A 724,099-nucleotide genomic window follows, 5' to 3' on the forward strand; every position below is an offset into this window, starting at 1 on the left:
TGCGTGCTCGGTGCGGTGCTCTACCGCTTCTTCATCGCGCTGGCGCTCAACAGCGACTTCATCGGCCTGAAGGCCCAGGACCTGAACCTGGTGACGGCTGTTCTCGTCGCGTTCGCGCTGCTCGTGCCGGCCTGGAAGCGCAAGCTGCCGGCACGCCGGGCGGCCACGCGCACCGTTTCTTCGATTGCTGCCAAGGGAGTTCGCTGATGTTGCACGCCAAGGGTCTCGAAATCACCTTCAATCCCGGCACGCCGATCGAGAACCGTGTTTTGCGCGGGCTGGACCTGAAGATCCCCACGGGGCAGTTCGTCACCGTGATCGGTTCCAACGGCGCAGGCAAGTCGACCTTCCTGAACGCGGTCAGTGGCGACTTGCTGGTCGATCGCGGCACGATCCACATCGACGGCGAGGACGTCACGCGACGTGCCGCATGGCAGCGTTCGGACATGGTGGCGCGCGTCTTCCAGGACCCGATGGCCGGCACCTGCGAGGCGCTGACGATCGAAGAGAACATGGCGCTGGCCTGGAAGCGCGGCGCCCGGCGCGGCTTCAGCCTGTCGCTGACGCGCAGCCTGCGCGAGTTCTTCCGCGAGAAGCTGCGCATCCTCAACCTCGGCCTGGAAAACCGCCTGGCCGATCGCATGGGGCTGCTGTCGGGTGGACAGCGGCAGGCGGTGAGCCTGTTGATGGCCTCGCTGCAGCCGTCGCGCATCCTGCTGCTGGACGAGCACACGGCGGCGCTCGACCCGAAGACTGCGGCGTTCGTGCTGGAGCTCACCGCACGCATCGTCGAGGCCAGCAAGCTGACGGCCATGATGGTCACGCACAGCATGAGGCAGGCGCTGGACTACGGCACGCGCACGGTGATGCTGCACGAGGGGCGCGTGATCCTCGACGTTGCCGGCAAAGAGCGCACCGGCATGGACGTGCCTGACCTGCTCGACATGTTCGAAAAGACCCGCGGCGAGAAGCTCGACGACGACAAGCTGCTTCTGGCCTAACCCCAATGAATTCTGAAAGACAGAGATGAAAGAACTGCTGACCCGTTTCGAGAACAAGGCGCCCGAGATCGTCTTTGAATGGCACGACGCCGAAACGCCCGCCAAGGGCTGGGTCGTCATCAATTCGCTGCGCGGCGGCGCCGCGGGTGGTGGAACGCGCATGCGTGCCGGACTGGACCGGCGCGAGGTTGAATCGCTGGCGAAGACCATGGAGGTCAAGTTCAGCGTTTCCGGCCCGGCCATCGGCGGCGCGAAGTCGGGCATCGACTTCGACCCGGCTGATCCCCGCAAGAACGACGTGCTGCGGCGCTGGTACAAGGCGGTGACGCCGCTGCTCAAGACCTACTACGGCACCGGCGGCGACCTCAACGTCGACGAGGTGCATGAAGTGATCCCGATCACCGAGAGCTATGGCCTCTGGCATCCGCAGGAAGGCGTGGTCAACGGGCATTTCGCGCCCAGCGACAGCGAGCGTATCCAGAAGGTCGGCCAACTTCGCATGGGCGTCGCCAAGGTGGTGGAAGACCGCCAGTATTCGCCCGACATTGCGCGCAGGTACGTGGTGGCCGATCTGATCACCGGCTGGGGCGTGGCCGAATCGGTGCGTCACTACTACCAGCTGTATGGGGGCAGCGTCGCCGGCAAGCGTGTCATCGTGCAGGGCTGGGGCAATGTCGGCTCCGCCGCGGCTTACTACCTTGCTCAGGCCGGCGCGAAGGTCGTGGGGATCATCGACCGCGAGGGCGGACTGCTGAATCCGGACGGCTTCAACTTCGAGCAGGTCCGCCAGCTCTTTCTCGAAAAGAAGGGGAATCAGTTGTCGGCGAAGTACATGCTGCGCTTCGACGAAATCGACAGCCTCGTCTGGAGCGCGGGCGCCGAGATCTTCCTGCCGTGCGCAGGGTCACGGCTCGTGACCCGCGAGCAGGTCGCTGCGCTGGTGGAAGGCGGCCTCGAAGTGGTGTCCAGCGGCGCGAACGTGCCTTTTGCTGACAGCGAGATCTTCTACGGCCCGATCTACGAGCAGGCCGATTCACAGGTCGCCGTGATCCCCGACTTCATCGCCAACTGCGGCATGGCGCGCGCGTTCGCGTTCCTGATGGGAGGCGATGCGGATGTGTCCGATGCAGCGATCTTCGGTGACGTGTCGGCCACGGTGGCCGCGGCGCTCGAACGCTGCCATGCGCGTTCGAGCGAGCGCACCGGCATCGCGCGCACGGCTTTCGAGAACGCGCTGACCCAGCTCGTGTAGTCAGCGCCGGTCGGCGTTGCTCAGCGCTTCTTCGAGCCGAAGATGCCGCCGAGCACGCCGCGCAGGATCTCCTTGCCGACGGTCGTTCCCATGGTGCGTACAGCCGACTTCGCCATGGTTTGAGCCAGGCCGTCGTGCTTGCCGCCGCGCGGGCCCGTCGAGCCGAACAGGATTTCGTTGAGACTGCCCATCAGTCCGCCGTCACCTTGTGCCGGCGCTGCCGCACCCGCCTTGCCGGTGGCGGCGGGGGCGCCCGGTGCAGACTCGGCGCGGCCCTTGAGCTTTTCGTACGCCGATTCGCGATCGACCGCCTTTTCGTAGACGCCGGCGACCAGCGAGTTCGCGATGAGCGCCTGCCGCTGAGCTGGGGTGATCGGCCCGATCTGGCTGCCGGGCGGCAACACATAAACGCGCTCGGTCACGGAGGGGCGGCCTTTGTCGTCCAGGAAGCTGACCAGCGCCTCGCCGACCGCGAGTTCGGTGATGGCCTTCTCGATGTCGAGCCCCGGCTTCTGCCGCATCGTCGTCGCGGTGGCCTTCACCGCCTTCTGGTCGCGCGGCGTGAAGGCGCGCAACGCATGTTGCACCCTGTTGCCGAGCTGAGCGAGCACGGAGTCAGGGATGTCGAGCGGGTTCTGCGTGACGAAGAAGACGCCAACGCCCTTGGAACGCACCAAGCGCACCACCAGCTCGATGCGTTCGATCAGCGCCTTGGGCGCTTCATTGAAGAGCAGGTGGGCCTCGTCGAAGAAGAACACCAGCTTGGGTTGGTCCGGGTCGCCGATTTCAGGCAGCTGCTCGAACAGCTCCGACAGCATCCACAGCAGGAAGGTCGCGTAGAGCCGCGGGGAGTTCATCAGCTTGTCGGCAGCCAGGATGTTCACCACACCCTTGCCGCCCTCGGTCTGCATGAAATCGGCGATGTTGAGCATCGGCTCGCCGAAGAACTTGTCGCCGCCCTGGCTTTCGATCTGCAGCAGGCCGCGCTGGATCGCGCCGATGCTGGCGGCGCTGATGTTGCCGTATTGGGTGGTGAACTGGCTTGCGTTCTCGCCCACGTACTGGAGCATCGCGCGCAGGTCCTTGAGGTCGAGCAGCAGCAGGCCGTTGTCGTCCGCGATCTTGAACACCAGGTTGAGCACGCCCGACTGGGTGTCGTTGAGGTCGAGCATGCGGCCAAGCAGCAGCGGCCCCATGTCGGAAATGGTCGCGCGAACCGGGTGGCCTTGTTCGCCGAACACGTCCCACAGGGTGACGGGGCAGGCGAGAGGGGCGGGCGCATCGATGCCACGCTCCTTGAGCGAGGCGGCCATCTTGTCGCCGATGCTGCCTTTCTGGCTGGCGCCGGTCAGGTCGCCCTTCACGTCGGCCATGAAAACAGGCACCCCGATGGCGGACAGTTTCTCGGCAATGGTCTGCAGCGTGACGGTCTTGCCGGTGCCGGTGGCCCCGGTGATCAGGCCGTGCCGATTGGTCAGGCCCGGCAGCAGGTTGCATTCGATCGCGTCGTGACGCGCGATGAGGAGTGGATCGGCCATGGATGGATTCCGGTCGTTGCGAGAGGCAGCCAGTCTAGCGAAGCGGGCCTCCCTATAATTCCAAAAACCCGAGCGATAGTTTTTTCACAAGTTCCGGAGTTATCTTTTGTCATCGACCGCACAATCCCCGATTCCCGCCACTGGCGACGCTTCCGAACAGTCCCCCCTGGAGAATGAATTGGCCGTGCTTCTGGTCGAATCGCTCAACCTGGAAGTTGCTCCGGCCGACATCGTGCCGACCGCGCCGCTCTATGGCGAAGGCCTCGGTCTCGATTCGATCGACATCCTCGAAGTGGCCCTGGAAGTCTCGCGCAAGTACGGCTTCCAGCTGCGTTCGGACGACGAACGCAATCAGCAGATCTTCTCGTCGCTGCGCAGTCTTGCGACGCACGTCGCGCAGAACCGCGGCGCTTCCTGATCCATGTCTCGATGGCGCATGGCGCTCCTGCTGATCGCGGGGGTGGCCTATGCCTGTGTTTCCCAGTGGATGATGCTCTACCACCCAGCGGAGCCGTGGGCGATCGTGGCATTGCTCGGCCCGTTGTGGCTGACCGCCATGGGGCTCGCCGGCAGCCGTTTCGGGGGGCGGGGGCTGGCGTTCTCGGTGGTCGGTGGCGCCGTACTGTTCGCGCTCGTGATCCGTGGCGATGCGGGCGACACGAATCGCCTCTACATGCTCCAGCATGTGGGCATCAACGCGCTTCTTTGCGGGTGGTTCGGCGGCACGCTGCGCGCCGGCAGGCTGTCGCTCATCGGGCAGTTCGCGCAGCGCGTGCATCCGCTTTCGCCCGCCCATGTGGTCTACACCGCCCAGGTGACCCGGGTCTGGACCTTCTATTTCGCCGCGATGGCGCTCGCCTCTGTCGTAGTCTTCGAGACCCAGTCCTTCGCGATCTGGTCGGTGCTCGCGAATCTGGTGACGCCGCTGATGATCGTTGCGCTCTTCCTGGGCGAACACTTGCTGCGTTATCGGCTCCATCCCGAATTCGAACGCACCCGTCTCGTGGATGCGGTGCGTGCCTTCTACAGCACGCCGGTCAGTGGCACCGCCCGGCGTTGAACCGGACTCTGCGGTGACATCCAAATCCCTCCTGCCGCTGATTGCGGCCCGTGACCTCGACCAGCCGATCGCGTGGCGTGCCGGCGTGCCCGTGAGCGCACGCGAGTTCCTTGCCGACGTAGCCCGCTTCGCGCCGCAGCTGCGCGACGGTGGCCCGGTCGTGAACCTGTGCGTGGACCGCTACGCGTTCACCGTCAGCCTTGCCGCGGCGCTGGCGCGTGGTGAGACCAGCTTCCTGCCGCCCGACGCGCGGCCCGACACGCTCGCTCGCCTGCATGAAGTGGGCGATCCGGCATTCGCGGTGATCGACGACGCCGCGATCGAAACGCCCGGACTTCCGAACGTTCTCATCGACAAGCACGCCCCTGCCGACCGCTCGCCAGACGCGCCCATGCCGGCGTTCGATCGGGACATGCATGCGGTGAGCCTGCTGACCTCCGGCTCCACCGGCGCGCCGCAACCCCACGCAAAGAGCTGGGGCACGCTGGTCGGCAACATCGCTGCGGCGGTCCGGCGGCTGTCGGGCCTGCTTGGCCGTCCGTCGCTCGCCGGCCTGACGCTGGTCGCGACGGTGCCGGTGCAGCACAGCTACGGACTCGAGTCCTCGGCGCTGCTCGCACTGCTCGGTGGCGCCGCATTCGACAGCGGGCGGCCGTTCTTTCCCGCCGATGTGGCAAAGGCGCTGGCTTCGGTGCCGCAGCCGCGTGCGCTGGTGACCACGCCATTCCATCTGAAGACCTTGCTGCTGGCCGGCATCGAATTGCCGCAGGTCGACCTGATCCTCTCGGCCACCGCGCCGCTGTCACCGCAACTCGCTGCGCAGGCGGAGCAGGCTTTGGGCGGCAAGCTGATCGAGATCTACGGCAGCACCGAATCCGGGCAGGTCGCCACGCGCCAGCCCACGCAGAGCGAGGTCTGGGAGACGTTCGGCGACATCCGCGTCCATCGCGAGCAGGACGAAGCCGGCAACGAGCGCTTCGTGTTCGCAGGCGACTTCATCGCCGAGCCGACGCCGATGGCGGACATTCTTGAACTGGTCGACGACCGCCGATTCCGCTTGCTGGGTCGTGCGAACGACCTGATCCACGTGGCCGGCCGGCGCAGCTCGCTGGGCTACCTGAACCATCACCTCAACAGCATCCCCGGCGTGGTGGATGGTGCTTTCTGGCTGCCGGACGACGTGGTCGACGGTGTCGTGCGGCCCGTGGCCTTCGTTGTGGCGCCGACGCTCGATGCGCAGGCGATCATCGCGGCGCTGCGCGAGCGCCTCGAGGCCGTTTTCGTGCCGCGACGCGTGGTGCATGTGAATGCCTTCCCGCGCGAAGGAACCGGCAAGCTCACCGTCAAGTCGCTGCGCGAGTTCGCGCTGGCACACCTGGCGTCGGACACCACGCCGGTGCAGCTCACGCGCGAAGTGCCCGAAGACCATCCGGCCTTCGCTGGTCACTTTCCGGGCCAGCCGCTGCTGCCTGGTGCGCTTCTGGTGGCCGAGGTGCTCGAAGCGGTGCGCGGCGTGCCCGCGCTCTCGACCCGTCTCGGCCCGAACCCGACGCTCGCAGCGGCCAAATTTCTGGCGCCGGTGCGGCCCGGCAGCGCGCTGGTGATCGATCTCGTTCCCGAAGCCGGTGCCTCGCGCGGCCTGCGTTTCGAAGTGCGCTGCGGCGATATCGTCGCCGCGAGCGGGCGCTGGACACCCGGCGTCGGCATCGCGTCATGAGCGCTTCGCCGCCAGAGGGCGGCGATTCCCGTCCACCGCAGGCCGATTGGGCGCGCGCGCCCGAGCGCAGCAACATGGTGGCGCTGCGCACCATCAGCTGGATCGCGCTGAAGCTCGGCCGGCCGGTCGCAAGGTTGGTGCTGCATCCGATCTCGCTCTACTTCCTGCTCTTTTCGCCGACGCCGCGCCGCCACATCAAGCGCTATCTGTTCCGTGCGATCGGGCCGCAGGCTGGGTGGGGCGACGGCTACCGGCTGCTGCACGCCTTTGCGTCGACGGTGCTGGACCGCCTCTATTTCCTGCGCGGGCGCATCGACCTCTTCGACGTCCATGTGCGCGGCCACGAGGCGGTCGAGGCTGAGGTCAACGCGGGGCGGGGCGCCTTCATGCTCGGTGCGCACGTCGGCAGCTTCGAGGCGCTGGGCGCCACACGGCAGAAGGAGGAGGCCCCCGCCGACATACGGCTCGCGATGCTGATGTACCAGGACAACGCGCAGCAGATCAGCGCCTTGCTCGAAGCGATCAGCCTGCCTGAACACCGGCCGCACATCATCGCGTTGGGCCGTCCACACGCGATGCTCGAATTGCGCGACTGGCTCGATTCCGGCGGCCTGGCCGGACTGCTGGCGGACCGCACCCTCAGCGGCCCCGAAGAAGCAGGCCAGCAGCGGGGCAGCAGCGTCGAACTGCCTTTCCTCGGTCAGCCCGCGCTATTCAACGACGGTCCTTTCCGTCTGGCCGCGCTGCTGCGCCGCAAGGTGTTCTTCATGGCGGGCCTCTACGTGGGCGGCGCCCGCTACGATGTCCAGTTCGAGCCGCTGGCCGATTTCAGCGAACGCATCGCCGATCCCGCCGAGCGCGAACGGCGCATTCGCGTGGCGCTCGAAAGCTACGTGGCGCGGCTCGAAGCGCTTTGCCGCGCGTATCCGTACAACTGGTTCAACTTTCATGATTTCTGGCTCGAAGATTCGGATTGATCGCTGGGGCAAGGCGATGCTCGCGGCGCTGACGCTCGCGCTGGCGACATCGTCGGCCTGGGCTTTCGACCTGCCCGAACTGATGAGCCTGCTGGCTCAGCGCAGGAGCGGGGAGGCCACCTTCACGGAACAGCGCTTCGTGCGCGGCCTCGAAGGCCCCCTGGACGCGAGCGGCGTGCTGAGCTTTACCGCGCCTGACCGCCTCATGCGGCGGACTATCACGCCGCGTCCCGAAATGATGAGCGTGGAGGGCAACATCCTGACGCTGTCGCGCAGCGGTCGCACGCGCACCGTCGCGCTCGACAGCATGCCCGAGCTGCTCGGCATGGTCGAAGCGATGCGCGGCACCCTGAGTGGCAACGCGCAAAGCCTGCAGCGCTATTTCCGCAGCACACTCACCGGCACCAGCAACGACTGGGCGCTGGAGCTCAAACCCATCGACGAGCGCCTTGCCGCGCAAGTGCGCAGCATGCGGCTGACCGGCCGCGGCGGTGAAGTGCTTGGTGTCGAGATGGAGTTCATCGGCGGCGACCGCTCGGTGATGAACATCACGCCCGACCGCCGCCCAGCCGGCGCGGCAGCGGCGCCCGCGCGATCCACGCCGTGATGGCTGGTGCTTCGTCGTCAGATGGTCGGCCCGCGAAGCTGGCGTTGTGGCTATGGCTGGTGCTGCTGGCCGTGGGCATCGCGGTCATCGCGCGTTCGCATTTCAGCGCGGACCTCTCGGCCTTCCTGCCGAAGAGCCCCGACGCGCGGCAGCGCTTGCTGATCGAGCAGCTCCAGAGCGGGATCGCCTCACGCACCATCTTCATCGGCATCGAGGGTGGCAAGGACGCCGCACAGCGTGCCGAGGTATCGCGCTCGGTCGCGTCTGCGATGCGGAAGGGCGGACTCTTCGACCAGGTCCAGAACGGTGACACCAGCGAATGGAAGGCATCGGGCACCTGGGTTTTCGACCACCGCTATCTGTTGTCGCCCGAGGTGACGCCGGATCGCTTTACCGCCGAAGGCCTGCGCGACGCGATCGTCGACACGTTGTCGCTGCTCGGCACGCCTGCGGGCAACGCGCTCAAGCCGCTGCTCGAGCGTGACCCGACTGGCGAGACACAGCGCATCGCCGAAGGGCTGATACCAGCGAGTTCGCCGCGGAGCGAGGAGGGCGTGTGGGTGTCGCGGAGCGCGCCGCGCGCGGTGATCCTCGCGACCACGCACGCGTCGGGCAGCGATCTCGATGCCGTCGCACAGGCCATCGCGCAGGTGCGTGGCGCGTTCGACGCTGCGACGCAGGGCCTCTCGGGCGACCGCCCGCAACTCCAGATGACCGGCGCACCGATCTTCTCCGTCGAGAGCCGCGACCAGATCAAGACCGAGGCGATTCATCTCGCGGTGGTGGGCGGCATCGTGATGGGAGCCTTGCTGCTGCTGGCCTTCGCATCGCCGCGCGCACTCGTCGTGGCCTTCCTGCCGGTCGCGACCGGCGTGGTCTGGGGCACCGCGACGGTAAGCCTCGTGTTCGGTTCGGTGCACGGTCTCACGTTGGGATTTGGCAGCACCCTGATCGGCGAGACGGTGGACTACGCGATCTACTACCTGATCCAGGCACGCGGTGCGGCCACGCCGGGCACCGGGTGGCGACGCTGGCGCGACATTCATTGGCCAACAGTGCGGTTGGGGCTGCTGACGTCGGTCTGCGGCTTTGCGGCACTGGTGTTCTCTGGCTTTCCGGGACTGGCGCAACTGGGCGTGTTCTCGCTCGCGGGCTTGATCGCAGCGGCGCTCGTCGCGCGCTTCGTGCTGCCGATCCTTGCGCCGGATGGCGCCACCGGCATGGGCATGCGGGCGCGGATGGCGCGCATCGCGGGCCTCCTGGTGCGCGCTCTGCCGCGCTTGCGATGGGTGTTCGTGGGTCTGGGCGTCGCGGCGTTGGTGCTGGTGGTGTGGCAGGGAAGCGATCTCTGGCGCGCGAGCCTCAGCGCGATGAGCCCGGTGCCGCAAGCGACCCAGAAGCTCGACGCGGAACTGCGCGCGGATATCGGCGCGAGCGACGGTGGCACGCTGGTCGTGATCCAGGGTGCCGACTTGCAATCGGCGCTGCGCAACACGGAGGCCGCCGGTACGCGCCTCGATGCGCTGGTCGACAAGGGGGACCTCGCGGGCTACGAAACCGTTTCGCGACTGTTGCCAAGTGAAGCGGCGCAGAAGGCGCGGCTCGCGAGCCTTCCCGATGCGGACGCCTTGCGCGCGCGGCTTGCCGAAGCCACGCGCGGTTTGCCGCTGTCGGCGTCGCGACTCGAACCTTTCATTGCGGATGTCCAGGCTGCCAAGGGGCTGCCGGTGACCCAGCGCGCCGATCTGAAGGGCGGCCCGCTCGACGCGGTGCTCAGTGCGCTGATGTTCGAACGGCAGGCCGGGGGGTGGGCCACGCTGATCGCGCTGCATCCGGGCGCGAGCTTCGATGCCGGTCGGCTCGCGGCCGCGCTCGACGGGGTGCCGGATGTGCAGGTGGTCAACGTGGGTGACGAACTGTCGAGCCTTTACCAGCGCTATCTGCACGAGGCCTTCGTTCAGGTGATGCTCGGCGCGCTCGCGGTGGTGATCCTGCTCGGTGCCTACCTTCGATCGGGCCGCCGGTTGCTGGCGGTGTGCCAGCCGCTCGCCGTGGCCGTGGTGCTCACGTTGGGCGGCATGGCGGCTCTGCATGTGCCGCTGGGGATCCTGCATCTGGTGGGTCTGCTGTTGATCGTCGCCGTCGGATCGAACTACGCCTTGTTCTTCGACCAACTGCGCGAGACCGGCCGCGCTGACGAAGACACGCTGGCGTCGCTGATGCTGGCAAACCTGACGACGGTGATCTCGTTCGGGCTGATCGCGATTTCCAACATCCCCGCGCTGTCGTCGATCGGCCGCGTGGTGGCACCCGGTGCGCTGCTGGCACTGCTGCTGTCCGCCGCGTTTGCGCGCGCGACCGCGCCGCTCGCTCCCAAGGCGCGCTGATGGGAGAATCGTTCGGCTATACGCCCTGAGAGCCCATGTCGCAAGTCCTTCCCATATCCAACCGCGAATCCTGGCCATGGCCGCCGGCCATCCAGGCCAGCGCCTTGGTGCATGTCGTGGCGCTGGGTGCGGGGCTGTTCGTGTCGGGCGCGTGGCCATGGGCGATCGGCGCGCTTGTGTTGAACCATGCGGTCATCACGGCGGCAGGCCTGACGCCGCGCAGCAGCCTGCTCGGCCCCAATGTCACGCGGTTGCCGGCAAGTGCGGTGGCGCGGCGCGAAATCGCGATCACCATCGACGATGGTCCCGATCCGGATGTCACGCCGAAGGTGCTGGACCTGCTTGATGCGCATGGCCAGCGTGCGACGTTCTTCTGCATCGCAGAACGGGTGCTCGAACATCCTGCGCTGGCGCGCGAGATCATCGCGCGCGGCCACAGCATCCAGAACCACACTGCGCGGCATCGACACAACTTCTCGTTCCTCGGCCCGCGTGGGTTCGCGCGGGAAATCTCGCGTGCTCAGCAGGTGCTGGAGGAAGTCACCGGCGAGCGGCCCAGCTGCTTCCGTGCACCCGCGGGGCTGCGCAATCCTTTTCTGGCGCCTGTGCTGCACCGGATGGGCCTGTCGCTGATCAGCTGGACGCGCCGCGGCTTCGACACCCGCGAGGGCAATCCCGCGACTGTGCTGTCCCGGCTCACCGACGGTCTGGCAGCGGGCGACATCCTGCTGTTGCACGACGGTCATGCCGCGCGCACCGCGCTGGGGCAGCCCGTCATCCTCGAGGCGCTCCCCAAGTTGCTGGCGCGTGTGCAGGCCGATGGCCTCCGTGCCGTGACCTTGCCGGAGGGCTTGTCGACATGAGTCGTCGGTCGTTCGCCGCATCTTCCAGAGTTCTTTCATGAGTGCCCAGATTTCCACGGACGCCGCCTGGCGTCGATTGCATGAGCGCGCGAGCGCGCCGTACAGGAAGGCCGGCAAGTTCGCCTGGCACTTCGCGCGCGGCAAGCTCGGGCGCGATCCTGTTTTTCGCGGCCTCATCGAACGCGGCCTGATCGGCGAGCGCCGTGCGCGCGTGGTCGACATCGGTTGCGGGCAAGGTCTGTTCGCGAGCCTTCTTTCGGCCATGAGCGCGATGCAGGCGCGGCCGGGCGAATGGCCCGCGACCTGGCCCGCCACACCGCCCTCGGCAAGCTACACCGGCGTCGAGTTGATGCCCAAGGATGTGGCGCGCGCCGAGGCTTCGGTGGGCCATCTGCAGCCGACACCGCGCTTCGTGTGCGGCGACATGTGCACCACGCAATTGCCCGAGACCGATCTCGTCGTGATCCTCGATGTGCTGCACTACGTGGACCTCGAAGCGCAAGAGGGCGTCCTGCGGCGCGTCCGCGATGCGTTGCAGCCGGGCGGGCGCCTGTTGCTGCGCGTGGGCGATGCGGACAGCCGACGTGGCTTCGCGATCAGCCAGTGGGTCGATCGCACTGTCACGCGCATCCGCGGGCACCAGGTGTCGCCCACGTGGGGCCGGCCCCTCAAGGATTGGAAGGCGCTGCTGGAGCGCCTCGGTTTCTCGGTCCAGAGCATTCCGATGAGCGAGGGCACTCCCTTCGCGAACGTGCTGCTGGTGGCCGATCTCAAGGATTCGCGATGACCGCACCTCAAACCATGGACCAGGCCGGCATTGCACGCCGCATTCCCCACAGCGGCACGATGTGCCTGCTGGAGCGCCTCGAATCGTGGGACGCGAACCGCATCCACTGCACGACGGGCACGCACACGCGCCCGGACAATCCGCTGCGCACCGCGAGCGGCCTGCTGTCGCCGAACCTCGTCGAATACGCGGCGCAGGCCATGGCATTGCATGGCGGCCTGCTCGCACCCGAAGACAGCGAGCCCTCGGCCGGATTTCTGGCGAGCGCGCGTGGGGTGCGGCTGGCCGTCGAGCGCATCGATGAGGTGGCCGGCGCCTTGCATGTGCATGCCGAACGCGTCTCGGGCGACGCGACGCAGATCCTCTACGAATTCGCGGTGAAGGATGCAGAGGGCCGTGCGTTGGCAGAGGGCCGCGCCGTCGTCGTGCTCAACACACCGCTTGCCAACTGAAGGAAGTCCATGAGTCTCACAGGAAAACGTGCGCTGGTGACCGGCGCCAGCGGTGCCCTCGGTGCCGCGATCGCGCAGCGTCTCGCGCGCGATGGCGCGACAGTGCTGCTGCACGCGAATTCACGCCCCGAATCGGTGGAGCAGCTTGCAGCCACCATCGCCGCGGCCGGCGGCAAGGCCGAGTGCGTGGTGTTTGATCTGCGCAGTGACGAGGCTGCGCGTGAGGCCTGCGAGCGCATGCTCAAGGATGGTCCGGTGCAGGTCATCGTCAACAACGCCGGTGTGCACGACGACGCGGTGCTCCCGGGCATGCAGCCCGAGCAGTGGCACAAGGTGATCGATGTGTCGCTCAACGGATTCTTCCGCGTCACGCAGCCATTGCTTCTGCCGATGTTGCGCACGCGCTGGGGACGCATCTTGAACATCTCCTCGGTGGCGTCGCTGACCGGCAATCGTGGGCAGGTCAACTATGCGGCGGCAAAGGGTGCGCTCAACAGCGCCACGAAGTCGCTGTCGCTGGAAGTGGCGGCACGCGGCGTGACGGTGAACGCGATCGCGCCCGGCATCATTGCCTCGCCAATGGCCGACGGCGTATTCGACTCGGCAATGATCAACCAGCTCGTGCCCGCGAAGCGCGCCGGCACCCCCGAGGAAGTGGCCGCACTGGCCGGATTCCTTGCCAGCGACGAGGCTGCCTACATCACGGGGCAGGTCATCTCGATCAACGGCGGGATGATCTGACATCTGAAAGGCGCACCATGATCAAGCTCTTCCATGCACCGAACTCGCGCTCTTCGCGAATGATCTTCTTGCTGGAAGAGCTGGGCGCGCCGTACGAGATCCAGAAGGTCGACATCCGGCGCGGCAACGGTACCGGTGCGGCCGACCCCGCCAACCCGCATCCCCACGGCAAGGTGCCCGCGATCGAGGATGACGGTGTGCTGGTGTTCGAGTCCAGCGCCATCGCCTGCTATCTCACTGACAAGTTTCCGGCGGCCGGCATCGGCCCGGTGGTGGGGTCGCCGCTTCGCGGGGCGTACCTGACGTGGCTGGCCTACTACGCCGGTGTGATGGAACCCGCCTGGGTCAGCAAATTCATGGGCGTGACGCCGCCGCGCGGCACCGCAGGGTGGGTCGATCCGGACGAAGTCATGGTCCATGTGAACCGGACCCTGGAACGCGGGCCGTATCTTCTCGGCGAGCAGTTCTCTGCTGCCGACATCCTCGTCGGCACCACCTTCGCGTTGTTCCTTGGCGGCCCGCTGATGCAGCGCACGCCCTTGCTCGAGGACTACGTGAAGCGCGTGACGAGCCGCCCGGCATTCGCGCGCGCACAGGCGCGCCAGAACGCCGCCTGAGGGCTCAGGATTGCCCTGGATTCAGGGCTGGAAGGGTGGAGCGCGGCGAAGCCTGCGCCACAGCAGGCCAGGCAGCCTGAAGATGAACTCGATGACCAGCCGCGTGTGCATCCACGTCAGCAGCACGTTGTCGCGCCCATAGCGGAAGTGCGACACGCCGCCTTCTTCGGCCGTGAGGTACTTCACCGGCGCATCGATGTTGACCGGCTTTACACCTCGCCATGCAAGCCGCACCACTGCCTCGGTGTCGAAATCGAAACGGCGCATCCACGGCTGCGCTTCCATGACGGCTAACAAATCCGTGAGGGGATAGACGCGAAAGCCGTACAGCGAGTCGCCGACGCCGGCGAATAGGGTTTCGAGCTGCGTCCAGCTGTTCGAGACGCGGCGGCCACGCACGCGCAGCAGCGGTGCACTGGCGTCGAAGACGGGGCGGCCGAGCACCATCGTTTCGGGGCGCTCCTGCGATGCCTTCATGAAGGCCGGGATCAGATCGGCGGGATGCTGGCCATCCGAATCCATGGTCAGCACATGCGTGAAGCCGGCAGTCCGCGCCTCGCGCAGTCCGTGCAGCACGGCGGCACCTTTGCCCTGATTGGTGGGGAGGATCGAAACGCGCAGGCCGGGGTCCGATGCCGCCATGGCCTGAAGCCGCTCGCCGGTGCCGTCGGTGCTGCCGTCTATCACGACCCATACAGGATTCCACTGCGCGCGAGCCGCCGCGACCGTCGAGAACAGGCGTTCACCCGTGTTGTAGCTGGGGATCAGGACAAGGTGGGTGCGCGAGACGTCTGGCATGCGGGCTGCGCATCTGGGGTGCGCTGTTCCATGGAGTGGAGAAAGTAGTGTTCGAGTTGATTCAGGAGCGCGTCGCTGTCCTGCGAAGGCGCGAAGCGCTGGCCCAGGCGCAGCCGGAAGACGATGGGCAGCGGTGGCACGCGCCACAGCGGCCAGCCCTTGGCGAGATAGGGCGAGTCGGTGTCGATGAAGACCGTCTGGATCGGTGACTGCGCAAGCTTGGCGATCAGCGTGACGCCCGGTCGGAAGGTGTTGAGTGGCGGCGTCACGGTTCGCGTTCCCTCGGGGAAGATCACGAGTTGCCCGCCGCTCTTCAGGTCTTCGACGGCCTGCTTGACCATGGTGCGGGCCGAGTCGTTGCGGATGTAGCGCGCCAGCCGGGCGCCCGCGCCCAGGAAGACGTTGCGCATCAGGTCGGCCTTCATGATGCAGGCGCTGCGCGGCAGTCTCGCCACCAGCAGCAGGGCATCGAGCATGGTGGGATGGTTGGCGACGAAGATCAGCCCGCGTTCGTTGCGCAGCGCATCGAGGCAGCTCGCGTCGATGCGCATCATGCCGCACAGCGATGCCGAGGCCCAGAAGGAGCGGTACGCATACGCAATGACGCTGCGGCCCAGCGCACGTCCGGCTTCTGCCGGCAGCAGCGGGTAGAGCACCATGGCGACCAGGTTCCAGACGAGCGATATGGCCCCCAGCAGCGCGAGCAACGCGTAGAGCGGCAGCGCGAGCGCCATCGAGAGTGCCAGACGAAGCAGCCGGTTCATTGCTCGAATGACGTTCTCAGGCACGCAGCGCGCCGCGTGCGACCGCATGGGCTTCGATCTCGACCAGCAGATCCTGGCGGCAGATGTCGGCTTCGAGGAACACGGCGTGACTCAATGTGTGCGCGTCGGCACCGAGTACCTCTTCCATGACCTGCCGCACGATCGGCGCATCGGACACATGCCGCACATAGACGACGCAGTCGATCGCGGCGAGGTCGAAGCTGGCGGTGGTGCGCTCGTTGGCCGCGGCGATCACCGCGCGAAGGTTGCGCAAGGTTTCCTGTGTCTGCGCCAGGACTTCGCCGATGTGGACCGTTTCATGGCCGACGATGCTGGCCGTGCCGGAGATGAACAACGCCACGTCGCCGCCGCCGATCTCGGCAAGCGCCGCCCGGGAGAAAGTGGGCGCGCGCGGGCCATAGTCCTTGGGGTAGTGATAGGCCGAGACCTGCCGCGGGTTCTCGACCGGCACTGGCGCGCTGCGCCCGGCCAGGAAGCGGATGCAGAGTGCGCCCTGGTGAATCCCGAGTGCGCACGCAGCCGGGGCGCCCTCGAACGCGGCCTGATTGGCCTCGACGAACGCCTGCTGGCGGCCGGCGTTGAACTGGCGGTAGCGCTCCATGCCGCCGCCGTCGCCGTTGATCTGCGGCAGGTAGTTCCAGATGCGCAGGAGGTGCGTGCAGCCGGTTTGTTCTAGCGACTTGAAGAGGTCCTGGTAGGCCCGCTGCGAGAGGGCCGCCAGCCCCTCCTTCTCGATGGCCTCGTCGAGATCGATGGCGCCGAGCATCCAGTGGCCGTCGCAGCGCCACCGCACCACGCCGGTGGTGCCGGATTCGATGTGCTCGCTGGCATGCCAGACGTCGGCCATCGCGCCGCGCGTCGAAAGAACGCGTGCGTTCACGGTCGGCATCCAGGCCAGGTCGTGGGGCGTGCCGTAGCCGAGCGCGCCGAAGGGCGAGGATCCGCCGGTTGCGAGTGCCAGGCTGTCGGACAGGGAAAGGCGCTCGACGCGCAGGGGCGGCGCCCCGAGAGGTTCTCTTGCAGTCACTTGGATTCGAGGATGTTTTCGCCGGCGAGAGGGCCGAGGTCGCGGATATTTCGCCGGCGTCGCTGCCATGCGTGCCACGACCTCCGCGGATTTACGGCGCAGACGGAGAAATAGATGGTCTTGAGGATCCGCAGCGAACCCCAGATGGGTGTCTTGCCATGAATGTCGCCGGCGAGCAGCGACAGCAAGGCTTCCTTGACCCGAAAGGGGTTCTGCGGGTACATGAAGAAATCCCGCATCGTCGGATTGGTGACGCGGAAGATGAACCAGGAGAACTCCCGCGGTCCGCGGCGCATGTCTTGCTCGAAATGCTTTCGTGCGGCTGCGGCCCGCGCCGGCTGGTCGAGCGTGGTGGCGACGACCTTGGCGCCTTCGAAAGCGCTGTGCATCGCGAGGTACACGCCCGACGAGAACACCGGATCGATGAAAGCATAGGCGTCGCCGAGCATCAGGTAGCGCTCGCCGCTGCAATGGGTGCTGGTGTAGGAGTAGTTGCCGGTCGCGTAGACCGCATCGTCCACCAGCGTGGCGTCCTTCAGCCGCTGTGCGAGCGGCTCGGACATGGCGATGGTGTCGGCGAAGAAATCCTTCAAAGGCTTCTTCCGCGACTTCAGGTAGTAGGGCCAGCAGACGGCGCCGATACTCGTGGTGCCATCGGCCAGCGGGATGTACCAGAACCAGCCATGGTCGAACCAGAAGATGGTGATGTTGCCTTCCTGCTTGCCGGGCAGACGCTCTGCGTTCACGAAGTGGCCGAACAGCGCCGAGCTGTTGTGGCGCGGGTTCTTCAGCTTGGCCTTGAGCTTATTCGACAGGAAGGTGTCGCGGCCGGAGGCATCGAGCACGAAGCGCGCACGCCACTGGCGCCGGGTTCCGTCGTCTAGCACCGCCTGTACGTCGGCGCCGTCGGCGTCGAAGCTGACCTCGCGCACCCGGCAGCCTTCGACTGTCGCGGCGCCGCGCGTCGCCGCGTTGCGAAAGAGGATCTCATCCATTTCGGAGCGACGCACCTGCCAGGCATAGGGCATCGACTTGTCCCAGGCATCTGCGAATTCGACCTGCGCGGTGTGATCGTGATCCGGCGAAACGAACTCGACGCCGAATTTGGGCATTCCGATGCGCTCGATCTGGTCGCGCACACCCAGTCGGTCGAACAACACCGCGTTGGCAGGCAGTAGCGATTCGCCGATGTGGAAGCGGGGGTGATGCGCCTTCTCGACCATCACGACCTTTCGCCCCTCGCTTGCGAGCACCGCCGCGGCTGTCGCGCCGGCAGGGCCGCCGCCGATCACGAGGACGTCGCAGATTTCGGCATGCTCGGGCGTAGTGGAGGAAATGTTCATGCAGAGAGGCTGGAATTTACTCGGAGCAAGGATGCCCGGCAGAGAGCGTGTTTCGGCGCCGGGATTATCCCAAAAAGGCATCCGGTTCCCTCGCATCCCGCCGGGCGCCGTTCGCGCCGGACAGTAAACTCGCCCTTTGCTTTGAAAACACAAGACAGCGAAAGTTAAAGCCATGGCCGGACACAGCAAATGGGCGAATATCCAGCACCGGAAAGGCCGGCAGGACGAGAAGCGAGGCAAGCTCTGGACCCGCGCCATCCGTGAAATCATGGTGGCGGCCAAGGATGGCGGCGGCGATCTGAGCGCCAATCCGCGGCTGCGGCTGGCGGTCGAGAAGGCCAAGGCGGTCAACCTGCCTGCCGACACCATCAAGCGCAACATCGACAAGGCCACCGGCAACCTCGAAGGCGTGAACTACGAGGAAATCCGCTACGAGGGCTACGGCATCGGCGGCGCGGCGATCATCATCGACACCATGACCGACAACCGGGTGCGCACGGTGGCCGAGGTTCGCCATGCCTTCACCAAGCACGGCGGCAACATGGGCACCGAAGGCTCGGTGGCCTTCCAGTTCAAGCATTGCGGGCAACTCATCTTTGCGCCGGGCACCAGCGAGGACAAGGTGATGGAAGTCGCGCTCGATGCGGGCGCCGAGGACGTCATCACCGATGACGACGGCGCGATCGAGGTGCTGACGGCGCCAGGCGATTTCGAGGCCGTCAAGAACGCGCTGGAGGCCGCGGGCCTCAAGCCCGACGTGGCAGAGGTCACGATGCGGGCCGAGAACACCATCGAACTCGCAGGCGACGACGCCGCGAAGATGCAAAAGCTGCTCGACGTCCTGGAGGACCTCGACGACGTGCAGGATGTCTATCACAACGCTGCGCTCCCCGATTGACGGAAGCGCGAATGAAAGCACGCGAATGAAGGTACTGGTGATCGGGGGAGGGGGCCGCGAGCATGCCCTGGCATGGCGGCTGGCGCAGGCCCAGCGCGTGAGCAAGGTGTATGTAGCGCCCGGCAACGGGGGAACCCGCGCTGACGCACGCTACGAATGCGTCGACATTTCGGAACCTGTCGCCCTGCGCGAATGGGCCCAGAAGGAAAAGATTTCGCTGACCGTCGTGGGTCCCGAGGCGCCGCTCGCTGCTGGCGTCGTGGATGAGTTCCGTGCCCATGGCATGCGCATCTTCGGGCCGACCAAGGCCGCTGCGCAGCTCGAGAGCTCCAAGGCTTTCTCGAAGGCCTTCATGAAGCGCCACGGGATTCCCACTGCTGAGTACGAGTCGTTCACGGACGCTGCCGCCGCGCATGCCTACGTCGATGCCAAGGGCGCCCCGATCGTGATCAAGGCCGATGGGCTCGCAGCGGGCAAGGGCGTCGTTGTCGCGACGACTCTGGCCGAGGCGCATGAAGCCATCGACTTCATGCTGCTCGACAACAAGTTCGGCGTGTCGCACAACGAAGGCGGCGCACGCGTCGTCATCGAGGAGTTCCTCCAAGGCGAGGAAGCCAGCTTCATCGTGCTGTGCGACGGCAAGAATGTCACGGCGCTTGCCACCAGTCAGGACCACAAGCGCCTGCTCGACGGTGACGAGGGGCCGAATACCGGCGGCATGGGAGCGTACTCGCCCGCGCCGGTGGTCACGGCCGAGGTGCATGCCCGCGCGATGCGCGAAATCATCCTGCCGACGATTCGCGGGATGGAGAAGGACGGTATCCCGTTCACGGGATTCCTGTACGCCGGCCTAATGATCGACGCCTCGGGTCACCCGAAGACGCTCGAGTTCAACTGCCGCATGGGCGATCCTGAAACGCAACCCATCATGCTGCGACTGAAGTCGGACCTGTTCGAAGTCTTCTGGCACGCCACCGACGGCACGCTGGACCAGGTCGAACTCGAATGGGACCGGCGTGTCGCGCTCGGCGTGGTCATGGCCGCGCACGGCTATCCGCTGTCGCCGCGCAAGGGGGATCGCATTCAGGGCATTCCGGCTGAAGCGCCTGACGCGGTCGTCTTCCATGCCGGCACCACGCTGGAGAACGGCGAACTCAAGACCAGTGGTGGCCGCGTGTTGTGCGTGACCGTGCTGGCCGACAGCGTCAAGCAGGCGCAGCAGCGAGCCTACGAGGTCGCGGCACGCATCGGCTTCGACGGAGCCCAGTACCGCAAGGACATCGGACACCGCGCCGTTCACGCGCGCGGCGCCTGAACATCGAATGCAAGCCGCCCCGCTCGAAGCCAGGCCGCAGGAGGTAGGCGACTATCTGCGCGGGCTGCAGCAACGCATCGTTTCTGCGATTGAATCGGCGGATGGCACCCAGTGCGTACGCGACGAGTGGCACAAGGCCCCCGGCGAGCCGCTTCAAGGGAGTGGCCTGACCTGCATTCTCGAGGGCGGTGGCCTCTTCGAGCGCGCAGGTTGCGGCTTCTCCCAGGTGCGCGGACCGAAGCTGCCGCCGTCAGCAACCCAGCATCGGCCCGAACTGGCGGGTGCTCCGTTCGAGGCGATGGGCGTTTCACTGGTGTTTCATCCGCGCAATCCCTACGTGCCGACCGTACACATGAATGTGCGGATGCTCGCTGCGCTTCCGGCCGATGCGCCGCCAGTCTGCTGGTTCGGTGGCGGCATGGACCTGACCCCGTACTACGGGTTCGAGGAGGACGCAGTCCATTTCCACAGCGCCTGCCGCGACGCGCTGGCTCCGTTTGGCGACGACAAGTACCCGCGCTTCAAGGCGTGGTGCGACGACTACTTCTTCCTCAAGCACCGCAATGAGCAGCGTGGTGTCGGCGGCATCTTCTTCGATGACTTTTCCGAGCTGGGCTTCGAGCGCAGCTTCGCGATGCTGCGCTCGGTCGGCGACGCCTTTCTGCCGGCTTACCTGCCGATCGTCGAACGTCGCCGCAACACGCTCTATACCGAGAGAGAGCGTGGCTTCCAGCTCTACCGGCGGGGCCGCTACGTCGAGTTCAACCTCGTGTGGGACCGCGGGACGCATTTCGGCCTGCAATCGGGTGGCCGGACCGAATCGATCCTGCTGTCGATGCCCCCACTCGCGAGTTGGGCCTACCGGCAGGAACCCGAGCCGGGCAGCCCCGAGGCGGCGCTGTACCGCGATTTCATCGTTCGGCGTGAATGGCTTTGAAGAAGCCGCGAATCGGGGTCTTCGGCGGCGCATTCGATCCGCCGCACAACGCGCATGTGGCGATGGCGCAGGCTGCGCTCGCGCAACTCGATCTGGCCCAACTGCGCATCTTTCCCACCGGGCAGGCCTGGCACAAGGACCGGCCGCTGAGCGCGGCGGAGCATCGTCTTGCCATGTCGCGCCTTGCCTTCGACAGCCTGCTCGATGCCAGCGTCGATCCGCGCGAGATCCTGCGCGCCGGTCCGACCTACACGCTCGATACGTTGCGCGAACTGCAGCAGGAGCGACCGGACGCGCAACTGGTGCTCATCATGGGGGCCGACCAGGCAAGTTCGCTGCACCACTGGCACGGTTGGGAGGAGATTCTTTCGATCGCTATAATTTCCGTAGCATACCGCGCACTATCCACGGGGTCTGACGGGCAGTTTGATCCATCATCGCTGCCTCCCGTGCCGCCCGGCGCCCACTTCGAAAAGCTCCAACTTCCGCCGATGGACATCAGCGCGACCGACATTCGCGCGCGTGCCATGCGAGGGGAGGATCTTTGCCAACTGGTTCCGCCGGCGGTTGCACGCTATATTGATCAACATCATCTCTACCGATCCGCCTGATGAGAACTGAAGCCGCCGCCAAGAAAGACACCCAGAAACTCCAGAGAGCCATCATCGATGGCCTCGAGGACGTCAAGGCGCAGGACATCCAGGTCTTCGATACCGAACATCTTTCCCCACTCTTCGAGCGCGTAATCGTCGCTTCCGGCACCTCCAATCGCCAGACCAAGGCGCTTGCGGCAAGCGTGCTCGACGCGGTGCGCGAGGCGGGCTTCAACAAGCCGCGCGTCGAAGGGGAAGCCAACGGCGAATGGATCATCGTGGACTGCGGTTCCGCGGTCGCGCACATCATGCAGCCGGCGATCCGCCAGTACTACCACCTCGAGGAAATCTGGGGCGACAAGCCGGTGCGCGCCAAGCTCGGTGCGACCAAGCCGCTCGTGGTGAGGGCATCGGAAGAGGCTGACAAGGCACCGGCCCCGAAGAACACGTCGTTGCGTCGTTCCAGCGCTGCCAAGACGGCAGCCCGCACTGCGGAGCTGGCAGGCAAGAAGCCGGCGGCCAAGAAGACCGCCGCGAAGAAGGCACCAGCGAAAAAGACCGCGGCACCCAAGCCCGCCAAGACTGTCGTGGTGAAGTCGGCCGCCAAGAAGGTCGCGACGAAGAAGGCGACCCCGGCGCCGGCGAAGAAGCCCGCGCGCAAGACCCCGTCTGCACGGTCATGAAACTCCTGGTGGTCGCAGTCGGGCAGCGCGTGCCCGACTGGGCGCAGACCGCCTGGGACGATTACGCCAAGCGCTTTCCACCTGAGCTCAAGCTCGAGTTGCGCGCGGTCAAGACCGAGCCGCGCGGCTCCAAGACGCTGGAAACCCTCTACGCCGCCGAGCGCGAGCGCATCGAAGCCGCCATCGCCAAGGGCATGCGGATCGTCGTGCTCGACGAACGCGGGACTTCGCTCACCACCAAGGCGCTCGCGGCCCGGCTGCAAGCGTGGCAGGGCGAAGGCGACGACGTCGCACTGGTGATCGGCGGCCCCGACGGCCTTGATCCCGCATTCAAGGCGGCGGCGCACGAACGCATCCGGCTGTCCGATCTCACGCTGCCTCATGCGATGGCAAGGGTGATACTCGTGGAACAGCTCTATCGCGCCTGGTCGGTCAATGCCGGTCATCCCTATCACCGCGAATGACCTCCGAATTCATCTATCTCGCGTCGCAGAGCCCGCGACGCGCCCAGTTGCTCGACCAGCTGGGTGTCAGGCACGAATTGCTGCTCGCGCAGCCGGACGAAGATGCCGAAGCGCTCGAGGTGGTGCACCCGGGCGAATCGCCGACGGCTTACGTCCAGCGGGTGACTGACCTCAAGCTCGACGCCGCCGTGGCGCGCCGCGAACAGCGCCGCCTGCCACCGGCGCCCATCCTCTGCGCCGATACGACCGTCGCGCTCGGCCGGACGATCCTGGGCAAGCCGGAGGATGCCGCCGACGCCGAGCGGATGCTGGCGATGCTTTCCGGCCACACCCATCGCGTGATGACGGCAATCGCACTGCAGCACGGCGCCGAGCGGTGGGCGCTTCTCAATGTCTCGCACGTGCGCTTTGCGCCGATCGATACCGGGCAGATCGCTGCCTACATCGAAACAGGCGAACCGCTCGGAAAAGCCGGTGCCTACGCGATCCAGGGCCGGGCCGCCGCATTCATTGAGCACATCAGCGGCTCGCATTCGGGCATCATGGGCCTCCCGATGTTCGAGACCGCCCGGTTGCTGCGCCAGGCGGGGTTCAGGCTTTAGACAACAGATGCAAGACATCCTGATCAACTGGTCGCCGCAAGAGACTCGCGTTGCCGTGGTGGAGCACGGCGCGGTCCAGGAGCTCCACCTGGAGCGCACCCTGGAGCGTGGGCTTGTCGGCAACATCTATCTCGGCAAGGTGTCGCGGGTGTTGCCGGGCATGCAGTCTGCATTTGTGGACATTGGCCTCGACCGGACCGCGTTCCTGCATGTCGCGGACATCGTTGCGCCGTTCACGCCGGGCTCGCGGCCGAGCGCGATTCTGGCGGACCGCGAGCACCGCAATGCCGGCGGAATGGTTCCGATCGAAAAGCAGGTGTTCGAGGGACAGTCGTTGCTGGTGCAGGTCATCAAGGACCCGATCGGCACCAAGGGTGCGCGCCTGTCGACGCAGATCAGCATCGCGGGGCGCCTGCTGGTTTTTTTGCCGCAGGACAACCATATCGGCGTCTCGCAGAAGATCCCGCCGGATCTGCGCGATGCGTTGCGTTCGCGCATGCAGGCGCTGATCGAGGCTGCGGCTGCCGCGGAAGCCGGTGGCGTGGTGCCGGCAAACACGGGCGGCTTCATCCTGCGCACCAACGGCGAGGATTCGAGCGACGCGGAGCTTGCCGAGGACATCGCGTACCTGCGCAAGACGTGGTCGCGTATCCGCGAGCTTTCGGTCCGTATGCCGCCGATGTCCTTGCTTCACCAGGACTTGAGCCTGCTCCAGCGCGTGCTGCGCGACATGACGAGCGAGGACACGCAGACGATCCGCATCGATTCGCGCGAGCAGTTCGATTCGCTCCTCAAGTTCGGTCTCGAATTCATGCCGCAAGCGGCTGGCAAGCTGCAGCTCTACAAGGGCGAGCGGCCGATCTTCGACCTGTATTCGATCGACGAGGAAATCGCCAAGGCGCTCGGGCGGCGGGTCGATTTGAAGTCGGGCGGCTACCTGGTCGTTGACCAGACCGAAGCGCTGACGACGGTCGACGTGAATACGGGTGGTTTCGTCGGCGCGCGCAACTTCGACGACACGATCTTCAAGACCAACCTGGAGGCGGCGCAGGCCATCGCGCGCCAGCTTCGTTTGCGCAATCTGGGCGGCATCATCATCGTCGACTTCATCGACATGGCCCGCGACGACCATCGCGAGCAGGTACTGGCGGAGTTCCGCAAGCAACTCGCGCGCGACCGCGTGAAGACGACCGCGGGCGGCTTCTCACAACTCGGATTGGTGGAGATGACGCGCAAGCGGACGCGCGAGTCGCTGGCGCACATGCTTTGCGAACCGTGTCTTGCATGCGGCGGGCAGGGGATCGTGAAGACGGCTCGCAGCGTCGCCTATGACGTGCTGCGAGAGATCCTTCGCGAGGCGCGTCAGTTCACGCCGCGCGAATTCCGTATCGTTTCGTCGCCGCAGGTGATCGAGCTCTTTCTCGATGAGGAGAGTCAGCATTTAGCCGGGCTCAGCGACTTCATCGGCAAGCCGATCTCGCTGCAGGCCGAGCCCGCGATGGGGCAAGGCCAGTACGACATCGTCTTGCTGTAGTTCGCCCCCAGCCTCGCCCACTTCGTGTGGCTCGGGCACCCCCTTCCGGGGGCAACACCGGCGGAGCCGGTTCCGCGGTGTTCCTGGCTTGGGCTTACATCGTCGGGTCTTGGCCTGGAGTTGCGCCTCGAATGGCTAGATTCTGTAGTCGGGCATAGAGGCCATCCAGAGCCATCAGTTGCGCATGGCTGCCCAGCTCGGCGATGCGGCCGTGGTCCATGACCACGATGCGGTCGGCGTGCTGGATGGTCGACAGGCGATGCGCGACGATGAGGGTCGTGCGGCCCTGCATCAGTCTCTGTAGTGCTTCTTGCACCAGACGTTCGGATTCGGTGTCGAGTGCTGAGGTGGCTTCATCCAGCAGCAGGATTGGCGCGTTCTTGTACAGCGCACGCGCGATCGCAAGGCGCTGCCGCTGACCGCCCGAAAGCTGCGTCGCATTGTGGCCGAGCACGGTGTCGATGCCGTTCGGCAGGCTGTCGACATGCACCGCGAGGTTGGCGGCCGCTACGCATTCGACGATCCGCTCGCGGTCGATCTCGGCGCCGAGGGCCACGTTAGCGGCCAGCGTGTCATTGAGCATGACCACGTCCTGGCTGACCATTGCGAACTGCGCGCGCAGGCTCTTGAGCTGCCATTCGGCAATGTCCTGGCCATCCAGCAAGATCGTGCCGCCGCTCGGCAGCACGAAGCGGGGCAGTAGATTGACGAGCGTTGTCTTGCCCGAGCCCGAAGGTCCGACGAAGGCGATGACTTCGCCGGGCTCGATCGACAGATCGACATCGTCGAGGGCGCGTGCCTCATCGTCTCCGCGGTAGTTGACGCGCGCCTTGCGAAACTCGATGCGGCCGGAGGCGCGCGACGATTCGTGGTGGCCTTGCTGTTCGGGGCCCACCGTGTCGAACAGATCGAGCCCACGCTCCAGCGCAGCCAGTCCGCGGGTGATCGGGTTCGCGACATCGGCAAGACGGCGGATCGGCGCAATCAGCATTGCCATGGCGGCTACATAGGCCACGAAACCGCCGACCGTCAGGCCTTGTTCGCTGCTTTGCCAGAGCGCGATCACCACCACGATGGACAACGCGACGGCGGCGAGCAACTGCGTGAGCGGTGTCATCGCTGCTGACGCAATGGTCGACTTCAGCGCAAGGCGGTTGACGCTGTGGCTCAGGCGCTCGAAGCGGTCCAACTGGCTCGCCTGCGCGTTGTGCAGACGCACGACCCGATTGGCGAGCACGTTTTCTTCGACGACGTAGGCGAGTTCGTCGGTCGCGTGCTGACCCAGTCTTGTCAGGTGATAGAGCCGCTTCGACAGGACCTTCATGATCCACGCGACGCCCGGCACCATGACACAGATGATGAGCGTGAGCTTCCAGTTGAGGTAGAGCAGGTAGATCACGAGCGCGATCAGGGTGAGCCCGTCGCGCGACAGACCCAGCAGGGCCTGTATCAGCAGCATCCCGCCAGTCTGGACTTCGTAGATGACGGTATTGGACAGCGTGCTTGCCGATTGGCGCGAGAACAGCGCAAGCTCGGCGGCCATGAGTTTCTGGAACAGCATGCGCCGGAGGCGCTGCATGCCTTCATTTGCAATGCGCGAGAGCGCATATTGCGAAGCGAACTGTGCGAGTCCACGGACTGCGAAGAGCGTAATCATCGCGGCCGGAACCATCCAGAGCTGGAGCTGGCCCTTGGTGAAGCCTCGGTCGAGCAGAGGCTTCGTGAGCGCGGGCATGAGCGCTTCGGTCAGCGCGGCGATGCTGGCAGTGAAGAATCCGATTGCCCACCATTGGCGCGAGCCACCGAACCAGGTCATCAGTCGCGCGAGTCGGCGCGTCAAAGGGGGCCGCTCATCATGGGCGGCGGGGGAGGGGTGCATGGCGGCGGATTCTACGATCGCGCCTTTCGTGTAGGACCGGGCCGGTTCTTGTACACGTTTTGTGACTTGGGGTGCATCGCAATGTGTACCATGTGACCCCGTCAGGTCCGAGGCAGGAAACTTATTCCTCGGAAATCTCTCCGAACCGCATGAAAAAGCCGTTGCAAGACTTATCCCCAACCCCTTCTTCATCGTTCTTCGCTCGCCGCACCTTGATTGCGGCTCTCGCTGCCTCCCCCGTCCTTCCTGCACTCGCCCAGTTTCGGGTTGAGGTGTCGGGCGTGGGGTTGACGCAGCTGCCCATCGCGCTCGTTCCCTTCAAGGGTGAAGAGAGTTCGCCTCAGAAGATTTCCGCCATCGTGCAGGCCGACCTCGAGCGTAGCGGCCAGTTCCGTGGCGTCGATGCCTCGGGCCAGCAGCTCGATGAAACCTCCCGCCCCGACCTGAGCCTTTGGCGCCAGCGGACGGCCGATTCGTTGGTGGCCGGCAGCGTGACTCGCCTTGCCGATGGTCGCTACGACGTGCGCTTCCGCCTTTGGGATGTGGTTCGCGGCCAGGACCTCGGTGGTCAGAGCTACACCGTGCCGCAAGGCGACCTTCGCCTCGCTTCGCACCGCATCGCCGACTACGTCTACGAGAAGCTCACCGGTGAAAAGGGCATCTTCTCGACCCGCATCGCCTACGTCACCAAGGGTGGCAACCGCTACAGCCTGTGGGTGGCCGACGCCGACGGCGAAAACGCACAGGCCGCTCTCGCGAGCCCCGAGCCGATCATTTCGCCACGCTGGTCTTCCAATGGGACGCAGCTCGCCTACGTGTCCTTCGAATCGCGCAAGCCGGTGGTCTACGTGCACAACGTCGCCAGCGGCCAGCGTCGCCTGGTGGCCAACTTCCGCGGCTCGAACAGTGCGCCTGCCTGGGCGCCCGACGGCAATACGCTTGCCGTCACATTGAGCCGCGATGGTGGCTCGCAGCTCTACACGATTGCTTCCAGTGGTGGGGAACCGCGCCGTCTCACGCAGAGCAACAGCATCGACACCGAACCGGTGTATTCGGCCGATGGAAGCACCATCTACTTCGTGAGCGATCGCGGCGGTGCGCCCCAGATCTACAAGATGGGCGCCAGTGGCGGCAATCCGACGCGCGTCACCTTCAGCGGCTCCTACAACATCTCTCCGTCGATCAGCGGCGATGGACGGTGGTTGGCCTACATCTCGCGCGTCAACGGCTCGTTCAAACTTCATGTGATGGACTTGCAGTCCGGTACCGCACAAGCCATTACCGACACCACCGCGGACGAGCGTCCCAGTTTTGCCCCCAACAGCAAGTTGATCGTGTACGCCACGAAGCTCCAGGGTCGGGAGGCCCTGATGACAACGACGCTGGACGGAAAAATAAAAGCCCGCCTGGCAGGACAGGCAGGAGACATCCGCGAACCGGACTGGGGTCCGTTTCAAAAGCAATGATTAACTTGAGGAGTTCGAAATGTTGAAACGTACGATTTATTCGCTGGCCATCGTCGCTCTCATCGCAGGCTGCTCGTCGGGCACGAAGCTCAACGAAGCGCCGGTGACGGATCGCGGCGGCCAGGGCTCGGGTGGGGCGGCCAGCGGCGTCGCTCCGGTCACGATCGACCCGAACGCGCAAACCGCGCAAGGTCCGGTCGGTGTGGCGCGCATCATCTATTTCGACTTCGACAGCTACACCGTCAAGCCTGAATTCCAGTCGCTGATCGACGGCCACGCTCGCTTCCTGAAGGCGAATCCGCAACGCCGCATCTCGATCGAAGGCCACACCGACGAACGCGGCGGCCGCGAGTACAACCTCGCGCTCGGCCAGAAGCGCTCCGAAGCCGTCCGCCGTGCGTTGGTGCTGCTCGGCGTGTCCGACAGCCAGATCGAGGCAGTGAGCTTCGGCAAGGAAAAGCCGGCTGCGCAGGGCACGGGTGAGGACGTCTGGGCGCAAAACCGCCGCGCCGAAATCACCTACCGTTGATGATGCGCGGTGCTCTATTGCGAGGCGCTGCCCTCGCAGCCGCATTGCTGTGCGCCTCGCTTGGCGCACAGGCCGCGCTTTTCGAAGACGACGAGGCTCGGCGCGCGATTCTCGACCTACGGCAGCGGGTCGAGACCATTCGCACGCAAAGTTCCGAGGAAAACGCGCAGCTGCGCCGCAGCATGCTTGATCTGCAAAACCAGATCGAGCAGATGCGGGGCGATCTCGCTCGCATGACCGGCCAGAACGAGCAGCTGACGAAGTCGCTTTCGGAGATGCAGCAGCGCCAGACCGACATCGATACCCAGCTCAAGAAGAACGAGCCCTCGAAGGTCGCGATCGATGGTCGCGAGTTCAACGCCGATCCGCGTGAGAAGGCGGACTTCGAAGCTGCGCTGGGTGTCTTCCGGGCGGGGCAGTTCGCGCAGGCGCAAACGGCCTTTGCCGATTTCGTGAAGCGCTATCCGCAGAGCGGCTACAACGCTTCGGCGCTGTTCTGGCTGGGCAATGCGCAGTACGCGACCCGCAACTACAACGAAGCCATCGCGAACTTCCGCTCGATGCTTTCGCTCGCGCCCGATCATGCGAAGGCGCCGGAAGCGGTGCTGTCGATTGCGAACTGCCAGATCGAGCTGAAGGACACGAAAGCGGCACGGCGAACGCTCGAAGACCTGACGAAAGCCTATCCGCAATCCGAAGCCGCGCAGGCCGGACGCGAGCGGCTTTCGCGGTTGCGTTGAGCGCCGCCCGTCACTGGGTCCAATCATGATGCCAGCCGTCGCTTCAGACGATGCGGATCTGGCTCGCCGCTTCGGCGGGTTGGAGCGGCTCTACGGCGTCCCGGGCGCTGCCGCAATCCGTTCGTCGCATGTGATGGTTGCCGGCATCGGCGGCGTGGGCTCGTGGGCCGTCGAGGCGCTCGCGCGAAGCGGCGTTGGACGTCTCACGCTGATCGATCTAGATCACATTGCCGAATCCAATATCAATCGCCAGATCCACGCTCTCGACGAGACGATCGGGCAAGCCAAGATCGAGGCGATGCGAGAGCGCATCGCGCGGATCAATCCTTCGTGCAAGGTACTGGCGATCGACGAATTCGTTGAGCCGGACAACTGGGCGACGCTGCTTGCCAATGCGTGCGAAGCGAACGGAGCACCAGCGGCCGTGATCGATGCCTGCGATCAGGTTCGCGCCAAGGTTGCAATGGCCGCGTGGGCTCGTGCAACGAAGACGGGTTTCATCACAGTCGGCGCGGCTGGCGGCAAGCGTTTGGCACACAAGGTCGACATCGACGACCTTTCCTTGGTGACGCATGACCCCTTGCTCGCGCAGTTGCGTCAACGCTTGCGCAAGGAGCACGGCGCGCCACGCGAAGGCCGGAAGATTGGCGTGACATGCGTGTTCAGCCGCGAGAGCGTGGCGCCACCTGACGCCTCTTGTGCAGTCGAGGGCGATGGCTCGCTCAATTGCCATGGCTATGGTTCGGTCGTGAGCGTGACGGCAACTTTCGGACAATGTGCCGCAGGCTGGGTTCTGGACCGGATTGCCCGAAACGGCACGCTATAATTTCTGGCTTTGCCGGATTCGAAGCCGGCAAAGATGCCTGAACAGGTAGGGGACGTTAGCTCAGTTGGTAGAGCAGCGGACTTTTAATCCGTTGGTCACTGGTTCGAATCCAGTACGTCCTACCATTTAGGCCCCGTCAGATAAGGAAAGCCTGCTATCGATTTGATAGCGGGCTTTTTGTTTGGTTGCTGCGGTGACAGTCTGGTGACAGTGCAAGGGTTGTATGCGCCGGTAGGGCGCGGAGGAGAGCTATGAGCGAATCCGAACCGAAGCAGGTGGCCCCGTCTATGCCTGAGGCCGCGACACTGGCCGACTTCCTAGCGGGCGTCCCGCCCGGAGTGCAGACGCGCATTCCCGGGGCTGGTCGTCTGGAAAGATGCGACCCTGTTTGCGATGGAGCTTCCGCGGCTAACACTGCACTGCGGGTCCGCCCAATGCGGCGGGACACGAGAGTTTGACTCGGAAAATCGGATCGAGAGCCGGGTCGGCAGTTTGTACAAGTTCGTTCACTACACGTGCCGAAACTGCGATCGGACAAGCAAGGTTTTTGCGTTGCATGTGCTTGCGACTGCGGCAACCCCTGACGCTTTGGTGATGAAATTCGGCGAGCGGCCGCAGTTTGGTCCCCCAACACCTGCGCGGGTGACAACATTGGTCGGCTCGGCGCGGGACTACTACTTCAAAGGCACCCGCTCGGAAAATCAGGGCCTTGGCATTGCCGCGTTCGCTTACTACAGGCGCGTGGTGGAAGATCGAAAGGCGGAAATCTTTGCAGAGATTCGTCGCGTTGCATCGAAGCTCGGGGGCTCAACTGAACTTTTGGCCGAGTTGGACGCCGCAGCCAAGGAACAGCAGTTCTCGGCCGCTGTCGCGATGGTCAAGCATGGAATTCCGGCTTCGTTGATGATCAACGGTCACAACCCGCTTACGCTGCTTCATGCCGCGCTCAGCGAAGGCCTGCATGCGCAAACGGATGCCGAATGTTTGGAGTTGGCAACGAGCATCCGCGTGGTGTTGACAGACTTCGTAGAGCGGGTCGGAAATGCACTTAGGGATGAGGCCGCGCTCACTGCCGCCGTGAGTCGGCTGATGAGCAAGCGACCTGCTCCATCCGGGCCGCCGCAGTCGGGCCAGAACGCCTGACACCCCTCTCGACAAAAAGAGAAAGGCCCGCGAGTAGCGGGCCTTGGTCCGGCCTTCTCAAGCCGGCACCGACCGTGATCGGGCAGCGGCGACGTGCGCCGTTAGAACAGGCTCATTTGGCCTGGTAGAGAGCGGCAGTGCTCGCAAACGTTCTCAAGCCGGCCAAGCCGGAAGCGAACGTAGGCACGCACGTGCACGCTGCGGGGGTAACCACACACCATGGCAAGTTCCCTCAGTCGCTGTCAGGGGAAGCCAGGCGGCGCTTGTCCTTCACCCCCGCAGCGCATACACTGCGGGCGTCCGTCCAAAGACATGGTGACGGCAATCAACTGCCCGACCCCGAAAAAGGCCTCTAGCTCATAACTGGAGGCCTTTCTCGTTGTGGACGCAGCACATATCGTGTCCTCCTTTCACTTGGGTTCTTCGGGTTCTTCGGGCTGCGATTCATCTGCGGCCGACTCTTTGTCCAGCGGCAGCAGAGCAGGGGGCGCCGCGAGGGGCGCATACGGCGGCAGGGTCACTGGCGGAAAGAGCGTTGGCGCAACTTCGCCGTGAGCCTCAAAGCGATCCTCATCGATAGCGGGGAACTTGTACGCGGCAAGTCCCCAGCCACGCTTTCGATCGGAATCGAACACCTCGCTGTCGGACATGATCTGCACCAAGCGGTGGCGCTCATTCGCGATGTTGTCGAAGCTGACCCCTTGTTCCTTCAGGCTTTGAAGGATCGCCTCGGCGGACATGCGCCGCCCACCGGCGAGCAAACGCTCCAGTCGGCCGATCAGATCAGAGCGCCATTCGCGTCGACTCTTGCGAGTTGTAGTGATTTCCGCGGTTGCAACCATAGTTGCCGGTGCGAGCGTTTGGCGTACCACGCCGCTGATCGGCGGGAGAGAGGCCCCGAACAGGGCGATCTGAGCAACGACAGCATCTCGCTTCGTCTGAAGCTCGCGCACCCGCTCGGCAGCGGCGGCCACGGCTGCATGCGCGCGATCAAGTTCCGCTTGTGCTTCCGCGCGCTCACGCTCAACCTGCTGCTGCAGGAGAGTCAGAGCTTCCGCGAGGACGTTCGTATCGGACATCCGCGGATCATACAGTAGAGGGAGGTTTCAGAGACGAATAATGTAACAAAACGTCTCTGAGTATGCGTTAAAGCATTGATTTTTCTAAAGTTTTGCGAGTTCGTCTTGTCTCTAATTTGATTTCGGAGACGAAAAATTTTCGTGATGAGGATGATGGTGTGTATTTGCGTACACGTGTTGTTGAGTTGCATGAAACGCTGCGGGCATCGCGTTCAGCCGTCGGTTGCGCATGATTGCTGAGGGTGCACGGACGCGGGGGGTCTCCGCGCTGCCCTGCCGTGCCAGGGTCAAACAACAAACCGCACTCACACCCCGCCGGATAGCGCGCCGGCATCGCGGGAAATCATTTCATTGCGCCGCTTGCTGCTGCTGGACAGCCTGGCGCAGCAAAGCCGCCGCCGTGCTACTCAAGGAGAGACGCGCGCCAGTGCGCTGCTCGACGGCGCGCTGGTGGAGCTTCAGGGCCTCGGCAGTAGGTCGGTCCAGCATGACGGCCACGCGCTGGTCGCAGCGGTTCCGGGCGGGCTTCGTACTCAAACCTCACCCCGCCAAGCGTTGACCCAACTCGGGCCGCGCGCGAGGCGCTTTGCTACCCGAACGTGCGCGCGAACGAATCGCCGCAGATACCTGGTTGCGGCTTCGAGTTGATCCGCATTCAGTTCGGGGTAGGCATCGGCAAGGGCCTTGCGCGTTTCATCGGCGCCATCGAACCAGGGTTGGCGACCAGGAACCTGGACCACTACACGGCGCGTTCGCCCCGTCTCGCAGCCGCGTAGATGAACGATGGCACAGTCAAGGTCAACACGGACGTGCGGCGGAAGATCGTCGGCGGCTTCAAGCCGGGGCGTCGGCACGCGAGGCTGATGGTTCAGCCGCTTCCTGGCGAATGCTTGGCGAAGTGTGTCCAGCATCACGCGGCGACCCAGAAATCGGATGTCGGAAGCAATGCTTCCAAGGTCACGAACACAGTGATTTCCATGTCGCCTCGGATCGAGGTTCGCTTGATGACGATTCGAATTTCATCGTTCACTGCTACAGCGGCACGGCCGAACGCTCCGACGATGCTGGGCGCGATGACATCGGTCAGATCGGCGCCGATGCCTGAGACGCGGAGATCGCCAGCGGCGCCAACCGTCGCGCCTTGGGCGGAGGTTCCACAAATCGCTTTCAACTCGTCGAAGCGAAGCCCCTGCGCGGCGGCCTTGCCAAGAGTGAAGGCTGAAGGCGTGGAAGCAACGATGGCTTCCAGCAAAACGCGGTCGCAGAGTTGCGCCAGGCCGAGAGACAGGGCGCGTGCCACGATGAATTCAGCATCGGCGTCTGACCGGTCCTTTTGCTCTCGTCGCGTGAGCGTGAACGAAACGGCGTGGCTTGCGGCGTCACCGAGGTTGATTTCTGCGCCGGCCAAGGGCAAGGGACTGGTTGCCGCATCGTCGCCATCGGCCACGATGGCGAATGCAGCCGGCGTTACTACCTCGAATCGCGCCGCACGCTTGTGCCAGGCGATCACATCGCCGTCTTGGACGGCCGGTGGAGCATCAGCGATAGGCAGCAGACGTGCCCCCGCTTGAAGGACGCGACTGGCGTTCATCACCACGTGGCTCATCGTTTGGGTGACGCCAGCGGGCACGCGCTGGGTGCTCTGCGAATCGAGTTCGCGCAACTGATCACCCGAGGGTGCGGGAAAGACATCCGAAAGTCGGAATGCACCCGCAACCGCTGGTTCCGTGGCGTAGACGTGGGTGGGTTCGTCGTAGCCTGGCGTGTGATGCTCGTGGAACCCAAGCGCGCGCCTTGCGCTGGCGAACAGGGACGGGAGTCCGATGGTTTGCGGCGCCGCGATGGTCGGCTTCCGATGGCGTTCGAACTGAGCGAGGACATCCGCGCTGGTCGCGCGAGAAACGTCAAGCGGGGTCGATGTGAAGGATTGCCCTTGGAGGTTTGCGTGCATGGGGACGATTGGTTTGATTGAAGCGTTGGTCAGCTGTTTGCAGCTTTGTGCATAGGTGGCAGTCTCGAAGACTTGTCTCGTTCGATCCACCTGGGGGATTTCCGCCGCGTGATCAGTGTTCGGGTGTCATGTGTGCCCCATCAGGGCCTGGGCCGCGCCGAGTGCCTTCATGGCTTCGGCAAGAGAAAGGCCATTGCGTTTAAACAGCCCGCCGAACGCTTCCGCGTCCGCATCAGTCACCGCTTGATCGTGGGATTGCAGCCAGCCAGCGGCGACGATGACATGTACGGATGGCGTCGGCCGCCAGCGCGCGGAAACCTTGCGCCCACATACCAACCAGGTCGCCCAACTGAAATCGAACCGGCCGCGATTCAGCCGGGGCAAGTCGCCGTCTTCGGCCCACATGCGAACCGTTCGCGCGGTGACATCTAGGACACCTGCGATTTCGGGCGCAGTCATGGAATAGATAGGTTCAGTGCTCATGGTTCTCAAAGAGGAAACGGAAATGGGGTTTTGGGGCCACGCAGATATCGAACGTCGCGGGATCGATGACCCCGCAAGGGAAGGGGGCCGAGGAAGGACCCATGCGCGTTGCTGGGCCTCATGCGTGCAGTTCCAGCACGTCGATACCGTTGCCGCAGTCGCCGCGATACATGCATGCAGCCTCAACGGCCTGGCGGGCGTTTCCGCCCATGTGCAGGACACCCCTGGCCACTTCGCCGCCAGAGCCGGCCACCATGGTCGAGTCATCGAGTGGCACCGGGTAAGGGCCGCTCACGTACTGCACGAGGCTGCCATCGGGGCGGATCGCCCACAGTTCTGCCTCTGATGCGCGCGCCGACTGTGGAAACGCTTCAGGCGTGGCACCAGCCAACCACCACTCACGCAACTCGTTGATGGTGTCCGCCTTGCCAGACCCAGCCAGGAGGGCGCCGCACGGCGCGCGCATGATCTTCGTGACGGTGCTCACTCGGCCGCGATGGTCGGTCGCGCGCTTGTCTGCGGCCAGAGTGCAACCGTCCCATGCGATTACCGTCATGGCCTGGCCCCAGCCGCTTCACCTGCGGTAACGGTAACGGTGGTAACGCTGACTTGCATAGGGCTGGAATAAAAACGGTGTGTTTGGGTCTTATAGGTTTGGCTGTTACTGCCGTTACCGTTACCGGTGTCCTGACTCATACGACACCCGCCAGCACTTCGGCTGCGCTGCGGGTTGTGAAGGTCCCTGCCCGTGCTCGCCCCGCCTCTACCGCAACATCAGAGGCAGGGGCATCGACCCAACGTGCGTGATTGCGGAGCACCCAGCAGCGCGTCACTTGGCGATTGACTTTCAAGGTACGCGGGAAGTTGATCGCGCCGATTTCGTCCAGCACTCGACGCATGGCAGGCGTAAGGCTTTTCTCGGCGCCTTCACTCAGGATCGCAGCCGCATCGGCATTGGTGATGACATCGGCGGGCCAATGCGCCGCGATTTCCTCTGCGTGCTTTTGCGTCAACGACTTGGAGGCGCCGACAGCCGCGCGCTTGGCTTCATTCATCGGCGGACGCTCGCCGGGATTGAACGCGCTGATATCGCGTGCCCGCAGCCACACGCCCACGGCATTGATGAACTCGCCATCTTCCAGCAGTGCATACAGCCGGGTATAGGCTCCAGGCGAACGGGGCGGTGCGTCATGCCGTAGCACGCGCCAGCGGCGGTCTGTATCGTTCAGAGGCAGCGCGTTGTCGTGGTTGCTGAACACAAGCCAGCGGCAGGAGTTGTGCTCCTTGAACTGGCGGCCGAACTTCGGATTGATGCCGCGTTCTTCAGCATTGACGATGCTTTTCAGGCGGTTGGCGTGCCTGAATTGATTTTCGCCGCCGCCTTCTTGCACTTCGTCCACCATCGCCAGCACGCGCCCCGCAAGTGCTCCGTTGAACTGGCTTTCCAGTAGTGCCGGCAGGTCCACGTTCGGAGCCACGTAGCCGCGCCACACACGCGCCAACACGCTTGCCAGCCAGTTGCGACCTGTGCCGGTGTTCTTCGCGATATGCAGCCACCCGTAGTGTGGAAGCACGCCAGGCCATTGCTCGATGTGCGCCAGCCAGTCTAGGAAGGCGGTTCGCTCGGTCGCGTCAGGGATCAGATATGCCACCTGGTCGATGAATGGCGCTACATCCGCAGTTGTCGGCCACCGTGCGATCGGCCGCCACGAGTTGAGTGCCATCAGGCCATCAGGATCACTACAGATTGCAGGCGCACCGGCATGAAAGGTCCGCGTATGCACAGTTTTTCGCGCGCTGTCCTGCTTCCATTCAACGGCGTGGTGGATGCGTTTGCGTCGGCCATCCTCGCCTATCTTGAACGTGGCGCAAGATGCGGTCAGGTCGCAGAACTCGCCGAACGCCAGCACCCATCGCGGGTTGCTGATGCGCCCAACCTGGCTACCGCTCGCGATCCACACGCAATCATTGAGCATTTCCTCGACCGATAGCGACGGCGGCGCGGTGTCGCGCTCGGTGTCCTGCAACTTGGCGTTCTCGTCCTGCTGCTGACGGCGCCGGCTTTCGTCGCGGGCGTTGTTGTCCCCCGGTATCGCGTCAACCAGTCGTAGCAGTGCGTCCGCAGTTCCGCCGGCTTCCAGCCAGTCCGATACGTCCCCCTTGGGCGGCAGGCCCGGAAGCTCCAGCGTGCGAACCTCTGCGGCCACTCCGCGCAGCTTTCCTGTCACCAGTCGCGCATGCTCGCGCCCTGCATCGTCGTTATCCGGCAGGACCACCACATGGCGGCCACTGAAATGTGGCGTCAACTCGTCACGCCACTTGTTGGCCCCGCCCGCGTTGCACGTTGCCACCAGGCCGATGGCGGCCAGCGCGTCAGCGTCTTTCTCGCCCTCGACAACGAACACCTGCGCATCGGGTTTCGCCACAAGATGGGGGAGGCGATACGGGACTTGGCGCACACCTTTGACGCCCCAGGTACATCCACCGCGACCATTGGGCCTGCGCTGTTTAAACGTCTTGGGATGGAACCGACAGACTTCAAACAGCACCTGGCCGTCTTCGTCCAGATATGGATACGTCTTCACTAGGCGGGGCTGCTGCTCTGACTCCTCGGGCAGCTTGATGCCTTCGCGTTCCATCCACCGCACTGCCTGCGCCTTCGTGTCGGCCTCGCCGCGATGGACGATCAGGTCCAAGACCCCGCCACCGATTCCGCGCTCGTTGTCGAACCACGTACCTTTGATCAGGTCCACGGACATGCTGCCGCGCTTGCCAAAGCGCAGTTCGGTGGATTTGCTCAGGCTGGTATTTGGTTCGCCCAGCAACACCTTAGCGACTGTCCCGGCGAATTGAGCGAACTCATCATGAAATGATTTCAGCGACCTCATTCGCCAGCCGCGTCCCATTCGGCTGCTGCTTGATCAATCGCGCGTTTGAGAATTTTTCTGGCCTCAGCCTTGCTCAGCTTCGAGTTAGAAAAAATTCCGAACTTCGTTCGCTCGTGAATTGCGGCCGGAGAGAATCCCACTGCGAGCATGGAAAGAGCCAAGGCATTGCCACCACGAAAATGGCGCTCCTCCTCGTCTTGAACGGTCATCGACACTTCACGTGCGATTTCGCTGTACTGGCGATTGAAGTGCTCGGCGGTTTCTTTTGGTTTGTCTTTGGAGAGAATCATTTGGGCTCCCCTTATTTGCTATGGGAATGGCGCCGCGATGTCTCCAGCCGCGTACGCATCCAGGCTTGTACTTCGTTGCGTTCCCAAGCAACCGCTCGGCCGCCAACGCGCACAGGTTGAGGGGCTTCGCCTCGGGCCACCATGGCATACCACTGCGTCTTCCGCAAACCTACTTGTGCCAACGTTTCAGGCAATCGATCAAATTTCAGTTCTCGTTTTTCCATTTTGAATACTCGCGACTGGTGCTGAGATGCCCGATTAAGATCGAAGCGGTTCGATGTGTCTACGGGGTGCCCTTACGAATCATTTCCGCCGGTAAAGGTTTTTGAGTTAATTTCCCAAATTTATTTTTATCTCGAATCCCAGGCTGATTGAGTTTGTCTATGTAAAGGTGTTTAAACAAAAAAGCCGGCGCAGGGCCGGCATTTACTGAGGTAAAGGAATTCGACTGAAATTATTTCTTCGCGTTGAGTAGTTTTTCGAGGGTTTCGAGCGCATTGAGCTTTTCGGGGGCGTAGTCGTGGCCGTCATAGTGGCGTGCTTGCACCCCGCTGATACCGTGCGACTGGAGACGGCCTCGAATCTCCTGCGAAACCCTGGCGCTGGCTAGCAAGGTTTCCACGCCGGACCTAACGCGCTTCGCCTGGAACTCTGGCAGCGTGTCTTTGACCGCTTCGACCGCCCAGGCCGCAAGCGTCGTCGCAGCCAGGTGGGTTTCGCCGCCATCGGTGGAAATGGCGAATTCGCCGGCCGCCCTGCACTCGGCAAGGGCGCGATTGGCGGCCTTGGTTAGAGGAACCGCATGAGGCCGGGGAGGGCGGCCAGGGCGGCCTTTGCCATCGTGCAGCAGGATCGACGCCGCCGTGATGTTCGCCGTACGGAGGTTCACCAGTTGTTCGATGCGCTGGCCCCCAGTCAGTAGGTGCAGGCGGAGTGCCGCGCCCTTGATGCCATCAAGGCCCCTGATGGCTTGCCAGTAGGTGCGCAACTCGTCAGCGGTCAAAGGGTTCTTGTCGGCCTTGTTCGCGGCTTCATCGGGCTCCGTATCGGCTACGGGGTTCGATGTGATGCCGTAGGCCTTGAAGCGCAGCGGAATGCTCGGCTTCGTGCGTGCGGCCTTTGCCATGGCAAACGCAGCGCGCGCATAGCTTCGCAGCTTGTTGGCGGTGCGACCTTTGTCGGCCTCGATCAGCTTTCGCATCATGTCAGCGAACTGCTCGCTGGTGACAGATGCTGCGGGACGGCGGGCGACATCGGGCCAAGCCTCACGGACGTGGAGCTTGAAGATACTCCGCGCGTCCTTGTGCGCCGATCGGCCAAGCGTTTCCAGGTGGTCGCAATAGTCGGTCAGCAGCGCGTCTAGCGTGTAGAGCCTTGCATCCTCTTTCGCCTGCTTCGCGGCCTTTGCAGCGGCGCGATGGCCGCCCTCGTCGATAGTCGCACGGTGTCGGTGAGCCAGGTCTTCAGCCGCGCGAGTGGCTGCCTGGACGGAATAGCCTCGGTCTGTCGGCTTGATGCTTTTCGGCGGCGCGCCTGAGTCGTAGGGACCGATTGGCACGCGATCCGTCTTGCCATCGAGCGTGTAGCGCCAATAGAACTGAACGCCAGCGGCAAGTCGCCGCACTTCCAGTGAACCGCTGGGGTTGACCTTGCACAGCACAGCGAAGCTGCCCTGGCTCAAGCCATTGATGATCTGTCCTGGTGTCATCCGTACTTTGATCCTTTCTGGCGCCGTGACAGTCTGGTGACAGAAACGGACCGGATGGCATTGTACGGTTACGGACTCCAGAGAACGATTTTCAGAGGGAAGAATGCGTTGGTGACAGTTCGTAGAAGTTCGCTGAATTCCGCTGATGGGGGACTTTTAATCCGTTGGTCACTGGTTCGAATCCAGTACGTCCTACCAGTCAATCGCACACAACAGGAAATGCCTGCTATCGAGATATCGGTAGCAGGCATTTTTCTTTGCGGCTTGTCGCTCTACGAAGGAGAGCCAGGCGCCGGTGTTGGATTGTCCGATTGCGGCTTGGGCGGCTGTTCCGGGGTGTTCGGCGAGGGCGCGCGCCGCTTGCAGATCATGCGGCCGGTCTGCCGGTCCCAATTGCAGGACCTCGATTTATTCGACGACGATGCCGCCGCGGCAAATTCGGGCGCCAGCAAGGCGAAGCAGGCGAGGGCAATGAGGGGAAGGTGTGGTTTCACGCGGCCAGCTTACACCGTGATTGCGGCGCGCCCAAATCCGGTTCAGTCCGGGGTGGAGGCCGGACCAAGAAAAAAGGCCGCGGAGGCGGCCTTTTCAGATGTCAATCATGCGGGAGCGTCATTGTCATGCATTGATGGCTGTCGGGAGCCCGACATGCTGGTTACGAGCCCGACGGCGCCGGCGCGAATCAGTTCCTGTCGAAGCGCGGCTTCGAGCAGGCGACGCGCCGTATCCGGCCTGTCATGGTCGTACTCTTCGTCGAGTTCGCAATGCAGGTAGTAGTCGACCCGAGCCATCAGTCGCTCTACCGACGCTGCAAGATCTGTCTCATTCATCTTCCGCTCCTCCGTCTTCATCGCGCGGAAAAACCTTGCTTGACCCCACACCCCAGCTCTTGCTTATCAAGCCTATGGCTCTGCTTGAGCTTGTGCATTATCCCCCGTTCGCTCAATTGCGTAATTCTCACTGTCGTGCTAGTCCAACAGGTCAGCATGGATAAGCGGCTCGGTCGCTCACTCAGTCGCTCGGCGTAGCCGGAGGCGGTGCCAGGCGCCACTCAGCCGTGAGGTGCGCTTGGGCTCGGGACGCAGCTCCGGTCCCGTGATTGGCGAGGGGAGCAGATGGCGGACGGACTGCGCCACCTTCACGCAGTCCTTGATGTGCAGCTCGCCGAGCGCGCGCAGAGCGGCGTAGCTCAGTGTGGCCGAAACAGCCTGCCCGACGATGGGTACGTATTTCGCTGCCTGCTGAGCTGTCAGCTTGACGCCGGCATGGCGCGCGAGCTTGATCAGCAGCTCCCGAGTCACCAGTCGGCCGACCAGCAGTGCGCCGACAGCGCCAGCGGCTTTCTGGATGCGCTCGCGGTCGTACGGAGCGAGCCGGTCGAGCTGCGTGACGGAAAGGCCGAACTCGGCGCTGATCTGAGGGATGACCCGCGACAGCAGGGTCGCATCGGCCGCCCAGTCGAGGCCCGGCACCGGAACCGCACCAACCGCGGCTGCCATCATCGCCTTGCGGCTGAGCACCCGCCGGCTGCGACGGATGGCAGCGATCAGCTCGGGATCGCCCTGTGCAAGTTCAACGGCGGACGGCATGTCCGCACCTTATCAGACTCAGGCGAGTGCTTCGAGCTGATCGGACAAATCCAGCCAGCGCTCCTCGAGCTGCTCGATCTCGTCGTTCAGCGCCTTCAGTCGCTTGCCGGCTTCGGCGATCTCGGGTGCTGGCAACGGTTTTGCCAGACGCGCTTCGATGGCGATCTTCTCGACACCGGCGTCGGCGAGCCGCTGGTCGATCTGGGCGAGCTCCCGCTTGAGGGGTTTGGCGCGCTCGTTGCGTTGCTGGCGGTCCTGCGCGTCCTGTCGACGCTGGTCTTTTCCGGCTGCGGGCGCTTCTTGCGCGGCGGGGGCGGTTTCGACCGGCGCGGCATTCATTGCCGCCTTGGCTTCTTCGCGAAGACGCCGTGCCTCTTCCAGCAGATAGCGCTGGTAGTCATCCAGGTCGCCATCGAAGTCACCGACCACGCCCCGGCCGACAAGCCAGAACTCGTCGCACACCGAGCGCAGCAGCGCCCGGTCGTGGCTGACCAGCATGAGCGTGCCTTCGAACTCGTTGAGCGCCACCGCCAAGGCCTCGCGGGTCGCGAGGTCCAGATGGTTGGTCGGTTCGTCGAGCAGAAGCAGGTTGGGGCGCTGCCAGACCATCATCGCGAGCACCAGCCGCGCCTTCTCGCCGCCGCTCATGGTGCCGACTGGCTGCTTCACCATGTCGCCGCTGAAATTGAAGCTGCCGAGGAAACCCCGTAGGTCCTGTTCGCCAGTGCGCTCCCTGACCGCAGCGCCGAGTTCGCGTGCAAGTCGAACCATGTGTTCGAGCGGCGTGTCCTGAGGCCGGAGCACATCCAGCTCCTGCTGTGCGAAGTAGCCGATGTTGAGGCCCTTGCCCTCCGTGATGGTCCCGGCAATCGCGCCCATGTCGCGTGCGATCGTCTTGACCAGGGTCGACTTGCCTTGGCCGTTGGCGCCCAAGATGCCGATCCGCTGCCCGGCCAGCACCGAGCGGTTCACGCCGCGCAGGATGATCTTGGTCGGCTCGTCCTCGGATTGATAGCCGAAGCTCCCGTCGCTGATCGTCAGCATCGGGTTCGGGATGTTGCCCGGCTCCTTGAACTCGAAGCTGAAATCGGCTTCCGCCAGCAGCGGTGCGACCTTTTCCATGCGCTCGAGCGCCTTGACCCGGCTCTGCGCCTGCTTGGCCTTGCTGGCCTTGGCCTTGAAGCGGTCGATGAACTTCTGCAGGTGGGCGATCTTGTCTTGCTGCTTGGCGAAGGCGGCCTGCTGGAGCTCCAGTTGCTGGGCGCGCAGCGTCTCGAAGGCGCTGTAGTTGCCGCCGTAGCGGTTCAGGCGAGCGTGTTCGATATGCAGCGTCACATCGGTCACTGCGTCGAGGAACTCCCGGTCGTGGCTGATGACGATCATCGTGCCGGCGTACTTCTGCAGCCATGCTTCGAGCCAGACGAGGGCGTCCAAGTCCAGGTGATTGGTCGGTTCGTCGAGCAGGAGCAGATCGCTCGGGCACATGAGCGCGCGAGCAAGCTGAAGGCGCATGCGCCAACCACCTGAGAAGCTGTTGACCGGCTGGTCGAGTTCGTGCGGCTTGAAGCCCAGACCGAGGATCAGCGCCTGCGCGCGAGGCACGGCGTCGTGCTCCCCGGCATCGGCAAGGTCGGTGTACGCATGGGCGAGGGCCATGCCCAGGTCGGCATCGTCGGGGTCGGCCTCGTGCCCGGCCTCGGCGGCGGCGAGCACTTCACGCAGTTCGACCAGCCGGGTATCGCCGGTGACAACGAAATCGGTCGCCGATTCGTCGGTCTCGGGCATGTTCTGCGCGACCTGCGCCATGCGCCATTGCTTCGGCACCGAAAAATCGCCGCCGTCTTCGTGCAGCGTGCCGTTGAAGAGCGCGAACAAGGTCGACTTGCCGGCGCCGTTGCGCCCAACCAGCCCGACCTTCTCGCCGGGGTTGATGGTGACGCTGGCGCCGTCGAGCAGCACTTTGGCGCTGCGGCGCAGGATGACGTTCTTGAGGGTGATCATGGCATTGCCCGCCAGCCTGGCGGGCCGGGGGAATTTCTACAACAGGGATTCGCGCGGCACCAGCAGCACCTGGTCGTCGCCGGCGCTCGTGGGAAGCCACACCACTTCGAGCTTCGGAAAAGCCGTTTCGAAGTGCTCGCGCTCGTTGCCGATTTCAAGCACCAGGACGGCAGACTCGCTCATCCGCGCGGGCGCGTCGGCGAAAAGCTGACGGATGAAATCCATCCCGTCGGTGCCGCCGGCGAGCGCGAGTTCAGGTTCGGCGCGGTATTCGGCCGGGAGTTCGCTCATGCTCCGCGCATTCACATAAGGCGGATTGCAGAGGATGAGGTCATACGGCCCGCGCACAGTGGCGAGCCCATCCGATTGGAGGAGCGTGACCCGGGCATCGAGCTCGTGGCGCGTGACGTTGATTGCCGCGACTTCAAGTGCCTCGGTCGAAATGTCCGCCGCATCGACGGACACATCCGGATAGGTCATTGCCGCCAGAACCGCGAGGCTGCCGTTGCCGGTACACAGGTCGAGCACATTGCGCGTGCGCTCGCTGAGCCACGGGTCGATGGAGCCATCGGCCAGCAGTTCGGCAATGAAGCTGCGCGGCACGATCGCGCGCTCGTCGACGTAGAAGGGCACGCCCTGGAGCCATGCTTCCTTGGTCAGGTACGCGGCGGGCTTGCGCGTCTGGATGCGCTGGTCGAGCAATGCCGCGACGCGCGCCGCATCCGCGGGTGACACCTCACGCTCAGCGACACCGTCGAGATCATCGAGTGCCAAGCCCAGACGCCACAGCACAAGCCACGCTGCTTCATCGAAGGCATTGGTCGTCCCGTGGCCGAAAGAAACACCGGCATCGGCCAGTTGCTGTGCGCCGGCCTCGACAAGTTGAATCACCGTGCTCATACGTGAAGCAGCGCTTCGAGCCTGTCCAGCGTGCGGCGATAGATGTTCTTGAGCGGGTCGATTTCGGCGACCGTGATGTGCTCGTCGATCTTGTGGATGCTGGCGTTGGTTGGCCCCAGTTCCACGACCTGCTTGCAGATCTTGGCGATGAATCGCGCGTCGCTGGTGCCACCGCTGGTCGACAGTTCGGTCTCGATGCCGGTTTCGTCGTGGATCGCCTTCCGGACCGCCTCGACGAGTTCGCCCGGCTTGGTCAGGAAGGGGAGGCCGCCTACCGTCCAGGCGAGGCTGTAGTCGAGTCCGTGCGAGTCGAGCACCTGATGCACGCGCCGCTGCAGCGATTCCGGAGTGGATTCGGTCGAGAACCGGAAGTTGAAGTCGATGACCGCCGAGCCCGGGATCACGTTGCTGGCGCCGGTGCCAGCGTGGATGTTGCTGATCTGCCAGCTCGTTGGCTGGAAATACTCATTGCCGGCGTCCCAGCCACCGGCGTCGTTGATTGCCACCAGTTCGGCCAAGGCAGGGGCGAACTGGTGCACCGGATTCCTGGCGAGGTGCGGATATGCGATATGGCCTTGCACGCCCTTGATCGTCAGCTTGCCGCTCATGGTGCCGCGGCGTCCGTTCTTGATCATGTCGCCGCAGCGCTCCACCGCGGTCGGCTCGCCGACGATGCAGTAGTCGATGCGTTCGCCGCGTGCCGCCAGGGCATTGCAGACGATGACGGTGCCGTCGACGCCCGGGCCTTCCTCATCGCTGGTCAGCAGCAGCGCGAGCGACAGCTTTGGCGCAGGCGTCGCCGCAAGGAACTCCTCGATGGCCACGACAAAGGCCGCGAGCGAGGTCTTCATGTCGCACGCGCCGCGTCCGTAGAGCTTGCCGTCGCGATGCGTGGGAGTGAAAGGGTGGCTGGTCCACTGTTCGAGTGGGCCGGTCGGAACCACGTCGGTGTGACCAGCGAAGGCGATCGTCCGGCTTTCAGCGCCGACTGCGCCCGCCCGCACGGCCCAGAGGTTGGTGACCCGGAAATCTGTCGGACCGCTTTCGATCGTCTCGAGCTTGAATCCCAGCCGCGCCAGCCGCTCGCCAAGGATCCCCTGGCACCCCCCGTCGTCAGGGGTGACCGAGGGTCGGGAAATCAGTTGTTCGGCAAGCTGGAGCGTTCGGGACATCGAAAGGGCAGTTGGCTCACAGACGCACGTCGAGCGTGATGTCCGTGAAAGTGGGTTCCTCGGTCTGTTCGAGGAAGGAGCGATCTTCGTTGGGCGTGGAAGGCGCCTTGCGGTTCTGCAGGCGCCACATCAGGTTGGTGGGCGAATCGGCTTGCGCCAGCCCTTCCTCGCGGGTGACCAGATTTTCGGTGATCAGCCGGGCGATGTCTTCTTCGAAGGTCTGCGACCCCTCGGCCATCGATTGCTCCATGGCTTCCTTGACCGCGGTGAAATCGCCCTTGCCGATGTGTTCGGCGATCAGCGCGGTGTTGAGCATGACCTCGAGTGCCGGCACGCGCGCCCCATTGGGCGTCCGCAGCAAGCGCTGGGCGACGACGGCGCGCAACGCGCCGCTGAGGTCGCCGAGGAGGGTGGGGCGCACTTCCACCGGATAGAAGCTCAGGATTCGATTCAGCGCGCGATAGCTGTTGTTGGCGTGCAGCGTGGCCACGCAGAGGTGGCCCGACTGCGCGTAGGCGATGGCGGCGGTCATCGTCTCGCGATCGCGGATTTCGCCAATCTGGATCACGTCGGGCGCCTGGCGCAATGCGTTCTTGAGCGCGATCTGGAGCGACTGCGTGTCGCTGCCGACGTCGCGCTGGTTCACCAGCGACTTCTTGTTGGTGAAGGTGAATTCGATCGGTTCCTCGACCGTCAGGATGTGGCCCGTCGCGTTTTCGTTGCGGTAGTCGAGCATCGACGCGAGCGTGGTGCTCTTGCCGGCGCCGGTGGAGCCGACCATGAGAATCAGCCCACGCTTTTCCATGACCAGGGTCTTGAGGATCTCGGGCAGGTTGAGATCGTCGAAAGCCGGGATGACCGAAGCGATATGGCGCACCACGACGGCATAGGTGCCGCGCTGGCGCATCGCGCTGATCCGGAAGTTGCCTGCGCCTTCGAGCGCGATCGCCATGTTGAGTTCGCCGGTGCGTTCCAGCTCGGCGATGCGGCTCTCGTGCACCACCTCGGCAAGGAGGCTCAGGGGCGCCTCCGCGGGCAGGATCTGCGCATTGATCGGCATGCAGTTGCCGTTGATGCGGATCTGCGCCGGGGAGTTGGCCGATAGGTAGATGTCGGAGGCCTTGCGTTCGGCCATCAAGCGAAGAATCCGCTCCATCGTGTTCATCGGCTCACTCTCCTCAACGTGTCTGTTGTGAATGGATTGGTGTTACGGCCGCCCCCTCAGACGGCCGATTGCTCTATCAGTCGCGCAGCAGCTCGTTCAGCGAAGTCTTGGCGCGGGTTTGTGCGTCGACACGCTTCACGATGATGGCGGCATACAGGCTGTACCGGCCGTTGTCCTTGGGCAACGTGCCGCTGATCACAACCGATCCGGCGGGCACACGGCCATAGGTGACTTCACCGGTGGCGCGGTCGTAGATCGGCGTGCTCTGGCCGATGTAGACGCCCATCGACAGCACCGAGTTTTCCTCGATCACCACGCCTTCGACCACTTCGGAGCGAGCGCCGATGAAGCAGTTGTCTTCGATGATGGTCGGGCCGGCCTGCAGCGGCTCGAGCACGCCGCCGATGCCGACGCCGCCCGACAGGTGCACGTTGGCGCCGATCTGGGCGCAGGAGCCGACGGTGGCCCAGGTGTCGACCATGGTGTTTTCGCCGACGTAGGCGCCGATGTTCACGTAGGAGGGCATCAGCACCGCGCCCTTGGCGATGTAGCTGCCGCGGCGCGCGACGGCCGGGGGCACGATGCGAACGCCTGCGTCCTTGAGTTCGCCGGCCGACAGGTGAGAGAACTTGGTCGGCACCTTGTCATAGAAGCCGAGCGAACCGGCTTGCATCTGCTCGTTGTCCTTGAGGCGGAACGACAGCAGCACTGCCTTCTTGATCCACTGGTGCACGGTCCACTGACCGACGGCTTCGCGCGTGGCGACGCGCAGGCTGCCGTTGTTGAGTTCGGCGATCACGTGCTCGACGGCGTCGCGCACTTCCTTCGGAGCGCTGGAGGCGGAGATGTTGGCGCGGTCTTCCCACGCTGCGTCGATGGTCTGCTGGAGTTGTTGGGTCATGGAAGAACTCGGTTCTGGATGAATTGGACGATGCGTTGCGCGGCTTCGGTGCACTCGGCGGTGTCGGCGACCAGCGCCATCCGGATGCGCCCGCGTCCCGGATTGCTGCCGGCCACGTCGCGGGCGAGATAGCTGCCGGGCAGCACCGTCACATTGTATTGAGCGTAGAGCTCGCGAGCGAAAGCCTGGTCGTCCCCCTGCCACGAGGAGGGAACACCGGCCCAGAGGTAGAAGCTCGCGTCAGGCAGGCGAACGCCGAGCACTGGCTCCAGGAGCGGCGTGACGGCCGCGAACTTGGCGCGATATTGCGCTCGGTTCTCGACGACATGCTTTTCGTCGGTCCACGCCGCGATGCTGGCCGCCGCGACGGTGCCGCTCATCGCACTCCCGTGGTAGGTGCGATACAGCAGGAACGACTTGATGATGGCCGCATCGCCCGCGACGAAGCCGCTGCGCAGCCCCGGCACGTTGCTGCGCTTGGACAGCGAGGTGAGCGCGATCAGGTTGCGGAAGTCACTGCGCCCGAGCTTGGCTGCAGCTTCGAGCCCGCCCAGCGGCGGTTCGTCGCGGAAGTAGATCTCGCTGTAGCACTCGTCGGCGGCGATGACGAAGCCGTGACGATCCGAAAGCGCGAAGAGCTTTTTCCACTCGTCCAGCGGCATCACCGCGCCGGTCGGATTGCCGGGCGAGCAGACGAATACGAGCTGGGTGCGCGCCCAGACCTCATCCGGCACGCTGTCCCAGTCCACCGCGAAATTGCGCGACGGCACGCTCGGCACGTAGTACGGATCGGCACCGGTCAGGAAGGCCGCGCCCTCGTAGATTTGATAGAACGGATTGGGCGACATCACCACAGGCGTGGGCGACTTGCTGGCGTCGACCACCGTCTGCGCCAGCGCGAAAAGCGCCTCGCGCGACCCGTTGACCGGCAGCACTTGCGTCGCCGGGTCGAGGCTCAATCCATAGCGCGTCTGCAGCCAGCCGGTGAAGGACTGGCGCAGTTTCAGGTCGCCCGCCGTGGCCGGGTAGACGGCGAGGGCGGCGAGGCTGGAGGACAGTGCCTCCTTGATGAAATCGGGCGTCGGATGCTTGGGCTCGCCGATGCCCAGGCTGATGGGCGTGTACTGCGGGTTCGGCGTGACGCCCGCGAAGAGTTGTCGCAGCCGCTCGAAGGGATACGGCTGCAGTTTGGCGAGCAAGGGATTCATGGAGGCGAATTATCGTGGCCGAGCAGTGGTGCTGCCGCCTGAAGCCGGGCCTGTATCGAGAGGATCAGCATTTCGTGCGCAGCCGGGTCGGCTTCGCGCAGCTTGTCGAGCGCGGCGATGGCTGCATCGGCCAGCTCGGCACGGCTCTCTTTCTTGACGGCCTCGATTTCGACGTAGGCCGCTTCGAGTTTTTGGAGCGACACGTCGGCCTTACCGGGGGCGACGACGTCAGAGCCTTTCGCGGCCAGAAGCACTTCGGTGATCCAGCCGAGCTGTCGCCCGTAGCTGGCGACATCGAACGCCTTCTTCTCGAGCAGCCCATTGCCGGCCGACGGAGGGATTCCGGCAAAGAACCAGTTCGTGTCCGGCTCGATCTGCTGCGCCACGCTGCCGCTGAAGGGGAGATGAAACACCGGGGACCAGAACCAGAGCCACGGAAACATCGTCTTCTCCTCGTCGGTGGGGCCTTGCGGATCGATCAGAGCTTCTTGACCAGCACCTGGCTCTTGCGGTCCCAGTTGTACTTGCGCTTGCGCGCCTCGGGCAGCCAGTCGGGGTTCACCTGCTGGAAGCCGCGCTTGAGGAACCAGTGCATGGTGCGCGTCGTGAGCACGAAGATGCTGTCGAGCCCCTGCGCCTTGGCGCGGTGCTCGATGCGTTTCAGGATGCGTTCGCCGTCGCCCTGCGCCTGCGACTGGGGCGACACCGTGAGTGCCGCCATCTCCGCGGTCTTGGCTTCGGGGTAGGGGTAGAGCGCTGCGCAACCGAAGATCACGCCGTCGTGCTCGATCACCGTGTATTGGCCGATGTCGCGCTCGATCTCGGTGCGGCTGCGCTTGACCAGCGTGCCGTCGCGCTCGAAAGGCTCGATGAGCTGGATGATGCCGCCGATGTCGTCTGCCGTCGCTTCGCGAAGCGATTCGAGCTTCTCGTCGATCACCATGGTGCCGATACCGTCGTGCACGTAGATCTCGAGCAACAGCGAGCCGTCGACGCTGAAAGGAATGATGTGGTTGCGCTCGACGCCCGCTTCGCAGGCCTTCACGCAGTGCTGAAGGTAGAAGGCGGTGTCCGTCGGACGCTGGGCAGGCGCCAGCGAGGCGAGGAGCTTCTTCGCCGCATCGAGGGGAAGCTCGGTGTCGATCGGGTTGTCGTCACTGATCGGCTGGCTGGCATCCTGCGCAATGCCGGGAATCTCGGTCAGGAAGATCAGCTTGTCCGCTTGAATGGAGATCGCCACGCTGGTCGCGACTTCTTCCATGGTGAGATTGAACGCCTCCCCGGTGGGCGAGAAGCCGAAAGGCGACATCAGTACCATCGCGCCGAAGTCCAATCCGCGGCGGATGCCCGCTGCATCGACCTTGCGAACCAGCCCCGAATGCTGGAAATCGATGCCATCGACCACGCCGACCGGCCTCGCGGTAATGAAATTGCCGGAAATCATGCGCACCGTCGAGCCGGCCATTGGCGTGTTCGGCAGGCCCTGGCTGAAAGCGGCCTCGATTTCGTAGCGGAGCTGGCCGGCAGCCTCCTGGGCGCAGTCCAGCGCGACCTCGTCGGTGATGCGCATGCCGTGCGAGTACTTCGCCTCGTGGCCCTTGGCGCGGAGCTGCTCGTTGACCTGCGGCCGGAAGCCATGCACCAGCACGACCTTGACGCCCATGCTCTGGATCAGCGCGAGATCCTGCGCAATGCTTTGCAACTTGCCCGCGGCGATCGCCTCGCCGGCCAGGGCAACCACAAAAGTCTTGCCGCGATGCGTGTGGATGTAAGGCGCCACCGAGCGGAACCAGGGGACGAAGGTGAAATTGAAGACGGTGGACATTGGCGGGGGTAGGGGTCGAAGGAGGCCGGTCGCAAGATAATTGCGGATTTTCCCCGAACTGCCCGCCTTGTCTTCGCCCCCACTTCGAATCGAGTTTCCAGAATCCCTGCCGGTGTCGGCCCGGCGCGACGAAATCATGGCCGCCATCGAGGCGCACCAGGTCGTCATCGTCTGCGGCGAGACGGGTTCGGGCAAGACCACGCAGTTGCCCAAGATCGCCCTGGCGCTCGGGCGCGGCAAGCTGAACGCGCCACCCGGCAAGGGCCGTCTCATCGGCCACACCCAGCCGCGTCGGATCGCGGCATCGTCGGTCGCCAAGCGCATCGCCGAAGAGCTGAAGACGCCGCTGGGTGAGGTGGTCGGCTTCAAGGTCCGCTTCCAGGACCGTCTCTCGCGCGATGCCTCGGTCAAGCTGATGACGGACGGCATCCTGCTCGCCGAGACGCAGACCGATCCGCTGCTGAAGGCCTACGACACGCTGATCATCGACGAGGCGCACGAACGCTCGCTCAACATCGACTTCCTGCTGGGCTACCTGAAGGAGATCCTGCCGCGCCGTCCGGACCTGAAGGTGATCGTGACCTCGGCCACGATCGATGCCGACCGCTTCGCGCAGCATTTCGCATCGGCGAAGGGGCCGGTGCCGACGATCATGGTATCGGGGCGCACCTTTCCGGTCGAACAGCGCTATCGCCCCTTCGAGGAATCGCGCGACTACGACCTGAACGATGCCATCGCCGACGGCGTCGACGAGCTCTGGCGCGACCCGCACAACGCCGGCGACATCCTTGTCTTCCTCCCCGGCGAACGCGAGATCCGCGAGGCGGCAGATCATCTTCGCAAGCACCTGAGCCACCAGCCCGTGATGCGCAGCGCCGACGTGCTGCCGCTTTTCGCGCGGTTGTCGCAGGCAGAGCAGGACCGCATCTTCGACGGGCATACCGGCCGACGGATCGTGCTGGCCACCAACGTCGCCGAAACCTCGCTGACCGTGCCGGGCATCCGCTATGTGATCGACGCCGGCACTGCGCGCGTCAAGCGCTACAGCTTCCGCAGCAAGGTCGAGCAATTGCTGGTCGAGCCGATCAGCCAGGCTGCGGCCAATCAGCGCGCCGGTCGCTGCGGGCGGGTGGCGAACGGCATCTGCATCCGGCTCTACGACGAGAAGGACTTCGAAGGCCGTCCGCGCTTCACCGACCCCGAAATCCTGCGTTCGTCGCTCGCCGGCGTGATCCTGCGGATGAAGTCGCTGCACCTGGGCGATGTCGAACGATTTCCGTTCCTCGAAGCACCGCAGAGGCGCGCCATTGCCGACGGCTATCAGTTGCTCAACGAGCTCGGCGCGGTCGATGACGCGAACGAACTCACGCCCACCGGCTTGGAGCTGTCGAAGCTGCCGCTCGATCCGCGCGTCGGCCGGATGATCCTGGAGGCGCGTTCGCGCGGTGCGCTCGAAGAGGTGCTGGTGATCGCCAGCGCGCTGTCGGTGCAGGATGTGCGCGATCGCCCGCTGGAAGCGCAGCAGCAGGCAGACCAGGCCCACTCGAAGTTCGACGACGACCGAAGCGAGTTCAGCGGTTATCTGCGGCTGTGGAAGTGGATTCACGAGGGGCGCGGCGGCCACGGCGACACCCACAAGCTCAGCAACCGGCAGTACGAACAGTTGCTGCGCCAGAATTTCATCAACGTGCGCCGGGTGCGCGAGTGGCGCGACATCCACTCGCAGCTCCTGACCGTGGTGACGGAACACAAGTGGCGGATCAACACGCAGCCGGCGACCTACGACGCGCTGCACATGTCGATGCTGTCGGGCTTGCTGGGCAACATCGGCTGGAAGCTCGAAGACGACGAGGCGTACCTCGGCGCGCGCGGCATCAAGTTCTACCGCCACCCGGGCGCGCATCTGAAGAAGAAGCCCGGGCGCTGGATCGTCTGCGCAGAGTTGGTCGAGACCACCCGCCTCTTCGGACGCGGTATCGCCAACATCGAACCGCAGTGGCTCGAACAGGTCGGCGGGCATCTGCTCAAGAAGCAGCTGCTCGATCCGCACTGGGAAAAGAAGGGCGCGCAGGTTGCCGCGCTCGAGCGCGCCACGCTGTACGGGCTCGTGGTGTACAGCGGGCGCCGCGTGGACTTCAGCCGGGTCGATCCGGCGGCGGCACGGGAGATCTTCGTTCGCGAGGCGCTCGTTGGCGGGCAGTGGGAGAGCAAACTGCCGTTCCTCGCCGCCAATCGCAAGCTGGTGCGCGAGGTCGAAGCGCTGGAACACAAGTCGCGCCGTCAGGACGTGCTGGTCGACGACGAGTTGATCTACGCCTTCTATGACGCCCAGGTGCCGGCGGATATCGCGAGCGGCCAGGGCTTCGAGAGCTGGTATCGCAATCAGTCAAAGGAAGCGCCGCGGCTGCTCTATCTGACGCGCGATGAGCTCATGCGCCATCAGGCGGCCGGCATCACGACGCAGGCGTTTCCGCCGACGCTTCGGCTCGGCGGCGTCGATTGCGCGGCCACCTACCTGCACGAGCCCGGCGATGCCAAGGACGGGCTCACCGTCACCGTGCCGCTCTTCGTGCTGAACCAGGTCAGCGAGGAGCGCTGCGAGTGGCTGGTGACGGGCATGCTCAAGGACAAGATCCAGGCCCTTCTCAAGAGCTTGCCGCAGAAGCCGCGTGCGCGACTGGTTCCGTTGCCGGAAACCGCATCGCGCCTTAGCGAGGTGTTCGGCGCGCCCGAGATGTTCGGCCACGGATCGCTGACGGACGCGCTGCTCAAGCGCGTACGCGAGGAAACCAGCCTCGACGTTAAGCGCACGGATTTCAAGCTGGACATGCTGCCGCCGCACCTGTTCATGAACCTGCGGGTGGTGGACGAACACGGGCGACAGCTCGGCATGGGGCGCAACCTCGGGGCGTTGAAGGCCGAGCTTGGTGCGCAAGCCCGCGGTGCGTTCCAGGCGCTCGCGGGTCTCAATGTGAAGAAGGCGCCGGAAGAGCAGGCCGCCGCGATTGGAAAGCAGCGCGACGAACGACCGGCAAAGGCAGTTGAGGCGCCGGCTGCTGCGGCGCCGGCAGGTCAGCGCTACACCACATGGACCTTCGGCGAGTTGCCGGAGCTGATGGAAGTACGTCGCGGCTCGCAATCGCTGATCGGCTTCCCGGCGCTGGTCGACGGTGGCGATGCCGTCACCATCGAAGTCTTCGATGAGCCCGCGGTCGCCGCTGCCAAGCATCGGATCGGCCTGCGGCGGCTCTTCGCCTTGCAAATCAAGGACGCCCTCAAGTACCTCGAGAAGAACATCCCCGATCTGCAGAAGATGGCGGTGGCCTTCATGCCGCTCGGCACGCTGGAGGAATTGCGCGCGCAGATCATCGATGTCGCGCTCGACCGCGCTTTCCTGCAAGACCCGTTGCCGACCGACGAGGCCGGGTTCAAGCGCCGTGTGGAAGAAGGGCGCGGCCGGCTGACGCTGATCGCGAACGAAGTGGCGCGCCTTGCCGGTGTGATCCTCGCCGAGTACGCCGTGGCGGCACGCAAGATCAAGGACACCAAGATCCAGCCGACGGCTACAGGCGATGCGCTGCAGCAGTTGCAGCGGCTGGTCGGCAAGCGCTTTCTGGTCGACACGCCTTGGCCGCGTCTTCAGCATTTCGCGCGCTACCTCAAGGCGATCACGCTTCGTCTCGACAAGCTCCGCGCCGACCCCGACCGCGATGCGCAGCGGCTGGCCGAGCTTCGCCCGCAGGAGCAGCGCTACTGGCGCTTGCTCGCGGAGCGCAAGGGCGCGGCCGACGAGCGGATGGGTGAATTCCGCTGGCTCCTGGAAGAGCTGCGTGTGAGTTTCTTCGCGCAGGAACTGCGCACACCGCAGCCCGTGAGCGTCAAACGTCTCGACAAGCTCTGGGTGCAACTCGAAAGCTGAGCGGCTATGGTGCGCGCATGAAAAAGCCCGCCGAGGCGGGCAGTTCGCATCTTCATGCGCTGGAGCAGGACGCTATATCCGCCCCATGAGGAGCAGCACGACCACGACCACGAGCACCAGGCCCAGGCCGCCGCTCGGACCGTATCCCCAGCTGTTGCTGTAGCCCCAGGTCGGCAATGCGCCGATCAGTAGCAGGATCAGGACGATCAGCAGAATCAACGAAAGTGACATGGACTTCTCCTTGGGCGGAATCAACCGAGGAGTCCATGGTCGAGGCAGGGCGTCGAATCCATCGCCGGAAGGCACCCCCTCCGGCGGTCAGGACTCTCCTACCGTCTTTGTCAGAGCCGGGCCAGCCGTTCGAGGGCGTTGTGGAGGGTTTCGTCCTTCTTGGCGAAGCAGAAGCGCACCACGCGCTGGTCGAAGCCGTCGCCGTAGAAGGCCGACAACGGAATCGCAGCCACGCCGATTTCACTTGTGAGCCATTGACAGAAATCGGATTCGTTGAGGTCGCTGACCTCGCTGATGTCGACGCATTGGAAATAGGTGCCGGCGCTGGGCAGCAGCTTGAGCCGCGTCTTCGAAAGTCCTTCGGCGAAGAGGTCGCGCTTGCGCTGGTAGAACGCCGGGAGTTCGAGATACGGCGCCGGGTCGGCCATGAAGTTCGCCAGCGCATGCTGCATCGGCGTGTTCACCGTGAACACGTTGAACTGATGGACCTTGCGGAATTCCGCGGTCAGCGGCGCCGGCGCGGCAACGTAGCCCACCTTCCAACCGGTGACGTGGTAGGTCTTGCCGAAGCTGCTCACGATGAAGGTGCGCGCCGCCAGGTCCGGAAAGCGTGCTGCGCTTTCGTGCTTCGCACCGGCGTAGACCATGTGCTCGTAGACCTCGTCGCTGATCACCAGCACGTCGGTCGGCGCGAGGAGTTCCTCGAGGCGGCGCATCTCGCCTTCGGTCCAGACGGTGGCGCTCGGGTTGTGCGGCGTGTTGATGATGATCGCGCGTGTGCGGGCAGTGAGCGCTGCGGCGATCTTGTCGAAGTCGGGCCGGAACGTGCCCGGCGTGAGCGGCACTCGCACCACCTTGCCACCGGCAAGATCGATGTTGGGGACGTAGCTGTCGTAGCACGGCTCCAGCACGATCACCTCATCGCCCGGACGGACTACCGCAAGGATCGCGGTGATGATGGCTTGCGTCGCGCCTGCCGTGATGGTGATCTCGCTCTGCGGGTCGTAGCTGTGGCCGTACAGCGCGGAGATCTTCGATGCGATCGCCTGCCGCAGCGGAAGGATCCCTGGCATCGGCGGGTACTGGTTGTGGCCGGCCGCCATGGCGTCGGTCACCGCCTGCAGCAGCTTCGGATCGCAGCCGAAATCGGGGAATCCTTGCCCGAGATTCACCGCGTTCTTCTCGACGGCCAACGCCGACATGACGGTGAAGATGGTGGTGCCCACGGCGGGCAGCTTGGTCTGGACTTCAGGGGTGCGTGCAGTCACGGTGGGGGTACTCACAGGTCGTAGTCTTGGTGCTGTCCGCTCAACGCCTTGGCGATCAGGTTGCGATCGAGCCGGTCCGAAAGGAGTTCGGCGAACTTGAAGACGAAGTTGCGAAGGTAGGCGCTGCGCTTGAACGCGACGCGCGCGATGTTGACGCCGAAGATGTGACCCATCGGGCGCACCACGAGGTCGCTGTTCGATTCGTCGCGCACCGCCATCTCCGCGACGATGCCCACACCGAGCCCGAGCCGCACGTAGGTCTTGATGACGTCGGAATCGATCGCCTCGAGCGCGATGCGCGGCGTCAGCTTCTTGTGCGCAAAGGCGTGGTCGATGCGCGTGCGGCCGGTAAACGACGGGTGGTAAGTGATGATCGGCTCGGAGGCGAGGTCCTCGAGCGTGATGCGTTCCTTGGTTGCCAGCGGGTGCTCCTTGGGCAGCACCAGCACGTGCTGCCACTCGTAGCAGGGCATGGTCACGAGGTCGGCGTAGTCCGAGAGCGATTCGGTGGCGATTCCGATCTCGGCGATTTCGTCGATCACCATCCGTGCCACCTGGTCCGGCGAGCCCTGGTGCAGGCTCACGTTGACCTTGGGGTACGCCTCGCGCAGCTTGGCGACCGGCACCGGCAGCACGTAGCGCGCCTGGGTGTGTGTCGTGGCGATCGAGAGGGTGCCGCTGTCCTGGGCGCTGAACTGTTCGCCGATTCGCTTGAGATTGCCGACCTCGCGCATGATCAGCTCGATGCTCGCCAGCACGTGTTGACCGGGTTCGGTCACGCGTTTGAGCCGCTTGCCGTGCCGCGCAAAGATTTCTACACCCAGTTCTTCTTCGAGTTCGATGATGGCCTTGGACACGCCCGGCTGCGAGGTGTGCAGCGCCTTGGCGGCTTCCGTCAGGTTGAGGTTGCGCCTCACAGCCTCTTGCACGAACTTGAACTGGTGAAGATTCATAACAAATTCCGTCTTATTCGGGAATTCATTATGCCTTCGGAATCTATGAAAATCACCGGGGCTTCAGGATTCGAGCGCCTTTCGCGCTAGCAGCTCGATGACCTCGGGCTCCTCGCCAACCGCGCCAGCGAGGGTGAACTCCACTGAGGGGTGCCGTGCTCGCAAGTCATCGAGAAGGCGAGGAAGGTCTTCGCGCACATGCCTTCCCATTCCGAGGAAAAGCGGCAGCACCCGGATGGTGCGGGCGCCTTGAAGGATCAAGGCTTCCGCCGCACCGCGCAGGTCTGGCTGGACCAGTTCGAGGTACGCGCACGAGACCTTGGCCTGCGGATCCAGTTCGGCGACCCGTCGCGCGACGGCCTCCACCGGCCCGCGCCACCTCTCATCGCGCGAGCCGTGCGCAAAGAGGACGATGCCGCGAATCGCACCCATGGCAACGACCCTACCGCCTCAGCACCAGCCAGGTGAAAGCACCCAGCGACATCACTGAATAGATCAACCCTGGCGCGGCGGCGGTGACCCACGGCAACCAGTTGCCGAGATTGCCGAGATAGCCGAACACGTTGTTCAACAGGAAGAAGCTGATGCCGATCATCACGCCCACGAAAACGTAGGTCGTGATGCCCGACTGTCGGAAGTGCAGGTACGCAAACGGCAGCGCCAGCACGACCATCACGAGGCATGACAGTGGATAGAACACCTTGCGCCAAAACTCGATCTCGTAGCGCTGCGCCGTTTGCCCGTTGGCCTCGAGATGCTGGATGTAGTCGAACAGGTCGAGCGTGCGCATGCGATCGGGCCGCAGAAGCGCGACCGACACCATTTCGGACGTCAGGGAGGTCGGCCATTCGACCATCGGGATCTTGGTCGTGACGATGCGCGCGTTGCCTGGACCGCGCGTTTCGTATTCCTCCTTGCTGGCGTCGATGAGCGTCCAGTGCCCGTCGTTGGTGCGCGCCGAAGCGGCGGTCGTCTGCGAAACGATGAAGCCCTTGTTGTCGAATTCGATGATGCGCGGCTCCTTCAGCCCGCCATCTCGGCTCATGGTGGCCACGTTGACGGCATAGGAGGTGTCGCCCTGGCGCTCCTTGAGCCACGCACCCGTGTTGCCGACCAGCGAATAGACGTTCTGATAGCGCACCTTGAGCAATTGCGCAGTGCGGTCACTCACAGGAGCGATGTAGTCGCCGATCGCGAAGGTCAGCACGACGAAGCCGAGCCCGAGAATGAGCAACGCGCGAAGCGCGCGCCATGGCCCGAGGCCACTCGTTCGGAGGATCGTGAACTCGGAACTCTGCGCGAGGCGCGCCATCACGAAAATGGTTCCGATCAGCACGGCGATGGGCAGCAACTCGTAGAGATGATTCGGGATCAGCAGGGTCACATACAACAGGGCCTGTGCAGCGCCGTAGCCGAGCGACTCGGGGCGACCGATCGATTGCAGCTCGTCGACGAAGTCAAAGAAGAAGAACAGGCTCAGGAAGCCGAGCGCGACGAAGGCGACCGCCTTCGCCACCTCCACGTAGATGAGGCGACGAATCGTTTTCACGCGTTGTTTGTCTTTCGGGCGCGATGGACGCGAAGCGCTGGCAGAAGCGCCCAGTTGTAGTGCCGCTTCATGAGCCAGGCGAGGCCGATCAGGAAAGCGCCGCCGTGCAGGACGAGCATGAACCCGCCCATGCTGTACTTGCCCGAACTCACCCAGTTCTGACCGAGGTTGAGCAGGTTGTAGTAGAGGACGAAGGCGAAAAGCGCGAAGAGGTAGTTGCCACTGCGGCCCACGCGAGGATTCACGCTCGACAGCGCCAGCGCCAGGAGCACGAAATTGGCACCGGCGAGCAGCATGCCGATGCGCCACGCAAGTTCGCCCAGATTGATGCGCGTCGGGTCGCGCAGCAGTGCCAGCGTGGTTCGCGTGCGCACTGGCGCGGCATCGCTCGAATCACTGCCGCTGCTGCCGACCTTGGCGCCATAGGTCTGGAATTCGCTGATCTTCGTGCCTTCGGCGGTCAGCGAGCGTTCAAGCCGCTGGCCGTTGCTCAGAAGCAAGAAGCGCTTGCCATCGACGTCCTCCATGTGGCCGCTTCGCGCAGAGGTGATGATCTGCAGGTTGCGCTCGATGGACTGGATGAAGACGTTGCTGGCGGTGGCGCTGTCGGGCGCGTCCTTGTCGATGAAGAACACGCGGAGCCGGCCGGCGGACTCGCGGAATTCGCCCGGCGAGACCCGCTCGATGTCGCTGCGGCGCTCGTAGCGCTCACGCATTCCCTGGGTCTGCGAGTTGGCCCAGGGCCAGCCGACCAGCGCGAAGACCGCGATCAGCACCAGGATCGGCCATGCGAAACCGAAGAGGGGCCTCAGGAATTCGGCCAGCCCGCGGCCACTTGAGAACCAGATCACCATCTCGCTGTCGCGGTACATGCGCGACAGCGTGCCGACGATCGATATGAACAGGCACATGCTCAGGATCGTCGGCATGTAGCCGAGCACCGTGTAGGTCATCACGAGGAAGACCTCGCGAGGATTCACGCTGCCCTTGGCCGCGAGCCCGAGCGTGCGAATCAGCATCATGGTCATCACGATCGTGACCAGCACCACCAGCGTGGCTCCGAAGCTGCGGGACAGCTCCTTGCGTAATGAGGAATGGAATAACATCGTCGAGGGAAAAAAAGGATTATGGACTTTCAACTCAAGACCCTCTCCGCCGCCCAGGCGGCCGCCGAAAAAGCCGATGTGCTCATCGTGCTCGTGGCCGCTGGTTCCACCACCGCGAAGGACGCGCTTTCCGCGCTGATCGCCGAAGCCCGCAAGGCTGGCGACCTGCCTGACAAATCCGGCAAATTGCTCGCGCTGTACAGGCCCGCCGGAATTGGCGCGCCGCGCGTGGTGCTGGTGTCGTCGGGGGACGGCAAGCCCGCCGCGGTCCGCTCGGCAGTGGCTGCCGCGATCGGCGCGGCGAAGGGCTCGAATCCCAAGCGGGTCGTGATCGCGGCCACACAGCCGTTGGACGGCGCAGCGCTCGCAAGCGCCGTGATTGCGGTGGCCGATGCCAGCTACGTCTACGGCACCACCAAGTCGAAGGCCGAATTGCGGACCATCAAGCAGGTGACATTCGGTCTCTCGGATACGGCCGGACTGCGCGAAGCCTTCGACGAAGCGACTGCGACCGTTGCCGGCATCGAGCTGGCCAAGGAATGGGCGAACCGGCCGGCCAACTACTGCACGCCGACCATGCTGGCCGGCGCCGCCGAAGAACTCGCAAAGCTCCCGAACGTGAAGTGCGAAGTGCTCGGGCCGAAGGAAGTCGCGAAGCTCGGCATGGGCGCGTTCTCGGCCGTGGCGCAAGGTTCGGCAGAGCCGCTGCGCTTCGTCGTTCTGCGCTACCACGGCGCGCCGAAAGGCCAGGCACCTGTCGTGCTCGTTGGCAAGGGCATCACTTTCGACACCGGCGGCGTTTCGCTCAAGCCTGCCGCCGAAATGGACGAGATGAAGTTCGACATGTGCGGTGCCGCCAGCGTGCTCGGTGTGTTCCGCGCGCTCGGTGACATCCAGCCTCCGATCAACGTGATCGGCCTCGTGCCGACCTGTGAAAACATGAACGACGGCCGCGCGGTCAAGCCGGGCGACGTGGTGACGAGCATGAGCGGCCAGACCATCGAGGTGCTCAACACCGATGCGGAAGGGCGGCTGATCCTTTGCGACGCACTGAGCTACGCCAAGCGCTTCGAACCGTCAGCCGTCATCGATATCGCAACGCTCACGGGTGCCTGTGTGGTCGCACTCGGCGGCGTGCGAAGCGGCCTCTTTTCGAGCAACGACGAATTGGCGGCGGCCTTGACCGCGGCCGGCGAGCAATCGCAGGACCGTTGCTGGCGCATGCCCCTCGACGACGACTACGCCGAGGGCCTCAAGAGCAACTTCGCCGACGTCGCCAACATCGCCGGCCGCGCGGGCGGCGCGATCACGGCGGCCAAGTTCCTGCAGCGCTTTACCAGTGACTTCGCGTGGGCGCACCTCGACATCGCAGGAACGGCGTGGAAGAGTGGGGCGGCCAAGGGCGCGAGCGGGCGGCCAGTGGGCCTGCTGCTCAACTACCTGCTGACCGAAAGCCGGAACGGCGCCAGGTCGGCTTCGGACAAGGCCTCCAAGGCCGCGCGAAAGACCACCGGGAAGGCGCGCGCCAAGTGACTGAGATCGACGGCCACTACAACATGCCGGACAAGGTGAGCTACGCCTGCCGGCTGCTTCGCAAGGCCGTCGGCGCGCACGGCGCGCGTCTCGTGGTCATGGCCGATCCGGCGACGCTGGACGCGATCGACCAGTCGATCTGGACGTTGCAACCGACCGAGTTCATCGCGCATTGCCGGAGCGGCGACGAAGCCCATGTCGTTTCGCGTTCGCCCGTCGTGCTTGCGGAGAGCGGCACGACCTCGCTGCCGGACCGTCCGATCCTCGTCAACCTCGGCGCCGAGTTGCCGGCCAGGTTCGAGCGCTTCGAACGTCTGATCGACATCGTCGGCAGCGACGACGCCGACAAGCAGGCCGGCCGGGCACGGTGGCGTCACTACAAGGATCGCGGGTATGCGATTCGCACGTTCCCCTACGGCGGAGGCGCGAGCTGATGTCGACGCAACGCACACCGCCGCGTTTCGTTCCGACGTTGACGACGGTCTTCGATCCGTCTCAGGACACGCCGCCCGTTTCGCTTCCCCTATCCGCGCCATCCGATATCCCCGAGACCGCACCGTTGCCAGCGGCCACCCAGCCCTCCGAGGCGGTCGCGCTGAGCCCCGAGGCACGGCTCTCTGAGGCCGAAGCCTTCAGGCTCGAGGAGCAATTGCTGCATCGCGTCTTGCAGCGCGTCGACCTCTCGCTCGAAGAGCGGGTGAGCGATGCGGTGTCAGCCGCCGTTCAGCATCACCTCGACACGATGATCCCCGCGCTTCGCAAGGAAATCGAGGCGGTTTTACGTGACTTGGTGAGCGAATCCCTGGCTCACGAACTAACGGAAAACCCGGGGTCTACGCCAACGTTTAGCCCGCAATCCTTGGGCTAAACTGCGCGCCAGGTCGTTTAAGCGCGTGGGCGCCAAGCGTCCGCGGCGCGATATTTGCTGAGTCGAAAGCGCCCGGATCGCAAGACCGGTTTTCAACTTCACTCATTAATGTTCTGGAGGTTCCCCATGCAATTGAAATGGACTGCGGTCGCACTCGCTGCTCTCGCGCTCGTGGCCTGCGGCAAGAAGGAAGAAGCTGCTGCACCCGCCGCTACTCCCGCCCCGACCGCAGCGGCGCCGGCACCGGCTGCGCCTCCGGCTGAAACGCTGGTCGTCAAGATCGGTCACGTTGCTCCGACGAGCGGCGCCATCGCCCACCTCGGCAAGGACAACGAATTCGGTGCGCGCATGGCCATCGAAGACCTGAACGCCAAGGGCATCAAGATCGGTGACAAGGTTGCCAAGTTCGAACTGCTCGCCGAAGACGACGCAGCCGATCCGAAGCAGGGCACCGCAGTTGCACAGAAGCTGGTGGACAGCAAGGTCAACGGCGTCGTCGGTCACCTGAACTCCGGCACCACCATCCCGGCTTCCAAGCTGTACAGCGACGCGGGCATCCCGCAGATCTCGCCGTCGGCGACCAACCCCAAGTACACCCGCCAGGGCTTCAAGACCACCTTCCGCGTTGTGGCTGACGACACCCAGCTCGGCGGCACGCTCGGCAAGTACGCCGTTGAAAAGCTGAACGGCAAGAACATCGCCGTGATCGACGACCGTACCGCCTACGGCCAGGGCGTCGCCGAGGAATTCGAAAAGGCCGCCAAGGCCGCCGGCGCCAACATCGTCGGCCACGAGTTCACCACCGACAAGTCGACCGACTTCAACGCCATCCTGACGAAGCTCAAGGGCGCCAAGCCCGACATCCTGTTCTTCGGCGGCATGGACGCTGTGGGCGGCCCGATGCTCAAGCAGGTCAAGCAGCTCGGCATGAACGTGAAGTTCATGGGCGGCGACGGCCTGTGCACCGGCGAACTCGCCAAGCTCGCTGGCGACGCAATCGGTGAAGACATGGTCGTGTGCGCTGAAGCCGGTGGTGTGGAAGGCGACTTCAAGGCACCGCTGGATGCCTGGAAGGCCAAGTTCAAGGAAAAGAACGGCGTCGAAGTGCAGATCTATGCACCGTACGTCTATGACGCCGTGAACGTGCTCGCCGCCGCCATGGAAAAGGCCGGCTCCTCGGACCCCGAGAAGTACCTGCCTGAAGTCGGCAAGATCGACTACAAGGGCCTGACCGGTCCGATCGCATTCGACGAGAAGGGCGACGTCAAGAACGGTGCGCTGACGCTGTACACCTACAAGGGCGGCCAGCGTACGCAGATCGCTGTGGTGCGCGGGAACTGATCGCTTCTTGCGCTCACCCCAAAAGAGGGCCCTTCGGGGCCCTTTTTCTTTGGCCTCAGATGGTCACGGGCCTCACATGGCCGATTCCTCGAGGACCTTGCGCCCATGCTCCTTCTGGAGTGGGCGGTGGTTGTCGCGGAACAGTTTCTGGAATGCCTGGATCTGCTGACGCGACATCTCGATCGGCTGCTCCATGACGATCCAATTCACCTCTTCGGAGCACGGAGGCGTCGTCAGCGAGCCTGCGTAGACCATGGCCTTGTGCGACGCCGGCAGAAGCGCGGCGAGGTCGACTTCTCCTGCCTTCGGCGCGGCGTTCGGTGCTGGCAACTGATCCCACAGCCCGGGCAGCGCTGCGTTCTTCCTCCCTTGCTTGATGAACACGCCCACGACGGTGATCTTGCCGCTGGCGTCCTTGTTCACCAGGTGCATTTCCATCGGGAACGACTTGCCGTCGAGACGATGCTCGCTGGGCGTGTGGAAGTGGAACTGCGCCAACGCATAGCTGACACCCTTGTATGCGACGGCATTGGTCGTTGCGTCAGCGACGTTGAACTGGATCGTGTGACCGTTGTTCACGAGTTCGCCTTTCGCCGTGCCGAAGTGGAGGGCGATCTCGCGGTCCGAGAGACGTTTGGCACTGCGCGTATACAACGCAATCGGCGACTGCTGAAGACCTGTCTTGCACAGTCGGCTGTCACGATCGAGTGCACCCCAATGTGCCGGCCCAGTGCCGGCGTGGTCGTTGTAGGACCAATGCGCGTGTTCCTCGGCATGCGCGCGGAGGCTGAAGGTCAAGGCGAGGAGGGCCGCCGTGATAGAGGCTGGACGTTGAAAGCAAGACATGTTGACTCCCGTTTGTTGAGGTTTTGGTCGCGATAAGCCGCAGCCATTCTCAAGGAGGTCGCCTGACGAAAAGGTCGCGGCAAACAAAAACGGCGCGACCCCTCGTGAGGATCGCGCCGTGATTGAAACTGACTTGGGACGCTTAGTCAGTCCCTTCCGTGGTGTCCGTGCTCGCCGTGCCGTTGTCCGTGTCCCCAGTCTCGATGGTCGTGGCGATCGCCATGCCAATCCTTGCGATGGTAGTACCTGGGTCCGTAGTAGCCCGGGGGTGGGGCATAGACAACGGGAGGTCGGGGAGCAGCGTAGACCGGGGCCGGCACCACAACCGGCGGCGGGACGACAACTGCCGGTGCAACCGGCACGGGCACTCCGATCACGGGGGCGGGCAAATTGATGCCGACACCCACATTCACGTTGGCGCCAAAGGCCGGTGCGGCGACGAGCACGGTAAGCGCCGCACCAGCAGTGCCCAATTGGAAGAAGGCTGATCGAACAAGGCTCAAGATGAACTCCTTAGAAACGAAAAAGCGACCCGAAGGTCGCTTTCCGTTTTAGATGGGTTAGAAGGCGGGTGAGAGGAAGAGACCTCTTGGAATCCGCACGAAATCTAGCTATCTGGCGGAGCAGGCGGGATTCGAACCCGCGGAGGGCTATTAACCCTCACACGCTTTCCAGGCGTGCGACTTAAACCGCTCATCCACCGCTCCGAAGCCCACGATTGTAGCAGTGCGCAGGCGCATTTCTCGGGTCAGGCCGCACTCGATGTCTTGCCGGCTTGCACCATCCGCATCGCCGATGCGATGAGAGCGGCGGTTTCGTTCATCGTGCTCGGAACGATCAGCGTGGTTGTCGCATCAGCGGCCACCTTGCCGTAAGCGTCGACCGCCCGTTCGGCCACCTTGAGCTGCACCGCCTGCTCACCGCCCGGCTGGCGGATGGCGGCCGCAATCCGCTCGATGGCGCCGGCAGTCGCTTCGGCCACTGCGCTGATGGCGGCAGCCTCGCCTTGTGCGTTGTTGATTTGCGCCTGCTTCTGGCCTTCGGAGCGCGCGATGAAAGCCTCGCGCTCGCCGGTGGCAATGTTGATCTGTTCCTGGCGGCGGCCTTCGGACGCGGCGATCAGCGCACGCTTCTCACGTTCCGCGGTGATCTGGCGCTGCATCGCATGCAGGATCTCGTTCGGTGGCGTGAGATCCTTGATCTCGTAGCGCAACACCTTCACGCCCCAGTTGAGTGCCGCCTCGTCGATGGCGGAGACCACCTGCGCGTTGATGATGTCGCGCTCCTCGAAGGTCTTGTCCAGTTCGAGCTTGCCGATGACGCTGCGCAGCGTGGTCTGCGCGAGCTGGGTGATGGCCATGACGTAGTTCGAGGAGCCATAGCTCGCGCGCATCGGATCGGTCACCTGAAAATAGAGGATGCCGTCCACCTGCAGCTGCGTGTTGTCGCGGGTGATGCAGACCTGGCTCGGCACGTCCAGCGGAATTTCCTTCAGGCTGTGCCGGTAGGCGACCCGATCGATGAAAGGGATCAGGAAATTGGGCCCCGGCGACATGGTCCCGTGATAGCGACCAAGGCGCTCGCGCACCCAGGCGTTCTGCTGCGGAACGAACTTGATCGATTGGGTGATGAAGATGATGGCGATCCCCAGGATGACGAGGGGAACGAGGGCGTATTCCATTGAACGGTTTCCTTCCTTTTTCTTTGCTCAGATTTTTTCGACGACGAGGCGGCTGCCGACCACTTCGACGACCTTGTGCTGACCGGCGGCCGGAACATCGCCGGCGCGGGCGACTGCCGTCCATTGGGCACCCCGGTAGCGGACGATGGCAGTGCCATCCGCGTTCCATGCATCGACTTGAACGCGCTCGCCGATGTCCAGGTTCACGTCGGGATTGGCGGAAGTGGGGGGGCCTGGCGGGCGCCGCCGGCGAATCGCGTGCCAGACGATGACGGCGGACACGCTGACGACGGCCGCAGCGATGAACTGCGCGCCGAGCGAAGCGCCCAAGTGCGCCGTGACCGCGGCCGCCGCGAAGCCTGCGCCGATGAGCAGCAGATAGACCGTGCCGGTTCCCGAAATGAGTTCGAGCACGATGGCCGCTCCCGTCATGAGCCACCAGACGGTGGAACTCGCCATAGCCAAACCTCTCTGTGCGTTTAAGACACGCGATTGTGGCAAAGGCAAAAGCCGTCATGCGCCTTCATCTGAATTCCGTACACTTCGCGCCTATTTGCTAGCCCTTCCGGAGCCACGCTCATGAAATTTCGTTTTCCGATCGTCATCATTGACGAGGACTTCCGCTCCGAGAACACCTCGGGTCTCAGCATTCGCGCCCTGGCCCAGGCATTCGAGAGCGAGGGCTTCGAGGTGCTCGGCGCCACGAGCTACGGCGACCTGAGCCAGTTCGCCCAGCAGCAGAGCCGCGCCAGCGCTTTCATCCTGTCGATCGACGACGAGGAGTTTTCCGTCGGCCCCGACCTCGACCCGGCGGTGCTCAACCTGCGCAACTTCATCGGCGAAGTGCGCCGCAAGAACGCCGACGTGCCGATCTACATCTACGGCGAAACCAAGACCTCGCGGCACATCCCGAACGACATCCTGCGCGAGCTGCACGGTTTCATCCACATGTTCGAGGACACGCCGGAGTTCGTGGCACGCCACATCATCCGCGAGGCCAAGAGCTATCTGGAGGGCGTGCAGCCCCCGTTCTTCAAGGCGCTGATCGACTACGCGGAAGACGGTTCGTACTCGTGGCACTGCCCGGGCCACTCGGGCGGCGTGGCCTTCCTGAAGAGCCCGGTCGGGCAGATGTTCCACCAGTTCTTCGGCGAAAACATGCTGCGCGCGGACGTGTGCAATGCCGTGGAAGAACTCGGCCAGCTGCTGGACCACACCGGCCCGGTGGCGGCCAGCGAGCGCAATGCGGCGCGCATTTTCAACGCCGACCATTGCTTCTTCGTGACCAACGGCACCAGCACCAGCAACAAGATGGTGTGGCACCACACCGTGGCGCCGGACGACGTCGTGGTGGTGGACCGCAACTGCCACAAATCGGTGCTGCACGCGATCATCATGACCGGTGCGATCCCGGTCTTCATGAAGCCGACCCGCAACCACTTCGGCATCATCGGCCCGATCCCGAAGAGTGAGTTCGAGCCGGCGGCGATCAAGGCGAAGATCCGTGCCAATCCGCTGCTCTCGCACGTGGATGCCGACAAGGTCAAGCCGCGCGTGATGACGCTCACGCAATCGACTTACGACGGCGTGATCTACAACACCGAGACGATCAAGGGCATGCTCGACGGCTTCGTCGACACGCTGCACTTCGACGAGGCGTGGCTGCCGCATGCAGCCTTCCATCCCTTCTACGGCGCGTATCACGCGATGGGCAAGCGTCGCGTGCGGCCGAAGGAATCGCTGGTCTTCGCGACCCAGTCCACCCACAAGCTGCTCGCCGGCATCAGCCAGGCCAGCCACGTGCTGGTACAGGATTCGCAGAACCGCGCGCTCGACCGCGACCTGTTCAACGAGGCCTACCTCATGCATTCGTCGACCAGCCCGCAGTACGCGATCATCGCGAGTTGCGACGTGGCCGCCGCGATGATGGAACCGCCTGGCGGAACCGCGCTGGTGGAAGAAAGCATCCTCGAGGCACTCGATTTCCGTCGCGCGATGCGCAAGGTCGAAGCCGAATTCGGCAAGGACGAATGGTGGTTCAAGGTATGGGGCCCCGAGCGCCTCGTGGAAGAGGGTATCGGCCGCGCCGACGACTGGATCATCAAGGGCGAATCGCGCACCGCGAAGTGGCATGGCTTCGGCGCACTGGCCGATGGGTTCAACATGCTCGACCCGATCAAGTCGACCATCGTGACGCCCGGCCTGGACCTCAACGGCAAGTTCGCCAAGAGCGGCATTCCGGCCGCCATCGTTACCAAGTTCCTGGCGGAGCACGGCGTGATCGTGGAGAAGACGGGGCTCTACAGCTTCTTCATCATGTTCACGATCGGTATCACCAAGGGCCGCTGGAACACGCTGCTCACGGCGCTGCAGCAGTTCAAGGACGACTACGCCCGCAACCAACCGATGTGGCGGATCATGCCGGAGTTCTGCCAGCAGCATCCGGGCTACGAGCGTCTCGGCCTGCGCGACCTGTGCCAACACGTGCACGAGCTGTATTCGCGCTACGACGTCGCGCGGCTCACCACCGAGATGTACCTGAGCGATCTCACTCCCGCGATGAAGCCCAGCGACGCCTTCGCGCACATTGCGCACCGCAAGACGGAACGTGTGGAGATCGACGAACTGGAAGGCCGGATCACGACCAGCCTGATCACGCCGTACCCGCCCGGTATTCCGCTGCTGATCCCCGGCGAAGTGTTCAACAAGAAGATCGTCGACTACCTGAAGTTCGCGCGCGAATTCAACACACAGTGCCCGGGCTTCGAGACCGACATTCACGGACTCGTGGCGCGCTTCGACGACAGCGGGAAGAAGCGCTACTACGCCGACTGCGTGCGCGCGGCCTGATCAGAAGTCCATGTCCTCGCGCACGCGCAGGAAGCGCGCAAATCTCGGCAGGCCGGATGTGGTGGTGCCGTTGAACCGGTAAGTCACCCAGGTTCCGATCGCGGGAGGGTTCTCACGTTCGGCATCGGTGAACCCTCCGCCGAGCTTGAACCGTTTGCCGTCAGGCGTCTCAACGAGGAGGGCGCCCATGCGACTGCCATGCTTACCGCGTCCGCCGACGTGCCCGACCACGCGCGCCTCCGCGTCGTCATCGCGCTTTACCTTGAGCAGATCGTTGCTTCGCACCGCGTGATACGAGGAAGAACCACGGTGCAGCATCAGGCCTTCGCCGCCCATCTTCACCGTCTTCTCGAGCAGGGCATCGAGATCCTCGGCTGTCGTCGCGCGTTGCTGCGGAACGGCCACGACCCACGGGACGCTGGTGATGGGCAGCAGCTTGCGCAAATATGCGAGGCGTGTCGTGAAGTCGCCGGGCTGGGCGGGCACATCGAAGACCATGAATCGGATCTCGCGCCATGCAGTGTCCGACGGCGGCTGGGTCCGCACGGTCGAGACGATCTGGGAGAAGTGGCCGCGTCCGGCCCAGAGCTCGCCGTCAAGCGGTTCGGCAGGCAATGCTTCGGTGAACCAGTGTGGCGCAGCGATCCGCTCGCCGCTTCGCGTCCACAACTGCTTGCCGTCCCAGTACCCGCGGATTCCGTCGTACTTCTCGCTCACCCAGTAGTCGTCCAGCGACATGCCCGGGCGATAGACCTCGGCCAGCATGAGCGGGGCCGGCACCTTCGGCGAGGATTGCGCTGCCGCATAAGGCGCAGTAGCGAATCCGACTGTCGCGGCGGCAGCCGCCAGCAACAACGATCGACGTGAAAAGAACATGGGCCGGTGGCGGCCCATGCGATTGGAAAAACTCACTATCTACTCCCTGGCATCTCTATGTGCCAGGATTATCCCGCTCGATGCTCAGGCGGCCGGCTCTGCGATTCCACCCACGACGTGGCTGAAGCCGCCGTCGACATACGTGATCTCGGCCGTCACGCCGCTCGCGAGGTCGCTGAGCAGGAAGGCAGCGACGTTGCCCACTTCCTCGATCGTGATGTTGCGGCGGATCGGCGCGACCTCGGCCACGGCCGACAGAATCTTGCCGAAGCCCTTGATGCCGCTCGCAGCGAGCGTCTTGATCGGGCCGGCGCTGATGCCGTTGACGCGCATGCCCTTGGGTCCGAGCGACTCGGCCAGATAGCGCACCGAAGCCTCGAGCGAAGCCTTGGCCAGACCCATCGTGTTGTAGTTGGGCAGCGCGCGCACGGCACCGAGGTACGTCAGCGTAAGCAATGCAGACTTGTCGTTGAGGTAGGGCAGGGCCGCCTTGGCCATGGCCGGGAAGCTGTAGGCACTGATGTCATGCGCCACCTTGAATGCTTCGCGAGAGATGCCGTCGAGAAAGTCGCCGGCGATCGCTTCGCGGGGCGCGAAGCCGATGCTGTGGACGAAGCCGTCGAACTTGGGCCACGTTTGGGCGAGGTCTGCGAAGAGCTTGTCGATCTGTGCGTCGTCAGACACGTCGCAGTCGAAGACCAGCTTGGAGTCGAACTCGGCGGCGAATTCGGTGATGCGGTCCTTGAATCGGTCGCCCACGTAGCTGAATGCCAGTTCTGCGCCTTGCTCGTGGCAGGCCTTGGCGATGCCGTAGGCGATGGAGCGATTGCTCAGGACGCCGGTGATCAGAAGTTTTTTGCCGGAAAGAAAGCCCATGGGACGACCTCGTGAAAATCTTGGGCAGAATTCTCGCATGCGGCTTCTATGGTGCTGGTTGTTGATGGTGTGCGCGTTTCCGGCGTGGGCTGCGCATGGCTATGCGATGTGGGACGACCTCAAGTACCCGGCGGGTTTTCCGCATTTCGACTACGTCAATCCCGATGCACCAAAGCGCGGCGAACTGCGGCTCGTGAGCAACCTGCGCTACTCCACCTTCGACAAGTACAACCCGTTCACGATCAAGGGCGCACCGCCGGCCTACCTGAGCAGCCTCATGTTCGACTCGCTGCTCGCCGGCTCGATGGACGAGACGGCCTCCGGCTACGGATTGCTGGCGGAGGACATCGTCGTGTCCCCCGACCGCCTCACAGCGACATTCAGGCTCCGGCCCGAGGCCCGCTTCCATGACGGAACGCCTGTCGAGGCGGCGGATGTCAAGTACAGCTACGACACGCTGATCGGGCCGTATGTCTCGCCGTCCTACAAGACGCTGCTCGAAGACGTCGAAAGCGCCGAGGTGATCGATGCCCACACCATCCGCTACAAGTTCAAGAAGGCCAATCGCGAACTGCCGCTGATCGTCGGCGGGTTGCCGGTCTTCAGCCGGCGTTGGGGCATGGAGAACGGCAAGGCCAAGCCTTTCGACCAGGTCGTGATGGACATCCCGATCGGAAGCGGTCCCTACAAGATCGGGCCGGTGCGCTTCGGCAAGGACATCACCTATGTGCGCGACCCGAACTACTGGGCGCGCGATCTCGGTGTCCGGCGCGGGTCCAACAATTTCGATCGCATCACGATCAAGATCTACAGGGACAACACCGCGCGCCTGGAGGCCCTGAAGGCGGGCGAATTCGACATGATGAGCTTCTACTCGGCGGGCGACTGGGCGCGTCGGGTGACCGGCAAGCGCTTCGACTCTGGCGAACTGGTCAAGCGGGAGTTCGAACACCGGCTGCCGTCCGGATTTCAGAGCTATGTGCTGAACACCCGCCGTCCGCAATTGCAGGACCTGCGCGTTCGAGAGGCACTGGGCCTCGCGCTGGACTACGAGTGGATGAATCGCCAGATGTTCTACAACGGCTATCCGCGTGTGCGCGATCTCTTCGGCAACACCGATTGCGCCGCCGAAGGGATGCCCTCGCCGGAGGAACTCAAGCTGCTCGAGCGCTGGCGCGGCAAGGTGCCCGATGCGGTGTTCGGCCCGATGTACACGCCGCCCACGACGGATGGACCGGGGCAGTCCCTGCGCAACAACCTCCGGATGGCGCGCGAGCTGCTCCAGCAGGCAGGCTGGGAATACCGCGACGGCGCGCTGCGCGATGCCAAGGGCGAGCCCATGGTGCTCGAATACCTCGACAGCAAGGAAGGTGGCGTTCGCACGGTGTCTCCGTGGATGCGCAACCTTGAGAAGCTCGGCATCACGCTGAAGTTCGCTTCGGTCGATTTCGCGCTGTATCAGCAGCGGCTGGACAAGTTCGAGTTCGACATCACCACGATCAACTTCCCCGGTACGCACAACCCCGGGCAGCAACTCGCAGACGTCTTCGGCAGCAAGGCCGCCAAGACGGAGAGCTCGGGCAACTTCATGGGCGTGAGCAGCCCGGCCGTCGACGCGTTGGTGGCTGACATCGTGCGCGCCGAGACGAAGCAGGAACTTCTTCCCGCCTGCCGCGCGCTGGACCGCGTGATCATGCAGAGCCACTATCTGATCCCGCAATGGACGCTGACAGCGCACCGCATTGCCTACAACGCATGGCGGCTGGATTACAAGTCGCCGATGCCGCCGTACGCGTCGGCCGAGGAGTGGATCATGACGACATGGTGGGCCCGCGAGGGCGAGGCCGATCGGAGGTAGACGCGGATGCTGGCCTATGTTCTGAAGCGGCTGCTGTTGTTCATCCCGACCCTGCTCGGCGTGCTGCTGGTCACCTTCGTGGTGATCCAGTTCGTTCCGGGCGGGCCGGTCGAGCAGTATCTGGCCGAGGCGAGGGCGAATGTGCGCGGCGGCGTCGAGTCCGGCGGCACCAACTACCGCGGCGACCAGGGCGTCGATCCGAAGCGGCTCGCGGAGATCAAGGCGCTCTATGGCTTCGACAAGCCGGCGCATGAGCGGCTCTTCCAGATGCTCGGGCAGTTCGCGCGCTTCGATCTCGGTCGAAGCTTCTTCCAGAACAAGGACGTATGGTCACTGATCCTCGAAAAGCTCCCGGTGTCCATCAGCCTCGGGCTCTGGACGTTCCTGATCAGCTATGGCGTTGCGGTGCCGCTCGGCGTGGCGAAGGCGGTGCGCGCCGGCACGCGATTCGACCTGGTCACCACGCTGCTGATCCTCGTGGGCTATGCGATTCCGGGCTTCGTGCTCGGCGTGGCGCTGCTGGTGGTCTTCGGCGGCCAACTGCAGTGGTTTCCGCTGCGGGGCCTGACCTCCGCCAACTGGGACGAGATGAACTGGGGCGCACGTATCGTCGACTACCTCTGGCACATCACGCTGCCCGTGACCGCGATGGTGCTCGGAAGCTTCGCAGTGACCTCGATGCTGACCAAGAACGCCTTCCTGGAGGAGATCCGCAAGCAGTACGTCCTGACCGCGCGGGCCAAGGGCCTGGGCGAGCGGCAGGTGCTCTGGAAGCACGTCTTCCGCAATGCGCTGATCCCGATCGTGACCGGACTGCCGGCCGCGTTCATTGGCGCGTTCTTCACCGGATCGCTGCTGATCGAAACGCTGTTTTCGCTCGACGGCCTTGGCCTGCTGGGCTACGAAAGCGTGATCCGTCGCGACTATCCAGTGGTGCTCGGCACGCTCTACCTCTTCACGTTGATCGGCCTGTTGACCAAGCTCATCTCCGATCTTTGCTACGTATGGGTCGACCCGAGGGTGAAGTTTGACTAGCGCGCCGCCCGTCCAGCCCGTGTCGCTGAGCCCGGGACGCCGCGCGTGGATGCGCTTCAAGCGCAACCGCCTGGGCTTCTGGAGCCTCGTGATCTTCGTCGCGATGGTGGTGCTGAGCCTCTTCGCGGAAGTGCTTTCGACCGACCGTCCGCTGGTCATGCGCTACGAGGGCAAGTTGTATTTCCCGGTGGTTCGCGACTATTCGGAGAAGACCTTCGGCGGGGACTTCGAGACGCCGACCGACTACCTCGATCCGTTCATCCGCGATCGCATCACACGGGGCGGCAATTGGGCGGTCTATGCACCCAACACGTACGGGCCGAAGACGCTCAACTACTTTGCGAAATCGCCAAGCCCCGCGGCACCGACGCGCGAGAACTGGCTCGGAACCGACGATCGCGGGCGGGACCTGCTTGCGCAACTGATCTACGGCTTCCGGGTGAGCGTGCTGTTCGGCCTTGCGTTGACTGCGATCGGCACAGTGCTCGGCATCGCCGCCGGCGCAGTGCAGGGCTATTTCGCCGGCAAGGTCGACCTGACCTTCCAGCGCTTCATCGAGATCTGGGGCTCGATGCCCGAGTTGTATCTGTTGATCATCTTCAGCGCGGTGTTCGCGCCGAGCGTGGCATTGCTCCTGATCCTCCTGAGTCTGTTCGGATGGATGGGCCTGTCCGACTACGTGCGCGCGGAGTTCCTGCGCAACCGGCAGATGGACTACGTGCGCGCTGCACGCGCGCTGGGGGTCGGCAACCTGCAGATCATGTGGCGGCACATCCTGCCGAACAGCATGACGCCTGTCGTCACCTTTCTGCCGTTTCGCATGAGTTCGTCCATCCTTGCGCTGACTTCTCTCGATTTCCTCGGGCTGGGCGTTCCGCCGGGAACCCCGTCGCTTGGCGAACTCCTGAACCAGGGCAAGGCGAACATCGATGCGTGGTGGATTTCGCTTTCCACCTTCGGTGTGCTCGTGATCACGCTGATGCTGCTCACCTTCATGGGCGATGCCTTGCGCGACGCCCTGGACCCCCGGAAGGCCGATCGATGACGCAGTCGCTTCTCGACGTCAAAGGGCTTCGCGTCGCATTCGGCGGCAAGGAAGTCGTGCACGGCGTCGACTTCCAGATCGCTCAAGGGGAAAAGCTCGCATTGGTCGGCGAATCCGGCTCCGGAAAGACGGTCACCGCGCTGAGCCTGCTTCGTCTCGCGCAGAACGCGGACGTTACCGGCGTCGCCAGCTTTGCGGGCGGGGAGGGCGGCGGCGCGCGCGATCTCCTGGCCCTGCCCGAATCGAAACTCCGCGGAATTCGGGGCAAGGAGATCGCGATGATCTTCCAGGAGCCGATGACCGCGCTCAATGCGCTCTATCCGGTCGGCGACCAGATCGCCGAGGTGCTCGAACTGCATCAGGCCATGTCGGCCAGGGCCGCGCACGAGGCAGCGGTGCAGTTGCTGGCCGATACCGGCATTCCCGAGCCGGCGCGGCGGGCGAGGGCGTTCCCGCACCAGTTGTCGGGCGGACAGCGACAGCGCGCCATGATCGCCATGGCATTGGCCTGCCGGCCACGCCTGCTGCTCGCGGATGAGCCAACGACGGCGCTCGACGTCACTGTCCGCGCGCAGATCCTCGATCTCCTGACCGATCTTCAACACAAGTACGGCATGGCGGTGCTGCTCATCACACACGACCTCAACCTCGTGCGCCGGTTCGCGGATCGGGTGGCAGTGATGGAGAACGGGTACATCGTCGAGCACGGCCTCGTGTCCACCGTTTTCGACGCGCCGCGACATCCGTACACCCGCAAGCTGATCGACAGCCGGCCGGAGAGGGATGTAGCGCCCGTCACGGATCGCCAAGCCGAGCCGGTGCTGGCGGCGAAGTCGCTGCGGGTGACTTACCCGGTCTCGCGACCTGGCTTCGCGGGCTGGTTCCGCAAAGGGGAATTCGTCGCGGTGCAGGGCGCGGACTTCCGCATCGCTCCGGGCGAAACACTCGGGGTCGTCGGCGAGTCTGGCTCGGGCAAATCCACGCTCGCGTTGGCGGCGCTGGGGTTGCTCAAGCATCAGGGGGAGCTCGATGTTGCCGGCAGGCGCTGGAACAACGGGGGCGCCAGCGACCGCGCGTTGCGCCGGGTGATGCAGGTCGTCTTCCAGGATCCGTTTTCATCACTCTCGCCCCGGATGACAGTCGAGCAAATCGTTGGCGAAGGCCTGACCGTGCACGCGCCGGATCTCGATACTGCAGCGCGGCGAGCACGTTCGCTCGACGTGCTGGCCCAGGTCGGCCTGACGGAAGCGCAGTTCCCGGCTCTGCTGGACCGCTATCCGCACGAATTCTCCGGCGGACAACGTCAGCGACTTGCGGTTGCGCGGGCCTTGATCGTCGATCCAAAGTTGTTGGTGCTCGACGAGCCCACCAGCGCGCTGGATGTGACGATCCAGAAGCAGGTGCTTGGGCTGCTGCAGCGCCTGCAGCGCGAACGGGGACTCAGCTACCTGCTGATCACGCATGACGTGGAAGTGATCCGAGCCATGGCGCACCAGGTCATCGTGATGAAGGACGGCGCGATCCTCGAGTCCGGCCCGGTTGGCCAGGTGCTCGATGCGCCCGGACATCCCTATACGCAGAAGCTGGTCGCCGCCGCGATGGCCGATTGAAGGGCGCCTGGAGCGCAAATGTCGCTGATCAGTGATGACAGGCGCGATGCCTGGCGCGCAGCGCTGGCGTGCATGGTGGCCCTCGCTGTTGCCATGGGGCTGGGGCGGTTTGCATTCACGCCGATGCTTCCGGTCATGCTTCATGAAGGCAAGCTCGATCTGCAAGCAGGTGGCCTGCTGGCATCGCTGAACTACCTCGGCTACTTCCTCGGCGCGCTCAGTTGTGCGGCGATTCGCGTGCGGCCGGCGAGCATGGTGCGCGGCGGGCTTGTCGCAACCGCCGCGCTGCTGCTCGGGATGGGCCTTCTGCACGGCTTCACCGTATGGAGCATCTTGCGATCCGCGGCGGGAGTCATGAGCGCGTGGACCTTCGTATTCGCTTCCGGCTGGGGTTTGCGACGGCTCGCAGAAACCGGCGTGCCGGCGCTAGGCGGCGTCATCTACACCGGCCCGGGAATCGGCATCGCCGTCACGGGACTGCTGGGCGGCGCGATAGGGCGCTCGGGATCGGATGCCGGATGGATCGGGCTCGGCCTGCTGGCGCTCGTCCTGATCGCGGCGGTCTGGTTTGTCTTCAGCGACGGCGCGGAGGCGCACGCAGCTGGGCCAACCGGCACGGTTGCCAATCCGCCGCCTGTCGATTCCGCCGCCGTGCGCAGCGACGCACTCTGGTTGGTGGCGTTGTACGGGCTCGCCGGGTTCGGTTACATCATCACGGCGACATTTCTGCCGGTGATCGCGCGCCATGCGCTCCCAGGGTCGCCGTGGCCCGACCTGTTCTGGCCGCTTTTCGGCCTCGCGGTCGTCCCAGGGGCGCTGATTGGTGCGCGTGCTCCCGTCCATTGGGACAACAGGCTGCTGCTGGCGATCGCGTACCTGTTTCAGGCCCTGGGGGTCATCCTTTCCGTGATCTGGCCCACGATCGTGGGATTCGCCCTGGGGAGCCTCCTGCTGGGATTGCCTTTCACAGCCATTACCCTTTTTGCCATGCGGGATGCTCGCCGCCTGCGTGGCAATTCTTCCGCCGGATTGATCGGGTACGCGACAGCGTCGTACGGCGTTGGACAGATCCTGGGCCCGTTGTTTGCTGCACCACTGGCGCAACGCACCGGCTCTTTCACCATGCCTCTGTTGGTCGCTGCGGCGGCTCTGGCCACAGGCGCGCTGCTTTTTACCTGTGTTTGGTGGCGATCCCGTTCTCCCAAAACGGCTCCGGACAGGTAGAAACTGCTATTACGTAACGCATTTGGCATATAATTCAAATCTCACGACCAAACGGGCGGGTACCAACCGCCCGTTTTTTATTGGTCGACGCAATTTGGTGCGGCTCATGCGGGGCGGGCGGCACCGACAAGGCAAGCAAACATTTCAAGGGCGCATACAGACACGTGGCATTGCAGCAGACAGTGGAAACAACCGTGGCCGGGCTAGGCTACGACTTGGTCGAGATTGAGCGCTCGGCGGGTGGATTGCTGCGCGTCACGATTGATTTGCCGTGGAATGGCCCCAATTCATCCGATGCGGCCGCCGGAGCACCGGAGCCACTGGTGACGGTCGAGGATTGCGAAAAAGTTACCCGGCAGTTGCAGTTTGCGCTCGAGGTCGATGGGGTCGACTACAAGCGCCTCGAGGTGTCATCGCCGGGCATCGATCGCCCGTTGCGCAACGAGCAGGATTTCGAGCGTTTTGTCGGCGAAGTGATCGACATCACCCTCAAGGCGCCGATGGGCGCGGCCGCGGCTGGTCAAGTGGCAGCCAACCGCAAGAAGTTTCGCGGCACGCTGGAGCGCGTCGCAGGCCCGGAGGGTTCCTCGGGTTGGCAAATCGTCTGGAGCGATGAGCCAGCGCCAAAGCCCGGCCAGAAAGTCAGCAAGAAGCGCGCGCCCGCACCGTTGCAGGCGCTCGGTTTTGTCTTGGACGAGTTGCGCGAGGCGCGGCTCGCGCCAATCGTGGATTTCAAGGGGCGCAGGCCCAAACCAGGCACGTTGGTGTCGGACTGAACGAGGAGAGTGGTGGCATGAATCGCGAAATGTTGATGTTGGTGGATGCGATCTCGCGCGAGAAGAACGTCGAACGTGACGTCGTCTTCGGCGCTGTCGAGTCCGCCCTTGCACAAGCGACCAAGAAGCTCTATCCGGGTGATGTGGACATTCGTGTGGCGATCGACCGCGAAAGCGGCGACTACGAAACGTTCCGCCGCTGGCATGTGGTGCCTGACGAGGCTGGTCTGCAAATGCCCGATCAGGAAATCCTGCTCTTCGAAGCCAAGGAAGAGATGCCGGACATCGAGATCGACGAGTACATCGAGGAGTCCGTCGAATCCATGCCGATCGGCCGTATCGGTGCAATGGCTGCAAAGCAGGTGATCCTGCAGAAGATCCGCGACGCGGAACGCGAGATGCTGCTCAACGACTTCATGTCGCGCGGCGAAAAGATCTTCACCGGCACCGTCAAGCGCCTGGACAAGGGCGACATCATCGTTGAGGCCGGCCGCGTCGAAGGCCGTCTGCGCCGCAGTGAAATGATCGCCAAGGAAAACCTGCGCAACGGCGATCGCGTGCGGGCCATGATCATGGAGGTCGACCTCACACTGCGCGGCGCGCCGATCATCCTGTCGCGTGCCGCGCCGGAATTCATGATCGAGCTGTTCCGCCAGGAAGTGCCCGAGATCGAGCAAGGCCTGTTGGAGATCAAGAGCTGCGCCCGCGATCCCGGCTCGCGCGCCAAGATCGCCGTGCTGTCGCACGACAAGCGCGTGGACCCGATCGGCACCTGCGTTGGCGTTCGCGGCACGCGGGTAAATGCGGTTACCAATGAACTCGCAGGCGAGCGCGTCGATATCGTGCTCTGGAGCGAAGACCCGGCCCAATTCGTGATCGGCGCACTCGCGCCGGCCAACGTGACCTCGATCGTCGTCGACGAGGAAAAGCACGCGATGGACGTGGTGGTCGATGAGGAAAATCTCGCGATCGCAATCGGCCGCGGCGGTCAGAACGTGAGGCTTGCTTCGGACTTGACCGGTTGGAAGATCAACATCATGGATGCCAACGAATCGGCGCAGAAGCAAGCGACCGAAACCGACGCCAGCCGCAAGCTTTTCATGGAAAAGCTCGACGTGGACGAAGAAATCGCGGACATCCTGATCTCCGAAGGCTTCACGAGCCTCGAAGAAGTGGCTTACGTGCCGATCTCGGAAATGCTCGAGATCGAGGCTTTCGACGAAGACACGGTCAACGAACTGCGTTCGCGCGCCAAAGATGCGTTGCTCACGCTGGAAATCGCCCGCGAAGAAAACGTCGAGAGCGTCTCTCAGGACCTGCGGGACCTCGCCGGACTCGATCCGGCGCTTATACCGAAGCTGGCCGAGGCGGGTGTGCATACCCGTGACGACCTGGCCGACCTCGCGGTCGACGAACTCACCGAGATCACCGGCCAGAGCGCCGATGACGCCAAGAACCTCATCTTGAAGGCCCGCGAACATTGGTTCGCCGGCCAAGAGTGATGGTCATGGAGGCACGAAACGAATATGTCCAGTACCACTGTCGCCGAGTTCGCACACGAACTCAAGAAGACTCCAGAAATCCTGCTTGATCAACTCAAGAGCGCGGGCGTGCCCAAGGCCGCCGCATCGGATGCGCTCACCGAGTCGGACAAGCAACGTTTGCTTGGCTTCCTGAAGGCCAGCCACGGCACGGTCGAGCCGGAGCGCAAGAAGATCACGCTCACGAAGAAGTCGACCAGCGAGATCAAGCAGGCGGACGCGACGGGTCGCGCCCGGACCATTCAGGTTGAAGTGCGCAAGAAGCGCACCTTCATCCAACGCGACGAAGGTCATCCTGCCGCAGCGGAGGCCGCTGCGCCGCAAGTTGAAGCCCACCCTGCAGCCGCTCCCGCGGCACCTCGCATCGATGAAATCGAACTCGCCCGACGCGAGGAAGAGGCACGACGTCAAGCCGAGCTGATCCGCCGCCAGGAAGAGGAACTCGCCGAGAAGCGCCGCCTGCGCGAGGAGGCGGAAGCGCGTGAACGCGCCCGCGCCGAAGAGGCCGAACGCGCGGAGCAGGAGGCGAAAGCTGCCGCTTTGAAGAAGGCCGCGGAAGCTGCGGCTGCCGCCGCCGTCACGGCCGGTGGTCCCGAAGCCGCCGAAGAGGCTCCAGCAGAAGAAGCGAACCGCAAGGCTGCTGAACCGTCCCCCGCGCAAGCCAAGGAAGATGCCAAGGCCAAGGCCGCAGCCGAGTCGAAGGCGCGCGCCGAGGAAGAGGCCACACGCGCCCGCGATCTCGATGAGCGCCGCCGCAAGGCATTGGCCGAAGCCGAGGCGATCCGCGCGATGTTGAATTCGCCAGCGCGCGTGTTGACCCCGAAGGCACCCGAGAGGCCCGCCGCCGAAGCGAAGGCAGGGGTGAAGGGTACGCTCCACAAGCCGACAGCACCTGCGGCCCGTACGGCCGCGCCGGCTGCGGCTCCGGGCGCACAAGCGCCTGCCCCTGCGGCCGGTGCCGGATCGGGCAAGGAAGTGAAGTCGGCCAAGCTCTCCTCGAGCTGGGCGGGCGACACGGCCAAGAAGAAGGAAATCAAGACCCGCGGCGATGCCAGCGGTGGCGTTGGCCGAGGCAATTGGCGCGGTGGTCCGCGCGGCCGACGCGGCAACGACCGCAACGGCATGGAGGAACGCGCGCCGGCAGCGCCGATCGAGGCGCGTGTGCTTGAAGTGCACGTGCCCGAGACCATCACGGTGGCAGAGCTTGCACACAAGATGTCCATCAAGGCCTCGGAAGTCATCAAGCAATTGATGAAGCTTGGCCAGATGGCGACGATCAACCAGTCGCTCGACCAGGACACCGCGATGATCATCGTGGAGGAAATGGGCCACAACGCCGTGGTTGCGGCGCTGGACGATCCTGAAGCCTTCACCGACGAGGACGTGTCGGCACAACAAGCCGAAGCGTTGCCACGTGCGCCGGTCGTGACCGTCATGGGTCACGTCGACCACGGCAAGACCTCCCTGCTGGACTACATCCGCCGCGCCAAGGTCGCTGCGGGCGAAGCTGGCGGCATCACGCAGCACATTGGCGCCTATCACGTCGAAACGGAACGAGGCATGGTGTCCTTCCTGGACACCCCGGGCCACGAGGCGTTCACCGCCATGCGTGCTCGCGGCGCCCAGGCGACCGACATCGTGATCCTGGTGGTGGCTGCGGACGACGGCGTCATGCCGCAGACCAAGGAAGCCATCAAGCACGCGAAGGCCGCAAACGTGCCGATCGTCGTGGCGATCAACAAAATCGATAAGCCCGACGCCAACCTCGACCGCGTCAAGCAAGAACTGGTCGCTGAAGAAGTCGTGCCCGAAGAGTACGGCGGCGACACGCCGTTCGTCCCTGTGTCCGCCAAGACGGGGCAGGGCGTCGATGACCTGCTCGAGCAGGTTCTGCTTCAGGCTGAAATTCTGGAACTCAAGGCGCCTGTGGACGCAGCCGCCAAGGGTCTGGTCATCGAAGCTCAGCTCGACAAGGGCCGTGGTCCCGTCGCCACGGTGCTGGTTCAGTCCGGCACGCTCAAGACCGGCGATGTCGTGCTGGCAGGTTCGACCTATGGCCGCGTTCGCGCCATGATCGACGAGGACGGCAAGCCGGTGAAGAGCGCGGGCCCGTCCATCCCTGTGGAAATCCAGGGTCTGACGGAAGTGCCTCAGGCTGGCGACGAGTTCATGGTGATGGGCGACGAGCGCCGTGCACGCGAAATCGCGACCTATCGTGCGGGCAAGTTCCGCAACACCAAGCTCGCGAAGCAGCAGGCGGCCAAGCTGGAGAACATGTTCGCGGACATGACCGCCGGCGAAGTCAAGACGGTGCCGATCATCATCAAGGCCGACGTGCAGGGCTCGCAGGAAGCGCTCTCGCAGTCCCTGCTCAAGCTCTCGAACGAAGAGGTCAAGGTGCAGGTCGTGTATGCCGCAGTGGGTGGCATCAGCGAGTCGGACATCAATCTGGCGATCGCTTCGAAGGCGATGGTCATCGGCTTTAACGTGCGCGCCGACGCTGGTGCGCGCAAGCATGCCGAAGGCAACAACATCGAGATCCACTACTACAGCATCATCTATGACGCTGTGGACGATCTGAAGACGGCGATGGCCGGCATGCTGGCACCCGAGCGGCGCGAAGAGATCATCGGCTCGGCCGAGATCCGTACCGTGTTCGTGGCCTCCAAGATCGGTACGGTCGCGGGTTCGTACGTCACCTCCGGCTCGGTCAACCGCAACGCGCACTTCCGCCTGCTGCGCGACAACGTGGTGATCTATACCGGCGAGATCGAATCGCTCAAACGCATGAAGGACGATGTGCGCGAAGTGCGCGAAGGCTTCGAGTGCGGTATCAAGCTCAAGAACTACAACGACATCAAGGAAGGTGATCAGTTGGAGTTCTTCGAGATCAAGGAAATCGCCCGGACGCTGTAAGCAACCGGATCGATCACGACCATGCCCAAGAAAAAGTCCGCTGTCCCCAATCGCGCCTTCAAGGTCGCCGATCAGATCCAACGCGATCTGACGGAGCTGATCGCGCGCGAATTGAAGGATCCGCGGGTGGGCATGGTCACGATCCAGGCCGTCGAGGTCACGCCGGACTACGCGCACGCGAAGGTTTTCTTCAGCCTGCTCGTCGGCGATCCGGTCGAAACGACCGAGGCGTTGAACCAGGCGGCCGGCTTCCTGCGCAACGGCCTTTTCAAGCGTCTGCACATCCATACGGTGCCGACGCTGCACTTCCAGTTCGATCGCACGACCGAACGCGCCGCTGACATGAATGCGCTGATCGCGCAGGCCGTCGCTTCCCGTTCCAAAGACGACTGAAGATGAACGCGCCACGCACACGGGTGCAGCGGCGCCCTGTGCATGGGGTGTTGCTGCTCGACAAACCGCTGGGTCTCTCCAGTAATCAGGCCTTACAGAAGGCCAAGTGGTTGCTGCGCGCGGAGAAAGCGGGACACACCGGAACGTTGGACCCTCTTGCCACCGGCGTTCTGCCCCTGTGCTTCGGGGCGGCCACCAAGTTCAGCCAGCTTCATCTGGATGCGGACAAGACCTACGAGGCCGTCGCACGCCTTGGCGTGAAGACTTCGACCGGCGATGCCGAAGGCGAAGTGATCGAGCGTCGCCCGGTCGCGGTGAACGAGGGCGACCTCGCGCGGGTGCAAACCCGCTTCACCGGCCCGATCCGTCAGGTGCCGCCGATGCACAGCGCCCTGAAGAAGGACGGCAAGGCACTCTACGAATACGCCCGGGAAGGCCTCGAGGTCGAGCGCGCCGCGCGCGACGTCGTCATTCACAGCCTTTCGATCACAGCGCAACCGGGCAGTGACGATATCCACATCCGGGCGACCGTCAGCAAGGGGACCTACATCCGCACGCTCGGCGAAGACATCGGAGAAGCTCTGGGTTGCGGCGCCCACCTCGTCGCCTTGCGGCGTATCGCTACCGGCGGCTTCCATGCGAGCCAGTGCGTCACGCTTGAGGCCTTCGAAGCCATGGATGAAAGCGAGCGCATTGCCCGGCTGCTGCCGCCCGAGTCGCTCGTCGCCGATCACATCCGTGTCACGCTCGGTGCCGAAGATGCCGGGCGCTTTCTCTCCGGGCTTCGCCGCCGCGGGGGCTGGGCCGATTCGCCGGCGGTGGCCGTGTTCGGCGACCGGCCCCGGACCTTCCTCGGCACGGCCCATGTGAAGGCCGGTGAACTCATTCCTGGGCGCTTGCTGAGCCCTATCGAAATACAGCAAACACTATTGACCGAAGCGACACCATGAGCACAAATCAGATTCGCAACATCGCCATCATTGCCCACGTTGACCATGGCAAGACCACGATGGTCGACCAACTTCTACGCCAGTCGGGCACCTTCGCCGAGCACGAGAAGGTGGTCGACACGGTGATGGACAACAACGCCATCGAAAAAGAGCGTGGCATCACGATCCTGGCCAAGAACTGCGCCGTGACCTGGAAGGGCACCCATATCAACATCGTGGACACCCCTGGGCACGCCGACTTCGGAGGCGAAGTGGAGCGTGCGCTCAGCATGGTCGACGGCGTCGTGCTGCTGATCGACGCGCAGGAAGGCCCGATGCCGCAGACGCGCTTCGTGACCAAGAAGGCGCTGGCCCTTGGCCTCAAGCCGATCCTGGTCGTGAACAAGGTCGACAAGCCGGGTGCGCGTCCGGACCACGTGGTCAACGCCGCTTTCGACCTGTTCGACAAGTTGGGCGCCACCGACGAGCAGTTGGACTTTCCCGTGGTCTACGCATCCGGCATCAATGGCTGGTCGTCACTCGAAGAGGGCGAGCCGGGTGAGCAATGGGGGCCGGACATGTCGGCTCTTTTCGACACCGTCCTGAAGCACGTGCCTGCGCACGCTGGCGATCCGGACGCACCGCTGCAACTGCAGATTTCGGCGCTCGACTTCTCGACCTTCGTGGGCCGCATCGGGGTGGGCCGCGTCAACGCGGGGACGATCAAGCCAATGATGGACGTCGTCGTGATGGAAGGGCCGGACGGCAAGGCGATCAAGGGGCGCATCAACCAGGTGCTGACTTTCCAGGGGCTGGACCGCGTGCAAACCAAGGAAGCGGGCCCCGGTGAGATTGTGTTGATCAACGGCATCGAGGAAATCGGCATCGGCGTGACGGTGACCGACCCGCTCAAGCCGGCGCCGTTGCCAATGCTTCGCGTCGACGAACCGACGCTGACCATGAACTTCTGCGTGAACACCAGCCCGCTGGCAGGCCGCGAAGGCAAGTACGTCACCAGCCGCCAGATCTGGGACCGCCTGCAGAAGGAGCTTCAGCACAACGTCGCGTTGCGCGTGAGTGAGACCGACGAAGAAGGCGTCTTCGAGGTCATGGGCCGCGGCGAACTGCACCTGACCATCCTGTTGGAAAACATGCGCCGCGAAGGCTACGAAATGGCCGTGTCGAAGCCGCGCGTGGTGTTCCGGGACATCGACGGTGTCCGCAACGAACCGATCGAAATGGTCACGGCAGACATCGAGGAACAGCATCAAGGCGGCGTGATGCAGGCACTGGGCGAGCGCAAGGGTGATCTGGTCAACATGGAACCGGACGGCAAGGGCCGTGTGCGCCTCGAATACCGCATTCCCGCGCGCGGCCTGATCGGGTTCAGCAACGAATTCCTCAACCTGACGCGCGGTTCGGGCCTGATCTCGAACATCTTCGACGGCTATGAGCCGCACAAGGGCGACATCGGCGGCCGCAAGAACGGTGTGCTGATCTCGATGGACGACGGCGAAATCTTCACCTACGCGCTCGGCAAGCTGGACGATCGCGGCCGCATGTTCGTGCGCGCGAACGATCCGGTGTACGAGGGCATGATCGTCGGCATCCATAGCCGCGACAACGACCTGGTGGTCAACGCAACGCGCACCAAGCAGCTCACGAACTTCCGCGTCTCGGGCAAGGAAGACGCGATCAAGATCACGCCGCCGATCGATCTCACGCTCGAATACGGCGTCGAGTTCATCGAAGACGACGAGCTGGTCGAGATCACGCCCAAGAGCGTGCGTCTGCGTAAGCGCTACCTCAAGGAACACGAGCGCAAGCGCGCCTCGCGCGAGGCTGCCTGATGCGGGCCGCAGGTCGTGGATTGACCCATGGCCGTGCGGCGTGGCTAATGGTCGCCGTGACCCTGATGTGGGCCACGGCCGGTCTGGTCACACGGCATCTGGAACACGCGCGCAGCTTCGAAGTGACGTTCTGGCGCAGCTTCTTCACGCTGATTGCGCTGCTCGTCATCCTGCCCCTGTGGCAGGGGCGGGCCGTGTTCGCCAAGATCCGTCGTGGCGACCGCGAGCTGTGGATCTCGGGCATCTGCTGGAGCGTGATGTTCACCGCCTTCATGGTGGCGCTCACGCTGACCAGCGTTGCCAACGTACTCGTCACAATGGCTGTCGGGCCGCTGTTGACCGCGCTTGTCGCGCGGATCTTCATCGGCCACAAGCTGCCAGCGCGCACCTGGGGCGCGATCGTGGTGGCAGGGCTGGGCATCGGCTGGATGTACGGCACGCAACTGGGCGAGGGCCTGCTCGCGGGCACGCTCGTGGCCCTGTGCGTTCCGCTTGCGGCCGCGTGCAACTGGACCGTGGTCCAGCATGCCCATGCGAAGGGGCATGACATCGACCTCGTGCCGGCGGTTCTGATCGGCGCAGCGATCTCGGCACTGGTGACGTTGCCGCTCGCGTGGCCGTTTCAGGCCAACACGCACGACCTGAGTCTGCTGGCCTTTCTCGGCCTCGTGCAACTCGCGATACCGTGCGTGCTTTCGGTGATCTGCGCCCGGGTGCTGAAGGCGCCCGAGGTCTCCCTGCTTGCGCTTCTCGAAGTGATCTTCGGCATCGCTCTGGCGTGGGTCGGTGCTGGTGAAGAACCGCCGCCGAGCGTGCTGACCGGCGGTGCACTGGTGATTGGCGCGCTGGTCTTCAACGAGCTGCTGGGCATGCGCGAGCGCCGCGCACCCCGTGCGGCATTGACTGGATCCTCCTGAGTTCGGGACAACCCCTGTCCACCAGGCCGGGACCGCCGCGTTTATTCGTTTTCGAAGGAAGGTATCGATGCGACTTTCATCCACTCTTCTGGCTTGCGCCCTGGTTGCAGTGCCGTTCTGTGCGTCGGCGCAGGTGTCGATCAACATCAACGTGCCCGGCGTCGTCGCAGTGGCGCCGCCCGCGCCGCGTTATGAGCCGGTCCCGCCGCCTCGCGTGGGTTATGTGTGGGTGCCGGGGGTCTGGCAGTACCGGCACGACGCCTACGCATGGCAGCAAGGCTATTGGCAGGCAGCAAGGCCGGACTACGTCTATGCGCCTGGCCGCTGGGTGCGTGCCGAAGGCGGATGGCGCTGGGTCGAGCCCGAATGGAAGGCCGGCAAGTACAAAGAGCCGAAGGGCCACCGTCACGATCACAATCATGACTACGACGATGATCACTATCACTGCCCTCCCGGGCAGGCGAAAAAGGGCCGCTGCTGATCGGTCCGCTGCAAATGAAAAAAGGGCCGGTCACCGGCCCTTTTTCTTTGTGCTTCGCCTCGCAACTCAGGGGCGAGCAACCTTCCAGATGCCGTTCACACCGTCGCCGGTCTTGTCCCCGGGCTTGGTGTCCTTTGCCCAGTAGTACAGCGGCGAACCCTTGTAGGCCCACTGCTTCTTGCCGTCGTCGCGGGTGATGATCGTGTAGGCGCCCATCGGCTTGGCGGCATCGGCGACCGGGAGCGGCGGCCAGTTGGTGGCGCACGGGCCGTTGCAGGCCGACTTGCCGCTGTTGGGCGCGTCACGGTCGAAGGTGTAAAGCGTCATGCCCGTCGGGCCGATCAGCACGCCGTCGGCGGTGCGGGTGGGCGTGTCCGGGGCGGGCGACATGCTTCCGCAACCGGCGAGCAGGGCGGTGGCAAGGATCGAAGCGCTGAGCAGTTTCATGAAGTTTTCTCCTTCGGTTGAAAAAAATCGGTGCGAGGTTGCAGTCTATCCATCGGTCTTTTCGAGCTGACGGTACACGGCGGTGGCAAGTGTGAGCAGGGCATCCCGGGAGAGCGGGCCGGTCAATGCATAGCCGAAACCTCGGTCGACCCAATAGAAACTGGGGACCGGGCCGTCGGCCGAGAAGCGAAATGCCGTTTCATCTGCGCGCGGAGCATTTGACGACGGCCCCAGGCTCCCGACATAGAGCGTGAGCCTTTCGCCGCTGGCGCGTTCGAACATGAACTGCGCGCGGGCGCCTTCGTTGCCTGGCAGCAGGCGGCCACCGACAAGCGCGTAGCCCTGCGCTGAGAGATCGGGCACCCGCAAAGGCCTGTCGAGGCGCTTGGACAGCCACTGAACGAGGTGCTGCTGTTCGGCTGCCGCCACTTCAACGGGGTGACGTTTCTCCGGCGCATAGACGACGTGCGCCACTGCGGCAGCATGAACGAATTCGCGGGCCGCCGGCGAACGCGCGAGCATCGATCCGGTGTGGGAACCCGCCCATTGCGCACTGGCCAGCCAACCGGCGCCGAACGCCATCGCGATACCTGCAGCCATGCCGCCCCAGCGCGCCCACCTGGCCTTGCGCGCGTGCGACTGCGCGGCAAGTCCCGTTGCGGCCAACAGGTTCGGCGGAATCGGTTCGTCCAGCACGTCGCGATGCAACTGGCGCAATGCGTCACGCTGCGCCAACCATTCGGGCGAGGCGTCATCGAGATTGTGATCGGTGGTCTTCATGACGTTGGCCGACTATTTGAGGCGCCGCAGGCCGGGGCGGCCCGTGACCGGTGGCGGCGCTGATTCCATCAGTTCTCGCAGGCGATCGCGTGCCCGCGAAAGTCGCGACATCACGGTGCCGGCGGGAATACCGAGCACCTTGGCGACCTGCGCATAGGACAGGTCCTCCAGCGCCACCAGCAGAAGCACGGAGCGCTGGTCTTCAGGCAGAAGCAGCACGCAGCGTTGAAGATCGATGGCCTGGTCGCGATGTGAGTCGACAACGCGCAGCTCATGGACTGCGTCCTCGACGTCGACCGAATTGCGTGCCGGTGCGCGGCGAACCTGGCTCGCGAACACGTTGTGCATGATCGTGAAGAGCCACGCGCGCAGATCCGTGCCAACACTCCACAAGCGCCATTTGCTGCAGGCGCGCTCGAGCGTGTCCTGCACCAGGTCATCGGCAGCCCAGGCATCGCCGGTCAGCGCGCGGGCATAGCGACGCAGGCTCGGGATGTGTTCGACGATGGCGCTGGAATCCATGGATGCAGTTTGGCTGATGCTGCATCAACGCCGGCGGCCCGGCGTTTATTCCACGGCGTTCAAAAAAATTAGCCTGCGTCTCTCAGGACACGCCGCTTGAGCGGCTTTGCGGGATTCCCGCCGTAGACGGTCCACGCGTCGAGCGACCTGAATGCGACGCTGCGTGCGCCCAGTACCGCACCTTCGCCGACCTCCACGCCAGGGCCGACGAAGGCTTCGGCCGCGATCCAGGCTTGCGGACCGATCGTGATGGGACGTGCGATGAGTTGAAAGGCGGCCGACGAGATATCGTGGGTGCCGGCGCAGAGGTGCGCCCCCTGGGACACCAGCGCGCCACGCCCAAGCGAGATCGGCGCCATGTTGTAGCAAGTCACCCGTTCGGCCAGGAGCGCCCGATCCGCGAGATGGAGGTGAGGGGGGTACCAGACTCTTGCACTGCCGCGTACGTCGCACGACAAGCCGAGCTTGGCGCCGAAGAGCTTCAGCAGGAAACGGCGCCAGAAGCTCATTTGCGGTGGCGTCCAGGACGCGAGGACAGCCCAGGTCACGTTCCAGACGGCGCGCATGATCCGGTTGCCCAGCGAGAAGCTCGGGCCGCCTTCGAGTGGATTGACGCGAGAGGCGTCGAGGGGTTGCAGCGCCATCCGTTGGACTCCTCAGCGGGTTCTGTTCTTCATGGCCCGTTCGACTTCACGTTTGCCTTCGCGATCCTTGATGGTGTCGCGCTTGTCGTGCTCGGCCTTGCCCTTCGCGAGAGCGATCTCGCATTTGACCTTGCCGGCTTTCCAGTGCAGGTTGATCGGGATGAGCGTGTAGCCCTTCTGCTCGACCTTGCCGATGAGGCGGCGGATCTGTTCCTTGTGCAGAAGCAGCTTCTTGGTACGCACCGAATCGGGGGTGATGTGCGTCGACGCCGAGCGCAGCGGGTTGATCTGGCAACCGATCACGAAGAGCTCGCCTTCCCGGATCACCACGTAGCCGTCGGTCAGTTGCACCTTGCCTTCACGCAGCGACTTGACCTCCCAGCCTTCGAGGACCATGCCGGCCTCGAAGCGCTCTTCGAAGAAATAGTTGTACGCGGCTTTCTTGTTGTCCGCGATTCGGGAAGAGGGGTCCTGCTGCTTCTTTTTGGTGGCCATGGTGAATCAAGTGAGGTCGGCATGGCTTCAATACAATCCGTCGCGCACGCTGTGCCCATTCTATGAAAACAGTCCACAAGTCCATCCTCATCTGGTACAGCGCCGACGAGATGTACGCCCTAGTCACCGACGTGGCGAAGTACCCGGAGTTCCTCCCGTGGTGCGACCGGTCCAAGGTGATCGAGCAAGACGATTTCGGCATGACCGCCGAAGTCGGTCTTGCGTTCAGCGGCTTCCACAAGAGCTTCACCACCCGCAACACGCACGTGCCGGGCCGCGAAGTGCACCTGAAGCTCGTCGATGGGCCGTTCTCCAACCTCGATGGCGTCTGGAAATTCACGCCCGTGGGAGAGGACGGCGAGCGCGCTTGTCGCGTCGAACTCAATCTCACCTATGGCTTCAGCAGCATCGCGCTGCAGACGCTGGTCGGCCCGGTGTTCGACAAGATCGCATCCAGTCTCGTCGAAGCCTTCGTGAAGCGTGCCGAACACATCTACGGCGTTGTCTGATGCTGCGAGTGACGGTGGCTTGCTCGCCCGCGGTGCGGGTTGTGTTCGAAGAAGTCGTCAGCCTTCCCGAAGGCGCATGCGTGCGCGATGCGATCCTGGCGAGCGGGCTTGCCGCGACATATCCCGCGTTCGACTGGCAGGCCGCGGCGCCGGGTATCTGGGGGCGTGCCGTTGAATGGACGCAGGAGGTCGCCAATCTCGATCGCGTCGAACTCTGCCGCCCGCTGGCCGTCGATCCCAAGGTAGCGCGGCGCGAGCGCTTCAAGCAGCAGGGAGCCCGGGGCACCGGGTTGTTCGCGCACCGCCGCAAGGGCGGCAAGGCGGGCTATTGATGGATGGTCGCAGGACTGCTTACTTGCATTCCGAATCGATCACGCCCTGAAGACGCTTCTGTTCGGCTGCTCGCATGTCGTCGTCCAGGATCTCGCGTTCGCCCTGAGCATTGACGCGTGCCACGCGCATGCCGCTGTCCATGGTGGCCTTGCCTTCGCGAGCGCGCTTGCAGTTGTCCGCCTTGGCCTGCGCGACTTTCTGCGCCTCAGCTGCCTGCTTGGCCTTTTCGGCTTCCTCGGCCTTGCGCGTCTTTTCCTCGAGGTCCTTGTCGACACCAGACGGCTTGGCGGCAGCGGTCGGGGCGGGGGCCGGAGCCGGCGCGTCCGCTCCAGAGCCTTCCGCTGCGGCCGGCGCGCTGAAGTTCAAGCGCTTGGCGGAGTTGGGCTTGCGGAGGATGTTCTTCTCGGGAATCTCGATCGGGGGCGGCTGATCGCTGAAGACCTTCTTGTTGTCCTTGTCGATCCATTGCCATTGCGCCTGCGCGCCCAAGGGCAGCAGGAACAACGATCCAATGACGAGGAGGTGCGCGAGTTTCATGGTCGGCAGTTTAGCGTTCCCTTACGTTTTGCAACCTGAACGCTGGCATTTTCGCAACGGTCGAGTACCGATTCGGACGCAGTTCGGACCTTTCAGTATGGGCCGACGCAAGCCCCTTCGCCTCGGAAAAGACCGGGCCATCGTTACAATCCGTCTTTTGGAGCTTCACCCATGCGCCTTCTCGGCAAAGCGCTCACCTTCGACGACGTGTTGCTGGTGCCAGCGTATTCCCAGGTCCTCCCGAAGGACACCTCTCTCGCCACCCGGCTCTCCCGAAACATCACCCTGAACCTGCCCCTGGTCTCTGCGGCCATGGACACCGTGACCGAGGCCCGCCTCGCGATCGCGATGGCGCAGGAAGGTGGGATCGGCATCATCCATAAGAACTTCACGCCCGCCGAGCAGGCCGCCCAAGTCGCCAAGGTCAAGCGCTACGAGTCCGGCGTTCTGCGCGACCCAGTCGTCATCACGCCCCAGCACAGCGTTCGGCAGGTGATCGCACTGTCGGAACAGCTGGGCATCTCGGGCTTCCCGGTGTGCGACAACGGCAAGGTGGTCGGTATCGTGACCGGCCGCGACCTGCGATTCGAAAGCCGCTATGACGCCCCGGTGAGCGAGATCATGACCCCACGCGATCGGCTCATCACCGTGCCGGACGGCACCACGCTCGCCGATGCGAAGGCTTTGCTCAACAAGCACAAGCTCGAGCGACTCCTGGTCATCAATGGCTCCTGGGAGCTCAAGGGCCTGATCACCGTCAAGGACATCACCAAGCAGACCAGTTTCCCGAATGCAGCGCGCGACGCCAGCGGCCGTCTGCGCGTGGGTGCGGCGGTCGGTGTGGGCGAGGGCACCGAAGAGCGCGTTGAGGCGCTGGTCAAGGCCGGCGTCGATGCGCTCGTGGTCGACACTGCCCACGGACACAGCCAGGGCGTGATCGAGCGGGTCCGCTGGGTCAAGAAGAACTATCCGCAGGTCGACGTGATCGGCGGCAACATCGCGACCGGCGATGCAGCCCGCGCGCTGGCCGATGCAGGTGCTGACGCGGTCAAGGTCGGTATCGGCCCGGGTTCGATCTGCACCACCCGCATCGTGGCCGGCGTGGGCGTGCCGCAGATCATGGCGATCGACAACGTCGCCACCGCGCTGCAAGGCACGGACGTGCCATTGATCGCCGACGGCGGTATCCGCTACTCGGGCGACATCGCCAAGGCCATCGCCGCCGGCGCGAGCACGGTGATGATGGGCGGCATGTTCGCCGGCACCGAAGAGGCGCCGGGCGAGATCGTGCTCTACCAGGGCCGTAGCTACAAGAGCTACCGTGGCATGGGCTCCATTGGCGCGATGCAGCAGGGCAGCGCCGACCGCTACTTCCAGGAATCGACCACCGGCAACCCGAACGCGGACAAGCTGGTTCCCGAAGGCATCGAAGGCCGTGTGCCCTACAAGGGCTCGATGGTCTCTATCGTCTACCAGATGGCAGGCGGCCTCCGCGCGAGCATGGGCTACTGCGGCTGCCCGACGATCGAAGACATGAAGAACAAGGCCGAGTTCGTCGAGATCACCGCCGCCGGTATCCGTGAGAGCCACGTCCACGACGTGCAGATCACGAAGGAAGCGCCGAACTACCGCGCCGAGTGATCGCTTGAACGGGCATTCTGGCCAGACTTCAAATTCTGGCCGGAATGCCTATAATGGCCAGCTTTCCAAATCTGGTCAGACTCATGCAGTACACCGGTATCTATGAGGCGAAGAACAACTTCTCGGCCTTGATCGAGACGGTCGAGAAGGGCGAGGAAGTTCGCATCACCCGCCACGGCAAGGAAGTGGCACGCATCCTCCCGGTGCGTCGCAAGCCGGTCATCACTGATGAACAGATCCAGCGCGAGCTGAGCCAGATCGACGCACTGCACGCAATGATCCGGCCCGGTCCGTCTGTGCGTGAACTTCGCGAAGAAGGCCAGCAGGGATGACTGCCTTCGTTCTCGACGCCTCGGTCACCGCAGCGTGGTTGCTGCCGGATGAAGCGAACGAACATACCCGACGCCTGTATGCGCTCATGCGCCGCGACGAGGTCGAGCCGCAAGCGCCGAACCTCTGGCAATGGGAATGCGCCAACATCATCGCCAACGGCGTACGGCGCGGACGGATTCCTCAGGCGGCCGTCGAGGGCCTCTGGTCCGTCCTCGAGGCGGTCCGCCATCGCGTCGAACTGCACGAAATGGCGCCTCCCCAACACAAGGCTTCGCTCGCCATCGCAATGGACAGCGGGCTTTCCTCTTATGACGCGGGCTACCTCTGGCTGGCCCGATCGCTCAATCTCCCCTTGGCCACGTTCGACAAGAAACTGGCCGAAGCCGCGACGCAGTCCGGTATCCGCCTTCTCGATCTCTCCACGCTCTGACCTATGCAACACGACAAGATCCTCATCCTCGACTTCGGCTCTCAGGTCACGCAACTGATCGCGCGCCGCGTGCGCGAGGCGCACGTGCTCAGCGAAGTCCACCCCTGTGACGTCACCGACGACTGGATTCGCGACTACGCGAAGGACGGCCATCTCAAGGGCGTGATCCTTTCCGGCAGCCATGCGAGCGTGTACGAGGAAACCACAGACAAGGCGCCGCAGGCTGTGTTCGAGCTTGGCGTGCCGGTTCTGGGCATCTGCTACGGCATGCAGACGATGGCGCACCAGCTCGGCGGCAAGGTCGAAGGCGGTCATAAGCGCGAGTTCGGCTTCGCGGCTGTGCGTGCACGCGGCCACACTGAGCTGCTTCGCGACATCGCCGACTTCACGACCGATGAAGGTCACGGCATGCTCAATGTCTGGATGAGCCACGGCGACAAGGTCACCGAACTGCCGCCGGGCTTCAAGCTGATGGCGTCCACCGAAAGCTGCCCGATCGCCGGCATGGCTGATGAAGCACGGCACTTCTACGCCGTGCAATTCCATCCTGAAGTCACGCACACTCAGCAAGGCAAGGCGATCCTCGAGCGCTTCGTTCTCGGCATCTGCCAGGTCAAGCCCGACTGGATCATGCGCGACCACATTGCCGAGGCGGTCGAGGCAATCCGCCAGCAGGTCGGCGATGAGGAAGTCATCCTCGGCTTGTCGGGCGGTGTCGATTCATCCGTCGCCGCGGCGCTGATCCATCGCGCCATCGGCGACCAGCTCACCTGCGTGTTCGTCGATCATGGCCTGCTACGCCTCAACGAAGGCGACATGGTCATGGACATGTTCGTCGGCAAGCTCCATGCAAAGGTGATCCGCGTCGATGCCAGCGACCTGTTCCTCGGCAAGCTGGCCGGCGTGAGCGACCCGGAAGCCAAGCGCAAGATCATCGGCGGCGAATTCGTCACCGTCTTCAAGCAGGAAGCGGCCAAGCTCACCAGCCAAGGCGCGAAGGGCGCGAAGTGGCTGGCGCAGGGCACGATCTATCCGGACGTGATCGAGTCCGGCGGCGCCAAGAGCAAGAAGGCAGTCACGATCAAGAGCCACCACAACGTCGGCGGATTGCCTGAGCAACTGGGACTCAAGCTGCTGGAGCCGTTGCGCGATCTGTTCAAGGACGAAGTGCGCGAACTCGGCGTCGCGCTGGGCCTGCCGCCCGAGATGGTCTATCGCCATCCGTTCCCCGGCCCCGGCCTGGGCGTGCGCATCCTTGGCGAGGTCAAGAAGGAATACGCCGACCTGCTGCGCCGCGCCGATGCGATCTTCATCGAAGAGCTTCGCAACTTCGTCGACAAGGAAAGTGGCAAGACCTGGTACGACCTCACGAGCCAGGCTTTCACTGTCTTCCTGCCGGTGAAGAGCGTCGGCGTGATGGGTGACGGCCGGACCTACGACTACGTGGTCGCGTTGCGCGCAGTGCAGACCAGCGACTTCATGACCGCAGACTGGGCCGAGCTGCCCTATGCGCTGCTCAAGAAGGTTTCGGGCCGGATCATCAACGAGGTGCGCGGCATCAACCGCGTGACCTACGACGTGAGCAGCAAGCCGCCAGCGACGATCGAGTGGGAGTGATCAGCACTCCACGACGTTGACCGCGAGGCCGCCGAGCGAAGTCTCCTTGTACTTCGACTTCATGTCCTCGCCGGTCTGCATCATCGTGCGGATCACCGCGTCGAGCGACACGTAGTGACTGCCATCCCCGCGTAGCGCCATGCGCGCAGCGTTGATGGCCTTGACGGCGCCCATCGCATTGCGCTCGATGCAGGGGATCTGCACCAGCCCGCCGACCGGATCGCAGGTCAGCCCGAGGTTGTGTTCCATGCCGATCTCGGCTGCGTTCTCGATCTGGGCCGGTGTCCCGCCGAGTGCGGCAGCCAGCCCGCCGGCCGCCATTGAGCAGGCAACGCCAACTTCTCCCTGGCAGCCAACTTCCGCGCCCGAGATCGAGGCGTTGGCCTTGTAGAGCATGCCGATGGCCGCTGCCGTCAGGAGGAAGTTGACGATGCCGTCTTCCGATGCGCGGCAGAACTTGTCGTAGTAGTGCAGCACGGCAGGCACGACGCCTGCAGCTCCGTTCGTCGGTGCAGTGACGACACGGCCGCCTGCGGCGTTTTCTTCGTTGGCGGCCATCGCGAAGGCGTTGACCCAATCCATCGCGGCCAACGGGTCCGCACCTTCGGCGCTGCCGTCGCGCGCAAGCAGTTCGCGATAGAGCTGCGGCGCTCGGCGGCGGATGTGAAGCGCGCCGGGAAGATGCTCATTGGCGGACGGGTTGTCGATGCCGAACCCTCGCTGCACACATTGCTGCATCACGCGCCAGATGCGCAGCACGCCTGCATGGACCTCAGCCGGTGTACGCCAGACGGTTTCATTGGCCAGCATCAATTGCGCGATCGAAAGCCCATGGGCGCGGGCCTGCGACATCAATTCATCCCCCGTCAGGAACGGATGCGGCCAAGCGGTTGCCTTGCCGTCGTCTGCCGCATGCGTTGCTGCGCCACGTTCAACGACGAACCCGCCGCCGATCGAGAAATAGCAGCGATCGGCCAGCGTCGCGCCATCCGATGCCTGCGCGACCAATCGCATCCCGTTCGGATGCTCGCTCAGGGACTCCTGGCCCGCGAACTCGATGTCACGTAACGGCTGGAAGGCGATCGGACGCTGCCCCAGGAGGTTCAGCTCACCAGACCTTCGAAGCGCCTGGATACGAGGCTGCACCGTAGCCGGGTCGACCGTGTCCGGCGCCTCGCCGAGCAGGCCGAGGATGACGCCCACATCGGTTGCATGACCATGCCCCGTCGCGCCGAGCGAGCCGTAGAGCGTCACATGAACCCGCTCCGTGCGCGACAGCAGCCCGTCCTGTGCGAGCGCATCCACGAACATGCGCGCACCCCGCATCGGCCCGACCGTGTGCGAGCTGGACGGTCCGATGCCGATCTTGAAGATGTCGAAGACGGACAGCATCGGCGCACTATGCAACCGGAAGCTGCTGCTTGACCAGCGCCACCCAGTAGGCCGCGCCGAGCGGAAGGATGTTGTCGTTGAAGTCGTAGTACGGGTTGTGGACCGGCGGATCGTTCGGGCCTTCGCCGGCGCCGATGCCGATGTAGGCGCCGGGGCGCTTCTGCAGCATGAAGGCGAAGTCTTCCGAGCCCATGGCGGGCTTGATGTCGGTGTCGACCTGCGCTTCGCCCACGAGGCTCGCGGCGGCGCGCGCGGCGGCAGATGTTTCTTCCGGCGTGTTGACCACGCCTGGGTAGCCGCGCATGTAGTTGAGCGCCACGGTGGCGCCGTGCGTCTGCGCGACGCCGGCGCAGATCTGGCCCATCGCGGCCTGGAGCTTGTCCTGGATGGCGGCATCGAGCGTGCGCGCGGTACCGCGCAGGACCACGGTTTCAGGCACCACGTTCCAGGTATCGCCGCCATGGATCTGCGTCACGCTGACCACAGCGGATTCCGTCGCACCGATGCGGCGACTCACGATGGTCTGGAGCGCGTTGATCAGTTGCGCGGAGATCATCACCGGATCGATGCCGGTTTCGGGCATCGCGCCATGGCAGCCCTTGCCGGTGATGACGATCTCGAAGGTGTCGAGATAGGCCGTCATCGTGCCGGTGCGAATGCCGAAGCGTCCGCGCGGCATGCCGGGGAAGTTGTGCATGCCGTAGACAGCATCGGCCGGGAACTGGTCGAACAGGCCTTCCTCGACCATCTTGCGGCCGCCGCCTTCGTTTTCTTCAGCGGGTTGGAAGACGAAGTGCACCGTTCCGCGGAACGGCTTGTTGCGCGCCAGATGGTGTGCGGCGCCGAGCAGCATCGCGGTATGGCCGTCGTGCCCGCAACCGTGCATCTTGCCCACGCAGGTCGACTTGTGCGGGCGATCGCCCAGTTCGGTCATGTTGAGTGCGTCCAGATCGGCGCGCAGCGCGATGCTCGGGCCGTCGCCGTTGCGCAGGGTGCCGACCACGCCGGTGCCGGCCAAGCCGCGATTCACCGGGATGTCCATCAGCATCAGCGCGTTGGCCACCAGGTTGGCGGTGCGATGTTCCTCGAAGGCGGTCTCGGGGTTGGCGTGGATGTCGCGGCGCCAGGCCAGCATCTGGGTGCGGGTGTCTTCGGCGATTTCGGGTTCGCGATACATGTTGGGCGGTCCGTTCTGTCAGTGGGGAAGGGTTCAGTGGAAGAACTCGGCGATCAAGGTGGCGCCAAGGAAGGTGCCGGCCGTGGCGGTGAGCGACACCACCACGATGCGCCAGCCGAGTTGCCGGAAGATCGGCAGGTCCTTGGCGACCGAGAATCCCGCCAGTGCCAACACCGGCGTGGTGAATGCGAGGAAGTTGAGCTTGGCCGTCGCCGCGATCAGCGCATCAGAGAAGGGCAGGAGTCCCGGGATGCCGACGACAGTCGCAACCAGCGAAAGCACCAGCACCATCGGCATCTTGGGGACGAAGCGCTTGACGGTGTCTACCACCCAGACGATCGCAATGATCGCCAGCATGCCGATGAGCGACTCCAGCAGCGGCACTTTGTACGACAGCAGGTTGCCGATTATCACGCCGCCGGTGATGACGCACCAGGCGATCAGCTTGTCGGCGAGCGAGAGCTCCGGTGCGCTCACGCCGGCCGAGGCCAGCGCCGCAGTCTCGGCCGGCTGGCGCTTCGAGAAGCGCCCCAGCACCGGTTCCAGCTTGCCGTAGAGCCACGAGCAGAGCGGCAGCGAGAGGAACAGCGTGAAATAGAAGCCGACCACCGTGGTCAGGAGGTTCGACGCAGCAGCGATCGCAGTGAGCTGCGACACCATCTCCGCCGGCTGCTGTGCGCCGATCGCGCCGATGGCGGCAGCCATGAGGCTGCCGGACCCAACGCCTGCGCCCATCGCAAGCGACCGCGGGTCGAAGATGTGCAGGCTGGTGATGAAGCCCGCGAGCACCGCGATGAACAGCGCGCCCAGCACCGTCCCCGTGATGTATTCGGCCAGCACGCCACGGCCTTCGGGCGAGGCCATGCCGTACTTCTCGCCGATGATCACCAGGTTGCCTTCACGGCCCACCGAGAAGGTCGCGCCGACGGCCTCGCGCTTGATGCCCAGGAGCAGCGCGAGCGGCAGGCCCAGTGCCAGCGTTCCGAATGCGTGTCCGAATTCTTGGAAGACCAGCGCCCAGCCCGCCTGGCGAACTTGCGGCAGCGCCGCGCCGACCGTCAGGCCCAGCTTGACCATGAAAAGCAGCAGCCCGGCATTGAGCAGTCCGCCCGCGTAGGCCTGCAGGTTGGTCGACACGCGCGCCACCGAAGGCACGCGCCGCGCGGCGATTCCCCATGCAGCGGCAATGAGCAGTGCCCACAACATCGGCAGCAGCACCACCTTGCCGGGCCCGAGCTTGAACTGGGTGGCTCCGATCAGTTCGGCGATCGCCACGACGATCAACGAGACGACGATGAGCTTGAACTTGCCTGTGCCGGACTCATCCAGCGATTCAGGCGCGAGCGTTGCGGAAGCGGCGGAACTCATGTGGGGTGGGACCTTCTCAAAGACGCCCGACGCGGGCGAGCCAAGTCTGAAAGAAAGCTCCTCGTGCATCAATGACAGAATTGCGGGATCTTTGTTGCATTAAATGCAACGCTTGGGGATACGCACCATGGATGACAAGCTGGAAACCCGCCGCCTTCGGTACTTCATGCAGGTGCTCGAAAGCGGCTCCGTGCGCGGCGCGGCGGAGGTCCTCGGCATGGACGCATCGGCGGTCAGCCGGGCCGTCGCGCTGCTGGAGACGGAATGCGGCACGCGCCTGTTCGAGCGGCGCGGCCGGGGCGTCGCACCCACCGATGCCGGCGACCTGCTCGCCAGCTACCTGCGTCGCCAGCAGAGCCAGAAGCAGCATCTGCTGGCGCAACTCGACAGCATCCGCAAGATCGAGAGCGGCCACATCGACATCGTGGCAGGAGAGGGCTTCGTGGACTGGCTGATGCGCAACAGCCTGCGCACCTTCATGCAAGCGCATCCCGGGATCACGATCGCGCTCGACGTCGGCAGCAGCGACGAAATCGTGAAGCGCATCGTCGACGAGCGCGCGCACGTCGGCATGCTGTTCCAGCCGCCGAAGGACGATCGCCTGCGCTCGCATCACTCGCACCCGCAGCCGATCCAGACGCTGGTGCAGTCGACGCATCCGCTCGCGCGGCTCGGACGGCCTCTCAGGTTGGCGGACCTGCAGCCGTACGCGGGCGCGACGCTGCATCGCAGCTTCGGCGTGCGCCAGCACATCGAAGCCGCGGAGATCAGTGAGGGCGTGCGCCTCAACGCGCTCCTCACCACGAGTTCGTTCAGCGCGCTGGGGCATTTCGTGGCTGCAGGGCTGGGCTATGCGCTGTCGACCCGGCTGTCGCTGCCGGCGCACCTGGACACGTCCAACATCAGCGCGCTGCCGATGAAGAACCCGCTACTGCATCAAGGCCGCACGCATGTCATTTCGCGGCACGGCCGGGTCTTGTCGCCCGCGGCCATGGAACTGCTGCGGCAGATCGTGACCGACACGGGCGCGGGCGGCGACGCCTTCAGGCGCGAGCCGAATCAACAGGCGTAGCGGAGTCCTACTTCGAGGGCTTGGCTTCCCAGTCGTGCTCCGCGATGAACCGGTAGGGGTAGTCCGGTTCCACGTACTCGCCCTTGAGCGATCGCTTGGGCAACTTCACCGGCTTCGGCGGCTTGGTCTTGTAGGGAATGTGGTCCAGCAAGTGGCGGATCACGTTCAGTCGCGCCCGTCGCTTGTCATCCGATCGCACCACGTGCCACGGCGCCCAGTCCTTGTCGCTGGCCTTGAACATCTCGTCGCGAGCCCGCGAATACTCGTGCCATCGGCGGTAGGACTCCAGGTCCATCGGCGAGAGCTTCCACGTCTTCCGCCCGTCATTGATGCGCGCCTGCAGGCGCCGCGTCTGTTCTTCTGCACTGACCTCCAGCCAGTACTTCAGAAGAATCGTTCCCGATTCGATGACCAGATCCTCGAGCTCGGGCACGATTCTCAGAAACCGCTGCGCCTGCTCCTCGGTGCAGAAGCCCATCACGCGTTCGACGCCCGCGCGGTTGTACCAACTGCGGTCGAAGATGACGATTTCTCCGCCCGCGGGCATGTGCTTCAGATAGCGCTGCGTGTACATCTGGGTCTTCTCGCGCTCGGTTGGCGCGGGGAGGGCGACCACATGGAACACCCGAGGGCTCACCCGCTCGGTGATTGCCTTGATCGTGCCGCCCTTGCCGGCGCCGTCGCGTCCCTCGAAGACCACGCAGACCTTCTGCTTGGTCTCGACGACCCACTTCTGCAGGAGGACCAGTTCCTCGTGCAGCTTCCTCAGCTCCCGTTCGTAGATGTCGCGCGTCAGCTTCTCTTTCATGGGCCAACCCCTTCCGATCTCTGGAGGATCGCGCGGAGTTTGCTGCTGTTCGCAGAGTCTGCCAAGCCTGAACGCAAGCCTTCCCAGCAAGCGCGCGGAGGCCTACATTGGCGGGCCCAGCAGCGTTCCTCAAGGAGGAGGCCATGGAATCACGATCGACCGACTCGGCTGAAGCAGCTTCGTGGCACGCGATGCCGATCGACGAGGTCGAGAAGCGACTCGCCACCGATCGCATGGCGGGACTCGCCGCAAGCGATGCGGCAGACCGGCTTCGCAAGCACGGAAAGAACCGGCTGCCCGAAGGGCGCAAGCGTCATCCTTTCATGCGCTTCCTGGGCCAGTTCAACAACATCCTGGTGTACGTGCTGCTCGGTGCCGGCTTCGTCAAGCTGATGCTCGGTCTGTGGCTCGACGCCGGCATCATCTACGGCGTCGTGTTCCTCAACGCGCTCCTCGGCTTCGTGCAGGAAGGGAAGGCCGAGAAGGCGCTGGACTCGATCCGCAACATGCTCTCCGCGGAGGCGCGCACCACGCGCGGCGGAGAGACGCGGATGATCCCCGCCGAAGACCTCGTGCCCGGCGATGTGGTGCTGCTCGAATCGGGCGACAAGGTGCCGGCGGACCTTCGCCTCGTCGACGTCAAGAACCTTCGCACCGAGGAAGCGGCGCTCACCGGCGAATCGGTGCCCGCGGAGAAAACCATCGAGCCCGTCCCCGTGAAGTCCACCGTCGGCGATCGCGAGAGCATGGTGTTCTCCGGGACGATGGTGGTCTCCGGGCGAGCGACCGGCATGGTGGTCGCGACGGGCAGCGAGACCGAGCTCGGCAAGATCAACCAACTGCTGGCCAACGTCAGCCAGCTCGAAACGCCGCTGCTGCGCCAGATCAAACGACTTGGCTACCTGATCACGGGCGTCGTCGCCGTGATCAGCGTGGTGGTGTTCGCGTATGGCCATTGGGTCATCAACATGAACTTCGTCGAGCTGTTCCAGGCGATGGTCGGCATCGCCGTGTCGCTCATTCCGGAAGGCTTGCCGTCGCTGATCACGATCACGCTCGCGATCGGAGTGCAGCGGATGGCCAAGCGCAATGCCATCATCCGCCGGCTCCCTGCGGTCGAGACGCTCGGATCGGTGTCGCGCATCTGCTCGGACAAGACCGGCACCTTGACGCTGATGGAGATGATGGTCGTCTCGGCGGCGTCGGCAGATGCGGAGTACACGGTGAGCGGCAGCGGCTATGCGCCAGAAGGCGAAGTCATGCACGACGGCCGCAAGTCCGGAGAGAACCGGGTGCTCGAACTCTTCGCGCGCAACTCACTGCTTTGCAACGACGCGGAGATCTTTCAACGCGAAGGCGTCTGGACCGTCGAAGGCGATCCCACGGAGGGTGCGCTCTATCCCTTCGCGAACAAGATCGGCATGCGGCGCGATGCCGAGCGAGAGGCTTGGCCGCGCATCAATGCGATCCCGTTCGAGTCGGAACACAAGTTCATGGCGACGTTGCACGCGAGCACCGGCGGAGCAGAAGTGCTCTTCGTCAAGGGCGCACCCGAAGTCATCATGGACCATTGCGATCGCCACCAGCTGGTGGATGGAGCGGTTGCAACGCTCGACCGCGAGCGCTTCATGAGCGTCTCGGACGCCATGGCTGCTCGGGGAGAGCGCGTGCTGGGCCTCGCCTGGCTCGACAACGCCGGGCTCGGAACGGCAGCGCTTCGCCCCGAGGACTTGCCGAAGAACCTGGTGCTGATCGGGCTGATCGGGCTTCTCGATCCGCCGCGGCCCGAAGCGATCGCGGCTGTCAAGGAGTGCCACACCGGCGGCATCCGCGTGACGATGATCACCGGCGACCATCGGATCACCGCAGCCGCGATCGCGCGGATGCTCGGCATCGGAGACGGCAAAACCGCAGTCACCGGCACCGAGATCGAGGCCATGAACGAAGCCGCGCTGCGCGAGACGGTGCGCGATGTCGACGTGTTCGCACGCGCCAGTCCGGAACACAAGCTGCGGCTGGTGAAGGCCATTCAGGCGAACCGGCAGATCTGCGCCATGACCGGCGACGGCGTCAACGACGCGCCGTCGCTCAAGCAGGCCGACATCGGGGTCGCGATGGGCATCAAGGGGACCGAAGTGACCAAGGAGGCGGCAGAGATGATCCTGGTGGACGACAACTTCGCCTCGATCAGCGAGGCCGTCAAGGAGGGCCGCACCGTCTACAACAACATCGAAAAGGCGATCCTCTTCATGTTTCCGACCAACTTCGCGCAGGCATTGGTCATCGCGGTGGCCATCTTCATGGGACTCGTCCTGCCGATCACCGCGCCGCAGGTGCTCTGGGTCAACATGGTCACCTCCGTCGCCCTGGGTCTGGTCATCTGCTTCGAGCCGCATGAGGCGGACGTAATGACCCGGCCGCCGCGCGCGGTCGACCGGCCGATCCTCACGGCCTTCGGTTTCTGGCGCATCGCCTTCGTCGGCTTGGCGCTGCTGGGCTTCACGCTCTGGTCCTTCTACTGGATGAAAGGCCATGGCGCTTCGGACCAACTCGGACGCACCGTGGCCGTCAATGCGATCACGATCGGGCAGTGCTTCTATCTGCTGAACAGCCGCTATCTGGTCGACAGTTCGATGTCGCTGCAGGCGCACCTCGGCAACAAGTACCTGCCGATGGGCATCGGCGCTGTCGTGATCCTTCAGCTGCTCTTCACGTATGCGCCGCCGCTGCAGGCCGTCTTTGGCACCGAGGCCGTTCCCGGCTATGTCTGGCCGTGGCTGATCGGCGGAGGCTTGGGGTTCTTCCTCGTGGTCGAAGCGGAGAAGCTGGTCATCCGATCGAACCAGGGGTTGCGGCGGCTGGTCACCTCGTCCGAGGCGGGTCAATGAGCCGTCCCGGCACCTTCACCGTCATGTCGAGCAGCATCTGCGCCATGCCCTTGCCCAGCGGGTCCATGCGCATGGACGAGGGGCCGCCACCGTCGAGCGCGTCGTGCAGCACGAGGTTCATCGCCGCAATGCCGGGCAGATAGAAGCGATCCACCTTACCGTGCACGAGGTGTGCGAAATAGCCTCGCACGGCCTCCGGCGTGACGCGCGACCAGAGCAGCGGCAGCCATTCGGGCCGGCGCGCCACGAGGCCGATGTTCGAGAGGTTCCCCTTGTCGCCGCTGCGTGCCCATGCCAGATCGATGAGGCGCACGTCCATCTGGTCGCCGTCATCGTTGGCGAAGGCGGAAGGGTCGATGGTCGCTGTGGCCTGCGCCGAGCCGTCGTGATCCAGCGGAATCGGTACGACATGCCGTTCGTCGTCCAGCACGAAGGCAACCTCGATCGCGCCCTTCGGGAGCATGAAGGCAAAGGGCTTGATCAGTGGTGAAACGCTGGGTCGACCACCGCCGGGCCCCGTGGTGCCGGGCGACCACGAGGTTCCCGATGGCGCGATCTCGCGCGCGAACATGTCGAGCGCAGCCTTCTGCGGATGGTTGGCGACCACGCGCATCATGACTTCGCGCGTGCTCCGCGTGCGCGCATGCGGGCCGTAGAGCCACTCCGCGCCAATCACCTCGATGTGGGTCGAGGTGAACGGTGGTTGGCCGGCCGCCGCAAGAATCCCGCTCGTGCGCTCGATGATCGCCTCGGCAGTTCGCACCGCCTTTCTTTGCGCATCGATGCCCACGATCACCATGCTGCCCGCACAGCGGAATCCGTCGAGCTGTGTCGCCGACACCTTGTAGCTCGCCGAGGGTGCTCGCCCACGGGCCGGGCTGACATGCACGCGGTTCTCGCCTTGCTGTTCGATCGTCACTTCGCGGAAATCGCAGGTGACGTCCGGCAGCATGTACGAGGCCGGATCGCCGATTTCGTAGAGCAACTGTTCGGCGACGGCCGCTCGTATCACCTTGCCGCCCGTCCCCTCGGGCTTGGTGACCACGAAGCTGCCATCCGTATGGCATTCGACGATGGGATAGCCGATGTGCGCCCAGTCGGGAATGTCTTCCCAGTCAGTGTGCAGCCCGCCGGTGGCTTGGCAGCCGCATTCGATGATGTGGCCGGCGAGGCTGCCTGATGCGAGCAGGTCGTAGTCGTCGCTGCGCCAGCCGAATTCGTGCATCAACGGCCCCAGCGTGACGGCGCTGTCCACGCAGCGACCGGTGATGACAACGTCGGCACCGGCTGCAAGCGCCGCGGCGATGGGCAGTGCGCCCAGGTACGCATTGGCGCTCAGCACCTTCTCGGGCAGGGCCTCTCCGGTGAACATGTCGCGCGTACCCTCGGCGCGCACGGCGGGCATCTGCGCGCTCACGTCATCGCCTTCGACCACCGCGATGCGCAGGGAAACCCCGGCGGCATCGGCCAGGGCCGCGAGCGCCGCCGCGCAGCCGCGGGGGTTGATGCCGCCCGCATTGCTCACCACCTTGATCCCCTGGCGCTTGATCTCGGCCAGCACCGGCTTCATCGCGATGTCGACGAAGTCGGTGGCGTAGCCCATCTCAGGCTTCTTCGCGCGGGCGGCCGCCAGAATGGCCATCGTCGTTTCGGCGAGGTAGTCGAACACCAGATAGTCGAGCCGGCCATGCGCCACCAGTTGTGGAGCCGCGACCATGCTGTCGCCCCAGAAGCCCGATGCGCCACCGATGCGGACGGTCTTTGGAGCGGGCGTGGCGTCGGTCATGGTCGTTCCTGGAAATCGGCTGGAGGCAGCTTAGCGGGCAGGGCGCGCCGCCGCTTGCGCCAACTCGCTGCGAAGGGACAAGCGGCGCGCACGACACACGGCCGCATCCGCTCGGGCATGATCCAAAACCGCCATGCCATTGCCACCACCCACTGCAGAGCGCGACCCGATCCACGGGCGCACCATCACGATCCGCGGCTACCAGCGCCGCGACGGCCTCTTTGACATCGAAGGCCAGCTGCGCGACGTGCGCGACCAGCATTTCGTCTTCCCGGGCGGCGATCGCCCCGGCGGCGAGGCGATCCATTCGATGTGGCTGCGGCTCACCGTCGATTCGACGGCGCTGATCGTCGATGCGGTCGCGGCAACCGATGCCGGGCCGTTTCCCGATTTCTGCGGCGCCATCGCGCCGGACTACGCCCAACTGATCGGCCTGCGCGTGGGCCCGGGCTTCAGCCGGCAGGTCGCCCGCCTGTTCGGTGGCGTGCGCGGCTGCACGCACATGACGGAACTGCTGCGGACCATGGGCACCGGCGTGGTCCAGGCGCTCGCCGGCACCATCCTCGAGGTCTCGGAGACCGAAAAGCCGTTCCAGCTAGACGGCTGCCATGCGCTTGCGACCGATGGCCCGCGGGTGGCCGCGTTCTATCCGCGCTGGTATCGGCCGAAGTAGAACAAGGAAACGTCGCCGGGTCAGTCGGGCGACGACAGCTTCATCAGCACAATGCCCGCCACGATCAGCAGGCCGGCGGCAATGCGCATCAGGCTGGCCTGTTCGCCCAGCGCGATGATCCCGACGGCGAAGGCGCCGACCGCGCCGATGCCGGTCCAGACGGTGTAGGCGGTGCCCAGCGGCAGGGTGCGCATCGAGATCGACAACAGCGCGAAGCTCGCGATCATCAGCACGATGGTCGCAACCGCCGGAAGCGGCCGGCTGAAGCCCTCCGAGAGCTTCATCGAGTAGGCCCAGGCCACTTCGAGAATGCCTGCGATAACAAGATAGATCCAAGCCATGAGCGGTCTCCCAATCCTTGAAGGCGGGCCGTCCCGAACTGTTCCCGAAGCGGGGGAGGCCGTCCTCCTGATGTGCGCGGCATCATAGCCGGCAGCCAGTCCGCGCAAGACCGATTGCGCGTCCGTGGCTAGTCTGCTTGCCGAAGGAGACGTCATGGATTTTCTGGAGGCACCGCCGCTCCCGTTCTATTTCACGCCGGAACACGAGCAGTTCCGTGCGACCTTGCGCAGCTTCATTTCGAGGGAGATCTCACCGCACGTCGCGGAATGGGACGAGGCGGAGACCTTTCCGCGCGAGCTCTATGCGCGCATCGCGGCGCTTGGCGTGCAGGGCCTCGGCTATCCCGAGGCCTATGGCGGCACGCCGTGCGATGTGTTCCACAACATCGTCGTGGCGGAGGAGTTCGCGCGTTGCGGCGCGGGCGGCCTCCAGGCTTCGCTCAATTCGCACAGCATCGCGTTGCCACCGATCCTCCGCGCAGGCAGCGAAGTGCTCAAGGCACGCGTGATTCCACCCGTGCTGGCCGGCCAGAAGATCGCGGCGCTGGCAGTGACAGAGCCTTCGGGTGGCTCCGATGTCGCCGCGCTCAGGACCACCGCCGTGCGCGACGGCGATCACTACGTGGTGAACGGCGAGAAGACCTTCATCACCTCCGGCATGCGCGCGGACTTCATCACCACCGCCGTGCGCACCAACCCCGCGAACAAGGGCGCGGGCGGCATCTCCGTCCTCGTGATCGATGGCGACACGCCCGGCCTCTCGCGCACCTCTCTCAAGAAGATGGGCTGGTGGAGCTCCGACACGGCGCACCTTCGATTCGACAACTGCCGCGTTCCGGCGAGCAACCTCGTGGGCGTCGAGAACGAGGGGTTCAAGACGATCATGAACAACTTCAACACCGAGCGGCTCTTCATGGCGGCGCTCGGCTACAGCTTCGCCGCGGTGTGCCTTGAGGAAGCGGTCGACTGGACGCGCCAGCGCACGACCTTCGGCGTTCCGCTGTCGGAGCGGCAGGTGGTGCGCCACAAGCTGATGGACATGGCGATGCGCATCGAAGCGTCGCGCACGCTGGTCTATGACCTGGCCTACCGCTTCGAACACAAGCTCGACGACCCCGCGCGACTGGTCGCCCGGATCTGCCTTGCGAAAGTGCAGGCCACGCAGGCGATGCAGTTCTGCGCCGATCAGGCGGTGCAACTGCTCGGCGGCATGGGCTTCATGCGCGGCACGCGCAGCGAACGTATCTACAGGGAGGTAAAGGTCATGATGATCGGCGGCGGTTCCGAAGAAATCATGAAGGACCTTGCCGCTCGCCAGTTGGGACGTTGAACATGACCATCATCGAATCCACCGTTTCCCCCAGCAGCGATGCGTTCAAGGCGAATGCCGAAGGCATGCGCGCATTGATCGACCGCGTGCGTGGCTACGAGCAGCGCAGCGTCGCGACTTCGGCAAGATCGCGCGAGCGCTTCGAGAAGCGCGGCCAGCTATTGCCGCGCGAGCGCCTGTCGCTCCTGCTTGATCCCGGAACGCCGTTTCTCGAAATCTCCTCACTGGCCGGCCTCGGGCTCGACAACCCCGATCTGGAGAAAAGCGTGCCCGGCGGCGGCGTGATCGCCGGCATCGGCTGGGTCTCCGGCGTGCGCGTGATGGTCAACGCGTCGGATTCCGGTATCGATGCGGGGGCGCTCCAGCCCATGGGCATCCCGAAGCAGCTGCGCATTCAGGAACTGGCACTGGAAAACAAGCTTCCCTACGTGCAACTCGTGGAGAGCGCGGGCGCCAATCTCATGACCTACAAGGTCGAGGAGTTCATCACCGGCGGCACGCTGTTCCGGAATCTCGCGCGCATGTCGGCGGCCGGCCTGCCGGTGATCACCGTCACGCACGGATCGTCGACTGCCGGCGGGGCCTATCAGACGGGCTTGTCGGACTACATCGTGATGGTGCGCGGCCGTTCGCGGGCCTTCCTGGCCGGGCCGCCGCTGCTGAAGGCCGCCACTGGCGAGATCGCGACGGAGGAAGAACTCGGCGGCGCGGTGATGCACACCTCCATTTCCGGCCTCGGCGACTACCTGGCGGAAGACGACCGCGATGCGATCCGGATCGCGCGCGAGATCCTTTCGACGATCGACTGGAACCGCGACATTCCGCAGGGCCCGCCACGCTGCTTCAAGCCACCGCGCTACGACGCCGAAGAGCTTCTCGGCATCATGCCGATGGACCACAAGCGCCCGGTCGACATGAAGCAGGTCATCGCGCGTATCGCCGACGACTCGGAGTTCCTGGAGTTCGGCGAGAACTACGGTAGCGCCACGGTGGTCGGCCACATCAAGATCGAAGGCCTGCCGGTGGGCGTCATCACCAACAACGGCCCGATCGATTCGCCCGGCGCGAACAAGGCCACGCATTTCATCCAGGCCTGCTGCCAGTCGAAGACGCCGATCCTCTATCTCAACAACACGACCGGCTACATGGTCGGCAAGGACCATGAAGAGGGCGGGATGATCAAGCACGGCTCCAAGATGATCCAGGCCGTGACCAACGCGACGGTGCCGCAGATCACCATCTACTGCGGCGCATCGTTCGGCGCTGGCAACTATGGGATGTGCGGCCGCGGCTTTCATCCGCGCTTCTGTTTCTCGTGGCCGAACGCGAAGACCGCAGTGATGGGCGGCGAGCAGGCGGCGCAGACGATGGTCATCGTCACCGAAGCCGCAATGAAGCGGAAAGGGGAGGTCGACCAGGCCAAGCTCGACGAGCTGGAGCGCCGCATCATCGATCGCTTCGACAGCCAGATGAGCGTGTTTACTACCAGCGCGCGCGTGCTGGACGACGGCGTGATCGATCCGCGCGACACGCGCGCGGTGCTGTCGACGGTGCTGTCCATCTGCCGCGACGCGGAACTGCGCGAGCCGCAGCGCATGCAGTTCTCGGTTGCGCGTCCCTGATCGCGGAGGCCGACGTCATGACATCGACCCCTTTCCACAAGATCCTGATCGCCAACCGGGGCGAGATCGCCTTGCGCGTGATCCGCAGTGCGCGGGCGCTCGGTTATCGCACCGTCGCGGTCTACTCGACCGCCGACGCCCACTCGCGCCACGTGCAAGAGGCCGATCAGGCAGTGTGCATCGGCGAGCCCCTGCCGGCGCAGTCCTACCTGCGCATTCCCGCGCTGATCGAGGCCGCGAAGCTCAGCGGTGCCGATGCGGTGCATCCGGGCTACGGCTTCCTCGCGGAGAACGAGGATTTCGCACAGGCTTGCAAGGACGCGGGACTGGTCTTCATCGGCCCGTCGCCCGAGGCCATTGCCGCGATGGGCAACAAAGCCGGGGCCAAGACGCTGATGCATGCAGCCGGCGTCCCCTGCATTCCCGGCTACCAGGGCGAGGACCAGAGCGAAGACCGGCTCGCGCAGGAAGCCGCGCGCATCGGTTTCCCCGTGATGATCAAGGCGACGGCGGGCGGTGGCGGGCGCGGCATGCGGCTCGTGCCTTCAGCCAACGAATTCCGCGATCTGCTTCGCAGCGCCCGCTCCGAAGCGCAGAGCGCGTTCGGCAATCCGGAGGTGATCCTTGAGCGCGCCATCGTGGAGCCTCGACATATCGAGATCCAGGTCTTCGCCGACAGGCACGGCAATGCCATCCACCTCGGCGAGCGCGATTGCTCGGTCCAGCGACGTCACCAGAAGCTGATTGAAGAGGCACCGTCGCCGGCGGTGAATGCCGAGTTGCGCGAACGCATGGGCGCGACCGCGGTCGCCGCTGTCAAAGCGATCCACTACGAGGGCGCAGGCACGCTCGAATTCCTGCTCGACCGCGAAGGCAACTTCTACTTCATGGAGATGAACACGCGGCTGCAGGTAGAGCATCCGGTGACGGAAGCGATCACCGGGCTCGACCTCGTGGAACTGCAACTGCGCGTGGCGGCCGGCGAGGCGCTGCCGCTCAGACAGGAGGAGGTTCGCTTCTCGGGCCACGCCATCGAAGTGCGCCTGTGCGCCGAGGACGTCGACAAGGGCTTCATGCCGCAAAGCGGCACCGTCGCGCTATGGCAAATGCCCCAGCAACTCCGCGTGGACGATGCCCTGCGCTCGGGCAGTGAGGTGCCACCGTTCTACGACTCGATGATCGCGAAGATCATCAGCCACGGCCGCACCCGCGACGAGGCCCGGCGCAAGCTCGCCTCGGGGTTGGAGGATGCGGTGGCGCTCGGCATCACGACCAATCAGGCGTTCCTGCGCAGTTGCCTGCTGCACCCGGTGTTCGCGGCCGGCGGAGCCACCACGGCATTCATCGGCCAGCACCAGGAGGCGCTGTTGGCGCCAGACAAGGCCGCGCGAGAAAGGGCAGGGGCGCTGGCCTCGATGCTGTTGCACGAGACGACTGGCGACCGCCGCCATCACTCTCCGGGCCGGCGCATGCCGCACAACCTGCCGATCTCGCTGCGCTTCGAACTTGGCGGCGCGGTGCACAACGCCAGCATGACGCTGGGCAGTCACCGGCATTTCGGCGTAACCATCGATGGCAAGGTCATCGCGATCGAGCTCGTCGCGCTCACTGACGACTCGGCCCGCTTCGCCTGCGACGGCGTGCTCGAAAGCGCCGCCTATCACCGCGACGGCGCCACGCTGCTGATCCACTACCGCGGCCTTGCGCTCCGGGTGGACGACACGACCCGCGCCGCTTCCGCGCGCCAGGGAGAAAGCGGCGGCGACGGCAAGCTGCGCGCTTCGATGAACGGACGCGTGGTGGCGGTGTTGGCCGATGTCGGGCAGATGGTGCAGGCCGGCCAGCCGATCGTCACGTTGGAGGCGATGAAGATGGAGCACGTCCATACCGCGCCGCTGAGCGGCAGGCTCATCGCGGTGCATGTCGCGGCGGGTGAGCAGGTCGCAGCGAGCCGCGTTGTGGCTGAGATCGAAGCCAGCGTAGAAGAAGGAGCCAGGTGATGAAAGAAACACGAACCAGCGCTTACGTTCGCGCTGCTCGGTCTGAACGTCTCTAGTCGGCCAAGACCGGACATTCACCAGCATGTCTGAATTCGACCAAATCTGGCTCCATCTCTCGACGGACGCGGGTCACACCGGCTAGCGCACGCTGCAACCGGGAGGACCGCTGTAGCCGGCCTCAATCACCAGCACGCGCGCCACCCCAGCCTCTCGTGCGCCTTTTGCCACAACCGCCGGCGGCTCTACAAGAATCCGCGATCTATCAAGGCCAAACTGCTCCAACGCATAGACGACCGCTGCCGCCCTTTGTCTAGCCAGCGCGGTCGGCTCCGTCTCTTCATCCCCGGCGTGAGCACGAATTTTGAGGACACGCGAACGTCTCTGTGCGTTGCACGCTATGTTGGGAAGATCGGCCAATTGGTCCGGCGAGAGGGTCGCGTTGTTCGGCGCAAAACGGAATGCTGGCACCGGCGGGAGGTCAACAATAGGAGGGGAGTGATATATCGGGGCCTGCGACTGTGCACTCGAGTCCCCAAGCAAAAGGAATGCTGAAAAGAGAAGCGAGATGTGTGCTGCACGCATGCGCGGCATTCTCCTTCAGGTTCTTCCCGATTTTGAGCGGCCGACGCCTCTGGGCGCTTTGGTGCCCATCGACCTGTGGCAGCATTCGGGCCAGAACCAGACCCCTTGCAACCACGGCAAACAAGATGTCATCCGCAGTCGAACCCTTCGCAACACCAATTGAGCTGTACCGTGCAATCGCTCGCGTATGGTCTGCTGACACGTCGAGCCCGACCGGTGCATGGTCGCCATCCAATCCTGCGCAGAATCATTGCAGTATCACGTCGTTGATCGTGCAGGATTGCTTCGGTGGTGACATTCTCAGCACCAAGACCTCTGGCGGAACGCACTTCTACAACGTGATCGATGGCGTGAAATGGGACCTGACCGCGAGCCAGTTCGCCGAGCCAATTCCCTACGACGACTCGCCCTCCACGCGCGACGCGGCACTAGCAGACACATCGGCAGAAAAGTACACACTCATTAAAGGGCGACTGGCCGGCGCAACCCAGCGCTGATAGCCGCCTGCGGGAGGGGCGCCTTGCGGGCCAGCAGCGGACGTTGAGTGCAATCAATCCTGGATTGCGAAGAGGTAAAAGTGATCGATGAGCGGTTCTCTAAAGCAGCGTTCGACGCTGCGGGCTGGGGTTCGGAAGACTCCAGGTCTTTGTGTGGGCAACTGGACGCTGAGATTCAGCGTGAACTCATGGAGATCATCAAGCCCGTGATGTACAAGATCGTCGGCAAGCTGAACGCTATGGGGCACGCCTTGAACGATGTGAGCGACGAGTTTGGTGAGATTCACTTCCGCGAGCCGCTCGAATCGACGGCCCGTGGAAGGGGCTTCAAGACTATCGTTGCGGCGGATCTCGTCGTCACTGTGGGCTATCCACAAAGTCAGCGAACGCCTGACGCATAAACCACGCTAGTTGCTCATAGTGGCGGCTTTGGAGCGAGCCGAAAGACTGCAATGGGCGCGAAACAGCCGGTCGAACGCACCACTCTGACGGTCCGCTAGTGCTGCATACCCTGCAATGCGATGTTCGCTCGCGGACAGCAGGGTGGGTCCTACAGCCGATCACAACGACGACCTTTTCGTTGAGTTCCATCCCGCCCCCCGGCTGCAAAGTCGTCAGGCTATGCGGGTAGGGTGGTGATGTCTTGCGCTGAGCCGCTGTAGACCCGTCGCTATACTGCGCCGGTCATGTCACAAAAAGGCGTGATCGGGTTTGGAAGCCCGCTGAAATCACTGCGACGAAAGCCGCAGTCAACCGCAAAGGTCTGCGGCTTTTTCGTTCGTGCCTCGTTTAGGCGGCTCGACGGGAGGGCGCAAGCCCTGCCGGTTTCACGCAAGTGGTTTCCCGGTCTTCCAACCCGTCGAGCTGCCGCCCTCGTTTGGAAGCGAGTGCGTCGGTTTCTGCAAACTGAAACCACTTGGAGGCCAAGCTTGGCTAAATCCTTTCGCGCATCCGCGCGGCCCCCCGCAACACCTGCCCAGATACTGGCCGTCGAGGCCGCCGACCGAATGGGTGACATCAAGGACATTCATCGCGCCTACGTCTGCATCGAGCAATGCATCCGCCCGATCAGCCTGCGCGAACACGACGGATTCAGTGCGTCGCCGGCTGAGCTGGGCGCGCTCCTGGCTGCGGTCAACGCGGAGTTCGGCCGGCTCCTTGAAGCCACCGATCACACAAGCGATGCGCTGAGAAAGTCATTGGGCAAAGCAGCCCGGAAGGCGTTCAAGGTCGGGCTTCAGGCGAAATAGCAGAGGCGCGGTAGAGCGCTGCAACACACAGGCGCGCGACCGCACAAGGTCAGCATTGCGGAAGCCGGGCCGATCTGATTCACTACGCCGTCCACGACCTCAAGGAGCAATCGTGCAGCTCGGCGTTCAGAACTTCGTGACACGGACCCCACCGCGCTTCGAGACCAAGGAAGCCGAGCGGACGCATTCGCTGCAGCGGCTCGCTGCCACCTGCAGGATCTTCGGTCGGCGAGGGTTCTCGGAGGGCCTGCTCGGCCACGTGACGTTGCGCGACCCTGAGCTGCCCGACCATTTCTGGGTCAATCCGGTCGGCGTCGCCATGCATCACGTGAGGGTGTCGGATCTGGTGCAGGTCAATCCTGAAGGCAAGGTCGTTCGCGGCAGCGGCATGGTCAACCCGGTCGGGCTCTTGCTGCACACGGCGGTTCATCGGGCGCGACCGGACGTCAACGCGGTCTGCCACGCGCACGCGCTGCATGCGTCGACGTGGTCGTCGTTCGAAAGACTGCTGGACCCCATCACGCAGGACGCGTGCATTTTTTTCGAGAACCAGGCGCTGATCCTCGAGCCGCGCGTGGTGCGTGATCCTGAGGGCGCAAGGCACTTCGCCGCCGGCTTTGGTGACCACAAGGTAGCGATCCATGCCGGCCACGGCATCTTCACGACAGGCCAGAGCATCGACGAGGCCGCGTGGTGGTTCGTGCTGATGAACCGTTGCTGCGAGGCGCAGCTCATGGCCGAGGCGGCCGGCAAGCCGACCCAGTGGCGCGCCGAAGATGCGCGGTGGCTCGCGTCGGTGCTTGGCTCTTCGACCTTTGGATGGCTTTCGTTCCAGACCTTGTGGGACGAGGTCATCGTGAGCGATCCGGATCTGGTGGACTGAAAGTCAGCGCTTTGCGGGCAGCAGCGCGCGAACCGCCTCGGCAAGCGCCTGCACCGTCTGCGGCGCCGAGCCCTCGGCCTTGTTGCTGATGGTCACGTAGGCACGCTGGCCGGCGCCGATCGTTCCGGCGATTGCGCGAGCGAGCGTCGCCCGGGTCTCCGGGTCGATGTCGACGAGCTTGTCGAAGGGCTCGTACAGCGCTTTCGCATCTTCGTAGCCGTACGCGCCATGGAGCCGGTTGAGATTCCACCGGCACACCAGCGGCCCCGGCCAGAGCGCACGCAGGAGCGGAAGCTGCGCCTCGATTGGCGGCAGCTTTGCATGAAGTCCCAGGCAATACGTCGCGCCGGCATCCCGCAACACATCGCGAAAAGCGGGCGTCAGGAACTCCGGATTACGCACCTCGACTGCGATCACGCCATCGGGTGCGATCGGCTGCAGCGAGGGCAGCGACCGGAGCATCGTTCCGAGCTTCTCCAGCACCTCGGGCATGCGCGCGAGCATCGGGCCGGGCAGGGGGCTGAGCTGAAAGACCAGTGCGCCGATCTTGTGCCCGAGCCCATCCAGCGCGGGCTGCACGAATTCGCTGGCGGCCAGTGCCGGATCGAGGAAGGCCGGATTGGCCTGCATGCCGCGCCCGTCCTCCCCGCGCACCATCGCGTCGGCGACGAGGCTGGGCGCCTTCACGGTGAACCGGAAATCATCCGGAACCTGGGCCGCGTAGGCCGCGAACTGGATGGCCGTCACCGGCTTGTAGAAGCTGCGGTCGATGCTCACCGCGCTGAACAGTGGATGCTGCGCATAGGCGGCCAGGCCATGCTTCGACAGCACGGACTGTTCGTAGTCGCCTTCCCAGACCATGCCGCTCCATCCCGGGAAGTGCCACGACGAAGTGCCGATCCGGAGATTCGGCGGCAGCTCGCCTGCGAGCAACAGCAATGCCGGATCGGGCGATACAGGGAGCACCTTGGCCACGCGCGCGCCCGTGCGCTTCTTCGGCGTGGATGCTGCCGAGGGTTCCTCGGGCTCCTTGAAATCGTCGACGTCTTCGAATAGCGAGTTCTGCATGACCTTCCTCACTCGGGCGATGCCGCGAGGGGAAATCTCCAAACCATCATGGGGCGCGATTTTCGCGGAACGCGCCGGGCACAATCCGCGCCATGAGGCAATGGTTGCGCACACAAGGGGGCTGGTGGCTCGCCTGGCTGCTGGTTACCACCGTCGGCGCGGTCTGGATCGCGCGCGGCGAGGTCCGGCAGTTGCAGGAGGATTTCGAGGTCAACGGCCGTATTGCGCATCGCCTGATGAGCCAGCAGGTGGTGCAGTACGACGCGGTACTCGCCACGTTGGCGCTGCTGGAGCCCGCGCCGGGCGGTGCGCCGGAGCGACGTCTTTCGTCGGTGTATCCGTCGATCCTGGCCGTGCAGCGGCACGAGGCCGGCGCTCCATGGCCGAACCCAAAGCTGGCAGCCGTCGAGGCCCGCTCGCGCGAGTTGCGCCGGCCGGAGTACGTGGCCGACGATTTCGCAGGCGGGCGGTACAAGCTGATGATCGGCGCGGCGCCGCTCAGCTACCTCATCGATGTCGATCTCGCGGCCACCGTGCCCTGGCGCGACTGGCCGATGGATCCGAAGACCAGTCCCGTGCGCGTTGTGCTCGACAAGGACGGGCAGCAGTTCGTGGTCCAGCCGGGTGACGTCAATGCTTCTGGCGGATGGCGCTTCGATTTCCGCAAGACGCTCGCTTCCGAGAGCCAGGGCTTCGAGCTCATCGCGGATCGCCATGTGTCGTGGCGCGAGCTGCCGTGGGGCGCGATGGCCGGCTGGGCGCTGGCGGTCGCGGTGGTGCTCGGTGGCGCGCAAGCCCTGAGGCGGCAGCGCATCGAACGCCGCCGGGCGGAAGACCTGCTGCGTCTCGGGCAGGTCGCGCGCCTGAACGCGCTCGGCGAGCTCGCCGCCGGCATGGCGCACGAACTGAACCAGCCGTTGACCGCGGTTCTTGCCAACACGCAGGCAGCCCGGCGCCTGCTCGACGACGATCCACCAGAGCTCGCCACCGCGCGGGATGCGATGAAGCAGGCGAGCGAACAAGCGCGCCGTGCGGCGGATGTGGTGGGGCGCCTGCGTCGGGTGATCGAGCGGCCCGATCGGTCCGGCAGCACCCAGCCCGTGGTCGTGCAAGAGGCGGTGCGCGGCGCGCTGCACCTGCTTGCGCCCGAGTTCGCGCGGCGATCCGTCACGCCAACCGTGGAGGACACGGTGCACGTGCCCGTCGTGGTGCTGGCGGAGCCGGTCGCGGTCGAACAGATCGTGCACAACCTCTTGATGAACGCACTGCAGGCCCTCGAAGACGTGCCCGTTGGAGAGCGCCGTCTGCAGGTGTCGATCGGCAATCACGGCAAACAGGGAGTGCTGACCGTGACCGACAGCGGACGCGGAATTCCATCCGATGCCTTGCCGCGAATCTTCGAGCCCTTCTTCAGCACGCGCGAGGGCGGTCTGGGCCTCGGGCTCAGCCTGTGCGAAACACTCGCCGTCGGCATGGGCGGCACCCTGGGCGCCGAGCAGGCGACGCCGCGTGGCGCGCGATTCACGCTACGGCTGCCATTGGCGGGCATTGGCGCAGAAAGGGCAGGCGCATGAACGAGCCGCTATCCCCGCTCATTCATCTGATCGACGACGACCGCGCGGTGCGCGATAGCCTGGCGCTGCTGATCGGCACGGTGGGCCTGCGTGCGCAGACCTGGTCCGATCCGCAGGCGTTCATCGAAGGCTTCGACCGCAACAGCATTGGCGCGATAGTGCTCGATGTCCGGATGCCGGGTATCAGCGGACTCACCGTGCTGGACACGCTGATCGCGCAAGGCGTCGACCAGCCGGTGATCATGCTCACCGGCCATGGCACGGTGGAGATGTGCAGGCGTGCCTTCAAGGCCGGCGCGGCGGAGTTCCTCGAAAAGCCGGTGGACGACGAGCAATTGCTCGAAGTCGTCCAACAGGCCGTGCGACAGCATGTGCGCTCCCGCGAGCGCACGCAGGCCGACCAGGCGGCGCGGGACCGATATGCGCAACTGTCGGAACGCGAACGCGAGGTCCTGGGCTTCATCGTCACCGGGCTCACCAACAAGGAGATCGCGCGCACGCTCGCGTTGTCGCCGCGGACGGTCGAGACGCATCGAGCCAATCTCTTCGCCAAGCTGGAGTGCGATTCGCTGGCGCGCCTGATCCGGCGCTATGCGGCGCTCGTGGATGGCGAAGCCTGAGCAGCACGCTCCGTAGTTCTACGGAGCGGCGCGCGTAGCCGTACGAATACCTTTGCCGAGGCATGACTCCTAAAGTTGCCCGGCGGCTGGCGAAACGCTGGCCCCAAGCAACCACAACCTTCGGAGATCCTCATGCAATCGTCCCTTCGCCTCGGCGCACTCGCCGCACTTCTCGCAGCCGCCGCAGTGACCGCCCAGGCGCAGAGCCCGGCACCCGCCGTGCGTACCGAAAAGAACATGTCGCTCGAACTCGCGAACCAGATCGCCGCCGCCAGCGTGGCCGCCTGCGCCGCCAACGGCTACTCGGTGAGCGCGACGGTCGTCGACCGCTCCGGCGTCGTGCGTGCGGTTCAGCGTGCCGACAACGCGGGTGCACACACGCTGGGTGCCAGCGAACGCAAGGCCTGGACCTCGGCTTCCGCCAAGGCGCCTACGTCGGCCATGATGGAAAACGCGCAGAAGAATCCTGGCGCAGCCAACCTGGTCAACATCCCCGGCTTCCTGCTGCTGGGCGGTGGCGTACCGGTCAAGTCGGGCAATGAAGTGATCGGCGCCGTGGGCGTTGGCGGTGCACCGGGCGGCCATCTGGACGAGCAATGCGCCAACGCAGCGCTCGAAAAGGTCAAGGCGCAGCTGGGCTGATCGCAATGCGCACCTTGCTCCGTCGGCATTCGTTGGCTGTCGTCCTCGGCGCGCTCGTCGCGATGACGCCGGCGTTGTCGATCGCGCAGGTGCCGCCTTCCGCCGCTGAGGCGCAGGCTTATCAGGGCCTGCATCAGGCTGCTTGGCGTGGCGACGTCGTGAAGACCAAGGCCCTGATCGCGGCCGGCGCCGATCTCGATGCACGCGACGCGTACGGCCGCACGGCGCTGCACGTCGCGACCTATGCCCGCCAGCGCGAAGTCGTCGCGCTGCTCGCCAAGGCTGGCGCGAAGCTCGATCTTTTCGAGAACGACCGCTACGACGCTGTCACCATCGCCGCGGTCGCGGACGATCCGCAGACGCTGTCGCTGCTGCTCTCTCTCGGCGCAAAGGCGGGGCAGACCACCAGCCGCTACGACGGCACGGCCCTCATCGCGGCGGCGCACCTCGGGCACGACGAAGTCGTTCGCATGCTGATCCGCGCCGGTGCGCCGCTCGATCACGTCAACAACCTCCACTGGACCGCGTTGATCGAATCGATCGTCCTCGGCGACGGCGGCCCGCGTCATCAACGCACGCTGGTTGCGCTGGTCGATGCCGGCGCCAATACGCAGCTCGCGGATCGACAGGGCAACACACCGCTGCAACTCGCCAAGTCGCGAGGCTTCGAGGCGATGGTCGAAAAGCTGAAAACCGCGGGCGCACGCTAGCGCGGTCGAGCACAATCGGGCGATTCCTGAGACAGGACCCGCCCATGTACATGCCTCCCCAGTTCAATTCCACCGACCGCGAGGTCGCCGTGGAACTGATGCGTTCGTACCCCTTTGCCAGCCTCGTCTCGACCGATGACGAGGGCCTGCCTTTCATCACGCACCTGCCGCTGGTGCTGGACGATCGAGGGGAGGACGGCTGGTCGCTGTTGGGGCATTGCGCCAAACCCAATCCGCACTGGCGCCACCTTCAGGCGCGACCCAAGGCGGTGGCTTCCTTTCTTGGACCGCATGCCTATCTGTCGCCGTCGGTCTATCCCGATCTCGCCCGTGTTCCGACGTGGAACTACCTCGCGGTGCACTGCACGGTCGAGGCCCGCCTGATCGAAACGCCGGACGAAAAGGACGCGCTGCTGAAGCGCCTCATCGGCCAGCACGAGCCCGCCTATGCGCAGCAGTGGCGCGATCTGGGCGAGGAGTTCCAGCACAAGATGCTGGCCGGCATCGTGGGCTTCGAACTGCGCATCACCGCGCTGCAATGCAAGATCAAGCTGAATCAGCATCGCAAGGAATCGCATGTCGCGATGCATTCGGTGTACAGCGAGGGTTCACCCGACGAGCGCGCACTGGCGGGTTGGATGGAGCGTTTGGGCATGCAGGTTGCCCCGGCACCCGTCGGAGAAAACTGAGATGCGCGTCGTCGGACTGATCGGACTCGTGCTCGCGCTGCTCGTTGTCGGCGTGCTGGCGAAAAAGCAGATGAGCTCGGCCGTCGCGCCGGTATTGCCGTCGGGCGCTCAGGCGACCACGGAAGCACCGGCGGGTGACGTTCGGGCGCAAAGCCGGCAGATCCAGGAGCAGATCAAGCAATCGCTCGATGCCGCGCAACAGCGGCGTCCGGTGCCGGATGACAACTGACGCGCACTGGATGCAGCTTGCGCTGGCCGAAGCACGCCGCGCGGGCGATGCCGGCGAAGTGCCGATCGGTGCGGTGGTCGTGAAGGATGGCGTGCTGGTTGGGGTGGGAAGCAATTCGCCCGTGGCGCAGCACGATCCGAGCGCGCATGCGGAAGTCAATGCGTTGCGCGCTGCGGGCGCGGCACTCGGCAACTACCGGCTCGACGGCTGCGAACTCTTCGTCACGTTGGAACCCTGTCCGATGTGCGCCGGCGCAATGATTCATGCGCGGCTCAAGCGCGTCGTGTTCGGTGCCGCCGACCCCAAGACCGGCGCGGCCGGTTCGGTGGTCGACCTGTTCGCTTCCTCGCAGCTCAATCACCACACGTCTGTGGAGGGCGGTGTGCTCGCGCAGGAGTGTCAGGCACTCTTGCAGTCCTTTTTCCAGGACCGCCGCAACGAAGCCCGCATGGCTGCCGAACCGCTGCGAGACAACGCGCTGCGCACGCCGCGCGAACGCTTTGCCTCTCTCCCGGACTACACCTTTGAAGCGAACTACGTAAGCGATCTGCCGGCCCTTCAGGGGTGGCGGATGCACTTCCTCGATGAAGGTCCAAAGCATTCGGAGCGGGTGGTGCTGTGCATCCACGGCCCCGGCGAGTGGAGCTACCTCTTCCGCCACGTCGCCCGCCTGAACGATGCGCGCGTCCTGGCGCCGGACCTGATCGGGTTCGGCATGAGCGACAAGCCCAAGCGCGAGGACGTTCATCGACTGGACTGGCATCGCGACGTTTTGCTGGAATGGCTCGACCGGGTCTCTCCAGGGCCCGTGGTGCTTGTTCACAGCGCTGGCGGTGCCGCACTCGCATCGCTGCTGGCCTCAGCTGCGCCGTCGCGCTTTCTGCACGTGATGCCTGCGCCCGACGCGGGTGAAAACGTCGCCGATGCATGGCGTGCGCCCTTTCCTGATCGTGGTCACGAGGCCGCACTGCGCGCCATGGGACGCACGCCGAAGCGCGTATCCGGTCCCGATGCGGCGCAAGCAGAACGGCTCATGAAAGACGCAATGGGATACTTCGCCCCGTGAAAAAGCACATCTACATCTATTCGCCGTCGAGCGCAGTGCGCGACAAGGCGGCGTTCAAGCGCGGCGTCAAACGGCTTCGGGCACTTGGCCACGAAGTCGAAATCGATGAAGCCGCACTGTCCACCCATCAGCGATTTGCAGGTGACGATGCGACCCGTATCGCCGCCATCACGCGCGCCGCGGCCAGTGGTGCCGATGTGGCTCTCATCTCGCGCGGCGGCTATGGACTGACGCGCATCCTCGATGCCATTCCGTACAAGGCGGTGGCGAAGGCGATCCACGATGGCACCGAGTTCGTCGGCCTCAGCGACTTCACCGCGTTCCAGAATGCCGTGCTCGCGAAGACGGGCAGTGTCACCTGGGCGGGCCCCGCTGTTGGTGAAGACTTCGGTGCCGAAGACGGCGCGGACGACATCATGGAAGCCTGTTTCGACGATCTGCTGTACGGGCAAGGGGAGGGCACCGGCTGGCGCATGCCCGCCCGCGACGCCGACGACCTGGCACCGCTCCGCGGTATCCATGGCGCGGTGCTCTGGGGCGGAAATCTTTGCGTGCTGACCAGCCTGCTCGGAACGCCTTACTTCCCGTCGATCGACAAGGGCGTCTTGTTTCTCGAGGACGTCAACGAACATCCGTACCGCGTGGAGCGCATGCTCGACCAACTCCGTCAGGCCGGTGTCCTGGCGAAGCAGAAGGCGGTGATCCTTGGGCACTTCACCGGCGTTCGCAAGGTTCCTCACGATCGCGGCTTCGGCATGAAGACGGTGACCGCGCGACTGCGTGAGTTGATCAAGACGCCTGTGCTAACCGGCTTGCCGTTCGGCCATGTGCCCACGAAGGTGCTGCTACCGGTAGGCGCGAAGGTGGAAGTCGCGGCCGACGGTCGCGACGTCTTCATGGTCTGGGGGCATCGGCACGCTCACTGAGCGCGCCGAGGCAAAAAAAAGAGGCCTATGGCCTCGTTGCGCTTTGTTGGGAGCCTGTCAGCTCGTAATGCGTTGATGGGTTCGCGGCCCCATCGTGTGCGGCAGGCCGCCCTTGAAGAGGCGATTGATCTGGCGCATCTGGCGCCGTGCTGCAACTTCTCCATCAACCGCGCTGAGGGCGGTCAGCACATCCTGGCGCAGGTACCAGAGGGCTTCCAGGTCGCCGGCGAAACGAACGCGTTGCGCAACCCGTTGAACCGAATGACCGCCGTGAACCTGCAGCAGCGACAGCATTGCGGTGCGGATCTGGCCCATCTGACGATCCACGGAACGGCGCGAGCCGAGTCCCGGGAAGGACAGAAAGCGGAAGAACCTGCTGAAGGACACCATTGCGAGGAGGCGAGTTGCCAGGGAAGCCTTGATGGGTGCCTACGTTAAGCCCCGCCCGAGTGCCGCACAAGTGTGGAAACATCATTTCATGTTTAAAAACAACATACTTCACGCTTCTGTTGAAGTGTCGACCTAAGAAGTTAAACCTAAGTGTTACTTTTAAATACGAAAGTGTTCGCGGCGGGTGTGACTAATTGAAAAAGCAACAGGGTTCGCCCGCAAGTCGCTCGATTTGATGCTTTGAGGCGGTGTTTTCATGCTGCTTTGCCATAATCCCCAAGCGAGGGCTACCAAAAACTGCACAACATGGGCGTCAATTCGACTGTCGTTTTCGCTGATCTGACAGGGAGTACCAGGGTCTTCGAGGCCATGGGAAATGCGCGCGCCACCGAGACGGTGACGCGGCTGACGCAATGGATCGGGGGCGTCTGCGAGTCCCACGGCGGCCGTGTCGTGAAGTCTCTTGGCGACGGTGTGTTCGCCATTTTCGGAAATGGCATCACGGCGACGCGCGCGGTGCTCGAGCTGCAGCGAAACCACCAGAAGCGCCTTCAGACCTGGCCAACGCCGCTGCGCATGGAACTGCAGATCGGCGTTGCGAGCGGGGAGGTCGTCGAAGTCGATGGCGACTGCTATGGCGACGCCGTCAACCTTGCCTCCCGCCTCAGCGACCTCGCCGGCCCCGGTCAGATCTGGGCCACCGAGTCGGTGATCGAGCAATTGCACGAAGGCGAGGTGCGCCATCGCAGCCTCGGTCCGATCAACATCCGCGGCAAGAACGAGATGCCGATCGTCCATCGCATCGACTGGCAGGACGAGGTGTCCGAGTTCCTGACGATGCCGGCATCTCTGGTCCCGTCCGCGCGCGGGCCGGATTCGTCGTTTGGCCAGATCGAGTTGGCTTGGCTCGACGTGCGCACGCTGTTCCGTGTCGAAGACCTGCCGATCCATCTGGGCCGGGTCGACGAAGCGCAGTTCGTCGTCAACGACCCGCGCGTTTCGCGTCTGCACGCCCGGATCGAATCGCGGCATGGCAGCTGCGTTCTCGTGGACGTCAGCACGTATGGCACCTGGGTGCGCTTCCACGGCACCGCGGGCGCGAGCGGTGAGATTGCGCTGCGGCGCGACGAATGCGTGCTGCATGGCAGCGGTGAAATCGGCCTTGGGGCCCCGTTGAGCGACTTCAGCGCGCCGACCATTTCCTTCAACACGACCGGCGGCAACGTGCTGCTCGGGCGCCGCGACCTCCGCTAGGAAGCGTCGCTGATCCCGAGCTCCGAGCAGATACGGCCGACCAGGGCCTTCATCGCGGCAAGCTCGGCCTCCAGACGGGCCACGTTGGCCTTCAATGCGGCCACTTCGCCCAGCGACACATCGTCGCTAGCAGGTATGGCTGCAGGCGCATCTTCCGCGGGGGGGCCGCTGAGCAGGTGGGCCCATCTACTTTCGCGCGCTCCAGGCAGGCGAGGTAGCTTGATGACAAGGCCGCCTGCGGGCCGCTCGGCCAATTCATCGAGGAAAGCTTCGACAGACGAGATATCCGCGAAGTTGTGCATCCGGTCCGTCGCGATGCGGAGTTCGCCCGCCGTCTGCGGCCCACGCAGCATCAGCACTGTGAGCAGGGCGATCGATTGCGATGGAATCCGCAGCACGCCATCGACGTTGTGCGCGTAGCGATACGCCCGCCCGCCGCTCGACTCCGTCACCAGGCTCAAGGACTTGAGGCTGTCGAGCGTCTCCTGCACTTCGGCCTCGGAGACGTCCAGGATCGGGTGCGGCTCGTCTTCTGATTGCAGCCCGCCACCAGCGAGTTGAGGGTGAGCGGATAGCTATCGGGAACCGTGCGCTGCTTCTCTGAGAGGACGCCGAGTACGCGGGTTTCAAGAGGGGAGAGGGCTCGAAGGCTGGACATGAATTCGGATTGGATGCGTCGCGGGGTCCGCGAGATGTGGGCGCAATGCTAAGGCCAAGCGGCGTGCTGATGGGGTCTCCCCAAGATGGTGCGGACATGTTAGTGTCCGCCGAGATAGCCATGAGGAGACCGCCATGGAGATCCGCAACCCTTCCCCAGGCCTCTACAACGAAGATCTGGCACCCGCGAGGGACCGTCGATGGGGCGCCTTCAGCATCTTCAACGTCTGGACTTCGGACGTGCACAGCCTCTGGGGCTACTACCTCGCAGCGAGCCTGTTCCTGCTGTGCGGCAGCTTCGTCAATTTCCTCCTGGCCATCGGGCTCGGCTCGTTGGTGATCTTCGCGCTGATGAACCTGATCGGCTATGCCGGCGAGAAAACGGGCGTGCCGTATCCCGTTCTGGCTCGCGCCTCCTTCGGCGTTTGGGGCGCCAACCTAGCGGCCATGGTGCGGGCTGTGGTGGCCTGCTTCTGGTACGGGGCGCAAACCGCCGCGGCCGCAAGCGCAGTGGTTGCGCTGCTGATCCGCAACGACGCGATCCTCGAGTTCCACAAGAACGTGCACTTCCTCGGGCACTCAGGGCTCGAAGTGATCTGCTACGTCGTGGTTTGGGGGCTGCAACTGCTGATCATCCAGAAAGGCATGGAGACGGTTCGCCGGTTCCAGGACTGGGCGGGCCCGGCGGTCTGGATCGCGATGCTGATCCTGGCAATCGGCTTGTGCGTCAAGGCCGGCGGCTTCTCGTTCGAGCACGGCATTCCCATGGATGTGCTGCTCGAAAAAACCAAGGACGTCGGCGTGTCCGGGGAGCCTGGCTCCTTCTGGGCGTTGATGGCGGTCGGCGCCACGTGGATCACCTACTTCGCGGCGCTCTATCTCAACTTCTGCGACTTCTCGCGGTTCGCGAAGAACAAGGAGGCCGTGCGCACAGGCAACCTGTGGGGCCTGCCGATCAACCTGATCGCCTTTTCGCTGGTCGCCGGCGTCACCACGATCGCGGCCTTCAAGGTCTACGGCGAAGTGCTCCTGCATCCCGAGCAGATCTCGGCCAAGTTCGACAGCTGGGTGCTCGCCCTGATCGCGGCGATCACATTCGCGGTTGCCACGCTGGGCATCAACGTCGTGGCCAACTTCGTGTCTGCCGCGTTCGACATCTCGAACACATTTCCCAAGGCGATCAGCTTCAAGCGGGGTGGCGTGATCGCCGCGTTGATCGCGCTCGTGCTCTATCCCTTCGCGCCGTGGGAGGGCAACGCGGCCCATTTCGTGAACGCGATCGGCGCCACGATGGGCCCGCTCCTGGGCGTGATCCTGGTGGACTACTACATCATTGCCAAAAGCAACATCAACGTGGCGGCGCTCTATCAGGAGCATGGCGAGTATCGCTACGAGGGCGGTTGGAACGTCAATGCACTGGTGGCGACCGGAGTCGGCAGCCTGTTCTCGACATTCCTGCCCAACTTCACGAACCTGCTTCCGGCCTGGTGGAACATCTATGGCTGGTTCATCGGCGTGGCGGTTGGCGGCAGTGTGTACCTCGTGATGGCCACGCTGCGCCCACGCACGGCGGCTGCGACCGCGCACGCCTGAGCGGAGGCCGGGAGCGTTCGACAACGGAACTCCGTCTGCGCGCTCTCGCGTTGCGGCAATCTAGGCGCTACGGCAAGCCAGCGACCTTCAACAGAGAGAGCTGCCCCCCAATTCACTGCTCTCGAGGCAATCTTTTTGCCAGCCCATCAACCTGTGAGATAGGTGAGCACGGGAGGCATCTTGCGCCGCGCATGATGGCAACACACCGGACAGCGCGTACTTCGAGTCGCTGCTAGCCATCGAGACAGCAGCCTGATCTGGCGGGCACAATGTGCAACAAACAGCAAATCTCCACCGCAGTCGGTTTCAAACGGACAGTGCCACCTCAGAGATCAACGATGAGCAAACCATCCTGGGCGACGAGAGCAAGTTGAACTCCACCCGTATCGATCACAGGAGCGACAAGCCATGCATGAATATTTGCACAATGCAGATTGGCAAACGTAGTTTTGTCCGTTTTTTACTTGTGGGTGGAACCGCCACGGCATTGCATTACCTGGTAATAGGCGGCGCAGTCCATTTGACAAGTATTTCCTTTACTGCCGCCTCGGCCATTGGTTATGTGCTGAGTATGTTTTACAACTATTGGGCAAATTCTCGGTTTACCTTCGGCGGGGGGCACGACCACACGAAGAGCTTTCCTCGCTTTCTCATCATTTCTTTGACAGGGCTGGGCATCAATCAGTCCGTTCTGTCCCTTGGCATATATCTTCATTTGCTGCCAGCGCTGAGTCAGGTGGCTGCGACAGTCGTCGTTGTGCTCTGGAATTATTTTCTCAACGCAATTTGGACTTTTGCCAATAAAGATCGCAATCTATGACCACTCCCAATCTCGGCCTCGTCATCCCTTGCTTCAATGAAGAGGAAGTGCTGCCCGAGACGGCTGCCCGACTAATTTCCCTGCTTGCTCGCATGCGTAGCGAAAACCTGGTCAGTGAGCGGAGCGCGATTTTCTTCGTTGACGATGGAAGTCGAGACAATACTTGGGCGGTCATTACAGAGCTCTTGAATTCTCATGAAGAAGTCAACGGGATTAAGCTCTCGCGAAATCGTGGGCATCAGGAAGCATTGCTATGCGGATTGATGACTGCACCGGGCGACATGCTAATCAGCGTTGATGCCGACCTCCAGGATGACCTGGAGGTCATCCCGCAAATGGTGCGCCACTACAGAAATGGCTGCGAAATAGTCTATGGCGTCCGCAATCGACGCGATACCGACACTTTTTTCAAACGAATTACCGCTGAAGGCTACTACAAGCTCATGGCGGCGATGAAAGTCGACATCGTTTTCAATCACGCTGATTACCGCCTCCTGAGCCGCCGCGCTCTTGAGGCCTTGTCAGAGTACCGTGAAGTGAACCTCTTTCTGCGTGGCTTGGTCCGGTTGCTGGGCTACCGGAGTGCGGTGGTCGAATACGATCGACGTGAGCGTTATGCCGGCGAATCAAAATACCCCTTAAAGAAAATGCTCGCCTTTGCCTGGCAAGGAATTACTTCCTTTTCAGTGGCTCCATTGAGGCTGATAACAACGATCGGTTTTATCGTATCAATCATAAGCGTCGGACTGGCGTTCTGGGGACTCTTGACAAAGATAGTATTCAACCAGGCCCTGCCCGGGTGGGCGTCAACTGTAGTTCCAATGTATTTTCTAGGCGGCATTCAGTTGCTCAGCCTGGGTGTGATCGGCGAGTACATCGCCAAGATATACATGGAAAGCAAGGGGCGTCCACGATTTCATATTGACATGCTTGACGGCGGCGCATTTCGCGAACGTTTCGAAACTGACTCAAGACGTCAACCTCGCCAACCATTTGACCAACGGGTCGTCGAGGCCGAGTAAATGACGACTCCAGGAAGAAACATAAACCCCTTTCTGCTTCTGTGCATCGCCGCGTTGCTAGCGTTTGGAATTGGGTACATTCACCACCAATGGTTCTTTCCCCACTACTTCAATGGGGATGCGGCCACGATGCAGATACTAGGCAAGGCGATCCTGGATGAAGGCTCGCTTCTGCCGAAAGATTTTCACTATGGAAATCAGCTGATATTCTTGCGATCGAGTCCATTCATTGCCCTGGCCATGCTGCTGAATTTTTCGGCGTATGAGGCATTTTTAGTTGGGTCCTCATTGAGCATTGCCTTCTGGGGGGCTGTGCTGGCTTGTCTTTTATCTGTGCACTTTAGATCGCAGAAAAAAGGCTTGCTATTTTCAATCCTTTTGCTCATTCCTCTTGGAATTTGGGACATCGACTATGTTCTTGGGCAGCAATCACACTTGGCAAACACCGTTCTTGCACTGGGCTTCGTCATTCTGACTTATCGATGGATTGAGGATAAAAATAAACTCTTCCTGCTTATCGGGTGCGCTTGCTTATTTCTGATCACTTCAGAGTCGCCGATCAGAGGACTATTGGTGCTTGTGCCAGTTGCCATTGCAATTGCCTTGGTTGCTGACGTGAAGGCTCTGCCAGCAGCTGCCGTCGGCACGTCTACCACCTTCTTGCTGGCCTATGCTGCAAACAATCTGCTAACCAGACTCCGTCCAATTTCCCTGGACTACTCCAGCAAGATTGCGCTAACCCCACTGAATATGCTGGTGCCTCACCTTAGGGTGACGAGTCGCGAAGCGCTCGAATCGATTTCACATTGGAAAGCGGTCGGACAAGGAGATTTATCATTTTTTGGCTCCATTGCCTTTGCATCTGGACGCCTGCTGTATTTTTGCTTTATCCTTTTTGCCCTATGGGGCGTGCTGAAGCTGGCAGCACTTTCTTACAAAAGAATTGCAAATGGATTTCGCTCGAGTATCGAGCCCAACGGCCGTCCTAATCACTTTGTTTTATTAGCCGCCACATTGGGAATGATTGTCGGCGCCTGCGCGGTCGCAGCACTGAATCCGAACTCTTCTCGCCACTACCTATGGGCAGTTTTTCTGATGAGATTCTGCTTTCTCGCGGCAATCTATGACCTGATCGCGAAAAGAGTAACGGCAAGATTTTCAGGCGTCATTATTTTGTTGTTGACTTTGTTTTTTTCATCCTGGTTCATTGACTTGATTGCTCGAAATTGGAATTTCCAGGGACCTCAGGGCGTTTTCAACTCGAAAGAAACCCGCTATCGATACGAAACGCCTTACGAGGATGTAATCAGATCTCACATAGAACTGAATCCACCTGAGGCTGTTCAACAAATCGATGAATATCTCAAGAAAACTAAAACTCGAAACGTATATGGCGCGAATTTCTGGAGGATGATGCCGCTCAATACGGTACTCGAGGATGTCAACGCGCAAAATCTCAAGTTTAAAGACGGGGAAATTTTCACTCCTGATTGGCTGGATAGGCCTAGCTGGGCATGCGCTGAAGGAGACGTTTTGTACTACCTGAAGAACGATCCAACGGATATGGCTATCAAGGAGAAGCTGAAAGTTACCGGAGGGACTGAAATTCGCGACGGTGACGGTTACTCCCTTTGGCGCGGCCCGCGCGTCTGGAAAGACTCTCCGACAGCCAATTGTTCAAATACTGCTGCTGCCCGGCCCACGCCTTGAGGCCTGGACAGAGAGAGGGAGACTGAGGGGAGGGCAGCCGCAGTTCCAGGTGAAGCGGTCCCCGAAACTCTCTTCGAGCTTCGCGTCTCGCGATTTCGCGAGACAGGTCGGGGTTGGCAGCGACGGTTGCGTCGCAGTCCGTCACGTTAGGCCTCCGCCCAAAGAAGAAGTCTGAGTCATGCGGCACTCAGCGTCACGGGGCCAGCGAGCGCCGGTTCAGTCATTGCGTTTCAGCGCCGCATGTACCTAGGCGGCTGTCAGACTTGCGACCGCGGTCGCCGCAGTTTGGACATGAGGCGCTCGATATCCGCCGTGCTTGCCGGGACGAGCACACGCAGCACTTTTGCATTGCGCCGGGCGGTGCCAGGCCGCACACCGGTCCGCGACCGAGCTCATTGTGTCGATCCTGATCCGTACTTTCCAGCGAGATCAGCCGCTCGGGTTTGAGCAGTGGCCAGAAGTCAGCAGACAGCAAATGCCAACTCGAGAAAGTTCTTTTGAATCAATGAGTTAGCAAATTCAGTTGGTAGATTTGGCAGCCCGGCTCAAGAAAAAGACAAGTTGCGAAACCTCTGACCGAAGGGCGAACATAGAAACCTGCCGAACAGGAGGCGTGGATTCGGGCGGGAAGGGGAGGCAATCTTGCGAATCGCCAATGAACTTCTCTCGCCAAGATAGAAATCTGCTTCCAGCTTCAGCAGAGAACTTCCGAATCTCCTGCGACGACGGGTCACCCGTTGACTGAGGCGGAACCTCCAGACGCAGGTGCTCTACCGCGCTATTCAGATCGAAAGAACTTGCCAATGCATGGCTTGCAACGTGTCAATCCTCCGCCTGACGCTGGCTTCGCCGCCTTCTTGGCATCTTGCGGGAATCAGGAAAGTGCCGGAAAAAGTCGCCCGGTTGAACAGCCAACGCCTCAAGGATGCGAACCAACTGCGTGAACGTGGGGTTTCGCTCGCCACGCTCGAGTCCGCTCATGTAGCTGCGCGCCAAGCCCGCGTGACGGGCAAACCCTTCCTGCGTGAAGCCCGCATGCTGACGTTCGGCACGTACGGCCGCACCAAGGATCTCGCGATCGGTTGCGTCCTTCATGAGCACTGCGGGTAGCGTGACCTGTCTAACCGCATGATCGGGGCCTCGAAGGTCGCGGAGCCGGAAGTCACGGAAGAACTCACTTGGATGCGCTCCTAGGCCCGCGAGCACAACCATGAGCTTGGCGAAGGTGAGATTGTGCTCACCTCGCTCGATGCCGCCCATGTAGCCCCGGTCGATGCCCGCAAGTCTGGCGAAATCTTCCTGTGTGATTTCCAGGTCCATGCGCCCCTTGCGAATAGCCGTCGCTAGCATCTTCACGTGATCTTCTTCGCCAACTTGGCCCGTCCCTGAGTTCATCGCGCGAATGCTCGCGTCGCTGCTCGTAAAACACCACGCTTAAGATCGCCACCTAAATTAACTCCACCCTCTCTAAATACACGGGATATGATTAACATCAGAACATGTGGCTGGAGTTGCGATGAAAGGTGAAGGTGGGGCTGCGGCAGGCGGCCGGTTGTGACCCTGACGCGAAGTTAAGGTCAAAAAGACAGTATCTGCCGAAAAGACCGCCGCGCCCTCCAATCGAGTGCTGCATAGGTGTGAACCCTCTGCATTGAATACAGGCAGGAAGATCCGATGACCGACCTCAACATCATGCTGGAGCGAATGGGCGCACTGCTGATAGCGGGCGACTACCTGAAGGACCTGGTTCGTGTGATTCGCCAGCGTCCCGGACGGATGAACGCACCGCTACGGAGAATCTTGGCGGAGCTGGAGTTCGCGCTGGCGAACTTTCCGACCCAAGAAGACCTGAGGAGCCTTGTTGCCGTGGCGGACGATCCCGAGGAGGTCACTGCATCGAACGGCCAGGCCGTGCCCGATGCAAGCATGCAGGGCAAAGTCGCAAAGCTTGAAAAGGACGTGGCCGAGATCCGTTTGCACATCGCCAGCCTTGATGAGGCGTTCAACCTGCTCGCGTGGGACGGACGTCGCTACCAATCGCAGATTGAAGGTTTGCTCGAAGAAATCGACGCACTGGCGGAAAAAATCCCTTGTGAATCTTCAGCGGTGGCCGCGATCGGAGAGGTCGCCGTACCCCAGCCCCAGGACGGTTCGACGGTCGGTCTCGAGGTGCGCGAGGACATCGGTCCGGAGCCGCGGCGCGAGGGGCAAGACCCCTTAAGAGCGCTGGTGCGAGACGGTGTTCTCCTCGAGGCCTCTGAATTCATTAAGGCGACGAGTCTGACCAAACGTGCGCTGAGTGGCGCCGTGCGAGCGCGTCGTCTGTTTGCGGTCGAACTCGACGACGACAAGTTCTACCCCGCCTTCTATGCGGATGCGAGCCTTGACCGCAAAAAGCTCGGGGCGGTGTGCAGGATCCTCGGCGACCTCTCTGGCGCTTACAAGATGTACTTTTTCCAAAGACGTTGGCCGTCCTTGGCCGGGCGGTCGCCGCTCGAGGCGCTCAAGGAGGGCGCACTGCGGCAGGTGCGCAGCGCCGCGAGACATTTCCACGCGCAGCTGACCTGTCCTTGACCACTGGCACGAAGGAACTCGCATGATCTCGATGGATGAACTCCAACACCGATTTCCCTACCAGTTCGAAGGCGAGAACATCGGATACGAGTCGTACCGCGGCTGGCTTCCGATCCTGGCCGACGCGTGCGAACGAATCGACGCGGTTCTGGTGGACAAGCGTGACTTTCATTGGATGCAGATCAAGGAGAAGTTCGGCGGCGCCAGGCTCTACTACCAGCTCGGGACCTCGAAGCGCACCATCGTCGACGTTCAAGTCAGCGAAAGTGTCACAACGGTCAAAACACCCACCCGTCGAGGCGACCCGATGGCGGAAGCCATCGACGCGATCGTCGATGAGGCCGAGCTGCGCACGAAGACTTCATGCATCGTGTGCGGCGCTCAGGCTGAGACAGCTGCTTACGACGGCTATCTCATGACGCTATGCCAAGCCCACCAGTACCCGGGCCAAGGAACACGTCAGGCGTTCTTCAAGTGGCTGAACAAGGTGCTCAGCGCCGACTGACCGCGGATGCCCGCATAGATCAGCATGAACACTGTGATTCGCATCTTGTTTCTGGACTTCGATGGAGTCCTTCATCGTCCCAACTGCTTGTCTGAGGACCAGTTGGTCCACTTGCCGCACCTCGAAAAGCTGCTTCAGGACCATGCAGACGTCCGACTGGTCATCTCAAGTTCATGGCGCGTCATGCGTTCCGTTGATAGCGCTCTGAGCGCCTTTCCGCACGGCTTGCGTCAACGAGTCATTGGCGACACACCCGTGCTTCGAGCTGAGGGGGGCCAGTGGCATCGGCAACGAGAGTGCGAGGCATGGCTGAAGGAGCATGCGCCGGCTGCGATCTGGCTGGGAATCGATGACGAAGCCCAGCTCTTTGAGCCCGGAAAGGCCGTGATCTGTAACCCCGCCCTCGGACTCGCAGACCCAAAAGTGCGTTCGGAAATCGAACAATGGTTGGTCGCGACAGATCCGTCGCCTTCCAGCTCTGTGGGGGATCCCGGAGGCCCGAGGTGACGAACAGTGGGCTTCAGGCTGACGCGACGAATGAGCCGTCTGCGAGGGAGAGCACCAGATGACAATGCGCGAGCGACGCCAAGCAACGGAATGTGCTGGCGAGGTATTGAGAGATCGGGCCGCCGGCGCGCTGGAGCAGAAGACACCTTTCCGCGTCAACGCCGCTCGACGAATCCGAGTCTTGATCGAGGAGGGATTGGCATCCGGACCTGCGCGGCAAGACACCGAGGATGACGAAATAGAGCTTCTGGCTATCGCGCGCGGCCACAGCGATTGATGTGTGGCCAATTGCCAGTCGCGGTTGGCGTTCGGTTCTCTGGCTGGGCTTCCGCAGTCGGGCTCGCCACTGGCTGTGCGCGCTGCGAGCGACTACCATGGGCGACGTGGCCAAGACGAAAACCCGATCCACACTGAACCGCGCGGCACGCGAGATTGCGACGCTTGCAGAATCCGTTCTTGGAAGTCGTGCTGCCGCGCTGCAGTGGCTGGCCGCACCCGCCCTCGGATTGGATGGCCAAAGACCCATCGATCTACTCGACACGCCGCTCGGCGTCGAAGCCGTGAGGGTATACCTTGTGCGGATCGATCACGGGGTCTACACATAGCTCAAGGGCCTCGCTCTGCCCACGCCACTCTGCACCCGAGCGGCGAACCCGCACTCGCTGCTTGCGGTCTGCAATCGCTGTGAACAACAATATTCCTCATGGCGCACAGCGACGAACCGATGCATGCGATCTCTCTGGCACCCGTGAACGTGCGTGCGATAGCCGAGAGCACGCACCATTGCATGGCGTCCGAAGGTTTTGAGCAGTCCGTTCGGCGCGAAGTATTTAACGAAGAATACAAGCAATGGCTCGAGGAGCAGAACATCGACTTCAAACGCGACGGGCTATGGTGCGCAGGCCTAGTCGCTTGGCTTGCCCCAACCGGCACCACAGGTTGACTTAGGAGGAGTGCCCCCGGACCACGGCTTGGAAAAGCTGTTTGGCACAGGTTCGAGGACAGGCTAGTGCCAGTTGCTAACTCCCCTGACTGGCTGTGTCCTACAGCCAGGATTCGGCACTCGTCAGCCTGCTTCGCGGCGTGTGCGGTAGTTCAGAGGTGCCTCGCGGGCCGTCAGCTTCGGGGCCCGCTTCCGACCTTCCCCGAAGCGACTGCGCATTGCGGCTCCGTGCCCTAAGCCGCCCTCCGCCCTTCATTCGAAGCAGATGTTCGTCAAAGCATCTCACAGGCTCGGGTGGCGCAACGGGAGAGCCAGTTCCAGACGGCAACCCGGCGCTACATGCCACATGGGCGACCAAGTGAGGCCATCTTTCCGTCGGGGCGCCCATTGAACGACAATAGCGGGCGGACCGGTCCATTTAAAGGGCAGGTTCGTTTTCCGGCGATCGGCTGGTTTCGCGCCACAGCGCATGTTTGTTGTGACTCTGGGACTCCCCGCTTCGTTTTTTTGTTTGAACAGGGTTCCTCAATGGGCAAGAAACTTTACGTAGGCAACCTCGCCTACTCCGTGCGCGACAACGATCTTCAACAGGCATTCGGCGCGTACGGTTCCGTCGCCAGCGCCAAGGTCATGATGGAGCGCGATACCGATCGCTCCAAGGGTTTTGGCTTTGTCGAGATGGGCTCCGACGCGGAAGCGCAGGCGGCCATCGAAGGTCTCAACGGTCGTTCGCTCGGCGGTCGCAACCTGACGGTGAACGAGGCCCGCCCCATGGAGCCTCGTCCCGCAGGCGGTGGCTACGGCGGTGGTAGTCGCGGCGGCGGCTACGGCGGCGGCAATCGCAGTGGCGGCGGTGGCCGCGGCGGATACTGAGCGCACCGGCGCATCAGACAAGGAAGCTCCCTCGGAGCTTTTCTTGCGCCTTCCTGGCTCCTATTCTCGGAGTTGCGAACGAGCGGTCTCGGTGCACTCGGCCGTCGCGACGCGGTTGAACACTGTCGCCTTGGGAACCCCTTCCGCGTCCTGCTTTTTTTCCGGCGCCCTGGACGGCCAAAGCAGTCCGCGTGATCACCATCTCAAACTCCAGTGGGCTTTGTGCCATCGTCTCGCGCGAGCGTTTCTGGCTCATCGAGGATCGTAATGGTGACGGTCCCGGCGCCAGCAGCGATCATGGGGTCATCCTCGGTACGAGTGACGAACTGCGACTCCGGGCCGGTCATCTCGTCATGGATCTCGATGCGACACGTGCGCCCGCTAGGCAGCCGGACTCGCTCGCCCGGGCGTAGAGTTATGGTCAATGAGCGTCCTTCGAAAGAACGTTCGGAGCCATTGTCGGAATCGGTCATATTGTCCTTCCACGTTTCGTGAGCGAGGGGTATGAACGCTTGCCGCGTGCTTGGGCCTGTGCATGATCGCAGCGGATCTGAACTCCTTCAAGTCGCTGCGTTTCCAATTGCTGCGCCGCTGAGCAGCTTCGGGCTGGCGGGGCTGCCGGCAGGAGGAGCCGGTGGCAATCACAAGACCTCATCTCCGGCGGGCCTCCATGAACAACCTCAGGCTTCAATCGAAGTCATCTCAATGATCTTTGAGAACTCCTCGAGGATTTCAGGGTGATTTCCCTGCATGTAACGCATGACGCGGGGGTTATCCATCAGTTTCACGATGTACCCGCGCGCCAACATCAGGTTGAGCATGTCCTCGCCGTGGGACTGCTCGGCGATCTTGTACTGCGTCAGGAGATTCGACATCTCGTTCTCCATGCGAGCGAGCTGTTCATGCGAAAGCGCCGCATGTCGCAAAGGCTTCTTGCCTGAAACAAGCAATTCGGGTGGCGTTGCAGCAAGGAGCGCGCGCGCATAGCTTGCCGTTACGCTGTTTGCCGCGACCATCAGCTCCGCACATTCGACCTGTCGGGTCGGCTTCATTCGCCGAAGAGCAGGTGAAACCTCTGTCGAGAAATTGCGATCCTTGAGGATTTCGACCACCTCCTCGCAGATGCCGTCCAGCAGACTTCTTTTCTTCAGCAACAGGCTCACGTCGATGCACAGGCCCTTGGCGAGTTTGGCAGCGGGAATGCCGCGGTCCATCGCACGCCGGATCATCAGGTGCTCCTGAATCGTCGACAGCCGGTTCAGCCGATTGTTATAGGTGAACGTCTCGTCGTCTGTCGCCACCAGGCAGGGAACCTCGGCAATTCCCAGTTCCTTGAGGGCCTGCAGCCGCAAATGCCCATCGAGCACCAGATGATGACCAGTCTTGCGATCCACCGCGGACACCGAGAGCGGTTCGATGAGTCCGATTTCAAGAATTGAATCGCGTATCTGGCGATACTTGTGCGTTGATGTGATCCGCGGGTCCAACTTGGTCGAAGGCAAGAGCCCATCTGCTGAAATCATGAGCGGTTTCGGCAGGAAGCCAAGCTCTGCTGTCACAAGGAGCCTCCGGCGCGCACGACCCGCTCTGCGAGATAAGCGGGCAAGGTATCCAGCCCCTCGAGCCTGAGAACGTTCAGGAGGTGCTCGTCCATGAACATCTTTCGCAGAGCCCCCAGAATGAAGAAGAGTCTCTGCTGCACGAGCGAGGATTTTCGAACCATCAGGCGCTGCCGTTCCACCTCTTTCTGGTAGGCGCGAACCAGGCTCGAGCTACTGACGTCCGGCCTCCTTCTGGGAGGTGATCGCGCGACGCTGCGACCGAGGAACTGGCGCCGCTCGACGAGCTTCTTGGCGTACATCAGCTGCGGCCCACGCAGTTCGCCGGATTCGTAGGATTCCTGCATGGCCAACTGCACCGCCTTGTCGTCATCGCCCGCGCTCACGATGAGAAGAGCGACCGTGAGAGGAATTTTTCCCCGCTCCACGGCCACGAGAAGACGCTCTTCGCCCTTGTCGGCCAGTTCGAGAATCTGCCGGACATAGTTCTCGTTGAGATCAATCCGTTGGGAAATCTGCTTCACCGAGCATCCCTTGTCGCGTAGCAGGGTGATGCCGTGCAGCAGCTCAAGAGGTTGGTGACGTCGCCTGGCGATGTTTTCCGTCAAGCTCATGACGAAGGCATCCTCGTCGGAGACTGCTACAACGAGAGCAGGAATCCTGGATTCGCCCAGTCGCTGAAATGCCTTGAGTCGCCCCTCGCCGCAAACCAGGAGATAGCGCTCGGCCCCGTCCTCACCGGGCCTTGGCGTCACCGTCACCGGCTTCTTCAGTCCAATGGCGCCGATGTTGCTCACGATGACATCGAACTTTCTCTGGTTCCTTTCCCTCGGGTTCAACACCTCGATGCGGTCCAGCGGAATCATGCGCAGTTCCGGCAGGGCGAGCGCTGCGCTCATGCGGCTCTCCTCAGGCGCGTGCGCGCAGCCATCCCGTACAGATAGTCCAGACTGTCGAAGCGGAAGTTCTCGAGTTCAACCGGATTGCGCTCGCCCAGGCGGATGCGCGGAACTGCAAAATCGAGCCTCGGCAGGAGGTAATAGTCCAGGGCGGCCCGATTCTCTGGCGCCAGGCGAACCGCAACGGTCAGGTCTGGACACAGGCCGGCGTCGAGGCGAACCTTCCAGAAAAGTTGCCCCGCCTCCCGGTGGTGGCAGCGCGCCAGGACGAGAGACACGGTGAACTCCTCGTTCACCCGCAAGAGGTCAGTATCCGGCTCCTGCCGGACCTTGCCTCCCAAAGCCTCCATCTTCGCCTCTGTCTCCGCGACGACGGTGGGATGCAGGCGCCTCAGAAGTCGATTGATTTCGATGTACTGGAAATCGCGCGAAGGGGTATAGCCGACCAGTTGGTAGGCTCGGATGAGGCTTCCAAAGCGCGAGGCATAGACCGATGACGATGGCATGCCTTCCGTCGAGTTGATAAGCAACCCGGACAGGGCCTGGCGCTCTTGGTAGAGATGCCGCAGCCGGTCGATGAGCTGTTCGTCGGTGAAGCGACGCGAGCGTGCCCGAATGATGCCCTGTGCCGTGTAGAAGTCTTCCTTTGCAACGATGGCAGCGAAGGCGTCCTCGTTTCGAATCCACATCTCGGAAGGATTGACCACGCGGAGCTTTCGCAGCTTGAACGAGATGCGGTTGTAGACGTTGCTGCCGATGTACTTCTCGTTGATGAGCACTTCGTGGACGGTCGCTCTTGTCCAGGCACGCCCCTGGTCGGTCAGAACACCCGACGCGTTGAGGCGCTCTGCGATGATGGATTCAGGCAGCCCGTCACTGACGAACCAACGGTAGATTTGCCTGACCATCAGCACCTCGCTGTCGGGGCCGGGCACCAGAACGACTCTGTCGGTCTGAAGACTCTTGTGCTCACCGCGAGCAAGTTGCACCTTGGGCTCGCCATGCTGGTCTACCAGGAGACGGCGCAAACCGAAGCCCGCTGGGCCGCCTTGCCTGTAGCCCTCTTCGATGAGCCGGCACTGTCCCGCGAACACCTTCGCTGAGAGCTCGCGACTGTATTCGCCCGCCATGGCGCGCTTGACGCCCTTGACGATGGTCGAGACCGGGGAGCCGTCGTTCTCGAACTGTTCGGCGCAGTAGGCCACCTGGATGCCCGCACGCTTGCAGATGTACTCGTAGTACGCGCTCTCATCGGCGTCCTGGAAGCGACCCCAGCGGCTGACGTCATAAACAAGGACCATCGAGAAATCGGCATTGCCCGATTCGACGTCCTTGATGAGTTGCTGCAGCGCGAACCTGCCTGCGATGCGAAGTCCGCTCTTGCCTTCGTCCGCGTAGGTCTGAACGACCTCGATGCCGCGTTGCTCCGCGTACTCGCGGATGCGCGCCGTCTGGTTCTGGGTCGAATACTGTTGGTGCTCCGTCGACATGCGCACGTATTCGGCAGCGCGAGTTGCCGCACGCGTGCTTCCTGCGGAGTCGGTCTGGCCTGTACCCATTTCGTGGCGTCTCCTGCCGCTTCACGCACTTGGGAGGAGCCAAGCTGCCCGATGGGGCTCCCGGCTTCCGAGACCAAGGTCGCTCGCGCAAGGTAGCAGGTCCTTCATCGAAACTCGATCAAGTCCTCTCTTTGCAATCAGGCAGACAGCGGTGCAACGGGCGACAAATGCACCGTCCAGGACTTCGGTACTGTCCGCGCGTCAGAGTGAATCTCGGTCAGCCTGAACAGGCCCGCCGGCGGCGGCCATGGTGATGACACGTCACTCTTTGCAATCAGGGGCGCGCGGAAGCGTCCTGCGTTGCGTCGCCGCTGCTGGGAGCGATTCATGTCCGTGTATTCGGGATGGGCGTCGCGGTAGTTCTTCCAATACGCGCGGTTCTTCGTGCGCCAGGCCTTCTGGGCCTCCACCTGGTTTTGATGGTAGTCCGCGTCCGTTCGCCGCTTGGTGCGTTGCCAAAGAAGCTTTCGAGCGGTTTGGCATTTCGGTTCAGAACAGTAGGCCTGTCGAGGGGACTGGGGTCGTGGCTCAAAGGCACTTCCGCAGGCGTTACACCAGCGCTTCTCCATGACTGCTCCTCTGACCCGTCGCAGAACCAATTGGCGAGGCGATGCATCCGACGCGGGCCGCTTCCACGGTCAGTCCGGGCGCACACTTCGGAGAATCGAAGGCATGTGAGGCGCACGATAAACGGCGCTGCGCGTTGCCCTGCGCCGGGCGTCCGCCTTCAGGGCTTTTTGGCGTCGATGCTCAATCGGAAAAGCATCACCTCGCGGGCAGCACGCAGTTTGGCGATCCAGGAATCGGTGACACCGGACGAATTCAGGCTCGCAGCCTCCAGATAGTCCTGGTGGACCTTGAAATCGCCGATGGCCGAGGCTGCCTGGGGGAAGGATCTCACCACGGCCGCGAGCATGCCTTCGCACACCATCAGGCGCGCTGCCAGGTCTTCATGCCTCTCCTCGAGGGTCGCCAGTTTCTGCATCAATTCCTGGGTCGTCATCGGCTTCATCTTTTACTGGGCAGCTGCCTGCAGCGCGATCCTTGGCTACGGTGCTTGCACTTCGGTCGTGGAGAGCGAACCAACATCGTCGTGCCCGCCCGTCACCAGCGCGTTCCCGCTGCGAAGCAGGGTGGCGGTCTGGAAGTATCGAGCGGCATGCATGGTGCCCGTCGTCGTCCACTGCCCCGTCGCGGAGTCATAGCGCTCGGATGTGGCGAGCGTACCGGTGTTGTCGTAGCCCCCCGCAACGAGCACCTTGCCGGTGAGCAGCAGCATCGCGGTATGGGCCGTGCGCGAATTGAGCATGGCGGCGGTCGGTGTCCACTGGCCCGTGGCCGGATCGTAGATCTCGGCCGCGGCCAGCGAGCCACCGGCGAATCCGCCCGCGATCAATACCCGGCCATCGGGCAGCGCAGTGGCCGTGTGGGTCAACCGGGGAGTGCTCATGGCGCCCGTCATGGTCCATTGGCCCGTGGCCGGGTCATACAACTCGGCGGAGGAAAGGGAGGTGCCGCCGAATCCACCCGCAACCATGACCCTGCCATCTGGTAGCAGATTTGCAGTGTGAACGCTCCTCGCGGCACCCATGGACGCGGTGGCGGTCCATTGCCCGGTCGTGGGGTCATACAGTTCGGCTGTAGCGAGATAGGCGCCGTTGAAACCTCCGGTGACCAAAATCTTGCCGTTGGGCAGCAGTGTTGCCGTGTGGCCGCTTCGAGCTGTGTTCAACGAGCCCGTCGATGTCCACGTGTCCGTGGCGGGGTCGTAGATCTCGGCGCTGGAGCGATAGCCCCCGGCGTACTCGCCCCCCGACACCAGCACGCGCCCGTCCTGCATCAAGGTTGCGGTGTGGAAGAAGCGTGCATCGGCCATCGACCCCGTGGCCGCCCAGAGACCGGTGCCGGACCCGTAGCGCTGCACCGAGTTCAGTGTGGCGTGATCGTCGTAGCCACCCGCGACCAACACGTCGCCATTCGGGAGCAGGGAGGCCGTGTGGTTCGTTCGAGCCCCGCCCATGGGCAGCGTCGATGTCCATGTACCGGGTGTCGCCACCAGGATGGTCAGCGTGGTCGAGACTGCGCCCGCCACATTGCTGCCTGTCACGGTGTAGCTCGTCTCAGGCTGGGTGACTTGCGGTGAACCCGCAATGACGCCGGACGACGCATCGATGCTCAATCCCTGGGGAAGTGGAGGGGCCACGGCGAAGGTTGTGATGGGGCCTCCGGTGCTGTGGGGGTGGTTCGGCTCGACGGCGCGGCCGGCCGCATAGATCGCGGCCGATTGCTGGTAACTTAGGGAGATGGGCGCTACGACCGGCAGGTCGCGGACCTCGATCGCGAGCACCGCATGCGTTGAGCCCGCGCCATTGCTGGCGGTCACCGTGAAGCTTACTCTTGCGGCGACACGTCGCGGTGTACCGGAGATCACTCCGGAAGCCGGGTCGATCCCCAGGCCTTCAGGCAGCGCTGGCTGCACCGCGAAGGCGCTCACATCGCCGCCTTCCAGTGTGGGGTGGTTCGGCGGGATGGCTTGGTCGACCGTGTACACGGCATCCTGGTTGTCAAAGCCCAGGTTCGCGGGAGGCACCGCGTTGGTCCTGACCGAGATCTGCACGGCGGTCGTAGTCGAGCCCGCGAAGTTCGTGCCCGTGACGGTGTAGACGGTGGAAGCCGAGATGACGCGGGGTGTTCCGCTGATCACGCCGGTGGCTGCGTCGATCTGGAGACCGTCGGGAAGAGTGGGAGAGATGCCGTACCGGACAATCAGGCCGCCGCCACTGGCGGGGCGGTTCGGATCGATGGGATGGCCCAGTTGGTACACCACGACATCGCGCTCGAACTGCAGGCCCGTCGGAGCGATGAAAAGGACATTGACACCGGTCCCGGCGAATCCTCCGCCTCCGCCTCCGCCACCGCATGCACTGATGCACATGAAACTCAGGACTGCTGCATGCCACGCCAAGAAGCGGAGTGCTCGCTGCCAGGACATTGCCTTCATGTCGCCTCCATCCGCCTCGCTGGAGAAGACAGTATGCGCGCATCGCACTCGCCTTGCTCTATCGCGTGACGCTCCCACCTAGCCGCGGCGATGAGCCCATGGCGCTGCTGTTCTCTCGCGTGGGGAATCAGGTGCGTGTTCTGGTCAATGGCAGTACGGTCCAGCGTTGGGGGACGCTCGGGGACTCGGCCTTCGATGCCGCGAAAACTCCTGTCATGGTGGCACTCCCAAGTGCGCTTCTACATGCCGATCGCCCAAACGAGCTGTGGGTGGAAGTCACCCTCCAGCCACTTCGTCTCGGCGGGCTTTCGGTGTTTCGCTATGGCCCTCAATCAGTCATCCAGCCGCTGTTCGATCAGCACCGCCGCTGGCGCGACCTGGCCATGCTGGTGTTTGCCGCCGGCCTGGTTGGGATGGGCGCACTGACGGGTGTGCTGTGGGTGCGTCAACGTGAACCCATGTACGGCTGCTTCAGCCTTGGCGCCTTTCTAGGTGTCGTCCGGATCGTGGACCGCACGTGGGCCGATCCGCCCATTCCGTGGCCCCTGCTGCTGATCGTCGTGGCAGTCAGCTACGGGGCCTATATGGTGTTGATGTGTCGCTTTTCGCTTCTCGCGCTCGGCGTCGAATCGCGGACCGCCACGCGCCTACTCTATGCAGGCCTTTGCCTGTGCCCGGTGCTGCTGACGCTCTCGTTCGTGCTTGAGAGCCCACGGTTGATGACCTTGTCCTTCGCATGCGTAACTCCGGGATCCGTGGCGACGCTCGTCGCAATCACGCGCTTTGCCTGGAGGAATGGGAGCGCCCGAGCATGGATGTTCGTCGGTGCACTGGGCCTGTCGCAGGCGGTCGGCATATACGACCTGCTTGGTATTCGCGTCGCGGCGGCCAGCGGCCTGCGCACGACCTACCTGCAGCACGCCATGTTCTCCTTCGTTCTCATCATGGGTTGGCTGATCGCTGAGCGCTACAGCCGCACGGTGGCGAACTTCCATGCGCTCAATGCCGATTTGTCCCGGCGCGTTGATGCGCGCGAGCAGCAGCTCAAGGCCGCCTTCGAGTCGCTGCGTGAACAGCAGCACCAGCAGACGGTGGCGAACGAACGCCAGCGCATCATGCGCGAAATTCACGATGGGGTCGGCTCGCAACTGGTCGCGCTGCTGAACATGGTCGTGCGGCCCGGCGCGGACGCAGGAGCCTTGCGCGAACACGTCCAGCTTGCGCTCGATGAATTGCGCATGGCGGTCGACTCGTTGCAGCCGGCAAATGACGATCTGGCTACGATGCTCGCCACTTTGCGCTATCGGCTCCAGCCTCGGCTGGAGGCCGCGGGCATCCAGGTCGTTTGGGACGTCGACGAACTGCCCGAACTGCGCGAACTGTCGCCCCAGGTGGTGGTGCACGTCCAGCGCATCCTGCTGGAGGCATTCACGAACGTGCTCAAGCACGCTCAGGCTTCACAGGTTGTGGTGTGCGTGCGCCTGCACGAAGCGCGCGAGACGCTGCTCACCATCAAGATCGCGGACAACGGCATGGGACTTGGCGCGGGCCAGGCAAGCTCGCCCGCGCCGATGGCCGACAAGGCAGCAGGCAGGGCCCCCCAACGTGGCCGCGGACTCGACAATATGCAGTCCCGCGCCACGGCGATCGGCGCGACCCTACGCTTCGGACAGGTCTCGTGGGCGCGCGGAGCCTGCGTGACGTTGGAGCTCCGCGTCGAGCGGGGCGAATCTGCGTTCGGGGCGCTATCGCGGCCGCATGCGGTGGGCTAGCGTACCTTTCCCGCGACGACTTAGCCGCTTTGCAGCGAGAGCCGAAGTAGAGCAGGGCGCCTTACGTCGGCCGTTTGGTGCCCTTTGCGGTCCTTTCGTCCAGTTTGGCAGCATTGGTGAAGGTCGCGCCGCCGCGGCTCACGCCCGCGATTTCTGCCTTCCTTTGTGCCTGATTGGCACCCGGCGAGAATCAGTACATCCCTACACGGAACGACGCGCCAGTCGCCCGGACCGCAAGGGCCTTCTGCAGGGCGGATTCGCGTCCGGCCAGGTGATCAACCCGACCGTTGCGGTCGCATTTCGGTGAACCCATGGAATTTGAGTTCCTGTCCGACCGCCAGGCGGTGGTCAAGCGCGTCACTGCCGAACTGGAGAGGTGCAAGCGCGCCGCCTGGGCCGCTGCCTGGTCGACGGAAAACAGCGACGTCTTCAAGGCCGCTATGCGGCACGCGGACAAGTTCAAGTTCCTGCTGACCGGGACCACTGGCTGGTACACGTCGCCCCAGGCCATCGCCACGATGCGGGATGCCGTTGGCGACGAGTTCCGGGTGCTCAAGCCCGATCGCGAGCCCATGTTCCACACGAAGATGTACCTCTTCACGGATGACGTCCGCGCAGTGGCCATCATCGGCAGCCACAACCTGACGCGCGGCGCATTCCACCGCAACGACGAAGCCTGCGTGGCGATCGAGGCCGCGCATGGTGATGCGCAGATGAAGGAGATGTGGAAGTACGTCTCGGATGTCTTCACGAGCCCCGAAGCCCTGCTGCCGGACGATGACTGGCTGTTCAACTACGGCCACCACTACGCGCAGCGCAAGAGGGCTGCGAAGCCCCTGAAGGAATTCATGGCCAAGCCGAAGGTGAAGGTGACGCCTTCGCTACTGCAAGGGCTGAACCTTCCAGATCCCTACCAGCTCGACTGGCCGACCTACGTGGATTGGGTCTTCAAGGAGGATGGCTCCGCGACCGGAGCACACACCTTCGATGGGCGCGCGAAAGTGCTCGAGAAGGCGAAAGACCTCCTCACGAAGGCAACGACTTTCGCGAAGATCCTGCCCGCCGATCGTGACCGCATCGCTGGCACCATCAGATCAGTGCCCCACAACGAGCCCAACTGGCACTGGTTCGGCGCCATGAAGAGCCCGCCATTTCGCAAGACCCTCGACCAGAACTATGTGGAGTGGTCGGATGCCCTCGGCGCGATCCCGGCCACCAAAACGGTCGAGGAGCACCACTACCGGCAATTCCTTCAGGAGGTTCCTCTGGAGGGGGATCTCGTAATCCCGGCTCGATCGCGACTGCTTGCCATGAAGCGGCCGGACGTGTTCGTGTGCGTGAGCGACAGAAACAGCGTCGGGCTCGCGCGCGCCTTCGGCTTCGGCACGCAGGGCAGTGAGCTCACCACGAAGACGTACTGGTCGTTGATACAGAGGATCCAGGAATGCCCATGGTGGAACGCCGATCGGCCGACGGATGCCGGCAATGAGCAGCGACTTTGGGACGGCCGCGCCGCATTCCTTGACGCCCTCTACTACGTCCCAAAGGCGAACTGAGCGGGCCGCGGGTGGAGCTTCGCGTTTCTCTCCTGCAACCCGAAGCGACAAGCCTCCTGGAGAAGCTGGTATCGGATGGATGCCGAGAGCCGCGCTCACCCGTCCCGCGCAATCCTCGCGCCCCGAGGTTGCACCAACCAAGTGAACACCAACCAAATCCAAGCACGTTGAAGCCCCGAACCGACATGAAGAGCATCCACACCACCACCAGGCTGATCGCCGCAGGCGCGATGGCGCTGGTCGCCGCAGGCGCGAGCACCCTGGCCGCCGCACAGACGAAGAATGACCTGACCACATTGGCCGGGTTCACCATAGGGCAGTCCTGCACCGCGCTCACAGGGCAGCAGTGGGTGCCCGAACAGGCCAAGGGGCGCATCGAAGACCGCAGCGTCGATGAAGGCGCAGGGTTCTATCGCCTCGACTATTTCGACCATTCGAGCCCCGAGCGCACGATGACCGTCAACGTCAGCTGCACGCCAGAGGGCCGCGCATGGAAGATCAACCTGAGCTTGGGTTTCAAGGTAGACGGAGAGATTCGCTCCGCGGCCATTGAGCGGGCATACGCGCGCTTCGGCAGACCAGCCTTCTACTCCGACCTATGGGCGGATCAGGCCTATCGGGAGCGGGCCCGCAAGAACGGCAAGCTTGGATCCGCACTGACGGCGTACTGGTCGAGCGAACCGGCTCCATGGAAGGGGAGCCCCAACACCGCCCGCATGTCTCCGATGTGCCAGGGCAAGTCCGAGGAGCTGCGCAGCATCTGCAGGGTGACCCAGTCGTTCAAGGAGGAGCAGGAGCGCGCCGGCCAGCTGCGCGGGGTGGTCACAAACGCCCAGTTCGTCTTTGATGCCAAGGGCGGGCAGGAGGTGATCTCGACCCAGCGAATCGAGATGGTGGACGTCGCTGTGCGCGCCCCCAAGGACCAGGCCTCGGCCGTCGAGCAACGATCGCTCCAGCAGGAGCGAGACAAGCGAGCCACGCAGAACGCGCCGAAGTACTGAGCCCCAGCGAGAGCGGAGCACCAAAAGCTTTGTCCGCGAACCCAAGCCTCGTGCTTGAAAGGTCGTGAGCGAAAGCCCCGACCCCGAAGCTTCGTGAGCGAACCAGCTTCGCCATCGAAAGCTTCGTCGTCGTTAGGAAGCCCCAGGCCCAGCCCCGAACCGAAGGCCGCTACGCATCCGTAGTTTCTGCCGCCCGGCAAGGCCGACGGCAGCAGCTGGTGCGAGGCGCAAGCCAAGGCGCCAGCTGAATCTTCGATCGCGACACTGTTCCGTTCGCGAAGCCAACCGTGATCGACACAACCTCGATGACGAAGCGCTGCGCCGACGGATCACTTCGCTGGCGGTTCTCATCAGCGAGGACGATTGGCTGGCACGTCTGTACCCGAACCACACGCGAACGCGGGCATGACACCAGACTCGACCTAAGAGGTCGATTGAACGAAGGTATTGGCCAACAAGGAATGCGGGTCCTGCGGGGCGTCCGAAGTGTCACTCTCGGCCAGCATGCCAGCGGCGGAAGATGCGCTCGTAGTCATCTGGGCAAGCAAGTACTGAACCATCGAATCCAGCGATTCATCCGTAAGGTTAGCAGGCATCAAAACGCCGGTCCCCTCCATCTCCGAAAGAGTCACTTCGCCATCTGAATTGCCGTCCATCTGACTTCGGTATTCCTGCTCGCTGATGGCTGGCTTGCCCTTCTCGTCCAGCGCGATACCCGGCTTGAGAATCTCGTAGAACGCCCCGAATTCCTCGGCATTCAGTTTGCCGTCTTTGTCGCGATCGAACTTGGTGAAGGCGCTTTCCAGCATGCGCGTCAATGGATTGGCGTTGGCCACAGTGGTCATGATGTTGCTCTGAACTGTTGAGGGTGTGTCAGTGTCCGTTTAAGGGGTCACTTTCAATTGCACAAATTGCGAGGTAATCCCGTGCCTGATTCTTGGCCTGCCCTCAATTGCGTAGCGGTGTGACACCTTCGTCCAATGGATGCGTTCGACGACTCCTGCTGCAATCGCATCGTGTGCAGGAATGCCGCCATCGCGTTCACTTTCGACGTGAGGGTCAGCGCCAATTCCCGAACAAATCATTCATCGGCGGCGACGGAGCCTGAAGATGCGTAGATTCGCTCTCCACCAACGACCAGATCCACTTCGGTGCCACTACCCAATCGGCTCCACAGTGTGAGCTTTCCGTCAATCAACTCGGCGCGCTCGCGCATGCCTTTCATTCCGAAATGATTCGGACGCCCGTTGCGAACCATCTCGCTATCCATGCCCTTTCCATCGTCCCGAACGCGGATTCGAAACGCGCGTTCGTCATAGCGGATCTCGACTTCGACTCGGGTGGGTTCGGCATGTTGGAATGCGTTGCGCAAAGCCTCTCCTGCGATGCGCAATACGTCGTCACGGAGCACTGGGTGCAACTGACGTTCGCGGCCCTGTACCTCGACGCCAAAGTCGATACGAGACCGTGCGGGGCCGATAGCCAGAGAGCGACCCAGTGCGCGAACCGCGTCTGCGAAATCAGAACTCTCGCCGCTCGCGCCGCGCAGCCCTTGTACGGCGTCCCGGCCCTCAACAATCGCTTCAGAGGTTTGATTGATGCATTCCTCCAGCATGAGACGTCCTCGGTCGTGCGGCCACAGATGCAGCACCGTTTGGAGTCGCACCAACTGACCTTGGACGCTCTGCAGAAAGGTGTCGTGAAGCTCTCGCGCGATTCGAAGTCGCTCATCAACCCGTGCGTCAAGTGACAAGTTGAATTGGCGTGACAGCCGCGCAACACGAAGCCGATACAAACCAACAAGCAACAACGCTGCCGTGACAAAGCACGCGGCTCGAAAGAAGTTCGTTTGCCACCATGCCGGTGCGATGGAGAACTCCAAAGTGTCGCCGTCCTGATTCCAGATCCCGCTGTCGTTGCTCGCTATCACGTGGAAACGGTAGCGCCCCGGTGCAAGGTCGGTGTAGAAGGCTTGGCGACGGGTGCCGCCATCCAGCCAGTCCGTGTCTCGACCTTCCAGGCGATAGCGGAACCGCACCTGCTCGGGCACTGAAAAGCTGAGCGCCGTGTATTCGATCTTGAGATCTCGTAGCAGGGGCGGTAGCTGCAGGCTCTCTCCTGGCTCGTGAATAGACCCGTCTGCGACGAGCTGTTCAATGCGCACGGGAGGAGGGACGTTGTTGAAAGGTATTCGTCCAGGATCAATCGATGCGATCCCATCGCCTGTAACGAACCAGATGCGACCGTCCTGGGTGAGGGCAGCCTTGGGCGTGTACAACTGGACCTGCTGCAACTGACCAACTGCGCTCGTATTGGCAGGCTGCGAAACCCCCTGCCACTGATCGAGGACGCGGACACTTACCTTCCTTGTGGCGTCGTTGTCCATCGCCGCGCCCCACGCGTCCATCTCTGTGCTCGGTACCTCCACCAGGCCGCAAGGCGTATAGATCCACGTTGACCGCGCATCCACGAGGGACCAATATGCGCCATCGCAAGGCATGCCGCTCTTCTGGTCCAGTCGACTGGCCCGACCCTGCTTTAGTCGCGTCAGCCCAGCGCCGGTTGCGACCCAGACGAAACCATCGGAATCAGTGCGAATGTGCCTGATGCCAGCGCCGCCGGAGCGCTCGCGCAGCTGCAGTGACGTCCGCACTTTGCCATTGAGAACGTTCAGAACCTTTTCCGACCACAGGCCAAGCCACAGCGAATCGTCTGCCGGATCGACAATCATCGTGGACACCCGGATGTTCTCGCCAATCGTTGACCACTTCGTGCTTTCGAGGTGTCCATCCGGACTCAGTCGCAAAAGCCCCTCGTCGCGATGTGCAATCCAGATGTTGCCGCGCGAGTCTTCGGCAATACCGTCGATCGTTCCCAGAGGTATGCCGGGAACCCCGACGAAGCGATCGCCTTCGAAGTATCCGAGCTCGAATAGAGAGGCCAACCAAATCCTCCCTTTGCGGTCCTCGAACATGGTTGACGCTCTTGCTGATCGAACTGGAAATACTTTTGACTGCTGGATTCGATAGACAGAAGTCGTGGTCGCCGCCCACACATCTCCATTTCGCCCTGTCAGAACCGTTGCCACGCGCCCTTTGATGCCATCGCTGCGCGAGTAAATCGCGGCGGCCATTGGCCTGAATCGATCGAGTCCTCTGGGCGTCGAAGCCCACATGTTGCCTTCCCTGTCTTCGAACAGTCCCAGGACGTGGTCGCCTGACAGCCCCTCGGAGGCGGTATACGCATCCACACGGCCATCGAATAGGCGCAGCAGCCCATTGTCAGCAGCGGCAATCCAAAGTCCACCGTCGCGGTCAAAGAGGATTCTTGTGAAGTAGAGGCTCCGGGCCCAGGAGGGCAGAGGGATGGCTTCGACCCTCCCATCGACAATGCGCATCAGCTCACCATCGGTGCCTATCACGATTGCGCCATCGGGGGATGCTGTCATGGTCCGCAGTGATGCGATGCGCTTTGGCAAGGGATACACACGCATCGGAGTAGACCCGTGCTTCCAAACCTGCTTGCTTCCCGCTACCCAGAGAGCGCCGGCACTGTCTTGGGTCAGCGCGATGATGGGATCGTCGTAGGTGTCTTGGGCTCCTCGACAGTCGTCCGAGTTCTCGCGGATAGAGCACAGTACGCCCGTATCGCCCCGAGACCCGCCGACCCAGACGGCCCCTTGGGCATCCTCGGCCAGCGAGTTGATGGTCTTGCCCTTGAGCGCCGGAAAAGTGGTGAACGTGCCGCCCTTCCAGCGCGCCAGACCCCGCAAGGTGCCGATCCACAGTGCGCCGTCGTGCGATCCAAGCAACGTTCGGACTCGATCATCGGGGAGCGCGCTGCCTGAGGGTGGCTTCCATTGCACACTTCTCACGCCGTCAAAACGTAAGACCCCCTTCGGTGTTCCTAGCCAGAGATAACCATCCGTCGTCTGCGCAATTGGCCCGATCGTTCCCGGGCCGACCTCGTCCAGGTTCTGCCAGACGGTATGGCCATACTTCGAAATGGCCACCGTCGGGTCAAGCGCCATGGCTGGTGCCAACCAGGTAGCCGTCCACAACAGCAGCGCCATGCGCACGAACCAGCGTGTCACGATTCCTCCAGCCACCGACCCACGGGGCAATACCACTCATCTTGCCGCACGTCGACTGAATGCGGTAGCCGATGTGCGACTGTGCTGAGCGAAGCCAGCCGGCCGGCGGCGTCCGTCGAAGGCGTTGCACTGTGCCCGTTGCAGATGTATTCGTTGTCGCTGGAGCAGGCGGGTCGGATCAATCAACACTCATTCGGCGGTATCGCAACCACGTCCGATGATTGGCGCCATACGTACCAACTCTGGACCTCATTCGCACGGACAAGCCGGACGATCAGATCGTTCGTACCCAGGTCGCCGATGTCGGCGGCGGAGGTTGCCAGTGGCCTCGCTTCGCCGAGCACGAGTTCGTGCGCTCCCAGTAGGCGGTGGAGCTGAGCCTGCGAGCCTTCGATGCCGCCCGGCGGGCGTGCAAGCCGGGTTTCTTCAACGATGTCTCGCGCGGTTGCCCGAGCCACACCCCCGAGCGTCTGTATCCGTTCACCGATCTCGTCCATGATGGCTTCCTGCTCGCCATAGTGCTTGTCGAACAGTTGATGCAGTTCGAAGAACGTCGCACCCGAGGCCTGCCAATGGAACTTCTTGTACAGGTCGCGCAGTGCCATGGTGTGCGCCAGGAGGCGGTTCAGGGACATGACGCTCTTGTGGCGAACATCCTGAGCAAGGCCCAGACGGACCGGGACCAAGCTGCCAAAAGCCTGTGCGTGCGATTCCGAGGGCTGAGCTACCGAATTGCTGTCGTTGGTCATTTTTGCCTCCGTTCGCCTCTAGGCCGACGCCGAGTAGGTCGAGACATGGTGGCCGAGCCGAAGCTCGGTGTCGGATGCCGTCTGCAGCCCCTTGGCAGCCAGCGCGGTCGAGCGCGCACGAGTCTCGGGCCGCGCAACAGATGCGTAGAACGCCTGCAACGCAGGAGGGAACACGGAGTCGGGGGGCAGGCTTGCATCATTCACGAAGGCCTTCGTGTCCACGATGCCGGCCTTCTCGAAGCCGGCGACACGACGTGCAAATGCATCCACGAAGCCCTCGAAATGCTCATCGGGGACGGCGCGGTTGACGTATCCATAGCGCTCCGCGAGCGAACCGTCGAAGTCGTCGGCGCCGAGCAGGACTTCCAGAGCCCGTCCCCGTCCCATGAGCAGGGGAAGCCTGGCCATCGGGCCACCGCCGGGCACGGCGCCAAGGCCGACTTCGAACTGTCCGAGGATGGCCTTCTCCCGGCTGGCAAAACGAATGTCGCACGCCAGAGCGAACTCGCTGCCTGCGCCCCGTGCCCGACCCCGAATTGCGGCAATGGTGACGGCGGGGACCCGGGACAATCTCGTCAGGACATCGAGCCAAGGGTGCATGCCGGACTTGCCCGGCTTCATCTTCTGCGTCACGGCCTTGTCCACGAACATGTCGTAGTGCGCCAGATAGAAATCCGGATTGGCACTGGTAAACACGACGACTCGAACGTCTGCATCCGTCTCGATCCTTGAGATCAACGCATCCAACTCACCGATCGTCTCCGGGCCAATGATATTGACGGGCGGGTGATCGAAGGTCGCGGTCCAGTACGCGGGGGAGTTCTGGATCAGTCGAATTTGGTCTTGGCTTGCCATTGGGCTTCTCCGGGTTTGATTAGTGGACTGACTCAGTGGCCGGCGCTTTGCCCGCCATCTACATGAAGGATCTCGCCCGTGACGAACGTCGCAGCTTCGAGATAGAGAACGGCTGCAACCACGTCGTCGACCTGTGCGAGGCGACCGAGTGGATGCAGTTGGGCAAGCGTGCTGTGGTGTTCCTTGGCGTGCATCGGCGTGTCGACGACGCCGGGCGAGACTGCATTGACTCGAATTCCGCGCGCCGCATGTTCGATGGCCAGCGATCGGGTGAGCGCATTCAAGGCACCCTTGGTGATGGCTGCGAGGGCCGCCGGAACAGCCGAACGCGCGTGGTCGACGAGACTGGTGGTGATGCTCACGACGTGCCCGCTGTTCCTCGGGTTCATTTGCTCGACCGCGAGCTGCGTGATCCGAAAACTGCCCACGAGATTGACCCTCATCGCGTCGTCGAAGTCCGCTCGCGTGAGCTCGGTGAAAGGCTTCGACAGAAAGATGCCCGCGTTGTTCACCAAGGTGTCGATGCGCCCAAATTGCTTCATTGCGGCGCCGATCACCTTCTCCCCGGTGGACCAATCGGCAATGTCGCCGGGGATCGCCAGCACCCTGTCGTCAGGTGACTGTGTGATGGACCGGGAGGTGGCAACCACGCGATAGCCGATGCGGAGGAACCCTTTGACAAGCCCCGCGCCGATCCCCTGCGAGGCGCCGGTGACGATCGCGACCTTCTGACCGTTGTTCATTGCATTGCTCCTAGTCTTCTTCCAACTCGACGATGAGTTCCAGCTCCACCGGGACGCCCAGCGGGAGGCTCTGTACGCCGAAGACCAAACGGCTGGGATTCCTGGCTTCTCCGAACACGTTCTGAAGGATGATGGATGCGCCGTCCGCAACCCGCGGCTGTTGCAGGAAGTCCTCTGTAGTCGTTATGAACACACTCAGCCGCACGATGCGCGCCACCCGGTCCAGAGATCCTGTGTGAGCGCGGATCAGGGCCAGTGCATTCAGGGCGGCGATCCGAGCGGCATCGCGGGCGGCTTCGACACCGAGTTCAGCTCCAACTCGGCCTGTGCACCTGGCCGTGTTCTGAACCGTCGGCAGCATCCCGGTGAGAAACAGAAGCCGGCCTGACTGCACTGCCATTGCGTAGATGCCAAGCGGCTGCGGCGGGGAGGGCAAGTCGATCTGGAGGTCGCGCAGCCGGTCCTCTGCACTGGGCGGCTGGAGAGAGGATTGCAAGAGTTCGTTCATGACTAGGTTCCAGCAACGTTGTGCGACGGGTGTACGTCCCTAGCGCAATGACTTGAAGGCCGCACGCATTTCGGTCGCAAACAACTGCGGCTCCTCCCAGGCAGCGAAGTGCCCGCCTTTGTCCACCTCGTTGAAGTAGACGAGTGTGGGATAGGCGCGTTGCGTCCAGCTCTTCGGCGCCTGGTAGATCTCACCGGGGAATACGGTGACCGCCACGGGAACCTTGATCTCGGTGGTTCGCTGGGCAGGCGAACTGAAGTTGTTGTTGTTGTTCTCCCAATAGAGCCGCGCCGATGAGATCGCGCTATTGGTGACCCAATAGAGCGTGATGTCATCCAGCATCTCGTCCTTTGTCAGGGAACGCTCGGCGTCGCCCCCGCTGTAGGTCCATTGGGTGAACTTGTCGAACATCCACGACGCCAGGCCGGCGGGCGAGTCCGATAGGCCATAGCCCACCGTCTGGGGCCGCGTAACCATCATCACGCCATAGCCCGCGTTCTTCTTGAAGAATGTGTCCAGCGCGTTGTATGCAGCTTTCTCCTTTTCGCTCAGTCCCGCGGGGGCGGGATCTCCATTGCTCAAGGCCTTTGCAGCCTCCTCGGGAACCGTTGCCGGCATGTTCACGTGGATGCCCACCAGACCTGGGGGCGCTTGGCGGCCCATTGCGTCGGCAACGACGGAGCCCCAGTCGCCACCTTGAGAGACGTATCGCTTGTAGCCAAGTCGCTTCATCAGTACGTCCCAGGCGCGCCCCATGCGGTCGGGCCCCCAACCGGTGCCGACGGGGCGGTCCGAGAACCCGTAGCCAGGCATCGAGGGAATAACAACGTCGAACGCGTCCTCGGCGCGGCCGCCGTGCGCCGTCGGATTGGTCAGCGGGTCGATGGCCTTGACGATCTCCAGGACGGATCCCGGCCAGCCGTGGGTGATGATGATTGGCAGCGCGTTGGGATGCTTGGATCGCACGTGGATGAAATGAATGTTCAGGCCGTCGATCTCGGTCGTGAACTGCGGCAGCGCGTTGAGCTTCGCTTCGATCCTTCGCCAGTCATAGCTGGTGCCCCAGTAGCGAACGAGGTCCTGGAGCTTTGCCAGGGGTACGCCTTGAGACTGGTCCGGCACGGTCTCCTTGTCGGGCCAACGCGTGGCCATTACGCGCTTGCGAAGATCCGCCAGCGTTTCTTCGGAGACGTGTACCTTGAAGGGGCGGATCATGTCCGCCGGGGAGTCATTGACGGACACCGCGGGTGTAGCCAAAGTCTGCGCCATCGTGGGGGTGCTCGTCAGCGCGAGGCTTGCTGTGAGGGTGGCGCAAACGGCGCGCAAGCGCAGCTTGCGAATAGTCGAGGATGCGTTGGACAAGATGATCTCCTGTTGAGCGCGGTGGCCAGGGCGGCACGGTTCAAGCGCGAGGTCTCATCACATCAGATCGAGGACACCTCATCCATTGCACGAAGGTGTCGTCCATACCATCGTCTAGTCGAGAGGGACGGGTAGGTGTGTCAGCCGAACGTGAAGGAGAACACCTCGATGTCGGGATCGATGAACTCGATCTCGAATCGACGGTCACGTATCGGACCAGGTTGACGTATGAGTTGATACATCCGCGAGGAATCCACGTTGCCAAAACCTTGCTCATCGACGTCGAGGCCGTGAGCGGCACCTGGAGGCTTTCCGTCGATCAAGACACGGAAGCGGATGGGTCCTGCCCCTTCGGATGGCCCCATCACGAGATGCAGGTCGCGAGCGTGAAATCCGTAGGCGACGCGCCCATTGGCGCGCTGGAGCACGGCGGATTCGCTTCCGAGGATCCATTCCCCGACCGGCGACCATTCGTTGTTTCGCAGACTCACGGGCGCGATATAGGTGCGACGCTGACCCGGCGATGCATCGACCACCAATCCGCTCGTGCGCGCAAGGCCAACATAGTTCTCTGGCGATCGCAGGTTGCCCCAGTCCGCCGGCGCTTCCGCGCCTTGGGATGCAGGCGCAACCAACTCGTCGTTGGCGATCTGCCCGGTCTCGGACAGCGCGCGTTGTATCGCTCGCTCGGTAGCTTCATAGCCGCCCTCGCCGAAATGGTGGTAGCGCACGACGCCGCGGCCATCGACAAGGTAGATCGCGGGCCAGTAGGCGTTGCCGAAGGCCCGCCAAAGCGCGCGATTGCTGTCCAGGGCTACCGGGTAGTCAACCCCGATGTCGCGGACCGCACGCTCCACGTTCTCTGGATCCATCTCAAAGGGGAACTCCGGCGTGTGCACGCCGATGACCACCAGGCCGCGATCGCGATACTGCTTCGCCCATGCACGAACGTATGGGAACTCGCGCCGCCAGTTGATGCACGAGAACGTCCAGAAGTCCACGAGCACCACTTTCCCACGCAGTGCGGGTGAGCTGAGCGGCGGCGAGTTTAACCAGCCCGTGGCACCTTCGAAGTCGGGCATGCGGCTCGTTGTCATAGGTGCCCAGTGCCACCCGGTCGCACTGGAAGGGGTCGGGACAGCCGCCGGCACGGGCCGAAGATCTGATTCGGTGCTATTCGCCGCCACCCGCATGGCGGGCGCTGTCGCGACAAGAGCGAGAAAGAAGGGAATGACCTTGTTCATCTGGCGCTCCTTTGGTGCGGGCGCTGTCCAAGTTGGTGTGGCGCCGTGGCGCGATGCCAAGCGGTGCCCGCGTGTTGCGGGCCATTTCAACCATTGGTCCGCTCTTCGTCCATTGGACGAAAGTCTCACCCCCGGGAACGTCTCATCCGTGAGTCCTACCTATGTGGGATCGCGACGTAGGCCGATCCGCTGTCGCCGCAGGCAGAGCCAATGACCAGACTTTGTGGGCGTTCCTGTGCGTCCGTGGTGGACGATCAGTTCAGACGCAACCACTACGAAGGAATTGACATGTCAGAAGAAATCATCGTCGTGTACTTCAGCGGCTTCGGCCATACCACCCGAGTCGCAGAGGCAGTCGCATCCGGAGCCCGGGCCCGTCTCCTTAAGGTCGACAGCGAAGGAAACCTGCCGCCTGGCGGCTGGGAGCAGCTCGCGGACGCGAGGGCGATTGTCTTTGGCTCGCCAACCTATATGGGCAGCACGAGCTGGCAGTTCAAGAGATTCCTGGATGACTCCTCGAGGGTCTGGGTCAACGAGGGATGGAAGGACAAGCTGGCCGCCGCTTTCACGAATTCGGCGGGCATGAATGGCGACAAGGCGTCCACCTTGTATGCCCTGTTCACCATGTCGCAGCAGCACGGGATGATCTGGGTAGGAACCGGCATGATGCCCAGCAACAGCAAAGCCGCGAAACGGGATGACATCAACTACGTCGCGTCCTTCACGGGTCTGGCGACGACGACTCCATCCGACGCGACGCCCGACGAGATGGCCGACGGCGATCTGGAGACGGCGCGCCGCTTCGGTGAACGCGTCCGTCGGATCCTTGAGCGTCTGCGCGAGCCGGAGATGGCGTAAGGCCTCGGTGGCGGCCTGGGGCAACGCCCCAGGCCTTCGCAGCGCACGAAGCATATCGGCGACACGCCGTAGTGAGGTCGAGCTCAGGTCGCCATGCGTCAAAGACGCGCCGGATCTCACGAACGCGATCATTGCCGCGCCTGTGGAACCTCAGCCAAAGGTTGAACGCGATCCTTGGTCTTGAAGCGGGACGGAGCGGGGCGGTCAGTCCGGCTTTTCAGTTGCTCCTCTTGGCCGTCCTCGCACGGGCGCGCCTGCGAGGACATCGATGAGCAGCGCACAGAGGATCGCGGTGGCAGCAATGATGAACAAGGCGGCATAGCTTCCACGCAAGACCAACAGATAGGACAGCCCATAAGCAGCCAGAGCCTGGAGCACGGCGAAGCTCGTGGTGGCAATGCTCCACGCCGAAGTCCTCTCTGCGATCGAGCGATGAGCGAGCATCTCGTGGATTCGCCCCAGTACCAGCGGGACGATCCCGGGCGTGAACGCGCCCATGATCAAGGTAGACAGGAGGAGCCATGCAGGCGAGGGGTCTACGGCAGGAATCGCGACGGCAACTGCTTGGACGCCGAGCCCCGTGCGCAGTGTGCGCTGGTAGCCGTAGCGATCGGCCACGCTGCCAGCGAGGACCGGCCCGGCAATGGCACCTATTCCGAAGGCGGTCCAATAGTGCGAAGCTGTTGCCAGACCCCGGCCCAGCCCGTCGGCAATGAAGACGACCAGGAAGATCATGTGGGGTACAAGGCCGGCCGCGTTGAGCGCGTACTGGGTGCTCAGGAGGTGTAGCTGGCGTGGCGAGTGCAACGCGTGGCTTGGCGGACTTTCCAGAGTCGCCTCGGAAGCAGCGGTCGGTTGCGGCCAACCCTTCCACGCGATGGCCGTCAGGGCCATCGAAATTCCGGCCAGGTAGAGCCAGGTTGACGTCAAGCCATGTCGCAGGAAGTGCGGAACGAGCAAGCCTGATGCAGCAATTCCGACTCCGACACCCATGAAGATGATGCCGCTTGCGAGTCCCCGCTGTTTTGGATCTACGCAGGGAAGCACCGTTGGCGCGGCAAGGACCATCAGCGCGCCGCCTGTCGCGCCGGATACCAGCCGCCAGCTGCAGTACCACAGGAAGTCCAGCGGCCAGGCGCAAGCAACGAGCGACGCCGTTGTCACGATCATCAAGGCTCGCAGCACAGCACGGACGGGAAACCATCGGGCCAGCCGCGCGGCGCTCAGAGCGCCCAGTACATAGCCCGCCAGATTAGCCGCGCTCAGGTATGTGGCAGCTGAGGCAGAGAACCAGTGGTTGGCGATCACCGCAGGCAAAAGCGGCGTGTATGAGAAACGGGCAAGACCGACCCCAACAAGGGTCGCGCAGAACCCCGCGACGACTACGAACGCTGTCCGAGGGCGGCCAGACATCACGCTATTCCGCGCAGTCGATGATGACCGTGGCGCCGCAATGCGGCCGACGATGGATCACCGACATGAAGAACTCGCGATCGCCAGTCGATCGTGCGAGGACGTAGGTGGACCGAGCGCTCTTCGTTCAGTTGGAACAGCTCGATCCTGCCCTTGTCGTCGCACGGAACGGCATAGTTATGGCAAGGGTAGGGCAGCTGTGGAAATTGCAACTCGTAGCGGGGAGCGGGCGCGCTTTGCGGCGGCCAACGATCGGTGCGGGCGGCCACGCGCAGCAGGAGCTGGGATGAGGTCATGACGAGACTTTGCGGTCCATGCGGCGGACGGCCATCTTGCTTCGGTGCTACGGAAGAATCCCTCCCCGGTCAGGACGGCATCCCCGCTTGGTGCCGGATGACGGTGCTTAGGTATTGGTGATACCAACGTGCAATGGCTCGCGAGCAACGCCTGGTGTGAGATGACGCCACCTTCTGACCACCTAAGTCCAGTTCCATGAACTACGCCACACCCAACCGACTCGCCGTGCTGGTGATGCAGCACGACCCGCTCCTCCGAGTGGGAATCGCCATGGCCCTGCGCCAGCACGACGCCTTCGAAGTTTTCGAAGGCGGCCCCGGTGACGTGGAGTCACATGAGCAGAGGATCGACGTTGTGGTCGCGGACTATGGCCAAGCGATTGCGCTTTCCTCGCAGGCGAACCGTGCGAACCGAGCGCCATCTGCTACGCCCAAGATTCTCGCGCTGACCTCGAACGACAAGGAGGCGGATGTTCGACGCGCCATCGAGGCGGGCGTCCACGGCTACCTGCTCATGGGGGGCGAGTTTCGGGACCTCGTCGAAGGTGTGACCGTCGTCGCCAGCGGAATGCGCTACCTGTGCCGATCGGTCGCGCAGCGCATGGCCGACAGCCTGACCCGGATTGCCTTGACCTCCAGGGAGATCGAGGTGCTTCGACTGGTGGTCACGGGTGAGCCGAACAAGGTCATTGCACGGCATCTCAACATCGAGATCGGAACAGTGAAGTCCCATATGTCTGCCATCATGTCCAAGCTGGGCGCGACGTCGCGCACACACGCGGCAGGCATTGCGGTCAATCGGGGTCTCGTCGACTTGCCGCTGGGCACGCTAGGTGAACCGGTGAGGACGAATTTCGCTCCCGCAGACTTGCGCATGCAGTACGCATAGCGCGTGCCGGTCTGGGCGAAAGCCTGTCGCCTTCGGAAGTCCTTCCTTTGACTTAGACCGCGCTGCACCCTTCGTCGGTGGCCCTGTGGATGGGGCCAGCCGACGATCAAGATTCTGCGATGAGCGCATCACGTCCTGATCCGCAGAATTCCTCAACCCTCGCTTTTCGGAGCCACCATGAAGCCATCGATCATCTTCCTTGCCGCTGCGTCGGCCTTGCTGTTGACCCAACCCCTTTCCGCACTCGCCCAATCTTCCAACGCATCCGACAAGGCGGCCGTCCGCGCAGAGCGACGTGCCAAAGGGGTGGAAGCAGCGCGTACCTTCCAACCTGGCGAGGGCAACCCTATCCCGGATGCGAAGCCCAAGGTGTCGCGCGCTGAGCGCAACCAGGCTCGCAAGGAACGCCGGCCCGACGGAGTCGATGCCGCCATGAACTTCCACTCGGGCGAAGGCGATCCGCGCCCTGCGCCCACTCGCCGCATTGCGCCGGACGAGCGACGCGCCGAACGTACCAAGCAGCGCGAAGAAGTGAAGGCCGAGGCTAAGGCAGGCCAGATTCCCGACTATGGGGACAACTACGGCAACGCCAACCAGAAGTAGGTCAGCGAGGTCGGAAGCGCGAGCGGGACCAGCTTGCGCTTCCAACTGGACACGAGAACGAACGCTCCAGCGCATCAACGCTTGTCGTCGAGATCCGAGGTCCTTGCCTCGTTTCAGGACGCATCCGCCGAACTGTCAGGCAGAAAGCGCTACGAGGGCAGCACTCCAGGCGTGCACGCCCTCAGTGGCATCGACTCGGGGCTCACGAGTGCGCCGAGACGAGGCTCGCCTCGATGCCGGTCGTCCATATCGGAACCCATGTGCAGTCTCTTGAATCGCACTTAACGTCGCACTCTCGGCTTCGGGAGGGACAGAGCAACCCGCCTCTGGGGCGAAAGAGACCTGAGGTTGTCGGAGTCCGGAGGCATGGCGGAATGCCTTGATCAAGCGCGAAGCAGATAGCGCTCAGCCCGAGCGGCATCCAGAACCGAGCGGGCCTTCCGGTCCACCATGTCCACCGGCAAGGCGCCGCCCAGCCACGCATTGGGCTCAGCGAACCAGGCGCAGATTTCCCAATCGCTCAATTCTGGACACAGCTCACCGAGCACAGAAGTGACGTCCGGACGAAGGTCCATGGTGCTCAGATTGAACTGGAACCACGGGAGCAGGATCTGCGAACGCCATTGGATGTTCAGTGCCTCATGCTGGACGATCCAGCGTGCCAGCCGCGAGATCGGTTGATCCGTATGACAAGCCAATCGCGCGACGACCTCATAGGCGTTCGCCATCCCGCCGCTGGCACGGAATGCAATCTCCATCCGGCGATATTGGAAGACATCATCGGCCTGCAGCAATGCTGCGCCACGGGGCGGAGCGGGCGTCAGACACTCAGGAATGCGGACGGCGGTCTGGTTCGACGATCTGGAGGTGTGCGTGTTCATGATGAATCTGGTGGAGTGGCACGCACATCGGTGGAACGGAGCGTTGCCGATGCGCGTCAGGACCTACCAGATTCAATCGAAGCAGAGGTTCATGCGCTATTGGACGAAGGTCTCGACGAGGCTGATGACGGACGCGCAGCGCTCAGTGCAGTCGAGAGCTTGTGGCTTGCGCACGTTCCGAAACGACGGCGTAGGCCCGGCTGCCAGGCACGATCAGCTCAATCTCGGTGCCCGAGTCGGGCCGGCTCCAGAGAGTCAGCTTGCCTCCTATGAGCTTGCTGCGCTCACGCATGCCTTGCAGGCCAAAATGACCTTCGCGCCCGCGCTGGATGACGCCATGGTCCATGCCCTTGCCGTCGTCCACCACGCGAAGCCGCAGGTCTTTTTCGCCGAAGCGGATCTCAACCTCGACTCGACCAGGAGCGGCGTGATGGAAGGCATTTCGCAAGGCTTCGCCGACGATGCGCACGATGTCGTCACGTACGACAGGGTGTAGACCGCGAGTCCGGCCATGAACCTCGACGCCAAAGCGGATGGCCGACTTTTCGGCATCGGTCGCGAGCGAGCGCCCCAGTGCCTGAACGGTGGCGCCGAGGTCGTTGCCCTCGCTCGCGTCGGTGCGAAGTCCTTGCACTGCATCGCGACCCTCGGTGATGGCGGCAGCGGCTTGATCGATCCCTTCCTCCAGAATGCGGCGTCCGTCCTCGCGAGGCCAAAGCTGCAGCGCCGTCTGCAGCCGCAGCACGTGACCTTGGAACGTCTGCAGCAGCGTGTCGTGCAGTTCGCGAGCGATGCTCGTGCGCTCCTTGACGCGCGTCTCCAACGAGGCGTCGAAGCGTCGGGACAACTGCGCGAGGCGCAGCCTGTGAATGGAGTAGAAAAGCAATGCGAGCGCGGCGACGCACGCCGCACGGAAGCTGCCTGTCTGCCAACAGGCGGGCTCAACGGAGAATTCCAACGATGCGCCCTCGCGGTTCCACGTGCCGCTTGCGTTCGCCGCGATGACCCGAAAGCGGTAGTTGCCCGGTGCAAGATCTGAATAGAACGCCTGGCGCCGATTCTCTGCATCCTGCCAATCGGCGTCGCGTCCCTCCAGCTTGTATCGGAACTTGATTCGCTCGGGGAGAACGAAACTCAGGCCGGTGTAGGAGATCGCCAGGTCGTTGGGTAGCGGCGGCAGCCGCATGCCCGCCTTTGTCGGATAGGTCTTGCCGTCGCTCACGATCTCTTCGACGTGAACCGGCGGCGGCAGGTTGTTCGACGGGATCCGCTTGGGGTTGACAGTCACGAGGCTGTCGCCCGTCACGACCCAGAGCCTTCCATCCGGCGAATGGGTGAGCTTTGGCGTGAAGTTGTAGCTGGTCACCAGGTAGCCGATCGTGCTTTCCACAATGGCCTGCCCCACGCCGTCCCAGTGGTCCAGCAGTTGAACGCGCACCTTCCTGGGCGTCTTGCTGCGTATCGCCTGGGCCCAGCCGTCGAGCTCGGCGCGGTCGATGCGAATCAGACCGCACTGGGCGGCTACCCACAAGGAGTCCTCGATAACAGTGGACCAGAGCAGGCGATCGCAGGGAAGGCCGCTTTGTATGTCCAGACGGTCGACCTGTCCGTTGGCGATCCGATGCAGTCCGCTGTAACTGGACACCCAGAGCGTTCCGTTGGATTCGATGCGAATGTGATTGACGCGTGAGTTCTGTGGGTTCTCGGAAGGCAGCGACAGCGCACTTGCAATCCGCCCCTCCCTCACGCTCACTAGGCCGCCGGACCACAATCCCATCCAGAGCGTTCCACTTGCAGAGTCGAAGGCCAGCGTGCTGACTCGGCCCGATGGATGCACAAGGGCCTGCGACGTGAATGCCGCCTTTCCATTCGGGCGTACGTGCAGGAGCCCGAGTTCGCGATGTGCGAACCACAGATCGCCAATCGTGTCCTCGGCGATCGCGTCGATGGGGCCGGAGGGAATGCCCGCAGGATCGACGAAATGCTCACCATCGAAGTACTGGACCCCGACGTTCGATGGGGCCCAGATCCTGCCTTCTCGGTCCTCGAAGAGACTGCTGACGCCGCTCAGCAGTGGCCGGCGAAGCTTCCAGACGCCTAGCGAGCCGGACGGCTGCTGGTACACCCCGGTTGTAGTGGCCGTCCAGAGGCTTCCGTCGCGCGCACTGAGCACCGATCGGGATCGCCCCCTAGGACCATTCTGATCCGATTGGGATGCTGCTGCGACCGCGCGGAACTGGTCGAGCCCGCGTGAGGTGGAGACCCACACATTGCCCTCCCGGTCCTCGAAAAGGTCGAGGATGTTGTCTCCCGAAAGGCCATCTGCCCTGGAAAAGTTGTCCCATCGGCCTTCATGCAGATGCAGCAGCCCATAGTCCGACGTGCCCAGCCAAAGCGCGCCGTCCTTGTCGCGCAGCGCCTTGACGAAAGTGAGGTTGCGCGCCCATTCGGGGAGATCCAGTGTTCCGAGCCCGCTCCCGTTGACCCGTAGCACACCGCGCCGCAAGCCTACGATGAGCGATCGGTCTGCCAATTCGGACGTGGTGCGAAGTCCGTTGGCACCCATGGGAAGCTTCCATGAATCCATCTCGTCGCGCCGCTCGGGCCATCTCCATATCCGTTCCGGCCCGAGCAACCAGAATGCACCGGTCGTGTCACGATGAATTCCGAAAAGAGAAGGGCCGAGGCCGCCTTCCTGACCGCGGCATTCGAAATGCGGCTTCCGGAAAGCGCAGAGCAGGGCATTTCCGCGGACAGACCCCGCCGTCCAGAGAGTGCCGTCGGTATCCTCATGGATCGCGTTGACCGCGGATCCGATCGTGTGAGACGGGACGGTGAAGGAGCCGTCCCGGAAGCCGAGCAGGCCGTCAGAGGTGGCGATCCAAAGCGTTCCATCGCGACCGCCGAGCAGCGCCCGAACATTGCCCTCGAACGAACCTCCAGGTGGCGGCAGCAGGGGGACGCTTCGAACGCCGTCGAATCTCAGCAGGCCCTTCGGCGTTGCAAGCCACATGTAGCCATCGGGCGTCTGGGCCATAGCGCTGATGGTGCCCAGACCGAATCCTTCAACGTCGCGCCAACTCCGATGCCCGTGCTGAGCTGCATCGAGAGCTGGATCGAGAGCCCGTGCCGGTGACACTGCCATCGCGGCCAACGTTGCCGTGAATGCGAGCACCAGAGGTCGGAAGAAGCTTGATCGCACAGAAGCGCCCTGGAAGTGACGGTCGTACTAGGCCGGAAATTCTAGTGACGCCGAGTCCAGGGAAGCCAGAGTCTTTGCCCAAAACTGCCAAGGCCGATACCAACCGCCTATGCTTGCGCGCGCTGGTCACGCGCCTTCCCGAGCGCCAGGGGAGTGCTCTTCTCGAAACGCGAAGATGTTGGCCACTACTGCTGCCAGACCGAGCGTTACTCCAACCGCAGCGAGACCCAGCCATCCGCCATGGTGAGCAGCGTATCCGCCCATAGCGGAGCCGACCGCCCCACCTAGGAAAAAGGACACGATGAAGACGGTGTTCAAGCGGCTGCGTGCCTTGGATCGCAGCGTGTAGATCCTCGCCTGGTTGGCCACCAGGCCCACGCGATTCCCAAGGTCGAGAACCACCATGCCGGCGATCAGCCACCCCAGGCTGCGTCCGCTCAAAGAGACGAGCAGAAAGGCCAACGCAACAAGGATTGCGCCCACGAACACCATGCGGCTGGCTCCCAGTCGATCGACGGTTGCTCCGATTCGAGGGGACGAGGCGATGCCGGCAACGGCGACGAGCCCGAATGCACCGATGGCGGCAGGCCCGTACTCGTAGGGCGGCGCGGCGAGGAGGAGGGCAAGCGATGACCAGAGTGCGCTGAAGGCAGCGAACATCAGGAAGCCGGTGACAGCTGAGACGCGCAGCAAATGTTGCTCCCTGGCCAGGGTGGCGAGGGAGCGCATGAGGTCGCCGTAGCGGATGGCAACTAGGCCAGTGGACCGAGGAAGGCTGAGAAGGACAATGGCCAGTAGCGCAAGATCGAGGAGCGCCGCCAGCACGAATACGTCGCGCCAGCTCAGATGGGACCCCACAAAGCCGCTCAGCGTGCGTGCAAGAAGCAGTCCCGAGGACAACCCTCCAAGCAGCCAGCCTGCCACCCGTCCCCGCATGTCGGGTGGAACCAGCCCGGTGACGGCCGGAATGATGATCTGCGCTGTGATCGCCGTCATGCCGACGGCGAAGCTGCTCGCAAGCAGGATGGGAAAGGTGGGTGCGACAGCGCACGCGAGCAAGGCGAGGGCGTTGGTGCCGATTGCCAGCGACGTCAGATGGCGTGCCTGAAATCGGTCGCCGAGCGGCACCAGCAGAAGCAGTCCCGCCGCGTATCCCAGTTGGGTCAGCGTTGCAATGACACTGCCATGCGCAGGCAGCACCCCGAACGATGCCGCCATTTGTGCGAGCAGCGGCTGGTGGTAGTAGATGGTCGAGACTGCCAGCGCACAGGTCAGCGCCATCAGGTACAGGAGGTGGTTGGGGATCATGGAATGCCCCGTGATTTGCCGGCTCGAACTCGGGGTCAGTTCTCGGCGGAGAACTGCCGATACGCCGGCTCGTCGAGCAGCGCCGCAAGTTGGCGCGGATCGGAGATGCGCAGCCTGAAGAGCCAGCCAGCCTCCATCGGCGCACGATTTGCGAGTTCGGATTTGGCGAGCAAGGCTTCGTTGACTTCGACGATCACCCCCGCTATGGGCATAGAGACATCGACCGCGGCCTTGATCGACTCGACGGAACCAGCGATCTCGCCCTGATCCAGGTGCTTGCCCACCGGAGGAAGTTCCACGGAGACGATTTCGCCGAGCACGTCCTGCCCATGCTCCGTGATCCCGACGGTGGCAAGGTCTTCTCCGTCCTGGCGGACCCATTGATGGTCCCTGGTGTATTTGAGCGTCATGGGGGAATCCTCGAACGGCAAAGGTTGGAAGGGCGTCCTGGGACGCCGGGCTTGACCGGACGGTTCGCCTAGAGGCGCGTCACGTCCCTGACAGCGGCGGCGAAAGCATCGGGTGCTTCCTGAGGCAGGTTGTGACCGATGCCACCTGCGACCAGGCGATGCGCGTAAGGTCCCGAGAACTTCCTGGCATAGCTGCTGGGCTCGGGATGGGGCGCGCCGTTGGCATCGCCCTCGAGCGTAATCGTCGGAACCTCGATGACCGGTGCCTTGGCCAAGCGGGCCTCCAGATCGGCGTACTTCGTCTCGCCATCAGCCAGGCCGAGCCTCCAGCGATAGTTGTGGATCACGATGCTCACGTGATCAGGATTGTCGAAGGCACGTGCGCTTCGATCAAAAGTCGAGGCATCGAAGCTCCATTTGGGCGAGGCAAGTTGCCAAATCAGCCGCGCGAAGTCCGTTCGGTTCTGCTCGTAGCCGGCACGGCCACGGTCCGTAGCGAAGTAGAACTGATACCACCACTGCAGTTCAGCTTGCGGCGGCAGCGGCATCCTGCCCGCCTCCTGGCTGCCGATCAGGTAGCCACTTACCGACACCAGGGCGCTCACGCGCGCGGGCCACAGCGCCGCCATGATGCAAGCCGTCCGAGCGCCCCAGTCGCATCCCGCAACAACGGCCTTCTCGATTTTCAGCGCGTCCATCAGCGCGATCATGTCCACGGCGATTGCTGCCTGCTGTCCATTGCGGACGGTGTCTTTCGAAAGGAATCGGGTGCTGCCGTACCCGCGCAGGTGCGGAACGATCACGCGATTGCCGGCAGCAGCTAGCATCGGGGCAACTTCGACGTAGGTGTGGATGTCGTAGGGCCATCCATGGAGCAGGATCACTGGACTGCCATTGGCCGGACCGGCCTCGAAGTATCCGATGCTGAGCACACCGGCATTGATGCTCTTGATCGAGGTCATTGGACTTTGGAGCGTCGCGCGGCCCGATGCGGGGGTACCGGGGACTTGTGCAGACGCCTGCAGGCCCGGAAGCCATGGGGCGGTCGCCACACCTAAGGCAGCGGTCCTCATGAAGGACCGTCGAGGGAGGCTGGGCAGATTTGACATTGAACGCTCCTAATGATCTCGAAGGGGCGCTTTGGGTGAAGCGCTGCTTCGGGGTGCAGCGAGATCTGTCGAGCGCGCGAGATGCGCTGGCGATACGCCGTCCCCGTGGGGTGCATGACATCAAACAACCTGTGGGTTGTCGATTGGACAATGGTGTTGACTGCCTCATCCCGCGAGAGGCTCTTGGTGTTCGGAACCGAAGTTCGCCACGAACCGTATCCGAAGCGATCGGCTCCAACGTAGCGGAACTGCGACTGCGACCGAAGGATGAACTCTGTACCGGACCTCTTTCGGGGCTCTCTCTGAGGAATCGGTTGGATGGGCGTTGCGGTGTCGACTTCTAGTCTTGTGCAGTCGTGCAAGTCAATGACTCGCGACGGGCGCAAGTAGCGCCGTGCACATCCCAGAAACCATCGGTTTGGAGTCTTCCAATGAAGCTGCATCTTCTCGCTGGCGTACTTGTCGCCGCAAGCCTCTCGATTGCCGGGCCCACGTTGGCTCAGGACGCGTCCAAAGGATCCGCGCCGTCGAAACCTCGATCGGCGACCGAGGCCAAGGACCAGGTGCGCATCACGCGCATCACGCCCGAGTATTGGCGAGTGACTTTCCACAACCCACCTTTCAACATCTACGGCCCGAACACAACACCGCAACTGAACAGCGTCGTTACTGCAATCGAATCCGATCCGCAACTGAAGGTCGTGGTGTTCGACAGCGATGTCCCCGGGTTCTTCTTGACCCACTACGATTTCGTGCCGCCGCTCACCGACACAACCAGTCTTCCTCCGGGTCCGACCGGGCTGCCTCAGTTGCCGGACATGCTGGTGCGGATCAGCAAGGCGCCGGTGGTCTCCATTGCTTCCATCCGAGGGCGGGCCAGTGGCGTCGGAAGCGAACTCGCACTGGCCAGTGACATGCGCTTTGGCAGCAGGGAGAAGGCAGTGCTGTCCCAGTTTGAAATTGGTGCCGGCTTTGTCCCCGGCGGCGGGCCCATGGCCCGTCTGCCGCGCCTGGTCGGACGCGGGCGGGCACTGGAGGTCTTGTTCACTGGCAACGACGTCGATGGCGAACTCGCTGAGCGCTACGGCTACGTCAACCGTGCCTTGCCGGACGCCGAGCTGGACGGATTCGTAGACGGTCTGGCCCGCCGCATCGCCGGGTTTGACAAGCAGTCCATCTCGGAGATCAAGGCTCTGGTCAATCTCAACAGCCTCCCGCCGAACGAACAGATCGCCGCCGAGTGGGAAGCCTTTCTCAACTCTGTGAAGCGTCCCGCCGCCCAGCGCAGGATTGGGCAGCTGATGCAACTCGGTCTGCAGACCAACCCCGACGTGGAACGGCGTTTGCCGGACTACACAGGCAGGTTGGGCGAGGCGTCGAAGTAGCGCTGCTGCGTGAGTGCCCGGGATCGCCGGGCTTGTGGCTGGACAGAATGACCTTCGCACTCAGCCCAGCAATTCACGCATGTGAAGCTCGGCTGCGTGCTCGGCCTCGTCGATGGACATTCCACGCTTGCGGGAAATCATGTAGGCCGCGTACCAGTCGGACCAGTGATGCTTGGGGGCGGTTGCCTCATATTGGCCGTGGTGTTCCTCCGCTTCGCGGAGCAACTCGGTCAGGGAAGGTATGCCCATGGTGACGATGGGCCGGTGCAGTTCCCTTGCCTGTGTCATACGCGTCCCGGCAACCGGGTCGTGATCTCTTGAAGCAACCAGCCATTGCCATCCGGATCATTGAAGGAGGCCCAGCTGCAATAGGAGCGGCGCTGAGGGTCCAGCCCTGGCACGCGTCCCTGAGTGCCGGCGCGGTGGAAGATGCCCGCCTCATCGTGAAAGATGGGACTGATCTCCACCCCACGGCGAACGAACTGCTCGCGTGCCAACTCGATGTCGTGGACGATCAGCATGAGGTCCTTCACCGTGCCGGCAGGCGCTGCAGTCACGTTCTTGCCGAAAATCACTGAGCAAGGTGAGCCGGGGGGCGTTAGCTGTACGACCCGAAAGTCCTCGCAGCTGTGGCTGGTCCTGCGTGCGTGCGTTCCGATAGGCGGCGTGACACGACCGCGCAGGCGGCGATGGGTGATTCGCCGTTCGTGCCGCGGTGCGGCCTCCTTGCCCCCGGGGGGCTCGGTCGTCGCCCGCTGGAGCTCATCGCGTCTCTTCGCACACGTTCGAGACTGTGTTCGCAGTCACGGGCGCCCGACCGCAGGACGGCAAGGGCGCGATCTCTCGGTGACGGGACCGGCAGCGGGGTCTCGGCCGCGACCGACCCAGGACAGCGAGTCGATGCGACAGGCCGCGCCCCATCGCACTCCAAGCCTGCAGCGCGGCCGAGCGAAACACAGCGTCCGCGCGTCATCTCGCGCGGCCTGAGATCAAGCCCTACTTATTGTCCCCCTGACAAAAAGTTTCGTGACAGAGTGCCCCTCTCGCTACTTCGGAGGCACTCCATGAAGTTCCGCTACAACAGGCAGGCGATTGCGGCACTGGCCATCGAGACATTGGTCCCGCTGATCCGAGAGCACGGGACCCACCACTTGGCCAGCGCGGTGTTCCCCAGTCATTGGACTCACGAGGTGGGGGGCTTTCACATGTACCTCACCGTGAACGTCCTGCCACACCCCGATTTCACGTCGCTCAAGTCGGTCCTTGACCTGTATCCGGCGCAGGGAGGGAAGGTGTTTTCCGTGGAGTTCGCGCCCGTCCAGTTGATCTCGTTCCATGGCGGCGAATGGGTGGACTGGCTGATCGAGATTGCCTGTCAGCAACGCCCAGAGCTCGCCATGGCGAGCCTTCGCCTGAATGCGGCAGCGTGCACTGCTGTCACTCGTCGTCCACCAGACGTGCCAGGGGCGACGCCAGCGAACTCTCTGCGCGGAAATAGCCCAGGACGGTCGTGACGCTGCGATGTCCGGTCAGCGCCATGGTGTCGGGCAGAGGCATGTTGCGTCGGCCCGCCTCGGTCACGAAACCCGAGCGCAGGGAGTGCGCGGAGAAGTCGCCCTCGACGCCCGCGAGTGCGCATCGCTCGATGACGATCCTGCGCACGGCCGAGGCACTCAGGGGTTCAGCGACGCGATCGCCTTTGCGGATCCGGCGGAAGAGGGCGCCGCTGCGAACCTGGCTCGCCGCGAGCCACGCCTGCATCGCTTGCCCGGCCGATCCGAGCAGCGGCTTGACGTCCTCGGGACGTGCCGCACCCGTCTGATTGGTCTTCGAATGGCGCATCGTGTAGAGGTAACCCTCGTTCACACGGCGCAGGTTCTCGATCTGGGCGCTGGCCACTTCCGAGCGGCGCCGCCCGCCCGTGGACCAGGCAAACAGCAGCAGGGCGCGATCGCGCTGGCCACGCAGACTTTCGTCGCAGGTGTCCAGGACCGCCTGCAGCGGCTCCTTCGTGAGGGCCTGCTGCTTGTGGGGGAGGGCCCCGCGCTTGGCGTAGGCCCGCCGCGTCTTGGTCACGAGTTCCCGCACGAGCGCGTCGGCGCACGGGTTGGGTTGACCGGCGATCTGATGCGCTTTGGACAGAACCGACAGCCGGTGCACGAGCGTATTGAGGCTGGGTGCGCCGAGCTTGGCCTTGTAGCCGCCGGCCACCAGCGCGGCGTCCACCGCCGGCGGCAGCTGGAACGCCAGACCCTCCCGTGTCGTGCGCTCGGCGTGGTCCACGATGAACTGCACGATCACGGGCGTGGCCACGGGAAGGCGCAGACTCTGACCGTAGCGCGCCGCATACCAGGCCGACCAGTAGCGCAGCGCCGACTGGTACGAGCGCAGGGTGTTGGCCGATTCGCCTTCATGCAGCAGTTCGTCGGCGGCCTCTTGCGCCAGGCGCGAGAGTGCGCCCGGATCCAGCAGCGGCTCGCGCCGGGGCGCGGGTGCCAGGACGACGGGCTCAACTTCCTCAGAGGCCATGTTGTCTCTCACAAGTCGTTGTCGGGAAACGAAAAATAACACGTTATAAACGATAACATTCAATTATCGTACCTAATAATTCGACCCAATTCAGTAGAAGTGGAAGGGGTCCCGTCACGCAAGGCGCGAAAGCACCGGACAGGAAGCAGCATGGGTGAATCGGCTGCCGCGTGTCCGAGCCGTTACCGAGGCAGGACACGTCCTGATCTCTGACAACTTCTAGTCAAACGATCCCGCCGAGCCGGTCCGCCACGCGCGCCTGCCGATTGCCGAAGAGTCTTAGATGGGAGGGTGGCGGGCTTGGTCGCTCATGGCAGGGACACTCCTTCGGCTCGGGCCGTTGCCGCTCAGGGCGCGCCGATGTTCAAGTTGACGTGTCTCTTGCCGGCGGCGCTTTGACCTCAATTTCAATCCCGATTCACATCGACGCCGATCTCGCTGATACCGAGCTCCGTGCAGATCCGTGCGACGAGCGTCTTCATGCTTGCTAGTTCGCCCTCCAGCTGAGCCAATTTGGCCTTCAAGTCCGACAACTCGCCCAAGGAATCTGCATCACTGTCACCATGACTGCCAGACGAAATAGGCGCAGCAAGTAGATCCTTCGCTGGAGGACCGCTGAGCAAGTGAGCCCATCGATTTTCCCGTGCTCCGGGCAATCGCGGCAGTTTCACTACCAGGCCGCCTGAGGGCCTTTCGGCGAGTTCTTCAAGGAAGGCCTCGACGGAGGAAATGTCCGCAAAATTGTGCATGCGATCCGAGGCGATGCGGAGTTCACCCGCGGTTTGTGGCCCCCTGAGCATCAGCACCGTAAGCAAGGCGATTGACTGAGATGGGATCTTCAGGACGCCGTCGATGTTGTGGGAATAGCGGAATGCGCGGCCGCCACTCGACTCGGTGACGAGGCTCAAGCCTTTGAGGCTATCGAGCGCCTCCTGAGCATCCGCTTCTGAGATCTCCAGGATCGGATTGCGGCTTGTTTTTTGGTTGCAGCCCGCGACTAGAGAATTGAGGGTGAGGGGATAGCTGTCTGGCACCGTTCGATGCTTTTCGGACAAGACCGCAAGAACGCGTGTTTCGAGGAGGGAGAGAGAACGGATAGTGGACATAGTGACGTGAGACGAAATGCCCCGAGCGATCGCCCGGCCTCCGAGTTCGAGGGAGTCGCGCGGGCATGTTGGCGACGTGGAGATCTCTGATCTCAGGAACCGCTCCCATGGTGCACCAAAAAAGGGCCCGCTCAACTTGCGATTCGCCTACCGGACAGCGGATTCGCATCTTCATTCCCGGCCCTGCGGCGACGCCAGGGCGACCGAACGTAGATTTGCATCGTCGTTCAACTTGCGAATCATCAGACGGGCGAAGATTTGGAAGTTGTCCGTTTGGACTACCTCAAGCCAACTTGCTTATCTTCTGCGCAACCCGCACCTAAACTTGCGACCTTTAGGTGGCTTGCCCGGTCACTCGGTCCGGATAGCGTTCAAGGGTGTGCCGCAAAACCTGCGAATCTTCTACTTTGTAGGCGAGTTGCAAGTTCAGTCGCGAAAATCGAAAAAGGTTGGGAGGTTGTTGTCTGCTGACTCCAGAACCGATGAAAGTAGTGCAAAGAAGAAGGCCGCATGCCCAGTCAATCTCCGCACATTTGATTTTACATAATATACATTGTATTGATTCGAGCCAGACACGGGCTCAGGTGGAAAGACCCGTTCACCACTTGCCGTCCGCAGGCCTCTTGGGCCGCATCGCCTCGCTGATCATCTGGAGCGCGTCCGTTCGATTGGCCTTCTGCGCGAAATCAGCCGCGGTCATTCCGAGTTGGTTCTTCATCAGCGGGTCCGCGCCTTCGTCGAGCAGCAGCTTCACCGCAGCCGCCGAGCCGTACATCGCCGCCATCATCAGCGGCGTGGTGCCGTTGGGCGATTGCGCGTCGATGAACGCATCCTTGTCGAGAAGCTGCTTCATGATCGCCACATGCCCATTGGTTGCCGCGTAATGCAGCGGCGTCCAGCCGGGCTTGTTGATATCGGCGTCTCGGTCGATCAGCTTGGTCACGATGTCCTGCTGACCCTTGATCGCGGCCAGCATCAGCGGGCTTTCGTCCTTCGAGTTGCGCGCCTCGACGTCGGTCTTGGGCCAATCGATCAGGACCTGGATCACCTTGGGTGAAGGCTCGCGCAGCGCAATCAGCAGGCCGGTCTGGCCTTGCGCATCCCGCGTATTCGGGTCGAATCCGCGGTTCAGGAGACTCTTCACACCGCTGGCGTTGTCCGCACGGACGGCGCGGAAGAAATCATCGAACGAATCCGCGTGTGCAGAGAAAGTTACTGCAAAAACAAAGAGATATAAGAGGTTCTTGAAGTGATTTTTCATGATTTGGCCGCCGTGAATAGGCGGTCGAAGTTGTCGCTGGTGGCCTTGCCGATCACTTCGACGGGTAGGTTCCGAAGTTGCGCGATCTGCTGCGCCACGAAAGGAACGTACGACGGGTTGTTCGTCTTCCCGCGATACGGCACCGGGGCGAGATAGGGGCTGTCGGTCTCAATCAGCATCCGGTCCAGGGGCACGAACGACGCCACATCCCGCAGGTCCTGCGCCTTCTTGAAGGTCAGGATGCCCGAGAACGAAATGTAGAAGCCGAGGTCGAGCGCTGCCCGGGCCACTTCGGCGGTCTCGGTGAAGCAATGGAAGACGCCGCCTGCCGCCTTCGGCCCGCCGTCCTCGCCCTCTTCCTTCAGGATGGCCAACGTGTCGGCCGAAGCTTCCCGCGTGTGGATCACCAGAGGCTTGCGCGTCTGCTGTGCCGCTCGAATGTGCACGCGGAAGCGGTCGCGCTGCCATTCGAGGTCCGCGACGCTGCGTCCGCCCTTTCGCTCTTCCATCTGGTAGTAGTCGAGACCGGTTTCGCCGATGGCGATGACTTTCGGGAGGGCCGCTCGCCGTACGAGGTCCTCCAGTGTGGGCTCCAGAACGTCTTCGCTGTCCGGATGGACGCCTACGGAGGCCCAGAAGTTGTCAAAACCAGCCGCGAGCGACTGGACATCGTCGAATTCTTCGAGGGTCGTGCAAATACAGAGCGCCCGGTCGACCTGCGCGGCAGCCATGGCGGCGCGAACTTGCGGCATCTGGTCCGCGAACTCGGGAAAGGTCAGGTGGCAGTGGGAGTCGGTAAACATCGCGGAATGGAATGAGCGCGACGCTGTTGCGCCGCTTGCGGTCCGCGCCCCGAAAGGACGGGGATTCGGATCAGATGGTCTGGGTGGGCCGGTCGGAAGCCATCGTGCCGCCAAGCGCCTCCTCGATGCGCGCCTTGAGCTGGCGCGACTTGTCGTCGGACGGAAAGCGGATGCCGACGCCCGGCGCCCTGTTACCGGCCGCGCGAGACGGCGTGATCCAGGCGACCTTGCCTGCGATCGGATAGCGCTGCGGATCGTCCGGCAACGTCAGGAGCACGTAGACATCGTCGCCGAGGCGGTACTCGCGGGAAGTCGGAATGAAGATCCCGCCTTCAGCGAACAACGGGATGTAGGCTGCATAGAGCGCCCCTTTTTCCTTGATGGCCAACTGGATGACGCTGGGCCGGACGGGCGCTGAGGGGGTGGAGGCTGCAGGTGTGTTCATGGGCGGCGGCGTGCGGAGTTTAGGGTGGTTCGCGCTTCGCTCACAAGCGCTTCGAGCATGAGGCCCGCATTGAACGGATGTTCTGCGGTTTTTGCCGCGTTGGCGAGCGATCGGGACCATCGCGCCAACGCGCCCCTGGGTGGCACCGGCGGCAGATCCCCGATTTCGAAGAAGCGCGGCGCGGCGCCACTGTCGGCAGCCATCAGATCGTGGCAGAGCTTCTGGAGGGCGTCGATGGCCTGTGCAGGCGCGTGATCGGCCAATGCACTGACGTCGCCTCGCACCATGGCCTTGGGGAGCAAGCCCCAGGCCTTGGGCGATTGGCCCTGGGCTACGAGGCGCAGCGCGTCGCTCGGACGGCCGCCCGCAGCGCGCAGCAGGGCGGCTGCATCGGCGGCTGGAACGCCCTGCCCGACCAGCCACTCGCGCGCTTCATCGGGTTCCGGCCAAGGCAGCGTGAAACCGAGGCAGCGGCTGCGAATCGTTGGTAGAAGCTGCCACGCAGCCTCGCTCGCGAGCACGAAACGGACGTCGCCGACCGGCTCTTCCAGCGTCTTGAGCAGTGCGTTGGCGGTGATCGTGTTCATCCGCTCGGCCGGATAGACCATCACCACCTTGCCGAAACCTCGCGCGCTGGTGCGCTGGGCAAATCCGACGGCGTCGCGCATGGCCTCGACGCGAATTTCGCGGCTCGGCTTGCGCTTCTTATCGTCGATATCCGCCTGCGACTTTTCGTCGAGCGGCCAGCCGAGCGCCTGCATCGCAACCTCAGGCATCAGCACACAAAGGTCCGCATGCGTGCGGACCTGGATGGCATGGCAGCTAGGGCAGTGCCCGCAGGCGCCCTCCTTCTTGGCCTCCGCGGGCTGCTCGCACAGCCAGGCGGCAGCCAGCGCAAGCCCCAGTTCGTACTGGCCCAAACCCGAAGGTCCCTGCAGCAGCCATGCATGGCCGCGCTGCCGAAGCAGTTCGGCCAGCGGTTTGCGAAGCCACGGCGACAGCGTGTCCGCGTTCAAGGCGCGCCCCCGCTTTGCGACGCCACAAGGCCGCGCTCGGCCAGTGCCGCTTCGATCTGCTGCCACACCGCCTCGCGCGACTGGCTGGCGTCGATGCGCACGAAGCGCGGAGCGTCTTTCGCGCGTGCAGCGTAGCCCGCGGCGACACGTTTGAAGAACTCGACCGGTTGCGATTCGAACTTGTCCGGCACGCGCGCGCCCGCGAGGCGTTCGGCCGCAATCTCCGGCGCGAGATCGAACCAGATCGTGATTTCGGGCTGGAGGAGCCCCTTGGTCGCGTGCTCCGTATCGGACTGCACCCACTTTTCGAGCGTCGACAGCACGGCCGGGTCGAATCCGCGCCCTGCTCCCTGATAGGCAAAGGTCGCATCGGTAAAACGGTCGCACAGCACGACGTCGCCGCGCGCCAGTGCAGGCTCGATGACCCGCACCACATGATCGCGACGCGCCGCAAAGACCAGCAGCGACTCGGTCAGCGCATCCATCGGCTGCTCGAGGATCATCCCGCGCAACGTTTCGGCCAGCGGTGTACCGCCGGGTTCGCGCGTGCGAGTGACCTGACGGCCCTGCGCCTTGAACAACGCTTCGAGCGCGTCGATGTGGCTCGATTTGCCGGCCCCGTCGATGCCTTCGAGCGTGAGAAAAAGCCCCTTCATTGACCGCTCCGCTGGTTCGGATCGGTGGTGCCGCGCTGATAGCGGTTCACCGCCCGGTTGTGCTCGTCGAGCGAGCTGCTGAATTGACTCGTGCCGTCGCCGCGCGAAACGAAATAGAGCGACTTGCTCTGCGCCGGCTGCACGGCGGCCAGCAGTGCGGCCTTGCCGGGCATCGCGATCGGTGTGGGCGGCAGGCCGTTGCGCGTGTAGGTATTCCAGGGCGTGTCGGCCTGCAGGTCTCTCTTGCGCAGGTTCCCATCAAAGCGCTGGCCCATGCCGTAGATGACCGTCGGGTCGGTCTGCAATGGCATGCCGATGCGCAGGCGGTTGTGGAAGACGGCGGAAATCTCCGCGCGGTCCTGGGCCTTTCCCGTCTCCTTTTCGACGATGCTGGCAAGAATCAGCGCGTCGTCGGGTGTCTTGAGCGGGATATCGGACGCCCGGGCCGCCCATGCGGCATCGAGCTTCTTGTCCATTGCCCGCATGGCGCGCTGCAGCAGCGCGAAATCGGTCGAGCCCTTGGAATAGGTGTACGTGTCCGGGAAGAAGCGCCCTTCGGGATGTTGCCCCGGCCGGCCGAGCTTGGCCATCAGGTCCTCATCGGTGAGGCCGACGGTGTCCGGCTTGAGCTGATCTGCCTTGGCAAGCGCGGCGCGCACCTGGCGGATGTTCCATCCCTCGACGAGAACGATGCTCCGCGTCGCCTCTTCGCCGCGCACCAGCACGCTCAGCAGCGTGCGTGGTGTGATGCCGCGATCCAGTTCGTAGCTCCCGGCGCGCATCTGCCGGTCCTGGCCCGAGAAGCGGAACCACCAATAGAGCAGTTGCGGCGGCACTTCGACGCCGGTGTCTGCGACGGCCTGGGCAATGCCCCGCGGCGTGGTGCCGGGTTCGATCGACAGGTCGACGCTGGGCGCCGGAAGGCGCAAGGGCTGGTTGACCCACCAGAGACCCGCAGCGCCGATGCCGAGAGCGCCCAGGGCGGCCAACAGAAAGATCGTGAGGAAGAAGCGGCGCACGGAATCCGGCGAAGGGAGCAAAGAGTGTGAAGCGGCTGAAGCCCTGCCGATCGAACGGATCGGGAGCGGCCATGATAATTCAGCGATGACCTCAGTCGTTCTGAATGGCGTGACCGCCCTCTCCCACCTTGGTGCCATCCGGGCCGAAGGCCCTGACGCCGCCAGTTTCCTGCACGGCCAGCTCACCCAGGATTTCGCGTTGCTCGATGCCGCCGAGGCCCGGCTCGCGGCCCTGTGCACAGCGAAGGGGCGGGCGATCGCGAGCTTCATCGGCATCCGGCCCCAGCCGGACCGCATCCTGCTCATCTGCAGCCGGGACATCCTGCCTGCGACGCTCAAGCGGCTGTCGATGTATGTGCTGCGCGCAAAGGCAAAGCTCAGCGATGCGAGCGACGAATTCGCGCTCTACGGCCTTGCCGGCACCGCGCTGGCGGCCAACGATGTCGATCCGGCCTCGCTGCCCGGTCGCTCCATCGCGGTGGGTGAAGCACATGCCGTGACGCTCTACCCTTCCGACGGTGTTCCGCGCGCGCTCTGGATTGCGCCTGCCGGCAATACCGCACCGAAGGGCTCAGCCCTTGATCCGGCGCTTTGGCAGTGGAGCGAGGTACGCAGTGGCATCGTGACCCTGACTTCGCCGGTGATCGAAGCCTTCGTGCCGCAGATGATCAACTACGAATCGGTCGGCGGCGTGAACTTCAAGAAGGGCTGCTACCCGGGCCAGGAAGTGGTGGCGCGAAGCCAGTTCCGCGGCACGCTGAAGCGCCGCACCTATCTGGTTCAGGCAAGCGATGAGATCGCCGCCGGACAGGAGGTGTTCGCCGCCGGCGACCCCGAGCAGCCGGTCGGTCTGGTCGCCCAGGCTGCTCCGGCGCCTGGCGGCGGATGGGCCGGGCTCATTTCGATCCAGATCGCTGCGATCGAAGCGGGCGGCCTGCATGCCCGCGCGGCCGACGGACCGGCGCTCACCATCGAGCCCCTGCCCTATCCCCTGCTCGAAGACATCTGAACAACTCAGCAGCAGCGGCCTTTGCCGCTGCCGTAGCGCGCCTCCAGCCTTTCCCTGAAAAACGCCTCATAGGTCATCGGCACGCGATCAGGATGCGTGCGCTCCATGTGGCTCAGGTAGGCGTCGTAGTCGGGCATGCCGACCATCAGGCGCAGCGACTGCACCACCGAGCGCGCGAGGTAGCGCCCGGATTCGGAGAGGCTGGCGCCCGCGGTTCTCATGATGCTGCGGCCGACACCGGCATCGGCTCGAAGGGCGTCTCGCGTGCCGTCGGCTGGTGGGCCGAACGTGCGGCCATGCAGCTCTTCACGCTGTACACGAGCACGCTGAGCACCACGAAGATGAAAAGCCCGCACAGCGCCGCGTCGAGGCGGTCGTTGAAGACGATGCGCGACATGGCTTCCGGCGTCTTGGCCGGCGCAATCAGCACGCCCTGCGCCAGACCTTCTGCGTACTTGGCCGCGTGCGACAGGAAGCCCACCTTCGGGTCTGCCGAGAAGATCTTCTGCCAGCCGGCAGTCAGCGTGCAGACCAGCAGCCATGCGGCGGGCGCAATCGCGACCCACGCGTAACGCTCGCGCTTCATGCGGTACAGCACGACCACGCCCAGCATCAGCGCCACGGCAGCGAGCATCTGGTTGGAGATGCCGAACAGCGGCCACAAGGTGTTGATGCCGCCAAGCGGATCGACCACGCCCTGGTAGAGGAAGTAGCCCCAGGCCGCAACGCAGAGGAAGGTTGCCGTCAGGTTGGCCGCGATCAGGTCGGTACGCTTCAGCGCGGGGACGAAGCTGCCCAGAAGGTCCTGCAGCATGAAGCGGCCGGCGCGGGTACCTGCGTCCACCGCCGTCAGGATGAAGAGCGCCTCGAAGAGGATCGCGAAGTGATACCAGAAGGCCATCATGGCCTGCCCGCCGACCACCTGGTGAAGGATGTGAGCCATGCCCACTGCCAGCGTCGGCGCACCGCCGGCACGGCCGAGGATGGTCGTCTCGCCGACGTTCTTGGCGGTTTCCAGAAGCATGTCGGGCGTGAGCGCAAAGCCCCAGCCGGAGATGGCTTGTGCAACCGCCTCGGGCGTGGTGCCGACGAGCGCGGCCGGGCTGTTCATCGCGAAGTAAACACCGGGCTCGATGCACGCAGCGGCGACCAGCGCCATCACTGCGACGAAGGATTCGGCCAGCATGCCGCCGTAGCCGATGAAGCGAGCGTGACGTTCGTTGTCCAGCATCTTCGGGGTGGTGCCCGACGAGATCAGCGCGTGGAAGCCGGACACCGCGCCGCAGGCGATGGTGATGAAGAGGAACGGGAACAGGTTGCCCGACCACACCGGGCCGTTGCCCTGCGCGAACTGCGTCATCGCGGGCATCTGCAGAGTCGGCGCAACAAAGACGATGCCAATCGCCAGCGCGATGATCGTGCCGATCTTCAGGAAGGTCGAAAGGTAGTCACGCGGTGCGAGCAGCAGCCACACCGGCAGGCTCGCGGCGATGAAGCCGTAGGCAATCAGCATCCAGGTGAGCGCCTTGCCGTCGAAGGTGAACATCGCTGCCCACTCTGGGTTCTGGCTGACCACCTGGCCGCCAAAGATCGCGAGCATCAGGAGCGCGAAGCCGATGATGGAAATCTCGCCGATGCGCCCCGGGCGGATGAAGCGCAGGTAGACGCCCATGAAGATCGCGACCGGAATCGTCGCTGCCACCGTGAAGGTGCCCCACGGCGATTCAGCGAGGGCCTTCACGACGATCAGCGCCAGCACCGCGAGGATGATGATCATGATCATGAAGGTGCCGAACAGCGCGATCATGCCGGGCACCGTACCCATCTCCTGCTTGATCAGGTCGCCGAGCGAACGGCCATCACGCCGCGTCGAGATGAAGAGCACGATGAAGTCCTGCACCGCACCGGCGAACACCACGCCGGCCAGGATCCAGAGCAGCCCGGGCAGATAGCCCATCTGTGCCGCAAGCACCGGCCCCACCAGCGGGCCAGCACCTGCAATCGCCGCGAAGTGGTGGCCGAACAGCACGTTCTTGTCGGTCGGCACGTAGTCCAGCCCGTCGTTGTGACGGTGGGCCGGCGTCATGCGACTGCTGTCGAGACCGAGCACCGTGTCCGCGATGAAGAGGCTGTAGTAGCGGTACGCGATGAGGTACGTGCAGATGGCCGCGACGACGATCCATAGCGCATTGATGGATTCGCCTCGCGACAGCGCCACTGTCCCTAGAGCGAAAGCGCCGATCACGGCAACGACAAGCCACACCAGGTGGCGGCGAAGGGTATGCATACGGATGTCTCCTGAAGCTGTTCCCCGCGAGTGTCGCGAGTCACTACTTTGGGCGCATCGGTTGCACTGCGCAAGTCTCCCGCGCATGACCACTTAAGGGATAACCCTCAGAGCTTTCGGGCGTGCTCCACTGCGTACTTGATCAGCTCGGCTTGGCCTTCGATGCCGAGGCGTCGCTTGATGCTCTGCCGGTGCGCCTCGACAGTGCGCACGCTCAAGCCGAGTTCGAGCGCGATCTCCTTGCTCGACGCGCCGCGACCGAGCGCCGAGAGGATCTCGCTTTCGCGCGGCGTCAGCAGCGGCCTCGGCGTCTGGTTGCGAAACAACCGCTTCGACACCGCCGGACTGAGGAAGGTCCCGCCCGCGGTCACCGCATCGATGGCTGCGACGATCTCGCTTGCTGGCGCATCCTTGAGCACGTAGCCACGCGCACCGGCCTGAAGCGCCTGCTGCACGTATTCGGGGTTGTCGTACATGCTGAGCATGACCACGCGCACTTCCGGCTGCCGCTGCTGAAGTTGAGCAGCAAGTTCGATGCCATTGATGTCCTTCATGCCGACGTCGGCCAGCACGAGGTCGGGCTTCAGTTCCTCGATCAGCGGGAGCGCCTCGGCGGCACCGTCCGCCTCGCCGACGATGTCGATTTCCGGAAGCGACGAAAGGCGCGCACGCAGCCCGTCGCGCACCAACGGGTGGTCGTCCACCAGAAACAGCCGGATCGTGCCCTGGTTCCTCATGCGGCCTCCGCACTGTCGAGCGCCACTTCGGCAAGGATCGAAGTGCCGGAGTCGCCCGAATGCACATCCAGGTGCCCGCCGATCGCCGAGATGCGCTCGCGCATGTTGCGCAAGCCGATGCCACTGCGAGGGTCGGCCTGCACCGCCTCTTCGTCAAAGCCTCGTCCGTCGTCGGTGATGTCGAGCCGGACGTGACGGGTGTCGAATGCCAGCGCGATGTCGACCTTCGCGGCATGCGAATGCTTGTGCACGTTGGTCAAGGCCTCCTGGGCGACGCGGAAGAGCGCAGTCTTTACCTCTTGCGGCAACTCGCGCGGCGTGCCGTGAATTGACACCGTGGCCTCGATGGGCCCCTCCTCCCCGAACTCAACGCCCAACCGTTCGAGCGCAGCCGGCAGGCCCAGCGTATCGAGCAGCGCCGGCCGCAGCCGGTGCGAGATGCCGCGCACCTCGGCGAGCGATTCGTTGAGCCGCTGCAGGGCCTTCGCGAGCGATGCCGGCACGGCGTGCCGCCCGCGCTCCAGCGCATCCACCGCCGATTCGATCATCAGCTTCGCGGAGACCAGCGTCTGGCTGGTGCCGTCGTGCAGCTCACGCGCGAGATGGGCGCGCTCGTCCTCCTGCGACCGCACCACCTGGCGCGCGAGTTGACGAAGCTTGGTTTCAGCCACGCGATGCTCGCTCAGGTTCAGGAGTAGCCCGGTCGCACTCACGACGGCGATCCCCAGCGCCGCGATGCCGACGATCCACAACATCGTGGTGGTGAGATTCGCATTCATCTGCTGATCGAGGCGGTGCATCGCCGTGTCGATGTCATCGAGGTACAGCCCGGTGCCGAGCATCCAGTTCCATCGCGGGAGCATCGTCACGTAGCCCAGCTTGGGTGCCAACTGCTGGTTGGACGGCTTGCGCCATTCGTACTCGACGTAGCCGCCGCCGTTGCGGGCCTGTTCGATCAACTGCTGGATGGTGGGCCGGCCCTTCGAATCGCGCAGTTCCCAGAGCCGTTGTCCGACCAGTTCGGGCTGACGCGAATGCATCAGCGACTTGCCGTCGAGGTCGTACACGAAGAAGTAGCCGTCGTCGCCGTAGTCCAGGGCAGCCAGCAAGCGGAGCGCCTCGGCACGAACCGCTTCGTCATCCTTGCCGGTGTCGTAGAGCGGGCGCACGACGCTTACCGCAAGGTCGACATAACTGCGCAGTTCGCTGCGTCGCTGCGCCATGTAGGTCTGCTCAGCCAGCAGTCGCTCGCGCTGCGCCAGATCGCGCTCCTGGTGCCGCACCGCCAAGGCGACCAACACCAGCGCCGTGAGCAGCGGCACGATGGCGAGCGCAACGATCTTTGTGCGGAGATTCATGGGGCGGCAAGGCTACCACCGCCGCCCCTGTGCACTCCACAGGCAGGCTCAGGCCAGCTTGAGCAGTTCGGCGGCCAGTTCCTTCGGCATGTCGACCATCACGTCATGACTGCAAGGCATCTTGATCGTGCGCCAGCCGGGTGCCGTTTCGGTCTTCGCGGCAAAGTAGCGGAACGGGCTCGGATCCCAGCCATCGGCCAGGATGTAGAGGCGGTTCTTGATCGAATCGCCGGCACCGGTGAGCAAGAGGGGCATCTCGAAAGTCGCCAGTGCCTGCGGCCGGCACAGCCGGTCCACCCGCGCGCGATTGGCCTGCGCGATATTGAACATCTCCGCCGGAATGGGCTGCATCAGCCCGCAGTTGCCCTGGGATGCCGTGCCTCGGAAGGCGCCGATGAACTGCGCCGCCACTTCGGGCACGAGTGCCTTGTCGAGCAGGCGGATCAGCGAATCGCCGTTCTCCGGCACGAACGCGTCGAGGTAGACCAGCGCGCGGATACGCTCACTCATGCGGTCCGCAACGCCGGTGATGACCATCCCGCCGTACGAGTGCCCCACCAGAACGACGTCGTTCAACTCTTCCCACTCGATGCAACCGCAGACATCGCGGATGTGGGTTTCGAGCGTGACGTTCTCCGCCGAGTGATGAAAGCGCTCGCCGACGCCCGTGTGCGTGGGCGTGAACACGGTGTGTCCGGCAGCGCGGAGCGCATTCGCTGTTTCCCGGTAGCACCAACCACCGTGCCACGCGCCGTGTACGAGAACAAAGTTGGCCATCGCTGTGTCTCCGAAGAAATTCGAAACGGCCATCTTGAGCGGCAGCCCGGCCGGTTGCCACCGGGCTTTCCCGGCGGCAGGGATCAGAGCTTGCGTCGCATCTCGATGTGGGCGATGCCGGCTTCCTCGAAGGGCTCGCCATGCGGCGCGTAGCCGAGGCGCGCGTAGAAGTTCTCTGCACTGCGCTGGGCGTGCAGCATGATTTCCTTGTCGCCGCGCGCGGCTGCTGCATTCTCGAGCGCACGCAGAACCGCTTCGCCATGACCACCGCCGCGCAGTATGCGATTCACAGCCATGCGCCCCACGCGGCCCAGCCCGGGTGATTCCTGCACCAGCCGACCGGTCGCTATCGCCTGACCCAGCCGGTTGCGCGCGACCGCATGCACCGCGATCGCGTCGTGCTCGTCCCATTCGAGCTCCTTGGGAATGCGCTGCTCGTCGATGAAGACCTCGCGCCGCACCTTGCCCGCGCCTTCGCCGACCGCATCCCAGTTGCCAGTGACGACCTCGCGCATCGACTCACCCGCTTCGTAGCCAGCGAGGATCTCGCGCAGAAGCGGCGGTACCGGCTTGGATGTCTGCGTGGCCGGGTCGGCGTAGACGTAGACCAGGTCGCAGGTCACCAGCAATTCGTCGCCGCGGAACAGGCCGCCCAGGAAGAGGATCGACGAGTTGCCCACGCGCACGCACTTCATGCCCACGTCGAGCACATCGTCCACCCGCGCCGAGGCGTTGAATTCGACCGTGGCCTTGCGCACGTACAGATCGCCGCCCAGCGATTGCATCGCCTCTTCATACGGCAACGCCAACGCGCGCCAGTAGTCGGCGATGGCGGTGTCGAAGTACATCAGGTAGTGCGCGTTGAAGACGATCTTCTGCATGTCCACCTCGGCCCAACGCACGCGCAGGCGGTGGAAGAAACGGAAGTCGGATTTCTTGAGTGTCTCGGTCATGGCTTCGCTAGTTATGGTTGCAGGGCTTCTTTCAGGGCGCGGGCAGCATCCTCGTGCGCCTTCAGCGCCTCGGGAATGGCGCGGCCCATCTTCACGAATTCGTGGATCACGCCGCGATAGATCTCCAGCTCGACCGGTACGCCCGAGGCGCGCAGCTTGTCGGCGTAGGCGATGCCCTCGTCCACCACCGGATCGCATTCGGCCAGGCCGATCCAGGCAGGTGCGACGCCGTCCACGTCGTCGGCGTTGAGCGGCGCAAATCGCCAGTCGTCGCGATCGGACTTCGAGTTCACGTACTGGGCGAAGAAGTAGCTGATGAGCGCTTCCCCGAGCAGCGGGCCGGCCGCGAATCGCAAATGCGAAGCGGTGTCCTGGTGCGAAGTGGTCCCCGGATAGATCAGCATCTGCAAGCCGATCGGCAAGCCCGCATCGCGCGCGAGGATGGCGCAGACAGCCGCCAGCGTACCGCCCGCGCTGTCTCCGCCGACCGCGATCCGCGAGCCGTCGAGCCCGAACTGCGCGGCGTTCCCGGCCAGATGACGGAGCCCATCCCACGCATCGTTCGACGCCGTCGGAAACTTGTGCTCCGGCGCAAGCCGGTAGTCCAGCGAGACCACTGCGCAGCCGCTCTTCTGGCTCAGCACGCGGCAGAGAATGTCGTGCGTGGCGATGCTTCCGACAGTGAAACCGCCACCATGAAAGAACATCAGCACCGGCAGCACCTCGTTCGAAGGCGCATAGAGCCGCGCGGGCAGCGCATGGCCGTCGCGCGCCGGCAGCGTGAAGTTTTCGACGCGCGCGAGTTGCGGCTTGGGTACCTCGAGTACACCGGCGCCTTTCTCGTAGGCAGCGCGCGCTTCGGCCGGGGTCAGTGCGTAGAGCGGCGGGCGGCCTGCGCGCTCCATCCGCTCGATCACGTTGGCCATTTTGGGAGTCAATCCGCTCATCGGGTCACTGCGCTCCCGTGGCGGTTTGTCCCGGTTGCGTCAGGCGCAGGGGTTTCAGGAGTGTCCAAGGTGCTCGGTGCTTGTTAGATTCGAGGACTCGAATCGTACCGTCCGGACCACGACCCCATGGCTCTCATCCAATACCTCACACAGATCCAGTTCGATTTCGGCGCCATCCAGCTTCTGCGGAGCGAATGCCAGCGCGTAGGCATCACACGGCCGCTGGTCGTGACCGATGCGGGCGTACGCGCCGTCGGCATCCTGCAGAAGGCGTTCGATGCACTCGGCGACCTGCCGTCCGCGGTGTTCGACCAGACGCCGTCGAACCCGACCGAAGCCGCCGTGCGCGCCGCTGCCGCGATCTACCGCGACCAGGGCTGCGACGGTCTGATCGCCGTCGGCGGCGGCTCGGCCATCGACTGCGCCAAGGGCGTCGCGATCGCAGCGACGCACGAGGGCCCGCTCAAGACCTACGCCACCATCGAGGGCGGCTCGCCGAAGATCACCGACCGCGTTGCGCCGCTGATCGCGATCCCCACCACCAGCGGCACCGGCAGCGAGGTCGCGCGCGGCGCAATCGTCATCGTCGACGACCACCGCAAGCTCGGCTTCCACAGCTGGTTCCTGATGCCCAAGGCCGCGATCTGCGACCCTGAACTCACATTGGGCCTGCCGCCGAAGCTCACCGCCGCCACCGGCATGGACGCGATCGCGCACTGCATGGAGACCTTCATGTCGGCCGCTTTCAACCCGCCGGCCGACGGCATTGCGCTCGACGGGCTGGAGCGCGCCTGGGGCCACATCGAACGCGCCACCAAGGACGGCACTGACCGCGAGGCGCGTCTCAACCTCATGAGCGCATCGATGCAGGGCGCGATGGCTTTCCAGAAGGGCCTGGGCTGCGTGCATTCGCTGAGCCACAGCCTCGGCGGCATCGATCCGCGACTGCACCACGGCACGCTCAACGCCCTCTTCCTGCCCGCGGTGATCCAGTTCAACTCGGAGGCCGAGTCGGTGCGCAAGGATCAGCGGCTGCAGCGCATGGCGCAGGCGATGCACCTCGATTCGCCCGGTGACCTCGGCGGCGCGATCAGGGACATGAACGCGCGTCTTGGCCTGCCGAAGGGCCTGGCCGAAGTGGGCGTCACAGCGGACATGTTCGAGAAGATCATCGACGGCGCGATGGCCGACCACTGCCACAAGACCAATCCGCGCCTCGCCACGCGCGAGGACTACCGGCAGATGCTCGAGACATCGATGTAGCACCGTATGGCACACGATCACCACGACCACGACCACAGCGAGCTCGGCGAGATGGACCTTCGGGTTCGCGCGCTCGAAACCGTGCTCACGGAAAAGGGCTACATCGACCCCGCCGCGCTCGACGTGCTGATCGACACCTACCAGACGAAGATCGGCCCCCGCAACGGCGCCCGCGTAGTGGCCAAAGCCTGGGCCGATCCCACGTTCCACGACTGGCTGCTGAAGGACGCAACGGCGGCGATTGCCTCGCTCGGCTACACGGGCCGCCAGGGCGAGCACATGGTTGCAGTGGCCAACACCGACGACGAGCACCACATGGTGGTCTGCACGCTGTGCAGTTGCTATCCGTGGCCGGTGCTCGGCCTGCCGCCCACCTGGTACAAGAGCGCGCCCTATCGCTCTCGTGCCGTCAAGGAGCCTCGAGGCGTGCTGGCCGAATTCGGCGTCGAACTGCCCGCTTCGACCCGCATCCGTGTGTGGGACTCGACCGCCGAGGTGCGCTATCTCGTCATCCCGCAGCGCCCGGACGGCACCGATGGATTGAGCGAGGAACAACTCGCCGACCTCGTCACGCGCGATTCGATGATCGGCACCGGACTCGCCCGCAAGCCGGGAGCCGCACCATGACCTACATCAGCCACGCCGACCTCGGCGGCAAGACCGTGCCCGGCCGGATCGTGCCGGAGCGCGAGGACGAACGATTCCATGCCGACTGGGAAGCACGCGCGCTCGCGCTGACGCTCGCCATGGGCGGAACCGGGTCATGGAACATCGACGCCAGCCGCAGCGCGCGCGAAACCCTGCCGGCGTATGCGCAGATGAGCTACTACCAGATCTGGCTCGCCGCGCTCGAAAAGCTGATGGCCGAACGATCGCAGGTCATGCCCGAAGAGATCGCGGCTGGCCACATGCTGCAGCCACCCCAGCCGGTCAAGCGCTTGCTGCATGCGACCGACGTTCCCGCCGTGCTCGCCAAAGGCACGAACGTCGAGCGCTCCGCCACCGGGCCTGCACGCTTCGCCGTCGGCCAACGGGTGCGGACGCTCGCAGGCCACATCGACCACCACACCCGACTGCCTGCCTACGTGCGCGGCAAGGTCGGCACCATCGCTCGCCAGCATGGCGTGCATGTGTTTGCCGACGCACATGCGCAAGGCTTGGGCGAGCAGCCGCAATGGCTCTACACCGTCGTCTTCGCGGGCGAAGACCTGTGGGGGCCCGGCTCGGAGCCGGGGCTCAGCGTTTCGGTCGATGCGTGGGAAAGCTATCTGGAGGCTGCCGAATGAGCACCGACATGCCCGCCGCGCCCCTGCTCCCAGGTATGCCGACCGCCGACGGCGTCGAGCCGGTCTTCCGCGAACCGTGGGAGGCGCATGCCTTCGCGATGGCGGTGACGCTTCATCAGCGCGGCCTTTTCACCTGGACGGAATGGGCCGACGCGCTCGCGCGTCAGATCACCGCGGCTCAGGCTGCCGGCGATGCAGACCGGGGCGACACCTACTACCGGCATTGGCTCGCCGCGCTCGAAGCACTCGTCGCGGCCAAGGGCGCGAGCACCGCCGACGAACTCGTGCGCTACCGCGACGCCTGGGACCACGCCGCCGACCGCACGCCGCACGGCCAGCCGATCGAACTCCGCACGCAAGACTTCGGTTGAGGCCATGCGCATCGTCTGGCTCTACGCCGCCCTGCTCGCGCTGCTGTTCGTCGGCTTGAGCTTCCGCACGCTAACGCTGCGGCGGCGCCTACGCATCGTCATCGGCGACGCGGGCAACGAGCGCATGCTGCGCGCGATGCGCGTGCACTCCAACTTTGCGGAATACGTGCCGCTGAACCTGCTGCTGATGTACTTCGTCGCGTCGACGCTGCCGCAGCCGTGGTTTCTTCATGCGCTGGGCATCTGCATCCTGCTCGGGCGCGTGCTGCACGCGGTGGGCGTGAGTCAGGTCAGGGAACGCTATGTGTTCCGAACGGCGGGAATGGCGCTTACCTTCGCGCCTATGCTGGCTTCGGCGCTGACCCTGCTCGCGGCCTACGGCAGGTAGACGACCGGCCGGTTCAGCCCTTCCTGCCGCCAAAGACGAGAAGCGCGCCACCGACAACGATGGCGGCGACACCCGCCCAGATCGGGAAGTTCACTTCCTGCTTTTCCTTGATCGCCAACTCGATCGGGCCGATCTTGGCCTGATGGGTTTCCTTGGTGTAGCTGAAGCCACCCATGCCGAGGGCCACGATGCCTCCGACGATCAGGATCAGGCCGATGACGCGGGTCAGGTTCATGAAATCTTCTCCGATGCGCCTGGACTTTAGCCGGCCTGCGGCTGCAAGTCACAGGGGCAGCACGTCGCCCGCGTCTCCGCGATGCAGAAACTCCGCGAACTCGTCCGCCAGCCGCTGCGACTCTTTCGCGGCGGTGCTCCATGCCTTGATGCGCGCCGGCACGTCATTGCCGTAGCGCACGAAGTCGTTGCGGTCCGGCAGCTTGCCGTTGGGCAGGCTACGGACCCATTCAGGACTGGGCGCGAGCACGACGGTGCGATCGAGGAAGTCGGTGGCCTTGTGGCGCCACTTGAGTGCCTTGTCGAGCCAGCCCGGAACCACGGCTTTCTGGAAATGCGGATACAGCACGATGCCGTCCGCGTTCATGTAGTCGAGATGCAGGTGGTAGTCGGTGATGCCGCCGTCCCAGTACGCACCGCGCGGCGCACCCGGAATGTCGTGCACTGCTTCGAGCATGAAGGGAATCGAGCACGACGCCTGGAGCGCAAGCTCGAAGTTGCCCTTGATGAGATCGACCTGCCGCGTGCGGAAATCACGCGTGCCGAAAGGCAGCGCCGCACCCGGCGTGGAAAAGACCACGCGCTCCAGCCAGGCGCCCAGGCTCTTTCGATGCACGCTGTTCGTGATGAACGCGCCGAGATAGCCGACCGGCGTACGCGCCTTTCCTTCGCGGCCCAGGATGTGCCGCCCACGCGCGGTGATCACGTGCAGCCGGTATCGCGAATGAAGCAGCACCTCGTCGACGCGACCACCGTAGAAGTCACGCAGCCCTTCGCCGAACTGGGCGCTGACCTGCCGCGCCGTGAGCCGCTTCTGCCCCGGGGGCACTTCGAAATGCTGGTGGATATAGCCCTGCTCGAACTGCACGAAGGCGTCCTTCGTGTCCTGCAGGCAGGCATTGGCGAGCCGCCATGCGCCGATCGATGCGCCGACCAGATCGACGGATTGCGTCGATTGCGGCAGCCAGTCACCAAAGAGGAAGCGGTCGATTGGCCCGAGGATCAAGCCCTTCGGGCCACCGGCCGCACCGGGAATGGTGCGAACGTCCTGCGGACGCAGGCCGTTCGCGGCGATGTGTTCGCGGGCGGTGGGCCCGGCGTAGATGCGAAGCGCCTTCATGCCTTGCCCGCCACCGCCCCAGCTACTTGCGCAAGCCTTGCAGCTTCGCGAACGCATTGGCCATCTGGCCGGACGGCTGTGGCGAGTTGTCGCGGCGCGAGCCCTGCTGGTAGCCGCGCCCTGCCCCTTCGAAGCGGTTCTCGCGAGGACCATCGCGGCGCGAAGGTGCGGCGTCGAGCTTCATCGAGAGGCCGATGCGCTTGCGCGCCACGTCGACTTCCATCACCTTGACCTTGACGATGTCGCCGGTCTTCACGACCTCGCGCGCATCGTTGACGAACTTGTGCGAAAGCTGGCTCACGTGCACGAGACCGTCCTGGTGCACGCCGAGGTCGACGAACGCGCCGAACTGCGCCACGTTGCTCACCGTGCCTTCGAGCACCATGCCTTCGACGAGGTCGGTGATGTCTTCGACGCCGTCGTTGAAGCGTGCGACCTTGAAGTCCGGGCGCGGATCGCGGCCGGGCTTCTCGAGTTCGCCGAGGATGTCCTTGACAGTGATAACGCCGAACTTCTCGTTCGCGAACAGCTCGGGCTTCAGCGTCTTGAGCATGTCCGCCCGGCCCATCAACTCGTTGACCGGCTTGCCGGTCTTCTCGATCATCTGCTCGACGACCGGATAAGTTTCGGGATGCACGCCCGTCATGTCCAGCGGATTGGCGCCGCCGCGAATGCGCAGGAAGCCCGCGCTTTGTTCGAAGGTCTTCGCGCCGAAGCCGGTCACGTCCAGCAACTGCTGCCGGCTCGCGAAGGCGCCATTGGATTCACGCCAACGCACCACCGCCTTGGCCACGCTCGATGAGAGTCCCGAGACGCGCGACAGCAGCGGCACGCTCGCGGTGTTGAGGTCGACGCCGACCGAGTTCACGCAATCCTCGACCACCGCGCTCAGCGTGCGGGCGAGTTCGCTCTGGTTCACGTCGTGCTGGTACTGACCCACGCCGATCGACTTGGGGTCGATCTTCACGAGTTCGGCCAGTGGGTCCTGCAGTCGCCGCGCAATGCTCGCCGCTCCGCGCAGGCTCACGTCCACGTCCGGCATTTCCTGTGCCGCGAATTCGCTGGCGGAGTAGACCGAGGCGCCGGCCTCGCTGACCACGACCTTCTCGATCGCATGCGACTCGGCGCCCGCCTGCGCGCTCATCTTCGCAAGCAACTTGATGAGGTCGGCAGCCAGCTTGTCGGTCTCGCGGCTCGCGGTGCCGTTGCCGATGGCGATCAGGTTCACGCTGTGCTTCGCGCAGAGCTTGCCGAGCGTGTGCAGCGAACCTTCCCAGTCCTTGCGCGGCTCGTGCGGGAAGACGGTCGCCGTCTCGACCAGCTTGCCCGTGGCATCGACCACCGCGACCTTCACGCCGGTGCGGATGCCCGGATCGAGGCCCATCACCACGCGCTGGCCGGCCGGTGCGGCGAGCAGCAGATCGCGCAGGTTGTCCGCGAAGACCTTGATCGCGACCTTCTCGGCGTCTTCGCGCAGGCGAGTGAACAGGTCGCGCTCGGTGGAAAGCGCGAGCTTCACGCGCCATGTCCAGGCTACGCACTTGCGCAGCAGATCGTCTGCGGCGCGCCCCGAATGGCTCCAGCCCAGGTGCAGCGCGATCTTTCCTTCGGCGATCGAAGGCTTGCCCGGTTCGGGCTCGACCGGCAGCGCCAGCTTGGCGTCGAGGATCTCCTGCGCTCGGCCACGGAACACCGCCAGCGCGCGATGCGAAGGCACGCGGCCAATCGGCTCGTCGTAGTCGAAGTAGTCGCGGAACTTGGCGACTTCGGCGTTGTTCTCGTCCTTGCCCGTCATCAGGCTCGACTTGAACAGGCCTTCGCTCCACAGCCACTCACGAAGGCTCTGCACGAGCACGGCATCTTCGGCCCAGCGCTCGGAAAGGATGTCGCGCACGCCGTCGAGGACAGCCGGCACGGTCGAGAAATCGGGGCCCGGCTTCCCGTCGTCCAGCGTGGTGGCTGGCTGCAGGAAGGCCTTGGCTTCCACCGCAGGATCGAGCGTCGGGTCGGCAACCAGCTTGTCGGCCAGCGGCTCGATGCCAAACTCGCGCGCGATCTGGCCCTTGGTGCGGCGCTTCTGCTTGAACGGCAGGTACAGATCCTCGACCTCCTGCTTCGTCGGCGCGCCTTCGATTGCGGCGCGCAGCTCGGGCGTGAGCTTGCCTTGTTCGTCGATGCTCTTGATCACCGCGGCGCGGCGGTCCTCGAGCTCGCGCAGGTACGCGAGGCGCGCTTCGAGTTCACGCAGCTGGGTGTCGTCGAGGCCGTTGGTGGCCTCCTTGCGGTAGCGGGCAATGAAGGGCACGGTGGCGCCCCCGTCGAGCAGCTCGACGGCGGCCTTCACCTGGTGCTCGCCGACCTTGATCTCGGCGGCGAGCTGGCGAATGATTTTCTGCATGCTGGAAGGACGTCCCTGAGTCCGGCGCCCGGATCAGGCGCATTGCGAGATAAAGCGAAGCGCGGAAGTTTGCCATAGGCACGGAGGTCCTCCAGGGTGATGACTTCGCATTACTTCGTGTAGCGAGTCGTCACCGCGCACGCCCCACAATCGTCGGCAATGGGCTTCCTGAAGAAACTGCTGCGCGTGCTCGCCGCGATCGTGATCGTGCCGGTGCTTTTGTTCGAGGAATGGGGCTGGGAACCGCTCGCCCGGCTCGTCGCGCAGCTCGCCCGCCTCCCGCTCTGGGCGCGCATCGAACAGGCCCTGCGCAACCTGTCGCCGTGGGGCGCGGTGCTCGCCTTTTTCGCGCCGATGGTGCTGCTGTTTCCGATCAAGCTCATCGGCTTGCTGCTGCTCGCAGAGGGCCATGCGAAAAGTGCGGTGATGTTGCTGCTCGCCGCCAAGCTGGCAGGCACGGCGATCCTTGCGCGGCTTTTTCAGCTCGTCGAGCCGGCGCTGATGCGCATCCCGGCGTTCGCGCGCTGGTATCCACGCTGGAAGGCCTGGAAGGACAAGGTGATGCTCATGGTCCGGGAAAGCCTGCCCTGGCGCATCGGTCGCGGCATCAGCAACAGCGTGCGTCGATCGTGGCGCAGCTTCAGGCGCGCACGCTGATCTTTTTTACCCGGGTAGATTGCGTTTCTATTTTTGCCCGGGTATTATTCGCGCCCCATGTCTTCCTCCCCCGAATCCAATTTGACGGCGTTCGCCGGTTTCCAACGCATCGCGTCCGGTCCGCGCGCGAAGGTCATTGCCCAGGTGCGCAAGCAATGCGCGCGCTCCGGGCAGGCGCAGCCCTTCGTGTTCGACGACAGCACCGGCGAGCGGCTGGACATCGATCTTCGCGAAGACGCTCCGGCGCCTGCCGCTGCACCTGACGAACCCTCCACACGCGGCGTCGGCCGGCCCAAGCTGGGCGTGGTCGCGCGCGAGGTCACGCTGCTGCCGCGCCACTGGGAGTGGCTGGCCCGTCAGCCGGGCGGCGCATCGGTCGCGCTGCGGCGGCTGATCGACGAGGCGCGCCACGTGCACGCCGACCGCGATGCACAACGCGCCGCGCGCGAAGCCACCTACCGCTTCATGACCGTCATGGCCGGCGATCTGTCCGGTTTCGAGGAAGCGGCGCGCGCGCTCTTTGCCGGGGATCGCGCGCGTTTCGACGAACACATCTCCACCTGGCCCGAAGACGTACAGGCGCATTTGCACAAGCTGGCCACGGCGGCCTGGAGTGCCGCCGCATGAGCCATCCAATGCAGACACAAACCGCCCCTCACCCCATCGATCCGGAAGACATCCAGCACGCCGGCGAGATCACCGCGCCACCGGCATCGGTGGCCGATCCTGTGCCGCCCCCGGTCGCTTCGCACGCCAATCCGCGCATGGCTGCCATGGCCACGCGGCCGCTGTGGAAGACCTTCCTGATCTTCCTGGCGCCGATGCTGCTCAGCAACATCCTGCAGTCCTTGTCGGGCACGCTCAACAACGTGTTCCTCGGGCAGATGATCGGCGTTGGCGCGCTGGCGGCGGTGTCGGGCTTCTTTCCGGTGATGTTCTTCTTCATCGCGTTCACCATCGGGCTCGGTGCCGGCGCTTCGGTGCTCATCGGGCAGGCCTGGGGCGCGCGCGAGCCGGACAAGGCGCGCGCCGTTGCCGGCACCACGCTGACGGTCGGCGTCCTCTTCGGTCTGTGCGTGGCCCTGTTCGGCGGTGCGTTCACCGAGCCGATGCTGCGCATGCTCGGCACGCCGCACGACATCTTGGCCGATGCCACGAGCTACGCACGGATCATCCTGATCGCGATGCCGGGACTCTTCGTCTTCCTGCTCTCTACGGCCATGCTTCGCGGCGTAGGCGACACGGTGACGCCGCTCTACACGCTGATGATCTCGACGCTGATGGGCCTCGTCATCACGCCGACGCTGATCCGTGGCTGGTTCGGCCTGCCGAAGATGGGCGTGGCGAGCGGCGCGTGCGCGACCGTCATCTCGTTCGTCGTGGCGACGACCTGGCTGGCGTTCCACCTGCGGCGCAAGAAGAGCCCGCTCGCGCCCGATGCAGACTTCGTGCGGCATCTGCGGGTGCGCCCGGCGCTGCTCAAATCCGTGCTCAAGGTGGGTGTGCCGACCGGCGTGCAGATGATCGTGGTGTCGCTCGCCGAACTCGCGCTGCTTTCGTTCGTGAACACCTATGGGTCGGACGCGACGGCAGCCTACGGCGCGGTGAACCAGGTGGTCGCCTACGTGCAGTTCCCGGCGATCTCGATCGCGATCACCGCGTCGATCCTCGGCGCACAAGCCATCGGCGCAGGCCGCACCAACCGCCTCGGCGCGATCACGCGCACCGCGCTGATGATGAACCTCGTGCTCACCGGCGCGCTGGTGGTGCTGGGCTACCTCTTCTCGCGGCCGCTGATGGGCTTCTTCATCACCAGCGACCCGGTCATCGATGTGGCGCAAACGCTGCTGCACATCATGCTGTGGAGCACCGTGATCTTCGGCATGGGCTCGGCGCTGTCGGGGATCATGCGCGCCAGCGGCTCGGTGCTGGTGCCGACCAGCATCTCGATCTTCTGCATCGCGTTGATCGAAGTGCCGGTGGCCTGGTGGATGAGCCGCCGCTTCGGCCTCAACGGCATCTGGGTCGCGTATCCGGTGGCTTTCACGGCCATGCTGACGTTGCAGGCCTGCTATTACCGCTTCGTCTGGCGCAACAAGACCATCAGCCGGTTGATCTGACGATGCCGCAAGCGCTGCCGGTGCTGTATTCGTTCCGCCGCTGTCCTTACGCGATGCGGGCCCGGATGGCGATCGCGGCGAGCGGCGTGCGGTGCGAATTGCGCGAGGTCGTGCTGCGCGACAAGCCCGCCGAACTGCTCGCCGCATCGCCCAAAGGCACGGTGCCGGTGCTGGTCGACACGCAAGGCGTGGTGATCGACCAGAGCCTGGACATCATGCTGTGGGCGCTTCGCCGCCATGATCCCGACGGCTGGCTGCACCCGTCACAGGGAACGCTAGCGGACATGCTGGCACTCGTCGCCGAATGCGATGGCGCGTTCAAGCGGCATCTGGATGGCTACAAGTACCCCGACCGGCAGCCCGAAGCCGAACGCGATGCAGCCAGCCACCGCGCGGAAGGCGCCACTTTCCTGAAGGCGCTCGATACGCGCCTGCAGTCGTCGCGTTGTCTGTTCGGCGACAACCCCGCCCTCGCGGACATCGCGATTGCGCCCTTCGTCCGCCAGTTCGCGCAGGTCGATCCGGATTGGTTCGGCGCCCAGCCGTGGCCGTGCCTGCACGAATGGCTCTCGGCCCGCCTGAATGCGCCGGTCTTCGCGCGGGTCATGGACAAGCACCCGCAGTGGCGCGCCGGAAGCCCGGGAATCAGCTTCCCCGCATAGGTCGGCCGGATTCGAGGGCCGCCCCTAAATAACCGGCTCTTACACTTTTTCGTGACAACCCGCCTACAACTTGCCGCCAGGCCGCCGATAGGCAGAGCCATGGACACGTCAGATTCAAGTCAGTCGCCGGGGGTGCTGCCCCAGCTCCCCCGAGAAAGCATCCTGCAGGACGACGGGGAGCACATCCTCGTCTCGACAAAGGGCGTGGAAGGCTCAAGGAGCGACGGCATTCTGCTTCGCCGCTGCGCTTTTTCGCTTACGACGCCGCTGGGCTGCGAATTCCTCGGCCAATACCGGCACCTGTCGGACGGCCTCTGGCATGCCACGATGCGCAGCAAACGCCGCGAAGACGGCAAGCTCGACCCGCCGCAGGTGGGCATCTACTCGACGGAACTGGATGCGATGGTCAACCTGTGGGCCAACCGCCGGTCGTTCGATCTCGGCAATCGGGCCTGATCCGGGAGCGACCCGGCACCGTCGAATTCTTCGCCGCGGCGGACAGCATTTCCGCCTACTCGATCTCGCAAGATCCAGCCATGGGAGCGGCAGGCGGCGCCGCTAACCTACATGGGCCGGAAGTCGCCGCCATGTCGCTGAAGCATCTTTTCGATCTCTGCCGCAATGCAGTCACCGCATGGGTCGACGACTACGCGCCGAGCATGGGCGCCGCCATCTCCTACTACACGATCTTCTCGCTGGCACCGCTGCTGGTCATCGTGATCGCGGTCGCCGGCGCGGTGTTCGGGCGCGAAGCGGCGCAGCAGCAGATAGTTGCCCAGATCGCCGGACTGGTCGGTCGCGACGGCGCCATTGCGGTTGAAGCGCTACTGCGGAGCGCATCCGACACCGACCGCGGAATCGTCGCCGGCACGATCAGCGCTGTCGTGTTGCTGGCTGGCGCCACGAGCGTGTTCGCGGAACTGCAAAGTGCGCTCGACCGTATCTGGCATGTGCCCGACAAGCAGAAGCCGTCCGGGATCTGGTCGGTGCTTCGCGCACGCGTGCTGTCCTTCGGGCTCGTGCTGGGCCTCGCCTTTCTGCTGGTGGTCTCGCTCATGATCAGCGCCGGCCTGGCCGCGTTCGACGCCTGGTTCGGACGCCTCATGCCGGGCTGGGAGGCGCTGCTGCAAGGCCTCAACGAAGTGTTCTCCGTCGGCATCTTCACCCTGCTCTTCGCGATGATCTTCAAGCTGATGCCGACCGCGCGCATCCGATGGGGCGATGTGTGGGTTGGCGCGCTGGTGACGGCGCTGCTCTTCGAGCTCGGCAAGTTCGGCATCAGCCTGTACCTCGGCAAGAGCGGCTTCATGCAGTCATTCGCCGCGGCGGGCTCGCTGGTGGTGCTCGTCGCGTGGGTCTACTACGCCGCGCAGATCTTTCTGCTCGGCGCGGAGTTCACGAAGGTCTACGCGGACGAGCACGGGTCGCTCGTGGGTGCGAAGGCGCAGGCGGACACGAAGCTCGCCGCCAAAGTGGCGGAGAACGGCCCCGGCGTCGCGCTGACCGCGCTCTCCTCCGCGCAGGACACCGCGGCCGATGCCCGCTCGCTCGCAGATACCGCGCATGCCAGGCGAGAGATCGAGAAGCGGATCGAGCGCACGTCCAACGCGCTGGTTCAACAGATCATCATCCTCACCGTTGTCGCGACAGCGAACGTGCTGGTCGAGACATGGCGGAAGCATCTGCAAAAGACGCATCGCCGCGCCGCGCATCGCACGCGGCACTGAGGGTGGGCTACTCGAACACCTCGTCTCCAGTCGGCTCGAAATGCGGCACCGCGTTCATGTTGTGGCGCAGCGTCGACAGCGCCCAGTACATCCGCTTCCTCGCGCGGCTCTGGTTGCCGAGCGGGCGATGCTCGGCGATGGTGTGCCAGGGGTTGTACGAAAGCCGCTTCGCAAATTCCATTTGTGCAGGTGAATCGAACTTCTGCCGCGGCAGGCGCAGCGTCGCAACGCTGATGCGCGGTGAGAGCTTCTCAGGCCACAAGACGCCCGCGTTCTCGATGGGCATGAGGTGCGAGTCGGTCTGCATCTGCACGCGGAAGTCGAGCTCCACATCACCTTGCGCCAGCGAAGCGACCATGGCGTTGCGCAGGTAGTCATCCGGCGGACGGAACGGCAGCCGCGGGATCGGCGTGCGCTTGTTCGTCTTCGGCCAGACCGAGTACTGCATCGCCTGCCCGTCGCCCATCAGGTAGGGCACGCAACTGAAATACGGTGCCTCGAACGGGCTGCTCTGGGTCTTGATGAAGAGCGACTGCATCACCAGGTCGAGGATGTGCGATTCGCGCAGGTTCACGAAGTAGAAGATCTGCGCGTTCTTCACGCTCTCGATCTGCAGCGCCGCATTGCAACGCGCATCGGGGGTCACGAAGGTCGGCGTGGAGACCGCAAACATGTCGAGCGTGTGCTTCTCCTCGTCCATCAGCTTGTCGCCGGGCACGCCCATGAGCTTGATGCTGATGCTCATGAAGCCTACGTCGTCGATGTCTGGCGTGATGTAGGGCCCCGGCCCCGAGAACCGCACCCACGCACGAAAGGTCTGCGGCTTCGCATAGATGCCGACCTTCATGTGCGCCGGGATGTCGTCGTGCACGATGAACTCGCCGCGCACGATGCCCTGCGTCTTGGTGTTGCCGCCGCGCTCGAAGCCGCCGGGCTTCCACAGGTCGGTCATCTGGCGTGTGAAGCTCTTGACGATCGAATCGGTAAAGCTTTCTTCATCGGGCAGCAGTCTCTCTTCGGCAATGCCGAGCCCTTCGTTCTGGCGCCGGCTGTTGATCAGCCCGGTGGTGAAGCGCGCCAGCGGATCACGCAGGAAGGCGTCGAAGGCGGGCCGGAACAATGGATCGAAGCGGCGCTCCAGCCGGATGAAAGCCATGCCGGCATCGCTGACGGCATTGCGCCACAGCGAGCCGGTGTTGGCACGCGGTGTCGGGCGGCTGGCGTTCGAATTCATGACTCTCCCTTCGCGATGTAGCGCAGCGCACGAAGACCGGGCAGGAAGAAGTACGCACCGCCGAGCACCGTGATGAACTGCGGCAGGCCACAGACGCGCTGAGCGGGCCCGTCGGCCACCGGCATCGAGAAGCAGTCGGTTGCGGTGCCATCGGCGCGCGGGAGATGGTTGCCGATGAGCGGATCGCTTTCGTTCTGCGACCCATCGAAGCGGATGCCCGCGAGCCATGCCGACTGCACGAACTCGAACTGCCGCGCGATGTTGGCACCGAGGCAGATGAAGTGCAGGCCAGTGCCCTCTTGCGGCGTCTGTCCCGCGAGCGCATCCGGCAGCGAAACGCCGGGGCCGTATTCCCGTCCGCGCCGCAGCAGCCGATGAAAGCGCGTCGAGGCCACGAGGTCGTCCGCGAGCGCTTCGGCATCGAAACCCAGCGTGCGTTTGGCCCACGAGATGAAACCCGAAGGTCCCGCTGGCAGATCGGCATTGCGCGGATTGCTGCGGCGGATGTGCGCACCGATCGGGCAGCGCACTCCTGCATGGTCATCGCGGTAGGTGAAGGTGTTGCGCGGATCGTCTTCGCCGTCGATGGCTTCATTGGTGCGACCGATCAGCGGCTCGCCTTCCATCGTGCGACCGACCATCGCTTCGGCGAGCCGCTGTCGGGCCACCGGATCGCCTTGCACCTGCGCGTCGATGAAGCGCCAGAAACCCGATACGTCCTGTTCGAGCTGCCGCAGGACGAGGTAGCTGCCGTTGCGGCCGAAGTCGGCCTTCTCCGGGGCATCCTCGGCGGAAGACAGCAGCGCATCCGGGTCGCGTTGCGCGTCGAGCAGCGGCCGGTCCGTGTACTCGCCGTATTCGTTCGGATAGCCGAGCAGGTACTCGCCGAGGCAGGAGAGATTGGTGTAGTCCTCGCGCTCCGCGTCACGCGCCACGCGCTCGCGCTGCCAGTCGATGGTGGGCTCGGAGATGCCGTCCACGAAGCCGAAGGGCTCGATGCCATCCATGTCCGACGTCATGAGACAGCCGAGTTGCTCCAGACCTTGCTCCGCGCCTGCCATCGCTTCGATGCCCCACGCCTCCAGGCCTCCGGGTTCCGCGTAGAGCATCACGATCAGGTGCGGGATCTCGTCGGGCGTTCCACCCCACTGCCAGTGGGCAGGATCGCTCGGACCGATGTCGCCGAGGCGCCGCGCACGCGCGGGGTCGCTCGTCATGCCGACGATGAATTCGGTCGAAAAGCCTTCGATGATGTCCTCGGCCACGCCGAGCGCGCGCAGACCATGGCTCGTGAATGCAATCTGCAGTGCTTTCGTGGGCGGCGGCTCCTGCGTCATTGCGCTGGTGACGCGCGCATTTGAGAGCCACGCGCGCGCGGCGTCGACATCCGTCACGCGCAGCAGGAGGAAGACCGCCTGCGTCATGCGCTTGTAGCCGAAGCGCACGATGCCCTGGATGTCCTCGTAGTCGACCGGTCGGGCGCTCATAGCAGCCTCAGCCAAGCGAGCGCCTGTTCGTCGCTCATCGATGCCATCTCGAAGCCCTCGCGGATGCGCTGGTTGCGATTGAGGTCCGTGAGCGTGAGGCCGGGGTAGGCCTTGTACCAGACCTGCGTCGGCAACTGGTGGCGCCGCTGGTAGTACTTAAAGCGCAGTTCATGGCGCGCACCGCCCTTGATCAGCCAGTCCGTGCGCGGCCAGCCGAAGCCGTTACTGAAGATCAGGTTCAGGCCCCACGCGGCCTTGTTGATGAAGTCATCCATGTAGCTCTCATGGCTGCCGTCATAGTTGCTCGCGAACAGCACGCGCGCCTTGTCGTCGATGAAGACCCAGCGCGCGAAATGAATCGTCTGCACACGAGCCAGATGGCCTCGCCCGAAGACGTGGCGGGCCGCGTAGTCGATGAGCAGCAGCAGGAGTTGCGTCAATCGACGGCGGAACCATCCGGGCTTGACCGGCCCGAGCGCGGTGAAGCTGTTGGTGAGGTCGTGGTCCTCCAGCTGCTGCATCTCCCGCACGGCAGCCCGATCGGGGCGCGGGCAGAACTCTGGGTCGCTCTTTTCGTGGCGGCGCAGCATCACGATCGTGAACGGGGTCACGACGATGATCAGCGGCAACAGGATCAGCCCGATCAAGGGAATGCCGATCGCATGAATGCAATTGCGTAGCTGCCAGTCGAAGGGCGTGCGCTCCGTCGATGTAAGCAGCAGGCGGCCTTCGAGCTGCTCCTGCTGCACGTAGTCCATCAGTGCGTGCCGCGCGGCCTGCGGGTCGTCGGCAGCAGCGCCGTCACGCGGCACCTGCGCAGCGAGCGCCTGTTGAAGCGCGCTGTTCTCCCGGATCTGCTTGACGGTGCGTCCGATCCAGTTCACATAGCCCGCCGACGTCGGTGTCTGGCGGGCAGTCATCCACGCGAGCAGGTCGCCACTCGCATCGAAGCCTGCGCAGTGCGCGAAGATGCGCCGCAGGCCGTCTCCCGCCTTGTCGGCGAACTCCGCGAGTTGCGCCTCTGCCGGCCCGTCGCACTCGCCGAGGAATGCCAGGTAGACGGGCACCTGCGGCCTCGGCAGATCGAAGACCTCGAAGTCGGAACCCGTGGTGTCGACGAGAACCGCGAAGCGCGCGAAGTGCAGGCGCTCGAACGCTCCGAAGGGCACGAGCGCGTTCGCGGGGTCGGCCATGCCCGGCAGCAGGTTCATCGTGTCCAGCAGCTCGCGCAGCGCGGACTCCCGGTCCGGCACGATGGCTGCCACCACCATGAAGTGCGATTGAGGCGTCACCGCATCATCAGAACTTGAGGCAGAAGTCGATCAGCCGCTCCTTGCCCCAATACACCTTGCCCAGGTAGAAGTTGGGCGAGATCAGCCGGATCTCGTCGCGAATCCAGTGTGCGACCAGCGAGGTGGCGGAGTAGTCGAGCACGATGCACTCCTTGCCGTCGAGCCAGCTCTCGCCCTTGCCGACCTTAGCGACGATGGCCTCGACGCCGAAAGGCGTGACCTTGTTCTTCAGCACACCGTTCGCGGCATCGAACACTTTCCCCTGCCAACCGAAGTAGTTGATGATCTTCGCGATCGATTCGGAATAGTGCGTGCCGGGCGCGATGATCGCGGTGCCGTCGGCTTCCCCATTGGGAATGTCGCCGGCCGGGCTTTCGCGGAACAGGTCGTCGAGTTGCTGCTGCGACATGCCCAGCAATTGCTGCACGTCATATGCCATACGCCTTCTCCTCGGGGAATGCCCCCCTGTTCACAAAGTGTCTGCCGATCGATGGGGGTCGTCAATTTGCCGAAAGACGTGTGCGACCCGCCTCCTGCAAGAGCACGTCGGCCGCCTTCTCCGCAATCATGTAGACCGCCGCAACGATAAAGAAGCCGGGGATGCGCGGGAACACCGATGCATCGACCACGCGCAACCGCTTCACGCCATGCACCCTGAAGGTGCTGTCCAGCACACCGCCCTCTTCTTCCGCGCCAATGGGGCACGAGCACGAGGCGTGATGGCCCCATGCGGTGTCGCGCACGTAGGCGGCCAGCGCGTCGTCGCTCTGTGCATCGGCGCCGGGCGCGATCTCTTCGGCGATCCATCCGCTCTTGATCAGCGGCGCGGTCATGCGGCGCACGAATCGGATCGCCTCGATCACTGCCTGCAGGTCCTCGCCGGCTTCGTCGTCGTGCTTGTCGAAGTAGTGGAAGTCGATCGCGGGCATGTCGCGCGGATCGGCCGTGCGCAGGCGCACGGTGCCCGCGCGGTTGCGCGTGTGCGCCTTGAGCACGGCCCAGGTGAGGTGGTCGTGGTACTTGCTGATCCACTTCGAGAAGCCGTCGAAATAGCCTTCGAAGCGCGCCAGCAGCGCCATGCAGAAGAGGTCTGGTGCCTGCCCGTCGCGCGATGCGGCCTGCGATCGCTGCACGACACCAAGCGCTGCGCCGTTCGATGCATACATGCCGGATTCGCCGTCGTTCCAGTGCCGCCACAGCGTGTCGTCACGATCGAAGCGCGCCCCCTCGAGTACCTCCCACGGCGCGCGCATGCGATGGGTAACCGCCACTTCGTAGCGGTCCTGCAGGTTGCGCCCGACGCCTGGAAGATCGACACGCACCGGGATGCCGAGTTCGGCCAGATGGTCCGCCGGGCCAATGCCCGAGAGCATCAGCAGTTGCGGCGTGTTGAACGCGCCGCCGCACAGGATGACCTCACGCTGCGCACGGACCTCATGCAGTTCGCCGTTCGACGTGCTCGGCTCCGCATGCGCGCGGTAGAGCCTTTCGCCCTTGCGGTACTCGACACCGGACACGCCGCCATCCGAATCGAACAGCAGCCGCGTCGCAAGCGCGCCGAGTTCGATGTGCAGGCGATCCGCGTGCCGCCGGGCCACATCGAGCAGGCGTTCCCTCACGCCTACGCGCCGGTGATCGGATGTCGCGAGCGGTGTGTAGCAGATGCCCTCGAAGACCTTGCCGGTTGCACGCCGGGCGTTGGGGTCACCCATGCCGCCGCGCAACCAGCGCAGCGTGCTGAGCAGAGGCGTGGGCAGGTTGCTCGTGAAAGTCCGTGCGGTGTCGCGCAGCACGCGCACCAGGCCGTCGTCGCCAAGGACGGTCATCGGGATGGCCTTTTCGGTGCGCAACCAGCCATGCCATCCGTGCCCCGTCGGATCGAGACCAAGGTGACGCAACGCACGCCAGACCGGCCGGTGCCGGCAGTCCTCCACCCGCTGCGCATAGCGTCGCATGTGGGTCGCACGCCAGGAGAGGTCTCCGGTGATCTGGGCGATGTGGTCCCAATCCGAGGCATGCGGCAGCATGAAGATCATCGCGTTGTGCGCCGTGCAGCCACCCAGCCCCGCAGCACGCGGATAGAACACCCCTTGGCCCGGCGCGTACTTCCAGTCCCTGGCCTGCTGTGCTTCGTCGGCGTAGTGGCGTACATGGAAGCTCCAGCTCATCGCCGGGTTCTCGCACGCGAAGGCATGGAATGCGGGGACGTCGTAGTCGTCCGGCAGGCGGCTGGCGCCCATGCGCGGATCGCCACCCGCCTCGATGAGGAACACGTGCATGCCCGCCTCGGCGAGGCGCGCCGCCAGCGTGCCGCCGCCCGCCCCCGATCCGACGATGACGTAGTCCCACTCGGTCGGGTCGGGTCCGTGCATGAGGCGCGGTCGGCGTGGTGATCAGAAGGTCTTGAGGAAGGCGATCAATGCGCGCTTGTCGTCATCGCTCAGCACGGGTTCGCGGCCGAACGATTTCTCGTCGGCGCTCAATCCGTCCTGCTGGTTGAACTGCGCGGTGCCGAAATAGTGGCCCCGGTTCACGACGAAGTCCGGGCACTTGCTCAGCTCCAGCAGGGGTCCGCGCACGGTCGAAAAATGCTTGCGCAGTTCCTCGTCGGTCGCGCCGGCGGGCACGTTGGCAAGCGTGCGCTTGAGCTTGACCAGTAGCTCCCCGACGTCCTTCACATGGCTGATCTTCTCGTCGACGCTATCGGCTTCGGCGCGCAGCTTGAGGTTGGCCAGCAGGTTCACCGGCACGCCCTTGGGGATCGGCCCGAGCACGATGTCGCCCTCCTCCTTGACCAGCCACGGCAGCCAGCGATGCAGCGTGCCCTGCAGGGGTTGCGCGGCTTCGGGCACGAAGCCGGACGGAATGGTCACGGTGCTGCGCTCGGTCGTGCGGTCGATGAGGCCTCCGACCTTCGCGCCAAGCTCGGGGTCGGTCTTGCGCTTCTCGGGCCACAGCATCTGCTCGATCGATGCATCGAAGACCTTCATCCGCGCTTCGACGGAAGGGTTGTTGTCCGGATCGGCATCACCAACCGTGTTGTTCAACAGGAACGGCGCGGTCGACCACACGCTGATCAGCGAAGGCACGCGCGTGAAGCCGCGGCCGCCTGCCGGCATCAGGTAGGGCTTCGGGTCGCCGGTGAAAGGATCGGCGATGGTGATGGTGCCCACCGACGGCAGGTTCTTGTAGGTCTGCGACGAGAAGTTGTCCCAGATGTTGCCGCGCAGCGCGTTGGTTGCGAGCGGGCTGCAGGCATTGGTGCGCAGCAGCGTCACCGGGATGCGCTGGTCCGTGGAGAGGTAGTTGCCGTCGAGGAAGTCCGGCGCCTGGACGACCTTGCGCATCTGGGCCTTGTACTCGTCGGTCTGCGTCCAGTTCCAGTAGCGCTTGAAGCACTCGACGTAGCCCGACCCGGCGCAGCGCGCGGCCGTGAGCCCGAGCGATTCGGGCACGGGCGGTGCCTTGCTCGAATGGCAGCGCGCGCAGGTGTCGGCGAAGGCGACCTTGCCGCGGTCCAGCGTGGCGGCGTCGGCCATGTACTTGTCGCCGCCGGGCGCGTCCTTCAGGTGATCGGGCTTCGCGGCCTTGAGGAAGAACTTCGCAGTGTCGAAGTTGCCGATCTCGGTGGCCTGCCAGTAGCTCGAATTCTTCTGTGCCGAGGCGATGAGGATCGGCGTGATCGTCTTGCCGCCGACGACCGGATTGAAGTGCAGCAGCCATTCCTCGCTGAAGAGGCCGATGTTCAGGTACACGCGATTCAGCGCACCAAGCAGCCCGACGGAATCCGCGCCGTCCTTCAGCACACGGGGCGTTCGCACAATGCTGTCGCCCTTCGAGAAGAACTCGGTCAGCGGCCCTTCGGTCAGGAAGTCGTTGAACTGCTTGTTGTCCAGCTCGCCGCCCGCGAGCTTCTCGGCGCCGAGCCGCTTCGCGAGCCCCATGCGTGCGCCGAACTCGTAGACCGCGTTCATCGTGCGCGGGTTGTTGATCATGTCGGTAGAGACCAGCGAGGTGTCCATCGTGCCCGGCCGGTAGGTGTGCGCGAGCTGGTACATGTAGTTGGTGCGGCCCTCCGGCTTGCTCGAGTTGTGGATGAAGAGCCGGTCCACCCACATGTATTGCGCGCCCACCGACGAACTGAGGTTCTCGAACTTCGGGCTGTTCGGATCGGCTGGCGGCTTCACCGGGCTCGGCCCCAGATGGCAGAACCCGCACGACATGCCGACGCGGTACGGCCGCACGAGGTCCTTGCGGTTGTAGTAGGTCGGGTCGGTGTAGTACTTCTCGGCGTCCCATTCCTTGGCGGCCTTCTCGTCGAATGCCGGATTGGGAAAGAGCCTGAGCCCCGCGATGCCGGTTGCGTAGCCGTAGTACGAACCCACCTGCTGCGTCGTGCCGTCGCCCAGCGGCTGGCCGCGCGAACCGATCTTCACGCCCGGGTACTTGGTTTCGTTCTCGAAGGGATCGGGTGCGCAATCCTTGCTGCGCACGTCGAGCCACAGGCCGCGCCGGTTCTTGTCGGGGCCCGCCGCGTTCTCGAAGCAGGGTTCGTTCACCAGCCCGAAGTACTTCCAGCGGTTGGCGCGCGAATAGCCCTGGCTGGGATGCGAGCTGATGATCTTCAGCAGGTCGAAGGCGCCGAAGGTGTATTCGGTCATCAGGTTCCAGAAGCGGTCGTTGCCGCCGCTCCAGACCAGCCACATGTTGCGGCCGCGGATCTCGTCGGGCGACAGCGCGATGCCGTTGTCCATGTCGTGGAAGTAGTCCTCGTCCGCCTGCGGAAACGACTTGGCGTCGCGACCCGCCACCCGGGCTTCGTCGAGAACTTCGCCGGGCTGCGGCCCCTTGGAACATGCAGCAAGCACGGCGCAAGCGAGAAGCGGCAGGAGTCTTGCCGCGCGCCAGCATCTCTGGGTCATGCTTTCCCTCCTGCGTCAGCGCCCACGCTAGCAGGCGGCTGGGATGGCGCAGTTTGGAGGGGGGTGCGCGCCTTGGCTATCGGCCATGCGCGCTAACGCGAAGGGAGTATGCGGGCGTTACGGTCTCGTCTTGCCGCTCTTGCGGTAGCGCCCGGTGACCTCGGCCACCATCGCTTCCTTGGGCAGCAGCTTGGTGCCGCCAACCCAGAGTTCGGTCGCCCTCCCCTTGCGGTCACGCACACGGCGGATCGTCTGCCCGGGGCTGTTGAAGGCCGACGTCTTGCGGATGGTCCCGTCGTCCTTGCCGGTGATCGTGAATTCGGTCGTGGCGTGATCGAACGGCGTCAGCATCGCCGGCGCGATCTGGCAGACCACCTTGCCCATTGCGACCAGATCGGTCGTGCCCCACATCGACCACCAGCGGCCGTTCCACTCCTGGAGCCCCTTCGCCGGTGCACCGTGGCTGCCGAACGCGGAAAGGATGCTCGCCACGCCATCGACCCACGGGAACGCCAGGCCGTCGATTGCATTGGTGAGAACGGTGATGGTGAAGCCCGTCGCCGGGAAACGCGCCGTGCGCGAGATGAAGCCTTGCAGGCTGCCTGTGTGGCCGAACCACTCCTTCGGCCCCCGACCGTTCATCATCGTGCCGTAGCCGTAGTGGAAGTCCATCGTGTTGCACTCGTCGAGCCAGCGGCGGTGCATCATCTCGCGGCGGCTCGCCGGCGAAAGAATGCTCTGCTTGCTGTCGGGCGCGAGCTGGGCAAAAAAGCGCGCCACATCCGACGCGGTGGAAACGAAGCCACCTGCGGGCGCGATCGCGTTGCATGCGTTGTCACCCGGCACGATCAGCCGTTGGCCGAACGGAAACTCGGTGGTGTGGCCCGAAGCCATCGGCGCGGACTTCGGCAACTGCGGCATGTCGGGCACGGTTTCTTTCAGGCCGGCGGCGTCGATCACGTTGCGCGTGATCCAGTCCGTGTACGCCGTGCCGGTGATCTCCTCGATCAGCATGCCGAGCAGGCCGTAGCCGTGATTCGAATACTTCAGTTGGACACCCGGCTCCATCGGCTGCTTCTTCGCGAGCTCTTCGAGAAGCTCGGCGCGCGAGAGGTAAGGCCGGCGATCAAGGAACTGCCCTGCGTCCGCACCGTCGCGCACCACGCCCGCGCCATGCGAGAGCAGTTCGCCGATGCGGGCCTTCGCGAGATCCTTGTGCAGCCCGCCGACATACCGGCCGATCGGATCGTCGAGCCCGAACTTGCCTTGCTCTCGAAGCAGCATCACGCCGCTGGCGGTGAAGGTCTTGGAGTGCGACGCGATGCGGAAGCGGTGCCTGGGTGTCATCGGCTTGCCGGTCCGCATGTCCGCGACGCCGATACCGAATTCGCCGATCAGCTTGCCGTCGTGGACGATGGCGACGGCACAGCCGGGTTGTCGGTAACGCTCGACCTGGAAGTCGAGCCACTTGGGCACATAGTCCAGGGCGGCAGGCATCCACGAGGGTTTCTTGCTCTCATTCTTCTTCATGGGCTCTTGGGTCTCCGATCAGAAAATGGGGCCGGGAGTGTAGCCGGCTGGCGGCCGATGAAGAACCACGCGCTCAGCGCACTCAGGAGCGCAAGCGCCGCACAGATCGCCATCACCCACCGAAAGCCCGAGACGAACGCCGCATTCACCGCGAAGCGAAGCGCCTTGGCCGTCGCTTCGTCGACACCCGGCGGAAGCGGCGCGCCGGCAAGCTGGCTCTTCTGCGATTCGAGAAACGCGGCGGCCTCGGCGGAAACACCTGCGTCGCGCAACCCTTCCCCCAACTGCCCGCCGAACGCCCACGCCATCACGACGCCGAACACAGCGATCGCGAGCACCGAGGCCGCGCGCGACACCGCGTTGTTGACGCCCGAGGCGACGCCCGCCAGATCCGGCCCGACGGCGTTCATCACCGTCGTCGTCAGCGGCGCCACGGTCACGGTCATGCCGAAACCCAGCACCACCACAGCAGGAAAGAACGCCGTCCAGTAGTTGACCCCCACGCCCGGCACCGTGAACAGCGCGAACCCCACCGCAGCGATGCTCGGCCCGATGACCAGTGGCCAGCGCGGACCGAATCGATCCACGAGTTGCCCCGCCCACCCCGACAGCGCGAACATGATCAGGATGAAAGGCAGCAGCGCCGCACCGGCCGCCGTGGCCGAGTAGCCCTGCACCTGAATAAGATTGAGCGGAAAGAAATAGAGCCCGCCACCCAGCGCGGCATAGAGCAGCAGCGTCAACAGGTTCGCCCCGCCGAAGTTGCCGATGCGCATCAATGAAAGCGGCAGCATCGGCGAACGCACGCGCAGCTCGACGGCGACGAACGCGATGCCGGCGACGATGCCCACCACCAGCGCGGCCAGCACGGTGGGCGAATGCCATCCCTGTGTCGGTGCCTCGATGAAGGCATACACGACGCCGCCCAGCGCCAGCGTCGCGAGTGCCGCGCCCCACACATCGAGGCCGGCTGCCGCTTCGCCGCCGCGGCTTTCCGGGACATGCCGCCACACGATCAGCAGCACGGCGACTGCCATCGGCACGTTGATCATGAAAGCCCAGGTCCACGAATAGCGATCGACGAGGAATCCGCCTAGCACCGGCCCGATCGCCGCGGTGATGCCGCTGAAGCCCGACCATGTGCCGATGGCGCGTCCCCGCTCTTTCTCGGGAAACGAGGCGCTGATCAGTGCGAGGCTGCCCGGCACCAGCATGGCGCCACCCACGCCCTGCACGGCCCGCGCAAGGATGAGTTGCTGCACGTCGCCCGACAGTGCACATGCGACGGAGGCAATGGCGAAGAGCGTGACGCCCGTGGCAAAGACCCTTCTCCGGCCGAAGCGATCCCCGAGCGCGCCGCCGACGAGCAGCAACGCAGCGAGGAATAGCGCATAGGACTCCACCACCCATTGCGCCTGGAAGGCAGTCGCATGCAGGTCTGCCTGGATCGCCGGCAGTGCGACGTTCACCACCGTGCCGTCGATGAAGGCCATGCTGGAGCCGATGATCGCGGCGGCCAGCACCCAGGGCCGCTGCGCCGGTGCGCAGTCGACCGTCTCGCAGCCGTGGCGGATCAGCGCGTCGTCGCCGGGTGGCTTGCCGATCTGACTCATGAGGGGCCCTCCGCGATGCAGTCGAAAGGCCCGCCAGTATGAAGGGAAGCCGCGCCCGCCGTGCAAGGCGATCGAATGGGCGCATGCAACCGTACCCCTCGTGCTAGATTGCCCGCCGGCGACGGCACGATGCCGCGCAAGCACGAGAGGGCTGCAATGGTTTCCCGGTTGTTGAAGTTCCTGAAGTGGACGGCCTTGGTACTGGTCATCGTGCTGGTCACGGCCATCGCGCTGCGCACCTACGACGTGCAGCGCGGGCCACCGCTGGAGCTCTGGCACACCTTCGTCCCGCACGAACTCACGCGCGACGAACTGAGCAAGGCCGACTGGGCCGCCTACATCGCCGCCGAGAACAGGGCCTTCGATGAAGTGCGCACGAATGTCACCGAGAAGCTGCCGCCCGAGGCTCAGGTTCCGAGCAACCGGTATTTCAAGGACAGCGTGGTCTACCCGGGGGGGTTCGCGCAGGACTGGAACCGCTCGTACATCCTCGAGCCTGATGGCGCGCCGCGCGGCGCCGTCGTGCTGCTGCACGGACTGACCGATTCACCCTACAGCCTGCGCCACGTCGCGCGCCTCTACCGCGATCGCGGCTTCGTCGTCGTCGCGATCCGCATGCCCGGGCACGGCACCGTGCCCTCGGGGCTCACGAAGGTCGATTGGGAAGACTGGTCGGAGGCCACGCGCCTCGCGGTACGCGAAGCGCGCCGGCGTGTGGCCGCGCCGCTGCCGCTGCATGTGGTGGGCTTTTCGAACGGCGGCGCACTTGCGATGAAGTTCGCGCTCGACGGTCTCGACGACAAGAACCTCGCGCGGCCCGATCGCGTGATCCTGATCGCGCCGATGATCGGCATCACCGAGCTGTCGCGCTTCGCCGGCGTGTTCGGCTGGCCGGCGATCTTCCCGGCTTTCGCGAAGGCGGCATGGCTGGGCATCGTGCCGGAGTTCAACCCGTTCAAGTACAACTCGTTCCCGGTGAATGGCGCGCGGCAGTCCTCGCTGCTCACCCGCGATCTGCGCGCCCACATCGCGCGCGAGGAAAGCGCGGGCAACCTCACGAGGCTGCCGCCGATCCTCACCTTCCAATCGCTCATCGATTTCACGGTGAGCACGCGCGCGATCGTGACCGGGCTCTATGCGCGCCTGCCGGCGAACGGCAGCGAGCTGGTGCTCTTCGACCTGAACCGCAGCGTCAAGTTCGGACCGCTGCTGCGTTCGAGCAGCGACCTTCGGATGGACCGCATCCTGACGCCGGCGCCGAGAAACTTCCGCTCGACCATCATCACGAACACCGGGCCTGACAGCCGGCAGGTGGTGGAACGCGTGACCGAAGCCGGCGCGACCACCGAGCAGACCCGTGCGCTGGATCTGGAGTTTCCGCTGGAGGTGTTCTCGCTCTCGCACCTCGCGCTGCCCTTCCCGATGAACGATTCGCTCTATGGCATGCGGCCGGACAACACCGACGAGTTCGGCGTCAATCTCGGCTCGCTTGCGATGCGAGGCGAACGGGGCGCGCTGATCATCAGTCTTGATTCGCTGTCGCGGCTGTCGTCGAACCCGTTCTTCCCCTACATGGCCGATCGGATCGCTGAAGTGATCCCGGGCAAGTAGCGGTCAGGCGTGACGCGGCGCCGGCTGCCGTGTGCGCAGCGTGCTGAAGACCGCCGCGACGGCTGCGCAGCAGGCAGCGATGGACAGCGCGATCACCTGCCCTTTGCCGTCGTGCGGCGGCCAGAAGCTGAAGATGCCGGCCAGGATCACCGCCCCCAGCGTCTGGCCCGTGAGGCGCGCAGTGCCCAGCATGCCGCTCGCCGCGCCGCTGCGATGCGGCGGCGGCGAGGTCACGATGGTGTGGTTGTTCGGCGACTGGAACAGACCGAAGCCCAGTCCGCAAAGCACCATGCGCCAGACGATGTCGGCATTGCTCGGATGCGTGGGCAGCGTCGCCAGCAGCGCAAGCCCGGTCGCCAGCAACGCAAGGCCGATGCCGCCCAGCAGGCCGTCGGGATACTTGCCGATCAGGCGTCCCGCGATCGGCGCCATGAAGACGATCGCCAGCGGCCATGCGGTGATCAGAAGGCCGGCCTCGAAGTGCGAACGGCCGTAAGCCTCGAGCAGCAGGAACGGCAGCGCGATGAACGACAGCATCTGCGCGCAGAACGCACCGACCGACGTGCCCATCGACAACGCGAACACCGGAATGCGCAGCAGATCGACCGGGAACAGCGGCACCTCGAGCGACAACTGCCGCCGCAGGTAGATGAAGCCGACCGCCACCCCGGCCAGCAGGATCACCCACGCTCCGACGCCGGTGCCCTGCCCCGGATCTCCGCGCACGCCGAGCCGGTCGGCGCCAATGAAGATGAGCGCGAACATCAGCACGTTGAGCAGCACGTCGACGCCGGAGAAGCGCCGGCCCGAATGCGCCGCCGGCTCGTTCACGGGCAGCGACTTCGCACCGAGTACCAGCACCAGAATCCCGAGCGGCACATTGAGTGCGAAGAGCCACGGCCATGAAGCGACCGACAGGATCGCCGCTGCGACCGAAGGCCCGGCCACCGACGCGGTCGCCACCACCATCGAATTGATCGCCATGCCGCGCCCCAGCTGCGCGCGCGGATAGGTGAGCCGCACCAGCGCCGAGTTGACGCTCATGAGGCCCGCTGCGCCCAACCCCTGCAACGCGCGCGCCGCGATCAACATGCCGAGCGAGTGCGCGAAAGTCGCCACGAGCGAAGACGCCGTGAAGAGCACCATGCCAATGAGGTACACGCGCCGGTAGCCGACCAGGTCGCCGAGCGACGCCAGCGGCAGCAGCATGACCAGCGTCGCGATCTGGTAGGCGTTGACCACCCAGATCGCATGCGAGGCATCGGAATTGAGTTCGCGCGCGATACCGGGCAACGCGAGGTTGACGATGGTGCCGTCGAGCACCGACACGGCAAGCCCGAGGATGATGACCAGCATCGCGTGCGCGCGCTGCGGCGACGGAAGGCCATCGCGTGCAGGGACGGATGTGGACGCTGTTGTGGCCGACATCGCTTACCCCGCCGCGTAGCTGGTCGAGCGGCGGCCGCCGAGGGTGATCCACGCGAGCGCTACCGCGATCAGCGCGCCGCCCGCCATGCCGGCGACCATCGGCAGCGGCCGTCCGTCGGTGAAGAAGCCCACCACCGTCATGACCACCGCACCGGTGAGCATCTGCATCGTGCCGAGGAGCGCCGAAGCGGTCCCTGCAATCGCGCCGTGCTGCTCGAGGGCGAGCACCGAGGTGGTCGGGATCACGAAGCCCATCAACGCGCTCGCGATGAAGTACAGCACGATCAGCACCGCGAGTTGGTCGCCGCCGCTCAGGTAGTAGAGGAACATCGCCGTCATCACCAGGCCGCAGGCGGTCACGCTGGACTTGACCACACGAACGATGCCGAAGCGCTGGCACAGCATGCCGTTGAGCTGCGCCGCGCCGAAGAAGGCGGCAGCGTTGACGCCGAAGGCCACGCTGTACATCGTGGGCGAGAGGCCGTAGTGGTCGATCATCACGAAGGACGAGTTGGCGAGGTAGGTAAAGAAGCCCGCCATCGCGAACGCGCCGATGAAAACCAGCCCGAGGTAGTGGGTGTCGCGCAGCAGGACGCCGTAGGCCCGCAGCGCGCTGCCCAGGCTGCTTTCAACGCGGTCTTCAGCCGGGCGCGTTTCCTTGAGAACCGACGCGATGGTCGCAAGACCGATCACCGCCGCAACCGTCACCGCCCAGAACACGCCGCGCCATCCGGTGAATGCGATGACCGCGCTACCCGCCAGCGGCGCAAGGATCGGCGACACGCTGAACACCAGCATCAGCAGCGACATGAGTCGCGCGGCGTCATTGCCGGTGTGCAGGTCACGCACCACGGCGCGCGGAATCGCCATGCCAGCCGCGGCACCGAGGCCCTGCACGAAGCGCAGCGCGATCAGCATCTCGATGTCGGTCGCCATTGCGCAACCCACGCTCGCGAGCGCGAACAGCCCGAGTCCGAAATACAGCGGCGGCTTGCGCCCGACCATGTCCGACACCGGCCCATAGAGCAGCTGACCGACACCGAGCGCGATGAAGAACACGGTGAGGCTCATCTGCACCGGCCCGATGGCGGCATCGAGGCTGCTGCCGATTTCGGGCAAGGCGGGAAGGTACATGTCGATCGCGAACGGTCCGATGGCCGACAAAAGGCCCAGCACGAGCGCGATCCTGAAGAAGCGCGAAGAAGTCATTCGGCAGATTGTCGCCAAGGTCTCGATGGTCTGTCCGAGGCACAAAGCGCCGGGTTGTGCTAGCGGTCGGCCATCACCGCGCGTGCAACATGCCCTGTTCCCACGTCGCACCCATCTTCGCGAGAAATTCCGGCGGCACGCGATCGTCACCCTTGGCTTCTTCGAGCGTCCGGTGCATCGCATCGGCGATGTCCTCCAGCACGCGTTCCGGTCGCGCCACGCCACAGATCCGCTTGCCGAAGTCGTGGAGTTCCTCCGTCGTCGGATAGGCCTTGGATCCACGCTTCCCCGCAAAGAGCTTCAGCGCCATCGTCCGGTCTTCGAGGACGGGCCCACCCGGATACTGGGCGTACTTGTAGATGGCCGTCGTCACGACATCGAACATCGGTGCGAGCCACACCTCGCGCGAAGAACGGTACAGCACCCCGAAGTTCTTCAGGTGCGCGTCGCCGTTGCGAACCATGACGGAAAAGGCTACCTGCTGGAAGAACCGGTGAAGGTTCGCGCTATCAAGTTGCAGTTGCCGCAGCAACTCCGCGATCCGCTGGTAGCTTCCCTGGTACTTTCGGTCCGCCAGGATGTCGCGCACGCGCAGGCCCGCCAGCGCAGCGATGTCCTCGAACCCGAGTCTCTCGATGTGCCCGCCATCGCGCTCCACCAGATCGAAACGATCCAGCACCAGCATCTGACCATCTTCCGAGAGCTCGAACGAGGGTACATCGATACCCGCGTTGCGTGCTGCTGCCAGACACAGGTACTCATTGATGGCCAGTCCCGGATACGCCGCGCTGGCCGCCTTCACGATGAGCGACGGGATGGGAACCGTCGGACGATCGGGCACCATGATCTTGGGTTGCATGCCTCCAATGCCCGCACCGGTACTCAGGTAGGCGGCGACGAGTTCGTCGAAGACCTCCGGCGTATACCGGGTCTTGAGCAGTTCACCCTTGCTCAGGGGCCGGGGGGCGACTGCAGCCGACTGCCCGGGGACGGTGTATCCCAACCTGCCAATGCCATTGCGGCCGACCAGCGCCAGCAGATGCATGGGCGTCATCGGCTGCTTCGGAAACAACTCCCGGATCCTCATGAACAAATCGCCCTCAGGCAAATTCTGGTCCATGGGCGCAAAGAGGTCTCCGTCCTGCCAGGTCAGTCGGTCCGTCGGAGGCATTAGCAGTGCCACGGCTGGCTGCGCTGGGTCTGGGGACGCGTACCGGAATTCGTAAGTCGACGTCCTGAGCAATTGACCTGCATGCTCGACGTCACCGATGGAAACCGAGAGCTCGCGGAGCTTTTCAGGAAGCATCGTCATCTTCCTGGAACCGGCGTGCGACGTCCTCGGCCGACGGCAGACCGGCCGGTTCGATTCGCATCGCCAAGCCCAATGCGCCAAGGACCGCGAAGAGCGACGAGACCGTTGTGTCCTCCCCAGCTTCGAGGCGATAAATGACCTCGCGCACTTTTCCTGCTTTTTCGGCGAGCTCGGATTTGCTCATTCCCAGGGCTTCGCGTCGCGCGGCCAATTGCAGGCCAAGCTCGTCAGGCAGGCGAATTTTGTCAGTCATAGCTGACAATTCTGGCAAATTTCTCTACTTTTGCAAGTCATGACTTGCAATTTCATGGGCGGCGCTGCAGTCAGAACAGCGGTGCGGTATCGCTGTCCGGCCGCGCGCCTTCTATGGCCAGCATGCGCAGCTTCGACGTCGCACCGCCATGCGCCGAAAAGCCGCCCCATTTGCCGCCCGCAGCGAGCACGCGGTGGCACGGCACGACCGGCGCGAAGGGATTGAGTCCGAGCGCCTGACCCACGGCGCGCGCAAGGCCCTTGTCGCCGAGCTCCTCCGCGATTTCGCCGTAGGTGCGCGTGCGGCCGGGCAGGATCCGGCGTGCGATGGCGTAGACGCGCTGTTGAAAGTCGTTGACGCCTTCCATGTCCAGCTCGATCTCCGCGAGGTCCAGTGGCTCGCCATCGAGCAGGGCACGAATCGAGGCGATGTCGCGCTGCACCTCGGACGGCGGCTCGCATTCGACGAGCGCTGGAAAGCGCCGCGCCATCCGCGCGCGAGTGGCGACCTCTCCTGCTTCGGGCAATTGCACGCCGACGAGTCCGCGCGGCCCCCACGCGATCCCGCACGCGCCGATGGCGGTGGAGAACAGCGCGAAGCCGGTCGGGTTCATGACGGCCGCCAGCGGCTCAAGCCGCGCAGTTGGGTACCTGGTTCGCCTTCACCGCCGAGACGCTTCCGGCGATCGCATCGGCCAGCTTGGCGGTGACGCGCTGCGCGCCTTGCGCCAGTGCATCGAAGCCCGCGCCCACCGGCTCGGAGATCGCGAGCTGACAGCCGGTGGCCGGGCTTTCGTCCGTACGACGCACCGTCCAGGTGAAGCTGGCGTCGACCCGCTTGCCCTCGATCGCATCGAATTGCCCCAGTTGCACCGCGATGCGGGTGGCGGGCTGGCCGCGCTGGCGGCCGGTCTTGGTCACGTCGACCGCGCCGAGCCTGCTCGCAATGCCGCTGCCGAGTGCGTCGCGCAATTCGTCCTCGAACGACGAGGACCAGCGATGTTGTTCGAGGATGTCGACCGCCGGGCTCTCCGGCGTGTCCTTCTTGCGCACCACGAATTGCGGCCGGGCAAAGCGTTCAGGCATCGCGATCGGTGCCAGCTCGATGTAGGCCGGCGCAGCGCTCGCCTTCGCTGCGACGGGCGGCGGGCTCGGGTCCGCGAGGCTGTAGTACTGCGGTCCGCCCGCGCTGCCGCAGGCAGCCAACAGCCAGCTCGTTGCGAGCGCCGCTGCTGCGAATCGGATGTTGTTCTTCGTCATTTCTGCTTGTCCTCCGGTTTGCCGCGCAGCAGGGATTCGGGATGCCGCTCGAGGTAGTCGGTCAGCACGCGCAGCGAGCCCGCGGCGCGAGTGACTTCCTGCAAGGTCTGACGCAGGTCCTGCTGCAGCGGCGAATCGTCGGCGATGGTCTTCTCGGCCGCGCCGAGCGTGCGGCGCACATCCTTGATCGCGGCGGTCATCTCGGGCGAGACGTTGTCGTTCAGGCCCTTGATGAGCTGATCGGTCGTGCCAAGCGTCCGGTTCAGCGAACCGATGGTCTTGCGCAGGTCGCCGCTGATCTCGTCGAACGGCACCTTGTTGAGCTTGCGCGCGATCTCGGTGATCTGCGACTGCAGTTCGTCGAGGCTGTTCGGCGTGGTTGGCAGTTCCAGTGGATTGCGCGTGATGTCGAGCTTGGCCGGCGGTGCGTCGGGGAAGAAGTCCACCGCGACATACAGTTGCCCGGTCAGCAGGCTGCCGGTGCGCAACTGGGCGCGCAACCCCTTGCTGACGAGGAACTGCCAGCGGTCAAGCTGCGTGAACCGCGGATCGGGCGGAGTCGCAGAACGGCGCCGCAGGCGATCAGGGTAGATCTGGATCACCACCGGCATCTTGAATTCGCGCTCGTTGCGGTCGAATTCCACGCCGATCGACTTCACTTCGCCAATCACCACGCCGCGGAAATCCACCGTCGCGCCGGGCGAGAGGCCCCGCACCGACTGGTTGAAGTAGAGCAACATGGTCTGCGACGGGCCGTCGGGCTCCTTCATCGCGGTGGGTTCGTCGTCGGCCAATGCAAACGCGGTGTTCTCCTGCGCGACCGGACCGCTCACGTCCTCGGGCGACTGGAAGGCGATACCGCCCAGCAGTACCGTCGCGAGCGACTGCGTACGCACCTTGAGGCCGCCCGCGCCGAGTTCGACATCGAAGCCGCTCGCATGCCAGAAGCGCGTGTTGACGCCGACGAACTTGTCGTAAGGCGCGTTGATGAACACGCGCAACGTGACGCCGCGCCCGTCGCCGTCGAGCTCGAAGGCCGCGATCTGACCCACCTTGATGCGGCGGAAATACACCGGCGAGCCGATGTCGAGCGAACCCACGTCGCGCGCGCGCAGCAGGAACTGTCGGCCGGAGGCATCGCGCGTGACGATCGGCGGCGATTCGAGGCCTGTGAACTCGCCCGAGCTTTCCTCTGACGTGCCGGCATCGGCGCCGATGTAGGCGCCGGAAAGCAAGGTGCTGAGGCCGGAGATCCCGGAGGTGTCGAGCCGTGGCCGCACCACCCAGAAGTGCGTGTCCTTGGCGGTGAACCCCGAGGCTTCCTTCTTGAGCTGCACCAGCACGCGCACATGCGATCGGTCATGCGCGAGACGGATGTTCTGCACGGTGCCGATCTGCACGTCCTTGTACTTGACTGCGGTCTTGCCGGCTTCGAGCCCTTCGGCAGTGCGGAAGGTCAGCACGATCTCGGGGCCGCGCTCCATCAGGAGCTTGACGACCAGCGTGATGCCGACCAGCGCCGCCACGATGGGGATCAGCCAGATCAGCGACGGCAGCCAGTTGCGTCGTTTCGCGACCGCCGGTGCGGCCAGCGGGGGTGTCGTCATGCGGTTTCTCCACTGCTTTTCATATCGTCATCGGTGCCGGCTTCGGGGGCAGGCACGTTTCGCACGTCCCAGGTCGAACGCGGGTCGAAGCTCAGCGACGCGAGCATGGTCAGCACCACGACCGCACCGAAGGCGGCGATGCCGAAGCCCGCGGTGATCTCTGCGAATCCATGGATGCGCACCAGCCCGGCAAGCAGCGCCACCACGAACACGTCGAGCATCGACCAGCGGCCGATCGCTTCGAGGATGCGGTAGAGCTTGGCGCGCTCGAGTTGCCGCCAGTCGCTGCGGTGTTGCGACAGGTACGTCAGCAAAGTCAGCGCCGTGAGCTTGAACAGCGGCACCAGGAAGCTCGCGATGAAGATCAGCGCAGCGAGCCCGTAAGCGCCCGAAACCCAGAAGTAGATGACGCCGCTGAGGATGGTGTCCTGCTGCGTGCCGAACAGGCTCTTGGTGATCATCACCGGCAGCATGTTGGCCGGCAGGTAGAGGATGGCCGCCGCGATCAGGTAGGCCCAGGTGCGGTTGAAGGTGTCGGGCTTGCGGCTGTGCAGCTTGGTGGCACAACGTGCGCAGGGCTCGCCGTCCGCAGCGCCTTCCCACACCGAACCGCAGTGATGGCAGCTCTTGAGGCCAAGCTGCATGGCCGTTTCGACGGGCCCCAGGTTTTCCGGCTCGCTCATGGCTCTTGCTCCGGACGGGGCACGAAAGCCATTTCCCAGAAACCGCGCGGGTTGAAGGAGACCACGACGGTCAGCAGCACCGTGAGCGCGCCAAAGGCCCAGAGGGCCGGCCCGGCGATGACCTGCGCCATGCTGCTCAACTTGATGATCGCCACCAGCACGCCTAGGAGGAACACCTCGACCATGCCCCATGGCCGCAGCGATTGCAGCAGCTTCACCAGCACGCCGAAACCGACCGGCCGGCGCTCGTAGGCCATCGGCACCAGCAGGTAGGCCAGGATGCACAGCTGCAGCAGCGGAAAGAGGATGGTCGTCGCCAGCACCAGCAGCGCGACGGGCGACATGCCCTCCGTAGACAGCGCGACCACCGCACCCGCGAGCGTGGTTTGGCTCGAAAGGCCCTGCAGTTCGATCTCGACGATCGGGAACAGGTTGGCGATCGCGAAGAGGATCAGCGACGCCATGGTGAGCGGCAGGATGCGCGCGCTCTGGTCGCCGGCATGCCGGTCCAGTTCGGTCCCGCACCGAGGGCAATGTGACACCTCGCGCGGACGCAGCCGCACGCGGCGATAGATCGCGTCGCAGCCTTCACAGACGATAGCGTCGGGGATTTCTTTCATGGCCTGGGTCGCCCATTGTCGGTGACGTTGGCGACAAGGAAGTCAAGCAGGGCCCGTACCCGCGCCGGAAGCCTCCCGGCCTTTCCGAGGTAGACCGCGTGGATCGGCGCGACATCCCCCGGGTTGAATTCCTCCATCACCGGCACGAGGCGGCCCGCATCGATGTCGCCCTGGACGTGGTAGCGCGACAGTCTGGCGAGCCCGAGGCCCTCCACCACCAGCACGCGCAGCGTCTCGCCGTCGGCCACCCGCACATTGCCGACAGTGGGGATCTCGATCGTGCGGCCATCCACGCGCAGCGCCCATTCGGCGGATCGCCGGTGGCGGGTGTAGCCAAGGCGGTTGTGCGCTTCGAGCTCCTCCGGCGTGTGCGGGGTGCCGTAGCGCGCCAGATAGTCCGGCGAGGCGACGATGACCTGCCGCGTCGACCCCAGGCGGCGCGCGACCAGTTCGGACGCCGGGAGTTCGCCCCAGCGGATCGCGACGTCGGCGCGCTCTTCCATCAGGTCGACCACACGATCAGTCAATGAGATGTCGAGCGTCACTTCCGGATGCTGGCGGGTAAAGCGCGGAATCAGCGGCGCCAGCACGTGATGTCCGAAGGACACGCTCGCGTTGATGCTGACCCGCCCGCGCGGCAGCGCGCCAGCCGCCGCGCAACGCTCGGCCTCGTCCAAGTCGGCCAGCACGCGCACGCTGCGCTCGTAGAAATTGCGCCCCTCGGGCGTGAGTTGCAACTTGCGGGTAGAACGGTGCACCAGCTGCGTGCCGAGTCGCGCTTCCAGCCGCAGGACCAGCTTGCTGACGGCCGAGGGCGTCATCCCGAGCACGCGGGCGCCGGCCGAGAAACTGCCGCGATCGACCACCTGGACGAAGGCTTCCATTTCTCCGGAGCGGTTGACTTCGATGCGGGGCATGGCGATGAAAGTGATGAGAGATTTGTGACTTCAGCTCACAGCTCTATATCCGACGCGCATTCTAGTCACGAAGCGCCGGTGCCCGCACAGTACGGGACATCATGCCCATCGCCCTACTCGCCCTCACCGCCGGTGCCTTCGGAATAGGCACCACCGAATTCGTCATCATGGGCCTGCTGATGCAGGTCTCGGCGGATCTTCACGTCACCATCGCCACAGCCGGCCTGCTCATCTCGGGTTACGCCGTCGGCGTTGCAGTCGGCGCACCGCTGCTGACCATCGCCACGCGTCGCGTGCCGCGCAAGACCGTCCTGCTCGCGCTGATGGCGATCTTCACCATCGGCAACATCGCCTGTGCGCTCGCGGCCAACTACGAGATGCTGATGGCCGCACGCGTCATCACCTCGCTGGCGCACGGCACGTTCTTCGGCGTCGGCTCCGTCGTGGCCACCGGCCTCGTGCCGCCGGAACGTCGCGCCTCGGCGATCTCGATCATGTTCACCGGCCTGACCGCCGCCACCCTGCTGGGTGTGCCGGCCGGCGCCTGGCTCGGTTTGCACTTCGGCTGGCGCGCGACCTTCTGGGCCGTCGCCGTGATCGGCGTCATCGCGTTCACCGTGCTCGCAGTCTTCGTGCCACGCGGCAACGCCGATGAGCAGCCCGCTCGGTTGCGCGAGGAAATCGCAGTGCTCGGCCGGCCGCAGGTGCTGCTCGGTCTCGCGGTCACCATCCTCGGCTTTGCGGGCGTGTTCCTCGTGTTCACCTTCATCCAGCCGCTGCTGACGCAGGTTACCGGCGTGGCGGAATCATCTGTTTCGCCGATCCTGCTGGTCTTCGGCGGTGGCTTGGCCATCGGCAACCTGCTGGGCGGCCGGCTCGCGGACCGTGCGCTGATGCCAGCGCTCCTCGGCACGCTGCTCGCCCTGGCCGTGGCGCTCGGCGCGATGCAATGGCTGATCCACACACCGACCACCGCGGTGATCTTCGTGCTGCTGCTCGGCATTGCGTCTTTCGCGACGGTCGCGCCGATGCAGATGCGCGTGCTGGAGAAGGCTGCCGGCGCGGGCCAGAACCTCGCCTCCAGCCTGAACATTGCGGCCTTCAATCTTGGCAACGCCCTCGGCGCATGGGCCGGCGGCATGGTGATCGACCACGGTCCGGGCCTCGAAGCCCTGGGCTGGGCCGCCGCCTTGTTCACCCTCGGCGGCCTGGGCATCGCCCTCTGGAGCCGCGCGCTCGACCGTCGCGTCGCCTTGCCGGAATGCGCGACCGCAGGCGCCTGACATCCGCCCTTCCTCTCGATCAATGGAGAACCCCATGGAACAACGCTATCTAGGCAACTCCGGCTTCAAGGTGCCAGCACTCGGTTTCGGCACCGGCACCTTCGGTGGCAACGGCCCGCTCTTCAGCGCGTGGGGCACCACGGACGTGGCGGCCGCCCGGCGCATCATCGACATCTGCCTCGACGCCGGCGTCAATCTCTTCGATTCGGCGGACGTCTACTCGAACGGCGCATCGGAATCGATCCTCGGGGCCGCGCTCGAAGGCCGGCGCGACAAGGCGATCATCTCTACGAAGCTTTCGCTGCGCTCGGGCGACGGGCCGAACGATGTCGGCTCATCGCGCCACCACCTGATCAAGGCGACCGACGCGGCGCTGAAGCGCCTCGGCACCGACTACATCGACCTGCTGCAGCTGCACGCCTTCGATGCAATGACGCCGGTCGAAGACGTGCTGGGCACGCTCGACGACCTCGTGCGCGCGGGCAAGGTGCGCTACATCGGCGCTTCGAATTTCTCGGGCTGGCAGTTGATGAAGTCGCTGGCGACATCGGAGCGTCGCGGCCTCGCGCGCTATGTGGCCAACCAGACCTACTACTCGCTGATCGGCCGTGACTACGAATGGGAGCTGATGCCGCTCGGCATCGACCAGGGCGTGGGCGCGATCGTCTGGAGCCCGCTCGGCTGGGGCCGCCTTACCGGCAAGATCCGCCGCGGCCAGCCGCTGCCGCAAGGCAGCCGCCTGCACGACACCGCCGTCTTCGGCCCGCCGGTAGAGGATGAACGGCTCTACCGCGTGATCGACGCGATGGACCGGATTGCCGAAGAGACTGGCAAGTCGATCCCGCAGATCGCGCTCAACTGGCTGCTGCGCCGACCGACGGTGGCGAGCGTGCTGATCGGCGCGCGCGACGAGGCGCAGCTCAAGCAGAACCTTGGCGCGATCGGCTGGGAACTCACGACCGACCAGGTCGCGCGGCTCGATGCCGCGAGCGCGGTGACGCCGCCCTATCCGTACTACCCGTACTGGAACGGCCAGTTCTCGGAACTCAGCCCGCTGCCGGTGCCCGTGCCCGCGAAGGCGGCCTGATCAGGCCTCGACCAGCACCTCGAACCCGCCCCAGAACATGCGCTTGGCATCGAAGGGCAGGTTCTTGGTATCCATCATGTCGGCGAGGCGCGGGTCGCTCATCACCTTGGCGTTGACTTCGTCGCGGTGATCGCGCGAGTTGAAGACGACGAACGAGATGACAACCGTCTCGTCGTCCTTCAGCAGCACGCTCTGGGGATAGGACGTGACTTCACCGGACTTCACGTCGTCGGCGATGCACTCGCGGTACTGGAGCGCACCGTGATCGCGCCAGACCTCTGCGGCGCGCGCCGCGAGTTCCTTGTATTTGGCGATGCTGCTCTTGGGGACGGGAAGGACGTATCCATCGACATAGGCCATGCAAGCGTCTCCTGGATGTGGATTGGCAATGACACCGAACCGTGAAGTTCAGTGTAAGCAGCCTCCTTGCCGCGCCCAAGTCCCGAGCACCGGTGCGGGCATTGCGCCCGCACCATGGATGAGTCGCCTTACTCCGCGCGAAGTTGCGCGCGCAGGTTCGCGCCGATCTCCGGGCGCTCCAGGAAGGGATCGGCCGGGTTCTCGATCGCGACGATGTTTTCCATGCGGCTCTTCACGTTGCCCAGTGCCTTCGGGTGGCTGAACACGTAGAACTGGTTCGCGCTGATCGCTTCGAACACCTTCTGCGCGACTTCGGCCGCGGTCACCTTGCCGCTGCTCACGGCCTTGTTGCTCATGGCCTGGCCGATGAGCTGGCTCTTGGTCAGCTTGCCGGCCGCGAGCGAACCGGGCCGATTGCGCTCGCTCTGCGTGATGCCGGTGGGCACGAAGTACGGGCACAGCAGGCTTGCGCCGATCTGGTCGGTGACAAGCTTCAGGTCCTGATAGAGCGTCTCGGTGAGGCTCACGACGCCCGCCTTTGCGGTGTTGTAGATGCCCATGTTGGGCGGCGTGAGCAGGCCGGCCATGCTCGACGTGTTGACGATGTGGCCGCGGTACGAAGGGTCCTTGGCGGCGGCCTCGAGCATCATCGGCGTGAAGAGGCGCACGCCGTGGATCACGCCCCAGAGGTCGACGCCCAGCACCCATTCCCAATCGGCCACGGTGTTTTCCCACACCAGCCCACCTGCGCCAACGCCTGCGTTGTTGAAGACGAAATGCGGCGCGCCGAAGCGCTCCTTCACCGCTTGCGCGAGGTCCTCCATCTGCTTGGCGTCCGCCACGTCGACCTTGCGAGCCAAGACCTGCGCGCCGGCGGCTTCCATCTCTGCCTTGGCCTTGTCGAGCGCATCCTGCTGCACGTCGACCAGCACGAGGTTCATGCCGCGGGCCGCGCCGATGCGCGCGCACTCCAGGCCGAAACCGGAACCGGCGCCGGTGAGAACAGCCGTGGTGCCCTTGAAATCCTGAATCATTTGCGCGTGTCCTTTCGTCTCTTGAGTGGTGATGTGCGAAACCGCTATTGAAATACGGAAAGCCGATCCGCGCAGTCGCGAAGGTGCCCGTAGTGCCGGGCTGACGAAAATATCGACATGAACCCTCAAGACAATTCATCGCCCGACAGCACAGCCGCACGCGTCGCGTTGTGGCGCGCGCTGCATGTGGAAGTCGACGCCCCGCCGCATGTGCTGGAAGACACCGTCGGTCTCCGGTTGCTGGCACCGGGCAAGGAGTGGCGCGAACGCGGCGACATGGACCCTGGGTTCACGCGGCCCTTCCGGCATCCATCGTGGCGCGTGCCCGCTTCATCGAGGATCTGGTGGCTGAACAGGCCGGGCATGGGCTCACCCAGTACGTCATCCTCGGCGCAGGCCTGGACACCTTTGCGCAGCGAAGGCCCGAGATCGCCTCCAGGCTCCATGTCTTCGAGGTGGACCCGCCCGGCCCTCAGGCATGGAAGCGGCAACGGCTGGACGAACTGGGCTTCGGAACGCCCGAATGGCTGCACTTCGTCCCGGTCGACTTCGAGGCCAGGGAATCCTGGCTCGACGGCCTGAGGAAGGCCGGCTTCGACGAAAGCAAGCCCGCGATCGTGGTGTCGACCGGCGTCAGCATGTACCTGAGCAAGGAAGCCAACGCAGCGACCTTGCGGCAGGTCGCTGCGCTGGCGCCCGGATCGATGTTCGCCATGACTTTCCTCCTCCCGCTGGACATGGCGGAGCCTGACGTGCGGCCGGGGCTGGAGATGGCGGAGAAAGGCGCAAGGGCGAGCGGCACGCCGTTCATCAGCTTCTTCAAGCCGCAGGAGATGGTGCAGATGGCGCGCGATGCAGGCTTCAGCGATGCACGGCACGTGTCGGCGGCGGACCTGACCGAGCGCTACTTCAAGGACAGGCCGGACGGCCTTCGCCCGCCGATCAACGCCGAGGAACTGCTGCTGGCACAGCGCTAGGACGAGTCCGCCGACAGGTTCACAATCGCGCCGGACACCACCCAGGAGGCACGCGATGGCGATTCCTGCTTCGGACATCAAGTTCGCCGGCTCGATCCCGGCGCTCTACGACGAGTACCTCGTCCCGATGATCTTCGAGCCGTACGCGGCCGAGACAGCGCCACGGGTCGCCGCCCTGTCGCCTTCTCGGGTGCTGGAAACCGCCGCCGGGACCGGCGTCGTGACCCGCGCGATGGTGCGAAGCCTGCCGGCGAACGTCGAGATCATCGCCACGGACCTGAACCAGCCCATGCTCGACCGGGCCGCTTCGACGGGGACACCGCGGCCGGTGCAGTGGCAACAGGCGGACGCAATGAAGCTGCCGTTCGAGGATGCGAGTTTCGATGTGGTGGTCTGCCAGTTCGGTGCGATGTTCTTCCCCGACCGGTCGGCCGCGTACGCGGAAGCGCGTCGCGTGCTTCGCCCCGGTGGAGCTTTCGTGCTCGCCATCTGGGACCGGATCGAAGAAAACGAATTCGCCGATACCTCGACGCAGGCGCTTGCCGAACTGTTCCCCGCCGATCCGCCACGCTTCATGGTGCGGGTGCCGCACGGCTATTACGACCGGTCGGTGATCGAGCGCGATCTCGCAAACGCGGGATTCGCCGCCAATCCTGCCTTCGAGACCATCGCAGCACGCAGCCGCGCCGCATCGGCGCATGCAGCGGCGTTCGCGTATTGCGAGGGCACACCACTGCGCAACGAGATCGAAGCCCGCTCGGCCAGCTTCGCCGAGGCCACGGCCGTCTGCGAAGCTGCCATCGTGCGTCGTTTCGGCAGCGGGCCCATCGACGGGAAGATCCAGGCGCACATCGTCACGGCGCATCGCTGAAGCGGCTCAGCCTTCGACCTTCCGCAGTACGTACCCGATGCGCGGAAAGTGCACGTGCACCGTACCGAAGCGCTCGCCGGTGCGGCGCAGCGTGTAGTGCGTGCGCGTGGCGGCGATGAGCTCGCCATCGGTCGGCTCCGGTCCGAAGCTCTCGGCGGTAATCGTCACGTGCGAGCCGAGCGGGATGCCGTGGTCGTCCTGGAAGGTGCTGTCCGACAGCAGCGTGTGCGGGATCGAGGCCCGGGCCACCTCGAAGGCCTGGGCTTCGTCGAAGGTCTCCATCGTGCCGTGGCCGATGCCCGCCATGCGGTCGAGCCAGTCGACCACCGCCGGCGTCAGTTGCAGGATCTCGGCCATCGACGGCGTGCGCTTGCGGGTGAACCACAGCGGGTGGTAGCACGCAAAGTCCGCCACCGTGGGGTAACCGCCGAGCAGGTAGTCGGTGTCGTCGAGCATGTCAGACAAGCGCCGCAGGTACGACTTGTAGGCCGATGTGGCGTCACCCGGCCGCAAGCGGACCATGTTGGTGCTCATCGCCTTGCGGTCTTCGCCGAAAGCCTTGGCGGCTTCTGGCGGCGCCTTGGCGAAGACCTCCGCCGCGCCCTTGCCGCTGAGGTTGTAGGCCATCGCGGCCCAGAACAGGCTGCTGTCGGCCCACTGCGCGACCACGCGCGACAGGCCTTTGCCCGGCTCGGGATAGAGCGACGGCAGCGGCGTGAGGTGTTCGAGCACATCGCAGATCAGCGCGGTGTCGCAGTAGATGTCCGCACCGATCTGCAGCACCGGCACCCGGCGGTAGCCGCCGGTGAGCGTCACATAGTCCGGCTTGGGCATGATCTGCGGAACAACCACCGACTTCCAGGTGAGCTTCTTGTAGCCCATGATCAGCCGGATCTTCTCGGAGAACGGCGAGGTCGCGTAGTGATGGAAGATCAGTTCTGCCATGGAAATCCTTCGCGTTGCGTTGATTCAATGCGGCTGCGCGCGCGAAATGATCGCATCGAAATCGACCGATGAGCCAAGTGTTCCGAACGCATGGCCCCAATCGCCGCCAAGTCGTGAGGCACAGAAAGCGCTGGTGACCTCGGCCGGCGCGGTCTGCGCCAGCAAGGCGGCCTGAACCGCCAGCGCCACATCCTGCGCCAGCCGGCGCGCCTCGATTTCCGTGGCCATCGCCTCGATGCGCGCCGGCAACGCATCGGCGAGCCGGTCGAGCGCGGCATCGGTTCCGCGCGCAGGGGCAAGCTCCTGTGCGATGGCCGCGACCGCGTCGCCCTTGCGCAGGCCGCGCAGCAGATCGAGCGCCATGATGTTGCCGGCGCCTTCCCAGATGGAATTGAGCGGCATCTCGCGATAGACGCGCGCCATCACGCCTTCACCGCCCTCTTCCACATAGCCGTTGCCGCCAAGGCATTCCATCGCCTCCTGCGCCAGGAGGCTGCCGCGCTTGCATATCCAGAACTTGGCCACGGGCGTGAGCAGGCGCGCCATCAGGCGTTCATGTTCGTCGTCCGGCCGGTCGAAGGCCCGCGCGAGTCGGATTGAAAGCGCCGTGGCCGCTTCGCTTTCGAGCGCCATGTCGGCCAGCACGTTCTTCATCAACGGCTGGTCGATGAGCGGCTTGCCGAACGCGCTGCGCTGCGCAGTGTGGTTGAGCGCAAGGCTCAGGGCCTGCCGCATGAGTCCGCTGGTGCCGAGGGCGCAGTCGAGCCGCGTCATCGTGCCCATCTCGAGGATCTGCGGAATGCCGCGACCTTCCTCGCCCACCAGCCATGCGCTCGCGCCACGGAACTCGACTTCGGAGCTCGCATTGGCCTTGTTGCCAAGCTTGTCCTTCAGCCGCTGGATCTGGATCGCGTTACGGCCGCCGTCGTCGAGCACGCGCGGCAGGAAGAAGCACGACAGCCCGGCAGGCGCCTGCGCCAGCACCAGGAATGCGTCGCACATCGGCGCGGAGAAGAACCACTTGTGGCCGGTGATCTCGTAGCGCTCGCCCCAGGCATCACTGCCCACGCGAACGGCGCGGGTGGTGTTCGCGCGCACGTCCGAGCCGCCCTGCTTCTCGGTCATGCCCATGCCCATCGTCACGCCGGGCTTGTCGGACCACGGCTGGAGGTTCGGGTCGTACCAGAGGCTGGACAGCTTCGGCCCCCAGTCGGCATGGATGGCTGCGTTGCCGCGCAAGGCCGGCGCCACCGCGTAGGTCATCGAGATCGGGCACAGGATCGAAGGCTCCAGCTCGGTGAACAGCATGAAGCCGGCGGCACGATGCACATGCGGCGAAGGCCCGGAGGCCGCCCATGCCGCTCCGTGCAGGCCGGAGCCGACCGCCGTCGACATCAGCGCGTGATAGCTCGGGTGAAACTCCACCTCGTCGATGCGCCGACCGAAGCGGTCGTGCGTGTGCAGCACCGGCGTGTGGATGTTCGCCAACCGCGCGTGCGTCTGCATCTCGGCAGACCCAAGCGCCGCGCCCAGGTGGCCCAGCCCGGCGGTGTGCAGCTGCGGCGCGTTGAACTTCAGCGCGTCGCGCAGCGGCCGGTTGGTCTCGAAGAGGTTGTAGCCGGTCAGCGGAGCCGGCTGGTTGAAGACTTCGTGAGTCGCATCCATGGCCGGCCTCCGTGAGGTTTGTCAGATGAGCTTGACGAGCTGCTTGCCGAAGTTGCGGCCCTTCAGCAGGCCGAGGAAGGCTTCGGGCGCGGCCTCGATGCCTTGCGCGACCGATTCGCGCGGACGGAGCTTGCCGCTCGCCACCAATCCACCGAGTTCGGCCAGCGCTTCCGGCCACACTTCCATGTGTTCGCTGACGATGAAGCCTTCGAGCTTGATGCGGTTGATGAGGAACAGCGACGGGTTCGCGAGCGGCAGCGGCTGGCCGTCATAGCCCGCGATCATTCCGCACAGGGCAACGCGCGCGAAGGCGTTGGCACGCAGCAGCACGGCGTCGAAGATGTACCCGCCGACGTTCTCGAAGTAGCCATCGATGCCGTTCGGGCAGGCTTCCTTGAGCGCGGCGCTCATGCTCTTGACGTCCGGGTGCTGACGGTAGTCGATGCAGGCATCGAAGCCGAGTTCATCGGTCACGTACTTGCACTTGTCGGCCCCGCCCGCGATACCCACCACGCGGCAGCCGCGCGCCTTGGCGAGCGCACCGAAGGCACTGCCGACCGCGCCGCTGGCCGCGGTGATGACCAGCGTCTCGCCCGCCTTCGGGTTGATGATCTTCACGAGGCCATACCAGGCCGTAACGCCGGGCATGCCGACCGCGCCGAGGTAGTGCGACAGCGGCACGTGCGTCGTATCGACCTTGCGCAGCATGCCGGGTTGCGAGGCATCGACGACGCTGTATTCCTGCCAGCCGCCGAAGCCGACGACCTTGTCGCCGACGGCGAACTTCGGATGCTTGCTCTCGACGATCTCGCCGACGGTGCCGCCCTGCATCACCTGACCGAGCGGCTGCGGCTGGGCGTAGCTCTTCGACTCGTTCATGCGGCCACGCATGTAAGGATCAAGGCTCATGAAGTGATGGCGGACCAGCACCTGGTTGTCCTTGAGCGCCGGCGTCTCGCTGGTGACGAGCTTGAAGTTGCTGGCGACGGCTTCGCCTTCGGGGCGGTTGTCGAGGATCTGTTGCTTGTTGGTGGGCATGGAAAGCTCCGTGTCTGAATCAGTCTGTTGAGGGCGGGCGCATTTCGTTGGCGCTCGCGGGGCCGGTCGGCAGCCGGCGCTTGACGTACTTGAAGGTGCCGGTGGCGTGCGAACAGACACGCTCCTGTGCGTCGTAGATCCTTGCTTCGGTGAAAGCCATCGTCGCGGTGCGGTGCAGCAGCTTGCCGCGCACGATCAGCGGGCCGACCGCTGGCGCCATGAAGCTGGTCTTCATCTCGATCGTCACCACGCCGATCTCCGGCGTCTCGCTGCGCGCAGCAGCGGCCTGCGCGACGTCGAGCAGCGTCATGCATACGCCGCCGTGCGTCACCTCGAAGGTGTTGAGGTGCTCGGGTCTCGCGGTGAATTCAATCTCGGACTCGCCGGCCTCGAACTTCGTGATCTGAAAGCCGAGATGGCGCGCGAACGGAATCTGGTCCGTATAGGACCGCAGGTTGATGGTCTTGCTGGAATCGGTCATCTCAAGCGCCAAGAACCACGCTTACACCGCCGTCCACTGCAAGCCATTGGCCGGTGATGTGCTTGCCTGCATCGCTGGCGTACAGCAGCGTGATGCCCTTCAAATCTTCGTCGTCGCCGAGTCGGCCGAGCGGCGCATGCGAAGCCATCTTCTCCTCGCCGATCGACTTGATCAGGCCGGCAGCCATCTTCGTCATGAAGAAGCCCGGGCAGATCGCGTTGACGTTGATGCCATACTTGCCCCATTCGGCCGCCAGCGTGTGTGTGAAGCCGATCACCGCACTCTTCGACGTGTTGTAGGCAATGGTCTGCATCTCGGGTGGGTTGCCGTTCAGGCCCGCGATGGAAGCGATGTTGATGATGCGACCGCTCTTCTTCGGGATCATGTAGCTGCGCGCGATCTGCTGCGCGAGGATGAAATAGCCGCGCACGTTGAGGTTCATGACCTTGTCCCAGGCCTCGACCGGGTGGTTCTCGGCCGGTGCACCCCAGCTTGCGCCTGCGTTGTTGATCAGGACGTCAACCGCGCCCATGCGCTCCAGGGTTTCATCGGCCAACCGGCGCGTGTCTTCTTCCTTCGAGCAATCGGCGGCAATCCAGCGCGCATCGATGCCGGCGGCCTGCAGCTCTGCTGCGGCCTGTTCGAGGTCGTCTGCCTTGCGCGAACTCAGCATGATCTTTGCGCCGGCCTCGCCGAGTGCATGGGCCATCTGCAGCCCGAGGCCGCGCGATCCGCCGGTGACGAGCGCGACCTTGCCGGTCAGGTCGAAAAGATTCTGGATGCTTCTTGCAGTCATGGTGTCTCCGTCGGAATCAGTTGGTTTCGTAGTCGAGCACGGTGCGCGATTCGCGGAGGCCGCCGAGGACGGCCGACACTTCGACGTGCACCGGGTGCTCCAGATAGGCCTGCAGCGCTGCCTTGTCGTCGAAGGCCGAGACGAGCACCACGTCCACGTTGGCTTCGAAGCCTTCAGTGCGGACGGCTGCTTCGAATTCGCGCATGCCGGGCACCAAGCCCTTGCAGCTGTCGAGCTTGGCCTTGAACCTGGCGGCGTCGCCCGGGTTCTTGAGCTTCCACATGACGATGTGTTTGATCATGTTCCTTGGCCCTACTTCTTGCTCGAAAGGCGCGACCGCACGTAGATCAGCACGACGCCCAATGCAGCAACCACCGCACCCGGCACAGCCATGGCCCAGCCGAGCGCCTCGTTCTCGCGCCCGGTGGCGATGCCGAGGATCAGGGTGAGCAAGCCGCCGTAGATCAGGATCCAGATCCATTTTTCCAGCGTGGCGTGCGGTTTGGTTGCGGTCATCAGAAAGCCTCCTCGGGCAGTGCGGCACAAGTCGGGTCACGCGACTCCACGACATTGAGCCACGCGCCGATCTTCGGCAATTCGTAGTTGAAGAAAAAGTCCGTTGCGCCGACGCGGCCCGCGGTGGCCGGCTGCGACTTCGCCGCATCGGCTTCGAGAGCACGATGCGCGACGTCGAGCCAGATCCACGCCAGCACCACATGACCGAAAGCCTGCATGTAGGGCACGGCATTGGCCAGCGCCTCCTGCGGGTTGCCGGTGGACCATGCGGCCTTCGTCGCGGAAGCCACGCGATGCAGCGCGGCACCGAGCGACTTGGCGTGTCCGGCCAGCGCGGGCTGCGCGGCGGCGCGCTGGATCGTATCCGCGATTCGCGCGCCGAGCAGCGTGAGGCCGCGCCCGTCTTCCATCAGCACCTTGCGGCCCAACAGGTCGGTGGCCTGGATGCCGTGCGTGCCCTCGTGGATCATGTTCAGGCGGTTGTCGCGCCAGTACTGCTCCACCGGAAAGTCCCGCGTGTAGCCGTAGCCGCCATGGATCTGGATCGCGAGCGAATTGGCTTCGAGGCACCACTCGCTCGGCCAGCTCTTGGCGATCGGGGTCAGTACCTCCAGCAGCAGCCGCGCGTCGTCGGCGGCTTCGGGTGAGCCTGTCTTCTGCTCATCGACCAGCCGGGCACAGTAAAGCTCAAGCGCCAGCGCGCCTTCGCAATACGCCTTCTGCGCGAGCAGCATGCGGCGCACATCGCTGTGTTCGATGATGCGGACTTGCGGCTTCGCGGCATCCTTGCCAGCGGGCCCGACAGGCCGGCCTTGCGGGCGCGCCTTCGCGTATTCCAGCGAGGCGTGATAGCCGGCCATGCCGAGCATCACTGCCGCGGTGCCGACGCCGATACGTGCCTCGTTCATCATGTGGAACATGCAGTGCAAGCCCTTGCCGGGCTGGCCGACCAGGTAGCCGACCGCACCGGCCTTGCCACCCACCGGGTACTTGCCTTCACCGAAGTTGAGCAGCGTGTTGGTCGTGCCGCGCCAACCGAGCTTGTGATTGAGGCCCGCAAGCGCCACGTCGTTGCGCTCGCCGGTCAGGTTGCCCTGCGTGTCGACCATGCGCTTCGGCACGATGAAAAGCGAGATCCCGCGCGTGCCCGGAACCAGCTTGCCGTTCTCGTCCGGGATCTTCGCCAGCACGATGTGCACGATGTTCTCGGTCAACTCATGGTCGCCCGACGAGATCCACATCTTGTTGCCCGTGAGCCGATAGCGTGGCCCGAGCGGATCGTCCTGGAAGTCGGCGCCGTCCGGCACCGCACGCGTTGCCACGTCGCTCAGGCTCGAACCGGCCTGCGGCTCCGACAGGCACATCGTGCCCGCCCAGCGGCCCGAGAACTCGTTCTTGGCAAAGACTTCCTTCTGCATCTCGGTGCCATGCACCATCAGCAGATTGGCATTGCCGCTGGTCAGCATGTTCGAGCCGATGCTGACCGAGGCCATCGCGAAGAAGCTGTTGGCCGCCGCCTGCACGGTATACGGCAACTGCATCCCGCCGATGTCGTAGTCCTGCGCCGCGCTCATCATCCCCGACTCCACGAACGCCTTGTGCGCGTCGTGCGTGGCCTGCGGAAGGATCACCTTCTCGCCATCGAAATGCGGCTCCTGCGTATCGACGGTGCGGTTGAACGGCGCGTACTTCTCGCGCGCGATCCGCTCGCAGGTGTCGAGCACCGCGTCGAACGTCTCGCGCGAATGATCGGAAAAGCGCTCGCGCTCATTGAGCGACTCGGCATGGAGCCAGTCGTACAGAAGAAAGTCGAGGGTAGGACGAAGGCTCATGGTTTGATCTCAAGGCAACGGCCAGAGGAGAAGGCCAGAAACCCCGCGGAACCGGCTTAGCCGGGCCGCTGGGGTTGCCCCCGGTAGGGGGTGGAGAGCGACACGAAGTGCGCGAGCCTGGGGGCGAGTTAAAAGATTTCAAACACGCCGGCCGCGCCCATGCCGCCGCCGATGCACATCGTGACGACAGCCTTCTTCGCGCCGCGGCGCTTGCCTTCGATCAGCGCATGGCCGGTCAGGCGCTGGCCGCTCACACCGTAGGGGTGGCCCACGGCGATCGCGCCGCCGTTGACGTTCAGGCGATCAGCCGGAATGCCCAGCTTGTCGCGGCAATAGATGACCTGCACCGCGAAGGCTTCATTCAGTTCCCAGAGATCGATGTCGCTAACCTTCAGGCCCAGGCGCTTGAGCACCTTCGGCACCGCGAAGACCGGGCCGATGCCCATCTCGTCAGGCTCGCAACCCGCAACCGCGAAGCCGAGGAAACGGCCGAGAGGCTTCAGGCCCTTCTGCTCCGCGTACTTCTCGTCGACGACCACGCAGGCGCCGCCGCCATCCGAGAACTGGCTGGCGTTACCGGCAGAGATCAGGCCGCCGGGCAGCGCCGAGCGGATGCCGCTGATGCCTTCCTTGGTGGTGCCGGCGCGGATGCCTTCATCGTTCTCGACGGTCACTTCCTTGGTGCGGAGGCCCATCACCGGATCGGCCACACCAGCCAGCACCGTGATCGGCGCGATCTCGGCCTTGAACAAGCCGGCTTCGAGCGCTGCGGTGGCCTTCTGCTGGCTCGCAGCACCGTACTCGTCCATCGCGTCGCGGCCGATGTTGTAGCGCTTGGCGACCTGCTCAGCCGTCTGCAGCATGTTCCAGTAGATCTCGGGCTTGTGCTTGACCAGCCACGGATCGGCCAGCATGTGCTTGTTGGCTTCGTTCTGCACGCACGAGATGCTTTCGACGCCACCGGCGACATAGACATCGCCTTCGCCCGCGATGATGCGCTGGGCAGCGGTCGCGATGGTCTGCAGGCCCGACGAGCAGAAGCGGTTGATGGTCATGCCCGAGGTCGTGATCGGCAGGCCGGCGCGCAATGCAATCTGGCGCGCGATGTTCGAGCCGGTCGCGCCTTCAGGCGTCGCGCAGCCCATGATCACGTCGTCCACTTCGGCCGCATCGATGCCGGCGCGCTGGACCGCATGCTGAACCGCGTGGCCGCCGAGCGTGGCGCCGTGCGTCATGTTGAAGGAACCCTTCCAGCTCTTCGCGAGCGGCGTGCGGGCAGTGGAGACGATGACGGCGCTGGTCATGATGTGGTCCTTTGAAGAAGAGGAATGTCGGTTACTGGGGCTGTGCAGTGTTTTGCAGCAGCTGGTGATAGAACTGGATCGCCTCACCGTAGTTTGCGATCGCGATGCGCTCGTTGGTGCCGTGGAAACGCGCGAGGTCTTCGCTCTTCACACGGAACGGCGAGAAGCGATAGACCGAGTCGCTCACAAGACTGAAGTGGCGCGAGTCGGTTGCGGCGGTCATCAGGCCCGGCGCAACGATGGCATCCGGAAAGGTCTGCCGCACGGCCTGTTCGATGGAGCGGTAGCCGTCGCCATCGGTCGGCGACACGGGGGAAGCCTCCGAATTGCCCGGATAGCGCTTGATCTGGATCGCATCGTTGGCAAGCGCGCTCTTCATGTGCGCTTCCACGCTGTCGATGGTGTCGCCCGGCAGGATGCGGAAGTTCACCGCCGCTTCGGCGCGACCCGGCAGCACGTTGTCCTTGTTGCCTGCACGCACGATGGTCAGCGCGGTGGTCGTGCGCAGCATGGCGTTGCTGCTGGGGCTCTTTTCAAGCTGTTTCTCGATCAGTGACCTGGTGATCCACAGATTCGACAGCATGAAGCGGTTGACCCCGCTCATCTCCGGCGCCAGCGTGCCGAACATCTCCCCTGCCACGCCCTTGATGCCGCCGGGCATCGGTTGGGCCTCGAGCCGCGCGAGTGCCGCGCTCATCATGCCGATCGCGCTGTGCGCGGGCGGCATCGACGAGTGGCCCGGCGCTGTGTCGAGCGACAGGAAGAATGTGGCGTAGCCCTTTTCGGCGAGGCCGATCAGCGCCGAAGGCTTCGACAGTCCCGGCAGGACGCCATCGAGCACCAGCAGGCCTTCATCGAGCACCCAGTCCAGCCGCACGCCGCGCGACTTGAGCAACTCCGCGATCGGCAGCGCGCCGCGCAGGCCACTCACCTCCTCGTCGTCGCCCATCACGAGATAGACGGTCTGCTTCGGCTGAAAGCCGCTGCCGATGAGCAGCTCGATGGCTTCCATCTGCGCGAACAGGTTGCCCTTGTTGTCGAGCGCGCCGCGGCCCCAAATGAAGCCGTCCTTGATCTCGCCGCTGAAGGGGTCGACCGTCCACGACTTCTCCGTGCCGGGCGCGATGGGCACCATGTCCTGGTGCGCCATCAACGCGACGGGCTTGGCCTTGGGATCGGAACCTGTCCAGGTATAGAGCAGCGCGTGCTGCCCGATCACTTCCTTCTTGAGGGTGGCATGGACCTTCGGGAACTGCTCGGCGAGGTACGCATGCAGCTTGTCGAATTCCGCGGCATTACCGGCGGGGTCGTCCAGGCTCGACACGGTACGGAACTGGATCCCGCCCGCAAGCCGCTTGGCAGCGGCCGGGAGATCGATCGCAAGCGGCGGCGCAGGCGCCACGGCAACCTGCCGTGACGGCGTGCGCCAGGTATTGACCGCCATTACCGCCACCAGTGCCGCGATCACCAGCACCAGCGCAAGGAACACACGTTTCAGCATGGAACGGTCTCGCCTCCGCTTAGCTGAACGACTTGCCTTCGGCGACCAGCTTCTGGATCAAGCCCGCGGGCTGCCAGAACTTCGCGTCGTCGTGCGGGTTCTTCGCGAAACGCTTCATCGACTCGGCGACGTTGTAGAGGCCGACTTGCGATGCGTAGTGCATCGGGCCGCCGCGCCAGATCGGGAAGCCGTAGCCCGTCAGGTACACCATGTCGATGTCGCCCGACTTCGAAGCAATGCCGTCTTCGAGGATGTGCGCGCCTTCGTTGACCAGCGAGTACACCAGGCGCTGCACGATTTCCTCGTCGGAGATCTTGCGCGGCGTGATGCCCAGTTCCTTGCGGTAGTCCTCGATCATCTTGTTGACGAGGTCCGACGGGATCGCATCGCGCTTGCCGGCCTGGTAGTCGTACCATCCTGCCCCGGTCTTCTGGCCGAAGCGGCCCAGTTCGCACAGCTTGTCAGCCGTGCGGCTGTACTTCATGTCGGCGATTTCGGTCGCGCGGCGCTTGCGGATCGCCCAGCCGATGTCGTTGCCGGCGAGGTCACCCATGCGGAACGGGCCCATCGCGAAGCCGAACTTCTCGATCGCCTTGTCCACCTGCTGGGGCGTGGCACCTTCGTCGAGCAGGAAACCCGCCTGACGCGAGTACTGCTCGATCATGCGATTGCCGATGAAGCCGTCGCACACGCCCGAGACCACGGCCGTCTTCTTGATCTTCTTGGCAATGCCCATCACGGTGGCGAGCACGTCCTTGGCGGTCTCCTTGCCGCGCACCACTTCGAGCAGCTTCATCACGTTGGCCGGGCTGAAGAAGTGCATGCCGACCACGTCCTGCGGACGCTTGGTGAAGGCGGCGATCTTGTCCACGTCGAGCGTGGAAGTGTTGGAAGCGAGGATCGCACCGGGCTTGATCACGCGATCGAGTTCGGAGAACACCTTTTCCTTGACGCCGAGCTCTTCGAACACGGCTTCGATGACGAGGTCCACATCCTTGAGGTCGTCGTAGGACAGCGTGGTCTTGAGCAGAGCCATGCGCTGGTCGTACTTGTCCTGCTTGAGCTTGCCCTTCTTGACCTGCGCTTCGTAGTTCTTCTTGATGGTCGCGACACCGCGGTCGAGCGCTTCCTGCTTCGTCTCGAGGATGGTGACCGGGATGCCGGCATTCAGGAAATTCATCGAGATGCCGCCACCCATGGTGCCGGCGCCGATCACGCCAACCGACTTGACCGCACGCTGGGGCGTGTCGCCGGGGACGTCGGGGATGTGCGAGGCAGCGCGCTCGGCCATGAAGAGATGGCGCAGCGCGATGGATTCAGGCGTGAACATCAGCGCGGTGAAGATGCGGCGCTCTTCGGCCATGCCGTCGTCGAACTTCATCTTCGTGGCGGCTTGCACGGCATCGACGCACTTGAGCGGCGCCGGATAGTTCTTCGACATGCCGCCGACCATATTGCGCGCGAACTGGAAGTAGGCGTCGCCTTGCGGGTGCTTGCACGGCAGGTTGCGAACCAGCGGCAGTGCCTCGCCCGTCTTGCCGGCCACCGACTTCGCGAATTCCACTGCTTCGTCGAACAGCGATTCGGCCGAACCGGCGAGCTTGTCGAACAGCTTCTGGCCTGGCAGCGAAGCGAGGAGTTCGCTCTTGACCGGCTCGCCGCTGACGATCATGTTCAGTGCGGTTTCGACGCCGAGCACGCGCGGCAGGCGCTGCGTGCCGCCTGCGCCGGGGATCAGGCCCAGCTTGACTTCAGGCAGTGCGACATTGGTGCCGGGAGCAGCCACGCGGTAGTGGCAGCCCAGCGCGAGTTCCAGGCCACCGCCCATGCAGACGGAGTGGATCGCGGCCACGATCGGCTTGGTCGATGCTTCGAGCGCGAGGATCACGCTCAGCAGATTGGGCTCCTGCAGCGCCTTGGGCGTGCCGAATTCCTTGATGTCCGCGCCGCCCGAGAACGCCTTGCCGGCGCCGGTGATGACGATCGCCTTGACCGCGGGATCGTCGATGGCTTTGGAGAGACCGTCAGTGATACCGATGCGCGTCGAGAAACCGAGGCCATTGACCGGAGGGTTGGTCATGGTGATCACGGCGATATCGCCGAGCACTTTGTATTCAGCCGTCATGCTGCGTTCCTTTGGATTGGGAGAGGATCGAAAAAACGGGGGGTTCGAAGCACTCGCGCTTTAAAAAGCACGAGTGTTCTTTTTTGCGTGAAATTCTAGGCGTTTCGGAAGTCGCCGCAATGGCGTTAGTCGCTACCGAGACAACCCTGGAGGCTCAGACCTCGAGCCATTCCTTGCGCGTGGCCCCATCGGCACGCAGGCTGTCGGGCGTGCCGTCGAACACGATGCTGCCGTGGCCCATGACGAGCGCACGGTCGGAGATCTGCATCGCGATGGTCAGTTTCTGCTCGATCAGCAGCACCGAGATGCCCTTGTCCTTGAGGGTGCGCAAGTACTGCCCCACCAGCTCGACGATCTTCGGCGCGAGGCCTTCGGTGGGCTCGTCGATGATGATCAGGTCTGGGTCGCCCATCAGGGTGCGGCACAGCGTCAGCATCTGCTGCTCGCCGCCCGAGAGCACGCCGGCCTCAGTGTGCTGGCGCTCCTTGAGGCGCGGGAACATGCCGTACATGTCATCGAAGGACCAGCGGCTGCCCTTGCCCGATCCCTTCTGTCCGAGCAGAAGGTTCTGGTGCACGGTGAGCTTCGGAAAGATGTCGCGGTTCTCGGGCACGTAGCCGATGCCGAGGTGCGCGATCTCGTATGCCTTGCGGCGCAGGATGTCCTTCTCTTTCCAATGCAGTGAGCCTTCGGCATGCACGAGGCCCATGATGGCCTTCGCGGTGGTCGACCGGCCGGAGCCGTTTCGGCCCAGCAGCGCGACGATTTCGCCGGGGCGCACGTCAAACGAAACACCATGCAACACATGGCTCTTGCCGTAATAGGCGTGGATGTCTTGGAGTTTCAGCATGTCAGTGCCCTGCACCTTGCGCGTCGGCAACCGACGAACCGAGATAGGCCTCTTGCACGCGCGCGTTGGCGCGCACCGCGGCCGGCGTGTCGAAGGCGATGACTTCGCCATAGACCACCACCGCGATCTTGTCGGCCAGGCCAAACACCACACCCATGTCGTGCTCCACCGTGAGCAGCGTCTTGCCGACCGTGACCTGCTTGATGAGCGAGATGAAGTGCTGCGTCTCCGTCTTGCTCATTCCGGCCGTGGGCTCGTCGAGCAGGATCACGTCGGCACCACCGGCGATGGTCACGCCGATCTCCAGCGCACGCTGTTCGGCATACGTGAGGTTGACCGCGAGCACATCGCGCTTCTTGCCGAGACCAACCTGCTGGATCAGCTCTTCGGTGCGCGCGTTCGCATCGTCGAGGTTCGACAGGAAACGCAGGAAGGTGTAGCGGTAGCCAAGGCTCCACAGCACGCCGCAGCGCAGGTTCTCGAACACGCTGAGCTTCGGGAAGATGTTCGTGATCTGGAAGCTGCGCGAGAGGCCCAGCCGGTTGATCTCGAACGGCCGCATGCCGTCGATACGCTTGCCATTCAGCAGCACTTCGCCGCTCGTAGGTGCGAGCCGCCCGCTGATCAGGTTGAACAGCGTGGACTTGCCCGCGCCGTTCGGCCCGATGATCGCGATACGATCGCCTGCCTCGATGGCGAGGTCCACGCCGCGAATGATCTCCGTCTTGCCGAAGCTCTTGCGCAGGCCCTTGAGTTCGATGGCGTGCGTCTTGTTCTGAACTGCGCTCATGCCAGTTCCCTCCTCTTGATTTCGGCTTCGATTTCTTCCTGCGCCTGCCCCCAGACACGCACGAAGCGGCGGCGGACCACTTCCAGCAGGCCAAGACCGACCAGCAGGACCACCGACGCGCCGAACCAGCTCATGAATGCCGAGGTGTCGAGGGTCACGCCCATGAACTCGACCGTCGGACCCAGGGCCGAGTTGAGCTGGATGTGATAGATCATCTCGATGATCGCGGCAGCACCGATGACCAACGGGATCGCGGTCAGCACCAGGCCTCCATACAAGCCCCAGAAGCGCTTGAACTTGCCGAACTTCGCGACGCGCAGGTTCATCATGATCAGGCTCGCAATGCCACCGGGCGCGAACATCACCATGAAGACGAACACCAGCCCGAAGTAGAGCTGCCAGGCCTTGGTGAGTTCCGACAGCAGCACCGCGGCGAACACCAGCAGCACCGCGCCGATGATCGGCCCGAAGAAGAAGATCGCGCCGCCGAGGAAGGTGAACAGCAGGTAGCTGCCCGAGCGGAAGGCATTGAGGCTGTCCGCCGCATTCACGATCTCGAAGTTGATCGCTGCGAGGCCACCACCGATGCCGGCGAAGAAGCCCGCGATGATGAAGGCGAAGTAGCGCACCCGCTGGGTGTTGTAGCCGATGAACTCCACCCGCTCCGGGTTGTCGCGCACTGCGTTCAGGATGCGTCCGAGCGGCGTGCCGGTGAAGGCATACATCAGCCCGGTGCAGATGAAGCAGTACACGGCGATCAGGTAGTAGACCTGGTTCTGCGGCCCGAAGGTGATGCCGAAGAAGGGCTTGCCATAGACGCGGTCGGTGGTCACGCCGCCCTCGCCGCCGAAGAAGCCGGGGAACATCAGCGCCATCGAGGCGACGAGCTCACCGATACCCAGCGTGATCATCGCGAAGGTCGTGCCTGACTTCTTGGTGGTGACGTAGCCGAAGAGGATCGCGAAGAAGCTCCCCGCAAGGCCGCCGATGATCGGGATCAGCACCAGCGGGATCGGCCAGCCGCCCTTGCCCGCGAGATTCATCGCATGGATGGCGATGAACGAGCCGAGGCCGACATAGACCGCATGCCCGAAGCTGAGCATGCCGCCCTGTCCGAGCAGGATGTTGTAGCTCAGGCAGATGATGATCAGATAGCCCATCTGCGAGAGCATCGTGAGCGCCAGGCTGCTCTTGAAGATCATCGGCGCGACGATCAGGGCGATCGCGAACAGCGTCCAGATAAAGATGCGCCCGAGGTTCCAGGGCTTGAAGCGGTAGTACGCGGGTGCGCTTGTGGTGGTGGAAGTCATGTGTCAGTCCTCCCGCGTGCCGAGGAGGCCCTTCGGCCTGAAGATGAGGATCAGGACGAGGAAGAGATACGGAAGGATCGGCGCGACCTGCGAGATCGTGAGATTGAGCAGCGGATAGCCGAACGTGCTTTCGTTCACCGCGAAGCCGATCGCTCGCAGTCCGGTCGCCATCGACTGGTCGAGCGCGACCGCGAAGGTCTGCACGATGCCGATCAGCAGCGACGCGAGGAACGCACCCGCGAGCGAGCCGAGACCGCCCACGACGACCACCACGAAGATGATCGAGCCCACCGAAGCCGCCATTGCAGGCTCGGTCACGTAGGTATTGCCGCCCACCACGCCCGCAAGACCCGCGAGCGCGGCACCGCCGCCGAACACCAGCATGAAGACGCGCGGCACGTTGTGGCCCAGCGCCTCGACCATTTCCGGATGCTTGAGCGCCGCCTGGATCACGAGGCCGATGCGCGTACGCGTCAGCAGCAGCCACACCGACAGCAGCATCAGCAGCGCGACCAGCATGATGAAGGAACGCGACTTGGGGAACTGCGTGCCGAACAGCGTGAAGAGCGGCCCCTGCAGTTGCGTCGGAAGGCCGTAGGGCACGGTGGAGCGGCCCCAGACGAGCTGCACCACTTCAAGAATCAGGAACGACAAGCCGAAGGTCACCAGCAGTTCGGGCACATGGCCGTACTTGTGCACGCGACGCAGGCTGTAGCGCTCGAAAGCGGCACCCATGGCGCCAACCAGCAGCGGCGCGATGAACAGCGCCGGCCAGAATCCGACGACGCCGGAGATGGTGTAGGCCAGGTAGGCCCCAAGCATGTAGAAGCTGGTGTGCGCAAAGTTGAGCACGCCCATCATGCTGAAGATCAGCGTCAGGCCAGAGCTCAGCATGAACAACAGCAAGCCGTAGCTCACGCCGTTGAGCAGCGAGATGACGAAGAATTCGACGGTCATCGATCGTTAGGTCACGTTGAAAAAGAAAGAGGCCCGAGTGTTGAAGTCGGGCCTCGACCGGTCAAGCTGCCTGAAGATGTATCAGGAGCTCGGACGCTTCATCTCGCACGTCGTCGGCGTGCTTGCGACATACGGCTCGTAGTACTTCACCGGAACGAAGGTGTAGCCGGTGCCTTCCTGGTCGATCGGGTACTTGCCGCCGGCCTTTTCCCACTTCGCGATGTAGAGGCCCTGCTGGAGCTGGTGGTCGGTCTTGCGCATCTCGACGTCACCGTTGAAGCTCTTGAAGCGCATGCCTTCGAGCACCGGCGCGACCTTGACCGGATCGGTGGACTTGGCCTTGGCGAAGGCGTCGCTCAGCATCGTCAGTGCGGTGTAGGCCGACTGCGTGTAGAGGTCTTCCTTGAACTTCTTGTTGAACTCGTTGCTCAGGCGCTCGATCTCGCCGCCCATGTTCGAGTGGCCGTACGCGACCTGGTACACCTTGCCTGCCGAGGCCGCACCCATGGCGGTCGGCGTGCCGCTCACGCTGCCGTAGTAGGTGAAGAACTTGACGTTGTTCATGCCGGCGTCGTTGGCCGCCTTGATCAGCAGCGCCAGGTCGGAGCCCCAGTTGCCGGTGATGACGGTGTCCGCGCCCGATGCCTTGATCTTGGCCACGTACGGCGCGAAGTCCCGCACCTGTGCCAGTGGGTGGAGGTCTTCGCCGACGATCTGGATGTCAGGACGCTTGCGCGCGAGGTTTTCCTTCGCGTACTTGGCAACCTGCACACCGTGCGAGTAGTTCTGGTTGAGCAGGTAGACCTTCTTGATGTCCGGCTGGTCCTTCATGAAGGTGGTCATTGCTTCCATCTTCATGGACGTGTCGGCATCGAGCCGGAAGTGCCAGTAGCTGCACTTGCTGTTGGTCAGATCAGGGTCGACCGCCGCGTAGTTGATGTAGAGCGCTTCCTTGCCCGGGTTGCGGGCGTTGTTCTTCTCCAGCGCGTCGATGATCGCCAGCGCCGCGCCCGAGCCGTTGCCCTGCAGCACGTAGCGTGCGCCCTGGTCCATTGCCGAGCGCAATGCGCTGGTGGTTTCCTGCGGGCTCAGCTTGTTGTCGATGCCGATGATCTCGAACTTGACGCCGGCGGCGTTCTTCTTGTTGAACTCTTCAGTCAGGAACTGATAGGTCTTCAACTGGTTGGTGCCGACCGCGGCCATCAGGCCCGAAAGCGGGTCGAGCCACGCGACTTTCACGGTCTCGCCTTTCTGCGCGAGGGCACCGGTGGCGCAAGCCGCAAGCACGGCAGCGGTTGCGAATTTCAGAGCGAACTTCATTGCGTGTCTCCTGGTCAGCTGTCGAAATGCGGGACGAGATTACAAGTGTTTGGAACCTCGCCCGTCAGGGAATGCCCGTAAGGAAATTGCCGCCGGGCCGGTTTCTATCACCCAGGCGACAGAGCGCCTCCAGTTGGTGCTACCCGGCGGTAGAAATCCGGCTCAAACGCCGGGAAGTTTGTAGTCGCGCAGCAAGTCCCGCAGCCGGGTCTTGAGTATTTTTCCGGTCGCGCCGAGGGGAATGGCGTCGACGAAGACCACGTCGTCCGGGATCTGCCATTTGGCCGTCTTGCCTTGGTAGAAGGCGAGCAGCTCGTCGCGCGTGACTTCGGCGCCGGGTTTCTTCACCACCACCACGATCGGCCGCTCGTCCCATTTGGGATGGAACACGCCGATGCAGGCCGCCATTGCGACCGCCGGATGGGCCACGGCGATGTTCTCGATGTCGATGGAGCTGATCCATTCGCCGCCGGACTTGATGACGTCCTTGCTGCGATCGGTGATCTGCAGGAAGCCGTCGGCGTCGATGGTCGCGACGTCGCCGGTCGGGAACCAGCCCCTTCCGTTGTCATCGTTGACCAGCGGATTGCCGCCCTCGCCCTTGAAGTATTCCTTGACCACCCAGGGGCCTTTGACCAGCAGGTCGCCATAGGCCTTGCCGTCCCACGGCAGATCCTTGCCGTCGGCATCGACGATCTTCATGTCCACCCCGAAGATCGCGCGGCCCTGCTTCATGCGGATCGCGGTCTGCTCTTCGGGCGACATCTCGAGGTGCTTGTTCTTCAGCGTGCACAGGGTGCCGAGCGGCGACATCTCGGTCATGCCCCAGGCGTGCAGCACCTCGACACCGTACTGTTGCTGGAACGCATTGATCATGGCCGGCGGGCAGGCGGAGCCGCCAATCACCGTGCGCTTGAGCGTCGAGAAGCGCAGTCCGTTGGCCTGCAGGTGGCCCAGCAGCATCTGCCACACGGTCGGCACGCCGGCGGCGAAGCTGACCTTCTCGGCTTCGATCAGTTCATAGACCGACTTGCCGTCGAGCGCCGGGCCTGGGAACACGACCTTGGCGCCGACCAGCGCGGCCGAGTATGGAATGCCCCACGCGTTGACGTGGAACATCGGCACCACCGGCAGCACCGAATCGCGCGCGGACAGGGTCATCACGTCGGGCAAGGCCGCCGCATAGGCATGCAGCAAGGTCGAGCGATGGCTGTACAGCGCCGCCTTCGGGTTGCCCGTGGTGCCGCTCGTGTAGCACATGCTGGACGCCGAGTTCTCGTCGAAGCTCGGCCAGGCATAGTCGGTGGAGCGCTGACCCATCCAGGTTTCGTAGCTCACCAGATTGGGGATGCCGCTGTCGGCCGGCAGCTTGTCGGCGTCGCACAGCGCGATCCACTTCTTCACCGTGGGGCACCTGGCATGCACTGCCTGCACCAGCGGCAGGAAGGTCATGTCGAAGCAGAGGATCTGGTCTTCGGCATGGTTCGCGATCCACGCGATCTGGTCCGGATGCAGGCGCGGGTTGATGGTGTGCAGGACGCGGCCGGAGCCGCTCACGCCGTAGTAAAGCTCCAGATGGCGATAGCCATTCCAGGCCAACGTTGCGACACGATCGCTGAACAGAAGTTGTTCGTCGTCAAGCGCATTGGCCACCTGCCGCGAACGCGCGGCGATCTGGCGCCACGTGGTGCGGTGGATGTCGCCTTCCACCCTGCGCGAGACGATTTCAGCGTCGCCGTGATGGCGCTCGGCGAACTCGATCAGCGACGAGATCAGCAACGGTTGGTCCTGCATCAAACCCAGCATCTAATGGCTCCTTTTCAAACGGGCTTTGGTCTTTGGTATTCGGGCCCGAGGTTCGCCCACCGGGGCGCCGCACACAATGACAGAAACCCGCAGTCTGTGAGCGCCGCTCCGGTGGTCAGGGCGCAGTGTTCTGCAACTGCGTCCCGTTGGCATCGAAGACGATCTGGCGCGGCCAGTTGGGCCAGGTCACGCCCAGTCCGGGGTGATTCGGGTCGCCGGTGCGGGCGAAGGCGGCCAGGCTGCCGACCATCGCGTCCGACAGCGCCTCGCGGCCCGGCTTGTTCGCCGCGCCGTACGCGAACGAAAACACGTTCGTACCGAAGTTGTGGAAGAAGAACACGGTGTCCAGCCCGTGCGTGGCGCCGTAGACGGTGTTGAAAGGCGCCGGTTCCTCGTTCCAGTCGAAGCGGTAGTACCAGGTCTTCGTCGGCAACTGCGCAGCGACCGAGTCGATCTGAGTCGACAGTCCGTTGAGGAAGATCGAGTTCGTCACGACGTCCGACACGGCCTTCCATCCGGTCGTCGGGGTGTCGACCGGCAAGTAGGCTGAGCTGATGAGGTCGGCCTCGGTCAGGCTCGTGGGCGCGTCGGGGTTGAAGTTGTATTGCAGGCCGAAGCGGTCGTAGTCGCTCAGCTTGAAGCCCGAGATGCCGTTGCCCGTGTAGAGGCCGAACAGGCCGGCGAAGAGCGTTCCTTCATCCTTGGTGTTGCCGATGATCATGGGCACCTTGTTGAAGGTGCCGCCGGCCACGACGGAACGCGAGTTCACCGGCAGGATGTTCCCGTCCTCGATCGGCGCCGGTGCGTTACCCAGTTGGGGGTTCGCCAGCATGATCGTCAGGAGCTTGTCTGCCGGCAGTCCGCGCAGATAGGCCGCCACCTGCTCGTTGGTCTGCGTCGCCAGCCAGGCGTTCGCCGAGGTGGTATCGGTGGCCTTGCCGTCCGCGATGACGATCGCGTTGACCAGCCCCTTCGCATAGTTCTGCGCGGTGGCGCGCGCCGAGAAGGCGATCCCGCCGCTCAGTGCGACAGCCTTGTGCAGCAGACCGGTCGATGCGGGCGAGGTCACGAGCGCCCAGGTGTTGACCGCACCCGCCGACTGCCCCATCACCGTCACGCTGCCCGGGTCGCCGCCGAAAGCGTCGATGTTGTCGCGGATGAATTTCAGGGCCTGGATCTGGTCGAGCAGCGCGAAGTTGCCCGAGTCGTTTTTCGGATCACCGGTCTTGAGCTGCGGCAGGTCGAACCAGCCGAGGAAGCCGACACGGTAGTTGACGGTCACGACGACGGCATTGGCCCGCTTTGCCAGCTGGGCGCCGTCGTAGCTCGGGTCGGCCGAGTAGCCGGAGATGTTGCTTCCGCCGTAGATGAAGACGATCACCGGCAGGTTGGCGTCCTTGCCCGCCGGTCGCCAGATGTTGAGTGTCAGGCAGTCCTCGTTGCCCACCGGCTTGCCGAAGCCTTCCCGCACGGCCAGCCCGTAGGGCGCGTCGTTGGGCGCGGGGCTGAAGTAGCGTCCGCCCTGTGCGCAGCCATGGCCGAACTGCGTTGCAGAGCGCACGCCATCCCAGGCGACCGGATCAACCGGGGGCGCCCAGCGCAGGTTTCCGACGGGCGGCTGTGCAAACGGCACGCCCTTCCACGAATAGGTACCCGAGCCGGCGCTGTCATCCACGCCCTCGATCTTTCCGGCCTTGGTCTGGCGAATCATGGGGTTCTCCTGCGCGACGACCGGCGAGGATGTGGATGAAGGTGGCGATGTCGCCTGCGAGGTCGCACTGGGAAACCACCCCGAGGACCCTCCTCCGCCGCAGGCCGCGATCGCGGCACAGGCTGTCGCGGCAGCGAGCATTCTGGCGATGAACTTCGTCGGGCTCCACCACAGTGCCCCTTGGCTTTGCGCCATTTCCACCTTTTGCATCTGTCATGTCTCCATACCGGGTTATTCGGAATGCCTGCACCGGCGCTCGGCGCCGATACTGGTCGCCCCATTCGGCGGCCTGGAAAATTCTGGATTCGCTCGCCGTTTTCATCGCTATCGCAAGCGAGCCAAATCAATGACTTTTGAAGCCGCCCACTCCCACCGACCGCGACATCGCCCCGGCTGCATGCCGCAGCCCGAACTGCGCACCAGTGCGGCGACGTGGCTCGAAGGGGTGCTGTCGGTGTTCGAGGACGAAGGGCTCGACGTGCCCTGGCTCATGCGCGGCGCCCACTTCGACCCGGATTCGCTGCATCAGCAGAACGCTCGCATTCCGGTGGACGAGATCACCACGCTGTGGCAACTGGCCATCGCGCAGGGCAAGCCGACGCTGGGACTGAGTCGCGAGCTCGCCGCCAGCCACAGCAAGCTGGGCACGGTGGGCCATGCGATGGCCTGCTGCGCCGACCTTGGCACGGCGTACGGGCTGGTCACCCGCTACATGCCGGTCATCTCCGATGCCACGGTCTTCACAGTGCAAGGTGAAGCGCGCGGCGCCTGGGTGGCCATCGAGCACATCGGTGGCCGGCTGCCGATTCCGCGCCAACGCGTGGAACACGCACTGCTCACGACCCTGATGCAAAGCAGCTGGCTGACACGCCGCGAGCTGCAGCCCCTGGCCGTGGAACTCGCATTCCCCGCGCCAGCCGACGAACGCCCGCATCGGGACGCGTTCGGCTGCCCGGTACGTTTCGATGCGCGCGCCAACCGCATGCTGATCGCCAGCGAAGACCTTGCACTCCCACTCCCCACGCATCACCCTGCGCTCGCGGAGATGCAGTTGCAGCTCCTCGAAGACCAGCTCGACCAGTTGGGCCAGACCACCACCAGCGCGCAGGTGTGCGCCGAAATCGCACGCCGCCTGCCGCATGGCGAGCCCCGCCGACAGGACGTCGCGGCGGGCCTCGGCCTGGCCGAGCGCACCCTGCAGCGCCGGTTGCAGGAGGAAACCGTGTCCTTCCAGTCCCTGCTCGACCGCACGCGACGGGAACTGGCGCAGCAATACCTTGCGCAGGAACGGCACACGCTGACTGACGTGGCCGAACTGCTCGGATTCGTCGACAGCAGCAACTTCTTCCGCGCCTGCAAGCGCTGGTTCGGGCTGCCGCCGGCGCAGTACCGTTCGCGGCTGTGGCACGAAGGCGACGCCGCCAATGCGCCGGTGCCGCGGTCCGTGCTGGCCACCAACTGAAACTACCGATCGGGGGTCGAGCCCCCCTGCGGCCAGGGGTCTCGCGCTCTGCCGGACAATCGGCCCATGACGCCCACGACTCTCCTAGCCGAACATGAAGACGCCGACACCGGACACGTCGCAGATCTGCGCCTCCGATGGGTCGAGGGTTTCTCGGCGCTGGGGCCGAGCTTCTTTACCGAACTGCGCCCCACTCCCCTGAGCGGTCAGCCCTACTGGGTCGGCCACAGCGACAAGGTGGCGCACCTCTTGGGCCTGCCTGCAGCGTGGCGCACCGACGCGGCATTGCAGGCACTCACCGGCAACACTCTCGTCGCTGGAACGCGTCCGCTTGCCACCGTCTACAGCGGACACCAGTTCGGCGTGTGGGCCGGCCAGTTGGGCGACGGGCGCGCCATCCTTCTGGGCGAAACGGAATCCGGCCTGGAAGTGCAACTCAAGGGCAGCGGCCTGACTCCCTATTCGCGCATGGGCGACGGGCGGGCTGTCCTGCGTTCCAGCATCCGCGAATTCCTCTGCAGCGAGGCGATGCATGCGCTGGGCATCCCGACCACCCGCGCGCTGTGCGTCACCGGCTCGGACGCCCCGGTGCGCCGCGAGGAAATCGAGACCGCAGCCGTCGTGACCCGGGTCGCGCCGAGCTTCATCCGATTCGGCCATTTCGAACACTTCGCAGCCCGCGAGCGCGATGAGGAATTGCGCGCGCTGGCCGACTACGTGATCGATCGCTATTACCCCGCCTGCCGCAGCACCGACCGCTTCAACGGCAACGCCTACGCCGCGCTGCTCGAAGCGGTGAGCGAACGCACCGCAGCGCTGCTAGCGCAATGGCAGGGCGTCGGCTTCTGTCATGGGGTGATGAACACCGACAACATGAGCATCCTCGGGCTCACCATCGACTACGGGCCGTTCCAGTTCCTTGACGGCTTCGACCCGCGGCATATCTGCAATCACAGCGACACGTCCGGTCGCTATGCGTACAACCAGCAGCCGAACGTGGCGTACTGGAATCTCTTCTGCCTCGCGCAGGCGCTGCTACCGCTGATCGGCGATCAGGAAATCGCGGTCGCCGCGCTGGAGTCGTATAAGACCGTCTTCCCGGAACAATACGAAGCGCGCATGCGGGCGAAACTCGGGCTCACCGACCGTGCCGAGTCTGACCGCGGCCTGATCGAGCAAGTGCTCAAGCTGCTGGCACAGGAAAAGGTCGACTACACGATCTTCTGGCGGCGCCTGTCCCGCTACATGGCCGGCGACAATCCGGACACCGTGCGCGACCTCTTCATCGACCGCAACGGGTTCGACAGTTGGTTGCAATCCTTTACCGAGCGCCATGCCAACATTCCGTCGGCGAAAGCCGCCGACCTGGTGCTCGCCAGCAATCCAAAATTCGTGCTCCGGAACCATCTGGGCCAGCAAGCCATCGAAGCCTCGCAGCGCAAGGACCACTCCGGCGTCGCCACCTTGCTCGGGCTGCTTGAATCCCCATTTGAAGAGCACGCCGGCCACGACGACTTTGCCGGATTCCCGCCCGACTGGGCTTCAACGATCGAAATCAGCTGTTCATCATGACTGCACCCATCCAGAAGACCGATGCCGAATGGCAAACCATCCTCGCCGAGAAAGGTGCCGAGCGCGCTGCGTTCGAGGTCACGCGCCATGCCGCGACCGAACGCCCCTTCACCGGCAAATATGAAACGCACTGGGACGACGGCACCTACCACTGCATCTGCTGCGGCGCGAAGCTGTTCGAATCAACGACCAAGTTCGACGCCGGCTGCGGGTGGCCCAGCTTCTCGAAAGAAGCCGTGCCCGGCGCGATCCGCAATGTGGTCGACCGTACGCACGGCATGGTGCGCACCGAGAACCGATGCGCCAACTGCGACGCCCATCTCGGACACGTCTTTCCGGACGGCCCGACCGAAACCGGCCTGCGCTACTGCATGAATTCGGCCGCGCTGGATTTCCAGAAGCGTGACTGAACGTACGCCATGAAGCTGATCCTCGACTTCTTCCCCATCCTGCTCTTCTTCGGGGCATTCAAGCTTTTCGACATCTACACCGCGACCGCCGTGCTCATGGCCGGCACGGTCGTGCAGATGACGATCATCTGGCTGCGCGAGCGCCAGTTGCTGCCCATGCAGAAGGCCACGCTGGTGCTGATCCTGTTGTTCGGCTCGCTGACACTCGTCCTGCACGACGATCGCTTCATCAAGTGGAAGCCGACGGTGCTCTACGGCGCGATGGCCGTGGCGCTGGCAGTCGCGCTGTGGGTCTTCAAGAAGAACTTCCTGAAGATGCTGCTCGGGACCCAGCTCGACCTGCCGGCACACATCTGGGGCCGACTCAACGTGGCGTGGGTCGCCTACTGCATCTTCATGGCAGCGCTCAACGGCTACGTGGCGGCGTACTTCAGCACCGAGGCATGGGTCAACTTCAAGCTCTGGGGGTACGTGTTCCCGATCGTCTTCCTGGTCGCTCAGGGGCTGTACATCTCCCCGTATCTCAAGTCCGACGAGCCGGCTGCATGACACCTCCAACCTCGCGAGATCTCGAAGCGCGGCTACGCGAAGCGCTCGACCCGTCGATGCTCGAAGTCATCGACGAAAGCGCTTCGCACGCCGGGCATTCGGGCGCCAATGCAGAGGGCTATGGCACGCACTTCCGGGTGCGCATCGCCTCGCCGCTGTTCGCCGGGAAGTCCCGCGTGGCGCGTCATCGGCTTGTGTATGATGCGCTGCAGCTTTTCATTGCACAGGGTCTTCACGCGATTGCCATCGAGACGTTCTAAGCCGCTTTGATCGCACCCCGGCCGTACTCCTTGCGGCGAAAAACTCCCCCTCCCTTTTCATCAGCGCTTTTTCACCCGCGCCCAAGGCGCGTCTACCTCCACGACAGAGGCTCCCAACATGAAGAAACATATCCTGCACGCCCTCGCAGCCGCCGTACTCGTCGGCGCGGTTCCCGTTGCCGCCTTTGCGCAGAACGCTGCCATCGTCAACGGCAAGCCGGTACCGAAGGCGCGCATGGACGTGCTGGCCCAGCAACTCGCCGCTGCCGGCCGCCCCGTCACGCCCGAGATGCAAGACCAACTGCGCGAAGAAGTCATCGCCCGCGAAGTCTTCATGCAGGAAGCGCAGAAGCAAGGCCTGGACGCCACCGACGACTACAAGAACCAGCTCGAACTCGCCCGCCAGGCGATCCTGATCCGCCAGCTGTTCGAGAACTATCGCAAGACCAACGTCGTCTCTGACGCCGACGCCAAGGCCGAGTACGACAAGTTCGTCGCAGCCAACAGCGGCAAGGAATTCAAGGCTCGCCACATCCTCGTCGAGACCGAAGACCAGGCCAAGAAGATCATTGCCGACCTGAAGAAGGGCGCCAAGTTCGAAGACATCGCCAAGAAGCAGAGCAAGGACCCGGGTTCGGGCGCCAACGGCGGCGACCTTGACTGGGCATCGCCCGCGAGCTTCGTGCCCGAGTTCTCGGAAGCAATGGTCAAGCTGGGCAAGGGCGAGATGACGCAGACGCCGGTCAAGTCGCAGTTCGGATATCACATCATCCGTGTGGACGACATCCGCCAGGCACAACTGCCGAAGTTCGAAGAAGTGAAGCCGCAGATCGTGCAGCAACTGCAACAACAGCGTCTGCAGAAGTACCAGGAAGACCTGCGCGCGAAGGCAAAAGTCGAATAACGACTTCGCTCACGCAAAAAAACAGCGGCTCCGGCCGCTATTTTTTTGTTCGCGCGGAGGCTGGAATCAGCCCACCCACTTGCGCGCGTTGCGCCAGATGCGCATCCACGGGCTGAGTTGGCTCTTGTCGCCGGAGGTCCAGCTCATCTGGATGTTGCGGAAGACGCGCTCGGGGTGCGGCATCAGCGCGGTGAACCGACCATCGGGGGTGGTCACCGAGGTCAGGCCGCCGGCGCTGCCGTTGGGGTTGAACGGATAGCGCTCGGTCGCTTGACCGAGGTTGTCGACGTAACGCATCGCAGCGATGGCCTTCGCGGGATCGCCGCGATGTCGGAAGTTGGCATAGCCCTCGCCGTGCGCCACCGCGATCGGCAGGCGGCTGCCCGCCATGCCGGCGAAGAAGAGGCTCGGTGAATCGAGCACTTCGACCATCGACAGGCGTGCCTCGAAGCGCTCGCTCTGGTTGGTGGTGAAGCGCGGCCAGGCTTCGGCGCCCGGGATGATGTCGGCCAACTCGGCGAACATCTGGCATCCGTTGCACACGCCCAGCCCGAACGTATCGGTGCGTCCGAAAAAGCCCTTGAACTGCTCCGCCAGACGCGGATTGAAGGTGATGCTGCGCGCCCAGCCAATGCCGGCGCCCAGCGTGTCGCCGTAGCTGAAGCCGCCACAAGCCACCACGCCCTTGAAGTTCGCCAGATCCGCCCTGCCCGTCTGCAGATCGGTCATGTGCACGTCGAAGGCCTCGAAACCCGCTTCGGTGAAGGCGTAGGCCATCTCGATGTGCGAATTGACGCCCTGCTCGCGCAGGATCGCGACCTTCGGCCTGGCGAGTTTCAGGAACGGCGCGGCGACGTTCTCGAGAACACCGTCGGGCAGGTGCACATGCATGCCCGGGTCTTGCGCATCGCCTGCGGCCGCGTGTTCGGCATCGGCGCAATCGGGGTTGTCGCGCTCGCGGCAGATCTTCCAGCTCACCGAGTCCCAGACCTGGTGCAGGTCGCTGAGGCTCGCGCTGAAGACGGACTTTGCATCGCGCCACACCTCGACCTTGCCCTTGCCGGCGTCCATCGACGAACTATCGGGACGGGTCTTGCCGACGAAATGGCTGTGGGTGCTCAGGCCATGCGCGCGCAGGGTTTGCATCACGTCGTTGCGATCGGCGGTGCGCACCTGCAACAGCATGCCGAGCTCTTCGTTGAAGAGCGCCTTGAGCGTGAGTTCCTCGCGTCGCGCACTGACCTGTCCGGCCCAGTTCTTGGCATCACCGTATTCGGCACGGCTGTCGCTGATGCCGTCGCCTTCGGTGACCAGGAGGTCGACATTGAGCGCAACACCGACGTGGCCCGCGAAAGCCATTTCGCAGGCCGCCGCGAACAGGCCGCCGTCGCTGCGGTCATGCATCGCGAGGATCTTGCCGTCGGCGCGCAGTGCATTGACTGCATTCACCAGCTTCACGAGGTCCTGCGGATCGTCGAGATCGGGCACCGTATCGCCGCTCTGCTCCAGCGTCTGCGCGAGGATGCTGCCAGCCATGCGATGCTGGCCGCGGCCCAGGTCGACGAGCACCAGCGTGGTGTCAGGCTCGGTGGCGTCGAGTTGCGGCGTGAGCGTGCCGCGCACATCCGCGAGCGTCGCGAAGGCGCTGACGATCAGGCTGACCGGTGAGGTCACCTTCTTGTCGGCGCCGCCGTCCTTCCACTGCGTGCGCATCGATAGCGAATCCTTGCCCACGGGGATCGAAATGCCGAGTGCCGGGCAGAGTTCGAGGCCCACCGCCTTGACGGTTTCATAGAGCGCCGCGTCTTCGCCTGGCTCGCCGCAGGCGGCCATCCAGTTGGCGGACAGCTTGACGCGCGACAGCTCGATCGGCGCGGCCAGCAGGTTCGTGATCGCTTCGGCCACCGCCATGCGGCCCGAAGCCGGCGCATCGAGCGCAGCCAGCGGCGTGCGTTCGCCCATGCTCATCGCTTCGCCAGCGAAACCCTTGTAGTCGGCCAGTGTGACCGCGCAATCGGCCACCGGAACCTGCCACGGGCCCACCATCTGGTCGCGGTGGCTCAGGCCACCGACGGTGCGGTCGCCGATCGTGATCAGGAACCGCTTCGATGCCACGGTCGGATGCGACAGCACGTCGATCGCAGCCTTCTGCAGATCAACGCCGGTCAGGTCCAGCGGCTTGAAGGTGCGCACGACCGACTTCACGTCGCGCAGCATCTTCGGCGGCTTGCCGAGCAGCACGTCCATCGGCATGTCGACGGGCTGGTCGTCAGCGCCCTCGTCCGCGAGCAGAAGCTGGCGGGCCTCGGTTGCGACACCGACGACCGCGAACGGGCAGCGCTCACGTTCGCAGAACGCGCGGAACTGGTCGAGCGAATCGGGCGCGATGGCCAGGACGTAGCGCTCCTGGCTTTCGTTGCACCAGATTTCCTTGGGTGCCATGCCAGATTCTTCGAGCGGCACCGCGCGCAGATCGAAGCGGGCCCCACGGCCGGCATCGTTGGTCAGCTCGGGGAACGCGTTGCTCAGGCCGCCTGCACCAACGTCGTGGATTGCGAGGATCGGATTGGCCGCGCCCTGCTGCCAACAGTGGTTGATGACCTCCTGCGCCCGACGCTCGATTTCGGGGTTGCCGCGCTGGACGGAATCGAAGTCGAGTTCGGCGAGGTTCGCGCCGGTGGCCATCGAGCTGGCCGCGCTGCCGCCCATGCCGATGCGCATGCCGGGGCCGCCGAGCTGGATCAGCAAGGCCCCCGCAGGAAACTGGATCTTCTTGGTCTGGGTGGCGTCGATGCTGCCAAGGCCGCCCGCGATCATGATCGGCTTGTGATACCCGCGCTGAACGGTATCGACGTCGCTCGCGGCGGCCTGCTCGTATTCGCGGAAGTAGCCGAGCAGGTTCGGGCGGCCGAATTCGTTGTTGAAGGCGGCGCCGCCGAGCGGACCCTCGGTCATGATCTGCAGCGGGCTGGCGATGTGCTCGGGCTTGCCGTAGCTGCCTTCCTTCGGCCAGAGCTTGGAGACGGTAAACCCGGTCAAGCCTGCCTTGGGACGCGAACCGCGCCCGGTTGCGCCTTCATCGCGGATTTCGCCGCCTGCACCGGTCGACGCACCGGGGAACGGCGAAATCGCGGTCGGGTGGTTGTGCGTCTCGACCTTCATCAGCACATGGTTGGTCGCGTCGGTCTTGGCGTAGCCGGCCGAACCGACCGCGGCCACGAACCGCTCGACCGCATGGCCTTCCATGATCGAGGCGTTGTCCGCGTAGGCGACGACCGTGTGCTGCGGGTTCTGGCGTTCGGTGTGCCGGATCATCGAGAACAGGCTCTGCGGCTGCGGCTGACCGTCGATGATGAAGTCGGCGTTGAAGATCTTGTGGCGGCAATGCTCGCTGTTGGCTTGCGCGAACATCATCAGTTCGACGTCGCTCGGGTCGCGGCCCAGCTTGGTGAAGGCGTCCACGAGGTAGTCGATCTCGTCCTCGGCCAACGCGAGGCCGAAGGTCTTGTTGGCTTCGACCAGCGCGGCGCGGCCACCGTGCTGCACGTCGACATGGGCCATCGGCTGCGGCGGCAGTTCGGCGAAGAGGCCGGCGGCGTCATCGAGCTGGGGCAGCACGGATTCGGTCATCCGGTCGTGCAGCAGGGCCGCGACGGCAGCGAACTTGTCGCCGTCAAGAGAGGCGGCTTTGCCCAGCGCCTTGTCGAGCAGCGGCGCCTTTAGGGTGAGGTGGTATTCGGTGACCCGCTCCACGCGGTGCAGGGCCAATCCGCAGTTGTGGGCGATATCGGTGGCCTTCGAAGCCCAGGGCGACACGGTGCCCAGACGCGGCGTGACGACGACCGTTGCACCGGCCTTCGCCGGGGCGACGAAGGGCTCGCCGTAGCCCAGAAGCGCCGAAAACTGCGCCTGGGCCGCTGGATCCAGCGCCTTGTCGGTGCTGACCAGATGCACGAACCGGGCGCTGATGCCCTCGATCCGCGGTTCCACCGCCTGGAGTCTCGGCAGCAGTTGGCGTGTCCGGAAGTCGCTGAGCGCGCTCCCGCCCTCGAAGAAAGTCACCACATGGGCGGGATGGGAAGACGGGTTCACGGGCAACGTCACGTTCAGGTTGGCCGGCTGGCCGATTGAGGATGAAGAAAGCGTAGAGGGCGGCAGCCGCTGACTGGGGCCATCCGCGCGAACTCTGAATTTTAGCGGTGTCAATGGGATAATTCCGGCCCATGAGCATTACCTACAAAGACGCCGAAGGCGTGGCCGGCATGCGCGTGGCATGCCGCCTCGCATCCGAAGTGCTGGACTACCTGACCCCTCACATCAAGCCCGGCGTCACCACCAACGAGATCGACAAGCTCGCCCACGACTACATCACGCAGGTCCAGGGTGCGATCCCCGCACCGCTGAACTACATGGGCGCCAGCAGCGTGCCCTACCCGAAGTCGATCTGCACTTCGGTCAACCACGTGGTCTGCCACGGCATCCCCAACGACAAGCCGCTCAAGAAGGGCGACATCGTCAACCTCGACATCACCGTCATCAAGGACGGCTGGCACGGCGACACGAGTCGCATGTTCGTCGTCGGTGATGCCTCGATCGCGGCCAAGCGCCTGTGCACATTCACCTACGACGCCATGTGGCACGGCATCATGAAGGTCAAGCCCGGCGCCCACCTCGGCGACATCGGCCATGCGATCCAGCGTTTTGCCGAAGGGAACGGCTTCTCGGTGGTGCGCGAGTTCTGCGGGCACGGAATCGGCCGCGGCTTCCATGAAGAGCCGCAAGTGCTGCATTACGGCCGCCCGGGCACGCTGGAAGAGCTCAAGCCCGGCATGACCTTCACCATCGAGCCGATGATCAACGCCGGCAAGCGCGACATCAAGGAAGACGCCAAGGGCGGCCAGTACGACGGCTGGACGATCGTCACCCGCGACCATTCGCTCTCTGCCCAGTGGGAACACACCGTGCTGGTCACCGAGACCGGCTACGAAGTGCTGACGCTGTCGGCCGGAAGCCCGCCGCCCCCCGCCTTCGTCACTGCCGCGGCTTGAAACCGCGCGTGCCCTTCAGGGGAGCCATGATGGACATCCCTTCGCTGCGCGACGCCTATCGCACGCACAAGCTGGCATTGTTCGACCAGCTCCGCAGCGCCCGCGCCCCGACGCGCAGCGTCCACACCGTGCTGCGCCAGCTCGCGGCGCTGGCGGATGAAACCCTCACTGCGCTATGGACCGATGCGGATTTCGGCAACCAGTTGGCGCTCGTCGCCGTTGGCGGCTTCGGGCGGGGCGAGCTGTTCCCCTATTCCGACGTCGATGTCCTGTTGCTGCTGCCGGAGGGCGAATCGCAAGTCGACCCCTCGCGCCTCGAGGCCTTCATCGGCCATTGCTGGGACGCGGGCCTGGAGATCGGCTCCAGCGTGCGCACCGTCGCCGAATGCCTGGCCGAGGCGGCGAAAGACGTCACGGTCCAGACCTCCCTGCTCGAATCGCGCCTGATTGCCGGCGACAAAAAGCTGTATGCCGGGTTCCGCAAGCGCTTTCTGGCCGCCATCGACCCGCTCGCCTTCTTCACGGCCAAGACGCAGGAGATGCGTCACCGCCACCAGAAGTTCGAGAACACGCCCTACGCGCTCGAACCCAACTGCAAGGAATCGCCCGGCGGCCTGCGCGACCTGCAGATCATCCTCTGGGCGACCAAGGCGGCCGGATTCGGCAATCGCTGGGACGACTTGGCGAAGAACGGCCTCGCCACCACCTTCGAGGTGCAGCAGATCAAGCGCAACGAAGCGTTGCTCAGCCTGATTCGCGCCCGCCTCCACGTGACTGCCAACCGCCGCGAAGACCGGTTGGTGTTCGACCTCCAAACCGCCGTTGCGGCGACCTTCGGCTACGTCGGCGAATCGCAGCGCAAGGCCAGCGAGGCGCTGATGCGCCGCTACTACTGGGCGGCCAAGGCGGTCTCGCAGCTCAACCAGATCCTGCTGCTCAACATCGCCGACCGGCTGCAACCGCAGGCCGACCAGCCGACGCCGATCAACGAACGCTTCTTCGAGAAGGGCGGAATGATCGAGGTCGCGAGCGACGACCTCTACGTCAAAGAGCCGCACGCGATCCTCGAAACCTTCCTGCTCTTCCAGAAGACCATCGGCGTCACCGGCCTGTCGGCGCGCACGCTGCGCGCGCTCTACAACGCGCGCCACGTGATGGACAGCAAGTTCCGCAACGATCCTGAGAACCACAAGGTCTTCATGCGGATGCTGCTGCAGCCGCGCGGCATCACGCACGCGCTGCGGCTCATGAACCAGACTTCGGTGCTGGGCCGCTACCTGCGCGTGTTCCGCAGCATCGTGGGGCAGATGCAGCACGACCTGTTCCACGTCTACACGGTGGACCAGCACATCCTGATGGTGTTGCGCAATGTGCGGCGCTTCTTTATCGCGGAGCATGCGCACGAGTACCCCGGCTGCTCGCAGCTCGCTGCAGGATGGGACAAGCCCTGGATCCTCTACATCGCCGCCCTCTTCCACGACATCGCCAAGGGGCGCGGCGGCGATCATTCGACGCTGGGCGCGCGCGACGTGCGGCGCTTCTGCCGACAACACGAGATCGCGCGGGAAGACGCCAAACTGATCGAATTCCTGGTCGCCGAACACCTGGTGATGAGCCAGGTTGCGCAGAAGCAGGACCTCGGCGACCCGGAAGTGATTGCCGCGTTCGCAAAGCGCGTGGGCAACGAACGCTACCTCACGGCCCTCTACCTGCTCACCGTGGCCGATATCCGCGGGACCTCGCCGCGCGTGTGGAATGCGTGGAAGGGCAAGCTGCTCGAAGACCTCTATCGCTTCACGCTGCGTGCACTAGGCGGCCGCATGCCCGATCCGGGTGCCGAGATCGAAGCGCGCAAGCGCGACGCGATCGCGCAGCTCGCGCTCCATGCCGAACCGCTCCAAGCACACAAGGCGTTGTGGGACACGCTCGATGTGAGCTACTTCATGCGTCACGATCCCTCGGAGATCGCCTGGCACGCGCGGCAGCTTTCCTACCATGTGCCACCGGCCGGCGTTCCGGTCGACCTGCACCGGCCGCCGATCGTGCGGGCGCGAATCTCGCCTGTGGGCGAGGGCCTGCAGGTCGCGGTCTACACGCCGGACCAGCCGGACCTGTTCGTGCGCATCTGCGGCTACTTCGACCAGGCATCGTTCAGCATTCTTGACGCCAAGGTGTACACGACAAGCAACGGCTTCGCGCTGGACACCTTCCAGGTCATCACCACCTTCATCCCCGAGCACTACCGCGATCTCATCAACATGGTCGAAGCGGGGCTCGCCAAGACGCTGAGCGAAGCCGGGCCATTGCCGACGCCAAGCAAGGGCCGCGTGTCGCGCCGGGTGCGCAGCTTTCCGATCAAGCCGCGCGTCAGCCTGCTGCCGGACGAGAAGGCGCAGCGCTGGCTGCTCAACATCTCCGCAAGCGACCGGGCAGGATTGCTCTACTCGGTGGCGCGGGTGCTGGCACGCCATCACCTGAATCTGCAACTCGCCAAGGTCACGACGCTCGGCGAGCGCGTGGAAGATACCTTCCTGATCAGCGGCCCCGAATTGCAGGGGCAGCGCGCGCAGGCGGCGATCGAAACCGAACTGCTCGACGCGCTCGCGGCCTGACGCATTGAGGAGGCGATCTTGGCTGTCACGCCTCTACGCCTGAACCCTGGTGACGATCTTCGCGCTGCACTCGATGCAGCGCTCGCTACACAGGGCTCTGCGGCCGGCTTCGTCATCGCGGGCATCGGCAGCCTGAGCGCAGCGAGCATCCGGCTCGCGGGTGCCGACGCTGCCCAGACGCTGAGCGGCGATCTTGAAATCCTGACGCTGTCCGGTTCGCTCGCGACCAACGGTTCCCACCTGCACATCAGCATTGCCGACGCCGACGGGCGTGTGCTCGGTGGTCATGTCGCGCCCGGCTGCATCGTCCGCACCACCGCAGAAGTGCTGATCGCGTGGCTGCCTGAATGGCACTTCAGCCGCGAGCCGGATGCGCGCACCGGCTATGCCGAGCTGGTGGCCCGCAAGGCCTGATCAGGGTTCCGGCTGCAGGTGCCCGACAGCCAGCCGCCGCTCCAACCACACGCTGTAGCGCGACAGCCCGAAGCACAGCACCCAATACACCAGCGCAATGAAGAGGTAGCCCTCGAGGTAGAACGGCCGCCAGGTCGGATCGCCGCCGAGAGCGAGTCCAAGGGCGCCGGTCAGCTCGAACAGTCCGACGACGGTGACCAGCGAGGTGTCTTTCAGCGTGCCGACCACGCTATTGGTCAGCGCGGGGACCACCAGCCGCAGGGCCTGCGGCAGGACGATGTCGCGCTGCACCGGCCAGCGGCCGAAGCCGAGCGCCATCGCCACTTCGGTCTGCCCGCGCGGCACGGCCTGCAGGCCGCCCCGGATGATCTCGGCCAGATACGCCGCGACGAACAGCGACAGCCCGGCCAGCACCCGCAGCAGCACGTCGGGCTGCCAGCCCGCCGGCCACAACAGCGGCAGCAGGAACGAGGCCATGAACAGCACCGAGATCAATGGCACGCCACGCACCAGTTCGATGTAGGTGGCGCAGAGCGTGCGAACCACCGGCCATTGCGAGCGCCGGCCTAGGGCTAGCGCCAAAGACAGCGGAAATGCCAACGCCAGACCGACCACCGCGAGTCCGATGGTGAGCGGCAAGCCGCCCCAGCGGTTCGTCGGCACGGATTCGAGCCCCAGCACACCGCCGCGCATCAGCACGAGGAACAGCGCAAGCGACACCAGCCAGACTGGCAGGAGCCACCACCGCCAGGTGCGCGGCCATGCGCTCAGCATCGTGGTCAGCGACAGCACGATCACCGCCACGGCCGGCCGCCATTGGTCTTCGTAGGGATAGCGGCCGAAGAGAATCGGCCGCCATTTCTCGGCAATCACACCCCAGCACGCACCATGCTGCAATGCGCGGCACGCTTCCGCATCGGGCCGGAACACCGCGTGCACCACCGCCCACTCGATCACGTAGTAGCCGGCCCATGCGAACAGCGCGACGAGCACCACGGTAAACGCCGCCCGAAGGGGCGATCCCCACAACTCCTTGCGCCATTCGATGGGAGGACGCGCGGCGCCGATCAACGCCACCCCCTCAGCGCGACGCGCGCGTTGTACCGATTCATCGCGGCTGAAATGAGCAACGAGAGCCCGAGGTACACCGCCATGATCACCGCGATGCACTCGAAGGCGCGTCCGGTCGAGTTGAGCGACGTGTTCGCAATCGACACCAGTTCCGGATACCCCACAGCCACGGCCAGCGAGGAATTCTTCGTGAGGCTCAGGAGTTGATTGGTGAGCGCGGGCACGATCACGCGCAGTGCCTGCGGCAGCACGACGATGCGAAGCTGCTGCACCGGCGAAAGGCCCAGCGCCTGTGCCGCGAGCTTCTGCCCTTGCGACACCGAAGTGATCCCGGCGCGCACGATCTCCGCGACAAAGGCTGCCGTGTAGAGCCCCAGCGCGATCACGACTGCGAGGTACTCCGGGCTCAGTGCCGCCCCGCCGCTGACATTGAAGCTGCCGCGCTCAGGCCACTCGAAATGACTGGGCCAGAAGCTGCCCTCGTCCGCGACGGGCCATGGCATCGACAACCCGCCCTTGCTGAGCCAGAAGCCGTCGAGCAGTTCGATCGGCTCAGTCGAATCCGGCAGCAGTTGCGTGAGCGCGAAGTACAGCATCAGCAACTGCACCAGCAGCGGCACGTTGCGCACCAACTGCACGTAGAGCCCGCACAGCCCGCGCACCAGCACATGGGGCGCCAGCCGACCGATGCCTAGCAAGGTGCCCAGGACGACCGCCATCACGGCGGCCGGGATCGCGGCACGAACCGTATTGATCAACCCGGCGAGAAACGCACGCCAGAACGGTTGACCCGAGCTGAAGTCCAGCCACCCTTCGGATATCTCGAAGCCCGCGGGCTGCAACAGGAAGTCGAATCCCGAACGCACGCCGCGCGCACGCAGCACCTCCAGGGCATGGTTCACGAGCCAGAAGACGCCGCCGATGATTGCCGCGATCAGCAGCGCCTGAACGATCCAGGCGACCCAGACGGAGCGGCGCCCGCTGGCTGCCTGCTGGCTCATCGAACCGGCAGTCCGTACATCTGCCCGCCCTTGTTCCAGAGGTTGTTCGTTCCGCGCGGCAGCTTCAGCACGGACTTGGGCCCGACATTGCGCTCGAAGATCTCGCCGTAGTTGCCCACGGCCTTGATCGCGCGATACGACCATTCCTTGTCCAGCCCCAGCAGCTTGCCGAGGTCATCGCCGGTGCCGACGAGGCGCATCTGTGCCGGGTCCTTGCTGTTGGCCTTCAGTTCGTCGACGTTGGCCTGCGTGACGCCGAATTCCTCGGCCTCGATGAGCGCGTTCGGCACCCATTTGACGATGGCGAACCATTCGTCGTCGCCTCGGCGCACCAGCGGCGCCAGCGGCTCCTTGGAGATCAGCTCGGGCAGGATGACGTAGTCATCGGGATTCGGCGCTTCCTTGTTGCGCAAGCCCGCAAGCGCGGAGGTGTCGGTCGTGAAAGCCTGGCAGCGGCCGGCGAAGAAGGCCTTGAACGAAGCCTCGAAGCTCTCGAACACCACCGTCTTCACCGGGATGTTCTGCGCCTTGAAGTAGTCGGCGACGTTCTTCTCGTTGGTGGTGCCTGCCTGTGTGCAGATGGTGGCGTTCTTGAGCTGCTTGGCGCTCGTCACCTTGAGCTTCTTCGGCACCAGGAAGCCCTGCCCGTCGAAGTACGTGATGGTCGTGAAGTGGAAGCCGAGCGATGCATCCCGCGTCAGCGTCCAGGTGGTGTTGCGCGCGAGGATGTCGATCTCGCCGGCCTGCAGTGCGGAGAAGCGCTGCTGCGAATTGAGCGGCACGAATTCGACCTTCTTGCCGTCGCCAAGCACCGCCGCAGCGACCGCACGACAGGTGTCGACGTCGAGGCCCGACCAGTTGCCCTGCGTGTCGGGCGCCGAGAAGCCGGCCACACCGTTGGTCACGCCGCACTTGACGGTGCCGCGCTGCTTCACCGCATCGAGCGTCTTGCCGGCGAAGGCCGGCGCGGCGGCGAAAGCCAGGATGGCGGCCACGGCGGCCAGCGCGGGACGGAAAGCCTTGTTCATTCGGAACCCCTCTTGATCTGTCTTGTCGGAATTGACGGCAGCGGGCAGTTTACGAGGGGTCGCGGACATCTGCCAAAGAACAGCCCGTTAGCTGCACATTCGTTTCCGCACATAAACATCGACCACAATCGGCGGTTTTTTCAACTCACTCGAAAAGAGGATTACTCGACCATGATTCGTTCCGATGACACCGGCAAGTTCGTTCTGCGCGTCGCCTTGGGTATCCTGATCTTGCTGCACGGCATCGCCAAGCTCCGCGGCGGCGGGGTCGGCGGCATCGCGAACATGCTGAGTTCGCACGGCGTTCCCGGCGCCGTGGCGTATCTGGTCTATGTGGGAGAAGTCCTCGCGCCCGTGCTTCTCATCGCCGGCATCTACACCCGTGCGGCCGGATGGATCGTGGCGATCAACATGGTGGTGGCGATCTGGCTGGCCCATACCGGCCAACTGTGGGAACTGGGCAAGAGCGGCGGCTGGGCGCTCGAACTGCAAGGCATGTTCCTCTTCGGCGCGATCGCGGTCGCCCTCCTCGGCGCCGGCCGCTTCAGCGTCGGCGGCACGGGCGGACGCTACAACTGATCTTCAGTCGTCTTCACCCGCATCGAGGCCTGGAAACAGGACCTCGGTGAAGCCGAAGCGCGAGAAATCGCGGACACGCATCGGGTAGAGCTTGCCGAGCAAGTGGTCCACCTCGTGCTGGACCACCCGGGCGTGAAAGCCGCTCACGGTCCGGTCGATCGGATCGCCATACGGATCGAAGCCGGTATAGCGGATGTTGGCGAAGCGCGGCACCACGCCACGCAGGCCCGGCACCGAGAGGCACCCTTCCCAGCCCTCTTCCTCTTCCACGCCGATCGGCGTGATGACCGGATTGACCAGCACCGTACGAGGCACGATCGGTGCGTCCGGGTAGCGGGGGTTGACCGTGTCGGTCCCGAAGATCACCAGTTGCTGGTCGACCCCGATCTGCGGTGCTGCCAGCCCGGCGCCGTTGACGGCGTGCATGGTCTCGAACATGTCCCGCACCAGCAGGTGGAGTTCGTCGGTGTCGAATTCGGCGACCGGCTGCGCGACGCGCAGCAATCGGGGGTCGCCCATTTTCAGGATTTCGCGGATGGCCATCGCGCCATTATCGTGACGCGACGCTCAGCCTTCAGACCCGTCCCCGCCGTGCCCAACCCGCGCCACCGCGATACCCGCCGTAGTAGCCGGCGTGGCCCCAGTACGGATACCGCCCATAGCCGTAGTACGGCCGCCCGTAATACCCACGACCGTAGTAGCCGCCATAGAAGCCGCTGAGATAGACCGACGGCCAGCCGTAGCCGTAGTACGGGTAGTAGGAATAGGGATAGGTGTAGGCCGGCTGCGAATACACGACGCCGCCGTTGTAGTACCCGCCGGCAGGGACCGCCACACAGCCTCCCAGCACGACTGCGCCGCCTGCCACGATCAAGGCCCCGAGAAGACGAACTCCGTTCATGACGCACTCCTGGTCACTCGTCTGTGTTCAACGCCAGCATGCCACCGTTGTTGACAGCGCGCTCACCCGGCGCTTGTAAAGCCGGGTCGTCAACCTTTGAGCGCGCGGCTCAGAGCCCGTTCCGCAGGATCTCCAGCATCCCCGCTTCGTCGATTACCGCCACGCCCAGGGACTGGGCCTTCTCGAGCTTGCTTCCCGCCTCGGCGCCGGCGACGACATAGTCGGTCTTCTTGCTGACCGAGCCCGCCACCTTCGCGCCCGCGGCTTCCAGCATGTCCTTGGCTTCGTCGCGGCTCAAGGTCGGCAGCGTGCCGGTCAGCACGAAGGTCTTGCCCGCCAGCGGCTTGGGCGTCCGTGCTTCGGGCTCGCTTTCCTCCCAGTGCACGCCGGCCGCGCGAAGCTGCTCGACCACCTCCCGGTTGTGCGGCTGGCCGAAGAACGTGTGCAGGCTCTGCGCGACCACCGGTCCGACGTCGTTGACTTCGAGCAGCTGCTCCTCGGTCGCATCCATGATCGCGTCGAGCTTGCCGAAATGGCGCGCAAGATCCTTCGCGGTGGTTTCGCCGATGTGCCGGATGCCCAGCCCGAAGAGAAAGCGCGGCAGCGTGGTCTTCTTCGACGACTCCAGCGCGTCGATGAGGTTCTTGGCCGACTTTTCGGCCATCCGGTCGAGCCCAGCGAGCGTGACGAGACCGAGCTTGTAGAGATCAGGCAGCGTCCGAATGAGATTGCCGTCGACCATCTGCTCGACCAGCTTGTCGCCGAGGCCTTCGATGTCCACCGCGCGGCGCTGCGCGTAGTGCAGGATCGCTTCCTTGCGCTGCGCACCGCAGAACAACCCGCCCGTGCAGCGATAGTCCACCTCGCCCTCTTCGCGCACCGCGTCCGAATCGCAGACCGGGCACTTGTGCGGCATCGTGAAGATCGGACCGCGCTCGCCGTCCGGGCGCTGCGCGCTTTCCGGCACCACGCCGACCACTTCGGGAATCACATCGCCAGCGCGGCGGACGATCACGGTGTCGCCCACCCGCACGTCCTTGCGCCGGGCTTCGTCCTCGTTGTGCAGCGTGGCGTTGGTCACCGTAACCCCGCCGACGAACACCGGCGCGAGCTTGGCAACCGGGGTGAGCTTGCCGGTGCGGCCGACCTGCACCTCGATGCCCACCACCTGCGTGAGCTGTTCTTGCGCCGGGTACTTGTGCGCGACCGCCCAGCGTGGCTCGCGCGAAACGAAGCCAAGCTGACGCTGCAGTTCCAGGCTATCAACCTTGTAGACCACCCCGTCGATGTCGTAGGGCAAGGCGTCGCGCTGTCGCCCGATGTTCTCGTGAAAGGCGATCAGTTCGATCGCGCCACGCGCACGGGTCGTCTGCTGCGCCACCGGAAAGCCCCAGGCGCCGAACTGCTGCAGCCAATCGAACTGTGTGGCGTATTCCGGGCCGCCCTGGTCGGGCGATGTGACTTCTCCGAGTCCATAGGCAAAGAAGCTCAGCGGCCGATCCGCCGCAATCGCCGGATCGAGCTGGCGAACCGCGCCTGCCGCCGCATTGCGCGGATTGACGAAGACCTTCTCGTTCTTCTGCCCATCGGCGATCTTCTGGCGCTGGCGTTCGTTCAGCTTCTCGAAATCGTCGCGGCGCATGTAGACCTCGCCGCGCACTTCCACCACCGGCGGAATCTTCGAAGCCTCACCGTGCAGCCGCAGCGGAATCTGCTGCACCGTGCGGATGTTCTGGGTCACGTCTTCGCCGATCTCGCCATCGCCGCGGGTCGCAGCCTGCACCAGCACGCCGTTTTCGTAGCGAAGGTTGATCGCCAGACCGTCGAACTTGAGTTCGCACACATATTCGACCTGCGCGCCGTCTTCGGCGAGCCCCAGCTCCCGGCGCACCCGCGCGTCGAAGGCGCTGGCGCCGGCGGGCGTGATGTCGGTCTCGGTGCGGATGGACAGCATCGGCACCTTGTGACGCACCTTGGTGAAACCCTCGAGCGGCTTCCCGCCAACGCGCTGGGTCGGCGAATCGGACGTGCGCAGTTCGGGGTATTCGGCTTCGAGTGCCTGCAGGCGCTGGAAGAGCTTGTCGTACTCCGCATCCGGGATTTCCGGCGCGTCGAGCACGTAGTAGAGGTGCGAATGGCGATGGAGCTGTTCGCTCAATGCGGCGGCCTCGCGGGCCGCGTCGTCGCGCGTCGTCATGCGGGTCTCCCGAAGAGCGGCAATTAGTTGAACAGGCGGCGCGCGAGAGGCGAACCCGCCGACAGATCACGCGCGTCAAGGGTGTCGTAAAGCTGCTCGAGATCGACGCCGATTGCGTCCATGGTCTCGTCGCGCAGCGCCTGGCCGTCGCTGTCGGTCACGATGCCATCCATGTCGCGCGCCAGCGCCGCAGCGGCGTCACGCATCCGTTCGAATGGCTTTTCCTCGCGGTCGACCTGCGGCACGTCGAGGCTGATCGAAAGCTCGCGGATTGCCGACTGCGCAGGATCGTCGGCCAGCGCAGCCTGCGTGTCGAACGACAGCCCGAGGATCGGCGGCAGGCCCAGTTCAGCCGCCGGCAGCACCATGCGGCCCGGGATCATGCCCGGCACGAAGCCGAGACGGGAGGCGTTCTGCTGCACATAGCCAGGGCTCCATGCGGCGTGTCGTGCGCGCAGCACGAAGCTCAATTGCGCGTCGTGCGAGCTGGCGAATTGATCGAGTTCGCGCCCTCGTGCGACTTCGTCGAGCATCTCGGGAAACTCAGGTGCGCCGTTGACGGCATCCGCAAAGGCTTGCGCCTTGACGACGAACTCCGAGTACTCGATCTCGTTGAGCGCGCCGGTGCGATTGGCGAGTTGCACGCCGACCTGGAAGGCGCTGTACCGCTGGCCCTGCACCGCCGGCTCCCAAGCGCCCGTGTGTTCATTGAGGCCTTCGATCGCCACCGGCTTGCTGCCGGCCCGGCGCGTGGCCGGCATCGCGGCAATCGCCGCATCGCCGGAAGCCAGCCCTTCGAGGGAAATCGGCGCGATGACGTCGATCAGCGGATCCAGGCCGCCACGGCGCTCGGCCGATGGCACGGGCAGCGCGCTCGGTGCGGGCAGCGCCGGGTCGAATAGCGGCTCGTGTCGCTCGGCGCCTGTCACCTGATGCGGATCGACGTGAAGCACCGGCTCGCGGTCTTCCTGCGGCGCATCGTCGTCGTCCTGCTCGGGCAACTGCGAGTTCCGTGCATCAGGCTGACGCGGGGCGTTGCGGTGCGAGGTCCATGCGTTGTAGCCGACCACTGCGGCAAGGGTGAGGCCGCCCAGGATGGCGAGTGCGACGGTAAGGCTGCTCATGCAGCCTCGACCATCGAAACGGCCGATTCCATGTCCACCGCGACGATGCGCGAGACACCCTGCTCCTGCATGGTCACCCCAATGAGTTGCTCGGCCATTTCCATCGCGATCTTGTTGTGGCTGATGAAGAGGAACTGCGTCTCACGGCTCATGGAGGTCACGAGCTTGGCGTAGCGCTCGGTGTTGGCGTCGTCGAGCGGCGCGTCCACTTCGTCCAGCAGGCAGAACGGCGCCGGGTTGAGCTGGAAGATCGCGAACACGAGCGCGATAGCGGTGAGCGCCTTTTCGCCGCCCGAGAGCAGATGGATGGTCTGGTTCTTCTTGCCCGGCGGCTGCGCCATGACCTGCACACCGGAGTCGAGGATCTCGTCGCCGGTCATCATCAGCTTGGCATTGCCGCCGCCGAACAGCTCCGGGAACATCCGGCTGAAGTGGTCGTTGACGATCTTGAAGGTGCCACCGAGCAATTCGCGCGTTTCGCCGTCGATCTTGCGGATCGCGTCTTCGAGCGTGCCGATGGCCTCGTTGAGGTCGGCGGACTGCGAATCGAGGAAGGTCTTGCGTTCGCGCGCCACGGCAAGTTCGTCGAGCGCGGCGAGGTTGACCGCACCGAGCGCGACCACTTCGCGATTGAGGCGATCGATCTCGCTTTGCAGACCGCTCAGACGCACCTTGTCGGTCTCGATCGACTGTGCGATCGCTTCGAGGTCGGCCTGGGCATCGGTCAGCAGTTGCTGGTACTGCTCGAAGCCCAGGCGCGCAGCCTGTTCCTTGAGCTGGAATTCGGTGATGCGCTGGCGCAGCGGGTCGAGCCCTCGTTCGAGCAGGAGGCGGCGCTCGTCGCTGGCCCGCAGCTTGAGCGTGAGGTCGTCGTACTGGCTGCGCGCAGCGCCCAGCGCAGCTTCGCGTTCGAGCTTGACCGACAGGGCATCCTGCAGACCGGCTTGCGCTGCCGCATCCGACAGACGACCCAGTTCGGCGCGTGCGCGTTCATCTTCGTCTGCCAGCGACGTGTTTTGCTGCGAGGCGGTCTCGATGGCGCGACTGAGTTCGGCGCGACGGGCTTCCAGCGACCGCTGCGCGAAGGTCGCTTCCTGCGCCTGGCGTTCAAGGCTGCGATGCTGCTCGCGGCTCGCGGCGAGCACGCGGGCGGCTTCGATCACGCGTTCATCGAGCTGCGCGTGGCGCTCCTGGCTGTCGGCGAGCTGCATGTCGAGCTCTTCGAAACGCGACTCGGCCGTGATGCGGCGTTCCTGGAGTTCCTCGAGTTGGGCAGTGACTTCGCCGAGGTCGCTGGAGAGCTGCTCGCTGCGCGCGCGGGTCTGTTCGGCGAGCTGCGTGAGGCGCAGCGTCTCGACCTGCAACTCGTGCGCGCGCGATTGCGTGTCAGCAGCCTCGCGGCGTGCGGTGACGAGCCGTTGGGCCGCATCGGCATACGCCGACTCGGCCCGCGAGAGCGCCGTGCGCGATTCTTCCGCGATGAGCGTCTGGGCGCGCAACTGGCGCTCCAGGTTTTCCATTTCCTGCTGGCGCGCCAGCAAACCGGCTTGTTCGGAATCCTGCGCGTAGAAGCTGACACTGTGCGCGGTGACCGCGTGTCCGCTCTTGACGTAGATGACCTGACCGGCCTTGAGCTGGTCGCGCTGTGCCAGCGCTTCTTCGAGCGTCTGCGCGGTGAAACAGCCGTGCAGCCATTCTTCGAGCAGCGCCTGCTGGCCCGCGTCGCTCAGTCGAAGCAGCGACGAGAGGCGGGGCAAAGCGCCTTCACCTTGCGGCGTCGGTGCCGAAGGCGGCGAGTAGAAGGCGAGCTTGGCTGGCGGCGCGTCATTGCCGAAGGCGCGGACCATGTCGAGCCGGCTGACTTCGAGCGCACCCAGGCGTTCGCGGAGCGCGGCTTCGAGGGCGTTTTCCCAGCCCTGCTCGATGTGGATGCGGCTCCACAGACCTTGCAGGCTTTCGAGTCCGTGCTTGGCGAGCCACGGCGCGAGCTTGCCGTCGGTCTTGACCTTTTCCTGCAGCGCCTTGAGCGCTTCCAGACGTGCGGCCAGTTCCGCGTGCCGCGCACCTTCGGTGTTCACCGTCTGCTGGCGGTTGCGGCGTTCCTCGTCGAGCTGCGGAACGGAATCCTGCAATTCGTGCAGGCGCGCTTCGGCTTCTGCAGAAGCTTCCTGCGCAGCGGCGAGCTGCTCCTGCATGTCCTGCAGACGCGCTTCGTCGGGCGCGGCAAGTGCGTTCTGGTCGCTGCGCAGCCGCTCGGCGCGCTGGTTGAGTTGCCGGCTCTGCTCTTCGATGTTGCGCTGGTCGGCGGCCAGCACCTGAATCTGCTGCTGCACCTGCGCGACCGCGGCCCGCTGTGCATTGGCCTCGTTTTGAGCGCGCTGCTGCGCATCTTCCAGTTCGGGCATGCGCGCGTCATGCTCTTCGAGCTGGGCGGCGAGCAGTTCGGCCTGCTCTTCGGCGTTCACGCCCTGGCCAGCGAGGGTTTCGATCTCGGCTTCGGCATCTTCACGCCGTGCGTTCCATTGCGCGATCTGCTCGCGCAGTTGCACGAGACGCTGCTCGACGCGCTGGCGGCCTTCGACCACGAAGCGGATCTCGCCTTCGAGGCGTCCTACTTCAGCGCTGGCTTCGTAAAGCTTGCCCTGCGCCTGGTTGACCTGGTCGCCAGACGAGTAGTGCGCCTGGCGGATGGTTTCGAGCTCCGCTTCGACGTGGCGCAAATCGGCGGTGCGCGACTCGAGATCGTTGAGCGCCTTTTCGGCGTCGAGCTTGATGCGGGTCTGGTCCGACTCGCTCTCTCCGCGCTTCAGGAACCAGAGCTGATGCTGCTTGCGCGTGGCATCTGCTTGCAGCGTGTTGTAGCGCGCAGCGACTTCAGCCTGCTTTTCGAGCTTCTCGAGGTTGCTGTTGAGTTCACGCAGGATGTCTTCGACCCGGGTGAGGTTCTCGCGCGTGTCGCCGAGCCGGTTCTCGGTTTCGCGGCGGCGTTCCTTGTATTTGGAAACGCCCGCGGCCTCTTCGAGAAAGAGCCGCAGTTCCTCAGGCTTGGACTCGATGATCCGGCTGATCGTCCCCTGCCCGATGATTGCGTAGGCACGAGGACCGAGGCCGGTGCCGAGGAACACGTCCTGCACGTCGCGGCGACGAACCGGCTGGTTGTTGATGTAGTAGCTCGAGTTGCCGTCGCGGGTCAGCACGCGCTTGACTGCGATCTCGGCGAACTGCGACCACTGGCCGCCGGCGCGATGGTCGGCGTTGTCGAAAACCAGCTCGACGCTCGAACGGCTCGCCTGCTTGCGCGTGGTCGTGCCGTTGAAGATGACGTCCTGCATCGACTCGCCGCGCAGCTCGGAGGCGCGCGATTCGCCGAGCACCCAGCGCACCGCGTCCATGATGTTCGACTTGCCGCAGCCGTTGGGGCCGACGACCCCGACGAGTTGGCCGGGAAGCAGGAAATTGGTGGGTTCGGCGAACGACTTGAAGCCGGATAGCTTGATGGAGTTGAGACGCACGACTGGTCGGCCCTATGCCAAGGTGTTGATTTGTAAGGAAAATTTCACTGGCCGGCACCCACGGGAACGGCCGCCACCCGAGGCCGGGATGATAACGTGCGGGCCATGTGTGCCCCGTCCCGTTTCTCCCTCGATTTCCCCCTCGGTTTCCCTCTCGTTCGGCGTCTTGCCTGGTTGCCCGGAATCTGCGCTGCCGCCCTGTTCATCAGCGGATGCTCCTCGACTCAACGCGCGGATCCTTACGAGAACAATGAATGGCTGCAGACCAGCACCAACCGGATCGCCAACCTCGCGCTGCGCGACAACATCCAGTCCGTCAAGCGTGTGCAGCTCTCGCTCTACCGCCGCAATCCACGTGAATGGCGCAAATGGGCCACCAGTGCCGAAGACGCCACCAACCGCACCTGGGATGCGATCAACCAGGAACAATCCCTCCCCGCCCTCCAAGGGGCCACCGGCATCGACGCCATCCGCCTTGCATTCGAGAGTGGCGCCAAGCCCTATGGAGGCGACCGCGTCGCCGCGTTGGTCGTCGGCTGGGCGAGCCTCCTCAAGCAGGCCAACGGCAACACCTGGCAGCAGACCATGCTCGATGGCGTGAATGCCGAGAACAGCTATCGGGCGGCCCGCAACTTCGAGATTTCGCTTTGGCTCATCAGTTCGAAGGTCGGTCCGGATGGACAACCGGTGCTGCTTGCGACTGAAATCAGCGACCGGGGCCGGAATCTGGTGGTCGATCGCGAACTGTCGAAGGTGGTCGCGCGACTGGATCTGCTGGCCGCGCAGGCGGATGAAAAATACCGGCGGGCTGCGCTGGACTTCAGCCAGAACTGGCTTCTCGGAAACCTGGGTCCATTCTTCTCGATGCTGCCCAAGAACTAGGTCGCCCAATGACAACTGCCAAGGCCCTGACGTGCGTTCGATTCATCGTGATGTCCGCTCTATGTGCCCTGGCAGGGGGCTGCTCTCTTCTGCAGGCCGATCAGCAGATGCGGCGGCTCGACAACTCGATGTACTTCACTGGCATCGTCGAGACCGAGAAGCAGGCCCGTGGTCCGATCGTGGTGGTGCTGTACGAAGCAGGCGCCGATCCCCGGCCGGTATTTCTCGACGTGATCCCGCGAACGCGGGGCGTCTACCACCTCGCCGGCGCGCCTGCAAAGTACCGCATCCTGGCATTCGAGGACTCCAACGGCGACCTGGTCCGTCAGCCCGGCGAGCCCGCAGCCGACTACGAGGGCATCGCGCTGGGCATCGACGCGGTCAACGATCCACCGACGGAATCAACCGGCCTTGGCCACATCCGCATTCCTTCGGACGCCTCCGCGTCCGGCGCCACACTCCCCAAGTTCTCGGCGGAAGCGTACGCGGCGCTCGTGCATCGTCGCGGACAGGAGTTCGGCAGCAAGGCCGCGATCGACGAGGCGCGCTTCTCTCCACCGTTGATCCGCGAAGGGATGTTCCAGCCCCTGCGGTTCATCGAGGAAGGACGCGCAGGCCTCTTCATGCTCGAGCCCTACGACCCCAAAAGGGTGCCCGTGATCTTCGTCCACGGCATCGGCGGTTCGCCCCGCGACTGGGAGCACGTGATCGAAAAGCTCGACCGGACGAAATTCCAGCCCTGGGTCTTCTACTACCCCAGCGGCTTCTCGATCGGGCTGTCGGCCGTGATGCTGAACAACGCCGTCGACGAGCTTCACTTTCGCTACGACTTTCCGACCAGCATCGTGGTCGCGCACAGCATGGGCGGACTGGTGACGCGCGGCGCGCTCAATGTCATCCTGCGCGAGAACCGCGAGCCGCCGGTGCACCACGTCATCACGATCTCGACGCCCTGGCTCGGGCAGGAAGGCGCCCGATGGGCTGACATCGGCCCCACGCGAGTGCCGGACTCGTGGCTCGACATGGCGCCCGGTTCGCCGTATCTGAGCGAGCTCACCGTCGTGCGCCGGCCACCCGACATCCGCTATACGCTGTTCTTCGGCTACGGAGGCCGGTCGCGGTTCGCATCGGGCAACAACGACGGAATCGTGTCGCTGCGCAGTGTGCTTCCACCCGAGATTCAATCGCGCGCCAATTTCATCTTCGGATTCAACGAGGACCACACGTCCATCCTTTCGTCGGACGCGATGATCGAGAAGCTGCAGATGCGCGTGAAGGACGAGCTCAAGCGCTGGTCGGAATCGAGGTGAGGCCGGGCCGGGGCTGGCCCATAGAATGCTTCGCACTCATCCATTCCCACTCTGCAGGAACCTTCATGAGCTCCCTCAACTTCATTGGCGGTGAAAAGGGCGGTGTCGGCAAATCGGTAACGGCGCGGGTGCTGGCGCAGTACTTCATCGACCACAGCCGGCCTTTCGTCGGCTTCGACACAGACCGCTCGCACAGCTCCTTCACCCGCTTCTACGAGGGCTTCGCGTCGCCGGTGGTGGTGGACAGTTTCGAGGGCCTAGACACCGTGGTGAACGGCTTCGAGCAGAACCCGCAGCAAAGCGTCATCGTCGACCTGGCCGCGCAAACTCTGGCGCCGCTTGCGCGCTGGATCAAGGAATCGGACCTCTTCGACGTCTTCTCCGAACTCGGCGTGGCGGTCAACTTCTGGCATGTGCTCGACGATGGCCGGGATTCCACCGACCTGCTCGGTGTCCTGATCGACACCTTCGGCAACCGGCCGAACTACATCGTGGTGCAGAACTATGGCCGCGGCAGCGACTTCGGCCTGCTGCTCGGATCGCAATCATTGGCCAAGGCGACGGCGCATGGCGCGCGTGTGATCACCCTGCCCCGCCTGCACGAAGCCAGCATGCGCAAGATCGACGCGCACAACACCAGCTACTGGAAGGCGGTCAACGATCGCGAAGGTCCGCATGCCCTGGGCCTACTCGAACGACAGCGCGTAAAAACCTGGCTCGCGACCGCCTACGGCGCGTTCGACACGCTGCCGCTTTAAAGCCTGTCGCAATCCCACAACGCGGCGTTTAATTCGCTGCGTCAATTCCGCAGGATTGTGGATCGATCTCGCAGGATCGATTCGGCGACCGTCAATTTGCTCTGATGGAATAACACCAGCTTCCCAAAAGGAAGTTGGCCGGGTCCGGTAAAAGCCGGTGCCCAATGTTTTACCTTGGAGTAATTTGCAATGAAAAAAACTCTGGTCGCCCTGGCTGCTCTGGCTGCTTTCGGCACCGCCTCGGCTCAATCGACTGTCACACTTTTTGGCGTTCTGGATGCCTCTATCAGCGGCTATTCCAACAAGTCGGAAGACAACAACTTCGCAACGCCGACCAACCCCGATTACGTCAATATCGGCAGCGTCACCACCAGCCGGACCGGGCTGAGCAACTCCGCCTACACCTCCAGCCGTCTGGGCTTCCGCGGCACGGAAGATCTGGGTGGTGGTTTGGCCGCCAGTTTCTGGCTGGAAGCCGGCTTGGGCAACGACGCGGGCGGCGCCGGCAAGAATGGGGCGCTGTTCAATCGTCGCTCGACCGTGAGCCTGTCGGGCGCGTTCGGTGAAGTCCGCCTGGGCCGTGACTACACCCCCACGTTCTGGAATGACACCGTGTTCGATCCGTTCGGCACCAACGGCGTGGGTACCAGCCTGATCTACACGGCCAACAACGGCTACATGGGCAACATGAACTACGACCGCGCCAGCAACTCGGTCGGCTTCTTCCTGCCGCCGAACCTGGGTGGTTTCTACGGTCAGTTGATGTATTCGTTCCACGAGCAGACCAAGTACAGCCCGGGAGACGCTACGCCCCGATTCGACATCAACGGGAACCCAATCCTCAACCAATCGCGCACCGGCGGCTACGCAGGTGTCCTACTCGTCGGTCAAGTACGACCTCGATGTGGCGCCGTACCTAGTGAACCCGGGCGCGGCCTTCGATCCGATCCTCAATCCGTACGTGTCGAATCCGGACCCCAAGGCCAACAAGTTCGCGATCGGTTACGTCCACAACCTGTCGAAGCGCACGGCCCTGTACGCCACTGTGGCGCGCGTGAACAACAAGGATGGTGCGGCTCTTTCGGTGAACAGCGACCTTGGTTTTGCAAAGTCGTACCGCCCGACGTACAGCGCCGTCAGCACTGCTCTGACCCCAAAGACGTCAACCGGTTACGACATCGGCATCCGTCACACCTTCTGATCGAGACCCGATCCGATCATTCAGGTGAAGACCTGAAGGCTGCCCTGGCGAAGGCCGGGCGGCCTTTTTTTGCGTTGCCGGCAAAGATTAACAAGAAAAATCCGGCCAGGGAGTTTATGAAATGCCGAACAAAATTCTTTCAATTCACGCTGCGGATGAAATGATTGATTTGAATGATCTCCGAATTTTCGCGTACGTCGCCTCATTTGCCAGTTTTTCAATGGCAGCCGACGCATTGAAAATTCACAAATCCAGCGTAAGCAGAAGCATCGCGCGACTTGAGTCGATGCTGGAAACGCCGTTGATTCAACGTACGACTCGAAAGGTCGAATTGACTGGTCGCGGCATAGCGCTGCGGGAACGCTGCCTTGAGATCGTCTCGCATGTGAACGAGACGATCAAATACGTGGCCGCGACTAACAAAGGCAGGTCCGGAAGTCGAAAATCCGACAACGCCCGCAAAGATTCACTCGTGCCGGCGGCGGAACCGATGCTCGGCTAACCCAAGGCGCTCGACGTACGGACGCCGCCTGGCCCGTACGTCCCCCGGTCAAGACAGAGCCGTAGCGCCCAGGCGACCACCCCCTCGCAGCGCCTGCCGCATCTTGCTCGGCGCCATTTGGTACCAACTCTTGAACTTGCGCCCGAAACTGGTCGGGTCCTCATATCCAAGCTGCAACGCAATCGTCTCGACTGACAGCTCGGTGTGCTGCAGATACCAAGCTGCATGGCTCTTGCGCAGTTCGTCCTTGACCTCGGAGTAGGTCACGCCAGCTTCGGCGAGTCGTCGCACCAGGGTGCGCGCTGAAACCCCAAGGCTCGAAGCAAGCTCGGCCACATCGGGATTGGCCGTGAGGCGATCGAACAACGCGTGGCGAACACGCTGCACGAAACTGCCATGGCGCATCTCCGACTCCATCTTCTGGCAGGCATGTGAAGCCTCGAGAAGCACCTTTGCATCGGCCGAACCGCAGGGCACGTCGAGCAGGTCGGCGGGTAGCTGCAGCGTCAGATGCTCCTGCGCGAACACTGCCCTTCGCACATAGCGAAGACATGGAATGTCGTTGCCCGCCGGCGCGGGATAAGGCAGCCCCACCATGAGCTCGTCGGCCGGGCGACCCAGGATGGCTTCCAGCAGCCGGCAGTAGGCACCAACGACAGACTGCATGACGAAGACGAGGGTTTCGAAGAGCGGCCGTGTCGGCTTGACCTTGAGCGTGCTCAGCCGCGGCCCGTTCTCGAGATGGAACTCCAGGCTGCCGAAGATCAGCCTTGAATGGCGGGTCAACAACTGAAGCCCCTTGCCCAGCGTCTCGCTGCTCACGGCGGCGATGCCGACGGGGCTGTGATAGGGCTGGAGCATCGACCCCGCCATCAACCCCAATGCAGGCTCACCGCTGCAGTCGATCGCGTGCGCGACGAAGCGCCGGAAGACGGAGAAATCGACCATCTGCTTTTCATCATGCAGGTCGTGCCAACTGAGGCCCGCGCGTTCCAGCACGGTCGACGGCCGGATGCCGCGGCTGTTCAGGCAATCAAGGACGCTTCGGATGTAGACGGGATGCGCAAACGGGATGGGAACCTCGCCCGTGGCGGTGGAATTCATGCAGTGATGGCTGGGGCTGGCCTGGCTGCCCAGCGCTCGAGCCATGCGTTGCGCATGGCGAGCTGCAGTGAATCGTGGGGCGGGCTGCCAGGGGGTTATTTGACGGCGTCAAATTTACCGCCAGGCCTCTCGCGCCCTGCCCGGGGGACGCGAGGGAACGTCGCAATGCTGCGGCGAAAAATCTCGAGGGGAGATTGAAACTGGAACGCAGGGATATCAGCGGGTTCCGCGTCGGAACATCAGCACCAGCAACAGGACCGCGAAAACGCTGAACGCGATGAACGACCAGTTCGCAATCGACAGCCCGAGGAAGGTCCAGTCGATCTTGGTGCAGTCACCCGCGCCGCGGAAGATCATCGGGACCGCGCGCTGAAGCGGGAACATTTCGATCATTCCGTAGATGTCGCGCCCGCAGGAAACGACTTCCGGCGGATGCCACTGCAGCCAGCTTTGGCGTGCGGCGGTATAGGCACCGCCGACAGCCATGATCAGTGCGAGCAGCGAACCCGTGACCTGCAAGCCCCTGCGACGGCTCATGGATGCCAGCCCGGCAAACAGCGCCACCAGAACGAGCGCATAGCGCTGAACGATGCACATCGGGCACGGCTCGAGCCCCACCACATGCTGCAGATACATCCCGAACGCCAGCATGGCAACGCATGCGGCGCAAATCAATGCGAGAGCACGCCGTGGCGCGCCGAAATACCAATCGATCAAGGTGATACCCAGTCCTCTACGAACACCCGGGCCTTGCGCGGCGTGGCGACGACGGTGTCGCCTTCGCGAAGGCCCAGTTCCCGGAACTGTTGCGCAGGGAGTTGCGCTTCGATGATGGTTCCGGAGCCCGGATTATCAGGATTCGATTCGACAGGTTCGAGTTCCAGCCGCGCGATGGGTCCGACAACGATTGCACGTGACAAAGTCGACACGATGCCCGCCGCGCCCTGCTTATAGGGCACGACGTCGAGGTCGTGCGGACGCACATAGGCCAGCGCCTTTCCATCACGCAAGTTGCTGTGCTCGGGCGAATCGATGCGGAAGCCCTCCACATGGACCTCACCCTCGTGCGCCCGGCCGTGGAACAAATTCACATCGCCGAGGAACCCGTAGACGAACGGGCTCGCCGGGTGGTCCCACACGTCCTGGGGCGACCCGACCTGCTCCACCTTGCCGCTGTTCATCAGCACGACGCGATCGGCGACTTCGAGCGCTTCTTCCTGGTCGTGCGTGACGAAGATGCTGGTGACATGCAGTTCATCGTGCAGGCGTCGCAGCCAGCGACGGAGTTCCTTGCGCACTTTGGCATCCAGCGCCCCGAAAGGCTCGTCGAGCAGCAGCACTTTCGGCTCCACCGCCAGCGCGCGGGCCAACGCAATGCGCTGGCGCTGGCCACCGGAAAGCTGCGAGGGATAGCGGTCTGCCAGCCAATCGAGTTGAACCAGCTTCAGCAGATCCATCACCTTGGCCTTGATCTGCGCTTCGCTCGGCCTCAGGCCGCGCGGCTTCACCCGGAGCCCGAATGCCACGTTCTCGAACACCGACATGTGCCGGAACAGCGCGTAGTGCTGGAACACGAAGCCGACCTGCCGCTCGCGCACATGCACGTCCGTGGTGTCTTCGCCCGAGAACAGGATGGTGCCAGCGTCCGCGGTCTCGAGGCCTGCGATGATGCGCAGCAGCGTCGTCTTGCCGCAGCCCGAGGGGCCAAGCAATGCGATCAGTTCGCCTGACGACACATCCAGGCTCACGTCACGCAGTGCGTGGAAGTCGCCGAAGCGCTTGCTGACGTTGCGGATTTCGATACTCATATTTCTTTCCTTCAGGCCGCAGCCGGCGTGGGCCGCTCAGGCGGCAGGTCGGCAATGGCCTTCATTTCGCGCTCGTGGCGCCATTCGACGAAGGACTTGATCACCAGCGTCACCAGCGCCAGGATGGCCAGCAGCGAGGCCACCGCGAACGCGGCAACCGACTGGTATTCGTTGTAGAGCACCTCGACGTGCAGCGGCATGGTGTTGGTCTGGCCGCGGATATGGCCCGAGACCACCGAGACCGCGCCGAACTCGCCCATCGCCCGCGCATTGCAGAGGATGACGCCGTAGATCAGGCCCCACTTGATGTTCGGCAGCGTCACGCGCCAGAAGGTCTGCCAACCGGTCGCACCAAGCACGATCGCGGCCTGCTCTTCATCGGTACCCTGCGCCTGCATCAGCGGGATCAATTCGCGCGCGATGAACGGGAAGGTCACGAACACCGTCGCGAGCACGATGCCGGGCACCGCGAAGATGATCTTGATGTTGTGCTCGGAAAGCCACGGCCCGAACCAGCCTTGCGCACCGAACACCAGCACGTAGATCAGGCCCGCGACCACCGGCGACACCGCGAACGGCAGGTCGACCAGCGTGGTCAGGAAGGCCTTGCCACGGAACTCGAACTTGGCGATGGCCCACGCGGCGCAGATGCCGAACACGAGGTTCAGCGGCACGGCGATCGCAGCGGTCAGCAGAGTCAGGCGGATCGCGCTCCAAGCATCGGGCTCCTTGAGCGCCTCGAAATAGGCGCCGAAGCCTTTGCGCAGCGCCTCCGTTGCAACCGCGGCAAGCGGCAGCACCAGGAACAGCAGCATGAAGAGCAGCGCAATCGCGGTCAGCGTCCAGCGCACCCACGCGGATTCAGTCGTGCCGGCTTGCGCGCGGCGAACGGTCTTGGTTTTCGCATTCATGCAGGCGCTCCCGAGCGGCGCCGCTGCCACGCTTGCAGGCCGTTGATCACCAGCAGCATGACGAAGGAGATCACGAGCATGACCAGCGCCACCGCGGTCGCACCCGCGAAGTCGTATTGCTCGAGCTTGCCGATGATGATGAGCGGCGTGATCTCGGAAATCATCGGCATGTTGCCGGCGATGAAGATCACCGAACCGTATTCGCCGATCGCGCGCGCGAAAGCCATCGCGAAGCCGGTGAGCAGCGCCGGCATGATCGACGGCAGGATCACCTTGGTGAACGTCTGGAGCCGGGTCGCACCAAGGCTGGTCGCGGCCTCTTCGAGTTCTTTTTCAGTGTCTTCGAGCACCGGCTGCACCGTGCGGACCACGAAAGGCAATCCGATGAAGATGAGCGCGATGACCACACCTGCCGGCGTGAACGCGAGCTTGATGCCCATCGGCTCGAGGTACTGCCCGATCCAGCCATTGCCGGCAAGCAGCGCAGTCAGCGAAATGCCGGCCACCGCGGTGGGCAATGCAAAAGGCAGATCGACCAGCGCATCGACGATCCGCTTTCCCGGAAACTTGTAGCGCACCAGCACCCAAGCGACGAGCAGCCCGAACACGAGGTTGACCAGCGCCGCAATGAACGAGGCGCCGAAAGTCAGCCGGTACGAAGCCATCACGCGGGGCGCGGTGACCGCCACCCAGAACTGCTCCCAAGTCAGCGCGAAGGTCTTGAAGACCAGCGCCGACAACGGAATCAGCACGATCAGGCCGAGGTACAGCAGCGAATACCCGAGCGTCAGATGAAAGCCCGGCAGCACGCGCCGGGACACACCTGTGCCGCCAGAGCGCGCGAGCGGCGCCGCCGAAGACGGCAGCGCCGAAGAGACCGCGCCGCTCATCGGGCCCCCACGCTCAGCACTGTCGTGTCATCGCTGCCCCCCGAGGGGGCGCTCGCTTGCTCGAAGCGGTTCAGCGCGGCGCTCATTACTTCGCGCCAGGCGTATAGATCTTGTCGAACTGCCCGCCGTCGTTGAAGTGCACCTTCTGCGCTTCAGCAAGGCTGCCGAACAGTTCCTGCACCGTGAAAAGCTGCAGCGGCTTGAAGGTCGCAGCGTGCTTCTTGAGCACGGCTTCCGAACGCGGACGCAGCGCGTGCTTGGCCGCGATTTCCTGCGCTTCGTCAGAGTAGAGGTAGTCGAGATAAGCCTTTGCCAGATCACCCGAGCCACGCTTGTTGGCCGTACGCTCGACAACAGCCACCGGGTTTTCGGCAAGGATGCTGATCGAGGGATAGACCGCATCGACCTTGCCCGCGCCGAATTCGCGATCGATCGAGACCACTTCCGACTCGAAGGTGATCAGCACATCGCCGATGTTGCGTTGCAGGAACGCCGTCGTCGCGTCACGACCACCGCGCGCGAGCACCGGGACGTTCTTGAACAGCTTGCCGACGAATTCGGCGGCCTGGGCGTCGGTACCGCCCTTCTTCTTCACATAGCCCCATGCCGCGAGATAGGCGTAGCGGCCGTTGCCGCCGGTCTTGGGGTTGACGACCACCACCTGCACGCCGGGCTTGATCAGGTCATCCCAGTCCTTGATGCCCTTCGGATTGCCGTTGCGAGTGAGGAACAGCATCGTCGAGGTGGTCGGCGATGCGTTGTACGGGAAGCGCTTCGGCCAGTCCTTCGCGACCACACCCGCGTTGGCGAGGAAGTCGATGTCCGTGCTGGTGTTCATCGTCACCACGTCGGCGTCGAGGCCGTCGGCCACCGCGCGCGCCTGCGCGCTCGAACCGGCGTGCGACTGATCGATCTTGACGTCCTTGCCGGTGGTCTGCTTGTAGTGCGCGACGAAGGCGGCGTTGTAGTCCTTGTAGAACTCGCGCGCCACGTCATACGACACGTTGAGCAGGGTCGTCGGCTGGGCGGAAGCGATGCCGGCGGCGGCCAGCGCGAATGCGCCGATGAGGGTCTTGATTCTTGAAGTCATAGGGTTGCCAGAGGTTCGAAATTCTTGCGGCCGTCCAACAGGGAGGACGGCTCATCCGTCAGCGATTGCAGCAGCGCGAGGCCGAGGGGCCAGTCACCGTGGCCGGATTCGATGTTGATGTGCCCGGCATTCTGCATCCGAACAAATTCGCTCCCCCAGGCGCGGGCATAGGCGCCAGCGAGGCGCACCGGGCAATAGGGGTCGTTGCTGCTCGCCACGACGATGCTGCGATAGGGCAACTTCGCGTAAGGGACTGGGGCGAAATCGGAAAGCACGGCGCGGCGTTCTGGGTCGGCCGGTGCGACCAGCAGCGCACCGCTGATCCGTGCAGCCGCTGCGTCCGACAAATGCGTGGTTGCGATGCAACCGAGGCTGTGGGCGACGATGACCACAGGTTGCGGGCTTTCGAGCACCAGCTTCTCGAGCGAAGCCACCCAGGCTTCGCGGCGCGGGGTGATCCAGTCGTCCTGCGTGACGCGAACCGCACCCTGCATCCGCTCGGCCCACAGGCTCTGCCAGTGGCCGGGACCGGAATCGCGCCAGCCCGGCACGATGATGATGGTCGGCTTTGCCACTTGGGCCATGGTTCCTGTTGCTCGCGCTCGGTAGATGAGGAACCGGCGATTCTCGGAACCCTTGCTTCAAAGACAAACGAATATCTGCTTGTTTGAATATGACGTTTTTCGCATAAGGACCGACACACCGATCAGATCACATAGTCGTGAGGCTCCTCGCGATCGAGGTTTTCGACCAGGAAGTCGATGAGTTGCCGAACGGCCGGCACGAGCGCCCGGCGAGCCGGAAACATGGCGTGGGTGATGCCCGGCGCGGGCCCCCAGCCCGGCAAGACCTCCACCAGCGTGCCGGCCTTGAGTTCGGCGCGACACATGTAATCAGGCAGGATCGACGCCCCGGTACCCCGCACCACGGAGAATTTCAGCGTGAGCAGATCGTCCGCCACGTAACGCGGCACGTGGGTGTGGACCACGACCTTCCCCGCCGGGCCTTCAAGCCGCCAGTTGGCGCGGCCGTCACCCGTGGACATCGAGACGGTGTCGAGCTTCGCGAGATCTGCCGGCGTCTGCACCGGTCCCTGACGGCGCAGCAATTCGGGGCTCGCGACGAGGATGCCGCGACTGATGCCGAAAGTCCTGGCAACCAGCGTCGCGCTGTCTTCGATCTCGGGCCGCACGCGCAGCGCGAGATCGACGCCCTCCTCGACCGGATCGACCGGCCGGTTCAGCACCCGCATCTCGATGCGCACCGCCGGAAAGCGCTCCATGAATCGCGGCAGCAGCGGGCCGACACTACTTTGCGCCAGCGTGACCGGGCAACTCAGCCGCACCGTGCCGCGAGGCTCCGTCTGCACCTGCGCGACAGCCTCGGAAGCCGCCTGCGCCGCGTCGCGCATGGCTGTGCAATGTTTGAGGAAGATCTCGCCGGCCGGCGTCAGGGACAAGCGCCGGGTGCTCCGCTGCATCAGCTGCACGCCCAACTGCGCTTCCAGGTCGGCAACGCGGCGGGAGAGCCGCGACTTGGGGATGCCAAGTGCCCGGCTGGCTGCGGCAAACCCGCCACGCTCGGCGACTTCGGCGAAGAACACCATGTCGTTCAGGTCTTGCATGGGCGATGGTCCTTGATTGTCCTATCAGTGGAACGAACTGAGCCATTTTTACCGACTTATCAATGAATCGCTACAAAAATAGAATTCACCCCATGCCGACCGATTTCCGTGCCGGCGCCTTTCAAGAAAGACCATCGATCATGAAACTGCTGCACGTCGACTCCAGCGTCCTGGGCACCAACTCCGTCTCGCGCCAACTCACGGCCGAGATCGTGGCCGAATGGCGCAAGAACCACCCCCACACCAAGGTCGACTACCTCGACCTCGCGGTGGATACGCCGAACCACTTCAACGCCGACGCGCTCGGCATCAAGGTGGGCGTGCAAGCTGAGCCGACCGAAGCCCAGCGTCGCGAAAACGAAGTGTCCGAGCGTCTGGTGACCCAGTTCCTCGACTCCGACGTGATCGTGATCGGCGCTCCGCTCTACAACTTCACGGTGCCGACCCAGCTCAAGGCATGGATCGACCGCCTCGCCCAAGCCGGCCGCACCTTCAAGTACACCGACAAGGGCCCGGTTGGCCTCGCCGGCGGCAAGACGGTGATCGTGGCCTCGACCCGCGGCGGTCTGTACTCGACCAGCGAAGGCGGCCAGGCCATGGAACACCAGGAGAGCTACCTCAAGGTGATCTTCGGCTTCTTCGGCATCACCGACCTGCGCTTCGTGCGCGCCGAAGGCATCGGCATGGGTGACGCCGCCAAGGCCGCCGCATTCACCGCCGCTCGCGCCGACATCGCCACGGCCACCGGCAAGGCCGCGAATCAGGACCAAGCCACGCTGGCTGCCTGATTCGGCAAGACCAATGAAAAAGGGCGGGTACCCCACGGGGTATCCGCCCTTTTTTTCATTCGTCGATCACTTCGAGTGATCGTTGATCCACGCGACGTACTTGTCGACCCAGCCTTGCAGGAACTGCTTGCTGCTCTCGCCGACATGACCCTTGTCGTCGAAAAGCCCTTCCTTGTTCTGCAGGAAGACTTCCGGCTGTCCGAGCGTCGGCATGTCGAGATAGGCCAGCACCGCACGTAGCTGCTGCTGCGCCACCGCCGTGCCGATCTGGCCGACGGAGATGCCGATCACACCCGCCGGCTTTCCGGCCCATGCGCTCTGTCCGTAAGGACGCGAGGCGTTGTCGATCGCATTCTTGAGCACGCCAGGAATGGCACGGTTGTATTCCGGCGTCACGAACAGCACGCCGTCGGCCGCCGCGATCTCTGTCTTGAGCCGCTTGACCGCAGGCGCCTGGTTGCCGTCCTGGTCCTGGTTGTAGAGCGGCAGGTCATCGATGCGGACATGCTCGAAAGTGAAGTCCGCCGGGGCGAGGTGCGCAATCGCCAATGCGAGCTTGTGGTTCAGCGAATCCTTGCGCAGGCTGCCGATGACGACGGCGATTTTTTTCTGGGCCATGAATGCTCCTTGTGAAAGGTGAGAGGAAACCGCGGACGCTCATTGTGCGGAGCGCACGCAACTTTGCCTGAAAAAGATTGCGACTATTTGGCGGCCCTGCGCAGGGGCGCGTTCTGCAGGCTTGCCTGCGACACGCTGGCGCCGGACGGCACATCGTCCGTGATCCACACGTTGCCGCCGATGGTCGCGCCCTTGCCCAGCGTCACCCTGCCAAGGATGGTCGCGCCGGCATAGATGACGACGTCGTCCTCGACGATCGGATGGCGCGCCCCGCCCTTTTGCAGGTTGCCCTCTCCGTCGGTCGGGAAGCGCTTTGCGCCGAGCGTCACCGCCTGGTAGATGCGGACCCGCTTGCCGATGACCGCGGTTTCGCCGATCACGACTCCGGTGCCATGGTCGATGAAGAAGCCCGCGTCGATCTGCGCGCCCGGATGGAGGTCGATGCCTGTCTGTCCGTGGGCGAGTTCGGCCACGATGCGCGCAAGCAACGGCAGCTCGAGCCGGTAGAGACGATGCGCCAGCCGGTGATGGATCATCGCGAGGATGCCCGGATAGCACAGCAGCACTTCGTCCACGCTGCGCGCCGCAGGGTCGCCCTGAAAGGCGGCGAGCACGTCGCCATCGAGCAGGCGACGAATGCCCGGCAGCGAGGCTGCGAATTCGCGCACGGCCGCCGTGGCCTGTGCGTCGATCTCCTCCGCGGGCCGCGGCTGGTGGCGCGAGGTGTAGAGCAACTCCAGACGCGCCTGGGTCAATAGCGACTGCAGGGCCGCATCGAGCGTGTACCCCACGTAGAAGTCTTCGCTTTCACGGCGCAGATCCGGCGGGCCCAGCCGCATCGGAAACAGCGCACCCTTGAGCGACTCCACGATGCCCGCCAGGGCTTCGCGCGACGGGAACTCCCGGCTTCCGGGTTCGCGCGATCGCTTCTGCGCATCGCGCCATTCGTCGCGCGCCGCGTGCAGCTCGGCGACGATGTCGCTCACATCGAAAAGGGACATGCATTCCTCCGGTCGTGGGATTCCACGATGCACCATCGCGCAAAACCCCACCTTGAGCGGGTTTCTACACGAAACTCACTCTGACCGTCGGCAAGTGCAAGCGGCTTACCAGCTCGCCAACACCGAACCCTTGAACTCGTTCTGCACGAAGTTCTTCACCTCCTGGGAGTGATAGGCCTTCACCAGCTTGGCAACCCACGGCTTGTCCTTGTCCTGTTCGCGCACGGCGAGCAGATTGACGTAAGGGCTCTTCGCGCTTTCACGCGCGATCGCATCCTTGCCCGGATTGAGGCCAGCCGAGAGTGCGTAGTTAGTATTGATCGCCGATGCATCGAGATCGTCGAGCGTGCGCGGCAGTTGCGCGGCATCGACTTCGACGAACTTGATCTTCTTCGGGTTGTCGATCACGTCGAGCGGCGTGGCCTTGAGGCCGGCTTCCGGCTTGAGCTTGATCAACCCTTGGTCCTGCAGCACCAGCAGCACGCGGCCGCCGTTGGTCGGGTCGTTCGGGATGCCAAAGCGTGCGCCTTCCTTCAGGTCCTTCAGGCTCTTGACCTTCTTCGAATAGATGCCGATCGGAAAGTTGACCGTGTAGCCGACGTCGACGATCTTGTAGTTGCGATCCTTGACCTGCTGGTCGAGATAAGGCTTGTGCTGGTAGCTGTTGGCATCGAGGTCGCCCGCCGCGAGTGCCGCATTGGGCTGCACGTAGTCGCTGAACTCGACGATCTGGATCTTCAGTCCGTCCTTCTCTGCAACCTTGCGGACCTGCTCGAGGATCTGCGCGTGCGGGCCGCCGGTCACACCGACCTTGATCGGCTTGTCCTGCGCGAACGCCGGCGCTGCCGAGAAGCCGGCGGCAATTGCGAGCGCGACGACGGATTGAAGAAGCTTGCGCTTGTTGTGGTTCATGTCGATTCCTGAGTTCTTGTGAGAGAGAAAGAAAAAATTCACTTGTGGCTGAGCCTGCGCACCAGCCAGTCGCCGCCGCTTTGCACGGCTTGCACGAAGAGGATCAGCACCAGCACCACCGCCAGCATCACCTCGGGCAGGAAGCGCTGGTAGCCATAGCGGATGCCGAGATCGCCCAGCCCGCCGCCGCCGATCGCGCCGGCCATCGCCGAGTAGCCGGTGAGGCTCACGAAGGTGATCGTCACCCCGGCCACGATGCCGGGAAGTGCCTCAGGAAGAAGCACCTTCCAGATGATCTGGCCGGTGGTCGCGCCCATCGCCTGCGCTGCTTCGACGAGGCCTCGATCGACTTCGCGCAGCGAGGTCTCGACCAGTCGTGCGACGAAAGGTGCTGCGGCCAGGCTCAGCGGAACCACGGCCGCCGCAGTGCCGATCGACGAGCCGGTCAGCAGCCGCGTAAATGGAATGATCGCCACCAGGAGGATGATGAAAGGCGTGGAACGCACCGCGTTGACGATTGCACCCACGATGCGATTGACCGGCCCGTTCTCCAGCACCCCGCCGTCGTCGGTGAGATGCAGGTACACGCCCAGCGGCACGCCGACTGCTGCGCCGATCAGGCCCGAGATCCCGACCATCACGATGGTTTCCCACAGCGAGCTGGCAAAGAGTCCGAGCATCGGCCCGGTGAAGACATCAAACATGTGCCACCTCCTGCACCAGCACGCCCGCGCCGCGCAGGTGCGCGACGGCGGCGGCCAGCGATTCGCGTGCGCCACGCGCCAGTACTGCGAGCGAGCCGAACGGCCGGCCCTGAATTTCATCGACCTGCCCATGCACGATCGACAGATCGATCCCGAACCGGCGGATCACCTGCGACAGCAGCGGCTGGTCGGCCGAGGCCTCGCCCGCGAAGGCGATCCGCAGCAATTGCGATTCCTGCGCATGGCCGTCCTGCATCAATGCGCGAATGCGTGCGAGCACGCTCTCGGGCAGTTGCTGAGGGGCGATGTCCTCGAGCAGGCTGCGGGTCGTCGCATGCTGAGGCTGCGTGAACACATCGAGCACTGCGCCCTGCTCCACGATGCGGCCGTGGTCGATCACCGCCACCTGCTGCGCCAGTTGCTTGATGACCTGCATCTCGTGCGTGATGAGCACCACCGTCAAGCCGAACTCGCGGTTGATCTGCTGCAGCAGCGACAGGATCGAGCGCGTGGTCTCCGGGTCGAGCGCGGAGGTCGCCTCGTCCGACAGAAGCACCTTCGGCCGGTTCGCCAGTGCGCGGGCGATGCCCACGCGCTGCTTCTGCCCGCCACTGATCTGCGCCGGATAGCGATCGCGCAGGCTCGCGAGCCCGACCAGCTCCAGCAGCGGCTCCACCCGCGCCTTGGTCTCCGCCGCCCGCAGGCCCGAGAGCTCCAGTGGCAGTGCCACGTTGTCATACACCGTGCGCGACGACAGCAGGTTGAAGTGCTGGAAGATCATGCCGATGCCCTGCCGCGCGGCGCGCAGCTCTGCATCGTTCAGCGCGGTGAGCTCGCGGCCGTCCACGCGGACCGTGCCGCGCGCCGGCCGGTTGAGAAGATTGATGGTCCGCACCAGCGAGCTCTTGCCCGCGCCGCTGCGACCGATCACGCCGAACACTTCGCCCGGCGCCACGTTCAGGTCAATGCCCTTGAGTGCCTCGACCGGCCCTTGCGGGCCGTCGTAGATCTGATGAATGTCCTTGAGTTCGATCATCCGGTTCAGAGCTTGGCGATCGACACTTCGGTCGACTTCACCAGCGCGACCACATCGGAACCCACCTTGAGCTGAAGCTCGTCGACGGAACGGGTCGTGATGACAGAGGTCACGATGCCCCAGGCGGTCTCGACATCGACTTCGGAGACGACGTCGCCGCGGATGATCTCGCGGACCTTGCCCTTGAACTGGTTGCGGACGTTGATGGCTTGGATGGACATAAAGGCTCCTTAGGTGGTTGAGGAAAGCAATTGGGAACCCCGCGGAACCGGCTTTGCCGGGCCGTTGGGGTTGCCCCCGGAGAGGGGGTTGGCGGCCACACGAAGTGGGCGAGCCTGGGGGTGATTCATCACACTGCCCAGCGCAGCGCATGGGCGGGGCCGTCCGCCCAGCGCGTGTCGTTGGCGGGTTCGGCCTCGTCAGGCTTCTGCAGGACGCGGTCGAGGATGCGTTTCTCGATTGCCGCGAACGCCGGGTCGCCTTGAGAGCGAGGACGTGCAAGCGCGATGTTTTCGTCGAGCGCTATACGGCCGTCCTCGATGAGGATCACGCGATCGGCGAGCGCGACCGCCTCCTGCACATCGTGCGTGACGAGCAACGCAGTAAAGCGGTGCCGCTGCCAGAGGCTCTCGATGAGCCGATGCATCTCGATCCGCGTCAACGCGTCGAGCGCGCCCAATGGCTCGTCAAGCAGCAGCAGACGCGGGTGATGCACCAGTGCGCGCGCAAGCGCCACGCGCTGGCGCTGCCCGCCGGAAAGGCGCGCCGGCCATTCGTCCTTGCGCTCCGCGAGCCCGACCTGCGCGAGCACCTCGGCACCGCGCGGCCTGCTCTCGGCTGGCAGGCCCAGCGTCACGTTGTCGAGCACGCGCCGCCACGGCAACAGACGCGCTTCCTGGAACATGATCCGCGTGTCGTCGTGCAGTCCGTCGACCGCCTTGCCGTCGGTGTAGAGCGCACCTTCGCTTGCCTGCTCAAGACCTGCGATCAGCCGCAGCAAGGTGCTCTTGCCGCAACCGCTGCGGCCCACGATCGCGATGAACTGGCCGGGTTCGACCGTCAGTTGCGTGTTGCGCAGCACTTCGCGTTCGCCGTAGCGTTTGGAAAGTCCGCGGATCTCCAGCCGCACGCCGCCCGGCGTTTCGGCTTCTGGGGATGGGGTTTGGGGAATGGCGCTCATGGTCTTCTCCTCTTCACTTCGCGGCTTGATAGCCCGGATGCCAGCGCAGCCACCAGCGCTCCAGCCCACGGGCGAACAGGTCGGCCAGCTTGCCGAGCAGTGCGTAGAGCAGGATGCCCACGAGCACGATGTCGGTCTGGAGAAACTCCCGTGCGTTCATCGTCAGATAGCCGATGCCCGACTGCGCGGAGATCGTCTCGGCCACGATGAGGATCACCCACATGAGGCCCAGCGAAAAACGCAGGCCGACGAGGATCGACGAAGTCGCGCCCGGCAGGATCACTTCCTTGTAGAGCTGCCAGCGGGTGAGCCCGTAGGTGCGGCCCATCTCGATCAGTTGCGGATCGACGTTACGGATGCCGTGGAAGGTGTTCAGGTAGATCGGGAAGAACACCGACACCGAGATCAGGAAGAGCTTGGCCGATTCGTCAATGCCGAACCACAGGATCACCAGCGGGATCAACGCCAGCGCCGGAATGTTGCGGACCATCTGGATGCTCGAATCCAGCAACGTCTCGAAGAAGCGGATCGATCCCGTGAGCAGCCCCAGCGCCAGGCCGAGACCGCCGCCGATCGCGAGGCCGCCGAGCGCACGACCGGCGCTCACCTTCACATGCGTCCAGAGTTCGCCGGAGACGGAGAGATTCCACGCAGCCTTCACCACGTCGATGGGCGCCGGCAGCACGCGCGTCGAAAGCCAGCCGAGCGACGAGGCGATCTGCCATGCCGCGATCAGGCCGACCGGCACGAGCCACGGGACGAGGCGCTTCGCCACCGATACGGCGAATGCCTTGACGCCGTTCAGCGATGGCACGGATGCGGGCAGCGGTTGTGCCTGCGCTTGCACTTGTTCTGTCATTGGGGTCCTTGATTCAGCTCTGCGACAGCAGCCGCGAAGGCGCATCGAGATTCGCCACCACTTCGCCGAAGCGCCCGGTCAGGGCTTGCGTTGGCACAGCCGGGCGTTGCTTGCGAGGCAGCAGCGGAAACACGAGTTCGGCAAACCGATAGGACTCTTCCAGGTGCGGATAGCCGGAGAAGATGAAGTTCTCGATGCCCAGCGATGCGTATTCCTCGATGCGCGCGGCGACGGTCTTCGGGTCGCCGACCAGTGCCGTGCCCGCACCGCCGCGCACCAGTCCGACACCCGCCCAGAGGTTCGGGCTGATCTCCAGATCGGCGCGCGTGCGTTTCGCGCCGCCTGCGTGCAGTGCGGCCATGCGACGTTGCCCTTCGGAATCCATGCGGGCGAACGCTGCCTGCGCGCGGATCACGGTGTCGTCGCTCACGTGGCTGATCAACGAATCGGCGGCTCGCCAGGCTTCGTCCTCGGTCTCGCGCACGATGACATGCAGGCGAATGCCGAACTTCACCGTGCGACCTTTGCGTTCGGCGCGCTGGCGCACGTCGGCGATCTTCTTTGCCACCTCGGCGGGTGGCTCGCCCCAGGTCAGATAGGCGTCGACCTGCTCGGCCGCGAGCTCGTGCGCGGCTTCCGACGATCCGCCGAACCACACCGGCGGATGCGGCTTCTGCGTGGGCGGAAACACCAGCTTCGCGCCCTTCACGCTCAGGTGCTTGCCCTCGTAGTCGAAGGTCTGGCCTTCATGGCTGCGCGTGATGATCTCGCGCCAGATGCGGATGAACTCGGCCGATTGCTCGTAGCGCGCGGCGTGGTCGAGAAACACGCCATCGCCTTCGAGCTCGGTCTGGTCGCCGCCGGTCACGAGGTTCACAAGCACGCGCCCGCCCGAGAGCCGGTCGAAAGTCGAGGCCATGCGGGCAGCGAGGCTCGGCTGATGCAGGCCAGGACGCACCGCGACCAGAAAGCGCAACCGCTTCGTCGCGCCGATGAGGCTCGAAGCAATCACCCACGGGTCTTCGCACGAGCGGCCGGTCGGAATCAGCACGCCTTCGTAGCCGAGTTGGTCGGCCGCGCCCGCAATCTGCTGCAGGTACGGCAGGTCGACCGCGCGGGCACCGTCGGTGGTGCCGAGATAGCGGCTGTCGCCGTGCGTGGGAAGGAACCAGAAGATGTTCATGGCGATGCCTCGTTCTTCGTTGTCAGGGTTTGGCAGCGGCAAGCCGCGTGTCGGGGCGCCAGACGATCCGCGCGACCTCGACCGGTTTCGGAATGAGCCCGAGCTTGTGGAAGGCATCGGCCACACGCTGCTGGTCGATCACCGTGGCCGGCTGGATCGGCCCCACGGGCGATGGGGGCCGGCGTTGAAGAAACAGGCTCACGATGCCCGCATCGAGGCCACTGAAGTCGGCGATCAGCTTGATCGCTGCCGCGCGGTCCTGCTGCACCAGGCGATCGGCACGGGTCAGTTCTTCGAAGAGCGCGGCGATGACCGCCGCATGCTTTTCCGCGAATGGCTTCGACGCGAGATAGAAGGAGTTGTTACCCGACAGCCCACGGCCAGTGGTCAACGCGCGTGGCTGGATCGCGAGCTCGGTCGCCGCATAGAACGGATCCCAGATCGCCCATGCATCGACACTGCCGCGCTCGAAGGCGGCGCGCGCATCGGCTGGCGCGAGATAGACGGGCTGGATGTCATTCCATTGCAGGCCCGCCTTCTCGACGGCGCGCACCAGCAAGTAGTGCGCGCTCGAACCCTTCTGCAGTGCGATCTTGCGGCCCTTGAGATCGGCGAGCGACTTCAACGGCGAATCCTTCAGGACCAGCACGGCGGAACTGTCTGGCTTGGGCGGCTCGGCACCGACGTAGACGAGTTCCTTGCCCGCGGCCTGCGCGAACACGGGCGGCGAATCGCCAGTGAGCCCGAATTCGAGACTGCCGACCGACAGCGCCTCCAGCAATTGCGGCCCCGCGGGAAACTCGATCCAGCTGATCTTCGCGTTCGGAAAACGCTTCTCCAGCCAGCCCGACTGCTTGACGATGACGAGGTTCGCGGCGGACTTCTGATAGCCGATCCGCAACTGCTGGAGTGGCTCGGACGATGGAGCCGAGCCTGCGGTCTGCGCCAGCGCCACCGGCCCGCCCAGGCCCCAGCTCGAAGCCGTGACCACGAGCAGTTGCAACAGACGGCGGCGCGCATTCGGTGCGCCCGGAGCCTTCGACCGCGTGCTCATGACGTCGCGGCGATGAAGCCGGTGATGAGAGCAACCGCAACGACCACCAGCGCACTGATGGCCAGGTCCGCGACGACCCACCACGCGGAGCGCGGCGGCGTCAGGGTGTTCGAGGTCAAAGGAGGCATGGGCTTCTTTCTTCAGGCGTAGGTCGTCCCCGGACCGCATTGGCGGCCCCATCGATCGGGACGGGAGTTGGACGGATACGGCGCCGCTCGGGCACCCGGATGGCGGATGGACCGTCAGACGCTACATCGCACCTGTTCGAATGCCACGGGCTCGAAGCCCCAGGTCGGCGACAGTTTGAGACCTTCGCTCGCGAGCGTTTCGACCGCATCGTCGAGCCGCTGCGAAAGATCGGCCTGCAATTGATAGGCGCCTTCGGGCTGCAGCGTGACCTGCCCGTCGGTTGCGTAGACGCCCGGCAGGATGTGCCGCGCCGCAAGCGACTGCAGCACCGGCCGCAGCGCATAGTCGAGCGCCAGCATGTGATGCGGACTGCCGCCGGTGGCCAGCGGCAGCACCGTCTTGCCCTTGAGCGCCGACTGCGGCAACAGATCGAGGAACACCTTCAGCACACCGCTGTACGCCGCCTTGTAGACCGGCGTGGCAATCACGATCACGTCGGCGCGATACACCTGCTCCGCCGCCTGAAGCACCGACGGATGCGAGGCTTCGCCGAGCAGCAGCGCATGCGCAGCAAGCTCGCGGATTGCCAGGCGATCCACGGGCACCTTGCGCAGCGCCAACCGCGCGGCCACTGCATCGAGCAGCACCGCCGAGCGGGACGGCGCAGAAGGACTACCGGCGATCAGGAGAACAGACACAGTCAAGTCACTTTCAGGAACAACGTGTTCGGGAGGGCCGCCGCGCACGGCCGCCCGAAGCGGCCGGCCCGCCCCCGGTCAGGGGGTTGGCGAGGCGACACGCAGTGCGCGCAGCCTGGGGGCGAGCTACTTATTGGTGTAGATCTGGTCGAACGAGCCGCCATCAGCGAAGTGCGCCTTGTCCGCCTTCGTCCAGCCACCGAACGCTTCGTCGATCGTGAACAGCGTGAGCTTGGGGAACTGGTTCGCGTACTTGGCCTTCGCCTTGTCCGAGGTCGGGCGGTAGTAGTTGCGGCCGGCGATGTCCTGGCCTTCGTCCGAATAGAGGTACTTCAGGTATTCCTCGGCAACGGCGCGCGTTCCCTTCTTGTCGACCACCTTGTCGACCACCGTCACGGTGGGCTCGGCGAGGATGCTGATCGACGGCACGACGATGTCGAACTTGTCCGGGCCGAATTCCTTCAGCGCGAGGAAGGCTTCGTTCTCCCATGCAAGAAGCACGTCACCGACGCCGCGTTGCACGAAGGTGATGGTCGAGCCGCGCGCACCGGTGTCGAGCACCGGCACGTTCTTGTAGAGCTTGCCCACGAATTCCTTCGCCTTGTCGTCGCCGCCGTACTTGCGCTTGGCGAATTCCCAGGCCGCGAGGTAGTTCCAGCGGGCGCCGCCGGAGGTCTTGGGGTTCGGGGTGATCACCTGCACGCCGGTCTTCGTCAGATCGTCCCAATCCTTCAGGCCCTTCGGGTTGCCCTTCTTCACGAGGAAGACGATCGTCGAGGTGTAAGGCGCAGAGTTGTGCGGGAGGCGCTTCTGCCAGTCGGGCTTGACCAGACCGCCGTGCGTGACGAGCGCGTCGGTGTCACCGGCCAGTGCCAGCGTGGCAACGTCGGCGTCGATCCCGTCGATGATCGAGCGGGCCTGCTTGCCCGAACCGCCGTGCGATTGCTTGATCGTCACGTCCTGACCGGTCTTGCCCTTCCAGTACTTGGCGAAGGCCTGGTTGTAGTCCACATACAGCTCACGGGTCGGGTCGTAGGACACGTTCAGCAGCGTCACGGGGCCCTGCGCGAACGACGGCAATGCCGTCAGGGCGAAGCTCGCCGCAGCGGCGGCACCGAGGGAAAGCTTGATAAAGTCGCGGCGAAGGCTCATGGTCTTGTGCTCGTAAATTGCATAAAGCAGATGCCCCGCATTCTGAATACGGCATAAGAAAACCGGAACGACCGAGTTGTCAGTTCTAAATAGCGAAATCAACTAAGACACCCCAAAGGCATCCAAATGGCACGCATGGTCCAGTGCATCAAGCTCGGCAAAGAAGCTGAAGGTCTCGACTTTCCCCCCTATCCCGGCGAACTCGGCAAACGTATCTGGGAGAACGTGAGCAAGGAGGCCTGGGCGGCCTGGCTCAAACAGCAGACCATGCTGGTCAACGAAAACCGCCTGAACCTTGCCGATGCCCGCGCGCGCCAATACCTGGCCCGCCAGATGGAAAAGCACTTCTTCGGCGACGGCGCCGACGTCGCGCAGGGGTACGTTCCTCCCTCCGCCTGATCCCCGCGCGCGCATGGCCGAACCGGTCGAATGGCGCGCGGACGGCATCCCGCGCAGCGCGCGGTTCGATGACATCTATCACTCCGAGAGTGGCGCTGACGCGCAGGCCCGGTTTGTCTTCCTGGGCGGCTGCGGGCTGCCCGCGGCCTGGGCCGGACAGCCGCAATGGCGGATTCTCGAAACCGGCTTCGGCTTCGGGCTCAACTTCCTGACAACCTGGCAGGCCTGGCGCGCGGACCCGAACCGCTGCCGGCTGCTGCACTTCGTCTCGATCGAGGCCTACCCGGTCTCGCAAGAAGACCTGTTGCGCGCCGCCGCAGGCTCGCCCGAGTTGCTTCCGCTGGCGGAGGAACTCGCAGCGCAATGGCACGGCCTGCTGCCCGGCTTTCATCGCCTGTGGCTCGACAAGGGACAGGTGCTGCTCACGCTGTGCATTGGCGATGTGCAGCCGATGCTGCGCGCGCAGCGCTTTGACGCGGACAGCATTTATCTCGATGGATTCAGCCCGCAACGCAATCCGGAGATGTGGTCACCCGAGACGCTGAAGTCGGCTGCGCGCTTCGCTCGAAGAGGGACGCGCCTTGCGACATGGACCATCGCCCGGACGGTGCGTGATGCGCTCGCGCAGTGCGGCTTCAAGGTCGAGAAGACACCGGGACTGCCTCCAAAACGCGACTGCCTCCAGGCGGTCTACGACCCCGCATGGGAGTTGCGCCGGCGCGTGCCGCCATCCGAAGACCAGATCGCGGAGCCGGGCCATTGCGTTGTGATCGGTGCGGGTCTCGCGGGGGCGGCGGTCGCATCGAGCCTCGCGCGACGCGGTTGGACGGTGACGGTGCTCGATGCTTCCGACGAACCCGCCAGTGGTGCGTCAGGACTGCCCGTGGGCGTCCTTGCGCCGCATGTATCGCCGGACGACGCGCTGCTCTCTCGCCTGACTCGCGCCGGTATCCGGGCCGTGTGGCCGCAGCTCGAACAGTGGCTGGTCGAAGGCATCGACTGGGGTGCGACCGGCGTCGTCGAACGGCGCATGCCGGGCGATGCACGTTTTCCTGCCAACTGGACCGCCGACGGCCCGAACGAATCGTGGCTTGCAACGCCGGAACGGCTTCGTGCCCTTGGACTGCCGGCCGATGCGCACGCGATCCGGCATACCCGGGCTGGATGGGTGCGCCCCGCCCGGCTTGTGCAGGCCTGGCTTGCGCAGCCCGGCATCCGTGTCGAAACAGGCCGCCGCGTCACACACATCGAGCGCATGGCCGAAGACTGGACGCTTCGCGGCGTCGATGACGAGCCCTTTGCACAAGCCGACAGGGTCGTCATCACGGCAGGCTTCGACAGTCATCTGCTTGCGCCGGATCTGCCATTGCAACCCGTGCGCGGCCAGGTCGCGTGGGGTGTCGCGTCACCGGATTCGCAGCTTCCTGCAGTACCGATCAACGGCGACGGCCACCTGATCGCGCATGTGCCGCACAAAGGCGGCGAACTGTGGCTCACCGGCGCAACCTTTGACCGCGACAGTGAAGACGCGGCGCTGCGCCCAGACGAGAACCAGGTCAACCTCGACAAGCTCCGCCGCCTGCATCCCGAAGCGGCCGCGCAATTGCAGCCCGACTTCACGAGCGGCCGCGTGCACGCATGGGCAGGCGTGCGCTGCGCCTCCGGCGATCGGCGTCCATTGGTCGGCCGGATGGGGCCGGATCGGGAAGACGGCCTGTGGGTCTGCACCGCGCTCGGCTCACGCGGCATGAGCTTCGCTGCGCTCTGCGCCGAACTGCTGGCCGCCCGCTGGCACGGCGAGCCCTTGCCGTTGCCGGCCAGGCTCGCGAGTGCGCTCGACACGCGACGCACGTGGACCTAGCCAAGCGCTCAGAGGTTGGCGAGCGCCATGTAGTCAAGAAGTGTCGAGCCGCCGAGGGTCGCGAACGGCAGCAAGACGGCCTTGAGCAGAGGCTGCTGCCAGAACGGCGCGAAAGCACCCTCGTGCAGTCCCTCGATGCGACTCTGAAGCAGTTTGAGCTGTTCCAAGGTGGGCGCCGGTGCGGGACTGCCCGTCGGCCGGCTGGCGCTCGCGCAAAGGATCTCGTCCTTCACGCGATCGAGCGCATGTTCATGCGAATCCTCCGCAGCAAGACGCAACGCCACTGCACACCCCAGCGCAACGCCTGCACCCACAGCAGCAGGAATCAGCGTGCCCGCGGACAAAGTCCAGCGGTCGAACACTGCGCTCCTCGAAAGCAGCCAGAGCGAAATGACGACGAAGGGGTAGTAGATGAGCCCCGTGACCGCGGCCGTGCGACGCGCGACGAACTGCAGGTCGATCCAGTTTTCGAGATGGTCGCAAGGCATGCGCATATCGGTCTCGAACCTCTGCAGCGTCGTCTTGGGCCAGTTGGCCGCGGATTCCTGCCGTTGGCGCAGGCGCAGCAACCCGCGGACAAAGCGCACGCAGAGCACCGTGGCATCCACGACGAAGAAGATGAGGAAGTACATCATCAGCAGCGCCGGAACGCGCAGCGACTCGTGCACCCAGAACGAAAGCGGGCCGCGCTGCGGAACGAAGCGGATCTCGCCGATCGCCGCAACCAGCAGTGAGCTGAGCACGGCGGCAATGAGCACGCACGAGGCGGTGCGCACCAACCGCGCGAGCAGTCGGTTCTGCACGATGTGGCGCCCCCAGAAGTCCACGGCCTCGGACTCCATTCCGCCGACATTTCCGGTGTGTTTGTGCAGCGGTGGAATGAAGCGCATGGAAAACATCTGCACGAACTTTCGCCACGCATCCTGAAGACGGTCGACGCGGTCCTGTGTCTGCGTCATCTCCTGACGTACTGCGCGGGCGTCGAAATCCGTGGCAATTTCCTCGAGGTTCGCATCGAGCGTTGCCCAGCCTCTGAACAGCAGGTAGAAGCACAGCAACAGCGTGAAGATGCGAATCGCTTCAGTCGGCCACAAGCTGATCCCTTCGATTGCCAGCATCGGCTTGCCGTCCTCGGTGAGCCATGCGGCGAACGGCTCCCAGTTCACAGCCATCCACATCGGCAACGCCAATTGCACGAGGAGAAGGATCAAGAGGGCGACAGCCCAACGGCGCCGGCGAGCCGCCAGGTTGTCACTGCTCGTCATGGTTCGGATGAGCCAGTTCCTCGCGCCCTCGCTCACAAGGAACGGCGGCACCCACGCCAGCAGCATCGCCGCCACGAAGATCAGGAACATCACCGGCACCCCCGGCGCGGGATATGCACGAGATCCCGGCGGATGAATGTTGTCGCACTCGCTCCACGGCATCCCCCGGCATCCCTTCTGATTGGCACCATAGGACGCGCTGCCCGTGAAATCGTAGGCACCGGTGCGGCCGATCTCGAAGATCCTCGGTGTTTCGAACCACGCGCGGATCTTCTTCTGCGACATCGGCTCCCGTTCGCCGTCCGCAGTCTCATCGAGTTGCAGCTTGCGGCGTGCATCGTCCATCGCGAGCCGGGTCGAGAGATACGCCGACACCTGGTAGCTGTCGCGGAAAGGCGGCGCGCCCGCCTGCAGCCGTTCAGTCAGTCGCAGGCCGAAGTTCGATGCGACGATGAGATTGCGCGCCCACGCCTGCTCGCGCGGATGCACAAAGCGCGCATCCATGTCGGTCGTGAAGAAGATGGCATTTGGAAACTCCGGGCGCAACGCCTGCAGCACGAGCAGCTTGTCGTGGACGTCGTTGCCCAGTACGCCGATCGCACGAAAGCCCTGCTTGTCCCCGCTCGCGCTGCGCAGCAATTCGTCCTTCATCCGCATCTGCACCGCGAGCCTGCGCAGATAGTCGAACTGGCCCTGGCCCTCGGCAACTTCGATGAAGGTTCCGTCCTTGCGGCGGCCGGGGTCCTTTTCAGGCTGGTTCTGCTTTTGTGCAGCATTGCTCGTCGAGTCGTTGTCGGCGGCTGCAGGCAACTGGCCGTCGAGTCCGCGTACATAGCTGAAGCGCTCCACGCAGAAACCCGGCTCGTCTCGCTTGGCCCGGAATTCGCGCAACAGACTGCGGCCATAGAGCGTGTCCCATTCGGCAACGATCGCGATGCGGCTGGGGGCATCCTGCTGAGCGCCTGCGTCAAGCCGGCACATGTCCTGGTATCGAAAGACGTCGGGCTCCTCTCCAGGACGTGTCGGTATCGTCTTCGGCTCCAATCCGCGCAGCCTCAATTCGTCGATCAGCGCGTCGGCGAGCTTGCCGTCGTGGCCGATGGTTCTCACCAGGGCAACATGGTGCTTCGCGAAGAACTTGGACACGCTCTTGCGTTCGGCACCCCGCTCGTTTACGCCTTCCAGCAGTACCTCGTCGGGCACGGTCGCATAGAGCGAATAGAAGCGCATTTCCGCGTTGACCGGTTCACTCACGAGGCCCGAACCGTCCACCTCGTCGACCATCGCCTTCAGCCCATCCGAGCCGTTGGGACCGAGCACGCGCCAACTCGCTCCGGCATCGACGAACGGCTTCGCGAGCTGCGCCATGTGCATGAGTGGTCTTGTCGCGAACGCCTCGGTTTGAAGCCACATCACAAGCACCGGCGATTGCAGACTGGCGCGGGTCAGATCGCTCGGCGTCGCGACATCGGAGGCCGGATCGAACCACTCGTAGGGGATCGGCTCCGGCGTCGGTTTATCGACCTTCGTGCAGGCGATTTCGGGCGGCGTGAAGTACCCCAGGTGCTCGGTATCGCGCGGCGAGAGGCGGCTGGCATTGAGCCCGGCGAGTACCGCATAGCGACCTCGCCTACGGCTTTCCACGTTTTCTGAATAGGGACCGCCGGGCAGCATCACCGCCAGCACCTGCACCTTCCGGTTCTCTCCGGGCGGGAAGCGCTTCCGAAGCTCGCTCACGTCTGCCGCGAGATCCTCGGCGGTACGCAGCCGGTCCTCGCCCTCGAGCTTGCCTTGCCCGCTTTTTCGCAGATCGGCTCGATATCGCGCAACGGCGCCGAAGGGGTCCTGCCAGAGCCTCGCGTCGATGTCCTGCTTGGCGTAGTGCTGTTCGAGGCGCGGTTCCTTGACGGGGAGCCGCGTGGTCTCCAGGGGCGCTTCGCGAACGAACAGCACCCCGGCTGCCAGCAGCACAATGGCCACGATGCCGTTGCTCGGCAGGCTGGACCCGGAATTCGACTCCTTGTCCATCAGCGCCTCCTGGTCTCACGCAAGAGTCATGCGACCATTTCACAATGTATGCCCGTACAAGGCATCCCCAAGTGAATCGAGGAAGCGTCACGGGGACGTTCACGCGATGGAGAACATCCATGCCCATCCACTACGACATCACTCACACCACGGTCTATCGCTACAACCAGCCGGTCCGTTTCGGCCTGCACCGCGTGATGTTCCGACCGCGCGAGAGCCACGACCTGCGCGTGCTCGCCACCGACCTCGAGGTCAGCCCGGAGGCAACCATCCGCATGATCCAGGACCCGCATTCCAATTCGGTGGCGCTCGTGCAGCCGACCAGCGAAGCGTCGGAGCTTCGCATCGTCTGCCGCTTCACGATCGAACGCGAGTCGGGTAGCGTCGATGAGCTGGCGCTCGACCCCTTGGCCGAAGCGCTGCCTTTCGCCTACTCGGTGCAGGACCGCATCGATCTCGAACACTACCTGCGTCCGTATCACGACGATCCCGACGGAACGCTCATCCGCTGGGCGCATCAGTTCCTCTACACCGACAAGGCCAATGGCACGCGCGATGTGCTCGCGCGCATGAACGCCTTCATCGGCCAGAACTTCACTTACGGTGCGCGTGACGAAGAAGGCACGCAAACGCCGCTGCAGACGCTGGCGCTCGGCAGTGGAAGCTGCCGCGACTACGCGCTGCTGATGATGGAAGCGGTGCGCCGGCTCGGTGTGGCGACGCGCTTTGTCTCGGGCTACCTGTACGACGCGGCGCTCGACGTCGGTGGCGAAGCAACCGGCGATGCGGTGACAGGAGCCGGCACCACGCACGCCTGGCTACATGCCTATCTGCCAGGGGCGGGCTGGGTCGCCTACGACCCCACCAACAACCTCACCGGCAGTGGGCAATTGATCCGCGTCGCGGTCGCGCGCGACCCCTCTCTGGCCGCGCCCGTCTCAGGCACCTGGTACGGCGATCCTGGCGCCTACGAGGGACTCGACGCCTCCGTCGTGGTGCGCAGGCTGGGCTGAAGCGACTCTGCTTCAGGGAAAGGCGCGGGGCCGCTCGCTCAGGTTCACGCCGGGCTGCGGCGCTTCCTTGTCCGCAACGTCGACCCAGCCGCCGCCGAGCGAACGATAGAGCGCCGCCGACTGCAACAGCACGCTGCCCTGCTGCTGGGCCAGTTGCAGGCGCGCGTTGAACAACGCGCGATCGGCGTCGAGCACTTCGAGGTAGCTGGTGTAGCCGCCTTCGAATCGCTTGCGCGCGAGCCGCGCATAGTTGTCGAGCGCGGAGACTTGCATCACCTGCGCATCGAGTGCGGTGCGCGACGTGGCGATGCCGGACAGCGCGTTCTCGGTTTCGCTGAACGCAGCCTGCACAGCCTTGCGGTACGCCGCGACCGATTGCCGCTGCGCCGCTTCGGCACTCGTGACCTGGCCTGCGATCGCGCCGGCCGTGAAGAGCGGCATGGTGATATCCGCGCCGTAGGTCCACAGCCGCGAGGGCCCTTCCCACAGGTCGGACAGCGACCGGCTCGCCTGTCCGAAGGCACCCGTTAACGAGATCGTCGGGAAGTACGCCGCCTTCGCCGCGCCGATGCGGGCGTTGGTCGCGACCATCGATTGCTCGGCCTGCCGGATATCAGGGCGCCGTTCCAGCAGATCGGACGGCAGCCCCGCAGGCACCGGGGGCAGCACGAGCTGGTCGATCGGCTTGCCGCGCGCGATGGGGCCGGGGTTGCGTCCGACCAGATTGGCGAGCGCGTTCTCCTGTTGCACGATCGACTGCTCGAGCAACGGGATCGCACGCAGCGCGGTCGCGTATTCGGATCGCGCCTGGCTGACTTCGACGTCGGACACCACGCCGCCCTTGAAGCGTCGCTCGAAGAGGTTGAGGGCACCGAGCCGAAGGCCCAGCGTCTCGCGTGAGACTTCCAGCTCGCGATCCTGCTCGCGCAGGTTGACGTAGCCCGAAGTGATCGCGGTCACGATCGAGAGCACCGTGGCGCGCCGGAATTCCTCGCTTGCCTGCAGTTCTGCAGTTGCGGCTTCGGTGAGGCGCCGCGTGCGGCCGAAAAGATCGATCTCCCAGCTCAGCAGAAGGTTGGCCTGGTAAGCGTTGTACGGATTGATCGACGGAGCCCCGCTGATGGTCTGCTCGCTCGCGCGCGTGCGGCTGCCGTTCACCTGCGCGCCGACCTGCGGAAAGAGCGCCGAACGCGTGGTGCCGAGCACGCCATAGAACTGCTCCACGCGCGCGGCAGCGGCGATCAGGTCCTGGTTGTTGCGCAGCCCTTCGCTGATAAGGGCATCGAGCGCCGGATCGTTGAACTGCTGCCACCACGCCGATTCGACAGCGGCCGCATCAACCGCGCCCATGGGCGTTGCGCTGCGGTATTGCGTCGGCACGTCGAGGTCGGGACGCTTGTAGTCCGGCCCGAGCATGCAGCCGCCGAGTGGGAGCCCGAGCGCCACGGCCATTGCGCCGCGAAGGATCACGTCAGTGCGGCGCATTGACGGCTCCCTGCCCGGTCGCTTCCGGATCCTCGCCCTTCGCATGCTCGGCCTTCTTGCCGCTCATGCGGTCGCTGAACGCTTCCAGGCCCCAGAAGAACATCGGGATGAAGAAGATCGCGATCACCGTCGCGCCCAGCATCCCGCCGATCACGCCGGTGCCGAGCGACTGCCGGCTTGCCGCCGACGCACCACTGGCGATCGCGAGCGGAATACACCCGAGGATGAACGCCAGAGAGGTCATGATGATCGGCCGCAACCGCAGCTTGGCCGCGCCGACCGCCGCGTCGTAGGGCGAGAGCCCTTCCTTGTGCCGCAACTCGACCGCGAACTCGAAGATCAGGATCGCGTTCTTCGCCGCCAGCGCAATGAGCACCGTGAGGCCGATCTGAAAGTACACGTCGTTCTGTATGCCCCGTAGCCAGATCGCGGCGATCGCCCCGAACAGCGCGAAGGGCACCGCCAGCAGCACGCCGAAGGGCAGCGACCATTTCTCGTACTGCGCCGCGAGGATCAGGAACACCATCACCAGCGCGAACGCGAACACCAGGCCGGCTGTCGAACCGGCCTTGCGCTCTTCGTAGGCCTCGCCGGACCACGCGAACGAGAAGCCCGCGGGCAGCACTTCACGCGCCACCTCTTCCATTGCGGCCAGCGCCTGCCCCGAGCTGTAGCCGATGCCCGCATCGCCCGTGACCTTGGCTGCGACGAAGTTGTTGAAGCGCGTGACGATGTCGGCGCCGGTCACGTAGCGCGTGCTCGCGACCGCCTTGAGCGGCACCATCTTCCCTTCCTTGTTGCGCACGTACATGTTCTGCAGGTCTTCGGGCTTGGTGCGGAAGTCGGGCTCGGCCTGCAGGATCACCTGGAACAGACGGCTGTTCTTCGGGAACTGGCTCACATACAGCGAGCCGAACAGCGTCTGCAAGGTCGAATACACATCCTCCGTCGGCACGCCGAGGCTTTCCGCCTTGTCGCGATCGACATCCACCATCAACTGGCGGGAGCGCGTGTTGATGGTCGAGTTCAGGCCTCGCAGCTCGGGCCGCTGCCGCGCCTTGGCGATGAAGTCACGCGTGACCTGCTCCACCCTCTGCAGCGGCGCGTCGCCCTCGCTCTGTATCCAGAACTCGAAGCCACCGGTCGTGCCCAGGCCCGGGATCGATGGCGGATTGACCGGCACCAGCACGGCTTCCTTGAAGGTCGAGAACTCCGCGCTGGCCTGCCGGATCAGCGCATCGGCCCGGTCGTCGGCCGATTGCCGCTCGGCAAAGCTCTTGAGCGACACGAAGAGCACGCCCGCATTGGACTTGTTCTGCGAATCGATCAGGCTGAAGCCCGGCACCGCAGCCACCGCCTTCACGCTCGGCTGCTTGCTGAACCACTGCTGCGCACGGTCCGTGATGGCTTCGGTGCGATCCAGGCTCGCGGCGTCCGGCATGATGACCGCGGTGAAGATGTAGCCTTGGTCTTCCACCGGCAGGAAGGTGGTCGGCACCTTCCGGAACAGCCCCATCATGATCACCACCATGCCGACGATCAGCAGCACCGAGATGAGCACGCGCTTGATCGCCAGCTTGGTGGTCGATGTATAGCTCTCCGTCACCTTCTCGAAATTGCGGTTGAACCAGCCGAAGAAGCCCTTCTTTTCGTGGTGACCCTCTTTCGGCGGCTTCAGCAGCAGCGCCGCGAGCGCCGGCGACAGCGTCAGCGCCACGAGGCCCGACAGCACCACCGACACCGCGATGGTGATCGCGAACTGCTTGTAGAGCTGCCCGGTGATGCCCGAGAGGAACGCGACCGGAATGAACACCGCGCACAGCACCAGCACGATGGCGACCACCGGGCCGCTCACCTCGTCCATGGCGCGCTTGGCGGCGTCCTTTGGCGACAGGCCGAACTCGCTCATGTTGCGCTCGACGTTCTCGACCACCACGATCGCGTCGTCGACCACGATGCCGATCGCGAGCACCATGCCGAACAAGGTGAGCATGTTGATCGAGAAGCCCATCGCGGTCATGCCGATGAAGGCGCCGAGGATCGAGACCGGCACCGCCAGGATCGGCACCAGCGTGGCGCGGAAGCTCTGCAGGAAGATGAACACCACGATCACCACCAGCGCCACCGCCTCGAAGAAGGTGTGGACCACCTCGCTGATCGACTCCTGCACGAACTCGGTGGTGTCGAGCGCGATGTCGTAGTCCAGGCCGCTCGGGAAGGACTTCTTCAGCTCGGCCATCAACGCACGCGTGTCCTTGGCCACCTGCAGCGCGTTCGCGCCGGGCTGCTGGTAGATCGCGATCAGCGTGGCGGTCTTGCCGTTGTACTTGGAGCGGATCGAATAGTCCTTCGAGCCGAGTTCCGCGCGGCCGATGTCCTTCACGCGGACGATCGCGCCGGTGCCCTGCTGCGAAGCACGCAGGATGATGTTGTCGAACTGCGTGGGCTCGGTCATGCGCCCGGAAGTGGCGACCGGGATCGTCTGCTGCACCGGCGTCGCTGTCGGCGATGCACCCAGGCGCCCGGCGGCGTACTGCTGGTTCTGCGCGGCCACGGCCTGCTGGATGTCGGTCGCGGTCATGCCCAGGCTCGCCATGCGGTCGGGCTTGAGCCACAGGCGCATCGCGTAGTCCGGCGAGCCGAAGATCGAGCTCTGATTGGCACCCGGGATGCGCTTGATCGCATCCAGCACATTGATGTTCGCGTAGTTGGCGACGAAGGTCGGGTCCTGGCTGTTATCGGGCGAATAAATCGCCACGATCAACATGAAGGCCTGCGACTTCTTCTGCACGCTCACACCCTGCTGGCTCACTGCCGAAGGCAGCTGCGGCAGCGCGAGGTTCACGCGGTTCTGCACGTCCACCTGCGCGAGCGAGGGGTCGGTGCCGATCTCGAAGTAGACCGACAGCGTCATGTTCCCCGTCGAGCTCGACGAGGAGTTCATGTACATCATGCGATCCGCGCCGTTGACCTGTTGCTCGATCGGCGCTGCCACGTTTTCAGCGACCACCGCCGAACTCGCACCCGGATAGGTTGCGCTCACCGAGATCTGCGGCGGCGTGATGTCCGGAAACTGCGCGATCGGCAGGTTCAGCATCGCGACCACCCCGGCGATGACCAGGATGATCGAGATGACGGACGCAAAGATCGGACGGTCGATGAAGAAGTGCGCGAACTTCATCGTGCCCCCGCCAGGATGACATCGACGCGGCGCGCCATGGCGGGCGAATCGCCACCGACGATGTTGGCCGGCGCCTTCATCTCGATCTGATTGGCAGGCACATCGGCCGCCAGCAAGGCGTCGCGCACCGACTCCGCGCGCCGCTTGGCGAGCGCGGCGTTGATCTTCGGATCACCGCTCGAATCCACGTAGCCGTTCAGCACGACGCGCAGGTCGGGTTTGGCCTTGAGTGCCGCGATGATCGCGACCAACCGTACCTGGCCGGTTGCATCGAGCGCAGTGCGGCCGCGATCGAAGTACACGGCATCGCCGTTGGCAACTGGCGCCCCTGTGGCACCGGTAGCGCTCGATGCGCTGGATGCGGCCGGGGCCTTCCCGGCCGCCGATCCGGCAGCACCCGCGGCACCCGCAGCGCCCGGTGCCGCATTCGGCATCACCGAAGCCGCCGCGGCCGCCGCGCCCGCCGGCGTCGGCCCCGCCTGGCGTCCCACCGCCTTGCCCTCTGGCAGCGGCTCCGGCTGCACCTCATTCACTTTCACCGGCGCACCTGGCGCGAGTCGCATGAAGCCGTCGACCACGACGCGCTCGCCATCCTTCAGGCCGGCGGTCACCAGCCATTGATCGCCCATCCAGTCGCCGACGCTGACCGGTCGCTGCGAAGCCTTGCCCTCGCCGTCGACGACCCAGACGAACTCGCCGCGCGGGCCTTCCTGCACTGCGCGCTGCGGCACGATGATCGAATTGGGCCGCTGGAAGCCGTGCACCTTCACCCGCACGAACTGTCCCGGTCGCAGCTCACCCTTTGGGTTGGGCAGTTCGGCGCGCAGCAGGAAGGTGCCTGTCTCCTGACTGAACGACGCATCTGCAAAGGTGATGCGGCCCTGCGCAGGGAAGCTCGACCCGTCCGCCAGCACCAGCTCGACCGCGTAGTCGTCGCGCGGCGCCTTGATGAGCTTGCCTTTGGCGATCTCGTCCTGCAGGCGCAGCGATTCGTTTTCCGAGAGGCTGAAGTTCACGCGCATCGGATCGAGCTTTGCCACGTAGGTGAGCAGGCTGTTCTCTGCATTCACATACGCGCCGTCCTGCACCTTTGCGAATGAGGACTGGCCTGCGACCGGCGACGTGATCGTGGTGTAGCCGAGGTTCAACTGCGCATCGGTGACCTTCGCGGCGGCGGCCTCGACCGCGGCAGCCGCGGCCTGGTCGCTGCCGGTGGCGTCGTCGAGATCCTTGACGGCCAATGCGTTGTCGGCAACCAGCGGCTTCACCCGCGCGAGGTTCGCGCGTGCGGTGGCAAGGCGCGCCTGCTGTTGCGCGAGTTCCGCCTTCGCGGCCTTCAGGCTGGCCTCGAAGGGCTTCACGTCCATCCTGAAGAGGACCTGACCCGGCTCGACGAAGGTGCCTTCGGTGTAGACCCTCTTTTCCAGAAAGCCATTGACGCGGGCGCGGATTTCAACCTGTTGCGAACTCTCGGTCTGGCCGACGAACTCGTAGGTGACAGGGACGGTCTGCGCCTTGACGGTCAACGCGGAGACTTCGGTGGGAGGCGGTGCGGCCTTCTCAGGCTCCGACTTCGAACAGGCGGACAGGAGCACCGCGGCACATAACAGCGGGAGCATGCCGCGAACCCTCGTTGCGGCACCTGTCCGGGAGAGGCCTTCACGTCGTGACTTAAAGGCCATGTCGCTCGACAAACCCATAGACCGTCCTCCTCGCCCACACCGGTCACACACGACGACCGACCCGACGCAGGCTGTTGTGAAACGCTAATGTCGCTTCAAAGGATCGCGCAGGCAATGGCCCCTTGGTGCAATCCCCAAGCCCCCCGCGGACCCGACGCGCGACTGTCATGCGGCCCCGTCATCATCCCCCGCTAGCACCATTTCGTGTTCGTCGCACCATTGACGATGGTCAAACGATCGCCTTGAGTCGGACCCATCGCTCGCATAGGATGGCCCGGCCATCGCGCTGGCGCGGGCATTGCTTGGCAGTGCGTGACGGCGCAACGCCCCGTGGAGGAAACGCTTGAAAACACTTCCGATTGATCTCGCACTGCAAGGTGGGGGCGCCCACGGCGCGTTTACATGGGGCGTGCTCGATCGCCTGCTCGAGGAGCCTTGGCTGCGCATCGACGGCATCTCCGGCACGTCCGCCGGCGCAATGAACGCCGCCGTGCTGGCCTGCGGCCATGCGGGCGGCGGCGCCGAGGGCGCACGCGAATCGCTCGAAGAGTTCTGGCGCGGCGTGTCCGAAGCCGCCAGGTTCAGCCCGTTCCGTCGGGGCTGGATGGAGATGATCTCCGGCCGCTGGACGCTGGACAACTCGCCCGCCTTCCTGGCCGCGGATCTTGCGATGCGCGTCTGGTCTCCGTACAACCTGAATCCGCAGGGCATGAATCCGCTGCGGGGCATCCTCCGGGACCTGATCGACTTCGAACGCCTCGCAAAGTCGCCCATCAAGCTCTTCGTGACCGCCACCAATGTGCGCACCGGCCGCGGACGGGTCTTCCGCAATGCCGAGATCAGCCCCGACGTGCTGCTCGCCTCGGCCTGCCTGCCCTCGATGTTCCATGCGGTGGAGATCGACGGCGACCCCTACTGGGACGGCGGCTATGCGGGCAATCCGACGATGACGCCGCTGATCCGCGAGTGCTCGTCGAGCGACACCATCCTGGTGCAGATCAACCCGGTGGAGCGCCCCGGCGTTCCGCGCACCGCGGCGGACATCAACAACCGGCTCAACGAGATCTCCTTCAACTCGCCGCTGCTGAAGGAGCTGCGCATGATCGCGATGCTCCACCAGGTGGCTGACCCGGGTCATGGCGAAGGCGCAGCGTGGGCGCGCATGCGCATTCACCGCATTGCAACCGACGCGATGCTCGAGCTTGGCTATTCGTCGAAGCTGATCGCGGAATGGGAGTTTCTCTGCAAGCTGCGCGATGAAGGCCGCCGTGCGGCCACCGCCTTCCTCGCGGACCACACGGCCGACATCGGCAAGCGCTCGACGCTCGATCTCGACGCGCTGCTCGAAGGGATCTGAACCCATGGGACTCGCAGGAATCTTCGTCGGCCTCGGCCTGCTGATCTGGCTGTCGTACCGCGGCTGGAGCGTGCTGGTGCTCGCGCCGCTTGCCGCAATCATCGCGGCGCTCTTCGCGGGCGAGCCGCTGCTCGCGCATTGGACGCAGACCTTCATGGGCTCGGCCGCCGGCTTCCTTGCGAGCTTCTTTCCGCTCTTCCTGCTAGGCGCGATCTTCGGCAAGCTCATGGATGACAGCGGCTCGGTGCAGACCATCGCGCGCTTCATGACCGAGAAGCTCGGCCCGCAGCGGGCGATGCTTGCGGTGGTGCTGGCGGGCGCGATGGTGACCTACGGCGGCGTGAGCCTCTTCGTCGCCTTCTTCGTCCTCGCACCGATGGCGCAGGCGCTGTTCCGGGCAGCCAACGTGCCCGCCCGCCTCATGCCTGCCGCAATCGCGCTCGGCACCTCGACCTTCACGATGTCCGCACTACCGGGCACGCCCGCGATCCAGAACGCGATCCCGATGCCCTTCTTCGGCACCACTGCCTTCGCTGCTCCCGGGTTGGGCGTGATCGCGGCGGCAATCATGCTGGGCTTCGGCATGTGGTGGCTGCGCCGTGCCGAGAACGTGGCGCGCAAGGCCGGCGAAGGCTTCGGCACGGTGACGGTCGACAAGCATGTGGATGCCTCCGCCAACCCGGTGGTGCGCGAACGCGCGAGCACGTCCGGCAGCTTCGACCCGGCGGAAGCCACGCGCGGGGGCCACAGCGACCGCGAGCCCGGGGTCTTCATCGCCCTGCTGCCGCTCATCGTGGTGGTCATCGTCAATCTGCTGATGGCGCTGGTCGTGCTGCCGCGTCTGGATACGGACTATCTCGCCGAGGCGCGTTTTGGCGGCATCTCGCTCGCCAACGTAGGCGGCGTCTGGGCCGTGCTGGTGGCGCTGATGACCGCGATCGTCGTGCTGATCGCGTGCAACTGGAACCGGCTGCCGTCGCTGCGCGAGACGATCGACGCCGGCGCGAATGCCTCCGTGCTGCCGGTGGTGTCGGTGGCAAGCCTCGTGGGCTTCGGGGCGGTGGTGGCGGCCATGCCGGCCTTCGAGATGGTGCGCGAATGGGTGCTCGGCATCGGCGGCGGGCCGCTGGTGTCGCTGGCGTTGTCGACCAACATCCTCGCGGCGCTCACGGGGTCGGCGTCCGGCGGTCTCACGATCGCACTCGACGCACTCGGCGCGACCTACATGCAACTGGCCGCGACCATCGGGCTCGATCCGGCACTCATGCACCGCGTCGCGGTGATCGGCGCCGGCACGCTCGACAGCCTGCCGCACAACGGCGCGGTGGTCACGCTGCTTGCGGTGTGCGGCACGGGCCACAAGGAAAGCTACTTCGACATCGTGATGGTCGGCATCGTCGGCGCGCTGCTGGCGCTGATCGCGGTGATCGTGCTGGGGTCGACCTTCGGCTCGTTCTGACGCCCGCGCAGCTACGCGACCCGGGCGCGGCGGACGAGCTTTTCAGACAGCACCGCGACGCACCTCGCGTACTCGGCCTCGGCCTTCTCCTGCGCCTCGCACAGGGTTGCAAGCGCCTGGATCTCCTGAGAGCCGGGCGGCAGCGCGTCGGCGCCGCAGAGCCAATCGCCCAGCGCCTCGATGAGTTCGCCACGCGCGGCCTCCACCGCGAGGCGGCTCACGACAACGGCCTGATAGAGCTGGGTCAGCTCGCCTCTCCTTTCCCGCTGCACACGCCCTCCAAGAAGTAGTCATTCTCAAGACTACTTATGTATTACTTGTGGACATGTAGGTCCATACCGCGAAGGCGGTAGACATTTGGCCAAGGGCGGTGCGGAAGTGTCCCGTCGACGGTCGCTAGGGAGTGGCCGCACCTTTGGCCTGCGCGAGCTTCGCTTCGAGTTCGGCCACCAGCGCCCTTGCCTCGTCGCCTTCGGGAATCGGCCGCCCGCTATCGCGCCAGGTCACCGCGCTCTTGAAGCCTTCGACCTCCGCCTGCCGGCGGAACCACATGCCTTCGGGGTTGTGGCGGGTGATGCCGTCGAACACGGTCGCGAACATCTGCGACTGCTCCAGCCCCATCGACAGCCAGACTTGGTTGACCACCAGCTTGTGCATCATCAGATGCGAGCGCGGCACGCCCGCGATGCGCAGCGCGAGCCGCAGCGTGGCGTCGTCCAGTTCGTCGGCAGGCACCGCGAAGTTGGCCAGCCCCCATTCGGCGGCCTGCGCGCCGGTGATGGTGTCCCCGGTGAACATGAGTTGCTTGGCGCGCATCGCCCCCAGCCGATAGGTCCACATCGCGGTCGTCGGGCAGCCCCAGACGCGGGTGGGCATGTAGCCGATCTTCGCGTCGTCGGCCATCACGAGCAGGTCGCAGCACAGCGCGATGTCGCTCCCTCCCGCGACCGCATACCCATGCACCTTGGCGATGGTCGGCTTGGTGCACCGCCATAGCGACATGAAGTCCTCTGTGTTGCCCTTCATCGCGGCGTAGTCGAGCATCGGATCCCAAGGCGTCTTCTCCTGACGGCAGGGGTGATCGCCGCCCGCGCGGTCGACATGGCCTTCGGCGTAGTCGCCCAGGTCGTACCCCGCGCAGAAGGCGCGGCCTGCGCCTTCGACAACGATGACATGCACCTCGTCCTCTGCCTGCGCCCACGCGACGGCCTGCCGGATGTCCGACGGTGTGGTCTCGGCGATGGCATTGAGCTTGTCGGGGCGATTCAGCAGCAGCCGCGCGATGCGTGGATGAGCGGGGTCCTTGTCGATCACGACGGTGTTGAACACAGGCATGCGGTCTCCTTGGTTTTGGCCCGCCATTTCACTGCACGCCCGATCGGCCCTGCAAGCGACTCCGCCGACCTGCTGTACGACCGGGCGCACAAAGCGGCGAATTCGTAGGAATGCGGGCACGGGCAAATCAGTCTTCGCGTCGTTGCGTGGGCTGATGGCGCCTACGCGCGCCGGGCGCCGGTTGGCCTAACTTGAAGTCAAAAGGAGCCCGCCATGTCACTCGCAATGCCCACTCCCGATTTCGAGCCCTCCGAACTACAACTCGCGCGTCATCTCGCTACGTTCCGTACGCAGCAGATCGAGGCCGTCGGCGTCGCTGTCCGCGAACCGCATCCTGGAGAGGATGAAGTCCCCCGCGACCATCCGAAGCTGGATCCACGCCAGTTCAGCCTCGTCTTCGGTGAACGCCGCTGATCGGCATCACTTGACCAGAGGCCATACGCACCTCTTCCACCGTTGCTCTGCCGATCGGTGAGGTCCACGCTCCGAAAGGAGCGGGAGCCAGCCAATTCGCCAGCTCGAATGGTGGATGTGTGAAAACGTAAACAGGTGTCTCATTGAGTCACCGCAGCGCAGGTGCGCGCCGCGGACAGACCTGCAACACCTGGGGCGAAGATCATGTACCACGGTGAACGCTTCAACGGCTACAGCCACCTTTGCGGCTTCCTTCTGGCCAGCGCCGGGTCGGCGATGCTGATCTCGAAGACCATGACGGGCGACGATCCGGCCAAGACCGCCAGTGCGCTCGTGTTTGGTGTGTCGATGATGGTGCTGTACGCCGCATCGACCATCTTCCACAGCACGCGTGGGTCGACGAAGCTCTTCTGGCAGCGGGTTGACCATTGCGCGATCTATCTGCTCATCGCGGGCAGCTACACGCCCTTCGCGCTGGTCACGCTCCACGGGCCATGGGGATGGGCGCTGCTCGCGGGCATCTGGGCCGCGGCGATCGTCGGCATCGGCCGCGAGCTGCGACCAGGCGATCCGCCGAAGCCTTCGCTCCTGATCTACCTGGGCATGGGATGGCTTGGCGCGTTGGTGCTCGGGCCCCTCATCGAGCGGCTCGACAGTGCCGGCGTCGCGTGGGTGCTGACGGGTGCCCTGCTCTATTCGGCGGGCACGATCTTCTATGCCAATCCGAGAGGCTGGCGGCATGCGCACGGCACATGGCACTTGTTCGTCATTGGCGGCACGCTGTGCCACTACGTCGCGGTGACGCAGTTCGTGCTCTAGGTTCCGAAGCTGTAGCGCACGCCGATCCAGGCCGTGCGCGGCGCGCCAGGGGCGAGGAAGGTCGCGCGCACGAGGGGAAAGTCTCCGTTCGCATTGGCCGGGAAAGGCCGGGCCACAAAGGCGCCTGCGGGTCCGAAGGCGTTGGCACCGAGCTGACCGCCGGTCGTGTACTTGCGGTCGAACAGGTTGTTGATCTGCGCAAAGAACTTCAGGCCCTTCTTCGGCCGATAGTCGGCGCCGAGGTTGAAGACCGCATAGCCGCCGGTGCGCCCGTCGCCCGTGTAGTAGATGCCGTCCGGCATATGCAGTCCGTTCTCGTTGCCGCGCACGTTGGCCCCGCTCGAAGCCACCATGTCGAGGTCGAAGCGCCATTGCGCATTCGCCTCCCAATTCGCCTCAAGCTTGAGCACGCGGCGCGGCAGCAGCGGGATGCGGTCTCCCGGCCGGATGGTGATCGTGCCCTCCGTACCCGGAGCGCCGGCGGCCGCGGAGCTGTTGCTGCTGTTGCCCGAACCATCGATGACTTCGCTACTGCGGAACGTGGCGTCGAGCAGTGCCAGATTGGCGCCAACGGTCCATCCTCGCGCGGGTTGCGCCACGAGGCCCGCCTCGATGCCCTGACGGCGCGTCTTGCCGAAGTTCTTGAAGTACCCGAATCCGCTCGGGTCGTCCGACACGAAGAGCAGATCGTCCTTGTTGTCCGAGCGGAAGACGCCGAGGTTCCACGAGAGCGACCGCTCCCACTTGCCGCGCATACCCGCTTCGAAGGTGGTCGTGACCACCTGCTTGAGGGATGGATCGCCCGCAAACGAGTTCGGTAGCTTGCAGGGCGTTGCCGGATCTGAGCAGCCGAGCTCGATCGCGGTCGGAGCTCGGCTTCCCTGATTGGCGCCCGCGTAGAGGGTCAGCGCCTCACTCGCCGCAAAGGTCAGGCCGATCGCCGGATTGAAATGGCTGAAGGTGTGATCGCCCGTGAGCGAGCCCGGAGCGGGCCCCGGCGTGACCCAATCGAAGTTGTCGACCGAGGTGTGGTTGTAGCGCCCCGACAGCGTCAGGTGCGTCGCCTGGCTGATCTCGATGATGTCGCTCGCGTAGAGGCTCCAGGTGCTCGAGCGGCTCGACAGGCCCACGCGGGCATCGAACGCGTTCTCGGAGTTCTGCGTGCCGTCTGCAAAAGCGCCGGGCCCCAGCAGCGGCGTGATCGACCTGTCCGGATTGATGAAGCCGAATTGCGCGCTCTGGTCGAAGCCGACGCGGCTCGCGTCGTAGGCAGCGCCGAACACCAGTTGATGACCGATGCCGGCGGTGTCCATCAGCGCCGCAAACTGGCCCGCCAGGCCGTAGTTGTGCTGCTCGGTCCGGGTGCGGTTGTAGAGCCCGTTGCACTTTTCGTTGGGCTCGTTGTTCGTCAGCACGTTGGCGATGCAGCGCCATCGCGGGAAAGGCGTGTTGGCCTGCGTCTCGCCGCTGGTCGGGAAACCCGTGAAGCCCGCGCGCGAGAGGGCTGCGCGCTCAGCCACATTGGGCTGGTAGAGCGACTCGCCGAGGGAATCGTCGTTGACGTCGCCATTGAGCGTGCTGGCCTTGATGTCGCGCCAGTAAGCGTTGCCCGTGAAGCGCAGGCGGTCGTTGATGTCGTGGCTGCCGGCGAGATTCAGGAAGATCGAGCGGTTGTTGGTCTGGTCCGGGACCGTGTAGACACTGCTCCAGTCGCGCTGCAGAGCGTGCTGCTCCTGCAGCCCGTTGCCGGTGAGGTCGTTGTCGGCGTAGGCCGCCGTCAGGGACAGTTCTGTGTCTCGCGCACGCTTGCCAACCTTGGCGAAGAGCTGGCGCAGATCGCTCGGAGAGGCGGTACGCCAGCCGTCCTCGTGAAAGCGATTGGCAGCGACGTACCAGTTGACGCCGTCCTCCCGGCTGCCGCCGGTCTCGAATTCGGCCGCAACGCGCCCATAGCTACCGCCGAGCATCTGCACCGAGGTGCCCGGGCTGGTGAACCCGTCCTTGGTTCGCACCGACAGAGCACCGCCCAGGGTGTTGAGGCCGAACAGCGGATTGCTGCCGGGCATCAACACCACGCTGTCGATCACGGTGGTCGGGATCAGATCCCAGCTCACCACATCGCCGAAAGGCTGGTTCAGGCGCACACCGTCGAGATACACCGACAGTCCCTGCGGCGTACCGAGCAGCGGCGAAGCCGTGAAGCCGCGGTAGTTGATGTCCACCTGGAAGGGATTGCCCTGGATCTCGTTGACTGTCACGCCGTTGATCCGGCGGGCCAGAAAGCTCGACAGGTCGAGCGCATGCGTGCGGTCGATGTCGGTGCCGGTGGCACTCTGCACGTTGGCGGGCACCTGGTCCTTGGGCACGTCGAGCCCCGGCAATGGCGTCGGCGCGACGACCGTAATCGTGGGAAGCTCGCGGTCGGCCTCCGCCTGGACCTGGGCGGCGGCTGGCGGGGCGCCGGAGAGCCCGACCGCCGACGCCGTCGAAAGAAGCAAAAAGGCAGGCAGGCGCGTACCAGGGTCGCCACGGCGACGTTGCATGTGTCCCCTCTCCTCCACCTCGATGGGTGCGCCCTCAAGTTAAAGCGCGGCCCCAACAGCGAAATAGGGAAATTCCCGCCCCTAGAATTCGCCCGGTTTCGAGTACGGCTCAGCCGTGCAGGACGACGTTCCGAGCGCCGTCCGCTTTATCCCGAATAAGCAACTGGTCGCCCGCAAACCCGCATGGAGACTGGCGAATAAGCTTATCCGCATAAAGCGCGAACCAAAAAATAGTTTGTTTCCATAAGGCTCGCTTCTAAAGTTGCGCCCTCGTTGACCGGGGCCGGTGGACGCACTGCCTTCAACAACTGACACACGATGTACCAATACACAGATTTCGACCGCCAGTTCGTGCACCTGCGCGCGGCGCAATTCCGCGATCAACTCGAACGCTGGCAGACGGGCAGGTTGTCCGAGGATGAATTCCGTCCCCTGCGCCTGCAGAACGGCTGGTATGTGCAGCGCTACGCACCGATGCTGCGTGTCGCGGTGCCGTACGGCGAGCTGTCGAGCAAGCAGCTGCGCGTCCTCGCGAAGATCGCCCGCGTGTACGACGAGCCGGAGGCCGAGGTCTACAAGAACGCTGTTGCGACGCAAGGCAAGCTCGGCTCGCACAAGCTGCCGACGCACTACGCGCACTTCACCACCCGCCAGAACGTCCAGTACAACTGGATTCCGCTTTCCAAGTCGGCGGACGTGATGGACCTGCTCGCCTCGGTCGACATGCACGGCATCCAGACCAGCGGCAACTGCATCCGCAACATCACGAGCGACGAGCGCGCCGGCATTGCGGTCGACGAAGCGGCCGATCCGCGCCCCTTCGCTGAAATCATGCGTCAGTGGAGCACGCTGCACCCCGAGTTCGCCTTCCTGCCGCGCAAGTTCAAGATCGCGATCACCGGCGCCGCCGAAGACCGCGCCGCGACCGGCTGGCATGACGTGGGCCTGCGCCTCGTCAAGAACGAACAGGGCGAGCTGGGCTTCCGCGTGCAGGTCGGTGGCGGCATGGGCCGCACGCCGATCATCGGCACCGTGCTGCGCGAGTTCCTGCCGTGGAACCAGATCATGAATTACCTCGAAGCGGTGATTCGTGTCTACAACCGCTACGGCCGCCGCGACAACATCTACAAGGCGCGCATCAAGATCCTCGTGAAGGCCGAAGGACAGGTCTACATCGACGACGTCGAGGCCGAGTACAAGCAGATCATCGAACACGACGGCGCACCGCACACCATTTCGCAAGCCGAGCTGGACCGCGTGACCGCTTCCTTCGTGCCGCCGACCCTCGCGACCCGCGTGTTCCGCAGCGCCGAAGAAACCGACGCCGAGTTGCGCGCTCAAGCTGCCGACGACGTGATGTTTGCCCGCTGGCTCGCCCGCAACGTCGCACCACACAAGAACCCTGCCCTGCGCGCCGTGACGCTTTCGTTCAAGCGCCGCCTGCAAGCGCCCGGCGACGCATCGGCCGACCAGCTCGAAACCGTTGCCACGTTGGCCGACCGCTTCAGCGCCGGCGAAGCACGCGTGACGCACGACCAGAACGTGCTGTTGCCGTGGGTGCACGCCGAAGACCTGCACGCGCTGTGGCTTGCCGCCCGCGAAGCCGGCTTCGCCAGCGCCAACGTGCACCTGCTGACGGACATGATTGCCTGCCCCGGCGGCGACTTCTGCGCACTCGCGAATGCGCGCTCGATCCCGATCGCCGAAGCGATCACCGAGCGCTACCAGGACCTCGACGAACTCGATGACCTCGGCGAGATCGACCTGCACATCAGCGGCTGCATCAACTCGTGCGGCCACCACCACAGCGGCCACATCGGCATCCTCGGCGTCGACAAGGACGGCAAGGAGTGGTACCAGGTCACGCTCGGCGGCTCGGACGGCTCTGAACTGAGCGGCCCGGCGCAGGCCGGCAAGGTCGTCGGCCCGTCGTTCTCGGCGGCCGAAGTGCCCGGCGTGATCGAAGCGGTGCTCAACACCTACCGCGACACGCGCGAATCCGGCGAGACCTTCATCGACGCCCTGCGTCGCATCGGCATCGAGCCCTTCAAGACCGCGGCCAATGGCGCACGTTTCAAGGTCGAGGAGGCCGCAGCATGAACAAGACCCTGAAGATCCTTGCCGCCGAAGAGCATGTCGACAACGGCGAGCCGAACGTCCTGCAACTGGCGAACGACGCCGATCCGCTCGCGATCGAGGTGTGCCTCGATGACGTGGAGCGCATCGACCTGGACTTCCCGAAGTTCACCGACGGCCGCGCGTACAGCCAGGCTTACCTGCTGCGCCGCCGCCTCGGCTTCAAGGGTGACATCCGCGCTACGGGCGACGTGCTGATCGACCAGCTCGTGCAGATGCAGCGCACGGGGTTCTCCAGCGCGGTGCTCAAGGAAGGCGTCGACGCCACGGCAGCACAACGCCAGTTCGACCGGTTTGCCGCCTACTACCAGGGCGATGCGATCGAAACCGCTCCGCTGTTCACCCGCGCCTGAGCGCCCTGCCCCCGTACGGAATCCCCACCAATGAGCATCGATCTCGCAGAAGTCAACGCCAAGTTCGGCCGCAACGCCGAAGGTCTCGTGGACTGGGCCATCGGCCTGGGCCAGCCGGCGATCATCACCACCAACTTCCGGCCCTTCGAGGCGGTGATCCTGCACATGGTCACGCGCGCCAAGCCCGACGTGCCGGTGGTGTGGATGGACAACGGGTACAACACCGAGGCCACGTATCGCTTCGCCGACGAAGTGACGAAGTTGCTGAAGCTTGATCTGCGCATCTTCGTGCCCCGCCGTTCGCGTGCCCATCGCGAAGCGGTGGAAGGCCCGACGCCGGCGCTGGACGATCCGCGCCACGCCGCCTTCACCGAGGAAGTGAAGCTGGAACCCTTCGCACGTGCGCTGCGCGAAACGGCGCCGAAGGTCTGGTTTACTGCGCTGCGGGCCACCGACACCGCCGTGCGCGCGCAGATGGACCCGGTCAGCATCAATCCCGATGGCCTGATCAAGGTCGCGCCGCTGCTGCATTGGTCGTCCAAGGATCTGTACGAGTACTGCCAGAAGCACGGCCTGCCCAACAACTTCGACTACGTGGATCCCACCAAGGGCGAGGACAACCGCGAATGCGGCCTGCATCTCTCGCACTGACGTCCCGAACCGCTGCCGATCCACTCCATCAGCCCACGATCCAATGAACGCCCGTACCGAACCCGACCTGCTGCTGCCGACAACGGACGCGCTGAGCCGCCTGTCCAACACGCACCTCGATGCGCTGGAAGAAGAAACCATCTTCATCCTGCGTGAAGTCGCTGCCTCCTTCGAACGGCCGACGCTGCTGTTCTCCGGCGGCAAGGACTCGCTGGTGCTGCTGAAGTGCGCGGAAAAGGCATTCGGTGTCGGGCGCATTCCCTATCCGCTGCTGATGATCGACACGGGCCACAACTTCCCTGAAGTGACGGACTTCCGTGACCAGCGCGCCAAGGAACTCGGCGCCGAGCTGATCGTGCGCAGCGTCGAGGATTCGATGAAGCGTGGCACGGTGCGTCTGGCGCATCCGGGCGAATCGCGCAACGTGCACCAGTCGGTCACGCTGCTCGAAGCCATCGAGGAATTCCGATTCGACGCCCTGATCGGCGGCGCTCGTCGCGACGAGGAAAAGGCCCGCGCCAAGGAACGCATCTTTTCGCACCGCGACAGCTTCGGCCAGTGGCAGCCAAAGGACCAGCGCCCCGAGTTGTGGACGCTGTTCAACACGCGCCTCGCACCGGGCGAGCACTTCCGTGTGTTCCCGATCTCGAACTGGACCGAGCTCGACGTCTGGCAGTACATCGAGCGCGAGCACATCGCCCTGCCCTCGATCTACTACACCCACAAGCGCGAAGTGGTCGAGCGCCGAGGCTTGCTGGTGCCGGTGACCGAACTCACGCCGCCGCGTGACGACGAAAAGGTTGAAGTGCGCGACGTGCGTTTCCGCACCGTCGGCGACATCACCTGCACATGCCCGGTAGAGAGCCTTGCGGCCGATGCGGCCGACGTGGTGGTCGAGACGCTCGCCGCCGATGTGAGCGAGCGCGGTGCAACGCGCATGGACGACAAGACGTCCGAAGCCTCGATGGAAAAGCGCAAGAAAGACGGTTACTTCTGATGAACGCGACGACGACGATGAACAAGGTTGAAGCTGAAACCGGCGCGGCGCTGCGCTTCATCACCTGCGGAAGCGTGGACGACGGCAAGAGCACGCTGATCGGCCGCCTGCTGGTGGACAGCAAGACGGTGCTGCAAGACCAACTGGCCGGCGTCCAGCGCGGCGGCGAGGTGGATCTGGCACTGCTCACGGACGGCCTTTCGGCCGAGCGCGAGCAAGGCATCACGATCGATGTGGCCTACCGCTACTTCTCGACCGCGCACCGCAAGTTCGTGATCGGCGACGCACCGGGCCACGAGCAATACACCCGCAACATGGTCACCGCCGCTTCGAGCGCCGATGCCGCCGTGGTGCTGGTCGATGCGACCAAGCTGCCCTGGGCCGGCGAAGTCGGCGACGGCGAAGTGGTCAAGCGCGAGCTGCTGCCGCAGACGCGCCGTCATACGCTGCTCTGCCACCTGCTGCGCGTGCAGTCGATCGTGTTCGCGGTCAACAAGCTCGATGCGATCGACGATGCCGAGCTGGCGTTCGAGCGCATCTCTGCCGCACTCACAAACTTCGCCGAAGCCGCCGGCGTCAAGGTTGCCGCCACGGTGCCGATCTCGGCGCTCAAGGGCTGGAACGTGGCTTCTCGCCATGCCGACTGGGCGGGCTACGCAGGCCCGAGCCTCCTGGAGTTGCTTGAAACGCTGCCAGTCACCGCGCAGGACGAAGCAGTCCCCTTTGCCTTCCCGGTCCAGTGGGTCGAGAAATTCTCCGGCTCGGCCGACACCTCGCGCGGCCGCCGCGTGTTCTGGGGCCGCGTTGCCAGCGGCCACGTCGAGCCCGGCCAGCGCGTCACGGTGCTGCCCGGCAACCAGACTGCGACCGTCGCGCAGGTGCTGAGCCACACGCGGCAGCCCAAGACCGTGCATGCAGGCCACAGCGCCGGCATCGTGCTCGACCGTGAACTCGATGTATCGCGCGGCGATTGGCTGCTGGAGCCCGGCGCCTTCGAACCGCAGCGCGAAATCACCGCGACCATCGCGTGGCTGGATGACGAACCGCTCGTTCCGGGCCGCGTCTACTGGGCGCTGCAGGGGCACCGCTGGGTCAAGGCCAAGGTTGCGCGCATCGTCGATCGCGTCAACATCACCACGCTCGAATCCGAGCCGGCCGACCAGCTCGAGGCCAACGCCATCGGCGATGTGGTGCTCAGCCTGCAGCAGCCGCTCGCAGTGCTGCCGTTCACGCAATCGCGTGCGCTTGGCTCGCTGATCCTGGTCGATACCGCCTCGCATCGGACGTCCGCAGCCGTACTCGTGCAGCCCTCGGTCACAAACGCCTAAAATTCGGGGTTTTCCCGATCACACACTCGTTCTAGCCCCACCATGACCCACGTCGTCTCCGAAGCCTGCATCCGCTGCAAATACACCGACTGCGTCGACGTATGCCCGGTCGATTGCTTCCGCGAGGGGCCGAACATGCTGGTGATCGACCCCGACGAGTGCATTGATTGCGCGGTGTGCATTCCCGAATGCCCGGTCAACGCGATCTACGCCGAGGAAGACCTCCCGGCGGATCAGATCGCCTTCATCAAGCTCAACGCCGAACTCGCCCTGGCCGACGGCTGGAAGAGCATCACCAAGCGCAAGCCGGCACTCCCCGACGCAGAAGAGTGGAAGGACAAGACCGGCAAGATCTCGGAGCTCGTGCGCTGAGCACGACGCCCGCCCCGATCGAAACCGACGCGCTGATCATCGGCGCCGGACCGGTCGGGCTGTTCCAGGCCTTCCAACTCGGCCTGCTCGAAATCTCCTGTCACATCGTCGACGCACTGCCCCGCGCTGGCGGCCAGTGCGTCGAGTTGTATGGCGACAAGCCGATCTACGACATTCCCGGCACGCCGAAGACCACGGGTCGCGGTCTTGCGGAATCGCTGCTGGAGCAGGTCGCGCCTTTCAAGTCCCAATTCCACTTCGGCGAGCAAATCGAGACGCTTGCGCGGCAGGATGACGGGCGCATTCTGTTGGCAACCCACCGCGGCACGCGCTTCATGGCCAGGACGGTCTTCATCGCGGCCGGCGTCGGCGCCTTCGTGCCAAAGCGAATCGCCGTCGAGGGCATCGAGCGCCTGGAGGGCACGAAGCTCTTCTATCACCCCGACACCGAGTCGCTCGGCCGATTCGCCGGCCAGACGGTCGTTGTCAATGGCGGCGACGATGCAGCGGTCGAAACCGCATTGGCACTCGAGCCGATCGCGAAACAGGTCACGCTTGTTCACCGTCGCGATGTCTTTCAAGCTGACGACGCTACCCTTGCCACCCTTCGCCAGCGCATTGCTGACGGCGCGATCCGGCTGGCCATCGGACAGCCTTCCGCGTTCGACGACGCCGGCCTGACGCTCATCACGCCGGATGCGCAGAACCTCGTCCTGCCCTTCGACGCGATCGTCGGCTGCCTCGGCATTTCCCCTCGTCTCGGGCCCATCGCCAACTGGGGCCTTGAACTCGTGCGAAAGCAGATCCCCGTCGACACCGAAAAGTACGAGACCCGCGAACGCGGCATCTTCGCGATCGGCGACATCAACACCTATCCGGGCAAGAAGAAGCTGATCGTCTGCGGCTTCCATGAAGCCACGCTGGCGGCGTGGGGTGCCACGAGCATCGTCTTTCCGGACAAATCGATCCCGTTGCAATACACCACCACGAGCACCCGCCTGCACGAGCTGCTCGGCGTGAAGCACTGACCAACGGCTGCGCAATCGCAGCCGTTCGCGCCACAGGCCTACAATCCGTCCTGCTTCGCCAGACTGAAGCAACGCTAGGGGTGCCGGCCCGCCGTTTCATCGGTGAGTCGGCTGAGAGAGTCCCTTTGAACCTGACTGAGGTAATCCTCGCGCAGGGAAGCTGGTCCGGCGGCCGCACGTTTTCTCGCGTGCCGGATCCGTCGCCGTGGCCTCGCCCACCTGCCAAACAATTTGCACTGGAGCAAATGGATGGCAAATACAAACAACACCGAGGCGCCCTTCGGCGCCAATGAAGCGCTCACGCCGCTTCGCGAAGCCGGGCGCGTTTTCCGGTGGCATGACCATATGGCGCTGTGGTTCAGCCTCGGCGTCGGCCTGCTGGTCATGCAGATCGGCGCGTTCCTCGTCCCGGCCGTCGGCACGCGCGACGCGGCGGTCGCCATCGTGCTGGGCTCGTGCATCGGCGCGGGCCTGCTGGCCTGGACGGCCCGTATCGGTTGCGAAAGCGGCCTTGCGAGCGCAGGGCTCATGCATGCCACCTACGGCAGCGCGTTTGCCCGGCTCCCGGTGATCCTGAACATCGTCCAGTTGATCGGCTGGACCACCTTCGAAATCGTGATCATGCGCGAGGGCACGCAGGCCATCGGCAAGCAGGCGTTCGGCTGGTCGCTGGACGGCAGTATGGGCACGGTGATCACCACGCTGATCTGGGGCGCAGTCCTGCTCGCGCTGCTCGCCGGCTCGATGGTGAAGCTGGTGCGGCGCTTTGTCAGCCGGTTCGGGTTGCCGCTCGTGATCCTGTCGCTGGCATGGCTGAGCTGGCAGTTCGCCGCGCGCCTTCATGCGAAGGGCCTCGACGCTTTCTGGTCGCGCCCGGGCGACGGAAGCATGGGCATGTTCGGCGCGCTGGATCTGGTGATCGCCATGCCGGTCTCCTGGCTGCCACTCGTGGCCGACTACGCCCGCCACGGAAAGCGCAGCAGAGGCGGGCTCGGTGGCGCATTCAGCGGCACCTGGCTCGGTTACGCGGTGGCAAACGTCTGGTGCTACGCGCTCGGCGTGATGGTCGTCAGCGTGGCAGAGCCCGGTACCGACATGCTCGCCGCATTGCTGCTGGCTCAGGGCGGTCTGGTGGCACTGGGGCTGATCCTGGTCGATGAGCTCGACAACGCCTACGGCGACGTCTATTCAGGCTCGGTTTCTTCGCACAGCCTGCTTCCACAATGGAGCATTCGACGCTGGGGGCTGGTGCTCGCGGCGATGTGCATCGCCCTGGCGCTGGTGCTGCCCATGCACTCGCTGGAGCCGTTCCTTCTGCTCCTGAGTTCGGTCTTCGTGCCGCTCTACGGTGTGATCCTCGGACGGCTGGGCGTCGGCGTGAGCGTTGACGCGATCGACGCGCGGCGCGTGGACATCGCGGCCGCCGCGATCTGGATCGGCGGCATCGTGATCTATCACTCGTGCGCCGCGTGGGCGCCTCAGTGGGGCTCCGCGCTGCCGACGCTCGCAGTCACCTTCGTGTTGGCCTGGATTACGCGCCCGGCACCGGCAGGCGGAACGTCGGCACTGGCGCAAACCCGTGGTTGAGCGGGCCATGTCCGCTTCCGACTTTCACGTCCGCACCAGCCGCCATGGCGGCAACGACGTAGTTGCGCGCGCGTTCGACAGCCTGCGCGAGGTCGTACCCAAGCGCGAGGTGCGACGCGATGGCGGACGACAGCGTGCAGCCGGTTCCATGCAAATTGCGGCTCACGATGCGCGTCGATGCCAGCTGCAGCCGATCTCCATTGGATTGCGCGAGCAAGTCGACGACGTCGTCGCCAGGCAGATGTCCGCCCTTGAGAAGAACGGCGCTGGCGCCCAGCGCGAGCAACTCGCTGGCTGCATCGTCCAGCGCGTCGACGCCGTCGATCGCATGGCCGATCAGCAATGCGGCCTCATCGAGATTGGGCGTGACGACGACCGCGCGTGGAAACAGTTCGCGCACCAGCACCTGCACCGTTTCCGCCGCGATGAGCCGGTCGCCGCTCGTGGCAACCATCACCGGATCGAGAACCACATTGGGCAGCTTGTAGTGGTCGATGGCCCAGGCAACGACTTCGACGACTTCAGGCGCATGCAGCATGCCGAGCTTGACCGCATCCACGCCGATGTCCTCGACGACGGACTGGATCTGCGCCTTGAGGAATTCGGGCGGAACGCCATGGATGCCGGACACGCCCAGCGTGTTCTGCGCGGTCAGCGCCGTAATCGCCGTCATGCCATAGCAGCCGAGCGCGGCAAAGGTCTTCAGGTCCGCCTGAATGCCGGCGCCGCCGCCGCTGTCGGAGCCTGCGATCGAGAGCACGCGGGCGTAGCGGGAGAATGCATGAGTCATGACGAAAATTATCGGCCACACCGTACGTGCCGCGTGAGGGGTCGATGACGAGCCCTGTCGAATTTCCTTTCCGCCACGTGGCGATCCTTGGCGCTGGCCTGATGGGGCGTCTGCTTGCGGTGACGCTTGCGCAGTCCGGCTGCAAGGTGGATGTCTACGAAGCTGGCGGCCCTGAAGCGAATGGTGCGGCGGCGCGCGTGGCTGCCGCGATGCTGGCACCCTTGGCGGAGTCCGCCGTGGCACCACCATCCGTGGTCCGCATGGGGCACTACGCGCTGTCTCGCTGGCCCGCGCTGATCGCTTCGCTCGACAAGCCCGTCTTCTTTCAGCGCGAAGGCACGCTGGTCTTGTGGCATCGACAGGACGCCTCCGAGGCAGCCCGGCTCGCACGCGTCTTGGCGGGAACGGGTGATGCTGTCCCCGAACTGCCGGCCATGCAGAAGCTGGATGCGACTGCCATCGACGCGCTGGAGCCGTCGCTCGGACGGCGGTTCGCGCAGGGACTGCTCCTGCCCGACGAAGGCCAGCTCGACAACCGCGAGTTGCTTGCAGCGCTCCTCGCCACATTGCAGGCCATGCCGAATGTGCGGCTGCATTGGGACTCGCCCTGCACGCTCGATACGTTCAGACCGGGCGAATCCGGGCAACCCGATCGCGTCATCGACTGCCGCGGCCTCGGCGCGCACCCTGAATGGAACGCCCTGCGCGGTGTGCGCGGAGAAGTGATCCGCGTGCACGCGCCAGAGGTCACGCTGCGGCGGCCCACACGCCTGGTGCATCCGCGTTATCCGCTCTACATCGCGCCCAAGCCCGAGAGCCTCTTCGTGATCGGCGCGACCGAGATCGAATCGGACGATATGTCGCCCGCGAGCGTGCGTTCGACACTCGAACTGCTGAGTGCTGCCTATGCGGTGCACAGCGGTTTCGCGGAAGCACGAATCATCGAGATCGCAACGCAGTGCCGCCCCACCCTGCCCGACAACCTGCCCGCGATTCGGCAGCCCAGGCCCGGCATCATGCAGATCAATGGCCTCTACAGACATGGCTTCATGATTGCCCCCGCAGTGCTCGACGTGGCGGTGGAATTGCTCGCGACCGGGCAGTCCTCGCTCGCGAGTCGGTTCGACTTGGCTTCCAGCCTGGAAGAAGTCCACTCATGAATATCCTGATCAACGACGTCCCCCACACGCTGCCGCCGGAAGCGAAGCTTGCCGACGCGCTGCGCCTCATCAACGCCACGCCGCCTTTCGCTGCGGCGGTGAATCGCCAATTCGTGCCGCGTTCAAGCTACGAATCGCACGAGTTGCAAACCGACGACCGCATCGAGGTGATCCGCCCCGTCACGGGCGGCTGAGAAGAGCCATGACACATTCATCCGACAACGATTCGCTCGTTCTCTACGGGCAGACCTTCCAGAGCCGCCTCTTGCTGGGCACGGCGCGCTATCCCTCACCTGACGTGCTCGAAGCGGCGGTTCGCCGAGCGAAGCCCGCGATGCTGACCGCCTCGCTACGCCGGCAGACCGCGACCCGCAACGGGTCGGGCAGCGACAACGGCTTCTGGGATTTGATCAAGCGCCTCGATGTCCCGATGCTTCCCAACACCGCGGGCTGTCACAGCGTGGAGGAAGTGATCGCCACGGCGCAGATGGCACGCGAGCTTTTCGAGACGCCGTGGATCAAGCTCGAGTTGATCGGCGATGACTACACCTTGCAGCCGGACACGCTCAACCTCGTCGACGCCGCGTCGCAGTTGATCCGGGACGGCTTCCAGGTCCTGCCCTACTGCACCGAGGACCTCGTGCTGTGCCAGCGGCTGGTCGACGTCGGATGCCAGGCGGTGATGCCCTGGGCTGCACCGATCGGCACGGGACGTGGGCCCGTCAATCCATACGCGCTGCAAGTGCTGCGCGAGCGCCTCAACGTTCCGCTGCTGGTCGATGCCGGACTGGGGCTGCCCTCGCATGCATGCCAGGTCATGGAATGGGGATACGACGGCGTGCTCCTCAATACTGCGGTTGCACTCGCTCAGGAGCCTGTTGCCATGGCGGGCGCGTTCGCGGATGCCGTGCAGGCTGGACGCACCGCCTACCGCGCCGGCGCCATGGCTGCTCAGGACTCCGCGCAACCGAGCACGCCGGTGCTGGGCACGCCGTTCTGGCATCACGCTTCCACACAATGAAGACATCGAACACGATGACCGAACTCAACACACCCGAGGCAATTGCGCGATCCATCGTGCAGGCTCACGCCTCGCGCTTCGGCGAGCCTGGCGGCGAAGTCGTCTCCTACTCGTCGGATGACGCGATCTACCGTGGCGCCAAGCAGGCGTGCAGTGCACTCGGGTTCATCGAAGTCGATGCCGAGTGTCTCGCTCGCGCGTGGCAGGCGCAGACGAAACGCATCGGCGCATTCGACCCACGCGCATGGCCTGAGCATCCGGCCGACTTCTCCATGCGATCGTTTCCCCCTGGAGATCGAGAAGACGCATTCCCATCCTGCCCCGAGAAGCTCGGCCTCTACGCAGTGCTGCCCGACGCGCAATGGGTCGGGCGCATGGCACGCGCCGGTGTTCCCACCGTCCAACTGCGTTTCAAGTCGAGCGATGCCGACGCAATTGCGCGTGAAGTGAATGCGGCGGTTCAGGCCGTCAAGGGCACCGGCAGCCTTCTCTTCATCAACGACCACTGGCGTGCGGCCATTGAAGCGCGAGCGTACGGCTTGCACCTCGGGCAAGAAGACCTCGATGCGCTGACGCCTGAGGCGCTGAAGACCATTCGCGACTCCGGTATTCGCCTCGGCGTGAGCACGCACGGCTACGCCGAGATGGTCCGCGCGGACGCGGTGACCCCGAGCTACATCGCGATGGGCGCGATCTATCCCACCACGCTCAAACAGATGGCAACCGCACCGCAAGGCGTCGCGCGACTCGCTGCCTATGCGCGTCTGATGCGCGGCTATCCGCAAGTGGGCATTGGTGGTGTCGATGCAGCGCGCATGCCTGAAGTGCTGGCCACCGGCGTGGGCTCGGTTGCGGTGGTTCGCGCGCTGGTGGCCGACCAAAATCCCGAAGCAGCAGCGGTTAAACTCATGACCCTTGTCGCTGACTCAGTAACCGCACGATAAAAACTTCGAAGATTTTTTCGCGCGATCGGGAAGGCCAAAAAAAGACGCTATAATCTAAGTCTTGTTCCTCGATAGCTCAGTCGGTAGAGCGCCGGACTGTTAATCCGTAGGTCCCTGGTTCGAGCCCAGGTCGAGGAGCCAACTACAAGCCGCAAGGCCTCTGGAATGCCCCGCTATTCAAAAGATGGCGGGGCATTTTCTTTTTGCCTTCGGCCATCAATGCATCTCGATGCATCAGCGCTTGAAGTCGCCGCCTTCCCCTCCTATAAGTCTTGTCTGTGGATTGGTGAAGGAGCAGACATGTCCATCGATATGAGCCACTTCAAGCCCCTTGATCCCGGACGGATCAATACGCTGGATCCTGTCGAGTTGCAGTACTGGTGCCGGGAACTTCATTGCACCGAAGCCCAATTGAATGACGCCATCAGCCAGGTCGGAGATCACGTGACCGCAGTGCGCGATCGACTGTCTTCCAAAAAATGACGCTGCGGCAATGCCAGCCGCAGAACGGACTATTTTTGCTTCTTCTCGGAAACGATCCGCTGCAGTTCCTCTTCTGCGTTAGCGAGATCGAGCCTCAGCTGCATGACCACGTTTTTCTGGCGCATGACGCGGGCCTCGTGCGTATCTCTGGACGCGATTTCGTCGCAACGCGCACGCAGCGCGTCCAGTGACTCCTGCAGCTGCCGCCGACGCAACATCTGTCCTCTGGAGCGCGCATCCCTAATGTTCTTTTCGAGGGCTGCCTGCTGGGCATAGCAATCGGCTTCCGTCTTTTCCGAAGTTGCGGACTGTGCGTTCGCCTGCAACGAGACGAGGACGCCCACCGCCAGAGAAACGAGGCAGAGATGCAGTTTCATGGGTTGGTTCGGGTCATTGGATGCGACATGTTGCACCAAGTCCCCGCTTCGAGGGAAGGGACTCAACCTGCCGTGGCAGACATTCCGCGGCGATAGGGCTGAGGTGTGACATACGCTCCCAGAAAGCCGACGACCCGGTCCGCAGTGACTCGGCCGATTCCCCTGAATGAAGCAACGTCACCGCGAGAAGCCGCAGCCCTCAAGGCACCGAGCGTGTGGATTCCGCACGCGCCGAGTGAATCGACGGACGCGCCGAGCCAGGGACGCAATTCTCCAATTGGCGTTTCCGGTGCCGTGGGAACCGACAGTTCCTTCGTCGCCACGAGACCATGTCGCCAGAGTTCGATCGGCGCAGCCGAACCAGCGAATGGACGGTCCGTCAGCATCAAGAGATCGTAGATTTCGCGCGCCTCGCGCTTCCCGTAGCTCTCGCACAGCACGAGCAGCGAAAGGCGGCGCAATTGCCCCACCACCTCATGCCCGTTGGCCAAGGCTCTGCTCAAGGTGGACGGTCGAAGCCCCAGGGCCGACACCGACGCCGAATCTTCAAGATTGCGCAAGGCGAGTGCGCGGGCCTCGTAGGGAAGAGCGAGCACCGCCTTGCTCTGCTCGCGCGCACGCTCTTCCGTGTTCGGGTTCGGAAGGAAATCCAGTCCGACGCGCGCCAGGATCTCGCGCAAGCGCCCCACTGTCTTGGCCCCGATGGCCTCTTCCTGCAGCAATTCCTGCTCGCTGATCGCAGAGAGATCTTCGATGCAGAAGATGCTCAGCTCCCTCAAAGCCTCGCGCGCACTTGCGCGTACGGATATCTCGTCGATCGGCGTTTCCGGCTTCAACTGAACCGGCGTATCCAGCCGCTGCGGCCCCTTCGGCCGCCAGTTGAACATGGGGAACGCGAATGGCGAATCGACAGGAATCAGGTGCTCTCGCAACGCGACGGCGTGTTGGCGCTTCGCTTCGACAATGGCTGCACGCAATGCGCCAAGGCACGCCAGCAACTCGCCGTCGGGCAGTTGCGCCAGATCGTCAACAGATCGGATGGTTCGATGGGACATGGAGACCTCTACTGAATCGTCTACACGCAATTGCCGTCAAGGCGCATGCGCGACGCCCCCCTTGCTTCAGGGAGTGCGCGGACAGCGTTCTCAGCGCTGGGTGACAGTAGTTGTCCTCGGAGGCTGAACTGAAGAGGCCGCTCTAACGGCTCGACTCCTGCCCTGATACTCAACACGGAAGTCCAACTGCATGTTTCTTCTCTCGCTTGCCGCCACGCTGCGGCGATAGCTGAGTATTGGGAGTCGTTCATCCGTTGTCCATAGCGCCAAAGAATGATCGCTATGCACGAACTGAATTTTCTCTACCCGTGCTCCTTGCGGTGAAGGACTGTTCCTGGTTGGGTTCGAGGCTCTTCATGACCTGCTCACGAAACCACATATGAGCGGCATGTCGATGCGTCCGGTCGTGCCATGACAGATAGACATCGACCGGCGGTACCTCGATCGGCATCTGGATTTCGATCAGATCGCTATGCGATCGAAAGCGCGTGAACAGCAGCTCGGGGAGGATCGCCACCATGTCCGAGTTGCCAACGAGTTGGGGTGCAGTCAGATAGTTCGGCGTGACATAGCGTTGGTTGCGCCGAACGTCGTACTTCTCGAGTGCAACATCGACGAATTCTCCGAAGCAGTTCACCGTATTCGGCATGATCACGAGGTGCTCCAGTGCCGCGAATTCTTCGATGCTGAGCTGCTTGTCGGCTGCCCGATGACCGGCCCTTGCTGCGCAGACGATCCTGTCTTTGAGCAGCGGGCGATGACGCAGATCGCGAAGGGTCGACGGCAAGATGCCGATGGCGAAGTCCACCTCTCCGGATTCGAGCACCTTGGTGAACTGGGATGGATGGACCGGGTGCCGAACCGAAACGCCAATCCCCGGAAACTCGGCACCGAGGTGCCGCAACAGGCGCTCCATGAAGATGCATTCGATGTAGTCCGAAACCACCATCCGGAATTCATACTTCGCAGCCCTGGGATCGAAAGCCACTGCATTGCCAAGCAGCCGATCCATTTCCTGAAGGATTCGATCGGCGAATTCGCGGAGCTGGACAGCCTTGGCGGTCGGAATGAGCCCGCTTCCGCCTTTCACCAGAATCGGGTCATTGGTGACTGCGCGCAATTGGCTCATTGCGCGACTCATTGCGGGTTGACTGATTGATACCGCGTCAGCGGCGCGCGAAACATGCGAATGGTCGACCAGCGCGACCAGGCACTTCAAGAGGTGGAAGTTCAGCTCGCCAGTGTCATTGCGCTTTTGTTGCATGTGCCCTCTTTGGCTTCGGCGCGGAATTCGCCAGCCAAAAGTATCACATCGGGCACCGAACCCTACCCCAGGTGCATCAAGACTCAGGCTTGACGCCGAGCTTCACGAGATCGATTTCGTCCAATCGGCCCGGAATGGTGACGAGCCGAAGCGCTTGTGCTTCGCCGATCGGGCCACTGTTTCCGAGAAACCGGATCTGGTAGCTGCCGATCTTGATTTCATCGCCGTTCTGCAAGGCGACCGATTCCCGACGCTCGCCGTTGACGTAGGTGCCGTTATGGCTATGCAGGTCGCGAATCGTCATTGCGGCACCGACCATCTCGAAGACCGCGTGCGACCGGCTGACCAGCTGGTTGTCCAGCACAAGGTCGCTTGCATCCGACCGTCCAATCACGAATGGCGTGGTCGTGACGGTGACCTGTCTCGCTGATCCGTTTTTCTGCAGCACGATGAGCCTGGGCATTTCAAATCCTTTTTGCTGATGCTTGCCTCGCACCATTCCTCCGACCTTCCGGAGTATGCCGCCTGGCGGATAGGTGCCCCATTAGAGAGATTCCCGACACGGACGGGCTCGACTAATTTCGGTGCATGCATCAGATCGCCACGCTGGCAACCAGATTTCGGATCGCGTTTTCGTCGCCGTTCGTGCATCGGTCGCGAGCAGCGGACTGCGGGCACGTTCCCTATCCGTTGATCGTCCTGCGCGGCGTCTCACAAAGAGAAACCATCCGTTCGCGCGCCGCCAAGGTGATTGCGGTAACCGCGATCGATTTCGGGATCGGTATTCGCTAGGACCCGATCTCTCAAATCACAGCGCCGAGTGGTCGGTAGTGCTGAACATGCAGGAATCGGGGCCTTCAGGCAAGGTCATCGGATCTCCCGCCGACCCACTGCTCTCCCCAAAACCAACCGGATTGACCGGCTTCCCGAACGGTGCAAGCCCCTGAAGAACACGAAGGGCCGAAGCGCCCTGGATCAGGGCCTCCGAATAGTCAGGCAACCCTTGAGTCGAGGAATCGATGGGGCGATAGCCCAGGCATTCCTCGGATTCGGCCTGCACCGGCTCCATCAGGACCCAATGAAATTCATTGGGTTCCAGCTCGAGGACGGTGAGCGCAATATCGCGAAGTGCCATAGGGAAATCTCTTATTCAGTTGTTTCAAGAATTGTTACAGCTGCAAGAAAGTTCGACCAAGGCACTTTTGCACATTGAGGCAAAAGCAGGTCCGCGAACCGGAACAAAGTCTCAAAGGACTCCGGCTCGCGGACCGCGGCGATCAACCCAGGCGGACCGGCACGAAGATCTTGTCGCCGTCGCGCTGGATGAGCAAAGCCACCGACTTGTCGGACTTCGCCACCACTTCGCGCACTTGCTCGATGTTCTTCGCCGGGGTGCCGTTGATTGCAAGCAGCACGTCGCCGGTCTGGACACCTGCTATCGCAGCGGGACCGCCCACATTCACGATCAGCAGGCCACCGTCGACCGACGCTTCGCGCGCCTCTTCAGGCTGGAGCGGACGCAGTGCAAGACCCAGCTTGCCCTGGGACGCACCGTCTTCGTTCTTGGCGACGGTAGCGGTCTTCTCGGCGGCGTCGCCCAGTTTCGCGGTGAGTTCCTCACGCGAGCCTTGGCGCCACACTTCGAGCGTGACCTTGCTGCCCGGCTTCTTCTGGCCGATCAGGGCCGGAAGATCGCCCGAAGCCACGATCGGATCGCCGTCGACCTTTCGGATCACGTCGCCCGAGCGCAGACCGGCCTGGTCCGCGGGACTGCCCTTTTCCACGTTCGACACGAGCGCACCTTCAGGCTTGTCGAGCTTGAACGAGTCGGCGAAGGTCTGATTGACCTCTTGCACCGCGACGCCGAGGCGTGCGTGGCTCGCCTTGCCAGTGGCGACGATCTGGTCCTTGATCTGGATCGCGACATCGATCGGAATCGCGAACGAGACGCCCTGATAACCGCCGCTACGGCTGTAGATCTGCGAATTGATGCCGACCACTTCGCCGCGCGTGTTGATCAGCGGACCGCCGGAGTTGCCGGGGTTCACTGCCACGTCGGTCTGGATGAACGGAACGTAGCTGTCGTCCGGGAGCGTGCGGCCCTTGGCGCTGACCACGCCAGCGGTCACGGTGTTTTCGAAGCCAAAGGGCGAGCCGATCGCAAGCACCCATTCGCCCACCTTCAGATCCTTGGTCTTGCCCATCGACAGCGTCGGCAGGTTCTTCGCTTCGATCTTGATGACTGCAACGTCCGTCTTCGGATCGGAGCCCAGAACCTTGGCGCGGTATTCACGGCGGTCTGTCAGCTTGACCGTCACTTCCGTCGCGTCCTTCACGACGTGCGCATTGGTCAGGATGATGCCGTCCGGGCTGACGATGAAACCGGAGCCCTGGCCGCGTACCGGCACTTCGCGTTGCTGCTGTTGCTTGCCCCGAGGCGCGCCCTGCCCCTGGAAGCGACGGAAGAAGTCGTACATCGGATCATCCGGGTCCATACCCGGGATGCCTTGCGGGCCTTCGGCTGCGGCGGTCTTGGTCGTTCCGACGACGCTGATGTTGACCACCGCAGGGCCGGTCTGCGCCGTAACGGTGGAGAAATCAGGCATGGAAACCAGCGGTGCGGACACCGCGGTCGCGGCTGCAGCCGGCTGGGCGGACGCGACAGCGTTCGCGCTGGTGTACGCACCCGTGGCAGCTGCACCGATCACGCCGGCGGCCGCCAGCGAAAGGACGAGCGCGCGGGGCGAAGTCAGACTTTTCTTCATTTGAGATCCTTTCGAGGGTTTGGAAATCGACGAAAGGAATGTCGTGGCCGCCGCTTAAGCCCGACTTAAACGCGCGCTCTCGCGATATACCGCAACAACGCTTCAGACAGATGGTGGGAAGCGCACCACCGCACGCAGCCCGCCAAGCGACTCCGAGCGCTCCAGTCTCACCGTCGCACCATGCAGGTCGGTAATCGATTTCACGATGGCCAGCCCGAGTCCACTTCCAGGCGCCTGCGGTTCGCCGGATCGATAGAAGCGATCCAGCACCCGCTCGCGCTCAACCGCCGCGATGCCAGGACCGTTGTCGTCCACGCTCAGTTCCACGGCGTCGGGGAGCGCAGCGATGTTCACATCCACTCGCCCACCCTCCGGCGTGTACTTGATCGCGTTGTCGAGCAGATTGCGAAGCAGCATCCGAAGCGCTTCTGTCTGGCCTGCCACCTTGGCCGGATCGGCACGCACGATGCCGACGTCGATCCGCCGGGCCTGTGCTGCCGCAATCGCGTCGGAGATGGCGAGGCGCGCGACCTCGGCCAAGTCGACAACCTCGCGTTCAGCGCCCGACGCGGCGCTCGCTTCATGGCGCGCGAGGGCAAGCATCTGTTCGACGAGCCGGGTCGCGCGATCGATGCCCGCAGCGAGCCGAGCCACGGCAAGCTCGCGCGTGGGCTCGTCCGGCGCCCTCTGCAATCCCTGCACCTGGAGCTTCAGTGCAGCGAGCGGCGAGCGCAGCTCATGGGCAGCATCGGCAACGAAATGCTTCTGCGCCTCGAAGGCCTTCTGTACGCGGGCAAACAGGAGGTTGAGTTCGTGGACCAGCGGCCGGACTTCCTCAGGGAGATCGCCTTCGCTCAACGGCGAGAGGTCGTCCGCCTGCCGCTCCGCGACCTGCCGCCGAACCCGCGCCACGGGTGCGAGCGAAAAGCTGACCACCCACCAGACCACCAGCATGAGCAGTGGCGCGGCCAGCGCAATCGGCCCGACAGTGCGCAACGCGAGCGACCCGGCCATCCGGCGACGCGCGGCCATGTCCTGCGCCACCTGGATCACCAGCGGTCCCGCCTGCATCGAAAACACCCGGTAGGTCGTGGTGCGCGCTTGGACATTCGAGAAGCCCAGCACGGCGCGCTGCGGCAGCGCGGCATGCGATGCGGACTGGAAGATGAGAAGTCCGTCAGCCGTCCAGACCTGAACGATGAACTCGAAGTTCTCCTCCCCCGCTCCAAGGTTGCCGAGGCCGCCCACCGTTGCGCTTGGCGGCAACCCTGCGCGCAGCGAGAGTGCCATCTGCTGCATGTGATGGTCGAAGATGTCGTCGGCTTCCTGCAGCACAGTTCGGTAAGCCACGAATGCCTGGATGCCGGCTGCCACCAGGATCGCGGCCAGGAGGAACCACAGCAGGCGCGCACGCAGGGATTTCATCGGCTGGTCATTCCTTCGGGACCATGTAGCCGACGCCGCGCACGTTGCGAATCAGGTCCGCGCCGAGCTTCTTGCGCAGCCCGTGGACGTAGACCTCCACGGCATTGCTGCTGATTTCGTCTTTCCAGCTGTAGAGCTTTTCCTCGAGCTGCGCGCGAGACAGCACCATTCCCGGCCGAGCGATCAGCGGCTCCAGCACGGCCCATTCGCGCGCGGACAGCGACACTGGCTGCCCACGCACCGAGACTTCGCGCGTGGTCGGATTGACCGTGACGCCCATGTGCTCGTAGACCGGTTCGGCCCGACCGGATGCACGACGCAGCAAGGCACGGATGCGGGCGAGGAGTTCGTCGAGGTCGTAGGGCTTGAGCACGTAGTCGTCCGCGCCTGCATCGAGCCCTTCGATGCGCTGCTGGACGGAATCACGGGCGGTGGCGATCAGCACGGGCATTCGCTGCTTGCGGGCCCGCAGCGCGCGCAATACGTCAAGCCCGTCTCGGCGCGGCACGCCCAGGTCGAGCAATACAAGGTCGTACTGCTGGGAGCGCAGCGCGCTGTCGGCCATCTCGCCGTCCTTGACCCAGTCGACGGCGTACTGCTCGGCCCGCAGGAGGTCGAGCACCGTCTCGCCAATCATCACATCGTCTTCAAGCAGCAGGAGTCGCATGGCTCATCGGTCCTTCCGGCCGCAACTATAGAAGCGCCCTCGCCTCCCGCGCTGCCTCGAACAGCAGCGGGAGCATGTCGCGTCGCAGCACTTCTTCCTTGTGCTGACCACCCGAAAGCACAACGTTGAGCGCGGCGACGGTGTGCCCCTGCATGTCGCGCAGCGGCACAGCCAGCGCCTGAACGCCGAGCTCGTGCTCTTCGCTGGCGAAGCAGAAGTCGTCCTTGCGAGCCTGGGCGATCCGTTGCCGGAGCTCGCTCGTCTTCGTGATCGTGTGGGGTGTCAGGCGCGGCAGCGTGCGTCCTTTCAGCCATTGCGAAAGCTCGGCATTGCTCAGGCCAGCAAGCAAGACCCGCCCTGTCGACGTGGCATGGGCCGGAAGCCGGGCGCCCAGGTGCAATCCATACGCCAGCACACGCGTCGGCGCACCGTAACTGCCGCTGCGAGCGACGATGACCACCTCTTCGCCGTCGAGCACCACGGCCGAAAACGATTCCTGTGTCTGCGCTGCAAGACGGTTGAGCGTGGGCTGCAGCGCGCGCGGCAGCCGCGAAGACGCGAGATAGCTGCCTGAAAAGCGCAGCACCTTGGGCGCCATCCAGAAGTAGCTACCGTCAGTCTCCAGATAGCCAAGATGCGCCAGCGTCAGCAGATGTCGCCGCGCTGCGGCGCGCGTCAGGCCGGCGCGCTCCGCAGCCAGCGTTGCGTTGAGCCGCTGGCGTTCGGTGTCGAAGCTCTCGAGCACAGCCATTCCCTTGGCGATGCCTTCAATGAAGTCAGGTTTTGCAATGGTCATCTTGGCCGAAAGAGTTGCGCGATCATCGCGCATGCGGCCTCATGATCGCACAGAGCCTGAACGTCCGCCGAGACAGCACCCCGCCGTCCGCTCTACGCTCCGGGGATCGTCATCTGGAGACAACCATGCGAACACAAGTGGCCATCATCGGCGCCGGACCAGCAGGACTGCTGCTCGGTCAACTGCTGCACAAGGCAGGCATCGACAACATCATCGTGGAGCGGCAGACCGCCGACTACGTGCTCGGCCGCATTCGCGCCGGCGTCCTCGAGCAGGTCTCGATGGACTTGCTCAAGCGGGCTGGTGTCGATTCCCGCGCCATCGAAGAGGGATTGCCGCACGAGGGCATCGAGCTGCTCTTCAAGGGCGCTCGCCACCGCATCGACATGCACAAACTCACAGGCGGTAAGCAAGTGACCGTCTACGGCCAGACCGAAGTCACACGTGATCTCATGGCCGCGCGGGAGGCTGAAGGTCTCACGACGATCTACAGCGCCGCTTCGGTCAGCCTGCACGATTTCGACACCAGCAAGCCCCGTGTCCGCTACGAGAAGGACGGCGCCACACACGAGATCGAGTGCGATTTCATCGCCGGCTGCGACGGCTATCACGGGGTAAGCCGCGCGAGCGTGCCGCCGCAATCGATTCACACGTACGAAAAGGTCTACCCGTTCGGCTGGCTCGGCGTGCTCGCGGACGTGCCGCCTGTTTCCCACGAACTGATCTACGCCAATACCTCGCGCGGCTTTGCCTTGTGCAGCATGCGCAGCGCCACGCGCAGCCGTTACTACGTGCAGGTCCCGACCGAAGAGCGGGTCGAGAACTGGAGCGACGACGCGTTCTGGAACGAACTTCGCCTCCGGCTGGACCCCGAAGCGCGCGAGCGCCTCGTGACCGGCCCTTCGCTCGAAAAGAGCATCGCGCCGCTGCGCAGCTTCGTGGCCGAACCCATGCGCTTCGGCAGTCTCTTCCTGGCAGGCGACGCGGCGCACATCGTGCCGCCGACCGGCGCCAAGGGGCTGAATCTCGCGACGGCAGACGTCGGCTACCTCTCGCGCGCGTTCGAGATCTTCTATGCCGAAAAGTCGGCCTCGGCGCTCGATCGCTACTCCGACCTGTGCCTGCGCCGAGTCTGGAAGGCCGAACGCTTCTCGTGGTGGTTCACCTCGCTGATGCACCGCTTCCCCGAGACGGGTGAGTTCGGGCAGAAGATCCAGGAAGCCGAACTCGACTACCTGGTTCACTCCACGGCAGCCTCGACGTCGCTCGCTGAAAACTACGTCGGTCTGCCGCTGGAAGACTTCTGAGGAGGAAGCGGGCCGGCGCCTTCAGGCGGCCGAGGTCATCAGCTGCCAGAGCCGGTCCGGCGTGAGCGGCATGTCCAGACGCGGCGCAAGCTTCGGCATCCCATTGCGCGCCAGTGCGTCGGCCACGGCGTTCACGATCGCCGGCGTGGCGCCGATGGTGCCCAGCTCGCCCACGCCTTTCACCCCGAGCGGGTTGTTCTTGCAGGGCGTCGATTCATCCATTTCCATGTGGAACATGGTGGCGATGATGTCCGCACGCGGCGCGGCGTAGTCCATCAGGCTGCCGGTCAGGGGCTGACCGGTCTGCGGGTCGTAGACGACCTGCTCGCAGAGCGCCTGCCCGATACCCTGCACCGCGCCGCCCTCGAGCTGACCACGCACGATCAACGGGTTGACCACGCGGCCAACGTCGTTGACGGATGCATAGGTCATCACACCCACGTCGCCTGTTGCCGGATCGACCTCCACCTCCGTGATGTGACAGCCGTTCGGCCATGTGGGACCGGACACCGTGCTGGTCGAATCCACGAAGATTTCCTGGTCGGGCTGGCGGCTTGCCAGTGTGAAGAGATCGAGCTGAAGATCGGTGCCCGCGACCTTGAAAAGACCTGCGGCGTACTGGACATCCGCCGGCGAAACCTCGAACTCGCTCGCCGCAAGCTCCTTGGCCTTTTCGATGGTCCGCTCGGCGCCGATCCGCACCGCCGAACCACCGGTGAAGAGCGATCGCGAGCCTGCGCTTCCGAAGCCGTCGCCCCGATCGGTGTCCCCTAGGACGATGCGGACCTTTTCGATCGGAACACCGAACGCATCGACCACCAGTTGTGCGAGCGTCGTCGCGATGCCCTGCCCCATGGCATTCACCGCCGAGTACACCTCGATGACGCCATCGGCCTGGACAGCCACTGTCACCCGCTCCTCGAAAACATTGCCACCCGTCCATTCGAGAAACGTCGCAATGCCGAGGCCACGCATCCGGCCCGCACGCTTTGACTCGGCGGCGCGCGACTCGAAGCCACCCCAGTCGGCGAGCTTGAGCGCCTGATTCATGACCGACTCGAACTGGCCGGTGTCATACGTCTGATGCATCGGATTCGTGTACGGCATCTGCTCGGGGCGGATGAAATTCCGTCGGCGCAGCTCGACGCGGTCGATGCCGGTCTGGCGCGCCGCCTCGTCCATCAGCCGCTCCATGTTGTAGATCGCCTCGGGACGTCCGGCACCGCGGTAGGCGCCGGTGGGTGCCGTGTTGGTCAGCACCGCCTTGAAATGGAAATCGATGGTCTGGATGTCGTAGACGCTGGTCTGGACCCATGGCCCGATGAGAAGCTGGATCGCCACCCCGGTCCCCGTCGCGTACGCACCGACATTCGCATGCGTTTTGATGCGCAGACCGAGGATCTTTCCGTCGGCGTCGAGCGCCAGTTCGGCGTGCGCCTCGATATCACGGCCATGCGACGTGGAGAGGAATTCCTCGCTCCGATCAGCAATCCATTTGACCGCCCGCTTCAGGGTGTGCGCCGCGAAAGCCACTGCGATGTCTTCCGGGTAGGCGCCGGTCTTCATGCCGAAGCCACCGCCGACATCGCCAACGACCACCCGAACCTTTTCCTTCGGCAAACCGATTGCTGCGCACACGGAGTCGCGGACGCCTGAAGGCATCTGGGTGCTCATCCGGATGGTGACGCGGTCCGAGGCGGCATCGAAGTTCGCAAGCACCGAACGCGGCTCGATGGTGAGAGCGACGACGCGCTGGTTGACCACATCGAGCGCGACCACATGGCTCGCCTTCGCAAAGGCCTGGGCGGTGGCCTCCGCACTACCGTGCCTCATTTCGGCAGCGATGTTGCCCGTCGCGGCTTCGAAGACGAGCGGTGCACCGTCTGCCGTGGCACCGGCGATGTCGACGACCATCGGCAGCTCCGCGTAGTCGACCATCACTGCCTCGGCGGCGTCACGTGCCTGCTGCGCCGACTCGGCGACCACGATCGCCACCGGCTCGCCAACGAAACGCACCGTGTCGAGAGCCAGCGTATGGCGCTCGGGCGTCGCGCAATCCGAGCCGTCGGCGCGCTTGAACGCAGCTGCACCGGGCATCGGCTTGACGCCTGCGGCTACCAGGTCCGCGCCGGTGAAGACACCGAGCACGCCAGGCATCGCTGCCGCGGAATCGCGGTCGATCGAGACCAGCTTTGCGTGGGGATAAGGCGACCGAACGAAGGTGAGCCAGGCCTGGCCCGGCACCGAGACATCGTCGGTATAGCGGCCGGCGCCGGCCAGCAGGGCTTCGTCCTCGAGTCGCTTGACTGCCTGACCGCTTCCGAAGCGCGTGGGGTTCGATTCAGTTGTCACCGTCGTCCTTTGTATTGGGTCGTAGGAATTTGTCGGGGGCCACGAACGACTATAGGGTCTTCGGGTACTTTCGGCTCAACGCCCCCCGCCCGCTTCAAAGCGTGCAAATATTCCATCATGCAACTTCCGTGGCTTGAGCCCAATGACCCGCTTCCCGATGCCGCCATGGCGTGGGGGGAAGCCGATCCCGTCCCGGGCCTCCTGGCAGCCGGCGGAGCGCTCGACGTCGCCAACCTGCTGCAGGCCTACGCCAACGGAATCTTTCCCTGGTTCAGCGAAGGCCAGCCGATCCTCTGGTGGAGTCCAGACCCGCGCATGGTGCTCGAAGTCGGGCGATTTCGCTTGCATCGCTCGCTGCGCAAGACGCTCGCCCGTTTTGTCGCCGACGAGCGCTGCGAAATCCGGATAGACCATGAATTCGAAACGGTGATTTCGCACTGCTCGCAATCGCCTCGCCCGGGCCAGAACGGCACCTGGATCCTGCCCGACATGGTGCGCGCCTACACCGCACTTCATCGCGCTGGCCATGCCCACAGCGTCGAAACCTGGGTCGACGGTGAACTCGTCGGCGGCCTCTATTGCGTCGCCATCGGGCGCGCAGTCTTCGGCGAATCGATGTTTGCGCGGCAGACGGATGCCTCCAAGATTGCGCTGTCGGCACTGGTCTGCTTCTGCTTGCGACACGGAATTTCGATGATCGATTGCCAACAGAACACTGCCCATCTCGCCAGTCTCGGTGCCCGCGAAATGCCGCGAGCCGACTTCGTGTCGCACGTGACCCACGCCCGCTCAATGGCCGCCCCTGCCTGGCGCTTCGAGCCCGTATACTGGGATCAACTCCTGTCCGCGCGAACTTTCTTGAAGACGTGACGCACCTCAAGGACCTCCCGCTCCACACGCTGCAGTTCTACGCGACGGCACCTTACCCGTGCAGCTATCTGCCTGACCGGCAGGCGCGATCCCAGGTCGCCACGCCGAGCCACCTCATCCACAACGACGCCTACTCGGACTTGGTGCTGAGCGGGTTCCGCCGCAGCGGCATGTTCACTTACCGGCCGTATTGCGATGGCTGCAATGCATGCGTTCCGCTCCGGGTGCTGGTCAACGGATTCGCCCCCAGCCGGAGTCAGCGCCGCGCACTAACGCGGCATTCGGATCTCCAGGCGCGGGTGCTCAAGCTCTGCTTCGTGCCCGAGCACTACCAGCTCTACCTGCGCTACCAGAACGGCCGGCATTCGGGTGGTGGCATGGACCACGACAGCATCGACCAATACACACAGTTCCTGCTGCAAAGCCGCGTCAACTCACGGTTGGTGGAGTTTCGCGAAACACGGCCCGATGGCAGCGCCGGCGCACTCAAGATGGTTTCGATCCTCGACGTCCTCAATGACGGACTGTCCGCGGTCTACACCTTCTATGAGCCGGAGACCGGAGCGAGCTATGGCAACTACAGCGTGCTCTGGCAGATCGAGCAGGCCCGCAAACTCGGGCTGCCTCACGTGTACCTGGGCTACTGGATCGAAGGCAGCGCCAAGATGAACTACAAGGCGCGCTACGTGCCGCATGAAGTGCTTCTCAATGGTCAATGGCAGTTACCAATCGACCATTTCACCAAGTAAAATCGCGACCGGCCTCGAACCGTGTTGCAAATGAAAAAGCTCCAATCTGACGCTCCCGCTACGCCCGTGATCCAGGTCATCGAGCGCATGTTCGCGCTCATCGACGTGCTCGCGTCGCGTGAAGAAGCGATTTCGCTCAAGGAGATCAGCGAGAAGACGGGGCTGCACCCGTCCACCACTCACCGCATCCTGAACGATCTGGCAGTCGGCCGTTTCGTCGATCGTCCGGAAGCCGGAAGCTACCGACTCGGCATGCGGCTCCTTGAACTCGGCAATCTCGTGAAAGGCCGACTCAACGTCCGCGATGCGGCCATGGCTCCGATGCGCGAGCTTCACAAGCTCACGCAGCAGCCGGTAAACCTCAGCATGCGGCAAGGCGATGAGATCGTCTATATCGAGCGCGCCTACAGCGAGCGCTCCGGCATGCAGGTCGTCCGCGCGATCGGTGGACGTGCACCGTTGCATCTGACTTCGACCGGCAAACTCTTCCTCGCGGTGGACGAACCCCAGCGCGTACGCAGCTATGCGACCCGGACCGGTCTCGCCGGCCACACGCGAAACAGCATCACGCAGCTGCCCATTCTTGAACGCGAGTTGTCAAAAGCGCGCCAGTACGGCATCGCACGAGACAACGAGGAACTCGAACTCGGCGTTCGTTGCATGGCTGCGGGAATCTATGACGACCAGGGAAAGTTGGTCGCCGGACTCTCGATCTCGGCCCCTGCGGACCGACTGGACGACGGCTGGCTGCCGAAGTTGCAGGCCACGGCAAACGAGATTTCCAGCGCGCTGGGCTACAAGGCGAGCCCGGCCAGTTCGGCCTGAAAGCAAAAGGGCCGCCATCCGGATGGATGAAGCGGCCCAGTCTGGGGTCGAGTGGGATCAGGTCGCGTTGCTCGACGCCACGTGCTGTTGTGCAGCCTTGTTGATCATGTGATTGGCTTCCACCCAGCGGCGAACGCGCTCGGCGTCACCGATGCGGCTCAGCTTTCCTGCCGAATCGAGGAACACCATGATCAGCTTGCGGCCTGCAATCTTGGCCTGCATCACCAGGCACTGGCCTGCTTCAGTGATGTAGCCGGTCTTCTGCACGCCGATGTCCCAATCAGGGTTCTTGACGAGCCGGTTGGTCGTGTTGAACTGAAGCACGCGATTGCCGACTTCGACTTGATACTCCGGCGACGTCGAAAGCTGACGCACGGTAGCGTCCGAATAGGCGGCGTTCACGAGCAGCGCGAGATCCTGTGCGCTCGACTGGTTACGGCTCGACAGGCCCGTTGGCTCGACGTATCGCGTGTCCTTCATGCCGAGCATCTTCGCCTTCGCGTTCATGACGCTCACAAAGGTCTCCAGACCTCCCGGATAGGTGCGGCCAAGCGCATGCGCTGCCCGGTTTTCGCTGGACATCAGCGCCAGATGAAGGAGCTCGCCGCGCGGCAGAGTCGTCCCGACGCTCAGGCGCGAACCGCTTCGCTTCTCGGTGTCGACGTCATCCTGAGTGATGGTGATCAGTTCGTCGGAAGGCAACTGGGCTTCGCTGATGAGCAGGCCCGTCATCAGCTTGGTCAACGATGCGATGGGAAGGACGGCGTGGTCGTTCTTGCTCAGGAGGACTTCATGAGTGTCCTGATCGATGACCAGCGCGACACTGGACTTCAGATCCAGGGCATCCGGCGTCTGGTGCAGGCCGGCCAACTGGCCGAACGACAGACGCGCCGGTTCTGCAACACGCACAACCGATCGGCGTTGCACCGCCACGACAGTCCGACCGTTCTTCTGACGAACCGACGCAACTACATTCCGGCCGCCGCTGACGACTTTCTCGTCTTTGTCCGCGCCGGCCTTCCGCTTGGAAGACGCGGTCTCACGAGTCGGCACCGATGCGGTTTTGCGTTTGCTGTCGGCGGTGGCCGTCTTCTTGGTTGCCGGTCCCTTCTTTTCGGCTTGGGCGGCAGGCAACAAAAACGCCGTGGCGCACAGCGCGACGGCGAGCATGCGAAACGCGGGAAGGAACCGCTGGCTTGAAACTCGATTGGAACGGGCTTCGGGCATTAAAAACTCTCCAGCGGACGATAAGTTTCCGCAGTGTATCGAAATCAAAAAAGACACGCAATATCAGTTACTTGCATCCTTTTCTTCATTCGAAAACAAGGAGCACTTTAATATTCAACCTTGTGCCGCCACTCTCTCAGCTTGGCTCTGTAACTTGTTGAGCGCACTCAAATAAGCCTTGGCCGACGCCACCACGATATCGGGGTCCGCCCCGACACCGTTCACGACCCGGCCCGCATTTTGCAGACGCACGGTCACTTCCCCCTGACTTTCAGTCGATCCGCTGATCGCATTGACCGAATACAGCACCATCTCGGCTCCACTCTTGACGTGCGCCTCGATCGCTTTCAGCGAAGCATCGACCGGACCATTGCCGTCCGACTCCCCGGTGACCTCCTTGCCGTTCACGGTGAACACGATGCGGGCCTGGGGCCGCTCACCTGTTTCACTATGTTGCGACAGGGAAACAAAACCAAACTGTTCCCCAACGTGCGAGAGCTCCTCGTCGCTGACCAGCGCGAGGATGTCTTCGTCAAAAATTTCACTTTTGCGATCGGCGAGCTCCTTGAAGCGCGAAAACGCTGCGTTGACGTCCGCTTCGGACTCCATGGTCACGCCCAGTTCCTGGAGACGCTGCTTGAATGCGTTGCGTCCGCTGAGCTTGCCGAGCACGATCTTGTTGGCGGTCCAGCCGACGTCCTCGGCTCGCATGATCTCGTAGGTGTCACGCGCCTTGAGGACGCCGTCCTGGTGGATGCCCGAAGCGTGCGCGAAGGCGTTGGCCCCGACGACCGCCTTGTTCGGCTGCACGACGAAACCGGTCGTCTGGCTGACCATGCGGCTCGCAGCCACGATATGGCGGGTGTCGATACCCAGATCCAGCCCGAAATAGTCCTTGCGGGTCTTCACCGCCATCACGATTTCTTCGAGCGAGCAGTTGCCGGCGCGCTCGCCGAGGCCGTTGATCGTGCATTCGACCTGGCGGGCACCGCCGATCTTCACACCGGCGAGCGAGTTGGCGACCGCCATGCCCAGGTCGTTGTGGCAGTGGACGGACCAGATCGCCTTGTCGCTGTTCGGAATGCGCTCACGCAGCGTCTTGATGAAATTGCCGTAGAGCTCCGGGATCGCATAGCCAACGGTGTCGGGAACATTGATCGTCGTGGCGCCCTCATTGATGACCGCCTCCAGCACCCGGCAGAGGAAGTCCGGGTCGCTTCGATAACCGTCCTCGGGGCTGAACTCAACATCGGCAACCAGATTGCGCGCAAAGCGCACCGAAAGCTTCGCCTGCTCGAACACCTCGTCGGGTGTCATTCGGAGCTTCTTCTCCATATGCAGCGGTGACGTTGCGATGAAGGTGTGAATCCGGCCGTGCACCGCTCCCTTGAGCGCTTCCGCAGCTCGCGAGATGTCGCGGTCATTGGCGCGCGACAGGCCGCATACGGTCGACTCCTTGATCGCGCTGGCGATGGCGGCCACCGCATCGAAGTCGCCGTTCGAGCTGGCGGGAAACCCGGCCTCGATCACGTCGACCCGGAGGCGCTCGAGCTGGCGCGCGATGCGCAGCTTCTCGTCCTTGGTCATGGAAGCGCCGGGCGACTGCTCGCCGTCGCGCAAGGTGGTGTCGAAAATGATCAGTTTGTCGGCCATCGTGGATCTCCTTTGTTCCATGTCATGGCCCGGCAGTGCGTGCACTGCCGGGCGAAGGCCGCGCCGCGGCCCTTCCGCCGGTTCAGGCGGTTTCAGCTACGGATTGTGCGCTGGCTGCGGGCTGCGTCCGAGCCCTCGTCAATCCCGAAACGATTGCCTTCAACGAGGCCGAGATGATGTTTGCATCCATCCCGACGCCGAAGAGGGTCTTCGACTCGTCGACGCGCAGCTCGAGGTAGGCGACCGCCTGGGCGTCGGCGCCGGAGCCGATCGCGTGCTGGTGGTAGTCGATGACGCGGATCGAGTGCCCGGTGGCTTCCGCCAGCGCATGAATGAACGCGTCGATCGGTCCGTTGCCACGGCCTTCGACTCGAAGCACTTTGCCTTCCCAAGGCAAGTCTGCCCGCAGGATCACGGAGGCGTCGGCTCCCTCGCCCTGCTCTTCGAGCACGCGGTGCTGCGGGCCGGCTGCATCGCGAATACGGTATTCACCTTCGAAGAGGGCCCAGAGATCGGCAGCCGTGAGCTCCTTGCCAGCCACGTCCATCACTCGCTGGACGATCTGGCTGAACTCCATCTGCAGGCGCCGGGGCAGTTCGAGGCCATATTCGCTCTCGAGGAGGTACGAGATGCCGCCCTTACCCGACTGGCTGTTGACGCGAATCACCGCCTCGTAGCTCCGACCGACATCCTTTGGGTCGATCGGCAGATAGGGCATGTCCCAGATGTCGCCATCCTTGCGCGCGCCGAATGCCTTCTTGATCGCATCCTGGTGTGAGCCCGAGAAGGAGGTGTAGACCAGATCGCCCACGTAGGGATGACGCGGATGCACCGGCAACTGATTGCAGTGCTCCACGGTGGCACGGATCTCATCGATGTTCGAGAAATCAAGCTCCGGGGACACGCCCTGCGTGTAGAGGTTGAGCGCGACGTTCACGAGGTCGAGATTGCCCGTGCGCTCGCCATTGCCGAACAAGCAGCCTTCGATCCGATCGGCGCCGGCCATGAGGGCGAATTCGCCTGCAGCGGTGCCGGTGCCGCGATCGTTGTGCGGATGGACCGACAGGACGATCGCCTCGCGGCGCGCGAGATTGCGATGCATCCACTCGATCATGTCCGCGAAGATGTTCGGGGTCGAATGCTCGACAGTCGACGGCAGATTGACGATGCACTTCCTCTGCGGCGTCGGTGCCCACACTTCCGTGACTGCGTCGACCACGCGCTTGGAGAACGCGAGGTCCGTGCCCGAGAACATTTCAGGCGAGTACTGGAAGGTCCATTGCGTATTCGGCTGCTTTGCAGCGAATTCATTGAACATCCGCGCATGCGTCGTCGCCAGTTCGACGATCTCGTCCTCGTCCATTCCGAGCACCACGCGGCGCATGATCGGCGCCACGGCGTTGTACAGATGGACAATCGCGCGCGGCGCGCCCTGCAAGGCTTCGAAGGTGCGCTCGATCAGATGGTCGCGAGCCTGTGTGAGCACCTGGATCGTCACATCGTCCGGAATGCGATCTTCCTCGATGAGTTTGCGCACGAAATCGAACTCGATCTGCGAAGCAGAGGGAAAGCCAACCTCGATTTCCTTGAAGCCGATCTCAACCAGCATCTCGAACATCCGCATCTTGCGGGCGATGTCCATGGGCTCCACCAACGCCTGATTGCCGTCTCGCAGATCGGTCGACAGCCAGATCGGGGCCTTGGTCAGCACGGCATCGGGCCAGGTGCGATCTTTGAGGCCGACCGGCGCGAAGGCACGGTACTTGAGGTTGGGTTGCTTCAACATCTGATATTTCTCGCTGTGGTTGGATCAACCAGCAACCCCAAAAACAAACGGCCCGTTGCTGGTGCGAACGGGCCGTTGTGAGGAATTTGCGTGCGCGCTAACTACTCCGCCCGTAGGGGATCAGTAGTAGGGCCAGCGAAATCTTGTGCATAGGAGGCTGGAATGTAGCACAGCCGCGATTACTTGTGCAGCCCGCGTTCATCGGGCTCATCGGTCGAGATGCTGATGACGCTCACTTGCTGGCCTTTCGCCTTGCGCCAGCCGTACACGACATACCCGCTCAGTCCATAGGCCACGAACATGCCGAACAGAACCGTCGGCGGATGGATGTTCACGATGGCAATGCCCAACGCGATCAGAACGATCACGGCGAAGGGCACGCTCTTCTTCATCTGCACATCCTTGAAGCTGTAGAAAGGTGCGTTGGTCACCATCGAAAGCCCCGCGTAGAGTGTGAAGCCGAAAGTGACCCAGGTGATCTGCTGCCAGGACAAATAGAGCACTTCACCACCGCGCTTGCCCCATTCGGTCACCAGCCAGATGAACCCGGCAACCAGTGCTGCAGCAGCAGGCGAAGGCAAACCCTGGAACCAGCGCTTGTCGACAACACCCGTGTTGACGTTGAACCGGGCGAGTCGCAATGCGGCGCAAGCGCAGTAGACGAAGGCGGCGATCCATCCCCAGCGACCCAACCCCTTCAACGACCACTCGTAGGCGATCAATGCCGGCGCTGCGCCGAACGACACCATGTCCGACAGGGAATCCATCTGCTCGCCGAAAGCACTCTGCGTGTTGGTGAGTCGGGCGACCCGGCCATCGAGGCTGTCGAGAATCATCGCTGCGAAGACACCCAGCGCGGCCAGATCGAATCGCGCATTCATCGCCATCACGATGGCGTAGAACCCCCCGAACAAGGCCGCAAGCGTGAACAGGTTCGGCAGGATGTAGATACCCTTCCGGCGCTTCTTGGGCGCCAGCTCGTCGGGCATCGTGTCGTCATGCATGCAGCCGGCCTCCAGCGCACGCCGCCGCGGCGCAAATGACTGTCGGATTCAGGACTAGTGAGGGGGTCGATCGCATCGGTCGCAGTGTAGTTCAGGCGCCATGGCGCCCAGAAAGAAAAGGGCCACCGAATGGTGGCCCTGAACATGCCGGAAAGATCCCGATCAGTTGCGGGTCTGGTCGACCAGCTTGTTCTTCTTGATCCAGGGCATCATCGCGCGAAGCTTCTCACCGACCACTTCGATCTGGTGCTCGGCGTTGAGGCGGCGGCGGCTGATGAGCGTCGGTGCGCCAGCTGCGTTTTCCAGCACGAAGCTCTTCGCGTATTCGCCGGTCTGGATGTCGTTCAGAACCTGCTTCATGACCTTCTTGGTTTCTTCGGTCACGACACGCGGCCCCGTCACATACTCGCCGTACTCGGCGTTGTTCGAGATCGAGTAGTTCATGTTGGCGATACCGCCTTCATAGATCAGGTCGACGATCAGCTTCAGCTCGTGCAGGCACTCGAAGTAGGCCATTTCGGGTGCGTAGCCGGCTTCGACCAGCGTCTCGAAACCAGCCTTGATCAGCTCGACCGTGCCACCGCACAGAACAGCCTGCTCGCCGAACAGGTCGGTTTCGGTTTCTTCGCGGAAGTTGGTCTCGATGATGCCGGCCTTGCCGCCGCCATTGGCGGTGGCGTACGACAGCGCCAGGTCGCGCGCCTTGCCGCTGCGATCGGCGTGAACGGCGATCAGGTGCGGCACGCCGCCACCTTGCGCGTAGGTGCTGCGCACGGTGTGGCCAGGAGCCTTGGGCGCGACCATCCACACGTCGAGATCGGCGCGCGGCTGAACGAAACCGTAGTGCACGTTGAAGCCGTGCGCGAAGACGAGCGAAGCGCCTTCCTTGATGTGAGGAGCGACGTCGTTCTTGTAGACGTTGGCGATCTGCTCGTCTGGCAGCAGGATCATGACCACGTCAGCGGACTTCACGGCTTCAGCGACTTCAGCCACCTTGAGACCGGCCTTTTCGACCTTCGACCACGACGCGCCACCCTTGCGCAGACCGACGACGACCTTCACGCCGCTGTCGTTCAGGTTCTGTGCATGCGCGTGACCCTGGCTGCCGTAGCCGATGATTGCAACCGTCTTGCCCTTGATCAGGCTGAGATCAGCGTCCTTGTCGTAGTAGACCTTCATGAGATTTCTCCTTCGTTGATTCGGTGGATGTGGAACGGTGGTTGTCAGACGCGCAGGATGCGCTCGCCGCGGCCAATGCCGCTGGCGCCGGTGCGGACGGTTTCTAGGATCGCGCCGCGATCGATGGCCTCGAGGAAAGCGTCGTTCTTTCCGTGATCGCCGGTGAGCTCGATGGTGTAGCTCTTGTCGGTCACGTCGATGATGCGGCCGCGGAAAATCTCGGCCATGCGCATCATCTCCTCGCGCTCCTTGCCGACGGCGCGAACCTTCACCATCATGAGCTCGCGCTCGGTGTAGGCCCCTTCGGTGAGATCGACGACCTTGACGACTTCGATCAGGCGGTTGAGATGCTTCGTGATTTGCTCGATGACGTCGTCCGAACCGGCCGTGACGATGGTCATCCGCGAGAGGCTCGGGTCCTCAGTGGGTGCGACGGTGAGCGATTCGATGTTGTAGCCGCGGGCGGAAAACAACCCGACGACGCGGGAAAGTGCGCCGGGCTCGTTCTCGAGCAGCACGGCAATGATGTGTTTCATGGCGATGGGACTCCTCTTTTCGCCGCCCTCCCCCGCGCACGGTAATGCGCGGGCTTGGCGGGCAATAGATTCGTCTGAAGTTTGAGTGAAACAACCCGGTCCTCCGACCGGGGACTGGGATCGGATTTAGAGGTCTTCGGAGCCGAGCAACATTTCGGTGATGCCCTTGCCGGCCTGCACCATCGGGAACACGTTCTCGGTGGGATCGGTCCGGAAGTCCATGAACACCGTGCGGTCCTTGAGCTTGCGCGCTTCACGCAGCGCCGGCTCCACATCCTGCGGACGTTCGATCAGCATGCCGACGTGGCCGTAGGCCTCGGCGAGCTTCACGAAGTTGGGCAGCGCGTCCATGTAGCTGTGGCTGTAGCGGCCCGAGTACTCGATCTCCTGCCATTGCCGCACCATGCCCAGGTACCGGTTGTTGAGCGAGACGATCTTGATCGGCGTGTTGTATTGCAGGCAGGTGGACAGTTCCTGGATGCACATCTGGACCGAACCTTCGCCGGTCACGCAGAACACTTCCGAGTCCGGCTTGGCGAGCTTGATGCCCATGGCGTAAGGAATGCCGACGCCCATCGTGCCGAGGCCACCCGAGTTGATCCAGCGACGCGGTTCTTCGAAGCGGTAGTACTGCGCCGCCCACATCTGATGCTGGCCGACGTCCGACGTGATGTACGTGTCGGCGTCCTTAGTCATGTTCCAGAGGGTCTCGATCACGTGCTGCGGCTTGATCACATCCTTGTTGCCGCGGTCGTACTTGAGGCAGTCCTTGCTGCGCCAGCTTTCGATGGTGTCCCACCAAGTCGCGAGCGCGCCTGAGTCAGGTCGCGTGGTGCTTTCCCGGATCATCGAGATCAACTCGGTGAGCACGTCCTTCACGTCGCCAACGATCGGAATGTCGACCTTCACGCGCTTGGAGATGCTCGACGGATCAATATCGATGTGGATGATCTTGCGTTCGTTCTGTGCGAAGTGCTTGGGGTTGCCGATCACACGGTCGTCGAAGCGCGCACCAACGGCCAGCAGCACGTCACAGTTCTGCATGGCGTTGTTGGCTTCGATGGTCCCGTGCATGCCCAGCATGCCGAGGAACTTGCGATCCGACGCCGGATAGGCGCCCAGGCCCATGAGCGTGTTCGTGACCGGGTAGCCGAGCATGTCGACCAACGTGCGCAATTCGTTCGTCGCATTACCGAGCAGCACGCCGCCACCGGTATAGATGTAGGGTCGCTTGGCGGTCAGCAGCAGTTGGAGCGCCTTACGGATCTGCCCGCCGTGGCCCTTGCGAACCGGGTTGTACGAGCGCATCTCGATCTTCTCGGGATAGCCGCTGTACGTGACCTTCTTGAAGGAGACGTCCTTCGGCACGTCCACCACCACCGGACCGGGACGGCCGCTGCGCGCGATGTGGAAGGCCTTCTTCATCGTCACGGCCAGATCCTTCGGATCCTTGACGAGGAAGTTGTGCTTGACGATGGGGCGGGTGATGCCGACCGTGTCGCATTCCTGGAAGGCATCGAGACCGATCGCCGCCGTGGGCACCTGACCGGAGATGATGACCATCGGGATGCTGTCCATGTACGCGGTCGCGATGCCGGTCACGGCATTCGTGAGGCCCGGTCCGGACGTTACAAGCGCCACACCCACGTCGCCGGTAGCGCGCGCATAGCCATCGGCCGCATGCACGGCAGCCTGCTCATGGCGAACCAGCACGTGCTGGATGGTGTCCTGCTTGTAGAAAGCGTCGTAGATGTAGAGAACTGCACCGCCCGGATAGCCCCAGACGTACTTGACGCCTTCAGCCTGAAGTGCCTTGATCAGCACCTCTGCGCCCATGAGTTCTTGCGTTTGACTGCCGGTGACGGCTGCTGCGGAAGCAAGTTCCGCCTTTGACATTTCCATGATCAACCTTTGCGATTTTCGGGAACGAAAAACCTTGGGTGCCCCTTCACCAGCTCTTTTGAAGCCGCGTCGGGACTTGAGGCCACAACCATGGGCGGACTTGTCGTACCACCGGATCGTGACCCGTTTGCCTTTTGACTTGCAGCGCGGATTATGACACCGGAAGTCGCCCGGACGGCCGAGGCACGGTCAATAAAGGCTCGGAGGCATAATCCGCGGCGAAAAAGACATCGTCCCCCGAGATATTTCGTACGCGGCGCATCCCCCGGCGCCGGATTCGCTTGGCCACTGAAAAAGAACTATCCGACTTCCTGAAGAGCGTCGAACGACGGGCCTTCAAGCGGTCCGTCTACCACGTCCGGGACGAAGAGGCGGCACTGGACATCGTCCAGGACAGCATGATGAAGCTGGCCGAGCACTACGGCGACAAGCCGGCGAACGAGCTGCCGCTGCTGTTCCAGCGCATCCTGTCGAACTGCACTCTCGACTGGTTCCGACGGCAAAAGACCCGCAAGGCGCTTTTCTCCAACCTGAGCGACTTCGAGAATCTCGACGACGACGGTGATTTCGACCTCCTCGAGCACATCCAGCTTTCGGCGGATTCCCAGGAGTCCGAGAGCGCCGAGGACTCAACGAGGCGGGCGCAGATTTTTCGCGAAATCGAGGAACAAATCGCAGCGCTGCCGGGTCGTCAACGCGAGGCCTTTCTGATGCGTTACTGGGAGGAAATGGATGTCGCAGAGACGGCGGCCGCCATGGGATGCTCCGAAGGGAGCGTCAAGACCCACTGCTCGCGCGCCGTCCACGCCTTGAGCAAGGCGCTCAAAGCCAAGGGAATTTCGCTATGAACACTACGCAATCTGCCTCTTCCGCCGCACTCGAGGAGCGGTTCGGCCGCCAGGTGGCCGCGCGCCTGACTGCCGGCAATGTCGAGCTATCGCACGAAGTCAGCGAGCGCTTGCGAGCGGCCAGGGTGCAGGCAGTCGCCCGCCGCAAGGTCGCCCAGCAGCTTCGGCCGGCACCCGTGGTGCTGTCGCGTGGCGGTACGGCGACGCTCGGCGGAAGCTGGTGGACGCGAGTCGGCTCGGTGATCCCGCTCGTTGCGCTGGTTGCAGGCCTGGTTGCGATCAGCGTCATGCAGGAAGACAACCGCACCAACGAGATCGCCGCGATCGATTCCGCCCTGCTCACCGACGACCTCCCTCCCGCGGCCTATACCGATCCGGGATTCGCGCAGTTCCTGAAGACGTCGGACGACTCGTCTGACCGCTGAACCGCCCGGCAACCGAATGCCCCAACGCCCCCCCTCCCGCGCTGTAGCGCTCGGTCTCGCGCGCGCTCGTCCGCGGGCGACTGCTGTCTGGCTAAGTGCTGGCCTCGTCATCGGGGCCGCCGGTCTTGCCGCCTCGACCGTGGAGGCCCAGTCGGTCAAGAGCTCGGCTTCGCCTCAGACTGCTCCGGCGAAGCCGACAGTCGCATCCAAGCCGCTGTGGCGTGATCTCACGGCGCGGCAGCAGAAGGCCCTGCAACCGCTCTCTTCCTATTGGGACGAGATGACGGAGCCTCACAAGCGCAAGTGGCTGGCGGTTTCGCGCGACTTCGCCAAGATGTCGCCGGAGGAACAGGAAATGCTCCATAGCCGCATGAGCGACTGGGCGAGCCTGACCAATCAGCAACGCGCCCAGGCGCGGGCCAACTTCGCGAACGTCAAGCAGGTCCCGGTGGATGAGCGCAAGGCGAAATGGGAGGCCTATCAGGCGCTGAGCGACGAAGAAAAAGGCAAGCTGGCCGAACGTGCCAAGAGCGCCAAGGCCCCTGGTGCAGCCCCAACCATCCGCCTCGTGCCTGAACAAAAGCTCGTACCCATTCCCGCTGCAGGGCCGGATGGCCAGCACACACCGAGGATCCAGCTCGCACCGCCGCCAGCCCCGGCGCCTGTTGCAGCCGCGCGTCCGGTGCCGGTGCCGGCGCCTGCGCCAGCCCCCGTAGCGGCGCCGGCGCCGAGCGTCCCGCCGGTGAGCGCCGAAGCGCAGTTTCCGCCGCCAAGCGCGACGGATGCCGCGTCGAAGGCCTCGGAACAACCTGCCTCGGCGCCCTGACACAGGTGCCAATGCGTTCCGCGCCTTCCGGCAGTTCCGGCCCCCTCCGACCGCCCGTCGACGACACCCACGGCCTTCACCTCATGGCGCCCGGACTCTGGCGCCGCATGGCCTGCTGGCTTTACGAGGGAATGCTGCTTTTCGCCGTCGTGTTTATCGCGGGCTGGCTGTTCAGCACCCTGAGCCAGATGCGCAGCGGCGTCGATTCGCGGCGACACCTCCTCCAGGCGTTTCTTTTCATCGTGTTTGGCGTCTATTTCGTCTGGTTCTGGGCGCACGGCCAGACGCTGGCGATGAAAACCTGGGGTATCCGGGTCGTCGACCGGCATGGCCGCCCGCTCACGCAGGGCCGGGCGCTGCTGCGCTACCTGTTGAGCTGGATCTGGTTCCTGCCGCCGCTGGCGGCCATCTCGCCCTTCGGGCTCGGCGCAGGTGAATCGGCAGTGCTGATCTTCGGCTGGGTCGTCGTCTGGGCGCTCCTGGCACGCTTTCAGCCCGAGCGCCAATTCTGGCATGACGTGTGGGCGGGCACGCGGCTCGTTGCATCGAAGCCTCTGAGCAGGTCGTGAGCGCCAACGACCCCCTGGTCAATCCGCAAAAGGACCGCCGCGGACTGGCCCGGGTGTGGCACGCCACGCTGATTTCACTGCACGGCCTGCGCGAAGGTTGGCGTGAACCGGCCTTCCGCCAGGAAATCGTCTTCTCCATCGTGATGTTGCCGACCGCGTTCTGGGTCGGTCGCAGCTGGGTCGAAACCGCGTTGCTTATCGCGGTTTTGGTACTCGTCCTGATCGTCGAACTTCTCAACACCGGCATCGAAGCGGCGATCGACCGCGTCGGGCCCGAGTGGCATAGCTTCTCCAAAAAGGCGAAGGACCTCGGCAGCGCGGCGGTGCTGCTGTCGATCCTCCTGTGCGGCGGCGTGTGGATCGCCGCGCTGTGGCAACGGTTTGCCACATAACCGACGCCCGGGCCGGGCATGATCGGGGGATGACTCCCTCTTTTTCGATTTGTGTGTACTGCGGCTCCCGACCCGGCGAGCGTCAGGAATTCGTCCAGGTGGCGCAGGCGGTTGGCCGATGGATTGGCGAACGCGGTGGCCAGCTCGTCTACGGCGGCGGCCGGACAGGCCTGATGGGCACCGTCGCCGAAGCCACCCGGGCGGCCGGCGGCCGCGTGGTTGGCGTCATCCCCAAGGCGCTCGTCGACAAGGAACTGGCCAACCGCCAGAGCGATGAACTCCACGTCGTCGACACCATGCATGAACGAAAGGCCATGATGGGCGAACGCGCCGACGCCTTCATCGCCCTGCCGGGCGGCATCGGCACCTTGGAGGAATTGTTCGAGATCTGGACCTGGCGCCAGCTCGGCTATCACGACAAGCCGGTCGGCATCCTGAACACCGCGGGCTACTACGACGCCCTGCTCGGATTCCTGGCGCACAGCGTGCGCGAAGGCTTCATGGGCGAATGGCAGATGGACCTCGTGCGCTCCGGCAACGAAGCAACGCCCCTGCTCGAAGCCCTGGTCGAAGAAGCCAGCCGCCACCCCCGAGGCGACAAACTAGCGGAAGTCCTTTAAACAGTCACGTCCTAAGCCAGGAACACCGCGGAACCGGCTCCGCCGGGCCGCAGGTGTTGCCCCCGGAAGGGGGTTGGCGAAGCGACACGAAGTGCGCGCAGCCTGGGGGCGAAGCTAGACCGCCGCTTCGTCTTCTTCGCCGGTACGGATACGAACCACCCGCTCGACATTCGTCACGAAAATCTTGCCGTCACCGATCTTGCCGGTGCGCGCTGCGCTGACGATCGCGTCGACACAACGATCGACGTCGTTCTCGTTGACCACGACCTCGACCTTCATCTTTGGCAGAAAGTCCACGACGTACTCGGCACCGCGGTAGAGCTCGGTGTGCCCTTTCTGACGGCCGAAGCCTTTGACTTCGGTCACGGTGAGCCCGGTGACGCCCACCTCGGCCAGGGCCTCGCGCACATCATCGAGCTTGAACGGTTTGAGGATGGCTGTGATTTGCTTCATACGGTCTTTCATTCAAAGCGGGGAAAGGCCGAACGATTATGTCATCCGGATTTCACGGGGCCGGCGCGCAAACCCTCAAGCCACACGTGATCGCCGGGGCTGTTACCCTCCTCGGGCGATGCGCACCGGTTCCCCCTTCGCCAATTTCTTCGACTCGGTCATCCCGAGCCCGCAAGGCCAGGCCTACTTCCTGCTGGTCTTCACCACACTGATCTGGGGCGCGAACGCGGTCGCCGCACGTCTTGCGGTCGGCGAGGTCTCGCCGATGTTGCTGACCTTCTCGCGCTGGATCGTCTGCTGCGCAGCGCTTGGCCTCACCTCGCGGCGCGAGATCGCAGCGCATTGGCGAACGCTGCTGCCTTCATGGCGCGCCATTGCGCTGATGGGCACGCTGGGCTTCACCGGCTTCAACGCACTCTTCTATGCAGCGGCGCACCACACCACCGCGATCAACATCGCGATCATCCAGGGCACCATTCCCGTGCTGGTGCTCGTCGGCAGCCTTTTCTTCTTCGGCACCCGAATCCGCTGGCTGCAGGCCTTCGGTGTCGTGATGACGGTCGCCGGCATCGGCGTCGTGGCGTCGCGCGGTGACATTGCCCAGCTCGCAACCCTCGGCTTCAACATCGGCGACGTCTGGATGATCGTCGCGTGCCTGCTGTATGCCGGCTATGCGCTGGGCCTGCGAAACCGGCCTGCGGTGCCTGCGATCGTGTTCTTCGCGGCAACAGCTGCGGTGGCTTGCGTGGTTTCGCTGCCGCTGGTCGCGGCCGAGATCGCGATGGGCCAGTTCTTCATGCCGACCGCGAAGGGTCTCGCGCTGATCATCTTCATCGGCCTGCTGCCCTCCTTCATTTCGCAGATCACGTTCATTCATGCAGTCGGACTGAACGGTCCCGCACGGGCCGGGGTGTTTCTCAATCTCGTGCCGATCTTCGGGCCGCTGCTCGCGGTGCTGATCCTTGGCGAGCCGCTGTCGCTGTATCACGCAGTCGCGCTGGCCCTGGTTCTAGGCGGCATCTACGTGGCCGAGAACCTCGGCGTCCGAAGGAACTGACGAGACTCCCTTGAGCGAACCGATCATCCGCATCCACCGCTCGGTCGCAGAGATCGACGCAGCCGCCTGGGACGGCCTGCTTGCCACGCAGGCTACGCCCTCCCCCTTCATGCGCCATGCCTATCTGAACGCGCTCGACGCAAGCGGCAGTGCATCGCCGGACACCGGCTGGGCGCCCCACTTCGTGACGCTGTGGCAGGACGATGAGCTCGTGGCCGCATGCCCGCTCTACGTCAAGGACCATTCGTACGGCGAGTACGTCTTCGACTGGGCCTGGGCCAATGCCTATCAGCAGCACGGTTTGCACTACTACCCGAAGGCGGTCGTCGCGGTGCCGTTCACACCGGTGCCGGGCGCTCGCGTGCTCGCGCGTGATGCGCTCGGTCGCGCGCTTCTGCTGCGTGCACTGGTCGCCTGGTGCGAGCAGAGCGAGGTGTCGTCGCTGCACCTGCTCTTCGGGGCCGACGACGACATCGCGGCCTGCGCCGACGCCGGGCTGATGCTCCGCCACACGGTCCAGTTCCACTGGACCAACGAGGACTGGGGCGATTTCGATGCCTTCCTCGCCAGCCTCTCTCACGACAAGCGCAAGAAGATCCGGCAAGAACGCCGCAAGGTCCGCGACGCGGGCGTGACTTTCCGCTGGTCGCGCGGCGCGGACATCTCCAATGCGGACTGGGATTTCTTCTACCGTTGCTACGCCCGCACCTACCGCGAGCACGGCAATCCGCCGTACCTGAACCGCGATTTCTTCCACCGCATGGCGGCGACGATGCCGGAGGCGTGGCTGCTCTTCATTGCCGAGCGCAATGGCAAGCCGATTGCATCGAGCCTGATTGCGCTTTCAGCCGGTATCGCCGGCGACAACGCCTCGGAGCATCCACTGCTGGCCTATGGTCGCTACTGGGGCGCCATCGAGCGCGTGGACTGCCTGCATTTCGAGGCCTGCTACTACCAGCCGCTCCAGTGGTGCATCGAGCATGGCGTGAAGCGTTTCGAAGGCGGTGCGCAGGGCGAGCACAAGATGGCGCGCGCCCTCATGCCGGTAAAGACCACCAGCGCCCACTGGCTCGCGCATCCGGCATTCGCGGATGCGGTCGAGCGCTTTCTCGAACGCGAAGACGCGGGCATCGAGAACTACATGGACCACCTCTGGGACCGCAGCCCCTTCCGCCACGAAGAGTGAGGCTCAGCGCGCCGCGCCCAGACCGATCGGCGCCGGCACCGCGTTGACGATGCGCCTGAAGAGCGCCGCATAGTCCGGTTCGGGATCGCAGCCCGTCAGCGGATCGCGATTCGCAAGAAACGCATCGTCGAGTTGCGCCCAGTCGTCCTTGGTGAGCACCTTCTCGGCGAGCGGAAGAATCTCCCTCTCTTCCAGTGCCATGTGCGACAGATAGAACTCCACATAGCGCTCGACCGCCTGCTCGAAGGCCTGCCGGCGCGGCTCCCCGATCATCTCGAAGGCGAGAAGCGCATGCTCGACTTCGCGGATCTTGCGCTCGCCCCGCGCGTGATCGTCATCCAGGCGATCGAGCAGTTCGCGCGAGATCGGGGTGCGTGCGCGCAGCTTCGGGAAGAGCAGCTCGGATTCCTTCCGGTGATGCCGCTTCTCGGGAAACTCGTCGACGTAGAACAGCATTGCGCGCAACGCTGCGAAGTCCGGCAGCGTGCGCTTGGCGCGGTGCTCCGCCAGCAGCAGGACGATCGACCGCAGCATCGCCGCAAGGGCCGAGTGTTCATCGCGAATGATTCGCAGGGTGGCGTGTGTCATGCCTCGCTCCAAGATTGATGAGAGCTTCGCATGCGAAGCTCTTCGCAACCTTGAGGCAGATCAAATGCGTGCAGGCGCTGCACGCATCCGCCGGTTCACTTGACGAGCTTCAGCGTGCCTTTCATCAGCGCCGAGTGCCCCGGGAACGAGCAGATGTACATGTAGCTCTGGTCGGCCTTGAGCTTGCTGGTGTCGAATGTCACCGAGGTCGACTCGCCACCACCGACGATCGACGTGGAGGCGATCACGCGCGGGTCACCGGCCTTCAGGTAGTTCTTGTCGAGACCGGCCGCGATCCCATCGGTCGCCACGGCCTGCGCATCGGCCGGCGTCGTGAGCACCCAGTTGTGGCCCATTGCCGCTTTGGGCAGCTTGCCCGTGTGCTTGAGCTTGACCGTGAACTGCTTGCAGCTCTGCGGCACGTCGATGCTGCTCTTGTTGAACTGCATCGCATCGTTGCCTTCGATCTCCACATCGCAGGTTGCAGCCGAAGCCGTACCGAGCAATGCAAAGCAGAGCGCCGCAGCGCAAGTTATCTTCATCTTCATCATTCACTCCTTTGAGATTCGAGTTTGCCGCAATCGGCCGGATTCGGGAGCCCCGTTCAGCGGCACCAGAGATCGATCTGCCGGACAATGTCGTTCCACAACGCCAGAAATGCCACCGCGGCGAGCAAGGCGCCGGCAAGGCGGCTGCCCCATTCTTTGCGTACAGCGCCCGCGCCGTGGCTCAGGCGTTGCCAGAGCCACGGCGCCGCAACCAGGGAGAGGCCGCTTCCGGCCGCGAAACCGGCCATCACCATCGCGCCTTGCAATGGCCCATCGGCCAACCCGGCCAGCATCAAGGCGGAATACAGCAGGCCGCAAGGCATGGCGACCCAGAGCGCGCCGGTCGCCAGCACCCCGACAGTCGAGCCGGTCAGCGGACGAAGCCTCGCCTGGAGCGTGCCTCCGAGCCGATGCGCCCAGACGGGCTGACGACCCAGAACCGCGAGCGACAGGCCCCACACGAGCACTGCGACGTGCAGGAGCACCCAGAAAGGCCGCAACGCCGCAACATGCTCGCTCGCGAGGCCAATGCCCCGCATTGCCGCGGCAGCAACGGCCCCGGCTGCCGCATAGCTCACGATGCGCCCCGCGTGAAACGCCAGCGTCGCACCCTGCGCGTGCAGGCCGCCGCCCATCGTTGCAGCCCCGCTTTCGCGCACTCGAACGATCCGGATGACACCCGCGCAAGCCGCGCCGCACATCGCGACGCAGTGTGGCCCTCCGGCGAGCCCCATCAGCAGCGCCGTCCCGAGCAAGGCCGTCTGCATCGCTCAGACGATCCGGGAGAAGCGCGTGCGGTTGCGATCGGCCTGCAGATAGCGGTCGAAGACCATCGCAACGGCGCGCACGAAGAACCAGCCGGTCGGCGTGACTTCGATGTCATGGTCGGTGATGTGCACCAGTCCCTGCGCGATCAGCGGTCCCAGCGCGACGAGTTCGGGCGCGAAGTGGTCTCTGAAGTCGACCAGGTGCGCGAGGCTGATCGCTTCGAAGTCCACGTGGCCCTGGCACATGATCGCCATGATGACCGCCCGGCGCAGCACGTCATCCCGCGTCAACGCCAGCCCCCGAACGACCGGGAGGCGGCCCTGGTCGAGCAGGTCGTAGTACTCCTCGAGCGTCTTGGCGTTCTGGCTGTAGGTCGCGCCAACGCGTCCGATGGCCGAGACGCCCAGTGCCACGAGATCGCAGTCCGGCTGCGTGCTGTAGCCCTGGAAGTTGCGGTGCAGTCGGCCCTGCCGCTTGGCGATCGCGAGCGGATCGTCCGGCAGAGCGAAATGGTCCATGCCGATGTAGACGTAGCCGGCAGCAGTGAAGGCGGCAATCGCGCGCGACAGCATCTCGACCTTGGTCTTCGCGTCCGGCAGGTCCTCCGCGGCAATGCGCCGCTGCGGTTTGAAGCGCTCCGGCAGGTGGGCGTAGGCATAGAGCGCAATGCGGTCCGGCCGCAGCTCGCAGACCTGCGCCAGCGTGCGGTCGAAGGAAGCCCGGCTCTGCTTCGGCAGCCCGTAGATGAGATCGATGTTGATCGAGCGGTAGCCGAGCGCGCGTGCGCTTGCCATCAGGTCGAAGACCTCGGCAGCCGGCTGGATGCGGTGGACCGCCTTCTGCACGTCCGGGTCGAAGTCCTGCACGCCGAAGCTCAGGCGGTTGAAGCCCATCGCAGCCAGCCTTTCGAGCCGGGCGCCGTCCACCGTGCGCGGGTCGATCTCGATGGACTGTTCGCGCTCGGGCGAGAGCGTGAACTCGCGCCCAAGCATTTCCAGCAGTCTCGCCAGTCCCTCGTCGTCCAGGAACGTCGGCGTACCGCCGCCCAGGTGCAACTGGCTCACCATCGCCCCCCGACCCAGCTCGGCAACCTGCAACGCCACCTCGCGCTCCAGGTAGTCGAGGTATTCGACCGCCCAGTGCTTGTGTCGGGTGACGATCTTGTTGCAGGCGCAGTAGTAGCAGAGCGACTCGCAGAACGGCAAGTGGACGTATAGCGAAAGCGGTCGCCCGTTCATGCCGGTGGCCGCGCGCTGGTGCACCGCCTGGACATAGTCGTCGGCGGTAAAGGCATCCACGAAGCGATCCGCCGTGGGATAGGAGGTATAGCGCGGGCCGGCGACGTCGAAGCGCCGCAGCACGGTGGGCGACGGCAGTTCCTGGGAATGCGAAGCGGTCGCGAATGCAGGGGATGAGTTCATCGCTGGAATCGGGGGCGGTCTGCGGCCCACTATGCCGCTGGGGCGCCTCTGGTTCCTTGATGTGGATCAACCCGCGTGCCCACGCCCGGCTCCAGAATCCGCACACACTCGACGTACATCAATGAAAACCGAAAACATCAAGGTCGCCTGCTCCAGTTGCAATCTGCGGGAACTCTGCATGCCGGTCGGTCTCGAGCCCACCGAGTTGCAGCGCATCGACGACATCGTGGCCAAGCGGCGCAAGGTCCGCCGTCGCGAGATGCTTTTCCGGAACGGCGACCGCTTCACCTCGCTCTATGCGATCCGCACCGGCGTCTTCAAGACCCGGGTGGCCAGCCAGGACGGCCGCGACCAGGTGACGGGTTTCCAGATGGCCGGCGAGATCATCGGCCTCGACGGCATCGTCAACGACCAGCACACCTGCGACGCGGTGGCTCTGGAAGATTCCGAAGTCTGCGTGATGCCCTTCGACCGCATCGAGGAGCTGTCGCGCGAGGTCACGGCCCTGCAGCGGCATGTGCACCAGATCATGAGCCGCGAGATCGTGCGCGAGCATGGCGTGATGATGCTGCTGGGCAGCATGCGCGCCGAAGAGCGCCTGGCGGCCTTCCTGCTCAACCTCGCGCAGCGCCTGCATGCGCGTGGCTTCTCGCGCTCCGAACTCGTGCTGCGCATGACGCGCGAGGAGATCGGCAGCTACCTCGGGCTCAAGCTCGAAACCGTCAGCCGAACCCTCTCCAAGTTCATGGAAGACGGTCTCGTCGAAGTCCAGCAGCGCAACCTGCGCATCCTCGACGCCGAGGCACTTCGCCGGCTGATCACGCCGGCGGGCTGCTGAGTCCACCTTTCAACGCCTGGGTGCCGGCACATCATCCGCCGGCGTCGCGGCGTGGTTGCGGCCGCTCAGCGCCGGCATCAGCTTCTTGTCGGCCAGCGTCTTGTTGATCTCTATGCCCTGCCGGTAGTAGTCCTCTGCAACCACGGGGTCCGGCGAGCGCAAGGCGAGCCACAGCGTCACGAAGCTTGCGACAACCACAACGGCGGGGCCGGCCAGGACCATCCACAGCAACGGGAAACGCCACCAGGCTTCGCTTCGGGCCACATCGTTCGTGTTTGTTGCGTTCATCGGCATCTCCTTGATCGGCATCACCGGGGCACCATGAAGGTCGCCTTCTCCGAAACCTGCGCGCCGCCTTCGGCCGCACGCACATCGAAATAGACGGGGTGCGAACCTGGGTCCGCGGCACCGTACGGCAGTTGCAGGCGGACAGCGACCCAGCGCGATTGCGCAGGTCCGACTGTCACGGGTTGCTCGGGCGACGCGTGCAGTCCCTCGAGGCCCCGGGCCTCGATGCGGTAGTGCTGCGTCTGTTCGGTCGCGTTCATGATCTGCAGGCGATACACGTTCTCGATCCGCCCGCCTTCCGCGATTCGCGCCAGCGTGCCGCGATCGCGGACCACATCCACCTTGAGCGGCGTGCGCGTGACCAGGCTGGCCAGCAGGCCGATCGAGAGGGCGACAAGAACGCCGCTGTAGATCAGCACACGCGGACGCAGCACGCGCCGCAGCACCTGCCGCGATGACCATTGCCCCGCCATGCCGTTCTGCGTGGCATAGCGGATCAGACCACGCGGCGACGCGAGCTTGTCCATGACCGTGTTGCACGCGTCCACGCAGAGGCCGCAGCCGATGCATTCGTACTGCAGGCCATTCCGGATGTCGATGCCCGTCGGGCACACCTGCACGCACAGCGAGCAGTCGATGCAGTCGCCCTGCCCTTGCGCGCGCGCATCCGTGCCCTTGGCCCGCACACCGCGCGGCTCGCCGCGGCCGACGTCATAGCTCACGATCAGCGTGTCGCGATCGAACATCGCGCTCTGGAAGCGCGCATACGGGCACATGTACTTGCAGACCTGCTCGCGCATGAAGCCTGCGTTGCCGTAGGTAGCGAAGCCGTAGAACAGCACCCAGAAGACTTCCCAGCCCGTCATGCGGGTCTGCAGGAAGGCGAGGCCCAGGTCGCGGATCGGCGTGAAGTAGCCCACGAAGGTGAAGCCGGTCCAGAGCGCGATGCCGAGCCACACCACATGCTTGAACCACTTCTTGACCAATTTTTCGATCGACAGGTCTTCGCCATCCAGCCGCATGCGGGCGATGCGGTTGCCTTCGATCTTCTGCTCGATCCACAGGAACATCTCGGCGTAGACCGTCTGCGGACAGGTGTAGCCGCACCAGAGCCGCCCCGCGACCGCGGTGAACAGGAACAGCGACAGCGCCGAGATGACCAGCAGACCCGTCAGGTAGATCAGGTCCTGCGGGTACAGCACTAGCCCGAGGATGTAGAAGCGCCGCGTCGCCAGGTCGAACAGCACCGCCTGGCGCTGTCCCCATTCGAGCCACGGTACGCCATAGAACACGAGCTGGGTGACGAAGACCATCAGCCAGCGCCAGCGCGCGAAGACACCGTCGATGGAACGCGGGTAGACCTTCTGGTGCGCCTCGTAGAGGCCCCCTGTCTTCTCGGCCGCCGCGATCGGGATCACACGGCGCGGCCTCGGCGCGGAATCCGGCACGTCGCGCCCCTCAGGGTGACCCGGCGACGGAGGACTTGCCGTTCGACAGGCCCCACACGTAGGCGGTCAACACGTGGATCTGCGCCTCCGTGAGGCGGCCCTGCTGCGCCGGCATCTGGTTGGTCTTGCCGGTGTTGATCATCTGGATGATCGCTTCCAGGCCGTAGCCATGCAGCCAAATCCGGTCCGACAGATTGGGCGCACCCACCGCCGTGTTGCCGACGCCGCCAATGCCATGGCAAGACGCGCAGACGGTGAACTTGCTCTTGCCGAGGCCCGCCCGCACCGAGTCATGCGGACTGCCGGACAGACTCAGCACGTAGTTGGCGAGGTTCTTCACGTCCTCCGGCGTGCCGACCGCTTCGGCCATCGGCGGCATGGTCCCGATGCGGCCGAGCGTGATCGACTCCTTGATCTTCTCCGGCGAACCGCCGTGCAGCCAGTCGCTGTCGGTGAGGTTCGGAAAGCCCTTGCCGCCCCGCGCATCGGAGCCGTGGCATTGCGCGCAGTTGTTGAGGAAGAGGCGCTCGCCGATCGCCATCGCGCCCGCATCGGACGCGACCTTCTCCACCGGGAGTGCCGTGTAGGCGGCATACACCGGCTCGAGCTCGCGGTTGGCCTTCGAGAGGTCCCTGGAGTACTCGCCGTCGGTGCTCCAATCGAGCCGGCCCTTGTAGCTGCCCAGCCCCGGGAAGACGAAGAGATACCCCAGGCCGAAGACGATCGTCAGCACGAACAGGCCCATCCACCAGCGCGGCATCGGGTTGTTCATCTCGCGCAGGTCCTCGTCCCAGACGTGGCCCGTGGTGTTGTCCTCGCTGGCGGGGGTCTTGCTGCGTGCGGTGATCCACAGCAGCAGGAGGCAGGCCAGGATGCTGACGACCGTGGCGATCGCAACGAAGTGCGACCAGAAATCGTGGGTGAAGTCGCTCATGGTGTCAGTCCTGCTCAAAGGGCAAGCGGGCCGCCTCTTCGAAGGCCACGGCGCGGCGGCGCGAATAGGCCCAAGCGAGGATGCCGATGAAGGTCACGAAGGAAACCAGCGTGGCCGCGATGCGCAAGGTGGTGATGTCCATTTCCATGATGGGCTCCTTCACTTGAGCGCAAGGCCCAGCGATTGCAGATACGCCACCAGCGCATCCAAATCAGTCTTGCCCTTGACTTCGGCAGGCGCGGCGGCGATCTGCTCGTCGGTGAACGGCACGCCGACACGGCGCAACGCCCGCATGTGGTCTGCGGCATCGGACGGCGTGACCTGCGTCTTCTCCAGCCACGGATACGCAGGCATGTTCGACTCGGGCACCACGTCGCGCGGGTTGTTCAGGTGAATGCGATGCCACTCGTCGCTGTAGCGACCACCCACGCGGTGCAGATCGGGACCAGTGCGCTTGCTGCCCCACTGGAAGGGATGGTCATAGACGAATTCACCCGCCACCGAGTAGTGGCCGTAGCGAAGTGTCTCTGCGCGGAACGGGCGGATCATTTGCGAATGGCAGTTGTAGCAACCCTCGCGCACGTACACATCGCGACCGAGCACCTGCAGCGCAGTCGGCGGCGTGAGACCGGTGATCGGCTCCGTGGTCGACTTCTGGAAGAAGAGCGGCACGATCTCCACCAGGCCGCCGACGGCGACGACCAGCAGGATCAGCACGATCATCAGGAAGTTGTTGGTCTCGATCTTCTGATGCGAGAAGGTGGAGGGTTCGGGGGCGTTGGAGCTCATTGTTCTTTCCTCGATTCCTTCAGGCGTGGGCTGGGGCGGGCATGGGGATCTGTGCGCGCACCGAGTGGCCGGCGCCGATGGTCATCACGACGTTCCACGCCATCACCAGCATGCCGGCGAGGTAAAGCACGCCGCCGATCACCCGCACCACGTAGTACGGATAGGTGGCCTTCACGCCTTCGACAAAGGTATAGGTGAGCGTGCCGTCGGCGTTGATCGAACGCCACATCAGCCCCTGCATCACGCCGGCGATCCACATCGCGGCGATGTAGAGCACGATGCCCACCGTCGACATCCAGAAGTGCAGCTCGATGGCCTTCATGCTGTACATCTCGGTGCGGTTGTAGAGACGCGGGATCAGGTAGTAGAGCGATCCCATCGTGATCAGGCCGACCCAGCCCAGCGCGCCGGAGTGCACATGCCCGATCGTCCAGTCGGTGTAGTGCGACAGCGCATTCACCGTCTTGATCGACATCATCGGACCCTCGAAGGTCGACATCCCGTAGAAGGACAGCGCCACGATGAGGAAGCGCACGATCGGGTCCGTGCGCAGCTTGTGCCACGCACCCGAGAGAGTCATGATCCCGTTGATCATCCCGCCCCAACTCGGCGCGAGCAGGATCAGCGAGAAAACCATGCCGATGGATTGCGTCCAGTCAGGCAGAGCCGTGTAGTGCAGATGGTGCGGACCCGCCCACATGTAGGTGAAGATCAGGGCCCAGAAGTGCACGATCGACAGCCGGTACGAATACACCGGGCGCCCCACCTGCTTGGGGATGTAGTAGTACATCATTCCCAGGAAGCCTGCAGTGAGGAAGAAGCCAACTGCGTTGTGGCCGTACCACCACTGCACCATCGCGTCCTGCACGCCGGCGTAGGCCGAGTAGCTCTTCATCCAGCCCGCAGGAACGGCGGCACTGTTGACGATGTGCAGCAAGGCAACGGCGATGATGAACGCGCCGTAGAACCAGTTGGCCACGTAGATGTGCCGCACCTTGCGAACCGCAAGGGTTCCAAAGAACACGATCGCATAGGCTACCCAGACCACCGCGATCAGGATGTCGATCGGCCACTCGAGTTCCGCGTATTCCTTGCCGCTGGTGTAGCCCATCGGCAGGCTGATCGCGGCGGCCACGATCACGGCCTGCCAGCCCCAGAACACGAAGGACGCAAGGCCCGGTGCGAAGAGTCGAACCTGGCAGGTGCGCTGCACCACATGGAAGCTCGTTGCCATCAACGCGCATCCGCCGAACGCGAAGATCACCGCGTTGGTGTGCAGCGGACGCAGTCGGCCATAACTGAGCCATGGAATGCCGAAGTTGAGATCGGGCCACGCCAGCTGCGACGCGATGACCACGCCGACGAGCATGCCCACCACGCCCCAGACCACCGACATGATGGCGAACTGCCGCACCGCGGTGTCGCTGTAGACCGCTGCGGGAGGATTCGGAGATTGCATCGTCGGACCTTTTCTTATGAACTGGTCCGAGTTTCCAAGTGGCCCGCGAGAGCCGGATTGATGCAGATCAATCGTTGCGCAGAATGCGCTCGCCCTCGTGGTCGACGTTGTCGAACTGACCACAGTGCACTGCCCACCAGAGCCCGCCGAGGATCACAAGCACCAGCACCACGGAAAACGGAATGAGCAGAAAGAGGATGTCCATCGGAATCAGGCTCCCGGCTGCCGCGCCAGACGCGACGCATTGAGCACGACGAACAACGAGCTGGCCGCCATGCCGAGCCCCGCAAGCCACGGTGGCAGCCATCCGAGCAGTGCCAGCGGCACGCACAGCGCGTTGTAGCCCGCAGCCCACCAGAGGTTCTGTCGCACCACGCGCGAGGTTCGCTTCGCCTGCGAGAGAGTGCGCACGATGGCCCCGAGTTCGCCGCCCATCACGATGAAATCCGCGCGTGCCTGCGTCAGCGGAACGGCATGTCCAAACGCGAAGGATGCGTTCGCCTGCGCGATCACCGGGCCGTCGTTGAGACCATCGCCGACCATCACGACGCGATGCCCCTCGGCCTGCCATCGGCGCATGGTGCGAAGCTTCTCTTCGGGAAGGCAATCGCCGCGCGCATCGCGGATGCCGGCCCGCTGAGCGACCTCCCGGGCAGCCGCGTCGCGATCGCCGGAAAGAAGCTGCACCGACAAGCCCTGCTCCTCGAGCGCGGTCACGGCCGATGCGGCATCGTCCCGCAGGTCCTCCGCCAGCACGAAGCTCGCGATCCACCCTTCCTCATCGGCCAGATGAACCTGCGCGGCACTCGACTGCAAAGGCGGGACGCCGCAGAAGGCCGAAGCACCCAACCGAACGACTCGCACTTCACCTCCTGCGTCGCCCTTGCGACGCAGGAGGCCGGCGATTCCTTCTCCCGCGAGCTCTTTCCCTTCGACCAGTTCCCACGACGGCGATGAGCGGAACTGGCCGTTCCACGCATTCACCAGCGCGCGCGATGCCGGATGCAGCGATTGCGCCGCCAATGCGGCGGCAAGCTCGACCGCATCGCCGGGCCGCAGTCCTTTGCGGCAATAGACGCGCTCCAATCGCGGCACGTCCCGCGTGAGCGTGCCGGTCTTGTCGAACACGACTGTGTCGACCGTGGCCAGCGTTTCCAGCGCCTGCAGGTTGTTCACCATCACGCCGTGGCGAGCGAGCGAGCCGGCGCTCGCGAGCATCGCCGCGGGCGTCGCCAGCGACAGCGCGCACGGGCAGGTGACGATCAGCACCGAGACGGCCACCATCAGCGCCTTACCCGAATCGATGTGCCACCACAATGCGGCCGCCAGCGCCGCAGCGGCGAGGACAGCAAACAGGAAGGGCCGCGCCGCGCGATCAGCCAGTTGCGCGAGGCGCGGCTTCTGCATCGATGCGCTTTCCATCAGCGCGACGATCTGCGCGAAGCGCGTGCCCTGCCCGATCGATTCGATCCGCACCCGAACCGCGGACGCAATGTTGTGGCTGCCCGCGAGAACGCGGTCCCCGCAAGGGCGCGGCACTGGACGCGATTCGCCAGTCAGCAGCGCCTCGTCCGCGGTCGTGTCGCCTGCGATCACGACACCATCGGCGGGGAAAGCCTCTCCGGGCAGCACGCGGATCACGTCACCCACGGCCAACCTGCGAACCGAAACGCGCGTGAACAGGCCACCCTTGCCAAGGCGCTCGACGCTGTCCGGCAGCCGGTTCATCAACGCTTCGAGCGCACCTGCCGTGCGATCACGCAGCCGCGTCTCCAACCATCGGCCGGTGAGCAGGAAGAAGACGAACATCGTCAGCGAATCGAAGTACACCTCGTGGCCGAGCGGCCCTTCCGCATCGAAGGTCGCCGCGGTGCTGACGATGAAGGCGATCGCGATGCCGAGCGACACCGGCAGGTCCATGCCGATGCGCCGCGCACGGAGATCGCGCCACGCGCTGCGGAAGAACGGCCCGCACGAAAACAGCATCACCGGCAGCGTGAGCACCCATGAGGCCCAGCGCAGCAACTGGGCCGCATCGGGCGACATGTCGCCGGGCTGCGCGATGTACGCGGGATACGCGTACATCATCACCTGCATCATGCAAAAGCCCGCGACGAGCCAGCGCCACAAAGCGAGGCGGGTTTCGCGGGAGCGTCTGCCACGCGCCGACACATCACCTGCCGGCACCAGCGCATAGCCTGCAGCTGCCGACGCTGCGAACCAGCGCGATGGCTTGACTGCAGTGGAAGACCAGACGATGCGCGCCCGATGGCTGGCCGCATTCACCTCCACGCGCTCGACACCCGGAACGCGACCCACCGCTTCTTCAACCGAAAGCGCACACGCCGCGCAGTGCATGCCCTCGACCACCACCTGCGACTCCCATCGCCCACGCGCTTCGTCGCCATCGAGCAGGCGACCGAACTCCGGCCACTCGGCGGGATCATCGAGAAGCGACCAGTCGGGCTGCGTTGCCGACTCGTCGGGAAGATCGTGAAAGGAGCGCGCGGACGGGCCGTGCGTAAGCGCAGCTTGCATGCGGCAAGGCTAGCGACGCGCCTTCGCCGCGACTTTGATCCAGGTCAAATCAACGCGGCCGCCCAAAAAGAAAACGCCTCGCGACATTTGCCGCGAGGCGCTTCACCAGAAACTTCCGGGGCCGAAACTTACTTCGACTCTTCCTTCTTGTAGTTCGCGATGCCGTCGAGGATTTCCTTCTTGGCGGCGTCGACGCCTTCCCAGCCGAGCACCTTGACCCACTTGCCGGCTTCGAGATCCTTGTAGTGCTCGAAGAAGTGCGTGATGGCCTTCAGGCGCATCTGGTTCACGTCTTCCACCTTCTTCCAGTGGCTGTAGATGGGCAGCACCTTGTCGGTCGGCACGGCGAGCACCTTGCCGTCGACGCCGGCTTCGTCTTCCATCATCAGGATGCCGAGCGGACGGCATGGCACCACCACGCCGGGAACCAGCGCATAGGGGGTGATGACCAGCACGTCGACCGGGTCACCGTCGCCCGACAGGGTCTGCGGCACATAGCCGTAGTTCGTCGGGTAGTGCATGGCCGTGGTCATGAAGCGGTCGACGAAGATCGCGCCCGATTCCTTGTCGACTTCGTACTTGATCGGGTCGGCGTTCATCGGAATTTCGATGACGACATTGAAGGCTTCGGGGGCGTCTTTACCGGGGGAAACTTTGCCGAGGGACATGGTCTGGCTTCGTAGTTTGAAAGTGTTAGTTGGATGCGGACAAACCCGAAGTTTACTTTCCATGTCACAGGCCGGTCGCACAGAACGGCGGATTTGCCTGTAAATTGGCTTCGTTGGCCAATCGTTCCCAGCCGTCAAGGCACCGGGGCCTCGAGGAAGCAACGCGACGGAAGCACTGACCCGTACGCGTTGCGCACAGGGTCCGGCTTACGTCTCCATCAAGTTTGACGAACTACTTGGAGAAGCAACGCATGACTGGCAACACCCCACTCGTCCTCGCCATCGTCTGCGGCCTCGTGGCCGTAGCCTATGGTTTCTGGGCACGCAGTTGGATCCTCTCGAAAGACGCAGGCAACGCACGAATGCAGGAGATCGCCGCGGCGATCCAGACTGGCGCGGCGGCCTATCTCGCAAAGCAGTACCGCACCATCGCGATCGTCGGCGTGGTGCTCGCAATCCTCATCGGTATCTTCCTTGACGGCACCACGGCCATCGGCTTCGTGGTCGGCGCAGTGCTCTCAGGCGCCTGCGGCTTCATCGGCATGAACGTATCGGTCCGCGCGAATGTGCGCACCGCGCAGGCCGCGACACAAGGCATCAGCCCCGCGCTCGATGTCGCATTCCGCGGTGGGGCGATCACCGGCATGCTGGTGGTTGGCCTCGGCCTGCTGGGGGTTTCGGCCTTCTACTGGTTCCTTGCGGGCAACGGCGCACTCACGCCGGACCAGAAGCTCTCGACCCTGCTCAACCCGCTCATCGGCTTCGCCTTTGGCTCATCGCTGATCTCGATCTTTGCGCGACTGGGCGGTGGCATCTTCACCAAGGGCGCCGACGTGGGCGCCGACCTCGTCGGCAAGGTGGAAGCCGGCATCCCTGAAGACGATCCGCGCAATCCGGCGGTGATCGCCGACAACGTGGGCGACAACGTCGGCGATTGCGCCGGCATGGCTGCCGACCTGTTCGAGACCTACGCAGTGACGCTGATCGCCACCATGGTGCTGGGCGCGCTGATGGTTTCGTCGGCGCCGGTCAACGCGGTGATGTATCCGCTGGCACTCGGCGCCGTCTCGATCATCGCGTCGATCATCGGCTGCTTCTTCGTGAAGGCGAAGCCGGGCATGGTCAACGTGATGCCGGCGCTCTACAAGGGGCTTGCGGTGGCGGGCATCCTGTCGCTGATCGCGTTCTGGTTCGTGACCGCGTGGTTGATCCCGGACAACGCGATCGCACCGAGTGGCAGCCAGCTGAAGCTCTTCGGCGCTTGCTTCGTGGGCCTTGCGCTCACCGCGGCACTGGTGTGGATCACCGAGTTCTACACCGGCACGCAGTATTCGCCGGTGCGGCACATCGCGCAGGCATCGACCACCGGCCACGGCACGAACATCATCGCGGGCCTCGGCGTGTCGATGCGCTCTACTGCATGGCCGGTGATCTTCGTGTGCGTCGCGATCATCGTGTCGTACACGCTCGCGGGCCTCTACGGCATCGCGGTCGCCGCCACGGCGATGCTGAGCATGGCCGGCATCGTGGTCGCGCTCGACGCCTATGGCCCGATCACCGACAACGCCGGCGGCATCGCCGAGATGTCCGAACTGCCCGCATCTGTGCGCGATATCACCGATCCGCTCGACGCCGTCGGCAACACGACCAAGGCGGTGACCAAGGGCTACGCGATCGGCTCTGCAGGCCTCGCGGCACTGGTGCTGTTCGCGGACTACACCCACAAGCTCGAAAGCTTCGGCCAGGAAATCAGCTTCAACCTGAGCGATCCGATGGTGATCGTGGGCCTCTTCATCGGTGGCCTGATTCCCTACCTTTTCGGCGCGATGGCGATGGAAGCGGTGGGCCGCGCAGCTGGCTCGGTGGTCGAGGAAGTGCGCCGCCAGTTCCGCGAGATCAAGGGGATCATGGAAGGCACCGGCAAGCCCGAATACGGCCGCGCCGTGAGCATGCTGACCGGCGCCGCGATCAAGGAAATGATGATCCCGTCCCTGCTGCCGGTGGTAGTGCCGATCCTGGTCGGCCTGCTGCTGGGCCCCAAGGCGCTCGGCGGCCTGCTGATGGGCACGATCGTGACCGGTCTCTTCGTGGCGATCTCGATGTGCACCGGCGGCGGCGCATGGGACAACGCCAAGAAGTACATCGAGGACGGTCATCACGGTGGCAAGGGCTCCGAGGCACACAAGGCGGCGGTGACCGGCGACACGGTCGGCGACCCGTACAAGGACACGGCTGGCCCAGCGGTGAATCCGCTGATCAAGATCATCAACATCGTGGCGCTGCTCATCGTGCCGCTGGTGGTCAAGTTCCACGCCGGAGATGTCGGCGCACACGCGGCGCCCGCGCCGGCAACACCCGCCCCCGTGAGCGCACCGGCAGCGCCTGTCGCGCCGCAAGCCGCAGCGCCAGCGGCGGCCGCACCGGTCGCCGCGGCAGACACCGGCGCCTCGATCAAGACCGAGGGCGGCGTGGTCAAGTTCTACTTCGCGACCAGCAGCGCCGAAGTCCCCCCGGGCGCGAAAGAGGCGCTGGCCGATATCGTGAAGGCCGCGCAGGGCGGCAGCCGCGTGCTGGTGAGTGGGTTCCACGACGCGACTGGCGATCCGGAGAAGAATGCCGAACTCGCCAAGCAACGCGCCATTGCTGTCGGCGAGGCACTCAAGGTAGCGGGCGTGCCCGACGACAAGGTCGAACTCGCCAAGCCGGCCCAGATGCAGGGTGACGGCTCGGCAGCCGAAGCGCGTCGGGTCGAGGTGAAGGTTCAGTAGAAAAAGAAAAAGTCCCGCACTTCGCAGTGCGGGACTTTTCTGGAATGACCCCGATCAGTTCAGGCTGACGGTGCGGGAAGGCTCGCTGCGCAGCGGGACGCCCTGCAGGGTGTCGAAGTCCGACGATGCCTCGGGCGGACGCATCTGCATTTCCTCGAGCTCATGAATCGATTGCACCCAGCGGCCTGCGGCCGACTCGGCCGGCTCGTCGTTGGTGAAGATGCCATCGCGGATGTAGAAGGTCTCGCCAGCCGGGCGCTCCATGTGCAGCTCGATCAGCCGCGCGATGGGGAAGGTGTAGGTCACCAGCTTTTCCTTCGTCTTGCGGTCCTTGGCGCCGCAATTGAAGTAGCCCTCCGAAGCGATGACGATGCACGAGCCGTCGACCTGACTGTCGATATCGCTGCCGTAGCGCCACACCGCCGAAGGCATGCGGACGCGCACCTTGTCGATCACCAGATCGCGCTGCTTGTTGAGCGAATTAAGGGGTGGCACCAGCGAGCGCAGTTGCTTCAGACGTTCCGCGAAGTTGTCGTCCATCACGAACTCGACGTGATGCGTCGTTCCGCCGGAGCGCTTGACGACTTGCATGATGACGTGGCGTTGTCGGCTCACTGGGCCCGTCCTTTCGCGTTCAATCGAAACAGACCCAGGGCCTCGCCGGCCTTTGAATTCATCGGGATCATTTGAATCGATCAGTAATTAGAACTTTGGTATTGACGCAATTCGCATCAATTGTGTCTAACTGTAGTTCGATTTTTCCCGATTTGATAGGCGGTATGAAGTACTAAATTCGGCGCGCTGAATTGGCCCAATCGTGAAACAAATCACACGGGCCGTGATTCACTCGCCCCCGCTGTTCGCCATCAGCTCGTCGAGCGCTTTGCAGGACGGCGCGCAAACCGTCTGGGCCTTGCCCAGCAACTGACGAGTGCGGAGTTGCGAGCGAACGCGATGCTTGCCACACATGAAGCACGACATCGTCGCGCCGCTGAACGAGGCGGAAGCGCGGAACGGCGATCCCGGCGCCTTGGCCTTGTAGCGCAGTCCGTCGGCCAATACGGTGGTCTTAACGTCGGCTTTACTCATGCGCAGTCTCCGGGCCACGGCGCATGGCGCGCTCGATGGCATTCTTGGCGGCCAATTCGGCAGTCAGCGAGGCATCCAGAGCCGAGCGGCACAGCCCGGCGTGCTGGTAATTCATGTTCTCGTACACCTCGGCGGCAGCCGGATACGAATCCAGCAATTGACCAAGCTGGGCACCCGGTTCCACATCGCGGAACTCGTCGACCAGATGCATGACGACGGACCGGTATTGCTCGGCGCCGACCGGCACAGCGCTGTGCTCGAGCCGCTCGAGGAGCTGGGCCAGGACATGCGTCACCGCCAGATCGGTCTTGTGGGCGGGGGTGTTGGTAGCGTTCATGCGAAGCATGTGGGGCGCCACAGGGGGATTGCAAGGGGGAGGAAGCGACAGGAGCATCCCGGGATTACAACAGCATTTCCGGCACGAGCGGAGCAACCAGCCCCCCGGCTCCGAGACCAGGATCATTTGACAGGAGTTCTGGAATTTGCCTTCTTGGAGGGACGAGCCCAATTGCGTCTGCCCCCGGTCCTAGAATTCGGAACGCATTCCTTCGGGGTTACCTCATGACGCTCCACACTTCCGTGCGCGCCGCACTTCTTGCAGTGGCTGCGACCGTGGCTCCGACAGCCTTTGCAGCGCTCGATATCGGCGATCCCGTCCCGAAATTCACCGCCACCGCGGCGTTGGGCGGCAAGGTCTTCAGCTATTCGCTTGCCGAGGCACTCGCCAAAGGGCCGGTCGTGGTCTATTTCTTCCCGGCGGCGGACAGTGCCGACTGCTCGATCGAGGCGCATGCATTCGCCGAAGCCATCGACAGGTTCGCCGCCCTCGGCGCTACGGTGATCGGCATCTCCGCCGACGACATCGACACGCTGACCAAGTTTTCGGTCAAGTCCTGCCAGAGCCGCTTCCCGGTGGCTTCCGACCAGTCCAAGACGGTCATCCAGGGCTTCGACGCGGTGATGCAGACCCGGCCGGATTTCGCGAACCGGCTCTCGTACGTGGTCACGCCCAATGGCCATGTCGCCTACTACTACCAGAACCTCAATCCCGACAAGCACGTCGAGCGCATGCTCAATGCCCTGCGCGCCCTTCCCCGGGCGACAGCCGCGCGCTGAGCGCTAAGATTTCTCCCATGCAACTCAACTACATCGGCAACGAGAGCGTTGCCTCCTCTTCCGGCCGCACGCTGCCGGTGATCGATCCCTCGGATGGCCAGACGTTCGACGAACTGCAGCGCAGCAACGCAGCGGACATCGATGCCGCCGTTCAGGCTGCACGCCATTGCTTCGAGACCACTTGGCACAAGGTCAGCGCGGCTGAGCGCGGACGGCTGCTCTACAAGCTCTCGCAGAAGATCGCGGCGCACACCGACGAGCTCGCGCTGATCGAGCAGCGCGATTGCGGAAAGCCGGTCAAGCAGGCCCGGGCCGATGCGCTGGCGCTGGTGCGCTACTTCGAGTTCTACGCCGGCGCGTGCGACAAGCTGCACGGCGAAACCATCCCCTACCAGGACGGCTACAGCGTGCTGACGTGGCGCGAGCCGCACGGCGTCACCGGCCACATCATTCCGTGGAACTACCCGATGCAGATCTTCGGGCGCAGCGTCGGTGGTGCGCTGGCAGCGGGGAACGTGTGCGTGGTCAAGCCGTCGGAAGACGCTTGCCTGTCGCTGATCCGCGTGGCCCAACTGGCGGCGGAAGTCGGCTTTCCACCCGGCGCGATCAACATCGTGACGGGCTACGGCCATGAAGTCGGCGATGCGTTGGCGCGGCACGAAGGCATCGATCACATCAGCTTCACCGGCAGCCCCACGGTGGGCACGATCATCCAGCAGGTGGCGGCGGAGCGGCATTGCCCGGTCACGCTCGAACTCGGCGGCAAGAGCCCGCAGATCATCTTTGCCGACGCCGACCTGAACGCGGCCATTCCGGTGCTGATCAACGCGATCGTGCAGAACGCCGGCCAGACCTGCTCGGCTGGTTCGCGCGTTCTGATCCAGCGCGACATCTACGAACCACTCCTCGAGCGCCTCGGGCATGCCTTCGAGGCGCTGCGTGTCGGCCCGGCGGCGATGGACCTCGACGTCGGTCCGCTGATCCGCCAGACGCAGCAGCAGCGGGTCTGGGATTTCCTCTCGGATGCCCAGGTCGCCGGCATCCCGATGGTCGGCCAGGGCACTGTCGTCGACGAAGCGCCGCAAAGCGGCTTCTACCAGGCGCCGACCCTGCTGCGCGACGTGCCGGTCGATCACCGGCTCGCACAGGAGGAAGTCTTCGGCCCGGTGCTCGCTGCAATGCGATTCCATGACGAGGACGAAGCTGTCGAACTCGCCAACGCCACGCGCTTCGGTCTGGTCGCGGGCATCTGGACCGAGAACGGTTCGCGCCAGCTCCGCATGGCCAAACGCGTGAAGAGCGGCCAGGTGTTCATCAACAACTACGGCGCCGGCGGCGGTGTCGAGCTGCCGTTCGGCGGCGTCAAGTCTTCGGGCTACGGGCGCGAAAAGGGCTTCGAAGCGCTGTACGGGTTCACGACGCTCAAGACCGTCGCGATCCGCCACGGGTGATTTCCGGGCTGCCTCTTTGCCTCAGGGTCAAGGGGTTCCGGCATGCCGCCGCCCGGGGGGATGGGTTAAATTTGCCTCCCCCATGAGCCAGCACGTCATCCCCGTCTCAGAGATCGGCCGCGCCCGTCCCGCGACGGCGATGGCCGACCTCGCGGTGCCAGCGACCGGTGTGCTGCTCGACCGCTTGCAACGGCCGCTGACGGACCTTCGCATCAGCGTCACGGACCGGTGCAACTTTCGGTGCAGCTACTGCATGCCGAAGGAAGTTTTCGACAAGGACTACCAGTACCTTCCGCACAGCGCGCTGCTGAGCTTCGAGGAAATCACACGGCTCGCGCGCCTCTTCGCAGCGCATGGCGTGCACAAGATCCGGCTTACCGGCGGTGAGCCGCTGCTTCGCAAGAATCTCGAAGTGCTGATCGAGCAACTCGCAGCATTGCGCACACCGGACGGCCAGCCGCTCGATCTCACGCTGACCACCAACGGCTCGCTGCTGGCACGCAAGGCCAAGGCGCTCAAGGCTGCGGGATTGCGGCGCGTCACCATCAGCCTCGACGGCCTCGACGACCTCACCTTCCGCAGCATGAACGACGTGGACTTCCCCGTCGCGGAAGTCCTGGCCGGCATCGACGCAGCCAAGGCCGCGGGCCTGGGCCCGATCAAGGTGAACATGGTCGTCAAGCGCGGGACCAACGAGCAGGAAATCCTGCCGATGGCCCGCCACTTCCGCGGCACCGGCATCGTGCTGCGTTTCATCGAATACATGGACGTAGGCGCCACCAACGGATGGCGCATGGACGAAGTGCTTCCGTCCGCAGAGGTGGTGCGCCGCATTGCGGAGGAATTTCCTCTCACCCCCCTCGAAGCGACCGCGGCGGGCGAAACCGCCCAGCGCTGGGCCTACCAGGACGGCGGCGGCGAGATCGGGGTGATCAGCAGCGTCACGCAGGCGTTCTGCCACGACTGCAATCGCGCACGCCTGTCGACCGAAGGAAAGCTCTACCTCTGCCTCTTTGCCAATGCAGGCCATGACCTTCGACCGTTGCTGCGCGGCGGCGCGAGCGATGAACAGATCACCTCCGCGATCGGCAACATCTGGCAGGGCCGGAGCGATCGCTATTCCGAACTTCGCGCACTGCGCGGACCCGACACTGACGGCGCCGCGCCGCGGCGGGTCGAAATGAGCTACATCGGCGGATGACGAACAGACCAGCCATCGCCACCGGCGAGATCACCGGGCTCGTGCTCGCGGGCGGACGCGGCACTCGTATGGGTGGTGTCGACAAGGGCTTGCAGAACTTCAACGGCACGGCGCTCGCGATGCATGCCGTCATGCGGCTCGGCATGCAGGTCGGCGAGATCATGATCAACGCCAACCGCAATCTCTCGGCCTACGAATCTTTCGGGGTGCCGGTCTGGCCGGACGGGCTGGCTGACTACGCAGGGCCGCTAGCAGGCTTCCTTGTCGGCCTGGAGCATTGCGAGACACCCTATCTCCTGACGGTGCCATGCGACACGCCGCTCTTCCCGCTCGATCTGGCGAGCCGCCTCTGCGAAGCGCTGGTCGCCAACGATGCGGAGATCGCGATGGTCTCGGCCCCTGAGCCCTCGGAAGACCCCGGCGGCAGCCCTGCCTTGCGCGCCCAGCCTGTGTTCTGCCTGCTCAGCGCCACGCTGCTCGAAAGCCTCGTGCGGTTCACCCAGGCCGGCGGCCGGAAGATCGACAAGTGGACCGCCCAGCACCGCACGGTGCCGGTGCCCTTCGACCGCCCCGGTGACGCACCGGACGCGTTCTACAACGCCAACACGCTGGCCGAGCTGCACGCACTCGAATCCCAGCGCACCTGATTCCTTCCCGCTTCCATGAGCCGTATCGCAGACATCGCCGCCGCCCTGGCGGGCTACGACCCGAAGGCGCTGGGCGTTGATGCCGTGCAAGCGTTCCTCGCGCGCCTCGCCGAACCGGCCGTCGTCACGCAGGTCGAGCGCATTGCCTTGCGCGATGCACTCGGCCGTGTGCTGGCAGAGGACATCATTTCGCCGGTCAGCGTGCCACCGCACGACAACTCGGCGATGGACGGCTTCGCCTTCGACGGCCACGTGCTAGAGGGCCTTGCGGACGACGCTTCGATCGAACTGCGCGTCGTCGGCACCGCCCTGGCCGGCTCGGCATGGCGCGGCAGCGTGGGCACCGGCGATGCGCTCAAGATCATGACCGGCGCCGTGATGCCGTCAGGCCTCGACACGGTCATCCCGCAGGAGTTCTGCACGGTCGAGGGCGAGATCGTCCGATTCCCTGCCAAGGCGCTGCGTCGAGGCGACAACCGCCGTTTGGCCGGCGAAGACCTCATGCAAGGCAAGCCTGCGCTGCGCCGAGGCGAGATCATCTCCCCAGCCGCGCTCGGCATGGTGGCGAGCCTCGGGCTGCCGATGGTGCCGGTGCTGCGGCGCCTGCGGGTCGCCTATTTTTCGACTGGCGACGAAATCCTCAGCCTTGGCGAACTGCCGCGCGACGGTGCGGTGTACGACAGCAACCGCTACACCGTCTTCGGGCTGCTGATGCGACTCGGCTGCGAGGTGATCGATCTCGGCCTCGTGCGCGACGACCCGGCCGCACTCGAATCGGCGCTTCGACGCGCGGCGGGCGAAGCCGACGCGATCATTACCAGCGGCGGTGTCAGCGTCGGCGAGGCCGACCACACGCGTGCCGTGATGCAGCGACTTGGCGACATGGCGTTCTGGCGCGTTGCAATGCGGCCCGGCCGCCCCATGGCGGTCGGACTGATCCCGACGGACAAGCCGGATCGCGGCCCCGCCGTGCTCTTCGGCCTGCCCGGCAATCCGGTCGCGGTGATGGTCACGTTCCTGGCGTTCGTGCGGCCCGCGCTCCTGCGCATGATGGGTTGCAACGACGTGTGCGCGGCCCCGCCGCCGCTGCTTCGCGCCAGAAGCGTCGGCGCGATCCGCAAGAAGCCCGGACGCACCGAATATCAGCGCGGATACGTCCGGCCGGTCGCCGGGTCATTGCCCGAAGTGCGCATCGCAGGCAACCAGGGCTCGGGCGTCCTGAGCTCGATGGTCGAAGCCAACGGCCTGGTGGTGTTGCATCATGACCAGGGCAGCGTCGCCGATGGAGATCCGGTCGACGTCATGATGTTCGACGGCGTGATCTAGCATCTGCCCCCAACCGGCAAGGAGCAATGCATGGCATCAAGAATCGAGTTGATCCAGCAGATGCCCATCTTCGGCGCCATTGGCGCGGAGACCATCGAGTTCCTGCTGGGCGAAGCGCCGGTCACCCATGTGCGGCGCGGAGATTTCTTCTTTCACGAGGACGACACCCCCACCTGCATGTTCGTGCTGGAGAGCGGCCACGTCACGGTCTCGAAAAACTGGCGCGAACACGAGCTGCTCATCCGACGCCTCGGGCCCGGCGACTGCTTCGGCGAGATGGCCCTGCTCGACCTCTGCCCGCGCAGCGCGACGGTGCGGGCCGACGAGGACTGCAGCGCAATCGAACTCACCTCGGCCAACCTCTACCGGCTGTTCGAGCACAACGTCGAGCAGTTTGCGCTGATCCAGATGAACATCGCCCGCGAGATGAGTCGCCGGCTTCGCGTCACCGACGACCTGTTGTTCCGGGCCCAGATGGGCGAGGTGCTCGAGGCGCCGGAGCGGCTCTAGATCCGCCCGAGGGCGCGCTCGACGCCCTTGTTCGCCAGCGCATCCGCGCGTTCGTTGCCCGGATCGCCCGAATGGCCCTTGACCCAGCGCCATTCGATCTGGTGGCCACCACTCGAGACCAGCTTGTCGAGCTGCTGCCAGAGCTCCACGTTCTTGACCGGCTGCTTGGTCGAGGTGCGCCAGCCCTTGGCCTTCCAGCCGTGGATCCACTCGGTGATGCCCATGCGAACGTACTGGCTGTCGAGGTAGAGCGTGACCTTGCACGGCCGCTTCAGCGCGGCAAGCCCTTCGATGACCGCCTGCAGTTCCATCCGGTTGTTCGTGGTGTTGAGTTCGCCGCCGAACAATTCCTTTTCGGTCGCCCCCGACTTCAGCCATGCGCCCCAGCCGCCAGGGCCGGGATTGCCCTTGCAGGCGCCATCGGTGTAGATCTGTACTTCGTTCAAGAACCTTTTCCTTGTTTCTTTCGATGAGATGAGCGACGTGCGTGGTCGCGGTGATCGCGGTGCACGCGCCCCGCGATCGGCACCGGCGCACTCGCCCGCGCCGCCGCGCGGCGCCAGTCGGCGCTCAGCAGCCGCATGCCGCGGACCCGCTTGACCGCGACCAGAAAATAGACCGCCCCGAAGATCGGCCACCAGCGCTCGCCAGCGTCGTCGAACCAGTGGCAGCGCTCGAGCCATGCCTCGCTGCGGACCGCCGGCCGGTAGACGCCGAAGCGGCCCGATTCGACCTCGAAACTCAGCAACCGCAGCCAGTCGCGCATGCGCCGGTAGCCGATGAAGTCGCCGGCGTCCGGCAGGAAGAGTTCGCCGAACCCCAGCCGCTGATAGAGCCGTGCCCGCCGCTGCCGCATGCCCCACAGGCTCGCCGGATTGAGGCCACAGATCACGACCCGACCTTCAGGCACGAGCACCCTTTCGACCTCGCGCAACGTCGCGTGCGGATCCGGACTCAGCTCCAGCGTATGCGGCAGCACGACCAGGTCGAGGCTGTTCGCCGAAAACGGCAGCGCCGAGAAGTCGGTGACGAGCGAGCTGCGCGGCGCCATCGCGGGCTCCGACAGCGCCAGCCAGCGGTGCGGCATGCGGTTGGTGCGCAGCCCCTGTACCTCGGGAAGCCCAAGCTGGAGCGCGTGATAGCCGAAGACGTCCGCCACGGCCTGGTCGAACTGGGCTTGCTCCCAGTCCAGCAGATAGCGCCCTGGAGGGGTCTCGAACCAATCGTGCAAACCTATAATTTGACCGCTCATGACCCTCGTTCCGCTGCCCGCTTTTGCCGACAACTACATCTGGATGCTGCAGGACGGACGCAACGCGATCGTGGTCGACCCAGGGGATGCCGGGCCAGTGTTCGAAGCACTCCGGCGCGACAATCTGCAGTTGGCCGCGATTCTAGTCACGCACCATCACGCCGATCACACCGGCGGCGTGGCCGCATTGCGCGAAGCCACCGGCGCACCGGTGTTCGGTCCTGCCCGCGAGCGCATTCCCGAGCCCTTCACTCCTCTCGCGCATGGCGATCACGCCGACGTGCTGGGCCTGCGCTTCGAGGTCATCGACGTTCCCGGCCATACCGCCGGACACATCGCCTACTTTCTCCCGGCTAACGCACACAACGCATCGGCGGGCGACATCGCTCCGCTGGTCTTTTGTGGTGACACTTTGTTTTCGGGCGGGTGCGGGCGGCTTTTCGAGGGCACACCCGCGCAGATGCTTGCATCGCTCGATGCGCTGTCCGCGCTGCCGGGCGGCACACGCGTGTGCTGCGCCCACGAATACACACTTGCTAACCTGAGATTCGCGCACGCTGTGGAACCCCACAATGCCGATCTCGCTCAGTACACGGCGCAATGCGAAGCCTTGCGTGCGCGCGGTGAGCCGACGCTGCCCTCGCAGCTCGCGACCGAGCGCCGTGTCAACCCTTTTCTTCGCAGCCGCGAATCCACCGTCCGCCTGGCAGTCCAGGCCCGGGCCGGCCTGTCGACACAGGCCGCCGAGACCGAGGTGTTCGCCGCGCTGCGCCAATGGAAGAACGAATTTCGATGAGACTCATCGTTGCCGCCTGCCTCGCGGGCACACTCTTTCTCGCGGGCTGCGCAACCGGCACGGGTTATTCGTCTTCGGGTGCATCGGGCTCGGCCGCGCCCGTCTATCCAGACGGCGCCCTTACGCCGATCACCTCCGGCCAGACGAAGTCGCGTGCCGTCGTCACGCTCGCGCCGCCCACCGACATGTGGGACCGCATCCGCCGCGGCTTCAAGATGCCCGATCTCGACAACGACCTCGTGCATGACCGCGAGCAGTGGTATGCGAGCCGGCCCGACTACATGCAGCGCATGACCGGACGGTCCAGCCGCTACATCTTCCACATCGTCGAGGAACTCGAGCGCCGCGACATGCCGACCGAGATCGCGCTGCTGCCGTTTATCGAGAGCGCCTTCAATCCGCAAGCGGTGTCGAGTGCCCGCGCGGCAGGCATGTGGCAGTTCATGCCGGCCACCGGAACCGACTACGACCTCAAGCAGAACATCTTCCGCGATGACCGCCGGGACGTCGTCGCCTCCACCCGGGCGGCGCTCGACTATCTGCAGAAGCTCTACGGCATGTTCGGCGACTGGCACCTCGCGCTTGCCGCCTACAACTGGGGCGAAGGGAATGTGAGCCGCGCCATCGCGAAGAACCAGCGCGCCGGGTTGCCAACCGGTTACGCCGACCTGTCGATGCCCGCCGAAACACGCATGTACGTGCCCAAGCTGCAGGCAGTGAAGAACATCGTCGCCAATCCGGAGCGCTTCAACACCGACCTGCCGATCATCGCCAACCACCCGTACTTCCAGACCGTCGAACTCAAGCGCGACCTCGACGTCGATCTCGCGGCGAAGCTGGCGGACGTCAAGATCGACGACTTCCGCGCGCTCAATCCGTCGGCCCACAAGCCTGTGCTGCTGGCCGCGGGCACGCCGGAGATCCTGCTGCCGTGGGACAACGCGGCCGTGTTCCAGCGCAACTTCGAAGCCTATTCGCAAGGCCAGTACGCAAGCTGGACGGCATGGACCGTCCCTAGCACCATGACGGTCGCCGACGCCGCCCAGCGATCGGGCATGAGCGAAGCCGACCTGCGCGCCATCAACAGCGTGCCGCCGCGGATGCTGATCAAGGCCGGCTCGACGCTGATCGTTCCGCGCACCTCACGCGTGCAGGAAGACGTGGACGCGGTGGTCGCCGACACGGGCCACCTGAGTTTTCAACCCGAGATCGTCACGCGTCGTACCGTCATCAAGGCAGGCAAGCGAGACAGCGTCGCGAGCATTGCCCAGCGCTACCGCCTGAACCCGGCCAGCGTTGCCGAATGGAACGACGTGAAGACCAATCACGCCTTTCCGAAGGGCTATGACGTGGTGGTGTACCTCCCGGTGAAGGCGGCTTCGTCCACGCGCGTCGGCGCCGGGCTTGCGCACCTGACCGGTGGGAAGACGCTCAAGGCCAACGCCGTGACGTCAAGGGAACCCAAGGCAGCCTCGGGCAAGGGGACGAAGAAGGCGGCTGAGAAGCAGGTCGTGCGCGAACCGCGCGGCGGAACGCCTTCCAAGAAGAAGCGCTGAGCGCGCGTCCGGCGATCAGAGCTTTTCTGTTTCGCCGCTGCGCGGCTGCCATTTCATCAGCCGCCGCTCCAGCACGCCGACGATGCCATCCAGCACCAGCGCAAAGCCGGTGAGCACGACGATGCCGGCGAACACGGTGTTCACATCGAAGGTGCCTTCTGCCTGCAGGATGAGATAGCCGACACCTCGCGCCGAGCCCAGGTACTCGCCAACCACCGCGCCCACGAAGGCGAGGCCAACCGAGGTATGCAGGCTCGAGAACACCCAGCTCGTCGCGCTCGGCAAGTACACAGTGCGCAGTAGCTGCCGTTGGTTTGCACCGAGCATGCGTGCGTTGGCGAGCACCACCGGGCTCACCTCCCTCACCCCCTGGTAGACGTTGAAGAACACGATGAAGAACACCAGCGTGACCGCCAACGCCACCTTGCTCCAGATGCCCAGGCCGAACCACAGCGCGAAGATCGGCGCGAGGATCACGCGCGGCATCGAGTTGGCAGCCTTGATGTAAGGGTCGAAGACCAGGCTCGCGGTCGGCGCCAGCGCGAGCCAGAGACCGAAGACGAGCCCCAGCACCGTGCCGAGGATGAATGCCAGCACCGTCTCGAGCAGCGTCACGCCGAGGTGCAGGTAGACATCCGCATTGCCCGGCAGCCCCTCCGGAAACAACGGGTTCGGCGGAATCGCCACTGGCATGAACCAGCTCCATATCCGGCCGGCAACCTTGATCGGCTCGCCGACGAAAAATGCGAACTGTTCGTTGCGCGACGAGACATGCCAAGCCACCAGCAAAAGCAGGAGGAGCACGATCTGCCAGAAGCGCGCATTGCTTTCATTGGGCCGAAGCTTCATGTCAGGCCGCTTTCCTGAGCTGCTGCGTATAGCCCTTGAGCACCTCGTCGCGAAGCACGGCCCAGATCTGCGAATGCAACTCGACGAATCGCGGATGCGTACGCACCTCGGCCACGTCGCGCGGTCGCGGCAGGTCGATCTCGAACTCACCGATCGGCCGCGTGGCCGGGCCTGCGGACAGCACGACCACGCGGTCGCTCATTGCAATCGCTTCGTCGAGGTCGTGCGTGATGAAGAGCACGGCCTTCTTCTTGCCTGCCCAGAGTGCGAGGACCTCGTTCTCCATCAGTTGCCGCGTCTGGATGTCGAGCGCGCTGAAAGGTTCGTCCATGAGGATGATGTCCGGGTCCAGCGCGAGCACCTGCGCGAGTGCTGCACGTTTGCGCATGCCGCCGGAGAGCTGGTGCGGATAGCGGTCGCCGAAGCCTGCGAGACCCACGCGTGCGAGCCACTCGTTCGCCAGTTCGCGCGCCTTCGCATCGGGCATGCCGCGGTATTGCAGCCCGAGCATCACGTTGTCCAATGCGCTGCGCCACGGCATCAGCGCTTCGCTCTGGAACATGTAGCCTGCGCGCGCATTGATGCCCTCGAGCGGCTGTCCGAAAACCTTCACCTCACCCGACGAGGGCTCGAGCAGACCCGCGCCCACATTGAGCAGGGTCGATTTGCCGCAGCCGGTCGGCCCGACCACCGACACGAACTCACCCGCACGCACGCGCAAGGTGGTGTCTGCGACGGCTGTGTAGCGCTGCGTCCGGTCGTCCTTCGCGCGGAAGATGCAACTGATGTTCAGGAGTTCGAGTGCGTAGTCCACCATGAGATCAAGAAAAAACCCGGCCGAAGCCGGGTTGCTGGACGTGCAAGTCAGGCTTTGAACCTGTCCTTCGCACGCCGCGCAAACTCGTTGGTATAGAGCTTCGACACATCGATCTTGTCGGCCTTGACCGTCGGATCGAAACTCGCAATGGCATTCAGTGCAGTCTTCGGCCCATCGGCCGGGACGATTCCGTCGGTCGCAATGGCCTCGCGAACCTTGTCGAACGAAGCGAGATACAGCGCGCGGTCGCCGAGCAGATAGGTCTCCGGCACCGTCTTGATGATGTCGCCCGGCCCCGCCGTCTGCAGCCATTTGAGGCCATGCACGATTGCGTTGGCCAGTGCCTGGCAGGTGTTGGGATGCTTCTGCACGAACTCCGAAGACGCATAGAGGCAAGCCGCCGGCATCAACCCGCCAAACACGTCCTGTGTGCCCTTGAGCGTGCGCGTGTCGCTGATGATCTTCACGTCGCCCTTCTGCTCGAGCATCGTCATCACCGGGTCCGTGTTGCTGATGGCATCGATCTGACCGGAGCGCAGTGCGGTCAGCGCACCGGCCGCGACCCCAACGCCGATGTAGCTCACGTCGCTGGCCTTGAGCCCTCCGCGCGACAGAACAAGGTTGGCCACCATGTTGGTCGATGAGCCCGGCGCGGACACACCGATCTTCTTGCCCTTGAGATCGGCCACGCCGCCATACGACGGCATGTTCTTCGTCGACACGCCGATCGCGATCTGCGGTGCGCGCCCCTGGAGCACGAAGGACTGGAAGTACTGGTTCTTGGCCTGCAGGTTGATGGTGTGCTCGAAGGCGCCAGAGCACACGTCGGCGGAACCGCCCACCACCGCCTGCAATGCGCGTGATCCACCGGCGAAGTCGGAGATCTCGACATCGAGCCCTTCGGCCTGGAAGTAGCCGAGCTGCTCGGAGATGGTCAACGGCAAGTAGTAGAACGCGGCCTTGCCGCCAACAGCGATCGAGATCTTGGACTTCTCGAGCTTCGGCTGTCCATGCACCAGGGGTGCACCGATGGCGGCGGCTCCCAGTGCCGCAGCGACAGTGAAGGTACGGCGATTGAGCAGCATGAATGACGACGCCTGAGGCCCTGTTTTCGTGGTTCGAAATGAGCTTAGGGGCGCGATTCAGCGCCTGCATCGGGAACATCCCGTGCGGGTTTTTACGTAAACATGAAGACCTCTATCGGCCCGCGAAGAGGATGGCGATATTCACCAGAAAGCCCAGCGTCCACACTGCGCTGCGCAGGGCACCGATGCCCCAGATATACACGCCAACGTAGACAACACGCAGCACGACATACGCCAAAGCGAGCATGTCGAGCGTTGCCTGCGCCGCGCCCAGTTGATGCGCAATGATCACCGCACCGATGAAGAGCGGCAGCCCTTCGAAGCCATTGGCCTGCGAGCTATTCGCTCTCGCACGCCAGCCGGCCTGCCGCGAGCCCCATTCACGCGGCGCCTTGTTGTCCTTGAGATCGAATGCGCCGGCCTTCGCGATGTAGGCCGAGATGTACGGCAACAAGGCGGCGACCAGCACGCACCAGTAGGCCAGGGTCAGATGGGGGAGGCTCATGTGCGTGTCTCCTCGCGATGACGATGTTCAGCGACGATCGACCAGCGCGTGCGCAATGGTGCCCAGGTCGACGTATTCAAGCTCGCTGCCGGCCGGCACGCCGCGCGCAAGGCGCGTGACCGTAAGCCCGCGCTGCTTGAGTGCCTCGCCGATGACATGCGCGGTGGCTTCGCCTTCGGCTGTGAAGTTGGTCGCAAGGATCACTTCGGCCACCGTGCCGTCGAGCGCACGATCGAACAGCTTGGCAAGCCCGATGTCCTTGGGCCCGATGCCATCGAGCGGACTGAGTTTGCCCATCAATACGAAGTAGTACCCCTTGAACGCACCGGTGCGCTCAAGGGCCGCCTGATCGGCGGGCGTCTCGATCACGCAGAGCTTGGACGCGTCGCGCCGAGGGTCGCTGCACACATTGCAGATCGATCCCTCGGTGAACGTGTTGCAGCGCTCGCAGTGCCGCACGTTGCTCGCTGCCTGCTGCAAGGCGCGCGAGAGCATCTGCGCGCCCTCGCGGTCATGCTGCAGCAAATGAAAGGCCATGCGCGAGGCCGACTTCGCACCGACGCCGGGCAACCGGCGCAGCGCATCGACCAGCGCATCGAGCGAGCTGGAATCGGCCATCTAGGCGTGCGCTCAGAACGGAAGCTTCATGCCGGGCGGCAGGCCGGGCATGCCGGCGGTGAGCTTGCCCATCTTCTGCTCGCTGGTTTCCTCGGCCTTGCGCACCGCCGCATTGAAGGCAGCCGCCACGAGGTCTTCGAGCATGTCCTTGTCATCGGTCAGCAGGCTCGGGTCGATCGTGATGCGCTTGACATCGTGCTTGCACGTCATCACGACCTTCACGAGGCCGGCACCCGATTCGCCTTCGACCTCGATCGTGGCGAGCTCTTCCTGAGCCTTCTTGAGGTTGTCCTGCATCGCCTGCGCCTGCTTCATGAGGCCGGCCAGTTGTCCTTTGTTGAACATCGTTGGTCCTGTCGATCGTTGAAAGAAATTGAAAACACTAGGCGGGCCGGAGCGTGCCCGGGACGATCCTCGCGTCCCAGTCGCGCATCATCGACTGCACCTCCGGATCATTGCGAATCGCCTCCTCGGCGACACGCTGGCGCTCTTCAGCAGCCTGCTTGTTGCGGCGGGCCGGGCTGTCGACGACGCTGCCGATCTCGATCGCGATTTTCACGTCGTGACCGAGTGCTGCAAGCGCCGCCTGGACCTTGTCGCGGCTTCCGGACTGGTTGAGCGATTCTCGCTCGACACGCAGCAGCCACTGGTCGACGTCGCGCGCGACCAGTTGCGATTGCAACGCAAGCTCCCGCGCCAGCGCCGTGATGGACTCGGCCGCCACCATCTGCGTGACTGTGGCGTACCAGAAATCCCCCTCCTCGCTGGGCGGGATCGGATGCGATGCAGCCGACGCCGTCGATTCGCCCTCGCGCGCACCAGCGGGCGGCTGCACGCGCACCGGCACCGCCATGACCTTGGTTGGGGCTGGGTCGGGCTCATCGGTGGCCATCGGCCTCGGGGATGCAGTGTCCTTCAGTGCCGGTGCATCGACGACCGGCACGCGATGGCCGGGCCGCGTGGCAGAACTAGCAGGCACGGCAGGCGCAGGCGCTACTGGCTCCGCTCGCGGAGGCGCCGCGACGGGCGGCGCGGCGTCCACAGGCGCGACGCGTGCCACGGGCACCTCGCGCCGGGGCGCTTCATTCAGAGTTTTTTTTTCCTCGGCGGACGCGCCGCTTGGCTTGAATGCCAGAAGCCGCAGCAGCACCATCGTGAGCGCGGCGTATTCGTCCGGCGCAAGTCCCAGTTCCGTGCGGCCGTGCAGGCAGAGACTGTAGAGAAGCTGCGTCTCATCGGCAGGCATCAGCGCGGCGAGTCGGGCTGTTTCAGCCGCGTCGGGGTCACCACCGGTGTCCGCGCCCGCGCGCGAAGGCACGGCCTGCAGCACAGCCATGCCCTGAAGCACGGCGGTCATTTCCTCGAGCGTCGATGCAGCCGACAAACCGTCGCGCCGCAATCCCTCAGCGGTTTCGACGACCGTCTTGCCGTCGCCCTGCGACAGCGCCTCGATCAGCCGGAACACATGGCCACGGTCCACGCTGCCCAGCATGTGGCGCACGCCGCTTTCCTGAAGCTCGCCGTTGCCGAACGCAATCGCCTGGTCGGTAAGCGACAGCGCATCGCGCATCGACCCGCGCGCAGCACGCGCGATGAGGCGCAGCGCCTGCGGCTCGGCCGGCACCGTCTCGGTTTCCAGCACGCGCGTGAGATGTTCGAGCACGGTCTCCGGCGCCATGGGCCGCAGGTTGAACTGCAGGCAGCGCGACAGCACGGTGACCGGCACTTTCTGCGGATCGGTGGTCGCCAGCACGAACTTGAGGTACTCCGGCGGCTCCTCCAGCGTCTTGAGCATCGCGTTGAAGGCATGGCCGGTGAGCATGTGCACTTCGTCGATCATGAAGACCTTGAATCGGCCCTGCACCGGCTTGTAGACGGCCTGCTCGAGGAGTGCCTGGACTTCGTCCACGCCGCGATTGGAAGCCGCGTCGAGCTCGGTGTAGTCGACGAATCGGCCCGCATCGATGTCCCTGCACGCCTGACATATGCCGCACGGCGTGGCCGTGATCCCGCCCTGCCCGTCCGGACCCTGGCAGTTGAGCGACTTGGCCAGGATGCGCGAGACCGTCGTCTTGCCGACGCCGCGCGTACCGGTGAAGAGATAGGCGTGATGCAGGCGCTGAGAGGTGAGCGCGTTTTCAAGCGCCTGCACCACGTGCTCCTGCCCCACCATCTCGCTGAAGGTTTTTGGACGGTGTTTGCGAGCGAGCACGAGATAGGCCATCGGCGCATTTTAGGTCGCCCGCCGGGCCCTCCCGGGCTCGGGCTAGGCCATCTTTCAGATGGAATTCCCGACCCCGCGTCCTAGCATGAAAACGTTGGAGGAGACCGCCATGGCCACTGCATCGCGCAAATCCGCAAGCCCCGCCGCAGCCCGGAAATCCAGCCCGGTCGAGGAGACCGGCCCGCTCCGCTACTGCTCCCAACCCATCCAGCCATTGCGCCAGTTCGCCATCGGCATCCCTGCCGGCCGGACCCGTGCCATATTGGCCGCGAGCAAAAAGTGGGTGAGCGGCACGCAAATCACCTACTACTGCTTCAAGCGGGGCGATTCGGTGCCCGCGGCCTGGCTCGGCGGCGATGCGGACATAGGCGTCGTCGACCAGGCCTTCGACACCTGGGCGAAGCTGGGCATCGGCATCAGCTTCCGTCGCGTCAACGCGCCGGCGGATGCAATGGTGCGCATCGGATTCAACCCGTCCGACGGCTCGTGGTCGTATGTCGGCCGCGACGTACTCAACATCAAGTCGCTGCAGGAACGCACCATGAATTTCGGCTGGCCGCTCACGACCGTATACGGCCGTGACACCGCGCTGCACGAGATCGGCCACACGATCGGCCTCGAACACGAGCACCAGAACCCCAACGCCGGCATCACCTGGAACCGGCAGGCGGTGCTCGACTACTTCAAGGGGCCGCCGAACAGCTGGGACGATGCGCAGATCGAATGGAACATCCTGCGCAAGATCCCGGTGTCGGAGATCAAGGGCACAACGTGGGATCCTGATTCGGTCATGGAATACCAGTTCGGTGCGGGACTGATCGATGCGCCTGCCGCCTACAAGGCCGGCATCAAGCCGAAGGGCGGGCTCTCACCCGCGGACAAGTCCTGGGTGCTGGAGTCCTACCCGGGTGTGAAGGCGCCCAACGTGTCGGCGCTGACGGTCGGACTGTCGCAACTGCTCAAGCTCAATGCTGGCGAGACCCGCATCTTCGACTTTTCGCCACCCCGCACCCGGACCTACAACATCGGGACCTTTGGCACTTCGGACACAGTCCTCGTGCTCTTCGAGGTCACGCCTGCAGGCAACGTCCAGATCGCCGGGGCCGACGACAGCGGCACCGATCTCAACGCCAAGGTCAGCATGCGCCTGCAGAAGGACCGCCGCTATCAGATCGGCGTCCGTCTGTACTACGCCGACGCAGCGCTCGAGACCTCCCTGATGGTCTGGTGAATCGTCGCCTACAATCGTCGGTTGACGGGCCTCCCCGCATGGTGAAGTGGCCAACCGGGTCAGGTGGGGAACCAAGCAGCCCTAACTGCGTAGCCAGTGCCGGGGGTAAGGCTCGTCAACCTCATTCAAGAAACTCGTCCAGGGGCCCACGCCCCGGCCCTTTCGGCCAAAAGTACTGTATGCAGATACAGTAAAACGAGTAGAATTCGTCGTCTCCAAGAACAACTCGAGGCGACGACATGACCACCCATCCTTCCCCCCAAGCCGCGGCGCGAGTGCTTCCATTTGCACCTCGGCCTAGGGTCGGCCGGTCTTCGTGGCCCTTCTCCATCGAGTCCATTGCGTCCAACGCGCCCACTGCTCGGCCGGTCAACCTCCAGACCCATGCGGCCCGGGTCATTGCAACCACCGTGAAACACTGGCAGCTTCGTCCCGAAGCGGTGTAGGCGTCAGACTAAGGTGCGAAGCACGCCCTCGGCCGCAACAACGCCGCTGGCCATGCAGGCCGTCAGCAGATAGCCGCCGGTAGGCGCTTCCCAATCGAGCATCTCGCCGGCAGCAAACACGCCCGGCTCCGCGAGACACATCAGCTTGTCGTCGAGTGCGTCGAAGCGCACCCCGCCCGCCGTGCTGATGGCTTCGTCGATCGGCCTCGGCGCGATAAGACGAAGCGGGACCGCCTTGATGGTTTCAGCCAACCTTTCCGGCGAATGCATCTCGTCTTTCGTGAGCACCTCGTGCAGCACGGCCGTCTTGATGCCGTCCAGATTCAAGCGGCTCTTCAGATGGCTCGCGACCGATCGCGAACCGCGCGGATGCAGCACCGCCGCGCGGACCTGCTCCGGCGTTCGGTCAGGCAACAGGTCAAGGGTCAGGGTGGCACTGCCCTGCTCCGCAATCTCGTCGCGCAGCAAGGCGGATGCGGCATAGATCAGGCTTCCCTCGATACCCGTCGTGGTCGCGACGAACTCTCCCTTCCGGGCAAACTTGCGCCCCTTCGTGTCGGTGAAAGCAATGGCGACCGACTTGAACGGCATGCCGGCAAAGCGCTCAGCGAAGTACGGCGTCCAGGTCAGATCGAACCCACAGTTCGATGGAACCAGCGGCGCCACGTCGATGCCGCGCGACGACAGCCACGGTGCCCACGCGCCATCGGACCCGAGCCGCGCCCAGCTTGCACCGCCGAGCGCAAGCACGACCGCATCGTGCGACGCAGCGACATCGCCACTCGGTGTGCTGAAGCGCAAGGTGGACGCCGGCGTCGAAGCGTCCTCCCACCCGAGCCATCGATGGCGCATGTGGAACTGCACGCCGGCCTCGCGCAGCCGGTGCAGCCAGGCACGCAGAAGCGGCGCGGCTTTCATGTCCTTGGGAAAGACTCGCCCCGAGGTACCCACGAAGGTTTCGATCCCGAGACCATGCGCCCATTCGCGCAGCGCTTCGGGGCCGAACCGCCGCAGCAACGGCTCGATCTCTGCGCGCCGCTCGCCGAATCGTTCGACGAATCGATCGAAAGGTTCGGAATGCGTGAGGTTGAGCCCGCCGCGTCCCGCGAGCAGGAACTTGCGCCCCACCGATGGCATGGCGTCATACAGATGGACCTGTGCACCTTGCCGGCTCAGGACCTCGGCTGTCATCAACCCGGCGGGACCGCCGCCGACGATTGCTACTGACTTGTCTTTGTTCATTCGAGTGTGACCAGTTCGCCCTGCCCCGTGAGGAATGCCGCGCGCACGGTTTCGCCGGGATAGGCTTCCTGCACCGCGTCGCGGTATCGATTCAGTTGCGCGATGAGGGTTGCATCGCGCTCGGGTCGGGCCGCGGATTTGTAGTCGAGCACCCACCACGCACCGCTTTCCCGATGCCGCACCAGCCGATCGATGCGCAGGACCTGTCCCTCATGGACCAGCGTGACCTCATTGCCGTGCCAGTCCAGCGCGTCGATTTCCCATGCCCACGCGCCCGCGCCGGAGCGAATACGCTGCGCCATGACGGCCGCCGCGCGGGTCGCCGGCAGATCGAGCATGAACTCGCGTGCGGCCGCCCGCAGGTGCTCCATCGGCAGCGGCGCGCCAGGCTGCGTCCATTCGAGCAGCCGGTGCATGGCCTGTCCGAGTGCAGATGCACGGCTGTCGGCACTTCGCACCATGGGTGCCGACGACCTTACCGGCGGCTCTTTCGTCAGCGCCGGCAGATTCAGCATCTCGAACGATGAAGGCGCAGATTCGGTCGCGACGTCCACCGACGTCGGCACATCGTCTATTGGCCCGCAGAGGCCCTCGAGCCTCGCCCACCAACTGCGACCATTGGCCCGCGCGGCGGCGACGGCGGAAACCACCAATGCCTCCCGCGCGCGCGTGGTCGCCACATAGAGCCCGTTGATCTCTTCGCGATGCCTTGCCGCCTGCTCTTCCGCAAGGTCATCTGCCGCGCAGGCCGGTGGATTCTTCTCGCTCGCGATGAACACGAAGCGCTCCGGCGCGGGGGCGTGACCCGGCCATTTGACGAGGACGCCCATGGTCTGCGCACGTTGCGCCGAAGCGTCCGTGTCGAGCATGAGGACGACCCTGGCCTCGAGGCCCTTGGCGCCATGGACCGTGAGAAGCTGCACCGCATCGGTCACCGACACCGATGGTGCCCGAACACCGCCGGCGCGCAATGCACGCACGAAGCCATACGGCGTCGCGAAGCGCGCACCATCGAGTTCGAGCGAGGCCGCAAGCAATCCCCGCAGGTTGGCAACAACGGTCGAACGCATGGCCGCCGGCGCAGCGGCCGCAAAAGTCGAGAGGACATCAGCGTCATGGAAGATCGCGCTCAGCGCATCGTGCGGCGGCAACGTCTGCAGCCATTGCTGCCACTCGCGCAGTTGTGGACCGATGCCCGCCAACGGCGTCGGCCAATCAGACTCCTGCAGCAGGTCGAACCAGCTCTGGCGGGCTTCACGTTGACGACGTGCAATCTGCACCAGGGCCTCGTCATCGAGGCTCCACAGCGGCGACTTCAGCGCGCGCGCGAGCGAAAGATCGTGGTCTGGCGACACCAGCGCATCGATGAGGGCAACCACGTCCTGCACTTCCGGCGCATCGTTGAGCTCGTTCTTTTCCGGCTGCTGAACCGCGATGTGCAGCTTGCGCAATTCGTCCTGCATCAAAGAGAGGCGGCTGCGCCGTCGTGCGAGCACCATGATCTGGCTGGGCGCGAGGCCTTCATTGATGCGCGCGGCGATCCATCGCGCGGCTTGCTGGCATTCCTTCTGCAGGAGCTTTTCTTCCGGCAAGAGCCGCGGCGTGGTCAAGCTGTCGCGCCACGAAGGCGCAGGCTCAGCCGTCACATCGTCTGAAGACGCCGCCGCAACCGCATCGCGCCCGATCAGCGGAAGCTTGACCGTTCGCCCCGCGACGCCGGACTCGGTCGTGTGATCGCGAAAGCCGCTGAACTCACCAGCCTGCTGCGCCTCCTGCATCGCGGCATTCACGAGGCCGATCACCGCCTGCGCGTTGCGATGGGTGTGGTCGCAGTTGAGCAGATCTCCGCCAAGGCCCTGCTGCACGAACTCCTTCGCCGCAATGAAAACCTGCGGCTCGGCCCGGCGGAAGCGATAGATGCTCTGCTTGGGGTCACCGACGATGAACACCCCCGGGCGCCGCGCACCCGCGCCGGCATAGCTGCCGAGCCAGCCGTTGAGTGCCTGCCATTGGAGCGGATTCGTGTCCTGGAACTCGTCGATGAGCAAGTGCCGCACACCCGCATCGAGGCGCTCCTGCACCCATCCCCAGAGTTCCGCATTGCCCAGCAGCATGTGCGCTGCCTGTTCGACATCGTTCATGTCGACCCAGCCGTTGGCGAGCTTGACTTCCGCGAAGCACTTGGCGAGCAACCGCGTGAGACGCGCCATGCGTTGCTGGTAGAGCCATGCCTCATGCTGCGCGCGTGCGGCGCAGTACTGCAGCACGCGCTCCTGCGCTGCACGTACATCTTCGATGCCCGCGAGCTTCTCTCCGAATTTGCGCGGCTCCCCTTTCTGCGTGAGCAGGGCGTCGAGAACACCCTCGGCCTGGCCGTCGCTCACCGCCTGCTCCAACTCGACGCCGCGCCGCGAAAAGGTCGGTGCGCTCGCGCGACCGAGCGCGCGCGCCGCGGCCAATAGCATGCCGCGCCAGGCCGGGTCGCGAAGCAGGAGGTCGTCGGGTGAATCCGAACCCGAGAAGGCGGGATACATCGCCTGCATCGGCGTCACCGCGCCATCGACCGCGTCGTGCGCTTCTGCGAGCGCGAACTCGACACGGCGCGTCAGCGCTTCGTCGAGCGCCTTGGCGACCTGCGACCGGCCATATCTCGCGACCAGCGCACGGTAGTCCGCGGAAGCCTCCGTGTCCGTCGTCACTGCCGCATAGAACGGACGCCAGACGCGCACGCGCGCCTCTGCATCGTCTTCGAGCAACTGGTAGTTGGCGGGCAGCCGCAAGCGTTCCAGCACCGCGACCGGCGCATTGCGCAGCAGCCCGGCGAACCATGCGTGGAAGGTGCGGAACTGCACCGGGCGGCCGTGCCCCAGGAGCTCGCGATAGAGCCCCTTCAGCCGTGGCGCCGCGGCCAATGCGGCCTCGGGCGATATCCCGCGCATCCTCAGCTCCGGCACCAGTTCTTCTACCGGTTGCCCCGCGAATTTCTCGAGCCACTGGTCTAGACGCTCGCGCATCTCGCCGGCAGCCTTCTTCGTGAAAGTGATCGCGAGGATCTCATGCGGGGCGCAGGCCGCATCGCCTTGCTCGAGCAACGCACGAAGGATGCGCGACACCAACATCCACGTCTTGCCGGCACCAGCGCAGGCCTCGACCGCAACCGACCGGCGCGGATCGCACGCGATCTCGTAGAAGCGCTCGCGCGAAACATGGACGCCGTTGTGTTCGTACGCGGGAGCGGTCATGGCTGGCCCTCCCAGAAGTCCTTTCGGCAGAGGCCGCGCGCGGTGCAATGCTCGCAGACCTGCCCTTCGCCGAGCGCCGGGAGCGGCGCGCCCTCGGCAATGCGTCCGAGATCGCCCATCACGCCCTCCACCAACGCATCGCGGGCCTCCACGATGTCCTTCTGCTCGTAGGTTTGCGTGCCGGAAGACCTTTCGCCGACATTCACGTAAGCGGCCCGCAACGTGTCGTCCGGGAAAAGCGCAGCGTAGAACGCGAGCTGCGTGTCTTCGTACGGGTCCTTCACGCGTTCGCGTGTCTTGTCGGCTGACTCGGTCTTGTAGTCGATCACGAACGCCCGGCCATCCGGCGTTGCATCGACGCGATCCAGGCGTCCAACGAGCTTGATGCGTGCCAGCGGCACTTCCTTCCACGGCTCGGATTCAACGAACACCGCCCCTTCCCCAGCCTCATGGCCCGCAAGCCAGGTCAGGTAGCCATCGCGCGTCGCGGGCCACGCGGCCGCGAACGGCAGGAACTCGGCCTCGGACAAACCGAATTCTCGGGTCGCTTGCTCTTCGGCTACAGCCATCATGTTGCGGCGCACTTGCGGGTCCGGGGTTGGATCATTCTTCAGCGCCTCATGGAAGTGGCCAAGCACCGCGTGCAGCCAGTTGCCGAAGTCGCGCTTGTCGAGTTCGGCGTCCAGTTCGTCACTGCTTCGCAGGCCGAGTTGTCTCAGGGCGAAGAATCTGTAGGGGCAACGGCGCAGGTCTTCGTAGGCGGTCGAAGACAGGGTGGCCGGCATGAGCGTGTTTCCCCGCGGCCGGGGATGAAGCGTCGGCTTCGTCTCGACTTGCACGGCCTTGCGCGGGTCGACCGCATCTTCGGCCGCGCCGTCGAGATGAAGGATCTGTACGAGCGGACTCGGCCGCACCGGCTCGCCACTCGCATCGAACTGGCGCCAGAGCACGTCGCAATGCGGCGCGCTCATCGCAACAGCCCAACCACCCCGCTGTGCAGCCTCCAGGGCATCGCGTGAAGGCAGCGCCAGAGCTTCGCGCTGTGCCGCGCTCCAGTCGCCGGCCGGTTCGGGCGATGCCGGCAGACGTTGATCGTCGCAGCCCGGCACCACGACGGCAGCGAACGCTCGCCCCAGCAGATGGTGAAGCGGGAGGATCACGACCTGAAGAGACTCGGATTCATCGGGGGCCAGCACGAAGCTTGCGGCCTCGAGCACATCGCGTACCCAAGCCGTGAATTCGACGAGCGTGCATCGCGGGCCGCGGAGTTCGCCCGGCTCGGCGTCCAGGTGCAATGCGGAGATCGCCTCCAACCCGGCGACGTCGCTTACCAGGCCGAGCCATTGGCCTGAGGCATCGAGCAGCGCGCGCACGTCGACGAGCCACTCACCCAGTGGTCGAAGACGCGCCAGCGTTGCGCGCATCGCCTCAATGGATTCGGTGAAAGGACGCAGCGCCTCGTCCTGCGGCTTCGAGCTGGCGGCCACGAATGCGCACCAGCTGCGCCAATCACGCATACCCCGGTCGCGCAGGCGTGCCTCGAGCGAAAGCACCGCGCCGCGATCGAAGACTTCGACGTGCTTGAGCCAATCCAGGACCTGGTCGCTGCCTGCATCGTGGACGCACGCACGCAAAGCGCTCATCAGGCCGGCCGCCGCGCGCGTGGTCGACAGCTTCCAGCCGGTCTCGTCGTGCGGCACAACGCCATGCGCCGTGAGATGGGCACTGATACGACGAGTCAGCGCGCGGTCTGTCGCCACCAAAGCGACCGGCGCGCGACCTTCCGACAAGTGGCGCAGCACAGAGGCGGCCGCCCGTGCGGCTTCGTCTTCTGGGTCGGCGGCTGGGTGAAGGCCGACGTGCGAAGGCGCATCTTTCGTCACCAGCGGAAGATGCAGGCAGCGGTCGCCGAAGCGCTCCGCCAGCTTCCGGATGAGCGGATCCGGCTGCAGGCCGTCGAGAACGATGAGTTGATCCACCTGCGCCAAGGCGCCGGGAGCGAAGAGGACGTCAGTCGCATAGCCCGAGCTTCCCGCCCAGGCAAGCGCGACACCGTTCAGCGCGCTCTCCACGTCGAACCATTCGGAGCCCCGCCCGGCCTCGATCGAATCGCGCACTCGCTGCATCCATGCCACGCGGTCGGCAGGCAACTCGGCCGCGGCCAGCGGCGACAGTTGCAGCGCAATCTCGACGAGGCGTCCCGCCAATGCATTGCGCGATGCGCCGAAGCCCGCTCTCGCCAGAAGCGATTGCGCGGTGAGAAGGTCGCGCGCCATGTCGAAGGCGATGTCGTCGGTGTCGGGCACGAAGCCGCCGATGCTCCGCGCCCAGTTGCGGGTCGTCTCGAAGCGCGGCGCGAACCCCGACGCGCCATGAGTCGCCCACATGCCGCGCGCAACCTGCATGAGTTGCGCGTACGGCACCAGGACCACGGTGCGGGCGGGATGAAGGCCCTGCCCGGCCAGCATTCGCGCGATGCGGACGACGATGCCGCGGTCGGAGTCGCACCAAAGCGCGTGCGCGGGATGGTGCTCAGCAGGATTCATGGGAGGTGTGGGAAGCGCTTTGGCTATCGGAGCCATAGCTTGTGCGCCGGGCACGCCGGAACTTGGTTTCTGTCACAATGACCCGCACTTTAGCTGCACCGAAACTCTCAGCGCAGAAGGACACATCCCATGGCCAGCGATCTCATCAAACACATCTCCGACTCTTCTTTCGAAGCCGACGTGCTCAAGTCCGGCAAGCCTGTGCTCGTGGATTACTGGGCCGAATGGTGCGGCCCCTGCAAGATGATCGCGCCGATCCTCGATGAAGTCTCCAGCACCTACGAAGGCAAGCTGCAGATCGCCAAGATGAATGTCGACGAGAACCGCGACATTCCCGCCAAGTTCGGCATCCGCGGCATCCCCACCCTGATGCTGTTCAAGGATGGCCAGCTCGCAGCCACCAAGGTCGGCGCGATGAGCAAGGCGCAATTGACCGCCTTCATCGACCAGCAGCTCGCCTGAAAAGAGCTCCCCGGCCGCCAGCGCGCAATGCGTTGGCGGCTTTTTTCCTGTCATAATCCCCCACAGATCACCGGCCCTTTCAGGGACCCGGTTCGAGTTCCCCGGTTTGTGAGGCATCTCTCGCCTCACATCAAACCTCCCCCCTCGTTTTGACAGCTATCCCCGCAAGGGGTCGTTCCATGCACTTAAACGAACTCAAGGCACTTCACGTCTCCGAAGTCCTCAAGCAGGCCGAGGCCCTGGAGATCGAAAACGTCGGTCGCATGCGCAAGCAGGAACTGATGTTCGCGATCATCAAGAAGCGTGCGAAGGCCGGCGAACAGGTCTTTGCCGATGGCGTGCTTGAAATCCTGCCCGACGGCTTCGGATTCCTGCGCAGCCCCGACACCAGCTTCACTGCGAGCACGGACGACATCTACATCTCGCCCAGCCAGGTACGCCGCTTCAACCTGCACACCGGCGACATGATCGAAGGCGAAGTGCGCACGCCCAAGGACGGCGAGCGCTACTTTGCGCTGACCAAGCTCGACAAGGTCAACGACGGCCCGCCGGAAGCGAACAAGCACAAGGTCATGTTCGAGAACCTGACCCCGCTGTTTCCGAAGCAGTTGATGCGCCTCGAACGCGACAACTTCAAGGGCGACGAGAACATCACGGGCCGGATCATCGACATCATTGCCCCGATCGGCAAAGGCCAGCGCGCATTGCTCGTGGCCCCACCCAAGAGTGGCAAGACGGTCATGATGCAGCACATCGCGCACGCGATCAGCGCCAACTACCCCGAGGTGCACATGATGGTGCTGCTCGTGGACGAGCGGCCTGAAGAAGTGACCGAGATGCAGCGCACCGTCAAGGGCGAAGTCATTGCCTCGACCTTCGACGAACCTGCAGCGCGCCACGTGCACGTCGCCGAAATGGTGATCGAGCGCGCCAAGCGACTGGTCGAACTCAAGAAGGACGTGGTGATCCTGCTCGACTCGATCACCCGCCTCGCCCGCGCCTACAACAACGTGGTGCCATCGTCCGGCAAGGTGCTGACCGGCGGTGTGGACTCCAACGCGCTGCAGCGCCCCAAGCGCTTCCTCGGCGCGGCACGCAATGTGGAAGAAGGCGGCTCGCTGACGATCATCGGCACCGCCCTGATCGACACAGGCAGCCGCATGGACGAAGTGATCTTCGAAGAGTTCAAGGGCACCGGCAACTCTGAAATCCACCTCGACCGACGCCTCTACGAAAAGCGCGTCTTCCCATCGATCCAGCTCAACCGCAGCGGCACCCGTCGCGAAGAACTGCTGTTGCCGCCCGAGATCCTGCAGAAGACCCGGATCCTCCGTCAGCTCATGTACAACATGGACGAGATCGAGGCGATGGAGCTGATGCTCAAGAACATGAAGGCCACCAAGACCAATGTCGAGTTTTTCGACATGATGCGTCGCGGCGGCTGATCAGCGCGTCGGCAAAGCCCGCCCTTCGGTGGCGCTTTGTCGGCCAAGGTCGAGCAACTCCATCAGCTCGACCGCCTGCTCCGGCGAGACCGGATTCGGGCCATTTCCCAGAATCGCATCGCGCAACGCGGCGTAGTAGGCGACGTAGTTGCCCGCCTTCGTCGGCAGCTTGCGCGTCTGCATGCGGCCGTCGGCGGCACACAGCGTGAGCTCACCGTCGATCGGATCTGCCCCCCATGCAGCATCCGCAGGGCGCCCACCTGCACGCAGGGCGTCTTCCTGCGGGTCCACGCCACGCTTGACGTAGCTGCCCCGCGTGCCGTGGACGATGTAGCGGGGTGCTGCATGCGCAGCCAGGGTCGTCGCATGAAGCACGACCCGAAGCGGCGCGTGTGAGCCGGACTCGTAGCGCAACACGGCATGAAAGTAGTCTTCGACGAGCGCACCGTCGCGCAGGACCGCGCTGTCGAGCTGCAACGCATCGGGACGACCAAACAATTGCACCGTCTGGTCGACGAGGTGGGAACCCAGATCGACCCAAAGCCCGGCACCCGGCACCGGCTGCTCACGCCAGCGCGCCCGGACCTCGGGGCGAAAACGGTCGAAATGCGACTCGAAGTACACCGGTCGCCCCAGTTCGCCGCTCGCAAGAACGTCCCGCAACGTTAGGAAGTCGGAGTCGAATCGCCGGTTCTGATAGACGGAAAGCACCCTGCCCTGGCGCTCGGCCAGCGCCGCCAGCTCGCGCGCCTGTCCCGCATCGAGGGTGAATGGCTTGTCCACGACCACGTGCTTGCCAGCGGAGAGCGCAGCCTTGGCGACCGGATGGTGCTGGGCGTTGGGTGTCGCGACGACGACCAGATCGATGTCGGTTCGGCGCAACAGCGCGTCCACGTCCGGGACTACGTCCACGTCCGGCCAGTCCACATGTACTTTGTGGGGCTGGGAGCTTGCCACGGCACCAAGCACCAGACCGGGTACGGCTGACAGCACCGGTGCGTGAAAGGTCTGACCGGCAAATCCATAGCCGACAAGGCCGGCACGAAGGGTAGTTTGGGGCATGGCTCAAAGCCTCTGGCGCAGAAAAAGGCCAGTATGCGATAATTGCGGGCTTCGCGAAAAGTGCACCGCGGCGTTGTGCCGCGTCGTTGTGGCTCTCGCATCGACCAAAGGAAACACCATGAAAGAAGGCATTCACCCGAACTACCGTGAAGTTCTGTTCGTCGACCTGTCGAACGGCTTCAAGTTCGTGACGCGCTCGTGCGTCAACACCAAGGAAACCGGCAAGACCGACGATGGTCGTGAACTGCCTCTGTTCAAGCTCGATACCTCGAGCGAATCGCATCCGTTCTACACCGGCACGCAGAAGTCGGTCGACAACATGGGCGGCCGCGTCGAGAAATTCCGCAACCGCTTCGGCAAGACGGCCTCCAAGTAAGGAAGGCGCTTCCGAGTCGAGGGCAGCCCGGGTTACCGCGCTGCCCTTTTTCTTTCCCAACGAGCACGCTCCCTTCCCGAGTTGAACCACCCGACGCCCGCAATCGTTGCCCAGAGCGCCGTGCGCCGCCTCCCGCGCGTTGCGTTGCTGCTGCTGTGCGCGGCGTACCTCATGCCTGGACTGCTTGGCCGAGGTCCGTGGAAAAGCGCGGACATCAGCTCGTTCGGCTACATGGCCGAACTCGCCCAGAGCAAGGATGGCATCGCTGCCTGGTTCGACCCGCTCCTGCTCGGGCTGCGCCCCGAAACACCGGCGTTGATCCCCTACTGGATCGGGGCCTGGGCGATCAAGATCGCGCCCTCGTGGATCAATCCCGACCTGGCGGTCCGTATCGCCTTTGCGTTGCTGCTCGCGGGCGCTTTCACCGCGACGTGGTATGCCGTCTACTACCTGGCACGCACCTATCGCGCCCAACCCGTCGCATTTGCCTTCGGCGGCGAGGCGCGGCCCACCGACTACGCGCGCGCCATTGCCGACGGCGCCCTCCTGGCGCTGATCGCATCTCTCGGTCTGGCTCAACTCGGGCACGAAACCACGCCCGCCCTCGCGCAACTGTTCTTCGCCTCGAACCTGTTCTTCGGGGTGGCGGCGCTCCCGTATCGGCGCATCGGCCCGATTGCCGCATTGATCGTGGGCGCTTTCGGGCTGGCGCTCAGCGGCGGTCCGACGGTGGGCCTCACGCTCGGGATCGGCTGCGGCGTGATCCTGCTGCTCGAGCGCAAGCGCCTGCCGAGCGAGGAACTGCCCGCGTCAGAGCCCACATACAGCCTGGCCTCGATCGGGGCGGTGTTTGGTATCACGCTCCTTGCGGGCGCGCTGGCCGCCGCGCTGGGCCTGCTCGAATGGAAGATCGACCTTCCGACCTCCCACGGTGTGCTGTTCGAAGTGCGCAGCCAGGCCAAGCTGCTGCTTTGGTTCACCTGGCCGACCTGGCCCCTTGCAATCTGGACGCTTTGGCGGTGGCGCCGGCAGTTGACCGCCCGCCATGTCGCCCTGCCCCTCTGGTTCGCGGCCGTGCCGCTGCTGGCGACCTGGACCACCAACTTCTCCGAACGATCACTGCTCCTCGGCCTGCCCGCATTTGCGACGCTGGCCGCTTTTGCGCTGCCGACCTTCCGGCGCAGCGTGGCGGCGCTGATCGACTGGTTCACCCTTCTGTTCTTCAGCGGCTCGGCGATCATCATCTGGGTGATCTGGGTCGCAATGCAGACCGGCGTGCCCGCCAAACCCGCGGCCAACGTCGCGAAGCTGGCACCCGGGTTCGTTCCGCAGTTCTCCCTGGCACCGTTCCTCTTCGCGCTGACGGCAACGCTGGCCTGGGCCTGGCTGGTCCGATGGCGCACCGGCCGGCATCGTGCGGCACTCTGGAAGACCCTCGTCCTGCCAGCCGGCGGCGCGGCCCTGTGCTGGATGCTGGTCATGACGCTGTGGTTGCCGGTGCTCGACTTCGCCCGCAGCTACGTGCCGCAGGTGAACGCGATCGCCGAGCGCGTCGGCCAGCCGGGCTGCGTCTCCGAGCTCGCCCTTGGCCGTCCACACATCGCAGCCCTGCGCTATCACGGCAATTTCAATGTGCAGCCGCTGATCGGCGGTCCACCCTGCCCGTGGCTGCTGGTCAGCCCCGACGCGATCGCGAAGCTCCACGAGATCGTGAATCTCGAAAGCTGGCGCCTCGTCGGCACCTTGCGCCGCCCGACCAGCCCCGGGGACGACCTGCTGCTCTATCAACGTCTGCCGCCCGTCGGTGACTAGCGAGCGGCGCGTCATCGGACGCCACGCCGCGACGGTGTTCGTCGGGCAGATGGCGGTCATGGCTTTCGGCGTCACCGACACGATCGTTGCGGGCCGCTACGCAGAAGGCGCACTGGCGGCGCTATCCGTCGGCTCCGCGATCTTCATCAGTGTCTTCGTCTCGCTCATGGGCGCGTTGCAAGCGCTGCTCCCGGTCTGGGCCGAGCTGCATGGCGCGCAGCGCACATCTGACGTCGGCCGCTCGGTCCGGCAATCGCTCTACGTCTGCGGTGCGGCGGTCGCCATCGGCATGGCGATCCTGCTGTTCCCGGCGCCCATGCTGCGGTGGACCGACGTGCCTCAAAGCATGCGCGGCGATGTCGAGGCCTACCTCGGCGTTCTCGCCTTCGCGCTTGCGCCAGCCCTGCTCTTTCGTGTCTTCAGCACGCTCAACCAGAGCCTCGGCAAGCCGCAACTCGTGACCTGGCTCCAGCTGGCGTCGCTCGGTATCAAGCTGCCGCTGTCGATCTGGTTCACCTTCGGCGGCGCGGGCCTGCCCGCAATGGGCCTCGTCGGCTGCGGATGGGCCACGCTGGTGGTGAACTACGCGATGCTTGGCGCGGCGATCTGGCTCCTGCGTTCGGAGCCTTCGTATCGCGAATATCGCTTCTGGCAGCGCATCGAGCCGCCCGACTGGACGCAGCTTCGACAGTTCGCACGGCTCGGCGTCCCGGCCGGCCTCGCCGTGCTGGTCGAAGTGACTTCATTCACCCTGATGGCGCTCTTCATCGCCCGTCTCGGAACGGCCGCCTCGGCTGCGCACCAGATCGCCTCGAACCTCACCGCGGTCGCCTACATGGTGCCGCTGTCGCTCGCCATCGCCACGAGCGCGCGCGTGAGCTTCTGGCTCGGCGCCGGCGATCCCTTGCAAGCGCGGAAGGCGGGGCGAAAGGGGTTCCAGCTCACGGTGCTCTTCGCCGTGCTCTTCGCGTCGGCCATGGCGCTGTTTCGCTGGCAACTGGCCGGCATCTACTCGGCCAACCCCGCGGTCATTGAATTGGGCGCGACGCTGTTGCTGGCGACATCCTTCTATCACCTCGCCGACGCGCTGCAGACGCTTTGCGTCTTCGTCCTGCGCTGCTATCAGGTGACGGTGCTGCCGCTGATCCTTTATTGCACCTTGCTCTGGGGCGTCGGTCTCGGCGGGAGCTACCTGCTGGCCTATCGCGGGATCGGACCGTGGGCGGCGATGCAATCGCCCCTTGCGTTCTGGCTCATGAGCGCCGCGGCACTCTTCGCAACCGCCGTGCTTTTCCTCGCGCTGCTCGCGTGGACGGTCAAGCGACAGCGGTAACCGCCGGCGTCCTGCGCAGTCGCGTGATCGGGAAGATCAGCGTGAAGCGCGAGCCCTCGCCCACCTTGCTTTCGATACGCAGTTCGGCGCCGTGGCGCTGCGCGATGTGCTTGACGATCGCAAGGCCAAGCCCCGTTCCACCGGTCTCGCGCGACCGGCTGCGATCGATGCGATAGAAGCGCTCCGTCAACCGAGGAATATGTTCTGCGGCGATGCCGGGGCCAGAGTCGCGCACCGAGAACTCGCCACGGCCATCGGGCAGCAAGCGCCAGAGCACGGTCACCTCGCCACCCGGGGGCGTGTAGCGCACCGCGTTGCTCACGAGGTTCGACATAGCGCTCTGCAACTCGGTCGGCACGCCTGCGATCTCGGTGTCCGCTTCAATCGCGAATGAAAGGCGATGCCCCTGCTGCGTCAGCCGGCTCGAGAGTCCGCGCGCTTCGTCCTCGCACTGAGCCATCAAGGCACGCACGCGAATCCACCTGTTGGGCGGCGGTGCCGTGCTGCCTTCGAGGCGCGACAGGGTCAGCAGGTCATTGACCAGAGTCTCCATGCGATGCGATTGCTGGCTCATCAGGCTGAGATAGCGGGCGCGCTCCTCGGCATCCAGCGGCAGGTTCTGCAAGGTCTCGACGAAGCCTGCCAGCACCGTCAGCGGTGTGCGGATCTCATGAGAGACGTTGGCGACGAAGTCGCGGCGCATGGCTTCGGCCTGCTCCAGCGAGGTGACGTCGCGCGTGAGCAGCATGCGGCGGTTTCCGGCATAGGGATGCACCTGCACCGACAGGCGGCAGTGCTGGTTGCGGTGCAACGCCTTCGTGGGCGCATCAATCACCACATCGCGGCTGTAGTTCCAGGAGGCCAGGTACGCGACGAAGGCCGGGTCGCGCACGAGATTTGAAAGGTGCTGCAACAGATCGCGCTCAGCGTCGATGCCGAGCTGCTCGGCGGCGGTCTGGTTGCACCACTCGATGCGGCCCTGCTGGTCGAGCAGCACCACGCCATTGGGTGACGCCTGAATGGCGGCGAGGAACTCCTGGAGCCGCTCCTCCGCCTGTTGCGCCAGTTTCTCCCTGTCGCGCAGCAGCTTGCGGATACGCTCAGCCAGCTCGACCCAGACGCCCGGCCCGCGCGACGGCAACCCGACGGCATCGTTGCGCAGCACGCGCAGCAACCGGTGGGCGCGCCACGCGTCGAGCGCGAGCCACGCCACGGCGCCCAGCCACGCACCAAGCCAGGCGAAGCGCAAGGCAAACAACGCAGCGGCGCCGCCACCAATGAGCGAAGCCAATAGAAAAGTCGCGATACGAAACGGCATGCCGGAACATTATCCCGCCCAGCTCAGCGGGCAGGCCTCTCAGACGGTGGCCTGTGCAGTCAGCCTGTAGCCCGCTCCACGGACCGTTTCGACCATCGGCGCAGCCGGACCAAGGGATTCGCGCAGGCGCTTGACGTGGACGTCGACTGTCCGTTCCTCGATATAGACATGGTCGCCCCAGACCTTGTCGAGCAGCTGCGCACGGCTGTGCACGCGCTCGGCATGCTGCATCAGGAAGCCGAGCAGCTTGAACTCGGTGGGACCGACCTTCAATGGATTGCCTTGCCAGGTCACGCGGTGCGTGGCCGTGTCGAGTGCGAGTTCACCGATCTCGACACGCTCGGTCACCACTTCCGGCGCGCGGCGACGCAATACCGCGCGAATCCGCGCGAGCATCTCCTGTGTCGAGAAAGGCTTGGTGATGTAGTCGTCGGCGCCGGCATCGAGCCCCGCGACCTTGTCAGGCTCATCGCCGCGTGCCGTCAGCATCAGGATCGGGATGGTCTTGGTGCGCGGGTCCTTGCGCCATTGACGCGCCAGTTGAAGTCCGCTCTGGCCCGGAAGCATCCAGTCCAGCAGCACCAGGTCCGGCAGGAAGGCATCGATCTCGCGCTGCGCGGATTCGCCGTCTTCAGCCCAGATCGGCTCGAAGCCGTTGTGCCGGAGGTTGACGGCGATCAGCTCGGCGATCGAAGACTCGTCCTCGACGATCAGAATGCGGGGTTTCTTCATGAATCCTCAGATTCTCCATTCAATCGCGAGACGGCGCACAGCCGCCTCGCTTGCTCATTGAAGCTGTGCCTCGATCTCGTTCATCGACGCGTGGCGGACGTCAGCGCCCTTCACGATGTAGATGATGAACTCGGCGATGTTCTTCGCGTGATCGCCGATGCGCTCGATCGCCTTGGCGAGGAACAGCAGGTCGAGGCTCGCGGAGATGGTGCGCGGGTCTTCCATCATGTAGGTGACCAGCTTGCGCACGAAGCCGTCGAACTCCTTGTCGATCAGGTCGTCGTCCTTCAGGATCGACAGCGCCGCGGCGGTGTCGAGCCGCGCGAACGCATCGAGCGCCTTGCGCAGCAGACCCGACGCCATGTCGGCTGCGATGCGCAGTTCGGTCGACGGCAGCGCGCGCGCCGAGCCGCTCTCGATGATCGACTTGACCATGCGCGCGATCTTGTTCGCTTCATCGCCCACGCGCTCGAGGTTGGCGGTGGTCTTGGAGATCGCGATCAAAAGGCGCAGGTCGCGTGCGGTCGGTTGACGGCGCGCGATGATCGACGACAGCTCGCGGTCGATCTCGATCTCCATCGCATTGACGCGGTTCTCGGTCTCCATGACGCGTTCAGCTGTTTCGGAGTCGAACTCCTGCAACGCGTAGACGGCCTGGTTGATCTGCGATTCCACGATGCCGCCGAGCTCCATCACTCGCGACGACACCATGTTGAGTTCGCTGTCGAACTGGCTGGAAAGGTGCTTTTCGGTCATTCCAACTCCTTAGCCGAAACGGCCAGTGATGTAGTCCTCGGTCTCCTTGCGCTTGGGCTTGAAGAACATCTCTTCGGTCGCGCCGAATTCGATCAGGTCGCCGAGGTACATGTAGGCGGTGTAGTCGCTGCAGCGGGCGGCCTGCTGCATGTTGTGGGTCACGATCACCACGGTGTACTCGTTCTTGAGTTCGGCGATCAGTTCCTCGATCTTCGCAGTCGAGATCGGGTCGAGCGCCGAGCAAGGCTCGTCGAGCAGCAGCACTTCGGGCTTGATCGCGATGCCGCGAGCGATGCACAAACGCTGCTGCTGGCCGCCGGAGAGGCCCGAACCGCTTTGCTGCAGCTTGTCGCGAACTTCGGTCCACAGAGCCGCCTTCTTGAGCGCCCATTCGACACGATCATCCATCTCGGAAGCGCTGAGGTTCTCGAACAGCTTCACGCCAAAGGCGATGTTGTCGTAGATCGACATCGGGAACGGCGTCGGCTTCTGGAACACCATGCCGACCTTGGCGCGGATCAGCGCCACGTCCTGCTTGGAGGTCAGCAAGTTCTCGCCGTCGAGAGAGATCACGCCTTCGGCGCGCTGCTCCGGATACAGCTCGAACATGCGGTTGAAGGTGCGCAGCAAGGTCGACTTGCCGCAGCCCGACGGGCCGATGAAGGCCGTGACCTTGTTTTCGGGAATCTCGAGATTGATGCCCTTGAGCGCGTGGAACTTGCCGTAGTAGAAGTTCAGGTCCTTGACCGAAATCTTCGCGCGCGTGGCTTGAGCGGTGGAGGTTGGCATGTTGATCAGAGCTTGGTGCGCGTGAGAACCCGCGCGAGGATATTGAGTGCAAGAACCGCGAGCGTGATCAGGAACACGCCGGCCCAGGCCAGTTGTTGCCAGTTCTCGTAAGGGCTCATCGCGAACTTGAAGATGGTCACAGGCAGGCTGGCCATCGGCTGCGTCAGGTCGGCCGTCCAGAACTGATTGCTCAGGGCGGTGAAGAGCAGCGGCGCGGTTTCGCCTGCGATACGCGCCACGGCCAGCAGCACGCCGGTCACGACGCCCGCACGTGCGGCACGCAGGGTGATGCTCAGGATGACCTGCCACTTCGGCGTGCCGAGCGCATAGGCCGCTTCACGCAGGCCCGGCGGCACGAGCTGCAGCATGTTCTCGGTCGTGCGGATCACGACCGGGATCACGATCAGCGCGAGCGCCACGGCGCCGGCAATGCCCGAGAACGACCTGAACTGGGCCACGACGAGCGCATAGACAAACAGGCCGATCACGATCGACGGCGCCGACAGCAGGATGTCGTTGACGAAGCGGATGACCGCCGACAGCCAGCCCTTGGGGTTGTACTCGGCCAGGTAGATGCCGGCCATGATGCCGATCGGCGCGCCGATGAAGGTGGCAAGGGCCACCATCACCACCGAGCCGAAGATCGCGTTCGCGATGCCGCCAGCCTCGTTCGGCGGCGGGGTCATCTCGGTCAGCGCGGCGAGCGTGAGACCACCGAAGCCCAGGCGCAGCGTTTCCCAGAGGATCCAGATGAGCCAGAACACGCCGAAGGCCATCGCGGCAAGCGACAGCCCCAGGGCGATGATGTTGATGCGCTTGCGGCCGGCAAACTTGGCCGCGCGCGTTTCTTCGAGCGCTTTGGCGCTCAGCAGGCGTTCAGCGGTCGTCATGACTTCTTCCCTTCGCTCTTGCGCATCTGCGCCAGGAGCAGCTTCGACAGCGACAGCACCACGAACGTGATGAAGAACAGCACGAGGCCCAGGTACATCAGCGATGCCTGGTGCAAGCCAGCGCCGGCTTCCGCGAATTCGTTGGCGAGCACCGAAGTGATGCTGTTCGCCGCTTCGAAGACCGACAGCGACGAAAGCTGGTTGGTGTTGCCGATCACGAAAGTCACGGCCATCGTCTCGCCGAGCGCGCGGCCGAGGCCGAGCATCACGCCGCCGACGACGCCGGCCTTGGTGTAGGGCAGCACGACCTTCGAGACCACTTCCCACGTCGTGGAGCCGAGCCCATAGGCCGATTCCTTGAGCAAGGGCGGCGTGACTTCGAACACGTCGCGCATCACGGAGGCGATGAACGGGATGATCATGATCGCGAGGATGATCCCCGCCGACAAAATGCCGATGCCCACCGGTGGACCGGACACCAGCGCACCCAGGTACGGCACACCCGCGAACAGCTTCTGCAGCGGCTGCTGCACGTAGGTGGCGAGGATCGGGCCGAAGACCAGCAGACCCCACATGCCGTAGACGATCGAGGGCACCGCCGCGAGGAGTTCGATGGCGGTGCCGAGCGGCCGCTTGAGCCAGGCCGGCGACATCTCGGTGAGAAACAACGCGATACCGAAGCTCACGGGCACCGCAATCACCAAGGCGATGAACGATGTGGCCAACGTGCCGTAGATCATCACGAGGCCGCCAAATTCGTTCTGCACCGGATCCCACACGCTGCTGGTGAGGAAGCCAAGACCGAATTTGGAGATGGCTGGCCAGGCGCCAGCCAACAAGGAAAGGAGGATGCCGATCAGCATCGCGAGCGTGAGCAGCGCGGCGCCTTTGGCAGCGAGGCCGAACAGTCGATCGGCCGCGGGACCGGAACGCGGGCGCTTGACCGGCGGCGGGCTTGCTTTCGCGCGGGCGCGCTCGACGTTCACGTCGAGCGGCGTGGCGTTCGCAGGAAATGTGGATGACACAGGTCGCTCCGAAAGCGGCGCGCCATCAAGCGGATTGCCCATTGGCGCGCCAGGTGTCTTGCTTACTTGCCGGAAACCGGAGCGACGGGCTTGCCCGAGGCATCCTTGATGTCACCCCAGGCGGTGGCGATCACGCCCTTGACCTTGTCAGGCATCGGCACGTAATCAAGATCGCCGGCGGTCTTGTCACCGTTCTTGTAGGCCCAGTTGAAGAACTTCAGGGTCGTTGCGGCTTGTGCCGGCTTGTCCTGCGTCTTGTGCATCAGGATGAAGGTCGCGCCGGTGATGGGCCACGATTCCTTGCCCGACTGGTCGGTCAGCACCTGGTAGAAGGTCTTGCTCCAGTCCGCGCCAGCGGCAGCGGCCTTGAATGCGGAATCGTCCGGCGACACGAAGTTGCCGTCCTTGTTCTGCATCTGGGCGTAGTTCATCTTGTTCTGCTTGACGTAGGCGTACTCGACGTAGCCGATCGAGTTGGGCAGGCGGTTCACGAAAGCCGCGACGCCTTCATTACCCTTGCCGCCCGCGCCGGTGGGCCAGTTGACCGCCGTGCCGTCGCCGACCTTGGCCTTCCACTCGGGGTTGGCCTTGCTCAGGTAGTTGGTGAACAGGAAGGTGGTGCCGGAGCCGTCAGCGCGGCGAACCGGGGCGATTGCCGCGTCAGGCAGGTTCAGCGAGGGGTTCAGCGCCTTGATGGCCGGATCGCTCCACTTGGCGATCTTGCCCAGGTAGATGTCGCCGAGGACCTGGCCGCTGAGCTTGAGTTCGCCCGGCTTGATGCCCTGGATGTTGATGACCGGAACCACGCCGCCAATGACGGTCGGGAACTGCATCAGGCCCTTGCTCTTGAGTTCGTCATCCGACAGCGGCATGTCCGAAGCGCCGAAGTCCACGGTCTTGGCGTCGATCTGCTTGATGCCAGCGCCCGAACCGACGGACTGGTAGTTGATCTTGGCGCCGGTGGCCTTGTTGAAGTCGGCGGCCCACTTGGAATAGAGAGGTGCCGGGAAGCTGGCACCGGCGCCCGTGGCCTCTTCGGCGAAGGCGGAAACATGCGCGGCAAACGCGGCGGCGATCAGGCCGGCGGCTGCTACGAACTTGAACGTCATTTTCATAAGGCTTCCTTTGGTATGCACAAAAGCCCCCTTGCAGGGGTTGGCACGGACTCTAGAAACCTTGTGTGACAGTGCTATGACATCGCTGACAGAGGAGAATCCCCCTCCGGCCCGGACTGCAAAGTGTGACGCTGTCATCGAACCGTCATATGGCGCACCTAGCCTTGTTCCCTCGCCGAACGCGGCCGCCCGCACGCCCGTCCGGCTACGATCAAGCCCCGAAATCCCAACTTCAACATGCAAAACGGAACCCGCCTCGCCGCGGTCGATCTGGGATCGAACAGCTATCGACTGGAAATCGGCCGGGTCGATCACGGCCAGATCCACCGGACCGAGTACATCAAAGAGACCGTCCGACAGGGCAATGGCCTCGACAGTGCCCGCAATCTCACTCCTGAAGCCATGCAGCGAGGCTGGGACACCCTCGCCCGCTTCGCGGAACGGCTGGCCGGCTTCAAGCGTTCGGAAGTGCGCGCGGTCGCCACGCAGACGCTTCGCGAAGCCCGCAACCGCGACGAGTTCCTGTTGCGCGCACGCACCATTCTGGGTTTCGGGATCGACGTGATTTCCGGGCACGAGGAAGCCCGCCTGATCTATCTGGGCGTCGCCCACACACTGCCGCACACCGACGCCTCGAGCAGCGAGCGCCGGCTGGTGGTCGACATCGGCGGCCGCTCGACGGAAATCATCCTCGGCGAGGGGCTTACACCCGAGGCGATGGAGTCCTACCGCGTGGGCAGCGTCGCCTGGTCGATGAAGCACTTCGGGCAGGGTCTGTTCACGCCGGCCGCCTTCCGGGCCGCAGAGGTCGCGGCCAAGGCGGTGCTCGACGACGCGCTGTCGACCTATGTGCCGGACCGTTGGGACGTGGCCTACGGCTCGTCGGGCACGATCGGCGCGGTCGGCGACGTCCTCGTTGCCGCCGGTGGGGAGCCGGGAATCGTCACGCGCGAAGGGCTGGACTGGCTGCTCGACAGGCTCCTGAAGGCCGGCAGCGCCGACCGTCTGCGCATCGAAGGCATGCGCGAAGACCGCAAGGCGGTGATCGGCGGCGGCGTGAGCGTGCTGCGCGCGGTGTTCGACCTGCTCGAGATCGAGGAGATGCGGGTCGCCCAAGGCGCCCTGCGGCACGGCGTGCTCTATGAATTGCTGGAACGCGACGACGTCGTCGCCGATCTCCGCAGTTCCACCGTCAGCAGGCTGGCGAACCGTTTTGCGGTGGACGCCGCGCAAGCCCGCCGGGTCGGCGACACCGCCGCAGAACTGTTCCTGCAGCTCGAACCGCGCGCGCGCGGCGCCAGTACCACCAGCCGCGCCGGCCGCTCCCTGCGCAAGCTAGGCTGGGCGGCCAAGCTTCACGAGATCGGCACGCATGTGTCGCACAGCGACTATCACAAGCACGGCGCCTACATCCTGGACAACACGGAGGCGCCCGGTTTCGCGGTCAACGAGATGCACTGGCTCAGCCAGCTCGTGCTCGGGCATCGGGGCAAATTGCGCAAGCTCGAAATGGTCCTGGACGACGAGGCCTTTGTTTGGCAGCTTCTCGCCTTGCGGTTGGCCGTCATCCTCTGCCACGCGCGGCGGGATCCGGATCTCGAAGGCGTCAAGATCCTCCATTCCGCCGGGAGCCGGCAGTTCACGATCACCACGCGTCCGGACTGGCCTGAGCTGTATCCCCAGTCGAGCCATCTCCTGCGGGAGGAAGTCGTGGCGTGGCAAAGGACCAACTGGCGGGTCGATCTCGCCGGCAGCCTGAAGGCCGCGGCCTGAGAACTCTGCCCCTTCGGGGGCAGTCTTACATCAGCTCGGGAGCCTGGACCGTCACCACGACGGTCTGCACGTCGCCGTCGCGTTCGCGCGTGCGGATCCACCAGACCGAGCCCTTGCGCACCGGGCAACTGTCCTGCTGCAGCCCGAGCAGCAGCGAAATCGCCTGCCCGAGGGAGGGCTGGTGGCCGACCATCAGCACCACCGACTTTCCGTTGGGCCAGCCCGCGGCAGCGAGCAGCGCATCGGGTGTCGTGTCAGGCGCCAGTTCGCTGCGCAGTTTGTACTTGCGGCCGAGCGCAAGAACCGTCTGCTCGCAACGACGCGCCGGGCTGCAGACGATGCGTGTGCCTTCCGGCAGTTGACGGTCCAGCCATGCGGCCATGCGCTTGGCCTGCTTTTCGCCGCGAGGCGTGAGCGAGCGTTGCATGTCGTCCATGCCCTCGACCCACTCGTCGGCCTCCGCGTGGCGCCAGAAAATCAGATCCATGGTGTCAGCTCCGTGGTGCGGCGCGCCGGAATCCGCGCGATGCATAACGATTCATGAGCGCCATTTGAGCGCCGTGGGCTTCGACGGTGCGTGACGCGCCCTCTTCGCCCGCGTGGGTGTCCTTGTAAACACGGTGATAGACACCGTCGGAATCCAGGTTCCAGGCATCGCGTCCGTCGTGCAGATACGCCACGAGGCATTCGTCGATCAGGCGCTGGCGCAACACCGGATCGGTCACCGGCCAGGCCAGCTCCATGCGCCGCAGCATGTTGCGGTTCATCCAGTCGGCGCTCGACAGGTAGAGCGACTCGTCGCTCCCTTGCCTGAAATAGAAGACGCGGGAATGCTCCAGGAACCGCCCGATCACCGAACGGACGCGGATGTTGTCGGTCAGCCCTGGCACTTTGGCGGGCAAGGTGCACGCGCCGCGCACGATCAGGTCGATCTTCACGCCCTTCTGCCCTGCCTTCACCAGCGCGGCGATGAGCGCCTCGTCGGTCAGCGCGTTCATCTTCGCGACGATGCGCGTCGGTTCCCCGGCAGCCGAGGCCGCGCCCAGCGCATCGATGCGTGCGATCAGGTTGCGATGCAGGTCGAAGGGCGCCAGCCAGATCCGGTGAAGTTTCGGCAGGCGGCTCTGGCCGGCCATGTGGACGAACACGGCCTCCATATCCGCCGTGAGCATCGGATCAGCCGTCAGGTGGCTGATGTCGGTATAGAGCGCGGCAGTGCGCGGGTTGTAGTTGCCGGTGGACAGGTGGCCATAGCGGCGCATCTGCTTGCCTTCGCGCCGCGTGACCAGCAGCATCTTCGCGTGGGTCTTGAGGCCGACCACGCCGTAGACCACCTGCGCGCCGATCGATTCGAGCATCTCGGCCCAGTTGATGTTGGCCTCTTCGTCGAAGCGCGCCTTAAGTTCGACGACCGCGGTCACTTCCTTGCCGCGCCGCACGGCTTCGCGCAGCAGATCCATCATCTGCGAGTCGGCACCGGTGCGGTAGATAGTCTGCTTGATCGCGAGCACCTGCGGGTCGTATACCGCTTCGCGCAGGAATGCGAGCACGCCTTCGAAGCTCTCGAATGGCTGGTGAATAAGCACGTCGCCCTGCTGCATCCGCTCGAAGAAGGACTGCCCCGGCGACAGGGCCACCGGGTACGAAGCCTGATAGGGCTGGAAGCGCAGTTGAGGCTCGTCCAGCAGATCGATCATCTGCGCGACGCGCGCGAGGTTGACCGGCCCGTGCACGCGATAGAGCGCCTGTGGCGGCAAGTCGAACTGCGCGAGCAGGAAGCTCGCGAGCGATTCAGCGCAGCTCGACGACACCTCCAGGCGCACGGCCTGCCCGAAATGACGATGCTGCAGACCTTGCCGAAGCGCGGTCCGGAGGTTCTTGACGTCTTCCTCGTCCACTGCGAGATCGGAATGCCGCGTCACCCGGAACTGGGAGAACTCGCCCACCTCGCGCCCCGGGAACATGCTCGACAGGTGCGCCCGCACCACGCTCGACAGCGCGATGAACAGCGTCTTGCCGCCCGACACCTTGGCCGGCATGCGGATCATGCGCGGCAGCACGCGCGGCACCTTCAGGATGGCGATCGGGTTCTCGCGGCCGAAGGCGTCCTTGCCGCTCAGGCGCACGATGAAGTTCAGCGACTTGTTGGCGACCTGCGGGAACGGATGCGCTGGATCCAGCCCGACCGGAATGAGCAGCGGACGAACCTCGCGTTCGAAGTAGTCATGCACCCATTTGCGCTGGACCGCGTTGCGCTCACCGTGCGAAATGATCTGGATGCCCTTGGCCGCGAAGGCCGGGATGAGCTCGTCGTTATAGAGCGCGTATTGCCGACCCACCAGCGAATGGGCCGCTTCGGCCAGCCGCTCGAACGAATCGACGTTGTAGTTTCCCTTGCGTTCGCCGGCGATGTGCGCCGCGAGGTGCGGCGCGGCGCGAACCTCGAAGAACTCGTCGAGATTCGAGGAAACGATGGTGAGGTAGCGAAGCCGCTCGATCAGCGGCACCTCGGGACGGTGAGCCCAGTCGAGCACGCGCTCGTTGAAAGCCAGGATGGCATGGTCACGATCAAGCAGCGTGAGCCCGGGTTTGACGGGGACGCTCAGGGTGTCGCCGGATTCCGGCAACGGGGCAACGAACTCAGGGGCAGCCGACACAGATGCAACCTTAGACCAAAACACGGCAGCTTATGACAGTTGCGTGACGGTTATATGACGAGCGCCCCCACTGCCTCAATCGCCCGGATTGCCGAGGAAATGCTTGCGATAGCGCGCCGGCAAGTCTTCGATGCGCATCAGCATCGGCAGATCGGCGGTGTTGAAGTCTGGATCCCATGCCGGTGGGCCGAGTACCTTGGCCCCGAGGCGCAGGTAGCCCTTGATCAGTGCGGGCGGCTCGATGTCGATCGAGTCATCCAGCCGGTGCACTGGCAGCGGCAGGCGCGGTTGCACGTGATATTGGATGGGTGCGAGGTGCGTTGCCGACAGTTGGCGCCAGATGCTTGCTGCGGCATCGCCGCTGGTCACGCCGTTGTGCCACATCGGGATGCTGGCGCAGCCGATCATGGTGTCGAGGCCGTTGCGATTCATGAAGCCGGCCAACGCGCCCCAGAGCGCAAGGATCACGCCGCCCTGACGGTGCTGGGCGTGGACGCAACTGCGGCCGAGCTCGACCATGCGTTCACGCAGATCGCGCAGCCGGGTCAGGTCGAATTCGGTGTCGCTGTAGGTGCTGCCGACCCGGCGCGCCTGTGCTGGCGTGAGCACCCGGTAGGTGCCAATCACCTGCCCGGTGGCGTCGTCGCGCACCAGCAAGTGTTCGCAGAAGTCGTCGAACAGGTCCACGTCATGGCCCTCGACCGGCGTCGAAAGACGCGCACCCATCTCTCCGGCGAAGACTTCATAGCGAAGACGCTGCGCCGCACGAACTTCGTCCAGATGACGCGCCCAGCTCACGCTGATACCGCCCGCCGCCTCCTTCGCCACCGGCTCCGCCGACTTCGGCACGGTGATTGCATCGGAGCGCTGAGCCGAGTTCTGGGCAGGCCAGAGGGCGGCACGCAGGCCCAGTTGCGAGAACGGAAACGTCGGTGTGGGCAGTTCTTTCATGCGGGGTCCCTTTCTGCGGACGGAGTCTCGGCACCCGTGGTGAAACAAGCGTGTCAATCCAGTGGCAATTGCGTGACTTGCACCAAATCCGTCGCATCGGCGTTTAATGCCGGGGATTCGATCAACGGAGCCTTGGAGTTTTGATGGCCAATGAAGTACGTATCGAGGTCGAGACCCGCCGCCACCAGATGTTTCCGGTGCTCAGCGCCGCGGACATCGAGCGCATCCGCCGCTTCGGCACCATTCGCCACTACGAGGACGGCGATTGCCTGTTCACTGCCGGTGAAACCGGGCCGGGCATGTTCGTCGTGCTGGATGGCGTCGTGGCGATCACGCAACGCGATGGACTGGGACACATCGTGCCGATCGAACGCCAGGGTCCGGGCCAGTTCCTGGCCGAAGTCGCGCAGCTCTCCGGGCGACCCGCTCTCGTCGACGGTCACGCCGAAGGCCGCGTCGAGACCCTCCTCGTGCCGCCCGATCAATTGCGCGCGTTGATCATTGCCGAAGCCGACCTCGGGGAGCGCCTTGTGCGCGCGATGATCCTCCGACGGGTAGCGCTCATCGAATCGGGCGCGAGCGGACCGGTCCTCATCGGCCCGCCGCAGTCGGCGGCCCTGTTGCGCATCCAGAACTTCCTCGGCCGCAACGGCCATCCCTACCACGTCGTCGATGCGACGCAGGATCGCGATGCCGCGGCCCTGCTCGAACAATATGGCGAAGCCGAACTGTTGGTGGTCTGCCCCGACGGCTCCGTTTCGGTCAACCCGACCGAGAACGCGCTGGGGCGCTGCCTCGGCATGGTCGACACCATCGAGCGTCAGGAGCTTTTCGACGTGCTGGTGGTCGGTGCGGGTCCAGCAGGGCTTGCGACGGCGGTCTATGCGGCATCCGAAGGGCTGCGCGTCATCGTCGTCGATTGCCGATTCTTCGGCGGGCAGGCCGGCGCGAGCGCGCGCATCGAAAACTACTTGGGCTTCCCGACCGGCATTTCCGGCGGCGCGCTGGCCGGCCGCGCCTACGTGCAGGCGCAGAAGTTCGGCGTCGAAATGCTGATCCCGGCGCAAGTGTTGTCGCTCGACTGCACCGAGGCGGAAACGAAGGGCGAGGTCGCCGTGCAACTGGTGGACGGCCGCCGACTGCGCTCGAAGACCGTGGTGATCGCCAGCGGCGCGCGCTACCGCCGGCCCGAGGTGCCGCGCATTGGCGAATTCGAGGGACGCGGTATCTGGTACTGGGCGTCTGCGCTCGAAGCGAAGCTGTGCGCGGAGCAGGAAGTCGCACTGGTCGGCGGCGGCAACTCTGCCGGACAAGCTGCGGTGTTCCTCTCGCAGCACGCGGCCAAGGTCAACGTGCTGGTGCGCGGCCCGTCGCTCGCGGCCACGATGTCGCGCTACCTCATCGACCGCATCGAGGCCACGCCGAACATTTCGCTGCACCCCCACACCGAGCTCGTGCGGCTGCACGGCGAACCCGCCACCGGACTGAACGGCGCAACCTGGCGTGACCGCCAAAGCGACGGCCTGCATGACTGCCCTGCCCGCAACCTCTTTCTGTTCATCGGTGCGGTGCCCGAAACGGACTGGCTCGGAGGCTGCGGCGTCGCGCTCGACAGGAATGGCTTCGTCCTCACCGGGTCGGAGGCGCGCGGCGGCTTTCCGGCCAAGACGGCTGCAGCGCTCGAATCGAGCGTGCCCGGTGTGTTCGCGGTGGGCGATGTGCGCTCGGGGTCGGTCAAACGCGTCGGCGGAGCGATCGGTGAAGGCGCGGCGGTCGTGGCGCTCATCCATCAGCACCTGGCGGAGCGGGAGCGCGCGGTGGCCTGAAGGCATCGCCTGCACGAATCGGCGACGACGGCTATGCTGGCCGGCCTCTCATCACTCTCCCGGATCCAGAGACATGTCCCAAGCACCCATCGACGTCTATTCGTGGGCCACGCCGAACGGCCATAAGGTTCACATCATGCTCGAGGAATGCGGCCTCCCCTACCGCGCGCATCCCGTCAACATCGGCAAGGGCGACCAGTTCGAGCCCGCCTTCCTGAAGATCAGCCCCAACAACAAGATCCCTGCCATCACAGACCCGGAGGGACCGGACGGCAAACCGATTTCGCTCTTCGAATCGGGCGCGATCCTGGTCTACCTCGCCGGCAAGACTGGCAAGTTCCTTCCGGAAGGCGACCGCGGCCGCTTCGACGTGCTGCAGTGGCTGATGTTCCAGATGGGCAGCGTCGGGCCGATGCTCGGGCAGACGCATCACTTCCGAAACTACGCGCCGGAGAAGATCCAGTACGCCATCGATCGCTATTCGAACGAAACCAAGCGCATCTACGGCGTGATCGACAAGCAGCTTTCGACGCACAAGTTCATCGCAGGCGACAGCTACACCATCGCTGACATCGCGATCTTCCCGTGGCTGCGCAGCTACGAGAACCAGGGCATCACACTCGAAGACTTTCCGCACCTGAAGCAGTGGTTCGAAGGCATCGCGGCGCGGCCGGCGGTGCAACGCGGCGTCAAGGTGCTAGCAGACCTGCGCACGCCGATCACGGGCGACAAGGAACGCGAAATTCTCTTTGGCAAGACGCAATATCAGCGTCGTTGATCGAGTGAATCCAAAACATCCCACAAGTCGGGTTAGAATCGTGGGCTTGTCGGGGTGTAGCGCAGCCTGGTAGCGCATCTGCTTTGGGAGCAGAGGGTCGCGAGTTCGAATCCCGCCGCCCCGACCATCAAAAACGAAAATGCCCGCATCGATGTCCATCGTTGCGGGCATTCTTCATTTGCATTCGCACACAGCCCCTCGCGTACACATACCTTGCGGATTCCCTGCAACACGAGTGGTCGCTCCTGCCTTGCAGACCGCCCGCTCGGAGTACGAGCACCTGACATCGCAGCCAAGACAGGCCCCCTCGACGGGCGCCGCACAGTAGTTGCCCACCAGCGGTGGTTCCAATGCGCTACCCGCGGGCTTTCCAAGGTCGGCGCATCCGCTGAGCAGGACCGCCGCCGCAAGCAGGAGACATCTCATCCGCAACCCCATATGACGTTTCAGGTGCCCGGAGTATGGGCCAAGCATGATCGCGTTCGCATCACAATCCGCCCATTGCGAAATCAACCCACGGAGACGACATGGACCTTCGACTGACCGGCAAACACGTACTCGTCACGGGAGGCAGCCGCGGCATCGGACTGGCCTGCGCGCGAGCCTTCCTCAAGGAAGGCGCGAAGGTCAGCATCGCCGGCCGCAGCGCCGAGCATCTCCAGGCGGCGGCAGCGCAGCTCCTGGAAGAAGGTCACTCGGTCGGCGGCTACAGCGCAGACCTGGGCGACCCGCGCGCAGCGCAGAACATGGTCGACGCGGTGCAGGCCGAGTCCGGGCCGATCGACATCCTCGTCAACTCTGCCGGCGCCGCGCGCCGCACGCCCTTCGACGAACTGCGGCCGCAGAACTGGCAGGACGCGATGCAGGCCAAGTTCTTCACCTACATCAACGTGATGGACCCCGTGATCAAGGGCATGGGGGAACGCGGATCGGGCGCGATCGTGAACGTGATCGGCATGGGCGGCAAGGTGGCCACGCCCACGCATCTCGCGGGCGGCGCCGCCAACGCGGCACTGATGCTGGCCACGGCCGGCCTCGCCGCTGCGTACGGACCGCGAGGCGTTCGCGTCAACGCGGTCAATCCTGCGTTGACGCTGACCGATCGCATGGCCGAAGGCATCGCAGCCGACGCGCGCCTGCGCAAGATTCCGGAAGCCGACGTGCTGCGCGACGCCCAGTCGCGCCTGCCGCTCGGCCGACTCGCAATGCCCGAGGACATCGCCAACGTGGTGGTCTTCCTCGCCTCGCCAGGTGCGGGCTACATTTCCGGCGCGATCATCTCGATGGATGGCGCGGCGACCCCGATGGTGGTCTGAATCCGCGCCGCTTTAGAATTCGCACCCGCACTCACTGCCCGTAGCTCAGTTGGATAGAGCACCTGCCTTCTAAGCAGGTTGTCGGGGGTTCGATCCCCTCCGGGCAGGCCACATTTCCGGCCCTGAGCGACCGACTTGTCGTTGTCGGATGCCGCCAGGAACAGTCGCCAAAACACCACCGACAGCCATACACTGGCGGCCCGACCGATTGCGCCGCCTTGCCACCCTGGCGAAGACTGACTCCACGGCGCCGCAAGCGAACCTGCCCACGACCCGAGGAAAAAAGTCCATGCTCAAGTTCCTGTTCCGATGGCTCGCGATTGCTCTTGTTGCCGGCGCCGCGCACGCGCAGGTCCCGCCTTATCCACCCGGCTTCAAGACGCAGGAGCTTGCCGTGAACGGCACGACACTGCATGTCCGCGTCGGCGGCAAGGGGCCGGCAGTCACGCTGCTTCACGGCTTCGGCGAAACCGGCGACATGTGGGCACCGATGGCTGCCGACCTGATGAAGGACCACACCGTCGTCGTGCCCGATCTGCGCGGCATGGGGCTCTCGGCGCATCCGGCCGGCGGCTTCGACAAGAAGACCCAGGGCGTCGACATCGCGCAGGTGCTCGACAAGCTCAAGATCGACAAGACCGATCTCGTCACCCACGACATCGGCAACATGGTCGGCTTTGCCTTTGCTGCGCAGTACCGCGACCGGGTCGGGAAATTCGTGCTCATCGATGCACCCGTCCCCGGCGTCGGCCCGTGGGAAGAGATTCTGAAGAACCCATTGCTCTGGCACTTCCGTTTCGGCGGTCCGGACATGGAGCGCCTCGTGGCCGGCCGCGAACGGATCTACCTCGACCGGTTCTGGAACGAGTTCTCCGCCGACCCGAAGAAGTTCGACGAAGCCTCGCGCCGCCACTACGCGAAGCTCTACGCGCTGCCCGGCGCCATGCACTCGGGCTTCGCGCAGTTCGCGGCCTTCGATCAGGATGCGATCGACAACAAGGCGTTCCTGGCCCAGGGCAAGCTGACCGCGCCGGTCCTGGCCCTGGGTGGCGAGAAGTCGTTCGGACCGACCATGGCCGTGGTCATGCGCGCCGCCGCGGACAACGTGACCGAGGGCATCGTGCCCGCATCGGGCCACTGGATCATGGAAGAGAACCCGAAGGCCACCGTCAAGCTAGTGCGCGAGTTCCTGAACGGCGCGAACTGAGTCGCGCGAGACACCTGCCGGGCTGCGTGCGCCGATCAGCGCCATGTTGCGCATGATCTCGGACGCGAGGATGCCGATGGCGTGCCGCACGCCCGGCTCCCCCGCCACGGCACCCGCGTAGTTGAAGGGCCGGCCCACGAAGACGAATTTCGCGCCCAGCGCCAGCGCGAGCAACACGTCGTTGCCGCGGCGGAAACCGCTGTCGATCATCACCGGATAGTCGCGGTCGCCGAGCGCCTCGACGACCTTCGGCAGCATGCGCATCGGCGTCACTGCGCCGTCGAGCTGGCGTCCCCCGTGGTTCGACAGGATGATCCCGTCGGCCCCCTGCTCGCGCGCCAGCAGCGCGTCGCGCGGGTCGAGGATGCCCTTGACCACCAGGTGACCCTTCCAGCGTTTGCGTATCAGCGCGAGGTGCTCCCAGTTCAGATGGTCGCGTGCGCCGAAGTCGCGCATCACGCTGGACGACAGGATCGGCGCCCCGCGTGAAGCCTGCGAGTTCTCGAAGTGCGGCATGCCGTGCCGAACCAGTGTGCGCAGCGCCGTCTTGAAGAGCCAACCCGGATGCGTGATGCCATCCAGCGCCAGGCGCAGGCTCGGACGCAACGGCGTGGAGAAGCCGGCGCGGATGTTGTTCTCGCGGTTGCCCGACACCGGTGTGTCAACCGTGACCACCAGCGTGCCGAAGCCGGCGCGCTCCACGCGGTCGAGCAGCTTCAGGATGCGATCCGGTTCGCCCGGCACGTAGGCCTGGAACCACGCCGCCGGATTGGCACGCGCGACTTCTTCCATCGGGATCAGCGAGGTACCGCTCAGGATCATCGGCACATTGGTGGCCGCAGCGGCCTGCGCCTGCACCAGGTCGCCGCGGTAGGCCGACAACGCGCTGATGCCCATCGGTGCGATGCCGAACGGCGCTGCGTACCGATGCCCGAATAAGGCCGTGGCCAGCGTGCGTGCGGCGGTGTCGACGAGAACGCGCGGCACCCACGCATAGTCCTCGAACGCACTGCGATTGGCGCGCAGCGAGCGGTTCGTCTCGCAACCACCGGACACGTACGCGAAGATGGGCTTGGGCAAGAAGCGCCGCGCCGCATGCTCGAAGTCATCCAGCGACAGCATGCGACGCAGCTTGCGCGGCAGCTTCTTCGCCGCGCTTGCGCCGGGCGCCGATGAGCTCGGCGCAGCGACGTTGTCCAGGCTTGTCGAGGCGGGCGTCATGGCGGCACTCACACCGGCAGGCCCTTGGCGCGAAGGGTCGCGTCGAAGCGCTCGGGATCGGACTTGCCGGCTTCGTTGTCGGCGCGGATCTTCGCTTCCTTGACCAGATGCGCGCGGCTTCGCGCGAGGATGTCGGCGCATTCCGAAGCAGGAATGGCAATGACGCCATCCGCATCGCCGACGATGAGATCGCCAGCCAGCACCGCCATGCCGGCGCAGGAGACCGGGATGTTGATCTCGCCGGGGCCATCCTTGCTCGGGCCGCGATGGGTGTGGCCCTTGGCGAAGATCGGCATGCCCTCCTCCGCCCACTCGCACAGGTCACGGATCGCGCCGTCGATCACCAGACCACCGAGGCGCTTGAAGACGCAGGTGGTGCGGATCAGCCCACCGACCAGCGCCTGGGACACATCGCCACCGCCGTCGATCACGAGTACATCGCCGGGCTGCACCATCATCAGCGCCTTGTGGATCATCAGGTTGTCGCCCGGTCGCACGCGCACCGTGACGGCCGGACCGCACAACACCGTGTCGAGCCGCGCGTGGTACTGGCGCAGGCCGACGGTGCCGATGTTGCGGCTCATGGAATCACCGATCGCCGCGACCGGGATGTCGCGGAAGGCCGCCACGAGTTCGGCCGACGGCCCCTCGGCACGCGGGTTGATGCGATAGCCGGCGGGCCACTGGACGGTGGGTTCGGTGCTCATGGGATCTCCGGAAGACGATTGAAACTTGGACAAGAAGGGATCAGGAAAAGACCTGTGGATTGACGCAGGCCGACGGATCAACCGGCGCGCCCTGCAGCCAGCCGAGCACGTTGCGTGCGGCCCCGCTGGCCATGCCAGCCAGTGCAGCCGGCGTGGAGCCGCCCACATGCGGCGTCAGCACGACGTTCGGCTGTGCGGCGAGCGGACTGCCCGCGGGCAGCGGCTCGATCGCCATGGTGTCGAGGCCGGCGGCGTGAAGCTGGCCCGTCTGCAGCGCGGCGATCAGCGCCGGCTCATCCACCACCTCACCACGCGCGGTGTTCACGAGGATCGCGCCGCGCCGCATCGCGTTGAACTGCGCCGCGCCGAGCATGTTGCGTGTGTGTTTGTTCAAGGGCACATGCAGGCTGAGCACATCGACCATTGGCAACAACGCATCGAGCGAAGCCACCAGGCGAACGCCTTCGACCGGGCTCTTTCCGTCCGAAAGAGCCGGATCGAAAGCTGCGACATCCATGCCGAGCGCCATGCACACCGTCGCGACGCGCTGGCCGATCTGGCCGAAGCCGACGAGCCCGAGGGTCTGGCCGTGCAGCTCGACGCCGTCCTGTGCGCGCGACCAGCGGCCGGCGTGCAGTTCCCCGTCCATCCAGGCGATGCGCCGCGCAGCCGCGAACATCAAGCCCAGCGTCATCTCCGCCACCGATTGCGCATTGGCGCCCGGCGTCACATACACCGGGATGCCGCGCGACGTGGCGGCATCGACATCGATGTTGCTCACGCCCACGCCGTGCTTGGAAATGACCTTGAGCGTCGGACACGAGGCGATGGCCCGTGCAGAAAGCTGCACCGTGCGCGAGATCACCGCATCGACGGGCTGCGTCGCCATGATGTGCTCGACCTCTTCAGCGCTGTCCGGGTTGGCGAGATAGAGGACCCGCGCGCCTGCCTGCGCCAGCAGATCGGCGCCGGCCTTCGCAAGCTTGGGCGCGGTGACCAGGATGGTGGGATTCACTTGTCGTTCTTTCCTGCGCGCGCTCAGTCGAGCTTGATGTTGGCTTCGCGGATCAGCGTTCCCCACTTCTGGTGCTCGCTGCGGATGTAGTCCGCGAACTGCTTCGGCGTGGACTCGGCCGCGGCCGTGCTGCCTTCCACCGCCAGCTTCTCGATCACGTCGGGCCGCTTGAGGATCTTCTGCACTTCGCTGTTGATGCGTTCGACCACCGCCGGCGGCGTGCCGGCCGGCGCGACGACGCCGGTCCAGGTGATCGCGTCGAAGCCCGGGTAGCCCGACTCGGCCACGGTGGGCACCGAAGCCAGTTGCGACACCGTCTTCAGCCGCTGCGGCGAGCTGATGGCCAGTGCGCGCACCTTGCCGCCGGCCAGTTGCGGGATCGCGACCGGCGTATTGGCGAAGTTCAGCTCCACCTGGTTGCCCAGCAGGTCGGTCATCGCGGGGCCCGCTCCCTTGTAGGGCACGTTGAGGATCTTGATGCCCGCGCGACGCTCGAGCATCTCGCCCGCGAGGTGGCCGACGGTGCCGTTGCCCGCCAGCCCGATGCGCAGCGACTCCGGCTTGGCCTTCGACGCGGCGACCACATCGGCCAGCGTCTTGTACGGCGACGACGCATTCACAAGCAGCACCACCGGCTGCGACGCGACCGGCGCGATCGGCGCGAAGTCCGTCAGCGGGTCGAAGGGCATCTTGGTGTACAGGGCCGGATTGATCGCGAGGTTGGCGGTCTGCCCGAGTCCCAGGGTGTAGCCATCGGGCGTGGCCTTGGCAACCGCATCGAGCCCGATGTTGCCGCCCGCGCCGGGCCGGTTGTCGACCACGATCGTCCAGCCGGCCTGCGTGGTCAGTTTCTCGGCTAGGAGCCGCGCCACGAAGTCCGTGCCGCCGCCGGGTGGGAAAGGAACGATCAGCTTGATCGGCTTGGAGGGCCAGGCCGTCTGCGCGAAGCTGCCGCAGGCCACCATTGCAAGGGCGGCGCCCGCGATCCAGCGTTGTGAACGATTCATGTGCATGTCTCCTGTTGGTGAGCGAATTCTCAAAAACCCGACTCATTCCGTCCATTCGATAATGTTCATCTTTCGATTCCTCGGAGATATGAATGGACGTCCAACTTCGAGACCTGCGGTATTTCGAGGTCGTGGCCGAACTGGGGCACGTCGGGCAGGCTGCTGACAAGATCGGCCGCACCCAGCCGGCATTGACCAAGGCGATCCAGCGGCTGGAGGAAGCCTTCGGCACCGCGCTGTTCGAGCGGCAAGGCCGCGGCATACGGCTCACTGCGGTCGGCGAAGTGCTACTGGCACGTGCGCGCGTGCTGCGCGGCGCGACGGAAGAGGCGTTGCGCGAAGTGGGCGACTTCGCCAAGGGCAATGCGGGCCACGTGCGCATCGGCAGCGGGCCCATCGCGGCGGACCACGTGCTGCCCGAAATCTGCAGCATGCTGCTGGCCGAAGCGAGCGAGACCACCATCGACATCACCGTTGCGCCCAGCATCGCCTTGCGCGAGCGGCTGCGCGAAGGCGCGATCGACCTGCTGATCGGCCTCATGCCCCAGCACGACGACGACTTCGTGGCCCACTCGATCGTGGAAGACGTGGTCGTGGTCGCGACCAGCCCGGATCACCCGGTCTTCCAGCTACCGAAGATCACGATGGAGTCGCTTCTCGAATGGCGCTGGGTGCTGCCTGTGAACTCGATCGTCAGCCGGCAATGGCTCGATGCGGCCTTCCGCTCGCGAGGCCTGCCGACGCCGAGGGCTCAGATCGACGCCAATTCGATTCCGCTGCTGCCGAGACTGATCGCGCGCACCCATCTGCTGAGCTTTCTCTCGCGGCACACCCTGAACACGAGCGGCGCGGCGAATGCATTGCGTGAAGTGCCGCTGAAAGAGACGACCCTCCGACGTCACCTGGGCGTCACCTATCGCAAGGAAGGCTATCTGTCGCCGGCCGCGCAGCGGCTCGTGGCGTTGCTGCGTGCGCGCGGCAAGCGGCTCTACACGTCAGCGCTGGCGTGACGGCGCGGCGTTGGGCTTCGCGAGCATCCACGCGGCGGCGGTGGTGGCGAGGATCTTTGCGATCGGCGTGACTTGCATCTGAACTGAGGAACACATGGGTTCCGGCGAATCTACCGGGCCCATATGGCAGCGCCGTGACGGCCCTCGCGGTCAGCGCCGAAGGTTGAGCTTGTAGCGGAACGTGTCGGCCCGGTAGACCGCCATCTCGACATGGATCGGGCCGCCGTCCGCGAGATGCAGCAGCCGCTCGACCTCGAGCACCGGCGCGCCCGGCTCGAGATGCAGCAACTTCGCGTCCTGCGGCCGCGCAAGGCCGGCGCCGATCGCCAGTTGCGCCTCGCCGATCTTCAAACCGCCTTCGTGCTCGAAGACATCGATCAGGTCGCGTTGCGAGAAATCGACCCGGGCCAGCTTTTCGCCCAGGAAGCGTGGCAGGTACGAGTTGTTCACCGACAGCGGCTCGCGGTCGAGATAGCGCAGCGTCTGGAGGTGATAGACGCTCTCGCCGGAAGGCAAGCCCAACTGGCGCGCCACGGCAGCCGGCGCCCTGACTTCGCGCCACATCAGCCGCTTGCTGCTCACGGAGTGCTGCTCCATCGCCAGCGCTTCGTTCAGGCCCTCCAGCCGGTTCAGGCTCTGCGCCGCCTTCGGATGGGACACGAACGCACCCTTTCCGTGCAGCTTGACGATCAAGCCCTCCGACTGGAGCGCGCCCAGCGCCTGGCGAACGGTGATCCGGCTCACGCCGTGCTCGGCCGTGAGTTCGGACTCCGAGGGCAGCTTGGCGCCGGGCGCGAGCCGTCCATCGAGGATGCGCGCACGCAAGGCATCGCGAAGCTGGGCGTGCAGCGACTGCGGAAGTTCAGACATGCAAGACCCCCATGCAGTCCCTGGCATGCGGTTTGCATGACTTGTTATAACTTGTCATAACGAGTATTCTCTCGCACCGTCTGGGTGCTTTTTCTTTTCGTTCATTCATCGTTCGAGGAAACAACCATGCCTGCTACCCACGCCCGCCTTCGCTTCTTCGCTGCCGCGCTCGCGCTCGGCGTCACTGCCGGGGCCGTCCAGGCCGAGGGCTATCCCACCAAGCCGATCTCGCTGATTGTGCCGTTCTCGGCCGGCGGCGGCGTCGACGCGACCGCACGCCTGCTCACACCCAAGCTCGGAGAAATCCTGAAGCAACCGGTGGTCATCGAGAACGTTGCCGGGGCCGCGGGCACCATCGGCACGCAGAAGGTGGCGCGCTCGGCTGCAGACGGCTACACGCTGCTCTTTGCGGTGGCCAGCCCGCTCAACGTCGCGCCGCTGGTCGCCCCGTCGGCGGTGCGCTACGACACCTTCAAGGACTTCGTGCCCGTCGCGACGGTGGGCACCTCGCCCTTCGTGCTGATCGGCAAGACGGCACTTCCGGCGCGCAATGCGACTGAGCTCATCCAGCTGGCAAAGGCCCAGCCGGGCAAGCTCAACTTCGGCACCGACGGCGTCGGCACCTCGCTGCACATCACCGCGGAGATGTTCAAGCAGCGCGCCGGGATCGACATCGTGCACGTGCCCTACAAGTCGGGTCCGCAGGTGCTGACCGACGTGGCCGGCGGGCAGGTCGACCTCGCGGTGCTGCCGCTGACGCTCGCACAGCCTTTCATCAAGGATGGCAAAGTCCGGGCCTTCGGCGTGACGTCGCTGTCGCGTTCGCCCTCGGCGCCCGACATTCCCACGCTGGCGGAGACGCCGGCACTCAAGGATTTCGAGATGGACTCGTGGCTCGGTGTGCTGGCCCCCGCCGGCACACCGCCCGCGGTGATCTCCGCCTGGACCGCCGCGCTGGAAGCGGCCCTCAAGGACCCTGAGATCGCCCGCAAGCTGGCGGACGTAGCCGTCAAGCCGCAGTTGATCCGCGGCCCCGCCTTCGGCGAATACCTCGCGAAAGAGCGCAAGGCCATTGCGGGCGTGGTGCAGACCGCCAACATCAAGGCGGAATAGAAGTAAGAAGGAGACCCGACGAATGCCCCTCATGTTGTCCGGCGCCTGGATCGTGCTGCCCGCCATCGTGCTGGCTGGCGCGCTGATTGGCGCCACAGGCATCGGGGGCGTTCTGCTGGTGCCGGTGCTGACCACGCTCGGCGGCGTGCCCCTGCCGCAGGCGATCGCGGCCGCCTCGCTGGGCTTTGCACTGCCTGCGCTCGTCGCGCTCGGCCCGTTGCGCCGCGAACCAGCATTGCTGGCGCGCTGCCTTCCGTTGCTGGGCGGCGCGCTGCTGGGTGCGGGTGCGGGTGCCTTCCTGGTGCGCTGGATACCCGGGACCGCGCTCATGGCCGGCGTGACCGTGCTGGTGCTGTTCTCCGGCTGGCGCGGTTTGCGCGCATCGACGGCCGCGGCGCCGCACACCGAAGTGCGCCTTGCACCCGCCGCCCTGTTCGGCGTCGGCGCGTTGGTGGGCCTGGGTTCCGCGCTGACTGGCACGGGCGGGCCGGTGCTGGTGCTGCCCTTGCTCATGCTGCTCGGGCAGCCGCTCGCGTTTTCCGTGGTCGCCGCGCAGGCGATCCAGCTCCCCGTGGCGCTGGCCAGCAGCACGGTGCACGCGATCGAAGGGCGGCTCGAACCACGGCTCGCCCTGCTTGCGGGCCTGCTGATGCTCGTGGGCTCCATCGCGGGCCAGCGCGCGGCCGCTCGCCTCGACCGGCTGCAACTGCAGCGACTGGTCTCCCTGCTCCTCCTGACGGTGGGCGCCTGGTTCGCCTGGCTGCTCCTGTCATGACCCTTCACCTGGACCCATCATGCTTTCTCGCGAACTCCTGAGCACTTCCAGCGACCTGCTGCTCGCGCCCGAGTGGGTCATGCTCCCCGAAGGCCCGCGGCAAGACATGGCAGTGGTCGTGCGCAACGGCCGTTTCCTCGCAGTGGGCCCGTTGGCAGAAGTCATCGCGGCGCACCCCTCGCTCGCGCCGGTGGCGTTGCCCCAGCACCTGCTGATGCCGGGCCTGATCGACACCCACACCCACCTGACGCAGTCCTTCGGCAAGGCGCTGGCCTTCGGCGAGCCGTCAGAAATCTTCCGCCGCATCTGGGTGCCGATGGAGTCCACGCTCGACGAACACGCCGCCTACCTTGCGACCAAGCTTTCAGCGCTCGAATCGCTGCGCGGCGGCTTCACCACAGTGGTCGATGCCGGCACCCGGTCCGAAGCCGGTCTGGACGCGGTCGCCTCCGCCGCGCGCGACGTGGGCATCCGCTGCGTGCTCGGCAAGATCTGCAACGACGCCGGGCTCGAAGGCGACGAGGCAGCGACGCGACGCATTCTTGATTCGGCGAAAGGCTTCCTGTCGCAGCTCGAGCACGATCCGCTGGTGCATCCCTCGCTCGCGATCTCGATCCCCGAGGCCGCGACCGACCGCATGCTTCGCGACGTCGCCGCGCTGACCCGGGAGAGCGGCCGGCGCTTTCAGACCCACGTCAACGAGCACCTGGCGGCCGTCGAGCGATCGCTGGTCGCGCGCGGACTGCGACCGCTCGAACTCTTGCACGCGTGTGGCGCACTGAACGAATCGGCGCTGCTCGCGCACGCAACGCTGCTCACGCCGCGCGAGATCGGCCTCCTGCGCGACAGCGGCGCCGCCGTCGCCTACAACCCGGTCGCCAGCCAATGGAAAGGCAACGCAGTGCTGGACGCCGGGCTAATCGCGATGTTGGGCGTGCCCTTCGGCCTGGGCACCGACGGGACGCGCGCGGACGGTTTCCGCCTGATGGACGCGGCCGAGGCCACCCAGCGCCTGACCCAAGGCCTGGCCAACGGCGATTCGTCCTGCGGCGGAGGCTGGCTCTGGCTCGACCATGCCACCCACGACGGCGCAGCCGCCGCGGGCCTCGGCGGCATGACGGGCCGCATCGCGCCGGGCCTCGCCGCCGATTTCCTGCTGTTGGACCTTGACGTGCCGGAATTCGTGCCGAGCTGGGACCTGGGCTGGGAATTGGTGCGCTTTGCCAATCGCGACCAGATCGCGGCCGTGTTCGTCAACGGGTCCATGCGCCTGTGGAAGGGCTGGCCGGTCGACTGGGACGCGCGTGCCCTGATGCGCGAAGTGGCCGATATCGCCCGCCGCGACGTGCAGCGCGCGCCCATCCATCGGGTCCATCCAGTGTCCAGCACACACCGTGCACAGCAGCAAGCCGGCCAGCCAACGCCCTAGGCCGCGTCGCACAAGCGCCTCATCGTTCCGCCGACAGCGCTCCCCGGCCATCGCGCCAAATTGGGAGCGCTCCGCAGCCATCTGGCTGCGGATCGAAAGGAACGACGATGAAGAAGGAAAGCCCACCGACCAAGCCCGCCAAGACCGACGCGCCGGAAAAACCCGCCGACAAGACGCCGCCGAAGGTGCCTGACGCCGATATCGAGTACGAAGACACCACGCACGACGACGACAACGTCCAGCAGTCCGGCCGCAGCGACGCCAGCGTGCCGCCCGACACGCAATAGCACCCCGCTGCCCTGATTCATTTCCAAATTGAATCGCGGCATGTCCCGATTCAATTTGACGCTGCACCGGCGGTTTTTGAACACTCGCCGGATGCAGGAACAACGAATTGCCTTCTACAAGGGACCGGCCGGCGGCTGGGGCGCGTTGCGCAGCGTGACCAACGCGCTGCTCAAGCAGGACATCCCGATCAAGGGCGCACGGACGATGCTGTCGGCCAACCAACCCGACGGCTTCGACTGCCCCGGCTGCGCCTGGCCGGACCGCAATCACAAGTCCAGCTTCGAGTTCTGCGAAAACGGGGTCAAAGCCGTGGCAGCCGAAGCCACCGCTCGCCGCGCGGGCCCCGAGTTGTTCGATCGCTACACCGTTGCCGAGCTGGCGAAGCAAAGCGACTTCTGGCTCGAAGACCAGGGCCGTCTGACGCACCCGATGGTGTATGACGCCGCAAGCGACAAGTACCGTCCCATCGAATGGGACGACGCCTTTGCGCTGATCGCGCGCCATCTCAATGCGCTGCCCGATCCGAACCAGGCGATCTTCTACACCTCGGGCCGGGCGAGCAACGAAGCCGCTTTCCTGTACCAGCTCTTCGTGCGCGAGTACGGCACCAACAATTTCCCGGACTGCTCGAACATGTGCCACGAGCCCAGCGGCAGCGGCATGCGTCCGCAGATCGGCGTGGGCAAGGGCACGGTCACGCTCGACGATTTCGAGAAGGCCGAGGCGATCTTCATCTTCGGCCAGAACCCAGGCACCAACCATCCGCGCATGCTCGGCGAACTGCGCGCCGCCCACCGCCGCGGCGCGAAGATCGTGAGTTTCAACCCGCTGCGCGAGCGCGGGCTCGAACGCTTTGCCGACCCGCAGGACAAGCTCGAGATGGCGACCATGAGCTCCACGCCCATCAGCACGCACTACTTCCAGCTTCGCGTGGGCGGCGACTTCGCGGTGGTCAAGGGGATGATGAAGCACCTCATCGAGCGCGAGGATGCGGGCGATGCGGTGCTCGACCACGCCTTCATCGCAGAACACACCACTGGTTTCGATGCGGTAGCCGCCGACCTCCGCGCCGAATCTTGGTCACTGCTGGAACACGAATCGGGCCTGACCGAAGCGCAGATCCGCGCCGCGGCCGATGTGTACCGCAACGCAAAGAGCGCGATCGTCTGCTGGGGCATGGGCATCACGCAGCACGTGCACGCCGTCGCGACGATCCAGATGCTGGTCAACCTGCTGCTCATGCGCGGCAACATCGGCCGCGAAGGCGCAGGCCCGTGCCCGGTGCGCGGCCACAGCAACGTGCAGGGCGACCGCACGATGGGCATCTGGGAAAAGCCGCCCGCCGCATTGCTCGACCGCCTGGGCGCAGTGTTCGGCTTCGAGCCGCCGCGCAACAACGGTTTCGACACCGTGGAATCCATCCGCGCGATGCTGTCCGGCAAGGGCAAGGTCTTCTTTGCGCTCGGCGGCAACTTCGCGGCTGCCACGCCGGACACGCCGACCACCTGGAAGGCACTCCAGAAGTGCGACCTCACGGTGCACGTCACGACCAAGCTCAACCGCAGCCATGTGGTGCATGGACGCGAGGCGCTCATCCTCCCCTGCCTCGGGCGTACCGAGGTCGACATGCAGGCCAACGGCCCGCAAGGCGTGACGGTCGAGGACTCCATGGGCATGGTGCACATCTCGGGCGGCATCAACCCGCCGGCATCGGAGCACCTGCTGTCGGAGCCCGCCATCGTCGCGCGGCTCGCGGCTGCAACCATCGGTCATCGCAGCAAGACGCCATGGCTCTGGCTGATCGAGGACTACAGCCGCATCCGCGACCGCATCGAGGCGGTGTTCGACGACTTCCACGAGTTCAACAGCCGCGTGGCCGTGCCCGGCGGCTTCCGCCTGCGCAACGCGGCCAGCGAGCGCGTCTGGGAGACGCCCACGCGTAAGGCGAACTTCGCCACGCATGCCGTTCCGCAGGACACGCCCTCGCACCTCGCGCGGGCGCGCGTTCGCGATGCAGTCGTGTTCACGCTGCTGACCACGCGCTCGCACGACCAATACAACACCACGATATACGGCATGGACGACCGATATCGCGGCGTCTTCGGCCAGCGCCGCGTGGTGTTCATCAACAAGGACGACATCCGCGCGCTCGGCTTCAAGGACGGCGACTGGGTCGACATCCGCACCGTGTGGGACGACGGCGAGGAGCGGCGCGCAGACCGCTTCCGTCTCGTGGCCTACGACATTCCGCGCGGCAACCTCGCGGCCTACTACCCGGAGACCAATCCGCTGGTGCCGCTCGACGCAGTTGCCCGCAATGCGGGTACGCCGGCTTCCAAGTCGATCCCGGTGATCCTCACCTTGCACGAACTCGCGCCGGAACCCCAGGCCATCGCCGAAGAGGTGACGGTTTGAGCGCGCTCATCGACGACATGCCGCTGGCGCAGCTTGCACCGCCGTTGTCGCGGCACGCGGTGCAGGTGGTCGGCGAAGCCAATGCCCCCGCAGCCGGCCGCTTCTGCGACGACATGCTGGCAGCGGAAGTGCCGGTCGCGCTGGTGTTCAACGGCATCTCGCACGCAGTGATGATGGCCACCCCGGTCGATCTGGAATCTTTCGCGCTCGGCTTTGCGCTGAGCGAAGGGATCATCGATCACGCGCGCGATTGCCGCGACATCGAGGTCCGCGTCGTCGACGCGGCAGACGCCGGACTTCCGGAAGGCCTCGACGGCATCGAAGTGCACCTCGACATCTCGCCCCGCTGCTTCGAGCGCCTCAAGGGCCGCCGACGCAGCATGGTCGGTCGCACGGGCTGCGGCGTCTGCGGCGTCGAGAGCTTCGCGGCACTCGATCTCGCCCCCTCTCCAGTCGCACGTCGCGCATGGATCGACCGCGTCGATCTGCCGACGGTCCTCCGTGCCTTCGCCGCATTGCCGGCGCGCCAGGTGCTCAACGCCGAGGCCGGGGCGATCCACGCCGCCGGCTGGTCGACGCTGAGCGGCGAACTCACCGACGTGCTCGAAGACGTCGGCCGCCACAACGCGCTCGACAAGCTGCTCGGCACGCTCGCCCGCGCCGGCCGCTTGAGCGAACCCGGCTTCGTCGTGATGTCCAGCCGCGCGAGCCACGAGCTGGTGCGCAAGTGCGCCCGGGTCGGCATCGCCGCGTTGGCGACCATCTCCGCGCCGACCGCGACCGGCGTGCAGGTGGCGGAGCTCTCCGGGCTGCGCCTGTGGGGCCTGTGCCGTGCGCCACGCGGCGTGTTGTACGCGCCCGGCACTGCCGCTTACTGAAGCACTCATCGGGCCGATGCGGATGGCGCATCGGCCCGATTCATGTCCAATCCGCTGCACATCATCCAACAAGGGATTTGCGGCATGAAGATTGGCAAAGTCGTTCTCGGGGCACTGGCCGTGGTCGTGGTGGCCGGTGCAGCAGGTTGGTTCAGCCTGGACAAGGAAACGCGCGGCCTGCTTGCCACGCTCCCGACCAACCGCGACGTGCTGTTCTGGAGCCAGCCGCAGCGCGACGCGGCCTTCCGCGCGCTCGACCGGCTTCCGATTCTTGCCAAGGCGCGCGTGGTGCCCGCCGGCGGCACGCCCTCCCCTCTGCCGCCGGGCCCGCCGCTGGCCCTTGCGGTGGATCTCGACGCCTACATGGCGCAGCAACGAAGCGCCGCGATCGTGATCCTGCACGACGGCAAGCTGCGCCTGGAACGCTATGCCCTCGGCTTCGACCGCGATGGACGCTGGACCAGCTTCTCCGTTGCGAAGTCCATGACATCCACGCTGCTGGGCGCCGCGGTGCGCGACGGCAAGATCCGAAGCCTGGACGACAAGGTCAGCGACTACATCCAGGAGATGAAGGGCTCGGCCTATGACGACGTCAGCATCCGGCAACTGCTGACCATGACCTCTGGCGTGCGCTGGAACGAGGACTACGCCGATCCGGACTCGGATGTCGCGCGCTTCAACAACCACCAGCCCGAGGAAGGCGTCGATGCGCTGGTGAGCTATCTGCGCAAGCTGCCCCGCGCTGCGCCACCCGGCACGCGGTGGAACTACAGCACCGGTGAAACCAATCTCGTGGGCATTCTGCTGAACCGCGCAACCGGCAAGCCGCTGGCCGACTACCTGTCGGAAAAGATCTGGATCCCAGCCGGCATGGAACAGAAGGCCACCTGGATCCTCAGCCGGACCGGCCAGGAGATCAGCGGCTGCTGCCTCCAGGCCGCCACGCGCGATTTCGCGCGATTCGGACAGTTCGTGATGGGCGGTGCGAAAGTGGGCGGCCAGCCCATCGTGCCCGACGACTGGCTGGCGCAGGCGACCACCCGCCAGGCCGACATCGGCCGCCCCGGACGCGGCTATGGCTTTCAGTGGTGGACCTATGACGACGGCAGCTTCGCGGCGCGCGGCATCTTCGGGCAAGGCATCTTCATCGACCCCAGTCGCAAGCTGGTGATCGCATCCAACGGCGACTGGGCCGGTGGCGCCAACGACCGCATCGACGTCGAGGCGCGGGAGGTCTTCTACAAGGCCGTGCAGAAGGCCATCGACGACGAGGCCGCAGGCAGGAGCAAGGCCGGCGGCTGAGTCCGGCTGTAACACCGCTTCGCGCACAGGCGCATGAGGCTTCGTCCGACAAAAGGACGGAGCGCACTGCATCAAACCTACCTTCTGCGAATTTCCGCAGGCATGGTGGAGTGCGTGATGAGCGCCATGGAAACCTCAGCAGCAGAAGCACGCGGCGGCTATCGGCGCTTTTTCGCCTGGACCGCCGGCATCTCGCTGCTTCTCATGCTCGCGATGATTGCCCTGGAGGTTGTCTTTCCCCAGGGCATCCGGATCTCGCCGCAGCCTTCGTCCATCCTGGCCGACGCACTGGGGACTCATGCGGGAACGATGGAAGTCGACATCTACGACTTCCAGCTCCTCATCATGGTCGTCTCGCTGGTGTCCTGCGTGGCCTCGATCGTCGGGCTCCTCGTCGTGGCCTTCATCGATTCGATCGAGTCACACAAGGCGCGTCGCCGGCGCGCGATCGAAGCACGACTGCGCCATCCCACGGCCTGGAACCCGAAGGAAAGCGTCCCCGTACGCCGAACACCACCTCGCAATGCCCGCCTGCGCGCGTTACGAGAAGCGGTGCACGAGCTCGAATAGATCCTGCTCAGCGCAGATCGGCAACGCTGCAGGTCTGCTCCTTGCCGCCGGGGATCTGCACGAACGCCTCCGGCCCCTTCTGCCAGAACAGCGCATCCCCCTGCGGCGTGGTCGCGGTGTAGCGCGCGCCGGAGGCGGAACGCGCGATGGTCAGCACAAGGCTGCTGCTATCCGGCAGCGCAAGAAGCGCCAGCGGCGGCTCCACGTTCACGAAGGTGGCCTTGATGTCCATGCCGTCCGGGCAGCGCACCGAGGCCGGCCCGTGGCTCACGCCCTGCTTGTCCTGGCTGCGCGCCGCCGCGAACCGGGTCCGCAACTCGCCGATGCGCACCATGTAGCTGTCCCGGATGCAGGCGTTCGCGTCAGCGGCCTTCCAGCAGTCGTTGCGGCCCTTGATCCAGCCGCGCTGATAGGCGACGAGTTCCTTCTTCTCCTTCGCCCCAAGACCGCGCGTGCTTGAGGCCAGCCGGTAGAGCCGCGCGGTCTCGCGATCGAGTGCCGCGAGCGTGTCGTCCTTGCAGACGGCCTCCTCGGCCGCGCCCGAAGGCGTGGCGCAACTGAAGCTCGGCGAAGCTGCCATGGCCGGCGATGCCGTGGTCAGCAAGAGAGAAAAACCCATCGCAGCGAATGCCCAGCGGCTGACGTGCATCAGAGAGTCCTTTCCGGCTTCGCGCCGACGATCCACAATCGACGCCCGCACCCGCGGGATCGGCGGGCCATCATATTCGGGGACTTCATGACACTGACGATTGCACAAAAGCGCGCGGCCTTCCGCGCCCTTCATGAGCAGGGTTGTTTCATCCTGCCCAATCCATGGGATGTTGGCAGCGCGCGATTCCTGCAGAGCCAGGGCTTCAAGGCGCTTGCGACGACGAGTTCGGGCCACGCATGGTCGCAGGGCCGACGCGACGGCGGGGAAACGCGCGAGGCGGTGCTCGCACATCTGCGCCAGATGGTCACCGCGACCGACCTGCCGGTGAACGCCGATTTCGAGAACGGCTTCGCGCGCGATCCACAAGGCGTCGCGCAAAGCGTGCGCATGGCGATCGACACCGGCGTCGCGGGGCTGTCGATCGAAGACTCCACCGGCGATCCGGCAGCGCCGCTTTTCGAGCTCGATGTCGCGGTCGCACGGCTGCGTGCGGCGCGTGGCGCGATCGACCAGGAAGGCGGCGACACGCTGCTCGTCGGCCGCGCCGAGAACTTCTTCGCCGGCCGCCCTGATCTCGACGATGCGATTCGCCGGCTCAAGGCCTATGCCGATGCGGGCGCGGATTGCCTTTATGCGCCGGGCATCCGTACGCGCGAGCAGATCGCGGCGGTGGTCGCCGCGGTCGCGCCCAAGCCGGTCAACCTCCTGGTCGGCGGGACCAGCGATCTCACGCTCAAGGACATCGAAGCGCTCGGCGTGCGGCGCGTGAGCGTCGGCGGCGCACTTGCGCGCGCCGCATGGGGCGGCTTCATGCGCGCCACTCGCACGCTGGCCGAGGGCCGCTTCGACGGCTTCGCCGACGCGGCCTCGGGCGCCGAGCTCAACGACCTCTTCCGCTAGGCTCAGTCGAGCCGGATGTTCGCGTCCTTGACGATCTTTGCCCAGCGCGGTGAGTCGCGCGTCATCAGCGCGAGCAGTTCTTCGGGCGTGCTGCCGACCGGCTCCATGCCCATGTCGGCCAGCCGCTGCGTGATCTCGGGCCCGCGCACCTGCGCGGCGATCACGCTCGACAGCTTCGCGACGATCGGCGCTGGCGTGCCGGCGGCGACGAACATCCCCATGAAGCCGTTCGACTCGAAGCCCGAGTAGCCCAGCTCGCCCAGCGTCTTGAGCTGCGGCAGCGGCTTGAAGTGCTGCGTACCGGTCATCGCGATGAAGCGGAGGCGATCGCTCTTGAGCTGCGCATTGGCGGTCGACTGGTCGACGAAAGCCAGGTCGAGCTGCCCGCCCAGAAGGTCTTGCAGCATTGGCGCCGCTCCCTTGTAGGGCACATGGATGAGGTCGATGCCGGTGCGCATCTTGAGCAGCTCGCCATGCAGGTGCGACGAAGTGCCGCTGCCGTACGAGCCAATGCTGAGTTGCCCCGGCTTGCTCTTGGCCAGCGCGATCAGCTCCGGCACCGACTTCACCGGCAGCTTCGACGACACCGCCAGCAGATCCGAACCCAGCGCCATCAGCGACACCGGCGTGAAGTCCTTGCTGAAGTTCACCGGGATGTTCGGCATCAGCGCGGGCAACTGGATCATCGAAGTGAAGCCCAGGTACATCGTGTAGCCGTCGGCCGGCGACGCCAGCACGTTCTGCGCGGCGATGATGCCGGAGGCACCGGCCTTGTTGTCGACGATCACCTGCTGCCCCATCACCCGCCCCATGCCGACCGCGAGCGAGCGACCGAGCAGATCGGTGCCGCCGCCAGGTGGGCCGGGCACGACGATGCGCATGGGCTTGTCCGGGAAGTTGCCTTGCGCCCGTGCTGGCGAGACGCCAGCGGTCAGCGCGCCGCCGGCAGCGAGCGAGATGGTCGAGAGCAGGAATCGCCTGCGGTCGATGCGTTGCATGTCTTGTCTCCTTGTTCGATGTCTGGATGCCCGGCTCAGGCGTGCTCGCGTTCCTGAAGCTCGCGCCACGCGATCTTTCCGGTCGGGCCCTTGGGCAGGCTGTCCACGATCTGCACGATGCGCGGTGCCTTGTAGGTGGCCATGTGCTCCTTGCACCAGGCCAGGATTTCGTCGCTGCTGTCGCGCGCATCGGGCTTGAGCGAAACAACGGCCTTGACGGTCTCGCCGCGCCGCTCGTCCGGCGACGAGATCACGCAGGCTTCGAAGATCGACGGATGCGCATTGAGCATGGCCTCGACCTCGGCGGGCCAGACCTTGTAGCCCGATGCGTTGATCATCCGCTTCAGGCGGTCGCGCATGAACACATAGCCTTCTTCGTCGATGCTCGCGAGGTCGCCGGTGCGGAAGAAGCGCTTCCCGTCGATGACGACAAAGCTCTCCGCATTGGCCTTCGGATGGTTCCAGTAGCCGAGCATCACCTGCGCGCCATGCACCGCGATCTCGCCGACCTCGCCCTGCGCGACCGGCTGCTGCGTCTCGGGATCGAGGATGCGCAGGTCCACGCCGAAGGTGGGCACGCCCAGGCAGGTGCGCTTGGGCTTGTGGACCGGGTTCGTGCACAGGAACGACGCCGTCTCGGTCAGCCCGTAGCCTTCGACATAGTCGAGCCCGTACCGCTGCTTGAGGATGTCGTTGATGTGCTGCGGCGTCGCTGCGCCGCCGCCGGTCACCATTTCGAGGCTCGTGAGATCACGCGACTCGATGCCCGGTTGCGCGAAGAAGTCGACCAGCATCGCCGGCAACGCGCCCCAGAAGGTCACGCGATGGCGCTCGATGAGGATCGCTGCCGCTTCGCGATCCCAGCGCGGCAGTAGCACCACCGTCGCACCGACGTAGATCGCCGCATTGACGTTGGTTTGCAGGCCCAGCAAGTGGAAGAGCGGCGCGACTGCCAGGAACACCGTCTCCGGATGCACCCGCCGCCACAGCATCGAGCCGACGAACGATGTGCTCACCGTGCGGTGCGTGTGCACGCAAGCCTTGGGAGCGCCGGTCGTGCCCGAGGTGTAGGGCAGCATGCAGAGATCGTCCGGGCCGGCCTGATGCGGCGCAGGCTCCAGATTGCGGTCCAGCGCATCCTGCCAGCGCACGAAGCCCGCAGGCAGCGCATCGGCGGACGAGCGCTCGCGCACCCATGAAGGAATCGGCAAACCGGCATCGTCATCGGTGAGGGCATCGCCGTGCGCATGCACCACCACGTGCGCAAGCGGCGTGCTGCCGACCAGCGGCAGGATGTTGGGCAGCAACTCCTGACCCACGAAGGCCGCGACCGCGCCGCTGTCATTGGCGATGTGGCGGATCTCGTCTTCCAGGAGCATCGCGTTGACCGGCACGAAGCACGCATCGGCGCGCAAGGTCGCCAGATAGGCGGCCACGAACTGCGGGCAGTTCTGGCTCACGACCATCACGCGATCGCCGCGCTTCACGCCGCAGGCCTGCAAGTAGCCGGCGATGCGCTCGACGTCGCGCAGCAATTCCTCATAGCTGATCGCGCGGCCGAAGAACTGGATCGCCGTCTTCTTGGGAAAGCGGCGCGCAGCCACTTCCAGGTGATAGAAGACGCTGGTCTGCGGAATGTTCACCGCGGGCGCGAGGCCCCGCTTGGCATGGCGCGGATCGAGCCGCAACGGGCCGGTCGGGCGTTCGATCACGCGCGGCGGTGTGGGATGGGGATGGCTGTAGGCCATGTCTTTGTCTCCTGTTGTTGCCGCCGCTCAGAAGGCGGTGTCGCCATCGAGCAAGCGTCGCGCGATGGTGCGGCGCTGGATTTCCGAAGTGCCGTCCGGGATACGCATCGTGCGCACGAAGCGGTAGCCCTCTTCCAGCCTCAGTTCGTTGGTCAGGCCCATGCCGCCATGGATCTGGATGCAGCGGTCGAACACGCGACCTGCCGCTTCGGTCGACGCCGCCTTGACGATCGACACCTCCTTGGTCGCCGCCCTGCCCTGATCCACCAGCCATGCGCAGTGCTGGATCATGGACTTCGCGGCGTAGATGTCCATTGCGCATTCGGCCAGCATGATCTGCACCGCCTGGTGCTCCGCGATGGGCTGACCGAAGGTCTTGCGCACTTTCGAATAGGCCAGCGCCTGGTCGAGCGCCCAGCGCGAGAGGCCGAGGCACGATGCAGCCATGCTGAGGCGCCCGGCGTTCACGCCATCGAGCGCCACGGACAGGCCCTTGTCCACCGGACCGAGCCGGTGCGAATCCGGCACGCGCACCTGGTCGAGCGTCACGATGCCGATGTCCGCACCCAGATGGCCCATCGTCGGGATCACGCTCGGCACTGCGAAGCCCGGCGTGTCGGTCGGCAGGAAGAAGCCGGTGATGCCGCCCTTGTGTGCCCGCGCCTTTTCCTCATCGGTCACCGCGAAGACCATCGCGCAGTCGGCATAGGGCGCGTTGGTGATCCACTGCTTGGTGCCGGTGATGACCCAGTCGTCGCCATCGCGCACAGCGCGCGTGCGCATGCCAAACACGTCCGAGCCCGCATCCGGCTCGCTGAGGCCGAAGCACAGCGTCTTCTCGCCACTCGCGATGACATCGTGGTGCTTGTCGAGCACCGCCGGATCGAGATGCCGCAGCACCGGCGTCAGGCCGTTCGTAAACGGCGACGGCAGCACCACCGTCTGGATCAGGTGCCGCGACGGCCCCACATGCGCGTTGAGCCTCTCCTGGATGTACGCCGCGGCCTGCGCGCCGAGCCCGCCGCCGCCGATCGATTCAGGGGCAAGCGCGGTGTAGAAGCCCAGTTCCGCCGAACGCATGCGGACCTGCTTGCGAAGCTGGGTGACCTTCGGCGCGTAGCGGCCGTCCTCGGTGTAGAGCGTCCGTTCGCTGCCGAGCAGCGCGCGGTATTCGTGTTCGAGCGGCGCGACCTCGCGGTCGATGAAGCGGATCAGCGAATCGCCGATCTCGACCCACTCGCTGGGGATGGTGAAGTCCATGTCTATGTCTCCTCGGCTCAGCGGAACGCGCCGATGCCCATCAGCTCGCGCCCCTGGATCAGCGCGAGGATTCCGTTCATGCCGTCCGGCACCTGGAACATGCGCGCATCACGCCACATGCGTTCGATGCCGAGTTCCTGGCTGATGCCCATGCCGCCGTGCACCTGCATCGCGAGCTGGATCGCGCGTTCGCAGGCTTGCGTTGCAAAGCGCTTCGCCATCGCCGAGCTGCCATTGGCACGCACGCCGCGGTCGATCGCATCGAGCGCGCTGTAGCACATCAGGCGAGCGCTGACGATCAGCGTCTCGATCTCCGCGAGGTCCTGCTGCACCAGTTGATGCGCGCCGATGACCTTGCCGAACTGCTTGTGCGTCTTCGCGTGTTCCAGCGCGAGGTCGAAGGCCTTCTGCGCGAGGTGCACGCACATCAGGCCGATGAGTGGCCGGTTGCCGTTCCAGGCGAGCGTGAGCGTCTTCGCCGCATCCCCGGCCTCGCCGATGATGTGACCCGCCGGTACGCGCGTGGCTTCGAACACCACTTCGCTGAGGTGCCCCTGCTGCAGCCCCATCACCGGGGTTTCGCGTACTTCGTATTCGCACTGGCTGCGATCCATCAGCACGCGGCGTCCCATCGAGCGGCCGTTCTCGTCGGTGCCCAGCGTGCACGAGACGTTGATCACATCGGCCACGGAGGCGTTGGTGATCCACATCTTGCTGCCGGTCACGTAGGCCCAGTCACCATCGATGCGCAGCTTGGTGCGCACCGCGCCCGAATCCGATCCCGCACCCGCTTCGGTGTTGGCGGTGCAGGCGATCTTGCGGCCGGCGATCAGGTCGGGCAGGTAACGGTTGCGGATGTCCTCGGGGCAGCCCGAGTGGATGCGCGAGATGGTGCCCTCGTGCGAGATCAACGACAGCCCGACCACCGGCGGGAGCTGCTCGATCATCATTCCGTAGTCGAGCATCTTCAGCCCGCCACCGCCCGCTTCCACGGGAATGCGCGGCGCCGTGATGCCGAGTTCGGCGAGCACGGCGTAGATCTCGAGCATCGCGGACTTGGGCAGCGGCTTGTCGACCGGGTGGCGCGCAAGCACCGGCTCGATGCGCTCCTGCGACGAACGCCGGACGGCCTCGACCATCATCTGCTGGTCATCGGTCTGTGAGAAGTTCATGGTTGTCTCTGCTCTCTGTCTGTTCTTCAGGCGCCGCGGAACTCCGGCGGACGCTTCTGCGCGAAGGCCTTGCGGCCCTCGATGCGGTCCTCGCTGTCGCGCAGCAGGCCCCAATGCAGGTTCGATTGCTCGATGAATTCGCGCGGCGCGAGGTGCGCGGTCTGCACGGCGAGGCGCTTGATGGTCTGCACCGCGAGCGGTCCGTTGCCCGCGATGCGCTGGGCCACGGACATCGCGCGATCCATCAATGCGGCGGCGGGAACCACGTCGCTGACAAGGCCGATGCGTGCGGCTTCCTGCGCGTCGATGCGGTCGCCAGTCAGCGCGAGCTTCATGGCGTGCGCAGCGGGGACCGCGCGCAACAGGAACTGCACGCCGCCCACGGCGGGGATGCTCGCGACCTTGGCTTCCGGCAGCGCAAAGCTCGCAGCCTCGGAGGCGATGCGCAGGTCGCATTGCAGTGCCAGTTCCAGACCGCCGCCGAGGCAATAGCCGTGGATCGCCGCGATCATCGGCTTCCACAGTTCCAGGTCGCTCAAATCCACGAGCCGCGTGTAGCCGCCCATGCGCGTCTCGGCATCGCGACCGCGCAGGTTGCCGGCCACGAAGCCGGTCGACGGCGGGAGGGTCGCCTTGAGGTTCGCGCCGGTGCAGAAGGCGCGATCACCCGCACCGGTGAGCACGATGACCCGCACACGGTCGTCATCGCGGCATTCGGCGAGCCGCCGGCGCAGGTCCAGCAGGTCATCGACCGCCAGCGCGTTGAGCGACTCCGGCGCGTGCAGCGTGACCACGGCAACGTGGCCTTCGGTGCGGTACTGGATCGACATGGTCAGACGCTGGGGCTGGACAGCGAACGGCCACCGCAGACGTAGATCGTCTGCCCGGTGATGTACGACGCCTGCGGGCTCGCGAACATCAGCATCGCGTGGGCGATGTCGTCGGGCCTGCCAAGACGGCCGACCGGAATCGTGCCGCGGATGCGGTCGAGCTGTTCTTCACTCAGCGGCGCAAGGATCGGCGTGTCGATCGCGCCGGGCGCGATCGCGTTCGAGGTGATGCCATGCTTGGCCAGTTCGATCGCCAGCGTGCGCGTGAAGCTCACCACGCCGCCCTTCGCGGCCGAGTAGTTGCACTGCCCGAAGCCCCCGAGCCAAGCGCGCGACGAGATGTTGACGATGCGGCCGTGGCCCTGGTCGATCATCCCCGGGATGACTTCGCGCGCGCACAGGAACTGCGACTTCAGGTTGACGTCGATGACGAAATCCCAGTCTTCCTCGCTCATCTTCGTGATGCGCTTGTCGCGCGTCGCGCCGGCGTTGTTGACCAGCACGTCGGGCGTCTTCCAGTTGTGGGTGACGCGGGCCACGGCATCGCGCACCTGGCCGCTGTTCGTGACGTCGACCTTGATGCCCATCAGGCGTTCGCCATCCGGACCAGCTTCGTCGATGACCGCGTTCATCACGTCCTGCTTGAGGTCGAACATCGCGACCGCATAGCCAGCGCCGAGCAGCGCGCGTGTCAGGCCGAGGCCGATGCCTTGTGCGCCGCCGGTGACGATGGCGACGCGCTTGTCGAAAGTCTTTTGTTCCATGGTTTGTCTCAGGTTGAAAGGATGTGCACTGCCGATGCGGCGTGATCGACGCCGGCGATGCCGCCGCCTGTGCATTGGGTGAGTGCGACCGAAGCGCCATTCACTTGCCGGTCGCCGGCGCGGCCTTCGAGTTGCCAGACGGCTTCGACCATCTGCGCGACGCCCGTAGCGCCCAACGGATGCCCCTTGGCGAGCAGACCGCCGCTCGGGTTGACAGGCACACGACCGCCGAGCGCTGTTGCACCGCTCTTCAGCAACTCATGCGCTTCGCCCCGCTCGCAGAGGCCCAGGGCGTTGTAGTAGACGAGTTCAGCGATCGAGAAAGCGTCGTGCAGCTCGATGAGATCGATGTCCGACGGCTTCACGCCCGCTTCGGCATACGCTTTGCGCGCCGCGCGTGCGGTGATCTCCGCGGCAAGGATGTCGTCGCAGCCCGTCTCCAGCTTGCCGGACTGGATGCTCGATGCCATCACACGGACTGCCTTCGCGCGCTGCGTGGGCTTCTTCGTGGTCAGGACCAGCGCAGCCGCGCCGTCGACCGCCGAGGGGCAGCACTGCAGCAACGTGAGCGGATCGAACACCATGCGCGAGTTCATCACCTCGTCGATCGAGACTTCGGTGCGGGTCTGCGCATAGGGGTTCAGCGCGCCATGGCGGCGGTTCTTCACCGCGACCTCGCCCAGCACGTTGGCGCCGACGCCGAATTCGTGCAGGTAGCGCGTCGCGCGCATCGCGTACACCGCGGGCAGCGCGAGGCCAGCGCGCGTGTAGAGCTCGGTCATGTAGTCGTTGCGCTGCATCGGGATCGTGCCGCCGCCCATCGCGGTGAGCTTCTCCGCGCCGAGGATCACGACCGTCTCGTACACACCCGCCGCCAGTGCATGGCTGGCGAGGTGCACACCGGTTGCGCTGCTCGCGCAGGCGTTCTCCACGTTGTAGATGGGCAGGCCCGGCAGATCGAGATCGCGCAGCATCACCTGCCCGAGCGCCATGCCACCGAACACATTGCACGAGTAGATGGCTTCAACCGCCGGCAGCTCGATGCCGGCATCGGCGACCGCCTGGCAGACGGCCGTTTGCGCCAGATCCTGGATCGATGCCTCGTGGCGGCCGAAGGGCGTCATTGCAACGCCTGCGATGTAGATGGGCTGCTTCATGCCTTGGCCTCCTCATTGAACGGACGGAAGGCATGGATGTCGCCCGCCTCGCCTTGCTCGATGCAGACGCGTAGCGCCTCGCCGATCACGGGGCGACGGCCTTCGGGCATCTGCAGGCGGCCGAACACACGCACGCCTTCCGGAAAGTCGGCCTGCACCAGCGCCTGCGGTGCCTTGTTGGCCTTGGGGCTCGAATGCACGATGGTGAAGCTGTAGAGCGTCGGCGTGCCCGCCAGCTCGACGATTTCGCTGCCGGCCGCCAGCGGCGAAGTTCCGGGCAGCGGCGGAAAGTGCAGGCCTTCGCGACCGCCGATGCGGCTCGCCAGCAGCACGACCGCGCCGTCGCGCTCGCGCCAGGGTTGTTGTGAATGAGCAGTCATTGGGTTTCTCTTGATTTGTGCGTCGCGCTTCAGACGCGCTCGAACACCGCCGCGAGGCCCTGCCCGCCGCCGATGCACATGGTTTCGAGGCCGTAGCGCGCATTGCGGCGCTTCATCTCGTGCAGCATCGAAGTCAGGATGCGGACGCCGGTCGCGCCGATCGGATGGCCGAGCGAGATGCCCGAGCCGTTGACATTGACGCGCTCGTCCTGCTCCAGCTTCCATTCGCGGAGCACCGCGAGCACCTGGCCCGCGAAGGCTTCGTTGACTTCGATCAGGTCCATGTCGGCAAGCGACTTGCCGATGCGCTGCATCAGCTTGGCGACCGCGGGCACCGGACCGAGCCCGAAGCGCATCGGGTGCACCGCCGCGCCTGCCCAGCCGACGAGACGGGCCATGGGCTGCAGCTTGTGTTCCTCGACATAGCGCTCGGACACCACGAGGCAGCCGGCAGCGGCATCGTTCTGCTGGCTGGCGTTGCCGGCCGTCACGGTGCCTTCGGGCAGCAGCGCGCGCAGCTTGCTCATCGCGCCATAGTCGGCGTCCTCGCGGATGCCTTCGTCGCGCGCGAACATCAGCGGATCGCCCTTCTTCTGCGGCACCGGAACGGGCACCACTTCATCTGCGAAGCGGCCTTCGCGCCATGCGGCAGTCGCGCGCTGGTGGCTGCGCACCGCCCACTGGTCGGACGCCTCGCGCGTGACGCCGTATTCGCGCACGATCATCTCGGTAGATTCGGCTGCGCCCGAGCTCGCGCCATAGCGGCTGACCGGCTGCGAGTTGGCGCGGCCGCGATCGAGGCGGTCGTGGAACTTCACGTCGCCGAGTCGCGCACCCCAGCGCATGTCGGTGCTGTAGTACTCGATGTTGCTCATGCTCTCGACACCCGCGACGAGCACTGCGTCGGCGGCGCCGGTCTGCACCTGCATGGAAGCGTCGATCACCGCCTGCAGGCCGGAGCCGCAGCGGCGGTCCAGCGTGTAGCCGGGAATCTCGTCGGGCAGGCCCGCAACCGCTGCTGCGTAGCGTCCGATGCACGGTGCTTCGCTCGACTGGTAGGACTGCGAGACGATGACTTCGTCGAGGCGGTCCTGCGGGAATCCCGATTTGTCGAGCACCGCGCGCATGACGTGCGCTGCCAGCTTGTCGGCGGACAGCGAAGCAAGGCTGCCGCCGAACTTGCCGATCGGCGTGCGCAGCGGGGAGACGATGTAGGCGTGGGACATGGCTCAGACCCCTGCGACGAGTTCGGGCACGGCCGAGAAGAGGTCCGCTTCGAGGCCGAAGTCGGCGATGCTGAAGATCGGCGCCTCGGGATCCTTGTTGATGGCGACGATGACCTTGGAGTCCTTCATGCCGGCAAGGTGCTGGATTGCGCCGGAGATGCCTGCTGCGATGTACAGCTGCGGGGCGACGATCTTGCCGGTCTGGCCGACCTGCCAGTCGTTGGGGGCGTAGCCTGCGTCCACGGCCGCGCGGCTTGCTCCCAGTGCTGCTCCGAGCTTGTCTGCCAGGGGCGTCATGACTTCGTTGAACTTCTCGGCGCTGCCGAGGGCTCGGCCACCCGAGACGATGATCTTGGCGGCGGTCAGTTCGGGGCGGTCGCTCTTGGTTACTTCACGGCCCACGAAGCTGCTCTTGCCGCTGTCTGCGACGCCTTCAGCGTTCTCGACTGCTGCGCTGCCACCGGTGGCTGCTGCGGCGTCGAAGCCAGTGGTACGAACGGTGATGACCTTGATCGCATCACTGCTCTGCACGGTGGCGATGGCGTTACCGGCATAGATCGGGCGCTCGAAGGTGTCGGCACTGTCCACCTTGGTGATGTCGCTGATCTGGGCCACGTCCAGCTTGGCTGCGACGCGAGGCGCCACGTTCTTGCCGTTGGCCGTGGCCGGGAACAGGATGTGGCTGTAGTTCTTCGCAATGGCGAGGACTTGCGCTGCCACGTTCTCGGCAAGGTTGTCAGCCAAGGAGGGGCTATCCGCCACGATCACCTTGGCAACGCCTGCCACCTGGGCTGCTGCCTTGCCGGCTTCGGCAGCATTGGCACCCGCGACGAGGACATGCACATCACCGCTCTGGCAGGCAATCCCTGCAGTCACGGTATTGAGGGTCGCCGGCTTGAGGGTGGCGTGGTCGTGTTCGGCAATAACAAGTACGGTCATGACAGTCTTCCTCAGATCACCTTGGCTTCGTTCTTCAGCTTGTCCACCAGCGCTGCGACATCGGGCACCTTGATGCCGGCGCCGCGCTTGGGAGGCTCTGCGACCTTGAGCGTCTTCAGGCGCGGAGCAGCGTCCACGCCCAGGTCCGCCGGGGTCACCGTGTCGAGCTGCTTCTTCTTGGCCTTCATGATGTTGGGCAAGGTGACGTAGCGCGGCTCGTTCAGGCGCAGGTCGGAGGTGATGACTGCCGGGAGCGAAAGGGAGAGGGTTTCGAGGCCGCCATCCACTTCGCGGGTGACACTGACCTTGTCGCCGGCGACTTCGACCTTGCTGGCGAAGGTGGCCTGGGGCAGATCAGCCAGCGCAGCCAGCATCTGGCCGGTCTGGTTGTTGTCGTCGTCGATGGCCTGCTTGCCGAGGATGACGAGCCCGGGTTGTTCCTTGTCGACCAGCGCCTTGAGCAGCTTGGCGACGGCGAGCGGCTGAAGTTCTTCCGACGATTCAACGAGGATGCCGCGATCGGCACCAATGGCCATCGCGGTGCGCAGAGTCTCCTGGCACTTGGCATCGCCGCAGGAGACAGCGATCACCTCGGTGGCAACGCCCTTCTCCTTCAACCGCACCGCCTCTTCGACGGCAATCTCGTCGAAGGGGTTCATGCTCATCTTCACGCTGGCGAGTTCGATGCCGGAGCCATCGGACTTCACCTGCGCCTTCACATTCGCGTCGATGACGCGCTTCACTGCCACAAGGATCTTCATGGTTGTCGCTTCAATGGTTTGAATTCGGGAGAAAGCCCAGGCCTTGCAGCCGCAGGCGATCGATGGATTCGGCGTCGAAGCCCCAGTCGTGCAGTGCCGCCTCGCCGCGTTCGCCGCGCTCGGGTGCGCGTACGGGCGTCGCCGAAGGGGTGGCTGAGAAACGCGGCGCAGGTGCGGGCTGCAGCACGCCGTCCACTTCGATGAAGTTGCCGCGTGCCCGGCTTTGCGGGTGCGTGGGCGCCTCGGCGAGGCCCAGAACCGGCGCGACACAAGCATCGCTGCCGTCGAACACCGCGCACCATTCGTCGCGGGTGCGGCTGCGGAATGCGGTCTCGAAAGCTGCACGCAGTTGCGGCCAGCCCTTGCGGTCGTGCTGCTTCGGCAGACCCGCATCGGCGAGACCGAGCTTCTGAATCAGTTCGGCATAGAAGCGCGTTTCGACCGCGCCCACGGCCATGTAGCGGCCATCGCGGGTCTCGTAGGTGTCGTACCAGGGCGCGCCGCCGTCGATCAGGTTGCTGCCACGTTCCTCGCGCCACATGCCCTTGGCGAGCATTCCCCAGAACACGGCGCCGAGTTGCGCCGCGCCTTCGAGCATCGCGGCATCGACCACCTGGCCCGCGCCGCCGCGCTGCACGTTGAGCAACGCAGCCAGCACGCCCATCGCGAGCAGCATTCCGCCGCCGCCGTAGTCGCCGACGAGGTTCAGGGGCACCACAGGCTTGCCGCCAGCGGGACCGATGGCCGAGAGCACGCCGGAGAGCGCGATGTAGTTGAGATCGTGGCCGGCACGTTCCGCGAGCGGGCCGCCCTGGCCCCAGCCGGTCATCCGCGCGTAGACCAGCTTCGGATTGCGCGCCAGCGCGGCTTCGGGGCCGAGCCCGAGCTTTTCCATGACGCCGGGGCGCAAGCCCTCGATGACTACATCCGCGTGCGCCATCAACTCCAGAGCGGCTTGGATGGCTTCGGGCCGCTTCAGGTCCAGCGTCACCGAGCGACGGCCACGACCGGTGATGTCGATGTTGCGCCCTTCGCTCTTGAATCCGAGGTCCCCCGCCTCGACCGCGCGGTTCACGCGGATCACATCCGCGCCCATGTCCGCCAGCAGCATGGTGCCGAAGGGGGCCGGGCCGATCGCTTCGAATTCCAGCACGCGAATGCCGCTCAACACGCTCATCTGCAAGTCTCCAGGGGGTCGTTTTTGGGGTGTGCGGCGAGTATTCAGCGGGGAGCCTCGGGACGCCCCCCCCGCATCGGGTGGTGGGTGGGGCCACTCGTCATCAGGCGGGGCGCTGCTGCACAATGGCCCGCACCTGCCACCCGCCATGTCCGCCACGCCCACCCCGCCGAAGCCGATCGTCAGCACCAAGCTGGTCCCGCCGCGCGGCGCGGGCCGGGTGGTGGCACGTGACAAGCTCATCGCGCAGATGCTCGAAGCCCGCCGCCGGCGCTGCTTCGTGGTCCAGGGCCCCGCGGGCTGCGGCAAGACCACCGCGCTGATCGCATGGCGGCAGGCGCTGCTGCCGCTGGGCTTCGACGTCGCCTGGCTCACGCTGACGCCGGAAGACAACGAGCCCACGCGTCTCATCGATTACCTGCTCGCCAGCCTCGCGCAGGTCGATGCGGCGATCACGCACGAAGCGGCCGAACTCGCGGGCCACGGCATCGACAGCGAAGCCGTCGAGCGCACCGTGGTCGCGCTGGTGCGTGGCATCGCTCGCCATCCGCGCGACCTCGTGCTGGTGCTCGACGACCTCCATCAGTTGAGCGACGCGCGCATCCATGAGGCGCTGCAATGGCTGCTCGACTATTCGCCGCCCAACCTGCACGTGGTGCTGACCTCGCGCACCGCCGTGCCACTGTCGCTGGCCCGCCTGCGCGCGCAGGGGCTGGTTCTCGAACTCGACCTGCGCGACCTGCGTTTCTCGCAGGCCGAATCGGAGCGCTTCCTGCAGGCGCAGCTCGGCACCATCGACCATCGCGATGCGGTGCTGCTGCATGAACTCACCGACGGCTGGGTTGCCGGCTTGCAGCTCTATGCGATCGACTGGAAGAAGCGTCGGCAGGAATCCGGCGGCGATGCCAAGGTGCCGTCCGAGTTCACGCGCGCGCATGTGCAGGACGCGAAAACCTTTGCGTCGTACTTCGAGCGCGAAGTTCTCTCGCGGCTCGCGCCGCAGGAACTGGAGCTGCTGATCAGCGTTTCCACCTGCAACCGCTTCTGCGCCCCGCTGTGCGCCGCCCTTGCCGGCCGGCCCGAGGCGGTGCAGGACATGGCCGCCCTGCTCGCCCGGCTCGAAGCCGACAACCTGTTCATCGTGCCGGTCGAGAGCACCGAGCGCGAGACCTGGTATCGCCTGCATCCGCTGCTGCGCGAGACCCTGCGCGCGCGCTTCGGCCGCCGCAGCGAAGCACGGCGCCTGCATGTGCATGTGGCCGCGTGGCAATGGTTCCGCACGCACGGGTTGCTCGACGAAGCGGTGCGCCACGCGGTGCAGGCCGGCGAGTCATCGGCGGCCGCCGATCTTCTCGAACGGTCGGGCTACGGACTCGCGGTGCGCGGCGAGTTGCGCAAGCTGATCGGGCTGGTGCGCCAGCTGCCACCCGAAGAAGTGCAATCGCGTCCGCTGCTGCGCCTCTGGATGATCCGCCTGGAGCTCTATTCGCGCGACTTCGACGCCTGTGTGGCCAGCATCGCGAGCCTGCGGGCTCAATTGCCCGAGGACGATGCGGTCAACCATTTCACGCTGACCATGCTGCAGGCCACGCTCGCGATCCAGCGCGACGACATCGGCTCGGCAATGAACCTGCTGCCGCAGTTGCTGCAGACACCCGCCGACGCCGACGCAATGACGATCGGCGGTCGCGACAACATCCTGTCGTGGCTCTACATGCAGCGCGGCGAATACGAACGCGCGCGGCAGGTGCAACTCGACAACCCGACGCGGCTGATCGATGGCGTTCCTCTGCTCGGCACCGCTTCGGGAACGTTGCAGGGCCGCTGCCTGATCGGCCTCAGCTACGCGATGCAGGGCCAGATGACCAAGGCCGAGCGCATCTATCGCGACGTGCTGCGCGAGGCCGAGCTGGGTGGCAGCGCATGCACCGACCCGCGACATCTCGCGACCGCGCTGCTCGGCGAGGTGCTCTACGAGCAGAACGAGCCCGAAGCCGTGCGGCAACTGCTCGAAGACCGCGTGGAGGTGCTGGAGCGGGTGTCGATCCCCGATTCGGTTCTGCGCCTCTTCTACATGCTGTCGGCGGCGCACTGGATCGCCGGCCGGCGACTGGAGAGCTTCGCGTGCCTGGAGCGGCTGGAGGACTACGCAACCGACCTCGGCCTGGACAGGCTGCTGGTCTACAGCCTCGCGTCCCAGATGTATCGCCGTCTGCTGCTCGGCGAGCACCAGCAGGCGGAGGAACTGCTCCAGCGTCTGGAGGAACTGGGCAAGCGGCAGACCCGATCCGACAGCGAGCCCTTCAACGAGACGGCGGTCATCATCGAGCGGGTTCGCATCCGCTGGCTGATCGCCCTGGGCAAGTTCGACGCGGCTGCGGAGCGCATTGACCCGCTGATCGCATGGATGGAATCGCGTAGCCGCCAGCGCCTGATCGCGCAGATGCTGCTGTTGCGCGCGGTGATCGAGTCGCGTCGGGGCCACCGCCCCGTGGCGCGCGAATGCGTGATCTCTGCACTGAAACTGGGGCATCGGCTGGGCCTGCGCCGCACGCTGCTCGATGCCGACCCGGCCGCCACCGAAATGATCCGCCAGATCGGCAGCGATCCGGCGCTCGATCCGGTGCTCGCGTTCTATGTCGAACGCCTCTGTCCGCCGGGGTCTTCAAGCGACGTCGGGGCAGCTTCCGCGCCTGCGAGCCCTTCGCCGACCGCGCCGATCGAGGCCCTGAGCGAACGCGAGCTCGATGTGGTGCGGCTGCTCGCGCAAGCGCTCCCCAACAAGAAAATCGCGCGCACGCTCGGACTTTCGCCGGAAACCGTGAAGTGGCACCTGAAGAACATCTACGGAAAGCTCGGGGTGAGCGGCCGCGATGAAGCGGTGGCGAGGGTGCGCGACTTGACGCTCTAGCAGCCGTGAAATAGTTCACCGTTCCCCGCCACCCCCGGCCGGCGACGTGTCAAATGACATACCAAAGTACTATTTGATCGCCGAAAAATGGGGGCATGCAAGACGAACAAGACACCCCTCGGGATCGAAGCTCATCCTTTGTGCCGATTCACAGCGCACCTCCGGCCAGCGAGGAGCGCGTGTGGCTGAAAGCTGCGGTCATCCTCACTGTCATGTTCGTATTCGGCCTGTCGCTTCTTCGCCTGGCCGGCCTGATTGCGTGACCTGCCGGCCATGCCGATCGATCCCTTGCAGGCAGCCATCAGGGCGCCAAAGCTTCGCCTCAACGACTCCCAGTGGGAGAAATTGCAGAGCCTGGCCAACGACGGGGAAAGCACCGTCGTCGCTGATCCGCCCGCGGGACACAGTCCCCGCCTGACGTCCAATGGGCTGGTGGCCACGGACAGGACGGGCTGCGAGTACCTGACGCTCCTCGGAGCGATGCGCCTGAGCCAGGGGCGCTAGCCCCCTGCCCCCAACCCCCCATTGCGGGGGGCCATTTCCGTCCTCGCCGCCGCGAGTATTCATGGGTCGGACAACCCACCTGAATACCCCCATGCCCGCAGACGTCATCTCCTTGCGCGAAGCCCAGCTCTCCATCGAGGACGGCATCGCCGAGTTCACCCACACGCGCCCGGAGCGGCGCAACCCGCTGTCGCTGGACCTGCGCGCGGACTACATCGAGATGCTCGATCGCGTCGAGAGCGACCGCTCGGTGCGCGCGCTGATCATCACCGGATCGGGCGGCTCCTTCTGCGCAGGCGGCGACCTGCGGAGCCTGCAGGAGCGCCTGCAAAGCGACGACCCCGAGATCAACTCGCCCGACGCGATGCGCCGCCGCCTGATGGCGGGTCACGCGTGGTTCGAGCGTCTGCGCAACCTCGAGATGCCGGTGATCGCCGCGGTGGACGGCCCCGCCGCTGGCGCCGGCATGTCGATCGCGCTCGCGGCGGACTTCATCCTCGCATCGACCCGCGCATCGTTCTCGATGTCCTTCGTCAAGGTCGGCCTGCTGCCTGACATGGCCGCCTTCCACACGCTGCCGCGCATCGTCGGCATGGCGGTCGCGAAGGACCTGATGCTGACCGCGCGTCGCATCGGCGCCGATGAAGCCGAGCGCCTGGGCATCGTCCATTCGCTGCACGACGCGGCCGACCTGCCCGCGCAGGCACGCCGCTTCGCACGCCGCTTCGCAGGTGCATCGCGCGCCGCGCTGGCCATGACCAAACGCCTGCTCCACAAGAGCTTCGAAACGCCCTACGCCGCCATGGCTGAGTTGGAAGCCAACGGCCAGGCGGTTGCATCCGCCACGCCGGAGCATGTCGCCGCAGTGCGCCGTTTTCTTGCGGGCGAGCCTTCGTCCTTCGACTGGGACCGCGAGGCTGCGGCCTGAGCGCGCGTCCTTCCACACATCCAAACCAAAGGAGACCTCCCGTGCAAATCACCCGTACCGTCTACCGGGAAGACCACGAAATGTTCCGCACCACGGTGCGCCGCTTCTTCGAGAAGGAATGCGCGCCGCGCCAGTCCGAGTGGGACCACGCCGGCCGCGTCGACCGCGAGACCTGGCTCAAGGCCGGGCGCGAGGGCTTGCTGTGCATCACCATCCCGACCGAATACGGCGGCGGCGGCGGCGACTTCGGCCACGTGGCGATCTTCAGCGAGGAATACGCCCGCGCCGGCCTGAGCGGCCCCGGCTTCGGCGTGCACTCGGACATCATCGCGCCCTACATCGCACGCGTCGGCAATGAAGAGCAGAAGAAGAAGTGGCTGCCCGGCTGCTGCAGCGGCGAGACGATCCTCGCGATCGCGATGACCGAACCCGGCACCGGCAGCGACCTCAAGGCGGTGCGCGCCACCGCGCGCCGCGAAGGCAATGAATACGTCATCAACGGCAGCAAGACCTTCATCAGCAACGGCCTGAACGCGGACCTGATCATCGTGGTCTGCAAGACCGACCCGAATGCGGGCGCCAAGGGCATCAGCCTCATCGTGGTCGAGGCCGATCGCGCGGGCTTCCGCCGCGGCCGCAAGCTGGAGAAGCTCGGCCAGTACGCGCAGGACACCGCCGAACTCTTCTTCGACGACGTGCGCGTGCCGGCGAGCAACCTGCTCGGCGAGGAAGGCAAGGGCTTCGCCTACCTGATGGGCGAGCTGCCGCAGGAGCGCTTCTCGATCGCCGTCACGGCCGCCGCGCGGCTCGAAGTGGCGCTCGAACAGACGCTCGACTACGTCAAGGACCGCCGTGCCTTCGGCCAGACGGTGTGGGACTTCCAGAACACCAAGTTCAAGCTGGCCGACATCAAGGCGCAGGCGATCGCGGTGCGGCTGATGATCGACCACTACCTCGGCGAGCACATGCGCCGCCGTCTCACGCTCGAAGAGTCGGCCATTGCCAAGCTCTACGCGACCGAGGCACTCGGCAAGGCCCTGGACGAGATGGTGCAGTTGCACGGCGGCTACGGCTACATGCTGGAGTACCCCGTGGCGCGCTCGTTCGTCGACATGCGCGTCAACCGCATCTACGGCGGCACCAGCGAGGTCATGCGCGACCTGATCTCTAGAAAGCTCTGATTCACAAGCACCCAAAGGAAAAGAACCATGACAAACAAAGTGTTCGTCGCCGGCGTCGGCATGATCCCCTTCAAGAAGCCGGGCACCAGTGCCCACTACGACCAGATGGGCGCGGAAGCGATCCGCATGGCGCTGCAGGATGCGGGCATCGCCTACACCGATGTGCAGCAGGCCTACGCCGGCTATGTGTACGGCGATTCGACCTGCGGCCAGAAGACGCTGTACCACGCCGGCATGACGGGCATCCCGGTGCTCAACGTCAACAACAACTGCGCCTCGGGCTCGTCGGCGCTGTTCCTCGCGCGGCAGGCCGTCCAAAGCGGCGCGGTCGACTGCGCGATTGCGGTCGGCTTCGAAGAGATGAATCCAGGCGGCCTCAAGAGCGCCTTTCCTGACCGGCCGTCCGCGCTCGAGCGCGCCAACGCGCTGGTGCTCGAACTGGTCGGCGACGTCGAAGTGCCGAGCAACGCGATCCGCCAGTTCGCCGGTGCGGGCATGGCGCACATGAAGAAGTACGGCACGAAGCTGGAGACCTTCGCGAGCATTCGCGCCAAGGCCAGCCGCCATGCGGCGCGCAACCCGCTCGCGGTGTTCCGCAACGTGGTGAGCACCGAAGACGTGATGAATGCGCCCATGCTGTGGGAAGGCGTGCTCACGCGCCTGATGGCCTGCCCGCCCACCTGCGGCGCGGCGGCGGCGATCATCGTCTCGGAAGACTTCGCGAAGAAGCGCGGCCTGCGCACCGATGTCGCCATCGCCGGCCAGGCACTGGTGACCGACACCCCCAGCAGCTTCGAGACGCGCGACATGATCCGCGTGGTCGGCTTCGACATGACCCGTGCCGCTTCGAAGATCGCCTACGAGCAAGCCGGCGTCGGCCCAGAGGACGTGGACGTGATCGAGCTGCACGACTGCTTCGCGCAGAACGAGTTGCTGACCTACGAAGGCCTGGGCCTGTGCGCCGAGGGCGAAGGCGAGAAGCTGGTCAACGACGGCGACAACACCTACGGCGGTCGCTGGGTCACCAACCCTTCGGGCGGTCTGCTGTCGAAGGGCCATCCGCTGGGCGCAACCGGCCTCGCACAGTGCTTCGAGATCACGCACCAGATGCGCGGCACCGCCGGCGACAAGCAGGTGGAGAACGCCTCGGTCGGCCTGGCGCACAACGTCGGCCTCGGCGGTGCGTGCGTCGTCACCGTGTTCAAGAAGGCGGCCTGACCATGATCGACAAGAAACACATCGGCAAGAACCTCGGCAGCTTCCGGGCGACGCCTGAAGCGGGCCAGCTTCGCTTCTTTGCCAAGGCGATCGGCGAGACGAACCCGATCTACTTCGATGCTTCGGCCGCGCGCGATGCAGGGCACCCCAACCTGCCGCTGCCGCCGACCTTTCTCTTCTCGCTGGAGTTCGAGCAGCCGTCGACCGGCTGGCGCGCGGAACTGGGCATCGAGCCCTCGCGCATCCTGCACGGTGAGCAGCAGTTCACCTATCACCGCATGGCCTATGCGGGCGACACGCTGCAGTACGAGAGCCGCATCGCGGACATCTACGACAAGAAGAACGGTGCGCTGGATTTCATCGTGCGCGAGACGCGCGTGACCAATCAAAAGGGCGAGCACGTCGCGGATCTGCGCAGCGTGATCGTTCAACGCAACGGCTGAAAGGCAACACCATGAGCCAATCTCAATTCGACACGCTGAAAGTCGGCGACTCACTGCCGCCGCTCACGCTGCCCGCCATCGACCGCACCACGCTCGCGCTGTTCGCGGGCGCATCGGGCGACCACAACCGCATCCACATCGACACCGACTACGCACGCCGTGCAGGCCAGGTCGACGTGTTCGCGCACGGCATGCTTTCGATGGCCTACCTCGGCCGCCTGCTCACGCAATGGGTGGACCAGCGCAAGCTGCGCCAGTTCGGCGTGCGCTTCGCGGGCATCACGCACCTCGGCCACATCGTGACCTGCACCGGCCGCGTGACCGAACTGTTCGAAGCCGACGGCGAACGCCGCGTGAAGCTCGAAGTGCAGACCGCCAACCAGTACGGCGACATCAGGATCATCGGCGACGCCATCGTCGCCATCTGACAAACGAACCCCACAACAGGAGAGACACATGGGAAAACTCGACGGCAAGGTGGCACTGGTCACCGGTTCCGGCCGCGGCATCGGCCAGGCGATCGCTTTCAAGCTCGCGAGCGAAGGCGCGCGCATCGTGGTGAATGACCTCGACGCCGATCCGGCGCACGAGACGGTCGAAGAACTGAAGAAGAGCGGTGCTGAAGCCGTGGCCTGCGTCGGCAGCGTGACCGCGCCCGACTTCGCCGATCGCTTCATCAAGACGGCGGTCGACAACTACAAGGGCATCGACATCATCGTCAACAACGCCGGCTACACCTGGGACGACGTGATCCAGCGCATGACGGACGAGCAATGGCACGCGATCGTCGACTGCCACATGACGGCGCCCTTCCGCATCCTGCGCGCGGCCTACCCGGTCATCAAGGCAGCCAACAAGGCAGAAGCCGCCGAAGGCCGCGAAGTGTTCCGCAAGGTGGTGAACATCTCTTCCACCTCGGGTCTGAACGGCAACGCCGGCCAGGTGAACTACTCGGGCGCCAAGGCCGGCGTGACGGGCATGACCAGAGCATTGGCGCGCGAATGGGGCCGCATGAAGGTCAACGTGAATGCGGTGGCCTTCGGCTTCATCCTGACGCGCATGACCTCGGTCAACGCCAAGGACGGCGCGACGGTCAAGATCGAAGGACGCGACATCCGCGTCGGCGTGAGCCCCGAGATCATCGCGTCGCACGCACAGCGCTGCCCGCTGGGCCGCCCGGGCACCACCGAGGAAGCCGCTGGCGCGGTGTACCTGTTCTGCTCGCCCGAGTCGAACTACATCACCGGCCAGACCGTCGCGGTCTCGGGCACGCCGCAGTAAGAACGCTCAGGGAGATTGCAGGCGCTTGAGCAGTTCCAGCGTGGGGAAGCCATCGGCGACGAGACCCGCGCTGCGCTGGTAGCTGCGCACGGCGCTGCGGGTCGCCGGCCCCAGAAGGCCGTCGGGTTCGCCGCTGGAAAAGCCTTGCTGGTTCAGCGCCGCCTGCAGGTCACGCACCTGGCTCCGCGTGAGCGGCGTCAGGTCGCGCGGCCACTGCGCCTTCACGCCGGGGCCGCCTTCGAGGCGCTGCGACAGCAGGCCCACGGCAAGCGCGTAGCTGTCCGAGTTGTTGTAGCGAAGGATGGATCGGTAGTTGGGGCCGACCAGAAAGGCCGGACCGCGAGATCCCGCCGGCAGCAGGATCGCGCCGTCGGTGAACTCGGGCAGCGGCCGGCCGTCCATGGTGCGCACACCCAAGGCGGCCCATTGGCTGCTCGGCTGCCGAATGCTCGAATCCGCGCGGCTGTAGTCAAAGCCGGACGGTAACTGGACTTCCGCACCCCACGGCTGACCGCGCTGCCAGCCCGAACTGGCCAGGAAGTTCGCGGTCGACGCCATCACGTCGGGCATGCTGCCCCAGATGTCCCGCTTGCCATCGCCATCGGCATCCACCGCATAGCGCAGGAAGTTCGACGGCAGGAACTGCGTCTGCCCCATCGCGCCGGCCCAGGAGCCGATCATGTGTGCGTGGTCGATGTCGCCGTTCTCGATGATCTTGAGCGCCGCGCGCAACTCGCCGCGCGCCCAGTCGCGTCGGCGACCTTCGTACGCCAGCGTCGCGAGCGCATCGATGGCAGGCGTGTTGCCGAAGTTGCTGCCGTAGTTGCTCTCGATGCCCCAGATCGCCACGATGATGCTCGCCGGCACGCCGTAACGCGCCGATGCGGCATCGGCGGCCGCGCGGATCTGCGCAAGCTTCTCCTGGCCGGTGGCGACGCGCTGCGCTGAAACGGCCGTGTCGAGGTAGTCCCACACCGGGCGGACGAACTCGGGCTGCGAGCGATCGAGCTCGATCACGCGCGGCAGGTATTGCACGTTGTCGAAGGCATCGCGCAGCGCAGCCTCGCCGACGCCGGCCGCGCGCATCTCGGCGCGGAAGTCCTTGACCCATTGGGCGAATCCCTGTTCGGGCCCGGGCTGGTTCTGGCCAGCCGGGGGCTGCGGCCGAGCCGGCGGCGGCTGGACGGGCGTCGCAGGCGTCTGGGGCGTCGCAGGGGCGACAGGCGGCTGCTGAGTGGCGCAGCCCGCAAGGACGGCGATCGCCAGAACGGACGCAGTGCGCCGCGTCCGGAAAAGCAATGAGGCATTGATTCTCTGCATCCTGCGCATTCTCTCGCGATGCGCACGCCCCCCCACCGCGGGTGGGCTCCCGCGACAGTCGCACTGCTCTACTGCAGCCATACGAGCCGGCGATGCAGCCAGCCGAAATCGGAGACACGCATGTACCTGACCCAGAGCCTCCAGCGCTCTCTTCAGCAGACGCCCGATCGCGTCGCGACCACCTTCCGCGGCCGGCGCCGCACGTTCCGCGAGTTCGGCGATCGCGTCGCGCGGCTCGCCGGCGCGCTTCGCACGCAGGGCATGAAACCCGGCGACCGCGTCGGCATGCTCGCGCTCAACACCGACCGCTATCTCGAATACATGATGGCCGTCTGGTGGGGCGGCGGTGTGCTCAACCCGGTCAACATCCGCTGGAGCGTGCCGGAGGTGGTCTATTCGCTCGACGACTGCGACACACGCATCCTGATCGTCGACGACCACTTCGTCCGCATGGCGGAGGGCATCCGCGCGAAGGCGAAGCACGCGCCGCTCTTCATCCATGCGGGCGACGGCGAAGCGCCGGAGGGAATGCTGTCGTACGAATCGCTGATCGCAGGCGCGGAGCCGATCGAGGACGCGGGCCGCGGCCGCAATGACCTCGCCATCATCATGTACACCGGCGGCACCACCGGCTTTCCCAAGGGGGTGATGCAGTCGCACCTGAACCTCTGGTCCGCCTGCATCCAGCGCATGGCCGAGATGCCGCCGCTGGCCGATGGTGCCTCGCTGCATGTGGCACCGCTCTTCCATATCGCGGCACTGGCACGCGCGCTGACGCAGTTCATCGCGGGCGGCACGCAGGCCATCGTGCCGATGTTCGATGCCCGCGAAGTGCTGGAAACCATCGAGCGCGAGCGCGTGAGCGACACGTTGCTGGTGCCGACGATGATCCAGGCGCTCCTTGCGCATCCCGACTTCGGGCGCCACGACCTGTCGAGCTGGCAGCGGCTCGCATACGGTGCGGCGCCAAGCGCTGGCGCGATGGTCGAGCAGGTGCTGGCCGCCCTGCCCCATCTGCAACTCAGCCACTCCTATGGCCTCACCGAGGCCTGCCCGATCGTCTCGTCCAACCCGCCGGAGAACCATGGCGAGGAAGCCCGGCGAAGCGGCCTCGTGCGTTCGGTCGGCCGGGGCGGCTATGCGGTCAACGTGAAGATCGTCGACGCCGAAGGCAATGAAGTGCCGCGCGGCACCGTGGGCGAGATCACCGTCCGCGGCCCCAATGTCATGCAGGGCTACTGGAACAAGCCGGAAGAAACCGCGCGCGCACTGCGCAATGGCTGGCTATGGACCGGCGACGGCGCCTACATGGACGAGAACGGCTACATCTTCATCGTCGACCGCATCAAGGACATGATCGTGAGCGGTGGCGAGAACGTCTATTCGGCCGAAGTCGAGAACGCGATTGCGCAGCACCCCACAGTGGCGATGTGCGCAGTGATCGGCATCCCCGACGAGCGCTGGGGCGAGGCGGTGCATGCGGTCGTCGTGACGAAGCCCGGCGCGAAGGTCACCGCTGAAGAAATCCGCAAGCACTGCCACGACTTCATCGCCGGCTACAAGTGTCCGAAGAGCGTGGAGTTCCGCGCGGAGCTGCCACTGTCCGGCGCCGGCAAGATCCTCAAACGCGACCTGCGCGCGCCCTTCTGGCCGAACAGGAAACAGGCGGTGAACGCATGATGGCCGACGTCGAAGCGCCCGCGATGCAGGCCGCACCCACCGGGTACGTGCTGCTGCAGGCCGGTCCGGGTTTCGTGCGCGAGATCGGCGGCCTGCATGTGCACGAGACGCTGCCCGCGGTCGGCATCCGTATCGAAGGCGGGCACCTGAATTCGATCCGCATCGCCCACGGCGGGTTTCTCGCGACCATCGCCGACACCGCGTTCGGCGTTGTGCTCAAGCGCGCACTTGCACTGCCCACTTCACCCGCCACCGTGAGCCTCACCGTCGACTACATGTGCGCGGTGCGCGAAGGCGAATGGCTCGAAGCCTTTGTCGAGATCCAGAAGGCGGGCCGGCAACTTACCAACGCGAGCTGCGTCCTGAAGGTCGGCGACACGATCGTCCTGCGCGCCACCGGCGTCTTCGTGATGCCGCGCCCCGAACAACACACAAACGGAGACAAGCCATGAAGAAACGGACCTTTCTCGCCCTTGCGGCGCTGACCTGCTGCAGCCCCTTCGCGGGCGCCCAGACCTATCCGACCAAGCCCATCACCTTGGTCGTCCCCTCGGTGGCGGGTGGTGCGGTCGACGTGATCGCGCGGTCGCTCGCGGACGAGATGAGCAAGCGGATGGGCCAGGCCATCATCGTCGACAACCGGCCGGGCGCGGCGGGCATGCTGGCCGCGCAGTACGTCGCGCGCGCCAACCCCGATGGCTATAGCGTGCTCGTCACGCATTCGGGACCGATCCTGAACGCGCCCTTCCTCTTTGCGAAGGTTCCCTACGACGTGAAGCGCGACCTGAGCCTCATCTCGCAGTTGTGCACCGGGCAACTCGTGCTGGCGGTCAACACGACGATCACGCCCGCGAAGACGATGAAGGAGTTCGTCGCCTGGGCCGAGCGAAACAAGGGCAACGTGAGCTACGGCTCCTACGGCATCGGTACGGCCGGACACCTCATGGGCTCGTACCTCAGCGATTCACGCAAGCTGGACATGGTGCATGTCGCCTACAAGGCCGAAGCGCCGATGCTGCAGGACCTCATCGGTGGACAGGTCGCCTGGGGCATCGCCTCGACCGGCTCGCTCGCGCCGCACGTGGCAACGGGCCGCGTGCGCATCCTCGCGGTGATGGGCGACCATCGCATGCCCGACTACCCCAATGTGCCGACGATGGCCGAAGCGGGATTCCCAGATAGCGAATTCAAGACCGTGGGATGGATCGCGATGCTCGGTCCGGCCAATCTGCCGCCACCGGTGCTTGCACGGCTGGAGCAGGAAGCCCGCGCCGCGGTGCAGACGACCACGATGAAGGCGCGTTTCCAGGCTTTCGGCATGGAGGTCATGGGAACCACTTCCGCCGAGTTCCGCCGCGACTTCGACGCGACCGCACCGATCAGCGAACGGATGATCCGCAATTCGGGCGCGAAGGTGGAGTGACGTCATGAATGCCCCGGCAGACGACAACTTCGACAACGCGCATCGCGGCTTCGTCGCCACCATCCCCGACGCGGAGATCCGCGACGCCAAGGGCCGGATGGTGTGGAGCATGCGCGACTACGCCTTTCTCGACGACCCGGAGCCCGCGCCCACGGTGCACCCCAACCTCTGGCGGCATGCGCGGTTGAACGCAGTGCACGGCCTCTTCAAGGTGACCGAGCGCGTCTACCAGGTGCGCGGCTTCGACGTGGCCAACATCAGCTTCATCGAAGGCGACACCGGCGTGATCATCATCGACCCGCTGACAGTCGCCGAGACCGCGGAGGCCGCGCTCAAGCTCTACCGCGCGCATCGCGGCGACCGCCCGGTGACCGGGATGATCTACACCCACAGCCACACCGATCACTTCGGCGGTGCGCGCGGTGCGCTCGACGAAGCCGATGCGATCGCGCGGCGCGTGCCGATCGTCGCGCCCAAGGGTTTCATGTGGCACACGGTGTCGGAGAACCTCATCGCGGGCAACGCGATGGGACGACGCGCCATGTTCCAGTTCGGATCCAGCCTGCCGAAGAGCGCCTGTGGCCATGTGGACTGCGGCATGGGCAAGGCCGTCCCCAACGGCACGCAGACGCTGCTGCCGCCTACGCAGACCATCGAACGCGAGACCGAGACGCATGTGATCGACGGCGTGGAGATCATCTTCCACCTCGCGCTGGAGAGCGAAGCCCCCTCGGAGATGTTCATGCACTTCCCGGGGCTGCGCGCGCTCAACACCGCGGAGATCGGCACGCAGGCGCTGCACAACCTCTGCCCGCTGCGAGGTGCGCAGGTGCGCGACGCGCGGCTGTGGTCGCGGTATCTGGATGAAGCGCTCGACCGCTATGCGCCGACCGCTGATGTGGTCTTCGCGCAGCACAACTGGCCGACCTGGGGCAACGAGAACATCCGCTTCTACCTGCGCCAGCAGCGTGACCTCTACAAGCACCTGCACGACCAGACGGTGCGATTGATGAACCGCGGGCTCACCGGCATCGAGGTGGCCGAAGCCATGACGCTCCCCGCATCGCTCGCCGAGCCCTGGGCCAACCACGGCTTCTACGGGACGATCTCGCACAACGTGAAGTCGATCGTTCAGTACTACCTGGGCTGGTACGACGGCAACCCGGCGCATCTGCAGGCGCTGCCACCGGAGATGTCGGGGCCGCGCTATGTCGAGTACATGGGCGGCGCCGAAGCACTGCTGGAGCGGGCCCGCGCCGATTTCGGGCGCGGCGAGCATCGCTGGGTTGCAGAGGTCACGAACCATCTCGTCTTCGCGCAGCCCGACAACGCCGATGCGCGCGCACTATGTGCCGACGCGCTGGAACAGCTCGGCTTCGCGACCGAATCGGCCACCTGGCGCAACGCCTACCTGCTCGGCGCGCAGGAACTGCGCAAGGGCGTGCTCAACATCCGCCGCCGGAACATCAGCCGCGACATGGTCTCGGCCTTGCCGATCGAACTGCTGCTGGACTACTTCGCGATCCGAATCGACGCGCAGCAGGCCGAAGGCGTCGAGATGCGCATCGAGTGGTTCAACCCCGACACCAACGAGCGCTGGGCCATGCGCCTCGAGAACGCGACCATGACCTACCTGCCCGGCCCGGTGCTTGGCGATGCGACCGCGCGCGTCTCGATCGGCCGCGATGCACTGGCCGCACTCCAGATGGACCCTGCCGGCCTGCCTGCCGCCTTCGAGCGCCTGCATGGCGAAGGCCGCATCGGCGTCGACGGCAACGCATCGAGCGTGGTCCGGCTGCTGGGCATGCTCGAAGTGTTCGAGGGCATGTTCCACGTCGTCGAGCCCTGATCTTCCAAGGAATCCAATGCACCACTACAGGCTTCTCTCCAACGGCCGCTTGATCGACGCGCCGCTGATTTTCAAGGTGATCGACCCTGCGACGGAAGAGATCATCGGCAACGCGCCGGACTGCACGCCCGGGTTGCTCGACGACACCGTGACCGCCGCGCAGGCCGCCTTTCCCGGCTGGCGCGAAACGCCGATCGATGCACGCCGCGAGCGCATCGAAGCGCTCGCGAACTGCATCAAGAACAATGCCGAGGAACTCGCGCGCCTGCTGACCGCAGAGCAAGGGCGTCCGCTCGCGCTCGCACGGCAGGAGGTCCTGGGCTGCGTCCACTGGTGCCGCACCATCGCGAAGATGGATCTGCCCGAAAGCACCCGCATCGACAAGGCCGGCGTGACCTGGACCACGCGCCGCGTGCCGCTGGGGGTGGTTGCGGCGATCGTGCCGTGGAACTTCCCGTTCGCGCTCGCAGTGTGGAAGCTCGCGCCCGCGCTGCTTGCCGGCAACACGGTGATCGTGAAGCCTTCGCCCTTCACGCCGCTGACCGCACTCCGCCTCGGCGAGCTGGCGGCAGATATCTTCCCGGCCGGGGTGTTGAACGTGCTGTCGGGCGGCGATGCCCTCGGGCCTGCGCTCACGGCACATCCGGGCATCGCGAAGGTGACCTTCACCGGTTCCACCGCGACCGGCCGGCGCGTGATGAGTTCGGCGGCCGCCACGCTCAAGCGCCTCACGCTGGAGCTGGGTGGCAACGACGCGGCGATCGTCATGCCCGACGTGGACGTCGCCAAGGTCGCGCGCAGGCTCTTCATGGGCGCATTCATGAACTCGGGCCAGGTGTGCATCGCAGCCAAGCGCATCTACGTCCACGATGCGATCTACGACCAGTTCGCGAAAGCTTTCGTCGCCGCGGCCGAATCCGCGACGATGGGCCCCGGTGCCGACGAGCGCACCGTGCTCGGCCCGGTGCAGAACCGTCCGCAGTACGAGCGGGTGAAGGACCTGATCGAAGCCACGCACAAAGCCGGCCACCGCTTCCTGACGGGCGGCGCGGTGCCCGAAGGCCCGGGCTTCTTCATCCCGCCCGCCGTGGTCGACAACCCGCCCGACGATGCGCGCGTCGTGGTCGAGGAACCCTTCGGCCCTCTCGTGCCGCTCCTGCGCTTCAGCGAGGTGGACGAGGTCGTGCGCCGCGCGAATGCCTCGGAGTTCGGCCTCGGCGGCTCGGTCTGGTCGGCGGATGTCGAACAGGCGAAGGCCATCGGCGCACGACTGGAGACCGGCACGGTCTGGATCAACAACGTGCAGCTCCTGGACCCGCTCGCGCCCTTCGCCGGCCGCAAGCAATCGGGTGTGGGCGTCGAGAACGGCGCCGAGGGGCTTCTCGAATTCACCGCAATCCAGACAATGGTGGCCTGACGGTCGCCATCCTTCCCCACTCACTAGGGCTCACCATGCAAATGAAATCCAAGGCTGTCGTGTTCCGCGCGGACGGCGTCACCGTCCATGTCGAGGACATCGTCGTCGACCCGCCCGGGCCGAACGAAGTCATGATCCGCCTCGCGGCCTGCGGCGTGTGCCACAGCGATCTTTCCGTGACCAATGGCACCTTGCCGCTTCAACCACCGGTGATCCTCGGGCACGAAGGCGCAGGGGTGGTCACACAGGTCGGTGCGGGCGTGACCGACCTGAAGGTCGGCGACCACGTCATCAGCAGCTTCGTCAACACGTGCGGCCGCTGCCGCTACTGCACCACCGGTCGCCCGAACCTCTGCGATGCCGGCAACACCACGCCGTGGAGCCTGCCCGGCGGCCACGTGCGCACGCACGATGCGTCCGGCCAGCCGCTCAACATCATGGGGGGTTGCGGCGTGATGTCCGAATACGCAACGCTGCATGAGAACAACGTGGTGAAGATCGCGCCCGATGCGCCGCTCGACCGCTGCGCGCTGATCGGCTGCGGCGTGATGACCGGCTGGGGCGCCGCCTGCAATACGGCGAAGGTGGAGCCCGCATCCATCTGCGTGGTGTTCGGCGCGGGCGGCGTGGGCCTCAGCGCCATCCAGGGCTGCCAGAACGCGGGTGCCTCGATGATCGTCGCGGTCGACATGCTCGCGAGCAAGCTGGAGATGGCGAAGCTCTTCGGCGCCACGCATGTGGTCGATGCGTCGAAATCCGAGAACCTCGTGAAGGAACTGCGCAAGCTGACCGGCGGCGGCGCCGACTATGCCTTCGAATGCGTGGGCCACGGCGAGATCGTGGCGCAGGCCTACGGGTGTCTCCGCAAGGGCGGCACCGCGGTGGTCGTCGGGCTCGCCGGTCCGGCGGATCTCACCAGCCTGCGCACCGCGAGCTTCGCGCTCGAAGAGAAGACGATCAAGGGCAGCTACTACGGCTCGACCCGGCCGCGCCACGACTTTCCGCGGCTCGTTTCGCTCTATCAGAGCGGCAAGCTCAAGCTCGACGAACTCATCACGCGGCGCTACCGCATCGACGAGGCACCGCAGGCCTTCGAGGATCTTGCGCAAGGCCGTAACGCACGGGGCGTGATCGTTTTCGACTGAGCGGCCTGCTCAGGCGCCTCGGGCCGCCAGGCGCGACTTCACGGCACGGACCAGCGGTTCGATGCACGACGGAGGGAACGGCGACACGCTGCTGACGTTGATCTCGCAGAGCACATAGCGGTCGTCCTGCCCGGACGCCGGCTCGCCGAACATGAAGTCGCAGTCCCATAGCAGCGGCAATTGGTCGCGGGTCAACCCGACGCGCTCCCGCAGTTGGTCGACCCATTGCGTTTCGAGCAGCCGCTTGAGCGTCTGGAACTGCGACAGATGCGCGTCGTGATAGAGCCTGGGGCCAGGCACCGGTGCCGGCTGCCCTGGCTGCGCCGGGTACAGGGCATTGATCGCCTGGTGACCGAAGCCGGTCACGCGATCCTCGACGAGATAGGCGCGCACCATGCCGTCGACCAGACGCGGCTGCCACGCCTGGTCGATCATGTGGCCGCCATTGGTGGGCTCGAAGTACGGCGCCATACGCTGCAGTAGTGCCGGAAGGTCGATCCGCTCCTCCTCGCTCCCGCGCTGCGCGTGCCGCACGCGAAGCAGAGGCGAGCCTTCGACGCGCTCGACCCGCCACACACCGATGCCGCTGTGCCCCCGGTACTGCTTGAGCACCCGCGCCCCGGCGCGCAGGCGATCGGGCAACCCGGCGGCGAGCTGTTCGAGGCTTTCCACCCGAACCGTGTCGCTGCCGAATGCGAGATCGCGCACGTCGACCAGGACGTCCTTGGTTCCCAGTCGCAGGATCGCGTCTGGATGCGTGCTGACCAGGACACCTGCCCGCGCCACGTCACGCAGGATGAGATCGAGCTTGTCACGTCGCCGGCCGCCCTCGATCGGGTTGCACCAGACGAGCACGGCGTCGACGCCAAGTAGCTGCGCGGCGACCTCGTCGGCGAAGTCATCGTTGAAGATGGCCGGTTGCGCCGCCACGCCAGCAGCCGCGAAGGATGCGAACAGCGCTGCGAATCGGCTTTCGGATGGATCGCTGCGGTCACGCGCGGCTCGGTCGCCTGGGTAGAGCAAGGCCACGGACATCGGACGCATGGACATCGTGACGTTCATCGTGGCTCCTGGCGCCGTTGCGAGGCGATCTTCCCCGACTGCGCAGGTTGGTGTCTACTGACACATCGCCCAATGAACACCTATCCCGCCATCCACGGCGGCCTCCTCGCCCTGTTAGCAGCGACGCTCTTCGGCATCAGCGCGCCGTTTGTCCAGCGTGCCGGCGCGGGGCTCGGGCCGTTCTCGACTGCGGCGCTGCTCTATGCCGGCGCTGCCGTCATGGGCGCGCTCCTGCGCCAGCCGCTCGAACGAGAAGCATCCGTTCGTCGCGGCGATCTCGGCCGGCTAGCGCTCATGGCGCTCTTCGGCGCCGGCATCGCGCCAGTTGCACTCGCATGGGGCCTGCAGCACACGAGCGGCACCAGCGCCTCCCTCATGCTGGCGCTCGAGGCGCTGTTCACCGCCGTGCTCGCCCGTCTGCTCTACCGCGAGGTGATGGATCGCCGCGTGTGGACGGCAATGCTCTTGCTGTTCGCAGGCGGCATCGCACTCGTGCTCGATCGAGGCCTGGCTGGCAGAACGCAAGGGCTCGGCCTTCTCGCAGTGCTTGGTGCCACTGCTGCCTGGGGAATCGACAACGCGCTGTCGCGCCCGCTGGCAGAGCGCGATCCCGGGCAAGTGGTGCTCGGCAAATCCCTGCTGGGCGCAACGATCACCGCCACGCTCGCGTTCGCATCTCGCGAGCCGCTACCAGGCTGGAGTGCTGCGCTTGGGCTGCTCGCAATCGGCGCGAGCGGCTACGGTTTGAGTCTGCGGCTCTATCTGCTCGCGCAGCGCGCGTTCGGCGCGGCACGCACGGGCTCGGTCTTCGCGTTTGCGCCTTTCATCGGTGCCCTTGGCGCGATCGCGCTCGGCGACCGGTCGCTCAGCACCGGCATGGCCATCGGCGGCGCGCTGATGCTTTCAGGTGTCGTGCTGCATCTGGCGGAGTCGCATGGCCATGAACACGATCACCATGAACTCCAGCACGAGCATGCGCACTCGCATGACGATGGGCACCACACGCATACGCACGACCCGATGCCCGTGGGCCCGCACAGCCACCCGCATCGCCACGAGCCCTTGAGGCATTCGCATCCGCATGTGCCGGATGCTCATCACACCCATGAGCATCCGTAGCACCCCTACCAAAGCCGCGCCAGAGGCATCACGACACCGGTGAACAGCGACGTTGCCATGGGCCTTGGCCGGAACGAGCGCGCAATGCCCACGTCGAACGTCAGTCGCCGGGTCGGGCTGTACGTGACCGCCGCAAGAAGCTGCATGCCGTTGTCGGCCCCGTTGCGATGAGTGCCGGAGACTTCCCCGGTCAGTTCCCACGGTCCTGACCACAAGGTCGAGAACGAAGCCGAAGCGCCGATCTGCGTGTGCGAAGTGCCGGGATCGGCCTGCCCCAGTTGCGTCGCGTTGAGGTTGGCGTCCATGTGCAACGGCCCGAGGTTGCGGCTGAAGATCGTGTTGATCGTGTAGTCGGTCTTGCCGCTGCCGATCACGTCGTTGGCGGTCGGCAGCTTGACATCGAACTCCATGCCGAACGCCGTCGCATCGTCGACGATCCACGCCCGCTTCAACGTCAGGGTGGTGTCGCCCACGCCTTGCGACCGGCCGAGGTCGCCGTTCTGCCAGACGTACGCTTCCCCGCCGACGAGCACACCCCACTTGTCGTCGAAGGCCAGCTTGAGGAGATAAGGCGTGCTGTTGCGCAAGGACTGGCCGTCGCTCCTGCGCTGGCCGCCGAGCTCGAGTTCGAGCTGGCCCGGCGCAGGCAACTGCGCAGGGCTCGAGACCGAGGGGCGATAGGGGGTGATGGGCGGCCCGCCGTCGTTGTCGTCTGCATGCGCGATCCCCGCCGCAGCCATCGAGCCGAGTGCCAGTGCCGCGATGCGAGCCGTCAGGTGATGAAGCATGCGTTGATTGTGATGCCGCGGCCTTGGCAGTTGCCTGACTTTTCATCCCTCGCCTCCGGCACCTCCCGACTCGACACGGGGGAATGCGAGCCCTATAGTCGCTTTCCTCCTGGGCCGCGACAGCACCCGGAAGAGCCGCTGCCAACAGTGGCGCAGGAGATCTCGACAGTGCCAATCCACAACGAAGGAGACGCAATGAAAAAGTCGATTCTCATGGTCGCAGGTACCCTGCTCGCCGCCCTCCTCGCCGCCACGCCGGCCATGGCCCAGAAGAAGACGCTGGCCGTCGTCGTGAAGGGCCTGGACAACCCCTTCTTCACCGTGCTCGGCGATGGCTGCGCGCTGTGGAACAAGGAGAACGCCAGCTCCGAGTACACCTGCCTCTACACCGGCCCGGCTTCCAGCGCCGACGAGGCAGGCGAAGTCCAGATCGTGGAGGACCTCATCAACAAGGGTGTCGCCGGCATCGCGATCTCGCCGTCGAACGCGCCGGCCATGGCGACGATGCTCAAGGCCAAGGCCCCGAAGATGCCGATCATGACGATCGACGCCGACCTCGCGGCCTCGGATCGTGCGCTGCGCAAGACCTATCTCGGCACCAACAACTACGACATGGGCGTGCTGATGGCCAAGCACCTGAAGGAACTCAACCCCAAGGGCGGCACGGTGTGCATGCAGCTCGGCAACGTCGCTGCCGACAACATCAACGCGCGCGCGGCGGGCTTCCGCGACACCGTCAGCGGCAAGAAAGGCATCGACCGGCTGAAGGGCGAAGGCGGCTGGACCGAGATCGCCGGCTGCCCGCTCTTCACCAACGACCAGATCGACCTGGCGAATCAGCAGATGTCGGATGTGTTCACCAAGAACCCAAAGCTCAATGCCTTCATCCTGGTCGGCGGCTGGGCGCAGTTCGGTCCGCAGGCCTACGCGCAGGTGACCGACCAGGTGATGCCGAAGCTGAAGTCCAAGGAGCTGATCATCATCGCGGGCGACACCTTGCCGCCGCAGCTCGATGCGCTAAAGGCCGGACGAAGCCACGCGCAGATCGGCCAGCGCCCGTTCGAGATGGGCCACCGCGCGCCGGTCGTGCTGATCGATCTGATCAACGGCAAGCAGGTCGCGGACCCGCTCTACACGGGCCTCGACGAATGCGTGCCGACCAACCTGGACAAGTGCCCGGCGAAGTGACGTCCGTGCTGGAGCTCTCCCGGATCTCCAAGCACTTCGGCGCGATCCAGGCACTGACCGATGTGTCGCTGTCGCTGCGGGCCAGCGAGGTCGTCGGCCTGATGGGCGACAACGGCGCCGGAAAGTCGACCCTGGTGAAGATCGTCGCGGGCAACTACCCGCCCAGCGACGGGTCGGTGAGCATGGCGGGCCGTCAGGTGGTTTTCCACAAGCCCGCCGACGCGCGTGAGGAAGGCATCGAGATCGTCTACCAGGACCTCGCGCTGTGCGACAACCTCACGGCCGCGGAGAACGTCTATCTCGGCCGCGAGCTCACGTTCGGCATGGGCCCGTTCAAGGTGCTGAACTACCGCGCGATGTTCCAGCGCGCGGGCGAACTCTTCGCCGAGCTGAAATCCGAGACGAGGCCGCGCGATCTCGTGCGACGCATGTCCGGCGGCCAGCGGCAGGCGGTGGCAATCGCGCGCACGCGGCTGGCCGATCCGCGCATCGTGCTGATGGACGAGCCGACCGCCGCGATCAGCGTGCGGCAGATCGCCGAGGTGCTGAGCCTGATCCGCCGGCTGCGCGATCACGGGATCGCGGTGGTGCTGATCAGCCACCGCATGCCGGACGTCTTCGCGGTCGCCGATCGCATCGTGGTGCTTCGCCGGGGCATCAAGGTGGCGGACAAGCCGATCGCGCAAAGTTCGCCAGAAGAGGTGACCGGGCTGATCACCGGCGCCATCGAGTACGCCTAAGGAGAGCCGATGTCCGCGACGCTCGAAGAACACATCGACCGCCGCGCCCATGGCACCTGGCTCGGCTGGCTGGTGAGCCAGCAGACCTTCTGGGTCTCGGTTGCGGCGGTGACGGCCTTCGTGGTGCTCTCGCTCGCGAGCGACGTGTTCGCGACGCAGCAGAACCTGTTCAACGTCACGCGCAACTTCGCCTTCGTCGCGATCATCGCGATCGGCATGACGGCCGTGATCATCACGGGCGGCATCGATCTCTCGGTGGGCGCGGTCTTGGTGCTCTCGGGCATGGTGATCGGCATGACGATGCATGCGGGCATGTCGATCTGGCTGGCCGTTCCGCTGGCGCTCGGCGCGTCGCTGGTGGTGGGCGCTTTCAACGGGCTGATGATCGCGTACGTCGGCGTGCCGCCGTTCGTGGTCACGCTGGGCATGCTGTCGATCGCGCGCAGCCTGGCGATGGTGCTGTCGAACAACCGCATGGTGTACGAGTTCGGGCCCGACCAACCCAGGCTGCTGGCGCTCGGCGGCGGCTTCGTCAACCTGGCATTGCCCTTCATGGACCCGATACGGATCCCGAGCCCGGTCATCTTCCTTCTCGTGCTGCTGGTCATCGCGAGCATCGTGTTCCGCTGGACGCGATGGGGTCGCCATCTCTATGCCATCGGTGGCAACGAACGCGCGGCGACCATGACGGGCGTGCCGGTGAAGCTGGTGAAGGTCAGCGTCTACATGTTCTGCAGCCTCTGCGCGGGCATCGCGGGCATCCTCGAAGTCGGCTGGCTCGGCACGGTGACCACCAGCCTTGGGCAAGGCATGGAGCTGTCGGTGATCGCGGCCTCGGTGATCGGCGGCACCAACCTCGCCGGCGGCATCGGCACCGCCTTCGGTGCGGTCGTGGGTGCGGCGCTGATCGAGGTCATCCGCAACAGCCTGATCCTGCTTGGCATCAGCACCTTCTGGCAAGGAACCTTCGTCGGCAGCTTCATCATCGTCGCGGTTCTGTTCGACCGGCTGCGCGCACGCGGCGCGAACGACTGAGCGCGCCCTGCGCCGCTCGCATGGCCGATGTATAACCACCGGCACCCCGCCGCGTTGGCGACAACCAAGAAAGAGACAGACAACAGAATGGAATCCATCGAACAACGCACCATCTCCAAGATCAGTTGGCGGCTGTTGCCGCTGCTGATGGTGAGCTATTTCATCGCCTACCTCGACCGCGTCAACCTCGGCTTCGCCGGCGCATCGATGTCGAAGGACCTGGGCTTCAGTGCCACCGTGTTCGGCAATGCGGCGGGCATCTTCTTCATCGCCTACTTCCTGTTCGAAGTGCCCAGCAATCTGGCGCTCGAGCGCTTCGGCGCGCGTCGGTGGATCGCCCGCATCATGCTGAGCTGGGGCGTGCTCTCGATGGCACAGGCCTGGGTCGGCGGCGCCACGAGCTTCAACGTCGTGCGCTTCCTGCTGGGTATCGCGGAGGCCGGTTTCTTCCCGGGCGTGATCTTCTATCTGACCTTGTGGTTTCCCGCGGCCTATCGCGCGCGCATCGTCGGCTGGTTCATGTTCGCGGTGCCGATCTCGACCGTGATCGGCTCGCCCATTTCAGGCTACATCCTCAACATGGACGGCTTCTGGGGCATGCATGGCTGGCAGTGGCTCTTCATCCTCGAAGCGATACCCGCCATCATCCTGACCTTCGTCGTGTTCTTCTACCTGCCGGATCGTCCGAAGGACGCGAAGTGGCTCACGGCCGAGGAAGCTGCCTGGCTTCAGACCCGGCTCAATGCCGAGCGCAGCAATCGCGAGTCCATCCACAGCATTTCGTGGAAGCAGGCCCTGCTCAACTGGAAGGTGATCTCGCTGGGCATCGTCTACATGGGCATCACGGTGCCGCTCTATGGGCTCAGCTTCTTCCTGCCGCAGATCATCAAGGGCTTCGGCGGGCTGAGCAACGTGGAGATCGGCTTCATCAACGCGTTTCCGTATCTCATCGGCTCGATCGCGATGGTGCTCTGGTCGCGCTGGTCCGATGCGCGGCGCGAACGCAAGGTCTTCCTGCTGATCCCGCTGGCCTGCATCTTCTTCGGGCTGGTGGCGGCGGCGCAGATCAGTTCGCCGGTGCCGAAGATGGCGGCCGTCACGGTGGCGGCGGTCGGCATCTTCTCGGCGCTGCCGGTGTTCTGGACCGTGCCGACCGCACTCCTGAGTGGCGTCGCAGCCGCAGCGGGCATCGCGTGGATCAACTCGATCGGCAATCTCGGCGGCTACATCGGCCCGACGATCTTCGGCGTGCTCAAGGACCGCATGGGCAACGACTTCTACGCGGTGCTGTTCCTCGCGGCGCTGTCGGTCGTAGCGATCGGCCTCGTGATGGCGGTGGGGCACGACAAGCGCGCCGAACTCGGCGCCGACGCAGCCCGCGCCTGAATCAGCGGTGCTTGAACCACGCGGGATCGGCAGGCGCCCTGATCTCGCGTGGTATTTCGTGCAGGCCAAGACCGAACAGCGTCGCAAGTCGGCACTCCCACGTGCGGCGGCCCCATTCGAGGTCGAGCCGACCGCGGATCGTGATGCCGAAGGTCTCCTCGCCGCTCGATCCCACCAGCCTCACTCGTCCGGCCTTGCGCAACGCCTCGATGTCGTTCTGGATCACCGAGCGGTTGGCCGCGTCGACCTTGTTGAGTGGAACACCGGCCAGCCGCCGGCATAGAAACGAAGCCGTCACGGCTTGGCGGCCTTCCAGCGCGAGCGCGCCGAGCAGGCGGACCTGACCCGTCGTCAATTTCATTTGAACCCCCTGAGCCGCCTCTTTGTGGACGGCGATTGTTTGAATCGGGGGGCAGTGTAGAGACCGTGCCGGGCCCTGTCCCGGCCCACAGCGCCAACCAGAAAATTCCCGCCCAGAAACCAGCCGGATCGGCGTCTACCAGGCCGAAGGCAGCTTCCGGAGGATCACCATGCGGCCATCGCGTTGGCCGATGTAGCCGCCGGCGGTGAGCTCCTTCATCACGCGGTTGACCATCTCGCGCGAGGCGCCGACGCGGTCCGCGATGTCCTGCTGAGTGAGTTTGTTGCGCATCACACGCTCCTCGCCGACGGCGTCCGAGAGTTCCGTAAGCACACGCACCATGCGGCCGTAGACATCCTGCAGCGCCATGCTGCGCACCTGGTCAGTGAGGCGCCGCACCATGCCGATCAGCTTGCGGGTGAGGTGCACCGCGAAGTCCGGCTGCTCTGCCAGGAACTGCCTCAGTTCGGTGCCCTGCACCACCCGGCAGGTGCACGGCCCCAGCGCCTTGATCGACGCCGAGCGCTTTTCGCCGTCGATCGCCAGTTCGCCGAAATATTCACCGGGACCGTACTCCGTCAGCACCACTTCGCGGCCGTCCTCGGAGCTCGCGTAGACCTTCACCCGACCACTCAGAACGATATAGAGCGAATCGGTGGTATCCCCTTCATTGATGAGGATCGTGTGCGCGGGAAAAGTGCGGGTCACGCCGTGCGGCGCGATAGCGTCGAGCAGGGATTGCGGCAGGCGTTCGCTGGCGGAACTCATCGGATGCTCCGGGCTGCGCGCTGAGGGATGCGGCAGCCCCGTACGGCGAATTATCAAACCCGCCAGCCGATGTGATCAATGTCACTTTTGGCGTGGGCACTGCGTCATGGCAGAGCAGTGGCGCGCGACATAGATTCGCAGCATGTCGCACAGGCTCCTTCGCATCCTCCTGCTGCTGCTGTCGGCCGTTCTCGCCGCCTGCGCGAGCCTGCCATCGCCCGTCGCGCGATCGGCGTCGCAGGCACGCACCGATGTGGCCGACACGCGGCTCGTGGCCGTGGCCGCGGCATCGGTCGATGCCCGGGCCCCGCATTTCTCGGGCCTGCGCCTGCTGCCGGCCGGCGACCAGGCCTTCGAAGCCCGTATCGCGCTCACGCGCGCGGCGGAAAAGTCGATCGACGTGCAGTACTACCAGATTGCCGATGACGCGTCGGGGCGGCAGTTCCTGCGCGAGCTGCGCGACGCAGCCGATCGCGGCGTGCGGGTGCGCGTGCTGGTGGACGATCTGCAAGCCGCCGGGCAGGATGCCCTGCTCGCCGGCTTCGCTTCGCATCCCGGCATCGAGGTGCGCATGTTCAATCCGCTCGCAGTGCGCGACGGCAGCGTGGGCAGGCGGGTCTTCTTCTCGATGAACGAGTTCTCGCGCATCAACCGCCGCATGCACAACAAGCTCTTCGTCGCGGACAGCGCGATCGCGATCAGCGGCGGCCGCAACATCGCCGACGAGTACTTCGGCCGGAGCGAGCCCGCGAACTTCATCGACATGGACATGCTTTCGGCCGGCCCGGTGGTGGCCGAGATGGCGTCCGTCTTCGACGCCTACTGGAACAGCCCGCACGCCTATCCGATCGAGGATCTCGCGACCGGCATCAGCACCGAGGCGGCGCGCTGGCACTTCGACAAGGTCACCACGGCGGTGACGGCGTCGGACGCGATGGTCTCCGAGCGCGATTCACTCGACCAACCCGCCATCGGGCCGCAACTCGCCGCCGGTCGCATCCAGCTGCAGATGGCCGCGGTGCGAGTCGTGGCGGATTCGCCGCGCAAGGCCGATGCCGACAACGAATCGCTCGCAGACGGCGTGGTGATGAACGGCAACCTCGACCTGATGCAGTCGGCCCATTCCGAAGTGCTGATCGCCTCGCCCTACTTCGTGCCTTCGCGCCGCACGATGGACGTGCTCCAGCAGGCGGCGGACCACCAGGTGCACGTCTCGATCATGACGAACTCGCTCGCTACCACCGACGAGCCGCTTGCGCACTTCGGCTATGCCCGCTACCGGCAGGCCCTGCTGGAACGTCGCGTGGCGCTCTACGAGCTCATGCCCGATGACGACGAGCATGAAGCGCACACCGATGGCCCTCGCGGCTCGCTCGGCCGCCTGCACGCGAAGCTCGCGGTGGTGGATCGCCGCTGGCTCTCGATCGGATCGATGAACATGGACCGCCGCTCGGCGCATTCCAACACCGAGATGAGCCTGATCGTCGACAGCCCCGTGCTCGCGGCGCAGGTGGTGGGCCTGCTGTACAACGACCGCCTGCCGCGCAGCTACCAGGTGCGCGCGACCCCGACCCGCCAGGGCATCGAATGGGTCTCGCAACGCGGCGATGCGGAAGTGGTGCTGAACAGGGAGCCCAAGGCCACCGCCGCCCGCCGGATCCGGCTGCAGATGCTCTCCGCGATGGTGGACGAAGAGCTTCTGTGATCAGGCTAGCCTCTTGGCAAGCGCATCGAGCATCGCGTGCAGGGACTTGAGATCGGTCGCATCGGCCAGGATCTGCTCCGAGATCCGGTTGATCTCGTCCGGGCCCAGCTTGCCGGCCGCCAGTGCCGTCACAGCGCGCGGCGCCATCAGCCGGTGCAGATCATGCAGGCGCTCGCTGCGGCCCGACTTTCCTTCGCGCGGGAAGGTCCGGTCATAGGGTGGCGTGAGCGTCGGCGATTCGTCGCGCGGACTCGTGCACTGGAGCACGCCCTCGAAGCTCGGCGCCTGCATGATCCGATCGCCCATGCACCAGCGCGATTCGGGGATGCCGAACCACCGCAGCAGCGTCGCCGCGAACGAAGTGCCGTCGTAGGCCACTTCCTTGGGCGAGCGGAAGACCGTCTTCTCCTTGATCCAGGGCGAGACGACGATGGTCGGGATGCGCACACCCATGATGTCGTAGCGGAAACCGTCGTTGACATCGTTGGGCCACGGATTCACCGCATAGGGCGGCTTCACATGGTCGAAGATGCCGCCGTGCTCGTCGAAGGTGATGACGAACAGCGTTTCTTTCCAGGCCGGCCCCGCCTTCAGCGCTTCGTAGATCTCGTTGAGCGCCACCTCCCCCGGCACCAGGTCCGCGCCGGGGTGGTACGACGAAGTGCCCGAGGTCGCGATCCACGCCGGCTCCAGCATGCTGAAGGCGGGCAACTTTCCAGCGCGGGCATCCTGCTTGAACTGGTCGATGCCCTCGATGAAGCTGCTGCGGTTCTGCGTGATCGCCGCGTCGACCGATGGAATCTGCCCCTGCAGGAACAGGTGGTAGGTGTGGACGAAGTTCATCCACTCCACCGAGTTGTAGATCTTCCAGTCGGTGAAGCCGTTGCTCCACAGCACCTTCCACATCGACTGCCGGTGCGGCGACAACGGCCAGTAGGTGTATTGCGTGCCGTTCTGGAAGTTGTTGAGCTGCCCGAGCGCCGAGCCGGTGAAGGACATCGCGCGGTTCGGATCGGTCGCGCCCGGCATCGCGCTGAACCACGCATCCGAAACGCCGAAGCCCTTCGCCAGGCCGTTGAGCACCGGCAGTTGTTCGGGCGTGTAGGTCCACATCACCTCGTGCACGCCGTTGTTCCAGACGAAGCCGCCCATGTCCGGCGCGGCGCGCTGCGCGTAGCCATCGCGGTTTGTGTAGAACAGCTGACGAAGCACGTCCGACTTGTCGTGGTACGGGTCCTCCGGAAGGAAGTCGAGGTCCCAGTCGTCGCTCAGTTCTCCGTTCTTGTACTTCTTGACGTACACAGGCGTCGGCTTGCCGTCCTTCTCGGGCATGCCGGGATCGACGTTGAACATGCCTTCGTCGACACCATCGAAAGGCCGGTCGTCACCGACGAAGTTGATGCCGGTCTCGCCTTTTCCGTAGAGCCATCCGCAGACGTGGTCGAACGAGCGGTTCTCCAGCATCAGGTAGACCACGTGCTTGATCTTCGAGCGCATGAAGTCGACGGTGCCGGGCATCTCGGCGCGCGCCGGGTCGATTGCGCGCAGCGACTGGATGCCGGTCAGCTCGATGCCGGCACGCAAGCCTTCAGGCAAGGTGCCCTGGCGCAGCGGACCAGTCAGCGGATTGGCGCTGCGCGGGTCGAACCGCCAGAGACGGTAGGCGCCATCGGCAGGCGTCCAGTCGAGCACCAGGTCGCCGATGACCGCGAGGCTGTGGGTGGCGTCGATGTCCGTCCACTGCCCGCGCTGGATTGCGGGTTGCCCCAGCGGCATCACGCTCTGCGGATCGAAGCTCCAGACCCAGTATTCGCCGGTCTCCGGCACGCGATCGAGCACGTAGTTGCCCAGCGGGATAAGCTCGTGGCCGAACTGGATGCTGTCGAACGATCCCTGCGGCGTATAGGGCACAGGCAAGGGATCGGCGGCGCCCGGCTTGAGCGGACTCGGATCGAAGTTCCAGAGCTGGAAGGTGCCGCGCCCTTCCGTCGGGATCACATTGAGCATGAAGCCGCCGAGCGGCAGCAGGAGCAGTTCGTTGCCCGAGTCATACCCTTCATGTGCCCCCTCAGGATTGCCGAAGTCGGGCCGGTATTGCCAGAACTTCGTCTTCGTCCAGAGACCGTGCTGCAGGGCAGTCGCGTTCAGCGGATCGTCACTTTGTGGATCGAACTCGAACAACCGGTACGGAAAACACGGCTGGTAGGGCTGCAACATCAGCGGCCCCCATTCGAGCAGGTATCGGCCGATGGGCACCAGCGAGTGGGTCGGATCGAAGGCCGCCTTGGACGAAAGTGGCATCGGCGTCAGGATCTCGTCGGCATCGGGATCGAAACGCCAGAGCCCGTAGCCCGGACTGCCCGTGGACGTGCCACGGGCGGGCGTACGGCTGATGACGAAGTCCTGGCTCGCGGGTGCGTTCTGGCCCATTGCGCAACTCCTGATTGAAGATGGATGCCGCCTTCACGGACAATCCCGCAGCCACAACGGCCCGGTCGCCCCACTCCCCAGCGGCGAATACTACTGGTGCAGACCACCGCATGTACAGGAGGATGAGCCTGTGTTCTGGTACTTCGGCTACGGTTCGAACATGGACCTGACGTCCCTGCGCGCCAAGGGCGTCGAGCCGCGCCTGTCGCGCCGCGCAGCGCTGCACGGGTGGCGGCTGCGCTTCAATGTGCAGCACTTCTTTCGCCATGAGGGCGGGGTCGGCAACATCGAGCACTCCGGCGATCCGTCCGATGTGGTGCGCGGCGTGCTCCATCTCTGCGAAGACGCGCACATGGCGCCCCTGGACGCCACCGAGGCCTACGGCCACGGCTACGACCGCGTCGAAGTCACCGTGGACACCGATGAGGGCGAACAACAGGCGATCGCCTACGTGGGACTGCCCGCCTTCCTGAACGATGCCTGCCTGCCGACGCAGCGCTACCTCAACATCCTGCTGCAGGGCGCGACGCTCGCCGGGCTCGACGCAGGCTATATCGAAGCCCTGCGCCGACAGCAGGTGCAGACCAACCCCGAGTTGCCGCCTTTCGAGCCTCCACCGGGCGACTACCCCGTCTTCGACGCCGAGGCGCTGGCGCAACGGCCGCTCTGCACCGCGCTCGCAGGCTGTGTCTTCGACATGAGCGGCGCGCGCGCATACCACCGCTATCTGCAGCGCTTCTTCGGCGGACGCGACATGACACTCTTTCACCTCAAGCGCCTGGACCAGTCCGACGGAAGCGAAACGCTGGAGGACGTGCGCCACGGGCGCTTCACGCCTGCGCAGCGGCGGTATCTCGACGAATACCTTTACGCGTACATGCACGAGTACGCGTATGCGGGGCGGTTCGTCTACTGAGCGGCGCGGTCCAGACGCCCACGAAGCTGGTCCAGGTACGCCTTGATCCGGGGCCCCATGCTGATCTGCGGGTTAGAGAAGCCGTCGCTCTTGCCCGCTTCGTCCTCGCGCTGCCGGATTACCGGCACAGCGGCGGCGAATGCGTCTTCGAAAGAACGCGTGCCCCGCAATTGCTCGTCGAACAGCGCGCGACCGAAAAACGTGAGCTCTGAGCCGCGTCCGCAACCATAAGAGGTGTGGTCTGCATCCGCCGCGGTCATGACGAGGGTGTCATCGCCTTCGAGCGACGGAATCCATCCGCCCGAATAGCAGGCAGACACCGCAATGACGCGATGGCGAATGCCCGCACCGTCCAACGAGGCGCGGAGCATTTCCGGCGTGACCTCGTCGACTTCGAGCGGCCAGTGCTCAGCGGCCAGCTTGCGGTTTCGCGCTCCGTGCGAAGTCAGGTAGACGACCAGAAGATCGTTCTCGCGGTCCATGGTGCGTGCGATCGCATCCACGGCTCGTTGAAGGTTCACCGGTGTCGCCCACGGTAGGGTTGCCGTGGTCGCGGCATTGTTGACCAGCTGGATCACGCGCCCTTCGGCGTCGAAGCGGCTTTCGATCACGCGGGTGACCATCGCGCTCTCGCGCCGGAAGACATCTTCCTCGGCGTATGGCGCGAACACCAGTCCATAGACGTCCTGGACCCCGCCGCGCTGTGGCGCAAGGCCGGTCACCGCGCGGTCGAACAGTGCCTGCTGCTTTTCGAAGACTTCCTGACTCAGGACGAAGCGCGGCCCGCTGTTCTCCGGCTCTGTCTGGACGGCGCGAAACGCCGGCCCCACATCCTGCCTGTACGAGATTGCCTGCAGCGCCCCCAGACACACGCCAAATGCGATGACTGCCAAGGTCCGCGCCCCGAAATGCCAAGCGAGTGCGAGGGAGATCGCCGTCATCCACGCCAGCAACCCGATGTAGAGCGGCCACGCTACCCAAGGGTTGGTCAACGCCTGGCTCATGACACCGTGCACGTTCGCGATTCCCATCGCGCAGAGCACCAGCACCGCCGGTGCGCAGGCCACGGTGGACAGGCCGAAGTACGTCGGCACGACGCCAACGCGCCTGGGCAGCACGATCCACGCCACGAGGACCGTCGCCGCGACAGACCACCACTGGAACAGCCATACGCTGAACAGGAACCTGGCCTGCCCCACGACCTGCAACCGCCCCGCCGCCAGTTCGATCAGCGACAACGCCGCGATCACAAAAACCAATTCGAGCGGCCTGACCGTGCGTTCGCCAAGGCGCGGCCGCAGGAAGAGGCTTGCGCGCAGCCCTTCGCGCAGCAGCATGCCGATCGGCACGCGGGCTTCGATGCGCGGCGCTTCTTCGCCGACGGGATCCGCAGGGTCGAGGGACAGGGTCGATGTCATCCGGGCCGCCTCCCCGCGGCTTCTTCGAGTTGATTTCGGCGCGGATGATACCCATCACCCCATCGCCAATCGATTCACCTTGCCGCGCCGCAGGCACCGAAGTACGCTCGCGCTACCGAAGCAATGGAGCCATTTGATGGACGCGTTGGACGAACTGCCGCCTGCCTTGCCGCACGGAGAGATCGAGGAGGTCTTTCCCGATGTCTTTTTCGTGACAGGCACCATGAAGACCGTCCTGATGGATGCGCCCTGGCATTTCAGCCGCAACATGACGGTGGTGCGCGACGGCGGTGACCTGACGCTGGTGAACCCGATGCGCCTCGACGAAGCGGGCCTGAAGAAGCTCGAAGCGCTCGGTCGCATTGCCCATGTGGTGCAGATCGGCGCGCTGCACGACCGCGACAACGCCTTCTACAAGCAGCGCTACGGCGCCACCTTCTGGGCGCCGCCGGGCACGCAGCACGCGTACGGGTTGGTTCCCGACAAGGTGCTGGCACCCGACTCGGAAGTGCCTTTCAAGGGGTGCTCGGTATTCGCCTTCGAGACCACGCGCATGCCCGAGTGCGTCCTGCGCATTGACCGCGCGGGGGGAATCCTCGTGGCATGCGATGCCTTGCAGAACTGGGTGGAGCCCAACGAATACTTCTCCGACGAATCGCGCGAAATGATGCGCGGCATGGGCTTCTTCCAGCCGGCCAACTTCGGTCCGCTGTTCATGCAGGTCAACCAGCCCCGGATCGGCGACTACGCACGACTCGGCGCGATCCCTTACCGCCACGCGCTCTGCGGCCACGGCGCACCGCTGCGCGACAACGCAGCCGAGGCCTACGCGGAACGGACGCGACTGGTGTTCGGGACCTAGCCTTCGGGCACGGAACCGGGTGTGGTCACGATTTCCGGCTACCGGATCGGCGAGCGCATCCATCAGTCCCAGCGCCGCGCGATCTATCGCGCGGTACGCATCGCGGATGGACACCCGGTCGTCATCAAGACGCTCGACGCAGAGTACCCCGGCCGGCAGGAGGTGGCCGAGCTGCGCCACGAATACAGCCTGCTGCAGCGCCTGCAGTCGATCGAATCCGTGGTGCGCGTGCATGCACTCGAAGCCTGGGGCAACGGCAACGTGGCGCTGGTGCTCGAACCCTTTGGCCACTCCCTCGCCGATGAAGCCGCCGCGCAGGGCGAGATCGGGCTGACGCTCGAAAGTCTCTTCCGTATCGCGATCGCGCTGGCCGAGGCGCTCGCACGGGTGCACGAGCTGGATGTGGTGCACAAGAACATCGAGCCGCACAGCATCCTCGTCGACGATGCCGCCGAGGTGCGGCTGATCGATTTCAGCATCGCATCCGAGCTTTCTCTGGAGCGGCAGAACGATGCGCTCTCGCGCCGGCTCGAAGGTGCGCTGCGCTACATGTCGCCAGAGCAGACCGGGCGGATGAACCGGCTGCTCGACTACCGCTCGGATTTCTATTCGCTCGGCATCACGCTCTTCGAACTGTTGACGGGCCAACTGCCCTTCCATGCCCGCACGGTGCTCGAATGGGTGCACAGCCACATCGGCAAGGCGCCACCCTCGCCCAGCGACCTGAAGCCGGCCATCCCGCAACCGGTGTCGGCGATCGTCCTCAAGCTGATGGCGAAGAACGCCGAGGACCGCTACCAGAGCAGCTACGGCCTGATCGAAGACCTCGGCCGCTGCCAGCGCGAGTTGGCACAGACGGGCAGCATCTCGCCGTTCCCGCTCGGCCATCGCGATGTCTCGCGCAAGTTCAACATTCCGCAGCGCCTGTACGGGCGAGAACACGAGCAGGCCGCGCTGCTCGCGCTGTTCGAGCGCGTTGCGGCGGGTGCCACGGAGTTCTGCATGGTCTCGGGCCACTCGGGCGTCGGCAAATCGGCGTTGGTCAACGAGATCGCGAAACCGCTGGTGCGGCGCGAGGGCTATCTCATCCAGGGCAAGTTCGACCAGTTCCAGCGAAGCACGCCCTACTCCGCCGTGGCGCTGGCATTTCGCAGCCTTGCGCGGCAGCTGATGGCCGAATCGCCTGAACGCCGCGCGGCGCTGGGCGAGAAGCTGGTGGCAGCGGTCGCGCCCAACGGCCGGCTCCTCATCGAGCTGATTCCCGAGCTGGAAGAGATCATGGGCGCGCAGCCGCCAGTGCCCGAGCTGCCGCCCAACGAACAGCAGAACCGCCTGCAGATCGCCTTCCTGAACTTCGTGCGTGCGCTCGCCAGCGAGCAGCCGCTGGTGATTTTTCTCGACGACCTGCAGTTCAGCGACGCATCGACGCTCAACCTCTTGCGGTGGCTCGCGACCGCACGCGACCTCCGGCATCTGCTGCTGATCGGCGCGTACCGCAGCAACGAGGTCGATGTCGGCCATCCGTTGCGGCTTGCGCTCAACGAAATCCAGGAGAGCCGCGCGATCCACGAACTGGCGCTCCTGCCGCTTGCGCTGCCGGCCGTCGAGCAACTGGTCGCCGATGCGCTGCACGCCGACGTGGCCGCTTGCCGGCCGCTAGCGGAATTGCTGCACGAACGCGCGCAGGGCAACCCGTTCTTCCTTACCGCGTTGCTCCGCGCACTCGAACAGGCCCGTGCCATCGCCTTCGCGCCCGAATCGGGCCGCTGGCGCTGGGACATGGAGGCGGTGCGCAACAGCGGACTCGGCAGCGACGTGGTCGACTTCGTGCTGGCCAACCTGCGCAAGCTGCCGGCCGCGACGCAGCGCGTGCTGGAGCTGGCTTCTTGCATCGGCGACACCTTCGACCTGCGCACGCTTTCGATCATCCACGAGCATTCGATGGCGCACACCGCAGGCGATCTGCTGCCCGCCATGCAGCGGCACCTGGTGGTGCCCCTGAACGAGGACTACAAGCTGGTCGGCAGCGGTGACGAAGCCGCGACGACCGGGCTCAACCCAAGCTACCGGTTCCAGCATGACCGCGTGCAACAGGCGGCCTACGCGCTGATCGCCGCCGATCGCAAGGAAAGCGTGCATCTCTCGATCGGCCGGCTGATCCAGCGCCACGCTACGCCTGCGGAACGCGAGCAGCGGCTGATCGAGATCGTCGGGCATCTCAACGAATGCCACGGGCTCATCGACGATCCGGCCGAACGCAAGGCGCTCGCGCGCATGAATCTCGAAGCTGGCGTCCGTGCGTTGCATTCGTCGGCCTATGAATCGGCGCTGGGCTATCTGGGCCACGGGCTTGCACTGCTGCCGCAAGACGCATGGACCACCGACATCGATCTCAAGATGGCACTCGCGGTCGAATACCAGCAATGCGCGTACCTCACCGCGAATCACAGCGAGGCGGAATCGTGGATCGAGCAGATGCTCGACCATGCGCGATCGAATCTCGAGAAGGCCGAGATCCTCGCGATGCGCACCCGCCAGTACGCCACGATCGGCAAGATGACCGAGTCGATCCGCGCCGCGACCACCGGCCTGGCGCTGCTCGGCATGCGGATCACCGACGACCCGGATCGCGCAGCGATCGGCCGTGAGATCGCCGCGGTGCGGCGCAACCTCGGCGGCCGCCGGATCGCCGATCTCATCGATGCACCGGCGATGTCCGACCCGGTGCAGCAGATCGCGATCCGCCTGCTGATGGAGATCTTCCCGGCGGCCTTCCTGTCGGGCAGCGGCAACCTGTTCCCCTTCCTGGTGCTACGCGCGGTGAACATCTCGCTTCGCCATGGCAACAGCTCCGAATCGGCGTTTGCGTATGCGGCCTACGGAATGCTGCTCTGCGGTGCGCTCGACGATGCGCCACTTGGCTACGAATACGGCCAGCTCGCCGTCGCGATGAACGACCGCAGCGACGACATCGCGCTGAAGTCGCGGGTGATCTATGTCTACGCGATGTTCGTGCATCACTGGAGCAACCACTGGTCGACGATGACGCCATGGTTTCGGCGCGGGATCGAAGCGGGCTATCAATCGGGCGACCTGCTCTACCTCGCCTACAGCGCGCAGGACTGCATCATCTGGGACCCGAAGCTCGATCTCGACACCGCGGCGCAGGAGCACGCGGACTTCCTGACGATCGTGCGCGACTGCGAGTACCAGGACTCGCTCGACTCGGGAACGCTCTTTCTCCAGATGCAGCGCAACTTCCTCGGCCAGACCGACGGCTTGTGCTCGATGAACGATGCGACCTTCGACGAAGCGCGTTGCCTCGAAGGCATGCTGCAGCGCCGCTTCATGACGGGCGTGGCCAACTACCACATCTACAAGGCCGAGATCTTCTGGTTCTACGGCGAGCACCAGCAGGCACTGGCCCACGTGCGCGAGCAGGACAAGCTGATCGCCTCCGCGATGTCGCTGCCGCAACTCGCGCGCTTCTACATCGTCGCTTTCCTCACGCTCGCTGCCTGCCTGCCGGGCATGACCCCCGACGAACAGGCCGCGACCCGGGCGCGAATGCGTGCCGATCTTCGGCGGATGACACGCTGGGCAAGCCACTGTGCCGCGAACTTCCTGCATCTTCAATGGTTGATGCAAGCGGAACTCGCGCGTCTCGACGGTCGCGTCGAAGCCGCTCTGGAGGCCTACGAAACGGCAATGGCCACCGCGCACGAATCGGGCTTTCGCCGCGACGAGGCGATGGCGAACGAACTCGCGGGTCGTCACCTGCTGGCCGCAGGCCGTCGCAAGGCCGCCGAGGGCTATCTGCGCGCTGCGCGCAATCTCTATGAAGGCTGGGGGGCGCGGCGCAAGGTCGCGCACATGGAGGAAGAGTTTCCGGTCCTGCGGCTCGCAAGCGCTGCGCGGCCGCGCGGTGAGGCATCGAAGTCCGCGGCGCCCGATTTCGACTCGGCCTCGCTCGACCTGGCCTCCGTGATGAAGGCCTCGCAGGCGATCGCGAGCGAGATCGCGCTGGACCAGCTCTGGACCGCGACGATGCGGATCATGCTGGAGAACGCCGGCGCGCAGCGCGGCTGCTTCGTGGTGCGCGAAGAGGGGCAACTCGTGATCGAAGGTCTCTGCGAGGCCGGGCACGAAGCCAGTGCACCGTCGCGTTCCATTCCCTTCGACGGCAACGAGGGCGCGCTTGCCCTGCCGATTTCCATCGTCTACCACGTGCTGCACACGGAAAGCCCTGTCGTGCTGCACGACGCGGCGCGCGCGGGCCGCTTCTCGCGCGACGGCTATTTGCAGGCGCACCAGCCGCAATCGGTGCTGTGCATTCCGCTGCGGCAGCGCGGCCGGTGCGAAGGCGTGATCTACATGGAGAACAGCCTGACGGCCGGCATCTTCACCGACGAGCGCATCGAAGTGATCCAGCTGCTCGCGGCCCAGGTGGCCATCTCCATCGAGAACGCACGGCTCTATCAGCAGCAGCAACGCCTGATCGATGCGCAGCGCCGCTTCGTGCCCAGCCAGTTCCTCGAAAGCCTGGACCGCCGCGACATCGCGCGCGTGAACCTCGGCGAGAACGTGGCCAAGACCATGAGCGTGCTCTTCGCGGATCTGCGCGACTTCACGCCGCTGTCAGAGCGGCTCGACCCGCGCAGCACGATCGACCTGTTGAACCGCTACTTCGGCGGCATGGAGGTTCAGATCACACAGGGAGGCGGCTTCATCGACTCCTTCGCCGGCGATGAGATCAAGGTGCTCTTCGATACCGAGCCCGACGCCGCCGTGCGCACCGGCATTGCGATGTGTCGCGCCCTCGAGGTCTTCAACGAACGCGCAATCGCGCGTGGCCAGCCGACACTGGCCGCAGGCATCGGCGTCAACACCGGGCCCCTGCTGCTGGGCACCGTCGGGGGCGACGACCGCATCCAGTGCACCGTGATCGGAGACCCGGTCAATCTTGCCTCGCGGATCGAACAGCTCACCAAGGTCTACCTTGCACGCTTCCTGATCGGCGAGGCAACCTATCAGGCCCTGCGTGACCCCGACGCATTCGAATTGCGGCGCGTCGATCGCGTTGCGGTGAAGGGCAAGAACATCGCCGTGGATGTCTACGAGGTCATCGATGCCGAATCACCCGAGCGGCGCGAAGCCAAACTGGCAACGCGCAAGCGCCTCGAATCAGCGATGACGCTGTACTTCGAGGGCGAGTTCGAAGCCGCGCTCGGCCTGTTCGAAGAAGCCGGCGCAGCGGATCCGCACGATGCGGTTCCACAGATCTTCATCGAGCGCTGCACGCGCTACATGCGCGAACCCGTCAAGGAGTGGGAAGGCTTCGAGCGCCTGCTCCACAAGTGACGTGATGCTGCCGGCGGCGCTCAGGCGCAGCCGAAGCAGGGCGAGAAGTCCGGGCCGCCCTTGCTCTGGCAGCGCTCCAGTGCCTGTTCGTAGGTGTAGGTCGGCGAGATCGTCTTCGGGTTGAAGCAAAGGTCCATCTGCGCAAGTGCGCAGATGGTCAGCCGATCCTTGTCGCTGGCCGGGACGGGCCCCTTGTTCGGGTCGACCGGATCGGGGCCGAACCAGCGCTGGGAGGCCGTGCGAATCGCCTCGCCGGGATCGACCTCCTCGCCGCGCGCTGCTGCATCGGCGCAAAGGCCCAGGAAGCTCGCGGCCGAGAGGTCTTGCGCCTCGTACATGCGGATGTCCGGAATCTTGCCCGGAGTGCTGGTGCATTGGCCCGTCACGCCGGCAGCGATCATGTGGTTCGCAATCAGGTAAGGCGTCCTTTTCGGGCTGTCGGGCAACACGCGAATGAAGCCCGCCTGCAGCACATTGACGGTCGGCGAACCATTGGCGTCCTTCGGCAGATGGTCCTTGTAGCGCGTGCGAAACCAGCCGGGCGCCTGCGGGTCGTAGAGCGGCGATCCGCACACCAGCAGCGGCAGGGTCAGCGGGTTCTCTGCATTCGACGGCGGGTTGAGCATCAGCTCCAGCATCGACCGCACATAGGTCAGGCCGCGCGAATCGTCGTCGAAGAACATCGAGGTGAGGTTGATCGGGAAATAGTCGTTGGGGTATTCGCTCTCGCCGGAACCCGGCGCAGCGATCGGATTGACGTCGAGGATCGCGTGATAGCGCTCCGGCGAACCGATGCCCGCGCACTGGAGGATCTGCGCCCAGCGCCGCAGCGTCATGTTGTTGAGGTAGTTCGCGGTCCGGTAGGCAATGATCGGCGGGTAGTGCATCAACGTGACCGCTCGGTGATTGGCGATCGGCATGCCGACCGGCAGGCACGGCAGCCATTCCGAAGGGCCGTCGCTGCGATTCACCGGAAAGCCGGCCATCGGGTTCCACGCCGGTGTCTCGCGGCAGGCGTCGCAGCCGTCGAGCGCGAGGCCTGAATGCTTCGCGTCGAGCATCGCCACGTGCATCGCCGCGAAGTGCTCCGCCTGTTGGGCAAAGGCCGGCAGTGCGCGAAAGCCCACCATGTAGCCCGTCGCGCCCGCGCCCTTGGTCACGGTGAGCGATCCGGGTTCGATCTGGATCCCGTCTTCGTCCAGCGAGGTCTTCGTGAAGTGCGCGATGACGTCCTCGTAGGTCTCGAGCTTCAGCTTTGCGCGCGTCGCGGGGTCGAGCAACGCAGGATCGGGATAGAGCCGTTCCTGATAGTCGCGAGAACCGGGCAAGGGGTACAGGATCAAGATGCGATCTCCTCCGGGCCATGCTGGCGAATGGCCGCGAGCGTAGCGGCATCGCCTGCGCCTGTACAGCACCTCACGAACGGCCATCCACTGAATGGCGGATGGCACCCGCCATGCCTTTCTGCTGCAATCGCCAGCCGATACGGGTAGCCGGAGGAAACGCAATGGCCACTGTCCCAGCCGCGGGCGCACCGCTCACCTCGACCCAGATCCGGAGCGCACAGGCGATCGTGAACCTGTTCGAGACGGGTTCGGTGCTTGGCGACTACAGCCAGGTGACCCTGATCCCGGGCGACACGGGGCACCTGACCTACGGTCGCTCGCAGACCACGCTGGGCTCCGGCAACCTCGCGACGCTGCTGCAGCGCTACTGCGCGAACCTCGGCGCGCGCTTCGGTGCACGGCTTTCGACGTCGCTGCCGCGCTTCGCGCAACGCGACCTCACGCTCGACAAGGACACCAAGCTCCACAACGTCCTGCGCGCCTGCGCCGACGATCCGGTGATGCGCGAGACGCAGGATGCCTTCTTCGACGACACCTACTGGCGGCCTGCACTGGCCACTGCAGGCAGGCTCGGCATCGTCTCGCCGCTGGGCGTTGCGGTGGTCTACGACAGCGCGGTGCACGGCTCGTGGGCACTGATTCGCGACCGCACGATCGCCGCCGTCGGGCAACCAAGCACAGCAGGCGAGCAAGCCTGGATCAAGGCCTACGTCGCGGCCCGACGCAACTGGATGGCCACCCACAAGCGCGCCGACATCCGTGCGACCGTGTACCGGATGGATGCCTTCCAGCGCCTCATCGACCAAGGCTTCTGGGGGCTGGAACTGCCGCTGGTCGTGCGCGGGCAAGAGATCTCGACGGTCACGCTGTCGGCCATGCCCCCGGGCTGCTACGACGGGCCGCCAGCCGGATCGCGCTTGCTCGCGGTGCAGGCCCCGCTGGCGCGCGGACTCGATGTCCGGCTGCTGCAACTGGGGCTTTCCGATCTCGGCGCTGACATCAAGGCCGACGGCGTCTTCGGGCAGGCGTCATTCCGCGGCGTCAAGGACTACCAGGCCCAGCACGGGCTGCCCGCCACCGGCGTGGCCGACATCGCGCTGATCGCGAAGATCGTGGGCTGAAGGTGGGCTGACGGCAGCGCCTATTTCGCGCCGCCGTTGCGCGGCAGCGCCCGGACCGCGTCGAGCATCTTCTCGACGTGCTTGTCGGGATTGAGGCTCTCGTATTGCGCCGCCACCGTGCCGTCGGGCGCAATCACGTACGACACGCGCGTCGCGTAGTCGGGCCGCGTCTGCATGATCGCGTCGAACGACTTGCTGATCGCCTTGTTCGCATCGGAGGCCACCGGGAACTTGCCCTGGCAAGCCTGGCTGGAGAACTTGGCCAGCGTATCCATGTCATCCGTCGACACGCCGATCACGGTCGCGCCCAGCGCCGCGAACTGGTCGATCGCTTCCGCGAAGGCGTGCGCTTCGAGCGAGCAGCCCTGCGTGAAAGCCGCCGGGAAAAAATACACTACGACCGGCCCACGGGCCAGCGCTGCAGAAAGCGAATAGGTGAAAGGCTTGCCGCCCAAAGCGGCCGGCGCACTGAAAGCCGGGGCGCGCTGACCCACATCGAGTGCCGCGCCGGCTGGCGCGGCAGCACCCACCACCAACGCCATGACCGCCGACGCCATCAACCTGCCTGCGAAAGTCTTCATGTCTTCATTCCTGCCGGATCAATGAGCCGCATGGTATTCCAGGCGATCCTGTTGGGCCGGGTCCTGCGCACTGCCCTGCTGCTCGTCGCGGTCTTGCTGACGGCCTGCGGCAGCCTTCCGACCATCAAGCAGATGGCGCCCACCACAGCGCCGCCGATCGATCCGCAGACACCGCTCGCGAAGATCGTCGCAGCCTCGACGCCGCCGGGCGAACACTCCGGCTTCCGCCTGATGCCGCTGGGCGAATACTCGCTGCAGGCGCGCATCGATCTCGCCGAGCGCGCCCAGCGCACGCTCGACGTGCAGTACTACGTGATCGCGAACGACGGCGCCGGCTGGCTGCTGCTGCGGGCGCTCAAGCAGGCCGCGGAACGGGGCGTTCGCGTGCGGCTGCTGGTCGACGACCTTTACACGGCGAACACCGAGCACCTGCTGCTGGCGCTCAACAACATCCCGAACGCGGAGGTGCGCCTTTTCAATCCCTTCTGCTGCGCGCGTGGCAGTCTTCCGGGGCGCTTCGCGGCTTCGGCCTTCGACATCGAACGGCTCAACCACCGCATGCACAACAAGCTGTTCATCGCCGACGGTGTGATGGCGGTCGCGGGCGGGCGAAACATCGCCGACGAGTACTTCACGCTCAACACCTCGCAGAACTTCGTCGACATGGATGCGCTGGTGGTCGGCAAGGTGGTCGAGCAGCTGTCCGGCATCTTCGACGACTACTGGAACAGCGAGGAGGTCTACCCGGTCACGGCGGTCGTCCAGCCTGACCGGGACCGCACGGAGCAGGTTGCATGGTTCACGCGGGAAGTCGACATGGACTCGCGCGCGCGAAAGCTCGCGCTGCCGCCCAGCGACGTGCTCGGCTACGGACCGGTCGGCGAAGAGCTCGACGCGGGCAGGCTCGGCCTGCTCTGGGGCACCGCCAACGCGGTGGCCGACCCGCCGGCCAAGCTGCGCTTCATGTCGCCCGAAGGCGCCTACGCGGCCAGCGTGACGAGCCGCTTCTGGGCCCGGCTGCTCGAAGCCGAGAGCGAGATCGTCCTGACCACGCCCTACCTCGTGCCGGGCGATCGCGGCATGAGCGCCATCTCGGAACTGCGCCAGCGCGGCGTGAATGTCACGCTGGTCACCAACTCGCTCGCGGCCCAGGACGAACCGCTGGTGCACACCGGCTATGCGCGTTATCGCGTACCGATGTTGAAGGAAGGCGTGGACCTCTACGAACTCAGCCCTGCGCGCACCCGCAGCGGGCGGCTCGGCATGTTCGGCAATTCGCTGGGCCGGCTGCACGCGAAGACCGCGGTCGTCGACCAGCGGCGGATGTTCATCGGTTCGGTCAATCTCGATCCGCGCTCGGCGACGCAGAACACGGAGCTCGGCATCATGGTCGACAGCCCGCAGCTCGCGCGGGAGATGCTCCGCATCATCAAGATCAGCCGACTCGAAAGCGCCTACCGGGTGCGTCTGGCCGCGGACGGTAGCCTCGAATGGCTGGCGGTGGATGGCGAAAAGGAAGTCATCCTGCACACCGAGCCCGAATCGACCTGGTTCCAGCGCCTCTACAAGGACATCGTGGGTCCGCTGGTGCCGGAGGATCTGCTTTAAGACCGGATTGTTTCGCTTTCATGGACACCCCTTCACTGGAGCGCAAAAACTGCCGGGGTCGTATAAATCGAGAATCGCCAGACCGGCCTCCGAAAGGAGGCCTTTTCTCTTCACCAACCATGGCCCTGCTTCGCAGATGCCTGCTCGATGTCCGCATCCGGCAAGGCGATCCTGATATTTCGCTGCTCGAATGCGGCGTTCTGGCCCGCGACCTCGAAGAACGATCCGGCTTCGCGCTCGACCAGACCGAAGCTCAGGCGCGCCTGAGGAATCCGCTGGCAGGCGCCAGCCATTCGACACCCTCGGCCACCAGCGCAGAGAGCTGATCCGCTTCGCGGAGGAAGAGCAGCTTTTCCTCCTCCAAAAGCAGGCAGGCCACCGCATCCGGCGCATCCACCGTGCGCAGCACGCGCAAGGTGCATCCTCCGATCGCAAGCCGGTCGCCGAACGACGGTGCCGGGCCACGAAGCGCGAGCGTCCATCGCACCGGCCCGGGCGCGGACGCCAACAGCACTGCCGCGTGGGCCTCGTCACCTGAACCCGCATCGATCAGCGCCCATTCGCCGCCTTCACCGCCGACGAAATAGCTGTTGACCAACAAGTCGCCGGTGCGCGCGGTGACCCGCACCACATGGGCTGACAGCCGCATCGCCAGGCCCGGCGTGAGTTCGTAGCGCCCGTGGCACTGCCCATCGGGGTCGATCAGCGAAATTTCCTCGTAGGCGGGCTCGCCGGGATTCACCGGCCTGCGGCCGCCCGGACCCTCCGCGATGCGCGGCATCACGAGACGGACCTCGCTCAACCCCCGCGCGTGTTCCATGCAATCCAGCGCAGTGGGGAACGTCGCGAGCTGTTCCAGGATGCGCCGCTGCACATTCATCAGCCGTAGCCCCCGGGCCGGATCCAGCGCCTCGACAGGCCGGAGCCAGAGGTGCTCGACCGTTTCCCTTCCATCGGGGCGCGCGCTTTGCGCGGTCGGCGCGAGTGCCACGAAGAAGCGTGTGTCGAAGCGGCGCGGCATGCCGGGCGGCGTCAGCCAGTGGCTGAAGTACGCCAGCTGATCGACAGCCAGGCGCCAGCCGTGGCGCTCGCAGAGCCGCAACATGGCATCGCCGCCCTCTTCGACCGTCGCACGGAGCCCGTCGACTTCTGCGGGCGGCAGGTCATCGAGCGCGACAGGCCGACCGTCGGTGCCCGTGACGAAGAGCAGCCCGGCTTCCTCGAAGCATTCGCGGACCGCGGCAGCGTAGTAGTCGAGGCCGTTCGCCGGGATCGCGAGCCGCGAGCTCGCGGCCACGTCGTCCACGCCGGCGCAGAGCGCATGCAGCGCGCGATCGTTCGCATCGATCGTGCCGCCGGGAAAAACGGCGGCACCGCTGTTCTGGTCGGCCTCCTTCTCGGCGCGGCGCAGCATCAGCACCTCCATGCCGGCCGGGCCGTCACGCAGAACGATCAGGGTGGCGGCGGTGCGCACAGGGCGGACGGGTGCCGCCGCAGGGGAATTCGAGGAAATGGACATGGTTGCGAACCGTTTTACCAGCAAGACGCCGGGCGCCACGTCGCGGCCATGACGATCCGCGCGCGGTTCGATTCATCGTTTTCCCTAACTCGAACTTCGCTGGTTTGCAAGAGCCGTTTTGAGGAGGTTTTCAACCACAAGTTGTTTCAGACTCGCCGGCAGGAAAGCGGGGATGCCGTGGTTAAGAAGATTCGGCTCAATGATGAGCAATGGAATACGTTACACGCGCTCTACGAAGCGCACACCCAGAAGTTGCCAACCGATGCGATCAAGGTGTCCGAGCGCCTCCGGTCGAACGGACTGGTGACCTCCGACCGCCAGGGATGCATGTTCCTCACGGAGCAGGGATTGCGGCGCCTCAGCCAGGGCCGCTGAGCATCAGTCCGCGAGTTGAAGGCCCTTGCGGTTGACGCTCTCGACGATCTCTCTCACCGAATTCCGCCCCAGCCTCGACAGCACGAAGAGTTTGCGCGCCGGGACGCGCGTGACGTCTCGAACCGTGTGGAGTTGGTTCAGCCGCAGCACATTGGTCGTGCGCAGCGACAGATCGAGAATGGCAATGTCAGCGTCCAGAACCGGGTGCGCGGCCGGGGCGGCAGTGACGGGGTCGTGGCGATGATTCATGTCGAGGTCTCCTGAAGCAATGCCCGAAACCTGCACACTCCGTGCCATCGCCACATGCCACTGACTTTGCTGGCTCTTCATTGGGCGAACCCGGTCAATCGCCTGATTTCAGAACAAGTCGATTGATCGATGTTCAGACAACTGCATGGTTTTTAGTCAGGGTTAACCAGCGGATTTGACTTCCAGTGCGTTGTCGACCGAAACCACACCTTTCACCGACTTGGCGATATCGCCAGCGCGCGCCTTCGCCTCTTCGCTCGGCGCCGGCCCCGTCAGCCGCACCGCGCCATTGCGGGTCTCGACGTCGATGCGCGAGACGCTCAGGTCCGGGTCCCTGGCCAGCGCTGCGGACACCGCCAGCGTTACGCCGGCGTCGTCGGTGGTCGCGATCGTCGCTGCCCCGAGGTTCTTGATGGCGTCCTTGGCGGCGATCGCGTCCTGCTTCACTTCGGGCGAAGTCACGAAAGCCTTCGTCTTGTCACGAGCGATTTCCGCCATTTCCGCGGCCTTGTTGCCTGCTGCGGCCGCGGTCTTCCCGACCTGATCGACCGCAGCGTCCACCTGCCGCTTCGAGGACTCGTCGGCCGCACGGTCGGTGCACGCCGCCGCTCCCAGAACACATGCCGTGATCGCTGCGATTCGCAAAAACGTCGGCATACGGATGCAATCTTTATCCAGCATTCAATGACCTCCTTTTGAAGCCGAGCCAGTGAGGCCCTCGCTTCAATTTAGGCCGAACGGAAATCGCGCCTCGTGGCGCGACACCCCGAGCGCGTGTAGGCCAGCGACGTAGCCCGAATTCATCAATTTTTTACATCCCGCATGATGAAAGCTGATGAAATCTGGTTGCCTACTGTTACACGCAGATTTTGCAAATAAGAAGGAAGTTAACGGCGGACTCGTCACTGGGCAATACGGATGTAACCGCAACCTATGGATAAAAAAACATCGGGAAAGGATTTGCAAGAAAGCTTGTGGGGTAGGAAGGGTCCCACGTACAAACACGGGTTTTCTTAATCTCGAGGCCTTTTTTGTGAAAACGATGGAGAAAAGCTCTCTTTTGTTGCTTATTGCAGCAGGGACGATTGCAGGATGTGGAGGTGGGGGTAGTGGCAGTGGCATCGGCGCACTGGCCGGAACCAGCGCAGGCACTGGAACAGTAGCTTCGTCCAGTGTGGACGGAACATCGTCGCTGGTAGCAGATGGCACCACGGTCGGCGGCGTATCCAGCAATAGCGGCAATCAGGCGCCCTCAGGGACCACTTTTTTGGCCATTGAAGGCGATAGGTTCACGGTCCCTGCGAACACCGTCGTCTATTACGGGGCCGACAGCCGCTGGATCCAGAAAACCGTCAGTGGCACGGGAACCTGCTCCAATGCGTTCTTCGGCTCCGATCCGGCAGTCGGCGTCACGAAATCCTGCGTGGTAGCGACGTCGGCTCCCGCCCCGGCTCCGGCTCCGGCTCCGGCTCCGGCTCCGGCTCCGGCTCCGGCTCCGGCTCCGGCACCCGCTCCAGCACCGGCACCCGCGCCAGTTGCGGGGACGACCTTGGCCATTGAAGGAGGCACCTTCACGGTCCCTGCGAACACCGTCGTCAGCTATGGGGCCGACAGCCGCTGGATCCAGAAAACGGTCAGTGGCACGGGAACCTGCTCCAACGCGTTCTTCGGCTCCGATCCGGCAAGCGGCGTCACGAAATCCTGCGTGGTAGCAACGTCGGCACCCGCCCCGGCTCCAGCCCCGGCTCCGGCACCCGCACCCGCACCCGCACCCGCGCCAGTTGCGGGGACGACCTTGGCCATCGAAGGAGGCACCTTCACGGTCCCTGCGAACACCGTCGTCAGCTATGGGGCCGACAGCCGCTGGATCCAGAAAACTGTCAGTGGCACGGGAACCTGCTCCAATGCGTTCTTCGGCTCCGATCCGGCAAGCGGCGTCACGAAATCCTGCGTGGTAGCAACGTCGGCACCGGCACCGGCACCGGCACCGGCACCGGCACCAGCTCCGGCACCTGCCCCAGCCGCTCCGGCTCCAGCACCCGCTCCGGCCGTGTCCGGCGATATCGTGGACAGCAACCTGAACATCGTCCCCGCGCAGTACGACGCCATGGCCAAGACGATGAAGACGGACATGAACGCGGCCATCTCCTACCGCTATGGTCCGGACGCCATCTCGTATGGCACGGCCAATGCGGGAGGCACGCTCTACAAGCGGACCGACACCAAGCTCACCAATCCCCCGCGGGACGCGAACTTCTTCTGGTCCGTCGGTGGCCCACCGCTCAGCAACCCCGGCTCCTATTCGACCAACCAGTCCAACCTCGCCTATGTGGCCGACGATCCGACGCAGCGCGTGGGCGTGACCGACTTCCAGGTCTCGGGCTACATGTACAACGTCTTCGCCCAGCTGCCCCAGCTGAGCTGGACGCGCGGCGGCATCGACAGCCTCAATGTGCTGAAGTACACCCAGCCCAGCGCCTCGAACGCGCCGGTCGCCGTCGCCCGCTGCGCCGGCCGCTCCGGCTTCTGCAACGAGAGCCTGGTCGTGTTCCAGAACGGCATCATCGGCACGGCCGGCAGCAACACCACCAACAACAGTGCGAACGTCCAACTCCCGGCCAACAAGGTGCCCACCGGCATCGCGGTGACCAACAACAACGAGTTCGCACTCGTCACGGTGTGGGATACGACCACGCGCAAGGGCCAGGTGGCGGTAGTGGCGCTGGCCGGCTTGTGCGACGGTTGTTATGTGGACAACCCCTCAGGCTGGTATGACTGGTGGAACGAGTGGATGGGCGTCTATCCGGGCATTCCCAATGTCGGCAACATCGCCTTCATGAAGATCCTCGGCTACGTCGACCTGCCTGGCATGGCGGCGCCGACCGAGATCGCCACCACCACCGGGCTGGACCAGTTCTTCACGGTCTCACTCAATGGCTACTTCCTCGGCCGCGTCAACTCGCCGCTGACGACCTACTGGAAGAACTTCGCCGCCGGCGGCAGCGCCCAATACTTCTCTGCGAAGGGCGGCGTGGCCGTGGTGATCTCCAAGTCGGAGCAGAAGGCTGCCTTTATCGATCTGAAGCCGCTGTTCAGCTACTTCAACGGCAAGTACTTCAGCGCGAGCGTGACGGAGACCACCAACCTCGGACAGGCTGCGAACCAGTGGCCCTACACCTTCGATAACACGCCTGCGCAGATGCCGACAGTGGCCAAGGTGGTGTCGCTGAACGCACGCCCGACAGCCGTGAAGACGACGGTCCTCGAGCGCTACAACCCGCGCGCCTGGATCGCCACCCAGGACGGCACGCTGCATATCTTCAGCCTCACCGACTACGCGCCGGGGCCGTCAGCCGCCACTCCGTCGCCCAACTCGATTGCCGAGGTGGGCACCGTCACCGGCATCGGGCGCAACCCGACCTCGCTGGCCACCTCCAAGGGTGAACCTGGTGCCAGCATCGAGCCGCTCAACGAACAGGTGATCGTGGGCTCGCGCGGTGACAACAAGATCTCGTGGGTGCGCTTCGCCAGCAACCACAACAGCGGCAGTGTGGTGCGCACCATCCAGCACAAGGAGATCAAGGACCTGATCGCGGTGGAGGACTCGGACAACTTCGCCAACGACGGCTACGTGATGAGCGCGCTCGACTACGCCGGCAAGAAGGTCCACAACTATCGCTACGGTCCGGTGATCTTCAATGCCGACGGGGGCGCATGCCCACCGCCGAATGGCTGCCCGGTCCAGCCTGCGGGAGCCGTGGCCGAATACGGTGGCGCCATGACGCTGCCCGGCAAGCCCTTCCAGTTGGGCACCGCGAACGTGCCCTGACCTCCGCCTCGTTCTTACGAGAGTTCAACAGCCCGCCCAGTGCGGGCTGTTTTTTTGCCCTACGCGCCGGCGGGCGCCGCCGACAACAGATGCTCAAGCATCCGACGCGCGTTCAGCGCCAGATCATCTTCACGGCGAACGCACGCCAGCAGACAACGTGCCGCCCACGCATCGGCGATGGCGATCCGGCCGATCTTCATCGAGGCGGCGCAGCGGTCCGCCGCCGCCCGGGGAACGATGCCGACGCCCACACCCTTCTCGACCATGCGGCAGACGGCCTCGAAGCTACGCACGCGCACGCGGAAGAACAGGCGCCGGCCCAGTCGCCTGGCCTGCATCGCGACCAGTTCCTGCAAGGGGCTCCCCTGCCCCAGCCCGACGAACTCGCAATCGAGGATTTCATTCAGCGCGATCCGGCGGCGCCGCGAAAGCGCATGGCCACGCGGCACAACCAGCAGCAGGTCGTCGCGCCGGAACACGAAATGCCGCAGCCCTTCCACATCGGCCGCATCCGACACGATGCCGATGTCGCAATGCCCAGCGCGCACCGCGTCCACGATCTCGGCGCTGGGGCGTTCCTCCAGGTCGACCGAGACACGGGGATGTGCCACCAGGAAGCTGCTCAGCACATCAGGCAGATGCTCGGTGATGGCAGAGGTGTTGCACAGCATCCGGACATGGCCCTGCAGGCCGGCGCCGTATGCGCCCAGTTCACCGCGCATGCGCTCGATCTGTTCCAGCACCACTCGCGCGTGGTGCATCAGGGTGCGGCCGGCCTCGGTGGGGGTCACGCCCTGCTTGGCGCGCAACAGCAGCGGCGCGCCCAGCGACTCCTCCATCCCGATCACCCGCTGGCTGGCGGAGGCCAGCGTCATGTGCGTCCGCGCAGCGCCACCGGTGATGGTTCCGCTCTCGATGATGTGGACGAACAGCCGAAGGTCGGTCAGATCGAATCGCATGGCCCGCAAGGTAGCACGCCATCCTCAGGCCACGCCTGAGGCTCAATGTGCAAGATCCCGATTTTCCGGCGACGCATGCATGGCCACACTGGCGCCATGCCCTCGATCCCCTACTCGCACAATGCTTCTCTCTGGCTGCTGGTCGCCGCAGTGTTCACACTGGCCGGCGTGGTCAAGGGCGTGATCGGTCTCGGCCTTCCGACGCTGTCGATGGCATTGCTTGCGCTGTGGATGCCGCCGGCCGAAGCGGCGGCCCTTCTCATCGTGCCTTCGCTCGTGACGAACGTCTGGCAATTGAGACCTTGGCCTACCGTGGGCCCGATCGCGCGCCGCCTGGGTGCCATGCAACTTGGCATCGTGGGCGGGACCTTCGCAGGGGCATGGTGGCTCGGTGCACCGCACGGTGTCTGGCCGGTAGTCGCGCTCGGCCTGGCGTTGACGGCTTATGCGGCCTGGGGCCTCACGGGCCGAACCCTGCACGCGCCGCCTCAGAGCGAGCACTGGCTGGGTCCGCTGACCGGCGCCGTCACTGGTGCTCTGACCGCGGTCACCGGCGTCTTCGTGCTGCCTGCGGTGGTCTACCTGCAAGCACTCGGGTTGTCCCGCGATGCGCTCGTCCAGGCAATGGGACTTTCGTTCACCGTGTCGACCGTGGCATTGGGACTCGCGCTGGCCGGCCAGAACGCCTTCTCGACGCCCCTCGCAGCTGCATCGATAGCCATGCTGATCCCCACCATGTTGGGGATGGCTGCGGGCCAGCGGATCCGGTCGCTGCTGTCTTTGGTGCTCTTTCGTCGCTGCTTCTTCGCGGGGCTCGCGATGCTTGGCATCTATATGGTGATGCGGGAACTCCAAAGGTGAGACTTTGTTCGCACTGCGCCGGTACATGCGCTCTGGACCGGCGCGGTTGAGCTTCCTAGCATTCGTCGAACAACGACCGCTGACCCCATGAGCTCCATCGATCTGGGCATCGCCCATTTCCTGAACCCGAAGTGGAAGACAGACGGCTCGCGATCGTCGCCCTGCTCGCCGCGGCGTGCCTCGCCGCCGCGACTTCGGTGTATCTCTCGCATGTGCTGCCCGCGCGCCCGCGCCCCCTGGTCGACCCGGACGTGGCCTTCGTGCTGCCTTACGGCATGGAGCGGAGCGGGTGGGAGCGCATCAGCTCCATGCCGAGCGACCACGCCGCCATGTATTTCGCACTGGCCGGCGAGTTGTGCTTCGCATCGCGCTTCTGGGGTGCGCTGGCACTGGTCTACGGCGCGCTTTTCATCTGTTTTCCGCGTGCCTACCTGGGGCTGCACTTTCCGTCCGATCTCGCGGCGGGAGCAGCCATCGGCCTTGCCTTCGCATGGTTGATGCAACGGGAATTCATGCGGTCGCGCGTCTGGCAACCGCTTCTTCACTGGGAGGCGGCCAAGCCCCACATCTTCTATCCGCCGATGCTCCTGCTCACCAGCATCATCGGCGGCCTGTTCCACGATGCCCGCGCGATTGTGCACATGCTGGCGATCACACTGCCGAACGGCTGAGTGCGCGCGTTCGCCTCCGGCGCCGCTCTCAGAGACAATGCGAACCACCCCGTCGTGTAGGCTCAAGACGTCACAGATTGTTGAATCTTGTCCACCGAGCCATGGTCCGCGACGTTTCACCCTTGATGGGCAGCTTTTGCCCGATTCGGAGATTTCTGTGAGCTTCTTTGGCTCTGCATTTGCCAGACTGGCGACTTCCGCGGCTATTGCAGCAGCCGCTCTTTCGGCCGCCGCGGTGGCCCATGCGGAAGTGAATTTCTCGGTTGGCGTTGGTGGCCCTGTCTACTACGAACCGGCGCCCGCCTACGTTGCCCCGCCGCCGGTGTACTACCAGCCCGCACCGCCGGCCTACTACCAGCCGCCGCCTCCCGTCTATTACCCGGCCCCGCCGGCGTACTACCGCCCGCCGCCGCCCGCCTACTATGGCCCGCCCCCCGGTTACTACGGCCAGTCGGGCGGTTCCCGCCCTCGCTTGAGCGACATGCAGCAACGTGCACTCGACAATTGCTCGCTGTTGGCACCGAACGAGCAACGCAGGTGCCGCGCCACCGTGATGTCGACCACGCGTTGACCAGCGCGAATCGGCCGATCGAGATATGGCGCCAAAATGGCGCCGAAAATTAAACCAAAGTTTTAATTCTTACTAGAATGTTTCACTCCTGGGAGAAAGGAGCGAAACATGAGAGTGCTCGTATCGGCCTTGGTCGGGATCGCGCTTTTCGTCGGCTGCCTTGTCGTGTGGTGGTTCTACTTTCCGGTCTGGAAGGTCGAGACCAGCGTGCGCAAGCAACTCCCGGATGGCTTCGCGACCTTCTCGGGCGTCAAGTACAACCGCACCACGGGCGCCGGCTGCGGCTACGTCAACGTGGGAACCCGACCGGGGCTGCCGCGTGGCACAACGCACTTCATCCTGCTCGCGGACGGCAGCCTGAAGTTCGACCCGGATGACCGCGTGACCGGCACGACGCTCCAGCAGCTCGAGGCGCTGCGCAAGCACACGGACTATCTGGCCTTGGTGTACGCGCGCTGCGCATGACCTTTTTCAACTACTCGTAGTTCTTGCCGGTACGCATCAGCTCCGGCGTGCCGATGACCTCGTTCAGGGCGTCGAAGTCCAGCATCTGCGATCGCCATGGCTGCGTGGTGCGATGCGTGTGCAGGCTGCCGTAGTAGCCCTGCAGCGTGTGCACAACCGCCCGCGCCGTACCGCCCGGGAAGATCGCAATCCGGAAGCCGTGAGCCTGCAACGCATCTGCGTCCTGGATGGGCGTTTTGCCGCCTTCGACCATGTTGGCCAAGAGCGGAATGCGATCCGCGAAGCGCTTGCAGGCCGCGTCCATCTGCTCGGGTGAACGCAATGCCTCGATGAAGAGCGCATCCACCCCAGCCTCGAAATAGGCCTCGGCACGATCGAGCGCCGCATCCAGCCCCTCGACCGCCACGGCGTCGGTGCGCGCAAGGATCAGCGTGTCGCTTGAAGCTCGCGCATCGAGTGCGGCCCTGAGCTTGCCGACCATCTCGCGCACCGGTACCACCGCCTTGCCGTCGAGGTGACCGCATCTCTTCGGAAAGGTCTGGTCCTCGATCTGCACCATCGCCGCGCCGGCGCGCTCGAAGCCGCGCACGGTGCGCTGGGTGTTGAGCGCGTTGCCGAAGCCGGTGTCCGCATCGACGATGACAGGGATGCTCACGCGCTCGGTGATTCGCGCGAGGGTGTCGGCGACTTCGGTGAAGGTGGTGAGGCCGATGTCCGAGCGGCCCAGTCGCGTGTAGGCGATCGATGCGCCGGAAAGGTAGAGCGCCTCGAACCCGCTCTGCTCGGCGACGAGCGCGCTCAGCGCGTCGTAGACGCCAGGCGCGAGAACGATGTCTTTCGACGCGAGACGCGCCTTGAATGTCTTGTCGGTCATTTCATGACTCCCCTGAAGAAACGAGCGCCGCAGCGGTGCGCGCAGCGATATAGCCACCGGCCACGGCACTCAGCAGTCCGTTGCCCGAGAGATAACCCCACACGGCGTCGCCCGATACGCCTCCGGCCGCACCGCCTGCGGCGAGCAGGTTGGCGAAGGTCGAGCCATTGGCACGCAGCACGCGCATGTCGTCCGTGGTGTCGAGTCCGCCTTGGGTGTGGAACAGTGCGCCGGTCACCTTCACCGCGTAGTACGGCGCATCAAGACCGCGCGAGAAAACGCGGCCATCGGGTTGCGGTGCCTTCTCGCGCAACGCCAAAAGCGTCCCCGCGAGGACGGTCTCATCACACCCGATGCAGGCCGCCAGATCAGCAACCGTTTCGCAACGCCGCAGCGCTCCGGCAGCCTCCGCATCGCAGAAATCCGGAAAGCCGCGCGCGAGTTCGAGAAGCGGCGCATCGAACACATTCCATGCGATGCCGCCGGGCTGCGCGAGCACGTGCACCGCCGCTTCGGAATAACCCTGCGTCTCGTCGTGAAACCGCCGGCCGTCGCGATTGATCTGCACGCCGCCTTCCATGATGACTGCCCACGACATCAGTGCGCCCTGCGGTGTCACCCACGAGCCGTGCCCCTGATAGCCGCCCAGATCGCGCAGCCGCGCGCCCAGCGTCTCACCCCACAGGATCGCGCTGCCATCGTTGCCGACATGGCCACCGAAAGTCGCCTCGGCCATCTCGGGCAGCAGCTCGCGCACCATCGAGGCGTTGCCGCCAAAGCCGTTGCAGGCCAGCAGCAGCACATCGCACCCCAGCGTCTCGCGGTGGCCGTCCGGCCGCCGGTATTCGATGCCGATCACGCGGTCGTCCGAGTTCACGACCAGCGTGTCGACGACCGCCTGCGTCAGCACCGGAATGCCCGCCGTTTCGCCTGCCGACTGCAGGCGCGCCATCAGCGCGGCACCTGTCTTCTGCGGCAACGCATGCATGCGGTGCACGCTGTGACCCGGATAGAGAAAGCCGTCGAGCAGGATCCAGTCGAGCCCGTGCCGCTCCTGGAGTGCGTCCAGCGCCGGGCCGACCGCTTTCGAATAGGCATCGACCAGCACCTGCGAGGCGCGTCCGTGCGCCTTCGACTGGATGTCCGCCGCGAAGCGTTCGGCGCTGTCGTCGGTCACGCCATGCTCACGCTGCACGCGCGTACCGGGCGCGGGGATGAACCCTGAAGACAGCGCCGTCGATCCGCTCGGCACCGCGTCACGTTCGAGCACCACGCATTCGATGCCCGCATCGGCAAGCATCAAAGCCGCGGTGAGTCCGCACGCGCCCCCGCCGACGATCGCCACAGGCACCTGCGCATCGGCATCGATGACTTGCGCACGCCGGATCCGGCGCGAAGGTCCGTCGGTCATCGTCAACCCAGCGACTGGATGAAGGCCGCGCAGTCGGTGACCTCGGCCACATTGCGCATGTCGGCAAGCGACGTCTGGTGCCGCTCTTCGCCGAACGCTGCGCAACCATCTGACAGCACCAGCGTGCGGTAGTCGCGCATGTGCGCATCGCGTACCGTGCTCGCCACGCCGCCGTTGGTCACGATGCCGCAGACCGCGACGGTGTCGATGCCGGCGCGTCGCAGAACCCAATCAAGCTGCGTGTTGAAGAAGGCGGAATAGGCGACCTTGCAGACGGCCACATCGACCAACCCAGCGAGCGCATCGACGTTGGCCTGCCCCCAGCTTCCGGGCGCGAAGTCGCCCTTCTTCAGATACGGCCTGAGCGCCTTGAGATGCGGCGAGACCATCGGCTCGCCCGATGCGTCCGGCCACAGCGTGAACTGGCTTGCGACCACCATGCCGCCCCGAGCCCTCATCGCACGCGCCACCTCCGCCACCCGTGCGGGCAGGAGGAGTGCCGGCGGATTGCGGTCGCCGCCCCGCGCATACGCGCCCTTCGGGTCGAGGAAATCGTTCTGCAGATCGATGATGACCAGCGCGCTCTTCGCGCCGACGATGGGTTCGCCGGCACTCATGACAGCCTCACCAGCAGGTTGCCGTGCGCGTCGACCTCGGCGTGGAAGCCGGGTTCGAGCCACACGGTGGTGTCAGGTTGTTCGAGGATCGCGGGACCATCGATGCGCGTTCCGACCGGCAATTCGAGCCGCGCGTAGCGCACCGCGTCGTGCCAACTGCCCTCATGAAAGACACGCTGCGTGCCGAGCGGCGCGACGCTGCCCTTTCCTTCCGGCGCAAGCACCGCAAGATCGAACTTGGGCCGCACGCCGATACGCGCATAGCGAAGGTTCATCACGCGGATCGGAATGCCATCGAGCACACGCCCGAAGGCCGCGGCGTAGGCTGCCTCGAAAGCCGAGCGGATCGAATCGACCGTCAACGGCTTGCTGCGCGCATCCGGCAGTTCGACCGGCAGGGTGTGCGTCTGCCCCGCATAGAGCATGTCGAGCGCGATCACCTCGCGCACTGCGTCGAAACGCACGCCCGCCGAATCGAGTCGGCGCTGGCACGCCGCTGCAAGCTCATCGATGCGCCGCTGCAGGTCGGCCACATCGACTTCGGTGAGAGGCCGGTTGATGGTCTGCACCGCGTCATGCCGCATGTCCGCGATCACGCAGCCCAGCGCCGATGTGACGCCCGGATAGCGCGGCACGATGCCCGTGCCCACGCCGACCTCGCGCATCATCGCGCACACATGCAGCGCACCGCCGCCGCCGAAGGGCATGTAGGCGAAGCGTCGCGGATCATGGCCGCGCTCGATCGACACCAGCCGGATAGCGCCCGCCATGCGCGCATTCGCCACGGTGAGGATCGCCTCCGCCGCCGCATGCACGTCGAGCCCGAGCGGCCGGGCGACGTGTTCTTCGATGGCCTGTCGTGATTTCTCCGCATCCAGCGCTGCAAGCAGCCCGCCACCGAGAGGCCGGTCCGCTGCGATGCGACCCAGCAGCACGTTGGCATCGGTCACCGTCGGCCGCATGTTGCCGCGCCCATAGCAGGCCGGTCCGGGGATGCTGCCCGCCGATTCGGGGCCGACCTGGAGCATGCCGCTCGCATCCACCGATGCGATGGAGCCGCCGCCCGCGCCGATCGTCTCGATCTGGATCATCGGCGAGCGGATCACCATGCCGAACTCGATCGCGGTCTGTGCCGCCAGCGCCGCTTCGCCATCAGCGACCAGCGACACGTCGAAGGAGGTGCCGCCCATGTCGCCGGTGATCGCATTCGGATAGCCCGCCGCGCGCGCGATAGCCGCGCAGGCGATCACACCTGCTGCGGGACCGGATAGTGCAGTACGCACCGGCAGGTCGCTCGCTGTCTGCCGCGACATCACGCCGCCGTTGCTCTGCACCACCAGCAGTTCGCCGCCGAAGCCTTGCGCGCGCAGGTCGGATTCGAGCCGCTCCAGATAGCCACCGACCACCGGCTGAAGCGAGGCATTGAGCGTCGCGGTCGAGCAGCGCTCGAACTCGCGGATTTCGGGGAGCACTTCGCTCGCCGAGGTGACATGTGCGTTGGGCCAGAGCTCGCGCACTGCCTCGACCGCGCGCCGTTCGTTCTCCGGATTGGCGTAGGTGTTGATGAAGAAGACGCACACCGCATCACAGCCCGCATCGCGCAGCGCACGCGCCTCGGCGCGCACCTGGTCGAGATCGACCTCGGTGTGCAGCGTTCCGTCGGCCAGCACGCGCTCGTCGACTTCGCGGCGCAGGTCGCGCGGCACCACCGGCGTGAAGCTGCCACGCAGGCCCCAGGTCTGCGGGCGGTCGCGACGGCGCATCTCCAGCACATCGCGGAAGCCGCGCGTGGTGATGATGCCGGTGCGTGCCACCTTGCGTTCGAGCAATGCGTTCGTGCCGACGGTGGTGCCGTGCACGATGGTCGCGATCGCGGCGGCCGAATCGGCAACGCGCGCCACGCCGTTCATGAAGCCGCGCGCTTCTTCGCCGCGCGTGGAGGGCACCTTGACGATGCGCGCGGTGCCGCTCGCTTCGTCCAGCACGAACAGATCGGTGAAGGTGCCGCCGACATCGACGCCGACGACGAGAGATTGCTGTTTCGAAGTCATTCGGATGCTTTCCTGCCGGCGTTCGCGCCAGTGGTTACGTAGCCCATCGCGCGGTCGCGGTCGCGCTCTTCGGGCTGCCGCTCTGCCGCGCTGCCCCACCCGCCGCCGCCGGGGGTTTCGAGGCGCACTCGCTCGCCGCGCACCAGGCGAATGCCGCGCATCTTCGACACCATCGGTGGCTCGTGCCACGCGCCTTCGTTTTCGTAGCGGAAGACGTTGACCGCGCCCGAGCCCCCGCCCGCGATGCCCTTGGGCGGCGAGGTGCCGCGTTCGCCGAAGACGAACACCTCGGCATCCTTCTCTAGCAGCTCAATCTCATAGACCGCACCGAGTCCGCCGCGATGCTGGCCCTCGCCACCCGAGTCCGCGCGCAGCGACCATTCGGTGAAACGCACCGGATAGGCCGCTTCGAGGATCTCCAGCGGCGGAATCGTCGCGGTGGAGATCGGCGCATTGCCGTGCGACAACCCGTCACCCGACGCATGTCCGCCATGCCCACCGCCGAAGAAGCTGAACATCACCCAGCGCTGGCCTTCGCGACCCGCGTCGCTGCGCAGGCCGGCGATCGAAAGCGCATTGATGGTGCCGTAGGCCTGCGCCACCGCGCGCTTCGGGTCTGCCTTTGCGGCGGCGCTGAAGATCACGTCGATCATCCGCAGGATCGTCTCGGTGTAGCCACCCACCGGCCGTGGCCGCTCGGCGCTGATGACGAGGCGATCGGGCAGCACGAAATCGACCGCATCGAGCACGCCGGCATTCGCAGGCACATCGGGGAAGAGGTGCTTGAGCGCCACGTAGCAGGCCGCGATCGCAGTTGCACGCGAAATGTTCACCGGCCCCGCGCATTGCGGCGAGGTGCGCGAAAAGTCGAGCAGCAGGCGGTCGCCGGCAACGGTCATGTCCAGCGCGATCGTCAGCGGCTCGGGCGTGATGCCGTCGTTGTCCAGCACGTCCTCGAAGCTGTAGCGACCATCCGGCAGCGATGCGATGTGCGAGCGCATCAGCCGCAGCGCGCGGCTGCGCAGTTCGCCGAGGGCCTGCAGCACGAGATCGTCGCCGTATTCGTCGAGCAGACCGTCGAGCCGCTTGGCGCCCAGTTCCAGCGCGGCGAGTTGGCCGTTGAGGTCACCCCAGAGGCTGTCGGGCAGCCGCGTGTTGGCTTGCAGGATCGCGAGCACGTCGCGATCGAGAACACCATTGCGCACGATGCGCACCGGCGGGATCTGCACTGCTTCCTGCCAGCACTCGGTCGCGGCCGGGTTGTAGTTGCCCGGTACCGCGCCGCCGACGTCGTGCCAGTGCGCCGCCGATGCCATGTAGCAGTAGAGCTTGCCGTTGCGGAAGAAGGGCCGCACCAGCTTGAAGTCGTTGGCATGCGTGCCACCGTCGTAGGCGTCGTTGCTGATCCAGATGTCGCCGTCCTGCATGCCGCCACGGCCATCATCGCGGGACTGGGCCGCCTTCGCCGTCGCGCGCACGGCGAAGGCCATCGCGCCGACGAACACCGGCAGGCCTGATTTGCCCTGCACCAGCGTGTCGCCGGTGATGGCGTCGTAGAGGCCGTGGCAGGCGTCGTGCGCCTCGGCAATGATGGGATTGAACGCGCTGCGGTAGAGCGTGGCATCCATTTCATCGGCCACCTGTTCGAGCCGGCCGCGAAGCACGGCGAGCGTCACGGGGTCGATCGCTGGGGCGTGGGAGGGATCAGGCATGACTTGCTTTCTTGCCAGCACGCTGGCGTAGCTGGTTCAACAGTCCGCCTGCGCGGACCATGTCCATGAGGAACGAAGGCACCGCGTCGCATTCGAGGCGCGTGCCATCGGGTGCGATCACGACGGGTGTCGAGGCGTCGGCGTCGATCCCGATGCGGTCGCCTTCGAGCAGCACTTCGGCCTTCGGGCAGGTCAGAAGGAGCAGACCGAGGTTGAATGCGTTGCGGAAGAAAAGCCCGCTGTAGGCCGGTGCGATCACGGCAGCGACGCCGAGCTTCACCAGCACGGCGGCGGCCTGTTCGCGCGATGAACCGATACCGAAGTTCGGGCCTGCCACGATCACGTCGCCCGGCTGCACCTCGCGCGCGAACTCGGGGCGAATGGCCTCCAGGCAGTGCGTGGCGATGATGTCGATGCCATGCTTCATGGCATGCCCGGGCGCGAGGGCGTCGGTGTCGATGTCGGCGCCGAGGCGCCATACGCGATGCTTTGTCGGCGCGGTCATGCGAGCACCTCCCGCGGATCGGCAACGCTACCGCGCAGTGCGGCCGTCGCGACGGTATAGGGCGAGCCCAGATACACCTGCGCGGTCGGTGAACCCATGCGCCCCTTGAAGTTGCGCGCCGTCGTGGAGATGACGGTCACGTCGTCGCCCATCGGGTCACCGTAGCCGGAGCACGCGCCGCATGCGGTCGGAAACAACTCCGCGCCCGCATCAGTCAGTGCCTGCAGCACGCCCTCCTCCTGCGCGAGCTTCTGGTCGCGCACACTGGCGGGCGCCACCATCAACCGCACGCCTTTCGCGACCTTGCGACCGCGCAGCACCTGGGCGGCCGCCCGAAGGTCTTCCAGCTTCGCTCCGGTGCATGCGCCGATGTAGGCGATGTCAATTGGCATGCCGGCGAAGCGGCTCACGCCATGGGAATTGGCCGGGCTGTGCGGTGCGGCGATGTGCGGCTCCAGCGTGCTCGCGTTGAAGCGATGGCGCGTGAACTCCGCGTCGTCATCGGTGAACCATGGCCGGGTGTCGACATGCGGAACGCCCGCGCCAGCGAGGAACGCAGCGGTGGTCGCATCGGGTGCAATCAAACCTGCCTGTGCGCCGAGCTCCGCGCTCATGTTCGACAGCGTCATGCGTTCCTGCATCGAAAGTGCCATCACTGCCGGCCCGCAGAACTCCACTGCCTGGTAGCGGCCGCCGTTCATGCCGAAGCGGCCGATCATGTGAAGCATCATGTCCTTGGCGGTCACGCCCTTCGGGAGTGCACCGTCCCACCACATCTGGATGGTCTCGGGCACGCGCAGCCAGATCTCGCCGCTGACCACCACGCCGAGCATCTCGGTGCTGCCCACGCCGAACATGTACGCACCGAAGGCGCCGCCGGTCGGCGAATGCGAATCGCCGCCCACGCACATCATCCCGGGACGGATGTGGCCATGCTGCGGCACCACCACGTGGCAGATGCCCTGGCTGTCGTAGACATGCGGCAGCTGCTGATCGCGTGCCCATTCGCGCGCAATGCGCACGATGCGGCGCGAATCGTCGTCGCGCTCGGGCACGTAGTGGTCCATCACGAGCACAACACGCGAGCGGTCCCAGATCTCGGCGCCGATTTCCTCCAGCATCGGCTTGAGCCGACGCGGGCCGGACGAGTCGTGGAACATTGCCAGATCGACAGCGCAGTTGACGATCTCGCCGACGGCAACGCTGTCGCGACCGCTCGAGCGAGCGATCAGCTTCTGCGCCAATGTCTGGGCGGAGGCCATCGAGTTCATTCCGGTTTCGCTCCAGAGAACTTCACCACCTTCGCCCAGCGCGTGATCTCGCTCTGCACAAAGGGCGCGAACTGCTCGGGCGAATTGCCGACCGGGATCGCACCTTCGGCATCCAGCCGTTTGTGCATCTCGGGCGTGCCGATCGCCTGGCGCGCCGCGTCACTGATCTTGCGCGCCAACTCAGGCTTCATGCGGCCCGGCCCGAAGAGACCGAACCACGCGCTGGACTCATAGCCCGGCAGCACTTCGGCGATCGCCATCACATCGGGGAACTGCGGCAACCGCTTGGCGGTGGTCACGCCCAGCGCCTTGAGCTTGCCGGCCTGGATGTGCGCCTGCGCATTGCCCACCGCCGCGAACATCAGTTGCACCTGGCCTGCGAGCACGTCCTGCACCGCCGGCGCCGTGCCCTTGTACGGAATGTTGACGATGTCCACGCCCGACTGCATCTTGAAGGCCTCGCCCGCCATGTGCAGCGACGAGCCGACCGAGCCGATCGCGAAGTTGAGCTGCCCCGGCTTGGCCTTCGCGAGTGCGATCAGTTCCTTCACGTTGTTCGCAGGCAGCGAGGGATGCGCGACGAGGATCGACGGCGAAGTCGCCACCAGCGTGAGCGGGGTGAAGTCCTTGACCGGATCGAAAGGCAGCGACGGATAGAGCGTCGCGTTGATCGCATGGCTGGTGAAGCTCATCAGCAGCGTGTTGCCGTCCGGCGGCGCCTTGGCGACGAGCTCGGCTGCGATGTTGCCGCCGGCGCCCGGGCGGTTCTCGACGATCACCGGGCGGCCAAGCGCTGGGGCCATGCTGGCGGCCAGCGTGCGCGCCAGCGTGTCGGTGGAGCCACCGGCAGGCGCCCCCACGAGGATGCGCACCGGCACGCCGCCGATCTGCGCACGAGCGCTCGCGGCCAGCGCAAGCGCGGCCGAGGAAATGAGAATGTCTCGACGTTTCATGTTGTCTCCCGTATCGATGAAATGCGCGATTGCGACGGCCGTCAGAGGCCCAGGTACGCGCGCCGAAGTTCGTCGCTGCCCAGCAGTTCCTGCGGCAACCCTGAGAAGCGGACGCTTCCGTTTTCGAGCACATAGGCCCGGTCGGCGATCTCCAGCGACTGGCCGACGTTCTGCTCGACCAGCAGCACTGCGAGGCCGTCCTCGCGAAGCTGGCGGATGAGCGAGAACATCTCTTCGACCAGCAGTGGCGAGAGGCCCAGCGAAGGCTCGTCGAGGATCAGCAGCACCGGCTCGGCCATCAGCCCGCGACCGATGGCGAGCATCTGCTGTTCGCCGCCGCTCATGGTGCCGGCCGCCTGGCCAATGCGTTCCTTGAGACGCGGGAAGATGCCGAACACCTTGTCGAGGTTGCTTGCGCGGCGCTCGCGTGCCCGCGTGAAGGAGCCGAGTTCGAGGTTCTCCAGCACGCTGAGATTCGGGAACACCTTGCGGCCTTCGGGCACCTGGATCAGTCCGGCCTTCACCACCTCGCGGTAGTGCGCGCCGCTCAGGTCCTGGCCGTCGAAGTGCACCGAACCACTCCAGGCTGGGCAGAGACCGCAGATCATTTTGTTGAGCGTGGACTTGCCAGCGCCATTGCTGCCGAGCAGCGCCACCATTTCGCCCGCGTTCACGCGCAGGTCCACGCCGCGCAGCACTTCAACGCGTCCATAGCCGCCGCGCAGGTTCTGGATGTCGAGCAGCGTCGTCATGCCGTGACCTCCTGCGGCGCATTGACGCCAGCCTTGCGCAGACGCGCCGCGGTGCCGTGGCCCAGGTAGGCCTCGACCACCTTGTCGTTAGAGGTGACCTGCGCCGGGCTGCCTTCGGCGATCAACTGGCCTTGCGCCAGCACCCAGACATGCTCGGCAAGATTCATCACCGCCTGCATCACGTGTTCGATCATCAGCACGGTCACGCCACCATCGGCGATGCCGCGCACCACCGGCATCATCTCGGCGATCTCCTGCGGGTTGAGTCCGGCGAGCACTTCGTCGAGCAGCAGCAGGCGCGGCTGCGTCGCGAGTGCGCGCGCGAGTTCGAGGCGCTTGCGCCCAGCGACGGTGAGATCGGATGCCGGCTTGTCGAGTTGCGGCGCGAGGCCGACGCGCACAGCGACTTCCTCCGCACGCTGGAGCGCCTCGCCGCGGGCCTTCACGTGCAGGTGCGCACCGACGGCGATGTTCTCGCGCACCGTCTGCGCCGCGAACGGCTTCACGATCTGGAAGGTGCGCGTCATGCCGAGCAACGCGTTGCGATGCGGCTCGCGCCCGGTGATGTCCTGCCCAGCGAAGCGCACCGTGCCGGTGTCCGGCTTGAGAAAGCCCGACATCAGCGCGAAGAGCGTGGTCTTGCCAGCGCCGTTCGGGCCAATCAGCGCAGTCAGGCTGCCTTCGCGCACGGACAGGCTCACGTTCTGCACCGCCTTCAGCCCGCCGAAGGACCGCGAGATGCCGTCGAGCACCAGGAGAGGATCAGCCACGATGGCCTCCCTTCCCTGCCCAGAGCTGCCGCACCGACAACCCGATGCCCGCGATGCCGCGTGGCAGGAAGATCACGATCAGCACCAGCACCACGCCGTAGATCACCATGTTGATGCCCGGCAGTTCGCCGAACAGATTGCGCGTGAAGTCCGACAGCACATGGAGTGCCGCCGCGCCGAGCACCGGCCCCCACAGCGTGCCCATTCCGCCGACGATGGCCGCAACCAGTGCTTCGACGGAAGTGGTCGAGCCATAGGCGATGCCCGGATCGATGTACTGGAACACCTGCACGTAGAACGCCCCCGCCGCGCCCATGAAGGCGCCCGAAATGGCGATGGCCACGAGCTTGACGCGGAACGGGTCGACACCGACGGCGCGCGCGGCATCCTCGTTGTCGCGCACCGCCTGCAGGTAGGCACCGAAGCGACTGTTGCGCAGCCACCAGGTGACCAGCAGCGCCGCGATGACGAAGCCCAGCACAACCCACAGGTAGCCGGCGCGCGAAGCGAATTGGAGATTGCCTGCCGACTCGCGCAGCGGCACCATCAATCCGACGCCACCGCCAGTGAAGTTCACCGACAGCGCGACGATCCGGAACACCTCCGCGAAAGCCAATGTGACCAGCGCAAAGTACGAGCCCTTGAGCCCGTAGCGGAACGTCAGCGCCCCGACGAAGAGGCCAACGAGTGCACTGCCAACAACCGCCATCGGCAGCGCGACCCACGCGTTGATGCCACCCTGGAGCTGCGCAATCGCCTGGATGTACGCACCGGTGCCGAAGAACAGCGCATGCCCGAAGGAGAACTGCCCACCAAAGCCGCCGAGGATGTTCCAGGCCTGCGCGATCAATGTGGCATAGAGCGCCATCATCACGAAGTTGAGTGCCACGCCCGATGAAGTCACGAGTGGCAGACAGGCCACCAACACTGCAAAGACCGCGATACCGGCCAGATGCCGCGCACCGGAATTCGATACGTTCGAAACGCTCATGCCCGCGCTCCGAACATGCCCTGCGGCCGGAACAGCACCACGCCGATGAAGATCGCGAAGATGCCGATCTGCCCCAGCGATTCACCGAGGTACAGGCCGCCGAGAGACTCGACCACGCCGACGAGGAAGCCACCGACCAGCGCGCCGACGAAGCTGCCCATGCCGCCCAACACCACGATGGTGAAGGCCACCAGCACGAAGCCGCCGCCCACCTGCGGGTTCACGTAGTAGGCCGGCAGCAGGAAGCAGGCTGCGGCACCGAGGCATGCGAGCCCGATGCCGAAGCTCATCGCGTAGACATGGTCCACGTCGATGCCCATGAGCTTCGCGCCCTCCTTCTCCTTGGCGACCGCGCGGATCGCGCGTCCGAGGTCGGTGCGGCCCATGATCCAGAACAGCACCGCGGACACCACCAGAGCGCCAGCGAAAGCCACCAGCTTGGGCACGGCGATCATTGCCGGACCGATGGCAACTGTGGAGAGCGAATAGGCAGTGTCGATGTTGCGCGTGTCGGACTTGAAGAACAGCAGCGCCAGGTTCTCCATCACGATCGCAATGCCGAGCGTCGCAAGCAGGATGTTCTCGTCCTTGCCGTGCCCCGCACGATTGATGACGATTCGCTGCAATCCGTAGCCGAGCGCGAACATGCCGGGCACCACGATCGGCAGTGCCAGGTATGGGTCGATGCCCAGCCGTTCCTTGAGGAAGTACACCGCGTACAGCGCCAGCATCAGGCAGGCGCCGTGCGCGAAGTTGATGATGTGCAGGACGCCGTAGATCAGCGTGAGCCCCAGCGCGATCAGTGCGTAGACCGCGCCGGTCGTCAGCCCGTTGAGGACCGACGGAAAGAGAATGCCGAAATCGAACATCCTGTGAGCCGGCTCAAGCTGCGCGCAGCGGGAACACCGGTTCCACTTCGCGGTAGTCGCGCGGGATGATGACCTTGATGTCGTTCTTCACGACCTGCGTCATCAACGGCTGGGCCCCTTCGTTCTGCCCGTTGACGAACTTCGTCGGACCGTACGGCATGATGTGATTCGAGAAGGTGCTCTTCTCGAGCGCATCGATGATCGCGGCGCGGTCGCTCGACTTGGCGCGCTCCAGCGCATCGGCCAGCAGCATCATCGAGGTGTAGGTCATGAAGACCTCGTAGCTGAAGAACTGGTCCTTGGCCTCGACCCGCTTGCGCAGTTCCTGCGAGCGCTTGTCCTTCGGGTTGAACCAGTGGTTGCAGTCGATGATGCCGTTGGCCGCGTCCGGGAACTCCTTGACGAACTTGTAGCTCGACGCGGCGCCGCCCAGCACCGAGAAGATCGCCTTCGGCTGCACCTTCTGCTGCTGCATGGTGCGCACCAGCAGTGCGTATTCGTTGTAGTAGTTGGCCGGGATCACGATGTCCGGGTTCACGGACTTCATGCGCAGCACGATGTTGTTGAAGTCGCGCGTGGGGTTCGCGTGCTTCACCACTTCCTTCACTTCGAAGCCGTAGCCGGGCAGCTCGCGCGATAGCAGCTGCGCAGTGCCGGTGCCGAAGAGCGACTCCTCGTGGATGATCATCACCGTCTTCGCCGGGCTGCCCGCTGCCTTGTTGAGCACCAGCAGGTTCGCCATCGCGACTTCCGTCGACTTCTTGTAGCCGGGGCCGAAGCGGAAGGTGTTCTTCAGTCCGCGCTCGACGATCTGGTCGGCCACGCCGACATCGACCACATGCGGCAGGTTGTACTTTGCGGCAGCCTGCGTGGTAGCCAGGCAGATCGCCGAGGCGAACGCGCCGACGATGGCGGAGACACCCGCCTCGTTCATCTTCTCGACCTCGGCCGCGCCGGCCTGCGGCTGCGATTGCGCGTCGCCGAGCATTGCCTCGATCTTCGCGCCGCCCAGCGACTTGATGCCACCGGCCTGGTTGATGTCGTCGATGGCTAGTTGCGCGCCGAGCCGGCATTGCTGCCCCGAATAGGCCAGCGCCCCGGTCACGGGATGCAGCACGCCGACGCGCACCGGCTTGGGCTGCGCGCCCCCGATCAGCGGGAAGGCAAGCGACGTGCCGAGGGCGGCGGTCTGCGACAGGAAGCGACGGCGGTTTTCCATGGGGACTCCTCGTTGTGAATCGTGGTGAATCGGTGATGGCGGGCTAAGTGAACTGCGCCCCGAGCTCTTTGCTCACCCACACCTTGGCGTCGATGCCGCCCACGCGGGACAACTGCATCTCGTAGGTGTAGCGATCGGGCCGGTACAGGCCGTGCAGCCACTGCACAGGCCTTTCGTTGATGTCGTAGACCAGCCGACGCACGGCCAGCAGCGCAGACCCGACGGAAACGTCGAGGTGCTGCGCCAGCGCCGCATCGGCGAGCTTGGCGGTGATGGTCTGGTGCGCCCTGCCGACCTGCACGCCGGCTTCTTCGAGCAGCACGAGGATCGGCTTGCGGGCGAGCTCGCGTCGGCCGAAGCGGCGCGCGACCTCGGCAGGCACGTAGGTGGTGATGTGCGACAGCGGCCCCTCGCGCGTGGAACGCACGCGGACGGCCTTCTGGACCGCGTCACCGGGATTGAGTTGCAGCGCCGCGGCGACGCTGACCGAGGCGGTGACGGTCTGCACGTCGATCACCTTGACCGAGGTGCGCAGGCCCATGCTGACGAGGTTTTCGAGCAGGCCACCGAGATTGGCGCGCTGCACGTCGTGCGCGCCTTGCTCGATGGAAACAGGAGGCCTGCCGATGGGGCGAGTGCCGCGGCCCGGCTCGCGCGAGATCAGCCCTTCGGCTGCCATCTTCTCGAGCGCACGTCGCACCGTGACGCGGGCGACGCCGAACTCTTCCATCAGCGCGAACTCGCCGGGCAGTCCGTCGATGAACCGGCCTTCAGCCAACTGCTCGCACAGCAACAGATAAATCTGGTGGTACTTCGGCAGCGGCATCTGGGACATGGGGCCCGATGGTTGCGTCGTTCTCTTGTCCCGTCAATAGGACATTTGAGGCCGATATGTACGCCCCATATGAGGGAAAACACGCCCCCTTGCGGGGCGCTCCGGACTGCCGGCTACTTGATCGGAAAGCGCTTGAGCATGCTGCGCCCGAGCGACGTGATCTCGGAAACGATCGCTGCGGGCTGCTCGAAGCCGTCAAGCGTGCGCACCGGCTTCGGGATCGATGCCTTGATGTGACCGGCCAGGCTCAACACCCGCACGGCGTCGACCTGGTCGCCGCCGGTGACCGCAATGGGCAGCTGCTGGGCCGCCAGACGATGGAGAAGAATCATTGCCACGCGCGAAGTATGCCGCCTGCCCAAGAGGAACCTGCTTAAATCGAGCCATTGACACCACCCCGTTGCTCATGCAGATCCAGGACGCCGTTACCAGCCGCCACTCCATCCGCTCCTTCCTGCCGACGCCGGTGGATCCGGAGGTTCTCCGCAGGGTTCTCACGCAGGCTGCACGCGCACCGTCCGGGGGAAATCTTCAGCCGTGGCACATCGACGTGGTGACCGGCGACGCCCTCGCCGCCCTCCGGGCGCAGATGCGTCGCAACCTCATGGAAGGCCGCGAGCCCGAACCCACCGAGTACGACATCTATCCGCCCAACCTGCGCTCGCCCTGGCGCGACCGGCGCTTCCAGGTCGGGGAGGCGATGTACGCGCGCCTGGGCATCCCGCGCGAAGACAAGGCGGCGCGTCGTCGCTGGTTCGCCAACAACTTCGATTTCTTCGGTGCGCCGGTGGCGCTCTTCTGCTCGGTCGATCGCTCGATGGGACCTCCGCAGTGGTCCGACCTCGGCATGTACCTGCAGACCGTGATGCTGCTCCTGCGTGCGGAGGGCCTCGACAGTTGCGCGCAGGAATGCTGGGCGATCTACCCCGTGACCATCGGCAAGGCGATCGAGCTGCCGCCCGAGCGCATGTTGTTCTGCGGGATGGCGATCGGCCACCGCAACCCGGAACATCCGGTGAACGGCCTCGTGAGCGACCGCGCGCCTGCCGAAGAATGGCTGCGCTTCAGGGGCGCCTGAAGCGACCGGCGCCTGTCAGCGCGGGTCGCTGAACACTGGCGCGCGGCGTTCGATGTTGGCGCGCACCGCCTCGGCCTGATTGGGGCTGCCGATCAGCGCCTTCTGCTCGACCGATTCGGCCAGCAGCAGCTCGGTCGCGCTGTGGCCCATGGCGGCGTTGAGCAGTCGTTTTCCGGCGCGGATCGCATCCGGGCTCTTCTGCGCGATCTCGTGCGCCATCGCCAGGGCCTCGGCCAACGGGTCGGCCGACACGCGCGTCGCGAAGCCGAGCTTTACCGCTTCTTCGCCCGAGAAGATCCGTCCGGTGTAGGTGAGCTCGCGCACAACGTCGTTGCGTGCCAGCTCGCGCATCAGCACCATGCCTCCCATGTCGGGCACGAGGCCCCACTTGATCTCCATGACCGACAACTTCGTGTCCGCCGCGATCAGCCGCAGGTCCGCGCCGAGCGCAACCTGCAAGCCGCCGCCGAAGGCCACGCCATGCACTGCGGCGATCACGGGCACCGGCACTTCGCGCCAGACCATCGCGACATACTGCGCGGCGTTGGAAATGCCGTGGGTGCGGTCGGTCAGGTCCTTGCCGGACGAACCGTCGCCCACGATGTTCGCGGCGTTGCCTTGCATGCGCTCGAACGACTGCATGTCCAGTCCGGCGCAGAAGGCCTTGCCCCGCCCCGTGAGCACCACCGCGCGCACGCTCGCGTCGTCGCGCAGGCGGCTGCCGGCATCGATGAGCGCATCGAACATGGCCGGGTCGAGCGCGTTCATCTTGTCGGCGCGGTTCAGGTGAAGCTCGACCACGCCGTCGGCGTGGCGGATGGATTCGATGCGGTCGTTCATGCGGTGTCTCCTGGGTTGGCCGGAGTATGAGCGGTCGGCGATGATGCCGGTGTCACCCACCCAACACACGCCCAACGACTCCAGGAGGAAGACAAATGCCCATCCGCATCGTTCGACTCGGCAGCGACCGCGCACACGGCGAAGGCCTGCGCATCGGCACGGTTCGCCGCCCGCCGCGTGGCGTGCCCAAGAGCGAGTTCGCGACGCAGAACTGGTATGACGTGTGGTACCCCAACCTCGCGCCGTCGGTGGAGACGATGAAAATGGCGCAGGCCGCGCAAGCCTCGGGCGTCGCGTCGGAATGGAACGCCTTCGGACGCAAGTTCAAGAGCGAGATGGCCGAGCCCGATGCGAGCCGCAGCCTCGACCTGCTTGCGGCGCTCTCTCATCAGAGCTCGTTCTCGATGGGCTGCTATTGCGAGGACGAGGCCCGCTGCCATCGCTCGTTCCTCCGCGAGCTGCTGGCCGAGCGCGGCGCGGACATCGTCCCCGAATCGAAATAACTGCGGGGCTCAGTGCATCGCACGCGCGATGGCCTGAGCGGCGGTGCGCAGCTTCTCGATCTGTTGCAGCGCCTGAGGGAGCGCCATGCGCACCGCCGGCGCCTGCAAGGCCACCGCGCATCGCACCGGCCCTTGCGGATCGTCACGCACCGGCACGGCGACGCAGACGAGGCCGTCGATAAACTCCTCCGCATCGACCGAATGGCCGCTCTGGCGGATCCGGTCGAGTTCGGCCTCCAGGGCATCGCGCGATTGCAGGGTGTGCGACGTGTGGCGTTCGTAGTTCAGGCCGGCGAGAAGCCGATCGCGCTGCGCCCGTGGCAGATAGGCCAGGAAGAGCTTGCCACTCGCCGAGCAATGCAGCGGAACGCGCGAACCGGGTCGCAATTCGAGCCGCAGCGGGAAGGCGGTCTCGACGCGATCGAGGTAGATCACCTCCGCACCCGACAGCGCCGTGAGATTGCAGGTTTCGCCCACGTCGGCGACAAGCTGGCGCAAGACGGCATGCCGCACACCGGTCACAGTGCTCCCGCGCAGCACCGTTTCAGCAAAGCGCATCAGGCGCGGTGTGATCGCATAGCGGCGGCCGTCGCTGCCGCGTGAGAGCAGCCCGCCGTGCTCCAGTTGCTGGAGCATGCGATGCACCGAGGGCTTGGGCTGGCCTGAGAGCCGGACGACGTCGGAAAGACTCTGGGGCTCGCCGCCGGCGGCGACAAGTTCGAGCAACTGCAGCAGACGAAGGCCGGGCGTTGTGGCCAGATCGGCATCATCGGAGGCAACGGGATCGGGGTAATCCATCAGAAATCTCGTATTTCGAGACGAAAGTGAGAAAATTTTCGAGATTTTCGCGCAATTTCGCTAAGCTGCAAGCCTTAAACGAACGTCTCCATGACTTTTTCTCCCGACAACCTCGTGATCACCGGCGCATGCGGCGGCCTGGGCAACGCCTTGGCGCGGCAGGCGCTGGCGCGCGGCGCGAAGGTGGCGCTGGTCGGGTTGAACGCCGGGTTGCTCGACACCCTGGCAGCGACAGCCCCAGGCCGCTGCGCGATCTACACGCCGGACGTGAGCGACAGCGCCGCGATGCAGGCGATGGCGCAGGACTGGACCACCCGCTTCGGCACACCCGATGCCGTGATCGCCAATGCCGGCGTGGCCGGCGGCTTCGACACCGCCGAGGCTTCGGACCTCGCGGTGTTCCGGCGGATTCTTGAAATCAACCTGCTCGGCGTCGCGACCACCTTCCAGCCTTTCGTCGGCCCGATGCGCGCACGTGGTCGCGGCACGCTGGTCGGCATCGCCAGCCTCGCAGGCCGGCGAGGCCTGCCAGGCAATGGCGCGTACTGCGCCAGCAAGGGCGGCCTGATCCGCTACCTGCAAAGCCTTCGCGCCGAGTTGCGTCCGAGCGGCCTGCGCGTCTGCACGGTCAACCCCGGCTACCTGCGCACGGCCCTCACCGCCGGCAACCGCTTCGCGATGCCCGGGCTGATGGCGCCGGAAGACGCGGCGGCCGCGATCCTGCGCGCCATCTCGCGCGGCGACGAAGAACTGGTGCTGCCGCGCCGGCTGGGCTGGCTGGCTTCCGCGCTCGACCTGCTGCCCGAGGCATGGCACGACGCCCTCCTCTTGCGGCAGCCGCGCAAACCACGCGCCGGCGAATCGGGCTCCACGCCCATCCCCGGCTTGAAGGCAGCGTCCACGCCTCATCGCGGACCGGAAGCCCCGGCACCCGACCCTGATTTCCGCGCGCGCTGAAACGCGCGCTCCCGCTACTCTCCGTTCCTTTCCCGTGAGTCAACCTGTGTCCGCCCTCGTGCCTACCCACAAGCAAATCGCCCTGATCGGCGCCGGTCCCTCCGGCCTCGCCGGCGCGCGCAACCTGCAAAAGCTCGGCATCCCGTTCCAGGGATTCGAGGCCTACGACGACGTGGGTGGTCTGTGGAACATCAACAACCCGCGCAGCACCGTCTACCAGTCGGCGCACCTGATCTCGTCCAAGCGCACCACGGAGTTCGCCGAGTTCCCGATGCCGGAAACCGTGGCCGACTACCCGAGCCACACCGAGCTGTGCCGCTACTTCAGCGACTTCGCGGACCACTTCGGCCTGCGCCAGCATTTCCGCTTCGGCGTTCGCGTGATCCGCGTCGAGCCAGTGACCGAAAGCGCATCGACGCTCTGGCGCGTGAGCGTGGATGTCGGCGGCGGCCGCATCGAGACCGCCGAATACAAGGGCGTGATCATTGCCAACGGCACGCTGTCCGAGCCGAGCATGCCGCGCTTCGAAGGCCGCTTCAACGGCCAGTTGCTGCACACCGCCGCGTACAAGCACGCGAGCCTCTTCCAGGACAAGCGCGTGCTGGTGGTCGGCGCCGGCAACAGCGGCTGCGACATCGCGGTCGATGCGGTGCACTACGCGAAGAGCGTCGACATCTCGGTGCGCCGCGGCTACTACTTCGTGCCCAAGTACATCTTCGGCAAGCCGGCCGACACGCTGGGCGGCAAACGTCCGCTGCCAGCGTGGATCAAGCAGCGGCTCGACGCGAAGGTGCTGCAGTGGTTCACCGGCGATCCGGTGCGCTTCGGTTTTCCGAAGCCGGACTACCGCATGTATGAATCACACCCGGTGGTCAATTCGCTGGTGCTGCATCACATCGGCCATGGCGACATCTCCGTGCGCGGCGACATCGCGCGCCTCGACGGCGACACGGTGCATTTCAAGGACGGGACCGCGCGCGACTACGACCTCATCCTTTGCGCCACCGGCTACAAGCTGCACTACCCCTTCATCGACCGCACCTGGCTCAACTGGCAGGGCATGGCGCCGAAGCTGTACCTGAACATCTTCGCGCCGGGCTTCGACAACCTCGCAGTGCTCGGCATGATCGAGGCCAGCGGCATCGGCTGGCAAGGTCGGTACGAACAGGCCGAACTGGTCGCGCGCTACTTCAAGGCGCAGTCGGAGGGCCGCCCGCAGGCCGCCGCGCTGAAGCACGCGAAATGCGGGCCGACGCCCGATCTCTCCGGCGGCTACAAGTACCTGAAGCTGGAACGCATGTCCTACTACGTGCACAAGGACACCTACCGCCGCGCAGTGCGCGAGGCTTCTGCAGCACTCGCCTGAGGAGAACCGCCAATGATCCCAGTCGACGAAATACGCCTGAACTTCAACCCGGCATCGCTGGTGCTGCTCAATGCGGTGCTGGGCTTCCTGATGTTCGGCATCGCGCTGGACACGCGCATCGCCGACTTCAAGCGCGTGATGCGCATGCCGGTCGCGATGACGGTCGGCGTCGCGGCGCAGTTCATCGTGCTGCCCGCGGTCACCTTCGTGCTGACGCTGCTGCTCAAGCCCGCGCCGAGCATCGCGCTGGGCATGATCCTGGTGGCCTGCTGCCCGCCAGGCAACGTGTCGAACATCCTCACGCATCGCGCGGGCGGCAATGTGGCGCTGTCGGTATCGATGACGGCGCTGTCGAACCTCATCTCCATCTTCGTGATGCCGCTGAACTTCGCGTTCTGGGGCAGCATCCATCCGACCGCCGCGCCGCTGCTGAAGACCATCGCGCTCGATCCGGGCGAGATGGTGATGCACATCGTCGCGATCATCGGCGCGCCTTTCGTGATCGGCATTGCCTTTGCGCACTACCTGCCGAAGCTCACCGAACGCATCAAGAAGCCGGTGCGGATCATGAGCTTCATCTGCCTGATCGGCTTCATCCTCGCGGCCATTGCAGGCAACTGGCGCTACTTCCTCGACTACGTCGGGCTCGTGCTCCTGGCCGTGGTGCTGCATGACGCGCTCGCCTTCGCGACCGGCTACGCATGCGCCACAGCAACCGGGCTTGGCGAATACGATCGCCGCGCCGTCAGCTTCGAGGTCGGCATCCGCAACGCGGGCCTCGGTCTGGTGTTGATCTTCAGCTTCTTCGGCGGCCTCGGCGGCATGGCGGTGGTCGCCGGCGTGTGGGGCTTCTGGGACATCATCGCGGGCCTCGCGCTCGCCGCGTGGTGGGCACGTCGCCCACTGCCCGCAACGGCCGTGCGGTCGGCCTGAATCCGAATTCCTTTTCCCGAGTCCCTTTCATGGAAGCTTCCAAGCCCCTCGCGGCCCGCCGCGTGCTCGTCACTGGCGCCGATGGTTTTCTCGGCCGCACGGTAGTGGCCGCGCTCTCGCGCCTGCCGGACATCCAGCACGTGGTCGCGCTCGACGTTCGCGAAGTGCCGGCCGACCGGCGCTTGCCTGGCGTCGTCTACGCAGTGCAGGACGTGCGCACGCCGGAGATCGGCGTCACGCTCGGCGAGCACGCGATCGACACCGTGGTGCACCTCGCCTCGATCGTGACGCCCGGGCGCGGCAGCACGCGGCAGTTCGAGTATTCGGTCGACGTGCTGGGCACGCGCAACGTGCTCGAAGCCTGTATCGCCAATGGCGTCAGCCACATCGTGGTGTCGTCGAGCGGTGCGGCCTACGGCTACCACTCCGACAACCCCGCGTGGATCGACGAAGACGATGCGCTGCGCGGCAACCAGGCCTTCGCCTATTCGCACCACAAGCGACTGGTGGAAGAGATGCTCGCCGCCTACCGCGTGTCGCATCCGGCGCTGCGCCAGACGGTGCTGCGCATCGGCACCATCCTCGGCGAGAACGTGCACAACCAGATCACGGCACTGTTCGAAAAGCCCCGCATCCTCGCGATCCGCGGCAGCGACAGCCCCTTCGTCTTCATCTGGGACGAGGACGTGACCGGCTGCGTGATCCACGCGATCACCACCGGCCGCGCCGGCTGCTTCAACGTGGCGGGCGACGGCGCGCTCACCTTGTCGCAGATCGCATCGATCCTGCACAAGCCGATGCTGGTGCTGCCCGCATCGCTGTTGAAGATCGCGCTCACGATCGGCTCGCACCTGGGGCTGACGCGCTATGGGCCCGAGCAACTCGATTTCCTGCGCTACCGGCCGGTGCTGTCGAACAAGCGGCTGAAGGACGACTTCGGCTACGTGCCACGCAAGACCAGTCTCGAAGCCTTCCTTGCCTACAAGGCGGCGCGCGAAGCCCGCGCGCAGTCGCAACCTGCGCAGGCGAACGCGTGAGCACGCAGACAGGCCTCAGCCGCGCAGACCTCGGCCGCGCTTTGGCGGTGGTGGTGATCTGGGGCCTGAACTTCGTCGTGATGAAGCTCGGGCTGCGCGAGCTGAGCCCGATGCTGCTCGGCTCTCTGCGGTTTGCCGCCGCGTCGTTGCCGCTGCTCTTCTTCGTCCGCAGGCCGGCACTGCCGTGGCGCTACCTGCTGGCCTACGGGCTCGCGCAGGGACTCGGCCAGTTCGGCTTTCTCTTCCTCGGGTTGAAGCTCGGCATGACGGCGGGCATGGCCTCGGTGGTGATGCAGACGCAGGCCTTCTTCACGCTGATGCTCGCCGCGCCCCTGCTGGGCGAACGCGCGCACCGCAGGCAATGGATCGGCATCGCGGTCGCGCTCGCGGGCCTCGTGCTGATCGCGACCGCGCATGGTGAAGGCCCAGGGCAGATGACCCTCATCGGCTTCATCCTCACGCTATCCGCCGCCTTCATGTGGGCGAGTTCGAACATCGTGGTGCGCTTCGCGACGCGGGCGGTCCCCGCCTACGACCCGTTCGGCTTCATCGTGTGGAGCAGCCTCGTGCCGATCGTGCCCTTCGCGGTCTTCGCGGTGTCGATGGAAGGTCCGTCGACGGTGATGCACCAGCTCGCGAACCTCGACCTCGGCGCCGTGCTCTCGGTGCTCTATCTCGCGTGGTTCGCGACGCTGCTTGCCTACACGCTGTGGACGCGCCTGCTGCAGCGTCACCCGGCCGGCCGCGTGGTGCCGTTCTCGCTGTTGGTGCCGGTCGTCGGCTTGGCAGCGGCCGCCATCTGTTTTGGCGAACGCCCGAGCCCCGCGCAGTGGCTCGGCACCGCCGCGGTGCTGCTCGGGCTGATGATCAACCAGGGCTTCGGCGCACGCGCCCTGGCGTTCCTGCGCGATCCGAAGCGCGCCTGATCGCGGCGATCAGCGCTGCGCCTTGTCCTTCTGGTTCTGCGCCTCGATGCGCTCGCGCGCGGCAAGCCATTCCGCATCGCTCCACTGGCGCAGTTCGTAGAAGTTGCCGCCGGTGGCCAGCGCGCCGCCGCCGTCCATCATGATGCTCTGGCCGTTGAGCCAGTCGCACTGGCCGCGCGCCATGAGGAAGGTCGCGAGGTTCTGCAACTCGCTCATCTCGCCGGTGCGCGCCATCGGGTTGAGCGCCTTACTGCGCGCGCCGGGCTCCTCGCCGGGGTTCAGGCGCTTGCTCATGCCTTCGGTCGGGATCTCGCCCGGCCCGACCGCATTGAGACGAATGCCATGGCGCGCCCATTCGATCGCCAGCGACTTCGTCATCACCTCGATGCCCGCCTTGCTCATCGCCGAGGGCACGACGTAGGGGCCACCGTTGTCGACCCAGGTGACGATGATGCTCATCACGCTGCGGTACGGGTCGCCGTGCTTCCACTTGCCGGCTTTCGCTTCGGCGATCCAGCGCTTGCCCACGGCCTGCGTGACGTAGAACGTGCCGTGGAAGACGATGTTCGCGATCGCATCGAAGGCGCGCGGCGAGAGGGCCTCGGTCGGCGAGACGAAATTGCCCGCCGCGTTGTTGATCAGCCCGTTCAAGCCGCCTGACTGCCAGAGGGCTTCCACCATCTCTTCCACCGCTTGTGCGTTGCGGATATCGAGCCCGAACGTATCGACGCGTCGCCCGGGGAATTGCTTGCGCCACTCGCTCGCGGTTTCCTCCAGCACGCTCTCGCGCCGCCCGCAGATCGCAATGTCGGCGCCCAGGCTCAGGAAGCGCTCGGACATCGCGCGGCCGAGGCCGGTGCCGCCGCCGGTCACCAGAATGCGCTGGCCGGCCATCAGATCAGATTGGTACATGCGGGTCTCCTTCGATTCGTCGGATTGAACGGAATGTGCAGCGCGCATCGTAGATCGCCAGCCGCGAACCGGTAAGCTCCCGGGCAGGTTTTCAACCGGGAATCCGCTCCATGCCCTCTTCCACCGTAGAAGTCTTCGCGCCGCTGGACGGCGTTCGCGTGCTGAGTCTCGCGCTCAACCTGCCCGGCCCCGCTGCGCTGATGCGCTGCCGCGCGATGGGCGCGACCTGCACCAAGCTCGAGCCGCCTTCGGGTGATCCGATGGGCCACTACAACCGGGCAGCCTACGCGGCAATGCACGAAGGCGTGGCCATCGAAGTCGCCGACCTCAAGACCGAGGCCGGCCAGCAGCACCTGCATCGGGCGCTCGAATCGACGGACGTGCTGCTGACTTCGTTCCGGCCTTCCGCGCTCTCGAAACTGGGACTGGATTGGAGCAAGCTGCAGGCGCGGCATCCGACGCTGTCGCAGGTCGCGATCGTCGGCGCACCCGGCGATCGCGCCGAGGAGCCCGGGCACGACCTCACCTATCTCGCCGAGAGCGGACTCGTCACGGGGATGGATCTGCCGCCCACGCTGTACGCCGACATGGGCGGCGCGATGCTCGCGAGCGAGGCGGTCCTGAAGGCGGTGCTGCACAAGGCGTCGTCGCCGCGCGCCGGCATCTACCTTGAAGTCGCGCTCAATGCCGCTGCCGATTGGCTGGCGCTGCCGCGCATCTGGGGACTCACCACGCCCAGCGGCGCAGTCGGTGGCGCGCATGCCGGCTATCGCATCTACCCGTGCGCGGATGGCCGCGTGGCCGTGGCCGCACTGGAGCCGCATTTCGCCGCCCGCCTCTGCGAAGCGGCGGGCACGGCGTCAAAGGACATGGCGGCTGCCGAGACGCACCAAGCGATCGCGCGCTGGATCGCCGCGCGAACCCGCGCGGAACTGGAGGCCATGGCGCGCGAACGCGACGTGCCGCTGCTCACGCTGCCAGGCTGAGCTGGCCGATAGCGCCGGATCGCGCTACTGCGTCATCTCGATCCAGCCAACCGGACAGGCCTGGATCGTCGGGAAGTAGCCGATCGGGTTCTGGCAATACCAGAGCGCCGGAATGCCGCTCACGAAAACAACCGGCGGCGGTCCGAAGAAGACCGGGCCGCCCGCCACGATGAACCGGCGATGCGGAAAACCGGGATGGGTGACGAACACCGGCCGTCCCGGGAAGCCCGGATGCACGAAAACCGCGTTGCGCGCCGGCATGACGCCCACCGCATGCGCACCGCCTCCGCGCATCCCGCGTGCCCCGCCGCCGGCGCCGCCGCCTTGCATGCCGTTGAAAGCCAGGCTGGTTATCGTCACGCCGCCAGCCACGGCGGCCACCATCAGGGCCCGTGCGAGTCTCGTCATGGAGCACCTCCGCTGGATACCCGCTTTGGACTTCAGGCGGATCACCCAAGTTCAGGGCGCCCCCAAGCGGGCGTCACAGGGTTTGCACGAACGCGACCATCCGCTTGCGCTCAGCCGCATCGGGCAAGCGGCCGCGCATTGCACCGAGGTTGTCCGCCATGTGCCCCGGATCGGACGTGCCCGGAATCACCGCCGTCACGCGTTCGTCGCCCAGCAGGTACTTCAGGAAGAACTGGGCCCAGCTTTCGGCGAAGTCCGTCGACCAGTCTGGCAGCGACTTCCCGCGCACCGCCCGGAACAGCCGGCCGCGGCCAAAGGGAAGCGCCGTCAGCACGCCCGCGCGAACCTCGGCTGCCAACGGCAGGATGCGATCCTCGACTTCGCGGTTGTCGAGCGAGTAATCGATCTGCACGAAGTCCGGCTTCTCTCGCCGCAGCACCGACGCGACCGCGTCGTAGGCCCGCTCCGAGGTCGACGTGATGCCGACATAGCGGCACACGCCCTGCGTCTTCCACGTCTTGAACTGGGCCAGCGACTGTCCGGGGTTCCGCACGTTGTGAAGCTGCAGCAGATCGACGCGGCGGGTGGCGAGCCGGGTCAGCGAACGTTCCAGCTCGGCAGGGTCGGGCGACTCCAGCTTGGTCGCGACGAAGAACTTGTCGCGCGACGCCGCCGCAGGCATCGCTTGCCCCAGCACCAGTTCGGCGTCACCGTAGGTCGAGGCGGTATCGACGAGCGTTCCTCCTTTGTCGAGCAGCGTGCGCAGGATCTGCGTCGCGGTCTCGCGGATCTTCGGGTCGTCGTTGTTGAAGACGATGGCCGTTCCCAGGCCCACCGCGGGAATGCGCTCCCCGCTCGATGGAATGGCGCGCGTGACGAGCGCGGCCTCCTTGCCCTGTCCCAGGCCGGCGAGCGGCCACAGCGCCCCGGCAGCGAGCGCAGAAAAACTCCGCCGTGTCATCGATGCCATGACGGTTCTCCCGGTTTTCCCAACGGAGTCGAAGCAGGCGCCGGCGCATCACCGGCGGACTGCGCTGCGCGGCGTTCATGCGTGCGCCCCAGCGCGCCCGAGAGCACCAGCCACACCGCCGCGACCGGCAGCGCGCACAGCGCAATCGCACCAAGCTTGAGCCCCACCGCGTGCAGCGCGTCGTAGACCCAGCCGTAAAGCGCATCGGAGCCGCGGTAGACCACCACGTCGATCAGGTTCTTGGCCTTGTACTTGTCCTCGCGGTCGACGACCGTGAAGAACACCTGCCGCGCCGGATTCGCGATCGCGAAGTTCATCCAGCGCTGCAGCACCTGGAACACGAGCACGACCGCCAGGCCCGGCGACCAGGCGATCGCCAGGAAGCCGACGATGTAGACCGCCGGCAGCGCGCCCGCCGCGATGCCGGTTCCGAAGCGCTGCAGGAAACGCCCGGTGGCAAAGACCTGCGTCGCGAGCGTCAGCAGTCCGACGGCGAGGTCGATGCTCGCGAAGATGCGCGTCTGCTCGCCGGCGCCCTTGATCGTCGCCGACACCACGTTCGCCTGCATGAAGTACAGCATGGTCGCGCCGAACGACAGCAGACTGACCCACGCGCCCACGCCCAGCAGGTACGGCGAGCGGAACATCTTGTAGATGCCCGCGAATGCGCTGCCGCCCACGCGCGCCGGCTCGCGCGGCCCGTCCTGCCGCACGCCGACGCTTCGTTCGAGCCGGTGCGCGCAGAACACCGCGATCTCCAGGAACACGATCGCCGCGATCAGCAGGTTGTGCGGCCCGAGCGGCACCGCGAGCGCGATGGTGATCGTCGGCCCCAGCAGCGCACCGGCGGTCCCACCCGCGCCGATGAACCCGAAGAGCCGCTTGGCCTGCTCGCTCGTGAAGAGGTCCGCCATGAAGGACCAGAACACCGCCACCGCGAACAGGTTGAACACGCTCACCCAGACGAAGAACACGCGCGCCACGATCACCGGCGCGATGTTCATCGCGAGCAGCACCCAGAACACCACGAGGTTGAGCACGAAGAAGTGATAGACGATGGGAATGAACCGCGCGCGCGGCAACTTCGCGACCAGCGCACCGTAGAGCGGCTGCGCCGCGAGCAGCGTCACGAAGGTGGCGGTAAAGAGCCACGGCAGTGCCCGCGTGCCGCCTGCAATGCCCATCTGATCGCGCAGCGGCCGCAGCACGTAGTAGCCCGCGAGCAGCGCGAAGAAATAGCCGAAGGACCACAACGCAGCCGCCAGCTCCTGCGGTGTGGCCGGAACCACTCGCCGCAGCCAGGGCTCCTGCGACGTCATGGTGCGAGCGACAGCTTCTGCCTGAGTTCAGCCGCGCTCACCGACTGACCGTAGCCCGGCCCGCCGCGCTGGAACTTGCGCGCATCGGCCAGCTTGCCGACCACCACCGGATCGAAGCCGGCGTCGGTAACCAACGCCGCCGCGACCTTCACCGCTTCGGGGTCGTCACCGGCGATCGGTATGGCGAGCCTCGGCGGCGGGCGGTTGGCCTCGCGCGCGAAGATCGTGTAGGACATGGTGTTGAACGCTCGCACCAGCCGCGCGCCGCCCAGGTACTTCTGCGACACCACGCCGATGCCTTCCTGCTCGACCTCGTCGGCCACTGCGCTGCCATCGCGCCCGGCCACGGCATTGCACGCATCGAGGATGATCTTGCCCTTCATCGAAGCGCCGTAGTCCTTGCCGATCTGCGGCAGCGCACCATAGGGCACCGCGATGAAGAGAGCGTCACCGAATGCGATCGCTTCGGCCACCGTGCCCGCCTTGGCGAGCGGACCGAGGCTCGCGACAAGGTCCTTGAGTTCTTCCGGGTGGCGCGACGAGAGCATCACGGGATGTCCGGCCTTTGCCCACAGTCCACCGATGGTGCCGCCGATGCGGCCCGCGCCGATGATGCCGATGCGCATGCCGGAAGCTGTCTGCGCCGCCGCACTGCGCGGCGCAAGCGCCACCAGCACGGCACAGCCACCCGCGATGAACAGCCCGCGGCGGACGGGGTCGGGACGTGAATGTCGGAGCATCGGAACCTCCTTGGGTCCAGCGAACCGGCATCATCTTCCCGCGCACCTGCGGCCGCAAGCGGCTCCCGTGTAAAGCCACTCAGAGCTTGATGCCGGCGCTCTTTACGGTCGGGGCCAGCACACCGACCTGCTCTTTCACGATCGCCTCGAAGCGCGCCGTGCTCTCCGGCTTGGCGACGATGCCGAGCTCGACCAGCTTCTTCTGCACGTCCGGCATTGCAAGCACCTCGTCGCACGCACTGTTGAGCTTCGCGACCATGTCTGGCGGCAGCTTGGCGGGCCCGCTGAGTCCGAAGAAGTTCTCCAGCACCAGCTTGGGCTGGCCCAGCTCGACGATCGTGGGCACATCGGGCGTCAAGGGCGAGCGCGTGGTGCTGGTCACCGCGAGCGGCGTGAGCTGTCCACCCTTGAAGTACGGCACGTAGGCCGTGATGACATCGATGCCGACCGGGATCACGTTGGCGATCAGGTCGGTCGTCATCGGCGCACCGCCGCGGTAGGGCACGTGGACCAGGTTGGCCCCGGTGATCTTCCGGATGAGTTCACCGTGGACATGGCCGATCGAGCCCGGGCCGCCGGAGCCGAAGTCGAGCCGCCCGTCCTTGCGGGCGCGCGCTTCGAGGTCGGCGAAGCTCGCAATGCCTGATTGCTTGCTCGCCATGATGACCAGCGGTGCCGAGCCGAGTGACGCGATATGCGTGAACGCGGTTACCGGGTCGTAAGGCTGCTTGTCGAGGAGGAACGGGCCGAGCGCGATCGGCGTGGTGTTCGACAGCATGAAGGTGTAGCCGTCGGCCGGCGCATTCGCGACCAGCGTGCCGCCGATGGTCCCGCCCGCGCCCGGCTTGTTGTCGACCACCACCGGCTGCCCGAGCTTCCTTGCGAGTTGCTCGGCCATGATCCGCGCGAGGATGTCGCTGGAGCCGCCGGGCGGAAAGGTGACGATGATCTTGATCGGCTTGTCAGGCCACTGGGCGAACGCCGGCAGCGCCAAAGCGGCAGCGCCGGCTGCCAGAAGCTGGAGTGCGCCACGGCGCGTCGGATGGGGGATGGTGGTCATGCGCTGGCGCAGCAAGACCGATGCCCGCGCGGGCCATGGCACGCCAATCGCTTGCTTCATGGCCGGAGCACGGCCAAACCTGCCTCCGAGGCCATCGGCGATCGGCGCCGGTGCATCGCGGCACCAAGGCTGTGCGACGAACGCCATGTCACGCCCCAACGACACCACCGACGTCGAGTTGCTCCGCGTCTTCAGCACGCTGATGGATGAGCGCAGCCTTGCGCGCGCAGCGACGCGATTGGGCCGGTCGCGGGACGCGGTCGACACCGCCCTGCGGCATCTGCGCAGGATCTTCGGCGACCCCCTGCTCCTGAAGGACGGCCCGCGCATGGCGCCCACCGAGCGCGCGCTGGCCCTGGAGGCATCCCTGCGGCTGGTGTTCGCCCCGCCGACGCAGCACCCGCCGCCGCCGACGAAGCGGCGCACACGCTGGCGAGCCTGACGGCGCGGGGGCTGGGGCGGAAGGACTGTCGGGAAAGAGGACTTTTGAATCAAAATCCCGTCTCTTTCCCGGCCACCTCATGACCGACGTCGCCCCACCCCGTCCGCTGCTGAGTCCCGAGCACATCGCGCTGATCGACAAAGGCGTGTCCGCGATCGTGGCGTCGCGCGACGCGGCGCTGCGCCCGAGCCTCATGCGCGCCGTCGGCACGCGCATCTCGGCGGACGGCATGCAGATCACCGTCTTCGTCGCGCGCGGCCAGTCGCGCCAACTCCTGCAGGACGTGGCGGCCACCGGCCGCGTCGCAGTGGTCTTCAGCCAGCCCCTGAGCCATCGCACCGTGCAGGTCAAGGCAAGCGAAGCCGCGCTGCGACCCGCGGAGGAAGCGGACCTGCCCGTCCTGCACCGCTACCTGGCTTCGATGGAGGATGAAGTCGGCGCGGTCGGCATCGACGCGCCCTTTGTGCGGGCGATGCTGTCCTACCGCCTCGACGATCTGGTGGCGATCAGCTTCACGCCCGTCGAAGCCTTCGACCAGACGCCCGGTCCCAAGGCCGGCAGCGCGCTCCCGGCGTCGGCATGACGCACCGACCGCGATGAGCACCAGCCCACCATCACTGAACGACATCCGCGCCTGCTTCGAGGGCGCAATCCCCGCGATCATGGCGACTTGCGGCGAGGACGGCACACCCAACGTGGCCTATATCTCGCAAGTGCATTACGTCGACGACCGGCATGTCGCGCTCTCGTATCAGTTCTTCAACAAGACGCGGAAGAACATCCTCGCCAATCCTTACGCCAACGTGCTGATGATGGACCCGGTCGCCGCGGCGTTCTACCGGCTGCGGCTGCGCTACCTGCGGACCGAATCCGGCGGCGCGCTGTTCGAGCGCATGAAGGCGCAGCTCGCCGGCATCGCGTCGCATTCGGGCATGGCGGGCGTGTTCCGCCTGCTGGGCTCCGACGTGTACGAAGTCGAAGCGGTCGAGAGCGTCGAAGGCGAACGGCTCGCACCGGTCTCCCATCCCAAGCCCGGCCTGCTCGCCGGTGTACGCCGCGCAGCCGAGCGCATGGCCGGGTGCTGCGCAACCGACGAACTCCTGCAGACGACGCTCGCCGCGCTCAACGACCACCTCGGTGTGCACCATGCGATGGTGCTGATGCTGGATTCGGCCACGCAGCGCCTCTACACAGTGGCGAGCTGCGGCTATGCCACTTCCGGCATCGGCTCGGAGATCGAGATGGGACACGGCGTGATCGGTGTCGCCGCGCGCGAACGGACGCCGGTGCGGATCAGCCACATGACGAACGCGGCGAGCTACAGCCATGCGGTCCGCAGCAGCCTGCGCGCGACCGAGCCGGACATTGCGCTCGACACCGAGATCCCATTCCCCGGCCTGGCCGAACCGCACAGCCAACTCGCGGCGCCGATCGTTTCGGGCGGACGGCTGCTCGGCGCGCTGTTCGTCGAAAGCCCGACGGAACTGCGCTTCAGCTTCGAGGACGAGGATGCGCTGGTCGCGGTCGCGAGCCATCTCGGCGCCGCGCTGGAACTGCTGCGTGCGGTCGACGAGCCGGTCGCCGTCGAGGAAGCCTCTCCGCCCGTCGCGCCATCGGCCAGTGGCGCGCCGCTGCCGGTGCGCCACTACCTCGCGAACAACAGCGTGTTCGTCGCCGACAGCTACCTCATCAAGGGCGTTGCCGGCGCGATTCTCGGCAAGCTGCTGCGCGAGTATTCGGAGCAGGGCCGCACCGAGTTCACCAACCGCGAGCTGCGGCTCGACCCTTCCATCCGACTGCCCGACCTGGCGGACAACCTCGAAGCGCGACTGGTGCTGCTGCAACGGCGGCTCGCCGAGAACAGCCCGCATCTGCGCATCGAGAAGACCGGCCGCGGGCGCTTCAGGCTGCGGGTGGAACGGCCGGTCACGCTCACCGAAATCGCCGGCTGAGCCGCCGCGATCACGCGGGCAGGTTCAGGCTCGCCGCGAGCTTGACCCATTCGCGCTCGGTCAGGTGCGGGCGCACCACGTCGAGCGCCGCGGCGAAGGCCGGCGCGGGCGCATGGGCGCGCATGTCGCCGAGCATCGCGCTGCGCTCGGCCGGGTTCATGAAGGGCACCATCCAGCGCATCACGAACATCATTTCCTCCGGCGGAATCGAGGCGACGAGTGCGCCGTGGATCTCCATCAGTTCCGCGTCGGTGAAGCGCGCCCAGAGCACCGCGTTGTGCGCGGTCTCTTCCACGTGCATGTGCTCGAAGTTGTGCGCGATGAAGACCGACAGCGCCCGGTACAGCGCCAGCGTGCGTTCGGCACGCAATGCAAGGTCGCACTGCAGCAGCGCGGTCGTCTGGTTGGCGAGTGCATCGATCGCCTCGACGTGCTCCTCGTGCTCGTGCGCGATCCGCCCGCTGGAGCCGGCGGCACGCGATTCCATCGCGGCGTGCAGGAAGTCGTTCTCGTGCTTGAGATGCGCGCGGCAGAACTCGAGCAGTTCCAGCACGCGTTGCGTGGTCTGCGCGAGTTCGAGACCGTCGTCATGGTCCATGCGCCCCAGGGCCAGGAGGGTGTCCGCCATCAGCGCGCGCAGGGCCTTGTGGATGCCGGCATACATGTCAACACGGGGGGCGGAGACCGCCGCGACTTGGCGCATTTCGCGCGGATCGATGTTCATGGGAGTCCTTCTTTTCCGGTTCAGCGGAGGTCGCACCGTGCGCTCTCCTGCTGGGAAGAAAGTCTAGGAATCGGGCCTCTTTCGCGCCGCTAAGAATTGCTTAACGAACCCCTCAGCAAACCTTAAATAACGGTCTAGGCTAATTAGCCAGCGGGGTTGGCCGATGAAGACGAATGTCTCCAAATCACGTCAGTCATCCTAGGACATCGTACAACTTGGGCCACTAAATCAGCCAGCTCCAATCTTCGAGACATGGGGGTTTCCACTATGAAATTGACCCCATTGACAGACGAAATCCGCTCTGATGAAATTCGCCCAGTTGTACGACAACAGTTGATGAATTTCAAAAGTACACACATGAGACAAGCCCTCCCACCCCCGACCTGCCGCTGCAGCGCCGCCCCGCCCCGGCGCTGAATCCCCTCACCGGATCCGCTTCCGGCGCACTGCGATTTCGCTGCGCGCCGCGATGAGTCACGCCCGTTCGCCGCCTTCCCGGCCGCGGCGGCGGCAGGCCACGTCCCCGCTTTCCGACAACTACTACCGCAAGAGGACCTCCGATGAAGACGTCTACCCGAAACCCTCATTCCGCACGCTGGACCTTGGCGCTCGCGGCTCCGCTCGCGACGCTGGTCGCGGCTTCATTGCTGTCAGCCTGCGGCGGCGGAAGCAGCGGCAACGCCGCGTTGCCGGCCAGCTCGGCTACGACCAGCACCCAGACGCCCGTCACCGCGCCCGCCACGTCCTCGGATTCGTCGGTTGCCCAGAAGAACGCCTTCCAGGTCGGCACCACCACATTCGACCCGGCTCTTCCGCCTGAACCGACGCTGCCGACCGACGCCCAGGTCTGCGCGACGCTCGAGGCCAGCAACAACCTCGTGCGACGTCCGGACGGCGCACTGCCGCCCGAAGCGGACCCGTCGACGCCCGGCGTCGGCAAGGCCGTCAGCGCGGCCACGGCCAACCCGGACCAGGCACGTATCCAGGCAGCGCTCGATGCCTGCGGCGCGGCAGTCAACGCGGAAGTCGGCGCGGCCATCCTCGCCGCGGATGCCTCGGCAACGGCTGACCAGAAAACGGCCGCCCTGCCCAACATCAACATCGCGGGCGCCAGCGGCGAAGAGCTGGCCAAGCCGCAGTACAAGCCGACCAAGTTCGCGGTACGCCTGACGGTCAACAGCAGCGGCCCGGGCAACGGCTTTATCTCCGGCCCGCTCACCCTGCCCTCTGGCGTGACGCTCTGGATCGACAAGGGCGCCACGCTCTACGCCACGCGTGACGTGATGGCCTATCTCGCCGCCTCGAACAAGTACTGCGGCAACACGGCAACAAGTGCGACGAACGCCGGCAGTTCCGGCAACTGCAAGGCGCTGATCAACGGCGACTACCTCGTCAATTCCGCCGTCGTCGGTGAAGGCAGCATCGACAGCCGCGCCTATGCGGAGATCGTCACCACCAACGCGCTCTACCCGATCATGAAGGTGGACCTGAGCTGCTCGAACACCTACGCCGCCTACGCGACCTCGCCCAGCACGCAGGCGCCGGACGGCACGCCGTGCGACAACGGCGGGACCTTCGTCGACTCCAAGTCCTCGGTGCGCAACATGACGTGGTGGGACCTCGCCTATCTCGGCAACATGGTGCAGAACGGCACGACCGGCTCGGGCTCGCAGTCGAACTTCCGGATGATGGTTTTCAACTACGCCAAGAACCTGACGCTCTACAAGATCACGCTGAACAACAGCGCCAACTTCCACGTGGTGCCCAGTGGCGTCGACGGCCTGACGGTGTGGAACGTCAAGGTGCAGACGCCGACGCTGGCGGCCTTCGCCAACCCGGCAGGCAACGGCAATCCGCTCTACACCGGCGAGACCTTCAACGCCGACAACGTGAAGAACACCGACGCCTTCGATCCGGGCTCTGCGTCCAGCGCCAAGTCCAACGCGCTCACCACCGGCAGCACGACGACTTCGTCAACCAAGATGTCCTTCGACGGCTACCTGAAGAACTTCGTCTTTGCCTACAACTACGTAAGCACGGGCGACGACGACATGGCGCTCAAGGGCAGCAACAACCCGAACGCGGTCGGCTTCGGCATCGACGGCAATCGCGGCAAGCGCAGCGACCGGGCCTACGGCATCGTGGTGGCGCACAACCACATCTACTGGGGCCACGGCATCTCGGTGGGCAGCGAGACCAACGCCGGCGTGACCAATGTCGAGGTCTACGACAACTCCTTCCTCAATTCGGAAGAAGGCCTGCGCATCAAGTCCGACTACGCACGCGGCGGCGAAGTGAGCAACATCAACTACCGCAACATCTGCATCAAGAACGCGCAGAACGCCCTGCTCTTCACGCCCTACTACAGCACCAAGGCGCTGTCGGGCGGCGTGCCGAAGGTGCCGAACTTCCATGACATCACCCTGAGCAACGTGCGCATCCTGGGCGAATCGAAGGTCAAGCTGCAGGGCTTCGCGGCGAACACCGGCGGCTACTTCACGCCGACCGCCGCCTATCCGACGGGCTACCTGCCGGCCTACCCGCTGGTCATGTCGATGACGCAAGTGGCCGCGGACGATCCGTCGCAGATCTCGCTGATCTCTTCCGACGCGAATCTCACGCTCGACACGGTGAACCTGCCGATCCAGGCATCGACCGCCAATCGCATCGTGGTCAACGGCGAAGCCAGCCTGAAGGTCAACGTCGACAAGGTGCTCGACTGCAGCCAGGCCTTCGTGGACTTCCCGTCCATCGGCGCATCGAACCCCTTCGGCACGCACTGGGTCAGCCAGTGACCCCGCGGCGCTAGGCGGCCCCGCCTAGACGCCAGCCGGCGCCTTGCCCCCTGCGCCCGCCCGTACTACGCTGAGCGTGCGGGCGGGCGTCTCCCGTCCGGGGAGCAACGCCATGTATGAACGCATCCTCGTTGCCACCGACGGCTCCGAGCTGTCGGAACTGGCGATCAACAGCGCCATCGATCTGGCTCTCCTGACACAGGCAGAGCTCCTCGCCGTCAAGGTGGTGCATCACTATCCCGCAAGCTACTTCGAAGGCTCGATCATGCTGAGCCAGGCCGAGGTATCGCACCTGCGCGAGCAGGCCGACTCCGAGGCGCAACGCGTGGTCGATGCCGTCACGGCCACGGCCAGCAGCCGTGGCGTGAAGAGCGCGCGCGGGATCGTGATGCAGGCGGAGCTCATCTCCGAGGCCATCATCGAGGCCGCACGCGTGCACCACTGCGACCTGATCGTGATGGCCTCGCACGGCCGGCGCGGCATCAAGCGCCTGCTGATGGGGAGCGAGACGCTGCACGTGCTGACGCACTCGCACACGCCGGTGCTGGTGCTGCGCTGAAGGCAACGGGCGTCAGCGCGCGCCTGCCGCGTCGCGCTGACGGTCTTCGCGCTTGACCGCGAGGTACGTCGCGAGGTCGACCTCGTGCAATTGCGTCGGGTATTGCTCGACCGACTGGAACCATGCGTTCAACCGCTTGTCGGCACGCTCCGGCGCAGGCGCCGCGAAACCGTCGAGGTAGGCATCCAGCGCGAGGAAGTAGCGCATGGCATTGCGCTCCATCAGGCCGCGCAGGCCCTTGATGAACTCGGGCTTGCCCTCGGCCGTCTTGCCCACCGCGGTAAAGCCGACCTTGTCGCTGCCGAAGGTCGCGAGGTAGGCCATGGTGGCGAGTCGCGCGACCATGTTGTGGTCGTAGGCGTAAGCGAAGTGCAGAAAGGTCTGGCGCTCGCCGAGCGGCACCGCTTCAAGCATCACGTGGTACTGACTCGTACCCATCGGGCCCTCTTCGGCATGAAGCTCCACCTGCAGGTAGTCGCGCGTCGAATGCGCGACGCGGTGGACGAAGGTGAGCTCGAAAGCCTGCTCGATCGGCTTGTCATAGCGCGGCACCACGCTGAGCGTGAGCTTCTCGCCTTCGGGCGAACGCATCGCGCGGCAGCGGCGGTTGTTGATGTGCAGCACCAGCATGTCGCACCACTGGGACGAGCGCTCGAGCGCTCGGCGCACCTCGTCGATCGGGTGATCGACCACCGCGTAGATATCGCCCTGCAAGCCGCCGTCGGTTTCCACCGAGTCGATGACGACCGGACGCTTTAGTGGGCTGTTGGCAAGCTGGTCGGCGTACTTCTGCTGAAGATCGCGCATCGCCTGCGCAGAACCCGCTTCGAGCTTCGCATGCGCGTCGATCGCGCCCAGCGCCGTCGCGCCAAGGATGAGCCAGAAACCGAAACGGACGAAAAGCGCAGCCAGCGGTTTGTGCATGGGCGACACCATACACGCGTACGGTGTCGCGGTCTGCCGGCCTATCGCCCCTTGCGGATCGGCTTGGCCGGGGACGGCTTGGTGCGCCCCGCGCCAGTCTCGCGCGGCGGCAAGCCCGTGTGTTGCGTGAGGATGCGCCCCTTGACGGGCTTCGCGGTCTTGAGCGCGACCGGCGTGGAGTTCTTGCGGCGCGCGCTCTCGTAGCTGCCGTCGGTCAGCGGCTGCCAGGTCGGGATCAGGTGATGCTTGCCGTTGCCGATGAGGTCGGCGCGGCCCATGGACTTCAGCGCCTCGCGCAGCAGCGGCCAGTTGTTGGCATCGTGATAGCGCAGGAACGCCTTGTGCAGCCGCCGGCGCTTTTCGCCGCGCACGATGTCCACCGTCTCACTGTCGCGCGTGATCTTGCGCAGCGGGTTCTTGTTGGAGTGGTACATCGCCGTCGCGGTGGCCATGGGCGACGGATAGAAAGTCTGCACCTGGTCGGCGCGGAAGCCGTTCCGCTTGAGCCACAGCGCGAGATTCATCATGTCTTCGTCGCTGGTGCCGGGATGCGCCGCGATGAAGTACGGAATCAGGTACTGCTTCTTGCCCGCCTCGGCCGAGTACTTCTCGAACATCTGCTTGAAGCGGTCGTAGCTGCCGATACCCGGCTTCATCATCTTCGTGAGCGGGCCCTGCTCGGTGTGCTCGGGCGCGATCTTGAGATAGCCGCCGACGTGGTGCTGCACCAGTTCCTTGACGTACTCGGGCGACTGCACCGCGAGGTCGTAGCGCAGGCCCGAGCCGATCAGGATCTTCTTGATGCCCTTGAGAGCGCGCGCCCGGCGGTAGATCTTGATGAGCGGGTCGTGGTTGGTGTTGAGGTTCTGGCAGATGCCCGGGTAGACGCAACTCGGCTTGCGGCAGGCAGCCTCGATCTCGGGCGACTTGCAGCCGATGCGGTACATGTTCGCGGTCGGCCCGCCGAGGTCGGAGATGGTTCCGGTGAAGCCCTTCACGCTGTCGCGGATGGCTTCGACCTCCTTGATGATCGAGTCTTCCGAACGGCTTTGGATGATGCGCCCCTCATGCTCGGTGATCGAGCAGAAGGTGCAGCCACCGAAGCAGCCGCGCATGATGTTCACGCTGAAGCGGATCATTTCCCACGCCGGGATCTTGGTCGCTCCGTCGTGGCTGCCGTGTTCGTCGGCGTAGCGCGGATGCGGGCTGCGCGCATACGGCAGATCGAACACGTGGTCCATCTCGGCGGTGGTCAGCGGGATGGGTGGCGGGTTGATCCACACGTCGCGCGCGGTGGTGCCTTCGCCATGCGCCTGCACCAGCGCACGGGCATTGCCGGGATTCGTCTCCAGGTGCAGCACGCGATTGGCGTGTGCGTAGAGCACCGCATCGGCGCGCACCTGCTCGTACGACGGCAGGCGGATCACCGAGCGGTCGCGCGGCGGCACCTTGACCTTGCCTTTGCCCTGCAGCGCCGGGTTGGGCACGAACTGGATCGGCTTGATCGCCGCGTTGGCAACGCTGGCAGCACCCGCTGCTTCCGCCGCTTCGGCGACGGCTTGCGCCTCTTCTTCGCGCGCGCAGCTTGCGCCGTTGGCCTTCGCCTGCTCGGAGACCATCAGATAGGGGTTGATGTGCGCCTCGACACGGCCCGGTTCGTCGACAGTCGTCGAATCGATCTCGAACCAGCCTTCAGGGGTCTCGCGCCGCACGAAGGCGGTGCCGCGCACGTCGGTGATCTGGTGCACCGGCTCGCGCGCCGCCAGGCGATGCGCGATCTCGACAATCGCGCGCTCGGCATTGCCGTAGAGCAGCAGGTCGCACTTCGAGTCGACCACGATCGAACGGCGAACCTTGTCCTGCCAGTAGTCGTAATGCGCGATGCGGCGCAGCGAGCCCTCGATACCGCCGAGCACGATCGGCACGTCGCTCCAGGCTTCCTTACAGCGCTGCGAATAGACGATCGCCGCGCGGTCGGGGCGATGGCCGCCGACGTCGCCGGGCGTGTAGGCGTCGTCGCTGCGGATCTTCCGGTCGGCGGTGTAGCGGTTGATCATCGAATCCATGTTCCCGGCGGTCACGCCGAAGAACAGGTTCGGCTTGCCGAGCACCTTGAACGGATCGGCGCTCTGCCAGTCGGGCTGCGCGATGATGCCGACGCGAAAACCCTGCGCCTCGAGCATGCGCCCGATGACCGCCATGCCGAAGCTCGGATGGTCGACGTAGGCGTCGCCGGTGACGACGATGATGTCGCAGCTGTCCCAGCCGAGGGCCTCCATCTCGGCGCGCGAGGTCGGCAGGAACTTGGCCGTGCCGAAACGGGCCGCCCAGTACTTGCGGTAGCTGGTCAGCGGCTTGGCGGCGCGCGTGAAAAAGGAGACGTCGACGGGGGCGTTCATCGGGGGTGGATTCGGCCGCGGGGGCCTCGTGGGCAACCCGCGATTTTAGGGTTTTCCATTGGAACTGTCGCCCTAAAGGCGATTCCCGCATTCCCGTTCTGGATCCTTATTAGTTGCTTTTGTCAATCAATCGATTGACAATGGCAAGCATGGATGCCGTCACCACTCCCCCTCCGGACACCGCTCACGTTTCTGCCGTCAAGGCGATCCGCCAGTTCAACCGCTTCTACACACGCCAAATCGGCGTACTCGACCCCTACCTTGGCAGCGACATGTCACTCACGGACGTCCGTGTGCTCTACGAGCTCGCGCACCGCGAGTCGCCGGTTGCCAGCGAGATCGGCAAGGACCTGCATCTGGACGGCGGCTACCTGAGCCGCATCCTTCGCCGCTTCGAGGCGCAAGGCTGGCTGGTACGCGAACCCAGCCCCCGCGACGCGCGTCAGAGCCTGCTGCGCCTGACCGAAGCCGGCCATGCGGCCTTTGCGCCGCTGCAGCAGAAGTCCCGCGACGAAGCAGCCGCCCTCCTCTCGCCGCTTTCCACCGCACAGCGTGCACAACTCATCGGCGCGATGGGCACGGTGCAGCAACTGCTGGCCCCCGCAGCCGCGCCGCCGGTCAAGGCGCAGACCGCCATCCTGCGCGACCCCGCACCCGGCGACATCGGCTGGGTGGTGCAGCAGCACGGCGAGGTCTACGCACGCGAATACGGCTGGAACAGCGACTTCGAAGCACTGGTGGCCGACATTGCCGGGCAGTACCTGCGGAAGTTCCAGCCCGCATGGGAGCGCTGCTGGATCGCCGAGCTGAACGGCGAGCGCGTCGGCGCGGTTTTTGTCGTGCGCAAATCGGCAACCACCGCTCAGTTGCGCATGCTGATCCTGACGCCGCAGGCGCGCGGCCTCGGGCTTGGCGGCCGGCTCACGGACGAGTGCCTGGCCTTCGCGCGCAGCAAGGGCTACAAGAAGATGGTGCTGTGGACCAACAGCTGCCTCACCGCGGCACGCGCGATCTACGCGGGGCGCGGGTTCAAGCTGGTGAAGTCCGAGCCTTACGAGGGCTTCGGCCAGCAGCTCGTCGGCGAGACCTGGGAACTGAAGCTCTGAGCCTCGCCCGATCTCAACGCGGGTTGCGCCGCGCGACCCAATAAGTCGCGCCCTGCGACCCGTAGCGCTCCGCGTGCGGCGTGCCCGTCGGGACCATGAAGGTGTCGCCCGGGACCAGATGGCGCGTATCACCGCCGCAGCTCAGCCACATCTCCCCCTGCGTCACCAGTGCATTGGCGTCGAAGGGATGCGTGTGCTCGTCGAGCACCGTCATCGGCGCCCACTCACGGATCAGCGCTTCGTCGAAACCGAGCGCACGCGCCGAGGCCTCGAAATCCTCGAAGGTCTTGGCGGATGCCGGAAAGCCTTTCAGGTCGTCGTTGCTCATGGGGAACTCCTTGGCCACGTCTTCGCGAGCGAATCGCGCAGCCCCGGTTCTACCCCTGCCTGCAATCCCCGGCTAGCGCCGACGCCTCAATCGGCGGTGATCTTGCGATCGCGCACGATGCTGCCCCACTTGGCGTCTTCCTTGCGCATGAAGTCAGTCAGTTCGGCCCGGGTGGTCGGTTGAGGCGTCAGTCCGTGCTTGTTCAGCGCGTCCTTGACCTCGCGGTCGTTGAGCACCTTGACGATCTCCTGGTTCCAGCGGTCGAGGATCGGCGCCGGTGTCTTGCCCGGCGCGACGAAGGCGTACCAGTTGAGCGCCTCGAACCCCGGGTAGCCCGATTCGGCCACGGTCGGGATGTCCGGCATGTAGGCCGGCCGCGTCAGCCCGGTCGTGGCGAGCGGGATCAGCCGACCGGCCTCCACCTGGGGCAGTGCCGTAGGCGGCGCCGAGAAGTACGACGCCACGCGCTCGCCGATCAGGTCTTGCATCGCAGGCGCCCCGCCCTTGTATGGCACGTGGACCATGTCGATGCCTGCTCGCTGGTTGAAGAGTTCCCCGGCCAGATGCGAGGCCGAGCCCGCACCGGTCGACGCGAAATCCACGCCGCCCGGCTTCTTCTTTGCCAGCGCGACGAATTCGGCGAGCGTCTTCACGCCGAGCCCCTTGTGCACCACCAGCACATTGGGAAAGTTCACGCCGCCCGAGACGGGCGCGAGGTCCTTGAACGGGTCGTAGCGCACCTTCATCACATGCGGCGCGATGGTCAGCGGCCCGACCGAGCCGAACAGCAGCATCGTGCCGTCGGCCGGTCCGGTTGCCACGAACTGATGCGCGATGTTGCCGCCAGCACCTGCCTTGTTGTCGATGATCACGGTCTGGCCGATGTTCTCGCCGAGCTTCTTGGCGATCAGTCTCGCCGCCGCGTCGGCTGCACCGCCGGGGGCGAAGCCGACCACCATCGTGACTGGCTTCGTCGGCGCGAAGCCCTCTGCTCGAGCCGGGCCGGCCAGCAGCAGCGCGCTGGTGAAAAGTACGCCGGCGAGTCTCGCTTGTCGTTTGTTCATCGTGTCTCCTGGGTTCTTGTTGAAAGTCGTCAATCGGCGCCAAGGCCGATCGGATTCGGCAGGCGCTTTTCCACCGCGTGGCGCAGCAGCGCGGCGGTGCGGAAGATGCCGTGCGCGAACTTGCCGTAGGGCAGCGTGGCGAAGAGCGCCATCACCGCACCGAGGTGCACGCACAGCAGCAGCGCGAGCGCGGGCGTTCCAAGACCGAGCCATAGCGCAAGGCCACTCGCGCTGGTGAGGAACAGCAAGGCGATGAAACCCAGATCCATCGGCTTCTGCGCGGCGTCGGATTGCAGCGGATGACGTCGGCGGTTGAGCTGCCAGAGCCCCGCAGTGCCGACCATGAGGCTCACGCCACCAGCCACGCCGAGCAGCTTGGGCAGACTCGGCAGCTCATAGGGCGCGTGCCACCCGAAGACGTAGTGATAGAGCGTCGCCACGCAGGTGGCCGCGAAGCACAGCAGGAAGCCGTAGAACGTGAAGTGGTGGAAGCGCCTGCGTCGCAGCGTGTACGCGTCGTCCTCGTCATGGCAGCCCTCGCCGTGCCCTCCATCGAGATACTTCAGTCGCAGCACCGCATCGGTCGCTTCGGCCGCGGCAGGCGCATTGAGCGGCGCGCCGCTGGTCGCAGGCTTCAGTTCGCGCCAGAAGCGCGTCACGCCCATGCCCAGTGCGAACACGACGAACAAGAACACCGGCCCGAACAAGCTGACCAGCAGGTTGTGCGGGAAGAGGTTGTAGAAGTTGCCATCCAATCCCGCGCCCCACAGCGTGCCCTTGAACGCCACTGCGAGCATCAGGAACAGCGCCAACCCCGCCGCCAACGCGAGCGACAGCGTCAGCCCGTTGCGCTGGTACAGCTTGCCCAGCGCCGGCGGCCAGGCGTAGTCGGCATAGGTCTGGCCGCGCACCTCGGCCATCGCACGCGGCACGTTCACCGCGAATTCATGCGGCGGTGCGTACTGGCAGGCGTGGAGGCAGGCGCCGCAGTTGTGGCAAAGGTTGGCGAGAAAGTGAATGTCGGCGCGGCCGAACTCCAGCCGTCGCGTCATTGCGGGGAACACCGCGCAGAAGCCTTCGCAATAGCGGCAGGCATTGCAGATCTGCATCTGGCGGCCGACCTCGGCCTCGCGTTCGCTCAGGATCGGGATCACGGCGCGTCCACCACCGCTCGCGAGCGACGCCGCTTCGCGCGTCAGGGCATCAAGCGAGTGCATGCTGAGCCTCCTTCGCGGCCATTGCAGCCTTGGCGGCCTGCGTGCCCGCAATGCGACCGAAAGCCGTGCCGATCGACATGCCGACACCTGCGGTGTAGCCCTTGCCGAGCACGTTGCCGGCCATCATCTCGCCAGCGACGAAGAGGTTCGGACTCGGACGGCCGTCGAAGTGCACGGCCGACTCGTCGTTCACACGCAGGCCGAGGTAGGTGAAGGTCACGCCGGGCCGCAATGGATAGCCGTAGTAAGGCGGCGTGTCGATCGGCCGAGCCCAGTGCGTCTTGGCGGGCGTCAAGCCCTCGGTGTGGCAATCGTCGAGCGCGGTGTGATCAAAGCTGCCGACGCGGCACGCCGCGTTGTAGGCGCCGATCGTTTCGACGAACGCCTCTTCCGGCAGACCCAGCTTGCGCGCCAGCTCAGGCAGGCTGTCCGCCACGGTGCCCGGAAACACTGGTGGCATGAAGCGGCCGATCGCCTTGCGGTCGATGATCGAATAGCCGATCTGCCCCGGCTGCTGCGCCACCAGACGACCCCAGATCGCATAGCGCTTGGGCCAGAAATCCTCGCCTTCGTCGTAGAAGCGCTTCGCCTCGCGGTTGACCACCACGCCGAGCGAAACGCAATCGATGCGGGTGCAGATGCCACCGTCGTACAGCGGTGCACGCGCGTCGATCGCGACCATGTGCGCCTGCGTCGGGTCGCCGATCGAATCGGCGCCGGCGTCGATCATGGCCTTGAGCAGCACGCCTTCGTTGAATCGGGTGCCACGGATCAGGAAGTTCTCCGCCGGACGCTCGCCGCGTTCGTTCACACCCCAGGCTTCGCTGAGCCATTCGCGGTTGGACTCGAAGCCGCCCGCTGCCAGCACGCAGCTTTTCGCTTCGATGCGCTCGCCGCTTGCGGTCAACGCGGCGACGAAACGGTCACCGTCGAGTTCGACCGACACGACGGGCGTGTCGTAGCGGATGTGCACGCCGAGCTTCTCGGCGCTGCGGTAATAGGCGTTGACCAGCGCCTTGCCACCGCCCATGAAGAAGGCATTCGTGCGCGCCACGTGCAGCGCCCCCGACAACGGCGGCTGGAAGTGCACGCCGTGGCTGCGCATCCAGTCGCGGCAGTTCGACGACGCACGGATCGCAATGCGGGCGAGGTGCTCGTCGGTCACGCCGCCCGTCACCTTGAGCAGGTCCTGCCAGTACTCCTCCTCGGGGTAGGCGTCGACCAGCACGTCCTGCGGTTCGTCGTGCATGCAGCGCAGGTTGCGCGTGTGCTGGGAATTGCCGCCGCGCCATTCGCGCGGCGAGGCCTCGACCAGCAGGACGCTGGCGCCGGCTTCTCGTGCCATCAGGGCCGCGCACAACGCTGCGTTGCCGCCGCCAACGACCAGGACATCGACCATTCAGTTGTCTCCTCGCGAGGAGCTCAACTCTAGGAACGAACCGCGCCGGGCGACAGAGCCCCCGTGGCAAGGGGTCTTCAGTTTTCGTGAAGGGTCGCTCCGGCCCAGCGGCCTTCACGCACCAGGGTGCGCGCCACGTCGACCATCACCACGCGGGTGGCGAGCGCGGCAGGCGAGAGTTCGTCGTCCGACAGGCTGGCAAGCACGTTGCGGCGCCCCACTTGCGCATCGGCGATGCGGACCTGCGCCAGCCCTTCATCGGCGACGCGCGCACTCGCTGCGCCCGGCTGGATGGTCGCGCCATGACCAGCTCGGACCGCGTCCATCAACAGCCCGAGACCGTCGATTTCGGCGACCACGCGCGGCACCACCCGGGCGCGTGCGAATGCGGCTTCGAGCGTCGAGCGCAGGCCGTGCGAGGCGCTGGGCATGATCAGCGGCAACGCACCCAGTTGCGCGAGCCGCACCTGGCGCCCTCCCGGCAGACCTGGCAGGTCTGTCCGGCCGATCACGAAGAGCTTTTCGTCCAGCAGCGGCAGCACGCTCCAGCGCCGCGCGGTGTCGGTCTGAAACTGCACTGCCAGATCGAGCTGGCGCGCATTGAGCATCGCCGCCAAGTGCCCCGAGAGCGCCTCGACCAGATGCAGCCTCACGTCCGGATAGCGCTCCGACATCGCCTGCATCAGCGGCACGCCGAGGACGGATGCGGTGGTGGGCGGCAGTCCGATGCTGACGTGACCCGCCAGCCGCGCCTGCTTCGCCGCGCGGACCGCCTCGTCGGCGTGGCGCAGTGTGAGATGGGCCTGCTGCAGGAAGGCCAGGCCGGCGTCAGTCGGCGTGACGCCGGTCGAGCTGCGGCTCAGCAGGCGCGTCGACAGCTCGCCTTCGAGACGGCTGATCTGCTGGCTCAGCGCGGATGTCGCAAGCCCGAGCTCGAGCGCGGCGCGGCCCATGCTTCGCAGCTCGCAGACCTTGATGAAGTAGCGCAATTGCCTCAGTTCCACGATGCACGCCCGTTCATTCCGCGGCGGCGGGAATGTGCGGCAGATTCATCGGACGGCGCACGCGCCGCGCGTTCGGCTCGGTCAGGTCGAAGGTGGTGACACCGTTGGTCTGCGATGCGCTGACCAGCCACTCAGGATGGTCGAGCGTGTTGCGGATGTCGCGCAAGCCGGCATCCCAGTGCTCGTCGACCGAGGCGCGCGAGAACTCGTAGTCCTTGGATTCGAGCTCGTAGGGCTTGTCGCGGTAAATCAGGTGCACGATCTCGATCGGCTTGTGCGAGAGCGCCGCACACACCGAGACCACGCTCGGATCGTCGCGCAGCTTCGGCGGCAACTTGGTCAGCAGATCGGCAAGCGCCTGCTGCAGGTTCATGTTCGAGGCCAGCGCGTCGGTGTTCATCCGGGTGCGGCTCGAATAGGTGATGTCCTTCTGCCGCTCCATCGTCTCGGCGAGCGTGCGCGGCATCATCCCGTGCGCGCTGAACAGGTCCACCTGCAGCACCATCAGCGGATCGCTGCGCGGATGGGCGTCGAGCACGTATTGCAGCGGCGTGTTGGAGACGATGCCGCCGTCCCAGTAGTCCTCGCCGTCGATGTGCACCGGCGCGAAGCCCGGTGGCAGCGCACCGCTGGCCATGATGTGTTCCGGGCCGATGCGCTGTGTCCGGTTGTCGAAATAGATGCTGTTGCCGGTGCGCACGTTGACCGCGCCGACGCTGAAGCGCACGCCGTCGTGGTTGATGCGGTCGAAGTCCACCAGCCGCTCCAGTGTCGACTTGAGCGGTGAGGTGTCGTAGTAGCTGAGCAGCGGCGCAGCGCCGCCAAGAAGCAATGAAGGCGAGCGGCGCGGTTCGAAGAAGCCGGGAACGCCGAACATCGCGGCCGACGTCGCGCTCCACTGGTTGAACGAGGAACGGTCGATCGCCCACCATGCAGGCACACGCTGCGCCGGACCGGACGAGACCAGATCCCAGAACTCGCGCAGGCGCTGCACGCGCATCTCGGGGGCGTTGCCCGCGATCAGTGCGGCGTTGATTGCGCCGATCGACACGCCGGCCACCCAGTCGAGCGACTTGTGCCGCTCGAAGACGCCCGCATACACCCCGGCCTGGTATGCACCGAGCGCGCCGCCGCCTTGAAGGACGAGCGCCTTCTTGACGGTGGCGAAGTCGAAGCTGGAACCGGGACGGGCGGAGGATTTTTTCTTCGTGACCATGGCGCCATTGGACACCAGACCACCTGACCTCCGCCCCTTGAGCGCTACATCTTCGGCAGCATCTGGCCGCGGATCTCGCCGCCCGGGTTCGCGGCGGTGTGGACATTGGCGTACCAGCGGCCGGCCATCAGGTCGGCGGCCTGTGCTGGCGTAAGCGTCGCCGTGCCCTCGATCGGGCTCGATGCATTGGTGAAGGGCACCACCACGCCCGCGTTCGCACCAGCAGCGGCCGGGCCGTGGAAGTGCGCCGCAGTGGCCGGGCCGCTCAGGCCGTCATAGGTGATCTTGTATTTCAGGACGTTCGTTTCCTTGTTCAGCGTTGCCTCGGCCATGCCGCTGCCGCGCGTCATGTTGGGAGGCACTTCGCTGGCCGCGTTCATGGCGCCGCTGAAGGCCACCGTGTTGGACCGGGACATCATCCCGCAACCCACGAGGGCGGCGGTCGCGAAGCCGGTCACAACGATCATGCGAAGGGGGAAGCCATAGCGTCTTGTCATATGCGATCTCCTTGGTTGGCAAGCGACCAGCTTAGGGAGCAACGCGGGCGCCCGCTGTCGGCCATTGACTCGAATTCGATGCCGCAATGGCATGATCCATGCCCCTATGAATGCCCTCGCCACCGCCCACGATGTCGTCCGTTTCTGGCAAGAAGCAGGCCCTTCCCGCTGGTTTGACAAGAACGACGCCTTCGACGCCGAGTTCAAGTCGCGCTTCGAGGCCACTCACCACGCAGCCGCCACAGGCACGCTGGACGGCTGGGGCGCCGATGCTGAAGGCGCACTTGCGCTGATGGTGCTGCTCGACCAGTTCCCGCGCAATTCGTGGCGCGGCAGCGGCCACATGTTCGCGACCGACGGCAAGGCGCTGACGATCGCGCGCGCGGCCATCGACGCCGGGCACGACCGGCAGGTCGATCCCCAGCTCCGGCCCTTCTTCTACCTGCCCTTCATGCATTCGGAGTCGCTCGCCGACCAGGAGCAATCGGTATTGCTCAACGCTGCGCTCGACGCCAACACGCAGCGCTTCGCGGTGCTGCACCGCGACCTCATCGCTCGCTTCGGCCGCTTTCCGCACCGCAACAGGATGCTCGGGCGAAGCACGACGCCCGAAGAGCAGGCCTACCTCGACGGCGGCGGTTTCGCGGGCTGAACAGCCGCGCCCGCATCGTCCGCGCGCGTGGGCGAGAGCCGCGCGCTCGGGCGCGGACGGCCCTTGAACGACCCGTATTCGTGCGCGTAGACCCAGGTGAACTCCACGCCGAGCAGAAAGATCTGCGCCGAGTAATACACCCACACCAGCACCACTACCAGCGACCCCGCGGCGCCGTAGCCTGACGCCACACCCGTCTTGCCGATGTACAGGCCGATCAGGTATTTGCCGATGATGAAGAGCACGGCCGTGACCGCCGCGCCGATCCACACGTCGCGCCATTGCACGCTCACGCGCGGCATGATCTTGAAGATCATCGCGAAGCCCACCGTCACGATGGCGAAGCCGAAGGCCGAATTCACGTTCTGCGCCAGATGCGCCCAGCCGCCGAAATACGGCGCCCACCATTCGCCAAGCGCGGCAAGAGCTGCATTGACGACGAGCGAGACGATCAGCAGGAAGCCGATGCCCATGATCATGCTGAAGGACAGCAAGCGCGTGCGCACGAGATTCAGCAGCCCGTTGGTGTCGTCGCGTGCGGGCGCGCGCCAGATGCGGTCGAAGGCATCCTGCAGCTCGCCGAACACGGTGGTCGCGCCGACGATCAGCAGCCCGATGCCAGCCACGGTGGCCACCACGCCCTGCGCAGGCCGGTTGAGATGCTCCAGCATCACCTGCACCGCACGCGCACCGTCAGCGCCCATGAGGCCGGAGATCTGTTCCATGATCTCGCCGCGCGCCTCGTCGCGGCCGAACACCAGCCCGACCACGGAGATCACGATCAGGATCAGCGGCGCGAGCGAGAACACCGTGTAGTAGGCCAGGGCCGCCCCCATGCTCGGGGCGTAGTCCGCCCGCCACGATTCGAAGGACTGCCTGCAGAGGTCGAAAAGCGCGCGTAGAGCTTTCATGCGCGCAGTGTCGCAGCGTTTGACGGCCAGCGCGCCTTGAAGCTGCCGCGCATAATCGCCGCCGATGCACCAGGCCCTCCACCCTGCGGATCCGGCAGTCGACCGGCCGCGCCCCCAGTCCATTCGCGACCTCTTCGCTTCCTTCACCTGGCTGGCCCTGCAAGGGTTCGGTGGCGTGCTGGCCGTCGTGCAGCGCGAAATGGTCGAGAAGAAGCGCTGGCTCACCCCCGACGAATTCCTCGAAGACTGGGCCGTTGCCCAGGTCCTGCCGGGCCCGAACGTGGTCAACCTCGCGCTCATGATCGGCGACCGTCACTTCGGCCTTCGCGGCGCGATCGCAGCGGTGGCCGGCATGCTGACGGTGCCGCTGGGCGTGATCCTCGTGCTCGCGGTGCTCTACGCCCACTACGCCGGCAATCCCCAGGTGGCGGGCGCGCTGCGTGGCATGGGCGCAGTGGCCGGCGGGCTGATCGCCGCGACCGGCATCAAGCTGATCCCGGCGCTGCGCAAGCACCCGCTGGGTTTTGCGGTGTGCCTCGCCATCGTGGCCCTGGTGTTCGCCGCCATCGCCTTCGCGCGCATACCGCTCGGCTGGGTTCTGATCGTGGTCGGCGGCACGGCCTGTGTATGGACGTGGTGGAAGCTCGAGCCATGACCATCACGATGCACTGGCACGACTGGCTGTCGCTCTTTGCGCAATACATGCTGCTCTCGCTGCTGTCGATCAGCGGGGCGATCACCACCGTGCCCGACATGCACCGCTACCTTGTCGCCCAGCACGGTTGGCTCACGGATGCGCAGTTCACTTCGTCTGTGGCGATCGCGCAGGCCGCCCCTGGGCCGAACGTGCTGTTCGTCGCCTTGATGGGATGGAACGTCGGCCTCAATGCCGGCGGCGGCATCGGCGCCGGCCCGCACGCGTGGCTGACGGGCTTGCTCGGGCTCGCAGCAACGATGGTCGGCATCATGCTGCCAAGCACCACCCTTACCTACTTCGCGACGCGATGGGGGCACCGCAATCGCACCAAGCGCGGTGTGCGCGCTTTCAAGCAGGGCATGGCGCCCGTGGTGGTGGGCCTGCTGATCGCGACCGGCTGGGTGCTGGCATCGGGCAACCACTACGGCAACACGCCCGCCTGGCATCTGTGGCTGCTGACCGGCGTTGCCGCCTTCATCGTGTGGCGCACCCGGATCCATCTTCTGTGGCTTCTCGGCGCCGGAGCGCTGCTCGGCGCCATCGGCTTTGTCTGAACCTTCATCAAGGAATCGAACCATGCAACTGCGCACCCTCGGCCGCTCCGACCTGCAGGTCTCCCCGCTCGCCTTCGGCGGCAACGTCTTCGGCTGGACGGCCGACGAAGCCATGTCCTTCCGCCTGCTCGATGCATGGGTGGACGCGGGCTTCAATTTCGTGGACACCGCCGACGTGTATTCGCGCTGGGTGCCGGGCCATACCGGCGGCGAATCCGAAACGCTCATCGGCAAGTGGTTCAAGCAGAGCGGCAAGCGCAACCGCGTGGTGCTCGCGACCAAGCTCGGCAAGCCGATGGGCGAAGGCAAGCAGGGGCTGTCGCCGGCCTACATCCGCGAAGCCGTGGAAGCGTCGCTGCGCCGACTGAAGTGCGATCACATCGACCTCTACCAGTCGCACGACGACGACCCCGACACACCGCTGGCGGACACCGCCGCTGCCTTCGGGGAGCTGATCAAGGCCGGCAAGGTCCGGGTGATCGGCGCCTCGAACTTCACCGCACCCCGGCTGGCCGAAGCGCTCGATGTCGCCGAAAAGGCGGGCCTGCCCCGCTACGAGAGCCTGCAGCCGCTCTACAACCTCTACGACCGCGCCGTGTTCGAGAAAGACCTGGAGCCGCTGTGCCTCGCGCGCGGCGTCGGGGTGATCAACTTCTACGCGCTGGCGGCGGGCTTCCTCACCGGCAAGTACCGCACCGAAGCCGATGCGGAAAAGAGCGCGCGCGGCGCGAGCACGACAAAGAAGTACCTCAATCCGCGCGGCCTGCGCATCCTCGACGCGCTCGACAAGGCGGCCAAGGCGACCGGCGCGAAGCCGGGGCAGGTCGCACTGGCCTGGCAGATCGCACGCCCCTCGGTCACCGCACCGATCGCCAGCGCGACTTCGATCGAACAGCTCAACGAACTGGTTGCGGCGGCGCAACTGAAGCTCGATGCCGACGTGATCGCGATGCTCGACAAGGCCAGCGCGGAGGAATGAGCGCATGAGCAGCACCGACCCGCTCGCCCCGCCCTCCCTCGACTATTTCGCCGACCTGGAAGTCGAGGTCGGCATGCCACAGGTGCTCGGCCAGAGCACCCGCGGCCTGCGCAGGGTCGTGCCGATCACCGGCGGCGTCGCGCGCGGCAACGGCTGGACCGCGCGCGTGCTGCCCGGCGGCAGCGATTTCCAGCTCATCGTGAGCGACACCTTGTCCGAGCTCGACGCACGCTACGGGCTGGAGACCGATGCCGGCGACCTGATCTACGTGCAGAACCATGCGGTGCGCGCTGCGCCCGCCGATGTGATGGCCAAGCTGCTGCGCGGCGAGCCGGTCGATCCGGCGCAGGTCTATTTCCGCTGCAACCCCCGCTTCGAGACTTCGTCGAAGGCGTTGGGCTGGATCAACGACCGGATGTTCGTCGGCGCCGGCATGCGGCACCCCGCGCAGGTGGTGATGCGCTTCTTCGCGCTGCTGTAGCCAGCTTCCCTAGTCGACGAAGCGGTAGAAGCGCTGCGGGTTGTGCACCAGCAGTTGCTCGCGCAGGGCGGCGTCGGGTGCGATCCGTTCAAGCGCGTCCACCAAGAGGCCGTCGTCCGGCACATGGTCATGCAGCGGGTGCGGCCAGTCGGTGCCCCAGAAGCAGCGCTCCGGGAAGTCGAGCAAGAGGCGATGCGCGATGGCGATGCCATCCCGATAGCCTTCGCGGCCCGCATCGTGCGTGATGCGATCGATGCCGCTGAGCTTGACGCGGAACAGCGGGTTCTTCATCAGCGTGTGCAGCGCGATGAAGTCCGGGTGCGCGACCCCTTGAGCGGCATCCACCCGCGCCATGTGATCGACGACAACTGGTACCGCGCTGCTCGTCAGAGGCGATGCCAGTCCATGGATCAGTCCCCGCTCGAAATGCACCTGCAGGTGCATGCCCAGCGGTTCGAGCCGGCGAGTGAAGGCGACGACGCGCTCCACGTCGAAGGCAGGGTTGGGCGCCTTCGAGAAGTTGAACCGAACGCCGCGAAAGCCGGCGCCAGCGAGGCGTTCGAGCTCTTCATCGCTCACATCGAGCGGCAGCAGCGCCACACCCAGGTAGTTGCCCCCGCCCGCAGCGATCGCGTCTTCCACCACCCGGTTGTCCAGCCCGTGGCAGAGCGACTGGACGATGACGCAACGCTGGATGCCCAGTGTGCGATGCAGGGCGAAAAGTGCTTCCTTCGGTGCATCCCCCGGCGTGAAGCTGCGATCTTCGGCAAAGGGAAAGCGTGCCGCCGGCCCGAACACGTGGACGTGCGCGTCGCAGGCCCCGGCCGGCAGCCTCAGCCGCGGCGCGGAGGGGTTCGGGTTGTAGGTCAGCGCGGGCTGCATCGGCGAGGCTGCCTCAGGCGATCCGCTGGCGCATCGCTTCGTAGAGACACACGCCGCTCGCGACGGAGACGTTCAGGCTCTCGACCGCACCCGCCATCGGGATGCTCACCAGCTCGTCGCAGGTCTTGCGCGTGAGCTGTCGCATGCCCTCGCCTTCGGCACCCAGCACCAGCGCGAGCGGGCGCTTGAAGTCGCACTGGTAGAGCGTGCCCGGCGCGTCGTCGCTCGTGCCTACGCACCAGATGTTGCGTTCCTTGAGTTCATTGAGCGTGCGCGCGAGGTTGGTGACCATGAAGTACGGCATCGTCTCGGCCGCGCCGCTGGCCACCTTGGCGACGGTGGCATTGATGCCGGCCGCATGGTCCTTGGGGGCGATGACCGCGTGGGCCCCGGCGCCATCGGCCACGCGCAGGCAGGCCCCGAGGTTGTGCGGATCGGTGACGCCGTCGAGCACCAGCAGCAAGGGCACGGTGCCGGCGCTTTCGAGGCCTTCGAGCAGTTCGTCGAGCGAATGGGTCTGAGGGATCGGCTCGACCCGCGCGGCCACGCCCTGGTGGCCGTGGCTGCCGGCGAGCTTGGACAGCCGGGCACCATCAGCCTCAATCAGCCGGACGCCGGATTCCTGCGCACGCGCGATGAATTGGCGCATGCGCGCGTCGCGCCGGCTGGCATCGAAGAGCACCTCGATCACGGATTTCGGCGCGGTCTTGATGCGCACGCCCACGGCGTGGAAGCCGAAGATCACTTTGGGGGAAGACATCGACGGATTATCAAACACCCCCCAAGCTCCGGCGGAGCCGGTTCCGCGGGATTTCTGGTGTCGCCTGCGCCGTATCCACCGTTCAGGCGCTGCTGCGCTCCTCGGCTGCTACCCGGCCGGCTTCGATGGTGATCCGGCGGTCGCAGCGCGCTGCGATGCCGCGGTCGTGGGTGACCAGCACGAGCGTGGTGCCGAGTTCCCGGTTGAGGTCGAACATCAGCTCCATCACCTGTTCGCCGGTTGCGAAGTCGAGGCTGCCGGTGGGCTCGTCCGCCAGCAGGAGCTGCGGCTGCACCACGAAGGCGCGCGCGAGCGCCACGCGCTGCTGCTCGCCACCGGACAGCACCTTCGGATAGTGGCCGAGCCGCTGGCCAAGGCCGACGCGCTCGAGCATTTCGGTCGCCGCCTTGCGGGCGTCCTTGCGATCGGCCAGTTCGAGTGGCAGCATCACGTTTTCGAGCGCGCTCAGGTTGCCGAGCAGCTGGAAACTCTGGAACACGAAGCCGACCTTCTGCGCGCGCAGGGCCGCACGTTCGTCTTCGTCGATGGCGAACAGGTCTTCCCCGGCAAGCTTCACGGTGCCGCGGGTGGGCGTGTCCAGGCCCGCGACGATCGACAGCAGCGTGCTTTTCCCCGATCCCGATGCGCCGACGATGGCGGCGGTTTCCCTGGCGCCCAGCGTGAAGTCGATGTCACGCAGGATGTCGAGCGTTCCGGTGGAATCGGTGACCGACTTGAAGACATGCTCGACGGCAACGATGGCGTTGGATGCGCCATCGATTTGGATTGAGGACATTGAAAGGTTTCGCGTAGTGAATCGACGTCACTTTATCTTGAGCGGCACGGGCGCATGGTTTTCGATTTCCGCCATGGCGGCCACGGGTAAGCCGCCCGTGATCCTGGTGCTCGGCGACTCGCTTTCGGCCGAATACGGGCTGCGGCGCGGCGATGGCTGGGTGCCGCTGCTCGAAAAGCGCCTCGCGGAACAGAAGATTCCGGCAACGGTGGTCAACGCCAGCATCAGCGGCGACACCACGGCGGGCGGGCGTTCGCGGCTGCCCGGGCTGCTCGCGCAGCACCAGCCGACGCACGTGGTGCTCGAACTGGGCGCGAACGACGCGCTGCGCGGCTTGTCGCTCACAAGCACCGAAGACAACCTTCTGCAGATGACCAAGGCCGCACAGGCCGCGGGTGCGCAGGTACTGATCGTCGGGATCCAGGTGCCGCCCAACTACGGCAGCGACTACACGCGGCGCTTCGAGGCGATCTTCCCGAAGGTGGCTGGCACCGCAAAAACGCCGGTTGTGCCGTTTCTGCTGAAGGGCGTGGCGGACGGCCCCGATGCGGCGATGCTCTTCCAGGCCGACCGCATCCATCCCACCGCGGCAGCGCAGCCCCGCATGCTCGACAACGTCTGGTCGCCGCTGCGGAAGATGCTCCCCAAATGACCCTGAAAACGACAAGGCCGCCGCAGCTATGTGCTGCGGCGGCCCTTATCGGCTTTCAACCTGTCGATTCAACCGTTCTTGGTGGGCAGTTCGGGAATGGTCGGCGGGTCGTGTTCCAGCGAAGCAACGTCGGTTTCCGGATCGTCCGGGGCCAAGCCGTCGCTGCTGGGCGAAAGCTTGCGCTGAGCCTTTTCCCTGGCTTTGTCTTCCTTCTTTTTCTTCTTCGCTAGCTCCCTCTGACGCTTCTCATAGCCATAGTTGGGTGTTGCCACAGCCGCTCCTTCTAACTCAGGCAGTCACGTTAACTGCACCTCGTCGGACTGTACGCGATATCGGTCCGCGTTCAGAGCGCCGCGAGGGCCTGCTCGAGATCGGCGCGAAGATCGTCCACATCCTCCAGGCCAATCGAGAAGCGCACCAGGGTGCCCTTGTGCGGCCAGTGCGCGACGCTCTGGTCACGCATGAGGCCGATGTCGTAAGGCACGACGAGGCTGATCGGCCCGCCCCAGGAGTAGCCGAGCCTGAAGAGTGACAGACTGTCGCAAAAGCGGTCGACTTGCTCGGTGCCGTAGCGCGCATCGAAAACCACCGAGAAGAGTCCGGCGGCCAGATCGGCGGTGCCACAGAGGCGCAACCAGTTGGCATGCCCTGGTGAGCTCTCCAGCGCGGGATGGAGCACCTGCGCGATTTCCGCGCGATCCTCCAGCCAGTGGGCCAGTTCACGCGCGCTGCTGTCGTGCGCGGCATAGCGCAGGGCAATGCTGGGGAGAGAACGCAGCACCGTCTCGACATCCCCCACGCCGATGCCGTAGCCCATGCGCATGTGCGTGAGCTTGATCGCGCGGTGCAAGCGTTCGTCGCACGTCGTCACGCTGCCCATCAGCACGTCGCCACCGCCGCTCGGATACTTGGTGAGCGCCTGGACCGAAATGTCGACGCCCTGCCCGCTCCCGTTGAAGTCGAACGGCGCGAATGCCAGGCCGGCGCCCCAGGTGTTGTCGAGCGCGACGATCACCCCGCGGGTGCGGCAGACCTTGGCCAATGCGGGCAGGTCCGGGAATTCCATGGTGACCGACCCCGCCGCCTCGACCCAGACCAGCTTGGTGCGCTCTGAAATCTTCGCCGCGAGATCCGCCGGATTCATCGCGTCGTAGAGCTTGTGCGTGATGCCAAAGTTGGCCAGCTCGCCATTCGCCAGCGCCTTGTTCGGGCCATAGGCGTTGTCGGGTATGAGGACCTCGTCACCGCTCTTCAGCAGCGCGAACGACACCAGCGCGATCGCGGCAAGGCCGCTGGGGACCAGCAGGCATTCGGTGCCGCCTTCCAGCGTGGCGAGTCGTTCCTCGAGCGTGAAGGTGGTCGGTGTGCCGTGAAGGCCGTAGGTGTAGCCGGCCTTGGTCTTCCAATCCCGCGCCCGCATCGCGGCCACATCGGCGAAGAACACCGTCGACGCCTTGTAGACGCCCACCTGGGGCGACCCGAACTTCGCGGGAGGAACGTAGGGGTGGTGGATCAGGTCGGTAATGGGCTTATTGGGCATGCCGCCATGCTAGTCGACCTCGACGGACCGGCACACAATCCGCTCTGGTTGACGCCTGCAGACCTCCGACAAGGACGCTTCGATGACCACCATCCACGAACTCTTCCCCTACCTTTGCGTGCAAGACACTCCCGCGCGATTGCCTTCTATGGCGAGGTATTCGGCGTAAAGGAGAAATTCCGCTTGACCGAGCCCAGCGGCCGCATCGGGCACGCCGAGCTGGATTTCAACGGTGCGACGCTGATGCTCTGCGACGAGTTTCCCGAATACGGCATCCGCAGCGCGAACACGATTGGCGCTACGCCGGTCACGCTGCATCTGCATGTCGACAACTGCGACGCCATCATCGAGCGGGCCTTGAAGGCCGGCGCCAAGCTGGAGATGGCGCCACAGGATCAGTTCTATGGCGAGCGCTCAGGCTCGTTCAAGGATCCCTTTGGTCACCGCTGGAACGTCGGACATTCGATCGAAGAGGTTTCGACGGAAGAGATGCAGCGGCGATACACCGAGACGCTCAAGCCCTGAGCGCCTCGATGCGGGAAGTGGTCAGACCGACCACTTCTCCATGAGCTTCTCTGGGCCCATGGAGTCATAGCCCTCGAAAGGTTGGTGAATCCACGGATCCGTCGGCAGGAACTCGACCGAGTAATCCGGGGTGAAGGTCGACAGTGCCTTCGTCCAGAGGACCGCGCTGCGCAGCTCGGTGATGGGCTTGTAGCTGCTCTTGAGCATCTCGACGACGGCGTGCAGCGTGTGGCCCGAATCCGCGAGGTCGTCGACCAGCAGCACCTTGCCCGCGATTTCGCCCTTGGGCGTGGTGATGTAGCGCGCGATGTCAAGGCGGCCCTGGATGGTGCCGGCATCAGCGCGGTAAGAGCTCGTCGACATGATCGCCAGAGGCTTGTCGAAGATGCGCGAGAGCACATCACCGGGTCGCATGCCGCCGCGCGCGAGGCACAAGATGGTGTCGAAATGCCAGCCCGACTGGTGCACCTTGATCGCGAGCTTCTCGATCAGGTTGTGGTACTCGTCGTAGCTAACGTAGAGATGCTTGCCGTCTTCGGTCAACATGAAAGATCGTCTCCTGCGGTGGGTCAGTCTGCGAGATAGGGGTGGCGCATCATGATCGTGTGATCACGATCGGGGCTGGTCGAAACCATGTGAATCGGCACGCCCGTGACTTGCTCGATGCGCTGCAGATAGAGCCGCGCATTGATCGGCAGCTTCTCGTATTGCGTGACGCCCACGGTGCTTTCGGTCCAGCCTTCGAGCGTCTCGTAGACCGGCGTGCAGCGTTCGATCTCATCCGCGCCCATGGGCAGGATGTCGGTGAACTCGCCGTCGAGCATGTAGCCCGTGCACAGCTTCAGTTCCTTCAGGCCGTCGAGCACGTCGAGCTTGGTGATGCACAGGCCGCTCAGCCCGTTGACCTGGGCGGAGCGCTTGAGCAGCGCCGCGTCGAACCATCCGCAGCGGCGGCTGCGGCCCGTGGTCACGCCCTTTTCGGCGCCCACGGTGCTCAGGTGGTAGCCGACGGTGCCGGGCTTTTCCCAGTCGAGTTCGGTCGGGAACGGACCACCGCCGACGCGCGTGCAGTAGGCCTTGGTGATGCCGAGGATGTAGTGCAGCATGCCCGGACCCACGCCGGAACCAGCGGCTGCATTGCCAGCCACGCAGTTGCTGGAAGTGACGTACGGATAGGTGCCATGGTCCACGTCGAGCAGCGTGCCTTGCGCACCTTCGAACAGGAGGTTGGCGCCATCGCGATGCGAGTCATTGAGCTCGCGCGACACGTCAGCCATCATGGGCTTGAGCAGTTCGGCGTGGCGCATGGCCTCGTCGTAGACGGCGTCGAACTCGATCGGTGTCGCGCCAAGCACTTCGGTGAGCACATGGTTGTGCAGTTCGAGCAGGATCTTCAGCTTGCTCGCGAAGCGTTCCGGATGCTTCAGGTCCTGCACCCGCAGCGCGCGACGCGCGATCTTGTCTTCATACGCCGGGCCGATGCCGCGACCGGTGGTGCCGATCTTCTCAATGCCGCCCTTTTCGCGATAAGCCTCTCGCGCCACATCGAGCGCCGAATGGAAAGGAAGAATCAGCGGGCAGGCCTCGCTGATGCGAAGGCGCGAGCGGACTTCGACGCCGGCCTTCTCCAGCCCTTCGATCTCCTCGAACAGCTTGGCCGCCGAGAGGACCACACCATTGCCGATGTAGCACTTGACGCCAGGACGCATGATGCCGCTCGGAATCAGGTGCAGCGCGGTCTTTACGCCGTTGATGACCAGCGTGTGGCCCGCATTGTGGCCGCCCTGGAACCGCACGACGCCCTGCGCGCTTTCGGTCAGCCAGTCGACCAACTTGCCCTTGCCCTCGTCGCCCCATTGGGTGCCGACGACGACCACGTTTCTTCCGGTGGTTACGCTCATGATGTTTCGCTTCAGAGGATTCAGATGGCTTGCACGCGCCATTGCCCGTCGTGCTCTACGAGCTCTCGGTCGCAATGGAATTCGTCGATTTCGCTGTCGTGGCCGGGCAGTACGCACACCACGGTCTCGCCTTGGCCGCGCAGGGCCGCGATGGTCTTGTTGAGGGCCTCGGCGTCGCTCCAGGGTGCCCGTATGGCTGCGCGCAACGGCTGGGCCGGCAGGACGCCCACCAGTTCACGCACGTCGAGGCTGAAGCCGACCGCCGGTCGGTTGCGGCCGAACACGGCGCCGACTTCGTCATAGCGCCCGCCGCGCACCAGCGCATCGCTGGCGCCGCTCGTGTAGACGCCGAAGCGCATACCGCTGTAGTAGGCGTAGCCGCGGAGATCGGCGAGGTCAAAGCTGACCTTCGCGCCGTCAATACGGCCGGCGAGCTGGCGCAGATCGGACAGCGCCGCCCGAACACCAGCAACGTCGGGAAGCACCTTGGCGGCCTCGTCAAGCACGGCGACATCACCGTAGAGCTGGACGAGCGCACGCAGGCCTTCGCGCGATTGCGCCGGGAAGTCCGCAGTGAGTTCGCGAAGGCCGCTCGCGTCCTTGGCGGCCAGTGCGGCGTGGACCCGGGCGATCGTCGCCGCGTCGACCGGCACGCCGGCAAACAACGAACGCACGATGCGGGCGTCGGCCATGTCGACGATCACCGGCGCCTGCGCACGGCCGGTGATGCCGGCGGCGTTCAGGCAATCGAGCGCAAGACGGAGGGTTTCAGTGTCAGCTTCGAGCCCGGCATGACCGTAGATTTCGGCGCCGAACTGGAGCGGCTCGCGGGTCGCGTGCGGGCGATCAGGCCGGGTGTGGAGAACAGGTCCGCAATAGCAAAGGCGGGTGACGCCGGCCCGGTTGAGCAGATGGGCATCGATGCGCGCGACCTGCGGCGTGGTGTCGGCCCGCAGGCCCATGCTGCGGCCCGAAAGCTGATCCACCAGCTTGAAGGTCTGGAGATCGAGCGCCTCACCGGTGCCCGAAAGCAGGGATTCGAGATGTTCCAGAAGCGGCGGCATCACCAGCTCGTAGCCGAAGGCACGGGCGGTATCGAGCAACTGGCGTCGAAGTTCTTCGATGTGGCGCGCCTCGGAGGGCAGCACATCGGCAATGTGATCCGGAAGGACCCAGGCGGACATGGGGATCGGCGGCGTGGTTAAACCGGGATTCTACCGGCACCGCATCACGCGATGATCCAGAGCAGGAAGAGCCCCAGAAGAATGCTGCAAAGGCCAAAGAACCGGAGCTGCCCATCTCGAAGCTGCATGAGCTGACCAAAGCCCTTGCGCCATCCGCCGGGCGAGAAGAAGGGCAGCAGCCCTTCGATCACGAGCACCAGCGCAATGGCATTCCAGAACGTATCGGAGTCCATGACCGACTTCAGGCCGAGGCCACCCCGAGCCGCGGCTCAGCGCCGCGGCGCGTTCGAGGTGGACCCGGAGCTCTGCATCGAGCGGAAGAAGTCGGACGACGGATCCAGGATCATCACGTCGCTCTTCTTGTTGAAGCTCTGCTTGTAGGCCTCGAGGCTTCTGTAGAACAGCGCGAACTGCGGATCGCGACCGAACGCGTCGGCATAAAGGCTCGCGGCGCGGGCATCGCCCTCGCCCTTGATCTTCTGCGCATCGCGGTAGGCATTGGCGACGATCACCTCGCGCTGGCGGTCGGCATCGGCGCGGATCTTTTCACCCTCTGCCACGCCAGTCGAACGCAGCTCGTTGGCCACGCGCTTGCGCTCGGCTTCCATCCGGCGGTAGACGGATTCGGTGATCGCCTCGACGTAGTCGACACGGGTGATCCGGACATCGATGATGTCCACGCCCCAGGGCTTGGTGCCCTTCACTACTTCCAGCACCTCGCGCTGGACGTCGGACATCAGCTGCTCGCGGCGCACCGAAATCAGGTCACGCACGGTGCGCTTGTTGATGTTTTCCTGGAACGCATTGCGCACCACGCGGTTGAGTTGCACTGCACCGGCGTTCTCATCGAGACCGACGTTGCGGATGTATTCCGACGGGTTGGTGATGCGCCAGCGCACGTACCAGTCGATCACCACGCGCTGCTTTTCGGCCGTAAGCATCGGCTCGGGATCGAGGCTCGACAGCGTCAGGAGGCGCTTGTCGATGTACGACACGTTCTGGAACGGCGGCGGAAGCTTGAAGTTCAAGCCCGGCTCGGTGATGACTTCCTTGATCTGGCCGAGGGCATAGACCACACCGAACTGGCGCTGGTCAACCACGAAAAGGGTCGAGCTTGCCAGTGCGAGCAGCACGAGGATCGAGGAAACGATGAATCCGATTCTGTTCATGGGGTCAGTCCTCAGCGCACGTCGCGGTCACGTGAGCGGCCATCGCGCGCCCGGGAATCGGCCGGCGCAACCGGAATGACAGACGACTGCGGCGGTGCGGTCCCGGCCACGTTCGGGCTCGCGGCATCGGACGGCGTGGCGGCGGCATTGTTCTGTGCGGACATCTGCATCAGCTTGTCGATCGGGAGATAGAGCAGGTTCGAGTTCTGCTTCGAATCGACCATCACCTTGGTGGTGCTGCTGTAGATCTGCTGCATCGCGTCGGTGTACATGCGGTCGCGCGTGACCTGCGGGGCCTTCTGATATTCCGCAAGGACCGAACTGAAGCGCTGCGCATCACCCTGTGCCTGCGCAATGATCCGGGCCTTGTAGGCTTCCGACTCTTCCTTGAGACGGGCGCCGGTACCGGTGGCGCGCGGCACGACGTCGTTGGCGTAGGCCTGGGCCTCGTTCTTGGTGCGCTCGCGCTCCTGGCCCGCCTTCAGCACGTCGTCGAACGCGGCCTGAACCTGCTCGGGCGGACGAACGCCCCCTTGCTGGAGGTTGATACCGACGATCTCGACGCCGACCTTGTAGCGGTCGAGGATGGTCTGCATCAGGTTGCGCACGCGCGGAGCGATCTGGTCGCGTTCATCCGCCAATGCGGCGTCCATGCGCATCTTGCCGACCACCTCGCGCACCGCGGTTTCGGCGACCTGCACCACGGCTTCGGCGGGCGCCTTGCTCTCGTAGAGGAAGGCGCGCGCGTCGTTCAGCCGGTACTGGACGGCAAACTTGATCTCGACGATGTTCTCGTCCTCGGTCAGCATGGCCGACTCGCGCAGGCCGGTGGAGCGCACGATGGTGTCACGCCCGACGTCCGCAGACCGGATCTGCGTGGTCACCACGACTTCGTGGCGTTGAATCGGATATGGCAAGCGCCAGTTGAAACCGGCGCCAACGGTCGACTTGTAGCGGCCGAACTGCGTGATGACCGCCTGTTGGCCTTCGTTGACGATGAAGAAGCCGGTCCCGAGCCAGATCAGCACAGCCACCGCGGCCACGAGGCCAATTCCGAAGCCCGCGTTCTTCATGTCGGGCTTGAGGCCGCCACCGTTGCCACCGTTCGGGCGATCACCACCGCCGCGGCCACCGAAGAGGCCGCCGAGCTTGCGGTTGAAGTCGCGCCAGAGTTCGTCGAGATCCGGCGGACCCTGGTTGGGACCCTGCCCGCGCGGACGGTTGTTGTTGCCAGAAGGCGGCGGCACCGGGGGTTCGCCATCAGGCCGGTTCGCGGCGGGACGGTCGCCGTTGGACGAGGAATCGTCGCCACGGCCCCACCGGCCGTCGTTCAGATTGAACATGCCGTGAAACCGTCTCCACACTGGCTTTGCATTCATTCGGGTTGGTGTTCTTGAGTCAGTGAGCTGATTGTGCCCAATTCAACTGGCGGCATCGTGCAATTCGGCGCCAGCTCTTGGGGTCATGCTTTCGTCGGGCGCCGGACGGGCGGCGCGCAGCGCCAATTCGGCGCGCAAGGCCGGCAGCCCCTCGCCCGTTCTGGCGCTGAGGAAGATCCGGGGCACCTGCAGGCCATCGACGTTGATCTCGTCGCACAGCTGCAGCGGGTGCCGGTTGGCTTCGATGGCATCGAGCTTGTTGAACACCAGGAGTTGCGGCACGGCGTCCGCCCCGATGTCCTTGAGCACGGCCTGCACTTCGGCCATCTGTTCCGGGTAATGGGGATTGGAAGCATCGACTACATGAAGCAGCAGGTCGGCATCGACCGCTTCCTGCAGCGTGGCCTTGAAGGCATCGATCAGCCCGTGGGGCAGTTCCCGGATGAAGCCGACCGTGTCGGACAGTGACACCTTGCGGCTCGCGTCACCAAGGTAGAGGTGACGCGTGGTGGTGTCCAGCGTAGCGAACAACTGATCGGCCGCATAGGCGCGCGCCTTGACCAACGCATTGAACAGCGAGGATTTCCCGGCGTTCGTGTAGCCGACCAGCGAGATGTTGAAGGTGTCGCGCCGCTCACGCTGTCGACGTTGGGTGCCGCGTTGGCGCTGCACCTTCGAGAGGCGTTCGCGCGTCCGCTTGATGGCCTCGCCGATCATGCGGCGGTCGAGTTCGATCTGCGTCTCGCCCGGACCGCCCCGCGTGCCGATACCGCCCCGTTGGCGTTCAAGGTGAGACCACCGGCGAACGAGCCGGGTACTCAGGTATTGCAGCCTCGCCAGCTCGACCTGCAACTTGCCCTCATGGGAGCGCGCGCGCTGCGCGAAGATCTCGAGGATAAGGAAGGTGCGGTCGTAGACGGCAACGCCGAGCTGCCGCTCGAGATTGCGTTGCTGAGCAGGGCTCAGCGCCTGGTCGAAGATGACCTCGCTGGCTCGGTACAGCTCGGCCAGCTCGCGGATCTCGTCTGCTTTGCCGCTACCGACGAACAGTGCGGCATCGGGCGCCTTGCGCTTGCAAACGAGGCGTGCAACAGGCTCGAGCCCGGCGGTTTGCGCGAGCAGGCCCAGTTCCTCGAGTTCGCTGTCGAAATGGGGCAGCCCGAAGTCCACGCCGACAAGAACGACGGCGCCTTCCTTGCGGGGGATTGGCTCAGACAATCGGAATCAATTGGAAAAAGCGCGGTGGGTGGTCCACCGCGCCTCGTGCCTGCTCAGGCTGCTGCGTCGTCGCTCTCGGTAACCGAGAAGTTGACGGCCCGCCCGGGCACGATGGTGGAGATGGCATGCTTGTAGACCATCTGGGTCACCGTATTGCGAAGCAACACGACGTACTGGTCGAAAGACTCGATCTGACCTTGCAGCTTGATGCCGTTGACCAGGTAGATCGAAACCGGCACGTGCTCTCGGCGCAAAGTGTTCAGAAACGGGTCTTGTAGAAGTTGCCCTTTATTGCTCACGATATTCTCCGTGTTCAAGAGTTGTTGTTGAGCCGGTCACCTTAACACAGCGATTCCGCGCCGCAGCAAAAAAGCTCAAAAGGCCTTCGAAAAAAAGCGTCTCTCTCGCTCGGCACTCAGCCGCTCAGGCGTCCTTGTCCGCGTATGGATTGTGCGAGGTCTTGAGCTCGATCCGCAAGGGTGTGCCGATGAGGTCGAACTCCTTGCGAAAGCGCGCTTCGAGAAAGCGCTTGTAGGCGTCCGTCACATGTTCCAGCGAGTTGCCGTGGATCACGATGACAGGCGGGTTCATGCCGCCCTGATGCGCATATCGCATCTTCGGCCGGAACATGCCCGACTTCTTGGGCGCCTGGAACTGTACGGCTTCAAGCAGCAGTCGCGTCAGCACCGGCGTCGACATCTTGCGCGTCGCAGACTTGTGCGCCTGCACGATCGATTGCCAGAGCGGGCCCAACCCTTGCCGCTTGGCCGCAGAGATGAAATGCAGCGCGGCGAACTTGAGGAACGGCAAGCGGATCTCGATCTGGCGCTGGACCTGCTCTCGCTGATAGCTGTCCACCGCATCCCACTTGTTGATTGCGATGACCACGGCGCGGCCGCTCTCAAGGATGTAGCCCGCAATGTGGGCATCCTGATCGGTGACGCCTTGCGTCGCGTCGAGCAGCAGCAGGACGACATTCGCAGTCTCGATGGCCTGAAGCGTCTTGACGACCGAGAACTTCTCGATGGCCTCGAACACCCGACCCTTGCGACGCAGGCCGGCCGTATCGATGAGTTCGAAGCGCTGCCCGTTGCGCTCGAAAGGCACCATGATCGCATCGCGCGTGGTACCAGGCATGTCGAAGGCGACGAGGCGCTCCTCGCCGAGCCACGTATTGATCAGCGTCGACTTGCCGACGTTGGGCCGACCAGCCACCGCCAGCTTGACCGGCTTGTTGACCTCGTCTTCCTCATCCTCGTCGTCTTCCGGAAGATTCAGTGGCTCGAGCGCAAGCTCGACCAGGCCGCGGATACCCTGCCCGTGCGCCGCGGAGATACCGTACACCTCGCCGAAGCCCAACTCATAGAAGTCCACGAGCTTCGCGCTGTCCTGCATCCCTTCGGCCTTGTTGGCGACGAGCAGGCACGGCTTGCCGAGGCGGCGCAATTCGTTGGCGATGTCATGGTCCTGGGCCGACAGGCCTTCGCGCGCATCGACAACGAAGATGACCACGTCGGCCTCGGCCACTGCCTGCCGGGTCTGCTTGGCCATCTCCTTGAAGATGCCGCTGCCGGCGTCGGGCTCGAAGCCACCCGTGTCGATCACGATGAACTCGTGTTTGCCCAGGCGGCCATTGCCGTAGTGGCGATCGCGCGTGAGCCCCGCGAAATCCGCGACGATGGCGTCGCGCGTTTGGGTCAGGCGATTGAAAAGCGTCGACTTGCCGACGTTGGGACGCCCGACCAGTGCGATGACCGGCTTCATTGAAGGCGCCCTCTCATTGGATTACTCCGGCCGGTAGCCGAACACGCCGCCATTGCGGGTGACGACCACGACCGTATTGCCGGCAATCACCGGCGTTGCCACGATGGGCGAACCGTCCGGCACGATGCGGTTCAGTGCGGTACCGTCATCACGCGAAAGGAAGTGCAGTTGTCCGGTTGCATCGCCGATGATCAGCGAGCGACCCACGGCGAGCGGCGCGGTGAGGACGTGGTACTTGAGCAAGTCCGCCTGCTGCCATGCGCGTTCGCCGTCAGCGCGGCGCCAGGCGATCACGGTGCCGTTGTCCTCGGTGCCGTACACGAAGCGATCGTCACCGCCAACGCCGTCGTTGCCGGCTGCCGGTTTGGTCCAGACGAGTGCACCGCGACCGGCGTCGACGCAACCCACGGAAGCGGAATAGGCTCTCGCGCACACGCTGTCGCCCACACGGCTTGCGCTGCCGGTCAGGTCGACCAGACGCTCGACGTCGTTCGTGCCGCGAGGCGCGGCGATAGGCGCTTCCCAGCGGCTCGTGCCGTTTGCCGGGTTGATGCCGACCAGTCGACCGCCGAGGCCGGCGACCAGGGTGTCGCCCACGGCCAGCAGGACGCCCGGCTTCTTGAGCACGAGGTTCTCCGCATTGCGCTGCTGCGACCACAGGCGACGCCCACTCTGGCCATCCCAAGCGCTCATGGTGCGATCGGCAGTCTGGACAAAGACGCGTCGACCCGCCACCAGCGGCTGCGTGAAGGCCTGGGCACTCAGGCGCTGTTTCCAGAGCACCTTGCCGCCTTGGAGGGTGACCAGTTCGTTGTTGGTGGTGATGACTGCCACCAGCGTGCCGTCGCTGCCGACGCCCGCGACCAGTGGGGCGCCCGCATTCGCACGCCAGACTTCCTGGCCCGCGCGCGAATCGATCACGACGACGGTGCCATCGCTCGAAGCCACTGCGACGTTGTCACCGCTCACGTTGGTCGACAGCGGGAAGTTGACCGCCGGAATACGCACAGTCCAGGCTTGCTTGACGCCCATCACGGCCACGTTGGCCGGCAGTTCGACAGGCTTCGGGCGCGGCGTCCCGGAGCAGGCCGCGAGCGCAGCCATCAGGACCACGGCGGACCCTGTGCGCAGGACGCGCGCCGAGGGCAGATAACGCTTGAGATTCATGGTGTGTTCTTGGCGGGGGATGCGGCACCGGTCTGGGGCGTCAGGCTCTTCGGATCGACGCCGACCGCGTTGAGCTTGATCTCCACGAGACGGCGATATTCCGTACGCGTGTCGAATGCAGACCATGCCTTCTGGTACTCGGCCTTGGCCTCCTCACGCTTGCCCTGCGCGAGATAGATATCACCCTTGCGATCGGCCACAAGCGCTTCGAATTCCTTCGGAACATCGCCCGAAAGCTGCTTGAGCGCTTCGTCGTAGGACTTGGCATCCAGCAGTTCACTGGCAAGCCGCAGCTTCGCGACCATCTTGTAGCCCGGATCGACAGCGTTCTCGGCAACCCACGCGAGTGCCGCGCGGGATGCATCGGCGTTGCCCTTGTCATAGAGCGACCTCGCTGCGAGCAGACCCGCCTGCTGCGCATAGGCGGTGCCGGCGAACTTGGCCTTCATGTCCGCCAGTGCCCGCTCCAGGCGGGCAGTGTCGCCAGCCTGCGCGCTGCGCTCGACTTCGTCATAGAGCGCTGACGCCTGGGCCGCCTTGTTGCGCTGGAAGTACTGCCAACCGTTCCACGCCACGAAGGCGCCGGCCACGAGAAGCACAACCCAGGTGATCAGGGTGCCATAGGTGTTCCAGAAATGCTTGAGCTGGTCGAGCTGTTCCTGTTCTTCGAGATCGAGATGGGTGGCCATGCGCTGTCAGTTGTTGGGAGCCGAGGATTGTAGGGTGGCCGCCCATGCGGCCACATCGGCCAGCGGACGCGCCGTTTGGGCACCGGTGCCGTCGCGCAGCGCCTTCACCGTGACTTCGCCGCGAGAAAGTTCATCCGTCCCGAAGATCAGGGCGTAGCTCGCACCGCTGGCGTCAGCCTTCTTGAACTGGGACTTGAAACTTCCGAGGCCATCGACCGTTGCCGCATGCATCTGCGCACGTACGCCGGCTTCGCGAAGTTGCTGCAGGGTGCGCAGTGCGACGGGCATCGCAGAAGCGTCAGGGACGACAGCGTAGACATCGGGCACCGGAAGCGGAATGGCGGCGCCCTGCTCTTTCATGAGCTCGAGGATCCGCTCGACGCCAATGGCCCAACCCACGGCAGGGGCGGGCTTTCCGCCGATCTGTGCAATCAGATCGTCGTAGCGGCCGCCGGCGCACACCGTGCCTTGCGAGCCCAGCCGATCGGTCACGAACTCGAACACGCTGAGGTTGTAGTAGTCGAGCCCGCGCACCAAGCGAGGATTGATCGTGTAGGCGATACCGTTGGCGTCCAGGATGGCCTTCAGCCCATCGAAGTGCGCGAGCGATTCGGCACCGAGGAAGTCCATCAACCTCGGCGCGGACTCCACGATCTCCTTCATCGCCGGATTCTTCGTATCAAGAATCCGAAGCGGATTGCTGTGCAGGCGGCGCTTTGCGTCTTCGTCGAGTCGGTCCGCGTGTCGCTCGAAATGGGCAATGAGTTGGGCACGGTGCTGCGCGCGCTCGGCCGGCTGGCCCAGGCTGTTCAGTTCGAGGCGAACGTCCGTCAGGCCGATCGCTTTCCACAGCGCGTTGGCCAAGAGGATCAGTTCCGCATCGACATCGGGGCCAGCGAAGCCCAGGGCTTCCGCGCCGATCTGATGGAACTGACGGAAACGCCCGCGCTGCGGCTTCTCACGCCGGAACATCGGACCGATGTACCAGAGGCGCTTGCCACCGTCGTAGAGCATGTTGTGCTCGACCACGGCGCGCACCAGGCCCGCGGTGTTCTCCGGCCGAAGCGTCAGGTGATCGTTGTCGCCGTACTTGTCCGAGCGGTCATGGAAGGAATACATCTCCTTCTCGACGATGTCGGTCACCTCGCCAATGCCCCGCACGAACAGCGCCGTGTGTTCGAGGATGGGGGTGCGGACGTTGCGATAGGCAAAGCGCGCCATCACGTCACGCACGGTGGCCTCAAGCCATTCCCAGCGCGCCGACTCCGGCGGCAATATGTCGTTCATGCCTTTGACGGCATTGAGTTTTTCAGCCATGGATGCAGTGCTCAGACAGCTTGTGCGACATGCTCGCCGCCAAAGCGTTTTTCTACGTAGTTCTCGACCAGTTTGTGGAACTCGCGCGCGATATCGTCGCCGCGCAAAGTGAGTGCCTTTTCGCCGTCGATGAAGACCGGCGCCGCGGGCGCTTCGCCGGTCCCGGGAAGACTGATGCCGATATCGGCATGCTTGCTTTCGCCAGGACCGTTGACGATGCAGCCCATCACAGCGACCTTCATCGTCTCCACGCCCGGATACTTGGTGCGCCAGACCGGCATCTGCATGCGCAGGTAGTCGTCGATCTGCTTGGCAAGCTCCTGGAAGGTCGTGCTGGTGGTGCGGCCGCATCCGGGGCAGGCGGTCACGCTCGGCACGAATACACGCAAGCCGAGCGCCTGCAGGATCTCGTTCGCAATGACGACTTCCTGCGTGCGCGATTCACCCGGCTGCGGCGTGAGCGACACACGAATCGTGTCGCCGATGCCCTCCTGCAGCAGGATCGACAGCGCGGTCGCCGACGCTACCGTGCCCTTGGTGCCCATGCCGGCCTCGGTGAGACCGAGGTGCAAGGCGTAGTCGCAGCGTTTGGCAAGTTCCCGATAGACAGAGATCAGATCCTGCACACCGCTCACCTTGCAGCTCAGGATGATCTGGTCGCCATTCATGCCCATCGACTCGGCGAGCCTTGCGGACTCGATCGCGGACGTGATCAGCGCCTCGTACATCACCTGCTTCGCGTCCCAGGGGTCGGCACGCCGGCTGTTGATGTCCATCAGACTCGCGAGCAGTTCTTGATCGAGGCTGCCCCAGTTCACACCGATGCGGACCGGCTTGTTCCACCGCATTGCCGCGTCGATCATCTGGCCGAACTGGCGGTCGCGCTTGTCGCCCTTGCCCACGTTGCCGGGGTTGATGCGGTACTTGCTCAGCGCTTCGGCACATGCCGGGTATTCGGTGAGCAACCGATGGCCGTTGTAGTGGAAATCGCCGACCAGCGGAACGTCGATGCCCATGCGGTCGAGTTGCTCGCGGATATACGGCACCTGCGCCGCCGCTTCTGGCGTATTGACAGTGATGCGTACCATTTCGGAGCCCGCGATCGCGAGCTCCTTGACCTGGATGGCGGTGCCGATCGCATCGACGGTGTCGGTGTTCGTCATCGACTGCACGCGTACGGGCGCATCGCCGCCGATCGTGACGGTCCGGGGCCCCCAGGTCACGCTGGCCTGGCGGGACCGCCGCGCCTTCGGTGCAGCGGCTTCGATCGGCAGACAACCAAAATTGTTGGCGCTATCGGTCATGATGACTCGCTCAAGGTTTGACTTCGAACCGTGCCACACCCCCAGAGCGCGCGAGCGGAGTAAGGTCGAAGGGCTTGCCACGAACCTGCACCTGCACGCCGGCCGCGCGGCCGACGATCACCGCCAGCGGAAGCGTACCGGTCAGACCGACGGTTTCACCGGCCTTGACAGTGCGATGCAGCAATTGCTTGCCGCCGGGTTCGGTCACGGAAATCCAGGTGTCGTCGCGTGCGACGAAGACGATCAGATCATTGCTGGGAGCAGCCGGAGCGACGACTTCCGGCGCGGGTTCGACGGCGACAGGCTCTGCGGGCGGTGGCGGCGGTTCCGCCGGAACAACAGGCGAAACAGCCCCGGTCACCTTACCCGGCGCCGGGCCCTCAGACTTTGACGAAGCGGTTTGTTCGCTAGAAGCACCGCGCTCCATCAGATGAGAAATCGAATCGCTCACCCGATCGAAAAGCGACTGGGGCAGCCAGAACAACACCGCGGCGCCGATCAGCAACAGGATGACCACGATCACGAGCGGCCGGGATGGCAACGCGCTCGCACCACCGGAGCGCGGCGAAGCAGAACGCAGGCTCTTGCTCATGGTGCGATCGGCCTCTGCCAGCGCGGGGCGCTGGGCGCCGGGCAGCTTGGCGAGCACCGGAGCCGGATCGATTCGAAGCGCACGGCAGACGCTCGCCGCAAGTGCACGGGCGAACACCGGATCGGGCAACGCGTCAATGTCATCGGCCTCCAGGGCCGCGAGCTTCTGCGGAGATACCTTGAGCGCGGCGGCTACCACGTCGATGTGCAGGCCATGCGCCTCTCTCGCTTCGCGCAGCATGTCACCGGCAGTCATGTTCGTGCTGTCGCCACCCACCAAGGGCACCGCAGCCGATGCCCCGAATTCGCTTGCCCGTTCAATCATTGAAATTTCCGCGCTCGAAGGCCAACGCTTCCCGCGACTGGGGGAAGCGACGCTGCAACTGAGCACCCAACTGCGCAACTGCTTCTCGATTGTTGAGTTGGCGTTCGATCTTGATACCGAGCCACAACGTCTCGGGGTTCGCCGATGGGCCGTTGTTGATACGGCGGATGTAGAACTGGGCGCGTGACCATTCTTCGCGCTGCACAAGGATCGAAGCGAGGTTGTAGCCAATCACCGGATTGCCCGCATCGATTTCGTACGCCTGCGTCAGGCTGCGTTCCGCCTCGGCTCGCTGTCCCGCCTTGAGTTGACAGACGCCTTGCGTCATGAGCGTCTTGGCGCGGTCCGTGTAGTTGGGCACGGCCAGCGCTGCGGTGAACTGCTGCTGCGCATCGGCGAATCGATTCTGCTGGCAGAGAAGCCATCCGTAGTTGTGGAGCGCATTGGGCTCGCGCGGATTCAGGGCAAGCGCACGGCGAAAGCTGTCTTCGGCACCCGCGGGATCGTCGAGGCGCATGTAGACAACGCCGCGCAGGATGTAAGCGTCAGGGAACGTCGGATCCGCTGCCAGCGCCTGCTTGATTTCGTCCAATGCGACGGTGGGTTGCCCTTGCTGGAAATAGCCGATGGCGAGCTCCACGCGCAGTTTGGCGCGCTTCCGGGCGTTGGTCTCATCCGACTCGGTCACGATGGCAGAGGCATTGGTACCGCTCGAGGGGATCGGCGCACTACCGTCCTTGGTCGCGCAAGACGCCAGGGTGAACGCCGCAGCAAGCGCGAAAAGCGTTCGCATCGCCGTCTCGTGCGCGGAAGGAAAAGCCTTGCTCATCGGATCATTGCTCCTCGGCAGTGGGTTTGGCGGCCCTTGCCAGGGCCGGATGCAAAACAACGGTTCGCCGTTGCGCCATGCGCTGGGCCGCATGGGTGCGATCCTTGACGTCGCCGGCCAGTTGGCCGCAGGCGGCATCGATGTCGTCGCCGCGCGTCTTTCGCACGGTCGTCACGATCCCCGCTTCGCTCAGGATCTTGGCAAACGCAAGCACCCGGGGCTGGGGCGACCGCACGAGGCCCGACGCGGGGAACGGATTGAAGGGGATCAGGTTGAACTTGCAAGAAACGTCCTGCGAACGCACCAGATCGATCAGTTGGCGCGCATGCTCCGGCTGATCGTTCACACCATCGAGCATGCAATATTCGAACGTGATGAAGTCACGTGGCGCGTGCTCGAGGTACCGCTTGCAAGACTCCAGCAATTCAACGATCGGGTATTTGCGATTCAGCGGCACGAGGTCGCTGCGCAACGGATCATTCGGCGCGTGGAGCGACACCGCGAGCGCGACGGGGCAGTCCACACCCAGCCGGTCCATCATCGGAACGACGCCGGACGTAGAGACCGTCAAGCGACGGCGCGACAGTCCGTAGGCGTTGTCGTCGAGCATGGTGCGCAGCGCTGGCACCAGTGCAGCGTAGTTCTGCAGCGGCTCGCCCATGCCCATCATCACGACGTTCGAGATGACTCGCTCGTCGCGTTTGAGATGCTTGCGGAGGAAATGCTCGGCGAACCACAACTGCGCGACGATCTCGCCGGTCGTGAGGTTGCGGCTGAAGCCTTGGTGGCCAGTGGAACAGAACCGGCAGCCGACAGCGCAGCCGGCTTGCGAGGACACGCACAGGGTCCCGCGATCGTCCTCGGGGATGAACACGGCTTCCACCGCATTCCCGTCGCCGACGTCGAACAACCACTTGATGGTGCCGTCGGCAGATTCATGCTGCGTCACCACAGGCAGCGCCTCGACGCGTGCCGTGGTGGCGAGCTTCTCGCGAAGGGACTTCGCGAGATCGGTCATCTGGGAGAAATCGCTGGCGCCCCTCTGGTGGATCCAGCGAAAAAGCTGCGTCGCGCGGAAACGCTTTTCTCCCAGCCGTTCGCAAAACGCGGCCAATCCCTCCAGATCGAAGTCGAGCAGGTTGGCCGTGGTCATTGCGACGGGGGTCAGGTCCTCAGCGTGCGTAGACGTTGAGGCCAGCGAAGAAGAAGGCGACTTCGACGCGGGCGGTTTCGGGAGCATCCGAGCCGTGCACTGCGTTGGCATCGATGCTGTCGGCAAAGTCGGCGCGGATGGTACCGGCGGCTGCCTTCTTGGGGTCGGTCGCGCCCATCAGGTCGCGGTTCTTGGCGATGGCGTCTTCGCCTTCGAGCACTTGCACGAAGACGGGGCCCGAGATCATGAACTCGACGAGGTCCTTGAAGAAGGGGCGCTCCTTGTGAACGGCGTAGAACTGCTCTGCTTCGGCGCGCGACAGCTGCACCAGCTTGGCAGCCACGATCTTCAGGCCGGCGGCCTCGAAGCGGGAAACGATCTTGCCGATGACGTTCTTGGCGACTGCGTCGGGCTTGATGATGGAGAGGGTGCGTTCGATAGCCATTGAAGTGCTTTCCTGAGTGCTTGGATGTGAATAGGGTTCCATCAGTGCCGCAACGCGGGATTGCGACCCTTGACAAAGCTTTTGATTTTAACCGGCGCGGCGAGGTCGACCCGCAAGAATGCGGGTGAAACATGGCCGCGCGTTGCGGGTATCAGCGACCGCGGCGGCGGCCTCCACCACCACCCTGCCCACCGAAATTGCCGCCGGACGAGCCACCACGGCGGCCTCCCTGGCGTTGATCCTTGCGCTGGCGGGAGAAACTGTCCGCACCGATATAGCCCAGCGACGTCTTCATCGGATCGGGCTGATTGGCGCCTCCCGGCTGGCGGTCCTCACCCTGCCGGTTCCGTCCCTGGCCCTGACCTTGGCCCTGACCCTGACCTTGGCCGCCACGGCCTCGACGCCCCTGCGGCGGCCCTTTGCCACCGCCGCGCTCGGATCGAGCCGACGGCCCGTGCGCCAGAGGATTCGGGATCTGCATCTCGCGCTCGCCCTGGGGGCCATTGCCGTTGCCGTTGCGGTTCCCGCGGCGCTTGCGACCACGGCCGTTTCGCCCGCCGCCGCCCTCCTGCGGCTTGCCTCCAGCGCCAGCGCGCCCGGTCCGCTCGACAGGGGCGCCGGCTGCCTGGAGCAGCGCACGAATGTCGCGGTCGTCAAGCTCCAGCCAAGCGCCGCGCTTAAGGCCTCGCGGAAGCACCATCGCGCCGTAGCGGATGCGGATCAGACGACTCACCGCGTGGCCGACCGACTCGAACAGCCGGCGCACTTCGCGATTGCGTCCCTCGGAAATGGTGACGCGATACCAGCAGTTCGAGCCTTCGCCCCCGCCGTCCTCGATCGTCCCGAACTGCGCCATGCCGTCGTCCAGCTGGACGCCATCGAGCAGGCGCTGCTTTTCTTCGTTGCTGAGCGCGCCGAGCACCCGCACGGCGTATTCGCGCTCCAGACCGAAACGCGGATGCATGAGCCGGTTGGCAAGCTCGCCCGAACTCGTGAAAAGGAGCAAACCTTCGGTATTCAGGTCCAGGCGTCCGACCGACTGCCATTTACCTTGCTGCAGTCTCGGCAGCTTTCGAAAGACGGTCGGACGGTTCTGCGGATCGTCGTGCGTGACGACTTCGCCAATGGGCTTGTGATAGGCGATCACGCGGGCCGGCGGCGGCGCGATACGGAAGCGGATTGGCTTGCCGTTGATCTTGACCTGGTCCCCGTACTGGATACGTTGGCCAATGTGTGCCGGCTCGTTGTTGACGGAGATACGCCCCTGCAGGATGAGCTGCTCCATTTCCAGGCGCGAACCCAGCCCCGCCTGGGCAAGGACCTTGTGCAATTTCGGCGAATCGGCCTCCGGAAGCAACACGCGCTTGAGCGGCGGCACCTCGGGACTTTCCTCGTCCGCGTCGAACTGGCCCGAAATGACGTCGGCGAAACGGATCGGCTCCGGAGGCGGCGCATTGCGCTGTTCGCGCTCAGCGGCGCGGCGGGCGCGATCGAGATCATCTTCGTCCTCGTCCGGCTCCTCTTCGTCTTCATCCTCGTCCGCTTGCGCCATTGAAGGGGCCTCGACGGCCGGCGCGGCTTCGCGTGCGGGTTCGGGCTCGGCTTCGGATTCGGGCGACTCGCTTACTTCAGCCGGCGCCTCAACGGGCACTGCGGCCTCAAGGGACTCTACGGGCTGTGCCGCCGCTTCGGCGTCGCCGGCGGGCTTCCGTCGCCGCGGACGACGCTTGCGGGGCGCCTCTGTCGCAGCGTCTTCTGCCTGCGCGGCCGCGTTGACGTCGGAAGGCCCCTGCGTGACATCCCCGTGCTCTTCTGAAGCGGGATCGGTCGGCAGGGTCGCTGCGGCTTGGGGATCGGTGGAGCTCATGATCGGGTTCCAGAAGTGACAGCGGTGGTGTCGGCCTCTTCGGGCGCGGCGTCTGCATCGACAGGGGTGAATGGGGGCTCGACCGGCGAGACATCCTGCGGGTCGGCAGCGAGAAGAGCAGTGGCGGGATCGATCTCGGCGGTCATCGGCGCATCAGGCTCGGACGCGGCCGCCGTGGGCACTTCCGCGACTGGCTCAGACGATGCGTCGGGGCCGGGCTCGTCACCCGGTTCGTCGATCGGGAGGGCCGACTGGTCGCCACTGGCAGCCTGATCCAGCGCGCTGATCAGTGCTCCTTGCTGTGCGGGTGATTCGATCACCGGCAACTGGTCGAGCGAGGCGAGACCGAGGTCGTCCAGAAACTGTCGGGTCGTCGCATACAGCGCGGGCCGGCCGACCGTCTCGCGGTGGCCGATGACCTCGATCCAGCTGCGGTCCTCGAGCTGCTTGAGGATCTGCGAATTGATGGTGACACCCCGGATGTCTTCCATGTCACCACGGGTGACCGGCTGGCGATACGCGATGATCGCCAGCGTTTCGAGCGCGGCGCGCGTATAGCGCGGCGGCTTCTCGGGGTGCATGCGGTCGAGGTGATCCCGCATTTCTGGCCGGCTCTGGAAACGCCAGCCGCTGCCCACACTCACAAGCTCGAGGCCGCGTTGTGACCAGTCATCCTGCAACTCGTTCAACAGCGACTTGATCGTGTCCGCACCCAGTTCGTCGTCGAAAAGCACGCGCAGTTCGCGCACCGGCAACGGCTGTGTCGAACAGATCAAGGCGGTTTCGAGAATGCGCTTGGCATCCGCCGTATTCATGGTTCGCGTTATCCGGGAAAAGGCGCCACGAGGACGCTTGTTCAGATGGATGGAAGAAGGCGCTGCGGGCACGCGGCACACGCAACGCGAAGCCGACATCAGGTCGCCGGCATGGCCCCTTGGGACCGTCAGGCGCGATTGTAATCCAGCCCCCAGAGAGACATGCCCTCGACGAGGTCGGCCGGCGGCGGCGACTTGAATTCCATGTTTTTGCCCGTCATCGGATGCACGAAGCCCAGCCTGAAAGCGTGCAGTGCCTGCCGTGTCAGCCCTGCCGCTTCGGCGCCTCCATACAGGGTGTCACCAACCAGCGGATGGCCAATCGAGGCCATGTGCACGCGGATCTGATGGGTGCGCCCCGTTTCGAGCGTGCAACGCACCACGCAGCCGAGGTCAATGCTGTCGAGCGCCTCGATCAAGGTCCGTGCTGGCTTGCCAGGGTGGCGCTCCAGATCGACCACCGCCATGCGAAGCCGATTGCGAGGGTCTCGTCCGATCGGGCTGTCGACGTGCCGGGCTTCAGCGCCCTGCCAGGCACGGTGCGCCATCGCGATGTACTGCCGCTTGACTTCACGGGCCGCGATCAGCGCCACCAGCGCATCCATCGCCGCCCTGCTTCGTGCCACCACCATCAGACCGCTTGTATCGCGGTCGAGCCGATGCACGATGCCGGCGCGCGGCAAAAGCGCCGCGCGCGGATCGAGCGCCAGCAATCCATTGAGCAAGGTGCCACTCCAGTTCCCTGGCGCAGGGTGCACCACGAGCCCGGCCGGCTTGTTGATGACTCGCAGATGCTCATCCTCGTGCAGCACCTCGATCGGCATCGCTTCCGGCCGAAAAGCCTGGCTTTGCGGCGTCGGCCGAAGCTCGATGCGCCCCGATTCCCCGGCTTGCACCGTCACCGACGGCTTGGTGACCAGGCGGCCCTGCACCTCCACCATGCCGGCGTCGATGAGTTGCTGGAGATAACTGCGGGAGAACTCCGGGACCAGCGCCGCAAGTGCCCGGTCCAGGCGCTGCGCGTGCTGGGATTCGCCGATCAGGAAGGTGCGGATTTCGCTGGCATCGGACAGCTCGGCCGCCTCGTCGTGCTCGGCCGCGTCCGGGGGGGTGCCCGAGGGGCCGGTCGATATAATTGAGGGCACCTGTTTCACGAAAGCCTTACTTGATGTTTCGCGCCAAATTATCGGTTGTCCCTGGCTGGCTGGCCCTCTGTGCGGCGGCGTGGCTGGTGGCCGGCTGCTCGTCGACCGACGTCGACAAGACCGCGAACTGGAGCCCCAATCGCATCTATTCCGAAGCCAAGGACGAAGTCGATTCCGGCGCCTACGACAAGGCCGTCCCGCTGTACGAAAAGCTCGAAGGCCGCGCTGCCGGCACGCCGCTGGCCCAGCAAGCCCAGGTCGACAAGGCTTATGCGCAGTTCAAGGCGGGGGACAAGCCAGCCGCCATCGCTACGCTCGATCGCTTCATGAAGCTGCATCCCGCGAGCCCGGCGATCGACTATGCGCTCTACCTGAAGGGCGTGATCAACTTCAACGACGATCTCGGGCTTTTTGCGTCCATGACTCGCCAGGATCTTTCCGAGCGGGACCAGAAGGCCGCAAAGGAATCCTTCGAGGCCTTCAAGGAACTGATCACCCGGTTCCCCGATTCGCGCTATACGCCGGACGCCCGGCAGCGCATGAACTACATCGTCAACTCGCTTGCCCAGTATGAAGTGCATGTGGCGCGCTACTACTACGAGCGAGGCGCCTACCTGGCAGCCGTGAATCGCGCCCAGCTCGCGCTCGCCGACTACCGCGAAGTGCCGGCACTCGAAGAAGCGCTGTACATCATGTACGCGTCCTACGACAAGCTCGGCATGACCGAACTCCGCGACGATGCCAAGCGCGTGCTGACACAGAACTACCCGAACAGCACGTACCTGAGCCGCGGCTTCCGTGGCAAGGACGATCCGTGGTGGAAGCTTTGGTAACTAGGCTCACCCCCAGGCTCGCTCACTTCGTGTAGCTCTCGCACCCCCTTTCAGGGGGCAATCCCGGCGGCCCGGCGGAGCCGGTTCCGCGGGATTCCTGGCTTCCTCTGCGCCGATATCTAGTTGCTGGATTCGGTCTTGAGCGCGGTCAACGCAACGTTGAAGCCATCCTCGTCTTCGATGCGTCGCATCGGCGGCAGCGCGGCCAGCAGGCGCCGCCCGTAGCCCATCGCAACGAGTCGGGTGTCGCAGATCACCAGCACGCCTGTATCCGTTTCGCGCCGGATCAGCCGGCCGGCGCCCTGCTTGAGTGCTACTGCGGCCTCAGGCAGCGAGTAGTCGCTGAACGCACTCCGGCCTTGCAACTCGAGACGCTGGGAGCGTGCCTCCACCAGCGGATCATTGGGTGGCGGAAACGGCAGCTTGTCGATCACCACCAGTTGCAGGGCGTCACCGGGCGCGTCGAAGCCTTCCCAGAACGACGCCGATGCGACCAGCACACAGCCGGCGCGCCCTTGCGCCGCTCCCTCGCGAAATCGATCCATCAGCGTGCGCTTGGGCAACTCGCCCTGCACCAGCACCTCGGGGCGATCTCCGGCATCCAGCATCTCGAAGTCCTGTCGAATCGCGTCGCCGACTGTCCGTAGGGCGCGCAGGGTCGTTGTCAGAACCAGGGTGCGGCCGCCCAATTGGCGTGCGCCGTGTGCGGCGAGCTTTGCCACGTGATGTCCGTGCGATGGATCGTTGGGCTTGGGAAACCGGCGTGGAACGTAGAGCGCTGCCTGTCGCCCGTAATCGAACGGACTCTTGACGCGCAGCACTTCCGCATCGTCGAGTCCGCAGGGTTCGGTAAACCACTTCAGCGCCGGGTCATCGCCTAGCGTTGCCGAGGTAAAGACCCACGCCCGGCCGTCGTCATCGGCTTTGTCCGGGTCCGATTTGAGAACGCGCGTGCGGACCGCCTCGGCAATGTCAAGCGGTGACTCGACCAGCCGCAGATGCGAGCCTACGTCCACCCAGCGGACTGATCCGGACGGACAGGCCTCGGCGAACCGGGACGCGCGTTCGGAAAGCTGCAGGGCACGCTCATGAAGTCGGACGAAATCCGGCGACAGTTCACTCACCGTGTCGAGACCGCGCCCTGCTTCGGCGAACGCCCGCCCCAACGCTTCCAAGGCCTCCTGCCACGTCTGAGCAGGAACCCCCTCTGGCGAACCACCCGACCAGCGCAGTTTGGCGCCAGGGTATTGCTTCCCGACTGACAGCCGCAATTCCCGCGCAGCGCGTTCGATCCCGGCGACCAGTTGCTGCCAGTCGACCAAACCTCGCGCATGCTGAAGTCCGGCCGCCAGGAGGTCGCGCGCGAAATCCAGTGCCTGCCCACTACCAAGTTGGACGCCCAAGAACTGGACGCCGGTTTCGTTCAACTGGTGCGCTTCGTCGAAGACCACGACCCGCACCGTCGGGAGCAATTCGGCCATGCCCGACTCGCGCACGGCAAGGTCGGCAAAGAACAGATGGTGGTTGATGACCACGACGTCGGCCGCCATCGCCTCACGCCGGGCGAGGTTGACATGGCAGGGTTTGAACTGTGGGCACTGCGCGCCGAGGCAGTTCTCCCGTGTCGAAGTCACGAGCGGGATCACCGGTGAGCGCTCGTCAAGGCCCGGCAGCTCCGCAAGATCGCCGGTGCGCGTGGTCCTGGCCCATTGTTCGATCTTTGCCAGCGTGCGCAGCGAGGCGCGCTCCGGAGATGCGTCGTGGCGTGCCTGATCGAGACGATGCAGGCACAAGTAGCTGGCCCGCCCCTTGAGCAAGGCGGTCCGGACCGGCAACCCGAGCGCACCGACAAGCCGTGGCAGGTCGCGGCCGAAGAGCTGGTCCTGCAGCGTCTTTGTCGCGGTCGACAACAGCACGCGCTCGCCGCTCAGCAGCGCGGGCACCAGATAGGAGAAGGTCTTCCCCACGCCAGTGCCTGCTTCGACGACAAGCACCCCTCCGTCCGCGATGGTGCGTGCGACGGCGACAGCCATTTGCGTTTGCCCCTCACGCTCGCGGAACTGTTCCGCGGCCTGCGACAGCACTCCATCCTGCGCAAACGCCTCGCGCACTTCCTGCTCGAGGGACATCACGCGGGCTCTTGGGGGTCGAGGAGGCGTTCGAGACGCGAGATCTCGTCGCGCAACGCAAGGCGCCTCTTTTTCAGGCGGCGCAGCAGAAGTTCATCGCGCGACACTGCGTCTGCCAGACGGTCGATCGAGGCGTCGAGATCGGCATGTTCGATCCGCAGCTCGATCAGCTGGCGGGAAAGGGAATGAAGATTGGAGTCCAACGGGCGCAATTCACGAACGGCACGGGTAGCGGGGCTTTCCCCTACCTATGTTCACTCGATAATACGTCTTCATTTCGCTGCCACAAAAACCATGAGAGACCGCGCCACTGGCGCTCCGGCGCCTGCATGACACGAAGCTTTCGACTCGCTGCCGCTACCGGCCTCCACCAGGGGGATCGCCCCTACCAGCAGGACCAGGTCATGATCGCCTCCCATCCACGCGTGCCGGGCTGCGTGCTCGGCATCGTCGCAGACGGAATGGGTGGCCGCAGTGGCGGACGCAAGGCGTCCGACCAGGTGCTCATGACGGCGCGCCAGCTCTTCGCCCGCTACAAGCCGGGCCGAGATGAGCCGGTGGGCATCCTCCGGCAGATGCTCGAGGACGCGCATACGGTGATCAAGCTGACCGCCGTGTCCAGCGAACAAGAACCCCACAGCACGCTCGCCGCCTTCCTGCTCAATCCGGAAGGCGATTGCGCATGGGTGCACGCCGGCGATTCACGCATCTACCATTTCCATCGGGGCCGCCTCGTCAAGCGCACCAAGGACCATTCCTACGTCCAGGTCCTGGTGGATCGTGGCGAGATCGACGAAGAGGAAGCCAGCCTCCACCCTCAAAGCAACATCCTGCTTGGCTGTCTCGGCATGAAGTCGACTCCGCCGCCAGTGGATGTCCATCTGATCCCGAAGCTCCAACCCGGCGACGTACTCATGGCCTGCAGCGACGGCCTGTGGCACTACTTCACGCCAGAGGAAATGGGCTCTTTGCTGGCTGATCAACCGCCTCGCTCCGCCGTGGAATTGCTGGTCGCCGAAGCGCGCCGACGCGCGCGCGGGACCGGCGACAACATCTCGATCGCGGTACTCAAGGTCGAGGATCTACCGCCCGCCGAATAGGCTGCGGCTGAGCCGTCCGGGCGTCAGGGGCTCTTGGGCACCGCGGGTGCCGGGGTGGCCGCTCCGGGATCCGGCAGCGGCGCCGATCGCGGCTTGTCCCGCTCCTTGTTCTTTCGCTCCACGTCGGCGCGATGCTCTGCCGCCTTCTTCTGCTTCTCGTCGTATTCGGCGCGCATCGCCGGTGCCTGGGCCTTTCGCTTCGCGGCGTCCGCCTGCTGTTCGGCATGGTCGCGCTGCTTGTTCTCGAATTGCTTGCGGTTTTCAGCCTCTTGAGAGGTGGCTTGCTCACGGCTGGCCGCATGGTCGGTCGCGCGCTGTTCGCGGTCTTGCTGCGACTTCAACGACTGCTCTCGCTGAGCCTCGGCCTCTTTCGACTTTTGTGCAGCGTTCTGCTGCTCGAGCTTTTCAAGCTCGGCTGCCCCTCGGCTCTTGCGCTCGTAATCGTTGATGGCGGCCTGCTGACGCTTGACGTCATCGGTGGCCGCGCGGCGACGGCGGCGGCTGTCCTGGAGACACCCCTCCACCGCGAACTTCTGGTAGCAAGCCTTTTGCTCGGCCACATACCGCGCGTCGATGGCCTTCTGCTCGTCCGCGAGCCGTGCACGTTCGGCATCAAGATCTGCGCCAGCGGTCGTGGCCACCGTTTGTGCCCAGAGCGGCAGGGCGAACAGCCCGAAAAGGACGGTGGCGAACTTGGCTTTCATGTCAGGCGGGTATCGACGACGCGGCGTTCCAACGAAAGGAACTCGGTCGATTGCATCTCGTTGAGTCTCGAAACGGTGCGGGGAAATTCGTGGGCCAGAGGCCCTTCGGTATACAACTGTTCAGGCGGCACTTCGGCCGACATGATCAGCTTCACGCGCCGATCGTAGAACACGTCCACCAGCCAGGTGAATCGTCGGGCTTCCGACGCCATACGGACCGGCATGTGCGGGACGTCGGACAACAAGACCGTATGGAACTGCGTCGCGATCTCCAGATAGTCGTTCTGCGAACGCGGACCGCCGCACAGCGTCTTGAAATCGAACCAGACCACGCCACCGGCCTTGCGAAGCGCGCGGATCTCCCGCGCCTCGATGTGCAGCACCGGATTCTCGTCCGCGGATTCCGCGAGCCGCTCGAATGCCTCGCGCATCTCCTTGTCGGCCTCGGCGCCATTGGGCGTGAGGTAGAGCCGCACCTGTTCCAGCGTCCGGCGCCGATAGTCGGTGCCGTTGTCGACGTTGATGACCTCGAGGTTGTCGTTCAGCAGTTTGATCGCCGGAAGAATGCGATCACGATGCAGCCCGCCCGGATACAGGTCATCGGGCTTGAAATTGGAGGTTGTGACGAACCCGACGCCGTTGTCGAACAGCGCCACCAGGAGGCGGTGCAGGATCATCGCGTCCGTGATGTCCGCGACGTGGAATTCGTCGAAACAGATGAGCTTGTAGCGCTTGGCGATCCGCCGCCCCAGTTCATCCAGCGGATTGACCGTGCCCTGAAGTTCGGCCAGTTCGCGATGCACCTCGCGCATGAACTCGTGGAAGTGCAGCCGCGTCTTCCGCCGGAGCGGGACTGCGTTGTAGAAGCAGTCCATGATGAAGCTCTTGCCGCGCCCCACCCCGCCGTACATGTAGACCCCGCGCGGGATGTCCGGCCGGTTGATCAGCTTCTTGAAGGCATTGGAGCGCTGCGCCTTGTACTCGGCCCATTCGCGGGCGCAGCGATCGAGCGCTTCGACGGCACGAAGCTGCGCGGGGTCGCTTTTGAAACCCCGCGCAGTCAGTTCCGCTTCGTAAGCCTGAAGAACGTTCAAGGCTTCAGAAGTTCAGCGTGCGCTTGTCGACGGCAAGCGCCGCTTCCTTCGTCGCCTCGGACAGCGAAGGATGCGCGTGGCAGATGCGCGCGATGTCTTCGGCGCTGGCCTTGAATTCCATCGCGACGACGGCTTCGGAGATCAGCTCGCTGACCATCGGGCCCACCATGTGCACGCCGAGGATCTCGTCCGTGGCCGCATCGGCCAGGAACTTGACCATGCCGGTCGTGTCGCCCAGTGCGCGTGCGCGGCCGTTCGCGAGGAACGGGAAGGTGCCCGCCTTGTACGCACGGCCGCTGGCCTTGAGCTGCTGCTCGGTCTGGCCGACCCACGCGATCTCAGGCGAGGTGTAGATCACCCACGGGATCGTGTTGAAGTTGACGTGACCATGCTGGCCGGCAATGCGCTCGGCCACGGCAACGCCCTCTTCTTCCGCCTTGTGCGCAAGCATCGGGCCGCGCACCACGTCGCCGATCGCCCAGACGTTCGGCAGGCTGGTCTTGCACTCGTCGTCCACCACGATCGCGCCGCGCTCGTCGAGCTGCAGGCCGACCGCCTCGGGGTTCAGGCCGATGGTGTTGGGGATGCGGCCGATCGAGACGATCAGCTTGTCCACGTCGAGCTTCTGCGCCTCGCCCTTCGAGTCGGTGTAGGCGATGCTCACACCGTTCTTGCCCGACTTGACTTCGCCGACGTTCACGCCGAGGTTGATCTTCAGGCCTTGCTTGTCGAAAGCCTTCTTGGCTTCCTTGGCGATCTGCTCGTCGACGGCGCCGAGGAAGGTCGGCAGTGCTTCGAGCACCGTGACTTCCGAGCCGAGACGACGCCACACCGAGCCCATTTCGAGGCCGATCACGCCGGAGCCGATCAGCGCGAGCTTCTTCGGCACCGCGCCGACGCGCAGCGCGCCGTCGTTCGAGAGGATGTTCTCCTCGTCGAACGGAGCGCCCGGCAGCGGGCGTGCGTTCGAGCCGGTCGCGACGATGATGTGCTTGCCGGTGATGCTCTCTTCGGTAGCGCCCGCGACCTTGATCTCGTAGCCGGCTTCAGAAGTCTTCACGAACGAACCGCGACCGTGGAAGAACGCAACCTTGTTCTTCTTGAACAGGTAGACGATGCCGTCGTTGTTCTGCTTCACGACGTTGTCCTTGCGCGCCAGCATCTTGGCCACGTCGATATCGAGGCCTTCGACCTTGATACCGTGGTCCGCGAAAGCGTGGCCCGCGTGCTCGTAGTGCTCCGACGACTGCAGCAGCGCCTTCGAGGGAATGCAGCCGATGTTGGTGCAGGTGCCGCCCAGGGCGGGGCCGCCCTTGGCGTTCTTCCACTCGTCGATGCAGGCCACGTTGAAGCCGAGCTGCGCCGCGCGAATCGCAGCCACGTAGCCGCCAGGACCGCCGCCGATGACGACGACGTCGAATTGTTTGCTCATTGAATGTTCCGTTTCAGTTTTTCAGGCCCGCCGATCTTTGATGCTCTGTTCGCGAAACACCGCGGAACCGGCTTTGCCGGGCCGCTGGTGTTGCCCCCGGTAGGGGGTTGGCGAAGCGACACGAAGTGCGCGCAGCCTGGGGGCGAGCTCAAATGTCGAACAGCAGGCGCGCGGGGTCTTCCAGCGCTTCCTTCATGGCAACCAGGCCCAGCACGGCTTCGCGGCCGTCGATGATCCGGTGGTCGTAGCTCATCGCCAGGTAGTTCATCGGACGAACGACGATCTGGCCGTTTTCGACGACAGCGCGGTCCTTGGTCGCATGCACGCCGAGGATGGCCGACTGGGGCGGGTTGATGATCGGGGTCGACAGCATCGAACCGAACACGCCGCCATTCGAGATCGAGAACGTGCCGCCGGTCATCTCTTCGATGCCCAGCTTGCCGTCGCGCGCCTTGGCGCCGTATTCGGCGATCTTCTTCTCGATGTCGGCGAAGCTCATCTGGTCTGCGTTGCGCAGGATCGGCACCACGAGGCCGCGCGGCGAGCCGACGGCGATACCGATGTCGAAGTAGCCGTGGTAGACGATGTCATTGCCGTCCACCGAAGCGTTGAGCACCGGGTACTTCTTGAGGGCGTGCACCGCAGCCTTCACGAAGAAGCTCATGAAGCCGATCTTGACGCCGTGTTCCTTTTCGAACTTCTCCTGGAAGCGCTTGCGCATTTCCATGACCGGAGCCATGTTGACTTCGTTGAAGGTCGTGAGGATCGCGTTGGTCGATTGCGATTGCAGCAGGCGCTCGGCGATACGGGCGCGCAGGCGGCTCATCGGCACGCGCTCTTCCGGACGGTCGCCGAGGTCGGGCGCGGTAGCGGGCGCAGCGACTTGCGGCAGTGCGGTCTTCGGTGCACCGGTCGGGATCGCGACGGGCGCGGCGACCTTGGCGGTCGCACCGCCGGCCACGGCGCTCAGCACGTCGCCCTTGGTGACGCGGCCGTCCTTGCCGGTGCCGGTCACGTCGGAGGTAGCGAGCTTGTTGTCCGCGAGCAGCTTGGCGGCTGCAGGCATCGCGACGTCGGACTTCGACGTGCCGCCAGCTGCAGCAGCCGCTGCGGGAGCGGCGGCCGGTGCTGCGGCCGGTGCCGCAGCAGCAGGCGCAGCCGCGCCGGCCTTGCCTTCGGTGTCGATCTTGGCGATGAGCTGGTCTGCCACCACGGTCGCGCCGTCGCCGGCAACGATTTCGGCGAGCACGCCAGCGGCAGGCGCCGGCACTTCGAGCACGACCTTGTCGGTTTCGATCTCGATCAGGATTTCATCGACGGCGACCGCTTCACCGGCCTTCTTCTTCCACTGGAGCATGGTGGCTTCGGCCACGGACTCGGACAACTGGGGGACTTTGACTTCAACGATGGACATTTGTGATTCCGCTTCGTGTTTCTTGTGAGGTGATGCGAGTTCTTCTTACTTAGTCAGCACGAAGCCCTTGAGCTTGCCGAAGGCCCCGTCGACGAGTGCCTTCTGCTGTTCCTGGTGCAGGTGCGAGTAGCCCACTGCAGGCGATGCCGAAGCGGCACGGCCGGAGTAGCCGAGCTTCTGGCCTTCCTGCATGTTTTCGTGGATGTAGTGCTGCACGAAGAACCACGCACCCTGGTTCTGGGGCTCGTCCTGCGACCAGACAACATCGACCAGATTGGGGTACTTCTTGAGTTCTGCGCCGAACGCCTTGTGCGGGAACGGGTAGAGCTGCTCGACGCGGATGATCGCCACGTCGTCGGCGCCCTTCTCTTCGCGCTTCTTGGCCAGGTCGTAGTAGACCTTGCCCGAGCAGGCGATGACGCGCTTGACCTTCTCGGCCTTGAGATCCTTGACGTCCGGAATGACGGTCTGGAAGCCACCCTTGGTGAACTCCGACAGCGGCGAGGTCGCGTCCTTGTTACGCAGAAGCGACTTCGGCGTCATGATGATCAGCGGCTTGCGCAGGTTGCGCACCATCTGACGACGCAGCAGGTGGAAGATCTGGCTGGCCGTGGTCGGCTGAACGACCTGCATGTTGGTGTCGGCCGACAGCTGCATGAAGCGCTCGAGACGCGCCGAGCTGTGTTCCGGACCCTGGCCTTCATAGCCGTGCGGCAGCATCAGCGTGATGCCGTTGACGCGGCCCCACTTCACTTCGCCAGAGGCGATGAACTGGTCGATCACGACTTGCGCGCCGTTGGCGAAGTCGCCGAACTGCGCTTCCCAGATCACGAGCGTGTTCGGGTCGTTCGAGGCGTAGCCGTATTCGAAGGCCAGCACGGCTTCTTCGGACAGGATCGAGTCGATGACGACGAACGGAGCCTGGTTGTCGGCCACGTTCTGCAGCGGCACGTAGGTGCCGACGTCGAACTTCTCGCGGTTCTGGTCATGCAGCACGGCATGGCGGTGCGTGAAGGTGCCACGGCCGCAGTCTTCGCCCGACAGGCGGATCGGGTAGCCGCTCGCGACCAGCGAGGCGAAGGCCATGTGCTCGCCCATGCCCCAGTCGACGTTGACTTCTCCACGACCCATGGCCGCGCGGTCGTCGAGCACCTTCTTGACCAGCGGGTGCACGGTGAAGTTCTCCGGTGCCTTGGTGATGCGCTCGGCGAGGCGCTTCCATTCGGCGAGCGGAATCGCGGTGTCGCCGGCATCTGTCCACTTCTTGTTGAGGAACGGAGCCCAGTCGACCGCGTACTTGCTCTTGAAGTTGGTGATGACCGGATCGGTGGTGTTCTTGCCTTCGTCGAAGGCCGCGCGCTGCGCCTTGACCAGATCGTCGCCGAGCGTGTCGCCGAGGCCCTGGGCCGCCAGCCTGTCGGCATACAGCTTGCGCGTGCCGGGGTGCTGGGCGATCTTCTTGTACATCAGCGGCTGGGTGAGCGCCGGGGTGTCCTGCTCGTTGTGGCCGAGCTTGCGGAAGCAGACGATGTCCACGACCACGTCCTTCTGGAATTCCATGCGGAATTCGAGCGCGAGCTGCGTTGCGAGCACCACGGCTTCGGGATCGTCACCGTTCACGTGCAGCACCGGTGCCTCGATCATCTTGACGATGTCGCTGCAATACAGCGTCGAGCGGCTGTCGCGCGGGTCGCTGGTGGTGAAGCCGATCTGGTTGTTGATGACGATGTGCACCGTGCCGCCGGTGGAGTAGCCGCGCGTTTCAGCCAGCGCCAGCGTTTCCATCACGACGCCCTGGCCTGCGAAAGCCGCGTCGCCGTGCACGATCACCGGCAGCACCTGCTTGCCGAGCGGGTCGGCGCGGCGGTCCATGCGGGCGCGCACCGAGCCTTCGACCACCGGATTGACGATTTCGAGGTGCGAGGGGTTGAACGCGAGGCTCAGGTGAACCGGGCCGCCAGGGGTCGAGACGTCGGAGCTGAAGCCCTGGTGGTACTTCACGTCGCCGCTCGGCAGGTCTTCGGGGGCGGTGTGGTCGAACTCGGCGAACAGGTCGGCGGGCAGCTTGCCCAGCGAGTTGACCAGCACGTTCAGGCGGCCGCGGTGGGCCATGCCGATGACGATTTCCTGCACGCCACGGGCGCCGGCCTGGTTGATGAGCTCGTCCATCGAGACGATGAAGCTCTCGCCGCCTTCGAGCGAGAAGCGCTTCTGGCCGACGTACTTGGTGTGAAGGAAGCGCTCGAGGCCTTCAGCGGCGGTGAGGCGGTCCAGCACGCGCTTCTTTTGGTCGGCGGTGAGCTTGGGATTGGTGCGGGCGCTTTCCAGCCTTTGCTGCCACCAGCGCTTCTGCGCCTGGTCGGTCATGTACATGTACTCGGCGCCGATGGTGCCGCAGTAGGTTTCGCGCAGCGCGTTGAGCAGGTCGCGCAGGGACATCGTGTCCTTGCCGAAGAAGGTGTTGCTCGTGTTGAACACCGTCTCGAGGTCAGCGTCGGAGAAGCCGTAGAACGAGGGCTCGAGTTCCGGAATGGCAGGACGCTCGGCGCGCTTGAGCGGATCGAGGTCGGCCCAGCGGGCGCCGACGTTGCGGTAGGCGGCGATCAGTTGCTGGACGGCGGTGCGCTGGCGGCCGAGTTCGGAATCGGCGCCACTGGCCTGAACGACCTTGGTGGTGCCTGCCTTGGCGCGCTCGGCGAAGGCGTTGATGACCGGGAGGTGGGGAACGTCCTTGGTGTGGCTGCCGTCGGTGGCAGGCACGTTCTGGAGGGCGTCGAAGTAGGCGCGCCAGTTGTCGGGGACGCTACCTGGGTTGGAGAGGTAGTTTTCGTACATCTCTTCGACGTAAGGCGCATTGCCACCGAAGAGGTACGTATTGCCTTGATAGGCGGTGTAGACGGACGAAGCCGACGACGAAGAATCGCTCATATTGCGCTGACCTTCGCTTCCCTGGGGGAAGCACGAGCTGGTTAAGAAACCTTCCGCGACACGGCTGAACCGATTGGCGGATGCGACTGTGGCTGGGGAAGGGCCTGAGTACGGCTGCGAAGTATATGGGTAAACCCCCAGGCTCGCGCACTGCGTGTCGCTCTCCACCCCCTTGGTAGTGTTGCTCGCCCCCAGGCTTGCTCACTTCGTGTAGCCGCCACCCCCTACCGGGGGCAAATCCCAGCGGCCCGGCGGAGCCGGTTCCGCGGGATTTCTGGTTTTGGGCGCGTCAGGTCACGCCCTGTTGCGTTAGAGCAACTGTTTGATCTGTTCGAGCGTGGTCGGGTCGTCAATCGTCGTCAGGTCGCCGGGGTCACGGTGCTCGCAGACGGCCTGGATGGCTCGGCGAAGCAGTTTGCCGCTGCGGGTCTTGGGCAAGGCGGTCACGAAGCGCACCCGCGCCGGCCGGGCTAGTGCGCCCAGGTCGTCAGAGACCCGTTTCATGATTTCGCCTTCCAGGCGCAATGCCAGATCGGCATCGGAGACGGCCCCGGCTTCCTTGGATACGACGAAGGCCAACGCGACCTGTCCTTTCAGTTGATCCGCGACGCCGACCACCGCCACTTCGGCGACGCTCGTGTGTCCGGAGATGCTTTCCTCGATCTCGCGCGTGCCGAGGCGATGGCCGGCGACGTTGATCACGTCGTCGGTGCGGCCCAGGATGTAGTAATAGCCGTCCTCGTCGCGGATGCCCCAATCGAAGGTCGAATAGACCAGCTTGTCCGGGATGCTCTTCCAGTAGGTGTTGACGAAGCGCGCGTCGTCGCGCCAGACCGTCTGCATGAAGCCGGGCGGCGTCGGGCCTTCGATGACGACCACGTCCTTCTCGTTGGCGCCTGTGAGCTCCTCGCCGGTGGATTCGTGGAGGATCTTGACCTTGTAGCCGTACATCGGAATGCCGGGGCTGCCGAACTTGCTCGGCGTGCGCTCGACGCCGTTCGCCACGGTGAGGATCGGCCAGCCGGATTCGGTCTGCCAGTAGTTGTCGATGATCGGCACGCCCAATCCATCGCTGATCCAGCGGGCGGTCGGTTCGTCCAGCGGCTCGCCGGCCAGGAAGAGCGCGCGCAGGCTCGACAGGTCGTATTTCTTGAGCAGCGCCGGGTCCTGCTTCTTGAGCACCCGCACCGCGGTCGGTGCGCTGAACATCACCGTCACCTTGTACTTCTCGACCAGCCGCCACCAGATGCCGCCATCCGGCTGACGGTCGATGCCCTGCGTGGGAAGGCCCTCATACATGATGGTCGCCATCCCGGCGATCAGGGGACCGTAGACGATGTAGCTGTGGCCCACCACCCAGCCGATGTCGCTGGTCGAAAAATACGTCTCGCCCGCGCGGCCGTCGAAGATGTGCTTCATGCTCGCCGCCAGCGCCACCGCGTAGCCACCCGTATCGCGCTGCACGCCCTTGGGCTTGCCGGTGGTGCCACTTGTATAGATGGTGTAGCTGATGTCCGTCGCATCGAGCCAGGTGCACGGCACCTGCGCATCCATATGTTTTTCGCGCAAGCTGGCTGCCAGATGGTCGCGCCCTTCGGTCAGGTCCATGGGTGCGAGACCGCGGTCGACCAGCAGCACGGCCGACGGCTTGTGCGACGACAGGCGGATCGCCTCGTCGAGCAGCGGCTTGTACGCGAGCACCTTGTTGCCGCGCGAGCCCGCGTCGGCGCTGACGATGACTTTCGGCGTTGCATCCTCGATGCGCGACGCCAGCGAACCGCTCGCAAAGCCGCCGAACACCACGCAGTGGACCGCACCGATGCGCGCACAGGCCAGCATCGCGAACGCTGCCTCCGGAATCATCGGCATATAGATCAGCACGCGGTCGCCCTTGCCCACGCCAAGCTCCATCAGGCTCGCTGCGGTGCGCTGGACTTCGGCATGAAGCTCGTCGAAGGAATAGGTCTTTTCGACGCCCGTTTCGGTCGAAACGAAGATCAGCGCCGGATGATCGCCCCGCTCTGCGAGGTGCCTGTCGACCGCGTTGTGGCAGAGGTTGGTCGTCCCGCCGGCGAACCATTTTGCGAAAGGCGGATTGCTGGCATCGAGGATCTGCCCGGGCGGCGTCTTCCAGTCGATGAGCTTCGCCTGCTCGTCCCAGAAGGCCTCCGGCGCTTCGATGGAACGGCGATAGAACTCTGCGTAGCGGTCCATATAGGTTGTCTCCTAGTTCAGATTTTCCGAATGCCTGAAAACTGAATTCATAATTATTGGCAGCCCGCTTGCGGGGAACTGACAAGGCCCGAAGTGGTGGCATCGGATGGACGCCCCTACCCACAACGGCATCAACGTACGAAGGTGGAACTTGCGACGCGACGTCAGCCGCTGGGCATCTGCGCGCAAGTCCCGGTGCCGATCGACCCTCTCATATCCACGAACGAGAACCTGTTCGCGTCACGGGGCTCCTTGTTGCCGGTATAGATCCTGAGCACGATCACCGAGCCACCGGCAGGTTCGATAAAGAGCGCCGTCGCAGAGTCGTTGGGGTCGTCACCCCTTTGCCGGACCTGGAAGTTCAGTCTCCACACGGTGCTTCCGGAACTCAGGTAGCGAACCGATCCAGTGGCCTCGTCATAGAGCAGCATTTCACCCACGCGCTGGAAGTGCATGAGGATCGGATCTTCTTTCTGCGGCTCGAGCGCGCCGCCCGGCTTGACCTCGTAGACATGGCGAAGGGTGCACCGCCAGACGGCCGCGTGCGCCGACACGCCCCACGAGGCAAGCCATACGACAAGCAGCAACCGAGAACAGACCATGAGGCACCTTCGGGCGGGTCCAGGTGCGCACCATTCTGCCTGCGCATCAGCGCTTCGGCTCAGCCAAGAAAGGCCCAGCCGGCCACAGCCGCCAGCAGCACCACGAGGAGCGGCGACATGCGGGCGTAGACGAGCAGTGCGAACGCCGCAAGCGCGGCGGCGAAGTCGGCCCGGGTGTGGATCGCGCTCGTCCAGACCGGGTCGTACAACGCGGCCAGCAGGATGCCGACCACGGCTGCATTGATCCCCGCCATTGCCGACTGCACGGACGCCTGCCGCCGCAGGGCATCCCAGAAAGGCACCGCCCCAACCACCAGCAGGAACGCCGGCACGAAGATCACGACCAGCAACGTGAGCCCGCCTGTCCAGCCTGACAGCGGCCCGTGCATCACCGCGCCCAGATAGGCCGCAAACGTGAACAAGGGACCGGGCACGGCCTGCGCCGCGCCATAGCCGGCCAGGAACTGCTCATTCGTGACGACCCCAGCCGGGACGACGGTCGCCTGCAACAAGGGCAGCACCACGTGGCCGCCACCGAACACGAGGGCGCCGGCACGGTAGAAGCCGTCGATGAGCATCCACAACTGCGACCCGGTCGCCAGCGCGATGAGCGGGAGACCGATCAGAAGCCCGAAGAAAACCGACAACGCGACAACGCCCGAAGTCCTTGAAACCCCATAGCTCCGATGGGCGACTGGCTGCTGCGGTGGCAGCTTCAACATGCGCCACCCGACGAGTCCCGCGATCACGATGGCGATGACTTGCGACATCGAAGTCGGAAGCACCAGGACCAGCAGCGCCGCGACGACGGCGATGGCGGCGCGTGCGCGATCCGGGCACAGGTTCCTCGCCATGCCCCAGACCGCTTGTGCCACCACAGCGACTGCGGCGACCTTCAAGCCGTGCACCGCACCGCTTCCGGCAAGCGCTCCCGAATGCTCGATGCCGTAGGCGAACGCGATGAGAGCGATGGCGGATGGCAATGTGAATCCGCACCAGGCAGCCAATGCGCCGAGCCAGCCGGCGCGTGTGAGCCCGATCGCCAACCCGACCTGGCTGCTGGCCGGACCGGGAAGAAACTGGCAAAGGGCGACGAGGTCCGAGTAGCTGCGCTCGTCGAGCCAGCCACGACGCTCCACGATCTCGGCACGGAAATAGCCCAGGTGCGCAACCGGACCACCAAAGGAGGTCAGCCCGAGCTTCAGAAAGGCAAGCAGCACCTCGAGGGCGCTGCCATTCTCGCGCGCGGGTGCGGTGTCGTCGTGGGTCTCAGGGGGCATGTCCGCAGCCCCACATCAGGGTCTGTTCAGAAGGGCCCGACATTATGCGGGGCACCCCAGTCGACATGAAGGTCACGAAGTCCCGATGAAGTCACACCACCACCGCGTGCACTCCGAACGGCATCGCACGGAACACATCGGCTGGCTGCGCGCCGCCGTACTCGGCGCCAACGACGGCATCATCTCCACCGCTAGCCTGGTCGCAGGAGTTGCTGCCGCACAGGCGAGTCACGGCAACATCATGACGACAGCAATAGCTGGCCTCGTGGCGGGCGCCATGTCCATGGCGGCCGGCGAATTCGTCTCGGTGCACTCCCAGGCCGATACAGAAAAGGCCGATCTGGAACGGGAGCGCCAGGAACTGGCGACGGACACCGAAGCAGAGCATCGCGAGCTGACCGCGATCTATGTACGCCGGGGGCTCGAACATGGGCTTGCCAGCCAGGTCGCGACGCAGTTGATGGCGCATGACGCACTCGGTGCGCATGCGCGCGATGAACTCGGCATTTCGGATGCACTGAGTGCCCGCCCGCTTCAGGCGGCAATGGCGTCCGCCGCAAGCTTTGCCGTGGGCGCAGCGATGCCGCTCACCGTCGTCGCGCTGGCACCCACGCATTCACTACTGCAGTGGACCGTCGTCAGCGCCATGCTCTTCCTTGCTCTGCTCGGCGCGATCGCAGCCAGCATCGGCGGTACGCCCGTGGCCAGGAGCACCCTGCGCGTGACCCTGTGGGGCACATTGGCCATGGCGGTGACGGCGGGCGTGGGCATGCTCTTCGGCAGCACACCTTGACGCCGGCTTCTACTTCTTCTTGCTGCCCGTCGCCTGCAGCGAGTCGCCCTTCACGGTGACTGCCTGTCCGACCGGTGGCGCGGAGGTCGTTTGAACCGTGCGCATGGATCCGTCCTGCATCCGCACGCTGACCTCGTAGACCGTCTTCGTATTCTTCTTTTTCTCGACCGTGTTGCCGGCATAGGCGCCACCCGCTGCGCCTGCGACGGTAGCGACGGTCCGTCCCCTGCCGCTTCCGACCTGGTGGCCGATCACGCCGCCCACCACACCGCCGGCGACGGCCCCGACGCCCGAGCTGGGTTTGGCGCTCTTGACCTGCCGCACGGATTCAACCTTGCCGCAGGTGGAACAGGGTTTGGGCGGCGCAGCGGCGGGCGCCTCTTCTGCGCGCAACGCTGGAGGCGCAGCCAGCAGCGCGACGAGCGCGCAGATAGGGAAGGCCAAGGCGCCACGCGGCCTGGGTGAAGTCGATGCCATGCGGACCCCCTTTCCACTCCTGGTGCGAAGGCACCGGGCGCATCCGGAATCATCGCCAACGCACGCTGCCTGTCAACGAAGCACGACCGCCGAATTTGATCGCGATCAGGTGACCTCGACTTTCGCGACCAGGATGTAGCCCGCGCCGCGCACCGACTTGATGATCTGGGGGTTCGCTGGGTCTGGCTCCAGTTTGCGGCGCAGACGCCCAATCTGGACGTCGATGGTCCGGTCGAAGGGGCCCGCTTCGCGCCCACGGGTGGATTCGAGGAGGAAGTCGCGCGTCAACACGCGGTTGGGGTGGGTCGCCAGAACGCCCAGTATTTCGAATTCACCGGTAGTGAGCGAAACCTCGATGCCGCTGGGGTCGAGCAAGCGCCGCGCCGCCATGTTCAGCTCCCACCGTGCAAAGCGCAGCACCTGCCCGCTCGGCGCAGGCATCGGCGGGGCGACGGCTGGAGCGATCGGAAGCGGCGGCGCCGTACGCCGCAAGACAGCCTTGATGCGGGCCAGCAGCTCGCGCAGATCGAAGGGCTTGGTGACATAGTCGTCCGCGCCAACTTCCAGGCCCACCACCTTGTCGATCGCGTCGCCGCGCCCGGTCACGATGATGAGGCCGCAGTGCCAGTGCTCACGCACGGCGCGCGCAATGGCGAATCCGTCTTCCCCCGGCAGACCGAGATCGAGCAGCAGCAGCGCAGGCGCATCACGGGCCATCAGGGCCATTAGTTCACGGCCCGAATGCAAGGCGCTCACGCGAAAGCCCTGAGCCGTCAGATAGACGGTCAGCATCTGGGTAATCTCTGTCTCGTCGTCGAGAACGGCTAGGTGTGGGGCGGTAACACTGTTCACGCAGCGATCGTAGTGGCACCTCTCTCGCGCATCAACCGTGCCGCGTTCAGCCTCGATTCAGCCGTGGCGCTTGCGCTCCCACGCCACCTGGCAAGCGTTGCAGCGCAGCGCCGTGGGATAGGCCATGAGCCGTCCCCGCGGAATGTCTTCGCCGCAATCGACGCATACGCCGTAGCTTTCCTTCGCCATTCGCCGCTGGGCTTCTTCGATCTCCTCCAGGCGCTGGCGATCGATGTCGATCTCGGCGAAGCGCAGGTCCTCGCTGCGCTCCTCCTCCGCGTCCTCGGCATTGTTGTGGACCTCATGTTCGTACGAGATCCTTTCCTGGAGCTTGTCTATCGGATCGGTGCGCCGGCGCAGTTCGTCGAGCGTGCGCTGCTTCAGCGCTTCGAGTTGCGCGCGTAGTTGATCGCGGTCTTCGGATGTCAGTCGGGTCATGGTCCAGCCTCGGGCAGTCAATCAGGATTCCACCAGCAGGTGGTTGATCACGCGTCCGACACCTGGCGCGGCCATGGCAGCACCCTGCGCCGCTCGTCGCTCGGCCCACGAATGCACCTTGCCCGACAGCGTGACCACGGCGTTGTCCACCACTATGTCGATGTGCTGCGATTCCCGATGGGCCTGGCGCAGCAGCGCTTGTTCGATGTTCCTCTGGATGTCGGCGGGACTGAACAGCGGGCGCACCGCAATGCTGTTCGTGATACCGGCGACGCCCACCAGCGACTGCACGGCCGTCTCTGCCGCATGGCTCTGGTAGGCCCATTCGACCTCGCCCTCGAGCGTGATCCAGCCGTTCTCCACCCGCGGGCGGATCTTGCCGTCGGGCACCAGCACATGCCATAGAAGTGCACGCTCGGCGGCGTTTGCCAGGTCCTCATCGGCGCGCTCGTGGCCCGTGGGCATGTTGACGGTCATCTCCATCGCAACGGCGCGCACGCCATGCACGCGTTGGACCGCCCGTTCGACCGCGCGCTTCTCCGCGTAGCTCGTCAGCGTCCCGGTGAGATTGACCACCCCGTCCTTCACGGCCACGCCGATACCCGTCGAGCTGATTGCGGGATCGAAGTCGAGCTCGGCCAGAACATCGCTTCGGATCATTGCATCGGTTTTCATGAGACACCTTTCGCATGAGACAAACGAGGCGCGAACTCCCCGCTGCAGATCAATGTAGGGAAGACCTCGAGGTGCAAGCTTGTTCTGGATCAAACGCCGGTGTGACAGCTGCAGATTGACGCAGATCAACCGGCGTTCCTGCCGACGCGCCTAGCATGAAAGCCATCGCCCACCTCGATAAGGAAGGACGGCCGTGAGCTTCAAGACGATCCTGATCCACCTCGACTACAGCGGCCGTTGCGCGGCCCGCATCGATTTCGCCGGCGCAATGGCGAACGAACATGGCGCGCATATCGTCGGACTGCTCCCCACGGGCCTCTACGAGGCATCGATCCCGGCCGGCATGATCGATTCGGGCGCCAAGGACTACATCGCCGAATCCGCCGCGTATCTGAAGCACCGGGCCGAAAGAATCGCCGACAACTTCCGAACCCATATGAAGACATGGCGATCGGTCTCCTTCGAGCTGCGCCAGGTGGAGGGCCTGGCCACCGATGCCCTGATCGAACATGGGCGAACCAGCGACCTGGTGGTGCTCGGGCAGGAAGGCGGCGATATCCGGACGGACACGCCCTCCCACGGCCTCGTCGGCGAAGTGATGCTCAGCCTGGGACGACCGGTGCTGGTGGTGCCATACGCAGGTGAGTTCAAGGCCAACCCGCGTCGCATCGTGGTCGCGTGGAACCGCTCGCGCGAAGCGGCACTCGCGTTGGATGCCGCCCTGCCCTTGCTCAGGCGCGCAGACCACGTGACGCTGCTGCAGCTCGCCGGAACCAGCGAAGACGTTCGCGACGAGACTCTGCTGCAACTTCATCTGGCGGGCTGGCTCGACCGGCACGGCGTCGCGGCGACGATGGATCGCCTCGTCTGCGATGTGCCGATGTCCGATGCATTGCTGTCGCGCATCTGCGATCTGCAAGGCGACTTTCTTGTCATGGGCGGCTATGGCCACTCGCGCGTGCGCGAACTGGTTCTCGGCGGCATGACACGCGGAATCCTCGAGCACATGACCGTACCCGTGCTCATGGCGCATTGAACATTCCCAGCGAAGAGTCCCAAAATGAATCAACCTGAATCGTCCGAAGTACGCCCTCAAGACGCGTTCCTGCTTTCCGCCGTCGGGTGGCAACACCTGATTCAGGATTCGATAGGGAAGGTCCAGCAGGCGCAACTCCACGCCTGGGGAGAGATGGCGCAAACCTTCGTCGCCCTCTACCAGGATGCCTGGGACTGCTGGACCGCCCGGTTCGGCGGTGGCGTTCCCCTCGATGGCTGAAGCGTCATCCGCGCTGCGGCATCAATGCGCCATCAGGACCGGCAAGGTCATCGACTGGAGAATCGAGCGCGTCGCGCCGCCCACCACCCATTCGCGCGCACGGCTGTGGCCGTAGCAGCCCATCACCAGCAGATCCGCACTCACGTCCGCCGCGAGCGACAACAGGCGCTCACCGATCTCCGTGTCGTCCCTGCCGCCCACACGCACCGAAGCATTGACGCCTTGCGCGCGCAAGTAGGCTTGCAGGCTGCCCAATGAGGGTTCGGCCGCCTCGCCGTAGCCAACCACGTGCACCGCGCGCGCCCGGGCCAGCCAAGGCAGCGCGGCCGTCACGGCACGCGCGGACTCACGTGTTTCCTTCCAGGCGATGAGGACGGTTTGCCCCACCTCCTCCACCGTTCCCGCGTAGGGCACGATCAACGCGGGCTTGCCGCATTCGACGAGCACGCTGGACACGAAGTCCGGCGGCAGGTCGGCTGCATCGGGGTCCTCTTCATTGCGCTGGCCGATGACCAGCAGATCGGCATAGAGCGCCCGCCGGGCAAACGCCCAAGGCTCGTCGCCGGCTGATTCTTCCCAGCGCAGGCGCGGCGACCCGGCGGCTGCCTCCATGAAGAGCGCGAGCGCCTTGTCCCGACACTCCTTGTCGAGCTCTTTCATGATGCAGATCGCATCGGGTGCCGAAGTCAATGCGAACGGATAGCGCATCAAGGCCGTCAGCGCGCATGGCAGCCCCGTCACCTCCGCTTCGAAGGTGTCGGCCAATGCCCTCGCTAGCCGGATACGCACCGTGGCGCGCGGAGAACTGTCGAGATGGAGCAGGATGGATTTCGGGGTTTGCATGGCGGTTGCTTTTGATGCCGTTGGTCGTGCCCCAGTCTGCGACCCGGTTCGGCGCGGGGCCTTGATCCAGCGCAAGGCCGCCCGCGTCCTCGCCGTTGACCATGAGGCATGCACCTCCCCCGTTTCCGCGTTCGCCTCGCACTCCTTGCGCTGGGCTGTCTGCTCGGCGCCTGCGCATCCGAGGGCCCGCGTTCGACTGCCCAGTTCACCAGCACACCCGCCTCCGCGGAGTACGCGGTGCCGACCGCGCCCGCGTTTTCATCGCTCGTAGCCAGCCGTCGTGCGAGCGTGGTCGACATCAGCACACTGGCGATCGGGCGCCAACACGGCGAAGCGGCCAGCGAGGACGTCGAACTCGAATTCGAACCCGAGATGGACTTCTCGGACCAGCTCGCGCGCCCCCTACCAGCCAGTGCCCGCATCAGCCAGATCCGAGACCTGGCCTCCGGCGTGACGCTGAGCAGCGACGGCTTGATCCTCACCGCCGCGCACGTCGTCGCCAATGTCGACGAGATCCGCGTGCGGCTGGATGACGGACGCATCTACTTCGCACACGTGGTCGGCATCGACCGCCCCACGGACGTGGGATTGCTGAAGATCGATGCGAAAGGCCTCACGCCGGCACCCATCGGCGATTCGTCCACGCTCTCGCCCGGCGACTGGGTCGCGGCCATCGGGGCGCCCTTCGGCTTTCACGGCAGCGTGACCGCAGGGGTCGTGAGCGCGGTCGATCGATTCATCGGCGCGGCCGGCGTGCCCTACATCCAGACAGATGTCGCCATCAACCCGGGCAGTTCGGGCAGCCCGCTGTTCAACAGTCGTGGTGAGGTCGTTGGCATCAACTCGCTGATCTACAGCGGCAGCGGCGGCTTCATGGGGCTGTCCTTCTCGGTGCCGATCAATGCCGTCATCAAGGTCGCTTCGGAACTCAAGGCGACGGGCTACGTGCGCCGGGCACGCATCGGCGCCGAGTTCCAGGAAGTCACGCCGGCGCTGGCACAGGCCTTCGGCCTGTCCGATGCCGCGGGCGCGCTCGTCGTTCGCGTGGACGCGCGTGGCCCCGCGCAGGGCGCCGGTCTGAAACGCGGCGACGTCGTGACCGCATTGGACGGGGTACCCGTCGCCCGCTTCACGGACCTCCTGCAACGGATCGCCACGCAGCCACCACGCAGCCGGCATCTTCTGGACGTCTGGCGCGATGGCGGACCGCTCCCGATCCAGGTCACGCTCTCGGAAAGCGTGCCCCGGGAGAGCGTCCTGCGACCGGACAACCTCGACGAATGGGCCGATGGGTTGGGCCTCACGCTCGGCGAGTTGCCGATAACGCAGCGCGCGCAATTCGGCATCGACGGCGGCCTCATGGTCCGCGAAGCCGTCGGTGCCGCGCGCAGCGAGGGCCTCCGCCCCGGCGACATCGTCGTGGCCCTGAATGGCGCGCGGCTCGACCATGTCGATGACTACCGGCGCGCGGTGGCGAAGGTGCTTCCCGGCCGCAACGTCGCGCTGCTGGTGATGCGCGACAGGCGGCTGGTGTACGTCGCGGTGCGTCGCCCCTCCCTGGCGGAAGTGTCGGTTCGGCCCGTCGATTGAGCCAGATCAAGCCCGTCTTGCCCGTGTCGGCCTACATTGATTCCAGCGCGGTGCAATCGGCCCGCGCGACATCAGTCATTTTTCGATCCGAGGAACCATCATGAGCAACCTGAGACTGCTGGACCCGGTGTTCGGCAACGACTTCGAAACGGCGCTGCGACGCTTCTTCTCTCCCACCGTCTTCGAGGGCGAACCGGCCCCGCTGAAGATGCGCATCGACGTGACCGAAAACGAGAAGGCCTTCAATGTGAAGGCCGACATCCCGGGCGTGAAGAAGGAAGACATCAGCATCAAGGTCGACGGCAACACCGTCAGCATCGATGCCGAGGCCAAGTCGGAAAAGGAAACCAGAGGCGACGGCGACAAGGTCCTTCGCAGCGAGCGCTACTACGGCTCGATCTCGCGCACCTTCAGCCTGGGCCAGGACGTGGATGACACCAAGGTGCAGGCCAAGTACGCCGACGGCGTCCTCACGCTCGAACTCCCGAAGAGGGCGCCGGCCCCCGCTTCGAAGATCGTCATCCAGTAGGCCCTCGTGCCTGCTGAGCCGGTTGTTCCGATCCCGCCGGGCCAACTGGCGGAGCGCGCGGCACTCGTGCACGCCCTCGCACAGGGCCTCGGTGCGCAGGTCCTCGAGACGCACATCTCGTGGATCCTGCTCACGCCCGCTTTTGCCTTCAAGGTGAAGAAGCCGGTGCGCTTCGCATTCCTGGACTACGCGACCCTGCAGAAGCGGCGCCACTTCTGCCATGAGGAAGTGCGCGTGAATCGACGAACGGCGCCTTCGCTCTATCTGGGCGTCGCGCGCATCACGGGCGATGCCTCGTCGCCGGAGATCGATGGCCCGGGGCCGGTGATCGACTATGCAGTACGCATGCGGCGCTTTGCCGACGGCGCCCTGTTCAGCGAGCGACTAGCGGCGGGCGCGCTGTCCGTACGCGACGTGGACAGTCTGGCGGCGATGCTGACTGCGGCGCACGCCGCCGCGCCGGTCAGCCGTCGCGCGCCGGGAGCGCACGCGAGCCCGTTTTCGCGCGGGCTGGCTGCGCTCGATGGCGCGCGCCCCGCCTTTTCCGCCGCCGAGTGCGACGAACTGCGCGCATGGCTGGAAGCAGGAGGCCGAAAGCTCTGGCCCCAATGGATCGCGCGGCGAAGAAGCGGCCACGTCCGCGAATGCCACGGCGACCTTCACCTGGGCAACATCATCGACCTCGACGGGCAACCCGCCGCCTTCGATGCCATCGACTTCGATCCGGCGCTTCGATGGATCGATATTGCCGAGGACGCTGCGTTTCCCGCCATGGACTTTGCGGCGCAGGGCCGTCCTGACTTCGCATGGCGCTTCATCAATGCGTGGCTCGATGCCACGGGCGAGCACGAGGCGGCAGGCGTTTTGCGCTACGCGCTGGTCTACCGTGCACTGGTACGCGCGCAGGCGGAACAGATGCGGGCACCGTCCGGCGACGCGGCCGCGCGCTACGCGCGGGAGGCACTCGCGTGGTCCCGTCCGGTCCCGCCCTGCCTGGTGATCACGCACGGCCTGCCGGGCTCCGGCAAGACTTTCCAGTCGCAGAGGCTGCTGGAGCGGCTCGGAGCGATCCGCGTGCGCTCCGATGTCGAACGCAAGCGCCTGTTCGGACTGGGCGCGCTGGAAAGCTCCCGCGCCCGCGGGCTCGACATCTATTCGCGCGAGGCGACCGCCAGCACCTACGCGCGGCTCTTCGCCCTCGCCCAGATCGCTCTTGCGGCAGGCTTCAATGCGGTCATCGACGCGGCATTCCTGCGACGCAGCGAACGCGATGCGGCGCACGACCTCGCCCGGGCATGCGGAGCCCGCTTCGAGATCCTCGTGTGCCAGGCGCCCGACGAGATCCTTCAGCAGCGCATTGCCGCGCGGACATCCGACGCCTCCGAGGCCGACGCTGCCGTGCTGCGCCAACTGCGTGGCGTTGCGGAGCCGCTCGGGGCGGACGAGAAGATCTTGAGCCTTGACGACTAGCGACTCATTGCCGTGACAAGGCTATGTCTGCTTCGGTCAATGCACGATGACCACGCGACTGGTCAACTGAGGCCGACTTCAGTGCATCGCCGAAGGCAAGCAGTCGTGATGTGCCGCTGCCATCCTCGATCTCGCGAACCAGGAATTCCGCCGTAAGAATCGGCGCGCTTTTCAGGAGCCGCGCAGCCTCTGCCACTGCGTTCGACGCACCAGCCCCGTTCATGGTCGTGATCTGTGCGACCCGTGGCAACCGCTTGGCGTTGTGCGCAAGGAACGTACGCATCGGGCCCGCCATCTGGTAAGCCCAGATCGGCGAAATGATGACGACTGCGTCGAAGTCCGCAGGCTCCGGCCCCTCGTAGCGAATCGCGGGCCGGAGGCGAAGCATTGAATCGAGCACGCATCGCAAGCCACCCATGAATCCTGCTCGCGGATGGCTGTCGCGGATCTCACCGATCGGCCAGCCATGGTGTGAGGCAAGCAGCTGCGCGACTCGCCGACAAACGCCGCTGTACGAATAGAAGACGACCAACGTCTTGTCCATGCTGAACTCCTTCGAAAGACATCAGGATCATTGGTCGTCTTGTCAGCTCCGGGCTTGCGCCAGGTCAAGCGAACGCCTTCTCGCCAGCGCGCAGGGATCTTCGGCCGGGAGCGCACGAAGGTGCGGTGTTGATCCAAGCGCAAGCTCAACCGTGCGTGGGCAAGTACATGCCGTGAGGCGCCCTAGTTCCGGGAGGCTACCGACGAAACCGGAGACGCCGGGGACGCATACCACTGCCCCTTCGGCACCACCACCGAGTGTTCCGGCTGTCCAAGGAAGTGCGGCGACATGATCTGAACGCCGTGCTCGTTGAAGGCGTCCTGGATGCTCGCGTGAAGGGCCGACAGGACCGGAATCCGATCCGCCGGCTTCTCGATGCTGGCAAACAGCTCGTACTCCACGTAGAAGTCCGACAAGGCGCGCTGATAGACATAGGGCGCCGGTGTCGCGCGAACGCCATTCGTCTTGCAGGCCGCCTCGATCAGCAGCGCGTGCACCTGGCGCCACGGCGCGTCGTAGCCGATGGTCACCTTGGTGCTCAGCAGCGTGCCATGGGTGCCAGAGAGCTTGGAGTAGTTGTGGATAGGGCTGGCGATGACCACGGAGTTGGGGATCGTGATCTCGTCGTTGCGCACATTGGTGATCTTGGTCGCCAGCGCTGCCACCTCGGTCACCACGCCCTGCACACCATTGATGTCGACGAAGTCGCCCTTGTGCAATGAGCGCGAATAGACCACGACGAGGCCGCTCATGAGCTGTGTCACCAGTCCGGTGGACCCGAGGGTCACCATCACGCCGAAGAGGACCGACAGGCCCTTGAACACGTCGCTGCTGGCGCCCGGAAGGAATGGATAGGCCACTGCGATGCCGACGCACCAGGCAAAAGCCGTGAAGATGCGACGGGTCGCGCTGACGGTATCCGGGTGTAGTAGCGGCAGGCGCAAGCGCCCCTGCTGCAGCGCATCGAACAGGTAGCCGAGCAAGTCGACGATCGCGCGCGTGAGTGCAAGGACGATCAGGACCGTGGCGAGTCCCGGCAGGCTGTCGAGCGCGCCTTCGGCCAGCCATGAGAGCTTCAGAACAAGCCAGTCACCCAGGTCGTTCGCGATGGGCGCCGTGGCGACGAAGCTCGCCAGCACGAAATGCGCCCAGGAATAGACAAGCGCGAGCAGGACGAGCCATTGAAGCACCTGCAGCATGCCGACCACGACCCGTGCGAGGAACTCGCGCCAGTCCACATAGGAAAAGCGGGCCGCCAGGACATCGCGTCTTTTTTCCATGAGCCCAACGATCCGTGTCATCCCTCGATGGGTCACCCAGGTCAGGATGCAGAAAAGAAGGGTCGCACCGAGCGCCCGCGCCACTCCATGCAGCAGCAAGGGCCTGCTGCGCATCTGCCCCCATGCAGCATGGACCACCTCCATGTGTTCCCGTGTCTGTTCGACGAGCGCGTGCAGGTCCTGCTTCGCCTCGGGGTCGACATCACCCTCGACGACCGAGAACAGCGGAAGGTCGCCAAGGAGGAACTGCACGCCGCGCGTCTCGCCGGACTGGAACTGCACCGTATTGATCGGCAATGCGATGGCTTCGTCCGGTAGCGCCTGGAGTCGCTCACGAGCGCGCCGCACACGCGCCTGTGGCGTCAGGCTTGCGATGCGCGCCCGCATGGTGACGATGTCGCGGTTCAGGATCCGCAGCGTCGCCGGGTCGTCCTGCGGCGCCGCGTCATTGCCCACGGCCCCCCAAGCGGCAATTGCCGCCATGACCCAGGCGGCGAAGACGGTCACCCACTTCAAGCTCGTCCTGCGCACGGTTGCATCCATGTTCCGTTGTGTTGATCGATGCTAGGAGGACGGACATGGTTGGCGATTGATCTGGATCAAGCCGCGTCGGCCAGCAGAGCGCTGCAATCGAACGCCTGATTCAAAAGAATGGAGACGCCATGACCGAGAAGCTCGATGACCTGAAGACCTGGACCCACCAGATCGACGACGTCATGCATGAGATCGTCCGCGAGGCGGCGATCTGTGACGTGAAGCTGCTGGACCCGGGTGTGATCGAAGCGGTGCTGCAGAACAACGATTCGGTGTGCGGCCACCAGAACCCGAGGGCATTCAAGAAGCTGCGCGACATGCTGATGCTGGGATTCATCATGCGCGACAAGGTCTATGAAAAGCTCGGGCCGGTCGAGTCCGAAGAACTGATCGGCACCATTCGCAACAAGCTACGCGAGCGCATGGGCGGAAGGCTCGGCGGCAGGTCGGCGGCATCGTGAGACGAGGAGCATCACCATGAAAACCACTCGAAAGAGCGACACGCCGATCGAAACTGCCGCGCGGGAAGCCGCACCAATGGTCAAGCCCGAGGCGGATGCTGCGGTGAAAGCCGGCAAACGGGATCGGATCTCCAACAAGGCATACGAGAAGGCCTTGCGCAAGCTGCACGTCGAGCTCGTGAAGATGCAGGAATGGGTGATTCGCAAGGGCCTGAAGGTCTGCATCGTCTTCGAAGGACGCGATGGCGCCGGCAAGGGTGGAACGATCAAGGCGCTCACCGAACGCGTGAGTCCGCGCGTTTTCCGCGTCGTCGCATTGCCCGCGCCGACCGAACGCGAGAAGTCGCAGATGTACGTTCAGCGCTATCTGCCGCACCTGCCGGCCGCCGGCGAGGTCGTGATCTTCGACCGGAGCTGGTACAACCGCGCGGGTGTCGAGCGGGTAATGGGTTTCTGCACCGAGGAGCAAGTCGAGGGCTTCCTCGAGATGACGCCGCTGGTGGAGCGGGCGATCGTTGCCTCGGGTGTGATCCTCCTGAAGTACTGGCTTGAGGTCACGCCCGAAGAACAGACCCGTCGGCTGGAGTCGCGTGTCCACGATGGTCGCAAGACCTGGAAGCTCTCACCGATGGATCTGAAGTCGTACAGCCGGTGGTACGACTACTCGCGCGCCCGCGATGCGATGTTTGCCGCGACTGACACGGGCTTCGCGCCGTGGTACTTCGCCCCTTCGGACAGCAAGAAGAAGGTGCGGTTGAACATCATCGATCACATCCTGGCGCAAGTACCGTACAAGGACCTGCCTCACGAGAAGATCGTTTTGCCCAAGCGGCAAAAGCGTGGCGACTATCAGGAGTCCCATTACTCGTTCAAGGTAATTCCGGAGAAGTACTGAGAGCCGAGGCCTCAAATGCAGGATCTCGCCACAGCGCCCATCGAGCGCGGTCCGGCTGCGCGAAAGACCGGACGTCGCTACAGCAGCGATTGGTTGAAGGCGGATGTGGTCGCTGGCCTGACAGTCGCGGCCGTGGTGATTCCAAAATCGCTGGCGTATGCCACGGTCGCCGGGCTGCCCATCCAGGTGGGCCTGTACACGGCCTTCCTGCCGATGATCATCTATGCGCTGCTCGGGACCTCGCGACCGCTCAGCGTGAGCACCACTGCGACGCTGGCGATTCTGACGGCGTCAGCACTTGGGCGGGCCGTACCTGACGGCAATCTGGCTGCCTTGACGACCGCCGTCGCAACCTTGACTACGCTCGTTGGGGTGACGCTCCTGCTGGCGTCAGTTCTGCGGCTCGGCTTCGTCGCCAACTTCATCTCCGACCCTGTACTCACCGGATTCAAGGCCGGGATCGCGATCGTCATCGTGGTGGATCAGCTGCCCAAGCTCTTGGGCATCCACTTCGACAAAGGAACGTTTTTCCACAACGTCCAGGAGATCCTGATCAACCTGCCTCACCTGTCGCTCGCAACCCTGGCGCTGGGCGCGGCCACGGTATGCACGCTTCTTGTCATCGAGCACCTGTGGCCCAAGGCACCGGCGCCTCTCATTGCGGTCGCTGGCGGAATCGCCAGTGTCGCCCTCTTCGGCTTGTCCTCGCATGGCGTTGGGTTGGTCGGCAACATCCCCACGGGTCTGCCACGTTTGACGTTGCCCGACCGGACGCTCATTCTGGAACTCTGGCCAGCCGCCGTAGGCATCGCGCTCATGAGCTTCACCGAAACGGTCGCGGCTGGGCGGGCGTTTGTTCGCGATGACGAGCCAATCCCTTCGGCGAACCGGGAGCTGCTCGCCACCGGCGTCGCCAACATCGGCGGCGCGTTGCTTGGTGCCATGCCCGGCGGCGGCGGCACGTCACAGACGGCGGTCAATCGACTGGCTGGCGCGCGCACTCAAGTGGCGGAACTGATCACCGCGGCAGGAACGCTCTGCACGATGCTGGTGCTGGCTCCGTTCATCGCGCAGATGCCGCACGCCACCCTCGCCGCAGTGGTCATCGTGTATTCCGTCGGGTTGATCGATCCAGCCGAGTTTCGATCGATCCTGACGATTCGCCGGACCGAGTTCGTGTGGGCAATTGCCGCCATGGTGGGCGTCGTCGTTCTTGGGACGTTGCAGGGCATCGTGATCGCCATTGCCGTCTCCCTGCTGGCGCTTGCGCACCAGGTTTCGGACCCGACGCTGCATGTCATTGGCCGCAAGCCGGGGACCCGAATCTTCCGCCCTGCATCACCGGAACATCCCGACGACGAGCAGGTCGCGGGCCTGTTGATCCTCCGGCCCGAAGGTCGCATCTTCTTTGCCAATGCGCAGCGCCTGGCCCACAAGATGATGGCTCTTGTCTCGGCTGCCGCCCCGCGCGTCGTCGTGCTGGACCTGCGCGCAGTGTTCGATCTTGAATACACGGCGCTGAAGATGCTGACAGCGGCCGAGAAGAAGTCCCGGGCCGAAGGCCGGGAAGTCTGGCTGGTCGGTCTGACGCCGAACGTCATGCAACTGGTCCGGCGCTCGCCGCTGAACGACGCGCTGAGGCACGGGCGGATGTTCGCGCGGCTGGAAGATGCTGTGGCGAAGTTCGAATCGATTCCACGAAGCACTACGCCTGTCAGCGAAGAAGCCTCATTGCCCTGAGCGTGAGCGCGCGCGCTATCGAGTACGGCAGGCAGATCAGCACAGGTCCCAGGACCACCGCGGCGCCCGGATAGACGCGGCCGTAGATCAGGAATTGCGCGATCACGTCGAACACGATCGACATGGCCACCAGGTCGCGCACTGCCGCCAGGCCGCTTCGAAGGAGTGCCTTGCGTTCATCCGAACCCGTGAGCAGCGCGTACAGGAAGGGTGGGCGCCCCATGTGTGCATCGATCCTGCCGCTGCGAACTCCAAGAAAGATCGCCACGGCCGGCTGCAATATGAAGCGCATGCGCCCCGGCCCGGTAAGCCGCTGTGGAAGATCGTCGAGGAACTGATGGGAGAACAGGTAGATGCGCCCGGTCTCGAACGTGTCGACGATGGCCGATGGCAATGCGGCCAGCAGCACCAGCCCGGCAACGACGGTGAGGGCCGTGCTCAAAGTGCTTCGGCTGAATTTCATCGTGCACCTCGACCGACGAACTGCGAATGCTGCCGATGATCGGCCGCATCTGTTCGCCCGGCTTGATTCAAATCAACGTGCGCGCGACCCGAAGCTCTAACCTTCCTTGGCTGACGATCTCGAAGGAGTCGCAATGAAAGCCAAGTCCGAAAAGCCGGTGCAGAGCGCCGAAGAGGCACGCGAAGCTCCCCAGTACATGAGCGTCGATCAGAGAGCGGCCCAGGGCCGGAAGCTGCGCGACAAGGTGCCTCGCGCCTCGCACGCGGGGTGGTCCGAGCCGCGAAACCGGCGTGATCCGCTCGAACTCCTCCTGCAATCGAACGAAGGGCGCATTCCCGAACTGGTGCCGATCCGGTTCGGCCGGATGTCGACATCTCCGTTCGCGTTCTATCGGGGCGCGGCCGCTCTCATGGCGGCCGACCTCGCCACGACACCGGCCAGCGGGCTGCGGGTGCAGGCGTGCGGCGATGCGCACCTCATGAACTTCGGAGGCTTTGCCACGCCCGAGCGCAATGTCATCTTCGACGTGAACGATCTGGACGAAACCCTGCCCGCGCCGTTCGAGTGGGATCTGAAGCGGCTGGCGGCCAGCGTGGTCATCGCGGCCGAACACCTGATGTTCCCCAACAGCGACACTGCCCGAATCGCCGCTGACGTCGTCAAGGAATATCGCGAGCGGATGTTCGACTACGCCGGCATGCGCGCCCTGGACATCTGGTACGACAGGATCGACCTGCGCAAGTATTCCGACCGGGCAGGAGATCCCGACGTCGTGGCCGATGCGCGCAAGCGCCTGGCGGAGAGGATCGAAACCGAGCAGCGCAAGACCGTGGCCGACCACCTGTATCCGAAGCTGGTTTCCGAGCAGGGCACGCTGCCTCGCATCAAGGACGATCCGCCCTTGATCTACCACCCGAGCCTCGAGCAGGCGCCGGGCCTCCAATCCGGCTACACCGACGCCATTGCCCGTTACCGGGAAAGCCTGCCTGAACATGTCCGCACGCTCTTCGACAGGTTCCATTTCATCGACCTGGCCGTCAAGGTGGTGGGCGTGGGAAGCGTCGGCACGATGTGCTCCGTCTGTCTCTTTCTCGCCGGCGACGGAGATCCTCTCTTCCTGCAGGTTAAGGAAGCGCGGGCGTCGGTTCTCGAGCCGTATGCCGGCAAGAGCCTGCACCCGAACCATGGGCAGCGCGTCATCGCGGGCCAGCGCCTCATGCAGGCGGCAAGCGACGTATTTCTCGGCTGGACGCAGGGAATGAACGGACGGCACTTCTACATCCGGCAATTGCGCGACATGAAGATGTCGGCCGTCATCGAAGACTGGGACGTGGGAATCCTGCGCCAATACGGCCGCATGTGTGCGCACGCCCTTGCCCGCGCGCATGCCCGTTCCGGCGACCCGGCGGCCATCGCTGGCTACATGGGCTCGGGACAGTCCTTCGAAGACGCCGTGGGCGAATTCGCGACCGAGTACAGCCAGCAGAACCGCAAGGACTATCGCGCGTTCCTCAAGGCGATCCGGTCAGGGAGGATCGAGGCGATCGTCGAGGGCTGACGGTTTCGGGTTCGCCTTTGGCCTGGAGGCAACGCCTTCAAGCATGTCCTGCCGCAATGCGCGAAACGCCGGCGCTTCGCGCAGCAGGCGCCCGCCCAGTTCGCGCAGGCGGTCGACTGCATCGTCGGACAGGACGAAGCTGGTCGGCAGGTTCATGAAGTAGTGCCGCTCCTCCGGGTCGGGGATGGACTCGAAGCTCACGTCGATGGCGTCGAAACGCAGCCTTGGCACGGAGGCCTCCGCCTGCGCCTTCGGCATGCCGGCGAGCTGTCTCTCGGCCACTTCGAGCCGGCGCTTGTCGGCCCACCGCTCGGCGATGTCCTTCAAAAGCTCGACCGACTCGGAAGAGAAATGATCGATCGGTACGCTCGATGACTGGAATAGCTGCGACACCATGCCTGGCGCGCGCGATCGGCGATCCCAGTCGGTGTCCGGTGCGGAGCGGGAGTTGACCACCACCACCACGATCCGGCGCAGTTGGCGCAACCCGATCTGCTCCTGGTAGGCGCGGCTGGCCTCCAGCTCTTCCAGCGACTCCAGCAGTCCGCGCAAACCGAGGTTGTCGGAAACGCCGCCGTCGACCACATGAAGATAGGGGCGGTTCGCGCTGTCCTGCAGGCTCTGCATGTCGCGATAGCGCAGCAAAGCCCGACCGGCCGGGCGCGAGGGCTTGTCAGGGAGGGTGACGTCGCGCACCCACGGAGGCATGACGGCACCGCAACTGCCGCCGTAGTTGTAGTAGGTGACCGGCGAGAGCACGGCAGGCACGGCAGACGACGTCGCTGCCGCCCGCGCCAGCCGCACCTTGCCGACATCCGAGCAGATCAGATCGAAGTGATCCTGGGAGAACTGGAAGCGCGCGCCGGTCGAAAGGTCGGTGCCGGTGACGGCGGTGATGGGCGTGGGCTTGTCCATCAGATCGTCGAAGGTTGCGCCGTTGAAGAGGATCTGGTCGTAATAGTCGGCGGCCATCTCCGAACGGCCGTAGAGGCCGCTACCGAGCGCAAACCAGTTGAGCGGGTTCAACGCGCGCCGTGTCAGCGTGCCCTGCACATCCTTCTTGAGAAAACGGGATTCGTATTCGGTGAAGAGCTTGTCACCGTACAGCGCATAGGCGAGTGCGGTGAAGCTGCCGCCCGAGACCCCCGCAATGGCGTCGACCTCGGCGAGGAGATTCACGTTCTTGCCGTCGACCTGGATGTTCGTGCGGCGCAGTTCCTCGAGCACGCCATACGAAAAGGCCGCCGCGCGCGTGCCACCGCCGGAGAAGGTCAGCAGGAACAGCGTGTCCGGGTCGTTCTTGGCACTGTGCGTGTGCCTGAGCCTGTTGCCCACGCGATACCCGTTGTCCAGGTCCACGTGGTCGATGCGCGGATTCACCGGTGCGAGTGCAGTGCATCCCCCGAGCGCCAGCACTGTGGGCAGCACAAGCACGAAGGCCAGTCCGTAGCAACGTCCGGTCATCGCGTCACAAGGTCACCGTCTGCCCGTAGTCCGGCACGCAGGCCTGCCAGTGGAACCGCTCTTCGATCGCGAGACGCAGCGCATCGGCGGCGACCGGCTCACCGTGTGTCACGAACACCCGCTTCGGCGCAGGCAGATCGTCCAGCCACGCCAGCAGCTGACCGCGATCGGCATGCGCCGAGAGCATGTCCAACCCGACCACTTCGGCACGCACGGGCACATAGGCGCCATGGATCTTGATGTCCCTGGCCCCGGCCAGCATCGCCGCACCGCGGGTCCCGGCGGCCTGGTAGCCGACGAAAAGGATCGTGCTCCTTGGATCGGGTGCATAGGCCTTCAGGTGATGCAGCACCCGCCCGCCGGTCGCCATGCCGCTTGCCGAGACGATCACCGAAGGAAAGCTCAATCCGTTGAGGCGTTTCGACTCCTCGAGCGTGTTGACGAATTTCACCTCCCGGCCCAGCGCGGCGCATTGACCCGCATCCAGTTGGTGCTGGTCCGAATAGCGCCGCATGATGTGCGTCGCGTCGGCCGCCATCGGACTGTTGAGATACACCGGCAGGTCGGGAATCCGGCGCGCCACCTTCAGCAGGTGGATGCAGTGCAGCAACGTCTGCGCCCTGCCCACCGCAAACGCCGGCACCAGGACGATGCCGCCCCTCGCAGCCGTCCGGCCGATCACTTCGGCGATCGCCGACAAGGTGTCCACCTTGGGATGCACGCGATCACCGTAGGTCGACTCGATGACCACGTAGTCGGCGGGCTCCGGCCGCTCGGGAGGACGCATCACCAGGTCGTCGTCCCGACCCAGATCGCCGGAAAAAAGAATGCTGCCGCCGTCCCATGCGATGTGGATGCTCGCGGCGCCCAGGATGTGGCCGGCGCGTCGCATCCGCCAGGTCCAGCCCGGCCAGGGCGCATATGCCTTGTCGAAATCCAGGACCTCGAAGCGTCCCAGGGCGGCACGCGCTTCGTCCTGCGTATACAGCGGCAGCGCGGGCGTGTGGCGGGAATGACCGTGCCGATTGGCGTAGTCGGCCTCCTCCTCCTGCAGGTAGCCCGAATCCGGCAGCAGCAGTTCGCACAGGTCGCGCGTGGCCCGCGTGGCATAGACCGGGCCTTTGAAGCCCAGCTTGATCAGGCGTGGCACGAGCCCACTGTGATCGAGATGCGCATGCGTCAACAGGACCGCATCGATCTCGGAGGCCCTGACCGGCAACGGCTCCCAGTTGCGCAGCCGCAATTGCTTCAGGCCCTGGAAGAGCCCGCAATCCACGAGCAGGCGACGGCCAGCATGTTCCAGCAGGTATTTCGATCCGGTGACCGTATCGGTGCCGCCGAGAAATTGGATGCGCATGGTGCCTCCTTGTCGCGGCCGAGCTTGGCACACGGCATCGCGCCGCAGTTGATCTTCGTCAAACCTCCCGCGATCGACGCGACCGGCAACGTGCGCCAGACAGCTGATTCGATTGACGTGCATCAAACCTCGCCGGGCGGCGCAGCGATGCAATCTTGCCGTGGGCGAACCCCATCCACAACAGAAGGAGAAAGTCATGGACAAGCGTTCATTCCTGGCACTCGGCCTCTCGGGGCTCTTCACTGCCGCATGTTCCACCACTTCCAGTTCCACTTCGGGCGATCCGGCGGCAAAGCGAAGCAGCATCGACGCATCGGTCGATTCGGCGCTCTCCACCCTCCACGCCCAGGTGCCCGGCTCGCGCGAACTGACCGCCAAGGCGAAGGGTGTGCTGGTGTTCCCGTCTGTGGTGTCTGCCGGCCTCGGCGTTGGCGGCTCCTACGGACAAGGGGCACTGCGCGTCGGTGGCCGCTCCGCCGGCTACTACAGCACGACCGGCGCATCGGTCGGCTTCCTGGCCGGCGCCGACTCGAAGGCCGTCTTCGTGCTGTTCATGACGCAGCAAGCGCTGGACAAATTCGTCGCCAGCAACGGATGGACTGCCGGCGCAGACGCCTCGGTCACCATGGCCAAGGCGGGCGCGAGCGCCAGCATCGACACGCAGACCGCGCAACAGCCGGTCATCGGATTCGCATTGAGCAACGCGGGCCTGATGGCCAACCTGAGCCTCGACGGGACGAAGGTCAACAAGATGGCCTTGTGACCCCATGCGAATCAACCGAGGCGATGACTTCGGCCATGAAGCTCACCCGCAATCCGCACCGCGTTGAACGCGAGGTCCATCCTGCCGCGGCAGGCGCCCTCGCGAGCGCAAGCATCCCGCTTCGATGGCAGCCGCGCCGGAACTGGACTGATCTGTCCAGTCCGGGCGCACCGAGGGCACATTTCGTCATCACCCTGGACGAAGACACGCTGGCCAGGCAGCCAAGATGGCCTCTCACTGCGCAATGCCGACAAGGCGGCATTCCAGATGGATGTGCGCGACATGGCCTTCATGCTCTAGGCGCAGGTCGTAGCCGCACGAACGTCTTTTTCCCACCGAGAGCCTGACATGCAGATCCTGAGCCGACTCTTTCACGAGACCCGCGCCGAACGGCGCGACGACGAACTCGATGGATTGGTCATGCGCGTACTTCGCGTCAATCCCTGCTTGCGTCGCGCGCGTGCACATGAGGAGCGCCTGCGAACGGCATTGGCCTGGACTCGGCTGATGCGGCGCAGGGAGATCGTCGAGCGCCTCGTCGACCAACTGGCCATGGACGCGCTCCGATCGATCGTGAAGGACGCCGACGAGCGCCACATGCTCCCACGCGAGCGCGCGTTGCTGGCCGACCGGATCGACGTCCTGCAACGCATGGGCGTCGGTGCGAATTCGACGGCCGGCGACGGACCGCTGGACACCACCGAGCAGGCCAGGATTGACGCACGGCTCGACCAGAGCAACCTCGAGCTCCGCGGTCTCGGCTTGCTGTCCGACGCATTCGATGACCAGCTCGAGCGCTTCTGCAACGCGCTCTTTCGGCCAGACGCGCGCATCCATGGCGGAGCGCAGCATGTGCACGTCCGCCAGACAGTCACCCACGCCTGAATCTTCCAAGGAGTTTTCCATGTATCAAAACATCCTCGTTCCTGTCGACGGCAGCGCCACCTCGTTGCAGGGCCTGGAGCAGGCCATCGCAATGGCACGACTTGCCAACGGTCGCATTCGCCTGATGCACGTCGTCGACGAGTTGTCTTTCGCGCTCGCGACGGACGCATACGCCGGCTACGTCGGCGACTGGATGAGCGTGCTGCGCGAAAACGGCGCCAAGCTCCTGCAGGAATGCCTGCAGAAGGTAGAGGCGGCAGACATCTCCGTGGATACCGTGCTGCGCGACAACCTCGACGGATCGGTGCACGAGCTGGTGACGAAGGAAGCTGCCACCTGGCCCGCCGATCTGATCGTGCTGGGCACCCATGGCCGCCGTGGGGCGAAGCGCCTCTTCCTCGGTAGCAGCGCCGAGAGCATCCTGCGGACGGCCACTGTTCCAGTCCTGCTGGTGCGCGCATCCGAAGGTTCGGCTCCGGACGAAACGAAGCGCGCGGCCGAATGCGAACCCGTCCGCGTTCACTTGCCGGCGGGTGCCCTTGCGATCGAATGAGGCACCCAAGATTGATCCACCTCAACGAATCCACGGCCGCGCAGGCGCACGATGACATGACAACCATGAAGGAGTCATCACCATGTCTCGCAATGTCGGAACCATCGATCGCCTGCTGCGCATCACGTTGGGTCTGGTGCTCATCGGATTGGCCTTCACGGCCACTGTAGGGGTATGGGGCTATGTGGGTCTGGTGCCACTGCTCACGGGTCTGGCCGGGCGTTGCCCGGCCTATTCGCTCTTCGGCATCCGGACCTGCGGCGCAGGCGACACGTCGAACTTGACGGGCAGATCATGAAGCCCACGACACCACCGTCGTTGCGACCGGCGCCCGCTCGGGGAGTCACCTCCTTCGCATGGTCGGTCGCCGCGACACTGGCGCTGCTCGGCGCCGCTGTGGTCTGGCTGGTGTTCGACGCCCTGATCGCCTTCGTCACGCGGGATTGAGCAGCCTTCCGTCCACCACTTGCACAATGCGGTCGCATCGTTGGGCCAGCGCCGCGTTGTGAGTGACAAAGAGCACAGCCATCCCCTCCTTCCGATTGGCCTCGTGCAGCAAGGCGAACACGGCATCAGCCGCCTTCGTATCGAGATTGCCGGTCGGCTCGTCGGCCAGCAGAAGGCGCGGATTCATCGCCAGCGCGCGCGCCACTGCCACCCGCTGTTGCTGGCCTCCACTGAGGTTGGTCGCCAGGTTGTCGCGCCATTTCGTAAGTCCCACGCTGTCCAGCAGCTCGCCCGCCCGGGCGGACATGCCCCGGTCGATGAAGCCCGCGCCGCCGATCATCGGCATCATCACGTTCTCCAGTGCCGTGAAGCCCGTCAGCAGGTTGTGATACTGGAAGACGAAACCGATGCTGTGCCCGCGCAGGCGGGTGATCGCACGGTCGTCGAGGCCCACGGTTTCTTCGCCGCAGATGCGAAGCGATCCGGAGGTCGGCCGGTCAAGCAGGCCGATGATGTTCAGCAGCGTGCTCTTGCCCGAGCCGGAAGGTCCCATGACCGCACAGAATTCGCCGGGAACCAGATCGAGGTCGATGCCATGCAGCACCTCGGTCTCGATCGGCAGTCCGACGTTGAAGGCCTTGCGCACGCCGCGCATTCTCACGACCGGCTCAGCCACGGATCGCCACCACAGGGTCGAGACGCGCCGCTCGCAGCGCGGGCGCGAAGGCTGCCGCCAGACCGGTGAGAGTCGCGAGCAGCATCGCAGCGAAGAACAGGCCCGGCTCGATCTCCACCGGGAAGAAGGGCGTGCCGTCCGGGTTGCGCGCATAGCGCTGCCACAGCCACAGCGCGAACAGCGCCATCGCACAGCCGCCCAGCGAGCCCATCAGACCCAGCACGCCGCCCTGCACCAGGAACACTCGCAGCACCTGCCCGCGTGAAATGCCCATCGCACGCAGGATCCCGATCTCGCGCGACTTCTGCACCACCGACACCACCAGCACGCTGGCGATGCCAAAAGCCACCGACAGCCCGACGAAGAAGCGAATGGTGGTGTTCGAGGTCTTCTGCGCCTGTACAGCGGTGAAGAACTGTGCGTTCGTCGCGATCCAGCTGTCCGCCTCCACGCCGGTGGCAGCCGTGATCTTGCGGGCAACTTCCTCCGCCGCGTATACGTCCCGCACGGTCACGTCGATGCTGGAGACACCGCCTACCAGCCCTAGCAGGCTTTGCGCAGTGCGCAGCGCCACATAGGTGGTGCGCTGGTTGGCGCCCTTGTTGCCAAGATCGAACAGCCCCGTCACTGTCAGCGTGTTGTCGCTGCCCGCGGCGGTGGAAACGCGCACCTTGTCGCCCACGCTGACGCCGAGGTCGCTGGCCAGGTCGATGCCGATCAGGATGTCGGTGTTCGTCAGGCGCGGCGAGCCATGCACGATCTTGTCGGGAATGGTCACGATGCGGAAGTACACCTGCGGGTCGACGCCGATGAGGCTGATCGCGCGGCTCGCATCGCCGCGCACCACCAGCGCGGAACCGCTCGCGGATGGCGAGACGAGGACCACGCCCGGCATCGATTGGATCTGCGCCGCGATCGACTGCCACTGGTCGATCGACTTGATCCGCTGCAGCGGCGGCTGCACGATGGCATCGTCATGCACGCCGATCCCCCCGCTGCCCCGGCGGAGCACACGCGCAACCTCCTTCGGCGGCAGGAGCTGGATGTGCGACTGCGCCGTCAGCACACGCCGGATGAAGTTCGCCTGCAAGGCGACCAGCAACGCCGACATGAAGACGATCACCGCCACGCCGATCGCGATGCCGACGATGATCAAGGCCGTCTGCATGCGTCCCTCCCGCAGAAAGCGCAGGGCGACGATCCATTCGAAGGGAAGGCCGCGCTTCATTGCAACGCCAACCCTCACGCTGCGGACTCGACACGCACACGGGGCTGCAGGCGCGAACCCTCGGCGATGTCCGGTGTCGATGCCGGGACGACCAGGTCGCCCGGCTGCAAGCCCTCGAGCACCTCGCTGAGGCCGCCCGAATGCAGGCCGAGCTTCACGGCCTGACGCCTCACGCGGTGTCCGTCGACCTTCAGTACCCACGGTTGGCCGCGATCGGCATCCCGTACAGCGTCGCTCGAAAGGAGGACGGCCTGACTGCGGAAGGCCGTGCGGATCTGCACCGACACGGTCATGTCCTGGCGCAGGCTGGCCGGCGGATGCGGCACGGCAAACTTGACTTCGACCGAGCCGCGTTGCACGTCCACGCCCGGGTTGATGTAGACCAGTTCGGCGCCGAAGCGCTGGTCGGCGTACGCATCGGCCGATGCAACGGCCTGCTGGCCCATCGAAAGCAGCGCCAGGTTCTTCTCGTCGATCTGAACCACGAGCTGCGTCTCCCCGGCCGGCGAAAGCACCATGAGTGTCTTGCCCGGCTGCACCACATCGCCGGGCTCCACGGAACGATCGATCAACGTGCCGCCCACGGGTGCCTTGATGGTCGTGTACTTCAGACGCGTATGCGCGGCCGCGGCGGCCGCGTTCGCCTCGGCCAGCGCCGTCGTCGCCACGGCATGATCGCTACCGCCGGGCTGCGTGCTGGCGAGCTGTTTGCGGGCCGCGCGCACCAAGGCATCGCTGAGGTCAACCGCCTTCCTCAGATCGTCCAGCGCGGCTTGGCCAACGAAGCCCTGCTCGTGCAATGCCGCGTTTCTTCGCCACTGCGCACGCGCGTTCTCCGCACCGATCTCGGCTTGCCGCAGGGCCTGCTCGGCCACCGGCTCCTGCACTTCACGAACCAGCCTCAGCCGCGCTTCGGCCTGCTGCACTGCCGCGTCGGCCTGGGCTGCGGCCGCCACCCATTCGACATCGGCGAGCTGGATGAGCACCTGCCCCGCAGCGACCTCTTGCCCCTCCTCCACCGGCACCGTCTTCACCTCGCCGGCGAGCTGCGCGCCGATGCTCACCCGGTGAGGCGCCTCGACGTGGCCGCTGGCCACCACCGACTGGATGAAGTCACCACGCACCACTGGCGTGACCGCTACCCGGGGCCCCCAAAGGAGACGCGGCCCGAACACGATGCCCAACGCGATCAGCGCCAGGACGGCCAGAGCCGCAGGCGCGCGGCGCTGGAGCTTCTGGCGGAAACCCACTTCCGGTACTCGCGGCGTCGTGGGCCCCACGGGCGCCACGGCCCGCGTGGCGAGGTCACCGGGATGCACATCGGTGGATGAAGGATCGAGTTTCATGCTGCGGCGGCGCATCAAACGAACAAGCAACCACTCTAGGCGGCGTGCGCCGGGGCGGCATGATGCAGATCAAGCAAACGGCACCCGACTCCGCAGCCGGGCGCGACATGCATTCACTCGCCCCATCGCCAGTTCAGGATCTCCGGCATGTCCTCGCCATGGGCCGTGATCCATGCCCGGTGAGCTTGCAGTCGATCGCGCAGATGCTGCTTCACATGGCCGGCGCTGTCCCGGATCGCATCGACGCAATCGATCGCCGCGGCCGCCAGGTGGAAGCGATCGAGGCGGTTGAGCACCGTCATGTCGAACGGCGTCGTGGTGGTGCCCTCTTCCTGGTAGCCGTGCACATGAAAGTTGCCATGGTTGGTGCGCTTGTACGTCAGTCGATGAATGAGCCAGGGATAGCCGTGGAAAGCGAAGATGACTGGCTTGTCCCCGGTAAAGATCGAGTCGAATTCCGCGTCCGGGAGCCCATGCGGGTGCGCTGAGGGGGACTGCAGCGCCATCAGGTCCACCACATTGACCACCCGGACTTTCAGGCTGGGCAGCTGCTTGCGGAGCAGGTCCACAGCGGCAAGCGTCTCGAGCGTGGGCACATCGCCTGCGCAAGCCATCACGACATCCGGAGCCCCGCCCTGGTCGTTGCTGGCCCAGCTCCAGATACCCATGCCGACGCTGCAGTGCCGCACTGCCGAGGCCATGTCCAGCCATTGCCATTCCGGCTGCTTGCCCGCAACGATCACGTTGACGTAGTTGCGGCTGCGCAGGCTGTGATCCAGCACCGAAAGGAGCGTATTTGCATCGGGCGGCAGATAGACACGCACCACCCCGGGCTTCTTGTTGACGACGTGATCGATGAAACCCGGGTCCTGGTGGCTGAAGCCGTTGTGGTCCTGCCTCCAGACATGACTGGTCAGGAGGTAGTTGAGTGAAGCGATCGGTCGCCGCCAAGGGACCTGGCTCGACACCTTGAGCCACTTGGCGTGCTGGTTGAACATCGAGTCGACGATGTGGATGAAGGCCTCGTAGCACGAGAACAGACCATGGCGGCCCGTGAGCAGATAGCCTTCGAGCCAACCCTGACACAGGTGCTCGCTGAGGACTTCCATCACGCGCCCGCCGGGCGAGACATGATCGTCGCCGGGAAGGATCTCGGCAGTCGAGATGCGGCTGGTGATGTCGAAAACTGCGTCCAGTCGGTTGGAACTGGTCTCATCCGGGCCAAAGACGCGGAAGTTGTCGTCTGCCTCATTCAACGCCATGACATCGCGCAGGAAGCACCCGGCGATGCGCGTGGCCTCAGCCTTCCCGCCTCCCGGAGCGCCGACGTCCACCGCATAGCTGCGGAAATCCGGCATGCGCAAGTTCTTGAGGAGCAGGCCGCCATTCGCATGCGGATTGGCGCTCATGCGCCGCGCTTCCCGTGGTGCCAGAGCTGCAATCTCCGCGCGCAAGGCTCCATCTTCATCGAACAGTTCGTCCGGGCGATAGCTGCGCAGCCACTCCTCGAGGACCGCTACATGAGCAGGGTGATCGGCAAACCCTGCCAACGGAACCTGATGCGCGCGCTGCGTCCCCTCGACGCACACGCCGTCGACCGTCGCGGGCCCAGTCCATCCCTTGGGAGAGCGCAGAACGATCATCGGCCAGTGACGGCGGCGAGTGAAACCATCGGAACGCGCCTCCATCTGGATGGCGTGGATCGCGTCCAGCGATGCGTCCAGTGCCTTGGCCATGGCGCGATGCATCGCCTGGGGTTCGTGACCCACGACGAAATGCGGTTCGTAGCCGTAGCCGCGCATCAGTTGCGCCAATTCGTCGTCACCGATCCGCGCCAACACTGTCGGTCCGGCGATCTTGTAGCCGTTGAGATGCAGGATAGGCAGCACCGCACCGTCCCGCGCGGGGTTCAGGAACTTGTTCGAATGCCAGCTTGCGGCCAGCGCTCCCGTCTCGGCCTCGCCATCGCCCACGACGCAGCAGGCGAGCAGGTCCGGGTTGTCGAAGACCGCACCGTAGGCGTGCAGCAATGAGTAGCCCAGCTCTCCGCCCTCATGGATGGAGCCCGGTGTTTCGGCGCCGACATGGCTCGAAATCCCGCCGGGAAACGAGAACTGCGTGAACAGGCGGCGCAAGCCTTCGGCGTCACGCCCGATGGCTGGGTAGACCTCGCTATAGGTGCCTTCCAGCCAGGTGTTGGCCACCACGCCCGGTCCGCCGTGACCCGGTCCCGCCACGAAGATCGCATCGAGATCCCGTTCCTTGATGGCCCGGTTCATGTGCGCATAGATGAAGTTCAAGCCCGGCGTCGTACCCCAGTGCCCGAGCAGCCGGGGCTTGATGTGCGACAGCGAAAGCGGCTCTTTCAGCAGCGGGTTCTCCGTGAGGTAGATCTGGCCGACCGAGATGTAGTTGGCTGCACGCCACCAGGCATCCAGCAAAGAGAAATCCTCGGATTGCGTTCGGTGATTGGGCTGATGGGTCACGACTGGCTCCTGTGCAATTCGGGCAACTTAGTGCCTGCAGCAGCGTTCACCCTTGCGCGCCGTCAAAGCGTGCGGAAGCGGCGAAAACTTGATCGAGCGCAAGCGCCGGACTGCAACGCCCGCAAAGAATTCCTCACTCGCTTCAGCAGCGGCCGGTCGCGAGCGGATCGTCCATGGAAGCGGCCGAGGAAAGTTCAGTCATGTATCACCGTATCCTCGTTCCTGTCGACGGCAGCAAGACTTCGGCACTGGGCCTTCAGGAGGCCATCCGCCTGGCTGCGGAACAGAAGGCCAGCCTGCACCTCCTGCACGTGGTCGATGATTTCCCGATGCTCGTGGAGCTGGCGAACGTCGTTGCCTACAACAACGTGATTCATTCGCTGCGCGAGTATGGCGAGAAGCTCCTCTCCGATGCGCAGGCGCTCGCGGCCCGGTCTGGCGTGAAGGCCGAGTCGGCCTTGCGCGAGGTGACCGGAGGGCGTGTCGCCACCATCGTGCTCGCGGAAGCGAAGGCGACCGGTTGCGACCTGATCGTGATGGGAACGCACGGGCGCAGGGGCGTCAGCCGGCTGACGCTGGGTAGCGATGCCGAACTGGTCGTGCGCGGAAGTCCGGTGCCTGTCCTTCTGGTGCGGCATCCCGGCCAGGAACCGGCCTAGCCGCGACGTGAAGTCTTCCGATCCCTCTTCCGCTCCCCCGTCCACCTGGTGGCTCGATGCTGCTCCGGCAGCAACGCAGGGGCTGTCCGGGTCCGAGGCGGAGGAGCGGCTGGGTCGCCACGGCCCCAACACGCTGGAGGCCAGCAACCAGCGTCCACTCGCGCTGCAGTTCCTCGCACGCTTTCGCAATCCGCTCGTGCTCGTACTGCTGGCCGCGAGCGCGGTGTCAGTCGCGACCGGAGACGCTGCCAACTTCTTCATCATCATGACGCTGGTGCTGCTCAGCGTCACGCTGGACTTCGTCCAGGAACATCGGGCCGACCGGGCCGCGCAGAAGCTGCGTGAATCAGTGGCCTTGCGCGCCACGGTGATCCGCGATGGGCGGCCGCAGGAACTGCCGGTGTCGGAGCTGGTTCCAGGCGACCTCGTCCTTCTCGCCGCAGGCGAACGGATTCCGGCTGACGGCAGGGTGGTCGAGGCACGCGACTTCTTCGTCAACCAGGCATTGCTGACCGGGGAGTCCTATCCGATCGAGAAGCGGCCGGGCGAATTGGATCGCGGCGCGACCGAGCTGCAGCAGGCCGCCAACGCCGTGTTCATGGGAAGCTCGGTCGTGTCCGGCAGTGCGCGCGTGCACATCATGGCGACGGGCGCTGCCACTGCGCTTGGCGAGGTGGCCCACAGCATCCAGTCGGAGCCGCCTCCGACGGCGTTCGAGGTGGGCATGCACCGCTTCGCGATGCTGCTCGTGCGACTGACGCTGTGGATGGTTCTGTTCGTCATGCTGGTCAACCTGGTGCTGCACCGGCCGCTGCTCGAGTCCTTCCTGTTCGCAGTCGCGCTCGCGGTGGGGCTCACACCAGAGCTGCTGCCGATGGTGGTGACCGTCACACTCTCGCGCGGTGCATTGCGCATGGCGCAGCGGCGCGTCATCGTCAAGCGCTTGCCCGCGATCCAGAACCTGGGTGCGATGGACGTACTTTGCACCGACAAGACCGGCACGCTGACGGAGGCCCGGATCAGCCTCGAGCGCTGCATCGATGCGGATGGGCGGGACAGCCAGCGCGTGCTGATGCTCGCCCACCTCAACAGCGTCTTCGAAAGCGGCTTGAAGAGCCCGCTCGACGATGCCATCCTCGCGCGCGAGATCGACGCCGGAGCCTGGACCAAGATCGACGAGGTGCCGTTCGACTTCGAGCGACGGCGGGTGTCGGTGCTGGTCGATCGCGGCGATGTTCGCTGGCTGGTTGTCAAGGGCGCGCCGGACGATGTCATCAGCGCATGCAGTCAGCACGAGATCGACGGCGGCGGCTCTCGCGCCCCACTGGATGCCGCCGCGAAGGCGCGGCTGCAGGCGCAATGCCGCAACCTGGAACAGCAGGGTCTGCGGGTGCTCGGGGTGTCGTGGCGCGAAGTGCCCCGGGATCATCCCCATGCCGATGTGCGCGACGAGACGAACCTGGTGTTCGCCGGGTTCGCCGCGTTCATCGACCCGCCAAAGGCCGGCGCAGGCGAAGCGCTCGCGGCACTGGCCAAGAGCGGCGTGGCCGTGAAGATCGTCAGCGGCGACAGCGAGCTCGTGGTGCAGCACCTGTGCAAGCTGCTCCACGTTCCGGTGACTGGTGTGTTGACCGGGCGCGAGATTGCCGCCATGGACGAAGCCGCGCTGCGCGCCCGGGTCATCAAGACCAATCTCTTCTGCCGCGTGAACCCGGCGCAGAAGAACCGCATCATCCTGGCGTTGAAGGCCCGCGGACGCGTGGTTGGCTACCTGGGCGACGGCATCAACGATGCACCGCCACTGCGGTCGGCTGACGTTGGCCTGACCGTGGACACCGCTGTCGATGTTGCGCGCGAAGTGGCGGACATGGTGATGCTGGACCACGATCTCGGGGTGCTGCATGACGGCGTGATCGAAGGACGGAGGACCTTCGGCAACGTCATGAAGTACATCATGATGGGCACGAGTTCCAACTTCGGGAACATGCTGAGCATGGCGGGCGCAGCGCTGTTCTTGCCCTTCCTGCCGTTGCTTCCCACGCAGATACTGCTCAACAACATCCTCTACGACGCCTCCGAGGCCGCGATCCCGCTCGATCGCGTCGATGCCGCCGACCTGCGGCGCCCTGGAACCCTGGACATGCGGTTCATCCGGCGCTACATGTGGCTCTTCGGGCTGATCAGCTCGGCCTTCGACGCGCTGACGTTCTGGGTCCTGCTCGGCATGCTGCATGCCGATGTCACGCTCTTTCGCACCGGCTGGTTCATGGAGTCGCTGATCACCCAGGTGCTCGTGATCTTCGTGATCCGCACTCGCGACCGGCCCTGGCGCAGCAAGCCGGCCGCGATATTGACAGGCAGTTCTCTGGCCGTCGTGGCCGTTGCGCTGGTCCTCCCCTACACGCCGCTCGGACATCTGGTGCAGCTGGAACCGCCGCCGCCCGTCTTCTTCGCATGGCTCGCGGTCATGGTGGCGACCTATCTTGTCCTGGTGGAGGTCGCGAAACGCTACTTCTATCTTCACCTCACGACCACGCGGGGCCATCGGATGCCTTTGCACCCGTTGCGGATACGTCAGTCCTGATCACGTTGTCGTTCACCGGACCCGGAACTACCATCCTCTTCGCACTCGGCCATACGTGATGGCCGAGAAGGATGCCCAATGAACGACGCTCCCAAGATTGACGAGGCGACGGTCTTCCGGTCGCTTTTCGCCGCCTACCCAGATGCCCTCCTGCTGGTTGACCTGAAAGGAATCATTCGCCTGGCCAATCCGGCTGCGCTCGCGCTGTTGGGCTACGAAGCCGACGAGTTGCTGGGGCTCGGCGTCGATGAGCTCGTGCCCGATGCCATCCGGCCGCGCCATGCGGCGTACCGCGATGCCTATGCCGCGCAACCACGCCCCCGACCGATGGGAACGCAGATGGACCTGGTCGCGAAAAGGCGCGACGGGAGGGAAGTGATGGTCGAGATCGCCCTGAGCCCGCTGCAGGACCACGGCCTCCCCTACGTCGTGGCGGCCATCCGGAACGTCACGGAATACCCGCGCGTCAAGCAGGCACTCCAGCGGGCGCGCTATGCGGAGTACCTGGCCAAGTTCGGACGCCTGGCCGTGGACACGCGGGAAATAGAAAAGCTCCTGACGGAGGTGCCGGCCGTCGCGGCCGACGCCCTGCACGTGGAAATGGCCGAGATCCGGCTGCTCGAGCCGGACGGACTCAATGTCCGGATCGCCGCGGCCACAGGCCTGGACGCAGCACAAAGAATCGGACAACTGCTCGCCATCGAAGCGGGCTCCGCGCTCGAAATCGTCCTGACCCAAGGCAAGGCGGTCGTGGCGGGCGACAGCACTGGCCATGGCGAATCGAGATACCAGTTGACGCCCAGCGATCGCGAAGCGGGAGTCGTCTGCAAGTTGCTCGTCCCGCTGTCCGACCGCGGCCGCACCATCGGGGCACTGGCCGTACGCTCGCGCAACCGCTACACCTTCGGCGAGGACGAACTGAACTTCCTCCAGTCGCTGTCGAGCATGCTCGCCACGGCCCTGCAGCGGGCCGGCAGCGAAGATGCGTTGAACCATGCCCAGCGCCTCGAATCGGTGGGCCAGCTCACCGGTGGCATCGCGCATGACTTCAACAATCTCCTGACGGTGATCTCCGGCAACCTCCAGATCTTGCGTGACGTGCCCGCATGCGCTTCCGACACGCTGGTACAGCCGCTGGTCGACGCGGCCATCCGCGCGACGCAGCGCGGCGCGGAACTCACCGCCAAGCTCCTGGCTTTCTCGCGGCGCCAGGTGCTTCAGCCCACCGTGGTCGATCTCGGCGCTCTGCTGCACTCTCTCACGGACATGCTGCGCAGGACACTGGACCAACGCATCGCGATCGAACTCGACGTTGCTGTCGACCTGCTATGTACCGCCGATCCGACGCAGCTCGAATCCGCACTGTTGAACATTGCGCTCAACGCACGCGACGCCATGCCGAAGGGGGGAACCCTGAGATTCAACTGCCATGTGGCAGAGACAAAGCCGCCGGAACTCGAAGCCTCGGAGGCGACCATGGAGGGCTTCATCGCCATCGAGATCTCGGACACCGGTGAAGGCATGCCGGAAGCGGTTCGGGAGCGGGCGTTTGAACCGTTCTTCACCACGAAGGAAAGCGGACGCGGCACCGGGCTCGGGCTGTCGACGGTGTACGGGTTCGCACGCCAATCGAGAGGCGCGGCAACCCTCGAAAGCGCGCCCGGCCACGGCACGACCGTCACTCTGTACTTGCCGCGTGTCGCGCTCGATGACATTCGGGCCGAGTCGCAGGACGCCCGGCCCGCAACACAGATCCCTAGAGGCCTGAAGGTCCTTCTCGTCGAGGACGACCCGGAAGTCATCGAAGTGGTCCGGCGATTCCTGACATCGATGGGTCTCGAGGCGCTGCCCTGCGCAGACGGTCAACAGGCACTGCAGGTACTGGAGAAGCAGTCGGTCGACCTGCTGCTCACCGACGTCTTCCTGGGTCCCGGCCTGCGCGGCACCGAACTGGCTGTCCAGGCAAGACGCAGGCACCCTGATCTTCCGATCCTCCTGATGTCGGGATACTCCCGGGAACTGCTCGACGAGCGGCACGGGTGGGAAGTGCTGGCAAAACCCTACACCCGCTCTTCACTCGAGCGCGCGATTGGCCGGGTGCTTGGCCAGTAGCGATCCCTGGTGGCGTTGAACGCAGCGGACTTGCGCAGCGTCAAGTTCGCAGCACGCAACCGGCGTAGCGTTCTCCACGTGACCATCTCTCGTACTGCGCGACGAGCAGCGGATGAATCCTTGCCATCCGCCAGCAAGATCGCCTCTCTCATCGCGACTGCTGATCGTCTGCGGCAGTCCCCGGGTTCGCCGCTGCGCGGCCGAAATCTCGCCCTGCTTCGAAAGGAGAACGGCTATGCCAGTTCGCCGCTTCAGGATGCCGCCGAAGAACTCGGCGCGCGGGTGGCTCTGTTGAATTTCTCGCCCAAGAAGGGGACGTCGGATGCACGCACGGACGTCACCGCCTTTGCGCGCATGCTTGGACGCATGTACGACTGCATTGACTGCGACGGCCTGAACGCGTCCGTCAAGCGCCTGGTCGAACAGCACGCCGGCGTACCCGTCTTCCCGGGACTGGCAAGCGACACCCATCCAGCCCGGGCCATCGCGGACCTATGGACGCTCTGCGAGCGACAGGCGCCGACAGAGCGACGGATCATCTTCATCGGAAACGGACGCGGGCAGCGGGCCCGACTGTTCGTGGCAGCAGCCCGAACCGTAGGGGTTGCGATCGTCGTGAGATCGCGCGACGTCCCTCGGGGAGAAGCAACACCGGCTATTGCAGACGCCTCCCGGCCGGGCGACTGGATCCTCTTGATCGGCGATGTCGAAATCGACCGCGGCACCGTGCAGGAGTGCCACCGCCGGATCATCCAGGCCATGCTGGTCCACCGGTTGCTCGGTGCCTGAACGCCTGCCCGGTTCGCGCGATTGATCTCTTTTGCGCCAGATCAAGCGCCTTCGGGAAAGCGCTGTCAATACTGCACCCATCGCACACCCCATCTCGAAGGAGTCTCCATGTATCAACGAATCCTGGTCCCCGTCGATGGGAGTCCGGTCTCCAATCGCGGACTCGACGAAGCTGTTCGCCTGGCCAAGTTGACGCAGGGGCGTCTCCGCTTGGTCCATGTCATCGACGAGCTTTCGCTCGCCCTCGCCATGGATGCGCAATCCGGCAGGGCCGGAAGCTACCTCCAGAGCGTGCGAGACGACGGCGCACGCGTACTCGAGGATGCGAAACGCAGTGTCGTGGCGGCAGGCATCGAGGTCGAGACCTCGCTGCACGAGCGCTACAGCCCCACCGTGTACCCCGCGGTGATCGCCGAATCATCGGTCGATGACATCGTGATCGCCGAAGCCACCCAGTGGAAAGCAGATCTGATAGTCCTCGGCACACACGGACGTCGCGGTGTATCGCGCCTCGTGATGGGGAGCAGCGCCGAACGGATCGTTCGTCGCGCACCGGTGCCGATCCTCCTCGTCCGGGCATCCGACGAAGACAAGCAGATCCACGCCAAGGAAGAGGTCGTTCGCATCCATCAGCCTACCGGGGCGCTTGCGTTCGAATAGCAGCGCGATTCGAAGAGCATCGGTCCAGCAACCGAACCGGGGAAAGACCATGAACGGCTTTCAATCCCTTCTTGTTCACCTGGACGGCACGCTGCGCGCTGGAGCCCGCCTGGACCTCGCGCTGCGACTTGCGCTTCCCTGGCGAGCCCGCGTCAGCGCACTGTTGGCAATCGAACGAAGCCATCTCCCATTGCTGCCCTTGGGCCCTGGCATCCCGCCGCTGCCCCCCGACATCAGGATGGAGGCCGAGCATCGCCGGCATGCGCTGGCCGTCTACGACCAGTCCTGCGTGCTGTCCGGCCAGCCTTGCGAATGGCTCGATTCGGACGGGGCTCCCGTTGTCGATACTTTTACGCGGCGGGCCCTCCTTGCGGATCTTCTCTTCCTGGGGCAACGAGATCCGGACGACCTCGAGGGCTCCGACGTACCCGGGGATTTCGTCGAGTCCGTCATCATCGGCAGCGGGCGCCCTGCATTGGTCGTTCCCCATACAGGCGAAATCGCCCATTCCCCGGACATTGTCTTGCTGGCATGGAAGCCCACCCGCGAATGCGCCCGCGCGCTCGCAGCGGCCATTCCCTTCTTGCAGAACGCACATCACGTTCATCTCGTCGAAGAGGATGGAGATGAGATGCTGCCAATACCGGTGAAGGTTCGCGACTACCTCCATCTGTATGGCATCGAGCGCGTGCATGAGCACGCTCGCCTCACAGAGCAGGATGCCGGGGAGCAGCTCCTGTCGATCGCATCCGACTGCGATGCCGATCTGCTGGTGATGGGGTGCTACGGACACAGCCGTGCGAGGGAGCTGTTGCTGGGCGGCGCCACGCGCACCGTGCTGGACTCGATGACGCTCCCTGTGCTCATGGCTCACTGAACGGGAGCTGCGGTGAATCAATCCATCTCATCCCTCATGCAACGCCCCGTTGTCAGCGTCGGCATGGACGACACCGTGGCACAGGTGGAGGCCCTGCTGTCAGAACTGCATCTGACCTGGGTACCCGTACTGGAGCCGACGAAGCGCGACGTGGCCGGCGTCATCAGCGCCACGGACCTCATCGCCTTTCACGCGCAAGCCCGCGACGCCGGAGCGACGCGTGCGTGGCAGATGTGCAGTTACAAGCCCGTCATCGTCGATGCCGAGACGCCGATCACCATGGTTGCCGACCTGATGGTCGAACGCGGCATCCACCACGTGGTCGTCACCGATCGCCAAGGCATCGCCGGTGTCGTGTCGTCGCTCGACTTCGTGCGCACCTTTCTCCCCGACAGCCGGCGCTGATCGGGCTCGCGCATCATGCGACCGTCCGCATTGCGTCTCGCGCTGGCCGTGCTCCTGAACGCGCTGTGCGCGGCCGCACTGGCTCTGCAGGCCACGCCTCCACTTCTTGCTCCCGGCGCTCATGCCACCGGAGGCATCGGGGAGGAGGACCAGCAGCGCATGCAGTTGAGCCGAACCCTCTACAACCTCCAGCTGACCTTTGCGGAAACCGGGACGGGGGCCTACCTCACGGGAGTGGATGTGCTCATCGAACCTCTCGGCCCCGGGGCTGCGCTCGGCCCCTTCAAGGACTGCGGCCCCCTCCTCTACGTGGTTCTGGCTCCAGGGGCCTACCGTGTGCGCGCTACCTACCGGGGCATCGTTCGTACTGCCAACGTGAAGATCGCCAGGGGCACGACCTCCTCGACGCTCTACTGGCCGATCCTGCCTGATTGACCTGCGTCATTTCACTCCGGTCCCGAAGGCGGGGAAAACCGGGCGCGGTCCAACGGGAGTGGAACCCGGCTTGTGTTCTTTCTTTTCGCGCTCGATTCCGCCCCGCAAGGCGCGTGCGAGCTGCGCAAGTTCGTCCGCAATGGCAGCCATCAGATCCTCGGCGGCCACGAGGCCGATCACCCTGCCCGCCTCATCAACGACGAGGACGCGGCGCACGCCTGCCTTCTCCATGGCAGCGGTGGCCTCCTGAACACTGGCGCTTCCAGGCACTGCGACGAGCGACTTCCTGGCGAGATCGCCCGCGCTCAGATTGCTGCCTGACTGGCCGCTTCCGACGACATCAAGTGCGAGATCACGATCGGTGAGGATGCCCGTGACGCGTGGTGGGTCATCACCGGAGACGATGACCACTGAGCCGACGTGCTCTTCTGACATACGTGCCGCGACTTGCGGGAGGGAGGCCACTGCGGGAACGGCGACAACTTCTCGGCGGCACAGACTGGCGATGTTCATGGGATCTCCGTGAGTGAAATGTTGGAGCTCTCACTCTAGGGAGCGCCTCGAGACATGCCATGACACAGATCAATCGACACGGGTCATTCACGCAGTGTTGCCTTCCGTTTCCCGCCATTGACGGCCCCGCCACGCACGGCGACTAGATTGACTTCACGGGATCACTTCAATCAGGAGACTCAAATGGCCACCTCTTCTGCTGACGGCACATACGAACTCCGCTTCGACGCCCTGTTCTCCAATCGGCGTTCCTATAGCTTCCCATGCGACGGAATGGGTCACGTCGACCTCGATTCGCTCAGCGAACGCGGACGCCTGAACTACCTCTACGCGCGCGCCATGATGGGCGTGGAGGTCACCTGGCCTGCCGTGCGGGCAAGTCTGCCGCATTGAGGCACGGTCAAGGCAAACACTTGACATACGTCAACCCGTCGCCGATCTCGGTTCCTAACATCGGGTAATCCATTCATCGCGCGAAGGAGACCATGTTCGACACCACGAAGGCACACCTCGTGGAATCGTCGCGAGCCAGCATGTCCCCACTGGTTGACGGTGGATGGTCGCTCTCCGGCAACTGGACGGTTCACGGGCTGGGCGACATGCCGAACGCGCTCGATGCGCACGCGTGCGGCGCCGGCACGATCGTCCTGGATGGCACGTCGCTTGCGGCCATCGACAGCGCGGGCGTGTGGGTGCTCCAGGAGTGGCTGCGTCGGCACGGCGCAGCGGCCTCATTGCGTAACTGGTCACCGCGCATGCAGACATTGATGACGCTGGTCGGCGAGCAGCCCGATCGCCCGTTGCCGCAGCCGCCCGCACGGTCTCCCCTGGAACGCCTCGGCCGACTTGCCGACGCTTCGGCGCAGGAGACGCTCGGGCTGCTGCACTTCGTCGGACAGGCGGCCATGGCTGCGCTGGGGCTGCTGATGCGCCCGAGACGCATCCGCTGGCGCACCGTGTGGCGCAACGTGCAGATCGACGGATTCGATGCACTCCCGATCATCGGACTCACATCATTCCTGCTCGGCGTGGTTGTCGCCTACCAGGGCGCTGACCAGCTCCGGCACTACGGCGCCAACGTGTTCGTGGTCGATCTGGTCGGATACGCCATGCTGCGCGAGTTCGCGCCGCTCATCAGCGCGATCATCATCGCCGGACGTTCGGGCTCCGCTTATGCGGCCCAGATCGGCACGATGGTCGTCACGGAGGAAGTCGACGCCATGCGGACCATCGCGATCGATCCGATCGAGCTGCTCGTGCTGCCGAAGGTCCTGGCGCTCGCCATCGCGCTGCCGCTGCTCACGGTGTTCGCGGACATGACCGGCGTCCTGGGCGGCATGGTGATGGCGCGCGTGCAACTCGACATCGGCTTTCCGGAATTCATCGATCGCTTTGGCCGGGAGATGCACGGGTCCACGCTATTGGTGGGCGTGGGCAAGTCGCTGGTGTTCGCAGTCGTGATCGCACTGATCGGCTGCTACCAGGGCTTCCGCACCCGCGGCAGCGCCGACAGCGTGGGCAGGCAGACGACGAAGAGCGTCGTGCAGTCGATCTTCCTGGTGATCGTCGCAGACGCGCTGTTTTCCATCGCGTTCAACATGCTTGACCTCTAGGGCGCCTGCAAGCATGACGCTGCCAGCCGACACGGTGATCGCGATGAACAAGGTCTGCACCCGTTTCGGCAGCCATGCAGTTCACACTGACCTCGACCTCGACGTCCGGCGCGGCGAGATCCTCGCGATCGCGGGCGGCAGCGGATCGGGCAAGTCCGTGCTCATGCGCGAGATGATCCTGCTGCAGCGGCCCACATCGGGATCGATCCGCCTGTTCGGCCACGACATCGCGACGCTCACATTGCCGGAGGCCCATGCGCTGCGGCTGCGATGGGGCGTCATGTTCCAGCATGGCGGATTGTTCAGCGCACTCACTGTGCGGGAGAACATCGGGCTTCCGCTTCGCGAGCACAGCCGACTCGATCGCGCGCTGATCGACCGCATCGCTGAATGGAAGCTGTCCCTGACCGGCCTGCCGCCCGATGCCGGCCTGAAGCAACCGGGCGAGTTCAGCGGCGGAATGCTCAAGCGCGCATCGCTGGCGCGGGCCATCGCGCTCGATCCCGAGCTGCTGTTTCTCGACGAACCCACCTCCGGGCTGGACCCGGACAGCGCCGCAGGCGTGAGCGAGCTGATCCTGCGCACCCACGCGATGTACGGATTGACGATCGTGATCATCACGCACGACCTCGATCTTCTCTGGCAAGCCTGCGACCGCGTCGCGGTGCTCGGCGAAGGTCGCGTGCTGGCCAGCGGCTCGATGGAAGAGCTGTCGAGGCACGACCACCCGATCGTGCGCGGTTACTTCGAAGGACCGCGCCAACGAGCCGCCGCATCGGCAGCGCATCGGCAGCGCGACAAGGAGACGCCATGGACGACAAGGTGAACTACGCACTGGTCGGCACCTTCGTGCTCCTGCTCGGCGCGGCGCTCGTGGCCGGCGTGCTGTGGCTCGCGGCCGGCGCCCATGGCGGCAAGCACTACGGCACGTACCAGTCGATCATGCGCGAGTCGGTGGCCGGGCTGAATGTGGATGCGCCGGTCAAGTACCTCGGGGTCGATGTCGGCAAGGTCAAGGAAATCGCCATCGACCCGGCGGATTCGAGCCAGGTCCGCCTGCGCTTCCTGATCGAGCAGGGAACGCCGATCAAGAAGGACACCGAGGCGGTGTTGAAGACGCAGGGGCTCACCGGCATCGCCTATGTCGAACTCAGCGGAGGCACGGCCGATTCGCCGCCGCTTCGTGGCGCCAATGCCGACGACATTCCCACCATTCCCTCCAAGCCCTCGCTGAGCACCCGGCTCGAAAGCGTGCTCTCCACGGTGCTTGCCAGTGTGGACCGCATGTCCTCCAACCTGAACGCGGTCTTCGACGCCGACACCCGAGCCGCGCTGAAGCAGATGCTCGCGGACACCGCGACCCTGACCCATACGCTGGCGGCGCAGCAGGCCGAGCTCGCCAGCGGCATCGCGGATGCGGCGCGCACTGCGCGCAACACGTCGCGCGCGAGCGAGCATCTCGGGCTCGCGGTCGACCGGGTCGCGAAGGCCGCCGAATCGGTCGAAAAAATGGCCGACAAGGTCAATGCAGCGAGTGACCGCGTGGGCCGCAGCGTCGAGTCAGCGGCGGGCAGCTTCCAGGCACTCAGCGCCGACACCGCTCCCCCGCTGGCGAATCTGCTGAGCGAGCTGAACCAGCTCACCGCGTCCTTGCAGCGCCTGAGCGAACAGACGCAGCGCAATCCGAACAGCCTGCTGGTGGGCGCTCCCCCGAGAAAGCCCGGCCCCGGCGAAAGGGCCCAGCCATGATGCGCAGATGCCGCGCCCCCGCCAGCGCCATGCTGGCCGCCGCCCTGCTCCCGGCCCTGTTGGGCGGTTGCGCGAGATCGCTGCTACCGGAACCGGCCGCATCGCCTGCGCTGTTCGCGCTCTCCGGCGAGATGGATGCCCCCGCCGCCACTGCGCCTGCCGCGACCTCGCGCACATTGATCGTCAACCTGCCGCGTGCCGCACCGGGCTTCGACACTTCGCAGATCGCCTACGTGCGCCGGCCCTACGAGATCGAGTACTTCGCGCACAACCAGTGGGTCGATACACCGTCGAACATGCTCGCGCCGAAGATGGTGCGCGCCATCGAACGCACGGGCGCGTTCCACGCCGTGCTGGGCAGCCCCACCTCTGCGATCGGCCTGTACCGGCTGGAGACTGAGATCGCGCGACTTCAGCAGGACTTCTCGACGACCCCGAGCCATGTGCGCCTCACGCTGCACGCGGTGCTCATAGACACCGCGACGCGCAAGGTCGTTGCGAGCCGCGAGTTCGATGCGCGGGTCAATGCGCCAACCGACGATCCCTATGGCGGCGTGATCGCCGCGCAGCAGGCTGCCAACCAGGTAGTGACCGAACTGGCGTCGTTCTGCGCCGCTTCGGTCCAATGAGTGCCCGGGCCCGAGGCGTCTTTCTCATGACAAGACGAAGCGCGGGGCTGCTCATGTACCGACGCAAGGGCGGCTCGACCGAGGTGCTGCTCGTGCATCCGGGTGGGCCGTTCTGGGCGAAAAAGGACGCGGGCGCGTGGTCGATACCGAAGGGCGAGTACGACAGCGCGACGGAGGATGCGCTCGCCGCGGCGAAGCGGGAATTCACCGAGGAGACCGGATTTCCGTCGGGCGACATTCATCACAGCCTCGGCGAAGCCAAACCGCAGGGCGGAAAGCTTGTCACGGCCTGGGCATTTGAGGGTGACTGCGACCCGAATGCGCTGGTCTCGAACACCTTCGAACTCGAATGGCCACCTCGCTCGGGGCGGCTCGTGCGCTACCCGGAGGTCGATCGCGCCGAATGGTTCGCAACGGAGGAAGCGCGACGGCGCATCAACCCGGCGCAGTGCGTGTTCATCGAACGGCTCGAAAACTTGCGATAGCTCAAACGCCCCTGGCGTTTCCCACGTGAAGCTAGCCGAGTGGACCTCCGGAGAAAGCCATGCGGACGAAAGCCCTGATCCCTCTTCTTGCCCTCACCGTCGGCATCGCATGCGCTGCTGCTGGACTGGATCCTCCGGGCCAACTCAGCCCGGTGTCGACGCCCTCCCAGAAAGCCAAGGACGCCGCCAGCAAGGCCGCTCAAGAGGCGCAAAGCGCGGCGAAGAAGGCGGCCGACGCAGCGAATGCTGCTGCCGAGAAAGGCAAGGTCAACGCAGGAAAGATTTCCAAGGCGCTGGCGGAAGGCATTCGACGCGCCGCGCAGAAGGCCGCCGAGGCCGCCCAACGCTTCGAGGCCAAGGCATCGGCTTCGTCCGCAATTGCACTGGACGCCAGCAGGGAGGCTGCCAACGCAGCGTTGGAAGAAAGCAGGAAGGCGACCAAGGCCACAGAGGAGGCGCTGAAACGAGCAGAAGAAGCGGCCAGGATGGCTGCGCAGTCAACCGGGGAAGAGGCCGAGAAGGCAGCCCAAAGTGCACGGGCGGCCCTCCAGACCGCTGCCGAGGTGACGCGCAGGGCCGCCCAAGCGGCCCACGAAGCTGCGGCCAGAGCGGTCGAGGCGGCTCGCGGTGCGGGCTCTTCCCCACAGCAGGCTCCGGGCAAGTAAAGGCTCCCCCTCAATCGTGCGAAGACTTGCGCCAGCGCAAACCCACCGCGACGCAGATGCGCGATCGTATTGACATGATTTCGGAACCCGACATGAACCTTCCTTTTACGCTCCAGTTCGATGGCCTCGCGCACTCTGACGCGGTCGAAGATCTCGCGCGATCGCGCGTCGAGCATCTCGAGCGGCACTTCGCGGACCTGACGGCGTGCCGCGTGGCCATCTCGAGGGAGTCACGGCACGGGCAGGCTGGCGGGTTCTTTTCCGCTCGCGTCGCCATGACGCTGCCGGGCCGGGAACTCATCGTCTCGCATGCGCACGAGCACGATGCCTATATCGCGCTGCGAGATGCCTTCGACGCCGTAAGTCGGAGGCTGGAAGACAGCGAGCAGGTCCGCCGCGGCAGGGTGAAGACTCACGCCACGCTCTCGGGCCGCAGAAGCGACGACGCGGCCGGAGAGTGAGGCCGCAGCCTCCGGAACTCCCAATGCCCCAGCAGCGAGAAACCTCTCAGGGTTTCGCCGCGGGCGTGAGCACCAGCGGCTTTCCGCCGGGCTGCTTGAATCCGTAGTAGCTCTCGTTGAGGTACTTCGTCACGGCGGCGATGTCGTCGTCGCTCCAGGCGAGGAACCCGATGGCCTGCCAACGCGACACCTGCGCCTGGAGGCTGTCCCAATCCGTTGCCAACCGGCGGTCGCGCCAGTGAACCTCCGTCGTGTGGCAGGCCACGCAGTGGGTGGTGTAGAGGAGTTCTCCACGCGATTGCGCGGCAGCGGGCGCACCGGACAGGAGAACCCCCAGCAGAACACAGGCGGCGGGCGGTACGAATTTCATGGCGCGCTCCTCAGAGTTCGCTCAGCATTGCGCAGGCGCGGATCCGTTCGTTTGACGCAGCGCAATGCCGCAGGCCATTTACATGGCATTCACGCACCGTTACGCAACCGCCCTCGGCATTCAGCGAACTGTTTCACACGTCGCCTACGCTGACAGTCATCCATTCAACAGAGGAGCAAGGCGATGACAAGCGAATCCGGTCGGCGCGCGGTGGAAGAAATTTCCTTCGGGCAGCGAATTGCCGACACGCTCCATCTGGTGCAGGCAACGCTTCCCGTGCAACGCCGGATGGTGCATGCCGGCGACGCGATCTACCAGGTCGGTCAGGACTTTGGCTCGCTGTACGTGGTCAATTCCGGTCTCGTGAAGATGGTGAACCTGTCCAGCGAAGGCCGCGAGCAGGTAGTCGCCTTGCACTTCCGCGGCGACTGGCTGGGGCTGGACGGCATCGCAAGCGGGCACTACGGCTGCGACGCGATTGCCATGGACACGGGCGAAGTCTGGTCGTTCCGCTACGAGGACCTCCTGCAAGCCGCACTCCGCACACCCGCCCTCCTCAGCGCGCTGCACCAGGCAATGAGCAGGCAGCTCGCACGCGATCACGAATCCCTTCAGTCCCTGTGCGCGCTCCCTGCCGATGCGCGGGTCGCGGGCTTCCTCCACTACTGGGCCGAGGCGATGGAGAAGCGGGGACTTCGCACGGACCAGATCTCCCTGCGAATGACTCGCGCGGAAATCGGCAACTACCTCGGCATGACGCTCGAAACTGTGAGCCGTGCCCTGTCCCGCATGGCGCGCGGCGATGTCATCCGGTTTCTCGAGAAAGGTCGCCGCGACATTCACATCCCCAGGGTCGACGCCCTGACGGCATTCATGCGGCAGGTCACGGCGCCGGTTGAAACCCCGCACGCGGTGATGTCCGGGCATTGAGATTCATCAACCGCATCCGTGCGCCCCGGGGCGCATACTGCCAACGTTCACAACAAAGGAGTGCTCCATGTTCCAGCAGATCCTCGTTCCCGTCGACGGAAGCGCGACCTCGATGAAGGGCCTCGACCAGGCGATCGACGTGGCGCGACTCGTCAACGGACGGCTGCGCCTGATCCATGTGGTCGACGAGTTGTCCGCCGCGATGGCGATGGACGCCTATGCCAGCTACGCAGGCGACTGGACCGGACTGCTGCGCGAGACCGGCGCCAAGCTGCTGGCGGAGTGCCGGCAGAAAGTCGAAGCCGCCGGCATCACCGTGGACACCGTGCTGCGCGACACCTTCGAAGGCCCGGTGCATGAGCTCGTGACGCAGGAAGCCGCCAACTGGCCCGCCGATCTCATCGTGCTCGGCACGCACGGTCGACGAGGGGCCAAGCGCCTGTTCCTCGGCAGCAGCGCCGAGCACATCCTGCGTTCTGCGCCGGCGCCCGTACTGCTGGTGCGCGCGGCCGATCAGGCCGAGGCCGCAGCCGAGCCTGCCGCCGAACGCGAACCGTTCCGCGTGCATCTCCCCAGCGGCACGGTGGCGCTCGAATGACCGCGGCTTCCCACCGCACGGCATGAGCTAGCGGCGGCGGCTGGAACCAGCCCACAGCGCAGGCGATCCAACGGAACGCCATGCGCAACGCCACCCCGTCAGTCCGGCGCGGCAGCCGGAACCCACGTGCAACGAGCCGCCCACCCGTCCGGCTCGCGGCGCTGGGCCTTGCCCTGTTGCTGGCCGCGTGTGCGTCTGCGCCTCCATTGCAGCAAGCGCAACCCGGAGGTGCCGCACCCTCTCCCACGGCATCGACCGCCGCGAGCCCCGCCTTCTCTTCCCTCGTCGCCAGCCGCAGCGCCAGCGTCGTCGACATCAGCACGCTGCGCATCGGGACTGACGACCGGGCGGCGGAACTGGAGATTGCGCCCGAGCTGGACTTCGCCGACCGGCTCGCCGACCCGCTGCCCGTCAGCGTGCGCATCAGCCAGACGCGCGATCTCGCTTCCGGCGTGATCCTCACGAGCGACGGGCTGATCCTGACAAGCGCGCATGTGATCGCCGGCGTGGACGAAGCGCAGGTTCGCCTCGACGACGGCCGGCGCTTTTCGGGTCGCGTGGTCGGCGTGGATCGGCGCACCGACGTCGGGCTCATGAAGATCGATGCGACCGGACTTCCGCCAGCACTCATCGGCGATTCGGCGGGGATCGCGCCCGGCGACTGGGTCGCGGCGATCGGCGCGCCGTTCGGTTTTCACGGAAGTGTCACAGCCGGCGTGGTGAGCGCCATCGACCGCTACGTGGCCGGCGGCGGCGAAGTGCCCTACATCCAGACCGATGTCGCGATCAATCCCGGCAGCTCGGGGAGCCCTCTGTTCAATAGCCGCGGCGAGGTGGTCGGCATCAATTCCATGATCTACAGCGGCAGCGGCGGCTACATGGGCCTCTCGTTCGCGGTGCCGATCAATCTCGCGATGCGGATCGCGGGGCAGCTCAAGTCCAGCGGCCGCGTGCAGCGCGCACGCATTGGCGCCGACTTCCAGGAGATGACCCCCGCGCTGGCGCAGTCCTTCGGCCTGAAGCAGCCGGCCGGCGCGCTCGTGGTGGGCGTGGATCCGAACGGCCCTGCGCGATCCGCCGGGCTGCTTCGCGGCGACGTGGTGACCGCGTTCGATGGCAAGCCGATCACGCGCTCGACCGAACTGCAACAACGGATATCGCAAGGCCGGGCGGGCAGCCGCAATGCGATGGAGGTGTGGCGACGCGGTGCCACGCGCACGCTCTGGGTCACCTTGTCCGAAGAAGCCGCGCCGCGCAGCATCCTGCGGCCGACCGCCGCTGTCGAATGGGGCGACGGCCTCGGCCTGAGCCTGGGCGAGCTGTCGTCCACCCAGCGCCTGCAACTCGGCATCGACGGCGGCCTCGTGGTGCGCGAAGCGGCAGGCGCAGCTCGCAGCGAAGGCATCCGCGCGGGCGATCTCATCGTGGCAGTCAACGACACCCGGATCGACCACATCGAAGACTTCCAGCGCACCCTCTCGACCATCGCTCCGGGTCGCAGCGTCGCCCTGCTGGTCTGGCGCGATCGCCGGCTGGCCTACGTGCCGGTGCGGCTGCCGGAGCGCGCGCTCAAGCCGGCGAGTTGAACACTGCCGCAGGCCGCTCTACAGTAAGTCGCTGTCCGACAGCGGGACGAGCGGTCGATACCTGCCCGGATGCAGCACTGCGTCATAGAAAGGACGTTCGGCCCTGGCCCGGGGCACTCAACGTGGAAAGAACAACTCGTGAGCGCTGCACCCCCTACCCAGGTATCCCAGGCGTTCGACGCCATGGACGCCTATCTCTTCCGGGAAGGCACCCATTCCCGGCTGCATGAGAGGCTGGGCGCTCATCTGGCCGCCGACGGGCAAGGCGCATCTTTCGGGGTCTGGGCGCCGAATGCGACGTCTGTATCGGTCATCGGGGACTGGAACGACTGGAACGGCCACGCCGACCCGCTCACGCCGCGCGCCGATTCGACTGGCGTCTGGGAAGGCCGCTGCCAGCGCGCCTGCCACGGCCAAGCTTACAAATACCGCATCACCGCAAGCGGCGGCCGCGTGCTCGAAAAGGCCGACCCGCTTGCCTGCTACGCCGAACAACCGCCTGCCACCGCGTCGCGGATCTGGTCACTCGACTACACCTGGAGCGATGCCGACTGGATGCAGCACCGTGCCGAACGTAACGCCGCCGATGCACCGGTTTCGATCTATGAAGTCCACGCGGGCTCGTGGCGCCGCAACGACGGCCAGCCGATGGGCTGGCGCGATCTCGCGCATGCGCTGGCCGAGTATGTGAACTCGATCGGCTTCACGCACGTCGAGCTGATGCCGGTTACGGAGCATCCGTTCTATGGATCGTGGGGTTATCAAACCACAGGCTATTTCGCACCAACTTCGCGCTATGGCACGCCGCAGGACTTCATGTACTTCGTCGACCACCTGCACCAGCGCGGCATCGGCGTGCTGCTGGACTGGGTGCCGTCGCACTTCCCGACCGACCCGCACGGCCTCGCATCGTTCGACGGCACGCATCTCTACGAGCATGCGGACCCACGCCAGGGCTTTCATCCGGAATGGAACTCGGCCATCTTCAACTACGGCCGCAACGAAGTCCGCAGCTTCCTGATGTCGTCGGGCCTCTTCTGGCTCGACCGGTATCACCTCGACGGTCTGCGGGTCGATGCGGTCGCGTCGATGCTGTATCTCGACTACGCGCGCCAGGGCAGCGGCTGGATTCCCAACCGGCACGGCGGCCGCGAGAACCTCGAGGCGATCCACTTCCTGCAGGAACTCAACCGCGCGACCTACCGGGACCACCCCGGCACCTTTACCGTGGCCGAAGAGTCCACCGCGTGGCCGCAGGTCTCGCGCCCGACCGACATGGGTGGGCTCGGCTTCGGCATGAAGTGGAACATGGGCTGGATGCACGACACCCTCGCCTACATGCGCGAGGACCCGGTGCACCGGCGCTATCACCACCACAGGCTGACCTTCTCGATGGTCTACGCCTTCAGCGAAAACTTCGTTCTGCCCCTGTCGCACGACGAAGTCGTCTACGGCAAGGGATCGCTGATCAACAAGATGCCCGGCGACGAATGGCAACAGTTCGCCAATCTGCGGCTGATGCTGTCGTACATGTGGGCGCATCCGGGCAAGAAGCTGCTTTTCATGGGCGGGGAATTCGCGCAGCGGCGCGAATGGACGCATGAAGGCGAGCTCGAATGGGGCTCGCTTCAATCCGAAAAGCATCGCGGCGTGCAGCATCTCGTGGGCGAACTCAATCGCCTGCTGCGCCAGGAGCCGGCCCTGCACGAGCTCGACTTCTCATCCGATGGCTTCCAGTGGCTGGAACCCAACGATCACGAGCAAAGCGTTGTCGCGTTCCTGCGACGATCCCACTCGAGCGGATCGGTGCTCGTGATCTGCAACATGACGCCGGTTCCGCGCCAGAACTACTGTGTCGGCGTTCCGAACGACGGCACCTGGGCCGAAGTCCTCAACACCGATGCGCGCGTGTTCGGCGGCTCGGGCTGGGGCAACCTCGGCGCGGTGCGTGCCTCGCCGATGCGCTCGCACGGGCAGCCCCATTCGGTGTGCCTCACGCTGCCGCCTCTCTCCACCCTCTTCCTGAAGGTCGTTGTCGATGATCAGCAAACTCCTGCTGCGTGACGACGCGCCCGTCCCGGTCGACGTGGTCGATGGCCGCAGCCGCGCGGTGGTCGATGCGGTCCTGCCGATCGTGGATGGCGGTCGCTTTGCGGTGAAGCGCACCGTTGGCGAAAGCGTGCACGTCACCGCGCATGTGTTCACCGACGGGCACGACGTGCCGCGCGTGATGCTCCAGTGGTGGAAGGAAGGCGACGAGCGATGCCACGAAGTCGCGATGAAGCTGCGCTACAACGACGAGTGGCTTGCCGACTTCACGCCGCCGGTCATGGGGCGCTACCGCTACACGGTGGTGGCCTGGGTCGATGCCTTCGAATCGTGGCGGCATGAACTGGTCCGCCGCGTCGACGCGGACGACATCCGCATCGCCGCGCGCACCGGCGCGATCGAAATTGCCGCCGCGGCCGAACGCACCAAGGGCGACGATCGCGAGACGCTCGCGCACTGGGCGCGCTCCCTCGAAGACGGCGCGAACGACAGCGCGATGGATGTCGCCGCGCTGAAGGCACTCGCGCTCGACGAAGAATTCGCCGCGATCGCCGAGCGCCATCCAGACCGTCATCTCGAATCGCGCTTCGCGGCCGAGATCCCGCTCGTGGTCGACCGCGAACGCGCGCGCTTCAGCACCTGGTACGAACTCTTCCCCCGCTCGGCCTCGTCGACGCCCGGCGCGCACGGCACCTTCCGCGATGTCGAAGAAAGGCTGCCCCTCATCGCGTCGATGGGCTTCGATGTGCTCTACATGCCGCCGATCCACCCCGTCGGTCGCGTGCAACGCAAGGGACGCAACAACACGCTCACGCCGGAACCCGGCGACGTCGGCAGCCCATGGGCCATCGGCGCGGCAGAAGGCGGCCACAAGGCGCTGCTGCCCGAACTCGGCACGCCGGAGGACTTCCGCCGTCTGGTCGCGGCCGCGTCGCGCATGGGCATCGACATCGCGATGGACATCGCCTTCCAGTGCGCGCCGGACCACCCCTACGTCAAGGAGCATCCGACCTGGTTCCGCTGGCGCCCGGATGGCACGGTGCAGTACGCAGAGAACCCGCCGAAGAAATACCAGGACATCTATCCCTTTCACTTCGAAAGCCCCGACTGGCAGGGGCTCTGGAGTGAACTCAAATCGGTGTTCGATCACTGGATCGCGCAGGGCGTGACCGTCTTCCGCGTCGACAACCCGCACACCAAGTCGTTTGCCTTCTGGGAATGGGTCATCACCGAGGTAAAGCGCGAACACCCCGAAGCGATCTTCCTCGCCGAAGCCTTCACCCGGCCGAAGGTGATGCACCGGCTCGCCAAGCTGGGCTACACGCAGTCCTACACCTACTTCACCTGGCGCAACAGCAAGGAAGAGCTCACCGAATACTTCACCCAGCTGAACGAAGCACCGGGTAGGGAGTACTTCCGCCCCAACGTGTGGCCCAACACGCCGGACATCCTTCATGCCGCACTGCAGACCGGCGAAGAGCCAGTGTTCAGGGCACGCCTGGTGCTCGCCGCGACGCTGGCGGCCAACTACGGCATGTACGGGCCCGCCTACGAGCTGCTGGAGCACCTTCCGCGTGGCCCGTCGAGCGAGGAATACCTCGATTCCGAGAAGTACCAGCTGCGCCACTGGGACTGGAGCGCCGAGGCGGGCCTGCGCCCCTTCATCGCGCGCATCAACCAGATCCGCCGCGCCAACGACGCCTTGCAGTACGACCACAGCCTGCGCTTCCTCGACATCGGGAACGACCACCTCATCGCCTACATGAAGACATCTCCGGATGAATCCCGCGCGGTGGTCACGGTGGTCAATCTCGATCCGCACAACACGCAGATCGGCTGGCTGCATCTCGACCCCGACCTGATCGGCGTGCCGCGCGACCGCACCTTCCAGATGCATGACCTGCTGACGGACCAGCGCTTCGTCTGGAGCGGTACGCATCACTACATCGAGCTCGACCCGCATCGGATGCCGGCCCACGTCATGGCGGTCCGGCGGCGCCTGCGCGACGAGCGGGACTTCGACTACTACGCATGAGAGTGACCCCATGAACGCTCCCCTGCCGGCACTGGTCCTCGAGACCACCGAGATCGACACCTCCGATGATCCGACGTGGTACCGCGACGCCGTGATCTACCAGGTCAACATCAAGGCGTTCAGCGATTCCAATGCCGACGGCGTGGGCGACTTCAAGGGCCTCACCGGCAAGCTCGACTACGTGAAGGAGCTCGGCGTCAACACCATCTGGCTGATGCCCTTCTACCCCTCGCCATTGCGCGACGATGGCTACGACATCGCCGCCTACGAGGACGTGCACCCGCCCTACGGGACGCTCGACGATTTCCGCGAGATGCTCGACGAGGCGCACAAGCGCGAGCTGCGCGTGATCATCGAGCTGGTCATCAACCACACATCGAGCGACCACCCGTGGTTCCAGGCCGCGCGCGCCGCGCCGCCCGGCTCGCCCGAGCGCGACTTCTACGTGTGGAGCGACACCGACACGCTCTACAGCGGCACCCGCATCATCTTCACCGACACGGAGAAATCCAACTGGAGCTGGGACCCGGTCGCGAAGGCCTACTACTGGCACCGCTTCTTCAGCCACCAGCCGGACCTCAACTTCGACAACCCACAGGTGCTCGAAGCGGTGTTCCGCGTGATGCGCTTCTGGCTCGACATGGGGGTGGACGGCTTTCGGCTCGATGCGATTCCATACCTCATCGAGCGCGACGGCACCACCAACGAGAACCTGCCGGAGACGCACGAGGTCATCAAGAAGCTGCGCGCCGCGATCGACGCCAACTACAAGAACCGCTTCCTCCTTGCCGAAGCCAACATGTGGCCCGAGGACGTCCGTGGCTACTTCGGCGAAGGCGACGAGTGCCACATGGCGTATCACTTCCCGCTGATGCCGCGCATGTACATGGCCATCGCGCAGGAAGACCGCGACCCGATCGTCGAAATCATGCAGCAGACGCCCGACATCCCGGACAACTGCCAGTGGGCCATCTTCCTGCGCAACCACGACGAGCTCACGCTGGAGATGGTGACCAACCGCGAGCGTGACTACATGTACACCACCTACGCGGCGGATGTGCAGGCACGCATCAACCTCGGCATCCGCCGCCGGCTCGCGCCGCTGATGGACAACGACAAGGACCGCATCAAGCTGATGAACAGCATGCTGCTGTCGATGCCGGGCTCGCCCATCATCTATTACGGCGACGAGATCGGCATGGGCGACAACGTGTTCGTCGGCGACCGCAACGGCGTACGCACGCCGATGCAATGGAGCCCTGACCGCAACGGCGGCTTCTCGCGCGCCGACCCGCAGCGGCTCTACCTGCAGCCGATCATGGACGCGATGTACGGCTATGAAGCCGTCAACGTCGAGACGCAGTTGCGCGACAAGAGTTCGCTCCTGCACTGGACCCGCCGCATGCTCGCAGTGCGCAAGACCAGCCGCGCGTTCGGCCGCGGGCGCCGCACCTTTCTCAAGCCCGGCAATCGCAAGATCCTCGCCTACATCAGCCAGCACGGCGAGGACGTGATCCTCTCGGTGTTCAACCTCTCGCGAGCGGCGCAGCCGGTGGAGCTGGACCTTTCCGAGTTCAAGGGCCGCATCCCGGTCGAGATGCTGGGCCGCACCTCGTTCCCGCCGATCGGCGAGCTGCCTTACCTGCTCACGCTACCGACGCATGGCTTCTACTGGTTCAGGCTGACCGACGAGGCGCCCATGCCAAGCTGGCACCAGGAAGGCGTCGCCCTGCTCGACCGGCCGGTGCTGGTGCTCTTTGACGGCTGGACCAGCCTGTTCCGCGAAAAGGTCATGCCGTGGCGCATCGGTTTCGCCGACCGCCTCAGCAAGCAGGTCGAGACCGACACGCTGCCGCGGCACATCGAGGCGCAGCGCTGGTATGCAACAAAGGGCGCGCTCATCCTGCGTGCGCAGTTCTGGGATCAGGCGGTCTGGCAGATTGGCCGCTTCAGCTGGATGCTGCCGCTGCTCTCGCTCGAAGGCCCGCCTGAACCGGCGATCTACTTCATGCCGCTCGCACTCGCCTGGGAAGACCATGACGAAGACCGCATGAAGGGCTTGCAGCCCGCTGCCATCGCCAAGGTGCGCCAGCAGGCCAACGTGGGCGTGATGGCCGACGCCTTCTACGACGAGCCCTTCTGTCGCGAGTTCATCCGCGCGATCGTGAAGGACACCACCCTGCAGAGCGCGCACGGCCGGCTGCACTTCAGGCCGACTGCACTGGGGCGCGAATTCCCGGTCGAGGCGATCGACGAACTGCGCGTGAGCCAGCCCAGCCCGGTCAGCAGCAACACCGTCGTCACGCTCGGCGAGACGCTGTTCCTCAAGGGCTACCGGCACGTGCGGGCCGGCGTCAACCCGGAACTCGAGATGGGCCGCTACCTCGCGGAGGATGCCGGCTTCGTGCACGGCGTGCCGGTGGTCGGCGCACTCGAATACACCGGCAACGACGGCACCGAAATGACGCTTGGCCTGCTGCAGGCCTACGTGCCCAATCAGGGCGACGGCTGGGAATACACGCTCGCCTACCTGGAGCGTGTGCTCGACGAGATGCGGGACATCGACCCCGCTTCGCTCGCCGATGCGCACGGCGCCTTCATCGCGCTGATCGAAGTACTCGGGCGCCGCACCGCCGACCTGCACAACGCACTCGGACGGCCGACCGACAACAAGGCCTTCGCACCCGAGCCGCTGACCGCGCAAGACCTCCAGCGCCTGCGCGACACGATCCGCGCCGAAGCGGGCGCCACGCTCGCGCAATTGCGCGAGTACATCCGCACCAACCCGCCGGGCTCGGTGGCCGAGGACGCAACCCGCCTGCTGGGCATGCAGGACGCAATCAACACCTTCATCAACCATGTGTCGATCGAAGGAAAGACAGGGCGGCGCACGCGCTACCACGGCGACTATCACTTGGGACAAGTGCTGGTCACGCGCAACGACTTCGTCATCATCGATTTCGAAGGCGAGCCGGCGCGCCCCATCGAGGAGCGGCGGGGCAAGCAATCGCCACTGCGCGATGTGGCCGGCATGCTGCGTTCCTTCAACTACGCACGCTGGAGCGCGCTGCGCCGTGCGGCGCAGAACGTGGGCGAACTGGCCCGCCTCGATGCCGCGGCGCGCGAGTGGGAGGCGGAGACGCGCGCCGCATTCCTCTCCGGCTACAGCCAGGCGCTTTCGCCCACGCTGGGCCCCGTCGACGAGCAGTTGCTGAAGCTCTTCGAGTTGGAGAAAGCGTTCTACGAACTGCGCTACGAACTCGACAACCGCCTCGACTGGGTGCCTGTGCCCCTCCAAGGCATCCTCGCCATGCTGGACCGCACGGCGGTCCGCTGACTCGCACACCCAGGAGAGTTCCATGGAAAGCCTCTCGATGCATCTGGAACCGCTGCGCGCGTTCCTGTTCCAGATCGGTGCCCTCTTCCCCCGGTTCCTCTTTGCGGTGCTCGTGGTGGTCGTCGGATGGCTGCTGGCGAAGGCCGTGCGCTTCGCGGTGGTCCGGGGGCTGCATGCGATGAACTTCCAGGTCCTGACCGAACGCTCGGGCCTGGACAACTTCCTGCGACAGGGCGGCATGGTGTCGGATGCGACCGCCGTCTTCGGCGTGCTCGCGTACTGGATGGTGATCCTCGCCGCGCTGGTGGTGGCCTTCAACGGGCTCGGCCTCGCCTACGTCACCGACCTGCTCGGGCGCGTGATGTGGTTCGTCCCCAACCTGATCGTGGCGCTGCTGGTGCTGGCCTTCGGGGCGTACTTCGCGAAGTTCGTCGGCGATGCAGTGACCAGCTACGGCCGCAACACCGGCATGCAGGATTCACTGCTGCTGGGCAAGGTCGCTCAATACGCGATCCTTCTCTTCGTGATCCTGATCGCGCTCGACCAGGTCAAGGTGGGTGGCGACATCGTGCGCCAAAGCTTCCTCATCATCCTGGCCGGCGTGGTGTTCGCGCTTGCGCTGGCTTTCGGGCTCGCGGGCAAGGACTGGGCCGCGCGGCAGATCGAGCAATGGTGGCCGCGCGAGCGGCAGGCGCCTCCGCGAAGCAACTTGCGCGAGCCTCCGCCCACGCGCGAGGTTCCCACCCCGCCAAGGCCGCACGTCCCCTCCTGGCCGCATCGCGGCAATGACCACGACCGGCCGCATCCGTGACGAAGCGCGACCATGTTCCCCTGACGGCCATCTGGCCCGGCAGGCCGTACCCGCTCGGCGCCACCTGGGACGGGCACGGCGTCAACTTCGCACTTTTCTCCAAACACGCGGAAGGCGTCGAGCTGTGCCTCTTCGATGACAAGGGCCGCCACGAGCGGCAGCGCATCCGCCTGCGCGAACGCACCAACGATGTCTGGCACTGCTACCTGCCCGAAGCAAGGCCCGGCATGGCCTACGGCTATCGCGTGCACGGCCGCTACAAGCCTGAAGAAGGCCATCGCTTCAATCCGCACAAGCTGCTGCTCGATCCCTACGCGAAGGACCTGATCGGCGAGCTGCGATGGAGCGACGCGCTCTATGGCTACTCGGTCGGAAGCAAGCGGCAGGACTTGTCCTTCGACCGGCGCGACAGTGCCGCCTTCATGCCCAAGAGCCGTGTGCTCGAAACCGCCTTCACCTGGGGAGAGGACCGCCGGCCCGAGGTGCCCTGGCAGGACATGGTGATCTACGAGATGCACGTGCGCGGCTTCAGCAAGCTGCACCCGGGCATCCCCGAACACCTGCGAGGCACCTACGGAGCGCTCGCCACCGAACCCGCCATCGAGCACCTGAAGCGCCTCGGCGTGACCACCATCGAGCTGCTGCCGGTGCATGCCTATCTGAACGACCGCCACCTCGCCGAGAAGGGCCTGCAGAACTACTGGGGCTACAACACGCTCGGCTACTTCGCCCCAGAGGTGCGCTACAGCGCATCGGGCAAGGTGAAGGAGTTCAAGACGATGGTGAAGACCCTGCATGCGGCGGGCTTCGAGGTGATCCTCGACGTGGTCTACAACCACACCTGCGAAGGCAACCACCTGGGGCCGACCCTGTCGATGCGCGGCGTGGACAACGCTTCCTACTACATCGCCAACGCGCAGCAGCCGCGCTACTACGACGACTTCACCGGCTGCGGCAACACGGTCAACCTCGAACAGCCGCGCGCGCTGCAACTCGTGATGGACTCGCTGCGCTACTGGGCCGAGGAGATGCATGTCGACGGCTTCCGCTTCGACCTCGCGTCGGCACTTGCGCGCGAGGCCGGCAAGGTCGAGAACCTCGGCGGCTTCTTCGATGCGATCCGGCAGGACCCGACGCTCAACTGCGTGAAGCTCATTGCCGAGCCGTGGGACCTCGGCCATGGCGGCTACCAGGTCGGCAACTTCCCGCCCGGCTGGGCGGAATGGAACGACCGCTACCGCGACGGCATGCGCGGTTGGTGGAAAGGCGATGAAGGCGTGGCCGGCGAAGTCGCCAAGCGGCTCGCGGGCTCGCAGGATCTTTATGGCTGGTCCGGCAAGGGCCCGCACGCCAGCATCAACTTCGTCACCGCGCACGACGGCTTCACGCTGCAGGATCTCGTCTCGTACAACCAGAAGCACAACGAGGCGAACGGCGAGGACAACCGCGATGGCCACGACAACAACCTCTCATGGAACTGCGGCGCCGAAGGGCCGACCGACGACCCCGCCGTCAACGCACTGCGCGAGCGCCAGAAGCGCAACCTGCTCGCGACGCTGCTGCTCTCGCAAGGCGTGCCGATGCTGCTGGCCGGCGACGAACGCGGGCACAGCCAGCGCGGCAACAACAACGCCTACTGCCAGGACAACGAACTCACCTGGCTCGACTGGTCGCATTCGCCCGACGCCGATGCCCTCCAGGCCTTCGTCGCGCTGCTGATCCGCACGCGGCGACAGCACCCGTCCTTCCGGCGCCGAAGTTTTTTTCGCGGCGAGCCGTCCGCCGAGAGCGTCGCCAAGGACGTGGTCTGGCTGCGCCCCGACGGCGGCGAGATGGCGCCCGCCGACTGGGGCCCGCACGTGCGCTGCCTCGGCATGCTGTTCTCGGGTACCGGTCTCATCGATGTCGGCCCGCGCGGCGAGCCGCAGCAGGACAACGACTTCATCCTGCTGCTGAACGCCTATCACGAGCCCCTGCCCTTCGTGCTCCCGAACTCCGGCAACCGCTGGACGCGGCTGATCGACACCGCGCACGAATCCGAAGCCTCCGCCGACGTGACAGAGCCGTCGTACCTGCTGCAGGACCGCACCCTGGCGCTCCTTCGCAGAACGCTGGGCAAAGCATGAGACACATGCACGCCATGCCCTTCGGCGCCGAACCTCTGGTCGGCGGGCGCGGCGTGCGCTTCAGGCTCTGGGCGCCCGGTGTGTCCAACGTCGTGCTCGAATGGTCGCTGGCCGGTTCATGGTGCGATGCCGCGATGAAGCGCGCGCCGGACGGCTGGCACGAATGCGTCGTGGCCGAAGCCGGTGCCGGCGACCGCTATCGCTATCGCCTGCCGGACGGCCTGCGCGTGCCCGACCCTGCATCGCGCTACAACCCCGATGACGTGCACGGCCCGAGCGAAGTGGTCGACCCGCGCGAACACGCATGGTGCGACGGTGAATGGACCGGCCGCCCCTGGAAAGAAGCCGTGATCTACGAGATGCACGTGGGCGCCTTCACGCCCGAGGGCACCTTCAAGGCAGCACAGCGACGTCTCGCCGATCTCGCGGCACTCGGCATCACGGCGATCGAGCTGATGCCGCTCGCCGACTTCCCCGGAAAGCGCAACTGGGGCTATGACGGCGTGCTGCCCTTTGCGCCCGACGCCTCGTATGGCACGCCTGCGGAACTCAAGGCCTTCGTCGATGCGGCCCACGGGCTGGGCCTCATGGTGCTGATCGACGTGGTCTACAACCACTTCGGGCCGGAAGGCAACTATCTGCATGTGTACTGCCCGGAGTTCTTCAACCCCGCCAGGCAGACACCGTGGGGCGCGGCGATCCACTTCGACGGACCGGGCTCGCGCACCGTGCGCGACTTCTTCGTGCACAACGCGCTCTACTGGATCGAGGAATATCGCTTCGACGGCCTGCGCATGGACGCGGTGCATGCCATCCACGACACCTCCGCGACGCCCATCGTGGAGGAGATCTGCACCGCGCTGCACAAGGGCCCGGGTCGTCATCGCGAAATCCATGTGGTGCTGGAGAACGACCGCAATGAGGCGCACCGGCTTGAGATCGACCTGGACGGCACGCCCATTGCTGCGACCGCGCAGTGGAACGACGACCTGCATCACGCCGCCCACGTGCTGCTGACCGGCGAGACCGACGGTTACTACGCAGACTATGCGCAGCGGCCGCTGGAGCAGTTCGGGCTCGCGCTGGCACAGGGCTTCATCTACACCGGCCAGCCTTCGCGCTTCCGAGACGGCGAACCTCGCGGCGAGCCCTGCGACCATCTGCCGCCGGCCGCCTTCGTCTCTTTCTTGCAGACGCACGACCAGGTCGGCAACCGCGCGTTCGGCGAGCGCATCGACTCGCTCACCGATCCCGCGCGTCTGCTCGCTGCGCGCGCGTGCGTGCTGCTCTCACCGCGCACGCCGATGCTCTTCATGGGCGAGGAGTACGGCGCGAAGACGCCCTTCCAGTACTTCTGCGACTTCGGCCCCGAGCTGGCGTCGGCCGTGGCCGCCGGTCGACGGGAGGAGTTCGGCGGCTTCGCCTCGTTCTCGAACGATGGCAGGAAGCGGAGCATTCCGGACCCGAATGACGAAGCGACTTTCCTTGCGTCGCGGCTCGACGAGGCCGAGCACTCCGCCAGCGGGCACGCGGAGGCCCTGCGCGAAATCGGCGCGCTGCTCGTGCTCCGGCAGCTCGAGCTGGTGCCGCGCTTCGGCAACCGCACCCACGTGCAGAGCTGGTCCTGCGAGGGCGATGCGTTGCGCATCGTGTGGAAGCTCGACGGCGGACACAGACTGCACCTCATCGCCAACTTCGGCCAGACGACGAGTCGCGTCGCGTGGCCACCGGGCCGCATCATCCACATGCTGCGGGCGATGGAGGCGCCCGGCGACAGCGTGCTGATCCAGCTGCTGCCGGGCGGCGTGTGCGCATCGATCGACGAGGCACCGCATGAGTGAGTCATTCCCCCTGCCATCGCACGAGGTGGAAGCGCTTCTCTCGCTCTGCCGACGCCACGGCATCGCCACCGACTACGTGGATGCCTTCGGACATCGACACGACGTCTCCCACGAGGCGCTTGCGACGCTGCTCACCGATGCGGGCTTTGTTGCGGACATGCCCTTCGCCGCCGCACAGGCGACAGCCGAACGCGACGCATGGCGCCATGCAATCCCGCCGGTGCAGGTCGTCGTCTTCGGTACCGATGGCTTCGCGATCGACATGCGCCTGCCCGCGCAACTCGCGCATTTCAAATGGCGCGTGGTGGACGAGAGCGGTGTGTTCCACGAAGGTGCAGTGCGCACCGAGCGACTGGAAGTCATCGACCGCGCGACGTTCGGCGACGAGGCCTACACGCGCTACCGCGTGCCGCTCACGCTCGCGCTACCGGAGGGCTATCACCGCCTGAGTCTCGTCGGCTTTCCCGGCGAGACCCTGCTGGTCAGCGCGCCCGAGCGCTGCCACCAGCCGGATGCGCTGCAGGACGATGCGCGCGTCTGGGGATTCACGCTCCAGCTCTACGGGCTGCGCTCACGCCGCAACTGGGGCATCGGCGACTTCAGCGATCTCGCGGACTTCGCCGAACATGCAGCGCGCGAAGGCGCCGATGTGGTGGGACTCAACCCGCTGCATGCGCTGTTCCCGCACAACCCCCTCCACATCAGCCCGTACAGCCCGTCGTCTCGCGCGCAACTCAACGTGCTCTACATCGACGTGGAGGCAGTGCCGGACTTTCGCGATTGCGCCCCAGCCCGCGAGCGCGCGCAATCGCCGGCCTTCCAGGCGAGGCTGTCGGCGCTGCGCGCCGCCACGCTCATCGACCATCCTGGCGTGGCTGCCACCAAGCACGAGGTGCTGCGCCTGCTGTATTCGCACTTCCGCGGACGCCAACCGGCCGATGCCGAAGCAGCAGCCTTCGCGCGCTTCCGCGAACTCGGCGGCGAGGCGCTGCATCAGCATGCGCTCTACGAGGCACTCCAGGCGCACTTCCATGCGGTCGATGCCGGTATCTGGGGCTGGCCCGAATGGCCGGCGGAGTTCCGCGATCCGTCGTCGCCAGCCGTGGCCCGCTTTGCGGTCGAGCACGCGGAGCATGTCGGCTACTACGAGTACCTGCAATGGCAGGCCGCGCGACAACTCGAAGCCGCAGGTGAAAGAGCGAAAGCCGCCGGCATGGGCCTCGGGCTCTATCTCGACCTGGCGGTCTCGGTGGATCGCGCGGGCTCGGACGCATGGCGGCACCGCCGCACCTTCGCGCTCGCCGCACGCGTCGGCGCACCGCCGGATGCGTTCAATCCGCAGGGACAGGACTGGGGCCTTCCGCCCCTGCGGCCCGATCGCCTGCGCGCCTCGCAATACCGAATCTTCATCGAGGCCCTGCGCGCCAACATGCGCGGCGCCGGCGCGATCCGCATCGACCACGTGATGATGCTGATGCGGCTCTTCTGGATTCCCGAGCAGGGCACCGCGCGCGACGGCACCTACGTGGGTTATCCGGTCGACGAGCTGTTCGCGATCCTCGCGCTTGAAAGCCGGCGCCATCGATGCCTCGTGATCGGCGAAGACCTCGGCACCGTGCCCGAATCCATGCGCGAGACGCTGAGCCGCTATGGCGTGCTGTCCTATCGGCTGCTGTACTTCGAACGCGATGGAGGCGGTCGATTCCGCGGGCCGGCGGAGTACCCGCGCCAGGCGGTCGCCGCCGTGAGCACGCATGACCTGCCCCCGCTCGCAGGCTGGTGGTCGGCGCATGACCTGAAGGAACGGCACGCACTCGGCCTGATCGACGACGCGGCGCTCGAACGCCTGCGCAACGAACGCCGTCACGACCGGCAGCGCCTGCTCGAAGCGGTGCGCACCGACGGCCACGAATCGCTGCACGACACCGGCGATGTCGAGTCACCGCTCGGCGCCGACGATGCCAGCGCGTTGCACGCCTTCCTTGCGCGCGCGCCGTGCAGCCTGATGATGGCGCAGCTCGAAGATGCGCTGGCGCAGGTCGAGCAGCCCAACCTTCCCGGTACGACGGTCGAGCATCCGAACTGGCGGCGCAAGTACGCGTTGCCCGTCGAGACGCTGTGGGACGCCGAGACGATGCGCAAGCTCGGCGCAGCGATGGTGCGTATCCGACCGCAGCCGGACCGCTCCACGGTGGAACGTGGCCGCGCACCTGCACGCGTGCCCCGCGCGACCTACCGCCTGCAGTTGCACGGCGGGTTCACCTTCGACGACGCGGTGCGCATCGTTCCCTACCTTGCGAGTCTCGGCATCAGCCATGTCTATTGCTCTCCGATCCACCGCGCGCGACCGGGCAGCATGCACGGCTACGACGTGGTGGCGCACGACGAGATCAACCCCGAGCTCGGCGGCATGCCGGCATTCGAGCGCTTCACGCAGGCCTTGCGACGGCACCGCATGAGCCAGCTCATCGACCTCGTGCCGAACCACATGGGTGTGCTCGGCACCGACAACCGCTGGTGGATGGACGTACTCGAGCACGGCGTGTCGTCGCGCTACGCGCGGCACTTCGACATCGACTGGCATTCGCCAACGCCCGGCCTCCTTGGCAAGGTGCTGGTGCCGGTGCTTGGCGCGCCGTACGGCGAAGTGCTGGAGCGCGGCGAGCTGCGCCTTGAATGGAACGCGGCCGAAGGCGCATTCGGCATCGGCTACTACGACCATCGCTTCCCGCTCGCACCCAGGAGCCACGCCGCCATCATCGAGCGCGCGGTACGCCTGTGCCGCGAGGACTGCGGCGACCTGTCGCTGGTGAACGGCATCGCCTGGGCGTTCCGCGAGCTGCCCTCCTCGCCGCCCGCATCGCGCGACGGATGGGAGGAGCGCGAACGCGACCGGCAGCGCCTGAAAGCGCAACTCGCGTCACTGGCCGCCGGCCGGCCCGCGATCGCGCAGGCCATCGCCGAGGCCGTCGACGAGTTCAACGCGCCCCGCCAGAAGGATGCCCTGCACGCGCTGATCGACGCTCAGTCGTACCGGCTCGCCTACTGGCGCACCGCAGCGGACGAGATCAACTACCGCCGCTTCTTCGACGTGAACGAGCTCGCGGCATTGCGCACCGAGCGCGAAGCCGTCTTCGAAGCCACGCATGCGCTCGCGCTCGACCTCGCGGCGCGCGGCTGGGTCGACGGCTTGCGCATCGACCACCCGGACGGACTGCTGGACCCGGCGCAGTACTTCCAGCGCCTGCAGGACGGCTTCGCGCTGCGCTGTGGAGAGGCCAAGGGCGTGACCGGCGCGGACGGACGGCCATCGCGACCGCTCTACGTGGTGGCGGAGAAGATCGCTGCACCGCACGAAGAAGTGCCTGAGACGTGGGCCATCCACGGCACCACCGGCTATCGCTTCGCCAATGTGGCGAACGCGGTGCTCGTCGAGCAACGATCGGGGCGCCGGCTCGACAGGGTCTGGCGCGCATTCACCGGATCCGGTGAGCGGTTCGACGAAGTGGTTCGGCAGGCCAAGCAGGAGGTGGTGCGCGGGGCGCTCGCCTCCGATCTCGAAGTGCTCGCGCTGACGCTGCTACGCATCGCGAAGAGCAGCCGGCGCAGTTGCGACTACACGCTCAACACGCTGCGCGAGATCATCGCGACCGTGGCCGCGTGCCTCGGGGTCTACCGCACGTACAACACCGATGCATCGACCGTGCAGGACCGCCACTACGTCGACCAGGCCGTCGAGGCCGCGCGCGAAAGGCTCCAGTTGCCGGAGGATTCGGTGTTCGGGTTCGTCCGCAACGCCTTGCTCGGCCATTCGCCGGAGGGCTCCGACACCGCCGTGGCACGCATGGCAGTGCGATTCGCGCGGCGCTTCCAGCAGTTCAGTGCGCCCGCGGCTGCCAAGGGCGTGGAAGACACCGCGTTCTATCGCTACTTTCCGCTGAGCTCGCTCAACGAAGTCGGCGGCGAACCCGACCACATCGGCATGTCGGTCGCCGAGCTTCATGAAGCCAGCGCGGACCGCCAGAGACGCTGGCCGCACACGATGCTCGCCACCTCCACGCACGACAACAAGCGCTCGGAGGACGTTCGCTTGCGCATCGACGTGCTCTCGGAGTGCCCCGGGCTCTGGCGTCTCGCGCTGCGCCGCTGGCGGACGATGAACGCGCCGCACCGTGGCGTGGTCTCGGCGATGCACGAGTACCTGCTCTACCAGACGCTGCTCGGGACGATGGACCCGGTCGAACTCGATGCAACCGCGCACGAGGCCTACATCGATCGCATCGAGCGCTACATGCTGAAGGCCGCGCGTGAAGGCAAGCGAGGCACGTCATGGACACATCCCGATCCGGCCTACGAGGAATCGCTCGCGCGCTTCGTCTACGGCGTGCTCGCATCGCATCCAGACAACCTGTTCCTGGGTGAAGTGCGCCGCGCGGCGAGCGCACTGGACCGCTACGGCGCACTCAACGGCATCAGCCTCACGCTGCTCAAGTTCTGCTCGCCGGGCGTGCCCGACATCTACCAGGGCTGCGAACTCATCGACCGCAGCCTTGTCGATCCGGACAACCGTCGTGCGGTCGACTACGGCCTGAGACAAAGCCGCTTGCAGGAATTGCAGTCCCTTGCATCCCGGGACGACCTGGAGTCCGCCGTGCGTGCGCTCGTCGACACGCTGAGCGATGGTCGCGCCAAGCTCTGGCTGATCTGGCGGCTGCTGGCGCTGCGCGCGCAGGACGCGGAGTTCTTCCGCGAAGGCAGCTACGAGCCGATCGAAGTGCACGGCCCGCGCGCGCATCACCTCGTGGCATTCATGCGCAGGCATCGCGGCCGCGTGCTGATCGCGGTCGCCGTGCGCTTCTTCGCCACCCTTGACGGGCCTGCCGTCTGGCGCACCAGCGGCACCGGCAGTGGCTGGTCCGCGCATGCGTGGGAAGACGCCGAACTACATCTTCCGCCCGGAACCGGCGCACTCGAATTAGATGATTGCATCACGGGTATCCGCCACGTCGCACACGGGGGCAGGCTGCCGGTGGCACAGTTACTGCGCTCCTTTCCGGGAGCCGCGCTGGTCGGCGGCGAGTCTGCCCGCGCCCGAAACGGTCCGTAGGAGACCACTGACATCCGGACGCGACGACTGCCGCTCCAACGCACTGCCGGTTGGAGTATCCGGGGTGTTCCAAATACAGATGGTCAACCAGAGACGGAGACATCCATGGCAACAGAGGCAATCTATTGCTTCGATACGGCAACGGTGCGGTTCGCGATCTACCTGGAAGGCGGCGGCCGCGTCGTGGCGGAAATCGGCGAAGACCCCTTGAGGGACTTCTTCGGGGCGGACGGCGGCGGCGAGAGCCTGGTGGAGGCCTACGCGCGGAACGCCGGACTCATCAACACACGGGCGATCGAGCGTCACGTCGCGAGCGGCGGACGCCCGGTATGTCTCGAATCGTCGGACTTCGCGCTACTGGAGCACGAGGCCTGAGTTTTCCAGCTTCATGCTCGTCGCGGGGAAAGCAACCGCGTCGAGCGTGGGGATGCTCTGGTGTTGCCAACAACACCGCGCGAAGATTGCTGCATTGCAGCAAGAATCAACTGCGCGATGAAACGAAAGGCACCAACAGAACGCATCCCTGTGACCGATCAGGTCGGAAAGCGACACATTGTTGTGCGATACGTGGAAGTGGACACGAGCCCTACCTCCAGCGAGCAGCAGCCGGCGGAGGTCATCGAGTACCGCCTCGAAGCAGGCCGCAGCGTCAAGCGCACTGGCGCCGATACTTTCCAGACGGCCGACGGAGTGCTCATGTTGAAAGTCCTGGAGCCGTAGGCCCGGCCCCTAAACGTCCTTGGCCGCCCGCTTCACGGTGGCCAGCAGCGCCCCCGCCCCGATGAACGTCAACCCCGACAGCCGGTTGAAGGCCTTCGCCCTCCCCTTGACCCGCAGCCATGGCGAAAGACGCGAAGCAAACGCGGCATAGGACATCAGCCAGAACAACTCGAAGCAGATGAAGGTTCCGCCCAGGATGGCGAACTGATAGAGCTGCGGCGAAGCCGGATTGATGAACTGCGGAAAGAACGCAGTGAAGAAGAGCAAGGCCTTCGGATTGCTCGCGCCCACCAGAAAGCCCTTGGCGTAGAGCGCCTTGCGGCTCGAGCGACCCATGGTGCCGGAAGGAAGTTCAAAGCTCGAAGTCGTGGAGCGCAACGTCGTGATGCCGATGTACAGCAGGTAGCAGACGCCGAACCACTTGATCGCATGGAAGAGCGTTTCGGATGCAGCAAGCACGGCGCCCACCCCGATCGCGGAACACACCATGATGCCGACGACGGCGGTGACGCTGCCGATGGCTGAAAAGAACGTGCGCCGGACCCCGTGATTCACCCCGTTCGAAACGCACATCAGCACGCTCGGGCCGGGCGTCACGGTCAGGACAAAGACAGCGACGGTGTAGAGCAACCAGGTCTGCAGGGACATGAGGATTCCTAAGGGGCGACCAGCGATTGTGCCGCCAGCGCCCCTGCGGAATCAGCGCGCATCAAGGCAGGAAGTTGAGCGTCTCCGGCAACGGCGGCACCACAGGCATCTCGAACACCGGGCCGACCCCGTCGGGATCGATCACCTGCGCACCATCGGTTGCGAAGAACACCGCGATCTGCGTTTGCGCCGCGACGGCAAACGGAGCGGCCTTGGCGATGCCGATGTTGGTGAGGAAGGTGTGCGGGTTCTTGGGGATCGCTCCGCCCGTCGCGGCAAAGGCCAGGTCGTTGCGGAAGTACAGGGCGCGATCCGCGAGTTGCCCCGCGCGAAGGATCGCGGTGGCCGTCGGGTTGGGCACGGTCTGGTCGCCCTTGGCGAACTGCACGATCACCGGCTTGGCCGCATTGCCCGGCAGCGGCTGCCGACGGATGTACGGCGCATACGACACCGGATTGCCCGACTGCTGCGCCCACACGTTGTGTTCGAGCACGACCTGGATCGCGTCCGCGCCCGCCACGTTGTTCACCAGCGGCGACTGGTCGCGCAGCGGCATGTTCTCGTTGAAGTTCAGGTTGTAGGGCACCGGCACGTTCGGCGTCGGTGGCAGGTTGAGCAGTTGCGGCACGCGCGTGGCAAGCGCCACCGCAGTCAGGACGCGGAACTGGCCAAGACGCGCAACTTCAGTGATCGAGCCGCCCGGCACATTGGGCACACCCGCCCTCACCGAGCCTTCCATGCCGAGGAAGATCGTGCCGTAGATGCCGCCGAAGGATTGGCCGGCGTAGTAGATGCGGGTCTTGTCGATGTCGACCGAGCCATCGCCGTCGACGTCGATGCCGACCTGGATCTGTCGCACCAGTTGCATCAGATCGACCACGGTCTGGCGCAGGCCGTCGCGGCTGGACACGAGCGACAAGGCACCAACCGCGCCCACACCTTCCGTCGAATCGATCGTGCCGTTGCCGTCCTGATCGAAGCCCCGGCCGCCCGAGGGCAGAACAACCGGCGCTCCCGTCTTGGGCAGCACGTTGAGCGTGCCCAGCGGGCCGCCGCCGTGTCCGACGACGCTGATCGCCATCGTTGCGATGCCTTTCGACGCGAAGGTCGACGCCACGGTCCACGGTGCGCCATACATGCTGTCGGTGAAGCCGTGGCCGAAGATCGCAACCGGCCATCCGTTCGCCGGCCGCTGGCCGCTCGGCAGGAACACCTCGACCAGCAGGTCGTTGCTCGACTGCGGCGCCGGTTGGCCGATCAGCGTCCCCGTGGGAGGAATCACCCGGGCCGCGTTCAGGTAGTTGGGCGAGCGGAAGGTGCCGAATGCCACGCGTCCCACCGCGCCGGGGAAGACTTCGAGCGCCGGCAGCGGGACGAACGAGTTCGTGAAGGAAGGCGCGGCCCCGGCCCCGGTCTGCTGCGCCCATTGAATGCCGGCGAGGCTCGTCACCGGGAACACCGCGCGCGTCGTGCCGTTGTTGCCGATCATGAAGTTCACCGGGCCCGGCGTGGCACTGCGGAGTTGATGGCGGATCTTGAACAGGTCGGCGCTGATGCTCTGCGTGGTGAACAGGCTCAACCCGACCACGCTGTTCGCGTTCGTGCGAACCGCGCGGTCGGCATCTCGCAGCGTCCCGAGATAGTCCGTCAGGCCACGGTCCTGCGCCTGCTCGCGCCCGAGCCCTCCGCGCAGCTTTGCGAAAGGCCCCGCGTCGAGACGATCACCGGACTTGTCGCGAATGCCATCGGTGATCACGATCACATAGCGCGAGTGCTCCTGCAGCAGCTCGTCGGATTCGACCACCAGCGTCTTGTCCGCAGCATTCCACGCGACCTGGTTGATGCCGACCTTCTGGCCGAAGCCCGCACCACTGAGCGTGTCCCCGAGGTTCACGAGATAGAGCGTCTTGCTGTTGACGGTGCTCAGATCGATGTCGCCGGTGAAGGGCACCGTGATGCGCGGCTGCGTGTTGAACCCGTCGAGCGTGTTGAGCACATCGATGTCCGCGCAATCGGACACCCTGACTTTGCAGTCAGGTTTGGGCAGGTTCACACGCTTGAAAGTGTTCTGCGTCCAGTCCGGCACCGTGAAGCGGTCGCTCGGGAAAGGAGCCGTGGTCGGGCTGGAGAAGTCCACCTTCACGCTGACCCCAGCGGCTAGTGCAAAGGCTGGCATCGCAGCCAATGCGGCCAGCAACAGTGATGCGCGCCCCGCCCGGGCCTTCTGTCGATCCTGCATGTGAGTCTCCTCGCGTTGTGTAGTACGGACCGCAGCATGGAAGGCACGGTGCGCGAGTCGGCTGCGAGGGACCCGCCGCGGATTTATATAACCATGCCGTGCATTTGGTCCAGCTAGGGTTAGTCCCGCTCGCAGGAGGGCTGCATCGATATACTCGCCTGCGTCGCGTCAAACAAAGGCGCGATCGGGATTGGCGTCCCGAGTAATCGCTGCGACGTAAGCCGCAGTTTCTCCGCAGAGACCCTGCGGCTTCGTTGTTCCTGCCTCCATTTTTTGGCGGCTCGGGCAGGGAGCCGAAAGGCTCGCCGGTTTGCGCAAGCGATTCCCGGTACGCCAACCTGTTCGAGCCGCCGCCCTCAATTGGCGTTGGGTGCGGCGGTTGTTGCAAACCGAATCGCTTGGAGGCCATTCAATGGCATACCCTTTTTGCGCGCCCGCGCACCTCCCCAACCCCGACCCCTTCGAACTCGCGGTGCAAGCCGCTCGCGAGATCAAGGCAGTGCGGGCGGCCTACAACGTCATCGACTGCATCCAGAGCATTACCAATGCGTCGCAAGCGCGCGAGCTGATGCTCGTCAGCGATGCGGAGTTCCAGCGCCGCGCTCAACGCGCCATGGCAACGCTGACGTCGATGCGACGCAGCTCGTAGCGCCACGCATCAGCGATGCGCAAAGGCCGGAGCGCGTTTCTCCAGGAACGCCTTCATACCTTCGTGCGCATCGTCACTCGCGAAGCGCGCGTGAAGCTGCCGGCGCTCGAAGCCGATGCCTTCGGAGAGCGACCCCTCGAAGGCACGGTTGACCGATTCCTTGATCGCGATGAGCGCCGGTAGCGAGAAGGCCGCGATCTTCGTTGCCAGCGCAAGCGTCTGCGACATCAGCTCGTCGTTACGCACGACGCGCGAGACAAGGCCATAACGATCGGCTTCCACCGCATCGAGCATGCGTGCCGACAAACACATGTCCATCGCCTTCGCCTTGCCGATGGCACGCGGCAGTCGCTGCGTGCCACCTGCACCGGGCAGCATCGCGAGCTTGATCTCTGGCAGTGCGAACTTCGCGCTCTCGGCCGCGATGACGATGTCGCACGACAGCGCAAGCTCGCAACCACCACCCATTGCAAAGCCCGCGACCGCGGCGATCACCGGCTTGCGCACGCTGCGGATGGTCTCCCAGTTGCGCGTGATGAATTCCGACTTGACCACGTCCATGTAGCTCCAGTCGGCCATCGCCGCGATGTCGGCGCCGGCGGCAAAGGCTTTTTCGCTGCCGGTGATCACGATCGCGCCGATCGCTTCGTCCGCATCGAATGTGCGCAGTGCGGCGCCGAGCGCATCCATCAGCGCATCGTTGAGCGCATTCATCTGGCGCGGGCGGTTCAACCGGATCAGGCCGACGCGTCCGTGCATCTCGGCAAGAACCGGCGCTTCTTCCAGGGTGTCCGGCGTGCTCATTCGACGACGATCTTCTGCTCACGGATGAGCGTTGAAAGTCGCTGGCTTTCATCGGCGAGCAGCGCCTTGAATTCGGTCGGGCTCATCGCGGCGGTTTCTGCACCGAGCTCGGCGTAACGCGACTTGACGGCTGCTTGCGTCATCGCCTTGCCCAACTCCCGATTGAGGCGCGCGACGATCTCCGGCGAGGTGCCATTGGGCGCCCACAGGCCGAACCAGATGTCGAGGTCCGCCTCCTTGAAGCCCGACTCGCCGACCGTCGGCACATCAGGGAAGAACGGCGAGCGCTTCGCGCTCACGACGCCCAGGAGCTTGACCTTGCCGGAACGGATGTGCGGAAACGCAATGCCCGGATCGCACACGAAATCGGCGTGCCCCGCCATCACGTCCTGCAGCGCGGGTGCGGCGCCGCGGTACGGGATGTGAGTGACGTAGGTGCCCGTGGCGACCTTGAACATTTCGCAGGCCAGGTGCGGCGGGGTGCCGGTGCCCGACGAAGCATAGGAGAGCTTGCCCGGCTGTGATTTGGCCAGCGCGACAAGTTCCTTGGCGTTGTTCACCGGAAGCTGCGGCTTCGCAACCAGGTACATCTGGGTGCGCCCGATGGTGCCGACCGGCGTGAGATCGCGCGAAGGCAGGATGCTCGACTTGAAGAGCGACGGGTTGGCGGTTTCCACCGAGGTCGGCGCGATCAGGAACGTCTGCCCGTCCGGCGCGGCGCGGATGACTTCGGCTGCCGCGATGTTGCCGCTCGCGCCGGGCTTGTTGTCGATGACGATCGTCTGGCCTAGCGATTCGGTCATCTGCTGCGCGAGGATGCGCGCCATCACGTCAGTGCTGCCGCCCGGCGCAAAGCCGACGACGATGCGTATGGGCTTGGTGGGCCATGGGGTCTCCGCCTGCACTGCGCCGAAGATGCCGAGGCCCAGCGCGAATGCCGTGACCGCCCGAGTCAGATGCTGTCTCATTTTTCGTTGTCTCCGTTGGTTCATCTTGAGTTGATTCACACCGCTTCGCCGCGCAGCAAATCGCGCAGCTTGAACTTCTGGATCTTTCCCGAGGGCGTCGACGGCATCGCGTCGCGCACCACGAGGCGTTCGGGGATGTACTGCAGCGCCACCTTCTGCCCCTTGAGAAACTCGACGATCGAAGGCAGGTCGATGCTCTGGCCCGGCCTCGGTACGACCACGGCGCAGGCCCGCTCGCCAAGGCGCTCGTCGGGGTACGCGACGATGGCTGCCATCTGCACCGCAGGGTGGCGATAGAGCAGCGCTTCGATCTCGACCACCGGCACGTTTTCGCCGCCGCGGATGATCACGTCCTTGCTTCGCCCGGTGATGCGCAGGTAGCCGCGCTCGTCGATGCGCGCCATGTCGCCGGTGTCGAACCAGTCGTCCGCATCGGTGCCGTTGAGATGCGGCCGCTTGAGGTAGCCACCGAAGTTGGAGCACGAGCGCAGCATCAGCTCGCCCGAAGCGCCCGGCGGCAGCGTCTTGCCGTCCACGTCGACCACCTTGATCTCCACGCCGGGCAGCGGATGCCCATCGGTGTTGAAGGCACGTTCGTCGTCATCGTCGAGTTCGATGAGCGTGACCGCGCCGTTCTCGCTCATGCCCCAGGCCGAGACGATCTTGGTGCCCAGCACGCTGCGCGCCTGCTCCACCAGCGGGCCGGGGATCGGTGCGCCCGCGCAGAGAAAGGTGCGAAGCGTCGGCACCGCACCACCACTCTCGGCGACCGCGCGCGTGAGGTCGGTGAGGAACGGCGTGGACGCCATCGTGAAGCTCGCGCCTTCGGCCTGGATCAGCGCGACCGCGCGCGCAGGCTCCCAGATGTCCTGCAGCACCACGCTCGCCTTGAGCATGATCGGCATCATCAGGCCATACATGAAGCCGGTCTGGTGCGCCATTGGCGAGGCCATCAGCACCACGTCATCGCTGCCCAGATGCAATCGCTCTGCATAAGGAATGATGTTCGCCATCGTGGTGTTGGCGGTGTGCATCACACCCTTGGGTTCGCCGGTGGTGCCCGAGGTGTAGATGAGCTGCATCACGTCGTCGGGGCCCGGTCGGCTGCGCGAGAGGATTTCCTTCGCATCGGCAGCCGCTTCCCATTCGGGGCCACTCAGGAGCGCCTCGAAGCTGTTGTCGCCACTGCCACCGACCACGACCACCTGCTTCAGATCGGGCAGATCCGGCTGCAGGCCAGCCAGCATGGCTTCGAAGTCGAAGCCCCGGAAGCGCTTCGGCACGATCATCACCTTGGCCGCGCCATGCTTGAGCATGAAGGAGAGTTCGCGCTCGCGGAAGATGTGCATGATCGGATTCATCACCGCACCGATGCGCGCGCACGCAATGTAGGTCAGCGTGAACTGCCACCAGTTGGGCAACTGGCACGCCACCACATCGCCGCGCCCGACGCCAAGGCGCGCAAGGCCCACCGCGATGCGATCGGCCATGCGCGCCAACTCCCGGTAGGTGAAGCGCGTCGTATCGCCCTCCTCCACGCGCAGCGCGGTCAGCGCGACCTTGTCCGGACTCTCCGCGACGCAGGCGTCGAGGTCGTCGTTGATGGTGCGGTCATGCCAGAGGCCCTGCGCAATCATGCGTGCGCGGCGCGGCGGGATCAGTACGGCGTCGAATTCCATGCTTTGTCTCCTCGTTGTTGTTGATCAGGCGGGAACGGCTTCGCGACCGGCGCGGGTGCGGGCGATGATGGTCTTCATGATCTGCGCGGTGCCATCGCCGATCTGGAAGCCCAGCACGTCGCGCAGGCGCTGCTCCATCGGGCCACGGTCATAGCCGCCGTGGCCGAACATCAGCAGGCACTGGTGGATCACGTCGTAAGCGAGCTTGGGCGCCCACCACTTGCACATGGCAGCCTCGGCGGTGTGCGGTGCCCCCTTGTCCTTCAGCCAGAGCGTCTGCAGGCACAACAGGCGCGCGGCTTCGACCTGCGTATCGAAATCGGCCAGCGGGTGCGACACGCCCTGGAAGGCCGAAAGCGGCTTGCCGAAGGCTTCGCGCTGCGCGACGTATTCCCAGGTCTCTTCCAGCGCGACACGCGCGACGGCAAGCACCTGCAGGCCGATCAACGCACGCGAGAAGTCGAAGCCCTGCATGACCTGCACGAAGCCCTTGTTCTCCTCGCCGAGTCGATGGTCCACCGGCACGCGCACGTTCTCGAAGAAGAGCGATCCGCGTCCGATGGCACGCTGGCCATGGCAATCGAAGCGGTTGCGTGTGACGCCCGGCAAGTCCATCGGCACCAGCAGTGCGGTCACGCCGTGCGCGCCGGATTCGACAGTGCCGGTGCGGCCGAACACGACTGCCGCATCGGCCTGGTCGGCAGCGGAGATGGAGGTCTTCTCGCCGTTGATGACGTATTCATTGCCGACACGCTCCACGCGCAGACGGAGGTTCGCCGCATCCGATCCGCCGCGCGGCTCGGTGAGCGCGATGGCGAAGAGCGCCTCCCCGCGGGTGAGCTTTTCGAGCCACGGCTGCGCCACTTCAGGCCGGGCGTGGTGCGAAAGGATCTGCCCGTTGAGCGAAGCCAGCAGGTTGACGTAGCTCAGGCTCAGGTCGGCGCGCGCGATCTCTTCATGGATCACGCCGGCCGCGAGGCAGCCCATGCCCTGTCCGCCCTGCTCTTCGGGCAGCTCGGGCGCGATGAAGCCCATCTCGCCCATCTCGCGCATCAGCGCGCGGTCGAGCACGCGCGTCTTGTCGCGCTCCAGAAAGCCCGGCGCCACGCGGCCGCTGGCGAAGCGGCGCGCATGCTCGGCCAGCGCCGCGAGGTCTTCGTCGATGTAGGGGTTCATCGCGGTGCCTACTTCGCGTACTTGCGGAACTCGGGCTTGCGCTTGTCCTTGAGCGCGGCCACGCCCTCGCGCGACTCGTCGGTGTCGTAGTAGAGCTTGAGCGCGTACATGCCCATGCCCGCGATGCCGGCTTGGTGGGCGGTGTCCATGTTGAAGCTGCGCTTGGCAATGGCGATCGCGGTCGGGCTGCGCTCGCAGATCGTTTCGGCCCACTCCTGCACGGTCTCGTCGAGCTTCTCGGGCGGCACGCAGATGTTGGCGAGGCCCATCGCAACGGCCTCCTGGCCCGAGTAGCGCTTGTTGAGGTACCAGATCTCGCGTGCCTTCTTCTCGCCGACCACGCGCGCAAGGAAGGCCGTGCCGTAGCCCGGATCGACCGAGCCCATCTTCGGACCGACCTGCCCGAAGATCGCCTTCTCGGAGCAGATCGTGAGGTCGCAGATGGTGCACAGCACGTTGCCGCCGCCGATCGCGAAGCCCTGCACGCGTGCGATCACGGGCTTGGGCACATCGCGGATCGCAGTGTGCAGTTCTTCCATCGGCAGGCCGATGGTGCCGCGACCGTCGTAGTTGCCGTCGTGCGCGGACTGGTCGCCGCCGGTGCAGAAGGCCTTCTCGCCAGCGCCTGCAAGCACGATCGCACCGATGTCGCGGTCGTAGCCGGCGCGGTTGAGCGCACGGATGATCTCGTCGCAGGTCTGGCCGCGGAAGGCGTTCATCTTCTCGGGCCGGTTGATGGTGATCCACGCCACGTGGTTGCGCACTTCGTAGAGGATGTCTTCGTAGTCCATGGTGATCTTTCGCTGATGAGGAGTGGGAGGAAGGTCAACCGTTCATGGTCAGGCCGCCGGAGACGCTCAGGACCTGGCCTGTGACGAAGGCGGCGTCGTCGCTGGCGAAGAAGAGGATTGCGCCCGGCAGGTCGTCCGGCTGGCCGATGCGGCCGAGCGGGATCGAACGCGTGAAGGCTTCCATGAGCTTCTCGGGATTGCCCGCGCCTTCCTTGTAGTCGGCGAAGAGCGCGGTGTCGGTCGGTCCCGGGCACACCACATTGACGTTGATGTTGTGGCGTGCATGTTCACGCGCCAGCGTCTTAGAGAAGGCCACCAGTCCGCCCTTGCAAGCGGCGTAGACCGCCTCGCCGGACGAACCCACGCGCGCGGCATCGGAAGCGATGTTGACGATGCGCCCCGCCTTGCGCGCCACCATGCCCGGCAGCACCGCGTGATGCATGTGCAGCGCGCCGGTCAGGTTGATGGCGATCAGCTTGTCCCACTGCGCGGGCTCGGTCTTGGTGAAGGGCTTGAACACATCCCAGCCGGCGTTGTTGACCAGCACGTCGATCGGGCCCAGCTTCTGCAGCGTCGCTTCGACCGCGACATCGACGCTCGCGCGGTCGGTGATGTCGCAGCGGAAGGCCATCGCCTGGCCGCCCTCTTCGCGGATCTGCGCGGCGACCTTTTCGGCTGCCTCCGGGTTCAGGTCGTAGATCGCGACCTTTGCGCCTTCGCGTGCGAAGCGGCGGCAGGTCGCGCCGCCGATTCCGCCGCCGCCACCGGTTACCACTACGGTCTTGCCTTCGAATCTCTGCATATCGGTTCTCCTTGCGTCTGAATGCTTGAATGCTTGAATGCTTGCTATCGTCGGAACAGTCCAGCCGTCGGCTGCCTGCATATACGTCAATGTGTTGTCATATTATTGGCGGCACGGCTAACGCATTGCAAGTGCTTTTTTGTGAGATTTACATGAGAGAACATAGGGAAAACAAGGATTCCGCACGCATGGAGCTCGCCAATCGCGTGTTCTTTCGCCTGTACCAATGCGCAAACATGTTGCATAAAACGGGCACCAAGGCGGTCGAAGCCGAAGGGTTGACCACGCAGCAATGGGCGGTGCTCGGCGCGCTGTCGCGGGAACAGGCCGATGGCGGAATGAGCGTGGGAGACCTCGCGCGCTACCTGATGGTCAGCCGGCAGAACCTGTCAGGCCTGCTCAGCCGCATGGAGCGCGACGGGCACGTCAGCATCGTTCCGGATGGACGCGATCGCCGCGCGCGCAACATCACGATGACGGAGTCGGGGCGGCAGGTGTGGCTGAAGGAAGCCCAGCCGAAGATCTACAGCTACTACGAGCAAGCACTCGATGGCTTTTCGGTGAACGACATCACCCACACGCTGCACTACCTGCTCAAGATGCTCGAGAACATGCAGCGTGTGGACGAGATGCAGGGAGGCGCCGTCGACGGGGGCGAATAGCCCGGGCGAGTGCCTTCTTCTACTGGCCATCAAGCCAATGGCGCCGGAGTGAATGCGCCTGTATGCTGCGCACCTCGCTGCATCGGAGGTGTCTATATGAGCCGAACGATCAATTGGATACAGATCCGCGCGAGCGGCCCCGGCGTCCTGGCATTCGCGGGTCTGTTGCTCGCAGGTTGCGCGCAACAACCAACGGCGCCAGCCGCGGCGGCCCCCGCACCCGCCCCGTCTGCTTCCGCGCCTGCTGCATCGAGTCCGCCGGCTGCCGCTCCCAAGGCGGCAGCGCAGACGATCGATCCCGCCATCATCGAAACGCTGGACCGCATGGGCAACTACCTGCGCAGTCTCAAGTCGTTCGAACTGCAGACGGCCAGCTACACGGATACGGTGCTCGACGGCGACCAGCTGGCGCAGTTCACCCGCTGGTCCACCTTGAAGGTGAGGCGACCCGATGCGCTGCGAGCCGACATCCGCGACGACGGCGGCGACAACAAGATCCTCTACCTGAACGGCAAGACGGCAACGATCTTTGATCCCTCCACCAAGCTGTACGCGCAGATGAACGCGCCGGGCACGCTCGCCGACACGGCCAAGCTGCTCGCCGACCGCTACGGCATCGAACTGCCCGTCGCCGATCTCTTCTACTGGGACTCGAACAAGACGGACATGAGCACCATCAAGTCGGCCGACTTCATGGGCTACGCGTATGTCGACGGAAAGATGACGACCCACTTCCTGCTGCGCCAGGCAGACGTGGACTGGCAGATCTGGGTGGAACGCGGCGCTTCGCCGCTGCCGCGCAAGCTCGTCATCACGTCCACCAGCGAGGCGGCCCGCCCGCAGCATTCGGTGATGTTGCGATGGAACCTGTCGCCCAAGATCGCCGCGAGCGATTTCGAATTCAAGGCCCCGCCCGGCGCCCACCGGATCGTGATCCAGACCGCCGACGGCAAGGTCGAGAAGCCCGCAAACTAGGCCATCGCGAGGACACCATGAAGAACCTCCTGAAGCTCTCGCACATGCTGTCGACTGTTGCGGCGTACGGCATCACGCTCGTGCTGCTGGCCGGCTTCGGCACCGATGTCCATGCGGAACGCGAAATGCGCGGCGGCGCCCGCACCAGCGTGAACAACAACGTGGCGGCCAACCGCAACGTCAACGCCAACCGCAACGTGAACGTCAATCAGAACGTGAACGTGAATCGCAACGTCAACGTGAACCGCAACGTGGCGGTGGTGGGTGGTGGGCGCTACGACAACGACTACCACCCGGTTGCGACCGCGGCGGCGGTCACCACGGCGGCAGTGGTGACTGCAGCTGTCGTGGGCTCGGTGGTGCATACGCTGCCGCCTTCGTGTTCGGTCACCGTGGTGAATGGCGTGAGCTATCAGAACTGCGGCGGCACCTGGTATCAGCCGCAGTACGCGGGCACGCAGGTCAACTACGTGGTGGTGAATCCGCCGCGCTGAAGCGCAACTACCCGAGCTCGCGTGACCGCGTCAATTGCCCTTTGGTGCATGCTTGACGCAAGTCAAGAGTGCGTTGCCGCGTTTCTTGACAAGCCACGGCTGCGTGCCTTTAATTTGCGACGTACTGCTCATCAGTGGCAGGGTTGATCCACACAAGAAGGACGACCACGATGGATAGCAAGGATGCGCTCGATCCGCAGCGCAAATCGGAGGAGCTTCGCAGCTTTCTCTTCCTGACGGCCGTCATGGTTCCCGTCCTGTCCGTCATCGTCGTCGGCGGCTACGGATTCCTTGTCTGGATGTACCAGCTGATCGGCGGCCCTCCTACGCACTAACGGCGGTGCGCGGGTGCAATTGACAGGAGCCGGGCGTCACCCGCCCGCGGCTCTGTAGACCCATGGTCACAACCCCGGGAGACGACCAGTGGCAATTGCCAAGCGCTACATCACCATCGAGCCCGAGAAGCATGCCGATGAATGGCATATCGCGGGCGTCGTCGTGCACGCCAATCCGGCAAGCCTCGACGAAGTGCGCGCCGCCATCAATGCGATGGCCGGCGCCGAAATCCATGCGGGCAACGATGCCGGCAAGCTGGTGGTCACGCTCGAAGCGCCCACCATGCGCGCGATCGCTGCGCATCTCGAATACCTGCACCGACTGGATGGTGTCCTGTCGGCCGCCCTCGTCTATCAGCACAACGAGGACGCCGATGCCATGGAGGAGGAGATGACCGATGACCACGCGCCGGGACTTCATTAGACGCACGGCCGTCGCCGCGACGGCTTCGGTGGCCGGCGTGACGCTGCCGGCTGATGCGGCGAACTTCGTCACCGACGGCGACATGACCAAGCTCAAGTGGTCGAAGGCGCCGTGCCGCTTCTGCGGCACCGGCTGCGGCGTGACCGTCGCCGTCAAGGACAACAAGGTGGTCGCGACGCAGGGCGACCCGCAGGCCGAGGTGAACAAGGGCCTCAACTGCGTCAAGGGCTACTTCCTCTCGAAGATCATGTACGGCGGCGATCGCCTCACCCAGCCGCTGATGCGCCAGAAGAACGGCAAGTACGACAAGAACGGCGACTTCAAGCCCGTCACCTGGAACCAGGCCTTCGACCTGATGGAGCAGCAGTTCAAGCGCGTGCTCAAGGACAAGGGACCGACCGCGATCGGCATGTTCGGCTCGGGCCAATGGACGATCTGGGAAGGCTATGCGGCGTCGAAGCTCTTCAAGGCCGGGTTCCGATCGAACAACATCGACCCCAATGCGCGGCACTGCATGGCGTCGGCCGTGACCGGCTTCATGCGCACCTTCGGCGCCGACGAACCCATGGGCTGCTACGACGACTTCGAAGCCGCAGATGCCTTCGTGCTCTGGGGTTCGAACATGGCGGAGATGCATCCGATCCTGTGGACCCGCGTCACCGACCGGCGCCTGAGCGCGCCGAAGACCCGGGTTGCGGTGCTATCGACCTTCACGCACCGATCGTTCGACCTCGCGGACCTGCCGATCGTCTTCAAGCCGCAGACGGATCTGGCGATCATGAACTACATCGCCAACTACCTGATCCGCAATAACAAGGTCAACCAGGACTTCGTCAACAAACACACCGTCTTCAAGCAGGGCGTGACGGACATCGGCTACGGCCTGCGGCCCGAGCACCCGCTGCAGCAGGCCGCCAAGAACGCAGGCGACCCGAATGCGGCAACCCCGATCAGCTTCGATGACTTCGCGAAGTTCGTCTCCAAGTACGACGCCGCCTATGTGACCAAGCTGTCGGGCGTTTCGCGCGAGCACCTCGACCGGCTCGCGGAGCTCTATGCAGACCCGAACATCAAGGTGATGTCGCTGTGGACCATGGGCTTCAACCAGCACACGCGCGGCACGTGGGCGAACAACATGATCTACAACCTGCACCTGCTGACAGGGAAGATCGCCACGCCGGGCAACAGCCCGTTTTCGCTCACGGGGCAACCTTCAGCATGCGGCACCGCGCGCGAGGTGGGCACCTTCTCGCATCGCCTGCCGGCGGACTTGCTGGTCGCGAACCCGAAGCACCGCGAGCACGCCGAAGAGATCTGGAAGCTGCCCGCCGGCACCATCCCCGAGAAGCCGGGCTTTCACGCGGTGCTGCAGAACCGCATGCTGAAGGACGGCAAGCTCAACGCCTACTGGGTGCAGGTCAACAACAACATGCAGGCGGCGGCCAATCTCCAGCAGGAAGGCTGGCCGGGCTACCGCAACCCCGACAACTTCATCGTGGTGTCGGATGTCTATCCCACGGTGACCGCACTGGCGGCCGACCTCATCCTGCCAAGCGCGATGTGGGTCGAGAAGGAAGGCGCCTACGGCAATGCCGAGCGCCGCACGCAGTTCTGGCACCAGCTCGTCGATGCACCGGGAGAGGCGCGGTCGGACCTCTGGCAGCTCGTGGAGTTCTCCAAGCGCTTCAAGATCGAGGAAGTCTGGCCCGCGGAACTCATCGAGAAGCGGCCTGAGGTCAAGGGCAAGACGATGTTCGACGTGCTCTATCGCAACGGGCAGGTCGACAAGTTCCCGCTGAAGGACGCGGACCCCGACTACGCCAACGCCGAGGCGAAGGCCTTCGGCTTCTACATCCAGAAGGGGCTGTTCGAGGAATACGCCATGTTCGGCCGCGGCCACGGGCATGACCTCGCGCCCTTCGACATGTATCACGAGGCGCGCGGACTGCGATGGCCGGTGGTGAACGGGCAGGAGACCCGCTGGCGCTACCGCGAAGGCAGTGATCCGTATGTGAAGGCTGGTACGGGCTTCCAGTTCTACGGCAATCCGGATGGGAAGGCGGTGATCTTCGCGCTGCCGTACGAACCACCTGCGGAATCGCCGGACAAGGAATATCCATTCTGGCTCGCGACCGGTCGCGTGCTGGAACACTGGCACTCGGGCTCGATGACACGGCGCGTGCCCGAGCTTTATCGCGCAGTGCCGAACGCGGTGTGTTTCATGCATCCAGATGATGCGAAGAAGCTCGGCCTGCGGCGTGGCGTCGAGGTCGAGCTGGCATCACGGCGCGGCAAGATGCGTACCCGCATCGAGACGCGCGGGCGCAACATGCCGCCGCAGGGCCTGGTCTTCGTGCCGTGGTTCGATGCGAGCCAGTTGATCAACAAAGTCACGCTGGATGCGACCTGCCCGATCTCGTTGCAGACCGACTTCAAGAAATGCGCGATCAAGATCACCAAAGTCTAGGAGCGCAGCCATGACGAAGCTCAGCCGACCCTGGACCTTTCCGCGCACCATCTGTGCCCTGCTGCTCGCGGTGTTCTCCGCACTGCTGCTTGCATCCGCGGCGCATTCGCAGGGCCTGGTCGATGCGATGCGCGGCCCCACACCGATTCCGGAGCAAACCAAGCCACCGCCGATCTTCCCGACCGAGAACAAGGACATCCGGCGCACCCGCAATTTCGCGATGCAGCCGCCGACCATCCCGCACACCATCGACGGCTACCAGGTCGACAAGGAATTCAACAAGTGCATGTTCTGCCACGCGCGCACGCGCACGCAGGAAACCGGTGCGATCCCGGTCAGCATCACGCACTACCAGGACCGCAACGGCAACATGCTGGCCGACGTCTCGCCGCGCCGCTACTTCTGCACCCAGTGCCATGTGGCGCAGGCGGATGCAAAGCCCCTTGTCGGCAACAACTTCGTCGACGTGGAACAGCTCCTGAAGCGCAAGCCCGGCGTTCTGGGTTCGACCAAGTAGCGCAGGCCCGCCATGTTCAAGCTGATCAAGCGCTACTGGATCACCATCAACCGGCCCAGCGCCTATTTCAGCCTGGGCTTTCTCACGCTGGGCGGCTTCATCGCCGGGGTGATCTTCTGGGGCGCGTTCAACACCGCGCTCGAACTCACGAACACCGAGGCCTTCTGCACCGGCTGCCATGAGATGCGCGACAACGTGTATCCCGAGCTGCAGACCACCATCCACTACAGCAACCGCAGCGGCGTGCGCGCGCACTGCCCGGACTGCCATGTGCCGCACCGCTGGACGAGCAAGATCGCGCGAAAGATGCAGGCATCGAAGGAAGTGTGGGGAAAGATCTTCGGCACCATCAGCACGCGCGAGAAGTTCCTCGACCACCGGCTGGTGCTCGCCCAGCACGAGTGGGAGCGCATGAAGGCCAATGACTCGCTCGAATGCCGCAACTGCCACGACTACCAGTCGATGGACTTCACCCGCCAGAGCCAGCGCGCGCAGGCCATGCACTCGACCTTCCTTGCGAACGGCGAGAAGACCTGCATCGATTGCCACAAGGGCATCGCGCACCGCCTGCCCGACGTGGCCCAGGCAAAGAAACCCTAGCGCGTGCCCGATCGCTCCGACGACCCCGTCATCGAATCCGGCCTCACGGCCCGTGGGCTCGGCTTCTGCCGTGCCGGGCGACCTGTTTTCAGCGGCATCGATTTCGCACTCGGCCCCGGCGAGCTTCTGCAGGTGACCGGCGCGAACGGCAGCGGCAAGACCAGTCTGCTGCGCGTGCTGAGCGGATTGCTTCCGCCAGCGGAAGGCGAACTGCGCTGGTGCGACCGGCCGGTTCGGGCAGGTGAATCCGGCTACCTGCAATCGCTGGCCTATGTGGGCCACGCCGACGGCATCGATCCGGACCTGAGCGCTATCGAGAACCTGCAGTTCGCGATACGCATTGCAGGCGGTGCGCCCATGCCTGCGCAGATCGAAGGCGCCCTGACGGCGTTCGGGATGGCGAACGCGATGCACACGCCGGTACGGACGCTGTCGCAAGGCCAGCGACGCCGCGTCGCGCTCGCGCGGCTTGCGCTGTTGCCGCGCGCGCTGTGGCTGCTCGACGAACCGCTGACTTCTCTCGACGAGCGCGCCGCCGACTGCTTCCATGCGCAACTCGATGCGCATCTGCAAGCGGGCGGCATGGCAGTCGTCGCCACGCACCAGCCGCTGGCCGTCGATGGCCGCGCGCTGCACCTGGCGGGATAGGCGCATGGCCAGGCTCTTCACCGCCATCGTGCTGCACGACGTATCGCTCGCGTGGCGGCGGCGCGGCAGCATCCTGTCGTGCCTGCTTTTCTTCGTGATCGCAAGCAGCCTCTTTCCGCTGGCGATCGGGCCTGATCCGCAGCAGTTGCGCACGCTCGCGCCGGGCATCCTGTGGGTCGCGGCATTGCTCGCTTCGATGCTGTCGCTGTCGCGTCTCTTCTCGCAGGAGCACGCGGACGGCAGCCTCGACCAGCTCCTGCTGTCTCCGCATCCTCTGGCCCTGCTGGTGCTGGCGAAGATCTCCGCGCATTGGGTGACGAGCGGCCTGCCGCTGATGCTGCTCACGCCGCTGCTCGCGCAGCAGTACGGCCTGCCTGTGTCCTCGTCCCTGCTGCTCGCCGCATCGCTCTTGATCGGCACGCCGGTGCTGAGCCTGATCGGTGGCGTGGGGGCGGCACTCACGCTGGGGCTGCGCGGCGGCGCGGTGCTGCTGTGCATCCTCGTGCTGCCGCTTTGCGTGCCGGTGCTGATCTTCGGCGCGGGTGCAGGTGCTGCGGCCGATGCAGGGCTCGATGTCGCGCCTCAGCTCTCGCTGCTCGGCGCGTGTCTCGCGCTGTCGCTTTTTCTTTGTCCGATCGCCACCGCAGCCGGGCTGCGCATCGCGATGGAGTGAGCACATCGATGAGCCATCTCCTGAATGCATCGACCCATGCGCCATCTGACGCGGCAAGCGCTTCCCGCTGGCGTTGGTTTGCCTTTGCCTCGCCACGGCGGTTCGATCCGCTTGCGCGTCGCTTCGCACCGTGGTTCTTCGCGGCAGCGATCGTGTTCGCGCTCGCGGGCCTCTACGTGGGCTTTCTCGTCGCACCGTCCGATGCGCAGCAGGGTGAGGTCTACCGCATCATCTTCATCCACGTGCCGGCCGCGTGGATGTCGATGTTCATCTACCTCGTGATGGCGATGTACTCGGCAATGGCGCTGGTCTTCCACACGCGGCTTTCATCGATGATGGCCTCCGCCCTCGCACCCACCGGCGCGATGTTCACCGCGATTGCACTGGCGAGCGGCGCGCTGTGGGGGCAGCCTACCTGGGGCACGTGGTGGGTGTGGGACGCGCGGCTCACGTCGGAGCTGCTCCTGCTCTTCCTCTACCTGGGCTACATGGCGCTCGAAGCGGCGATCGACGAGCCGCGTCGCGCAGAGCGCGCCTGCGCGGTGCTGGCGCTCGTTGGTTCTCTGAACGTGCCGGTCATCTACTTCTCGGTGCGCTGGTGGAACACGCTGCACCAGGGCGCATCCGTCAGCCTCACGGCCGCGCCGACGATGGCAATGACCATGCTCGTCGGCATGCTGCTGATGACGCTGGCCTGCTGGATGTATTCGATCGCGGTCGCACTGGTGCGGGTGCGGTGCATCCTGCGCGAGCGCGGCGTGCTGGGCGGTTGATTCAGGAGAAACGAATGGACCGGTTTGCACACCTTCTATCGGGCGGCCACGCGAGCTATGTGGGGGCCGCGTTCGGCATCACGGTCGTGCTGCTCGCGGTTGAACTCATCGCACTGCGCCTGCGATTCAAGGCGGCGAAAGTCGATCGCCCATGACCCTGCGGCAACGTCGTCTCTTCATGCTGCTCGCAGCGCTCGTCTGCGCGGGTGTCGCGGTGGCGCTGGTGCTCAACGCCTTTCGGTCGAACCTGGTCTTTTTCTTCAGCCCTTCGCAAGTGGCGGCACACGAAGCGCCGGCCACGCGCACTTTCCGTCTCGGTGGGCTGGTGGAGGCGGGATCACTCAAGCGCGAAGGCGACGGCCTGACGGTGCGCTTCGTCGTGACCGACACCGCGCGCACCGTGCCGGTGGTCTATCACGGACTCCTGCCGGACCTCTTCCGCGAAGGCAAGGGCGTGGTGGCCAACGGCAAGCTCAGCTCGGACGGCGTGTTCGTCGCCAGTGAAGTGCTCGCCAAGCATGACGAGAACTACATGCCGCCCGAAGCCGCCGATGCGCTGAAGAAGGCCGACCAGGTGCGCAGGCAGATGGTCGATGCAAGCGACACGACGCCGAATCCGAAGAAGCCATGAACGCCGAACTCGGCCATTTCTGCCTCATCGTTGCGCTGCTCGTGGCCACGGTGCAGGCCGTTCTGCCGCTCGCCGGTGCCGCAACCGGCAGAAGCAGCTGGATGGTCGTGGCCCGCCCCGCCGCACGACTGCAAGGCGCGCTGGTGGTGGCGGCATTCGCTTCGCTCACCTGGGCCTTCGTGGACAACGACTTCAGCGTGCGCTACGTGGCGGCCAACTCCAACACCGCATTGCCGCTGGCCTATCGCGTCACTGCCGTCTGGGGCTCGCACGAAGGCTCGATGCTGCTGTGGACGCTGATGCTCTCGCTGTGGTCGGTCGCGGTGTCGCTCTTCAGCCGGCGATTGCCGCCGGTGATGGTGGCGCGGGTGCTGGGGGTGATGGGTGCGATCAGCGTCGGCTTCCTGCTCTTCCTGCTGTTCGCGTCGAATCCCTTCCTGCGCCTGCTTCCGCCCGCCATGGAAGGGCGCGACCTCAACCCGCTGCTGCAGGACCCGGGCATGGTGCTGCATCCGCCGATGCTCTACATGGGCTATGTGGGTTTCTCGGTGAGCTTCGCATTCGCGGTCGCGGCGTTGATCTCGGGCCACTTCGATGCGGCATGGGCGCGCTGGGCGCGGCCGTGGACGCTGGCGGCATGGGCCTTTCTCACGACAGGGATCATGCTCGGCAGCGCCTGGGCCTACTACGAGCTGGGCTGGGGCGGCTGGTGGTTCTGGGACCCGGTCGAGAACGCCTCGTTCATGCCCTGGCTCGCCGGCACCGCGCTGATCCACTCGCTTGCCGCCACGGAGAAGCGTGGCGCGTTCAGGGCGTGGACGGTGCTGCTCGCGATCTTCACTTTCTCGCTGAGCCTGCTCGGCACCTTCCTCGTGCGCTCGGGCGTGCTGACGTCAGTGCACGCCTTCGCGGTCGATCCGCTGCGCGGCACCTTCATCCTGGCGCTGCTCGGGCTCGTGACCGGCGGGGCGCTGCTGCTTTTCGCGGTGCGTGCGCCTGCGCTCGCCAGACGTACCGAGTTCGCGGCGGTGTCGCGCGAAGCGCTGCTGCTGGCCAACAACGTGCTGCTCGCGGTGGCGGCCGCGACGGTGTTGCTGGGCACGCTGTATCCATTGCTGATCGACGTGATGGGCCTCGGCAAGATTTCCGTCGGACCGGCGTATTTCGAGCAGGTCTTCGTGCCACTGATGGCGCCCGCGGTGCTGCTGATGGGTGCCGCGCCGCTGATGCGCTGGCGCCGGAGCGAGTTGGCGGATCTGTCGAAGCGACTGCGCTGGTCCGCGGTTGCGAGCGTCGCGATCGCGCTCGGCCTGCTTGCGGTATTGCGAAACACCTCCGCGCTCACCGGACTGGGCTTGACGCTTGCCTGCTGGGCCATCGCCAGTGCAGTCGCGAGCTTCGCAGACCGCATGCGTCACCAGAGCGGCCGCCGGCTGGCGGCGCTTCGCCAGTTGCCGGCTGGCTATGTAGGCATGCTGCTGGCGCATGCCGGCGTGGGTGTGTTCATCGCAGGTGTCACGCTGGTCAGCAGCCAGGAGAGCACGCGCGAGCTGCCGATGAAGAACGGCGACACGGTGGAAGTGGCGGGCTACGCGTTCCGCTTCGATGGCGTATTGCCCGCGGCGGGCCCCAACTACGAAGCACTCGTCGGCGCGCTGACCGTGACGCGCGACGGCCACCCCGTGGCAACGCTCGCGCCCGAGCGGCGCATCTACCGCAGCCAGCAGATGCCGACCACCGAAGCCGCGATCGACGTCGGCTGGACGCGTGATCTCTACGTCGCCATCGGTGAATCGCTCGGCGAGCACGGCTGGGCGGTGCGGCTCTACGTGAAGCCCTTCGTCGGCTGGATCTGGGCCGGCTGCCTGCTGATGGCCCTCGGCGGGCTACTGGCCGCAAGCGACCGCCGCTATCGACTTGCACGACGCACGAGTGTGGTCGACAGCGCCGCGCCGGCAGCGCTCGTACACAGCGAGGCACAGGCATGACGCGCTTCCTGTTGCCACTCGGCGTGTTCCTCGCATTGGCCATCGCGCTCGCGGCCGGCCTGAGCCGCGACCCACGCGCGCTCCCGTCGCCGCTGGTCGGCAAGCCCGCGCCGGCGTTCGAGCTTCCGCTGCTCGACAACGAAGCGCGCAGCCTGCGCAGCAGCGACATGCAGGGCAAGGTGTGGGTGCTCAACGTCTGGGCCTCTTGGTGCACGCCTTGCCAACTCGAGCATCCCTTGCTCGTCGACTTCGCGTCGCGCACGCGCGTGCCGGTGGTTGGCCTGAACTACAAGGACCAGCCCGCGGCCGCCCGCGCATGGCTCCAGCGGCTCGGCAATCCCTACGCGGCGACGATGACCGATCTCGATGGGCGCACGGGCATCGACTTCGGCGTCTACGGCGTGCCGGAGACTTTCGTGATCGATCGCAGCGGAAGGGTCCGCTTCCGTCATGCCGGACCGATGACGCCCGAGGTGCTCGAACACACGCTGACGCCGCTGCTGCTCGATCTGGAGCGCGAAAAGGACGGTCATGCGTAGTGGCATCACCGCCCTCCTGTTCGCTCTCACGCTCGCGAGTGCGTTCGCCTCGCCCACCGATGACGAGCAGCTCGACGCGCGCGTGCATGCGTTGTCGCACGAGCTGCGCTGTGTGGTCTGCCAGAACCAGACGCTCGCCGATTCGCAAGCTGACCTCGCCGTCGACCTTCGGCGGCAGATTCGCGAACAGATGCGCGCCGGCAAGAGCGATGCGGCAGTCAAGGACTTCCTCGTGCAGCGCTACGGCGACTTCGTGCTCTACAAGCCGCCGCTCAAACCGGTAACGTTGCTGCTCTGGTTCGGACCATTGCTGTTGCTGGTGATCGTGGCCGCCGCGATCGTAAGCAACCGGCGGCGCGCTTCCCCGTCGACCGCGCCCCTTGGCGAGGCCGACCGGCAGCGGCTCGATGCGCTGCTCGACCGGTCTCCGGAGTCACCGCAATGACGGTCTTCTGGCTTCTCGCGGCAGCGCTGATCGCGTTCACGATGGCGGGGCTGCTGCGCCCGCTTCTTCGTGCAGGCCGAGCACCGCAACAGCCGCAATCCGACGGCACAGCGGATCTCTACCGCGGCCAGTTGGACGAGCTCGAAGCCGACGTTCGCGCCGGTGTGCTCGCGCCGGAACATCGCGGCCAGGCGCGTGACGAAGTGGGCCGCCGGTTGCTCGACGACGCGGGCTCGCTCGACGCAGCCGCTTCAGCGCCGAATCGCCCTTCCCCGCTCCTTGCTGCCGCCCTGCTTGCATTGCTGCCCAGCGCGGCGATCGTGCTGTACCTGCATCTAGGCAATCCGATCGCACTCTGGGAAGCATCCGATCCGGGTCACGGGCATGACGGCGCACCCAGCGCCGCGCAGATCGAGGGCATGGTCAACCAGCTCGCCCAGCGCTTGCGCAGCGAGCCCGACGATCTCGAAGGCTGGGTGATGCTCGCGCGTTCCTACGCCGCGCTGGAGCGTCCCGGCGATGCCGCGATGGCCTACGCGAAGGCCGTGGCGCTCGCGCCCGACGAAGCATCGCTCCGGGCCGACTATGCCGACGTGCTCGCCAGCGTCGAAGGCGGCGTGCTCAACGGCCTCGCGTTCGCGCAGATCCAGCGTGCGCTGGCACTGGACCCTGACCAGCCCAAGGCGCTCGCGCTTTCCGCCAGCGCCGCCATGGAGCGCGGCGACACGCAGGAAGCCTTGCGGCAGTGGCAACATCTGCATCGGCTGCTGCCACCGGATTCCCAAACGGCGGCCCGCGTGGCGGCGAACATCGCGCAGATCGGCGGGCCGGCCGCGCCTGCAGGGGCTGCTCCGCAACAAGTGGCTCCCGAAGCGGTCACCGGCCGGGTCTCACTCGGCAGCAAGCTCCCGAGAACGCCCGCGGCCAGCGAAACCGTCTTCATCTATGCGCGGGCCGCCGAAGGGCCCCGCATCCCGCTGGCCGTGACGAAGCGCCGCGTGAGCGATCTGCCGTTCAACTTCGTGCTGGACGACAGCCTTGCGATGCGCCCGGACCACCGCCTGTCGGGCGCAACCCGGGTCATCGTCGAGGCGCGCATCTCGCAAAGCGGCCAGGCGACGCCTTCGGAAGGCGACCTGATCGGCAGTTCGGGCCCGGTGAGCCCCGGCGCGCGCGACCTGGGGATCGTCATCGACAGCGTCGTGGGTGCCCGTCCGACGCAACTGCCAAGCGGCTCCCGCTAGGTTGTGGACGATTTGCCACGCGCCTTTCCGGCCGGCGCGGAACGTGGCATTCTTGCGCCGGGAGTCGCTCCACGCCATCTCCGGAGGTTTGCATGGCTGCTCGTTCACTCGCCTCGTTGTCGCTCAGCTTTGGCCTGGTATCCATTCCGGTCAAGCTCTACTCCGCTACGGAAAGCAGCGCGACGGTCCGCTTCAACCTGCTCGCCAAGGATGGCTCTCGCGTCAAGCAGCAGTACGTTTCGGAGAAGGACCCATCGATCGTGGTGCCACGCTCCGAGATGGTGAAGGGCTACGAGTTCGAGAAGGACCGCTACGTGATCTTCACGCCCGACGAGCTCAAGGCCGTCGAGGACAGCGCGACCCACACCATCGAGATCGTCGCGTTCATCCCGGAGCGCGCGGTCGACCCGATCTTCTACGACAAGGCCTACTACATCGCCCCCGACAAGCGCGGTGCCAAGCCCTACACGCTCCTGCTTGCGGCCATGCACAAGAGCGGCCAGTGCGCGCTCGCGAAGTGGACCTGGAAGGGCAAGCAATACGTGGTGCAGGTTCGCGCGCACGAGGACGGGCTGGTGCTTCAGCAGCTCCTCTATGCGGACGAAGTGCGTTCGATGAAGGAACTCCAGATCGAGCAGGTCTCGCCCTCGGAAGCCGAAGTGAAGCTCGCGCTGCAGCTCATCGACCAGATTTCGCAGGAGAGCTACGACCCGACGCAGTTCGTCGACGAGGAGAAGAAGCGCATCCTCGCGGCTATCGACGCAAAGATCGCCGGCGAGCAGGTGATCGCCGTCGAACACCACGAAGAGGCCTCCAGCGGAGGTCAGATCATCGACCTCACTGAAATGCTGAAGGCCAGCCTTGCGAAGTCCGGAGCAGGCAAGCGGCCCACGCGCGCGCCAGCCGAAGAAGTCGTCACGCCCATGGTCGCGAACGAACGCAAGGGCGCCAAGCGGGCCGCCAAGGCCGTTGTCGAAGCGCCGGTCGCCGCCAAGGCGCGTTCCAGGAAGTGACGCTCGACCATCCTGAAACACCGCACACCCTGCGCAGCATCCAGGAGATGCTGGGCCTCTCGCGGAGTGCGATCGCGGGGCTGATTGCCAACGGATTCGTGAGCCCCAAGCGCGGGCCGCGCAACGCCTATCGCTTTTCGTTCAGGGACGTGGTGCTGCTGCGCACCGCGCACGACCTGCAGCAGGCTGACATCCCCACACGCAAGATCCTCCGCGCGCTGCAGCGCCTGAAGGCAACGCTGCCGGAAGAGCTGCCGCTGACCGGGCTGCGCATCACCGCGGTCGGCAATTCCATCGCGGTGCACGACCGTGAAAGTCGATGGGAAGCGGAAACCGGCCAACTGCTGATGGATTTCGACGTGGCCGCCACACGCGGATCCGTCGCCTTCGTGGACCGCCGGCGCGAACCCACCGCGCCGGCGGTGTCCGCGGAGGAGGTCTTCGCGCGCGCGGAAGTGCTCGAATCAAAAGACATGAAGGCAGCGGAAGCGGCCTACCGCGAAGTGCTTGCCATCGCACCCGACCACGCAGACGCCTACCTGAACCTCGGCGCGATCCTCTGCGAATCCGATCGGCAGGCCGAAGCGGCGCATCTCTACGACGACGCGCTGCACCGCCTTCCGGACGTGCCGCTGCTGCACTTCAATCGCGCGGTGGCGCTGGAGGACCTGGGGCGACTCGACGAGGCGATCCAGTCCTATGAGCGCTGCCTGAAGCTGGACCCGACTATCGGCGACGCGCACTTCAATGTCGGTCGGCTGTACGACCACCTCGGCCACCGGCGCGAGGCGATCCGGCATTTCAGCGCCTACAGGCGGCTTCAGAAGTAGCCGCGCGGCGCGATGCTTATTCGGCCTCGATGCCGGCCGCCTTCACGATGCGACCCCACTTCTGCGACTCGGACGCCTGGAACTTCGCGAGCTCCTCGGGCGAAGTCGTGAAGACTTCGGTGCCGGTCGGGTCGTAGAACGCGGCCTTCGCGGCATCGCTCTGGGCAGCCTTCACCAGCAGTTCGTTCAGGCGCTTGACGACGGCAGGCGGCGTCTTGGCAGGCGCGTAAGCAGCAAACCAGTAGCCCATCTCGTAGCCCTTCACGCCGGCTTCCGCGATCGTCGGCACTTCAGGCGCCAACGGCGAACGCTTCGAGCTCGACACGCCCAACGCGCGCAGCTTGCCGGACTTGACCTGCGGCAGACCGGTGGCGGTGTCGGTGATCATCATGTCGATCTGGCCGCCGAGCAGGTCGGTCACTGCGAGCGTGTTGCTCTTGTATGGCACGTGCAGCAGCTTGACGTCGGCCATCTGCTGGAAGAGTTCGCCCGCGATGCGGCTCGACGAACTGCCGCTGCCGAAGCTGTACTTGCCCGGCTGCTTCTTCGCCATCGCGACGAACTCCGCCACGGTCTTCGCGGGGAACGAAGGGTTGACCACCATGATCTGCCCGCCCTTGCCCAGCGCGGCGATCGGTGCGTAGTCCTTCACCGGGTCATAGGGCAGCTTCTTGAACAAGTGCTCGTTGGCCGCATGCGTGGTGTTGGTGGTGATGAGCACCGTGTAGCCATCGGCCGGGGCCTTGGCGACCTGCTGCGACGCGATGAATCCACTGGCGCCGGCTTTGTTGTCGATCACGACCGCCTGCTTCGTCTCCGCAGTCACGCCATTGCCGAGCGCCCGCGCGATCTGGTCGGTCGCCGTGCCGGCGGCAAACGGCACGACGAAGGTGATCGGCTTGTCGGGAAAGCTCTCGGCATGCGCTGCCGAGGCAGCCAGCACGACAGCCAGCGCGAGGGAAGAAAAGCGATTCATCTATTTGTCTCCTGGATGGTTGGAAGGTCGCGAATGAAAGTCAGGTCTCGTCCGGGCCCGCGAGCTTGTCGACGAGCTCGTTCGGAACACGGATCGGAAGATCGAGCAGCAGGAAGGACAGCGCCTTGCCATGCGTGTCGAGGTTGAGCGCGTCGTTCACGCCGCCGTCGAGCACGCCGTCAAGCACGAAGTTCATCGCGTGCAGCTTTGGCAGCAGAAAGCGTTGCACCTGCGTCGGTGCACGATGACGGAACTGGGCGGCAACGGCTTCGGGCGTGATCTGCTCGATCAGCAGCGGGTACAGGTCGGGGTGCCACGCAATCACGCTGATGTTGGAACGGTCGCCCTTGTCGCCGGTGCGTCCATGCGCGGCGCGATAAAGCGGGACTTCGATGTGCGTGCTCATGGCGCCTCCCCGATGAATACATGGCGCACCGGCACTGACTCGCGCGGCAGCAGGCACGAGATGGTATTGAGGCGCGACGTGAGCGCGGTCCGCACGCCACCGCCGCCAGCCGGGCCGCATGTGTAGAGCGCCGTGACTTCGCGCGCGAGTCGCTCGGCCTGCGCGCGATCTTCATGCGCCGCTGCCGCCCGCAGGCGCACATCGCGCAAGCCCGAATCGGGTGTCGCCGCAAGCGTGCGGCCCGCGTCATCGCCGAACACGCTCACCGCGCCGATGAGGTCCACGCGCAGTTGCAGCCCGTGGAGGCGCTTGCGGAGCACATCCGCCGCAAGCCTCGCACGCGCCTCGGCACGCGGGCCGGCATAGGAGATCTCGCCTTCTGCGAGCCAGCCGCCTTCATGGCAGACGTTGACTTTGTAGTGCGATGGCCGCGCATGGCCCTTCACGCCGCGCAGTGCCACGCGGTTCTGGCCCGCCGCCTGCACTTCGGCTTCGGAGATGTCGGCGACCACATCGGGCGTCAGGTAGGCACTCGGGTCGTGCACTTCGTAGAGCAGTTGTTCCTTGACGGTCGCCTCGCTCACCATGCCGCCAGTGCCGTCGGCCTTGCCGATGGTGCAGCCGCCGTCAGCATCGATTTCGGCGATCGGGAATCCGACGGCTTCGAGCCCCGGCACGTCCTTGTAGCCAGGGTCCGCGAAGTAGCCGCCGCAGACCTGCACGCCGCACTCCAGAAGATGGCCGGCCATGGTGGCGCGGCCGAGCTTTTCCCAGTCGTCGCTGCGCCAGCCGAAATGCGACATCGCGGGGCCCACCGTGAGTGACGGATCGGCCACACGCCCGCACACCACGATCTGCGCACCCGCATCGAGCGCCTGTGCAATCGGCTCCGCGCCGATATAGGCATTGGCGCTGACCACGCGGATGTCGTCCATTCGCTTGCCGAGTTGCTCGCGCAGGGCTTCCAGATGTTCCGGTGACGAGAGATCGTCGCCCTCGACCACGGCGATTCGCGGCGCCTGTGCACCGAGCTCGCGCGCCATTCGCGCAATGAGTCGCGCCGCAGCGCGCGGATTGGCGGCGCCGAAGTTGCTCACGATCCGGATGCCGTGATCGAGGCAACGCGCCAGTACCGGCCGAAGCATGGCGTCGAGCAGGGGCTCGTAACCCGCATCGGGGTCGGCTCGCCGACGAAGCTGCGCGAGGGCCAGCGTGCGCTCGGCGAGCGTTTCGAAGATGAGGAAGGCGCGCTGGCCGGCAGGGCCGGCTTCGAGACGCGCAATCAGCGTGTCGACCACCGGTCCGGCGGCATCGATCCGGTCGCCGGAGAAGCCTGCGGCGCAGCCGATGAAGAGCGAGGGCGTGTCCATGCGACGGACTCTAGGAGTCTCGACCCAATCCGTAAAATCGAAAGTTCAGATGAATTAATCCAAATCACGGATCAATCATGAAGACGCCTGACCTCTCGACACGCCAGCTTCGTGCCTTCCTTGCTCTGGCGGAACAACGCAACTTCACGCGGGCGGCAGAGACCTGCCATCTGTCCCAACCGGCTTTCAGCGCGCTCATCCGTGCGCTCGAAGACGGCCTCGGCACCCGCCTCTTCGACCGCGACACGCGTAGCGTGCAGCTCACGCCCGAGGGCCGGCTCTTCGAAGGTTCGGCACGTCGGCTGCTGGAAGACATGGGCGGCGCGATCCGCGATCTGGCCGATCACGTCGAACGGCGCAAGGGGCGCGTCCGCGTGGCTGCCCTGCCCTCACTCGCCGCTGGGTGGCTGCCGGGCGTGTTCGCCGAATTCATGCAGAAGTGGCCAGGCATCTCGATTGATCTGAACGATGCGCTTTCCGACGCCTGTCTCGCGTTGGTGCGTGGCGGACAGGCGGATTTCGCGCTCGCCGCTTCAGGCGGCAGTGGTGCCGAAGGCAACGACTTGCGCAGCCGGAAGCTGTGCACTGATCGCTTTCATCTGGTGTGCCGCGCGGATCACCCGCTGGCCCACGAACCGCGTCTCACGTTGAAGAAGATCGCGCCGTGGCCCTTCATCCAGATGGCCCGCAACAGCAGCGTGCGGCAAGCACTGGACGCGGCGTTGCATCCGATGAGGTTGAACCAGGTTTTCGAGGTGGAGCATCTCGCGACGGTGACGGGCCTCGTCGAAGCGGGGCTCGGCGTGAGCATCGTGCCGGCGCTCACGCTCTTTCACTTCCATCGCGAATCGCTGGTCACTCGGCCGCTGCCGGTGGCGGCACTGACCCGCACGGTGCATCTCGTGCAGCGGCGCGAAGGGAGTCTCTCGGTGGCAGCGCAGGCGCTGCACGACCTGATCGTCGAGCGACTGGGGTCGCTGAAGGTCGACTGACCGCGTTCAGCGGATCAGCGCCTGCAGCTCCTTGAAGCGCGGATGCTCCGCCGTGCGCACCCATTCGAAACCCACCATCTCGGTGGTCACGAGTTCGGCGCCAGCACCGGCCAGCCGATCGAAGGCGGCATCGCGGTTGCGCTCGGTGCGCGAGCTGCAAGCATCGGTCACCACCCACACCTCGAACTCGTCTTCCAGCAAGTCGAGCGCGGTCTGCAGAAGGCACACATGCGCTTCGCAGCCGGCGATCACGATGGTGTTGCGCTCTTCGACCGCCTGCTGCTTCTGCAGATGCTTCGGCAGGCTGCGCGCATTGCCTTGCGGCGCCTTGGCCGGGGCGCGAAGCCATTCGCCGAGGCCCTCTTCCGCACCGCTGAAATGCATCTTGGCGAGCGTGCGCTGGCACAGCGCGCGAATGTCGGGGAGGTTTTCGCCCAGCTTGGAGGGGTTCTGTTCGGTGCCGAAGACCGGCACGTCCACGAGTTGAGCCAACTTGCCAAGGCGCACCGCGTTCTTCGCGACAGCGTCGGCCTCGAAGATCGCGGGCATCAGGCGCGCCTGATAGTCGACCAGAACGAGTTGGGATTGCGAGGCGTCGAGCAGCATGGGGAGTCTTCTTTCGGAGGTGATGGCGGCGATGCGCGCCATTCGCGATTCAATGTTCAAATTATCGAACAAGCGCCAGAGCCGGCGAGGCCTTGCGCAATCAACAAGGAAGAGACGATGAACGCTCCGCTCAATCCCGCAGCGCTGATGTCAGGCCAGGACTTCCGCGAGTCGCTCCGCCGCTATCACCCGACCGTGTATGTCGACGGACGGCTCGTCGACAGCGTTGCAGATGAGCGCGCCTTCCAGCCCGGCATCAATGCCATTGCGCTGACCTACGACCACGCGCTGAAGACGCAGTACGAGCCGGTCATGACCGCTGTGCAGCACACCAGCGGCAAGCGGGTCAACCGGTTCTCGCACATCAACACGAGCTCGGGCGACCTGCTCAACAAGCTCGAAGCCGTACGACTCGTGTGTCAGGAGACCGGATGCGCGCAGCGCTACCTGACGCACGATGCGCTCAACGCGATTGCCCAGGTCTCGGCCCGCATCGACGATGCGCGCGGCACGCGGGAGAACAGTGGTCGCTTCACCGAATACCTCCATCGCATCCAGGACCAGGACCTGACGCTCGGCGTCGCAATGACCGATGCCAAGGGCGACCGCAGCAAGCGGCCGCATGAACAGGCCAACGCCGACAGCTATGTGCACATCGTCGAGCGCAATGCGGTGCACAACGGCGTGCGCGGCATCGTCATTTCGGGCACCAAGGCGATCGTCACCGGCGCGCCCTATGTGCATGAGCTGCTCGTGATGCCGTGCCGCAACATGGGCAAGGAGGACGCGGATTTTTCGGTGTGCTGCGCGGTGCCGCTCGACGCGCCGGGCCTCACGATCATTGCGCGCCCGGCGGGCCGTCCGGGTGAGAAGCTCGAGCACGGCGAAGCACTGTTCAGCCGCAAGTATGGGCAGAGCACTGGCGTGTGCATCTTCGATCGCGTGTTCGTGCCCTGGGACAACGTCTTCTACGCCGGCGAGTGGGAGCACAGCAGCCATCTCACCTACAGCTACGCGACACACCATCGGCATAGCTGCATCGGCGCGCGTGCGGGCTTCGGCGATCTGCTGATCGGTGCGGGCGCGCTGATGTGCGAGGCAAACGGATTCGACCCCGGCCGCGAGACGCACCTGCGCGAGCAGATGGTGGAGCTCATCACCATCACCGAAAGCTTCTTTGCATGCGGCGTGGCGGCGAGCGTGTATGCCAAGGCCGACGAGCATTGCGAGGTGTTCATGCCGGAGCCGGTCTTCAGCAACATCGGCAAGCTGCTGCTCGCGACGAAGATCTACGACATGCACCGCATCGCGCACTATGTGAGCGGCGGGCTCATCGTCGCCCTGCCTGGACCGGACGAGGATCACAACCCGGCCACGGCCGCGCGCCTGGCAGATGTGCTGCGCGCCAACCCGGACGTGCCGTACGAACAGCGCATCGAGACCGCCCGCTTCATCGAGGACCTGACCGCCGGCTATCAAGGTGGCTGGTACAGCACGATCAGCCTGCACGGCGGCGGCTCGCCGGCCGCGATGAAGCAGGAGATCTACCGCAACTATCCGGTCGGCTCGAAGGTGGAACTGGTCGAGCGCATCCTGGAGCGCGGCGTCGGCGCCGATGGCTCGCCGTCCGCTGCCCCACACGACCCGACGCGGCCGATCACGCGCAACCGCCAGCCGGGAAAGTGCTGCGACACCGGCTGCACTGCACCGGGCCAGCCGGTGATGGTCGATCTGCCATTGCCGCACGGCGGCACGGACCGGAGCCGCTGAGATTCGCGGGCCCGTCACACGGCTCATGATCGCGCTGCTGGCGGTGGCGGGCGCGGTCGCCGTCATCGGGTGCACATCGGTGCGACCGCCGAAAGCGCCGATGGACACGTTCCTCCATAAAAGCTCCTGCGCCACGGATGCTCGGACGTTGCTCATCCTCCTGCCGGGCGCCTATTCGGAACCCGACGAGTTCGTGCGCGAAGGCTACATCCCCGCCATCGAGGAGCACCGGCTCGCGGTCGATGTGCTGCGCGTCGACGCCCAACTGGGCTACTACACCAACGGCATGGCAATCCTCAAGCGCTTCGGCCAAGACGTGATCGCGCCGGCACGCCAGAAGGGGTACACATCGATCTGGGTGACGGGCATCTCGATCGGTGGTCTTGGTGCGCTAGCTTACGCAGCCTTGAATCCGGGCCAGCTGGATGGCATCGTCGCGATCGCGCCCTATCTCGGCGAACGCGCGACCAGCCTCGACATCGCGAACGCCGGTGGCCTGATGCGCTGGCGCGCCCCGACGAGCACGCTGCCGGGCGACAACGCCGAACAGCGCATGTGGGCCTGGCTCCGGCGCTACGGCACGCAGCCCGGCGCGCCGGATATGCCGCAGCTCTACCTGGGTTTCGGGCGCGACGACCGCTTTGCGTTCAGCCATGAACTGCTGGCTGCCGTGCTTCCGGCCGACCATGTGTTCAGAACCGACGGCGGGCACGACTGGCCGGAATGGCGGCGCCTCTGGCAAGAGATCCTGCCGGTCCTCCCGCTGCCGCGCTGCCCTTCCGCTCGAGGCTAATCCGGCAGCAGTCGGATCAGCTTGCCGTTGGACTCGTCCGTCAGGATGTAGAGCAGGCCGTCCGGCCCCTGCTTGACGTCGCGGATGCGCGCCCGGCCTTCTTCGAGCAGCTTGTGCTCGGCGGTCACCTTGCCGTCCTTGAGCTCGATGCGATCGAGATAGCCGAACTTGAGCGAGCCGATGAAAAGGCTGCCCTTCCATTCCGCGCCGTAGCGGTCGCTGGTCAGGAAGGCCATGCCCGAAGGCGCGATCGACGGCACCCAATAGTGAAGCGGCTGCTCCATGCCTTCCTTGTGCGTGATGCCTTCGCCGATCTTGCCGCCGCCGTAGTTCTCGCCATACGTGATGACCGGCCATCCATAGTTGCGCCCTGCCAGCGGGATGTTGATCTCGTCGCCACCTTGCGGGCCGTGTTCGTGCATCCACAGCTTGCCGTCCGGTCCGACCGTCGCGCCCTGGCTGTTGCGATGGCCGTAGCTCCAGATCTCCGGCAGCGCGCCGGGCTTGCCGACGAAGGGGTTGCCCTTCGGCGCCGCGCCGTCCTTGGTCACACGGACGATCTTGCCGAGGTGGTTGTCGAGCTTCTGCGCGTCCTCCTTGCGGCTGAATCGCTCGCCCAGCGTCAGGAACAGCGTCCCATCCGGCATCTCGACGATCCGGCAGCCGAAGTGATTGCGGCTCACCACCTTCGGCTGCTGGCGAAAGATGATCTTGAGGTCTTCGATCTGGCTGCCGTCCGCCGCGAGCTGGGCGCGGGCGAGTGCAGTGCCGTTGGCGGCGCTGTTGTTGGCATCGGGCTCGGAAAAGCAGAAGTAGATCGTCCTGTTCCTCTCGAAGTCGGAATCGGCAAGGACATCAAGCAGGCCACCCTGCCCGCCAGCGGCAATCGTCGGGAGCCCCTTGATCGACGCACCGACCCTGCCGTCTGACGCGACGACCCGCATCCGGCCAGGTCTCTCAGTGACCAGAAAACGGCCGCCGGGCAGGAAAGTTACGCCCCATGGATTCTCGAGCCCGGACGCGACCACCTCCGGCCGAGGTGCGGCGACTGCCGCGCTGGCTGCCACGGTTGCAAACCAAAGGATCCATGGCACCGCTGCACGGCAGTTCGTCAATGTCGATTTCATTCGCGTCCTTCGATGGATCGGGTTTTGCAATCGTTTGGTCATTGCATCCAAATTCAAAGACTTTTGCATTACATGCAGATCGACGCTTATGGGCGATAACCGAAACATTTACATTTTTTGATATGAGAGGATCAAAAAAATCCATCAGCAGCAAGAAGTTACGTGCAGAATCGCGACTTCGCTTGAAATTGACACCCCGGGGTGTCATCCATATCCTTACGCGCCATGCGTTTAATCCTACTCACCGCCGGCCTGCTGCTCGCGCTCTCGGTTCAAGCCGCGCCAATGCAGCGTCCGGACTTCGGCGACGACGCGGCCGAAGCACAGGTCGTGGACAAGACCCTGAAGGGTCAGTTCCAGCAAGTGCGCCAGACGGTCGTCGACCGCACTTCCGATCTCGTGGTCACCACCATGGGTTTCCTTGGCGTTCCTTACCGCCGCGGTGGCAACACGGTTGAGACCGGTTTTGATTGCAGCGGTTTTGTCCGCGCGATGTACAACCAGACCGTCGGCCACCTGCTCCCCCGCCGCGCAGAAGAACAGGCCGCAGCCACCCAGAAGATCGACCGCAGCGACCTCAAGCCCGGCGACCTCGTCTTCTTCAACACGATGCGCCGCGCCTTCAGCCATGTCGGCATCTACGTCGGCGAAGGCAAGTTCATTCACTCACCGAAGCCCGGCGCCCAGGTTCGCGTCGAGGACATGAGCGGCAGCTACTGGCAGCGCCGCTTCAGCGGTGCGCGACGCGTCATCACGGCGCAGGACGACAACGCCAAGACTTCGGGCGACTGACCCCGGAAGCCCCAAAAGAAAAACCCGCCATCGGCGGGTTTTTTTGTTCCGGAAACCCTGCGGAACCGGCTTGGCCGGGCCGCTGGGGTTGCCCCCGGGAAGGGGGTGCCCGAGCTACACGTAGTGAGCGAGGCTGGGGGTCATTTCTTCCGCTGGGGCGGCACGTCGGTGCAGCTACCGTGCGCGATCTCCGCCGCCATGCCAATGCTCTCGCCCAGCGTCGGGTGCGGATGGATCGTCTTGCCGATGTCGACCGCGTCCGCCCCCATTTCAATGGCCAGCGCGATTTCACCGATCATGTCGCCCGCATGCGTGCCGACGATGCCGCCGCCGACGATGCGATGCGTCTCCGCGTCGAACAGCAGCTTCGTGTAGCCCTCGTCGCGCCCATTGGCGATGGCGCGGCCGGATGCCGTCCATGGGAACAGGCCCTTCTCGACCTTTACGCCCGTCGCCTTGGCCTGGTCTTCGGTCAGGCCGACCCAGGCCACCTCCGGATCCGTGTATGCCACGCTAGGGATCACGCGGGCATTGAAGGCAGCGCTCGCGAGTTCGTGATCGCCCTTCTGTTCGCCGGCAATCACCTCGGCCGCCACGTGTGCCTCATGCACCGCCTTGTGGGCCAACATCGGCTGCCCGATGATGTCGCCGATCGCGAAGATGTGCGGCACATTGGTCCGCATCTGCACGTCGACCGGGATGAAGCCGCGATCGTTCACCGCGACGCCGGCCTTCTCCGCGCCGATCTTCTTGCCGTTAGGGCTGCGGCCGACAGCTTGCAGCACGAGGTCGTAGACCTGTGGCTCCTTCGGTGCCTGCTCGCCCTCGAAAGTCACGCGAATGCCCTCCTTGGTCGCCTCGGCACCAACGGTCTTGGTCTTGAGCATGATGTTGTCGAAGCGCGGCGTGTTCATCTTCTGCCACACCTTGACCAGGTCGCGGTCTGCGCCCTGCATCAGACCGTCGAGCATTTCGACCACATCGAGGCGCGCACCCAGCGTCGAGTACACCGAGCCCATTTCGAGGCCAATGATGCCGCCGCCCAGGATCAGCATGCGCTTCGGCTCGATACCGAGCTGCAGCGCGCCGGTGGAATCAACGATGCGCGGGTCGCCCTTCGGCATGAAGGGCAGCTGCACCGCCTGCGACCCCGCCGCAATGATGCAGTTGCGGAACTTCACGACCTGCGCCTTTCCGCTCACGTCCTTGCCATCGCCCGAGGTCTCCTGCACCTTGAGGTGGTACGGGTCGATGAATTCGCCGATGCCGCGCACGGTAGTGACCTTGCGCATCTTTGCCATGGCGGCGAGGCCGCCTGTCAGCTTGCCGACCACCTTGTTCTTGTGGGCGAGCAGCTTGGTGCGGTCGATCTTCGGATCGCCGTAGCTCACGCCCAGATCGGCGAAGTGCTTGACCTCGTCCATGACCGCTGCGACGTGCAGCAGCGCCTTCGACGGAATGCAGCCCACGTTGAGGCACACGCCGCCCAGCGTTGCGTAGCGCTCGACCAGCACGACCTTGAGCCCGAGGTCGGCCGCACGGAAAGCGCCCGAATAGCCGCCCGGGCCAGCGCCGAGCACCAGCACGTCGCATTCGACATCGACGGGACCGCTGTAGGTCGATGCCACCGCCGGCGCAGCGGCAGGAGCTGGCGCACGCGCCGGCGCGGGTGCAGCCGCCGCGGGGGCCGGTGCAGGAGCCGGTGCGGGGGCAGCAGCTGCGCCCTCCACCGCATCGAGCGTCAGCACGACCGAGCCTTCGCTCACCTTGTCGCCGACCTTCACGGCCACGGCCTTCACCACGCCCGCGTGCGACGACGGAATCTCCATCGACGCCTTGTCCGATTCGACCGTGATGAGGGATTGCTCGACCTTGACCGTGTCGCCCGGCTTGACGAGCACCTCGATCACAGCGACTTCCGAGAAATCGCCGATGTCCGGCACTTTGACTTGTACTTCGCTCATTTGGACACCTTCAGTTTGAGTGTGAGAACGTCGACCGGTCCGGCCGAGTTCCGATCGAATTCACAGGCCGCGGCCACGCCGGCTTCGGCCACGTCGCGCGCCGAGCGCGCCTTGTCGTATGCGGCATGCATCGCGCCGAGTGCAAAGCTGCGGCCGGAGCCGATGCTCCAGAACTGCTTGAACTCGAAGACCTCGCGATAGCTGTAGACGCCGTAGATCCCGCTCGAGTTGGCCATCAGCATCGTGAACTGGCTCGACTCGTAGGGCTCGTGTTCGTCTTCCTTGGTCTGCAGGTAGAACGAGTCCTTCAGCACCGGATGCAGGCGCGTGAAGGTGTGAAAGATCTCGTCCTTGCTGCCGAAGTGCAGCGAATCCACCGGCTGCGCCGCGAGCGCATGCTGAAGCACCAGGTAATGCGCTGCGGCGCCGGCCATCGCAAAGATGGTCTGGCCGGCCGCGTCGTTGACCATGAAAAGCTTCCGGTTCGCCTCGGCGTTGAACGACAAGCGCGTGTCGCCAAACGTCACCAGCGAATCGGCAGCCATCACGACCTGACCGCCTTTGCGGACGGCCACGACGGTGGTCATAGGATGATTCGGCGGTAGTCTGCGAGGACCTGCCCAAGGTATGCATTGAACCGGGCAGCCGCGGCGCCGTCGATGACACGGTGGTCGTACGACAGCGACAGCGGAAGCGTCAGGCGCGGCACGAACTGCTTGCCGTCCCAGACCGGTTTCATCTGGCCCTTGGAGAGGCCGAGGATCGCCACTTCGGGTGCATTGATGATCGGCGTGAAGTGCGTGCCGCCGATGCCGCCGAGCGAGCTGATCGAGAAGCAGCCGCCCTGCATGTCGGCCGAGCCGAGCTTGCCGTCGCGCGCCTTCTTGGCGAGTTCGCCCATCTCCTGGCTGATCTGGATGATGCCCTTCTTGTCGGCGTCCTTGAGCACCGGCACCACGAGGCCGTTGGGCGTGTCCGCCGCGAAGCCGATGTTGTAGTACTGCTTGTAGACGAGCGTGTCGCCATCGAGGCTGGTGTTGAACTCGGGGAACTTCTTGAGCGCCGAGACCACCGCCTTGATGACGAAGGCCAGCATCGTGACCTTGACGCCCGACTTCTCGTTCTCCTTGTTGGTGGAGACGCGGAAGGCTTCGAGTTCGGTGATGTCCGCTTCGTCGTTGTTGGTGACGTGCGGGATCATCACCCAGTTGCGGTGCAGGTTCGCGCCGCTGAGCTTCTTGATGCGCGACAGGTCCTTGCGTTCGACGGTTCCGAACTTCGTGAAGTCGACCTTCGGCCACGGGATGAGACCCAGCGCCGCGCCATCTCCGCCGCCGGCCGGCGCCTTGGCGCCCGCAGCTTTGGTGCTGACCGCGCCGCTCATCACGGCCTTGGTGAAGCTCTGGACGTCTTCCTGCGTGATGCGGCCCTTGGGGCCGCTACCCTTCACTTCGTCGAGCGGCACGCCGAGTTCGCGTGCGAACTTGCGTACGGAAGGCGATGCATGCGGCAGCTTGCCGCTGGGCGCGACGGTCGGATCATGCGGAGCCGGTGCGACGGCAGATGCCGACGGCGCTGCGGCCGGTGCGGGCGCCGACGCGGTCGCAGGTGCAGGCGCTGCTGCAGCCTGGGCAGGCGCCGGGGCCAAAGCGGCCGCGCCGCCGCCAGAGCCTTCGATCACAGCAATCAGGTCGCCGATGTTGACCGTGTCGCCAACCTTGACCTTCAGTTCCTTGAGCACGCCGGATGCTGACGACGGAATCTCCATCGAGGCCTTGTCCGATTCGACGGTGATCAGCGACTGCTCTTCCTTGATGGTGTCGCCGGGCTTGACCAGCACCTCGATCACCGCGACATCCTTGAAGTCGCCGATGTCGGGCACCTTCACATCGATCGGGCCCGCAGCCGCCGCCGGGGCGGGTGTAGCCGCAACTGGCGCAGCCGCGGGAGCGGGCGCTGCAGTGGCAGGCGCCGCCGCGGCCGGTGCGGGTGCTGCGGCGGCCGCACCTTCGGCCTCCAGCACCAGCACCACGGAGCCTTCGCTCACCTTGCTGCCGACCTGGACCTTGAGTTCCTTCACCACGCCGGCCTGGCTCGACGGGATCTCCATCGAGGCTTTGTCCGACTCCACCGTGATCAGCGACTGCTCGGCTTTGACCGTATCGCCGACCTTCACCAGCACTTCAATGACGGCGACTTCATCGAAATCGCCGATGTCCGGCACCTTGACTTCCACTGTAGCCATATCGTGTCTCCCGCCCTAGGGCGCAGTAGGTTGTTGGTTGGTTGTTTTATGCGTAGAGCGGGTTGATCTTGTCGGCGTTGATGCCGTACTTCTTGATCGCATCGGCCACCTTCTGTGCGGGGATGGTGCCGTCCTCAGCCAGCGCCTTGAGCGCGGCCAGCACGATGTAGTGGCGATTGACCTCGAAGTGCTCGCGCAGCTTGGCGCGGAAGTCGCTGCGGCCGAAGCCGTCAGTGCCGAGCACCTTGTAGTTGCGGCCCTTCGGAACGAAAGGACGGATCTGCTCGGCGTAGGCCTTCATGTAGTCGGTCGACGCCACCACTGGGCCGGTGCTCGCGGAGAGTTGCTGCGCGACGAAGGGCACACGCGGCTCGTCGGTCGGATGCAGCAGGTTCCAGCGGTCGGCCTCCTGGCCGTCGCGGGTCAGCTCGTTGAAGCTGGGGCAGCTCCACACGCCGGCGCTGACGCCCCAGTCCTTCTCGAGCAGTTCCTGCGCGGCAACGCTTTCGCGCAGGATGGTGCCGCTGCCGAGCAGTTGCACGCTGGGCGACTTGGCCTTGAGCGCCGGCGCCTGCTTGCACAGGTACATGCCCTTGATGATTTGCTCTTCGGTGCCGGGCTGCAGGCCGGGCATCGCGTAGTTCTCATTGAGCAGCGTGAGGTAGTAGTAGACGTTGTCCTGCTTCTCGACCATGCGCTTGAGGCCGTGATGCAGTATCACGCCGACTTCGTGCGCGAAGGTCGGGTCGTAGCTGACGCAGTTCGGGATCGTGTTCGCAAGGATGTGGCTGTGGCCGTCTTCGTGCTGGAGGCCTTCGCCGTTCAGCGTGGTGCGACCTGAAGTGCCGCCGAGCAGGAAGCCGCGCGCCTGCATGTCGCCCGCCGCCCAGGCGAGGTCGCCGATACGCTGGAAGCCGAACATCGAGTAGTACACGTAGAACGGCACCATGATCCGGTTGTTCGTGCTGTACGACGTGGCCGCCGCGATCCAGCTCGACATGCCGCCGGCTTCGTTGATGCCTTCCTGCAGGATCTGGCCAGCCTTGTCTTCCTTGTAGTACATGACCTGGTCTTTGTCGACCGGGGTGTACTGCTGGCCCGCGGGGTTGTAGATGCCAACCTGGCGGAACAGGCCTTCCATGCCGAAGGTGCGTGCCTCGTCGACAAGGATCGGCACAACGCGTGGGCCGAGCGCCTGGTCGCGCAGCAACTGCGTCAGGAAGCGGACGTAGGCCTGCGTGGTCGAGATCTCGCGGCCTTCGGCGGTCGGCTCGAGCACCGCCTTGAAGGTTTCGAGCGACGGCACGGTGAAACTCTCGTCGGCCTTGGTGCGGCGATGCGGCAGGTAGCCGCCGAGGGCCTTGCGGCGCTCGTGCAGGTACTTCATCTCCGGGGTGTCGTCGGCCGGCTTGTAGAACGGCAGATCGCCGATCTGGCTGTCCGGGATCGGAATGTTGAAGCGGTCGCGGAAGGCCTTGATGTCCTCGTCGCCGAGCTTCTTGGTTTGGTGGACCGTGTTCTTGCCTTCGCCGATCTTGCCCATGCCGAAGCCCTTGACGGTCTTGATCAGCAGCACCGTGGGCTGGCCCTTGTGGTTCACGGCCGAGTGGAAGGCGGCGTAGACCTTCTGCGGATCATGGCCGCCGCGGCGCAGCGCCCAGATGTCGTCGTCGCTCAGCTTCGAGACCATCTCGAGGGTGCGCGGATCGCGACCGAAGAAATGCTTGCGCACGTAGGCGCCGTCATTAGCCTTGAACGACTGGTAGTCACCGTCGTTCGTCTCCATCATGATCTTGCGGAGCGCGCCGTCCTTGTCGCGCGCCAGCAGCGGATCCCAGTTGGCGCCCCACAGCAGCTTGATGACGTTCCAGCCCGATCCGCGGAATTCGCCTTCGAGTTCCTGAATGATCTTGCCGTTGCCGCGCACCGGGCCGTCGAGGCGCTGCAGGTTGCAGTTGATGACGAAGACCAGGTTGTCGAGGTTCTCGCGCGCCGCGAGACCGATGGCGCCGAGCGATTCGACTTCATCCATCTCACCGTCGCCGCAGAAAACCCAGACCTTACGGTTCTCGGTGTTGGCGATGCCGCGTGCGTGCAGATACTTGAGGAAACGCGCCTGGTAGATCGCCATCAGCGGGCCGAGGCCCATCGACACCGTGGGGAACTGCCAGAACTCGGGCATGAGCTTGGGGTGCGGGTAGCTCGACAGGCCCTTGCCGTCGACTTCCTGGCGGAAGTTGAGCAGCTGCTCTTCGGTCAGGCGGCCTTCGAGGTAGGCGCGGGCGTAGATGCCGGGAGAGACGTGGCCCTGGATGTAGAGGCAGTCGCCGCCGTGGTTCTCGCTCTCGGCATGCCAGAAGTGATTGAAGCCGGCGCCGAACATGGTCGCCAGCGAGGCAAAGGAGCCAATGTGGCCGCCGAGGTCGCCGCCCTCGGGCGGATGGTGGCGGTTGGCCTTCACGACCATCGCCATCGCATTCCAGCGCATGTACGAACGCAGGCGCTCTTCGATCTCGATGTTGCCGGGGGAACGCTCTTCCTGGTCGACCTCGATGGTGTTCACGTAGGCCGTGTTGGCGGAGAACGGTTTGTCGATGCTGTTCTGACGGGCATGTTCGAGCAGTTGCTCGAGCAGGAAGTGAGCCCGTTCCGGCCCCTCGCTCTCGATGACTGCCGATAGGGCATCCATCCATTCGCGCGTTTCCTGCGCGTCTTGATCGTTAGCGGCCGAACCGAAGAGGTTCTGAGGATTCGCCGACATGCTTGTCTCCTTTTTGAGGGGGTTGTGGCAGTAATTTAGTGCCGGATTGGCGGTGCGGCGGGAGTTTCTCACAGAAATTCGGCAATTTCAAATAGTGCGTGACGTTTTCTTATTACGAAATTCACCAATGAAACTTCGGGGTAGTTTTCGCGAGTTTTCCCTTCCGACATCGTCATTGAATGGACCAGTTGACACCCCGCCCGAAAGGTGATCACCTAAACTCGACTGATGCCCTTTTCCTCCCCGATCGCGGTCGCCCGCAGCGCGGTCCACGCATCGCCGCTTTCATGGTGGCGCCGTTGGTGGCGCCGGCAGACGCCCATGCTGCAGGACGCGGTGGCGATGCTCGCGCCGCTCGCCGCCGTGCTGCTCTTTCTCGCGGCCATCGTGTCGGCCTTCTGGTATCTGCGCGCGGAGGAAATGGAGCGCGTGCAGGAGTCCGTCAAGCGCGACGTCGAGTACGCGCAACAGCGCGTGCGCATGCGCTTGCTCGAGCGGCAGGAGCAGCTTTCCCGCTTGGCGCGCGATGCGTCGAATCGAGAGATCGACGTCGCAGAGTTCACGAGCCGCGCCGAATCGCTGGTCAGCCAGTTTCCCGAACTCCAGGCCGTGACCTGGATCGACGATCGCCGTCGGGTAAAGGCGAGCTATGCGGCGCCGAGCGTTCATCCTGCGCAGCAACGCGCAAACGGCGAAGTACTGCGGCCCGGCGACACGGAAAGCAGCTATGCCTTGGCACGCGAGCTCGGGCAGTTGGTTTACTCGCAGCCCCTGGCGGGCGGCGACCCCGCTCCGATGCTGCAGCTCCACATCCCGATGTTCGATCAGGGGCTGTTCGCGGGCACGCTTCTCGGCGAGTTCTCCGTCGACGGCCTGCTGCGCTACGGCATGCCGGCGGAGGTTTCCGCGCGCTACGCGGTGTCGCTTCTCGATGGCAAGGGCGGCCTGATCGCTGGGAACACCGTCGCCAATCCGAAAGGCGCCCGCAACCGCCTGCTGCCGTGGGCGGTTCATACCAACGAATATGAAGTTCCGGTGTCCCCAGTCGGCAACGGACTGGTGCTGCGCGCGCAGGCCTATCGAACCTCGCAAGGGGTGGTTGGCAACGGCCTCTTCTGGCTGGTCGGCGCGCTCAGCGTCCTGACGAGCTGGATGCTGATCGGCACCTGGCGCCACACGCGGCGTCGCCTGCAGGCGCAGCAGGCATTGGTGGCGGAAACCAACTTCCGTCGCGCGATGGAAAACTCGATGCTCACCGGCATGCGCGTGCTCGACCTCGAAGGCCGGATCACCTACGTGAACGCTGCTTTCTGTGCGATGACCGGCTGGAGCGAAAACGAGCTCGTCGGCCAGACGCCTCCCTTCCCCTACTGGCTCGAATCGGACCGCGAAGTCATGAACGAGCGGCTCGAAGAAGAACTGCACGGCCGTGCCCTGCCAGGCGGATTCCAGGTGCGCGTGAAGCGCAAGAACGGCAGCGTCTTCAACGCGCGGCTGTACGTCTCGCCGCTGATCGATGCGCGCGGCCACCAGACGGGCTGGATGACCTCGATGACCGACATCACCGAGCCGACCCGCATCCGCGAGCAGCTGTCCGCCTCCTACGAGCGCTTCACCACCGTCCTGGAAGCGCTGGACGCCTCGGTGTCGGTCGCGCCGCTCGGCAGCGAAGAACTGGTGTTCGCGAACAAGCTCTATCGCCTCTGGTTCGGGTCCAACACCGTCGGCCACCTGAACATGGTGGCGCAGGCTGGTGTCCCGGCTTCGCATGCCCGCGACGAAGAACTCGACGACGTGGACCCCTTCGCCGGACTGCCGATCGACCAGCTCACCGCGGCCCAGCCGGCCAACAACGAGATCTTCGTGCCCGAGCTCGGCAAGTGGCTGGAGGTGCGTTCGCGCTACCTGACCTGGGTCGACGGCCGCCTCGCGCAACTCGTGATCGCGACCGACATCACGCCGCGCCGCGACGCAGAGGACCTTGCCGCGGCACAGGCCGACCGCGCGCACGCCGCGAGCCGCCTGATCACGATGGGCGAAATGGCTTCCAGCGTGGCGCATGAACTCAATCAGCCGCTGACCGCCATCTCCAACTACTGCAACGGGATGATGTCGCGGATCAAGGGCAACCAGATCGACTCGGACGCGCTGCTGGCGGCGCTCGACAAGACCTCGAAGCAAGCCCAGCGCGCGGGCCAGATCATCCAGCGCATCCGCTCCTTCGTGAAGCGCAGCGAGCCCAACCGGACGCCTGCCGAAGTGGCCATGATGGTCAGCGAAGCGGTCGAGCTGGCCGGGATCGAGTTGCGCCGCCGCAACGTGCGCCTGAATCACTACGTTGCCGCTCGCCTGCCGGTCTTGCGGGTCGATCCGATCCTAATCGAGCAGGTCATGGTCAACCTGCTGAAGAACGCCGCCGAATCCATCGACCTCGCCAATCGTCCGCTGGCACGCCGCAGCGTGGAGCTGCGTGTGCTCCCGAAGATCATTGATGGCCACAACGCCGTCGAGTTTTCCGTTCAGGACACCGGCATGGGCCTGTCGCCCGAAGTCATGGACCGGCTGTACGAAGCTTTCTTCTCCACCAAGCCCGAAGGCATGGGCATCGGGCTCAACCTCTGCCGCACGATCGTCGAGTCGCACCGTGGCCGAATGCAGGCGGAGAACATCTACAATGGTCCGGATGTGGTCGGATGCCGTTTCTCCTTCTGGATACCGGTGTTAGACGCTATCGATTCAGTAGCAAGCAACGAGGCGAAGGTACCTGCATGAGTTTGATTCCCAAGAAGGGCACGGTCTATGTCGTTGATGACGACGAAGCGGTTCGTGATTCGTTGCAATGGCTGCTCGAAGGCAAGGACTACCGGGTCCGCTGCTTCGATTCGGCCGAGTCGTTCCTCTCCCGCTACGACCCCCGAGAAGTCGCCTGCCTGATCGTCGACATCCGCATGGGCGGAATGTCCGGCATCGAATTGCAGGACAGGCTGATCGAACGCCGCTCGCCCCTGCCCATCGTGGTCATCACCGGCCACGGCGATGTGCCGATGGCCGTCGACAGCATGAAAAAGGGCGCGATGGATTTCATCCAGAAGCCCTTCAACGACGAAGCGCTGGTCGCGCTGGTCGAGCGGATGCTCGAACACGCCCGTGGCGCCTTCGCCCAGCATCAGCAGTCCGCCAGCCGCGACGCGCTGCTGTCCAAGCTCACCGGCCGCGAAGCGCAAGTGCTGGAACGCATCGTCGCAGGCCGACTCAACAAGCAGATCGCCGACGACCTCGGCATCAGCATCAAGACGGTCGAGGCGCACCGCGCCAACATCATGGAAAAGCTCAACGCGAACACGGTGGCCGATCTGCTGAAGATCGCTCTCGGCCAGGCGGCCCCCGCCAAGGCCTAGCGCCCGGCCGACCACCCTCTCGCACCCACGCCTGCGCAAGCGGGCGTTTTTACTTGGAAGACAGGAAAACGATGACAGCCCAACTGATCGACGGCAACGCGCTGTCCCGAAAAATCCGCACCGAGGTTTCCGGCCGCATTGCCGCGCTCAAGGCGAGCGGCGTCCAGCCGACCCTTGCGATCGTGCTTGTCGGCGACGATCCGGCAAGCCAGGTCTACGTCAAGCACAAGGTCAACGACAGCAGCGAAACGGGGCTCACCGCGAACCTGGAGCGCTATCCGGCGACCATGACCGAAGCCGAACTGCTGGCGCGCATCCACGCGCTCAACAACGATCCCAAGGTGCACGGCATCCTCGTGCAATTGCCATTGCCGCCGCACATGGACAGCCATCGCGTCATCGAGGCGATCTCTCCTGCCAAGGACGTGGACGGCTTCCACGTTGCAAGCGCCGGCGCACTCATGGTCGGTCAGCCGGGCTTCTGGCCCTGCACGCCGCACGGCTGCATGAAGATGCTCGAATCGATCGGCTACGACCTGCGCGGCAAGCATGCGGTCGTCATCGGCCGCAGCAACATCGTGGGCAAGCCAATGGCGATGATGCTGCTGGCCAAGAACGCCACGGTCACCATCTGCCACAGCGCGACGAAGGATCTCGGCGCCATCACGCGGCAGGCTGACGTGGTGGTCGCAGCGGTCGGCAAGCGCAACATCCTGACGGCGGACATGGTCAAACCCGGTGCGGTCATCATCGACGTCGGCATGAACCGCAAGGAAGACGGCAAGCTCGCGGGCGATGTCGATTTCGAAGGCGTCAAGGAAGTCGCAAGCTGGATCACGCCAGTACCGGGCGGTGTCGGCCCCATGACCCGCGCGATGCTGCTCGCCAACACTCTTGAAGCCGCCGAACGCGCCGCAAGATAACAATCACCCCGTTGCTTGCTCACTGCGTGTAGCCGCCTCCCCTCCCGAACGGTCTTCGCTACGCTCGACCTGGACTAGATATGACTGACAACCCGCTTCTTGACTTTGCCGACCTCCCGCTTTTCGACCGGATCAAGCCCGCGCATGTCGCTCCGGCGGTCGACGCACTACTGGCGGAGGCCGAAGCGGCGCTGCAAGCCGTAACTGCTCCGGAATTCCCGTCGGACTGGCTGGCGATCTCGCGAGTACTCGACGTGGCGTCCGAGCGCTTCAGCCGCGCGTGGGGCGCGGTGGGCCATCTCAATGCGGTTGCCGATACGCCCGAACTCCGCGCCGCCTACAACGAGGCGATGCCGCGCGTCACTGCCTTCTGGACGCGCCTCGGTTCAGACGAACGCCTGTACGCCAAGTACAAGGCCATCGATCCCGCCATGCTCAATGCGGAGCAGCGTCAGGCGCATCACAACGCGATCCGCAACTTCGTGCTGGGCGGCGCCGAATTGCGGGGACCGGCCAAGGTCCGCTTTGCCGAGATCCAGGAACGCCAGGCCGAGCTGAGCCAGAAGTTCAGCGAAAACGCACTCGATGCTACCGATGCCTTCGCCTACTACGCCCCGTTCGGGGAGCTGGAGGGGCTTCCGGAAGACGTGATCAGCGCCGCCCGCACGGCCGCGGAGGCTGAGGGCAAGGAAGGCTACAAGCTCACGCTGAAGATGCCGTCCTACCTGCCGGTGATGCAGTTCGCCAAGAGCAGCGCGCTGCGCGAGCGGCTCTACCGCGCCTACGTCACCCGCGCGAGCGAACTCGGCGATCCGGCGTTCGACAACACCGAGCTGATCCGCGAAATCCTCGAGTTGCGCCAGGAGGAAGCCAAGCTCCTCGGCTACCCCAATTTCGGCGAGCTTTCGATCGTGCCGAAGATGGCCGAATCCGCCGACCAGGTAGTCAAGTTCCTGCGCGATCTGGCGACCAAAGCCAAGCCCTACGGCGAGCGCGATCTGGCCGACCTGCGCGTCTTCGCCGCCGAGCAACTCGGCGTCACCGACCCGCAGCCTTGGGACTGGAGCTATATCGGCGAGAAGCTCAAGGAAGCGCGCTATGCCTTCAGCGACCAGGAGGTGAAGCAGTATTTCACTGCACCCAAGGTCATGGCGGGGCTGTTCAAGATCGTCGAGACACTCTTCGAGGTATCGATCCGACGCGACCAGGCGCCGGTCTGGCATCCGAGCGTCGAGTTCTACCGCATCGAACGCAGCGGGCAGAAGGTCGGGCAGTTCTACCTGGACCCGTCCGCGCGACCGGCCAAGCGTGGGGGCGCGTGGATGGACGACGTCCGCGCCCGCTGGCTGCGCCCCGACACCGGCACCCTGCAGACGCCGGTCGCACAGCTGGTCTGCAACTTCGCCGAAGGCGTCGACGGCAAGCCGCCGCTGCTCACGCATGACGACGTGACGACGCTCTTCCACGAATTCGGCCATGGCCTGCATCACATGCTCACGCAGATCAACGAGCGCGATGTCTCTGGCATCAGCGGCGTGGAATGGGATGCGGTCGAGCTGCCGAGCCAATTCATGGAGAACTTCTGCTGGGAGTGGGACGTGCTTGCCCACATGACTGCGCACGTCGACACCGGTGCACCGCTGCCGCGCGCGCTGTTCGACAAGATGACGGCGGCCAAGAACTTCCAGAGCGGCCTGCAGACGCTGCGGCAGATCGAGTTCTCGCTGTTCGACATGCTGCTGCACACCGCCTATGACGCCACGACCGCCAAGCCGGGCGACGTGCTGGCGCTGCTCGGCAAGGTACGTCAGGAAGTAGCGGTCATGCCGTCCCCGGCCTTCAGCCGCACTCCGCACACCTTCAGCCACATCTTCTCGGGCGGGTATGCGGCGGGCTATTACAGCTACAAGTGGGCCGAGGTGCTGAGCGCCGACGCCTATGCTGCTTTCGAGGAAACTGCCGGGGCCAACGGCGAGCCGAGCATCGAGACGGGCCGGAAATACCGTCAGGCCATTCTCGAGGCGGGCGGAAGCCGCACGGCGATGGAATCGTTCAAGGCCTTCCGCGGCCGCGAACCGCAGATCGACGCGCTGCTGCGCCATCAAGGAATGGCGGAACCGCAGCCAGCCTGAGGCCGAGCGGTGGCAGAGCCTGAGATACTCGGCGTCATCCGAATCCGGGAGACCTCGATGAAAAACCGCTCTGCCATCGCAAGCCTTGCCCTGCTGCTGGTCGCGACCTCGTCCTTTGCCCAGGCGGTCTACCGCCAGGTCGACAAGGATGGGCGCGTGACCTTCTCCGACCAAGCTCCGACAGCTTCTTCGCAGCCCGCGGCCCCGCGTGCCGGGAATACCGTCAATTCGGCCGTCGGTCTGCCGTACGAGCTGCGTCAGGTGACCCAACGCTACCCCGTCACGCTCTATACAGGCGAAGAGTGCGGCCCTTGTGGCGCGGCGCGCTCCCTGCTGATCACGCGCGGCGTGCCGTTCAATGAGCGCACGGTCAAGAGCAACGACGACATCGCTGCCCTGCAACGCCTGAGCGGGCAGAGCGGCCTGCCGCTGCTCAGCATCGGGTTGCAACAGCTCAAAGGCTTCTCGGACAGCGAGTGGTCGCAGTACCTCGACGCAGCAGGCTATCCGAAGAGTTCACAGTTGCCTGCGAGCTATCAGAATCCGCCGGCTCAACCGCTGGTGGCACTGGCGCCGACGGCGCAGCCCTCCCCTGTCGCGGCGCCGGCGCCCGCCGCCATTCCGGTGCCTGCGGCTCCCTCTGGCGAGCCGTCGCCGAGCAATCCGGCCGGCATCAAGTTCTAAAAGCGCCCTGAGGCCGCTTCGGCCTCAGCCGAACCGCATCGTCCGTACGCCGGACGATGTGCCCAGCAGGCACACGCTGGCCCGTTGGCGAGCGAAAACCCCCACCGTGACCACCCCCGGCCACTGGTTCACTTCCGTCTCGAAGCCGAGCGGATCGGTAATCCGCAGGCCAGTCACGTCGACGATGTTCTGACCGTTGTCGGTCACGAGCGGCGCCCCATCCTTCAGCCGCACATGAGCCTGCCCGCCCAGACGCGCGAACTGGCGGATCACGCGCTGCGTCGCCATGGGAATCACCTCCACAGGGAGCGGAAACGCCCCGAGCGTGTTGACCAACTTGGAGGAGTCGGCGATGCAGACGAATCGGCGCGACTGCGCCGCGACGATCTTCTCGCGCGTCAGCGCTGCACCGCCGCCCTTGATCATGTAGCCGCGCCCGTCGATCTCGTCGGCGCCGTCGATGTAGACCGCCAGTTCTTCGACCTCGTTGCTGTCGAAAACCGGGATGCCCAACGCCTGGAGCCGCTCGGTCGACGCCACCGAACTGGAGACCGCTCCCCGGATCTGCGACTTGATGGTGGCAAGCGCATCAATAAACTTGTTCACCGTCGAGCCGGTGCCCACCCCGACGATTTCGCCCTTGACAACGTAATCCAGTGCAGCGCGGCCGACCTGCGCCTTGAGTTCGTCCTGGGTCAGGGCCTGAGCCGGAGCGGGGGAAGTCATCGGAGAAAATCCTTGGCTGATTGAAGTCGAGAATTATCCGATGCCCCTGCTGTTGCCCTCGTCGCTTTATGGACTTGCCCGTCCTTTCCTGTTCGGGTTCGATCCCGAACACGCCCACGAAATCACCCTGGATGCGCTTGCGCGCACTCAGAACACGCCACTCGCCTGCGCCTACGCTGCGCCGCGTGTGGAAGACCGAGTCACGCTCGCTGGACTGACCTTTCCGAACCGGGTCGGACTCGCGGCCGGGCTCGACAAAAATGCCCGCTGCATCGACGCCTTTGCCGCGATGGGATTCGGCTTCGTCGAGGTCGGCACCGTCACACCCAAAGCCCAACCCGGCAACCCCAAGCCACGCATGTTCCGTCTGCCTCAACGCGACGCACTCATCAACCGCCTGGGGTTCAACAATGAGGGCCTTGAGGCGTTCATCGCGAACGTCCAACGCGCCCGCTTCCGGCGAGACACATCAAGGCTGCCGATGCTGCTCGGTCTCAACATCGGCAAGAACGCAGCCACGCCGATCGAGCGCGCCGTGGACGACTACCTGATCGGCCTCGACGGCGTGTACCCGCATGCCGACTACGTGACGATCAACATTTCGAGCCCCAACACCGCGAACCTGCGTTCGCTCCAGAGCGACGAAGCACTGGATGCGCTCCTTGGCGCGGTGGCCGACAAGCGCGAAGCCCTCGCTGCCAGGCACGGCAAGCGAGTCCCTCTCTTCGTGAAGATCGCGCCTGATCTCGACGAAGCCCAAGTCAAGGTGATCGCCGCGACGCTCCTGCGGCATGGCATGGACGGCGTCATTGCCACGAACACGACGCTTTCACGCGAAGCAGTGACCGGCCTGCAGCACGCCGCAGAAGCCGGGGGCTTGTCGGGCGCGCCGGTCAGGGAGGCAAGCAACCGGGTCATCGGGCAGTTGCGGGCAGCACTGGGAAGCAAGTTCCCCATCGTGGGTGTCGGCGGCATTCTGAGCGCGGCCGATGCCAAGTCGAAGATCGATGCCGGTGCGGACGTGGTACAGATCTACACCGGATTGATCTATCGGGGACCGGGGCTGGTCCGAAAGGTTGCCCAGGCACTGCGCCGCAGCGACGCCTGAGCGTCGAGATCAGCGCATCCGCCAGAGGACCGGCACGATCACGCTGGCCCAGCGCACGATGCGGCGCGGCCCAAGGACCGCGACCACCGCTGCGGCAGCAACGCCGGCCGCAACCGGATGCTCGCGCGCGATGCGTATCGCGGCGGCGCTGGGGCTTTCATTCGGCACAGGGGCTTCGCCCTTGCCTGTCGAGGCCGCTTCGAGGGTAGCGATACGCACGCGCTGCTTTTCGATACGCAGCAGCAGTTCCTCGCGGGTGTGCGGTCGCGGTTCGCGGGGTACTGCGCCCGGCTTTCTCTTTCCGAGGCTTTGCCGGAGCCATGCGCGATCGCGCTCGAACTCGCGGAGCACCGGCTCGAACGCCGACGACGACTTGCCCGACATCGACAGAAGCGCAACCACCGAGGTCAGCCAAAGCGCCACCCAGACCGCAGCGACCAGCCAAGCGGCCACCGAGCGATATGGCGTGTCCCAGAAGTGGACGACGATGGCCACCGACAGCAGGGCAATCGCGATCGTCGTGAGTCCAACCACCGCGATGACGAGACCGAGCATCCATCGCAGACGCTTCTTCTCGTCTTCCCACGCAAAGCGCAGGAGTTCGGCCCGGTCTTCCGCAGCGAGCGCACCTTCACCGATCAGGATTCGCAGGCGCCGCAACTGGGATTTGATCCCGAAAAGCGACGACAGCCTCATGCGCCGACCTCGCGAGCCTCGCGGCAAGTGCCGGTCCGGACCCGCTTGAAGGCGACGCTGGCGCGGATGAACTCAGCGGCGGCCAAGCAGCAGGCCCACCAGGACGCCCACTGCCAGCGCAGCGCCGGCGATCTGCCAGGGCTCGTCGTGCGCATAGGCGTTGGCCGAGCTGGCAGCCTCGCGTGCCTTCTTGGCGGCGACGCGGCTCTTTTCCGCGGCCAACTCGCGCGCGATCGCCAGCTTGCTGTCGATACGCTGGCGAAGCGCCTTGATGTGAGGGACCGAGTCGAGATCCTTGCTGGCGAGCACGCCGCGCACATCGCTCGCGATGTCTTCCGCCACGGCGTTGGCCGCTGCTTCGAGGTTGGTGGTTGCAGTCATTGAAAAAGGTCCTCCTCAACGCGCCGGCACCGCGCCGGCAACTCACGCCGACAAACGACGCACCGCCGCATGGTACATGCCTGCGCCCGTCTACGACAGCAGATCAGCCACTTGACGGGCGATGGCCAAGCTGCTCGTGAGACCCGGCGATTCGATCCCGAACAGGTTGACGAGACCCGGAATGCCATGGTCGGCCGGCCCCGCGATCATGAAGTCGGCAGCGGCCTCCTTCGGACCGGAAATCTTGGGCCGCATGCCTGCGTAACCGGGCTGGAGCGCGCCATCGGGCAGGCCAGGCCAGTATTTCCGAACCTCTGCGTAAAAGGCCTGGCCGCGGGCGGGATCGACCTGGAGGTCATCCGGACGATCGACCCATTGGACGTCCGGCCCGAACTTGGCTTGGCCGCCGAGATCGAGCGTGAGGTGCACGCCAAGACCTGCCGCCTCCGGAACCGGATAAATCAAGCGACTAAAGGGCGCCCGCCCGGCCAGGGTGAAGTAGTTTCCCTTTGCAAAAAAGGCTTGTGGCACAAGTTGTGGGGAAAGCCCTTCGAAGCGCCGTGCCAACAGCGGAGCAGAAAGGCCCGCCGCATTCACCACGCTGCCGCAGCGCAGCCGCGTGCCGTCATCGGTGGTCAGAAGGATGCCTGCCTTTTCACACGCCGCACTCGCGACACCCGACTTGAGCGCAACGATGCCTCCCGCATGTTCCAGATCACCCTGCAAGCTCAGCATGAACGCATGGCTGTCCACGATGCCTGTGCTGGGTGAAAGCAGTGCCGCGGTGCAAGCCAGTTGCGGCTCCATCGCGCGGGCCTCGTCACTGGAGAGCAGGACCATATCGTCAACGCCATTGGCTGCGGCCTTGGCCATGATGCCGGCGAGTTGTTCGACCTGCGCTTCAGAGGTCGCGACGATGAGCTTGCCACAGCGATCATGAGGCACACCCCGCTCCTGGGCATACGCATAGAGCAGCCTCTTGCCCTCCACGCATAGCCGAGCCTTCAGCGAGCCCTTGGGGTAGTAGATCCCTGCGTGGATCACCTCGCTGTTGCGGGAGCTCGTACCGGTACCGATGGCGCCTCCGGCCTCCAGCACGATGACCTCGCGTCCCTGGAGCGCGAGAGCGCGTGCGACGGCCAGACCGACTACACCGGCGCCAATGACGGCGCAATCGAATTCATCCATGTCGGGAGCATAGCGGCGCGCAGCCGCCGGTCACGACGACTTGCCTGTGACTGATGCGGTCGTCGGAAACGCAAGGTTGCCCGGAGGCGCCGCAGGCCCCTCGTCGGGCTCGACAGGCAGCTCGGGAACGTCCGGCGGGTGCGGAGTCATGGGAGGCGGAAGATCGGGACTGGTGGCCATGGCGGTTCTCCTTCAACCACAACCGTCGTTCTACGGGAGGCGAAGGCGCTATGCAACAGGCTAAGCGCGCGACTGCGGGCGCGCACGCCCAACTTGCTTCGCAAGCGAACAACCATGCGCCGGAAGCGATGAAATTGGAAAGGGGGAAATTGGTGGGCGGTCAGGGTTTCGAACCCCGGACCCCAGCAGTGTGAATGCTGTGCTCTACCCCTGAGCTAACCGCCCGAAGCGCCGACGAGGGTGCCAGCGCTATCGATCTTTTTCGTACCGTTCGGTGCGAAGCCTGCGATTATGCCACAGCCATTTCGCTCATTTTGCGAAATAACGTTCGACCGCTGCTACTTTTATCGAGTTGCACCAGGACCTCCTCGTGTGCGGCCAGTTCATGCTCGGCGGCAACGAGTACCGGCAGTTCGAACGTGCGCAAGTCAACGATCACTATGGCACCCTGCTTCGGCTCGTCGGTCGCAACGTCGATCAGCAAAGCGTCCTGGCCGCGCGTGAGATTGATGTAGACATCCGCAAGCAGTTGCGCGTCCAGCTTTGCGCCGTGGAAGGTCCGGTTGGAGCGATCTACACCGAAGCGGTCGCAAAGCGCGTCCAGCGAATTCCGCTTGCCTGGATAAACCGATTTCGCCATTGCCAGCGTATCGGTAACCTCCGAGACGAAACTGCGCAGCGGAGGCAGTCCGGAGAGCTCGAATTCCTTGTTCAGGAAGCCCACGTCGAACGCCGCGTTGTGAATGATCAGCTCGGCGCCCCGAAGGTACTCCACGATGTCGTTGGCCAACGTGCCGAACTTGGGCTTGTCGCGCAAGAAGTCCGTCGTCAGGCCGTGCACCTTGAGCGCGTCCTCATGACTCTCGCGCTCAGGATTGAAGTAGATATGCAGGTCGTTGCCGGTGAGCTTGCGGTTGAACAGCTCGACGCACCCCAGTTCGATGATGCGGTCGCCGTTCTCGGCGGAGAGGCCAGTGGTTTCGGTGTCGAGGACGATCTGCCGGGTCATCAATGATTTTCTTTGGCGTGATTGATGGAGTACTTCGGAATTTCCACTGTTAGGTCCGATTGTGCAAGGATCGCCTGGCAGCTCAGGCGAGACTGTGGCTCCAGGCCCCACGCACGGTCGAGCAGATCTTCTTCCTCTTCCTCCGCCTCGTTCAGCGATTCGCCGCCCTTTCGCACGATCACGTGGCAGGTGGTGCAGGCGCAGCTCATCTCGCAGGCGTGCTCGATGTGAATGTCGTTCTCGAGCAGCGCCTCGCAGATCGACGTACCTGCGGGCGCGGTGATTTCGGCGCCCTCGGGACAATACTCGGCGTGGGGAAGGATCTTGATCGTGGGCATGAAGTGTTCTTCTAGAGGGACTCGATCTGGCGGCCCGCGAGCGCGCGCGTGATACCGGCGTTCATGCGCCGTGCAGCAAAGGATTCGGTGCCATCGGCGAGCGTCTTGGTCGCGGCCTCGATCACCGCGGCGTCACCCGATGACTGCGCGCGGCGCAGTGCATCCATCAGCGTGTCGATGGCTTCGCGCTCGTCCGCGGACAGGAGAGCGCCATCGGCATCCAACGCGCTCTGCGTCGCCAACAGCATGCGGTCGGCATCCACGCGGGCTTCAACGAGCGCGCGGGCCTGCATGTCCTGCTGCGCAGTAGAGAAGCTCTCTTGCAGCATGGTGGCGATCTGATCATCGGAGAGCCCGTAGGAAGGCTTGACCGTGACGCTCGCCTCCACACCGCTGCCCTGCTCCTTTGCACTGACGCTCAGCAGGCCATCGGCGTCGACGGTGAAGGTGACGCGAATCCGCGCCACCCCAGCCGCCATCGGTGGAATACCGCGCAACTCGAAACGCGCGAGGCTGCGGCAGTCAGCGACGAGATCTCGCTCACCTTGGACGACGTGGAGCGCCAGGGCCGTCTGGCCATCCACGTAGGTTGTGAAGTCTTGCGCCATCGCAGTCGGGATGGTCTGGTTGCGAGGCACGATGCGCTCGACGAGTCCGCCCATGGTCTCGATGCCCAGCGAGAGCGGGATCACGTCGAGCAGCAGCAGGTCGTCGACGCCGCCATTGCCGGCCAGCTGATTGGCCTGGATCGAAGCACCGAGGGCAACGACCTCATCCGGATTCAGGTTGGTCAACGGATCGCGGCCGAAGAACTTGCCGACCGCGTTGCGGATCTGCGGCATGCGCGTCGCGCCGCCAACCAGCACGATGCCCTTGAGTTCATCCGGCTGGAGCCGCGCGTCGCGCAGCGCCTTGCGGACCGACGCGATGGTGCGCGCTGTGAGCTTTTCAGTCGCCGCTTCGAACTGCTCTCGCAGCACTTCAAATTGAATCTGCCCCGCCTGAAGATGGGCCGAGAAGACCGCCGAATCCACCGAGGAAAGCGCTTCCTTGGTCGCCCTTGCGGCCACCAGCATGGCAGCCTTGTCGGCGTCGCTGATTGCCTTGAGACCCGTCTGCGCAAGAACAAAATCAGCCAGCGCGTCGTCGTAGTCGTCGCCACCCAGCGCCGAGTCGCCACCGGTTGCGATCACTTCGAAAACGCCTTGCGTCAACCGCAGGATCGAGATGTCGAACGTGCCACCGCCGAGGTCATAGACCGCATAAACGCCCTCGCTCGCGTTGTCGAGCCCGTAAGCGATCGCGGCCGCTGTCGGCTCGCTGATGAGACGCAGGACATTGAGGCCGGCGAGCTGCGCAGCATCCTTGGTCGCTTGGCGTTGGCCCTCGTCGAAGTACGCGGGGACGGTAATCACCGCGCCGTACAGGTCGTCGTTGAAGGTGTCTTCGGCGCGGTAACGCAGCGTCGCGAGAATCTCCGCGCTGACCTCGATGGGCGACTTCACGCCCGCAGCGGTCAGGACGCGGACCATGCCGGCTTCGTCCGTGAGGTGGTAGGCCATCGCGTCACGATTGCCGATGTCCTGAACACCACGCCCCATCAGCCGCTTGACCGAAGTGATCACGTTTGCGGGATCTTCGGCGCGCGCCGCGAGGGCGTCGAAGCCGATCTGGCGGCGGTCCTTGTCGAGATACCGAACAGCCGACGGCAGGATCACGCGCCCCTCCCCGTCCGGTAGGCACTCGGCCACCCCATTGCGAACGGCGGCAACGAGCGAATGCGTCGTGCCGAGGTCGATGCCAACGGCAATGCGGCGCTGGTGCGGGTCGGGCGCCTGGCCGGGTTCTGAAATCTGAAGCAATGCCATCGCTCTATTGTCCCAACTGGTCCGACTTGATTTCGATGTCATGGGCAAAGCGCTCAATGAACATGAGGGCTCTGATCTGCTTTGCCGCAGACAGGTAGTCGCCCTTCTCGTCGATGAGCCAGTCGAGCGACGACAAAGCGCGGGTGCGGCCGGCCTCGACTTCCCCGCGCAGCTTCTCGATTGCAGCGTCGTCCTCGGCCTCCTCGAGCTCTTCACGCCAGGCAATCTGGTGCATCAGGAAGTCCGGCGGCATCGCCGTATTGTTCTCGGCGTTGATCGGTGCGCCGTTCAGGTCGCAAAGGTAGGTCGCGCGCTTGATTGGGTCCTTGAGCCGCTGGTAGGCCTCGTTGATGCGGACCGACCATTGCATGGCAACCCGCTGCGCCGCGGCGCCCTGAGCGGCAAATCGGTCCGGGTGTGCTTCGCGCTGAAGCTCCTTCCAGCGGTTGTCCAGCGCCGCGCGGTCCTGCGCGAAAGTCGCCGGGACGGCAAACAGTTCGAAGTCGGTATCGGTGAGGTTCATGGCGCTAAAAAGCCGCCAGCACATGACATGGTGGCGGCTCGGGCTCAAGGCCGGGACAAATCAGATGCGGAAGCTCTCGCCGCAACCACAGCGGTCGCGTTCGTTCGGGTTGTTGAACTTGAAACCCTCGTTGAGGCCCTCGCGGACGAAGTCGAGCTGGGTTCCGTCAATGTAGGCGAGACTTTTCGGGTCGACCAGCACCTTCACGCCGTGGTCTTCGAACACCACGTCTTCAGGCGAAAGCTCATCGACATACTCGAGCTTGTAGGCCAAGCCTGAGCAACCGGTGGTTTTGACGCCCAGCCGCACCCCCACGCCCTTGCCTCGCTTTCCGAGGTAGCGGGTGACGTGGCGCGCGGCGGATTCGGTCAGGGTCACAGCCATGTCAGTGAGCAGCCTCCGCCGCCTTCGTGGCGGCGCCATGCTTGGCCTTGTAGTCGTTGACCGCCGCTTTGATCGCATCTTCCGCGAGGATCGAGCAGTGAATCTTGACCGGCGGCAGCGCCAGTTCTTCGGCGATCTGCGCGTTCTTCAGGGCGGCGGCCTCGTCGAGCGTCTTGCCCTTGACCCATTCGGTCACGAGCGAAGAAGAAGCGATTGCCGAACCGCAGCCGTAGGTCTTGAAGCGTGCATCTTCGATCACGCCGGTTTCCGGGTTGACCTTGATCTGCAACTTCATGACGTCGCCGCATGCCGGCGCGCCAACCATGCCGGTGCCCACCGTAGTGTCGCCCTTTTCAAAGGAGCCGACATTGCGGGGGTTTTCGTAGTGGTCAATGACCTTCGATGAGTAAGCCATGGGGTACCTCTTGGATTTTTAGTGAGCCGACCACTGGATCGTGTTCAGATCGATGCCATCCTGGAACATTTCCCAGAGCGGGCTCAGTTCACGGAGCTTGGCAACGTTGTGCTTGATAGTCGAGATTGCATAGTCGATCTCTTCCTCGGTCGTGAACCGGCCGATCGTCATGCGCAGGCTGCTGTGGGCCAGTTCGTCGCTGCGGCCCAACGCGCGCAGCACGTAGCTGGGCTCGAGGCTGGCCGAGGTGCAGGCGGAGCCGCTGGACACTGCCAACCCCTTGATGCCCATGATCAGCGACTCGCCTTCAACGTAGTTGAAGCTCATGTTCAGGTTGTGCGGCACGCGGTGTTCGAGGTCGCCGTTGATGAAGACTTGTTCGACATCCTTCAGGCCATCAAGCAGGCGCTGCTGGAGCGCACGCGCCTTGGCGATGTCTTCCTTCATTTCGAGCTTGGCGAGGCGGAACGCTTCGCCCATGCCGACGATCTGGTGCGTGGGCAGCGTACCGGAACGCATGCCGCGCTCATGACCACCGCCGTGCATCTGCGCTTCGAGCCGCACGCGCGGCTTGCGGCGAACGTACAGAGCGCCGATGCCTTTCGGGCCATACGTCTTGTGCGAGGCCAGGCTCATGAGATCGATCGGAAGCGTCTTGACGTCGATTTCGACCTTGCCCGTAGCTTGAGCAGCATCGACATGGAAGATCACGCCCTTTTCACGGCAGATATTGCCGAGCGTCACCATGTCCTGGACCACGCCGATCTCGTTGTTCACGAACATCACGCTCGCGAGGATGGTGTCGGGCCGGATCGCAGCCTTGAAGGCCTCGATATCGAGCAGGCCATTTTCCTGAACGTCGAGATAGGTGACTTCGAAACCTTGGCGCTCGAGTTCGCGCATGGTGTCGAGCACGGCCTTGTGCTCGGTCTTCACCGTAATCAGGTGCTTGCCCTTGCCTTTGTAGAAATGGGCCGCGCCCTTCAACGCAAGATTGTTCGATTCGGTCGCGCCAGACGTCCACACGATTTCGCGGGGATCGGCGCCGATCAATTCCGCCACGAAGCCGCGCGCCTTCTCGACGGCCTCCTCGGCTTCCCAACCCCAGGCGTGGCTGCGCGATGCCGGGTTGCCGAAGTGCTCGCGCAACCACGGAATCATCGCGTCGACGACGCGCGGATCGACCGGCGTCGTCGCGCCGTAGTCAAGGTAGATCGGGAAATGAGGAGTGACGTCCATGGCTGGCTCGGGCTGTCGTGGGGTTTGATTCTTTGTGTGCGACGAATGGGCGCCCGCAGGCGCCTTCGTACTCAGGACTTCGCGAAGGCGTTGCCCAGCGCGAACACCGAATTGGGCGCATTGACCCGAATCGGCTTGACGACCGGCTGGCTCGAGATCGCGCGCTTGACGGCGGGCTTGTTCTCGATCTGCACACCCTTGGCAATCTGGTCGTCCACCAGCTTCTGCAAGGTGACCGAATCGAGGAACTCGACCATGCGCTGGTTCAGCGACGCCCAAAGCTCGTGCGTCATGCAGCGGCCTGCTTCGCCGAGGCAGTTTTCCTTGCCGCCGCACTGGGTGGCATCGATGGGCTCATCGACGGAAACAATGATGTCGGCCACGGTGATATCCGAAGCCTTGCGTCCCAGCGAGTAACCGCCGCCCGGACCGCGGGTCGATTCGACCAGCTCATGGCGGCGCAGCTTGCCGAACAGCTGCTCCAGATAGGACAACGAAATCTGCTGCCGCTGGCTGATTGCGGCCAAAGTGACCGGACCGGTGTTCTGGCGCAGCGCCAGATCGATCATGGCTGTCACCGCAAAGCGGCCTTTGGTAGTGAGACGCATCGCAAGCTCCTTGAGTGCTTACCGTTGAAATGACACCGCGACCAGAGGTCTCGGTGACGTCGTCTCCGCCCTGCCCGACCCCTGCTTGACTGGCGAACCAGTGAATGGGAGTCGGCCCTTCATCGCGAAGTTTCTTGTTTGTTGAGTATTTCGCTCAAGTATACCAGAAGGCCCTGTCGCGTGCTCGGGTAAACCCGATTGCAGTGCCGAGCGGTCTCAGGCGGCCGGACCGCCAGCGCCCAACGGCGCAATATTGTCGTGCCCAGGCCCCCCGAAGGCCTGCTCCCGCAGCAGCGCCAGCTGGTCGCGAACCCTCGCCGCCTTCTCGAATTCGAGATTGCGCGCGTGCTCCAGCATCGTTTTTTCGAGCCGCTTGATCTCGCGTGCGATGTCCTTTTCGGACATGTCCTCCACCTTGGCCCGCTCCAGGTCGCGCTTCGCCGATTCCTTGCTCGATTTTTCGCTGTAGACCCCGTCGATCAGGTCGCGCACCTGCTTCACGATGCTCCGTGGCGTAATGCCGTGGGCCTCGTTGTAGGCGATCTGGCGCGCCCGCCGACGCTCGGTTTCGTCGATCGCCTTCTTCATCGAGTCCGTGATCCGGTCCGCATAGAGGATCGCCTTGCCGTTCAAGTTGCGCGCCGCCCGTCCGATTGTCTGAATGAGCGAGCGCTCCGCGCGCAGGAAGCCTTCCTTGTCGGCGTCCAGGATCGCCACCAGCGACACCTCCGGGATGTCCAGCCCCTCGCGGAGCAGGTTGATGCCGACCAGCACATCGAAAGTGCCGAGACGCAGGTCGCGCAGGATCTCGACCCGCTCCACCGTGTCCACGTCGCTGTGCAGATAGCGCACCTTGACGCCGTTGTCGACGAGGTAATCCGTGAGCTGCTCGGCCATCCGCTTAGTCAGCGTGGTGATGAGCACCCGCTCGCTCTTCTCGACGCGCAGGCGGATCTCCTGGAGCACATCGTCCACCTGATGAGTCGCAGGTCGGACTTCCACCTCAGGATCGATCAAGCCGGTCGGCCGGACCAGTTGCTCCACGACATTGCCCGCGTTGTCCTTCTCGTACTGGGCCGGCGTGGCCGAAACGAAGATGCACTGCCGCATCCGATGTTCGAACTCCTCGAACTTGAGCGGACGGTTGTCCAGTGCAGACGGAAGGCGAAACCCGTATTCGACGAGCGTCGTCTTGCGCGCACGGTCGCCGTTGTACATGGCGCTGAGCTGGCCGATCATCTGATGGCTCTCGTCGAGGAACAGCAGCGCGTCCTTCGGCAAATAGTCGGTCAACGTGGCGGGCGGATCGCCAGGCGCGGCGCCCGAAAGATGCCGCGTGTAGTTCTCGATCCCCTTGCAGTGCCCGATTTCGGCCAGCATCTCAAGGTCGAAACGCGTCCGCTGCTCGAGCCGTTGCGCCTCGACCAACTTGCCTTCCGCCAGAAAGAACTTGAGCCGCTCGTCCAGCTCGAGCTTGATGGTCTCGACGGCACGCAGCACCTTGTCGCGCGGCGTCACGTAATGGCTCGACGGATAGACCGTGAAACGAGGGATTTTCTGGCGGATGCGTCCCGTGAGAGGGTCGAAAAGCTGCAGCGACTCGATTTCGTCATCGAACAGCTCGACACGGATCGCGAGTTCGCTGTGCTCCGCTGGGAAGACGTCGATGGTGTCGCCGCGCACGCGGAAGGTTCCGCGCGCAAAGTCTTGCTCATTGCGCGTGTACTGCATGCGGATCAGCCGCCCGATCACATCGCGCTGACCGATCTTGTCGCCCTGCCGCATGATGAAGCGCATCTGCGTGTAGTCCTCGGGCGTGCCGATGCCGTAGATGGCACTCACGGTTGCAACGATCACCGTGTCGCGCCGCTCCAGCACGCTCTTGGTGGCTGAAAGCCGCATCTGCTCGATGTGCTCGTTGATCGAGCTGTCCTTCTCGATGAACAGATCCCGCTGGGGCACATAGGCTTCAGGCTGGTAGTAGTCGTAGTAGCTGACGAAGTACTCCACGGCGTTCTTCGGAAAGAACTCCCGGAATTCGCTGTAGAGCTGCGCCGCCAGCGTCTTGTTGGGCGCGAAGACGATCGCAGGCCGGCCCAGGCGGGCGATCACGTTTGCCATGGTGTAAGTCTTGCCGGACCCGGTCACGCCCAGGAGCGTCTGGAAAACCTCGCCGTCCTGCACGCCTTCGACCAGACCCGCGATCGCCGTGGGCTGGTCGCCGGCAGGCGGATACGGTTGATAGAGCTCGAATGGCGATCCCGGGAACCTGACGAATTCGCCCTGCTTCACGGGTCCCATGGACTCGGCGTTCTGCGACTCTGGAATGGCTTGGGAGGCTTCTGGCATGGCGTGGACTCGGAAAAGGTGCGGGCGCGGCCGGTAAAATTCAAGCGAACCGGAAAGCTTAAACGCTGCCCCGGATTCACGCGAATCGACCACCCCCAAAGGATTTCTCCATGTCTATGTTCACCGCCGTCGAGATGGCGCCCCGCGACCCGATCCTGGGCCTCAACGAGCAATACGCTGCCGACAGCAACCCGCAAAAAGTCAACCTCGGCGTCGGCGTGTACTACGACGACAACGGCAAGCTGCCGCTGCTGAAGTGCGTCCAGGCGGCGGAAGCAGACATGATGAAGGCGCCCAGCGCGCGCGGCTATCTGCCCATCGACGGCATCGTCGCCTACGACAACGCGGTCAAGGGCCTCGTCTTCGGCGCGGACAGCGAGACCGTCAAGTCGGGCCGCGTCGCCACGATTCAAGCGATCGGCGGCACGGGCGGCCTCAAGGTCGGCGCGGACTTCCTCAAGAAGCTGTCCCCCTCGGCCAAGGTTCTGATCAGCGACCCGAGCTGGGAAAACCACCGCGCCCTCTTCACCAACGCCGGCTTCACCGTCGAAACCTATCCGTATTACGACGCTGCCAAGCGCGGCATCAACTTCGACGGCATGCTGACCGCACTGCAGACCGCTGCGGCCGGCACCATCGTCGTGCTGCACGCCTGCTGCCACAACCCGACGGGCTACGACATCACCCCCGCCCAGTGGGATCAGGTCATCGCCGCCGTCAAGGCGCGCAACTTGACCGCTTTCCTCGACATGGCCTACCAGGGCTTCGGCAACGGCATCGCCGAGGACGGCGCGGTGATCGGCAAGTTCGTCGATGCGGGCCTGACCTTCTTCGTGTCGACCTCCTTCTCCAAGAGCTTCAGCCTCTACGGCGAGCGCGTCGGCGCCCTGTCGGTGCTGTGCAAGGACAAGGACGAAGCCGCGCGAGTGCTGTCGCAGCTCAAGATCGCGATCCGCACCAACTACAGCAACCCGCCGATCCACGGCGGAGCGGTGGTGGCCGCGGTGCTCAACGACCCGGCACGTCGCGCGGTCTGGGAAGAAGAACTCGCCGAAATGCGCGTGCGCATCAAGGCCATGCGCCAGAAGCTCGTCGACGGCCTCAAGGCTGCCGGCGTGAAGCAGGACATGAGCTTCATCACCTCGCAGATCGGCATGTTCAGCTACTCGGGCCTGACCAAGGACCAGATGGTTCGCCTGCGCGAGGAATTCGGCGTCTACGGCACCGACACCGGCCGGATGTGCGTCGCTGCGCTCAACAGCAAGAACATCGACTACGTCTGCCAGAGCATCGCCAAGGTTCTCTGAGTTCGAACGGCGCCGCGGACCACCAGCGGCGCCGCTTCATGCATCTCCCAACCGAAGGCCACGGACTACGCCGTCCGATTGCCGCGGCTGACGGCATCTGAGGCATTTCGCATTCGCCTTGCAAAGGCTCACATCGGCTCAATGTCACAAGTGTGGCTCCCAAGTGGGGCGCACACTCTATTTCGACCGGTGAGCTGCTGATATATTGCATCGCAATAACTAATTGGGCCCTCCGATGCTCTACCAACTCTATGAAGCGCAACGCTCCCTGATGGAGCCCTTTGCGGACTTCGCGCAGGCAGCTTCCAAACTCTACGGCCAGGGCGCCGTGTTCGGCCAGACGCCCATCGCACAACGCATGGCCGCCGGCTACGACCTTCTGTACCGCCTCGGCAAGGACTACGAAAAGCCCGAGTTCGGCATCAAGACCGTCAAGGTCGGCGATCGCGATGTGGTGATCCACGAGAGCATCGAAGT

The 724,099-nt window shown here is 65.0% G+C and carries 685 protein-coding genes, 6 tRNA genes, 1 other RNA gene, 6 pseudogenes and 1 riboswitch (1 of these 699 only partly in view); of the genes and pseudogenes, 320 read left to right on the top strand and 378 right to left on the bottom strand.

What is annotated here, in order from left to right; genetic code table 11:
* The 3 genes in view from FHW64_RS03040 to FHW64_RS03050 are tightly spaced (at most 25 nt apart) and all read left to right on the top strand, a layout consistent with a single transcriptional unit that may run on beyond the window.
* Positions 1–207, top strand: the end of a protein-coding gene (locus tag FHW64_RS03040) for an ABC transporter permease (RefSeq protein WP_184522940.1). Its footprint begins 723 nt before the window's first position; the window shows 207 of its 930 coding nt (coding positions 724–930); its start codon lies beyond the left edge, outside the window; the stop codon is at positions 205–207.
* The gene (locus FHW64_RS03045) at positions 207–1,001 is read left to right on the top strand and encodes an ABC transporter ATP-binding protein (RefSeq protein WP_184522942.1); all 795 of its coding nucleotides are present in this window, start codon (positions 207–209) and stop codon (positions 999–1,001) included. Before FHW64_RS03040 ends, FHW64_RS03045 begins: the two co-directional genes overlap by 1 nt.
* 25 nt (positions 1,002–1,026) lie before the next feature.
* Entirely contained in the window at positions 1,027–2,253 is a 1,227-nt protein-coding gene (locus tag FHW64_RS03050) for a Glu/Leu/Phe/Val dehydrogenase dimerization domain-containing protein (protein WP_184522944.1), read from the top strand.
* A gap of 20 nt (positions 2,254–2,273) precedes the next feature.
* On the opposite strand, the gene FHW64_RS03055 is transcribed toward FHW64_RS03050, so the two are convergent.
* A complete protein-coding gene (locus FHW64_RS03055) occupies positions 2,274–3,791 on the bottom strand; it encodes a helicase HerA-like domain-containing protein (protein WP_184522946.1) in 1,518 nt (505 codons plus the stop codon).
* Between the two features lie 106 nt (positions 3,792–3,897).
* Here FHW64_RS03055 and FHW64_RS03060 point away from each other — a divergent pair, with 106 nt between their 5' ends.
* From FHW64_RS03060 to FHW64_RS03110, 11 genes are read left to right on the top strand one after another with little or no spacing between them, the layout of a single operon-like run.
* Positions 3,898–4,209: a phosphopantetheine-binding protein gene (locus FHW64_RS03060; RefSeq protein ID WP_184522948.1), complete on the top strand. Its 312-nt coding sequence runs from the start codon at positions 3,898–3,900 to the stop codon at positions 4,207–4,209.
* Between the two features lie 18 nt (positions 4,210–4,227).
* On the top strand, positions 4,228–4,851 hold the full coding sequence (locus FHW64_RS03065) for a hypothetical protein (protein ID WP_260303616.1): 624 nt from the start codon (positions 4,228–4,230) through the stop codon (positions 4,849–4,851).
* Positions 4,852–4,864: 13 nt separating this feature from the next.
* Positions 4,865–6,568: an AMP-binding protein gene (locus FHW64_RS03070; protein WP_311733248.1), complete on the top strand. Its 1,704-nt coding sequence runs from the start codon at positions 4,865–4,867 to the stop codon at positions 6,566–6,568.
* Positions 6,565–7,545, top strand: a complete 981-nt coding sequence (locus FHW64_RS03075) for an acyl-CoA synthetase (protein WP_184522954.1) — start codon at positions 6,565–6,567, stop codon at positions 7,543–7,545. The genes FHW64_RS03070 and FHW64_RS03075 overlap by 4 nt, the downstream gene beginning before the upstream one ends.
* Entirely contained in the window at positions 7,517–8,152 is a 636-nt protein-coding gene (locus tag FHW64_RS03080) for a LolA-related protein (RefSeq protein ID WP_184522956.1), read from the top strand. The genes FHW64_RS03075 and FHW64_RS03080 overlap by 29 nt, the downstream gene beginning before the upstream one ends.
* Positions 8,152–10,539, top strand: coding sequence for an MMPL family transporter (locus FHW64_RS03085; RefSeq protein WP_184522958.1), 2,388 nt, complete (start codon positions 8,152–8,154; stop codon positions 10,537–10,539). The genes FHW64_RS03080 and FHW64_RS03085 overlap by 1 nt, the downstream gene beginning before the upstream one ends.
* Before the next feature lie 35 nt (positions 10,540–10,574).
* Complete coding sequence (locus tag FHW64_RS03090; protein WP_184522960.1) at positions 10,575–11,402, top strand: polysaccharide deacetylase family protein; 828 nt, start codon at positions 10,575–10,577, stop codon at positions 11,400–11,402.
* 37 nt (positions 11,403–11,439) lie between these two features.
* Positions 11,440–12,189, top strand: coding sequence for a class I SAM-dependent methyltransferase (locus FHW64_RS03095; RefSeq protein ID WP_184522962.1), 750 nt, complete (start codon positions 11,440–11,442; stop codon positions 12,187–12,189).
* Positions 12,186–12,641 (top strand): hydroxymyristoyl-ACP dehydratase, encoded by a 456-nt coding sequence (locus tag FHW64_RS03100; RefSeq protein WP_184522964.1) that lies wholly within the window; start codon positions 12,186–12,188, stop codon positions 12,639–12,641. The genes FHW64_RS03095 and FHW64_RS03100 overlap by 4 nt, the downstream gene beginning before the upstream one ends.
* 9 nt (positions 12,642–12,650) lie before the next feature.
* Positions 12,651–13,382 carry a 3-oxoacyl-ACP reductase FabG gene (gene fabG / locus FHW64_RS03105; protein WP_184522966.1) on the top strand — a complete coding sequence of 244 codons (732 nt, stop codon included), beginning with the start codon at positions 12,651–12,653 and terminating at the stop codon, positions 13,380–13,382.
* A gap of 17 nt (positions 13,383–13,399) precedes the next feature.
* The gene (locus tag FHW64_RS03110) at positions 13,400–13,999 is read left to right on the top strand and encodes a glutathione S-transferase family protein (RefSeq protein WP_184522968.1); all 600 of its coding nucleotides are present in this window, start codon (positions 13,400–13,402) and stop codon (positions 13,997–13,999) included.
* Positions 14,000–14,020: 21 nt separating this feature from the next.
* On the opposite strand, the gene FHW64_RS03115 is transcribed toward FHW64_RS03110, so the two are convergent.
* Genes FHW64_RS03115 through FHW64_RS03130 form a run of 4 tightly spaced genes read right to left on the bottom strand, consistent with a single transcriptional unit; the run spans position 14,021 to position 17,952 of the window.
* Positions 14,021–14,797: a glycosyltransferase family 2 protein gene (locus FHW64_RS03115; protein ID WP_184522970.1), complete on the bottom strand. Its 777-nt coding sequence runs from the start codon at positions 14,795–14,797 to the stop codon at positions 14,021–14,023.
* Complete coding sequence (locus tag FHW64_RS03120; protein WP_184522972.1) at positions 14,764–15,561, bottom strand: lysophospholipid acyltransferase family protein; 798 nt, start codon at positions 15,559–15,561, stop codon at positions 14,764–14,766. Before FHW64_RS03120 ends, FHW64_RS03115 begins: the two co-directional genes overlap by 34 nt.
* A gap of 16 nt (positions 15,562–15,577) precedes the next feature.
* Entirely contained in the window at positions 15,578–16,609 is a 1,032-nt protein-coding gene (locus FHW64_RS03125; RefSeq protein ID WP_184522974.1) for a hypothetical protein, read from the bottom strand.
* Positions 16,606–17,952 (bottom strand): NAD(P)/FAD-dependent oxidoreductase, encoded by a 1,347-nt coding sequence (locus FHW64_RS03130; RefSeq protein ID WP_184524219.1) that lies wholly within the window; start codon positions 17,950–17,952, stop codon positions 16,606–16,608. The genes FHW64_RS03125 and FHW64_RS03130 overlap by 4 nt, the downstream gene beginning before the upstream one ends.
* 172 nt (positions 17,953–18,124) lie before the next feature.
* Between FHW64_RS03130 and FHW64_RS03135 the strand changes: the two genes are divergently transcribed.
* Genes FHW64_RS03135 through rng form a run of 8 tightly spaced genes read left to right on the top strand, consistent with a single transcriptional unit; the run spans position 18,125 to position 24,978 of the window.
* Entirely contained in the window at positions 18,125–18,850 is a 726-nt protein-coding gene (locus FHW64_RS03135; protein WP_184522975.1) for a YebC/PmpR family DNA-binding transcriptional regulator, read from the top strand.
* Positions 18,851–18,875: 25 nt separating this feature from the next.
* The gene (gene purD, locus FHW64_RS03140; RefSeq protein WP_184522977.1) at positions 18,876–20,165 is read left to right on the top strand and encodes a phosphoribosylamine--glycine ligase; all 1,290 of its coding nucleotides are present in this window, start codon (positions 18,876–18,878) and stop codon (positions 20,163–20,165) included.
* Positions 20,166–20,172: 7 nt separating this feature from the next.
* Positions 20,173–21,102: an oxygen-dependent coproporphyrinogen oxidase gene (hemF, locus tag FHW64_RS03145; RefSeq protein WP_184522979.1), complete on the top strand. Its 930-nt coding sequence runs from the start codon at positions 20,173–20,175 to the stop codon at positions 21,100–21,102.
* Positions 21,093–21,713: a nicotinate (nicotinamide) nucleotide adenylyltransferase gene (gene nadD, locus FHW64_RS03150; RefSeq protein ID WP_184522981.1), complete on the top strand. Its 621-nt coding sequence runs from the start codon at positions 21,093–21,095 to the stop codon at positions 21,711–21,713. The genes hemF and nadD overlap by 10 nt, the downstream gene beginning before the upstream one ends.
* On the top strand, positions 21,713–22,378 hold the full coding sequence (gene rsfS, locus FHW64_RS03155; protein ID WP_184522983.1) for a ribosome silencing factor: 666 nt from the start codon (positions 21,713–21,715) through the stop codon (positions 22,376–22,378). Before nadD ends, rsfS begins: the two co-directional genes overlap by 1 nt.
* Positions 22,375–22,842, top strand: a complete 468-nt coding sequence (rlmH, locus tag FHW64_RS03160; RefSeq protein WP_184522985.1) for a 23S rRNA (pseudouridine(1915)-N(3))-methyltransferase RlmH — start codon at positions 22,375–22,377, stop codon at positions 22,840–22,842. The genes rsfS and rlmH overlap by 4 nt, the downstream gene beginning before the upstream one ends.
* Positions 22,839–23,444, top strand: coding sequence for a nucleoside triphosphate pyrophosphatase (locus FHW64_RS03165; protein WP_184522987.1), 606 nt, complete (start codon positions 22,839–22,841; stop codon positions 23,442–23,444). Before rlmH ends, FHW64_RS03165 begins: the two co-directional genes overlap by 4 nt.
* A gap of 7 nt (positions 23,445–23,451) precedes the next feature.
* Complete coding sequence (gene rng / locus FHW64_RS03170; protein ID WP_184522989.1) at positions 23,452–24,978, top strand: ribonuclease G; 1,527 nt, start codon at positions 23,452–23,454, stop codon at positions 24,976–24,978.
* Positions 24,979–25,072: 94 nt separating this feature from the next.
* Here the strand turns inward: rng and msbA are convergent, their stop codons facing one another.
* Positions 25,073–26,857, bottom strand: coding sequence for a lipid A export permease/ATP-binding protein MsbA (gene msbA / locus FHW64_RS03175; RefSeq protein WP_409350593.1), 1,785 nt, complete (start codon positions 26,855–26,857; stop codon positions 25,073–25,075).
* A 149-nt stretch (positions 26,858–27,006) separates the two neighbouring features.
* Here msbA and tolB point away from each other — a divergent pair, with 149 nt between their 5' ends.
* The 6 genes from tolB (at position 27,007) to FHW64_RS03205 (ending at position 31,561) form a co-directional block, all read left to right on the top strand.
* Complete coding sequence (tolB, locus tag FHW64_RS03180) at positions 27,007–28,323, top strand: Tol-Pal system beta propeller repeat protein TolB (RefSeq protein WP_184522991.1); 1,317 nt, start codon at positions 27,007–27,009, stop codon at positions 28,321–28,323.
* A gap of 19 nt (positions 28,324–28,342) precedes the next feature.
* On the top strand, positions 28,343–28,852 hold the full coding sequence (pal, locus tag FHW64_RS03185) for a peptidoglycan-associated lipoprotein Pal (RefSeq protein ID WP_184522993.1): 510 nt from the start codon (positions 28,343–28,345) through the stop codon (positions 28,850–28,852).
* A gap of 2 nt (positions 28,853–28,854) precedes the next feature.
* Entirely contained in the window at positions 28,855–29,592 is a 738-nt protein-coding gene (gene ybgF / locus FHW64_RS03190) for a tol-pal system protein YbgF (RefSeq protein ID WP_184524223.1), read from the top strand.
* 25 nt (positions 29,593–29,617) lie between these two features.
* Complete coding sequence (locus tag FHW64_RS03195) at positions 29,618–30,418, top strand: ThiF family adenylyltransferase (protein ID WP_184522995.1); 801 nt, start codon at positions 29,618–29,620, stop codon at positions 30,416–30,418.
* A 49-nt stretch (positions 30,419–30,467) separates the two neighbouring features.
* Positions 30,468–30,543: transfer RNA gene (locus FHW64_RS03200), tRNA-Lys, on the top strand.
* Between the two features lie 469 nt (positions 30,544–31,012).
* Entirely contained in the window at positions 31,013–31,561 is a 549-nt protein-coding gene (locus FHW64_RS03205; RefSeq protein WP_184522997.1) for a hypothetical protein, read from the top strand.
* 410 nt (positions 31,562–31,971) lie between these two features.
* Here the strand turns inward: FHW64_RS03205 and FHW64_RS03210 are convergent, their stop codons facing one another.
* The 18 genes from FHW64_RS03210 to argA all read right to left on the bottom strand — a co-directional run bounded on the left by FHW64_RS03210 (position 31,972) and on the right by argA (position 50,721).
* The gene (locus FHW64_RS03210) at positions 31,972–32,640 is read right to left on the bottom strand and encodes a hypothetical protein (RefSeq protein ID WP_184522999.1); all 669 of its coding nucleotides are present in this window, start codon (positions 32,638–32,640) and stop codon (positions 31,972–31,974) included.
* Positions 32,641–33,550: 910 nt separating this feature from the next.
* Complete coding sequence (locus FHW64_RS03215) at positions 33,551–34,681, bottom strand: hypothetical protein (protein ID WP_184523001.1); 1,131 nt, start codon at positions 34,679–34,681, stop codon at positions 33,551–33,553.
* Positions 34,682–34,717: 36 nt separating this feature from the next.
* Entirely contained in the window at positions 34,718–35,074 is a 357-nt protein-coding gene (locus tag FHW64_RS03220) for a hypothetical protein (RefSeq protein WP_184523003.1), read from the bottom strand.
* Between the two features lie 118 nt (positions 35,075–35,192).
* The gene (locus FHW64_RS03225; RefSeq protein ID WP_184523005.1) at positions 35,193–35,630 is read right to left on the bottom strand and encodes a hypothetical protein; all 438 of its coding nucleotides are present in this window, start codon (positions 35,628–35,630) and stop codon (positions 35,193–35,195) included.
* A gap of 136 nt (positions 35,631–35,766) precedes the next feature.
* On the bottom strand, positions 35,767–37,980 hold the full coding sequence (locus FHW64_RS03230) for a DUF5906 domain-containing protein (RefSeq protein WP_184523007.1): 2,214 nt from the start codon (positions 37,978–37,980) through the stop codon (positions 35,767–35,769).
* Positions 37,959–38,252: a hypothetical protein gene (locus FHW64_RS03235; RefSeq protein WP_184523009.1), complete on the bottom strand. Its 294-nt coding sequence runs from the start codon at positions 38,250–38,252 to the stop codon at positions 37,959–37,961. The genes FHW64_RS03230 and FHW64_RS03235 overlap by 22 nt, the downstream gene beginning before the upstream one ends.
* An 11-nt stretch (positions 38,253–38,263) precedes the next feature.
* Positions 38,264–38,476 (bottom strand): AlpA family phage regulatory protein, encoded by a 213-nt coding sequence (locus FHW64_RS34800; protein ID WP_184523010.1) that lies wholly within the window; start codon positions 38,474–38,476, stop codon positions 38,264–38,266.
* 230 nt (positions 38,477–38,706) lie between these two features.
* Positions 38,707–39,933 carry an integrase gene (locus FHW64_RS03245; protein ID WP_260303617.1) on the bottom strand — a complete coding sequence of 409 codons (1,227 nt, stop codon included), beginning with the start codon at positions 39,931–39,933 and terminating at the stop codon, positions 38,707–38,709.
* A 626-nt stretch (positions 39,934–40,559) separates the two neighbouring features.
* Positions 40,560–40,790, bottom strand: a complete 231-nt coding sequence (locus FHW64_RS03250; protein WP_184523011.1) for a hypothetical protein — start codon at positions 40,788–40,790, stop codon at positions 40,560–40,562.
* A 177-nt stretch (positions 40,791–40,967) separates the two neighbouring features.
* A complete protein-coding gene (locus tag FHW64_RS03255; RefSeq protein WP_260303618.1) occupies positions 40,968–41,549 on the bottom strand; it encodes a hypothetical protein in 582 nt (193 codons plus the stop codon).
* Between the two features lie 18 nt (positions 41,550–41,567).
* Positions 41,568–43,550 carry an ABC-F family ATP-binding cassette domain-containing protein gene (locus FHW64_RS03260; RefSeq protein ID WP_184523012.1) on the bottom strand — a complete coding sequence of 661 codons (1,983 nt, stop codon included), beginning with the start codon at positions 43,548–43,550 and terminating at the stop codon, positions 41,568–41,570.
* Between the two features lie 36 nt (positions 43,551–43,586).
* On the bottom strand, positions 43,587–44,450 hold the full coding sequence (prmB, locus tag FHW64_RS03265) for a 50S ribosomal protein L3 N(5)-glutamine methyltransferase (protein WP_184523013.1): 864 nt from the start codon (positions 44,448–44,450) through the stop codon (positions 43,587–43,589).
* Positions 44,447–45,622, bottom strand: coding sequence for a succinyl-diaminopimelate desuccinylase (gene dapE / locus FHW64_RS03270; protein WP_184523014.1), 1,176 nt, complete (start codon positions 45,620–45,622; stop codon positions 44,447–44,449). The genes prmB and dapE overlap by 4 nt, the downstream gene beginning before the upstream one ends.
* Positions 45,623–45,638: 16 nt before the next feature.
* Positions 45,639–46,787: a PilT/PilU family type 4a pilus ATPase gene (locus FHW64_RS03275; protein ID WP_184523015.1), complete on the bottom strand. Its 1,149-nt coding sequence runs from the start codon at positions 46,785–46,787 to the stop codon at positions 45,639–45,641.
* A gap of 76 nt (positions 46,788–46,863) precedes the next feature.
* Positions 46,864–47,688 (bottom strand): 2,3,4,5-tetrahydropyridine-2,6-dicarboxylate N-succinyltransferase, encoded by an 825-nt coding sequence (gene dapD, locus FHW64_RS03280; RefSeq protein WP_184523016.1) that lies wholly within the window; start codon positions 47,686–47,688, stop codon positions 46,864–46,866.
* Complete coding sequence (gene dapC, locus FHW64_RS03285) at positions 47,685–48,896, bottom strand: succinyldiaminopimelate transaminase (RefSeq protein ID WP_184523017.1); 1,212 nt, start codon at positions 48,894–48,896, stop codon at positions 47,685–47,687. Before dapC ends, dapD begins: the two co-directional genes overlap by 4 nt.
* The gene (locus FHW64_RS03290; RefSeq protein ID WP_184523019.1) at positions 48,893–49,282 is read right to left on the bottom strand and encodes a hypothetical protein; all 390 of its coding nucleotides are present in this window, start codon (positions 49,280–49,282) and stop codon (positions 48,893–48,895) included. The genes dapC and FHW64_RS03290 overlap by 4 nt, the downstream gene beginning before the upstream one ends.
* A gap of 92 nt (positions 49,283–49,374) precedes the next feature.
* On the bottom strand, positions 49,375–50,721 hold the full coding sequence (gene argA / locus FHW64_RS03295; RefSeq protein WP_184523021.1) for an amino-acid N-acetyltransferase: 1,347 nt from the start codon (positions 50,719–50,721) through the stop codon (positions 49,375–49,377).
* A gap of 136 nt (positions 50,722–50,857) precedes the next feature.
* Between argA and hrpA the strand changes: the two genes are divergently transcribed.
* Positions 50,858–54,640: an ATP-dependent RNA helicase HrpA gene (hrpA, locus tag FHW64_RS03300; protein WP_409350600.1), complete on the top strand. Its 3,783-nt coding sequence runs from the start codon at positions 50,858–50,860 to the stop codon at positions 54,638–54,640.
* 72 nt (positions 54,641–54,712) lie between these two features.
* On the opposite strand, the gene FHW64_RS03305 is transcribed toward hrpA, so the two are convergent.
* The 6 genes from FHW64_RS03305 to lptF all read right to left on the bottom strand — a co-directional run bounded on the left by FHW64_RS03305 (position 54,713) and on the right by lptF (position 59,747).
* On the bottom strand, positions 54,713–54,871 hold the full coding sequence (locus FHW64_RS03305) for a DUF3309 family protein (protein WP_184523023.1): 159 nt from the start codon (positions 54,869–54,871) through the stop codon (positions 54,713–54,715).
* Between the two features lie 110 nt (positions 54,872–54,981).
* Positions 54,982–56,154 carry a pyridoxal phosphate-dependent aminotransferase gene (locus tag FHW64_RS03310; RefSeq protein WP_184523024.1) on the bottom strand — a complete coding sequence of 391 codons (1,173 nt, stop codon included), beginning with the start codon at positions 56,152–56,154 and terminating at the stop codon, positions 54,982–54,984.
* Positions 56,151–57,092, bottom strand: coding sequence for a CysB family HTH-type transcriptional regulator (locus FHW64_RS03315; protein WP_184523025.1), 942 nt, complete (start codon positions 57,090–57,092; stop codon positions 56,151–56,153). Before FHW64_RS03315 ends, FHW64_RS03310 begins: the two co-directional genes overlap by 4 nt.
* Before the next feature lie 63 nt (positions 57,093–57,155).
* Positions 57,156–57,524, bottom strand: a complete 369-nt coding sequence (locus FHW64_RS03320) for a sirohydrochlorin chelatase (RefSeq protein ID WP_184523026.1) — start codon at positions 57,522–57,524, stop codon at positions 57,156–57,158.
* Between the two features lie 10 nt (positions 57,525–57,534).
* Positions 57,535–58,641 (bottom strand): LPS export ABC transporter permease LptG, encoded by a 1,107-nt coding sequence (gene lptG / locus FHW64_RS03325; RefSeq protein WP_184523027.1) that lies wholly within the window; start codon positions 58,639–58,641, stop codon positions 57,535–57,537.
* A complete protein-coding gene (gene lptF / locus FHW64_RS03330; RefSeq protein ID WP_184523028.1) occupies positions 58,638–59,747 on the bottom strand; it encodes an LPS export ABC transporter permease LptF in 1,110 nt (369 codons plus the stop codon). Before lptF ends, lptG begins: the two co-directional genes overlap by 4 nt.
* A gap of 21 nt (positions 59,748–59,768) precedes the next feature.
* Here lptF and FHW64_RS03335 point away from each other — a divergent pair, with 21 nt between their 5' ends.
* From FHW64_RS03335 to FHW64_RS03350, 4 genes are all read left to right on the top strand, one after another.
* Positions 59,769–61,280, top strand: coding sequence for a leucyl aminopeptidase (locus FHW64_RS03335; protein ID WP_184523029.1), 1,512 nt, complete (start codon positions 59,769–59,771; stop codon positions 61,278–61,280).
* Complete coding sequence (locus FHW64_RS03340; RefSeq protein ID WP_184523031.1) at positions 61,277–61,714, top strand: DNA polymerase III subunit chi; 438 nt, start codon at positions 61,277–61,279, stop codon at positions 61,712–61,714. Before FHW64_RS03335 ends, FHW64_RS03340 begins: the two co-directional genes overlap by 4 nt.
* Positions 61,714–62,148, top strand: a complete 435-nt coding sequence (locus tag FHW64_RS03345; RefSeq protein ID WP_260303619.1) for a hypothetical protein — start codon at positions 61,714–61,716, stop codon at positions 62,146–62,148. Before FHW64_RS03340 ends, FHW64_RS03345 begins: the two co-directional genes overlap by 1 nt.
* A gap of 126 nt (positions 62,149–62,274) precedes the next feature.
* On the top strand, positions 62,275–63,489 hold the full coding sequence (locus tag FHW64_RS03350; RefSeq protein ID WP_184523033.1) for a branched-chain amino acid ABC transporter substrate-binding protein: 1,215 nt from the start codon (positions 62,275–62,277) through the stop codon (positions 63,487–63,489).
* Positions 63,490–63,561: 72 nt separating this feature from the next.
* On the opposite strand, the gene FHW64_RS03355 is transcribed toward FHW64_RS03350, so the two are convergent.
* The 4 genes from FHW64_RS03355 to FHW64_RS03370 all read right to left on the bottom strand — a co-directional run bounded on the left by FHW64_RS03355 (position 63,562) and on the right by FHW64_RS03370 (position 66,475).
* Positions 63,562–64,287, bottom strand: coding sequence for a carbonic anhydrase (locus FHW64_RS03355; RefSeq protein WP_184523035.1), 726 nt, complete (start codon positions 64,285–64,287; stop codon positions 63,562–63,564).
* A 664-nt stretch (positions 64,288–64,951) separates the two neighbouring features.
* Positions 64,952–65,042 (bottom strand) — tRNA-Ser (locus FHW64_RS03360).
* Between the two features lie 41 nt (positions 65,043–65,083).
* Positions 65,084–66,016 (bottom strand): SPFH domain-containing protein, encoded by a 933-nt coding sequence (locus FHW64_RS03365; RefSeq protein WP_184523037.1) that lies wholly within the window; start codon positions 66,014–66,016, stop codon positions 65,084–65,086.
* A 27-nt stretch (positions 66,017–66,043) separates the two neighbouring features.
* Positions 66,044–66,475, bottom strand: a complete 432-nt coding sequence (locus FHW64_RS03370; protein WP_184523039.1) for an NfeD family protein — start codon at positions 66,473–66,475, stop codon at positions 66,044–66,046.
* 120 nt (positions 66,476–66,595) lie between these two features.
* Here FHW64_RS03370 and FHW64_RS03375 point away from each other — a divergent pair, with 120 nt between their 5' ends.
* Positions 66,596–68,866, top strand: a complete 2,271-nt coding sequence (locus tag FHW64_RS03375; protein WP_184523041.1) for an arginine/lysine/ornithine decarboxylase — start codon at positions 66,596–66,598, stop codon at positions 68,864–68,866.
* Here FHW64_RS03375 and FHW64_RS03380 read toward each other — a convergent pair whose 3' ends face one another.
* Both FHW64_RS03380 and fabI read right to left on the bottom strand, forming a co-directional pair.
* A complete protein-coding gene (locus FHW64_RS03380; protein WP_184524229.1) occupies positions 68,867–69,742 on the bottom strand; it encodes a DNA ligase in 876 nt (291 codons plus the stop codon).
* An 84-nt stretch (positions 69,743–69,826) separates the two neighbouring features.
* Entirely contained in the window at positions 69,827–70,618 is a 792-nt protein-coding gene (gene fabI, locus FHW64_RS03385; protein ID WP_184523043.1) for an enoyl-ACP reductase FabI, read from the bottom strand.
* Between the two features lie 37 nt (positions 70,619–70,655).
* Here fabI and FHW64_RS03390 point away from each other — a divergent pair, with 37 nt between their 5' ends.
* The 13 genes from FHW64_RS03390 (at position 70,656) to FHW64_RS03450 (ending at position 87,193) form a co-directional block, all read left to right on the top strand.
* Positions 70,656–72,476 carry an extracellular solute-binding protein gene (locus FHW64_RS03390; RefSeq protein ID WP_184523045.1) on the top strand — a complete coding sequence of 607 codons (1,821 nt, stop codon included), beginning with the start codon at positions 70,656–70,658 and terminating at the stop codon, positions 72,474–72,476.
* A 6-nt stretch (positions 72,477–72,482) separates the two neighbouring features.
* Positions 72,483–73,511 (top strand): microcin C ABC transporter permease YejB, encoded by a 1,029-nt coding sequence (locus tag FHW64_RS03395; RefSeq protein WP_184523047.1) that lies wholly within the window; start codon positions 72,483–72,485, stop codon positions 73,509–73,511.
* Positions 73,504–74,556: an ABC transporter permease gene (locus tag FHW64_RS03400; RefSeq protein WP_184523049.1), complete on the top strand. Its 1,053-nt coding sequence runs from the start codon at positions 73,504–73,506 to the stop codon at positions 74,554–74,556. Before FHW64_RS03395 ends, FHW64_RS03400 begins: the two co-directional genes overlap by 8 nt.
* Positions 74,553–76,166, top strand: coding sequence for an ABC transporter ATP-binding protein (locus FHW64_RS03405; protein ID WP_184523051.1), 1,614 nt, complete (start codon positions 74,553–74,555; stop codon positions 76,164–76,166). The genes FHW64_RS03400 and FHW64_RS03405 overlap by 4 nt, the downstream gene beginning before the upstream one ends.
* A gap of 18 nt (positions 76,167–76,184) precedes the next feature.
* Complete coding sequence (locus FHW64_RS03410) at positions 76,185–77,390, top strand: YbfB/YjiJ family MFS transporter (RefSeq protein ID WP_184523053.1); 1,206 nt, start codon at positions 76,185–76,187, stop codon at positions 77,388–77,390.
* 164 nt (positions 77,391–77,554) lie between these two features.
* The gene (gene rimP, locus FHW64_RS03415; protein ID WP_184523055.1) at positions 77,555–78,166 is read left to right on the top strand and encodes a ribosome maturation factor RimP; all 612 of its coding nucleotides are present in this window, start codon (positions 77,555–77,557) and stop codon (positions 78,164–78,166) included.
* 17 nt (positions 78,167–78,183) lie between these two features.
* The gene (gene nusA, locus FHW64_RS03420; protein ID WP_184523057.1) at positions 78,184–79,668 is read left to right on the top strand and encodes a transcription termination factor NusA; all 1,485 of its coding nucleotides are present in this window, start codon (positions 78,184–78,186) and stop codon (positions 79,666–79,668) included.
* A 24-nt stretch (positions 79,669–79,692) separates the two neighbouring features.
* A complete protein-coding gene (gene infB, locus FHW64_RS03425; protein WP_184523059.1) occupies positions 79,693–82,623 on the top strand; it encodes a translation initiation factor IF-2 in 2,931 nt (976 codons plus the stop codon).
* 21 nt (positions 82,624–82,644) lie between these two features.
* Entirely contained in the window at positions 82,645–83,016 is a 372-nt protein-coding gene (gene rbfA, locus FHW64_RS03430) for a 30S ribosome-binding factor RbfA (RefSeq protein WP_184523061.1), read from the top strand.
* Between the two features lie 2 nt (positions 83,017–83,018).
* Positions 83,019–83,966 (top strand): tRNA pseudouridine(55) synthase TruB, encoded by a 948-nt coding sequence (gene truB, locus FHW64_RS03435; protein WP_184523063.1) that lies wholly within the window; start codon positions 83,019–83,021, stop codon positions 83,964–83,966.
* A complete protein-coding gene (gene typA / locus FHW64_RS03440; RefSeq protein ID WP_184523065.1) occupies positions 83,963–85,795 on the top strand; it encodes a translational GTPase TypA in 1,833 nt (610 codons plus the stop codon). The genes truB and typA overlap by 4 nt, the downstream gene beginning before the upstream one ends.
* A gap of 47 nt (positions 85,796–85,842) precedes the next feature.
* Positions 85,843–86,712 (top strand): DMT family transporter, encoded by an 870-nt coding sequence (locus FHW64_RS03445; RefSeq protein WP_184523067.1) that lies wholly within the window; start codon positions 85,843–85,845, stop codon positions 86,710–86,712.
* Between the two features lie 67 nt (positions 86,713–86,779).
* Entirely contained in the window at positions 86,780–87,193 is a 414-nt protein-coding gene (locus tag FHW64_RS03450; RefSeq protein ID WP_184523069.1) for a YXWGXW repeat-containing protein, read from the top strand.
* A gap of 66 nt (positions 87,194–87,259) precedes the next feature.
* Here the strand turns inward: FHW64_RS03450 and FHW64_RS03455 are convergent, their stop codons facing one another.
* The 5 genes from FHW64_RS03455 to smpB all read right to left on the bottom strand — a co-directional run bounded on the left by FHW64_RS03455 (position 87,260) and on the right by smpB (position 90,081).
* Positions 87,260–87,640 (bottom strand): ATP-binding protein, encoded by a 381-nt coding sequence (locus FHW64_RS03455; protein WP_184523071.1) that lies wholly within the window; start codon positions 87,638–87,640, stop codon positions 87,260–87,262.
* Between the two features lie 45 nt (positions 87,641–87,685).
* Positions 87,686–88,420: an anti-sigma factor gene (locus FHW64_RS03460; protein WP_184523073.1), complete on the bottom strand. Its 735-nt coding sequence runs from the start codon at positions 88,418–88,420 to the stop codon at positions 87,686–87,688.
* 12 nt (positions 88,421–88,432) lie between these two features.
* Entirely contained in the window at positions 88,433–88,942 is a 510-nt protein-coding gene (locus FHW64_RS03465; RefSeq protein WP_184523075.1) for an RNA polymerase sigma factor, read from the bottom strand.
* 68 nt (positions 88,943–89,010) lie between these two features.
* Entirely contained in the window at positions 89,011–89,586 is a 576-nt protein-coding gene (locus tag FHW64_RS03470) for a putative colanic acid biosynthesis acetyltransferase (RefSeq protein WP_184523077.1), read from the bottom strand.
* A 12-nt stretch (positions 89,587–89,598) separates the two neighbouring features.
* Positions 89,599–90,081 carry an SsrA-binding protein SmpB gene (gene smpB, locus FHW64_RS03475; protein WP_184523079.1) on the bottom strand — a complete coding sequence of 161 codons (483 nt, stop codon included), beginning with the start codon at positions 90,079–90,081 and terminating at the stop codon, positions 89,599–89,601.
* A 62-nt stretch (positions 90,082–90,143) separates the two neighbouring features.
* Here smpB and FHW64_RS03480 point away from each other — a divergent pair, with 62 nt between their 5' ends.
* Both FHW64_RS03480 and FHW64_RS03485 read left to right on the top strand, forming a co-directional pair.
* Positions 90,144–90,590 (top strand): type II toxin-antitoxin system RatA family toxin, encoded by a 447-nt coding sequence (locus FHW64_RS03480; protein WP_184523081.1) that lies wholly within the window; start codon positions 90,144–90,146, stop codon positions 90,588–90,590.
* Complete coding sequence (locus tag FHW64_RS03485) at positions 90,590–90,922, top strand: RnfH family protein (RefSeq protein ID WP_184523083.1); 333 nt, start codon at positions 90,590–90,592, stop codon at positions 90,920–90,922. Before FHW64_RS03480 ends, FHW64_RS03485 begins: the two co-directional genes overlap by 1 nt.
* A 19-nt stretch (positions 90,923–90,941) precedes the next feature.
* Here FHW64_RS03485 and FHW64_RS03490 read toward each other — a convergent pair whose 3' ends face one another.
* Complete coding sequence (locus FHW64_RS03490) at positions 90,942–91,460, bottom strand: DUF4124 domain-containing protein (RefSeq protein WP_184523085.1); 519 nt, start codon at positions 91,458–91,460, stop codon at positions 90,942–90,944.
* A 171-nt stretch (positions 91,461–91,631) separates the two neighbouring features.
* On the opposite strand from FHW64_RS03490, the gene guaB reads away from it, so the two are divergent.
* The 4 genes from guaB to guaA all read left to right on the top strand — a co-directional run bounded on the left by guaB (position 91,632) and on the right by guaA (position 95,481).
* A complete protein-coding gene (gene guaB, locus FHW64_RS03495) occupies positions 91,632–93,101 on the top strand; it encodes an IMP dehydrogenase (RefSeq protein WP_184523087.1) in 1,470 nt (489 codons plus the stop codon).
* A gap of 83 nt (positions 93,102–93,184) precedes the next feature.
* Positions 93,185–93,433, top strand: a complete 249-nt coding sequence (locus FHW64_RS03500; RefSeq protein WP_184524231.1) for a type II toxin-antitoxin system Phd/YefM family antitoxin — start codon at positions 93,185–93,187, stop codon at positions 93,431–93,433.
* Positions 93,430–93,864, top strand: a complete 435-nt coding sequence (locus tag FHW64_RS03505; RefSeq protein WP_184523088.1) for a type II toxin-antitoxin system VapC family toxin — start codon at positions 93,430–93,432, stop codon at positions 93,862–93,864. The genes FHW64_RS03500 and FHW64_RS03505 overlap by 4 nt, the downstream gene beginning before the upstream one ends.
* Before the next feature lie 3 nt (positions 93,865–93,867).
* Complete coding sequence (gene guaA / locus FHW64_RS03510) at positions 93,868–95,481, top strand: glutamine-hydrolyzing GMP synthase (RefSeq protein ID WP_184523090.1); 1,614 nt, start codon at positions 93,868–93,870, stop codon at positions 95,479–95,481.
* Here guaA and FHW64_RS03515 read toward each other — a convergent pair whose 3' ends face one another.
* Genes FHW64_RS03515 through FHW64_RS03525 form a run of 3 tightly spaced genes read right to left on the bottom strand, consistent with a single transcriptional unit; the run spans position 95,482 to position 99,418 of the window.
* Positions 95,482–96,873: an L-serine ammonia-lyase gene (locus FHW64_RS03515; protein ID WP_184523092.1), complete on the bottom strand. Its 1,392-nt coding sequence runs from the start codon at positions 96,871–96,873 to the stop codon at positions 95,482–95,484.
* 7 nt (positions 96,874–96,880) lie between these two features.
* A complete protein-coding gene (locus FHW64_RS03520; RefSeq protein ID WP_184523094.1) occupies positions 96,881–98,050 on the bottom strand; it encodes a M20 aminoacylase family protein in 1,170 nt (389 codons plus the stop codon).
* 33 nt (positions 98,051–98,083) lie between these two features.
* A complete protein-coding gene (locus FHW64_RS03525) occupies positions 98,084–99,418 on the bottom strand; it encodes a DUF3100 domain-containing protein (protein WP_184523096.1) in 1,335 nt (444 codons plus the stop codon).
* 127 nt (positions 99,419–99,545) lie between these two features.
* Between FHW64_RS03525 and FHW64_RS03530 the strand changes: the two genes are divergently transcribed.
* A complete protein-coding gene (locus FHW64_RS03530) occupies positions 99,546–100,490 on the top strand; it encodes a LysR family transcriptional regulator (RefSeq protein WP_184523098.1) in 945 nt (314 codons plus the stop codon).
* A 7-nt stretch (positions 100,491–100,497) separates the two neighbouring features.
* Here the strand turns inward: FHW64_RS03530 and ppk2 (FHW64_RS03535) are convergent, their stop codons facing one another.
* A complete protein-coding gene (ppk2, locus tag FHW64_RS03535; protein WP_184523100.1) occupies positions 100,498–101,298 on the bottom strand; it encodes a polyphosphate kinase 2 in 801 nt (266 codons plus the stop codon).
* A 143-nt stretch (positions 101,299–101,441) separates the two neighbouring features.
* Between ppk2 (FHW64_RS03535) and FHW64_RS03540 the strand changes: the two genes are divergently transcribed.
* Positions 101,442–104,186 (top strand): HAD-IC family P-type ATPase, encoded by a 2,745-nt coding sequence (locus tag FHW64_RS03540; RefSeq protein WP_184523102.1) that lies wholly within the window; start codon positions 101,442–101,444, stop codon positions 104,184–104,186.
* On the opposite strand, the gene FHW64_RS03545 is transcribed toward FHW64_RS03540, so the two are convergent.
* The gene (locus tag FHW64_RS03545) at positions 104,161–105,972 is read right to left on the bottom strand and encodes an acyclic terpene utilization AtuA family protein (protein WP_184523104.1); all 1,812 of its coding nucleotides are present in this window, start codon (positions 105,970–105,972) and stop codon (positions 104,161–104,163) included. The two genes, FHW64_RS03540 and FHW64_RS03545, sit on opposite strands and share 26 nt — an antisense overlap.
* Positions 105,973–106,105: 133 nt before the next feature.
* Here FHW64_RS03545 and FHW64_RS03550 point away from each other — a divergent pair, with 133 nt between their 5' ends.
* A complete protein-coding gene (locus FHW64_RS03550) occupies positions 106,106–106,645 on the top strand; it encodes a DUF2889 domain-containing protein (protein WP_184523106.1) in 540 nt (179 codons plus the stop codon).
* A 20-nt stretch (positions 106,646–106,665) separates the two neighbouring features.
* On the opposite strand, the gene FHW64_RS03555 is transcribed toward FHW64_RS03550, so the two are convergent.
* On the bottom strand, positions 106,666–106,986 hold the full coding sequence (locus FHW64_RS03555; protein ID WP_184523108.1) for a multidrug efflux SMR transporter: 321 nt from the start codon (positions 106,984–106,986) through the stop codon (positions 106,666–106,668).
* Positions 106,987–107,140: 154 nt separating this feature from the next.
* On the opposite strand from FHW64_RS03555, the gene FHW64_RS03560 reads away from it, so the two are divergent.
* Genes FHW64_RS03560 through FHW64_RS03570 form a run of 3 tightly spaced genes read left to right on the top strand, consistent with a single transcriptional unit; the run spans position 107,141 to position 111,938 of the window.
* Positions 107,141–108,316, top strand: coding sequence for an acyl-CoA dehydrogenase family protein (locus FHW64_RS03560; RefSeq protein WP_184523110.1), 1,176 nt, complete (start codon positions 107,141–107,143; stop codon positions 108,314–108,316).
* Between the two features lie 2 nt (positions 108,317–108,318).
* A complete protein-coding gene (locus FHW64_RS03565) occupies positions 108,319–109,938 on the top strand; it encodes an acyl-CoA carboxylase subunit beta (protein ID WP_184523112.1) in 1,620 nt (539 codons plus the stop codon).
* Between the two features lie 17 nt (positions 109,939–109,955).
* Positions 109,956–111,938 carry an acetyl-CoA carboxylase biotin carboxylase subunit gene (locus tag FHW64_RS03570; protein WP_184523113.1) on the top strand — a complete coding sequence of 661 codons (1,983 nt, stop codon included), beginning with the start codon at positions 109,956–109,958 and terminating at the stop codon, positions 111,936–111,938.
* 138 nt (positions 111,939–112,076) lie between these two features.
* On the opposite strand, the gene FHW64_RS34805 is transcribed toward FHW64_RS03570, so the two are convergent.
* Positions 112,077–112,529 carry an OmpA family protein gene (locus FHW64_RS34805; protein ID WP_409350594.1) on the bottom strand — a complete coding sequence of 151 codons (453 nt, stop codon included), beginning with the start codon at positions 112,527–112,529 and terminating at the stop codon, positions 112,077–112,079.
* Between the two features lie 116 nt (positions 112,530–112,645).
* Between FHW64_RS34805 and FHW64_RS03580 the strand changes: the two genes are divergently transcribed.
* The 4 genes from FHW64_RS03580 (at position 112,646) to FHW64_RS03595 (ending at position 115,150) form a co-directional block, all read left to right on the top strand.
* The gene (locus FHW64_RS03580) at positions 112,646–113,017 is read left to right on the top strand and encodes a hypothetical protein (protein ID WP_184523117.1); all 372 of its coding nucleotides are present in this window, start codon (positions 112,646–112,648) and stop codon (positions 113,015–113,017) included.
* A gap of 47 nt (positions 113,018–113,064) precedes the next feature.
* The gene (locus tag FHW64_RS03585) at positions 113,065–113,418 is read left to right on the top strand and encodes a hypothetical protein (RefSeq protein WP_184523119.1); all 354 of its coding nucleotides are present in this window, start codon (positions 113,065–113,067) and stop codon (positions 113,416–113,418) included.
* 285 nt (positions 113,419–113,703) lie between these two features.
* A complete protein-coding gene (locus tag FHW64_RS03590; protein ID WP_184523121.1) occupies positions 113,704–114,267 on the top strand; it encodes a hypothetical protein in 564 nt (187 codons plus the stop codon).
* Between the two features lie 112 nt (positions 114,268–114,379).
* A complete protein-coding gene (locus tag FHW64_RS03595; RefSeq protein ID WP_184523123.1) occupies positions 114,380–115,150 on the top strand; it encodes a class II aldolase/adducin family protein in 771 nt (256 codons plus the stop codon).
* A gap of 3 nt (positions 115,151–115,153) precedes the next feature.
* Here FHW64_RS03595 and FHW64_RS03600 read toward each other — a convergent pair whose 3' ends face one another.
* On the bottom strand, positions 115,154–116,218 hold the full coding sequence (locus FHW64_RS03600; protein WP_184523124.1) for a DUF72 domain-containing protein: 1,065 nt from the start codon (positions 116,216–116,218) through the stop codon (positions 115,154–115,156).
* A gap of 92 nt (positions 116,219–116,310) precedes the next feature.
* Here FHW64_RS03600 and FHW64_RS03605 point away from each other — a divergent pair, with 92 nt between their 5' ends.
* From FHW64_RS03605 to FHW64_RS03640, 8 genes are all read left to right on the top strand, one after another.
* Positions 116,311–117,792: a sensor histidine kinase gene (locus FHW64_RS03605; protein WP_184523126.1), complete on the top strand. Its 1,482-nt coding sequence runs from the start codon at positions 116,311–116,313 to the stop codon at positions 117,790–117,792.
* A complete protein-coding gene (locus tag FHW64_RS03610; protein WP_184523128.1) occupies positions 117,789–118,412 on the top strand; it encodes a response regulator transcription factor in 624 nt (207 codons plus the stop codon). The genes FHW64_RS03605 and FHW64_RS03610 overlap by 4 nt, the downstream gene beginning before the upstream one ends.
* Before the next feature lie 132 nt (positions 118,413–118,544).
* The gene (locus FHW64_RS03615) at positions 118,545–119,054 is read left to right on the top strand and encodes a heme-binding protein (protein WP_184523130.1); all 510 of its coding nucleotides are present in this window, start codon (positions 118,545–118,547) and stop codon (positions 119,052–119,054) included.
* A gap of 5 nt (positions 119,055–119,059) precedes the next feature.
* Positions 119,060–119,764, top strand: coding sequence for an ankyrin repeat domain-containing protein (locus FHW64_RS03620; protein WP_184523132.1), 705 nt, complete (start codon positions 119,060–119,062; stop codon positions 119,762–119,764).
* Between the two features lie 44 nt (positions 119,765–119,808).
* A complete protein-coding gene (locus FHW64_RS03625; protein WP_184523134.1) occupies positions 119,809–120,453 on the top strand; it encodes an FMN-binding negative transcriptional regulator in 645 nt (214 codons plus the stop codon).
* Position 120,454: 1 nt separating this feature from the next.
* Positions 120,455–120,682 (top strand): hypothetical protein, encoded by a 228-nt coding sequence (locus tag FHW64_RS03630; RefSeq protein ID WP_184523136.1) that lies wholly within the window; start codon positions 120,455–120,457, stop codon positions 120,680–120,682.
* Positions 120,672–121,748 carry a tRNA adenosine(34) deaminase TadA gene (tadA, locus tag FHW64_RS03635; RefSeq protein WP_184523138.1) on the top strand — a complete coding sequence of 359 codons (1,077 nt, stop codon included), beginning with the start codon at positions 120,672–120,674 and terminating at the stop codon, positions 121,746–121,748. The genes FHW64_RS03630 and tadA overlap by 11 nt, the downstream gene beginning before the upstream one ends.
* Entirely contained in the window at positions 121,745–122,674 is a 930-nt protein-coding gene (locus FHW64_RS03640; protein WP_184523140.1) for an LD-carboxypeptidase, read from the top strand. Before tadA ends, FHW64_RS03640 begins: the two co-directional genes overlap by 4 nt.
* Before the next feature lie 57 nt (positions 122,675–122,731).
* Here the strand turns inward: FHW64_RS03640 and FHW64_RS03645 are convergent, their stop codons facing one another.
* A complete protein-coding gene (locus tag FHW64_RS03645) occupies positions 122,732–122,989 on the bottom strand; it encodes a hypothetical protein (RefSeq protein ID WP_260303621.1) in 258 nt (85 codons plus the stop codon).
* Between the two features lie 381 nt (positions 122,990–123,370).
* On the opposite strand from FHW64_RS03645, the gene FHW64_RS03650 reads away from it, so the two are divergent.
* A complete protein-coding gene (locus FHW64_RS03650) occupies positions 123,371–124,318 on the top strand; it encodes an adenylate/guanylate cyclase domain-containing protein (RefSeq protein ID WP_184523144.1) in 948 nt (315 codons plus the stop codon).
* On the opposite strand, the pseudogene FHW64_RS03655 reads toward FHW64_RS03650, so the two are convergent.
* Positions 124,315–125,012: pseudogene (locus FHW64_RS03655) on the bottom strand (YceH family protein). The gene FHW64_RS03650 and the pseudogene FHW64_RS03655 overlap by 4 nt on opposite strands.
* Before the next feature lie 98 nt (positions 125,013–125,110).
* On the opposite strand from FHW64_RS03655, the gene FHW64_RS03660 reads away from it, so the two are divergent.
* The 4 genes from FHW64_RS03660 (at position 125,111) to FHW64_RS03675 (ending at position 130,120) form a co-directional block, all read left to right on the top strand.
* Positions 125,111–126,568, top strand: a complete 1,458-nt coding sequence (locus FHW64_RS03660; RefSeq protein ID WP_184523146.1) for an NCS1 family nucleobase:cation symporter-1 — start codon at positions 125,111–125,113, stop codon at positions 126,566–126,568.
* A 271-nt stretch (positions 126,569–126,839) separates the two neighbouring features.
* On the top strand, positions 126,840–127,388 hold the full coding sequence (locus tag FHW64_RS03665) for a GtrA family protein (protein ID WP_184523148.1): 549 nt from the start codon (positions 126,840–126,842) through the stop codon (positions 127,386–127,388).
* On the top strand, positions 127,385–128,410 hold the full coding sequence (locus FHW64_RS03670) for a glycosyltransferase family 2 protein (protein ID WP_184523149.1): 1,026 nt from the start codon (positions 127,385–127,387) through the stop codon (positions 128,408–128,410). The genes FHW64_RS03665 and FHW64_RS03670 overlap by 4 nt, the downstream gene beginning before the upstream one ends.
* Positions 128,411–130,120: a hypothetical protein gene (locus tag FHW64_RS03675; RefSeq protein WP_184523151.1), complete on the top strand. Its 1,710-nt coding sequence runs from the start codon at positions 128,411–128,413 to the stop codon at positions 130,118–130,120.
* Between the two features lie 822 nt (positions 130,121–130,942).
* On the opposite strand, the gene FHW64_RS34195 is transcribed toward FHW64_RS03675, so the two are convergent.
* Positions 130,943–131,470 (bottom strand): helix-turn-helix domain-containing protein, encoded by a 528-nt coding sequence (locus FHW64_RS34195; RefSeq protein WP_260303688.1) that lies wholly within the window; start codon positions 131,468–131,470, stop codon positions 130,943–130,945.
* Positions 131,471–131,794: 324 nt separating this feature from the next.
* On the opposite strand from FHW64_RS34195, the gene FHW64_RS03690 reads away from it, so the two are divergent.
* The 6 genes from FHW64_RS03690 (at position 131,795) to FHW64_RS03715 (ending at position 135,522) form a co-directional block, all read left to right on the top strand.
* Positions 131,795–132,694: a hypothetical protein gene (locus FHW64_RS03690; protein ID WP_184523153.1), complete on the top strand. Its 900-nt coding sequence runs from the start codon at positions 131,795–131,797 to the stop codon at positions 132,692–132,694.
* Positions 132,695–132,716: 22 nt separating this feature from the next.
* A complete protein-coding gene (locus FHW64_RS03695; RefSeq protein ID WP_184523155.1) occupies positions 132,717–133,199 on the top strand; it encodes a hypothetical protein in 483 nt (160 codons plus the stop codon).
* Between the two features lie 24 nt (positions 133,200–133,223).
* The gene (locus FHW64_RS34810; RefSeq protein WP_184523157.1) at positions 133,224–133,706 is read left to right on the top strand and encodes an HAD domain-containing protein; all 483 of its coding nucleotides are present in this window, start codon (positions 133,224–133,226) and stop codon (positions 133,704–133,706) included.
* A gap of 374 nt (positions 133,707–134,080) precedes the next feature.
* Positions 134,081–134,311: an MbcA/ParS/Xre antitoxin family protein gene (locus FHW64_RS03705; protein ID WP_184523159.1), complete on the top strand. Its 231-nt coding sequence runs from the start codon at positions 134,081–134,083 to the stop codon at positions 134,309–134,311.
* A 98-nt stretch (positions 134,312–134,409) separates the two neighbouring features.
* Entirely contained in the window at positions 134,410–134,649 is a 240-nt protein-coding gene (locus FHW64_RS03710; RefSeq protein WP_184523161.1) for a hypothetical protein, read from the top strand.
* 528 nt (positions 134,650–135,177) lie between these two features.
* On the top strand, positions 135,178–135,522 hold the full coding sequence (locus FHW64_RS03715) for an RNA-binding protein (protein WP_184523163.1): 345 nt from the start codon (positions 135,178–135,180) through the stop codon (positions 135,520–135,522).
* 203 nt (positions 135,523–135,725) lie between these two features.
* Here the strand turns inward: FHW64_RS03715 and FHW64_RS03720 are convergent, their stop codons facing one another.
* The 7 genes from FHW64_RS03720 to FHW64_RS03750 all read right to left on the bottom strand — a co-directional run bounded on the left by FHW64_RS03720 (position 135,726) and on the right by FHW64_RS03750 (position 142,540).
* On the bottom strand, positions 135,726–135,995 hold the full coding sequence (locus FHW64_RS03720) for a hypothetical protein (protein WP_184523165.1): 270 nt from the start codon (positions 135,993–135,995) through the stop codon (positions 135,726–135,728).
* A 207-nt stretch (positions 135,996–136,202) separates the two neighbouring features.
* Positions 136,203–137,081: a plasmid partitioning protein RepB C-terminal domain-containing protein gene (locus tag FHW64_RS03725; protein WP_311733250.1), complete on the bottom strand. Its 879-nt coding sequence runs from the start codon at positions 137,079–137,081 to the stop codon at positions 136,203–136,205.
* A complete protein-coding gene (locus FHW64_RS03730; RefSeq protein WP_184523166.1) occupies positions 137,078–137,980 on the bottom strand; it encodes a plasmid partitioning protein RepB C-terminal domain-containing protein in 903 nt (300 codons plus the stop codon). The genes FHW64_RS03725 and FHW64_RS03730 overlap by 4 nt, the downstream gene beginning before the upstream one ends.
* Entirely contained in the window at positions 137,977–139,539 is a 1,563-nt protein-coding gene (locus FHW64_RS03735) for a recombinase family protein (RefSeq protein WP_184523168.1), read from the bottom strand. The genes FHW64_RS03730 and FHW64_RS03735 overlap by 4 nt, the downstream gene beginning before the upstream one ends.
* Positions 139,540–139,676: 137 nt before the next feature.
* The gene (locus FHW64_RS03740; RefSeq protein ID WP_184523170.1) at positions 139,677–140,108 is read right to left on the bottom strand and encodes a hypothetical protein; all 432 of its coding nucleotides are present in this window, start codon (positions 140,106–140,108) and stop codon (positions 139,677–139,679) included.
* A 158-nt stretch (positions 140,109–140,266) separates the two neighbouring features.
* The gene (locus FHW64_RS03745; RefSeq protein ID WP_184523172.1) at positions 140,267–140,542 is read right to left on the bottom strand and encodes a hypothetical protein; all 276 of its coding nucleotides are present in this window, start codon (positions 140,540–140,542) and stop codon (positions 140,267–140,269) included.
* Positions 140,543–140,587: 45 nt separating this feature from the next.
* A complete protein-coding gene (locus FHW64_RS03750) occupies positions 140,588–142,540 on the bottom strand; it encodes a kelch repeat-containing protein (RefSeq protein WP_221220702.1) in 1,953 nt (650 codons plus the stop codon).
* A gap of 98 nt (positions 142,541–142,638) precedes the next feature.
* Here FHW64_RS03750 and FHW64_RS03755 point away from each other — a divergent pair, with 98 nt between their 5' ends.
* From FHW64_RS03755 to FHW64_RS03765, 3 genes are all read left to right on the top strand, one after another.
* Positions 142,639–144,312, top strand: a complete 1,674-nt coding sequence (locus FHW64_RS03755; protein ID WP_184523176.1) for an ATP-binding protein — start codon at positions 142,639–142,641, stop codon at positions 144,310–144,312.
* 311 nt (positions 144,313–144,623) lie between these two features.
* Positions 144,624–145,868 carry a phospholipase D family protein gene (locus tag FHW64_RS03760; RefSeq protein WP_184523178.1) on the top strand — a complete coding sequence of 415 codons (1,245 nt, stop codon included), beginning with the start codon at positions 144,624–144,626 and terminating at the stop codon, positions 145,866–145,868.
* 185 nt (positions 145,869–146,053) lie between these two features.
* Complete coding sequence (locus FHW64_RS03765; RefSeq protein WP_184523179.1) at positions 146,054–146,869, top strand: hypothetical protein; 816 nt, start codon at positions 146,054–146,056, stop codon at positions 146,867–146,869.
* Between the two features lie 422 nt (positions 146,870–147,291).
* Here the strand turns inward: FHW64_RS03765 and FHW64_RS03770 are convergent, their stop codons facing one another.
* The 8 genes from FHW64_RS03770 to FHW64_RS03805 form a co-directional block, all read right to left on the bottom strand.
* Positions 147,292–147,714 carry an EF-hand domain-containing protein gene (locus FHW64_RS03770; RefSeq protein WP_184523181.1) on the bottom strand — a complete coding sequence of 141 codons (423 nt, stop codon included), beginning with the start codon at positions 147,712–147,714 and terminating at the stop codon, positions 147,292–147,294.
* 236 nt (positions 147,715–147,950) lie between these two features.
* Entirely contained in the window at positions 147,951–150,962 is a 3,012-nt protein-coding gene (locus FHW64_RS34680) for a sensor histidine kinase (protein WP_184523183.1), read from the bottom strand.
* A gap of 182 nt (positions 150,963–151,144) precedes the next feature.
* Positions 151,145–151,711, bottom strand: coding sequence for a Dps family protein (locus FHW64_RS03780; protein ID WP_184523185.1), 567 nt, complete (start codon positions 151,709–151,711; stop codon positions 151,145–151,147).
* Positions 151,712–151,729: 18 nt separating this feature from the next.
* Positions 151,730–152,566, bottom strand: a complete 837-nt coding sequence (locus tag FHW64_RS03785) for an enoyl-CoA hydratase/isomerase family protein (protein WP_184523186.1) — start codon at positions 152,564–152,566, stop codon at positions 151,730–151,732.
* Positions 152,567–152,598: 32 nt separating this feature from the next.
* Complete coding sequence (locus FHW64_RS03790; protein ID WP_184523188.1) at positions 152,599–153,309, bottom strand: SDR family NAD(P)-dependent oxidoreductase; 711 nt, start codon at positions 153,307–153,309, stop codon at positions 152,599–152,601.
* 10 nt (positions 153,310–153,319) lie between these two features.
* Positions 153,320–153,817, bottom strand: coding sequence for a RidA family protein (locus FHW64_RS03795; protein ID WP_184523190.1), 498 nt, complete (start codon positions 153,815–153,817; stop codon positions 153,320–153,322).
* A gap of 39 nt (positions 153,818–153,856) precedes the next feature.
* The gene (locus tag FHW64_RS03800; RefSeq protein ID WP_184524237.1) at positions 153,857–155,086 is read right to left on the bottom strand and encodes an epoxide hydrolase family protein; all 1,230 of its coding nucleotides are present in this window, start codon (positions 155,084–155,086) and stop codon (positions 153,857–153,859) included.
* 233 nt (positions 155,087–155,319) lie between these two features.
* Entirely contained in the window at positions 155,320–156,261 is a 942-nt protein-coding gene (locus FHW64_RS03805; protein ID WP_221210166.1) for a thioredoxin family protein, read from the bottom strand.
* A gap of 450 nt (positions 156,262–156,711) precedes the next feature.
* On the opposite strand from FHW64_RS03805, the gene FHW64_RS03810 reads away from it, so the two are divergent.
* Positions 156,712–157,281: a flavodoxin family protein gene (locus FHW64_RS03810; RefSeq protein WP_184523194.1), complete on the top strand. Its 570-nt coding sequence runs from the start codon at positions 156,712–156,714 to the stop codon at positions 157,279–157,281.
* 204 nt (positions 157,282–157,485) lie between these two features.
* Here FHW64_RS03810 and FHW64_RS03815 read toward each other — a convergent pair whose 3' ends face one another.
* Together FHW64_RS03815 and FHW64_RS03820 are read right to left on the bottom strand one after the other, a co-directional pair.
* Positions 157,486–158,694, bottom strand: coding sequence for a YbfB/YjiJ family MFS transporter (locus FHW64_RS03815; RefSeq protein WP_184523196.1), 1,209 nt, complete (start codon positions 158,692–158,694; stop codon positions 157,486–157,488).
* Complete coding sequence (locus FHW64_RS03820; protein ID WP_184523198.1) at positions 158,694–158,990, bottom strand: hypothetical protein; 297 nt, start codon at positions 158,988–158,990, stop codon at positions 158,694–158,696. The genes FHW64_RS03815 and FHW64_RS03820 overlap by 1 nt, the downstream gene beginning before the upstream one ends.
* Positions 158,991–159,261: 271 nt before the next feature.
* On the opposite strand from FHW64_RS03820, the gene FHW64_RS03825 reads away from it, so the two are divergent.
* Both FHW64_RS03825 and FHW64_RS03830 read left to right on the top strand, forming a co-directional pair.
* Entirely contained in the window at positions 159,262–159,879 is a 618-nt protein-coding gene (locus tag FHW64_RS03825; protein ID WP_184523200.1) for a response regulator transcription factor, read from the top strand.
* A 177-nt stretch (positions 159,880–160,056) separates the two neighbouring features.
* Positions 160,057–160,482 carry a hypothetical protein gene (locus FHW64_RS03830; protein WP_184523202.1) on the top strand — a complete coding sequence of 142 codons (426 nt, stop codon included), beginning with the start codon at positions 160,057–160,059 and terminating at the stop codon, positions 160,480–160,482.
* A 383-nt stretch (positions 160,483–160,865) separates the two neighbouring features.
* Here the strand turns inward: FHW64_RS03830 and FHW64_RS03835 are convergent, their stop codons facing one another.
* The 5 genes from FHW64_RS03835 to FHW64_RS03855 all read right to left on the bottom strand — a co-directional run bounded on the left by FHW64_RS03835 (position 160,866) and on the right by FHW64_RS03855 (position 167,392).
* Entirely contained in the window at positions 160,866–161,363 is a 498-nt protein-coding gene (locus FHW64_RS03835; protein ID WP_184523203.1) for a hypothetical protein, read from the bottom strand.
* A gap of 142 nt (positions 161,364–161,505) precedes the next feature.
* Positions 161,506–163,929, bottom strand: a complete 2,424-nt coding sequence (locus tag FHW64_RS03840) for a sensor histidine kinase (RefSeq protein WP_221210165.1) — start codon at positions 163,927–163,929, stop codon at positions 161,506–161,508.
* Between the two features lie 762 nt (positions 163,930–164,691).
* Positions 164,692–165,873 carry an MFS transporter gene (locus FHW64_RS03845; protein ID WP_184523207.1) on the bottom strand — a complete coding sequence of 394 codons (1,182 nt, stop codon included), beginning with the start codon at positions 165,871–165,873 and terminating at the stop codon, positions 164,692–164,694.
* 35 nt (positions 165,874–165,908) lie between these two features.
* On the bottom strand, positions 165,909–166,283 hold the full coding sequence (gene gcvH / locus FHW64_RS03850) for a glycine cleavage system protein GcvH (RefSeq protein WP_184523209.1): 375 nt from the start codon (positions 166,281–166,283) through the stop codon (positions 165,909–165,911).
* Between the two features lie 68 nt (positions 166,284–166,351).
* The gene (locus tag FHW64_RS03855) at positions 166,352–167,392 is read right to left on the bottom strand and encodes an alpha/beta fold hydrolase (RefSeq protein ID WP_184523211.1); all 1,041 of its coding nucleotides are present in this window, start codon (positions 167,390–167,392) and stop codon (positions 166,352–166,354) included.
* A 431-nt stretch (positions 167,393–167,823) separates the two neighbouring features.
* Here FHW64_RS03855 and FHW64_RS03860 point away from each other — a divergent pair, with 431 nt between their 5' ends.
* Positions 167,824–168,777, top strand: a complete 954-nt coding sequence (locus FHW64_RS03860; protein ID WP_184523214.1) for an enoyl-CoA hydratase/isomerase family protein — start codon at positions 167,824–167,826, stop codon at positions 168,775–168,777.
* 60 nt (positions 168,778–168,837) lie between these two features.
* Here the strand turns inward: FHW64_RS03860 and FHW64_RS03865 are convergent, their stop codons facing one another.
* A complete protein-coding gene (locus tag FHW64_RS03865) occupies positions 168,838–169,065 on the bottom strand; it encodes a hypothetical protein (RefSeq protein WP_221210164.1) in 228 nt (75 codons plus the stop codon).
* Positions 169,062–169,298, bottom strand: a complete 237-nt coding sequence (locus FHW64_RS03870; RefSeq protein ID WP_184523216.1) for a hypothetical protein — start codon at positions 169,296–169,298, stop codon at positions 169,062–169,064. Before FHW64_RS03870 ends, FHW64_RS03865 begins: the two co-directional genes overlap by 4 nt.
* A 543-nt stretch (positions 169,299–169,841) precedes the next feature.
* On the opposite strand from FHW64_RS03870, the gene FHW64_RS03875 reads away from it, so the two are divergent.
* Positions 169,842–170,291, top strand: a complete 450-nt coding sequence (locus FHW64_RS03875) for a hypothetical protein (RefSeq protein WP_184523218.1) — start codon at positions 169,842–169,844, stop codon at positions 170,289–170,291.
* Here FHW64_RS03875 and FHW64_RS03880 read toward each other — a convergent pair.
* The 8 genes from FHW64_RS03880 to mltG form a co-directional block, all read right to left on the bottom strand.
* Positions 170,215–171,306, bottom strand: a complete 1,092-nt coding sequence (locus FHW64_RS03880) for a site-specific integrase (protein ID WP_184523220.1) — start codon at positions 171,304–171,306, stop codon at positions 170,215–170,217. The genes FHW64_RS03875 and FHW64_RS03880 overlap by 77 nt on opposite strands.
* A 407-nt stretch (positions 171,307–171,713) precedes the next feature.
* A complete protein-coding gene (locus FHW64_RS03885) occupies positions 171,714–172,412 on the bottom strand; it encodes a YceH family protein (RefSeq protein WP_184523222.1) in 699 nt (232 codons plus the stop codon).
* 598 nt (positions 172,413–173,010) lie between these two features.
* Positions 173,011–173,673 (bottom strand): ankyrin repeat domain-containing protein, encoded by a 663-nt coding sequence (locus tag FHW64_RS03890; RefSeq protein WP_184523224.1) that lies wholly within the window; start codon positions 173,671–173,673, stop codon positions 173,011–173,013.
* The gene (locus FHW64_RS03895) at positions 173,670–174,476 is read right to left on the bottom strand and encodes a TatD family hydrolase (protein WP_184523226.1); all 807 of its coding nucleotides are present in this window, start codon (positions 174,474–174,476) and stop codon (positions 173,670–173,672) included. Before FHW64_RS03895 ends, FHW64_RS03890 begins: the two co-directional genes overlap by 4 nt.
* 70 nt (positions 174,477–174,546) lie before the next feature.
* Positions 174,547–174,921 (bottom strand): PilZ domain-containing protein, encoded by a 375-nt coding sequence (locus FHW64_RS03900; protein WP_184523228.1) that lies wholly within the window; start codon positions 174,919–174,921, stop codon positions 174,547–174,549.
* Positions 174,918–175,937, bottom strand: a complete 1,020-nt coding sequence (locus tag FHW64_RS03905; protein WP_184523230.1) for a DNA polymerase III subunit delta' — start codon at positions 175,935–175,937, stop codon at positions 174,918–174,920. The genes FHW64_RS03900 and FHW64_RS03905 overlap by 4 nt, the downstream gene beginning before the upstream one ends.
* Positions 175,934–176,593: a dTMP kinase gene (gene tmk / locus FHW64_RS03910; protein ID WP_184523232.1), complete on the bottom strand. Its 660-nt coding sequence runs from the start codon at positions 176,591–176,593 to the stop codon at positions 175,934–175,936. The genes FHW64_RS03905 and tmk overlap by 4 nt, the downstream gene beginning before the upstream one ends.
* Entirely contained in the window at positions 176,590–177,612 is a 1,023-nt protein-coding gene (gene mltG, locus FHW64_RS03915; RefSeq protein ID WP_184523234.1) for an endolytic transglycosylase MltG, read from the bottom strand. Before mltG ends, tmk begins: the two co-directional genes overlap by 4 nt.
* Before the next feature lie 85 nt (positions 177,613–177,697).
* Between mltG and FHW64_RS03920 the strand changes: the two genes are divergently transcribed.
* Positions 177,698–178,621 (top strand): folate-binding protein YgfZ, encoded by a 924-nt coding sequence (locus FHW64_RS03920; RefSeq protein WP_184523236.1) that lies wholly within the window; start codon positions 177,698–177,700, stop codon positions 178,619–178,621.
* 5 nt (positions 178,622–178,626) lie between these two features.
* Here FHW64_RS03920 and FHW64_RS03925 read toward each other — a convergent pair whose 3' ends face one another.
* The 7 genes from FHW64_RS03925 to FHW64_RS03955 all read right to left on the bottom strand — a co-directional run bounded on the left by FHW64_RS03925 (position 178,627) and on the right by FHW64_RS03955 (position 185,659).
* Positions 178,627–178,842 carry a YbdD/YjiX family protein gene (locus FHW64_RS03925; protein ID WP_184523237.1) on the bottom strand — a complete coding sequence of 72 codons (216 nt, stop codon included), beginning with the start codon at positions 178,840–178,842 and terminating at the stop codon, positions 178,627–178,629.
* Positions 178,839–180,908 (bottom strand): carbon starvation CstA family protein, encoded by a 2,070-nt coding sequence (locus FHW64_RS03930; RefSeq protein ID WP_184523239.1) that lies wholly within the window; start codon positions 180,906–180,908, stop codon positions 178,839–178,841. The genes FHW64_RS03925 and FHW64_RS03930 overlap by 4 nt, the downstream gene beginning before the upstream one ends.
* Before the next feature lie 107 nt (positions 180,909–181,015).
* On the bottom strand, positions 181,016–181,645 hold the full coding sequence (locus FHW64_RS03935) for a response regulator transcription factor (protein ID WP_184523241.1): 630 nt from the start codon (positions 181,643–181,645) through the stop codon (positions 181,016–181,018).
* A complete protein-coding gene (locus FHW64_RS03940) occupies positions 181,642–183,003 on the bottom strand; it encodes a cache domain-containing protein (RefSeq protein WP_184523243.1) in 1,362 nt (453 codons plus the stop codon). The genes FHW64_RS03935 and FHW64_RS03940 overlap by 4 nt, the downstream gene beginning before the upstream one ends.
* A gap of 48 nt (positions 183,004–183,051) precedes the next feature.
* Entirely contained in the window at positions 183,052–183,780 is a 729-nt protein-coding gene (locus FHW64_RS03945; RefSeq protein WP_184523245.1) for an alpha/beta fold hydrolase, read from the bottom strand.
* 83 nt (positions 183,781–183,863) lie between these two features.
* Positions 183,864–184,733, bottom strand: coding sequence for a YbgC/FadM family acyl-CoA thioesterase (locus FHW64_RS03950; protein WP_184523247.1), 870 nt, complete (start codon positions 184,731–184,733; stop codon positions 183,864–183,866).
* A gap of 11 nt (positions 184,734–184,744) precedes the next feature.
* Complete coding sequence (locus FHW64_RS03955) at positions 184,745–185,659, bottom strand: alpha/beta hydrolase (RefSeq protein ID WP_184523249.1); 915 nt, start codon at positions 185,657–185,659, stop codon at positions 184,745–184,747.
* A gap of 147 nt (positions 185,660–185,806) precedes the next feature.
* Here FHW64_RS03955 and FHW64_RS03960 point away from each other — a divergent pair, with 147 nt between their 5' ends.
* Genes FHW64_RS03960 through FHW64_RS03980 form a run of 5 tightly spaced genes read left to right on the top strand, consistent with a single transcriptional unit; the run spans position 185,807 to position 188,988 of the window.
* Positions 185,807–186,943 carry an iron-containing alcohol dehydrogenase gene (locus FHW64_RS03960; RefSeq protein WP_184523251.1) on the top strand — a complete coding sequence of 379 codons (1,137 nt, stop codon included), beginning with the start codon at positions 185,807–185,809 and terminating at the stop codon, positions 186,941–186,943.
* Between the two features lie 6 nt (positions 186,944–186,949).
* Positions 186,950–187,570, top strand: coding sequence for a nitrile hydratase subunit alpha (gene nthA / locus FHW64_RS03965; protein WP_184523253.1), 621 nt, complete (start codon positions 186,950–186,952; stop codon positions 187,568–187,570).
* Positions 187,567–188,229, top strand: a complete 663-nt coding sequence (gene nthB / locus FHW64_RS03970) for a nitrile hydratase subunit beta (protein ID WP_184523255.1) — start codon at positions 187,567–187,569, stop codon at positions 188,227–188,229. The genes nthA and nthB overlap by 4 nt, the downstream gene beginning before the upstream one ends.
* Complete coding sequence (locus FHW64_RS03975; RefSeq protein WP_184523257.1) at positions 188,226–188,600, top strand: nitrile hydratase accessory protein; 375 nt, start codon at positions 188,226–188,228, stop codon at positions 188,598–188,600. Before nthB ends, FHW64_RS03975 begins: the two co-directional genes overlap by 4 nt.
* Positions 188,601–188,604: 4 nt before the next feature.
* Positions 188,605–188,988: an MAPEG family protein gene (locus FHW64_RS03980; protein ID WP_184523259.1), complete on the top strand. Its 384-nt coding sequence runs from the start codon at positions 188,605–188,607 to the stop codon at positions 188,986–188,988.
* A gap of 13 nt (positions 188,989–189,001) precedes the next feature.
* Here the strand turns inward: FHW64_RS03980 and FHW64_RS03985 are convergent, their stop codons facing one another.
* From FHW64_RS03985 to FHW64_RS03995, 3 genes are read right to left on the bottom strand one after another with little or no spacing between them, the layout of a single operon-like run.
* Positions 189,002–189,223 (bottom strand): hypothetical protein, encoded by a 222-nt coding sequence (locus tag FHW64_RS03985; RefSeq protein ID WP_184523261.1) that lies wholly within the window; start codon positions 189,221–189,223, stop codon positions 189,002–189,004.
* A gap of 48 nt (positions 189,224–189,271) precedes the next feature.
* Positions 189,272–190,342, bottom strand: coding sequence for a phospholipase (locus FHW64_RS03990; RefSeq protein ID WP_184523263.1), 1,071 nt, complete (start codon positions 190,340–190,342; stop codon positions 189,272–189,274).
* Between the two features lie 22 nt (positions 190,343–190,364).
* Complete coding sequence (locus FHW64_RS03995; RefSeq protein ID WP_184523265.1) at positions 190,365–192,740, bottom strand: Tex family protein; 2,376 nt, start codon at positions 192,738–192,740, stop codon at positions 190,365–190,367.
* A 159-nt stretch (positions 192,741–192,899) separates the two neighbouring features.
* On the opposite strand from FHW64_RS03995, the gene FHW64_RS04000 reads away from it, so the two are divergent.
* From FHW64_RS04000 to FHW64_RS04025, 6 genes are all read left to right on the top strand, one after another.
* Entirely contained in the window at positions 192,900–193,397 is a 498-nt protein-coding gene (locus tag FHW64_RS04000; protein ID WP_184523267.1) for a hypothetical protein, read from the top strand.
* A gap of 57 nt (positions 193,398–193,454) precedes the next feature.
* On the top strand, positions 193,455–194,024 hold the full coding sequence (locus tag FHW64_RS04005; RefSeq protein WP_184523270.1) for a DUF2239 family protein: 570 nt from the start codon (positions 193,455–193,457) through the stop codon (positions 194,022–194,024).
* A gap of 137 nt (positions 194,025–194,161) precedes the next feature.
* On the top strand, positions 194,162–195,517 hold the full coding sequence (locus tag FHW64_RS04010; protein ID WP_221210209.1) for an MATE family efflux transporter: 1,356 nt from the start codon (positions 194,162–194,164) through the stop codon (positions 195,515–195,517).
* A 2-nt stretch (positions 195,518–195,519) separates the two neighbouring features.
* Positions 195,520–196,179 carry a glutathione S-transferase gene (locus tag FHW64_RS04015; protein ID WP_184523272.1) on the top strand — a complete coding sequence of 220 codons (660 nt, stop codon included), beginning with the start codon at positions 195,520–195,522 and terminating at the stop codon, positions 196,177–196,179.
* A gap of 99 nt (positions 196,180–196,278) precedes the next feature.
* Complete coding sequence (locus FHW64_RS04020) at positions 196,279–196,635, top strand: hypothetical protein (protein WP_184523274.1); 357 nt, start codon at positions 196,279–196,281, stop codon at positions 196,633–196,635.
* Positions 196,636–196,766: 131 nt separating this feature from the next.
* Positions 196,767–197,906, top strand: coding sequence for a YihY/virulence factor BrkB family protein (locus FHW64_RS04025; protein WP_184523276.1), 1,140 nt, complete (start codon positions 196,767–196,769; stop codon positions 197,904–197,906).
* A 7-nt stretch (positions 197,907–197,913) separates the two neighbouring features.
* Here the strand turns inward: FHW64_RS04025 and FHW64_RS04030 are convergent, their stop codons facing one another.
* From FHW64_RS04030 to FHW64_RS04065, 8 genes are all read right to left on the bottom strand, one after another.
* Positions 197,914–199,140, bottom strand: a complete 1,227-nt coding sequence (locus FHW64_RS04030) for a hypothetical protein (RefSeq protein WP_221210161.1) — start codon at positions 199,138–199,140, stop codon at positions 197,914–197,916.
* The gene (locus FHW64_RS04035) at positions 199,137–200,627 is read right to left on the bottom strand and encodes a peroxidase (RefSeq protein ID WP_184523278.1); all 1,491 of its coding nucleotides are present in this window, start codon (positions 200,625–200,627) and stop codon (positions 199,137–199,139) included. The genes FHW64_RS04030 and FHW64_RS04035 overlap by 4 nt, the downstream gene beginning before the upstream one ends.
* A complete protein-coding gene (locus FHW64_RS04040; protein ID WP_184523280.1) occupies positions 200,624–201,919 on the bottom strand; it encodes a hypothetical protein in 1,296 nt (431 codons plus the stop codon). Before FHW64_RS04040 ends, FHW64_RS04035 begins: the two co-directional genes overlap by 4 nt.
* Positions 201,920–201,926: 7 nt before the next feature.
* Positions 201,927–202,358, bottom strand: coding sequence for a hypothetical protein (locus FHW64_RS04045; protein ID WP_184523282.1), 432 nt, complete (start codon positions 202,356–202,358; stop codon positions 201,927–201,929).
* A 61-nt stretch (positions 202,359–202,419) separates the two neighbouring features.
* Complete coding sequence (locus FHW64_RS04050) at positions 202,420–204,291, bottom strand: GMC family oxidoreductase (protein WP_184523284.1); 1,872 nt, start codon at positions 204,289–204,291, stop codon at positions 202,420–202,422.
* 21 nt (positions 204,292–204,312) lie between these two features.
* Complete coding sequence (locus FHW64_RS04055; RefSeq protein ID WP_184523286.1) at positions 204,313–206,841, bottom strand: hypothetical protein; 2,529 nt, start codon at positions 206,839–206,841, stop codon at positions 204,313–204,315.
* A 117-nt stretch (positions 206,842–206,958) separates the two neighbouring features.
* Positions 206,959–208,371: a serine hydrolase gene (locus tag FHW64_RS04060; protein WP_184523288.1), complete on the bottom strand. Its 1,413-nt coding sequence runs from the start codon at positions 208,369–208,371 to the stop codon at positions 206,959–206,961.
* Positions 208,368–209,984 (bottom strand): MFS transporter, encoded by a 1,617-nt coding sequence (locus FHW64_RS04065; RefSeq protein ID WP_184523290.1) that lies wholly within the window; start codon positions 209,982–209,984, stop codon positions 208,368–208,370. Before FHW64_RS04065 ends, FHW64_RS04060 begins: the two co-directional genes overlap by 4 nt.
* A gap of 156 nt (positions 209,985–210,140) precedes the next feature.
* On the opposite strand from FHW64_RS04065, the gene FHW64_RS04070 reads away from it, so the two are divergent.
* Positions 210,141–211,595 (top strand): carboxylesterase, encoded by a 1,455-nt coding sequence (locus tag FHW64_RS04070; RefSeq protein WP_184523292.1) that lies wholly within the window; start codon positions 210,141–210,143, stop codon positions 211,593–211,595.
* A gap of 3 nt (positions 211,596–211,598) precedes the next feature.
* Here FHW64_RS04070 and FHW64_RS04075 read toward each other — a convergent pair whose 3' ends face one another.
* The 10 genes from FHW64_RS04075 to FHW64_RS04120 form a co-directional block, all read right to left on the bottom strand.
* The gene (locus FHW64_RS04075; protein ID WP_184523294.1) at positions 211,599–213,023 is read right to left on the bottom strand and encodes an MFS transporter; all 1,425 of its coding nucleotides are present in this window, start codon (positions 213,021–213,023) and stop codon (positions 211,599–211,601) included.
* 3 nt (positions 213,024–213,026) lie between these two features.
* Positions 213,027–214,232, bottom strand: a complete 1,206-nt coding sequence (locus FHW64_RS04080; RefSeq protein ID WP_184523296.1) for a multidrug effflux MFS transporter — start codon at positions 214,230–214,232, stop codon at positions 213,027–213,029.
* A gap of 73 nt (positions 214,233–214,305) precedes the next feature.
* The gene (locus FHW64_RS04085; RefSeq protein WP_311733252.1) at positions 214,306–215,544 is read right to left on the bottom strand and encodes a type II toxin-antitoxin system HipA family toxin; all 1,239 of its coding nucleotides are present in this window, start codon (positions 215,542–215,544) and stop codon (positions 214,306–214,308) included.
* Entirely contained in the window at positions 215,528–215,797 is a 270-nt protein-coding gene (locus FHW64_RS04090; protein WP_184524245.1) for a helix-turn-helix domain-containing protein, read from the bottom strand. The genes FHW64_RS04085 and FHW64_RS04090 overlap by 17 nt, the downstream gene beginning before the upstream one ends.
* Positions 215,798–215,867: 70 nt before the next feature.
* Complete coding sequence (locus FHW64_RS04095) at positions 215,868–216,410, bottom strand: methylated-DNA--[protein]-cysteine S-methyltransferase (RefSeq protein WP_184523299.1); 543 nt, start codon at positions 216,408–216,410, stop codon at positions 215,868–215,870.
* Between the two features lie 16 nt (positions 216,411–216,426).
* Positions 216,427–217,056 (bottom strand): membrane integrity-associated transporter subunit PqiC, encoded by a 630-nt coding sequence (locus FHW64_RS04100; RefSeq protein WP_184523301.1) that lies wholly within the window; start codon positions 217,054–217,056, stop codon positions 216,427–216,429.
* Positions 217,053–218,663 (bottom strand): intermembrane transport protein PqiB, encoded by a 1,611-nt coding sequence (locus FHW64_RS04105; protein ID WP_184523303.1) that lies wholly within the window; start codon positions 218,661–218,663, stop codon positions 217,053–217,055. The genes FHW64_RS04100 and FHW64_RS04105 overlap by 4 nt, the downstream gene beginning before the upstream one ends.
* Positions 218,660–219,346, bottom strand: a complete 687-nt coding sequence (locus FHW64_RS04110) for a paraquat-inducible protein A (protein ID WP_184523305.1) — start codon at positions 219,344–219,346, stop codon at positions 218,660–218,662. The genes FHW64_RS04105 and FHW64_RS04110 overlap by 4 nt, the downstream gene beginning before the upstream one ends.
* Positions 219,343–219,966 (bottom strand): paraquat-inducible protein A, encoded by a 624-nt coding sequence (locus FHW64_RS04115; protein ID WP_184523307.1) that lies wholly within the window; start codon positions 219,964–219,966, stop codon positions 219,343–219,345. The genes FHW64_RS04110 and FHW64_RS04115 overlap by 4 nt, the downstream gene beginning before the upstream one ends.
* Positions 219,963–220,883 (bottom strand): LysR family transcriptional regulator, encoded by a 921-nt coding sequence (locus FHW64_RS04120; RefSeq protein WP_184523309.1) that lies wholly within the window; start codon positions 220,881–220,883, stop codon positions 219,963–219,965. Before FHW64_RS04120 ends, FHW64_RS04115 begins: the two co-directional genes overlap by 4 nt.
* Positions 220,884–220,984: 101 nt before the next feature.
* Between FHW64_RS04120 and FHW64_RS04125 the strand changes: the two genes are divergently transcribed.
* Both FHW64_RS04125 and FHW64_RS04130 read left to right on the top strand, forming a co-directional pair.
* The gene (locus tag FHW64_RS04125; protein ID WP_184523311.1) at positions 220,985–222,166 is read left to right on the top strand and encodes an MFS transporter; all 1,182 of its coding nucleotides are present in this window, start codon (positions 220,985–220,987) and stop codon (positions 222,164–222,166) included.
* Positions 222,167–222,200: 34 nt separating this feature from the next.
* Positions 222,201–223,253, top strand: coding sequence for an aldo/keto reductase (locus FHW64_RS04130; RefSeq protein WP_184523313.1), 1,053 nt, complete (start codon positions 222,201–222,203; stop codon positions 223,251–223,253).
* On the opposite strand, the gene FHW64_RS04135 is transcribed toward FHW64_RS04130, so the two are convergent.
* Positions 223,254–223,613, bottom strand: a complete 360-nt coding sequence (locus tag FHW64_RS04135) for a DUF1428 domain-containing protein (protein WP_184523315.1) — start codon at positions 223,611–223,613, stop codon at positions 223,254–223,256. It lies immediately after the preceding gene.
* A 128-nt stretch (positions 223,614–223,741) separates the two neighbouring features.
* Positions 223,742–224,647 carry an SDR family oxidoreductase gene (locus tag FHW64_RS04140; protein ID WP_184523317.1) on the bottom strand — a complete coding sequence of 302 codons (906 nt, stop codon included), beginning with the start codon at positions 224,645–224,647 and terminating at the stop codon, positions 223,742–223,744.
* Between the two features lie 117 nt (positions 224,648–224,764).
* Here FHW64_RS04140 and FHW64_RS04145 point away from each other — a divergent pair.
* Both FHW64_RS04145 and FHW64_RS04150 read left to right on the top strand, forming a co-directional pair.
* Positions 224,765–225,624: pseudogene (locus FHW64_RS04145) on the top strand (class I SAM-dependent methyltransferase).
* Between the two features lie 55 nt (positions 225,625–225,679).
* Complete coding sequence (locus FHW64_RS04150; RefSeq protein ID WP_184523319.1) at positions 225,680–226,495, top strand: class I SAM-dependent methyltransferase; 816 nt, start codon at positions 225,680–225,682, stop codon at positions 226,493–226,495.
* Between the two features lie 6 nt (positions 226,496–226,501).
* Here the strand turns inward: FHW64_RS04150 and FHW64_RS04155 are convergent, their stop codons facing one another.
* The 18 genes and pseudogenes from FHW64_RS04155 to FHW64_RS04240 all read right to left on the bottom strand — a co-directional run bounded on the left by FHW64_RS04155 (position 226,502) and on the right by FHW64_RS04240 (position 247,442).
* Positions 226,502–227,440, bottom strand: coding sequence for a glutathione S-transferase family protein (locus FHW64_RS04155; protein ID WP_184523321.1), 939 nt, complete (start codon positions 227,438–227,440; stop codon positions 226,502–226,504).
* A gap of 24 nt (positions 227,441–227,464) precedes the next feature.
* Positions 227,465–229,105 (bottom strand): isovaleryl-CoA dehydrogenase, encoded by a 1,641-nt coding sequence (locus FHW64_RS04160; protein WP_184523323.1) that lies wholly within the window; start codon positions 229,103–229,105, stop codon positions 227,465–227,467.
* Between the two features lie 21 nt (positions 229,106–229,126).
* Entirely contained in the window at positions 229,127–230,143 is a 1,017-nt protein-coding gene (locus tag FHW64_RS04165; RefSeq protein WP_184523325.1) for an NADP-dependent oxidoreductase, read from the bottom strand.
* A 19-nt stretch (positions 230,144–230,162) separates the two neighbouring features.
* A complete protein-coding gene (locus FHW64_RS04170; RefSeq protein WP_184523327.1) occupies positions 230,163–230,624 on the bottom strand; it encodes a PaaI family thioesterase in 462 nt (153 codons plus the stop codon).
* 1 nt (position 230,625) lies between these two features.
* The gene (locus FHW64_RS04175; protein ID WP_184523329.1) at positions 230,626–231,420 is read right to left on the bottom strand and encodes an SDR family oxidoreductase; all 795 of its coding nucleotides are present in this window, start codon (positions 231,418–231,420) and stop codon (positions 230,626–230,628) included.
* Between the two features lie 16 nt (positions 231,421–231,436).
* Positions 231,437–231,721, bottom strand: a complete 285-nt coding sequence (locus tag FHW64_RS04180; protein WP_184523331.1) for a Dabb family protein — start codon at positions 231,719–231,721, stop codon at positions 231,437–231,439.
* Between the two features lie 11 nt (positions 231,722–231,732).
* A complete protein-coding gene (locus FHW64_RS04185) occupies positions 231,733–231,936 on the bottom strand; it encodes a hypothetical protein (protein WP_184523333.1) in 204 nt (67 codons plus the stop codon).
* Positions 231,936–233,768 (bottom strand): acyl-CoA dehydrogenase, encoded by a 1,833-nt coding sequence (locus FHW64_RS04190; protein WP_184523335.1) that lies wholly within the window; start codon positions 233,766–233,768, stop codon positions 231,936–231,938. The genes FHW64_RS04185 and FHW64_RS04190 overlap by 1 nt, the downstream gene beginning before the upstream one ends.
* A gap of 128 nt (positions 233,769–233,896) precedes the next feature.
* The gene (locus FHW64_RS04195; RefSeq protein ID WP_184523337.1) at positions 233,897–235,072 is read right to left on the bottom strand and encodes an acetyl-CoA C-acyltransferase; all 1,176 of its coding nucleotides are present in this window, start codon (positions 235,070–235,072) and stop codon (positions 233,897–233,899) included.
* A 31-nt stretch (positions 235,073–235,103) separates the two neighbouring features.
* A pseudogene (locus FHW64_RS04200) lies at positions 235,104–236,609 on the bottom strand (M20 family peptidase); the annotation flags it as partial.
* Entirely contained in the window at positions 236,593–238,698 is a 2,106-nt protein-coding gene (locus FHW64_RS04205) for a 3-hydroxyacyl-CoA dehydrogenase NAD-binding domain-containing protein (protein WP_184523341.1), read from the bottom strand. The gene FHW64_RS04205 and the pseudogene FHW64_RS04200, both read right to left, overlap by 17 nt.
* Before the next feature lie 154 nt (positions 238,699–238,852).
* On the bottom strand, positions 238,853–239,548 hold the full coding sequence (locus FHW64_RS04210; RefSeq protein ID WP_184523343.1) for an ABC transporter ATP-binding protein: 696 nt from the start codon (positions 239,546–239,548) through the stop codon (positions 238,853–238,855).
* A gap of 1 nt (position 239,549) precedes the next feature.
* Positions 239,550–240,338, bottom strand: a complete 789-nt coding sequence (locus FHW64_RS04215; RefSeq protein ID WP_184523345.1) for an ABC transporter ATP-binding protein — start codon at positions 240,336–240,338, stop codon at positions 239,550–239,552.
* A complete protein-coding gene (locus tag FHW64_RS04220; protein ID WP_184523347.1) occupies positions 240,335–241,648 on the bottom strand; it encodes a branched-chain amino acid ABC transporter permease in 1,314 nt (437 codons plus the stop codon). Before FHW64_RS04220 ends, FHW64_RS04215 begins: the two co-directional genes overlap by 4 nt.
* Positions 241,649–241,651: 3 nt before the next feature.
* Positions 241,652–242,605 (bottom strand): branched-chain amino acid ABC transporter permease, encoded by a 954-nt coding sequence (locus FHW64_RS04225; protein WP_184523349.1) that lies wholly within the window; start codon positions 242,603–242,605, stop codon positions 241,652–241,654.
* A gap of 81 nt (positions 242,606–242,686) precedes the next feature.
* Complete coding sequence (locus FHW64_RS04230) at positions 242,687–243,925, bottom strand: branched-chain amino acid ABC transporter substrate-binding protein (protein WP_184523351.1); 1,239 nt, start codon at positions 243,923–243,925, stop codon at positions 242,687–242,689.
* A 162-nt stretch (positions 243,926–244,087) separates the two neighbouring features.
* Positions 244,088–245,731: a 3-(methylthio)propionyl-CoA ligase gene (locus tag FHW64_RS04235; protein WP_184523353.1), complete on the bottom strand. Its 1,644-nt coding sequence runs from the start codon at positions 245,729–245,731 to the stop codon at positions 244,088–244,090.
* Positions 245,732–245,846: 115 nt separating this feature from the next.
* On the bottom strand, positions 245,847–247,442 hold the full coding sequence (locus FHW64_RS04240; protein ID WP_260303624.1) for a carboxylesterase/lipase family protein: 1,596 nt from the start codon (positions 247,440–247,442) through the stop codon (positions 245,847–245,849).
* Positions 247,443–247,788: 346 nt separating this feature from the next.
* Here FHW64_RS04240 and FHW64_RS04245 point away from each other — a divergent pair, with 346 nt between their 5' ends.
* From FHW64_RS04245 to FHW64_RS04270, 6 genes are all read left to right on the top strand, one after another.
* Positions 247,789–248,904 (top strand): AraC family transcriptional regulator, encoded by a 1,116-nt coding sequence (locus FHW64_RS04245; protein WP_260303625.1) that lies wholly within the window; start codon positions 247,789–247,791, stop codon positions 248,902–248,904.
* A 66-nt stretch (positions 248,905–248,970) separates the two neighbouring features.
* The gene (locus tag FHW64_RS04250; RefSeq protein ID WP_184523355.1) at positions 248,971–250,476 is read left to right on the top strand and encodes a YdiU family protein; all 1,506 of its coding nucleotides are present in this window, start codon (positions 248,971–248,973) and stop codon (positions 250,474–250,476) included.
* Positions 250,473–250,886, top strand: coding sequence for a peptide-methionine (R)-S-oxide reductase MsrB (msrB, locus tag FHW64_RS04255; RefSeq protein WP_184523357.1), 414 nt, complete (start codon positions 250,473–250,475; stop codon positions 250,884–250,886). The genes FHW64_RS04250 and msrB overlap by 4 nt, the downstream gene beginning before the upstream one ends.
* Positions 250,887–250,895: 9 nt before the next feature.
* Positions 250,896–251,435, top strand: a complete 540-nt coding sequence (locus tag FHW64_RS04260) for a septation protein A (RefSeq protein WP_184523359.1) — start codon at positions 250,896–250,898, stop codon at positions 251,433–251,435.
* Positions 251,432–251,695 carry a BolA family transcriptional regulator gene (locus tag FHW64_RS04265; RefSeq protein ID WP_184523361.1) on the top strand — a complete coding sequence of 88 codons (264 nt, stop codon included), beginning with the start codon at positions 251,432–251,434 and terminating at the stop codon, positions 251,693–251,695. The genes FHW64_RS04260 and FHW64_RS04265 overlap by 4 nt, the downstream gene beginning before the upstream one ends.
* 118 nt (positions 251,696–251,813) lie before the next feature.
* Positions 251,814–252,599 carry a peptidylprolyl isomerase gene (locus FHW64_RS04270; protein ID WP_184523363.1) on the top strand — a complete coding sequence of 262 codons (786 nt, stop codon included), beginning with the start codon at positions 251,814–251,816 and terminating at the stop codon, positions 252,597–252,599.
* A 66-nt stretch (positions 252,600–252,665) separates the two neighbouring features.
* Here the strand turns inward: FHW64_RS04270 and purL are convergent, their stop codons facing one another.
* Positions 252,666–256,691, bottom strand: a complete 4,026-nt coding sequence (gene purL / locus FHW64_RS04275) for a phosphoribosylformylglycinamidine synthase (RefSeq protein ID WP_184523365.1) — start codon at positions 256,689–256,691, stop codon at positions 252,666–252,668.
* 131 nt (positions 256,692–256,822) lie between these two features.
* Between purL and map the strand changes: the two genes are divergently transcribed.
* The 3 genes from map to FHW64_RS04290 are packed head-to-tail and all read left to right on the top strand — an operon-like array spanning position 256,823 to position 260,673.
* A complete protein-coding gene (gene map / locus FHW64_RS04280) occupies positions 256,823–257,647 on the top strand; it encodes a type I methionyl aminopeptidase (protein WP_184523367.1) in 825 nt (274 codons plus the stop codon).
* A gap of 26 nt (positions 257,648–257,673) precedes the next feature.
* The gene (locus FHW64_RS04285; protein ID WP_184523368.1) at positions 257,674–260,259 is read left to right on the top strand and encodes a [protein-PII] uridylyltransferase; all 2,586 of its coding nucleotides are present in this window, start codon (positions 257,674–257,676) and stop codon (positions 260,257–260,259) included.
* A gap of 18 nt (positions 260,260–260,277) precedes the next feature.
* Positions 260,278–260,673, top strand: coding sequence for a PPC domain-containing DNA-binding protein (locus FHW64_RS04290; RefSeq protein ID WP_184523370.1), 396 nt, complete (start codon positions 260,278–260,280; stop codon positions 260,671–260,673).
* On the opposite strand, the gene FHW64_RS04295 is transcribed toward FHW64_RS04290, so the two are convergent.
* Genes FHW64_RS04295 through FHW64_RS04305 form a run of 3 tightly spaced genes read right to left on the bottom strand, consistent with a single transcriptional unit; the run spans position 260,674 to position 263,773 of the window.
* Positions 260,674–261,744, bottom strand: a complete 1,071-nt coding sequence (locus tag FHW64_RS04295) for an amino acid ABC transporter permease (protein ID WP_184524251.1) — start codon at positions 261,742–261,744, stop codon at positions 260,674–260,676.
* A complete protein-coding gene (locus tag FHW64_RS04300) occupies positions 261,741–262,745 on the bottom strand; it encodes an amino acid ABC transporter permease (RefSeq protein ID WP_184523372.1) in 1,005 nt (334 codons plus the stop codon). The genes FHW64_RS04295 and FHW64_RS04300 overlap by 4 nt, the downstream gene beginning before the upstream one ends.
* Positions 262,742–263,773 (bottom strand): amino acid ABC transporter substrate-binding protein, encoded by a 1,032-nt coding sequence (locus FHW64_RS04305; RefSeq protein ID WP_184523374.1) that lies wholly within the window; start codon positions 263,771–263,773, stop codon positions 262,742–262,744. Before FHW64_RS04305 ends, FHW64_RS04300 begins: the two co-directional genes overlap by 4 nt.
* A gap of 171 nt (positions 263,774–263,944) precedes the next feature.
* On the opposite strand from FHW64_RS04305, the gene FHW64_RS04310 reads away from it, so the two are divergent.
* Positions 263,945–264,352, top strand: a complete 408-nt coding sequence (locus FHW64_RS04310) for a DoxX family protein (protein ID WP_184523376.1) — start codon at positions 263,945–263,947, stop codon at positions 264,350–264,352.
* Positions 264,353–264,355: 3 nt separating this feature from the next.
* Here FHW64_RS04310 and def read toward each other — a convergent pair whose 3' ends face one another.
* From def to smc, 5 genes are all read right to left on the bottom strand, one after another.
* Positions 264,356–264,895: a peptide deformylase gene (def, locus tag FHW64_RS04315; protein WP_184523378.1), complete on the bottom strand. Its 540-nt coding sequence runs from the start codon at positions 264,893–264,895 to the stop codon at positions 264,356–264,358.
* A gap of 31 nt (positions 264,896–264,926) precedes the next feature.
* Positions 264,927–265,253: a hypothetical protein gene (locus FHW64_RS04320; protein WP_184523380.1), complete on the bottom strand. Its 327-nt coding sequence runs from the start codon at positions 265,251–265,253 to the stop codon at positions 264,927–264,929.
* A gap of 109 nt (positions 265,254–265,362) precedes the next feature.
* On the bottom strand, positions 265,363–267,450 hold the full coding sequence (gene ligA, locus FHW64_RS04325) for an NAD-dependent DNA ligase LigA (protein WP_184523382.1): 2,088 nt from the start codon (positions 267,448–267,450) through the stop codon (positions 265,363–265,365).
* Positions 267,451–267,473: 23 nt separating this feature from the next.
* Positions 267,474–268,574: a cell division protein ZipA C-terminal FtsZ-binding domain-containing protein gene (locus tag FHW64_RS04330; protein WP_184523384.1), complete on the bottom strand. Its 1,101-nt coding sequence runs from the start codon at positions 268,572–268,574 to the stop codon at positions 267,474–267,476.
* Positions 268,571–272,086: a chromosome segregation protein SMC gene (gene smc, locus FHW64_RS04335; RefSeq protein ID WP_184523386.1), complete on the bottom strand. Its 3,516-nt coding sequence runs from the start codon at positions 272,084–272,086 to the stop codon at positions 268,571–268,573. The genes FHW64_RS04330 and smc overlap by 4 nt, the downstream gene beginning before the upstream one ends.
* Positions 272,087–272,260: 174 nt before the next feature.
* On the opposite strand from smc, the gene FHW64_RS04340 reads away from it, so the two are divergent.
* The 6 genes and pseudogenes from FHW64_RS04340 to FHW64_RS04360 all read left to right on the top strand — a co-directional run bounded on the left by FHW64_RS04340 (position 272,261) and on the right by FHW64_RS04360 (position 276,739).
* Positions 272,261–272,968 (top strand): hypothetical protein, encoded by a 708-nt coding sequence (locus FHW64_RS04340; protein ID WP_260303626.1) that lies wholly within the window; start codon positions 272,261–272,263, stop codon positions 272,966–272,968.
* A gap of 8 nt (positions 272,969–272,976) precedes the next feature.
* Positions 272,977–274,278: a triacylglycerol lipase gene (locus FHW64_RS04345; RefSeq protein ID WP_184523388.1), complete on the top strand. Its 1,302-nt coding sequence runs from the start codon at positions 272,977–272,979 to the stop codon at positions 274,276–274,278.
* A gap of 65 nt (positions 274,279–274,343) precedes the next feature.
* Complete coding sequence (locus FHW64_RS04350) at positions 274,344–275,036, top strand: mobilization protein (protein WP_184523390.1); 693 nt, start codon at positions 274,344–274,346, stop codon at positions 275,034–275,036.
* Between the two features lie 189 nt (positions 275,037–275,225).
* Positions 275,226–275,771 (top strand): annotated as a pseudogene (locus tag FHW64_RS34815) (porin); the annotation flags it as partial.
* A gap of 184 nt (positions 275,772–275,955) precedes the next feature.
* Entirely contained in the window at positions 275,956–276,237 is a 282-nt protein-coding gene (locus FHW64_RS34820) for a porin (RefSeq protein WP_409350601.1), read from the top strand.
* Between the two features lie 121 nt (positions 276,238–276,358).
* Positions 276,359–276,739 carry a LysR family transcriptional regulator gene (locus FHW64_RS04360; protein WP_184523392.1) on the top strand — a complete coding sequence of 127 codons (381 nt, stop codon included), beginning with the start codon at positions 276,359–276,361 and terminating at the stop codon, positions 276,737–276,739.
* A gap of 48 nt (positions 276,740–276,787) precedes the next feature.
* Here FHW64_RS04360 and FHW64_RS04365 read toward each other — a convergent pair whose 3' ends face one another.
* The 8 genes from FHW64_RS04365 to FHW64_RS04400 form a co-directional block, all read right to left on the bottom strand.
* Positions 276,788–277,888 (bottom strand): AraC family transcriptional regulator, encoded by a 1,101-nt coding sequence (locus tag FHW64_RS04365; protein WP_184523395.1) that lies wholly within the window; start codon positions 277,886–277,888, stop codon positions 276,788–276,790.
* A gap of 171 nt (positions 277,889–278,059) precedes the next feature.
* Entirely contained in the window at positions 278,060–278,560 is a 501-nt protein-coding gene (locus FHW64_RS04370; protein ID WP_184523397.1) for a disulfide bond formation protein B, read from the bottom strand.
* On the bottom strand, positions 278,557–279,651 hold the full coding sequence (locus FHW64_RS04375; RefSeq protein ID WP_184523399.1) for a sulfate/molybdate ABC transporter ATP-binding protein: 1,095 nt from the start codon (positions 279,649–279,651) through the stop codon (positions 278,557–278,559). Before FHW64_RS04375 ends, FHW64_RS04370 begins: the two co-directional genes overlap by 4 nt.
* 11 nt (positions 279,652–279,662) lie before the next feature.
* The gene (cysW, locus tag FHW64_RS04380) at positions 279,663–280,562 is read right to left on the bottom strand and encodes a sulfate ABC transporter permease subunit CysW (RefSeq protein ID WP_184523401.1); all 900 of its coding nucleotides are present in this window, start codon (positions 280,560–280,562) and stop codon (positions 279,663–279,665) included.
* On the bottom strand, positions 280,559–281,452 hold the full coding sequence (gene cysT / locus FHW64_RS04385; RefSeq protein WP_184523403.1) for a sulfate ABC transporter permease subunit CysT: 894 nt from the start codon (positions 281,450–281,452) through the stop codon (positions 280,559–280,561). The genes cysW and cysT overlap by 4 nt, the downstream gene beginning before the upstream one ends.
* A gap of 85 nt (positions 281,453–281,537) precedes the next feature.
* Complete coding sequence (locus tag FHW64_RS04390; RefSeq protein ID WP_184523405.1) at positions 281,538–282,542, bottom strand: sulfate ABC transporter substrate-binding protein; 1,005 nt, start codon at positions 282,540–282,542, stop codon at positions 281,538–281,540.
* Positions 282,539–283,126, bottom strand: coding sequence for an alpha/beta hydrolase (locus tag FHW64_RS04395; RefSeq protein WP_184523407.1), 588 nt, complete (start codon positions 283,124–283,126; stop codon positions 282,539–282,541). The genes FHW64_RS04390 and FHW64_RS04395 overlap by 4 nt, the downstream gene beginning before the upstream one ends.
* Before the next feature lie 122 nt (positions 283,127–283,248).
* Positions 283,249–284,166: a LysR family transcriptional regulator gene (locus FHW64_RS04400; protein ID WP_184523409.1), complete on the bottom strand. Its 918-nt coding sequence runs from the start codon at positions 284,164–284,166 to the stop codon at positions 283,249–283,251.
* A 140-nt stretch (positions 284,167–284,306) separates the two neighbouring features.
* On the opposite strand from FHW64_RS04400, the gene FHW64_RS04405 reads away from it, so the two are divergent.
* On the top strand, positions 284,307–284,954 hold the full coding sequence (locus FHW64_RS04405; protein ID WP_184523411.1) for an FMN-dependent NADH-azoreductase: 648 nt from the start codon (positions 284,307–284,309) through the stop codon (positions 284,952–284,954).
* 66 nt (positions 284,955–285,020) lie between these two features.
* Here the strand turns inward: FHW64_RS04405 and FHW64_RS04410 are convergent, their stop codons facing one another.
* From FHW64_RS04410 to FHW64_RS04465, 13 genes are all read right to left on the bottom strand, one after another.
* Positions 285,021–285,572, bottom strand: a complete 552-nt coding sequence (locus tag FHW64_RS04410) for an NADPH-dependent FMN reductase (protein ID WP_184523413.1) — start codon at positions 285,570–285,572, stop codon at positions 285,021–285,023.
* Positions 285,573–285,655: 83 nt separating this feature from the next.
* Positions 285,656–286,573, bottom strand: coding sequence for a serine O-acetyltransferase EpsC (epsC, locus tag FHW64_RS04415; RefSeq protein WP_184523415.1), 918 nt, complete (start codon positions 286,571–286,573; stop codon positions 285,656–285,658).
* Between the two features lie 105 nt (positions 286,574–286,678).
* Positions 286,679–287,485: a MetQ/NlpA family ABC transporter substrate-binding protein gene (locus FHW64_RS04420; protein WP_184523417.1), complete on the bottom strand. Its 807-nt coding sequence runs from the start codon at positions 287,483–287,485 to the stop codon at positions 286,679–286,681.
* A gap of 38 nt (positions 287,486–287,523) precedes the next feature.
* Complete coding sequence (locus FHW64_RS04425; RefSeq protein ID WP_184523419.1) at positions 287,524–288,189, bottom strand: methionine ABC transporter permease; 666 nt, start codon at positions 288,187–288,189, stop codon at positions 287,524–287,526.
* Positions 288,182–289,225 (bottom strand): methionine ABC transporter ATP-binding protein, encoded by a 1,044-nt coding sequence (locus FHW64_RS04430; protein ID WP_184523421.1) that lies wholly within the window; start codon positions 289,223–289,225, stop codon positions 288,182–288,184. The genes FHW64_RS04425 and FHW64_RS04430 overlap by 8 nt, the downstream gene beginning before the upstream one ends.
* A gap of 5 nt (positions 289,226–289,230) precedes the next feature.
* The gene (locus FHW64_RS04435; RefSeq protein ID WP_007829250.1) at positions 289,231–289,446 is read right to left on the bottom strand and encodes a molybdopterin-binding protein; all 216 of its coding nucleotides are present in this window, start codon (positions 289,444–289,446) and stop codon (positions 289,231–289,233) included.
* A 128-nt stretch (positions 289,447–289,574) separates the two neighbouring features.
* A complete protein-coding gene (locus tag FHW64_RS04440; RefSeq protein ID WP_184523423.1) occupies positions 289,575–290,405 on the bottom strand; it encodes an ATP-binding cassette domain-containing protein in 831 nt (276 codons plus the stop codon).
* Between the two features lie 13 nt (positions 290,406–290,418).
* Positions 290,419–291,264 (bottom strand): aliphatic sulfonate ABC transporter permease SsuC, encoded by an 846-nt coding sequence (gene ssuC, locus FHW64_RS04445; RefSeq protein WP_184523425.1) that lies wholly within the window; start codon positions 291,262–291,264, stop codon positions 290,419–290,421.
* A gap of 13 nt (positions 291,265–291,277) precedes the next feature.
* Complete coding sequence (gene ssuD / locus FHW64_RS04450; protein ID WP_184523427.1) at positions 291,278–292,447, bottom strand: FMNH2-dependent alkanesulfonate monooxygenase; 1,170 nt, start codon at positions 292,445–292,447, stop codon at positions 291,278–291,280.
* Positions 292,448–292,469: 22 nt separating this feature from the next.
* On the bottom strand, positions 292,470–293,501 hold the full coding sequence (locus tag FHW64_RS04455; protein ID WP_184523429.1) for a sulfonate ABC transporter substrate-binding protein: 1,032 nt from the start codon (positions 293,499–293,501) through the stop codon (positions 292,470–292,472).
* A complete protein-coding gene (locus FHW64_RS34290) occupies positions 293,498–293,629 on the bottom strand; it encodes a hypothetical protein (protein WP_260303634.1) in 132 nt (43 codons plus the stop codon). The genes FHW64_RS04455 and FHW64_RS34290 overlap by 4 nt, the downstream gene beginning before the upstream one ends.
* Before the next feature lie 114 nt (positions 293,630–293,743).
* Entirely contained in the window at positions 293,744–294,328 is a 585-nt protein-coding gene (ssuE, locus tag FHW64_RS04460; RefSeq protein WP_184524255.1) for an NADPH-dependent FMN reductase, read from the bottom strand.
* A 126-nt stretch (positions 294,329–294,454) separates the two neighbouring features.
* Positions 294,455–295,480 (bottom strand): sulfate ABC transporter substrate-binding protein, encoded by a 1,026-nt coding sequence (locus tag FHW64_RS04465; protein ID WP_184523431.1) that lies wholly within the window; start codon positions 295,478–295,480, stop codon positions 294,455–294,457.
* Between the two features lie 126 nt (positions 295,481–295,606).
* Here FHW64_RS04465 and FHW64_RS04470 point away from each other — a divergent pair, with 126 nt between their 5' ends.
* Positions 295,607–295,879 (top strand): oxidative damage protection protein, encoded by a 273-nt coding sequence (locus tag FHW64_RS04470; protein WP_184523433.1) that lies wholly within the window; start codon positions 295,607–295,609, stop codon positions 295,877–295,879.
* Between the two features lie 13 nt (positions 295,880–295,892).
* Positions 295,893–297,740: an FAD-dependent 5-carboxymethylaminomethyl-2-thiouridine(34) oxidoreductase MnmC gene (gene mnmC / locus FHW64_RS04475; RefSeq protein WP_184523435.1), complete on the top strand. Its 1,848-nt coding sequence runs from the start codon at positions 295,893–295,895 to the stop codon at positions 297,738–297,740.
* An 8-nt stretch (positions 297,741–297,748) separates the two neighbouring features.
* Here the strand turns inward: mnmC and FHW64_RS04480 are convergent, their stop codons facing one another.
* A complete protein-coding gene (locus FHW64_RS04480; RefSeq protein WP_184523437.1) occupies positions 297,749–301,033 on the bottom strand; it encodes a hypothetical protein in 3,285 nt (1,094 codons plus the stop codon).
* Positions 301,034–301,152: 119 nt separating this feature from the next.
* Here FHW64_RS04480 and FHW64_RS04485 point away from each other — a divergent pair, with 119 nt between their 5' ends.
* Complete coding sequence (locus FHW64_RS04485) at positions 301,153–302,046, top strand: transglutaminase family protein (RefSeq protein WP_184523439.1); 894 nt, start codon at positions 301,153–301,155, stop codon at positions 302,044–302,046.
* Positions 302,047–302,058: 12 nt separating this feature from the next.
* Here the strand turns inward: FHW64_RS04485 and FHW64_RS04490 are convergent, their stop codons facing one another.
* From FHW64_RS04490 to FHW64_RS04500, 3 genes are read right to left on the bottom strand one after another with little or no spacing between them, the layout of a single operon-like run.
* Positions 302,059–303,531 carry an efflux transporter outer membrane subunit gene (locus tag FHW64_RS04490; protein ID WP_184523441.1) on the bottom strand — a complete coding sequence of 491 codons (1,473 nt, stop codon included), beginning with the start codon at positions 303,529–303,531 and terminating at the stop codon, positions 302,059–302,061.
* Positions 303,518–306,712, bottom strand: coding sequence for an efflux RND transporter permease subunit (locus tag FHW64_RS04495; protein WP_184523442.1), 3,195 nt, complete (start codon positions 306,710–306,712; stop codon positions 303,518–303,520). Before FHW64_RS04495 ends, FHW64_RS04490 begins: the two co-directional genes overlap by 14 nt.
* Positions 306,709–308,331: an efflux RND transporter periplasmic adaptor subunit gene (locus FHW64_RS04500; RefSeq protein ID WP_184523444.1), complete on the bottom strand. Its 1,623-nt coding sequence runs from the start codon at positions 308,329–308,331 to the stop codon at positions 306,709–306,711. The genes FHW64_RS04495 and FHW64_RS04500 overlap by 4 nt, the downstream gene beginning before the upstream one ends.
* A 406-nt stretch (positions 308,332–308,737) precedes the next feature.
* Here FHW64_RS04500 and FHW64_RS04505 point away from each other — a divergent pair, with 406 nt between their 5' ends.
* Together FHW64_RS04505 and FHW64_RS04510 are read left to right on the top strand one after the other, a co-directional pair.
* A complete protein-coding gene (locus tag FHW64_RS04505) occupies positions 308,738–309,751 on the top strand; it encodes a patatin-like phospholipase family protein (RefSeq protein ID WP_184523446.1) in 1,014 nt (337 codons plus the stop codon).
* Positions 309,752–309,755: 4 nt separating this feature from the next.
* Positions 309,756–311,210 (top strand): GntP family permease, encoded by a 1,455-nt coding sequence (locus FHW64_RS04510; protein WP_184523448.1) that lies wholly within the window; start codon positions 309,756–309,758, stop codon positions 311,208–311,210.
* Positions 311,211–311,221: 11 nt separating this feature from the next.
* Here FHW64_RS04510 and FHW64_RS04515 read toward each other — a convergent pair whose 3' ends face one another.
* Positions 311,222–311,482 (bottom strand): hypothetical protein, encoded by a 261-nt coding sequence (locus tag FHW64_RS04515; RefSeq protein WP_184523450.1) that lies wholly within the window; start codon positions 311,480–311,482, stop codon positions 311,222–311,224.
* 124 nt (positions 311,483–311,606) lie between these two features.
* Positions 311,607–312,545, bottom strand: a complete 939-nt coding sequence (locus FHW64_RS04520) for a crotonase/enoyl-CoA hydratase family protein (RefSeq protein WP_184523452.1) — start codon at positions 312,543–312,545, stop codon at positions 311,607–311,609.
* Between the two features lie 213 nt (positions 312,546–312,758).
* Between FHW64_RS04520 and FHW64_RS04525 the strand changes: the two genes are divergently transcribed.
* Both FHW64_RS04525 and trhA read left to right on the top strand, forming a co-directional pair.
* Entirely contained in the window at positions 312,759–312,959 is a 201-nt protein-coding gene (locus FHW64_RS04525; RefSeq protein WP_184523454.1) for a hypothetical protein, read from the top strand.
* Between the two features lie 204 nt (positions 312,960–313,163).
* Positions 313,164–313,778: a PAQR family membrane homeostasis protein TrhA gene (gene trhA / locus FHW64_RS04530; RefSeq protein ID WP_184523456.1), complete on the top strand. Its 615-nt coding sequence runs from the start codon at positions 313,164–313,166 to the stop codon at positions 313,776–313,778.
* Here trhA and FHW64_RS04535 read toward each other — a convergent pair.
* Positions 313,775–316,321 carry a TonB-dependent receptor gene (locus tag FHW64_RS04535; RefSeq protein ID WP_184523458.1) on the bottom strand — a complete coding sequence of 849 codons (2,547 nt, stop codon included), beginning with the start codon at positions 316,319–316,321 and terminating at the stop codon, positions 313,775–313,777. The two genes, trhA and FHW64_RS04535, sit on opposite strands and share 4 nt — an antisense overlap.
* A gap of 318 nt (positions 316,322–316,639) precedes the next feature.
* Here FHW64_RS04535 and FHW64_RS04540 point away from each other — a divergent pair, with 318 nt between their 5' ends.
* From FHW64_RS04540 to FHW64_RS04570, 8 genes are all read left to right on the top strand, one after another.
* Positions 316,640–318,421 (top strand): nitrite/sulfite reductase, encoded by a 1,782-nt coding sequence (locus FHW64_RS04540; RefSeq protein WP_184523460.1) that lies wholly within the window; start codon positions 316,640–316,642, stop codon positions 318,419–318,421.
* A complete protein-coding gene (locus tag FHW64_RS04545; RefSeq protein WP_184523461.1) occupies positions 318,418–318,810 on the top strand; it encodes a DUF934 domain-containing protein in 393 nt (130 codons plus the stop codon). Before FHW64_RS04540 ends, FHW64_RS04545 begins: the two co-directional genes overlap by 4 nt.
* A gap of 30 nt (positions 318,811–318,840) precedes the next feature.
* Positions 318,841–319,461, top strand: a complete 621-nt coding sequence (locus FHW64_RS04550) for a phosphoadenosine phosphosulfate reductase family protein (protein ID WP_184523463.1) — start codon at positions 318,841–318,843, stop codon at positions 319,459–319,461.
* A gap of 43 nt (positions 319,462–319,504) precedes the next feature.
* Positions 319,505–320,458, top strand: coding sequence for a sulfate adenylyltransferase subunit CysD (gene cysD / locus FHW64_RS04555; protein ID WP_184523465.1), 954 nt, complete (start codon positions 319,505–319,507; stop codon positions 320,456–320,458).
* On the top strand, positions 320,458–321,786 hold the full coding sequence (locus FHW64_RS04560; RefSeq protein ID WP_184523467.1) for a sulfate adenylyltransferase subunit 1: 1,329 nt from the start codon (positions 320,458–320,460) through the stop codon (positions 321,784–321,786). Before cysD ends, FHW64_RS04560 begins: the two co-directional genes overlap by 1 nt.
* A gap of 42 nt (positions 321,787–321,828) precedes the next feature.
* Positions 321,829–322,158 carry a ferredoxin FdxA gene (gene fdxA, locus FHW64_RS34300; protein WP_260303636.1) on the top strand — a complete coding sequence of 110 codons (330 nt, stop codon included), beginning with the start codon at positions 321,829–321,831 and terminating at the stop codon, positions 322,156–322,158.
* Positions 322,116–323,186, top strand: a complete 1,071-nt coding sequence (locus tag FHW64_RS04565; protein WP_311733253.1) for an NAD(P)/FAD-dependent oxidoreductase — start codon at positions 322,116–322,118, stop codon at positions 323,184–323,186. The genes fdxA and FHW64_RS04565 overlap by 43 nt, the downstream gene beginning before the upstream one ends.
* Before the next feature lie 66 nt (positions 323,187–323,252).
* A riboswitch (TPP riboswitch) is annotated at positions 323,253–323,361 on the top strand.
* Between the two features lie 74 nt (positions 323,362–323,435).
* Complete coding sequence (locus FHW64_RS04570) at positions 323,436–324,773, top strand: cytosine permease (protein ID WP_184523471.1); 1,338 nt, start codon at positions 323,436–323,438, stop codon at positions 324,771–324,773.
* Here the strand turns inward: FHW64_RS04570 and thiD are convergent.
* Positions 324,718–325,563: a bifunctional hydroxymethylpyrimidine kinase/phosphomethylpyrimidine kinase gene (gene thiD / locus FHW64_RS04575; RefSeq protein ID WP_184523473.1), complete on the bottom strand. Its 846-nt coding sequence runs from the start codon at positions 325,561–325,563 to the stop codon at positions 324,718–324,720. The two genes, FHW64_RS04570 and thiD, sit on opposite strands and share 56 nt — an antisense overlap.
* Before the next feature lie 44 nt (positions 325,564–325,607).
* Here thiD and FHW64_RS04580 point away from each other — a divergent pair, with 44 nt between their 5' ends.
* From FHW64_RS04580 to FHW64_RS34305, 6 genes are all read left to right on the top strand, one after another.
* Entirely contained in the window at positions 325,608–326,723 is a 1,116-nt protein-coding gene (locus tag FHW64_RS04580) for an FAD-dependent oxidoreductase (RefSeq protein WP_184523475.1), read from the top strand.
* Complete coding sequence (gene thiS, locus FHW64_RS04585) at positions 326,720–326,917, top strand: sulfur carrier protein ThiS (protein WP_184523477.1); 198 nt, start codon at positions 326,720–326,722, stop codon at positions 326,915–326,917. The genes FHW64_RS04580 and thiS overlap by 4 nt, the downstream gene beginning before the upstream one ends.
* Positions 326,918–326,925: 8 nt before the next feature.
* Entirely contained in the window at positions 326,926–327,744 is an 819-nt protein-coding gene (locus FHW64_RS04590; RefSeq protein ID WP_184523479.1) for a thiazole synthase, read from the top strand.
* Positions 327,745–327,758: 14 nt separating this feature from the next.
* Entirely contained in the window at positions 327,759–328,688 is a 930-nt protein-coding gene (locus tag FHW64_RS04595) for a thiamine phosphate synthase (protein WP_184524257.1), read from the top strand.
* A gap of 65 nt (positions 328,689–328,753) precedes the next feature.
* Positions 328,754–328,829 (top strand) — tRNA-Asn (locus tag FHW64_RS04600).
* A 24-nt stretch (positions 328,830–328,853) separates the two neighbouring features.
* Positions 328,854–329,171, top strand: coding sequence for a DUF3606 domain-containing protein (locus FHW64_RS34305; RefSeq protein ID WP_260303637.1), 318 nt, complete (start codon positions 328,854–328,856; stop codon positions 329,169–329,171).
* 29 nt (positions 329,172–329,200) lie between these two features.
* Here the strand turns inward: FHW64_RS34305 and FHW64_RS04610 are convergent, their stop codons facing one another.
* The 4 genes from FHW64_RS04610 to FHW64_RS04625 form a co-directional block, all read right to left on the bottom strand.
* Complete coding sequence (locus FHW64_RS04610) at positions 329,201–329,548, bottom strand: DUF1090 family protein (RefSeq protein ID WP_184523481.1); 348 nt, start codon at positions 329,546–329,548, stop codon at positions 329,201–329,203.
* Between the two features lie 62 nt (positions 329,549–329,610).
* Positions 329,611–330,603: a hypothetical protein gene (locus tag FHW64_RS04615; protein WP_184523483.1), complete on the bottom strand. Its 993-nt coding sequence runs from the start codon at positions 330,601–330,603 to the stop codon at positions 329,611–329,613.
* A gap of 280 nt (positions 330,604–330,883) precedes the next feature.
* A complete protein-coding gene (locus FHW64_RS04620; RefSeq protein WP_184523485.1) occupies positions 330,884–331,867 on the bottom strand; it encodes a LysR family transcriptional regulator in 984 nt (327 codons plus the stop codon).
* Between the two features lie 76 nt (positions 331,868–331,943).
* Positions 331,944–332,330, bottom strand: a complete 387-nt coding sequence (locus tag FHW64_RS04625; RefSeq protein ID WP_184523487.1) for an FHA domain-containing protein — start codon at positions 332,328–332,330, stop codon at positions 331,944–331,946.
* Positions 332,331–332,455: 125 nt separating this feature from the next.
* Between FHW64_RS04625 and FHW64_RS04630 the strand changes: the two genes are divergently transcribed.
* Complete coding sequence (locus tag FHW64_RS04630) at positions 332,456–332,659, top strand: hypothetical protein (RefSeq protein ID WP_184523489.1); 204 nt, start codon at positions 332,456–332,458, stop codon at positions 332,657–332,659.
* A gap of 16 nt (positions 332,660–332,675) precedes the next feature.
* Here the strand turns inward: FHW64_RS04630 and FHW64_RS04635 are convergent, their stop codons facing one another.
* The 5 genes from FHW64_RS04635 to FHW64_RS04655 all read right to left on the bottom strand — a co-directional run bounded on the left by FHW64_RS04635 (position 332,676) and on the right by FHW64_RS04655 (position 337,520).
* Positions 332,676–333,002 (bottom strand): hypothetical protein, encoded by a 327-nt coding sequence (locus FHW64_RS04635; RefSeq protein ID WP_184523491.1) that lies wholly within the window; start codon positions 333,000–333,002, stop codon positions 332,676–332,678.
* 142 nt (positions 333,003–333,144) lie between these two features.
* Positions 333,145–334,632, bottom strand: coding sequence for a DegQ family serine endoprotease (locus FHW64_RS04640; protein WP_184523493.1), 1,488 nt, complete (start codon positions 334,630–334,632; stop codon positions 333,145–333,147).
* Positions 334,633–334,734: 102 nt separating this feature from the next.
* A complete protein-coding gene (locus FHW64_RS04645) occupies positions 334,735–336,057 on the bottom strand; it encodes an ATP-binding protein (RefSeq protein ID WP_184523495.1) in 1,323 nt (440 codons plus the stop codon).
* Positions 336,058–336,064: 7 nt separating this feature from the next.
* On the bottom strand, positions 336,065–336,724 hold the full coding sequence (locus FHW64_RS04650) for a response regulator (RefSeq protein WP_184523497.1): 660 nt from the start codon (positions 336,722–336,724) through the stop codon (positions 336,065–336,067).
* A 25-nt stretch (positions 336,725–336,749) separates the two neighbouring features.
* Positions 336,750–337,520: an IclR family transcriptional regulator C-terminal domain-containing protein gene (locus tag FHW64_RS04655; protein WP_184524261.1), complete on the bottom strand. Its 771-nt coding sequence runs from the start codon at positions 337,518–337,520 to the stop codon at positions 336,750–336,752.
* Between the two features lie 125 nt (positions 337,521–337,645).
* On the opposite strand from FHW64_RS04655, the gene pobA reads away from it, so the two are divergent.
* On the top strand, positions 337,646–338,827 hold the full coding sequence (gene pobA, locus FHW64_RS04660; protein ID WP_184523499.1) for a 4-hydroxybenzoate 3-monooxygenase: 1,182 nt from the start codon (positions 337,646–337,648) through the stop codon (positions 338,825–338,827).
* Between the two features lie 21 nt (positions 338,828–338,848).
* Here the strand turns inward: pobA and FHW64_RS04665 are convergent, their stop codons facing one another.
* Entirely contained in the window at positions 338,849–341,179 is a 2,331-nt protein-coding gene (locus FHW64_RS04665; RefSeq protein ID WP_184523501.1) for a xanthine dehydrogenase family protein molybdopterin-binding subunit, read from the bottom strand.
* A 117-nt stretch (positions 341,180–341,296) separates the two neighbouring features.
* On the opposite strand from FHW64_RS04665, the gene aat reads away from it, so the two are divergent.
* From aat to FHW64_RS04680, 3 genes are read left to right on the top strand one after another with little or no spacing between them, the layout of a single operon-like run.
* Entirely contained in the window at positions 341,297–342,049 is a 753-nt protein-coding gene (aat, locus tag FHW64_RS04670; protein ID WP_184523503.1) for a leucyl/phenylalanyl-tRNA--protein transferase, read from the top strand.
* Positions 342,046–342,798 carry an arginyltransferase gene (locus tag FHW64_RS04675; protein WP_184523505.1) on the top strand — a complete coding sequence of 251 codons (753 nt, stop codon included), beginning with the start codon at positions 342,046–342,048 and terminating at the stop codon, positions 342,796–342,798. The genes aat and FHW64_RS04675 overlap by 4 nt, the downstream gene beginning before the upstream one ends.
* A 30-nt stretch (positions 342,799–342,828) precedes the next feature.
* Positions 342,829–343,623 carry an IclR family transcriptional regulator gene (locus FHW64_RS04680; RefSeq protein WP_184523507.1) on the top strand — a complete coding sequence of 265 codons (795 nt, stop codon included), beginning with the start codon at positions 342,829–342,831 and terminating at the stop codon, positions 343,621–343,623.
* Positions 343,624–343,680: 57 nt separating this feature from the next.
* Here the strand turns inward: FHW64_RS04680 and FHW64_RS04685 are convergent, their stop codons facing one another.
* The 7 genes from FHW64_RS04685 to FHW64_RS04715 form a co-directional block, all read right to left on the bottom strand.
* Positions 343,681–344,850 carry a serine hydrolase gene (locus FHW64_RS04685; RefSeq protein ID WP_184524263.1) on the bottom strand — a complete coding sequence of 390 codons (1,170 nt, stop codon included), beginning with the start codon at positions 344,848–344,850 and terminating at the stop codon, positions 343,681–343,683.
* Positions 344,851–344,964: 114 nt separating this feature from the next.
* Entirely contained in the window at positions 344,965–346,503 is a 1,539-nt protein-coding gene (locus tag FHW64_RS04690; protein WP_184523509.1) for a 2-isopropylmalate synthase, read from the bottom strand.
* Between the two features lie 82 nt (positions 346,504–346,585).
* Positions 346,586–348,289: a 2-isopropylmalate synthase gene (leuA, locus tag FHW64_RS04695; RefSeq protein WP_184523511.1), complete on the bottom strand. Its 1,704-nt coding sequence runs from the start codon at positions 348,287–348,289 to the stop codon at positions 346,586–346,588.
* 179 nt (positions 348,290–348,468) lie between these two features.
* Positions 348,469–349,293 (bottom strand): CDP-diacylglycerol--serine O-phosphatidyltransferase, encoded by an 825-nt coding sequence (pssA, locus tag FHW64_RS04700; RefSeq protein ID WP_184523513.1) that lies wholly within the window; start codon positions 349,291–349,293, stop codon positions 348,469–348,471.
* 162 nt (positions 349,294–349,455) lie between these two features.
* Positions 349,456–350,472 (bottom strand): ketol-acid reductoisomerase, encoded by a 1,017-nt coding sequence (gene ilvC / locus FHW64_RS04705; protein WP_184523515.1) that lies wholly within the window; start codon positions 350,470–350,472, stop codon positions 349,456–349,458.
* Positions 350,473–350,516: 44 nt separating this feature from the next.
* Positions 350,517–351,008: an acetolactate synthase small subunit gene (gene ilvN / locus FHW64_RS04710; RefSeq protein ID WP_076998466.1), complete on the bottom strand. Its 492-nt coding sequence runs from the start codon at positions 351,006–351,008 to the stop codon at positions 350,517–350,519.
* A gap of 126 nt (positions 351,009–351,134) precedes the next feature.
* A complete protein-coding gene (locus tag FHW64_RS04715; protein ID WP_184523518.1) occupies positions 351,135–352,910 on the bottom strand; it encodes an acetolactate synthase 3 catalytic subunit in 1,776 nt (591 codons plus the stop codon).
* Between the two features lie 281 nt (positions 352,911–353,191).
* On the opposite strand from FHW64_RS04715, the gene FHW64_RS04720 reads away from it, so the two are divergent.
* Genes FHW64_RS04720 through FHW64_RS04745 form a run of 6 tightly spaced genes read left to right on the top strand, consistent with a single transcriptional unit; the run spans position 353,192 to position 356,590 of the window.
* Positions 353,192–353,758 (top strand): RNA polymerase sigma factor, encoded by a 567-nt coding sequence (locus FHW64_RS04720; protein WP_184523520.1) that lies wholly within the window; start codon positions 353,192–353,194, stop codon positions 353,756–353,758.
* The gene (locus tag FHW64_RS04725; RefSeq protein WP_184523522.1) at positions 353,755–354,183 is read left to right on the top strand and encodes a DUF3619 family protein; all 429 of its coding nucleotides are present in this window, start codon (positions 353,755–353,757) and stop codon (positions 354,181–354,183) included. The genes FHW64_RS04720 and FHW64_RS04725 overlap by 4 nt, the downstream gene beginning before the upstream one ends.
* 16 nt (positions 354,184–354,199) lie before the next feature.
* Positions 354,200–355,009 carry a DUF3106 domain-containing protein gene (locus FHW64_RS04730; protein ID WP_184523523.1) on the top strand — a complete coding sequence of 270 codons (810 nt, stop codon included), beginning with the start codon at positions 354,200–354,202 and terminating at the stop codon, positions 355,007–355,009.
* Between the two features lie 11 nt (positions 355,010–355,020).
* The gene (locus FHW64_RS04735; protein WP_184523525.1) at positions 355,021–355,578 is read left to right on the top strand and encodes an RDD family protein; all 558 of its coding nucleotides are present in this window, start codon (positions 355,021–355,023) and stop codon (positions 355,576–355,578) included.
* Positions 355,575–355,970 (top strand): diacylglycerol kinase, encoded by a 396-nt coding sequence (locus FHW64_RS04740; RefSeq protein ID WP_184523527.1) that lies wholly within the window; start codon positions 355,575–355,577, stop codon positions 355,968–355,970. Before FHW64_RS04735 ends, FHW64_RS04740 begins: the two co-directional genes overlap by 4 nt.
* A gap of 29 nt (positions 355,971–355,999) precedes the next feature.
* Positions 356,000–356,590, top strand: coding sequence for a TIGR00730 family Rossman fold protein (locus tag FHW64_RS04745; protein ID WP_184523530.1), 591 nt, complete (start codon positions 356,000–356,002; stop codon positions 356,588–356,590).
* Between the two features lie 114 nt (positions 356,591–356,704).
* Here FHW64_RS04745 and FHW64_RS04750 read toward each other — a convergent pair whose 3' ends face one another.
* Entirely contained in the window at positions 356,705–357,043 is a 339-nt protein-coding gene (locus FHW64_RS04750; protein ID WP_088957270.1) for a P-II family nitrogen regulator, read from the bottom strand.
* A gap of 118 nt (positions 357,044–357,161) precedes the next feature.
* Here FHW64_RS04750 and FHW64_RS04755 point away from each other — a divergent pair, with 118 nt between their 5' ends.
* Together FHW64_RS04755 and FHW64_RS04760 are read left to right on the top strand one after the other, a co-directional pair.
* Positions 357,162–358,100: a DMT family transporter gene (locus FHW64_RS04755; RefSeq protein ID WP_184523532.1), complete on the top strand. Its 939-nt coding sequence runs from the start codon at positions 357,162–357,164 to the stop codon at positions 358,098–358,100.
* A 10-nt stretch (positions 358,101–358,110) separates the two neighbouring features.
* Positions 358,111–359,286, top strand: a complete 1,176-nt coding sequence (locus tag FHW64_RS04760; RefSeq protein WP_184523533.1) for a GNAT family N-acetyltransferase — start codon at positions 358,111–358,113, stop codon at positions 359,284–359,286.
* 3 nt (positions 359,287–359,289) lie between these two features.
* On the opposite strand, the gene FHW64_RS04765 is transcribed toward FHW64_RS04760, so the two are convergent.
* From FHW64_RS04765 to hemN, 4 genes are all read right to left on the bottom strand, one after another.
* Positions 359,290–359,874, bottom strand: a complete 585-nt coding sequence (locus tag FHW64_RS04765; protein ID WP_184523535.1) for a hemerythrin domain-containing protein — start codon at positions 359,872–359,874, stop codon at positions 359,290–359,292.
* A gap of 95 nt (positions 359,875–359,969) precedes the next feature.
* Positions 359,970–360,422, bottom strand: a complete 453-nt coding sequence (gene azu / locus FHW64_RS04770) for an azurin (protein WP_260303639.1) — start codon at positions 360,420–360,422, stop codon at positions 359,970–359,972.
* A gap of 56 nt (positions 360,423–360,478) precedes the next feature.
* Positions 360,479–361,189: a sulfite exporter TauE/SafE family protein gene (locus tag FHW64_RS04775; protein ID WP_184523539.1), complete on the bottom strand. Its 711-nt coding sequence runs from the start codon at positions 361,187–361,189 to the stop codon at positions 360,479–360,481.
* A 3-nt stretch (positions 361,190–361,192) separates the two neighbouring features.
* Positions 361,193–362,611 (bottom strand): oxygen-independent coproporphyrinogen III oxidase, encoded by a 1,419-nt coding sequence (hemN, locus tag FHW64_RS04780; RefSeq protein ID WP_184523541.1) that lies wholly within the window; start codon positions 362,609–362,611, stop codon positions 361,193–361,195.
* 31 nt (positions 362,612–362,642) lie between these two features.
* On the opposite strand from hemN, the gene fnr reads away from it, so the two are divergent.
* Entirely contained in the window at positions 362,643–363,449 is an 807-nt protein-coding gene (fnr, locus tag FHW64_RS04785; protein ID WP_260303641.1) for a fumarate/nitrate reduction transcriptional regulator Fnr, read from the top strand.
* A gap of 9 nt (positions 363,450–363,458) precedes the next feature.
* On the opposite strand, the gene FHW64_RS04790 is transcribed toward fnr, so the two are convergent.
* From FHW64_RS04790 to ppa, 9 genes are all read right to left on the bottom strand, one after another.
* A complete protein-coding gene (locus tag FHW64_RS04790) occupies positions 363,459–363,737 on the bottom strand; it encodes a FixH family protein (RefSeq protein ID WP_184523545.1) in 279 nt (92 codons plus the stop codon).
* A 20-nt stretch (positions 363,738–363,757) separates the two neighbouring features.
* Entirely contained in the window at positions 363,758–365,185 is a 1,428-nt protein-coding gene (gene ccoG, locus FHW64_RS04795) for a cytochrome c oxidase accessory protein CcoG (RefSeq protein WP_184523547.1), read from the bottom strand.
* A gap of 10 nt (positions 365,186–365,195) precedes the next feature.
* Positions 365,196–366,119, bottom strand: coding sequence for a cytochrome-c oxidase, cbb3-type subunit III (gene ccoP / locus FHW64_RS04800; RefSeq protein WP_184523549.1), 924 nt, complete (start codon positions 366,117–366,119; stop codon positions 365,196–365,198).
* A gap of 4 nt (positions 366,120–366,123) precedes the next feature.
* Positions 366,124–366,261 (bottom strand): cbb3-type cytochrome c oxidase subunit 3, encoded by a 138-nt coding sequence (locus FHW64_RS04805; RefSeq protein WP_184524265.1) that lies wholly within the window; start codon positions 366,259–366,261, stop codon positions 366,124–366,126.
* Between the two features lie 17 nt (positions 366,262–366,278).
* Positions 366,279–366,908, bottom strand: a complete 630-nt coding sequence (gene ccoO / locus FHW64_RS04810) for a cytochrome-c oxidase, cbb3-type subunit II (RefSeq protein WP_184523551.1) — start codon at positions 366,906–366,908, stop codon at positions 366,279–366,281.
* 19 nt (positions 366,909–366,927) lie between these two features.
* Positions 366,928–368,367, bottom strand: coding sequence for a cytochrome-c oxidase, cbb3-type subunit I (gene ccoN, locus FHW64_RS04815; protein WP_184523553.1), 1,440 nt, complete (start codon positions 368,365–368,367; stop codon positions 366,928–366,930).
* Positions 368,368–368,434: 67 nt separating this feature from the next.
* Positions 368,435–368,572, bottom strand: coding sequence for a cbb3-type cytochrome oxidase assembly protein CcoS (gene ccoS, locus FHW64_RS04820; RefSeq protein WP_184523555.1), 138 nt, complete (start codon positions 368,570–368,572; stop codon positions 368,435–368,437).
* Between the two features lie 5 nt (positions 368,573–368,577).
* Positions 368,578–370,905: a cation-translocating P-type ATPase gene (locus tag FHW64_RS04825; protein ID WP_184523557.1), complete on the bottom strand. Its 2,328-nt coding sequence runs from the start codon at positions 370,903–370,905 to the stop codon at positions 368,578–368,580.
* A 128-nt stretch (positions 370,906–371,033) separates the two neighbouring features.
* Positions 371,034–371,573: an inorganic diphosphatase gene (gene ppa / locus FHW64_RS04830; RefSeq protein ID WP_184523559.1), complete on the bottom strand. Its 540-nt coding sequence runs from the start codon at positions 371,571–371,573 to the stop codon at positions 371,034–371,036.
* A gap of 251 nt (positions 371,574–371,824) precedes the next feature.
* On the opposite strand from ppa, the gene FHW64_RS04835 reads away from it, so the two are divergent.
* The gene (locus FHW64_RS04835) at positions 371,825–374,341 is read left to right on the top strand and encodes a sodium-translocating pyrophosphatase (RefSeq protein ID WP_184523561.1); all 2,517 of its coding nucleotides are present in this window, start codon (positions 371,825–371,827) and stop codon (positions 374,339–374,341) included.
* A 54-nt stretch (positions 374,342–374,395) separates the two neighbouring features.
* On the opposite strand, the gene FHW64_RS04840 is transcribed toward FHW64_RS04835, so the two are convergent.
* The 3 genes from FHW64_RS04840 to FHW64_RS04850 form a co-directional block, all read right to left on the bottom strand.
* Positions 374,396–374,956 carry a hypothetical protein gene (locus FHW64_RS04840; RefSeq protein ID WP_184523563.1) on the bottom strand — a complete coding sequence of 187 codons (561 nt, stop codon included), beginning with the start codon at positions 374,954–374,956 and terminating at the stop codon, positions 374,396–374,398.
* A 228-nt stretch (positions 374,957–375,184) separates the two neighbouring features.
* Positions 375,185–375,430 carry a hypothetical protein gene (locus tag FHW64_RS04845; protein ID WP_184523565.1) on the bottom strand — a complete coding sequence of 82 codons (246 nt, stop codon included), beginning with the start codon at positions 375,428–375,430 and terminating at the stop codon, positions 375,185–375,187.
* Positions 375,423–375,767, bottom strand: coding sequence for a hypothetical protein (locus tag FHW64_RS04850; RefSeq protein ID WP_184524267.1), 345 nt, complete (start codon positions 375,765–375,767; stop codon positions 375,423–375,425). Before FHW64_RS04850 ends, FHW64_RS04845 begins: the two co-directional genes overlap by 8 nt.
* A 224-nt stretch (positions 375,768–375,991) precedes the next feature.
* Here FHW64_RS04850 and FHW64_RS04855 point away from each other — a divergent pair, with 224 nt between their 5' ends.
* The 6 genes from FHW64_RS04855 (at position 375,992) to FHW64_RS04880 (ending at position 381,681) form a co-directional block, all read left to right on the top strand.
* Positions 375,992–376,546: a peroxiredoxin gene (locus FHW64_RS04855; protein WP_184523567.1), complete on the top strand. Its 555-nt coding sequence runs from the start codon at positions 375,992–375,994 to the stop codon at positions 376,544–376,546.
* Between the two features lie 17 nt (positions 376,547–376,563).
* Complete coding sequence (locus FHW64_RS04860) at positions 376,564–377,997, top strand: aldehyde dehydrogenase family protein (protein WP_184523569.1); 1,434 nt, start codon at positions 376,564–376,566, stop codon at positions 377,995–377,997.
* An 82-nt stretch (positions 377,998–378,079) separates the two neighbouring features.
* Positions 378,080–379,198: a GTP 3',8-cyclase MoaA gene (gene moaA, locus FHW64_RS04865; RefSeq protein ID WP_184523571.1), complete on the top strand. Its 1,119-nt coding sequence runs from the start codon at positions 378,080–378,082 to the stop codon at positions 379,196–379,198.
* Complete coding sequence (gene mobA / locus FHW64_RS04870; protein WP_184523573.1) at positions 379,195–379,845, top strand: molybdenum cofactor guanylyltransferase MobA; 651 nt, start codon at positions 379,195–379,197, stop codon at positions 379,843–379,845. The genes moaA and mobA overlap by 4 nt, the downstream gene beginning before the upstream one ends.
* Before the next feature lie 15 nt (positions 379,846–379,860).
* A complete protein-coding gene (gene glp, locus FHW64_RS04875) occupies positions 379,861–381,171 on the top strand; it encodes a gephyrin-like molybdotransferase Glp (RefSeq protein ID WP_184523575.1) in 1,311 nt (436 codons plus the stop codon).
* A 30-nt stretch (positions 381,172–381,201) separates the two neighbouring features.
* Positions 381,202–381,681 (top strand): Crp/Fnr family transcriptional regulator, encoded by a 480-nt coding sequence (locus FHW64_RS04880; protein WP_184523577.1) that lies wholly within the window; start codon positions 381,202–381,204, stop codon positions 381,679–381,681.
* Here the strand turns inward: FHW64_RS04880 and rnhA are convergent.
* Positions 381,678–382,127: a ribonuclease HI gene (rnhA, locus tag FHW64_RS04885; protein WP_184523579.1), complete on the bottom strand. Its 450-nt coding sequence runs from the start codon at positions 382,125–382,127 to the stop codon at positions 381,678–381,680. The genes FHW64_RS04880 and rnhA overlap by 4 nt on opposite strands.
* Positions 382,124–382,933, bottom strand: a complete 810-nt coding sequence (locus tag FHW64_RS04890) for a class I SAM-dependent methyltransferase (protein WP_260303645.1) — start codon at positions 382,931–382,933, stop codon at positions 382,124–382,126. The genes rnhA and FHW64_RS04890 overlap by 4 nt, the downstream gene beginning before the upstream one ends.
* On the opposite strand from FHW64_RS04890, the gene gloB reads away from it, so the two are divergent.
* Positions 382,932–383,729 carry a hydroxyacylglutathione hydrolase gene (gene gloB / locus FHW64_RS04895; protein WP_184523581.1) on the top strand — a complete coding sequence of 266 codons (798 nt, stop codon included), beginning with the start codon at positions 382,932–382,934 and terminating at the stop codon, positions 383,727–383,729. The two genes, FHW64_RS04890 and gloB, sit on opposite strands and share 2 nt — an antisense overlap.
* Positions 383,726–385,285 carry a transglycosylase SLT domain-containing protein gene (locus tag FHW64_RS04900; protein WP_184523583.1) on the top strand — a complete coding sequence of 520 codons (1,560 nt, stop codon included), beginning with the start codon at positions 383,726–383,728 and terminating at the stop codon, positions 385,283–385,285. The genes gloB and FHW64_RS04900 overlap by 4 nt, the downstream gene beginning before the upstream one ends.
* Positions 385,286–385,300: 15 nt before the next feature.
* Here the strand turns inward: FHW64_RS04900 and FHW64_RS04905 are convergent, their stop codons facing one another.
* From FHW64_RS04905 to dnaX, 7 genes are all read right to left on the bottom strand, one after another.
* Entirely contained in the window at positions 385,301–386,134 is an 834-nt protein-coding gene (locus FHW64_RS04905) for an ABC transporter permease (RefSeq protein ID WP_184523585.1), read from the bottom strand.
* Between the two features lies 1 nt (position 386,135).
* Positions 386,136–386,951: an ABC transporter ATP-binding protein gene (locus FHW64_RS04910; protein ID WP_184523587.1), complete on the bottom strand. Its 816-nt coding sequence runs from the start codon at positions 386,949–386,951 to the stop codon at positions 386,136–386,138.
* Positions 386,952–386,998: 47 nt separating this feature from the next.
* Complete coding sequence (locus FHW64_RS04915; RefSeq protein WP_184523589.1) at positions 386,999–388,036, bottom strand: ABC transporter substrate-binding protein; 1,038 nt, start codon at positions 388,034–388,036, stop codon at positions 386,999–387,001.
* Between the two features lie 112 nt (positions 388,037–388,148).
* Positions 388,149–388,541, bottom strand: coding sequence for an MAPEG family protein (locus FHW64_RS04920; RefSeq protein WP_184523591.1), 393 nt, complete (start codon positions 388,539–388,541; stop codon positions 388,149–388,151).
* A gap of 27 nt (positions 388,542–388,568) precedes the next feature.
* Complete coding sequence (recR, locus tag FHW64_RS04925) at positions 388,569–389,159, bottom strand: recombination mediator RecR (protein WP_184523593.1); 591 nt, start codon at positions 389,157–389,159, stop codon at positions 388,569–388,571.
* A gap of 12 nt (positions 389,160–389,171) precedes the next feature.
* On the bottom strand, positions 389,172–389,504 hold the full coding sequence (locus FHW64_RS04930; protein ID WP_093158287.1) for a YbaB/EbfC family nucleoid-associated protein: 333 nt from the start codon (positions 389,502–389,504) through the stop codon (positions 389,172–389,174).
* Between the two features lie 37 nt (positions 389,505–389,541).
* The gene (gene dnaX / locus FHW64_RS04935) at positions 389,542–391,383 is read right to left on the bottom strand and encodes a DNA polymerase III subunit gamma/tau (RefSeq protein WP_184523595.1); all 1,842 of its coding nucleotides are present in this window, start codon (positions 391,381–391,383) and stop codon (positions 389,542–389,544) included.
* Positions 391,384–391,492: 109 nt separating this feature from the next.
* Here dnaX and FHW64_RS04940 point away from each other — a divergent pair, with 109 nt between their 5' ends.
* Positions 391,493–392,614: a M12 family metallopeptidase gene (locus FHW64_RS04940; protein ID WP_184523597.1), complete on the top strand. Its 1,122-nt coding sequence runs from the start codon at positions 391,493–391,495 to the stop codon at positions 392,612–392,614.
* Between the two features lie 23 nt (positions 392,615–392,637).
* Positions 392,638–392,734: signal recognition particle sRNA small type (ffs, locus tag FHW64_RS04945), an RNA gene on the top strand.
* Between the two features lie 329 nt (positions 392,735–393,063).
* Here the strand turns inward: ffs and FHW64_RS04950 are convergent.
* Genes FHW64_RS04950 through FHW64_RS04960 form a run of 3 tightly spaced genes read right to left on the bottom strand, consistent with a single transcriptional unit; the run spans position 393,064 to position 400,090 of the window.
* Positions 393,064–394,302: a TIGR03862 family flavoprotein gene (locus FHW64_RS04950; RefSeq protein ID WP_184523599.1), complete on the bottom strand. Its 1,239-nt coding sequence runs from the start codon at positions 394,300–394,302 to the stop codon at positions 393,064–393,066.
* Positions 394,299–397,544 (bottom strand): exodeoxyribonuclease V subunit beta, encoded by a 3,246-nt coding sequence (locus tag FHW64_RS04955; RefSeq protein ID WP_184523601.1) that lies wholly within the window; start codon positions 397,542–397,544, stop codon positions 394,299–394,301. The genes FHW64_RS04950 and FHW64_RS04955 overlap by 4 nt, the downstream gene beginning before the upstream one ends.
* Positions 397,541–400,090, bottom strand: a complete 2,550-nt coding sequence (locus tag FHW64_RS04960; RefSeq protein ID WP_184523603.1) for a PD-(D/E)XK nuclease family protein — start codon at positions 400,088–400,090, stop codon at positions 397,541–397,543. Before FHW64_RS04960 ends, FHW64_RS04955 begins: the two co-directional genes overlap by 4 nt.
* 129 nt (positions 400,091–400,219) lie before the next feature.
* Here FHW64_RS04960 and trxA point away from each other — a divergent pair, with 129 nt between their 5' ends.
* Both trxA and rho read left to right on the top strand, forming a co-directional pair.
* Entirely contained in the window at positions 400,220–400,552 is a 333-nt protein-coding gene (trxA, locus tag FHW64_RS04965) for a thioredoxin TrxA (RefSeq protein ID WP_183023723.1), read from the top strand.
* 179 nt (positions 400,553–400,731) lie between these two features.
* Positions 400,732–401,997: a transcription termination factor Rho gene (rho, locus tag FHW64_RS04970; protein ID WP_088957308.1), complete on the top strand. Its 1,266-nt coding sequence runs from the start codon at positions 400,732–400,734 to the stop codon at positions 401,995–401,997.
* Here the strand turns inward: rho and FHW64_RS04975 are convergent, their stop codons facing one another.
* Positions 401,998–403,059 (bottom strand): oxidoreductase, encoded by a 1,062-nt coding sequence (locus FHW64_RS04975; protein WP_184523605.1) that lies wholly within the window; start codon positions 403,057–403,059, stop codon positions 401,998–402,000.
* A 118-nt stretch (positions 403,060–403,177) separates the two neighbouring features.
* Here FHW64_RS04975 and FHW64_RS04980 point away from each other — a divergent pair, with 118 nt between their 5' ends.
* From FHW64_RS04980 to FHW64_RS04990, 3 genes are all read left to right on the top strand, one after another.
* The gene (locus FHW64_RS04980; RefSeq protein WP_088957310.1) at positions 403,178–403,435 is read left to right on the top strand and encodes a type B 50S ribosomal protein L31; all 258 of its coding nucleotides are present in this window, start codon (positions 403,178–403,180) and stop codon (positions 403,433–403,435) included.
* An 81-nt stretch (positions 403,436–403,516) separates the two neighbouring features.
* Positions 403,517–405,247, top strand: a complete 1,731-nt coding sequence (locus tag FHW64_RS04985; protein ID WP_184523607.1) for a hypothetical protein — start codon at positions 403,517–403,519, stop codon at positions 405,245–405,247.
* Between the two features lie 49 nt (positions 405,248–405,296).
* Positions 405,297–406,580 (top strand): MATE family efflux transporter, encoded by a 1,284-nt coding sequence (locus tag FHW64_RS04990; protein WP_184524271.1) that lies wholly within the window; start codon positions 405,297–405,299, stop codon positions 406,578–406,580.
* Here the strand turns inward: FHW64_RS04990 and phoR are convergent.
* The 7 genes from phoR to pstS form a co-directional block, all read right to left on the bottom strand.
* Complete coding sequence (gene phoR, locus FHW64_RS04995; protein WP_184523609.1) at positions 406,564–407,898, bottom strand: phosphate regulon sensor histidine kinase PhoR; 1,335 nt, start codon at positions 407,896–407,898, stop codon at positions 406,564–406,566. The two genes, FHW64_RS04990 and phoR, sit on opposite strands and share 17 nt — an antisense overlap.
* 39 nt (positions 407,899–407,937) lie before the next feature.
* Positions 407,938–408,630 carry a phosphate regulon transcriptional regulator PhoB gene (gene phoB / locus FHW64_RS05000; protein WP_088957313.1) on the bottom strand — a complete coding sequence of 231 codons (693 nt, stop codon included), beginning with the start codon at positions 408,628–408,630 and terminating at the stop codon, positions 407,938–407,940.
* A gap of 54 nt (positions 408,631–408,684) precedes the next feature.
* Positions 408,685–409,386, bottom strand: coding sequence for a phosphate signaling complex protein PhoU (phoU, locus tag FHW64_RS05005; protein WP_184523611.1), 702 nt, complete (start codon positions 409,384–409,386; stop codon positions 408,685–408,687).
* Positions 409,387–409,395: 9 nt separating this feature from the next.
* A complete protein-coding gene (pstB, locus tag FHW64_RS05010) occupies positions 409,396–410,175 on the bottom strand; it encodes a phosphate ABC transporter ATP-binding protein PstB (protein WP_184523613.1) in 780 nt (259 codons plus the stop codon).
* Between the two features lie 5 nt (positions 410,176–410,180).
* A complete protein-coding gene (pstA, locus tag FHW64_RS05015; protein WP_184523615.1) occupies positions 410,181–411,065 on the bottom strand; it encodes a phosphate ABC transporter permease PstA in 885 nt (294 codons plus the stop codon).
* Positions 411,062–412,090: a phosphate ABC transporter permease subunit PstC gene (gene pstC, locus FHW64_RS05020; protein WP_409350595.1), complete on the bottom strand. Its 1,029-nt coding sequence runs from the start codon at positions 412,088–412,090 to the stop codon at positions 411,062–411,064. The genes pstA and pstC overlap by 4 nt, the downstream gene beginning before the upstream one ends.
* A 62-nt stretch (positions 412,091–412,152) precedes the next feature.
* Entirely contained in the window at positions 412,153–413,205 is a 1,053-nt protein-coding gene (pstS, locus tag FHW64_RS05025; RefSeq protein WP_184523620.1) for a phosphate ABC transporter substrate-binding protein PstS, read from the bottom strand.
* A 237-nt stretch (positions 413,206–413,442) separates the two neighbouring features.
* Between pstS and FHW64_RS05030 the strand changes: the two genes are divergently transcribed.
* Positions 413,443–414,978, top strand: coding sequence for a Ppx/GppA phosphatase family protein (locus FHW64_RS05030; RefSeq protein WP_184523622.1), 1,536 nt, complete (start codon positions 413,443–413,445; stop codon positions 414,976–414,978).
* A gap of 25 nt (positions 414,979–415,003) precedes the next feature.
* Here the strand turns inward: FHW64_RS05030 and FHW64_RS05035 are convergent, their stop codons facing one another.
* The 3 genes from FHW64_RS05035 to FHW64_RS05045 form a co-directional block, all read right to left on the bottom strand.
* Positions 415,004–415,465 (bottom strand): histidine phosphatase family protein, encoded by a 462-nt coding sequence (locus FHW64_RS05035; RefSeq protein WP_184523624.1) that lies wholly within the window; start codon positions 415,463–415,465, stop codon positions 415,004–415,006.
* 4 nt (positions 415,466–415,469) lie between these two features.
* On the bottom strand, positions 415,470–417,605 hold the full coding sequence (ppk1, locus tag FHW64_RS05040; RefSeq protein ID WP_184524273.1) for a polyphosphate kinase 1: 2,136 nt from the start codon (positions 417,603–417,605) through the stop codon (positions 415,470–415,472).
* Positions 417,606–417,710: 105 nt separating this feature from the next.
* Positions 417,711–418,586: a GNAT family N-acetyltransferase gene (locus FHW64_RS05045; RefSeq protein WP_184523626.1), complete on the bottom strand. Its 876-nt coding sequence runs from the start codon at positions 418,584–418,586 to the stop codon at positions 417,711–417,713.
* A 143-nt stretch (positions 418,587–418,729) separates the two neighbouring features.
* Here FHW64_RS05045 and FHW64_RS05050 point away from each other — a divergent pair, with 143 nt between their 5' ends.
* From FHW64_RS05050 to FHW64_RS05075, 6 genes are all read left to right on the top strand, one after another.
* Positions 418,730–420,412 carry an FAD-dependent oxidoreductase gene (locus FHW64_RS05050; RefSeq protein WP_184523628.1) on the top strand — a complete coding sequence of 561 codons (1,683 nt, stop codon included), beginning with the start codon at positions 418,730–418,732 and terminating at the stop codon, positions 420,410–420,412.
* Positions 420,413–420,485: 73 nt separating this feature from the next.
* On the top strand, positions 420,486–421,190 hold the full coding sequence (locus FHW64_RS05055; protein ID WP_184523630.1) for a glutathione binding-like protein: 705 nt from the start codon (positions 420,486–420,488) through the stop codon (positions 421,188–421,190).
* Between the two features lie 50 nt (positions 421,191–421,240).
* Positions 421,241–421,317: transfer RNA gene (locus FHW64_RS05060), tRNA-Pro, on the top strand.
* Positions 421,318–421,717: 400 nt separating this feature from the next.
* A complete protein-coding gene (locus FHW64_RS05065; RefSeq protein WP_184523632.1) occupies positions 421,718–422,506 on the top strand; it encodes an SDR family oxidoreductase in 789 nt (262 codons plus the stop codon).
* 34 nt (positions 422,507–422,540) lie between these two features.
* A tRNA-Arg gene (locus FHW64_RS05070) sits at positions 422,541–422,617 on the top strand.
* Positions 422,618–422,795: 178 nt separating this feature from the next.
* Positions 422,796–423,713 carry an alpha/beta fold hydrolase gene (locus tag FHW64_RS05075; RefSeq protein WP_184523634.1) on the top strand — a complete coding sequence of 306 codons (918 nt, stop codon included), beginning with the start codon at positions 422,796–422,798 and terminating at the stop codon, positions 423,711–423,713.
* On the opposite strand, the gene FHW64_RS05080 is transcribed toward FHW64_RS05075, so the two are convergent.
* Genes FHW64_RS05080 through FHW64_RS05095 form a run of 4 tightly spaced genes read right to left on the bottom strand, consistent with a single transcriptional unit; the run spans position 423,681 to position 427,663 of the window.
* Entirely contained in the window at positions 423,681–424,934 is a 1,254-nt protein-coding gene (locus FHW64_RS05080; protein ID WP_184523636.1) for an alpha-hydroxy acid oxidase, read from the bottom strand. The two genes, FHW64_RS05075 and FHW64_RS05080, sit on opposite strands and share 33 nt — an antisense overlap.
* A gap of 8 nt (positions 424,935–424,942) precedes the next feature.
* On the bottom strand, positions 424,943–425,641 hold the full coding sequence (locus FHW64_RS05085) for an RraA family protein (RefSeq protein ID WP_184523638.1): 699 nt from the start codon (positions 425,639–425,641) through the stop codon (positions 424,943–424,945).
* A gap of 40 nt (positions 425,642–425,681) precedes the next feature.
* Positions 425,682–426,656, bottom strand: a complete 975-nt coding sequence (locus tag FHW64_RS05090; RefSeq protein ID WP_184523641.1) for a hydroxyacid dehydrogenase — start codon at positions 426,654–426,656, stop codon at positions 425,682–425,684.
* A 23-nt stretch (positions 426,657–426,679) separates the two neighbouring features.
* On the bottom strand, positions 426,680–427,663 hold the full coding sequence (locus FHW64_RS05095; protein ID WP_184523643.1) for a tripartite tricarboxylate transporter substrate binding protein: 984 nt from the start codon (positions 427,661–427,663) through the stop codon (positions 426,680–426,682).
* A 92-nt stretch (positions 427,664–427,755) separates the two neighbouring features.
* On the opposite strand from FHW64_RS05095, the gene FHW64_RS05100 reads away from it, so the two are divergent.
* Entirely contained in the window at positions 427,756–428,673 is a 918-nt protein-coding gene (locus tag FHW64_RS05100; protein WP_184523645.1) for a LysR family transcriptional regulator, read from the top strand.
* 150 nt (positions 428,674–428,823) lie between these two features.
* On the opposite strand, the gene FHW64_RS05105 is transcribed toward FHW64_RS05100, so the two are convergent.
* Complete coding sequence (locus tag FHW64_RS05105; RefSeq protein WP_184523647.1) at positions 428,824–429,543, bottom strand: GntR family transcriptional regulator; 720 nt, start codon at positions 429,541–429,543, stop codon at positions 428,824–428,826.
* 126 nt (positions 429,544–429,669) lie between these two features.
* Here FHW64_RS05105 and FHW64_RS05110 point away from each other — a divergent pair, with 126 nt between their 5' ends.
* The 8 genes from FHW64_RS05110 (at position 429,670) to FHW64_RS05145 (ending at position 438,313) form a co-directional block, all read left to right on the top strand.
* Positions 429,670–430,656, top strand: a complete 987-nt coding sequence (locus tag FHW64_RS05110) for a tripartite tricarboxylate transporter substrate binding protein (protein WP_184523649.1) — start codon at positions 429,670–429,672, stop codon at positions 430,654–430,656.
* Between the two features lie 22 nt (positions 430,657–430,678).
* The gene (locus FHW64_RS05115) at positions 430,679–431,431 is read left to right on the top strand and encodes a sulfite exporter TauE/SafE family protein (RefSeq protein ID WP_184523651.1); all 753 of its coding nucleotides are present in this window, start codon (positions 430,679–430,681) and stop codon (positions 431,429–431,431) included.
* Positions 431,432–431,450: 19 nt separating this feature from the next.
* Positions 431,451–432,860, top strand: coding sequence for an amidohydrolase family protein (locus FHW64_RS05120; RefSeq protein ID WP_184523653.1), 1,410 nt, complete (start codon positions 431,451–431,453; stop codon positions 432,858–432,860).
* Between the two features lie 107 nt (positions 432,861–432,967).
* Complete coding sequence (locus FHW64_RS05125) at positions 432,968–433,147, top strand: hypothetical protein (RefSeq protein WP_184523655.1); 180 nt, start codon at positions 432,968–432,970, stop codon at positions 433,145–433,147.
* Positions 433,148–433,238: 91 nt separating this feature from the next.
* Positions 433,239–435,563, top strand: a complete 2,325-nt coding sequence (locus FHW64_RS05130) for an FdhF/YdeP family oxidoreductase (RefSeq protein ID WP_184523657.1) — start codon at positions 433,239–433,241, stop codon at positions 435,561–435,563.
* Positions 435,564–435,580: 17 nt separating this feature from the next.
* A complete protein-coding gene (gene fdhD, locus FHW64_RS05135; protein WP_184524275.1) occupies positions 435,581–436,441 on the top strand; it encodes a formate dehydrogenase accessory sulfurtransferase FdhD in 861 nt (286 codons plus the stop codon).
* A gap of 84 nt (positions 436,442–436,525) precedes the next feature.
* Positions 436,526–437,743: a serine hydrolase gene (locus FHW64_RS05140; RefSeq protein ID WP_184523659.1), complete on the top strand. Its 1,218-nt coding sequence runs from the start codon at positions 436,526–436,528 to the stop codon at positions 437,741–437,743.
* A gap of 117 nt (positions 437,744–437,860) precedes the next feature.
* Complete coding sequence (locus FHW64_RS05145; RefSeq protein WP_184523661.1) at positions 437,861–438,313, top strand: hypothetical protein; 453 nt, start codon at positions 437,861–437,863, stop codon at positions 438,311–438,313.
* 7 nt (positions 438,314–438,320) lie between these two features.
* On the opposite strand, the gene FHW64_RS05150 is transcribed toward FHW64_RS05145, so the two are convergent.
* Positions 438,321–438,962, bottom strand: a complete 642-nt coding sequence (locus FHW64_RS05150; RefSeq protein ID WP_260303648.1) for an MliC family protein — start codon at positions 438,960–438,962, stop codon at positions 438,321–438,323.
* An 87-nt stretch (positions 438,963–439,049) separates the two neighbouring features.
* Between FHW64_RS05150 and FHW64_RS05155 the strand changes: the two genes are divergently transcribed.
* On the top strand, positions 439,050–439,865 hold the full coding sequence (locus FHW64_RS05155; protein ID WP_184523663.1) for an oxaloacetate decarboxylase: 816 nt from the start codon (positions 439,050–439,052) through the stop codon (positions 439,863–439,865).
* 2 nt (positions 439,866–439,867) lie between these two features.
* On the opposite strand, the gene FHW64_RS05160 is transcribed toward FHW64_RS05155, so the two are convergent.
* From FHW64_RS05160 to FHW64_RS05215, 12 genes are read right to left on the bottom strand one after another with little or no spacing between them, the layout of a single operon-like run.
* Positions 439,868–440,863: a tripartite tricarboxylate transporter substrate binding protein gene (locus FHW64_RS05160; protein ID WP_184523665.1), complete on the bottom strand. Its 996-nt coding sequence runs from the start codon at positions 440,861–440,863 to the stop codon at positions 439,868–439,870.
* 35 nt (positions 440,864–440,898) lie between these two features.
* Positions 440,899–442,611 (bottom strand): long-chain fatty acid--CoA ligase, encoded by a 1,713-nt coding sequence (locus FHW64_RS05165; RefSeq protein WP_184523667.1) that lies wholly within the window; start codon positions 442,609–442,611, stop codon positions 440,899–440,901.
* Between the two features lie 27 nt (positions 442,612–442,638).
* The gene (locus FHW64_RS05170; RefSeq protein WP_184523669.1) at positions 442,639–443,871 is read right to left on the bottom strand and encodes an acyl-CoA dehydrogenase family protein; all 1,233 of its coding nucleotides are present in this window, start codon (positions 443,869–443,871) and stop codon (positions 442,639–442,641) included.
* 17 nt (positions 443,872–443,888) lie between these two features.
* Positions 443,889–445,043 (bottom strand): acyl-CoA dehydrogenase family protein, encoded by a 1,155-nt coding sequence (locus FHW64_RS05175; RefSeq protein ID WP_184523671.1) that lies wholly within the window; start codon positions 445,041–445,043, stop codon positions 443,889–443,891.
* A 26-nt stretch (positions 445,044–445,069) separates the two neighbouring features.
* A complete protein-coding gene (locus tag FHW64_RS05180) occupies positions 445,070–445,873 on the bottom strand; it encodes an enoyl-CoA hydratase/isomerase family protein (protein ID WP_184523673.1) in 804 nt (267 codons plus the stop codon).
* Positions 445,874–445,875: 2 nt separating this feature from the next.
* The gene (locus tag FHW64_RS05185) at positions 445,876–446,637 is read right to left on the bottom strand and encodes an SDR family NAD(P)-dependent oxidoreductase (protein WP_184523675.1); all 762 of its coding nucleotides are present in this window, start codon (positions 446,635–446,637) and stop codon (positions 445,876–445,878) included.
* Between the two features lie 8 nt (positions 446,638–446,645).
* Positions 446,646–447,794: a thiolase family protein gene (locus FHW64_RS05190; protein ID WP_184523677.1), complete on the bottom strand. Its 1,149-nt coding sequence runs from the start codon at positions 447,792–447,794 to the stop codon at positions 446,646–446,648.
* The gene (locus FHW64_RS05195) at positions 447,791–448,174 is read right to left on the bottom strand and encodes a Zn-ribbon domain-containing OB-fold protein (protein ID WP_184523679.1); all 384 of its coding nucleotides are present in this window, start codon (positions 448,172–448,174) and stop codon (positions 447,791–447,793) included. The genes FHW64_RS05190 and FHW64_RS05195 overlap by 4 nt, the downstream gene beginning before the upstream one ends.
* A 29-nt stretch (positions 448,175–448,203) precedes the next feature.
* Positions 448,204–449,400 carry an acetyl-CoA C-acetyltransferase gene (locus tag FHW64_RS05200; RefSeq protein WP_184523681.1) on the bottom strand — a complete coding sequence of 399 codons (1,197 nt, stop codon included), beginning with the start codon at positions 449,398–449,400 and terminating at the stop codon, positions 448,204–448,206.
* Positions 449,401–449,403: 3 nt separating this feature from the next.
* Positions 449,404–450,339 carry an electron transfer flavoprotein subunit alpha/FixB family protein gene (locus tag FHW64_RS05205; RefSeq protein WP_184523683.1) on the bottom strand — a complete coding sequence of 312 codons (936 nt, stop codon included), beginning with the start codon at positions 450,337–450,339 and terminating at the stop codon, positions 449,404–449,406.
* 11 nt (positions 450,340–450,350) lie between these two features.
* On the bottom strand, positions 450,351–451,100 hold the full coding sequence (locus tag FHW64_RS05210) for an electron transfer flavoprotein subunit beta/FixA family protein (RefSeq protein WP_184523685.1): 750 nt from the start codon (positions 451,098–451,100) through the stop codon (positions 450,351–450,353).
* 10 nt (positions 451,101–451,110) lie between these two features.
* On the bottom strand, positions 451,111–452,277 hold the full coding sequence (locus FHW64_RS05215) for a CaiB/BaiF CoA-transferase family protein (RefSeq protein WP_184523687.1): 1,167 nt from the start codon (positions 452,275–452,277) through the stop codon (positions 451,111–451,113).
* 148 nt (positions 452,278–452,425) lie between these two features.
* On the opposite strand from FHW64_RS05215, the gene FHW64_RS05220 reads away from it, so the two are divergent.
* From FHW64_RS05220 to FHW64_RS05255, 8 genes are all read left to right on the top strand, one after another.
* Entirely contained in the window at positions 452,426–455,188 is a 2,763-nt protein-coding gene (locus FHW64_RS05220) for a LuxR C-terminal-related transcriptional regulator (RefSeq protein WP_184523690.1), read from the top strand.
* A gap of 95 nt (positions 455,189–455,283) precedes the next feature.
* Positions 455,284–455,451 carry a hypothetical protein gene (locus FHW64_RS05225; RefSeq protein WP_184523691.1) on the top strand — a complete coding sequence of 56 codons (168 nt, stop codon included), beginning with the start codon at positions 455,284–455,286 and terminating at the stop codon, positions 455,449–455,451.
* Positions 455,452–455,783: 332 nt separating this feature from the next.
* Positions 455,784–456,620: an enoyl-CoA hydratase/isomerase family protein gene (locus FHW64_RS05230; RefSeq protein WP_184523693.1), complete on the top strand. Its 837-nt coding sequence runs from the start codon at positions 455,784–455,786 to the stop codon at positions 456,618–456,620.
* Positions 456,621–456,661: 41 nt separating this feature from the next.
* Positions 456,662–457,801: an acyl-CoA dehydrogenase family protein gene (locus tag FHW64_RS05235; RefSeq protein WP_184523695.1), complete on the top strand. Its 1,140-nt coding sequence runs from the start codon at positions 456,662–456,664 to the stop codon at positions 457,799–457,801.
* 27 nt (positions 457,802–457,828) lie between these two features.
* Positions 457,829–459,019, top strand: a complete 1,191-nt coding sequence (locus tag FHW64_RS05240) for a lipid-transfer protein (protein WP_184523697.1) — start codon at positions 457,829–457,831, stop codon at positions 459,017–459,019.
* 2 nt (positions 459,020–459,021) lie between these two features.
* Entirely contained in the window at positions 459,022–459,462 is a 441-nt protein-coding gene (locus FHW64_RS05245; RefSeq protein ID WP_184523699.1) for a MaoC family dehydratase N-terminal domain-containing protein, read from the top strand.
* Positions 459,463–459,473: 11 nt separating this feature from the next.
* Positions 459,474–459,890: a MaoC family dehydratase gene (locus tag FHW64_RS05250; protein WP_184523700.1), complete on the top strand. Its 417-nt coding sequence runs from the start codon at positions 459,474–459,476 to the stop codon at positions 459,888–459,890.
* 28 nt (positions 459,891–459,918) lie between these two features.
* The gene (locus tag FHW64_RS05255; RefSeq protein WP_184523702.1) at positions 459,919–460,743 is read left to right on the top strand and encodes an SDR family NAD(P)-dependent oxidoreductase; all 825 of its coding nucleotides are present in this window, start codon (positions 459,919–459,921) and stop codon (positions 460,741–460,743) included.
* Positions 460,744–460,749: 6 nt separating this feature from the next.
* Here FHW64_RS05255 and FHW64_RS05260 read toward each other — a convergent pair whose 3' ends face one another.
* Positions 460,750–462,063, bottom strand: coding sequence for a lytic murein transglycosylase (locus tag FHW64_RS05260; protein ID WP_184523704.1), 1,314 nt, complete (start codon positions 462,061–462,063; stop codon positions 460,750–460,752).
* A 120-nt stretch (positions 462,064–462,183) separates the two neighbouring features.
* Here FHW64_RS05260 and FHW64_RS05265 point away from each other — a divergent pair, with 120 nt between their 5' ends.
* Genes FHW64_RS05265 through FHW64_RS05290 form a run of 6 tightly spaced genes read left to right on the top strand, consistent with a single transcriptional unit; the run spans position 462,184 to position 469,577 of the window.
* Positions 462,184–463,743: a long-chain-fatty-acid--CoA ligase gene (locus FHW64_RS05265; protein ID WP_184523706.1), complete on the top strand. Its 1,560-nt coding sequence runs from the start codon at positions 462,184–462,186 to the stop codon at positions 463,741–463,743.
* Positions 463,740–464,195, top strand: a complete 456-nt coding sequence (locus FHW64_RS05270; RefSeq protein ID WP_184523708.1) for a PaaI family thioesterase — start codon at positions 463,740–463,742, stop codon at positions 464,193–464,195. The genes FHW64_RS05265 and FHW64_RS05270 overlap by 4 nt, the downstream gene beginning before the upstream one ends.
* The gene (locus FHW64_RS05275; protein WP_184523710.1) at positions 464,192–465,166 is read left to right on the top strand and encodes a tripartite tricarboxylate transporter substrate binding protein; all 975 of its coding nucleotides are present in this window, start codon (positions 464,192–464,194) and stop codon (positions 465,164–465,166) included. The genes FHW64_RS05270 and FHW64_RS05275 overlap by 4 nt, the downstream gene beginning before the upstream one ends.
* 4 nt (positions 465,167–465,170) lie before the next feature.
* On the top strand, positions 465,171–467,015 hold the full coding sequence (locus FHW64_RS05280) for an alkyl/aryl-sulfatase (RefSeq protein ID WP_184523712.1): 1,845 nt from the start codon (positions 465,171–465,173) through the stop codon (positions 467,013–467,015).
* A 16-nt stretch (positions 467,016–467,031) separates the two neighbouring features.
* The gene (locus FHW64_RS05285; RefSeq protein WP_184523714.1) at positions 467,032–468,432 is read left to right on the top strand and encodes an aldehyde dehydrogenase family protein; all 1,401 of its coding nucleotides are present in this window, start codon (positions 467,032–467,034) and stop codon (positions 468,430–468,432) included.
* A 35-nt stretch (positions 468,433–468,467) separates the two neighbouring features.
* Positions 468,468–469,577, top strand: coding sequence for a zinc-binding dehydrogenase (locus FHW64_RS05290; RefSeq protein ID WP_184523716.1), 1,110 nt, complete (start codon positions 468,468–468,470; stop codon positions 469,575–469,577).
* Between the two features lie 9 nt (positions 469,578–469,586).
* Here the strand turns inward: FHW64_RS05290 and FHW64_RS05295 are convergent, their stop codons facing one another.
* Positions 469,587–470,639, bottom strand: coding sequence for a Cj0069 family protein (locus FHW64_RS05295; protein ID WP_260303649.1), 1,053 nt, complete (start codon positions 470,637–470,639; stop codon positions 469,587–469,589).
* Between the two features lie 72 nt (positions 470,640–470,711).
* On the opposite strand from FHW64_RS05295, the gene FHW64_RS05300 reads away from it, so the two are divergent.
* The gene (locus FHW64_RS05300) at positions 470,712–471,758 is read left to right on the top strand and encodes a DMT family transporter (protein ID WP_184523718.1); all 1,047 of its coding nucleotides are present in this window, start codon (positions 470,712–470,714) and stop codon (positions 471,756–471,758) included.
* A gap of 5 nt (positions 471,759–471,763) precedes the next feature.
* On the opposite strand, the gene FHW64_RS05305 is transcribed toward FHW64_RS05300, so the two are convergent.
* Positions 471,764–472,546 carry a transporter gene (locus FHW64_RS05305; protein ID WP_260303650.1) on the bottom strand — a complete coding sequence of 261 codons (783 nt, stop codon included), beginning with the start codon at positions 472,544–472,546 and terminating at the stop codon, positions 471,764–471,766.
* A 195-nt stretch (positions 472,547–472,741) separates the two neighbouring features.
* On the opposite strand from FHW64_RS05305, the gene FHW64_RS05310 reads away from it, so the two are divergent.
* The 4 genes from FHW64_RS05310 to FHW64_RS05325 all read left to right on the top strand — a co-directional run bounded on the left by FHW64_RS05310 (position 472,742) and on the right by FHW64_RS05325 (position 476,895).
* Positions 472,742–473,734, top strand: a complete 993-nt coding sequence (locus FHW64_RS05310; RefSeq protein WP_184523720.1) for a substrate-binding domain-containing protein — start codon at positions 472,742–472,744, stop codon at positions 473,732–473,734.
* Positions 473,735–473,739: 5 nt separating this feature from the next.
* Positions 473,740–474,474 carry an ATP-binding cassette domain-containing protein gene (locus FHW64_RS05315; protein ID WP_311733255.1) on the top strand — a complete coding sequence of 245 codons (735 nt, stop codon included), beginning with the start codon at positions 473,740–473,742 and terminating at the stop codon, positions 474,472–474,474.
* Between the two features lie 9 nt (positions 474,475–474,483).
* Positions 474,484–475,509 (top strand): ABC transporter permease, encoded by a 1,026-nt coding sequence (locus tag FHW64_RS05320; RefSeq protein ID WP_184523724.1) that lies wholly within the window; start codon positions 474,484–474,486, stop codon positions 475,507–475,509.
* 87 nt (positions 475,510–475,596) lie between these two features.
* Complete coding sequence (locus FHW64_RS05325) at positions 475,597–476,895, top strand: MFS transporter (protein WP_184523726.1); 1,299 nt, start codon at positions 475,597–475,599, stop codon at positions 476,893–476,895.
* A 1-nt stretch (position 476,896) separates the two neighbouring features.
* On the opposite strand, the gene FHW64_RS05330 is transcribed toward FHW64_RS05325, so the two are convergent.
* Entirely contained in the window at positions 476,897–477,256 is a 360-nt protein-coding gene (locus FHW64_RS05330) for a hypothetical protein (protein ID WP_184523728.1), read from the bottom strand.
* Between the two features lie 135 nt (positions 477,257–477,391).
* The gene (locus FHW64_RS05335; RefSeq protein WP_184523730.1) at positions 477,392–478,024 is read right to left on the bottom strand and encodes a Crp/Fnr family transcriptional regulator; all 633 of its coding nucleotides are present in this window, start codon (positions 478,022–478,024) and stop codon (positions 477,392–477,394) included.
* Positions 478,025–478,166: 142 nt separating this feature from the next.
* Between FHW64_RS05335 and FHW64_RS05340 the strand changes: the two genes are divergently transcribed.
* Entirely contained in the window at positions 478,167–479,729 is a 1,563-nt protein-coding gene (locus tag FHW64_RS05340) for a phosphatidylserine/phosphatidylglycerophosphate/cardiolipin synthase family protein (RefSeq protein WP_184523732.1), read from the top strand.
* Here FHW64_RS05340 and FHW64_RS05345 read toward each other — a convergent pair whose 3' ends face one another.
* Positions 479,730–482,159: an alkaline phosphatase family protein gene (locus FHW64_RS05345; protein ID WP_184523734.1), complete on the bottom strand. Its 2,430-nt coding sequence runs from the start codon at positions 482,157–482,159 to the stop codon at positions 479,730–479,732.
* 130 nt (positions 482,160–482,289) lie between these two features.
* On the opposite strand from FHW64_RS05345, the gene FHW64_RS05350 reads away from it, so the two are divergent.
* Positions 482,290–483,075 (top strand): gamma-glutamylcyclotransferase family protein, encoded by a 786-nt coding sequence (locus FHW64_RS05350; protein WP_184523736.1) that lies wholly within the window; start codon positions 482,290–482,292, stop codon positions 483,073–483,075.
* Here FHW64_RS05350 and FHW64_RS05355 read toward each other — a convergent pair.
* A complete protein-coding gene (locus tag FHW64_RS05355; RefSeq protein WP_184523737.1) occupies positions 483,069–484,493 on the bottom strand; it encodes a C13 family peptidase in 1,425 nt (474 codons plus the stop codon). The genes FHW64_RS05350 and FHW64_RS05355 overlap by 7 nt on opposite strands.
* A 136-nt stretch (positions 484,494–484,629) precedes the next feature.
* Between FHW64_RS05355 and FHW64_RS05360 the strand changes: the two genes are divergently transcribed.
* Positions 484,630–485,355, top strand: coding sequence for a hypothetical protein (locus FHW64_RS05360; protein WP_221210159.1), 726 nt, complete (start codon positions 484,630–484,632; stop codon positions 485,353–485,355).
* Positions 485,356–485,376: 21 nt separating this feature from the next.
* Positions 485,377–490,716, top strand: coding sequence for an AAA family ATPase (locus FHW64_RS05365; protein ID WP_184523739.1), 5,340 nt, complete (start codon positions 485,377–485,379; stop codon positions 490,714–490,716).
* 20 nt (positions 490,717–490,736) lie between these two features.
* Here the strand turns inward: FHW64_RS05365 and FHW64_RS05370 are convergent, their stop codons facing one another.
* Complete coding sequence (locus tag FHW64_RS05370; RefSeq protein WP_184523741.1) at positions 490,737–492,059, bottom strand: hypothetical protein; 1,323 nt, start codon at positions 492,057–492,059, stop codon at positions 490,737–490,739.
* A 164-nt stretch (positions 492,060–492,223) separates the two neighbouring features.
* On the opposite strand from FHW64_RS05370, the gene FHW64_RS05375 reads away from it, so the two are divergent.
* On the top strand, positions 492,224–493,183 hold the full coding sequence (locus FHW64_RS05375; protein WP_221210158.1) for a peptidoglycan-binding protein: 960 nt from the start codon (positions 492,224–492,226) through the stop codon (positions 493,181–493,183).
* A 20-nt stretch (positions 493,184–493,203) separates the two neighbouring features.
* Here the strand turns inward: FHW64_RS05375 and FHW64_RS05380 are convergent, their stop codons facing one another.
* Positions 493,204–493,764, bottom strand: coding sequence for a peroxiredoxin (locus FHW64_RS05380; RefSeq protein WP_184523742.1), 561 nt, complete (start codon positions 493,762–493,764; stop codon positions 493,204–493,206).
* Positions 493,765–493,785: 21 nt separating this feature from the next.
* On the opposite strand from FHW64_RS05380, the gene FHW64_RS05385 reads away from it, so the two are divergent.
* The gene (locus tag FHW64_RS05385; protein WP_260303652.1) at positions 493,786–495,372 is read left to right on the top strand and encodes a phospholipase D family protein; all 1,587 of its coding nucleotides are present in this window, start codon (positions 493,786–493,788) and stop codon (positions 495,370–495,372) included.
* 110 nt (positions 495,373–495,482) lie between these two features.
* Here the strand turns inward: FHW64_RS05385 and FHW64_RS05390 are convergent, their stop codons facing one another.
* Positions 495,483–495,665 (bottom strand): hypothetical protein, encoded by a 183-nt coding sequence (locus FHW64_RS05390; RefSeq protein ID WP_184523744.1) that lies wholly within the window; start codon positions 495,663–495,665, stop codon positions 495,483–495,485.
* Entirely contained in the window at positions 495,626–496,891 is a 1,266-nt protein-coding gene (locus tag FHW64_RS05395; RefSeq protein WP_184523746.1) for an NUDIX domain-containing protein, read from the bottom strand. The genes FHW64_RS05390 and FHW64_RS05395 overlap by 40 nt, the downstream gene beginning before the upstream one ends.
* Positions 496,892–496,939: 48 nt before the next feature.
* On the opposite strand from FHW64_RS05395, the gene FHW64_RS05400 reads away from it, so the two are divergent.
* Positions 496,940–497,266: a hypothetical protein gene (locus FHW64_RS05400; protein WP_184523748.1), complete on the top strand. Its 327-nt coding sequence runs from the start codon at positions 496,940–496,942 to the stop codon at positions 497,264–497,266.
* A 3-nt stretch (positions 497,267–497,269) separates the two neighbouring features.
* Here the strand turns inward: FHW64_RS05400 and FHW64_RS05405 are convergent, their stop codons facing one another.
* On the bottom strand, positions 497,270–497,596 hold the full coding sequence (locus FHW64_RS05405; protein ID WP_184523750.1) for a DNA-directed RNA polymerase subunit alpha C-terminal domain-containing protein: 327 nt from the start codon (positions 497,594–497,596) through the stop codon (positions 497,270–497,272).
* Positions 497,597–497,677: 81 nt separating this feature from the next.
* On the bottom strand, positions 497,678–498,196 hold the full coding sequence (locus tag FHW64_RS05410) for a BON domain-containing protein (RefSeq protein WP_260303653.1): 519 nt from the start codon (positions 498,194–498,196) through the stop codon (positions 497,678–497,680).
* Between the two features lie 868 nt (positions 498,197–499,064).
* Here FHW64_RS05410 and FHW64_RS05415 point away from each other — a divergent pair.
* Positions 499,065–501,344 carry a hypothetical protein gene (locus FHW64_RS05415; protein ID WP_184523751.1) on the top strand — a complete coding sequence of 760 codons (2,280 nt, stop codon included), beginning with the start codon at positions 499,065–499,067 and terminating at the stop codon, positions 501,342–501,344.
* A 59-nt stretch (positions 501,345–501,403) separates the two neighbouring features.
* Here the strand turns inward: FHW64_RS05415 and FHW64_RS05420 are convergent, their stop codons facing one another.
* Positions 501,404–502,303 carry a LysR substrate-binding domain-containing protein gene (locus tag FHW64_RS05420; protein ID WP_184523752.1) on the bottom strand — a complete coding sequence of 300 codons (900 nt, stop codon included), beginning with the start codon at positions 502,301–502,303 and terminating at the stop codon, positions 501,404–501,406.
* 96 nt (positions 502,304–502,399) lie between these two features.
* On the opposite strand from FHW64_RS05420, the gene FHW64_RS05425 reads away from it, so the two are divergent.
* The 4 genes from FHW64_RS05425 to FHW64_RS05440 all read left to right on the top strand — a co-directional run bounded on the left by FHW64_RS05425 (position 502,400) and on the right by FHW64_RS05440 (position 504,871).
* On the top strand, positions 502,400–503,164 hold the full coding sequence (locus tag FHW64_RS05425) for a sulfite exporter TauE/SafE family protein (protein WP_184524290.1): 765 nt from the start codon (positions 502,400–502,402) through the stop codon (positions 503,162–503,164).
* 131 nt (positions 503,165–503,295) lie between these two features.
* Positions 503,296–503,835, top strand: a complete 540-nt coding sequence (locus FHW64_RS05430; protein ID WP_184523753.1) for a phosphatase PAP2 family protein — start codon at positions 503,296–503,298, stop codon at positions 503,833–503,835.
* Between the two features lie 250 nt (positions 503,836–504,085).
* Positions 504,086–504,406, top strand: a complete 321-nt coding sequence (locus FHW64_RS05435) for a hypothetical protein (protein ID WP_184524326.1) — start codon at positions 504,086–504,088, stop codon at positions 504,404–504,406.
* A 108-nt stretch (positions 504,407–504,514) separates the two neighbouring features.
* Positions 504,515–504,871 (top strand): hypothetical protein, encoded by a 357-nt coding sequence (locus FHW64_RS05440; protein ID WP_184523755.1) that lies wholly within the window; start codon positions 504,515–504,517, stop codon positions 504,869–504,871.
* A gap of 10 nt (positions 504,872–504,881) precedes the next feature.
* On the opposite strand, the gene FHW64_RS05445 is transcribed toward FHW64_RS05440, so the two are convergent.
* The 15 genes from FHW64_RS05445 to FHW64_RS05515 all read right to left on the bottom strand — a co-directional run bounded on the left by FHW64_RS05445 (position 504,882) and on the right by FHW64_RS05515 (position 520,033).
* Positions 504,882–505,745: an oxaloacetate decarboxylase gene (locus tag FHW64_RS05445; protein WP_184523757.1), complete on the bottom strand. Its 864-nt coding sequence runs from the start codon at positions 505,743–505,745 to the stop codon at positions 504,882–504,884.
* Between the two features lies 1 nt (position 505,746).
* Positions 505,747–507,156, bottom strand: coding sequence for an FAD-dependent oxidoreductase (locus tag FHW64_RS05450; RefSeq protein WP_184523759.1), 1,410 nt, complete (start codon positions 507,154–507,156; stop codon positions 505,747–505,749).
* A 2-nt stretch (positions 507,157–507,158) separates the two neighbouring features.
* Positions 507,159–507,773: a cysteine hydrolase family protein gene (locus FHW64_RS05455; RefSeq protein ID WP_184523761.1), complete on the bottom strand. Its 615-nt coding sequence runs from the start codon at positions 507,771–507,773 to the stop codon at positions 507,159–507,161.
* Positions 507,770–509,824 (bottom strand): hydantoinase/oxoprolinase family protein, encoded by a 2,055-nt coding sequence (locus FHW64_RS05460; RefSeq protein WP_184523763.1) that lies wholly within the window; start codon positions 509,822–509,824, stop codon positions 507,770–507,772. The genes FHW64_RS05455 and FHW64_RS05460 overlap by 4 nt, the downstream gene beginning before the upstream one ends.
* Complete coding sequence (locus FHW64_RS05465; RefSeq protein ID WP_184523765.1) at positions 509,821–511,536, bottom strand: hydantoinase B/oxoprolinase family protein; 1,716 nt, start codon at positions 511,534–511,536, stop codon at positions 509,821–509,823. Before FHW64_RS05465 ends, FHW64_RS05460 begins: the two co-directional genes overlap by 4 nt.
* Positions 511,529–512,041 (bottom strand): 3-isopropylmalate dehydratase, encoded by a 513-nt coding sequence (locus tag FHW64_RS05470; protein ID WP_184523767.1) that lies wholly within the window; start codon positions 512,039–512,041, stop codon positions 511,529–511,531. The genes FHW64_RS05465 and FHW64_RS05470 overlap by 8 nt, the downstream gene beginning before the upstream one ends.
* Positions 512,038–513,303: a 3-isopropylmalate dehydratase large subunit gene (locus tag FHW64_RS05475; RefSeq protein ID WP_409350602.1), complete on the bottom strand. Its 1,266-nt coding sequence runs from the start codon at positions 513,301–513,303 to the stop codon at positions 512,038–512,040. The genes FHW64_RS05470 and FHW64_RS05475 overlap by 4 nt, the downstream gene beginning before the upstream one ends.
* 5 nt (positions 513,304–513,308) lie before the next feature.
* Positions 513,309–514,265 (bottom strand): tripartite tricarboxylate transporter substrate binding protein, encoded by a 957-nt coding sequence (locus FHW64_RS05480; protein ID WP_184523771.1) that lies wholly within the window; start codon positions 514,263–514,265, stop codon positions 513,309–513,311.
* A gap of 41 nt (positions 514,266–514,306) precedes the next feature.
* Complete coding sequence (locus FHW64_RS05485; RefSeq protein WP_184523773.1) at positions 514,307–515,017, bottom strand: ABC transporter ATP-binding protein; 711 nt, start codon at positions 515,015–515,017, stop codon at positions 514,307–514,309.
* The gene (locus FHW64_RS05490; RefSeq protein ID WP_184523775.1) at positions 515,014–515,787 is read right to left on the bottom strand and encodes an ABC transporter ATP-binding protein; all 774 of its coding nucleotides are present in this window, start codon (positions 515,785–515,787) and stop codon (positions 515,014–515,016) included. The genes FHW64_RS05485 and FHW64_RS05490 overlap by 4 nt, the downstream gene beginning before the upstream one ends.
* A complete protein-coding gene (locus FHW64_RS05495) occupies positions 515,780–516,778 on the bottom strand; it encodes a branched-chain amino acid ABC transporter permease (protein WP_184523777.1) in 999 nt (332 codons plus the stop codon). The genes FHW64_RS05490 and FHW64_RS05495 overlap by 8 nt, the downstream gene beginning before the upstream one ends.
* On the bottom strand, positions 516,775–517,647 hold the full coding sequence (locus tag FHW64_RS05500) for a branched-chain amino acid ABC transporter permease (RefSeq protein ID WP_184523779.1): 873 nt from the start codon (positions 517,645–517,647) through the stop codon (positions 516,775–516,777). Before FHW64_RS05500 ends, FHW64_RS05495 begins: the two co-directional genes overlap by 4 nt.
* Before the next feature lie 13 nt (positions 517,648–517,660).
* The gene (locus FHW64_RS05505; RefSeq protein WP_184523781.1) at positions 517,661–518,866 is read right to left on the bottom strand and encodes an ABC transporter substrate-binding protein; all 1,206 of its coding nucleotides are present in this window, start codon (positions 518,864–518,866) and stop codon (positions 517,661–517,663) included.
* A 43-nt stretch (positions 518,867–518,909) separates the two neighbouring features.
* On the bottom strand, positions 518,910–519,701 hold the full coding sequence (locus tag FHW64_RS05510) for a GntR family transcriptional regulator (RefSeq protein ID WP_260303654.1): 792 nt from the start codon (positions 519,699–519,701) through the stop codon (positions 518,910–518,912).
* Between the two features lie 113 nt (positions 519,702–519,814).
* Positions 519,815–520,033, bottom strand: coding sequence for a hypothetical protein (locus tag FHW64_RS05515; RefSeq protein WP_184523783.1), 219 nt, complete (start codon positions 520,031–520,033; stop codon positions 519,815–519,817).
* A gap of 74 nt (positions 520,034–520,107) precedes the next feature.
* Here FHW64_RS05515 and FHW64_RS05520 point away from each other — a divergent pair, with 74 nt between their 5' ends.
* A complete protein-coding gene (locus FHW64_RS05520) occupies positions 520,108–520,779 on the top strand; it encodes a nitroreductase (protein WP_184523785.1) in 672 nt (223 codons plus the stop codon).
* A gap of 15 nt (positions 520,780–520,794) precedes the next feature.
* Here FHW64_RS05520 and FHW64_RS05525 read toward each other — a convergent pair whose 3' ends face one another.
* Positions 520,795–521,619, bottom strand: a complete 825-nt coding sequence (locus FHW64_RS05525; RefSeq protein WP_184523787.1) for a crotonase/enoyl-CoA hydratase family protein — start codon at positions 521,617–521,619, stop codon at positions 520,795–520,797.
* A gap of 95 nt (positions 521,620–521,714) precedes the next feature.
* Here FHW64_RS05525 and FHW64_RS05530 point away from each other — a divergent pair, with 95 nt between their 5' ends.
* The gene (locus FHW64_RS05530) at positions 521,715–522,122 is read left to right on the top strand and encodes a DUF488 domain-containing protein (protein WP_184523789.1); all 408 of its coding nucleotides are present in this window, start codon (positions 521,715–521,717) and stop codon (positions 522,120–522,122) included.
* Between the two features lie 9 nt (positions 522,123–522,131).
* On the opposite strand, the gene FHW64_RS05535 is transcribed toward FHW64_RS05530, so the two are convergent.
* A complete protein-coding gene (locus FHW64_RS05535; protein WP_184523791.1) occupies positions 522,132–522,920 on the bottom strand; it encodes an IclR family transcriptional regulator in 789 nt (262 codons plus the stop codon).
* 90 nt (positions 522,921–523,010) lie between these two features.
* Between FHW64_RS05535 and FHW64_RS05540 the strand changes: the two genes are divergently transcribed.
* The 5 genes from FHW64_RS05540 to FHW64_RS05560 are packed head-to-tail and all read left to right on the top strand — an operon-like array spanning position 523,011 to position 528,139.
* Entirely contained in the window at positions 523,011–523,877 is an 867-nt protein-coding gene (locus FHW64_RS05540) for an SDR family oxidoreductase (protein ID WP_184523793.1), read from the top strand.
* Positions 523,878–523,923: 46 nt separating this feature from the next.
* Positions 523,924–525,243 carry an NAD(P)-binding domain-containing protein gene (locus FHW64_RS05545; RefSeq protein ID WP_311733256.1) on the top strand — a complete coding sequence of 440 codons (1,320 nt, stop codon included), beginning with the start codon at positions 523,924–523,926 and terminating at the stop codon, positions 525,241–525,243.
* A gap of 12 nt (positions 525,244–525,255) precedes the next feature.
* The gene (locus FHW64_RS05550) at positions 525,256–526,176 is read left to right on the top strand and encodes a bile acid:sodium symporter family protein (RefSeq protein WP_184523795.1); all 921 of its coding nucleotides are present in this window, start codon (positions 525,256–525,258) and stop codon (positions 526,174–526,176) included.
* A 29-nt stretch (positions 526,177–526,205) separates the two neighbouring features.
* Positions 526,206–527,213: an SDR family oxidoreductase gene (locus FHW64_RS05555; protein ID WP_184523797.1), complete on the top strand. Its 1,008-nt coding sequence runs from the start codon at positions 526,206–526,208 to the stop codon at positions 527,211–527,213.
* Positions 527,210–528,139 carry an EamA family transporter gene (locus tag FHW64_RS05560; RefSeq protein ID WP_311733257.1) on the top strand — a complete coding sequence of 310 codons (930 nt, stop codon included), beginning with the start codon at positions 527,210–527,212 and terminating at the stop codon, positions 528,137–528,139. Before FHW64_RS05555 ends, FHW64_RS05560 begins: the two co-directional genes overlap by 4 nt.
* Before the next feature lie 9 nt (positions 528,140–528,148).
* Here FHW64_RS05560 and FHW64_RS05565 read toward each other — a convergent pair whose 3' ends face one another.
* Positions 528,149–529,051, bottom strand: coding sequence for an SDR family NAD(P)-dependent oxidoreductase (locus FHW64_RS05565; RefSeq protein ID WP_184523799.1), 903 nt, complete (start codon positions 529,049–529,051; stop codon positions 528,149–528,151).
* A gap of 110 nt (positions 529,052–529,161) precedes the next feature.
* Between FHW64_RS05565 and FHW64_RS05570 the strand changes: the two genes are divergently transcribed.
* Positions 529,162–530,037: a CoA transferase gene (locus FHW64_RS05570; RefSeq protein WP_184523801.1), complete on the top strand. Its 876-nt coding sequence runs from the start codon at positions 529,162–529,164 to the stop codon at positions 530,035–530,037.
* Positions 530,038–530,061: 24 nt separating this feature from the next.
* On the opposite strand, the gene FHW64_RS05575 is transcribed toward FHW64_RS05570, so the two are convergent.
* From FHW64_RS05575 to FHW64_RS05595, 5 genes are all read right to left on the bottom strand, one after another.
* Positions 530,062–530,445, bottom strand: coding sequence for a hypothetical protein (locus FHW64_RS05575; protein WP_184523803.1), 384 nt, complete (start codon positions 530,443–530,445; stop codon positions 530,062–530,064).
* A gap of 73 nt (positions 530,446–530,518) precedes the next feature.
* Entirely contained in the window at positions 530,519–531,415 is an 897-nt protein-coding gene (locus FHW64_RS05580) for an aldo/keto reductase (RefSeq protein ID WP_184523805.1), read from the bottom strand.
* Positions 531,403–532,734 (bottom strand): NTP/NDP exchange transporter, encoded by a 1,332-nt coding sequence (locus FHW64_RS05585; protein WP_184523807.1) that lies wholly within the window; start codon positions 532,732–532,734, stop codon positions 531,403–531,405. The genes FHW64_RS05580 and FHW64_RS05585 overlap by 13 nt, the downstream gene beginning before the upstream one ends.
* A complete protein-coding gene (locus FHW64_RS05590) occupies positions 532,731–533,474 on the bottom strand; it encodes an NADPH-dependent F420 reductase (RefSeq protein WP_184523809.1) in 744 nt (247 codons plus the stop codon). Before FHW64_RS05590 ends, FHW64_RS05585 begins: the two co-directional genes overlap by 4 nt.
* 79 nt (positions 533,475–533,553) lie before the next feature.
* On the bottom strand, positions 533,554–534,534 hold the full coding sequence (locus FHW64_RS05595; protein ID WP_184524298.1) for a tripartite tricarboxylate transporter substrate binding protein: 981 nt from the start codon (positions 534,532–534,534) through the stop codon (positions 533,554–533,556).
* A 145-nt stretch (positions 534,535–534,679) separates the two neighbouring features.
* On the opposite strand from FHW64_RS05595, the gene FHW64_RS05600 reads away from it, so the two are divergent.
* From FHW64_RS05600 to FHW64_RS05610, 3 genes are all read left to right on the top strand, one after another.
* Positions 534,680–534,976, top strand: coding sequence for a LysR family transcriptional regulator (locus FHW64_RS05600; RefSeq protein WP_184523811.1), 297 nt, complete (start codon positions 534,680–534,682; stop codon positions 534,974–534,976).
* Between the two features lie 79 nt (positions 534,977–535,055).
* A complete protein-coding gene (locus tag FHW64_RS05605; protein WP_184523813.1) occupies positions 535,056–535,559 on the top strand; it encodes a hypothetical protein in 504 nt (167 codons plus the stop codon).
* Between the two features lie 13 nt (positions 535,560–535,572).
* On the top strand, positions 535,573–536,928 hold the full coding sequence (locus tag FHW64_RS05610) for a GAF domain-containing protein (protein WP_184523814.1): 1,356 nt from the start codon (positions 535,573–535,575) through the stop codon (positions 536,926–536,928).
* Between the two features lie 10 nt (positions 536,929–536,938).
* Here FHW64_RS05610 and FHW64_RS05615 read toward each other — a convergent pair whose 3' ends face one another.
* Complete coding sequence (locus tag FHW64_RS05615; RefSeq protein WP_184523816.1) at positions 536,939–537,652, bottom strand: hemerythrin domain-containing protein; 714 nt, start codon at positions 537,650–537,652, stop codon at positions 536,939–536,941.
* A gap of 560 nt (positions 537,653–538,212) precedes the next feature.
* On the opposite strand from FHW64_RS05615, the gene FHW64_RS05620 reads away from it, so the two are divergent.
* Both FHW64_RS05620 and FHW64_RS05625 read left to right on the top strand, forming a co-directional pair.
* Entirely contained in the window at positions 538,213–540,447 is a 2,235-nt protein-coding gene (locus tag FHW64_RS05620) for a glycoside hydrolase family 28 protein (protein ID WP_184523818.1), read from the top strand.
* Positions 540,448–540,559: 112 nt separating this feature from the next.
* A complete protein-coding gene (locus FHW64_RS05625; RefSeq protein ID WP_184523820.1) occupies positions 540,560–541,006 on the top strand; it encodes a universal stress protein in 447 nt (148 codons plus the stop codon).
* A gap of 12 nt (positions 541,007–541,018) precedes the next feature.
* Here the strand turns inward: FHW64_RS05625 and FHW64_RS05630 are convergent, their stop codons facing one another.
* Positions 541,019–541,930, bottom strand: a complete 912-nt coding sequence (locus FHW64_RS05630; RefSeq protein ID WP_184523822.1) for a hypothetical protein — start codon at positions 541,928–541,930, stop codon at positions 541,019–541,021.
* 41 nt (positions 541,931–541,971) lie between these two features.
* Complete coding sequence (locus FHW64_RS05635; protein WP_184523824.1) at positions 541,972–544,329, bottom strand: YgiQ family radical SAM protein; 2,358 nt, start codon at positions 544,327–544,329, stop codon at positions 541,972–541,974.
* Positions 544,330–544,478: 149 nt separating this feature from the next.
* On the opposite strand from FHW64_RS05635, the gene FHW64_RS05640 reads away from it, so the two are divergent.
* Positions 544,479–545,435, top strand: a complete 957-nt coding sequence (locus FHW64_RS05640; protein WP_409350596.1) for a GNAT family N-acetyltransferase — start codon at positions 544,479–544,481, stop codon at positions 545,433–545,435.
* 13 nt (positions 545,436–545,448) lie between these two features.
* Here FHW64_RS05640 and FHW64_RS05645 read toward each other — a convergent pair whose 3' ends face one another.
* From FHW64_RS05645 to FHW64_RS05675, 7 genes are all read right to left on the bottom strand, one after another.
* Positions 545,449–545,763 (bottom strand): cupin domain-containing protein, encoded by a 315-nt coding sequence (locus FHW64_RS05645; RefSeq protein ID WP_184523827.1) that lies wholly within the window; start codon positions 545,761–545,763, stop codon positions 545,449–545,451.
* Positions 545,764–545,849: 86 nt separating this feature from the next.
* Positions 545,850–546,827 carry a tripartite tricarboxylate transporter substrate binding protein gene (locus FHW64_RS05650; RefSeq protein ID WP_184523829.1) on the bottom strand — a complete coding sequence of 326 codons (978 nt, stop codon included), beginning with the start codon at positions 546,825–546,827 and terminating at the stop codon, positions 545,850–545,852.
* Positions 546,828–546,856: 29 nt separating this feature from the next.
* Positions 546,857–548,044, bottom strand: coding sequence for a tricarballylate utilization 4Fe-4S protein TcuB (gene tcuB / locus FHW64_RS05655; protein ID WP_184523831.1), 1,188 nt, complete (start codon positions 548,042–548,044; stop codon positions 546,857–546,859).
* The gene (gene tcuA, locus FHW64_RS05660) at positions 548,031–549,443 is read right to left on the bottom strand and encodes an FAD-dependent tricarballylate dehydrogenase TcuA (RefSeq protein ID WP_184523833.1); all 1,413 of its coding nucleotides are present in this window, start codon (positions 549,441–549,443) and stop codon (positions 548,031–548,033) included. The genes tcuB and tcuA overlap by 14 nt, the downstream gene beginning before the upstream one ends.
* 77 nt (positions 549,444–549,520) lie before the next feature.
* On the bottom strand, positions 549,521–550,447 hold the full coding sequence (locus FHW64_RS05665; RefSeq protein WP_184523835.1) for a LysR substrate-binding domain-containing protein: 927 nt from the start codon (positions 550,445–550,447) through the stop codon (positions 549,521–549,523).
* 13 nt (positions 550,448–550,460) lie between these two features.
* Positions 550,461–551,663, bottom strand: coding sequence for a patatin-like phospholipase family protein (locus tag FHW64_RS05670; RefSeq protein ID WP_184523837.1), 1,203 nt, complete (start codon positions 551,661–551,663; stop codon positions 550,461–550,463).
* A 44-nt stretch (positions 551,664–551,707) separates the two neighbouring features.
* Positions 551,708–552,160, bottom strand: a complete 453-nt coding sequence (locus FHW64_RS05675) for a CHRD domain-containing protein (protein WP_184523839.1) — start codon at positions 552,158–552,160, stop codon at positions 551,708–551,710.
* A gap of 106 nt (positions 552,161–552,266) precedes the next feature.
* Here FHW64_RS05675 and FHW64_RS05680 point away from each other — a divergent pair, with 106 nt between their 5' ends.
* Complete coding sequence (locus FHW64_RS05680) at positions 552,267–552,812, top strand: DUF924 family protein (protein WP_184523841.1); 546 nt, start codon at positions 552,267–552,269, stop codon at positions 552,810–552,812.
* Here FHW64_RS05680 and FHW64_RS05685 read toward each other — a convergent pair.
* Positions 552,782–553,723, bottom strand: coding sequence for a YihY/virulence factor BrkB family protein (locus tag FHW64_RS05685; RefSeq protein WP_184523843.1), 942 nt, complete (start codon positions 553,721–553,723; stop codon positions 552,782–552,784). The two genes, FHW64_RS05680 and FHW64_RS05685, sit on opposite strands and share 31 nt — an antisense overlap.
* Before the next feature lie 64 nt (positions 553,724–553,787).
* On the opposite strand from FHW64_RS05685, the gene FHW64_RS05690 reads away from it, so the two are divergent.
* Genes FHW64_RS05690 through FHW64_RS05705 form a run of 4 tightly spaced genes read left to right on the top strand, consistent with a single transcriptional unit; the run spans position 553,788 to position 556,434 of the window.
* Positions 553,788–554,378, top strand: a complete 591-nt coding sequence (locus tag FHW64_RS05690; protein ID WP_184523845.1) for a chromate transporter — start codon at positions 553,788–553,790, stop codon at positions 554,376–554,378.
* Entirely contained in the window at positions 554,375–554,974 is a 600-nt protein-coding gene (locus tag FHW64_RS05695) for a chromate transporter (RefSeq protein WP_184523847.1), read from the top strand. Before FHW64_RS05690 ends, FHW64_RS05695 begins: the two co-directional genes overlap by 4 nt.
* A 22-nt stretch (positions 554,975–554,996) precedes the next feature.
* Complete coding sequence (locus FHW64_RS05700) at positions 554,997–555,953, top strand: aldo/keto reductase (protein WP_184523849.1); 957 nt, start codon at positions 554,997–554,999, stop codon at positions 555,951–555,953.
* 4 nt (positions 555,954–555,957) lie between these two features.
* Entirely contained in the window at positions 555,958–556,434 is a 477-nt protein-coding gene (locus FHW64_RS05705; protein WP_184523851.1) for a DUF3237 domain-containing protein, read from the top strand.
* A 9-nt stretch (positions 556,435–556,443) separates the two neighbouring features.
* On the opposite strand, the gene FHW64_RS05710 is transcribed toward FHW64_RS05705, so the two are convergent.
* From FHW64_RS05710 to FHW64_RS05720, 3 genes are all read right to left on the bottom strand, one after another.
* Positions 556,444–557,316: an amidohydrolase gene (locus FHW64_RS05710; protein WP_184523853.1), complete on the bottom strand. Its 873-nt coding sequence runs from the start codon at positions 557,314–557,316 to the stop codon at positions 556,444–556,446.
* Positions 557,317–557,329: 13 nt separating this feature from the next.
* Positions 557,330–558,076, bottom strand: coding sequence for a 23S rRNA (guanosine(2251)-2'-O)-methyltransferase RlmB (gene rlmB, locus FHW64_RS05715; RefSeq protein ID WP_184523855.1), 747 nt, complete (start codon positions 558,074–558,076; stop codon positions 557,330–557,332).
* An 82-nt stretch (positions 558,077–558,158) separates the two neighbouring features.
* A complete protein-coding gene (locus FHW64_RS05720; protein ID WP_184523857.1) occupies positions 558,159–558,872 on the bottom strand; it encodes an ABC transporter ATP-binding protein in 714 nt (237 codons plus the stop codon).
* Between the two features lie 73 nt (positions 558,873–558,945).
* Here FHW64_RS05720 and FHW64_RS05725 point away from each other — a divergent pair, with 73 nt between their 5' ends.
* A complete protein-coding gene (locus FHW64_RS05725) occupies positions 558,946–559,524 on the top strand; it encodes an arylesterase (RefSeq protein WP_260303655.1) in 579 nt (192 codons plus the stop codon).
* Between the two features lie 68 nt (positions 559,525–559,592).
* Here FHW64_RS05725 and FHW64_RS05730 read toward each other — a convergent pair whose 3' ends face one another.
* Both FHW64_RS05730 and FHW64_RS05735 read right to left on the bottom strand, forming a co-directional pair.
* Positions 559,593–559,796: a hypothetical protein gene (locus FHW64_RS05730; protein ID WP_184523861.1), complete on the bottom strand. Its 204-nt coding sequence runs from the start codon at positions 559,794–559,796 to the stop codon at positions 559,593–559,595.
* A 71-nt stretch (positions 559,797–559,867) separates the two neighbouring features.
* Entirely contained in the window at positions 559,868–561,064 is a 1,197-nt protein-coding gene (locus FHW64_RS05735; RefSeq protein ID WP_184523863.1) for a cystathionine beta-lyase, read from the bottom strand.
* A gap of 82 nt (positions 561,065–561,146) precedes the next feature.
* Here FHW64_RS05735 and FHW64_RS05740 point away from each other — a divergent pair.
* A pseudogene (locus tag FHW64_RS05740) lies at positions 561,147–561,589 on the top strand (VOC family protein).
* A gap of 21 nt (positions 561,590–561,610) precedes the next feature.
* On the opposite strand, the gene FHW64_RS05745 reads toward FHW64_RS05740, so the two are convergent.
* The 20 genes from FHW64_RS05745 to FHW64_RS05840 form a co-directional block, all read right to left on the bottom strand.
* Entirely contained in the window at positions 561,611–562,135 is a 525-nt protein-coding gene (locus FHW64_RS05745; RefSeq protein ID WP_184523865.1) for a phosphoribosyltransferase, read from the bottom strand.
* Between the two features lie 23 nt (positions 562,136–562,158).
* Positions 562,159–563,490: an adenylosuccinate synthase gene (locus FHW64_RS05750; RefSeq protein ID WP_184523867.1), complete on the bottom strand. Its 1,332-nt coding sequence runs from the start codon at positions 563,488–563,490 to the stop codon at positions 562,159–562,161.
* Between the two features lie 20 nt (positions 563,491–563,510).
* The gene (locus FHW64_RS05755; protein ID WP_184523869.1) at positions 563,511–564,674 is read right to left on the bottom strand and encodes an ATP phosphoribosyltransferase regulatory subunit; all 1,164 of its coding nucleotides are present in this window, start codon (positions 564,672–564,674) and stop codon (positions 563,511–563,513) included.
* A 44-nt stretch (positions 564,675–564,718) separates the two neighbouring features.
* Positions 564,719–564,907 carry a DUF2065 domain-containing protein gene (locus tag FHW64_RS05760; RefSeq protein ID WP_184523871.1) on the bottom strand — a complete coding sequence of 63 codons (189 nt, stop codon included), beginning with the start codon at positions 564,905–564,907 and terminating at the stop codon, positions 564,719–564,721.
* A gap of 36 nt (positions 564,908–564,943) precedes the next feature.
* The gene (gene hflC / locus FHW64_RS05765; protein ID WP_184523873.1) at positions 564,944–565,843 is read right to left on the bottom strand and encodes a protease modulator HflC; all 900 of its coding nucleotides are present in this window, start codon (positions 565,841–565,843) and stop codon (positions 564,944–564,946) included.
* Positions 565,844–565,854: 11 nt separating this feature from the next.
* A complete protein-coding gene (gene hflK / locus FHW64_RS05770; protein ID WP_184523875.1) occupies positions 565,855–567,186 on the bottom strand; it encodes an FtsH protease activity modulator HflK in 1,332 nt (443 codons plus the stop codon).
* Positions 567,187–567,264: 78 nt separating this feature from the next.
* Positions 567,265–568,440 (bottom strand): GTPase HflX, encoded by a 1,176-nt coding sequence (gene hflX / locus FHW64_RS05775; RefSeq protein WP_184523877.1) that lies wholly within the window; start codon positions 568,438–568,440, stop codon positions 567,265–567,267.
* Positions 568,441–568,493: 53 nt separating this feature from the next.
* Positions 568,494–568,739 (bottom strand): RNA chaperone Hfq, encoded by a 246-nt coding sequence (gene hfq, locus FHW64_RS05780; protein WP_093161960.1) that lies wholly within the window; start codon positions 568,737–568,739, stop codon positions 568,494–568,496.
* 124 nt (positions 568,740–568,863) lie between these two features.
* Positions 568,864–570,204 (bottom strand): ribosome biogenesis GTPase Der, encoded by a 1,341-nt coding sequence (gene der / locus FHW64_RS05785; RefSeq protein WP_184523879.1) that lies wholly within the window; start codon positions 570,202–570,204, stop codon positions 568,864–568,866.
* 21 nt (positions 570,205–570,225) lie between these two features.
* Entirely contained in the window at positions 570,226–571,371 is a 1,146-nt protein-coding gene (gene bamB / locus FHW64_RS05790; protein ID WP_184523881.1) for an outer membrane protein assembly factor BamB, read from the bottom strand.
* Positions 571,368–572,060: a tetratricopeptide repeat protein gene (locus FHW64_RS05795; RefSeq protein WP_184523883.1), complete on the bottom strand. Its 693-nt coding sequence runs from the start codon at positions 572,058–572,060 to the stop codon at positions 571,368–571,370. The genes bamB and FHW64_RS05795 overlap by 4 nt, the downstream gene beginning before the upstream one ends.
* 6 nt (positions 572,061–572,066) lie before the next feature.
* A complete protein-coding gene (hisS, locus tag FHW64_RS05800; protein ID WP_184523885.1) occupies positions 572,067–573,377 on the bottom strand; it encodes a histidine--tRNA ligase in 1,311 nt (436 codons plus the stop codon).
* Between the two features lie 11 nt (positions 573,378–573,388).
* On the bottom strand, positions 573,389–574,681 hold the full coding sequence (gene ispG, locus FHW64_RS05805) for a flavodoxin-dependent (E)-4-hydroxy-3-methylbut-2-enyl-diphosphate synthase (RefSeq protein ID WP_184523887.1): 1,293 nt from the start codon (positions 574,679–574,681) through the stop codon (positions 573,389–573,391).
* Between the two features lie 10 nt (positions 574,682–574,691).
* Positions 574,692–575,513: a helix-turn-helix domain-containing protein gene (locus FHW64_RS05810; protein WP_260303656.1), complete on the bottom strand. Its 822-nt coding sequence runs from the start codon at positions 575,511–575,513 to the stop codon at positions 574,692–574,694.
* Positions 575,514–575,589: 76 nt separating this feature from the next.
* The gene (gene pilW, locus FHW64_RS05815) at positions 575,590–576,426 is read right to left on the bottom strand and encodes a type IV pilus biogenesis/stability protein PilW (RefSeq protein WP_184523891.1); all 837 of its coding nucleotides are present in this window, start codon (positions 576,424–576,426) and stop codon (positions 575,590–575,592) included.
* Between the two features lie 4 nt (positions 576,427–576,430).
* On the bottom strand, positions 576,431–577,579 hold the full coding sequence (gene rlmN, locus FHW64_RS05820) for a 23S rRNA (adenine(2503)-C(2))-methyltransferase RlmN (protein WP_184523893.1): 1,149 nt from the start codon (positions 577,577–577,579) through the stop codon (positions 576,431–576,433).
* Positions 577,580–577,598: 19 nt separating this feature from the next.
* Positions 577,599–578,024 (bottom strand): nucleoside-diphosphate kinase, encoded by a 426-nt coding sequence (ndk, locus tag FHW64_RS05825; protein ID WP_088957416.1) that lies wholly within the window; start codon positions 578,022–578,024, stop codon positions 577,599–577,601.
* Positions 578,025–578,175: 151 nt separating this feature from the next.
* Positions 578,176–579,891, bottom strand: coding sequence for a pseudouridine synthase (locus FHW64_RS05830; RefSeq protein ID WP_184523895.1), 1,716 nt, complete (start codon positions 579,889–579,891; stop codon positions 578,176–578,178).
* The gene (gene scpB / locus FHW64_RS05835; RefSeq protein WP_184523897.1) at positions 579,888–580,706 is read right to left on the bottom strand and encodes an SMC-Scp complex subunit ScpB; all 819 of its coding nucleotides are present in this window, start codon (positions 580,704–580,706) and stop codon (positions 579,888–579,890) included. The genes FHW64_RS05830 and scpB overlap by 4 nt, the downstream gene beginning before the upstream one ends.
* Positions 580,707–580,834: 128 nt before the next feature.
* Positions 580,835–581,851, bottom strand: a complete 1,017-nt coding sequence (locus FHW64_RS05840; protein ID WP_311733264.1) for an RluA family pseudouridine synthase — start codon at positions 581,849–581,851, stop codon at positions 580,835–580,837.
* A gap of 23 nt (positions 581,852–581,874) precedes the next feature.
* Between FHW64_RS05840 and FHW64_RS05845 the strand changes: the two genes are divergently transcribed.
* Positions 581,875–582,684 (top strand): outer membrane protein assembly factor BamD, encoded by an 810-nt coding sequence (locus tag FHW64_RS05845; protein ID WP_184524303.1) that lies wholly within the window; start codon positions 581,875–581,877, stop codon positions 582,682–582,684.
* A 119-nt stretch (positions 582,685–582,803) separates the two neighbouring features.
* On the opposite strand, the gene FHW64_RS05850 is transcribed toward FHW64_RS05845, so the two are convergent.
* A complete protein-coding gene (locus FHW64_RS05850) occupies positions 582,804–584,813 on the bottom strand; it encodes an ATP-dependent DNA helicase (RefSeq protein ID WP_184523898.1) in 2,010 nt (669 codons plus the stop codon).
* Positions 584,813–585,016, bottom strand: coding sequence for a DUF465 domain-containing protein (locus FHW64_RS05855; RefSeq protein WP_184523900.1), 204 nt, complete (start codon positions 585,014–585,016; stop codon positions 584,813–584,815). The genes FHW64_RS05850 and FHW64_RS05855 overlap by 1 nt, the downstream gene beginning before the upstream one ends.
* 126 nt (positions 585,017–585,142) lie before the next feature.
* On the opposite strand from FHW64_RS05855, the gene FHW64_RS05860 reads away from it, so the two are divergent.
* The gene (locus FHW64_RS05860) at positions 585,143–585,913 is read left to right on the top strand and encodes a PP2C family serine/threonine-protein phosphatase (RefSeq protein ID WP_184523902.1); all 771 of its coding nucleotides are present in this window, start codon (positions 585,143–585,145) and stop codon (positions 585,911–585,913) included.
* A 23-nt stretch (positions 585,914–585,936) separates the two neighbouring features.
* Here FHW64_RS05860 and FHW64_RS05865 read toward each other — a convergent pair whose 3' ends face one another.
* From FHW64_RS05865 to chrA, 8 genes are all read right to left on the bottom strand, one after another.
* A complete protein-coding gene (locus FHW64_RS05865; RefSeq protein ID WP_184523904.1) occupies positions 585,937–586,617 on the bottom strand; it encodes a hypothetical protein in 681 nt (226 codons plus the stop codon).
* Complete coding sequence (zapE, locus tag FHW64_RS05870) at positions 586,614–587,711, bottom strand: cell division protein ZapE (RefSeq protein ID WP_184523906.1); 1,098 nt, start codon at positions 587,709–587,711, stop codon at positions 586,614–586,616. Before zapE ends, FHW64_RS05865 begins: the two co-directional genes overlap by 4 nt.
* A 4-nt stretch (positions 587,712–587,715) precedes the next feature.
* Complete coding sequence (lpdA, locus tag FHW64_RS05875; RefSeq protein WP_184523908.1) at positions 587,716–589,143, bottom strand: dihydrolipoyl dehydrogenase; 1,428 nt, start codon at positions 589,141–589,143, stop codon at positions 587,716–587,718.
* A 148-nt stretch (positions 589,144–589,291) separates the two neighbouring features.
* Positions 589,292–590,557, bottom strand: a complete 1,266-nt coding sequence (gene odhB / locus FHW64_RS05880; protein ID WP_184523909.1) for a 2-oxoglutarate dehydrogenase complex dihydrolipoyllysine-residue succinyltransferase — start codon at positions 590,555–590,557, stop codon at positions 589,292–589,294.
* A 45-nt stretch (positions 590,558–590,602) separates the two neighbouring features.
* Complete coding sequence (locus tag FHW64_RS05885; protein ID WP_184523911.1) at positions 590,603–593,485, bottom strand: 2-oxoglutarate dehydrogenase E1 component; 2,883 nt, start codon at positions 593,483–593,485, stop codon at positions 590,603–590,605.
* A 309-nt stretch (positions 593,486–593,794) separates the two neighbouring features.
* Positions 593,795–595,699: a propionate--CoA ligase gene (locus FHW64_RS05890; RefSeq protein WP_184523913.1), complete on the bottom strand. Its 1,905-nt coding sequence runs from the start codon at positions 595,697–595,699 to the stop codon at positions 593,795–593,797.
* Positions 595,700–595,863: 164 nt separating this feature from the next.
* On the bottom strand, positions 595,864–596,301 hold the full coding sequence (locus tag FHW64_RS05895) for a hypothetical protein (RefSeq protein WP_184523915.1): 438 nt from the start codon (positions 596,299–596,301) through the stop codon (positions 595,864–595,866).
* Between the two features lie 59 nt (positions 596,302–596,360).
* Positions 596,361–597,581 (bottom strand): chromate efflux transporter, encoded by a 1,221-nt coding sequence (chrA, locus tag FHW64_RS05900; protein WP_184523917.1) that lies wholly within the window; start codon positions 597,579–597,581, stop codon positions 596,361–596,363.
* An 85-nt stretch (positions 597,582–597,666) separates the two neighbouring features.
* Between chrA and FHW64_RS05905 the strand changes: the two genes are divergently transcribed.
* Positions 597,667–598,374: a VIT family protein gene (locus FHW64_RS05905; protein WP_184523919.1), complete on the top strand. Its 708-nt coding sequence runs from the start codon at positions 597,667–597,669 to the stop codon at positions 598,372–598,374.
* Between the two features lie 9 nt (positions 598,375–598,383).
* Here FHW64_RS05905 and FHW64_RS05910 read toward each other — a convergent pair whose 3' ends face one another.
* The 4 genes from FHW64_RS05910 to FHW64_RS05925 form a co-directional block, all read right to left on the bottom strand.
* Positions 598,384–598,851, bottom strand: coding sequence for a glycine zipper 2TM domain-containing protein (locus FHW64_RS05910; RefSeq protein WP_184523921.1), 468 nt, complete (start codon positions 598,849–598,851; stop codon positions 598,384–598,386).
* Positions 598,852–598,956: 105 nt separating this feature from the next.
* Positions 598,957–599,703, bottom strand: a complete 747-nt coding sequence (locus tag FHW64_RS34685) for a winged helix-turn-helix domain-containing protein (protein ID WP_311733258.1) — start codon at positions 599,701–599,703, stop codon at positions 598,957–598,959.
* A gap of 57 nt (positions 599,704–599,760) precedes the next feature.
* Positions 599,761–600,141: a TraR/DksA family transcriptional regulator gene (locus FHW64_RS05920; protein ID WP_184523923.1), complete on the bottom strand. Its 381-nt coding sequence runs from the start codon at positions 600,139–600,141 to the stop codon at positions 599,761–599,763.
* A gap of 21 nt (positions 600,142–600,162) precedes the next feature.
* Positions 600,163–600,816, bottom strand: coding sequence for a BON domain-containing protein (locus FHW64_RS05925; protein ID WP_184523925.1), 654 nt, complete (start codon positions 600,814–600,816; stop codon positions 600,163–600,165).
* A gap of 193 nt (positions 600,817–601,009) precedes the next feature.
* Here FHW64_RS05925 and FHW64_RS05930 point away from each other — a divergent pair, with 193 nt between their 5' ends.
* Positions 601,010–601,852 (top strand): universal stress protein, encoded by an 843-nt coding sequence (locus tag FHW64_RS05930; RefSeq protein WP_184523927.1) that lies wholly within the window; start codon positions 601,010–601,012, stop codon positions 601,850–601,852.
* Positions 601,853–601,876: 24 nt separating this feature from the next.
* Positions 601,877–602,092: a hypothetical protein gene (locus tag FHW64_RS05935; RefSeq protein WP_184523932.1), complete on the top strand. Its 216-nt coding sequence runs from the start codon at positions 601,877–601,879 to the stop codon at positions 602,090–602,092.
* Positions 602,093–602,113: 21 nt separating this feature from the next.
* On the opposite strand, the gene FHW64_RS05940 is transcribed toward FHW64_RS05935, so the two are convergent.
* The gene (locus tag FHW64_RS05940; protein ID WP_184523934.1) at positions 602,114–602,935 is read right to left on the bottom strand and encodes a universal stress protein; all 822 of its coding nucleotides are present in this window, start codon (positions 602,933–602,935) and stop codon (positions 602,114–602,116) included.
* Positions 602,936–603,043: 108 nt separating this feature from the next.
* Between FHW64_RS05940 and FHW64_RS05945 the strand changes: the two genes are divergently transcribed.
* The 3 genes from FHW64_RS05945 (at position 603,044) to FHW64_RS05955 (ending at position 606,524) form a co-directional block, all read left to right on the top strand.
* Positions 603,044–604,525, top strand: coding sequence for a trypsin-like peptidase domain-containing protein (locus FHW64_RS05945; protein ID WP_184523936.1), 1,482 nt, complete (start codon positions 603,044–603,046; stop codon positions 604,523–604,525).
* Between the two features lie 100 nt (positions 604,526–604,625).
* Positions 604,626–605,054, top strand: a complete 429-nt coding sequence (locus tag FHW64_RS05950) for an Hsp20/alpha crystallin family protein (RefSeq protein ID WP_184523938.1) — start codon at positions 604,626–604,628, stop codon at positions 605,052–605,054.
* Between the two features lie 6 nt (positions 605,055–605,060).
* Positions 605,061–606,524: an AAA family ATPase gene (locus tag FHW64_RS05955; protein WP_311733259.1), complete on the top strand. Its 1,464-nt coding sequence runs from the start codon at positions 605,061–605,063 to the stop codon at positions 606,522–606,524.
* Between the two features lie 4 nt (positions 606,525–606,528).
* Here the strand turns inward: FHW64_RS05955 and FHW64_RS05960 are convergent, their stop codons facing one another.
* Both FHW64_RS05960 and FHW64_RS34690 read right to left on the bottom strand, forming a co-directional pair.
* Positions 606,529–607,068, bottom strand: coding sequence for a flavodoxin (locus FHW64_RS05960; protein WP_184523940.1), 540 nt, complete (start codon positions 607,066–607,068; stop codon positions 606,529–606,531).
* A 182-nt stretch (positions 607,069–607,250) separates the two neighbouring features.
* Positions 607,251–608,879 (bottom strand): mechanosensitive ion channel family protein, encoded by a 1,629-nt coding sequence (locus tag FHW64_RS34690; protein ID WP_184523942.1) that lies wholly within the window; start codon positions 608,877–608,879, stop codon positions 607,251–607,253.
* 131 nt (positions 608,880–609,010) lie between these two features.
* Here FHW64_RS34690 and FHW64_RS05970 point away from each other — a divergent pair, with 131 nt between their 5' ends.
* The 3 genes from FHW64_RS05970 to FHW64_RS05980 all read left to right on the top strand — a co-directional run bounded on the left by FHW64_RS05970 (position 609,011) and on the right by FHW64_RS05980 (position 611,978).
* On the top strand, positions 609,011–609,343 hold the full coding sequence (locus tag FHW64_RS05970) for a hypothetical protein (RefSeq protein ID WP_184523944.1): 333 nt from the start codon (positions 609,011–609,013) through the stop codon (positions 609,341–609,343).
* Between the two features lie 76 nt (positions 609,344–609,419).
* Positions 609,420–610,238, top strand: a complete 819-nt coding sequence (gene ppk2 / locus FHW64_RS05975) for a polyphosphate kinase 2 (RefSeq protein ID WP_184524309.1) — start codon at positions 609,420–609,422, stop codon at positions 610,236–610,238.
* Positions 610,239–610,253: 15 nt separating this feature from the next.
* On the top strand, positions 610,254–611,978 hold the full coding sequence (locus FHW64_RS05980) for a SulP family inorganic anion transporter (RefSeq protein WP_184523946.1): 1,725 nt from the start codon (positions 610,254–610,256) through the stop codon (positions 611,976–611,978).
* On the opposite strand, the gene FHW64_RS05985 is transcribed toward FHW64_RS05980, so the two are convergent.
* Positions 611,953–612,441 carry a hypothetical protein gene (locus FHW64_RS05985; protein ID WP_184523947.1) on the bottom strand — a complete coding sequence of 163 codons (489 nt, stop codon included), beginning with the start codon at positions 612,439–612,441 and terminating at the stop codon, positions 611,953–611,955. The two genes, FHW64_RS05980 and FHW64_RS05985, sit on opposite strands and share 26 nt — an antisense overlap.
* Positions 612,442–612,637: 196 nt before the next feature.
* Here FHW64_RS05985 and FHW64_RS05990 point away from each other — a divergent pair, with 196 nt between their 5' ends.
* Complete coding sequence (locus FHW64_RS05990) at positions 612,638–613,999, top strand: DUF2252 domain-containing protein (protein WP_184524311.1); 1,362 nt, start codon at positions 612,638–612,640, stop codon at positions 613,997–613,999.
* Here the strand turns inward: FHW64_RS05990 and FHW64_RS05995 are convergent.
* Positions 613,967–615,463 (bottom strand): patatin-like phospholipase family protein, encoded by a 1,497-nt coding sequence (locus FHW64_RS05995; protein WP_184523949.1) that lies wholly within the window; start codon positions 615,461–615,463, stop codon positions 613,967–613,969. The genes FHW64_RS05990 and FHW64_RS05995 overlap by 33 nt on opposite strands.
* Positions 615,464–615,467: 4 nt before the next feature.
* Positions 615,468–616,820: an MBL fold metallo-hydrolase RNA specificity domain-containing protein gene (locus FHW64_RS06000; RefSeq protein WP_184523951.1), complete on the bottom strand. Its 1,353-nt coding sequence runs from the start codon at positions 616,818–616,820 to the stop codon at positions 615,468–615,470.
* A gap of 196 nt (positions 616,821–617,016) precedes the next feature.
* Between FHW64_RS06000 and FHW64_RS06005 the strand changes: the two genes are divergently transcribed.
* Positions 617,017–617,583: a YSC84-related protein gene (locus FHW64_RS06005; RefSeq protein ID WP_184523953.1), complete on the top strand. Its 567-nt coding sequence runs from the start codon at positions 617,017–617,019 to the stop codon at positions 617,581–617,583.
* 234 nt (positions 617,584–617,817) lie between these two features.
* On the opposite strand, the gene FHW64_RS06010 is transcribed toward FHW64_RS06005, so the two are convergent.
* Positions 617,818–618,435, bottom strand: coding sequence for a hypothetical protein (locus tag FHW64_RS06010; protein WP_184523955.1), 618 nt, complete (start codon positions 618,433–618,435; stop codon positions 617,818–617,820).
* A 52-nt stretch (positions 618,436–618,487) separates the two neighbouring features.
* Between FHW64_RS06010 and FHW64_RS06015 the strand changes: the two genes are divergently transcribed.
* The 3 genes from FHW64_RS06015 (at position 618,488) to FHW64_RS06025 (ending at position 619,468) form a co-directional block, all read left to right on the top strand.
* A complete protein-coding gene (locus FHW64_RS06015; RefSeq protein ID WP_184523957.1) occupies positions 618,488–619,021 on the top strand; it encodes a universal stress protein in 534 nt (177 codons plus the stop codon).
* An 82-nt stretch (positions 619,022–619,103) separates the two neighbouring features.
* Positions 619,104–619,319, top strand: coding sequence for a DUF2892 domain-containing protein (locus FHW64_RS06020; RefSeq protein WP_184523959.1), 216 nt, complete (start codon positions 619,104–619,106; stop codon positions 619,317–619,319).
* Entirely contained in the window at positions 619,316–619,468 is a 153-nt protein-coding gene (locus tag FHW64_RS06025; protein ID WP_184523961.1) for a hypothetical protein, read from the top strand. Before FHW64_RS06020 ends, FHW64_RS06025 begins: the two co-directional genes overlap by 4 nt.
* On the opposite strand, the gene FHW64_RS06030 is transcribed toward FHW64_RS06025, so the two are convergent.
* The 4 genes from FHW64_RS06030 to FHW64_RS06045 all read right to left on the bottom strand — a co-directional run bounded on the left by FHW64_RS06030 (position 619,455) and on the right by FHW64_RS06045 (position 625,204).
* Positions 619,455–620,123, bottom strand: a complete 669-nt coding sequence (locus tag FHW64_RS06030; protein ID WP_184524312.1) for an ABC transporter ATP-binding protein — start codon at positions 620,121–620,123, stop codon at positions 619,455–619,457. The genes FHW64_RS06025 and FHW64_RS06030 overlap by 14 nt on opposite strands.
* A gap of 13 nt (positions 620,124–620,136) precedes the next feature.
* Entirely contained in the window at positions 620,137–621,372 is a 1,236-nt protein-coding gene (locus FHW64_RS06035; protein WP_184523963.1) for an FtsX-like permease family protein, read from the bottom strand.
* A 14-nt stretch (positions 621,373–621,386) separates the two neighbouring features.
* The gene (locus tag FHW64_RS06040) at positions 621,387–622,718 is read right to left on the bottom strand and encodes an efflux RND transporter periplasmic adaptor subunit (RefSeq protein ID WP_184523965.1); all 1,332 of its coding nucleotides are present in this window, start codon (positions 622,716–622,718) and stop codon (positions 621,387–621,389) included.
* A gap of 113 nt (positions 622,719–622,831) precedes the next feature.
* The gene (locus FHW64_RS06045; protein ID WP_184523967.1) at positions 622,832–625,204 is read right to left on the bottom strand and encodes a phosphoketolase; all 2,373 of its coding nucleotides are present in this window, start codon (positions 625,202–625,204) and stop codon (positions 622,832–622,834) included.
* 200 nt (positions 625,205–625,404) lie between these two features.
* Between FHW64_RS06045 and FHW64_RS06050 the strand changes: the two genes are divergently transcribed.
* The 8 genes from FHW64_RS06050 to FHW64_RS06085 all read left to right on the top strand — a co-directional run bounded on the left by FHW64_RS06050 (position 625,405) and on the right by FHW64_RS06085 (position 633,725).
* A complete protein-coding gene (locus FHW64_RS06050; RefSeq protein ID WP_184523969.1) occupies positions 625,405–625,863 on the top strand; it encodes a universal stress protein in 459 nt (152 codons plus the stop codon).
* 7 nt (positions 625,864–625,870) lie between these two features.
* Positions 625,871–628,447, top strand: coding sequence for a magnesium-translocating P-type ATPase (mgtA, locus tag FHW64_RS06055; protein WP_311733260.1), 2,577 nt, complete (start codon positions 625,871–625,873; stop codon positions 628,445–628,447).
* Between the two features lie 78 nt (positions 628,448–628,525).
* Positions 628,526–630,559 (top strand): PAS domain S-box protein, encoded by a 2,034-nt coding sequence (locus FHW64_RS06060; RefSeq protein WP_184523973.1) that lies wholly within the window; start codon positions 628,526–628,528, stop codon positions 630,557–630,559.
* A 30-nt stretch (positions 630,560–630,589) separates the two neighbouring features.
* Positions 630,590–631,348, top strand: coding sequence for a hypothetical protein (locus tag FHW64_RS06065; protein ID WP_184523975.1), 759 nt, complete (start codon positions 630,590–630,592; stop codon positions 631,346–631,348).
* A gap of 108 nt (positions 631,349–631,456) precedes the next feature.
* Positions 631,457–632,008 (top strand): universal stress protein, encoded by a 552-nt coding sequence (locus tag FHW64_RS06070; RefSeq protein WP_184523977.1) that lies wholly within the window; start codon positions 631,457–631,459, stop codon positions 632,006–632,008.
* A gap of 238 nt (positions 632,009–632,246) precedes the next feature.
* Complete coding sequence (locus tag FHW64_RS06075) at positions 632,247–632,885, top strand: universal stress protein (protein WP_260303658.1); 639 nt, start codon at positions 632,247–632,249, stop codon at positions 632,883–632,885.
* A 36-nt stretch (positions 632,886–632,921) separates the two neighbouring features.
* Positions 632,922–633,290, top strand: coding sequence for an HPP family protein (locus FHW64_RS06080; RefSeq protein ID WP_221210157.1), 369 nt, complete (start codon positions 632,922–632,924; stop codon positions 633,288–633,290).
* Between the two features lie 159 nt (positions 633,291–633,449).
* Positions 633,450–633,725, top strand: coding sequence for a hypothetical protein (locus FHW64_RS06085; RefSeq protein WP_184523982.1), 276 nt, complete (start codon positions 633,450–633,452; stop codon positions 633,723–633,725).
* A gap of 6 nt (positions 633,726–633,731) precedes the next feature.
* Here FHW64_RS06085 and FHW64_RS06090 read toward each other — a convergent pair whose 3' ends face one another.
* Positions 633,732–634,238: a CBS domain-containing protein gene (locus FHW64_RS06090; protein WP_184523984.1), complete on the bottom strand. Its 507-nt coding sequence runs from the start codon at positions 634,236–634,238 to the stop codon at positions 633,732–633,734.
* Positions 634,239–634,421: 183 nt separating this feature from the next.
* Here FHW64_RS06090 and FHW64_RS06095 point away from each other — a divergent pair, with 183 nt between their 5' ends.
* From FHW64_RS06095 to FHW64_RS06130, 8 genes are all read left to right on the top strand, one after another.
* Entirely contained in the window at positions 634,422–634,631 is a 210-nt protein-coding gene (locus tag FHW64_RS06095; RefSeq protein WP_184523986.1) for a hypothetical protein, read from the top strand.
* A gap of 92 nt (positions 634,632–634,723) precedes the next feature.
* Positions 634,724–635,851, top strand: a complete 1,128-nt coding sequence (locus FHW64_RS06100; protein ID WP_260303659.1) for an ABC transporter permease — start codon at positions 634,724–634,726, stop codon at positions 635,849–635,851.
* Positions 635,852–635,864: 13 nt separating this feature from the next.
* Complete coding sequence (locus tag FHW64_RS06105; protein ID WP_184523988.1) at positions 635,865–636,677, top strand: ABC transporter ATP-binding protein; 813 nt, start codon at positions 635,865–635,867, stop codon at positions 636,675–636,677.
* Positions 636,662–637,600: an MlaD family protein gene (locus FHW64_RS06110; protein ID WP_184523990.1), complete on the top strand. Its 939-nt coding sequence runs from the start codon at positions 636,662–636,664 to the stop codon at positions 637,598–637,600. Before FHW64_RS06105 ends, FHW64_RS06110 begins: the two co-directional genes overlap by 16 nt.
* Complete coding sequence (locus FHW64_RS06115; RefSeq protein WP_184523992.1) at positions 637,597–638,229, top strand: ABC-type transport auxiliary lipoprotein family protein; 633 nt, start codon at positions 637,597–637,599, stop codon at positions 638,227–638,229. Before FHW64_RS06110 ends, FHW64_RS06115 begins: the two co-directional genes overlap by 4 nt.
* A gap of 26 nt (positions 638,230–638,255) precedes the next feature.
* Positions 638,256–638,714, top strand: a complete 459-nt coding sequence (locus tag FHW64_RS06120) for an NUDIX domain-containing protein (RefSeq protein WP_184523994.1) — start codon at positions 638,256–638,258, stop codon at positions 638,712–638,714.
* Positions 638,715–638,773: 59 nt separating this feature from the next.
* Positions 638,774–639,379 (top strand): hypothetical protein, encoded by a 606-nt coding sequence (locus tag FHW64_RS06125; RefSeq protein ID WP_184523996.1) that lies wholly within the window; start codon positions 638,774–638,776, stop codon positions 639,377–639,379.
* A gap of 26 nt (positions 639,380–639,405) precedes the next feature.
* Positions 639,406–639,840 (top strand): HPF/RaiA family ribosome-associated protein, encoded by a 435-nt coding sequence (locus FHW64_RS06130; RefSeq protein ID WP_184523998.1) that lies wholly within the window; start codon positions 639,406–639,408, stop codon positions 639,838–639,840.
* A 46-nt stretch (positions 639,841–639,886) separates the two neighbouring features.
* Here FHW64_RS06130 and FHW64_RS06135 read toward each other — a convergent pair whose 3' ends face one another.
* Positions 639,887–640,210 carry a cytochrome C gene (locus tag FHW64_RS06135; RefSeq protein ID WP_184524000.1) on the bottom strand — a complete coding sequence of 108 codons (324 nt, stop codon included), beginning with the start codon at positions 640,208–640,210 and terminating at the stop codon, positions 639,887–639,889.
* A gap of 183 nt (positions 640,211–640,393) precedes the next feature.
* Between FHW64_RS06135 and FHW64_RS06140 the strand changes: the two genes are divergently transcribed.
* The 12 genes from FHW64_RS06140 (at position 640,394) to FHW64_RS06195 (ending at position 661,350) form a co-directional block, all read left to right on the top strand.
* Complete coding sequence (locus FHW64_RS06140) at positions 640,394–641,140, top strand: Crp/Fnr family transcriptional regulator (protein ID WP_184524002.1); 747 nt, start codon at positions 640,394–640,396, stop codon at positions 641,138–641,140.
* Positions 641,141–641,207: 67 nt separating this feature from the next.
* Positions 641,208–641,738 (top strand): universal stress protein, encoded by a 531-nt coding sequence (locus FHW64_RS06145; protein WP_184524004.1) that lies wholly within the window; start codon positions 641,208–641,210, stop codon positions 641,736–641,738.
* Between the two features lie 80 nt (positions 641,739–641,818).
* Positions 641,819–643,324 carry a trypsin-like peptidase domain-containing protein gene (locus FHW64_RS06150; protein ID WP_184524006.1) on the top strand — a complete coding sequence of 502 codons (1,506 nt, stop codon included), beginning with the start codon at positions 641,819–641,821 and terminating at the stop codon, positions 643,322–643,324.
* Between the two features lie 183 nt (positions 643,325–643,507).
* Positions 643,508–645,388 carry a 1,4-alpha-glucan branching protein GlgB gene (glgB, locus tag FHW64_RS06155; RefSeq protein ID WP_260303703.1) on the top strand — a complete coding sequence of 627 codons (1,881 nt, stop codon included), beginning with the start codon at positions 643,508–643,510 and terminating at the stop codon, positions 645,386–645,388.
* Positions 645,363–647,408 (top strand): alpha-1,4-glucan--maltose-1-phosphate maltosyltransferase, encoded by a 2,046-nt coding sequence (locus FHW64_RS06160; RefSeq protein WP_184524010.1) that lies wholly within the window; start codon positions 645,363–645,365, stop codon positions 647,406–647,408. The genes glgB and FHW64_RS06160 overlap by 26 nt, the downstream gene beginning before the upstream one ends.
* Before the next feature lie 10 nt (positions 647,409–647,418).
* Positions 647,419–650,745 (top strand): maltose alpha-D-glucosyltransferase, encoded by a 3,327-nt coding sequence (treS, locus tag FHW64_RS06165; RefSeq protein ID WP_184524012.1) that lies wholly within the window; start codon positions 647,419–647,421, stop codon positions 650,743–650,745.
* A 22-nt stretch (positions 650,746–650,767) separates the two neighbouring features.
* Entirely contained in the window at positions 650,768–651,556 is a 789-nt protein-coding gene (locus tag FHW64_RS06170) for a mechanosensitive ion channel family protein (protein ID WP_184524014.1), read from the top strand.
* The gene (glgX, locus tag FHW64_RS06175; protein ID WP_184524016.1) at positions 651,553–653,682 is read left to right on the top strand and encodes a glycogen debranching protein GlgX; all 2,130 of its coding nucleotides are present in this window, start codon (positions 651,553–651,555) and stop codon (positions 653,680–653,682) included. The genes FHW64_RS06170 and glgX overlap by 4 nt, the downstream gene beginning before the upstream one ends.
* Positions 653,679–655,523 carry a malto-oligosyltrehalose trehalohydrolase gene (gene treZ / locus FHW64_RS06180; RefSeq protein ID WP_184524018.1) on the top strand — a complete coding sequence of 615 codons (1,845 nt, stop codon included), beginning with the start codon at positions 653,679–653,681 and terminating at the stop codon, positions 655,521–655,523. The genes glgX and treZ overlap by 4 nt, the downstream gene beginning before the upstream one ends.
* A complete protein-coding gene (treY, locus tag FHW64_RS06185; RefSeq protein ID WP_184524020.1) occupies positions 655,516–660,630 on the top strand; it encodes a malto-oligosyltrehalose synthase in 5,115 nt (1,704 codons plus the stop codon). The genes treZ and treY overlap by 8 nt, the downstream gene beginning before the upstream one ends.
* A 105-nt stretch (positions 660,631–660,735) precedes the next feature.
* Positions 660,736–661,005, top strand: a complete 270-nt coding sequence (locus FHW64_RS06190; protein WP_184524022.1) for a hypothetical protein — start codon at positions 660,736–660,738, stop codon at positions 661,003–661,005.
* 198 nt (positions 661,006–661,203) lie between these two features.
* On the top strand, positions 661,204–661,350 hold the full coding sequence (locus tag FHW64_RS06195; protein WP_184524024.1) for a hypothetical protein: 147 nt from the start codon (positions 661,204–661,206) through the stop codon (positions 661,348–661,350).
* A gap of 9 nt (positions 661,351–661,359) precedes the next feature.
* On the opposite strand, the gene FHW64_RS06200 is transcribed toward FHW64_RS06195, so the two are convergent.
* Both FHW64_RS06200 and FHW64_RS06205 read right to left on the bottom strand, forming a co-directional pair.
* Entirely contained in the window at positions 661,360–661,998 is a 639-nt protein-coding gene (locus FHW64_RS06200) for a LysE family translocator (RefSeq protein WP_184524026.1), read from the bottom strand.
* A gap of 61 nt (positions 661,999–662,059) precedes the next feature.
* Positions 662,060–664,237, bottom strand: a complete 2,178-nt coding sequence (locus FHW64_RS06205; RefSeq protein ID WP_184524028.1) for an Ig-like domain-containing protein — start codon at positions 664,235–664,237, stop codon at positions 662,060–662,062.
* A gap of 412 nt (positions 664,238–664,649) precedes the next feature.
* On the opposite strand from FHW64_RS06205, the gene FHW64_RS06210 reads away from it, so the two are divergent.
* Positions 664,650–664,886: a hypothetical protein gene (locus FHW64_RS06210; RefSeq protein WP_184524030.1), complete on the top strand. Its 237-nt coding sequence runs from the start codon at positions 664,650–664,652 to the stop codon at positions 664,884–664,886.
* 9 nt (positions 664,887–664,895) lie between these two features.
* Here the strand turns inward: FHW64_RS06210 and FHW64_RS06215 are convergent, their stop codons facing one another.
* From FHW64_RS06215 to badH, 6 genes are read right to left on the bottom strand one after another with little or no spacing between them, the layout of a single operon-like run.
* Positions 664,896–665,690: an enoyl-CoA hydratase gene (locus FHW64_RS06215; protein ID WP_221210156.1), complete on the bottom strand. Its 795-nt coding sequence runs from the start codon at positions 665,688–665,690 to the stop codon at positions 664,896–664,898.
* On the bottom strand, positions 665,687–666,658 hold the full coding sequence (locus tag FHW64_RS06220; protein WP_184524032.1) for a tripartite tricarboxylate transporter substrate binding protein: 972 nt from the start codon (positions 666,656–666,658) through the stop codon (positions 665,687–665,689). Before FHW64_RS06220 ends, FHW64_RS06215 begins: the two co-directional genes overlap by 4 nt.
* A 35-nt stretch (positions 666,659–666,693) precedes the next feature.
* Positions 666,694–668,337: a cyclohexanecarboxylate-CoA ligase gene (aliA, locus tag FHW64_RS06225; protein WP_184524034.1), complete on the bottom strand. Its 1,644-nt coding sequence runs from the start codon at positions 668,335–668,337 to the stop codon at positions 666,694–666,696.
* Between the two features lie 24 nt (positions 668,338–668,361).
* Positions 668,362–669,513 (bottom strand): cyclohexanecarboxyl-CoA dehydrogenase, encoded by a 1,152-nt coding sequence (gene aliB, locus FHW64_RS06230; protein ID WP_184524036.1) that lies wholly within the window; start codon positions 669,511–669,513, stop codon positions 668,362–668,364.
* Positions 669,514–669,521: 8 nt separating this feature from the next.
* Positions 669,522–670,304: a 2-ketocyclohexanecarboxyl-CoA hydrolase gene (badI, locus tag FHW64_RS06235; RefSeq protein ID WP_093161811.1), complete on the bottom strand. Its 783-nt coding sequence runs from the start codon at positions 670,302–670,304 to the stop codon at positions 669,522–669,524.
* A gap of 34 nt (positions 670,305–670,338) precedes the next feature.
* A complete protein-coding gene (gene badH / locus FHW64_RS06240; protein WP_184524038.1) occupies positions 670,339–671,106 on the bottom strand; it encodes a 2-hydroxycyclohexanecarboxyl-CoA dehydrogenase in 768 nt (255 codons plus the stop codon).
* Between the two features lie 188 nt (positions 671,107–671,294).
* Here badH and FHW64_RS06245 point away from each other — a divergent pair, with 188 nt between their 5' ends.
* The 19 genes from FHW64_RS06245 (at position 671,295) to FHW64_RS06335 (ending at position 686,364) form a co-directional block, all read left to right on the top strand.
* A complete protein-coding gene (locus FHW64_RS06245) occupies positions 671,295–671,768 on the top strand; it encodes a MarR family winged helix-turn-helix transcriptional regulator (protein ID WP_184524039.1) in 474 nt (157 codons plus the stop codon).
* A 96-nt stretch (positions 671,769–671,864) separates the two neighbouring features.
* Positions 671,865–672,743 (top strand): DUF2092 domain-containing protein, encoded by an 879-nt coding sequence (locus FHW64_RS06250; protein WP_184524041.1) that lies wholly within the window; start codon positions 671,865–671,867, stop codon positions 672,741–672,743.
* Positions 672,744–672,760: 17 nt separating this feature from the next.
* Complete coding sequence (locus tag FHW64_RS06255; RefSeq protein ID WP_260303662.1) at positions 672,761–673,237, top strand: hypothetical protein; 477 nt, start codon at positions 672,761–672,763, stop codon at positions 673,235–673,237.
* Positions 673,238–673,407: 170 nt separating this feature from the next.
* Complete coding sequence (napE, locus tag FHW64_RS06260; RefSeq protein WP_184524043.1) at positions 673,408–673,572, top strand: periplasmic nitrate reductase, NapE protein; 165 nt, start codon at positions 673,408–673,410, stop codon at positions 673,570–673,572.
* 88 nt (positions 673,573–673,660) lie between these two features.
* Positions 673,661–673,996, top strand: coding sequence for a chaperone NapD (locus tag FHW64_RS06265; protein WP_184524045.1), 336 nt, complete (start codon positions 673,661–673,663; stop codon positions 673,994–673,996).
* Complete coding sequence (gene napA, locus FHW64_RS06270) at positions 673,971–676,463, top strand: periplasmic nitrate reductase subunit alpha (protein ID WP_184524047.1); 2,493 nt, start codon at positions 673,971–673,973, stop codon at positions 676,461–676,463. The genes FHW64_RS06265 and napA overlap by 26 nt, the downstream gene beginning before the upstream one ends.
* Positions 676,464–676,473: 10 nt before the next feature.
* Positions 676,474–676,980, top strand: a complete 507-nt coding sequence (locus FHW64_RS06275; RefSeq protein WP_184524049.1) for a nitrate reductase cytochrome c-type subunit — start codon at positions 676,474–676,476, stop codon at positions 676,978–676,980.
* Positions 676,981–676,992: 12 nt separating this feature from the next.
* Positions 676,993–677,580 (top strand): cytochrome c3 family protein, encoded by a 588-nt coding sequence (locus FHW64_RS06280; RefSeq protein ID WP_184524051.1) that lies wholly within the window; start codon positions 676,993–676,995, stop codon positions 677,578–677,580.
* A 3-nt stretch (positions 677,581–677,583) separates the two neighbouring features.
* Positions 677,584–678,228, top strand: coding sequence for a cytochrome c biogenesis heme-transporting ATPase CcmA (gene ccmA, locus FHW64_RS06285; RefSeq protein ID WP_409350597.1), 645 nt, complete (start codon positions 677,584–677,586; stop codon positions 678,226–678,228).
* Positions 678,229–678,232: 4 nt separating this feature from the next.
* The gene (gene ccmB, locus FHW64_RS06290; protein ID WP_184524053.1) at positions 678,233–678,901 is read left to right on the top strand and encodes a heme exporter protein CcmB; all 669 of its coding nucleotides are present in this window, start codon (positions 678,233–678,235) and stop codon (positions 678,899–678,901) included.
* Between the two features lie 8 nt (positions 678,902–678,909).
* The gene (gene ccmC / locus FHW64_RS06295; RefSeq protein WP_184524055.1) at positions 678,910–679,674 is read left to right on the top strand and encodes a heme ABC transporter permease CcmC; all 765 of its coding nucleotides are present in this window, start codon (positions 678,910–678,912) and stop codon (positions 679,672–679,674) included.
* Positions 679,675–679,688: 14 nt separating this feature from the next.
* On the top strand, positions 679,689–679,829 hold the full coding sequence (ccmD, locus tag FHW64_RS06300; protein WP_184524057.1) for a heme exporter protein CcmD: 141 nt from the start codon (positions 679,689–679,691) through the stop codon (positions 679,827–679,829).
* Positions 679,826–680,305: a cytochrome c maturation protein CcmE gene (gene ccmE, locus FHW64_RS06305; RefSeq protein WP_184524059.1), complete on the top strand. Its 480-nt coding sequence runs from the start codon at positions 679,826–679,828 to the stop codon at positions 680,303–680,305. The genes ccmD and ccmE overlap by 4 nt, the downstream gene beginning before the upstream one ends.
* The gene (locus FHW64_RS06310) at positions 680,302–682,293 is read left to right on the top strand and encodes a heme lyase CcmF/NrfE family subunit (protein ID WP_184524061.1); all 1,992 of its coding nucleotides are present in this window, start codon (positions 680,302–680,304) and stop codon (positions 682,291–682,293) included. Before ccmE ends, FHW64_RS06310 begins: the two co-directional genes overlap by 4 nt.
* Positions 682,290–682,832, top strand: a complete 543-nt coding sequence (locus FHW64_RS06315; RefSeq protein WP_184524063.1) for a DsbE family thiol:disulfide interchange protein — start codon at positions 682,290–682,292, stop codon at positions 682,830–682,832. The genes FHW64_RS06310 and FHW64_RS06315 overlap by 4 nt, the downstream gene beginning before the upstream one ends.
* Positions 682,825–683,277, top strand: a complete 453-nt coding sequence (locus FHW64_RS06320; protein ID WP_184524065.1) for a cytochrome c-type biogenesis protein — start codon at positions 682,825–682,827, stop codon at positions 683,275–683,277. The genes FHW64_RS06315 and FHW64_RS06320 overlap by 8 nt, the downstream gene beginning before the upstream one ends.
* Complete coding sequence (gene ccmI / locus FHW64_RS06325) at positions 683,274–684,521, top strand: c-type cytochrome biogenesis protein CcmI (protein WP_184524067.1); 1,248 nt, start codon at positions 683,274–683,276, stop codon at positions 684,519–684,521. Before FHW64_RS06320 ends, ccmI begins: the two co-directional genes overlap by 4 nt.
* Positions 684,522–684,613: 92 nt before the next feature.
* Positions 684,614–685,534: a Ku protein gene (locus FHW64_RS06330; protein WP_184524069.1), complete on the top strand. Its 921-nt coding sequence runs from the start codon at positions 684,614–684,616 to the stop codon at positions 685,532–685,534.
* On the top strand, positions 685,531–686,364 hold the full coding sequence (locus FHW64_RS06335; protein ID WP_311733261.1) for a tetratricopeptide repeat protein: 834 nt from the start codon (positions 685,531–685,533) through the stop codon (positions 686,362–686,364). The genes FHW64_RS06330 and FHW64_RS06335 overlap by 4 nt, the downstream gene beginning before the upstream one ends.
* 16 nt (positions 686,365–686,380) lie before the next feature.
* Here the strand turns inward: FHW64_RS06335 and FHW64_RS06340 are convergent, their stop codons facing one another.
* The 3 genes from FHW64_RS06340 to FHW64_RS06350 are packed head-to-tail and all read right to left on the bottom strand — an operon-like array spanning position 686,381 to position 689,116.
* The gene (locus FHW64_RS06340) at positions 686,381–687,340 is read right to left on the bottom strand and encodes a tripartite tricarboxylate transporter substrate binding protein (RefSeq protein WP_184524071.1); all 960 of its coding nucleotides are present in this window, start codon (positions 687,338–687,340) and stop codon (positions 686,381–686,383) included.
* 40 nt (positions 687,341–687,380) lie between these two features.
* A complete protein-coding gene (locus FHW64_RS06345; protein WP_184524073.1) occupies positions 687,381–687,746 on the bottom strand; it encodes a hypothetical protein in 366 nt (121 codons plus the stop codon).
* Positions 687,743–689,116 carry an acyclic terpene utilization AtuA family protein gene (locus FHW64_RS06350; protein ID WP_184524075.1) on the bottom strand — a complete coding sequence of 458 codons (1,374 nt, stop codon included), beginning with the start codon at positions 689,114–689,116 and terminating at the stop codon, positions 687,743–687,745. The genes FHW64_RS06345 and FHW64_RS06350 overlap by 4 nt, the downstream gene beginning before the upstream one ends.
* Before the next feature lie 77 nt (positions 689,117–689,193).
* On the opposite strand from FHW64_RS06350, the gene FHW64_RS06355 reads away from it, so the two are divergent.
* Positions 689,194–690,108: a LysR family transcriptional regulator gene (locus FHW64_RS06355; RefSeq protein ID WP_184524076.1), complete on the top strand. Its 915-nt coding sequence runs from the start codon at positions 689,194–689,196 to the stop codon at positions 690,106–690,108.
* A 6-nt stretch (positions 690,109–690,114) separates the two neighbouring features.
* Here the strand turns inward: FHW64_RS06355 and FHW64_RS06360 are convergent, their stop codons facing one another.
* Positions 690,115–690,714, bottom strand: a complete 600-nt coding sequence (locus tag FHW64_RS06360; protein WP_184524078.1) for an isochorismatase family protein — start codon at positions 690,712–690,714, stop codon at positions 690,115–690,117.
* A 117-nt stretch (positions 690,715–690,831) separates the two neighbouring features.
* Here FHW64_RS06360 and FHW64_RS06365 point away from each other — a divergent pair, with 117 nt between their 5' ends.
* Both FHW64_RS06365 and FHW64_RS06370 read left to right on the top strand, forming a co-directional pair.
* Positions 690,832–692,484 (top strand): 4-hydroxyphenylacetate 3-hydroxylase family protein, encoded by a 1,653-nt coding sequence (locus FHW64_RS06365; protein WP_184524080.1) that lies wholly within the window; start codon positions 690,832–690,834, stop codon positions 692,482–692,484.
* A 148-nt stretch (positions 692,485–692,632) separates the two neighbouring features.
* Positions 692,633–693,277, top strand: coding sequence for an alpha/beta fold hydrolase (locus tag FHW64_RS06370; RefSeq protein ID WP_260303663.1), 645 nt, complete (start codon positions 692,633–692,635; stop codon positions 693,275–693,277).
* Here the strand turns inward: FHW64_RS06370 and FHW64_RS06375 are convergent.
* On the bottom strand, positions 693,274–694,404 hold the full coding sequence (locus FHW64_RS06375; protein ID WP_184524084.1) for a PQQ-dependent sugar dehydrogenase: 1,131 nt from the start codon (positions 694,402–694,404) through the stop codon (positions 693,274–693,276). The genes FHW64_RS06370 and FHW64_RS06375 overlap by 4 nt on opposite strands.
* 225 nt (positions 694,405–694,629) lie before the next feature.
* On the opposite strand from FHW64_RS06375, the gene FHW64_RS06380 reads away from it, so the two are divergent.
* The gene (locus tag FHW64_RS06380; RefSeq protein ID WP_184524086.1) at positions 694,630–695,196 is read left to right on the top strand and encodes a C40 family peptidase; all 567 of its coding nucleotides are present in this window, start codon (positions 694,630–694,632) and stop codon (positions 695,194–695,196) included.
* A 140-nt stretch (positions 695,197–695,336) separates the two neighbouring features.
* Here the strand turns inward: FHW64_RS06380 and lpdA (FHW64_RS06385) are convergent, their stop codons facing one another.
* The 4 genes from lpdA (FHW64_RS06385) to aceE are packed head-to-tail and all read right to left on the bottom strand — an operon-like array spanning position 695,337 to position 702,166.
* On the bottom strand, positions 695,337–697,160 hold the full coding sequence (gene lpdA / locus FHW64_RS06385; RefSeq protein WP_184524088.1) for a dihydrolipoyl dehydrogenase: 1,824 nt from the start codon (positions 697,158–697,160) through the stop codon (positions 695,337–695,339).
* Entirely contained in the window at positions 697,157–697,747 is a 591-nt protein-coding gene (locus FHW64_RS06390; protein WP_184524090.1) for an MFS transporter, read from the bottom strand. The genes lpdA (FHW64_RS06385) and FHW64_RS06390 overlap by 4 nt, the downstream gene beginning before the upstream one ends.
* Positions 697,744–699,405 (bottom strand): dihydrolipoyllysine-residue acetyltransferase, encoded by a 1,662-nt coding sequence (gene aceF, locus FHW64_RS06395; RefSeq protein WP_184524092.1) that lies wholly within the window; start codon positions 699,403–699,405, stop codon positions 697,744–697,746. The genes FHW64_RS06390 and aceF overlap by 4 nt, the downstream gene beginning before the upstream one ends.
* A 46-nt stretch (positions 699,406–699,451) precedes the next feature.
* Entirely contained in the window at positions 699,452–702,166 is a 2,715-nt protein-coding gene (aceE, locus tag FHW64_RS06400) for a pyruvate dehydrogenase (acetyl-transferring), homodimeric type (protein ID WP_184524094.1), read from the bottom strand.
* 228 nt (positions 702,167–702,394) lie between these two features.
* Here aceE and FHW64_RS06405 point away from each other — a divergent pair, with 228 nt between their 5' ends.
* From FHW64_RS06405 to FHW64_RS06425, 5 genes are all read left to right on the top strand, one after another.
* The gene (locus FHW64_RS06405; protein ID WP_184524096.1) at positions 702,395–704,938 is read left to right on the top strand and encodes a PAS domain S-box protein; all 2,544 of its coding nucleotides are present in this window, start codon (positions 702,395–702,397) and stop codon (positions 704,936–704,938) included.
* Complete coding sequence (locus FHW64_RS06410; protein WP_028253580.1) at positions 704,935–705,564, top strand: response regulator transcription factor; 630 nt, start codon at positions 704,935–704,937, stop codon at positions 705,562–705,564. Before FHW64_RS06405 ends, FHW64_RS06410 begins: the two co-directional genes overlap by 4 nt.
* 71 nt (positions 705,565–705,635) lie before the next feature.
* The gene (gene folD / locus FHW64_RS06415) at positions 705,636–706,487 is read left to right on the top strand and encodes a bifunctional methylenetetrahydrofolate dehydrogenase/methenyltetrahydrofolate cyclohydrolase FolD (RefSeq protein WP_184524098.1); all 852 of its coding nucleotides are present in this window, start codon (positions 705,636–705,638) and stop codon (positions 706,485–706,487) included.
* 80 nt (positions 706,488–706,567) lie between these two features.
* Positions 706,568–708,619 (top strand): M3 family metallopeptidase, encoded by a 2,052-nt coding sequence (locus FHW64_RS06420; protein WP_184524100.1) that lies wholly within the window; start codon positions 706,568–706,570, stop codon positions 708,617–708,619.
* 57 nt (positions 708,620–708,676) lie between these two features.
* Positions 708,677–709,303 carry a glutaredoxin family protein gene (locus FHW64_RS06425; RefSeq protein WP_184524102.1) on the top strand — a complete coding sequence of 209 codons (627 nt, stop codon included), beginning with the start codon at positions 708,677–708,679 and terminating at the stop codon, positions 709,301–709,303.
* Between the two features lie 24 nt (positions 709,304–709,327).
* Here the strand turns inward: FHW64_RS06425 and rpiA are convergent, their stop codons facing one another.
* Entirely contained in the window at positions 709,328–710,029 is a 702-nt protein-coding gene (gene rpiA / locus FHW64_RS06430; protein ID WP_184524104.1) for a ribose-5-phosphate isomerase RpiA, read from the bottom strand.
* 40 nt (positions 710,030–710,069) lie between these two features.
* Here rpiA and FHW64_RS06435 point away from each other — a divergent pair, with 40 nt between their 5' ends.
* Positions 710,070–711,137 carry a quinone-dependent dihydroorotate dehydrogenase gene (locus FHW64_RS06435; protein WP_184524106.1) on the top strand — a complete coding sequence of 356 codons (1,068 nt, stop codon included), beginning with the start codon at positions 710,070–710,072 and terminating at the stop codon, positions 711,135–711,137.
* A 9-nt stretch (positions 711,138–711,146) separates the two neighbouring features.
* Here the strand turns inward: FHW64_RS06435 and FHW64_RS06440 are convergent, their stop codons facing one another.
* The 14 genes from FHW64_RS06440 to uvrB form a co-directional block, all read right to left on the bottom strand.
* Entirely contained in the window at positions 711,147–711,833 is a 687-nt protein-coding gene (locus FHW64_RS06440; protein ID WP_184524107.1) for a phage holin family protein, read from the bottom strand.
* A gap of 72 nt (positions 711,834–711,905) precedes the next feature.
* Positions 711,906–712,214, bottom strand: coding sequence for a glycine zipper domain-containing protein (locus FHW64_RS06445; protein ID WP_184524109.1), 309 nt, complete (start codon positions 712,212–712,214; stop codon positions 711,906–711,908).
* A gap of 90 nt (positions 712,215–712,304) precedes the next feature.
* Positions 712,305–713,402 (bottom strand): NAD(P)/FAD-dependent oxidoreductase, encoded by a 1,098-nt coding sequence (locus FHW64_RS06450; RefSeq protein WP_184524111.1) that lies wholly within the window; start codon positions 713,400–713,402, stop codon positions 712,305–712,307.
* A gap of 30 nt (positions 713,403–713,432) precedes the next feature.
* Positions 713,433–713,582 carry a stereocilin gene (locus FHW64_RS06455; RefSeq protein WP_184524113.1) on the bottom strand — a complete coding sequence of 50 codons (150 nt, stop codon included), beginning with the start codon at positions 713,580–713,582 and terminating at the stop codon, positions 713,433–713,435.
* A 150-nt stretch (positions 713,583–713,732) separates the two neighbouring features.
* A tRNA-Val gene (locus FHW64_RS06460) sits at positions 713,733–713,807 on the bottom strand.
* A gap of 64 nt (positions 713,808–713,871) precedes the next feature.
* Positions 713,872–714,591, bottom strand: a complete 720-nt coding sequence (dnaQ, locus tag FHW64_RS06465; protein WP_184524115.1) for a DNA polymerase III subunit epsilon — start codon at positions 714,589–714,591, stop codon at positions 713,872–713,874.
* Positions 714,591–714,929: an ISC system 2Fe-2S type ferredoxin gene (gene fdx, locus FHW64_RS06470; protein ID WP_184524117.1), complete on the bottom strand. Its 339-nt coding sequence runs from the start codon at positions 714,927–714,929 to the stop codon at positions 714,591–714,593. Before fdx ends, dnaQ begins: the two co-directional genes overlap by 1 nt.
* Before the next feature lie 11 nt (positions 714,930–714,940).
* Positions 714,941–716,797: a Fe-S protein assembly chaperone HscA gene (hscA, locus tag FHW64_RS06475; protein WP_184524119.1), complete on the bottom strand. Its 1,857-nt coding sequence runs from the start codon at positions 716,795–716,797 to the stop codon at positions 714,941–714,943.
* A gap of 4 nt (positions 716,798–716,801) precedes the next feature.
* Positions 716,802–717,320 carry a Fe-S protein assembly co-chaperone HscB gene (gene hscB / locus FHW64_RS06480; RefSeq protein WP_184524121.1) on the bottom strand — a complete coding sequence of 173 codons (519 nt, stop codon included), beginning with the start codon at positions 717,318–717,320 and terminating at the stop codon, positions 716,802–716,804.
* A gap of 60 nt (positions 717,321–717,380) precedes the next feature.
* Positions 717,381–717,704 (bottom strand): iron-sulfur cluster assembly protein IscA, encoded by a 324-nt coding sequence (gene iscA, locus FHW64_RS06485; RefSeq protein ID WP_184524123.1) that lies wholly within the window; start codon positions 717,702–717,704, stop codon positions 717,381–717,383.
* Between the two features lies 1 nt (position 717,705).
* Positions 717,706–718,119, bottom strand: coding sequence for a Fe-S cluster assembly scaffold IscU (gene iscU, locus FHW64_RS06490; RefSeq protein WP_184524125.1), 414 nt, complete (start codon positions 718,117–718,119; stop codon positions 717,706–717,708).
* A gap of 18 nt (positions 718,120–718,137) precedes the next feature.
* Entirely contained in the window at positions 718,138–719,358 is a 1,221-nt protein-coding gene (locus tag FHW64_RS06495) for an IscS subfamily cysteine desulfurase (RefSeq protein ID WP_184524127.1), read from the bottom strand.
* 71 nt (positions 719,359–719,429) lie between these two features.
* Positions 719,430–719,966 (bottom strand): Fe-S cluster assembly transcriptional regulator IscR, encoded by a 537-nt coding sequence (iscR, locus tag FHW64_RS06500; protein ID WP_088957541.1) that lies wholly within the window; start codon positions 719,964–719,966, stop codon positions 719,430–719,432.
* 216 nt (positions 719,967–720,182) lie between these two features.
* Positions 720,183–722,315, bottom strand: a complete 2,133-nt coding sequence (uvrB, locus tag FHW64_RS06505) for an excinuclease ABC subunit UvrB (RefSeq protein ID WP_311733265.1) — start codon at positions 722,313–722,315, stop codon at positions 720,183–720,185.
* A 110-nt stretch (positions 722,316–722,425) separates the two neighbouring features.
* Between uvrB and FHW64_RS06510 the strand changes: the two genes are divergently transcribed.
* Positions 722,426–723,622, top strand: a complete 1,197-nt coding sequence (locus FHW64_RS06510) for an amino acid aminotransferase (protein ID WP_184524129.1) — start codon at positions 722,426–722,428, stop codon at positions 723,620–723,622.
* 235 nt (positions 723,623–723,857) lie between these two features.
* Positions 723,858–724,099 (top strand): annotated as a pseudogene (locus tag FHW64_RS06515) (polyhydroxyalkanoate depolymerase); the annotation flags it as partial.

This window comes from Variovorax sp. Sphag1AA (assembly GCF_014192575.1).
GTDB lineage: Bacteria > Pseudomonadota > Gammaproteobacteria > Burkholderiales > Burkholderiaceae_C > Variovorax.

Bases quoted from the DNA above. Each gene is read 5' to 3' on its own strand.
- FHW64_RS03950 (WP_184523247.1), bottom strand. From the start codon at position 184,733: ATGACCGAGACACTCAAGAAATCCGACTTCCGTTTCTTCCACCGCCTG.
- guaB (WP_184523087.1), top strand. From the start codon at position 91,632: ATGCGCCTTCTCGGCAAAGCGCTCACCTTCGACGACGTGTTGCTGGTG.
- FHW64_RS03810 (WP_184523194.1), top strand. From the start codon at position 156,712: ATGTCAGAAGAAATCATCGTCGTGTACTTCAGCGGCTTCGGCCATACC.
- FHW64_RS03790 (WP_184523188.1), bottom strand. From the start codon at position 153,309: ATGAACAACGGTCAGAAGGTCGCGATCGTCACCGGCGCCTCGCAGGGG.
- FHW64_RS03760 (WP_184523178.1), top strand. From the start codon at position 144,624: ATGGAATTTGAGTTCCTGTCCGACCGCCAGGCGGTGGTCAAGCGCGTC.
- dnaX (WP_184523595.1), bottom strand. From the start codon at position 391,383: ATGGCCTATCTCGTGCTCGCTCGCAAACACCGTCCAAAAACCTTCAGC.
- ssuC (WP_184523425.1), bottom strand. From the start codon at position 291,264: ATGACAGAACAAGTGCAAGCGCAGGCACAACCGCTGCCCGCATCCGTG.
- FHW64_RS05585 (WP_184523807.1), bottom strand. From the start codon at position 532,734: ATGACGTCGCAGGAGCCCTGGCTGCGGCGAGTGGTTCCGGCCACACCG.
- FHW64_RS05285 (WP_184523714.1), top strand. From the start codon at position 467,032: ATGCACCACTACAGGCTTCTCTCCAACGGCCGCTTGATCGACGCGCCG.
- FHW64_RS04480 (WP_184523437.1), bottom strand. From the start codon at position 301,033: ATGGACAAGGAGTCGAATTCCGGGTCCAGCCTGCCGAGCAACGGCATC.
- FHW64_RS03720 (WP_184523165.1), bottom strand. From the start codon at position 135,995: ATGACCGATTCCGACAATGGCTCCGAACGTTCTTTCGAAGGACGCTCA.
- FHW64_RS04850 (WP_184524267.1), bottom strand. From the start codon at position 375,767: ATGAACGCTACCAACACCCCCGCCCACAAGACCGATCTGGCGGTGACG.
- FHW64_RS04065 (WP_184523290.1), bottom strand. From the start codon at position 209,984: ATGAGTCAGATCGGCAAGCCACCCGGCGACGACGCGCTGATCCGCCAC.
- prmB (WP_184523013.1), bottom strand. From the start codon at position 44,450: ATGAGCACGGTGATTCAACTTGTCGAGGCCGGCGCACAGCAACTGGCC.
- FHW64_RS04920 (WP_184523591.1), bottom strand. From the start codon at position 388,541: ATGAGCCTCCCCCATCTGACCCTGGCCTACTGGTGCGTGCTGGTCGCC.
- FHW64_RS05255 (WP_184523702.1), top strand. From the start codon at position 459,919: ATGGGAAAACTCGACGGCAAGGTGGCACTGGTCACCGGTTCCGGCCGC.
- FHW64_RS03800 (WP_184524237.1), bottom strand. From the start codon at position 155,086: ATGGCGCAGACTTTGGCTACACCCGCGGTGTCCGTCAATGACTCCCCG.
- badH (WP_184524038.1), bottom strand. From the start codon at position 671,106: ATGCAGAGATTCGAAGGCAAGACCGTAGTGGTAACCGGTGGCGGCGGC.
- FHW64_RS05520 (WP_184523785.1), top strand. From the start codon at position 520,108: ATGCAGATCCAGGACGCCGTTACCAGCCGCCACTCCATCCGCTCCTTC.
- FHW64_RS03120 (WP_184522972.1), bottom strand. From the start codon at position 15,561: ATGAACCGGCTGCTTCGTCTGGCACTCTCGATGGCGCTCGCGCTGCCG.
- nthB (WP_184523255.1), top strand. From the start codon at position 187,567: ATGACCTACATCAGCCACGCCGACCTCGGCGGCAAGACCGTGCCCGGC.
- FHW64_RS06310 (WP_184524061.1), top strand. From the start codon at position 680,302: ATGAACGCCGAACTCGGCCATTTCTGCCTCATCGTTGCGCTGCTCGTG.
- FHW64_RS04260 (WP_184523359.1), top strand. From the start codon at position 250,896: ATGAAGCTGATCCTCGACTTCTTCCCCATCCTGCTCTTCTTCGGGGCA.
- FHW64_RS06275 (WP_184524049.1), top strand. From the start codon at position 676,474: ATGACGAAGCTCAGCCGACCCTGGACCTTTCCGCGCACCATCTGTGCC.
- FHW64_RS03735 (WP_184523168.1), bottom strand. From the start codon at position 139,539: ATGGGTACAGGCCAGACCGACTCCGCAGGAAGCACGCGTGCGGCAACT.
- FHW64_RS04150 (WP_184523319.1), top strand. From the start codon at position 225,680: ATGGCGATTCCTGCTTCGGACATCAAGTTCGCCGGCTCGATCCCGGCG.
- FHW64_RS03560 (WP_184523110.1), top strand. From the start codon at position 107,141: ATGGATTTTCTGGAGGCACCGCCGCTCCCGTTCTATTTCACGCCGGAA.
- FHW64_RS04545 (WP_184523461.1), top strand. From the start codon at position 318,418: ATGAACAAGACCCTGAAGATCCTTGCCGCCGAAGAGCATGTCGACAAC.
- FHW64_RS04625 (WP_184523487.1), bottom strand. From the start codon at position 332,330: ATGCCCAGGCTCATCGTGCTGCAGAAAAACGGATCAGCGAGACAGGTC.
- FHW64_RS05085 (WP_184523638.1), bottom strand. From the start codon at position 425,641: ATGAGCACCGAACCCACCGTCCAGTGGCCCGCCGGCTATCGCATCAAC.
- FHW64_RS05270 (WP_184523708.1), top strand. From the start codon at position 463,740: ATGATGGCCGACGTCGAAGCGCCCGCGATGCAGGCCGCACCCACCGGG.
- FHW64_RS04235 (WP_184523353.1), bottom strand. From the start codon at position 245,731: ATGCTGGGTTTGATGCAGGACCAACCGTTGCTGATCTCGTCGCTGATC.
- FHW64_RS05885 (WP_184523911.1), bottom strand. From the start codon at position 593,485: ATGAGCGATTCTTCGTCGTCGGCTTCGTCCGTCTACACCGCCTATCAA.
- trxA (WP_183023723.1), top strand. From the start codon at position 400,220: ATGGCCAGCGATCTCATCAAACACATCTCCGACTCTTCTTTCGAAGCC.
- FHW64_RS04715 (WP_184523518.1), bottom strand. From the start codon at position 352,910: ATGGAAATGTCAAAGGCGGAACTTGCTTCCGCAGCAGCCGTCACCGGC.
- FHW64_RS34800 (WP_184523010.1), bottom strand. From the start codon at position 38,476: ATGGAAAAACGAGAACTGAAATTTGATCGATTGCCTGAAACGTTGGCA.
- lpdA (WP_184523908.1), bottom strand. From the start codon at position 589,143: ATGAGCAAACAATTCGACGTCGTCGTCATCGGCGGCGGTCCTGGCGGC.
- FHW64_RS04835 (WP_184523561.1), top strand. From the start codon at position 371,825: ATGACTGGCAACACCCCACTCGTCCTCGCCATCGTCTGCGGCCTCGTG.
- FHW64_RS06345 (WP_184524073.1), bottom strand. From the start codon at position 687,746: ATGAGCACGCACATCGAAGTCCCGCTTTATCGCGCCGCGCATGGACGC.
- chrA (WP_184523917.1), bottom strand. From the start codon at position 597,581: ATGCCCCCTGAGACCCACGACGACACCGCACCCGCGCGCGAGAATGGC.
- gloB (WP_184523581.1), top strand. From the start codon at position 382,932: ATGACCCTCGTTCCGCTGCCCGCTTTTGCCGACAACTACATCTGGATG.
- FHW64_RS04105 (WP_184523303.1), bottom strand. From the start codon at position 218,663: ATGACGACACCCCCGCTGGCCGCACCGGCGGTCGCGAAACGACGCAAC.
- FHW64_RS05125 (WP_184523655.1), top strand. From the start codon at position 432,968: ATGAAGAAGGAAAGCCCACCGACCAAGCCCGCCAAGACCGACGCGCCG.
- FHW64_RS05670 (WP_184523837.1), bottom strand. From the start codon at position 551,663: ATGGTCACGAAGAAAAAATCCTCCGCCCGTCCCGGTTCCAGCTTCGAC.
- FHW64_RS04080 (WP_184523296.1), bottom strand. From the start codon at position 214,232: ATGACTTCTTCGCGCTTCTTCAGGATCGCGCTCGTGCTGGGCCTTTTG.
- FHW64_RS03335 (WP_184523029.1), top strand. From the start codon at position 59,769: ATGGACTTTCAACTCAAGACCCTCTCCGCCGCCCAGGCGGCCGCCGAA.
- FHW64_RS05335 (WP_184523730.1), bottom strand. From the start codon at position 478,024: ATGAGTTCCGCCAGCGAACGCCTGCCGCAATCCCTGCTCGACGCTATC.
- FHW64_RS05990 (WP_184524311.1), top strand. From the start codon at position 612,638: ATGAGCGTCGATCAGAGAGCGGCCCAGGGCCGGAAGCTGCGCGACAAG.
- treS (WP_184524012.1), top strand. From the start codon at position 647,419: ATGAACGCTCCCCTGCCGGCACTGGTCCTCGAGACCACCGAGATCGAC.
- FHW64_RS04375 (WP_184523399.1), bottom strand. From the start codon at position 279,651: ATGAGTATCGAAATCCGCAACGTCAGCAAGCGCTTCGGCGACTTCCAC.
- hisS (WP_184523885.1), bottom strand. From the start codon at position 573,377: ATGGCTGAAAAACTCAATGCCGTCAAAGGCATGAACGACATATTGCCG.
- FHW64_RS04465 (WP_184523431.1), bottom strand. From the start codon at position 295,480: ATGAGCCTTCGCCGCGACTTTATCAAGCTTTCCCTCGGTGCCGCCGCT.
- FHW64_RS06440 (WP_184524107.1), bottom strand. From the start codon at position 711,833: ATGAGGCTGTCGTCGCTTTTCGGGATCAAATCCCAGTTGCGGCGCCTG.
- aliA (WP_184524034.1), bottom strand. From the start codon at position 668,337: ATGGAATTCGACGCCGTACTGATCCCGCCGCGCCGCGCACGCATGATT.
- FHW64_RS03895 (WP_184523226.1), bottom strand. From the start codon at position 174,476: ATGTTTACCGACTCCCACTGCCACCTGACCTTTCCCGAGTTCGCGGAC.
- ppk2 (WP_184523100.1), bottom strand. From the start codon at position 101,298: ATGAAAGAGAAGCTGACGCGCGACATCTACGAACGGGAGCTGAGGAAG.
- FHW64_RS04285 (WP_184523368.1), top strand. From the start codon at position 257,674: ATGATGGACATCCCTTCGCTGCGCGACGCCTATCGCACGCACAAGCTG.
- FHW64_RS04330 (WP_184523384.1), bottom strand. From the start codon at position 268,574: ATGAGCAGCCTTACCGTCGCACTCGCCATCCTGGGCGGCCTCACCCTT.
- FHW64_RS03545 (WP_184523104.1), bottom strand. From the start codon at position 105,972: ATGACCGACGCCACGCCCGCTCCAAAGACCGTCCGCATCGGTGGCGCA.
- leuA (WP_184523511.1), bottom strand. From the start codon at position 348,289: ATGTTGAAGCAACCCAACCTCAAGTACCGTGCCTTCGCGCCGGTCGGC.
- pilW (WP_184523891.1), bottom strand. From the start codon at position 576,426: ATGAGCAAGGCTTTTCCTTCCGCGCACGAGACGGCGATGCGAACGCTT.
- FHW64_RS06205 (WP_184524028.1), bottom strand. From the start codon at position 664,237: ATGCAGGATCGACAGAAGGCCCGGGCGGGGCGCGCATCACTGTTGCTG.
- FHW64_RS03460 (WP_184523073.1), bottom strand. From the start codon at position 88,420: ATGAAGACCACCGATCACAATCTCGATGACGCCTCGCCCGAATGGTTG.
- FHW64_RS03555 (WP_184523108.1), bottom strand. From the start codon at position 106,986: ATGGCTTGGATCTATCTTGTTATCGCAGGCATTCTCGAAGTGGCCTGG.
- FHW64_RS06340 (WP_184524071.1), bottom strand. From the start codon at position 687,340: ATGAATCGCTTTTCTTCCCTCGCGCTGGCTGTCGTGCTGGCTGCCTCG.
- FHW64_RS05395 (WP_184523746.1), bottom strand. From the start codon at position 496,891: ATGTCCATTTCCTCGAATTCCCCTGCGGCGGCACCCGTCCGCCCTGTG.
- FHW64_RS06255 (WP_260303662.1), top strand. From the start codon at position 672,761: ATGAAGAACCTCCTGAAGCTCTCGCACATGCTGTCGACTGTTGCGGCG.
- FHW64_RS05940 (WP_184523934.1), bottom strand. From the start codon at position 602,935: ATGCAAACCCCGAAATCCATCCTGCTCCATCTCGACAGTTCTCCGCGC.
- FHW64_RS05725 (WP_260303655.1), top strand. From the start codon at position 558,946: ATGGCGGCCACGGGTAAGCCGCCCGTGATCCTGGTGCTCGGCGACTCG.
- rbfA (WP_184523061.1), top strand. From the start codon at position 82,645: ATGCCCAAGAAAAAGTCCGCTGTCCCCAATCGCGCCTTCAAGGTCGCC.
- FHW64_RS04025 (WP_184523276.1), top strand. From the start codon at position 196,767: ATGTCGCTGAAGCATCTTTTCGATCTCTGCCGCAATGCAGTCACCGCA.
- ssuD (WP_184523427.1), bottom strand. From the start codon at position 292,447: ATGAACATCTTCTGGTTCCTTCCCACGCACGGCGACAGCCGCTATCTC.
- FHW64_RS06320 (WP_184524065.1), top strand. From the start codon at position 682,825: ATGCGTAGTGGCATCACCGCCCTCCTGTTCGCTCTCACGCTCGCGAGT.
- FHW64_RS04345 (WP_184523388.1), top strand. From the start codon at position 272,977: ATGACAACTGCCAAGGCCCTGACGTGCGTTCGATTCATCGTGATGTCC.
- rsfS (WP_184522983.1), top strand. From the start codon at position 21,713: ATGAGAACTGAAGCCGCCGCCAAGAAAGACACCCAGAAACTCCAGAGA.
- FHW64_RS06210 (WP_184524030.1), top strand. From the start codon at position 664,650: ATGGCATACCCTTTTTGCGCGCCCGCGCACCTCCCCAACCCCGACCCC.
- FHW64_RS03465 (WP_184523075.1), bottom strand. From the start codon at position 88,942: ATGGATTCCAGCGCCATCGTCGAACACATCCCGAGCCTGCGTCGCTAT.
- FHW64_RS05080 (WP_184523636.1), bottom strand. From the start codon at position 424,934: ATGACGCCCGCCTCGACAAGCCTGGACAACGTCGCTGCGCCGAGCTCA.
- FHW64_RS04500 (WP_184523444.1), bottom strand. From the start codon at position 308,331: ATGCTCCCGCTGTTATGTGCCGCGGTGCTCCTGTCCGCCTGTTCGAAG.
- hflK (WP_184523875.1), bottom strand. From the start codon at position 567,186: ATGTTCAATCTGAACGACGGCCGGTGGGGCCGTGGCGACGATTCCTCG.
- FHW64_RS05705 (WP_184523851.1), top strand. From the start codon at position 555,958: ATGAGCAGCACCGACCCGCTCGCCCCGCCCTCCCTCGACTATTTCGCC.
- FHW64_RS04020 (WP_184523274.1), top strand. From the start codon at position 196,279: ATGGACACGTCAGATTCAAGTCAGTCGCCGGGGGTGCTGCCCCAGCTC.
- FHW64_RS04120 (WP_184523309.1), bottom strand. From the start codon at position 220,883: ATGCCCCGCATCGAAGTCAACCGCTCCGGAGAAATGGAAGCCTTCGTC.
- FHW64_RS03845 (WP_184523207.1), bottom strand. From the start codon at position 165,873: ATGATCCCCAACCACCTCCTGTACCTGATGGCGCTGACCTGTGCGCTG.
- FHW64_RS04400 (WP_184523409.1), bottom strand. From the start codon at position 284,166: ATGCAAGACCTGAACGACATGGTGTTCTTCGCCGAAGTCGCCGAGCGT.
- FHW64_RS05680 (WP_184523841.1), top strand. From the start codon at position 552,267: ATGAATGCCCTCGCCACCGCCCACGATGTCGTCCGTTTCTGGCAAGAA.
- FHW64_RS05595 (WP_184524298.1), bottom strand. From the start codon at position 534,534: ATGACCACCATCCCCCATCCGACGCGCCGTGGCGCACTCCAGCTTCTG.
- folD (WP_184524098.1), top strand. From the start codon at position 705,636: ATGACAGCCCAACTGATCGACGGCAACGCGCTGTCCCGAAAAATCCGC.
- hscA (WP_184524119.1), bottom strand. From the start codon at position 716,797: ATGGCATTGCTTCAGATTTCAGAACCCGGCCAGGCGCCCGACCCGCAC.
- hemF (WP_184522979.1), top strand. From the start codon at position 20,173: ATGCAAGCCGCCCCGCTCGAAGCCAGGCCGCAGGAGGTAGGCGACTAT.
- gcvH (WP_184523209.1), bottom strand. From the start codon at position 166,283: ATGACGCTCAAATACACCAGGGACCATCAATGGGTCCGCCAGGACGGA.
- ccmC (WP_184524055.1), top strand. From the start codon at position 678,910: ATGAGCCATCTCCTGAATGCATCGACCCATGCGCCATCTGACGCGGCA.
- FHW64_RS05325 (WP_184523726.1), top strand. From the start codon at position 475,597: ATGGAATCCATCGAACAACGCACCATCTCCAAGATCAGTTGGCGGCTG.
- FHW64_RS03770 (WP_184523181.1), bottom strand. From the start codon at position 147,714: ATGACCACTGTGGCCAACGCCAATCCATTGACGCGCATGCTGGAAAGC.
- FHW64_RS03755 (WP_184523176.1), top strand. From the start codon at position 142,639: ATGGCGCTGCTGTTCTCTCGCGTGGGGAATCAGGTGCGTGTTCTGGTC.
- ilvN (WP_076998466.1), bottom strand. From the start codon at position 351,008: ATGAAACACATCATTGCCGTGCTGCTCGAGAACGAGCCCGGCGCACTT.
- FHW64_RS06190 (WP_184524022.1), top strand. From the start codon at position 660,736: ATGGCAACAGAGGCAATCTATTGCTTCGATACGGCAACGGTGCGGTTC.
- FHW64_RS05830 (WP_184523895.1), bottom strand. From the start codon at position 579,891: ATGAGCTCCACCGATCCCCAAGCCGCAGCGACCCTGCCGACCGATCCC.
- FHW64_RS04310 (WP_184523376.1), top strand. From the start codon at position 263,945: ATGATTCGTTCCGATGACACCGGCAAGTTCGTTCTGCGCGTCGCCTTG.
- FHW64_RS05095 (WP_184523643.1), bottom strand. From the start codon at position 427,663: ATGAATCGTTCACAACGCTGGATCGCGGGCGCCGCCCTTGCAATGGTG.
- FHW64_RS03880 (WP_184523220.1), bottom strand. From the start codon at position 171,306: ATGGCCTCTGAGGAAGTTGAGCCCGTCGTCCTGGCACCCGCGCCCCGG.
- FHW64_RS05345 (WP_184523734.1), bottom strand. From the start codon at position 482,159: ATGGGCCAGAACGCACCCGCGAGCCAGGACTTCGTCATCAGCCGTACG.
- FHW64_RS03065 (WP_260303616.1), top strand. From the start codon at position 4,228: ATGGCGCTCCTGCTGATCGCGGGGGTGGCCTATGCCTGTGTTTCCCAG.
- FHW64_RS06010 (WP_184523955.1), bottom strand. From the start codon at position 618,435: ATGCTGCGCTCCGCCATGGATGCGCGCGTCTGGCCGAAAGAGCGCGTT.
- FHW64_RS03675 (WP_184523151.1), top strand. From the start codon at position 128,411: ATGACGACTCCAGGAAGAAACATAAACCCCTTTCTGCTTCTGTGCATC.
- FHW64_RS04765 (WP_184523535.1), bottom strand. From the start codon at position 359,874: ATGACACACGCCACCCTGCGAATCATTCGCGATGAACACTCGGCCCTT.
- hflC (WP_184523873.1), bottom strand. From the start codon at position 565,843: ATGAACAGAATCGGATTCATCGTTTCCTCGATCCTCGTGCTGCTCGCA.
- FHW64_RS03365 (WP_184523037.1), bottom strand. From the start codon at position 66,016: ATGGAATACGCCCTCGTTCCCCTCGTCATCCTGGGGATCGCCATCATC.
- purD (WP_184522977.1), top strand. From the start codon at position 18,876: ATGAAGGTACTGGTGATCGGGGGAGGGGGCCGCGAGCATGCCCTGGCA.
- FHW64_RS03390 (WP_184523045.1), top strand. From the start codon at position 70,656: ATGCGGCTTCTATGGTGCTGGTTGTTGATGGTGTGCGCGTTTCCGGCG.
- FHW64_RS06200 (WP_184524026.1), bottom strand. From the start codon at position 661,998: ATGTCCCTGCAGACCTGGTTGCTCTACACCGTCGCTGTCTTTGTCCTG.
- FHW64_RS04975 (WP_184523605.1), bottom strand. From the start codon at position 403,059: ATGCCCCAAACTACCCTTCGTGCCGGCCTTGTCGGCTATGGATTTGCC.
- FHW64_RS04490 (WP_184523441.1), bottom strand. From the start codon at position 303,531: ATGCGCCGCACTGACGTGATCCTTCGCGGCGCAATGGCCGTGGCGCTC.
- FHW64_RS03470 (WP_184523077.1), bottom strand. From the start codon at position 89,586: ATGGCGCTGCAACCCCTCGACGCCTCTCGCGTCAATCCACTCGAAGGC.
- treZ (WP_184524018.1), top strand. From the start codon at position 653,679: ATGAGACACATGCACGCCATGCCCTTCGGCGCCGAACCTCTGGTCGGC.
- FHW64_RS05535 (WP_184523791.1), bottom strand. From the start codon at position 522,920: ATGGATTACCCCGATCCCGTTGCCTCCGATGATGCCGATCTGGCCACA.
- tadA (WP_184523138.1), top strand. From the start codon at position 120,672: ATGACAACTGACGCGCACTGGATGCAGCTTGCGCTGGCCGAAGCACGC.
- FHW64_RS03320 (WP_184523026.1), bottom strand. From the start codon at position 57,524: ATGGGTGCGATTCGCGGCATCGTCCTCTTTGCGCACGGCTCGCGCGAT.
- FHW64_RS05250 (WP_184523700.1), top strand. From the start codon at position 459,474: ATGAGCCAATCTCAATTCGACACGCTGAAAGTCGGCGACTCACTGCCG.
- FHW64_RS05845 (WP_184524303.1), top strand. From the start codon at position 581,875: ATGTTTCGCGCCAAATTATCGGTTGTCCCTGGCTGGCTGGCCCTCTGT.
- FHW64_RS04900 (WP_184523583.1), top strand. From the start codon at position 383,726: ATGAGACTCATCGTTGCCGCCTGCCTCGCGGGCACACTCTTTCTCGCG.
- odhB (WP_184523909.1), bottom strand. From the start codon at position 590,557: ATGTCCATCGTTGAAGTCAAAGTCCCCCAGTTGTCCGAGTCCGTGGCC.
- FHW64_RS05945 (WP_184523936.1), top strand. From the start codon at position 603,044: ATGCACCTCCCCCGTTTCCGCGTTCGCCTCGCACTCCTTGCGCTGGGC.
- FHW64_RS06380 (WP_184524086.1), top strand. From the start codon at position 694,630: ATGCGTTTAATCCTACTCACCGCCGGCCTGCTGCTCGCGCTCTCGGTT.
- FHW64_RS04570 (WP_184523471.1), top strand. From the start codon at position 323,436: ATGGCAAATACAAACAACACCGAGGCGCCCTTCGGCGCCAATGAAGCG.
- FHW64_RS06070 (WP_184523977.1), top strand. From the start codon at position 631,457: ATGTATCAACGAATCCTGGTCCCCGTCGATGGGAGTCCGGTCTCCAAT.
- FHW64_RS04435 (WP_007829250.1), bottom strand. From the start codon at position 289,446: ATGTCCATCCAAGCCATCAACGTCCGCAACCAGTTCAAGGGCAAGGTC.
- FHW64_RS05610 (WP_184523814.1), top strand. From the start codon at position 535,573: ATGAGCACCAGCCCACCATCACTGAACGACATCCGCGCCTGCTTCGAG.
- aceF (WP_184524092.1), bottom strand. From the start codon at position 699,405: ATGGCTACAGTGGAAGTCAAGGTGCCGGACATCGGCGATTTCGATGAA.
- FHW64_RS04940 (WP_184523597.1), top strand. From the start codon at position 391,493: ATGGCCACTGCATCGCGCAAATCCGCAAGCCCCGCCGCAGCCCGGAAA.
- FHW64_RS05720 (WP_184523857.1), bottom strand. From the start codon at position 558,872: ATGTCCTCAATCCAAATCGATGGCGCATCCAACGCCATCGTTGCCGTC.
- FHW64_RS06025 (WP_184523961.1), top strand. From the start codon at position 619,316: ATGAAGCCCACGACACCACCGTCGTTGCGACCGGCGCCCGCTCGGGGA.
- FHW64_RS05540 (WP_184523793.1), top strand. From the start codon at position 523,011: ATGACTTTTTCTCCCGACAACCTCGTGATCACCGGCGCATGCGGCGGC.
- FHW64_RS03055 (WP_184522946.1), bottom strand. From the start codon at position 3,791: ATGGCCGATCCACTCCTCATCGCGCGTCACGACGCGATCGAATGCAAC.
- FHW64_RS04990 (WP_184524271.1), top strand. From the start codon at position 405,297: ATGGCGGTCATGGCTTTCGGCGTCACCGACACGATCGTTGCGGGCCGC.
- FHW64_RS06085 (WP_184523982.1), top strand. From the start codon at position 633,450: ATGCAGTTGAGCCGAACCCTCTACAACCTCCAGCTGACCTTTGCGGAA.
- FHW64_RS03945 (WP_184523245.1), bottom strand. From the start codon at position 183,780: ATGGCCAACTTTGTTCTCGTACACGGCGCGTGGCACGGTGGTTGGTGC.
- FHW64_RS03095 (WP_184522962.1), top strand. From the start codon at position 11,440: ATGAGTGCCCAGATTTCCACGGACGCCGCCTGGCGTCGATTGCATGAG.
- cysT (WP_184523403.1), bottom strand. From the start codon at position 281,452: ATGAGCGGCGCGGTCTCTTCGGCGCTGCCGTCTTCGGCGGCGCCGCTC.
- FHW64_RS03135 (WP_184522975.1), top strand. From the start codon at position 18,125: ATGGCCGGACACAGCAAATGGGCGAATATCCAGCACCGGAAAGGCCGG.
- ccmB (WP_184524053.1), top strand. From the start codon at position 678,233: ATGGCCAGGCTCTTCACCGCCATCGTGCTGCACGACGTATCGCTCGCG.
- FHW64_RS04100 (WP_184523301.1), bottom strand. From the start codon at position 217,056: ATGACGAAGAACAACATCCGATTCGCAGCAGCGGCGCTCGCAACGAGC.
- FHW64_RS05625 (WP_184523820.1), top strand. From the start codon at position 540,560: ATGTATGAACGCATCCTCGTTGCCACCGACGGCTCCGAGCTGTCGGAA.
- FHW64_RS05460 (WP_184523763.1), bottom strand. From the start codon at position 509,824: ATGACTTCGAAACAGCAATCTCTCGTCGTCGGCGTCGATGTCGGCGGC.
- phoU (WP_184523611.1), bottom strand. From the start codon at position 409,386: ATGACCGAAAAGCACCTTTCCAGCCAGTTCGACAGCGAACTCAACATG.
- FHW64_RS03750 (WP_221220702.1), bottom strand. From the start codon at position 142,540: ATGAAGGCAATGTCCTGGCAGCGAGCACTCCGCTTCTTGGCGTGGCAT.
- moaA (WP_184523571.1), top strand. From the start codon at position 378,080: ATGAGCCAGCACGTCATCCCCGTCTCAGAGATCGGCCGCGCCCGTCCC.
- FHW64_RS04905 (WP_184523585.1), bottom strand. From the start codon at position 386,134: ATGAAGCTTCGGCCCAATGAAAGCAATGCGCGCTTCTGGCAGATCGTG.
- ccoP (WP_184523549.1), bottom strand. From the start codon at position 366,119: ATGAGCGACTTCACCCACGATTTCTGGTCGCACTTCGTTGCGATCGCC.
- FHW64_RS05905 (WP_184523919.1), top strand. From the start codon at position 597,667: ATGAAGTCACACCACCACCGCGTGCACTCCGAACGGCATCGCACGGAA.
- FHW64_RS05710 (WP_184523853.1), bottom strand. From the start codon at position 557,316: ATGCAGCCCGCGCTGACCTACAACCCGAACCCCTCCGCGCCGCGGCTG.
- FHW64_RS04955 (WP_184523601.1), bottom strand. From the start codon at position 397,544: ATGACCGCTCCCGCGTACGAACACAACGGCGTCCATGTTTCGCGCGAG.
- FHW64_RS34810 (WP_184523157.1), top strand. From the start codon at position 133,224: ATGAACACTGTGATTCGCATCTTGTTTCTGGACTTCGATGGAGTCCTT.
- pstS (WP_184523620.1), bottom strand. From the start codon at position 413,205: ATGAAAATGACGTTCAAGTTCGTAGCAGCCGCCGGCCTGATCGCCGCC.
- FHW64_RS05295 (WP_260303649.1), bottom strand. From the start codon at position 470,639: ATGAACGTCACGATGTCCATGCGTCCGATGTCCGTGGCCTTGCTCTAC.
- FHW64_RS04005 (WP_184523270.1), top strand. From the start codon at position 193,455: ATGTCTTCCTCCCCCGAATCCAATTTGACGGCGTTCGCCGGTTTCCAA.
- FHW64_RS05455 (WP_184523761.1), bottom strand. From the start codon at position 507,773: ATGAGTGCCGGCGAACCCATCGTCGGCGCGAAGAGCGCGCTGGTCATC.
- FHW64_RS05195 (WP_184523679.1), bottom strand. From the start codon at position 448,174: ATGACTGCTCATTCACAACAACCCTGGCGCGAGCGCGACGGCGCGGTC.
- epsC (WP_184523415.1), bottom strand. From the start codon at position 286,573: ATGTCCCTTTTCGATGTGAGCGACATCGTCGCCGAGCTGCACGCGGCG.
- FHW64_RS05075 (WP_184523634.1), top strand. From the start codon at position 422,796: ATGCTCAAGTTCCTGTTCCGATGGCTCGCGATTGCTCTTGTTGCCGGC.
- FHW64_RS05475 (WP_409350602.1), bottom strand. From the start codon at position 513,303: ATGGCCTCCGCCCAGACATTGGCGCAGAAGCTGATCGCTCGCTCGAGC.
- map (WP_184523367.1), top strand. From the start codon at position 256,823: ATGAGCATTACCTACAAAGACGCCGAAGGCGTGGCCGGCATGCGCGTG.
- FHW64_RS03525 (WP_184523096.1), bottom strand. From the start codon at position 99,418: ATGAGTTCCGCCGCTTCCGCAACGCTCGCGCCTGAATCGCTGGATGAG.
- FHW64_RS05035 (WP_184523624.1), bottom strand. From the start codon at position 415,465: ATGGATCTGATTTTCTGGCGCCACGCGGAGGCCGACGAGTGGGTCGAG.
- FHW64_RS04790 (WP_184523545.1), bottom strand. From the start codon at position 363,737: ATGAACGCAACAAACACGAACGATGTGGCCCGAAGCGAAGCCTGGTGG.
- FHW64_RS05030 (WP_184523622.1), top strand. From the start codon at position 413,443: ATGCAAAACGGAACCCGCCTCGCCGCGGTCGATCTGGGATCGAACAGC.
- FHW64_RS05065 (WP_184523632.1), top strand. From the start codon at position 421,718: ATGGACCTTCGACTGACCGGCAAACACGTACTCGTCACGGGAGGCAGC.
- FHW64_RS04365 (WP_184523395.1), bottom strand. From the start codon at position 277,888: ATGGCTCGAGCGCTGGGCAGCCAGGCCAGCCCCAGCCATCACTGCATG.
- FHW64_RS05110 (WP_184523649.1), top strand. From the start codon at position 429,670: ATGCCTGCTACCCACGCCCGCCTTCGCTTCTTCGCTGCCGCGCTCGCG.
- FHW64_RS04030 (WP_221210161.1), bottom strand. From the start codon at position 199,140: ATGAATTCGAACGCCAGCCGCCCGACACCGCGTGCCAACACCGGCTCG.
- fnr (WP_260303641.1), top strand. From the start codon at position 362,643: ATGCCGCTGGGGCGCCTCTGGTTCCTTGATGTGGATCAACCCGCGTGC.
- FHW64_RS06330 (WP_184524069.1), top strand. From the start codon at position 684,614: ATGGCTGCTCGTTCACTCGCCTCGTTGTCGCTCAGCTTTGGCCTGGTA.
- FHW64_RS34805 (WP_409350594.1), bottom strand. From the start codon at position 112,529: ATGCCGCGCATGCGTGCAGCACACATCTCGCTTCTCTTTTCAGCATTC.
- nusA (WP_184523057.1), top strand. From the start codon at position 78,184: ATGAATCGCGAAATGTTGATGTTGGTGGATGCGATCTCGCGCGAGAAG.
- FHW64_RS06215 (WP_221210156.1), bottom strand. From the start codon at position 665,690: ATGAGCACGCCGGACACCCTGGAAGAAGCGCCGGTTCTTGCCGAGATG.
- FHW64_RS03650 (WP_184523144.1), top strand. From the start codon at position 123,371: ATGGGCGTCAATTCGACTGTCGTTTTCGCTGATCTGACAGGGAGTACC.
- glp (WP_184523575.1), top strand. From the start codon at position 379,861: ATGAGCCGTATCGCAGACATCGCCGCCGCCCTGGCGGGCTACGACCCG.
- FHW64_RS04135 (WP_184523315.1), bottom strand. From the start codon at position 223,613: ATGGCCTATGTCGATGGATACGTCCTTCCCGTCCCCAAGAGCAGCATC.
- FHW64_RS03870 (WP_184523216.1), bottom strand. From the start codon at position 169,298: ATGCTGATCGTCCACGACATCGAGTTGGCACGCGAGCAGTTCGTTCGC.
- FHW64_RS06140 (WP_184524002.1), top strand. From the start codon at position 640,394: ATGACAAGCGAATCCGGTCGGCGCGCGGTGGAAGAAATTTCCTTCGGG.
- FHW64_RS03500 (WP_184524231.1), top strand. From the start codon at position 93,185: ATGCAGTACACCGGTATCTATGAGGCGAAGAACAACTTCTCGGCCTTG.
- FHW64_RS03975 (WP_184523257.1), top strand. From the start codon at position 188,226: ATGAGCACCGACATGCCCGCCGCGCCCCTGCTCCCAGGTATGCCGACC.
- FHW64_RS03230 (WP_184523007.1), bottom strand. From the start codon at position 37,980: ATGGGACGCGGCTGGCGAATGAGGTCGCTGAAATCATTTCATGATGAG.
- FHW64_RS05570 (WP_184523801.1), top strand. From the start codon at position 529,162: ATGCCCTCTTCCACCGTAGAAGTCTTCGCGCCGCTGGACGGCGTTCGC.
- FHW64_RS06075 (WP_260303658.1), top strand. From the start codon at position 632,247: ATGGAGGCCGAGCATCGCCGGCATGCGCTGGCCGTCTACGACCAGTCC.
- ccmE (WP_184524059.1), top strand. From the start codon at position 679,826: ATGACCCTGCGGCAACGTCGTCTCTTCATGCTGCTCGCAGCGCTCGTC.
- argA (WP_184523021.1), bottom strand. From the start codon at position 50,721: ATGTCCACCGTCTTCAATTTCACCTTCGTCCCCTGGTTCCGCTCGGTG.
- FHW64_RS03660 (WP_184523146.1), top strand. From the start codon at position 125,111: ATGGAGATCCGCAACCCTTCCCCAGGCCTCTACAACGAAGATCTGGCA.
- FHW64_RS05120 (WP_184523653.1), top strand. From the start codon at position 431,451: ATGCTTTCTCGCGAACTCCTGAGCACTTCCAGCGACCTGCTGCTCGCG.
- FHW64_RS05650 (WP_184523829.1), bottom strand. From the start codon at position 546,827: ATGAACAAACGACAAGCGAGACTCGCCGGCGTACTTTTCACCAGCGCG.
- FHW64_RS06115 (WP_184523992.1), top strand. From the start codon at position 637,597: ATGATGCGCAGATGCCGCGCCCCCGCCAGCGCCATGCTGGCCGCCGCC.
- FHW64_RS03480 (WP_184523081.1), top strand. From the start codon at position 90,144: ATGAAAACAGTCCACAAGTCCATCCTCATCTGGTACAGCGCCGACGAG.
- FHW64_RS04690 (WP_184523509.1), bottom strand. From the start codon at position 346,503: ATGGCCGACAAACTGATCATTTTCGACACCACCTTGCGCGACGGCGAG.
- FHW64_RS05140 (WP_184523659.1), top strand. From the start codon at position 436,526: ATGAAGATTGGCAAAGTCGTTCTCGGGGCACTGGCCGTGGTCGTGGTG.
- FHW64_RS05480 (WP_184523771.1), bottom strand. From the start codon at position 514,265: ATGAAACGTCGAGACATTCTCATTTCCTCGGCCGCGCTTGCGCTGGCC.
- FHW64_RS05180 (WP_184523673.1), bottom strand. From the start codon at position 445,873: ATGTCGATCCAGTACCGCACCGAAGGCCACGTTGCCGTGGTCACGCTG.
- FHW64_RS03885 (WP_184523222.1), bottom strand. From the start codon at position 172,412: ATGTCCACTATCCGTTCTCTCTCCCTCCTCGAAACACGCGTTCTTGCG.
- FHW64_RS03960 (WP_184523251.1), top strand. From the start codon at position 185,807: ATGGCTCTCATCCAATACCTCACACAGATCCAGTTCGATTTCGGCGCC.
- FHW64_RS05215 (WP_184523687.1), bottom strand. From the start codon at position 452,277: ATGAGCGTGTTGAGCGGCATTCGCGTGCTGGAATTCGAAGCGATCGGC.
- FHW64_RS04775 (WP_184523539.1), bottom strand. From the start codon at position 361,189: ATGCAGACGGCCTTGCTCGGGACGGCGCTGCTGATGGGGCTCGCCGGA.
- ccoO (WP_184523551.1), bottom strand. From the start codon at position 366,908: ATGAGCTCCAACGCCCCCGAACCCTCCACCTTCTCGCATCAGAAGATC.
- FHW64_RS05700 (WP_184523849.1), top strand. From the start codon at position 554,997: ATGCAACTGCGCACCCTCGGCCGCTCCGACCTGCAGGTCTCCCCGCTC.
- FHW64_RS05340 (WP_184523732.1), top strand. From the start codon at position 478,167: ATGTCGCACAGGCTCCTTCGCATCCTCCTGCTGCTGCTGTCGGCCGTT.
- FHW64_RS34195 (WP_260303688.1), bottom strand. From the start codon at position 131,470: ATGCTAGCGACGGCTATTCGCAAGGGGCGCATGGACCTGGAAATCACA.
- FHW64_RS04960 (WP_184523603.1), bottom strand. From the start codon at position 400,090: ATGAATCCTGCTGAGCACCATCCCGCGCACGCGCTTTGGTGCGACTCC.
- FHW64_RS05210 (WP_184523685.1), bottom strand. From the start codon at position 451,100: ATGAAGATCCTTGTGGCAGTGAAGCGCGTCATCGACGCGAATGTGAAG.
- FHW64_RS04095 (WP_184523299.1), bottom strand. From the start codon at position 216,410: ATGAACCCGACCGGCTTCGCGCTGTTCTCCACCGCCATCGGCGCGTGC.
- FHW64_RS03345 (WP_260303619.1), top strand. From the start codon at position 61,714: ATGTCGACGCAACGCACACCGCCGCGTTTCGTTCCGACGTTGACGACG.
- FHW64_RS06100 (WP_260303659.1), top strand. From the start codon at position 634,724: ATGTTCGACACCACGAAGGCACACCTCGTGGAATCGTCGCGAGCCAGC.
- FHW64_RS03090 (WP_184522960.1), top strand. From the start codon at position 10,575: ATGTCGCAAGTCCTTCCCATATCCAACCGCGAATCCTGGCCATGGCCG.
- FHW64_RS06315 (WP_184524063.1), top strand. From the start codon at position 682,290: ATGACGCGCTTCCTGTTGCCACTCGGCGTGTTCCTCGCATTGGCCATC.
- FHW64_RS04110 (WP_184523305.1), bottom strand. From the start codon at position 219,346: ATGAGCGAGCCGGAAAACCTGGGGCCCGTCGAAACGGCCATGCAGCTT.
- FHW64_RS04170 (WP_184523327.1), bottom strand. From the start codon at position 230,624: ATGACCGATTCCAGCAAGACCATCAACCTGCGGTCCTATACGGACCAG.
- FHW64_RS05675 (WP_184523839.1), bottom strand. From the start codon at position 552,160: ATGACAAGACGCTATGGCTTCCCCCTTCGCATGATCGTTGTGACCGGC.
- FHW64_RS05145 (WP_184523661.1), top strand. From the start codon at position 437,861: ATGAGCGCCATGGAAACCTCAGCAGCAGAAGCACGCGGCGGCTATCGG.
- scpB (WP_184523897.1), bottom strand. From the start codon at position 580,706: ATGAATACGGCGGATGCCAAGCGCATTCTCGAAACCGCCTTGATCTGT.
- FHW64_RS05420 (WP_184523752.1), bottom strand. From the start codon at position 502,303: ATGCGATTCGATCTGACCGACCTTCGGCTGTTCGTCCACATCATCGAG.
- FHW64_RS06060 (WP_184523973.1), top strand. From the start codon at position 628,526: ATGAACGACGCTCCCAAGATTGACGAGGCGACGGTCTTCCGGTCGCTT.
- FHW64_RS05645 (WP_184523827.1), bottom strand. From the start codon at position 545,763: ATGAGCAACGACGACCTGAAAGGCTTTCCGGCATCCGCCAAGACCTTC.
- FHW64_RS04755 (WP_184523532.1), top strand. From the start codon at position 357,162: ATGCGCACCGGTTCCCCCTTCGCCAATTTCTTCGACTCGGTCATCCCG.
- FHW64_RS05355 (WP_184523737.1), bottom strand. From the start codon at position 484,493: ATGACATCGACCCTGTCCCTCGACCCTGCGGATCCCGTCGGCGAAGAA.
- FHW64_RS03130 (WP_184524219.1), bottom strand. From the start codon at position 17,952: ATGAACATTTCCTCCACTACGCCCGAGCATGCCGAAATCTGCGACGTC.
- FHW64_RS04930 (WP_093158287.1), bottom strand. From the start codon at position 389,504: ATGTTCAACAAAGGACAACTGGCCGGCCTCATGAAGCAGGCGCAGGCG.
- infB (WP_184523059.1), top strand. From the start codon at position 79,693: ATGTCCAGTACCACTGTCGCCGAGTTCGCACACGAACTCAAGAAGACT.
- dapD (WP_184523016.1), bottom strand. From the start codon at position 47,688: ATGACCCAACAACTCCAGCAGACCATCGACGCAGCGTGGGAAGACCGC.
- FHW64_RS05115 (WP_184523651.1), top strand. From the start codon at position 430,679: ATGCCCCTCATGTTGTCCGGCGCCTGGATCGTGCTGCCCGCCATCGTG.
- def (WP_184523378.1), bottom strand. From the start codon at position 264,895: ATGGCCATCCGCGAAATCCTGAAAATGGGCGACCCCCGATTGCTGCGC.
- FHW64_RS05400 (WP_184523748.1), top strand. From the start codon at position 496,940: ATGACGATCCGCGCGCGGTTCGATTCATCGTTTTCCCTAACTCGAACT.
- FHW64_RS05495 (WP_184523777.1), bottom strand. From the start codon at position 516,778: ATGAGCGTTTCGAACGTATCGAATTCCGGTGCGCGGCATCTGGCCGGT.
- FHW64_RS04880 (WP_184523577.1), top strand. From the start codon at position 381,202: ATGGCATCAAGAATCGAGTTGATCCAGCAGATGCCCATCTTCGGCGCC.
- FHW64_RS03900 (WP_184523228.1), bottom strand. From the start codon at position 174,921: ATGAACACACCTGCAGCCTCCACCCCCTCAGCGCCCGTCCGGCCCAGC.
- FHW64_RS05150 (WP_260303648.1), bottom strand. From the start codon at position 438,962: ATGCACGTCAGCCGCTGGGCATTCGCTGCGATGGGTTTTTCTCTCTTG.
- FHW64_RS03865 (WP_221210164.1), bottom strand. From the start codon at position 169,065: ATGACACAGGCAAGGGAACTGCACCGGCCCATCGTCACCATGGGCATA.
- bamB (WP_184523881.1), bottom strand. From the start codon at position 571,371: ATGAATCTCAAGCGTTATCTGCCCTCGGCGCGCGTCCTGCGCACAGGG.
- FHW64_RS04035 (WP_184523278.1), bottom strand. From the start codon at position 200,627: ATGAGCGCCCGACCGGTCGACTACGAGGACATCCAGGGCATCGTGCGC.
- FHW64_RS05190 (WP_184523677.1), bottom strand. From the start codon at position 447,794: ATGAAGCAGCCCATCTACATCGCAGGCGTTGCAATGACGCCCTTCGGC.
- FHW64_RS03050 (WP_184522944.1), top strand. From the start codon at position 1,027: ATGAAAGAACTGCTGACCCGTTTCGAGAACAAGGCGCCCGAGATCGTC.
- FHW64_RS03485 (WP_184523083.1), top strand. From the start codon at position 90,590: ATGCTGCGAGTGACGGTGGCTTGCTCGCCCGCGGTGCGGGTTGTGTTC.
- FHW64_RS03080 (WP_184522956.1), top strand. From the start codon at position 7,517: ATGATTTCTGGCTCGAAGATTCGGATTGATCGCTGGGGCAAGGCGATG.
- rho (WP_088957308.1), top strand. From the start codon at position 400,732: ATGCACTTAAACGAACTCAAGGCACTTCACGTCTCCGAAGTCCTCAAG.
- FHW64_RS06090 (WP_184523984.1), bottom strand. From the start codon at position 634,238: ATGAACATCGCCAGTCTGTGCCGCCGAGAAGTTGTCGCCGTTCCCGCA.
- FHW64_RS05690 (WP_184523845.1), top strand. From the start codon at position 553,788: ATGCACCAGGCCCTCCACCCTGCGGATCCGGCAGTCGACCGGCCGCGC.
- FHW64_RS05105 (WP_184523647.1), bottom strand. From the start codon at position 429,543: ATGTCTGAACTTCCGCAGTCGCTGCACGCCCAGCTTCGCGATGCCTTG.
- iscR (WP_088957541.1), bottom strand. From the start codon at position 719,966: ATGCGTCTCACTACCAAAGGCCGCTTTGCGGTGACAGCCATGATCGAT.
- cysW (WP_184523401.1), bottom strand. From the start codon at position 280,562: ATGAATGCGAAAACCAAGACCGTTCGCCGCGCGCAAGCCGGCACGACT.
- FHW64_RS03995 (WP_184523265.1), bottom strand. From the start codon at position 192,740: ATGCAGAAAATCATTCGCCAGCTCGCCGCCGAGATCAAGGTCGGCGAG.
- FHW64_RS04305 (WP_184523374.1), bottom strand. From the start codon at position 263,773: ATGAACAAGGCTTTCCGTCCCGCGCTGGCCGCCGTGGCCGCCATCCTG.
- fdxA (WP_260303636.1), top strand. From the start codon at position 321,829: ATGACCCACGTCGTCTCCGAAGCCTGCATCCGCTGCAAATACACCGAC.
- FHW64_RS06030 (WP_184524312.1), bottom strand. From the start codon at position 620,123: ATGCGCGGCGTGCGCAAGGCCTTCAACGTCGGACTGCCGATCGAGACC.
- fabI (WP_184523043.1), bottom strand. From the start codon at position 70,618: ATGGGCTTTCTTTCCGGCAAAAAACTTCTGATCACCGGCGTCCTGAGC.
- FHW64_RS04535 (WP_184523458.1), bottom strand. From the start codon at position 316,321: ATGCAACGTCGCCGTGGCGACCCTGGTACGCGCCTGCCTGCCTTTTTG.
- FHW64_RS04950 (WP_184523599.1), bottom strand. From the start codon at position 394,302: ATGAACAAAGACAAGTCAGTAGCAATCGTCGGCGGCGGTCCCGCCGGG.
- FHW64_RS03690 (WP_184523153.1), top strand. From the start codon at position 131,795: ATGACCGACCTCAACATCATGCTGGAGCGAATGGGCGCACTGCTGATA.
- smpB (WP_184523079.1), bottom strand. From the start codon at position 90,081: ATGGCCACCAAAAAGAAGCAGCAGGACCCCTCTTCCCGAATCGCGGAC.
- tolB (WP_184522991.1), top strand. From the start codon at position 27,007: ATGAAAAAGCCGTTGCAAGACTTATCCCCAACCCCTTCTTCATCGTTC.
- FHW64_RS05205 (WP_184523683.1), bottom strand. From the start codon at position 450,339: ATGACCGTACTTGTTATTGCCGAACACGACCACGCCACCCTCAAGCCG.
- FHW64_RS05425 (WP_184524290.1), top strand. From the start codon at position 502,400: ATGCCCTCGATCCCCTACTCGCACAATGCTTCTCTCTGGCTGCTGGTC.
- FHW64_RS04910 (WP_184523587.1), bottom strand. From the start codon at position 386,951: ATGGTGGACTACGCACTCGAACTCCTGAACATCAGTTGCATCTTCCGC.
- FHW64_RS03375 (WP_184523041.1), top strand. From the start codon at position 66,596: ATGAAATTTCGTTTTCCGATCGTCATCATTGACGAGGACTTCCGCTCC.
- iscA (WP_184524123.1), bottom strand. From the start codon at position 717,704: ATGGCTGTGACCCTGACCGAATCCGCCGCGCGCCACGTCACCCGCTAC.
- FHW64_RS05360 (WP_221210159.1), top strand. From the start codon at position 484,630: ATGGACGCGTTGGACGAACTGCCGCCTGCCTTGCCGCACGGAGAGATC.
- FHW64_RS04540 (WP_184523460.1), top strand. From the start codon at position 316,640: ATGTACCAATACACAGATTTCGACCGCCAGTTCGTGCACCTGCGCGCG.
- typA (WP_184523065.1), top strand. From the start codon at position 83,963: ATGAGCACAAATCAGATTCGCAACATCGCCATCATTGCCCACGTTGAC.
- FHW64_RS05640 (WP_409350596.1), top strand. From the start codon at position 544,479: ATGGATGCCGTCACCACTCCCCCTCCGGACACCGCTCACGTTTCTGCC.
- FHW64_RS03985 (WP_184523261.1), bottom strand. From the start codon at position 189,223: ATGAACCTGACCCGCGTCATCGGCCTGATCCTGATCGTCGGAGGCATC.
- FHW64_RS05605 (WP_184523813.1), top strand. From the start codon at position 535,056: ATGACCGACGTCGCCCCACCCCGTCCGCTGCTGAGTCCCGAGCACATC.
- FHW64_RS05935 (WP_184523932.1), top strand. From the start codon at position 601,877: ATGAATCAACCTGAATCGTCCGAAGTACGCCCTCAAGACGCGTTCCTG.
- FHW64_RS05500 (WP_184523779.1), bottom strand. From the start codon at position 517,647: ATGTTCGATTTCGGCATTCTCTTTCCGTCGGTCCTCAACGGGCTGACG.
- FHW64_RS06170 (WP_184524014.1), top strand. From the start codon at position 650,768: ATGGAAAGCCTCTCGATGCATCTGGAACCGCTGCGCGCGTTCCTGTTC.
- FHW64_RS05320 (WP_184523724.1), top strand. From the start codon at position 474,484: ATGTCCGCGACGCTCGAAGAACACATCGACCGCCGCGCCCATGGCACC.
- FHW64_RS05185 (WP_184523675.1), bottom strand. From the start codon at position 446,637: ATGGAACAAAAGACTTTCGACAAGCGCGTCGCCATCGTCACCGGCGGC.
- FHW64_RS06425 (WP_184524102.1), top strand. From the start codon at position 708,677: ATGAAAAACCGCTCTGCCATCGCAAGCCTTGCCCTGCTGCTGGTCGCG.
- msbA (WP_409350593.1), bottom strand. From the start codon at position 26,857: ATGCACCCCTCCCCCGCCGCCCATGATGAGCGGCCCCCTTTGACGCGC.
- FHW64_RS04685 (WP_184524263.1), bottom strand. From the start codon at position 344,850: ATGCCCGAAGCCCGTTCCAATCGAGTTTCAAGCCAGCGGTTCCTTCCC.
- ppk2 (WP_184524309.1), top strand. From the start codon at position 609,420: ATGGTCAAGCCCGAGGCGGATGCTGCGGTGAAAGCCGGCAAACGGGAT.
- FHW64_RS06390 (WP_184524090.1), bottom strand. From the start codon at position 697,747: ATGACCACCGTCGTGGCCGTCCGCAAAGGCGGTCAGGTCGTGATGGCT.
- FHW64_RS04635 (WP_184523491.1), bottom strand. From the start codon at position 333,002: ATGGCACTTCGCGATATTGCGCTCACCGTCCTCGAGCTGGAACCCAAT.
- FHW64_RS04190 (WP_184523335.1), bottom strand. From the start codon at position 233,768: ATGAGCCTTCGTCCTACCCTCGACTTTCTTCTGTACGACTGGCTCCAT.
- FHW64_RS06420 (WP_184524100.1), top strand. From the start codon at position 706,568: ATGACTGACAACCCGCTTCTTGACTTTGCCGACCTCCCGCTTTTCGAC.
- FHW64_RS04175 (WP_184523329.1), bottom strand. From the start codon at position 231,420: ATGACTGCAAGAAGCATCCAGAATCTTTTCGACCTGACCGGCAAGGTC.
- msrB (WP_184523357.1), top strand. From the start codon at position 250,473: ATGACTGCACCCATCCAGAAGACCGATGCCGAATGGCAAACCATCCTC.
- FHW64_RS06040 (WP_184523965.1), bottom strand. From the start codon at position 622,718: ATGAAACTCGATCCTTCATCCACCGATGTGCATCCCGGTGACCTCGCC.
- FHW64_RS03605 (WP_184523126.1), top strand. From the start codon at position 116,311: ATGAGGCAATGGTTGCGCACACAAGGGGGCTGGTGGCTCGCCTGGCTG.
- FHW64_RS04230 (WP_184523351.1), bottom strand. From the start codon at position 243,925: ATGAAGTTCGCTCTGAAATTCGCAACCGCTGCCGTGCTTGCGGCTTGC.
- FHW64_RS03875 (WP_184523218.1), top strand. From the start codon at position 169,842: ATGAAGTTCCGCTACAACAGGCAGGCGATTGCGGCACTGGCCATCGAG.
- FHW64_RS03785 (WP_184523186.1), bottom strand. From the start codon at position 152,566: ATGGCAAGCCAAGACCAAATTCGACTGATCCAGAACTCCCCCGCGTAC.
- ndk (WP_088957416.1), bottom strand. From the start codon at position 578,024: ATGGCTATCGAACGCACCCTCTCCATCATCAAGCCCGACGCAGTCGCC.
- FHW64_RS04640 (WP_184523493.1), bottom strand. From the start codon at position 334,632: ATGAAGAAAAGTCTGACTTCGCCCCGCGCGCTCGTCCTTTCGCTGGCG.
- FHW64_RS05630 (WP_184523822.1), bottom strand. From the start codon at position 541,930: ATGCACAAACCGCTGGCTGCGCTTTTCGTCCGTTTCGGTTTCTGGCTC.
- FHW64_RS04115 (WP_184523307.1), bottom strand. From the start codon at position 219,966: ATGAAAGAAATCCCCGACGCTATCGTCTGTGAAGGCTGCGACGCGATC.
- FHW64_RS06050 (WP_184523969.1), top strand. From the start codon at position 625,405: ATGTATCACCGTATCCTCGTTCCTGTCGACGGCAGCAAGACTTCGGCA.
- ccmD (WP_184524057.1), top strand. From the start codon at position 679,689: ATGGACCGGTTTGCACACCTTCTATCGGGCGGCCACGCGAGCTATGTG.
- FHW64_RS03540 (WP_184523102.1), top strand. From the start codon at position 101,442: ATGGAATCACGATCGACCGACTCGGCTGAAGCAGCTTCGTGGCACGCG.
- FHW64_RS04615 (WP_184523483.1), bottom strand. From the start codon at position 330,603: ATGTCCCATCGAACCATCCGATCTGTTGACGATCTGGCGCAACTGCCC.
- FHW64_RS04270 (WP_184523363.1), top strand. From the start codon at position 251,814: ATGAAGAAACATATCCTGCACGCCCTCGCAGCCGCCGTACTCGTCGGC.
- fdhD (WP_184524275.1), top strand. From the start codon at position 435,581: ATGCCGCTGGCGCAGCTTGCACCGCCGTTGTCGCGGCACGCGGTGCAG.
- FHW64_RS03550 (WP_184523106.1), top strand. From the start codon at position 106,106: ATGCCATTGCCACCACCCACTGCAGAGCGCGACCCGATCCACGGGCGC.
- FHW64_RS05580 (WP_184523805.1), bottom strand. From the start codon at position 531,415: ATGGCATCGATGACACGGCGGAGTTTTTCTGCGCTCGCTGCCGGGGCG.
- FHW64_RS05200 (WP_184523681.1), bottom strand. From the start codon at position 449,400: ATGTCCCACGCCTACATCGTCTCCCCGCTGCGCACGCCGATCGGCAAG.
- FHW64_RS04745 (WP_184523530.1), top strand. From the start codon at position 356,000: ATGACTCCCTCTTTTTCGATTTGTGTGTACTGCGGCTCCCGACCCGGC.
- FHW64_RS05550 (WP_184523795.1), top strand. From the start codon at position 525,256: ATGATCCCAGTCGACGAAATACGCCTGAACTTCAACCCGGCATCGCTG.
- FHW64_RS03115 (WP_184522970.1), bottom strand. From the start codon at position 14,797: ATGCCAGACGTCTCGCGCACCCACCTTGTCCTGATCCCCAGCTACAAC.
- FHW64_RS05045 (WP_184523626.1), bottom strand. From the start codon at position 418,586: ATGAAAGAACTGCCCACACCGACGTTTCCGTTCTCGCAACTGGGCCTG.
- FHW64_RS06360 (WP_184524078.1), bottom strand. From the start codon at position 690,714: ATGCTGCTCGACGCCTCGCAATCCCAACTCGTTCTGGTCGACTATCAG.
- lptF (WP_184523028.1), bottom strand. From the start codon at position 59,747: ATGTTATTCCATTCCTCATTACGCAAGGAGCTGTCCCGCAGCTTCGGA.
- mnmC (WP_184523435.1), top strand. From the start codon at position 295,893: ATGGCCGAACCGGTCGAATGGCGCGCGGACGGCATCCCGCGCAGCGCG.
- FHW64_RS05970 (WP_184523944.1), top strand. From the start codon at position 609,011: ATGACCGAGAAGCTCGATGACCTGAAGACCTGGACCCACCAGATCGAC.
- FHW64_RS03370 (WP_184523039.1), bottom strand. From the start codon at position 66,475: ATGGCGAGTTCCACCGTCTGGTGGCTCATGACGGGAGCGGCCATCGTG.
- FHW64_RS06375 (WP_184524084.1), bottom strand. From the start codon at position 694,404: ATGAAATCGACATTGACGAACTGCCGTGCAGCGGTGCCATGGATCCTT.
- FHW64_RS06110 (WP_184523990.1), top strand. From the start codon at position 636,662: ATGGACGACAAGGTGAACTACGCACTGGTCGGCACCTTCGTGCTCCTG.
- FHW64_RS04215 (WP_184523345.1), bottom strand. From the start codon at position 240,338: ATGAGCGCAGTTCAGAACAAGACGCACGCCATCGAACTCAAGGGCCTG.
- FHW64_RS05615 (WP_184523816.1), bottom strand. From the start codon at position 537,652: ATGAACATCGATCCGCGCGAAATGCGCCAAGTCGCGGCGGTCTCCGCC.
- rlmN (WP_184523893.1), bottom strand. From the start codon at position 577,579: ATGACCACGGCCAACCTGCTCGACTTCGATCTGGAGGGATTGGCCGCG.
- FHW64_RS06410 (WP_028253580.1), top strand. From the start codon at position 704,935: ATGAGTTTGATTCCCAAGAAGGGCACGGTCTATGTCGTTGATGACGAC.
- FHW64_RS04890 (WP_260303645.1), bottom strand. From the start codon at position 382,933: ATGAGCGGTCAAATTATAGGTTTGCACGATTGGTTCGAGACCCCTCCA.
- ispG (WP_184523887.1), bottom strand. From the start codon at position 574,681: ATGACCGATAGCGCCAACAATTTTGGTTGTCTGCCGATCGAAGCCGCT.
- FHW64_RS04735 (WP_184523525.1), top strand. From the start codon at position 355,021: ATGCGTTCCGCGCCTTCCGGCAGTTCCGGCCCCCTCCGACCGCCCGTC.
- FHW64_RS05175 (WP_184523671.1), bottom strand. From the start codon at position 445,043: ATGAACTTCTCACAGACCGATGACCAGCAGATGATGGTCGAGGCCGTC.
- azu (WP_260303639.1), bottom strand. From the start codon at position 360,422: ATGAAGATGAAGATAACTTGCGCTGCGGCGCTCTGCTTTGCATTGCTC.
- FHW64_RS05240 (WP_184523697.1), top strand. From the start codon at position 457,829: ATGACAAACAAAGTGTTCGTCGCCGGCGTCGGCATGATCCCCTTCAAG.
- FHW64_RS05230 (WP_184523693.1), top strand. From the start codon at position 455,784: ATGCCCGCAGACGTCATCTCCTTGCGCGAAGCCCAGCTCTCCATCGAG.
- FHW64_RS34290 (WP_260303634.1), bottom strand. From the start codon at position 293,629: ATGCCTCCTTTGACCTCGAACACCCTGACGCCGCCGCGCTCCGCGTGG.
- FHW64_RS03260 (WP_184523012.1), bottom strand. From the start codon at position 43,550: ATGATCACCCTCAAGAACGTCATCCTGCGCCGCAGCGCCAAAGTGCTG.
- FHW64_RS06015 (WP_184523957.1), top strand. From the start codon at position 618,488: ATGTATCAAAACATCCTCGTTCCTGTCGACGGCAGCGCCACCTCGTTG.
- dapC (WP_184523017.1), bottom strand. From the start codon at position 48,896: ATGAATCCCTTGCTCGCCAAACTGCAGCCGTATCCCTTCGAGCGGCTG.
- FHW64_RS03815 (WP_184523196.1), bottom strand. From the start codon at position 158,694: ATGTCTGGCCGCCCTCGGACAGCGTTCGTAGTCGTCGCGGGGTTCTGC.
- FHW64_RS04195 (WP_184523337.1), bottom strand. From the start codon at position 235,072: ATGACCAGCGCCGTCATCGTCTCCACTGCCCGCACGCCGCTCGCGAAG.
- FHW64_RS04155 (WP_184523321.1), bottom strand. From the start codon at position 227,440: ATGGCAGAACTGATCTTCCATCACTACGCGACCTCGCCGTTCTCCGAG.
- FHW64_RS04160 (WP_184523323.1), bottom strand. From the start codon at position 229,105: ATGGATGCGACTCACGAAGTCTTCAACCAGCCGGCTCCGCTGACCGGC.
- FHW64_RS04410 (WP_184523413.1), bottom strand. From the start codon at position 285,572: ATGGCCCAGAAAAAAATCGCCGTCGTCATCGGCAGCCTGCGCAAGGAT.
- ppa (WP_184523559.1), bottom strand. From the start codon at position 371,573: ATGTCCCTCGGCAAAGTTTCCCCCGGTAAAGACGCCCCCGAAGCCTTC.
- FHW64_RS05510 (WP_260303654.1), bottom strand. From the start codon at position 519,701: ATGTCCCAGATGCCGCTGCCGAAGTACCACCAGATTTATCTGTTGCTG.
- FHW64_RS03630 (WP_184523136.1), top strand. From the start codon at position 120,455: ATGCGCGTCGTCGGACTGATCGGACTCGTGCTCGCGCTGCTCGTTGTC.
- FHW64_RS03765 (WP_184523179.1), top strand. From the start codon at position 146,054: ATGAAGAGCATCCACACCACCACCAGGCTGATCGCCGCAGGCGCGATG.
- FHW64_RS06220 (WP_184524032.1), bottom strand. From the start codon at position 666,658: ATGAGACAGCATCTGACTCGGGCGGTCACGGCATTCGCGCTGGGCCTC.
- FHW64_RS05860 (WP_184523902.1), top strand. From the start codon at position 585,143: ATGACACGAAGCTTTCGACTCGCTGCCGCTACCGGCCTCCACCAGGGG.
- FHW64_RS06020 (WP_184523959.1), top strand. From the start codon at position 619,104: ATGTCTCGCAATGTCGGAACCATCGATCGCCTGCTGCGCATCACGTTG.
- FHW64_RS04915 (WP_184523589.1), bottom strand. From the start codon at position 388,036: ATGCTGCTCAATCGCCGTACCTTCACTGTCGCTGCGGCACTGGGAGCC.
- FHW64_RS06495 (WP_184524127.1), bottom strand. From the start codon at position 719,358: ATGGACGTCACTCCTCATTTCCCGATCTACCTTGACTACGGCGCGACG.
- FHW64_RS04630 (WP_184523489.1), top strand. From the start codon at position 332,456: ATGCATCAGATCGCCACGCTGGCAACCAGATTTCGGATCGCGTTTTCG.
- FHW64_RS03565 (WP_184523112.1), top strand. From the start codon at position 108,319: ATGACCATCATCGAATCCACCGTTTCCCCCAGCAGCGATGCGTTCAAG.
- pobA (WP_184523499.1), top strand. From the start codon at position 337,646: ATGCGAACACAAGTGGCCATCATCGGCGCCGGACCAGCAGGACTGCTG.
- FHW64_RS03990 (WP_184523263.1), bottom strand. From the start codon at position 190,342: ATGAAGGCGCTTCGCATCTACGCCGGGCCCACCGCCCGCGAACACATC.
- FHW64_RS04855 (WP_184523567.1), top strand. From the start codon at position 375,992: ATGACGCTCCACACTTCCGTGCGCGCCGCACTTCTTGCAGTGGCTGCG.
- FHW64_RS03855 (WP_184523211.1), bottom strand. From the start codon at position 167,392: ATGTCAAATCTGCCCAGCCTCCCTCGACGGTCCTTCATGAGGACCGCT.
- FHW64_RS05385 (WP_260303652.1), top strand. From the start codon at position 493,786: ATGAGCCGCATGGTATTCCAGGCGATCCTGTTGGGCCGGGTCCTGCGC.
- rlmH (WP_184522985.1), top strand. From the start codon at position 22,375: ATGAAACTCCTGGTGGTCGCAGTCGGGCAGCGCGTGCCCGACTGGGCG.
- FHW64_RS05895 (WP_184523915.1), bottom strand. From the start codon at position 596,301: ATGGTCTGTTCTCGGTTGCTGCTTGTCGTATGGCTTGCCTCGTGGGGC.
- FHW64_RS04055 (WP_184523286.1), bottom strand. From the start codon at position 206,841: ATGACCCAGAGATGCTGGCGCGCGGCAAGACTCCTGCCGCTTCTCGCT.
- tcuB (WP_184523831.1), bottom strand. From the start codon at position 548,044: ATGCACTCGCTTGATGCCCTGACGCGCGAAGCGGCGTCGCTCGCGAGC.
- FHW64_RS03715 (WP_184523163.1), top strand. From the start codon at position 135,178: ATGGGCAAGAAACTTTACGTAGGCAACCTCGCCTACTCCGTGCGCGAC.
- FHW64_RS05290 (WP_184523716.1), top strand. From the start codon at position 468,468: ATGCAAATGAAATCCAAGGCTGTCGTGTTCCGCGCGGACGGCGTCACC.
- FHW64_RS03165 (WP_184522987.1), top strand. From the start codon at position 22,839: ATGACCTCCGAATTCATCTATCTCGCGTCGCAGAGCCCGCGACGCGCC.
- FHW64_RS05910 (WP_184523921.1), bottom strand. From the start codon at position 598,851: ATGGCATCGACTTCACCCAGGCCGCGTGGCGCCTTGGCCTTCCCTATC.
- FHW64_RS04300 (WP_184523372.1), bottom strand. From the start codon at position 262,745: ATGAGCCAGCAGGCAGCCAGCGGGCGCCGCTCCGTCTGGGTCGCCTGG.
- FHW64_RS03515 (WP_184523092.1), bottom strand. From the start codon at position 96,873: ATGCTGTCCGTCTTCGACATCTTCAAGATCGGCATCGGACCGTCCAGC.
- FHW64_RS04620 (WP_184523485.1), bottom strand. From the start codon at position 331,867: ATGCAACAAAAGCGCAATGACACTGGCGAGCTGAACTTCCACCTCTTG.
- FHW64_RS06000 (WP_184523951.1), bottom strand. From the start codon at position 616,820: ATGCGCATCCAATTTCTCGGCGGCACCGATACGGTCACCGGATCGAAA.
- FHW64_RS04520 (WP_184523452.1), bottom strand. From the start codon at position 312,545: ATGCCTGTGTTCAACACCGTCGTGATCGACAAGGACCCCGCTCATCCA.
- FHW64_RS03445 (WP_184523067.1), top strand. From the start codon at position 85,843: ATGGTCGCCGTGACCCTGATGTGGGCCACGGCCGGTCTGGTCACACGG.
- FHW64_RS06145 (WP_184524004.1), top strand. From the start codon at position 641,208: ATGTTCCAGCAGATCCTCGTTCCCGTCGACGGAAGCGCGACCTCGATG.
- FHW64_RS05165 (WP_184523667.1), bottom strand. From the start codon at position 442,611: ATGGCCTACAGCCATCCCCATCCCACACCGCCGCGCGTGATCGAACGC.
- glgB (WP_260303703.1), top strand. From the start codon at position 643,508: ATGGACGCCTATCTCTTCCGGGAAGGCACCCATTCCCGGCTGCATGAG.
- FHW64_RS04125 (WP_184523311.1), top strand. From the start codon at position 220,985: ATGCCCATCGCCCTACTCGCCCTCACCGCCGGTGCCTTCGGAATAGGC.
- iscU (WP_184524125.1), bottom strand. From the start codon at position 718,119: ATGGCTTACTCATCGAAGGTCATTGACCACTACGAAAACCCCCGCAAT.
- FHW64_RS05245 (WP_184523699.1), top strand. From the start codon at position 459,022: ATGATCGACAAGAAACACATCGGCAAGAACCTCGGCAGCTTCCGGGCG.
- FHW64_RS04085 (WP_311733252.1), bottom strand. From the start codon at position 215,544: ATGACGATGCTTCCTGAAAAGCTCCGCGAGCTCTCGGTTTCCATCGGT.
- FHW64_RS05555 (WP_184523797.1), top strand. From the start codon at position 526,206: ATGGAAGCTTCCAAGCCCCTCGCGGCCCGCCGCGTGCTCGTCACTGGC.
- FHW64_RS03600 (WP_184523124.1), bottom strand. From the start codon at position 116,218: ATGCAGAACTCGCTATTCGAAGACGTCGACGATTTCAAGGAGCCCGAG.
- FHW64_RS06250 (WP_184524041.1), top strand. From the start codon at position 671,865: ATGAGCCGAACGATCAATTGGATACAGATCCGCGCGAGCGGCCCCGGC.
- FHW64_RS06365 (WP_184524080.1), top strand. From the start codon at position 690,832: ATGAACGCTCCGCTCAATCCCGCAGCGCTGATGTCAGGCCAGGACTTC.
- FHW64_RS06135 (WP_184524000.1), bottom strand. From the start codon at position 640,210: ATGAAATTCGTACCGCCCGCCGCCTGTGTTCTGCTGGGGGTTCTCCTG.
- FHW64_RS03045 (WP_184522942.1), top strand. From the start codon at position 207: ATGTTGCACGCCAAGGGTCTCGAAATCACCTTCAATCCCGGCACGCCG.
- FHW64_RS04510 (WP_184523448.1), top strand. From the start codon at position 309,756: ATGGGACTCGCAGGAATCTTCGTCGGCCTCGGCCTGCTGATCTGGCTG.
- FHW64_RS05565 (WP_184523799.1), bottom strand. From the start codon at position 529,051: ATGTACCAATCTGATCTGATGGCCGGCCAGCGCATTCTGGTGACCGGC.
- FHW64_RS05220 (WP_184523690.1), top strand. From the start codon at position 452,426: ATGTCCGCCACGCCCACCCCGCCGAAGCCGATCGTCAGCACCAAGCTG.
- FHW64_RS04395 (WP_184523407.1), bottom strand. From the start codon at position 283,126: ATGGCCCAAGTGGCAAAGCCGACCATCATCATCGTGCCGGGCTGGCGC.
- FHW64_RS03100 (WP_184522964.1), top strand. From the start codon at position 12,186: ATGACCGCACCTCAAACCATGGACCAGGCCGGCATTGCACGCCGCATT.
- rng (WP_184522989.1), top strand. From the start codon at position 23,452: ATGCAAGACATCCTGATCAACTGGTCGCCGCAAGAGACTCGCGTTGCC.
- FHW64_RS04825 (WP_184523557.1), bottom strand. From the start codon at position 370,905: ATGCAAGCTGCGCTTACGCACGGCCCGTCCGCGCGCTCCTTTCACGAT.
- ccmI (WP_184524067.1), top strand. From the start codon at position 683,274: ATGACGGTCTTCTGGCTTCTCGCGGCAGCGCTGATCGCGTTCACGATG.
- FHW64_RS05960 (WP_184523940.1), bottom strand. From the start codon at position 607,068: ATGGACAAGACGTTGGTCGTCTTCTATTCGTACAGCGGCGTTTGTCGG.
- FHW64_RS06245 (WP_184524039.1), top strand. From the start codon at position 671,295: ATGGAGCTCGCCAATCGCGTGTTCTTTCGCCTGTACCAATGCGCAAAC.
- ybgF (WP_184524223.1), top strand. From the start codon at position 28,855: ATGCGCGGTGCTCTATTGCGAGGCGCTGCCCTCGCAGCCGCATTGCTG.
- recR (WP_184523593.1), bottom strand. From the start codon at position 389,159: ATGGCCGATTCCAGCTCGCTCGATGCGCTGGTCGATGCGCTGCGCCGG.
- FHW64_RS03490 (WP_184523085.1), bottom strand. From the start codon at position 91,460: ATGAAACTCGCGCACCTCCTCGTCATTGGATCGTTGTTCCTGCTGCCC.
- ccoN (WP_184523553.1), bottom strand. From the start codon at position 368,367: ATGCAATCTCCGAATCCTCCCGCAGCGGTCTACAGCGACACCGCGGTG.
- FHW64_RS06095 (WP_184523986.1), top strand. From the start codon at position 634,422: ATGGCCACCTCTTCTGCTGACGGCACATACGAACTCCGCTTCGACGCC.
- FHW64_RS03620 (WP_184523132.1), top strand. From the start codon at position 119,060: ATGCGCACCTTGCTCCGTCGGCATTCGTTGGCTGTCGTCCTCGGCGCG.
- FHW64_RS05575 (WP_184523803.1), bottom strand. From the start codon at position 530,445: ATGACGAGACTCGCACGGGCCCTGATGGTGGCCGCCGTGGCTGGCGGC.
- FHW64_RS03625 (WP_184523134.1), top strand. From the start codon at position 119,809: ATGTACATGCCTCCCCAGTTCAATTCCACCGACCGCGAGGTCGCCGTG.
- aceE (WP_184524094.1), bottom strand. From the start codon at position 702,166: ATGTCGGCGAATCCTCAGAACCTCTTCGGTTCGGCCGCTAACGATCAA.
- FHW64_RS04165 (WP_184523325.1), bottom strand. From the start codon at position 230,143: ATGCCCACCAACAAGCAACAGATCCTCGACAACCGCCCCGAAGGCGAA.
- FHW64_RS05980 (WP_184523946.1), top strand. From the start codon at position 610,254: ATGCAGGATCTCGCCACAGCGCCCATCGAGCGCGGTCCGGCTGCGCGA.
- FHW64_RS05925 (WP_184523925.1), bottom strand. From the start codon at position 600,816: ATGAAAACCGATGCAATGATCCGAAGCGATGTTCTGGCCGAGCTCGAC.
- FHW64_RS04420 (WP_184523417.1), bottom strand. From the start codon at position 287,485: ATGAACCACAACAAGCGCAAGCTTCTTCAATCCGTCGTCGCGCTCGCA.
- FHW64_RS06120 (WP_184523994.1), top strand. From the start codon at position 638,256: ATGACAAGACGAAGCGCGGGGCTGCTCATGTACCGACGCAAGGGCGGC.
- FHW64_RS04495 (WP_184523442.1), bottom strand. From the start codon at position 306,712: ATGAAGTTCGCGCACTTCTTCATCGACCGTCCGATCTTTGCGTCCGTC.
- FHW64_RS06350 (WP_184524075.1), bottom strand. From the start codon at position 689,116: ATGGACACGCCCTCGCTCTTCATCGGCTGCGCCGCAGGCTTCTCCGGC.
- ligA (WP_184523382.1), bottom strand. From the start codon at position 267,450: ATGACGACGCGCGACGACGCGGCCCGCGAGGCCGCCGCATTGAGCGAA.
- FHW64_RS04210 (WP_184523343.1), bottom strand. From the start codon at position 239,548: ATGCTGAAACTCCAAGACATCCACGCCTATTACGGCAAGAGCCATGTG.
- FHW64_RS05170 (WP_184523669.1), bottom strand. From the start codon at position 443,871: ATGGACTTCACCATCCCCAGCGAGTGGGTCGAGATCGGCGATTCGCTG.
- FHW64_RS03645 (WP_260303621.1), bottom strand. From the start codon at position 122,989: ATGGGCCAGATCCGCACCGCAATGCTGTCGCTGCTGCAGGTTCACGGC.
- FHW64_RS04060 (WP_184523288.1), bottom strand. From the start codon at position 208,371: ATGAAGAAGAATGAGAGCAAGAAACCCTCGTGGATGCCTGCCGCCCTG.
- FHW64_RS03225 (WP_184523005.1), bottom strand. From the start codon at position 35,630: ATGACGGTAATCGCATGGGACGGTTGCACTCTGGCCGCAGACAAGCGC.
- FHW64_RS03705 (WP_184523159.1), top strand. From the start codon at position 134,081: ATGGGCGACGTGGCCAAGACGAAAACCCGATCCACACTGAACCGCGCG.
- FHW64_RS03925 (WP_184523237.1), bottom strand. From the start codon at position 178,842: ATGAGAACCGCGGGCGCCAGCCTCTCCGAATCCGGGCGCTACCTCGCG.
- FHW64_RS03615 (WP_184523130.1), top strand. From the start codon at position 118,545: ATGCAATCGTCCCTTCGCCTCGGCGCACTCGCCGCACTTCTCGCAGCC.
- FHW64_RS04550 (WP_184523463.1), top strand. From the start codon at position 318,841: ATGAGCATCGATCTCGCAGAAGTCAACGCCAAGTTCGGCCGCAACGCC.
- tcuA (WP_184523833.1), bottom strand. From the start codon at position 549,443: ATGGTCGATGTCCTGGTCGTTGGCGGCGGCAACGCAGCGTTGTGCGCG.
- FHW64_RS05485 (WP_184523773.1), bottom strand. From the start codon at position 515,017: ATGACGACGCTGCTCGACATCCAGAACCTGCGCGGCGGCTATGGACGC.
- FHW64_RS05995 (WP_184523949.1), bottom strand. From the start codon at position 615,463: ATGACCGGACGTTGCTACGGACTGGCCTTCGTGCTTGTGCTGCCCACA.
- FHW64_RS04245 (WP_260303625.1), top strand. From the start codon at position 247,789: ATGACTTTTGAAGCCGCCCACTCCCACCGACCGCGACATCGCCCCGGC.
- FHW64_RS05380 (WP_184523742.1), bottom strand. From the start codon at position 493,764: ATGAAGACTTTCGCAGGCAGGTTGATGGCGTCGGCGGTCATGGCGTTG.
- FHW64_RS05225 (WP_184523691.1), top strand. From the start codon at position 455,284: ATGCAAGACGAACAAGACACCCCTCGGGATCGAAGCTCATCCTTTGTG.
- FHW64_RS03530 (WP_184523098.1), top strand. From the start codon at position 99,546: ATGGATGACAAGCTGGAAACCCGCCGCCTTCGGTACTTCATGCAGGTG.
- FHW64_RS04455 (WP_184523429.1), bottom strand. From the start codon at position 293,501: ATGAGCACGCGGTCGAAGGCTCCGGGCGCACCGAATGCGCGCCGCCGT.
- FHW64_RS03745 (WP_184523172.1), bottom strand. From the start codon at position 140,542: ATGACGACCCAGGAATTGATGCAGAAACTGGCGACCCTCGAGGAGAGG.
- FHW64_RS03940 (WP_184523243.1), bottom strand. From the start codon at position 183,003: ATGAATCTCCGCACAAAGATCGTTGCGCTCGCCATCGTGCCGCTGCTC.
- FHW64_RS03795 (WP_184523190.1), bottom strand. From the start codon at position 153,817: ATGAACGAACTCTTGCAATCCTCTCTCCAGCCGCCCAGTGCAGAGGAC.
- FHW64_RS03110 (WP_184522968.1), top strand. From the start codon at position 13,400: ATGATCAAGCTCTTCCATGCACCGAACTCGCGCTCTTCGCGAATGATC.
- FHW64_RS03235 (WP_184523009.1), bottom strand. From the start codon at position 38,252: ATGATTCTCTCCAAAGACAAACCAAAAGAAACCGCCGAGCACTTCAAT.
- nthA (WP_184523253.1), top strand. From the start codon at position 186,950: ATGGCACACGATCACCACGACCACGACCACAGCGAGCTCGGCGAGATG.
- FHW64_RS03820 (WP_184523198.1), bottom strand. From the start codon at position 158,990: ATGACCTCATCCCAGCTCCTGCTGCGCGTGGCCGCCCGCACCGATCGT.
- mobA (WP_184523573.1), top strand. From the start codon at position 379,195: ATGACGAACAGACCAGCCATCGCCACCGGCGAGATCACCGGGCTCGTG.
- FHW64_RS05600 (WP_184523811.1), top strand. From the start codon at position 534,680: ATGTCACGCCCCAACGACACCACCGACGTCGAGTTGCTCCGCGTCTTC.
- FHW64_RS05405 (WP_184523750.1), bottom strand. From the start codon at position 497,596: ATGAAGAGCCAGCAAAGTCAGTGGCATGTGGCGATGGCACGGAGTGTG.
- phoR (WP_184523609.1), bottom strand. From the start codon at position 407,898: ATGCCGTTTCGTATCGCGACTTTTCTATTGGCTTCGCTCATTGGTGGC.
- FHW64_RS04140 (WP_184523317.1), bottom strand. From the start codon at position 224,647: ATGATTCAGGATTTCAAGGGCACCACGGCTGTTCTCACCGGCGCCGGT.
- dapE (WP_184523014.1), bottom strand. From the start codon at position 45,622: ATGTCCCGAACGCTCCAGCTTGCCGAACAACTGATTTCCCGACCCTCG.
- der (WP_184523879.1), bottom strand. From the start codon at position 570,204: ATGAAGCCGGTCATCGCACTGGTCGGGCGTCCCAACGTCGGCAAGTCG.
- FHW64_RS05755 (WP_184523869.1), bottom strand. From the start codon at position 564,674: ATGTCCGCCTGGGTCCTTCCGGATCACATTGCCGATGTGCTGCCCTCC.
- FHW64_RS03455 (WP_184523071.1), bottom strand. From the start codon at position 87,640: ATGAAACTGCTCAGCGCTTCGATCCTTGCCACCGCCCTGCTCGCCGGT.
- FHW64_RS05265 (WP_184523706.1), top strand. From the start codon at position 462,184: ATGTACCTGACCCAGAGCCTCCAGCGCTCTCTTCAGCAGACGCCCGAT.
- FHW64_RS03220 (WP_184523003.1), bottom strand. From the start codon at position 35,074: ATGAGCACTGAACCTATCTATTCCATGACTGCGCCCGAAATCGCAGGT.
- pal (WP_184522993.1), top strand. From the start codon at position 28,343: ATGTTGAAACGTACGATTTATTCGCTGGCCATCGTCGCTCTCATCGCA.
- FHW64_RS03930 (WP_184523239.1), bottom strand. From the start codon at position 180,908: ATGCATACCCTTCGCCGCCACCTGGTGTGGCTTGTCGTTGCCGTGATC.
- FHW64_RS04440 (WP_184523423.1), bottom strand. From the start codon at position 290,405: ATGAGCGCCATTCCCCAAACCCCATCCCCAGAAGCCGAAACGCCGGGC.
- FHW64_RS06445 (WP_184524109.1), bottom strand. From the start codon at position 712,214: ATGACTGCAACCACCAACCTCGAAGCAGCGGCCAACGCCGTGGCGGAA.
- FHW64_RS03780 (WP_184523185.1), bottom strand. From the start codon at position 151,711: ATGACCAACGACAGCAATTCGGTAGCTCAGCCCTCGGAATCGCACGCA.
- FHW64_RS34305 (WP_260303637.1), top strand. From the start codon at position 328,854: ATGCCCCGCTATTCAAAAGATGGCGGGGCATTTTCTTTTTGCCTTCGG.
- FHW64_RS05390 (WP_184523744.1), bottom strand. From the start codon at position 495,665: ATGGCTGGCGCCTGCCAGCGGATTCCTCAGGCGCGCCTGAGCTTCGGT.
- FHW64_RS04610 (WP_184523481.1), bottom strand. From the start codon at position 329,548: ATGAAACTGCATCTCTGCCTCGTTTCTCTGGCGGTGGGCGTCCTCGTC.
- FHW64_RS06455 (WP_184524113.1), bottom strand. From the start codon at position 713,582: ATGGCCACCAGTCCCGATCTTCCGCCTCCCATGACTCCGCACCCGCCG.
- FHW64_RS06355 (WP_184524076.1), top strand. From the start codon at position 689,194: ATGAAGACGCCTGACCTCTCGACACGCCAGCTTCGTGCCTTCCTTGCT.
- ccoS (WP_184523555.1), bottom strand. From the start codon at position 368,572: ATGGACATCCTCTTTCTGCTCATTCCGTTTTCCGTGGTGCTGGTGCTT.
- FHW64_RS05375 (WP_221210158.1), top strand. From the start codon at position 492,224: ATGGCCACTGTCCCAGCCGCGGGCGCACCGCTCACCTCGACCCAGATC.
- FHW64_RS05470 (WP_184523767.1), bottom strand. From the start codon at position 512,041: ATGACCGCGCCGACAAAGCATCGCGTATGGCGCCTCGGCGCCGACATC.
- FHW64_RS04070 (WP_184523292.1), top strand. From the start codon at position 210,141: ATGGTTTCCCGGTTGTTGAAGTTCCTGAAGTGGACGGCCTTGGTACTG.
- FHW64_RS03205 (WP_184522997.1), top strand. From the start codon at position 31,013: ATGAAATTCGGCGAGCGGCCGCAGTTTGGTCCCCCAACACCTGCGCGG.
- treY (WP_184524020.1), top strand. From the start codon at position 655,516: ATGAGTGAGTCATTCCCCCTGCCATCGCACGAGGTGGAAGCGCTTCTC.
- FHW64_RS04650 (WP_184523497.1), bottom strand. From the start codon at position 336,724: ATGCGACTCCTGCTGCTTGAAGACGATGTGATGATTGGCGAGACGGTG.
- FHW64_RS05695 (WP_184523847.1), top strand. From the start codon at position 554,375: ATGACCATCACGATGCACTGGCACGACTGGCTGTCGCTCTTTGCGCAA.
- FHW64_RS05160 (WP_184523665.1), bottom strand. From the start codon at position 440,863: ATGCAACGCATCGACCGCAGGCGATTCCTGCTCTCGACCATCTCGCTC.
- FHW64_RS03805 (WP_221210166.1), bottom strand. From the start codon at position 156,261: ATGCCCGACTTCGAAGGTGCCACGGGCTGGTTAAACTCGCCGCCGCTC.
- FHW64_RS04725 (WP_184523522.1), top strand. From the start codon at position 353,755: ATGAACACTACGCAATCTGCCTCTTCCGCCGCACTCGAGGAGCGGTTC.
- FHW64_RS04595 (WP_184524257.1), top strand. From the start codon at position 327,759: ATGACCGAACTCAACACACCCGAGGCAATTGCGCGATCCATCGTGCAG.
- FHW64_RS04250 (WP_184523355.1), top strand. From the start codon at position 248,971: ATGACGCCCACGACTCTCCTAGCCGAACATGAAGACGCCGACACCGGA.
- FHW64_RS03195 (WP_184522995.1), top strand. From the start codon at position 29,618: ATGATGCCAGCCGTCGCTTCAGACGATGCGGATCTGGCTCGCCGCTTC.
- FHW64_RS03825 (WP_184523200.1), top strand. From the start codon at position 159,262: ATGGCCCTGCGCCAGCACGACGCCTTCGAAGTTTTCGAAGGCGGCCCC.
- guaA (WP_184523090.1), top strand. From the start codon at position 93,868: ATGCAACACGACAAGATCCTCATCCTCGACTTCGGCTCTCAGGTCACG.
- napE (WP_184524043.1), top strand. From the start codon at position 673,408: ATGGATAGCAAGGATGCGCTCGATCCGCAGCGCAAATCGGAGGAGCTT.
- FHW64_RS03670 (WP_184523149.1), top strand. From the start codon at position 127,385: ATGACCACTCCCAATCTCGGCCTCGTCATCCCTTGCTTCAATGAAGAG.
- FHW64_RS03395 (WP_184523047.1), top strand. From the start codon at position 72,483: ATGCTGGCCTATGTTCTGAAGCGGCTGCTGTTGTTCATCCCGACCCTG.
- pstA (WP_184523615.1), bottom strand. From the start codon at position 411,065: ATGACGACCGCTGAACGCCTGCTGAGCGCCAAAGCGCTCGAAGAAACG.
- FHW64_RS04050 (WP_184523284.1), bottom strand. From the start codon at position 204,291: ATGCACGGACCCGACCCGACCGAGTGGGACTACGTCATCGTCGGATCG.
- FHW64_RS04805 (WP_184524265.1), bottom strand. From the start codon at position 366,261: ATGGACATCACCACCTTGCGCATCGCGGCCACGCTGGTTTCCTTCGTG.
- FHW64_RS03730 (WP_184523166.1), bottom strand. From the start codon at position 137,980: ATGAGCGCAGCGCTCGCCCTGCCGGAACTGCGCATGATTCCGCTGGAC.
- FHW64_RS04430 (WP_184523421.1), bottom strand. From the start codon at position 289,225: ATGATCGAACTCAAGGACATTCATCAGATCTACGACGGCCCGCAAGGG.
- FHW64_RS03405 (WP_184523051.1), top strand. From the start codon at position 74,553: ATGACGCAGTCGCTTCTCGACGTCAAAGGGCTTCGCGTCGCATTCGGC.
- FHW64_RS06405 (WP_184524096.1), top strand. From the start codon at position 702,395: ATGCCCTTTTCCTCCCCGATCGCGGTCGCCCGCAGCGCGGTCCACGCA.
- rpiA (WP_184524104.1), bottom strand. From the start codon at position 710,029: ATGACTTCCCCCGCTCCGGCTCAGGCCCTGACCCAGGACGAACTCAAG.
- FHW64_RS04205 (WP_184523341.1), bottom strand. From the start codon at position 238,698: ATGACGGCTGAATACAAAGTGCTCGGCGATATCGCCGTGATCACCATG.
- FHW64_RS04655 (WP_184524261.1), bottom strand. From the start codon at position 337,520: ATGACCATTGCAAAACCTGACTTCATTGAAGGCATCGCCAAGGGAATG.
- FHW64_RS05280 (WP_184523712.1), top strand. From the start codon at position 465,171: ATGAATGCCCCGGCAGACGACAACTTCGACAACGCGCATCGCGGCTTC.
- FHW64_RS04015 (WP_184523272.1), top strand. From the start codon at position 195,520: ATGCCGCAAGCGCTGCCGGTGCTGTATTCGTTCCGCCGCTGTCCTTAC.
- FHW64_RS03695 (WP_184523155.1), top strand. From the start codon at position 132,717: ATGATCTCGATGGATGAACTCCAACACCGATTTCCCTACCAGTTCGAA.
- FHW64_RS06035 (WP_184523963.1), bottom strand. From the start codon at position 621,372: ATGAAGCGCGGCCTTCCCTTCGAATGGATCGTCGCCCTGCGCTTTCTG.
- FHW64_RS03740 (WP_184523170.1), bottom strand. From the start codon at position 140,108: ATGGAGAAGCGCTGGTGTAACGCCTGCGGAAGTGCCTTTGAGCCACGA.
- FHW64_RS03935 (WP_184523241.1), bottom strand. From the start codon at position 181,645: ATGAGGAACCAGGGCACGATCCGGCTGTTTCTGGTGGACGACCACCCG.
- FHW64_RS04075 (WP_184523294.1), bottom strand. From the start codon at position 213,023: ATGTCGGCCACAACAGCGTCCACATCCGTCCCTGCACGCGATGGCCTT.
- FHW64_RS04265 (WP_184523361.1), top strand. From the start codon at position 251,432: ATGACACCTCCAACCTCGCGAGATCTCGAAGCGCGGCTACGCGAAGCG.
- FHW64_RS05525 (WP_184523787.1), bottom strand. From the start codon at position 521,619: ATGAACGACCGCATCGAATCCATCCGCCACGCCGACGGCGTGGTCGAG.
- FHW64_RS04645 (WP_184523495.1), bottom strand. From the start codon at position 336,057: ATGAAATCCCTGCGTGCGCGCCTGCTGTGGTTCCTCCTGGCCGCGATC.
- dnaQ (WP_184524115.1), bottom strand. From the start codon at position 714,591: ATGACCCGGCAGATCGTCCTCGACACCGAAACCACTGGCCTCTCCGCC.
- FHW64_RS05310 (WP_184523720.1), top strand. From the start codon at position 472,742: ATGAAAAAGTCGATTCTCATGGTCGCAGGTACCCTGCTCGCCGCCCTC.
- FHW64_RS05260 (WP_184523704.1), bottom strand. From the start codon at position 462,063: ATGCAGAGAATCAATGCCTCATTGCTTTTCCGGACGCGGCGCACTGCG.
- FHW64_RS05865 (WP_184523904.1), bottom strand. From the start codon at position 586,617: ATGAAAGCCAAGTTCGCCACCGTCCTTTTCGGGCTGTTCGCCCTGCCG.
- FHW64_RS03835 (WP_184523203.1), bottom strand. From the start codon at position 161,363: ATGAACACGCACACCTCCAGATCGTCGAACCAGACCGCCGTCCGCATT.
- FHW64_RS03860 (WP_184523214.1), top strand. From the start codon at position 167,824: ATGAAGCTGCATCTTCTCGCTGGCGTACTTGTCGCCGCAAGCCTCTCG.
- FHW64_RS05155 (WP_184523663.1), top strand. From the start codon at position 439,050: ATGACACTGACGATTGCACAAAAGCGCGCGGCCTTCCGCGCCCTTCAT.
- FHW64_RS05440 (WP_184523755.1), top strand. From the start codon at position 504,515: ATGAGAGTGCTCGTATCGGCCTTGGTCGGGATCGCGCTTTTCGTCGGC.
- FHW64_RS03890 (WP_184523224.1), bottom strand. From the start codon at position 173,673: ATGAAAAATCACTTCAAGAACCTCTTATATCTCTTTGTTTTTGCAGTA.
- FHW64_RS04360 (WP_184523392.1), top strand. From the start codon at position 276,359: ATGCCGAACAAAATTCTTTCAATTCACGCTGCGGATGAAATGATTGAT.
- FHW64_RS05450 (WP_184523759.1), bottom strand. From the start codon at position 507,156: ATGACCGACGGACCTTCGCGCCGGATCCGGCGTGCGCAAGTCATCGAT.
- FHW64_RS03250 (WP_184523011.1), bottom strand. From the start codon at position 40,790: ATGAATGAGACAGATCTTGCAGCGTCGGTAGAGCGACTGATGGCTCGG.
- FHW64_RS04680 (WP_184523507.1), top strand. From the start codon at position 342,829: ATGAAAAAGCTCCAATCTGACGCTCCCGCTACGCCCGTGATCCAGGTC.
- FHW64_RS05515 (WP_184523783.1), bottom strand. From the start codon at position 520,033: ATGATTCTTCTCCATCGTCTGGCGGCCCAGCAGCTGCCCATTGCGGTC.
- FHW64_RS05590 (WP_184523809.1), bottom strand. From the start codon at position 533,474: ATGCTCCGACATTCACGTCCCGACCCCGTCCGCCGCGGGCTGTTCATC.
- FHW64_RS05985 (WP_184523947.1), bottom strand. From the start codon at position 612,441: ATGAAATTCAGCCGAAGCACTTTGAGCACGGCCCTCACCGTCGTTGCC.
- tmk (WP_184523232.1), bottom strand. From the start codon at position 176,593: ATGAAGGGGCTTTTTCTCACGCTCGAAGGCATCGACGGGGCCGGCAAA.
- hemN (WP_184523541.1), bottom strand. From the start codon at position 362,611: ATGAACTCATCCCCTGCATTCGCGACCGCTTCGCATTCCCAGGAACTG.
- FHW64_RS06105 (WP_184523988.1), top strand. From the start codon at position 635,865: ATGACGCTGCCAGCCGACACGGTGATCGCGATGAACAAGGTCTGCACC.
- FHW64_RS04730 (WP_184523523.1), top strand. From the start codon at position 354,200: ATGCCCCAACGCCCCCCCTCCCGCGCTGTAGCGCTCGGTCTCGCGCGC.
- FHW64_RS04185 (WP_184523333.1), bottom strand. From the start codon at position 231,936: ATGACCGCAACCAAACCGCACGCCACGCTGGAAAAATGGATCTGGATC.
- FHW64_RS05410 (WP_260303653.1), bottom strand. From the start codon at position 498,196: ATGCTGGATAAAGATTGCATCCGTATGCCGACGTTTTTGCGAATCGCA.
- FHW64_RS05950 (WP_184523938.1), top strand. From the start codon at position 604,626: ATGAGCAACCTGAGACTGCTGGACCCGGTGTTCGGCAACGACTTCGAA.
- FHW64_RS05750 (WP_184523867.1), bottom strand. From the start codon at position 563,490: ATGAGCGTAACCACCGGAAGAAACGTGGTCGTCGTCGGCACCCAATGG.
- phoB (WP_088957313.1), bottom strand. From the start codon at position 408,630: ATGAAGAAACCCCGCATTCTGATCGTCGAGGACGAGTCTTCGATCGCC.
- FHW64_RS04470 (WP_184523433.1), top strand. From the start codon at position 295,607: ATGGCACGCATGGTCCAGTGCATCAAGCTCGGCAAAGAAGCTGAAGGT.
- FHW64_RS05635 (WP_184523824.1), bottom strand. From the start codon at position 544,329: ATGAACGCCCCCGTCGACGTCTCCTTTTTCACGCGCGCCGCCAAGCCG.
- FHW64_RS05745 (WP_184523865.1), bottom strand. From the start codon at position 562,135: ATGTTGACCGAAGACGGCAAGCATCTCTACGTTAGCTACGACGAGTAC.
- FHW64_RS03520 (WP_184523094.1), bottom strand. From the start codon at position 98,050: ATGTATCGCGAACCCGAAATCGCCGAAGACACCCGCACCCAGATGCTG.
- FHW64_RS05445 (WP_184523757.1), bottom strand. From the start codon at position 505,745: ATGACCGACAAGACATTCAAGGCGCGTCTCGCGTCGAAAGACATCGTT.
- thiD (WP_184523473.1), bottom strand. From the start codon at position 325,563: ATGACTCATGCATTCTCCCGCTACGCCCGCGTGCTCTCGATCGCAGGC.
- FHW64_RS03710 (WP_184523161.1), top strand. From the start codon at position 134,410: ATGGCGCACAGCGACGAACCGATGCATGCGATCTCTCTGGCACCCGTG.
- FHW64_RS06280 (WP_184524051.1), top strand. From the start codon at position 676,993: ATGTTCAAGCTGATCAAGCGCTACTGGATCACCATCAACCGGCCCAGC.
- FHW64_RS03350 (WP_184523033.1), top strand. From the start codon at position 62,275: ATGCAATTGAAATGGACTGCGGTCGCACTCGCTGCTCTCGCGCTCGTG.
- pstB (WP_184523613.1), bottom strand. From the start codon at position 410,175: ATGCCAACCTCCACCGCTCAAGCCACGCGCGCGAAGATTTCGGTCAAG.
- fdx (WP_184524117.1), bottom strand. From the start codon at position 714,929: ATGCCCACGATCAAGATCCTTCCCCACGCCGAGTATTGTCCCGAGGGC.
- FHW64_RS05530 (WP_184523789.1), top strand. From the start codon at position 521,715: ATGCCCATCCGCATCGTTCGACTCGGCAGCGACCGCGCACACGGCGAA.
- hrpA (WP_409350600.1), top strand. From the start codon at position 50,858: ATGGCCGCCATCGAGGCGCACCAGGTCGTCATCGTCTGCGGCGAGACG.
- FHW64_RS03210 (WP_184522999.1), bottom strand. From the start codon at position 32,640: ATGTCCGATACGAACGTCCTCGCGGAAGCTCTGACTCTCCTGCAGCAG.
- FHW64_RS04405 (WP_184523411.1), top strand. From the start codon at position 284,307: ATGAAACTGCTGCACGTCGACTCCAGCGTCCTGGGCACCAACTCCGTC.
- FHW64_RS03590 (WP_184523121.1), top strand. From the start codon at position 113,704: ATGTCACAAAAAGGCGTGATCGGGTTTGGAAGCCCGCTGAAATCACTG.
- FHW64_RS05055 (WP_184523630.1), top strand. From the start codon at position 420,486: ATGTCCCAAGCACCCATCGACGTCTATTCGTGGGCCACGCCGAACGGC.
- FHW64_RS06450 (WP_184524111.1), bottom strand. From the start codon at position 713,402: ATGGATGAATTCGATTGCGCCGTCATTGGCGCCGGTGTAGTCGGTCTG.
- FHW64_RS05735 (WP_184523863.1), bottom strand. From the start codon at position 561,064: ATGCCCAATAAGCCCATTACCGACCTGATCCACCACCCCTACGTTCCT.
- FHW64_RS04390 (WP_184523405.1), bottom strand. From the start codon at position 282,542: ATGACTTCAAGAATCAAGACCCTCATCGGCGCATTCGCGCTGGCCGCC.
- FHW64_RS03380 (WP_184524229.1), bottom strand. From the start codon at position 69,742: ATGTTCTTTTCACGTCGATCGTTGTTGCTGGCGGCTGCCGCCGCGACA.
- aliB (WP_184524036.1), bottom strand. From the start codon at position 669,513: ATGAACCCCTACATCGACGAAGACCTCGCGGCGCTGGCCGAGCATGCG.
- FHW64_RS05130 (WP_184523657.1), top strand. From the start codon at position 433,239: ATGCAGGAACAACGAATTGCCTTCTACAAGGGACCGGCCGGCGGCTGG.
- FHW64_RS04180 (WP_184523331.1), bottom strand. From the start codon at position 231,721: ATGATCAAACACATCGTCATGTGGAAGCTCAAGAACCCGGGCGACGCC.
- FHW64_RS03580 (WP_184523117.1), top strand. From the start codon at position 112,646: ATGTCATCCGCAGTCGAACCCTTCGCAACACCAATTGAGCTGTACCGT.
- FHW64_RS05305 (WP_260303650.1), bottom strand. From the start codon at position 472,546: ATGCTTCATCACCTGACGGCTCGCATCGCGGCACTGGCACTCGGCTCG.
- ilvC (WP_184523515.1), bottom strand. From the start codon at position 350,472: ATGAAGGTCTACTACGACAAGGACGCTGATCTCAGCCTGATCAAGGGC.
- napA (WP_184524047.1), top strand. From the start codon at position 673,971: ATGACCACGCGCCGGGACTTCATTAGACGCACGGCCGTCGCCGCGACG.
- FHW64_RS05760 (WP_184523871.1), bottom strand. From the start codon at position 564,907: ATGGACTCCGATACGTTCTGGAATGCCATTGCGCTGGTGCTCGTGATC.
- badI (WP_093161811.1), bottom strand. From the start codon at position 670,304: ATGGACTACGAAGACATCCTCTACGAAGTGCGCAACCACGTGGCGTGG.
- FHW64_RS05810 (WP_260303656.1), bottom strand. From the start codon at position 575,513: ATGCTGCGCGAAGCGAGAGAGGCGCATGGCCTGCACATCGACGTGGTA.
- nadD (WP_184522981.1), top strand. From the start codon at position 21,093: ATGGCTTTGAAGAAGCCGCGAATCGGGGTCTTCGGCGGCGCATTCGAT.
- FHW64_RS03085 (WP_184522958.1), top strand. From the start codon at position 8,152: ATGGCTGGTGCTTCGTCGTCAGATGGTCGGCCCGCGAAGCTGGCGTTG.
- FHW64_RS03955 (WP_184523249.1), bottom strand. From the start codon at position 185,659: ATGGCCAACGTGATCGAGCGGATGGAGCGCGCAGGCCGCCCGCCGCTC.
- FHW64_RS03570 (WP_184523113.1), top strand. From the start codon at position 109,956: ATGACATCGACCCCTTTCCACAAGATCCTGATCGCCAACCGGGGCGAG.
- hscB (WP_184524121.1), bottom strand. From the start codon at position 717,320: ATGAACCTCACCGATACCGACTTCGAACTGTTTGCCGTCCCGGCGACT.
- FHW64_RS04980 (WP_088957310.1), top strand. From the start codon at position 403,178: ATGAAAGAAGGCATTCACCCGAACTACCGTGAAGTTCTGTTCGTCGAC.
- FHW64_RS03075 (WP_184522954.1), top strand. From the start codon at position 6,565: ATGAGCGCTTCGCCGCCAGAGGGCGGCGATTCCCGTCCACCGCAGGCC.
- cysD (WP_184523465.1), top strand. From the start codon at position 319,505: ATGAACGCCCGTACCGAACCCGACCTGCTGCTGCCGACAACGGACGCG.
- FHW64_RS06150 (WP_184524006.1), top strand. From the start codon at position 641,819: ATGCGCAACGCCACCCCGTCAGTCCGGCGCGGCAGCCGGAACCCACGT.
- FHW64_RS04130 (WP_184523313.1), top strand. From the start codon at position 222,201: ATGGAACAACGCTATCTAGGCAACTCCGGCTTCAAGGTGCCAGCACTC.
- rlmB (WP_184523855.1), bottom strand. From the start codon at position 558,076: ATGTCTTCCCCCAAAGTGATCTTCGGCTTCCACGCCGTGGGCGTGCGC.
- FHW64_RS04580 (WP_184523475.1), top strand. From the start codon at position 325,608: ATGACGAGCCCTGTCGAATTTCCTTTCCGCCACGTGGCGATCCTTGGC.
- FHW64_RS05465 (WP_184523765.1), bottom strand. From the start codon at position 511,536: ATGCCTGATCCCTCCCACGCCCCAGCGATCGACCCCGTGACGCTCGCC.
- FHW64_RS03830 (WP_184523202.1), top strand. From the start codon at position 160,057: ATGAAGCCATCGATCATCTTCCTTGCCGCTGCGTCGGCCTTGCTGTTG.
- FHW64_RS03840 (WP_221210165.1), bottom strand. From the start codon at position 163,929: ATGGGTGCCAACGGACTTCGCACCACGTCCGAATTGGCAGACCGATCG.
- FHW64_RS05850 (WP_184523898.1), bottom strand. From the start codon at position 584,813: ATGTCCCTCGAGCAGGAAGTGCGCGAGGCGTTTGCGCAGGATGGAGTG.
- FHW64_RS04750 (WP_088957270.1), bottom strand. From the start codon at position 357,043: ATGAAGCAAATCACAGCCATCCTCAAACCGTTCAAGCTCGATGATGTG.
- FHW64_RS05620 (WP_184523818.1), top strand. From the start codon at position 538,213: ATGAAGACGTCTACCCGAAACCCTCATTCCGCACGCTGGACCTTGGCG.
- FHW64_RS04000 (WP_184523267.1), top strand. From the start codon at position 192,900: ATGGGCTTCCTGAAGAAACTGCTGCGCGTGCTCGCCGCGATCGTGATC.
- FHW64_RS06005 (WP_184523953.1), top strand. From the start codon at position 617,017: ATGGACAAGCGTTCATTCCTGGCACTCGGCCTCTCGGGGCTCTTCACT.
- FHW64_RS03610 (WP_184523128.1), top strand. From the start codon at position 117,789: ATGAACGAGCCGCTATCCCCGCTCATTCATCTGATCGACGACGACCGC.
- FHW64_RS06160 (WP_184524010.1), top strand. From the start codon at position 645,363: ATGATCAGCAAACTCCTGCTGCGTGACGACGCGCCCGTCCCGGTCGAC.
- FHW64_RS03410 (WP_184523053.1), top strand. From the start codon at position 76,185: ATGTCGCTGATCAGTGATGACAGGCGCGATGCCTGGCGCGCAGCGCTG.
- FHW64_RS03315 (WP_184523025.1), bottom strand. From the start codon at position 57,092: ATGAATCTTCACCAGTTCAAGTTCGTGCAAGAGGCTGTGAGGCGCAAC.
- pssA (WP_184523513.1), bottom strand. From the start codon at position 349,293: ATGCATGACGACACGATGCCCGACGAGCTGGCGCCCAAGAAGCGCCGG.
- FHW64_RS03920 (WP_184523236.1), top strand. From the start codon at position 177,698: ATGACCTCAGTCGTTCTGAATGGCGTGACCGCCCTCTCCCACCTTGGT.
- FHW64_RS03275 (WP_184523015.1), bottom strand. From the start codon at position 46,787: ATGAACACGATGGAGCGGATTCTTCGCTTGATGGCCGAACGCAAGGCC.
- FHW64_RS04240 (WP_260303624.1), bottom strand. From the start codon at position 247,442: ATGATTCGCCAGACCAAGGCCGGAAAGATCGAGGGCGTGGATGACAGC.
- lpdA (WP_184524088.1), bottom strand. From the start codon at position 697,160: ATGAGCGAAGTACAAGTCAAAGTGCCGGACATCGGCGATTTCTCGGAA.
- FHW64_RS04425 (WP_184523419.1), bottom strand. From the start codon at position 288,189: ATGTTTGATGTCTTCACCGGGCCGATGCTCGGACTCTTTGCCAGCTCG.
- FHW64_RS04090 (WP_184524245.1), bottom strand. From the start codon at position 215,797: ATGACTGACAAAATTCGCCTGCCTGACGAGCTTGGCCTGCAATTGGCC.
- FHW64_RS05795 (WP_184523883.1), bottom strand. From the start codon at position 572,060: ATGGCCACCCATCTCGATCTCGAAGAACAGGAACAGCTCGACCAGCTC.
- uvrB (WP_311733265.1), bottom strand. From the start codon at position 722,315: ATGCCAGAAGCCTCCCAAGCCATTCCAGAGTCGCAGAACGCCGAGTCC.
- FHW64_RS04560 (WP_184523467.1), top strand. From the start codon at position 320,458: ATGAACGCGACGACGACGATGAACAAGGTTGAAGCTGAAACCGGCGCG.
- FHW64_RS05330 (WP_184523728.1), bottom strand. From the start codon at position 477,256: ATGAAATTGACGACGGGTCAGGTCCGCCTGCTCGGCGCGCTCGCGCTG.
- FHW64_RS04350 (WP_184523390.1), top strand. From the start codon at position 274,344: ATGAGCTCCCTCAACTTCATTGGCGGTGAAAAGGGCGGTGTCGGCAAA.
- FHW64_RS04845 (WP_184523565.1), bottom strand. From the start codon at position 375,430: ATGAGTAAAGCCGACGTTAAGACCACCGTATTGGCCGACGGACTGCGC.
- FHW64_RS05100 (WP_184523645.1), top strand. From the start codon at position 427,756: ATGGACGTCCAACTTCGAGACCTGCGGTATTTCGAGGTCGTGGCCGAA.
- FHW64_RS05050 (WP_184523628.1), top strand. From the start codon at position 418,730: ATGGCCAATGAAGTACGTATCGAGGTCGAGACCCGCCGCCACCAGATG.
- FHW64_RS04220 (WP_184523347.1), bottom strand. From the start codon at position 241,648: ATGACTTCCACCACCACAAGCGCACCCGCGTACTACCGCTTCAAGCCC.
- truB (WP_184523063.1), top strand. From the start codon at position 83,019: ATGAACGCGCCACGCACACGGGTGCAGCGGCGCCCTGTGCATGGGGTG.
- FHW64_RS06435 (WP_184524106.1), top strand. From the start codon at position 710,070: ATGCCCCTGCTGTTGCCCTCGTCGCTTTATGGACTTGCCCGTCCTTTC.
- FHW64_RS06080 (WP_221210157.1), top strand. From the start codon at position 632,922: ATGCAACGCCCCGTTGTCAGCGTCGGCATGGACGACACCGTGGCACAG.
- FHW64_RS04225 (WP_184523349.1), bottom strand. From the start codon at position 242,605: ATGACCGTCGAATTCTTCGTCATCTCGCTGCTCAACGGCGTGAGCTAC.
- thiS (WP_184523477.1), top strand. From the start codon at position 326,720: ATGAATATCCTGATCAACGACGTCCCCCACACGCTGCCGCCGGAAGCG.
- FHW64_RS03255 (WP_260303618.1), bottom strand. From the start codon at position 41,549: ATGCCGTCCGCCGTTGAACTTGCACAGGGCGATCCCGAGCTGATCGCT.
- FHW64_RS04590 (WP_184523479.1), top strand. From the start codon at position 326,926: ATGACACATTCATCCGACAACGATTCGCTCGTTCTCTACGGGCAGACC.
- FHW64_RS06125 (WP_184523996.1), top strand. From the start codon at position 638,774: ATGCGGACGAAAGCCCTGATCCCTCTTCTTGCCCTCACCGTCGGCATC.
- aat (WP_184523503.1), top strand. From the start codon at position 341,297: ATGCAACTTCCGTGGCTTGAGCCCAATGACCCGCTTCCCGATGCCGCC.
- FHW64_RS04320 (WP_184523380.1), bottom strand. From the start codon at position 265,253: ATGAACGGAGTTCGTCTTCTCGGGGCCTTGATCGTGGCAGGCGGCGCA.
- FHW64_RS04485 (WP_184523439.1), top strand. From the start codon at position 301,153: ATGCCCATCCACTACGACATCACTCACACCACGGTCTATCGCTACAAC.
- FHW64_RS06510 (WP_184524129.1), top strand. From the start codon at position 722,426: ATGTCTATGTTCACCGCCGTCGAGATGGCGCCCCGCGACCCGATCCTG.
- FHW64_RS05890 (WP_184523913.1), bottom strand. From the start codon at position 595,699: ATGGACCGCTACGCAGAGTTCTATCGCCGTTCCATCGAAGCGCCGGAG.
- FHW64_RS05275 (WP_184523710.1), top strand. From the start codon at position 464,192: ATGAAGAAACGGACCTTTCTCGCCCTTGCGGCGCTGACCTGCTGCAGC.
- trhA (WP_184523456.1), top strand. From the start codon at position 313,164: ATGTACCACGGTGAACGCTTCAACGGCTACAGCCACCTTTGCGGCTTC.
- fabG (WP_184522966.1), top strand. From the start codon at position 12,651: ATGAGTCTCACAGGAAAACGTGCGCTGGTGACCGGCGCCAGCGGTGCC.
- FHW64_RS04010 (WP_221210209.1), top strand. From the start codon at position 194,162: ATGGCTGCCATGGCCACGCGGCCGCTGTGGAAGACCTTCCTGATCTTC.
- FHW64_RS04860 (WP_184523569.1), top strand. From the start codon at position 376,564: ATGCAACTCAACTACATCGGCAACGAGAGCGTTGCCTCCTCTTCCGGC.
- FHW64_RS03305 (WP_184523023.1), bottom strand. From the start codon at position 54,871: ATGTCACTTTCGTTGATTCTGCTGATCGTCCTGATCCTGCTACTGATC.
- FHW64_RS03980 (WP_184523259.1), top strand. From the start codon at position 188,605: ATGCGCATCGTCTGGCTCTACGCCGCCCTGCTCGCGCTGCTGTTCGTC.
- FHW64_RS04045 (WP_184523282.1), bottom strand. From the start codon at position 202,358: ATGGCATATGACGTGCAGCAATTGCTGGGCATGTCGCAGCAGCAACTC.
- FHW64_RS05685 (WP_184523843.1), bottom strand. From the start codon at position 553,723: ATGAAAGCTCTACGCGCGCTTTTCGACCTCTGCAGGCAGTCCTTCGAA.
- FHW64_RS03450 (WP_184523069.1), top strand. From the start codon at position 86,780: ATGCGACTTTCATCCACTCTTCTGGCTTGCGCCCTGGTTGCAGTGCCG.
- FHW64_RS03505 (WP_184523088.1), top strand. From the start codon at position 93,430: ATGACTGCCTTCGTTCTCGACGCCTCGGTCACCGCAGCGTGGTTGCTG.
- FHW64_RS04525 (WP_184523454.1), top strand. From the start codon at position 312,759: ATGTCACTCGCAATGCCCACTCCCGATTTCGAGCCCTCCGAACTACAA.
- FHW64_RS05505 (WP_184523781.1), bottom strand. From the start codon at position 518,866: ATGGAAAACCGCCGTCGCTTCCTGTCGCAGACCGCCGCCCTCGGCACG.
- FHW64_RS05920 (WP_184523923.1), bottom strand. From the start codon at position 600,141: ATGACCCGACTGACATCCGAAGACCGCGATCAACTACGCGCGCAACTC.
- FHW64_RS05300 (WP_184523718.1), top strand. From the start codon at position 470,712: ATGAACACCTATCCCGCCATCCACGGCGGCCTCCTCGCCCTGTTAGCA.